818 protein-coding genes, 15 tRNA genes, 1 other RNA gene, 19 pseudogenes, 2 CRISPR repeat arrays and 2 riboswitches (2 of these 857 cut by a window edge) are annotated in these 903,619 nt (G+C 71.0%); of the genes and pseudogenes, 466 read left to right on the top strand and 387 right to left on the bottom strand.

Annotated features, from left to right (window positions below):
• From GQF42_RS18430 to GQF42_RS18385, 10 genes are all read left to right on the top strand, one after another.
• Window positions 1-529: the final stretch of a sensor histidine kinase gene (locus GQF42_RS18430; protein ID WP_158921317.1), read on the top strand. Its footprint begins 1,127 nt before the window's first position; the window shows 529 of its 1,656 coding nt (coding positions 1,128-1,656); its start codon lies off the left edge, out of view; the stop codon is at window positions 527-529.
• On the top strand, window positions 526-1,215 hold the full coding sequence (locus GQF42_RS18425; protein WP_158921315.1) for a response regulator: 690 nt from the start codon (window positions 526-528) through the stop codon (window positions 1,213-1,215). The genes GQF42_RS18430 and GQF42_RS18425 overlap by 4 nt, the downstream gene beginning before the upstream one ends.
• A 173-nt stretch (window positions 1,216-1,388) precedes the next feature.
• Window positions 1,389-2,759: a nitrate/nitrite transporter gene (locus GQF42_RS18420; RefSeq protein WP_158921314.1), complete on the top strand. Its 1,371-nt coding sequence runs from the start codon at window positions 1,389-1,391 to the stop codon at window positions 2,757-2,759.
• Between the two features lie 124 nt (window positions 2,760-2,883).
• A complete protein-coding gene (locus GQF42_RS18415; protein ID WP_158921313.1) occupies window positions 2,884-4,035 on the top strand; it encodes a uroporphyrinogen-III synthase in 1,152 nt (383 codons plus the stop codon).
• Window positions 4,036-4,268: 233 nt separating this feature from the next.
• A complete protein-coding gene (locus tag GQF42_RS18410; protein ID WP_158921312.1) occupies window positions 4,269-4,862 on the top strand; it encodes a CGNR zinc finger domain-containing protein in 594 nt (197 codons plus the stop codon).
• 258 nt (window positions 4,863-5,120) lie between these two features.
• On the top strand, window positions 5,121-5,705 hold the full coding sequence (locus tag GQF42_RS18405) for a sigma-70 family RNA polymerase sigma factor (protein WP_030167252.1): 585 nt from the start codon (window positions 5,121-5,123) through the stop codon (window positions 5,703-5,705).
• 50 nt (window positions 5,706-5,755) lie between these two features.
• Window positions 5,756-6,535, top strand: a complete 780-nt coding sequence (locus tag GQF42_RS18400) for an anti-sigma factor family protein (RefSeq protein ID WP_233273379.1) — start codon at window positions 5,756-5,758, stop codon at window positions 6,533-6,535.
• 218 nt (window positions 6,536-6,753) lie between these two features.
• Window positions 6,754-9,108 (top strand): HelD family protein, encoded by a 2,355-nt coding sequence (locus GQF42_RS18395; protein ID WP_158921310.1) that lies wholly within the window; start codon window positions 6,754-6,756, stop codon window positions 9,106-9,108.
• Between the two features lie 378 nt (window positions 9,109-9,486).
• The gene (locus GQF42_RS18390) at window positions 9,487-10,902 is read left to right on the top strand and encodes an NAD-dependent malic enzyme (RefSeq protein WP_158921308.1); all 1,416 of its coding nucleotides are present in this window, start codon (window positions 9,487-9,489) and stop codon (window positions 10,900-10,902) included.
• Window positions 10,903-11,249: 347 nt separating this feature from the next.
• Window positions 11,250-11,531 carry an HU family DNA-binding protein gene (locus GQF42_RS18385; protein ID WP_023550134.1) on the top strand — a complete coding sequence of 94 codons (282 nt, stop codon included), beginning with the start codon at window positions 11,250-11,252 and terminating at the stop codon, window positions 11,529-11,531.
• 206 nt (window positions 11,532-11,737) lie between these two features.
• On the opposite strand, the gene murA is transcribed toward GQF42_RS18385, so the two are convergent.
• Window positions 11,738-13,078, bottom strand: a complete 1,341-nt coding sequence (gene murA / locus GQF42_RS18380; RefSeq protein ID WP_158921306.1) for a UDP-N-acetylglucosamine 1-carboxyvinyltransferase — start codon at window positions 13,076-13,078, stop codon at window positions 11,738-11,740.
• Window positions 13,079-13,400: 322 nt separating this feature from the next.
• Here murA and GQF42_RS18375 point away from each other — a divergent pair, with 322 nt between their 5' ends.
• From GQF42_RS18375 to GQF42_RS18340, 8 genes are all read left to right on the top strand, one after another.
• Window positions 13,401-13,973, top strand: a complete 573-nt coding sequence (locus tag GQF42_RS18375) for a YqgE/AlgH family protein (RefSeq protein ID WP_158921304.1) — start codon at window positions 13,401-13,403, stop codon at window positions 13,971-13,973.
• Window positions 13,974-14,002: 29 nt separating this feature from the next.
• A complete protein-coding gene (locus tag GQF42_RS18370) occupies window positions 14,003-14,284 on the top strand; it encodes a DUF3039 domain-containing protein (protein ID WP_158921302.1) in 282 nt (93 codons plus the stop codon).
• A 248-nt stretch (window positions 14,285-14,532) separates the two neighbouring features.
• Window positions 14,533-15,294 (top strand): carbohydrate ABC transporter permease, encoded by a 762-nt coding sequence (locus GQF42_RS18365; protein ID WP_158921300.1) that lies wholly within the window; start codon window positions 14,533-14,535, stop codon window positions 15,292-15,294.
• 1 nt (window position 15,295) lies between these two features.
• On the top strand, window positions 15,296-16,930 hold the full coding sequence (locus GQF42_RS18360) for a beta-N-acetylhexosaminidase (protein ID WP_158921298.1): 1,635 nt from the start codon (window positions 15,296-15,298) through the stop codon (window positions 16,928-16,930).
• A gap of 250 nt (window positions 16,931-17,180) precedes the next feature.
• Window positions 17,181-18,074 carry an FAD binding domain-containing protein gene (locus GQF42_RS18355; RefSeq protein ID WP_158921296.1) on the top strand — a complete coding sequence of 298 codons (894 nt, stop codon included), beginning with the start codon at window positions 17,181-17,183 and terminating at the stop codon, window positions 18,072-18,074.
• A complete protein-coding gene (locus GQF42_RS18350) occupies window positions 18,071-20,095 on the top strand; it encodes a 2Fe-2S iron-sulfur cluster-binding protein (RefSeq protein ID WP_158921295.1) in 2,025 nt (674 codons plus the stop codon). Before GQF42_RS18355 ends, GQF42_RS18350 begins: the two co-directional genes overlap by 4 nt.
• Window positions 20,092-22,401, top strand: a complete 2,310-nt coding sequence (locus GQF42_RS18345) for a xanthine dehydrogenase family protein molybdopterin-binding subunit (protein ID WP_158921293.1) — start codon at window positions 20,092-20,094, stop codon at window positions 22,399-22,401. The genes GQF42_RS18350 and GQF42_RS18345 overlap by 4 nt, the downstream gene beginning before the upstream one ends.
• A 206-nt stretch (window positions 22,402-22,607) precedes the next feature.
• On the top strand, window positions 22,608-23,768 hold the full coding sequence (locus GQF42_RS18340) for an SUKH-4 family immunity protein (RefSeq protein ID WP_158921290.1): 1,161 nt from the start codon (window positions 22,608-22,610) through the stop codon (window positions 23,766-23,768).
• 78 nt (window positions 23,769-23,846) lie between these two features.
• Here the strand turns inward: GQF42_RS18340 and GQF42_RS18335 are convergent.
• Window positions 23,847-23,921, bottom strand: a tRNA-Cys gene (locus GQF42_RS18335).
• 173 nt (window positions 23,922-24,094) lie between these two features.
• Between GQF42_RS18335 and GQF42_RS18330 the strand changes: the two genes are divergently transcribed.
• The 4 genes from GQF42_RS18330 to GQF42_RS18315 all read left to right on the top strand — a co-directional run bounded on the left by GQF42_RS18330 (window position 24,095) and on the right by GQF42_RS18315 (window position 29,544).
• Window positions 24,095-25,543 (top strand): MFS transporter, encoded by a 1,449-nt coding sequence (locus GQF42_RS18330; protein ID WP_158921288.1) that lies wholly within the window; start codon window positions 24,095-24,097, stop codon window positions 25,541-25,543.
• 162 nt (window positions 25,544-25,705) lie between these two features.
• Window positions 25,706-27,508 carry a DEAD/DEAH box helicase gene (locus GQF42_RS18325; RefSeq protein ID WP_158921286.1) on the top strand — a complete coding sequence of 601 codons (1,803 nt, stop codon included), beginning with the start codon at window positions 25,706-25,708 and terminating at the stop codon, window positions 27,506-27,508.
• Between the two features lie 291 nt (window positions 27,509-27,799).
• Window positions 27,800-28,441: an IclR family transcriptional regulator gene (locus GQF42_RS18320; RefSeq protein WP_158921284.1), complete on the top strand. Its 642-nt coding sequence runs from the start codon at window positions 27,800-27,802 to the stop codon at window positions 28,439-28,441.
• Window positions 28,442-28,752: 311 nt separating this feature from the next.
• The gene (locus tag GQF42_RS18315) at window positions 28,753-29,544 is read left to right on the top strand and encodes a S16 family serine protease (protein WP_158921282.1); all 792 of its coding nucleotides are present in this window, start codon (window positions 28,753-28,755) and stop codon (window positions 29,542-29,544) included.
• A gap of 69 nt (window positions 29,545-29,613) precedes the next feature.
• Here GQF42_RS18315 and GQF42_RS18310 read toward each other — a convergent pair whose 3' ends face one another.
• From GQF42_RS18310 to GQF42_RS18290, 5 genes are read right to left on the bottom strand one after another with little or no spacing between them, the layout of a single operon-like run.
• Window positions 29,614-30,570 (bottom strand): glycine betaine ABC transporter substrate-binding protein, encoded by a 957-nt coding sequence (locus GQF42_RS18310; RefSeq protein ID WP_158921280.1) that lies wholly within the window; start codon window positions 30,568-30,570, stop codon window positions 29,614-29,616.
• Window positions 30,567-31,433, bottom strand: coding sequence for an ABC transporter permease (locus GQF42_RS18305; protein ID WP_158921278.1), 867 nt, complete (start codon window positions 31,431-31,433; stop codon window positions 30,567-30,569). The genes GQF42_RS18310 and GQF42_RS18305 overlap by 4 nt, the downstream gene beginning before the upstream one ends.
• Window positions 31,430-32,674 carry a betaine/proline/choline family ABC transporter ATP-binding protein gene (locus tag GQF42_RS18300; RefSeq protein WP_158921276.1) on the bottom strand — a complete coding sequence of 415 codons (1,245 nt, stop codon included), beginning with the start codon at window positions 32,672-32,674 and terminating at the stop codon, window positions 31,430-31,432. Before GQF42_RS18300 ends, GQF42_RS18305 begins: the two co-directional genes overlap by 4 nt.
• Window positions 32,667-33,314, bottom strand: a complete 648-nt coding sequence (locus GQF42_RS18295) for an ABC transporter permease (protein ID WP_158921274.1) — start codon at window positions 33,312-33,314, stop codon at window positions 32,667-32,669. The genes GQF42_RS18300 and GQF42_RS18295 overlap by 8 nt, the downstream gene beginning before the upstream one ends.
• A 20-nt stretch (window positions 33,315-33,334) precedes the next feature.
• Complete coding sequence (locus GQF42_RS18290) at window positions 33,335-33,814, bottom strand: Lrp/AsnC family transcriptional regulator (protein WP_158921272.1); 480 nt, start codon at window positions 33,812-33,814, stop codon at window positions 33,335-33,337.
• A 122-nt stretch (window positions 33,815-33,936) separates the two neighbouring features.
• On the opposite strand from GQF42_RS18290, the gene hppD reads away from it, so the two are divergent.
• Entirely contained in the window at window positions 33,937-35,082 is a 1,146-nt protein-coding gene (gene hppD / locus GQF42_RS18285; protein ID WP_158921270.1) for a 4-hydroxyphenylpyruvate dioxygenase, read from the top strand.
• A gap of 2 nt (window positions 35,083-35,084) precedes the next feature.
• Here hppD and GQF42_RS18280 read toward each other — a convergent pair whose 3' ends face one another.
• Complete coding sequence (locus GQF42_RS18280) at window positions 35,085-36,548, bottom strand: tetratricopeptide repeat protein (protein WP_158921269.1); 1,464 nt, start codon at window positions 36,546-36,548, stop codon at window positions 35,085-35,087.
• 92 nt (window positions 36,549-36,640) lie between these two features.
• Between GQF42_RS18280 and GQF42_RS18275 the strand changes: the two genes are divergently transcribed.
• A complete protein-coding gene (locus tag GQF42_RS18275) occupies window positions 36,641-38,056 on the top strand; it encodes an FAD-binding oxidoreductase (RefSeq protein ID WP_158921268.1) in 1,416 nt (471 codons plus the stop codon).
• 29 nt (window positions 38,057-38,085) lie between these two features.
• Here the strand turns inward: GQF42_RS18275 and GQF42_RS18270 are convergent, their stop codons facing one another.
• Window positions 38,086-38,499: an SsgA family sporulation/cell division regulator gene (locus tag GQF42_RS18270; protein WP_158921267.1), complete on the bottom strand. Its 414-nt coding sequence runs from the start codon at window positions 38,497-38,499 to the stop codon at window positions 38,086-38,088.
• Between the two features lie 229 nt (window positions 38,500-38,728).
• On the opposite strand from GQF42_RS18270, the gene GQF42_RS18265 reads away from it, so the two are divergent.
• Window positions 38,729-40,327 carry an RDD family protein gene (locus GQF42_RS18265; RefSeq protein WP_158921266.1) on the top strand — a complete coding sequence of 533 codons (1,599 nt, stop codon included), beginning with the start codon at window positions 38,729-38,731 and terminating at the stop codon, window positions 40,325-40,327.
• A gap of 87 nt (window positions 40,328-40,414) precedes the next feature.
• The gene (locus tag GQF42_RS18260) at window positions 40,415-41,197 is read left to right on the top strand and encodes an RDD family protein (RefSeq protein ID WP_158921265.1); all 783 of its coding nucleotides are present in this window, start codon (window positions 40,415-40,417) and stop codon (window positions 41,195-41,197) included.
• A 93-nt stretch (window positions 41,198-41,290) separates the two neighbouring features.
• On the opposite strand, the gene GQF42_RS18255 is transcribed toward GQF42_RS18260, so the two are convergent.
• On the bottom strand, window positions 41,291-41,530 hold the full coding sequence (locus GQF42_RS18255; RefSeq protein WP_158921264.1) for a hypothetical protein: 240 nt from the start codon (window positions 41,528-41,530) through the stop codon (window positions 41,291-41,293).
• Between the two features lie 269 nt (window positions 41,531-41,799).
• Between GQF42_RS18255 and GQF42_RS18250 the strand changes: the two genes are divergently transcribed.
• On the top strand, window positions 41,800-44,163 hold the full coding sequence (locus GQF42_RS18250; protein WP_158921263.1) for an immune inhibitor A domain-containing protein: 2,364 nt from the start codon (window positions 41,800-41,802) through the stop codon (window positions 44,161-44,163).
• A gap of 121 nt (window positions 44,164-44,284) precedes the next feature.
• A complete protein-coding gene (locus GQF42_RS18245; protein WP_158921262.1) occupies window positions 44,285-44,605 on the top strand; it encodes a hypothetical protein in 321 nt (106 codons plus the stop codon).
• Between the two features lie 3 nt (window positions 44,606-44,608).
• Here GQF42_RS18245 and GQF42_RS18240 read toward each other — a convergent pair whose 3' ends face one another.
• Together GQF42_RS18240 and GQF42_RS18235 are read right to left on the bottom strand one after the other, a co-directional pair.
• Window positions 44,609-45,202, bottom strand: coding sequence for a nicotinamidase (locus tag GQF42_RS18240; protein WP_158921261.1), 594 nt, complete (start codon window positions 45,200-45,202; stop codon window positions 44,609-44,611).
• Window positions 45,203-45,269: 67 nt separating this feature from the next.
• Window positions 45,270-46,676 carry a nicotinate phosphoribosyltransferase gene (locus GQF42_RS18235; RefSeq protein ID WP_233273378.1) on the bottom strand — a complete coding sequence of 469 codons (1,407 nt, stop codon included), beginning with the start codon at window positions 46,674-46,676 and terminating at the stop codon, window positions 45,270-45,272.
• A 57-nt stretch (window positions 46,677-46,733) separates the two neighbouring features.
• On the opposite strand from GQF42_RS18235, the gene clpS reads away from it, so the two are divergent.
• From clpS to GQF42_RS18195, 8 genes are all read left to right on the top strand, one after another.
• The gene (gene clpS, locus GQF42_RS18230; RefSeq protein WP_158921259.1) at window positions 46,734-47,051 is read left to right on the top strand and encodes an ATP-dependent Clp protease adapter ClpS; all 318 of its coding nucleotides are present in this window, start codon (window positions 46,734-46,736) and stop codon (window positions 47,049-47,051) included.
• Between the two features lie 13 nt (window positions 47,052-47,064).
• Window positions 47,065-47,670, top strand: a complete 606-nt coding sequence (locus GQF42_RS18225; protein ID WP_158921257.1) for a DUF2017 domain-containing protein — start codon at window positions 47,065-47,067, stop codon at window positions 47,668-47,670.
• Window positions 47,671-48,013: 343 nt separating this feature from the next.
• Window positions 48,014-49,444: an amino acid permease gene (locus GQF42_RS18220; RefSeq protein ID WP_158921255.1), complete on the top strand. Its 1,431-nt coding sequence runs from the start codon at window positions 48,014-48,016 to the stop codon at window positions 49,442-49,444.
• Between the two features lie 145 nt (window positions 49,445-49,589).
• A complete protein-coding gene (locus GQF42_RS18215) occupies window positions 49,590-50,012 on the top strand; it encodes a Mov34/MPN/PAD-1 family protein (protein WP_158921253.1) in 423 nt (140 codons plus the stop codon).
• A 162-nt stretch (window positions 50,013-50,174) separates the two neighbouring features.
• Window positions 50,175-50,453 (top strand): MoaD/ThiS family protein, encoded by a 279-nt coding sequence (locus GQF42_RS18210; protein ID WP_158921251.1) that lies wholly within the window; start codon window positions 50,175-50,177, stop codon window positions 50,451-50,453.
• Window positions 50,454-50,469: 16 nt separating this feature from the next.
• The gene (locus GQF42_RS18205; protein ID WP_158921249.1) at window positions 50,470-51,420 is read left to right on the top strand and encodes a PLP-dependent cysteine synthase family protein; all 951 of its coding nucleotides are present in this window, start codon (window positions 50,470-50,472) and stop codon (window positions 51,418-51,420) included.
• A gap of 307 nt (window positions 51,421-51,727) precedes the next feature.
• The gene (locus GQF42_RS18200) at window positions 51,728-53,803 is read left to right on the top strand and encodes a putative Ig domain-containing protein (RefSeq protein WP_158921247.1); all 2,076 of its coding nucleotides are present in this window, start codon (window positions 51,728-51,730) and stop codon (window positions 53,801-53,803) included.
• Window positions 53,804-53,930: 127 nt separating this feature from the next.
• Window positions 53,931-54,395, top strand: a complete 465-nt coding sequence (locus tag GQF42_RS18195) for a hypothetical protein (protein WP_158921245.1) — start codon at window positions 53,931-53,933, stop codon at window positions 54,393-54,395.
• Here GQF42_RS18195 and GQF42_RS18190 read toward each other — a convergent pair whose 3' ends face one another.
• The gene (locus GQF42_RS18190; protein ID WP_158921243.1) at window positions 54,396-54,905 is read right to left on the bottom strand and encodes a type II toxin-antitoxin system PemK/MazF family toxin; all 510 of its coding nucleotides are present in this window, start codon (window positions 54,903-54,905) and stop codon (window positions 54,396-54,398) included. It lies immediately after the preceding gene.
• A 216-nt stretch (window positions 54,906-55,121) separates the two neighbouring features.
• On the opposite strand from GQF42_RS18190, the gene GQF42_RS18185 reads away from it, so the two are divergent.
• Window positions 55,122-55,874: an MBL fold metallo-hydrolase gene (locus GQF42_RS18185; protein ID WP_158921241.1), complete on the top strand. Its 753-nt coding sequence runs from the start codon at window positions 55,122-55,124 to the stop codon at window positions 55,872-55,874.
• Between the two features lie 70 nt (window positions 55,875-55,944).
• Here the strand turns inward: GQF42_RS18185 and GQF42_RS18180 are convergent, their stop codons facing one another.
• Window positions 55,945-57,192 carry a PTS transporter subunit EIIC gene (locus tag GQF42_RS18180; protein WP_158921239.1) on the bottom strand — a complete coding sequence of 416 codons (1,248 nt, stop codon included), beginning with the start codon at window positions 57,190-57,192 and terminating at the stop codon, window positions 55,945-55,947.
• A 172-nt stretch (window positions 57,193-57,364) separates the two neighbouring features.
• On the bottom strand, window positions 57,365-58,684 hold the full coding sequence (locus GQF42_RS18175; protein WP_158921237.1) for a PTS transporter subunit EIIC: 1,320 nt from the start codon (window positions 58,682-58,684) through the stop codon (window positions 57,365-57,367).
• Window positions 58,685-58,891: 207 nt separating this feature from the next.
• On the opposite strand from GQF42_RS18175, the gene GQF42_RS18170 reads away from it, so the two are divergent.
• From GQF42_RS18170 to GQF42_RS18160, 3 genes are all read left to right on the top strand, one after another.
• Window positions 58,892-59,125, top strand: a complete 234-nt coding sequence (locus tag GQF42_RS18170) for a glucose PTS transporter subunit EIIB (protein ID WP_158921235.1) — start codon at window positions 58,892-58,894, stop codon at window positions 59,123-59,125.
• Between the two features lie 78 nt (window positions 59,126-59,203).
• Entirely contained in the window at window positions 59,204-59,941 is a 738-nt protein-coding gene (gene rph, locus GQF42_RS18165; RefSeq protein ID WP_158921233.1) for a ribonuclease PH, read from the top strand.
• A gap of 152 nt (window positions 59,942-60,093) precedes the next feature.
• On the top strand, window positions 60,094-60,489 hold the full coding sequence (locus GQF42_RS18160) for a hypothetical protein (RefSeq protein ID WP_158921231.1): 396 nt from the start codon (window positions 60,094-60,096) through the stop codon (window positions 60,487-60,489).
• A gap of 21 nt (window positions 60,490-60,510) precedes the next feature.
• Here GQF42_RS18160 and GQF42_RS18155 read toward each other — a convergent pair whose 3' ends face one another.
• From GQF42_RS18155 to GQF42_RS18140, 4 genes are read right to left on the bottom strand one after another with little or no spacing between them, the layout of a single operon-like run.
• Window positions 60,511-61,290, bottom strand: coding sequence for a DUF1707 SHOCT-like domain-containing protein (locus GQF42_RS18155; RefSeq protein WP_158921229.1), 780 nt, complete (start codon window positions 61,288-61,290; stop codon window positions 60,511-60,513).
• Between the two features lie 9 nt (window positions 61,291-61,299).
• On the bottom strand, window positions 61,300-62,262 hold the full coding sequence (locus tag GQF42_RS18150; RefSeq protein ID WP_158921226.1) for an ABC transporter ATP-binding protein: 963 nt from the start codon (window positions 62,260-62,262) through the stop codon (window positions 61,300-61,302).
• Window position 62,263: 1 nt separating this feature from the next.
• Window positions 62,264-63,040: an ABC transporter permease gene (locus GQF42_RS18145; protein WP_158930278.1), complete on the bottom strand. Its 777-nt coding sequence runs from the start codon at window positions 63,038-63,040 to the stop codon at window positions 62,264-62,266.
• Between the two features lie 37 nt (window positions 63,041-63,077).
• Complete coding sequence (locus tag GQF42_RS18140) at window positions 63,078-63,878, bottom strand: ABC transporter permease (protein WP_158921224.1); 801 nt, start codon at window positions 63,876-63,878, stop codon at window positions 63,078-63,080.
• An 825-nt stretch (window positions 63,879-64,703) separates the two neighbouring features.
• Here GQF42_RS18140 and GQF42_RS18135 point away from each other — a divergent pair.
• The gene (locus GQF42_RS18135; protein WP_158930276.1) at window positions 64,704-67,607 is read left to right on the top strand and encodes a transglycosylase domain-containing protein; all 2,904 of its coding nucleotides are present in this window, start codon (window positions 64,704-64,706) and stop codon (window positions 67,605-67,607) included.
• A gap of 27 nt (window positions 67,608-67,634) precedes the next feature.
• Here GQF42_RS18135 and GQF42_RS18130 read toward each other — a convergent pair whose 3' ends face one another.
• The 3 genes from GQF42_RS18130 to GQF42_RS18120 all read right to left on the bottom strand — a co-directional run bounded on the left by GQF42_RS18130 (window position 67,635) and on the right by GQF42_RS18120 (window position 68,876).
• On the bottom strand, window positions 67,635-67,955 hold the full coding sequence (locus GQF42_RS18130) for a DMT family transporter (RefSeq protein WP_158921222.1): 321 nt from the start codon (window positions 67,953-67,955) through the stop codon (window positions 67,635-67,637).
• Window positions 67,956-67,998: 43 nt separating this feature from the next.
• Window positions 67,999-68,076, bottom strand: a riboswitch (guanidine-III (ykkC-III) riboswitch).
• A gap of 67 nt (window positions 68,077-68,143) precedes the next feature.
• Window positions 68,144-68,503, bottom strand: coding sequence for a GroES family chaperonin (locus GQF42_RS18125; protein ID WP_158921220.1), 360 nt, complete (start codon window positions 68,501-68,503; stop codon window positions 68,144-68,146).
• Window positions 68,504-68,546: 43 nt separating this feature from the next.
• A complete protein-coding gene (locus GQF42_RS18120) occupies window positions 68,547-68,876 on the bottom strand; it encodes a DUF3618 domain-containing protein (protein WP_158921218.1) in 330 nt (109 codons plus the stop codon).
• Window positions 68,877-68,969: 93 nt separating this feature from the next.
• Here GQF42_RS18120 and bcp point away from each other — a divergent pair, with 93 nt between their 5' ends.
• The 3 genes and pseudogenes from bcp to GQF42_RS18105 all read left to right on the top strand — a co-directional run bounded on the left by bcp (window position 68,970) and on the right by GQF42_RS18105 (window position 69,874).
• Window positions 68,970-69,437, top strand: a complete 468-nt coding sequence (bcp, locus tag GQF42_RS18115; protein ID WP_158921216.1) for a thioredoxin-dependent thiol peroxidase — start codon at window positions 68,970-68,972, stop codon at window positions 69,435-69,437.
• Window positions 69,438-69,598: 161 nt separating this feature from the next.
• A pseudogene (locus tag GQF42_RS18110) lies at window positions 69,599-69,706 on the top strand (HNH endonuclease); the annotation flags it as partial.
• Window positions 69,707-69,789: 83 nt separating this feature from the next.
• Window positions 69,790-69,874, top strand: a tRNA-Leu gene (locus GQF42_RS18105).
• A gap of 38 nt (window positions 69,875-69,912) precedes the next feature.
• Here GQF42_RS18105 and rdgB read toward each other — a convergent pair.
• Window positions 69,913-70,515 carry an RdgB/HAM1 family non-canonical purine NTP pyrophosphatase gene (rdgB, locus tag GQF42_RS18100; RefSeq protein ID WP_158921214.1) on the bottom strand — a complete coding sequence of 201 codons (603 nt, stop codon included), beginning with the start codon at window positions 70,513-70,515 and terminating at the stop codon, window positions 69,913-69,915.
• A gap of 20 nt (window positions 70,516-70,535) precedes the next feature.
• Window positions 70,536-71,870 carry an SGNH/GDSL hydrolase family protein gene (locus GQF42_RS18095; RefSeq protein WP_158921212.1) on the bottom strand — a complete coding sequence of 445 codons (1,335 nt, stop codon included), beginning with the start codon at window positions 71,868-71,870 and terminating at the stop codon, window positions 70,536-70,538.
• Window positions 71,871-72,079: 209 nt separating this feature from the next.
• On the opposite strand from GQF42_RS18095, the gene GQF42_RS18090 reads away from it, so the two are divergent.
• On the top strand, window positions 72,080-73,402 hold the full coding sequence (locus GQF42_RS18090) for a DUF445 domain-containing protein (protein WP_199273067.1): 1,323 nt from the start codon (window positions 72,080-72,082) through the stop codon (window positions 73,400-73,402).
• A 76-nt stretch (window positions 73,403-73,478) separates the two neighbouring features.
• Window positions 73,479-75,005, top strand: coding sequence for an MFS transporter (locus GQF42_RS18085; protein ID WP_158921210.1), 1,527 nt, complete (start codon window positions 73,479-73,481; stop codon window positions 75,003-75,005).
• 55 nt (window positions 75,006-75,060) lie between these two features.
• On the opposite strand, the gene GQF42_RS18080 is transcribed toward GQF42_RS18085, so the two are convergent.
• A complete protein-coding gene (locus GQF42_RS18080) occupies window positions 75,061-75,504 on the bottom strand; it encodes a hypothetical protein (protein WP_158921208.1) in 444 nt (147 codons plus the stop codon).
• A 166-nt stretch (window positions 75,505-75,670) separates the two neighbouring features.
• Here GQF42_RS18080 and GQF42_RS18075 point away from each other — a divergent pair, with 166 nt between their 5' ends.
• A complete protein-coding gene (locus tag GQF42_RS18075; RefSeq protein ID WP_158921206.1) occupies window positions 75,671-76,621 on the top strand; it encodes a GlxA family transcriptional regulator in 951 nt (316 codons plus the stop codon).
• A 24-nt stretch (window positions 76,622-76,645) separates the two neighbouring features.
• Here GQF42_RS18075 and GQF42_RS18070 read toward each other — a convergent pair whose 3' ends face one another.
• Window positions 76,646-76,924, bottom strand: a complete 279-nt coding sequence (locus GQF42_RS18070) for a ribosomal protein L7/L12 (RefSeq protein WP_158921204.1) — start codon at window positions 76,922-76,924, stop codon at window positions 76,646-76,648.
• A gap of 309 nt (window positions 76,925-77,233) precedes the next feature.
• Window positions 77,234-77,536, bottom strand: a complete 303-nt coding sequence (locus tag GQF42_RS18065) for a hypothetical protein (protein WP_158921202.1) — start codon at window positions 77,534-77,536, stop codon at window positions 77,234-77,236.
• Between the two features lie 164 nt (window positions 77,537-77,700).
• On the opposite strand from GQF42_RS18065, the gene GQF42_RS18060 reads away from it, so the two are divergent.
• Window positions 77,701-78,513, top strand: coding sequence for an inositol monophosphatase family protein (locus tag GQF42_RS18060; RefSeq protein WP_158921200.1), 813 nt, complete (start codon window positions 77,701-77,703; stop codon window positions 78,511-78,513).
• A gap of 10 nt (window positions 78,514-78,523) precedes the next feature.
• Here GQF42_RS18060 and GQF42_RS18055 read toward each other — a convergent pair whose 3' ends face one another.
• Entirely contained in the window at window positions 78,524-79,006 is a 483-nt protein-coding gene (locus GQF42_RS18055; protein WP_158921198.1) for a hypothetical protein, read from the bottom strand.
• Between the two features lie 95 nt (window positions 79,007-79,101).
• Window positions 79,102-79,359, bottom strand: coding sequence for a hypothetical protein (locus GQF42_RS45935; protein WP_233273377.1), 258 nt, complete (start codon window positions 79,357-79,359; stop codon window positions 79,102-79,104).
• A gap of 443 nt (window positions 79,360-79,802) precedes the next feature.
• Between GQF42_RS45935 and GQF42_RS18045 the strand changes: the two genes are divergently transcribed.
• The gene (locus GQF42_RS18045) at window positions 79,803-81,080 is read left to right on the top strand and encodes a transcriptional regulator (protein WP_158921194.1); all 1,278 of its coding nucleotides are present in this window, start codon (window positions 79,803-79,805) and stop codon (window positions 81,078-81,080) included.
• Here GQF42_RS18045 and GQF42_RS18040 read toward each other — a convergent pair.
• From GQF42_RS18040 to GQF42_RS18020, 5 genes are all read right to left on the bottom strand, one after another.
• The gene (locus GQF42_RS18040; protein WP_233273376.1) at window positions 81,061-81,723 is read right to left on the bottom strand and encodes an HAD family hydrolase; all 663 of its coding nucleotides are present in this window, start codon (window positions 81,721-81,723) and stop codon (window positions 81,061-81,063) included. The two genes, GQF42_RS18045 and GQF42_RS18040, sit on opposite strands and share 20 nt — an antisense overlap.
• A 129-nt stretch (window positions 81,724-81,852) precedes the next feature.
• Window positions 81,853-82,827, bottom strand: a complete 975-nt coding sequence (locus GQF42_RS18035) for a hypothetical protein (RefSeq protein WP_158921192.1) — start codon at window positions 82,825-82,827, stop codon at window positions 81,853-81,855.
• A 30-nt stretch (window positions 82,828-82,857) separates the two neighbouring features.
• The gene (locus GQF42_RS18030) at window positions 82,858-83,856 is read right to left on the bottom strand and encodes a hypothetical protein (RefSeq protein WP_158921190.1); all 999 of its coding nucleotides are present in this window, start codon (window positions 83,854-83,856) and stop codon (window positions 82,858-82,860) included.
• Window positions 83,857-83,898: 42 nt separating this feature from the next.
• Complete coding sequence (locus tag GQF42_RS18025) at window positions 83,899-87,036, bottom strand: DUF3427 domain-containing protein (RefSeq protein WP_199273066.1); 3,138 nt, start codon at window positions 87,034-87,036, stop codon at window positions 83,899-83,901.
• Window positions 87,037-87,265: 229 nt separating this feature from the next.
• Window positions 87,266-88,276, bottom strand: coding sequence for a hypothetical protein (locus GQF42_RS18020; RefSeq protein WP_158921188.1), 1,011 nt, complete (start codon window positions 88,274-88,276; stop codon window positions 87,266-87,268).
• 144 nt (window positions 88,277-88,420) lie between these two features.
• Between GQF42_RS18020 and GQF42_RS18015 the strand changes: the two genes are divergently transcribed.
• Window positions 88,421-89,431, top strand: a complete 1,011-nt coding sequence (locus tag GQF42_RS18015) for a permease (RefSeq protein ID WP_407699532.1) — start codon at window positions 88,421-88,423, stop codon at window positions 89,429-89,431.
• 11 nt (window positions 89,432-89,442) lie between these two features.
• On the top strand, window positions 89,443-90,174 hold the full coding sequence (locus GQF42_RS18010; RefSeq protein ID WP_158921184.1) for a TIGR03943 family putative permease subunit: 732 nt from the start codon (window positions 89,443-89,445) through the stop codon (window positions 90,172-90,174).
• Here the strand turns inward: GQF42_RS18010 and GQF42_RS18005 are convergent.
• Window positions 90,164-91,639, bottom strand: coding sequence for a glycoside hydrolase (locus GQF42_RS18005; protein ID WP_158921182.1), 1,476 nt, complete (start codon window positions 91,637-91,639; stop codon window positions 90,164-90,166). The two genes, GQF42_RS18010 and GQF42_RS18005, sit on opposite strands and share 11 nt — an antisense overlap.
• A gap of 229 nt (window positions 91,640-91,868) precedes the next feature.
• On the opposite strand from GQF42_RS18005, the gene GQF42_RS18000 reads away from it, so the two are divergent.
• The gene (locus tag GQF42_RS18000) at window positions 91,869-92,666 is read left to right on the top strand and encodes a class E sortase (protein WP_158921180.1); all 798 of its coding nucleotides are present in this window, start codon (window positions 91,869-91,871) and stop codon (window positions 92,664-92,666) included.
• Window positions 92,667-92,679: 13 nt separating this feature from the next.
• On the opposite strand, the gene GQF42_RS17995 is transcribed toward GQF42_RS18000, so the two are convergent.
• Entirely contained in the window at window positions 92,680-94,086 is a 1,407-nt protein-coding gene (locus GQF42_RS17995) for an MFS transporter (protein WP_158921178.1), read from the bottom strand.
• 107 nt (window positions 94,087-94,193) lie between these two features.
• On the opposite strand from GQF42_RS17995, the gene GQF42_RS17990 reads away from it, so the two are divergent.
• Window positions 94,194-94,730, top strand: coding sequence for a winged helix-turn-helix transcriptional regulator (locus tag GQF42_RS17990; RefSeq protein ID WP_158921176.1), 537 nt, complete (start codon window positions 94,194-94,196; stop codon window positions 94,728-94,730).
• A gap of 8 nt (window positions 94,731-94,738) precedes the next feature.
• Here GQF42_RS17990 and GQF42_RS17985 read toward each other — a convergent pair whose 3' ends face one another.
• Window positions 94,739-95,572, bottom strand: coding sequence for a serine hydrolase domain-containing protein (locus GQF42_RS17985; protein WP_158921174.1), 834 nt, complete (start codon window positions 95,570-95,572; stop codon window positions 94,739-94,741).
• A 299-nt stretch (window positions 95,573-95,871) separates the two neighbouring features.
• Here GQF42_RS17985 and GQF42_RS17975 point away from each other — a divergent pair, with 299 nt between their 5' ends.
• Window positions 95,872-96,729, top strand: a complete 858-nt coding sequence (locus GQF42_RS17975; protein WP_158921170.1) for a fumarylacetoacetate hydrolase family protein — start codon at window positions 95,872-95,874, stop codon at window positions 96,727-96,729.
• Between the two features lie 91 nt (window positions 96,730-96,820).
• On the opposite strand, the gene GQF42_RS17970 is transcribed toward GQF42_RS17975, so the two are convergent.
• From GQF42_RS17970 to GQF42_RS17960, 3 genes are all read right to left on the bottom strand, one after another.
• Window positions 96,821-97,696, bottom strand: coding sequence for an LLM class F420-dependent oxidoreductase (locus GQF42_RS17970; protein WP_158921167.1), 876 nt, complete (start codon window positions 97,694-97,696; stop codon window positions 96,821-96,823).
• Between the two features lie 86 nt (window positions 97,697-97,782).
• Window positions 97,783-98,277 (bottom strand): heme-degrading domain-containing protein, encoded by a 495-nt coding sequence (locus tag GQF42_RS17965; RefSeq protein WP_158921165.1) that lies wholly within the window; start codon window positions 98,275-98,277, stop codon window positions 97,783-97,785.
• The gene (locus tag GQF42_RS17960) at window positions 98,277-99,344 is read right to left on the bottom strand and encodes a Gfo/Idh/MocA family protein (RefSeq protein ID WP_158921163.1); all 1,068 of its coding nucleotides are present in this window, start codon (window positions 99,342-99,344) and stop codon (window positions 98,277-98,279) included. The genes GQF42_RS17965 and GQF42_RS17960 overlap by 1 nt, the downstream gene beginning before the upstream one ends.
• Window positions 99,345-99,392: 48 nt before the next feature.
• Here GQF42_RS17960 and GQF42_RS17955 point away from each other — a divergent pair, with 48 nt between their 5' ends.
• From GQF42_RS17955 to GQF42_RS17895, 13 genes are all read left to right on the top strand, one after another.
• On the top strand, window positions 99,393-100,562 hold the full coding sequence (locus GQF42_RS17955; RefSeq protein WP_158921161.1) for an ROK family transcriptional regulator: 1,170 nt from the start codon (window positions 99,393-99,395) through the stop codon (window positions 100,560-100,562).
• A 353-nt stretch (window positions 100,563-100,915) separates the two neighbouring features.
• On the top strand, window positions 100,916-101,803 hold the full coding sequence (locus GQF42_RS17950) for a hypothetical protein (RefSeq protein ID WP_158921159.1): 888 nt from the start codon (window positions 100,916-100,918) through the stop codon (window positions 101,801-101,803).
• A gap of 49 nt (window positions 101,804-101,852) precedes the next feature.
• A complete protein-coding gene (locus GQF42_RS17945) occupies window positions 101,853-102,608 on the top strand; it encodes a GntR family transcriptional regulator (protein WP_158921157.1) in 756 nt (251 codons plus the stop codon).
• A gap of 150 nt (window positions 102,609-102,758) precedes the next feature.
• Window positions 102,759-103,883: a TIGR03364 family FAD-dependent oxidoreductase gene (locus tag GQF42_RS17940; RefSeq protein ID WP_158921155.1), complete on the top strand. Its 1,125-nt coding sequence runs from the start codon at window positions 102,759-102,761 to the stop codon at window positions 103,881-103,883.
• Window positions 103,880-104,599 (top strand): HAD family hydrolase, encoded by a 720-nt coding sequence (locus GQF42_RS17935; RefSeq protein WP_158921153.1) that lies wholly within the window; start codon window positions 103,880-103,882, stop codon window positions 104,597-104,599. The genes GQF42_RS17940 and GQF42_RS17935 overlap by 4 nt, the downstream gene beginning before the upstream one ends.
• A gap of 1 nt (window position 104,600) precedes the next feature.
• Window positions 104,601-105,659: an ABC transporter ATP-binding protein gene (locus tag GQF42_RS17930; RefSeq protein WP_158921151.1), complete on the top strand. Its 1,059-nt coding sequence runs from the start codon at window positions 104,601-104,603 to the stop codon at window positions 105,657-105,659.
• A complete protein-coding gene (locus tag GQF42_RS17925; protein ID WP_158921149.1) occupies window positions 105,652-106,560 on the top strand; it encodes a 2-aminoethylphosphonate ABC transporter permease subunit in 909 nt (302 codons plus the stop codon). Before GQF42_RS17930 ends, GQF42_RS17925 begins: the two co-directional genes overlap by 8 nt.
• Window positions 106,547-107,344, top strand: coding sequence for an ABC transporter permease (locus GQF42_RS17920; RefSeq protein WP_158921147.1), 798 nt, complete (start codon window positions 106,547-106,549; stop codon window positions 107,342-107,344). The genes GQF42_RS17925 and GQF42_RS17920 overlap by 14 nt, the downstream gene beginning before the upstream one ends.
• Before the next feature lie 72 nt (window positions 107,345-107,416).
• A complete protein-coding gene (locus tag GQF42_RS17915; protein ID WP_158921145.1) occupies window positions 107,417-108,472 on the top strand; it encodes a 2-aminoethylphosphonate ABC transporter substrate-binding protein in 1,056 nt (351 codons plus the stop codon).
• Window positions 108,473-108,630: 158 nt separating this feature from the next.
• Entirely contained in the window at window positions 108,631-109,410 is a 780-nt protein-coding gene (locus GQF42_RS17910) for an HAD-IIA family hydrolase (protein WP_158921143.1), read from the top strand.
• 106 nt (window positions 109,411-109,516) lie between these two features.
• On the top strand, window positions 109,517-110,125 hold the full coding sequence (locus GQF42_RS17905; protein ID WP_158921141.1) for a hypothetical protein: 609 nt from the start codon (window positions 109,517-109,519) through the stop codon (window positions 110,123-110,125).
• A gap of 9 nt (window positions 110,126-110,134) precedes the next feature.
• A complete protein-coding gene (locus GQF42_RS17900) occupies window positions 110,135-110,800 on the top strand; it encodes a class F sortase (RefSeq protein ID WP_158921139.1) in 666 nt (221 codons plus the stop codon).
• Between the two features lie 93 nt (window positions 110,801-110,893).
• Window positions 110,894-111,916 (top strand): glycoside hydrolase family 6 protein, encoded by a 1,023-nt coding sequence (locus tag GQF42_RS17895; protein ID WP_158921137.1) that lies wholly within the window; start codon window positions 110,894-110,896, stop codon window positions 111,914-111,916.
• A 1-nt stretch (window position 111,917) separates the two neighbouring features.
• Here GQF42_RS17895 and glxA read toward each other — a convergent pair whose 3' ends face one another.
• The 4 genes from glxA to GQF42_RS17875 form a co-directional block, all read right to left on the bottom strand.
• A complete protein-coding gene (gene glxA / locus GQF42_RS17890; RefSeq protein ID WP_158921135.1) occupies window positions 111,918-113,852 on the bottom strand; it encodes a radical copper oxidase GlxA in 1,935 nt (644 codons plus the stop codon).
• Window positions 113,849-115,822 carry a glycosyltransferase family 2 protein gene (locus GQF42_RS17885; RefSeq protein WP_158921133.1) on the bottom strand — a complete coding sequence of 658 codons (1,974 nt, stop codon included), beginning with the start codon at window positions 115,820-115,822 and terminating at the stop codon, window positions 113,849-113,851. The genes glxA and GQF42_RS17885 overlap by 4 nt, the downstream gene beginning before the upstream one ends.
• A gap of 313 nt (window positions 115,823-116,135) precedes the next feature.
• On the bottom strand, window positions 116,136-116,885 hold the full coding sequence (locus GQF42_RS17880; protein ID WP_233273375.1) for a FadR/GntR family transcriptional regulator: 750 nt from the start codon (window positions 116,883-116,885) through the stop codon (window positions 116,136-116,138).
• 178 nt (window positions 116,886-117,063) lie between these two features.
• A tRNA-Lys gene (locus tag GQF42_RS17875) sits at window positions 117,064-117,137 on the bottom strand.
• 186 nt (window positions 117,138-117,323) lie between these two features.
• Between GQF42_RS17875 and GQF42_RS17870 the strand changes: the two genes are divergently transcribed.
• From GQF42_RS17870 to GQF42_RS17855, 4 genes are all read left to right on the top strand, one after another.
• Window positions 117,324-118,655, top strand: a complete 1,332-nt coding sequence (locus GQF42_RS17870) for a peptidoglycan-binding protein (RefSeq protein WP_158921131.1) — start codon at window positions 117,324-117,326, stop codon at window positions 118,653-118,655.
• 108 nt (window positions 118,656-118,763) lie between these two features.
• On the top strand, window positions 118,764-119,897 hold the full coding sequence (locus tag GQF42_RS17865; RefSeq protein WP_158921129.1) for an SPFH domain-containing protein: 1,134 nt from the start codon (window positions 118,764-118,766) through the stop codon (window positions 119,895-119,897).
• A 130-nt stretch (window positions 119,898-120,027) separates the two neighbouring features.
• Entirely contained in the window at window positions 120,028-120,633 is a 606-nt protein-coding gene (locus GQF42_RS17860) for a lytic polysaccharide monooxygenase auxiliary activity family 9 protein (protein ID WP_158921127.1), read from the top strand.
• A 203-nt stretch (window positions 120,634-120,836) separates the two neighbouring features.
• On the top strand, window positions 120,837-122,450 hold the full coding sequence (locus GQF42_RS17855; protein WP_158921125.1) for an AMP-binding protein: 1,614 nt from the start codon (window positions 120,837-120,839) through the stop codon (window positions 122,448-122,450).
• Between the two features lie 56 nt (window positions 122,451-122,506).
• On the opposite strand, the gene GQF42_RS17850 is transcribed toward GQF42_RS17855, so the two are convergent.
• The 6 genes from GQF42_RS17850 to ehuB form a co-directional block, all read right to left on the bottom strand.
• A tRNA-Lys gene (locus GQF42_RS17850) sits at window positions 122,507-122,580 on the bottom strand.
• A gap of 86 nt (window positions 122,581-122,666) precedes the next feature.
• Window positions 122,667-123,425 (bottom strand): IclR family transcriptional regulator, encoded by a 759-nt coding sequence (locus GQF42_RS17845; RefSeq protein ID WP_158921123.1) that lies wholly within the window; start codon window positions 123,423-123,425, stop codon window positions 122,667-122,669.
• Window positions 123,426-123,663: 238 nt separating this feature from the next.
• Window positions 123,664-124,446 carry an ectoine/hydroxyectoine ABC transporter ATP-binding protein EhuA gene (gene ehuA / locus GQF42_RS17840; protein WP_158921121.1) on the bottom strand — a complete coding sequence of 261 codons (783 nt, stop codon included), beginning with the start codon at window positions 124,444-124,446 and terminating at the stop codon, window positions 123,664-123,666.
• Window positions 124,436-125,086 (bottom strand): ectoine/hydroxyectoine ABC transporter permease subunit EhuD, encoded by a 651-nt coding sequence (gene ehuD, locus GQF42_RS17835; protein WP_158921119.1) that lies wholly within the window; start codon window positions 125,084-125,086, stop codon window positions 124,436-124,438. The genes ehuA and ehuD overlap by 11 nt, the downstream gene beginning before the upstream one ends.
• Window positions 125,086-125,817: an ectoine/hydroxyectoine ABC transporter permease subunit EhuC gene (ehuC, locus tag GQF42_RS17830; RefSeq protein ID WP_158921117.1), complete on the bottom strand. Its 732-nt coding sequence runs from the start codon at window positions 125,815-125,817 to the stop codon at window positions 125,086-125,088. The genes ehuD and ehuC overlap by 1 nt, the downstream gene beginning before the upstream one ends.
• Window positions 125,814-126,740 (bottom strand): ectoine/hydroxyectoine ABC transporter substrate-binding protein EhuB, encoded by a 927-nt coding sequence (gene ehuB / locus GQF42_RS17825; RefSeq protein ID WP_158921115.1) that lies wholly within the window; start codon window positions 126,738-126,740, stop codon window positions 125,814-125,816. Before ehuB ends, ehuC begins: the two co-directional genes overlap by 4 nt.
• Before the next feature lie 47 nt (window positions 126,741-126,787).
• Between ehuB and GQF42_RS17820 the strand changes: the two genes are divergently transcribed.
• A complete protein-coding gene (locus tag GQF42_RS17820; protein ID WP_158921112.1) occupies window positions 126,788-127,282 on the top strand; it encodes a DUF3830 family protein in 495 nt (164 codons plus the stop codon).
• On the opposite strand, the gene GQF42_RS17815 is transcribed toward GQF42_RS17820, so the two are convergent.
• Together GQF42_RS17815 and GQF42_RS17810 are read right to left on the bottom strand one after the other, a co-directional pair.
• Window positions 127,263-128,669 (bottom strand): amidase, encoded by a 1,407-nt coding sequence (locus tag GQF42_RS17815; RefSeq protein WP_158921110.1) that lies wholly within the window; start codon window positions 128,667-128,669, stop codon window positions 127,263-127,265. The genes GQF42_RS17820 and GQF42_RS17815 overlap by 20 nt on opposite strands.
• A gap of 15 nt (window positions 128,670-128,684) precedes the next feature.
• The gene (locus GQF42_RS17810; RefSeq protein ID WP_158921108.1) at window positions 128,685-129,635 is read right to left on the bottom strand and encodes a D-2-hydroxyacid dehydrogenase; all 951 of its coding nucleotides are present in this window, start codon (window positions 129,633-129,635) and stop codon (window positions 128,685-128,687) included.
• Window positions 129,636-129,766: 131 nt separating this feature from the next.
• On the opposite strand from GQF42_RS17810, the gene GQF42_RS17805 reads away from it, so the two are divergent.
• From GQF42_RS17805 to GQF42_RS17795, 3 genes are all read left to right on the top strand, one after another.
• Window positions 129,767-130,564 carry a maleate cis-trans isomerase family protein gene (locus tag GQF42_RS17805; RefSeq protein ID WP_158921106.1) on the top strand — a complete coding sequence of 266 codons (798 nt, stop codon included), beginning with the start codon at window positions 129,767-129,769 and terminating at the stop codon, window positions 130,562-130,564.
• Window positions 130,561-131,292 carry a maleate cis-trans isomerase family protein gene (locus GQF42_RS17800; RefSeq protein ID WP_158921104.1) on the top strand — a complete coding sequence of 244 codons (732 nt, stop codon included), beginning with the start codon at window positions 130,561-130,563 and terminating at the stop codon, window positions 131,290-131,292. The genes GQF42_RS17805 and GQF42_RS17800 overlap by 4 nt, the downstream gene beginning before the upstream one ends.
• A gap of 71 nt (window positions 131,293-131,363) precedes the next feature.
• The gene (locus GQF42_RS17795) at window positions 131,364-132,461 is read left to right on the top strand and encodes an LLM class flavin-dependent oxidoreductase (RefSeq protein WP_158921102.1); all 1,098 of its coding nucleotides are present in this window, start codon (window positions 131,364-131,366) and stop codon (window positions 132,459-132,461) included.
• Window positions 132,462-132,819: 358 nt separating this feature from the next.
• On the opposite strand, the gene GQF42_RS17790 is transcribed toward GQF42_RS17795, so the two are convergent.
• Window positions 132,820-134,619, bottom strand: a complete 1,800-nt coding sequence (locus tag GQF42_RS17790; protein ID WP_158921100.1) for a putative bifunctional diguanylate cyclase/phosphodiesterase — start codon at window positions 134,617-134,619, stop codon at window positions 132,820-132,822.
• A gap of 327 nt (window positions 134,620-134,946) precedes the next feature.
• On the opposite strand from GQF42_RS17790, the gene GQF42_RS17785 reads away from it, so the two are divergent.
• On the top strand, window positions 134,947-136,200 hold the full coding sequence (locus tag GQF42_RS17785; protein WP_199272713.1) for a M6 family metalloprotease domain-containing protein: 1,254 nt from the start codon (window positions 134,947-134,949) through the stop codon (window positions 136,198-136,200).
• A 125-nt stretch (window positions 136,201-136,325) separates the two neighbouring features.
• On the opposite strand, the gene GQF42_RS17780 is transcribed toward GQF42_RS17785, so the two are convergent.
• From GQF42_RS17780 to GQF42_RS17750, 7 genes are all read right to left on the bottom strand, one after another.
• Window positions 136,326-136,399, bottom strand: a tRNA-Lys gene (locus GQF42_RS17780).
• Window positions 136,390-136,959: a hypothetical protein gene (locus GQF42_RS17775; RefSeq protein WP_158921098.1), complete on the bottom strand. Its 570-nt coding sequence runs from the start codon at window positions 136,957-136,959 to the stop codon at window positions 136,390-136,392. Before GQF42_RS17775 ends, GQF42_RS17780 begins: the two co-directional genes overlap by 10 nt.
• Before the next feature lie 169 nt (window positions 136,960-137,128).
• Window positions 137,129-137,497: a hypothetical protein gene (locus GQF42_RS17770; protein ID WP_158921096.1), complete on the bottom strand. Its 369-nt coding sequence runs from the start codon at window positions 137,495-137,497 to the stop codon at window positions 137,129-137,131.
• Between the two features lie 106 nt (window positions 137,498-137,603).
• On the bottom strand, window positions 137,604-138,941 hold the full coding sequence (locus GQF42_RS17765; protein WP_158921094.1) for an AAA domain-containing protein: 1,338 nt from the start codon (window positions 138,939-138,941) through the stop codon (window positions 137,604-137,606).
• Window positions 138,938-140,527, bottom strand: coding sequence for a hypothetical protein (locus GQF42_RS17760; protein ID WP_158921092.1), 1,590 nt, complete (start codon window positions 140,525-140,527; stop codon window positions 138,938-138,940). The genes GQF42_RS17765 and GQF42_RS17760 overlap by 4 nt, the downstream gene beginning before the upstream one ends.
• Entirely contained in the window at window positions 140,518-141,696 is a 1,179-nt protein-coding gene (locus GQF42_RS17755) for a hypothetical protein (RefSeq protein ID WP_407699497.1), read from the bottom strand. Before GQF42_RS17755 ends, GQF42_RS17760 begins: the two co-directional genes overlap by 10 nt.
• Window positions 141,593-142,537, bottom strand: coding sequence for a phosphatase PAP2 family protein (locus tag GQF42_RS17750; protein WP_158921090.1), 945 nt, complete (start codon window positions 142,535-142,537; stop codon window positions 141,593-141,595). The genes GQF42_RS17755 and GQF42_RS17750 overlap by 104 nt, the downstream gene beginning before the upstream one ends.
• Before the next feature lie 244 nt (window positions 142,538-142,781).
• Here GQF42_RS17750 and GQF42_RS17745 point away from each other — a divergent pair, with 244 nt between their 5' ends.
• On the top strand, window positions 142,782-143,378 hold the full coding sequence (locus GQF42_RS17745; protein ID WP_158921088.1) for a histidine phosphatase family protein: 597 nt from the start codon (window positions 142,782-142,784) through the stop codon (window positions 143,376-143,378).
• Between the two features lie 75 nt (window positions 143,379-143,453).
• Here the strand turns inward: GQF42_RS17745 and GQF42_RS17740 are convergent, their stop codons facing one another.
• The gene (locus GQF42_RS17740) at window positions 143,454-144,947 is read right to left on the bottom strand and encodes a hypothetical protein (protein ID WP_199272712.1); all 1,494 of its coding nucleotides are present in this window, start codon (window positions 144,945-144,947) and stop codon (window positions 143,454-143,456) included.
• 208 nt (window positions 144,948-145,155) lie between these two features.
• On the opposite strand from GQF42_RS17740, the gene GQF42_RS17735 reads away from it, so the two are divergent.
• Both GQF42_RS17735 and GQF42_RS17730 read left to right on the top strand, forming a co-directional pair.
• On the top strand, window positions 145,156-145,575 hold the full coding sequence (locus tag GQF42_RS17735; RefSeq protein ID WP_158921087.1) for a hypothetical protein: 420 nt from the start codon (window positions 145,156-145,158) through the stop codon (window positions 145,573-145,575).
• A 34-nt stretch (window positions 145,576-145,609) separates the two neighbouring features.
• The gene (locus GQF42_RS17730; RefSeq protein WP_158921085.1) at window positions 145,610-146,491 is read left to right on the top strand and encodes a spermidine synthase; all 882 of its coding nucleotides are present in this window, start codon (window positions 145,610-145,612) and stop codon (window positions 146,489-146,491) included.
• 26 nt (window positions 146,492-146,517) lie between these two features.
• On the opposite strand, the gene GQF42_RS17725 is transcribed toward GQF42_RS17730, so the two are convergent.
• The gene (locus GQF42_RS17725) at window positions 146,518-147,024 is read right to left on the bottom strand and encodes a hypothetical protein (protein WP_158921083.1); all 507 of its coding nucleotides are present in this window, start codon (window positions 147,022-147,024) and stop codon (window positions 146,518-146,520) included.
• A gap of 100 nt (window positions 147,025-147,124) precedes the next feature.
• Between GQF42_RS17725 and GQF42_RS17720 the strand changes: the two genes are divergently transcribed.
• From GQF42_RS17720 to GQF42_RS17710, 3 genes are all read left to right on the top strand, one after another.
• Window positions 147,125-147,850, top strand: coding sequence for a response regulator transcription factor (locus GQF42_RS17720; RefSeq protein ID WP_158921081.1), 726 nt, complete (start codon window positions 147,125-147,127; stop codon window positions 147,848-147,850).
• Window positions 147,847-149,238, top strand: a complete 1,392-nt coding sequence (locus GQF42_RS17715; protein WP_158921079.1) for a sensor histidine kinase — start codon at window positions 147,847-147,849, stop codon at window positions 149,236-149,238. The genes GQF42_RS17720 and GQF42_RS17715 overlap by 4 nt, the downstream gene beginning before the upstream one ends.
• Window positions 149,239-149,371: 133 nt before the next feature.
• Entirely contained in the window at window positions 149,372-150,838 is a 1,467-nt protein-coding gene (locus GQF42_RS17710; protein ID WP_158921077.1) for a glycoside hydrolase family 18 protein, read from the top strand.
• A 182-nt stretch (window positions 150,839-151,020) separates the two neighbouring features.
• Here the strand turns inward: GQF42_RS17710 and GQF42_RS17705 are convergent, their stop codons facing one another.
• The 4 genes from GQF42_RS17705 to GQF42_RS17690 form a co-directional block, all read right to left on the bottom strand.
• Entirely contained in the window at window positions 151,021-152,469 is a 1,449-nt protein-coding gene (locus GQF42_RS17705; RefSeq protein WP_158921075.1) for a GH1 family beta-glucosidase, read from the bottom strand.
• A gap of 100 nt (window positions 152,470-152,569) precedes the next feature.
• Window positions 152,570-153,466 carry a carbohydrate ABC transporter permease gene (locus tag GQF42_RS17700; protein WP_158921073.1) on the bottom strand — a complete coding sequence of 299 codons (897 nt, stop codon included), beginning with the start codon at window positions 153,464-153,466 and terminating at the stop codon, window positions 152,570-152,572.
• A gap of 10 nt (window positions 153,467-153,476) precedes the next feature.
• Window positions 153,477-154,484 (bottom strand): carbohydrate ABC transporter permease, encoded by a 1,008-nt coding sequence (locus tag GQF42_RS17695; RefSeq protein WP_158930262.1) that lies wholly within the window; start codon window positions 154,482-154,484, stop codon window positions 153,477-153,479.
• A gap of 5 nt (window positions 154,485-154,489) precedes the next feature.
• Window positions 154,490-155,812, bottom strand: a complete 1,323-nt coding sequence (locus tag GQF42_RS17690) for an ABC transporter substrate-binding protein (RefSeq protein WP_158921071.1) — start codon at window positions 155,810-155,812, stop codon at window positions 154,490-154,492.
• Window positions 155,813-156,137: 325 nt separating this feature from the next.
• Here GQF42_RS17690 and GQF42_RS17685 point away from each other — a divergent pair, with 325 nt between their 5' ends.
• Window positions 156,138-157,193, top strand: a complete 1,056-nt coding sequence (locus tag GQF42_RS17685; RefSeq protein WP_158921069.1) for a LacI family DNA-binding transcriptional regulator — start codon at window positions 156,138-156,140, stop codon at window positions 157,191-157,193.
• Between the two features lie 356 nt (window positions 157,194-157,549).
• On the opposite strand, the gene GQF42_RS17680 is transcribed toward GQF42_RS17685, so the two are convergent.
• Window positions 157,550-158,548 (bottom strand): SDR family NAD(P)-dependent oxidoreductase, encoded by a 999-nt coding sequence (locus GQF42_RS17680; RefSeq protein ID WP_158921067.1) that lies wholly within the window; start codon window positions 158,546-158,548, stop codon window positions 157,550-157,552.
• 50 nt (window positions 158,549-158,598) lie between these two features.
• Window positions 158,599-159,765, bottom strand: coding sequence for a UDP-N-acetylglucosamine--N-acetylmuramyl-(pentapeptide) pyrophosphoryl-undecaprenol N-acetylglucosamine transferase (locus tag GQF42_RS17675; RefSeq protein ID WP_158921065.1), 1,167 nt, complete (start codon window positions 159,763-159,765; stop codon window positions 158,599-158,601).
• 63 nt (window positions 159,766-159,828) lie between these two features.
• Here GQF42_RS17675 and GQF42_RS17670 point away from each other — a divergent pair, with 63 nt between their 5' ends.
• Together GQF42_RS17670 and GQF42_RS17665 are read left to right on the top strand one after the other, a co-directional pair.
• A complete protein-coding gene (locus tag GQF42_RS17670; RefSeq protein WP_158921063.1) occupies window positions 159,829-160,548 on the top strand; it encodes a response regulator transcription factor in 720 nt (239 codons plus the stop codon).
• Window positions 160,545-161,993 (top strand): sensor histidine kinase, encoded by a 1,449-nt coding sequence (locus GQF42_RS17665; RefSeq protein ID WP_158921061.1) that lies wholly within the window; start codon window positions 160,545-160,547, stop codon window positions 161,991-161,993. The genes GQF42_RS17670 and GQF42_RS17665 overlap by 4 nt, the downstream gene beginning before the upstream one ends.
• 35 nt (window positions 161,994-162,028) lie before the next feature.
• On the opposite strand, the gene GQF42_RS17660 is transcribed toward GQF42_RS17665, so the two are convergent.
• From GQF42_RS17660 to GQF42_RS17645, 4 genes are all read right to left on the bottom strand, one after another.
• A tRNA-His gene (locus tag GQF42_RS17660) sits at window positions 162,029-162,101 on the bottom strand.
• 105 nt (window positions 162,102-162,206) lie between these two features.
• Window positions 162,207-162,809 carry an oligoribonuclease gene (orn, locus tag GQF42_RS17655; protein WP_158921059.1) on the bottom strand — a complete coding sequence of 201 codons (603 nt, stop codon included), beginning with the start codon at window positions 162,807-162,809 and terminating at the stop codon, window positions 162,207-162,209.
• A 233-nt stretch (window positions 162,810-163,042) separates the two neighbouring features.
• Entirely contained in the window at window positions 163,043-164,263 is a 1,221-nt protein-coding gene (locus GQF42_RS17650; RefSeq protein WP_158921057.1) for a helix-turn-helix domain-containing protein, read from the bottom strand.
• Window positions 164,264-164,641: 378 nt separating this feature from the next.
• Window positions 164,642-164,923, bottom strand: a complete 282-nt coding sequence (locus tag GQF42_RS17645; RefSeq protein WP_199272711.1) for a hypothetical protein — start codon at window positions 164,921-164,923, stop codon at window positions 164,642-164,644.
• Between the two features lie 352 nt (window positions 164,924-165,275).
• Between GQF42_RS17645 and GQF42_RS17640 the strand changes: the two genes are divergently transcribed.
• On the top strand, window positions 165,276-165,803 hold the full coding sequence (locus tag GQF42_RS17640) for a universal stress protein (protein WP_158921054.1): 528 nt from the start codon (window positions 165,276-165,278) through the stop codon (window positions 165,801-165,803).
• Between the two features lie 115 nt (window positions 165,804-165,918).
• Window positions 165,919-166,479: a GPR1/FUN34/YaaH family transporter gene (locus tag GQF42_RS17635; protein ID WP_158921052.1), complete on the top strand. Its 561-nt coding sequence runs from the start codon at window positions 165,919-165,921 to the stop codon at window positions 166,477-166,479.
• An 84-nt stretch (window positions 166,480-166,563) separates the two neighbouring features.
• Here GQF42_RS17635 and glmS read toward each other — a convergent pair whose 3' ends face one another.
• Both glmS and GQF42_RS17625 read right to left on the bottom strand, forming a co-directional pair.
• Window positions 166,564-168,381, bottom strand: a complete 1,818-nt coding sequence (gene glmS / locus GQF42_RS17630) for a glutamine--fructose-6-phosphate transaminase (isomerizing) (RefSeq protein ID WP_158921050.1) — start codon at window positions 168,379-168,381, stop codon at window positions 166,564-166,566.
• 26 nt (window positions 168,382-168,407) lie between these two features.
• On the bottom strand, window positions 168,408-168,665 hold the full coding sequence (locus GQF42_RS17625) for a hypothetical protein (RefSeq protein ID WP_158921048.1): 258 nt from the start codon (window positions 168,663-168,665) through the stop codon (window positions 168,408-168,410).
• A 188-nt stretch (window positions 168,666-168,853) separates the two neighbouring features.
• Here GQF42_RS17625 and GQF42_RS17620 point away from each other — a divergent pair, with 188 nt between their 5' ends.
• Both GQF42_RS17620 and GQF42_RS17615 read left to right on the top strand, forming a co-directional pair.
• A complete protein-coding gene (locus GQF42_RS17620) occupies window positions 168,854-170,413 on the top strand; it encodes a purple acid phosphatase family protein (RefSeq protein ID WP_158921046.1) in 1,560 nt (519 codons plus the stop codon).
• Between the two features lie 223 nt (window positions 170,414-170,636).
• Window positions 170,637-172,247, top strand: a complete 1,611-nt coding sequence (locus tag GQF42_RS17615; protein ID WP_158921044.1) for a beta-N-acetylhexosaminidase — start codon at window positions 170,637-170,639, stop codon at window positions 172,245-172,247.
• Between the two features lie 56 nt (window positions 172,248-172,303).
• Here GQF42_RS17615 and GQF42_RS17610 read toward each other — a convergent pair whose 3' ends face one another.
• The 10 genes from GQF42_RS17610 to GQF42_RS17565 form a co-directional block, all read right to left on the bottom strand.
• Window positions 172,304-174,076 (bottom strand): IucA/IucC family protein, encoded by a 1,773-nt coding sequence (locus GQF42_RS17610; protein WP_158921042.1) that lies wholly within the window; start codon window positions 174,074-174,076, stop codon window positions 172,304-172,306.
• A complete protein-coding gene (locus tag GQF42_RS17605; protein WP_158921040.1) occupies window positions 174,073-174,603 on the bottom strand; it encodes a GNAT family N-acetyltransferase in 531 nt (176 codons plus the stop codon). The genes GQF42_RS17610 and GQF42_RS17605 overlap by 4 nt, the downstream gene beginning before the upstream one ends.
• Window positions 174,600-175,883, bottom strand: coding sequence for a lysine N(6)-hydroxylase/L-ornithine N(5)-oxygenase family protein (locus GQF42_RS17600; RefSeq protein WP_158921038.1), 1,284 nt, complete (start codon window positions 175,881-175,883; stop codon window positions 174,600-174,602). Before GQF42_RS17600 ends, GQF42_RS17605 begins: the two co-directional genes overlap by 4 nt.
• Complete coding sequence (gene desA, locus GQF42_RS17595) at window positions 175,867-177,309, bottom strand: lysine decarboxylase DesA (protein ID WP_158921036.1); 1,443 nt, start codon at window positions 177,307-177,309, stop codon at window positions 175,867-175,869. Before desA ends, GQF42_RS17600 begins: the two co-directional genes overlap by 17 nt.
• A 127-nt stretch (window positions 177,310-177,436) precedes the next feature.
• Window positions 177,437-178,291 carry a siderophore-interacting protein gene (locus tag GQF42_RS17590; RefSeq protein WP_158921034.1) on the bottom strand — a complete coding sequence of 285 codons (855 nt, stop codon included), beginning with the start codon at window positions 178,289-178,291 and terminating at the stop codon, window positions 177,437-177,439.
• A 52-nt stretch (window positions 178,292-178,343) separates the two neighbouring features.
• Window positions 178,344-179,390, bottom strand: a complete 1,047-nt coding sequence (locus GQF42_RS17585; RefSeq protein WP_158921032.1) for an ABC transporter substrate-binding protein — start codon at window positions 179,388-179,390, stop codon at window positions 178,344-178,346.
• A gap of 749 nt (window positions 179,391-180,139) precedes the next feature.
• Window positions 180,140-181,300 (bottom strand): acyl-CoA dehydrogenase family protein, encoded by a 1,161-nt coding sequence (locus tag GQF42_RS17580; RefSeq protein WP_158921030.1) that lies wholly within the window; start codon window positions 181,298-181,300, stop codon window positions 180,140-180,142.
• A 5-nt stretch (window positions 181,301-181,305) separates the two neighbouring features.
• A complete protein-coding gene (locus GQF42_RS17575; protein WP_158921028.1) occupies window positions 181,306-182,250 on the bottom strand; it encodes a hydroxymethylglutaryl-CoA lyase in 945 nt (314 codons plus the stop codon).
• A complete protein-coding gene (locus tag GQF42_RS17570; RefSeq protein ID WP_158921026.1) occupies window positions 182,247-184,259 on the bottom strand; it encodes an acetyl/propionyl/methylcrotonyl-CoA carboxylase subunit alpha in 2,013 nt (670 codons plus the stop codon). Before GQF42_RS17570 ends, GQF42_RS17575 begins: the two co-directional genes overlap by 4 nt.
• Before the next feature lie 11 nt (window positions 184,260-184,270).
• Window positions 184,271-185,887, bottom strand: a complete 1,617-nt coding sequence (locus GQF42_RS17565) for a carboxyl transferase domain-containing protein (protein ID WP_158921024.1) — start codon at window positions 185,885-185,887, stop codon at window positions 184,271-184,273.
• Between the two features lie 109 nt (window positions 185,888-185,996).
• On the opposite strand from GQF42_RS17565, the gene GQF42_RS17560 reads away from it, so the two are divergent.
• The 4 genes from GQF42_RS17560 to GQF42_RS44965 all read left to right on the top strand — a co-directional run bounded on the left by GQF42_RS17560 (window position 185,997) and on the right by GQF42_RS44965 (window position 189,441).
• On the top strand, window positions 185,997-186,596 hold the full coding sequence (locus GQF42_RS17560) for an SACE_7040 family transcriptional regulator (RefSeq protein WP_158921022.1): 600 nt from the start codon (window positions 185,997-185,999) through the stop codon (window positions 186,594-186,596).
• A 145-nt stretch (window positions 186,597-186,741) separates the two neighbouring features.
• Window positions 186,742-187,899 carry an acyl-CoA dehydrogenase family protein gene (locus tag GQF42_RS17555; RefSeq protein ID WP_158921020.1) on the top strand — a complete coding sequence of 386 codons (1,158 nt, stop codon included), beginning with the start codon at window positions 186,742-186,744 and terminating at the stop codon, window positions 187,897-187,899.
• 35 nt (window positions 187,900-187,934) lie between these two features.
• Window positions 187,935-188,813: an acyl-CoA thioesterase gene (locus tag GQF42_RS17550; RefSeq protein ID WP_158921018.1), complete on the top strand. Its 879-nt coding sequence runs from the start codon at window positions 187,935-187,937 to the stop codon at window positions 188,811-188,813.
• A 289-nt stretch (window positions 188,814-189,102) separates the two neighbouring features.
• Window positions 189,103-189,441 carry a hypothetical protein gene (locus GQF42_RS44965; RefSeq protein WP_199273175.1) on the top strand — a complete coding sequence of 113 codons (339 nt, stop codon included), beginning with the start codon at window positions 189,103-189,105 and terminating at the stop codon, window positions 189,439-189,441.
• 75 nt (window positions 189,442-189,516) lie between these two features.
• Here the strand turns inward: GQF42_RS44965 and GQF42_RS17540 are convergent, their stop codons facing one another.
• Window positions 189,517-190,305 (bottom strand): phosphatase, encoded by a 789-nt coding sequence (locus GQF42_RS17540; RefSeq protein WP_158921016.1) that lies wholly within the window; start codon window positions 190,303-190,305, stop codon window positions 189,517-189,519.
• Between the two features lie 62 nt (window positions 190,306-190,367).
• Window positions 190,368-192,260, bottom strand: a complete 1,893-nt coding sequence (locus GQF42_RS17535; protein WP_158921014.1) for a PucR family transcriptional regulator — start codon at window positions 192,258-192,260, stop codon at window positions 190,368-190,370.
• Between the two features lie 193 nt (window positions 192,261-192,453).
• Between GQF42_RS17535 and GQF42_RS17530 the strand changes: the two genes are divergently transcribed.
• Genes GQF42_RS17530 through GQF42_RS17520 form a run of 3 tightly spaced genes read left to right on the top strand, consistent with a single transcriptional unit; the run spans window position 192,454 to window position 196,636 of the window.
• Window positions 192,454-193,917: a sodium:solute symporter gene (locus tag GQF42_RS17530; protein ID WP_158921012.1), complete on the top strand. Its 1,464-nt coding sequence runs from the start codon at window positions 192,454-192,456 to the stop codon at window positions 193,915-193,917.
• Window positions 193,918-193,973: 56 nt separating this feature from the next.
• Window positions 193,974-194,945, top strand: a complete 972-nt coding sequence (gene speB, locus GQF42_RS17525; protein WP_094221415.1) for an agmatinase — start codon at window positions 193,974-193,976, stop codon at window positions 194,943-194,945.
• Window positions 194,946-194,950: 5 nt separating this feature from the next.
• Complete coding sequence (locus tag GQF42_RS17520; protein ID WP_158921010.1) at window positions 194,951-196,636, top strand: thiamine pyrophosphate-binding protein; 1,686 nt, start codon at window positions 194,951-194,953, stop codon at window positions 196,634-196,636.
• Window positions 196,637-196,717: 81 nt separating this feature from the next.
• Here GQF42_RS17520 and GQF42_RS17515 read toward each other — a convergent pair whose 3' ends face one another.
• The 4 genes from GQF42_RS17515 to GQF42_RS17500 form a co-directional block, all read right to left on the bottom strand.
• On the bottom strand, window positions 196,718-198,997 hold the full coding sequence (locus GQF42_RS17515) for a glycosyltransferase family 39 protein (protein ID WP_158921008.1): 2,280 nt from the start codon (window positions 198,995-198,997) through the stop codon (window positions 196,718-196,720).
• A 143-nt stretch (window positions 198,998-199,140) separates the two neighbouring features.
• Window positions 199,141-199,341, bottom strand: coding sequence for a DUF397 domain-containing protein (locus GQF42_RS17510; RefSeq protein ID WP_158921006.1), 201 nt, complete (start codon window positions 199,339-199,341; stop codon window positions 199,141-199,143).
• 22 nt (window positions 199,342-199,363) lie between these two features.
• Window positions 199,364-199,567, bottom strand: a complete 204-nt coding sequence (locus tag GQF42_RS17505; RefSeq protein WP_158921004.1) for a DUF397 domain-containing protein — start codon at window positions 199,565-199,567, stop codon at window positions 199,364-199,366.
• Window positions 199,564-200,394 (bottom strand): helix-turn-helix domain-containing protein, encoded by an 831-nt coding sequence (locus tag GQF42_RS17500; protein ID WP_158921002.1) that lies wholly within the window; start codon window positions 200,392-200,394, stop codon window positions 199,564-199,566. The genes GQF42_RS17505 and GQF42_RS17500 overlap by 4 nt, the downstream gene beginning before the upstream one ends.
• 587 nt (window positions 200,395-200,981) lie before the next feature.
• Here GQF42_RS17500 and GQF42_RS17495 point away from each other — a divergent pair.
• Window positions 200,982-201,269: a hypothetical protein gene (locus GQF42_RS17495; RefSeq protein ID WP_158921000.1), complete on the top strand. Its 288-nt coding sequence runs from the start codon at window positions 200,982-200,984 to the stop codon at window positions 201,267-201,269.
• Between the two features lie 12 nt (window positions 201,270-201,281).
• Here GQF42_RS17495 and GQF42_RS17490 read toward each other — a convergent pair whose 3' ends face one another.
• Window positions 201,282-201,653, bottom strand: coding sequence for a hypothetical protein (locus GQF42_RS17490; RefSeq protein WP_158920998.1), 372 nt, complete (start codon window positions 201,651-201,653; stop codon window positions 201,282-201,284).
• Between the two features lie 92 nt (window positions 201,654-201,745).
• Here GQF42_RS17490 and GQF42_RS17485 point away from each other — a divergent pair, with 92 nt between their 5' ends.
• The 3 genes from GQF42_RS17485 to GQF42_RS17475 all read left to right on the top strand — a co-directional run bounded on the left by GQF42_RS17485 (window position 201,746) and on the right by GQF42_RS17475 (window position 207,068).
• Window positions 201,746-202,675, top strand: a complete 930-nt coding sequence (locus GQF42_RS17485) for a serine hydrolase (protein ID WP_158920996.1) — start codon at window positions 201,746-201,748, stop codon at window positions 202,673-202,675.
• A gap of 121 nt (window positions 202,676-202,796) precedes the next feature.
• The gene (locus GQF42_RS17480; protein ID WP_158920994.1) at window positions 202,797-206,534 is read left to right on the top strand and encodes an ABC transporter ATP-binding protein; all 3,738 of its coding nucleotides are present in this window, start codon (window positions 202,797-202,799) and stop codon (window positions 206,532-206,534) included.
• A gap of 141 nt (window positions 206,535-206,675) precedes the next feature.
• Window positions 206,676-207,068 carry a hypothetical protein gene (locus GQF42_RS17475; protein ID WP_158920992.1) on the top strand — a complete coding sequence of 131 codons (393 nt, stop codon included), beginning with the start codon at window positions 206,676-206,678 and terminating at the stop codon, window positions 207,066-207,068.
• A gap of 20 nt (window positions 207,069-207,088) precedes the next feature.
• Here GQF42_RS17475 and GQF42_RS17470 read toward each other — a convergent pair whose 3' ends face one another.
• Together GQF42_RS17470 and GQF42_RS17465 are read right to left on the bottom strand one after the other, a co-directional pair.
• On the bottom strand, window positions 207,089-207,649 hold the full coding sequence (locus GQF42_RS17470) for a hypothetical protein (protein WP_158920990.1): 561 nt from the start codon (window positions 207,647-207,649) through the stop codon (window positions 207,089-207,091).
• 111 nt (window positions 207,650-207,760) lie between these two features.
• Window positions 207,761-209,611, bottom strand: a complete 1,851-nt coding sequence (locus GQF42_RS17465; RefSeq protein ID WP_158920988.1) for a glycoside hydrolase family 3 protein — start codon at window positions 209,609-209,611, stop codon at window positions 207,761-207,763.
• A gap of 159 nt (window positions 209,612-209,770) precedes the next feature.
• Between GQF42_RS17465 and aroA the strand changes: the two genes are divergently transcribed.
• Window positions 209,771-211,000, top strand: a complete 1,230-nt coding sequence (aroA, locus tag GQF42_RS17460; protein WP_158920986.1) for a 3-phosphoshikimate 1-carboxyvinyltransferase — start codon at window positions 209,771-209,773, stop codon at window positions 210,998-211,000.
• 23 nt (window positions 211,001-211,023) lie between these two features.
• Here the strand turns inward: aroA and GQF42_RS17455 are convergent, their stop codons facing one another.
• Both GQF42_RS17455 and GQF42_RS17450 read right to left on the bottom strand, forming a co-directional pair.
• Complete coding sequence (locus GQF42_RS17455) at window positions 211,024-211,824, bottom strand: sugar phosphate isomerase/epimerase family protein (protein WP_158930259.1); 801 nt, start codon at window positions 211,822-211,824, stop codon at window positions 211,024-211,026.
• A 47-nt stretch (window positions 211,825-211,871) separates the two neighbouring features.
• A complete protein-coding gene (locus tag GQF42_RS17450; RefSeq protein WP_158920984.1) occupies window positions 211,872-212,822 on the bottom strand; it encodes a GNAT family N-acetyltransferase in 951 nt (316 codons plus the stop codon).
• Between the two features lie 298 nt (window positions 212,823-213,120).
• Here GQF42_RS17450 and GQF42_RS17445 point away from each other — a divergent pair, with 298 nt between their 5' ends.
• Together GQF42_RS17445 and GQF42_RS17440 are read left to right on the top strand one after the other, a co-directional pair.
• A complete protein-coding gene (locus GQF42_RS17445) occupies window positions 213,121-213,417 on the top strand; it encodes a hypothetical protein (protein ID WP_158920982.1) in 297 nt (98 codons plus the stop codon).
• Window positions 213,418-213,553: 136 nt separating this feature from the next.
• Entirely contained in the window at window positions 213,554-214,798 is a 1,245-nt protein-coding gene (locus GQF42_RS17440; RefSeq protein ID WP_158920980.1) for an FAD-dependent monooxygenase, read from the top strand.
• Between the two features lie 89 nt (window positions 214,799-214,887).
• Here the strand turns inward: GQF42_RS17440 and GQF42_RS17435 are convergent, their stop codons facing one another.
• Entirely contained in the window at window positions 214,888-215,934 is a 1,047-nt protein-coding gene (locus tag GQF42_RS17435) for a LacI family DNA-binding transcriptional regulator (protein WP_158920978.1), read from the bottom strand.
• 229 nt (window positions 215,935-216,163) lie between these two features.
• Between GQF42_RS17435 and GQF42_RS17430 the strand changes: the two genes are divergently transcribed.
• From GQF42_RS17430 to GQF42_RS17420, 3 genes are read left to right on the top strand one after another with little or no spacing between them, the layout of a single operon-like run.
• A complete protein-coding gene (locus tag GQF42_RS17430) occupies window positions 216,164-217,315 on the top strand; it encodes a Gfo/Idh/MocA family protein (protein ID WP_158920976.1) in 1,152 nt (383 codons plus the stop codon).
• Window positions 217,312-218,463 carry a dihydrodipicolinate synthase family protein gene (locus GQF42_RS17425; RefSeq protein WP_158920974.1) on the top strand — a complete coding sequence of 384 codons (1,152 nt, stop codon included), beginning with the start codon at window positions 217,312-217,314 and terminating at the stop codon, window positions 218,461-218,463. The genes GQF42_RS17430 and GQF42_RS17425 overlap by 4 nt, the downstream gene beginning before the upstream one ends.
• A complete protein-coding gene (locus GQF42_RS17420; protein WP_158920972.1) occupies window positions 218,460-219,296 on the top strand; it encodes a sugar phosphate isomerase/epimerase family protein in 837 nt (278 codons plus the stop codon). Before GQF42_RS17425 ends, GQF42_RS17420 begins: the two co-directional genes overlap by 4 nt.
• Window positions 219,297-219,319: 23 nt before the next feature.
• On the opposite strand, the gene GQF42_RS17415 is transcribed toward GQF42_RS17420, so the two are convergent.
• Entirely contained in the window at window positions 219,320-219,523 is a 204-nt protein-coding gene (locus tag GQF42_RS17415; RefSeq protein WP_158920970.1) for a DUF397 domain-containing protein, read from the bottom strand.
• Entirely contained in the window at window positions 219,510-220,334 is an 825-nt protein-coding gene (locus GQF42_RS17410; protein ID WP_158920969.1) for a helix-turn-helix domain-containing protein, read from the bottom strand. The genes GQF42_RS17415 and GQF42_RS17410 overlap by 14 nt, the downstream gene beginning before the upstream one ends.
• A gap of 129 nt (window positions 220,335-220,463) precedes the next feature.
• Between GQF42_RS17410 and GQF42_RS17405 the strand changes: the two genes are divergently transcribed.
• Window positions 220,464-220,670 (top strand): hypothetical protein, encoded by a 207-nt coding sequence (locus tag GQF42_RS17405; protein ID WP_158920967.1) that lies wholly within the window; start codon window positions 220,464-220,466, stop codon window positions 220,668-220,670.
• Window positions 220,667-220,942 carry a hypothetical protein gene (locus tag GQF42_RS17400; protein WP_158920965.1) on the top strand — a complete coding sequence of 92 codons (276 nt, stop codon included), beginning with the start codon at window positions 220,667-220,669 and terminating at the stop codon, window positions 220,940-220,942. The genes GQF42_RS17405 and GQF42_RS17400 overlap by 4 nt, the downstream gene beginning before the upstream one ends.
• Window positions 220,943-220,978: 36 nt before the next feature.
• Here the strand turns inward: GQF42_RS17400 and rbsD are convergent, their stop codons facing one another.
• From rbsD to GQF42_RS17365, 7 genes are all read right to left on the bottom strand, one after another.
• Entirely contained in the window at window positions 220,979-221,359 is a 381-nt protein-coding gene (gene rbsD, locus GQF42_RS17395) for a D-ribose pyranase (RefSeq protein WP_158920963.1), read from the bottom strand.
• Window positions 221,356-222,345, bottom strand: coding sequence for a ribokinase (locus GQF42_RS17390; RefSeq protein WP_158930257.1), 990 nt, complete (start codon window positions 222,343-222,345; stop codon window positions 221,356-221,358). Before GQF42_RS17390 ends, rbsD begins: the two co-directional genes overlap by 4 nt.
• A 115-nt stretch (window positions 222,346-222,460) precedes the next feature.
• A complete protein-coding gene (locus GQF42_RS17385) occupies window positions 222,461-224,413 on the bottom strand; it encodes an ABC transporter permease/substrate-binding protein (protein ID WP_158920961.1) in 1,953 nt (650 codons plus the stop codon).
• Window positions 224,403-225,923 carry a sugar ABC transporter ATP-binding protein gene (locus tag GQF42_RS17380; protein WP_158920959.1) on the bottom strand — a complete coding sequence of 507 codons (1,521 nt, stop codon included), beginning with the start codon at window positions 225,921-225,923 and terminating at the stop codon, window positions 224,403-224,405. The genes GQF42_RS17385 and GQF42_RS17380 overlap by 11 nt, the downstream gene beginning before the upstream one ends.
• Window positions 225,920-226,963, bottom strand: a complete 1,044-nt coding sequence (locus GQF42_RS17375; protein WP_158920957.1) for a LacI family DNA-binding transcriptional regulator — start codon at window positions 226,961-226,963, stop codon at window positions 225,920-225,922. Before GQF42_RS17375 ends, GQF42_RS17380 begins: the two co-directional genes overlap by 4 nt.
• 234 nt (window positions 226,964-227,197) lie before the next feature.
• Complete coding sequence (locus tag GQF42_RS46965) at window positions 227,198-227,320, bottom strand: hypothetical protein (RefSeq protein WP_267906144.1); 123 nt, start codon at window positions 227,318-227,320, stop codon at window positions 227,198-227,200.
• Window positions 227,317-227,562: a hypothetical protein gene (locus GQF42_RS17365; protein ID WP_158920955.1), complete on the bottom strand. Its 246-nt coding sequence runs from the start codon at window positions 227,560-227,562 to the stop codon at window positions 227,317-227,319. Before GQF42_RS17365 ends, GQF42_RS46965 begins: the two co-directional genes overlap by 4 nt.
• Before the next feature lie 617 nt (window positions 227,563-228,179).
• Here GQF42_RS17365 and GQF42_RS17360 point away from each other — a divergent pair.
• From GQF42_RS17360 to GQF42_RS17335, 6 genes are all read left to right on the top strand, one after another.
• On the top strand, window positions 228,180-230,228 hold the full coding sequence (locus GQF42_RS17360) for a flavin monoamine oxidase family protein (RefSeq protein WP_158920953.1): 2,049 nt from the start codon (window positions 228,180-228,182) through the stop codon (window positions 230,226-230,228).
• Window positions 230,225-232,045 carry a thiamine pyrophosphate-binding protein gene (locus tag GQF42_RS17355; protein WP_158920951.1) on the top strand — a complete coding sequence of 607 codons (1,821 nt, stop codon included), beginning with the start codon at window positions 230,225-230,227 and terminating at the stop codon, window positions 232,043-232,045. Before GQF42_RS17360 ends, GQF42_RS17355 begins: the two co-directional genes overlap by 4 nt.
• A 31-nt stretch (window positions 232,046-232,076) precedes the next feature.
• Window positions 232,077-232,586 (top strand): inclusion body family protein, encoded by a 510-nt coding sequence (locus GQF42_RS17350; RefSeq protein ID WP_158920949.1) that lies wholly within the window; start codon window positions 232,077-232,079, stop codon window positions 232,584-232,586.
• Between the two features lie 134 nt (window positions 232,587-232,720).
• The gene (locus GQF42_RS17345; protein ID WP_158920948.1) at window positions 232,721-232,960 is read left to right on the top strand and encodes a hypothetical protein; all 240 of its coding nucleotides are present in this window, start codon (window positions 232,721-232,723) and stop codon (window positions 232,958-232,960) included.
• A 186-nt stretch (window positions 232,961-233,146) separates the two neighbouring features.
• Window positions 233,147-235,438 (top strand): SF1B family DNA helicase RecD2, encoded by a 2,292-nt coding sequence (gene recD2, locus GQF42_RS17340; RefSeq protein WP_158920946.1) that lies wholly within the window; start codon window positions 233,147-233,149, stop codon window positions 235,436-235,438.
• Between the two features lie 230 nt (window positions 235,439-235,668).
• Window positions 235,669-236,958, top strand: coding sequence for a citrate synthase (locus tag GQF42_RS17335; RefSeq protein WP_158920944.1), 1,290 nt, complete (start codon window positions 235,669-235,671; stop codon window positions 236,956-236,958).
• Between the two features lie 658 nt (window positions 236,959-237,616).
• Here the strand turns inward: GQF42_RS17335 and GQF42_RS17330 are convergent.
• From GQF42_RS17330 to GQF42_RS47705, 4 genes and pseudogenes are all read right to left on the bottom strand, one after another.
• Entirely contained in the window at window positions 237,617-239,869 is a 2,253-nt protein-coding gene (locus tag GQF42_RS17330) for a heavy metal translocating P-type ATPase (RefSeq protein WP_158920942.1), read from the bottom strand.
• 136 nt (window positions 239,870-240,005) lie between these two features.
• Window positions 240,006-240,245 carry a heavy-metal-associated domain-containing protein gene (locus GQF42_RS17325; protein ID WP_158920939.1) on the bottom strand — a complete coding sequence of 80 codons (240 nt, stop codon included), beginning with the start codon at window positions 240,243-240,245 and terminating at the stop codon, window positions 240,006-240,008.
• 92 nt (window positions 240,246-240,337) lie between these two features.
• A complete protein-coding gene (locus tag GQF42_RS17320) occupies window positions 240,338-241,288 on the bottom strand; it encodes a PrsW family intramembrane metalloprotease (RefSeq protein WP_158920937.1) in 951 nt (316 codons plus the stop codon).
• 86 nt (window positions 241,289-241,374) lie between these two features.
• Window positions 241,375-241,662, bottom strand: a pseudogene (locus GQF42_RS47705) (TetR/AcrR family transcriptional regulator); the annotation flags it as partial.
• 114 nt (window positions 241,663-241,776) lie between these two features.
• On the opposite strand from GQF42_RS47705, the gene GQF42_RS17310 reads away from it, so the two are divergent.
• Window positions 241,777-242,820, top strand: a complete 1,044-nt coding sequence (locus GQF42_RS17310) for a zinc-dependent alcohol dehydrogenase family protein (RefSeq protein ID WP_158920935.1) — start codon at window positions 241,777-241,779, stop codon at window positions 242,818-242,820.
• Here GQF42_RS17310 and GQF42_RS17305 read toward each other — a convergent pair.
• Complete coding sequence (locus GQF42_RS17305; protein ID WP_158920933.1) at window positions 242,801-243,373, bottom strand: GNAT family N-acetyltransferase; 573 nt, start codon at window positions 243,371-243,373, stop codon at window positions 242,801-242,803. The genes GQF42_RS17310 and GQF42_RS17305 overlap by 20 nt on opposite strands.
• Window positions 243,374-243,431: 58 nt before the next feature.
• Window positions 243,432-243,632, bottom strand: a complete 201-nt coding sequence (locus GQF42_RS17300; RefSeq protein WP_158920931.1) for a helix-turn-helix transcriptional regulator — start codon at window positions 243,630-243,632, stop codon at window positions 243,432-243,434.
• 390 nt (window positions 243,633-244,022) lie between these two features.
• Between GQF42_RS17300 and iolC the strand changes: the two genes are divergently transcribed.
• From iolC to GQF42_RS17255, 10 genes and pseudogenes are all read left to right on the top strand, one after another.
• Window positions 244,023-244,973 (top strand): 5-dehydro-2-deoxygluconokinase, encoded by a 951-nt coding sequence (gene iolC, locus GQF42_RS17295; RefSeq protein ID WP_158920929.1) that lies wholly within the window; start codon window positions 244,023-244,025, stop codon window positions 244,971-244,973.
• A 107-nt stretch (window positions 244,974-245,080) separates the two neighbouring features.
• A complete protein-coding gene (locus GQF42_RS17290; protein ID WP_158930255.1) occupies window positions 245,081-245,917 on the top strand; it encodes a Cgl0159 family (beta/alpha)8-fold protein in 837 nt (278 codons plus the stop codon).
• Between the two features lie 7 nt (window positions 245,918-245,924).
• Window positions 245,925-246,764: a 5-deoxy-glucuronate isomerase gene (gene iolB, locus GQF42_RS17285; RefSeq protein WP_158920927.1), complete on the top strand. Its 840-nt coding sequence runs from the start codon at window positions 245,925-245,927 to the stop codon at window positions 246,762-246,764.
• Window positions 246,761-248,641 carry a 3D-(3,5/4)-trihydroxycyclohexane-1,2-dione acylhydrolase (decyclizing) gene (iolD, locus tag GQF42_RS17280; RefSeq protein WP_158920925.1) on the top strand — a complete coding sequence of 627 codons (1,881 nt, stop codon included), beginning with the start codon at window positions 246,761-246,763 and terminating at the stop codon, window positions 248,639-248,641. The genes iolB and iolD overlap by 4 nt, the downstream gene beginning before the upstream one ends.
• A 17-nt stretch (window positions 248,642-248,658) precedes the next feature.
• The gene (mmsA, locus tag GQF42_RS17275) at window positions 248,659-250,161 is read left to right on the top strand and encodes a CoA-acylating methylmalonate-semialdehyde dehydrogenase (protein ID WP_158920923.1); all 1,503 of its coding nucleotides are present in this window, start codon (window positions 248,659-248,661) and stop codon (window positions 250,159-250,161) included.
• 456 nt (window positions 250,162-250,617) lie between these two features.
• Window positions 250,618-252,033 carry an APC family permease gene (locus tag GQF42_RS17270; RefSeq protein WP_158920921.1) on the top strand — a complete coding sequence of 472 codons (1,416 nt, stop codon included), beginning with the start codon at window positions 250,618-250,620 and terminating at the stop codon, window positions 252,031-252,033.
• A 286-nt stretch (window positions 252,034-252,319) separates the two neighbouring features.
• Window positions 252,320-254,968, top strand: a complete 2,649-nt coding sequence (locus tag GQF42_RS17265; RefSeq protein WP_199272708.1) for an alpha/beta fold hydrolase — start codon at window positions 252,320-252,322, stop codon at window positions 254,966-254,968.
• Window positions 254,965-255,816: an ABC transporter permease gene (locus GQF42_RS17260; protein WP_158920919.1), complete on the top strand. Its 852-nt coding sequence runs from the start codon at window positions 254,965-254,967 to the stop codon at window positions 255,814-255,816. The genes GQF42_RS17265 and GQF42_RS17260 overlap by 4 nt, the downstream gene beginning before the upstream one ends.
• A 19-nt stretch (window positions 255,817-255,835) precedes the next feature.
• The gene (locus GQF42_RS46960) at window positions 255,836-255,967 is read left to right on the top strand and encodes a hypothetical protein (RefSeq protein ID WP_267906143.1); all 132 of its coding nucleotides are present in this window, start codon (window positions 255,836-255,838) and stop codon (window positions 255,965-255,967) included.
• Window positions 255,968-255,996: 29 nt separating this feature from the next.
• Window positions 255,997-256,705: pseudogene (locus GQF42_RS17255) on the top strand (AMP-binding protein); the annotation flags it as partial.
• 59 nt (window positions 256,706-256,764) lie between these two features.
• On the opposite strand, the gene GQF42_RS17250 reads toward GQF42_RS17255, so the two are convergent.
• Window positions 256,765-257,172 carry a rodlin gene (locus tag GQF42_RS17250; protein WP_158920917.1) on the bottom strand — a complete coding sequence of 136 codons (408 nt, stop codon included), beginning with the start codon at window positions 257,170-257,172 and terminating at the stop codon, window positions 256,765-256,767.
• Window positions 257,173-257,398: 226 nt separating this feature from the next.
• A complete protein-coding gene (locus GQF42_RS17245) occupies window positions 257,399-257,812 on the bottom strand; it encodes a rodlin (protein WP_158920915.1) in 414 nt (137 codons plus the stop codon).
• Window positions 257,813-258,073: 261 nt separating this feature from the next.
• On the opposite strand from GQF42_RS17245, the gene GQF42_RS17240 reads away from it, so the two are divergent.
• The 3 genes from GQF42_RS17240 (at window position 258,074) to GQF42_RS47260 (ending at window position 259,993) form a co-directional block, all read left to right on the top strand.
• Window positions 258,074-258,490: a rodlin gene (locus tag GQF42_RS17240; protein WP_158920913.1), complete on the top strand. Its 417-nt coding sequence runs from the start codon at window positions 258,074-258,076 to the stop codon at window positions 258,488-258,490.
• Window positions 258,491-258,806: 316 nt separating this feature from the next.
• Window positions 258,807-259,034 carry a chaplin gene (locus GQF42_RS17235; protein ID WP_158930251.1) on the top strand — a complete coding sequence of 76 codons (228 nt, stop codon included), beginning with the start codon at window positions 258,807-258,809 and terminating at the stop codon, window positions 259,032-259,034.
• 116 nt (window positions 259,035-259,150) lie between these two features.
• On the top strand, window positions 259,151-259,993 hold the full coding sequence (locus GQF42_RS47260; protein ID WP_158920911.1) for a chaplin: 843 nt from the start codon (window positions 259,151-259,153) through the stop codon (window positions 259,991-259,993).
• A 76-nt stretch (window positions 259,994-260,069) separates the two neighbouring features.
• On the opposite strand, the gene GQF42_RS17225 is transcribed toward GQF42_RS47260, so the two are convergent.
• Together GQF42_RS17225 and GQF42_RS17220 are read right to left on the bottom strand one after the other, a co-directional pair.
• Window positions 260,070-261,326 carry an FAD-dependent oxidoreductase gene (locus tag GQF42_RS17225; protein WP_158920909.1) on the bottom strand — a complete coding sequence of 419 codons (1,257 nt, stop codon included), beginning with the start codon at window positions 261,324-261,326 and terminating at the stop codon, window positions 260,070-260,072.
• Entirely contained in the window at window positions 261,326-262,789 is a 1,464-nt protein-coding gene (locus tag GQF42_RS17220; RefSeq protein ID WP_233273374.1) for a carboxylate--amine ligase, read from the bottom strand. Before GQF42_RS17220 ends, GQF42_RS17225 begins: the two co-directional genes overlap by 1 nt.
• A gap of 165 nt (window positions 262,790-262,954) precedes the next feature.
• On the opposite strand from GQF42_RS17220, the gene GQF42_RS17215 reads away from it, so the two are divergent.
• Window positions 262,955-264,361, top strand: coding sequence for a glycoside hydrolase family 26 protein (locus tag GQF42_RS17215; protein WP_199272707.1), 1,407 nt, complete (start codon window positions 262,955-262,957; stop codon window positions 264,359-264,361).
• Here GQF42_RS17215 and GQF42_RS17210 read toward each other — a convergent pair.
• The 9 genes from GQF42_RS17210 to GQF42_RS17175 form a co-directional block, all read right to left on the bottom strand.
• On the bottom strand, window positions 264,358-265,470 hold the full coding sequence (locus tag GQF42_RS17210; RefSeq protein WP_233273373.1) for a GNAT family N-acetyltransferase: 1,113 nt from the start codon (window positions 265,468-265,470) through the stop codon (window positions 264,358-264,360). The two genes, GQF42_RS17215 and GQF42_RS17210, sit on opposite strands and share 4 nt — an antisense overlap.
• Entirely contained in the window at window positions 265,467-266,111 is a 645-nt protein-coding gene (locus tag GQF42_RS45930) for a YveK family protein (RefSeq protein ID WP_233273372.1), read from the bottom strand. Before GQF42_RS45930 ends, GQF42_RS17210 begins: the two co-directional genes overlap by 4 nt.
• The gene (locus GQF42_RS17205) at window positions 266,108-267,271 is read right to left on the bottom strand and encodes a glycosyltransferase (protein WP_158920905.1); all 1,164 of its coding nucleotides are present in this window, start codon (window positions 267,269-267,271) and stop codon (window positions 266,108-266,110) included. Before GQF42_RS17205 ends, GQF42_RS45930 begins: the two co-directional genes overlap by 4 nt.
• Window positions 267,268-267,960: a polysaccharide deacetylase family protein gene (locus tag GQF42_RS17200; protein ID WP_158930247.1), complete on the bottom strand. Its 693-nt coding sequence runs from the start codon at window positions 267,958-267,960 to the stop codon at window positions 267,268-267,270. Before GQF42_RS17200 ends, GQF42_RS17205 begins: the two co-directional genes overlap by 4 nt.
• A gap of 52 nt (window positions 267,961-268,012) precedes the next feature.
• On the bottom strand, window positions 268,013-270,019 hold the full coding sequence (gene murJ, locus GQF42_RS17195) for a murein biosynthesis integral membrane protein MurJ (protein ID WP_233273371.1): 2,007 nt from the start codon (window positions 270,017-270,019) through the stop codon (window positions 268,013-268,015).
• 767 nt (window positions 270,020-270,786) lie between these two features.
• The gene (locus GQF42_RS17190) at window positions 270,787-272,082 is read right to left on the bottom strand and encodes an O-antigen ligase family protein (protein WP_158920903.1); all 1,296 of its coding nucleotides are present in this window, start codon (window positions 272,080-272,082) and stop codon (window positions 270,787-270,789) included.
• Between the two features lie 3 nt (window positions 272,083-272,085).
• Window positions 272,086-273,525 (bottom strand): exopolysaccharide biosynthesis polyprenyl glycosylphosphotransferase, encoded by a 1,440-nt coding sequence (locus tag GQF42_RS17185; protein WP_158920901.1) that lies wholly within the window; start codon window positions 273,523-273,525, stop codon window positions 272,086-272,088.
• Complete coding sequence (locus tag GQF42_RS17180; RefSeq protein ID WP_158920899.1) at window positions 273,522-274,706, bottom strand: glycosyltransferase family 4 protein; 1,185 nt, start codon at window positions 274,704-274,706, stop codon at window positions 273,522-273,524. Before GQF42_RS17180 ends, GQF42_RS17185 begins: the two co-directional genes overlap by 4 nt.
• A gap of 56 nt (window positions 274,707-274,762) precedes the next feature.
• On the bottom strand, window positions 274,763-275,134 hold the full coding sequence (locus GQF42_RS17175) for a hypothetical protein (RefSeq protein WP_158920897.1): 372 nt from the start codon (window positions 275,132-275,134) through the stop codon (window positions 274,763-274,765).
• A gap of 217 nt (window positions 275,135-275,351) precedes the next feature.
• Between GQF42_RS17175 and GQF42_RS17170 the strand changes: the two genes are divergently transcribed.
• From GQF42_RS17170 to GQF42_RS17135, 8 genes are all read left to right on the top strand, one after another.
• Window positions 275,352-275,591, top strand: a complete 240-nt coding sequence (locus GQF42_RS17170; RefSeq protein WP_158920895.1) for a chaplin — start codon at window positions 275,352-275,354, stop codon at window positions 275,589-275,591.
• A gap of 171 nt (window positions 275,592-275,762) precedes the next feature.
• Window positions 275,763-276,413 (top strand): hypothetical protein, encoded by a 651-nt coding sequence (locus GQF42_RS17165; RefSeq protein WP_158920893.1) that lies wholly within the window; start codon window positions 275,763-275,765, stop codon window positions 276,411-276,413.
• Window positions 276,414-276,600: 187 nt separating this feature from the next.
• Window positions 276,601-276,891, top strand: a complete 291-nt coding sequence (locus tag GQF42_RS17160) for a hypothetical protein (RefSeq protein ID WP_158920891.1) — start codon at window positions 276,601-276,603, stop codon at window positions 276,889-276,891.
• A gap of 160 nt (window positions 276,892-277,051) precedes the next feature.
• Complete coding sequence (locus GQF42_RS17155; protein ID WP_158920889.1) at window positions 277,052-277,543, top strand: DUF5949 family protein; 492 nt, start codon at window positions 277,052-277,054, stop codon at window positions 277,541-277,543.
• Entirely contained in the window at window positions 277,543-278,127 is a 585-nt protein-coding gene (locus GQF42_RS17150; RefSeq protein ID WP_158920887.1) for a vitamin K epoxide reductase family protein, read from the top strand. Before GQF42_RS17155 ends, GQF42_RS17150 begins: the two co-directional genes overlap by 1 nt.
• Before the next feature lie 116 nt (window positions 278,128-278,243).
• A complete protein-coding gene (locus GQF42_RS17145; RefSeq protein WP_158920885.1) occupies window positions 278,244-278,765 on the top strand; it encodes a hypothetical protein in 522 nt (173 codons plus the stop codon).
• 351 nt (window positions 278,766-279,116) lie between these two features.
• Window positions 279,117-279,602 (top strand): tyrosinase family oxidase copper chaperone, encoded by a 486-nt coding sequence (locus GQF42_RS17140; RefSeq protein WP_158920883.1) that lies wholly within the window; start codon window positions 279,117-279,119, stop codon window positions 279,600-279,602.
• Window positions 279,586-280,452: a tyrosinase family protein gene (locus GQF42_RS17135; RefSeq protein WP_158920881.1), complete on the top strand. Its 867-nt coding sequence runs from the start codon at window positions 279,586-279,588 to the stop codon at window positions 280,450-280,452. The genes GQF42_RS17140 and GQF42_RS17135 overlap by 17 nt, the downstream gene beginning before the upstream one ends.
• A gap of 127 nt (window positions 280,453-280,579) precedes the next feature.
• On the opposite strand, the gene GQF42_RS17130 is transcribed toward GQF42_RS17135, so the two are convergent.
• The 3 genes from GQF42_RS17130 to GQF42_RS17120 form a co-directional block, all read right to left on the bottom strand.
• On the bottom strand, window positions 280,580-280,873 hold the full coding sequence (locus GQF42_RS17130; protein WP_158920879.1) for a chaplin: 294 nt from the start codon (window positions 280,871-280,873) through the stop codon (window positions 280,580-280,582).
• A 142-nt stretch (window positions 280,874-281,015) separates the two neighbouring features.
• The gene (locus GQF42_RS17125) at window positions 281,016-281,975 is read right to left on the bottom strand and encodes a D-2-hydroxyacid dehydrogenase family protein (RefSeq protein ID WP_158920877.1); all 960 of its coding nucleotides are present in this window, start codon (window positions 281,973-281,975) and stop codon (window positions 281,016-281,018) included.
• 307 nt (window positions 281,976-282,282) lie between these two features.
• A tRNA-Arg gene (locus GQF42_RS17120) sits at window positions 282,283-282,355 on the bottom strand.
• A 273-nt stretch (window positions 282,356-282,628) separates the two neighbouring features.
• On the opposite strand from GQF42_RS17120, the gene GQF42_RS17115 reads away from it, so the two are divergent.
• The 4 genes from GQF42_RS17115 (at window position 282,629) to GQF42_RS17100 (ending at window position 289,072) form a co-directional block, all read left to right on the top strand.
• On the top strand, window positions 282,629-284,239 hold the full coding sequence (locus GQF42_RS17115) for a dynamin family protein (RefSeq protein ID WP_158920875.1): 1,611 nt from the start codon (window positions 282,629-282,631) through the stop codon (window positions 284,237-284,239).
• Between the two features lie 3 nt (window positions 284,240-284,242).
• Window positions 284,243-286,510: a YfjP family GTPase gene (locus GQF42_RS17110; RefSeq protein WP_158920873.1), complete on the top strand. Its 2,268-nt coding sequence runs from the start codon at window positions 284,243-284,245 to the stop codon at window positions 286,508-286,510.
• Window positions 286,511-286,840: 330 nt separating this feature from the next.
• A complete protein-coding gene (locus tag GQF42_RS17105; protein WP_158920871.1) occupies window positions 286,841-287,332 on the top strand; it encodes a single-stranded DNA-binding protein in 492 nt (163 codons plus the stop codon).
• Between the two features lie 303 nt (window positions 287,333-287,635).
• A complete protein-coding gene (locus GQF42_RS17100) occupies window positions 287,636-289,072 on the top strand; it encodes a Cys-Gln thioester bond-forming surface protein (RefSeq protein ID WP_407699496.1) in 1,437 nt (478 codons plus the stop codon).
• A 602-nt stretch (window positions 289,073-289,674) separates the two neighbouring features.
• On the opposite strand, the pseudogene GQF42_RS17095 reads toward GQF42_RS17100, so the two are convergent.
• Window positions 289,675-290,114: pseudogene (locus GQF42_RS17095) on the bottom strand (large conductance mechanosensitive channel protein MscL).
• A 578-nt stretch (window positions 290,115-290,692) separates the two neighbouring features.
• Here GQF42_RS17095 and ettA point away from each other — a divergent pair.
• From ettA to GQF42_RS17080, 3 genes are read left to right on the top strand one after another with little or no spacing between them, the layout of a single operon-like run.
• Window positions 290,693-292,357, top strand: coding sequence for an energy-dependent translational throttle protein EttA (gene ettA, locus GQF42_RS17090; RefSeq protein ID WP_158920869.1), 1,665 nt, complete (start codon window positions 290,693-290,695; stop codon window positions 292,355-292,357).
• Between the two features lie 6 nt (window positions 292,358-292,363).
• Window positions 292,364-292,774 carry an acyl-CoA thioesterase gene (locus GQF42_RS17085; protein WP_158920867.1) on the top strand — a complete coding sequence of 137 codons (411 nt, stop codon included), beginning with the start codon at window positions 292,364-292,366 and terminating at the stop codon, window positions 292,772-292,774.
• Window positions 292,771-293,448: a hypothetical protein gene (locus GQF42_RS17080; protein WP_158920865.1), complete on the top strand. Its 678-nt coding sequence runs from the start codon at window positions 292,771-292,773 to the stop codon at window positions 293,446-293,448. The genes GQF42_RS17085 and GQF42_RS17080 overlap by 4 nt, the downstream gene beginning before the upstream one ends.
• A 55-nt stretch (window positions 293,449-293,503) precedes the next feature.
• Here GQF42_RS17080 and GQF42_RS17075 read toward each other — a convergent pair whose 3' ends face one another.
• Window positions 293,504-293,908, bottom strand: coding sequence for a globin (locus GQF42_RS17075; protein WP_158920863.1), 405 nt, complete (start codon window positions 293,906-293,908; stop codon window positions 293,504-293,506).
• Between the two features lie 79 nt (window positions 293,909-293,987).
• Here GQF42_RS17075 and GQF42_RS17070 point away from each other — a divergent pair, with 79 nt between their 5' ends.
• The gene (locus tag GQF42_RS17070; protein ID WP_158920861.1) at window positions 293,988-294,965 is read left to right on the top strand and encodes a methyltransferase domain-containing protein; all 978 of its coding nucleotides are present in this window, start codon (window positions 293,988-293,990) and stop codon (window positions 294,963-294,965) included.
• Window positions 294,966-294,967: 2 nt separating this feature from the next.
• On the opposite strand, the gene GQF42_RS17065 is transcribed toward GQF42_RS17070, so the two are convergent.
• From GQF42_RS17065 to GQF42_RS17000, 15 genes are all read right to left on the bottom strand, one after another.
• Entirely contained in the window at window positions 294,968-296,482 is a 1,515-nt protein-coding gene (locus GQF42_RS17065) for an FHA domain-containing protein (protein WP_158920859.1), read from the bottom strand.
• Window positions 296,483-296,561: 79 nt separating this feature from the next.
• Complete coding sequence (locus GQF42_RS17060) at window positions 296,562-297,902, bottom strand: vWA domain-containing protein (protein ID WP_158920856.1); 1,341 nt, start codon at window positions 297,900-297,902, stop codon at window positions 296,562-296,564.
• Window positions 297,903-297,981: 79 nt separating this feature from the next.
• Window positions 297,982-299,313 carry a PP2C family serine/threonine-protein phosphatase gene (locus GQF42_RS17055; RefSeq protein ID WP_158920853.1) on the bottom strand — a complete coding sequence of 444 codons (1,332 nt, stop codon included), beginning with the start codon at window positions 299,311-299,313 and terminating at the stop codon, window positions 297,982-297,984.
• A gap of 3 nt (window positions 299,314-299,316) precedes the next feature.
• Window positions 299,317-301,803, bottom strand: a complete 2,487-nt coding sequence (locus GQF42_RS17050) for a serine/threonine-protein kinase (protein ID WP_158920850.1) — start codon at window positions 301,801-301,803, stop codon at window positions 299,317-299,319.
• Window positions 301,800-303,074, bottom strand: a complete 1,275-nt coding sequence (locus GQF42_RS17045; protein ID WP_158920847.1) for a coiled-coil domain-containing protein — start codon at window positions 303,072-303,074, stop codon at window positions 301,800-301,802. The genes GQF42_RS17050 and GQF42_RS17045 overlap by 4 nt, the downstream gene beginning before the upstream one ends.
• A 45-nt stretch (window positions 303,075-303,119) precedes the next feature.
• Window positions 303,120-304,151: a glutamate ABC transporter substrate-binding protein gene (locus GQF42_RS17040; protein WP_158920844.1), complete on the bottom strand. Its 1,032-nt coding sequence runs from the start codon at window positions 304,149-304,151 to the stop codon at window positions 303,120-303,122.
• A 14-nt stretch (window positions 304,152-304,165) separates the two neighbouring features.
• Window positions 304,166-305,542 carry a hypothetical protein gene (locus GQF42_RS17035; protein WP_158920841.1) on the bottom strand — a complete coding sequence of 459 codons (1,377 nt, stop codon included), beginning with the start codon at window positions 305,540-305,542 and terminating at the stop codon, window positions 304,166-304,168.
• Between the two features lie 201 nt (window positions 305,543-305,743).
• Window positions 305,744-306,715, bottom strand: a complete 972-nt coding sequence (locus GQF42_RS17030) for an N-acetylglucosamine kinase (protein WP_158920839.1) — start codon at window positions 306,713-306,715, stop codon at window positions 305,744-305,746.
• The gene (locus GQF42_RS17025; RefSeq protein ID WP_158920836.1) at window positions 306,706-307,971 is read right to left on the bottom strand and encodes a 6-phospho-beta-glucosidase; all 1,266 of its coding nucleotides are present in this window, start codon (window positions 307,969-307,971) and stop codon (window positions 306,706-306,708) included. Before GQF42_RS17025 ends, GQF42_RS17030 begins: the two co-directional genes overlap by 10 nt.
• Window positions 307,972-307,978: 7 nt before the next feature.
• The gene (locus GQF42_RS17020; RefSeq protein WP_158920833.1) at window positions 307,979-308,872 is read right to left on the bottom strand and encodes a carbohydrate ABC transporter permease; all 894 of its coding nucleotides are present in this window, start codon (window positions 308,870-308,872) and stop codon (window positions 307,979-307,981) included.
• 2 nt (window positions 308,873-308,874) lie between these two features.
• A complete protein-coding gene (locus tag GQF42_RS17015; protein WP_158920830.1) occupies window positions 308,875-309,816 on the bottom strand; it encodes a carbohydrate ABC transporter permease in 942 nt (313 codons plus the stop codon).
• Window positions 309,817-309,819: 3 nt separating this feature from the next.
• Window positions 309,820-311,163 (bottom strand): ABC transporter substrate-binding protein, encoded by a 1,344-nt coding sequence (locus GQF42_RS17010; protein WP_158920827.1) that lies wholly within the window; start codon window positions 311,161-311,163, stop codon window positions 309,820-309,822.
• Window positions 311,164-311,209: 46 nt separating this feature from the next.
• The gene (locus tag GQF42_RS17005; protein WP_158920824.1) at window positions 311,210-312,421 is read right to left on the bottom strand and encodes an ROK family transcriptional regulator; all 1,212 of its coding nucleotides are present in this window, start codon (window positions 312,419-312,421) and stop codon (window positions 311,210-311,212) included.
• A gap of 219 nt (window positions 312,422-312,640) precedes the next feature.
• Complete coding sequence (locus GQF42_RS46950; protein ID WP_267906142.1) at window positions 312,641-312,769, bottom strand: hypothetical protein; 129 nt, start codon at window positions 312,767-312,769, stop codon at window positions 312,641-312,643.
• 176 nt (window positions 312,770-312,945) lie between these two features.
• Complete coding sequence (locus GQF42_RS17000) at window positions 312,946-314,052, bottom strand: mechanosensitive ion channel family protein (protein ID WP_158920821.1); 1,107 nt, start codon at window positions 314,050-314,052, stop codon at window positions 312,946-312,948.
• A 335-nt stretch (window positions 314,053-314,387) separates the two neighbouring features.
• Here GQF42_RS17000 and GQF42_RS16995 point away from each other — a divergent pair, with 335 nt between their 5' ends.
• From GQF42_RS16995 to GQF42_RS16980, 4 genes are all read left to right on the top strand, one after another.
• A complete protein-coding gene (locus GQF42_RS16995) occupies window positions 314,388-314,924 on the top strand; it encodes an HNH endonuclease (RefSeq protein WP_071377809.1) in 537 nt (178 codons plus the stop codon).
• Window positions 314,925-315,140: 216 nt separating this feature from the next.
• Window positions 315,141-315,386, top strand: a complete 246-nt coding sequence (locus tag GQF42_RS16990; protein WP_158920819.1) for a hypothetical protein — start codon at window positions 315,141-315,143, stop codon at window positions 315,384-315,386.
• Window positions 315,387-317,660: a 4-alpha-glucanotransferase gene (gene malQ, locus GQF42_RS16985; protein ID WP_158920816.1), complete on the top strand. Its 2,274-nt coding sequence runs from the start codon at window positions 315,387-315,389 to the stop codon at window positions 317,658-317,660.
• Between the two features lie 9 nt (window positions 317,661-317,669).
• Window positions 317,670-317,945, top strand: a complete 276-nt coding sequence (locus GQF42_RS16980) for a hypothetical protein (protein WP_158920813.1) — start codon at window positions 317,670-317,672, stop codon at window positions 317,943-317,945.
• Between the two features lie 135 nt (window positions 317,946-318,080).
• Here GQF42_RS16980 and GQF42_RS16975 read toward each other — a convergent pair whose 3' ends face one another.
• Window positions 318,081-318,410: a TetR/AcrR family transcriptional regulator gene (locus GQF42_RS16975; RefSeq protein WP_407699495.1), complete on the bottom strand. Its 330-nt coding sequence runs from the start codon at window positions 318,408-318,410 to the stop codon at window positions 318,081-318,083.
• A gap of 167 nt (window positions 318,411-318,577) precedes the next feature.
• Window positions 318,578-319,096 (bottom strand): MarR family winged helix-turn-helix transcriptional regulator, encoded by a 519-nt coding sequence (locus tag GQF42_RS16970; RefSeq protein WP_158920810.1) that lies wholly within the window; start codon window positions 319,094-319,096, stop codon window positions 318,578-318,580.
• A 138-nt stretch (window positions 319,097-319,234) separates the two neighbouring features.
• On the opposite strand from GQF42_RS16970, the gene GQF42_RS16965 reads away from it, so the two are divergent.
• The 4 genes from GQF42_RS16965 to GQF42_RS16950 are packed head-to-tail and all read left to right on the top strand — an operon-like array spanning window position 319,235 to window position 323,380.
• Window positions 319,235-320,572 (top strand): MFS transporter, encoded by a 1,338-nt coding sequence (locus GQF42_RS16965; RefSeq protein WP_158920807.1) that lies wholly within the window; start codon window positions 319,235-319,237, stop codon window positions 320,570-320,572.
• The gene (locus GQF42_RS16960; protein WP_158920806.1) at window positions 320,569-321,498 is read left to right on the top strand and encodes an EamA family transporter; all 930 of its coding nucleotides are present in this window, start codon (window positions 320,569-320,571) and stop codon (window positions 321,496-321,498) included. The genes GQF42_RS16965 and GQF42_RS16960 overlap by 4 nt, the downstream gene beginning before the upstream one ends.
• Before the next feature lie 41 nt (window positions 321,499-321,539).
• Complete coding sequence (locus GQF42_RS16955; protein WP_158920803.1) at window positions 321,540-322,439, top strand: DMT family transporter; 900 nt, start codon at window positions 321,540-321,542, stop codon at window positions 322,437-322,439.
• A 17-nt stretch (window positions 322,440-322,456) separates the two neighbouring features.
• Complete coding sequence (locus GQF42_RS16950; RefSeq protein WP_158920800.1) at window positions 322,457-323,380, top strand: LysR family transcriptional regulator; 924 nt, start codon at window positions 322,457-322,459, stop codon at window positions 323,378-323,380.
• A gap of 116 nt (window positions 323,381-323,496) precedes the next feature.
• Here GQF42_RS16950 and GQF42_RS16945 read toward each other — a convergent pair whose 3' ends face one another.
• Entirely contained in the window at window positions 323,497-323,979 is a 483-nt protein-coding gene (locus GQF42_RS16945; RefSeq protein ID WP_158920797.1) for a DUF1203 domain-containing protein, read from the bottom strand.
• Between the two features lie 112 nt (window positions 323,980-324,091).
• On the opposite strand from GQF42_RS16945, the gene pepN (GQF42_RS16940) reads away from it, so the two are divergent.
• Entirely contained in the window at window positions 324,092-326,701 is a 2,610-nt protein-coding gene (gene pepN, locus GQF42_RS16940; RefSeq protein WP_158920794.1) for an aminopeptidase N, read from the top strand.
• Between the two features lie 502 nt (window positions 326,702-327,203).
• Here the strand turns inward: pepN (GQF42_RS16940) and GQF42_RS16935 are convergent.
• A complete protein-coding gene (locus tag GQF42_RS16935) occupies window positions 327,204-328,223 on the bottom strand; it encodes an aspartate-semialdehyde dehydrogenase (protein ID WP_158920791.1) in 1,020 nt (339 codons plus the stop codon).
• 322 nt (window positions 328,224-328,545) lie between these two features.
• Between GQF42_RS16935 and GQF42_RS16930 the strand changes: the two genes are divergently transcribed.
• Both GQF42_RS16930 and GQF42_RS16925 read left to right on the top strand, forming a co-directional pair.
• Window positions 328,546-329,097: an RNA polymerase sigma factor gene (locus GQF42_RS16930; protein ID WP_158920788.1), complete on the top strand. Its 552-nt coding sequence runs from the start codon at window positions 328,546-328,548 to the stop codon at window positions 329,095-329,097.
• A gap of 1 nt (window position 329,098) precedes the next feature.
• Complete coding sequence (locus GQF42_RS16925; protein ID WP_158920785.1) at window positions 329,099-330,058, top strand: hypothetical protein; 960 nt, start codon at window positions 329,099-329,101, stop codon at window positions 330,056-330,058.
• 74 nt (window positions 330,059-330,132) lie between these two features.
• On the opposite strand, the pseudogene GQF42_RS47700 reads toward GQF42_RS16925, so the two are convergent.
• The 3 genes and pseudogenes from GQF42_RS47700 to GQF42_RS16915 all read right to left on the bottom strand — a co-directional run.
• A pseudogene (locus tag GQF42_RS47700) lies at window positions 330,133-331,314 on the bottom strand (PPC domain-containing protein); the annotation flags it as partial.
• Complete coding sequence (locus GQF42_RS47695) at window positions 331,233-332,132, bottom strand: S8 family peptidase (RefSeq protein WP_407699494.1); 900 nt, start codon at window positions 332,130-332,132, stop codon at window positions 331,233-331,235. The gene GQF42_RS47695 and the pseudogene GQF42_RS47700, both read right to left, overlap by 82 nt.
• Window positions 332,133-332,285: 153 nt before the next feature.
• Window positions 332,286-332,828 (bottom strand): CGNR zinc finger domain-containing protein, encoded by a 543-nt coding sequence (locus GQF42_RS16915; RefSeq protein ID WP_158920782.1) that lies wholly within the window; start codon window positions 332,826-332,828, stop codon window positions 332,286-332,288.
• Between the two features lie 107 nt (window positions 332,829-332,935).
• On the opposite strand from GQF42_RS16915, the gene GQF42_RS16910 reads away from it, so the two are divergent.
• The 6 genes from GQF42_RS16910 (at window position 332,936) to GQF42_RS16885 (ending at window position 339,411) form a co-directional block, all read left to right on the top strand.
• The gene (locus tag GQF42_RS16910; RefSeq protein WP_158920779.1) at window positions 332,936-333,382 is read left to right on the top strand and encodes a VOC family protein; all 447 of its coding nucleotides are present in this window, start codon (window positions 332,936-332,938) and stop codon (window positions 333,380-333,382) included.
• Window positions 333,383-333,384: 2 nt separating this feature from the next.
• Window positions 333,385-334,266 (top strand): pyridoxamine 5'-phosphate oxidase family protein, encoded by an 882-nt coding sequence (locus tag GQF42_RS16905; RefSeq protein ID WP_158920776.1) that lies wholly within the window; start codon window positions 333,385-333,387, stop codon window positions 334,264-334,266.
• 9 nt (window positions 334,267-334,275) lie between these two features.
• The gene (locus GQF42_RS16900) at window positions 334,276-334,728 is read left to right on the top strand and encodes an NUDIX hydrolase (RefSeq protein WP_158920773.1); all 453 of its coding nucleotides are present in this window, start codon (window positions 334,276-334,278) and stop codon (window positions 334,726-334,728) included.
• 225 nt (window positions 334,729-334,953) lie between these two features.
• Entirely contained in the window at window positions 334,954-336,705 is a 1,752-nt protein-coding gene (locus tag GQF42_RS16895; RefSeq protein ID WP_158920770.1) for a TIGR03767 family metallophosphoesterase, read from the top strand.
• A gap of 95 nt (window positions 336,706-336,800) precedes the next feature.
• Window positions 336,801-337,928 carry a serine hydrolase domain-containing protein gene (locus tag GQF42_RS16890; protein WP_199272705.1) on the top strand — a complete coding sequence of 376 codons (1,128 nt, stop codon included), beginning with the start codon at window positions 336,801-336,803 and terminating at the stop codon, window positions 337,926-337,928.
• 151 nt (window positions 337,929-338,079) lie between these two features.
• Window positions 338,080-339,411 carry a glycosyltransferase gene (locus tag GQF42_RS16885; protein ID WP_158930236.1) on the top strand — a complete coding sequence of 444 codons (1,332 nt, stop codon included), beginning with the start codon at window positions 338,080-338,082 and terminating at the stop codon, window positions 339,409-339,411.
• Window positions 339,412-339,424: 13 nt separating this feature from the next.
• Here the strand turns inward: GQF42_RS16885 and GQF42_RS16880 are convergent, their stop codons facing one another.
• From GQF42_RS16880 to pepN (GQF42_RS16870), 3 genes are all read right to left on the bottom strand, one after another.
• Window positions 339,425-340,240 carry an SGNH/GDSL hydrolase family protein gene (locus GQF42_RS16880; RefSeq protein WP_158920767.1) on the bottom strand — a complete coding sequence of 272 codons (816 nt, stop codon included), beginning with the start codon at window positions 340,238-340,240 and terminating at the stop codon, window positions 339,425-339,427.
• Between the two features lie 197 nt (window positions 340,241-340,437).
• Window positions 340,438-341,487: a hypothetical protein gene (locus GQF42_RS16875; protein WP_158920764.1), complete on the bottom strand. Its 1,050-nt coding sequence runs from the start codon at window positions 341,485-341,487 to the stop codon at window positions 340,438-340,440.
• Window positions 341,488-341,694: 207 nt separating this feature from the next.
• A complete protein-coding gene (gene pepN / locus GQF42_RS16870; protein ID WP_158920759.1) occupies window positions 341,695-344,295 on the bottom strand; it encodes an aminopeptidase N in 2,601 nt (866 codons plus the stop codon).
• 152 nt (window positions 344,296-344,447) lie between these two features.
• On the opposite strand from pepN (GQF42_RS16870), the gene GQF42_RS16865 reads away from it, so the two are divergent.
• Window positions 344,448-345,092 carry a DsbA family protein gene (locus GQF42_RS16865; RefSeq protein WP_158920756.1) on the top strand — a complete coding sequence of 215 codons (645 nt, stop codon included), beginning with the start codon at window positions 344,448-344,450 and terminating at the stop codon, window positions 345,090-345,092.
• A gap of 305 nt (window positions 345,093-345,397) precedes the next feature.
• Here GQF42_RS16865 and GQF42_RS16860 read toward each other — a convergent pair whose 3' ends face one another.
• The 11 genes from GQF42_RS16860 to GQF42_RS16810 form a co-directional block, all read right to left on the bottom strand.
• On the bottom strand, window positions 345,398-346,042 hold the full coding sequence (locus GQF42_RS16860) for a response regulator (protein WP_158920753.1): 645 nt from the start codon (window positions 346,040-346,042) through the stop codon (window positions 345,398-345,400).
• Complete coding sequence (locus tag GQF42_RS16855; RefSeq protein ID WP_158920751.1) at window positions 346,039-347,196, bottom strand: sensor histidine kinase; 1,158 nt, start codon at window positions 347,194-347,196, stop codon at window positions 346,039-346,041. The genes GQF42_RS16860 and GQF42_RS16855 overlap by 4 nt, the downstream gene beginning before the upstream one ends.
• 5 nt (window positions 347,197-347,201) lie before the next feature.
• Entirely contained in the window at window positions 347,202-349,388 is a 2,187-nt protein-coding gene (locus tag GQF42_RS16850) for an MMPL family transporter (RefSeq protein WP_158920749.1), read from the bottom strand.
• A 179-nt stretch (window positions 349,389-349,567) separates the two neighbouring features.
• On the bottom strand, window positions 349,568-350,215 hold the full coding sequence (locus GQF42_RS16845) for a superoxide dismutase (RefSeq protein ID WP_158920747.1): 648 nt from the start codon (window positions 350,213-350,215) through the stop codon (window positions 349,568-349,570).
• Between the two features lie 179 nt (window positions 350,216-350,394).
• Window positions 350,395-351,783, bottom strand: a complete 1,389-nt coding sequence (locus GQF42_RS16840; RefSeq protein ID WP_158920745.1) for an amino acid permease — start codon at window positions 351,781-351,783, stop codon at window positions 350,395-350,397.
• 119 nt (window positions 351,784-351,902) lie between these two features.
• Window positions 351,903-352,799, bottom strand: coding sequence for a TauD/TfdA dioxygenase family protein (locus GQF42_RS16835; RefSeq protein ID WP_158920743.1), 897 nt, complete (start codon window positions 352,797-352,799; stop codon window positions 351,903-351,905).
• A 12-nt stretch (window positions 352,800-352,811) separates the two neighbouring features.
• A complete protein-coding gene (locus GQF42_RS16830; protein WP_158920741.1) occupies window positions 352,812-354,155 on the bottom strand; it encodes an LLM class flavin-dependent oxidoreductase in 1,344 nt (447 codons plus the stop codon).
• A complete protein-coding gene (locus GQF42_RS16825; protein WP_158920739.1) occupies window positions 354,152-354,886 on the bottom strand; it encodes an ABC transporter ATP-binding protein in 735 nt (244 codons plus the stop codon). The genes GQF42_RS16830 and GQF42_RS16825 overlap by 4 nt, the downstream gene beginning before the upstream one ends.
• Window positions 354,862-355,707, bottom strand: coding sequence for an ABC transporter permease (locus GQF42_RS16820; RefSeq protein WP_158920736.1), 846 nt, complete (start codon window positions 355,705-355,707; stop codon window positions 354,862-354,864). Before GQF42_RS16820 ends, GQF42_RS16825 begins: the two co-directional genes overlap by 25 nt.
• Window positions 355,704-356,747: an ABC transporter substrate-binding protein gene (locus GQF42_RS16815; protein ID WP_158920733.1), complete on the bottom strand. Its 1,044-nt coding sequence runs from the start codon at window positions 356,745-356,747 to the stop codon at window positions 355,704-355,706. Before GQF42_RS16815 ends, GQF42_RS16820 begins: the two co-directional genes overlap by 4 nt.
• Window positions 356,748-356,952: 205 nt before the next feature.
• Window positions 356,953-358,152 carry an ROK family transcriptional regulator gene (locus tag GQF42_RS16810; RefSeq protein ID WP_158920732.1) on the bottom strand — a complete coding sequence of 400 codons (1,200 nt, stop codon included), beginning with the start codon at window positions 358,150-358,152 and terminating at the stop codon, window positions 356,953-356,955.
• 516 nt (window positions 358,153-358,668) lie between these two features.
• Here GQF42_RS16810 and GQF42_RS16805 point away from each other — a divergent pair.
• Window positions 358,669-359,250: a biotin transporter BioY gene (locus tag GQF42_RS16805; protein ID WP_158920730.1), complete on the top strand. Its 582-nt coding sequence runs from the start codon at window positions 358,669-358,671 to the stop codon at window positions 359,248-359,250.
• A 497-nt stretch (window positions 359,251-359,747) separates the two neighbouring features.
• Here the strand turns inward: GQF42_RS16805 and GQF42_RS16800 are convergent, their stop codons facing one another.
• Entirely contained in the window at window positions 359,748-361,175 is a 1,428-nt protein-coding gene (locus tag GQF42_RS16800) for an amino acid permease (protein WP_158920728.1), read from the bottom strand.
• A gap of 224 nt (window positions 361,176-361,399) precedes the next feature.
• Between GQF42_RS16800 and GQF42_RS16795 the strand changes: the two genes are divergently transcribed.
• From GQF42_RS16795 to GQF42_RS16780, 4 genes are all read left to right on the top strand, one after another.
• Complete coding sequence (locus tag GQF42_RS16795) at window positions 361,400-361,885, top strand: ribose-5-phosphate isomerase (RefSeq protein ID WP_158920726.1); 486 nt, start codon at window positions 361,400-361,402, stop codon at window positions 361,883-361,885.
• 94 nt (window positions 361,886-361,979) lie between these two features.
• Window positions 361,980-362,789 (top strand): Fpg/Nei family DNA glycosylase, encoded by an 810-nt coding sequence (locus GQF42_RS16790; RefSeq protein ID WP_158920724.1) that lies wholly within the window; start codon window positions 361,980-361,982, stop codon window positions 362,787-362,789.
• Between the two features lie 385 nt (window positions 362,790-363,174).
• Entirely contained in the window at window positions 363,175-364,347 is a 1,173-nt protein-coding gene (locus tag GQF42_RS16785) for a PP2C family protein-serine/threonine phosphatase (protein ID WP_158920722.1), read from the top strand.
• A gap of 93 nt (window positions 364,348-364,440) precedes the next feature.
• Window positions 364,441-364,941 carry an HD domain-containing protein gene (locus GQF42_RS16780; protein ID WP_199272704.1) on the top strand — a complete coding sequence of 167 codons (501 nt, stop codon included), beginning with the start codon at window positions 364,441-364,443 and terminating at the stop codon, window positions 364,939-364,941.
• Here the strand turns inward: GQF42_RS16780 and GQF42_RS16775 are convergent.
• Window positions 364,931-366,031: an acyltransferase family protein gene (locus GQF42_RS16775; RefSeq protein ID WP_233273370.1), complete on the bottom strand. Its 1,101-nt coding sequence runs from the start codon at window positions 366,029-366,031 to the stop codon at window positions 364,931-364,933. The two genes, GQF42_RS16780 and GQF42_RS16775, sit on opposite strands and share 11 nt — an antisense overlap.
• A gap of 530 nt (window positions 366,032-366,561) precedes the next feature.
• On the opposite strand from GQF42_RS16775, the gene GQF42_RS16770 reads away from it, so the two are divergent.
• Window positions 366,562-366,756 carry a hypothetical protein gene (locus tag GQF42_RS16770; RefSeq protein ID WP_067039514.1) on the top strand — a complete coding sequence of 65 codons (195 nt, stop codon included), beginning with the start codon at window positions 366,562-366,564 and terminating at the stop codon, window positions 366,754-366,756.
• Between the two features lie 617 nt (window positions 366,757-367,373).
• On the opposite strand, the gene GQF42_RS16765 is transcribed toward GQF42_RS16770, so the two are convergent.
• The gene (locus GQF42_RS16765) at window positions 367,374-367,631 is read right to left on the bottom strand and encodes a hypothetical protein (protein ID WP_158920720.1); all 258 of its coding nucleotides are present in this window, start codon (window positions 367,629-367,631) and stop codon (window positions 367,374-367,376) included.
• 882 nt (window positions 367,632-368,513) lie between these two features.
• Here GQF42_RS16765 and GQF42_RS16755 point away from each other — a divergent pair.
• Complete coding sequence (locus tag GQF42_RS16755) at window positions 368,514-369,182, top strand: nuclease-related domain-containing protein (protein ID WP_233273771.1); 669 nt, start codon at window positions 368,514-368,516, stop codon at window positions 369,180-369,182.
• Here the strand turns inward: GQF42_RS16755 and GQF42_RS16750 are convergent, their stop codons facing one another.
• Both GQF42_RS16750 and GQF42_RS16745 read right to left on the bottom strand, forming a co-directional pair.
• Window positions 369,183-369,881, bottom strand: a complete 699-nt coding sequence (locus GQF42_RS16750; protein ID WP_158920714.1) for an HAD family hydrolase — start codon at window positions 369,879-369,881, stop codon at window positions 369,183-369,185. It abuts the gene before it with no gap.
• Window positions 369,871-370,737: a GntR family transcriptional regulator gene (locus GQF42_RS16745; protein WP_158920711.1), complete on the bottom strand. Its 867-nt coding sequence runs from the start codon at window positions 370,735-370,737 to the stop codon at window positions 369,871-369,873. The genes GQF42_RS16750 and GQF42_RS16745 overlap by 11 nt, the downstream gene beginning before the upstream one ends.
• 132 nt (window positions 370,738-370,869) lie before the next feature.
• On the opposite strand from GQF42_RS16745, the gene GQF42_RS16740 reads away from it, so the two are divergent.
• The 13 genes from GQF42_RS16740 (at window position 370,870) to GQF42_RS16680 (ending at window position 377,805) form a co-directional block, all read left to right on the top strand.
• The gene (locus GQF42_RS16740; RefSeq protein WP_158920709.1) at window positions 370,870-371,202 is read left to right on the top strand and encodes an SCO3933 family regulatory protein; all 333 of its coding nucleotides are present in this window, start codon (window positions 370,870-370,872) and stop codon (window positions 371,200-371,202) included.
• Between the two features lie 2 nt (window positions 371,203-371,204).
• The gene (locus GQF42_RS16735; protein WP_158920706.1) at window positions 371,205-372,542 is read left to right on the top strand and encodes an FtsK/SpoIIIE domain-containing protein; all 1,338 of its coding nucleotides are present in this window, start codon (window positions 371,205-371,207) and stop codon (window positions 372,540-372,542) included.
• An 82-nt stretch (window positions 372,543-372,624) separates the two neighbouring features.
• Window positions 372,625-372,828, top strand: coding sequence for a hypothetical protein (locus GQF42_RS16730; protein ID WP_158920703.1), 204 nt, complete (start codon window positions 372,625-372,627; stop codon window positions 372,826-372,828).
• Between the two features lie 5 nt (window positions 372,829-372,833).
• Window positions 372,834-373,028, top strand: a complete 195-nt coding sequence (locus tag GQF42_RS16725; RefSeq protein WP_158920700.1) for a hypothetical protein — start codon at window positions 372,834-372,836, stop codon at window positions 373,026-373,028.
• Between the two features lie 72 nt (window positions 373,029-373,100).
• Window positions 373,101-373,739 carry a DUF2637 domain-containing protein gene (locus GQF42_RS16720; RefSeq protein WP_158920697.1) on the top strand — a complete coding sequence of 213 codons (639 nt, stop codon included), beginning with the start codon at window positions 373,101-373,103 and terminating at the stop codon, window positions 373,737-373,739.
• A gap of 19 nt (window positions 373,740-373,758) precedes the next feature.
• Window positions 373,759-373,941: a mobile element transfer protein gene (locus GQF42_RS16715; RefSeq protein WP_158920694.1), complete on the top strand. Its 183-nt coding sequence runs from the start codon at window positions 373,759-373,761 to the stop codon at window positions 373,939-373,941.
• A gap of 14 nt (window positions 373,942-373,955) precedes the next feature.
• On the top strand, window positions 373,956-374,264 hold the full coding sequence (locus GQF42_RS16710; protein ID WP_158920691.1) for a SpdD protein: 309 nt from the start codon (window positions 373,956-373,958) through the stop codon (window positions 374,262-374,264).
• Between the two features lies 1 nt (window position 374,265).
• Window positions 374,266-374,502, top strand: coding sequence for a hypothetical protein (locus GQF42_RS16705; RefSeq protein ID WP_158920688.1), 237 nt, complete (start codon window positions 374,266-374,268; stop codon window positions 374,500-374,502).
• 94 nt (window positions 374,503-374,596) lie between these two features.
• A complete protein-coding gene (locus GQF42_RS16700; protein ID WP_158920685.1) occupies window positions 374,597-374,779 on the top strand; it encodes a hypothetical protein in 183 nt (60 codons plus the stop codon).
• A 5-nt stretch (window positions 374,780-374,784) separates the two neighbouring features.
• On the top strand, window positions 374,785-375,027 hold the full coding sequence (locus tag GQF42_RS16695) for a hypothetical protein (protein ID WP_233273369.1): 243 nt from the start codon (window positions 374,785-374,787) through the stop codon (window positions 375,025-375,027).
• The gene (repSA, locus tag GQF42_RS16690; protein ID WP_158920679.1) at window positions 375,024-376,424 is read left to right on the top strand and encodes a replication initiator protein RepSA; all 1,401 of its coding nucleotides are present in this window, start codon (window positions 375,024-375,026) and stop codon (window positions 376,422-376,424) included. Before GQF42_RS16695 ends, repSA begins: the two co-directional genes overlap by 4 nt.
• Complete coding sequence (locus GQF42_RS16685; protein ID WP_158920676.1) at window positions 376,424-376,639, top strand: excisionase family DNA-binding protein; 216 nt, start codon at window positions 376,424-376,426, stop codon at window positions 376,637-376,639. Before repSA ends, GQF42_RS16685 begins: the two co-directional genes overlap by 1 nt.
• Entirely contained in the window at window positions 376,639-377,805 is a 1,167-nt protein-coding gene (locus GQF42_RS16680) for a tyrosine-type recombinase/integrase (RefSeq protein ID WP_158920673.1), read from the top strand. Before GQF42_RS16685 ends, GQF42_RS16680 begins: the two co-directional genes overlap by 1 nt.
• Before the next feature lie 67 nt (window positions 377,806-377,872).
• On the opposite strand, the gene GQF42_RS16675 is transcribed toward GQF42_RS16680, so the two are convergent.
• Window positions 377,873-377,946: transfer RNA gene (locus GQF42_RS16675), tRNA-Gly, on the bottom strand.
• A gap of 160 nt (window positions 377,947-378,106) precedes the next feature.
• Here GQF42_RS16675 and GQF42_RS16670 point away from each other — a divergent pair.
• The 5 genes from GQF42_RS16670 (at window position 378,107) to clpX (ending at window position 382,853) form a co-directional block, all read left to right on the top strand.
• Window positions 378,107-378,183 (top strand) — tRNA-Pro (locus GQF42_RS16670).
• Between the two features lie 178 nt (window positions 378,184-378,361).
• The gene (tig, locus tag GQF42_RS16665; RefSeq protein ID WP_158920670.1) at window positions 378,362-379,732 is read left to right on the top strand and encodes a trigger factor; all 1,371 of its coding nucleotides are present in this window, start codon (window positions 378,362-378,364) and stop codon (window positions 379,730-379,732) included.
• 325 nt (window positions 379,733-380,057) lie between these two features.
• Window positions 380,058-380,663, top strand: coding sequence for an ATP-dependent Clp protease proteolytic subunit (locus GQF42_RS16660; RefSeq protein ID WP_199273062.1), 606 nt, complete (start codon window positions 380,058-380,060; stop codon window positions 380,661-380,663).
• Window positions 380,664-380,729: 66 nt separating this feature from the next.
• Window positions 380,730-381,395, top strand: a complete 666-nt coding sequence (locus GQF42_RS16655; RefSeq protein WP_158920664.1) for an ATP-dependent Clp protease proteolytic subunit — start codon at window positions 380,730-380,732, stop codon at window positions 381,393-381,395.
• Between the two features lie 171 nt (window positions 381,396-381,566).
• On the top strand, window positions 381,567-382,853 hold the full coding sequence (gene clpX, locus GQF42_RS16650; RefSeq protein WP_069780904.1) for an ATP-dependent Clp protease ATP-binding subunit ClpX: 1,287 nt from the start codon (window positions 381,567-381,569) through the stop codon (window positions 382,851-382,853).
• A 77-nt stretch (window positions 382,854-382,930) separates the two neighbouring features.
• On the opposite strand, the gene GQF42_RS16645 is transcribed toward clpX, so the two are convergent.
• The gene (locus GQF42_RS16645; protein ID WP_158920661.1) at window positions 382,931-383,929 is read right to left on the bottom strand and encodes a hypothetical protein; all 999 of its coding nucleotides are present in this window, start codon (window positions 383,927-383,929) and stop codon (window positions 382,931-382,933) included.
• Window positions 383,930-384,065: 136 nt separating this feature from the next.
• On the opposite strand from GQF42_RS16645, the gene GQF42_RS16640 reads away from it, so the two are divergent.
• The 11 genes from GQF42_RS16640 to GQF42_RS16585 all read left to right on the top strand — a co-directional run bounded on the left by GQF42_RS16640 (window position 384,066) and on the right by GQF42_RS16585 (window position 399,554).
• Window positions 384,066-386,690, top strand: coding sequence for a valine--tRNA ligase (locus GQF42_RS16640; protein WP_158920658.1), 2,625 nt, complete (start codon window positions 384,066-384,068; stop codon window positions 386,688-386,690).
• A 116-nt stretch (window positions 386,691-386,806) separates the two neighbouring features.
• A complete protein-coding gene (folC, locus tag GQF42_RS16635; RefSeq protein ID WP_158920655.1) occupies window positions 386,807-388,321 on the top strand; it encodes a bifunctional tetrahydrofolate synthase/dihydrofolate synthase in 1,515 nt (504 codons plus the stop codon).
• An 11-nt stretch (window positions 388,322-388,332) separates the two neighbouring features.
• Complete coding sequence (locus GQF42_RS16630; RefSeq protein ID WP_158920652.1) at window positions 388,333-388,695, top strand: DUF4233 domain-containing protein; 363 nt, start codon at window positions 388,333-388,335, stop codon at window positions 388,693-388,695.
• Window positions 388,696-388,761: 66 nt separating this feature from the next.
• Window positions 388,762-389,175 carry a nucleoside-diphosphate kinase gene (gene ndk, locus GQF42_RS16625; protein ID WP_158920649.1) on the top strand — a complete coding sequence of 138 codons (414 nt, stop codon included), beginning with the start codon at window positions 388,762-388,764 and terminating at the stop codon, window positions 389,173-389,175.
• A 311-nt stretch (window positions 389,176-389,486) separates the two neighbouring features.
• Entirely contained in the window at window positions 389,487-390,506 is a 1,020-nt protein-coding gene (locus GQF42_RS16620) for a rod shape-determining protein (protein ID WP_067039545.1), read from the top strand.
• A gap of 164 nt (window positions 390,507-390,670) precedes the next feature.
• Window positions 390,671-391,612: a rod shape-determining protein MreC gene (mreC, locus tag GQF42_RS16615; RefSeq protein ID WP_158920646.1), complete on the top strand. Its 942-nt coding sequence runs from the start codon at window positions 390,671-390,673 to the stop codon at window positions 391,610-391,612.
• Between the two features lie 14 nt (window positions 391,613-391,626).
• Complete coding sequence (gene mreD, locus GQF42_RS16610; protein WP_158920643.1) at window positions 391,627-392,304, top strand: rod shape-determining protein MreD; 678 nt, start codon at window positions 391,627-391,629, stop codon at window positions 392,302-392,304.
• A gap of 146 nt (window positions 392,305-392,450) precedes the next feature.
• Window positions 392,451-394,700 carry a penicillin-binding protein 2 gene (gene mrdA, locus GQF42_RS16605; protein WP_158920640.1) on the top strand — a complete coding sequence of 750 codons (2,250 nt, stop codon included), beginning with the start codon at window positions 392,451-392,453 and terminating at the stop codon, window positions 394,698-394,700.
• A complete protein-coding gene (gene rodA / locus GQF42_RS16600; protein WP_158920637.1) occupies window positions 394,697-395,893 on the top strand; it encodes a rod shape-determining protein RodA in 1,197 nt (398 codons plus the stop codon). The genes mrdA and rodA overlap by 4 nt, the downstream gene beginning before the upstream one ends.
• A gap of 114 nt (window positions 395,894-396,007) precedes the next feature.
• Complete coding sequence (locus GQF42_RS16595; RefSeq protein WP_158920634.1) at window positions 396,008-397,522, top strand: CYTH and CHAD domain-containing protein; 1,515 nt, start codon at window positions 396,008-396,010, stop codon at window positions 397,520-397,522.
• A gap of 70 nt (window positions 397,523-397,592) precedes the next feature.
• Window positions 397,593-399,554, top strand: coding sequence for a TIGR03960 family B12-binding radical SAM protein (locus GQF42_RS16585; protein WP_158920630.1), 1,962 nt, complete (start codon window positions 397,593-397,595; stop codon window positions 399,552-399,554).
• Between the two features lie 309 nt (window positions 399,555-399,863).
• On the opposite strand, the gene GQF42_RS16580 is transcribed toward GQF42_RS16585, so the two are convergent.
• Window positions 399,864-400,553 (bottom strand): RNA polymerase sigma factor, encoded by a 690-nt coding sequence (locus GQF42_RS16580; protein ID WP_233273368.1) that lies wholly within the window; start codon window positions 400,551-400,553, stop codon window positions 399,864-399,866.
• A gap of 92 nt (window positions 400,554-400,645) precedes the next feature.
• Between GQF42_RS16580 and GQF42_RS16575 the strand changes: the two genes are divergently transcribed.
• From GQF42_RS16575 to GQF42_RS16555, 5 genes are all read left to right on the top strand, one after another.
• On the top strand, window positions 400,646-401,170 hold the full coding sequence (locus GQF42_RS16575) for a hypothetical protein (protein ID WP_158920628.1): 525 nt from the start codon (window positions 400,646-400,648) through the stop codon (window positions 401,168-401,170).
• 119 nt (window positions 401,171-401,289) lie between these two features.
• The gene (locus GQF42_RS16570) at window positions 401,290-402,447 is read left to right on the top strand and encodes a DUF4331 family protein (RefSeq protein ID WP_158920626.1); all 1,158 of its coding nucleotides are present in this window, start codon (window positions 401,290-401,292) and stop codon (window positions 402,445-402,447) included.
• A complete protein-coding gene (locus GQF42_RS16565; protein ID WP_158920624.1) occupies window positions 402,444-403,520 on the top strand; it encodes a tetratricopeptide repeat protein in 1,077 nt (358 codons plus the stop codon). Before GQF42_RS16570 ends, GQF42_RS16565 begins: the two co-directional genes overlap by 4 nt.
• A gap of 2 nt (window positions 403,521-403,522) precedes the next feature.
• Window positions 403,523-404,905, top strand: a complete 1,383-nt coding sequence (locus GQF42_RS16560) for a Dyp-type peroxidase (RefSeq protein ID WP_233273367.1) — start codon at window positions 403,523-403,525, stop codon at window positions 404,903-404,905.
• 162 nt (window positions 404,906-405,067) lie between these two features.
• Window positions 405,068-405,253 (top strand): hypothetical protein, encoded by a 186-nt coding sequence (locus tag GQF42_RS16555; protein ID WP_158920622.1) that lies wholly within the window; start codon window positions 405,068-405,070, stop codon window positions 405,251-405,253.
• A gap of 181 nt (window positions 405,254-405,434) precedes the next feature.
• Here GQF42_RS16555 and GQF42_RS46945 read toward each other — a convergent pair whose 3' ends face one another.
• Window positions 405,435-405,569 carry a hypothetical protein gene (locus tag GQF42_RS46945; RefSeq protein ID WP_267906141.1) on the bottom strand — a complete coding sequence of 45 codons (135 nt, stop codon included), beginning with the start codon at window positions 405,567-405,569 and terminating at the stop codon, window positions 405,435-405,437.
• 296 nt (window positions 405,570-405,865) lie between these two features.
• Here GQF42_RS46945 and GQF42_RS16545 point away from each other — a divergent pair, with 296 nt between their 5' ends.
• A complete protein-coding gene (locus tag GQF42_RS16545) occupies window positions 405,866-406,501 on the top strand; it encodes a DUF4360 domain-containing protein (RefSeq protein WP_158920613.1) in 636 nt (211 codons plus the stop codon).
• A 571-nt stretch (window positions 406,502-407,072) separates the two neighbouring features.
• On the opposite strand, the gene GQF42_RS16540 is transcribed toward GQF42_RS16545, so the two are convergent.
• Window positions 407,073-407,633 (bottom strand): hypothetical protein, encoded by a 561-nt coding sequence (locus GQF42_RS16540; protein ID WP_158920611.1) that lies wholly within the window; start codon window positions 407,631-407,633, stop codon window positions 407,073-407,075.
• A 646-nt stretch (window positions 407,634-408,279) separates the two neighbouring features.
• Here GQF42_RS16540 and GQF42_RS16535 point away from each other — a divergent pair.
• Window positions 408,280-409,299 (top strand): right-handed parallel beta-helix repeat-containing protein, encoded by a 1,020-nt coding sequence (locus tag GQF42_RS16535; protein ID WP_158920609.1) that lies wholly within the window; start codon window positions 408,280-408,282, stop codon window positions 409,297-409,299.
• 357 nt (window positions 409,300-409,656) lie between these two features.
• Here GQF42_RS16535 and GQF42_RS16530 read toward each other — a convergent pair whose 3' ends face one another.
• From GQF42_RS16530 to GQF42_RS16520, 3 genes are read right to left on the bottom strand one after another with little or no spacing between them, the layout of a single operon-like run.
• A complete protein-coding gene (locus GQF42_RS16530) occupies window positions 409,657-410,076 on the bottom strand; it encodes an arsenate reductase ArsC (RefSeq protein WP_158920607.1) in 420 nt (139 codons plus the stop codon).
• Window positions 410,077-410,103: 27 nt separating this feature from the next.
• Entirely contained in the window at window positions 410,104-410,847 is a 744-nt protein-coding gene (locus GQF42_RS16525) for an aquaporin (RefSeq protein WP_233273366.1), read from the bottom strand.
• Complete coding sequence (locus GQF42_RS16520; RefSeq protein WP_158920603.1) at window positions 410,844-411,224, bottom strand: ArsR/SmtB family transcription factor; 381 nt, start codon at window positions 411,222-411,224, stop codon at window positions 410,844-410,846. Before GQF42_RS16520 ends, GQF42_RS16525 begins: the two co-directional genes overlap by 4 nt.
• A gap of 78 nt (window positions 411,225-411,302) precedes the next feature.
• Between GQF42_RS16520 and GQF42_RS16515 the strand changes: the two genes are divergently transcribed.
• The 3 genes from GQF42_RS16515 to GQF42_RS16505 all read left to right on the top strand — a co-directional run bounded on the left by GQF42_RS16515 (window position 411,303) and on the right by GQF42_RS16505 (window position 413,212).
• On the top strand, window positions 411,303-411,782 hold the full coding sequence (locus tag GQF42_RS16515; protein ID WP_158920601.1) for an ArsI/CadI family heavy metal resistance metalloenzyme: 480 nt from the start codon (window positions 411,303-411,305) through the stop codon (window positions 411,780-411,782).
• Window positions 411,783-411,868: 86 nt separating this feature from the next.
• Complete coding sequence (locus GQF42_RS16510) at window positions 411,869-412,207, top strand: hypothetical protein (protein ID WP_158920599.1); 339 nt, start codon at window positions 411,869-411,871, stop codon at window positions 412,205-412,207.
• 177 nt (window positions 412,208-412,384) lie between these two features.
• Window positions 412,385-413,212, top strand: coding sequence for a ZIP family metal transporter (locus tag GQF42_RS16505; RefSeq protein ID WP_158920597.1), 828 nt, complete (start codon window positions 412,385-412,387; stop codon window positions 413,210-413,212).
• Between the two features lie 1,038 nt (window positions 413,213-414,250).
• Here GQF42_RS16505 and GQF42_RS16500 read toward each other — a convergent pair.
• Window positions 414,251-414,652 (bottom strand): ArsR/SmtB family transcription factor, encoded by a 402-nt coding sequence (locus GQF42_RS16500; protein ID WP_158920595.1) that lies wholly within the window; start codon window positions 414,650-414,652, stop codon window positions 414,251-414,253.
• A gap of 107 nt (window positions 414,653-414,759) precedes the next feature.
• On the opposite strand from GQF42_RS16500, the gene GQF42_RS16495 reads away from it, so the two are divergent.
• The 4 genes from GQF42_RS16495 to GQF42_RS16480 all read left to right on the top strand — a co-directional run bounded on the left by GQF42_RS16495 (window position 414,760) and on the right by GQF42_RS16480 (window position 420,906).
• Entirely contained in the window at window positions 414,760-416,733 is a 1,974-nt protein-coding gene (locus GQF42_RS16495) for a heavy metal translocating P-type ATPase (protein WP_158920593.1), read from the top strand.
• Between the two features lie 291 nt (window positions 416,734-417,024).
• Entirely contained in the window at window positions 417,025-419,496 is a 2,472-nt protein-coding gene (locus tag GQF42_RS16490; RefSeq protein WP_158920591.1) for a SpoIIE family protein phosphatase, read from the top strand.
• Between the two features lie 166 nt (window positions 419,497-419,662).
• Window positions 419,663-419,971, top strand: a complete 309-nt coding sequence (locus GQF42_RS16485; RefSeq protein ID WP_158920589.1) for a hypothetical protein — start codon at window positions 419,663-419,665, stop codon at window positions 419,969-419,971.
• Window positions 419,972-420,246: 275 nt separating this feature from the next.
• Complete coding sequence (locus GQF42_RS16480; protein WP_158920587.1) at window positions 420,247-420,906, top strand: cysteine hydrolase family protein; 660 nt, start codon at window positions 420,247-420,249, stop codon at window positions 420,904-420,906.
• A gap of 19 nt (window positions 420,907-420,925) precedes the next feature.
• Here GQF42_RS16480 and GQF42_RS16475 read toward each other — a convergent pair whose 3' ends face one another.
• Window positions 420,926-421,255, bottom strand: coding sequence for a hypothetical protein (locus tag GQF42_RS16475; RefSeq protein WP_158920585.1), 330 nt, complete (start codon window positions 421,253-421,255; stop codon window positions 420,926-420,928).
• 83 nt (window positions 421,256-421,338) lie between these two features.
• Between GQF42_RS16475 and GQF42_RS16470 the strand changes: the two genes are divergently transcribed.
• The 14 genes from GQF42_RS16470 (at window position 421,339) to GQF42_RS16405 (ending at window position 434,295) form a co-directional block, all read left to right on the top strand.
• Window positions 421,339-421,893: a hypothetical protein gene (locus GQF42_RS16470; protein ID WP_158920583.1), complete on the top strand. Its 555-nt coding sequence runs from the start codon at window positions 421,339-421,341 to the stop codon at window positions 421,891-421,893.
• Window positions 421,894-422,048: 155 nt separating this feature from the next.
• Window positions 422,049-422,276 (top strand): ferredoxin, encoded by a 228-nt coding sequence (locus GQF42_RS16465; RefSeq protein ID WP_158920580.1) that lies wholly within the window; start codon window positions 422,049-422,051, stop codon window positions 422,274-422,276.
• Entirely contained in the window at window positions 422,266-423,660 is a 1,395-nt protein-coding gene (locus GQF42_RS16460; protein WP_158920578.1) for an NAD(P)/FAD-dependent oxidoreductase, read from the top strand. Before GQF42_RS16465 ends, GQF42_RS16460 begins: the two co-directional genes overlap by 11 nt.
• A 40-nt stretch (window positions 423,661-423,700) precedes the next feature.
• A complete protein-coding gene (locus GQF42_RS16455; protein WP_158920576.1) occupies window positions 423,701-424,909 on the top strand; it encodes a cytochrome P450 in 1,209 nt (402 codons plus the stop codon).
• Window positions 424,910-425,009: 100 nt separating this feature from the next.
• A complete protein-coding gene (locus GQF42_RS16450) occupies window positions 425,010-425,165 on the top strand; it encodes a hypothetical protein (protein WP_158920575.1) in 156 nt (51 codons plus the stop codon).
• 70 nt (window positions 425,166-425,235) lie between these two features.
• Complete coding sequence (locus GQF42_RS16445) at window positions 425,236-426,378, top strand: NAD(P)/FAD-dependent oxidoreductase (RefSeq protein WP_158920572.1); 1,143 nt, start codon at window positions 425,236-425,238, stop codon at window positions 426,376-426,378.
• 48 nt (window positions 426,379-426,426) lie between these two features.
• On the top strand, window positions 426,427-426,810 hold the full coding sequence (locus tag GQF42_RS16440; RefSeq protein ID WP_158920570.1) for an SIMPL domain-containing protein: 384 nt from the start codon (window positions 426,427-426,429) through the stop codon (window positions 426,808-426,810).
• A 223-nt stretch (window positions 426,811-427,033) separates the two neighbouring features.
• On the top strand, window positions 427,034-429,670 hold the full coding sequence (locus GQF42_RS45925; protein ID WP_233273365.1) for an amino acid permease: 2,637 nt from the start codon (window positions 427,034-427,036) through the stop codon (window positions 429,668-429,670).
• A 117-nt stretch (window positions 429,671-429,787) separates the two neighbouring features.
• On the top strand, window positions 429,788-430,654 hold the full coding sequence (locus GQF42_RS16430; RefSeq protein WP_158920568.1) for a tyrosinase family protein: 867 nt from the start codon (window positions 429,788-429,790) through the stop codon (window positions 430,652-430,654).
• 163 nt (window positions 430,655-430,817) lie between these two features.
• Complete coding sequence (locus GQF42_RS16425; protein ID WP_158920566.1) at window positions 430,818-432,230, top strand: condensation domain-containing protein; 1,413 nt, start codon at window positions 430,818-430,820, stop codon at window positions 432,228-432,230.
• A 258-nt stretch (window positions 432,231-432,488) separates the two neighbouring features.
• Window positions 432,489-432,734 carry a hypothetical protein gene (locus tag GQF42_RS16420; protein WP_158920564.1) on the top strand — a complete coding sequence of 82 codons (246 nt, stop codon included), beginning with the start codon at window positions 432,489-432,491 and terminating at the stop codon, window positions 432,732-432,734.
• A gap of 141 nt (window positions 432,735-432,875) precedes the next feature.
• On the top strand, window positions 432,876-433,250 hold the full coding sequence (locus tag GQF42_RS16415; protein WP_158920562.1) for a hypothetical protein: 375 nt from the start codon (window positions 432,876-432,878) through the stop codon (window positions 433,248-433,250).
• Window positions 433,251-433,379: 129 nt separating this feature from the next.
• Window positions 433,380-433,625: a hypothetical protein gene (locus tag GQF42_RS16410; protein WP_158920560.1), complete on the top strand. Its 246-nt coding sequence runs from the start codon at window positions 433,380-433,382 to the stop codon at window positions 433,623-433,625.
• Window positions 433,626-433,950: 325 nt separating this feature from the next.
• Window positions 433,951-434,295 (top strand): hypothetical protein, encoded by a 345-nt coding sequence (locus GQF42_RS16405; RefSeq protein WP_233273364.1) that lies wholly within the window; start codon window positions 433,951-433,953, stop codon window positions 434,293-434,295.
• A 94-nt stretch (window positions 434,296-434,389) separates the two neighbouring features.
• Here GQF42_RS16405 and GQF42_RS16400 read toward each other — a convergent pair whose 3' ends face one another.
• The 3 genes from GQF42_RS16400 to GQF42_RS16390 all read right to left on the bottom strand — a co-directional run bounded on the left by GQF42_RS16400 (window position 434,390) and on the right by GQF42_RS16390 (window position 435,868).
• Window positions 434,390-434,677: a hypothetical protein gene (locus GQF42_RS16400; RefSeq protein ID WP_158920558.1), complete on the bottom strand. Its 288-nt coding sequence runs from the start codon at window positions 434,675-434,677 to the stop codon at window positions 434,390-434,392.
• A gap of 220 nt (window positions 434,678-434,897) precedes the next feature.
• Window positions 434,898-435,194 (bottom strand): hypothetical protein, encoded by a 297-nt coding sequence (locus GQF42_RS16395; protein WP_158920556.1) that lies wholly within the window; start codon window positions 435,192-435,194, stop codon window positions 434,898-434,900.
• Between the two features lie 206 nt (window positions 435,195-435,400).
• A complete protein-coding gene (locus tag GQF42_RS16390) occupies window positions 435,401-435,868 on the bottom strand; it encodes a hypothetical protein (protein WP_158920554.1) in 468 nt (155 codons plus the stop codon).
• A 469-nt stretch (window positions 435,869-436,337) separates the two neighbouring features.
• Here GQF42_RS16390 and GQF42_RS16385 point away from each other — a divergent pair, with 469 nt between their 5' ends.
• The 18 genes from GQF42_RS16385 to GQF42_RS16300 all read left to right on the top strand — a co-directional run bounded on the left by GQF42_RS16385 (window position 436,338) and on the right by GQF42_RS16300 (window position 458,015).
• Complete coding sequence (locus GQF42_RS16385) at window positions 436,338-437,081, top strand: hypothetical protein (protein WP_158920552.1); 744 nt, start codon at window positions 436,338-436,340, stop codon at window positions 437,079-437,081.
• Window positions 437,082-437,154: 73 nt separating this feature from the next.
• On the top strand, window positions 437,155-437,430 hold the full coding sequence (locus GQF42_RS16380) for a hypothetical protein (RefSeq protein WP_158920550.1): 276 nt from the start codon (window positions 437,155-437,157) through the stop codon (window positions 437,428-437,430).
• Window positions 437,431-437,570: 140 nt separating this feature from the next.
• Entirely contained in the window at window positions 437,571-437,981 is a 411-nt protein-coding gene (locus GQF42_RS16375; RefSeq protein ID WP_158920548.1) for a VOC family protein, read from the top strand.
• Window positions 437,982-438,134: 153 nt separating this feature from the next.
• Window positions 438,135-438,662, top strand: coding sequence for a peptidylprolyl isomerase (locus GQF42_RS16370; protein WP_158920546.1), 528 nt, complete (start codon window positions 438,135-438,137; stop codon window positions 438,660-438,662).
• A 73-nt stretch (window positions 438,663-438,735) separates the two neighbouring features.
• Window positions 438,736-439,650, top strand: coding sequence for a hypothetical protein (locus GQF42_RS16365; protein ID WP_158920544.1), 915 nt, complete (start codon window positions 438,736-438,738; stop codon window positions 439,648-439,650).
• Window positions 439,651-439,696: 46 nt separating this feature from the next.
• A complete protein-coding gene (locus GQF42_RS16360) occupies window positions 439,697-440,473 on the top strand; it encodes a TIGR03936 family radical SAM-associated protein (RefSeq protein WP_158920543.1) in 777 nt (258 codons plus the stop codon).
• A 262-nt stretch (window positions 440,474-440,735) separates the two neighbouring features.
• Window positions 440,736-444,947 carry an Rne/Rng family ribonuclease gene (locus GQF42_RS16355; RefSeq protein WP_199272703.1) on the top strand — a complete coding sequence of 1,404 codons (4,212 nt, stop codon included), beginning with the start codon at window positions 440,736-440,738 and terminating at the stop codon, window positions 444,945-444,947.
• Window positions 444,948-445,210: 263 nt separating this feature from the next.
• Window positions 445,211-445,531, top strand: a complete 321-nt coding sequence (rplU, locus tag GQF42_RS16350; protein ID WP_009188585.1) for a 50S ribosomal protein L21 — start codon at window positions 445,211-445,213, stop codon at window positions 445,529-445,531.
• Window positions 445,532-445,545: 14 nt separating this feature from the next.
• The gene (rpmA, locus tag GQF42_RS16345; RefSeq protein WP_023550764.1) at window positions 445,546-445,800 is read left to right on the top strand and encodes a 50S ribosomal protein L27; all 255 of its coding nucleotides are present in this window, start codon (window positions 445,546-445,548) and stop codon (window positions 445,798-445,800) included.
• 138 nt (window positions 445,801-445,938) lie between these two features.
• Complete coding sequence (gene obgE / locus GQF42_RS16340; RefSeq protein ID WP_158920541.1) at window positions 445,939-447,387, top strand: GTPase ObgE; 1,449 nt, start codon at window positions 445,939-445,941, stop codon at window positions 447,385-447,387.
• Between the two features lie 434 nt (window positions 447,388-447,821).
• Window positions 447,822-448,550, top strand: a complete 729-nt coding sequence (locus GQF42_RS16335) for a hypothetical protein (RefSeq protein WP_233273363.1) — start codon at window positions 447,822-447,824, stop codon at window positions 448,548-448,550.
• Window positions 448,551-448,755: 205 nt separating this feature from the next.
• Complete coding sequence (locus GQF42_RS16330) at window positions 448,756-450,252, top strand: bifunctional cytidylyltransferase/SDR family oxidoreductase (RefSeq protein ID WP_158920537.1); 1,497 nt, start codon at window positions 448,756-448,758, stop codon at window positions 450,250-450,252.
• A 157-nt stretch (window positions 450,253-450,409) separates the two neighbouring features.
• On the top strand, window positions 450,410-452,524 hold the full coding sequence (locus tag GQF42_RS16325; protein ID WP_233273362.1) for a CDP-glycerol glycerophosphotransferase family protein: 2,115 nt from the start codon (window positions 450,410-450,412) through the stop codon (window positions 452,522-452,524).
• A 571-nt stretch (window positions 452,525-453,095) separates the two neighbouring features.
• On the top strand, window positions 453,096-454,202 hold the full coding sequence (gene proB / locus GQF42_RS16320; RefSeq protein WP_158930216.1) for a glutamate 5-kinase: 1,107 nt from the start codon (window positions 453,096-453,098) through the stop codon (window positions 454,200-454,202).
• Window positions 454,203-454,367: 165 nt separating this feature from the next.
• Entirely contained in the window at window positions 454,368-454,793 is a 426-nt protein-coding gene (locus GQF42_RS16315) for a hypothetical protein (protein ID WP_158920535.1), read from the top strand.
• A gap of 81 nt (window positions 454,794-454,874) precedes the next feature.
• Window positions 454,875-456,161, top strand: coding sequence for a glutamate-5-semialdehyde dehydrogenase (locus tag GQF42_RS16310; protein ID WP_158920533.1), 1,287 nt, complete (start codon window positions 454,875-454,877; stop codon window positions 456,159-456,161).
• 129 nt (window positions 456,162-456,290) lie between these two features.
• Window positions 456,291-456,854 carry an SCO2584 family spore wall biosynthesis protein gene (locus tag GQF42_RS16305; protein WP_158920531.1) on the top strand — a complete coding sequence of 188 codons (564 nt, stop codon included), beginning with the start codon at window positions 456,291-456,293 and terminating at the stop codon, window positions 456,852-456,854.
• Window positions 456,855-456,944: 90 nt separating this feature from the next.
• On the top strand, window positions 456,945-458,015 hold the full coding sequence (locus GQF42_RS16300; RefSeq protein WP_158920529.1) for an SCO2583 family membrane protein: 1,071 nt from the start codon (window positions 456,945-456,947) through the stop codon (window positions 458,013-458,015).
• Window positions 458,016-458,416: 401 nt separating this feature from the next.
• Here GQF42_RS16300 and GQF42_RS16295 read toward each other — a convergent pair whose 3' ends face one another.
• Window positions 458,417-459,517: a M48 family metallopeptidase gene (locus GQF42_RS16295; protein WP_158920527.1), complete on the bottom strand. Its 1,101-nt coding sequence runs from the start codon at window positions 459,515-459,517 to the stop codon at window positions 458,417-458,419.
• A gap of 101 nt (window positions 459,518-459,618) precedes the next feature.
• Here GQF42_RS16295 and GQF42_RS44960 point away from each other — a divergent pair, with 101 nt between their 5' ends.
• The 9 genes from GQF42_RS44960 (at window position 459,619) to GQF42_RS16255 (ending at window position 466,156) form a co-directional block, all read left to right on the top strand.
• Window positions 459,619-459,783, top strand: a complete 165-nt coding sequence (locus GQF42_RS44960) for a hypothetical protein (protein WP_199272701.1) — start codon at window positions 459,619-459,621, stop codon at window positions 459,781-459,783.
• Between the two features lie 142 nt (window positions 459,784-459,925).
• Window positions 459,926-460,081 (top strand): hypothetical protein, encoded by a 156-nt coding sequence (locus GQF42_RS44955; protein ID WP_199272700.1) that lies wholly within the window; start codon window positions 459,926-459,928, stop codon window positions 460,079-460,081.
• Window positions 460,082-460,136: 55 nt separating this feature from the next.
• On the top strand, window positions 460,137-460,823 hold the full coding sequence (nadD, locus tag GQF42_RS16290; protein ID WP_375992466.1) for a nicotinate-nucleotide adenylyltransferase: 687 nt from the start codon (window positions 460,137-460,139) through the stop codon (window positions 460,821-460,823).
• 16 nt (window positions 460,824-460,839) lie between these two features.
• Entirely contained in the window at window positions 460,840-462,567 is a 1,728-nt protein-coding gene (locus GQF42_RS16285) for an LCP family protein (protein ID WP_158920525.1), read from the top strand.
• A 102-nt stretch (window positions 462,568-462,669) separates the two neighbouring features.
• The gene (rsfS, locus tag GQF42_RS16280) at window positions 462,670-463,113 is read left to right on the top strand and encodes a ribosome silencing factor (RefSeq protein ID WP_158920523.1); all 444 of its coding nucleotides are present in this window, start codon (window positions 462,670-462,672) and stop codon (window positions 463,111-463,113) included.
• On the top strand, window positions 463,113-463,781 hold the full coding sequence (locus GQF42_RS16275) for a histidine phosphatase family protein (protein ID WP_158920521.1): 669 nt from the start codon (window positions 463,113-463,115) through the stop codon (window positions 463,779-463,781). Before rsfS ends, GQF42_RS16275 begins: the two co-directional genes overlap by 1 nt.
• A 92-nt stretch (window positions 463,782-463,873) precedes the next feature.
• Window positions 463,874-463,946 (top strand) — tRNA-Ala (locus GQF42_RS16270).
• 1,332 nt (window positions 463,947-465,278) lie between these two features.
• On the top strand, window positions 465,279-465,512 hold the full coding sequence (locus GQF42_RS16260; protein ID WP_006136074.1) for a hypothetical protein: 234 nt from the start codon (window positions 465,279-465,281) through the stop codon (window positions 465,510-465,512).
• A gap of 571 nt (window positions 465,513-466,083) precedes the next feature.
• A tRNA-Ala gene (locus GQF42_RS16255) sits at window positions 466,084-466,156 on the top strand.
• 120 nt (window positions 466,157-466,276) lie between these two features.
• Here the strand turns inward: GQF42_RS16255 and GQF42_RS16250 are convergent.
• Window positions 466,277-467,887, bottom strand: a complete 1,611-nt coding sequence (locus GQF42_RS16250) for an NADH-quinone oxidoreductase subunit NuoF family protein (RefSeq protein WP_158920517.1) — start codon at window positions 467,885-467,887, stop codon at window positions 466,277-466,279.
• A complete protein-coding gene (locus tag GQF42_RS16245) occupies window positions 467,884-469,161 on the bottom strand; it encodes a cytochrome b/b6 domain-containing protein (protein WP_199272699.1) in 1,278 nt (425 codons plus the stop codon). Before GQF42_RS16245 ends, GQF42_RS16250 begins: the two co-directional genes overlap by 4 nt.
• Window positions 469,162-469,584: 423 nt before the next feature.
• Between GQF42_RS16245 and leuS the strand changes: the two genes are divergently transcribed.
• The 9 genes and pseudogenes from leuS to GQF42_RS16200 all read left to right on the top strand — a co-directional run bounded on the left by leuS (window position 469,585) and on the right by GQF42_RS16200 (window position 483,283).
• On the top strand, window positions 469,585-472,467 hold the full coding sequence (gene leuS, locus GQF42_RS16240) for a leucine--tRNA ligase (protein ID WP_158920514.1): 2,883 nt from the start codon (window positions 469,585-469,587) through the stop codon (window positions 472,465-472,467).
• A gap of 152 nt (window positions 472,468-472,619) precedes the next feature.
• Complete coding sequence (locus GQF42_RS16235) at window positions 472,620-473,351, top strand: hypothetical protein (RefSeq protein ID WP_158920512.1); 732 nt, start codon at window positions 472,620-472,622, stop codon at window positions 473,349-473,351.
• A gap of 72 nt (window positions 473,352-473,423) precedes the next feature.
• Window positions 473,424-474,269: a DegV family protein gene (locus tag GQF42_RS16230; RefSeq protein ID WP_158920510.1), complete on the top strand. Its 846-nt coding sequence runs from the start codon at window positions 473,424-473,426 to the stop codon at window positions 474,267-474,269.
• Window positions 474,270-474,634: 365 nt separating this feature from the next.
• Complete coding sequence (locus GQF42_RS16225) at window positions 474,635-475,525, top strand: helix-hairpin-helix domain-containing protein (protein ID WP_375992590.1); 891 nt, start codon at window positions 474,635-474,637, stop codon at window positions 475,523-475,525.
• Window positions 475,522-477,426, top strand: a pseudogene (locus tag GQF42_RS16220) (ComEC/Rec2 family competence protein); the annotation flags it as partial. The gene GQF42_RS16225 and the pseudogene GQF42_RS16220, both read left to right, overlap by 4 nt.
• Window positions 477,427-477,577: 151 nt before the next feature.
• On the top strand, window positions 477,578-479,011 hold the full coding sequence (locus tag GQF42_RS16215) for a tyrosine-type recombinase/integrase (RefSeq protein ID WP_233273361.1): 1,434 nt from the start codon (window positions 477,578-477,580) through the stop codon (window positions 479,009-479,011).
• 374 nt (window positions 479,012-479,385) lie between these two features.
• On the top strand, window positions 479,386-480,747 hold the full coding sequence (locus GQF42_RS16210; RefSeq protein ID WP_158920506.1) for a hypothetical protein: 1,362 nt from the start codon (window positions 479,386-479,388) through the stop codon (window positions 480,745-480,747).
• A complete protein-coding gene (locus GQF42_RS16205; RefSeq protein WP_158920504.1) occupies window positions 480,744-482,849 on the top strand; it encodes an integrase in 2,106 nt (701 codons plus the stop codon). Before GQF42_RS16210 ends, GQF42_RS16205 begins: the two co-directional genes overlap by 4 nt.
• A complete protein-coding gene (locus GQF42_RS16200; RefSeq protein ID WP_158920503.1) occupies window positions 482,846-483,283 on the top strand; it encodes a hypothetical protein in 438 nt (145 codons plus the stop codon). The genes GQF42_RS16205 and GQF42_RS16200 overlap by 4 nt, the downstream gene beginning before the upstream one ends.
• 287 nt (window positions 483,284-483,570) lie before the next feature.
• Here GQF42_RS16200 and GQF42_RS16195 read toward each other — a convergent pair whose 3' ends face one another.
• Window positions 483,571-483,795 carry a helix-turn-helix domain-containing protein gene (locus GQF42_RS16195; protein ID WP_158920502.1) on the bottom strand — a complete coding sequence of 75 codons (225 nt, stop codon included), beginning with the start codon at window positions 483,793-483,795 and terminating at the stop codon, window positions 483,571-483,573.
• A gap of 183 nt (window positions 483,796-483,978) precedes the next feature.
• Between GQF42_RS16195 and GQF42_RS47690 the strand changes: the two genes are divergently transcribed.
• The gene (locus tag GQF42_RS47690) at window positions 483,979-484,299 is read left to right on the top strand and encodes a transposase (RefSeq protein WP_158920500.1); all 321 of its coding nucleotides are present in this window, start codon (window positions 483,979-483,981) and stop codon (window positions 484,297-484,299) included.
• On the opposite strand, the pseudogene GQF42_RS16185 reads toward GQF42_RS47690, so the two are convergent.
• The 4 genes and pseudogenes from GQF42_RS16185 to GQF42_RS16170 form a co-directional block, all read right to left on the bottom strand.
• Window positions 484,285-484,407 (bottom strand): annotated as a pseudogene (locus tag GQF42_RS16185) (IS5/IS1182 family transposase); the annotation flags it as partial. The gene GQF42_RS47690 and the pseudogene GQF42_RS16185 sit on opposite strands and share 15 nt — an antisense overlap.
• Window positions 484,408-484,566: 159 nt before the next feature.
• Window positions 484,567-485,577, bottom strand: coding sequence for a PIN domain-containing protein (locus GQF42_RS16180; RefSeq protein ID WP_233273360.1), 1,011 nt, complete (start codon window positions 485,575-485,577; stop codon window positions 484,567-484,569).
• 60 nt (window positions 485,578-485,637) lie between these two features.
• Window positions 485,638-487,404, bottom strand: coding sequence for an ATP-dependent helicase (locus tag GQF42_RS16175; RefSeq protein WP_158920498.1), 1,767 nt, complete (start codon window positions 487,402-487,404; stop codon window positions 485,638-485,640).
• Complete coding sequence (locus GQF42_RS16170) at window positions 487,401-489,335, bottom strand: ATP-dependent nuclease (protein WP_158920496.1); 1,935 nt, start codon at window positions 489,333-489,335, stop codon at window positions 487,401-487,403. The genes GQF42_RS16175 and GQF42_RS16170 overlap by 4 nt, the downstream gene beginning before the upstream one ends.
• A gap of 237 nt (window positions 489,336-489,572) precedes the next feature.
• Between GQF42_RS16170 and GQF42_RS44950 the strand changes: the two genes are divergently transcribed.
• Entirely contained in the window at window positions 489,573-489,755 is a 183-nt protein-coding gene (locus GQF42_RS44950) for a hypothetical protein (RefSeq protein WP_199273174.1), read from the top strand.
• A 308-nt stretch (window positions 489,756-490,063) separates the two neighbouring features.
• Here the strand turns inward: GQF42_RS44950 and GQF42_RS16160 are convergent, their stop codons facing one another.
• Together GQF42_RS16160 and GQF42_RS16155 are read right to left on the bottom strand one after the other, a co-directional pair.
• The gene (locus GQF42_RS16160; RefSeq protein ID WP_158920492.1) at window positions 490,064-491,209 is read right to left on the bottom strand and encodes a hypothetical protein; all 1,146 of its coding nucleotides are present in this window, start codon (window positions 491,207-491,209) and stop codon (window positions 490,064-490,066) included.
• Entirely contained in the window at window positions 491,206-492,486 is a 1,281-nt protein-coding gene (locus tag GQF42_RS16155) for a hypothetical protein (protein ID WP_158920490.1), read from the bottom strand. The genes GQF42_RS16160 and GQF42_RS16155 overlap by 4 nt, the downstream gene beginning before the upstream one ends.
• 656 nt (window positions 492,487-493,142) lie before the next feature.
• On the opposite strand from GQF42_RS16155, the pseudogene GQF42_RS16150 reads away from it, so the two are divergent.
• Window positions 493,143-493,766, top strand: a pseudogene (locus tag GQF42_RS16150) (ComEC/Rec2 family competence protein); the annotation flags it as partial.
• A 61-nt stretch (window positions 493,767-493,827) separates the two neighbouring features.
• Complete coding sequence (locus GQF42_RS16145; RefSeq protein WP_158920488.1) at window positions 493,828-494,112, top strand: hypothetical protein; 285 nt, start codon at window positions 493,828-493,830, stop codon at window positions 494,110-494,112.
• A 72-nt stretch (window positions 494,113-494,184) separates the two neighbouring features.
• Here GQF42_RS16145 and GQF42_RS16140 read toward each other — a convergent pair whose 3' ends face one another.
• From GQF42_RS16140 to GQF42_RS16125, 4 genes are read right to left on the bottom strand one after another with little or no spacing between them, the layout of a single operon-like run.
• A complete protein-coding gene (locus tag GQF42_RS16140) occupies window positions 494,185-494,367 on the bottom strand; it encodes a hypothetical protein (protein WP_158920486.1) in 183 nt (60 codons plus the stop codon).
• 2 nt (window positions 494,368-494,369) lie between these two features.
• Window positions 494,370-494,558 carry a hypothetical protein gene (locus tag GQF42_RS16135; protein WP_158920484.1) on the bottom strand — a complete coding sequence of 63 codons (189 nt, stop codon included), beginning with the start codon at window positions 494,556-494,558 and terminating at the stop codon, window positions 494,370-494,372.
• Window positions 494,555-494,821 (bottom strand): DUF7848 domain-containing protein, encoded by a 267-nt coding sequence (locus tag GQF42_RS16130; RefSeq protein WP_158920482.1) that lies wholly within the window; start codon window positions 494,819-494,821, stop codon window positions 494,555-494,557. The genes GQF42_RS16135 and GQF42_RS16130 overlap by 4 nt, the downstream gene beginning before the upstream one ends.
• The gene (locus GQF42_RS16125) at window positions 494,818-495,162 is read right to left on the bottom strand and encodes a hypothetical protein (protein ID WP_158920480.1); all 345 of its coding nucleotides are present in this window, start codon (window positions 495,160-495,162) and stop codon (window positions 494,818-494,820) included. Before GQF42_RS16125 ends, GQF42_RS16130 begins: the two co-directional genes overlap by 4 nt.
• 145 nt (window positions 495,163-495,307) lie before the next feature.
• On the opposite strand from GQF42_RS16125, the gene GQF42_RS16120 reads away from it, so the two are divergent.
• Together GQF42_RS16120 and GQF42_RS16115 are read left to right on the top strand one after the other, a co-directional pair.
• Window positions 495,308-496,060 (top strand): GntR family transcriptional regulator, encoded by a 753-nt coding sequence (locus GQF42_RS16120; RefSeq protein ID WP_158920478.1) that lies wholly within the window; start codon window positions 495,308-495,310, stop codon window positions 496,058-496,060.
• Window positions 496,061-496,195: 135 nt separating this feature from the next.
• On the top strand, window positions 496,196-496,666 hold the full coding sequence (locus tag GQF42_RS16115; RefSeq protein ID WP_158920476.1) for a DUF4429 domain-containing protein: 471 nt from the start codon (window positions 496,196-496,198) through the stop codon (window positions 496,664-496,666).
• Between the two features lie 62 nt (window positions 496,667-496,728).
• Here GQF42_RS16115 and GQF42_RS16110 read toward each other — a convergent pair whose 3' ends face one another.
• The 6 genes from GQF42_RS16110 to casA form a co-directional block, all read right to left on the bottom strand.
• Window positions 496,729-496,980 (bottom strand): HNH endonuclease, encoded by a 252-nt coding sequence (locus GQF42_RS16110; RefSeq protein WP_158920474.1) that lies wholly within the window; start codon window positions 496,978-496,980, stop codon window positions 496,729-496,731.
• A 798-nt stretch (window positions 496,981-497,778) separates the two neighbouring features.
• A complete protein-coding gene (gene cas6e, locus GQF42_RS16105) occupies window positions 497,779-498,456 on the bottom strand; it encodes a type I-E CRISPR-associated protein Cas6/Cse3/CasE (RefSeq protein ID WP_158920472.1) in 678 nt (225 codons plus the stop codon).
• 56 nt (window positions 498,457-498,512) lie between these two features.
• Complete coding sequence (gene cas5e / locus GQF42_RS16100; RefSeq protein ID WP_158920470.1) at window positions 498,513-499,274, bottom strand: type I-E CRISPR-associated protein Cas5/CasD; 762 nt, start codon at window positions 499,272-499,274, stop codon at window positions 498,513-498,515.
• Window positions 499,271-500,422, bottom strand: a complete 1,152-nt coding sequence (gene cas7e, locus GQF42_RS16095) for a type I-E CRISPR-associated protein Cas7/Cse4/CasC (RefSeq protein WP_158920468.1) — start codon at window positions 500,420-500,422, stop codon at window positions 499,271-499,273. Before cas7e ends, cas5e begins: the two co-directional genes overlap by 4 nt.
• A gap of 4 nt (window positions 500,423-500,426) precedes the next feature.
• The gene (casB, locus tag GQF42_RS16090; RefSeq protein WP_158920466.1) at window positions 500,427-501,011 is read right to left on the bottom strand and encodes a type I-E CRISPR-associated protein Cse2/CasB; all 585 of its coding nucleotides are present in this window, start codon (window positions 501,009-501,011) and stop codon (window positions 500,427-500,429) included.
• 215 nt (window positions 501,012-501,226) lie between these two features.
• Window positions 501,227-501,621: a CRISPR direct-repeat array (repeat unit 29 nt; unit sequence CGGGCTACCCCCTCGCGTGAGGGGCGGAG).
• 20 nt (window positions 501,622-501,641) lie between these two features.
• Window positions 501,642-503,225 (bottom strand): type I-E CRISPR-associated protein Cse1/CasA, encoded by a 1,584-nt coding sequence (casA, locus tag GQF42_RS16085; RefSeq protein WP_158920464.1) that lies wholly within the window; start codon window positions 503,223-503,225, stop codon window positions 501,642-501,644.
• A 436-nt stretch (window positions 503,226-503,661) separates the two neighbouring features.
• Here casA and cas3 point away from each other — a divergent pair, with 436 nt between their 5' ends.
• The 4 genes from cas3 to istB all read left to right on the top strand — a co-directional run bounded on the left by cas3 (window position 503,662) and on the right by istB (window position 511,245).
• Entirely contained in the window at window positions 503,662-506,361 is a 2,700-nt protein-coding gene (gene cas3 / locus GQF42_RS16080) for a CRISPR-associated helicase Cas3' (protein ID WP_158920463.1), read from the top strand.
• Between the two features lie 920 nt (window positions 506,362-507,281).
• A CRISPR array of direct repeats spans window positions 507,282-507,609; the repeat unit is 24 nt; unit sequence CCCCTCACACGAGGGGGTAGCCCG.
• 361 nt (window positions 507,610-507,970) lie between these two features.
• A complete protein-coding gene (locus GQF42_RS44945; protein WP_199273059.1) occupies window positions 507,971-508,987 on the top strand; it encodes a tyrosine-type recombinase/integrase in 1,017 nt (338 codons plus the stop codon).
• 66 nt (window positions 508,988-509,053) lie between these two features.
• Window positions 509,054-510,475, top strand: a complete 1,422-nt coding sequence (istA, locus tag GQF42_RS16070) for an IS21 family transposase (RefSeq protein ID WP_158916751.1) — start codon at window positions 509,054-509,056, stop codon at window positions 510,473-510,475.
• Entirely contained in the window at window positions 510,472-511,245 is a 774-nt protein-coding gene (istB, locus tag GQF42_RS16065; protein WP_158916748.1) for an IS21-like element helper ATPase IstB, read from the top strand. Before istA ends, istB begins: the two co-directional genes overlap by 4 nt.
• A 68-nt stretch (window positions 511,246-511,313) precedes the next feature.
• On the opposite strand, the gene GQF42_RS16060 is transcribed toward istB, so the two are convergent.
• The 13 genes from GQF42_RS16060 to GQF42_RS16000 all read right to left on the bottom strand — a co-directional run bounded on the left by GQF42_RS16060 (window position 511,314) and on the right by GQF42_RS16000 (window position 519,880).
• Window positions 511,314-511,727 carry a hypothetical protein gene (locus tag GQF42_RS16060; RefSeq protein ID WP_158920462.1) on the bottom strand — a complete coding sequence of 138 codons (414 nt, stop codon included), beginning with the start codon at window positions 511,725-511,727 and terminating at the stop codon, window positions 511,314-511,316.
• Between the two features lie 209 nt (window positions 511,728-511,936).
• Window positions 511,937-512,425: an HIRAN domain-containing protein gene (locus GQF42_RS44940; RefSeq protein WP_199272698.1), complete on the bottom strand. Its 489-nt coding sequence runs from the start codon at window positions 512,423-512,425 to the stop codon at window positions 511,937-511,939.
• A 991-nt stretch (window positions 512,426-513,416) separates the two neighbouring features.
• Window positions 513,417-513,923 carry a hypothetical protein gene (locus tag GQF42_RS16050; protein WP_158920460.1) on the bottom strand — a complete coding sequence of 169 codons (507 nt, stop codon included), beginning with the start codon at window positions 513,921-513,923 and terminating at the stop codon, window positions 513,417-513,419.
• A gap of 45 nt (window positions 513,924-513,968) precedes the next feature.
• Window positions 513,969-514,493: a hypothetical protein gene (locus GQF42_RS16045; RefSeq protein WP_158920458.1), complete on the bottom strand. Its 525-nt coding sequence runs from the start codon at window positions 514,491-514,493 to the stop codon at window positions 513,969-513,971.
• Window positions 514,494-514,611: 118 nt separating this feature from the next.
• A complete protein-coding gene (locus GQF42_RS16040; RefSeq protein WP_158920456.1) occupies window positions 514,612-515,268 on the bottom strand; it encodes a hypothetical protein in 657 nt (218 codons plus the stop codon).
• Window positions 515,268-515,804, bottom strand: coding sequence for a hypothetical protein (locus tag GQF42_RS16035; protein WP_158920454.1), 537 nt, complete (start codon window positions 515,802-515,804; stop codon window positions 515,268-515,270). Before GQF42_RS16035 ends, GQF42_RS16040 begins: the two co-directional genes overlap by 1 nt.
• The gene (locus GQF42_RS16030) at window positions 515,801-516,190 is read right to left on the bottom strand and encodes a hypothetical protein (protein WP_158920452.1); all 390 of its coding nucleotides are present in this window, start codon (window positions 516,188-516,190) and stop codon (window positions 515,801-515,803) included. Before GQF42_RS16030 ends, GQF42_RS16035 begins: the two co-directional genes overlap by 4 nt.
• Before the next feature lie 71 nt (window positions 516,191-516,261).
• Window positions 516,262-517,101, bottom strand: a complete 840-nt coding sequence (locus GQF42_RS16025) for a DUF2637 domain-containing protein (protein ID WP_158920450.1) — start codon at window positions 517,099-517,101, stop codon at window positions 516,262-516,264.
• A gap of 121 nt (window positions 517,102-517,222) precedes the next feature.
• A complete protein-coding gene (locus GQF42_RS16020; RefSeq protein WP_158920449.1) occupies window positions 517,223-517,633 on the bottom strand; it encodes a hypothetical protein in 411 nt (136 codons plus the stop codon).
• Window positions 517,634-517,879: 246 nt separating this feature from the next.
• The gene (locus GQF42_RS16015; protein WP_158920447.1) at window positions 517,880-518,065 is read right to left on the bottom strand and encodes a hypothetical protein; all 186 of its coding nucleotides are present in this window, start codon (window positions 518,063-518,065) and stop codon (window positions 517,880-517,882) included.
• Between the two features lie 153 nt (window positions 518,066-518,218).
• Window positions 518,219-518,518, bottom strand: a complete 300-nt coding sequence (locus GQF42_RS16010; protein ID WP_158920445.1) for a helix-turn-helix domain-containing protein — start codon at window positions 518,516-518,518, stop codon at window positions 518,219-518,221.
• Window positions 518,519-518,627: 109 nt separating this feature from the next.
• Complete coding sequence (locus GQF42_RS16005; protein WP_158920443.1) at window positions 518,628-519,218, bottom strand: hypothetical protein; 591 nt, start codon at window positions 519,216-519,218, stop codon at window positions 518,628-518,630.
• Window positions 519,215-519,880, bottom strand: coding sequence for a hypothetical protein (locus tag GQF42_RS16000; protein WP_158920441.1), 666 nt, complete (start codon window positions 519,878-519,880; stop codon window positions 519,215-519,217). The genes GQF42_RS16005 and GQF42_RS16000 overlap by 4 nt, the downstream gene beginning before the upstream one ends.
• A 441-nt stretch (window positions 519,881-520,321) precedes the next feature.
• On the opposite strand from GQF42_RS16000, the gene GQF42_RS15995 reads away from it, so the two are divergent.
• The 8 genes from GQF42_RS15995 to GQF42_RS15960 all read left to right on the top strand — a co-directional run bounded on the left by GQF42_RS15995 (window position 520,322) and on the right by GQF42_RS15960 (window position 524,369).
• Window positions 520,322-521,542: a hypothetical protein gene (locus GQF42_RS15995; protein ID WP_158920439.1), complete on the top strand. Its 1,221-nt coding sequence runs from the start codon at window positions 520,322-520,324 to the stop codon at window positions 521,540-521,542.
• Window positions 521,543-521,987: 445 nt separating this feature from the next.
• Entirely contained in the window at window positions 521,988-522,203 is a 216-nt protein-coding gene (locus GQF42_RS15990; protein ID WP_158920437.1) for a type II toxin-antitoxin system Phd/YefM family antitoxin, read from the top strand.
• A gap of 2 nt (window positions 522,204-522,205) precedes the next feature.
• On the top strand, window positions 522,206-522,583 hold the full coding sequence (locus GQF42_RS15985; protein WP_158920435.1) for a hypothetical protein: 378 nt from the start codon (window positions 522,206-522,208) through the stop codon (window positions 522,581-522,583).
• Window positions 522,583-522,834, top strand: a complete 252-nt coding sequence (locus GQF42_RS15980) for a hypothetical protein (RefSeq protein WP_158920433.1) — start codon at window positions 522,583-522,585, stop codon at window positions 522,832-522,834. Before GQF42_RS15985 ends, GQF42_RS15980 begins: the two co-directional genes overlap by 1 nt.
• A complete protein-coding gene (locus GQF42_RS15975; RefSeq protein WP_158920431.1) occupies window positions 522,834-523,007 on the top strand; it encodes a hypothetical protein in 174 nt (57 codons plus the stop codon). Before GQF42_RS15980 ends, GQF42_RS15975 begins: the two co-directional genes overlap by 1 nt.
• On the top strand, window positions 523,004-523,174 hold the full coding sequence (locus GQF42_RS15970) for a hypothetical protein (RefSeq protein WP_158920430.1): 171 nt from the start codon (window positions 523,004-523,006) through the stop codon (window positions 523,172-523,174). The genes GQF42_RS15975 and GQF42_RS15970 overlap by 4 nt, the downstream gene beginning before the upstream one ends.
• Complete coding sequence (locus GQF42_RS15965; RefSeq protein WP_158920429.1) at window positions 523,171-523,446, top strand: hypothetical protein; 276 nt, start codon at window positions 523,171-523,173, stop codon at window positions 523,444-523,446. Before GQF42_RS15970 ends, GQF42_RS15965 begins: the two co-directional genes overlap by 4 nt.
• Before the next feature lie 56 nt (window positions 523,447-523,502).
• The gene (locus GQF42_RS15960) at window positions 523,503-524,369 is read left to right on the top strand and encodes an abortive infection family protein (protein ID WP_158920427.1); all 867 of its coding nucleotides are present in this window, start codon (window positions 523,503-523,505) and stop codon (window positions 524,367-524,369) included.
• 1 nt (window position 524,370) lies between these two features.
• On the opposite strand, the gene GQF42_RS15955 is transcribed toward GQF42_RS15960, so the two are convergent.
• On the bottom strand, window positions 524,371-525,867 hold the full coding sequence (locus GQF42_RS15955) for a recombinase family protein (protein ID WP_158920425.1): 1,497 nt from the start codon (window positions 525,865-525,867) through the stop codon (window positions 524,371-524,373).
• A 35-nt stretch (window positions 525,868-525,902) separates the two neighbouring features.
• On the opposite strand from GQF42_RS15955, the pseudogene GQF42_RS15950 reads away from it, so the two are divergent.
• The 5 genes and pseudogenes from GQF42_RS15950 to holA form a co-directional block, all read left to right on the top strand.
• Window positions 525,903-526,136, top strand: a pseudogene (locus tag GQF42_RS15950) (ComEC/Rec2 family competence protein); the annotation flags it as partial.
• A gap of 4 nt (window positions 526,137-526,140) precedes the next feature.
• Window positions 526,141-526,977 carry an arylamine N-acetyltransferase family protein gene (locus GQF42_RS15945; RefSeq protein WP_158920423.1) on the top strand — a complete coding sequence of 279 codons (837 nt, stop codon included), beginning with the start codon at window positions 526,141-526,143 and terminating at the stop codon, window positions 526,975-526,977.
• A gap of 126 nt (window positions 526,978-527,103) precedes the next feature.
• Window positions 527,104-527,985: a YceI family protein gene (locus tag GQF42_RS15940; protein ID WP_158930206.1), complete on the top strand. Its 882-nt coding sequence runs from the start codon at window positions 527,104-527,106 to the stop codon at window positions 527,983-527,985.
• A gap of 123 nt (window positions 527,986-528,108) precedes the next feature.
• Entirely contained in the window at window positions 528,109-528,354 is a 246-nt protein-coding gene (locus GQF42_RS15935; protein ID WP_158920421.1) for a hypothetical protein, read from the top strand.
• Window positions 528,355-528,441: 87 nt separating this feature from the next.
• Complete coding sequence (holA, locus tag GQF42_RS15930) at window positions 528,442-529,431, top strand: DNA polymerase III subunit delta (protein WP_158920419.1); 990 nt, start codon at window positions 528,442-528,444, stop codon at window positions 529,429-529,431.
• A gap of 241 nt (window positions 529,432-529,672) precedes the next feature.
• Here the strand turns inward: holA and rpsT are convergent, their stop codons facing one another.
• On the bottom strand, window positions 529,673-529,939 hold the full coding sequence (gene rpsT / locus GQF42_RS15925; protein WP_076091757.1) for a 30S ribosomal protein S20: 267 nt from the start codon (window positions 529,937-529,939) through the stop codon (window positions 529,673-529,675).
• Between the two features lie 226 nt (window positions 529,940-530,165).
• Between rpsT and lepA the strand changes: the two genes are divergently transcribed.
• From lepA to GQF42_RS15895, 5 genes and pseudogenes are all read left to right on the top strand, one after another.
• On the top strand, window positions 530,166-532,040 hold the full coding sequence (gene lepA / locus GQF42_RS15915; protein WP_158920415.1) for a translation elongation factor 4: 1,875 nt from the start codon (window positions 530,166-530,168) through the stop codon (window positions 532,038-532,040).
• 282 nt (window positions 532,041-532,322) lie between these two features.
• Window positions 532,323-534,197 (top strand): AMP-dependent synthetase/ligase, encoded by a 1,875-nt coding sequence (locus tag GQF42_RS15910; RefSeq protein ID WP_158920413.1) that lies wholly within the window; start codon window positions 532,323-532,325, stop codon window positions 534,195-534,197.
• Window positions 534,198-534,365: 168 nt separating this feature from the next.
• Entirely contained in the window at window positions 534,366-536,186 is a 1,821-nt protein-coding gene (locus GQF42_RS15905; RefSeq protein ID WP_199273058.1) for a SpoIIE family protein phosphatase, read from the top strand.
• Window positions 536,187-536,212: 26 nt separating this feature from the next.
• On the top strand, window positions 536,213-537,445 hold the full coding sequence (gene hemW, locus GQF42_RS15900; RefSeq protein WP_158920411.1) for a radical SAM family heme chaperone HemW: 1,233 nt from the start codon (window positions 536,213-536,215) through the stop codon (window positions 537,443-537,445).
• Window positions 537,446-537,527: 82 nt separating this feature from the next.
• A pseudogene (locus GQF42_RS15895) lies at window positions 537,528-538,003 on the top strand (Uma2 family endonuclease).
• Here the strand turns inward: GQF42_RS15895 and GQF42_RS15890 are convergent.
• Together GQF42_RS15890 and GQF42_RS15885 are read right to left on the bottom strand one after the other, a co-directional pair.
• The gene (locus GQF42_RS15890; protein WP_375997934.1) at window positions 537,981-538,853 is read right to left on the bottom strand and encodes a DUF3097 domain-containing protein; all 873 of its coding nucleotides are present in this window, start codon (window positions 538,851-538,853) and stop codon (window positions 537,981-537,983) included. The pseudogene GQF42_RS15895 and the gene GQF42_RS15890 sit on opposite strands and share 23 nt — an antisense overlap.
• A 34-nt stretch (window positions 538,854-538,887) precedes the next feature.
• Window positions 538,888-539,610 carry an MBL fold metallo-hydrolase gene (locus GQF42_RS15885; protein WP_158920409.1) on the bottom strand — a complete coding sequence of 241 codons (723 nt, stop codon included), beginning with the start codon at window positions 539,608-539,610 and terminating at the stop codon, window positions 538,888-538,890.
• Window positions 539,611-539,782: 172 nt separating this feature from the next.
• Here GQF42_RS15885 and hrcA point away from each other — a divergent pair, with 172 nt between their 5' ends.
• The 10 genes from hrcA to GQF42_RS15835 all read left to right on the top strand — a co-directional run bounded on the left by hrcA (window position 539,783) and on the right by GQF42_RS15835 (window position 550,742).
• Window positions 539,783-540,799, top strand: coding sequence for a heat-inducible transcriptional repressor HrcA (hrcA, locus tag GQF42_RS15880; RefSeq protein WP_158920407.1), 1,017 nt, complete (start codon window positions 539,783-539,785; stop codon window positions 540,797-540,799).
• The gene (dnaJ, locus tag GQF42_RS15875) at window positions 540,800-541,936 is read left to right on the top strand and encodes a molecular chaperone DnaJ (RefSeq protein WP_158920405.1); all 1,137 of its coding nucleotides are present in this window, start codon (window positions 540,800-540,802) and stop codon (window positions 541,934-541,936) included.
• 223 nt (window positions 541,937-542,159) lie between these two features.
• Window positions 542,160-543,236 (top strand): nitronate monooxygenase, encoded by a 1,077-nt coding sequence (locus GQF42_RS15870; RefSeq protein WP_158920403.1) that lies wholly within the window; start codon window positions 542,160-542,162, stop codon window positions 543,234-543,236.
• Entirely contained in the window at window positions 543,233-543,979 is a 747-nt protein-coding gene (locus GQF42_RS15865) for a 16S rRNA (uracil(1498)-N(3))-methyltransferase (protein WP_158920401.1), read from the top strand. Before GQF42_RS15870 ends, GQF42_RS15865 begins: the two co-directional genes overlap by 4 nt.
• A 19-nt stretch (window positions 543,980-543,998) precedes the next feature.
• Window positions 543,999-544,391 (top strand): VOC family protein, encoded by a 393-nt coding sequence (locus GQF42_RS15860; RefSeq protein WP_158920399.1) that lies wholly within the window; start codon window positions 543,999-544,001, stop codon window positions 544,389-544,391.
• A 143-nt stretch (window positions 544,392-544,534) separates the two neighbouring features.
• Entirely contained in the window at window positions 544,535-545,086 is a 552-nt protein-coding gene (locus GQF42_RS15855; RefSeq protein WP_158920397.1) for a hypothetical protein, read from the top strand.
• Between the two features lie 151 nt (window positions 545,087-545,237).
• Window positions 545,238-548,399 carry a S41 family peptidase gene (locus GQF42_RS15850; RefSeq protein WP_233273358.1) on the top strand — a complete coding sequence of 1,054 codons (3,162 nt, stop codon included), beginning with the start codon at window positions 545,238-545,240 and terminating at the stop codon, window positions 548,397-548,399.
• Window positions 548,400-548,448: 49 nt separating this feature from the next.
• On the top strand, window positions 548,449-548,802 hold the full coding sequence (locus GQF42_RS15845) for a histidine triad nucleotide-binding protein (RefSeq protein WP_158920393.1): 354 nt from the start codon (window positions 548,449-548,451) through the stop codon (window positions 548,800-548,802).
• 6 nt (window positions 548,803-548,808) lie between these two features.
• A complete protein-coding gene (locus tag GQF42_RS15840) occupies window positions 548,809-549,714 on the top strand; it encodes a ribonuclease Z (protein WP_158920391.1) in 906 nt (301 codons plus the stop codon).
• 20 nt (window positions 549,715-549,734) lie between these two features.
• The gene (locus GQF42_RS15835; protein ID WP_158920389.1) at window positions 549,735-550,742 is read left to right on the top strand and encodes an adenosine deaminase; all 1,008 of its coding nucleotides are present in this window, start codon (window positions 549,735-549,737) and stop codon (window positions 550,740-550,742) included.
• Here GQF42_RS15835 and GQF42_RS15830 read toward each other — a convergent pair.
• On the bottom strand, window positions 550,691-551,923 hold the full coding sequence (locus GQF42_RS15830; protein WP_158920387.1) for an MFS transporter: 1,233 nt from the start codon (window positions 551,921-551,923) through the stop codon (window positions 550,691-550,693). The two genes, GQF42_RS15835 and GQF42_RS15830, sit on opposite strands and share 52 nt — an antisense overlap.
• Window positions 551,924-552,152: 229 nt before the next feature.
• On the opposite strand from GQF42_RS15830, the gene GQF42_RS15825 reads away from it, so the two are divergent.
• From GQF42_RS15825 to GQF42_RS15790, 8 genes are all read left to right on the top strand, one after another.
• Complete coding sequence (locus GQF42_RS15825; protein ID WP_158920385.1) at window positions 552,153-553,112, top strand: 5-dehydro-4-deoxyglucarate dehydratase; 960 nt, start codon at window positions 552,153-552,155, stop codon at window positions 553,110-553,112.
• Complete coding sequence (locus GQF42_RS15820) at window positions 553,109-554,398, top strand: glucarate dehydratase family protein (protein ID WP_158920383.1); 1,290 nt, start codon at window positions 553,109-553,111, stop codon at window positions 554,396-554,398. Before GQF42_RS15825 ends, GQF42_RS15820 begins: the two co-directional genes overlap by 4 nt.
• Before the next feature lie 66 nt (window positions 554,399-554,464).
• A complete protein-coding gene (locus tag GQF42_RS15815; protein WP_158920381.1) occupies window positions 554,465-555,658 on the top strand; it encodes a carbohydrate kinase family protein in 1,194 nt (397 codons plus the stop codon).
• Between the two features lie 160 nt (window positions 555,659-555,818).
• Window positions 555,819-556,898: a PhoH family protein gene (locus GQF42_RS15810; protein ID WP_158920379.1), complete on the top strand. Its 1,080-nt coding sequence runs from the start codon at window positions 555,819-555,821 to the stop codon at window positions 556,896-556,898.
• 12 nt (window positions 556,899-556,910) lie between these two features.
• Window positions 556,911-557,408 (top strand): rRNA maturation RNase YbeY, encoded by a 498-nt coding sequence (ybeY, locus tag GQF42_RS15805; protein ID WP_158920377.1) that lies wholly within the window; start codon window positions 556,911-556,913, stop codon window positions 557,406-557,408.
• A gap of 16 nt (window positions 557,409-557,424) precedes the next feature.
• The gene (locus tag GQF42_RS15800) at window positions 557,425-558,711 is read left to right on the top strand and encodes a hemolysin family protein (RefSeq protein ID WP_158920375.1); all 1,287 of its coding nucleotides are present in this window, start codon (window positions 557,425-557,427) and stop codon (window positions 558,709-558,711) included.
• Complete coding sequence (locus GQF42_RS15795) at window positions 558,708-559,067, top strand: MmcQ/YjbR family DNA-binding protein (protein ID WP_158920373.1); 360 nt, start codon at window positions 558,708-558,710, stop codon at window positions 559,065-559,067. The genes GQF42_RS15800 and GQF42_RS15795 overlap by 4 nt, the downstream gene beginning before the upstream one ends.
• Window positions 559,068-559,128: 61 nt before the next feature.
• Window positions 559,129-560,148 carry a S66 family peptidase gene (locus tag GQF42_RS15790; protein ID WP_158920371.1) on the top strand — a complete coding sequence of 340 codons (1,020 nt, stop codon included), beginning with the start codon at window positions 559,129-559,131 and terminating at the stop codon, window positions 560,146-560,148.
• On the opposite strand, the gene GQF42_RS15785 is transcribed toward GQF42_RS15790, so the two are convergent.
• Window positions 560,133-561,563, bottom strand: coding sequence for an MFS transporter (locus GQF42_RS15785; protein WP_158920369.1), 1,431 nt, complete (start codon window positions 561,561-561,563; stop codon window positions 560,133-560,135). The two genes, GQF42_RS15790 and GQF42_RS15785, sit on opposite strands and share 16 nt — an antisense overlap.
• A gap of 184 nt (window positions 561,564-561,747) precedes the next feature.
• On the opposite strand from GQF42_RS15785, the gene GQF42_RS15780 reads away from it, so the two are divergent.
• The 5 genes from GQF42_RS15780 (at window position 561,748) to GQF42_RS15760 (ending at window position 566,264) form a co-directional block, all read left to right on the top strand.
• On the top strand, window positions 561,748-562,569 hold the full coding sequence (locus GQF42_RS15780; RefSeq protein WP_233273768.1) for a helix-turn-helix transcriptional regulator: 822 nt from the start codon (window positions 561,748-561,750) through the stop codon (window positions 562,567-562,569).
• Window positions 562,570-562,597: 28 nt separating this feature from the next.
• On the top strand, window positions 562,598-562,951 hold the full coding sequence (locus tag GQF42_RS15775; protein WP_158920365.1) for a cytidine deaminase: 354 nt from the start codon (window positions 562,598-562,600) through the stop codon (window positions 562,949-562,951).
• A 204-nt stretch (window positions 562,952-563,155) separates the two neighbouring features.
• A complete protein-coding gene (locus GQF42_RS15770; protein ID WP_158920363.1) occupies window positions 563,156-563,632 on the top strand; it encodes a hypothetical protein in 477 nt (158 codons plus the stop codon).
• Between the two features lie 187 nt (window positions 563,633-563,819).
• The gene (locus GQF42_RS15765) at window positions 563,820-565,157 is read left to right on the top strand and encodes a WxL domain-containing protein (RefSeq protein WP_199272697.1); all 1,338 of its coding nucleotides are present in this window, start codon (window positions 563,820-563,822) and stop codon (window positions 565,155-565,157) included.
• Between the two features lie 96 nt (window positions 565,158-565,253).
• Window positions 565,254-566,264 (top strand): WxL protein peptidoglycan domain-containing protein, encoded by a 1,011-nt coding sequence (locus tag GQF42_RS15760; RefSeq protein ID WP_158920361.1) that lies wholly within the window; start codon window positions 565,254-565,256, stop codon window positions 566,262-566,264.
• On the opposite strand, the gene GQF42_RS15755 is transcribed toward GQF42_RS15760, so the two are convergent.
• Together GQF42_RS15755 and GQF42_RS15750 are read right to left on the bottom strand one after the other, a co-directional pair.
• The gene (locus GQF42_RS15755) at window positions 566,158-566,496 is read right to left on the bottom strand and encodes a P-II family nitrogen regulator (protein WP_158920359.1); all 339 of its coding nucleotides are present in this window, start codon (window positions 566,494-566,496) and stop codon (window positions 566,158-566,160) included. The genes GQF42_RS15760 and GQF42_RS15755 overlap by 107 nt on opposite strands.
• A complete protein-coding gene (locus tag GQF42_RS15750) occupies window positions 566,493-567,806 on the bottom strand; it encodes an ammonium transporter (protein ID WP_158920358.1) in 1,314 nt (437 codons plus the stop codon). The genes GQF42_RS15755 and GQF42_RS15750 overlap by 4 nt, the downstream gene beginning before the upstream one ends.
• Window positions 567,807-568,013: 207 nt before the next feature.
• Between GQF42_RS15750 and era the strand changes: the two genes are divergently transcribed.
• Window positions 568,014-568,967 carry a GTPase Era gene (gene era, locus GQF42_RS15745; RefSeq protein WP_158920357.1) on the top strand — a complete coding sequence of 318 codons (954 nt, stop codon included), beginning with the start codon at window positions 568,014-568,016 and terminating at the stop codon, window positions 568,965-568,967.
• Window positions 568,968-569,098: 131 nt separating this feature from the next.
• Here the strand turns inward: era and GQF42_RS15740 are convergent, their stop codons facing one another.
• Window positions 569,099-569,971, bottom strand: a complete 873-nt coding sequence (locus tag GQF42_RS15740; RefSeq protein ID WP_158920355.1) for a helix-turn-helix transcriptional regulator — start codon at window positions 569,969-569,971, stop codon at window positions 569,099-569,101.
• 129 nt (window positions 569,972-570,100) lie between these two features.
• Here GQF42_RS15740 and GQF42_RS15735 point away from each other — a divergent pair, with 129 nt between their 5' ends.
• The gene (locus tag GQF42_RS15735; protein ID WP_158920354.1) at window positions 570,101-570,955 is read left to right on the top strand and encodes an NAD-dependent epimerase/dehydratase family protein; all 855 of its coding nucleotides are present in this window, start codon (window positions 570,101-570,103) and stop codon (window positions 570,953-570,955) included.
• A 12-nt stretch (window positions 570,956-570,967) separates the two neighbouring features.
• Here the strand turns inward: GQF42_RS15735 and GQF42_RS15730 are convergent, their stop codons facing one another.
• From GQF42_RS15730 to GQF42_RS15715, 4 genes are read right to left on the bottom strand one after another with little or no spacing between them, the layout of a single operon-like run.
• Window positions 570,968-572,257, bottom strand: a complete 1,290-nt coding sequence (locus GQF42_RS15730; RefSeq protein WP_158920352.1) for an MFS transporter — start codon at window positions 572,255-572,257, stop codon at window positions 570,968-570,970.
• Window positions 572,254-573,576 (bottom strand): GH1 family beta-glucosidase, encoded by a 1,323-nt coding sequence (locus GQF42_RS15725; protein ID WP_158920350.1) that lies wholly within the window; start codon window positions 573,574-573,576, stop codon window positions 572,254-572,256. The genes GQF42_RS15730 and GQF42_RS15725 overlap by 4 nt, the downstream gene beginning before the upstream one ends.
• 57 nt (window positions 573,577-573,633) lie before the next feature.
• Window positions 573,634-573,900 (bottom strand): protealysin inhibitor emfourin, encoded by a 267-nt coding sequence (locus GQF42_RS15720; protein WP_158920348.1) that lies wholly within the window; start codon window positions 573,898-573,900, stop codon window positions 573,634-573,636.
• Between the two features lie 20 nt (window positions 573,901-573,920).
• Entirely contained in the window at window positions 573,921-574,988 is a 1,068-nt protein-coding gene (locus GQF42_RS15715; RefSeq protein ID WP_158920346.1) for a M4 family metallopeptidase, read from the bottom strand.
• Between the two features lie 339 nt (window positions 574,989-575,327).
• On the opposite strand from GQF42_RS15715, the gene leuA reads away from it, so the two are divergent.
• Entirely contained in the window at window positions 575,328-577,049 is a 1,722-nt protein-coding gene (gene leuA, locus GQF42_RS15705; RefSeq protein WP_158920344.1) for a 2-isopropylmalate synthase, read from the top strand.
• A 184-nt stretch (window positions 577,050-577,233) separates the two neighbouring features.
• On the top strand, window positions 577,234-577,932 hold the full coding sequence (locus tag GQF42_RS15700) for a tellurite resistance TerB family protein (RefSeq protein ID WP_158920342.1): 699 nt from the start codon (window positions 577,234-577,236) through the stop codon (window positions 577,930-577,932).
• Between the two features lie 15 nt (window positions 577,933-577,947).
• Here the strand turns inward: GQF42_RS15700 and GQF42_RS15695 are convergent, their stop codons facing one another.
• A complete protein-coding gene (locus GQF42_RS15695) occupies window positions 577,948-578,583 on the bottom strand; it encodes a response regulator (protein WP_158920340.1) in 636 nt (211 codons plus the stop codon).
• Between the two features lie 310 nt (window positions 578,584-578,893).
• A pseudogene (locus GQF42_RS15690) lies at window positions 578,894-580,099 on the bottom strand (sensor histidine kinase); the annotation flags it as partial.
• A gap of 169 nt (window positions 580,100-580,268) precedes the next feature.
• On the opposite strand from GQF42_RS15690, the gene GQF42_RS15685 reads away from it, so the two are divergent.
• The 4 genes from GQF42_RS15685 (at window position 580,269) to GQF42_RS15670 (ending at window position 583,993) form a co-directional block, all read left to right on the top strand.
• On the top strand, window positions 580,269-581,363 hold the full coding sequence (locus tag GQF42_RS15685; protein ID WP_158920336.1) for an ABC transporter permease: 1,095 nt from the start codon (window positions 580,269-580,271) through the stop codon (window positions 581,361-581,363).
• The gene (locus GQF42_RS15680; protein WP_158920334.1) at window positions 581,360-582,043 is read left to right on the top strand and encodes an ABC transporter ATP-binding protein; all 684 of its coding nucleotides are present in this window, start codon (window positions 581,360-581,362) and stop codon (window positions 582,041-582,043) included. Before GQF42_RS15685 ends, GQF42_RS15680 begins: the two co-directional genes overlap by 4 nt.
• Before the next feature lie 99 nt (window positions 582,044-582,142).
• The gene (locus GQF42_RS15675; RefSeq protein ID WP_158920332.1) at window positions 582,143-583,321 is read left to right on the top strand and encodes a sialidase family protein; all 1,179 of its coding nucleotides are present in this window, start codon (window positions 582,143-582,145) and stop codon (window positions 583,319-583,321) included.
• A 93-nt stretch (window positions 583,322-583,414) separates the two neighbouring features.
• Window positions 583,415-583,993: a Type-2Aa cytolytic delta-endotoxin gene (locus tag GQF42_RS15670; RefSeq protein WP_158920330.1), complete on the top strand. Its 579-nt coding sequence runs from the start codon at window positions 583,415-583,417 to the stop codon at window positions 583,991-583,993.
• 118 nt (window positions 583,994-584,111) lie between these two features.
• Here the strand turns inward: GQF42_RS15670 and GQF42_RS15665 are convergent, their stop codons facing one another.
• Genes GQF42_RS15665 through GQF42_RS15645 form a run of 5 tightly spaced genes read right to left on the bottom strand, consistent with a single transcriptional unit; the run spans window position 584,112 to window position 590,620 of the window.
• The gene (locus tag GQF42_RS15665; protein WP_158920328.1) at window positions 584,112-585,038 is read right to left on the bottom strand and encodes a dihydrodipicolinate synthase family protein; all 927 of its coding nucleotides are present in this window, start codon (window positions 585,036-585,038) and stop codon (window positions 584,112-584,114) included.
• A complete protein-coding gene (locus tag GQF42_RS15660) occupies window positions 585,039-586,043 on the bottom strand; it encodes an oligopeptide/dipeptide ABC transporter ATP-binding protein (protein ID WP_158920326.1) in 1,005 nt (334 codons plus the stop codon). It lies immediately after the preceding gene.
• Between the two features lie 2 nt (window positions 586,044-586,045).
• Window positions 586,046-588,025, bottom strand: coding sequence for a dipeptide/oligopeptide/nickel ABC transporter permease/ATP-binding protein (locus GQF42_RS15655; protein ID WP_158920324.1), 1,980 nt, complete (start codon window positions 588,023-588,025; stop codon window positions 586,046-586,048).
• A complete protein-coding gene (locus tag GQF42_RS15650; RefSeq protein WP_158920322.1) occupies window positions 588,025-588,981 on the bottom strand; it encodes an ABC transporter permease in 957 nt (318 codons plus the stop codon). Before GQF42_RS15650 ends, GQF42_RS15655 begins: the two co-directional genes overlap by 1 nt.
• A gap of 4 nt (window positions 588,982-588,985) precedes the next feature.
• The gene (locus tag GQF42_RS15645) at window positions 588,986-590,620 is read right to left on the bottom strand and encodes an ABC transporter substrate-binding protein (RefSeq protein ID WP_233273357.1); all 1,635 of its coding nucleotides are present in this window, start codon (window positions 590,618-590,620) and stop codon (window positions 588,986-588,988) included.
• A gap of 318 nt (window positions 590,621-590,938) precedes the next feature.
• Between GQF42_RS15645 and recO the strand changes: the two genes are divergently transcribed.
• Genes recO through GQF42_RS15630 form a run of 3 tightly spaced genes read left to right on the top strand, consistent with a single transcriptional unit; the run spans window position 590,939 to window position 593,947 of the window.
• A complete protein-coding gene (gene recO / locus GQF42_RS15640) occupies window positions 590,939-591,688 on the top strand; it encodes a DNA repair protein RecO (RefSeq protein ID WP_158920318.1) in 750 nt (249 codons plus the stop codon).
• A 24-nt stretch (window positions 591,689-591,712) separates the two neighbouring features.
• Complete coding sequence (locus GQF42_RS15635; RefSeq protein ID WP_158920316.1) at window positions 591,713-592,564, top strand: isoprenyl transferase; 852 nt, start codon at window positions 591,713-591,715, stop codon at window positions 592,562-592,564.
• 39 nt (window positions 592,565-592,603) lie between these two features.
• Complete coding sequence (locus GQF42_RS15630; RefSeq protein ID WP_158920314.1) at window positions 592,604-593,947, top strand: histidine-type phosphatase; 1,344 nt, start codon at window positions 592,604-592,606, stop codon at window positions 593,945-593,947.
• 284 nt (window positions 593,948-594,231) lie between these two features.
• Here the strand turns inward: GQF42_RS15630 and GQF42_RS15625 are convergent, their stop codons facing one another.
• The 4 genes from GQF42_RS15625 to GQF42_RS15610 form a co-directional block, all read right to left on the bottom strand.
• Window positions 594,232-594,648 (bottom strand): Fur family transcriptional regulator, encoded by a 417-nt coding sequence (locus tag GQF42_RS15625; protein WP_158920312.1) that lies wholly within the window; start codon window positions 594,646-594,648, stop codon window positions 594,232-594,234.
• A gap of 63 nt (window positions 594,649-594,711) precedes the next feature.
• Entirely contained in the window at window positions 594,712-595,626 is a 915-nt protein-coding gene (locus GQF42_RS15620; RefSeq protein WP_158920310.1) for a metal ABC transporter permease, read from the bottom strand.
• On the bottom strand, window positions 595,626-596,429 hold the full coding sequence (locus GQF42_RS15615; protein ID WP_199272696.1) for a metal ABC transporter ATP-binding protein: 804 nt from the start codon (window positions 596,427-596,429) through the stop codon (window positions 595,626-595,628). The genes GQF42_RS15620 and GQF42_RS15615 overlap by 1 nt, the downstream gene beginning before the upstream one ends.
• A 20-nt stretch (window positions 596,430-596,449) precedes the next feature.
• On the bottom strand, window positions 596,450-597,409 hold the full coding sequence (locus GQF42_RS15610; RefSeq protein ID WP_158920308.1) for a metal ABC transporter substrate-binding protein: 960 nt from the start codon (window positions 597,407-597,409) through the stop codon (window positions 596,450-596,452).
• Between the two features lie 196 nt (window positions 597,410-597,605).
• On the opposite strand from GQF42_RS15610, the gene GQF42_RS15605 reads away from it, so the two are divergent.
• Window positions 597,606-598,988: a glycine--tRNA ligase gene (locus tag GQF42_RS15605; protein WP_158920306.1), complete on the top strand. Its 1,383-nt coding sequence runs from the start codon at window positions 597,606-597,608 to the stop codon at window positions 598,986-598,988.
• 56 nt (window positions 598,989-599,044) lie between these two features.
• Here the strand turns inward: GQF42_RS15605 and GQF42_RS15600 are convergent, their stop codons facing one another.
• On the bottom strand, window positions 599,045-600,088 hold the full coding sequence (locus GQF42_RS15600) for a chitinase (protein WP_158920304.1): 1,044 nt from the start codon (window positions 600,086-600,088) through the stop codon (window positions 599,045-599,047).
• 179 nt (window positions 600,089-600,267) lie between these two features.
• Here GQF42_RS15600 and GQF42_RS15595 point away from each other — a divergent pair, with 179 nt between their 5' ends.
• A complete protein-coding gene (locus tag GQF42_RS15595; protein ID WP_158920302.1) occupies window positions 600,268-601,278 on the top strand; it encodes an aldo/keto reductase in 1,011 nt (336 codons plus the stop codon).
• 26 nt (window positions 601,279-601,304) lie between these two features.
• The gene (locus GQF42_RS15590; protein WP_158920300.1) at window positions 601,305-601,901 is read left to right on the top strand and encodes a TetR family transcriptional regulator; all 597 of its coding nucleotides are present in this window, start codon (window positions 601,305-601,307) and stop codon (window positions 601,899-601,901) included.
• Here the strand turns inward: GQF42_RS15590 and GQF42_RS15585 are convergent.
• The 4 genes from GQF42_RS15585 to GQF42_RS15570 form a co-directional block, all read right to left on the bottom strand.
• Window positions 601,882-602,319, bottom strand: a complete 438-nt coding sequence (locus tag GQF42_RS15585; protein WP_158920298.1) for a hypothetical protein — start codon at window positions 602,317-602,319, stop codon at window positions 601,882-601,884. The genes GQF42_RS15590 and GQF42_RS15585 overlap by 20 nt on opposite strands.
• 198 nt (window positions 602,320-602,517) lie before the next feature.
• On the bottom strand, window positions 602,518-602,742 hold the full coding sequence (locus GQF42_RS15580; protein WP_158920296.1) for a hypothetical protein: 225 nt from the start codon (window positions 602,740-602,742) through the stop codon (window positions 602,518-602,520).
• A gap of 444 nt (window positions 602,743-603,186) precedes the next feature.
• Window positions 603,187-604,638, bottom strand: coding sequence for an MFS transporter (locus GQF42_RS15575; protein ID WP_158920294.1), 1,452 nt, complete (start codon window positions 604,636-604,638; stop codon window positions 603,187-603,189).
• Between the two features lie 118 nt (window positions 604,639-604,756).
• Entirely contained in the window at window positions 604,757-606,229 is a 1,473-nt protein-coding gene (locus GQF42_RS15570) for an MFS transporter (protein WP_158920292.1), read from the bottom strand.
• Between the two features lie 55 nt (window positions 606,230-606,284).
• Between GQF42_RS15570 and GQF42_RS15565 the strand changes: the two genes are divergently transcribed.
• Both GQF42_RS15565 and dusB read left to right on the top strand, forming a co-directional pair.
• A complete protein-coding gene (locus GQF42_RS15565; protein WP_158920290.1) occupies window positions 606,285-607,184 on the top strand; it encodes a helix-turn-helix transcriptional regulator in 900 nt (299 codons plus the stop codon).
• A gap of 68 nt (window positions 607,185-607,252) precedes the next feature.
• Complete coding sequence (gene dusB, locus GQF42_RS15560) at window positions 607,253-608,386, top strand: tRNA dihydrouridine synthase DusB (RefSeq protein WP_158930196.1); 1,134 nt, start codon at window positions 607,253-607,255, stop codon at window positions 608,384-608,386.
• Here dusB and GQF42_RS15555 read toward each other — a convergent pair whose 3' ends face one another.
• The 3 genes from GQF42_RS15555 to GQF42_RS15545 all read right to left on the bottom strand — a co-directional run bounded on the left by GQF42_RS15555 (window position 608,387) and on the right by GQF42_RS15545 (window position 613,884).
• Window positions 608,387-610,186 carry a sulfatase-like hydrolase/transferase gene (locus GQF42_RS15555; protein WP_233273356.1) on the bottom strand — a complete coding sequence of 600 codons (1,800 nt, stop codon included), beginning with the start codon at window positions 610,184-610,186 and terminating at the stop codon, window positions 608,387-608,389.
• A gap of 225 nt (window positions 610,187-610,411) precedes the next feature.
• The gene (locus GQF42_RS15550; RefSeq protein WP_158920288.1) at window positions 610,412-612,349 is read right to left on the bottom strand and encodes an amylo-alpha-1,6-glucosidase; all 1,938 of its coding nucleotides are present in this window, start codon (window positions 612,347-612,349) and stop codon (window positions 610,412-610,414) included.
• Window positions 612,346-613,884 (bottom strand): MGH1-like glycoside hydrolase domain-containing protein, encoded by a 1,539-nt coding sequence (locus GQF42_RS15545; protein WP_158920286.1) that lies wholly within the window; start codon window positions 613,882-613,884, stop codon window positions 612,346-612,348. The genes GQF42_RS15550 and GQF42_RS15545 overlap by 4 nt, the downstream gene beginning before the upstream one ends.
• Before the next feature lie 131 nt (window positions 613,885-614,015).
• Between GQF42_RS15545 and GQF42_RS15540 the strand changes: the two genes are divergently transcribed.
• From GQF42_RS15540 to GQF42_RS15515, 6 genes are all read left to right on the top strand, one after another.
• The gene (locus GQF42_RS15540) at window positions 614,016-615,233 is read left to right on the top strand and encodes an ROK family protein (protein ID WP_199272695.1); all 1,218 of its coding nucleotides are present in this window, start codon (window positions 614,016-614,018) and stop codon (window positions 615,231-615,233) included.
• Window positions 615,234-615,674: 441 nt separating this feature from the next.
• On the top strand, window positions 615,675-618,395 hold the full coding sequence (gene ppdK / locus GQF42_RS15535) for a pyruvate, phosphate dikinase (RefSeq protein ID WP_158920282.1): 2,721 nt from the start codon (window positions 615,675-615,677) through the stop codon (window positions 618,393-618,395).
• Between the two features lie 792 nt (window positions 618,396-619,187).
• On the top strand, window positions 619,188-619,592 hold the full coding sequence (locus GQF42_RS15530; protein ID WP_158920280.1) for a hypothetical protein: 405 nt from the start codon (window positions 619,188-619,190) through the stop codon (window positions 619,590-619,592).
• A 98-nt stretch (window positions 619,593-619,690) separates the two neighbouring features.
• A complete protein-coding gene (locus GQF42_RS15525) occupies window positions 619,691-622,114 on the top strand; it encodes a tetratricopeptide repeat protein (protein ID WP_158920278.1) in 2,424 nt (807 codons plus the stop codon).
• A gap of 668 nt (window positions 622,115-622,782) precedes the next feature.
• The gene (locus tag GQF42_RS44935) at window positions 622,783-623,985 is read left to right on the top strand and encodes a hypothetical protein (RefSeq protein ID WP_199272694.1); all 1,203 of its coding nucleotides are present in this window, start codon (window positions 622,783-622,785) and stop codon (window positions 623,983-623,985) included.
• A gap of 839 nt (window positions 623,986-624,824) precedes the next feature.
• The gene (locus tag GQF42_RS15515; protein ID WP_158920276.1) at window positions 624,825-626,495 is read left to right on the top strand and encodes an HNH endonuclease; all 1,671 of its coding nucleotides are present in this window, start codon (window positions 624,825-624,827) and stop codon (window positions 626,493-626,495) included.
• Window positions 626,496-626,620: 125 nt separating this feature from the next.
• Here the strand turns inward: GQF42_RS15515 and GQF42_RS15510 are convergent, their stop codons facing one another.
• On the bottom strand, window positions 626,621-628,225 hold the full coding sequence (locus GQF42_RS15510) for an ORC-CDC6 family AAA ATPase (protein WP_158920274.1): 1,605 nt from the start codon (window positions 628,223-628,225) through the stop codon (window positions 626,621-626,623).
• A complete protein-coding gene (locus GQF42_RS15505; RefSeq protein ID WP_158920272.1) occupies window positions 628,222-628,971 on the bottom strand; it encodes a hypothetical protein in 750 nt (249 codons plus the stop codon). Before GQF42_RS15505 ends, GQF42_RS15510 begins: the two co-directional genes overlap by 4 nt.
• A 189-nt stretch (window positions 628,972-629,160) precedes the next feature.
• On the opposite strand from GQF42_RS15505, the gene GQF42_RS15500 reads away from it, so the two are divergent.
• The gene (locus GQF42_RS15500; RefSeq protein ID WP_158920270.1) at window positions 629,161-629,607 is read left to right on the top strand and encodes a GntR family transcriptional regulator; all 447 of its coding nucleotides are present in this window, start codon (window positions 629,161-629,163) and stop codon (window positions 629,605-629,607) included.
• Window positions 629,608-629,618: 11 nt separating this feature from the next.
• Window positions 629,619-630,188 carry an HD domain-containing protein gene (locus GQF42_RS15495; protein ID WP_199272693.1) on the top strand — a complete coding sequence of 190 codons (570 nt, stop codon included), beginning with the start codon at window positions 629,619-629,621 and terminating at the stop codon, window positions 630,186-630,188.
• On the opposite strand, the gene GQF42_RS15490 is transcribed toward GQF42_RS15495, so the two are convergent.
• A complete protein-coding gene (locus tag GQF42_RS15490) occupies window positions 630,176-630,649 on the bottom strand; it encodes an NUDIX domain-containing protein (protein WP_158920266.1) in 474 nt (157 codons plus the stop codon). The two genes, GQF42_RS15495 and GQF42_RS15490, sit on opposite strands and share 13 nt — an antisense overlap.
• Window positions 630,649-631,416: a helix-turn-helix domain-containing protein gene (locus GQF42_RS15485; protein ID WP_158920264.1), complete on the bottom strand. Its 768-nt coding sequence runs from the start codon at window positions 631,414-631,416 to the stop codon at window positions 630,649-630,651. Before GQF42_RS15485 ends, GQF42_RS15490 begins: the two co-directional genes overlap by 1 nt.
• 595 nt (window positions 631,417-632,011) lie before the next feature.
• Here GQF42_RS15485 and GQF42_RS15480 point away from each other — a divergent pair.
• The 14 genes from GQF42_RS15480 (at window position 632,012) to GQF42_RS15420 (ending at window position 643,133) form a co-directional block, all read left to right on the top strand.
• Window positions 632,012-632,305, top strand: a complete 294-nt coding sequence (locus GQF42_RS15480) for a hypothetical protein (protein ID WP_158920262.1) — start codon at window positions 632,012-632,014, stop codon at window positions 632,303-632,305.
• On the top strand, window positions 632,302-632,631 hold the full coding sequence (locus GQF42_RS15475; RefSeq protein ID WP_158920260.1) for a hypothetical protein: 330 nt from the start codon (window positions 632,302-632,304) through the stop codon (window positions 632,629-632,631). The genes GQF42_RS15480 and GQF42_RS15475 overlap by 4 nt, the downstream gene beginning before the upstream one ends.
• A complete protein-coding gene (locus GQF42_RS15470) occupies window positions 632,631-633,014 on the top strand; it encodes an RRQRL motif-containing zinc-binding protein (protein WP_158920258.1) in 384 nt (127 codons plus the stop codon). Before GQF42_RS15475 ends, GQF42_RS15470 begins: the two co-directional genes overlap by 1 nt.
• 23 nt (window positions 633,015-633,037) lie before the next feature.
• Window positions 633,038-634,093: a hypothetical protein gene (locus tag GQF42_RS15465; protein WP_158920256.1), complete on the top strand. Its 1,056-nt coding sequence runs from the start codon at window positions 633,038-633,040 to the stop codon at window positions 634,091-634,093.
• Between the two features lie 231 nt (window positions 634,094-634,324).
• Window positions 634,325-634,825 carry a hypothetical protein gene (locus tag GQF42_RS15460; RefSeq protein ID WP_158920254.1) on the top strand — a complete coding sequence of 167 codons (501 nt, stop codon included), beginning with the start codon at window positions 634,325-634,327 and terminating at the stop codon, window positions 634,823-634,825.
• Between the two features lie 19 nt (window positions 634,826-634,844).
• Window positions 634,845-635,429 carry a plasmid transfer protein TraA gene (gene traA / locus GQF42_RS15455; protein WP_158920252.1) on the top strand — a complete coding sequence of 195 codons (585 nt, stop codon included), beginning with the start codon at window positions 634,845-634,847 and terminating at the stop codon, window positions 635,427-635,429.
• A 13-nt stretch (window positions 635,430-635,442) separates the two neighbouring features.
• Window positions 635,443-637,491: a plasmid transfer protein TraB gene (traB, locus tag GQF42_RS15450; RefSeq protein ID WP_199272692.1), complete on the top strand. Its 2,049-nt coding sequence runs from the start codon at window positions 635,443-635,445 to the stop codon at window positions 637,489-637,491.
• A gap of 171 nt (window positions 637,492-637,662) precedes the next feature.
• Window positions 637,663-638,115: a hypothetical protein gene (locus GQF42_RS15445; protein WP_158920250.1), complete on the top strand. Its 453-nt coding sequence runs from the start codon at window positions 637,663-637,665 to the stop codon at window positions 638,113-638,115.
• Between the two features lie 16 nt (window positions 638,116-638,131).
• The gene (locus GQF42_RS44930; protein ID WP_199272691.1) at window positions 638,132-638,302 is read left to right on the top strand and encodes a hypothetical protein; all 171 of its coding nucleotides are present in this window, start codon (window positions 638,132-638,134) and stop codon (window positions 638,300-638,302) included.
• Window positions 638,303-638,306: 4 nt separating this feature from the next.
• Entirely contained in the window at window positions 638,307-638,753 is a 447-nt protein-coding gene (ssb, locus tag GQF42_RS15440; protein WP_067039434.1) for a single-stranded DNA-binding protein, read from the top strand.
• An 88-nt stretch (window positions 638,754-638,841) separates the two neighbouring features.
• Window positions 638,842-639,765 (top strand): bifunctional DNA primase/polymerase, encoded by a 924-nt coding sequence (locus tag GQF42_RS15435; RefSeq protein ID WP_158920249.1) that lies wholly within the window; start codon window positions 638,842-638,844, stop codon window positions 639,763-639,765.
• A 367-nt stretch (window positions 639,766-640,132) separates the two neighbouring features.
• Window positions 640,133-641,302, top strand: a complete 1,170-nt coding sequence (locus tag GQF42_RS15430) for a DUF3631 domain-containing protein (RefSeq protein ID WP_158920248.1) — start codon at window positions 640,133-640,135, stop codon at window positions 641,300-641,302.
• A gap of 328 nt (window positions 641,303-641,630) precedes the next feature.
• Window positions 641,631-641,819 carry a helix-turn-helix domain-containing protein gene (locus GQF42_RS15425; RefSeq protein ID WP_158920246.1) on the top strand — a complete coding sequence of 63 codons (189 nt, stop codon included), beginning with the start codon at window positions 641,631-641,633 and terminating at the stop codon, window positions 641,817-641,819.
• Between the two features lie 207 nt (window positions 641,820-642,026).
• On the top strand, window positions 642,027-643,133 hold the full coding sequence (locus GQF42_RS15420; protein ID WP_233273355.1) for a tyrosine-type recombinase/integrase: 1,107 nt from the start codon (window positions 642,027-642,029) through the stop codon (window positions 643,131-643,133).
• Between the two features lie 141 nt (window positions 643,134-643,274).
• Here GQF42_RS15420 and GQF42_RS15415 read toward each other — a convergent pair whose 3' ends face one another.
• Window positions 643,275-643,826: a DUF4232 domain-containing protein gene (locus GQF42_RS15415; protein ID WP_158920242.1), complete on the bottom strand. Its 552-nt coding sequence runs from the start codon at window positions 643,824-643,826 to the stop codon at window positions 643,275-643,277.
• A 241-nt stretch (window positions 643,827-644,067) separates the two neighbouring features.
• Between GQF42_RS15415 and GQF42_RS15410 the strand changes: the two genes are divergently transcribed.
• From GQF42_RS15410 to GQF42_RS15400, 3 genes are read left to right on the top strand one after another with little or no spacing between them, the layout of a single operon-like run.
• On the top strand, window positions 644,068-645,321 hold the full coding sequence (locus GQF42_RS15410) for an ABC transporter substrate-binding protein (RefSeq protein ID WP_199272690.1): 1,254 nt from the start codon (window positions 644,068-644,070) through the stop codon (window positions 645,319-645,321).
• Window positions 645,318-646,220 carry a carbohydrate ABC transporter permease gene (locus tag GQF42_RS15405; RefSeq protein ID WP_158920240.1) on the top strand — a complete coding sequence of 301 codons (903 nt, stop codon included), beginning with the start codon at window positions 645,318-645,320 and terminating at the stop codon, window positions 646,218-646,220. The genes GQF42_RS15410 and GQF42_RS15405 overlap by 4 nt, the downstream gene beginning before the upstream one ends.
• Entirely contained in the window at window positions 646,213-647,046 is an 834-nt protein-coding gene (locus tag GQF42_RS15400; RefSeq protein WP_158920238.1) for a carbohydrate ABC transporter permease, read from the top strand. Before GQF42_RS15405 ends, GQF42_RS15400 begins: the two co-directional genes overlap by 8 nt.
• Before the next feature lie 12 nt (window positions 647,047-647,058).
• Here GQF42_RS15400 and GQF42_RS15395 read toward each other — a convergent pair whose 3' ends face one another.
• The 8 genes from GQF42_RS15395 to GQF42_RS15360 form a co-directional block, all read right to left on the bottom strand.
• The gene (locus GQF42_RS15395; RefSeq protein WP_158920236.1) at window positions 647,059-647,823 is read right to left on the bottom strand and encodes an SDR family NAD(P)-dependent oxidoreductase; all 765 of its coding nucleotides are present in this window, start codon (window positions 647,821-647,823) and stop codon (window positions 647,059-647,061) included.
• 82 nt (window positions 647,824-647,905) lie between these two features.
• The gene (locus tag GQF42_RS15390; protein ID WP_158920234.1) at window positions 647,906-648,490 is read right to left on the bottom strand and encodes a TetR/AcrR family transcriptional regulator; all 585 of its coding nucleotides are present in this window, start codon (window positions 648,488-648,490) and stop codon (window positions 647,906-647,908) included.
• Window positions 648,491-648,537: 47 nt separating this feature from the next.
• A complete protein-coding gene (gene nirD, locus GQF42_RS15385) occupies window positions 648,538-648,903 on the bottom strand; it encodes a nitrite reductase small subunit NirD (RefSeq protein WP_158920232.1) in 366 nt (121 codons plus the stop codon).
• Window positions 648,900-651,518, bottom strand: coding sequence for a nitrite reductase large subunit NirB (gene nirB, locus GQF42_RS15380; RefSeq protein ID WP_158920231.1), 2,619 nt, complete (start codon window positions 651,516-651,518; stop codon window positions 648,900-648,902). The genes nirD and nirB overlap by 4 nt, the downstream gene beginning before the upstream one ends.
• Window positions 651,518-651,985: a hypothetical protein gene (locus GQF42_RS47685; protein ID WP_158920229.1), complete on the bottom strand. Its 468-nt coding sequence runs from the start codon at window positions 651,983-651,985 to the stop codon at window positions 651,518-651,520. The genes nirB and GQF42_RS47685 overlap by 1 nt, the downstream gene beginning before the upstream one ends.
• 140 nt (window positions 651,986-652,125) lie before the next feature.
• On the bottom strand, window positions 652,126-653,832 hold the full coding sequence (locus tag GQF42_RS15370) for a hypothetical protein (protein WP_158920227.1): 1,707 nt from the start codon (window positions 653,830-653,832) through the stop codon (window positions 652,126-652,128).
• 246 nt (window positions 653,833-654,078) lie between these two features.
• Entirely contained in the window at window positions 654,079-654,738 is a 660-nt protein-coding gene (locus GQF42_RS15365; RefSeq protein WP_158920225.1) for a class F sortase, read from the bottom strand.
• A 125-nt stretch (window positions 654,739-654,863) separates the two neighbouring features.
• Window positions 654,864-655,364 (bottom strand): hypothetical protein, encoded by a 501-nt coding sequence (locus GQF42_RS15360; protein WP_158920223.1) that lies wholly within the window; start codon window positions 655,362-655,364, stop codon window positions 654,864-654,866.
• Window positions 655,365-655,895: 531 nt separating this feature from the next.
• On the opposite strand from GQF42_RS15360, the gene GQF42_RS15350 reads away from it, so the two are divergent.
• Window positions 655,896-656,327 carry a gamma-glutamylcyclotransferase family protein gene (locus tag GQF42_RS15350; protein ID WP_158920219.1) on the top strand — a complete coding sequence of 144 codons (432 nt, stop codon included), beginning with the start codon at window positions 655,896-655,898 and terminating at the stop codon, window positions 656,325-656,327.
• A 1-nt stretch (window position 656,328) separates the two neighbouring features.
• Here the strand turns inward: GQF42_RS15350 and GQF42_RS15345 are convergent, their stop codons facing one another.
• Both GQF42_RS15345 and GQF42_RS15340 read right to left on the bottom strand, forming a co-directional pair.
• Window positions 656,329-657,153 carry an arylamine N-acetyltransferase family protein gene (locus GQF42_RS15345; protein WP_158920217.1) on the bottom strand — a complete coding sequence of 275 codons (825 nt, stop codon included), beginning with the start codon at window positions 657,151-657,153 and terminating at the stop codon, window positions 656,329-656,331.
• 426 nt (window positions 657,154-657,579) lie between these two features.
• The gene (locus tag GQF42_RS15340) at window positions 657,580-658,257 is read right to left on the bottom strand and encodes a SanA/YdcF family protein (RefSeq protein WP_158920215.1); all 678 of its coding nucleotides are present in this window, start codon (window positions 658,255-658,257) and stop codon (window positions 657,580-657,582) included.
• A 157-nt stretch (window positions 658,258-658,414) separates the two neighbouring features.
• Here GQF42_RS15340 and GQF42_RS15335 point away from each other — a divergent pair, with 157 nt between their 5' ends.
• The 5 genes and pseudogenes from GQF42_RS15335 to GQF42_RS15315 all read left to right on the top strand — a co-directional run bounded on the left by GQF42_RS15335 (window position 658,415) and on the right by GQF42_RS15315 (window position 665,498).
• Window positions 658,415-659,266: a sirohydrochlorin chelatase gene (locus GQF42_RS15335; RefSeq protein WP_158920213.1), complete on the top strand. Its 852-nt coding sequence runs from the start codon at window positions 658,415-658,417 to the stop codon at window positions 659,264-659,266.
• A 115-nt stretch (window positions 659,267-659,381) separates the two neighbouring features.
• Window positions 659,382-660,653: a deoxyguanosinetriphosphate triphosphohydrolase gene (locus GQF42_RS15330; RefSeq protein ID WP_158920211.1), complete on the top strand. Its 1,272-nt coding sequence runs from the start codon at window positions 659,382-659,384 to the stop codon at window positions 660,651-660,653.
• A 104-nt stretch (window positions 660,654-660,757) separates the two neighbouring features.
• On the top strand, window positions 660,758-662,023 hold the full coding sequence (locus GQF42_RS15325; protein ID WP_158920209.1) for an NAD(P)/FAD-dependent oxidoreductase: 1,266 nt from the start codon (window positions 660,758-660,760) through the stop codon (window positions 662,021-662,023).
• 38 nt (window positions 662,024-662,061) lie between these two features.
• The gene (gene dnaG / locus GQF42_RS15320; RefSeq protein WP_158920207.1) at window positions 662,062-663,957 is read left to right on the top strand and encodes a DNA primase; all 1,896 of its coding nucleotides are present in this window, start codon (window positions 662,062-662,064) and stop codon (window positions 663,955-663,957) included.
• 346 nt (window positions 663,958-664,303) lie between these two features.
• Window positions 664,304-665,498: pseudogene (locus GQF42_RS15315) on the top strand (RNA polymerase sigma factor).
• 33 nt (window positions 665,499-665,531) lie between these two features.
• Here GQF42_RS15315 and GQF42_RS15310 read toward each other — a convergent pair.
• The 4 genes from GQF42_RS15310 to GQF42_RS15295 all read right to left on the bottom strand — a co-directional run bounded on the left by GQF42_RS15310 (window position 665,532) and on the right by GQF42_RS15295 (window position 671,169).
• Window positions 665,532-667,457, bottom strand: a complete 1,926-nt coding sequence (locus tag GQF42_RS15310; RefSeq protein ID WP_158920203.1) for an ABC transporter ATP-binding protein — start codon at window positions 667,455-667,457, stop codon at window positions 665,532-665,534.
• Entirely contained in the window at window positions 667,457-669,190 is a 1,734-nt protein-coding gene (locus tag GQF42_RS15305; RefSeq protein WP_158920201.1) for an ABC transporter ATP-binding protein, read from the bottom strand. The genes GQF42_RS15310 and GQF42_RS15305 overlap by 1 nt, the downstream gene beginning before the upstream one ends.
• Before the next feature lie 161 nt (window positions 669,191-669,351).
• Window positions 669,352-670,791, bottom strand: a complete 1,440-nt coding sequence (locus GQF42_RS15300) for an FGGY family carbohydrate kinase (protein WP_158920199.1) — start codon at window positions 670,789-670,791, stop codon at window positions 669,352-669,354.
• A gap of 72 nt (window positions 670,792-670,863) precedes the next feature.
• Entirely contained in the window at window positions 670,864-671,169 is a 306-nt protein-coding gene (locus GQF42_RS15295) for a YtxH domain-containing protein (RefSeq protein WP_158920197.1), read from the bottom strand.
• A 159-nt stretch (window positions 671,170-671,328) separates the two neighbouring features.
• Between GQF42_RS15295 and GQF42_RS15290 the strand changes: the two genes are divergently transcribed.
• From GQF42_RS15290 to GQF42_RS15280, 3 genes are all read left to right on the top strand, one after another.
• A tRNA-Asn gene (locus GQF42_RS15290) sits at window positions 671,329-671,401 on the top strand.
• 6 nt (window positions 671,402-671,407) lie between these two features.
• A tRNA-Asn gene (locus tag GQF42_RS15285) sits at window positions 671,408-671,480 on the top strand.
• A gap of 176 nt (window positions 671,481-671,656) precedes the next feature.
• Window positions 671,657-671,733 (top strand) — tRNA-Ile (locus tag GQF42_RS15280).
• A gap of 428 nt (window positions 671,734-672,161) precedes the next feature.
• On the opposite strand, the gene GQF42_RS15275 is transcribed toward GQF42_RS15280, so the two are convergent.
• The 7 genes from GQF42_RS15275 to GQF42_RS15245 all read right to left on the bottom strand — a co-directional run bounded on the left by GQF42_RS15275 (window position 672,162) and on the right by GQF42_RS15245 (window position 680,207).
• Window positions 672,162-672,857, bottom strand: coding sequence for an ATP-grasp domain-containing protein (locus GQF42_RS15275; protein WP_158920195.1), 696 nt, complete (start codon window positions 672,855-672,857; stop codon window positions 672,162-672,164).
• A 59-nt stretch (window positions 672,858-672,916) separates the two neighbouring features.
• Window positions 672,917-674,827 carry an iron-containing redox enzyme family protein gene (locus GQF42_RS15270; protein WP_233273354.1) on the bottom strand — a complete coding sequence of 637 codons (1,911 nt, stop codon included), beginning with the start codon at window positions 674,825-674,827 and terminating at the stop codon, window positions 672,917-672,919.
• Complete coding sequence (locus tag GQF42_RS15265) at window positions 674,736-675,329, bottom strand: hypothetical protein (RefSeq protein ID WP_158920193.1); 594 nt, start codon at window positions 675,327-675,329, stop codon at window positions 674,736-674,738. The genes GQF42_RS15270 and GQF42_RS15265 overlap by 92 nt, the downstream gene beginning before the upstream one ends.
• Before the next feature lie 134 nt (window positions 675,330-675,463).
• Entirely contained in the window at window positions 675,464-676,264 is an 801-nt protein-coding gene (locus GQF42_RS15260) for an SGNH/GDSL hydrolase family protein (protein ID WP_158920191.1), read from the bottom strand.
• A 239-nt stretch (window positions 676,265-676,503) separates the two neighbouring features.
• Entirely contained in the window at window positions 676,504-677,067 is a 564-nt protein-coding gene (locus tag GQF42_RS15255) for an MFS transporter (RefSeq protein ID WP_158920189.1), read from the bottom strand.
• A 330-nt stretch (window positions 677,068-677,397) separates the two neighbouring features.
• Window positions 677,398-678,669: an adenosylhomocysteinase gene (locus GQF42_RS15250; protein WP_158920187.1), complete on the bottom strand. Its 1,272-nt coding sequence runs from the start codon at window positions 678,667-678,669 to the stop codon at window positions 677,398-677,400.
• Between the two features lie 95 nt (window positions 678,670-678,764).
• Window positions 678,765-680,207, bottom strand: a complete 1,443-nt coding sequence (locus GQF42_RS15245; protein ID WP_158920185.1) for an MFS transporter — start codon at window positions 680,205-680,207, stop codon at window positions 678,765-678,767.
• Between the two features lie 498 nt (window positions 680,208-680,705).
• Between GQF42_RS15245 and GQF42_RS15240 the strand changes: the two genes are divergently transcribed.
• From GQF42_RS15240 to GQF42_RS15220, 5 genes are read left to right on the top strand one after another with little or no spacing between them, the layout of a single operon-like run.
• Window positions 680,706-681,473: a hypothetical protein gene (locus GQF42_RS15240; protein ID WP_158920183.1), complete on the top strand. Its 768-nt coding sequence runs from the start codon at window positions 680,706-680,708 to the stop codon at window positions 681,471-681,473.
• The gene (locus GQF42_RS15235) at window positions 681,470-682,720 is read left to right on the top strand and encodes an aminotransferase class V-fold PLP-dependent enzyme (protein WP_158920181.1); all 1,251 of its coding nucleotides are present in this window, start codon (window positions 681,470-681,472) and stop codon (window positions 682,718-682,720) included. Before GQF42_RS15240 ends, GQF42_RS15235 begins: the two co-directional genes overlap by 4 nt.
• 33 nt (window positions 682,721-682,753) lie before the next feature.
• Window positions 682,754-683,626: a class I SAM-dependent methyltransferase gene (locus GQF42_RS15230; RefSeq protein ID WP_158920179.1), complete on the top strand. Its 873-nt coding sequence runs from the start codon at window positions 682,754-682,756 to the stop codon at window positions 683,624-683,626.
• 31 nt (window positions 683,627-683,657) lie between these two features.
• A complete protein-coding gene (locus tag GQF42_RS15225; protein WP_158920177.1) occupies window positions 683,658-684,776 on the top strand; it encodes a trans-sulfuration enzyme family protein in 1,119 nt (372 codons plus the stop codon).
• 22 nt (window positions 684,777-684,798) lie between these two features.
• Window positions 684,799-685,719, top strand: coding sequence for a homocysteine S-methyltransferase family protein (locus GQF42_RS15220; RefSeq protein WP_199272689.1), 921 nt, complete (start codon window positions 684,799-684,801; stop codon window positions 685,717-685,719).
• A gap of 84 nt (window positions 685,720-685,803) precedes the next feature.
• On the opposite strand, the gene GQF42_RS15215 is transcribed toward GQF42_RS15220, so the two are convergent.
• From GQF42_RS15215 to GQF42_RS15200, 4 genes are read right to left on the bottom strand one after another with little or no spacing between them, the layout of a single operon-like run.
• Window positions 685,804-686,652, bottom strand: a complete 849-nt coding sequence (locus GQF42_RS15215; protein ID WP_158920175.1) for an HAD family hydrolase — start codon at window positions 686,650-686,652, stop codon at window positions 685,804-685,806.
• The gene (locus GQF42_RS15210; protein ID WP_158920173.1) at window positions 686,640-687,080 is read right to left on the bottom strand and encodes a hypothetical protein; all 441 of its coding nucleotides are present in this window, start codon (window positions 687,078-687,080) and stop codon (window positions 686,640-686,642) included. Before GQF42_RS15210 ends, GQF42_RS15215 begins: the two co-directional genes overlap by 13 nt.
• Window positions 687,081-687,097: 17 nt before the next feature.
• Complete coding sequence (locus GQF42_RS15205) at window positions 687,098-687,805, bottom strand: SDR family NAD(P)-dependent oxidoreductase (protein WP_158920171.1); 708 nt, start codon at window positions 687,803-687,805, stop codon at window positions 687,098-687,100.
• Window positions 687,802-688,500 (bottom strand): phosphoribosylaminoimidazolesuccinocarboxamide synthase, encoded by a 699-nt coding sequence (locus GQF42_RS15200; RefSeq protein ID WP_158920169.1) that lies wholly within the window; start codon window positions 688,498-688,500, stop codon window positions 687,802-687,804. Before GQF42_RS15200 ends, GQF42_RS15205 begins: the two co-directional genes overlap by 4 nt.
• 486 nt (window positions 688,501-688,986) lie before the next feature.
• Here GQF42_RS15200 and GQF42_RS15195 point away from each other — a divergent pair, with 486 nt between their 5' ends.
• Window positions 688,987-689,331, top strand: coding sequence for an amino acid permease (locus GQF42_RS15195; RefSeq protein ID WP_158920167.1), 345 nt, complete (start codon window positions 688,987-688,989; stop codon window positions 689,329-689,331).
• A gap of 20 nt (window positions 689,332-689,351) precedes the next feature.
• Here the strand turns inward: GQF42_RS15195 and GQF42_RS15190 are convergent, their stop codons facing one another.
• Window positions 689,352-690,671: an IS630 family transposase gene (locus tag GQF42_RS15190; protein ID WP_199273015.1), complete on the bottom strand. Its 1,320-nt coding sequence runs from the start codon at window positions 690,669-690,671 to the stop codon at window positions 689,352-689,354.
• Between the two features lie 15 nt (window positions 690,672-690,686).
• Between GQF42_RS15190 and GQF42_RS15185 the strand changes: the two genes are divergently transcribed.
• From GQF42_RS15185 to GQF42_RS46935, 4 genes and pseudogenes are all read left to right on the top strand, one after another.
• Window positions 690,687-691,733, top strand: a complete 1,047-nt coding sequence (locus GQF42_RS15185) for an APC family permease (protein WP_158920165.1) — start codon at window positions 690,687-690,689, stop codon at window positions 691,731-691,733.
• 38 nt (window positions 691,734-691,771) lie between these two features.
• Window positions 691,772-692,050: a 3-isopropylmalate dehydratase small subunit gene (locus GQF42_RS15180; RefSeq protein WP_158920163.1), complete on the top strand. Its 279-nt coding sequence runs from the start codon at window positions 691,772-691,774 to the stop codon at window positions 692,048-692,050.
• Window positions 692,051-692,209: 159 nt separating this feature from the next.
• A pseudogene (locus GQF42_RS47680) lies at window positions 692,210-692,647 on the top strand (aminotransferase class I/II-fold pyridoxal phosphate-dependent enzyme); the annotation flags it as partial.
• A 136-nt stretch (window positions 692,648-692,783) separates the two neighbouring features.
• The gene (locus GQF42_RS46935) at window positions 692,784-693,179 is read left to right on the top strand and encodes an aminotransferase class I/II-fold pyridoxal phosphate-dependent enzyme (protein ID WP_267906139.1); all 396 of its coding nucleotides are present in this window, start codon (window positions 692,784-692,786) and stop codon (window positions 693,177-693,179) included.
• A 19-nt stretch (window positions 693,180-693,198) separates the two neighbouring features.
• Here the strand turns inward: GQF42_RS46935 and GQF42_RS15165 are convergent, their stop codons facing one another.
• Window positions 693,199-693,723, bottom strand: a complete 525-nt coding sequence (locus GQF42_RS15165; protein WP_158920159.1) for an Lrp/AsnC family transcriptional regulator — start codon at window positions 693,721-693,723, stop codon at window positions 693,199-693,201.
• A 118-nt stretch (window positions 693,724-693,841) separates the two neighbouring features.
• On the opposite strand from GQF42_RS15165, the gene GQF42_RS15160 reads away from it, so the two are divergent.
• Window positions 693,842-694,246 carry a DUF2000 domain-containing protein gene (locus GQF42_RS15160; RefSeq protein ID WP_158920157.1) on the top strand — a complete coding sequence of 135 codons (405 nt, stop codon included), beginning with the start codon at window positions 693,842-693,844 and terminating at the stop codon, window positions 694,244-694,246.
• A gap of 275 nt (window positions 694,247-694,521) precedes the next feature.
• Here GQF42_RS15160 and GQF42_RS15155 read toward each other — a convergent pair whose 3' ends face one another.
• From GQF42_RS15155 to GQF42_RS15130, 6 genes are all read right to left on the bottom strand, one after another.
• Window positions 694,522-694,710 carry a hypothetical protein gene (locus GQF42_RS15155; RefSeq protein WP_158920155.1) on the bottom strand — a complete coding sequence of 63 codons (189 nt, stop codon included), beginning with the start codon at window positions 694,708-694,710 and terminating at the stop codon, window positions 694,522-694,524.
• A 26-nt stretch (window positions 694,711-694,736) separates the two neighbouring features.
• A complete protein-coding gene (gene mreB, locus GQF42_RS15150; protein WP_158920153.1) occupies window positions 694,737-695,774 on the bottom strand; it encodes a rod shape-determining protein in 1,038 nt (345 codons plus the stop codon).
• 156 nt (window positions 695,775-695,930) lie between these two features.
• Complete coding sequence (locus GQF42_RS15145; RefSeq protein WP_158920151.1) at window positions 695,931-700,643, bottom strand: SAV_2336 N-terminal domain-related protein; 4,713 nt, start codon at window positions 700,641-700,643, stop codon at window positions 695,931-695,933.
• Window positions 700,633-701,655 carry an AAA family ATPase gene (locus GQF42_RS15140; RefSeq protein WP_158920150.1) on the bottom strand — a complete coding sequence of 341 codons (1,023 nt, stop codon included), beginning with the start codon at window positions 701,653-701,655 and terminating at the stop codon, window positions 700,633-700,635. The genes GQF42_RS15145 and GQF42_RS15140 overlap by 11 nt, the downstream gene beginning before the upstream one ends.
• A gap of 62 nt (window positions 701,656-701,717) precedes the next feature.
• Window positions 701,718-703,427 (bottom strand): VMAP-C domain-containing protein, encoded by a 1,710-nt coding sequence (locus GQF42_RS15135; RefSeq protein WP_158920149.1) that lies wholly within the window; start codon window positions 703,425-703,427, stop codon window positions 701,718-701,720.
• The gene (locus GQF42_RS15130) at window positions 703,424-703,807 is read right to left on the bottom strand and encodes a CU044_2847 family protein (protein WP_158930184.1); all 384 of its coding nucleotides are present in this window, start codon (window positions 703,805-703,807) and stop codon (window positions 703,424-703,426) included. The genes GQF42_RS15135 and GQF42_RS15130 overlap by 4 nt, the downstream gene beginning before the upstream one ends.
• A 222-nt stretch (window positions 703,808-704,029) precedes the next feature.
• On the opposite strand from GQF42_RS15130, the gene GQF42_RS15125 reads away from it, so the two are divergent.
• Window positions 704,030-707,692 (top strand): S8 family serine peptidase, encoded by a 3,663-nt coding sequence (locus GQF42_RS15125; protein ID WP_158920148.1) that lies wholly within the window; start codon window positions 704,030-704,032, stop codon window positions 707,690-707,692.
• A gap of 5 nt (window positions 707,693-707,697) precedes the next feature.
• Here the strand turns inward: GQF42_RS15125 and GQF42_RS15120 are convergent, their stop codons facing one another.
• Both GQF42_RS15120 and GQF42_RS15115 read right to left on the bottom strand, forming a co-directional pair.
• A complete protein-coding gene (locus GQF42_RS15120; RefSeq protein WP_199272688.1) occupies window positions 707,698-709,041 on the bottom strand; it encodes a carboxyl transferase domain-containing protein in 1,344 nt (447 codons plus the stop codon).
• The gene (locus GQF42_RS15115; RefSeq protein ID WP_158920147.1) at window positions 709,034-710,521 is read right to left on the bottom strand and encodes an acyl-CoA synthetase; all 1,488 of its coding nucleotides are present in this window, start codon (window positions 710,519-710,521) and stop codon (window positions 709,034-709,036) included. Before GQF42_RS15115 ends, GQF42_RS15120 begins: the two co-directional genes overlap by 8 nt.
• 134 nt (window positions 710,522-710,655) lie before the next feature.
• Here GQF42_RS15115 and GQF42_RS15110 point away from each other — a divergent pair, with 134 nt between their 5' ends.
• Window positions 710,656-711,540: an ATP-grasp domain-containing protein gene (locus tag GQF42_RS15110; RefSeq protein ID WP_158920146.1), complete on the top strand. Its 885-nt coding sequence runs from the start codon at window positions 710,656-710,658 to the stop codon at window positions 711,538-711,540.
• Here the strand turns inward: GQF42_RS15110 and GQF42_RS15105 are convergent.
• Window positions 711,530-712,432: a LysR family transcriptional regulator gene (locus GQF42_RS15105; protein ID WP_158920145.1), complete on the bottom strand. Its 903-nt coding sequence runs from the start codon at window positions 712,430-712,432 to the stop codon at window positions 711,530-711,532. The two genes, GQF42_RS15110 and GQF42_RS15105, sit on opposite strands and share 11 nt — an antisense overlap.
• 94 nt (window positions 712,433-712,526) lie before the next feature.
• Here GQF42_RS15105 and GQF42_RS15100 point away from each other — a divergent pair, with 94 nt between their 5' ends.
• A complete protein-coding gene (locus GQF42_RS15100) occupies window positions 712,527-713,357 on the top strand; it encodes an oxidoreductase (protein ID WP_158920144.1) in 831 nt (276 codons plus the stop codon).
• Between the two features lies 1 nt (window position 713,358).
• Here the strand turns inward: GQF42_RS15100 and GQF42_RS15095 are convergent, their stop codons facing one another.
• Window positions 713,359-713,949, bottom strand: coding sequence for a hypothetical protein (locus GQF42_RS15095; protein WP_158920143.1), 591 nt, complete (start codon window positions 713,947-713,949; stop codon window positions 713,359-713,361).
• 98 nt (window positions 713,950-714,047) lie between these two features.
• On the opposite strand from GQF42_RS15095, the gene GQF42_RS15090 reads away from it, so the two are divergent.
• Both GQF42_RS15090 and GQF42_RS15085 read left to right on the top strand, forming a co-directional pair.
• Window positions 714,048-714,821 (top strand): IclR family transcriptional regulator, encoded by a 774-nt coding sequence (locus GQF42_RS15090; RefSeq protein WP_158920142.1) that lies wholly within the window; start codon window positions 714,048-714,050, stop codon window positions 714,819-714,821.
• Complete coding sequence (locus GQF42_RS15085) at window positions 714,818-715,666, top strand: SMP-30/gluconolactonase/LRE family protein (protein WP_158920141.1); 849 nt, start codon at window positions 714,818-714,820, stop codon at window positions 715,664-715,666. Before GQF42_RS15090 ends, GQF42_RS15085 begins: the two co-directional genes overlap by 4 nt.
• 45 nt (window positions 715,667-715,711) lie before the next feature.
• Here the strand turns inward: GQF42_RS15085 and GQF42_RS15080 are convergent, their stop codons facing one another.
• The 3 genes from GQF42_RS15080 to GQF42_RS15070 all read right to left on the bottom strand — a co-directional run bounded on the left by GQF42_RS15080 (window position 715,712) and on the right by GQF42_RS15070 (window position 720,669).
• Window positions 715,712-716,950 (bottom strand): MAB_1171c family putative transporter, encoded by a 1,239-nt coding sequence (locus GQF42_RS15080; RefSeq protein ID WP_158920140.1) that lies wholly within the window; start codon window positions 716,948-716,950, stop codon window positions 715,712-715,714.
• Window positions 716,947-717,573, bottom strand: coding sequence for a toxin-antitoxin system, toxin component family protein (locus GQF42_RS15075; protein WP_199272687.1), 627 nt, complete (start codon window positions 717,571-717,573; stop codon window positions 716,947-716,949). Before GQF42_RS15075 ends, GQF42_RS15080 begins: the two co-directional genes overlap by 4 nt.
• Window positions 717,574-717,708: 135 nt before the next feature.
• On the bottom strand, window positions 717,709-720,669 hold the full coding sequence (locus tag GQF42_RS15070) for a glycoside hydrolase family 35 protein (protein ID WP_158920139.1): 2,961 nt from the start codon (window positions 720,667-720,669) through the stop codon (window positions 717,709-717,711).
• A 75-nt stretch (window positions 720,670-720,744) separates the two neighbouring features.
• Between GQF42_RS15070 and GQF42_RS15065 the strand changes: the two genes are divergently transcribed.
• On the top strand, window positions 720,745-721,203 hold the full coding sequence (locus GQF42_RS15065; RefSeq protein WP_158920138.1) for an RrF2 family transcriptional regulator: 459 nt from the start codon (window positions 720,745-720,747) through the stop codon (window positions 721,201-721,203).
• Between the two features lie 159 nt (window positions 721,204-721,362).
• Complete coding sequence (locus GQF42_RS15060; RefSeq protein ID WP_158920137.1) at window positions 721,363-722,010, top strand: DUF4360 domain-containing protein; 648 nt, start codon at window positions 721,363-721,365, stop codon at window positions 722,008-722,010.
• Here the strand turns inward: GQF42_RS15060 and GQF42_RS15055 are convergent.
• The 11 genes and pseudogenes from GQF42_RS15055 to GQF42_RS15010 all read right to left on the bottom strand — a co-directional run bounded on the left by GQF42_RS15055 (window position 721,970) and on the right by GQF42_RS15010 (window position 733,425).
• Window positions 721,970-722,185, bottom strand: a complete 216-nt coding sequence (locus tag GQF42_RS15055; RefSeq protein ID WP_158920136.1) for a DUF397 domain-containing protein — start codon at window positions 722,183-722,185, stop codon at window positions 721,970-721,972. The two genes, GQF42_RS15060 and GQF42_RS15055, sit on opposite strands and share 41 nt — an antisense overlap.
• Window positions 722,182-722,391 (bottom strand): annotated as a pseudogene (locus GQF42_RS45900) (Scr1 family TA system antitoxin-like transcriptional regulator); the annotation flags it as partial. The pseudogene GQF42_RS45900 and the gene GQF42_RS15055, both read right to left, overlap by 4 nt.
• A gap of 300 nt (window positions 722,392-722,691) precedes the next feature.
• Complete coding sequence (locus GQF42_RS15050) at window positions 722,692-722,973, bottom strand: hypothetical protein (RefSeq protein ID WP_158920135.1); 282 nt, start codon at window positions 722,971-722,973, stop codon at window positions 722,692-722,694.
• 111 nt (window positions 722,974-723,084) lie between these two features.
• The gene (locus tag GQF42_RS15045) at window positions 723,085-724,818 is read right to left on the bottom strand and encodes a pyridoxal phosphate-dependent aminotransferase (protein WP_158920134.1); all 1,734 of its coding nucleotides are present in this window, start codon (window positions 724,816-724,818) and stop codon (window positions 723,085-723,087) included.
• A gap of 101 nt (window positions 724,819-724,919) precedes the next feature.
• The gene (locus tag GQF42_RS15040; RefSeq protein WP_158920133.1) at window positions 724,920-726,092 is read right to left on the bottom strand and encodes an aldose epimerase family protein; all 1,173 of its coding nucleotides are present in this window, start codon (window positions 726,090-726,092) and stop codon (window positions 724,920-724,922) included.
• 25 nt (window positions 726,093-726,117) lie between these two features.
• A complete protein-coding gene (gene mmsB / locus GQF42_RS15035; RefSeq protein ID WP_158920132.1) occupies window positions 726,118-727,362 on the bottom strand; it encodes a multiple monosaccharide ABC transporter permease in 1,245 nt (414 codons plus the stop codon).
• Window positions 727,359-728,945 (bottom strand): multiple monosaccharide ABC transporter ATP-binding protein, encoded by a 1,587-nt coding sequence (mmsA, locus tag GQF42_RS15030; protein WP_158920131.1) that lies wholly within the window; start codon window positions 728,943-728,945, stop codon window positions 727,359-727,361. The genes mmsB and mmsA (GQF42_RS15030) overlap by 4 nt, the downstream gene beginning before the upstream one ends.
• 44 nt (window positions 728,946-728,989) lie before the next feature.
• Window positions 728,990-730,099 carry a multiple monosaccharide ABC transporter substrate-binding protein gene (gene chvE, locus GQF42_RS15025; RefSeq protein ID WP_158920130.1) on the bottom strand — a complete coding sequence of 370 codons (1,110 nt, stop codon included), beginning with the start codon at window positions 730,097-730,099 and terminating at the stop codon, window positions 728,990-728,992.
• Between the two features lie 5 nt (window positions 730,100-730,104).
• A complete protein-coding gene (locus tag GQF42_RS15020) occupies window positions 730,105-731,106 on the bottom strand; it encodes a hypothetical protein (RefSeq protein ID WP_158920129.1) in 1,002 nt (333 codons plus the stop codon).
• Window positions 731,107-731,257: 151 nt separating this feature from the next.
• Entirely contained in the window at window positions 731,258-732,271 is a 1,014-nt protein-coding gene (locus GQF42_RS15015; protein ID WP_158920128.1) for a zinc-dependent alcohol dehydrogenase, read from the bottom strand.
• Window positions 732,268-733,425: a mandelate racemase/muconate lactonizing enzyme family protein gene (locus GQF42_RS15010; RefSeq protein ID WP_158920127.1), complete on the bottom strand. Its 1,158-nt coding sequence runs from the start codon at window positions 733,423-733,425 to the stop codon at window positions 732,268-732,270. Before GQF42_RS15010 ends, GQF42_RS15015 begins: the two co-directional genes overlap by 4 nt.
• A 201-nt stretch (window positions 733,426-733,626) precedes the next feature.
• Here GQF42_RS15010 and GQF42_RS15005 point away from each other — a divergent pair, with 201 nt between their 5' ends.
• Both GQF42_RS15005 and GQF42_RS15000 read left to right on the top strand, forming a co-directional pair.
• Window positions 733,627-734,526, top strand: coding sequence for an SCO2400 family protein (locus GQF42_RS15005; RefSeq protein WP_158920126.1), 900 nt, complete (start codon window positions 733,627-733,629; stop codon window positions 734,524-734,526).
• 187 nt (window positions 734,527-734,713) lie between these two features.
• Complete coding sequence (locus tag GQF42_RS15000) at window positions 734,714-735,865, top strand: serine hydrolase domain-containing protein (protein ID WP_158920125.1); 1,152 nt, start codon at window positions 734,714-734,716, stop codon at window positions 735,863-735,865.
• Between the two features lie 62 nt (window positions 735,866-735,927).
• Here the strand turns inward: GQF42_RS15000 and GQF42_RS14995 are convergent, their stop codons facing one another.
• Together GQF42_RS14995 and GQF42_RS14990 are read right to left on the bottom strand one after the other, a co-directional pair.
• Window positions 735,928-736,356 (bottom strand): organic hydroperoxide resistance protein, encoded by a 429-nt coding sequence (locus GQF42_RS14995; RefSeq protein WP_158920124.1) that lies wholly within the window; start codon window positions 736,354-736,356, stop codon window positions 735,928-735,930.
• Between the two features lie 107 nt (window positions 736,357-736,463).
• Window positions 736,464-737,492, bottom strand: coding sequence for an NADP-dependent oxidoreductase (locus GQF42_RS14990; protein ID WP_158920123.1), 1,029 nt, complete (start codon window positions 737,490-737,492; stop codon window positions 736,464-736,466).
• A 101-nt stretch (window positions 737,493-737,593) separates the two neighbouring features.
• On the opposite strand from GQF42_RS14990, the gene GQF42_RS14985 reads away from it, so the two are divergent.
• Both GQF42_RS14985 and GQF42_RS14980 read left to right on the top strand, forming a co-directional pair.
• Window positions 737,594-738,034, top strand: a complete 441-nt coding sequence (locus GQF42_RS14985) for a MarR family winged helix-turn-helix transcriptional regulator (RefSeq protein WP_158920122.1) — start codon at window positions 737,594-737,596, stop codon at window positions 738,032-738,034.
• A 22-nt stretch (window positions 738,035-738,056) separates the two neighbouring features.
• Window positions 738,057-738,863 carry an EI24 domain-containing protein gene (locus GQF42_RS14980; protein WP_158920121.1) on the top strand — a complete coding sequence of 269 codons (807 nt, stop codon included), beginning with the start codon at window positions 738,057-738,059 and terminating at the stop codon, window positions 738,861-738,863.
• 15 nt (window positions 738,864-738,878) lie between these two features.
• On the opposite strand, the gene GQF42_RS14975 is transcribed toward GQF42_RS14980, so the two are convergent.
• Window positions 738,879-739,454: a TetR/AcrR family transcriptional regulator gene (locus tag GQF42_RS14975; protein WP_158920120.1), complete on the bottom strand. Its 576-nt coding sequence runs from the start codon at window positions 739,452-739,454 to the stop codon at window positions 738,879-738,881.
• 57 nt (window positions 739,455-739,511) lie between these two features.
• On the opposite strand from GQF42_RS14975, the gene GQF42_RS14970 reads away from it, so the two are divergent.
• Together GQF42_RS14970 and GQF42_RS14965 are read left to right on the top strand one after the other, a co-directional pair.
• Window positions 739,512-742,016 carry a beta-glucosidase H gene (locus GQF42_RS14970; protein ID WP_158920119.1) on the top strand — a complete coding sequence of 835 codons (2,505 nt, stop codon included), beginning with the start codon at window positions 739,512-739,514 and terminating at the stop codon, window positions 742,014-742,016.
• A gap of 132 nt (window positions 742,017-742,148) precedes the next feature.
• Complete coding sequence (locus GQF42_RS14965; RefSeq protein WP_158920118.1) at window positions 742,149-743,099, top strand: hypothetical protein; 951 nt, start codon at window positions 742,149-742,151, stop codon at window positions 743,097-743,099.
• Here the strand turns inward: GQF42_RS14965 and GQF42_RS14960 are convergent.
• Together GQF42_RS14960 and GQF42_RS14955 are read right to left on the bottom strand one after the other, a co-directional pair.
• A complete protein-coding gene (locus tag GQF42_RS14960; RefSeq protein ID WP_158920117.1) occupies window positions 743,096-744,085 on the bottom strand; it encodes an aldose epimerase family protein in 990 nt (329 codons plus the stop codon). The genes GQF42_RS14965 and GQF42_RS14960 overlap by 4 nt on opposite strands.
• Window positions 744,086-744,138: 53 nt before the next feature.
• The gene (locus GQF42_RS14955) at window positions 744,139-745,029 is read right to left on the bottom strand and encodes an SGNH/GDSL hydrolase family protein (protein ID WP_158920116.1); all 891 of its coding nucleotides are present in this window, start codon (window positions 745,027-745,029) and stop codon (window positions 744,139-744,141) included.
• A gap of 293 nt (window positions 745,030-745,322) precedes the next feature.
• On the opposite strand from GQF42_RS14955, the gene GQF42_RS14950 reads away from it, so the two are divergent.
• Window positions 745,323-745,817: a DUF3145 domain-containing protein gene (locus GQF42_RS14950; protein WP_158920115.1), complete on the top strand. Its 495-nt coding sequence runs from the start codon at window positions 745,323-745,325 to the stop codon at window positions 745,815-745,817.
• Window positions 745,818-745,884: 67 nt separating this feature from the next.
• Here GQF42_RS14950 and fabF read toward each other — a convergent pair whose 3' ends face one another.
• The 5 genes from fabF to GQF42_RS14925 form a co-directional block, all read right to left on the bottom strand.
• Window positions 745,885-747,147 carry a beta-ketoacyl-ACP synthase II gene (gene fabF, locus GQF42_RS14945; RefSeq protein ID WP_158920114.1) on the bottom strand — a complete coding sequence of 421 codons (1,263 nt, stop codon included), beginning with the start codon at window positions 747,145-747,147 and terminating at the stop codon, window positions 745,885-745,887.
• An 85-nt stretch (window positions 747,148-747,232) separates the two neighbouring features.
• The gene (locus GQF42_RS14940; protein WP_158920113.1) at window positions 747,233-747,481 is read right to left on the bottom strand and encodes an acyl carrier protein; all 249 of its coding nucleotides are present in this window, start codon (window positions 747,479-747,481) and stop codon (window positions 747,233-747,235) included.
• A gap of 79 nt (window positions 747,482-747,560) precedes the next feature.
• A complete protein-coding gene (locus GQF42_RS14935; RefSeq protein ID WP_158920112.1) occupies window positions 747,561-748,592 on the bottom strand; it encodes a ketoacyl-ACP synthase III in 1,032 nt (343 codons plus the stop codon).
• Window positions 748,593-748,602: 10 nt separating this feature from the next.
• The gene (locus tag GQF42_RS14930) at window positions 748,603-749,535 is read right to left on the bottom strand and encodes an ACP S-malonyltransferase (protein WP_158920111.1); all 933 of its coding nucleotides are present in this window, start codon (window positions 749,533-749,535) and stop codon (window positions 748,603-748,605) included.
• A gap of 89 nt (window positions 749,536-749,624) precedes the next feature.
• Window positions 749,625-750,854 (bottom strand): PucR family transcriptional regulator, encoded by a 1,230-nt coding sequence (locus tag GQF42_RS14925; protein ID WP_158920110.1) that lies wholly within the window; start codon window positions 750,852-750,854, stop codon window positions 749,625-749,627.
• Between the two features lie 109 nt (window positions 750,855-750,963).
• On the opposite strand from GQF42_RS14925, the gene GQF42_RS14920 reads away from it, so the two are divergent.
• Window positions 750,964-751,617: a pirin family protein gene (locus GQF42_RS14920; RefSeq protein WP_158930177.1), complete on the top strand. Its 654-nt coding sequence runs from the start codon at window positions 750,964-750,966 to the stop codon at window positions 751,615-751,617.
• A 9-nt stretch (window positions 751,618-751,626) separates the two neighbouring features.
• Here GQF42_RS14920 and GQF42_RS14915 read toward each other — a convergent pair whose 3' ends face one another.
• Both GQF42_RS14915 and GQF42_RS14910 read right to left on the bottom strand, forming a co-directional pair.
• Window positions 751,627-752,448 (bottom strand): serine hydrolase domain-containing protein, encoded by an 822-nt coding sequence (locus tag GQF42_RS14915; RefSeq protein ID WP_158920109.1) that lies wholly within the window; start codon window positions 752,446-752,448, stop codon window positions 751,627-751,629.
• A gap of 19 nt (window positions 752,449-752,467) precedes the next feature.
• Window positions 752,468-752,944 (bottom strand): GNAT family N-acetyltransferase, encoded by a 477-nt coding sequence (locus tag GQF42_RS14910; protein ID WP_199272686.1) that lies wholly within the window; start codon window positions 752,942-752,944, stop codon window positions 752,468-752,470.
• Between the two features lie 97 nt (window positions 752,945-753,041).
• Here GQF42_RS14910 and GQF42_RS14905 point away from each other — a divergent pair, with 97 nt between their 5' ends.
• Entirely contained in the window at window positions 753,042-753,506 is a 465-nt protein-coding gene (locus GQF42_RS14905) for a MerR family transcriptional regulator (protein WP_158920108.1), read from the top strand.
• Here the strand turns inward: GQF42_RS14905 and GQF42_RS14900 are convergent, their stop codons facing one another.
• From GQF42_RS14900 to GQF42_RS14890, 3 genes are all read right to left on the bottom strand, one after another.
• Window positions 753,507-754,364, bottom strand: a complete 858-nt coding sequence (locus GQF42_RS14900) for a DUF4429 domain-containing protein (protein WP_158920107.1) — start codon at window positions 754,362-754,364, stop codon at window positions 753,507-753,509.
• A 66-nt stretch (window positions 754,365-754,430) separates the two neighbouring features.
• Window positions 754,431-755,648, bottom strand: a complete 1,218-nt coding sequence (locus GQF42_RS14895; protein WP_158920106.1) for an alpha/beta hydrolase — start codon at window positions 755,646-755,648, stop codon at window positions 754,431-754,433.
• A 92-nt stretch (window positions 755,649-755,740) separates the two neighbouring features.
• Window positions 755,741-756,367 (bottom strand): TetR/AcrR family transcriptional regulator, encoded by a 627-nt coding sequence (locus GQF42_RS14890; protein WP_158920105.1) that lies wholly within the window; start codon window positions 756,365-756,367, stop codon window positions 755,741-755,743.
• 66 nt (window positions 756,368-756,433) lie between these two features.
• Between GQF42_RS14890 and GQF42_RS14885 the strand changes: the two genes are divergently transcribed.
• The gene (locus tag GQF42_RS14885) at window positions 756,434-758,053 is read left to right on the top strand and encodes an MFS transporter (protein ID WP_158920104.1); all 1,620 of its coding nucleotides are present in this window, start codon (window positions 756,434-756,436) and stop codon (window positions 758,051-758,053) included.
• A gap of 397 nt (window positions 758,054-758,450) precedes the next feature.
• Here the strand turns inward: GQF42_RS14885 and aceE are convergent, their stop codons facing one another.
• Complete coding sequence (aceE, locus tag GQF42_RS14880) at window positions 758,451-761,198, bottom strand: pyruvate dehydrogenase (acetyl-transferring), homodimeric type (RefSeq protein ID WP_158920103.1); 2,748 nt, start codon at window positions 761,196-761,198, stop codon at window positions 758,451-758,453.
• A gap of 406 nt (window positions 761,199-761,604) precedes the next feature.
• On the opposite strand from aceE, the gene GQF42_RS14875 reads away from it, so the two are divergent.
• From GQF42_RS14875 to GQF42_RS14850, 6 genes are all read left to right on the top strand, one after another.
• Complete coding sequence (locus tag GQF42_RS14875) at window positions 761,605-762,027, top strand: DUF3052 domain-containing protein (protein WP_158920102.1); 423 nt, start codon at window positions 761,605-761,607, stop codon at window positions 762,025-762,027.
• A gap of 111 nt (window positions 762,028-762,138) precedes the next feature.
• Complete coding sequence (locus tag GQF42_RS14870; RefSeq protein WP_158920101.1) at window positions 762,139-762,597, top strand: peroxiredoxin; 459 nt, start codon at window positions 762,139-762,141, stop codon at window positions 762,595-762,597.
• A gap of 140 nt (window positions 762,598-762,737) precedes the next feature.
• The gene (locus GQF42_RS14865) at window positions 762,738-763,313 is read left to right on the top strand and encodes a TerD family protein (protein WP_158920100.1); all 576 of its coding nucleotides are present in this window, start codon (window positions 762,738-762,740) and stop codon (window positions 763,311-763,313) included.
• A gap of 127 nt (window positions 763,314-763,440) precedes the next feature.
• Window positions 763,441-764,019 (top strand): TerD family protein, encoded by a 579-nt coding sequence (locus GQF42_RS14860; RefSeq protein WP_158920099.1) that lies wholly within the window; start codon window positions 763,441-763,443, stop codon window positions 764,017-764,019.
• A 167-nt stretch (window positions 764,020-764,186) separates the two neighbouring features.
• Window positions 764,187-765,326: a DUF475 domain-containing protein gene (locus GQF42_RS14855; RefSeq protein ID WP_158920098.1), complete on the top strand. Its 1,140-nt coding sequence runs from the start codon at window positions 764,187-764,189 to the stop codon at window positions 765,324-765,326.
• A gap of 89 nt (window positions 765,327-765,415) precedes the next feature.
• Window positions 765,416-766,150 carry a TerD family protein gene (locus GQF42_RS14850; RefSeq protein ID WP_158930173.1) on the top strand — a complete coding sequence of 245 codons (735 nt, stop codon included), beginning with the start codon at window positions 765,416-765,418 and terminating at the stop codon, window positions 766,148-766,150.
• Window positions 766,151-766,162: 12 nt separating this feature from the next.
• Here the strand turns inward: GQF42_RS14850 and GQF42_RS14845 are convergent, their stop codons facing one another.
• The gene (locus tag GQF42_RS14845; protein ID WP_158920097.1) at window positions 766,163-766,930 is read right to left on the bottom strand and encodes a TerD family protein; all 768 of its coding nucleotides are present in this window, start codon (window positions 766,928-766,930) and stop codon (window positions 766,163-766,165) included.
• A 185-nt stretch (window positions 766,931-767,115) separates the two neighbouring features.
• Between GQF42_RS14845 and GQF42_RS14840 the strand changes: the two genes are divergently transcribed.
• Genes GQF42_RS14840 through GQF42_RS14830 form a run of 3 tightly spaced genes read left to right on the top strand, consistent with a single transcriptional unit; the run spans window position 767,116 to window position 771,602 of the window.
• Window positions 767,116-768,282 (top strand): HpcH/HpaI aldolase/citrate lyase family protein, encoded by a 1,167-nt coding sequence (locus GQF42_RS14840; RefSeq protein WP_158920096.1) that lies wholly within the window; start codon window positions 767,116-767,118, stop codon window positions 768,280-768,282.
• A 36-nt stretch (window positions 768,283-768,318) separates the two neighbouring features.
• Window positions 768,319-770,793: a phosphoribosyltransferase gene (locus tag GQF42_RS14835; protein WP_158920095.1), complete on the top strand. Its 2,475-nt coding sequence runs from the start codon at window positions 768,319-768,321 to the stop codon at window positions 770,791-770,793.
• Window positions 770,793-771,602, top strand: coding sequence for an HAD family hydrolase (locus GQF42_RS14830; protein ID WP_158920094.1), 810 nt, complete (start codon window positions 770,793-770,795; stop codon window positions 771,600-771,602). Before GQF42_RS14835 ends, GQF42_RS14830 begins: the two co-directional genes overlap by 1 nt.
• Here the strand turns inward: GQF42_RS14830 and GQF42_RS14825 are convergent.
• On the bottom strand, window positions 771,599-771,811 hold the full coding sequence (locus GQF42_RS14825; protein ID WP_158920093.1) for an FmdB family zinc ribbon protein: 213 nt from the start codon (window positions 771,809-771,811) through the stop codon (window positions 771,599-771,601). The two genes, GQF42_RS14830 and GQF42_RS14825, sit on opposite strands and share 4 nt — an antisense overlap.
• Window positions 771,812-772,103: 292 nt before the next feature.
• On the opposite strand from GQF42_RS14825, the gene GQF42_RS14820 reads away from it, so the two are divergent.
• From GQF42_RS14820 to GQF42_RS14810, 3 genes are all read left to right on the top strand, one after another.
• The gene (locus GQF42_RS14820) at window positions 772,104-774,248 is read left to right on the top strand and encodes a transglycosylase domain-containing protein (protein WP_158930171.1); all 2,145 of its coding nucleotides are present in this window, start codon (window positions 772,104-772,106) and stop codon (window positions 774,246-774,248) included.
• 47 nt (window positions 774,249-774,295) lie between these two features.
• Window positions 774,296-775,591, top strand: a complete 1,296-nt coding sequence (locus GQF42_RS14815) for a polysaccharide deacetylase family protein (protein WP_158920092.1) — start codon at window positions 774,296-774,298, stop codon at window positions 775,589-775,591.
• Window positions 775,592-775,784: 193 nt separating this feature from the next.
• Window positions 775,785-776,900 carry an amidase domain-containing protein gene (locus GQF42_RS14810; RefSeq protein ID WP_233273766.1) on the top strand — a complete coding sequence of 372 codons (1,116 nt, stop codon included), beginning with the start codon at window positions 775,785-775,787 and terminating at the stop codon, window positions 776,898-776,900.
• Here GQF42_RS14810 and GQF42_RS14805 read toward each other — a convergent pair.
• From GQF42_RS14805 to GQF42_RS14795, 3 genes are all read right to left on the bottom strand, one after another.
• A complete protein-coding gene (locus tag GQF42_RS14805) occupies window positions 776,888-777,427 on the bottom strand; it encodes a DUF4383 domain-containing protein (protein WP_158920091.1) in 540 nt (179 codons plus the stop codon). The genes GQF42_RS14810 and GQF42_RS14805 overlap by 13 nt on opposite strands.
• A 119-nt stretch (window positions 777,428-777,546) precedes the next feature.
• A complete protein-coding gene (locus tag GQF42_RS14800) occupies window positions 777,547-778,938 on the bottom strand; it encodes a coiled-coil domain-containing protein (protein WP_158920090.1) in 1,392 nt (463 codons plus the stop codon).
• Between the two features lie 74 nt (window positions 778,939-779,012).
• Window positions 779,013-779,792, bottom strand: coding sequence for a DUF4097 family beta strand repeat-containing protein (locus GQF42_RS14795; protein WP_158920089.1), 780 nt, complete (start codon window positions 779,790-779,792; stop codon window positions 779,013-779,015).
• Window positions 779,793-780,016: 224 nt separating this feature from the next.
• Here GQF42_RS14795 and GQF42_RS14790 point away from each other — a divergent pair.
• A tRNA-Val gene (locus GQF42_RS14790) sits at window positions 780,017-780,091 on the top strand.
• Window positions 780,092-780,131: 40 nt separating this feature from the next.
• On the opposite strand, the gene GQF42_RS14785 is transcribed toward GQF42_RS14790, so the two are convergent.
• The gene (locus GQF42_RS14785; RefSeq protein ID WP_158920088.1) at window positions 780,132-780,479 is read right to left on the bottom strand and encodes a hypothetical protein; all 348 of its coding nucleotides are present in this window, start codon (window positions 780,477-780,479) and stop codon (window positions 780,132-780,134) included.
• A 130-nt stretch (window positions 780,480-780,609) separates the two neighbouring features.
• Window positions 780,610-781,527, bottom strand: coding sequence for a ketopantoate reductase family protein (locus GQF42_RS14780; protein ID WP_158920087.1), 918 nt, complete (start codon window positions 781,525-781,527; stop codon window positions 780,610-780,612).
• A 93-nt stretch (window positions 781,528-781,620) separates the two neighbouring features.
• On the opposite strand from GQF42_RS14780, the gene GQF42_RS14775 reads away from it, so the two are divergent.
• Window positions 781,621-781,854 (top strand): DUF2277 domain-containing protein, encoded by a 234-nt coding sequence (locus GQF42_RS14775; RefSeq protein ID WP_158920086.1) that lies wholly within the window; start codon window positions 781,621-781,623, stop codon window positions 781,852-781,854.
• Window positions 781,855-782,001: 147 nt separating this feature from the next.
• Window positions 782,002-782,454: a DoxX family protein gene (locus GQF42_RS14770; RefSeq protein ID WP_158920085.1), complete on the top strand. Its 453-nt coding sequence runs from the start codon at window positions 782,002-782,004 to the stop codon at window positions 782,452-782,454.
• Between the two features lie 81 nt (window positions 782,455-782,535).
• On the opposite strand, the gene GQF42_RS14765 is transcribed toward GQF42_RS14770, so the two are convergent.
• On the bottom strand, window positions 782,536-783,066 hold the full coding sequence (locus tag GQF42_RS14765; RefSeq protein ID WP_158920084.1) for a superoxide dismutase family protein: 531 nt from the start codon (window positions 783,064-783,066) through the stop codon (window positions 782,536-782,538).
• Window positions 783,067-783,294: 228 nt separating this feature from the next.
• On the opposite strand from GQF42_RS14765, the gene GQF42_RS14760 reads away from it, so the two are divergent.
• Complete coding sequence (locus tag GQF42_RS14760) at window positions 783,295-783,909, top strand: DedA family protein (protein WP_158930167.1); 615 nt, start codon at window positions 783,295-783,297, stop codon at window positions 783,907-783,909.
• Between the two features lie 78 nt (window positions 783,910-783,987).
• On the opposite strand, the gene GQF42_RS14755 is transcribed toward GQF42_RS14760, so the two are convergent.
• Window positions 783,988-784,632, bottom strand: a complete 645-nt coding sequence (locus GQF42_RS14755) for an HNH endonuclease family protein (protein ID WP_158920083.1) — start codon at window positions 784,630-784,632, stop codon at window positions 783,988-783,990.
• A 384-nt stretch (window positions 784,633-785,016) separates the two neighbouring features.
• On the opposite strand from GQF42_RS14755, the gene GQF42_RS14750 reads away from it, so the two are divergent.
• On the top strand, window positions 785,017-785,598 hold the full coding sequence (locus GQF42_RS14750) for a TMEM165/GDT1 family protein (protein WP_158920082.1): 582 nt from the start codon (window positions 785,017-785,019) through the stop codon (window positions 785,596-785,598).
• Between the two features lie 211 nt (window positions 785,599-785,809).
• The gene (locus GQF42_RS14745) at window positions 785,810-786,478 is read left to right on the top strand and encodes an HAD family hydrolase (RefSeq protein ID WP_158930165.1); all 669 of its coding nucleotides are present in this window, start codon (window positions 785,810-785,812) and stop codon (window positions 786,476-786,478) included.
• 61 nt (window positions 786,479-786,539) lie between these two features.
• Here GQF42_RS14745 and GQF42_RS14740 read toward each other — a convergent pair whose 3' ends face one another.
• Window positions 786,540-787,508 (bottom strand): peptidoglycan-binding domain-containing protein, encoded by a 969-nt coding sequence (locus tag GQF42_RS14740; RefSeq protein ID WP_158920081.1) that lies wholly within the window; start codon window positions 787,506-787,508, stop codon window positions 786,540-786,542.
• A 144-nt stretch (window positions 787,509-787,652) separates the two neighbouring features.
• Here GQF42_RS14740 and GQF42_RS14735 point away from each other — a divergent pair, with 144 nt between their 5' ends.
• Window positions 787,653-789,692 carry an MDR family MFS transporter gene (locus GQF42_RS14735; protein ID WP_158930163.1) on the top strand — a complete coding sequence of 680 codons (2,040 nt, stop codon included), beginning with the start codon at window positions 787,653-787,655 and terminating at the stop codon, window positions 789,690-789,692.
• Here the strand turns inward: GQF42_RS14735 and GQF42_RS14730 are convergent.
• Window positions 789,685-790,194: a GNAT family N-acetyltransferase gene (locus GQF42_RS14730; RefSeq protein ID WP_158920080.1), complete on the bottom strand. Its 510-nt coding sequence runs from the start codon at window positions 790,192-790,194 to the stop codon at window positions 789,685-789,687. The two genes, GQF42_RS14735 and GQF42_RS14730, sit on opposite strands and share 8 nt — an antisense overlap.
• A gap of 479 nt (window positions 790,195-790,673) precedes the next feature.
• Between GQF42_RS14730 and GQF42_RS45890 the strand changes: the two genes are divergently transcribed.
• Complete coding sequence (locus GQF42_RS45890) at window positions 790,674-791,483, top strand: hypothetical protein (RefSeq protein ID WP_233273353.1); 810 nt, start codon at window positions 790,674-790,676, stop codon at window positions 791,481-791,483.
• On the opposite strand, the gene GQF42_RS14720 is transcribed toward GQF42_RS45890, so the two are convergent.
• A complete protein-coding gene (locus GQF42_RS14720) occupies window positions 791,440-791,889 on the bottom strand; it encodes a DnaJ family domain-containing protein (RefSeq protein ID WP_158920079.1) in 450 nt (149 codons plus the stop codon). The two genes, GQF42_RS45890 and GQF42_RS14720, sit on opposite strands and share 44 nt — an antisense overlap.
• Window positions 791,890-791,997: 108 nt before the next feature.
• Between GQF42_RS14720 and GQF42_RS14715 the strand changes: the two genes are divergently transcribed.
• Entirely contained in the window at window positions 791,998-792,390 is a 393-nt protein-coding gene (locus GQF42_RS14715) for an FHA domain-containing protein (protein ID WP_158920078.1), read from the top strand.
• 25 nt (window positions 792,391-792,415) lie between these two features.
• Here the strand turns inward: GQF42_RS14715 and GQF42_RS14710 are convergent, their stop codons facing one another.
• The 3 genes from GQF42_RS14710 to proP form a co-directional block, all read right to left on the bottom strand.
• A complete protein-coding gene (locus tag GQF42_RS14710) occupies window positions 792,416-793,087 on the bottom strand; it encodes an O-methyltransferase (protein WP_158920077.1) in 672 nt (223 codons plus the stop codon).
• A 45-nt stretch (window positions 793,088-793,132) separates the two neighbouring features.
• Window positions 793,133-794,251, bottom strand: a complete 1,119-nt coding sequence (locus GQF42_RS14705) for a DUF2330 domain-containing protein (RefSeq protein WP_233273352.1) — start codon at window positions 794,249-794,251, stop codon at window positions 793,133-793,135.
• A 141-nt stretch (window positions 794,252-794,392) separates the two neighbouring features.
• Window positions 794,393-795,784, bottom strand: a complete 1,392-nt coding sequence (gene proP / locus GQF42_RS14700; protein WP_158920075.1) for a glycine betaine/L-proline transporter ProP — start codon at window positions 795,782-795,784, stop codon at window positions 794,393-794,395.
• A 391-nt stretch (window positions 795,785-796,175) separates the two neighbouring features.
• On the opposite strand from proP, the gene GQF42_RS14695 reads away from it, so the two are divergent.
• On the top strand, window positions 796,176-798,233 hold the full coding sequence (locus tag GQF42_RS14695) for a bifunctional glycosyltransferase 87/phosphatase PAP2 family protein (protein WP_158920074.1): 2,058 nt from the start codon (window positions 796,176-796,178) through the stop codon (window positions 798,231-798,233).
• On the opposite strand, the gene GQF42_RS14690 is transcribed toward GQF42_RS14695, so the two are convergent.
• Window positions 798,217-799,386 carry a steroid 3-ketoacyl-CoA thiolase gene (locus GQF42_RS14690; RefSeq protein WP_158920073.1) on the bottom strand — a complete coding sequence of 390 codons (1,170 nt, stop codon included), beginning with the start codon at window positions 799,384-799,386 and terminating at the stop codon, window positions 798,217-798,219. The genes GQF42_RS14695 and GQF42_RS14690 overlap by 17 nt on opposite strands.
• A 238-nt stretch (window positions 799,387-799,624) precedes the next feature.
• On the opposite strand from GQF42_RS14690, the gene GQF42_RS14685 reads away from it, so the two are divergent.
• Complete coding sequence (locus GQF42_RS14685; RefSeq protein ID WP_158920072.1) at window positions 799,625-800,860, top strand: cytochrome P450; 1,236 nt, start codon at window positions 799,625-799,627, stop codon at window positions 800,858-800,860.
• Between the two features lie 9 nt (window positions 800,861-800,869).
• Here the strand turns inward: GQF42_RS14685 and GQF42_RS14680 are convergent, their stop codons facing one another.
• The 8 genes from GQF42_RS14680 to GQF42_RS14645 all read right to left on the bottom strand — a co-directional run bounded on the left by GQF42_RS14680 (window position 800,870) and on the right by GQF42_RS14645 (window position 809,341).
• The gene (locus GQF42_RS14680; protein WP_158920071.1) at window positions 800,870-801,565 is read right to left on the bottom strand and encodes a YoaK family protein; all 696 of its coding nucleotides are present in this window, start codon (window positions 801,563-801,565) and stop codon (window positions 800,870-800,872) included.
• 268 nt (window positions 801,566-801,833) lie between these two features.
• Window positions 801,834-802,250 carry an aggregation-promoting factor C-terminal-like domain-containing protein gene (locus GQF42_RS14675; protein WP_158920070.1) on the bottom strand — a complete coding sequence of 139 codons (417 nt, stop codon included), beginning with the start codon at window positions 802,248-802,250 and terminating at the stop codon, window positions 801,834-801,836.
• 296 nt (window positions 802,251-802,546) lie between these two features.
• Window positions 802,547-803,425, bottom strand: a complete 879-nt coding sequence (locus GQF42_RS14670; RefSeq protein ID WP_158920069.1) for an ECF transporter S component — start codon at window positions 803,423-803,425, stop codon at window positions 802,547-802,549.
• On the bottom strand, window positions 803,422-805,101 hold the full coding sequence (locus GQF42_RS14665) for an ABC transporter ATP-binding protein (protein ID WP_158920068.1): 1,680 nt from the start codon (window positions 805,099-805,101) through the stop codon (window positions 803,422-803,424). The genes GQF42_RS14670 and GQF42_RS14665 overlap by 4 nt, the downstream gene beginning before the upstream one ends.
• Window positions 805,098-806,225: an energy-coupling factor transporter transmembrane protein EcfT gene (locus tag GQF42_RS14660; protein WP_233273351.1), complete on the bottom strand. Its 1,128-nt coding sequence runs from the start codon at window positions 806,223-806,225 to the stop codon at window positions 805,098-805,100. Before GQF42_RS14660 ends, GQF42_RS14665 begins: the two co-directional genes overlap by 4 nt.
• Window positions 806,218-806,889, bottom strand: a complete 672-nt coding sequence (locus GQF42_RS14655; RefSeq protein WP_158920067.1) for an SCO2322 family protein — start codon at window positions 806,887-806,889, stop codon at window positions 806,218-806,220. Before GQF42_RS14655 ends, GQF42_RS14660 begins: the two co-directional genes overlap by 8 nt.
• A complete protein-coding gene (locus tag GQF42_RS14650; protein ID WP_158930159.1) occupies window positions 806,886-808,097 on the bottom strand; it encodes a prenyltransferase/squalene oxidase repeat-containing protein in 1,212 nt (403 codons plus the stop codon). Before GQF42_RS14650 ends, GQF42_RS14655 begins: the two co-directional genes overlap by 4 nt.
• A gap of 124 nt (window positions 808,098-808,221) precedes the next feature.
• Window positions 808,222-808,293, bottom strand: a riboswitch (adenosylcobalamin-variant (AdoCbl-variant) riboswitch).
• Between the two features lie 172 nt (window positions 808,294-808,465).
• Entirely contained in the window at window positions 808,466-809,341 is an 876-nt protein-coding gene (locus GQF42_RS14645) for a hypothetical protein (protein WP_158920066.1), read from the bottom strand.
• Window positions 809,342-809,592: 251 nt separating this feature from the next.
• On the opposite strand from GQF42_RS14645, the gene GQF42_RS14640 reads away from it, so the two are divergent.
• Genes GQF42_RS14640 through GQF42_RS14625 form a run of 4 tightly spaced genes read left to right on the top strand, consistent with a single transcriptional unit; the run spans window position 809,593 to window position 813,476 of the window.
• Window positions 809,593-810,183 carry an XRE family transcriptional regulator gene (locus tag GQF42_RS14640; RefSeq protein ID WP_158920065.1) on the top strand — a complete coding sequence of 197 codons (591 nt, stop codon included), beginning with the start codon at window positions 809,593-809,595 and terminating at the stop codon, window positions 810,181-810,183.
• Window positions 810,180-810,830: a hypothetical protein gene (locus GQF42_RS14635; protein ID WP_233273350.1), complete on the top strand. Its 651-nt coding sequence runs from the start codon at window positions 810,180-810,182 to the stop codon at window positions 810,828-810,830. Before GQF42_RS14640 ends, GQF42_RS14635 begins: the two co-directional genes overlap by 4 nt.
• Complete coding sequence (locus GQF42_RS14630; RefSeq protein WP_158930153.1) at window positions 810,830-812,059, top strand: MAB_1171c family putative transporter; 1,230 nt, start codon at window positions 810,830-810,832, stop codon at window positions 812,057-812,059. Before GQF42_RS14635 ends, GQF42_RS14630 begins: the two co-directional genes overlap by 1 nt.
• Window positions 812,052-813,476 (top strand): FAD-dependent oxidoreductase, encoded by a 1,425-nt coding sequence (locus GQF42_RS14625; RefSeq protein ID WP_158920064.1) that lies wholly within the window; start codon window positions 812,052-812,054, stop codon window positions 813,474-813,476. Before GQF42_RS14630 ends, GQF42_RS14625 begins: the two co-directional genes overlap by 8 nt.
• Here the strand turns inward: GQF42_RS14625 and GQF42_RS14620 are convergent.
• On the bottom strand, window positions 813,469-813,927 hold the full coding sequence (locus GQF42_RS14620; RefSeq protein ID WP_158920063.1) for a nuclear transport factor 2 family protein: 459 nt from the start codon (window positions 813,925-813,927) through the stop codon (window positions 813,469-813,471). The two genes, GQF42_RS14625 and GQF42_RS14620, sit on opposite strands and share 8 nt — an antisense overlap.
• A 48-nt stretch (window positions 813,928-813,975) precedes the next feature.
• A complete protein-coding gene (locus GQF42_RS14615; RefSeq protein WP_158920062.1) occupies window positions 813,976-814,995 on the bottom strand; it encodes an MBL fold metallo-hydrolase in 1,020 nt (339 codons plus the stop codon).
• 98 nt (window positions 814,996-815,093) lie between these two features.
• Here GQF42_RS14615 and GQF42_RS14610 point away from each other — a divergent pair, with 98 nt between their 5' ends.
• Window positions 815,094-816,545, top strand: coding sequence for an aldehyde dehydrogenase (locus GQF42_RS14610; RefSeq protein WP_158920061.1), 1,452 nt, complete (start codon window positions 815,094-815,096; stop codon window positions 816,543-816,545).
• A 3-nt stretch (window positions 816,546-816,548) separates the two neighbouring features.
• On the top strand, window positions 816,549-816,782 hold the full coding sequence (locus GQF42_RS14605; RefSeq protein ID WP_158920060.1) for a ferredoxin: 234 nt from the start codon (window positions 816,549-816,551) through the stop codon (window positions 816,780-816,782).
• A gap of 360 nt (window positions 816,783-817,142) precedes the next feature.
• Here GQF42_RS14605 and GQF42_RS14600 read toward each other — a convergent pair whose 3' ends face one another.
• Complete coding sequence (locus GQF42_RS14600; protein ID WP_158920059.1) at window positions 817,143-817,811, bottom strand: TetR family transcriptional regulator; 669 nt, start codon at window positions 817,809-817,811, stop codon at window positions 817,143-817,145.
• A gap of 220 nt (window positions 817,812-818,031) precedes the next feature.
• Here GQF42_RS14600 and GQF42_RS14595 point away from each other — a divergent pair, with 220 nt between their 5' ends.
• From GQF42_RS14595 to GQF42_RS14580, 4 genes are all read left to right on the top strand, one after another.
• Entirely contained in the window at window positions 818,032-819,423 is a 1,392-nt protein-coding gene (locus GQF42_RS14595; protein ID WP_158920058.1) for a glycosyltransferase family 4 protein, read from the top strand.
• Window positions 819,417-820,175, top strand: coding sequence for a class I SAM-dependent methyltransferase (locus GQF42_RS14590; RefSeq protein WP_158920057.1), 759 nt, complete (start codon window positions 819,417-819,419; stop codon window positions 820,173-820,175). The genes GQF42_RS14595 and GQF42_RS14590 overlap by 7 nt, the downstream gene beginning before the upstream one ends.
• Window positions 820,172-821,245 carry a glucosidase family protein gene (locus GQF42_RS14585; RefSeq protein WP_158920056.1) on the top strand — a complete coding sequence of 358 codons (1,074 nt, stop codon included), beginning with the start codon at window positions 820,172-820,174 and terminating at the stop codon, window positions 821,243-821,245. Before GQF42_RS14590 ends, GQF42_RS14585 begins: the two co-directional genes overlap by 4 nt.
• Window positions 821,246-821,333: 88 nt before the next feature.
• On the top strand, window positions 821,334-821,906 hold the full coding sequence (locus GQF42_RS14580) for a hypothetical protein (RefSeq protein ID WP_158920055.1): 573 nt from the start codon (window positions 821,334-821,336) through the stop codon (window positions 821,904-821,906).
• Between the two features lie 4 nt (window positions 821,907-821,910).
• Here the strand turns inward: GQF42_RS14580 and GQF42_RS14575 are convergent, their stop codons facing one another.
• The 5 genes from GQF42_RS14575 to GQF42_RS14555 form a co-directional block, all read right to left on the bottom strand.
• Entirely contained in the window at window positions 821,911-822,921 is a 1,011-nt protein-coding gene (locus GQF42_RS14575; protein WP_158920054.1) for an LLM class F420-dependent oxidoreductase, read from the bottom strand.
• 107 nt (window positions 822,922-823,028) lie between these two features.
• Window positions 823,029-823,865 (bottom strand): DUF5336 domain-containing protein, encoded by an 837-nt coding sequence (locus GQF42_RS14570; RefSeq protein WP_158920053.1) that lies wholly within the window; start codon window positions 823,863-823,865, stop codon window positions 823,029-823,031.
• An 85-nt stretch (window positions 823,866-823,950) separates the two neighbouring features.
• Window positions 823,951-824,892 carry an N-acetylmuramoyl-L-alanine amidase gene (locus GQF42_RS14565; RefSeq protein WP_199272684.1) on the bottom strand — a complete coding sequence of 314 codons (942 nt, stop codon included), beginning with the start codon at window positions 824,890-824,892 and terminating at the stop codon, window positions 823,951-823,953.
• 22 nt (window positions 824,893-824,914) lie between these two features.
• Window positions 824,915-825,568, bottom strand: coding sequence for a class I SAM-dependent methyltransferase (locus tag GQF42_RS14560; protein ID WP_199272683.1), 654 nt, complete (start codon window positions 825,566-825,568; stop codon window positions 824,915-824,917).
• Window positions 825,569-825,721: 153 nt separating this feature from the next.
• A complete protein-coding gene (locus GQF42_RS14555) occupies window positions 825,722-827,476 on the bottom strand; it encodes an MFS transporter (RefSeq protein WP_158920051.1) in 1,755 nt (584 codons plus the stop codon).
• 195 nt (window positions 827,477-827,671) lie between these two features.
• Here GQF42_RS14555 and GQF42_RS14550 point away from each other — a divergent pair, with 195 nt between their 5' ends.
• From GQF42_RS14550 to GQF42_RS14540, 3 genes are all read left to right on the top strand, one after another.
• Window positions 827,672-828,859 (top strand): lipid-transfer protein, encoded by a 1,188-nt coding sequence (locus GQF42_RS14550; RefSeq protein WP_158920050.1) that lies wholly within the window; start codon window positions 827,672-827,674, stop codon window positions 828,857-828,859.
• A gap of 87 nt (window positions 828,860-828,946) precedes the next feature.
• Window positions 828,947-829,486 (top strand): SigE family RNA polymerase sigma factor, encoded by a 540-nt coding sequence (locus GQF42_RS14545; RefSeq protein WP_158920049.1) that lies wholly within the window; start codon window positions 828,947-828,949, stop codon window positions 829,484-829,486.
• Between the two features lie 36 nt (window positions 829,487-829,522).
• Window positions 829,523-830,266 (top strand): hypothetical protein, encoded by a 744-nt coding sequence (locus tag GQF42_RS14540; protein WP_233273349.1) that lies wholly within the window; start codon window positions 829,523-829,525, stop codon window positions 830,264-830,266.
• 82 nt (window positions 830,267-830,348) lie between these two features.
• Here the strand turns inward: GQF42_RS14540 and GQF42_RS14535 are convergent, their stop codons facing one another.
• Window positions 830,349-830,990 (bottom strand): response regulator, encoded by a 642-nt coding sequence (locus tag GQF42_RS14535; protein ID WP_407699493.1) that lies wholly within the window; start codon window positions 830,988-830,990, stop codon window positions 830,349-830,351.
• Window positions 830,991-831,335: 345 nt separating this feature from the next.
• On the opposite strand from GQF42_RS14535, the gene GQF42_RS14530 reads away from it, so the two are divergent.
• The gene (locus GQF42_RS14530; protein ID WP_158920047.1) at window positions 831,336-832,904 is read left to right on the top strand and encodes an alpha-L-arabinofuranosidase B; all 1,569 of its coding nucleotides are present in this window, start codon (window positions 831,336-831,338) and stop codon (window positions 832,902-832,904) included.
• On the opposite strand, the gene GQF42_RS14525 is transcribed toward GQF42_RS14530, so the two are convergent.
• Entirely contained in the window at window positions 832,882-834,159 is a 1,278-nt protein-coding gene (locus tag GQF42_RS14525) for a sensor histidine kinase (RefSeq protein WP_158920046.1), read from the bottom strand. The two genes, GQF42_RS14530 and GQF42_RS14525, sit on opposite strands and share 23 nt — an antisense overlap.
• A gap of 413 nt (window positions 834,160-834,572) precedes the next feature.
• Between GQF42_RS14525 and GQF42_RS14520 the strand changes: the two genes are divergently transcribed.
• Genes GQF42_RS14520 through GQF42_RS14510 form a run of 3 tightly spaced genes read left to right on the top strand, consistent with a single transcriptional unit; the run spans window position 834,573 to window position 837,530 of the window.
• A complete protein-coding gene (locus GQF42_RS14520) occupies window positions 834,573-835,448 on the top strand; it encodes a MaoC/PaaZ C-terminal domain-containing protein (RefSeq protein WP_158920045.1) in 876 nt (291 codons plus the stop codon).
• A 52-nt stretch (window positions 835,449-835,500) separates the two neighbouring features.
• Window positions 835,501-836,577 carry a Zn-dependent alcohol dehydrogenase gene (locus GQF42_RS14515; protein WP_158920044.1) on the top strand — a complete coding sequence of 359 codons (1,077 nt, stop codon included), beginning with the start codon at window positions 835,501-835,503 and terminating at the stop codon, window positions 836,575-836,577.
• Window positions 836,578-836,588: 11 nt separating this feature from the next.
• Window positions 836,589-837,530, top strand: a complete 942-nt coding sequence (locus GQF42_RS14510) for a 3-oxoacyl-ACP reductase (protein ID WP_158920043.1) — start codon at window positions 836,589-836,591, stop codon at window positions 837,528-837,530.
• Between the two features lie 83 nt (window positions 837,531-837,613).
• Here the strand turns inward: GQF42_RS14510 and GQF42_RS44925 are convergent, their stop codons facing one another.
• Both GQF42_RS44925 and GQF42_RS14505 read right to left on the bottom strand, forming a co-directional pair.
• Window positions 837,614-837,772, bottom strand: coding sequence for a hypothetical protein (locus GQF42_RS44925; RefSeq protein WP_199272682.1), 159 nt, complete (start codon window positions 837,770-837,772; stop codon window positions 837,614-837,616).
• 96 nt (window positions 837,773-837,868) lie between these two features.
• Window positions 837,869-839,083 carry a hypothetical protein gene (locus tag GQF42_RS14505; RefSeq protein WP_158920042.1) on the bottom strand — a complete coding sequence of 405 codons (1,215 nt, stop codon included), beginning with the start codon at window positions 839,081-839,083 and terminating at the stop codon, window positions 837,869-837,871.
• Window positions 839,084-839,270: 187 nt separating this feature from the next.
• Here GQF42_RS14505 and GQF42_RS14500 point away from each other — a divergent pair, with 187 nt between their 5' ends.
• The 3 genes from GQF42_RS14500 (at window position 839,271) to GQF42_RS14490 (ending at window position 842,271) form a co-directional block, all read left to right on the top strand.
• Entirely contained in the window at window positions 839,271-840,110 is an 840-nt protein-coding gene (locus GQF42_RS14500) for a Nif3-like dinuclear metal center hexameric protein (protein WP_158920041.1), read from the top strand.
• A gap of 13 nt (window positions 840,111-840,123) precedes the next feature.
• Entirely contained in the window at window positions 840,124-840,867 is a 744-nt protein-coding gene (locus GQF42_RS14495; RefSeq protein ID WP_158930146.1) for a zinc ribbon domain-containing protein, read from the top strand.
• Window positions 840,868-840,933: 66 nt separating this feature from the next.
• Window positions 840,934-842,271, top strand: coding sequence for a bifunctional RNase H/acid phosphatase (locus GQF42_RS14490; RefSeq protein ID WP_158920040.1), 1,338 nt, complete (start codon window positions 840,934-840,936; stop codon window positions 842,269-842,271).
• Here the strand turns inward: GQF42_RS14490 and eda are convergent.
• Complete coding sequence (gene eda / locus GQF42_RS14485) at window positions 842,243-842,923, bottom strand: bifunctional 4-hydroxy-2-oxoglutarate aldolase/2-dehydro-3-deoxy-phosphogluconate aldolase (protein WP_158920039.1); 681 nt, start codon at window positions 842,921-842,923, stop codon at window positions 842,243-842,245. The two genes, GQF42_RS14490 and eda, sit on opposite strands and share 29 nt — an antisense overlap.
• Window positions 842,924-843,016: 93 nt before the next feature.
• Window positions 843,017-843,799, bottom strand: coding sequence for a peroxide stress protein YaaA (yaaA, locus tag GQF42_RS14480; RefSeq protein ID WP_158930144.1), 783 nt, complete (start codon window positions 843,797-843,799; stop codon window positions 843,017-843,019).
• 74 nt (window positions 843,800-843,873) lie between these two features.
• On the opposite strand from yaaA, the gene GQF42_RS14475 reads away from it, so the two are divergent.
• Window positions 843,874-845,307: an RNB domain-containing ribonuclease gene (locus GQF42_RS14475; protein WP_158920038.1), complete on the top strand. Its 1,434-nt coding sequence runs from the start codon at window positions 843,874-843,876 to the stop codon at window positions 845,305-845,307.
• Here the strand turns inward: GQF42_RS14475 and GQF42_RS14470 are convergent.
• The 3 genes from GQF42_RS14470 to GQF42_RS14460 are packed head-to-tail and all read right to left on the bottom strand — an operon-like array spanning window position 845,294 to window position 848,223.
• Entirely contained in the window at window positions 845,294-845,860 is a 567-nt protein-coding gene (locus GQF42_RS14470) for a hypothetical protein (protein ID WP_158930142.1), read from the bottom strand. The genes GQF42_RS14475 and GQF42_RS14470 overlap by 14 nt on opposite strands.
• A gap of 5 nt (window positions 845,861-845,865) precedes the next feature.
• A complete protein-coding gene (locus GQF42_RS14465) occupies window positions 845,866-846,621 on the bottom strand; it encodes a MerR family transcriptional regulator (RefSeq protein WP_158920037.1) in 756 nt (251 codons plus the stop codon).
• 33 nt (window positions 846,622-846,654) lie between these two features.
• Window positions 846,655-848,223: an FAD-dependent monooxygenase gene (locus GQF42_RS14460; RefSeq protein WP_158920036.1), complete on the bottom strand. Its 1,569-nt coding sequence runs from the start codon at window positions 848,221-848,223 to the stop codon at window positions 846,655-846,657.
• Window positions 848,224-848,270: 47 nt separating this feature from the next.
• On the opposite strand from GQF42_RS14460, the gene GQF42_RS14455 reads away from it, so the two are divergent.
• From GQF42_RS14455 to rnpB, 4 genes and pseudogenes are all read left to right on the top strand, one after another.
• Entirely contained in the window at window positions 848,271-848,921 is a 651-nt protein-coding gene (locus tag GQF42_RS14455) for a TetR/AcrR family transcriptional regulator (RefSeq protein ID WP_158920035.1), read from the top strand.
• Window positions 848,922-849,118: 197 nt separating this feature from the next.
• On the top strand, window positions 849,119-849,940 hold the full coding sequence (locus GQF42_RS14450; RefSeq protein WP_158930140.1) for an AraC family transcriptional regulator: 822 nt from the start codon (window positions 849,119-849,121) through the stop codon (window positions 849,938-849,940).
• A gap of 22 nt (window positions 849,941-849,962) precedes the next feature.
• A pseudogene (locus tag GQF42_RS47675) lies at window positions 849,963-850,742 on the top strand (DMT family transporter); the annotation flags it as partial.
• 118 nt (window positions 850,743-850,860) lie between these two features.
• Window positions 850,861-851,280: RNase P RNA component class A (gene rnpB / locus GQF42_RS14440), an RNA gene on the top strand.
• A 49-nt stretch (window positions 851,281-851,329) separates the two neighbouring features.
• Here rnpB and GQF42_RS14435 read toward each other — a convergent pair.
• From GQF42_RS14435 to GQF42_RS14420, 4 genes are all read right to left on the bottom strand, one after another.
• Complete coding sequence (locus tag GQF42_RS14435; protein WP_158920034.1) at window positions 851,330-851,575, bottom strand: hypothetical protein; 246 nt, start codon at window positions 851,573-851,575, stop codon at window positions 851,330-851,332.
• A 7-nt stretch (window positions 851,576-851,582) separates the two neighbouring features.
• Window positions 851,583-852,047, bottom strand: a complete 465-nt coding sequence (locus tag GQF42_RS14430; RefSeq protein ID WP_233273345.1) for a hypothetical protein — start codon at window positions 852,045-852,047, stop codon at window positions 851,583-851,585.
• A 263-nt stretch (window positions 852,048-852,310) separates the two neighbouring features.
• Entirely contained in the window at window positions 852,311-852,649 is a 339-nt protein-coding gene (locus GQF42_RS14425) for a MazG-like family protein (protein WP_158920033.1), read from the bottom strand.
• Between the two features lie 39 nt (window positions 852,650-852,688).
• Window positions 852,689-853,234 (bottom strand): DoxX family membrane protein, encoded by a 546-nt coding sequence (locus GQF42_RS14420; RefSeq protein ID WP_158920032.1) that lies wholly within the window; start codon window positions 853,232-853,234, stop codon window positions 852,689-852,691.
• A 172-nt stretch (window positions 853,235-853,406) separates the two neighbouring features.
• Here GQF42_RS14420 and GQF42_RS14415 point away from each other — a divergent pair, with 172 nt between their 5' ends.
• The 4 genes and pseudogenes from GQF42_RS14415 to GQF42_RS14400 all read left to right on the top strand — a co-directional run bounded on the left by GQF42_RS14415 (window position 853,407) and on the right by GQF42_RS14400 (window position 856,467).
• Window positions 853,407-853,733, top strand: a complete 327-nt coding sequence (locus GQF42_RS14415) for a nuclear transport factor 2 family protein (RefSeq protein WP_158920031.1) — start codon at window positions 853,407-853,409, stop codon at window positions 853,731-853,733.
• Window positions 853,734-853,790: 57 nt separating this feature from the next.
• A pseudogene (locus GQF42_RS14410) lies at window positions 853,791-854,802 on the top strand (aldo/keto reductase).
• Window positions 854,796-855,128 (top strand): hypothetical protein, encoded by a 333-nt coding sequence (locus tag GQF42_RS14405; RefSeq protein ID WP_158920030.1) that lies wholly within the window; start codon window positions 854,796-854,798, stop codon window positions 855,126-855,128. The pseudogene GQF42_RS14410 and the gene GQF42_RS14405 overlap by 7 nt, the downstream one beginning before the upstream one ends.
• Before the next feature lie 88 nt (window positions 855,129-855,216).
• Window positions 855,217-856,467, top strand: a complete 1,251-nt coding sequence (locus GQF42_RS14400) for a D-alanyl-D-alanine carboxypeptidase family protein (RefSeq protein WP_233273344.1) — start codon at window positions 855,217-855,219, stop codon at window positions 856,465-856,467.
• A 336-nt stretch (window positions 856,468-856,803) separates the two neighbouring features.
• On the opposite strand, the gene GQF42_RS14395 is transcribed toward GQF42_RS14400, so the two are convergent.
• On the bottom strand, window positions 856,804-857,562 hold the full coding sequence (locus GQF42_RS14395) for an SDR family oxidoreductase (protein ID WP_158920028.1): 759 nt from the start codon (window positions 857,560-857,562) through the stop codon (window positions 856,804-856,806).
• Window positions 857,563-857,598: 36 nt separating this feature from the next.
• On the opposite strand from GQF42_RS14395, the gene GQF42_RS14390 reads away from it, so the two are divergent.
• From GQF42_RS14390 to GQF42_RS14365, 6 genes are all read left to right on the top strand, one after another.
• A complete protein-coding gene (locus GQF42_RS14390) occupies window positions 857,599-858,087 on the top strand; it encodes a hypothetical protein (protein ID WP_158920027.1) in 489 nt (162 codons plus the stop codon).
• Window positions 858,088-858,184: 97 nt separating this feature from the next.
• On the top strand, window positions 858,185-859,483 hold the full coding sequence (locus GQF42_RS14385; protein WP_158920026.1) for a multidrug effflux MFS transporter: 1,299 nt from the start codon (window positions 858,185-858,187) through the stop codon (window positions 859,481-859,483).
• A complete protein-coding gene (locus GQF42_RS14380; RefSeq protein ID WP_199272681.1) occupies window positions 859,423-860,604 on the top strand; it encodes a serine hydrolase domain-containing protein in 1,182 nt (393 codons plus the stop codon). Before GQF42_RS14385 ends, GQF42_RS14380 begins: the two co-directional genes overlap by 61 nt.
• Before the next feature lie 21 nt (window positions 860,605-860,625).
• Window positions 860,626-861,612, top strand: coding sequence for a small ribosomal subunit Rsm22 family protein (locus GQF42_RS14375; RefSeq protein ID WP_158920025.1), 987 nt, complete (start codon window positions 860,626-860,628; stop codon window positions 861,610-861,612).
• Window positions 861,613-861,728: 116 nt separating this feature from the next.
• Window positions 861,729-862,358, top strand: coding sequence for a TetR/AcrR family transcriptional regulator (locus tag GQF42_RS14370; RefSeq protein WP_158920024.1), 630 nt, complete (start codon window positions 861,729-861,731; stop codon window positions 862,356-862,358).
• 63 nt (window positions 862,359-862,421) lie between these two features.
• Complete coding sequence (locus GQF42_RS14365) at window positions 862,422-863,153, top strand: bifunctional DNA primase/polymerase (protein ID WP_158920023.1); 732 nt, start codon at window positions 862,422-862,424, stop codon at window positions 863,151-863,153.
• 6 nt (window positions 863,154-863,159) lie between these two features.
• On the opposite strand, the gene GQF42_RS14360 is transcribed toward GQF42_RS14365, so the two are convergent.
• Together GQF42_RS14360 and GQF42_RS45875 are read right to left on the bottom strand one after the other, a co-directional pair.
• Entirely contained in the window at window positions 863,160-864,152 is a 993-nt protein-coding gene (locus GQF42_RS14360) for a hypothetical protein (protein ID WP_158920022.1), read from the bottom strand.
• Window positions 864,112-864,249, bottom strand: a pseudogene (locus GQF42_RS45875) (iron transporter); the annotation flags it as partial. The pseudogene GQF42_RS45875 and the gene GQF42_RS14360, both read right to left, overlap by 41 nt.
• 54 nt (window positions 864,250-864,303) lie before the next feature.
• On the opposite strand from GQF42_RS45875, the gene GQF42_RS14350 reads away from it, so the two are divergent.
• On the top strand, window positions 864,304-864,999 hold the full coding sequence (locus GQF42_RS14350) for a PhzF family phenazine biosynthesis protein (RefSeq protein ID WP_158920021.1): 696 nt from the start codon (window positions 864,304-864,306) through the stop codon (window positions 864,997-864,999).
• On the opposite strand, the pseudogene GQF42_RS14345 reads toward GQF42_RS14350, so the two are convergent.
• Both GQF42_RS14345 and map read right to left on the bottom strand, forming a co-directional pair.
• Window positions 864,965-865,609: pseudogene (locus GQF42_RS14345) on the bottom strand (biliverdin-producing heme oxygenase); the annotation flags it as partial. The gene GQF42_RS14350 and the pseudogene GQF42_RS14345 sit on opposite strands and share 35 nt — an antisense overlap.
• A 109-nt stretch (window positions 865,610-865,718) precedes the next feature.
• Window positions 865,719-866,576, bottom strand: coding sequence for a type I methionyl aminopeptidase (map, locus tag GQF42_RS14340; RefSeq protein WP_158920019.1), 858 nt, complete (start codon window positions 866,574-866,576; stop codon window positions 865,719-865,721).
• 58 nt (window positions 866,577-866,634) lie between these two features.
• On the opposite strand from map, the gene GQF42_RS14335 reads away from it, so the two are divergent.
• On the top strand, window positions 866,635-866,868 hold the full coding sequence (locus GQF42_RS14335; RefSeq protein WP_158920018.1) for a hypothetical protein: 234 nt from the start codon (window positions 866,635-866,637) through the stop codon (window positions 866,866-866,868).
• Here GQF42_RS14335 and GQF42_RS14330 read toward each other — a convergent pair whose 3' ends face one another.
• Window positions 866,869-868,161, bottom strand: a complete 1,293-nt coding sequence (locus tag GQF42_RS14330; RefSeq protein ID WP_158920017.1) for an MFS transporter — start codon at window positions 868,159-868,161, stop codon at window positions 866,869-866,871. It abuts the gene before it with no gap.
• A gap of 61 nt (window positions 868,162-868,222) precedes the next feature.
• The gene (locus tag GQF42_RS14325) at window positions 868,223-868,825 is read right to left on the bottom strand and encodes a hypothetical protein (RefSeq protein ID WP_158920016.1); all 603 of its coding nucleotides are present in this window, start codon (window positions 868,823-868,825) and stop codon (window positions 868,223-868,225) included.
• Between the two features lie 106 nt (window positions 868,826-868,931).
• Between GQF42_RS14325 and GQF42_RS14320 the strand changes: the two genes are divergently transcribed.
• The 3 genes from GQF42_RS14320 (at window position 868,932) to GQF42_RS14310 (ending at window position 871,058) form a co-directional block, all read left to right on the top strand.
• On the top strand, window positions 868,932-870,008 hold the full coding sequence (locus tag GQF42_RS14320) for a sialidase family protein (protein ID WP_158920015.1): 1,077 nt from the start codon (window positions 868,932-868,934) through the stop codon (window positions 870,006-870,008).
• A 38-nt stretch (window positions 870,009-870,046) separates the two neighbouring features.
• Window positions 870,047-870,760 carry an NADPH-dependent F420 reductase gene (gene npdG, locus GQF42_RS14315; RefSeq protein WP_158920014.1) on the top strand — a complete coding sequence of 238 codons (714 nt, stop codon included), beginning with the start codon at window positions 870,047-870,049 and terminating at the stop codon, window positions 870,758-870,760.
• 106 nt (window positions 870,761-870,866) lie between these two features.
• Window positions 870,867-871,058, top strand: a complete 192-nt coding sequence (locus GQF42_RS14310) for a hypothetical protein (RefSeq protein WP_158920013.1) — start codon at window positions 870,867-870,869, stop codon at window positions 871,056-871,058.
• Here the strand turns inward: GQF42_RS14310 and GQF42_RS14305 are convergent.
• Window positions 871,048-871,848, bottom strand: a complete 801-nt coding sequence (locus GQF42_RS14305) for a site-2 protease family protein (RefSeq protein ID WP_158920012.1) — start codon at window positions 871,846-871,848, stop codon at window positions 871,048-871,050. The genes GQF42_RS14310 and GQF42_RS14305 overlap by 11 nt on opposite strands.
• Before the next feature lie 125 nt (window positions 871,849-871,973).
• On the opposite strand from GQF42_RS14305, the gene GQF42_RS14300 reads away from it, so the two are divergent.
• A complete protein-coding gene (locus GQF42_RS14300; RefSeq protein WP_158920011.1) occupies window positions 871,974-872,153 on the top strand; it encodes a hypothetical protein in 180 nt (59 codons plus the stop codon).
• Window positions 872,154-872,188: 35 nt separating this feature from the next.
• Window positions 872,189-875,446 carry a BTAD domain-containing putative transcriptional regulator gene (locus GQF42_RS14295; RefSeq protein WP_158920010.1) on the top strand — a complete coding sequence of 1,086 codons (3,258 nt, stop codon included), beginning with the start codon at window positions 872,189-872,191 and terminating at the stop codon, window positions 875,444-875,446.
• Between the two features lie 22 nt (window positions 875,447-875,468).
• Here the strand turns inward: GQF42_RS14295 and GQF42_RS14290 are convergent, their stop codons facing one another.
• The 3 genes from GQF42_RS14290 to panB all read right to left on the bottom strand — a co-directional run bounded on the left by GQF42_RS14290 (window position 875,469) and on the right by panB (window position 878,312).
• On the bottom strand, window positions 875,469-876,278 hold the full coding sequence (locus GQF42_RS14290; RefSeq protein ID WP_158920009.1) for an ABC transporter permease: 810 nt from the start codon (window positions 876,276-876,278) through the stop codon (window positions 875,469-875,471).
• A complete protein-coding gene (locus GQF42_RS14285) occupies window positions 876,275-877,300 on the bottom strand; it encodes an ATP-binding cassette domain-containing protein (protein ID WP_158920008.1) in 1,026 nt (341 codons plus the stop codon). The genes GQF42_RS14290 and GQF42_RS14285 overlap by 4 nt, the downstream gene beginning before the upstream one ends.
• Window positions 877,301-877,445: 145 nt before the next feature.
• Window positions 877,446-878,312, bottom strand: a complete 867-nt coding sequence (gene panB / locus GQF42_RS14280) for a 3-methyl-2-oxobutanoate hydroxymethyltransferase (protein WP_158920007.1) — start codon at window positions 878,310-878,312, stop codon at window positions 877,446-877,448.
• Window positions 878,313-878,523: 211 nt separating this feature from the next.
• Here panB and GQF42_RS14275 point away from each other — a divergent pair, with 211 nt between their 5' ends.
• The 4 genes from GQF42_RS14275 (at window position 878,524) to GQF42_RS14260 (ending at window position 883,391) form a co-directional block, all read left to right on the top strand.
• Window positions 878,524-880,110, top strand: coding sequence for an MFS transporter (locus GQF42_RS14275; RefSeq protein WP_233273343.1), 1,587 nt, complete (start codon window positions 878,524-878,526; stop codon window positions 880,108-880,110).
• Between the two features lie 185 nt (window positions 880,111-880,295).
• Window positions 880,296-880,859, top strand: coding sequence for a TetR/AcrR family transcriptional regulator (locus tag GQF42_RS14270; RefSeq protein WP_158930132.1), 564 nt, complete (start codon window positions 880,296-880,298; stop codon window positions 880,857-880,859).
• A 265-nt stretch (window positions 880,860-881,124) separates the two neighbouring features.
• Complete coding sequence (locus tag GQF42_RS14265) at window positions 881,125-882,084, top strand: endonuclease/exonuclease/phosphatase family protein (RefSeq protein WP_407699492.1); 960 nt, start codon at window positions 881,125-881,127, stop codon at window positions 882,082-882,084.
• Between the two features lie 92 nt (window positions 882,085-882,176).
• The gene (locus GQF42_RS14260; protein ID WP_158920005.1) at window positions 882,177-883,391 is read left to right on the top strand and encodes an MFS transporter; all 1,215 of its coding nucleotides are present in this window, start codon (window positions 882,177-882,179) and stop codon (window positions 883,389-883,391) included.
• A gap of 46 nt (window positions 883,392-883,437) precedes the next feature.
• Here GQF42_RS14260 and GQF42_RS14255 read toward each other — a convergent pair whose 3' ends face one another.
• Window positions 883,438-883,917: a hypothetical protein gene (locus GQF42_RS14255; protein WP_158920004.1), complete on the bottom strand. Its 480-nt coding sequence runs from the start codon at window positions 883,915-883,917 to the stop codon at window positions 883,438-883,440.
• 384 nt (window positions 883,918-884,301) lie between these two features.
• Complete coding sequence (locus GQF42_RS14250; RefSeq protein ID WP_158920003.1) at window positions 884,302-884,841, bottom strand: hypothetical protein; 540 nt, start codon at window positions 884,839-884,841, stop codon at window positions 884,302-884,304.
• Between the two features lie 555 nt (window positions 884,842-885,396).
• Here GQF42_RS14250 and GQF42_RS14245 point away from each other — a divergent pair.
• On the top strand, window positions 885,397-885,771 hold the full coding sequence (locus tag GQF42_RS14245; protein WP_158920002.1) for a hypothetical protein: 375 nt from the start codon (window positions 885,397-885,399) through the stop codon (window positions 885,769-885,771).
• 84 nt (window positions 885,772-885,855) lie between these two features.
• Here the strand turns inward: GQF42_RS14245 and GQF42_RS14240 are convergent, their stop codons facing one another.
• From GQF42_RS14240 to GQF42_RS14220, 5 genes are all read right to left on the bottom strand, one after another.
• Entirely contained in the window at window positions 885,856-886,509 is a 654-nt protein-coding gene (locus GQF42_RS14240; protein ID WP_158920001.1) for a carbohydrate kinase family protein, read from the bottom strand.
• Window positions 886,510-886,511: 2 nt separating this feature from the next.
• Entirely contained in the window at window positions 886,512-887,558 is a 1,047-nt protein-coding gene (locus tag GQF42_RS14235) for a hypothetical protein (protein ID WP_158920000.1), read from the bottom strand.
• A 333-nt stretch (window positions 887,559-887,891) separates the two neighbouring features.
• A complete protein-coding gene (locus tag GQF42_RS14230) occupies window positions 887,892-889,829 on the bottom strand; it encodes a S53 family peptidase (RefSeq protein ID WP_158919999.1) in 1,938 nt (645 codons plus the stop codon).
• 235 nt (window positions 889,830-890,064) lie between these two features.
• Window positions 890,065-890,700 (bottom strand): DUF305 domain-containing protein, encoded by a 636-nt coding sequence (locus GQF42_RS14225; RefSeq protein WP_158919998.1) that lies wholly within the window; start codon window positions 890,698-890,700, stop codon window positions 890,065-890,067.
• On the bottom strand, window positions 890,700-891,368 hold the full coding sequence (locus tag GQF42_RS14220; RefSeq protein WP_158919997.1) for a DUF3105 domain-containing protein: 669 nt from the start codon (window positions 891,366-891,368) through the stop codon (window positions 890,700-890,702). Before GQF42_RS14220 ends, GQF42_RS14225 begins: the two co-directional genes overlap by 1 nt.
• A 150-nt stretch (window positions 891,369-891,518) precedes the next feature.
• On the opposite strand from GQF42_RS14220, the gene GQF42_RS14215 reads away from it, so the two are divergent.
• On the top strand, window positions 891,519-891,962 hold the full coding sequence (locus GQF42_RS14215; protein WP_158919996.1) for an RrF2 family transcriptional regulator: 444 nt from the start codon (window positions 891,519-891,521) through the stop codon (window positions 891,960-891,962).
• A 46-nt stretch (window positions 891,963-892,008) separates the two neighbouring features.
• Window positions 892,009-892,854, top strand: coding sequence for a hypothetical protein (locus GQF42_RS14210; RefSeq protein ID WP_158919995.1), 846 nt, complete (start codon window positions 892,009-892,011; stop codon window positions 892,852-892,854).
• Between the two features lie 5 nt (window positions 892,855-892,859).
• Here the strand turns inward: GQF42_RS14210 and GQF42_RS14205 are convergent.
• Window positions 892,860-894,062: pseudogene (locus tag GQF42_RS14205) on the bottom strand (globin domain-containing protein).
• A gap of 309 nt (window positions 894,063-894,371) precedes the next feature.
• Between GQF42_RS14205 and GQF42_RS14200 the strand changes: the two are divergent.
• A complete protein-coding gene (locus GQF42_RS14200; protein WP_158919994.1) occupies window positions 894,372-895,733 on the top strand; it encodes a glutamine synthetase family protein in 1,362 nt (453 codons plus the stop codon).
• 824 nt (window positions 895,734-896,557) lie between these two features.
• Here GQF42_RS14200 and GQF42_RS14195 read toward each other — a convergent pair.
• Genes GQF42_RS14195 through GQF42_RS14185 form a run of 3 tightly spaced genes read right to left on the bottom strand, consistent with a single transcriptional unit; the run spans window position 896,558 to window position 899,728 of the window.
• Window positions 896,558-897,577 (bottom strand): TolB family protein, encoded by a 1,020-nt coding sequence (locus GQF42_RS14195; RefSeq protein ID WP_158919993.1) that lies wholly within the window; start codon window positions 897,575-897,577, stop codon window positions 896,558-896,560.
• Entirely contained in the window at window positions 897,574-898,839 is a 1,266-nt protein-coding gene (locus GQF42_RS14190) for an MFS transporter (protein WP_158919992.1), read from the bottom strand. Before GQF42_RS14190 ends, GQF42_RS14195 begins: the two co-directional genes overlap by 4 nt.
• A 1-nt stretch (window position 898,840) precedes the next feature.
• On the bottom strand, window positions 898,841-899,728 hold the full coding sequence (locus tag GQF42_RS14185) for an alkaline phosphatase family protein (protein WP_158919991.1): 888 nt from the start codon (window positions 899,726-899,728) through the stop codon (window positions 898,841-898,843).
• 1,237 nt (window positions 899,729-900,965) lie between these two features.
• On the opposite strand from GQF42_RS14185, the gene GQF42_RS14180 reads away from it, so the two are divergent.
• On the top strand, window positions 900,966-903,619 hold the 5' portion of the coding sequence (locus GQF42_RS14180) for a bifunctional [glutamine synthetase] adenylyltransferase/[glutamine synthetase]-adenylyl-L-tyrosine phosphorylase (protein ID WP_158919990.1). 361 nt of this gene lie beyond the right edge of the window; only the first 2,654 of its 3,015 coding nucleotides appear in the window; it begins with the start codon at window positions 900,966-900,968; its stop codon lies beyond the right edge, outside the window.

Here is a 903,619-nt window from a genome sequence, read left to right as displayed (position 1 = left end):
CGAGTTCGTGCGGGGGCGGATCGGCAACCCACTGATGGTCGGCCTGGTCGTGGCCAAGACCACGGTGGCCGCCGAACGCGGTGTGTGGGTCGAGCTGGCCGACGACTCGGCGCTCGGCGCGGACCCGCCGCAGCTGCGCCTGCTGCTGACGATCGTCGGCAACCTGCTGGACAACGCGATCGACGCGGCGGGCGACGGACCGCCCCCGGCGGACGGGCGCACGGTCCGCCTCGCCCTCACCGAGGACGAGCGGGGCACGACGGTACGGGTGGCGGACACCGGCCCCGGCATCCCGCCCGGCGCCCGCGAGTCGATCTTCGAGGATGGCTGGTCGACCCGCCCCGACCGGGGCACCGCCCGCCGCGGCCTGGGCCTCGCCCTGGTCCACCGCCTGGTGTCGCGGCACGGCGGCACGATCACCGTCAGCGAGGGCCCGGGCGCGGTCTTCACCGTACGACTGCCGGCCCCCGCCGTGCGGCCGAAGAACAGATTCGCCGAGGCGCTGCCCGTGGGAGGTGACCGCCGATGATCCGCACGCTGGTCGTGGACGACGACTTCCGGGTCAGCCACATCCACTGCGACTACGTGTCCCGGGTGCGGGGCTACGAGGTGGTGGGCGAGGCGGCGACCGTGGCCGAGGCGCTGGAGGCGGCGCACGACCTGCGCCCCGACCTGCTCCTCCTCGACATCTTCCTGCCCGACGGCAGCGGACTGGACGTGCTGCGCCGCCTCACCGGGGACGCGGGGGGCGCCCGCCCCGACGCCTTCGTGATCACCGCGGACCGTGACATCGCCTCCGTCCGCACCGCCATGAAACTCGGCGCCGTGGGCTACCTGGTCAAGCCGTTCGGCGCCGCCGACCTGGCCGAGCGGCTCACCTCGTACCGCGAACTCCAGCACCGCGTCGACACCCTCGGGGAGACCACGGAGACCGAACAGGCCGATGTGGACGCCCTGTTCAGCGCGGTCCGGCCGCCCGCCGTGCCCCGGGTCCCGGCCAAGGGCCACTCGGCGCCGACGCTCGCCCTCGTCCAGCAGACGCTGCGCACCGCTCACCGCGACCTGTCGGCCGCCGAGGCCGCCGAGCTGACCGGCGTCTCCCGGGCCACGGCCCAGCGCTACCTCTCGTACCTCGTCAAGGAGGGAATGGTCCGCCTGATCCTGCGCTACGGGGCGACCGGCCGCCCCGAGCACCGCTACCGGATCGCGTCCTGAGACACCGGCTGCGCGCCCTCACGGACCGGTCACCGGCCGCGTGAGAGCAACGTTCCCTTCCGGTCACCCACGGCCACAGCGCGGAAACGCGTGCTCCCTACCTTCGGGTTCAGCCAGTCGTACAGCGGACCGCCGTATGACAGAACGAGCAGCCGGAGCACCGTGGAGGAGCGATGACAGCCCCAGCCCTACCCCGTCGCAGTGGCCGCTGGATCGAGCGGTGGGACCCGGAGGACGAGGGGTTCTGGCGAGCGAGCGGGGAGCGGATCGCCCGCCGGAACCTGTGGTTCTCGGTGCTCTCGGAACACGTCGGCTTCTCGGTCTGGACCCTCTGGTCCGTCCTCGTCCTGTTCATGGGTCCGCAGTACGGCCTCACGCCCGCGGACAAGTTCCTGCTGACCTCGATGGTCACGCTGGTCGGCGCGGTCGTCCGCGTCCCGTACACCTTCGCCGTGGCGGTCTTCGGCGGCCGCAACTGGACGATCATCTCGGCGAGCCTGCTGCTGGTGCCGACGGTGGCGGCGTTCGCGGTGATGCGGCCGGGCACGTCCTTCACCACGTTCCTGCTGGTCGGCCTGCTGGCCGGCATCGGCGGCGGCAACTTCGCCTCCTCCATGACCAACATCAACGCCTTCTTCCCGCTGAAGAGGAAGGGCTGGGCGCTGGGGCTGAACGCCGGCGGCGGGAACGTGGGCGTGCCGGTCATCCAGCTCGTCGCACTCGCGATCATCGGCGCGAACGGCGGCCCGCGCGTGCTGCTGGGCATCTACATCCCGCTGATCGTCGTGGCGGCCGTGGCGGCGGCGATCTTCATGGACAACCTGGCGACGGTGAAGAACGACACCGGCGCGGCGAAGGACGCGGCCAAGGACGCCCACACCTGGATCATGTCGTTCCTCTACGTCGGTACCTTCGGCTCCTTCATCGGCTACAGCTTCGCCTTCGGCCAGGTCCTGACGAACCAGTTCGGCCGCACCCCGCTCCAGGCGGCCTACCTCACCTTCATCGGCCCCCTGCTCGGCTCCCTGATCCGCCCGGTGGGCGGCCGGCTGGCGGACCGCTACGGGGGCGCCCGCATCACTCTGTGGAACTACGTGGGCATGGCGGCGGCCACGGCCGTGCTGGTGATCGCGAGCATGCAGAAGTCGCTGCCGCTGTTCGTGTCGGTCTTCGTGGTCCTGTTCGTCCTGAGCGGGCTCGGCAACGGCTCGACGTTCAAGATGATCCCGGGCATCTTCCAGGCGAAGGCGCTGGCCAAGGGCCTGACCGGGGAGCAGGCGGTGGCGTACGGCCGCCGGCTGTCCGGCGCTTCGATGGGCCTGATCGGCGCGGTGGGAGCGCTCGGCGGAGTCGGCATCAACATGGCCTTCCGCCAGTCGTTCCTCTCCTACGGCTCCGGGACGGGCGCCTTCGTCGCCTTCCTCGCTTTCTACGGCGTGTGCTTCGCGCTGACGTGGGCCGTATACCTTCGCCGCCCGGCGGGGCAGGCCGAAACGGAGGCCACGACCGGCGCGAAGTCGCAGCTCAGCTACGCCGAAGTGTGACGTGAGGCCGGTGTTGAGGTAGGACGTAACAGCGGTGACATCACCCCGAACCGAGCCTGTCACGCGCCGTTGACAGGCTCGAACGGCGTACCGGTCAGGGGCGTGCCGGTCAGCGAGGAGAGCCATGTACGACGAGGAACAGCACCCTGGGCACGGTCCGCTCGCGGGCTTCACCGTGGGCGTCACCGCCGCGCGCCGGGCCGAGGAGCTGGGCGCTCTGCTCCAGCGGCGCGGCGCCGCCGTCCAGCACGCGCCCGCGCTGCGGATCGTGCCGCTCGCCGACGACGGGGAACTCCTCGCCGCGACGAAGGAGATCATCGACCAGGTCCCGGACATCGTCGTGGCCACCACCGCCATCGGCTTCCGGGGCTGGGTGGAGGCGGCCGAGGGCTGGGGTTTGGGCGATCCACTGCTCGCCCGCCTCCGGGAGGCGGAGCTGCTCGCCCGCGGCCCCAAGGTCAAGGGATCGATCCGCGCGGCCGGCCTGACGGAGGAGTGGTCCCCTTCCTCGGAATCCATGGCGGAGGTCCTGGACCGGCTGCTGGAGGCGGGCGTGGAAGGCCGCCGTATCGCGGTGCAGCTCCACGGCGAACCGCTGCCCGGCTTCGTCGAATCGCTCCGGGCCGGGGGAGCGGAGGTGCTCCCGGTGCCGGTGTACCGCTGGATGCCCCCGCAGGACACGACCCCGCTGGACCGTCTGCTGGAGGCGACGGTGGCCCGCTCGGTGGACGCCCTGACCTTCACGAGCGCCCCCGCGGCAGCGTCCCTGCTCTCCCGGGCGGAGGCCAGGGGCCTGCTGCCGGAGCTGCTGTCGGCCCTCTCCCACGACGTCCTGCCGGCCTGTGTGGGCCCGGTGACGGCGCTCCCGCTGCAGGCGCAGGGGGTGGACACGGTCCAGCCGGAACGCTTCCGCCTCGGCCCGCTGGTGCAGCTGCTCTGCCAGGAACTCCCGGCCCGGGCCCGCGCACTGCCGATCGCCGGTCACCGGGTGGAGATCCGGGGCCATGCGGTCCTGGTGGACGGCGACCTCAAGCCGGTCCCCCCGGCCGGCATGTCCCTGCTCCGGGTCCTGTCCCGCCGCCCGGGCTGGGTGGTACCCCGAGCGGACCTGCTGCGCGCCCTGCCGGGCGCGGGCCGGGACGAACACGCGGTGGAGACGGCGATGGCGCGCCTGCGCACGGCCCTCGGCGCACCCAAGCTGATCCAGACGGTGGTGAAGCGGGGCTATCGGCTGGCGCTGGACCCGGCGGCGGACTCCAAGTACGCGGACGCGTGAGGCGGAGCCCGGTCCCTCACCGGGAGAAGCCGGCTGCGGCGCGGACCGACTCGTCGGCCTGCTTCCCTGCCTCGGTGACGAAAGCGGGCGAAGCCGCAGAAGAAGCCGACCGCCGAGGCCCAGCCGGTACGAGGGGTTCCGGCCGGGCCCTCGGGCGGGCACTGTGAAGAGGAGCCCCCACGAGAGCCCCAACGGAGAGCCACCACGGTTCCTGCCTAGGCGGTGACAGGCACATGGCACTGGGTACGGCCACGCCCCCGTACGAGCTGCGTTTCGACGCCGGACGGAGCTGTCTCGATCTTCTCGCCACCGCGCATCCGGCCGAACGGCTGGACGACGTCGGGGCGTTGTGCGCATGGATCCGCGGGGCCGGTCTGGTGCCGGACGGTACGGCGCTCGGACACGCCGACGCCTCCTGGCTCCTGGGGTTCCGTGAGCTGCGGGCGTACGTCGGGCTGTTGGTGCGCGTCGGCGGTGCGCCGGAGGCGGCCTGCCCCGAGCGTGCCCTGCTGCGGGTCAACGACGTCGCCCACGCCTCGCCCCCGGCCCCGCGCGCCGTATGCGGTGAAGACGGCCACCTCGTCAGGGAGTTGGCCGATCCGCCCTCCTGTGCCGCCCTGCTCGCCCTGGTCGCCCGGGACGCCGTGGAGCTGCTCACCGACCCCGTTGCGTGGGCGGCCGTCCGGGAGTGCGAAGGGGACAACTGCCCGCTCGTGTACCTGGACACGTCGCGGGGGCGGCGCCGGCGGTGGTGCTCCAGCGAGGTCTGCGGGAACCGGGAGCGGGTGGCCCGGCACCGGAGGCGGGCCGCCCTCGCGCGGGCCTGAGCGGCGCGGGACCCCTCGCGCGGCGAGTGATTTGTGTAACACCCGGTTTTCCGGCGGCTCTTGCCGGGCAGGTCTGCCGCTCCGCCCGTCCACCCGGCGATGTGTCGGAAATGCAAAGATCATGCGGTGGGAATGTGTGCGCATGTCCCGCTCGTCACGCCACCCCCGAGAAAACTGTCGCTTCCGTTTGAACACGTCGGCGCTGGTGTCCGTACGGGTGGGCGAGCGACCGACTGGGGGAACCCCCGGACACCGGAGGTGGGCGTGCGCAAGGATGCGGCCGTGGCCAATGAACGTGGATCGAGGGCCCGACATCGCATGTCCTCACAGCCCTCGGAACCCGATGAGGAGCTGATGCGTGCGCTGTATCGAGAGCACGCCGGACCTCTGCTCGCGTATGTCCTGCGGCTGGTCGCCGGTGATCGCCAGCGCGCCGAGGACGTCGTACAGGAAACGCTCATCCGTGCCTGGAAGAACGCCGGTCAGCTCAATCGGGCGACCGGATCGGTACGCCCCTGGCTGGTGACGGTCGCGCGCCGCATCGTCATCGACGGCCACCGCAGCCGGCAGGCCCGGCCGCAGGAGGTCGATCCGTCGCCGCTGGAGGTCATCCCCGCGGAGGACGAGATCGACAAGGCGCTATGGCTGATGACGCTGTCGGACGCGCTCGACGACCTGACCCCGGCCCACCGGGAGGTGCTCGTAGAGACGTACTTCAAGGGGCGTACGGTCAATGAGGCGGCCGAGACGCTGGGCATTCCCAGCGGCACGGTGCGGTCTCGGGTGTTCTATGCCCTGCGATCGATGAAGCTGGCACTGGAGGAGCGGGGGGTGACGGCGTGATGAGCAATGGTTACGGGGGAGTGCAGGGATTCGGCATGGGTGGTCCGGGTATGTCTGGGCCCATGCATCCCGGTTCAGGATCTTCGGTGCCCAGCGAGCACGAGACCGTCGGCGCCTATGCCCTCGGGATCCTCGACGACGCCGAGGCAACCGCTTTCGAGGCGCATCTCGCCGGCTGCGAGTGGTGCGCCCAGCAACTGGACGAGCTGGCCGGGATGGAGCCGATGCTCGCCGCGCTCGCGGATCTGCCGGGCTCCGGCAGCACGCCCGCGATCGGCGACTCGCTGTCCGCCAGGCCCAGCCCGCGGATCGTGGAGAAGCTGGTCGACGAGGTGGCGGAGAAGCGCGCCCAGAAGCGGCGACGCTCCTTCTACATGATCGCCGCGGCCGCCGCGCTGATCATCGCCGGGCCGCTGGCCGCCATCGCCGCGAACAGCGGCTCGTCGGGCGGCGGTGGTCAGGTCACCGCGTCCGCGCAGACCACGTTCTCCGCCATGGCCGAGAAGAAGTCGGCCACCGACCCGACGTCCCATGCCAGTGCGACCGTCGGCATGGAGCAGAAGGACTGGGGCACCCAGGCGGTCCTGGAGCTGAAGAACGTCAAGGGCCCGCTCAAGTGCTCCCTGGTGGCCGTCGCCAAGAACGGGCAACGCGTGACCATGTCGTCCTGGTCCGTGCCCGACTGGGGCTACGGCATTCCGGACGCGAAGACGGACGACGCCAAGAAACCGCTCTACATCGGCGGCGCCACGGCCTTCAAGCCGAACGAGATCGACCACTTCGAGATCGTGACCTTCGACGGCAAGAAGCTGGTGCAGGTGAACGCGTAGCGCCTGCGGTCGAACGCACGACGCCTGCGGCGCGGGCCCGGCCGGGTGTGTCCTGTCCGAGCCCGCCCGCCCGCCGGTCGCGTCGTGGCTGGTCGCGCCCGCGCGGCGGAGCCGCGTCCAGGCAGGGACCCGCGCCCCCGGCGAACTGCTGTCCCGTAGCTTTGACGGTCCCCTTCGCGTACGGTTGACGGCTGCCCAGCACGTCAGAAGGGGGCCCGGTGGCCGCTCAGGTTCAGCAGTCCGCGGTCGGCTCGGTACACGGCGCACACGATTCCGTCCGTGACCGGGAGATCAGCGTCGAACAGGAACACCTGGACCGGGTGTACCGGCGGCTCGAGGAGAAGATCCACGAGGCCGAGTTCCTGATGAGCGACGCGGCCAAGCGCGGCCAGGTCGGCACCCCGGGCGCGCTCGCCGAGCGCGACGCACAGGTCTTCCGCGCCGGCATCCACCTGAACCGGCTCAACAACGAGTTCGAGGACTTCCTCTTCGGGCGGATCGACCTGCTGCTGGGCAAGGACGGCAAGAAGGGGCCCGACGGGGCCTACACCGCCGTGGAGCCCGCCGAGGGCGCCGTGCGGGACGACAACACCGCCGACATCGCCGAGACCCTGCACATCGGCCGCATCGGCGTCCTCGACGAGGACTACGCGCCGCTGGTCATCGACTGGCGCGCACCCGCCGCCGCGCCGTTCTACCGGGCCACTCCGGTGGATCCGGGCCGGGTCGTCCGGCGCCGGGTCATCCGGTCCAAGGGACGCCGGGTACTCGGCGTCGAGGACGACCTCATGCGGCCCGAGCTGACCGCCCGCCTCGACGGGCACGAACTGCCCGTCATCGGCGACGGCGCCCTCATGGCCGCTCTCGGCCAGGCCCGCAGCCACACCATGCGGGACATCGTCTCCTCCATCCAGGCCGAGCAGGACCTGGTCATCCGGGCGCCCGCCGCCTCGATCACGTACGTGGAGGGCGGCCCGGGCACCGGCAAGACCGCCGTCGCGCTCCACCGTGCCGCCTATCTCCTGTACCAGGACCGGCGACGGTACTCCGGTGGCATCCTCATCGTCTCGCCGACCCCGCTGCTCGTCGCGTACACCGAGGGCGTGCTGCCCTCGCTCGGCGAGGAGGGCCAGGTCGCCATCCGTGCGATCGGCTCGCTGGTCGACGGCGCGGAGGCCACGCTGTACGACTCCCCGTCCGTGGCCCGCGCCAAGGGCTCGTACCGGATGCTGAAGGTGCTGCGGAAGGCGGCCAGGGGCGCTCTGGAGCTGGGGTCCGGGGAGGGGCCCGCGCACGACGGGGACGCCGGGCCGCAGGGCTTCGCCGGCCCGCCCGGGCGGCTGCGCGTCGTCGCCTTCGGGCGCCGTCTCGAGCTGGAGGCGGCCGAGCTGGAACGTATCCGCCGTACCGCGCTCGGCGGCACCGCGCCCGTCAACCTGCTGCGCCCGCGGGCCCGCAGGCTGCTGCTGGACGCACTGTGGGACCGCTCCGGCGCCACCACCCGGCACAGCGACCCGGAGCTGGCCGCCGAGCTGCGGTCCTCCTTCGACGAGGACGTCCTGTCCGAGGACTCGTTCATCGCGTTCCTCGACGCCTGGTGGCCCGAGCTGACCCCGAAGCAGGTCCTTTCGGCCATGTCCGACGAGCGCCGGCTGGGCCGCTGGGCGCGCCGGATCCTCAACCCCGGCGAGGTCCGCAAGGTCGCCCGCTCCCTCAAGCGGGACGGCCACTCCGTGCACGACATCGCCATGCTGGACGAGCTGCAGGCGATCCTCGGCGCCCCGGCCCGGCCGCGCAGGAAGCGCGAGCTGGACCCGCTGGACCAGCTCACCGGGCTGGAGGAGCTGATGCCGGTGCGCGAGGAGACGCAGCGCGAGCGGGCCGAGCGCCTCGCGCAGGAGCGCACCGAGTACGCGCACGTCATCGTGGACGAGGCGCAGGACCTCACGCCGATGCAGTGGAGGATGGTCGGCCGCCGCGGCCGGCACGCCACCTGGACGGTCGTGGGGGACGCGGCCCAGTCCTCCTGGTCCGACCCCGACGAGGCGGCCGAGGCCCGCGACGAGGCCCTCGGCACCCGGCCCCGGCGGCGCTTCCAGCTCACCGTGAACTACCGCAACCCGTCCGAGATCGCCCAGCTGGCCGCCAAGGTCCTCGCCCTCGCCATGCCCGGCGCCGAGGCGCCCAGTGCGGTGCGCTCCACCGGGGTCGAGCCGCGCTTCACCGTCGTAGGGGACTCGCTGGAGCGGTCCGTGCGCGCGGCGGCCGAGCAGCTCCTGGACCGGGTGGACGGCACGGTCGGCGTGGTCGTCGCGATGAACCGGCGCGAGGAGGCCCGGCGCTGGCTGGCCGGGCTCGGCGACCGGGTGGTGGCGCTCGGCAGCCTGGAGGCCAAGGGCCTGGAGTACGACGCGACGGTGGTCGTCTCCCCGGCGGAGATCGCCGACGAGTCCCCGGCCGGACTGCGGGTGCTGTACGTGGCGCTGACCCGGGCCACCCAGCAGCTGACGGTGGTGTCGGGGGAGCGCGACGAGCCGGACGCGTCCGGTGTGCCTGATCTGCTGCGGGACTGAGTTTCCTGTGAACTGCCCGTAAGAGGAATGGCCCTGGGCATCCGTTTGTTAGCCTGGGTACGGCACCGGCTCGATCCAAGCCCCCGGGCCCAACCTTTGTCCCTGCGAGGGACCACTTGCCGCGAGGCGAGCATGGCGGGTCGGTGTCATGAACGTGCGGGAGGCCCACGTCACGATGTGACGTGGGCCTCTTTCTTTGCCTGGACGACCCCTTTCCCCACCTGATCACTTCTCGTATGGTGGAAGTGGTTTTCCGAAACAGCGCACCACTCATGAACAAAACGTCCGCAATCCGAGGCGACTACCACGTACCCAGGGGTAGGTGCGACGATCGGACGGCACAACTTCGCGACACGGTGAAAGCAGAGGAAGTCGGCCATGGCAACGGCGCCCAGCGTCTCCTACTCGATGACCATCCGGTTGGAGGTGCCCGCGAGCGGAACCGCCGTCTCGCAGCTCACCACCGCCGTGGAGTCCTCCGGAGGCTCGGTGACCGGCCTCGACGTCACCGCGTCAGGCCACGAGAAGCTCCGCATCGACGTGACCATCGCGGCCACCTCCACGGCCCACGCCGAGGAGATCGTCGAAAAGCTGCGCGGCATCGAGGGCGTCATCCTCGGCAAGGTCTCCGACCGTACGTTCCTGATGCACCTCGGCGGCAAGATCGAGATGCAGTCCAAGCACCCCATCCGCAACCGTGACGACCTCTCCATGGTCTACACGCCGGGTGTGGCCCGCGTCTGCATGGCGATCGCCCAGAACCCCGAGGACGCCCGCCGCCTGACCATCAAGCGCAACTCCGTTGCGGTTGTGACGGACGGTTCCGCCGTGCTCGGCCTCGGCAACATCGGCCCCAAGGCCGCGCTGCCCGTCATGGAGGGCAAGGCGGCCCTGTTCAAGCGCTTCGCCGGTATCGACGCCTGGCCGATCTGCCTGGACACCCAGGACACCGACGCGATCGTGGAGATCGTCAAGGCGATCGCGCCCGGCTTCGCCGGCATCAACCTCGAGGACATCTCCGCGCCCCGCTGCTTCGAGATCGAGGCCCGGCTGCGCGAGGCCCTCGACATCCCCGTCTTCCACGACGACCAGCACGGCACCGCGATCGTCGTCCTCGCCGCCCTGACCAACGCCCTGCGGGTGGCGGGCAAGGCCATCGAGAACATCCGGGTCGTCATGTCCGGCGCCGGCGCGGCCGGTACGGCCATCCTCAAGCTGCTGCTCGCCGCGGGCGTGAAGAACGCCGTCGTCGCCGACATCCACGGTGTCGTGCACGCCGGCCGCGAGGACCTGGTGAACGCCCCGGCCGGTTCGGCGCTGCGCTGGATCGCCGACAACACCAACCCCGAGGGCCTGAGCGGCACCCTGAAGGAGGCCGTGCGCGGCGCCGACGTCTTCATCGGCGTCTCCGCCCCGAACGTCCTCGACGGCGACGACGTGGCCGCCATGGCCGACGGCGCCATCGTGTTCGCGCTCGCGAACCCCGACCCCGAGGTGGACCCGGCGATCGCCCGTCAGACGGCGGCCGTCGTGGCCACCGGCCGCTCCGACTTCCCGAACCAGATCAACAACGTGCTGGTCTTCCCGGGTGTCTTCCGCGGCCTGCTGGACGCCCAGTCCCGCACCGTCAACACCGAGATGATGCTCGCTGCCGCGCAGGCCCTCGCGGACGTGGTCAGCCAGGACGAGCTGAACCCGAACTACATCATCCCGAGCGTCTTCAACGACAAGGTGGCGGGCGCCGTCGCCGGTGCCGTCCGCGAGGCCGCGAAGGCCGCGGGCGCGACCGTCTAGGCACGCCGGGGGCCTGGCGCCGGGTGACGCGAGAGCGGCGCCCGGGCGACGTCCCGGTGACGCCGTGCCGTACTGTGCAGGGGCTGTGAGGATCAACACGGCGGCCCCTGCATCGGCGCGTCGTGGAACCAGCCGATGCCGGGCGCACTCTAGGGTGGCGCCGAGCGGGCGCTTTTCGTGTGACTCCCCAGGGTGTTCTCACGACTCCTACGGGTGCCGGATTGGCTTTACCGCCGCAGGTAGGGGCAGGATGCGTCCCTGGGCGCGAGCGCATCGGCATCGCAGTGCCTCGGGCGGATCCGCCCCGCGGCACACCCCAACGGCAAGAAAAACACGGGAGTAACAACATGAACCGCAGTGAGCTGGTGGCCGCGCTGGCCGACCGCGCCGAGGTGACCCGCAAGGACGCCGACGCCGTGCTGGCCGCGTTCGCCGAGACCGTCGGCGAGATCGTCGCCAAGGGCGACGAGAAGGTCACCATCCCCGGCTTCCTGACCTTCGAGCGCACCCACCGTGCCGCTCGCACCGCGCGCAACCCGCAGACCGGCGAGCCGATCAACATCCCCGCCGGCTACAGCGTGAAGGTCACCGCGGGCAGCAAGCTCAAGGAAGCGGCCAAGGGCAAGTAAGCGCTCTGCGTCGAGCGCCGGTCCACCGGAGCGCCGTTCGACGCAAGCGCCGTGGGCAGTGTCGTCTGCAGCCGGTCGCGCCCGCGCGGCGGAGCCGCAGGCCGACACGGCCCCGCGCCCTTTCGGGGCGCGTCCACAGCGGGCGTGGACAACGACAATGGGGCGGCCCCTTTCGCCAAGGGGCCGCCCCATTGTCGTAGCAACGCCTAGCCGAGCGCCTTGCCCGGCAGCTCGACCTTCGCGCCGAGTTCCACGAGCTTGTCCATGAAGTTCTCGTAGCCGCGGTTGATGAGTTCGATGCCGTGGACCCGGGAGGTGCCCTCGGCGGCCAGGGCCGCGATCAGGTACGAGAAGCCGCCGCGCAGGTCGGGGATGACGAGGTCGGCGCCCTGCAGCCTGGTCGGGCCGGAGACGACCGCCGAGTGCAGGAAGTTCCGCTGGCCGAAACGGCAGTCCGAGCCGCCCAGGCACTCGCGGTAGAGCTGGATGTGGGCACCCATCTGGTTCAGCGCGGAGGTGAAGCCCAGGCGGGACTCGTAGACCGTCTCGTGGATGATGGACAGGCCCGTGGCCTGCGTCAGGGCCACCACCAGCGGCTGCTGCCAGTCCGTCTGGAAGCCGGGGTGCACGTCCGTCTCGAGCGCGATGGACTTGAGCTGGCCGCCGGGGTGCCAGAAGCGGATGCCCTCGTCGTCGATCTCGAAGGCACCGCCCACCTTCCGGTAGGTGTTCAGGAACGTCATCATCGAACGCTGCTGGGCGCCGCGGACGTAGATGTTGCCGTTGGTCGCGAGCGCGGCCGACGCCCAGGACGCGGCCTCCAGGCGGTCCGGCAGGGCACGGTGGGTGTAGCCGCCGAGGCTCTCCACACCGGTGATGCGGATCGTGCGGTCGGTGTCCATCGCGATGATCGCGCCCATCTTCTGCAGCACGCAGATGAGGTCCTCGATCTCCGGCTCGACAGCCGCGTTGGACAACTCCGTGACGCCCTCGGCCATGACGGCCGTCAGCAGCACCTGCTCGGTCGTGCCGACGGACGGGTACGGCAGCCGGATCTTCGTGCCGCGCAGGCCCTTGGGGGCCTCCAGGTACTGCCCGTCGGCCCGCTTCTCGATCGTCGCGCCGAACTGCCGCAGCACGTCGAAGTGGAAGTCGATGGGCCGGCCGCCGATGTCACAGCCGCCGAGGCCCGGGATGAACGCGTGGCCGAGACGGTGCAGCAGGGGACCGCAGAAGAGGATCGGGATACGGCTGGAACCGGCGTGGGCATCGATGTCGGCCACGTTGGCGCTCTCGACGCGCGTCGGGTCCAGGATCAGCTCGCCGGGCTCCTCGCCCGGACGGACCGTCACCCCGTGCAGCTGGAGCAGGCCACGCACGACGCGCACGTCACGGATGTCCGGAACATTGCGCAGTCGGCTCGGCGCACTGCCCAGCAGGGCGGCGACCATGGCCTTCGGCACGAGGTTCTTCGCACCGCGGACACGGATCTCGCCCTCGAGCGGGGTTCCGCCGTGGACAAGCAGGACATCGTCGTTGACGGTCATGAATCTCGCGTTCCGATGAGTTGGGCAGGAGACGGCCGATCACTGTTGCGCGCGGGCCGGGAAGGACAGGGTAGTCGCCGATCACCCCCCTCTAGTAAGCCCAAGGACCGTCAAGCCGCGTCATAGCTGTGTCACAACACGAACCGTGCGCTATCGGGCACATGGGGTCACCGGGGCGGGCATGCGCCGGGCCCGCCTCCCTGCGCCCACCCGTCTCCCGTCACCGTCCTGAACGGGGCCTTTGCGGGGCACCTCGCTCGATGCGCGCTGCACGGCCCGCATTGGCTCCCCACACCGGGGAAGATGCGGGATCATGTCTGGCATGACCGAGGTGTCCTCGCTCACAGGGCGGCTGCTCGTGGCCACGCCCGCCCTGGCGGACCCGAACTTCGACCGTGCGGTGGTGCTCCTTCTCGACCACGACGAGGAGGGCTCCCTCGGCGTCGTCCTCAACCGTCCCACTCCGGTGGACGTGGGCGACATCCTGGAGGGCTGGGCCGACCTCGCCGGGGAGCCCGGGGTGGTCTTCCAGGGCGGCCCCGTCTCGCTGGACTCGGCGCTCGGCGTCGCGGTGATCCCGGGCGGCGGGGCCGCCGACGGCGCCCCGCTGGGCTGGCGCCGGGTGCACGGCGCGATCGGCCTGGTCGACCTCGAGACCCCGCCTGAGCTGCTCGCCTCGGCCCTCGGCTCCCTGAGAATCTTCGCCGGGTACGCCGGCTGGGGGCCCGGTCAGCTGGAGGACGAACTGGTCGAGGGCGCCTGGTACGTGGTCGAGTCCGAGCCCGGGGACGTCTCCTCACCGGCACCGGAGCGGCTGTGGCGCGAGGTGCTGCGCCGCCAGCGCAGCGAACTGGCGATGGTGGCCACGTATCCGGACGACCCTTCGCTCAACTGATGCCTGTGAGCTTCAGTACCCTGGGCGGTATGAGCACTCTTGAGCCCGAGCGCGGGACTGGTACGGGGACCCTCGTAGAGCCGGCGCCACAGGTGTCCCACGGCGACGGCGACCACGAGCGCTTCGCCCACTACGTCCAGAAGGACAAGATCATGGCGAGCGCCCTCGACGGTACCCCCGTCGTGGCGCTGTGCGGCAAGGTCTGGGTGCCGGGCCGCGACCCGAAGAAGTACCCCGTGTGTCCCATGTGCAAGGAGATCTACGAGTCCATGGGCAGCGGCGGCGACGACAAGAGCGGCGACAAGAAGTAGTCCCTTCCGTCCGGGACTTGCAGGCCCCCGGGGCGCGTTCAGGTGCGCCTCCGGGGGCTTTTGCATGTCACGAAGTGGTGGAGACCTCTTGTCGGCATGTTCATGTACTCCTTAGCCTCCAAGTCTGTTGTGCAGAGCGAAACAGTCATTGCATATGTTGCAACGAGGCTCGGAGGTTCACTCCATGAAGTTCGCTCCCCGGCCGGCCGTGCTCCTCACGGCCGTCGTCGCCGTCGTCGCCACCGCCTGTGCCCCGCAGACCTCCGCTGCGCGGAGGGCGCGGCGCGGCCGGGGAGATCCGCTCGGCCGAGCCGCGGCCGTGGACCCGGGCGCCGTCGTTGGACTCCTTCAGGCGGGTGTTCGGGCAGCATGAATTCGGCCGCTACTTCGTCAACAGTGCGGTGGTGGCGGGCAGTGTGGTGATCTCCTCGGCGCTGATCGCGTTTCTCGCCGCGACCGCCGTCACACGATTCCGGTTCCGCTTCCGGACCACCTTGCCGATCATGTTCCTGGTGGCCCAGATGGTGCCCGTGGAAGCCCTCACGATCCCGCTGTTGTTCCTCATGCGGGACTTCGGCCAGCTGAACACGCTCGGCTCGCTGATCCTGCCCCACATCGCCTTCTCGCTGCCCTTCGCGATCTGGATGCTGCGGGGGTTCGTGAAAGCCGTTCCCGAGGAGCTGGAGGAGGCCGCGTACCTCGACGGAGCGAGCCGTGCGCGATTCCTCTGGCAGATCCTTTTCCCGCTCGTCCTGCCCGGTCTGGTGGCCACGAGCGTGTTTTCCTTCATCTCGGCCTGGAACGACTTCCTGTTCGCCAAGTCCTTCATCATCAGCGACACCTCACAGTCGACCCTGCCGATGGCCCTGCTGGTGTTCTGCAAACCGGACGACCCGGACTGGGGCGGGGTCATGGCCGCGTCCACGGTGATGACGATTCCGGTGCTGGTCTTCTTCGTACTCGTACAGCGGCGTCTGGTCTCCGGACTGGGCGGAGCGGTAAAGGACTGACATGGTTGATGTGATTCCCGCGCCGGTGAGCGTCGTCGGCAACTCGTCCGGCCTCACGCGTCTCGACGGCAACACCGCGCTTCAGGCACTGCCGGGCACGGAGGGCACCGCGCGCTGGCTGCGGGCCACCGTGGGCGCGGCGACAGGCCTGCCGTTCCCGGACGGCCCCGACCGCCCGCACCGGATCGTGCTGGGCATCGATCCCGGCCTGCCGCCCGAGGGCTACCGGCTGGTCAGCGACGCGTGGCCGATCCGCATCGAGGGCGGCAGCCCGGCCGGCGTCTTCTGGGGCGCCCAGACCTTCCGTCAGCTGCTGGGCGCCGACGCCTTCCGCCGGGCGCCGCTGCGGCCGGAGCGGGCCTGGGAGGTGCCGGCCGTCGCCGTCGAGGACGGCCCGCGATTCCGCTGGCGCGGTCTTCTCCTCGATGTCGCCCGGCACTTCATGCCCAAGGAAGGCGTGCTGCGCTACCTCGACCTCATGGCCGCGCACAAACTCAACGTCTTCCACTTCCATCTGACCGACGACCAGGGCTGGCGCATCGAGATCAAGCGCTATCCGGAGCTGACCGGGACCGCCTCCTGGCGGGCGCGGTCGAAATTCGGTCACCGGGCCTCCCCGCTGTGGGAGGAGAAGCCGCACGGGGGCTACTACACCCAGGACGACATCCGGGAGATCGTCGCCTACGCCGCCGAGCGGCATATCGCCGTCGTCCCGGAAATCGACGTACCGGGCCACTCGCAGGCCGCCATCGCCGCGTACCCGGAACTCGGCAACACCGACGTCATCGACACCACCGCCCTGAGGGTCTGGGACAACTGGGGGATCTCCTCCAACGTACTCGCCCCCACCGACACCACCCTGCGCTTCTACGAGGGGGTGTTCGAGGAAGTCCTGGAGCTGTTCCCGGCGGACGCCGCGGAGTTCTCCACGTTCGTGCACGTCGGCGGCGACGAATGCCGCAAGGAACAGTGGACCGAGTCGGTCACCGCCAAGACCCGGATCGCGGATCTCGGGCTCACCGACGAGGACGCCCTGCAGTCGTGGTTCATCGGGCACTTCGACGCGTGGCTCGCCGCGCGCGGGCGGCGGCTGATCGGCTGGGACGAAATCCTGGAGGGCGGACTCGCCGAGGGCGCGGCGGTGTCCTCCTGGCGCGGCTACGGCGGCGGGATCGCGGCCGCGCGGGCCGGCCACGACGTCGTCATGTGCCCGGAGCAGTACGTGTACCTGGACCACCGTCAGGCCCCGGGCGAGGACGAACCGGTGCCCATCGGCTTCGTGCGCACCCTGGAGGACGTCTACCGGTTCGAACCCGTCCCGGACGGGCTCACCGAGGCCGAGGCCCGGCATGTGCTGGGCACCCAGGCCAACGTCTGGACCGAGGTGCTGGAGGACGCCGCGCGCGTGGACTACCAGACCTTCCCCCGGCTCGCCGCCTTCGCCGAGGTGGCCTGGAGCCGGCTGCCCGCCCCCGCGGAACGGGACTTCGCCGGTTTCGAGCGCCGTATGGCCGCCCATTACGCGCGACTTGACGCCCTGGGGGTCGCCTATCGGCCACCCGCCGGGCCCCGGCCGTGGCAGAAACGCCCCGGTGTCCCCGGCCGTCCGATCGAGGGGGCGCCGCCGAACAAGTGACCGTTCCGAACGCGCGGTGAAAATAGCGCCAAGAGTCACCGAAGAGTGTCAATCGGTATGCACCGGCGATGCTATGTCAAATCGGTCCATGTCCCTTGTGAGGTGGGCGAATGTCTCCTAGTGCCTGCTAGCGGACCCCCGCGTTCGGCCCTTGCGAAGATGTGCCAGAGTTGCCACGTCCGCCCTGTGAGCACGTACCGTACGGCCACACAGGTGGGACCAGGTGGGGCAGCGGGAAGGGGCAGCCGGTTTGACCACGCACGCACCGCAGGCGGCGCAGGCCGTCACGCTGCCCACGACGCTGGACGAGGCGGTGGCGGCCCTCGGGGCCATGCCCACCGCCGTGCCCGTCGCGGGCGGCACCGACCTGATGGCCGCCGTCAACTCCGGCCAGCTCAGGCCCGCCGCCCTGGTGGGCCTCGGGCGGATCAGCGAGATCCGCGGCTGGCAGTACCAGGACGGCCACGCGCTGCTCGGCGCGGGCCTCACGCACGCGCGGATGGGCCGCCCCGACTTCGCGGCCCTGATCCCGGCGCTCGCCGCCGCCGCGCGCGCCGCGGGCCCGCCGCACATCCGCAACGCCGGCACCCTGGGCGGCAACATCGCCTCGGCCGCCCCCACCGGGGACGCGCTGCCGGTGCTGGCCGCCCTGGAAGCCACGCTGATCATCGCGGGCCCGGGCGGAGCCCGCCGCGAGATGCCGGTGTCGCACCTGCTGGCCGGCATGGAAATGCTCCGCGGCGGCGAACTCATCGGCTACGTGCGCGTACCGCTGCTGCACGCCCCGCAGGTCTTCCTGAAGGCGACCGGACGCACCGGGCCGGGCCGCGCGCTGGCCTCCGTGGCCCTCGTCCTCGACCCCGCCCGGCGCGGAGTGCGGTGCGCCGTCGGTGCCATAGCGCCGATGCCGCTCAGGCCGCTGGAGGCCGAGGAGTGGGTCGCGCAGCTGATCGACTGGGACAACGACCGCGCGCTCGTGCCGGAGGCCCTGAACGCCTTCGGCGAGTACGTGGCCGCGGCCTGCATCCCGGACCAGGCACCGGAGTCCGACGGCTCGGTACCCGCACTTCCGCCCGCCGTACTGCACCTGCGGCGCACCGTCGCCGCGCTGGCCCGACGAGCACTGGGGAGGGCGCTGTCGTGACCGACGACCAGCACGGAGAGGGCACGCCCCAGGGCGGCGGCCGCTGGGACCCGCTGCCCCAGGGCGACTACGACGACGGCGCCACCGCCTTCGTCAAGCTCCCCGAGGGCGGCATCGACGCCCTGCTGTCCGGCGACAGCCCGCTGGCCGCGCCGGGTCACGGCTATGTGCCGCCGCGGATAACAGCCGCCCCCGGCACGGGAGATCCGGCCGCGCCCGGCACCTGGGCCGCGCCCGCGAGCGGCACCGAGTGGCCCGACCCGAACGCCGTGGCCCAGGCGCCGGGCGCGGACGACCGGTTCACCTACGAGCCCGCCGCCACCCAGCAGTGGACCTTCGAGGAGCCCGCGGCCCCGGCCGCCCCCGGGCACGACGTCACCGGGCAGTGGTCCATCCCCGTCGCCGGTGGTGACCTTCCGGACGAATCGGGCGAGTTCACCACGTCCTCCCTGGTCGAGCAGTGGGGCGGCACCCCGCCGCCCACCCTGCCCGGCGGCGCGCCCGCACCCTGGGCGGCACAGGACCCCGGCCGCCCCTGGGGCCATCCCGAGGACCGGCAGCCCCCTGCCCACCCGCTGCCCGACCACACCGGAGCGCACCCGGCGGGTGGCGCGGCGGCACAGGGGTACGTGCCGCAGGAGCCGTACGCGAGGGACGAGTCGTACGCGACGGACGAGCGGTACGCGACGGACGAGCGGTACGCGACGGACGAGCGGTACGCGCACGATGCGGCCGGTCACGATCCGGCCGGTCACGGCAGAGCCGAGCGCGGTCCGGCCGGTCACGGTCCGGTGGGGCACGCGGATGCCGGCCCTGCGCGGACCGGGCACGCGGAGGCCGTGCACGCGGACGCCGCCCCCGTTCGGGCCGGTCGCCCGGCGGAGTTCGCCGAGTTCACCGAGCCCGCGGCTCCTGCCGGAATCACGGCGCCCCCCGCCGAGCCGGAAGCGGCGCCGGACGCGAACGGTCACGGCCCCGCGCAAGCCCCTGAGCGCCTCGCTGACGGCCCCGCGGGCCACGAGGACCCGGCAACCCCGGCCGCGGGACCGCGGGCCGCCACAACGCCCGTCACGCCCGCCGCGGTCGACGCGGAGGCAACGGCCGCCCCGGCGACGCCGGAAGACCTGCCCGCGGTAGCCGGGGACGAGGACGCCGCGGCGCCGGAACACCCCGCCGACGCGCCCGGAGCCGCCGTACCGGCAGCCGACGACACGCCCGGGGGCGACACCGAGGCCGCCGGTGACGAGGCCGCGCGCGAGGCGGCCGTGGCCGAGAAGCACACCGCGCCGCTCCCGCCCGGCGACGACCACCCCCTCGCCTCCTACGTGTTGCGCGTCAACAGCACCGACCGCCCCGTCACCGACGCCTGGATCGGTGAGTCGCTGCTCTACGTCCTGCGTGAACGGCTCGGCCTCGCCGGTGCCAAGGACGGCTGCTCGCAGGGCGAGTGCGGGGCCTGCAACGTCCAGGTCGACGGCCGTCTGGTCGCCTCCTGCCTGGTCCCCGCGGTCACCGCGGCCGGCAGCGAGGTGCGCACCGTCGAGGGCCTCGCCGCCGACGGGCGGCCCTCCGACGTCCAGCGTGCGCTCGCCCGCTGCGGCGCCGTCCAGTGCGGCTTCTGCGTGCCGGGCATGGCGATGACCGTGCACGATCTGCTGGAGGGCAATCCGGCGCCGACCGAGCTGGAGGCCCGGCAGGCGCTGTGCGGCAATCTGTGCCGCTGCTCCGGCTACCGGGGCGTCCTGCAGGCCGTCCAGGAGGTCGTCGCCGAACGCGAGGCGTCGCACGCCGCCGAGGGGACGGACACGGAGGAAGCGCGCATCCCGCACCAGGCGGGCCCCGGCTCCGGCGGTGTCCACCCGTCGGCGTTCGAGGCGCCCGGCGCGTTCGACACGCCGCAGCCCGCTCCCGGTGGCTACGGCGGCACACCGGATCCCTACGGCTCGCCCGAGCCGTACGGCACCCCGGGACCGCACGACCCGCGCGACCAGCACTACGGCCAGGACGGAGGTCAGGTGTGAGCAACGAAGCCGCCGCGGCGCCCACCGCCGCGGAACCCGCCCCCGAGAGCGAGCCGTTGCCGCACGGCCTCGGCGTGTCCCTGACGCCCGCCGACGCCCGCGCCAAGACCGAGGGCACCTTCCCGTACGCCGCCGACCTGTGGGCCGAGGGCCTGCTGTGGGCGGCCGTGCTGCGCTCCCCGCACGCGCACGCGCGCATCGTGAACATCGACACCACGCACGCGCGCGAGATGCCCGGCGTACGGGCCGTCATCACACACGAGGACGTCCCCGGCACCCCGCGCCACGGCCGGGGCACCCCCGACCGGCCGGTGTTCGCCTCCGAGGTCGTACGGCACCACGGCGAGCCCATCGCCGCCGTCGCCGCCGACCACCCGGACACCGCGCGGATGGCCGCCGCCGCCGTCATCGTCGAGTACGAAGTACTCGACCCCGTCACCGACCCGGAGCAGGCCTTCGAGGCCGAACCCCTGCACCCCGACGGCAACCTGATCCGGCACATCCCGCTGCACCACGGCGATCCGGAGGCCGCCGGCGAGGTCGTCGTCGAGGGGCTGTACCGCATAGGGCGCCAGGATCCGGCCCCGATCGGGGCCGAGGCCGGTCTCGCCGTGCCCCGTCCCGACGGCGGCGTGGAGCTGTACATGGGCTCCACCGACCCGCACGCCGACCGCAACACCGCAGCCGCCTGCTACGGGCTGTCCCCGGATCGGGTGAAGATCGTCGTCACCGGGGTGCCGGGCGCCACCGCCGACCGCGAGGACCAGGGCTTCCAGATCCCGCTCGGCCTGCTCGCCCTCAAGACCGGCTGCCCGGTGAAACTCACCGCCACGCGCGAGGAGTCCTTCCTCGGCCACGCCCACCGCCACCCCACCCTGCTGCGCTACCGCCACCACGCGGACGCCGAGGGCACGTTGGTGAAGGTGGAGGCGCAGATCCTGCTGGACGCGGGCGCGTACGCCGACACCTCCGCCGACGCGCTCGCCGCCGCCGTGTCCTTCGCATGCGGCCCGTACGTCGTCCCGAACGCCTTCATCGAGGGCTGGGCCGTACGCACCAACAACCCGCCCTCCGGCCATGTGCGCGGCGAGGGCGCGATGCAGGTCTGCGCCGCCTACGAGGCGCAGATGGACAAACTGGCGAAGAAGCTGGGCCTGGACCCGGCCGAGGTGCGCCTGCGCAACGCGCTCGCGACGGGTGACGTGCTCCCCATCGGCCAGACGGTGACCTGCCCCGCTCCGGTGGCCGAACTACTGCAGGCGGTACGGGACTTCCCGCTGCCCGAGCTGCCGAAGGACACGCCCGAGGAGGACTGGCTGCTGCCGGGCGGCCCGGAGGGCGCGGGCGAACCGGGCGCGGTGCGCCGGGGCGTCGGCTACGGCCTGGGCATGGTGCACATGCTCGGCGCGGAGGGCGCCGACGAGGTGTCCACGGCGACCGTCAAGGTCCACGACGGCGTCGCGACCGTCCTGTGCGCGGCGGTGGAGAGCGGCCAGGGCTTCACCACGCTGGCCCGCCAGATCGTCCAGGAGACCCTCGGCATCGAGGAAGTCCACGTGGCCCCGGTCGACACCGACCAGCCGCCGGCCGGCGCGGGCTGCCGGGGCCGGCACACCTGGGTGTCGGGCGGCGCGGTGGAACGCGCGGCGAAGATGGTCCGCACCCAGCTCCTCCAGCCGCTGGCGCACAAGTTCGGCATGTCGACGGAACTGCTGCAGATCACCGACGGCAGGATCACGTCGTACGACGGCGTCCTGTCGACCACCGTCACGGAGGCGATGGAGGGCAAGGAGCTGTGGGCCACGGCGCAGTGCCGCCCGCACCCCACCGAGCCGCTCAACGCCTCCGGCCAGGGCGACGCCTTCGTGGGGCTCGCGTTCTGCGCGATCCGCGCGGTGGTGGACGTCGACATCGAGCTGGGCTCGGTGCGGGTGGTGGAGCTGGCGGTGGCGCAGGACGTCGGCAGGGTGCTGAACCCGGCCCAGCTGACGGCCCGGATCGAGGCGGGCGTCACCCAGGGCGTCGGCATCGCCCTGACGGAGAACCTCCGTACGCCCCGCGGCCTGGTCCGCCACCCGGACCTGACCGGATACACCCTGCCGACCGCCCTGGACGCGCCGGACATCCAGATCGTGAAGCTGGTGGAGGAACGCGACGTGGTGGCACCCTTCGGCGCCAAGTCCGTCAGCGCGGTGCCGGTGGTGACGTCCCCCGCGGCGATCGCCTCCGCCGTCCGCGCGGCCACCGGCCGCCCCGTCAACCGCCTCCCGATCCGCCCGCAGGCGGCGGTGGTGACCGCCCAGTGAGCTGCTGCCCCGTGTGAGCGACGGGGCGGCGTGCGCGGTGGCGGAACCGGACGAGGAGCTGCGCCGGCGCGCAACGCGCACGAGCCGCCCGGCGTCCTTTCCCCCGAGGGCCGTTGTCAGTGGGGCGGCGTAGTCTGCGAAGCAGTGGGGGCGGCTGCGCTCACGGACGTACGTGGGGCTTGGACGGGGAAGATCGCGGGGGATCGATGAGCACGACCGACACCGGGATTGCGGCGATCACGCTGACCGAGGCGGAGCTGGACCGCTACGTCACGCACGCGCCGACGCGCGGCCTGCTCAGCGGCGCCGGACTGCCCGCGCACACCGACCTGCTGACCTTCTCGCCGCTGCGTACGCACGGCCTGCGCACGCTCGCCGACGCCGCGGACGCCCCGTTCCGGCTGGCGGAGGAGCTGCGTGGCCGCCTGGTCATAGGCGAGCTGCTCAGCCCGGCCGGCATGGGGCGCGAGTCGATCCTGCTCGACGGCGCCACGGGCGAGATCACGACGGCCCATCTCTTCGACCCGTCGGACCTCCGTCCCTTCGCACCCTCCCTGACCACGTTGCTGCGCTTCGCCGCGGTCACCGAGGAACTGGCGGGCCTGCGCGGCCGTTTCGCGTCCCTGGCGGGCCAGTACGGCCCCCAGACGGCCGCGGAGGCAACCCGCCGCCTGCTCGCCCTGTTCGAGGAGGGCGCGGACGGCGCGGTCCCGCCGTACTGGAAGGTGGCGGCCCTGATCCGCCCGCTCGCCCTGGTCGCCGGCCCCGGCACGGCGTGCGGCCTCACCCTGGACGTCCCCGCGCGCGTCCTGGACCAGGAGTTCGGGCACGGCAGGGTGTCCCGCTTCGAGGAGGTCGACTTCCCGCCGACGCTCACGCACGAGTCGACCCGGCGTTTCCTGCGCGAGACGGGCCTGCCGGAACAGGCGGTGCTCTTCCACACCGACACGGACGAACCCCTCCCGACACTGCGCGAGTACTTCACACAGGAGCACCCGGGCGGATTCCCTCTGGACGAACTCCCGGCCCACGCCGACCACTTGGTCCGCCTCGGCTACCTGCTGGAGGACACCAGCCTGGTGGTCGACGGCAGAACGGGCGCCGTGCTGACCTTCAGCGAGCCGGACGCCACGCTCCACCCCCTCAACACGGACGTCTCCACCCTGGCCTTCACCCTCTGGCTCCTGCACCACGAGCGCACCATCCACCGCCACCTGCACCACGAACTGCCGACCCTGTCCTACGAGCAGCTGGCCGCAGCCATGATCCACACCCTGACGACCGTCGACCCCACGGGCACCTCTTCGGCCACCGACTGGCACTACTGGACAGAGGCCTTCCAGGACGAGGCCGGCGGAGTGCTCTGATGCGTCGCGGGCGCATCGAGGGTGCACAGAGGGCGCGGTGAGGCCGGACCGGCGGCAGATTGCCGCAAGGCGGAAAGGTGGAGGCCGTGGCGGGAATCGAACCCACGTAACTCGCTTTGCAGGCGAGCCCCTAAACCACTCGGGCACACGGCCGTGTTCGTGGGAATGAACCTACGGGCGGTCGGTGGCGGACTCAAGAGGGCCGGGTGCGCTGCAACGCGACTGCCACACCGCGTTCATGAAACGGGGGCCTACGACCAAGGTCGCAGGTCGGACCGGCCTCCCGACAGGGGTCAAACCCGGTTGCGGGCCTTACTCTGGCGAGCATGACCGCCCTGGAGCCCCGCGACGCCGATGTCGCGACCGAAGCCGCCGAGACGGACGCCGACGGACGAAGAGCAGCAGACGACGGTGTACTGAGCAGGTCGTACCGGGCGCTCAGTGTCGGGATCGTCTCCGTCGTGCTGCTCATCGCCTTCGAGGCGACCGCCGTAGGCACCGCCATGCCGGTCGCGGCGCGGGAACTGCACGGCGTGGGCCTGTACGCGTTCGCGTTCTCCGGCTACTTCACGACCAGCCTGTTCGGCATGGTGCTCTCCGGTCAGTGGTCCGACCGGCGCGGCCCCCTCGGCCCGCTCGGCGCCGGCATCGCGGGCTTCGCCGCAGGGCTTGTCATCGCCGGCACCGCCCAGGTCATGTGGGTGTTCATCCTGGGCCGGGCCGTGCAGGGCCTCGGCGGCGGGCTCGTCATCGTGGCGCTGTACGTCGTCGTCGGCCGCGCCTACCCCGAGCGGCTGCGCCCCGCGATCATGGCCGCCTTCGCGGCGGGCTGGGTGGTGCCGTCCATCGTCGGCCCGCTCGCCTCCGGCGCCATCACCGAGCACCTCGGCTGGCGCTGGGTCTTCCTCGGCATCCCGGTCCTCGTCGTCCTCCCGCTCGCCCTCGCCCTGCCCCAGATACGCCGCCGGGCGTCCGGCCCGGTCCAGGCGGACCGGGCCGCCGGGTCCCTCGACCGACGGCGCATCCGGCTCGCCCTCGGTATCTCCCTGGGCGCCGGACTCCTGCAGTACGCCGCCCAGGATCTGCGGCCGCTCGCCGTACTGCCCGCACTCGCCGGTGCCGCCCTGCTCGTGCCCGCCGCCCTCGGCCTGCTCCCGCGCGGCACCTACCGGGCGGCCCGCGGCCTGCCCTCCGTCGTACTGCTGCGCGGACTGTCCGCCGGGTCCTTCATCGCCGCCGAGTCCTTCGTGCCGCTGATGCTCGTCACCCAGCGCGGACTGTCGCCGATGCTCGCCGGGTTCTCGCTGGCGTCCGGCGGCCTGACCTGGGCGCTGGGTTCGTTCGTGCAGTCCCGGCCGCGCATGGCGCCGTACCGGGAGCGGCTGATGACCGCCGGGATGCTGCTCGTCGCCGCCGCCGTGGCCACCGCGCCCAGCGTGCTCGTGCACGCGGTGCCCGTCTGGGTCGTCGCCGTCGCCTGGGCCTTCGGCAGCCTCGGCATGGGCCTGGTGATGTCCTCCACCAGCGTGCTGCTGCTCCGGCTGTCCGCCCCCGAGGAGGCCGGCGCCAACTCCGCCGCGCTCCAGATCTCCGACGCCCTGTCCAACGTCGTCCTGCTCGCCGCCACCGGCGCCGCCTTCGCGGCCCTGGGAGGCGGGAGCGCCGCGGCCGCCGCCGGCGGCGGCCCCCGTCCCCTCGCCTTCGCGGCCGTCTTCCTGCCGATGGCGGGAGTGGCGCTGGTGGGGGCGTGGGTGACCCGGCGACTGCGGGCCTGACGGCGATCGCACCGGTGGTCACACCGATGATCACCGCCGCTGTGATGTGGGTCCCACCCACGGGCGACCCGGCCTCGTCCGGGCGTTGACGGTGGTGCGGCGCCGGTAGGGTGGCCCGGTTGTCATACGTAGCCGAGCGCCGAGCCCCACAAAACGGAGACCGTGACTACTACCGCCGCTTCCTCCGCGTCGTCGTCCCACCACCTCTCGCCCGCCTTCCCCGGCCGGGCCCCCTGGGGTACCGCCAGCAAGCTGCGTGCCTGGCAGCAGGGCGCGATGGACAAGTACGTCCAGGAGCAGCCCCGTGACTTCCTCGCCGTCGCCACGCCCGGCGCCGGCAAGACGACCTTCGCGCTGACGCTCGCCTCCTGGCTGCTGCACCACCACGTCGTGCAGCAGGTGACCGTGGTCGCGCCGACCGAGCACCTGAAGAAGCAGTGGGCCGAGGCCGCCGCGCGGATAGGTATCAAGCTCGACCCCGAGTACAGCGCCGGACCGCTCGGCCGGGACTACGACGGCGTCGCTGTCACCTACGCCGGTGTCGGCGTACGGCCCATGCTGCACCGCAACCGCGTCGAGCAGCGCAAGACCCTCGTCATCCTCGACGAGATCCACCACGCCGGTGACTCCAAGTCCTGGGGCGAGGCGTGCCTGGAGGCCTTCGAGCCCGCCACTCGCCGGCTCGCGCTGACCGGTACGCCGTTCCGGTCCGACACCAACCCGATCCCCTTCGTGACGTACGAGGAGGACAACGCCGGCATCCGGCGCTCCGCCGCCGACTACACCTACGGCTACGGCAACGCCCTCGCCGACCACGTCGTGCGGCCGGTCATCTTCCTCTCCTACAGCGGCAACATGCGCTGGCGTACGAAGGCGGGTGACGAGATCGCCGCCCGGCTCGGCGAGCCGATGACCAAGGACGCGGTCAGCCAGGCCTGGCGCACCGCGCTCGACCCGCGCGGCGAGTGGATGCCCAGCGTGCTGCGCGCCGCCGACCAGCGGCTGACCGAGGTCAGGAAGGCCATCCCGGACGCGGGCGCCCTCGTCATCGCCTCCGACCAGGACTCGGCCCGCGCCTACGCCAAGCTGATCCGTGAGATCACGGGGTCGAAGGCCACGCTCGTGCTGTCCGACGACGCGGGGGCCTCGAAGCGGATCGACGACTTCAGCGAGAGCGACGACCGGTGGATGGTCGCCGTCCGGATGGTGTCCGAGGGCGTGGACGTGCCCCGGCTCGCGGTGGGCGTGTATGCGACGACCATTTCGACACCCCTCTTCTTCGCGCAGGCCGTCGGGCGGTTCGTACGGTCCCGGCGCCGCGGCGAGACCGCCTCCGTGTTCCTGCCGACCGTGCCCGACCTGCTGACCTTCGCCAATGAGATGGAGAAGGAGCGGGACCACGCCCTCGACAAGCCGAAGAAGGAGGGCGAGGAGGACCCGTACGCCGAATCCGAGAAGGAGATGGAGGAGGCGAACAAGCAGCAGGACGAGGACACCGGCGAGCAGGAGCAGTTCTCCTTCGAGGCGCTGGAGTCCGAGGCCGTCTTCGACCGGGTCCTCTACGACGGCGCCGAGTTCGGCATGCAGGCCCACCCGGGGAGCGAGGAGGAGCAGGACTATCTCGGCATCCCCGGCCTGCTCGAACCCGACCAGGTGCAGTTGCTGCTGCAGAAGCGGCAGGCCCGGCAGATCGCGCACAGCAAGAAGAAGCCGGACGCCGACGCCGATCTGCTCGAACTGCCCGCCGAGCGGCGGCCGGTGGTCTCGCACAAGGAGATGATGGAGCTGCGCAAGCGGCTCAACACGATGGTGAGCGCCTACGTCCACCAGAGCGGCAAGCCGCACGGGGTGATCCACACCGAGCTGCGGCGGGTGTGCGGGGGGCCGCCCAGCGCGGAGGCCACGGCAGGGCAGCTGAGGCAGCGCATCGCCAAGGTGCAGGAGTGGGCGACGCGGATGAAGTGAACCGCGGGCACCCCGTGTGCGGCGCGTATCCGGACGAATGTCGGCAGGCCGGATCTGCCCTTGCCCGGATTCTGGACGAAGACTTCCGCTCAGCGAACCTGCTTCGCTACTGTCCCGCTACGCACACGCCCCGTGGCAGCGTCGCCGCGGAGCGCAGCCGTGAAGCGACCTGGCCCGGAGCCGCCGAGCCGTCCTGCCGATCGGCGGCCTCTGAACGCGTCGCCGACGGGACTCGGCCACGCATCTGCCGCTCAGGGGCCCGCCGGCCTCACCACCAAAGGAGTGGGCGTCGTGACCGCGGAGACCTCTCAGACGCTCGACCGGGGACTACGTGTCCTCAAGCTGCTGGCCGACACGGACCACGGGCTGACCGTCACGGAGTTGTCCACCAAACTGGGCGTGAACCGTACCGTCGTGTACCGGTTGCTCGCCACCCTGGAGCAGCATGCGCTCGTCCGGCGTGACCTGGGCGGGCGAGCCCGGGTCGGCCTCGGAGTGCTGCGGCTCGGCCGGCAGGTGCACCCGCTGGTGCGCGAGGCCGCGTTGCCCGCGCTGCGTTCGCTCGCCGAGGACATAGGGGCGACGGCGCATCTGACGCTGGTGGACGGGTCGGAGGCGCTGGCCGTCGCCGTGGTCGAGCCGACGTGGACCGACTACCACGTGGCCTACCGAGCCGGTTTCCGGCACCCGCTGGACCGGGGCGCCGCGGGCCGGGCGATCCTCGCCGCGCGTCAGTCGCCGACCGCGGATCCGGGCTACACGCTCACCCACGGCGAACTGGAGGCCGGTGCCAGCGGCGCCGCGGCACCGCTGGTCGGGGTCACGGGGGTCGAGGGCAGCGTGGGCGTGGTGATGCTGGCGGACTCCGTGCCCGAGCGGGTGGGGGCGAGGGTGGTGGAAGCGGCGCGGGAGGTTGCGGAGGCACTGCGCTGAGCGGCGCGCCGCCATGGCGCCCGCACCCTCGACTGCAGCCACGGCACAGCCGTTCGTCGGCAGCGTCCAGGTCGACTCGCCCCGGCCGCCCTGCCCGGCTTCACGCTCCCCGGGAACACCGCGGCCTGCGCCCGCTGCTTCGCCGAGGACCTCACCGAGCCGGTTGTCCTGCAGGACGGCCGTCTGCCCGTTCCGACCGGTCCCGGGACCGGCGTCGAGCCGCCGCCGGAGGCGCCTGGCCGCCTCACCCGGGAGCGCCGGGACCTGTACACGGCACAGGGCACAGGTGACGGTCGCGTTAGATTGATCCCGTGCTCTCACGTCTCACGCGTTCCCAGGCCGTCGCCGTCTGCGCAGTTCCCGTCGTGGCCCTGCTCGCCACGGCGGCGTTCGCGCCGCTGCCGTTCTCGGTGGCCCAGCCGGGGATGACGGCGAACGTGCTCGGCAGGAACAAGGGCGCCGAGGTGATCACCGTCTCCGGGGCGCCGGCCCGCAGGACCAGCGGGGAGCTGCGGATGGTCACCATCGAGGCGACCGGCCCGGACGCCCGGATCTCCCTCGGGGACGTGGTCGGCAACTGGTTCCGCAGCGACCGGGCCGTGATGCCGCGCGACGCCGTCTACCCCAGCGGTGACACCGTCCAGGAGATCCAGCAGCACAACCAGGCGCAGATGCAGCAGTCCCAGGACGCGGCGACGCAGGCGGCGCTCAAGTACCTCGGGCTGAGCGCCGACAAGGTCAAGGTCACGCTCAAGCTCGCCGACGTGGGCGGGCCGAGCGCCGGCCTGCTGTTCACCCTGGGGATCGTCGACAAGCTGCGCGGCGACGGCGGCGGCGGCGATCTCACGGGCGGGCGGAACATCGCCGGTACGGGCACGATCGACGCCGACGGCACGGTCGGCGCGGTCGGCGGGGTGGCCCTCAAGACCCAGGCCGCCCGGCGGGACGGGGCCACCGTCTTCCTGGTGCCGAAGGCGGAGTGCACCGATGCCGAGGCGCAGCTGCCCAAGGGCCTCAGGCTGGTCCCGGTCACCACGCTCAAGGGCGCGGTGACCGCGCTGACCGCGCTGGAGAAGGACAAGGGCGCGGTCCCGAGCTGTTAGGCCCTGTCGTCGGACCACCGCCTGCCCCGCGACGCCGTGCACGCCCTCGCGCCGCTGCGCACGAAGCCGCTACTTCACGAACCCCTGCTGCTTCATCCAGTCCAGCGCCACCTGGTGCGGGTCCTGGCCCTCCACGTCCACCTTGGCGTTCAGGGTCTGCGCCACCGAGTTGTCCAGCCTCTTCGTGACCGGCTCGATGACGCTCGCGATGGCGGGCCACTTCTCCAGGACCTTGGTGTTGATCACCGGTGAGGCGTTGTAGTTGGGGAAGAACTTCCGGTCGTCCGTCGTCACCGCCAGGTTCATCGACCTGATGCGTCCGTCGGTGGTGAACACCTCGCCGTAGGTGCACTTCCCCTTGGCCACCTGGGTGTAGATGATCCCGGTGTCCATCTGCGTGACGTTGCCCGCCGGGATCCTCATCCCGTACGCCTTCTCCAGGCCGGGCAGTCCGTCCGCGCGGTTGGCGAACTCGCTCTCCACGCACAGGGTGACCGCGCCGGGGTCCTTCGCGGCGAGCGCGGCCACCTGCGAGAGGGTCTTCGTGCCGTACTTCCTGAAGTTGGCCTGGTTCATGGCCAGGGCGTAGGTGTTGTTCAGCCGTGCGGGCGGCAGCCAGGTCAGTCCGTTCTTCAGGTCGGCACGGCGCACCGCCGCCCACTGCTTCTGCGGGTCGGGGATCGGCTCGCTGTTGCCGAGGTAGGTGATCCAGGCGGTGCCCGTGTACTCGTACTGCGCGTCCGCCGTCCCGTTCCTGACCGCCTCCCGTGAGCCGATCGACCCCTGGATGCCGGTGCGGTCCAGCACGTCCGCGCCGGCCGCCTGGAAGGCGATCCCCATGATCGCGCCGAGGATCAGCTGCTCGGTGAACTCCTTGGAGGTGACGGTGAGATGGGCCCCCCTGAGCGGTTCGCCCGCGCCGACCGAGCCGGGCCGCACGTCGTCGGCCATCGGGGAGCCGCTGGTCAGCCCGCAGCCGGCGGCCAGCACCAGCCCCGCCAGTGCCAGGCACGCACCGCGTCTCATGTGCCCACCTCCAGGCCGCGTGGCCGCAGCAGCACCTCGGCGAGCGAGGCCAGCCAGTCCACCAGCAGGGCGAGCGCCACGGTGAGGACCGAGCCCAGCACCAGCACCGGCATGCGCTGGGTGGTGATGCCGGTGGTGATCAGCACGCCCAGACCGCCGCCCCCGCCGAAGGTCGCCAGGGCGGCCGTACCGACGTTGAGGACCAGGGCGGTACGGACACCCGCGAGGATCAGCGGGACGGCGAGCGGGAGTTCGACCCGGGACAGCACGCCGAGCGGGGACATGCCGATGCCCCGGGCCGCCTCCAGCAGTGTCGGGTCGTTGGCCTTCAGGCCGGCGATGGTGTTGGACAGGACCGGCAGGATCGCGTAGATGATGATGCCGATCAGCGCGGCCTTCGTGCCGGTGCCGAGCCAGATCACCAGCAGGGCCAGCAGGCCGATCGCCGGGGTCGCCTGGCCCATGTTGGCGAAGGCCATGGCCACTGGAGTGGCCCTGCGAAAGGCGCGCCGGGTGAGCACGATGCCCAGCGGGATGGCGATGATCAGCACGAAGAAGGTGGAGATCACCGTCAGTTCCACGTGCTGCCACAGTGCCTTGGAGACCTGCCCGCCGGACAGCGCGTTCTTCGAGATCGTGTCCAGGTGCGCCTGCCGGAACCACAGCCAGGTCGCCAGCAGTACGGCGATGAGGAACACGGGCAGGAACGTCAGCCGCTGCCAGGTCACCCGGCGGCCCTGCGACGGCTGCCGCGGGGACGGGGCCGCCTGCTCGGCCTCGCCCTCGTCGCGGAAGGCGAGCCCCTTGACCTCGTGCTCGCCCTCGGGGCGCCCACCGGACGAAGCGCCGGACGGCGTACTCATGCTTTCGTCACCCCTCCAGGACCCTCCTGCTCCCGATGGGTCTGCTCGGCACGCGTCTCCTCCAGCTCGTGCTGGGCCTCCATGGCCTCCAGCCGGTCGGCCTCCAGCAGTTCGTGCACGGAGTTCATCAGGGTCTCCATGTCGACCACGCCGATGTACTCGCCGCGCCGCCCGGTCACCGCGACCCGGCCCGCGTTGTCCGTGAGCACGGCCTCCAGCGCGTCGCGCAGGGTGCCGTCCCGGGTCACCGTGTCGTGCACGAGCGTGCCGGCGCGGGCCAGCGAGCCCTTGGCCCGCATCAGGTCGCCGCGCCGCAGCCACTTGTAGGGCCGCCGGCGCCGGTCGAGCAGCAGGATCTCGTTGGTGCCGCTGGAGCGCAGATGCCCGAAGATCTGCTGGAGCGGGGTGTCCACGGTCACCGTCGGGTAGTCCCGCATCTCCACGTCCCGCACCCGGGTCAGGTTCAGCCGCTTGAGGGCCGCGCCCGCGCCGACGAAACCGGAGACGAAGTCGTCGGCCGGGTTGGTGAGGATCGCCTCCGGGGTGTCGAACTGGGCGATGTGCGAGCGTTCGCGCAGCACCGCGATCCGGTCGCCGAGCTTGATCGCCTCGTCGAAGTCGTGGGTGACGAACACGATCGTCTTGTGCAGTTCGTGCTGGAGCCTGATCAGCTCGTCCTGGAGATGGTCGCGGGTGATCGGGTCGACCGCGCCGAACGGCTCGTCCATGAGGAGGACCGGGGGGTCGGCCGCGAGCGCCCGTGCCACGCCCACGCGTTGCTGCTGACCGCCGGAGAGCTGGCGCGGATAGCGGCCGTGGAACTCGCCCGGGTCGAGCCCGACGAGGTCGAGCAGCTCCTCGACCCGGTCCTTGATCCGCTTCTTCGGCCAGCCGACCATCCTCGGCACGAGCGCGATGTTCTGGGCGACGGTCATGTGCGGGAAGAGACCGGCCGACTGGATGGCGTACCCGACCTTGCGGCGCAGCTTCACCGGGTCGATGTCGGTGACGTCCTCGCCGCCGATCCGGATGCGGCCACCGGTCGGCTCGATCAGCCGGTTGATCATCTTGAGCGTGGTGGACTTTCCGCAGCCGGACGGGCCCACGAAGACGACCGTCTCGCCCGCCTTGATCTCCATGCTCACGTCGTCCACGGCCGGCTGTGCACTGCCCGGATAGCGCTTGGTCAGGTTCTCCAGCTCGATGGACGCGCCGTGTGCGGTCGTCGTCGTCTCAGCCACGGATCCCCCTCGGAATGGTCAGCCGCCCGATCAGGACGTATGCGGCATCGAACAGGAGCGCGAGGATGATGATCCCGAGGGTGCCCGCGAGCACCTGGTTCAGCGCGTTCTTGCTGCCCAGGGAGGCGAGCCCGCGGAAGATCTCGTTGCCGAGCCCGGGGCCGGAGGCGTACGCGGCGATCGCGGCGATGCCCATCAGCATCTGCGTGGAGACCCGGATCCCGGTCAGGATCGGCGGCCAGGCCAGTGGCAGCTCCACCCGCACGAGCCGCATCGCCCGGGACATGCCGATGCCCCGGGCCGCGTCCACCAGCGTCGGGTCCACGCCGCGCAGGCCCACGATCGCGTTGCGCACGATCGGCAGCAGCCCGTACAGCGTCAGCGCGATCACCGTGGGCGGCACGCCCAGCCCCACGACCGGGATGAGCAGACCGATCAGGGCGAGCGAGGGGATCGTGAGGATGGTGGAGGTCGTGGTGGTGGCGAGGTTGCCCGCCCAGTCGGAACGGTAGGCGGCGACCGCGATCAGCACCCCGATGACGGTCGCCAGCACCATGCACTGGAAGACCGCGCTGGCATGCTGATAGGTGTCCGTGAGCAGCTGCTGGTGACGATTGCCCAGGTACTCCCAGAAGTTCACCGGCGCTCACCCCAGACAGGTCACGTCCCTTCGCTGTCCCGGGCGGCCTGTTCCACCAGCGGGATGATCCGCAGCGGAACGGGGTTCTCCATGACGATCGCCGTGGAGGCCCGGACGATGCCATCAAAGCCGACGACCCGGTCGATCACCCGTTGAAGATCCTCGTTCGAGCGGGCCACCAGCCGGCACAGCATGTCCCCGCTGCCGGTGGTGGTCAGCAGCTCCAACACCTCCGGCACGCCCGCCAAGTGGGCCCGGACGTCCGGCCCTTGGCCCTGCCGGATCTGCAGCGTGGCGAAGGCCGTCACCGGGTATCCGAGGGCCGCCGGATCCACCTGCGGGCCGAATCCGCGGATGACTCCATTCGACTGAAGCCGGTCGAGCCGCGCCTGCACCGTCCCGCGCGCCACACCGAGCCGCCGGGACATCTCCAGCACCCCGATGCGCGGCTCCTCGGCGAGCAGCACGATGATCCGCCCGTCCAGCCGGTCGAACGCCATTCGAGCCTCCCAAGTGGTCATCCTGTACAGAAAGTCCGCCGAGTCTGACGTACCACTGAGCAGATTGCCCTGCTAATACGCAAACTATTGCGCACCTTGCAGAGCGGGGTCACGCTTCCGCCATGACGCAGACCACAGACCACACTCCCGACACCGCCCGGCAGGCCGATCCCTTCCCGGTCAAGGGAATGGACGCGGTCGTCTTCGCCGTGGGCAACGCCAAGCAGGCGGCGCACTACTACTCCACCGCCTTCGGCATGCAGCTGGTCGCCTACTCCGGACCGGAGAACGGCAGCCGCGAGACCGCCAGTTACGTGCTCGAGAACGGCTCCGCCCGCTTCGTGTTCACCTCGGTGATCAAGCCCGGCACCGACTGGGGCCGCTTCCTCGAGCGGCACGTGTCCGAGCACGGCGACGGCGTCATCGACCTGGCCATCGAGGTCCCGGACGCCCGTGCCGCGCACGCCTACGCCGTCGAGCACGGTGCCCGCTCGATCACCGAGCCGTACGAGGTCAAGGACGAGCACGGCACCGTCGTCCTCGCCGCCATCGCCACCTACGGAGAGACCCGCCACACCCTGGTCGAGCGCTCCGGCTACGACGGCCCCTACCTGCCCGGCTACGTCGCCGCCCGGCCGATGGTCGAGCAGCCCGCCCGGCGCACCTTCCAGGCCATCGACCACTGCGTGGGCAACGTCGAACTCGGCAAGATGGACGAGTGGGTGGCCTTCTACAACAGGGTCATGGGCTTCACGAACATGAAGGAGTTCGTGGGCGACGACATCGCCACCGAGTACAGCGCGCTGATGTCGAAGGTCGTTGCGGACGGCACCCTGAAGGTCAAGTTCCCGCTCAACGAGCCCGCGATCGCCAAGAAGAAGTCCCAGATCGACGAGTACCTGGAGTTCTACGGCGGCCCCGGCGTCCAGCACATCGCGCTGAACACCAACGACATCGTGGAGACGGTGCGCACCATGCGCGCGGCCGGCGTCGAGTTCCTCAACACCCCCGACTCCTACTACGACACCCTCGGCGAGTGGGTCGGCGACACCCGCGTGCCCGTCGAGACCCTGCGCGAGCTGAAGATCCTCGCCGACCGCGACGAGGACGGCTACCTCCTGCAGATCTTCACCAAGCCGGTCCAGGACCGCCCGACCGTCTTCTTCGAGATCATCGAGCGGCACGGCTCCATGGGCTTCGGCAAGGGCAACTTCAAGGCCCTGTTCGAGGCCATCGAGCGCGAGCAGGAGAAGCGGGGCAACCTGTAGGCCTACGGGGTGTCGTCGGGCGGCGGCTCGTCGGGTACGCCGCCCAGTTCCCGCAACGCCGCGCGGGCCAGTGGCACGCGCAGCGGCGAGAAGTACGGGTTGATCCGCAGCGCCTCCTGGAGATGCCGGCGGGCCGGGGCGTCCAGCTCCAGCTCCTGCTCGATCAGCCCCCGGTGGAAGACGTACAGCGCGCTGAGCACCCCGCCGCCCTTCTGCCTGTCCGTCGCGGCCGAGGCGTACCCAAGCGCCTGCCTGTCGTCGCCGGCGCGGTGCAGCGCCCAGCCGAGGGCATCGGCCACCTCGGTCCCCGGCTGGCGCTGCCACTCCGCCCACAGCCGTGCCACGGCCTCGTCTGCGTCCGCGTGGTCCGTCTCGTACTGCCCGAGCAGCAGTTCCTCGTCGACCCCGGCCGCCATCTGCTTGTCCACCAGCGCCCGCAGCTGCCCGTACTGGGCCCGCGCCTCGCGGGGCATGCCCCGCGCCTCGTACAACTCGCCCAGCTCGTAGGCGATGCGGGGGCTCGGCTGCTGGGCGAGGGCGGCCCGGTACGCGGCGAACGCCTCGCGCGTACGGCCCAGCGCGGCCAGCGTCCGCCCCGTCCCGGCCAGTACCGCCCCCTGGCCGGGAACGAGCCGGGAGGACGCCTCGAAGTGCCGCAGCGCGTCCGGCAGGTCCCCGCGCTCGAAGGCGAGCTGCCCGAGCCCGGCCAGATACCCGGCCTGCGCGACCGGGGTGCCGGCGGCGGCCGCCGCGTCGGTCAGCTGGGCCACCGCGTCCTCGCGCCAGCCGCGGTCCCGGTACACCGCCGAGGCGTGCGCCATCACCGCAGGCCGCGCCGCGGCATCCAGGCGCAGCGCCAGCAGCTTGTCCAGCGAGGTCTGGACCGCCTTGTAGTCACCGAGTCCGGTGTAGGCGTCGATCAGCGGCGGGTACGCCGTCCACTGCTTCGGCGCCGCCCGCAGTACCTGCTCGCCGTACCGCTTGGCCGTGGGAAAGTCCCGGCGCGCGAGCGCGAGGGCGGTCAGCCCGGCGTACGCCTCGGTGTTCTTGGCATCTCCCGTCTTCAGGGACGTCCCCAGGGCCCGCTCGGCCCGCGGGAAGTCCGCCGGGTCGGCCGTCCGGCTGCCCCGTTGCGCATACGCCTCGCCCAGCACCGCCCACGCCCGCGCGTCCCGGGGCCGGGTGTGCACCCGCCGCTCCTGCTGTGCGATGAGTGCCGTCAGCTGGGACGGCGCGGCCGGCGTCCCCGAGGCCAGCGCCGCCAGTGCCTGGGCCTGCGGACCGGCGACGGGCGGCCGTACCACCGCGTGCTGCGGCTGTTCCGTCGGCAGCATCATCAGTACGGCGCCCGCGAGGACACCGCCCGCCAGCGCGGCCGGCAGCACCCGGCGCGACCGCCGTCGGCGGCGCGGCGCGCACGGCTCGGCCGGCCGGAACCCACCCGGCGCGGTCGTTCGGTTGTCCATGGCCCTCACTGTGCGTCAGGGCGCCGGACACGCCGGGGCGGCCCAGGCCGGGCAGGTGCGGGGTTCACACCGATGGCCGCGAGTGTCACGCTGTGATCATGAGCCGTATCGAAGCGCCCCGCTCCGACAACACCGCAGAGACGAGCAGTCTCACCGACCGGCTCCTGGCCGGCCTGCCCGCCGAGGCCGTCCTGACCGACCCCGACGTCACCGCGTCCTACGCCAACGACATGGCGAGCTTCTGCCCGGCCGGCGCCCCCGCCGTGGTCGTGCTGCCGCGCACCGTCGAACAGGTCCGGCACGTCATGCGCACGGCCACCGCACTACGCGTCCCCGTCGTCCCGCAGGGCGCCCGCAGCGGCCTGTCCGGCGGCGCCAACGCCGTCGACGGCTGCATCGTGCTGTCCCTGACCAGGATGGACCGCATCCTGGAGATCAGTACCGTCGACCGGATCGCCGTGGTCGAGCCGGGCGTGATCAACGCGACCCTGTCCCGCGCGGTCGAGGAACACGGCCTGTACTACCCGCCGGACCCCTCCAGCTGGGAGATGTGCACCATCGGCGGCAACATCGGCACGGCCTCCGGCGGCCTGTGCTGTGTGAAGTACGGCGTGACCGCCGAGTACGTCCTCGGCCTGGACGTCGTCCTCGCCGACGGCCGTGTGATGTCCACGGGCCGCCGCACGGCCAAGGGCGTGGCGGGCTACGACCTCACCCGGCTCTTCGTCGGTTCCGAGGGCTCTTTGGGCATCGTCGTCCGCGCGGTCCTCGCCCTCAGGCCCAAGCCGCCGCAGCAGCTGGTGCTGGCCGCCGAGTTCCCCTCCGCCGCGGCGGCCTGCGACGCCGTCTGCCGGATCATGGAGGGCGGACACGTCCCCTCCCTCCTCGAACTGATGGACCGTACGACCGTCAAGGCGGTCAACGACCTCGCCCACATGGGTCTGCCGGAGACCACCGAGGCGCTGCTGCTGGCCGCCTTCGACACCCCGGACCCGGCCGCCGACCTCGCCGCCGTCGGCGCCCTGTGCGCGGCCGCCGGTGCCACCGAGGTCGTCCCGGCGGAGGACGCGGCCGAGTCCGAGCTGCTGCTCAAGGCCCGGCGGCTCTCGCTGACCGCGCTGGAGGCGGTCAAGGGCACGACGATGATCGACGACGTGTGCGTACCCCGCTCCCGGCTGGGCGCGATGCTCGAGGGCGTCGAACGGATCGCCGCCGCGTACGACCTGACCATCGGGGTGTGCGCCCACGCCGGCGACGGCAACACCCACCCGACCGTCTGCTTCGACGCCCAGGACGAGGACGAGTCCCGGCGGGCCCGGGAGTCCTTCGACGAGATCATGGCCCTCGGCCTCGAGCTGGGCGGCACCATCACCGGCGAACACGGCGTCGGCGTACTGAAGAAGGAGTGGCTGGCCCGGGAGATCGGCCCGGTCGGGGTCGAGATGCAGCGGGCCGTGAAGCAGGCCTTCGACCCGCTGGGCATCCTCAACCCGGGCAAGGTGCTCTGAGCCCGTTGCACGGCGGCCGGTACGGCGGCTCACCGGGCGAGCAACTGGTCGAGGGCGTCGTCGATGCCCAGCTGCGCGCCCTCCGTGCCCGGCGGCACCGCCGTCAGCGTCCGTTCCAGCCAGGCCGACACCTGCGGGATCGGCGCCTCCAGCAGCGCGTCGCCGTCCGGCGAGCTGAGCGCGACCAGGACGACACTGCGCCCGTCGACCTTCGTCGGCCACACCCGCACGTCCCCGTGCCCGCACGGCCGGAACACCCCCTCCACCAGCAGGTCGCGGGCGAACGTCCAGTTGACGGGGGATTCTGAGTTGATGTGGAAGGCGATGTGGACGGCGTACGGGTCGTCGGAGCGGTAGCTGAGCCGGGCCGGGACCGGGATGCTGCGCTCCGGCGACAGGACGAGCCGCAGCTCCAGCTCCCGCTCCACCACGGTGTAATGCATGACGTCGCCTCTCTCTCGGGGGCCGCTCGCAGTGGGCCCGCACCGGGAGAGAGCGAGCGGGTGCGGGAGCATTACGCGGGTTCGGAGAATTTTTTCGCGCAGCTGTGGAAGCCCGGTACGGCGTCGCCCGGAAAGGGGTGGGTCCGGCAGGACTGGCGGTGCGGGACGTCCCGGTCTGATAGATGTGGAGGCCCCCATCCCACCCCCGAGCAGATACGGGACGACGGACATGAGCGCCCCAACCCCGGCCCCAGGTGACGACAGGCCCCGCGAGGGCTACTACCCGGACCCGTCCATCCCCGGCTACGTCCGGTACTGGAACGGCGCCTCCTGGGTGCCCGGCACCAGCCGCCCGGCGCCCAAGGACGGCGAACCGCTCATCCCGCCGCCCGGCGTCCGTCCGGCGACCCCCGCCGCTGCGGCGCCGTCGGCGGTGGAGGAGACGGGCCCCTACTTCTTCGACGAGGATCCGCAGCCCTCGCCCTCCGGGCCGGGCACGGCCGCACCGGGCGGCCCGTACACCGGGCAGGCGGGCACCGGCGGCGACGGGCGTACCGCCTGGGGCGTCGATCCGAGGGTGCCCGCGGCGCGGCCGGGCGGCCAGGGCGCACACACCGACGGCACGCCGACCGCGACGCCTCCGTCGGCCGAGGAGGCCGCCGCGGACCCGGGCGGCACGTTCATCTTCCGCCGCCCGGTCCCGGGTCCCGCGGCCGTCACCGACGAGGGCACGATGACGTTCCGCCCGGTACCGGGCCAGGGCCGGCCGGGTGGACCGCCGTCGGCCGCAGGACCGCAGGACGCCGGGGCACGCTCCGGTTTCGGGCCGCACGACCCGGCCCAGGGCCAGGGCTTCGGCGCGCACGCCTCCGGGTCGGGAGCGGGGACGGGCGGACCGGGCGCGGCCGGGCCGGGCGCCGGACCCGCCGGTGCCCCCGCGACGCCTGGCGGCTTCGGGCCGCAGGGCCCCGTGGGCGCCCCCAACCCGCACTCCGCCGCGGCTCCTTCGGCCCCGCAGGCGCCCTCCCCGGCCGCCGGGCCCGGTTTCGGCGCGGGCAAGGCCGCAGCCGCGCGTGCCGCAGCCGCGCAGACACCCCCGGCCGTCGCGCAGGCCCCCGCGCCCCACGCGGCTGCCCCCGCCCAGCCCGCGCCGGCTCCCGCCGCGCCCTCCGTACCTGCGCAGGGCGGTGCCCCCGGCACCCCGCTGACCAGCGGGCCCGGTGGCGGTCAGGCGTCCTGGGCGCAGCAGGTGCACCAGCTGGCCGGCGGCGGGGACGAGCAGCCCGTGGCGCCGTGGAAGCCGCCGGTGGAGGACGTCTTCCAGGCCGCCGCCCGGCGGCAGGCCGCCGCCCGGCCCGCCGGACTCGGCAAGCGGTTCGCCGCCCGGCTGATCGACACCCTGATCGTGGTCCTGGTGACGGCCGCCGTCGGGGTGCCCCTGGTGCTGCGGGCCGCCGACCACATCCAGCAGAAGATCGACGCGGCCAGGCTGTCCGGCCGTGAGGTCACCGTCTGGCTGCTCGACGGCACGACCGCCACCAGCCTCGGCATCGTGCTCGCCGTCCTGCTGCTGGTCGGCGTCGGCTACGAGGTGCTGCCGACCGCCAAGTGGGGCCGGACCCTGGGCAAGAGGCTGCTGGGTCTGGAGGTGCGGGACATCGAGGCGCACGAGCCGCCCACCTTCGGCCGCGCGCTGCGCCGCTGGCTGGTCTACAGCGTGCCCGGACTGCTCGGCATCGGGATCCTCGGTGTGCTGTGGTGCCTGTTCGACCGGCCCTGGCACCAGTGCTGGCACGACAAGGCGGCGCACACCTTCGTCGCGGGCTGACGCAACCGGCCTCGGATACGGCCGTGGGCTACTCCGTACGGCCGCCCGCCGGGTGCGGAGCCGGGGTGTTCGCGGTCCACTCGGGCCATGAGCAGCGAACCGCCCCCCGGCTCCGGAGAGCAGCCCCCCGAGGACGACCCGTTCAGGAAGCGGCCCCCGTCGGACCAGGGGGCGGGCTCGCCGTACGACACCCCGTCCGGCGGCGGCGAGCAGCAGCCTCCACCGCCGGGTGGCGGGCAGCAGCCGCCTGCGTGGGGAGGGCAGCAGCCACCTCCGCACGGGGGTGAGCAACCGCCCCCGCACGGCTGGGCGCAGCCGCCCCCCTACGGTGGTGCCCAGCCTCCTCCCTACGGTGGTGGTCCCTACGGTGGTGGTCCCTACGGTTCAGGTGCCGGCGGTTACCCCGCGGACCCGCTGGCCGGTATGCCCCCGCTGGCCGACAGCGGTCGGCGGACGCTCGCGCGGATCGTCGACATGATCCTCGTCGGCATCGTCGTGTGGCTGCTCACCTGGGCGTTCGGAGTGCGCGAGTACTCCGTCAACGGCGATCACGTGGAGGTCGGCAAGTCGGTGGGGCAGTCCTTCATCGCGGCCGTGCTGTACGTCGCCTACGACACCTTCCTGATCGCCAAGAACGGGCAGACCCTCGGCAAGCAGTGGCTCGGCATGCGGGTGGCGAACCTGGACGACGGTGCCACCCCCTCGGTGCAGACCACGCTGATCCGTTCGCTGGTGCTGTGGGTGCCGTTCGCCTTCTGCTGTGCCTGCGTCTGGACGGCGATCTGCGGCGGCTGGAGTTTCTTCGACCGGCCCTACAAGCAGGGCCTGCACGACAAGGCGGCCAAGACGGTGGTGGTCAGCACCCGTTGAGCACTCCTTCGAGTACCCGTCGAGCGAGGACGGTGCACACGAAGGCGGCGGGCCCGTGGGATGTCACGGGCCCGCCGCCTTCGTGTGCACCGCTCACAGCGACACCGGCTCCTCCTGGGGCGCGGGCTCGGTGGATTCGGCCGGTGCCAGGGCCGCGCGGGCCTTGGGCAGCGGCACCGTCATCGCCACGAGCAGCCCGAGGGCCAGCGCCGCGAGCGCGATGACGGTGATCCCGAGGCCCGAACTCGTCTGGGACAGCAGCAGCATGGCGAGTGTCGAGAAGATCACGGTGCACGAACCGTAGGCGAGCTGTGCGGCAGTCGGACGAGGCATGGCAATCGTGTCCTCGGAAGTCGTCGGGGGATCGGGGGTGCCTTCGACTCTCTTCGCGTGCATGCCCGAGCCCGGCACCTGGTAAGCGTGACCTAACCCACGTTGTCGGTGCACAGGGGGGCGCACGGGGGGCACGGCATCCGTAAAGCGCAGGTCGGCTCTGCCTAGTCCAATTGACCGGAGCAAGTCAAGATCTGTCTTTTCTTCTAAACCTCTAGTCAAATTACGTCACTTGACATGCGTCGAACAGGCGCAGGGGAGGAACTCAAGTGACCAGCAGATCCTGGACGTTCAGAGCGGCCGCGATCGGCGTGACGCTGGCGGCGGCCTCCGCCACGTTCGCCACCTTCGCCGTCGCACAGGCCGCCACCCGGCCGGCCGGCTCCGCCGTCGCCGACCGGCACGACCCGGCTCCGGTGCAGCAGAAGGCGCACGACCTAGACGGCCCGCTCAGCAAGACCCGGCGGGCCCAGCGCCAGGAGGCCCTGAACCAGCTCATCGCGGGCAAGGTCAAGGCCCAGGAGCGGGGCGGCTCGAAGGTCGTCCAGCTCAAGAGCCGCAAGGGCGACGGCAAGTACGTCGAGCTGAGCCGCGAGAAGACCGACAAGATCTTCACGATCCTGGTGGAGTTCGGGGACCGGACCGACCCCAAGTACGGCGGCACGGCGGGCCCGCTGCACAACACGATCGCCGCGCCGGACCGTACGAAGGACAACTCGACGGCCTGGCAGGCGGATTACAACCGGAAGCACTACCAGGACCTCTACTTCGGCACCGGCAAGAAGTCCGAGTCGCTGAAGAAGTACTACGAGAAGCAGTCCTCGGGCCGCTACTCGGTCGACGGCGAGGTCTCCGACTGGGTCAAGGTCCCCTACAACGAGGCCCGTTACGGCAACAACGCCTGTGGCTCCACCAACTGCCCGAGCGTGTGGAACGTGGTCAGCGACGGCCTGAACGCCTGGGTCGCGCGAGCGAAGGCGGCCGGCAAGTCGGACGCCGACATCAAGAAGGACCTCGCCCAGTACGACCAGTGGGACCGCTACGACTACGACGGCGACGGCAACTTCAACGAGCCCGACGGCTATGTCGACCACTTCCAGATCGTGCACGCCGGTGAGGACGAGTCCGCGGGCGGCGGCGCGCAGGGCAAGGACGCGATCTGGGCCCACCGCTGGTACGCCTTCGGCACCGACGCCGGCGCCACCGGCCCGGCGGGCAACAAGCTCGGCGGCGCCCAGGTCGGCGACACCGGCATCTGGGTCGGCGACTACACCATCCAGCCGGAGAACGGCGGCCTCGGCGTCTTCGCCCACGAGTACGGCCACGACCTCGGCCTGCCGGACGAGTACGACACCGCCGGCGGCGACAACTCCACCGGCTTCTGGACCCTGATGTCCTCCGGCTCCTGGCTCGGCACCGGCAAGGAGTCCATCGGTGACCTGCCCGGCGACCTGAACGCCTGGGACAAGCTCCAGCTGGGCTGGCTGAACTACGACACCGCCAAGGCGGGCGTCTCCTCCTGGCATAAGCTGGGGTACGCCGAGTACAACACCAAGTACCGCCAGGCGGTGGTCGTCTCGCTGCCGGACAAGGCGGTCAGGACCGAGATCGTCACCCCGGCGCAGGGCGCCTTCCACTGGTGGAGCGGCAGCGGCGACAACCTCAAGAACACGCTGACCCGTTCGGTCGACCTGACCGGCAGGTCCTCGGCCACGCTCGGCCTGGACGGCTGGTACGACATCGAGAACGGCTACGACTACCTCTACACCGAGGTGTCGACCGACGGCGGCGCCAACTGGACCGCCCTGGACGGCACGGTGGACGGCCAGGCCCTGCCGCGCGACGGCTCCGGCAAGCCGGCCCTGACCGGCACGGTCGACGGCTACAAGAAGCTGTCGTACTCGCTCGACGCCTACACGGGCAAGAAGATCGACCTCCGCTTCCGCTACCAGACCGACGGCGGGGTGGCGCAGAAGGGCTTCGCGGCCGACGAGATCACGCTGACGGCGGACGGTACGGCGCTGTTCTCCGACAACGCCGAGTCGGCGGACGCCGGTTGGACCGCCGCGGGCTTCTCGCGCATCGGCGCGTCCTTCACCAAGGACTACAAGCAGTACTACCTCGCCGAGAACCGCCAGTACGTGTCGTACGACAAGACCCTCAGGGTCGGCCCGTACAACTTCGGCTACCTGAACACGAGCCGGCCGGACTGGGTGGAGCACTACCCGTACCAGAACGGCCTGTTGATCTGGAAGTGGGACACCTCCCAGGCGGACAACAACACCAACGCGAACGCCCACCCGGGCACCGGTCTGATCCTCCCGGTCGACGCCCACCCGAAGGCGCTGCGCTGGTCCGACGGCACGCTGCTGCGCAACCGCATGCAGGCCTACGACTCCACCTTCACGCTGGAGCCGACGGACGCGATCACGCTGCACCAGGCAGGTGTCGCCACCAAGATCAAGTCGCAGAAGGGGGTGCCGGTCTTCAACGATCACACCAGCACCTACTACGACCCGGCGAACCCGACCGGCGGTGTCAAGGTCACTGACACCAACACCAGGATAAAGATCACCAAGCAGGCCGGGAACGGCTCGACGATCGAGCTGGAAGTGGGCCCTGCGGTGAAGTAGTCGGCATTTTCCCAGGTCAGAAGCGTATCGGCGGCAAACCCTTGGCGGGTTGCCGCCGATCGTGTTTAGGTGCGTCATGTGGACCGCTTATTGACACCGACCGAAACGGGGATGTGACGGCATGGCCGCTGGAGGCTTTAGCAAGCTGCCGAACGGCACGGTCGTGGTGGCGCTGAATCTGCCCTACGGCTCCGCCGCGGTGCGGGTACTGGTGCATGCCCAGAACCGCGCCCGAGCCCTGACCAGGCTGCGCAATCTGGGGTTGCGCGCGATCTACCTCCGGGGGAACGCCGCGCCTCCGACCCCGGACGAGATCACGGCGGTGCTGCACCATCCGGACGGTCTGATATGGCGCACGGCCCCGGCCGACAACGGTGTCATGGTGAACGAGCTGTGGCACCCGATCAGGGCACTTCTTCGCAGGTCGGCGGTGGTCCAGTAGGACTCAGCCGCTGACCACCGGCTTGCCCGTCAGCTCCACGCCCGCCTCCCGCATCTCCTCCAGCGCGCTCTCGGTCGTCTGCGAGGAGACGCCTGCCGTGAGGTCCAGCAGCACCTGGGTGCGAAAGCCCTCCCGCACGGCGTCCAGGGCGGTGGCCCGTACGCAGTGGTCGGTCGCTATGCCGACCACGTCGACCTCGTCGATCCGGCGGTCGCGGAGCCAGTCGGCCAGCGACACGCCGTTCTCGTCCGCGCCCTCGAAACCGCTGTAGGCCGCCGAGTACGCCCCCTTGTCGAAGACCGCGTCGACCGCGCCGGAGGCGACGGCCGGGGCGAAGTTCGGGTGGAAGCCGACACCCTCCGTACCCGCCACGCAGTGCGCGGGCCAGGAGCGGACGAAGTCGGGGTTGTCGGCGAAGTGGCCGCCGGGGGCGATGTGGTGGTCGCGGGTGGCGACCACGTGCCGGTACCCCGTCCCGGCGGCCTGGCCGATCAGCTCCGTGACGGCGGCGGCGACATCGGCGCCGCCGGACACCGCGAGGCTGCCCCCCTCGCAGAAGTCGTTCTGCACGTCTACGACGATCAAGGCGCGGCGCATGGCGGGTGTCCTTCGGTGGGGGTACCCCCGGGCCCGCAGAGCCCGGGGGAGGGCTAATCAACTGAGCCTAGAGACTTCCCGGCCCGGGCGGGAGGGGGCGCTCGAGGCTCTGGACGGCGGACCCGTTCTCGCCACCCGGGCGCTCGGTGACGTACTCCGTCGCGAGCACGGGTTCCCCCCGGGAGAGCTGGGTGGCGGAGAGGGGGAGATTCGCGCGGGCGGCGATGTGGCGGTCCCGGGGGACGTCCAGCGGCTCGCGGGTGAGCACGTCCCCGCCCTTGACCAGCTCGACCAGCAGTTGCCGGTCGGCCAGCGCGGGCGGCACCGGCCCGGTGCCGACGATCTCGGCCTCGGCGATTCCGTCCTCGTCCAGCCGGCGGGCCGCCCACTTGCGGCCCCCGAGGGAGGTCTTGCCGCCGCTGGACTTCTTCGCGACCGGCACCAGCGGCGCCCCGGGGTCGCCGGACTCGGCGCGGGCGACCAGCTTGTAGACCATGGAGCAGGTCGGGTGCCCGGAGCCGGTGACCAGCTGGGTGCCGACGCCGTACGCGTCCACGGGAGCCGCGGCGAGCGAGGCGATGGCGTACTCGTCCAGGTCGGACGTCACGACGATCTTCGTGTTCGTCGCGCCCAGCTCGTCCAGCTGCTGGCGCACCCGGTGCGCGACGAGCAGCAGGTCGCCGGAGTCGATGCGGACCGCGCCCAGCTCGGGGCCGGCCACCTCCACCGCCGTACGGACGGCCTCGGCGACGTCGTAGGTGTCCACGAGCAGGGTGGTGCCCCGGCCGAGGGTGTCGACCTGGGCCCGGAAGGCGTCCCGCTCGCGGTCGTGGAGCAGGGTGAAGGCGTGGGCCGAGGTGCCGACCGTGGGGATGCCGTAGCGGAAGCCCGCCGCCAGGTCGGACGTGGTCGCGAAACCGCCGACGTACGCCGCCCGGGCCGCGGCCACCGCCGCCAGCTCGTGGGTGCGGCGGGCGCCCATCTCGATCAGCGGACGGTCCCCGGCGGCGGAGGCCATCCGGGAGGCGGCCGCGGCGATCGCGGAGTCGTGGTTGAGGATGGAGAGGATCACCGTCTCCAGCAGTACGCACTCGGCGAAGGTGCCCTCGACGCGCATGATCGGCGAGCCGGGGAAGTACACCTCTCCCTCGGGGTAGCCCCAGATGTCACCACTGAAGCGGTAGTCGGCGAGCCACTCGAGGGTCTCCTCGTCGACGATCTTCCGCTCGCGCAGGAAGCCGAGGACGTCCGCGTCGAAGCGGAAGTTCTCCACCGCGTCCAGGACGCGCCCGGTGCCCGCCACCACGCCGTAGCGGCGCCCGTGCGGCAGCCGCCGGGTGAAGACCTCGAACACGCTCCGCCGTTCGGCCGTACCGGCCTTGAGCGCCGCCCGGAGCATCGTCAGCTCGTACTGGTCCGTGAAGAGCGCTGTCGAGGGAACATCCACCGGCAGCCCAAGGTCCGCTGTGTTCATGGCAACCGATGGTACCCCCATTTCGTCAGTGTGACGATTTTCGCTGAGCGTGGCAGCATGGGCACTGTGACGTCACCCGCGCCCGTAGAGATCGAACGCACCGAGTCGGCGGAGGAGGTCTTCGCCGTACCCGAGCCCGACGTCCCCTGGGTCACCATCGTGCACAACGACCCGGTCAACCTCATGAGCTATGTGACGTACGTCTTCCAGTCGTACTTCGGCTACTCCAAGGACAAGGCCACCAAGCTCATGCTCGACGTCCACCACAAGGGCCGGGCGGTCGTCTCCAGCGGGAGCCGCGAGGAGATGGAGCGCGACGTGCAGGCGATGCACGGCTACGGACTGTGGGCCACCCTGCAGCAGGACCGGAAGTAGCGAACCCATTTCGATGCCTGGACATTTCGAACCGCTTCCCGGCGGCGGCGCAGCCGTCGCACTCGACGACGTCGAGATCTCCATCATCCGGTCGCTGGCCGTCCAGCTCCTGGAACTGATCGGCCCGGGCCCGGGCGCGGAGGCCCCCGAGGACCCGCTCGCCGAGCTGTTCGCGGAAGGGCCCAGCGAGCCGCCCGCCGATCCGGTGCTCAGAAGGCTCTTCCCGGACGCCTACAGCGATCCGGAGCAGGCCCCCGCCTCGCCCGCCGAGGCCGATGAGCAGCGGGCCCACTCCGCCGAGTTCCGCCGCTACACCGAGAACGACCTGCGCGCCGGCAAGCGGGAGAACGCGCTCGCCGTGATCCGCACGCTCGACGCGCTCGCCCCGGTGGACGAGGGCGGCGCGGTGCTCAAGCTGGCGCCGGGGGAGTCGAAGCAGTGGCTCAGCGCCCTGAACGACCTGCGGCTCGCGATCGGTGCCCGGCTGGAGATCACCGACGAGGACGACACCGACCTGCTCTACCGGCTCCCGGACGAGGATCCGCGCAAGCCGATGGTGATGGCGTATCTGTGGCTGGGCGGGCTGCAGGAGACCCTGGTGACCACCCTGATGCCGTAGCTGCGGGCCTTGGCGCACCGGTTTTTTGCGGTGTACGAGTGTTCGCTCAGCGGACGCTCAAATCCGGATAACGATCCTGTCACCATTGCGGCCGGTTTTGCCGCATTTGGGCGTTCTTTGTCCTCTTTTCCCTGTGTGATGCGCCACAGCTCACCCCTGTGATCAGTATTGCGGCCGTGATAAATCTTCACGACCGCCCGGCGAACACCACCCATGTTCGGCCGGGTGCGCCACCGAGCCGACGACCGTCGGCCAGGCACAGCTCCATCAATCCGGGGGGATCGAAACCCGATCCGAGGCCGACGAAGGGTCGCGGTTCGGCATGGAGAAAGGCGCACCACACATGACCTCAGCGCAGGTCGATCAGCATCGCGACGGCAATGAGGCCGTGCGGGACGGCGAGGGCGGCGAGGGGTATCAGCGCGGGCTCGGGGCCCGGCAGATCCAGATGATCGCCATCGGCGGTGCCATCGGCACCGGCCTCTTCCTCGGCGCGGGCAAGGGCATCTCCAAGGCCGGCCCCAGCCTGATCCTGGCGTACGCGGTCGCGGGTCTGGTCATCTTCCTGATCATGCGGGCGCTCGGCGAACTGCTGATGTACCGCCCGGTGTCGGGTTCGTTCTCGGAGTACGCGCGCGAGTTCATCGGCCCCTTCGCGGGCTTCGTCACCGGCTGGACGTACTGGCTGTTCTGGGTGGTCACCGGCATCACCGAGGTCACGGCCGCGGCCGCCTACATGACGTACTGGTTCGACATCCCGCAGTGGGTCTCGGCCCTGATCTTCACGATCGTGCTGTACGCCGCCAACCTGATCTCCGTGAAGCTCTTCGGTGAGCTGGAGTTCTGGTTCTCCATGGTCAAGGTCACCGCCATCATCGGCATGATCCTCATCTGCGTCGGCATTCTGACCGTCGGCTTCTCCGACGCGGGCAAGACCGCCTCGGTCAGCCACCTGTGGAACGACGGCGGCTTCTTCCCGCACGGCGTCGGCAGCACCCTGATGACCCTGCAGATGGTCATGTTCGCCTTCCTCGCCGTCGAACTGGTCGGAGTGACCGCGGGCGAGTCCAAGGACCCCAAGAAGGTGCTGCCGAAGGCGATCAACACGGTGCCGTGGCGCATCGCCGTCTTCTACGTCGGCGCGCTGATCATGATCCTGTCGGTCGTGCCGTGGACCGAGTTCCACCCGGGCGTGAGCCCCTTCGTGGCCGCCTTCCAGAAGATGGGCCTGTCCGTCGGCGCCGGCATCGTGAACTTCGTCGTCCTGACGGCCGCGCTGTCCTCCTGCAACTCCGGCATGTACTCCACCGGCCGCATGCTGCGCGACCTGGCCCAGAACGGCCAGGGACCCAAGGTGTTCACCAAGCTGACACCCAGTGGTACCCCGCTCGTCGGCACCACGTTCTCCGCCGCGCTGATGCTCGTCGGCGTCTGGATCAACTACCAGTGGCCGGGCAAGGCGTTCGACTACGTGGTGTCCTTCGCGACCATCTCGGGCATGTGGGCCTGGATCGTCATCCTGGTCTGCCAGATCCGCTACCGGATGAAGGCCGACCGGGGCGAGCTGCCGCAGAGCGAGTTCCGTGCACCGGGCGCGCCGTACACGAGCGTCTTCGCGCTGCTGTTCATCCTCATGGTGATCGTGCTCATGGGCATCGACAAGGACGCCCGGGTCTCGCTGTACTGTGCCCCCCTGTGGGCCGTGATCCTCGGCGTCTCCTACTGGGGGCTCAAGCGCCGCAACCCGGAGGCCGCGGCCTTCGCCAAGCGCTGACACCCCCTGCGGACGCCCCGCAAGGACGTCCGCCGCCGGGAGCACTCGTGGCGCCCCCGGCGGCTGCCGCTCAGGACGTCCATCATGTGGGCCGCCCCGTACCACACCTCGGTACGGGGCGGCCCCACTGCTTATCCTTGCCGGCATGCTGACCATCACCCAGGCCCTGTACGACCAGATCGTCGCCCACGCGCGCGAGGACCACCCCGACGAGGCGTGCGGCGTGGTCGCCGGCCCGGTGGGCGCCGGCCGCCCCGAGCGGTTCATCCCGATGCTGAACGCGGCCCGCTCGCCCACCTTCTACGAGTTCGACTCGCAGGACCTGCTCAAGCTCTACCGCGAGCTGGACGACCGCGACGAGGAGCCGGTGATCATCTACCACTCCCACACCGCGACCGAGGCCCACCCCTCGCGCACCGACATCTCCTACGCCAACGAGCCCGGCGCGCACTACGTCCTCGTGTCCACCGCCGACACCGACGGCCTCGGTGACTTCCAGTTCCGTTCGTTCCGGATCGTGGACGGAGAGGTCACGGAAGAGGAGGTCAAAGTCGTGCAGGCCTACTGATCTCGGACTGTGGTCGAAATTGGTCCGGCATATGGGATCACACTCCGGGCCGGGGACCGGGAATCGATACGATGAGCCCATGGTTCTGACGGTGGTGCTCGCCCTCAGCTGACGCACCGAGCCCGCTGCCCCGACGACGCCTTACGACAGGAGCCCGCCACCATGGCCATCGAGGTCCGCATCCCGACCATCCTCCGCACGTACACCAACGGTGAGAAGGCGGTGGAGGGCAGCGGTGACACCCTCGCCAAGCTGTTCGCCGATCTCGAGACGCGGCACGCGGGCATCCAGGCCCGCATCGTGGAGGACGGCAAGCTGCGCCGGTTCGTCAACGTGTACCTGAACGACGAGGACGTCCGCTTCGTCGACGGCATCGACACCAAGCTGTCCGACGGCGACACCGTCACGATCCTGCCGGCGGTCGCCGGCGGCATGCGCTAAGGCTCGCTGACCACTGATGCGCTACGACTCGCCGCTGGCCGCGGTGGGCAACACCCCTCTGGTGCGCCTGCCGCGGCTATCGCCGTCTTCCGACGTCCGTATCTGGGCCAAGCTGGAGGACCGCAACCCCACCGGCTCGGTCAAGGACCGTCCGGCCCTGCACATGATCGAGCAGGCGGAGAAGGACGGCCGGCTCACCCCGGGCTGCACGATCCTGGAGCCGACCTCCGGCAACACCGGTATCTCGCTGGCCATGGCGGCCAAGCTCAAGGGCTACCGCATGGTGTGCGTGATGCCGGAGAACACCTCGCAGGAGCGCCGCGACCTGCTCGGCATGTGGGGTGCGCAGATCATCTCCTCGCCGGCCGCGGGCGGCTCCAACACCGCCGTGCGGGTGGCCAAGGAACTGGCCGCGGAGCACCCCGACTGGGTGATGCTGTACCAGTACGGCAACCCGGACAACGCCGGCGCCCACTATGCGACCACGGGCCCGGAGATCCTCGCCGACCTCCCCTCCGTCACCCACTTCGTGGCGGGCCTCGGCACCACCGGCACCCTGATGGGGGTCGGCCGCTACCTGCGCGAGCACCGGCCGGGCATCCAGATCGTCGCCGCCGAACCGCGCTACGACGACCTGGTGTACGGCCTCAGGAACCTCGACGAGGGCTTCGTCCCGGAGCTGTACGACGCCTCCGTGCTGACCACCCGCTTCTCGGTCGGCTCGGCCGACGCGGTCACCCGCACCCGTGAACTCCTCCAGCAGGAGGGCATCTTCGCGGGCGTCTCCACCGGCGCCGCCCTGCATGCGGCGATCGGCGTGGGCAACAAGGCGGTCAAGGCGGGGGAGTCCGCCGACATCGTCTTCGTCGTCGCCGACGGCGGCTGGAAGTACCTGTCCACCGGTGTCTACACGGCGGCCACCACCGAAGAGGCCATCGAGACGCTGCAGGGCCAGCTCTGGGCCTGAGCAGGCCGGTCCGCTTCTCGAGCGGGCCTGTGCCAGGGCCCGAATCGCCTCAAGCACGCCTTAGCCCCCTCCTATGAGGGGGCTAAGCCATTCCTACGGCAAGGCAAAGAAATGCGTCCGGCACTGCCCGTGACGCCCGGGCCGGAGCTACGTTCCTCCCCGCACCCTGTCATGCCACGCTCACTCGGTGTCATGCGGGGTGTCTGTGAGTGTCATGCTCATGACTGCGCGGTTCCACCGCCGCTACGCGCGTCACGGGCCTGCCAACCCAGTGCGAATCCCCACTTCTAACCGGAGGCAGCACCCCATGCGTGAGTCACGCCCGAGCAGCCGGAGACGGAGTCTTCGAAGACTCGTCGCCGTCGCCTTCCCCGCCCTTGCTCTCACCGTCGCCGGGCTCGTCGCGGCACCGACGGCAGGGGCGGCCCAGGCGGCCGCTCCCGCGCCCCACACCTCCAAGGTGACCCAGAACTCCAAGGCGCTGACCGACCCCGAGCGGCAGACGTTCCACACCACCGGCAAGGCCGGCCAGAAGGTGCCGACCCAGCACCTGTGCGCCACCGCCGAGCCGGGCCACGCGTCCTGCTTCGCCCAGCGCCGTACCGACATCAAGCAGCGTCTCGCCTCGGCGCTCGCCGCCGCGACGCCCTCGGGCCTGTCGCCGGCGAACCTGCACAGCGCCTACAACCTGCCCACGTCGGCCGGTTCCGGCATGACCGTCGGCATCGTGGACGCCTACAACGACCCCAACGCCGAGTCGGACCTGGCCACCTACCGCTCCACGTACGGCCTGTCCGCCTGCACCAAGGCCAACGGCTGCTTCAAGCAGGTCAGCCAGACCGGTTCCACCACCTCGCTGCCGACCAACGACAGCGGCTGGGCCGGCGAAGAGATGCTCGACATCGACATGGTCAGCGCGGTCTGCCCGAACTGCAACATCGTCCTGGTCGAGGCCAACTCCGCGAACGACACCGACCTCGGCATCGCCGAGAACGAGGCCGTCTCGCTCGGCGCCAAGTTCGTCTCCAACAGCTGGGGCGGCTCCGAGGCCTCCTCGCAGACCAGCGAGGACAGCCAGTACTTCCAGCACCCGGGTGTCGCGATCACCGTCTCCGCGGGTGACTCCGGCTACGGCGCCGAGTACCCGGCGACCTCCCAGTACGTGACCGCCGTCGGCGGCACCGCGCTCTCCACCGCCTCCAACTCCCGCGGCTGGAGCGAGTCCGTCTGGAACACCAGCTCCACCGAGGGCACCGGCTCGGGCTGCTCGGCCTACGACCCGAAGCCGAGCTGGCAGACCGACACCGGCTGCTCCAAGCGCATGGAGGCCGACGTCTCCGCGGTCGCCGACCCGGCCACGGGCGTGGCGGTCTACGACACCTACGGCGGCTCCGGCTGGGCGGTCTACGGCGGCACCAGCGCCTCCTCGCCGATCATCGCCTCGGTCTACGCCCTCGCGGGCACCCCGGGCTCCGGCGACTACCCGGCGAAGTACCCGTACCAGCACACCGGCAACCTGTACGACGTCACCAGCGGCAGCAACGGCAGCTGCTCCCCGTCGTACTTCTGCACCGCCGGCACCGGCTACGACGGCCCGACCGGCTGGGGCACCCCGAACGGCACCGCCGCCTTCACCTCCGGGGGCGGCACCGGCGGCAACACCGTGACGGTCACCAACCCCGGCAGCCAGTCCACCACCACGGGCAGCTCGGTCAGCCTCCAGATCAGCGCCTCGGACAGCGGCGGCGCCTCGCTCACCTACAGCGCCTCCGGCCTGCCGACCGGCCTGTCCATCAACAGCTCCACCGGCCTGATCTCCGGTACGGCGTCCACCGCCGGCACCTACCAGGTCACGGTCACCGCGAAGGACTCCACCGGCGCCACCGGCTCGACCTCCTTCACCTGGACCGTCGGCTCCGGCGGTGGCGGCTGCACCTCGTCCCAGCTGCTGGCCAACCCCGGTTTCGAGTCGGGCAGCACCGGCTGGACCGCGACCAGCGGTGTCATCACCAACGACTCCGGTGAGGCCGCGCACAGCGGCTCGTACAAGGCCTGGCTCGACGGCTACGGCTCCTCGCACACCGACACCCTGTCCCAGTCGGTGACGATCCCGGCCGGCTGCAAGGCCACGCTCACCTTCTACCTGCACATCGACACCGCCGAGACCACCACCAGCACCGCGTACGACAAGCTGACGGTCACCGCCGGTTCGCAGTCCCTGGCGACGTACTCGAACCTGAACGCCAACTCGGGTTACGCGCAGAAGACCTTCGACCTGTCCTCGCTGGCGGGCCAGACGGTCACCCTCAAGTTCAACGGCGTGGAGGACTCCTCGCTGCAGACCAGCTTCGTCGTGGACGACACCGCCCTGACGACCGGCTGACCCTGCGAACGCTCCAGTGATCCCGCACGCGGAGATTCTCCGCGTGCGGGATCCTTTCTGCCCGCCGCTACGTCTCATCTGCACCACAAGGCCGCTCCCCACGGCCACGGCAGAAAGGCGAACCCCCATGCGCCGTACGACGACGACGTCCCTCGCCCTCGCGGGCGCCGTGCTGCTCCTTGCCGGATGCGGCTCGAAGAGCGGCTCGGACACGGACACCAAAGGCGCCGGGAAGGTGTCACCGTCGGCGCCCTCCGCGCCCGCCTCGGGCGGCTGCGCCTCCACCGTCGAGCTGAAGGCCGCCGACACCGGCCGCACCGTGTGCGTGGCCAAGGGCGGCGAGGTCCGGCTGACCCTGGACGGCACCAAGTCCCGACCCTGGAAGCCGGTCATGACCAGCGGCACCGCCCTCAAGGGCATCAACGCGGGCCTCGCCCTGCAGTCCGGCGACGCCACGGCCGCGTTCCGCGCGGCGGCCGACGGCACCGCGAAGCTGACCTCCACCCGGCCCCTGTGCGCCGAGCCCACCGCACCGGGCGGGGTGTCCTGCAAGGGCATCCAGGAGTGGATGGTCACGGTGACCGTGAAGTAGCTAACCCGCCAGGTGCCGTACCTGGTCCCACAGCACCGGGTCGACCACGCCGACCCGGCGCCGGAAGTCGCCGACCGGCACTTCGCGCAGTTCGTCGGTCTCCAGGAAGCTGGGCCTGCCCCGGGCGTCGCCGACCGCGCCCGGGGGCAGCGGGATCACCCCGGACCGTTCGTCGTGGAACTTGCTGGTGATCTTCGCGACCGTGGCCCGGTTCCCGCGCACCGCCAGCACCAGACAAGGCCGGTCCTTCGACCGGCCGTCGGCCGCCACCGCCCGGTCCGACGCGCTCCGCGCGGCCCCGGACGATTCCGCGCGGTCCTCATAGGGGACGTCCGCCCACCAGATGTCGCCCGGAACCGGCCGGGCGGCACGCGTGCGCTTACCCGCGCGGCCCGGCGGCCGAAGGCGCCGCCCACCGGGCCGGCGACCGCGGCCCCAGCCGTCGATGAGCGTGGCGACCAGCGCGAGCAGGACCACCGCCGCGAGCGCCAGCCACCATGACGTGTCCATACGACGACGTTACCGGCGCGCGTCGGTAATCGCGCGCCCTTGGCGGATCCTTCTGCGCCCCCGGTCCAGCCGAACCGGTGACAGCGCAGGTGAGTTCGCCCACAACGGCCCTTTGCGGAGGAGCGACCCGCGCTTTCGCGCCTTACGCTCGACAAACCGCACGACCCCCGTTTTCCTGCCCATTTGATCTTTCCCGCCAACGGAGGTTTCTGCTTCATGAAGCTCACCGTCGTCGGCTGCTCGGGGTCGTTCCCGTCCGCGGAATCGGCCTGCTCGAGCTACCTCGTCGAGGCCGACGGCTTCCGGCTGCTCCTCGACATGGGCAATGGCGCCCTTGGCGAGCTGCAGCGCCACTGCGGTCTCTACGACCTCGACGCGATCTTCCTCAGCCATCTGCACGCCGATCACTGCATCGACATGCTCGCGTACTTCGTCGCGCGCTACTACCGCCACGACGGCGGCCGCTGCGACCCGATCCCGGTCTACGGCCCCGAGGGCACCGAACAGCGCCTGACCACGGCCTACGACGACGTCCCTTCCGCCTCTTCGATGAGCGAGGTCTTCGACTTCCACACGGTCAAGCCCTCCACGTTCGACATCGGCCCGTTCACGGTGCACACCGAGCGGGTCCGCCACCCCGTGGAGGCGTACGCCATCCGCGTCGAGCACGCGGGGCGGACCCTGACGTACTCCGGCGACACGGGCGTCACCGAGGCCCTGGACGAGCTGGCCCGGGACGCCGACCTGTTCCTGTGCGAGGCCGCGTTCACGCACGGCAAGGAGGAGATCCCCGACCTCCACCTCAACGGCCGTGAGGCGGGTGAGACGGCCGCGCGGGCCGGAGCCCGGCGCCTGGTCCTCACCCACGTTCCGCCGTGGACCGACCCCCAGGTCAACCTCCGCCACGCGCGTGAGGTGTTCTCCGGTCCGGTGGAACTGGCCACGCCGCGGGTCACGTACGAGATCTGACGCCCCCTGCACATGACGAAGGCCCCCGGAGCCGCAGCGCTCCGGGGGCCTTGCCGTCATACCGTGACCGTCACGCCTTCGTGAGGTCCTCGATCTCCTCCTCGGGCTCGCGGCCCGGGGTGGGGAGGTTGAACCTGGTGATCGCGAAGCGGAAGACCACGTAGTAGATCGCCGCGAACACCAGGCCGATCGGGATGATCAGCCATGGCTTGGTCGCGAGGTTCCAGTTGAGCGCGTAGTCGATGAAGCCCGCGGAGAAGGTGAAGCCCGCGTGCACGCCGAGCGCCCAGGTGACCGCCATGGACAGCGCCGTCAGCACCGCGTGGATCGCGTACAGCAGCGGGGCGATGAACATGAAGGTGAACTCGATGGGCTCGGTCACACCGGTGACGAACGAGGTCAGGGCGAGCGAGACCATCATGCCGAGGACGGCCTTGCGGCGCTCGGGACGGGCCGAGTGGGCGATGGCGATCGCCGCGGCCGGCAGACCGAACATCATGATCGGGAAGAAGCCCGACATGAACATACCGGCGTGCGGGTCACCGGCGAAGAAGCGGTTGAGGTCACCGTGGACGATCTGACCGGCGGAGTTCTTGTAGTCGCCGATCTGGAACCAGGAGACGGTGTTCACGAACTGGTGCATGCCGACCGGGATCAGCGCGCGGTTGACCAGACCGAACAGACCCGCGCCCAGCGCGCCGAGACCGGTGATCCACTCACCGGCGTGGGAGATGCCCTCACCGATGGGCTTCCAGATCAGCCCGAAGAAGACGCCCATCAGCGTGCCGACGAAGGCCATGATGATCGGCACCAGCCGGCGGCCGTTGAAGAAGCCGAGCCAGTCCACCAGCTTCTTGCGGTGGTAGCGCTGCCACAGCACGGCGGAGAACAGACCCATCAGGATGCCGCCGAGCACACCGGGGTTGTTGTAGGTGGCCTCGACTATCTTGCCGCTCTCGATGTGCTGCTGGGTCAGCGGGAACGCCTTCAGCACGTTGCTGTAGACCAGGAAGCCGACCAGGGCGGCGAGTGCCGTCGAGCCGTCGGACTTCTTGGCGAAGCCGATCGCGACGCCGATGCAGAACAGCATCGGGAGATTGTCGAAGATCGCACCACCGGCCGTGGCGAACACCGCCGTAACCTTGTCGGGCAGGTGCAGCTTGTCATGGACGTCCTGCTGTCCGAGACGGAGCAGGATGCCTGCCGCCGGCAGTACGGCGATCGGGAGCTGGAGGCTGCGGCCGACCTTCTGCAGGCCCTGGAACAGGCCGGATCCCCGCTTCTTTGCGGGGGCCGCCGTGGCGGTGGCGGTGCTCATGGATGGTTCCTCCATCGGTGGTGGTCTACACCACTCAGTGGTGTAGACCTGTTGTAGCACGATGAAGGTGGGATAAGGAACCGCGAAATCCGCTACCGGCACGCTACGCGGCGTGCTGATGTGCTAAAGGAACCTAAGGGCCTTTGTCCACGGTGACTTTCGGCCCCCGGGGTCAGGCCTTGGTGATGTCCTCGACCTCGTCCTCCGGCTCGCGGCCCGGTGTCCTCAGGTCGAACTTCGTGATGGCGAACCGGAAGACGGCGTAGTAGACGGCCGCGAAGCACAGGCCGATCGGGATGATCGCCCACGGTCTGGTCGCCAGGTTCCAGTTGATCACATAGTCGATCAGGCCGGCCGAGAAGCTGAAGCCGTCGTGCACGCCGAGCCCCCAGGTCACCGCCATCGAGGCGCCGGTGAGCACGGCGTGGACGGCGTACAGCACGGGCGCGATGAAGAGGAAGGAGTACTCGATCGGCTCGGTGATGCCCGTCACGAACGACGTCAGCGCCACCGAGAGCATCAGGCCGCCGACCTCCTTGCGCCGGTGCGGCCTGGCGCAGTGGGTGATCGCCAGTGCCGCCGCCGGCAGCGCGAACATCATGATCGGGAAGAAGCCCGAGGTGAACTGGCCCGCGTGCGGATCGCCCGCCAGGAACATGTTGATGTCGCCGTGCACCACCGTGCCGTCCGGCTTGGTGTAGCTGCCGAACTGGAACCAGATGGGCACGTTCAGGAACTGGTGCAGGCCGACCACCAGCAGCGCGCGGTTCGCCACCCCGAAGACGCCCGCGCCCCAGGCGCCCGCGTCCCGCAGCCAGTGGCTGAAGCTCTCCAGCCCGCTGCCGATCGGCGGCCAGATCCACAGGCACAGCGCCGCGAAGACGATCGCGACGAACGCCATGATGATCGGTACCAGCCGGCGGCCGTTGAAGAAGCCGAGCCAGTCCACCAGCCTGGTGCGGTGGAAGCGGGCCCAGAAGAAGGCGGCCAGCAGACCCATCACGATGCCGCCGAAGACGCCCGGGTTCTGGAAGGCGAAGGGCGTCACCGAGCCCGTCCCCGTGCCCACGGTCACCTGGCAGCCGACCTGCGGGATCACCTTCGCCCCGCCGGGGCACGACTCGGGGAACTGGTGCAGGACGCCGTAGTAGACGAGGAAGCCCGCCACCGCCGCGAGCGCCGTCGAGCCGTCCGCCTTCTTCGCCATGCCGATCGCGACGCCCACGCAGAACAGCAGCGGCAGGCCGAGGGAGCCGTCGAGCAGGGCACCGCCCGCCCCCACCATGACCTTGGAGACGTCCGTCCAGCCCAGCCCGTCCTTGCCGAACACGTCCGGCTGGCCCAGCCGGTTGAGGATGCCCGCCGCGGGCAGCACCGCGATCGGCAGCTGGAGGCTGCGGCCCATCTTCTGCAGGCCCTGGAAGGCGCGGTTCCAGCGCTCCCGTACCGGACTGACCGCAGGAGTGGCGCTGCCTGCGCTCTCGGCGCTCATGGGCGACCTCCGGCCACTCGACTCGCACGCGGTTCGTCGGACGCGGTTTGGCTACCGTCCCCGTGGTGGTGTAGACCAGTCGACGGACGGTTCCGCTGCCGTGATCGCCATCATTGGGCACGTACGGCACGACCGCTCGCGAAGATGGGCCAACTGTGGGTTACTGCGACCAAGCGGTTCGGATCAGGGAAGTCAGGGAGACAGGACATGGCCAGCAAGGCTGAGAAGATCGTCGCCGCACTCGGCGGACTCGACAACATCGAGGAGATCGAGGGCTGCATCACCCGGCTGCGCACTGAGGTCAACGACGCCTCGCTGGTGGACGATGCCGCCCTGAAGGCCGCCGGCGCCCACGGTGTCGTCAAGATGGGCACCGCGATCCAGGTCGTCATCGGCACCGACGCCGACCCGATCGCCGCGGAGATCGAAGACATGATGTGAACCGTGCCGGTTCACCTGTAAGGGGCTCTTCCCGACGCGGGAAGGGCCCCTTGCGCATGTACGACTAGGCTCCATGTCATGTCTCGCATCGACGGCCGTACCCCCGAACAGCTCCGCCCGGTCACCATCCAGCGCGGATGGAGCAAGCACGCCGAGGGCTCCGTCCTCGTCTCCTTCGGCGACACCAAGGTGTTCTGCACCGCCTCCGTGACCGAGGGCGTCCCGCGCTGGCGCAAGGGCAGCGGCGAGGGCTGGGTCACCGCGGAGTACGCCATGCTGCCCCGCGCCACCAACACCCGGGGCGACCGCGAGTCCGTCAAGGGCAAGATCGGCGGCCGTACCCACGAGATCTCCCGGCTCATCGGCCGCTCCCTGCGCGCCGTCATCGACTACAAGGCGCTCGGCGAGAACACCATCGTCCTCGACTGCGACGTCCTCCAGGCCGACGGCGGCACGCGGACGGCCGCCATCACCGGTGCCTACGTGGCGCTCGCCGACGCCGTCGCCTGGGCCCAGGGCAAGAAGCTGATCAAGGCCGGCCGGCAGCCGCTCACCGGCACCGTCTCCGCCGTATCGGTCGGCATCGTCGGCGGCGTCCCGCTCCTCGACCTGTGCTACGAGGAGGACGTGCGCGCCGAGACCGACATGAACGTCGTCTGCACCGGCGACGGCCGCTTCGTCGAGGTCCAGGGCACCGCCGAGGCCGAGCCCTTCGCCCGCGACGAACTGAACGCCCTGCTCGACCTCGCCGTCACCGGCTGCACCGAACTGGCCGCGATCCAGCGCGCCACGCTGGAAGCCGCCCTCGGAGAGTAAACGGCGGACCAACGCGGGGAAGGGCACGCGGGCAACCCGCGTGCCCTTCCCCGCGTCCTAGGGATACGGGCCCTCGACCGGGTCCGCACGTGTCTCAACGGGCCCTGCGGTCTACGGATCCACAGGCCCGACCAGAGGAGGGGATCACCACCATGGCCGTCAGCCGACGCCGTCTCACCACCGTCGCCGCCGTCGTGGCCACGGCCGCGTTCACCGCCGGCCTCACCACCGGATGCGACAGCGTCGACAAGGCCCTGGACTGCGTGCAGACCGCCGACTCCATCGCCGACAGCGTCACCGCCCTGCAGCAGGCGGTGGAGAACGCCACGAACGATCCGACCCGGGCCGACACCTCCCTCGACGCCATCGAGAAGAACCTCGACAAGATCGGCGACAAGACCGACCACGCCGACGTCAACAAGGCGGTCGACCACCTCAAGCAGGCCGTGGAGAACGTGCGTACGGCCGTCAGGAACGGGGACAGGACGCCGGACGTGAGCCCGGTGACGGCTGCGGCCGGTGAGCTGACCAAGGTGTGCACCAAGTAGGGCTGCTCCCGTACTCCTCGTTCACTCCCCGTGCCGACGGCGCTCGCGCTCTTCCTGCCGTTCCTCGCGCCGGGCCCGGTACAGCTCCTGCCGGGCCTCCCTGCGCTCCAGCCGCTCCTGCCGGCGCTGCTCCTTGAGCCGTTGCTGCTCGGCCCGGGTGACCTTGCGGGACACACCGACCCCGCCCCAGAAGGCGAATCCGCCGATGACGACCCGCGGAGCGCCCGGCTCGGGCGGGCCGTCGTCGCGCGGGTGCTCGAAGCCGCCCATGATGCCGACGCCGCGGACGACGACCTCCACACCCGGCGGCACGATCACCTGCACCCCGCCCATGACCGCCACGCAGTTGATCACGACCTCGTGGTCCGCGAAGTTCGCCTCGCGCAGGTCGATCTCGCCGCCGCCCATGAACGCGAAGCCGTTGAACCGCCTGGGCACCGTCCAGCGGCCCTTGCGCTCGAACCCCGACAGGATCGCGACCCCACCCGCCGATGACCCCTCGCCGCCGACGATCCGCGAGGCCCAACTCCCGCTCTGGGCAGGCGCCTTGGTGAAGGAGACCGGCGTGGGACCGGCCGGCGCGACGGCCGTCGGCAGATCGCGGGTGAGCGGGGCCAGTTCACCGTAGGTGCGCGCCTTGTAGGCCGCCTCCAGCCGCTCCTCGAACTCCACCATGTCGAGCCGGCCCTCGGCCAGCCCGTCCCGCAGGACCTCGGCGACCCGCTCACGGTCGGCGTCGGAGGCACGAAGGTCCGGGACAGGAGCAGAGGCCCGGTGGTCCGGGACCGCGTCGTCGGTCATGGCAGCAGCCTACGAGACGGCCTTCTCCGCGTACATCTTGGCGATGACGGCCTCGATGTCCGGTTCCCGCACCGACAGGTCCACCAGCGGATACCTCGCCGCGAGATCCGCCACGACCGGCGCCGCCGACTGCCCCGCGGGGAACGCCAGGTACTGACGCGGCCCCTCCACCCTCACCACCCGGGCCGAGGGCACCTCGACCGGCGGCAGCTCCCGCTCCAGGTCCACCACCAGCGTGCGCTCGCTCTCCCCGGCCTCGTGCAGCCCCGCGAGCGGGCCGTCGTACATCAGCCGGCCGTGGTCGATCACCATCACCCGCGAGCACAACTGCTCGATGTCCTGCAGGTCGTGGGTGGTCAGCAGCACGGTCGTACCGCGCTCGGCGTTCAACTCCTTCAGGAAACCGCGCACCTTGGCCTTCGAGACGACGTCCAGCCCGATCGTCGGCTCGTCCAGGTACAGCACCTCCGGATCGTGCAGCAGCGCCGCCGCGATGTCCCCGCGCATCCGCTGCCCCAGCGACAGCTGCCGCACCGGCACGTCCAACAGCTCGCCCAGCTCCAGGAGTTCGACACACCGCTCGAGGTTCTCCCGGTAACGGGCCTCGGGGATGCGGTACATGCGATGCGCCAGCCGGTACGAGTCGAGCAGCGGCAGGTCCCACCACAGCGTCGTACGCTGCCCGAACACCACCCCGATCCGGTGCGCGAGGCGCGTGCGCTCCCGCGACGGGTCGATGCCCGCCACCCGCAGCCGCCCCCCGCTCGGCGTCAGGATGCCGGTCAGCATCTTGATCGTGGTCGACTTCCCGGCGCCGTTCGGCCCGATGTAGCCGACCATCTCGCCGCGCGCCACGCTGAACGACAGCGAGTCCACCGCCCGCACCTCGCGCCGCTCCCGCTTCATGAACCCGGTCTTCCTGCGCACCTCGAAGACCTTCTCGACGTTCTCGAGCGTGATGAAATCGCCCACGCTAGCTCCCTGTGCTCCGATACGAACGAAGTCCCGCCCGCCACGCCAGCCCCGCCAGCGCACAGCAGCCCGCCGCCACCAGCGGAGGCGTGAACGCCACCCACCCGGGCAGGTCCAGCGGATAGGGCCGCCCGAGGACGTAGGCGGCGGGCAACCAGTTGACGAAGGCCAGCGGCAGCAGGAACGTCACCCCGCGCACCAGCTCCTTCGCGAACACCGTCGGCGGATACTGCAGCAGCGTCGTCCCGCCGTACGTGAAGGCGTTCTGCACCTCGGAGGCGTCCTGCGCCACGAACTGGAACGCCGCCCCCGCCACGAACACCGCGCAGAAGATCGCGCAGCCGCTCGCCACCGTCACCGGCATCAGCAGCAGCTTCAGCGGCGTCCAGTCGATCTCCACCCGGGTGAGCGCCCAGCCCAGCACCAGCGAGCCCTGCAGCACCCGGCCCAGCCGCCTGAGCGCGAACCGGTCGGCCGCCACCTGCGCCAGCACCGGCACCGGCCGCACCAGCAGCGTGTCCAGCGTGCCGTCCCGCACCCGGCGCCCCAGCCGGTCCATCGACCCGATCGCCAGGTCGGCCAGCCCGAAGGACGCCGCCGACAGCCCGTACAGGAACGCCACCTGCGGCAGCGAGTAGCCGCCGAGCGCGTGCACCCGCGTGAACATCAGCATGATCGCGACGAAGTCGAAGAAGGTCGCCGCGAAGTTCCCGAACGTGGTCATGACGAAGGACGCCCGGTAGGCCAACGTGGACCGCACCCACATCCCGGCGATCATCCAGTAGGCCCGCACGCCCGCGACGAGACGGCTGTCCTCACCCACCCTGGACCACCACCCGTCGGGTCGCCGCCGACTGCATCATCCGGCCGAGCCCCAGCAGCGCCACCGCCCACGCCCCCTGGAACAGATACGTCCGCCACGGATCCGCGTGCCCCAGCAGCACATCCGCCGGTGCCTGGAGCAGCGACGACCACGGCAGGGCCCGTACGACCTCGCCGAGCGCGCCCGGGAAGACGTTCAGCGGCAGCAGCATCCCGCTGCAGAAGTAACCGGCCAGCCACATCATCTGCCCCACGCCCGTGCCGTCCAGCAGCCAGAACGCGCACAGCGCCACCAGGTAGCGGAGGCCGAAGCTGACCACCATCGCCAGCAGCACGGTGACGAGGAAGGCCAGCCAGGTACCGGCGTCGGTGGGCAGATATGCCGGAAAACACAGTGCACCGAAGACGAAGGGGACCACCCCCCGCCCGAGCAGCTGGAAGAAGGCCCGGCCGAGATCGGCGGCGAGCCACCACAGCTGAAGATCGGCGGGCCGGTACAGGTCGATCGCCACGTCCCCCGTACGGATGCGATCCATCAGCTCCTCCTCGACGCCCCCGCCCCCGATCGCGAGCGTCGACAGGAACGCCTGCCCCAGCCACACATACGTCACGGCCTGGGCCTGGTCATAGCCTCCAAGGTGCGGCTTCGCATCCCACAGGGCGCGATACGTGTACACGAGAATGAGCCCGAAGACCGTGTTCGTGAACACCCCTGCCGCAGTGGCCGCCCGATACGTCGCGTACCGTCTGAATCCCCCCGTCGCGACGGCCACGTACAACCGTCCCGTGCCCATGCCAGTCAACCTCCCGGGACCGCTCGACACCGAAGCGCAGGAGCCTAGTCCGCAGCCCCGGTGACCGGCCACGCAATTTCCGTGACGGAAGCGTGCCGGGATCCGGGAACGGAACGCCGGGTGCGAGAGTCTTCAAACTGGGGGCGCAGAAGGCGTACGAGGCGTACGGGAACGTACGACGCGAAACAGGAGTCCGTGCACGACATGAGCGACGAGCCACAGCCGCAGCAGCCGAACGAAGGCGTGGCGCCGGGAAAACCGCTGCCGGCTGAAGGGCCCGGCACCCCGGGCGACGGGACGAAGGAGGCCGAGGGGGCGGAGCGAAGGGGCCGGGCGGGATCGGCAAAGCCGGCAAGGACCGAGGGGTCCGCGCAGGCGGGCGAGGCCGAGCAGGCCGCCCGGGCCGGGAGCGGCCGAACGGGTGAGCAGGCCGACCAGGCCGAGCAGGCCGGGGGCGGCCGAACGGGTGAGCCGACGGCGCCCCGCGACGGCTCCGCCCAGGACCGCACGGCCTCGATGGCCCGCGCCCGGCAGGCGGCCCGCGCAGGGACGACGTCCGGCCGGGCCGCAGAGTCCGGCACGGGCCCGGCATCGGGCGGGGCCCCCGCTTCCGAGGATGCCTCCGGCTCGGGGTCGGATTCTGGTTCGGGTTCCGGTACCGGCTCGGGCTCCGCTTCTGCTTCCGGCCGGGCTGCCTCGTCCCGCGGTGATTCCGCGGCCGATGCGCCCTCCTCCTCTGCCCCCTCCTCCTCTGCCTCTTCCGCCCCCTCCGCTCCCGCCCCCACCGCCGGAGCCGAGAAGCCCCGGTCGCCCGAGAGCACGCAGGTGCTGCGGCGGGTCAGTGCGCCCCGGGGACCTCAGGAGGAGCGGCCGGCCAAGCCGGCCGGGGCGGGTCAGGGCCCTGGTGAGACGCGGGCGCCCGAGACCACCCAGGTCCTGCGGCGGGTCAACGCTCCGCGCACGCCCGAGCCGGGCGAGAGCGCGGCCACGGAGCCGAACGCCACCGGCCGCACCCCTCGTCCGTCCGCCTCGGACACCGCATCCCGAGCCACCCGGCAGGGCGGCGCCGCCGGTGCCGCAGCCGCCGGTGCCGCAGCCGCCGGTGCGGCGAACGCCGCCGCGGGCCGGGCATCCCAGGCGGGCGCCGCAAAGGCCGCGGGCGTGGCAGCCACCGGCGCGGCGGGCGCAGGCACCCGGGGCCCCCGCCCCGCCCCCGGCACCGCCACCTCCCGGCAGATCCCCGGCCAGGCCTCCGCCCGCTCCGGCGGGTCCGCCGAGGAGGCCACCGCCCTGCTCGGCGCGACCGACGCCTCCGCCGGTGGCCCCGGCGTCCCGGGCGGGCCCGGCGACGGAGGCAACGGCAACGGCGGCGGCCCGGGCAAGGGGAAGAAGAAGCGGCCCAAGCGGACCGGGTGGCGGCGGATCATCCCCACCTGGCGCATGGTGCTCGGCACCTTCGTCATCGGCCTGCTCGCGCTCATCGCGCTGTTCTTCGTCGGCTACTCGATGGTCAACATCCCGCCGGCCAACGCCCTCGCGATCAAGCAGAGCAATGTCTACCTCTACGCCGACGGCTCCCAGCTGGCCCGCGACGGCGACATCAACCGCGAGAACGTGAGCCTCGCCCAGGTCTCCAAGGACGCCCAGCACGCGGTGCTGGCCGCCGAGGACCGCGACTTCTACAGCGAGTCCGCCGTCGACCCCAAGGCGATGCTGCGCGCCGCCTGGAACACCGCGACCGGCAAGGGCACGCAGTCCGGCTCGACGATCACCCAGCAGTACGTGAAGAACTACTACCTGGCCCAGGAGCAGACGCTCACCCGCAAGGCCAAGGAGTTCTTCATCGCGATCAAGCTGGACCGCACCAAGTCCAAGGACGAGATCCTCGAGGGCTACCTCAACACCAGCTACTTCGGCCGCAACGCCTACGGCATCCAGGCCGCCGCCCAGGCCTACTACGGCAAGGACGCCGCCGACCTCGACCCGGCCCGCGCCGCCTACCTCGCCGCGCTCGTCAACGCGCCGAGCGAGTACGACGTCGTGGCCCACCCGGAGAACAAGGCCGCCGCCGTCGCCCGCTGGAACTACGTCCTGGACGGCATGGTCAAGAAGGGCTGGCTCAGCCAGTCCCAGCGGGCCGGGATGAAGTTCCCCATGCCCAAGGAGCAGACGCTCTCCACCGGTCTGTCAGGCCAGCGCGGCTACCTGGTCCGGGCGGTCAACGACTACCTGACCAAGAACAACATCCTCGACTCCGACCAGCTCGCGGCCGGCGGCTACCGCATCACCACCACCATCCAGAAGAACAAGCAGGACGCCTTCGTCAAGGCCGTCAACGACCAGCTGACCTCCAAGCTGGACAAGAACAACAAGGTCGACAACTACGTCCGCGCGGGCGGTGCCTCCGTCGACCCCAAGACCGGCGAGGTCGTCGCGATGTACGGCGGCATCGACTACGTGAAGCAGTACACCAACGGCGCGACCCGCGGTGACTTCCAGGTCGGCTCGACGTTCAAGCCGTTCGTGTTCACGTCCGCCGTGCAGAACGGCTCGACCACCCAGGACGGCCGCCAGATCACGCCGAACACGATGTACGACGGCACCAACGAGCGTCCGGTGCAGGGCTGGAACGGCGGCTCCTACGCCCCGCAGAACGAGGACCAGAAGTCGTACGGCCAGATCACCGTCACCAAGGCGACGGACCTGTCCGTGAACGCCGTCTACGCACAGATGGCCGTCGACGTCGGCCCCTCCAAGGTCAAGCAGACCGCGATCGGCCTCGGCATCCCCTCCGACACCCCGGACCTCCAGCCGTACCCGTCCATCGCCCTCGGCACCGCCACCGCCAGCGTGCTGGACATGGCGCAGGCGTACGCGACGCTCGCCAACCACGGCCAGCACGGCCAGTACACGCTGGTCAAGAAGCTCACCAAGGACGGCACGGACACGATCAAGCTGCCCGGGCAGTCGGTCAAGCAGGCCGTCAGCAGGGAGGCCGCCGACACCACCACGGCCATGCTGCAGAGCGTGGTCGAGAACGGCACCGCCTCGGCCGCGCAGGCCGTGGGCCGCCCGGCGGCCGGCAAGACCGGTACCGCCGAGAGCGACACCGCCGCCTGGTTCGCGGGCTACACCCCCGACCTGGCCACCGTGGTCGCCGTCATGGGACAGGACCCGGTGACCGCGCAGCACAAGTCGCTGTACGGCGCCCTCGGCCAGCCGCGTATGAACGGTGGCGGTCCGCCGACCCAGATCTGGACGCAGTACACGCGCGACGCGCTCCAGGGCACCCCGGCCTCCGACTTCGACCTCCAGCTCGCGTCGGGCGCCGACCAGCCGCAGGCCCCCAGCGCCGGCTCCTCGGCCCAGCCGGGCACGACCGGTGACCAGAGCACCGGCGGGACCACCACCGGTACCCCGACCACCGGAGGCACGACCGCGAGCCCGACCGCCGGCGGGACCACCACCGGCACCCCGACCACCGGCGGCACGACGACGAACGGCGCCACCACGACCGGCGGCGGTACGACGACCGGCGGCGGCACGGGCACGACGGGCGCCACCACCGGCGGGGGCACGACGACCGGCGGGGGCACCACCGGCGGCGACACGACCGGCGGGGGTACGACCGGCACGAGCCCCAGCGGCGGCACCCTCGGAGGCGGTGACGCGACCGGCGGCGGTACGACGGGCACGGCGGCCGGCGCGGGCGGCGGCCCCGGCACCTGACGCATGTGACGCCTGCCGCCTGATGTCTCAGTGACCGCTGGTCGCCTTCAGCCCCACGACGGCGACCAGCAGCAGACAGACGAAGAAGATCCGGGCGGCGGTGACCGGCTCACCCAGCACCACCATGCCGAGCACCGCCGCACCGGCCGCGCCGATACCCACCCACACGCCGTAGGCGGTACCGATGGGCAGGGACTTCGCGGCGTACGACAGCAGCACCATGCTCGCGACGATGCCGGCGCCAGTGAGCACGCCCGGCACCAGCCGGGTGAAACCCTCGCTGTACTTCATCCCGATCGACCAGCCCACTTCCAGCAGACCGGCGACGACAAGCAGAACCCAGGCCATGACAGGCACCTCCGGATGGCATCGAGAGATATCTCGGAACGGGGGTGCGTCGTCTTTTCCTGGGGGGTCGGGGATCCCGGTACGGCGCGTCTCGTCGGGCTGACCTTCTTCGAATCTAGCAAAGAGACGACAAAGAGGAACGGCAAAGGGGCTGGTGACGATGGTCACCAGCCCCTTGGACCGCCGGATTACAGGTACAGGCCGGTGGAGTCCTCGGACTCCTCGAACCGGTCGGCGGCCACCGCGTGCAGATCACGCTCGCGCATGAGCACGTACGCCACGCCCCGTACCTCGACCTCGGCCCGGTCCTCCGGGTCGTACAGGACCCGGTCACCCGGCTCCACGGTCCGCACGTTCTGCCCGACCGCGACGACCTCGGCCCAGGCCAGTCGCCGACCCACCGCCGCGGTGGCCGGAATCAGAATGCCGCCTCCCGACCGCCGCTCACCCTCACCGGCGTCCTGCTTGACCAGGACCCGGTCGTGCAGCATGCGGATGGGCAGCTTGTCGTGGTGAGGGGTGCTCTGCTCGTTTCTGTTGGCGCTCACGCCTTGAACCTACCTGCCTTCGCCCCGTACGTCCGCGCCCGGGTCAGGCCCTGCGCCGCTTGCGGCCCACGGTCAGCAGTCCGACGACGCCGACGGCGAGCAGCGCGACGGGTACGACCCGCTCGAGCCGGGGCGCGCCCTCTTCGTCGACGAACTGCGCCCGAACCTGACTCACCACCCGGTTGACCTGGACGTATGCCCGCCCGACGGTGTGATCGAGATTGGCGACGACCTTCGCCTTCGCATCCCCGATGATCGTCTGCGGATGGACCCGCACCCCGATCTCGTCGAGCGTCTCGGCCAGCACTTCACGGCGGCGCTTGATGTCCGCCTCGATCTGCGCCGGGGTTCTGGTGTCCGACGTGTCCGCCACCGTACGGCCTCCGAAGTCTGCTGATGCTGTTCCGGACAGTTTGTCAGCTCCGCGCCGCGCCGCACCGCAAGGGCCCCCGGTTACCCTGGCCCGATGAGCGAGCGACTCCAGCCGGGGGACGTGGCCCCCGCCTTCACCCTCCCCGACGCCGACGGCAACGAGGTGTCCCTTTCCGCCCACAAGGGCCGCAAGGTCATCGTCTACTTCTACCCGGCCGCCCTGACCCCGGGCTGCACCAAGCAGGCCTGCGACTTCACGGACAACCTGGAGGTCCTGGCCGGCGCGGGCTACGACGTCCTCGGCATCAGCCCCGACAGCCCGGAGAAGCTCGCGAAGTTCCGCGAGAAGGAGTCGCTGAAGGTCACCCTCCTCGCCGACCCCGACAAGAAGGTCCTGGACGCCTACGGCGCCTTCGGCGAGAAGAAGAACTACGGCAAGACGTACATGGGCGTCATCCGCTCCACGATCGTCGTGGACGAGGACGGCAAGGTCGAGCGAGCCCTCTACAACGTCCGTGCCACCGGCCACGTGGCCAAGATCCTCAAGGATCTGGGGATCTGAAGGCCTGTACCTGCAGTTGGCGGCTCGCACCGGAGTGACCTGGTGCGGGCCGTCTGCTCTTTTCCGGGCGTGACTGTCCGACAAGCGGTTCGTTACTCCGTACGAGCTGCGAACGCACAGCCGGAACGGAGGGGGTTTGTATGGGGGTCGGCGCGTACACCGGGGAGCGGCTGCTGGAGGTCGATCACATCGACGGCGACTGGCGTGACAACCGGATCGAGAACCTTCGTCTTCTCTGCCCCAACTGCCACGCGGCCACGAGTACCTGATGCCGAGGAGGCGGACGGCGAAAGGCGCAGCCCCGTACACTGGGCGAGGCGAAACGGCGTGCAGGTGAATAGTCCGTTTTGGGGCGGCCGTGGCGAAATAGGCGATACGCGCGGGTTTTAGGTGCCCGTGGGAGAAATCCCGTGTGGGTTCGAGTCCCACCGGCCGCACAGGTGAGGGGCCGTCCGTCCGGGCGGCCCCTCTTCGCTCAGCCCAGCAACTCCCGTACCACCGGCACCAACGCCCGGAACGCCTTCCCCCGGTGGCTGATCGCGTTCTTCTCCGCGGCGCTCAGCTCGGCGCAGGTCCGCGTCTCGCCGTCCGGCTGGAGGATCGGGTCGTAGCCGAAGCCGTTCGTGCCGGCGGGGGCGTGGCGCAGGGCGCCCCGGAGCTGACCCTCGACCACCCTCTCCGTGCCGTCCGGCAGCGCCAGGGCGGCCGCGCAGGCGAAGTGCGCGCCCCGGTGTTCCTCGGCGATGTCGGAGAGCTGGGCCAGCAGCAGATCGAGGTTGGCCTTGTCGTCGCCGTGCCGGCCGGCCCAGCGGGCCGAGAAGATACCGGGGGCGCCGTTCAGGACGTCGACGCACAGGCCCGAGTCGTCGGCGACGGCCGGCAGCCCGGTGGCCCGGGCCAGGGCGTGGGCCTTGAGGAGGGCGTTCTCGGCGAAGGTGACGCCGGTCTCCTTGACGTCCGGGACCTCGGGGTAGGCGTCCGCGCCGACGAGTTCGTGGGGCAGTCCGGCGTCGGCGAGGATGGCCCTCAGTTCGGTGATCTTTCCGGTGTTTCGGGTGGCGAGGATCAGGCGGGTCATGCCCGCCAGTATTCCTCCTCTCACAGCTCCGTCTGTCCGCCGCCCTCCAGGCTGAGCAGGTCGAAGACCCCGGCCATCCTGGCGAAGCCGCGGTCGCTGGGGTGCAGGTGGTCGCCGGAGTCGTAGTCGGGGCGCAGGCGGCGTGGGTCGTAGGGGTCGCGCAGGGCCTTGTCGAAGTCGACGACCGCGTCGTACACCGTGCCGGAGCGGATCTCGGCGTTGACCTGCCGGCGGACCGCCTCCCGCGCCGACGTGTAGCCGCGGTGGCCCTGGAAGGGCATCAGGGTGGCGCCGACGACCTTCAGGCCGCGGGCGTGCGCCTGGGCGACCAGGGTGCGCAGGCCGGTGACGATGCGGGCCGGGTCGGCGAGCCGGGGGTTGCGCAGGATGTCGTTGACCCCGAGGTCGATGACGACGGCCTTGACGTCGGGGCGCGCGAGCGTGTCGCGGGCGAAGCGGCCGAGACCGCTCTCGTTCTCGGCGGGACGCCCGAGGCCGCCGGCGAGGACCTGGTTGCCGCTGATGCCCTCGTTCACGACGCTGTAGCGCGGCAGTCGGCTCCCGCTCTCGAGCGCGCCGCGCAGCCGGTCGGCGAGGAGGTCCGGCCAGCGGTGGTTGGCGCCGGTGGTGGAGGTGACGCCGTCGGTGATGGAGTCGCCGAAGACGACGACGGTGCCGTCGGCCTCGTTGCTGAGCACGTCCAGCGCCGTCAAGTACCGCCAGTACGGCGTCTGTTCGGTGTACGGCCTGCCGGTCGGGTCCTCGGTGACGTCACCGGCGGCGACGTACGAGATCTGCCGGGCGTGCGGGTGGTAGGTGACCGGGCCCGAGGGTGTGGGGGAGTAGGTGGTGACCAGGACGTCGCTGTCGTGCGGGACGACGAGGCGTACGGCGTCGCTGATGGTCTGTCCGCCGGCGGGTATGACCACGCCGGTGGAGCCGCTGAAGGTGAGCCGGCGCATCGAGTCCGGCGCGGCCGTCGCGGAGCCGTCCCCGGTGGACAGCGCGAGCGAGGCGTGCGTGATGGTCAGCGGCGACTGGCCGTAGAGGTTGGACAGCGTGATCCGGGCGCTCGTGCCACCGGTGTTCGCGTGCACGACGTTGCGCACCGAGTGGCCCGCGAGGCCGACGGTCCCGGTGCCGGGCTCGCCGCCGACCGGGGCGGTGGACCAGGAGCCCACCCAGGTGCCGGCGGAGGCGGGGGCGGCGGCGGAGTCGTGGCGGACGTGGGTTTGCGCGACGGCGCCGCGAGGGGTGCCCTCGTCGGCCGCCACGGTGAGGTAGATGACGGCGGAAATGGCTACGACCAGCGCGACGAGCGCGGTCATCACGGCATAACCACGACGCTTGGTCATGCTGGAGCCGTTCTCCTCGGGGGTTGGGGAGCCCGAGGCTCCGATCCTGGTCGGCCCATGATGCGTCATGAGCCCGGGAAAGCTGACAGGGCCCTGCCCAAAACTCCCCTTTGGACAGACGCCGGGAACTCTTGTGCCGTTCCGGGAGTCGGTCAGGAAGGGACAATTGTGTGCGGGATCTCCGAGCGATCATCGAACGGGTGGAGCTGATGGACACGACCGAGACGGAGACGGACGCGGCACCGGGGCGAGGCGTGTCGTACCGGACCATGACGGCCTTCACCCCGGCCGACGAGGAGCGCCGGCGCGGGGTGCGGCGGATGAAGCTCACGGCGAGCGGCCTGCTGCTGCTCGTGGCGCTCGTCTACGTCCTCGCCAAGCTCGGCACGCACGAGGGCGCCGGACCATGGGCCGGCTATGTCGCCGCCGCCGCGGAGGCGGGCATGGTGGGCGCGCTGGCGGACTGGTTCGCGGTCACCGCGCTCTTCCGGCACCCCCTCGGCCTCCCCATTCCGCACACCGCGATCATCCCCACCAAGAAGGACCAGCTGGGCGTCTCGCTCGGCGAGTTCGTCGGCGAGAACTTCCTCTCCCAGGACGTCGTACGGCAGCGGCTGCGCGCCGTCGGCATCGGCAGCAGACTCGGGGCGTGGCTGGCCGAGCCGGAGCACGCCGACCGGGTCACGGCGGAGCTGGCGACGGCGCTGCGCGGCGCGCTGACGGTGCTGCGGGACTCGGACGTGCAGGCGGTCGTCGGGGAGGCGATCACGCGGCGGGCGGGTGCCCAGGAGATCGCGCCCGGCCTCGGCAAGATGCTGGAGAAGGTCGTGGCCGACGGCGGGCACCGGCGGGTGGTGGACCTGGTGGTCGCCCGCGCGCACGACTGGCTGGTGCTGCACCGCGACGACGTGATGGTCGCCGTGGAGGGCGGCGCGCCCGGCTGGACCCCGCGCTTCGTGGACCGCAAGGTCGGCGAGCGGGTCTACAAGGAGTTGCTGCGCTTCGTCACCGAGATGCGGGACATGCCCGCCCACCCGGCGCGCGGCGCGCTGGACCGCTTCCTCGGCGACTTCGCCTCCGACCTGCAGTCCGACACGGAGACCCGGGCGCGCGTGGAGCGGCTCAAGGGCGAGGTGCTGGGCCGGGGCGAGGTGCAGGACCTGATCGCGTCCGCCTGGACGGCCGTACGCGCCATGATCGTCGCCGCGGCCGAGGACGAGCGCAGCGAGCTGCGGGTGCGGGTGCGGGCCGCGTTGCTGTCGCTGGGCGCGCGGATGGCGACCGAGCCGAAGGTGCAGGAGAAGGTCGACAGCTGGGTCCAGGGTGCGGCGGTGCACGTCGTGACGACGTACCGCAAGGAGATCACCTCGCTGATCACCGACACCGTGGCGAGCTGGGACGCCGAGCACACCACCCGCAAGATCGAGGCCCACATCGGCCGCGATCTGCAGTTCATCCGGATCAATGGCACGGTGGTGGGGTCACTGGCCGGACTGCTGATCTATACGGTGACGCGGACGCTGGGCGCCTGAAACCGTGGGACACGGGCACCCGTCCTGCCGTCCCCCTCCGGTCGGGGGACGTCCTTCGACGAGGAGGAGGGAGCCCATGACCGCAGCGCAGACGCCGTCACCGGAGGCCGGAAAGCCCGGCACCTCGGGTACGCCCCGCGAGTCCGGCCGGACGATCACCACCGGCATCCCGGCCCGGCTGGACCGTCTGCCCTGGTCCCGCTGGCACTGGACGATCGTGATCGGCCTGGGAACCGTATGGGTCCTCGACGGCCTGGAGGTCACGGTCGTCGGGAACATCGCCGGCCGGCTGGCCGAGCCCGGCAGCGGACTGTCGATCACCTCCGGCCAGATCACCGGCGTCGCCGCCGCGCTGTATGTGGCGGGAGCCTGTGCGGGCGCGCTGTTCTGGGGCCGCCTGACCGACCACTACGGCCGCAAGAAGCTCTTCATGATCACCCTTGCGGTGTATCTGGCGGCGACGGCCCTCACCGCCGTCTCCTGGGAGGCCTGGTGGTTCTTCCTCTTCCGCTTCCTGACCGGCTTCGGCATCGGCGGCGAGTACGCGGCGATCAACTCCGCGATCGACGAGCTGATCCCGGCCCACTACCGCGGCCGGGTCGACCTGATCATCAACGGCAGCTTCTGGCTGGGCGCGGTCGGCGGCTCCCTGCTCTCCATCGTCGCGCTCAACACGAACGTGCTGCCCAAGGACGTCGGCTGGCGCCTGACCTTCGCCCTGGGCGCCGTACTGGCCCTGGCCATCCTCCTCGTACGACGGCACGTCCCGGAGAGTCCCAGGTGGCTGCTGATCCACGGCAGGGACCGGGAGGCGGAGGAGATCGTCTGCGGCATCGAGCGCCGGATCGAGACGGAGACGGGCGTACGGCTGCCCGAGTCAAAGGGCGAGCTGGAGATCCACCAACGCAGGAGCGTGACCTTCATGGAGATCGCCCGCACGGTCTTCGGCCGGTACCGCAGGCGGGCGGTGCTCGGCTTCTCGCTCTTCATCGGCCAGGCGTTCCTGTACAACGCGATCACCTTCGGCTTCGGTGCGATCCTGACCAGGTTCTACGCCGTGCCCGCCGACCGCACCGGCTACTACTTCGCGGTGATCGCGGTGGGCAACTTCTGCGGCCCGCTGCTGCTGGGCAAACTCTTCGACACGTTGGGCAGGCGGATGATGATCTCGTCCACCTATCTCCTCTCGGGCCTGCTGCTGTTCGGCACGGCCTGGCTGTTCGGCCGCGGCTCGCTGAGCGCGGGCACGCTGACGGCGTGCTGGTGCGTGGTCCTGTTCTTCGCGTCGGCGGGCGCCTCCAGCGCGTATCTGACGGTGTCGGAGATCTTCCCGTTGGAGACGAGGGCGATGTCCATCGCCTTCTTCTACGCCCTCGGCACGGCGGCCGGCGGCATCAGCGGCCCCCTGCTCTTCGCCGACCTCACGGGTACCGGCAAGGTCGGCGACACGGTCCTCGCGTTCTCGATCGGGGCGACCCTGATGTGCCTGGCGGGCCTGGTCGCGGCGGCCCTCGCGGTACGGGCGGAACGCCGCTCCCTGGAGGACGTCGCCCGCCCGCTGGCGGCGGTGGCGGCGCCGTCGGCCGGCGCTACGGCTCCCTGAGCCTCACGAGCCTCACGAGCCGGTGATCAGGCACCGGTGCCGGACGGGGCGCGCATCAGGCACCGGTGGTGGATCCGGGCCGCACGATCATCAGGACGGTCACGGCGGCCCACAGCAGGTTGAAGACGCCGGTGAACATGGCGAGCCGTGCGGAGTTCGTGCCCTCGCCCGCCACGAACGCGCCCTGCGCGGGCAGGACCAGGGCACCGAGGACGACGGCGGCGAGGAGGGTCAGCACGATCGACGTGATGAGCCAGCCACTGCCGAGCACACCCATCCGGCTCGCGGTGGCGAACCCGAAGACCGGGACGACGACGCCGACGAGCGCGTAGACCCGGCAGATCCGGTGCAGGAGGCTCAGGGTCCCGGCGGTGCCGTCGTCCCCGGGCGCGGCGAGGGCCCGGCGCGCGAGGGGCGGGAACATGCTGGCGGCGACGGTCACGGGTCCGACGGCGACGATGGCGGCGAGGACGTGGACGGCGAGGAGGAACTTGGTCACGGCGGTGACGGTAGGCGGGGAGGGGATCTTGGGAGAAGGGGCGAGAGTGCCAGTATTCAACGGTTTCCCGCCAACGGCGAACAAGACGAAGTCGACGCACCGGTCCCAGCATGAGAGCGGTTGGCCGTAATCCGTCGTACCCCCGGATCCGGCCTAGGATGCTGCCATGCACACCGTGGCGGTACTGGCGCTGGACGGAGTCGTCCCGTTCGATCTCTCCGTCCCCATCGACACCTTCGGCCGGGCCCGGCTGCCCGACGGCCGGGAGCCGTACCGGGTGCGGGTGTGCTCGGCGCGCGAGGAGGTGAGCGCGGGCGCCTTCGCCGTACGGGCGCCGTACGGCCTCGACGCGCTGGCGGAGGCGGACACGATCGTCCTGCCGGGGGTGGCGGACCTGGCCCAGGAACTGCCGCCGGGGGTCGCCGAGGCACTGCGCGAGGCGGCGGCGAACGGCACCCGGATCGCCTCGATCTGCGTGGGCGCCTTCCTGTTCGCGGCGACGGGCCTGCTCGACGGTCTGCGTGCGACGACGCACTGGTACGCGGCCGCCCGGCTGGCGGAGCTGTACCCGAGGGTGACGGTCGACCCGAACGTTCTCTACGTCGACAACGGCCAGTTCCTGACGTCGGCGGGCGCGGCGGCGGCGCTGGACATGTGCCTGCACATGATCCGCAAGGACTTCGGCTCGGCCGTCGCCGCGCACACGGCCCGGATGTCCGTGATGCCGCTGGAACGGGAGGGCGGCCAGGCCCAGTTCATCGTCCACGACCTGCCCCCGGCCCCGTCGGGCGCGACCCTGGAGCCGTTGCTGTCCTGGCTGGAGGACCAGTGCGACCGTGACATGACGGTGGACGAGATCGCGGTGAAGGCGGGCATGAGCACCCGCACCCTCAACCGCCGCTTTCGCGAACAGACCGGCACGACGCCCCTGCAGTGGCTGCACCGGGCCCGGGTACGGCGGGCCCAGTACCTGCTGGAGACGACGTCGTACCCGGTCGAACGCATCGCCACGCAGAGCGGGTTCGGCTCCCCGACGGCCTTCCGCGAGCGCTTTCGCAGGGTGGTGGGGACGAGCCCGCTGGCGTACCGGAGGTCGTTCAGGGCGGGGACGCCGTAGCCGGCGGACGCCGTGCCGGCGGGGCTAACCGAGGCGGTCGACGGCCTCCTTGGCCTCCTTCAGGCCGGCGCCCGTGCTCTCCCGGTACACCTTGATCGCGTGGATCTTCTTGCCCTCGCGTACGAGCGCGAGCACCTCGTCCATCCGCGGGTTCTCCTCGCGCAGATCCAGATGCTCCATGATCAGGTCGAGCTTGCGCTCGACGCGCGCGAGACGCTGATCAGCCTGCGTGATCCGGCTCCCGATGCTGACGATGCCCCCGACCGCAGCCAGAGCCAGTGCGAGAAAACCCACTATGTCCATGACCATGATCCTAGAAGTGCCCGGGTGTTCACCTGACGTGGACACGCAGGCACTTTCGAGTGTGTGCCTGGCCACAACCGGCCTGGGGCCCTGATCCGCCGGACGGCCGGCCCTGTCCGGGCCTCGGCCGCCGGGTTGGCTCAGGCCTTGACGGCGACGGCCGCGGTCCTGCTTGGGCCTTGGGCCGGTCCTGCCCGGGCGTTGCGGCCGGTCCTGCCAGGGCGTTGTGGCCGGTCCTGCCCGGGAGTCGTGGCCGGTCCTGCTGGGGCCTTGCGGCCGGTCCTGCTGGGGCCTTGCGGCTGGTCCTGCCTAGGCCTTGCGGTCGGCGACGGCCCAGGAGGCGAGGGCGACGGCGCCCGCGACACCGAGGACGGACGGCCAGGCGCCGACCTTCTTGGCCAGCGGGTGGGACCCGGCGAACGCGGCGACGTACGCGGCGCCGAGCGCACCGGCGGCCTTCCCGCCGGCCTGCTTGCGCCACTGCTGCGCGGCAGTGACCCCGGCAACGGCCAGCACGGCCCCACCCAGCTGCCGCTTCTTGGTCCACCGGGCAACGCCATACCCACCGACGAGCCCACTCGCGGCAACGACCGCGCTGGGAACCTTGGCCATGACTGCCTCCTCATCCACCTCTTTGATCTTTGTCTGGTGCTGAGGCTAACGAGCGCCTCCGGGGCGTCGTACACCAGCCCCGCCGGGATCGTTCGCCGTTCGCCGGACCATGCCATCCTGCCTCGGAGCTGACCCTGACGCTGACCTGCCAGGTGGTGAACTCAGTGAACGACGAGCAGGACCCCATCCTCAACGAGGCGCTGACGGTCGCGACCGAGCTGGCCGCCTGGGCATCGGAGACGATCCGCCGCCCGCGCGAAGGCGAGGCACGGGAAGAGGTACGGGAGAAGGCGGGCCCTGCGGACATCGTGACGCCGACGGACGAGACGATCGAGGCACACATCCGCACGATCCTGCGGGCGGCGTTCCCGCAGCACGGCATCGAGGGCGAGGAATACGGCGTCCACGAACCCGAGACGCCGAACGCCCCGTACTGGGTCGTGGACCCGGTGGACGGAACGACCAACTACGCCCACGGCATCGGCTGGTGCTCCTTCTCCCTGGGCCTGGTGGCCGCCGACGGCACGCCGCTGCTCGGCCTGGTGGCCGACCCGTGGCGCGGAGAGGTGTTCACGGCAATCCGAGGCAGAGGCGCGACGCTGAACGGCACTCCGATCCACGCAGCCTCGCACACCACCCTCACCGGCCACCTCTTCCTGACGGAATGGGCAGCCCACCACCACTGGCCCGGCCTGGACCCCCTCCTGTCCGCCCTGTCCGACCGCCACTGCACGACCAGGGTGATGGGCTCCACGGCCCTCTCCCTGTCCCAGGTGGCCGCGGGCCGGGCCACGGCAGCGGCGATCGGCGAGTTCCACGCGGTGGACGGCCTGCCGGCGTACCTGATCGGGGTGGAGGCGGGGGCGGTTGCCCTCCCTTCGACCCCCGCATACGACGAGCCACTGCTGCTGGCGGCGCCGGGGGTGGCGGAGGAGCTGGGGGAGCTGTGGAGGACGAGCCGGAGGGGCGAGGCCTAGCTGCCGGGGCTCACGAGATGGCTCCTGGTCCGACGGGACAGGTCAGTTCGGGCTTCGAACGGTTCGGAGAACACGTCACCACTGCGAGAGACAGATACGAGGGGCGCTCGAGATAGAACCCGAGCGACACGTCACCACCTGAACCGAGCCTCTCGGTCGCGGAGTTGACCAACACGGCGAAATCGGTGAAGCCCCGCGCCCGTTCGGAGGCGAACCGGGGCGCGTACTCGGCCACACACGCCCCGACCCAGGCAGCCGCATCGTTCGGCTCGTCCCACGTGCCCCGAACCAACGAACGCGGCTTGAAGAGCCAGTAAGCCGTTTCCAACGGAGGAAGATCCACAGTCGGGAACTCCGCCGCGACCTCCCGGTAGCGCTGGATCAGCTCCGGCCTGCATCCGGCCGGGGGCGGCTCAGGATGTGGCGGCCGCCGGAGGGCTTCCTGATCGAAACGCTCTTTCGCCCCCACCCAGAGATAGCCGTGGTGATGCACTGGTCGTTCCCATCGGGCCACGAAGATCGAGAAGGTCGAGGGGAACCGGTCCCGGACTCCCCGCGGGGGCCGGTACCGGCCGGAGGAGAGCATCCTCAGCGATGGGATCCCTCACGCTCTGAGGCGGCCCGTTGTCGCGCCTGCCCCGCTTCGATCAAAGCGATGATCGACCGCGGTGCGCACAGGTCGCCCTCGTAGCGGGGCGGGATCACCCAGTACGTGCCCGGTGGCTGTTGCTGGTCGAGCCGTGGCACTCCGAGGTACACGCCCTGACCGAGGCAGGTGGCGACGTCGTCATACGCCCAGACCAGACCGGCATGGGCCTGAATCAGGGCGTAGTACGTCTCACCCATGGCACGACGGTCGTAGATGATCGACCCGCCTAGCGCCCTACCAAGCGCAGGCGCCACATCGTCCAGGTCACGCGAACCCACAGCGGCGTGCACTACGGCTGCAGGCATGCGTACAGCGGCGAAGCGAACTCCGAGAGGAAGTAACGCGACGCCCTGAGATGACCACTCCGCCCGTGCCCGCTCTGGTGCCGGATGGGCGCGGGCGAGCCATTCGCCAACAGCTCTGTCCAAGGCCTCTTGCGTATCCAACGAGCCACCCTCCACTTCCCGGGTCCCGGTCGATGTGTGTTCAAGCCTTCAGCAACTGAGCAGCACAATCGAGGACTTGGATAGGACACTTGGAGGCCGCAAACAGGACCTCTATGGCCTCTTGTGAGGGAATCCATACCCAACAGAGGACACAGTGTGGGAGTGTTACAGAAGCCGTAGCAGGAGGTGTCCCAGTGCCTAGGTCCACCGGCAATACCCGGCTCAAGGCAGCTCGTGTGGCCGCCGGATTCAACTCCCAGCAGGACTTGGCAGCAGCCCTCACCCAACACGCACAGGACATGGGGCTTCGTGGGCTCTCCATCGGAGTACGGCAGGTCCGCCGTTGGGAGTCGGACAGCCCGCCCTGGCCTCAGCCTGACTGCCAACGGGTGCTCGTCCACTTGCTGGGCCAGAACATGGAAGCGCTTGGATTCACGCCCCCGTGGGGCTCCGATGGCTTGCAGCGCACAGACTCCGCGCGGCGTACTTCGCTTGGAGGAGGCCCGGCTTCCTTGAGCGCGGCATCCCAGCCCCGCCGAGATGCCGCGGTGGCGCAGCCTTCAACGGTCGGCACGGACTTCCTGGCAGTCACTCGGTCCCACAGAAGGCTGTACTGGTCCGTCGCCCCAGCCCAACTACATCCTGCCGTTGTCGCTCACGCGAGATTGGGCTGCGCCCTGCTGCCGGAGACCACGGACTCCACACGTCAAACGGTAGCGGCCGCGCTGGCGGAGACCTATCTCCTGGCGGGGCGTATCGAGTTCTTCGACCTCCGCGAAGCGAGCGCTGCCAACGACACTCTCCTCTTGGCGCTGCAAGCTGCTGGCGAAGCAGATGATCCGCTACTAGGCTCGGCGATCCTCGCGCACATGGCGTTTATGCCCGGCTGGGTGGCGGACCGTGACGGCGCTCTGGAGCGGATGACAGCCGCTCGCACCTATGCCCGACGCGCCTCCGCGTCAGCCGAATTCCTCGCTTGGCTGGACGCGGTGGAGGCGGAGTGCGAAACCAGGTGCGGTAGCACACGCACCGCTCTGCACCTGATCGGGCACGCCGAGGACGTCTTGGCTGCCGGTAATGAACACCCGTCGCCGGAGTGGATGGACTGGTTCTCTCCGGCTCGTTTGGCTGCCTTCAAAGGAAACACGCAGATGATCGCGGGCCATCTCCCTCAGGCCCGTGAGAGTCTGCTCAGCGCTTTGACTTCGATGACTCCTGCCGAGGACAAGCAACGTTCGGTGATTTACGGCGACTTGGCGGCTGTGGAGGCAGCGTCGGGAGATTCCGAGAAGGCGTGTGACTACGCGGGTAAGGCATTGGACCAGATGGCGGTCACCTGGTACGCCACTGGCATGGATCGAGTACGCGAAGTCCGCCGCGCACTGGCGCCCTATCAACATGAGCGCTGCGTGCGCGACCTTGACGACCGCTTGTACGACTGGTCAACGACGATCAGCGCACTGAGCCGTTGAACTTACCAATGGCTTTGGGTAGTTCCATCAGACTCTCCACTCGAAAAGTAGGGAGCTCCCTGGCCTCAACGCTGTTCCACTGAACCGTCGCCCAGGGCCCACGATGCACCAGCGCGGTGTGCATGCCTACGTCGCGAGCTGGACGGATGTCGTTGTCGCAGCGATCTCCGACATAGAGAATCTCGGCGCCGTCGAACGGCACGGCGTCGGTAACCCGTTTGAAGAACTCCAGGTCAGGCTTGCTGGCTCCCCAGTCGTCCGAGGTACCGATCAGATCAACGTCATCCAGGAACAACTTGCGCAAGATACGTCCTGCGCGGACGGTTTGGTTCCCAGCAATGCCTAGCCATAGGCCGCTACCCCGGAGGTGCCTCAGGGTTGGGCGGACATCGGCGTACAGATCCTCTTCCCCGAACGACTCTGGCTGCCCGGCAGCGGCCCGCTTCTCCCGTTCTTCGTAGAGATCGAACCCGGGCTGAAACACCTGGAAGACCTCCCGGTAGTCCCGCCCCTGCGCGATGACGGCCCCGAACATTGCATGAAACGTGTGCCGCGGCACCCCCAACCAGTCAGCCCAGGCCCCGTACTCCCTGGTCTCGTCTACCAGGCACTCACCTACGTCGAAGACCACTGCGCGAATCACGAGGGACAGGCTATCGAAGACGCCCAGCTACGTCGGTTGGCTGCCCCTGGCCTGCGGCAGCCTGCAATCGTGAGCCCTCCTCCGGCGCCCCCTCCGCTACGGCGACGCGACACAACATCGCGTCTCGACTCAACTCGAGGTCGAAATAGCTGAAGTCGAAGGCAAATTGAAGTAGGGCGCAGGCCAATCGACGGAGCCGTCTGCATCGGCTTGTGCTACATGCTGGAGCAGAAGGGCTGTGGAGTCTTGAATGTCTACCTCAGCGCCCTTGCCGAGAAGGCGAGTCGCGACGGGGATCGAGGAGTAGGATATTCCCAGCAGGCTGCATATATGCTCGAAGCCTTCATTCCTGTTACCTGTGCCAAGACTTCCGTTCAGATAGTCGCGTAGGCGCGAACATATGTCGAGCATTGCATTACCACTCTCGGTGACCTGGTATTCTCCTCCCTGTAGACTTTCGCTTTCCATGAACCCGATAATGAAAAGTCGATCAGTCTCAGACTTGAGGGCCTCTAGGTTTACATTCAACGCCTTCGCTGTGTGCCTGTGGCTGCGATATCCGAACCTCTTGACGTGTGAAAGGATCGCAACGGGGAGGCCGGGTCGTCTTGATGAAGAGAAACGCTTTACATCTCGAGGTATGAGCCCTCCGAGCGTTATGTGCATAAGGAGATCTCTCGTGATCTCTTCCCTCAAGGAGTTGTAAATAGACTCTTCAATCCCCTCGTCCCCTGCCTTAAAGTCGGCCGGCACCCAGAAGACGCGCAGACGAGATAGGCGATCTCGCATCGGTGTTTCGAGATAGGACTGAGTCACTTCGGCAAATCGAGAACGGAGCCGACTTTCATGGCGCGCTATATATACGGCGGCAGCGATGTCTTTCTCGTTGAGGAGAGTCCTAAGATCTTTGTCGATGCCGTCCCCGCCGTGCTTCCATAGGGTTTGCCCTATAACTACCTTAGACCAGTCCCGTTTGAGATCACAGGAGAAGTCAAAGAGCTTGCGTTGCCCTTCCGTGTAGCCAAAAAGCCCAGAGTCTGAGGCGCTCTCCATAATGCGAAGTGCTGCTTTTGAGAGGAAGTCATGCTCACGTGATGTAGCCATGGTGACTCCAAGGGGGCGAGGGTTCGAAATCTAGCGTGACGGAATTCTTGTGTACTCGCCTTCATTTTGGTAGACGAGGTCAATTCCTTCTGTGTGGAGAAGGTTCAGCAAGTCATCTTGAGGCTTTTCGGGTAGGAGCGTGACTAGCTTAGGATTGGCTGGGTCTATGTGTCGCACATAGTCCTTGAGTTGGCCTATTGCGGTACGCACTTCCTCGCGACTGCTTTCACCGCGTACCGAGTACAGCTCATGCTCAGTGGCGTCGTATAGATCAGTCGTGAGGAGGGTCGTCGTGCCCGCGATCCTTATCTGATACGCCGCTACTTCGTGCCCCTCCTCAATGAGTCTCATTAGGTACCCCTCTCGGAGCTCCGACTGGCGAAGTTCCGCTGTGAGGCTGGGCTGAGCTGCACGCCTACTTTCTGAGGTTCGCTTTCTCTTGGGTGAGACAAGATTAGGCTCGGGTACTTTAGGCGTTGCGACGGCTGCCAAAACCTGTTGTGCGGCGGTTTTTTCTGCCCGTGTTATGGCGTCTTTAGAGAGAAGCTCGAATTCGCCTTTGGGGCGTAGGCGGAAGACGATGATGCGGCGTCGATTCCTGTTCTCGTCTTTTGCCTCGCGTACCGTGTACGGCTGCTTCGGGTCCAACGCGAACTCGCCGATGTACCGCTGCTGCTTGGCGCTGGATTTAGGGTTGGCTACTTTTCCCTCAGCCATAAAGACATGCAGTGACTTTTTAGTCACTGCATGATATAGAACAGCGGCATTGCGAGAACCTTTCCTGCCGAGAAATGTTTGGTCCCCGCTGGTGCCTTGCCCGGTGTATTCGAAGATGGGCCCGAGCTCATCTTCCTCTGCCAGCCACCCGTCTTCGTAACCGTACTGCTTGCCACTGTCGTGATCGACGTAAATGAGGATGTTTGGGGTGGTTGTGGAGGGGATGATCCCTGCCTGACTTCCCCCACCGAACAACCTGTCCATCTCTGCGCGCGTGGTCAGGAGTCCAGGGGTGATCGACGGTATGCCCATACCACGACGTTAGCTGATCACACTGACACTGAAGTTGCTCAACTAGCCTGCGCTGATGGCCGAGTACGTCCACACGTCGGCCGGCAGCTCGTGCGTCAGACGCCAGGTGATGGCCATCGGCTTGCTGCCGGTGTGGTCCTCGTACGTGGCCGGGCCGAGCAGCATCCACGGCTGGGACTTGCCGATATCGGTGTTCTTGTAGCGACGCATGAACAGCAGGACCTGGCTGCCGCGATCGTTGTGCTGCTGGTAGCGCAGCCCAGTGGGGGAGTCGACGGCTGTCGAGTTCTGGGACTCCCAGTGGAAGAGCGTCGGACTCAACGCGTAGTCCTTGTACCGGATGGTGGGCGAGAAGTCCTTCTCGTTCTTGTCCAGCGTGATGAGAAGGGCATCGGTTTTGAGCTCCTCAACCCATTGCACGCCCTGAGCGAAGGAGCGTGGCATTTGTCCACCGAAACGAGCCACGCCGAGCGCAGCGAGGATCTCGGAGCGGTTGTAGGCGCTGTGAACCTTCAGCGGGACATGACTGAGGCGGCCTGATAGTGGGATGGGGACATGGTCGGCCTGCTCGATGACGTGGGAGATCACCTGCCGCAGCTCATCTCGGAACACCCGCTGGTGACGCAGGGCTTCCAGGCCCTCCTGGAAGCTTGTGAAGCCGCCTGCATTGTCCCAGAGGTTGAAGAACAACATGCGAGCGTACGACTGGTCAATGGGGCTCAGTTCCGCGTACGACGGAGCGTCGTCTTGAAGGAGGCGGAGATACGCCTCTGCGCGCTCCGGGTCATCTATGTGGAGGAAGGCATGGACCCGCTTGAGTAGTGCAGCCTCTCCGGAGGGAACGGGTTCGTCGATCAGGCTGGCGCGACGCAGCACGGTTGTCCAGGAATTATCGCTCTTGTACAGCTCCTTGATCTCCCGACGGCTTTCCCGAAGGTAGTCGGAGAGGCGGGGAGCGTTGTAGGTCTTCACCTCCTTCACGAGCGTCTTCACCGTGGCACCCAACTGGATCCGGATGTTGTCGACGACGAGGTCCTTCGACTTCCCCTCCAGGATGATCTGGCAACCTGATGGCAACTGAGGGAAGTTGTGCTCGATGTGGTCGAGGAGTCGGTTTCGCGACAGGTTGGTCAGAGCCCGAAACTGGTCCTCGAAGCGGAACTCGGCCCGGTGCTGCCCGATGAAGTCGAGGACCGTGAGTACGGGTTTCGTTTCTGTGCGCCGTAGTCCCCTGCCCAGCTGCTGGAGGAAGACGGTGGCGCTGTTTGTGGGGCGGAGGAGGAGCAGAGTGTCGACGTCAGGGATGTCGAGCCCCTCGTTGAACAGGTCGACGGAAAAGATCACTTGGAGCTTTCCGTCGCGAAGGTCGGACAACGCCTTGGAGCGCACTTCGGCGGGCGAGTCACTGTCGAGCGCCACTGCCTCGAAGCCCGACCGCCGAAAGAAATCCGCCATGAAGCGGGCGTGTGCTTTAGACACACAGAAGCCCAGTGCACGCATGGCACCCGGGCTGGAGATCTTGTCCCTGATCTGCTTCACGATGATACGGGCGCGCGCGTGGTTGCCCGTGTAGAGATTGCTGAGCTCTTGATCGGTGTACGAACCTTTCTGCCAGCCAAGGTTCGTCAGATCCATGCCGTCAGGAATGCCGAAATAGTGGAAGGGACAGAGTAGGTCATTTTCAAGAGCTTCCCAGAGCCGCATCTCGGCAGCGATCCGGCCCTCGAAGAACTCGTCCTGGACGTTGAGCCCATCCATTCGCTCGGGTGTGGCCGTGAGACCTAGCAGCTCCTGGGGGCTGAAGTGGTCGATGACCCGGCGATAGGTGGCTGCGGTGGCGTGGTGGAACTCGTCAATGACGATGATGTCGAAGTGGTCCGGGGTCAGTTGCTCAAGACGTTGAACATTGAGTGATTGCACACTGGCGAAGACATGGTCCCAGTCGAGCGGATCCTGCCCAGCGTGTAGCAGCTCTCCGAATGAGGCATCGTCCAGTACCTCCCGATAGGTACGCAGAGACTGCCTCAGAATCTCTTTGCGGTGAGCCACAAACAGCAGCCTCGGCCGGCGGCCGTGCGACGTGCTGCACAGGCTGCGGTAGTCGAGCGCGGCCATGACCGTCTTGCCGGTCCCGGTCGCCGCGACCAGAAGGTTCCGATGCCGCCCGCGGAGTTCTCGCTCGACGGTCAGCCGTTCCAGCATGTCTCGCTGGTGAGGGAACGGGCGTACCTCGAGGCCAGAAAGGCTGATCTGTACGTCCGTCCTGGAGCTGGTGCCGCTCGCCTGGGCCAGTGCTCCATCGAGCCGTTCACCGTGGAGGTCGGGGTCGTACGTCTCGAAGGCGACGTCGTTCCAATACGCGTCGAAGGTTGCTTCGAACTTGTCCAGTACGGCAGGGGTCGCAACCGACGAGAGACGTACATTCCACTCCAGGCCGTCGAGCAGCGCTGCCTTTGACAGGTTGGAGCTGCCGACGTACGCCGTGTCGAAGCCTGTTTTGCGCCGGAACAGCCAGGCCTTGGCGTGCAGACGAGTGGAGCGGATCTCGTAGTTGACCTTGACGGTAGCGCCGAAGTCGCGGACGAGGCGGTCAAGTGCATGGCGGTCGGTGGCGCCGATGTACGTCGTCGTTATGACGCGAATTGGCACGCCTCTGTCCCGTGCGGCGCGCAGCGAGTCTTCAAGAACGCGGATGCCGTACCACTTGACGAACGCACAGAGGAGGTCGATTCGGTCTGCCGTCGCCAGCTCCGCTCTGAGTTCGGCACCTAGGCTGAGGTCCTCTGGGGAATTGGTGATGAGCGAGGTCTCGGACAGAGGCGTCATGGGGCGCAAGGCGTACACCCCTGGGGCCTCCTGCCGAGCGAGAGTCAGAAGCTGACGTGGGCCCTCGACGATGGAGCCGACGCCGTCGGTATCGCTCGATTCCGCACTGCCCGTTGTGGCCAGCGCCTCGAGGATGCGGTTCGCGACCTTGACGCGGTCCTCGGCGGGAACTTGCGCCAGCCTGCGACCGACGGCCTCACCGATGTAGCGAGCCAGGACATGAGGAGCGGATTCCGAGCTGACCTCGGCATCGACGGCCTTCCAACCAGTCGACTCGAATCGCACCAACTCATCGCGTACGTCATGCGTGATCAGCTTCTCGTAGACACCCGCAATCGGCTCCGACAGGCCCATCGGTTCTGCCACGGCTGCTCCCCCGATCCGTCGTGATGCTCGTGCACGACATTGCGTGCCGACAGGGATCAGTTCTAACAGCAGCCACTGACAGACGAAGGCCGTGTGCCCAAACATGATCGGTGTGCTGGGGCTCTGCAGTGGCCGTGAGGGCCGCCCGCGTCTCGGCATTGTCTCGGGGAGCGGGCGGCGCTCCGGCTTGCGGTTTGTGGCTCAGGTACCGGCGCTCTTACTGGCCGTGACAGCCCTCGTACCCCTCAGCTGCCCCACACCAACACCCCGCCCCCCTCTGAGGCGGCCAGGCAACCGCCCTCCCCCGAGCCGCCAGCGTCGTCGCGTACTGCGGCAGCAGCGTCATGTCCTCCGGGGAGGACTGTTCCGACGCCGCGAAGGCCTCGTACGACGGGACCGTGCCCGTGACGATGCCCAGGTTCCCCGTCCCGGACGACGACAGTTCGCGCAGCGAGGACTCTATGGTCGACAGGTGGGTCTCGTGGGAGGGGTATTCGGATGCCAGGGTCGGATACGCCGACAGCAGCTCCGTCAGTTCGGAGGCCGGCCAGTGGAGCACCGCCACCGGGAAGGGGCGGGACAGGGCCTCCCGGTAGGCGCCCAGTTCGGCCTGGAGGCGGGAGATCTCGGCGGCCAGTTCCACGGGGTTGTCCGAGCCCAGGGACCAGATCCGCTTGGGGTCGTGGAGTTCGTCCAGGGAGACCGGGGACGCGTGCAACGTGTCCGCCAGGGTGTCCCAGTCGTCGTGCGCCAGGCCCAGCATGCGGCGCACGCGGTGGCGGCCGTAGAGGAGGGGGTGGGTGGCGGCGGGGGGCTCCGCGTCGGTCGGCAGGAGCAGGCGGGCTCCCTCCGTGAAGGTCTCCTCCGCCGCCTCCAGCTCGTCGTGCCCCTCGAGGGCCTCGGCCACGATCACCCAGGGGGCCGGGTCGCGCGGGGCGGCCAGCCGGATGCCCTCGATGATCGCCCTCGCCTCCGCCTCGTGGCCGTACTCCCAGAGGTTCGAGGCCTTCAGGGCCCGGACCAGGGGAGGGTCGTCCAGGCCGTCCGGGGACGACAGCAGGCGGTCGTAGAGCGCTGTCGCGGCGGGGCGGTCGCCGGAGAGTTCCAGGTGTGCCGCCGCGCGGAGGAGCAGGGCCTCGGCGTCCTCGGGGTACAGCCCGGCGATCCGCTCCAGGCGTGCCGCTTCGGCGGTGTGGTCGACGTTCTCGGCAGGAGTGTCGGGGCGCATGGGGGACACCGTACTGCCGAGCGGTGACAAAAGTGAGGCGCGGAGGGGGCGTACAGGAAGGCCCCCTATCCTTCGTCTGTCTTCGTGCGAGCATCGCAGATACGGGCATTCAGTGGGGGTTCCGTGAAGAGCGCGGGTGGGGTGGTGGCGGCCGACCGTGATCGGCAGGTCGTCGGGGACGAGCCGGGCGCCCCGCTGCCCCGGTACTGGCCCCTGCTGCTCGTGGCCTCCGCCGTCGTGCCAGGGGTCCTTCTCTTCGCCGCCGGGCGGTGGGGGGACGCACCGGCCGTGCAGGCCTGGCGGACCGTCTGCCTGGCCGTGACCGTGCAGGCCACGCCCTTTCTGCTGCTCGGGACCGCGCTGTCCGGGGCGATCAACGCGTTCGTGCCCGAGCGGGTGTTCACGCGCTTCCTGCCCCGGCGGCCCGTGCTCGCCGTGCCCGTGGCCGGGGTCGCGGGGGTGGTGCTGCCGGGGTGCGAGTGCGCTTCCGTGCCCGTCGCGAACAGCCTCATCGGCCGCGGGGTCGCCCCGTCCGCCGCCTTCGCGTTTCTGCTCTCCGCGCCCGCCATCAATCCCGTCGTTCTCACCGCCACCGCGATCGCGTTTCCCGGGCAGCCCCTCATGGTGCTGGCCCGGCTGCTCGCCTCGCTCGTCACCGCCGTCGTCATGGGCTGGCTGTGGCTGCGGTTCGGGCGGGCCGAGTGGCTCCGGCCCGACCTGCGGCAACGGCACACCGGCCACCGGCACGGGCACAGCCGCTGGAACGAGTTCCGGCTCGGCTTCCAGCACGACTTCCTGCACGCCGGCGGGTTCCTCGTGCTCGGGGCCATGGCGGCGGCCACCTTCAACGTCACCGTTCCGCGCTCCGTGCTCGACACCTTCGCCGGGTCGCCCTGGCTGTCCGTGCTCTTCCTGGCCGGGCTCGCCGTCCTGCTCGCCGTCTGTTCCGAGGCCGACGCCTTTCTCGCCGCCTCGCTCACCGGGTTCCCGGCGGTGGCGCGGCTCGCGTTCATGGTCGTCGGACCCATGGTCGACCTCAAGCTCATCGCCCTGCAGGCGGGGACCTTCGGGCGGGCCTTCGCCGTACGGTTCTGCGCCGCCACCACCGTCGTCGCCGTCGCGTGCAGCGCGCTGATCGGGGGAGCCCTGTTGTGAAACGGCCTGCTGTGAAACGTCTCCTCCAGGCGGGGCTGCTCGTGCTGTGCGGGCTCGGGCTGCTGAACGTCTCCCTCTTCACCGACCTCTGCCTGCGGTACGTCAAGGAGAGCATGCGGCCCCTGCTCATCGCCTCCGGCGTCGTCCTGGTCCTGCTGGGCGTCGCCAGTGCCCTCCTCGACCGCCGGCAGCCGCACGAAGAAGGCCACCACGGCCATGACCACTCGCGGCTCCCCCGCGTCGCCTGGCTCCTGCTCCTGCCCGCGCTCAGCCTGCTCTGCTACGCCCCGCCCGCCCTCGGCGCCTACACCGCCTCCCGGCAGCCGGCCAAGCCCGTCGCCGAGCGGCAGACCTTCGATCCGCTGCCGCACACCTCGCCCCTGCCCATGACCCTCTCCGACTTCACCAGCCGGGTGCAGCAGGACCGCGGGCAGTCCCTCAGGGGGCGCACGATCCTGATGACCGGGATCGTCACGCCCCATGGGGACGGAGGCTGGGATCTGACGCGGATCATCATCAACTGCTGTGCGGCGGACGCCCAGTCCGTGAAGGTACGGATCTACGGCGGTGACGTGCCGCGCGCGAACGGCTGGGTGACGGTCACCGGGACCTGGCACCCCGGCGGGACGCTGGGGACCAGGTCCGCGCCGGTCGCGCTGGACGCCCTGACGGTCGAGCAGGTCGCCCGGCCGGTCAACGGCTACCAGGACGCCCTTCCGCTGCCGTCGGCCCTCACACGCTGACCCCGTCCACCTGCAGCGTCTGCACCGACTTCGCCGCGAAGGGGACGGCCACCGTCCTGCCGGACAGGTAGGTGTCCGAGTGGGCCGTGTAGAGGTCCGAGCCGCCCGTCGTGACCGTGTTCCAGCGGGGTACCAGGCCGCCCGGGCCGCCGGTCACCGAGGAGAAGGACGAGAGGTCGAAGGTCAGGGTCTGGGCGGACGACGACGTGTTCGCCGCGACGATCACCAGGCGCTGCGCCGCCCTGTCCAGTGCCGCCGCCGCGTAGCTCACGCCCGTGTCCAGGATCGTCATCCCGGGGCGGATGTGCCGGGTGAACTGGGCCAGCGTGTAGTACTTCGTCTGCACCGCTCCCGGCCAGCGGGCGGCGGCGTCGTACGTGATCGTCGCCCAGCCCGGGCTGGGGTCCATGACCTGCCAGTACACCCAGGCCGTGGGGTGCAGCCAGCGGAAGTCGTAGAGGAGGTTGCCCGCCAGGGTGAGGCCCGTCGCGTCGCCGTCGCCCGTCTCCGAGTTCCACAGGCCCTTGCCGGCCGTCGTCACCACGTCCGTGTAGAGCAGGTCGCGGCGCCCGCCGGAGCCCTGGTAGCCGTGGACGTTGACCCGGTCCACGTAGCCCCGCGTCGTCGCGGAGAAGGAGTTCCACGTCGTGCGGGCCAGGTCGTAGGTGTTCTCGTCGGATGCCGAGATCCTCGTCGCCGTCAGGCCGCGCCGGTCCAACTCGCTGCGCAGGTACGGGAGTACGGCCGCCTGGACGGTGGCGTCGATGTGGCAGCCCTCCTGGGTGCCGGTGGCGGTCCACCAGGACGACGAGGGTTCGTTGAAGGCCTCGACCGTCGTGAAGGCCACGCCCCAGTTCTGCTGCGCGTACAGCGCGACCGCGGCCAGGTGGGAGGCGTGCCGGCGGTAGTTCCAGGACTGGAGGTTGTTGCCGCCGCCGGCCGCGCCCGAGGGGTTGTGGTTCAGGCACATCCACCACATCGGCGAGTTGGCGAACAGCTCGGTGGTCGCGCCGCGTTCGGCCGCCTTCACCAGCATCGCGCGCTGTGTCGCGTCCGCCGTCCACCTGAACGACGAGGAGGCCGGGTCCTCGCTCGTCCAGTCCTGCCAGTAGCCCTCGATCTGCTTGAAGGAGGGGATGTTCGGGGAGGCGGCCATCGACTCGCCGTTCACGCTGTTCCAGCTGCACGCGCCCAGGTTGTAGCGGGCGATGTTCAGGCCCAGGCCGGGCAGGGCCGTGCCGTTGTACGTCGTGGTTCTCGTCGTGAAGAAGAGGTCCGCGAAGTCGTCCCGTGCGCCGAAGACGTTCGCCCACCAGGCCAGGGACGTGCCCCAGCCCTCCCAACTGCCGTAGGTGGACGACGGGTTGACGGAAACCGTGGCGTCCGCCCGTGCCGTTCCTGTCGCCAGGGCGCTGCCCAGGACGCCGCCGCCCGCTGCGGCCAGCAGTGTTCTGCGTCGGATCATGGCTTCTCCGCTCTCTGTCGCGGGTGCGCTCTTCGGTGCGGCTCCGGTTTCCGTTGCGGCTCCGGCAGCAGGAAGCATCGGGGGAGACGGGCGGGGTTGTCGAGGGTTCTGACACTGCTTTCTAAAACCCGTTGAGGAAGCGCGTCCGGCCTCCCGGACGCCGTGCGGCTATGGCCAGTTGTGCCCGCTGCGCCTATCGTGCGGGCGGCTCCCGTGGAGGTGGGTGCGGATGTTCGTGGCGTCGGGTGTGCGGGTCGTGGGGCACGGCGACCGGCGCAGGCGCGCCCGGCGCCGTCGTGCGCTGTGGGGCGGGGGCGAGGCGCTCGTCACCGTCGGGGTGCTGCTGATGCTGCTGGTCGTGCACCAGCTGTGGTGGACCAACCGGGAGGCGAAGCGCGGCGCCGAGCGGCAGGTGCAGACGCTGGAGCGGGAGTGGGGGAGCGGGGGACCGGACGCGGGCTCCGGTGGTACGCGGCCCGCCCCCTCCGCCTCGCCCACGGCCACTGAGGCGAGTGGGGGCGCGACCGCCTCCCGTGCGCCGCGGTCGTCGTCCGTTCCCGTCGCCCTGCCCCGCCGGTCCCAGGCGTACGCCGTGCTCGACATTCCCCGGCTGGGGCTGCGCGTCCCCGTCGCCGAGGGGGTGAGCAAGGCGGACGTGCTGAACAAGGGGTACGTCGGCCATTACCGCGGCACCCAACAGCCGGGCCAGGCAGGGAACTTCGCGCTCGCCGGGCACCGCAACACACACGGTGAGCCCTTCCGGTACCTGCCCCGGCTGCGGCGCGGGGACGACATCGAGGTGGAGACGGGCACGGCGACGTACACGTACGACGTCGACCAGATCCTGCCGCAGACGTCCGCCATGGACTCGGGGGTCGTCCGGCCCGTCCCGCGCTCCCTCGTCCACCCCCGCTACGGGTACGACCGGCCCGGCTTCTACATCACCCTGACCACCTGCACCCCCGAGTTCACCTCGCGCTACCGGATGGTGGTCTGGGGCAGACTCGTGTCCGTGCGGCCCAGGTGAGCGACCGGCACCGTCAGCCCTCCCGCAGACCCAGCATGCTCGCCACCCCCACCGCCGCCAGGCCCGCCGACACCAGCAGGGCGACGTCCGCGCCGTGGGCGAGGGTGCCGGAGGAGGTGGCGAGGGCGATGGTCAGGGCCACGCCCGCGCTGGAGCCGATGTAGCGGAAGGTCTGCTGGGCTCCGGAGCCCATCGCGGCCCGTTCGCGCGGAACCGAGTCCACGGCGAGCAGGGGCAGCGCCCCGTTGAGCAGGCCGCTGCCCACTCCGCCGACGATCAGGCCGGGCAGCAGCCGGGTCCAGGAGCCGGAGCCGACGGCGCCGAGCATGGTCAGGACGGCGACGGCGTGCAGGGTGAAGCCGGCGGCCAGCTGCAGGCGCGGGGCGATCCGGCCGGCCAGGTGCTTGACCTGGAGGGCGACCGCGAAGCTCAGCCCGGACCAGAGCAGGAGCAGCCAGGCCGTGTCCATCGGGGACAGCCGGAGCGTCTGCTGGATCAGGGCGGGCAGGAAGCTGAACGGGGCGATCACGGCGAGGCCGGTGAACAGGCCGCCGGCGGCCGAGGCCAGGAACGGCGGGTGGCGCAGCAGGCCGAGGTCGATCATCGGGGTCCCGACCCGGTGTTCCACGGCGACGAACAGCGCGATGAGGACCACGGCGGCCGCGAGGAGGAGGCCGACCGGTGCGCGCAGCCAGCCGTCGCGGCCCAGCGTCAGGGCCGCGACCAGGGACACCAGGGCCAGCCCGAAGGTGAGCGCGCCGAGCACGTCCGGCCGGCCGCCGCGCGGGGCGCGGGACTCGGTGAGCGTACGGGTGCCGAGTGCGGCCACGAGGAGGGCGGCGGCGCCCAGCACGCCGTAGGCCACCCGCCAGCTGGGCAGCGCGCCCGCGATCAGCGGGCCGGCCGCGATGCCGCCGCTGACGAAGGCGCCCCAGACGGCGGTCGCGTGCAGCCGGCCGCGCGGCGAGGGGAACGCCGTCACCAACAGGCCCAGGCTGCTGGCGAGGAGCGCCGCGCTCGCCGCCCCCTGAGCGATGCGGGCGAGCGTGAACTGCCAGGTCGAGGTCGCGAAGGCGCCGAGGACGGTGGTGAGGCCGAGGGCCAGGGTGCCGCTGAGGAAGAGCCGGCGGCGGCCGTAGTCGTCGGCGAGGCTGCCGGCCACCAGCAGGAGCGCGGCGAGGCCGAGCGGGGTGCCGTTCAGCAGCCAGGCCTGGGCGGACAGGGAGGTGTGCAGGGCGCTCGCCGTGTCCGGGAGCGTGACCATCGGGGCCGTGTACGTCATCAGGGCCACGGCGGTGGCCGCGCTGGTCAGGGCAAGGGTGGCCCGGGGGCGTGCGGGGGCGTCCCGGGCCGTCGCGTCGTGAGCGGCGGGAGTCGGGGTGGGGATGGGGGTGTTGGTCGGGGAGTCGAGCCCGGTCATGGCGTGATCCTTACGGTTCAGTCATTGAACTGACCTGACCGGGCCACCGTAGCATCATGGGTTCGGTCACCGAACCAAGGCGTCGGAAAGTGGCTACAGTGGACGGCATGGCACTGGGCAAGGACTACGTGACACAGGAGTGCTCGATCGCCCGCGCACTCGAGGTCGTCGGCGAGCGCTGGACGCTGCTCGTCGTCCGGGACGCGCTGTACGGCGTGCGCCGCTACAACGACTTCCTCGTCCACCTCGGCATCCCGCGCGCCGTCCTGGCCGCCCGGCTGCAGATGCTGACCGCCGAGGGCATCCTCGAAAAGCGCCGGTACCAGCAGTCGCCGCCCCGCGACGAGTACGTCCTGACCGAGCGCGGCATCGCCCTGTGGCCCACGCTGCGCTCGCTCGGCCTGTGGGGGCGCGAGCACTTCACCGACGGCCGGCTGCGTTACTTCCGGCACGCGTCGTGCGGCACCGAACTCGGGCCGTACGGCGAATGCCCCGCGTGCGGAGGTGTCGTACCGGTCGGGGACGTGGTCATGGAGCCAGGCCCGGGGCTCGACCCGGACCCGGCGGACCCCGTCAGCCGGGCGCTGCTCAGGCCCAGGCGGCTGCTGGAGCCCCTGGAGCCGCCGGAGGGCGCGTCCGCCTGAACGTCTGTTCAGGAACCGGCCGTGCCGCGCCCGGCGAGGAGGTCGATGCCGGTCCGGTCGGTCGCGTCCGAGTCGCCGCCCAGCCGGTGGACGACCACCCACCGGCCGTCCGCCGTCGCGCCGGTGAAGAGCGAGGCGTCCCGGGTCGCGCCGTTGTGCCAGAGCAGGGACCCGGCCGTCTGCCAGGAGGGGGCCGGATCGCCCAGCCGACGTTCGATCACCAGCCGGACCAGCAGATCGGCGACCGCACGCGGAGTGGCCCACAGTCCGCCCGCCGGAAGGATCGCCCCGGTCATGGTCCAGGGCCGCCGGTCCCGGCCGAACAGCCCCGGGGCGAGCAGCCGCCGGCCCGCGTCGGGCCGCACGCTCACCTCGTTCACCGCCAGCGGCCGCAGCACATGCTCGGCGAGCAGTTCCTCGTACGCCGTCCCGGCCGCCGCGACCAGGGCCGCGCCGAGGACGGCGTACCCGAGATTGGAGTACTCCTCCTGCCCCGGCGGCCGGACCACGACCTGGTCCAGCCGGCCGAGCAGCCGGTGCAGGGCGGCACGGTCGAACGCGGCGTACGGATCACGCAGGCCCGTCCCGGGAGGAAGGCGGGGCAGCCCCGAGGTGTGGTCGGCCAGGTTCCGCAGGGTGACCCCCGTGCCCGGAGCGGCGGGGAGCCAGCGCTCGACGGGGTCGTCCGGGTCGAGCAGGCCCGCCGCGGCCATGCGCATGAGTGCGGTGCCGGTGAGCACCTTGGTGAACGAGCCGATCTCGACGAACCGGTCCGCCGCATGGCCGTCGGTGACCTGCGCGACGGACGCGTCGGTCAGGATGCAACTCGGTGTGCGTGGCACGCGTGTACTCCCCCTACGGCTCCCCCTTGGCCGAGTCGATCATATGAACTCTCGCCGTTCATGTCGTTCCTCACGCTCGTCACGGTCGCCGTCGTGCCGCTGGCGGCCGCGCTGTACGTCGTGACCAGCACGGCCTGGACCGCCGTGGAGCGGGCCGCGCTGTACCGCTGACGAGGCGGGGTTACGGTCCAGTACCTGAACAGGGTCTTGCGGAGTGGACCGTGGGATTGGAGGATCGGCCAGTCCTCCGATGGCTGCACCCATCGGTCGGGCGCCCGCGATCGAGGGAGATGGTGACCATGAAGCTGCTGCGAGTGGGTACGGCAGGGGCCGAGCGGCCCGCGCTGCTCGATGCGGAGGGAACGCTCCGGGACCTGTCCGGCATCGTGGCCGACATCGACGGCGGGCTCCTCGCCGACCAGGCCGCGCTCGGCCGGGTACGGGCGGCGGCCCAGTCCGGCGAGCTGCCCGCGCTGGACGCGGCCGGGCTCCGGACCGGGCCGCCGCTCGCCCGGATCGGGAAGATCGTGTGCATCGGGCTCAACTACCACGACCACGCCCGCGAGACCGGCGCCCGGCCGCCCGCCGAGCCGGTCGTCTTCTTCAAGGCGCCGGACACGGTCGTCGGCCCGAACGACACCGTGCTCGTCCCGCGCGGCTCCGTGAAGACCGACTGGGAGGTGGAGCTGGCCGTCGTCATCGGACGTACGGCCCGCTACGTGGAGTCCGCCGAGGCGGCGCTCGCCCATGTCGCCGGGTACGCGGTGGCCCATGACGTCTCCGAGCGCGAGTTCCAGATCGAGCGGGGCGGGACCTGGGACAAGGGCAAGAACTGCGAGACGTTCAATCCGCTGGGGCCGTGGCTGGTGACGGCGGACGAGGTCGGCGACCCACAGGATCTGTCGCTGAAGCTGTGGGTCAACGGGGAGCTGAAGCAGGACGGCACGACGGCCGAGCAGATCTTCCCGGTGGGCGAAGTCGTGCGGTACGTCAGCCAGTTCATGACCCTTTACCCCGGGGACGTCATCAACACGGGAACGCCGGCGGGGGTGGCCATGGGGCACCCCGAGCCCAAGCCGTACCTGAGGGCCGGGGACGTCGTCGAGCTGGAGATCGCCGGGCTCGGCCGCCAGCGGCAGGAGCTGAAGGACGCGTAGACGCTCCGCCGGGAGTGCCGGGGACCGGCTTCGTGGTCGGCCGCGGCCGGTTCGTGTCCGGGCGCGCGGTTCCCCGCGCCCCTGGGGCGGCTCACTTCAGCAGACGGGCCAGCCTGCGCCACTCCTGCCTCGGGAGGGCGTCGCGCCCGGCGTCGGTGATCACCTGGAGGGCCACGTGGTCCGCGCCGGCCCGGTGGAAGGCCTCGATGCGGTTGCGGACGCCGGCCTCGTCGCCCCAGGCGAAGACCGCGTCGACCAGGCGGTCGCTGCCGCCACCCGTCACGTCGTCCTCGGTGAAGCCGAGGCGCAGGAAGTTGTTCGTGTAGTTCGGCAGGGCGAGATACATCGCGAGGGTCTTGCGCGCGATGGCGCGAGCCCGGGCGGGGTCGGCCTCCAGGACGACCTTCAGCTCGGGCGCGAGCAGCGGGGCGTCGCCGAGGATCTCGCGGGCCTGGGCGGTGTGTTCGGCGGTGACCAGGTACGGCACCGCGCCCGCCGCCCGGTCCCGGGACAGTTCCAGGGTCCTCGGGCCGAGGGCCGCGAGGACCCGGCGGTCGGCGGGGACGCCCGCGGCGTCCAGTGCGTCGAGGTAGGCGACCAGGGCCGAGTAGGGGCGGCGGTACTGGTCGGCGAGCTTGGCGTGACTCACGCCCAGGCCGAGCACGAAGCGGCCGGGGTGCGCGGCCTCCACCCCGGCGAAGGCCGCCGCGCTCTCCTCGGCGTCGTACTGCCAGATGCTCTGGATGCTGGTGCCGACGGTGAGCGTGCCGGTGGCCTCCAGCAGCGGGGCGGCATGCCGGGCGGCCGTGCTGCCGCCCAGCCATACGGCGCCGTAGCCCAGCTCCTCCAACTCGGCCGATGCCTCGGCCAGTTCGGCGAGCCGGGCCTGGTCGTCCGCGTGCGGGGCGAGACTCGTCCAGATGCCGTACCGGCCGATCGTGTCCTTCAGGCCGTTCAAGGTGCTCATGGGGCGATCCCTCCGGGCGGGTGCGTGGTCATCACGTCTGCAGCCCTTCCCAACCGGAGGCATCCCCCACGGATTCCCGCCGGGCGTCACACCTTCAGGAACTGTTCCAGGGCCGCCACGACGAACCGGTGGTCCTGGAGCTGGGGGAGGCCGGACACGGTCACCGCGCCGACGACGCCCACGTCCTCGACGCGGATCGGGAACGAGCCGCCGTGCGCCGCGTAGGTGTCGGGGTCCAGGCGGGAGGAGTCCTCGAACGTCGTGCCCTTGGCGCGAAAGCGGGTGCCGACCAGGTAGGAGGAGGCGCCGTAGCGCTCCACCACCCGGCGCTTGCGGGCGATCCAGGCGTCGTTGTCCGGGGTGGAGCCCGGCAGGGCCGCATGGAAGAGCTGCTGGCCGGCGCGGTGGATGTCGATCGCGACCGGGGCCTGGCGCGCACGGGCCAGGCCGACCAGGAGCGAGCCGAGGGCCCAGGCGTCGTCGTGGGTGAACCGCCGGAAGACCAGAGCGCGTTCCTGCGCCTCCAACTCCGCGACGGACGGGGCCGGTTCGGGGGCGGACCCGGGGGTGGTCCGCGGCATCAGAGCGTCACCGTCACCTTGTCGCGGGCCGACGTGCGGGCCGCTTCCAGTACGTCGAGGGCGTCGGCCGCCTCCAGCGCGGTCACCGGGTTGGGGCCGGTGCCGCGCAGGGCGTCGGCCACGGCCGCGTAGTAGGCGGGGTAGTCGCCCGGCACGGTCGGTACGGGGGTGCCGCCGCCGGTCAGCGGGGACTCCCCGGCGCCGATGCGGCCCCACAGGGACTCGGGCTCGGCGCCCCACCGGGGTCCGGGCCGCAGGCCTTCCCTGAGAGCCCCCTCCTGCGGGTCCAGGCCGTACTTCACATAGCCCGCCTGCGAGCCCAGCACCCTGAAGCGCGGGCCGAGCTGGGCGGTCGTCGCGGAGACGTACAGGTGGGAGCGGACGCCGTTCGTGTGCGTGAGGGCGATGAAGGTGTCGTCGTCGGTCTCGGCGCCGGGGCGGCGCACGACCGTCTCGGCGTACACCTCGGTGGCCGGACCGAACAGGACCAGGGCCTGGTCGACCACATGGCTGCCGAGGTCGTAGAGGAGACCTCCGATCTCTGCGGGGTCGCCGGACTCGCGCCAGCCGCCCTTGGGCTGCGGACGCCAGCGCTCGAAGCGGGACTCGAAGCGCCAGACGTCACCGAGCCGGCCGTCCGCCAGCAGTTGGCGCAGGGTCAGGAAGTCGTTGTCCCAGCGGCGGTTCTGGAAGACGGACAGGAGCAGACCACGTTCGTCGGCGAGGGCCGCGAGGCCGCGGGCCTCGGCGGCCGAGCCGGCGACCGGCTTGTCCACCACGACCGGCAGGCCCGCCTTGAGAGCGGTGGTGGCGAGCGGCACGTGCGTCTTGTTCGGGGACGCCATGACGATCAGGTCCAGCTCGTCGGCGCGGTCGAACAGCTCCTCGGGGCCGGCGGCCGTGCGGACGTCCGGGAACCGGGCGCGGGCCTGCTCCTGCCGCTCGGGGTTCGAGGTGACCACGGTGTCCAGGGCGAGGCCCTCGGTCGCGGCGATCAGCGGGGCGTGGAAGACGGAGCCGGCGAGGCCGTAGCCGATCAGGCCGACACGGAGGGGAGTAGCAGTCATGCCCCCTACTTTCGCAACGCTGTTGCCAAAGTGCAAGCGGCGAGGACAATGGGTGGCGTGAACAGGACGAGGACGGGGAGCGGTGTGCCGGCGAGCGGCGACGGGCCGACGGGAGCCAATCTCGGCGTGGTGCGCAGCCACAACACCGCGCTGGTGCTGGGGCTGCTGCGGGACGCCGGGGCGCAGGGCGTCAGCCGGCTCGAACTGGCCGAGCGCACCGGGCTGACCCCGCAGGCCGTCAGCAAGATCACCGCACGGCTGCGGGAGGAGGGGTACGCGGCCGAGGCGGGCCGGCGGGCGTCGACCGGGGGCAAGCCGCGGACCGTACTGCGGCTGGTGCCCGAGGCCGGGCACGCGGTGGGCGTGCACCTGGACCGGGACGAGCTGCGCGCGGTGCTCGTCGACCTGGACGGGGCCGTGGTCGGGCAACGGCGGGCGGAGCTGGATCTGGGGGCCGGCGCACAGGCGGTGCTCGGGGTGGTCGTACGGGCGGTGGAAGGGCTGGTCGCGGGCGGGCTGGGCCTCGAGGACGAGGGGCTCGCCGGGGTCGGGACACTGCTCGGGGTGGGGGTGGCGCTGCCCGGGCCGCTCGATCATGCGCGCGGGGTGCTGCACCGGGTGACCGGCTTTCCCGAGTGGGACGGCTTTCCGCTGCGGGACGCGCTCGGGGAGCGGCTGGGGGTGCCGGTAGTGGTGGACAAGGACACCAACGCCGCGGCGCTGGGGCTTTCGGCGGCGGGTGAGGGCGGATCCGGATCCTTCGCGTACCTGCATCTGGGCACGGGGCTCGGCGCGGGTCTGGTGATCGGCGGGAGTGTGCACCGGGGGGTGCGGACCGGGGCGGGAGAGTTCGGGCACCAGGTGATCCAGCTGGACGGGCCGCCCTGTGAGTGCGGGAACCGGGGGTGCGTGGAGGTGCTGTGCCTTGCCGCCGTGGGGCGTGGGGAGCCCGGGGAGGCGGCGCGGGTGCTGGGGGTGGCGGCGGCGAATCTGGTCGGGCTGCTGGACATCGATGCGGTGCTGCTGGGCGGACGCACGATCGCCGGGGCGCCGGAGGTGTTCGTGCGGGGAGTCGGCGAGGTACTGGCCGACCGGGCCCGCAGGGAGGGGACGCTGGGCGGCGAGGTACCGGTCCGCGTGGCCGGCGGCGGCGAGCGGGCCGTCGCCGAGGGGGCGGCGCAGTTGCTCCTGGGGCCGCTGTTCGGGCGCGGGGCGTAGGCGCCCCCAAGGGGTGCGAGGCCCTGTCGGCGTGGGGCGTCGCCGCGTGGGTGCGATCGGCCACGCCGGAGCCGCGGGCGAAAGACCCGGTACCGGCAGAACCGGCAGAACCGGCGGAGCCCTCGGCCGCCGTGCCGCCGTGGCCCCGCCCCCGCGGCCGCGATCCGGACGGCGTGGTCACCGCGGACGTGACCATGACCGGCCGGACGTCATCGGGACCGGCCGGACGTCACCATGACCGGCCGCGCACCACCATGACCGGCCGGACGTCGTCATGACCGGCTGTTCGAGCGGATTTCGCGGCCCGTACCGGAGTGGCGACCAGGGCGCTCGGGGCCGACCGGCATGGTCATGTGTTCATGCGACTGTGCACGTCCCTGTTCCTCTGCCTTTCCGCAGCCGCCGCCACCGTCCTCGCTCCCGCGCCGGTGCAGGCCGCCCGGGCCGCCGGCGCCGCCCGGGCCGTTCGCGCCGACGCGCCCCCCGCCTGCGTCGGCGCGGACGCCCGGGCCTTCCCGCTGGCCGCCCGGATCCGCGGTGGCCCGGACTCGTACGAGGCGGGCGGCGGATACGGCACCTGGTACATCGACCTCACCAACACCACGCGCCGGACCTGCACCGGTATCCACCCGGTCGTGGTCCTCGTCGACGACAAGCGCGCCCTGCGGCCGGACCAGCCCCAGCTGGACTTCTACGACGGCTCGCGGGCCCGGCCGGTGTCGTTCAGGACCACCGACGAGCAGGAACTGATCGGGGTGCTGGACGGCGCCGGGTTCGCGGGGTTCGCCGTACCGCCCGGCAGGACCGTCAGCGTCAAGGTCAGGCTCGCGCTCACCTCCGACACCGCGCCCGACCAGGTCACCGCCAACGCCGCCGTCGTCCAGCGCCGGGGCGACGACGGGGACTGGGTCGGGGAGTCCAACGCCTACCGGTTCGGGATCGGACCGTACGCGGACGGCACGGAGCCCCGGCCCGAAGGCTCCCGGCGGGACGGGGTCGTGGAGCCCCGTCCCGCCGGCAGCAGGCAGGGCGCGGTGAGCACCGGTACCCCCACGAGCGCCGCCTCCGCCTCCGTCCCCGACTCCTCCCTGCCCTTCGCCGAAGCGGCGGAGGAGGCCGGGGAGCGGGCCCGGGAGCTGGGGGGCACCGGGCTCGGGCTCGTCCACGGGCTGTTCGCGGCCACCGTCACCCTGCTCGGAGTCGGCCTGGGTGCCTTCCTGCTGGCCCGCAGACGCCGCTGAAGAGGGGTCCCGTACCGCCAACTGCTCCGCCGTCTGCGACGATCCCTGCGTGGACTACCCGAACGACCAGGCCCCCGGCGCCGCCGTCCGCTCCGGCATCCCCGAGCACGGCCGCATTCCCAAGTACTACGCGGTGAAGGCGCGGATCGCCGCGCTGCTCGAGGAACTGGGGCAGGGGAGCGTCATCCCGACCGAGCGGGATCTCGCCGAGCGCTACGACGTCGCCCGCGAGACCGTACGGCAGGCCGTGCGCGAGCTGGTGCTGGAGGGGCGGCTGCAGCGCCGGGGGCGCGGGACCGTCGTCGCCGGACCCAAGCTCGCCCAGCCGCTGTCCCTCGCCAGCTACACCGAGGGCGTACGCCGGCAGGGCCTCACCCCCGGCCGTACCCTCGTCACCCTCGACCGCTTCCCCTGCCCGGACGCCCTCGCCGCCGAGACCGGGCTGACCCGGGGCGAGCCGGTGTGGCACCTGGAGCGGCTGCTGCTGGCCGACGACGAGCGGGTCGGGCTGGAGAGCACGTACGTCGCCGTCGCCCGGCTGCCCCGGCTGGACACGGACTTCGAGCCCGACTCCTCCTTCTACGGCTACCTCAAGGCTCTCGGTCTCGTCTTCGGCGACGCCGACGAGCGCATCGAGACCGTGCTCGCCACCCCACGTGAGGCCCTGCTCATCGGCACCCCGCCGGCCCTGCCCATGCTGCTGATCCACCGCATCTCGCGGGACACGGACGGGCGGCCCCTGGAGCGCGTGCGCTCGCTCTACCGCGGTGACCGGTTCTCCTTCACCGCCCACCTGACGGGCTGAGAAACCCTCAGAAACAGTCAAAGGCGGAGATACCGACCCTCTGTAATGTCACGAGAAGATAACGGGTCTAGCCCAAACGTGATGGGTCGTTCACGCTCTCGTTGTCAGCCGGACCCTTCCGGTTCCCCGACCACGAGGAGTGTTGCCGCCGTGAGAGTGATAGTCGTCGGAGCGGGCGTCATGGGCACCATGCACGCCTGGCAAGCAGTACAGCGCGGCCACCAGGTCGTTCAGATCGAGCGTGAGGCGGAGGCGCGCGGCGCCTCACTGCGCAACTTCGGACAGATCTGGGTCAGCGGCCGCGCGGGTGGAGAAGAACTCGAGACCGCGCTGCGGGCCCGGGAGCTGTGGGAGGAGATCGGCCGGCGGGTGCCTGGGCTGGGCTTCCGGGCCAACGGCTCGCTGACCCCGGTCCGCGGTGACCTGGAGCTGGCCGTCGCCGAGGCCGCCGTGGCCCGGCCGGACGCCGCAGCCCGCGGCTACAAGCTGCTGACGCCGAGCGAGGCCCGGGCCGTCAACCCCGCCCTGCGCGGCGAGTTCGACGCCGCACTGCACTGCGAGCGCGACGCCGCCGTCGAGCCCCGCACCGCCCAGCTCGCCCTGCGCGAGGAGCTGCTGAAGTCCCCGAACTACACCTTCCTGCCGGGACGGGAGGTGCGTGACGTGGTCGGCGCCGCAGGCGTGCGCGACGACCACGGGGACGTGCACCAGGGCGACGTCGTCGTGCTGTGCACCGGCGCCTGGCTCGGCGGCCTGGTCCGCGAGCTGGCCGGTCCCGACCTGCCCGTGCGCCGCGTCCGCCTGCAGATGATGCAGACCGACCCGCTGGGCGAGCCGCTGACCACCTCGGTCGCGGACGCCGACAGCTTCCGCTACTACCCGGCCTACGCCTCCCCGGAGCTGGACGCGCTCAACGCCGGCCGGCCGCAGGCGCAGACCGCCTCCGAGAACAAGATGCAGCTGCTCATGGTGCAGCGCGCCGACGGCGGTCTGACCATCGGCGACACCCACGAGTACGAGCACCCCTTCGCCTTCGACACCGTCGAGGACCCCTACGACCACCTCGTCGGGGTCGTCGAGTCCTTCCTCGGCCGGCCGCTGCCCAAGATCCGCCGCCGCTGGGCGGGCGTGTACGCGCAGTGCACCGACACGAGCCGGGTCGTGCACCGCCAGCAGGTGAGCGACGGCGTGTGGCTGGTCACCGGGCCCGGCGGGCGCGGCATGACCTGCTCGCCGGCGATGGCCGAAACGACCGCGAACGAACTGGGCTGGTGAGCACCGTGACCGACAACCCCCTGACCGACATCCGTCTCGTCGTCCTCGACATGGCCGGCACCACCGTCGCCGACGGCGGCCTCGTCGAGCGCGCCTTCGCGTCCGCCGCCGCCGAACTCGGCGTCGAGCCCGGCTCGCCCCGGCACGCCGAGCACCTGGCCTACGTCCGCGCCACCATGGGCGAGTCCAAGATCTCCGTCTTCCGGCACCTGTTCGGCGACGAGGACAGCGCCCAGCGCGCCAACGGCGCCTTCGAGAAGGCGTACGGCGACCTGGTCGACAGCGGTCTGATCGCCCCCCTCCCCGGTGCCCGTGAGGCCATCGAGGAACTCGCCGCCGCCGGCCGCACCGTCGTGCTGACCACGGGCTTCGCCCGCGTCACCCAGGACGCCATCCTCGACGCCCTCGGCTGGCGGGACCCCTCGTTCCCCGTCGCGCTCACCCTGTGCCCGGCTGACGCCGGCGGGCGCGGACGGCCGTACCCGGACATGGTCCTCCAGGCCTTCCTGCACACCAAGGCCGCCGAGAGCACGACGCAGGTCGCCGTCGTCGGCGACACCTCGTACGACGTGCTCAGCGGTGTACGGGCCGGGGCCGGGCTGGTGGCCGGCGTGCGCACCGGCGCCCACGGCGACGACGCGTTCCGCGCGGCCGGTGCCACGCACGTCCTCGACTCCGTCGCCGACCTGCCCACCCTGCTGTCGGGAGCGCGCTGAGATGGGCATCCGCTTCGACTCCGTCACCGTCGCCTACGACGGCAAGACCGTCGACACCCTCGCTCTCGACTCGCTCGACCTGACCGTCGAGCCCGGCGAGGTCATGGCGCTGCTCGGGCCGTCCGGCTCCGGCAAGACCACCGCGCTGCGGGCGGTCGCCGGGTTCGTACGGCCCGTGTCCGGGCGGGTGCTCCTCGGCGGCCGGGACGTGACGGACCTGCCGCCGTACCGGCGCGGTATCGGCATGGTGGTGCAGCAGTACGCGCTCTTCCCGCACCTGCGGGTCGACGAGAACGTGGCCTTCGGACTCAAGGCACGCAGGACGCCCAGGAACGAGATACGGCAGCGGGTCGCCGAGGCACTCGAGATGACCGGGATGGCCTCCTACGCCCGCCGCCACCCGCGCGAGCTGTCCGGCGGACAGCAGCAGCGGGTCGCCATCGCCCGGGCGCTCGCCATCCGGCCGGACGTGCTGCTCCTGGACGAGCCGCTGTCCGCGCTGGACGCCCAGCTGCGCTCCGGAATGCTGGCCGAACTCGCCCGGCTGCACCGGGAGTTGCCCGAGGTCTCGATGCTGTACGTCACCCACGACCAGGTCGAGGCGCTGACCCTGGCCGACCGGATCGCGGTGATGGACAAGGCGCGGCTGCAGGCCTGCGGCACGCCCAAGGAGCTGTACCGCGCCCCGGCCAACGAGTTCACCGCCTCCTTCGTGGGCGGCGCGAACCTGGTGCCGGTGACCGTCGGGACCGGCGCGGTCTCCTTCGCGGGCACCGAGCTGACGGCCGACACGACGGGGGTGCTCGCCGGGGCGCGGGCCACGCTGTGCGTACGGCCCCACCTGGTCGGGCTCGGCGAAGGCCCCAACCGGCTCGTCGGCACCGTCACCGAGATCCAGTGGCGCGGCGCCACGCACCGGCTGTACGTCGAGGTCGACGGGCACCACGTGATGGCCGACCTGCGTGAGCTGAAGAACCCGCCCTCGCTCGGGGACGTGGTGGCGCTGCACTTCGCGCCGGAGGACGCGGTGCTGCTCCCTGCCGGGGTGAGCCATGGCTGACACCGTCCGCACCACGCGAGCCGTCCGTGGCCGGTCGCGCCCGGGTGGCGGCAGCCGCAGGCCGAGCACGGCCCCGCGGCGCCCCTTCGGGGCGTTCCTGTGGGCGCTGCCACCCGTCGCCGCCCTCGCCCTCTTCTTCCTCTACCCCCTCGCCCTCGTCGTCCAGCAGTCCTTCCAGCCCGACTCCGGCGGCACCTCCCTGCAGCCGTACGCCGACGTCTTCGCCTCCGAGGCGTTCCGCAACGCGCTGTGGACGACCGTCTGGCTGGCCGTGGCCGCCACCATCGGCTGCCTGGTGCTCGGCTTCCTGCTGGCGCTGGTCATCGCGTTCGTGCCGTTCCCCGGGGCGAAGGCGGTGGCGCGGTTCATCGATGTGTTCCTGTCCTTCCCGTCCTTCCTGATCACGCTGGCGCTGCTGTTCATCTACGGCAGCGTGGGCATGGCGAACGGGGCGTGGACGGATCTGACCGGCGCGGCGAGCGGGCCGTTCCAGTTCCTGACCACCCCCTGGGGCGTGCTGCTGGCCGAGGTCACCTACTTCACGCCGTTCGTGATGCGGCCGCTGCTCGCCGCCTTCTCGCAGCTGGACACATCGCAGCTGGAGGCGGCCAGTTCACTGGGCGCGCGGGCGCCGCGGATCGTGCGGCAGGTGATCCTGCCCGAGGCGCTGCCCGCGCTCGCGGCCGGCGGGAGCCTCGTCCTCGTGCTCTGTCTCAACGAGTTCGGCATCGTGCTGTTCACCGGTGCGAAGGGGGTCACCACCCTGCCGACGCTCGTCTACAGCAAGGCGATCCTGGAGTCCGACTATCCGGGCGCGTGTGTGGTCGCCGTCGTCAACGTCCTGATCTCCGTGGGGCTGTACGGCCTCTACCGGGTGGTGAGCCGTCGTGCTGGTGCATAGCCGTGGGGCCAAGTGGGCCGTCTGGGCGGTGTTCCTGCTGCTCTTCGTGCCGCTGTTCGCCCTGCCCCTCCTCGTCGTCCTCGGCGCCTCCTTCGCCACCCACTGGTCCAGCGTCCTGCCCTCGGGCCCGACCACGGCCAACTACCGTGCCGCCACCCGCGGCGAGGCCCTGCAGGCGCTCACCACCAGCCTGCTCACCGCCGTCGGGGCCAGCCTGCTCGCGCTGACCGTCGGCACCTGGGCCGCGCTGGCCGCGGCGGCCCTGAAGAAGCGCTACCGCAGGGTCATGGACGCCCTCTTCGTGCTGCCGGTCGCCGTACCGTCGGTCGTCGTCGGACTGTCGATCCTGGTGGCGTTCTCCAAGCCGCCGATGCTGCTCAACGGCACCCGGTGGATCGTGATCCTCGCGCACACCGTGCTGGTCACGGCCTTCGCCCACCAGTCCGTGTCGGCGGCGATCACCCGCCTCGACCCGGCCTACGAACAGGCCGCCGCCTCCCTCGGCGCCCGGCCCTCCTACGTGCTGTGGCGGGTACGGCTGCCCCTGCTGCTGCCGTCCCTGACCGCCGCCGCCGGCCTCTGCTTCGCCCTGTCCATGGGCGAGCTGAGCGCCACGATGATGCTCTATCCGCCCGACTGGACCCCGCTTCCCGTCCTGATCTACGGCGCCACCGACCGCGGCGCCCTGTTCACCGGTTCCGCCGTCGCCGTGGTGCTGATGGCCGCGACCCTGATCGTCCTGTTCGCCGTCTCCCGGGTCCGCACCCGGGCGTCGTACCGCTGACCCCCCGCATCCCCCCGCACCCCCCACGACCCCGTCGTCATCCCCGTGAAAATGCCAGGAGTTGGCCTCGCCATGCCCAGAACCCGTATCACGCTCGCCGTAGCCCTCGCTCTCCTCGCCACCCCCGCGCTGGCCGCCTGCGGCGGCTCCTCCTCCGCCTCGAACGCCAAGGAGGTCACCGTCTACAGCGCCGACGGCCTCAAGGGCGAGAACGGCGACGGCTGGTACGACAGGGTCTTCGCGGACTTCACCAAGCAGACCGGCATCAAGGTCAAGTACGTCGAGGGCGGCTCGGGCGAGATCGTGCAGCGCGCCGTCCGCGAGAAGAGCAACCCGCAGGCCGACGTGCTGGTCACCCTCCCGCCCTTCATCCAGGAGGCCGACACCAAGGGCCTGCTGGAGAAGTACGAGCCCAAGGACGCCGACCAGGTCAGCGGCGCCGACAAGTCCATCGACGGCACCTGGACCTCCGTCGTCGACAACTACTTCGGCTTCGTCTACAACAAGAAGGAGCTGAAGCAGGCTCCCAAGACGTGGAACGAACTGCTCGACCCCCAGTACAAGAACAAGCTGCAGTACTCCACCCCGGGTGTCGCCGGTGACGGCACCGCCGTGCTCATCAAGGCCGTGCACGACTTCGGCGACAAGGGCCAGGCCCTCGCCTTCCTGAAGAAGCTGCAGGCCAACAACGTCGGCCCGTCCGCCTCCACCGGCAAGCTCGCGCCCAAGGTCGACAAGGGCGAACTGCTCGTCGCCAACGGCGATGTGCAGATGAACTACGCCCAGGCCAAGACCATGCCGAACCTCGGCATCTGGTTCCCGGCCGGCAAGGACGGCAAGCCCACCACCTTCGCCCTGCCGTATGCGGCCGGCCTGGTCGGCAAGGCCCCGCACAGCGAGAACGGCAGGAAGCTGCTCGACTTCATGCTCGCGCAGAAGCAGCAGCAGGAGGTCAGCTCGATCGGCGGCGGCTTCGCGTCCCGCCAGGACGTCAAGGCCACCGACGCCGACGCCATCGACCTCACCAAGATCATGGACGGCGTGAACCTCTTCACGCCCGACTGGAACGACATCGACAAGAACCTCACGTCGTACGTCGAGGACTGGAAGGCGGCCACCGGCAGCTGACCCGTCCCGCACGAGCACCACACCGCAGGCAACAACGGGTACCGGGTGATCGACGGGGTACGGATCACGCAGGTCTGACTAGGCTGGGGGCGTCGGTACGCCGTGGTTCCGGCGCCCCCACGCTTTCTTGACCGTACGTATGCCAGGAGACGCACAACATGGCAGACCGCAAGCCGATCGAGTCATGGCTCACCGACATGGACGGTGTCCTGATCCACGAGGGCGTCCCGATCCCCGGCGCCGACGCCTTCCTGAAGAAGCTGCGCGAGTCCGGGCGGCCCTTCCTGGTGCTCACCAACAACTCCATCTACACCGCCCGTGATCTGCACGCCCGGCTGCGCCGGATGGGCCTGGACGTGCCGGAGGAGAACATCTGGACCTCCGCGCTCGCCACCGCCCAGTTCCTGGACGACCAGCGGCCCGGCGGCAGCGCCTATGTCATCGGCGAGGCGGGCCTGACCACCGCGCTGCACGACATCGGCTACATCCTCACCGACCACGACCCCGACTTCGTGATCCTGGGCGAGACCCGCACCTACTCCTTCGAGGCGCTGACCAAGGCCGTCCGGCTGATCAACGGCGGTGCCCGGTTCATCGCCACCAACCCGGACAACGTCGGCCCGTCCACCGAGGGCGACCTGCCCGCCACCGGCTCGGTCGCCGCCCTGATCACCGCCGCGACCCGCAAGAAGCCGTACTTCGTCGGCAAGCCCAACCCGCTGATGATGCGGGCCGGCCTGAACGCCATCGGTGCCCACTCCGAGACCTCCGCGATGATCGGCGACCGTATGGACACCGACGTCCTCGCGGGCCTGGAGGCCGGGATGCGGACGTTCCTGGTGCTCAGCGGGGTCACCCAGCCCGAGGACGTCGACCGGTACCCGTTCCGGCCCTCGCAGGTCGTCGACTCCATCGCGGACCTGGTCGACCTGGTCTGATCAGGGGCTTCCAAACCCCGACTCACCCGGTTGGAGCAATCGGGCGCCTCCCGAGGATGCGGGGGCGCCCGGGGCGGGGGAGCCTCCAGATAACTGGAGGTTCACGATGGGCTCACTACGCCTCACTGTCTGTACCGGAATCCTGGCCGTTGCCGCCTTCGTCCCGACGGCCCATGCGGCCGACAGCGGCTCGGTTTCCGTGACCCCCGACTCCCCGGCCCCCGGGACCGATGTGGCCCTGCGGGTCCACGGCTGCTCCGGTGCCGTGGGCACCGCCGTCTCGACCGCGTTCGTCTCCGACGCCCGGCTGACCGGCAGCCGGGGCACCCTGGCCGGCCAGATCCGTGTCCGCTCCTCGCTGTCGCCCGGCGCCTACGACGTGCGCATCAGCTGCGCCGACTACGTCATGACCGGGAGGATCACGGTGGCCGGCCGGGGAAGGGGAGCCGACCCGGGAAAAGGTGCCGATCCGGGAACGGCACCCGGCCGGGGGTCCGGCCAGGCCGATGAGCCCACGCAGCCGCCCGCCGCCTCCCCCGTCGCCCCCGTCCACGCGGGCGGCGGCGGCACCGCCACGCACTTCGCCACCGTGGCCACCAGTGAGTCGGGACCCGACACCGCCCAGGCGGTCACCGGGATCGGGCTCGCCGCGGTCGCCGCACTCGCCGTCGGGCTGCGTGCCCATCGGGGCCGTAACAGCCGTAACCCCCGCTGACAGGCCGGCATGACCGACGAGCACGGGCACCCCACCGGCGGAACCGGACGGCTGGTCACCGTGCTGGCCTGGGCGCTGCTGCTGCTCGGGCTGTGGCTGTGGGGACGGGCGACGACCGGCGTACCGCGGGGCACGGACGGCCCGGCCACCGGTGACCGGGTCCCCTCCGGCACCGCCCCGGCCTTCCTTCCGCGCCCGGCCGCCCCGCTCGGGGACGCGCTGCCCCGGCGCGTCGACATTCCGCGACTGAGCGTGCAGGCGCCGGTGGTGGCCCGCGGCCTGGACGCCGAGGGCGCCGTCGACCCGCCCCCCTTCGACCAGCCGGACGTGGTCGGCTGGTACGCCGCCGGCACCAGGCCGGGCGCCAGGGGCGCGGCCCTCCTCGTCGGGCACGTCGACACCACGACCCGGCCCGCCGTGTTCTACAAGCTCAGCACGCTGGCGCCGGGCGCGACGGTCCGGGTGGTCCGCTCGGACGGAAAGACCGCCGAGTTCACCGTCGACGACGTGCGCGTGCTGCCCCGCGACGACTTCGACGCCCGCCAGGCCTACGGCTCCCACCGGGCCGGCCGCGCCGAACTCCGCCTGATCACCTGCGGCGGCAGCTTCGACCGGGCCACCCGCAGCTACACCGCCAACGTGGTGGTCTCCGCCTATCTCACCGGCGCCCACTGACCCCGCACGCCCCGCCGTGCGACCTCGTGGCGAACCGTCCGGACATGCCAGCATGGACAGGGCACCCGACCAGTGCGCCCAGGGGGGAATCGCATGTACGACAACAGGGGGGCCCGGTCGTCCGCGCGGGCGTGTGCGGCGGCCGTGCTGGGGGCGGCGCTGCTGCTCGCCGGATGCTCCTCGGGAGGCGGGGACAGGAACGCCGGCCCGGACACCCGGATCACCCAACAGCCCAAAGCCACCGACCCGTTCTGGGTGAACCCGGACGGCACCGCGGCCCGCCGGCTCGCCGCCTACGCCAAGGCCGGAAAGACCTCGCAGGCCGAGCAGATCCGGAAGATCGCCGAGCAGCCGGTGGGGGAGTGGATCGGCCCGGAGAACCCGGAGCAGGAGGCCCGCGGCTTCACCGAGGCCGCCGAGACCTCCGACCGCACGGCCCTGCTCGTCCTCTACAACATCCCGCACCGCGACTGCGGCCAGTACTCACAGGGCGGTGCAGCCGACGGCAACGCCTACCGCGCCTGGATCGACGGCGTGGCCCGGGGCATCCAGGACCGGCCGGCCATCGTGATCCTCGAACCGGACGCCGTCCTGCACCTGGTGGACGGCTGCACGCCCGCGCAGTTCCACGAGGAGCGCTACGACCTCCTCAAGGGCGCGGTCACCAAGCTCAAGTCCCTGAAGAACACCAAGGTCTACCTGGACGCGGGCAACGCCGGCTGGGGCCACCCCGACCAGATCTTCCAGCCCCTGCGGCAGGCCGGCCTCGACCGGGCCGACGGCTTCTCGGTCAACGTCTCCAACTTCTACTCCACCCAGGACTCCCTCGCCTACGGAAAACAGCTCTCGGCGAAGGTGGGCGACAGGCACTTCGTCATCGACACCAGCAGGAACGGCAACGGCCCCGCCACCTCCGGCGACCCGTCCCAGCGCTGGTGCAACCCCCCGGGCCGCGCTCTCGGACAAGCCCCGACGACCCGGACGTCCGACCCCCTGGTGGACGCCTACCTGTGGGTCAAGCGCCCGGGGGAGTCGGACGGGACGTGCAAGGGCGGCCCGAAGGCCGGTCAGTGGTGGGCGAGTTACGCACTCGCCCTGGCCGAGAACAGCAAGTGACTCAGGGCACCTTGACCCACTGGGCGACGGACGGCGTTCCCTGGTCGTCGTCCACGAACAGCATGTACCACCCCGACTGCACCAGGTTCCGGTTCTCCGGCACCCGCACCGTGATCCGGTCCCCTGAGGTCCTGAAGTCCAGCGCGATCGACCGCTGATCCACATCCGTCACATGCGTCGAGGCACTCGGCCGGACCAGCCGCACCTTCCGGATGCCGGCCGCCTGCCTCGACGTGAAGGTCCCCGACGCTCCCCGGGCAATGGTCTGCGGGCCGCCGCCGAGCGAAGGCCGTGAGCCCCGGTAGAGATACGGCGGCGTGTAGATCTCGATCCGCTGCTCGAACTTCCCCGGCCTGGTGTTCGCCTTGTCCCCGTACAGCGAGTCGGAGCCGAAGAACATCACCCGCCCGTCCGGCAGCAGGATCGACCCGGAGTGGTAGTTGCGGCCCACCAGCGGATCGGCGACCCGCGTGAAGCTGTTGCTGTCCGGGTGGTACAGCCGCGCCTGCAGGATGTCGGAGTCACCGCGCCCCCGGTAGTCCTCGGAGCCGCCGCTCACCAGGACCGTGTCGTCCGGCAGGATCGAGGCCTGCGGATACCGGGTCCCCTTCGCCAGCTCGGGCCCGTCGGCGAACCGGGGACTGCGCGCCTGCAGATCGATCAGCCGCGTCTTCCTGCTCGACAGCTTCGACTCGCCGACACCGCCGCCCCCGATCACCATGAACTTCTCGTTCTGCGCCGGCGGCAGCAGCACGGTCCCGGAGGTCTCCATCATCGTCGGGTCACCGAGCCCGGGCAGCTTCGCGAAGGCGTTGGTGCCGACATCCCAGATGCCGGGCTCCCGGCCGACGTCGGCCGGACCGTACCCCGCGTTGGACCCCGAATAGAAGATCTTCCCGTTCTGCATCAGGAACAGCGCCGGATACGTCGGGAACTGCCGGGTCCTCGTGGTGTACGTCCATTTCCTGGTCGCCGGATCGAAGATCTCGTTCTTGCCCGGCACCAGCTGGCCGATGTCGTCGAGGCCGGAGACGCTGAGGATCCTGCCGTCCGACAGCGTGGTGAGCGTCGGGTACCAGCGGGCCTCGTTCATCGGGTCGACCTTGATGTACCGCTCGGCGACCGGGTCGAACTCGTAGGCGTCCCTGATGCCTTCGAAGTCCTTCTTGTCGAGGGCGAGCTTCTGCGCGATGCCGTAGGTGTTGCGCGCGTCGGCGCCGGTCAGGCCCCGGATCCGGTAGTTGTCCTGGGTGCCGGTCTCGAACTGGCTGCCCTCGAGCGGCGCCTCGACGTAGACACGGCCGTAACCGGGGTTGTTCCGCAGCCACTTGCCGCCTCTGTCGAAGACCTTCGTGGCGCGTGGGATCAGGACCGGATCCTGCGAGACGAACGTCCTGCCGTTCTGCCTGCCGGTGAATGCCGTGCCCGCGGGCAGCGTCATCGGCTTGTCCGGGTTCTCGTTGTAGAGAATCATGACGCCACCGGCCTTCTTGACGTCACCCTTGAGCTTCTCGTACCGCTTGGTGCCGCCCGCGATCAGCAGACTGCCGTCGGCGAGCTGCGTGTGGCCGGTGCAGAACAGGTCGTTGGGCGTGGGGACCTTCTTGATCGTGCCCTTGGCCGGGTCCCAGATCCGGGTGTCGAACCTCCTGGCGTCGAAGTTGTCCTGGTTGTTGCCCGAGCCCGCGACCAGCAGCACCTTTCCGGTGTGCAGGAGGGCCGCGTGGATGGTGTCCTGCCGGTACTCCTTGGGGAACTCGATGATGTCCCAGTGGCCGTTCGCGGCCTTGTACTTGGGCCTGTTGATCTTGTACTGGTGGTACTGCGCGGTGGCGAAGCGGTAGACCCACGGCCCGTTCGTCCCGGCCAGCGCAAGTACTACCGCCGTACCGATCGCGAGCCGACGGACGCGACGGCGGCCGGCCTGGTCCCTCATTCCTCACGTCCCCCCGGTCCGCCAAGCGTGATCTGCATGGTCTGCTCGGTGTCCCCGGCCCGCCGCGCCGCCTGCCCGGCGCCCGCCCAGGAGGGCCGCTGCCGCAGCAGCGGGGCCGGCCGCGGCGCGGGCACCGCGTCCTGCGGTTCGGCGGCTCCGGCCGCCCGCCCCGGCCCCCGCCTCTCCTGCCGCAGCGTGTACCGCCAGGCGAAGATCGGCGAGGCGGTGATCAGCAGGGCGAGGCCCGCCCAGGTGATCATCGCGGGGTGGGAGTTGCCGAGCGCGAAACCGGCGCCGAGCGAGCCGCCGAAGACCAGGATGAAGAACCAGTGGACCCGGAACGTCCCGAACAGCGTGTCGGGGCTGGCCGATGCGCCCTTGGGCGTCACCACGAACCTGCTCTTGCGGCGCAGGACCGCATCCATCAGCGAGCGGGCGTAGATCGGCGCGGACAGCGCGGACATCACCATGCCCGCCACACCGCCCGAGCCCTCCGGCTCGTGCGGGGAGACGTTGTGCCGCCGGTTCCAGATGTACAGCCCTATCTGCAGCGCGGAGGCGTTGCCGTACAGCATCAGCCACACGGCCGGGTCGATGTTCACACCCGAGGCGCCCAGACCCAGGAACAGGGCGCAGCTCAGCGCCGCGAGGATCCAGTTGAGGGCGGACATCGGGTAGAAGATGATCATCATCGTGTAGTTGAAGAACTTGCCCGGCCCGAGCGTGAACAGGCCCTTCCAGTACTGCTTGAGGATCGTCTCGTACGTTCCCCGGGACCAGCGCAGCTGCTGCGTGAAGAAGTCCGTCCAGGCGGCCGGGCCCTCACCGACGGCGAGCACGTCCGGCGTGTAGACCGACTTCCACCTGCGCCCCGTCGCCGGGTTCTTCGCCCGGTGCATCTCGAAGCCGGTCGCCATGTCCTCGGTGATCGAGTCGTACAGCCCGCCGATCTGCTGCAGCGCCCTGATCCGTACGGCGTTGGAGGTGCCGACGAACATGGGCGCGCCGTAGCGGTTGCCGGCGCGCTGGACCAGGGCGTGGAAGAGGAACTGCTGCGACTCGGCGGCCTTGGTGACGAACGTGTCGTAGTTGCCGTAGACCTGCGGGCCGATGACGAAGCCGACGTCCGGGTCGCGGAAGTAACCGAGCATCCGCTCCAGGTAGTTGGGCAGCGGGACGTGGTCGGTGTCGACGGAGGCGAAGAAGTCGTAGGCGTCGCCGTGCGCCTCCAGCCAGGCGTTGTAGTTGCCGTGCTTGGTCCTCGCGCGGTGCGGGCCCTTCGCCCGGTTCCACCGCTCGACGCCCTTGCGGGTGAAGTGGTGCACGCCGAGCCGGGCGCAGACCCCCTTGACGGCCGGGTCGTCGCCCTCGTCCAGCAGCCATACGTGCACAAGCCCCCGGTGCCGCAGCCGCACCGCCGCCTGAAGGGTCCTCGTCACCATCTCCAGCGGCTCCTTGCCGGGCACGAAGGTGGTGATGAAGGCGACGCGGGTGCCGGACTCGGGGACCACCGGGACCGGGTCGCGGGCGACGAGCGTGGCGTGTGCGTTGGACAGCACGTTCATGCAGCGGAAGAACTCGATCAGACCGATCGAGACGAGCATGACGGTGTCGAGGGCCGGCAGGAAGGCATGGGCGGGATAGTCCCGTTCGGTCCAGTGCTCGGGCCGGAGCAGCCAGAACAGCAGCACCAGCGAGAGGATCGGGGCCGCCCCCAGCATGAGCGCGGCGCGCAGGCGATGCGGTTCCTGCGAGAGCAGCGACCGGTACTGCACCGTGTACGGCCGGGTCGGGTCGGGCCGGGTGAGCGGGCCCGCGAGCCGGCTGTAGTGCTCGTAGTCGTATCTCGGCAGGCTCTTCCGTATCCGGTGGAACTGGCCCGTCCGGTGCGTGACCGCTCGCAGTCGTGTGGTCCGTGACGGGTCGTCGTGAGCGTGGCTCTGTCCGGCGCCCGTCGGCGTCGACGTCATGAGTCATTCCCCCCACACGCAGGTCACCGCGTGTTTCGTAGGTCCTTGCCGCCCGGCCGGCTCCCCTGGGCCCGCACGCGCGGAATCAGTGGCGGCGCGCAGTCACCACGTCTTCGCCGCCGCACAGACACAGGACTGCGACCTTCCGGTTGCATGGATGCCCCCCTCGGCACCGATTCATGAGCGGGCCCCCTCCCCGCTGCCGTGCCGCAACCGGTTTCCCCCCAACTGCCGCCAATCGGCGACAGCTTGGACATCCAGGGTTCTACGGTGATCCGCATGATCGCAAGATGCGAAACGCGGTGTTTACCGGTCAAACCCGTTCATTGTGGCGCGTGTGGGGCTCGGGCGCGCGCTGTGCGCCGGTGGTCCCGGAGGGCCGGGGCGAGCCGGTGGTGGAAAGGCGGACACGGATGTTGCCGAAGTGATCCCTTATGGCCCCCTCCGCCCGCAGTGAGTCCCCGGACCGGACCGCGTCCAGGATCTCCCGGTGCTGGCGGCAGGTGACCCGGGGGTCCTGCGGTACGTCCACCAGATCCCGCTGCACCCGGTGGAAGGCGTCCCAGAACGCCTCCAGCACCTCGCTCAGCAGGACGTTGTCCAGCCCCCGGTAGAGGGTGGCGTGGAAGGCGCGGTCGGTCTCGGCGAGGCCGGTCCCCTGCGCGGCCTCCCGTTCCATGCGGTCCACGAGCCCGGCCAGTTCCACGAGGTCCGCCTCCGGCAGCCGCCCGGCCAGCCGTGACACCAGCCCCGTCTCCACGGCCTCGCGCAGCTCCAGCAGCTGGAGCAGGGAGTCCTCGCCCCGGTAGTGCCCGGCGACGGTGCGGAAGGCCAGGCCCTCGATCATCGGGGCGAACGACATCGAGCCGACGTACGTCCCGAACCCGTGCCGGATCTCGACGATCCCCATCGCCTGGAGCGCCTTCAGGGCCTCGCGCACCGAGTTCCGGCTCGCTCCCAGATGCTCCATCAGCTCGGGCTCGGTCGGCAGTGGGGCACCCGAGGGCAGCCGCCGCTCGACGATCAGCTTCTTGATCCGCTCCTGGAGGTCCCGGGCTGCCATGGCGAGAGGGTATCCGGCCAATCGGGGCATGCGAAAAGCCCCCCGCATCAGCGAGGGGCTTTTCGGACGAGGGGGTGTGGGCCGCTAGGGCCCCCACTGCGCGCGGCGGAGCCGCGCGGGAACAGAGATGGCGACCCAGGTCCGCGCTTGCTGCGGACGTGGATCGCCATCGTCATCGTGCGCCGCCAGGGACTCGAACCCCGGACCCGCTGATTAAGAGTCAGCTGCTCTAACCAACTGAGCTAGCGGCGCCTGCTGACGGAGATAACTCTACCCGACCTCGAGGGGTGCCTCCGACCACCATCAAGTGGCCGACGGGGGTCGTGGAGGGCCGTGTACATCATTCGGACCGTCAAAGTGGCGGTCCGGTGGACAGTTGGGAAACTGACCAACGTGCACACTCGCGGACAAATCACCTCCGAATGTGAGGCAGATCTCATGACAGCTCCGGTGTTCGAGGAATTCGACCCTGCGAGCGGCTGCGACTGCCCCGGTTGCGCCCACGTGCGCCCAGTGAGCCGTACGGGCTTGCGTCCGCCGTTCGGCCCGCTCGGCGCCCCGGCGGCCTGCGGCCTCGTGGTCGTGGCCGCCACGTCGGCCGTCCTCGGCGCGGCCGCACCGGCCGCCGCCCTCGCGGCCGGCCGGCCCGTCGTCCACCGCCCCCATGTCCCCCGGGACGGCGGGCCCGACACCCCTCAAGGCGGCAGGTCTCCGCTGCACGGCCGGACGGGCAAGCCGGCCGACCCCACCGACATCCCCTCCGCCACCCGGACCAAGATCATCGCCCGGGCAAAGATCTGGGTGGCCGCCCAGGTGCCGTACAGCATGAGCACCTACTGGTCCGACGGTTACCGGCAGGACTGCTCGGGCTATGTCTCCATGGCCTGGGGTCTGCCCGGCAACGAGTGGACGGGCAGCCTCGGCGGGTACGGCGTGAAGATCACCAAGGAGGAGCTGGAGCCCGGCGACATCCTGCTGTACCACAACCCCGACAACCCCGAGAAGGGCTCCCATGTGGTGATCTTCGGCGGCTGGACCGACGGCGGGCACACCAATTACCTGGTCTACGAGCAGACACCCCCGCACACCCGCAGCCAGCCCACCCCGTATCCCTACTGGAGCAACACCGACAAGTACGTCCCCTACCGTTACAAAGGCTTGGTCGCGGAAACGGCGGGCACCCAGGCGGGCGCCGACAAGACGCAGACCGCCTTCCCCGGCATCGCCTCCTTCGGCCCGGGGGCGGACAACCCGTACGTCGCCCTGCTCGGGCGGATGCTGGTGGCCCGGGGCGGCCACACGTACTACCCCCAGGGTCCCGGCCGCACCTGGGGCGAGGCGGACCGGCGGGCCGTGGAGGCCTTCCAGCGGGCCCAGGGCTGGACCGGCGCCGAGGCCAACGGGCTGCCCGGCCCGCACACCTGGCGCCTGCTCGTCACCGGCAGGGGCAGGGACATCGCGTCGGCCGCGGCAGGCCCGGTCGGGCGCTCCTCGCGCGCAGCGCCCGTCTATCCCGGCCGGGCCGCCTTCCTGCCGAACGCGGAGAACGACTACGTCACGCTGCTGGGCCGCCGGCTGGTGGAGAAGGGGTTCGGCCGCTTCTACGCCGCGGGTCCCGGTCCGCGCTGGGGCGAGGCGGATCGGCGGGCCGTGGAGGCCTTCCAGCGGGCCCAGGGCTGGCGGGGCGGCGCGGCGGACGGCTATCCGGGGCCGGAGACCTGGCGCCGACTGTTCGCGGACGCGGGCCCCGACCACGCGACCGGCCTCTGACTCTCCCGGCCCGTCGTCCCCACTCATCCCCCGATCCCCTGCTCATCCCTGCTCATCCCTGCTCATCCCCTGTTCATGACGCATCTGGCGCGGAGGCTGGAGGCACGCATGAGTACGACCACGTCACACACACCGCCCGAATCCGACGGGCAGCCGGAGGCCGCCGTGGGCCCGGACACCCGGGCGGGCCGGCTGATCCACAACGAGGGGACCACCGAGATCCCCGTCCATCTGCTCTTCCGCGACGACCCCACCTCGGTGAAGGTGCCGCTCAAGCCCGCCGTGGTGGGCCGCCGGCAGGGCACCGGCGAACTGCCGCGGCTCAGACGCACCGCGCCGGTGCGCGCCCGGCCCCTGCCCGAGATCGACCCGGACCTGGCCGAGCGCCCGGCCCGGGTGCTGCCGGGACTGGCCGGGGTGCTGGCCGGGGTGTGCGGGCTCATCGGGTGGCTGGTGACCTCGTGGTGGGTGGGGCTGCTCCCGCCGCTCGCGACGCGGGCGCTGCGGCTGCCCGCCTGGGCCGGCGCGGGCCTCGGCCCGGCGCAGTGGGCGGCGTACGTCGGGGCCGCGGCGCTCGGGGTGGCCGGCTTCGGCGGCCTGGCCCGGGGACAGGCCGGGAGGGCCTGGATGCTCGGGCTGTTCGGCCGCTACCGGGGGACCGTCCGGCGCACCGGGCTGCTCTGGATGAACCCGTTGCTGCTGCGCCGTCCGGTGGACGTCCGGCTGCGGCACTGGCGCAGCGAGGCGATGCCGGCGGCGGATTCCGACGGGGTGGGGCTGCGGGTGGTCGTGCTGGTGGTGTGGCGGGTGCGGGACACCGCGCGGGCCGTGCTCGGCGTCGAGGACCACGAGACCTATCTGCGCGAGTGCGTCGAGGCGGCGCTGGCCCGGGTGCCGGTGGAGCACGCGGGCGGGACCCGGGGCGGGACGGCGGCGGCCGGGGACGCGCTGACCCGGCTGGTGGCGGCGGAGACCGCGCCGGTCGGCCTGGAGGTGTTCTCGGTGCAGCCGCTCCGGGTGGAGTACGCCCCCGAGGTCGCCGGCGCGATGCACCGGCGCCGGATCGCCCAGCTGGACGCCCGGCAGCGGGCCGGCATGCTCGGCTCGGTGGTGGACTCGGTGGAGGACACGGTGACCCGGCTGACCGTGCGCGGCCTGGTCGACCTCGACGACTACGAGCGCAAGGTGCTGGTGCGGGACCTGACGGTGGCGTTCTGCGCGGGGCGCGGTGCGCCGTCGTAGCGGGGGCACGCGCGGGGGATGGAGACGTCCCTTGTATGGACACAGTCAAGTAGTGGCAATAATCTGGGACTTGGTCTAGACCTACCTGCACAGCTCACCCGAACTCCCCACGTTCTCGAGGAGCGGCAGCATGCGCACCAGGACCAAGTTGTCCGCGGTCGTGCTCGGGGTGGTGACCGCCGGAGCGTTCGCGCTCTCCACCGGCGGCGCCAGCGGGCACGGCTACACCGATCTCCCCATCAGCAGGCAGAAGCTCTGCGCCAACGGCACGGTGACGAACTGCGGTGACATCCAGTACGAGCCGCAGAGCGTCGAGGGTCCCAAGGGCTTCCCGGCCGCGGGACCCGCCGACGGCCAGATCTGCAACGGCGGCCTGAGCCGGTTCGCCCAGCTCAGCTCGCCGGCCACGCCGTCCGGCGGGGCCTGGCCCACCACCCGGGTGACGGGCGGCCAGACGTACACCTTCCGCTGGCAGTTCACGGCCGAGCACGCCACGACGGACTTCGAGTACTACGTCACCAAGCAGGGCTGGAACCAGAACCACGCCCTGTCCCGCTCGGACCTCGACCTCACCCCGTTCCTGACGGTGCCGTACAACGGCCGGCGCCCGCCGGCCACACTCAGCCACACCGGCACCCTGCCGTCCGGGCTGAGCGGGCACCACGTCATCCTCGCGGTGTGGACGATCGCCGACACGGGCAACGCGTTCTACGCCTGCTCGGACGTCACGTTCTGAGCACCGCTCAGGAGCGGCGCCGAAGCTGAGGTCCCCTCGAGGCCGGGCGTCCGGGCGGCCGGGTGGGTTCGCGCCACGCCGATCACCGGGAGCGGCGGACCGGCCTCGGGGGAGCCTCGTGGAACTCCTCCTCTGTGCCGTGCCCGCGGGCATGATGCCGTGACCCTCCCTGTCTGACGCTACGTCAATTACCGTTCGCCCCCATGGAGTCCAAGACGCGCACCGTCGCCGAACTGGTCGCGGCCCGGTGGGGGGACCACCGGCCCGGGCTGTGGTGCGGGGAGCTGACGCTGACCCAGCACGAGAGCGCCGCGGGCGCCGCCGCCCGCGCCGCCCTGCTGGCCGACCTGCTGCCCCGGGACGCCGTACGGCACATCGGTGTCCTGCTCGACAACACCGAGGAGTTCCCGCTGTGGCTCGGCGCCGCCGCCCTCGCCGGCGCGGCCGTCGCCGGGATCAACCCCACCCGCCGGGGCGCCGAACTGGCCCGGGACATCCTGCACACCGAGTGCCCGGTCCTCGTCACCGAGCGGGCCCGGCTGCCGCTGCTGGCGGACCTGGACCTCCCCGGGATACGGCTCCTGGTCACGGACACCCCGGAGTACGCCGCCCTCCTCGCCCCCTACGCCGGCGCGGAACCCGACCCGTCCCGGGCCACGCCCGCCGACCGCCTTCTCCTGTACTTCACCTCCGGCTCGACCGGCGCTCCCAAGGCCGCGATCTGCTCCCAGGGCCGGCTGGCGGCGGCCGGGCAGGCGCTGGTGCGGCAGTTCGGGGTGCGGGCGCAGGACGTGCACTACGTCTGCATGCCGATGTTCCACGGCAACGCGGTGATCGCCGACTGGGCGCCCGCGCTGGCCGCCGGGGCCGGGGTGGCGCTGCGCCGGCGCTTCTCGGCGTCCGGCTTCCTCGCCGACGTGCGCCGCTACCGCGCGACCTACTTCACCTACGTCGGCCGGGCCGTGCAGTACATCCTCGCCACCGAGGAGCGGGCGGACGACCGCGACCATGTCCTGCGCCTCGGCTTCGGCACCGAGGCCGGCGCGGTGGACGCGGCGGCCTTCGAGCGGCGGTTCGGGGTGCGGCTGGTGGAGGGGTACGGCTCCTCCGAGGGCGGCGCTGCGATCCAGTGGGCGCCGGGCACGCCGCCGGGGGCGGTGGGACCGGCGGCGCCGGGACTCGTCGTACTGGATCCGGCCACCGGGCGCGAGTGTCCGCCGGCCGCGTTCGACGCCACAGGGCGGCTGCTCAACGGGGAGCAGGCGATAGGGGAGCTGGTCAACCGGGCGCCGAACCCCTTCGAGGGGTACTGGCGCAACCCGGCCGCCGAGGCCGAGCGGCGCCGGGCCGGTGCGTACTGGACCGGTGACCTGTTCTACCGGGACGCGGCCGGCTATCTGTACTTCGCGGGCCGCGGCGACGACCGCATCCGCGTCGACGGGGAGAACCTGGCCGCCGCGATGATCGAGAACATCGTGTCCCGCTACGAGGGCGCGGCAGCCGTCGCCGTGTACGGGGTGCCGGACCCGGTGACCGGGGACCAGGTGATGGCGACGATCGCCGGGTCCTTCGACCCGGCGGGGTTCGCGGACTTCCTGCTCGCCCAGCCCGACCTGGGCACGAAGATGGCGCCCCGGTTCGTCCGGGTGGTGGAGCGGATGCCGGTGACGGCGACGAACAAGATCCACCGGGCGCTGCTCAGGAAGGAGGGGCACGCGTGTGCCGACCCGGTGTGGTGGCGACCGCCGGGGGAGTCGTCGTACCGCCCGCTCACCCGTGAGGACGCCGAAGCCGCGCGACAACAGGGACGGGCATAGCAGAGATGGCGACCCAGGTCCGCGCTTGCTGCGGACGTGGATCGCCATCTTCACTGTGCGCCGCCAGGGACTCGAACCCCGGACCCGCTGATTAAGAGTCAGCTGCTCTAACCAACTGAGCTAGCGGCGCATGACTCCCGCCTTCCACTGGATCTTCGCTCCTGCGGTTGGCGACGAAGAAAATACTACCTGGTCCACGGGGGTGCTCGTGACCACCTAGAGGGTGAGCGAGAGGAGGACCGGTGCCGCGCTCCGGTTCAGCGCCTCCGCCGCCTGCTTCAGCCGGTGTGCGTGCTCCACCGGCAGCGACAGCGCGAGGCAGCCCACACTGGAGCCCGCCGTGATCGGGACGGCCGCGCAGACCGTGCCGATGGCGTACTCCTGGAGATCGAGCACCGGCACGGTCGGCGGCTGCGACTCCAGGCGGGAGAGCAGCAGCTTGTCGCTGGTGATGGTGCGCGAGGTGAGGCGGGCCATCTTGTGCCGGGAGAGATGGTCGCGGCGGGCGTTGTGGTCGAGCTGGGTCAGCAGGCTCTTGCCGACCGCGGTGGCGTGGGCGGAGTAGCGGAAGTCCACCCACTCGTTCACCGCCGGGGTGGCCGGTCCGGCCGCGTACTGGGTGACCTTGACCTCGCCGTCGACGTACCGGCTGATGTAGACCGCCGCGCCGACCGAGTCGCGCAGCCGGTCCAGGGTGTGCTGGAGCTTGTTGCGCAGGGCACGCTCGCGGTCGTGCGCCGAGGTCAGCCGGCGCAGGGTGTCCCCCGTGACGTAGGCGCCGTCGCCGATCTGCTCGACGTAGCCCTCGCGGCGCAGCATGCGCAGCAGGGCGGTGAGCCGCTCGGTGCCGAGGCCGGTGCGGCGGGCCAGCTCGGTGTCGGTGACGCCGGCGGAATGGCGTGCCACCGTCTCCAGCACGCGCAACGCGTCCTGGGCGGAGTGGTACGGGGCGGTCGGCTCGTGCTTCAGCGCCACGGTGGTTCCCCCCTGGCTGGCCTGTCAGTGCTCGCTTGTCAGTGCTCGCTTCTCGGGCCGCGACATCCGGTCGGCGGATCCGTACCACGATATCGGGCAAAGGGCCGTCAGGGAGAGGGGGTTGGCGAGATTGTGGCGCTCGCCGTCCACTCCCAGCTGCGGTGCAAACCCTCTGGCATATGCCAGGGACATCGCCCACCGCTCCGACCTCGACTCTTCACTTCTTCACACCATGCAGTTACAGCACTGCGCCGAGGAATTCCCGGGTGCGCTCCTGCTCCGGATCGCTGAAGATCTTCTCCGGCGTACCCGACTCGATGACCCGGCCGCCGTCGAACATCAGCACCTGGTCGGAGATGTCCCGGGCGAAACCCATCTCGTGGGTCACGCAGAGCATCGTGATGTCGGTGCTGCGGGCGATGTCCCTGAGCAGATCGAGCACGCCCGCGACCAGCTCCGGGTCGAGCGCGGAGGTCACCTCGTCCAGCAGCAGCACCTGCGGCCGCATCGCCAGCGCCCGGGCGATCGCCACGCGCTGCTGCTGCCCGCCGGACAGCTGCGTGGGCCGGGCGGTGCACTTGTCGGCCAGCCCCACCATCTCCAGCAGCTCCCGGGCCCGTGCCTCGGCCTCGTCCCGGGACAGGCCGAGGACCTGCACCGGCGCCTCGGTGATGTTGCGCAGCACGCTCATGTTCGGGAACAGGTTGAACTGCTGGAACACCATCCCGATCTTCTTGCGGACCTCGCGGACCTGCTTCTCCGGTGCAGGGAACAGCGGTTGTCCGTCGAGGGTGATCGTGCCCTCGTCCGGCTTGGTGAGGGTCATCAGGAGCCTGAGGATGGTGGTCTTGCCGGAGCCGGAGGGGCCGATCAGCGTCACGTGCTTGCCGGGCCGGACGGAGAAGTCCAGCTGGTCGAGCACGGTGTTGGCGCCGAAGCGCTTGCTGACCTTGTCCAGACGGATCAGCTCGGCCGGCGAGGCGTCGGTGGCGGACGGCTCGGGATGGGTTTCAACGGACAAGGCGACGCTCCAGGGCTCGCAGGAGAAGGGAGGCCAGATAGGAGATGACGATGAAGGCCACCCCGATCACGGTCAGGGGCTCGGTGAACTGGAAGTGCTGCTGGGAGAAGAGCCGGGCGCGGCCGAGCATGTCCAGCACGGTGATCACCATCAGCATCGGGGTGTCCTTGAGCATGGAGATCACGTAGTTGCCGAGCGCGGGGATCACCCGGCGGATCGCCTGCGGCAGGATCACCGCGATCCAGGTCCGGCGCCGGGGCAGGTTCAGCGCGGTCGCCGCCTCCCACTGGCCGACGGGCACCGCCTCGATGCCGGCCCGGTAGACCTGCATCGTGTACGTCGAGTAGTGCAGGCCGATCGCGAAGACGCCGGTCGACAGCGCCGAGAACGTCAGGCCCCACTCCGGCAGCACGTAGAACAGGAAGAACAGCTGGACCAGCAGGGGGGTGTTGCGCACGAACTCGGTGACCACCCCGACGGGCCAGCGCACCCACCGGCTCGGCGTGCGCATCAGCAGCGTCCACAGCAGGCCGAGGGTGAAGGAGAGCAGCGAGCCGAGGGCCACCGCCTCCAGGGTGACCAGCAACCCCTGCCAGAAGTCCGGCATGAAGTCGCTGACGGCGTTCCAGTCCCACTTCATCACAGACCCCCTCCGATGCCGGAGCCCGCGACACCGGTCGTCTGAGCCCGCTTGAGCTCACGCGCCGCCCGCTCGGTCCCCGCCTCCTTGCCGACGCCGGACTTCAGCCGCTTCTCCAGCATGCGCATCAGCCGTGTCAGCACGAACGCGATCGCGAAGTAGATCAGCAGCACATAGGTGTAGATCTCCGCGCTCTGCTGCAGCGCCAGGCGTACCAGGTTCGCGCTGAACGTCAGATCGCCCATGCCCATGACGGACACCAGCGCGGTGCCCTTGAGCAGCTCGATCAGCAGATTGCAGAAGGACGGGATCGTCTCCGGCACCGCCTGCGGCAGCACGATCAGCCTGAGGCGCTGCCAGGGCGTGAAGCTGAGCGCGATCCCGCCCTCCTTCTGCGCCGGGTCCACCGCGTTCAGTGCGCCGCGCACGATCTCCGAACCGTACGCGCCGTACGTCAGCCCGAGCGCGAGCGTGCCGGCCCACATGGGCACGAGCTGCCAGCCGAACGCGATCGGCAGCACGAAGAACACCCAGAAGATCATCACCAGCGCCGAGGTGCCACGGAACACCTCGGTGTAGAAGCCGGCCACGAAGCGCACGATCCACAGCCGGTGTGTGCGCGCGATACCGACGACGAAGGACACGGCACCGGCCAGCAAGGCGCTGAACACCAGCAACTGGACGGTGGTCCAGACACCCTTGAGTACGAGTTCCCACAGGCCCGAGGTCATCCGCCGCACAGCTCCTTCGCGGTGAGGCCGGTCATCTCGGCCCTGGTGAAGCCGAACGGCCTGAGGATCCGGAACAGTTCCCCGCTCTTCTTGAGCTTGCGCAGCTCCACGTTGAAGGCGTCCCGCAGATTCGTCTCGGCCGACCGGAACGCGAACGCCCCGCCGTCGACGTGCGGTTTGCCCTTGACCAGCGGCGCGAACGGGGCGGTGGCCTCCGCCTTGGAGGACTTCTTCACCACCTCGCGGGTGGTGAGCGCCGTACCGGCGAAGACGTCGACGCGTCCGGCCTCCACGGCGTTCAGCCCCGCCACCTGGTCAGGGACGATCAGGATGTCGCCCTCCTTGTACCCGGCCTCGACCGCGTACTGGATCTCGGCGTACCCGGTGCCGGTGGCGAACTTCGCCTTCTTCGCGACGACGTCCTTGTAGGAGTGCAGCCCCAGCGGGTTGCCCTTGCGGACGATGAACGAGTCCAGCATCTGGTAGTCCGGATCGGCGAAGATCACCTGCTGGCAGCGCTCGGGATTGACGTACATCCCGGCCGCCACGACATCGAACTGCTGCGAGTTCAGGCCGGGGATCAGCGAGCCGAACTCCGTCGGCACCGGCTGCACCCGGTCCACTCCGAGCCGTTTGAATATCACCTTGGCCAGCTCGGGCGCCTCACCGGTGAGATGGCCGTCCTTGTCGATGTAGCCGAAGGGGATCTCCCCGGCGATCCCGAGCCGTACGACTCCCTGCGCCCGCAGCCGTTCGAGCAGGTCACCGCCGTTCTTGCCGGACGCGGCGGCCACCCGCGTGCACCCGGTGGCCCCCAGCGCGCCGAGGGCCGCGAGAGCGCCGAGACCGCCGAGCACCGAGCGCCGGGCGGGTCTGTGTTCCGACCGGAATGTGTGTACGTCGTTCCCAAGTGGTGGAGCCATGGCGGCGCGGCTACCCAAGCGCATCCGGGGTATGCACCCTGGTTCTCATGGCCGATCGATTCGTCACTGTCTCCCTCGACAAGCGGGACGTGCGCTGCACGGCCCGCCTCCTGACCGACCGCGCGCCCCTGACCTGCGAGGCGGTGTGGGAGGCGCTGCCCCTGTCCGGCGACGTCTACCACGCCAAATACGCGCGCAACGAGATCTACGCCCTCTTCCCGCCGTTCACCTCCACGGAACCCCCACTGGAGAACCCGACGGTCACCCCGATTCCCGGCGATCTGTGTTACTTCTCCTTCGCCGGTGCCGAACTGGGTACGAAGGCCTACGGCTACGACCGCGAGGTCCGCCCCGGCAGCACGGTCGTCGACCTGGCCCTGTTCTACGAGCGCAACAATCTGCTCCTCAACGGGGACGTGGGCTGGGTGCCGGGCATCGTCTGGGGCCAGGTGACCGACGGCCTCGACCGGATGGCCGAGGCCTGCAACGACCTGTGGCGGACCGGAGCGGCGGGGGAGACGCTCAGTTTCCGGCGGGCGTGACGCTCGCGGGGGCGGCGGCTCCCGCCTCGTACAGCGCGTGCGCCGCCCGCAGCACCAGATCGTCCCGGTGCCGGGCGGCGACGAGCTGCAGTCCCACCGGCAGACCGTCCCCGTCGAGCCCCACCGGGACGGTCGCCGCCGGTTGCTGGGTCAGGTTGAACGGGTACGTGAAGGGCGTCCACCCCGTCCAGCGCCGGTGCGGCGAACCCGCCGGCACCTCGGCGCCCGCCTCGAACGCCGTGATCGGCAGCGTCGGCGTCACCAGCAGGTCGAACGTCTCGTGGAAGCGCCCCATGCGCCGCCCGAGGTCCATCCGGACGTCCACCGCGGCCAGGTACTCCAGCGCGCTGTACCGGGCCCCCTGGACGCAGATCTCCCGCAGGCCGGGGTCCATCAGCTGCCGCTTGCGGGGGGAGAACCGCTCGGTGAGCCGGGCCGCGCCGCTGAACCACAGGGTGTGGAACGCCTCCACCGGGTCGCTGAGGTCGGGATCGGTCTCCTCGACGTACGCGCCGAGGTCGGCGAGGCGCGCCACCGTCCGCCGTACCGCCGCCGCGACCGCCGGCCGGACCGCGACCTGCCCGCCCAGGCTGGGCGAGTACGCCACCCGCAGTCCGCGTACGCCGCCCTTGAGGGACTCGGTGAAGGAGCCCGGCGCGGCGGGCAGGGCCGACCAGTCGCGGGCGTCCGGCACCCCGACGACGTCGAGCAGCAGCGCCGCGTCGGCGGCGTCCCGGGTCATCGGGCCCGCGTGCGACAGCGTGCCGAACGCGCTCGCCGGGTACAGGGGCACCCTGCCGTACGTCGGCTTCAGGCCGAAGATGCCGCAGAACGCGGCCGGGATGCGGATGCTGCCGCCGCCGTCCGTGCCCAGGGACAGCGGGCCCGCGCCGAGCGCGACGGCTGCCGCGCTGCCCCCGCTGGAGCCGCCCGCGGTCCGGGACGGGTCGTGCGGGTTGCGGGTGATGCCGGACAGCGGGCAGTCCGTGACGCCCTTCCAGCCGAACTCGGGGGTCGTGGTCTTGCCGAGGAACACCGCGCCGTGCTCGCGCAGCCGGGCCACGGAGGGCGCGTCCTCGTCCCAGCTTCCCTGCTCGGCAATGGTCTTCGAGCCGCGCAGGGTCGGCCGGCCGCGCAGCAGGAGGATGTCCTTCACCGTGACCGGCACACCGTCGAGCAGCCCGGCCGGCTCACCGCGCCGCCATCGCTCGGTCGACTCCCGGGCCCGGGCGAGCGCGTCCTCCTCGGTGAGCCGGACGAAGGCGTTCACCTCCGGCTGGATCCGCCGGGCTCTGGCCAACGTCTGTTCGGTCGCCTCCACCGGGCTGAACTCGCCCTTGCGGTACCCGTCGAGGAGCTGGACGGCGGTCAGGTCGGTGAGCTGCATGCACCCTCCCAGAGGTCAGTGACCGGGCACGTAGCCACGTTTCTTGTCGACCACGTTCGCCAGTGATCTGCCCGCCGCCCACCGCTCGTACAACTCCACGAACTGGTTTGCCAGTTCGTCGCGCCAGCCGATCGTGTCGCCGCTCATGTGCGGGGAGACGATCAGCCCGGGCAGGCCCCACAGCGGGCTGTCCCCGGGGAGGGGCTCGGTCGTGAAGACGTCGAGGGCCGCGCCCGCGATCCAGCGCCGGGTCAGGGCCCGGGCCAGGGCGTCCTCGTCCACGAGCGGCCCGCGCCCGACGTTCACGAAGAACGCCGAGGGCTGCATCACGCCGAACCGGTGGCTGTCGAACAGGTGGAACGTCTGCTCGGTGAGCGGCGCGGCGGCGATCACCCAGTCCGCGCGGGAGATCAGCCGGTCCAGGTCGGCCGGGCCGTGGATACCGGTCCGCGGGACCCGCCCGACCAGCGCCGTCGTCACGCCGAGGGCCTTGAGCGTCCGTACGATCGCCCGGCCGATCGGGCCCGAGCCGACCACGCACGCGCGCGTGCCCGCCACCCGCCGGCTCTCCCGGTGCCGCCAGGCCCGCTCCCGCTGGTGCTCCAGCGTGAGTGGAAGATCCTTGGCGACCGCCAGCACCAGCGCCGCCACGTACTCGGCGATCGCCTGGTCGAAGATCCCGCGCGCGTTCGTCACCACCGTGTCCGACGCGGCCAGCTCCGGGCACATCAGATGGTCCACACCCGCGCTCGCCGTGTGCACCCAGCGCGGCCTCGGCCCGTCCCCCGGCCAGGCCTCGCGCACCGCGTGCGAGGTGAAGTCCCACACCAGCAGCACGTCCGCCCCCGGCAGCCGCTCGGCCAGACGGGCCGCGTCGGTGTGCACGATGCGGGCGCGTCCGGTGAGGCGGCCGAGCCGGGGCGGCGGGTCGGCGTCCAGGACGAGGAGCGTGGGAGGGGTCGTCATACAGGGCGGCTCCGGGCGTCTGACATGCACGGATTATGCGCGGATTGACCACGCTCGCACCCGAACCTACCTTCGTCAACACGGGCGCACTCGCGATCCGTTGCCCACTCGTCGTGAGGCCGGTGCCAGTCATGGACGTTTCCTTTCTGGGCGGACCCCGTCCGCAGCGCGGTGTGGGGGTCGTCGCCCCTTTTGACTTCGCCCTCGACCGCGAGCTGTGGCGCTGGGTGCCCGACGAGGTGTCGCTGCACCTCACGCGCACTCCCTATGTGCCGGTCGAGGTGAGTCTGGACCTGGCCAGGCTGGTCAGTGAGCACGAGACCCTCGGCGACGCGGTCCGCGCGCTGACCGCCGTCGCCCCCGAGGTCGTCGCCTACGCCTGCACCTCCGGCAGCTTCGTCGGAGGGATCGCCGGGGAGCGGGCGATGTGCGCGGCGATGAGCCTGGCCGGGGCGCCGCCCTCGGTGACGACCTCCGGGGCGCTGCTGGAGGCACTGGCCGAGCTGGCCGTACGCCGCATCGCACTGGTCACGCCGTACACGGTGTCCGTCACCCGGGTGCTGGAGGAGTTCGTCGCCGAGTCCGGCGTGCAGGTCACCGGGTGCGCCTTCATGGGGCTGACCAGCCACATCTGGAAGGTGCCGTACAAGGACGTCGTCGCCATGGCCCGGCGGGCGGTCCGCCCCGGCACCGCCGACGCGCTGTTCATCTCGTGCACCAATCTGCCGACGTACGACGTGATCCCCCAGCTGGAGGCCGAGCTGCGCATCCCGGTGCTCTCGGCCAACCAGGTCACGATGTGGGCGGCGCTGCGCAAGCTGGGTACCCGAGCCGTGGGGCCCTATCAGGCACTGCTGGACGAATCGGCGCGCGCCTGGCCCCCCGCACCCCCGGTACGGCCGGAAGAGACGCAGGAAGGCTGGACATGACCGCACTCGGATTCCTCTACCCGGGCCGCTCCGGCGAGGACGACTACCCGCGCATCGAGCAGCTCCTCGGCAGCAACATCAGGGTGGACCTGGTCCACACCGACATCGGCGAGGACGCGCACCGGGTGGATGCGCTGCGCGAGATGGGCTCCGCCGAGCGGCTTGCGGCGGGGGTGGAGGAGCTGCGGCGCACGGGCGCGGAGACGGTGGTGTGGGCGTGCACCAGCGGCAGCTTCGTGCACGGCTGGGAGGGCGCCCGGGACCAGGTGCGCTCCCTGGCCCAGGTGGCCGGGATGCCCGCCTCCTCGACGTCGTTCGCCTTCGTGCACGCGGCCCAGGAGATCGGGGTACGGCGGGTCGCGGTCGGGGCGACCTACCCGCAGGACGTGGCCGCACTGTTCGGGCGGTTCCTGCAGGCCGGCGGTCTGACGGTGACCGGGGTGCGACCGTCGGGGATCGTCACGGCCGCGGAGGTCGGCACGTGGGGCGAGGCGGAGGTGCTGGCGCTGGCGCGCGCAGCCGACGCGGCCGAGGCCGAGGCGGTCCTGCTGCCGGACACGGCCCTGCACACGGCCGCGTATCTGCCCCTGCTGGAGAAGGAGCTGGGCAAGCCGGTGCTCACGGCGAACCAGGTGACGGTGTGGGAGGGGCTGAGGCTGGCCGACCGGCGGGTGAACGCGCCCTCGCTCGGGGTCCTGTTCACCCGGGAGCCGATCGTCCAGGTCTGAGACCGGAATAAACGGAGACCGTCTCCTGTTGGACGGGGCGGACAGCCACGCCACGAACAGGAGGCCACACCGTGTCGGCAGACGAGGCAGACGAGATCCGGGGTACGACGCACGGCACCGCCCCCGTCCCCCTCTCCGTACTGGACCTGGTGACCGTCGGCGCGGGCAGTACCGCCGGTGACGCGCTGCGCACCAGCGTGGCGTTGTCCCGGTACGCGGAGGCCCGGGGTTTCCACCGGTACTGGGTCGCCGAGCACCACTCCATGCCCGGCGTCGCCTCCTCCTCGCCCGCCGTGATCCTCGCTCACCTCGCCGCCCACACCGACCGCATCCGGCTCGGCTCGGGCGGCGTGATGCTGCCCAACCACGCCCCGCTGGTGATCGCCGAGCAGTTCGGCACGCTGGAGGCGATGGCGCCGGGCCGCATCGACCTCGGCCTCGGCCGCGCCCCCGGCACGGACGGCGCCACGGCCGCGGCCCTGCGCCGCAGCGACACCCCGGGCGAGGGCGCCGACGACTTTCCGCAGCAGCTCGCCGAGCTGATCCGGTTCCTGGACGACGACTTCCCCGACGGGCATCCGTACGGCCGTATCCACGCGATCCCCGGGCCGGTGCAGGCCACCACCCCCGGCGGCGTCCAGTCCCCGCACCGGCCGCCGGTCTGGCTGCTCGGCTCCTCCGGCTTCAGTGCCCGGCTCGCCGGGATGCTGGGCCTGCCGTTCGCCTTCGCGCACCACTTCTCGGCGCAGAACACCATCCCGGCCCTCGACCTGTACCGGGAGACCTTCCGCCCCTCCGCGGTCCTCGACGAGCCGTACGCCCTCATCGGCGTCTCCGCCCTCGCCACCGACGACCCGCGCGAGGCCCGCCGCCAGACCCGGGCCATGGCCCTGAACATGCTCCGGCTTCGCACCGGCCGCCCCGGTCTCTTCCCCGACCCGGCCGAGGCCGAGAAGCACGAGTTCAGCCCCATGGAGGAGGAGTTCATCACCTCCTGGACGGCCAACATCGTGCACGGTGCCGCCGACGAGGTCCGCTCCGGCCTGGACGACCTCCACAAGCGCACCGGCGCCGACGAGCTGATGCTCGTCTCCCACGCCCACCGCGGCGAACTGCGGCTGCGCTCCTATGAGTTGATCGCGGACGCCTACGGCCTGCCGGGCGCCTGACGCCGCACCGCGAGCGGTGCCGGGGGCCGGCCCCGGCACCGCACCCGTCTGCGGTCACCGCCGCCGCGGGGACAGCACCGGCACCGCCGTCGTCAGCGGCCCGGTCCGTCGGCAGGACGTGGTGAAGTCCCACGAGCGCAGGGCCTTGCGTGGCGGCGATCGCCGTGGGCACGGCCCTGCCCACGGAGCCGACGCACAGGTGCATCCGCGTCGGCCCGCCGCCGAGCCCCGCTCCGTCCCGCCGCCGGTCGGCGCGCGGGGCGAGCCCGGGCGGGGCCGCCGTCGCCCGGCCCCCGGACGGTCATGTGACGGACGCCGTCCGGGGCTTCGTGCGGGCCTGTGCCGAGGTGCGGGACGGTCAGGGCTGGGGGCAGGCCGGGGTGCCGAGCAGCTCGGAGATACGATCCGGCGGCACCGGCCGGGAGTACAGCCAGCCCTGGCCGGTGTCGCAGCCGATCCGGCGCAGCCGGGTGGCCTGCGCGGAGGTCTCGACGCACTCGGCGGTGACGGTGATGCCGAGCCGGTGGGCGAGCTGGATCATCGCCTCGACGACGACCTCGTCGGCGGGGTTGGGGGCGATCGCCTTCTGGTCTCCCTCGTACTGGAAGCCGCGCACGAAGGAGCCGTCCAGCTTGAGTGTCGACACCGGCAGTCGGCTGAGGTAGGCGAGGTTGGAGTAGCCGGTGCCGAAGTCGTCGATGGCGATCCGCACGCCCATGTCGCTGAGGGCCTGCAGTGCCTGCAGCGGGCGGCCCGCCGAGCCCATCACCGCCGACTCGGTCAGCTCCAGCTGGAGCAGGTGCGGGGCGAGCCCGGTCTCGGCGAGGACCTCGGCCACGTCGGCCACCAGGTCGGAGTCCCACACCTGCCGTACGGCCACGTTGACGCTGACGAAGATGGGCGGCTCGCCGGGGCGGGCCAGCTGCCAGCGACGGGCCTGCCGGCAGGCGGTCCTCAGCGCCCAGCGGCCGAGCTGCACGATCGAGCCGTCCTCCTCGGCCAGTCCGATGAACCGATTCGGCGTCAGTGTGCCGAACTGAGGATGATTCCAGCGGATCAACGCCTCGACCCCGGCGAGCCGCCCGTCCTCCATGCCGACCAACGGCTGGTACTCGAGGGCGAATTCGCCGCGCTCGATGGCGGGGCGAAGGGTGGAGGACAGGGCCTGACGGGTCATCCGGTGGGCGTTGCGCTCAGGGTCGAACAGGGTCCAGCGGGCCTTGCCGTCGGCCTTCGCCCAGTACAGGGTCGTATCGGCGGCCTGCATCAGGCCGGTGGCCGTCGTACCGGCCGCGTGGCGTTCGACGACCCCGATGGACGCGGTCAGTGACAGGCGCTGGCCGGCCAGGTCGAAGGGGTCCTCGAGCGCCTTGAGCGCCGACTCGGCGAGGTCGGCGAGCTGTTCGGTGCCGGTGGAGTCCTCCACGAGCAGCGCGAACTCGTCGCCGCCCAGCCGGGCCACCAGGGGAGTGGCGGCGCGTGCGTAGCCCGCCTTGTCGGCGACCCGGGTCAGCCGCTCGGCGACCGCCGCGAGCAGCCGGTCGCCGACCCGGTGGCCGAGGGTGTCGTTGACCGCCTTGAACCCGTCGAGGTCCAGATAGCACAGGCCGACCCGGCCGGTGCCGCTCTGCTCGTACGACTCCGCCTCCAGCGCGGCCGTGAGCCGCTCGAAGAACAGGGTGCGGTTGGGCAGCCGGGTCACCGGGTCGTGCATCTGCAAATGCCGCAGCCGCGCCTGGAGTTCGCGGCGGGCGCTGATGTCGGCGACCGACAGCAGCACCCCGGGCTCCTCGCCGGCCAGCGGGGCGACGGTGACCTGCGCCCACACCGAGTGCCCCTCGGGGTGTTTCAGCCGGCGGGTGCAGCGCAGCCGGGCCTGCCGGCCGCGCAGGACCTCGCGGTAGGCGTGCCAGCTGCGGGCGTCCGAGGCCAGGTCCACCAGATCGGCGGCGACCCGGCCGGGCAGGGTGTCCGTCGCGGCACCGAGCAGCTCCCCGAAGGCCGCGTTGGCGCTGACGACAAGGCCCGCGCGGTTCACGACGGCCATGGCGACCGGGGCGGCCGCGAAGACACGATGGTAGGTGGTGTGGTCACTGTCTGTGACGGCTGACCGGTCGAGGTCTGCCGCGGGCGTCGGCCCTTCGGACGTTCCGCTCACCGCTCGCTCCCGCAGTGCACTCGATCTCTGTCCGTGCCGGAAAGTGTGCCGATCATAGAGGCTGGCCCCGGGCCCTTCCAGCCACTCTCCAGTGTCCCGGATGGGGCAAGGGTTCTGACAGATCGTTTCTGCCCGCACCTGGACAGGTTCTTGGGGCCCTCGACCAGTTGTGACGTTCCGTGAGTGTTACGGGGTGTCGAGCGCCGTCGCGCGCCGGTGCACGGAAGGGCGCACTCACCCTTCTGGTGCCGAAAAACAGGGCATAACTCAACATAGCCGCTCAATCTGGAATGCGGGTCCCGCGAACCGCGTCCGGAGGTCAAGTCCGTGCTCAAGCTGCGCAGTACCGCCGCCGTGTGCACCACGCTGTCGGCGCTCGCCGCCACCTCGATCTTCAGCGGCCCCGCGGTCGCCGAACCCTTCTCCACCGCCCCCTGCGCCCTGCACCGCACCGACGCCCACCACTCGGAAGGCGTCGACACCTGGAACCCGGACTACACCCGCCCGACCGGCACCCTCGACGCCGTCCTGGTCTTCCTCTCCTTCCCGGACGCCACCCCGCGCACCAGCCCCGCCCAGCTGACGGCCGATCACTTCCCCCTCACCAGCCGCTACTACGAGCAGGCCTCCTACGGCCGCTTCACCCTGCGCCCGCACCCGCTGAACCACTGGCTGCGCATGCCGAAGTCCTCCGCGGCGTACGCCATGAAGCGCGACTGGAGCGCCGAGGACCGCGGCACCTATCTTCGGGACGCGTTCGCGGTGGCCGACCCGGAGGTGGACTTCTCCCGTTACCAGGTCGTGTACTTCGTCGCCGACCCGGACGCGCCCGGCGTCGACTCGGACGCCACGAAGGTCGTCAACCTCGACACGCCGGTGCACGTCGACGGCACGGACGTCCAGCGCGTCGTCACGGTCTTCGAGAAGCACCCGCCGGACCGGCTGGTCCTCGCCCATGAGACCGGCCATGTCTTCGACCTGCCCGACCTCTACCACCGTCCGGTCGACGGCAAGGGCGACTGGGACACCTACGTCGGCGACTGGGATCTGATGGGCAGCCAGTTCGGCCTCGCGCCCGACATGTTCGCCTGGCACAAGTGGAAGCTGGGCTGGCTGGATCCGCGCCAGGTGGTGTGCGTGCGCGGCACGCGCGGGACCCGGCTGACCCTGGAACCACTGGAGGCCGGCCCGGGCGTACCGGTGCAGGGCACGGCCGGCGCCCCGGCCTTCGGCCTCGGCCACGGGGTGAAGCTGGCGATCGTGCGCACCGGCCCCGACAGTGCCCTGGCCTTCGAGCTGCGCGGTGCGGCCGGCAACGACGCGGCCGCCTGCCGTGGGGGCGTGCTGGTGTACCGGATCAAAGGCGCCGCGGAATCCGGCGGCGGCCCGGTGGAGGTCGTGGACGCCCACCCGAACACCGAGGCCTGCTGGGAGAACTCGGTCTACCCGCCCCTCGCCGACGCCCCGGTCGCCCTGGGCGAGAGCTTCACGGTGCCCGGGGAGGGCGTGAAGGTCGAGGTGGAGGGCCGGACGGCGTCGGGGGCATGGACGGTGAAGATCACACCGGGGGTGCAGGGCTGAGTGCTGTGCGTACGGCCGCCGTGTGTATGACCGCTGTGCCTACGACCGCTGTGCCTATGACCGCTGTGTGTATACGAAAACGGCGGGCCTGATTCTTTCGAATCGGACCCGCCGTTTCCTTCGCGTGCGCCGCCAGGGACTCGAACCCCGGACCCGCTGATTAAGAGTCAGCTGCTCTAACCAACTGAGCTAGCGGCGCCTGCTGACGTCGTAGACCTTAGCATCCTGATCCGCGGGAGGAAAAATCGATATCCGTACGGCAGCCCGGGCGGCTCGTACGGCTGCCCAGAGCACCACTTCCGGCCCCGGCAGCCACGGATGCCGCTGGTCCGGCGCCACCAGCCAGCGGGAGTCGCCCGTGGCGCCGCTGCCGGCCGGGGCGGGGACGGTCACCGCGTCGCCGGTGCCGTGGCACAGCAGTGGCGGCACCGCGGCCGTACGGTGCGTGCCCCACTCCTCCCACGCCAGCAGCGAGGGCAGCCGCTGGGCCGTGCCCGGAGCGGCGAACAGCAGCGTGCGGCCCCGGAACACCGCGACCGGACCCGAGCCCGGCCCCTCGTCCCATAACTGGTCCAGCATCCGGCGTCCGAAGATCGAGGGCGCGCTCACCACGTCGAAGGCCGTGCCGCAGGGCAGGGCGAGCGGAACGTCCGGCCGGTCCTCCCAGTGCGCCAGCGTGCTGCGCGGATACGTGGCGGCCGAGGCGAGCCAGGCGACGCCGTCGGAGGTGACTCGGGTGACGTTCGGAGCGCTGGTCATGACACCCAGATGTACCGGGGGTGAGCGGATCGTTCTTCTGAGTTGCCGAAACCCGGGACAACAGGGGTGGAGGAGGAGTATCTTGCCCGCCTGGCATATGCCAGAGGGGTTTACTTATGAGCCGGACTCATGGGTGCGGGCCCATGGGCGCCGCGGCATGGGCGCCGGGTCACACGGGGTCGGCGGTCGTCCGCCCCTCGCTGTCGCCCCGCATCAGGTCCCGGCCGAATTCGACCATCTTCTTCGCATAGTCCTCGGTCCACTCCGCGCGCTCGGCGATGTCGGCCGGGGTGAGCCGGTCGAAGCGGCGCGGGTCGGCGAGCTGGGCCGCCGCGATGGCCTGAAACTCCACTGCACGGTCGGCGGCCGCGCGGAACGCCTGGGTCAGCTCGGTCGCCCGGGCCAGCAGCGCCCGCGGATCCTCGATCGACTCCAGGTCGAAGAAGTGCTCGGGATCGGTGGCCGCCTCCACCGGCTCGAAGATCAGGGGCGCGGGGCGTAGCCGCGGTTCGTTGCGACGCGGCGTGGGCTCCGCCATGTCTTCTCTCCTCCTCGTACGGTTCGCTGGGCACCACCTGCAGGTGGGCCACCGTCCATTGTCCCGCGCCCTCGCAAGGGGCCCTCGGGAGTACCGCCCCAAGGCCTCACGGCCGCCAGAGCACCCGGTGTTCCGCCAGATGGGTGAGGACAGCGTGGTTCGCCTCCCAGCCGTCCGGGAACTTCACCAGCGTGCCCAGCTGGACCGGTTCCGTGGACGGGTAGTCGTCCAGGAGGTCGCCCACGCCGGCGCGGCAGACCACGATGCACGCGTGGCGGTGCCGGGACGCGAGGACGCACAGGCGGCCGGTCTCCAGGTGGAAGGCGGTGGCGTCGGGGCGGCCGGAGAGCGGGTGCAGGACGACCGTGACGTCGTACTCACGGCCCTGGAGACGGTTGGCCGTGTCGACCGTCACGTCCGCCACGCCCAGCTCGGCGAGGGCCGTGCGGACCGCCGCCGCCTGGTCGCGGTGGGCCGTGCCGACGGCGATGCGCTCGGCGGTCAGGGGGGAAGGGTCCGGCGCGCGTTCGGAGACCGCCGCTCCGCCGCGCTCGAGCAGGCGCCGTACGACCGTGGCCACCGCGCGGACCGCCTCCGGGTCGGTGCGCGGGGTGTGCCGGGCGGGCAGTTCCAGCAGACCCCAACCGGAGTCCGCCGCCTCGTCGATCACCCGGTCGGGGCCGGAGCCGTCCGAGGGGACGGCGAAGGCGAGGCGGCGGTCGCCGTGGTCGGTGCCGCTGCGGAACGGGGTGTAGGGGTAGAACGCGTCCGAAACCAGCGGCGCCGCCGAGGCGGGCAGCCGCCAGGAGACCGGCAGGCGGTGCTGGGGAAGGGCCGGGTTGTGCGCCAGGAGCGTGGTCACCGCCGAGGCCGACGGGTCGTACGACAGGCCCGCCCACTGCTCGCTGCCGACGATCGCGAACGGGTCCAGCTGCCCCGGGTCGCCCACGAACAGCGCCCGCTCGAACAGGCCGGCCACGGCCAGCAGGGAGTCCGAGCGCATCTGGTACGCCTCGTCCACGATCGCGTGCCGCCAGGGCTCGTCCACCGTCACATGGGCCCACTTCGCGGCCGTGGAGAGGACGACCGGAAGGCCCTTGAGGTCGGCCGCCTTCGCGGACGTGCGGACGTGGGGCAGGCCGTCCAGCGCCGGGTCGTAGGCGTCCGCGTCGCTGCTGTGCAGGCGGCCGACCGGCAGCTGCGGACTCTTCTCGGCGAGCCGCAGGACCAGGTCGTCCACCTGGGCGTTCGTCTGCGCCACCACCATCAACGGGCGCCCGGCACCGGCCAGTTCGAGGGCCGCGCGGACCACGAGCGTCGACTTGCCGGCGCCCGGTGGCGAGTCCACCACCACACCGCGCTCGCTGCCGTGCAGGGTGTCGTGCAGGATCGCGTCGGTGGCGCGGGCGGCGGCGGCCCCGGGGTCGAAGTCGACCGTCGTCACAGCACGTCCTCCTCGGTCACGGCGTCGGGCGCCTCCGGCGCGGCCTCGCCCGGCGGGCCGCCGTGCGTCCACGGGGTCTCCTCCGGATCGGGCAGCTTCGGGCCGCCGCGCTGCTCGTGCTCGAACAGGGTGAAGCAGAGCCGGTCGCCCTTCTGCGGCACCGAACCCGGCTCCGGCTCCCTGCCACGTCCCATCTTGTCCAGGACGCGCAGCACCAGCACCCCGTCGGCCTCCTGCCCGGCGACCTCCGCCGCCTGCGGCTTGCCGCCCAGCGAGCGGTACACCTTCGCCCGCTCGGCCGACTGCGGCCGGTCGTCCGTGCGCACCGTCACCAGCGGACGCGGGCTCGGCCGCTTGCCCTCGCTGTACGCCATGACGACATCGATCACCTCACCCGCGAACGCCTCCCCGGCCAGCCTGCGGCCCGCCATCACCAGCGGGTCGTCCAGCGCCTCCTGCGCCTCGAGCCGGGCCTGCTCACGCTCGCGCGTGGCCAGCTTGTTCGCCGCCGTCACCGCGTCGTCCCGGCGTGGCTGCGGGGGCTCGCCGGCCAGCACCCGGTCCCGGTGCCCGGTGAACGACCAGCGGTCCCGCGTCCAGCGTTCCTCGACATGCGCCCCCTGCGGCAGCGCCCGCAGCAGGTCCAGGCCCCGCCACACCGCGTCCCAGGTGGGGCGGGTGCGGCTTTCCACCAGGTCGCGGATCTCCCGCTCGGCCACGGTGAGCGCGGCCAGCCGGTCGTCGGCGGCCACGGCGTCCTCGGCGGCGGCGAGCGCGGCACGCGCGCGGTCGTAGCGCTCGATCGCGGGAGCCAGCAGCCTGTTGTCGAACGCCGGGTCGGTGGCCGGGCCGGCCGGCGGACACCGCAGCTGGCCGTCGGCGTCCCGGGCCAGCTCGGCAGCGCGCGCGGCCTCGGCACCGGACGTCCCCCCGGGAGGGTCGATCCAGGCGAGCAGCGCGCCCAGATGCTGGTCCTCCAGGCCGGACTGGCCGGTCGCCCAGTGTCGGGACAGCACATCCGTGAGGGCCAGCAGCAGCGAGGAGCCGGGGACCCGGGCCCGCTCGCCGTAGTGGGTCAGCCAGCGGCCCAGCAACGGGACGCGCGGCGGCGCCGGATGGGGAGTCTGCGGGTCCTGCTCGGCCGTACGGCGAAACCGCATGGAACGCCCGAGCAGCCGGACGAAGTCCAGGCCCGCGCGGCTCGGCACGATCAGCTGGGGCGCGTCCGCGCACAGCTCCACCTCGACCTTGACCCGCTTGCCGGTCTGCGGGTCGGTCTCGGTGCGCTCGGCCGCCTCCACGGACTGCGCGTGCGCGTCGACGTACGGCAGGACGACGTCCGCCAGCTCGGCTAGGAACCCGAACCGCAGGTCACGGTCGCGGGGCTGCGGTACGACCAGCAGGCGGGGCGCGTCGCGGTCGGTGCCGACCAGGGCGCCGAGCGGGGCGCCGGCCTCACCGGCGGTGGTGAGCGGCACGAACACCAGGGGGCGCTCGGACAGGTGCCGGTGCCGGACGGTCGCGACGGGCCGGGCCCGGCCGCTGCCGACGGCCTCGAGCCGGGCGAGGGTGGTGATCAACGACATGCGGCCACCCCCTCCAGCGCTTCGGCACGCAGCGCGGCGGCCCGGCGCAGGGCTGCCACCGCCGGGTCGTCCGGGTCGCCGCTCTCGCCCCGGGCCGCGGCGAGGACGTCCTCGACCGTGGCCAGGCCGCCCAGCTCGGCGCGCAGTGGCCGGCCGAGGCGGGTGACGGCCCCCGCCTCGTGCGCGCGGTCCCGGCAGTGGAAGGCCAGTTCGCACGCGGCCAGGCACTCCGGCGCGTACGCCGCCGGGACCGCGGCCACGGCCGCCGTCAGCTCCTCGGCACTGCGCTCGGGCGCGAAGCATGTGCCCTCGGGCAGGGCCTCGGCGATCTCCTCGATCCGGGTGAGCCGGGCCAGCTGGCGGGCGGTGACCGCCCGTTGCTTGCGCACGTCCACGGCGGATCCGGTCGCCAGGTTGGAGAAGTCCCTGGGGCACACCAACAGCACCCGGTGCCGCACGCGCGGGGGCGGATCGAGCCGGGCGGCGACCTCCTCCAGGGCCAGCACGTACACCGCCGCCTGGCGGGCCGCCGCGCCGACCTTCGACGGGTCCGCCGCACCGTCCAGCATCGGGAAGGACTTGATCTCCGCCACCGACCAGCTGCCGTCGGGGTGCACCACCACCGCGTCCGGCTCCAGGAAGGCGAGCGAGCCCGCCACGTCCAGCGCCAGCATCGGGTGGTCCAGCAGCGTCCAGCCGCCCGCGCGCGTGGCCTCCCGCAACGCCAGCGCCGTACGCGCCGTACGCCCCTGCGGGCCGTGCGCGCTCAGGTCGGGCACGGCGGCACCCTCCGGCGGCTCCGCGGCCGGGTCGAGCCGGGCGTGCGCCAGGCGCAGCAGCTCCGCGCCGCCGTCCGCCTTCACCCGCGCCTCGAACGCGTTGCCCCGGGTCAGCGCGAACTGCGACTGCCCGAAGCCGGACGGCGCGCCCAGCGCGCTCGCCAGCCGTGCCTTGTCCACCCCGGCGCCGTCCAGGATCGCCCGTCTGCGGCAGCCGGGGTTGGCGGCGAGCGCCGCGAGGGCACGCGCGTCCAGGGCCTTGGCCGGTACGTCGGGACCGCGCAGCTCAGCGAGCCGGTGCCGCAGCCCCTTCTCCCTCGTCGCTGGGGGAGGTGTCCGCTTCGGCCCCGGCGCCGGGCCGCGACTCGCGCTGCCGTGGAATTCGCTCACCCGCGGAAGTCTGGCATCCGCCACTGACAATCGGGGAGCCCGTGCCGTCCGTGGCCGGTGTGCGGCGCGGGAACAGGCGGGCCCGCAGCCAGTCCAGAACCCGCATCACGCGCGGCGCCAGCAGGTGGCCGACGCCCATGACGGCGACGCCCGCGACCGCGTCCAGGAAGTAGTGGTTGGCGGTGCCCATGACCACGAGCGCGGTGCCCAGCGGGTAGAGAACACCGAAGACCTTCGTCACGCGCGTGCCGCCGTGCCGCCACAGCATCACGCCGCACCACAGCGCCCAGCCGACGTGCAGGCTCGGCATCGCCGCGTACTGGTTGGTCATTCCGCCCAGCCCGCGCGGGGCGCTGGCCTCGCCGCCCCACCAGCCGTACGAGCTGTAGTGGGCCATGGTGTCCACGAAGCCCTGTCCGGCGGAGAGCAGTCGGGGCGGGCAGGTCGGCACCAGTGTGAAGCCGATCAGACCGATGAACGTGGACGTCATCAGCCAGGTGCGGGCCCGCCGGTAGTGCTCGGAGCGGGCTGTGAACAGCCAGACCAGGATGGCGGGCGTGATCAGGTAGTGCAGCGAGGCGTACCAGAAGTCGGCCGGCACACCGAGCCAGGGCTCGCGCGTGAACAGCCGGTTGAGCGGGTGCTCGGCGTTCAGGTGCAGGGCCTTCTCGAAGCGCAGGATCGCCAGGCCGTGGTCGACGGCCGAGGCGACGTCACCGCGCGCGAGCAGGCGGCCGGCCGAGTAGCAGCCGTAGACCAGCAGGATCAGCGGCAGCTCGGTCCACCAGCGCAGCCGGGCAGACGGGGCCCCCTCGGTGCCCGGTGTCTCGGTCTGCGGCATCCGGCTGTCCTCCCCCTCGTTTGCGGTGCGGCCCGCCCCGCAGGGCGACCGTGCCACTTTACGGCGTCCGTACATCGCCTCTGCGGGCACTCCCTCTTCGCTCGAGGGTTGCCCGAGCGTTCGCCCAGGCGATGCGGCCGCGCGGGCGCTCAGCCCTCGAAGACGCCGAGATCGCCCACGGGGTTGCCCCGGTACGGGGTGAGCGATGATGGAGGGGTTCCCTTCGCACCCGGAAAGGTCTCCCATGGCACCGCGCATCCTGCTGGCCCGGCACGGACAGACGCAATGGTCACTGTCCGGCAAGCACACCGGCAGGACCGACGTTCCGCTGCTGGAGGAGGGCCGGCGCGGAGCCAAGCTGCTCGGCGAGCGCCTTTACCGCACCCCGCTGGACGGGCTGCCCGACGTGGAGGTGCGCACCAGCCCGCTGCTGCGCGCGCGTGAGACCTGCGAACTGGCCGGCTTCGGCGAGCGTGCCACCCCCTGGGACACGCTCATGGAGTGGGACTACGGTGCCTACGAGGGCCTGAAGCCGGCCGAGATCCAGGCCCTGCGGCCGGGGTGGCTGATCTGGCGGGACGGGGTGCCCGAGGGCGAGACCGTCGCGGAGGTCACCGCGCGCGCGGACGCCGTCGTCGACTGGGCCCGCTCGGCCGACCGCGACGTCCTGGTCTTCGCCCACGGCCACATCCTGCGCTCCATAGGCGCCCGCTGGCTGGGTCTGCCCCTGGACTTCGCCGCCCGCATCCGCCTCAACCCGACCTCGTTGTCGGTCCTGGGCTGGGCCTACGGGGAGCCGGCGATCGAGAGCTGGAACGACACGGGGCACCTGGCGGTCTAGGAGGCGCACCCCAAGGGGCAGGAGCGCAGGGACTGCGCGAGCAACCACAACGCACCCGCACTCCGCCCCCTTTGGTCAGACCCTGCCCGCCCTCGGCACGGAGGCATACCGGTCCAGGAAGTCGGAGACCCCCGACGCCCGCCGGTGCGGCAGCAGAACCCGTGCCGTACCGGCCAGCATGCTCTGAATACGGGAGGACTGGACCTGGTCCAGCAAGGTGAGCACGCGCAGCCCCGCCTGCGCCGCCTCGTCGGGACGGCCCTCGCGGGCGAGGTCGTCGGCCAGTTCGGCGGTGTACAGCGCGATGTTCCGGGTGAAGTGAGGATCCTGCAGATGCGCCGCCCGGCGCGCGTGCCGCGACGCCCGCCGCCAGTCGCCCAGCGTCGACCAGCACTGCGCCTCCAGCCCCTCCAGCTCGGCCTCGCCGTAGAAGCTCATCCACTCGGGGTCGGCTGCGCAGTGCCCCCGCGCGAAGAGGGCATGGGCCCGGGCGAGAGCCTGCTCACAGCCGGTGCGGTCGGCGAGCCCCGCCCAGCCGCCCGCCTCGCGCAGCGCGAGCAGGGACAGCAGGCGGGGTGAGCCGAGGGGGCGGGCGGCGCGCTGGGCGGCCTGCGCCGCGCGGACCGCCTCCCGGGGGCGGCCGGCGTCCCGTGCCAGGAACGCGGTGTTGCAGAAGGCGTGCGCCTCCAGTCCCGCGTCCCCGGTCATACGGGCCGTGGCCAGCGCCTCCGCGTAGTGCGAGCGGGCGTCCTCGGAGCGGCCGGAGTCATGAGCCAACCAGCCCACGGAGATGGCCAGTTCGCCGGCGCCCGAGTGCAGCCGGTCGGCGGTCGTCTGCCGGGTGGCGCCGGCGTCCAGCAGCGCGAAGGCCGCGCGCAGCGGAGCCGCCGCGCGCCGGTAGAGGCCGTCCGCGCCGTGCCGGTCGTCGAGCAGCCGGATGCGGCGTACGGCCTCCTCGACCGCGGTCACCTCGGGGGTGCCGGGCCGCCCCGGGGGCCTGATCGCGGCCGCGGCGTCCGTGGTGAGCCCCCATGGGCCCAGCGTGACGGCGGCCACCGTGGCGCCTCCGCCGGTCATGAATGCGCGACGCAGCACGTCGCTCTCCTCGTGGTTCAGGTGGTCGTTCTCGTACGGCTCGTGCGGGTCATACGGCTCGTGCGGGTCGTACAGGCGGTGCGGGTCCTGCTGGTCGTACGTGTGCTCCAGGTGGTCCTGCGACTCATACGGATCGCAGGTCCCCGGTGACTCACCGGGGGCGTCCGCTGCCGGGCGTGCCGCCCGGCCGCGGACGGACGAGCGGGGCGCGAAGCCCAGGTCGGTGAGCGTGCGCCCGGGGAACATGTGCAGGAACACCCGCTCGTAGGCGTAGTTCGGGCAGCGGATCTCGCCTGCCTCGACCCTGCCGACGTAGCGCGCGTCACAGCTCACCCGCTCACCGATCTCGCGCGCGGCGCGCCGTACGAGCGCCGCGAACTCGGCCGGTGACCGCCTGCCGCGCAACTGCCGGAAGGCGAGGTTGGGCCGGGGTGGCCGTTCGGGCTGTGACGAGGTCACGGTTGACGACGCCATGGCCGGTCCTCTCGTGCGAACCGTCGAACCGGGCATGAACGTACCCGCTGTGACGGACCCGCCACGCGCTGTTTGGCTACAAACCGGATATCTCATCCACGATCTGCCATGAAGTGCCATCCTTTGCGGCGCACTTGTGCCGTAGCCGTTGACGGGCTCGCGCGTTGAATCGGTTGGACCGCAACAGTGCTGTGTGGTGGAGGCCGGCATGGAGACCAGCCAGAGCAACGAACCTTGTACGCCACCGTCGCCTTCGCCGGACGAGGGGGACGACGAAGACGCAGCGGGCTGCGACCTCGTGACGGTGCCCGCCCGGCAGGGGCTGGAGGCGGTCGACATCCTGCGGCGCGGCTCCGGTGAGTCGGTGGGGCCCGTCCTGCACGACGACGGCTGCGACACCCTCGGCTTCCTGGTCCCGGCCGGCACCGCGGCCTGCTGGGACGTACCGGGCAGCACGTGCACCGGGACCGACGGGCGCGGTATGCGGCTCAACCCCGAGCCGCCGGTCGAGGGCTCCGACTGGCTGCTGCCGCCCGGCGAGGCCGACCTCGCCACCGACCCGGTGGTGCTGCGCAAGGCGCTCGGGGAAGCGGCCCGGCTGATCGAGGCGGCCGACAGCCGCCGCTGAGGCACCCGGCCCCGGCACCTGCGACAATGGTCCGATGGTCAGGGCGTCCGCGAAAACACGGCACACACGGCGCAGGGCAGCGGCCGTCGAGGCCGTGGTGGAGGCGGTCGACGGCGGGCTCGCCGAGCTGGTCCCCGACCCGGACCGCGGCCGGGCCTGGACCCTGCTGGTCGACGGTGCGCCCCAGTCGCACGTCGACCTGGACGACCCCGCACATCTCTCCTTCGAGTACCAGCGCCGCCTCGGCCATGTCATCGACCTCGCCGCCCCGCCCGGCCGGCCCCTGCACGTCGTGCACCTCGGGGGCGGCGCCTTCACCCTCGCCCGCTATGTGGCCGCCACCCGGCCCCGCGCCACCCAGCAGGTCGTCGAGCAGGACGCGAGCCTGGTCCAACTGGTGCGCAGGGAGCTGCCGTTGGATCCGAACGCCCGGATCAGGGTGCGTTCGGCGGACGCGCGCGCGGGGCTCGGCAAAGTGCCGGACGGCTGGGCGGACCTGATCATCGCCGACGTCTTCAGCGGCACCCGCACCCCGGCGCATCTGACCTCCACCGAGTTCCTGGACGAGGTCCGCCGGGCGCTGAAGCCGTCCGGGGTCTACGCCGCGAACCTCGCCGACGGCCCGCCGCTCACACATCTGCGCGGCCAGATCGCCACCGCCGCCGCCCGGTTCGCCGGACTCGCGCTGATCGCCGACGCGGCCGTCCTGCGCGGCAAGCGCTTCGGCAACGCGATCCTCGTGGCCTCGGACGCCCCGCTGCCGCTCGCCGAACTCACCCGGCGCGCCGCCTCCGACCCGCACCCGGGCCGCGTCGAACACGGCAAGCCGCTCACCGACTTCACCGGCGGCGCGGCTCCCGTGACGGACGCGGCGGCCGTGGCCTCCCCGGCGCCGCCGCCTTCGGTGTTCCGCTGAGCCTCCCGCGCCGATCGGCGCCGCGGTCAGTAGTTCCCGACCTCCACATGCGGCGGCCCGTCGTGCCAGGTGCAGAACACCGACACCCGGTCCGTGCCCCGGCTGAACTCCACCCGGATCCAGGTCGCGGTCTTCCACACCTGCATCGACCAGCCGGTCCCCGGGGTCGCCGAGACGAGCGTGGCGTCGGCCGTGCCCAGCTCGAACACCGCCCGGCCGCCGGTGGTGTCGTACGCCTTGACCTGGCCGGATGCGGTGGCCGTGGCGGAGGCGGAGGGGCTCGGCGGACGCGTGGGCGTGGGGGACGGCGTCGCCGGGCCCGTCGAGGGCCGCTTCGACGGGGACGGCCGGGGCGTCGGCGGGGCCAGGGCCTTCGAGCCCTGCGTGGTGGCGTCGCCGTCCGTGATCGGCAGGGCCCGCGGCGGGTCGTACGCCGTGCCCGCCATGACCGTGTGCACACCCCACCACGACAGCGTCACCGCCGCTCCCGTCGCGAGCAGCCACGCCATCACCGGTACGAGTCCTCTGCGCATCGGGGGCCATACTGCCTCACGACCCACACGGGTTGTCCACAAGCCCGGAGTTGTCCACAGGCCCGGACCGGGTCGGTCCGCATGGCGTACGGTGCGGCGCATGGCAAGTGTGCTCGTGGTCGAGGACGACCAGTTCGTACGCTCGGCGCTCATCCGGCATCTGACCGACGCCGCACACACCGTGCGCAGTGTCGGTACGGCACTGGAGGCGCTGCGCGAGGTCGCCCATTTCCGTTTCGACGTGGTCATCCTGGACCTCGGACTGCCGGACCTGGACGGCTCCGAGGCGCTCAAGATGCTGCGCGGCATCACCGACGTGCCGGTCATCATCGCCACCGCCCGGGACGACGAGACGGAGATAGTCCGGCTGCTCAACGCCGGGGCGGACGACTATCTGACCAAGCCGTTCTCGGTCGAGCACCTCTCCGCCCGGATCGCTGCCGTGCTGCGCCGCTCCCGCGCCGCCGGCGCCGAGGCCCCGCCCTCCCCGGTGCTGCGGGTCGGCGGTCTGACCGTGGACCCGCTGCGCCGCCAGGCCGAGCTGGACGGCGCCCGCCTCGACCTCACCCGCCGCGAGTTCGACCTGCTCGCCTTCCTGGCCGGTCGGCCCGGGGTCGTCGTCCCGCGCAAGGAACTGCTCGCCGAGGTCTGGCAGCAGTCCTACGGTGACGACCAGACCATCGATGTCCATCTGTCCTGGCTGCGCCGGAAACTGGGGGAGACGGCCGCCCGGCCGCGCTATCTGCACACCCTGCGGGGCGTGGGCGTGAAGATCGAACCGCCTGTCGAGGACGGGGCCGACGGGGTCGGGGGGCCGGCGCGATGAGGTGGGCCCTGGTCAAGGTCTGCCTGGCGGTCACCACGATGGTCGTGGTCGCCTTCGCGGTCCCGCTCGGGCTGGTCGTCAAGGAGATGGCCCGGGACCGGGCGTTCTCCAATGCCGAGCGGGAGGCCGCCGCCGTCGCGCCCGCGCTGTCCATCACCACCGACCGGGACAAGCTGGAGCGGGTGGTGGCCTCCGCGGGCGCCGACTCAGGGATGGCCGTGCACCTGGCCGCCGCCGACGGCCGCCCCGCGCTCGACCTCGGCAGACAGCGCGCGGCCGACCGCGACATCCAGGCGGTACGAAGAATGGGCCGGGCCTCCACGTCCTCCGTGCCCGGCGGCTCCACGCTGCTCCAGCCGGTCGCGCTCAGCTCCGGCACCATCGCGGTCGTCGAGGTCTACGTCCCCGAGTCCGAGGTGAGCAACGGCGTCGGCACGGCCTGGGCTGTGCTCGCCGCCGTCGGCCTCGCGCTGATCGTCGGCTCGGTCGCGGTCGCCGACCGGCTCGGGGTGCGGATGGTGCGGCCCGCGCAGCGGCTGGTGCGCGGGGCGCACGAGCTGGGCGAGGGCAGGCTGGGCGCCCGGGTTCCGGAGGACGGGCCGACCGAACTCCGGCTCGCGGCCGTCGCGTTCAACTCCATGGCCGACCAGGTCGTCCAACTCCTGGCGAACGAGCGCGAGCTGGCGGCCGACCTCTCGCACCGGCTGCGCACCCCGCTGACCGTGCTCCGGCTCAACGCGGCCTCTCTCGGGGCCGGACCGGCGGCCGAGCAGACCCGGGCGGCCGTCGCCCAGCTGGAGCGCGAGGTCGACACCATCATCCGCACGGCCCGCGAGGCCAAGCCGCAGACGGCCGCGGCCCTGCCCGGCGCCGGGTGCGACGCGGCCGGGGTGGTGCGCGAGCGCATGGAGTTCTGGTCCGCGCTCGCCGAGGACGAGGGCCGCAAGTGGCGGGTGGCCGGCGTGGACGGACCGGTGCGCATACCCGTGGCCCGCGCCGATCTGGCCGCCGCTCTCGACGCCCTGCTCGGCAACGTCTTCCGGCACACCGCCGAGGGCACCGCCTTCGCGGTCGACGTGCACAACGGCGAGGACGCGGTGATCGTGCTGGTCTCCGACGCGGGCCCCGGCATACCCGACCCGGACGCCGCGATGGCCAGGGGCCGCGGCTCGGGCAGCGCCGGCTCGACCGGCCTGGGCCTCGACATCGTGCGCCGGCTCGCCGAGTCCACCGGCGGCGACGTCCGGATCGGCTCCTCGGTGCTGGGCGGCACCGAGGTGCGGATCTGGTTCCAGCTGGACGGACGGCGGCCGGTGGGGCGCGGGCACCGCGGGTCGGTGCGCAGGCGCCGATCGGGCAAACCGGTCCCGACCGGTCTCGACCATTAACCGTCCCCGATCCCTTCCTTAAAGGCACCCTAAGGTCTTCAACCGCCGCCCCGATCAGGCGGTTTGTCCGATTCCGAATCGCTAGCGTGCTGCCGCACCCCACCCCCCGTGAACAGCGAAGGCAGGCACGCGCATGAGCACGCACCGGCGCAGGATCAGTGGCAGGAACAAGGCGATCGGCGGCCTCGTGGCCGCAGCCGTCGTCGGCGGCGGCGCGGTCCTGCTCACCGGCACCGCGAACGCGGCCGGTGTGAACGCCGCGTACACCAGGACCAGCGACTGGTCGACCGGTTACACCGCCCAGTACGTCGTCACCAACAACAGCAGCGCGCAGGAGAAGTCCTGGACGCTGGAGTTCGACCTCCCGGCGGGTGCCAGGCTCAGCTCGCTGTGGAACGGCGAGTCGAGCGTGAGCGGCTCGCACGTCACCGTCAGGCCGGCGAAGTGGGACACCGAAGGCCTCGCCCCGGGCAAGTCGGTGACGGTGGGCTTCGTGGTCGACGGCAGCGGCGCCCCGACCGGCTGCCGTATCGACAACAGCCAGTGCTCCGCGGACGGCGGCGCCACTCCCGAGCCGAGCGGACGTCCGACCGGGACCCCGTCGCCGGCCCCCACCCCGACCGCCACCAGGACCTCCACCCCCACCCAGAGCGCGACCCCGACCCCGACCGCCTCGCAGACCACCGGCAGCGGCAGCGGCACCACCGCCTCCGCCGGCTTCGCCCCCTACGTCGACACCTCCCTCTACCCGGCCTTCGACCTGGTCGGCGCCGCGGACGCGACCGGGGTGAAGAACTACAACCTCGCCTTCATCACCGACGGCGGCGGCTGCACCCCCAAGTGGGGCGGCGTGACCGACGTGACCAGCGACGCCGTGGCGGCGCAGATCGGCTCGCTGCGCGCCAAGGGCGGTGACGTCCGGGTCTCCTTCGGCGGCGCCTCCGGCTCCGAGCTGGCCACCACCTGCTCCTCCGCCGACGCGCTGGCGGCGGCGTACGGCAAGGTGATCGACGCCTTCAAGCTCACCAAGGTCGACTTCGACGTCGAGGGCGGCGCGCTGCCGAACACGGCGGCGAACACCCTGCGGGCGCAGGCGATAGCGAAGCTCCAGGCGCAGCACCCGGGCCTGGACGTCTCCTTCACCCTCCCGGTGATGCCCGAGGGCCTCACCCAGGACGGCGTGAACCTGCTGTCGAACGCCAAGTCCAACGGCGCGAAGATCGGCACCGTCAACATCATGGCGATGGACTACGGCTCCTCGTACAGCGGCGACATGGGCGACTACGCCCAGCAGGCCGCCACCGCCACCCAGGCCCAGATCAAGGGCGTGCTCGGGCTGTCCGACTCGGCCGCCTGGAAGGCCGTCGCGGTCACCCCGATGATCGGTGTCAACGACGTCTCCTCCGAGATCTTCAAGGTCGACGACGCCACACAGCTGGTGGGCTTCGCCAAGTCCAAGGGCCTCGGCGGCCTGTCGATGTGGTCCGCCGCCCGCGACAAGCAGTGCGACGGCGGCGCGAAGAACTCCGCCGACCCGACCTGCAGCTCCATCGTCCAGGACAAGTTCGCCTTCTCGAAGGCGTTCGGCGCCTTCAACTGACCGCTCCTGCACTGTGGACCGAGCGCGGCATCCCTCCAGGGTGCCGTGCCCGGCCCGGTACGCACCCTGCCCCACGACGGCCGTGCCCGGCTCCGCGGCGGCTGCGCCCCGCTCCCCGACGGCCGCGCCCGGCCCTGCGACGGCCGTGTCCGGCTCCTCGGCGGGCCGCGCCCCCTCCCTCGTCAGGTGGCGGAGGCCACCGGTGGCAGCGTTCCCGTCCGTGCCACCTCCGCATACCACCGTGCGCTCGACTTCGGGGTGCGCTTGAGCGTCGTGTAGTCCACGTACACCGCGCCGAACCGCCTGCCGTAGCCGTACGCCCACTCGAAGTTGTCCATCAGTGACCACAGGTAGTAGCCGCGCACATCGGCGCCGTCGGTGAGCGCCCGGCGGAGCGCCGACAGGTGGCCGTGCAGATAGGCGATGCGCTCGGGGTCGTGGACGCGGCCGTCGGGGTCGGGCTTGTCGTCGTAGGCCGCGCCGTTCTCGGTGACGTACAGCGGGAGATTCGGCGCCTCGCGCGAGTAGCGCATGATCAGGTCGTACAGGCCCGTCGGGTCGATCGTCCAGCCCATCTGCGTGCGCTCGCCCGGTGTCTGGTGGAACAGCACGTCGTCGGCGCCCGGCCAGGGGGAGTGGTCGCCGGCGCCGTGGCCGTCCGCCCGCGGGCCGGTGACCTCGCCGGATCCGGCCGAGACCAGGGCCGGGGTGTAGTAGTTCAGGCCCAGCGCGTTCAGCTTGGCGCCCGCCGTGCGCAGATCTCCGTCCAGGACGTACGACCAGTCGGTGACCGACGCCGTCGCCGCGAACAGCGACTCGGGGTAGGCGCCGTGCAGCATCGGACCGTGGAAGATCCCGTTGGCCAGGTCGTCGATCCGGCGGGCCGCGGCCAGGTCGGCCGCCTCCTGCGACTTCGGCCGCACCACCGAGGAGTTGAGGCTGACCGCGATCCGGTTGCGGGCGGGCATCACCGAGCGCAACGCCGAAGCCGCCAGCCCGTGGGCGAGGTTGAGGTGATGGGCGGCCCGCAGCGAGGCCGCGGCATCGGTGCGGCCGGGTGCGTGCACCCCGGAGCCGTAGCCCAGGAAGGCGCTGCACCAGGGCTCGTTGAGGGTGGTCCACAGCTCCACCCGGTCGCCCAGCGCCTCGCCTACCAGGCGTGCGTACTCGGCGAACCGCAGCGCGGTGTCCCGCTCCGGCCAGCCCCCCGCGTCCTCCAGCTCCTGCGGCAGGTCCCAGTGGTAGAGGGTGAGCGTCGGCATGATGCCGTGCCGCAGCAACTCGTCCACCAGCCGGCGGTAGAAGTCCAGGCCGCGCTGGACCGCCGGGCCCCGGCCGGTGGGCTGCACCCGGGGCCAGGAGACCGAGAAGCGGTACGTGCCCAGGCCCAGCTCCGCCATCAGCGCCACGTCGTCGCGGTAGCGGTGGTAGTGGTCGACCGCGATGTCACCGGTCTCGCCGGCGGCCGTCCGGCCCGGCGTATGGCTGAAGGTGTCCCAGATCGAGGGGGTGCGGCCGTCCTCCCGCACCGCCCCCTCGATCTGGTACGCCGAGGTCGCCGCGCCCCACAGGAACGCGGGCGGGAACGTCACGGGGGGTACGGACGGCAGGGCGGAGGCGGATTCAGGCATGGAAGCGCTCCCATATGAAGTGGTCGAAGACCGGTGAGGTGAAGGAGGGTCAGGGAGCCGGGGCGGCGGTGGCCCGGCTCCCTCAGGTGGACGCGGGCGGTCAGCCCTTGACCGCGCCCTGCATGATCCCGCCCACGATCTGCTTGCCGAAGACCGCGAACACGAGGAGCAGCGGCAGCGTGCCGAGCAGCGCGCCCGCCATGATCAGGGACTGGTCGGGGGTGTAGCCGCGGCCCAGGGCGGACACCGCGACCTGTACGGTCGGACTGCCGTTCTGGGTGAGGACGAGGAACGGCCACAGGAAGTCGTTCCAGGTCTGTACGAACATCAGCATCCCGAGGACCGCCATCGCGGGCCGGGCCGCCGGGAACACGATGTGCCACACCACCCGCCAGCTGCCCGCGCCGTCCACCCGGGCCGCCTCGATCAGCTCGTCCGGCAGCGCCTGCATCAGGTACTGCCGCATGAAGAACACCCCGAACGCGCTGACCAGCGACGGCAGGATCACCGCCTGCAGCTGGTCGGTCCAGTCGAGCTTGGCGACCATCATGTACAGCGGGATGATGCTGAGCTGCGGCGGCACCATCATCGTGCCGATCACGATCAGCATCAGGGCGTTACGGCCCCGGAATCGCAGCTTGGCGAAGGCGAACCCGGCGATCGTCGACAGGAACACGATCGTCGCCGCCGAAACCCCGGCCACGAACGTGGTGTTGACGAGCGCCTTGCCCAGGTTGGCGTCGTTCCAGGCGACGTTCAGGTTGTGCATCAGGTTCGAGCCGAACCAGAACGGCGGAGGGGTCTCGGCCAGCCTGTTGTTGTCCCTGGACGCGGCGATCGCCGTCCACACCAGCGGGAACAGCGAGCCGACCGAGAAGAGGACCAGGACCGCGTACCCCAAGGGGCCCGCGTGCAAAGTCCCGCCGGCCCGCGCCGACTTGGGCCTCCGGGTCCGCCGAGGCTCTCTCACCTCGGTCGGGGTCAGGGTCGTCGTCACGGCCGTACTCCTAACCACTCTCGCGCAGACGGCGCGAGATGACGTAGTTGACGATCCCGATCACGATGAGGATCAGGAACATCGTCCAGGCGATCGCGGAGGCGCGCCCCAGGTGCTGGTTGACCCAGCCCTGCTCGTACAGATACAGGCCGAGCGTCTGGAACTGGTGCTCGGCACCGCCGGAGGCGCCCTTGTTGGCATCGAACATCAGCGGCTCGCCGAACAGCTGCGAGGCCCCGATCGTCGACACGACACAGGTGAACAGGATGGTCGGGCGCAGCTGCGGCAGCGTCACATGGAAGAACTGCTGCCAGCGGTTGGCCCCGTCCAGCGCGGCCGACTCGTACAGGTCCTGCGGGACGGCCTGCATCGCGGCCAGGTAGATCAGCGCGTTGTAGCCGGTCCAGCGCCAGACGACGATCGAGGAGACCGCGATCTGCGAGGGCCACTTGTCGTTCTGCCAGTCGATGTGGCCGATGCCGACGAAGTGCAGCGCCCAGTTGATCATGCCGTAGTCACGGCCGAAGAGCAGCACGAAGACCAGCGAGGCGGCGGCGATCGAGGTCGCGTACGGCGCCAGCATCACGACCCGGAAGAAGGTCGAGGCGCGCAGCTTGTAGTTGAGGATGTGGGCCAGGCCCATCGCCATCGCCAGCTGCGGGACGGTCGAGATGACCCCGATGGTCAGGGTGTTCCTCGCCGCGTTCCAGAAGAAGTCGTCGTCGAAGATCCGGGTGTAGTTGTGCAGCCCCGCCCACCGCATGTCGGTGGGCGCGGTCAGCTCCACCGTGTGCAGCGAGGCCCAGCCCGTGTAGAGCAGCGGGAACAGGCCGAACGCCACGAAGAGCAGGAAGAAGGGGGAGACGAAGGCGTAAGGGCTCCATCGCACGTCCCGCTGCCAGCGGCGGGACAGCCGGGCCCGTCGCCGCTCGCCGGCGTCCGATGCGGCGCGCGAGTGGGCCGGGGCCGCGCCCCCCTCCCCTACGGGGGGCGCGGCGGTGTGGTGCCGGGTGGCCATGCCGGTCACTGCTCCAGGTTGTTGTCGATGGTCTTGGTGGCCGTGTTCCAGGCGTCCGCGGCCGACTTGCCCTTCGTGACCAGGAAGACGCCGTTGTCCGTCAGACCCTGCTGGATGATCTGGTCCTTCGGGCCGATCGGCTGGAGCGGGATGGACTTGGCGGCCTGGGCGAAGATCGTGCCGATCGGGGCGTCACCGGTCATCTCGTTCTTGGCGCCGGTCACCTGGGACATCCCGTACGCCGACGGCGCGCTCGGGAAGCTGCCCTGGACGGCGAAGAGCCTGGCCTGCTGGGCGGGCGCGGTCAGCCAGGTCACGAACTTCTCGGCCTCGGTGACGTTCTTGCCGGACTTGGGCACGGTCAGGAAGGTGCCGCCCCAGTTGCCGGCCTGCGGGGCCTGGGCCACGTCCCACTGGCCGGCGGCGTCCGCCTTCGACTTGCCCTTGATGTAGCCGAGCATCCACGGCGGGCAGGCCACCGAGGCGAACTTGACGTTGGAGATCAGCTGGTCCCAGGCGGGCTGGAACTGGGTCTGCGCCTGGAGCAGTCCCTCCTGGGCGGCCTTGGCGGTCAGGTCGAAGGCCTGCTTCACGGCCGGGTTCGTCTTGTAGACGACCTTGCCGGAGGAGTCGTAGAACTTCTGGCTCTGGCTGCTGAGGATCGCGTTCAGCAGTCCGCCGGGCGTGTCCATGAAGGTGGTGCCCTTGGGGGCCTTCTTCTGATACTGCTCGCCGACCGAGACGAGCTTGCTCCAGTCGCCCGCCCACAGCTTGCCCACCTGGTCCCGGTCGGTCGGCAGCCCGGCCGCCTTGAACAGGTCCTTGCGGTAGCAGATCGCCATCGGGCCGATGTCGGTGCCGAGCCCGACCGTCTGGCCGCTCGCCGTGGTGGCCTGCTGCCACTTCCAGCCGAGCCAGCTGCCCTTGTCCACGCCCTGCACCTTGGACAGGTCCTCGAGCTTGCCCGCCTGGGTCTGCACGACCTCGGCGATGTTGCCGACTTCGACGGCCTGGACGTCCTGCAGACCGCTGTTGGTGGTGAGGTGGTTGACGAGGGCCGGGTAGTAGTTCTCGTTCTTCTCGATCACGTTTTCCTTGATCGTGATGTTCGGGTGCAGCTTCTCGTACTCGGTGTAGAGACCGGCCTCCTTGAAGCCCATGGTGCCGAACAGGCCCAGGGTGATCGTGGTGCTGCCCTTGCCGCCGCCGTCGGAGGTGTCGGACTTGCCGCCGCTGTCCTTGGCACAACCGGTCAGCAGCCCCGTGGTCAGCGCGGCCACGGCCGCGAGGGCCCCCAGCCTGCGGGACCGGTGGATGCTCGTGCGCATTGCGTCCTCCTGTTGCCTGACGTGCCGACCCCCCGGCCAACTGCACTGTTGGGCCCGTCTGTTGCTCGCTGCGGCTCGGGCGGGGAACGTGCGGGACATGTAGATGTCAGGTAGTGTGGGAGCGCTCCCACAAGTGATGTGTTGAAGAGTCGCCGCTCGGGGGCGGGGTGTCAAGGGAGCGGACGTGGAGGGGTGTGTTCAGTTGTCTGAGCGTCGGCGGGCCGTCCTGGGCTGTTCGGGCGGGGCCGCTCGGCCGGGGCGGCGCTCTGGCCAGGGCTGTTAGATTCCAGCCAGGGATGCGACACGGTCGAGAGAGGCGGAGCCCATGGCAAGCCAGGGAGCGCGGGGCCGGAGCGGCGGGCGGCCCACGCTCGAGGAGGTCGCCGCCCGGGCCGGGGTCGGCCGGGGCACGGTCTCACGGGTGATCAACGGCTCGCCCCGGGTCAGTGACGCCACCCGGGCCGCGGTCGAGGCGGCGGTCGCCGAACTCGGCTACGTCCCCAACACCGCGGCCCGCGCCCTCGCGGCCAACCGCACCGACGCCATCGCCCTGGTGGTCCCCGAGCCGGAGACCCGCTTCTTCGCGGAGCCGTACTTCTCGGACATGCTGCGCGGTGTCGGTGCCGAACTCGCCGACACCGAGATGCAGTTGCTGCTGACCTTTGCGGGCAACGACCGCAAGCGGCAGCGTCTGGCCCAGTATCTGGCGGCGCATCGCGTGGACGGCGTCCTGCTGGTCTCGGTGCACGCCGACGATCCGCTGCCCGACCTGCTGGGCCAGCTGGAGATCCCGGCCGTGATCAGCGGCCCGCGCTCGGCGGGCGAGGCGCTCACCTCGGTGGACTCGGACAACTACGGCGGTGCCCGCTCGGCGGTCGAGCACCTGCTGGCGCGGGGCCGCCGCCGGATCGCGCACATCACCGGCCGCCTCGACGTCTACGGCGCCCAGCGCCGCGTCGACGGCTACCGCGACGCCCTGCGCGACGCGGGTTGGGGGGTGGACGAACTCCTCGTCGAACCGGGTGACTTCACCGAGGAGGGTGGTCGCCGGGCCATGTCCGTGCTGCTGGAGCGGCATCCCGGCCTGGACGCGGTCTTCGCCGGCTCGGACGTGACGGCGGCCGGCGCCCGCCAGGCGTTGCGCGAGGCGGGCCGCCGCATCCCCGACGACGTGGCGCTGATCGGCTACGACGACTCCGCCATCGCCCGCCACATGGACCCCCCGCTCACCAGCGTCCGCCAGCCCATCGAGGAGATGGGCCGGGCGATGATCGACCTGCTGCTCGCCGAGATCGCCGACCGGCGTCCGGCGACCTCCCGCGAGCTGGAGCGGCGCCATGCGGTGCTGCCCACGGAACTGGTGGTGCGGGCGTCGTCGTAGTGGTGTGCGGTGGCGGCTGTGAGCGGACGCGGCTGTGGTGAGCGTCCACGTGAACGCGTCCGGACCCGCGGGCTGTCGGCCGTGTCACGGCTGTTTCGTGCTGCCGGTTCGGGGCGGCGGGAAGCCTGCCCCACCCCGCGACGGTCAGGGGGTGTCGTTCGGATCAGGCCGGCCGTGCGGAACGACGCCCCCTGGCCGCCCGAGCCGTACGACAGCCGTGCGAGGACGAGCGCGGTCAGGACCAGGGCGGCCCGGCGCAGGCGGCCGGGGCGGGCGCGCCGGCGCCTGTGCACGGACCGTTTCGTATGGCGGCTCATGCCGCTCCTTCCTCGACTTCTCGTATCCGCGGCAGGCGGTCAGACCGCGTAGCGGCCGGGCGCGAAGAGGTGCAGGTTGCCGCGGATCCAGTCGGAGGTGCGGCGCAGGCCCTCGTCGAGGGAGACCTCCGGCTTCCAGGACGCCCAGGTGCGGGCCCGGGAGTTGTCCGACAGCAGACGGTGGACCTCGCTGCCGGCCGGGCGCAGCCGCGCCTCGTCCACGACGATCTCCGCGTCCCGCCCGGAGACGGCGATCAGCTTGTGGGCCAGGTCGCCGATGGCGATCTCCTCGCCGGTGCCGAGGTTGACGACGTCACCGAGCGCCCGGTCGCACTGCGCGAGGGCGAGGAAGCCGCGCGCGGTGTCGGTGACATACGTGAAGTCACGGGTCGGGGTCAGCGAGCCGAGGCGTATCTCCCGGGCACCGGAGTGCAGTTGGGCGAGGATCGTGGGGATCACGGCACGGGCGGACTGGCGGGGACCGTAGGTGTTGAAGGGGCGGACGACCGTCACGGGCAGGTCGAAGGCGTGGTGGTGGGAGAGGACCATCATGTCGGCGCCGATCTTCGAGGCCGAGTACGGCGACTGGGGCTGGAGCGGGTGGTCCTCGGCGATCGGGACGGTCAGCGCGGTGCCGTAGACCTCGCTGGTGGAGGTGTGCACCAGGCGGCGCACCCGGTGGCGGCGGCAGGCCTCGGCGATGTTCTCGGTACCGGTGACGTTGACGGCGACATAGGCGCCCGGCGAGTCGTAGCTGTACGGGATGCCGATGAGGGCGGCGAGGTGGAAGACGGTGTCGCAGCCGGCCACGGCGTCCATCACCCGGCCCGGATCGCGTACGTCACCCGCGATCAGCTCGACCTGGGGGTGGTCCTGGAGCCGGGCGAGGTTGCCCTTCTCCGCGTACGGCTTGTAGTGGACGAGGGCGCGGACCGTGGCGCCCTGTCCGACGAGCAGGTCGACCAGGGTGGAGCCGATGAACCCTTCGGCTCCGGTGACGAGGACGGTACGGCCGTGGAAGAACTCGGTCGTGGACATGGTGGGGCCTTTCTCGTTCGTGGTGAGGAACTGCGGGACTGCGGGGTTTCTCAGAAGGCGACGGGGAGCGGGGCGGGCACCGGGTGCCCGGCGAGCCTCAGGACCCTGCGCGCCAGCCGGTCGGCCGCGTCCCGGTGCAGTGCGCCGACGCCGGCCGCCGCGGCGGCGTGGCCCATGGCGTGCAGCCGGCGCGGGTCGTCGAGCAGGGAGCCGGCGAGGGCGTCGAGGGACGCGGCCGTGGTCTCCTCGTCCGGCAGCAGCACACCCGCGCCGATCGCGGTGAGGGTGCGGGCGTTGTGGGTCTGGTGGTCGCCCGGGGCGTGCGGATACGGGACGAGTACGGCGGGCAGGCCGATGGTGGCCAGTTCCGCGACGGTCGCCGAGCCCGCGCGGCACACCAGGAGGTCGGCGGCGGCGTAGGTCCGGTCGATCCGGTCCAGGTAGGCCACCGCCTCGGCGACGCGGTCGGCTCCGGTGGCGCGCAGCCGGGCGCGGGCCGCGTCCAGGGCCGCCGGGCCGGTCTTGATCAGCAGCCGTACGTCGGTGCGCTCCCGCCAGCGCTCGGCGAGCCCGAGGGCCGCCTCGGTGAGCCGGGCCGCGCCCAGGCTGCCGCCGTTGACGAGCAGCAGCCGGGTCCGGGCGCAGATCCCCAGCTCCCGGCGGGCGTCCTCGCGCTCGGTCGCCCGGTCGAGGGCGGCCAGCGGGCCGGACAGCGGCATGCCGACCAGGTCGGGCCTGGTGGCCGCGGGCAGCTGTGCGCCACCCGCCTCGAAGGCGAGCGCGACGTGCGGGGTGAGCCGGGCGGCGAAGGCGTTGGCCCGGCCGGGCACCGCGTTGGACTCGTGGATGACGCTGGGCAGTCCGGCGAAACGGGCGCCCAGGATGACGGGGGCGCTCGGGTAGCCGCCCATGCCGACGGCGACCTGCGCGCGCTGCTCCCGCAGGACGGCCCGGCACTGCCCGGCCGACTTCAGCAGCGCCGCCGGCAAGGTGAAACGTTTCGCCCCAAGGGAGCGGTCGAAGGGGATCATGTCGACGGTGTGCAGCCGGTACCCGGCCTCGGGGATCAGCCGGGTCTCCAGGCCGCGCTCGGTGCCGACGAAGGAGATCACCGCGTCGGGCACCCGGCGGCGCAGCGCCTCGGCCAGCGCGAGCCCGGGATAGATGTGGCCGCCGGTACCCCCGGCACCGATCACGACGGAAAGCGGAGTGTCCATGCCCGGCACGCTCGCGCGATGTTCTAAGAGGCTTCTAAGAGAGCGGTTTGGCAGGCTGGGGCCATGAACGACGCAGCTTCGGACCAGTCCTGCGGCGCCTTCGGGCGGGTGCTGGTGGTGGACGACGACCCGGAGGTACGGGCCGCCCTGGAGGACGGGCTGACGCTGGAGGGCTTCACCGTCCGGGGCGCGGCGGACGGCCATCAGGCGCTCACGGCGGTCGCGGACTGGGAGCCGGACGCCCTGGTGCTCGACGTGATGATGCCGGTGGTGGACGGGCTGGCCGTGTGCCGGCAGCTCCGCGCGCTCGGCGACCGTACCCCGATCCTGGTCCTCACCGCGCTCGACGCGGTCAGTGACCGGGTGGACGGCCTGGACGCGGGTGCGGACGACTACCTGGTCAAACCGTTCGCGCTGGACGAGCTGGCGGCCCGGCTGCGCGCCCTGCTGCGCCGCGCCGGCCCCGGCGAGAACGCCCAGCCGGGCGGGCTGTGCTTCGCCGACCTGGTCACGGACCCCGAGAGCCGCTCGGCGGTGCGCGCGGGCCGGCGGCTGGAGTTCACCCGCACCGAGTGGGCCCTGCTGGACCTGCTGCTGTGCCACCCCGGACAGGTCCTGGAGCGGGAGACGATCATGCGCTGGGTATGGGGCCGCGACCTCGGCCCGGATTCCAACTCCCTTGCCGTGTACGTAGGTTACCTGCGTCGCAAGCTGGAGGCGGGCGGTGCCTCGCGGCTCGTCCACACCGTGCACGGCGTCGGCTACGTCCTGGACGAGCGATGACCCGCCCCCGCTCCCGCTCCCGTTCATGGGCCGGCCCCCGCCTCTGGTCCCGCCCCCGTCGGCACCGCCGCCCGCCGCTGCGCCGCCGGCTGGCGCTCACCGCCTCGGCGGCGGTGGCGGGTGTGGCGCTGACGGTGTGCGCGGGCGCGTATGCCGTGACCGTCTACACCCTGAACCGGCAGTTCGACCTCCAGCTCACCCAGGCGGCGACGCTGGCGATCCAGCAGCACCAGGGCAGCGGGCCCGGCGTACAGGCCGGCGAGTGCCGCTATCTGGCCGCGCCCGCGTGCGCCCAGCTCGTGCCCGCCTCGGCCGCGGACGACCCGAAGGAGAGCTATCTGCTGCCCGTCACCGACGCCGTGCGCCGGGTCGCGGGCGGCGAGCGCGCGCCGTACTACAGCACGGCCTCGGTGGCCGGCCATCCGGTGCGGGTGCTGACCACGCCCGCGGGCAAGGGCCTGGCGATGCAGGTGGCGCTGCGTTCGGACGGGGTACGGCGGGCCGAGCGGCAGGTCGCCGGGCTGCTGGCGGTGATCGGCGGGGCCGGGGTGCCGGTGGCCGCGCTGCTGGGCTACTGGGTGTCCCGCTCCGGGCTGGCTCCGGTGGCCCGGCTGACCTCGACGGCGGAGCGGATCACCGCCACGCGCGACGCCGGGCACCGTATCGAGCTGCCGCCCGGGCCGCGCGGCCGGGAGGACGAGATCACCCGGCTCGCGGTCAGCTTCAACACCATGCTCGACGCCCTGGAGGAGTCCCTGGCCGCCCAGCGGCGCCTGGTCGCCGACGCCTCGCACGAACTGCGCACCCCGCTGACCGCGCTGCGCGCCAACGCGGAGATCCTGCTCCGGGCGGAGCGGCTGACCCCGCGCCAGCGGGAGCGCGCCACCGGCGCCCTCACCCGCCAGCTGCGGGAGGTCACCAATCTCGTCAACGACCTCATCGACCTGGCCCGTGACGAGGAGCCGCGGCAGGCCCTGGAACTGGTGCGGCCCACGGATCTGCTGGAGCACGCCGTGGCCGCCGCCCGGGACCACTGGCCGCACATCGCGTTCGTCTCGCAGACCGACCCGTCGGCCACCGCCACCCTGACGGCCGCCGTGCCGAGCCGTCTGACCAGGCTGTTCTCCAATCTCCTGGACAACGCGGCGAAGTTCTCCCCGACCGGCGGCCGCGTCGAGGCGACCGCGCTGCGCTCACCGGAGGACGGCCGGCTGGAGATCACCGTCCGTGACCACGGCCCCGGTATCGACCCGGCCGACCTGCCTCATGTCTTCGACCGCTTCTACCGCTCGCGCACCGCCCGTGCCCTGCCCGGCTCCGGGCTGGGGCTGGCCATGGCCCGCCAGATCGCCCACACCCACGGCGCCGAACTGACGGCCCACCAGGCTCCGGGTGGCGGTGCCCTGTTCCGGCTGCGGCTGCCGGCGAACGAAAACAGCCGGTGACCCGTCTCGCGACGGGTCACCGGCTGATCAGTGAGGGTGAGTGACGGGACTCGAACCCGCGACATCCTGGACCACAACCAGGTGCTCTACCAGCTGAGCTACACCCACCACGACCGGTGGTGGAACTTGTCGTTTCCCCGACCGGCCGAGAAGAAGTCTACAGGGTCCCCAGGGGTGCTCGCGCACATGTTTTCGCGAGCACCGTTCCGGGCGCTACTGCGCGGGCAGGACGTGCTTGGCGGCGATCGCCTTCGCGGTGTCGGAGTCCGGGCCGGGCTGCGGGACGAAAACGGCCTCGCGGTAGTAGCGCAGCTCGGCGATCGACTCGCGGATGTCGGCGAGGGCCCGGTGGTTGCCGTTCTTCTCCGGGCTGTTGAAGTACGCCCGCGGATACCAGCGGCGGGCCAGCTCCTTGACGGAGGACACGTCGACGATCCGGTAGTGCAGGTAGTCCTCCAGGGTCGGCATGTCCCGCAGCAGGAAGCCGCGGTCGGTGCCGACGGAGTTGCCGCACAGGGGGGCCTTGCCGGGCTCCTTCACGTACTCCTTCACATACGCGAGGACCTGCTCCTCGGCGTCCTGCAGGGTCGTGCCGTTCGGCAGCTCCGCGAGCAGTCCGGACGCGGTGTGCATCTGACGCACCACCTCCGGCATCGTCTCCAGCGCCCGCTCCGGCGGGCGGATGACGATGTCCACCCCCTCGCCGAGTACGTTCAGCTCGGAGTCGGTGACGAGGGCGGCCACCTCGATGAGAGCGTCGTCGGACAGCGAGAGGCCGGTCATCTCGCAGTCGATCCACACCATGCGATCGTTCATGCGACCACCCTAGAGCGGGCGTCCGGTTTTGGGTGCCCCCGTGCTCCGCGGGAAGTGCCGAGAAGGGCCGCCGGCGCGTCCGCGGCGCCGTCGTGGCCTCTCGCGCCCGCGCGGCAAAGCCGCATGCCGATACGACCCCGCGTATGCCCCCGCGCCCCTTGGGGACGCCGAAGGAAGGAGGGGAGCGAGCACCCGCTCGCTCCCCTCCTTCCTTCAGCTACCTCTGCTTTCTTTCAGCCACCGCTGCGCGGTCCCGGCAGGAGACCCACCGCGCCCGCCGCCTGGCGGCGGCTCTGCATCGGCACCCCGCTGTCCCGGTCCGTGTGCAGCAGGGCCGGCGGATGGCCCATGGGGCCGGAGCCCGGCAGGCCGGTGGGCGGGAAGTGCTGGCCGGGCGCTGGCACGGACGGGTCGCCCTCGACCGGCTTGTCGCCCTGCGGCCGGCGAGCCCGGTAGGCGGCCCGGTAGGCGGCGGGGGAGGAGCCGAGCTGGCGGCGGAAGTGCCCGCGCAGTGCGACGGGGGAGCGGAAGCCGCAGCGGCCCGCCACCTCGTCCACGCTGTAGTCCGACGTCTCCAGCAGCCGCTGTGCCTGCAGCACCCGCTGGGTGATCAGCCACTGCAGCGGCGCGCTGCCGGTCAGCGAGCGGAACCGGCGGTCGAACGTACGGCGGCTCATATAGGCGCGTGCCGCCAGGGTCTCCACGTCGAACTGCTCGTGGAGGTGTTCCAGCGCCCAGGCGACGACCTCGGCGAGCGGGTCGGCGCCGATCTCCTCGGGTAAAGACCTGTCGAGGTAGCGCTCCTGGCCGCCGCTGCGGCGGGGCGGGACCACCAGGCGCCGGGCCAGCGCGCCGGCCGCCTCGTTGCCGTGGTCCGTCCGCACGATGTGGAGACAGAGATCGATCCCGGCCGCCGTACCGGCCGAGGTCAGTACGTCGCCGTCGTCCACGAAGAGTTCTCGTGGATCGACGTGCACCGACGGATAGCGCTTGGCCAGCGTCGGCGCGTACATCCAGTGCGTGGTCGCCGGGCGGCCGTCCAGCAGGCCCGCCGCCGCGAGGACGAAGGCGCCGGTGCACAGCCCTACGATGCGGGCGCCCTCCTCGTGCGCCCGGCGCAGTGCGTCGAGCGCCTCCTCCGGTGGCGGCGAAGTGATCGAACGCCAGGCCGGTACGACGACCGTCCCGGCGCGTGAGATCGCCTCCAGCCCATGCGGTGCGCTGAGTTCAAGGCCCCCTGTGGTCCGCAGCGGACCCTCTTCGCCGGCGCACACCAGCAGTCGATAGCGCGGCACCCCGGCGTCCTGGCGGTCGATACCGAACACCGACAGCGGGATGGAACTCTCGAAGATGGGGCCGCCGCTGAACAGCAGCACCGCGACGATCTCCTTGCGGCGGCGCCCGGAGAGTTTCCGGGCCGCGGCTTCCGGCGTGGCAGTGGAGTCGTGGCTCATACTGCTAAGCCCCCCTCGGTGGTCGCGGCTCCTCGGTTGTGTCGCTCCTGCACGTTTCCCCTCGGTCCTGCACGAGTCCCCCGCCGTAAGACAGTCAAGATCGAATTTACTGGCTACCGCGGTCTCACGGTGGCCGGTTCGACACGCCGGACATTGTCGACATGACAACTTGGCGTGAAGCATTCGATCACGAAGCGTTGCACTCGCGGGGGGTGTAGGGAAGTACGCCTTGTGGCGGTGGCCGAACCGCGTAGGGTGCACAACCGTCCGTAGACCCTTTCCGTGCAGGTCAAACGGGGGGTGGGGGGTGGTCTGGACCCCCCTGGGGTGACATTCGGAAGTTGGCTGAAAAGAAACGTTCGGGGGTACGGAAACAGGTCAGTCGACCGGTGTCCGTCGCCGGGTGTGGCGTCCGCCGCTTTGCTTGCCGGAACGGTGGGCGCACCGCGCGGCGCACCGCTCCGACTGCCGCAGCAGGACCCGGCAGGCGGCCGTGACGGCGACCAGTCCCAGGGCGGCTCCCGCGGCGCCGGCCAGCGAGGTGCCGTACCAGAGCAGGACCACGGGGACGAGGACGCAGCTGAAGGCGGCCCAGCGGATCACCTCGGTCGCGCTGTCCGGCACGGGGCGCGACTCGGCGGTGGGTCGCGGTCCGGGCATCTCGTACTCCCCTTCGTGCTCCCCGGGCGTACGCGCCTGCGCACACTCCGGGGTGGTGGCTCATCCGGTTCAACGTCCGTTCGACCGGTCGGTCACCGGCCGTACGGTTGTGAATCCTGTGCAAACCGCCTGTACGGGGCAGCAACCATTGCGTTACGGGCGCGGCTCGTGCATGCTCCGGTGAACCCCTAACGGACGTCGGGGGGCCGCTTACGGAGCGTGCGCGGTATCTGTGCTCAGGAGGCGTGCCGCCGTACCCTTGGGGGTATGGGGTTGGGAAGATGTTTCCCGGACACAGCTCCGCCGCACACTGTCGTCCCCACCCAAAAAGGATCAAAACGCCGAGACAGCCATGGCCGGTCACGAATTCTTCGAACCCGCGGACCGCAAGCGGCCGGTCGCCGATCCCACGGCGTCCGAGCCTCTGGCGGCGGAAGAGTCACGCCCCTCCTGCGACCCAGCCTTCCGGCACGGAGTCGTCGTCGGCTTCGACGGCTCCACCTCCAGTGAGCGTGCCCTCGCCTATGCGATCGGCATGGCCCACCGTTCGCACTCCGGCCTGATCATCGTCCATGTCGCCAACCGGTTGCCGTCCACCGTGTGGGCCGGCTGCGAGCCACCGGTCTTCGTCGACGTGCCGGACCACCGCACCGAGGTCCTCGGGCTCGAGCTGGCCTGCGCCGACTATCTGGCCGAGGTGCCGTGGATCCTGGTCGAGCGCGGCGGGGACATCTGCCACGAGCTGGAAGAGGTGGGGCGGGAGTACGAGGCGGACGCGATCGTCGTCGGCTCCACGCACGGTATCGTCGGCCGGATCTTCGGCTCCGTCGCCGGGCGGCTCGCCAAGCGGGCGCAGCGGCCCGTGATCGTCATCCCCTGAGGCTCCAACTCCCTTGGTGCAGCGCAAAACTACTCGCGCGTAGGGGTGGGTTGTGCCCTTGTGAAGGGCATATATCGGTCACCGCGCAACTGCACATGCACGAAGGGAGCCCGCCGTGGACAGCGAAGTCTCTGCGGGAATCGGAAGCACTACGGTGGTGGGCCGACTCGCCCTGGGGATCACCCTGTTGGCGTTCGGCCTCGGTACGACTGGCGTGATTCATGGCGTGGCTGCGTCCGACGCCGTGTCAGTGGCCCACTATGTGGGTGGAGTTGCCCTGTTCCTCGTCGGCCTGCTGGCCTTCCGGGACCGGGACAGCGCCTCCGGTACGGGTTTTGTGGCTCTCGGCGCCCTGTGGTTCACCTGGGCCGTCGCGGACCACTCGTCGGCCAATGCGGCCGGACTGTTCCTGCTTCTGTTCGCCCTCGTGGCGCTCACCCTGACCCTGGCCGGCGGGGACAGCCTCGGTCAGGTCATGCACGGTCTGCTGTTCCTGGCGATGCTGGTGCTGGCCGTCGCGGCCTTCGCCGGCAGTTCCTCGCTGACCAAGGTGGGCGGCTGGGTCGCCGCGGTGTGCGGTGCGGTGGCCTGGTACGCGGCGACCGCGGCGCTGGCCCACTGGCCGACGGCTCTTCCGGGGCGTGCTGCCGGCCGGGGGGTGACGGCCGCCGGCTGATTCGAGCAGCACCCGAGGGACCCCCACGTGTCTGGTGGCACACGTGGGGGTCCGTTCTGCCGTGGTGTCCGTGCGGGGCGCGTCCTACTCCACCGTCACCGACTTGGCGAGGTTCCTCGGCTTGTCGATGTCCCGGCCGAGGGCCTTGGCCGTGTGGTACGCGAGCAGCTGCAGCGGGATGCCCATCAGGATCGGGTCCAGCTCGTCCTCGTTCTTGGGGACGACGATCGTCTGGTCGGCCTTGTCCTGCTGCTGGTGGGCCACCGCGAGGATCTTGCCGCTGCGGGCCTTGATCTCCTCCAGGGCGGCGCGGTTCTTCTCCAGCAGATCGTCGTCGGGGACGATCGCGACCGTCGGCAGCGCCGGCTCGATCAGGGCCAGCGGGCCGTGCTTCAGCTCGGAGGCGGGGTAGGCCTCGGCGTGGATGTAGGAGACCTCCTTGAGCTTGAGGGAGGCCTCGCGGGCCACCGGGTAGCCCCGCACGCGGCCGATGAAGAGCATCGAGCGGGCGTCGGCGTACAGCTCGGCCAGCTCCTTGATCTGCTCCTCCTGCTTGAGGATCTCGGTGATCTGGTCCGGCAGCCTGCGCAGGCCCTCGATGATCCGCTTGCCGTCGCGGACCGAGAGGTCACGGGTGCGGCCGAGGTGCAGGGCGAGGAGGGCGAAGGCCACCGTCATGTTCGTGAAGCACTTCGTCGAGACCACGCAGACCTCGGGACCGGCGTGGACGTAGATCCCGGCGTCGGCCTCGCGCGCGATCGCCGAGCCGACGACGTTGACGACGCCGAAGACCTTGGCGCCCTTGCGCTTGAGCTCCTGGACGGCGGCGAGGACGTCGTAGGTCTCACCGGACTGGGAGACGGCGACGTACAGGGTGTCGGGGTCGACGACCGCGTTGCGGTAGCGGAACTCGGAGGCGGGCTCGGCGTCGGCGGGGATGCGGGCCAGCTCCTCGATCATCTGGGCGCCGATCATGCCCGCGTGGTACGAGGTGCCGCAGCCGAGGATCTTCACGCGGCGGATCTGCCGGGCCTCGCGGGCGTCGAGGTTGAGGCCGCCGAGGTGCACGGTGGAGAAGCGGTCGTCGATGCGGCCGCGCAGCACGCGGTCCACGGCGTCGGGCTGCTCGAAGATCTCCTTGTGCATGTAGGTGTCGTGGCCGCCCATGTCGTACGACTCGGCCTCCCACTCCACCGTCGTGGGCTCGGACGTCGTCCGCGTGCCCTCGGTGGTGTAGGTGCGGAAGTCGTCGGCCTTGAGCGTGGCCATCTCGCCGTCGTCGAGGGTCACTATCTGGCGGGTGTGCATGACCAGGGCGGCGATGTCGGACGCGACGAACATCTCCTTCTCGCCGATGCCGAGGACGACCGGGGAGCCGTTGCGGGCCACCACGATGCGGTCGGGGAAGTCGGCGTGCAGCACCGCGATGCCGTAGGTGCCCTCGATCACGCGGACCGCCTGGCGGACCTTGTCCTCGAGCTTCTCGGCGGTGGCGCGGGCGATGAGGTGGGTGAGGACCTCGGTGTCGGTCTCGGAGAGGAACTCGACGCCGTCCGCCTCCAGCTTGCGGCGCAGGTCGGCGGCGTTGTCGATGATGCCGTTGTGCACGACGGCGACCTTGTTGTCGGCCGACATGTGCGGGTGGGCGTTGACGTCGGAGGGGGCGCCGTGGGTGGCCCAGCGGGTGTGGGCGATGCCCGTGGTGCCCTTGAAGCGCGCCGGGACCTTGGCCTCCAGGTCGCGCACCCGGCCCTTGGCCTTGACCATCTTCAGGCCGGGCGCCTTGGGGGAGGAGACGACGATGCCCGCGGAGTCGTAGCCGCGGTATTCCAGCCGCTGCAGGCCCTCGAGGAGGAGGGGGGCCACGTCACGCTTCCCGATGTATCCGACAATTCCGCACATATACAGGTATCTCTCAGCCTGGCATCTCAGCCGTAGACCATGCGGCGCAGCTGCCTGAGCGTCAGCTCCGGCGGCGCCACCGCCCGGTATTTCAGGTCCGCCTCGATCCGTTCGAAGATCTCCGTGTTGACCAGGCCCTGGGCCTGGAGTTCACGGTGGCGGCGACGGACGAAGTCCTGGGTCGTCTCGTCGAAGAAGGCGAGCACGTCCTGGACCACCCGCAGCGCCTCGCCCCGGCTCAGGGGCGTGGACCGCGTCAGATGATCTACGAGTTCGTCGTGCACCCGGTAGATCCTGAGCCACCGGCGCCGGTTTCGCAAGAAACGTGCCCGATTTCGGGCAGAGGTCCTTTCTTGGTGCCGCCTTGGTCCGGACTTGGGGCTGTTGGATCTCTGTTCTCCGGATGGCCATGCTGTGTCTTGCATCTCGTTGGGGATGTGGACCATTTTCAGGCGCCATGGACATTCCTCGTATGGGAGTACCCGACCGGCTCGCCGAGCGCATGAGTATGGCCGAGCAGCACGAGTACCTGCGCGCGAGATTCTCGCGGCGCACGATGATCAGAGGCGGTGCAGTGACGCTCGGTGCCGTCTCGGGCGGCGCCTTCGTGACGGGCGCCACCGCCCAGGCGGCCGTGCCCACGCAGCGCACCGCCACCGAGACGGTCGACGGCGCCCTCGTGGCCCCCTTCGGCCGGCACCTGGCCTACGGCGCCGACGCGCGCACCGAGATGACCGTCTCCTGGCAGGTGCCGGTCGCGGTGAAGAAGCCGTTCATCCGCATCGGTGCCCGCCCCTGGGACCTCTCGCGCAAGATCGAGGCCGAGGTCCGCACCCTCTACACCCCGGCCGGTGTCGGCGCGAGCGGCGACCACACGCAGTACTACCTGCACGCCCGCCTCACCCACCTGCGCCCCGGGAAGACGTACTACTACGGCGTCGGCCACGAGGGCTTCGACCCGGCCGAGCCGCACCTGCTGGGCACCCTGGGCACCTTCACCACCGCCCCCGCCCACAAGGCGCCGTTCACCTTCACGGCCTTCGGCGACCAGGGCGTCAGCTACCACGCGCTGGCCAACGACAGCCTGATCCTCGGCCAGAACCCGGCCTTCCACCTGCATGCCGGCGACATCGCGTACGGCGACCCGGCCGGCCAGGGCAAGTCCACCGACACGGGCTTCGACTCGCGCACCTGGGACCAGTTCCTCGCCCAGACCGAGTCGGTCGCCAAGCAGATCCCGTGGATGGTCTCCTACGGCAACCACGACATGGAGGCCTGGTACTCGCCCAACGGCTACGGCGGCGAGCAGGCCCGCTGGACCCTCCCGGACAACGGTCCGGACGAGGAGAACCTGCCGGGCGTCTACTCCTTCGTCCACGGCAACACGGCGATCATCTCGCTGGACCCCAACGACGTCTCCTTCGAGATCCCGGTGAACCTGGGTATTTCCGGTGGAACCCAGACCAAGTGGTTCGAAGCCCAGCTGAAGAGGTTCCGGGCCCGTGACGACATCGACTTCGTCATCGTCTTCTTCCACCACTGCGCGTACTGCACGTCCACGGCGCACGCCTCGGAGGGGGGCGTGCGCCAGGAGTGGGTGCCGCTGTTCGAGAAGTACCAGGTGGACCTGGTCATCAACGACCACAACCACCAGTACGAGCGCACCGACGTCATCAAGGCCGGCGCCGTCACCAAGAAGCTCCCGATCGGCGGCACCGCCTACCCCGAGACCGAGGGCGTGGTCTACGTCACCGCCGGCGCGGCGGGCCGCAGCCTGTACGCGTTCAGCGCCCCGGACTCCTACGAGGGCCACGAGCACGAGGTCGACTCGGTCGCGTCCTTCATCAACACCAAGGACGGCAAGGTGAACGAGACGGTCACCTGGTCCCGGGTGCGCTACCTCAACTACTCCTTCCTGCGCGTGGACGTCGCCCCCGCCCCGCGCGGCCGGCAGACCACGCTGACGGTGTCGGGCATCGCCGAGACCGGCGACCGCATCGACCACTTCACGGTGTCCCGCCGGGCGAAGTAGGAAGAAGCAGGAACGCGGCGGACGGTCCTCACGCGCCCTCGGACGCGCTCGAGGACCGCCCGCCCGGCCGGGGAGCAACCCCCTCCGGCAGCCGGACGCACCGGTCGACGCTCCCCGGCGTTGAAGGTCCGGGTGCCGTCCTTCCGGATGATTTCCACCGTGGAGGGACTGTTCCGTCCGAACTGCGGGAGAGTGGTCTCGACCACATCTGAAGGGAGCGCATGTGAGACGCAACCACAGCACAACTCCCCGAACACCTCGCATCCTCGGGTCCCTGCTGCTCGTCGCGGCTGCCGGGGCCTTCACCCTCGGTGCCGCCCCCGCCGCAGCAGCCGCCGCCCCCACCCCCCTTGGCCGGGTGGTCCCGGCGCCCGCCTCGGTCGCACCGGGCGGCACCCCCTACCGCATCACCCGGGGCACCAGCGTCCGCGTCGACGCCACCCCCGAGGTCCGCAGCATCGGCGCGTACCTCGCCGCCATCCTCAGGCCCTCCACCGGCTACCCGCTGCCGCTCACCGAGCACGGCGCCGGCGGCATCCGACTCCACCTCGCCCAGGGCGACTTGGGCGCCGAGGGCTACCGGCTGCACAGTGGTGCCGACGGTGTCACCATCGTCGCGAGCGCCCCCGCGGGCCTCTTCCACGGTGTGCAGACGCTGCGTCAGCTCCTGCCGTCCGCCGTCGAGAAGAAGACCGTGCAGAGCGTGCGGTCCGGCGCCTGGCGGATCGCCGGCGGCACCATCGAGGACCGTCCCCGCTACGCCTACCGCGGCGCCATGCTGGACGTCTCCCGGCACTTCTTCACCGTCGCCCAGGTCAAGCGGTACATCGACGAACTGGCCCTCTACAAGATCAACGAGCTGCATCTGCACCTCAGCGACGACCAGGGCTGGCGCATCGCCATCGACTCCTGGCCGCGCCTTGCGACCTACGGCGGCTCCACCGAGGTCGGCGGCGGCAAGGGCGGCTTCTACACCAAGGCCCAGTACCGGGAGATCGTCTCCTACGCCGCCTCCCGCTATCTGGAGGTCGTCCCCGAGATCGACATGCCCGGCCACAGCAACGCGGCCCTCGCCTCCTACGCCCAGCTGAACTGCAACGACCAGGCACCCCCGCTCTACACCGGCACCAAGGTCGGCTTCAGCTCGCTGTGCGTGCCCAGGCAGGTGACCTACGACTTCGTGGACGACGTCGTACGCGAGCTGGCCGCGCTGACTCCCGGCCGCTACCTCCACATAGGCGGTGACGAGGCGCACTCCACCAGCCACGCCGACTACGTGACCTTCATGGACCGGGTGCAGCCCGTCGTCGCGAAGTACGGCAAGACGGTCATCGGCTGGCACCAGCTGACCGGCGCCCACCCGGTCAAGGGCGCGATCGCCCAGTACTGGGGCCTGGACAGCACCAGCGCAGCCGACAAGGAACAGGTCGTCACGGCCGCCCGGAACGGCACCGGGCTGGTCCTGTCCCCGGCCGACCGGGTGTACCTCGACATGAAGTACACCAAGGACACCAGGCTGGGGCTCACCTGGGCGGGCCTGGTGGAGGTGCAGCGGTCGTACGACTGGGATCCGGGGAGCTATCTGCCGGGTGCCCCGGCCTCGGCGATCCGGGGGGTGGAGGCGCCCCTGTGGTCCGAGACCCTGAAGACGTCCGCCGACATCGACTACATGGCGTTCCCGCGTCTTCCCGGCGCGGCCGAGCTGGGCTGGTCCCCGGCGGCCACGCACGACTGGAACACCTACAAGGTGCGCCTGGCCGCGCAGGCCCCGCGCTGGGACGCGCTCGGGATCGGCTACTACCGCTCGCCGCAGGTGCCGTGGCCGGCGGGATAGGTTGATCACGACGGGCACCCCGGTGGACCGTACACCGGGGTGCCCGCCCGTTCTGGTCAGAACCCGGCGATCGGGTTCTCCAGGGTGCCCACCAGCTGGAGCGCGCCGGACGGATCGGCGAGGTCCACCATCTGCTCGTTGTTGCGCAGCTGGAGCCGGTTGAGGCAGGACAGGGCGAACTCGGGGGCGAACATGTCGTACTGTCGGAACTTCTCGGCCAGTTGGGGGTTCGCGTCCTGATACTCGCGGGTGACCTCGGCGACCGTGCGCCAGAAGCCGTCCTCCGCCAGGATGCCCTCGCCGGCGAGGTTCGCGGCCAGGAAACGGAAGAAGCAGTCGAAGACGTCGGTGAAGATCGACAGGAGCTTCTTGTCCTCGGGCACCTCGACGCGGATCCGCCGCACCTCGGGCGGCAGCGCCGCGTCCGGGTCCATCACCGCGATCTCCTCGGCGATGTCCTTGTAGACGGCCCGCTGCACGGCCCCGTCCTTCAGCACCAGGATCACGTTCTCGCCGTGCGGCATGAACACCAGGTCGTAGGCGTAGAAGCTGTGCAGCAGCGGGGTGTAGTACGCCCGCAGGTACTGCCGCAGCCACTCGGTGGGCGTGAGCCCGGAGCGGTCGATCAGCGCGCCCGCGAAGGAGGCGCCGGCATGGTCCAGGTGCAGCAGGCAGGCCATGGTCGCGAGGGACTCACCGTCCTTCAGCGTGGGCACCGGGCTCTCCCGCCACAGCGCGGCCAGCATCTTGCGGTACGGCGAGCAGGGGTCGGTGGCCTTCTCGTACTCCAGGTGCCGGTAGCCCACGGCCGCCCGCTCCCGGATGATGCTCAGGCCGGTGGACCTGAGCACCGGGTCGTCCTCGATCAGCTGGGCCAGCCAGTCGTTGATCGCCGGGGTCGCCTCCATGTAGGCGGCGGACAGCCCGCGCATGAAGCCCATGTTGAGCACGGACAGGGCCGTCTTCACATAGTGCTTGTGCGGGTCGCTGCTGTTGAAGAAGGTCCGGATGGACTGCTGGGCCAGGTACTCGTCGTCGCCCTCGCCGAGGCAGACCAGGTGCCGCCGGGCCACCTCGGCGGCGAAGGTGACGGACAGCTTGTTCCACCACTGCCAGGGGTGGACGGGGATGAGTAGGTGGTCGGCGGGGTCGAGCCCCTGCGCGGTCAGCGTCGCGTGGAACCGTTCGAGGGTCTCCTCGCCCAGCTCCTGCCGGATGAAGTCCTCGTACGCGATCCCGACGCCCGCCGTGAAAGCGGCCCGCGAGCGGTGCGCGGCCAGCCACACCAGCCGCACCTGGCTCGCGGTCTCCGGGGCGTACGACAGGTACTCGTGGATGCCGAACCCGAGCCGCCCGTTGTTCGCGACGAAGCACGGGTGGCCCTCGGTCATCCCGGCCTCGATCGCCTGGAAGCCGCTGCCGGCCAGCTCCGCGGAGGTGACGCGGGGCTTGGTCAGCTTGTAGCAGGTGCCCGAGAGGGTGGAGGAGATCTCCTCCAGGTAGACCGGCAGGATCTCCTCGCTCAGCCCCAGGGTCTGCTGCAGCTCGATGAGGAAGTCCATTGCGGCGAGCGGGAGTTCGGCGCCGTCACGGTGCCGGGTGAGGGAGCCGGCGTCGACCTGCCAGTGGTCGAGGGCCCGCCGCACGGCGGTGAACCGGTACGCGGTGAGCCCGTCGTCACTGCGGACGACGTACCGTCCGTCGTCGAGGGCCTCGGGCGTGAGCAGGCGCTCGTGAGCGAACTCGGCGAGCGCCTTGCGTATGAGCTGCCGGTTGGCCTGCTCCCAGCGCTCGGGGGACAGATGGGCCACGGTGTCGGCGAGGGTCATACGGCCACCCCCGTCGCCGTCAGGAACTGCTCCCGTGTGCAGAAGCTCAGCAGAGCCTGCTTCTCCGGCTTTCGGATCTCGCGTTCGGGCACGAACCCGACGGCCTCGTTCAGGGCGTGGACGGCCCGGTTGGCCACGTCCGGTTCGACGACGACGCGCTCGGTCGCCGGGTCCTCGAAGAGGCGGGCCAGCACGGCGGTGATGACGGCCCTGGTGAACCCGTGCACCGGGGTGTCCGTCGCCGGAGTCAGGAAGTGCATGCCGACGTCGCCGGGCAACGGCTCGTACAGACCGACCAGTTCGCGGTGCGCCGGATCGTAGTACTCCATCAGGAAGGCCGGTTCACCGCCTTGGAGCCCGAGCAGCGCGTGGTGGTGCTCGTCGGCCGCGATCTCCATGTAGGCCCGCTCGACGTCCACCAGGGTGGCGTCCTGCATCATCCAGAAGGCCGCCTTGGGATGGGTGACCCAGCCGTGCAGCAGCTCGGCGTCCTTGAGGGGGTCGAGGGGGCGGAAGGCGAAGGTCATACTGCGAACTCCTGGAAGGCGATGGTCTTCTCGACCGGGTAGTACTCGGTGCCGAGCAGCTCACGGATGATGCAGCTGTTGCGGTACGCGCCCATGCCCAGGTCGGGGCTGGTGATGCTGTGGGTGTGCACGCCGGCGTTCTGCAGGAAGACGCCGCGGCCGGTGGTGTCGACGCTGTAGTTGCGGGCGACGTCGAAGCGGCCGTGGCCGTCGAAGCGGAGCCGGTCGCGGACCGGGGCGAGGAACGCGGGCGGCTCGTAGTGGTAGCCGGTGGCCAGCACCAGGCCCTCGCTGCTGATCTCGAAGTCCTTGTCCTGCTCGTCCTGGCGGAAGCCGAGGGTGTAGCTGCCGTCCTGGTAAGTCGCGGTGTTCAACGAGGAGTTGGTGAGCAGGCGGGTCGGGACCGGGCGGTCGCCGCTCTCCACGTTCTTCTGGTAGAGGAGGTCGAAGATCGAGTCGATCAGGTCCGAGTTGATGCCCTTGAACAGGCCCTTCTGCTGCTTCTCCAGGCGGTAGCGGGTCTCCTCGGGCAGGGCGCGGAAGTAGTCGATGTAGTCCGGAGAGGTCATCTCCAGGGTCAGCTTGGTGTATTCGAGCGGGAAGAAGCGCGGCGAGCGGGTGACCCAGTTCAGTTCGTAGCCGCGCGTGTCGATCTCGGCGAGCAGTTCGTAGTAGATCTCGGCCGCGCTCTGACCGCTGCCGACGATGGTGATGGACTTCTTCGTCTGCAGCTCCGTCTTGCGGTGCATGTACTGCGCGTTGTGCAGGAAGTCGCCGGACAGGCCCCGGCAGGCGGGCGGCACGTAGGGGACCGTGCCGGTGCCGAGGACCAGGTGCCGGGCGCGGTACGTCACTCCGGTGTCCGTGCGGAGGACGTACACCTCGTCCTCGTACGTCACCTCGGTGACCGTCGTGGAGAACCGCACGCGGCCGAGTTTGTTCGCCGCCCAGCGGCAGTAGTCGTCGTACTCGACCCGCAGCGGATAGAAGCTCTCGCGGATGTAGAACGAGTACAGCCGGCCCTTCTCCTTCAGGTAGTTGAGGAAGGAGTACGGCGAGGTCGGGTCCGCGAGGGTGACCAGGTCCGACATGAACGGGGTCTGGAGGTGGGCGCCGTCCAGGAACATCCCGGCGTGCCACTCGAAGTCCGCCTTGGACTCCAGGAAGACGCCGTCCAGTTCGGTGATCGGCTCGGTCAGGCAGGCGAGGCCGAGGTTGAAGGGGCCGAGCCCGATCCCCACGAAGTCATGGGTGCGGCTGGCTTCAGGAAGCGCGGTCAAGGGACTCTCCCAGGTACTGCTCGGCGTGGCCGGCGATCAGGTCGAGGACGGCGGCGATGTCGGCCGTGGTCGTCTCGGGGTTGAGCAGGGTGAACTTGAGGTAGTGGCGGCCGCCCACCTTGGTGCCCGCGACCACGGCGTCACCGGAGGCGAACAGGGCCTTGCGGGCGTAGAGGTTCGCGCGGTCGGTCTCGGCCGGGTCGGTGACCGCGGAGGGGATGTAGCGGAAGACGAGGGTCGAGAGCGAGGGCGCCACGACGACGTCGAAGCGGGGGTCGGCGGCGAGCAGCTGCCAGCCCTCGGCCGCCAGGTCGCAGACCTCGTCGAAGAGCTGCCCGATGCCGTCGGCGCCCATCACCCGCAGGGTCATCCACAGCTTGAGCGCGTCGAAGCGGCGAGTGGTCTGCAGGGACTTGTCCACCTGGTTGGGGATACGTTCCTGCGTCATGCGGCGCGGGTTGAGGTACTCCGCGTGGTAGGTGGCGTGGCGCAGCGTGGCCGCGTCCTTGACCAGGACGGCGGAGGAACTCACCGGCTGGAAGAAGGACTTGTGGTAGTCGACGGTGACGGAGTCGGCGTGCTCGATGCCGGCGATACGGTCCCGGTACTTGAGGGAGGCGAGCAGTCCGCAGCCGTAGGCCGCGTCGACATGCAGCCACACGCCGTACTGCGCGCACAGCCCGGCGATCTCCGGCAGCGGGTCGATGGAACCGAAGTCGGTGGTGCCGGCGGTGGCGACAACGGCCATGGGGACGAGGCCGTCCTGCACGCAGCGCTCCAGCTCACGGGCGAGGGCCACGGTCTGCAGGCGCTTGTCGTGGCCGACGGGGACGGGGACGACCGCGTCCTGGCCCAGGCCGAGCAGTTTCGCGGACTTCTGCACGCTGAAGTGGCTCACTTCGGAGGCGAAGATCCGCAGGTTCGCGACGGAGTCGGTCTTGGCCTCCTCCCTCGCCAGCAGCAGCGCCTGGAGGTTGGACTGGGTGCCGCCGGAGGTGAAGACACCGTCGGCGGCGGGCCCGAGGCCGATGCGCCGGGCCGTCCAGTCGATGAGCTTGCGCTCGATGAGGGTGGCGCCGGCCGACTGGTCCCAGGTGTCCAGGGAGGAGTTGACGGCGGAGAGCACCGCCTCACCGAGCACCGCCGGGATGACGACCGGGCAGTTGAGGTGGGCGAGGTAGCGCGGGTGGTGGAAGTAGACCGCGTCCTTGAGATAGACGTCCTCGAGTTCGTCCAGGACGGCGGTGGTGTCGCCGAGCGGTGCGTCCAGGTCGATGGCGTCGACGCGGGGGGTGAGGGCGTCCACGGCGACGCCGGTGAACGGACGGTCGGTGGTGGCGAGTTTGGCCGCCACCCGCTCGACTCCTTCGGTCACGGAGCTGCGGTAGTGCTCCGCGGTGAGGCCATTGAGCAGGTGCGAGCGCATGTGGGGGTCCTCCGGGGGACGGTCCGTGCGGGTGTGAACGGGAGCCGTTTAGACTTAGGTTAGCCTAACCTAAGTTTTTTGGATCAAGGCGTGCGTCACCCGTGACCGGTGTCACGCAGGGAGCGGTCTACTCGGCGGTCCGCAGCTGTTCCTCGGTCATCCCCTGACGCCAGTACCCGACGAAGGTCACCCGCCGCCGGTCGACCCCGCGTTCCCCGACGAAGTACCGGCGCAGCGCCTTGACCTGACCGGACTCGCCCGCGATCCACACGTACGGCCGTTCACCGGCCGGGAGCCGGGCGGCCCGTACGGCGTCGACGGCCGTGGGGGACCCGTCGTGCCGAACGAGCCAGGTGATCTCCGCGTCCGCCTCGGTGCGCACGTCCTGAATGTCGGCCGCGTGCGGCACCTCCAGCCAGGCCCGCGTGCGGGTGCCGGCCGGCAGGGATTCGAGGATCGCGGTCGCGGCGGGTACGGCGGTCTCGTCGCCCCACAGCACGACGAGGTCGGTGTCCTCGGGCGGACGGAATCGGATCGCCCGGTTGTCGGCGACGACGGGCCCGAGCACCAGGACCCGGTCGCCGGCGCCGGCCCGGGCGGCCCAGCGGGAGGCGGGTCCGGCGGGGGCCGAGGCGCCGGGCTCGAGGCCGTGCAGGGCGAAGTCGATGTCGATCCCGGTGACGTTGCCGCCGGCGTCCCGCCGCATCGCCCGCAAGGTGTACGAGCGCATCACCGCCCGTATGTCGTCCGGCAGTTCGCGCCAGGCCTGCCACCAGTCGTCGCCCAGATCCAGTGGGACGACGGGCTCGCTCTGGCCGGGATGCGGCAGGAAGAGGGAGAGGGACTGGTCGTTCCCCAGCGAGTCGAACGCGCACAGGTCGTCCCCGGTGAAGGTGACCCGGATCAGAGACGGCCCGAGCCGCCTCGTCCGTACGACCTGAAGGGAGAAGAAACGGTACGGGGCGGCTACGGCCGTCGTCATGTGGGCTCCTGATATGGATGACGTCAGGGCTGATGTGCGGTCGACTCGACGGTCAGCCGACCTTCTTGGCCTTCTCGAGCGCCTCGGCCAGGCTCGTCAGCAGCGGGACGCACTTGTCGTAGGACAGGATCGGCTCGGGCGAGCGCGCGATGACCTGGCCCGCCTTCACGGCGGGCAGCTTCTTCCAGGTCGGCTTGGTGATGTCGGCGGGCTGGATGGCCGAGGTGCGGTCGTCCATCATGATGACGTCGGCCGGGTACTTGTCGACGTTCTCCCAGCTCAGCGACTCGTACCAGCCGCCGCCCTGCTTCTTCGCTCTCTCCGGGGGCTCGACGAAGTTCACGCCGAGGCTCTTGAAGTACTCCAGGTCGACGGAGAGGTTGGTGCCGGAGACGTAGAACAGTGGGTCGCTCGCGCTGGCGGCCATCACTTTGATGCCGGGCTTGGCCTTGGCGGCGGCGCGCAGCCGGGCCGCGGCGGCCTCGAACCGCTTCTTGGCGTCGGTCGCCCGGGCGGCCTTCATGTCCGCGCCGAGCGAGGCGGCGAGGTCCCACATGCGCTGCAGAGGCTGGGTGAGCAGGCGGTCGTAGACGGAGATGCCGACGCTCGGGGCCAGTTGGGAGATCTTCTTCTTCGACTCCTCGGGGATGTACCAGAGCGTGCCCGAGGAGTCGAACATCGTCGAGATCAGCACGTCCGGAGCGAGGGAGGCGTACTTCTCGATGTTGAACTGGCCCCAGGTGTTGCCGAGGACCGTCACCTTGCTGACATCCATGTCACCGGCCTGGACGTCGGCCTTGCCGTCCTTGGTCGTCGTCGGACCGAAAACACCCTTGACCTGGACGCCGTAGTCGTAGAGCGCGGCGCCGACGCCGGTGAACGCGACGATGTTCGCGGGGACCTTGTCCAGCTTCACGGCCTGGCCGCGGTCGTCCCTGAAGGACCAGGGGCCGGACCTGGCAGCCGTCGTGCCCTTGTCGGAGCCGCCGTCCTTGCCCTTGCCGTCCCCGCAGGCCACGAGCGCGGCACCGAGACCGATGGCTCCGCCCACGGCGAGGATTCCGCGGCGAGTCGGATGAGTGGCACGGGCAAAGGGCATGGGTCTGACTGCTTTCGAACGGGGCGGAGCGCCCGCCGGACAGGAACGAAAGCAAGGTTAGCCTAACCTCATTTGATGTCCAGAGGTCCGCGCCTCGACGGTCTGCGCCTGCCCGCTTTCCAGCTCATTTACCGTTGCTTGACTGTCCCGGCAGTTAGGGAGATCACATGAGAATCCGGGGAGGGGGAGCTTGCGCACACGTGGGCACATTCGTGGAGGGGCGGGGCTTCGAAGACGCTGCCGAGGCGCGGCCGTCGGCCTGACGACGGGGACCGGTGCGCCTGCGCCGGCGACAGCCAGGTGACCAACTCCGACCCACGCGCCCCCACGGGCACCACCCCAACGCGCCCCCAGGATGGCTCATGCTTCGAAGAAGCTCGCCGGGACCGACTGCCCCGGTGGCGCATCGGGCGGCGGCTGGGGGTTCATGGTCGACAAGGGAAACGGCAGCTTCATGTCGAAGACGGCGAAGTCCGGCCCCCGGGATCGGCCTCGGCTTCACATGCGAGTTCTTCGGCTGCACGCCGAGTCTCGCCGTTGTGGACGGCGGGAGAACTCTCTGCGCCACCGACGACCCGGACGTCCCCTGTGGCCTCGAGGTTCGCTTCACCCGGCAGAAGTGACCGGGCGGGGACCGGGGGGAACGCCGGACGATCCGTGCGGCGTCGGTGTGAGGCTCACCCGCGCAAGGTGATGCCCGCGGTGCGCCGCCCCGGCAGGACAGCGCACCGGACCCGCCTCGGACGCGCCTAGCCCGCCAGTCCCAACTCCCGTGCGATCAGCATCCGCTGGACCTCGCTCGTGCCCTCGCCGATCTCCAGGATCTTGGAGTCGCGCCACATCCGGGCCACCGGGTACTCGTTCATGAAGCCGTAGCCGCCGTGGACCTGGGTGGCGTCGCGGGCGTTGTCCACCGCGATGGTGGAGGAGTACAGCTTGGCCAGGGCCGCCTCCTTCTTGAACGGCTCCCCGGCGACCAGGCGGCTCGCCGCGTCGCGCCAGGCCAGGCGGGACGTGTGGGCCTTCATCTCCATGTCCGCGATCTTGAACTGGATCGCCTGGTTGGCGCCGATCGGCCGGCCGAACGCCTCGCGCTGCCTGGCGTACTTGACCGACTCGTCGACGCAGCCCTGGGCCAGGCCCGTCGCGAGCGCCGCGATGGCGATCCGGCCCTCGTCGAGGATGCGCAGGAACTGGGCGTAGCCCCGGCCCTCTTCGCCGAGCAGGTTCGCGGCCGGCACCCGGACGTCCTGGAAGGACAGCTCGCGGGTGTCCGAGGCGTTCCAGCCGACCTTCGAGTACGGCGCCGCCACCGTGAAGCCCGGGGTGCCCGAAGGGACGATGATCGAGGAGATGCGCGGCCTGCCGTCCGGCTTGCGGCCGGTGACCGCCGTGACCGTCACCAGACCCGTGATGTCCGTGCCCGAGTTGGTGATGAAGCACTTCGTGCCGTTGATGACCCACTCGTTCGTGTCCGCGTCCAGGCGGGCCGTCGTCCGGGTCGCGCCCGCGTCGCTGCCACCGTCCGGCTCCGTCAGCCCGAACGCGCCCAGGATCTCGCCCGCGCACAGCCGGGGGAGCCACTCGCGCTTCTGCTCCTCGGTGCCGAACAGGTGCAGGGGCATGGCGCCCAGCGAGACCCCGGCCTCGAGGGTGATGGCCACGGAGGAGTCGACCCGGGCCAGTTCCTCCAAGGCGATGCCGAGGGCCAGATAGTCGCCGCCCATGCCGCCGTACTCCTCCGGGAACGGCAGCCCGAACAGGCCCATACGGCCCATCTCGCGGACGATCTCGTACGGGAACTCGTGCCGCTCGTAGAAGTCGCCGATCTTCGGCGCCACGACATCGTGCGCGAACTCCTCCACCGTACGGCGGAGTTCCTCCAGCTCGGGGCTGAGACGGTGGTCCATGCTGATCACTGGTCCTTGTGGGAGAGAGCGCGGACGGTACGGGACGGGCTCGGGCGGCCCAGCTGTTCGGCCATCCACACGCTCGTGGCGGTCAGACGGCCGAGGTCGACCCCGGTCTCGATACCGAGGCCGTGCAGCATCCAGACGAGGTCCTCGGTCGCGAGGTTGCCGGTGGCCGACTTGGCGTACGGGCAGCCGCCCAGCCCGCCGGCGGAGGCGTCGATCGTCGTCACCCCGTGCTCCAGGGCCGCGTAGGTGTTCGCGAGCGCCTGGCCGTAGGTGTCGTGGAAGTGCACGCCGATCTGATTGGTCGGCACGCCCTCCTCGTTGAGCAGGTTGAGCAGTTCCAGGACATGGCCCGGGGTGGCGACGCCGATCGTGTCGCCGAGGCTCAGCTCGTCGCAGCCCATGTCCTTGAGGGCTGCGCAGACGGCGGCCACCTGGTGGAGCGGCACCGCGCCCTCCCAGGGATCGCCGAAGCACATCGAGACATAGCCGCGCACCTGCAGCCCCGACTCCTTCGCGTGCCGCACCACCGGCTCGTACCCGCCGAGCGACTCCTCCAGCGAGCGGTTGAGGTTGGCCCGCGCGAAGGACTCGCTGGCGCTGGCGAAGACCGCGACCCGTTCGGCGCCGAGCGCGAGCGCCCGGTCCAGGCCGCGCCGGTTGGGCACCAGCACCGGCAGCGCAACCCCCGGAATGTCCTTGACCAGGGGGAACAGCTGCTCGGCGTCGGCCAGTTGGGGCACCCACTTGGGGTGCACGAAGCTCGTCGCTTCGATCGTCGTCAGCCCCGCGTCGGCCAGCCGGCGGATGAACTCCGCCTTCACCTCGGTGGGGACGGCCGTCTTCTCGTTCTGCAGTCCGTCGCGCGCGCCGACCTCGTGGATCCGCACCCGCGCGGGCAGGTCCTGGGCCGGAACGACCATCGGCAGCCCCTCGACGCTCATGGCGCCACCGGCCCTTCCTCCTCGTGCGGCGCGATCACGGCGAGGACCTGGTCCATGGCGACGGTCGCGCCCGGGACCACGTCCAGCTCGGCGACCGTGCCCGCGTGCGGGGCGGAGATGACGTGCTCCATCTTCATCGCCTCCACCACCAGCAGGCTCTGGCCCGCCGCGACCTCGTCGCCGACGGCGACCTTCACCACCGTCACCGTCCCCGGCATCGGCGCGGTCAGCGAGTCGGCGCCCGCGTGCGCGGCCCCGGTGAGGGACGCGGCGACCGGATCGTGATCGTGCACCTGCCAGGCGTCCCCGTCCCGGCCCAGCCAGGTGCCGTCCGGTGAGGCGGCGAAGGTGTGGCAGACGCCGTCGAGCAGGAAGGTGAACCCGTGCCCCGTGCCGGGCCGCGGGGCGACGGCCCCGGACCCGCGCACCGGCCGGTCCGTGCCGGGCAGCAGCAGTTCGCTCCCGCCGTCCGGCGTGCTGCGCACGCGGACGGTGACCGGCTCGTGGCCCGCCACCCGCAGGTGATGTGCCGTCCAGGCCCGCCGGCCGCCGAGGCGCCAGCCGTCCGCGGCGGCGAACGGGTTCGTCCAGCCGGAGCCGTCGGCAGGCGCGAGTGCGGCCTGACGCAGCAGCGCCGCCGCCGCGTAAACCTCCTGCGGCACCTCTTCCGGCACCAGCGTGTCCACTTCCCGCTCGACCAGTCCGGTGTCCAGGTCCCCCCGGACGACGGCCGGATGCGCGAGCAGCCGCCGCAGGAACCCCGCGTTGGTCGGCACGCCCAGTGTGACCGTCTGAGCGAGAGCCGCCCGGAGCCTGCGCAGCGCCGTCGCGCGGTCGGGGCCGTAGGCGATCACCTTGGACAGCATCGGGTCGTACAGGCTGCCCACCTCGGTGCCCTCGCTGAGCCCGGAGTCCGTGCGGACGCCGTCGCCCTGGGGCTCGTTCAGCAGCAGCACCGTGCCGCCGGAGGGGAGGAACCCGCGCGCGGGGTCTTCGGCACAGATGCGGGCCTCGACCGCGTGCCCGGTGAGCGTCACGTCCTCCTGCGTGAAGCCCAGCTTCTCCCCGGCCGCCACCCGCAGCTGCCACTCCACCAGGTCCAGCCCGGTGACGAGTTCGGTGACCGGGTGCTCCACCTGCAGGCGGGTGTTCATCTCCATGAAGTAGTACCGGGTGGGGTCGTTGCCCGGCACGATGAACTCCACCGTGCCCGCGCCCCGGTACCCGCAGGAGCGGGCCGCCTGCACGGCCGCCTCGCCCATCGACGCGCGCGTGGCTTCGTCCAGCAGGACCGAAGGCGCCTCCTCGATGATCTTCTGGTGGCGCCGCTGCAGCGAGCACTCGCGCTCGCCGAGGTGGACGACGCCGCCGTGCCCGTCGGCCAGCACCTGGATCTCGATGTGCCGGGGCCGGTCGATCCACCGCTCCACGAGCAGGGTGTCGTCGCCGAAGGAGGCCCGGGCCTCGCGGCGGGCGGCGGCGATCTCCTCCTCCAGCACGGTCAGGTCCCGCACCAGCCGCATGCCCTTGCCGCCACCGCCGGCCGACGGCTTCAGCAGCACCGGAGCGCCCAGCTCGCGTGCCGCGTCGGCCAGTTCGGGATCACGGCCGCCGGGCACGACCGGCACCCCGGCCGCCTTCACCGTCTCCTTGGCGCGGATCTTGTCGCCCATGAGCGCGATCGCGTCCGCCGACGGGCCGATGAAGACCAGCCCCGCCTCCTCGCATGCGCGCGCGAAGCCCGCGTTCTCGGCGAGGAAGCCGTACCCGGGGTGCACCGCCTGGGCGCCGGTGCGGGCGGCGGCCTCGAGCAGCCGCTCCACCGACAGATAGCTCTCGGCGGCCGGCGCCGGGCCGATCCGTACCGCCGTGTCGGCCTCCCGGACGTGCCGCGCGTCGGCGTCGGCGTCGGAGAAGACCGCCACCGAGCGCACGCCCAGCGAGCGGAGCGTACGGATGACGCGTACGGCGATCTCGCCCCGGTTGGCCACCAGCACTGTGTCGAACACGGTTCCCCTCCTCACATCCGGAAGACGCCGAACTGGGGGTCTCCCAGGGGCGCGTTGGCGCAGGCCGTCAGGGCGAGTCCCAGCACCTGACGGGTCTCCAGCGGGTCGATCACGCCGTCGTCCCAGAGGCGGGCCGTGGCGTAGTAGGCGTTGCCCTGGTGCTCGTACTGGGCGCGGATCGGCGCCTTGAAGGACTCCTCGTCCTCGGCGGGCCAGGACTCGCCGCGTGCCTCGAGCTGGTCCCGCTTGACGGTCGCGAGGACGGATGCCGCCTGCTCGCCGCCCATGACGGAGATCTTGGCGTTGGGCCACATCCACAGGAAGCGGGGGGAGTAGGCCCGGCCGCACATCGAGTAGTTGCCCGCGCCGTACGACCCGCCGACCACCACGGTCAGCTTGGGCACGCGCGTGCAGGCCACGGCCGTCACCATCTTGGCGCCGTGCTTGGCGATGCCGCCCGCCTCGTAGTCCTTGCCGACCATGAACCCGGAGATGTTCTGCAGGAACACCAGCGGGATGCCGCGCTGGTCGCACAGCTCGATGAAGTGGGCGCCCTTCTGGGCGGACTCGGAGAACAGGATGCCGTTGTTGGCGACGATCCCCACCGGGTGGCCGTGGATCCGGGCGAACCCGGTGACCAGCGTCTGCCCGAACTCGGTCTTGAACTCGGCGAACCGGGAGCCGTCCGTGATCCGCGCGATGATCTCGCGTACGTCGTAGGGGGTACGGGAGTCGACCGGGACCGCGCCGTACAGCCCGTAGGGGTCGGCCTTGGGCTCCACGCCCGGCTGCACGTCCCAGGGCGGGGACTGCCGGGCCGGGAGCGTGGCGACGATGTTCCGCACGATCCTGAGCGCGTGCGCGTCGTCCTCGGCAAGGTGGTCGGTGACGCCGGAGATCCGGGAGTGGACCTCGCCACCGCCCAGTTCCTCGGCCGTGACGACCTCGCCGGTGGCCGCCTTCACCAGCGGGGGCCCGCCGAGGAAGATCGTCCCCTGATTGCGGACGATCACCGCTTCGTCGCTCATCGCCGGGACGTACGCGCCACCGGCGGTGCAGGAACCGAGTACGGCGGCGATCTGCGCGATGCCCGCCCCGGACATCCGCGCCTGGTTGTAGAAGATCCGCCCGAAGTGCTCCCGGTCCGGGAACACCTCGTCCTGCATCGGCAGGAAGGCGCCGCCGGAGTCGACCAGGTAGACGCAGGGCAGGCGGTTGTCGAGGGCCACCTCCTGCGCGCGCAGGTGCTTCTTCACGGTCATCGGGTAGTACGTGCCGCCCTTGACCGTGGCGTCATTGGCGACGATCACGCACTCGCGCCCGCTGACCCGGCCGATCCCGGCGATCACACCGGCGGCCGGGGCCTGACCGTCGTACATCCCGTCGGCCGCGAGGGGGGCCAGCTCCAGGAAGGGCGAGCCCGCGTCGAGCAGCGTGTCCACCCGGTCCCTGGGCAGCAGCTTGCCGCGCGCGGTGTGCCGGGCGCGGGCCTTCTCGCCGCCGCCGAGCGCCGCCGCGGCCAGCTTGCCGCGCAGCTCCTCGACGAGTGCGAGGTGGGCTTGTTCATTGGCCCGCCAGGCCTCGGAGGCGGGGTCTGCCGCGCTCCTGAGCTCCGGTGCCTCGTGCATCCTGCGGTCCCCTCACCGGTGATCGAACCTGTTGCCCAGATCTGTTAATGAGCGTTAACCATTTCCTTCAGGTTAACGACCGCTAACCTCGCTGTCTAGAATTACTCGCATGGTCACCAGAACCGACGCCCCCACCCGGCGCGAGCAGATCCTCAAGGAGGCCGCCCGGCTCTTCGCCGAGCGCGGCTTCCACGGCGTCGGTGTGGACGAGATAGGTGCCGCGGTCGGCATCAGCGGCCCTGGCCTGTACCGCCACTTCCCGGGCAAGGACGCGATGCTCGCCGAGCTGCTGGTCGGGATCAGCGGCCAGCTGCTCACGGGGGCCAAGCGGCGCCTTGCCGAGGCCGACGGCGCCACCGGCGCCCGGGCCGTCCTCGACTCGCTGATCGAGGGGCACATCGACTTCGCCCTGGACGACCGGCCGCTGATCACCCTGCACGACCGCGAGCTGGACCGCCTGCGCGACAGCGACCGCAAGCTGGTGCGTCAGCTCCAGCGGCAGTACGTCGAGCTGTGGGTGGAGGTCGTGCGCGAGGTGTACCCGGGTCTCAGGGAGCCCGCGGCCCGCTCCGCCGTCCACTCGGTCTTCGGCCTGCTCAACTCCACCCCGCACCTGGGCCGCGCGGGCACGCTGCCCGGCCGGGGTGCCACGGCGGCCCTGTTGCACCGGATGGCGTGCGGCGCGTTCGAGGCGGCGGGGGAGGAGTGAGCCGCCGGGACGGGTGCGGCAGCTTGTTGCCGAGGGGCTTGCGCGTGGGCTAGCTCACCCTGGACGGCACACCGTACTGGCCGGTATCTTCGAGTCTGAGCAAGCGCTTAGACATGCCGTTGTGCCGAGTAGGTGGAGGTAAGCCGTGCGCCGTACGGTGTTCAACGAGGATCACGAGGCGTTCCGGGAGACCCTCCGCGCCTTCATCGAGGCCGAGGTCGTCCCGGTCTACGACGAGTGGTTCGCCGCCGGCCAGGCGCCGCGCGACTTCTACTACAAGCTCGGTGAGCTGGGCATCTTCGGGATCAACGTCCCCGAGGAGTTCGGCGGCGCGGGTCTGGACAGCCACAAGTTCGAGGCCGTCCTCTACGAGGAGACCGCGCGCGCGGGTGTCCAGTTCGGCGGCTCCGGTGTGCACGTGCTGCTCGCCCTGCCGTACATCAAGATGCTGGCCACGGACGAGCAGAAGAAGCGCTACCTGCCGAAGTTCGTCACCGGTGAGGAGATGTGGGCCATCGCGATGACGGAGCCGGGCACCGGTTCCGACCTCGCGGGCATGAAGTCCACCGCCAAGCTCTCCGAGGACGGCACGCACTACGTCCTCAACGGAGCTAAGACCTTCATCACCGGCGGTGTCCACGCCGACCGCGTGATCGTGTGCGCCCGCACCTCCGCGCCCACCGCAGAGGACCGCCGCCACGGCATCTCCCTGTTCGCCGTCGACACCAAGTCCGAGGGCTACTCCGTCGGCCGCAAGCTGGACAAGCTCGGCCTGAAGACCTCCGACACCGCCGAGCTGGCGTTCGTCGACGTCAAGGTCCCGGTCGAGGACCTGCTGGGCGAGGAGAACAAGGGCTTCTACTACCTCGGCCACAACCTGGCCTCCGAGCGCTGGGGCATCGCCTTCGGCGCCTACGCACAGGCCAAGGCCGCCGTCCGCTTCGCCAAGCAGTACGTGCAGGAGCGCACCGTCTTCGGCAAGCCGGTCGCCCACTTCCAGAACACCAAGTTCGAGCTGGCCGCCTGCCAGGCCGAGGTCGACGCCGCCGAGGCCGTCGCCGACCGTGCGACGGAGGCCCTGGACGCGGGCGAGCTGACCCCGGCCGAGGCCGCCTCCGCGAAGCTGTTCTGCACCGAGGTCGCCCACCGCGTGATCGACCGCTGCCTGCAGCTGCACGGCGGCTACGGCTACATGAACGAGTACCCGATCGCCCGCCTGTACGCGGACAACCGCGTCAACCGCATCTACGGCGGCACCAGCGAGATCATGAAGACGATCATCGCCAAGGACATGGGCCTGTAGGGCCCGCGCCCTCACTGGCCGGTACAACTGACGCCATGAGCAAGGCACTTCAGGACCTCCTCGATCTGCTCGACCTCGAGCAGATCGAGGAGGACATATTCCGCGGCCAGTCCCGCTCCGCCGTCGTCCCCCGCGTCTTCGGCGGGCAGGTCGCGGCGCAGGCGATGGTCGCCGCCGGGCGGACGGTCCCCGCCGAGCGCAGCGCCCACTCCCTGCACGCGTACTTCCTGCGCCCGGGCGACCCCGGCGCGCCGATCGTCTACACCGTGGACCGCATCCGCGACGGCCGCTCCTTCACCACCCGCCGCGTGGTCGCCGTCCAGCACGGCAAGCCGATCTTCCATCTCTCGGCGTCCTTCCAGACGTACGAGGAGGGACTCGAGCACCAGGCCCCGATGCCGTCCGCGCCGGACCCCGCCACGCTGCCCACCTCCCAGGAGCGGCTGCGCGGTTACGGCCATCTCGAGGCGGCCGTGGTCGAGAAGTTCATCGAGGCCCGCGAAGCGGTCGATCTGCGCTACGTCGAGGAGCCGCCCTACGGGCAGTTCGGCGCGCCGCGCGAGCCGCACAGCCAGGTGTGGTTCCGCACCAACGGCAAGCTGGGCGGTGCTGTCGACGAACCGTTGCTCCATGTCGTCCTCGCCACCTACGTCTCCGACATGACCCTCCTCGACTCCGTGCTGCTCGCGCACGGGCGTGGTGGCTGGGCGGTCGGCGATGTCGTGGGCGCCTCCCTGGACCACGCGATGTGGTTCCACCGTCCCTTCCGCGCCGACGAGTGGCTGCTGTACGACCAGGAGTCGCCGTCCGCGCACGGCGGCCGGGGCCTCGGCCAGGCCCGTATCTACACACAGGACGGGCAACTCGCCATCACTGTCATCCAGGAGGGTGTGGTCCGCGTTCCGCGCGGCTGACCCGCCGAGATGCCGAGTGACGAATCGGGCATTACGCTCATTCAGTGAAGCCGCAGTACAGGGTGTGACCATTTGGATGCGCTCCGGATGCACGGAGCGTGAAGTTCCGGTGGTGGCGACCCTGTAGCCAACCTCTGCGGCGACACCTGAAAAGCGCGCCGTGCCTTCCCCCTCTGCGAACACGGCGCCGGCCATCCATCCCGTGTCTTCCCTCGGGGAGCCGCGAGAGATGATGGAAACGAAAGGGTAAATTCCCATGCGAGCACAGCGCATTAGGCGTTATGTCGTGATGTCCGCGACCGGCCTGCTGCTGGCCGGCGGGACCGCGATCGGCGCGGCCGGCACCGCCTCGGCGGCCCCCGCGCACCACCGGTTCAACGAATGTGGCGGCCGGCACCACCACGGTGGCCGGCACCACGGCGGGGGCGACCGAGGCCGCGGTGGCCGCGGCGGCAACCGAGGCGGCCGCGGCGGCGGCAACTGGGGTGGCGGCAACTGGGGTGGTGGCGGCAACTGGGGCGGTGGCGGCAACTGGGGCGGCGGCGGCGGTCGCGGCGGCGGTGGCGGCAACTGGGGTGGCGGCGGGGGCAACTGGGGTGGTGGCGGCGGTGGCGGCGGCGGTCGCTGACACTGACCGCTGACGCAGATCGCGTCCAACTGTGCGGCTCCGCGCGCGAGGAGCCGCACAGTGCTGTCCGGGCCGTCAGGAAAGCCCTGACTCCGCCAGCAGATAGGCCGTCATCGGGTCGTAGTGACGCGGGCTGACCACATGGTCGTCCAGCGGTACGACGACCTGGACGGTGCCTTCGGACTCGGCCAGGAACAGCGCGGGGTCGTTGCAGTCGGCGTACCCGACGGAGTCGACGCCGTGCTGTCCGGCGTACCCGGCCCAGCCGTGGTCGGCCACGACGAGATCGGGCAGCGGGCGCCCCTCGCGCTCAAGTCCCGTCAGAATGGCCCGCATCGGCTCCCCGGAGTGGGTGTGCCACAGCGTCGCCCCGTGCTCCAGGACCGCCACGTCCGCGAACTGCATGACGTACCCCTCGTCCGTCTGCAGTCCGTCCGGAATGACGACGATCTCGCAGCCGGCGGCGCGCAGCGCGGCGGCCGTGGCCCGGTGCACGTCCAGCAGGCCGCCCGGATGCCCGGTGGCGAACAGCACCCGCTGTCTTCCCTCGGCCGCCTTGCGCAGCCGTGCCGCCATCCGCTCCAGTGCGTCCACGGTCAGCTCGGGGTCGATGGTGTCCTGCCCGTACCGGTACTCGGGGTCGTCGTTCACCCCCACCCGCTCGGCCATCACCGCGAGCACGTCCTGCTCGTCCGTCCAGCGGTCGGCCAGCTCCAGTCCGAGCCAGAAGCCCCGGACACCGTTGGCGAGCTGACGGTAGTGGGAGAGGTTGTTCTCACGGGGCGTGGCGACGTCCCCCGCGATACGGGTCCTCACCAGATGGTCGACGAGCTGGGCGCGGCTGGGTGTCCCGGATATCGGCATGCTTCCCATTGTGGGGCAGCGCGTCACCGCGGTCCTCGGCATATCGGGGGCTGGGACGGGGGTCACTCGCCTGCTCGGCCGTGCCGCAGCGCGAACCACAGCTCCATGCGGACGTCGGGGTCGTCCAGGTCGGCGTCCAGCAGGGCGGCGCAGCGGGCGATCCGTTGCCGCACGGTGTTGCGGTGCACGTCCAGAGCCACTGCTGTGCGGTCCCAACTGCCGTGCAGCGAGAGCCAGTTGCGCAGGGTTTCGGCTAGTGCGGGCTGACCGGCGAGCGGCGCCAGCAGGGTGCGGGCGTGCGCCTCGGCGTCCGCCCGCGGCACCAGGTCCGTGAGGCCCGGCCGGGCCCCGTGGCGGACCAGCGGGGTGCGGGTGGCCCGGGCGCGGGCCAGCGCGCGGGCCGCCTGGACGTCGGCGGCCGGCCACTCGCACGGCTCCACCGCGGCGCTCACGCCGAGTGTCCAGCCGGGCTGCGGCTCCGGCTCCCGCCCGCCCGGCAGCAGTACCCGTACGACGTCCCGGGCGAGATCGACCAGCGGCGAGCCGAGGGCGGCGCCGAGCGCGGAGGCGGCGACGGCGTCGGGAAGCTGCGCCTCGGGCCGTGCGTGCACGACCACCCAGCCGCCCTCTCCCAGCAGGGGCGCGACCTGCTCCGGCGGGGTGCCGAGCAGCAGCCGCACCAGCGCCGACGACCGTGCCGCCCCGGCACCGCTGTGGTGCTCCCCGGTCAGCAGCGACAGCAGCACCGCGGCGACGGAGGCGATGGTGTGGTCCCCGGGCTCGCGGCGCGTGGTGGCCACGCCGAGGACGAACCCCTCGCCGGAGCCGAGGGCGTAGACGGCGAGGTGGGTGGAGCCGACGGTGTCGGTGGCGGAGGTGGGCAGCGGCCGGGCGGGGGAGGAGACGGCGGCCGGGGTGGAGACCGGGCGTCCCGAGGCCGTGCCGGCGGCCGAGGGCGCGGGGGGCGGGGCGGGGGTCCGGTGCCCGGTGGCAGGGTTGGCGCCGGGGCGGCCGGTGGCCGTGCCGGCGGCCGGGGAAGCCGGGGCGGGGATCTGGCGCCCGGTCGCCGGCGCGGCGCTCGCGCCGTCGGCGAGGTCCTCGGCCGGGTGTGACCGGCCCGCGGTCGAGGGGGAGCCCTCGGCCGGGTCCGCGCCGGTCGTGCCCGCCGCGTGACCGCCCGCGGCGGTGGCTGCCGTGCGGTCGGCCGGGGCCCCGGGGGCGGGTGCGCCGGTGGGACGCACCACCACGGTGAGCCCGGCCAGGGCGGCGCGGATCTCGTCGGACGTCTCCCGGCCCGCCGCGGCGAGGACCGTGCGGTCGGGGCCGTAGAGCACGGCGTGGCCGGAGAGGTGCCGGGCCAGGCGGCGCAGCACCGACGGCACCGGGTCCGGCCGGCCCGCGGCGGAGGCGAGGCTCTGCTGGGCCTCGGTGACGCGGCGCAGCTCGGCGAGGCGGGCCTGTGCCATCAGCTGCCACACCGCGCGGGCCACACCGGAGAACGTGGTCTGCGGCGGGACCTCCAGCAGGGGCAGGCCGTAGTGCTCGCAGGCGGCGACCAGGGCGCGCGGAACCGTGTCGTGCACCGGGGCCACACCGAAGCCGAGGGCCGCGCCGCCTGCCGCGACGATGCGGGCGACGTAGTCGTCGAAGTAGGTACCCGAGCCCGCCGCCTCCGGAATGTGCACCCCGGCCGTGAGCAGCAGCTCGCCGCCCAGCAGATACGGGTAGGGGTCGGCCATCTCCGAGGTGTGCGCCCAGTGGATGACGACGGAGGGATCCGCCGGGCCCGCGATCTGCCGCAGGGCGAGGTCCTCACGGGCGAGCAGTGCCTGGAGCGGGACGGGTGGGGTCGGCGGGACGGCCGGCGCGGCTGCGGTCACCGGGGACGCCGGAGGCGCCGAGAACGCTGGGGGCTCTGAGGGCTCCGGGGGCTCTGGGGTGATCGATTCCGGCATGGTGTGCATTCCCTCTACTTCCACCCCGTTCATATGGATGAAACGTACACTTCGCAGTCGCTTTCCGGCCACCTAGTGTCAAGTCAGCACGGCAGCCGCGGGTACGGGCGGATGTCCCCGCGATCCGCTGCCGGCGCGCCACCCCCCATGTATCTGCACGACACGCCACCGACAGTGCGCGAAGGAGGGCCCCATGGCCGTCGACTACACAGTGATCGTCCTGTACCTGGCCGGGATGCTGGCCATGGGCTGGTGGGGCATGCGCCGCGCCAAGTCGAAGAGCGACTTCCTGGTGGCGGGCCGCCGCCTCGGGCCCGCCATGTACTCCGGCACCATGGCGGCGATCGTCCTCGGCGGCGCGTCCACCATCGGTGGCGTGGGTCTCGGTTACCGGTACGGCCTCTCCGGCGCCTGGATGGTCTTCACCATCGGCCTCGGCCTGCTGGCGCTCTCCGTCTTCTTCTCCGCCCGGATCGCCCGTCTGAAGGTCTACACCGTCTCCGAGATGCTCGACCTGCGCTACGGCGGCAGGGCGGGCGTCATCTCGGGCGTGGTCATGTGGGCGTACACCCTCATGCTGGCGGTCACCTCGACCATCGCCTACGCCACGATCTTCGACGTCCTCTTCGACATGAACCGGACGCTCGCGATCGTGATCGGCGGGTCCATCGTCGTCGCGTACTCCACCCTCGGTGGCATGTGGTCGATCACCCTGACGGACATGGTCCAGTTCGTGGTGAAGACGATCGGCGTCCTGCTCCTGCTCCTGCCCATCGCCGTGGTCAAGGCGGGCGGCTTCAGCGAGATGAAGGCCAAGCTGCCGACCTCGTACTTCGACCCGCTGGGCATCGGTGGCGAGACGATCTTCACCTACGTCCTGATCTACACGTTCGGCATGCTGATCGGTCAGGACATCTGGCAGCGCGTGTTCACCGCCCGCGGCGACAGGACCGCCAAGTGGGGCGGCACGGTGGCCGGAACCTACTGTCTGGCCTACGCCCTCGCCGGCGCGGTGATCGGCACGGCCGCCAAGGTGCTCTACCCGAACCTCGCCAACCCCGACGACGCCTTCGCCACCATCGTCAAGGCCGAACTCCCCGTCGGCGTACGCGGCCTGGTGCTGGCCGCCGCCCTGGCCGCGGTGATGTCGACGTCCTCCGGCGCGCTGATCGCCTGCGCCACGGTCGCCAACAACGACATCTGGTCGCGGCTGCGGGGCGCCGTACGACGGGACGGCGGCGGTGATCACGACGAGGTCGCGGGCAACCGGGCGTTCATCCTGGTCATGGGCGTGGCGGTGATCGGTACGGCGATCGCGCTGAACAACGTGGTCGAGGCGCTGACCGTGGCGTACAACCTGCTCGTCGGCGGTCTGCTCGTGCCCATCCTCGGCGGCCTGCTGTGGAAGCGCGGCACCGGCCAGGGCGCGCTGGCCTCGGTGATCGTCGGCGGCCTCGCCGTGATCGGCCTGATGGCCGGCTACGGCATCCTCGCCAACGAGCCCGTCTACTACGGTCTGCTCGCCTCCCTCGCCGTCTACGTGGCCGTCTCCCTGGCCACGAAGCCCACCGACGAGGCCGTCCTCGGCGCATGGCGCGAGCGCCTCGCCGGACGCTCTCCCGAACTTCCGTCCGAACCCGTCCCGGCTCACCAGTAGAGTCGTATGGAAAGCAGTGCATGCGCGACGAAGCGCAGGAAAGAAGGCATTTCACCATGAGCAGCAACGAGACGCCCCGCGGCCCCGTCGACTCCTCCCGCATCCCGCGGTACGCCGGCCCGGCGACCTTCGCCCGGCTGCCCCGCCTGGACGAGGTCGGCACCGCCGATGTCGCCGTCGTGGGCGTGCCGTTCGACTCCGGCGTCTCGTACCGGCCGGGCGCCCGCTTCGGCGGCAACGCCATCCGCGAGGCGTCCCGGCTGCTGCGCCCGTACAACCCGGCGCAGGACGCCTCCCCGTTCGCCCTCGCCCAGGTCGCGGACGGCGGCGACATCGCCGTGAACCCGTTCAACATCAACGAGGCGGTCGAGACCATCGAGGCCGCGGCCGACGACCTGCTCGGTACGGGCGCCCGCCTGATGACGCTGGGCGGCGACCACACGATCGCCCTGCCGCTGCTGCGTTCGGTGGCCAAGAAGCACGGCCCGGTGGCCCTGCTCCACTTCGACGCCCACCTGGACACCTGGGACACCTACTTCGGCGCCGAGTACACCCACGGCACCCCGTTCCGCCGCGCCGTGGAGGAGGGCATCCTCGACACCTCCGCCCTCTCCCACGTCGGCACCCGCGGCCCGCTGTACGGCAAGCAGGACCTCACCGACGACGAGAAGATGGGCTTCGGCATCGTCACGTCCGCCGACATCTACCGCCGCGGCGCCGACGAGGTGGCCGACCAGCTGCGCCAGCGCATCGGCGACCGCCCGCTGTACATCTCCATCGACATCGACTGCCTCGACCCCGCCCACGCGCCCGGCACGGGCACGCCTGAGGCGGGCGGCATGACCTCGCGGGAGCTGCTGGAGATCCTGCGCGGCCTGGCCTCCTGCAACCTGGTCTCGGCGGACGTGGTCGAGGTGGCCCCGGCGTACGACCACGCCGAGATCACCTCGGTCGCCGCCTCCCACACGGCCTACGAACTGACCACCATCATGAGCCGCCAGATCGCGGCGGCCCGGAAGGACGCGTAACCGACGTGACCCACGACCACGACCTGGTACTCCGCCCGACGCCGGCGCAGATCACCGCGGCCCTGAACCCTCCCCCGGGGCGCAACGGCGGAGACCTGGTCGTGGAGACCCTGGCCGGGCTGGGCGCGACCACGGTCTTCGGCCTGCCCGGCCAGCACGCGCTGGGCATGTTCGACGCCCTGCGCAGGTCGTCGCTGCGCTACGTGGGCCTGCGGGTGGAGAACAACGCGGGCTTCGCGGCGGACGCGTACGGCAGGATCACGGGCGAGGCCGCGCCTCTCCTGCTCTCCACGGGCCCCGGCGCGCTGACGTCCCTGGCGGCGCTCCAGGAGGCCGCCGCGGCCTCCGCCCCCGTCCTGGCGATCAGCAGCCAGATCCCGACGGCGGGCCTCGGCGGCGGCCGTCACGGCTACCTCCACGAACTTCCCGACCAGTCCGCCTCCTTCCGGGGCGTGGTCAAGTCCGTGCACACGGTCCGCACGCAGTCCCAGATCCCGTCCGCGATCGCGGAGGCGTGGAAGTCGGCGCTGACGGCCCCGCACGGCCCGGTGTGGGTGGAGATCCCGCAGGACGTCCTGCTGTCGCCGACCGCCCTTCCGGTGGTGACGGCGATGGACGCGACGCCGGACGGCCTGGTCCCGCGCCCCGAACTGACGGCGCTGGCAGCCGACTTGCTGACCCACGCGTCCCGCCCGGCGATCATCGCGGGCGGCGGCGTCGTACGGTCCGACGCCTCGGGCAAGCTGAAGGCGCTGGCCGAGACGCTGGACGCACCGGTCGTGACGACGTTCGGCGGCAAGGGCGCGTTCCCCTGGGAGCACCCCCTGTCTCTCCAGTCCTGGCTGGAGGACCGCCACACGACGGACTTCCTCGAGGAGGCCGACGTCCTGCTGGTGGTCGGTTCGGGCCTCGGTGAACTCTCCTCCAACTACCACACGTTCAAGCCCCGCGGCCGGGTGATCCAGATCGAGGCGGACCTCGGCAAGCTGGAGTCCAACCATCCCGCCCTCGGCATCCACGCGGACGCCCGCCTCGCCCTGCAGGCGCTGCTGGAGACGGTGCGGGAGCGGACGGACGACTCGGCGCCGGAGCGGGTGCGGGAGCTGCTGGAGAAGGTGGCCGCCCGTATCGCCGGGCAGGGACTGACGTTGGAGCAGGAGGTGTTGGGCGCTGTCCGCAGTGCGCTGCCCGCGACCTCACCCTCCTTCTGGGACATGACGATCCTGGCGTACTGGGCGTGGTCGGCCTTCGACCCCCGGGGCACGAACACCATGCACTCCGCGCAGGGGGCCGGCGGCCTCGGCTACGGCTTCCCGGCGGCGCTGGGCGCGGCGGCGGCGGACCCGACGCGTCCCGTGCTGGCGGTGTCGGGCGACGGCGGCGCCCTGTACTCGATCGCGGAACTGGCCACGGCACGCCAGTACGACCTCCCGGTCACCTGGCTGATCGTCGACGACGGCGGCTACGGCATCCTGCGCGAGTACATGACGGACGCGTTCGGACAGCCGACGGCGACGGAACTCACGCGACCGGACTATGTGGCGCTGGCGGAGTCCTTCGGGGTGCCGGGGGTCCGTACGACTCCGGAGACCCTGGAGGAGGACCTGGCGAAGGCGATGGCCTCGCCGGGACCCTCGGTGGTGGTCCTGCCGGCGGTACTGCGGATGTTCGCGCCGACGCATCTGGGTTAGCCGGAGTGCGAACGGCGCAGTGCGCCGAGGGCGATCGGGGTCCTCGGCGCACTGCGCGGTCAGTGGAACGGCGGTGTCGCCTCAGCTCACGTCCGACGGGTCCAGGCGGTAGACCGTCGAGGTGCTGCTCTGTGTGGTCATCCTCGAAGAGGACTTGGCGGACGACTTGGACGAGGACGTCGCGCTCTTGCTGTACGCGCTCTCCTTCACCAGCGTCCCGTGCTTCTTCACCCAGGCCGTGACCTCGGAGGACAGGCTGTTGTTGCCGCCGCCGGGGCCGCCGCCCGTCATGCCGCCGCCGAGCTGGATGTAGTGCAGCTCGCCCTTCTTGACCAGTTCCTCGAGCTTGGCGACGGTCATCGCCTTGTCGGTGCCGGTGAAGCCCCACATGGAGATGACGGGCACCTTGGCGCTCAGCTCGATCTGGGCCGCGCTCTGCGAGTTGGAGACCGCGAGGAGCCAGGTGGCGCCGTCCTGGTGCTTCTTCAGGTACGCGATCAGCTCGCTGTCCGCGCCGCCCATGCCGCCCGGGCCACCGCCCATACCGGCGCCCGTACGGCCGCCGACCATGCGTCCCGACTCGCCGTTCGCGGAGCCGGTGCCGGCGGTGTCACCGGCGCCACCCGGCGCCGTACCGCCCGACGCGCCCTGGCCGCCGGGGAGTTCGCCGTTCTGGCCGCCGCCCGGGAGGCCCCCGGGTGCACTGCCGCCGTCGGGGAAGCCGCCGCCGGCCTCCGCGTTCCGGCCGCCGCCCCGCTGGGTGCCGCCCGGCATCCCGCCGCCGCCCGGGAAGTCGCCCCGGCCCCCCTGGAAACCGCCCCGGCCGCCGCCGAAGCCGTTGCCCGTCGAGGGACCGGCCGTCGGGTTCACGCCGCTCATGCCGCCACCGCCCGAGCCGGACGGCACCGACCAGGCGTACGCCGCCGGGCCCGCGAGCGCCGCGACGACGGCGGCGGCGACGGAGGCCGCCAGCAGCCGGACGCGGCCCCCGGAGCGGAAGACGAACAGGCCGACGACCGCAGCCGCCATCACGACACCCACGACCGGCCACAGCCAGGTGTTCCAGCCCGAGGCCCGGCGCAGCAGGACCATCGCCCAGACCGCCGTGACCGCGAGAGCGGCCGGCAGGACCCACACCCAGCGCCTGTCGGCGCGGAACGCGCGCAGCAGCAGCACGCCACCGCCGCCGCACAGCGCCGCGATGCCGGGCGCGAGGGCGGTCGTGTAGTACGGGTGCATCGTGCCCTCGGCGGTCGCGAAGGTGACGTAGTGCAGCACCGTCCAGCCGCCCCAGAGGATGAGCGCGGCCCGGGTGAGGTCGGTGCGTGGGGCGCGGCCGCACAGGATCAGGCCCGAGACGAGGGCGATCAGCGCGAACGGGATCAGCCAGGAGATCTGGCCGCCGAGGATGTCGTTGAACATCCGGCCGAGGCCCGCGGAGCCGGAGAAGCCGCCACCGCCGCCCCCTGCGCCACCGCCGCCGTTGCCCTCGCCGCCGAAGATCCGGCCGAGGCCGTTGTATCCCATGATCAGGTTCCAGGCGGTGCCGTCCGTCGAACCGCCGATGTACGGCCGCTCGGAGGCGGGGACGAGGGATACCGCGATGGCCCACCAGAAGCTGGCGACGGCCAGCACCACGCCCGCGATCAGCAGGTTGACCACCCGCTTGAGGAGCTTCGGCCGCGCCGCGAGCAGATAGACCGCGAAGACGGCGGGCAGCGCGATGTACCCGGCCAGCATCTTCGTGTTGAAGGCGAGGCCGAAGCAGACCGCCGAGCCGAGCAGGGGCAGCAGCCTGCCGGTGCGGGTGGCGCGCAGGGCGAGCGCCGCGCCGCCGGCCATCAGCAGGACGAGGATGGTGTCGGGGTTGTTGTCCCGGTTGATGGCGACCGTGATCGGGGTCAGCGCGAGGACCAGCGCGGCCACTGCCGCTGCCGCGTGCCCGAAGGACCGCTTCACGGAGGAGTGCAGGATCCAGATCGCGCCGAGCCCGGCAGCGACCTCCGGCAGCATCATCTGCCAGGTGCCGAATCCGAAGACCCGGCACGACAGGCTCATGACCATGTCGGCGAACGGCGGCTTGTCGACGGTGAGGAAGTTGCCCGCGTCGAGCGAGCCGAAGAACCAGGCCTTCCAGTTCTGGGTGCCGCTGTAGATGGCCGCGCTGTAGAAGCTGTTGAGGCTGGAGCCCGACAGGTTCCAGGTGTACAGCACGGCCGCGAGCAGCATGATCGCGAGCAGCGCGGGCAGCGACCAGCGCGGCGCGCGCTCCGGACCGGTGTCCGGCGGGGTCGGCGTCGGCGACGGCGGACCCGGGGTCGCCGTCATGGCGTGGGGGAGGGGATCGGTGGCAGATGTCACCGGGGTAGCGTGCAAGGACGGTTTGGGCGCTCGCTGTGGCGTGCCTTGCGGTTGCCTGTGAATCGGCAAGGGCTGACGGAGGTCCTTGGTCCCTCCGGGACTCGGCGGCGCCCTTTCGGTGCCGCCGAGTCTGCACCTGGCGCTCAGACCTGAGCGTCCTTCGCCAGGGCTACGAAGTGGGACCACGCGTGGGCGGGGAGGCTCAGCACCGGGCCGTTCGGGTTCTTGGTGTCACGGACGGGGACCAGGCCGCGGGTGGCGGCGAGGTTGGTGGCGACCTCGATGCAGGCGCCGCCGTTGCTGCTGTACGAGGACGTGAACCACTGCGGGGTTTCGGTCGTCACTGGGAATCCTTCTTCCAGGCGCTCAGACCTGAGCGTTCTTCGCCAGGGTGACGAAGTCGGACCAGGCGTCGGCGGGGAGGTTCAGCACCGGGCCGTTCGGGTTCTTGGTGTCACGGACGGGGATCACACCGTGCGAGGCGGCAAGGTTGACGGCGACTTCCACGCAGTTGCCGCCGTTGTTGCTGTGGGAGGACGTGAACCAGCGGGGAGCGTCGTTCGTTGTCACGGGGTGCCCTTTCGAAGCTGATCAATCATGGCCACGGAAGCCGCCTGCGAGAGTGCTTCGGCCTGCAGCTGATGGTAGGCCGCCATCATGGGCCGGATGGAAGTGGTTTCACGGTCCATGTGACCCTGGGCTTGGGACTCGGCGTAGGCGACCATGGACTGATCAGGCAGCGTCAGCAAGTTGACGGGTAGGTCGTAAGGACGCTTCTCGCCTATGTCGAACGGGGCAACCTGTAGAACCGTGTTGGGGCGGGCGGCAAACTCGACTAAGGCCTGAAGCTGGGCGTCCATGACCATGGTGCCGCCGACCCACCGCCGAATGCAGCTCTCATCCACGACGACAAGCATCGAGAGGAGCTGGGGCCGTGATAGCGCCTTCTGTCGCTCCAGCAGGTACGCAACCCGCTCGTCAGCCTGCTCGGGTGTGATGGCCCCCCGCTTGACGGCGCTTTCCGCCAGTACGCGTGCGTACTCGGGCGTCTGAAGCAGGCCTGGGATGATCCCGATCTCGTAGAGCCGGATTTCAACTGCTCGGGCTTCGTAGTCGACATACTCGGCGAAGCCCTCCAGCAGGGAGCCAAGGGTGAGCTCGCGGAAGCGGCGCTCGAACATGTCGCCTGTGCCCAACGTTCGGTCAGCACTGCGCGAGAACCGCAAGGTTGGCATCTTGCGACCAGTTTCAACGGCCGAAATATGCGAACTGGAATATTCCATCCTGGACGCCAACTCCTCCTGCTTCCACCCCCTCTCCTCTCTCGACCTGCGCAGCTGAGCCCCATAGGCAGCCTGTGGACTGCGCTCGGGGTTCAGCACCTTCACGTTGACCAACCCGACCTCCAACTAATCTGCCAGCTCTGACACGTTGAATGGCTTCCCACTGTAGGCCACGCTGAACTCGCTTGGTAGTCACACCGCTACAGAGAGGAGTTCCCGTGTCCGAGATGGCCCGGAATCAGGTGGAGGCCTTCCCCAAGTGCTATGGGTCGCTCGAGGAGTTGCGTGAAGCCCTGGCCGGCGTCGGCGTCACTCTTCCCGGTCTTCACCTCGACCCGGCGTCCTTCGGTGACGGGGACGGGATCCCTCTCTTCGACCTCGGCCGCTGCAACATGACCAACGCGGTTCGGCTGGTCGAGGCGCTTCGGAGGGGAGTGTCGCCGCCCGGGACACCGGCGGCGTCCGCCGCGACCGCGCGACCGGTTCGGGGCCGTGGCCATCATTCAGCGCAAGGGAGTTGACGACGTGAGTCACCGTATCGCCCGCCTCCTCAAGCCGCTGCTGCTACGGCGGAACAGGCCGAACGGCCACGGCACCCGGTCCCCGTAGCCGCAGTCGCAGCCGCAGTCGCCGCCCCCGGCCCGCGTGCCCGGCATCGGCATCGGGTCGTGCGGTATGCCGCCCGCTGTCGAGGTGACCCGGTGAACGGCCGCACCACCGCTCGCCTGCTGCCCTGGGCCGGGTCGGAGGGCAAGCCCTGTTACCTCGTGACCGACGGCACCGGCCCTCTCTCCAGGGTGGCCGACGCCCTCGAGGCCGTGCAGCTCGGGATGGCGGCCGATCTGCTCGGGCACGCCGCCGACTTGATGGCCGACCACCGGGCGACACCCGCCCAGCTCCGGTTCCTGCTCGCTCGGATGCGCGAGGCGTTGGCCGACGTGCACCGGATCGCCGAGAGCCGGGGCGCCCGCCTCGCGGAGCGGAACTGAAGCTCCCCGCCATCAGCCCCGGAGAATGGGCAAGTCCTCCTTGAACCGCGCCAGCTGAGCCTCGTACCCCGCGACGAAATCCGGGCGGCGGTCCTGGCCCAGGGTGCCCGTGGGAGACAGCGACCCCTGTTCCAGGAGGCCGGGCAGCGCGCGGAACACCGCCGCTGCCGCCTCCCAGTGCGCGCCACCGCGCTTGCGGGCCCGCAGCAGGGCGTCGTACGGATTGGACTCCAGTCGGTCGATGCGCTGGGTCGGGGTGAACTTGTCCGTGAAGGTGGCCGCGTCGGGCAGGGGCTTGGCCGGATCCGCGAGAGAGCGCAGCACCGCCACCGCCGCGAACAACCGGCCCCACCGCCTGACTTGACTCTCGTTCTCCGTCGGCATGGGCGAATCATTGCCACCTTTCGAACTCTTCGAACTTCCTCGGTGGGACCAGGTGTGCAACCATCCGGCCGTCTCGATGAGTCAACTGGGGCATGGATTCCCGAATACCCAGACGCAGGCGTACCGGTGTGCTCGCCGCGGTCCTCGGTGCCGCCCTGGTCGCGCCCACCGCGGTCGCCGCCACGCCCGCCGCCGCGGCCACGCCCGCCGTCAGCTGCACGTCCGCCAAGGCGGGTCTCGCCGCCAAGCTCCAGAAGGACATCACCGCCGCCCTCGCGAACCGCAAGGGCACCGTCGCCCTCGGTGTGTACGACCGCAGCACCGCCACCACCTGCACCCTGCGCGCCACCAGCGCCTACGACTCGGCCAGTACCGTCAAGGTCACCGTGCTGGCGACGCTGCTGTGGGACGCCAAGAAGCACAACCGGTATCTGACGAGCACCGAGCAGTCGCTCGCCACGGCCATGATCACCCAGTCGGACAACGACGCGACCAGCACGCTGTGGAAGCAGCTGGGCATGACGAAGATCAAGGGCTTCCTGACCGCCGCCGGAATGACGAAGACCGTGCCGGGCACGGGCGGTTACTGGGGCCTGACCCAGGAGAACGTCACCGACGAGCAGAAGCTGCTGGGGCTCGTGACCGCGAAGAACAGCGTGCTGAGCGACAACTCCCGCGCCTACATCCTGAAGCTGATGGGCCAGGTCATCCCCTCGCAGCGCTGGGGCACCCCGGCCGGCGCGCCGTCCACCGTCTCCGTGCACGTCAAGAACGGCTGGCTGCAGCGCGCGACGCGCGGCTGGCGGGTGCACAGCCTCGGCACCTTCAACGGCGCGGGCCACGACTACATGATGTCGGTGCTGACCCAGGACAACAGCACCATGGACTACGGCGTGACCACCATCCAGAACGTCGCCAAGGTCATCCACAAGGACCTCGTGCCGACCACGACGACCACCAAGGTCTACGTCCCGACGAGCAGGCCGAGCGAGGCCTTCGTCGCCGTACCGCCGCAGGGCTGAGGCACGGCACACGGCATACGGCCGGACCCCGCGGAGCGTTTTGTTGCAGCGGGATGAAATCCGCCCCCGCCGGCGTTGGTGCCTTCCGGTAGAGCAGGTCGATCGAACGGAAGGCACCGGCGTGGCAGCGCAACGGGGATGGGCGAAGCGTCTGGCGGTCTATGCCTGGCGGTATCCCAAGGACGTCGTCCTCGCCCTCGGCTCGTCCCTCGCCGGCATGGCCGTGATGGCCGTCGCCCCGCTGATCACCAAGGTGATCATCGACGACGTGATCGGGAACCACACCCGCTCCATGGCCCCCTGGGCCGGCGCCCTGATCGGCGCGGCCCTGCTGGTCTACGCCTCCACCTACGTCCGCCGCTACTACGGCGGCCGGCTCGCCCTCGACGTCCAGCACGACCTGCGCACGGAGATGTACGAGACCATCACCCGGCTCGACGGGCGGCGCCAGGACGAGCTGTCCACCGGGCAGGTGGTCGGCCGGGCCACCAGCGACCTCCAGCTGATCCAGGGCCTGCTCTTCATGCTCCCGATGACCATCGGGAACGTCATGCTCTTCCTGATCTCCCTGGTGATCATGGCGTGGCTGTCGCTGCCGCTGACCCTGGTCGCGCTCGCCGTCGCGCCCGCGCTCGGCTGGATAGCCAAGCGCAGCCGCAGCAAGCTGCACCCCGCCACCTGGTACGCCCAGGCCCAGGCCGCCGCCGTCGCGGGCGTGGTCGACGGTGCCGTGAGCGGCGTACGCGTCGTGAAGGGCTTCGGGCAGGAGGAGCAGGAGACCGGGAAGCTGCGGGAGGTCGGCCGCCGGCTCTTCGCCGGGCGGCTGCGGACGATACGGCTGAACAGCAGGTACACCCCCGCCCTCCAGGCCGTCCCCGCCCTCGGCCAGGTCGCCATGCTGGCCCTCGGCGGCTGGCTGGCCGTGCGCGGGCACATCACGCTCGGCACGTTCGTCGCCTTCTCCAGCTATCTCGCCCAGCTGGTCGGCCCGGTCCGCATGCTCGCCATGGTCCTCACGGTCGGCCAGCAGGCCCGCGCCGGCACCGAGCGCGTGCTGGAGCTGATCGACACCGAGCCGACGATGCAGGACGGCACCAAGACCCTCCCGGCCGACGCGCCCGCGACCGTCGAGTTCGACGACGTGTCCTTCGGGTACGAGAGCGGTTCGCCGGTCCTCCGGGGGCTCAGCTTCGAGATACGCCCCGGCGAGACCCTCGCCGTCGTCGGCTCCTCCGGCTCCGGCAAGTCCACGCTCTCCCTGCTCCTGCCGCGCTTCTACGACGTCACCCACGGCGCCGTCCTGATCGGCGGGCACGACGTGCGCGAGCTGACCCTGGACAGCCTGCGGGCCGCGATCGGGCTCGTCCCCGAGGACTCCTTCCTCTTCTCCGACACCGTCCGCGCCAACATCGCCTACGGCCGCCCGGACGCCACCCAGGAGGAGATCGAGAGCGCCGCCCGCGCCGCCCAGGCGGACCGTTTCATCGCCGAACTCCCGGGTGGCTACGCCACCACGGTCGGCGAGCAGGGCCTGACCCTCTCCGGCGGCCAGCGCCAGCGCATCGCGCTCGCCCGCGCCCTGCTCACCGACCCGCGCCTGCTCGTCCTGGACGACGCCACCTCGGCCGTGGACGCCCGCGTCGAGCACGAGATCCACGAAGCGCTGCGGCACGTCATGGAGGGCCGGACGACCCTCCTCATCGCGCACCGCCGCTCCACCCTGGGCCTCGCCGACCGCATCGCCGTCCTCGACGGCGGCCGGCTCGCCGACCTCGGCACCCACGAGGAACTCCAGGAGAGGTCCGCGCTGTACCGCCGGCTGCTGACCGATCCGGACGAGCTGGGCGGAGTCTCGCCGGGCCACGCCGAGCCCGCCGTACCGGCGCAGGACACCTCGCTGCGCGAGGAGCTGGACGCCGAGTTCGACGCCGAGCGGGGCGTGACCCCGCGACTGTGGACCGGTGACCGCGAGTCCAAGAACGCCGAGGTCACCGCGCTGGGCGGCACCCCCGCCACGCCCGAACTGCTCGCCCAGGTCGAGGCGCTGCCCCCGGCCACCGACACCCCGGACGTCGACGAGGCCCGGGCGGTGCTCCGCGAGGACTCCTACGGTCTGCGCCGGCTGCTGCGCGGCTTCGGCGCGCCCCTGCTGATCAGTCTGGGGCTGGTCGCCGTGGACGCGGGCGCGGGCCTGCTGCTGCCGGTGCTGATCCGGCACGGCATCGACGCGGGCGTGACGAAGATGGCCCTCGGCGCGGTCTGGGCGGCGGCCCTGCTCGGCCTCGCGACCGTGCTGGTGCAGTGGGTCGCGCAGATCGGCGAGACCCGGATGACCGGCCGTACCGGCGAGCGGGTGCTGTACACGCTGCGGCTGAAGATCTTCGCCCAGCTCCAGCGGCTCGGCCTCGACTACTACGAGCGTGAGCTGACCGGCCGGATCATGACCCGGATGACGACCGACGTCGACGCCTTGTCGACGTTCCTGCAGACCGGCCTGGTCACGGCGTTCGTCTCGGCGGTCACCTTCTTCGGCATCATGGTCGTCCTGCTGGTGATCGACGTGCACCTCGCGCTCGTCGTCTTCGCGACCCTGCCCCCGCTGATCGTCGCGACCGTCTTCTTCCGCCGGGCGAGCGTGAAGGCGTACGAACTGGCCCGTGAGCGGGTGTCGGTGGTCAACGCCGACCTGCAGGAGTCGGTCGCCGGGCTGCGGATCGTGCAGGCCTTCCGGCGCGAGCGGGACGGCGGGGCGCGGTTCGCCGGGCGCAGCGACGACTACCGCCGCGCCCGCGTCCGCGGCCAGTGGCTGATATCCGTCTACTTCCCCTTCGTCCAGCTGCTGTCCTCGGTCGCCTCGGCGTCCGTGCTGATCGCGGGCGCGCACCGGGTGGAGGCGGCCACGCTGACGACGGGCGCGCTGGTCGCCTATCTCCTCTACATCGACCTGTTCTTCGCGCCGGTCCAGCAGCTGTCCCAGGTCTTCGACGGCTACCAGCAGGCCACCGTCTCGCTGGGCCGCATCCAGGAGCTGCTGCGCGAGCCGACGTCCACGGGGTCGGCCGAGGAGCCGCTGGAGGTGCTGTCCCTGCGCGGCGACATCGCCTTCGAGAACGTGCACTTCGCCTACGGCGCCGCCGACGGCCACGAGGAGGCGCTGACCGGCATCGACCTGAGGATCCCCGCCGGCCAGACGGTGGCCTTCGTCGGTGAGACGGGCGCGGGCAAGTCCACCCTGGTCAAGCTGGTCGCGCGCTTCTACGACACCACCAGCGGCCGGGTCACGGTCGACGGCACGGATCTGCGCGCCCTCGACCTGACGTCCTACCGGCACCGGCTCGGGCTGGTCCCGCAGGAGGCGTACCTCTTCGCGGGCACGATCCGTGACGCGATCGCCTACGGCCGTCCCGACGCCACCGACGCCGAGGTGGAGGCGGCGGCGCGGACGGTCGGCGCGCACGAGATGATCGCCCGGCTGGAGGGCGGCTATCTGCACGAGGTCGCCGAGCGCGGCCGTAATCTCTCGGCCGGCCAGCGCCAGCTGATCGCGCTCGCCCGCGCCGAGCTGGTCGACCCCGACGTCCTGCTCCTGGACGAGGCCACGGCCGCCCTGGACCTGGCCACCGAGGCCCAGGTCAACCAGGCCACCGACCGACTGGCGGGCCGTCGCACGACGCTGGTGGTGGCCCACCGCCTGACCACGGCTGCCCGGGCCGACCGGGTGGTGGTCATGGACCACGGCCGGGTCGCGGAGGACGGCACCCACGACGAACTCCTGGCCCTCGGTGGCCGGTACGCCGAGCTGTGGCGGACCTTCGTCGGCGGGGCCGAACCGGAGGAGCCGGTGGGCGTCTCCCGCTGAGGCCGGTCCACGGCCCGGGACGAAGCGTTCTGTTGACGGTCGTGCAACCTTCCGACACACCAGTGCGTCCGTACATCAGTACGGGGCCATCGGGGGGAAGGCTTCTGCGGCACGGGGAAACGGGGATCGGGGAGGACAACGGTGAACAGTGGTGGGACACGTCGACGGCTGGCGCTCGGCGCGGCCGTGCTGGCCGCGTCGGGGGCGCTGGCGTTCCTGGCGTCCGGCACCGCACAGGCGGACGCGGCGAACTCCTGCGCCGGGCGCGAGGTGCTGACCCTGCCGTTCAGCACCGGCGTCACGCACGTCTACAGGAACGACGGCTACGTCTGCGCGCTGACCATCGCCAGACAGCCGGGCTCCCGTCAGACGATGTCGGTCAGCGTCCAGGCCCGCGGCAACCGCCCGGTGGTCGACCGGGGCAGCTACCTCCGGCTCGCGGGCCCGGTCACCGTCCACGCCGGCCACCGCTGCCTGTGGATCAAGGGCTCGGTGGGCCGGGGCTCGGTGGACAGGGGCTGGGTGCTGTGCTGAGCGGGCGCTGAGCGAGGGGCTCACACCCGCCGGGCGCAGCCCACCGGCCTCGTCCCGCCCAGCTGGACGTAGAGCACCGTCGACGCGGGACACTGCGCGCGCGTCGCGACCGCCGTGGCGATCCGGTACTGCGGCCGGTGTGCGCCCGAGCCGTCGCAGGCCGTCTCGCGGACCTGGCCCGTGCCCGAGGTGTAGACGCAGTCGCCCGGGATCGTGCGCGGGCCGCCCCCGCCGCCGGGGTCGCCGGGGTGCGGGGGCTCCAGGTCGCGCATACAGGCGTAGCCCCGGGCGCCGATGTGCAGCACGAAGTCCGTGGTCGCCGGGCACAGCGGGCCGTCGCCCGGCGCGCCGTCGTAGCGGGTGACGACCCGGGCCGCCGCCCGCTCGCTCGCGCAGGGCACCTCGGTGATGTCGGCCGTGCCGAAGGAACTGCAGGTGCCGACGGCGAGGAACGCGGTGCCGTAGCCGCCAGTCGCGGTGGGGCGGGCGTCGCCCACGGGGGCGCCCGTCTGCCTCCCGCAGCCGGTCAGCAGGGCGGCCAGCAGCAGGCACGCCAGTCCTGCGACACCTTTCCCACGCATGGTCACCCCCCCGGCACCCCTGCCCAGCGTGGCCCGGGCGCCGGTGCCACGCCAGGCGTTCGGGAGGGTTTGCGACTTCCTGCGCCGGTACGCCCGGTGGGTTCCGTACGCCTAGTACGTCAGCCCGTGTCCGATCGGGTACAGCACCTGCGTCGGATCGTCCGCCCGCTGCACCGCCACCGGCAGCTTCCCGCGCGGCGACACCCGCCCGGCGATCACCCGCGCGGCGGCGCGCACCTCGACGTCGGTCCAGCCGTAGGACGCCAGGCAGCCCTTCACGGCGGGGAACCGGGCCACGTCGTACGGGTTGCGGACGGCCAGGGCCGCCAGTGGCCGGCCCGTGGCCAGCAGCTGTGCCACCAGGGTCCGCTGGGAGCTGTCGGCCGTGACGTCGTACGTCGCCACGACGATCGCGTCCGCGTCCTGCGCCGCCGCCACCGCCTGGGCGACGGCCGCGGCGGAGGGCGAGGTGCCGGTGGACAGGGCCGTGGCGGTGAAGCCGAGTTCGGTGAGCGCGGCGGCCAGGACGCGGGTGGGCGGACCGGTGGTGCCGGAAGGGGAGTCCGGGTCCGCGCCGACGACCAGGATCCGGCGCTCGGTGCGCACGGCGAAGGGGAGCGTGCGGTCCTCGTTGACGAGCAGGGTCGTGGTGCGCTCGGCGATCCGGTCGGCAGCGGCCAGGTGCGCCTTGCTGCCCACCGTGCGCTCCAGGCCGGCCCGGTCGGCGTACGGCTGGTCGAAGAGACCGAGCCGGGACTTCAGGCGCAGGATGCGCAGGATCGATTCGTCCAGCCGGGACTCGGTCAGCTCGCCGTCCTGCACGGCCTTGAGCACGGCGTGCCAGGCCACGTCGATCGAGGGCGGGTTGAGCAGCTGGTCCACCCCGGCCTTGAGGGCGAGCACCGGTACCCGGTCGTCGCCGTACTTGGTGCGTACGCCCTCCATGCCGAGGGAGTCGGTGATCACGACACCGTCGTAGCCGAGTTCGCCGCGCAGGATGCCGGAGAGGATCGGGGGCGAGAGGGTGGCCGGGTCGCCGGAGTCGTCCAGGCCAGGGAACTGGATGTGGGCGGTCATGACCGAGTCGATGCCGGCGGCGATCGCGGCCCGGAACGGTACGGCGTCCAGCTTCTCCCAGAGGTCCCGGCTGTGGGTGATGACCGGGAAGCCGGTGTGGCTGTCGACGGCGGTGTCGCCGTGGCCCGGGAAGTGCTTGGCGGTCGCCGCGACCCGGGACTCCTGGTAGCCCTTCACCTCGGCGGCCACCAGCGCCGCGACCGCGTCCGGATCGGCGCCGAAGGAGCGCACGCCGATGATCGGGTTGGCCGGGTTCACATTGACGTCGGCGTCGGGGGAGTAGTCCTGGTTGATGCCCATCGCGCGCAGTTCGGCACCGGAGAGCCGGCCGAGGGTCCGCGCGTCGGACCGGGATCCGCCCGCTCCGACCGCCATCGCGCCCGGGAACAGCGTCGCGGGCTTGCCGACCCGGCAGACCGCGCCGTGCTCCTGGTCGGTGGCGATGAGCACCGGCAGGCCGCGCGGCCGGTCCAGGGAGGCCTTCTGGATGCCGTTGGACAGGTCCCGGATCTGGTGCGGGTCACGGGTGTTGTGGGCCCAGGTGAAGTAGATGATGCCGCCGACCCGGTACGTCGCGACCAGCTCGGCGGCCGTGCGGACGCCCAGCTCCTTGAGGTTGGCGTCGATGTCGGCCTGGTCGGGGGCGGTGGCGGAGTGGCCGTAGACCCGCATCACGAAGAGCTGGCCGACCTTCTCCTCAAGCGTCATCCCGGAGATCAGGGCGCGCAGCCGGCGGTCGTCGGGGGACGGGCCCGCGGCATGGGCGGCTGCCGTCGGCACCGTCAGCGCGGCGGTGAGGCCGGCGGTGGCGGCGAGGACGGCGCGTCTGGACGGCCGTGCGGCGTTTCCCGTGTTTCCGGTGCTTCCCGTGCTGGTGTCGGGCACGTGCGCTCCTTCCGGAGGAGAACCGCTGAAGGAAACTTCCGAGGAGTCACCAATATCCGGGAAGTTTCTTTCCGTCAAGGACGTGCACGGTGCCCGCGGCCGGCGTCCAGCTCCTGGACATGCCCGACCGGATCGTGGACGAACGGTCATCATGCGGCCATGCCCGCAGTCGACATCCCCGGTTCCAAGTCCATCACCGCCCGTGCCCTCTTCCTCGCGGCCGCCGCCGACGGGGTGAGCACCCTGGTGCGTCCCCTGCGCTCCGACGACACCGAGGGCTTCGCCGAGGGCCTGGTGCGGCTCGGCTACCGGGTGGGCCGTACTCCCGGCAGCTGGCAGGTGGACGGCCGCCCGCAGGGCCCGGCGCACAGCGAGGCCGACGTCCACTGCCGCGACGGCGCCACCACCGCCCGCTTCCTGCCCGCCCTGGCCGCCGCCGGCCACGGCACCTACCGCTTCGACGCCTCCTCGCAGATGCGCCGCCGCCCGCTCGGCCCGCTCACCCGCGCCCTGCGTGACCTGGGCGTCGACCTGCGGCACGAGGAGGCCGAGGGCCACCATCCGCTCACCGTACGGGCGAGGGGCGTCGAGGGCGGCGAGGTCGTGCTGGACGCCGGGCAGTCCTCGCAGTACCTGACCGCGCTGCTCCTGCTGGGCCCGCTGACCCGCACCGGCCTGCGGATCAGGGTGACCGGGCTGGTCTCGGCGCCGTACGTGGAGATCACGCTCGCGATGATGCGGGCGTTCGGGGTGGAGGTCGTCCGCGACGGCGAGGTCTACGACGTCCCGGCCGGCGGCTACCGGGCCACCACCTACGCGATCGAGCCGGACGCCTCCACCGCGAGCTACTTCTTCGCCGCGGCGGCCCTCACCCCGGGCCGCGAGGTGACCGTGCCGGGCCTCGGCGCGGGCGCGCTCCAGGGCGACCTGCGCTTCGTCCAGGTGCTGCGCCGGATGGGCGCCGAGACGGAGATCACCGAGGACTGGACGACCGTACGCGGTACGGGAATTCTGCGCGGGCTGACGGTCAACATGCGGGACATCTCCGACACCATGCCGACCCTGGCCGCGATCGCACCGTTCGCCTCCGGACCGGTCCGCATCGAGGACGTGGCGAACACCCGGGTGAAGGAGTGCGACCGGCTGGAGGCCTGCGCGGACAACCTCCGGCGGCTCGGCGTGGCGGTGGTGACCGGCCCAGACTGGATCGAGATCCAGCCCGGTGCCCCGTGGCCCCACGGGGAGATCAGGACCTTCGGCGACCACCGCATCGTGATGTCCTTCGCCGTGACCGGCCTGCGCACCCTCGGCCTGACGTACGACGACCCCGGCTGCGTCCGCAAGACGTTCCCGGACTTCCACGAGGCGTTCGCCGCACTGGCCGGCTGAGACCGCCGCGCATCCGGTGAGCCCTACGCCGCCTCGGCCAGCAACCTCATCAGGTGCTCCCGCCCCCGGCCCAGCAGTTCCGGCAGCGGTGCGGCCGACTCGTACCACCGCTTCTCGTACTCCCAGCAGAGCCACCCGTCCCACCCGTGCCGGCAGAGCACGTCCACGCACTCGGTGAGCGGGAGCACCCCCGAGCCCAGCGGCAGCGGCGTGCTGTCGTCGACCGAGGCGATGTCCTTGACCTGCACATATCCCAGGTGCGGGGCGAGGGCCGCATAGGTCTGCGAGGGCTGCTCGCCGCCCAGCCAGGTGTGCATCACGTCCCACAGCGCACCGACGTGCGCATGCCCGACCGGCCCCAGCACCCGGATCGCGGCGGCGCCGGTGCGGTGCGAGTCATGGGTCTCCAGCAGGACGCGCACCCCGAGCGCGGCGGCGTCCTCGGCGGCGGTGCCGAGCCGCCGGGCGGCGATCGCGTCGGACTCGGCCGCGGGCAGAGCCGGGTCGCCGCCCGGGAAGACCCGGATGAAGGGCGCACCCAAGTCATGGGCCAGCTGCAGGAGCCGGCGCACCTCCTCGAGCACCGGGCCGTCCTCGCCGGGCGCCGCGACGCGCGCATAGCCGGCCACGCCCAGGACATCGACCCCGGCCGCCTTGAACCGGGCGGCCACGTCCGCCCGTTGGGCCGCCCCCAGCCCTGTGTGCACGGGCTCCTCCGGATGGGCGCGCAGCTCGACACCGTGGTAGCCGTGCGCCGTGGCGAGTGCCAGCACGTCCGGTACCGGCAGACCGGGAACCCCGAGAGTGGAGAAGGCAAGCTTCATGGTCACGGACCCTACTCGTCACTCGCCCGATGCGTGCAGCTCCATCGTCACTCGCCCGACCGGTGCAGATCCAGTCGCCAGTCCTGGCCGACCAGGTCCTTGCCGAAGGAGCGGTGCGGTTTCTCGGCGGTGAGCACGAACCCGTGCCGCCGGTAGATGCGGCGGGCGGCGCCGAGCACGTCGTTGGTCCACAGCACCAGGTCCCGGTAGCCGACCCCGCGTGCGAAGTCCACGACCTCCCCGACCAGCCGGTCCCCGATCCCGAGCCCGCGTGCCTCCGGCTCGACCAGCAGCAGGCGCAGCCGCGCGGTGCCCGGCGCCTCGTCCCGCACGCACATCACGCATCCCAGGGCCGTCCGTCCCCCACTCTCGGCCTCGCCCGGGCGGTGGGACGCCCAATCGGCGATCCACACCCGTTCCAGATGGGGATCGTGGTCCTCGGCGAAGTCGGCGACGATCCTGGCCACCAGCCCCTCGTAGGCGGCGTTCCAGCCGTACTCGGCGGCGTACAGCGCGGCGTTGCGCTGCACGATCCAGCCGAGGTCACCGGCCCGGGGCTCGCGCAGTACGACGTCGGCGGGCCGCCGCGGCTCGCTGTCGCCGAGGAGCGTACGGATGGTCCGCATGGCCTGAGCCAGGCGTGGCCGCTCACCGGGCGCGACCGCCCCGAGCAGCGCGCCGGCCGTCTCCCGCGCCCGCTCCTCGAGCAGCCCGGCGGTGTCCCGTCCGCGCGCGGTGAGCGCCACCCGGGCGCCGGACGGGCCCCGCTCGACCAGCCCGGCCGCCTCGAAGGCGCCGAGGATCCGGGCCAAGTGCCCGGTGCCCAGCCCGAGTCCGGTCCGCAGCCCGTCCTCGTCGGGGTCCGCCGTGTGCGCGAGTTCGTAGAGCACCCGGCACTCGGTGAGGGTGTACGGGGTGCCGAGGTGGCGGCCGTAGTCGAGGGCGCCGATGACGCGTGTGTAGAAGCGGTTGAAGGCGCGGATGTCCTGGACGGTCATGGCTGGACCCCGATGATCTCCGATGGTTTCCCGATGGTTGAAGCCTTCAAGTACGTTGACTTCTTTTACCAGTTCTCTACTGTGCCCCTTGGTCCTGCCTTTGACTTCCCCGCCGTCTCATCGTACGTTTATCACGAACGTCACTTATGTCCGGTTTGGCATCGGAGGTGACGGATCCGCCGTGAACCGCGATCGCGGACGGCGGACCCCGCTCGGAGCTGCGCGCAGGCTCCGGAGCACGAGAGCGGCCCCCAAGCGGTCGCCGATAAGCAATCACACCCTCGGAGAGGGGCTCATCATGCGCGCGCACACCACCCGTATCAAGAGAGTGGCCATCGCTGTCTGCTCGGCCCCCATCCTGGCCCTCGCGGCCGGAGCCGGAGTCGCCAGCGCTGCCACCACGGCAACTCCGGCCAACGTAGTCGTCCACGGCGGCGGCGGCGGTGGCGGCTGGGGCTGGGGTGACGGCGGCGGCTGGGGCTGGGGCTGGGGCTACAGCCACGGTGGCGGCGGCGGCTGGGGAGACGGCGGCGGCTGGGGCTGGGGCTGGGGCGACGGCGGCGGCTGGGGCGACGGCGGCGGCTGGGGCTGCTGACAGCCCGTCGTGACGCAACACTCCGGACAGTGAAGGGTGGATCCGGGTGCCCGACCCCATGGGCACCCGGATCCCATATGACCACCCGGCTCCACCCGGATCCACCGGAGCCGGCAGCGGCGAAGGCGGTGACCGGATGAGGATCGTCTGTGTGGGCGGAGGCCCGGCCGGGCTGTACTTCTCGATCTCGGCGAAACTGCGGGACGCCGGGCACGAGATCACGGTGATCGAGCGCGACCCGCCGGAGGCCACCTACGGCTGGGGCGTCGTGTACTGGAACGACCTGCTGGACATCCTGCACGCCAACGATCCCGAGAGCGCGGCGGCGGTGAGCGCCGGTTCCGTGCTCTGGCAGGGGCAGGAGATCCAGGTGCACGGTGCCCGGCACGACGGTACGGCGTACTTCGGGGGCTACGGCTACAGCATGGGCCGCGCGGCCCTGCTGGACGTGCTGACCCGCCGTGCGCGGCAACTCGGCGTGGACGTCCGGCACGGCGAGCGCCTGGCGGACCCCGCCGACCTGCCGGAGGCCGACCTGATCCTGGCCGCCGACGGGGCGAGCAGCCGGATCCGGCAGAGCCGCGCCGGGCACTTCGGTACGACGACGCAGACCGGCCGCAATCCCTACATCTGGCTCGGCACGGACCGGCAGTTCGACAGCTTCGTGTTCTGCTTCGAGGAGACCGAGGCGGGCTGGATCTGGTTCCACGCCTATCCCTCGATCCGGGGCATCAGCACCTGCATCGTGGAGTGCTCCCCGGCAACCTGGCAGGGCCTGGGCCTGGACGCGATGGAGGCCGAGGAGGCCGTACCGCTGCTGGAAAAGATCTTCCACCGCGCGCTCGACGGTCACTCGCTGATCAGCAGGTCCCGCGGGGCGCCGGCCCAGTGGCAGCGCTTCACGCACATCACCAACAGGACGTGGGTGGACGGCAACGTCGTCCTGGTCGGCGACGCCGCGCACACCACCCACTTCACGCTCGGCTCCGGCACCCGGCTGGCGATGATCGACGCGATCGTGCTGGCCCACAGCCTCACGCAGCACGCGGATCTGCGGGCGGCGCTGCGGGCGTACGACGAGCACCGCCGCGAGGAACTGCACCCCGTGCAGGCCGGAGCGCGCTCCAGCATGGCCTGGTTCGAGCAGCTCGACGACTACCTGGACCGCGACCCGGTCTCCTTCGCCTACGCCATGGCGGTCCGCACGGGCCGCCAGCCCCCCTGGCGCTACCAGGTCCACCTGGCCAACCAGGTCCCCGCCCTGCGCCAGGCCCGCCGGGCCTTCGACATGGGCCGCCGCTGGTACGAGGACCGCAAGCGGGGAGGGGCACCGCTGCCGCTCCTGGGCCGTTCGCTTCCCGGCCGGCGGCAATCGGGCTGAGCGGTCCGCTTCCCGGCCGACGCCGAACGAACGGGCGGCGGCCGGGCAAGAGGGGTCCGCGGGTCCGAGGGCGGGGCGGGGTGGGCTGCTCAGGCCCGGGGTACTGCGGAGGACCCCCGCACCATCAGCTCGCCCCGCACGGTCGCGATACCCCCGGGCGGCGGCTCCTCCCGGCCCATGGCGATCCGTCCCGCCCGGGCCCCGGCCTCCGCCAGCGGCAACCGTACGGTCGTCAGCGCGGGCACCGCGTCGATGCTGAACGGCAGGTCGTCGAACCCGGCCACCGAGACGTCCTCGGGAATCCGCAGCCCCGACTCGCGCAGCGCCGCACACGCCCCGAGCGCCACGGAGTCGTTCGCGGCGACGACCGCCGTCAGACCGGGGTCCCGGCGCAGCAGTTCCAGCGTGGCCTCGTACCCGGAGCGGCGGTCGTAGCGGCCGTACACGGTCCGGCGCGGGTCCTCCTCGACGCCCGCCGCGGCCAGCGCCGCCCGGTGACCCTCCAGCCGGTGCCGGGTCGTCGTCCGCTCCTCGGGGCCGGCGATGTAGCCGAGGCGGCGGTGGCCGAGGCCGATCAGGTGCTCGGTCAGCCGGTGCGCGCCCCCGCGGTTGTCGAAGGTGAGGGCGACGGCCTCGGTCTCGGGCGCCGGCGGGCGCCCGCACAGCACCACCCGGGTCCCGGCCTCGGCCAGCTTGCGCAGCTTCGCCGCGACCGCCGCCGCGTGCGGCGCGTTCTCCACGGCACCGCCGGTCAGCACCACGGCCGCCGCCCGCTGCCGCTGCAGCAGGGTCAGATAGGTCAGCTCGCGCTCGGGGGAGCCCCCGGTGTTGCAGACGACCGCCAGCCGCTCGCCGCCGGCCCGGCCGCCCGGGCCCCCGATCTCGGCCTGGATCGCGGACGCCATGATCCCGAAGAAGGGGTCCGCGATGTCGTTCACCAGAATCCCGACCAGGTCGGACGTCGCCGCGGCCAGCGCGCTCGCCGGTCCGTTGAGGACGTAGTCCAGCTCGTCCACCGCCCGGAGCACCCGCTCGCGGGTGGAGGCGGCCACCGGGTAGTTGCCGTTCAGCACGCGCGACACCGTCGCGGGGGAGACCTGGGCGCGGGCCGCCACGTCCGCCAGGGTCACCGTCATGTCGTCGTCCTCCGGTCGTGCTTCGTGTCGTACGCCCTCGTAGACAGCCAGGTCATGCTCCTGGTTCCGAGAAACCGTCGAGCAGACCTTAAAGGGATGGACCCCGGATGTTCGCCCCCTCGAACAACTCGAAGGGGCAACGGTCTTGTACAGACCAGTTTCGGAGACTAGCTTTCCAGGGGCGGAAAGCGCTTGCTGCACGTGCTGTACGTAATCAGAGGGGACTGACGTGACACGCAAGACGGTGCGTATCGCCATGAACGGCGTGACCGGGCGCATGGGCTACCGCCAGCACCTCGTCCGGTCGATCCTCGCCCTGCGCGAGCAGGGCGGCCTCGACCTCGGCGACGGCACCGTGCTGTGGCCGGAGCCGATCCTGCTCGGCCGCCGCGAGTACGCGCTCAGGGAGATCGCCGAACGGCACGGCCTGGAGCACGTCTCGACGGACGTCGACGCGGTCCTCGCGGACGACGGCGTGGACATCTACTTCGACTCCCAGATCACCTCCGCCCGCGAGGAGGCGATGGTGAAGGCGATCGCCGCCGGGAAGCACGTCTACACCGAGAAGCCGACGGCGACGGGCCTCTCGGGCGCCCTCGAGCTGGCCCGCCTCGCGCACGCGAAGGGCATCAGGCACGGCGTCGTCCAGGACAAGATCTTCCTGCCGGGCCTGCTGAAGCTCAAGCGGCTCATCGACGGCGGGTTCTTCGGGCGGATCCTGTCCGTCCGGGGCGAGTTCGGCTACTGGGTCTTCGAGGGCGGCTGGCAGTCGGCCCAGCGCCCCTCCTGGAACTACCGCGCCGAGGACGGCGGCGGCATCGTCGTCGACATGTTCCCGCACTGGGAGTACGTCCTGCACGAGCTGTTCGGCCGGGTGACCTCCGTACAGGCCCTGGCCGCCACCCACATCCCGCAGCGCTGGGACGAGAGCGGCAAGCCCTACGACGCCACCGCCGACGACGCGGCCTACGGCATCTTCGAACTCGAGGGCGGCGCCGTCGCCCAGATCAACTCCTCCTGGGCCGTGCGCGTCCACCGCGACGAACTCGTGGAGTTCCAGGTCGACGGCACCGAGGGCTCGGCCGTCGCCGGGCTGCGCAGGTGTCGTGCCCAGCACCGCTGCGCGACCCCCAAGCCGGTCTGGAACCCGGACCTCCCCGCGACCGAGGTCTTCCGCGACCAGTGGCAGGAGGTGCCGGACAACGGGGACTTCGACAACGGCTTCAAGGCCCAGTGGGAGCGGTTCCTCAGGCACGTCTACGCCGACGCGCCCTACCGCTGGGACCTGCTCGCCGGCGCCCGGGGCGTGCAACTCGCCGAGCTGGGCCTGAAGTCCTCCGCCGAGGGCCGCCGCATCGACGTACCGGAGATCTCCCTGTGACGATCCAACTCCCCTGTGCCGACGGCACGTTGCGGACGTACGAGCCACGCGCCGAGCCCCTGGCGGTGACGCCGGGCACCCGCTTCACCTCCCGTACGGTCTTCGCGGCGGCGCACGTCGTCGCCGATCCGTACGCCGACGTCTCGCCCGACTCGCCCGCCGCCGTCGACTGGGACGCCACCCTCGCCTTCCGCCGCCATCTGTGGTCCCACGGGCTCGGCGTCGCCGAGGCGATGGACACCGCCCAGCGCGGCATGGGCCTGGACTGGGCGGGCGCGGCCGAGCTGATCCGGCGCAGCGCCGCCGAGGCGCGGTCGGTCGGCGGCCGGATCGCCTGCGGGGTCGGCACCGACCAGATCACCGGCGGATCCCCGGCCCGGATCCGCGCGGCCTACGAGGAACAGCTGGCGGTCGTGGAGGAGTCGGGCGCGCGGGCGATCCTGATGGCGTCCAGGGCGCTGGCCGCCACCGCCTCCGGTCCCGAGGACTACCTGGAGGTCTACGGCCACCTGCTGCGCCAGTGCGCCGAGCCGGTGATCCTGCACTGGCTGGGCCCGATGTTCGACCCGGCCCTGGAGGGCTACTGGGGCGCGGCCGACCTGGACGCGGCGACGGAGGTTTTCCTGCAGGTCATCGCCGCGTACCCGGACAAGGTCGACGGCATCAAGGTGTCCCTGCTCGACGCGCGGCGCGAGATCGACCTGCGCCGCCGTCTGCCGCGCGCAGTCCGCTGCTACACCGGCGACGACTTCCACTACCCCGAGCTGATCGCGGGCGACGAGCGGGGCTTCAGCCACGCCCTGCTGGGCATCTTCGACCCGCTGGGTCCGCCGGCCGCGCAGGCGGTCCGGGTGCTGGACACGGGTGACGCGGCAGGCTTCCGGGGGTTGCTGGACCCGACGGTCGAGCTGTCCCGCCACCTCTTCCAGGCCCCGACCCGCTTCTACAAGACGGGCGTGGTCCTCCTCGCCTGGCTGGCGGGCCACCAGTCGCACTTCACGATGGTCGGCGGCCTCCAGTCGGCCCGCTCCCTGCCGCACCTGGCCCGCGCCTACGAACTGGCCGACACCCTCGGCCTGTTCCCGGACCCGAAGCTCGCCGAGGAGCGGATGAAGAACCTGCTGTCGCTGTACGGGGTGACCTCATGACGTCGATGGATCTCTCGCGTTTCAGCATCAACCAGATGACGGTGAAACAGCTGTCGCTCCCGGAACTAGCGGTGGCCTGCGGCGAGTTGAGCGTGCGCCAGGTGGGCCTGTGGCGGGAACCGGTCCAGGAGTACGGCCTGGCGGCGACGGCGAAACTGATCCGCGGGGCGGGTCTGACGGTGACGACCCTGTGCCGCGGCGGTTTCTTCACGGCGATCGACCCCGAGGCCCGGGCGGCGGCGCTGGCGGACAACCGGCGGGCGATCGAGGAGGCGGCGGCGCTCGGCACGAACACCCTCGTCCTGGTCTCCGGCGGCCTCCCGCCCGGCAGCAAGGACCTGCGGGCGGCGCGCGAGCGTATCGCCGACGCCCTGGCCGAACTCGCGCCGTACGCCGGGGAGAACGGCGTACGCCTCGCCATCGAGCCCCTGCACCCCGTGTACGCCTCCGACCGCTGCGTCGTCTCGACCCTGGCCCAGGCCCTGGACCTGGCCGAGCGCTTCCCCGCGCACCAGGTCGGGGTGGCCGTGGACACGTACCACATCTGGTGGGACGATCGGGCGCCCGCGCAGATCGCCCGGGCGGGCGCGGGCGGCCGTATCCACACCTTCCAGCTGGCCGACTGGACGACCCCGCTCCCTGAGGGCGTCCTCAACGGCCGGGGCCAGATCGGCGACGGCGCGATCGACATGCGCGAGTGGCGGGGCCACGTGGAGGCGGCCGGCTACACCGGCCCGATCGAGGTCGAACTCTTCAACGAGGAGCTGTGGGCCCGGGACGGGCGGGAGGTACTGGCGGAGACGGTGGAGCGTTTCCACAGCGCATTCCTGTGACCAACAGGCGCGCCGCTCGCTTTTCAGTGGTGGAGGCGGCCGTGCTTCACGGCGGCGACGAAGTTTGCCCAGCCGTTGGTGGAGAAGAGGAGGGCGGGTCCGGGTATGACTTTGCTGTCGCGGACGGGGACGCAGGCGTGGCCGCGGGCGACTTCGAGGCACTCGCCCTGATTGCCCCCGCTGTAGCTGGACTTGTACCACTCGGTGATGTGCTCACTGTTGGCCATGCGTGTGTTCCTCTGCTGCCGCCCTGACGAGGGCCAATGATTTCTGGTGCGACAACGCGTCGCTCAGAGCCAGAGAGTAAGCCGTCTGGCTTGCGCTCACCAGGGCCGGGTCATCGAGCAGTTGTCCGATCAGGAACGCTTCGATATACGCCACGGGAGCGGAGTCTTCGAAGCTCATGAGCGTGAGCAGGCTCTGTACCAGCGCGTGTGCCCCTACGTCGTACGGCACTACGTGCAGTCGTAGTCGACCCACCTCGGCCAGGTCCGCGATCCTGTGCAGCTGTTCTGCCATGACCTGTGGTCCGCCGATACTGCGCCGGAGTACCGCCTCGTCGAGCAGGGTCCAGACCTCCGGTTTCACGGGATCGGCCAGAATCCGGGCACGCTGTGTTCGAATGACAACGTCGTCGTCAAGTTCCTCGGCTGTGTGGTTGGGGCGATAGGCGGCGAACACGGCCCTTGCGTAGTCAGGGGTCTGCAGCATGCCGGGGACCAATGTGATCGCGAACTGCTGGATCAGACTTGCCTGTTGCTCCAGCTCGGCGGCCGCAGCGAAGTGGACGTCGTACTTGTTGTCCAGGTCCTTCAGCCATCGCTCGAAGAACCCGTCCGTTTTCAGCGCCAGGTCGATCTGTCGTGCGTCGTCCGGCTTCGGTAGCCGCCTTCCGGCCTCGAAGTGACTGATCAGAGTGGGCGAGCACACAACCTGATTGCCCAGTTCCCCCTGTGTGAGCCCGACCGCGATCCGCCGCAGCCTCAACTCCTCCCCGTACTTCTCGCGCGGCGTCCGAGGCTTGTGGCGCTCGCTCATGCGGCCAACTCCCGTTCCTGGCAGGGGCGATGTCAAGTCCCCACCCCTGGCAGCGTAGCCACCCCCGACGCCACTCCGTGAGCGATTCCCCACAGAACGCAGTCACCGCAGGTGAGAAAGCAGGTCGGCATGACGCATCTCCTCGCCCGGCTGGTCGAGCGGCTGCTCCGGCGGCGCCGTAGGCCGGTCGCGCCGCCCCCGTACGCGTACGTGCTCCCGTACTCGTGCCCGTACGTCGGCCGCCCGGCGGCGTACCGCGAGCACGAAGCGCCGCTGCGCGGCGAGGACAGCCGCCTCGTCCGCCCCTACGTCGACCGCGTGGAGACCTACGCATGAGCGGGCGCCTGCTTCCCTGGACCGGCGCGGACGGCAAGCCCTGCTACCTCGTGGGGGACGGCGCCGGTCACGTCTCCCGGCTCGCGGACCGGATCGAGAGCGTGCAGCTCGGCATGGCGGACGGCCTGCTCGGCCACGCGGCCGACCTCCTCGCCGAACAGCGTCTGACCAACGAGGAGTTGCGCTACCTCGCCCGCCGCCTCAGCGAATCCCTGACGGATGTCAGGCGCGTCGCGGAGAGCAGGGGAGCCAGGATCGTCCGGAACGAGTGAACGGGAGCGTGCGCTCGTCGCCCCGGACCCGGTTCGCTAGAAGAACACCCCGCACCGCAGCAGCACGTTCGCGTACGGCCGGGCCTCCCCGGTGCGGACCACCAGCCGGGCGCCCGCCGACAGTTCCTTGAGCCGCTCGTGCGGGACCAGCTCCAGGTCCCGGAAGTGGCCCTCCAGCAGCGCCCGGTTGGGGCCGCGCAGCTCCTGCGCCGCGGTCGCGCCCTCCACCACCAGCTCGGCCAGCAGACCGTCCAGCACCTCCGCGAACGACGGCACCCCGGCCCGGAACGCCAGGTCCACCACGCGCGGCCCGGCCGGGATCGGCATACCCGCGTCGCACACCAGCACCCCGTCCCCGTGCCCCAACTCGGCCAGCGCACCGGCCAGATGGCGGTTGAGGATCCCCGCCTTCTTCACAGGGAGTCACCTCGCCGCTGCTCGCCGGGTTCCTGGTCCAACCCCCGGCCGGGGGTCCGGGAGTTGTCCCCCGGGTCGGCACAGCACAGGGCGTCGACCTCCTCAGCCGTCGGATACGACTCCTGCGCGCCCCGCCTGGTCACGGCCGCCGCGCCGACCCGGGCCGCGTACCCCGCGGCCTCGGCCGGCGCGGACCCCGACCCAAGCTGCCAGGCCAACGCGGCGGTGAAGGCGTCGCCCGCCCCCGTGGTGTCCACCGCGTCCACCTTCACCGGCTCCACCCGCGTCACCCCCGCGGCGTCGCACACCAGCGCCCCCTGCGCGCCCAGCGTCACCACCACCGAGCGCGGCCCCTTGGCCAGCAGCAGCCTTGCCCAGTCCGCGGGCTCCTCGCTCACCCGCGCGTCGCCGAGGATCACCCGCGCCTCGTGCTCGTTGACGATCAGCGGATCGCAGGCCGCCAGCACCTCGGCCGGCAGCGGTCGCGGCGGCGACGGGTTGAGGACGAAGCGGCTGTCCGCGGGCAGCTGCCGTACGACCTCCACGACCGTCTCCAGCGGGATCTCCAGCTGTGCCGAGACCACCCGGGAGGCGTGGAAGAGGCTGCCCGCCGCGCGGACGTCCGCCGGGGTGAGCCGGGCGTTGGCGCCCGGGGACACCACGATGCTGTTGTCCCCGGAAGGGTCGACGGTGATCAGCGCCACCCCCGTCGGCGCCCCGCCCACCAGCACGCCGACCGTGTCGGCGCCCGCCGCACGCAGGGAGTCGAGGAGCAGCCGGCCGTGGGCGTCGTCACCGACCCGCGCCAGCAGGGCCGTGGCCGCCCCGAGCCGGGCGGCGGCGACCGCCTGGTTGGCGCCCTTGCCGCCCGGATGCACGGCCAGGTCGCCGCCGAGCACCGTCTCACCGGCGGCCGGCCGTCGCTCGACATCGATCACCAGGTCGGCATTGGCCGACCCCACGACCAACAGGTCGTAGTCGTACATCAGTTGACTCCCCATGCTCCCCGTGACTCCCCTGACACGACCCGGGGCGGACGGCCGTCACCCGGAACACCCGAGGTGCCCCTGGTGCACGGCCGCCCGCCCGAGCCGTCCGTCGTCAGCCGCTGAAACCGGCCACGTTCTCCTTCGTGACCACCTTCACCGGCACCTTCACCGTCGGATCCACCTTCTTGCCCTGCACGGCCTTCAGCGCGTTGTCCACCGCAATCCTTCCCAGCTGCGTCGGCTGCTGGGCGACCGACGCGTACAGCGTGCCGTTCTTCACCGCCGTCAGCCCGTCCGGAGTGCCGTCGAAGCCGACCACCTGCACCGACCTGCCGGCCTTGGAGCCGAGCGCCTTGACCGCGCCGAGCGCCATCTCGTCGTTGGCGGCGATGACGCCCTGCACGTCCGGGTGGGCCTGGAGCAGGTTCGACATCACGTCGAGGCCCTTGGTGCGGTCGAAGTCGGCCGGCTGCTGGGCGACCACCTGGATCCCCGGGTAGGCCTTCAGGCCGTTGGCGAAGCCCTGCGCCCGCTCCCGGGCCGCCGAGGTGCCCGCCTGGCCCTGCAGGATCACGATCCTGCCCCTGCCGCCGAGCTTCTCGGCGATCGTCTTCGCGGCCAGCTCACCGCCGGCCACGTTGTCGGACGCCACCAGGGCGTCCACGTCGGCCTTGTTGACGCCCCGGTCGACGGCGATCACCGGGATCTTCGCCTGGTCGGCGGCCTTGACCGAGTTGCTCGCCGCGTCCGAGTCCACCGGGTTGACGATGATCGCGCCGAGGCTCGAACTCGTGAAGTTCTGCAGCTGGTTGGCCTGCTGGGAGGCGTCGTTCTGGGCGTCGGTGACCGTCAGGTCCACACCCAGCTTCTTCGCCTCGGCCTGTGCACCGGCCCGGATCTGCACGAAGAAGGGGTTGTTGAGCGTGGACAGCGACAGGCCCATCCGCGGGTTCGCCGAGGACGACGAACCGCTGTGCAGGAAGGAGGTGGCGCCGACGACCGCCACGGTCACGACAGCCGCGAGGGCGTACGTCGCCGCCTGCCTGCCCCTGCCGCCCGGAGCGCCGCCCGTGGTCATCGCGGCGGTCCCGGCCTTGCGGCGCACGGTGTCCAGCAGCACCGCCAGCGCGATGACGACACCGATCACGACCTGCTGCCAGAACGCCGACACGGAAAGGAGGTTGAGGCCGTTCCTGAGCACCGCCAGGATCAGCGCGCCGATCAGCGTGCCGGACGCCTTGCCGGTACCGCCCGCGAGCGAGGCACCGCCGATGACGACCGCGGCGATCGCGTCCAGCTCATAGCCGTCGGCGGCCTGCGGCTGGGCCGAGGACAGCCGGGAGGCGAGCACGACACCGGCGACGGCCGCGAACACACCGGACAGCGCGTAGATCGCGAGCTTCTGCTTCGGCACCCGCAGACCCGACAGCCGCGCGGCCTCCTCGTTGCCGCCGATGGCGTACATGGAGCGCCCGATGTACGTCCGCCCCAGCACGAGGGCGGCGATCAGCCCCATCACCACCATGACCAGCACGGGCACCGGCAGCCAGCCACCGAGCGTGTCCCCCAGGTGCGAGACCGAGTCGGGGAAGGCGATGGGCGAGCCCTGTGAGATCACCAGCGCGAGACCACGGCCCACCGACAGCATCGCCAGCGTCGCGATGAACGGCGGCAGCTTGCCGTAGGCGATGAGGAAACCGTTCACCAGACCCGCCACGACACCCGTGGCGAGTCCGAGCAGCACCGCGAGTGCCACCGGCACCCCGTGCTGGGTGGCACTCCAGGCCAGCACGGTCGCCGACAGCGCGGCCACGGACCCGACCGACAGGTCGATGCCCGCCGAGACGATCACGAAGGTCACACCGAAGGCGAGGATCGCCGTCACGGCCGCCTGGACGCCGATGTTGAGCAGGTTGTCGGTGGTCAGGAAGTCTCCGGACAGCGCAGACAGGGCGATGACCAGGACGATCAGTGCGGTGAGCGCGCCGTTGTCGAGGAGCAGCCGGCGCATGGCCCCGGGGGCGCCACGCGCGCCCGCCCGGCTCTTGAGCGTGTCAGTGGCCACGGCTGGCCTCCTTCTCGGTGGTGGGGGTGGAGACGGCGAGGGACATCACCGCGTCCTGGGTGGCCTCGTCGGCGGCGAGTTCACCGGCGATCCGGCCCTGGGCCATGACCAGCACCCGGTCGCTCATGCCGAGCACCTCCGGCAGATCGCTGGAGATCATGAGTACGGCGGCCCCGGCGGCGGTCAGCTCGTTGATCAGCTGGTAGATCTCGACCTTGGCGCCGACGTCGATCCCGCGCGTCGGCTCGTCCAGGATCAGCACCTTGGTGTCGGCCAGCAGCCACTTGCCGATGACGACCTTCTGCTGGTTGCCGCCGGACAGCGTCCGTACGTGCTGCCCGAGCCCCGCCATCCGCACGCCCAGCTGCCCGGCCATCCGTTCGGCGGCCACGTGCTGGGCCCTGCGGTCGACGAGCCCGCCGCGGGTGGCGGCGCGCATGGTGACGAGTCCGAGGTTCTCCTCGACGGAGGCGTCCAGCACCAGCCCCTGCCCCTTGCGGTCCTCGGGCACCAGCCCGATCCCGGCGGCCATGGCGGCGCTCACGTCGTGCCGCCTCAGCGCGCTCCCGGAGACCTTCACGGCCCCGCCGTCGTAGGGATCGGCCCCGAACACGGCGCGTACGACCTCGGTCCGCCCGGCCCCGACGAGCCCGGCGATCCCGACGACCTCTCCGGCGTGCACCTCGAAGCTCACGTCGTGGAAGACCCCGTCCCGGGTGAGTTCCTCGACGGACAGCAACGCCGGCCCGCGGTCGGGCCGCTGCCGCGGATACTGCTGCTCGATGGAGCGCCCGACCATGAGCCGTACGAGTTCGTCCTCGGGCGTGGCGGCCGGGACCTGCCCCACGCTCCTGCCGTCCCGGATGACGGTGACCCGGTCACCGAGGGCGGCGATCTCCTCCAGGTGGTGGGTGATGAAGACGATCCCGACGCCGTCCGCGCGCAGCGAGCGCACGATGGCGAAGAGCTTGTCCACCTCCTCCGAGGTGAGCACGGCGGTCGGCTCGTCCATGATGAGCACGCGTGCGTCCAGGCTGAGCGCCTTGGCGATCTCGACCATCTGCAGCCGGGCGATGCCCAGTTCGCGCACCCGCGCACGCGGGGACACGCTCACCCCGACCCGCCGCAGCAGCGTCTCGGCGTCGGCCTCCATCTTCTTCCGGTCGATCAACCCGAAGCGCCGCGGCTGCCGTCCGAGGAAGATGTTCTCGGCGACGGTCAGGTCCGGGACGAGGTTGAACTCCTGGTAGATGGTGGCGATCCCGAGCCGTTCGGCGTCCTGCGCACCGTGGATGCGCACCTCGCGGCCGTCGGCCAGGATCCGTCCGGCGTCGGGCGTGTAGGCCCCGGAGAGCATCTTGATGAGCGTGCTCTTGCCGGCGCCGTTCTCACCGAGCAGCACATGGACCTCGCCCCGGCGCAGGTCGAAGTCGACGCCGTCGAGCGCGACCACGCCGGGGAAGGTCTTCCGTATGCCCTCGATGCGCAGCAACTCGTCCGGGTCGCTCACGACGTGCTCCTTTGCACTGGGGAGGGGGACTGCAGAGGGGACGGGGCGGGCGGCTCGCCGCACGAGCGGCGCACGACGAGCCGGGCGGGCAGCGTCACGGACTGCGGGGTCCGCCCCTCGATCCGGTCGACCAGGGCCCGTACGGCCGCCCGCCCCAGCTCACCGGTCGGCTGGGCGACCGCGGTGACGGGCGGATCGGTGTGCACGAACCACGGGATGTCGTCGAACGCGGCCAGCGCGATGTCGTCCGGCACGCGCAGCCCGCGCGCACGTACGGCGTCCAGGGCGCCGAGCGCCATCAGGTTGTCGGCGGCGAAGACGACCTCGGGCGGCTCCGACAGGTCCAGGAACCCCTCGGTGACCCGCCGCCCGCTCTCGGCCTGGAAGTCGCCCTGGCCTATGTAGGCGTCGGGGAGCGCAAGGCCGTACTCGGCCAGGGCGGCCCGGAAGGCCTCGACCCGCTCACTGCCGGTCGTGGTGGCGGCGGGCCCGGCGATGATGGCGAGCCGACGGTGCCCGAGCGCGCACAGATGCGCCACCAGGTCCCGTACGGCGGCCCGTCCGTCGGCCCGCACGACGGGTACGTCCACGCCGGGGATCCACCGGTCCACGAACACCATCGGGGTCCCGGCCCGGGCGGCGTCCAGCATCAGCGGAGACCCGCCGTCGGTGGGGGAGACGAGCAGCCCGTCGATCCGCCGGTCGAGCAGGTTGCGCACGTGGTGGTCCTGGAGGTCGGGCCGCTCGTCGGCGTTGCCGATGATCACGCTGTACCCGAGTGTCCGGGCCTCCTCCTCGACGGAACGGGCCAGCTCGGTGAAGTACGGGTTCAGCACATCGCTGATGACCAGCCCGAGGGTGTGGGTCTGATCGGTGCGCAGGGACCGTGCGACGGCGTTCGGCCGGTACTCCAGCTCCTCGACGGCGGCCAGCACGCGCGTACGTGCGTCGGCACTGACCGACGGGTGCTCGTTCAGGACACGCGACACCGTGGCCACGGACACCCCGGCCGCGGCGGCGACGTCCTTGATGCTCGCCATCGCCCGGCTCACCTCCTCGTGAGACTCCTTGGCGGCACGGCCGTGTAATCGATTCCACGCCATTGCCGTAGGAAGGATTGGAATCGATTACACGAGCTGAGGCAAGGGGGTGACGGGTGGCCGAAACCCAATCGTGACCGGGCGGGGGTGGGCTCGGCCCGGGGCGGCTGGGGTTGGCGGGATGAACGCCGGCCCCGCCCGTGCGCCACGGGGGGAGCGGACGAGCGGGGCCTGTCAGTCTTCGAGCATTCCGGCCATGAGACCGGGGAGCGTGCCGGGTGACGTGGGGATGCCGGTCCAGGTGTCCGGGGCGACCTGTTCGGCCGTGGCCGGGTCCAGAGCCGTCACGAGCGTCACGCCCCGGTAGACGTCCGCGACGCTGTCTTCGTGGCCGCGCCGCGCTGACGCCACACGGTGATGCCGCGATCGTTGGTTTCCTGCTCGAACCGGTGCGGCACGAATGCGTGGCGCGGGACGATGGCGAAGATATCGGCCCACTCCTGGGTGCGGATCTCCTGGGTGCGGATCGCGCCGGCTCTGCTGAGTTCCTCGGCGAGAGCGGCCATGTGCGGATGAGCCTTGTGCCGGGCGGCGCTCATGCGGTGACTCCTTGGAGTTCTTGGGCGATTGCCTCGGCGATGAGCAGGCCGGTGGCGTGCTCTCCCGCTGACCGATCCGGAGCGGCTGACCGGGTACCTGCTGCACAGCGGGTACAAGATGTCCGGCGAGCGGCGCCGAGCTTCGCGACATGGGCGTACTGGCCCTGTACGGCGAGGGCGGCTTCCACCCGAACCGGCCGGGCCGGGCCGGACCAGGCCAGGACAGGGCAGGGCGAAGGACTTTCCCGTGGCGGTTCTCTCCGCCCTCTCCCGTCCCTACGCGAAAGACCACCAGTCACGTCATAGCGGGGCACATTGGCGGGATGCATATGCCGACTCTCCTGCGGGGCGGACCAGTTGGCGGAGTCGGATGGCGGCTTTCCCGTCAGGGGGGTCGACGGACCCTGCACATCTGCCTCCCGGGAGTTCCACATTCCGCAAGCGAATTGTTTCTCCGGCTCCGCTCCCCTTTCCCTCCTGCCCCTCGGGAATCTTCTGCCTTTCCCAAGGAAATCCGGGCAAGCCTAAATCGCGTCACGCGATCCCCCCGGTATTTTTAGGACTTTGTCTTCGGGGTGAACCGCGAAACCGTTTCCGCATATCTACGATCGCAGGCTATGACCGACATTCCACGGGACAACTCCGCCACCCGTGCGCGCTGGCAGACATGTCTCAGGCTGGCCCGGGAACTCTTACTCGTCGGACCCGGCGGCGAGGACCTCAAACTCGAATATCTGCACACGCTGATAGACACGGGCAGCCTCGGCCCCACCCGGCACCCGCGCAAGAAGATCCTCGTCGTCGGCGCCGGCATCACCGGCCTCGTGGCCGCCGGGCTGCTCAAGGACGCCGGTCACGACGTCACCGTGCTGGAGGCGAACGCCAACCGCGTCGGCGGGCGGGTCAAGACCTTCCGGACGACCAAGCACCACCAGCCCTTCGCCGACCCGGCCCAGTACGCCGAGGCCGGGGCGATGCGGCTGCCCGACTTCCACCCGCTCGTCCTCGCCCTGGTCGACAAACTCGGTCTCGGCCGACGCCAGTTCTTCAACGTGGACGTCGATCCCCGCACCGGCAGCGGGCCCGACGTGTCCGTCCCGCCGGTGACGTACACCTCCTTCACCGGCCGGACCTGGAGCTACGGCGACGACAGCCCCGAGTTCCGCGAGCCCGACAAGCTCGGCAACTCCTGGATCCGCGCCAACCGCGTCCAGGTACGGCGTGCCGAGTACGCCACCGCTCCCGAGCGGATCAACGAGGGCTTCCACCTCACCGACGACGAGGTCCGCGCCCCCGTCGTACAGATGGTGGACGCCGCGCTGGAGAGCGTGCGCGACTACTACTCCGACGTCGTCGACGGCAAGCGGGTCAACAAGCCGTTCGTGGAGTGGGTCGAGGGCTGGGCCCGGGTGATCCGCGACTTCGACGGCTACTCGATGGGCGCCTTCCTGCGCGACCACGCCGGGCTCAGCGACGAGGCGGTCGAGGCCCTCGGCACGCTGGAGAACATGTCCTCGCGGCTGTACCTCTCCTTCTTCCACAGCTTCCTGAGCCGCAGCGACATCAACCCCGCCGTGCGCTACTGGGAGATCCCGGGCGGCAGTTGGCGCCTGCCGCACGCCCTCCACCAGGGCCTGCTCGACGAGGTGCGGCTCGGGCAGCGCATGATCCGGCTGGAGTACCACGACCCCAGCCGCGACACCGACCCCGAGGGCACCGGCGCCGTCGGCCCCGCCGGCTGGGGCGTGGCCGTCCAGACCGTCGCCGAGGACGACCCGCAGGCACCGCCCCGCCTGTGGACGGCGGACCTGGCGATCGTCACCATCCCGTTCTCCTCCCTGCGCTTCGTCGAGATCGTCCCCTCCATGTCGTACAAGAAGCGCCGCGCGATCATCGAGACCCACTACGACCAGGCCACCAAGGTGCTGCTCGAATTCAGCCACCGGTGGTGGGAGTTCACCGAGGACGACTGGCGGGACGAGCTGGAGAGCATCGCGCCGGGCCTGTACGAGTACTACCGCCGGGGCGAGGACGCCGACTCCGACCCCGTCCGCGTGCCCACGCTGCCCGAGCCGGAGGCGGGGCTGCTCGGCGCCGCCGTCAAGGACAGCGCGGTCACGGCCGAGATGCGGCAGCTCAACGGCGCCCTGCCGCTGCGCGGCCCTGCCGTCCGCCCCGCCACCCACTGCTTCGGCGGTGGCTCCGCCGCCGACAATCCCAACCGGTTCATGTACTACCCCTCGCACCCGGTCGAGGGCAGCACCGGCGGTGGCGTCGTCCTTGCCGCGTACTGCTGGTCCGACGACGCCGCGCGGTGGGACTCCATGCCCAAGTCGGAACGCTACGTCTACGCCCTGCGCAACCTCCAGGCCCTGCACGGCCGGCGCGTCGAGGTGTTCTTCACCGGCCGGGGCGCCACCCAGAGCTGGGCCCGCGACCCGTACGCCTTCGGGGAGGCCGCCATCTACACCGCGCACCAGATGACCAGCTTCCACCTGGACGTCTCCCGGCCCGAGGGCCCGGTGCACTTCGCCGGCGAGCACACCTCCCTCAAGCACGCCTGGATCGAGGGCGCGCTGGAGAGCGCCGTCCGCGCCGCCCTCGCCGTCCACCAGGCCCCGCCGGTCACCGACCCGGGCCCGGAGCGGGAGGGGGAGTCCTCGTGAGCGCGACCGCCTCTTCCTGCACGGTCGCCCGCTATCTCGCCCTGCGGCTGGCCGAGTTGGGGATCACGCATCTCTTCGGCGTGCCCGGCAACCACCTCGGCCCGTTCCTGGCCACCCTGCGGGCCGAGGGCGACGTCGAGTGGGTCGGCACGCCCACCGAGGGCGGGGCGGGCCAGGCCGCGGACGCCTACGCCCGCATCCACGGCGTGGGCGCGGCGGCGGTGACGTACAGCGTCGGCGCGTTCAACCTGCTGAACGCCTGCGGTGGCGCGTACGTCGAGCAGATCCCGCTCATCGCCGTCAACGCCTGCCCGCCGTACGAGCAGTGGCAGAACTACCGGGCCGTCGGGCTGCTCACCTCGCACATGAGCCCCCGCGCGGAGAGCAACCTGGACGTCTACCGCCAGGTCACGGTGGACGCGCAGGTCATCTCCCACCCCGGTCTCGCGCCCGGCCAGATCGACGCCGCGCTCACCGCGTGCGTCTCCGAGCGCCGGCCGGTCTACCTGGAGGTCATGGAGGACCTGTGGGACGAGCCGTGCCCCGAGCCGGCCGAGCCGATCGTCCGGCGCGAACGGCCGTTCAGCACGCGCAACCAGACCATGCTGGAGGACGCCGTGCAGGCGGTCCTCACCCTGGTCGAGGAGCACCCCGGCCCGGACGGCAGGCCCCGCCCGATCGTGTGGGCCGGCGAGGAGATCGACCGGTTCCGCCTCGGCGTGCAGCTCACCGACCTGGTGGAGGCCACCGGCGTACCGTTCTGCACGACGGTCGGCGCGAAGGCCGTCGTGGACGAGGACCTCCCGCAGTTCCACGGCGTGTACAACGGCAGGGCCAGCCACCCGGACGTGCACGCGGTCTTCAAGGACTGGGCCACCTGCCGGATCGGGCTCGGCGCCTGGTCCACGTCGAAGAACCTCGGCGGCGAGCAGAGCGTCGGCACGGACTGGGTGATGGCGGCGCACGGCGGCATCAGCGTCGGCACCTCGTACTTCCCCGACGTCCAGCTCGCCCACCTGCTGCCCGCCCTCCAGGACGCGCTGGTGAAGGAGTACGGCTCCGGGGGCCTCGCGGCCGACTACTACGCCGAGTCCTACAGCTACGGCGGAGCACGCGCCGGCCGCCCCGCCGGCCTGGCGCAGTACCGCGCCTCGCTGAGCGCCGACGGTGCCCGGTCCCACGGCGCCGAACACCTCACGTACGACGGCCTGTTCGACCGGATCAACCACTTCCTGGGCGAGGAGACCGGGGAGGACTGGACGGTCGTGTCGGACGCCGCCTTCTCGCTGATCGGCTCGATGAACCTGTCCCTGTCCGCGGGCGGGTTCCTGTCCCAGGTCAGCTGGCTGTCCATCGGCTGGTCGGTCGGCGCGGCCACCGGCGCCGCGCTCGCTCCCGAGCGGCAGAGCGCCCGCCCGATGGTCTTCGTCGGCGACGGCTCCTTCCAGGAGACCTGCCAGGAGATCTCCACCCACACCCGGCTGGGGCTGCGCTCGGTGGTGTTCGTCCTGGACAACGGACACTTCTACGGCATCGAGCAGATGCTGGTGCACCCGTCCTACTTCGCGGAGCAGAACCCCACCGAGCCGGACTTCTACAACGTCCTGCATCCCTGGCACTACGAGCGCCTCGCAGAGGTCTTCGCCGGCGAGGGCACCCCGGCGCACGGCGTCGGCATCGCCCGCCCCGCGGACCTGGACGCCCTGCTCTCCCGCCTCGCCGACCCGCACGACCCGTACAACGCCGGACCCCTCCTGGTCCGGGTCCGCCTGCGCCGGCACGACTACCCGAGGGCCATGGCCTACAAGGTCCCGTAACCGAGAAGTCCCGTAACCGAAGGGGAAAGAGATGGCCGACCTGAACGTACTGATCTCGTTCGACGCGGCGACGATCGTCGAGCAGAACCCGAACGCGTCGAGGAACCCGGACGCTCCGACCTACGTCGACCAGAGCCTCATCTACATGACGACGCGCCACGACCACATCGTCGGCACGTCGGGCGCGGAGCTGAACCTGCGGGCCGAACCCGGGGACACGATCCGCTGGCGGGAGACCACCCTCTCGCTCGGCAGCGACTACAAGGCGCTGCTGTACCGGTACGTGAGCAGCGACCGCGACCACACGCTCATCAGGACGCCGGAGATCGAGGTGGTCGACGGCGTCTACCCGCTGCCCAAGGAAGGGAGCGAGGGCAGTCCGGACTTCGTGACGCAGAAGTACCAGGACCACTACTGGCGTACGACCGTCAAGAGCGTCGGCAAGGTCGTGTACCACTTCTCCTTCCAGATCCTCGACCGCCACCGCCAGTTGAAGGGGTACTTCCAGTGGGACCCCTTCATCACCATCGAAGAATCCTGAGCCCCGGGTGACGGGCGGCGGCTTCCGGATGCCGGAACGCCGCCCCGACCGGCAGATCCTCGTCCGCCCCAGGGGCTCGCCCACTCGGATGCGCTCGGCGGGCAACTGGCCACGAGGGTGTGCATGGTGAGTTCATGGACACTACACCTCACCCCAAGAAGACCGTTTCCCGGACGCTGCGAACGTGCGCGGTGAGTGCCGCCGTGGGCATCGCCTGTGCGGTGGGAGTGGCGAGCGCCACATCCGCCGCGGCCGCGACGCCCGCCACGCACGTCGCCACGAAGGCCGCCTCGGCCCACGGTCACGGCGGCCACGGCGGCGACAACAACGCGTGCGGCGACGGCATCCTCGGCATCCTCAACTTCTGCAACTGACCGGCGACCGACGGCAGTTCCTCCACCTACCCACTCCCGGGGCGGTCAGGGTCAGGGACAGGGACAGGGTCCCTCTCCCCGACCGCCCTGCCGACCGCGGCCGAAGGCCTGCGAGAGGACGGCTCCTCGAAGCCCTGAAGAGGAACCGGCAACCCGCTGTCACACCCCACCGGTACCGTCGAGGGCGTGACTCAACAGGCGGGGAATCCCACGACCGAGCGTCGGCTCGCCGTGCTCGAGGGCGTGCTGGAGCGCATCACGTACGCCAACGAGGAGAACGGCTACACGGTCGCCCGGGTCGACACCGGACGAGGCGGCGGCGACCTCCTCACGGTCGTCGGCGCGCTGCTCGGCGCCCAGGTCGGGGAGTCGCTGCGCATGGAGGGGCGGTGGGGCTCCCACCCGCAGTACGGCAAGCAGTTCCACGTCGAGAACTACACGACCGTCCTCCCGGCCACCGTCCAGGGCATCCGGCGCTACCTGGGTTCCGGGCTGGTCAAGGGCATCGGCCCCGTCTTCGCCGACCGGATCACCCAGCACTTCGGACTCGACACACTCCAGATCATCGAGGAGGAGCCGAAACGGCTCATCGAGGTCCCGGGCCTCGGCCCCAAGCGGACCAAGAAGATCGCCGACGCCTGGGAGGAGCAGAAGGCGATCAAGGAGGTCATGCTCTTCCTCCAGACCGTGGAGGTGTCCACCTCCATCGCCGTGCGGATCTACAAGAAGTACGGCGACGCGTCGATCTCCGTCGTCAAGAACCACCCCTACCGGCTGGCCGCCGACGTCTGGGGCATCGGCTTCCTGACCGCCGACAAGATCGCCCAGTCCGTCGGCATCCCGCACGACAGCCCGGAGCGGGTGAAGGCCGGCCTGCAGTACGCGCTGTCCCAGTCCGCCGACCAGGGCCACTGCTTCCTGCCCGAGGAACGGCTGATCGCCGACGCGGTCAAACTGCTCCAGGTCGACACCGGGCTGGTCATCGAGTGCCTCGCGGAGCTGGCCGAGCCGGGGGAGGAGGGCGAGGACCCGGGCGTCGTACGGGAGAAGGTCCCGGGGCCGGACGGTGCCGCGTCGGATCCCGTCACGGCCGTCTACCTGGTCCCCTTCCACCGTGCCGAACTGTCCCTGTCCGCCCAGCTGCTGCGCCTGCTGCGGACCGGGCAGGACCGGATGCCCGCCTTCCAGGACGTCGACTGGGCGAAGGCTCTCGGCTGGCTGAAGACGTGCACCGGCGCCGACCTCGCCCCCGAGCAGGAGTCCGCCGTGCGCCTCGCGCTCAGCGAGAAGGTCGCCGTCCTCACCGGCGGGCCCGGCTGCGGCAAGTCCTTCACGGTCCGCTCGATCGTGGAGCTGGCCCGCGCCAAGCGTGCCAAGGTGCTGCTCGCCGCGCCGACGGGGCGTGCCGCCAAGCGGCTGGCCGAACTGACCGGCGCCGAGGCCTCCACGGTGCACCGGCTCCTGGAGCTGAAGCCCGGCGGGGACGCGGCGTACGACCGGGACCGGCCGCTCGACGCCGACCTGGTGGTCGTGGACGAGGCCTCCATGCTGGACCTCCTGCTCGCCAACAAGCTCGTGAAGGCCGTACCGCCGGGCGCCCACCTCCTCTTCGTCGGGGACGTCGACCAGTTGCCCAGCGTCGGCGCCGGCGAGGTGCTGCGCGACCTGCTCGCCGATGGCAGCCCCGTTCCCGCCGTCCGGCTCACCCGCGTCTTCCGGCAGGCCCAGCAGTCCGGTGTCGTCACCAACGCGCACCGCATCAACGCCGGGCAGCACCCGCTGACCGACGGGATGAAGGACTTCTTCCTCTTCGTCGAGGACGAGACCGAGGAGGCCGGCCGGCTCACCGTGGACGTGGCGGCGCGGCGGATTCCGTCCAGGTTCGGGCTGGATCCGCGCCGGGACGTGCAGGTGCTCGCGCCGATGCACCGGGGGCCGGCCGGGGCCGGGGTCCTCAACGGGCTGCTCCAGCAGGCCATCACGCCCGGCCGGCCCGATCTGCCCGAGAAGCGGTTCGGCGGCCGGGTCTTCCGCGTCGGCGACAAGGTCACCCAGATTCGCAACAATTACGAGAAGGGGAAGAACGGTGTCTTCAACGGAACCGTGGGCGTCGTCACCTCGCTCGATCCGGTCGACCAGCGGCTCACGGTGCTGACCGACGAGGACGAGGAGGTTCCGTACGAATTCGACGAACTGGACGAACTGGCCCATGCGTACGCGGTGACCATTCACCGCTCCCAGGGGAGTGAATATCCCGCCGTGGTGATTCCCGTCACGACCGGGGCATGGATGATGCTCCAGCGGAACCTCCTCTACACGGCGGTCACCCGGGCCAAACGGCTGGTCGTCCTGGTCGGTTCGCGCAAGGCGATCGGGCAGGCGGTGCGCACGGTGTCGGCGGGACGGCGGTGCACGGCCCTCGACTTCAGGCTGGCGTCACCCGCAGGGCGGGCGAGCGTCACCGGTTCGGACGGGTAGGGGACCAGTGCGGACGGGCATCACCAGAAATGATCGATCAAATGAGTCGTGAAGGTCACAGAGCACTTCCAGATGCCGTTCGGAGGGGGCAGGATGAGCAGGTTGGCGGCACTGAGTGCCGCCAATAGGCCCAATGGTCGACCCCGAGTGCACTCTCCTGAGCCAAATGGGGGATGGTAGAGACAGTCAGGGCACCTCGAAGATGAGGCACTACGTCGGTGAGGGAAGACGTGAGCGACAACTCTGTAGTACTGCGGTACGGCGACGGCGAGTACACCTACCCGGTGGTCGACAGCACCGTCGGCGACAAGGGCTTCGACATCGGGAAGCTCCGCGCCCAGACCGGTCTGGTGACTCTGGACAGCGGGTACGGCAACACGGCCGCCTATAAATCCGCTGTCACCTACCTCGACGGCGAGGCGGGCATCCTCCGCTACCGCGGCTACCCCATCGAGCAGCTGGCCGAGCGCTCCACCTTCCTCGAGGTGGCGTACCTGCTGATCAACGGTGAGCTGCCCACCGTCGACGAGCTGACGACGTTCCAGAACGACGTCACGCGGCACACGCTGCTGCACGAGGACGTCAAGAACTTCTACAAGGGCTTCCCGCGGGACGCCCACCCGATGGCCATGCTGTCGTCGGTCGTCTCGGCGCTGTCCACCTTCTACCAGGACAGCCACAACCCGTTCGACGAGAAGCAGCGCGACCTCTCCACCATCCGCCTGCTCGCGAAGCTTCCGACGATCGCGGCGTACGCGTACAAGAAGTCGATCGGTCACCCGTTCGTCTACCCGCGCAACGACCTCGGCTACGTCGAGAACTTCCTGCGCATGACCTTCTCGGTCCCGGCGCAGGAGTTCGACCTCGACCCGGTCGTCGTCGCCGCGCTGGACAAGCTGCTGATCCTGCACGCCGACCACGAGCAGAACTGCTCGACCTCCACGGTCCGCCTGGTCGGCTCCTCGCAGGCCAACATGTTCGCGTCGATCTCGGCCGGCATCAGCGCGCTGTGGGGCCCGCTGCACGGCGGCGCCAACCAGTCCGTGCTGGAGATGCTCGAGGGCATCCGCGACTCCGGCTCCGACGTCGACACCTTCATCCGCAAGGTGAAGAACAAGGAGGACGGCGTCCGTCTGATGGGCTTCGGCCACCGGGTCTACAAGAACTTCGACCCGCGCGCCAAGATCATCAAGGCCGCCGCGCACGACGTGCTCTCCGCGCTGGGCAAGGATGACGAGCTTCTCGACATCGCCCTCAAGCTGGAGGAGCACGCCCTTTCCGACGACTACTTCGTGGAGCGCAAGCTCTACCCGAACGTCGACTTCTACACCGGTCTGATCTACCGTGCCATGGGCTTCCCGACCGAGATGTTCACGGTCCTGTTCGCCCTCGGCCGGCTGCCGGGCTGGATCGCCCAGTGGACCGAAATGATCAAGGAGCCGGGCTCCCGCATCGGCCGCCCGCGCCAGATCTACACGGGTGTCGTCGAGCGCGACTTCGTGCCGGTCGAGGCGCGCTGACACCTGCCGGTGAGGGCGCCGTCCCGCGGCGCCCCGTCGGCAGCTGGAGAACGGGGCCTGCCCACTGCCGGGCGGGCCCTGGAACGGCGGTGAGCGGCGATCCGCAGCGCACCGCGGGCACAGAGCAGAAGGCGCCCTGTCGCCGGTCCCCCCACGGGCCGACGACCAGGGCGCCTTCCCGTGTCCCGGTGCGGATTCCCCCCACGGGATCCGGCCGGGCGCTCGGAGAGGACAGCGCCTGAATCGCTGTCTTCGAGCAGAACGAGCAAAACTCGTCCCACTCCAGTGACGCGGTGCGATCTGCCGGGACAACGCACGCTGGGAGGGCCGCTCAAAGCTCCCCGGTGTACGTGCCCCGGCAACGCATCTCTGAGGAAGTCCCCCAAGACATCCTCAGATGCCGGTTGGCGCCCCCCAAGACGCCGAACCGACATCGCCAACTTAGACCTTCGAACCCCTTCGATGGTTACGTTCGCATCACTGTGATCTGCGTCTCTTGCATATGTCCCTTAGGTGCGCAAGAGCCCCGATACGGCGATCGGGACCCAAGCGTAAGGATGATGCGCGAGCCTTGTGAAGAGCTTATGTGCTGCGCGCGTCCGACTCTAGGGGGTCTCTTACTCCGACCGCCCCGAACCGTCGGTAACCCCGCGGGACTTCAGCGGAAGCGGCGCAGCCGCAGGCTGTTGGTCACCACGAACACCGAGGAGAAGGCCATCGCGGCGCCCGCGATCATGGGATTGAGCAGCCCGGCGGCGGCCAGCGGCAGCGCGGCCACGTTGTAGCCGAAGGCCCACACCAGGTTGCCCTTGATGGTGGCCAGCGTCCGCCGGGACAGCCGGATCGCGTCCGCCGCCGCGCGCAGATCCCCGCGCACCAGCGTCAGGTCGCTCGCCTCGATCGCCGCGTCCGTGCCCGTGCCCATCGCCAGACCCAGATCGGCGGTGGCCAGCGCGGCCGCGTCGTTGACGCCGTCGCCGACCATCGCCACGGCGCGCCCCTCGTTGCGCAGCCGTCGTACGACGTCCACCTTGTCCTCGGGAAGCACCTCGGCGTACACGTGCGCCGGGTCGATGCCGACCGTCCGTGCGACCGCCTCGGCGACCGTCCGGTTGTCCCCGGTGAGCAGCACCGGTGTGAGTCCGAGCGCGCGCAGGTCCCGTACCGCCTCGGCGCTGGTCTCCTTGACCGCGTCGGCGACCGCGAGCACCCCGCGGGCCCGACCGTCCCAGCCGGCCACGACGGCCGTACGCCCCTGTTGCTCGGCCTCGCGGACCGCCCGGGTCAACTCCTCCGGGAGGGCGTCGTACAGGCGCCCCACGGCCACCTCGCGGCCCTCCACCCGCCCGCGCACACCCCGCCCGGGCACGTTCTCGAAGTGCTCGACCTGCGGAAGTGTCCCGGCGCGCTCCTCGGCGCCCACCGCGACGGCGCGGGCGACGGGGTGTTCGGAGGCGTGCTCCAGGGCGCCGGCGAGCCGCAGCAGCTCCTTCTCGTCCTCGCCCTCGGCGGTGTACACCGCCTGCAGCGTCATCCGGCCCGTGGTGACGGTGCCGGTCTTGTCGAGGACGACCGTGTCGACGCGGCGCGTGGACTCCAGAACCTCGGGACCCTTGATGAGGATGCCCAGCTGTGCGCCACGGCCGGTGCCGACCATCAGTGCGGTCGGTGTGGCGAGGCCCAGCGCGCAGGGGCAGGCGATGATCAGGACGGCGACGGCGGCCGTGAACGCGGCGGCCGCGTCCCCGCTCACGCCCAGCCAGACGCCGAACGTGACGAGCGCGATGCCGATGACGACGGGTACGAAGACGGCGGAGACCCGGTCGGCGAGCCGCTGCACCTCGGCCTTGCCGTTCTGCGCGTCCTCCACGAGCTTCGCCATCCGGGCGAGCTGGGTGTCGGCGCCGACCCGGGTGGCCGCGACGACCAGCCGGCCGCCCGCGTTGACCGTGGCTCCGGTGACCCGGTCGCCCGGTCCCACGTCCACCGGCACCGACTCGCCGGTCAGCATGGACGCGTCGACGGCGGAGACGCCCTCGACCACCGTGCCGTCGGTGGCGATCTTCTCTCCCGGCCGTACGACGAACCGGTCGCCGACGGCCAGGGAGGACACGGGGACACGTATCTCGCGCCCGTCGCGGAGCACCGCCACGTCCTTGGCGCCCAGCTCCATCAGAGCCCTCAGGGCCGCGCCGGCGCGGCGCTTGGAGCGGGCCTCCAGGTAGCGGCCGAGCAGGATCAGCGCGACGACTCCGGAGGCGACCTCCAGGTAGAGGGCGGAGGCGCCGTCGGCGCGGGAGATGGTGAGGCGGAACGCGTCGTGCATGCCGGGCCGGCCCGCGTCACCGAAGAACAGCGCCCACAGCGACCAGCCGAAAGCGGCCAGCGTGCCCACCGAGACCAGGGTGTCCATGGTGGCGGCGCCGTGCCTCAGGTTCGTCCATGCGGCGCGGTGGAAGGGCAGGCCGCCCCAGACGACGACGGGCGCGGCGAGGGCGAGCGAGAGCCACTGCCAGTTGTCGAACTGCAGGGCCGGGATCATCGCGAGCAGGACGACGGGCAGGGCGAGCAGCGCGGAGACCAGCAGCCGCTGCCGCAGGGTGCCGAGTTCGGCGTCGTGCTCGAAAGTGCCCTCGGCCGTGGCCTGCGGCTGCGTCGGTGCGGGTTCCTCGGCGGTGTAGCCGGTCTTCTCCACGGTGGCGATCAGGTCGGTGACCCGGACGCCCTCACCGAAGGAGACCTTCGCCTTCTCGGTGGCGAAGTTGACGGTGGCGCTGACGCCGTCCATCCGGTTGAGCTTCTTCTCCACCCGTGCGGCGCAGGAGGCGCAGGTCATCCCGCCGATGAGCAGTTCGACCTCGGAGGAGGGCCCGGCTGTCGCGGCCGTGTTCGCTGTGGTGGTGCTGGTCATGTCCGGACTCCAGACATCGGACCGGACCGAACGGATCCAGTATGAGCTGGTCGGTACGGCCCGGTCGGGGAAAGAAAGGTTTCGGCCCCGTGCGGGCCGCACCCGTTGCCGGTGAGGCGGGTTCGCGCCGGGAGGGTCAGGCCCGGCCGGCCAGCTCGAAGCCGGCCTCGTCCACGGCGGCGCGCACGGCCTCGTCGTCCAGCGGGGCCGCGGAGACGACGGTCACCTCGCCAGTCGACGCGACGGCCTTCACCGAGCTGACGCCGGAGATCTGGGAGACCTCGCCGGAGACGGCGCCCTCGCAGTGGCCGCAGCTCATGCCCGTCACCTTGTAGACGGTGGTGACGGAACCCGGTGTGTCGGTGTGGGCGGTCATGTCGTTACTCCTCGTCGAGGCGTATGGGGCTGGTGGGATCCGTGCGGGCCGATGGGGCCGCCGAGGATTCCCACGCTTCCCACACTATACCCCTAGGGGGTATTTCTCCAAGAGGGGTCCCGGCGTGCCAGCGACCGGATCCAGCCGATCCCGCCCAGGGCCACCAGGGCGAGTCCGCCGACCGAGAACAGTGTGAACAGGTGCTCCTGCACGGCGCTCGGCCGAGTCGGAAGTGCCTGCGTGAACAGTGGCCGGTCCAGGTCGGCGCCTGTCAGCCGGGCCGTCCCCCACAGCGCGAGGCCGTGCGTGGCGTCCCACAGCGCGTGCAGCAGGCAGACGCCCAGACAGGTGCCGGCGATCGGCGCCGTGATGCGGAAGTGCCCGGTCGGCCGGCGCCGGGACAGCAGGACGCCGCCGGCGATGGCGGTCCACAGGCCGTGCCCGAGGGGGGCGAGCACCCCGCGCAGGATCTCCGTCTCGAGCAGCGTGCGCAGACCGACGCCCGCGGTCGTGGCGGCCGTGGCGAAGGCGTACCCGGCGCTCTCCAGCGCCGCGAAGCCGAAGCCGACGGCCGCGCCGAGCACCAGCCCGGCGCGCGTGCCGCGGATGCCCGGCCGGCCGCGCAGCACGAACACGAGCGCGGCCAGCTTGGCCGCCTCCTCGATGGGTCCGGCGCCGGTGAAGACCTCGAGGGCGGGGCGCAGCGGATACGACGCCGTGAGTGAGGCACCGAGCACGCCGAGCGCGCCGCCGGTCAGGAAACAGCCGAGGACCGCGCTGACGCCCAGGTCACGGCCGTGCCGCTCGTACGCCCACAGCACGAAGACCACCGGCACCAGAAAGCTGCCGAGCAGGACCAACGTCGGCAGCAGCGCGCTGTTCTGCGTCTCGTACGTCACCCACGCCGTCAGCGCCCACAGGGCGAGCCCGCCGCCCAGGCAGTGCCGCCACAGTCCCGCACGGATGCGCGGGTACGGCGGCGGGGGCTGCTGCGGGCCGGGGATGCGGGCCTTGGGCGTGCCGGGCGGCGGGGAGTGGCTCACGGGGGACCCCTCGGGCGGCTGCTGGGCGATTCATCCGCACTCTAGGCAGATGTGCCGGGCGCCGCAGTGCGGGCGGCTCCCCGGGGTCACCCGTGGCCGAGGCGGTCTCCCACCAGTGGTTCCAGGTAGCGGACCAGGACGTCCTTGATCTCCTGGACATAGGCGGTGCGCTCGGCGCCCTCGTGGGTGAGGACCAGCTCCAGGCCGGCCTTGTAGATGCCGAGGCACACGTGCGCCGTGCGGGTGACGTCGGCCGGGGCGGCGTCGGGCGCGAGAGAGGCGAGCAGGACTTCGATGCGGCCGATCAGCGTGGTGTGCAGCTGGTCGTGCGCGTCGGTGATCCCGCCGGGCAGGTCGGGACCGTGCATCAGCGCGCGGTTCCGCCGCGGGGGGAGATCAGCCGCAGACGGCCGGCGGCCGACAACCGGCAACGTCCGTGGAACGCTAGCGTTCCGCAGGAACAGGTCGGCCGGGAAGTGGGGGCACGGATGCGCGCAGTGGTGTTCGAGCGGTACGGGGAGCTTGCCGAGGTGCGTGAGCTGCCCGACCCCCACCCGGCCCCCCACGGGGTGATCGTCCGGGTCGAGGCCACCGGCCTGTGCCGCAGCGACTGGCACGGCTGGATGGGCCACGACCCCGACATCGAGCTGCCGCACGTGCCCGGGCACGAACTGGCCGGTGTCGTCGAGGCGGTGGGCTCCCGGGTGCTGCACTGGCGGCCCGGCGACCGGGTCACCGTGCCGTTCGTCTGCGCCTGCGGCACCTGCCCGGCCTGCGCGGCGGGCGACCAGCAGGTGTGCGAGCGCCAGACCCAGCCGGGCTTCCACCACTGGGGCTCCTTCGCCGAGTACGTGTCGCTCGACCACGCCGACGTCAACCTGGTCGCGATCCCGGACGACATGGCCGGCACCGCCGCCGCAGGCCTCGGCTGCCGCTTCGCCACCGCCTTTCGCGCGGTGGTGCAGCAGGGCCGGATGGTGGCGGGGGAGTGGGTCGCGGTGCACGGCTGCGGCGGGGTGGGGCTGTCCGCCGTGATGATCGCGGCGGCCTCGGGCGCCCGGGTCGTGGCCGTGGACGTCTCGCCGGAGGCGCTGGAGCTGGCGCGCAGGTTCGGGGCGGCGCAGTGCGTGGACGCGTCCCGTACGCCGGACACGGCGGCGGCGGTCCGCGAGCTGACCGGTGGCGGCGCCCACCTCTCCCTCGACGCCCTGGGCTCCCCGGCCACCTGCGCGGCCTCGGTGAACGGCCTGCGCCGCCGGGGCCGGCACGTCCAGGTCGGCCTGCTGCCCTCGGCCGACGGCACGACCCCTGTCCCGCTGGCCCGCGCCACAGCCCTGGAGCTGGAGCTGCTGGGCAGCCATGGCATGGCCGCGCACGCCTATCCCCGCATGCTGGAGCTGGTCAGGGCCGGGACACTGCGCCCGGACCTGCTGGTGACGCGCACGATTGCGCTCGAGGCGGCCCCTCGGGCCCTGGCGGCGATGGGCTCGGCGCCGGGCGCGGGCGTGACGGTCATCGAGCCGTGGAGCTGAGCGCCGCCCACTCCCGGTCCAGGACCGCCATCACCACCTCGTCCACCCATACGCCGTCCCGCAGGGCGGCCTCGCGTCGTACGCCCTCCACCACGAACCCGACCTTCTCGTAGACCCGCCGGGCCCGGGCGTTGTGGCCGTAGACCTCCAACCGGACGCGGTGCAGACCCAGTTGCTCGAAGGCGTGGCCGACGATCAGCCGGGTCGCCTCGGTGCCGACGCCCCGGCCCCGGCCGCGTGGGCCGATCAGGGTGCGGAAGGTGCAGCTGCGGGCCTGCCGGTCGACGTCGTACAGGACGACCTCGCCGAGCAGTTCGCCGGTGGCGGGGTCGGTGACGGCGAGGTCCAGCCGGTCGGGCTCGGCGGTGCGCTCGCCGTAATGGGAGCGCAGCCGCTCCAGGGTGAGGTCGCCGCTCGGCTCGAAGGTGAAGCGGACGACCTCGGGGTCGCCGATGATCTCCCACATCGGCTCGGCGTCGTCGGCGGTGAAGGGGCGCAGCACGGTCCGTTCGCCGGTGAGGAGGGGTTTGACGGAGAAATCCATGGTCGGCATGGCCAGCACTGTGCCCCACCGCGGCGGTGGGGCACAGGAGATTTTTTCCGGCGCCGGGTCAGTCGAACCGGCGGCCGCGGTTGCCGGGCCGGGAGGCGACCCAGGCGCGGACGGTGTCGGCGTACCAGTAGGGCTTGCCGCCCTCCACGTGGTCGGGCTGGGGGAGCAGCCCGTGCTTGCGATAGGACCGTACGGTGTCCGGCTGCACTTTGATGTGCGCCGCGATCTCCTTGTATGACCAGAGCCTGCGGTCGGTCATGAGTTGCACCTCCCTGCGCACGCCGCGGCGGCGGCCTGGAAGGCCGTCGGGGGAGCCGGGCGCTGCGCTGGCGATCACCAGCCTGCGCACGGTGAACGACACAGGGTGACCAAGGGGCAGTGCCTGTAGACCGGGTGTGACGCACAGCCCGCGTACATGCGACACATGTGACACAGGGGGCGCGTTTGTGACAGAGCCACCACAAAGCTGTCGGGCGCCGATCGGATCCCGGTACGGGAGAGTGGGGAGTGTGACAACGATGTCCAGGGCGTCGGCGTGCGGGCGCCCGGGACGTACTGCCAAGAGTTGGTCCGTATGTCTGGACAAAACATTGACAGGCTCGGCTTGCGCGGCTAAAAAACCGGGAAGAGCCGTGACGAAGGGAAGCCGATGGCGTACGACCTGATCACCATGGGGCGGATCGGAGTGGACCTCTACCCGCTGCAGACCGGTGTGCCGCTCGCCCAGGTGTCGACCTTCGGCAAGTTCCTCGGCGGCTCGGCGACGAACGTCGCGGTCGCCGCGGCCCGGCTCGGGCGGCACACCGCCGTGATCACCCGCACCGGCGACGACCCGTTCGGCGCCTATCTGCACGAGGCGCTGCGCGGTTTCGGCGTCGACGACCGCTGGGTCACCCCGGTCCCGCACCTGCCGACCCCGGTCACCTTCTGCGAGGTCTTCCCGCCGGACGACTTCCCGCTCTACTTCTACCGCCGGCCCAAGGCGCCCGACCTGGAGATCGACGCCCACGACCTGGACCTCGACGCCATCCGCGACGCCCGTATCTTCTGGGTCACCGGCACCGGCCTGAGCGAGGAACCGAGCCGTACGGCGACCCTCGCCTCCCTCGCCCACCGGGCCAGGTCCGGCATCACGGTCTTCGACCTCGACTGGCGCCCGATGTTCTGGAGCCACCCCGACGAGGCCCGCCCCTTCTACGCAGAGGCCCTTGGGCACGCGACCGTCGCCGTCGGCAATCTGGACGAGGTGGAGATCGCGACGGGCGTGCGCGAGCCGCACGAGGCCGCCCGGGCGCTCCTTCGGGCGGGGGTCGAGATCGCCGTCGTCAAGCAGGGACCCAAGGGCGTCCTCGCGGTCGCCGCCTCGGGCGAGTCGGCCGAGGTCCCGCCCCTGCCCGTCAACGTCCTCAACGGACTGGGTGCCGGAGACGCCTTCGGCGGCTCCCTGTGCCACGGCCTCCTCGCCGGCTGGGACCTGGAGACGATCATGAAACATGCCAACGCGGCCGGCGCCATCGTCGCCTCCCGCCTGGAGTGTTCCTCCGCGATGCCCACCCCGGACGAGGTGGCCGCCGCGCTCGAGGCCGGAGCGGTGCTGTGAGGGCCGGCCGTGTCGCGGGCGCGCACACCGAGGGCGGGGACGGCGGCCGGCGCCCCCGGGTCGACGTCGCCGAACTCGTCCGCGTCCGTACCCACCACCCCGAGGCGATCGCCGAGGCCGCCGTCCGCCGGGCCCGCAGGCCGCTGCTGAACGAGGGCGGCCGGCTGATGATCGTCGCCGCCGACCACCCCGCCCGGGGCGCGCTCGGCGTCGGCGACCGCAAGCTCGCCATGGCCAACCGCGCCGATCTGCTCGAACGCCTCTGCCTGGCGCTGAGCCGCCCCGGTGTGGACGGTGTGCTCGCCACCGCCGACATCCTGGACGACCTGCTCCTGCTCGGCGCCCTCGACCACAAGGTGGTCATGGGCTCGATGAACAGGGGCGGCCTGCAGGGCGCCAGCTTCGAACTGGACGACCGCTTCACCGGCCACCGCCCCGAGGACATCCAGCGGCTCGGCTTCGACGCGGGCAAGCTGCTGCTGCGCATCGACTACGACGAGCCCGGTTCGCTGACCACCCTGGAGTCCGCCGCCCGGGCCATCGACGAGATGGCCGCGCGCCGGCTGCCCGTCTTCGTGGAGCCGTTCATCAGCGGCCGTACACCCGAGGGGAGGCTGAGGAACGACCTGTCCGCCGAGGCGGTCACCCGGTCCATCGCCATCGCCTCCGGCCTCGGCGGCTCCTCCGCCTACACCTGGCTGAAGGTGCCCGTCACCGAGAACCCCGACGACATGGCGAGGGTGATGGAGACCTCCACGCTGCCCGCCGTCCTGCTCGGCGGCGACATCGGCGACTCGCCCGAGGACCAGGTCGCCGCGTACGAGAAGTGGCACGGCGCGCTCCAACTGCCCACCGTGCGCGGCCTGGTGGTAGGCCGCTCGCTGCTGTACCCGGCGGACGGCGATGTGGCCGCCGCCGTGGACACCGCCGTAGGACTGCTGTGAGGGCCGCATGAACAGCACCGACCTGCATCTGCCCAGGGGCACCACCGCGAACGCCCGGTACGCCGTCGACGTCGACCCCAAGTTGGCCGGCTGGACGCACAGCAGTCTGCGTGTGGTCGAGTTGACGCCCGGTGGCACCCATACGTTCACCACCGGGGACAGCGAGTGGATCGTGCTTCCCCTGCGGGGCGGATGTACCGTACAAATCGAGACCGCGGCAGAGGAGAAGGGCGAGTTCCAACTCCTGGGCAGGGAAAGTGTGTTCGCGAAGGTCTCCGACTTCGCGTACGTTCCCCGGGACGCCCGGGTCCAGATCGCCTCCGGCGCGGGAGGCCGCTTCGCCCTGGCAGGAGCGAAGTGCGAGCGACGACTCCCCGCCCGCTACGGCCCCGCGCCGGAGGTCCCCGTCGAGCAGCGCGGCAGCGGCAACTGCGCCCGTCAGGTGCGGGGCTTCGCCGCAGCCGACTCCTTCGACTGCGACAGGCTGATCGCCGTCGAGGTGATCACGCCGGGCGGCAACTGGTCCTCGTACCCGCCGCACAAGCACGACGAGCACCGGCCGGGCGAGGAGTCCGCGCTGGAGGAGATCTACTACTTCGAGATCGACGGCCCGAACGGACTGGGATATCAGCGCGTGTTCCCCTCACGCGAGGGCGGCTGCGACGTCCTCGCCGAGGTCCGCTCCGGCGACACCGTCCTCGTCCCCGACGGCTGGCACGGCCCGTCCATCGCCCAGCCCGGGCATGACATGTACTACCTGAACGTCATGGCGGGCCCGGGCGAGACCCGGGAGTGGCGGATCTGCTTCCACCCGGATCACGTAGAGAGCACAGGGGGGTACCGATGACCACGACCCGGCTGACCGTCGCCCAGGCACTCGTCCGTTTCCTGGCCGCCCAGTACACCGAACGGGACGGCGAGCGGCGGCGGCTGATCGACGCCACCTGGGGCATCTTCGGGCACGGCAATGTCGCCGGGCTCGGCCAGGCGCTGGTCGAGTACGCCGAGGTGATGCCGTACCACCAGGGCCGCAACGAGCAGTCCATGGTGCACGCGGCGGTCGGCTACGCCCGCCAGTCCGGCCGCCTGTCCACGCACGCGGTGACGACGTCGATCGGCCCCGGTGCGACGAATCTCGTCACCGGCGCCGCCCTCGCGACCGTCAACCACCTCCCGGTGCTGCTCCTGCCCGGCGACGTCTTCGCCACCCGCCCCGCCGACCCGGTGCTGCAGCAGCTGGAGGTCCCGTACGCGGGTGACGTGTCCGTCAACGACAGCCTGCGCCCGGTGTCGAAGTACTTCGACCGCATCACCCGCCCGGAGGCCCTGATCCCCTCCGCGCTCCAGGCCATGCGGGTGCTCACCGACCCGGTGGACACCGGTGCGGTCACCCTCGCCCTGCCGCAGGACGTGCAGGCGGAGGCCTACGACTGGCCGGAGGAGTTCTTCGCCGAGCGGGTGTGGACCGTGCGCCGGCCGGGTGCGGACCCGGTCGAGCTGGCCGAGGCGGTCCGGGCGATCCGCGCCGCCGCGCGGCCCCTCGTGGTCGCGGGCGGCGGAGTCCACCACAGCCGCGCCGAGGAGGCCCTCGCGGAGTTCGCGTCGGCCACCGGGATCCCGGTCGCCTCCACCCAGGCCGGCAAGGGCTCCCTGCGCCACGACCATCCGCAGGACGTGGGCGGGATCGGCCACACCGGCACCGCGACCGCCGACGAACTGGCCCGCACCGCCGACCTGGTGATCGGCGTCGGCACCCGTTACACCGACTTCACCACCGCCTCCGGCACCCTCTTCGCGCACCCGGACGTCCGCTTCCTGAACCTCAACATCGCGCCCTTCGACGGCCACAAGCTGGCCGCGCTGCCGCTGATCGCCGACGCCCGCAGCGGCCTGGGCGAGCTGACCGAGGCGCTGGTGATGCACGGCCACAAGGTGCCGGAGCCGTACGTCACCGAGTACACCGAGGACAAGGAGCGCTGGGAGCAGCGCGTCGACGCCTGCTTCGAGGCCGACGAGATCGACGTACGGCCGACCCAGCCGCAGGTCGTCGGGGCCCTGGACGCCCTGGTGGACGAGTCCGACATCATCATCAACGCGGCCGGCTCGCTCCCCGGCGATCTGCACAAGCTGTGGCGGGCCAGGGCGCGCGACCAGTACCACCTCGAGTACGGCTACTCCTGCATGGGCTACGAGATCCCGGCCGCGATCGGCGTGAAGCTCGCCGCGCCGGAGCGCAACGTGTGGGCGCTGGTCGGTGACGGCACGTATCTGATGATGCCGACGGAGATCGTGACCGCCGTGCAGGAAGGCATCGCGATCAAGATCCTGCTGCTGCAGAACCACGGGTACGCCTCCATCGGCGGGCTGTCGGAGACCGTGGGCGGCGAGCGGTTCGGCACCGCGTACCGCTTCCCGACCGGTGAGGGCACCTACACGGGCGCCCCGCTGCCCGTCGACCTCGCCGCCAACGCGGCCAGCCTCGGAATGCGGGTGCTGCGCGCGAAGACCGTGGCGGACCTGCGTACGGCACTCGCCGAGGCGCGGGCCGCCGACACTCCCACATGTGTCTACGTGGAGACCGAAACGTCCGACACTGTGTCGGGCGCGCCTCCGGCGCAGGCCTGGTGGGATGTTCCTGTGGCCGAGACCGCGACCCGATCGTCCGCGGTCAAGGCACGTGAGCTGTACGAACGGCACGTCTCGACCCGACGCCGCCATCTGTGAGTAAGGAGTTCCCGGGCATGACGAAGATCGTCAACCACTGGATCGGCGGCAGGACCGCCGAAGGGGCGTCGGGTGCGTACGGGCCGGTCACGGACCCGGCGACCGGCGCGGTCACGACGAAGGTCGCGTTCGCGTCGGTCGAGGAGGTGGACGCCGCGGTCGCGGCGGCCAAGGAGGCGTACCTGACCTGGGGCCAGTCCTCGCTGGCCCAGCGCACCTCGATCCTCTTCAAGTTCCGCGCGCTGCTGGACGCCAACCGCGACGCCATCGCCGAGCTGATCACCGCCGAGCACGGCAAGGTGCACTCCGACGCGCTCGGCGAGGTCGCGCGCGGCCTGGAGATCGTCGACCTGGCCTGTGGCATCAACGTGCAGCTCAAGGGCGAGCTGTCCACGCAGGTCGCGAACCGGGTGGACGTCTCGTCGCTGCGCCAGCCGCTCGGCGTCGTCGCGGGCATCACGCCGTTCAACTTCCCGGCGATGGTCCCGATGTGGATGTTCCCGATCGCCATCGCGTGCGGCAACACCTTCGTGCTCAAGCCGAGCGAGAAGGACCCGTCGGCGTCGATCAAGATCGCCGAGCTGCTGTCCGAGGCCGGTCTGCCGGACGGCGTCTTCAACGTCGTGCACGGCGACAAGGTGGCCGTCGACCGCCTCCTGGAGCACCCGGACGTCAAGGCGGTGTCGTTCGTCGGCTCGACCCCGATCGCCCGCTACATCCACACCACCGCCTCCGCCAACCACAAGCGCGTGCAGGCCCTGGGCGGCGCCAAGAACCACATGCTGGTCCTGCCGGACGCCGACCTGGACGCCGCGGCGGACGCGGCCGTCTCCGCGGCCTACGGCTCCGCGGGCGAGCGCTGCATGGCCATCTCCGCGGTCGTCGCGGTCGGCTCGATCGGTGACGAGCTGGTCGACAAGATCCGCGAGCGCGCCGAGAAGATCAAGATCGGTCCGGGCAACGACCCGACGTCCGAGATGGGCCCGCTGATCACCGCCGCGCACCGCGACAAGGTGGCGTCGTACGTGACGGGCGCGGCCGCCGAGGGCGCCGAGGTGGTCCTGGACGGCACCGGCTACAGCGTCGACGGCTTCGAGGACGGCCACTGGATCGGCATCTCGCTGCTCGACCGGGTGCCGACCAGCGCCAAGGCCTACCAGGACGAGATCTTCGGCCCGGTGCTGTGCGTACTGCGCGCCGAGTCGTACGAGGAGGGCCTGGCCCTCATCAATGCCTCGCCGTTCGGCAACGGCACCGCGATCTTCACCCGGGACGGCGGCGCAGCCCGCCGCTTCCAGCTGGAGGTCGAGGCCGGCATGGTCGGCGTGAACGTGCCGATCCCGGTGCCGGTGGGCTACCACTCCTTCGGCGGCTGGAAGGACTCGCTCTTCGGCGACCACCACATCTACGGCAACGACGGCACGCACTTCTACACCCGCGGCAAGGTCGTCACCACGCGCTGGCCCGACCCGGCCGACGCCCCGGCGGGCGTGGACCTGGGCTTCCCGCGCAACCACTGACGTCGTACGGTGCCCCGCCCTCCCCGCGCCGGAGGGCGGGGCGCCGGTGTGTTCGGCACCCTTCCCCGCTATCGCAGTGTCATGAACGCGACCAGTTTGGACGTCCGGATACCGGACGCCCTGACATTTTTTTGACGCGTCGGCTGCGGTTCCCGTTTACGCCGGACGAAACGGGTGACGAAGGGGTTACGTGAGGATGACCTTTGAAAGCAAGGTCATAGTCGGCAAAGGCTTGATGGATGCGCCAATAGGGCTCCGTCACCTGTGAATGTGATGCGAAGCAAGGTTCTTCGCAGGTGCGGATTCCGAAGGTTAACGGCCATTGACGTGGTGGTTTTCGTCGGGGTTCTCTATGGCAGCGCCGGGAGCGGACAAGACGAACGCACCACGATCCGCCGGAGGCGATAGCGCTCCCGACCCCCACCCTCAGTCGAACGAGTCGATCGGAACCGCCGCATGACCGACACGCTCAGCCCCGCCGGGACCGCTGTCCTGGACGCTTCGGGCAGCCCCCAGAAGCTCAAGCGCTCCATCGGCGTGGTCGGCGGCACCCTGCTGACGCTGTCCTGCGTCACGCCCGCCTCGACGCTCTTCGTGATCGTGCCCGATCTGTTCTCCAGTCTCGGCACCGCGACGGCTCTGTGCCTCGCCATCGGCGCACTGCTCTGTATCCCCGTGGCCTTCTGCTACTCGGAGCTGGGCACCCTCATCCCCAGCGCCGGCGGCGAGTACGCCATCGTCTCCACGCTGGCCGGGCGGCTCGCCGGCTGGCTGGCCTTCGTGATGTCCCTGCTCGTCGTGATGATCGTCCCTCCGGTCATCGCGATGGGCACCGCCGACTACCTCGCCCCGGTCGTCCACCTCGACCCGTCCTTCACGGGCGCCGGCGTGATGCTCGCGGCCACCCTCGCCGGACTGCTGGACCTGCGCGCCAACGCCTGGATCACCGGCATCTTCCTGGTCCTGGAGGTCGTCGCCGCCGGCGTCGTCGCCCTGCTCGGCTTCACCCACTCCCACCGGGGCGTCGGCAGCCTCGGCTCGATGCAGCTGGCGGGCGCCCACGCCCACGTCGACCCCGTCACGGCCATGATGGTCCTCTCCGGGCTCGCCATCGCCCTCTTCGCCACCCAGGGCTTCTCCACCGCGGTCTACCTCTCCGAGGAGCTGGAGAACCCACGCCGCAACGTCGCCCGCACCGTCCTCGCCACGCTCGCCATCTCCAGCGTGGTCATCCTGGTCCCGGTCGTGGCGATCACCCTGGGCGCAGGTGACCTCAAGTCCCTCACCGGCGGCGACATCAGCAGCATGGTCATCGCCTGGAGCAACTCGGCCGTCGGCACCTTCGTCAGCCTCTGCGTCGCCCTCGCGATCATCAACGCGGGCATCGTCATGGTCATCCAGAACTCCCGTGTGCTCTTCGCCTCCGCCCGCGACAAGGCCTGGCCCTCCCCGGTCAACAACGCCCTGGCCAGGCTCGGCCGGTTCGGCTCCCCATGGGTCGCCACCCTCGTGGTCGGTGTGCCGGGCGCCTTCCTCTGCTTCGTGAACCTGGACACGCTGTACGGCGTCACCGGCGTCGCCGTCACCGGCCTGTACCTGCTGGTCGCGATCGCGGCGCTGCTCGCCCGGCGCGGAGCGCACGGCACCCGGACGGCCTGGCGGATGCCGCTGTGGCCCGCGATGCCGGTCCTGCTCATCGCGGTCCTCGTCTACATCCTCGTGGAGCAGGACCCGTCGTACCTGCTGTGGACGGGCGCCATCACCGCCGTCGCGACCCTCTACTGGGCCTTCTACCTGCGCCCGCGCCGCGAGACCCGGTGGCTGGTGTCCATCCCCGAGGACGCGGAGTCCCCGGAGGCCGCAGCGGCGTGACGCCGCCTCGGATCCCCCGCGCCGCCACCGCGACCCGTCCGCGCACACCGGCAGCGGACGGTGTCGCGCGGCGGTGAGGAAACGCACCGCCCACCCGGTGCGCACCGGGTTGTCGAACGGATGCTCGGCAACGGTGACTTCGGTGACGGCGGTGACCCCACGGATTCCACGGCTCCGCATACCGCGCCCGAAGTACGGGGGAGCAGCCCCGTACTTCCCAGGGAGGGGCCGGGGTTCACCCCGGGGGATCCGTCGGTTGTCAGTGCGGGCCCGTACCGTTGAGGGCATGGATCTTCGCCGGCTCTCGCTGCGAGGGCTGCTCACAGGGCCGCGGCGGCTGGTGGCCGCCGCGGCCGCCGTCGTGGTGCTCGCCGGGGCCGGCACCTGGACGGCCGCCGCCTCCGGCGGCCCGCCGCCGGTGCACCGCACCGACCAGGTCATGGCGGTCGACGGCGGCCGCCTGGACACCTCCTTCTTCACCCCGGCCGGCACCGGCCGCCACCCGGCCGTCCTACTGGCGCACGGCTTCGGCGGCAGCAAGGACGACATGCGCGGCCAGGCCGAGGACCTCGCCCGCGACGGGTACGCGGTCCTGACCTGGTCAGCGCGCGGCTTCGGCAGGTCCACCGGGAAGATCGGGCTCAACGACCCCAAGGGCGAGGTCGCCGACGTCTCCCGGCTCATCGACTGGCTGGCGAAGCGGCCCCAGGTCCAGCTCGACAAGCCCGGCGACCCGCGCGTGGGCGTGGCCGGCGGCTCCTACGGCGGCGCGATCTCCCTGCTCGCCGCCGGATACGACCACCGGGTGGACGCCATCGCCCCGGCGATCACCTACTGGAACCTCGCCGACGCCCTCTTCCCGAACGGCGTGTTCAAGAAGTTGTGGGCCGGCGTCTTCTTCAACACCGCCGGCGGCTGCGCCCGCTTCACCCCCGAGCTGTGCCGGATGTACGACAGGGTCGCCGAGTCCGGCACCCCGGACCAGGCCGCCCGCACCCTCCTGGAGGAACGCTCCCCGTCCGCCGTAGCCGCCCGCATCAAGGTGCCCACGCTGCTGGTGCAGGGCCAGACCGACTCGCTGTTCACCCTCGCCCAGGCCGACGCCGCCCAGAAGGCGATCCGCGCGAGCGGCGCCCCCGTGGACGTCGACTGGATCGCGGGCGGTCACGACGGCGGCGACATGGAGACCGCCCGGGTCCAGGCACGCGTACAGGCGTGGTTCGACCGCTATCTCAAGGGCGACAAGAACGCCGCCACCGGCCCGGCCTTCCGCATCACCCGCACCGGAGGCGTGAACTCCAACGACGGCACGGCCCAGCTGCGCGGCGCGAGCGCGGACTCCTACCCCGGGCTGCACGACCACCAGCGGGCCGTCGCCCTGACCGGTGGCCCCCAGAAGGTCGCCAACCCCGCCGGCGCCAGCCCGCCCGGTGTCTCCGCCCTGCCCGGCCTCGGCGGCTCCGGCGGTCTGTCGCAGCTGTCCGCGCTCGGCGTCGGTGTCTCCCTCGACTTCCCCGGCCAGTACGCCAGGTTCGACTCCGCGCGGCTCACCCGCGACCTGCAGATCACCGGCACGCCGACCGCCACCGTCCACATCACCTCGACCAGTGACGACGCCGTCCTGTTCGGCAAGGTCTACGACGTCGGCCCCGACGGCACCCAGCAGGTGCTGCCGTCCCAGCTGGTCGCGCCCTTCCGGGTGACCGGGGCCAAGGCCGGCAAGGACGTCACCCTCACCCTCCCCGCGATCGACCACCAGGTGCAAAAGGGCCACCGGCTGCGCCTGGTCCTCGCCTCCACCGACCTCGGCTACGCCTCCCCGGCCACCCCGGCCACCTACACCGTCTCCCTCAAGGGTGCCCTGAGCGTGCCGACGGCCCCCGCCGTCACCACAGCCGCGGCGCCCCTGCCCGCCTGGGTCTGGTGGCTGCCCGCGGCCGGCGCGGCGCTCGCGCTCGCCCTGGTACTCACCGGCCGCCGCCGCACCACCGCCCCCGCGCCCGACCCGGAGCTGTCCCAAGTCCCGCTCGTGATCAGGGACTTGAGCAAGAGGTACGCGAAGTCCACCGACCGGTACGCGGTGCGCGAGCTGTCCTTCCGGGTGGAGTGCGGCCAGGTGCTCGGCCTGCTCGGACCCAACGGCGCGGGCAAGACCACCACCCTGCGCATGCTGATGGGCCTGATCACCCCGGACGACGGCGAGATAAGGGTCTTCGGTCACGCCGTGCGGCCCGGCGCGCCCGTGCTGTCCCGGGTCGGCGCCTTCGTGGAGGGCGCGGGCTTCCTGCCGCACCTGTCCGGCCGGGAGAACCTCGAGCTGTACTGGCGGGCCACCGGCCGCCCGCCCGAGGACGCCCACCTGGACGAGGCCCTTGAGATCGCCGGGCTCGGCGACGCACTCGCCCGCGCGGTGCGTACGTACTCCCAGGGCATGCGCCAGCGCCTCGCCATCGCCCAGGCCATGCTCGGCCTGCCCGACCTGCTCATCCTGGACGAGCCCACCAACGGTCTCGACCCGCCCCAGATCCGCGAGATGCGCGAGGTGATGATCCGCTACGCGGCCGCCGGCCGTACCGTGATCGTCTCCAGCCATCTCCTCGCCGAGGTCGAGCAGTCCTGCACCCACCTGGTCGTGATGGACCGCGGCCGGCTCGTCCAGGCGGGCCCGGTCCGGGAGATCGTCGGCTCCGGTGACACCCTGCTGGTCGGCACCGCCACGCCCGTGCAGGACCCGGTCGTGGAGAAGGTGGACGCGCTGGCGGGCGTCGCCTCCGCCGTGCGCACCGACGACGGACTGCTGGTCCGGCTGGAGCCGGGCGGCACGGCCGAGCAGCTGGTCGTGGAGCTGGTGCGCCTCGATGTGCCCGTCGCCTCGGTCGGCCCGCACCGTCGCCTGGAAGACGCCTTCCTGACCCTGATAGGAGGTTCCGCATGAGCACGCTCACCGAGGTCGCCTCCGGCTATCAGACCCGGCACACCCTGCCCCTGCGGGTCGAGCTGGTCCGCCAGCTCAAGCGACGCCGCACCCTGGTCATGGGCGCGATCCTCACTCTGCTGCCGTTCGTGCTGCTGATCGCCTTCGCGATCGGCACCCCGCACGACCGGACGGGCCGGATCACCCTCATGGACCAGGCCACCGCGTCCGGCGCCAACTTCGCCGCGGTGAACCTGTTCGTGTCGGTGGGGTTCCTGCTGGTGATCCCGGTCGCCCTGTTCTGCGGGGACACGGTGGCCTCGGAGGCCAGCTGGTCCTCGCTGCGCTATCTGCTCGCCGCGCCCGTGCCCCGGGCCCGGCTGCTGTGGTCCAAGCTCGTCGTGGCGCTCGGGCTCAGTCTCGCCGCGATGGTGCTGCTCCCGGTCGTGGCGCTCGCCGTCGGCACCGCGGCCTACGGCTGGGGCCCGCTGCAGATCCCCACCGGCGGAGCGCTCGACACCGGCACGGCGGTGCAGCGGCTCGCCGTGACCGTGGCGTACGTCTTCGTGTCCCAACTGGTCACCGCCGGGCTGGCGTTCTGGCTGTCCACGAAGACGGACGCCCCGCTCGGCGCGGTCGGCGGCGCGGTCGGCCTGACCATCGTCGGCAACGTCCTCGACGCCGTCACCGCCCTCGGCCACTGGCGTGACTTCCTGCCCGCGCACTGGCAGTTCGCGTGGGCCGACGCGGTCCAGCCGCACGCCGAGTGGTCCGGCATGATCCAGGGCGGCGCGATCTCCGTCTCCTACGCCCTGGTGCTGTTCGCCCTGGCCTTCAGAGGTTTCGCCCGCAAGGACGTGGTCTCCTAGGGAATCCCCGCCATGACCCATGACCCATGACCGGGAAGAACGGGCCGACGGGGACCGCATGTTCGTCGTCACCGGCGGCCCGGAGCAGGCCGACTGCAGCGTGGGCGCCCAGGGCACGGACGCCGCCTTCCGTCTTGACTCCAGGGCGTGAAACGCACGGCGCAGCCGGGCCACGACTCCTTCACCACGGCCGGGATCATCGTCCACGAGGGCTACGGTCCGACCGAGACCAGCGCGGCCGCCACCATCGTGCCCCCGCTCGGCCCGCGCCCCGGCACGGTCGGCCTGCCGGTCCCCGGCGTCGCCGTGCGTCTCGCCGACGACGGCGAAGTACTGGTCAAGGGCGGGGTGGTCTTCGGGGCGTACTGGAACAACGCACCGGCCACGGACGCCGTGCTGGCGGACGGCTGGTTCGCCACCGGCGACCTCGGCGCGCTGGACGAGGACGGCTGTCTCACCATCACCGGCCGCAAGAAGGACATCCTCGTCACCTCCGGCGGCAAGAACGTCTCCCCGGCCGTCCTGGAGGGCCGGCTGCGCAGCCGGTCGCCGGTCGGCCAGTGCGTGGTCGTCGGTGACAACCGCCCCTTCGTCGCCGCGCTGGTCACCCTCGATACGGAGGCGGTCGCCCACTGGCTGGCGACGCGGACTGCCGCCGGACACCCCGCTGTCCCGGCTGGTCCACGACGAACGGCTGCGCGCGGAGGTGCAGAAGGCGGTCGACCACGCCAACCAGGCCGTCCCACGTGCCGAGTCCATCAGGGCCTTTGTGCTGGTCGAGGGGGAGTTCACCGAGGACAACGGGCTGCTGACCCCCTCGCTGAAGGTGAAGCGGCAGGCGGTGACGGCCGCCTACGCCGAGGAGATCGAGGCGCTCTACCGGAGGTAGGACACACGAACGGCGGGTCACCGGAACACCGGTGACCCGCCGTCGTGGAGCGGGATCGCTCAGCCCTTGTTGTCGCTCAGGGTGGACAGGGCGGAGACGTCGTCCAGGACGTGCGAGAGCGGCTCGTCGCCCTTGGCCTGGGTGGAGTTCTCGGTGCACTGCTGGTTCTGCGGCGAGGACAGGACCGGGATGTCCTGGACGCCGACGTTGACCGCGGCGAGGATCGACTGGGCGTTGAGCTTCGCCGGCAGGCCGACGCAGGGCTTGTTCAGCGAGCCCTGGATCAGCGAGAGCTGCGGGCTCATGTCACCGAAGGTGGCCGAGTTGCCGAACTCCTGCTTGGCGCCGTTGCCGCTGAACGACGTGGTGCCGTGGTCGTTACCGTTGGCGAGGGCCTGGGGGGCCGCCACACCGGCGAGACCGGCGACCGAGACGGCGGCAGCCGCGGTTACCCACAGCTTCTTCATGATCGTTCCCTTTCGAAAGGCGGACTCCGGGGAGGAGTTGCGTGATCGTCAACGCTGTTGCCCTGCCCCGGGTTGCTACCTTTGCCCCAAACGGACCAGTGCGGTGCGATGAGTGCACAAACGCTGCTTGCGGTCGGGGAAGGCGTGCGCTGCGGACAGGCCGAAGGGCCGCCGGGAGGCCGACGGCCCTTCGGGCGTGCCCATTCGGGCCCGAGGGGTCTCCGGGTCAGTGCTTCTCGTTGTCGCTCTGGGAAGCCAGGGCGGAGATGTCGTCCAGGACGTGCGAGAGCGACTCGTCGCCCTTGGCCTGGGTGGAGTTCTCGGTGCACTGCTGGTTCTGCGGCGAGGACAGGATCGGGATGTCCTGGACGCCGATGTTGAGCAGAGCGGCGATCGACTGGGCGTTGACCTTGGCCGGCAGGCCGATGCAGGGCTTGTTCAGCGAGCCCTGGATGAGCGCCATCTGCGGGCTCATTTTGCCGTAGGTCGCGGAGTTGCCGAACGCCTGCGAGGCGTCGTTGCCGCTGAACGACGTGGTGTTGCTGTCGTTGCCGATGGCCAGGGCCGGCGACGCGACGGCGGCCGAGGCGCCGACGACGGAGGCTGCGATCGCGGCGGAAGCCAGAACCTTCTTGATCACTTACGCATTCCCTTCTGGATAAACCCCGTCCATCGGAGCGCCCTGCATCAACTCCTCATCCCCTGAAGGGTTGCTGGTTTTCACTCCGATGGCCCATGTCAGGGGCGTGCGATGTGCCGCGTACGCCGGACGCAAAATTCCACCGAATCCGTCCGCTCGAACGATCCGATCGGGTGATGCTGCGCAACCAATCCGCCGGGATCCGGTTGATGCGGGGGCAGGAACGTGCGTCTTGGCGAGGAGCCAGGAAAGGAAAGCGAAATGTTGAAGAAGGCAATGGCCGCGGCGGCGGTCGCCGCGTCCTTCATCGGTGCGTCGGCGGCGGTGGCCCCCCAGGCGCTTGCCATCGGCAACGACACCGGCACCACGTCGTTCAGCGGCAACGATGCCAAGGAGACGTTCGGCGACTCCGTGACCAAGGGCAGCATGAGCCCGCAGGGCGCGCTGGTCCAGGGCTCGCTCAACAAGCTCTGCGTCGGCCTGCCGGCCAAGGCCGACGTCCAGTCGGTCGCCGCCTGGTTCGTGAACGTCGGCGTCCAGGACATCCCGATCCTGTCCTCGCCGCAGAACCAGCAGTGCACCGAGAACTCCACCCAGGCCAAGGGCGACGAGCCGCTCTCGCAGACCCTGGACGACGTTTCCCTCCTGGCTTCCCAGACCGACAACGAAAAGCACTGATACGGGCCGGTCATCGCACCGCCCGGGCGACAGGCCGGATCTTCGGTGCCGCTGCCCGGGCGGCCTTTTTCCGCCCTTTGGCCGCGCTTTTCGGAAAAGTGTTTCCCTTGCGCCGGAGCCGCATTTCGCCCCACGGTCGGCGATGTGTCAATTCCGTGAAGGCGTTCGAGTGAATTCCGGGACGGCGCGTGTTCCATAGTTTCTTCGCTTGTCTGTCCCTCGTTCTACAGCCTGCCGGTCATGGTGCGAGCCGTTGAAGCTGTGCTCGCTCGGTTTCGGCCGTCATAGGGGCATGACCGCAGAGAAGGGAAAACTCATGAAGAAGAGCGCTGCTGTCGTCGCCGGTGCCATCCTGGCCCTGGGCGGGGCGGCTCCCGCCTTCGCGGACGCCGGTGCCGAGGGCGCCGCGATCAACTCCCCGGGTGTCGTGTCCGGCGACACGGTCCAGATCCCGGCGCACGTGCCGGTCGCCCTCTGCGGCGACACCGTCGACGTCATCGCTCTGCTGAACCCGACGTTCGGCAACACCTGCGTGAACGGCTGACACTCCGCACCCCGACACCAGCCACCGGCTGCGTTCTGGCCGGCCTCGGACCGCTGATCCGTCGATCCGTGTCCGGGGCCGGCCTTCCCACATCTTCGAGCAGGAAGACAACGAGATTGCGACAGACCCTCAGCAAGGGCATCGTCGTGGCCGCCGCCGCGACCGGCATGTTGTCCTTGTACGGCGGCAGCGCCGCGTTCGCCGACACCCGCGCGCACGGCGCCGCCCAGGGCTCGCCCGGCCTGCTGTCGGGCAACGACGTCCAGGTGCCGGTGGACGTCCCGGTGAACGTCTGCGGCAACTCCGTGGACGCGGCTGCGGCTTTGAACCCGGTGTTCGGCAACTCCTGCGCGACCGGGCCGGGTTCCGAGCACCGTGCCCACGGCAGTCACAGGAGCCAGGGCGGTCACGGCGGCAGCCGCGGAAGCCACGGAAGCCCCCACCGCCACGCGCACGGCGGCTCCGACGCCCCATCCGGTGACGACCTCGCCGGATACGACTTCTCGGGGCACGGCTTCTCCGGATACGACTTCTCCGGTCATGGCGACTCGGGCAACGGCGACTCAGGTCGCCATTTTGGCCACGGGGACTTCGGCGGCTGCAGCGACCTACCGAGCCCCGGCCCCACCAGCGCACCCCCGTCGTACGGAGAGGGCGAGACCACACCTCCGCCCCACGGCGGGGGCGAGAAGACCCCGCCCGGCAGCCATCACAGCACACCTCCGCCCGGCGGTCGTACGACCTCGCCGCCCGTCGGCGGCCGGTCGGCGCCTCCCGCCGAGAGCCGGACCATCCCGCCGTACCACGGCGGTGGCGAGCACCGCCCCGGGCAGCCGCCCGCCCTCGCGCACACCGGCGGGGACGCCCGGACCATGTTCGCGACCTCGGCCGCGAGCGCCACGCTGATCGCGGCCGGAGCGATGCTGTACCGGCGCGGACGGGCCGCCGCACTCCGGTAGCACGCGGAGCCTCGCGTCCCACGGGGCGCGAGGCCGCATCGAGAAGATGCCGCCGCCGTGACGGGGGTGCGGACCGTCACGGCAACGGCACTTCCAGTGGAGCCTCCCGTCGGCCGGCCGGGATCCACCGGCCGGCCGGACCCGTGCGCAGCCGCCGTCGTACCCCGCGCACCAGCGTGCCCGCCGTGAAGGCCGCGCCGTGCACGAACCGCATGGCCGGGCCGAAGCCGGCCGCCGTGACGAGACCCGCCAGGAAAAGGCCGGGGTACGACGACTCGAACTCCGCCCCCACCTCCGGCGCCCCGTCGGCGCCCGTCGCCAGCACCTCGCGCAGCTCGGGCGAGACCAGCCGCAACCGGTCCAGGGTGGCCCGGAAACCGGTCGCCGCGATGACGTGTCCGGTGTGCAGCGACCCCATACCGCCGCTCGGACCCACCGTCTCCAGGCGCAGCCCGTCCGGTACTTCACGGGCCGCCACGATCTCCCGGCCGAGCAGCATCTCCACCCGGTGCTCCACCTGCTCGCGCACCCACCAGGCGCCCGCAGGGCCGAGCGCGCCGGCCGCGATCCGGGTCCGGGTGCGCTCCGGCAGCCGTCGGTACAGGCCGGGCCGCTCGGCGTAGAACCAGTTCCGCCAGCCGGGGCCGAGGCCGCTGTGCGGGGAGCGGACCGTACGCCACCAGGGGCGTTCCCACGGCGGGGGCACCTCGTTCCAGCACAGCCGGTCCGCCCGGGCCAGTACGCGTACCCGGGTGCCCTGTGCGGCGAGGAGCGTGGCCGTCTCCAGGGCCGCCTGGCCGCCGCCGACGACGGTGACGTCCCGGCCGCGGAAGCGGTCGAGGTCGGCGTGGTGGCTGCTGTGGGTCACCAGCGCCGGGGGCAGGTGGCGCAGGGGTGCGGGGATCTCGGTGAACGGCAGCACGCCCACGGCCAGCGCGACGGTCCGCGCGGTGAGCGTCTCGCCGTCCTCGGTGACCGCCGTGAAACCGCCGGGTCCGGGCGCCACCCGGGTCACCGTCCGCTCGTCGACCGGGGGTGCGGCGTTGCGCGCGAACCACAGGCCGTACTCGGCGAACACCTCCAGCGGGAGCGGCTCGGCGTGCCGGGCCGTGAGTCCGCGCGAGGCGCAGAAGACGTCGAGGCGCCAACGCCCTTGCGGATCGGAGAGGTTGGACGCCCACGGCTCCGACTTCAGGAACATGCCGCGGGGCATGTGGTCGCGCCAGGACGCCATGGGCCGGCCGAGGACCCGGACACTGAGCCCGGCCGCCGCGGCGTGCGACGCGATGGACAGCCCGTAGGGGCCGGCGCCGACCACCAGCAGGTCGTACATCAACAGCTGCTCGCCTTCTCGTCGTCGCGGGAGTCGGGGAAATCTGGGAGATCTGGGAGATCTGGGAGATCTGGGAGATCGGGGAGATCGGGGAAGTCGGTTACGCCGTCGCGGACGCCGACGGCCGGCCCGAGGGGGAGGTCCTGGGGGCCCGCCTGGTGCACCAGGTGCGGTGTGGCTGCCGCTGCCGGTGCGGGCACCGGCACGGGCGACGCGCGGCGGCGCAGCAGATCGTCGAAGTGATCGGCGAGGCGGTCGTGGACGAGGCCGTGAAGGAGACCGACGAGGCGGGACGCCAGGCGGGCGGTGACGCGGGCCGCGGCGTGCCGGCACCACAGAGCCCACATCGCCCGGCCCGGGCCCCGGTCGTCCGGGGCGTACCAGGCCAGCTCCCTACCCCGGGGCGCGGGGCGCAGCGCGGTCAGCGGAGCGTAGTTCTCCACGACGAACTCCCGCCCGGCAAGCGGCACTTGCTCCGGCAGCGGTCGGTGGGTCAGGTCCAGGTGCAGGGCCCGTACGACATCCAGTCCGGCGCCGTCGGTGAACAGCCGGAACTGGGCACCGGGGCGCGGGTTGAAGTCCAGCAGGTGGTAGCGGCCGGTGCTGCCGCAGCGGCGGAAGTCCAGGTCGAAGATGCCTCGGTAGCCCAGCTCGCCGGTGAGCTGCTCGGCCAGCGCCTGCACCTGCGGGTTGGGTGTCCACCGGCCGACCGCGGTCAGTCCCGCACCGCGCGGCCAGGCCAGCTGCTTGCGGCCGGGGCCGCCGGCCCGGACGGCGCCGGTGCGGTCGGCGTAGCCGTGGAAGAACCAGTCGCGGTCCGGGCCCGGCGGCAGGTACGCCTGCAGCAGCAGCGCGCTGCCCGCCTCCGCGCTGCGCAGGAACAGCTCCCGGGCCTCGCGTGCCGAGCGCACCAGCGCGGTGGAGCGCAGCCCGCTGCCCGCCGGCACCAGCCACGGCCGGCTCCACTTGGCCACCAGCGGCAGCCCCAGCCGCCAGGCGGCTGCCGCCGCGTCCTCGGCGCTGTCCGGGATCAGGGTCACCGGATGCGGGACGCCGGCGGCGGCGCACACCCCGGCCAGCTCCGCCTTGTCGGCCACGCGTTCGGGCAGCGCGGCGGGCTGCTGCGGCAGCAGATAAGCGGGCGCCAGCTCCTCGCGCAGCCGGCCGGCGGCGATGGCGCTCGCGTCGTCGAGGGGGATCAGTACCGCCCTGCGCGCCACGCGGACCGCCACCCGGTGCAGGGCGGCGGCGATGTCACCGGGGGACGCGCCGGGTGACGGCGGGGGATGCAGCTGGCGCACGAAACGCGAATTGCGTACGGGGCTTCCCGTGGAATCGGCGACGACATGTACGTCCACTCCGGCTCTGCCGAGCGAGCGCACGGCGCCGAGGGTGCCGTGATGAAAGGGATTCCGGTCGATCCGCAGCAGCACGGCGGGGACCCGGATGTCCAACAGCGACACGAATGTTGTTCCTGTCCTTCGTTCGCCCGTGCGGGGGCCTGGGCAACCTGAAAGCCGTAACCGCACTGGCGGAATTCGGATCGATATGACTGTGTGTCAATAACGGGAATTGCGCGAACAGGCAGTGCACAACGAGAGAACAGCCGAGTGGAGAGAGGAGCAGGCATGCTTCCACAGCAGCGACGGGACCGTTCCCGGCGGCTGACCGTGGTGGCCGCGGTGGTCGTCGCGTCGGTCACCCTGGCGGCCGGTTCCGGATTCGCGGTGGGGGTGGGCCCGGTCACGCCGACTCCGACCACCCCGGCCCCGGCAGCCCCGGTACCTGCGGCTCTGGCACCGCCGGTACCGGCAGCTCCGGCCCCGGCAGCCGTAGCCCCGACCCCGGACCCAGCCCCGGCACCGGCTGTCCCGGCACCGGCTGTCCCGGCCCCGGCAGCCGCAGCCCCGACCCCGGCCACATCGCCTCCCGGGCCGGCCAAGCCCGCCGTGCCCGCCAAGCCCGTCGCGCCCGTCAAGCCCGCCGTGCCGCCCTTCGGGGCGTTTCTCGACTCCGGGCCGCTCGGGGTCGCGCGGATGGCCCAGCTGAGCCACTGGCTGGGCGGGACCGAGCTGAAGGTCGCCCACACCTATCTGCCCGGCGACCGCTGGCGGGACATCGAGGGAGCGCCCGGATTCCTGGACGTATGGGCGCGGTGGCGGCGCGACAAGGCCGACCGGACGCTCGTCCTCAACGTGCCGATGCTGGAGCGCAACGAGGCGGGCATCCCCGACATCGGGGTGGGGTGGCTGCTGCGGGAGGGCGCGGCAGGCATGTACGACCAGCACTTCAAGGCACTGGCCGAGCGGCTGGTGGAGCTGAAGGTGCCGGACACGGTGATCGTGCTCGGCTGGGAGATGAACGGCAGCACCTACACCCATCGCTGCGGACCGGACCCGGAGAGCTGGAAGAAGTACTGGGACCGGATCGTCACCACCATGCGCAGCGTGCCGGGGCAGAAATTCCGGTTCGACTTCACCCCGAGCCGTGGCCGGGACTCCGTGCCCTGGACCGAGTGCTATCCGGGCGACCGCACGGTCGACATCATCGGTATGGACACCTACGACCAGCCGACGGGTGAGTCCTTCGAGGAACAGGTGAAGGAGCCCTACGGTCTCCAACAGCACGTGGATTTCGCGAAATCCCACGGCAAGCCCATTTCCTTCCCGGAATGGGGACTCTTCCGCAACGGTGACAACGCCGTATACATGCAGCACATGCTCGCCTGGATCGACGAGCACAAACCGTTGTACAACACGCTGACCGACTACTGCCCGCACGGCGTGTGGCAGTGCTCGGCCAACCCCCAGTCGGCGCAGATCTACCGCACCGCCCTGTACGGCCTCGGCCAGCCGGTCACCCCGGTGCTCACGTCGTCCGAGCCGACCCCCAAGCCGGCCACCGAACCGCTCCCGAAGCCGACGGCCCACAAGGCCCCGGCCACCTGCTCGCCGGTGGACCTCGGCGACTGGTTCGAGTACTGGCTCGGCGGAAAGCTCTGCGTCCGCTTCGACTGGTGGTCGCGCAGCCGTTAGCACCGCCGGCGTTCCTTCCACCCGCGCAGCGCCTCCCTGCCCCGCTGCCGGGCCGCCGCGTCGAACCGGGCTGCCGTCAACAGCGCGGCGGTGCGCCGCCGGGCCAGCAGGAGCCGGCGGTTGGGCACCGGTTCCGGCCGCCAGTGGTGCTTGTACGGCTCGTCGCCGCGCAGCAGGCTCAGCGTGCCGCGTCCGCTCGCGTGCTCGGTACAGGCGTCCAGCAGCATCACGGCCACGTCCGCCTTGCGTGCGCGCAGGCTCGGATGGGCGCCGTAGAGATAGCCGCCGGCGAGGCTGCGCGACAGCAGGGTCAGGTCGACGGCCACCACCTCGCCGTCGATCCGGAACTCGGTGACCGCCGCGTTGCCCGCGCGGACCATCGGGCCGACCGCGCGCACCAGATGGGCCCGGAACCGGGGCTGGAGGTGCTCGGTCGTCACCTTCCGGTCCTGCCACTGCAGCTGGTGCAGCTCCAGCAGCCGGCCGAGCGCCGCGTCCACCTCCTGCGGACCGACCGTGTGCCGCTCGACGCCCAGCGACTGCAGCTTGCGCAGCTTGGCCCGCACCCGTTGCTGGGCCTTGTTCGACGACAGCCGGGCCATCAGGCCGTCCATGGGGACGGCGGGCAGTTCCAGGCACAGGGAGCCGGCCACCGTGCGGCGCGGACCGGGCCAGCGGTCGTAGATCCGCTGTACCGCCGCGCCCGGTCGTACCTCACGGAAGTCGATCAGTGCCGTACGGGCCGCGTCCGCCAGGGCCGAGGTGAGCGCGAGTGCCGCGGGCCCGTCGTCGGCGTCGTCCAGCAGCACGTCCGCGTAGTCGGAGATCGCCCCGCCGAGCGGCACCAGCGCGGGCACGGGCCTGCGGACGAGCATCAGCGGCGCGGCGGCCACCAGCTCGCCGCCACGGCGCACCAGCAGCAGCCGGAGCCGGCCGGGGCGGCCGTACGACTGCCACCACGAGTGCAGCCAGGCGTGGCTCTGGAACGGGGTCGCGGCGGCGCACCGCCCGTACAGCCGCTCCCAGGCCGGAGCCAGGGCGGCGAAACCGGCCTCGTCGGTGACGACTTCGGCGGCGCGGGTGGGGTGCGCCGTCTCGGTGGCCGTCACCGCGAGCCGTGCGCGTCGGCGGCGACGGCCGGACCGGGCACCGAGGCCGGACGTGTGGTCTCCTCCTCCGGCCGGCGCCGGGGCCGCACCAGCAGCGCGAGCCCGCCGAGCAGACCGCCCGCGCTCGCCCCGACCAGCCCGGTCACCTTGGGGGAGGCCGAACTCGGCGCGGCCGGCTTGACCGCGCGGGAGAACAGCAGGAGTTCCACGTGCGTGTTGTCCTTGGTCTCGTCGGCGTGCCCGGTGAGCGCGCGGGCGACCGCGTTGGCCATGTCGGTGGCCTCGACCGGGTGGGCGGAGGTGGCGGAGACGGCGATCATCGGGGCGTCCGGCGAGGTCTCGGTGCGCACGCTGTTGCGCAGCGTGTTCACCGGCACCCCGGCCCACATCTGGGCGTCGTCGAGCACCGCGAGCTGGGGGGCGACCCGGCCGTAGGCCTGCGCGAAGCCGAGCGCGGAGGTGGTGTCGGACTTGTCGGTGGGGACGGCGATGACATAGCTGGTCGCCGTGTACGTCGGGGGCTTCAGCACGCCGTACGCGCCTCCGGCGAGCCCGCCCGCGAGAACCCCGGCCGCCACCAGCGACCAGGGCGGGAGCGCGCTGAGGCGGTAGGGGCGAGTGGTGCGCTGGTTGTCGGTCATGAGGGGCTTGCTCCCTGCTGGACGGGGACCTGGGCGGTGGGGTGAGGGGCCGCGAGCGCCGAGGCGTAGACGTCCATGAGCCGGGCGGCGCTGCGGGTGATGCAGTAGTGGCGGGCGGCCTCGGGGGCGGTGCGCGGGCCGGGGCCGGCGGCGCGGACGCCGGCGAGGGCCCGGGCGTAGGCGCCGGGGTCGCACGGGACGCGCGCCGCGTGCGGGGCGGCCCCGGGCGGCAGGTCGTCGAGGGCCGGGCAGGAGGTGTGGCGCACCGGCAGCCCGGCCGCGAGCGCCTCCACGACCGCGAGCCCGAACGACTCCTCGGGGCTCGGCGCGGCGAGCACGTCCATCGCCGAGGTCAGCGCGGGCAGGTCCGGGCCGGGCGAGTCGTCGCCGAGGTACGGCCGCTCGCCCGCGAACAGCACCCGGTCGGCGACCCCCGCCGCCCGCGCGGCCCGCCGCAGCGAGCCCTCCTCCGGGCCACCGCCGACCAGCAACAACCGGCAGTCGTGCGGAAGTTGGGCCAGCGCCTGGATCAGGACGCCGAAGCGCTTGCCGGGGGTCAGGCGGCCCACGGCGCCGATGACGAACGCGTCGGCGGGCAGCCCCAGTCGGTCACGGGTGCCCAGCCGGGCCGCCCGGTCGTAGGCGAAGCGCGCCAGGTCGATGCCGTTGGGCACGACGGCGACGCGCGGTGCGGGCACGCCCCAGCGGACGAGCCGCGCGGCGACCGTGGGGGAGACGGCGACCGTGGACCGGCCGAGTCGCTCGCCCAGCAGATACAGCCTCCGCACCCCGGCGGTGAGCGGCCTGCCCTCCATCTGTGAGTCGCCGAGGGAGTGCTCGGTGGCGACGACCGCGCGGACCCCGGCCAGCCGGGCGGCGATCCGGCCGTACAGACAGGCCCGGTAGAGATGGGTGTGCACGAGGTCGTAGCCGCCGCGCCGGATGATCCCGGCCAGCCGGGGCAGCGCGGCCAGGTCGCGGTTCCCGGCCATGCCGAGGTGCGTCACCCGCACCCCGTCGGCCGCCAGCCCCTCGGCCACCGCCCCGGGGTTGGTCAGCGTCACGACGTCGCAGGACACCGGCAGGTGCCGGATGAGCAACCGGAGCTGCTGCTCCGCCCCGCCGACCCCGAGCCCGGTGATGATGTGCAGCGCCTTCACCGCAGCCCCTCGACGGGGCGGCGGCGCAGCCGGTGCAGCCGGTACTTGAGGAACAGGCGTACGGCGTGGTCGTTCTGCCCGACGTGCACGCGCGGCAGGGTGTACGGGCCGCTCGGCGCGCCCGGGTCGATGGCACAGGCGTAGCCGTACCCGGCCGCCCGTACGGCGTCCACGGCGCGCCGGTCGACCGTGCCGTAGGGGTAACAGAAGCCGGTGACGGTACAGCCGGTCAACTCCTCGAGCAGAAGGCGGCTTTCTGCGGTCTCGGCCTGCAGCCTGGAATCGTCGGCCAGGGTGAGGTCCACATGGGTGAGGCCGTGCGAGCCGATCTCCACGCCGGCGTCGGCGGCCTGCCGGATGCCCTCGGCGCTCAGCAGGGGCTTGCGCGGGCCGAGCGGGTCCCAGGCGTTGTCGCCGCCGAGCCGGCCGGGCAGCACGAACAGGGTGGCCGTACAGTCCCGGCTTTCCAGTACGGGAAGCGCGTTGGTGACGAAGTCGGCGTACCCGTCGTCGAAGGTGAGACCCACCAGGTCCCGCCCCTCACCGCGCGCGCGGGCGGCGAGCAGCTCGGCGACGGACACGCCCCGCAGCCCCCTGCGGCGCAGCCAGCTCAGCTGCCGTTCCAGCCGGTCGGGGGTGACGGTGATGCGGTACGGGTCGTCGGAACTGTCGCCGACCGAGTGGTACATGGCGATCCAGGGGGCGGGGCCGGGTCTGGAGCGCTGGACGGGGGCGGCGGTCTCAACGTAGGAGGGCATGGGCGAGCCTTCGGGTCAGGGTGCCTACGGTGCGGAGGGCGGCGGTGCAGCCCTGGTCGCCCAGGGCTCCGCCGAGCAGGACGAAGACGACGGTGACGGTGGCGCCGCCGGCGACGAGTCCGGCGAGCGGCGACGCGGACAGCCGGGTGGCGAACTCGCCGGCCAGGGCGGCGATCGTCGCCGCCCGCAGCGGCCGGCTCAGCTCGCGCAGCAGGCGCGGGACACGGACCGGCACACTGCGACGGCCCATGCCGGCGAGCAGCAGGACGGCGGTGACGGTGATGCCGATGGCGTTGGCGGCGGCGATCCCGGTGACGCCCCACGAGCCGACCGACCAGGCGCCGATGCAGGATGTCGCGGCGATCCCGGCGGCCATCGCGGTGACCGGGTACCAGGTGGCGCGGCCCGCCGAGAAGTAGGAGCGGACCAGGACACCGGTGAGCGTCTGGCCGAGCAGGCCGAGGGCGTAGATCCGCATCACCACGGCGGTTGCGGCGGTGTCCTGGGCGGTGAACGCGCCGCGCTGGAACAGCAGGCCGATCAGCTGCGGGGCGCAGGCCACCACCGTGGCGGCGCCGAGCAGTACCAGTGCGGCGGCCACGGCCAGATCCCGCTCCACCTGGGCCCGGGCCCGCTCGGTGTGGCCCTCGGCGAGCGCCCGCGCGACCACCGGGAAGGTGACCGTGCACAGCATCATCGACAGCGTCATCGGGATCTGCGCGACCTTCTGGGCGTAGTTCAGGTGCGAGATCGCCCCGGCGGGCAGGCCGGAGGCGAGGAACCGCTCGATCAGCACCTGCGACTGCCGGCACAGCGCGAAGAGGAGCACGGTCGCCATCAGCGGTACGTCAAGGGCGCCGGCCCCGGCCCCGGCCCCGGCCCCGGCCCCGGCCCCGGCCCCGGCCCCGGCCTCTGCCCTCGTCTCCGAGCCCGCCGCACCCCGCTTACGCAGTTCGCGTACGAGGAAGGGCAGTTGTACGACCACCATGAGACATCCGCCCGCCGCCACCCCGACCGCGGCCGAGCGCACGCCCCAGTGGCCGCCGAGCGTGTGCATCGCGGTGATGATGCCGAGGTTGTAGGCGATGTAGATCGCGGCCGGGGCCGAAAAGCGGCGGTGGGCCCGCAGGGCCGCGCTGCAGTAACCGGCGAGCCCGAAGCTGAACACGCAGGTCGCGGTGAGCCGGGTGCAGTCCACGGCGAGCGCCTGGTCGGGCAGCCCCGGCGCAAGCGCCGCCACGAACTGCGGGGCGGCCAGCGCGAGCCCTCCGCCCACCGCCGCGAACGCCAGCGCCAGCCGCGGCAGCGTACCGGCCACCAGCGCCCGCACCGGATCCCCCGGGGCGCCCTGGGCCCGCCGGGCCAGCGCCCTGCTGAACGCCGGGACCAGCGCGAACGCCAGCCCGTCCTCGATGAGCAGCGTGGCCGCGAACTCCGGCACGGTCCAGGCGACCAGAAACGCATCGGTGTCCCGCCCGGCCCCGAACAACCGAGCCAACGACTGGTCCCGCAACAGCCCCAGCAACGCCGCCGCGACGGAGAGCGAGGCAGTGACAACCGCGGCACGAGCGAGAAAACGCCGGGTGGGCGGGGGGTGGTCGGGCGGTGTGCGAGGGGTGTGTTGGGGGGTGGGTGCGCTGGGTTGGGTGGTGGGTGCGAGGACGGGGCCGGAGGCGGTGGGCGCGTCCGGGAGGGGTTCGGCGGGGGTGACGGATCCTGTCTCGGCGGTGGTGACGGGCCCCGAGGTGATCGGTGCGGTGGAACGGGTGGGGGAGGGCGGGACGACGCCGGGAGCGGCGGGCGCGGCTGGGCCTGGCCGGGCGGGTTGGAGCGCCTTGGGGGCGGCGGGCCCCAGGGCGATGGGTGCGACGGGTTGCAGGGCCCTGGGGACAGCAGGTCCCAGGGAGACGGGCGCGGTGGAACGAGTGGTGGGCGCGCCGGTGGCCCCCGGAGCGGCAGCCGCGGCCGGACGCCACTCGGCCGACGCCATCGGACGCGTCTCGGTTGGTGCGACCGGCCCCGACTTGTCAGGCGAAACCGGGCCCGAGCCGGCCGGTGTGACCGGACTCGGCCTTGCGGGTGTGGCCGCACGCGTGTCGGCGGGCGCGGTGGGATCCGGCTCGGCCGACGGGGCCGGACGTGCTCCGGCGGATGCGACGGGACCCAGGTCCCCTGGTGTTGCCGGACTCGACGCGGACGGTGTGATCGGATGCGGCACTGCACGTGCGACGGGGTCCGGTTGTGTGGGCGCGGTCGGAACGGACTCGGTCGGCGGGGCTGGATGCGACCCGGCGGGCGCAGTCGGACTCAACGCGGAGGGCGCGACCGCCCCCGACGTACCCGCCGCGACCGCCCCCGACCCGTCCGGCACAACTCCACCCGGCCCGTCCGGCGTAACCGCCCCCGACGCGCCCGCCCCCGACCCGTCCGGCGCAACTCCACCCGGCCCGTCCGGCGCGACCGCCCCCGACGTACCCGCCCCCGACCCGTCCGGCGCAACTCCACCCGGCCCGTCCGGCGCGACCGCCCCCGACGTGCCTGCTGCAACCCCGCCCCACTCGCCCGCCGCAACCCCGCCCGATCCGTCCGGCGCAAGGCAACCCAACCCGGCACGTGTGGTGGCCCCAGGGGCGGTGTCGGGGGTGGGTGTGGTGTGGTCCGGGGCGGTCCGGGGTGCCGAGCGGGCCACCGGTACCGTCGTGTCGCCCGGGGTGGTGGCCGGTTCGTGGTCCGGCAGCCTGCCGGTCCTCGGGTCCGTCATCGGTCGGCCTGGGCGGTCAGGCCGCACCAGGCGGCCATGCCGAAGCACACCGCCGTCAGGACGGTCGAGGGGCCGCCGATGTCGGCGTACGCGAAGTCGACCAGCTGCCACAGGAGCAGGCCGCAGGCGATCAGGGCGCAGTCCAGGCCGTGCCCGCCCGACGTCCGGGAGCGGTGCAGGCCGTGCAGGGCGCGGATCAGCAGGGCCAGCCAGCCGCCCGCGAGGCAGAGCAGGCCGATCAGGCCCTGTTCGCCGAGCACCAGCAGGTACATGTTGTGCGGGGAGAGGAGGGGCTGTCGGCGGAACGCGGCACCGGCGCCCTCCGTGTCGCTGCCGGACGACAGGGCCAGGGAGGCGTGTCCGTCCCGGTACTCGGGGAAGCCCTTGAGACCGACGCCGATCAGCGGGTGTTCGCGCCACATGCCGAGCGCGGCCGCCCACATCGTGTACCGGTCGGTGACCGACTGGTCGGGCGCGTCGGTGACCTGGGTGATGCTGTCGATCCGCTCCTGGAGCATCGCCGTACCCGCCCCGAACCCGCCCACCAGCACCACGCACAGCGCCACCCCGGCCGCGCCCGTCCGCAGCGCCCGGCGCAGCCCCGCCAGCACCAGCTGCGCGGTGAGGGTGACGGCGGTGGCGATCCAGGCGCCCCGGCTGAAGGAGACCGTGAGGGGGAGCAGCAGCGCCAGGGCGCAGGCCGTGGCCGTCAGGCGGACGCGGACCGGGCCCCGGCCCAGCGCCAGGCCCGTTGCGCAGACCAGCCCGAAGGACACCACCGTCGCCATGCCCATCACGTCCGACGGGCCGAAGGTGCCGACCGCGCGGATGTCCTCGCCCTGGTAGGAGGCACCGGTTTCGGTGAGGTACTGGTGCACGCCGACCGCGCCCTGGAACATCGCCAGCGCGACGAACGACCACGCCAGCAGCCGAAAGTCGCGACGGTCGCGGACCAGGAGCAGGACGGCGGCGGGGACCAGCACGAAGATCTGCAGGTAGCGGCCGAGGCCGGCGATCCCGGCGCCCGGCGAGACCGCGTGCAGCGCGGCCAGCGACACGCCGAACACCGGCAGGCCGAGGAACACGGCCGCCGTCCGGGTCAGCGGGCGGCTTCGCGCGCGCAGCAGTCGTACGGCGCAGTAGGCGACCACCAGCGCGGACAGTGCGTCGGCGGGGCCCGCGCCGCCGTCGTCGCCGGGGGCGGTCGGCAGCGCGACCAGCGCGACCACGGCCATGACGGGCAGCACCGGGGAGAGGCGCGGGACGCGGTGCAGGGGCAGGGCGAGGGCCATCGGTCAGCTCCCCGTCGAGCGCACGAGCGCGGCCGCGGTGCGCAGCAGGACGCAGACGTCCTGCCACAGCGACCAGTTGTCGATGTAGGCGTTGTCGAAGCGGGCCCGGTCCTCGATGGAGGTGTCGCCGCGCAGCCCGTGGATCTGGGCGAGCCCGGTGATCCCGGTGCGCATCCGGTGGCGGGCCGCGTAGCCCGGGTGGGCCTGGCTGAACTGTGTGACGAAGTAGGGCCGTTCCGGGCGTGGGCCGACCAGGCTCATGTCACCTCTGAGGACGTTCCACAGCTGGAGCAGCTCGTCCAGCGAGGTCTGCCGCAGGAACCGGCAGAACGGGCTCATCCGCTGCTCGCCGGCCACGCTCCACCGGGTGGCGGCCTCGTGCTCGTCGGCCGGGCGGTGGGTGCGGAACTTCAGCAGGGTGAAGGGGCGGCCGTCCTTGCCGATGCGTTCCTGCCGGAAGACGACGCCGGGACCGTCGGTGCGCCGCAGCACCACCGCGCACCCCAGCAGCACCGGGCTGACCAGCACCAGCAGCGTCCCGGAGACGAGCACGTCCAGCAGTCGTTTGCCGATGCTGCCGCGCCGCCGTGAGCCGAGGTCGAGCTGCCGTACGGCGAACCCGGCGAGCTGGTCGCGCATCTGGTACGACGGCGAGTCCGCGTCCAGCTCCCACACCGTGCAGCCCGACTCGGCGAGCGCCCGCAGCAGCGGTGCCTTCCCGGTGCGTACGGCGGGGTCGACGGTGAGCACGGCCCGCACCCCGTTCTGCACCAGCGCCCGCTCCACCTCCTCGCCGCTGGTGAGCACGGGCAGGCCGCCGTGGCCGTCGGGCCGCTCGGCGACGACGCCCACGGGCCGTACCCCGCAGCGCGGATGGCGCAGCAGCGCGGCGGCCACGCGTTGCGCGGTCGCGGCGGGCCCGATCACCAGGGCGGTGTGCGGGCGGTTCCTCAGCGCCACCCGGCGCCGCCAGTGCACCGCGCCCCGGCCCGTGCAGGCCGCCGTCGCGTGCAGCGCCACCCCGAGCAGCAGGGTGCGGGCGTCGAGGGCGCGCTCGGGGGCGTAGGCGGCGAGCAGCGCGGCGAGGGCCAGCCAGGCCACCGCGATCCGCCCGCACACCGCGGGCAGTTCGTCGAGCACGGCGGGCACGAGCCGGGTCGTGTGCGGGCGCAGCAGCAGTGCGCCGCAGACCAGCGCGGCCACCAGCACCGGCCGGTGCGCGGTCTCGTCCAGCGCGACCGTGCCGACCAGCGCCGCGAACAGATCCGCGGCGATGAGGGGCAGTGGGGAGACGGGCCGGGCGGGCGGGCGCCGCAGCGGGAACCGGAAGCCGCCGGCCGTGCCGGCCGTGCCGGCCGCGCGGGCCGGAAGGACCGAGACGGCCGGGAATCCGGGGTCCCAGGGCTGTGCGCCGGGGGAGGGGACGGTACGTTCCGCGGTCACGAGGGGGTGGACTCCCTGCACTCGGAGGGCACGTGCGGGTGTGTTTGTCTGTCTGCCTCCGGGCGGCACGGACGCGCCCCTTCGGCGGCGTCGAGCAACTCGCGGTACAGGGCCGCGATCCGCTCGGCGGTGTGCCGTACGTCGTGCGTGGACAGGACGTGCCGGCGCCCCTGGTCGCCGAGCGCGGCGCGCAGCGGCGGGTCGGACAGCAGCCCGGCGACCGCCCCGGCCAGAGCCGTGGGGTCCTCCGGGGGGACCAGACAGCGGGCGGCGAGGGCGGGCGGCAGGCTCTCGCGGGCGCCGTCGACGTCGGTGAGCACGACCGGCCGGCCGCAGCCCAGTGCCTCCAGCGGGGCGAGCGCCATGCCCTCCCAGCGGGAGGGCAGCACCACCAGGTCGGCGGCCCGGTACCAGGGCACGACATCGGTGACCGCGCCGGCGAACCGTACGGAGGGGTGGGCGCGTTGCTGCAGCGTCTCGCGGTCCGGACCGTCACCGACCAGGGCGAGCCTCGCCTGCGGCACCGCTGCGAGCACCTGTTCCCAGGCCTCCAGCAGCACGTCCTGGCCCTTCTGGCGGCAGAGGCGGCCGACGCAGACCACGAGAGGAGCGGATCCGAGGGGGGCGTGCGGGCCCGGTGAGAAGCGTGCGGTGTCGATGCCGTTCGGGACGACGGCGTACGCGGCCCGGACCCCGGCGCGCAGCCCGGTGGTGCGCTCTGCCTCGCTGACGCACACGACCCGGTCGGCCCAGCGCGCCCCCCACCGCTCCCAGCGCAGCGCGAGCGCCGCCGTGGCGCCGCCGACCGCCTCGAAGGACCAGGCGTGCGGCTGGAACACGGTGGGGATCCGGCCGCGGACGGCGAGCCGGCCGGCCAGGCCCGCCTTGGCACTGTGCGCGTGCACCAGTTCGGGCCGTACCTCGTCGAGCAGTCGTACGAGCCGCCGTACCTCGCCCGGCAGGCCCGGGCCCGGGGCGCGGCCGGCCCGCCAGTGGTGGACGTCGACGCCCAACTCCCGCAACTGTAAGGCGAGTTCACCGTCGGGACAGGCCGTCGTGACGTGCAGGCCCGCCGCGAGCTGGGCGCGCGCCAGATCCAGGACGACCCGGGCGACACCGCCGTCGACGGGTTGCGCGAGGTGCAGGACCCGTGGCCGGGGGGCGGGCGCTGGCTGGTGCATGGGCGGAATACCTCGTTCACAGGGGGGGCGCTCGGGACGGCGGTCGGGAACGCGCCTCACACCTGTGCGTCCACGGCGGCGAAGAGGACGTCGGCCCATGCCGTTTCCGGCAGGGGAACGAGCCGGAAGCCCGGCTGGTCACCGCCGCGCCGCCGATCCGGGCCGAGATCGGACAGGTCGGAGTCGTGGCCGAGCGTGTTGGCGTAGCCAGAGATCCGCCGGGCGGGTGTGGGCCCCGGTGCGCTGGTCGTGGGGGCGGGTACGTCGTCAGGTGGATTGACGGAGCCGCCGAATGCGACAGACGTACGCCGGATCGCTGTGACGGGCGTACGCCGGGGGCCGGAGGAGAGCGTGCGCCGGTCGCCCGCGCCGGTGAAGTCCTCGCTGACCGTGTGCCGCACCGTGTGCGGACCCAGGAGCTTGCGCATGACCGGCGGTGCCCTTTCGCATGTGCTGGAGAGGGCCGTAACTCTAGCCGCTATGCGTATTAATCCGTTGAAAGAGGACAAGTGTGTCGGAAGTGTGAAGGGTAACCCTTTGCGTGTATCACCCCGTTGGCGGCACAACTACCGGCGCCGGCCCGCGTTGACACAACGCCGGGCGTCCGCCCGCATGTTTGCCTCGATCCCCAAGGAGCACCTCTCCATGTCGCGTATCGCGAAGGGTCTGGTCCTGACCTCCGCCGCCGTCGTGGCCGTCGCCGGCGGTGCCGGTGTGGCCTGCGCCGACTCCGGTGCGGCCGGCGTCGCCAAGAACTCGCCGGGCGTTCTGTCGGGCAACACCGTCGAGATCCCGATCCACGTGCCGATCGCCCTCTGCGGCAACACCGTCGACGTCATCGGTCTGCTGAACCCGGGCTTCGGAAACACCTGCGTCAATCACTGACGCCGGGACACAACCCTTCGGCCGGCCGTCCGTCCCGCGTATCCGCCACGGGGCGGACGGCCGATTCCTCCGCTCCCCCGGATGGATCAGATCCATGATCCACCGGTTGCGAGGCGCTGTCGGTGAACGGACGGTGGGCACAGGTCCCGCTGTTCACCGAAAGGAACTCCCATGCGTGTTCTGTCCGCGCGGCGCCTTGCGTCCACCACCCTCTGCGCCGCCGTCCTGGCCGGTGTCACCTGCCCGGCAGCCGTTGCCGCCGACGCGGCCCGAGAACACGCGTCCAGCGCCTCCTCTCCCGCCACGCAGGCAGAGGAGCAACTGCTCGTCCAGGTCAGAGCCCTGGACGCGACCCGTGTCGTACTCCAGCCGGTCGTCGACCTGCTCAACGAGTCGCTGAAGAAGGGCAGACTGACCTCCGAGGAGGCCGACAGGCTCGGCGGGGCGGCCCGACGGGCCATCAACGAGGTGGCCAGGACTGCCCCGGTCCTGCCGGCACCGGCCGCGCCCAGGGCTCCCGTGACGCCCGGCCTCTCCTCGACCGCCAAGCTCCCGATGGTCCCGGACCGCCCGGCCGTCGTGAAGCACGCCGACGACGGCAAGGCCCCCGCGGCCCGCGACGCCGTCGGCGACCTGCTCGCCTCTCTCCAGACCGCGGTCAACAACCTGCTCAAGGCGGCCACCTCCGGCCTGTCCACGGTGGTCTCGGCGGCCGGCGGCGTGGTGTCCAACCTGGTCGGCCTGCTGACGTCCACGCTCGGCCTGGCCACCTCGAACGCGGCCTCCCCGGCCTCGGTACCGAACCTGCCCGCGACCGGCTGACCCTTCGGCGCGTGCACCACTCAGCCGCCGTACCGCCCGGTACGGCGGCTGAGTGCTGTTCCCGAGGAGCCGAACCTCGGGGATCTCATATGTCTTGTGCGTACGGGGTTTCCGCCCCGGCCGGATCTCGTTAGGCACGGCGTCAGAATTCACTGGGGTGACTTGAGTTGCCGAAGGAAGGAACACGATGAAGTCCCTGAAGGCTGCCGCTGTCGTTGCCGGTTCCGTGGCCCTCGCAGGCGTTGCCGCGCCCGCGTTCGCCTACAACGCCGCCGACGTGACGCCCACCAGCCTCAACGGCGCCGTCAACCAGCTCACCAAGGGCCCGCTCACCCTCAACGACGCGATGCCGATCCATCACCAGTCGGACGCGCTCAACACCGAGAACAAGAACTCCCTGCTCCACACGGTCAAGGGCGCAACCGGCGCGCTGAACCAGCACAACCCGCTGCTCGGCGGCCTGCCCCTGCAGAGCTGACACCCCGCCCGTACGCACGGAGGCCGGTACCGCACCCGCGGCACCGGCCCCCGGCTTTTGCGGCCCCGCTTCCCTCGTTCGTGTGGAGCGGGTCCGGGCGCTCGTCCGGAAGGGTGAGAAGCCGTCAGAGGGCCCGCGGAAGCGTCGATAGGGTCGCGCGGTGACCTCAACCCCAAGCGACATCCGCCCGGCCGGCCTCGGCACGCTCGTCCTGCTCGCATGGAGCGGCGAGGCCCCCGACGGCGCCGACATGCCCTATCTGCTGGCCTACTCCCTGGGTGACGCCGAGGGCGGCCCCGAGGCCACCGCGGCGGCGGTCGAGCACCTGCTGACCAGCAACGGGCTGCCGGTCGGCGGCGACCTGGTCGACGGCAACGCCCGGCCCAGCCTCCCCGTCAGCCTGCTGGTCGAGGCAGGCCAGGCCGTCGTACGGATGCCACAGCTGGTCGCGCAGGCCGGTGCGCCGCCGGAGTGGCTCGAGGCCGTCGCCGAGCGCGGCTACGCCTACCTCGTGTTCACGACCCGCGCCTGGCCCGAGGGCGAGCCCGGCAAGACGGTCGAGCCGGCCGACCTCGCCGCCTTCGCCGGTGCCGAGGAGACCCTGAACGCCGCCGCGCACATCGTCCTGCCGGCCGCCAGAGTGCGCCACTGATGCCCAAGCCCCTGGCCGGCGGCAGGGGATTCGGGCTGCTGCTGGTACTCACCGGGGCGGCCGGGCTGCTCGCCTCCTGGGCCATCACGCTCGACAAGTTCAAGCTGCTGCAGAACCCGAACTTCGTGCCCGGATGCAGCCTGAACCCTGTGGTGTCCTGCGGCAGTGTGATGAAGAGCGAGCAGGCCGCGGCCTTCGGGTTCCCCAACCCGATGCTGGGCCTGGTGGCCTACGGCATCGTCGTGTGCGTCGGTATGAGCCTGATCGCCGGGGCCCGCTTTCCCGGCTGGTACTGGCTGCTGTTCGAGGCCGGCTGCCTGTTCGGCGTCGGATTCGTCTCCTGGCTCCAGTACGAGTCCCTGTACCGGATCAACGCGCTGTGCCTGTGGTGCGCTCTGGCCTGGGTCGCCACGATCCTCATGTTCTGGTACGCCACCTCGCTGGTCGTCGCGCACGGCTTCCTGCCCGCGCCGACCTGGCTGAAGGGGTTCCTCGCCGAGTTCACCTGGGTGCTCCCGGTGCTGCACATCGGCGTGGTCGGCATGCTGATCCTGACCCGCTGGTGGGACTTCTGGACCAGCTGAAGAGTGACCAGCCGACAATTACGGCAGCCGGGCGAATTGTGAACAGAAGTGGTTTTCCGGCTCGTTACGCGGTACGGACGTCGAACTCCCGCATCCTGGAAGGGACCGTACCTGACATGAAGTCGACCACCCGAGGAACCCTTGCCGCCGTCGTCACGGGCGTCGCGGCCGCCGTGGGTGCCGCAGCCACCCCCGCCGCCGCGGTCGGCACGGTCCCCATTTCCGTGCCCCTGGAAGGCGCATCCGAGTCCCTCGGCATGGAGATGCCGAAGGCGGGCCTGGAGCTGCCGGCGCCGCTGATGATGCCGGGCGCACCCCAAGGCCCGCGCTACGTCACCGGCCACCTGCTGCCCGACCGCACCCTGCCCCCGGTGCCGATGTCCGGCGGCCTGCCCGGAGTCAACCTCGACGCACCGATCCCGCGGGTCCTCGGCGACCGCTTCGACCACGTGGCCGTCGACACCCCCGTCAACGACCTGCACACGCTGACCCCCGGCGTGGTCGCTGACGCCCCCCTGACCCGGCCCAACCCGGACAACTTCGGCCTCCCGGACCTCAAGGAGCCGCAGCTCGGCATCATCGCCCCGGCCCTGCAGACGATCGCCGACGCGGACGTGGCGGGCGGCGCGGGCCGGTAGGCCCTCAGGGGGCTGTGGGCCGTGGGCCCGTGGCCCGTGGCCCGTGAGCCGTGAGCCGTGCGGGGCGCGCGCTGGGGTACGAAGGGCTGCGCCCCTTGTCGGCCCGGCCGTCTCCGCCGCCCGGTCCTGTTGCCCGGTCCCGTTCTCCGGTCCCGTTCTCCGGTCCGTTGTACTCGACCGCCGAAGCCGCCGAAGCCGCCGCACCGCCTCCACCGCGCCCCCGTTCGAGCCGGGCGTCGTAGCCGCTCCTCCCCACCGGATGGCTCTGGTGCGGTGACCCTCCGTGCCCCGGGCCGGTTAGCCGGTACGGCGTCCGGTCGTGGGCGTCCGGTTCCAGGCGAGGAGCGCGTGATGGTCTTCGGTATCGACGGAGCGACGGTGGGCGCGGGGCGGCAGGGGAAAGAGGGGGCGGCGAGAGCGGCCCGGAGGGACGTGGCGCGGGGGCTGCTGGCCTCGGTCGCCGCGCTGGCACTGGCGCCGGTCGTCGGCGCGTCCCGGCCCGTGCCCCCGATGCGGTCCTCGGACGGCACCTCCTTCGACGAGGTCTACCGGGGCCGCCTCATCCAGGGCGTGCTGGTGCCGGTCGTCGAGGGCGGGACGACCGAGGAGGACTGGCGGATCACCGTCGACGGGCGCCCGCTGCACCTGATGCGGCGGGCCGACGGCACCTGGCTGAGCATGGTCGACCACTACACCTCGTACCGGACACCGCTGGAGGCGACCCGGGCGGCCGTGGACGAGATCGGCCCCGGCCAGCAGCTGCGCGACGACCTGGCCACGGACCCGATGGGCGGCGAACAGATGCACATGGGGGAAGACCGTGGCGTACGTGCGTAGGGACGTCGGCACGCTCACCGCGAGCGAGCGGCGCCGGTTCGTGAACGCCCTGCTGGAACTCAAGCGGCGCGGTGAGTACGACGAGTTCGTCCGCACGCACATCGCCCACTACACCCCCGACGGCGAGACCGGTCTGCGCACCGCGCACATGGCGCCGTCCTTCCTGCCCTGGCACCGCCGGTTCGTGCTGGAGCTGGAGCGGGCGCTGCGCCGCGTCGACTCCTCGGTGACGGTGCCGTACTGGGACTGGACCCGGGACCGTACGCCGGCCTCGGTGCCGTGGACGAAGGACCTGCTCGGCGGCAACGGACGGCGCTTTGACCAGCAGGTGACGACCGGGCCGTTCGCCTATGCGGCCGGTCACTGGACCATCAAGGAGGGCGTCACCGACGGCAGGTTCCTCACCCGGGACCTGGGCCGTGCCGCCGCCCCCTTGCAGCTGCCCACGAAGAGCGACCTGCGGTGGGCGCTCGACGACCCCGTCTACGACACTCCGCCGTGGGACTCGACCGTGACCAGCGGCTTCCGCAACAAGCTGGAGGGCTGGGGGCAGGGCAGCGGCAGCGCCTCCTGGCACAACCACAACCGGGTGCACCGCTGGGTCGGCGGGGTGATGCTCGGCGGTGCCTCGGTCAACGACCCGGTGTTCTGGCTGCACCACGCCTTCGTCGACCTGCAGTGGCAGCGCTGGCAGCGGGCGCACCGCGAGCACCGCTATCTGCCGGCCGACCCGCCCGGCCCCGCCGACGACCAGAACGGGCGGGTCGTCGCCCGCTACGGGAAACTGCCGCCGTGGGACGAGACACCGGACCAGCTGGAGGACCTGAGCCGGATCTACCGGTACGCCTGAGGCCGCGGGCTCCCGGGCACGAGACGGGCGCTGCCGGGCAGGGGCAGGGGAAGAGCCCCGGCGCTCGCAGTGCCGGGGCTCTTGGGGTCTGCCGCTGACGGCCGGATCGTCGCGTCGGCCGGTCCGGTCAGTGGCCGTAGCCGCCGTTGCCGTAGCCGCCGGGGTTGCCCGGCTTCAGGTCGCCCTTGTTGACGCAGGTGTTGCCGAAGGCGGGGTTCAGCAGGGCGATCGCATCGACGGTGTTCCCGCACACGTCGACCGGGACGTTGACCGGAACCTGGAGCAGGTTGCCGGACAGCACACCCGGCGAGTCGACGGCCGCGCCCTCGGCGCCCGCGTCGGCCAGGGCCAGCCCGGCCCCGCCGACCACCACGGCACCGGTGCCGAGGGCGACAACGGCTGCCTTCGCGATGCGAGACATCACGTTCTCCTTTTGTTGCTCGGAAAGCGCAGCGGCAGGCCAGCCGCCGCACTTTCCGTTCAACGGCGCCGCGCGAGGGTGGTCACGGTGATCGCAGGTGGATCACCCTTTCAACGGCAGCATGCCTTTTCGTCGACGGCACTCACGGCAGCCGTCGTATCGGGGAGCCCGCCAGATAGGCCTGGATGTTCTCCACCGCCTGGCCGTAGTACGTCGTGTAGTTGGCCCGTGAGACATAGCCGAGGTGGGGCGTGGCGAGCAGGCGCGGCGCGGTGCGCATCGGATGGTCGGCGGGCAGCGGCTCGATGTCGAAGACGTCGATGCCCGCTCCCGCGATCCGGCCCTCGTGCAGCGCGGCCAGCAGCGCGTCCTGGTCGACGACCGAGGCCCGGGAGGTGTTGACCAGGTAGGCGGTCGGCTTCATGAGAGCCAGTTCGGCGGCGCCGATGAGGCCGCGGGTGCCGTCACCGCCGGGCACCTGGACGGAGACGAAGTCACTGGCGGTGAGCAATTCCTCCTTGGACGCGGCCAGTTCGACACCGTGTTCCGCGGCGCGCTCCTCCGTCAGGCGCGGGCTCCAGGCGCTGACCCGCATGCCGAAGGCGAGCCCGACCCGGGCCACATGGCCGCCGATCCGGCCGAGACCGAGCACGCCGAGCCGGGCGCCGTGCAGGTCGGCGCCGACGGTGGACTGCCAGGGACCGCCGGTGCGCAGGGCGGTGTTCTCCTCGACGATCCCGCGGGCCAGCCCGAGCAGCAGCGCCCAGGTCAGCTCGGCGGGCGGGATGCCCGAACTCTGCGTGCCGCACACGGTGACGCCGTGCTTCTCGGCGGCCGCGTAGTCGATGACGGTGTTGCGCATCCCGGAGGCGACGATCAGCTTCAGCCGGGGCAGCCGGGCGATCAACGAGCCGGGGACCGGGACGCGTTCGCGCAGGGTGACGACGATGTCGAAGTCGGCGAGGGCCGCGGCGAGGTCGTCCTCGGTGTCCAGGTGCTCGCGCAGTGCGACGGCCTCGACCTCGTCCTCGATCACCGACCAGTCGGCCAGCGTGGTGGCCACGCCCTGGAAGTCGTCCAGTACCGCACAGCGAAGTCGCACGTCGACTCTCCTCTCCCCGAGGATGACTGTATCCGCGCCACGCCGACGGGCCGGGAGAGGGGAACGGCGCCCCGGACCACCCGCGCCCGACCCCCAGAGGCCCAGGTGCCGGGCGTTGGCTGATCTTCCTCTGGTCGAGAAGGTCGACATGATCTGCGGCAGGGCCACCCGCGACACCCCGGTCACAGCCGGACGGTCCCGAAGCGCACCCTTGGCCACCAAGGAGGCGTCCCGGGCTGACCCGCGCCCCGTGGTACCACCTCTGACCAGCAAAAAAAGCCCTCCCTGAGGGAGGGCTGTGCACGGGCGCCCCCGGCAGGACTCGAACCTGCGGCCAAGCGCTTAGAAGGCGCCTGCTCTATCCACTGAGCTACGGGGGCCTGGTGGCGGGACCAAGGATAAAGCTCCCTGTTCCTCGACCCTGTCGCTTCGCCTCCGTGGCTCGATGTGGAGGTTCGGTGAAGCGGTCCTGATAATCGCAGGCAGGTACGAATCGTGCATCGCTTTTGGCGTCCGACGCACCGGGTGTTGTGCACTCGTTATGCCTGGACTGCGCGCGCGTCCCAGTCATCCCTTCTGCCCTTTGTGCGCCGTCGGCGCGCAGACATGTCTATATGCTTCAGAATTCCCCTAAAATTGGGCATTCTTCGCATGTGGTGACCTTGGACGTACGGCCTCAGCTGCTCGACACACTCTCCGCGCTGCGCGACCGTGTCGCCGCCGCACGCTTTCCGCTGCCCCTGGCCGGAGCCCCACGCGCGCGTGCCAACCGCGACGAACTGCTCGCTCAGCTCGACGACTATCTGGTACCCCGTCTGCGGGACCCCGAGGCGCCCTTGCTGGCCGTCGTCGGCGGTTCCACCGGCGCCGGCAAGTCGACGCTCGTCAACTCGCTCGTCGGCCGACGGGTGAGCGAGGCGAGCGTGCTGCGGCCGACGACCCGGACGCCGGTGCTTGTCTGCCATCCGGAGGATCATCACTGGTTCAGCGACATGCGGGTCCTGCCCGACCTCACGCGCGTGTGGTCGCCCCAGCACGAGACCACCGACGACCTCCTGATGTCCGGCGCCGAGCACCCCGCGCGCGTGCTGCGCGTCGAGAGCGCCGAGACCCTTCCGCCCGGACTCGCCCTCCTCGACGCACCGGACGTCGACTCCCTGATCGCCGACAACCGCGCCCTGGCCGCCGAGTTGATCTGCGCCGCAGACATCTGGATCATGGTCACCACGGCCGCCCGCTACGCCGACGCCGTACCCTGGCACCTGCTGCGCACCGCCAAGGAGTACGACGCCACGCTCGTGACCGTCCTGGACCGGGTGCCCCACCAGGTGGTCTCCGAGGTCTCCCGGCAGTACGGTGCCCTGCTCACCAAGGCCGGGCTCGGCGACGTACCCCGCTTCACCGTGCCCGAGCTGCCCGAGTCCGCCTGGGGCGCCGGGCTGCTGCCCACGACCGCCGTCGCCCCGCTGAAGGACTGGCTCGCCCATCACGCCCAGGACCCTGCCGCGCGTCGGCACGTCATGCTCCGTACCGCCCACGGCCTGCTCGACTCGCTCAGGTCCCGGATGTCCGAGCTGGCCGGCGCGGCCGCCGCCCAGTACGCCGCCGCGCTCCGGCTCACCACCGCCGTGGAGGCCGCCTACGACGGCGAGCACGCGCGCGTGCGCGACCGGCTGCGGTCCGGCGCCGTACTCTCCGGGGACGCCCTCAAGCGCTGGCGGGCCTTCCCGCTGGACTGCACCGCCGGGGAACTCCTGGACGCGCTCGTGGAGAGCCTGGTCGCCCTGCTGCTGTGCGCCGTCACCGCCGCCGACGAGCGCGTCGACGAGGCCTGGCGGCTCGAGCCCGCCGGAGCCGACCCCGCCCTCGCCGCCGGCGAGTCCTCCGTGGAGAGCGCCGAGCACCGCATCGGCCTCGCCGTACGGCGCTGGCGGCGCGAACTGGAGGAGTACGCCGAGGAGGAATCGCGCGATCTGGAGCGCTCCGGCGCCCCCGATCCGGAGGCCGTCGCCGCCCTGGTCGCCACCGCGCTGCTCGGCGGACGCCGGGCGCGCACCGCGGGCGAGGGGCTCGCCGAGCGGCTCGGCGCCCATGGCGCGCTACGGCTGCGCGACCGGGCCGGACGCCTGCTGGGCGAGCGCGTGGACCGCGTCATGCTCCGCGAGCGCGAGCGGCGCCTCGCCCCGCTCGACGCCCTGGACGTCCATCCCGAGCCCCAGGCCGAACTCATCGCCGCACTGTCGCTGCTGCAGAAGGAGAGGTGACCGGTGACCGCTGTCACTGACCAGGAGCACACGGATCACATTGACCACTTGGGACGCGTGGGGCGCATGGAGCACGACAGCAACGACCGGGTGGAGCTGGGCGAGGGCGCGATGGACGGCCGTACCGGTACGTCCGGCACCGGCACCGGGATCCGGGCCGACGGCACGGACGGCGCGGCCGGGGCCGGCGACGACGGCGCGGTGAGCCAGCCGTACGCGCGCGTGCAGGACGAGGGCGGCGCCCGCCGGGGCGCTGCCGGGCACGGCGGCGTCGGCACGATGGGTGCGTACCGGCAAGACAGAGCCGGTGGAGTGGGTGGAGCAGGTGAAACAGGTCCAGGGGACGCAGGGGACGCAGGGGACGCGCGCCGGGTAGACGGCGACGGTGTCGACTTGTTCCCGCCTCAGCGCCCGGAGCCGAGGAAGGACCCGGACAGGACCGCCGCGCCGCCGCGGCGTGTTCCGCCCCCGCACCCCCGCATCCCGGCCGCCCTCAGCCTCCACGGGCCCGGCCCGGACGCCGACCCCGAGTCGGCGGAGTCGGACGAGGCCTGGGACGACGGGCTGATCGCCCGGCGGGTCACCGAGGCCACCGCCGCCGCCCTCGCGGCCGAACGGGCCACGGCCATGGAGACCTCGGGCCGCGGCCACGGCAGCCAGACCCCGGCCCCGCTGGCCTACGACGGCAAGCTGCGCTCCCGCCTGGACGCCCTGCGCGAGCTGGTCGGGCTCTCCCGCACCCGGCTGGACAGCGAGACCCTGGCCGAGGCGGGCCGGGTCCTGGACGAGGCGGCCGCCCGCCGCAAGCTGTCCGGTCGGCACACGGTCGTCGCCATCGCGGGCGCGACCGGCAGCGGCAAGTCGCAGCTGTTCAACGCCCTTGCCGGAGTGGCCATTTCGGAGACCGGGGTGCGGCGTCCGACCACGGCCGCGCCCATCGCGTGCAGCTGGAGCGACGGCGCCGCGAGCCTCATCGACCGGCTCGGTATCCCGGGCCGGCTGCGCCGCCGCCCGCTGCAGAGCGCGGATACCGAGGGGCAGCTGCGCGGTCTGGTCCTGGTCGACCTGCCCGACCACGACTCCGCCGCCGCGGAGCACCGCAAGCAGGTCGACCGCATCCTGAAACTGGTCGACGCGGTGATCTGGGTCGTCGACCCGGAGAAGTACGCCGACGCCGTGCTGCACGAGCGCTATCTGCGCCCCCTGGCCGGTCACGCGGAGGTCATGTTCGTCGTCCTCAACCAGGTCGACCGGCTGCCCGGGGACGCCGCCGACCAGGTCCTGGACGACCTGCGGCGGCTGTTGGACGAGGACGGCGTCGCCCTCGGCGAGCACGGCGAACCCGGCGCCACGGTGCTCGCGCTGTCCGCGCTCACTGGCCAGGGCGTCGCGGACCTGCGCGAGAGCCTCGGCGAGTTCGTGGCCGAGCGCGGTGCGGCGGCCCGCCGGGTCGCGGCCGACGTGGACGCCGCCGCGGCCGAGCTGCGGCCCGTCTACACCACGGTGCGCCGGTCCGGCCTCAGCGAGGAGGCGCGCGAGGAGTTCGCCGCGCGGCTCGCGGACGCGGTCGGCGCCACCGCGGCGGGCGAGGCCGCTGAGCGCGCCTGGCTGCGCAACGCGGGCCGCGCCTGCGGCACGCCCTGGCTCCGGCTGTGGCGCTGGTACCAGCATCGCGGCGAGTCTCCCACCGGCCGCCACCTCGTGCGGACCCAGCCCGACGAGGAGGCGACGGCCCGCCAGCGCGTGGAGCAGGCGGTCCGTACGGTCTCCGACCGGGCCTCGGCCGGGCTGCCCGCACCCTGGGCGCAGGCGGTGCGCGAGGCGGCCGCACGCGGGTCCCAGGGACTGTCCGAGGCGCTGGACGAGCTGGCGGAACGGGCCGGCCTGCCGCCGGGGCGCCCGCCGCGCCCGGGGTGGTGGCCGGCGGCGGTGCTGGTCCAGGCGGCGATGACGCTGCTGCAGGTCATCGGCGGCCTGTGGCTGGTCGGGCAGATCGCCGGTGTCATGGCACCCAACCTGGGGGTTCCGGTGCTGCTGATGGTGTGCGGGATCATCGGCGGGCCGATGGTCGAGTGGGGCTGCCGGATGGCGGCGAGAGGCCCGGCCCGGCGCTACGGCCAGGACGCGGAACGGCGCCTGCGCGAGGCGGCGGCGAGCTGCGGCCGGGCCCGGGTGCTCGATCCGGTGGCGGCGGAGCTGCTGCGCTACCGGGAGGTGCGGGAGCAGTACGGCAGGGTGGTGCGGGACGGGAGCGGGGCGCGGGTGCGGTGACGGGGGTGGGTCCGGTGACGGGGTTGGTGCCGGCGTCGGGGCGCGAGTGAGGTGACGGGGGTGGGGGTCGGGTGCGGTGACGCGGGCCGGGGTCGGGGTGGGGGTCGGGTGCGGTGACGCGGGCCGTGGGCCACTCGTGCGGGTGGCGGGGTTTTCCACAGGTGGGATGGTCGTCCACAGCGTCCGGCGGGCCCGGCCCGGCGGCGGCACTCTGGGGTCGCGGCGATCGCGGTAGGCGGTGCGGCCGCCGCGCCACAGCGGTACGGGACGGCCCCGTACGCGTGCCGCCCGCGGGCCGCAGGACGCCGGGCGGGGGAGGGGAGCGAGGACATGAACGAGACCATCGTCTGCGTGGTGGGCAACGTGGCGACCCAGCCGGTGTACCGGGAGCTGGCGGCGGGTCCGTCGGCCCGGTTCCGGCTGGCGGTGACCTCCCGCTACTGGGACCGCGAGAAGAGCGCCTGGACGGACGGGCACACCAACTTCTTCACGGTGTGGGCCAATCGCCAGCTCGCGGTCAACGTGATGGCGTCGGTGGAGGTGGGCCAGCCCGTCGTCGTCCAGGGTCGGCTCAAGGTGCGCACGGAGGTCCGCGACGGTCAGCAGCAGTGGGCCTCCGCCGACATCGACGCCGCGGCGATCGGCCATGACCTCGCCCGCGGTACGGCGGCCTTCCAGCGCGCGGCCAGGCCGGAGACACAGCCGTCGGCGACGAGGCCGGAGCCGAACTGGGAGACACCGCGCCCCGCGGACGACCGGACCGAGGCAGGAACCGGTCAAGAACGTCATCAACAGGCCGCAGTGCCCGTCATGGTGACGTGAGGTCAGCGACCACCGGCGGTGCGCACGGGTCGGCGCCACCGGGCGCCACCTGGCACCACCGGGGACCGCTCGGCCGTACCGGATCGCCCAACACCCTGTACGAACCGGTGGATTTGTCGATATGCCCAGCTCATGGACGGTCCCGGCGATAACGATTACGGATCGGATCCCCCATCGGATCATCCGACCGGCAGGGGAGGCTCCGGCTGATCCATAGGATGCCGGGCATGCCCCTAGGGGCTGCCGATTCTGCTGGTGGGACCGTCCCCCACGTCCAACGGGTCCTGCTCGAAGGGGAATTCTGTGCTTGGTGCGTTCTCTGGGTTTCACCGGTCCGCCCCCGCGGCCCGCCTGGCCGCCGTCGCGTCGGTGTCCGGCATCGTGGCGGCCGGTGTGCTGTCCGGCGCCGGTACGGCTGTGGCCGAGGGGACACCGCAGACCCAGGGCGGGGCGACGGCCACCATCAACGGCCTGAAGACCTACGGCGAGGCCGTGATCCACGAGGCCGGCGGCGACCAGCGGGTGGAGGCGGGCCTGTTCGAGATGTCCGTCGACGGCGGCGGCACCCTGCAGACGTACTGCGTCGACCTGTACAGCCCCACCCAGCGCGATGCGCCCTACCGGGAGACGTCCTGGAGCGGCACCTCGCTGGGCACCAACAAGAACGCCGGCAGGATCCGCTGGATCCTGCAGAACTCCTACCCCCAGGTCAACGACCTCGCCGCACTCGCCCGCAAGGCGGGCGCCGGCAGCCTCACCGAGCAGGACGCGGCAGCCGGCACCCAGGTGGCCATCTGGCGCTACTCCGACGGCGCGAAGGTCGACGCCGCCGACCCGCAGGCCGAGAAGCTCGCCGACTACCTGCAGAAGAGCGCCCGTGACCTCGCCGAACCGCAGGCCTCGCTCACCCTGGACCCGCCCGCGGTGTCCGGGCGGCCCGGCGCGCTGCTGGGACCGGTGACCGTGCACACCAACGCGACCGGTGTCGCGGTCAGCCCGCCGGCGGACGCAGCCACCACCGGGGTGCGGATCGTCGACAAGACCGGCAAGGCGGTCACCACCGCGAAGAACGGCAGCCGGCTGTACTTCGACGTCCCCAAGGACACGGAGGGGGATGCTTCGCACGCGTCCGGAAGTGGGGGAGGCACCGCCCAGCTGACCGTGCAGGCGTCGACCACCGTGCCAGTGGGCCGTGCGTTCTCCTCGGACAGCCGCAGCCAGACCCAGATACTGGCCGGGTCCAGCGAGTCAACGGTCTCCGCGACCGCCGGCGTCACCTGGGCGGCCGAGGGCGCCATACCGGCGGTCTCGGCTCGCAAGAACTGTGCGGACAGCGCCGTGGACATCATCGTGGTGAACTCCGGCGACAAGCCGTTCGGCTTCGCGCTGATGGGTGCCGAGCACACCATCCCCGCGGGCGCCACCCGCACGGTGACGGTCCCGCTCCAGGAGGACCAGGCCTACGACTTCACGATCACCGGTCCGAACGGCTTCAGCCAGCGTTTCACCGGCGTCCTCGACTGCAGGACCCAGGGCGTGATCACGACCCAGGGCGCCAAGGTCCACAACGAGCCCAGCCCCGCCTCGGTGGGCGGCGGCACCGCGGCTCCCGACACCGACCTCGCCGCGACGGGCGGCTCCGCGATCACCCCCCTGATCGCGGGCGCGGCCATCGGGCTGGTCGTCATCGGCGGTGCGGTCCTGGTGATCCTGCGCAAGCGGGAGCAGCCGGGCGACTGAGGCAGGTCGGCCGACGGCCCGGGGGCACGGGTTGCGGTGGCTGCCGGTATGCGGCGGCTCCCCGCGTTCGGGTACCCGGGGCAGCCCGCAAAATCGTCAGCCGCAAACACCCATCAGGTGCCGCCGGGCCTGTGCGACAAAACGCAACGCGCTGTCGAATACATCGACATGGAATGGAGATTCACTGAAAAGGCCCGCGCGGATCAGTCAGTGCTCTTCACCTGAAGCAGGTATCAGAAGGCAGGCCCATAATGCCGCCTCGATCCGGCTTTTCGTCCCGGGCGCTGTCCGCAGGGACGTGCAGCGGATCGGCGCCGTGCCACCCACCGAACTCCTCGGCCCGGTAGCCCAGTAGGCGTTGGGCCCCCGCACTCCAGCCCGTCAGTACATCTTGTCCGTCGACGGTCGCATGCGCCTCGTCCTTCGGGGCGAGGAGACACCACCGGCCATGCCGCACCTCAGAGAATAGAAAATTCGGCGATCGCTCGGACTGCACGGGGGAGACGCGAATTCCTCCGACCGGTCAACCGGAGACGACCGTGTTGCCGATTCGGGCACCTTGCCTGTCGGCAATGCGCGATGCACCGGCGGGCCCCGTCCGCTCAGGGCTGTGACGCCCCGGCCGACGGCGGCTGCTCGGAACCGCAGTGCCGGCACTTGGTGGCAGCGGCCGGCAGGTCCTCGCACAGGCAGGCCGGGCCTTGACGGGCCCCGGCGCTTCGAAGACCACCACACCGCGCCGCGCCGAAAAATGCTTGTACGGCACTACGATGAGGAAATAGACGACGGCCATGAAGATGATGAAGTAGATGACCGCCGAAATGAAGGATCCGATATCAAGGTACGTGGCCTTGTTGCCCGCCTGGCCGAGCTGCCATCCCAATCCGACTGAATGGCTGCCCTGGGCGCGGGCAATGATGGGGTTGATCACGAAATCGGTGAACGCCTTGATCAGGGTGCTGAATGCCAGTGCGACAATGAGACCCATGGCTACGACGATGACGTCGCCGCGCATCAGGAAGTTCTTGAAACCCTTGAGCATTCCCGGCTCCTCGCGACAGGGCCCCGATCGGGGCCGGGCAGCACGCTACATTCTTCGGCGCGCCTGGAGCGGGACGGCGCGGAGGCGGGAGGTGTTCTTCCCTCGCCCGCCGAAATCCATCGGCGGCCCGTACGCCGATCGGGCGAATGGTCGCACCTGAGCAACGAACAGTTCACGGAATTCACCCACCGGCGAGGTCAGCGGCCGCCGGCCCTTGGGCGACTTCACGCGTACGAATGGACGGTGTACCCGACGCGGCGGCGCCGGCCGAGATCACCCGCGCCCCCATGTACACGCCCACACCCGCCACGGGCAGGCCCACACCCCCATGTGAGGGTCCGGCTCGCCGAGTGGCCGGCGGGCCGACGGGTGAGCGCCCCAGAGCCGCCCCCGGGTCGCCCGAGGCTGCCCGACGACGACCGACAGCGACCGACGAGCCACTGCCGCGCGACCGCCGCGCCCCACGAAACCCCAGGTCACAGCCCCCCAACCAAACGGGTTAACACCCAAGGCTGGCCGTCGGGCAAGATGGGGTGTATCTGCCCACTGCCAGATTTCAAGCTGCCGGACGGTTTCTCTTGGCTGAGTTCATTTACACCATGCGCAAGGCGCGCAAAGCGCACGGCGACAAGGTGATCCTCGACGACGTCACCCTGAGCTTCCTGCCGGGAGCGAAGATCGGTGTCGTCGGCCCGAACGGTGCCGGTAAGTCGACCGTGCTGAAGATCATGGCTGGTCTTGAGCAGCCGTCGAACGGCGACGCGTTCCTGTCGCCGGGCTACAGCGTCGGCATCCTGCTGCAGGAGCCCCCGCTGAACGAGGAGAAGACCGTCCTGGAGAACGTCCAGGACGGTGTCGCCGAGGTCAAGGGCAAGCTGGACCGGTTCAACGAGATCGCCGAGCAGATGGCGACCGAGTACACCGACGCGCTCATGGACGAGATGGGCAAGCTCCAGGAGGAGCTGGACCACGCCAACGCCTGGGACCTCGACGCCCAGCTCGAGCAGGCCATGGACGCGCTGGGCTGCCCGCCCGGCGACTGGCCCGTCACCAACCTCTCCGGTGGCGAGAAGCGCCGCGTCGCGCTCTGCAAGCTCCTGCTGGAGCAGCCCGACCTGCTGCTCCTCGACGAGCCCACCAACCACCTCGACGCCGAGTCGGTGAACTGGCTGGAGCAGCACCTCGCCAAGTACCCGGGCACCGTCGTGGCCGTCACCCACGACCGGTACTTCCTCGACAACGTCGCCGGCTGGATCTGCGAGGTCGACCGCGGCCGTCTGCACGGCTACGAGGGCAACTACTCCAAGTACCTGGAGACCAAGGCGGCCCGTCTCAAGGTCGAAGGTCAGAAGGACGCCAAGCGGCAGAAGCGGCTCAAGGAAGAGCTGGAGTGGGTCCGCTCCAACGCCAAGGGACGCCAGGCCAAGTCCAAGGCCCGTCTCGCGCGGTACGAGGAGATGGCCGCCGAGGCCGACAAGATGCGGAAGCTGGACTTCGAGGAGATCCAGATCCCGCCGGGCCCGCGGCTCGGCAACGTCGTCGTCGAGGTCGACAAGCTGAACAAGGCCTTCGGCGAGAAGGTCCTCGTCGACGGGCTCTCCTTCACGCTGCCGCGCAACGGCATCGTCGGTGTCATCGGCCCGAACGGCGCCGGCAAGACCACGCTGTTCAAGATGATCCAGGGCCTGGAGACCCCGGACTCCGGCGACATCAAGGTCGGCGAGACCGTCAAGATCTCCTACGTCGACCAGAGCCGCGCGAACCTCGACCCCAAGAAGACGCTGTGGGAGGTCGTGTCCGACGGGCTCGACTACATCAACGTCGGCCAGGTCGAGATGCCGTCCCGCGCGTATGTCTCCGCCTTCGGTTTCAAGGGGCCGGACCAGCAGAAGCCGGCCGGTGTCCTGTCCGGTGGTGAGCGCAACCGCCTCAACCTGGCGCTGACCCTCAAGCAGGGCGGCAACCTGCTGCTCCTCGACGAGCCCACCAACGACCTGGACGTGGAGACCCTGTCCTCCCTCGAGAACGCCCTTCTCGAGTTCCCGGGCTGTGCCGTGGTCGTCTCCCACGACCGGTGGTTCCTCGACCGGGTCGCCACGCACATCCTCGCCTACGAGGGCGAGTCGAAGTGGTTCTGGTTCGAGGGCAACTTCGAGTCGTACGAGAAGAACAAGATCGAGCGGCTCGGTCCGGACGCCGCGCGTCCGCACCGCGCCACCTACAAGAAGCTGACCCGGGGCTGATCGGTCTTGCGGCACATCTACCGCTGCCCGCTGCGCTGGTCGGACATGGACGCCTACGGCCATGTCAACAACGCGGTCTTCCTGCGCTACCTGGAGGAAGCCCGTATCGACTTCATGTCCGGCCGGCCCGCGGAGTCCCGGCAGGGGTCCGTGGTGGCGCGCCATGAGATCGACTACCGGCGCCAGCTCGTCCACCGGCCCACGCCCGTGGACATCGAGCTGTGGGTCACCCAGATCAAGGCCGTGTCCTTCACCGTCTCCTACGAGGTGAAGGACGAGGAAGCGGTCTACGCACGGGCCTCGACCGTGGTCGTGCCGTTCGACTTCGAGGCCCAGCGCCCGCGGCGGATCACCGACGAGGAGCGCGCGTTCCTCGAGCAGTACACGGACGAGGCCGGGGAGGCCGTCGCCGCATGACGGTGCTGCACCTTGCCGACGAGACGGAGGCGGCGGACCTCGCCGCCTTCCTCTCCCGGCTGCTCCACTACGACCGTGGAGCCGCGGTGCGTCTGCAGGCGGCCGGCACCGCGCTAGCCGTCTTCGGCCGGCCCCCCTCCTTCGAGGTGCTGGCCGTGCGCGCGGTGCGGCTGGCGAAGCCGTACGAGGACGGGCTCGAGGTCACCCTCGATGTGACCGTCTCCGCCGGTGAGCTGCTGGAGTCGGTGGACGAGCGCGCGGCCACCGCCGCCGTCCCGGCCGCCGTCACCGGGCCGCCGTGGGCCGGGGTGCTGCCGCCGCGCGGTGGCTGGCGGCCCGAGCCGGGCCTGCCCGCTCCGGACGCGCTGCGGGCCACCGTCGCCGCCGCGGTCGCCGAATTCCGCTCGCGCACACAGGAGTTGGGGCCTCAGGCACGTACCCGCGCCGAACTCGACCGGATCGGGGGGGACATCTGGTCCCGGGAGATCGGCCGGACCGGGCTGCCGGTGCGGGCCGTGCACGCGGCGCAGTCCCTGGGCTTCCTGCGCCCGGGCACGCGGTCGGCGGACACCGGGCTGTTCTCCTCGGGGGCATGGCTGCGGCTGCGCACCCCGTACGGCTCCGTCGCCGTCCGGCGGGCCGGGCTCGGCCCGCTGGGCGTCAGCGTCCGCTGAGTCCGGCCCTTCCTCGGCGCCCGGCCCTTCCTCGGCGCCCGGTCCCCTCCCGGACTCACTCCGGGGTGTTCACCATCGACTGGGCCGCGTACGTCAGGTAGTTCCACAGCGTCCGCTCGTGCTCCTCGGAGAGCCCGAGTTCGTCCACGGCCGCCCGCATGTGCCTCAGCCACGCGTCGTGCGCCGCCCGGTCCACCGTGAACGGCGCGTGCCGCATGCGCAGCCGGGGGTGGCCGCGGTTGTCGCTGTAGGTGGTGGGGCCGCCCCAGTACTGCATCAGGAACAGGGCCAGCCGCTCCTCGGCGGGGCCCAGGTCCTCCTCCGGGTACATCGGCCGAAGGAGCGGGTCCTCGGCGACTCCCTGGTAGAAACGGTGGACGAGCCGACGGAAGGTCTCCTCCCCGCCGACCTGCTCGTAGAAGGTCTGCTCCTGAAGCGTGCCGCGCCGAATCTCTTTCACCTGTACATCGTCTCAGACCGGGTGACCCAGGACTCAAGGCTTAGGACCCGGTGACCGTCCCGGCCCCTACTGTGGATCCATGGGGCCGTACGACACCGAGACCGACTGCCTGGCCGCCGCCGCGCGGGCCGCACTGGTGCGGGAGATCGACGCCGACGGAGCCTGGGCCGGGCACCCGGTGTGGCGGGAGGCGTTCGCCGCCGTGCCCCGGCACCTCTTCGTGCCGTACTACTACGTCGCCGGGCGCGGCGGGTACCGGCGCCGTTGGGGCGAGAGCCCCGACCGGCTCGCTCGTGCGGACTGGGTGCGCGGCGCCTACACGGACGCCCCGCTGGCCACCCGGCTGCGCGACGGCGAGCTGGTCTCCTCCAGCAGCCAGCCCTCGCTGATGGCCCGGATGCTGGTCGCGCTGGGTGTCGAGGACGGCGACCGGGTCCTGGAGGTGGGCGCCGGAACGGGCTACAACGCGGCCCTGCTCGCCCACCGGCTCGGTGACGACGGCCTCGTCACCACGATCGACCTGGAACCGGAGATCGCCGAGACGGCCCGTCGGCACCTTCAGGCGGCCGGCCACCACCCGGCCGTCGTCACCGGCGACGGCGCCCGCGGAGTGCCCGAACGGGCCCCCTTCGACCGGATCATCGCCACCTGCGCGCTGTCCACGGTCCCGCGTGCCTGGCTCGCCCAGTGCCGCCCCGGCGCCGGGATCCTGACCCCGCTGGCCACCGGTCTGCTGGCGCTGACGGTCCGGGACCCGGAACACGCCGAGGGCCGTTTCCTGCCGACGGCCGCCCACTTCGTACCGCTGCGCGGCGAGGGCGGGACGGCATCGGCGGGGGTACCGCGGGCCGGGCTGCCGGACCGGGTCCGCGAGCAGGAGACGATCCGCTTCCTGCTCGCGCTGACCCGGCGTGCCCTCGATCCGCACGCGGCCTGCGCGCTGTGGGAGCGCGAGGGCATGCCGGAGCGCGAGCGGTACGGCGTCACGGTCGCCGGCGAGCACGCCTGGGTGTGGCTGGACGACCCGCAGGGGCCGTACGTCTGGCCCCTGCCCTGAACTCAGCCCCGGCGGACGGTGATCGTCGTCCAGGCGCCCACGTGTACCCGGTCGCCGTCCTGTAGCGGGACCGGTACGAACGGCTGGATCGGCTCCTCGGACATGTTGACCGTGGTGCCGTTCGTCGAGTTCTGGTCGACGACCGCCCAGCTGCCGTTGGGCTGCTGCACCAGCACCGCGTGCTGGTGCGAGACGCCCGGGTCCTCCGCCGGCACCGCGAGGTCGATGTCGGGGGTGTCTCCGGTGGAGTGCCGGCGGCGGCCGATGGTGATCTGGTTGCCGCTGAGCGTGCGCTGCTGCTCGGGCGAGTACGCGGGCAGGTTGAGCCCCGCGGCCTCGGGACCCGAGCGCTGCATCATCGCCATGAAGTACTCGCGGTCCGGGCCGATCGTCGCGGTCCAGGTGGTCGGCTCCGCGTAGGGGGCCTGCGGGTAGCCGTACCCGCCGCCCGGGCTGCCGGGCACCTGTCCCTGCGCCGGTCCGGCCGGGCCGGCGGACGACGGCGGGGAGATCACCCAGTCGTCGTCACCGCCGCCGAAGGAGGGACCGCCGCCGGCGGCCGGCCGGCCGCTCTCGCCCGGGAACGCGGGCGGCGCGGGCGGACCGGGCTGCTGGAACGCCTGCGGGGCACCGCCGGGGCCGGCGGGCGGGACCGGCCCGGGCGGCGGCGGAACCGGACGCGAGGGGTCGCCGCCGAAGCCCGTGGGGCCGGGCGCGCCGGGGCCGCCCTGGGGCGGGCCGGGGGGAGTGGGGGCGCCGGGAGCGGAGGGCTCACGGCCGAAGGGGTCGCCGGGACCGGACGCCGGCCCACGACCGAACGACGGCGGAGCGGCGGGAGCGGGAGCCCCGGGACCCGGGCCCTGGCCCTGGCCCGACGTCTGGCCCGGGATCTGTCCGCCGCCGAAGCCGGACGGGCCGCCGGGACCCTGCCCCGCGCTCTGCCCGCCGAAGCCGGAAGGAGCGCCGGAATTCGGGCCCTGGCCCGGACCCTGCACAGCGCCGAAGCCGGGCGGGCCCGACGGACCCGGGGAGGTCGGCGGGCCGGACCTGGCGCGCTCGCCGCCGAACGGCGTCGGACCCGACGGCTCACTGCCGAAGGACGGGATCGGTTCGGCGGGCCGGTTCACCTGCGAGGGCCGGGAGCCCTGGTACTCGTACCCCTCACCGCCGCCGTACGTCGCGCTCGGCGGCTGGAAACGGGGCTGGGGCGGGCGCGGGGCCGGCGGGGTGTACGACGTGGCCGTGTTGGTCAGGAAGTTCCACCGGCACTCCTCGCAGAAGGGCGCGCCGCCCTCGCGGGGCGTGCGGCACTGCGGGCACAGCTCAGGCTCCGGGGCCGCGGCGGCCGGCGGGCGGGCGCCGGGAGCGCCCGCGCCCGCCGGGGGCGGGAAACCGTGGCCGCCGGCGGCGGGAGGCGGCGGGGGAGGGGGCGGAGGTACGGCACCGGCCATGCGGTGACCGCAGACCTCGCACCAGTCGTCGGAACCCGACTGGTGTCCGTTCGGGCAGGTCGGCATGTCGGTGCTTCCCCTTCTCCTGAGGGTTCGGCCGGCTCGGCCGAGGGTCCGGCCGGCTGGGCGCTGCCGGGTGGCAGCGTCACTTCTTTACACGAACAGTCTTTGTGGACCGGGTCTCCAGAGTCATCTCGTCCGCCTCGGCGACCTTCGTCTTCAACCGCACAGTACCTGTCGCGGCGTCGACAACGTCCACCACCTTCGCAAGCAGTTTCGCAGTATCGGCGTTCCCGGAGGCGCCGGCGAGCTGAACAGCACGTCCCAGTTTGGCGGTTGCTCCATCGAAATCGCCCGCTTTGCGAAGATCGAGCCCCTGCTGAATGGCTTGTGCCAGTTCGGCCTGTCCGGTGTAGTGGGCGACTTGGGGGTTGATCGAGGTGGAGGCCGTCATGTCGTCGGTCCACACGGCTCGTACGAGTCCCTGGGCGCCGAGGTTCTGCGCGGAGTTGTCCGCCTGCGGCACGACCAGCGAGACCCGGGCCGCGAGCATCTCCTGGCCGATCCCGGCCGCCGGTACCTCCACGCACAGGTGGTAGTCGCGGGACTCGTCGCCCCAGGAACCGGTCGGGTAGTCCCCGGCGCGCGGCCCGGCCTCCGTACGGCGGGTGGTCAGGTCCTCGACGGTGGGCGCCACTTGCTTGACGAAGCGGATGGCCGTGCCGACCGGCGTCCACACCCTCAGGGAGACGTCGGCGACCTCCTTGCCCATGGCCGTCTCCATCATCCGTGTGAAGTCGGCGGCGAGACCGGCCGGGTCGGCCACGATGTCCGCGCTGCCGAGCAGCGCGGAGGCGATCCCTGTGACTTCTTTCACTTCCCAGTCGGTGCCCACGCCCCGCGCGTCACAGGTGAACCGCCCGGCGCACGCCTGGAGTGTCGCCCGCAGGTCCTCGGGCGACTCGTGCTCGTTGCGGCCGTCGGTGAGCAGGATGCCGTGCCGGATGGTGACGTCCGCCGAGTTCAGCAGCCGGTCGGCGAGCCGCAGCCAGGTGCCGATGGCCGTACCGCCGCCCGCGGCGAGCCCGCGCAGCGCCCGCTTGGCCTGCTCGCGGGTGGTGGCGTCGGCGATCGCGAGCCGCCCGCCGCCCGGATAGACCTCCGTGGCCACGTGCGTACCGCCGATCACCGCGAAGTGCGTTCCGTCGCGCAGGGCGTCGATCGCGGCGGCCGTGGCGTCCCGGGCGCCGCGCATCTTGGTCGGCGGGTAGTCCATGGAGCCGGAGCAGTCGACCATGACCGCCACGGCGGCGGACGGCCCGCCGCCCTGTGGGTACACCTGGGGCGAGGAGCTGCCGATCGTGCCCCCGCCGGTCGCGGTCACCGTGACGATCGCGTTGACCTCACGGCCGCCTTCCGGCAGGTACTCGTTCTGGTAGACGTCCATCGAGAACTGCGGCACGTTCGACTTCGAGAAATTGGCCATACGTACTCAAATCCCCCTTGACCACCCTGCTGAAGCAGGGAATGGCTGTGAACAGACCGGTCCCCTCCGGCCCGCGGCCTCAGGCCGATCCTGCCCCCCGCGGCGGCGCCGGGAACGGCACGACGGCCACTGTTACGTTGTCGTGGCCCCCGCCGTCCAGGGCGTGACCGACCAGGACCCGGGCGCTGTGCAGCGGGCGTTCGGCCGCGTCGGCGGGGACGGCCTCGGCCATCTCCTCGGCCGTCTCGGCGTAGTTCCACAGACCGTCGGTGCACACCACGACGACACCGGGCCGGTCGGGCTTGAACGATGCGGTGTGCGGCTCCAGTTCGTAGGCGTCCGCGCCGAGCCAGCCGGTGATCGCGTGGGCCCGCTCGTCGGCGTACGCCTCGGCCTCGCTCATCAGTCCGGCGGCGACCATCTGCGCGGCCCAGGAGTCGTCCTCGGTGAGCCGGGCGGGTGGGGCGGAGCGGTCGGTGGGCACCCAGTAGGCCCGGCTGTCGCCGACCCAGCCGACCACCAGCAGCCCGGGGGTGACCACCGCGCCGACGATCGTGCAGGCCGGCGCGTTCTGGTGCGGGGCGTGCTCACGGGCCGTGGCGGGCTCGTCGGCCAGCGCGTTGACGGCCTGGGCGGCGCCGACGATCGCCTCGTGCAGGGCCGCCTGCGGATGCGTGCCGCGCGGCAGGGCGGCCAGCAGCGTGTCCCCGGCCGTCCGGGCGGCGGCCAGGGAGGCGTCGTCCGGACGGGTGGCCGAGGAGACGCCGTCGCAGACGACCGCGAGGACGGCCGGGGTGCCATCGGGCAGTGCGGTGTGGCCGACGGAGAAGGCGTCCTCGTTGCGGTGGTGGCGCAGGCCGCGGTCGCTGACGGCGGCGACCGGGCCCGACTCCCGCTCCACGTGGTCGCGTTCGCGGGGCTGGGCGTGTCCGCAGTTCTCGCAGTAGCCGTCGCTGTCCACCCGGCCCGACCGGCAGGCCACGCACAGCTGCGCGGGCTCCTCCGCCGCGACGGCGGTCTCGGCCATCCGCGGGTCGGGCGCCTGCAGGGGGTACTCGTCGGGCTCCGCGGGCCGGTCGAAGCACACCCCCGAGCCGGCCCGCGCCTCCTGCACGCCGTGTCCGGGCAGCGGTGTGTCCCCGGAGTCGGTGCCGGGCAGGTCGGTCGGCAGATGCACCGCTGGCGCGGCGCCGGAGCCGTCCTGATCGGGGGCGGGCCAGGCCACGTCCTCGGCGCCCGGCCCGTCGCCGCCTCCGGCGCCGCCCATGGTCAGCGTCGGATGGTCCCGCGGCGGCGCCGGTACGACGGAGAGGTCGTATCCGCACGCTCCGCAGAAGTGGTCACCCGGCTCCACGGGCTCCGCGCAGCTCGGGCACTTCGACAGTGCGGCCTGCTGGGGCATCTGCGACATCAACTACACCCACGTCCGGGGGCGGTAACGGTTGGCCCGTTCCACCAGTTCGATCCTCTCCTCGCCGCCGGGCGCCAGCCGGGCCAGCGTGCGGTAGGCGCGCTCCAGGCCGAAGCGGAGGCCCCGCTCGTCCAGACCGCTGCCCAGCAGCACCCGTCCGCCGGCGCCGGGCTGGGAGCCCTGGCCCCCGGAGAGTATCCAGTCCAGCGCACCGCCGAGGACTTCCGCCGCCAACTGCTCACGGCGCGCCGGATCCAGGCCGTACGCGTCCAGCGCCTCGACCTGCCCGGCGGCGGCGCTCAGGTCGTCCAGGAACGGTACGTCGCCCGCGCCCGCCGTACGTTGTCTGAGCCGGGCCCGTACGGCGGCGACCCGGGCGGCCGTGAAGTGGATGGAGGACTCCGGGACCGACTCCAGGGTGCGCACGGCGCCGTGCCGGTCCCCGGCCGCGAGCTGCACCCGGGCCAGCCCGAAGGCGGCGCTGACGAAGCTCGGGTCGGTCGCCCACACCAGGTGGTAGTACTCGGCCGCGTTGTCCAGCTGGCCCAGCACCTCCGCGCACAGGCCGAGCGCCAGCTTGGGCGCGGCCTCGCCGGGGAAGGCGTCGTAGATCGCGTCGAAGGCGAGCGCGGCACCCTCGAAGTCACCGGTGACCAGCGCGGCCAGGCCCTGGTACCACACCACCCGCCAGTCGTCCGGCCGTTCCTCGTCCAGCGTGGCCAGGCTCATCAGCGCGCTCTGCCGCTCGCCGCTCTCCAGCCGGGCGCGGATCTGCCGCAGCCGGGACTCCACGGTCTGCGTGGGCGCCGCCTCCAGCACGGCGATCAGCTCCGCCGGGGCCGAGGCCATCAGGCCCGCCAGGAAACCGGCGTTGGGGTCGCTCGGGTCGACCAGCGGGACCGGCAGGGCGAGCGCGGCGGCGGGAGTCTCGACGGCCTGGACCAGGGCCGCGGGGGGCAGCGCCGGAGCAGGTGCCGTGCTCCTGCGCACCTCCCGCGCCCCCAGCCGCGAGACGTCCCCGTCCAGCCGTGGGAACAACTCCCGGTCCACCACCCGCACTTCGGGCCCGAACAGGGTCGACAGGGCCGGCCGCGCATGCCCGGTCTGCAGCGAGACGACCTCGCGCAGCACCCCGGTCAGCTGCTCGGCCATCTCCTGCGCGGAGCCGAAGCGGCGGGCCGGGTCGGGGTCGGTGGCCCGCACGAGCAGCCGGTAGAAGGACTCGTAGCGGCGGAAGACCTCGATCGTGTCCGGATCGGGCAGGGAGTCCGCGTAGAGGTTCGTGTAGCCCTGGAAGTCGAAGGTGAGCACCGCGAGCGTCCGGCCCACCGTGTACAGGTCGCTCGCCACCGACGGGCCGACCTCGGCGACCTCCGGCGCCTGGTAGCCGACCGTGCCGTAGATGGCCGACTCCTCGTCGTCCATGCGGCGCACCGCGCCCATGTCGATCAGCTTGAGCTGGTCCTCGGTCTGGATGGCGTTGTCGACCTTGAAGTCGCAGTACAGCAGGTTGCGGCTGTGCAGGTGGCCCAGGGCCTCGAGGGCCTCGATGCCGTACGCGCACGCCTGTTCCACCGGCAGCGGATCGCGGCGGCCGTCCGGCGCGCGCCGTGCGTTGGCGATCTCCTTGAGCGACTTGCCGCCGACGTACTCCATGACGATGTAGCCGTCGAGGGAGCCGGTGCGCTGGTCGAGATGCTCGACGAAGTTGTAGATCCGCACGATGTTGGCGTGCTCGATCTCGGCGAGGAAGCGCCGCTCCGAGATCGCCGCCGCCATCGCGTCCTGGTCGCCGGTGTCCAGCAGGCCCTTGAGCACCACCCAGCGGTCGGCGACGGCCCGGTCCACGGCGAGGTAGATCCAGCCCAGCCCGCCGTGCGCAAGGCAGCCCGCGACCTCGTACTGGCCGTGCACCACGTCCCCGGACTTCAGCTTGGGCACGAAGGAGTACGGGTGCCCGCACTTGGTGCAGAAACCCTCCGTGCGGCCCGGCTGCTCACCCCGGGCGCGCCCGACCGGCGCCCCGCAGTCCGAGCGCGAGCAGTACCGCTTGCGCTCCGGCACCTCCGGGTTCTCGAGCACCATCGCGCGCGGGTCGGGCCGCGGCACCTGAGGCACGCTCACCAGCCCGGCGCCCAGCCGCCCGCGCGCCGACGCCCCCGACCCCGAACCGGAGCTGCGCACCGACACCGACCGCCCGCTGGACCCGCCCGACGAGGACCGGGACAGCCGCCCCGACACCGAGCGGCGCGAGCGCGACGACTGCGACGACGTACGGGAACTGCGAGAGCTGCGCGAACTGCCGCTGTGCGGCGCCTCCTTGGTGATCCCGGTGGGCGGGGAGCCGACCATGCCTCCCCCGGAGGGGGGACCCCCGGCCGACACGACCGGCGCGAGACCGCAGGTGTCGCAGTACAGCTCGCCACCGCCGACGTCCTCGTACGACCCCGTGCAGCCCGGCCGCTGACAGGTCTGCCCCGGCTGACTCATGACTGGTCCCCCTCACGGTCCTCGGGTGCGCCCGGCCCGCCGATCAGATCGGCCGCCAGCCGCTGGTAGCGCAGTACGGCCTGTTCGGCCACCCGCAGATCACAGGGCGCGCTCCACAGCATCCGCCGCGCCGCGTCGTAGCGCTCGGTCAGGAACGGGTCCTCCGCGAGCCCGTGCCGGGCCACCTTCGCCTTGTAGGCGTCGAGCCGGCCGCGCAGCTCGGCGCGGACCGCGAGCGGCGCGGTGACCGCGGTCAACGAGTCGCGAGCGCGCAGCAGTTCGTCCTCGGCCTTCTCCTCCAGCGACTCCAGCAGCGGGGAGAGCCGGTGCCACTGCGCCTGCCTGCGGTACTCGGCCGCCGCCGCCAGCTGCTCCTGGAGCACGGTCGGCGGCCCGCTGACCACCGGGACCTCGGTCGCGGCGATCTTCGCCAGCACCTCGCCGCGCGCGGTACGGGCCTCGGCCAGGGTGCGGTCGGCACGCAGGAGTACGTCCCGCAACCGGATCAGCCGCGCCTCCGCGTCCTGCCGGACCGTCAGTACGGCGTCGATCTCCCGGCGCACGTCCTCCAGGGCGCGCGCCTCACGGTCGTACACCGTGGTGTCCGGACGGCCGCCGCCGGGCGCCGAACTGCCCTCGGCCCGTACCCAGAACGCGAGCGGGTCGCAGACGACGTCCTTGCGCAGCTTTGTCAGTGTGCGTGTGATCCGCTCCAGGTCGTCGCCCGCCGGGTGCTCGCCGGGGCGTACGCCGACGGAGTGCGCGAGCTTGCGGGTGCGCTGCAGCTCGGCGGCGAGTAAATCGATCCGGGCGGGCAGCGCCGACCAGACCGCGTCGGCGGCGACGACCAGGTCCAGGCTCGTCGCGTACAGCTCGTTCATCCGGTCCACGAGGGCGGCCAGCGAGAAGGTCTCGCTCAGCCTGCTCTCCCCGGCCACGGTCACGCCCTCGCCGCGCAGCAGCCCGGTCAGCTCCACCAGGTCCTCACGGCTGGACCAGCGGCGCCGGGAGCGGATCTCGCGGGCGGCGCGCAGCGCGGCCGTGTAGGCGTCGAAGTACGCCCACAGCCGGGTGATCCGGTCCTCGGTGGCCTGCCAGCGCTCTGCGGTGACACCGGTCAGCTCGGCACCCTCGAGGAGTCTGCGGCCCGCGTGGTCCTGCAGGGCCAGCAGCGAGGTCTCGATCGCCTCGTGCTCCTGGCCGAGCCGCGCCAGCGCACGGTCCACCTCGTCCCGGTCCATCACCGGCCCGGCGGGGTCCGTGACGCCCATCGATCACCTCTCGCTGCTGTGGGGTTCCAAGGTCGTGTAGGGGGGTCAACCGGTGCGCAGATACCGCGGTGCGGGCGGCTTCGAGGCCGCCGAGTCCTTTCCCAGTGTCGCCGACAGCCAGGTGTCGTACGACTGTTGCCAGCCGCTTGCGCGGTAGTCCACCAGGACGCGGTTGACCCGGCGTACCAGATCGTCGGCGTCCTTCTTCATCGCCACGCCGTAGTACTCGGTGGTGAACGGCGCGCCCTTGAGCTCGACCGTCGGGTCCTGCGCGGCCTGGCTGGCGGCCAGCGCGCCGTCGGTCACCACCGCGTCCACCTCGCCGAGTTGCAGCCTGACCAGGCAGTCCAACTGGTTCGGGACGGTCGTGGAGATGTCGGTCGAGGCGGGCAGGGTGCCGGCCTTCCTGTCGTCGGACAGCTTGGTGTACGCCGTCGAACCGGCCGCCGTGCACACCTTCTTGTGCGCCAGGGACGCGTTGTAGCCGGTGACCGAGGACGACTTGGGCGCCAGGACCTGCTGACCGGTCTTGAAGTAAGGGGCGGAGAAGGCGACCTGGGACAACCGGTCGCAGGTGATCGTCATGGTCCGTACGACCATGTCCACCCGCCCGTCCTGGATCGCCGAGATGCGCTGGTCGGTCGGGATCGCCTTGAACTGCACCGCGTCCGGGTCGCCGAGGACGTCCTGCGCGATCCGGTGCACCAGGTCGATGTCGAAGCCCTCCAGCTCCGCGCCCTCGGTGTTCGGATTGCGGTATCCCCAGCGGTAGCTGTTCTGGTCGACGCCCACGACCAGCTTGCGCCGCTCGCCCGTACGGGCCTTGATCGCGTCGACCGTCGGGCCGTCCGCGCCGGACGGTGACAGCGTCTGGTCCTGCGCCTCGGAGGGCTTGCAGGTGTCGGCGCGGGCCTGCACGCCGTGGGCGACGGCCTGCCCGGCGCGCCGCGCATGCTGTGCGACCTGCTGGGTGCACGGCAGCAGCAGGACGAAGGCCAGCGCCAGCGCGCACAGCACCGCCATCGCGCCGACCCCGCCCCAGCCTCGCAGGGAGGCCCGTACACGGCTCGCGTACATCGTCCTGCCCCCTGTCACCGGTACTCCGAGAGTCTGCGCCCGATGCCGGCCACCGCGCCGGCCGCGCCGAGCACCGCGAGCACGGCCGCGCCCGCCGGCAGCCCGGTCAGCGCGTCCCGGCCGTCCCGGGCGGACCGGCCGAACTCCGCCTGCTCGTGGTCGATGGCCCGGGCGAGCGAGCTGTCGACGCCGTCGAAGCACTGGCCGGTGGCGTCCTTGGGGCCGATGACCTTGTCGAGCGCCTGGTCGTAGTTGCCGTTCTCGTCCTCGGTGCGGGCCGCGGCGTGCCGCTGCTTCCACACCGCCATGTTGCTCTCGGCCGCCTGCACCGGGGCGCTGCCGCCCTGGTCGTCGGCGAGCTTCTCCGCCCGGCTCAGGCCCTTGCCGAGGGTGGCCATGTCCTTGTCGAAGTCGTAGGAGTAGGCGTCGTAGGTCTGTCCGTCCACGGTGACGGTCTCGGCGCCGCGCGCCACCAGGCTCAGGTTCTCGTTGCCGCGCGCCTTCAGGGAGGCGATCCGGGCGTCGTGCAGCACGGTCAGCGAGCGGATGCCGCTGTCGTAGGAGCCGGTCAGCTCCGTGCGGGCCACCGCGTGCCCGACGACCAGCCACAGCAGGGCGACCGTGGTGGCGGCGGAGGCGGCGACCAGGCCGTGGTTGAGGACGCGGTGGGTGCGCCGGTAGGTGCGGCGCTGGGCCCAGCCGAGCGCGCCGAGCGCGAGCACGCCGAGCCCGATGGCGATCCAGGGGTACGGCGTGGCGTCCGCGTAGTCGGCGTCCAGCCGCCCGTTCTCGGTGGTGTAGAGATCCTCGGCGGCCGGGAGCATCTCCTGCTGCATCTTCTCGTTGGCGTAGCGCAGGTACGCGCCGCCGACCGGATAGCCCTGCCGGTTGTAGGTGCGGGCCCGCTCGACGAGCCCCTTGTACTCGGGCAGCAGCCGGTTCAGCTTGGCGATCGTCGCCTCGGAGGCCGAGCCGGGCTCGGTGTTCGCGGCGGCTGTCACCAGCCCGGCGGCGGCCGTACTGATGTCGTTCTCGTACCGCGTCCGGGACTGCGGCGTCTCCTGACCGCCGGCCAGGAACCCGCTGGAGGCGGCGGTGTTGGCGTCCGCCAGCGAGCGGTAGATGTCGGCCGCGCCCGAACTGAGCGGCTGGCTGCGGTGCAGCACGTCGTCGGCGGCGGCCGAGCGGGTGTCGGCCTGCCAGGCGGCACTCGCCCCGAACGCCACCACCAGCAGCGCCAGGACGGCCCCGATGATCCGGAGCCGGCCCGGCTCGGTGGTGGCCGCGGCCCGCAGCCGGTCGACCCCCTCGGCGAACGCGGTCCGCCGGGCGGGCGGGGCGGGGGAGCCGGCGGGGGCAGGGCGGGCGGACCGGGCGGGGGTGCCGGGCATGCCGGGACCCGCCGGTGGTGGTGCCGTGCTGCTTCTCGGCAGGTGTGTCACTCGACCTCCCCCAGGGTCATCCGTCGCCGCCCAGTATCGCGGCACGCACCGGCATCCGCACCGGCCTTCACTGGATCTTGATCGGATCGCAGTGCGCGCCTCACATGAATACGCCCTGTGCAGTTGTTCGGTTCCGCCGGGGGCGGCCGGTCACCGCTCCCAGTGCTCCCGCGCCCGCTGCTGCGCCCGGGACCCCGCCTGCAGCCGGTCCAGCCCCAGCAGGGCCGCGCCCAGGACCGGGCTCGCGGTGACCACGCGGACCTCGGCCTTGGGGGCGCGGGCGGCCAGCAGGTCGCGTACGGCGTCGTCCAGCAGGGCGTGACCGGCCGTCAGGACGCCGCCGCCGAGCAGGACGGGTGTCTGTTCGCCGAGGAGGTCCAGGCGGGTCAGCGCCACCGTGGCCATCACCGTCACCTCCTCGGCGAGCCGGGTGACGATCGCGCGGGCCACCGCATCGCCCCCGTCGGCCGTCGCGAACAGCACCGGGGTCAGCTCGTGCCGGCGGTCGTGGTCGACGTGCTCCAGGTGCAGCGCCTCGATCAGCGCGTACATCGTCGGCAGCCCGAAGTGACCGGGCAGGGTGCGGGTCAGGGCCGTCGGCCCGCCCCGGCCGTCCTCCGCGCGGGCCGCGTGCCACAGGGCCTCCTCGGCCAGGGCCCAACCCCCGCCCCAGTCACCGGAGATCCGGCCGATCGCCGGGAAGCGGGCGGTACGGCCGTCTGGGCGCATACCGACGCAGTTGATGCCCGCGCCGCACACCACGGCCACGCCCCGGGGCTCGGCCACGCCCGCCCGCAGGATCGCGAACGTGTCGTTGCGCACCTCCACCGACGCGCCCCACGCGCGCGCGTGCAGCGCGGCCGCCAACTGCTCCTCCTCCACCGGCAGGTCGGCGTTGGCCAGGCAGGCCGAGACATGCGAGACCGAGGCCACACCCGCGTCCGCGAAGGCCCGCGCGACCGGCTCGGCCAGCGCGTCCAGCGCCGCCGGTACCCCCACCACGGGCGGCCGGAAGCCGCCGCCGCGGGCCGTGGCCAGGACCTCCCCGGCGGCGGTGACCACGGCCACGTCGGTCTTGCTGTTGCCCGCGTCGATGGCGAGCAGGGTCGAGGTCAGGCCCACGCGAGGTGCTCCCGGTTGTGTGCGATCAGCTGGTCGGTGAGGGTCTCGGCGTACGCGTACTGGCCGATCAGGGGGTGGGCCAGCAGGGCGCGGAAGACCCGGTCGCGACCGCCGCGCAGCGCCGCCTCCAGGGCCAGTTCCTCGTACGCGGTCACGTTCGCGACCAGACCGGCGAAGAGCGGGTCCAGCTCCGGCACCGGCAGCGGGGCCGGGCCGCTCGGTCCGACCGCGGCCTGGACCTCGATCACCGCGTCGTCGGGCAGGAAGGGCAGCGTGCCCCCGTTGAGCGCGTTCACCACCTGGTACGGGCTGCCCCCGCCGCCCAGCAGGGCCGCCGCCAGGTCCACGGCCGCCTCCGAGTAGAAGGCGCCGCCCCGCCTGGCGAGCAGCGCCGGCTTCCCGTGCAGCGCCGGGTCGCCGTACATCGTGAGCAACTCCCGTTCCATGGCGGCGACTTCGGACGCCCGGGAGGGCTTGGTGCGCAGCTCCGCGACGACCTCGTCGTGCGCGTAGTAGTAGCGCAGGTAGTAGGAGGGGACCACGCCCAGCCGGTCCAGCAGGGGGCGGGGCAGGCGGACGTCGTCGGCGATCGCGTCGCCGTGCTCGGCCAGCAGCTCGGGCAGCACGTTCTCGCCCTGCGGGCCGCCGAGCCGTACCCCGGTCTCCCAGGTGAGGTGGTTGAGGCCCACGTGGCCGAGGTGGACGTCGGCGGGGGCCACGCCGAGCAGGTTCGCGAACTTGCGCTGGAAGCCGATCGCCACGTTGCACAGCCCGGCCGCCCGGTGCCCGGCCTGCAGCAGGGCGCGGGTGACGATGCCGACCGGGTTGGTGAAGTCGATGATCCACGCGCGCGGGTTGGCGCGGCGCACCCGCTCGGCGATGTCCAGCACCACGGGAACCGTGCGCAGGGCCTTCGCCAGCCCGCCCGCGCCCGTCGTCTCCTGACCGACGCAGCCGCACTCCAGCGGCCAGGTCTCGTCCTGCTCGCGGGCCGCCTGGCCGCCGACGCGCAGCTGGAGCAGCACGGCGTCGGCGCCGTCGACGCCCGCGTCCAGGTCGTCGGTGGTGACGATCCGGCCGCCGTGGCCCTGTGCGGCGAAGATCCGGCGGGCGAGCCCGCCCACCAGCTCCAGGCGTTCGGCGGCCGGGTCCACGAGCACCAGCTCCTCGACGGGCAGGGTGTCCCTCAGGCGCGCGAAGCCGTCGATGAGTTCGGGGGTGTAGGTCGAGCCGCCGCCGACCACGGTGAGTTTCATATACGGATCAACCCTTCACTCCGGTGAGCGTGACGCCCTCGACGAACGCCTTCTGGGCGAAGAAGAACACGAGGATCACGGGGGCCATGACCAGTACGGTCGCGGCCATGGTGAGGTTCCAGTCGGTGTGGTGGGCGCCTTTGAAGGACTCCAGGCCGTAGGACAGGGTCCAGGCACCGGGGTTCTCGGACGCGTAGATCTGCGGGCCGAAGTAGTCGTTCCAGGCGTAGAAGAACTGGAACAGGGCGACGGCGGAGATGCCGGGCCTGGCCATCGGCAGCACGACCCTCAGCAGTGTCCTGAGGTCTCCGCAGCCGTCGACCCTCGCCGCGTCCAGGTACTCGTTCGGGATCGTCATCAGGAACTGGCGCAGCAGGAAGATGGAGAACGCGTCGCCGAACGCCATCGGGATGATCAGCGGCCACAGCGTGCCGGACAGGTCCAGCTGCTTCGCCCAGAACAGGTACATCGGGATGATGACCACCTGCGGAGGCAGCATCATCATCGAGATCACCAGCATGAGTGACAGGTTGCGCCCCCGGAAGCGGAACTTGGCGAGGGCGTAGGCCACCGGGATCGACGACACCACGGTCAGCACGGTGCCGAGGCCGGCGTAGATCAGCGTGTTCTTCCACCAGGTCAGGAAGCCGGGCGTGTCGAAGACCTTCCGGTAGTTGCCCCACTCCCAGGTGTGCGGGATCAGGTCCCGGCTCAGGGCCTGGCTGTCACTCATCAGCGAGGTCAGGAACACGAACACGAAGGGCAGCGTGAAGAACAGCGCGGCGGCGAGGCCGAGCGAGTGGACGGCGATCCACTCCAGCAGGGCCCGGCGCCGGGCGGTGCGCTCGGCGGCCGAGGCCGGAGCCGTCAACCCGGCCGCCTTGTCCAGTACTTGGGTCATGGTCAGTCACCTGCCTGGATGAGACCGCCCCGGCGCCGCATCAGGAAGGCGGTGAAGACCATCGACAGGGCGAAGAGGACGAGGGCGACGACACACGCGGAGCCGTAGTCGAAGCGCTGGAAGCCGAGGTTGTACACCAGCTGGGGGAGGGTGAGCGTGGACTTGTCGGGGTAGCCGGGCTCGAACTGGGTGCCCGCGCCCTGGATCACGCCCGAGGCGACCTTCCCGGCGATCAGGGGCTGTGTGTAGTACTGCATCGTCTGGATGACCCCCGTGACGACGGCGAACATCACGATCGGGGAGATGTTCGGCAGCGTGACGTACCGGAAGCGCTGCCACGCCGACGCGCCGTCCAGCTCGGCGGCCTCGTACTGCTCCGTCGGTACGTCGAGCAGCGCGGCCATGAAGATGACCATCAGGTCGCCGACGCCCCAGAGTGCGAGCAGGGTCAGCGCCGGCTTGGACCAGGTCGGGTCGTTGAACCAGCCCGGAGCCGGGATGCCGGCCTTCTCCAGGATCGAGTTCACCGGCCCGGTGCCGGGGTTGAGCAGGAACGCGAAGGCCATGGTGGCGGCGACCGGCGGGGCGAGATACGGCAGGTAGAAGAGGGTCCGGAAGACACCCGTAGCCGTCTTGATCTTGGTGATGAGCAGCCCGACGCCGAGCCCGAAGACCACCCGGAGGGTCACCATCACCACGACCAGCCACAGGGTGTTGCGCATCGCGGGCCAGAAGTACGGATAGTGCTCGAAGACGTACGTCCAGTTCTTCGCACCGCTCCACGTCGGCGGTTTGAAGCCGTCGTAGTGCATGAACGAGAAATAGACCGTCGAGATCAGCGGATACGCGAAGAACACCGCGAAGCCGATCAGCCAGGGCGACATGAAGGCGAGGGTCCGCAGTGCCGACCGGCGGCGCTTGGACGCCAGAGTGACCGTACTCATCGGCTACTTCGCCTGCGCGATGTCCGTGTCGATCTGCGCGGCCGTCTTCTTCAGGCCGGCCTTCAGATCGGTGACCTTGCCGCTCTCGTAGTCGTAACCGAGCTGCTGGATGGTGGCGAGGTACACACCGCCGTTGACCGAGGCGGGCGTGGTCGTGGAATTCGGGTCGGCCGCGATGTCCAGGAACGTCTTGAAGCGCGGGTCGTACTTCAGCTTCGGGGACTTGAGGGCGGCGAGCGTGGAGGGCACGTTGTGCAGGTCGTTGGAGAAGCCGACCACCGCGTCGGTGTCCGTGGTGATGTACTTGACGAATTCCCAGGCCGCGTTCTGCTTGTGGCTGGAGGCGGAGATGCCCGCGATGGTGCCGGTGATGTAGCCCTTGCCGTACTGCGCGGCCCGGTCGTCGGGGACGGGCAGCGGGGCGACCCCGATGTCGAAGTTGGGCTTGGCGGCCAGCGCCATCCCGAGCCGCCACTCGCCGTCGAGCTGCATGGCGACCTGCCCGGTGTGGAACGGATGCCTGGGTCCCCACTCGTCACCGAGCGTCGAGCGGAACTTCTCCAGCTTCTGGAATCCGCCGAGTTCGTCCACCAGGCGCTTCTGGAGGCTGAATCCCTGTTCGAAGGCCGGGTCCTTGGCCAGGTTCGACGTGCCGTCCTTGGCGAAGTACGTCGGTGAGAACTGCGCGAAGTAGTGCTCGGTGGTGGTCTCCCAGCCGTGGTAGTCCGGCATGAAACCGAGCTGCTTGTAGGAGTCGCCGCCGGGGATGGTGAGTTTCCGGGCGTCGGCCTCGAATTCGGACCAGGTTCTGGGCGGGCGGGAGATGCCCGCCTTCTTGAACTCCGTCTTGTTGTAGTAGAGCCCGTACGCGTCCCCGAGCAGCGGCACCGTACAGCGGTTGCCCTCGAACCGGGTGTACTCGTTCATCGTCCTCGGGAAGGTCGCGGTGGGATCGATGCCCGACTTCTTGAAGAAGGGGTTGAGGTCCACCAGCGCGCCCGAGGAGCAGAACTTGCCCACATTGTTGGTGGTGAAGGAGGAGATGACGTCGGGGGCCTTGTCGCCGCCCGACCGCAGCGCCTGGTTGATCTTGTCGTCGGTCATGTTGCCGACGACGTTCACATGGATGTTGGGGTGCGCCTTCTCGAAGCCGGAGACCAGCGTCTTGACGGCCTGCACCTCGTTCGGCGCGCTCCAGGCGTGCCAGAAGTTGATCGTCGTGTCCTTCGTGGGGTCGTCCGAGGCACCGGAGCCGGACTGCCCCGTACAGGCGGTGGTCAGCAGGGCGAGCGAGGCGGTCACGACAAAAGCCGTCTTCCGGACAGCCGAGGGTATGACTTCGGGCATGGCGAGGTCTCCCAGAGGGACGGGGTGGGTGAGAGGGGGGCGTGACTCAGCGCGAGGTGTCGAAGACCTCGTCGCGGGTGGCGGCGAGTGCGCTCTCCAACGCGCCGCGCAGGACGGGGTGTTCGCGGACGTCGCCGACGACCAGCCGGGGCCGGGCCGCCGCCAGCTCCTCCAGCTCGGCCTGGACGAGGGCGCGCAGGACCTCGCCGCCGGCCGTCAGGGCGGAGCCGCTGAGGACGACGAGTTCGGGGTCGAGGACGGAGACGAGCGAGGCGAGACCGGTGGCCAGCCGGGTCGCGTAGGTCTGCAGCAGCTCACGGTAGGGGCCGCGGGTGTGGTCGGCGGCGCGGGCGACCAGTGCGGCGGCGACCTCGGTGTACGGCCCCGACGGCACGTCCGTGATGCCGAGTTCGCGGGCCAGTCCGGGTACGGCCTGGGAGCCGGCCAGCTCCTGGTAGCCGCCGCTGTTGGCCTTGGTCACCTGGCGCACCAGGGGCGTGCCCGGCACCGGCAGGAAGCCGACCTCGCCGGCGCCGCCCGTCCAGCCCCGGTGCAGCCGGCCGCCGAGGATCAGGGCGGCGCCGAGCCCCTCCTGGTTCCACAGCAGGACGAAGTCCCCGTGGCCCCGGGCCGCGCCGAGCCGTTGTTCGGCGAGGGCGACGAGGTTGACGTCGTTCTCGTACTCCACCGGCATCGGCAGGGCCGCGGCGAGGTCGTCGAGCAGCGCGGGGGAGTGCCAGCCGGGCAGGTGGGAGGCGTAGCGCAGCCGGCCGGTGTTGGGGTCGAAGGCGCCCGGGGTGCCGATGACCAGCCGGTGCACGTCGCGGCGCGCGAGCCCGGCCGCCTTCACCGCGCCGTCGAGCGCGTCCGTCACCCGCTGGACGACGGGCTGCGCGGGACGGCGCCCAGGGGTGGGCAGTTCGTACTCGCCGACCGTGCGGCCGGTGATGTCGGCGACGGCGGCACGGATGCGTTCCGGGGTGACGTCGAGCCCGGCGGCGTGCGCGGCGCCGGGATGCACCGCGTACAGCTGGGCGTTGGGGCCCGGCCGGCCCTCGCTGGTGCCGGTGACCCGGACCAGTCCGGCCGCCTCGAGACGGGCCAGCAGCTGGGAGGCGGTGGGCTTGGACAGGCCGGTGAGCTTGCCGATCCGGGTGCGCGACAGCGGCCCGTGCTCCAGCAGCAGGTCCAGGGCGGCGCGGTCGTTCATGGCGCGCAGGACGCGAGGGGTGCCCGGCGTACCGGCGGTTCCTGCCATGGGGGTCGACACCTGCCTTTCCAGCCGCCCAGCTTCGCAGTGACCTGGCCGGACGTCCAGTCTTGATCATCGAGATGACCACCGGCCGCCGAGAAGATCATTGTTAGGAAAGTTTCCTATTCGGATGGGAGGAAAGTAAGCCCAGGACGAAGGGGGCGTCAATAGACAACGTCCCCGAGGAAACGGAGTCGTTACCTCGGGGGCGGGGTGCGTGGCCGGTCAGTCGGTGACGAACGGGGCCGTGTCGAGGGTGAGGTGAGGGGCGGGGAGGGGGAGGGGGTCGCCGAGGGTCGCCACCGACGCTTCTTCGATCGCGATCAACAGGTCGATGGGGTCCTGCTGCGTCATGACCGGCTCCGTGAGGGTTCGGCGCTCATCGCTCGTTGCTCGTTCTCCTTGTCCCGCTGGTGCCGGGCTGAGCCCGCGCCGGGTGCCCCGGCAGAACGATGGGGCACCTCGTGCGCACTGTGCGCCGGGACGCCCCGCCTCTTCACTCGAACGAGCGTGCTGAACCGTTCCGCTCGCTACTTGACCGGAGGATCCGGCTGCTGCAGAACTATCGGCGTCGCCGCCTTCGCCTGCGCGGAGTCCGCGTTGGAGAAGGCCGACGGGGCCGCGACCGACGCCGTCGGGTCGGGGGTGTCCTCTGCGTCCTCCACGGACGTGGCGCCGCCCACGATGCGGATGTGCGCCCCGTCGAAGGCCCGCTTGATCCGCCAGCGCAGCTCGCGCTCCACCGTCAGCGCCTTGCCCGGCATCGTCTTGGCCGAGACCCGGACCACCATGGAGTCGATCAGGACCGAGTCCAGGCCGAGCACCTCGATCGGGCCCCACAGCAGCTCGTTCCAGGGCTCTTCCTTGCTCATGTGCTCGGCGACCGTGTCCAGCGTCTCCTTGACCTTGTCCGGGTCCTCGCTCGAGCGCACCGTCACATCGACCCCGGCCGTCGCCCAGCCCTGCGAGAGGTTGCCGATCCGCTTGACCTCGCCGTTGCGGACGTACCAGATCTCGCCGTCCGCGCCGCGCAGCTTGGTCACCCGCAGCCCGACCTCGACCACCTCGCCGGTCGCCACGCCCGCATCGATCACGTCACCGACGCCGTACTGGTCCTCCAGGATCATGAACACGCCGGACAGGAAGTCCGTGACCAGGTTGCGCGCGCCGAAACCGATCGCCACGCCGGCCACCCCGGCCGACGCCAGCAGCGGCGCCAGGTTGATCTTGAAGGTGGACAGCACCATCAGCGCCGCCGTGCCCATGATCAGGAAGCTCGCCACCGACCGGAGCACCGAACCTATCGCCGCCGACCGCTGCCGCCGCCGCTCGGCGTTCACCAGCAGCCCGCCCAGCGCGGAGCCGTCCATGGCCTGCGCGGTCCGGCCCATGCGCTCTATCAGCTTGGTGATCGCCCGCCGCACCACCGCTCGGAGCGCGACCGCGGTCACCACGATCAGCAGGATCTGCAGACCCATCGCGAGCCACGTCGACCAGTTCTGCTCGACCCAGCTCGCCGCGTTCGTCGCGCTCTCCTGGGCGTCCTGGAGCGAGGGCACGGCCGGCTGCGTCGACCCGGAGGGCGAGGGAGACGGGGACGCACCGACGGCCGGCAGGACGACGGGCAAGGACGACACGGCAGGTACCTCCAGGTGTTGCGAGTTCCGTACCGGCGGGGCGGTCAAGGGTTCCAGGGACTTCCAAGGTCACGAAAAGGTCACCGGACGGACAGGACCACCACACTAACGGGGCATTGTGAGCGCCCCGCGCGAATACGCCAAGGAAGGGTGCAGGAGAGACGGGACTCACCCTGGCTTGAGCAGGGCATGATCCGGGGGATGTATCGGGTGTGGTCGAAAACACTCCCAGCCCGTTACCGGGACATGGTGGCGCGTTCACCAGGCATGAGGGGAGACTGACTGCAGATCGTCCCGGCGCGAGCCACGCGCCGCCGACGCCCAAGGAGGCCCCCGTGCCGCATGTCCTGGTCCTCAACGCGTCGTACGAGCCGCTCGGCGTCGTACCGCTCCGCCGCGCGCTCATCCTCGTCCTGGAGAACAAGGCTGTCTCCCTCGAGGAATCCGGCGCCTATATGCACAGCGCGACCGTCACAGTCCCCGCACCCAGCGTGGTCCGGCTCAAGCGATTCGTGCGGGTTCCCTACCGTGGCCCCGTTCCTCTCACCCGCCGTGCGCTCTTCGCGCGCGACGGCGGCCGGTGCATGTACTGCGGTGGCGTCGCAACCAGCGTCGACCACGTCATCCCGCGCAGCCGCGGGGGCAAGCACGTCTGGGACAACGTGGTGGCGTCCTGCCGCCGCTGCAACCACGTCAAGGCCGACCGCCATCTCGTCGAGCTGGGCTGGCGCCTGCGCCACAAACCCGCTCCGCCGACCGGCCTGGCCTGGCGCATCATCGGCACCGGCCACAGGGACCCGCGCTGGTTGCCCTACTTGCAGCCGTACGGCGCGGATGACGCCTTGGCCCGGATCGACGGCATCTCTGCCTAGATCCGGGCCAGTGTCGTCTGCGGGCGGTTGTCCGAGCCCGCCGGGGGCGTGGTGGGGTTCGCCGGCGACCGCGGGTCCGTCCGCACTCGCTCGCGCGGTTCCCCGCGCCCCCTTCAGGTGCTCCGGGAACGGGAGCGAGTGCGGACGCCGTCACGGGGTAGGCCTGTCGTACACAAACCGGCATGTATGGCCGGCCTCGACCGACAGGAGACCCCCGTGGCCGCACCGGCTCGACCGACGATCCCGGCCCAGTGGAAACCCGTGGCGGAGTCGTCCGCCGCGACCGACGAGGCGCTCACGTGCGTCTTCAGCGCGGAGAGCGCCTGCGCCCAGGCGCCCCTGACCAGCGAACCGCCGCTGCCCGACGCCGAGCCCCTGACCAGTGAGCCGCCGCTCGCCGAGACCGCCCCGCTGACCAGCGAGTCCGATCCCGTCCCGGACTTCTTCGGCCCGGGGCTGTAGATGACGGCGGCGAACGACGAGCCGCCGGCGCCGGCCCAGGAGCTGGCCCGGCTCGCCGAGCTGTACGGGGTCGCCACCTCCTACAGCCCCGCCCCGGACCGTACCGTCCCGGTTCCCGACTCCGCCGTGGTCGCCGCGCTGGCCGCCCTCGGCGTCGAGGCGGCCGGACCGGACGCCGTACGCGCCGCGCTCGCCGTCCGCGACCGGGAGCTGCGCGAGCGCCTGCTGCCGCCCACGGTGGTCCACTGGACCGGCGCCCCGCCTCCCGCCGCCCTCGCCGCACTGCCCGCCGGTACCCGGCTGACCGTCGAGACCGAGCGGGAGCAGGGCCACGGCCAGGACCCGGACCACGGCGGGCGGCGGGCCGGGGAGCGCAGGGAACGGGGAGAACGGGACGGGGGCGAGGTCCCGACCGGGGACGGGGATCCGGGTGAGGTCCCGACCGGGCGGTGGGCCAGGGAGTGGCACGGTGTCGCCGAACTCCCGCTCGGCGTCCACCGGTTGACCGCCGTCGCGCCCGACGGCCGCAGCACCCGCGCCCACCTCGTCGTCGCCCCCGACCGGCTGCCCACCCCCGCCGGCCGCTCCTACGGCCTCCTCGTCCAGCTGTACTCCCTGCTCTCGCGCCGCTCCTGGGGCATGGGCGACCTCGGTGACCTGGCCGAGCTGGCCGGCTGGGCCGGGCGTACCGTCGGGGCCGGATTCGTGCAGGTCAACCCCCTGCACGCGGCCGTACCCGGCGCCCCCACCGACCCCTCCCCGTACCGCCCGTCCTCTCGCCGGTTCCCCGACCCGGTGCATCTGCGGATCGAGGACGTCCCCGAGTACGCCCACACCGAGGACCGCGAGCGGCTCGGCGGGCTGCTGGAGCGGGCCGCGCGGCTGCGTACCGCCGTCCTCGACAAGGGCGCCCTCATCGACCGGGACGCCGTGTGGGAACTCAAGCGCGAGGCCCTGGAGGCGGTGGCGGCCGTCCCCCTCGGGCCCGGCCGGCAGGCCGCCTACGACGCCTTCCGCGCCGCGCACGGCCAGGCCCTCGAGGACCACGCCACCTGGTACGCCCTCGCCGAGGTCCACGGCCCCGACTGGCACGCCTGGCCCGACGGTCTGCGTGCCCCCCGCTCGGCCGCCACCGCCCGGGCCCGCACCGAACTCGCCGACCGCGTCGCGTTCCACACCCGCCTCGCCTGGCTCACCGACGGCCAGCTGCGCACCGCCCAGCGTGTCGCGTCGGAGGCCGGGATGCCCGTCGGGATCGTGCACGACCTGGCCGTCGGCGTGCATCCGCAGGGCGCCGACGCCTGGGCGCAGCAGGACGTGTTCGCCGCCGGTATGTCCGTCGGCGCCCCGCCCGACGCCTTCAACGCCCGCGGCCAGGACTGGGGCCTGCCGCCCTGGCGCCCCGACCGGCTCGCCGCCACCGGCCATGCCCCCTACCGCGACCTGCTGCGCGCCCTCTTCCGCTACGCCGGCGCGCTGCGCATCGACCACGTCATGGGCCTGTTCCGGCTGTGGTGGGTGCCCCGGGGCAGCGCCCCCACCGAGGGGACCTACGTCCGCTACGACGCCGACGCGATGCTCGCGATCCTCGCCCTGGAGGCCACTCGCGCCGGGGCGGTCGTCATCGGCGAGGACCTCGGCACCGTCGAGCCCGGCGTCCGCGAGAGCCTCCAGCGGCGCGGAGTGCTCGGCACCTCGGTGCTGTGGTTCGAACGGGACTGGGAGGGCGACGGCCGCCCGCTGCCGCCCGAGCGCTGGCGCGCCGACTGCCTGGCCACCGCCACCACCCACGATCTGCCGCCCACCGCCGCCCGGCTCACCGGCGACCACGTCGGCCTGCGCGACCGGCTGGGCCTGCTCACCCGTTCGGCGGCAGAGGAACGCACCGAGGCCGCCTCGGACACCGCCGAGTGGCTCGCACTGCTCGGCAGCCTGGGCCTGCTGGACCGTCCGGCGGCCGGACCACCCGGCTCCGACGAGGAGGAGGAGATCCGCGCCGTCCACCGCTTCCTGCTGCGCACCCCGGCCCGGCTGATCGGCGTCTGGCTCCCGGACGGCGTGGGCGACCGCCGCCCGCAGAACCTGCCCGGCACCTGGGACCAGTACCCGAACTGGCGGCTGCCGATCGCGGACGGCGCCGGTCGCGCGGTGCCGCTGGAGGAGCTGACGGCCGCGCCGCGGCTGCGCGCGCTGCTCGAGGTGTACGCACATATCGGAAGCGGGCCACCCCTGCTACGGGACCCCGGGCGCGCGACCGACCGGGTGATTCGCTAACTTGAGATCGTGGACAAGAAGAACGCCCTGCGCGCCGGCGCCCTGGCCGCCGGTACGACGCTGATGATGCTGCTCATGTCGTCCCCTGCGCTCGCGCTGACCCGCGACGACGGCGACGACCCCGGCAAGGGCCTGAGCGTCATCCAGACGCTGGGTCTCTACGTGCTGATCCCGCTGGCCCTGTTCGCCGTGATCGCCGGTCTGGTGATCATGCTGGACAAGTCCAAGATCAGGACCTTCAAGCCCTCGTCCAGCACCAAGGTCAAGTCGGGCGCCAAGGCCTGAGCCGACCGGACTCCGCTTTCTGTTCGCCGGGGGCGCCTGACCTCCCGTCGGTACGCGTGTTGCGTGTACCCGGGCGGGGTCGGCGCCCTCGGCGTGTTCCACACGGTTTTCCGTGTGTCCTTCGTGCCGCGCGGCTCAGGGGCCCGGTGCCGTCAGATGGCGCTGCACGGTCGGTCCGAGCCGGGCCGGCAGCTCTCCGTGGGTCAGCTCCCGGGCGGGCGGCAGGCGCAGTGCGTAGCGGGTGAGGGCCAGGCCGAGCAGCTGCGCGGCACACAGCGCGGCCCGTGCCGGGAACTGCTCGGGATCGGGGCACACCTGCCGGGCCGCCGGCAGCAGCTGGTCCCGGAAGACGAGCTGCATCCGCTGCGCGCCGGCCTGGTGGGTGACACCGACCCGGAGAACGGCCGTCAGCTCCTCGCTCCCCTCCCACAGGTCGAGGAAGTGTCCCACCAGCGCCCAACCCACCTCCTCCCGCGGTATCCGCGTCAGGTCGGGCAGCCGCAGATCCAGCTGGACGGCCGCCGCGCGGGCCGAGGCGGCGGTGCGCGCCCACGTCGGAGGCTGAACAGGCTCCCGCGCTGCGCTCCGTGTCGCCCGGCTCTCCAGCGCCCGGCTCTCCAGCGCCCGGCTCTCTAGCGCTCCGCTTCCTGTGTCCCGGCGAGCAACACCCGCAGCAGGTCGGCCAGTTGGCCGGCCTGCTCGTCGTTCAGGGACGACAGGGCCGCCGTCTGGACCGCGAGGCCCGCGCCGACCGCCCGGTCCACGGCGTCCAGCCCCTTGTCGGTGAGCGTCACCTGCAGGCCTCGGCGGTCGTGCGGGTCGGGGGAGCGGCGCAGCAGACCGGCCTTCTCCAGTTTGTCCAGGCGGCCGGTCATGCCGCCGGTGGTGAGCATCAGGGTGGCCGACAGCTGGCGCGGGGAGAGGGTGTGCGGCTCGCCGGAGCGGCGCAGGGTCGCCAGCACGTCGAACTCGCCGCGCGAGATGCCGTAGGCCTGGTACGCCTTCTCCATGCGGTCGCCCATGGCGCGCGAGAGTCGGTAGATCCGTCCGAAGACCTCCATCGCCCGGGACTCGAGGTCGGGCCGCACGGCCGCCCACTGGTCGATGATCGCGTCGACGGGATCCCTGCGCTGCTGCGGGCCTTCGGTCATGTGCCGAGTATCGCCCGCTCACCGATCGCTCGCAAGTAAGCAGCTTGCCAGGAAGTGACTTCCTGGAAAGTAGCTTGCCAAAAAGAAGCTTAGGGCTAAGCTACTTGTCGCCAAGCTACTTACGAGGGGATCCGCACGATGAAGCGGAAGAGCGGGGCGGACGAGCGCGTCCCGGGGGAGTGGACGCTGCCCGTCGCCGCCGCCGTCAACGGCATCGGCACCGGCATGTACGTCCCGTTCACACTGGTCTTCTTCCACGCCGTCACCGGGCTGTCCTTCCCGGTCGTCGGCGCCGTGCTCACCGCCACCGGTCTCGCGGGCATCGCGGTACTGCCGCTCGCGGGGACGGCGGTGGACCGGTACGGCGCACAGCGGGTGCTGTATGTGCTCTACGGCGTCCGGGTCGTCGGTTTCGCCCTCTACCCCTTCGCCCACTCCCTGGCCGCCTTCGCCGTCGTCGCCCTGGTCACGGCCGCCGCCGACCGGGCCTACCCCGCCGCGCAGCAGTCCCTGATCGGCGAGGTGGCGTCCGGCTCCGGGCGGGACCGGCTCCAGGCGTCGACGCGCGCACTGCAGAACGCCGGCAACGGCGCGGGCGCGCTGCTGGCAACGCTCGTCATCTCCCTTGCGGGCAGCGCCGGTTACGCCTGCACGGCCTGGGGCAACGCGCTCACCTTCGCGCTTGCGGCACTGCTGCTGCGCCCGCTGCGGCCGGCGGGCGCGGTGGGCGCGGCGAGCGGCACGGGCCGGGTGCCGGTCCCGGGGCGGGCCGGAGCCGGCTACCGGCTCGTCCTCGCCGACCGGCCCTTCCTGATCGTCACCGGCGCCAACTTCCTCAACGCACTGAGCTATTCGGCCCTCTCGGTGCTCTTCCCGCTGTACCTGGTGGAGTGGCTGCACGGGCCCGCGGTGCTCACGGGTGCCGCGTTCACCGTCAACACCGTGCTGTGCGCCGTGGGCGGGGTCGCCGTCGGCGCACGGGTCCGCAGGGCCGGTGCCCGGCGCACCCGGGCGGCGGCGCTGGGCGGGGCCCTGTTCGCCACCGCCTTCGCCGCGCTGATCGCACTGGGCACCCTGCGGCCGGGCTCCGGTGGGGTGCTGGGCGCTGCCCTGGTCGCCGTGGTCGTCGTCTACACCGTCGGCGAGCTGATCCACAGCCCGGCCGCCCAGGTGCTCGCGGTCGAGGCGGCGCCCGAGGAGGTGCGCGGCCGGTATCTGGCGGCGTATCAGATGTCCTGGTCGCTGGCGAAGGCGGTGGCGCCGTCCCTGTTCACCGCCCTGCTCGCGCTGGACGGCCGGGCGCCGTGGGCGGTCCTCGTCGTGACGTCGGCGCTCGCCGCCGCCCTGCTGATCCGCGTGGAGCGCCGCCTGCCGGCACAGGTGCTGCGGCCGCTGCCCCTCACCCGGCACCCCGTCTCCGCCCCGGCCGCCCCTCTCACTCCTGTCATCGCCCAACCCGAAGGGATCCGGTCGTGAAACGCTCCGCGACGATTGGGCTCACCGCCCTCGCCCCCGTCTCCTGGGGCACCACCTACGCGGTGACCACCGAGTTCCTGCCGCCGGACCGGCCGCTGTTCACGGCCCTGATGCGGGCCCTGCCCGCCGGGCTCGTGCTGCTGGCGCTGGCCCGGGTGCTGCCCAAGGGCGCCTGGTGGTGGAAGTCGCTGGTGCTCGGCGCGCTGAACATCGGCGCCTTCTTCCCGCTGCTGTTCGTGTCGGCGTACCGGCTGCCCGGCGGAATGGCGGCCGTCGTCGGCTCGGTCCAGCCGCTGTTCGTCGTCGGCCTCTCGGCACTGCTGCTGGGCCGGCGGCCGGCCGGGCGCACGCTCGCCACCGGCGCCGTGGCCGCGCTCGGCGTCAGTCTCGTCGTCCTGCAGGGCAGCGGTGCGCTCGACGTCACAGGGCTGCTCGCGGCCGTGGCGTCCACCGCGTCCATGGCCGCCGGGACGGTGCTGACCAAGCGGTGGGGCCGCCCGGACGGCGTCGGCCCGCTGGCTCTCACCGGCTGGCAGCTCACCGCGGGCGGCCTGCTCATCGCCCCCGTCGCCTTCCTGACCGAGGGCGCCCCGCCCGCCCTGGACGGCCCGGCCGTCGGCGGCTACCTCTATCTCGCCCTGGCCAACACGGCCGTCGCCTACTGGCTCTGGTTCCGCGGCATCGGCCGGCTCACCGCCACCCAGGTCGCCTTCCTCGGGCCGCTGTCCCCGCTGACCGCGGCCGTCGTCGGCTGGGTGGCGCTCGGGCAGGCGCTGACCGCGGTGCAGGTGGCGGGCATGGCGCTGGCGTTCGGGGCGACGCTGGCGGGGCAGCTCGGGGAACGCGCCCGGCCATCGTTCGGTTCTTCTGAAAAGAACGGTCGAAAAGTTTCGATGGACCTGACAGGTCACTCCTTGCGACGGTAGCAGCACGCCCAGCCGCTGCCGCTCCCGCCGAAAGGAACCCCGTGACAGCCGTCCTGCCCCGGACCGCCGCTCCCACAGCCACCTCCCCGTTGCTCGGCCTCGCCTGCGCCGCCCTCGCCACGGTCGTCTGGTCCGGCAGCTTCGTCACTTCCCGCGGCCTGCACGACAGCGTCCCGCCCGTGCAGCACGCCTTCTGGCGCTGGGTGATCGCACTGGTCGCCGTGGCCCCCTTCGGTGCCCGGCAGGCGTGGCGACAGCGGCGGCTGATCCGGCGGCACGCCCGCTATGTGCTCCTCGCGTCGTTCCTCGGCGTGGCCGTCTACAACACCCTCGTCAACCAGGCAGGACTGACCACCCCGGCCGCCACCATGGGCATGATCATGGCGGCCTCGCCGGTCCTCATGGCGCTGTTCGAACGGCTGGGCGGCGTACGGCTCGGCGCCCGGCGCACCACCGGCCTGCTCATCGCCTGCGCCGGTGTGGCGCTGCTCGTCGGGGGCGGCGCCCACTTCTCCGCCGGAGACCTGTGGATGATCGCCGCCGCGTGCAGCTTCGCCGGCTACAGTGCGCTGCTTCGCCGCAGGCCGGCCGAACTGGGCGGTCCGTCCTTCCTGTTCACCACGTTCCTGACCGGCACCGTTCTCCTGCTCCCCGTCCAGGCCGCGAGCGTCGCCGTCCAGGGCGGCTTCACCGCGACCCCCGCAACGGTGCTGCCCCTCCTCTACGTCGGCGTGGCTTCCTCCGCCGTCGCCTTCTTCGCATGGAACAAGGCCATCGCCCTGGTCGGCGCGACCCGCGCGGGCATCGTCTACTACCTCCAGCCGGTCTGCGTGGCCCTGCTGTCCTGGGCCGTGCTCGGCGAGACGACAGGGTGGCCGCAGCTGCTGTCGATGGCCCTGATCCTGGGCGGGGTGGTGCTCGGCGCCGGGGCACGCCGTTGACGTGTAGCTTTCTCGACATGGCCGACTGGGACATCAGGAAGCTGCAGATCCTGCGGACCCTGCGCGAGCGCGGGACGGTCACCGCGACGGCCGAGGCCCTGCACATGACCCCGTCCGCGGTCTCCCAGCAGCTCACCAACCTCTCCCGGCAGCTCGGCGTACCCCTGCTGGAGGCCCGGGGCCGCCGGGTGCGCCTCACCGACGCGGCCCGCCTGGTGCTGACCCACACCGAGCCGGTCTTCGAGCAACTGGAGCGCGCGCAGGCCGCGTTGGCGGCGTACACCGGGGGAGAGGCGGGAGAGGTCCGGGTGGGCGCCTTCCCGACCTCGGTCCCCACCCTGGTCGTACCGGCCGTACGGGCCCTGCGGGGCACCCACCCCGGGGTGCTGGTCCGCGTACGGGAGGCGGAGGCGGCCGAGGCCTACGATCTGCTGACCGCCGGCGAGGTCGACCTGGCCCTGTCCCTGGCGGCCGAGGCCCCGAGCGCGGCCGACCCCCGCCTGACCCAGGTCCCCCTCCTGGCCGACCCCTTGGACGTCGCCCTGCCCCCGGACCACCCGCTGGCGCCGGCCCCCGACCTGACGCTGACGGACCTGGCCGCCGAACCCTGGATCTTCGGCGGCAGCGGCCCCTGGTCGGACATCACCCGCCGCGCCTGCGAGGCGGCCGGCTTCAGCCCCCACCAGGGCCACTCGGCCTCCGGCTGGACCGCGATCCTCGCCATGGTGGAGGCGGGCATGGGCGTGGCCCTGGTCCCGAGAATGGCCGCGACCCGCCGCGACGGCGTCGTGATGCGCGACCTCGGCCCGGACGGCCCGGTCCGCCATGTGACGGCGGCGGTGCGCAGGGGCGGGGAGTCGGGGCGCGCGGTGACGCACGTACTGCAAGCCCTGCGGGGTGCCGCCGCGGCCGGCGCTCACCCGGGCGTGAACCCGTACTGAACTGCGCAGCAGCGGCCCGCCCCGGTCATGGCGGTGGCCTCGACCGGACGGCTGCCGCGGGTGTCCACCACGCGCAGCGTCCGCAGTGCCGCAAGGACGCTGGGGAGGCTCACCGCCTACCGGTCCCGCCGCACCTCGTACAGAAAGCACCCGTACTCCACCGCCCGGACGTGTACCAACGCCACCTCGGGGTCGGCGAAGGCCGCCGAGAAGGCCGATGCGAAGCCCTCCGAGGGGCTCACCAGGCGGCCGCCCAGGATGCGGCCGTCGGCGGAGTAGCGCCGCAGGACGCGCGGGGAGTCGGTGAAGGGCAGGTCGGTGCCGGACGGGCCGGGGCAGTCCTCGGCGTGGACGAAGACCGGGCCCTGCTCGTCGTACGCCCCGGGATCGGCGCCCGTCTCGGCCGCCCAGCGGCGCAGCGGCGCGTACGACACCAGGGCGATCGGCTCGCCCGGCGCAGCGCGCCGCAGACAGCAGCGCAGCGGGGCGCCGCCCTCCTCGTCGGTGAAGGGGGCCAGGGGGCGGCCGGCGTCGTCGGCGGTGCGCAGTTCCTCGAGCACCCGGGGCGGGACGGGCCGTGCGGTGTGTGCGGTCGTCATGGGTCCAGCCTCCTGCCCGGGCGCCCCGCCCACCGGCGGGAACCGGACATCGCGCTTCCTGTGGATCCCATGGAAGGATGGCGCAACCCACACATAACGAGGAGATGACCGCGTGCCTGGCACAAACCTGACTCGCGAAGAGGCGCAGCAGCGGGCCGAGCTGCTCACCGTTGACTCGTACGAGATCGATCTCGACCTCTCCGGAGCGCAGGATGGGGGTACCGCCCGCTCGAGCGAAGCCGGGAGCGGGGGAGGCACCTACCGGTCCGTGACCACGGTGCGCTTCGACGTCGCGCGCGGCGGTGAGTCCTTCATCGACCTGGTGGCGCCCACCGTGCACGAAGTGACTCTGAACGGCGACGCGCTCGACCCCGCCGAGGTGTTCGCGGACTCGCGGATCGCCCTGCCGGGGCTGCTGGAGGGCCGCAACGTCCTGCGGGTCGTCGCGGACTGCGCCTACACCAACACCGGCGAGGGGCTGCACCGCTTTGTCGACCCCGTCGACGAGCAGGCCTACCTCTACACCCAGTTCGAGGTCCCGGACGCCCGCCGGGTGTTCGCCTCCTTCGAGCAGCCGGACCTGAAGGCCACCTTCCGGTTCACCGTGAAGGCGCCCGAGGGCTGGACGGTGATCTCGAACTCACCGACCCCCGAGCCCAAGGACAACGTCTGGGCCTTCGAGCCGACCCCGCGCATCTCGACGTACATCACCGCGATCATCGCGGGCCCGTACCACTCCGTGCACAGCGTGTACGAGAAGGACGGGCAGAGCGTGCCGCTGGGCATCTACTGCCGTCCGTCGCTCGCCGAGTTCCTGGACTCGGACGCGATCTTCGAGGTGACCCGGCAGGGCTTCGACTGGTTCCAGGAGAAGTTCGACTACAAGTACCCCTTCGCGAAGTACGACCAGCTCTTCGTGCCGGAGTTCAACGCGGGCGCGATGGAGAACGCGGGCGCCGTCACCATCCGCGACCAGTACGTCTTCCGGTCCAAGGTGACCGACGCGGCGTACGAGATGCGGGCCGAGACCATCCTGCACGAGCTGGCCCACATGTGGTTCGGCGACCTCGTCACGATGGAGTGGTGGAACGACCTGTGGCTGAACGAGTCGTTCGCCACCTACACCTCCATCGCCTGCCAGGCCGCCGCCCCCGGCTCGCGCTGGCCGCACTCGTGGACCACGTTCGCCAACTCCATGAAGACCTGGGCGTACCGGCAGGACCAGCTGCCGTCCACGCACCCGATCATGGCGGACATCCGCGACCTGGACGACGTGCTCGTCAACTTCGACGGCATCACGTACGCCAAGGGCGCCTCGGTCCTCAAGCAGCTCGTCGCGTACGTCGGCGAGGACGAGTTCTTCCAGGGCGTGCAGGCCTACTTCAAGCGGCACGCGTTCGGCAACACCCGCCTGTCCGACCTGCTCGGCGCCCTGGAGGAGACCTCCGGCCGCGACCTGAAGACCTGGTCGAAGAAGTGGCTGGAGACGGCCGGCATCAACATCCTGCGGCCCGAGGTGGCCACGGACGCCGACGGGGTCCTCACCTCCTTCGCCGTCCGCCAGGAGGCCCCGGCGCTGCCCGCGGGCGCCCAGGGCGAGCCGGTGCTGCGCCCGCACCGCATCGCGATCGGCTGCTACGACCGCGACCCCGCGAGCGGCAAGCTGGTGCGCACCGAGCGCGTCGAGCTGGACGTCGACGGCGAGCTGACGGCCGTGCCGCAGCTGACCGGCAAGCGCCGTCCCGCGGTGATCCTGCTCAACGACGACGACCTGTCGTACGCGAAGGTCCGCCTGGACGAGCAGTCGCTGGCCTTCGTCACCGAGCACCTCGGCGACTTCACCGAGTCCCTGCCGCGCGCGCTGTGCTGGGCCTCGGCCTGGGACATGACGCGCGACGGCGAACTGGCCGCCCGCGACTACCTGTCCCTCGTCCTGTCGGGCATCGGCAAGGAGTCCGACATCGGCGTGGTGCAGTCGCTGCACCGCCAGGTCAAGCTCGCCGTCGACCTGTACGCCGACCCGACCGCCCGCGAGTCCCTGCTCACCCGCTGGACCGACGCGACGCTGGCCCACCTGCGGGCGGCCGAGGCGGCGAGCGACCACCAGCTGGCCTGGGCCCGTGCCTTCGCGGCGACCGCCCGCACCCCCGAGCAGCTGGACCTGCTGGAGGGCCTGCTGGAGGGCACCCACACCGTCGAGGGTCTGGCCGTGGACACCGAGCTGCGCTGGGCGTTCGTGGAGCGGCTGGCGGCGGTCGGCCGGTTCGACGAGGCGGAGATCGCGGCCGAGTACGAGCGGGACCGGACCGCGGCCGGTGAGCGGCACGCGGCCACCGCCCGCGCGGCCCGGCCGACGCCGGAGGCCAAGGCGGAGGCCTGGGCCTCGGTGGTCGACTCCGACAAGCTGCCCAACGCCGTGCAGGAGGCCGTCATCGGCGGCTTCGTCCAGACCGACCAGCGCGAGCTGCTGGCGCCCTTCACGGACACGTACTTCGAGATCCTCAAGGGCGTGTGGGACTCCCGCTCGCACGAGATCGCCCAGCAGATCGCGATCGGCCTGTACCCGACGGTCCAGGTCTCCGAGGAGACCCTGGCCAAGACCGACACCTGGCTGGCCGCGGCCGAGCCGAACGCGGCCCTGCGCCGCCTCGTCTCGGAGTCCCGTGCGGGTGTCGAGCGGGCCCTGAGGGCCCAGGCCGCAGACGCGGCGGCCGGCAAGTAGCACCACCGACGAGGGCGCCCGGACTCCGTGCCGGGCGCCCTTCGCGTCCCTCCGGCGGAGCCATGCGCCGCGCCCTCGGCCGCCCACCGCCGTCCTCCTGCTGTTCGGTCCCCGTCGGCGGTACGGCGGCCGGCGCGGCCGTGCTGCCGCTGGTGCGGGGACCGGCGTACGGCGGGGTGTCCGCCACGGCGTACGGCGGGTGTCCGCCACGGCGTACGGCGGGTGTCCGCCACGGCGTACGGCGGGTGCCCGTCCCGGCGTACGGCGGGTGCCCGTCCCGGCGCGGAACCGGCTGACCGCCGGTCGCGCCCGGGGGCCCGGAGGCGGCCTGCGCACTGTTCGCCGGGGTGTTCAACACGGCCGTCACGCCGGTCGCTCCCGCCGGCGGCCGTTGCGCGGACGGCGGGAGCGGCCGGGTGAGCAGATCCGCCCCGGCCGCGGACACGGCGCGGGCGGCCACGTGACCGTGACCGCCCGCGCCGTACGACTGCCGGTGAGTGCCCTACTTCGCGGACAGCTCCGCCGCCACCAGCTCCGCGATCTGGACCGCGTTCAGCGCGGCACCCTTGCGGAGGTTGTCGTTGGAGATGAACAGCGCGAGGCCGTTGTCCACCGTCTCGTCACCTCGGATGCGGCCGACGTACGAGGGGTCCTGACCGGCCGCCTGCAGCGGGGTCGGGATGTCCGAGAGGGCGACGCCCGGCGCCTTCGCCAGCAGCTCGGTCGCGCGCTGGGGGGAGAGCGGGCGGGCGAAGCGGGCGTTGACCTGGAGGGAGTGGCCGGAGAAGACCGGGACGCGCACACAGGTGCCGGACACCTTGAGGCCCGGGATCTCCAGGATCTTGCGGGACTCGTTGCGCAGCTTCTGCTCCTCGTCGGTCTCGTTCAGACCGTCGTCGACGATCGAGCCCGCCAGCGGGAGCACGTTGAAGGCGATCGGCCGCTTGTAGACCTGCGGCTCGGGGAAGTCGACCGCCGCGCCGTCGTGGGTCAGCCTGTCGGCCTCGGCGACGACCTTCTGCGCCTGGCCGTGCAGCTCGGCCACGCCCGCGAGACCCGAGCCGGACACCGCCTGGTAGGTGGCGACGACCAGCGCCTGGAGACCGGCCTCCTCGTGCAGCGGCTTCAGGACCGGCATCGCGGCCATCGTGGTGCAGTTCGGGTTGGCGATGATGCCCTTGGGCCGGTCCGCGATCGCGTGCGGGTTCACCTCGGAGACGACCAGCGGGACCTCGGGGTCCTTGCGCCAGGCCGAGGAGTTGTCGATCACGACGGCGCCCTGGGAGGCGACCTTCTCGGCCAGCGCCCTGGAGGTCGCACCGCCCGCGGAGAAGAGCACGATGTCGAGGCCGGTGTAGTCGGCGCTCGACGCGTCCTCCACCGTCACGCCGTCCAGCACTGTGCCCGCCGAGCGTGCCGAGGCGAACAGCCGCAGCTGTGTCACCGGGAAGTTCCGCTCCACGAGGATCCTGCGCATGACCGTGCCGACCTGACCGGTGGCTCCGACGATTCCGACCCTCACAGCGACTCCCTCTTTTGTGTCTCTTCCATGACCAGGCGCATGACCGGGGCTTTTCCATCATGCGGCCGACCCCGGTCCGCCTGTCCAATTCTTTGCCGTGCGTGCCCGAGGAATGGGACAGATTTCCCCCGGCCGCCGGTTCCACACCTCCGCCGATCACCCCGCTGAGCTGGAGGAATTCCCCCCACCGGGGCCCTGCGCCGCAAGCTGTGCCGTCCCGCCCCTGCCCGTGCGGCCCTCGGCCACACTGCGGTGTGACATACACCTCGAACGTTTTCGCCGGCTGCGGCGTCATAGGGAAAACGCGTGAGGGGGGTGGCTTGTGCTGCGCGGAGGGGCGCGCCGCGACCAGGTGTCGCATGCGGCCGGTACGGACGACCGTACCGGCGACGACCCGCTGGACGCGGACCAGGAACGCCGGGTACGGGCAGTGCTCGCGCTCGGTGGTGTGCCGCAGTCGGACCTGCCGGACGGGGTGCAGCAGGTCCGGCTGCGGCTGCTGGAGCGGACCGCGAGCGGGCAGGAGGCACCGCGGGACGTGTCGGCGTGGGTGGCGGTCGTCGCCTCCCACCTCGCCATGGACTGGCACCGGGCCGAACGGCGCCGGGAACGACTGGGGGAACGGCTGGCCGCGCTGCACGAGCCGGCCCACCCCTCCGGCGAGGAGACCAGCCTGCTCTCCCTCGCCGTGGCCCAGGGCCTGGACGAACTGCCCGCGGTCCAGCGGCAGGTGCTCGTGCTGCGCTTCTTCGCCGATCTGCCGGTACGGGGCATCGCCGAGGAACTGGGCATCCCCGAGGGCACGGTCAAGAGCAGGCTGCACACGGCGGTCCGCGCACTGCGCGACCGGCTGCACGAGAACGAGGTGGTGTGACGTGACCGCCGAGCACGGGGGCACGCGGGGGGCCGAGGAGTACGGCGGCATGGACGCGCTCATGGCCGCCATCACCGGGGAAGCGCTACCGGAGGAGGCCCGACGGGACCCCGCCTTCCTGGCCGAGCACCGGGCGGCCGAGGCCGACGTGGCGGTGCTGAGGGAGCAACTGGCCCGGCTGGCCGAGACGTTGACCGCGCAGACCGCGCAGACCGCGCAGACCGCGCAGACGGCCGCGGAGGAGGCCGGGGCATCCCCCCGGCCGGCCCAGCCTCCGCAGGGCGGACGGCTCACGCAGCCCGGTCGGCTCACGCAGCCCGGGCCGTCTCCGCAGCCCGCCCGGTCGGCGCGGTCCGAACCCGTCCCGCCACGCCTTCGTCGCCCCCGCACGACCACTCCCCGTGCCGCCCGTCCCGCCCGTCCCTTGCGTCCGCCGCGTCCCGGTCGTCCCTCCGGGCGGCGACGGGTGGTGCGGGGCGTGTTCGGGGTGCTTGCCGGTGGTGCGGCGCTCGGGCTGGTCGCCGGGTTCGGGTGGATGGTGGTGCACGCCGGTGGCGCGGACGACGACAGTGCCGGGGCGAACACCGCCGCCAAGAGCGTCAGGGCGCCCGTCGCGACGGACGGCGGGCCGCCGGCCGACCCCGCGCTCGGCCTCGCCTGCTCCCGGCTGGTCGTGGAGGGCACGGTGGCCGAGGTGAGGCCGGGCAAGCCGGCCCCGTGGCGCCGGGTCACGCTCACCGTCAGCCGCTCCTACAAGCCCGCGCACGGCCCGGCCGAGGTCGCCTTCCTGCTGGACGCCGGGGCGCGGCCGGCCCCGCGCAAGGGGCAGCACGTGCTCGTCACGGTCGGCGCGGGCGGGCAGAACGCGAGCCTGTGGGCCGTCGGGGACACCCGCGTCGCCGTCAACCGGGCATGGATCACCGCGGCGCTGCCCGCCTCCCGGCACACCACGTGCGGGTAACGCCGAGGGTGGGCGCCCCCCGGATGCCCGGGCGACGCCCACCCTCTCCTGTACTGCCGGCCGCTCGGCGCCCGTTACGGCGTGACCGTGCCGATCCTCACGCTGCCGGTGCCCGCGACCGTGCCGCGCGCGTTCACCAGCTGGACCCGGCCGAAGAACTCACGGCCCGCCGGTGCCTGGGCGGCGGCCGTGACCTGGCCGGTGACCGTGTCCGAGTCGCCGGTGCCGAGCGCGACCGGGGCCGAGCCGTCCACCGAGACCGTGCCGAGGGACGGGGAGAAGAACACGTCCCGGTAGTCGTAGGCGGTGGTGCCGGACGGCACCGAGTAGCCCACGACCTCGATGGTGTAGGTGCCGGCGGCCGGGGACGGGATGGAGACCGCCTCCTCCGAGTCGCCGTCCGCGGACTGGGCGACCTGCTTGCCGCTCGCGTCGTACACCGTCAGGTCGAGGTCGGCGGCCGTGTCCGAGACGCCCCCGATGGCGACGTCGAGCGAGGTGGCGCCGGCCGGGACCGTCACCGTGCTGGTCTGCCTCTCGCCCACCTTGACGGACGGGCGGGCCGTCCTGGCGGAGCCGAGCGGGCCGCCGGTCAGCCTGCCGTCCAGGGCCGCGTAGTTGTTGGTGACCTTCCAGGAGACGGGGGTCGCGGTGCCCGCCCTGGCCTCGGGCACGGTCACGGTCTGCGGGTCGAAGGCCACGCCGAGGACGGAGACGTCCAGGGTGTAGGGGTTGTCCAGCAGCGGGGACGTACGGCGGGACTCCACCTCCACCTCCCAGACGCCCGGCTGCGGGTCGGCGTACGCCCGCACGTCGGGCCTGCAGCCGTTGCCGTCCAGGTAGTTGGGGTAGCAGTACGGGGTACCGGTGTTGTCGACCGGGACGCCGTAGGGGTGGATGGCGATGAACCGGGTCTGGCTGTTGTCCTTCAGCCCGCCGATCGCGACCTGGAGCGACTTCGCGCCCTCGGGCACGGTCACGAAGTACGACTGCGTGCTGTTGCGCTGCACCTAACCCGTCACCGAGTAGGTGTGGCCGACGGGGGTCGAGACCACGACCGTCGTCAGGATCTGGCGGTCGATCCCCACCGTCCTCGGGTCGTCGACCTCGAGGATCGCGCTCTTGACGCCCGCCGACCTCGGGGCCGCCTGGACCTTTACCGTCACCGGCCGGTTCAGCGGGAGCCGCACGACGTCGTCGCCGAGGACGCGGAAGGTGCCGCCGGCGTTGTTCTCGAAGTGGTGCTGATCTCGTACGAGCCGGAAGGCGCCGTCCAGGTCGCGCCGCCGTAGGAGAAGCCCGGCCCGGAGACGGCGGTGACCATCGGACGCCAGGTCGCGTCGCCGTCCACGACGGGGTCGGTCGAGGTCACCCAGTCGACGATCTTCCGCTCGCCGGTGGTGGTCCTCTGCAGCGCCGGGTGGCCGAGGTCGACGCCGGAGTCGAGGATGCCGATGGTGATGCCGCGGTCGTCCGCCTTCGGGTGGTCCTTGACGAAGTCGACGGCACCCGTCTCGAAGGACGGGTTGTACGGGTTCTCGGCCGGGGTGTTCCTGCCCGGAGCGGGGTACGTCGCCTTGTCCGCAGGGGACTTGGCGGCGCCCGGCATCGGGTCGTCCAGCGGGATCTCCCGCCTGAGGTCGATGGCGTGCACCGAGGAGAGCCTGGCCGCGGCGGCGATGGCCGACTGCGCCCGCGCCGTCGGCACGGTGGTGCGAACGTAACCGAGCCTGTCGTAGGTGCGGCCCACCGAGCCGCCCTTGACCGCGTCCAGCTCCTCGGTGACCTGCTCGGTCTGTCCCGGAGCCGTCGCGATCATCATCGTGACGTTCTTGGCGCCGTCGGCCTCGGCCTCGGCGAGCAGGCGGGCGTCGTCCGAACCGAGCTCGTCCTGGGCGGACTTGACGGCGGGGTGGGTGGCCGGAGCGGGCGTGTTGTCCGCGGCGAGGGCCAGGGGTACCGGCCCGGCCACGCAGAGGGCGGCCACCACACCGGCGGCCACGGCCACACGGGCCGGACGTCTGGGACCGGGTCTGGGGTCGGGCAGAGAAGTGCGCTCGGATATATGGGTCATCGGCATCCCTCGGGTCAAGGAACGAGCGAATGAGAGCGCTCAGCTTTACCCAAGGGGTCGAATTTTGGGTACTGTTGACCGAATCGCAATGGAGGTATGGGGAAAATCCGCTATGGGCTTGACGGAGAACCGGCCCAGACGTGGGGAATTCGGTCAGCTCTTCTTCGAGCGTGCGTAATGCCGGGACGCCTTCGCCCGGTTGCCGCACGAGGCCATCGAGCACCAGCGGCGGGTGCCGTTGCGGGACGTGTCGAAGAAGTGCAGGATGCAGCCGCCGCCGGCGCAGCTGCGGATCCGCTCCGGCGCGCGCTCCAGCAGCTGAAGGTAGCTCCGGGCGGCGAGCCAGGCCGGACCCCGGTCCGGGTCGGCGAACTCGGGCTCCTCGGCGGGTCCGTCCGCGGTCAGCCGGGCCCGGATGCGGCCGTGGGCGAGCACGGCGTCCACGAGGGGCGCCGCCTGCCGCGGTGACCCGTGCACGGCGGCGGCGAGCGCCTCCCGGGCCTCGCGCAGATGGCGCAGTGCGGCCTCGTCGGCCCGGTGCCGTCCGGTGAGCCCGTTGCTCTCCAGCCACACCGCCAGCCCCTCGGTGTCGTCGAGCAGGTCCCGCGTCACGCCCTCCTGGTTCCAGCGGGTGTTCAGCAGGTCGAGGGCGAGGGGCTCGCCGGTGAGCGGGCGGGGATCGCGGGCGGCGGACATCCGGTTCTCCTTGTCGTCTAACCCCTCAAGGGTACGTGACCGGTTGACCTCGCGGAACTAACCGTCTACTTTGAAGACAACGGTTAAGCAGCTCGAAGGGAAGTGCCATGCCCCCACGTATCGCGCACACCGGCCTGAACGTCACCGACCTCGACCGCTCACTCGCCTTCTACCGGGACGTCCTCGGCTTCGCCGTGCTCGTCGAGGGCAAGGAGGGCGACCAGCGCTGGGCCATGCTGGGCGAGAGCGACGGCGCCCCGCTCGTCACCCTCTGGCAGCAGGCCGAGGGGGCGTACGACAGCGGCAGGCCCGGACTGCACCACCTCGCCTTCGCCGTGGACTCGGTCGAACGGGTCCGGGAGTACGAGGCCGTGCTGCGCGACCACGGCGCGCAGTTCGCCCACGAGGGCGTGGTGGCACACCGGGAGGGCGGCACCTCGGGCGGGATCTTCTTCCACGACCCGGACGGCATCCGCCTGGAGATCTCGGCCCCGCTCGGCCCCGACGGCGCCCCCGCCCCGCACGACTCCGCCCCGACCTGCGGCTTCTTCTAGCCATGGGTAGCTATCACGCGGGCTCGCTCGCCGTGCAGGAGCTGGTGGGCGTACGCGAGCGCGCCGAGCACGTGGGCCGCTCCCTGGGCCAGGACATCAAGCCGGTCGCGGCGGCCTTCCTCGAGCTGCAGCCCCTGCTGGTCGTGGGCGCGGCGGACCCGGGGACGAGGAGGGTGTGGGCTTCGGCCCTCACGGGCACGCCCGGCTTCGTCCGGGCCACGGGCCCCCGGCAGATGTCGGTCACCACGGACGCCGGGCCGGCCGATCCGCTCACCGCGGCCCTGAAAACCCCCGGCACCCACCTGGGCACCATCGCCCTGGACCCCCGCACCCGCCGTCGTATGCGCCTCAACGGCCGGCTGCGGCCCACGGCACGAGGCTTCGCCGTACAGGCGGACCAGGTGTTCTCCAACTGCCCCAGGTACATCCAGCGCAGGCAGTCGTACGCGACGTCCGCCGACCGGACGCCCGGCAGCCCCCGTCGGCTCACCGGACTCGGCCCGGTGGAACAGGAGTTCATCCGGTCCGCCGACACCTTCTTCCTCGCCACCGTGCACGGCGCGGGCGCCGACGCGAGCCACCGCGGCGGCAACCCCGGTTTTGTGAAGGTCACGTCACCGCGCGAGCTGACCTGGCCCGACTACCCCGGCAACGCCATGTTCCGCACGCTCGGCAACCTGCGCACCGACCCGCGCGCCGGGCTGCTCCTGCTCGACTGGGAGAGCGGCGACACCCTTCAGCTCACCGGCGAGGCGCACACCGAGTTCGCCGCCGACGGCGTCCGCAGCGTCCGCTTCACCCTCCTCGAGGCCCGCTCGACCCCGGCTGCAGTGCCCCTGCGCTGGTCCGCTCCGGAGTACTCACCGGCCAATCCCGGCAGCTAACTTCGGGGCATGCGAGAGCACTTGAGGGTAGCGGCCTACGCCGTCTGCGTCCGCGAGGAACAGATCCTGCTGGCCCGCTCCCCGGGCCCCGGCGGCGTTCCCGAGTGGGTGCTGCCGGGCGGCGGCATGGAGCACGGCGAGGATCCCTACGACACCGTCCGCCGCGAGGTCACCGAGGAGACCGGCTACCGGATCCGGGTGACCGGTCTCCTCGGCGTCGACTCCCTCCGGCTGGTCAACCACCCGCGCGTCGGCCGGCACACGGACCTGCAGGCGCTGCGGATCGTCTACGAGGGGGAGGTCGTCGACGGCGAACTGCGCTACGAGGTCGGCGGATCCACCGACTTCGCCGCCTGGCAGCCGCTGGACGTGGTGCCCGCCCTGGTCCGGGTGCCGCTCGTCGACACGGCGCTGCGGCTGTGGCGCGAGCGGCCCGTGGACGGCCGTCCGACACCCGCCTGATACCCCGGCAGATGAACGAGGAGTGACCGGGTCCCGTCCGCCCGCGATCCACTTCATGGCGGCGCTCCCGCCCCGTGATCCACGTACGGTGATCGGCGCTGCGCGTTGCTGCCGCGTTCACGCGCAGGTCATTCCCGGTGCCAAGCATCCAGAGCGAGCGGGCCGTTCGCCACGGCGACGACCCGCGACCACTGCCGACGCGTTCGCACCCGGGGAGATCGCGCCATGTCGCGCATACGCTCTGTCGCCACCTCCGCTCTGGGGGTCAACCGCCGTACCGTCCTCGCCGCCGCCGGAGCGGTCTCGCTCTCCGCGGGCATCGGCTACGCCCTGCGTCCCACCGACAGCGAGGCCGCCACCGACGCCCAGGCGCCCGTCGCCGATTCCGGGCAGGCCTCCGCTGCCGGCCCGCTCGCCCCGTACACCAAGGGCACCACCCTCGCCTCCGTCGCCGCCCCGCAGAACAGCTCCGGCTACTGCCGCCTCGGCGACGGCCCGGGCTGGAAGCGCGTGGTGCGCAGCGAGCTGGCCGCGCCCAAGTCCGGCCGCGCGAGCCGCCGTACGACACTCGCCGCGTTCGTGCAGTTCACCGACCTGCACCTGCAGGACGTCCAGCACCCGCTGCGGCTGGAGTACCTGCGCTCCAACGCCCCGCACGCCTGGCGTCCGCACGAGGCGCTCACCGTGCCCGGCGCCATCTCCCTCGTCGAGCGGGTCAACGCGCTCAAGGGCGCTCCCGTCACCGGCGCCCCGCTGCACTTCGTCATGACCACCGGCGACAACACCGACAACAACGCCCACTCCGAACTGGATTGGTTCATGAAGGTGATGAGCGGTGGCCGCATCACTCCCAACACCGGTGACCCCGGGCACTACGAGGGCGTGCAGAACAGCGGCCTGAAGCTGTACTGGCAGCCCGACTCCACCACCCGGGACAACGACAAGGCGCTCGGCTTCCCGCACCTCAAGGGCTTCCTGGCCGCCGCGATCCGCGAGGTGCGCAGCCCGGGCCTCAACGTGCCCTGGTACTCCACCGTCGGCAACCACGACGCCCTCCCGATGGGCTGCTTCGGCTCCCACGGCGACCCCTACCTCGCCGAGGCCGCCGTCAGCGGCAAGAAGCTGATCAGCGTCTCCGCCGCCGACGCCAGGAAGCTCCAGGAGGCCATCAGCTCGGCCAAGGACCCGAGGGGCGCCGGCTACCGGGACTTCCTCAAGGCCCACGCCCGTTCGATGCACTCGGTCACCCCGGACGAGAAGCGGGCCCCGTACACGCCCGCGGACTACCTCAAGGCCCACCTCGACCCCGCCCACCAGGGCCTCGGCCCGGTCGGGCACGGCTACTCCTCGGCGAACCTGGACGCGGGCACCCAGTACTACACCTTCCGCATCTCCGACGACGTCATCGGCATCAGCCTCGACACCACCGACCCCGGCGGCGACTCCGTGGGCTCCGTCGGCACCGCTCAGCTGAACTGGCTGGACAAGACACTCAAGGACAACAAGGGCTCCTACGCGGTCGTCTTCAGCCACCACACCAGCACCACGATGGGCAACACCCGCCCCGACCCGGCCCGCCCCGGCGAGAAGCGGCACAACGGCGCCGAGGTGCTCTCGGTCCTGTCCGCCCACGCCAACGTGCTGGCCTGGGTGAACGGCCACATCCACGAGAACGTCGTCACCCCGCACCAGGGCCCCGCCGGCCGCTCCTTCTGGGAGATCTCCACGGCCTCGCACATCGACTACCCCCACCTCGCCCGGATCATCGAGCTGGTCGACAACAAGGACGGCACGCTCTCCCTGTTCACCACGCTGATCGAGTCCGCCGCACCGCACCGCACCGACTTCGCCGACCTCTCCCAGACCGGCCTCGCCGCTCTGTACCGCGAGCTGGCCTACAACGCGCCCGGCGCCAGCAAGACCCTGCAGGGCGGCGCGGGGGACCGGAACACGGAGCTGGTACTGAAGAAGGGCTGAGAGTCACCCAACCGGCGTATCGATAGGCAACCTTCGCGTATCCGGCATCGGTTTCTTCCCCCGACCGCACCATTGACCACAGGTTGGGGGAAGACATGCGTGTACGTACGACTCTGGTGGGCGCCACCGCCCTGCTCGTCTCGGCGGCCCTCGCGGCACCGGCCGCATCGGCTGCGCAGGGTGGCGGGCACCTTGCGACCCGCAGGGCCGTCGAGGCGGCGGTCGCGGCCGGCGTGCCGGGCGTCACCGCCACCGCCGAGGACACCCACGGCGCCTGGTCCACCACGGCGGGCGTGGGCGACCTGCGCACGGGCAGGCCGCGTTCGACGGCCGACCGCTACCGCATCGCCAGCATCACCAAGACCTTCGTCGCCACCGTCCTGCTCCAGCTGGAGGCGGAGCACCGGATCTCCCTGGACGACACGGTGGAGCGGTGGCTGCCGGGCGTCGTCCACGGAAACGGCAACGACGGCCGGCGCATCACCGTCCGCCGGCTGCTGAACCACACCAGCGGCATCCACGACTACCTCGCCGACGCCGACTTCCAGCGCACGTACTTCACCGAGGCCGGATTCCTCGAGCACCGCTACGACACCGTCGGCGCGCGCGACCTGGTGGCGATCGCGATGCGGCACAAGCCCGACTTCGCGCCGGGCACCTCCTGGAACTACTCCAACACCAATTACGTACTCGCCGGAATGGTGATCGAGAAGGTGACCGGCCGGCCCTATGCCGCCGAGATCGAGCGCCGCATCATCGGACGGCTGCGTCTGACGGCGACCTCGGTGCCGGGCACGAAGGTCGCTCTCCCGTGGCCGAGCAGCCGGGCGTACTCGAAATTCACGGATCCGGACGGTCCCACGTACGACGTGACGACGCTCAACCCGTCCTTCGCCTCCTCGGCGGGCGAGATGATCTCGGACTCCGCCGACCTGGACCGTTTCTACAGCGCCCTGCTCGGCGGAAAGCTCCTTCCGCCGAGGCAGCTGAAGGAAATGAAGACCACGGTCGACACCCGGATCGCACCCAACGTCCGCTACGGCCTCGGCCTGATGGACACCAGGCTGACCTGCGGCGTTCACGTCTGGGGTCACACCGGTGGCATTCACGGCTCGGCGTCCGAGGCGGCGACGACGCAGGACGGCCGGCACTCCGTGGCCGTCAATTTCAACGGTGACTGGAGCGGGGAGACGGCGCCGGTCCTCGAAGGGGAATTCTGTTAGCCAACGTTTCATTCACGTCGTTCCGTGTTAACGCGGATGCAATGTTCGTACCGCCTCATATCGGCTAACCCGCTCTTCACGGGGATGGCTCGATCTTCTCGATCATTTATGCAAGGCGGGTGGTCGTGTGCGCGCTTCGCACGGACTGCGTGTGCTGTCGGTCTACGAGGGTTTCTTCTCCGGAGGGGCCCGGATCGTGCACAGCGACGTCGTACTGGGGCTGGCCGAGGGCGGCCAGTCCCACCAGGTGCTCAGCATCCATGGCGAGGTCCGGCGCGAGGCCACCCGGCAGCGCATGGAGGACGACGCCTGCTACCGGGCGCTGACGGCGTCCGGGGTCGGCGTCACCTCGCTCGGGCGCAGCGCCGGGCTGGTCGACGGCTCCCTGGCGGCGAACGTTTTCAGCGGGCCCGAGCTGGCCGAAACGGCGCGGGCCATGGCCGGGGCCGAGGTGATCCTCTCCCTGAAGGAGCAGCCGCTGGCCCTGCTCAACCAGGGCGGGCTGCCGCGCCGCCCGGTCGTGGTCTGCCTGCACCGCTCCGACCCGGAGAACCAGGGTCCCGCGCTGGAGGAGCTGAAGGCCGCCATCGCCGACGGCACGGTGGTGGCGTGCGTGTGCTGCGCCGAGTCCACCCGCGCCGCCTACGAGGCCGCCGGCATCCCGGCCCACCTGCTGCACGTCATTCCCAACGGCGTCGACCTGCTGCGCTTCTGCCCGGACCCGGCCGCGCGCCTGGCCTTCCGCGCCTCGCTCGGGATCCCGGCCGCCGCGCCGGTGGTCGTCTTCGCGGCCCGGTACGCCGCGATGAAGAACGTCTCCCTCCTCCTCGCCGCCGCCCGCGCCTGGCTGGCCCGCGAGGGCGGCGGGCACGTGGTGCTGTGCGGCGCCGGGATGACCCCGGGCAACTCCGAGCTGCGCGCGGACCTCGCCGACGCCTTCGCGGACGCGCCGTCCCTCACCGACCGGGTGCACCTGCTCGGCGTACGACAGGACATGCCGGCCGTGTACGCCGGTGCCGACGTCGTCGCCCTGACCTCCGTCTCGGGGGAGGCCGCGCCGCTGTGCCTGATCGAGGGCATGATGTGCGGCGCGGTCCCGGTGACGACCGACGTCGGCGACAGCGCGTCGATCGTCGAGGGCCTCGGCTTCGTCACCCCGCCGGACCCGGCCGCGATCGCCCTGGCCTGGACCGCCGCCCTCGCCTCCCGCACGGACCTCCAGCCCGCGCTGGAGCTGAGCCGCGAGCGCTTCAGCCGGACGAGGATGATCGCGGCGTACGCGACCCTGCTCGACGAGGTGTACGCCGCACACGTGGGCGGGCGGCGGATCGTGGCGCAGCACGCTGCGGGCGACGCCGTGGCGCCATCGGCCGTCCCGGAGGACGACGGCGCACGGTACGCACTCGCGGGCGAACCCGGCCTTCTCCAGAGCCCGCTGCTCGGCGACGTTCACGGCCTCGAAGAGGCGGCGGACGAGCTGTAGCCGCCTCTGGCGGTCAGGAGACCCGGTCGAGGGCCGGCAGGTAGCCGCGGGACTGTCCCGGTGCCGTGGGGTGGTACGACTCGGTGATCCTGAGCAGTTCGACGCTGTGCAGCCAGGGGCTCGGGGAGCAGATCTCGTGGCCGGTGAAGGCGGACCTGACGTCGGCGAAAGTGAACCCGTGGTCGGCCGAGCGCTTGGCGATCACGGTGTCGAGGTGGTCCACCGCGCTGTCGACGGCGGCGCGCGCGGTGTCCTCGAGGCCGGTCCGGCAGGTGCCCCTGAGGTGGTACAGGTGCGGATAGCCGAGCACCACGACGTGCGCGCCCGGAGCCCGGTCCCTGATGGCCGAGTACAGCCGGTCCAGGTCGCGCGGGAGGGAGTCGTCCATGATGGCGCGCGCCCGGTCGACGGCCGCGAGACAGCGGGAGGTGCCGCCCAGCGCGCAGATCGTCATGACGCTGCTGAAGCCCGCGTCGCTGCCGCCGACGGTCAGGCTGACCAGCCTGGTGGGCGGGCCGAGCGGGTCGAGCTGGCCGCTGAGGACATCCTTCGTCCGGGCGCCGTTGCACGCGGGGAAGGCGAAGGACTCCACGTGGTGGGCCGCCGCCCACAGCACGGGGTAGGCCCGGCTGCTGCGCTTGCACTCCGTGCGGCCGGGGAGGTAGTCGCCGGCGCCGACACCGGAGGAGTAGGAGTCGCCGAGGGCCACATAGCCCACGGTCGCCGTCCGGGGTGTCCCCTGTGCCGTCGCCGGCCCGGTGAGCCCGGTGAGAAGGGCTGTTGCGAGCACGAGGCAGGACGCACCCGCCGCTGTCCGGGACTGTCGCATACGTCTCGGTGTAGCGCGCCCCGACGGGCACCACCCGCTGGACTCGGCCGCTCGGGTGAGTACGCGGCGTCACGGCCGGGGGCGGGCCCCGGTCACGTACGAGGACACGAGGAGGGGCCACCGGAATCGGCCCGGTGGCCCCTCCTCTCCCCTCCTGAGGGCGCTCGGCCGCCCTCCTGATGCCTCCCGGTCCGTCACTACCGGGGAAGCACCACGACATACGCGGCCGGGTCGCGGTCGGCGGACGCCATCAGGGCCGTGCGGACCACCGTGGCCTGCTGCTCGAGCGACTCCCTGAGCTTCCTCGGCGTGATGTGGACGACGGTGATCCCGAGGCGTTCCAGGTGCTCGCGCTTGCGGGCGTACTCGGACCACAGGTCGTCGTCGTCCTGCCGGTGGTCCGGGCGGGGTGCCCGGGTGTCCAGCTCCAGCGCCACGGCCTGGTCGGGCCAGTACGCGTCCAGGCCGCCGAGGTGCGGGCCGCCGGGCAGCCGCAGGTCGACGTTCCAGACCGGGTCGGGCAGCCCGTACTCGCGGACCATGCGGTAGAGGCCGTCCTCGGCGCGCGAGCGGCCCTCCGCCAGCAGCGCGTCCACGGCGTCGACCACGTGCGGCTGGTGCAGCAGCTTGGCCCGGGTCAACTCCTTGACCACGGCGGCCGGTTCGCAGTGCCCGGCGCGTACGGCCTCGCTCAGCAGCCGGCGTACCGCCTCCGGGTCGGTCAGCTCCGTCACCGCGTCCGCCAGTGCCCGGGGCACGGGGGCCACGGGCAGTCCGGTCACCGTGCGGGGCGTGGGCAGCGCGGGGGTGCGCAGGACGCGGACGTAGCCGGCCGAACGCAGTCGGCGCGAGCGCGGGACCAGGACGTCGACGTGGTCCAGGGAGAGCAGCGGCGGAGTGGCCGAGAAGCCGTACAGGGTCAGCGCGGCCAGGCCGGTGATCACGGCCTCCGGGAAGTCGGGGCCGTGCGGTTCCCCGGCCGTCGGCTGGGTCGGGACGCCCGGCGCGTCGTCGCGGGCCGCGTACAGCAGGGCCCCGCGCAGACGCTCCTCGCTCGTCGGCGGCCCGGGGTGCAGCAGGACCACGTTCGGCAGCAGCGTCTGCCAGGGGCCGCCGGGGCGGCACTGCTCGGACACCTCGGCCGTCGTCACGCCGTGGGCGCGCAGCTGAGCCGTCGTCAGGACGCGGCGGTGCACCTCGGAGAGGTGGCGGAGGGGGCGGGGGGAGAGCGGGGTGTTGTGCGTCATGGCGTCGGGATTCCCCGGCCCCGCCCCGCCCCTAACCGCTGTTACACGGCCGTCGAGAAATGCGGACAAGGTGGTACTAAAGGTCAGGTGTTCGGGTGCCGAGGAGGGAGGGAAAACCCCTGGTCCGATCGGGTGCGGACCAGGGGTTACGGCTCCTCCTGCCCGAATCTCGTAACGGTCACCGGCCGGCCAGGCTCAGGCCAGGACTCAGCGGGTGCCGGCCGACGCGTCGCACGCCTGTGCGCGCAGCGCCCGCGCCAGGTCGTCCCGTGCCTCCAGCACCAGCCGGCGCAGCGCCGGCGCCGCGTCCTGGTGCGCCGCCAGCCACTCGTCCGTCGCCTCGACGGTCTCCGGCCGGTCCTGGTGAGCGGGGTACAGCCCCCGTACGACATCCATGCCGATCTGGATCGACCGCTCCCGCCACACCCGCTCGATCACCGCGAAGTACTTCTCGGCGTACGGCGCGGTCAGCTCGCGCTGCGAGGCCTGGTCGAAGCCCGCGATCGTCGCCTCCACGAGGGCGTTCGACAAGGCGTCGGACTCCACGACCTGCGCCCACGCCTGCGCCTTGACCGCCGCCGACGGCCGCGCGGCCAGGCACCGCACGTGGTGCCGCTTGCCGGACGCCGTGTCGTCGCGGGCCAGTTCGGCGGCCAGCACCGACTCGTCCGCCGCCCCGTGCGCGGTCAGCGGCTCCAGGAACGCCCAGCGCAGCTCCTGGTCGACCTCCAGCCCGTCGATGCCCGAGGTGCCGTCCAGCAGTCCCCGCAGCAGCGCGAGGCCGTCCGGGCCGTCCGCCACGCGCGCGTAGAAGCGGGCCCACGCCAGCTGGTGCTCGCTGCCCGGCTCGGCGTCGTACAGCTCGCGCTCCGCGCCCTGCGCGAGCAGCGCGCCGCCCCGCTCCCGCCACTCCGGCGCCGCGTAGTGCACCAGCGCCGACTCCGCCCACGCATGCAGCATCTGGAGCACACCGATGTCGGACTCGCGGCCCGCGAACCGCAGCACGAGAGCGATGAAGTCCCGCGTCGGCAGCAGCGCGTCGCGGGTCATGTTCCACAGCGCCGACCAGCACAGGGCACGCGCCAGCGGATCCGTCAGCGCGCCCAGGTGCTCCCGGAGCGTGGCCAGTGAGGTCTCGTCGAAGCGGATCTTGCAGTACGTCAGGTCGTCGTCGTTGACCAGCACCAGCTCCGGCGCCTCGGCGCCCGCCACCTCGGCCACGACCGTACGCGGACCCTCCACGTCCGTCTCCACGCGCGCGTACCGCTCGAGCAGGCCCTCGGGAGTACGGCGGTACAGGCCCACCGCGACCCGGTGCGGGCGCTCCTCGGGGTGCGACTCGGGGGCCTCCTGGACGACCGCCAGCTCGGTGATCCGGCCGCTCGCGGGATCCAGTAGCACCTGCGGGGTCAGCGAGTTCACCCCGGCCGTCTGCAGCCAGGCGCGCGTCCACGCGGACATGTCCCGGCCACTGGTCTCGCCCAGCACCGACAGCAGGTCACCGAGGCGCGTGTTGCCGTACGCGTGCCGCTTGAAGTAGCGACGGGCGCCCTCCAGGAACGCCTCCTGGCCGACGTACGCGCCCAGCTGCTTGAGCACCGAGGCGCCCTTGGCGTACGTGATGCCGTCGAAGTTCAGCTTCGCGTCCTCGAGGTCACGGATGTCCGCCGTGATCGGGTGCGTGGAGGGCAACTGGTCCGCGCGGTACGCCCAGGCCTTGCGGCGGTTGGCGAAGGTGATCCAGGCGTCGGTGAAGCGCGTCGCGCCCACACTCGCGAACGAGCCCATGAAGTCGGCGAAGGACTCCTTCAGCCACAGGTCGTCCCACCACTCCATGGTGACCAGGTCGCCGAACCACATGTGCGCCATCTCGTGCAGGATGACGTTGGCCCGCGCCTCGTACGACGCCTGCGTCACCTTCCCGCGGAAGATGTACTCCTCGCGGAAGGTCACCAGACCCGGGTTCTCCATCGCGCCCAGGTTGTACTCGGGCACGAACGCCTGGTCGTACTTCCCGAACGGGTACGGGTAGTCGAAGTGGTCGTGGAAGAAGTCCAGGCCCTGCCTGGTGATCAGGAAGACGTCGTCGGCGTCGAAGTGCGGGGCGAGCCCCTTGCGGCACATCGCGCCGAGCGGGATCTCCAGCTTGGAGCCGTCCTCGAACGTGCGCGTGTAGGAGTCGGTGACGTAGTGGTACGGCCCCGCCACCACACACGTGATGTACGTCGAGATCGGCTTCGTCTCGGCGAACCGCCAGACGCCGTCCACCCGTTCACCCGCGCCGTTGCTCCACACCGTCCAGCCCTCGGGGGCCTGGACCTCGAAGCGGTAGGGGGCCTTGAGGTCCGGCTGCTCGAAGTTCGCGAAGACGCGGCGGGCGTCGGCCGGCTCGTACTGCGTGTAGAGGTAGACCTCGCCGTCCTCGGGGTCCACGAAGCGGTGCATGCCCTCACCCGTGCGGGAATAGGCGCACTGGGCGTCGACCACCAGCTCGTTCTCCGCGGCCAGGTCCTCCAGCGCGATCCGCGCGCCGTCGAAGACCTCGCCCGGGTCCAGGTCCCGGCCGTTCAGCGACACCGAGGTCACGCTCGGGGCGATCAGATCGGCGAAGCTCGCCGCGCCCGGCTCGTTGCAGCGGAAGCGGATCGTGGTCACCGAGCGGAAGGTGCGCGGCGCCCCTGCCCGGCCCTGTGGTCCCTCGTCGCCGCCGACGGCGGACCTCAGGTCCAGGGACACGTCGTATCCGTCGACGGACAGCAGGGCGGCCCGCTCCCGGGCCTCGTCGCGGGACAGATTCTCACCGGGCACGTGCGGCACTCCCTCGTGATCGCATGGATGACGGCTTGCGGATGACGGCTGAACAGGACCGATCCTGCCATGTGCCCCTGACGGGTGACACCGGGGAATGGCCGGGCCGGCACGGGCGTTCTTGCGGGAAAGAGTTCCCCTTGAGGAGAGACATGTCGGAGAAGACCCCCGTCGACTTCTGGTTCGACCCCGTGTGCCCGTGGGCCTGGATGACCTCCCGGTGGGTACTGGAAGTGGAGAAGGTCCGCGACATCGAGGTCCGCTGGCACGTGATGAGCCTGTCGGTGCTCAACGAGAACAGGCTGGAGGAGCTGCCCGCGGACTACGCCGAGAACATGCGGCCCGGCGGCACGACCTGGTGGCCGGTCCGGGTGGTGATCGCGGCCCAGCAGCTGCACGGCGACGAGGTGGTCGGTCGGCTGTACACCGCGCTCGGCACCCGCTTCCACAACGAGGGCCTCGGGGTGAACCGCGACAGCATCGCCGCCGCCCTCGCCGACGCGGACCTGCCGGCCGAGCTGATCGAGTTCGCCGACAAGGACACCTACGACGCCCAGCTGCGCGCCTCCCACAAGGAGGGCATCGACAAGGTCGGCCAGGACGTCGGCACCCCGGTCATCGCGGTCCCGGGCTCCGACGGCGAGCAGATCGCCTTCTTCGGCCCGGTCGTCACCCCCGCGCCCAAGGGCGAGGAGGCGGCCCGCCTGTGGGACGGCGCGCTCGCCGTCGCGTCGGTGCCGGGCTTCTACGAGATCAAGCGGACCCGTACCAAGGGCCCTGACTTCAGCAACCTGTAGCCCCCGGCGAACGGGGCCCGGCGCCGCTCGGCACCGGGCCCCGTTCCCGCGCGGTGGTGCCGTGGCCGGCCGCGCCGGGCGCACGGAGGAGCAGCTCCCGTCGACAGCCCGGCCGGCCCGAGCAGTTCCACGACCCTGTTGCCGCCGCCGTCGCCGTCGAGCCCGCCTGCCGTGCCCCGCGGCCTGGTCCCGTACCGCGAAGCCCGCCTGTGCGCATGCGGCTTCGGGGTGGCGGACGGGCCGTACGCCCGCCGGGTTCGGGGACGGCCCCGAGGCTGTGGGGGCTGCTGCCCCCCCCGGGATCGTCACGGGCGGGGCAGCAGCCCCCGCTCCATCGCGACGACCACCGCCCGCGTCCGGTCGTTGACGTCCAGTTTGGCGAACAGGCGCAGCAGATGTGTCTTGACGGTGGCCTCGGAGATGACGAGACGGCGGCCGATCTCGGCGTTGGTGAGCCCGTCGGCCACCGCGCCCAGCACATCGGTCTCGCGGGCGGTGAGCGGATCGTGGACGGGGCGCCGCAGCCGGGCGACCAGCTTCTCCGCCACCCGGGGCGCGAGCACGGTCTCGCCGCGGGCGGCCGAGCGGATCGCGTCGAGCAGCTGCTCCCGGGTGGTGTCCTTGAGCAGGTAGCCGATGGCGCCGGCCTCGACCCCACGCTCGATGTCGGTGTCGGTGTCGTAGGTGGTGAGGATCAACACCCGGGTGCGCGGGTGCCGGGCGGCGATCTCGGTGGTCGTCGCGACCCCGTCCAGCACCGGCATACGCAGGTCGACCAGGGCCACGTCCGGATCGTGGCGGGCGATCAGGCCGAGGGCGGCGCGGCCGTCGCTCGCCTCGCCGACCACCTCGATGTCCGCCTCCCCGTCCAGCAGGGCGATCACCCCGGCCCGCATCACGGTGTGGTCGTCCACCACGACGACCCGCAGCACCTGCACCTGTGCGCTCATGCCGGGATCACCGCCAGGATCCTCGTCCCGTCCCCGACCGAACTGGTCACCGTGAGCCGCCCGCCCAGCTCGGCGAGCCGTTTGCGCATCCCGTCGAGGCCGAAGCCCGTGGAGGCCTCGACCACGAATCCGGTGCCGTCGTCCGTCACCTCCAGCTCCACGCCGTGGGGACGCCGGGCCAGCACCACCCCGACCGTCGAGGCACGGGCGTGCTTGCGCACGTTGGCCAGGGACTCCTGGGTGCAGCGCAGCAGCGCGATCCGGGTCTGCTGGTCGAAGTCCAGGTCGGCCAGCTCGACGGCCACGCTCAGCCCGGTGTCCTCGGCGAACCGCTCCACGATCCGCTGCAGGGTCTGCGCCACCGAGCCGGGGTGCGCCCCGCCCGCCCGGGCCGAGCCGACCAGCTCCCTGGCCTCCGCCAGGTTCTCCCGGGCGGTCGACTCGATCGACACCAGCTGCCGGGCGCTGCGACCGGGGTCGATGGCGAGCCCGGCCCGGGCCGCCTCCGCCAGGACGACGATCGAGGCGAAGCCCTGCGCGAGCGTGTCGTGGATCTCCCGGGCCATCCGCTCCCGCTCCTCTGCCGCGCCCTGTCGCAGATGCGCCTCGGTCAGCTCCGCCTGGGTGCGCTCCAACTCCTCGATCAGCCGGGCGCGTTCGCTGCTCTGCTCGACCACCGCACGGGCCCACAGTCCGATCAGGACGCCCACCGCGACCACGATCAGCGTGCCCACGACCGACTCGCCGAAGAACTCGCCGGACCAGCCCTGCCGCACCCAGCTCCCCAGCAGCGTGCCGACGGTGGCCAGCCCCAGGAACGCGAGGGAGATCCTCGGGGTGCGGCCGAACATCCAGTAGTGCGGCAGCGTGACCATGAACAGGGCCGCGTAACTGGTCCGCAGGTAGGCGAGACCGCACAGGGCGATCACCAGCACCACGAGGTACCCGTGCGGCCGTACGACGCGATGGGCGGGGCGGCGGTCCAGCACGGCGAAGCACAGGGCCACGCTGCCCAGCAGGGCGAGGGCCGCGTACCGGTCGACGCCGTGGCTCAGTGCGGTGATCCCGACCGCCATCGCGGCGAACAGGACCCAGCACACCGCGTTCCAGCGGCGCAGGGAGGTCGCCCACAGGGCGTCGGCGGTCGTGGTCATGCCTGTCAACCTACGTCCACCAGCGCGGGGTTGCGGCCGGGAGCGGCGTTCTTCGACGGCCGCACGGGCCACCAGGTGCGCTCGCCGAGCAGCAACAGGGCCGCGGGCAGGAGCAGAACGCGCACCACGAAGGCGTCCAGCAGGACGGCCGCGGCGAGCACGAATCCGATCTGCTTCATCTCGATGAGGTGCAGGAAGACAAAGCTCACGAAGACGGTCGTCATGATCACGGCCGCGCTGGTCACCACGCTCGCCGACCGGCGGATGCCCTCGACGACGGCCCGCCGGGTGGGTACGCCGGCGAGTACCGCCTCCCGGATCCGGCTGACCACGAACACCTGGTAGTCCATCGACAGGCCGAAGAGGATCACGAAGAGGAACAGCGGGACGCGCGAGCCGATCGACCCGGTGGAGCGGAAGTCCAGCAGCCCCTCGGCCCAGCCGTGCTGGAAGACCAGCACGAGCAGACCGAGCGCGGCCGCCGCCGACAGCAGGTTCAGTACGACACCGAGCACGCCGAGCACGACCGAGCGGAAGGCGTACAGCGTCATCAGGAACGTCACCAGCAGCAATGCGCCCAGAACCAGGGGCAGTTTGCCGTCCTGATGGGCCGGATAGTCGGCGTAGCGGGCCACGTCGCCGCTCACCGCGTACCGCGCGCCGCTGATCCTGCCGACCGTGCCGGGCAGGTAGTCGTGGCGCAGATGCTCGAGGGAGGCCCCGGCCTGCGGGGAGTTGCCCAGGTACGGCACCCGCAGTTCCAGGGTGCTGGTCCGGTGGTCGGCGGAGGTGCGGATGCGGGCGTAGCCGGTGAACAGCGGGTCGGCGGCGGCCCGGTGGGCCAGTTCGCGCAGTTCCCCGGTGACCTGGGCCGAGCGTGCGGCAGGGGCCTGTACGACGACCTGGTGGGCGACCCGCTGCCCGGGGAACTCCGCGTTGAGCCGGTCGTACACCCGCATCGCGGGGATCGCGCGGGAGTGGGTGTCCCGGCCCATCTCGGTGATCTTCAGGCCGGTCAGCGGGAGGGCGAGGGCGAGCAGGGCGAGCAGCGAGCAGCACAGGGTGGCGAGCGGGTGCCGGGCGGCGGGGCGCAGCAGCGCGGCCCAGAGCCGGCCGTCGTTCCCGCCGCGCGGGCGCCGGGAGGGCCTGCCGCGCTCCGCCTGCCGCCGCGCCCGGTGCTCGGCCCGCCTGCCGAGTACGGTCAGCAGCGCGGGCAGCGCGGTCAGGGAGCTGGCCACCGCCACCAGGACGACCACGACCGTGCCGGTGGCGAGCGAGGAGAAGATCACGTCCGAGGCCAGGTACAGCGTGGCGGTGGAGGCGACGACCGCGAGCCCGGAGACGACGACGGCCCGCCCGGACGTGGCCGCCGCCAGCTCCACCAGCGCCTCCGTGCCGAGCCGGCCACCGGAGCGGGCCCGCTCCTCCCGCTCCCGTTTGAGGTGGAAGAGCGTGTAGTCGACGCCGACGGCGAGGCCGATCATGAGGATGATGTTCGTGCCGACCCCGGCGTCGGGACTGAGGTGCGAGGCGACCATCGCCAGTCCCACGGCCGCCGCTATGGAGGACAGCGCGAGCAGCAGCGGCACGGCGGCCATGGTGAGCGAGCCGAACACGATCAGCAGGGTGACGAGGGTGACGGGCAGGCTGATCTTCTCGGACAGGGCGAGGTCGTCGTCGCGCTGCTGGTCGACTCCCTTGCTGACGGAGGGGGATCCGGTCTCCTGCACGAGCAGGTCGGGGTGCGCCCGCTGCACCGCCCGGGTCTGCGCGAGGAGCGCGCCGACGTGGTCCACGGCGTCCAGTTCCTCGCCCTTGAGGGAGACCTCGACCATGAGGACGCGTCCGTCGGAGGACCGTACCGGGTCGGCCACCTGCGCGACCTCGGGCAGGTGGCGCATGCGTGCGGTCAGCTCGTGCGCCGCCGAGGCGGCGAGCGCCTCGTCCAGGGCGCCGTTGGGGTGGGCGGAGATCAGGATCTGTTCGGTGGAGAGGCGTTCCAGGTGCCCTTCGGCGGCCATGGCCTCGGCCCGGCCCGCCTCGCCCACCCGGTAGTCGGCCGTCTTCGCGCTGTTGGTGCCGACGGCACTGCCGACGCCCAGGCACAGCGCCACGAAGAGCAGCCAGCCGGCGAGCGCCCGCCAGGGATGCCTGGCGCTCAGGCGTGCCATACGCACAGTCAGGGAGTTCATGCCCAAAAGCCTTGCTGGGCAGGGCGTCTGCCGGACACGGGTGCCCGGTGGAACTCGGGGTCGGCCGTTCGGTGGACCCCGGGGTGGGGAAGACCCCCGCAAGTCACGTCCTCGCGGGGGTCTTCTTTCATCCGCCTGCCAACGTGAAGGGTGAGAAGACGATCACGAGGCAGGACGATTCAGGGGGCGAGCAGCAGCGTGTTCGCCCGGGACCTGGCGGCCTCGTAACGGCGGGCGACGTCCTGCCAGTTGACGACCTGCCACATGGCCTCGACGAAGTCCACCTTCTGGTTGCGGTACTGCAGGTAGAAGGCGTGCTCCCAGGCGTCGAAGACCAGGACCGGGGTCGAGCCCTGGCCGACGTTGCCCTGGTGGTCGTAGACCTGCTCGACGATCAGGCGCCCGCTCAGCGGCTCGTACGCGAGCACGCCCCAGCCCGAACCCTGGGTGGTGGCCGCGGCCTTGGACAGCTGGGTCCTGAAGGCGGCGAAGGACCCGAAGGACTCCTTGATCGCCTCGGCCAGCTCGCCGACCCCGTCGGCGGCGAGCGGCTCTCCGCCGCCGTCCTTCGGGCCCGTCATGTTCTGCCAGTACACGCTGTGCAGGATGTGCCCGGACAGATGGAAGGCCAGGTTCTTCTCGAGCCCGTTGACGGTCCCCCAGGTCTCCTTGTCCCGCGCCTCGGCGAGCTGCTCCAGCGTGTCGTTGGCGCCCTTCACATAGGCCGCGTGGTGCTTGTCGTGGTGCAGCTCGATGATCTCCGGGCTGATCACGGGAGCGAGCGCGGAGTAGTCGTAGGGCAGGTCGGGCAGCGTGTAGACGGGCATGGGTGATCCCCTCCGGAACCTTATTGCAAGTATCTTGCAACTGCACGCTAGCAGCAAGAGGCGGACGCGGATGCCGGGGGCGCGCGAAACGGCGCGTGCGGGTGCTCGGTCCCGAGCACCCGCACGTCGTGGGGAAGGGTCGGTGGCGCACCGACCGGTGGGCCGAAGCCCGGCGCTGATCAGGCCTTCTTGGCTCGCGTCCGTTGGCGGGCGTAGCCCGTCGCCGCCAGTGCCAGCGTCATCGCGCCGGTCGAGTACAGCTGTACCCGGGTGTCCGCCTCGCGGGCCATCAGGACGAAGATCGTGACCATGCCCGCCAGGGCGACCCAGGTGAGGACCGGGAACGCCCACATGCGGACGACCAGCTTCTCGGGGGTCTCGCGTTCCACGCGGCGGCGCAGCAGGAGCTGCGAGACGGCGATGAAGATCCAGACGACCAGGATCACCGCGCCGATCATGTTCAGCAGCCACTTGAAGACGTCGTTCGGGCGCCAGTAGCTGAGCAGTACGCAGACGAAGCCCAGCACACAGGAGGTCAGGACCGCCACGCGCGGGACGCCGCCGGAGAGCCGGGCCAGGAACCCCGGCCCCTGCCCCCGCTCGACCAGCGAGAACGCGATGCGCGAGGAGCCGTAGATGTTGGCGTTCATCGCGGAGAGGAGGGCGACCAGGACGACCACGTTCATCAGCTGGCCCGCACCCGGGATGCCCAGGTGGTCGAGCGTGGCGACGTACGGGCCCTTGGAGACGACCTCCGCCGAGTTCCACGGGACCAGGGTGACCACGACCGCCATCGAGCCGATGTAGAACAGCGCGATGCGCCACATCGCCGTACGGACGGCGGACGCCACGCCCCGGACCGGGTCCTGCGACTCGGCCGCCGCGATGGTGACCGTCTCCAGGCCGCCGTAGGCGAAGACGGACGCGAGCAGGCCGATGATCAGGCCGTTGCCGCCGTGGGGGAGGAAGGGGGAGAGGTTCGAGGTGCCGGGGGCGTCCGTGCCGGGGAGCACGCCCGCGATGGCCAGCACGCCGAGGATCAGGAAGAGGGAGATCGCGCCGACCTTCAGTGCGGCGAACCAGAACTCGAACTCGCCGAAGTTCTTCACGGCGGCCAGGTTCGTCCCGCAGAAGACCAGCATGAACAGTGCCACCCAGGCCCACTCGGGCGTGCCGGGCACCCAGCCGGAGACGATGTGCGCGGCGCCGATGCCCTCCAGGCCGACGGCCGTGCACAGCAGGATCCAGAAGGACCAGCCGGCGGCGAAGCCCGCCCAGGGGCCGATCGCCCGCTCGGCGTGCGCGGAGAAGGAACCCGAGGAGGGGTGGGCGGCCGACATCTCGCCGAGCATCCGCATCACCAGCATCACCAGGAGGCCGGAGACCGTGTAGGCGATCACGATGGACGGGCCGGCGGCGGCGATGCCCGCACCCGAACCGACGAACAGCCCCGCGCCGATCACCCCGCCGAGCGCGATCATCGACAGATGGCGCTGTTTGAGGCCGTGCGAGAGAGAGGCGCCCCGTTGCTGCGGGGGCGTCTGCGTCGTGGTGCTGCTGTCGGGCATGGGTGCGGCTCCCCCGTGCAATGGGCGGGCAAAACTCCGCCAGTCTGGGCAGCCCGTCCGCTCAGGCCAACGGGCTGCCCAGTATCCGGACACCTGCCGTACGCAGGGTGAACCGGCGGTTACGCAGCCGTGAGCACCGGTGTGTAGTGGGAGGCGTCGCCCTTGATCGAGTAGCTCTCCTTGCCCTCGGTGTCGACCGGGACGTCACCGGCGACGGTCACCCGGTGCAGCCGGCGTGGCTGCCCGTCGTAGTTGTCGATGGCGTAGTGCTGCGTGATCCGGTTGTCGAAGAGGACCAGCTCGTTCTCCGCCCAGCGGTGGCGCAGGATGTTCTCCGGGCGGGTGACGTAGGCCTGGAGCAGGTCGAGGACCTTGCGGGACTCGCCCACGGACAGGCCGGCGATGCGCTGCGCGAACCCGCCGATGAACAGGCCGCGTTCGCCGGTCAGCGGGTGGACGCGGACCACGGGGTGGGCCGTGCGGTACGTGATGGACGTGAACCGGGCGCGCTGGGCGGCCTTCTCCTCGTCGATCTCCTCGTCCGGTACGGCGTAGTCGTAGTCGTTGGTGTGCTCGGCCCACAGCGTGTCGGCGAAGCGGCGCAGGGGCTCGGGCAGGTCGCGGTAGGCCGCCGCCGCGTTGGCGATCAGGGTCTCGCCGCCGTACGACGGGACCGTGATCGAGCGCAGGGTGCTGGCCTGCGGCGGGTTGAGGACGAAGGTGACGTCGGTGTGCCAGTGGTTGGCGCGGCCCCGCTCGCTGTCGACGGGCAGCACGTTCGGGGCGCCGTCGACCGCGCCGACCGTCGGGTGGGCGGTGGTCAGGTCACCGAAGTGCCGGGCGAAGGCCTGCTGGCCGGCGTCGTCCAGGCCGTCGGCGGCGAAGACCAGCGCCTTGTGGACGTTCAGTGCCTCGCGGATCGCGTCGGCCTGCTCCGGGGCGAGCGGCCGGGTGAGGTCGACGCCGAGGACGCGGGCGCCGATGCGGGCGGTGAGCTTGGTGATCTCCAGGGACATGTGCGGGTCCTTTCAGGCGAGGGCGGGAGCCGGGGTCAGGTACTGGTTGGCGGGGCGGGGCAGGCCGTAGCGCTCCCGCAGGGTCCGCCGCGGGCCGTACGCGTCACGGAACAGGCCACGGGCGCGCAGCAGCGGTACGACGTGCTCGACGAAGGCGTCCAGTCCGGAGGGCAGTACGGGGGGCATGATGTTGAAGCCGTCGGCGGCGCCCTGCGTGAACCAGGTCTCGATCTGGTCGGCGACCTGCTCGGGTGTCCCGGCGAAGGTGAGATGGCCGCGTCCGCCGCCCAGCCGGGTGATCAGCTGCCGCACGGTGAGCCGCTCGCGCCGGGCCAGCTCCACCACGAGCGTGTAGCGGCTCTTCGCACCCTCGACGGCGGACTCGGGCGGCAGGCCGTCGGGTAGCGGGGCATCCAACTCCAGTGTGTGGGACGGGAGTTGCAGCAGCCGCTCCAGGCGGAGCACACCGTGGTCGTACACGATGTGCTCCGCCAGCAGTTGCTCGGCGGCCCGTGCCTCCGCCTCGGTCGAGCCGAGTACGGGCACGATCCCGGGCAGCACCTTGAGGTGACCGGGATCCCGCCCGGCCCGCCGGGTGCGGGACTTGAGGTCGGCGTAGAAGGCCTGTGCGTCGGCGAGGGTCTGCTGTGCGGTGAAGACCGCCTCCGCGTACCGCGCGGCGAAGGCCTTGCCGTCCTCGCTCGACCCCGCCTGCACCAGCAGCGGGTAGCCCTGGGGCGTACGCGGGACGTTGAGGGCGCCCTCGACGCCGAAGTACCTGCCCCGGTGCCGGGGCGGGTGGATCTTGCTGTCGTCGCCCCAGACGCCGGCCGCCTTGTCGGCGACGATCGCGTCGTCCTCCCAGCTGTCCCAGAGCTTGCGGGCCACGTCGAGGAACTCGGCGGCGCGGGCGTACCGCTCGGCGTGCGCGGGCTCGGCGTCCAGCCCGAAGTTGCGGGCGGCCTCCGCGCCCGCCGTGGTGACGATGTTCCAGCCGGCCCGGCCGCCGCTGATGATGTCCAGCGAGGCGAACTTACGGGCCAGGTTGTAGGGGGAGTTGTAGGAGGTGGAGGCGGTGGCGATCAGGCCGATGTGCTCGGTGGCCGTCGCCAGCGCGGTCAGCAGGGTGAGCGGTTCCAGGGCGCCGGCCGGACGCTGGGCGAGGTTGCTCCACAGCTGGGGGCCGTCGGCGAGGAAGAGCGAGTCGAAGGTGCCGCGCTCGGCGATCCGGGCCAGGCGGACGTGGTGCTGCAGGTCGACATGCGCGTACGGGTCGCTCTCCGGCAGCCGCCACGACGCCTCGTGGTGGCCGGTGTTCATCAGGAACGCGTTCAGGTGGAGCTTTCTCTCTGTCACTGGTGGTCCTCCGTGACGCCCAGGGCGGTCAGCAGCCGTTCGCGGTATTCGCCCAGTACCGGCTCGCGGTAGGAGCGCGGGTGGGGATGGTCGATGGTCAGGTCGAGGGCGATGCGGCCCTGGTCGAGGACGAGGACGCGGTCGGCGAGCACGATCGCCTCGTCCACGTCGTGGGTGACCAGCAGCACGGACGGCCGGTGACGCGTCCACAGGGCGCGCAGCAGGTGGTGCATCCGGATCCGGGTGAGCGCGTCCAGCGCCCCGAACGGCTCGTCGGCCAGCAGGAGTTCGGGCTCGCTGACCAGGGCGCGGGCGAGGGCGGCCCGCTGCGCCTCGCCACCGGACAGCTCGCCCGGCCAGGCCCGCTCCCTGCCCCCCAGGCCGACCTCCGCGAGGGCGGCCCGGCCGCGTGCGACGGCGCCCTTGCCGTCCGCGCCCAGCAGCACGTTGTCCAGCACCCGGCGCCAGGGCAGCAGCCGGGAGTCCTGGAAGACCACCGAGACCCCCTCGGGCGCGGTGAGCCGCCCGTCGCCCGCCACCCCGTGGTCGATTCCGGCGATCGCCCGCAGCAGGGTGCTCTTGCCCGAGCCGCTGTGCCCGAGCAGGGCCGTGAACTGGCCGGCGGGCAGGTCGAGGTCGATGCCGTCGAGGACCGTACGGTCGCCGAAGGACCGGGTCAGTCCGCGGAGTTGGACGGCGGGGCGGGTCAGTTGCTCAGTGTGCGGCGCCATGACAGCACCCTCCGTTCGATCAGACGGACCGCACTGTCGGAGACCAGGCCGAAGACGCCGTAGATCAGCAGGCCGACCAGGATGACGTCGCTCTGGCCGTAGTTCTGCGCCTGGAACATCAGATAGCCGAGGCCGCTGGTGGCGTTGATCTGCTCCAGCACCACCAGGCCCAGCCAGGAGCCGGTCACGCCGAGCCGGAGCCCCACGAAGAATCCGGGCAGCGCGCCGGGGATCACGACCTGGCGGACGAAGGCGAGCCGGGTCAGGCCCTGCACCTCGGCGAGTTCGACGTACCGGCTGTCGATGCCGGACAGCGCGGCGTGCGTGTTCAGGTAGACGGGTATGTAGACGACGATCGCGATGATCGCGACCTTGAAGGTCTCCCCGATGCCCAGCCAGAGGATGAACAACGGGATCAGGCCGAGGGTCGGGATCGCCCGGTTGAGCTGTACGGTCCCGTCGATCAGCGCTTCCCCGGTCCGGCTGAGCCCGGAGGCGAGCGCGAGCAGCACGCCCGCGACGAGGCCGATGGCGAAGCCGTACCCGGCGCGCCGCAGCGAGGTCAGGACGTCGGTGGGCAGCGTGCCGTCGGTCCACAGGTGACCGGCCGTGCGCACCACCGTCCACGGCGCCGGGATCGCACCCGTGTCGAGGGTGCCGGCGGCCGAGGCGGCGGCCCACAGGGCGAGCACGAGCAGCGGACCGACCAGCCGGGCCGCGGGCAGCCGGCGGCCGGGGGACAGGCGGCGGCGCCGACGGACCTGGGGACGTTCCGCGGCGGTGGTGGCCGCGGCGGCGGCCGTCGTGGTCACGGCGGTCATTTCCGGTACTCCTCGGGTACGGCCTCGGCGGCGAGCGCCTCGAAGCGGTGGTCGAAGAGCGAGGAGACGTCGGACCTCTTCACGAAGCCGCCCGCGGCGAGCAGGTCGGCCGTCTCCTGCTCCCACTTGACCGCCTCGTCCCAACGGGGCGGGAACAGAGGCTTGTTGGCGTGCGCGGTGATGGACTTCGCCTGCTCCGGGGTCAGGTTCTGGGTCTTGACGTAGAACTCTTCGTTCCACACGTCCGGGTGCTCGTACTGCCAGACCTGGCCCCGGGCCCACTGTGGGATGTATGCGGCGATCGCGGCGGCCTTCGCGGGGTCGTTCAGCACCGACTGCGGGGCCCACAGCAGGTTGAGCAGGTCGACGACGTCCGTGTCGATGGTGCGGGCGCCCTTGGCTCCGTACTGCTTCAGATAGGCGGGTGCCTGGCTGATGGCGAGCGGAGCCACGTCGACCTGCCCGGACTGCAGGGCGGTGAGGAACTGGTTGCTGGTCAGCGGGACCAGCTTCACGTCGTCGTACCTCAGGCCCGCCCGCTTGAGCGCCCGCAGCAGGACGACACCCTGCGCCTGGCCCTGTGAGAAGGCGAGCCGCTTGCCTTTGAAGTCGTCGGCGGTGTGCACGTCACTGCCGGGCTTGGTCGCGAAGAGGTAGTTGGGCTTGCGGGTGATGTCGATCGCCACGATCTTCGCGGCGTAACCCTGGTAGTGCGCCTGGATGGGCGGGATGCCCGCGTTGTCGGCAAGGTCGAGGGACCCCGCGCGGAAGGCGTTGATGACATCCGGACCGGCGCCGATGTTCAGCCAGTTCGACACCGTGAAGGGCAGCCGGGGCAGCTTCGCCAGCCTGAACTGCAGCTGCTGCACGTTCTGGTACGAGGCGATCTTCAGGCTGGTTCCGGCGGGGACCTTGTCGGCGAGCGGCCTGGTGGCGGCGCCCCTGGTGTCGGCGGAGGCGTCGCCCTTGGCGCAGCCGCCAAGGCCTGCCACGGCTGCGGACGCACCCAGCAAGGAGGAGAGAAAGACGCGACGGTGCATGGGAGAACTCCCAGAGGGAAAGAGGGAAAACGCAGCAAGAATTCCGGGCAGGCAGGCCGGAAGGGGAAAGACTCACGCAGCGGGAAACACGCGCTTCATGCGCGGCAATGTGTCAGCAACAGAGGGTGCGACAGCTCCTGAGCGGGTCCATGACCAGCATGTTCCCGGCCACGATCGCCCCCTGTCAACATTCCGAGTTTCTGAATTAAATAGCCTCAGGTGGCGCGCCCAGCGGATCCCGGAACAGCACGTCCAAGGCCACCGAACCGCCCGCGACGGCCAGTACGGAATCGGGGAAACTCGTCGGCAGTACGGCTGCCGTACGACGTATTCCGGCCGTTTCCCGCAAAGCGGCGAGGCAGTCCTCGAAATGGATCACACCCAGCTCCGTCACCACGACGGTCTCCGGATTGAGCACGTCCAGCAGCAGCCCGGCCGCCCGCCCCGTCGCTCGGGCCCGCTCCACCAGCAGCCGCCGGGCGGTCGCGTCCCCGGCCGCCGCCGCGGCCACCACGTGCATCGGATTGCCGGAGCCGGTCACCCCGGCCGCGCGGGCGCGCCGGCACAACGTCCGCTCGCTCAGCTCCGCCTGCAGGCAGCCGGTACGGCCGCACGGGCAGGGCTCGGTGCCGCCCGGCACCGGCAGATGCGCGATCGCACCGGCCGCCGAACGCGGCCCGTGGTGCACCTCGTCGCGGGTGGCGAAGGCCGCGTCGACCACGTTGCCCACGAACAGATGCAGTACGCTCCCGCTGCCCCGGGCCCGCCCGAACAGCCGCTCCGCGTTCACCAACGCCCGCGCATGCCCGTCCACATGGACCGGCAGCCCGGTGCGGGCGGCGAGCAGCTCCCGCACCGGCACCTCGCGCCAGCCCAGCAGCTCGTGCTCGACCACGCTGCCCGTCTCCCGGTCCACCCAGCCACCGACCGCCACCCCGACGCCCAGCGCCCGGCGGCCCGGCGCCTCGGCGAGCAGCCCCGCGAGCCCCTCGGCGGCCCGCGCCAGCACCCGGCCGGGCTCGGTCCGCTCGTGCTTCAGCTCGCGCCGGGCCACCACCCGGGCCCGCAGATCCAGCAGCGCGACCGTCGTGTACGGCACGGCCACATGCACCCCGCCGACGACGAACCCCGCGTCGTCCAGGTCGACGGGGACATGCGGCCGGCCGACCCCGTTCGAGCGGCGCGGCGCGGCGGACTCCCGGATCAGGCCGAGACCGGTGAGCCGGGCGCAGTGCTCGGTCACCGACGCGGGCGACAGCCCGGTCAGCCGGGCGATGGTGCTGCGCGCCACCGGTCCGTGCTCCAGCACGGACCGCAGGACGACACTGGCGCTGGTGCGCCGCCGGTCGCTGTCGGCGGCACGCGGAACGGGCGAGGCAAGGGGGGACACCGCGGTACGGGGCATGGAGGACCGTCCTCGGGAACGGGGTCGACACGTCTCGGAGTTCGAGGGGTTCGAAGAGTTCGAGGGGTTCGAAGGGCTCGAAGGATTCGAAGGGTTCGAAAGAAGGGGCGTGCCGAGCGGTCCGCCCCTACCCCGGGTGGCGACAGGTGGCCGTGCCCTGGCGTCGCAGGTCGACATAGCGACGCGACGTGAAGTACCGGGCCTGGGCCGTCATGCGTTCGAAGCTAGCAAAGCGCCCCCGCGCTGCCCAGACGCCGACCGACGGGCGAGACGTTCCCGGGGCTCAGGGGCGGGGCCTTGGTGGAAAGTCACAGACGGGCCGGCGGGCGGCGCGGTACCGCGGGCCACCCCACCTCAGTGACCGGTATCACGTCGCACCCGGTGTAACCCGCACCCTTTGTGCGGAGCCCACCAAGGCCCGGCTCAACCCTTTGTCGACCGGTGACGGTGATCGACACGAGCGGCCCGGTATAGCGTCACGGTGTTCCCGCCTGCCCACTCACCCGCGGAGTCCCCATGAGCACCGCCACCGCCGCCGCTCGCCCCGGCGCAGTCCTCGCCGACCTGCTCCCTGCGTCCCGTGTCCGCGACGCGGCCCTCGTCCTCGGCGGCGCCGTGCTCACCGGCATCGCGGCCCAGCTGGCCGTCCCGGTGCCCGGCTCCCCGGTGCCGGTGACCGGACAGACCTTCGCCGCCCTGCTCGTCGGCACCGCGCTCGGTGCCCGTCGCGGCTTCCTCTCCCTCGCGCTGTACGCGCTCGCCGGTGTGGTAGGCGTGCCGTGGTTCGCGGGCGGCGCCTCCGGTGCCGGCATGGTCTCCTTCGGCTACGTGCTCGGCATGCTGCTCGCCTCGGCCGCCGTCGGCACCCTGGCCCGGCGTGGCGCCGACCGCTCCCCGCTGCGCATGGCGGGCACGATGATCCTCGGTGAGGCGATCATCTACGCCGTCGGCGTGCCCTACCTGGCCCTGGCCGCCCACATGTCCCTCTCCCAGGCGATCGCCGCCGGGCTCACCCCGTTCCTGATCGGCGACGCCCTCAAGGCCGCCCTGGCCATGGGCGCGCTGCCCACCGCCTGGAAGCTGGCCGGCAAGCGCTAGACGCCGCGGTTCCTGCGGAAGAGGTTCGCCGGGTCGTAGTCCTCCTTCACCCGGGCGGGCCTCTTTCGCGTACCGGCGTCGTACCGCCCCTCGCCCCGGTCACCCACCCGCTCCCCTTCCCCGACGGCCGGCAGCCGCACCGGGAACCGCCGCGCACTCCACGGCACCGCGTCCGGCGTCGCCCTGGGGCACGGCTCGGGGTCCCACGCCGGGGACGCCCCGGCGCAGCTCGCCGTCGGCGGTGACGACCTCGGGCCACCGCACATGGCCGGCCGCGTACCCGGACTCCCGTGCCAGGACGCCCGATCCACCCCCGGGTCTGCGGCACCACGACGGCGCCGCGCCCACGCCCGGCGCCGAGCCTCTCCCCCTGCCCCAAGCGTGGGAGACGTGTCCACCGGGCAGCCCGCGCGGGGGTCGTGGGACGCAGCATGGCCGCACGACCTGACAGGTGCCGTCAGGTCGTGCGGCCATGTACCGCGTTCTGTTTCGAGACGTCAGCCGGTGGTGACCTTCTCGGCCGCGTCCACGGCCGGCACGCTCTGCGCACGGTCCGGCCCGAACTTCTGCTTCACCAGGGACGCCACGACCACGACCGCCGCCACGCCCACCGACAGCAGCACGGTCGTACGGCCGCTGCTCGCGCCCTCGGTGTCGGTCAGCATGTAGCACAGGACACCGACGATGAAGAAGGCCGTGGCCCACGTCAGGTACGGGTACAGCCACATCTTCACGACGAGCTTCTCCGGTGCCTCGCGCTGGATGATCCTCCGCATGCGCAGCTGCGAGAGGCAGATGACCAGCCACACGAACAGGGCCACGGCGCCGGAGGAGTTGACCAGGAAGAGGAAGACGGTGTCCGGGTAGGCGTAGTTGAAGAAGACCGCCACGAATCCGAAGACGACCGACGCCAGGATCGCCGCCATCGGCACACCGCGCGCGGTGGTGCGGGCGAACGCCTTGGGGGCGTCACCGCGCTGGCCGAGCGAGAAGGCCATACGGGAGGCGGTGTACAGGCCGGAGTTCAGACAGGACAGCACCGACGTCAGCACGATCACGTTCATGATCTCTCCGGCGTGCGCGATGCCGAGGGAGTTCAGCGCGGCGACGTAGGAGCCCTGCGCCTTGATGGACGGGTCGTTCCACGGCAGCAGCGAGACGACGACCAGGATCGAACCCAGGTAGAAGACGCCGATCCGCCAGATGATGCTGTTGGTGGACTTGGTGACCGCGCGCTGCGGGTTCTCCGACTCGCCGGCCGCCAGGGTCGCGATCTCGCTGCCCATGAAGGAGAAGACGACGAGCAGGACACCGGTGAGGATCGAGCCGGGGCCGTGCGGCAGGAAGCCGCCGTGGTTCGTGAGGTTGCCGAAGCTCGCCTTGTCCGCGTGCACGCCCGGCAGGACGCCGAAGATGGCCAGCAGACCGACGACGATGAACGCGCCGATCGCCACGACCTTGATGCCGGCGAACCAGAACTCGAACTCGCCGTAGGAGCCGACGGAGACCAGGTTGGTCGCGGTCAGCACCGCCATCACGATGAGCGCCCAGCCCCACTGCGGCACGGCCGGGACCCAGCCCGCGAGGATCTTGGCGCCGGCGGTGGCCTCGACGGCCAGCACGACGACCCAGAAGAACCAGTAGAGCCAGCCGATGGAGAAACCGGCCCAGCGCCCGAGGGCACGGTCGGCGTGGGCGGAGAAGGAGCCGGACGCGGGGTTCGCGGCGGACATCTCGCCGAGCATGCGCATCACGAGTACGACTAGGGTGCCGACGAGTGCGTAGGAAAGGAGGATGCCGGGTCCCGCGGTGGCGATACCCGAGCTGGAACCGACGAAGAGGCCGGCTCCGATCACACCACCGATCGCGATCATCGTCAGGTGGCGGTTCTTGAGTCCTGCTTGGAGGCCCGAACCAGGGGTCATGGACGGTTTCCTTTACGCCAGGTGGAGCAGTTCGTACGAGCGGTGTACGAGTCGGTCCAGTGAAAGCGAGGCGAATGGATTGGGGAACCTCTGAATCCGAATTGTTACTTGAGGTTTTCTTGAGGTTCTATGGCCTTGCTCACATTTCCACCCCCTTTTCCGAGGCCGGGTGCGCGCCGACACCCGGGGCTGCTGCCCCGCAACGGCCGTGTCACACTCGTGGCATGCGCGTGTACCTCGGCTCCGACCATGCGGGCTACGAACTCAAGAACCACCTCGTCCAGTGGCTCGAGAAGGCGGGCCACCAGCCCGTCGACTGCGGGCCGCACATCTACGACGCCCAGGACGACTACCCGCCCTTCTGCCTCCGCGCGGCGGAGCGTACGGCCGCGGACCCCGAAGCCCTCGGCATCGTGATCGGCGGCTCCGGCAACGGGGAGCAGATCGCCGCGAACAAGGTCAAGGGCGTGCGGGCCGCGCTGGCCTGGAGCGAGGAGACCGCGTCGCTGGGCCGCCAGCACAACAACGCCAACGTCGTGGCGGTGGGTGCGCGCATGCACACGCAGGAGGAGGCGACGAGGTTCGTCGAGACCTTCCTGGGCACCCCGTTCTCGGGTGACGAGCGCCACATCCGCCGCATCGACATGCTGTCGGCCTACGAGACGACGGGCGACCTCCCCCCGATCCCGGCCCACCACCCCCAGCAGTAGGACCCCGGGGGCCCGCCCCCGCTCACCGCGTCCTGCCCGCCCGCCCACCGGACTCGGTGGGCGGGCGGGAACGTACTGAAAGGACAGCTCCGCCTTGCCGGAAGGGCACACCATTCACCGGCTGGCCCAGGACTACGCCGAGCGCTTCCGGGGCACCGCCCCGCGGGTGACGAGCCCCCAGGGCAAGTTCTCCGACGCCGCCGCCCTTCTGGACCGCGCCGAGCTGACGGCCACCGAAGCCCACGGCAAGCACCTCTTCCTCCGCTTCCGGGACGCCGACTGGGTCCACATCCACCTCGGCCTCTTCGGCAAGGTCGGCTTCGGCGACGCCCCCGCGCCCCCGCCGACGGACACGGTCCGGCTCCGGCTCGCGAACGACACCGCATACGTCGACCTGCGCGGCCCGACCACCTGCGCGCTGATCACCGAGGCCGAGAAGCAGGCCGTACACGGCCGCCTCGGCCCCGACCCGCTGCGCGAGGACGCCGAGCCGGGCGTGGCCCACCGGCGGATCTCCCGCAGCCGTACGACCATCGCCGCGCTGCTCATGGACCAGAAGATCGTCGCCGGCGTCGGCAACGTCTACCGCGCCGAGGTCCTCTTCCGGCACGGCATCGACCCGTACCGCTCGGGCAGGGACGTCACCCGGGCCGAGTGGGACACCATCTGGGCCGACCTCGTCGAGCTGATGCGCGAGGGCGTGCGGAACAACAGGATCGACACCGTCCGTGCCGAGCACACCCCCGAGGCCATGGGCCGGCCGCCGCGCGTGGACGACCACGGCGGAGAGGTGTACGTCTACCGCCGCGCCACCCTGCCCTGCCACATCTGCGGCGACGAGATCCGCACCGCCGGCCTCGCCGCCCGCAACCTCTTCTGGTGTCCCACCTGCCAGCAGCGGTGAAGCGGTCCTGAAGCCCTGCGGCACCCCCGGGGGCAGCGCTGAGCCGAACGCCGCCCACGCCCGCGCCGGCACGGCCGCCCGGAGGCCGAGCGCCCCGGCCGCCCGGGTGCTCCCAGTCGTTCCGGGCGGCCGTCGAGCGGCCGAACTCCGTTGCGGAACGGTCCGGTTCGCGCTCCTGGACCGAGGCCACCGGCCGAGGTCCCGGACCGGGCCGTCCCACCGGTCGGGACATTACGGACGAGTCGGTGAATGTGCCCGGGGCGGCGGCGCGCCCGGCCTCGGTGCCGTTCACTGTGAGGACGGGCCGTCGAGCGGAGCCCCGCACGGGGGACAAGTGGGACCTCCCGTGCCAAGCAGCCGGTCCGATGGATAGGGTCCCGAACTAATGGCAGCAGGACGAGAGCGGCGCGCGAAGGCCGAGACGTTCACGGCCCGGTGGAGGATGCAGTGGCACCGGGTCCGCACCGGCCTGCGCAGAAACGCCGTGGACTACTTCCGCGGCGACGGCTCCGACTGGATCGCCTTCGCCGGACTGCTGCTCACCGTTCCCCTCCTCGCGGGCATGACGCTCATCGACTCGGTGTGGTGCTCCCCGGCCACGCTGGTGCTGCCGATCGTCGCCGGCGGCCTGCTGCTGCGCCCGGCGAGCCTGCTCGGGCTGTACGCGGCGGCGGCCACCGCGCTGATCGTGGAGTCGGTGCGGCTCGGCCCGTACACGGAGGGGGCGAGCCGGGTCACTCCCGGCGTGGTCCTGGTCGTGGCCGCCTGTGGTTTCTTCGGGCTGCTCACGGCCCAGTTCCGCAGCCGGGTCGGGGTGCCCTGGCGGCGCGGCGGCACCATGCTGTTCGACCTGCGTGAGCGGATCCGGGTGCAGAGCAAGCTGCCGAAGCTGCCCCAGGGCTGGCACCAGGAAATGGCGCTGCGGCCGGCCGGCGGGCAGTCCTTCTCCGGTGACTTCGTCGTCGCGGCCCGTACGAACGGCGGTCGCACCCTGGAGGTCGTGCTCACGGACGTGTCCGGCAAGGGGATGGACGCCGGATCGCGCGCCCTGCTGCTGTCGGGGGCCTTCGGGGGCCTGCTGGGCTCCCTCGCCCCGCACGACTTCCTCCCGGCCGCGAACGGCTATCTGCTCCGCCAGGACTGGGACGAGGGCTTCGCCACCTCCATCCATCTCGTCCTGGACCTCGACTCCGGGGACTACGAGCTGTACACCGCAGGTCATCCGCCGGGGCTCCAGCTGAGCGCGGGCAGCGGCCGCTGGGAGGAGAAGGCCGCCGAGGGCCCGCTGCTCGGTGTGTACGACGGCGCGCAGTTCGACCCCGTGAAGGGCTCGCTGCGGCCGGGGGACGTGTTGATGCTGTTCACGGACGGCCTGGTCGAGACCTCCGACCGGGACATCGTCGAGGGCATGGACCGCCTCACCGGCGAGGCCGACCGCTATGTCGCCGGCGGCTTCCACGGCGCCGCGTGGCATCTCATCGAGGCGGTCGCGAAGGACGTCAACGACGACCGTGCCCTGCTCCTGATCTGCCGCCAGGCCACGGCCCCGGCCCACTGACCGATGACACAGCCCGAGCCCCTGCCCGAGTCCACGCCCGAGCCCTTGCCGATGCCCGAACCCGAGCCCATGCCTGAACCCGAGCCCATGTCGATGCCTGAACCCGAGCCTTTGCTCACGCTTCCGGAGGTCGAGGCCCTTGCCCGGGCCGCCCACGAGGGGCAGACCGACAAGGCGGGACGGCCGTACGCCGAACACCTCGCCGCCGTCGCCGGGGGCGTGCGCGCCCGCGGCGGGGACCCGGAGCAGATCGCGGCGGCCTGGCTGCACGACGCCGTCGAGGACGACGCGCTCACCCGGGAGTGGCTCGCGCGTGCGGCGCTGACCGCACGCACCAAGGCGATCGTGGACGCCCTCACCAAGCGGCCGGCCGAGGAACCGGCGGCGTACGCGCGGCGGATCCTCACCACCCCGGGCGCACGGCTGGTGAAGGAGGCCGACCTCGCGCACAACGCCGACCCGCGGCGGCTGGCGGTCCTGGACGGGCCGACCCGGAGACGACTGACCGAGAAGTACGCGGGGATGCGCGCACTTCTCGGCCTGGAACGGGAAGCCGGGGAAGCCGGGTGCGGCGGCGGGACGCCTAGGCGCTGACGGACGCGCGCTCGGGCCGCCGCTCCTTCTTCTCCCGCTCACGGGCGAGCGTGGCCGCGTCCTGCCGGAACGCCCACTCCATCTTCGGCTCCATCGCGAAGCGGAACACGTGCTGGACCGGCCTGGTGCACAGCAGCGTGACGGCGGCCGCCGCGAGGACGGTCACCAGGATCTCGCCGAGCGGGCGGTGCAGCGAGGCGTGGTCGAACCAGCCGCGGTAGTCGGCGAACTTCACCAGGAAGCCGTGCAGCAGGTAGCCGTACAAAGTGCCCGCGCCGAGCGTCGTGAACCACGTCCTGCGGCCCGGCACCCAGGCGAAGAAGCAGGCGGTCAGCACCAGCGAGCAGGCCATCAGCGCGAGGACCATCACCGGGCCGGACCACCAGGGTGCGGCAAGGTCCTGTGCGGCGTCGCGGTGGAAGAACCACGCGGTGTTCATCCGCGGCACCGCCCACCAGCCGACCAGCAGCGCGGCGGCGAACACCGGCACCGCGGCGATCCGCACCGCGCGGCGGCGCACCCGCTGGAAGTGCTCGGGCTCGAGGACCAGGCCGAGCACGAAGTACGGCAGGAACTGCAGGACACGCTGGAGGTCGAGATCGTCGCCGATGCTCGGCGCGACGCTGGCCAGCATGGCGATACCGATGGCCACCGGCAGCGGATGACGCACCAGCTTCCAGATCGGAGTCGTCAGCCGCCAGACGAACAGAGCACACAGGAACCAGGTCAGATACCAGGGATCGAGGAGGCTGATCCCCTCGTGCGAGCCCGTGACGAGGTTCTTGAACAGCGGATAGGCGGTCTCGAAGACGACGTACGGCACCAGGACGCCGGTGATCAGCCGCTTCAGCCGGTCCGGGCGCATGTCGAAACTACGGGAGAAGTAGCCGGAGATGATGATGAACGCCGGCATGTGGAAGCAGTACACGACCGTGTACAGGCCCTCCAGGATCCGGCTGTCGCCCTTGAGCGGCTCCCACGAGTGCCCCATCGCGACGAGCACGATCGCCAGGTACTTGGCGTTGTCGAAGAACGCGTCGCGCTGTTTGCCGGGTCTGTCCGCCTGCGCCGCACCCTTCTGCGCACTCATCGGAGTACGTGGACCGGGCACTCCGTTCGCCGGCGACTGTGCCGGGGGGAGCGGCCTGCGGTTCTGGCCGGGAGACGAGGCGGCGTCAAACATCTCAGGCACCCTAGCGTTGTCCTTGGATTTCGTAAAACTCTTCCAAGGCATTCCTGGTTAAGGGCCGGGAGGGTCGCCGATTTACTCAACATGCTCTCTTCGTAGGGGTGATGGAGCGCACACGAAGGCCGCCGGTTCACCCCTTGATGTCCCGATTCGTAACGACTGAACAGGGCATACGGCACCTCTGTGTCATCAATTCGAATTACCTGCGCACAGGATGTGTGGAGACGGAAACGAAGTCGCGTAATTCCGCCGGGAGTCGCGCGGGCGGTGCTGTTGAATTACAGTGCGGCGGGTCGCCCGCGCCGGTCCCTCACCCGACGATGTGTCACGGGCCGCATACGGCGGCCGGGTTGGTGGCACGATGGTTCTGGCGGGGGTGCGGGCCGTACCTCCGGGCCGGGAGAGCGGACCGACCGAGGGTGTGATCAGTTGTGGCCATTTCACTGTCTGTGGTGCTGCTGTTGGCGATCATCCTGGTGGTGTTGATCCGAGGAGGGAACATCAAGGCGGGCCCGGCCATCGTCGCCATACTCTTCGGCTTCTTCCTCGCCTCGACCGGCATGGCCCCCTCCATCACCCGCTTCCTGAACTCGATAGCGGACTCCATCAACTCGATCAAGTTCTGAGCCGCGGACACCCCTGCGCCGGCCACCCCTGTCCGTGGCTCCCGGCGTCCGTGGGGGCGTGGGGTGCGCGAGACGCGCGGGGGTGCGTGTCGAGGTGCGTCAGGGAGCGTCGGGGTCGCGCCGGGGCGCGCGCGGCCGGGCCGGCCGCCCCTGGGACGGCGGAAGGCCCGGCAAGGAGGACGACGTCCTCCTTGCCGGGCCTTCGGCGTGCAGAGCGGGCGACGGGAATCGAACCCGCGTAGCTAGTTTGGAAGATCGCGTATGCGGACGCGCGGTGACCTTGCGAGATGCTGACCTGCGCGGTTCTGGGCTGGTTGCCGTGACTCCCCGTTGTTCCCCGTGCGATACCCGCTCATCGGGCACGCAGGGGGCACGCGTGGCTCTCTGTCGTGTTCTCAGCCTTCCAGTGCCCCGCATGTGTCCCGGGCCCTGTTCGGCTCTCATGTAGTGCTCTGAGCCGTCCCGGCGCCCAGGCTTTGAGGACGAGCCTCATCCTTATCAGGTCGATCACAGGCCCCGCCGGAGCCCAGGAAACGCTAGCTTGAGGCTGATGCGATGACCGCTGGGGACCGCTCTCATCCGCCCTTGTTCGGTGCTGTTGGTGTCAGGAGGTGGTGTCAGATCCGGCAGGGAGGCTTGGCAGGCGCCCAGCGGAGGTGGCCCGCAACAACCTGAACGATGATGAGGACGGTGATCGAAACCACTAGCCACGTCGCCTGCTGCAAGACATTGGTCAGTGAGTCGCCGTTGATGACGCACGCCAGGACGATCAGCAAGACGATCTTGGTTTTGTTGCGGCTGTCAGACCCACATGCGAGAGTTTGAATCGGGTGGACGTCGAGTGCAGGCAGTCCACCACTACCCAGGATGGGCATAGTCCTCCTTGGTTACTTGGAGGGCGCGCCCGAGACCTCCGTCAAGAGCGGGCGCGCCCTTCGGTGTTGACACCGAAAAAGGTAAGGCACGGCCCTGACAGTGGGTGCCTGTCGAGGCAAGCGCGCAGTTCTTGACACGGTTGCCCACCGGGACCAACTCCGGCTAACTAGGGTCAACTTGGGCTACAACGCAGCGATAGCCTGACCTGCGCCTTTGCGCTCCTATATCACACAGCACTGACAAATGCTGGCGACCCCACCCTAATGCACCCTCAGATGCATAACCTTATGGTCTAGTTGTCCGCATTTTTCTAGTGATAGAGATCACTAAATTCTGCTGCTGATCGATCTCGGTGACGGTCAGTGGAAGCCAGGGTGACCGTGTCGCCCTCGATCTCGATGCGCACCCCCATCACCCACCACTCACCTCAGCTCCCATCCCGTACGCCGTCGACCCACACACCGTGGAGCGGGCGTGGTTCAGGGGCGTCAAGGTGGAGCGCGCCACTGTACGAACGACCTTGACGCCCCTGGGCCGCGTCTGCTCGGCTCTGCCTGGGTCGATGGTGTGCGGGATGGGAGCCCCCAGCATCCGCCACGACGGACCCGCAGTCGGCGACGGCGCCCCCTCCATCCCGGTGCCGGCCGATCCCCCGCCGGAGGCACTGTTCTGACCGTCGCGTACGCGGTGATCGGCTCATGACCACCGGCCCTATCCACATGTGGGCGCGCGTCGGCGCAGCGCGGGCGGAGCGGGCCGGAGGCAGGAGCGGCGCCCGCAGCGGAGCCGGGAAGCGCGCCCGGCGGAGCGGAGCGCAGCCGGGGCTTGATGAGGTAGAGAAATCTGTAACAGCTCATGGCCGATACGGGGCCTTGGCGCTGGTGCTGCTCCGTGGTGATCTGGAAGTGCAGGTCACATGCAAGGGGGGCAGGGTGCAGCCATTACCGGATGACTTGGCACGGAATCGGCCGGGCGACGCGGTGCGCCGCAAGATCCTGGAGCTGCAGCCGAATCCGGTGCTGAGACTGATCGACCGTTGGCGACCCGGGGCGGACATCCGCAGTTGGGTGGACGGACTTACAGGCGAACGGCTCACCGGCAGGACGCTGGACCGACTCCGGGGCCGTGGTTGGTTCACCCTCCGCGCCATCCAGTGGGCGAGCGGCGCCGACATTGATCACCTTGCCATTGGCCCCGCTGGCGTCTTCTCCATCAACTCCAAACGGCATCGGGGGAAAACCGTCTGGTACGGCGATGCCGCCATCACGGTGAACGGTTCCCCGACCCGTCACATCGCGGTCAGTCAGTCCGAGGCCCGGCGTATCGCACGGATCTTGTCGGCACGCTGCGGAGTCGACGTTCCTGTGCGTCCCGTGATCTCCGTGGTGCACGCGGCGAAGCTCACGGTCAAGGCTGCCAACCCTCCGGTGCTCGTCCTCGCGGTCGAACACCTCGGGCGGGTGCTGTCGGGGCTGTCCCCGATGCTCACCACTGATCAGGTTGCGCACATCTATGGGGTAGCGCGGGATGCTCGTACTTGGGGCAGTTGATCAGGCTTTGACGTCGTAACCCAGCGCATGTGCGATGGCACCCATGTCCTCGATGATGGCTTCGGCTCCCGCTTCGGCGAACGCCTCACGCTTACGGGGCTTGTTGGCGTAGCCGATGGCTGATCCTCCCGCCGTGTGCGCGGCCTGGATGTCAGTCAAGGAGTCGCCGATCAGTACGCAGGCGGCCGACGGGAGATCGAGCTGTTCGGCGGCGCGAAGTACCGCGTAAGGGTTCGGCTTCATCAGGTCGGGCCTATGGAAAACCCGTCCCACCACGTCATCCACGAGGTAGGACAGCCCGTGGAGATCGAAGAAGCTACGGACACAGTCCGGAGAGTTGTTCGTAACCACCGTGATGGGCCGGCCGGACCGCCTGACCGCGACCATGGCTTCCACTCCGCCCCCGGTCGGGCTGCCCGCTACCTGCACGGCCTCAATCTCCGCCGTGATCAAAGCTTCCTCGACTCTGCTGCTCAACGATCGATCCGAGTCGTACGTGAGGCGCAAGACTTCGAGCGGATCGGAGATTCCCTCGAGCTTGGCTCGAAGCTCGGGGTCGTGTTCCGCGGCGAGCCGGCATAGATCTCTGGCGACCCGTGGCGCAGGCAAGCCCGCGAATACGTCGCACAGCGGCCCATCAAAGTCGAACAACACGGCCTCGGCGGCAACGAGCGTCCTGGTCAGGCTGTCACTGGGCATCAAGGTCGAAGTCCCTCGCAATGCTGTCCCACACACTCTCGAACCACATCTGCGCTTGCTGAACCTGCTGGGCGCCACTCGATGACTCGCCCTCATTCACAGAGTGGTGGAACAGGACAGTGTCCTTGCCCAAGAGGTCGTAGATCTCGATCGCCTGTCCCTGGGCGACGACCTTGTTGGGCTTGACCGGGTAGTACCCGAAGAACACATCGGCGTCGTTGATCACGTATAGCTTGAAGAACGCTGTCCCGCTGTGGACGCGAACCTCGACCGTCGTTTCCGGAACCAGCTCAAGCTGTTGAAGCTCGTTGATTGAATCCCGGATGCTCCGCGCGTAGCCCAGCATGATGCCGTTCATGCGGGTACGGAGCCTTTCGTCGTCCGCGCCGTCCTCCCGGCGCACGGGCGCCGCGTGAGGCACCGACATGTCCGGGACGAGTATCCGAATGCGGATGCTCCCCGGAGTGAGCCGACCGACCCTGATCTTGTCCAGCGGTTCCTGCAGAGCGCCATGCAACGTCTCGCTTGAGAACCCGGCGAAGTCGATCGTCACGCGCTCAGCGGCGAACGCCTGCTCTACATATGGCCGCAGTCCCGCCGGCCGTTCCGTCCGGTTGCGGACGTAGACCCCGCTGCCCTTGCGGGAGACCACCAGACCCTCGTCCTCCAGCTCGCGCAAGGCGCGCTGGATCGTCGCTCGGGCGAAGCCGTACAGCTCAGTCAGCTTCTGGTGGGATGGAATCTTCTCGCCCGGTGCCAGCTTCTTCGTGCGAATCGCAGCTCCAAGACTGCTGGCGACCTGCTCATACGGCGGTCGCTCGTCGTCCGGGTCGAGTGGGTCCGGGTTGAAGGCCATGGCCCGATCCTACGCGGAAGCCACCCTGTCAGGACAGCCAGGACAGTCAGGTGTTGACATGGCTAGCCAGGATGCTTATGTTGGTCATGTAGCCAACTCGGCTAGCCAAGTCAGTCACGTACTGGAGAAGACATGCCGTCCTTCAAGATCGATCTTTCGACCGCTGTGGTGTTCGTGGCGACCGCGCCCGAGCCGAAGATGGTCAACAAGAAGACCGGTGAGCGGGCCGTGGACCGGGAGAGCAACGCGGACCTGTCGACCGTGGGTCTGCTGGTCTCGGACGAGGGAGAGGGAAACCTCTACCAGGTGACCGTGCCGGAGACTGGGGTCCCCGAGAAGCTTGCGCCGGGTACGCCGGTGGCCGTGACCGGGCTGAAGGCCCGTGACTGGGAGAACGAGTTCAACGGTCAGAAGCGGCACGGGATCTCGTTCCGCGCGGTCGCGATCACGCCGCTCGGGGCCTGATCATGACCGACGTAGCCGCCTGGTTCGAGCTGGGTGGTGCCGCGGCCGGTGTTGGTGGGCTCGGCTACGCCAAGGCCCGCGCCCCGCGCGTGTACTGGTCGCTGGTGGGTCTACCGGTCACCTGGGGCCGGTTCACCTGGAACTACAACTCCACGATGGAGGTGTGCGGGCTGACGGTGCAGCCGTCCCGTCTGCGGGCGTTCATGACACGGAACGTGGCGCGTCGGGAGGTGCGGCCGGTGCCGCCGAAGGTTCGCCGGGTTCGGCCGACGATGACCGGGTTGCGGGTCACGCTGCGGCTTCCGGCGGGTCTGGAACCGGCCGACCTGGCTGCGGCCTCTCAGCGGCTCCGGCACGCGTTCGGGGTGCAGTCGGTGACCGTGGTGGAGATCAAGCCGGGGTACGTCGAGCTGCGGATGACCGGGTACGACGTGCTTCGGCGGGTCCGGCTGCCGCGCTCGGCCCGGCCTCGTGACCTGGTCGTTCCTGTCGCGCTGCGGGAGGATGGCACGGTCTTCGAGCGGGACTACCGCAAGGTCCCGATGGCATTGACGCTGGGTGCCACGCTGTCCGGCAAGTCGGTGTATCAGCGCAATCTGGTCAAGGGGCTGGCGCAACTGCCGGTCGCTCTGGTCGGGATTGACTGCAAGCGCGGGGTGGAACACAGCGCCTACGCGCCCCGGCTGTCGGCTCTGGCCACCGATCCGCAGAGTGCCGGGCTGCTGATTGACGCGCTGGTGGGTGAGATGGAAGAGCGCTTCGACCTGCTCGCCCTGCACGGTGTCTCCGACCTGTGGGCGCTGCCGGACAAGGTCCGCCCGGTCCCGCTCGTTGTCCTGGTCGATGAGGTGGCTGAGCTGTTCTGGGTGACCTCGAGGAAGGATGAGGCGGCCCGGGATCGCACGGTCATGCAACTGGTCCGCCTGGGCCAGATGGCCCGCGCGATCGGGATCTACCTGGAGGTGTGCGGCCAGCGCTTCGGCTCCGACCTCGGCAAGGGCGCGACCGCTTTGCGGGCTCAGCTCACTGGGCGGGTCGTGCACCGGGTCAACGACAAGCAGACCGCCGAGATGGGCTTGGGCGACATCGCCCCGGACGCGGTTGCTGCCGTGACCGTGATCCAGCCGGACCGCCCGGGTATCGCGGTGGCCGGTGACACCTCCGGCGGCTGGTCCCGCATCCGCACCCCGGAGACCACCCCCGAACAAGCCGCGGCGGTCTGCCGCGAGTTCGCCCACCTGACGCCGGAGTTGCCGTTCCTGGCACCGTTCCGGCCCGTCCTCGGCATCCCGGCCCCGGCGGATGCCCCGGCTGTGGAGTCCATCCCGGCTGCTCCCTGATCACTGCCGTTCCACGGTCGGCGTGACCGCCTCGCGCCAGGTCCCTACCCGAGCCATGCCTCAAGCAAGGAGATCACCCGCCATGTGCCCTAACTGCGAGGACTTTGCCCGCACCGTGGTGATGCTCGGCCAACTCGCCCTCTACGCCGACACGGTCGGCGCGGACCTCGACTTCATCGACGCCATCGGCCCGTCTTTGGCTGTGTCGCTGCCGGAGCCTCCGCCCGGAGTCTTCCCGCCCGGCTACGACCCGACCGACGGGCCCGAGTACCCCGGCCAGGGGTGATGGCCATGGCCACCGCCAAGAGGCCCGCCACCCGCCGCAAGGCGGCTCCGCCAGAGCCTGAGCCCGCGAAGTGCCCGGTCTGCAAGGGCACCGGAGAGGTCTCCCGCACCGTCCGGGTCGGCCGCAAGCGTCGCGCGGTCGGGGAGCAGACGGGCCTGTGCCTGAACTGCCTTGGCTCCGGCGACGCCCCTGCCGACTAGCCCCCTTGCCGGGACCGGGCCGCCGACCACCGATCGCCCGCCCTGGCCCACTCCCTGAAGGAGGTGAAGACCATGGTCCGCTCGATCCGCCCGGATGCTGTCCTGGTGCAGGCCGTGATTGCCGGGGCTCTGTCCTTCGCCCACCTGCACGACCTTGCCGCCGCGGCCGGACAGTCCGGCTGGAAGGCCTGGGCCTACCCCGTCTCGGTCGACCTGCTGTTGGTCGCCGCCTGGCGTCGGCTTCGGGTACAGCGCACGCGGCTGGCCTGGTGCTGGTTCCTCGTCGCCCTGGTCGCCTCGCTCGGCGCCAACGTCGCCACCGCCGGATTCCTCGACCTGGCCAACCCGCCCGCACTGCTCCGCCTGGGCATCGCCGGATGGCCCGCACTCGCCTTCCTGGGCGGCACCCTGCTCGCCCACTCGCCCTCACCTGACCCGGCCGACAACCCGGCGCCGGTTCCGCCGGCACCCGCAGTCCCGGCCCCCGCACCCGACCCGGAACCGCAGCCGGAGCAGATCACGGCCCCGGAGCCCGCTCCGGCTCTGCCGGAAACGGTCCCGGTCGTGCCTCCCGCGCTGGTCGACCACGCCCGCAAGGTCGCAGCCGACCACCGCAGCCGCACCGGCACGGACATCGACACCGCCACCCTGCGCGCCCGGCTTGGCGTCCCTGACGACCTCGCCGGGGCCATCGCCGCTCAACTCGCCTGACACCCAAGGAGGTTCAACCGTGCGCCCGAACCGCTTCTACGACGTGATCCGCATCGGGCCCGTTCAGGTCGGCACCTACAACAACGGCCGCGGTCAGATCCGGCACGCCGCCGCCTGCACCGCCCCTAAGTGCGGCTTCTCCACCGACCACGCCGACCGCTCGGCCGCCGAACTCGCCGCCCGCACCCACCACTGCGCCTGAGAGGAGACCCACCCGTGTTCACCCCGAAGTACCCGACCCCGGACACCGCCCCGCCCCCGGCCCCTGCCCACACGCAGACCGCCCCGGCGCCCGTTCAGGCGGCCTCGACCCCGGTCGTCCCGGCGGCCCCGGCCCCGAACCGGCCCACCGTCCAGCTCACCCCCGGCACCATGTTCGCCCTCGTCGGCGGCGGCACTGCCGTGGTCCTTGTCGTCGGTGCGGTCCTGGTCTCGCTGCTGCTGGCGGTCGCCATCACCGGGATGTCCGTCGCTGTGGTCGCTGTCGTGCTCCGCTCGCTCGTCAACAACCAGAAGGGCCACTGACATGGGCATCTTCAGCCGCAAGAACAGCACCCCGGAACCCGCCCGCAACGAGGAAATGGTGGAACTCGGCCGCGAGTACGCCATCGCCCGACGGCACCGGGACACCAAGGCCATGAACCGGATCATGCGGCAGGTCGGCAACGACAAGGACGTGACCGACCTGAGCGACTTCCGCACCGGCCAGGAGTCCTACGACTCCATCCCGCCTATCCCGCGCGGTCGCAACCGCCGCCGCTGAACGGCCCCCGGGGCGGCTCACTCGCCAAAGATCCGCCGCCCCGGACGCCTGCAACCACTTCCAGATCCAACGGACCCGAAAGGGAAGCCACATCATGCCCCAGCGCGCCCTGAACACGCCCGTCTGCCGCGACTGCGACGGCTTCTCCGCCGCCGCGATCACCACCGGCACCCGTGACAGTGACGGCACCCGTAAGACGCTCACCGTCACCTGCCCGGCCTGCAAGGGCACCGGGCTCATTGCGCCCGCCCGGGCGCTCGTAAGGGCCGGGAGGTGACCGCTGTGGGACTCCTGAACTGGAACTCCAACCAGCACTACGACCCCAAGGCCAAGCCCTGCACCGAGTGCGGCACCACCACGCCCCTGCGCTCACACGCCGGTGAAGCGGTCCACAAGGTGTGCGCCGAGGACTGGAACGACCGCAACCCCAACGCCGCTCGCTACGAGCACGAGGGCCGCGACCTGGGAACGAAGCGCTTCCACTCCGACCCCCCGCGCAAGAACGGCAAAGAGGGGGCCCATTGAACACCGCCACCGCGGCGGGCCTGGACCCGGCCACCCTCAGTGATCTGCTGAGGCTGGCCGGGTCCACCGGCTTCGACCGCATCCAGGACCAGATCCGCCGTACCGGCGGCTGCTCCGACCCGATCCACCTGCAAGGCTCCACCGTCACCCGCGACGCAGTCACCGGCCAGGTCCTGCACCACTACTCGACCGACACCGAACCCGGCGGTCGGCTCCGCCTCGCCTGCGGCAACCGCCGCGCCTCGCGCTGCCCCTCCTGCGCCTGGACCTACGCCGGAGACACCTACCACCTCATCCGTGCCGGACTCGTCGGCGACCCCGCCAAAGGCACTCCCGAAACGATCCGGGATCACCCCCGCGTCTTCGCCACCCTCACCGCCCCCTCGTTCGGCCCGGTCCACAACCGGCACGACAACCGGCCCTGCCGCTGCGGCACCCGCCACAGCGAGGACGCGCCCGAACTCGGTACCCCGCTCAACCCCGAGACCTACGACTACGCGGGCGCCGTGCTGTGGAACAACCACGCCTCCGACCTGTGGCGCTACTTCACGATCTACCTGCGCCGTGAGATCGCCCGTCGCGCCGGTCTCACCCAGAAGGAAGCCCACGCACAGGCTCGCGTCTCCTTCGGCAAGGTCGCCGAATACCAGAAGCGCGGTGCTGTCCACTTCCATGCCGTGGTCCGGTTCGACGGTCCCGACGGACCCGACAGCCCACCCCCGGCCTGGGCCACCCTCGACCTGCTCACCAAGGCCATCCGCGCCGCCGCAGACCCAGAGCGCTTAACGGTCGACATCGACCCCGCCGGGGACCAGCCCGCCCGCAGCCTCACCTGGGGCAAACAGCTCGACGTGCGTCCGATCCGGGCCTTCGGCAAGGGCGAAGAGATCACCGAACAGGCCGTCGCCTCCTACCTCGCCAAGTACGCCACCAAAGCGGCCGAGACTACCGGCACTGTCGACCGCCGCATTGGCAACAAAGAGGCGCTGGCCCTGCTCGGCGTGCCCGACCATCCCGCCCGGCTCATCGCCGCGTGCCTCGATCTCCACGCCCTCTACCCGGACCGGAAGCTTCGGGACTGGGCTCACATGCTCGGCTTCCGCGGCCACTTCTCCACCAAGTCCCGCCGCTACTCCACCACCCTCGGCGCCCTCCGCCAGGTCCGCGCCGACTACCGCGCCGCCCAGCAACGCGCTGCCCTCGGCCTGCCCGACCCCGACGACAACCCGGAGGCAACCACGCTCACCCTCGCCCACTGGACCTACGCCGGACACGGCCACACCCCCGGCGAATCCTGGCTCGCGGCCAATGTCCGGCGCGATATCGAGCACAACCGCGAGATTGCCCGCGAAGTGCGGGCGGACCTGCACGAACACGAGACGGAGGGGGAGTGGTGATGGCTGATCAGCTCTTGGACGTCAAGCAGGTTGCCGTACGGCTCGGGACCTGGGAGGAGAGTGGAGAGCGCTTCCCGCGCCGCCTGATCGAAGAGCGTCGGATCGCCTACGTCAAGGTCGGCCGGTACGTCCGCATCCGGGAGAGCGTCGTAGAGGCGTTCATCGAGGCCAATACGGTGCGTCCTCGTCGGTCCGACCTGGGGAGGGCTGCCTGATGGCTGCGAAGCGTCGACAGTTCGGCCGTGTCCGCAAGCTCCCGTCCGGCCGCTATCAGGCTCGCTACGTCGGCCCCGACGGGCTTCTGCGGCCCGCCCCGGAGACCTTCCGCACGAAGAAGGACGCGGACGACTGGCTTGCCGACAAGCAGACCGAGATGCGGCGTGGTGACTGGCACGACCCGGATGCTGGGAAGGTGCTCTTCGGGTCCTATGCCACCGCGTGGATCAAGGAACGAGAGCTGACCACGACCACGCGTCAGCTCTACGGATCGCTCCTGCGACAGCACCTCGAACCCGACTTCGGGGCCGTCAACGTCGCGGAGATCTCGCCCCCGCTCGTGCGACGCTGGCGCGCTGACAAGCTCGCCGCCGGCACCGGTGCGACGACCGTTGCCAAGGCGTACGCCCTGCTGCGCGCGATCATGGGTACGGCCGTCGCCGACCAGATGATCCGGCGCAACCCGTGCACCATCAAGGGCGCCAGCGTCGTGCACACGCCTGAGCGGCCCACTGCGACCGTGCAGGAGGTCTACGACCTCGCCGACGCGATCCAGCCACGCTATCGGGCGCTTGTGCTCATGGCCGGGTTCCTGGGCCTGCGCTGGGGTGAGCTGATCGGCCTGCACCGCCGGGACATTGACCTTGACCAGGGCGCCGTGCGTGTCCGCCGAGCTGTCGCCGAGCTGTTCAACGGTCAGCGTGAGATCAAGGCGCCCAAGAGCGCTGCGGGCAAGCGCACAGTCTCCATCCCGGCCGCGATCGTCCCGGACATCCGCGATCATCTGAAGCGGTACGCCGAACCGGGCGCGGACGGTCTTGTTTTCGTCGGGGCCAAGGGGGCGACTCCCCGCCGGAATCACTTCAACGGGCTGTGGCGCAAGGCCTGCGAGGATGCCGGGATCAAGGGCCTGCACTTCCATGATCTTCGGCACACCGGCAACACCCTTGCCGCGTCGACCGGGGCCAGCACGCGGGAGCTGATGGCGCGCATGGGCCACAGCACGGCTCGAGCCGCGCTGATCTATCAGCACGCCAGTGCGGAGCGGGATCGGCTGATCGCTGAGGCTGTGAGTGGGCTCGTCGACAAGGGACTGAAGAAGAGCCGAGCGAAGAAGAAGCAAGACCGGAAGCCCAAGGGGCACGCGGGGGACACGCAGGGCTGAACGGCTCGCGGAACGATCGAAGGCCCAGGGGTAGTAAATTTGCTACCTGATCTGGGCCTTCGGCGTATGGAGCGGGCGACGGGAATCGAACCCGCGTAGCTAGTTTGGAAGACTAGGGCTCTACCATTGAGCTACGCCCGCAGCAGTGCGACACAGGTCGGTGACCTCGGCACTGCACGCATCGTAGCGGGTCGCCCGGCGCCGAGGCCAACGAGTTCGCGCCGCAGACCTTCCGCGCGCCGTCCCGGAGAATGCGGCCGACGGAATCGGCCGGGGCATGTACCCTACGTGTCGCACCAGACGGGGTGTGGCGCAGCTTGGTAGCGCGTCCGCTTTGGGAGCGGAAGGCCGTGGGTTCAAATCCCGCCACCCCGACCACCGGCTCGCGGCGTCGTGATGATCGCCTTTTGGGGCGCTGACCGGCTCCGGTTACTATGCAAGCTGCGCGCCCGTGTGTCCCGGCCCTCACGGCCTACGAACTCCTCCGGGCGGCGAAATCCGCCGGACCTGTCTGGCTCGGCAGAAACCAAGAAGTCAGCCACAAGGAGACCGAACCGTGAAGAGCGCCGTGGAGACCCTGAACCCGACTCGGGTTCGGCTCACTGTCGAGGTGCCCTTCGAGGAGCTCAAGGACAGCCTCGACGCGGCGTACAAGAAGATCAACCAGCAGGTCACGGTGAAGGGCTTCCGCAAGGGCAAGATCCCGGCCCGCGTCATCGACCAGCGGTTCGGCCGCGGTGCGGTCCTGGAGGAGGCGGTCAACGACGCGCTTCCCAAGTTCTACACCGAGGCGGTCAACGAGGCCGAGCTGAGCCCGCTGGGCCAGCCCGAGGTCGACATCACCGAGCTGAAGGACGGCGAGACGCTGAACTTCACCGCCGAGGTCGACGTCCGCCCGGCCCTGGAGATCCCGGACTACTCCGGTATCGAGGTCGAGGTCGACGCCGTCGAGGTCACCGACGAGGACGTCGAGAAGTCGGTCGAGCAGCTCCGCGAGCGCTTCGCCTCCACCTCCCCGGTGGAGCGCGCCGCCGAGGACGGCGACGTCGTCACCATCGACCTGGAGGCCAAGGTCGACGGCGAGGTGCTGGAGGACGGCGTCGCGAGCGGCGTCTCCTACACCATCGGCTCCGGTGAGCTGCTGGACGGCATCGACGACGCCGTGAAGGGCCTGGAGGCCGGTGGCGAGGCCACCTTCACCTCCGAGCTCAAGGGCGGCTCCGCCGCGGGCCGGGAGGCCGAGGTCACCGTCAAGGTCACCCAGGTCGCCGCCCGCGAACTGCCCGAGCTGGACGACGACTTCGCGCAGCTCGCGTCCGAGTTCGACACCCTGGACGAGCTGAAGGCCGACAGCCGCAAGCGCCTGGCCAACATGAAGCAGTTCGACCAGGCCACCCAGGCCCAGGAGCGCGTCCTGGAGAAGCTCCTCGAGCTGGTCGAGGTCCCGGTCCCCGAGAAGCTGCTCGAGGACGAGATCAACACCCGCAAGCACAACCTGGAGCACCACCAGCTCGGCCAGATGGGCCTCGACCTCGAGAAGTACCTCGAGATCCAGGGCAAGACCGCCGAGGAGTTCGAGACCGAGACCCGCGAGGCTGCGGTCAAGGGCATCAAGACCCAGTTCGTCCTCGACGAGCTGGTCAAGCAGGAGAAGCTCAACGTCAACCAGGAGGAGCTGACCGAGCACCTCATGCGGCGCGCGGCCTCCTCCGGCATGTCCCCCGACCAGTTCGCCCAGGCCGTCGTCGAGGGTGGCCAGGTGCCGCTCCTGGTCGGCGAGGTCGCCCGCGGCAAGGCCCTGGCCGTCGTGGTCGAGAAGGCCGCGGTCAAGGACACCAACGGCGAGATCGTCGACCTGTCGGACGAGGAGGAGGAGACCGAGGCCGCCGAGGCGTCGGAGACCTCCGAGGAGAACGCCGAGGGCTGAGCGGCCCCACGGCGCCGGTAAGGCACGTACAACGGGCCCTGGGGACTTTCCCCGGGGCCCGTTGTGGTACCGAGAGCGGCAGCCGACCCAAGGGGCGCGGGGAACCGCGCGACAGGCCCCCGCGCCCACCCGCGGCCCGCCGATCGCCGCACCACCCCCCTCCACGAGCCGCACCGGCCCCCGAGGCGGAGCGCTACGCCCCCGGCGAACACCCGCATCTGCGGGATTCCCCGAAGGGACCCTCGCGTTAGGGTCCATGAAAGGCAGAACAATGAGACGGCCCGGCGCCGTCGTAAGACGAGCAGGTGGATACGTGACGAATCTGATGCCCTCCGCCGCCGGCGAGCCTTCCATCGGTGGTGGCCTCGGCGACCAGGTCTACAACCGGCTGCTCAACGAGCGGATCATCTTCCTCGGCCAGCAGGTCGACGACGACATCGCCAACAAGATCACCGCGCAGCTGCTGCTCCTCGCCGCCGATCCGGACAAGGACATCTTCCTCTACATCAACAGCCCCGGCGGCTCGGTGACGGCCGGCATGGCGATCTACGACACCATGCAGTACATCCCGAACGACGTGGTCACGATCGGCATGGGCATGGCGGCCTCGATGGGCCAGTTCCTGCTCACCGGCGGCACGGCGGGCAAGCGCTTCGCGCTGCCCCACACCGACATCATGATGCACCAGGGCTCCGCGGGCCTGGGCGGTACGGTCTCGGACATCAAGATCCAGGCCCAGTACCTGCTGCGGACCAAGAAGACCATGTCCGAGCTGACCGCGCTGCACTCCGGTCAGACCGTCGAGACGATCGTCCGCGACGGCGACCGCGACCGCTGGTTCACCCCGGAAGAGGCCAAGGAGTACGGTCTCATTGACGAGATCATCACGCACGCCTCGGGTGTTCCGGGAGGCGGCGGCACCGGTGCCTGACCGGCCCGGCCACGCCACGCACCGAGACCTAAGCCCCCAGAACGCCACCAGGACGGTGAACACCCCATGACCAACTTCCCCGGCGCCGCCAGCGGCATGTACGAAGGGCCCCGCCCCGACAGCCGCTATGTCGTCCCGCGCTTCGTCGAGCGCACCTCCCAGGGCATCCGCGAGTACGACCCGTACGCGAAGCTCTTCGAGGAGCGCGTGATCTTCCTGGGCGTCCAGATCGACGACGCCTCCGCCAACGACGTCATGGCGCAGCTGCTGTGCCTGGAGTCGATGGACCCCGACCGGGACATCTCGATCTACATCAACAGCCCCGGCGGCGACATGACCGCCCTCACGGCGATCTACGACACGATGCAGTTCGTGAAGCCCGACATCCAGACGGTCTGCATGGGCCAGGCGGCCTCCGCCGCGGCCATCCTGCTCGCCGCCGGCACGCCCGGCAAGCGCATGGCGCTGCCGAACTCGCGCGTCCTGATCCACCAGCCGGCGGGCTCCACCGGCCGCGGTCAGCTCTCCGACCTGGAGATCATCGCCAACGAGTTCACCCGGATGCGCGAGCAGCTGGAGAACATGCTGGCCAAGCACTCGAACCAGCCGATCGAGAAGATCCGCGAGGACATCGAGCGCGACAAGATCCTCACGGCCGAGGAGGCGCTGGAATACGGCCTCGTCGACCAGATCATCTCCACCCGCAAGCTGAACAACTCCTCGGTCCGCTGACCCGGACAGGATTGTTCCCGGCCCCACTTGGCAGGCTGCACGTCAAAGTGAACCCTGCCAAGGGGGGCCCGTACACCGGGCCCGGCAAGGTACCGTCGGACATAAGGCAGCACCAGGAGCCGCTGGATTCGAAAGTGTCCAGGCGTCTCCCAGGCGAAGGGGAAGCACACCGTGGCACGCATCGGTGACGGCGGCGATCTGCTCAAGTGCTCGTTCTGTGGCAAGAGCCAGAAGCAGGTCAAGAAGCTCATCGCAGGGCCCGGTGTGTACATCTGCGACGAATGCATCGATCTCTGCAACGAGATCATCGAGGAAGAGCTCGCGGAGACCAGCGAGGTGCGCTGGGAGGAGCTGCCCAAGCCCCGCGAGATCTACGAGTTCCTCGAGGGCTACGTGGTCGGCCAGGAGGCCGCCAAGAAGGCCCTGTCGGTCGCGGTGTACAACCACTACAAGCGGGTCCAGGCAGGCGAGAACGGCGGCGCGAGCGGCCGTGACGACGCCATCGAGCTGGCGAAGTCCAACATCCTCCTGCTGGGCCCCACGGGCTCCGGCAAGACCCTCCTCGCGCAGACGCTGGCGCGCATGCTGAACGTCCCGTTCGCCATCGCCGACGCGACGGCGCTCACCGAGGCGGGCTACGTCGGCGAGGACGTCGAGAACATCCTCCTGAAGCTCATCCAGGCCGCGGACTACGACGTCAAGAAGGCCGAGACCGGGATCATCTACATCGACGAGATCGACAAGGTCGCGCGTAAGAGCGAGAACCCGTCGATCACTCGTGACGTGTCGGGCGAGGGGGTCCAGCAGGCCCTGCTCAAGATCCTCGAGGGCACCACGGCCTCGGTCCCGCCCCAGGGCGGCCGCAAGCACCCGCACCAGGAGTTCATCCAGATCGACACGACGAACGTCCTGTTCATCGTGGGCGGTGCCTTCGCCGGCCTGGAGAAGATCATCGAGGCCCGGGCGGGCGCCAAGGGCATCGGCTTCGGCGCCACGATCCTCTCCAAGCGCGAGCTGGAGGCCAAGGACGTCTTCGAGGACGTCATGCCGGAGGACCTGGTCAAGTTCGGCATGATCCCGGAGTTCATCGGCCGCCTCCCGGTGATCACCAGCGTCCACAACCTGGACCGCGAAGCCCTGCTCAAGATCCTGGTCGAGCCCCGCAACGCACTGGTCAAGCAGTACCAGCGCCTCTTCGAACTCGACGGCGTGGAGCTGGACTTCGAGCGCGAGGCCCTGGAGGCCATCGCCGACCAGGCCATCCTCCGCCAGACCGGCGCCCGCGGCCTGCGCGCCATCATGGAGGAGGTCCTCCAGGGCGTGATGTACGAGGTCCCGTCCCGCAAGGACGTCGCCCGCGTCGTCATCACCGCGGACGTGGTCCTCTCCAACGTCAACCCGACCCTCATTCCGCGGGACGCGCGGGGGCGGGGGTCCGGGGAGCAGAAGTCGGCGTAACGCACGCGGCGCACACGACGGCGAAGGGCCCCGGTCGACCGACCGGGGCCCTTCGTGCGGCGTAGCGGCCGACGGCGTCAGGCCTTGACGCGGACGTCGTTGCGCAGCTTGGCCGCGATCTCCGCGGCGTCGTCGATCGAGCCGCCGTCGCCCGACGCCATGGTCGCCACGCTGTACGACGTGACCAGGGCGATGGTGCTGTGGTCGCCCCAGATGCACACCGGCATCTTGATGGACTTGGGGACCCCCGTCTCCCCCGAGCCGGAGGTGTCGAGCTGGGCCACCTGGCACTTCATGATGCCGTTGGAGAAACCCGCCGGGTGGACGGTCTGCGGGCTGCCGATCAGCTTGCCCTTGAAGTCGGACCCGCTCTGGTCCTTCCCGGACCCCGCCTGGGCCTTGGCGAACATGGCGTCGACCACCACCTCGGGATGGTCGATGGTCCCGTACACGCCCTTGAAGTCGAGCCCCTTCTTGGTGAGCCCCGTGCCGCTCTCGTAGACGCCGGTCACCTGCTGGGGGTTGTCCACCCCCCACTTCTCGAAGTCCGAGCGGTCGGAGGCCGTCATGGTGTCCGAGGAGCCCGAGTCGGTGGACTTCGTGTAGGTGCCGTTGATCACCTGCTGCGGGGCGACCAGCTTGTGCGGCCCGTCGTCCGCCACACCGCTGCTGCTCCCGCCGAAGACGAAGTACGCGCCCACCGCCACAGCCGCCACCACGGCCACCGCGCCGATGATCAGGCCCGTCTTCTTCTTGCCGCCGGCCGGCTGCGGTGCCTGCGGCATGCCGTAGGGCTGCTGGCCGTAAGGAGGCTGCTGGCCGTACGGGTTCGGCTGCTGCGGCACGCCCGCCGGCTGCGGGTAGCCGTAACCCGGCTGCGGCGGTGCCGCCGGCGGTGCCTGCTGGGGGTAGCCGTAGCCGGGCTGCGGAGCCTGCGGCGGCTGGCCGTACGGGCCCGGCTGGCCCGGCTGGCCGTAGGGCCCCGGCTGGCCGTACGGACCCGGCTGCCCCGGCTGGCCGTACGGTCCCGGCTGCTGGGGTGGCTGGCCGTACGGGCCCGGCTGGTTGTTGCTCATTTCTGGGTTCCCCCTAAGACGCTTATGTGTTCCAGACATCCTGGACCAGCCACCGGAAACGCACGGCACCGGGGGCCGCACCGTTACAGAACAAACGCGTTTCGGGACCACCCCGTGACCCCTCTAAACTGACCCCGTGACCGACAACGCTCAGCAGCAGCCACCCGCGCCCGACTCCGAACTGCCGACCCAGTACGCGCCGGCCGATGTAGAGGGGCCGCTGTACGAGCGCTGGGTGGAGCGCGGTTACTTCGAGGCGGACGCCAAGAGCGACAAGCCGCCGTACACCGTCGTCATCCCGCCGCCGAACGTCACGGGCTCGCTCCACCTCGGGCACGCCTTCGAGCACACCCTCATCGACGCCCTGACGCGCCGTAAGCGCATGCAGGGGTACGAGACGCTGTGGCAGCCCGGCATGGACCACGCCGGTATCGCCACGCAGAACGTCGTCGAGCGCGAGCTGGGCAAGGAGGGCAAGTCCCGGCACGACCTGGGGCGTGAGGCGTTCGTCGAGCGCGTCTGGCAGTGGAAGGGCGAGTCCGGCGGGCAGATCAGCGGCCAGATGCGCCGCCTGGGAGACGGCGTCGCCTGGTCGCGTGAGCGGTTCACGATGGACGAGGGGCTCTCGCAGGCCGTCCAGACCATCTTCAAGCGCCTCTACGACGACGAGCTGATCTACCGCGCCGAGCGCATCATCAACTGGTGCCCGCGCTGTCTGACGGCCATCTCGGACATCGAGGTGGAGTACCAGGACGACGACGGCGAGCTGGTCTCGATGAAGTACGGCGAGGGGGACGACACCATCGTCGTCGCCACCACCCGTGCCGAGACGATGCTCGGTGACACGGCCGTCGCCGTCCACCCCGAGGACGAGCGGTACAAGCACCTCGTCGGCAAGCACATCAGGCTCCCGCTGACCGACCGTTCCATCCCGGTCGTCGCCGACGAGCACGTCGACCCCGAGTTCGGCACCGGCGCCGTCAAGGTCACCCCGGCCCACGACCCGAACGACTTCGAGATCGGCCAGCGCCACGACCTGCCGTCCATCACGGTCATGGACGAGCACGCCGTCATCACCGTCCACGGCCCCTTCCAGGGCATGGACCGCCTGGAGGCCCGCTCCGCCATCGTCGCCGCGCTGCGCGCCGAGGGGCGGATCGTCGCCGAGAAGCGTCCCTACGTCCACTCCGTCGGCCACTGCTCGCGCTGCAAGACCACCATCGAGCCGCGCCTGTCCATGCAGTGGTGGGTCAAGGTCGGCCCGCTGGCCAAGGCCGCCGGTGACGCGGTCCGCGAGGGCAAGGTCAAGATCCATCCGCAGGAGATGGAGAAGCGGTACTTCGACTGGGTCGACAACCTCCACGACTGGTGCATCTCGCGCCAGCTGTGGTGGGGTCACCGCATCCCGGTCTGGTACGGCCCGGAGGGCGAAGTCGTCTGCGTCGGTCCGAACGAGGAGCCGCCCACCGGCGAGGGCTGGCACCAGGACACCGACGTCCTCGACACCTGGTTCTCCTCCGGCCTGTGGCCGTTCTCCACGCTCGGCTGGCCCGAACAGACCGAGTCGCTCGCGAAGTTCTACCCGAACTCCGTCCTGGTCACCGGCTACGACATCCTCTTCTTCTGGGTCGCCCGGATGATGATGTTCGGTCTGTACGCGATGGACGGCACCCCGCCGTTCCACACCATCGCCCTGCACGGCATGGTCCGCGACCAGTTCGGCAAGAAGATGTCGAAGTCCTTCGGCAACGCGGTCAACCCGCTGGACTGGATGGACAAGTACGGCTCCGACGCCCTGCGCTTCACCCTCGCCCGCGGCGCCAACCCCGGCGTCGACGTCCCGATCGGCGAGGACTGGGTCCAGGGCTCCCGCAACTTCGCCAACAAGATCTGGAACGCCACCCGCTTCGCGCTGATGAACGGCGCCACGGTGGAGGGCGACCTGCCGGACGCGTCGCGGATGTCGGCGACCGACCGCTGGATCCTCTCCCGCCTGAACTCGGTCGTGGCCGAAGTCGACGCCTACTACGACGACTTCCAGTTCGCCAAGCTGTCGGACACCCTCTTCCACTTCGCGTGGGACGAGGTCTTCGACTGGTACGTCGAGCTGTCCAAGACCGTCTTCCAGGCGGGCGGCGCCCCGGCCGAGGTCAGCAAGCGGGTCCTCGGCGAGGTCCTGCACGTCACGCTGAAGCTGCTGCACCCGGTCGTCCCGTTCGTGACCGAGACCCTGTGGACGACCCTGACGGGCGGAGAGTCGCTCGTCGTCGCCGAGTGGCCGACGGACAGCGGCTTCCGTGACGCCGACGCCGAGCGGGAGATCGAGACCCTCCAGTCGGTCATCACCGAGGTCCGCCGCTTCCGCGCCGACCAGGGCCTGCAGCCCGGCCAGCGCGTCCCGGCCCGCCTGACCCTGGACGGTACGGCCCTGGCCCCGCACGAGGCCGCCATCCGCCAGCTGCTGCGCCTGCAGCCCGAGGGTGACTCCTTCACCGCGACGGCCACCCTGCCGGTCGCCGGCGCCGAGGTCGCGCTGGACCTCTCCGGCACGATCGACGTGGCGGCCGAGCGCAAGCGCCTCGCGAAGGACCTGGCGGCGGCCGAGAAGGAGAAGGCCCAGGCGAACGCCAAGCTCGGCAACGAGGCCTTCCTGGGCAAGGCCCCGGAGAACGTGGTGGAGAAGATCCGAGGCCGCCTGGCGAAGGCGGAGGAGGACATCACGCGGATCACGGCCCAGCTGGACAGGCTGCCGCAGGCGTAGGAACGCCAGGGGCGCGGGGCGGTGCGTGGCCGGCCACGCACCGCCCCGCGCCCGCCGGACGGCATGAGTGCCCACTGCGTGGGCACTGTGTCCGTCCCCCTCCGTAGACTGGCCCTGTGAGCGACCTCCCGGACGAGAACGACCAGCCCGACCCCCTCGGCAGCTTCGAGGAGATCATCGAAGCCGAGACCACCCGCGACCCCGACCTCGCGGTGATCGAGGCCGGCAGCCGCACCCTGCGCACGCAGGGCGGCGCGCCGCAGGCCGACGTACCCGGGCGGCCCGAGGACCCCGAGGTCGACAAGGCCCTGCGCGAGGTCGAGGCGGAGCTGGCCACCCGCTGGGGCGAGACCAAGCTGGAGCCGTCGGTCAGCCGTATCACCGCGCTGATGGACCTGCTGGGCGAGCCGCAGCGGTCGTACCCGTCGATCCACATCACCGGCACGAACGGCAAGACCTCCACCGCCCGCATGATCGAGGCCCTGCTCGGCGCCTTCGAGCTGCGCACCGGCCGCTACACCAGCCCCCATGTGCAGTCGATCACCGAGCGGATCAGCCTGGACGGCGCCCCGGTCTCCGCCGAGCGGTTCATCGAGACCTACCAGGACATCAAGCCGTACATCGAGATGGTGGACGCCGCTCAGGAGTACCGCCTGTCCTTCTTCGAGGTGCTCACCGGCATGGCGTACGCGGCCTTCGCGGACGCCCCCGTGGACGTCGCCGTCGTCGAGGTCGGCATGGGCGGCTCCTGGGACGCCACCAACGTCATCGACGGCGACGTCGCCGTGATCACCCCGATCGACCTGGACCACACCGACCGGCTCGGCGAGACGACCGCGGAGATCGCCGTCGAGAAGAGCGGGATCATCAAGCAGGGCGCGACGGTGATCCTGTCGCAGCAGCCGGTCGACGCGGCGCAGGTGCTGCTGAAGAAGGCCGTCGAGGTGGACGCGACCGTGGCCCGCGAGGGGCTGGAGTTCGGGGTCGTGGCGCGGGAGGTCGCCGTCGGCGGGCAGTTGCTCACCCTGCGCGGTCTCGGTGGCGAGTACCCCGAGGTGTATCTCCCGCTGCACGGCGCCCATCAGGCGCACAACGCGGCCGTCGCGCTCGCCGCCGTCGAGGCGTTCTTCGGCGTCGGCGCGCAGCGCGCGGAGTCGCTCGACATCGACACCGTCCGCAAGGCCTTCGCGGCCGTGTCCTCCCCGGGCCGGCTGGAGGTCGTACGGCGTTCCCCGACCGTCGTGCTGGACGCGGCGCACAACCCGGCGGGCGCCGCGGCCACCACGGAGGCGGTGCGGGAGGCGTTCGACTTCACCCGGCTGATCGGTGTGGTGGGTGCGAGCGGCGACAAGAACGTGCGGGGGCTGCTGGAGGCCTTCGAGCCGATCTTCGCCGAGGTCGTCGTCACGCAGAACTCCACCCCGCGGGCCATGGACGCGGACGAGCTGGCCGCGATCGCCGTCGAGGTGTTCGGCGAGGAGCGGGTGCAGGTCGAGCCGCGGCTGCCGGACGCCCTGGAGGCCGCGATCACGCTGGCCGAGGAGGAGGGCGAGTTCGCGGGCGGTGGCGTACTGGTCACCGGATCTGTCATTACAGTCGGCGAGGCCCGGCTGCTGCTGGGGAAGGGCTGAGGCTCCCAAAGATGCGTACGTTGTGCTCCTCGACCTTGATCGGTGAGTTCTTCATCATCGGCTTCGCCGGGCTCGTCGCCATGAAGGACCCTTCCCTGTCCGCCTCGACGGTTTGGCTGGTCAGCGGTATCGCGATGCTGCTGTGCGTGCTGATGTGCGCCGTGGTGACCCGCCCGGGCGGCGTGGTGCTCGGCTGGGTGCTGCAGATCGCGCTGATCGCCTCCGGCGTCTTCGTCCCGCTCATGTACTTCCTGGGCGTGGTCTTCGCGGCGCTGTGGTGGGCTTCGGTGCACTTCGGGCGAAAGGTGGACGAGGCGAAGGCGCGCTTCGCCGCGCAAGCGGAGTCCGCCTCCACTCCGGCTGACGCTGCGTAACGGGCGGCCCGACACGCCCTGTAACCTCGTCCCACCGCACACGTCCGTCGCGTAAGGAGTCCCCCCGTGAGCCAGCGCACCCTCGTCCTGCTCAAGCCCGACGCCGTCCGGCGTGGCCTGACCGGCGAGATCATCAGCCGTATCGAGCGCAAGGCCGGCTGGCAGATCACCGCGCTGGAGCTGCGCACCCTGGAGCGTGCCACGCTCGAGCAGCACTACGCCGAGCACCTGGGCAAGCCCTTCTACGAGCCGCTGGTCGAGTTCATGTCCTCCGGTCCCGTCGTGGCGCTGATCGTCGAGGGCGAGCGGGTCATCGAGGGCGTGCGCCAGCTCGCCGGTCCGACCGACCCGATCGCCGCCGCGCCCGGCTCCATCCGCGGTGACTACGGCGTGATCGTCCGGGAGAACCTGATCCACGCCTCCGACTCCGAGGAGTCCGCCGAGCGCGAGGTGAAGATCTTCTTCCCCGGCCGCGGCTGAACAGCGCGCGGAGTTTTCGCTAATTTTTCTGAGAGGGCGTCAGCTCCGGCCCCACGACTCCTGACCAGGGACGGCCGAACATTTCGGCCGTCCCTTGGCATATGCCTTGCCGATCGGGGGAACGCGTGCCTCCGATGGACCGTCTCCACAAGCGGGGCGGGCCGCCATCTGGTGACAATGGCGGAGACCCTCGCGCAGTGGCCGTGCAGGCGCGTTTACGATGGAAGCCTTCACGTCACAGCACCCGCCTCGCCTACCTGATATGCCCTCAAAAGCGCAGGAAGGCCAGATGAATCCGGATGGGGAACTCAATGTCGTTCATCGGCCGTGACATGGCTGTCGACCTCGGGACCGCCAACACGCTGGTGTACGTCAGGGGTCGCGGGATCGTACTGAACGAGCCGTCCGTCGTCGCGATCAACACCAACACGGGTGGGATCCTCGCGGTCGGTGCCGAAGCGAAGAAGATGATCGGCCGGACGCCGGGCAACATCGTGGCCGTCCGCCCGCTGAAGGACGGCGTGATCGCCGACTTCGAGATCACCGAACGGATGCTCCGCTACTTCATCCTGAAGATCCACAAGCGGCGGTATCTCGCCCGGCCGCGGGTCGTCGTCTGCGTGCCCTCGGGCATCACGGGTGTCGAGCGCCGCGCCGTGATCGAGGCGTCCACCCAGGCCGGCGCCCGCCAGGTGCACATCATCGAGGAGCCCATGGCCGCGGCCATCGGCTCCGGTCTGCCGGTCCACGAGGCCACGGGCAACATGGTGGTGGACATCGGCGGCGGCACCACGGAGGTCGCGGTCATCTCGCTCGGCGGCATCGTCACCGCCCAGTCCATCCGCGTCGCGGGCGACGAACTGGACAACGCGATCATCCAGTACATCAAGAAGGAGTACAGCCTCCTGCTGGGTGAGCGTACGGCCGAACAGATCAAGATCACGATCGGTTCGGCGTACGACCTCGACTCCGACGAGCACACCGAAGTACGCGGCCGGGACCTGGTGTCCGGGCTGCCCAAGACCGTCGTCATCTCGGCCGCCGAGGTCCGCAAGGCGATCGAGGAGCCGGTCAACGCGATCGTGGACGCGGTCAAGACGACCCTCGACAAGTGCCCGCCGGAGCTGTCCGGCGACATCATGGACCGAGGAATCGTTCTGACCGGCGGCGGAGCCCTGCTGCGCGGCCTCGACGAGCGGCTGCGCCGGGAGACCGGCATGCCGATCCACATCGCCGAGGACCCCCTCGACAGCGTCGCGCTCGGCTCCGGAAAGTGTGTCGAGGAGTTCGAGGCACTCCAGCAGGTCCTCGACGCCCAGCCGCGCAGATGACGTAACCCGTCGATTCCGCCGTACGAGACGTTCTCCTCTCGTGCGGCGGATCGTTGATATAGAGGCATAAGCTCCGCTGAATGGGCCCCTTAGGTCTGCGTTTCGCGTACCGCTCCGCAAAGGGGCTCCCGAATTCCTATCGAGGAAGGGCACGGCCGCCGCACGTGAGGGACACGAAAGAGAGCCGGCTGCTCCTGGTCCTACTGGTCGCCATCGCGTTCGCGCTGATCACGGTGGACATCCGAGGGGGCCGGAACTCGCCGGTCGACGGTGCCCGGCAGGCCGCGGCCGCGGCGTTCGGCCCCGTCGAGAACGGGCTGTCCTCGGCGGTGGATCCCGTCGGCAACGCCGTTTCCGCGATCCGTGACTCCGGCCACCGGCACGACCGGCTGGCCGCATTGGAGAAGGAGAACGCGGCTCTCAAGGCGAAGCTCGGCAGCGACGACCGGAACCGCAGCCGGCTGAACCAGCTCGACAAGATGCTGAAGATCGCCGGCGAGGGCCAGTACGGCATCAAGGGCGCCCAGGTCATCGCCATAGGGTCGGCGCAGGGCTTCTCCTGGACCGTCACCATCGACGCCGGCGCCAACGACGGCATCAAGCGGGACATGACGGTCCTCAACGGCGACGGGCTGGTCGGCCGTGTCACCACCGTCGGCCCGGACACCTCCACCGTGCTGCTCGCCAACGACCCCGACTTCACCGTCGGCACCCGCATGGAGGGCGGTGACGAACTCGGCTTCGCCTCCGGGCAGGGCGACCGCCCGCTGCGCGTGGAACTGCTCAACGGCCAGGCGGAGGTGCACAAGGGCGACCGGCTCGTCACCTTCGGCTCGCAGAACGACCGCCCGTTCGTGCCGGGCGTGCCGGTCGGCGTGGTCTCCCGGATCGACCCCTCCAACGGCGGCCTGACCCGCACGATCTACGTCACGCCCTACGTCGGCTTCACCAAGCTCGACATCGTCGGTGTGGTCGTCGAGGCCCCCAAGAAGGACCCGCGTGACGAGGTCCTGCCGGCCAAGCCCAAGCCGATCCCCACGCCGACGGTCACCGTCACCGTGACCCCGTCGGCCAACGCGTCCGCCTCGACCGGCCAGCAGCAGTAGGAGCTGACTTTTCCATGCGCTTCAACCGGATCCTGCTCTCCAGCGCGCTGGTCGTCGTGGCCCTGGTGATCCAGGTGAGCGTCCTCGCCCGCCTGCACCTGCCCGGTGCCGTCCCCGACCTGCTGCTGCTGACCGTCCTCGGCCTCGCCATGGTGTACGGCCATGTCGGCGGCTGCCTCGTCGGTTTCGGCGCGGGCCTGCTCGCCGATCTCGCCCCGCCCGCCGACCATGCGGCCGGCCGTTATGCCCTCGTCCTGTGCGTGACCGGCTACTTCGCCGGGCTCGCGCGGCCCGGCAACGGCCGGCTGAAGTCGGCGACCGGCCCGATGGCCGTCGTGGTGGCCGCCGCGATCGGCTCCACGCTGCTGTACGCGGGCGTGGGCGCCCTCGTCGGCGACACCGCCGCCCGTCACGTCGGCCTGCCCGGCCTGCTGATCTCGGCCGCCCTGTACGACCTGCTGCTCGCCCCGTTCGTGGTCCCGGCGATCATGTGGCTGGCCCGCCGTGCCGACAACGACCCGCTCGCCGAGGCAGGCCCCGCTCCCAAGGCCGGGGACGTCACCTCGGGCTGGCTCTCCTCGGGCACCGGCCTGCGCATCGGCGGCCAGCGCGGCGGCCTCGGCGTCCTCAAGGCCAGGGCCCGCACCCGCGCCGTCCGGGTCGGCCGGATCAAGGGGGTCAAGCGGCTGTGAGCGGCGCGGAGTTCACCCGAACGAGTCAGCCTTCGCGGAACGCGGGTTCACAGACTGGTCGTTCATCATTCGTACGCGCACAGGCGGATCGCACACATGTGCCGCACGCGCAGTCGTTCGTGTTCTGAGAGGGGGACGAAGCCGCAGTGACCAACATCCCCGAGACCGGTCGGACCCCACGGGTCCAGATCCGGCTCGTCGTGATCCAGATTCTCGTCCTCTCGCTCCTCGGCACCCTCGGCGGCCGCCTGTGGTACCTCCAGATCCGCGAGGGCGCCCAGTACCAGAAGGAGGCGTCCGGCAACCACGTCCAGCAGGTCGTCGACCCCGCCGTGCGCGGCGACATCCTGGACGCCCGGGGCGTACCCCTCGCCGACAACGAGACCCGCCTGGTCGTCTCCGCCTCCCGCACCGACCTGCTCAAGCAGAAGGACGACGGCAGGACCGTCCTCACCAAGCTGGCCGGCGTTCTCGGCATGAAGCCCGAGGAGGTCATGCAGAAGGTCCGGCTGTGCGACGCCAAGACCCCCCAGCCGTGCTGGAACGGCTCGCCGTACCAGCCGATCCCGATCACCGACAAGGCCACGCCCAAGCAGGCCCTGCAGATCCGCGAAGCCTCCGAGGACTTCCCGGGCATCAGCGCCGAGCCCGAGGCCGTGCGCCGCTATCCGGGCCCGGGCAACTCCAACACCGCGCAGGTGCTCGGCTATCTCTCGCCCGTCACCGACGACGAGATCCAGAAGGCCAAGAACAGCAACTCGCCCTACCTCCGCTCCGACATGGTCGGCCGCTCGGGCCTGGAGCGGGAGTACGACAAGGAACTGCGCGGCAAGGCCGGCGTCACCCGCTACGAGGTGGACAACCTCGGCCGGGTCATCGGCAAGGCCAAGTCGGACGCCGCCGAACCCGGTTCCAACCTGGTCACCAGCATCGACTCCCGGGTCCAGCGCGTCGCCGAGTACGAGCTGGACAACGCCATGAAGGCCGCCCGGCAGCAGTTCGACAAGAACACCGGCGAGAACTTCAAGGCCGACTCCGGCGCCGTCGTCGTGATGGAGGCCAAGACCGGCCGGATCGTCGCGATGGCCTCCGCACCGACCTACGACCCCAACGTCTGGGTGGGCGGCATCTCCGCCAAGGACTACAAGGACCTCACGGGCAAGGACTCCGACTACCCGCTGCTCAACCGGGCCATACAGGGTCAGGCGGCCCCCGGTTCGACGTTCAAGGTGGTCTCCACGGCCGCTGCGGTCCAGGCCGGCTACGCCTGGGACGGCGGCTACCCCTGCACCAGCTCCTACTCGGTCGGCGGCCAGGTCTTCAAGAACTTCGAGGGCGAGAACTTCGGCGACATCTCCCTGGGCCGCGCCCTGGAGGTCTCCTGCGACACCGTCTTCTACGGCCTCGGCGACAACGAGTGGAAGAAGGACGGCGGTATCAACCCCAAGAAGGGCCAGCCCAAGGACTGGTTCTTCAAGACGGCCCACCAGTTCGGCCTCGGCAAGGCGACCGGCATCGACCTGCCCAACGAGGTCACCGGCCGCGTCCCCGACCGCCAGTGGAAGCTCGACTACTGGAAGGCCAACAAGGACGCCTGGTGCAAGTACGGCAAGAAGGACGGCAGCTACGTCCAGAGGATCTATTACGAGGACTGCCTCGAGGGCAACAAGATGCGCGAGGGTGATGAGATCAACTACTCCATCGGCCAGGGCGACACGCTCGTCACGCCGATCCAGGAGGCGATGATCTACGGCGCCGTCGCCAACGGCGGCACCGAGTACGCCCCGACCATCGGCAAGGCGGTCATCAGCCCCGACGGCAAGAGCATCCAGGAGATCAAGCCCAGGCCGGTGCGCAAGCTGCCGGTCAGCCAGGCCACCCTCAAGGGCATGAACGACGCCTTCGCGGGCGTCATCACCCGCGGTACGGCGGCGTGGAAGTTCAACGGCTGGCCACAGGACAAGATCCAGCTGCACGGCAAGACCGGTACCGCCGAGGTGTACGGCAAGCAGACCACGGGCTGGCTGGCCACGTACTCCAAGGACTACTCGGTGATCATGACGATCTCCCAGGCCGGTACGGGTTCCGGTTCCGCCGGTGAGGCCGTGCGCAACATCTACAGCGCGCTCTACGGCGTCCAGGGCGACGGCTCCATCGACAAGAAGAAGGCGCTGCTGCCCGAGCCGCAGCAGGGTCTGCCGAAGGTCCGCACGGACGGCACCATCGACGCCCCGAAGATCACCGGCGACCCCGGCAAGGACGCCGAGGCCTCCCAGAAGGGCAACCCCAGCAACGGCTCCGACCAGCAGCCCGCCACCTCGCCCTCGCCCACCACGGGCAACCGCAACACCCGCAGGCGGCCGCGCAAGCGAGGAAGCCGGAGGATGCCCTCATGACCGGCGCGAACAGCTTCTCCGTCTCCGGGTACGGCCCCGCCAGGGCGGGCTGGACCAGGTTGCTCGCCCGCGACTCGCTGACCCGCCGGCTCGACTGGCCCATACTGCTCGCCGCCCTCGCGCTGTCCCTGCTGGGCTCGCTGCTGGTCTTCTCGGCGACGCGCAACCGCACCGAGATCAACCAGGGCGACCCGTACTACTTCCTGGAACGTCACCTGCTGAACCTCGGCATCGGGTTCGCCCTGATGATCGGCACGCTCTGGCTCGGCCACCGCGCCCTGCGCAACATCGTGCCGATCCTCTACGGCCTGTCGGTCCTGCTGGCCCTGGTGGTCCTCACCCCCCTCGGCGCGACGATCAACGGCCAGCGGAACTGGATCGTGATCGGCGGCTTCTCGATCCAGCCCGCCGAGTTCCTCAAGATCGCGATCATCCTCGGCATGGCGATGATGCTGTCGGCGCGGGTGGACGCGGGTGACAAGCCGCATCCGGATCACCGGACCGTGGCCCAGTCCCTCGGCCTCGCGGCGGTGCCGTGCCTGATCCTGCTGCTGATGCCCGACCTCGGCTCGGTGCTCGCCATGGTGGCCATCATCCTGGGCGTACTGCTGGCCTCCGGCGCCTCCAACCGCTGGGTCTTCGGCCTGCTCACCGTCGGCGTGATCGGCTGTATCGCCATCTGGCAGCTGCACATCCTGGACCAGTACCAGATCAACCGTTTCGCGGCCTTCGCCAACCCGAACCTGGACCCGGCGGGCGTGGGCTACAACACCAACCAGGCCCGTATCGCCATCGGCTCCGGCGGCCTGACCGGACAGGGCCTCTTCCACGGCTCGCAGACCACCGGCCAGTTCGTGCCCGAGCAGCAGACGGACTTCGTCTTCACCGTCGCGGGGGAGGAGCTGGGCTTCCTCGGCGCGGGCCTGATCATCGCCCTGGTCGGTGTCATCCTGTGGCGGGCCTGCCGTATCGCCCGCGACTCCACGGAGCTGTACGGCACGGTCGTGGCCGCCGGTATCGTCGCCTGGTTCGCGTTCCAGGCCTTCGAGAACATCGGGATGACCCTCGGCATCATGCCGGTCACCGGTCTGCCCCTGCCGTTCGTCTCGTACGGCGGCTCGTCGATGTTCGCCGTGTGGGTGGCCGTGGGACTGCTCCAGTCGATCAAGGTGCAAAGACCCATGTCGGCATAGCCGGGCGGTCAACCCGAGAGCGGCGCCGTTCACCGGGTGAATGGTGGCAGTTTTCCTACTATTCACCCGGAACGGCCCCTGCCGCATCGGCTCCAGCCGCACTAGATTCAGTCCATGGCGGATGAGAAACGCGAGATCGAGCGCAAGTACGAATCCGATGACAGTGGGTTGCCCGACCTGACCGGCGTCGGCGGGGTGGCGGCCGTGCTCGACAAGGGCCTGGTCGAACTCGACGCCATCTACTACGACACCGCCGACGAACGCCTGGCGGCCGACGCGCTCACCCTGCGCCGCCGCACCGGCGGCACGGACGCCGGCTGGCATCTGAAATTCCCGGTCGCCCCCGGGGTCCGTGACGAGATCCGCGCCCCGCTCTGCGACAGCATCCCCGAGGAGATCGCCGGCCTCGTGCGTTCCCGGGTCCGGGACGCCGAGCTGATCCCGCTGGTGCGGCTGCGCTCCGCCCGCGACGTCCGCCACCTGGTCGACGCCGACGGCGCACTGCTCGCCGAGGCGAGCGTCGACGCCGTGACCGCCGAACGGCTCACCGGCAAGGGCAGGGCCGCCCAGTGGACCGAGATCGAGGTGGAACTGGCCGACGGCGGTGACCCCGCCCTCCTGGACCTGGTGGAGAAACGGCTGCGCAAGGCAGGCGTACGCCCCTCGCGGTCGCCGTCGAAGCTCGCCCGGGCCCTGGACCAGACCGCCGGCCCCCGCACAGGCCGCACAAGCCGCAGGCAGAGCAGGCCCGAGCCCCCGGTAACCGCCGGCGATCACGTCCTCGCCTACCTCCGCGTCCAGCGGGACGCGCTGGTCGAGCTGGACCCCGCCGTCCGCCGCGACGTGCCCGACGCGGTGCACCGCATGCGGGTCGCCACCCGCCGCGCCCGCAGCACCCTGCGCAGCTTCCGCTCGGTCCTCGACCGGAGCGTCACCGACCCCATCGGTGTGGAGCTCAAGTGGCTCGCCGGTGAGCTGGGGGTCGGCCGTGACCAGGAGGTGCTGGCCGACCGCCTGACGACCGCCCTCGACGCGCTCCCCGCCGACCTGGTCACCGGCCCGGTCCACGCACGCCTCGCCGCCTGGGCCGAGGCCCGGCACGGCAGTGCGCAAGGCCATCTGACCGGCGTCCTGGACTCCCGCCGCCATCTGACCCTGCTGGACACGCTGGACACCCTCCTCGCCGACCCGCCGCTGCGCACCGCGGGCGGGAAGCGGCCGCAGAAGGTGCTCGACAAGGCCGTACGCAAGGACCTGGCGACCCTGTCCACCCTGGTCGAACAGGCACTCGACCTGCCCTCAGGCCGGGACCGTGACATCGCCGTGCACGAGGCCCGCAAGAAGGCCAAACGCACCCGGTACGCGGCCGAGGCGGCCACCGAGGCCCTGGGAGCACCGGCCCGCGCCCTCACCAAGAACATGAAGTCCCTCACCACGCTCCTCGGCGAACACCAGGACAGCGTCATGGCCCGCCGGACCCTGCGCGAGCTGTCCGCGGTGGCGCACGCGGCGGGCGAGAGCGCGTTCACCTACGGGCTGCTGTACGGGCGCGAGGAGGCACGGGCGGCACAGGCGGAAGAGGAGCTGCCCGGGCTGTGGCGGGAGATCGGATCCGGGCAAGCCGGCTGAGCGTACGGTTCAGGGCGCCGGGCGGGTTACGCTTGATGGTCACCCCTGTCAGCTCACGAAGGTTCCCCCGATGCCTGTCGAGTCGGTGTTCCCGCAGCTCGAAGCCCTGCTCCCGCATGTGCAGAAGCCGATCCAGTACGTGGGCGGCGAGCTGAACTCCACCGTCAAGGAGTGGGACAGCTGCGACGTCCGCTGGGCGCTCATGTACCCGGACGCGTACGAGGTCGGTCTGCCCAACCAGGGCGTCATGATCCTTTACGAGGTCCTCAACGAGCAGGACGGCGTCCTCGCCGAGCGCACCTACAGCGTGTGGCCGGACCTCGAGGCGCTGATGCGCGAGCACGGCGTCCCACAGTTCACGGTGGACAGCCACCGCCCGGTGAAGGCCTTCGACGTGTTCGGCCTGTCCTTCTCCACGGAGCTGGGCTACACGAACATGCTGACGGCGCTGGACCTGGCGGGGATCCCGCTGGAGTCCAAGGACCGCACGATCGACGACCCGATCGTCCTCGCCGGCGGCCACGCGGCCTTCAACCCCGAGCCGATCGCGGACTTCATCGACGCGGCGGTCATCGGCGACGGCGAGCAGGCCGTCCTCGACATGACGAAGATCATCCGTGAGTGGAAAGCGGAGGGTCGTCCGGGCGGCCGCGAGGAGGTCCTCTTCCGCCTCGCGAAGACCGGAGCGGTCTACATCCCGGCGTTCTACGACGTTGAGTACCTCCCGGACGGCCGCATCGCCCGCGTGGTCCCCAACAAGTCCGGCGTCCCGTGGCGCGTGTCGAAGCACACGGTCATGGACCTGGACGAGTGGCCGTACCCCAAGCAGCCCCTCGTCCCGCTGGCCGAGACGGTCCACGAGCGCATGTCGGTGGAGATCTTCCGAGGCTGCACCCGCGGCTGCCGCTTCTGCCAGGCGGGCATGATCACCCGCCCGGTGCGCGAGCGCTCGATCACGGGCATCGGCGAGATGGTCGACAAGGGCCTGAAGGCGACGGGCTTCGAGGAGGTGGGCCTCCTCTCCCTGTCCTCGGCGGACCACTCGGAGATCGGCGACATCGCCAAGGGCCTGGCGGACCGCTACGAGGACGACAAGATCGGCCTCTCCCTCCCCTCGACCCGGGTCGACGCCTTCAACGTGGACCTGGCCAACGAGCTGACCCGCAACGGCCGCCGCTCCGGCCTGACCTTCGCCCCCGAGGGCGGCTCCGAGCGCATGCGCAAGGTCATCAACAAGATGGTCTCGGAAGAGGACCTGATCCGAACCGTCGCGACGGCCTACGGCAACGGCTGGCGCCAGGTGAAGCTGTACTTCATGTGCGGCCTGCCGACGGAAACGGACGACGACGTCCTCCAGATCGCCGACATGGCGATGCACGTCATCCAGAAGGGCCGCGAGGTCTCGGGCTCGAACGACATCCGCTGCACGGTCTCGATCGGCGGCTTCGTCCCCAAGCCCCACACCCCCTTCCAGTGGGCGCCGCAGCTCTCGGCGGAGGAGACGGACGCCCGCCTGGCGAAGCTCCGCGACAAGATCCGGGGCGACAAGAAGTACGGTCGCTCGATCGGCTTCCGCTACCACGACGGCAAGCCGGGCATCGTCGAAGGCCTCCTGTCCCGCGGCGACCGCCGCACCGGCGCCGTGATCCGCGCGGTCTACGAGGACGGCGGCCGCTTCGACGGCTGGCGCGAGCACTTCTCCTACGACCGCTGGATGGCCTGCGCCGACAAGGCCCTCGCCCCCTTCGGTGTGGACGTCGACTGGTACACCACCCGCGAGCGCAGCTACGAGGAGGTCCTGCCCTGGGACCACCTCGACTCCGGCCTGGACAAGGACTGGCTCTGGGAGGACTGGCAGGACGCCCTCGACGAGACCGAGGTCGAGGACTGCCGCTGGACACCGTGCTTCGACTGTGGCGTCTGTCCGCAGATGGACACGCACATCCAAATCGGCCCGACCGGCAAGAAGTTGCTCCCGCTGACGGTCAAGAACGCAGGTCCGACGCCGGCTTCGAGCGGTCACGCGCACTGAGGTGGGCGAGGCGCTCGATCGGGTGGTTGAGGCGCTGGCGGGGGTGAGTGAGGAGGAGGTGGCTGCGGCGTTGGCTGCGGCCGGTGCTTCGAGTCCTCGCCCGCCGACTCCGCTGGCGTCGTCTCGGACGCCGCTGCCGGGCCCTGGAAGTACTCCGTACATCGTTTCCGAGGTGGAGTGGGTTTGAGAAGCCTGCCAGCGCGCGTGCCGGCTTGGCCCTCGAGCCCCCTTTCCTGATGGGAAGAGGGCGCCCCGGACCGATCTTGGTCCGGGGCTTTTGGCATTTGTTCCCGCTATCAACTGGGTCGGTCACAGACGACTCGACGCCTGATGGGGTCGGTGCGGGCGACGGTGTCGGCTCCTCAGTCTTTCGGGAAGATGGAGTCGCCGGTTACGGTCATGGAGCGCCAGTACTTCCTGGTCGGCGGCTGACAGGCGCCGCCAGGCGGCTACCAGGTCCATCCGTTCCTCGGCCTGGGTCACACCGTCGTAGCTTTCGTCGCCGCCGTTCTCCGGGACACGCACCGCGACAGCCGTCTGGCGGCGCTGCCCGCGGTGGGCGTTGAGCAACGCGTTGCGTGCGGTGCCGAAGAGCCACGGACGTGGGTCCTTTGGCAGCTCGCTGCGACGACACCACGCGGCGAGGAACGTCTCACCGACGATGTCGTCCACGTTCATGGGGTGAGCACGCCGGCGGACGAAACGCAGCACGTCCTCGTAATGAGCGCGGTGGACATCGGTGAACTCGTCCTCGCGTCGATGGCCATGGCTTCCTCTCGCTGCTTCCGCCCCTACGTGTCCACCACCCGTGAAGGTGCAACGTGAGAGTTCGAAGAATTTCGTGCCGGCCTTCGGTAGCTCGGGCAACGCCGCCGCGACTTCGAGCAGAGTCGAAGCTCCACACCCCGGCAAGGTCACGACCGCCTCTTCCGGCGGCGTGCGGCGGTGATCCACCTGGGCCCCGCAGGTCCTGATCGTCTTGCTGACGTCCTGGAGCACGACAAAGCTGGCTATGTGGGCGTTCCGGAACGCGCTCAGAAGAGAGGAGAGCCCGCAGACCAGCCGATGGACGATCAAAGGAAGAGGGAGTCATGACGACACAGAGATCCGCGCAGTCGGCGACTCCGGAGGACGCGACTCCGACCGTGGCCAGGCAGCCCGACGGTCTCGGCAAGAGGGTCGGGGAGGTTGCGGAAATCACCGTTCTCTTCGATGCCAAGCCAGGTGGGGCGGAGCGGTTCCACCAGAAGGCCGCCAAGATCCAGGACGACGCCTGGCACTACGAAAAGCTTGTCGGCACTGTCCACGACTTCCGCGTCGCGTTCATCAACAATGACACTCAGGTCATAGGCGCGGTCACCTATGACGGTGACTTCAAGCCGTACATGGCCGACATATTCGCCAACGCCGGACCCTGGTTCGATGAGATGTTCGAAGACATCGTTGAGGGCTGGCCCGGGGCGTCCGATCCGCACATGGTCGACTGGCTGGCGACGAAGATCGTGGAAGCCGACATGTGGTACGCCTCCAACCCGACCATGACGGTCGAGGACACCACCAAGGCGCAGAAGGTCACCCAGGCGTTCAACGCGTTGCTGGACACCGTGTCCGGCTAGCAGCGGTCTTGTGTCCCGGTTCCAGGCGCCGTAGCCGCGGACATGGCGCTTGGGCTCAGGTGGGCCGGCAGCGGCGTGCGGTCGTCGGCCCGGACCCCGTCAGCGGAGGTCGCAGCACCATGTCCGACCATCTTTCCGGCACCCGCGCCGTGGCCGATCCGGCCATCGACCTGACCGACCTTTACGCTTTTCCCAGCCCCTCGCGGCCCGGTCGGCTCGTTCTCGTCCTCGATGTCTTTCCCAGCGCCTGGCCCGGAGCCCTGTTCTCGGACGCTGCCAGTTATCGATTTCGCGTCCGTCCGGTGTCCGTGCCCATGGGACATTCCGGAGCTCTCTTCGATGTCGGCGCCGACGAATTCGCGCTCACGTGCACTTTCTCTGCTCCGGCCGGACCGGATGAGGACGGGCGGTCGGCGCAGCGGGGAACGTGCGTGCTGCCGAGCGGGGCATCGGTGTCGTTCCTGGTGAACGACGAGCGGGGCGGTGAGGGCGACGACGTGCGCTGCTACGCGGGACTGCGGCTGGATCCCTTCTTCATGGACGTGGCCAAGGAGGTGGAGACGCGGGCGAGCGGGCGGCTCGCCTTCGTCCCGCAGGGCACCAACCCGCTGGAGGGCAACGACGTCCTGACCTTCGTGGCGGAACTCGATGCCGCCAGGGTGTTCGGGCCGGCCGCGGGCAGCGTCTTCGCCGTCGCGGCGGAGACCGTCACCCTCGGGCCGTATCCCGTGCGACTGGAACGCCTGGGCCGTCCCGAGGTCAAGAACATTCTCATGTCGGAGAACGGGGTCGACACCGCCAACAAGATCGTGGACCTACGCGATCTCTACAACGAGGAAGACCCGTTCCGGCTGGGTCCGACCTACCTGGACGCCTATCGCTCACGACTTAACGCCAACCTGGGCTTCTTCGACGGTCTCGACGGCAAGCTGGACTGGACGGCACAGCCGGACGGGACGCATCCGCTGACGGAACTGCTGCTGGCGGACTTCCTGGTCGTGGACGCTGCCAAGCCGTACGCAGAGGACAGCTATTTCGAGATCGAGTGGGCTCTGCTGGAGGGCCGGGAGTACACGACCTGCGGTGGCCGGTCGCTCAACGACGACGTCATCGACACGCTCTACACACTGATCGTCAACGCGGGACACGGCCCGCGCGTGAGCGACGGCGTCGACGGGACCGTCCCGGCGCTGCGCGAGTTCCCGTACCTGGCACCGGCCAACCCGTACCCGCCCGAGCAGGCGGCCACCATTCCGAAGGCCCCGGCGAACAGATGAGCGGCGTCACCGCAGCTGATCGTGCCGGAGGCGACCTCGCGGGCGGGCCGCGCACGACGGCCGGTGTCATCGCCATGGGCAACCTGGACGCACGCATCGAAGGTCTGGCGGCGCAGGCGGTGCCGGGAAGGCTCACCGCCGCAGGCTGGGGCGAGCTGGTGGAGCTGACCGCCCTGCGTGGGCACGTGGGGGGCCGCATCGACGAGGTCGAGCGCGTGGCAGCGCTGGCCGACATGTTCGTGGACCGGGCGCCGGGCGATCCTCGTCCGCTCCTCGCGCGCGCCGGAGTGGCGGCCCACTTCCACCGGTTCGCGGCGGCGCTGGACGATCTGGAGGCGGCGGCCGTTCTGGGACTCGACCGGTGCACCGTCGACGTGGAGCGGGCAGCGGTCTGCCAGGCGGTCGGGCGGTACGACGAGGCGCACGCGCTGTGTCGGCGGGCGTTGTCGAGACGGCGGGACTTCGGGACCGTCGCTGCTATGGCCCGCTGCCACGCCGACAACGGCGGTGCAGCGCACGAGGCAGATGAGGCAGCCGAGGCCGAGACGTGGTTCCTGGCGGCGCGTCGCGCGTACCGCGGGGTCAGTCCCTTCCCGCTGGCGATCCTCGAATTCCAGTGCGGGCGGATGTGGCTGGTGCGGGGAGGTCCGGCGAGGGCGCGGACCTGGCTGGAGTCGGCGGTCGCCCGCCTGCCGTCCTATGTTCCGGCTCTGGGCCACCTCGCCGAGGCCGACGCCGCCGAGGGGAGGAGGGCCGCGGCGGTGGAGCGGCTGCGGCGGCTGGTCCTCGTCAGCGACGACCCCGAGTACGCGACCGGGCTCGCCCGCCTCCTCGGCGGATGCGGGGCGTCGGCGGAGGCCCGGTTCTGGCGAGCGCGCGCCGCCGCGCGCTACGAGGAGCTGATGGCGCGCCACCCCGAGGCGTACGTCGATCACGCGGCCGAGTTCTGGCTGACCGTGGGCGGCGATCCTCAGCGGGCGCTTCGGCTGTCGCTCCAGAACCTCGCGCATCGACCCACTCCACGTGCCCGGGCGCTCGTCGATCGCGCCAGATGCCGTGTCGGACAGCGCTAATAGTGCCTGTGATTGGTACAAATCGCCCGACGCCCGACCGAGGGGACGAGATGACGACGGTTGAAGGCCCACCACTGCAACTCGACGACATCCAAGGCATCGTGCTGCGTACCCGGCCGTCGCCGTACGTCGGCACCTACATCCTGCTGCGGGTGGACGACCGGCGCGCTGGACGTGACCTGATGGGACGCCTGGCCGGACTGGTCGACTCCGCCGCCAACTGGTGGCAGCCGCCCCTGCCGGCGCTTCTCAACGTCGCGGTGACGTACCGGGGGCTCGAAGCGCTCCAGGTGCCGCAGGCTTCTCTGAACAGCTTCCCGGAGGAGTTCCGGCAGGGTATGGCGGCACGGGCCGAGTTCCTGGGTGACACCGGCGAGAGCGCGCCCGCGCACTGGGAGCCGCCCTTCGGTACCGGCCGGGTGCACATCGTGTTGTCCCTCATCGCTGCCGACCAGGAGTCCCTGGCGGTCGTACTCGAACGGGCGCGGCAGGCGCGCATGCAGCTTCCCGGCGTTCAAGTGGTGTACCGGCAAGATCTCTATCAACTGGCCTCGGGGCGCACCAGCTTCGGCTACAAGGACGGCATCAGCAACCCCGCGGTGGAAGGAAGCGGCGCGGACAACCCACCCGGCGGCGGTCCCGTCCTCAAGGCGGGCGAGTTCGTGCTGGGCTATCCCGACCAGACCGGAAACCTGCCGCCGATACCGGAGCCGGAGGTGCTGGGCCGTAACGGCACGTTCGTGGTCTGGCGGAAGCTGCACACACGTGTCGCCGCCTTCCGGCGCTATCTACACGACAACGCCGGCAGCCCGGAAGAGGAGTCGCTGCTCGCCGCGAAGATCGTGGGCCGCTGGCCGAGCGGTGCCCCGTTGATCCTGGCGCCCGAGCACGACGACCCGGACCTGGGGGCGGACGAGCAGCGCAACAACGACTTCGTCTACGCGTCTGATCCGCGTGGGGTGGTCTGCCCGCACGGTGCCCACGCCAGGCGTGCCAATCCGCGTGACTCGGAGATCATCGGTGACGTCGACCTCCACCGGCTGATCCGGCGAAGCACCAGCTACGGGCCGCCGCTGCCCGCCGGCACCCTGGACGACGACGGCGCCGACCGCGGCATTGTGTTCATCGCCGTCAACGCGCACCTCGACCGTCAGTTCGAGTTCGTGAAGTCGCAATGGTTCAACGACGGCAACTTCACCGGCCTGGACGTGGAGAAGGATCTGCTGACGGGTGACAACGACGGCTCGGGCATCTTCACGATCCCGCAGCGGCCCGTTCGGCGTCGCCTGCACGGCGTCGAGCGCTTCGTCACCACGCGCGGCGGCGAATACCTCTTCCTGCCGAGCCTCAGCGCACTGCGCTGGATGGCCGACCTCGGCTCCTGAGCCGACGTGATGAACCCAGGGGATCTGGGGTCTGGTTGTGGATGCTGCCCTGCCCGCAGATGGACACGCACATCCAAATCGGCCCGACCGGCAAGAAGTTGCTCCCGCTGACGGTCAAGAACGCAGGTCCGGCGTCGGCTTCGAGCGGTCACGCGCACTGAGGTGAGCGAGGCACTCGATCGGGTGATGGAGGTGCTGGCGGGGGTGAGCGAGGAGGAAGTGACGGCTGCGTTGGCGGCGGTCGGTGCTTCGCGCCCCCGCTCGCTGGCGTTGTCGGATGCTTCCCGTACGCCGCTGCCGGTGCCTGAATCCACCTCGCAGATCGTCTGCGAGGTGGAGTGGGTCTGAGGTCCGTTCCAGGCTTGTGCGCGACCGTGTGGCTCCCTGCGCCCCCTTCCCTGGTTGGGAAGGGGGCTCGTTGGGTTTCGGCGGCGGGTGATTTCGTGGGCTGCGCTGTGGAGTGCCCGACGCATGTCGGATCCCAGCTGATGCCTGACGTTCTGGTCCCGGGTGATGCTTGACGTTGGGCCTAGACAACGTAGGGAGCCCCGTGGGGCTTGTTCGCTTTCACGTTGCGGACCGGGACGTCGGTCGTGCGCCGGATCACCCGGACCTGGCCGTCCAGCTCGACGGTGACCGCGGAGTCCGACACGTGCGCGGTCACGGTCTGGCCTGCGTAGGGGCGGCCAAACAGCCGATGCTCCGGCCGGTACCGGCTCCGGCTCCGCAGGAGATGTAGCGCCAGAGCGGATCGAGTCAGCCGCTGTATCCGAGCTCGCGCCGCTCTGTCCCCGCGCGTGGGTGAACGAGGCCTCCACCTCGAAGGCCGATTGAGTGACTGGGACGTCACGTTACATATGCGGGCACGCCACATGTGGTGCGATGCCCACGTCAAATCCGGTTGGCCGGGCTCGGACAGTGACGCCCGCCCTGGATCCGTGGACGATTGAAGGGAAGCCCATGGTGCTCCGCGTGCTGGCGGCGGCTGGTGTCGCCACATCATTGTTCGGCTCGTCGGCCTTCGGTGCCAGCGCGGCTCCGCCCCCGCCGCCGGACCGGATCGTCATCGACAGTGTGGCGGCCGACGGTACCGGCTGCCCGCCGGGGACGGCCTCCGTGGCCATCTCCCCTGACAACACCACCTTCAGCGTTACCTATAGTAACTACCTCGCCCAGGTGGGGCCCGGCTCGGCGCCGACCGACTCCCGCAAGAACTGTCAGCTCAACCTGCGCGTGCACGTCCCCGGTGGCCTCACTTACGCGATCGTGTCCGCCGACTACAGCGGCTTCGCGTCACTGGCGCCGGGTGCGTCCGGGACCCAGCGGGCCAGCTACCACTTCGAGGGCAACGCCACCACCACCAAGACTCATCACTTCAAGGGCGGGTTCACCAACAACTGGCGGACGACCGACACCGTGCCCGTCGCCGCCCTGGTCTTCGCCCCCTGCGGGCAGGAGCGCGACCTCGACATCAACACCGAACTACAGGTCGACCCCGGCACCTCAAGCCCGAGCGCCACCAGCTTCATGGAGATGGACTCGACGAACGGCACGATCAAAACCGTGTACCACGTAGCCTTGAAGCGGTGTCAGTGATCTCCTGGCGCCGCGATCGGCGGGTGCGTCCAGGGCCAACGGCTCTCGTAATCGGTGGTAGCACCATGTAGTGATCACTGGAGGTGGGATGCGCCTTCGGAGCAGGGGTAACTCGGCTCACCCGCGCATCTCCCTCTTGCGGCACGCGAGCCGCCCGGCCTCCCCACACGCGCCGCAACGACGCGCACAGAAAAGCCGATCACGGCCACTGTCAACCACCAGCTGGGACCGAACTGTCAAGCGTCACCCGGGATCGGACAGGAGTGCCCGACGCAGCTGAGCACTGGGTTGCAAGTTGCTCTACGTCGGCAAGTCGCCGCGCAAGCGCGGCGTGCGCGGCCGGGCCTGCGCTCCTGCCTCCGTCCCGTTCCAGCCCGGCCGATGCCCGGGCCGCGCGCACAGCTACGAGCCAAAGGCCACGATTCGGCTGCCGCACGGAGTGGCCACGGTCAGAATGATGCCTCCGACGAGGGATCGGTCGGCGCCGGGATGGCGGGAGCGCCGTTTCCGGCTGTGGGTCCGTAGTGGCGTACGGGATGGGGGCTGGGGTGAGTGGAGGGCTGAAGAGAGGTCAGTCTTCTGCTGCATCGCGGGAGGGCGGGAGCAAGAGGTCGCGCTGCGGGTGCTTCTCGCCCGTGACTTTCCCCTGGATGCCCAGGTCTTGCCGGGCCGCTTCATGGAAGGTGTTGATCGCTCGGAACGCGGCGCGATGCCGTTCCCGCCATTCGCTGAGAGTTCCGGTGATCTTCCCTGTGGCCTGCCAAGTGATCTCGGAGAGCAGCACGTTCAGTTCATGGCCGGCCTCGATCGCATCGTCACAGCCGAGGAGCATGACCCGTTCGAAGGCGGACCCCCATCGTCGGCTCGCTTGAAATAGGTCCGTGCGAAGCTCCCCCTCGGACCTGTGCTCTTCGGCCAACCCTTCTTTGGCCTCGTACACCCGAACGCACGCGGCGATGCGCCACTTCACTGCATCCATGTACGCCGCATATGCTTCGACCTTTTTGTCGTCCCACCGAGTCATGAGTTGGTAGCGATTCTTGCTCCGCTCCATCAGGTGGTTGGTGACATGAGTGGACAGCGCGCCAACCAGGACGGCTCCTATCGTCACAAACTGCTCGGTTGCCCCCATCTGATCCCCCAGCCTCGAACACCTCACGATGACCGGATGATCTTACGAGTGCTCGTCATCGGGTGTGATGGACTGGCCGAACAAGCTGCACGGATGCGATGGGCCGATGTGTCAAGAGGGGCCCTGGCGCCTGACATCTGCGGTTGACACCGACAGGCGCGGACAACGGCGGCAGGCCCGTGCCTCAGCGGACGTCCAACTGCGGCCAGAAGCGAGTTGCCCGATGCCGCCAGCTCCCCGTGATCAACCTGATAAAGATGAGCACAGTCCTCAAATCCTCGGTCTCGAACGGGCGCCGCACCTCGCTGCCGGTGGGCGCCCGTCGCCTTGACTCGGTAATTGAGTTACTCCGCTGACCTGATCGGGTAGGCCACGCCGGTCACCGGTCACGGCCATTGGAGGGATGTCGCGGCCCTGCCCCTGTCATCCAGCGTTCGGATGGCCACACCATCCTTCAGCGGGCTGCGCCTCGGACGTATTCCGTATGGAAGGGCGGCGCGGGCGTTGGATTCCATTCGAGCCCCGCATGGCACGGGAGAACGGGATGAATATGCGATTGGCCGAGGGAGTGCGTCCCCGGTGGGGGAAAGCCGCGGCGGCGGTGGCGGCAGCGGGCGTAATCTGTCTGGCCGAGGCAGGGCCGGCCATGGCCATCGACTCCGGCGGCGTGGTCGACTGCAGACACAACCCCAACGCCTTGCAGCCTGCTCTCGCCAATGCGCGGCCTGGGGCGACGCTGCGCATCAAAGGTGTCTGCTTCGGCAACTTCGTCATCAATACCGACCTGAAATTGATCGGCCTGGACGGTGCCGTCCTCGACGGCCACGACACGGGCACCACAGTGACGGTCAACAACGCCCGTGTAGAGCTGAAGAGCCTGACCATCATCCACGGCCAGGCCGACTCCGGTGGCGGGATCTCGAACAACAACGGCTCGGTGACGCTCGATGACTCGACCGTGCGTAACAACAACGTCAGCCAGGGCGGTGGCGGCATCGACAACACCAACGGCACCGTCACTCTGATCAAGTCGACGGTACGCAACAACACCGCCAATGGTGCTTTCGGCTTCGGAGGCGGCATCAACAGCTTCAACGGCACCGTGACGCTGGACCACTCAAAGGTGAGCAACAACTTCGCGAACGGATTGGGCGGAGGAATCGAGAACAGCCACACGACCCTGAAGCTGGACGGCTCCACGGTGAGCAACAACAGTTCCGGTGAGGTCGGCGGTATCGACACGTTCAACAAAAGCTCCGTGACGCTAACCGATTCCACGGTGCGGAAGAACTCATCGACGACCGACTCCGGGGGCATTCTCGTCGAACACACCAATGGTTCGGTGACACTGCACAATTCCCGCGTCGTCGACAACAGCGCGGGTACCGACGGCGGCGGAATCTACAACCAGAGCGCAACCACACTCAAAGGTTCCACGGTGAGTGGGAACATCGCCGGGCGTTTCGGCGGCGGAATCTACAACGGAATCCTCGGCGGTGTTCGCGGAAGCCTGACCGTGCGTGATTCCACTGTGGAGCGCAACACTGCCTTCCAGGACGGGGGAGGCATCTACAACCTGGGAACCGTAACGTTGCGCGACTCCAAGGTGCGGGACAACCACCCGAACAACTGCGCCCCCACGCCGATCCCTGGCTGCAAGCAGTAGCCGTCCGCCGTCCGGCAAGAGGCTGCTGCCGCTGAGGCCATGTGCTCGCCGCCACCGGCGCTCTGCGCTCTCGCGGGTCGCAGCCGTCGGCGTCCTCTCGGACGCCGCTGCCGGGCCCCGGGCGTTCCTCGAGCACCGTCTCCGAGGTGGAGCGGGCCTGAGGATCGGCTCCCGCCCGTGCGCGACCGCATGGCCCTCGCGAGCCCCCTTCCCCGGCGGAAGGGGGCTCGCGGGTCTTGGGAGGGACGTGAGTCCGTCGCTGCATGTAAGTGCCCGACGCGGCCGGGCACATGCCCGACGCGGCCGGGTACAAAGGCATGGGGGCCGCGGCCACGATGCGGCCTCCGGTCGCCGCACTCAGGCTTGGCCGGGCGTGATCTCGTCGAGCAGTCCGCGGATGTGCTTTTCGATCGCGTCGCGGATGGGGCGGATGGCGTCGACTCCCTGTCCGGCCGGGTCGGGGAGCTTCCAGTCGAGGTATCGCTTGCCGGGGAAGACCGGGCAGGTGTCGCCGCAGCCCATCGTGATGACGATGTCCGAGGCCTGGACGGCTTCGACCGTGAGCACCTTGGGCACCTCGGCGGAGATGTCGATGCCCGCCTCCGACATCGCTTCGACGACAGCCGGGTTGACCGTGTCGGCGGGTGCGGATCCGGCGGAGCGGACCTGTACCCGGTCGCCCGCGAGACGGGTGAGGAACGCGGCGGCCATTTGGGAGCGCCCGGCGTTGTGGACGCAGACGAACAGCACGGACGGACGCTCGGTGGGAGGGGGCATGGCGGATGTCTTTCCTGGGGCGGCAGTTCAGGGGTGCGTGGATGCGGCGAGTTCGGGTTCGTCCACGGCAGGGGTACGAGTGGTGCGCACCGGTTCCGTACGCCCGAACAGGGCGATCAGCAGGCCCAGGCCGAGCGCGGCACCGGCACTCTGTGCCGCAATGAACGGGCTGACCGAGGCGGGCGCGATGCCGGCGAACGTGTCGGTGAAGGCGCGGCCGATGGTGACGGCCGGGTTGGCGAACGACGTGGAGGACGTGAACCAGTACGCCGCCCCGATGTAGGACGCCACGGCCACGGGGGTGAAGTGGGCACGTCCGGTGCGGCCGAGGCCGAAGACCAGCAGGATGAGGCCGGTCGTTGCCACGAGTTCGCCCAGCCACAGGTGGCCGGCGGAGCGGTCGTGGGTGGACCAGTGCACGAGCGGTTTGGCGAACATGGCATCAGCGAGGATCGCGCCGCCGATGGCTCCGATGGTCTGGGCCGGCAGGTACGCCGCGATGTCTCGGCCGTTCGGTCCTTCGCCGGTGTGCCGGTCGGTGAACCAGGCCGCGAGCGTGACGACGGGGTTGAAGTGCGCACCGGAGACCGGCCCGAGGAGGGCGATCAGTACGCCGAGTCCCAGGACGGTGGCCAGCGAGTTGGCCAGCAGTTGCACGCCGGTGTCCTGGGTCAGCTCGGTGGCCTGGATCCCGGAGCCGACCACCACCGCGACCAGGGCCGCCGAACCGACAAGCTCAGCGAGGGCCCGCCGCCCCAGGGAGGCGCTCACGCGTGGCCCTCTGCCGTCTGCGTGGTCGTCAGGAACGCTGAAAGCCGGTCGAGCGTGGCAGGCAGCACCCAGTAGTAGACCCATGTGCCGCGACGCTCGCAGTCGATCAGGCCCGCCTGCCGAAGCAGCTTGAGGTGGTGGGAGATCGTCGGCTGGGACAGGTCGAAAGCCGGGGTCAGGTCGCACACGCAGACCTCACCGCCCGCCCGCGAGGCGATCATGGACAGCAGTCGCAGCCGAACCGGGTCGCCCAGGGCTTTGAACATCCTCGACAGCTCGGCCGCCTGGTTCTCGTCGACAGGCGCCGCCACCAGTCCAGGGCAGCAGGCGCCGGACTGATCGTCCTGCCCGAGCACCACCAGCTCTTGCTTTGACATGCTTCTATATTGACGTTTCTCGATCCAGTGCGCAAGGTTGCATAGACGGACATCAATGCAAGCAGATGGGAGTCGTTCATGTCCCGTGCTCAGCTCGCCCTGCGCGTCAGCGACCTTGAAGCGTCGATCGCCTTCTACTCAAAGCTCTTCGGCACCGAACCGGCCAAGCGGCGTGTGGGCTACGCCAACTTCGCCATCGCGGAGCCCCCGCTGAAGCTCGTGCTCATCGAAGGTGAGCCCGGACAGGAGACCCGCCTCGATCACCTCGGAGTGGAGGTGGAATCGACAGAGCAGGTGAACGCCGCCACCACCCGGCTCAAGGACGCCGGCCTGGCCACCTTCGAGGAGGGCGACACGTCCTGCTGCTACGCCCTCCAGGACAAGGTCTGGGTGCACGGACCCGGGCGGGAACCGTGGGAGGTCTATGTGGTGAAGGGCGACGCAGGCACCCTCGGCAAGAGCGCCGACCCCAACGCCACCGGTGACGTCTGCTGCAGCAGTCCGACCGGCGAAGCGGCCCCTGCCGCGACCGCTTGCGGCTGCGGCAGGCGGACATGAAGCGGTGGCTGCTTCGGTCGTACTGGAGTGGTCACCTTGACCGTGATCACCCGTGGGCGCATCATCCTCCTGATGAAGGAGTTGTGATGCTGCGGTTCATGGACTGGTCCGTGGTTGCCATGGGGTGCGTGCTGGTCCTCTTGAGCCTCGCCAGTCGGTGGTGGGAGCGGACCGAGGTCCGCAAAGGGAGGAGTCCCGACCAGGGCATGCGGTTCTTCGGGGCGTGGCTCCCCCTCCTCGTGGGCCTGGGCCTGGTCGGTGCCAGGATGCCGAGCCTGTTGGTCGCACCCCACCCCGTCATCATGATCGCGGACACTCTCGACGGCGCGCTCTGGGTCACGGTGCTGATCCTGGTCCTCCGGGCGGTGCGCCGCGGCACTCGGGCGCGCAGTCCTCGCAACGGTTGGGCGCCGCCACGGCCTTGAGTGGCCAATTCTCCGTCGCCTCATCGCAGTTGGCCCGATGCGGAAGTCCAGGCACTGCGCACCGTCACGTAACGGCTTGACCAAGGTTCCCTGAAGGCCCGCTTCTCCGGTTGTTAGGTAAGCCTTCCCTGCCTTAGCTTCTGGGTGCGTCCCCGCACGTCAGACCGGAGAATCCCCATGTCCAGCGCGAACATCGCCCTGCTCGGCGCCATCGCAGGTTTCACCATCTATCTCGGCCTCCCCATCGGCCGCCTGCGTTCGCCGACTCCTCGCCTCAAGGCGGGCCTGAACGCCGTTGCCATCGGCATCCTGGTCTTCCTCGTGTGGGACGTGCTGGCACACGCCTGGGAGCCGGTCGACGAGGCGCTCGGCAAGCACGAGTGGGGCTCGGTCGCCTCCAAGGGCGGCACCCTGGCCGTGGGGCTGACCATCGGGCTGGCCGGGCTCGTGCACTACGACACCTGGATGGCCCGCCGTCGGACCGCCGCCGCACGCCCCGCGGGACCCGGCGCCGCCACCACCACCGAGCCGGCCCTCAAGACCCGCAGCCAGGCGGGCTCGCTCGCGCTGATGATCGCCACCGGTATCGGCCTGCACAACTTCGCCGAGGGCCTGGCGATCGGCAACTCCGCCGCCAAGGGCGAACTCTCCCTCGCCGTCCTGTTGATCATCGGGTTCGGCCTGCACAACGCCACCGAGGGCTTCGGCATCGTCGCCCCGCTCGCCGCCGAGGGCGAACGCCCGTCCTGGCTCACGCTGCTGTGGCTCGGCCTGATAGGCGGCGGCCCCACCTTCCTCGGCACGCTCGTCGGCCAGCACCTGGTCGACGACACCCTCTCGATCGCCTTCCTCGGCCTCGCCGCCGGCTCGATCCTCTACGTGGTCATCGAGCTGCTGGCCGTCGCCCGCAAGGCCGGGCTGAAGACACTCACCACCTGGTGCATCCTGCTCGGCCTGCTGCTCGGCTTCGCCACGGACGCCATCGTCACGGCCGCCGGCGCCTGAGCCGACCCCGGGCCGCCGGGACCGCTTCGGCGTCAGCCGGTCGCAGTTGCGGCCGTCGTCATCTGCGCGCCGCACTGCTCTGAGCGGCGCAGGCGGTCGAGCCGGTCGTACTCGGGCGTGCGGGTAGGGGGTTCAGTAGGGGGTTCAGGGGCGTGCAGACGGGCGTGGCGAGCGTGGCGACACCGACGAGTTCGACCAGGCCGGCAGTTCGAGTTCGTCCAGTCGGAGTGGATGAACGACGGAGTCTTCTTCGGGGCCGGCAGCTCGAGGGACCCGGTCGTCGGAGCCGCCGACGGGGAGGCCGGCTACACCATTCCCCGACGGCCGGTGAGGCGCCGCCTCGCTACGCTGCCGCGCTTCGTCGTCACCCGAGGGGCGAGTACGGCTTCATGCCGAGCACGAGCGCCCTGCGCCGGCTCGGGGAGCTTCGCGACTGACCGGCGGGGAAGCGTGTGCAGCAGGGCGACGTCGTCGCGGGCGCGGCGATGCAGGTACTGCTCGCCTCCGTCGGCAGCCTCACCTTCGCCCCACCGTCAACGCCGTCCTCACCGCCGCCGACATCGGTACCAAGGCCTCCCTCGACGTGGGCGCACTGGTGCGGTGGGCTCCCGCAACTCGTCCCGTCCGCCGTCGGCCTGCTCCTGCGCCGCTACGCCGAACCCACCGCACAGGCGTGGCACACCACGACAGCAGCAGTCTCCGACGTCACCTTCCTGATCGTGCTGGTGGGCATGCTGCTGGGCGGCCGGCACGACGTCGTCGCCCTCTTCGGCTCACTCGCACTGCTCGCGGGTTTCCTGCTCGCGGCGTTCGCCTTCGCCGTCGGAACACTGCTGGCCACCGGACCGATGACACGCCGGACCACCATGGGAGGCGTGAGCGCGGCACGCAACGTCGGACCCGCCCTGGCCGCGATCGGCCTGCCTTCGCCGACCAACCCGCGATCCTCGGCGCGTTCGCCGCGATCCTGCTCAGCGGCCTGGTCGCGGCGCTTCCGATCGCCACGCGCCTCAGCAGGCGGCGCAGCGCTGATCGCGGCTAGGCGTTCGGAGCGGCCACCGGCTCCGGCTCCGCGTCTTCGGTGGCGGGGGCGTCGCTCAGGCCGAGGCGGAGGTGTTCGACGTGGTAGAGGGCCTGGTCGAGGAGTTCGGCCACGTGGTTGTCGTAGAGGGAGTACACCACCGATCGGCCTTTACGGGTGCCGACGACGAGGCCGAGGTTGCGCAGCAGGCGCAGTTGGTGGGAACAGGCGGACTGCTCCATCTCGACTTCCGCCGCCAGTTCGGTTGCCGGAAGAGGGCCCTCGCGCAGCCGCGCGAGGATCAGCAGCCGCGAGGGTGTCGCCAGCGCCTGGAGGGTGGTGGCGACCTTGGCGGCACTGGCGGCGTCCAGGTGTTTGCGCGGGACGCTTCCGGTCGGCGGTGCGGCTCCATGACCCATGCGCCCATGCTACGGCACCACGCATGAACACATGAATGACTCTTCATTTGTTCCTGTTACGGTGGTGGCGACCCGTCGCGCCCCGACCTGCGAAGGACCTTGCTCCCATGTCTTCCACCCTCACCCGCCCGCCCGGGACCGGCGCCGCCCACGAGACGGTGGCGCCCCGGCGGCGTACGCGGATCCTCGCGCTGTCCGAGGCCCGATGGGCGGCGGCCGCCCTGGTGCTGTTCCTGGTCGCGCTGCCGCTGTATCTGACCGGCGGGCCCGCGTGGTCGTGGGGGCCGCTGTTCGCGGGTGTCTACGTCACCGGCGGCTGGGAGCCCGGCTGGGCCGGTCTGCAGGCCCTGAAGGACAGGACCCTGGACGTGGACCTGCTCATGGTCGTCGCCGCGCTCGGGGCGGCGGCGATCGGGCAGGTCCTGGACGGCGCGCTGCTGATCGTCATCTTCGCCACCTCAGGTGCTCTGGAGGCGATCGCCACCGCCCGTACCGCGGACTCGGTACGCGGTCTGCTCGACCTCGCCCCCACCACGGCCACCCGCCTGCGGGACGACGGTGGCGAGGAGAGCGTGCCCACCGAGGAACTGCGCGCCGGAGACACGATCCTGGTGCGCCCCGGTGAACGGATCGGCGCCGATGGGCGGGTGCTGGACGGGGCCGGCGACGTGGATCAGGCGACCATCACGGGCGAGCCGCTGCCTGTGGCCAAGGAGGCCGGCGACGAGGTGTTCGCCGGCACCCTGAACGGCACCGGCGCCCTGCGTGTGAAGGTGGAGCGGGACCCGTCCGACTCGGTGATCGCCCGGATCGTGGCCATGGTCGAGGAGGCCTCCGAGACCAAGGCGCCCACCCAGCTGTTCATCGAGAAGGTCGAGCAGCGCTACTCCCTGGGCATGGTCGCGGCCACGGTCGCCCTGTTCGCGCTGCCGCTGCTGTTCGGCGCCGCACTGCAACCCACGCTGCTGCGCGCGATGACGTTCATGATCGTCGCTTCTCCGTGTGCCGTCGTGCTCGCCACCATGCCGCCGCTGCTGTCGGCGATCGCCAATGCCGGACGTCACGGCGTGCTGGTGAAGTCGGCCGTGGTCATGGAGCGGCTCGGCCAGGTGGACGCGGTGGCGCTGGACAAGACGGGCACCCTGACCGAGGGCACGCCGAGGGTGACGGACATCCGCCCGCTGGCAGGTTCCGGGCTGAGCGAGGATGAGCTTCTGCGGCTGGCGGCGGCGGTCGAGCACCCCAGCGAACATCCGCTGGCCCGCGCCGTCGTGGATGCCGCCCGCACCCGTGACCTGGACGTTCCCCTGGTGGAGGGTTTCACCTCCGCTCCCGGTACCGGCGTCAGCGCCCTCGTGGCCGGTCGTGCGGTCGCGGTCGGCAGCCCCACCCGTCTGCTGGGGGCCGGCACGCACCGGGCCCTCGCCGTCGCCACCGGCCTGGAGGAGGAGGGCCGCACCGCGGTCCTGGTCACGGCCGACGGCAGTCCGGTGGGGGTGCTGGGCATCGCCGACCGGCTGCGCGAGGAGGCCGCGGCCGCCACCTCGGCGCTGGGGCGTCTGACCGGCAGCGCGCCGGTGCTGGTCACGGGCGACAACCCGCGCGCCGCCACCCGGCTCGCCGACGAGGTCGGGATCACGGACGTGCGTGCCGGACTGCTTCCGCAGGACAAGGTCGCGGCGGTCAAGGCGCTGGCGCAGGCCGGCCGGAAGGTGCTGGTGGTCGGCGACGGCGTCAACGACGCTCCCGCACTGGCCGCCGCCCACACCGGCGTCGCCATGGGCCGCGCCGGATCGGACCTCGCTCTGGAGACGGCCGACGCCGTCGTCGTGCGCGATGAGCTGGCCACCGTCCCGACCGTCATCGCTCTCTCCCGTCAGGCCCGCCGCCTGGTCGTACAGAACCTGGTGATCGCCGCGGTGTTCATCACCGGCCTGGTCGTCTGGGACCTGACCGGTCACCTGCCCCTGCCGCTGGGTGTGGCCGGACACGAGGGCTCCACGGTCATCGTCGGCCTCAACGGCCTGCGGCTGCTCGCCGATGGAGCGTGGAGCCGCGCGCGGGCGCAGCTGCACCAGTGAGGCCGCCACCGTGCCTTCAAATCGAGCCGGATGGAAGGGAGTTGGGGCGGGGCACGCGAGAACCTGCCTTCTCGGGCCGGATCCGGTGGTCGTTCAGCGTGGTGTTCGGTACCGCGGTGGCGGCGTCGTACGTGCAGGAGGCAGGCGGGTGCTCCACCGTGGCGACGGGGGCGGGCGGCCCCGCCGGACGTGCGGCGACAGGGGGCGGCAAGCGGGGACGCGGTGCCTGACAGGGGCCCGGCGCGGGTCTGCGGGACTGCGGGCCCCATCGTGGCGTGCGAGCCTGGCAGCATGGATCGCGAGCCGGCGTTCTTCCCCGACCCGACGCTCGGCATGGTGGGGCTGGACAGCGGCGGGCGCATCACGGCATGGGGCGGCGCCGCTTCGGCCATTCTCGGATACGACGCGGAGGCGGTGCTCGGTCGGCCCGCGAGCGAGCTGCTGGCGAGCGACGCGGACCGCCCGGCGGTGGTCGCTGCGGCGCGACGCTGCCGGATGGGCGAGAGCGTGCGGGAGGCACTGGCCGTACGACATCACGACGGTGGCCCGGTGGAACTCTTGGTGCGGTCGTGGCCGGTCGCGACCGGCGCGAGGGACGTGCACTGGCACCTGTGCTTCGCCGAGATGGCGAAGGTACGCCGCTGGGACACCGATCGGGCGGTGATCGAGGGGCTTTTCGCCCAGGCACCGATCGGGCTTGCGGTCCTGGACACCAGGCTGTGCTTCGTACGCGTCAACGATGCGCTCGAACGCATCCACGGAATTCCCCGGAAGGAGTCTCTGGGGCGGCGCATCAGCGCCCTGTTCCCCGGTCCGGAGACGGACCTGATGGAGGCAAGGCAGCGCCGGGTACTGGAGACCGGGAAGCCACTGACCACGGAGCATCGGGCCTCGATGACGGCTGCCGGGGAGGGGCACCGGGGGTGGAGCATCACGTCGTTCCGGCTGGTCGACCCGCGCGGCACGATCCTCGGAGTGGCCTCGGCCGTTGTCGACGTCACCGAACGCAACCGGGCCCGGGACCGTCTGATGCTGCTCGACGAGGCGGCCCGGCGCATCGGCACCACGCTCGACGTCACCCGCACCGCCGCCGAACTCGCCGACGTGGCAGTCCCCCGACTGGCCGACTACATCGCCGTCGACCTGCTGCGGGGCATCGCCCTGGGCGAGGAGTCCGGGCCGGGCCCCGTCGGCGGCGGCGCGGTGCTGCGTCGGGCCGCCATCTGCTCGCTCCTGAAGGAGGCTCCGGAGGCCAGCTACCCGGTGGGCGAACTGATCACCTTCCACCAGGCCACGCCGCAGGCACGCGCGATGGCCGACGGCAGGTCCGTGCTCCTGCCCACCCTCGAGGACTCCGAGGAGTGGCTGGCCCAAGACCCCCACCGGGCCGGGAAGATGATCGCAGCGGGCATCCATTCGGTGATGGTCATCCCGCTACGCGCCCGGGACGTCACACTCGGCGTCGCCCACTTCTACCGGTGGCAGCGCCCCGAGCCCTTCGAGGACGACGACATCACCGTGGCCGAGGAACTCGTGGCCCGTGCCGCCGTGTGCGTGGACAACGCTCGCCGCTACACACGCGAACGCCATACGGCCATCACTCTCCAGCAGAGCCTGTTGAGGACCACAACGCCCGAGAACAGTGCGGCAACCACCGTCTGCCGCCACCTGCCCGCCATCGGCCCCACAGGGGTGGGCGGCGACTGGTTCGACGTCATCCCGCTCTCCGGGGCCCGCCTCGGCCTCATCGTCGGCGATGTCCCCGGCCGTGGCATCCACGCAGTCGCCAACGCGGCCCGTCTGGGCACGGCGGTCCGGGCCCTGGCCCAGCAGGACGCCTCCCCCGACGAACTCCTCACCCAACTCGACGACATCGTCACCCAGGCCGCCGAGGAGGCAGAGCATCACCCCGAGGCACCCACGGCAGGCATCGGCACCACCTGCCTGTACGCCATCTACGACCCCGTGTCCCGCCGCTGCGCGCTCGCCGGCGCGGCGCACCTCCCGCCGGTGCTCGTTAAGCCCTCCGGCGCCCCACACCTCCTCGACCTGCGGGCCGGCCCTCCACTCGGCCTCGGTGGAATGCCCTTCGAGACAACCGACGTCGACGTGCCGGAGGGCAGCACGCTGGCCCTGTACACCAACGGCCTGCTGCACGGTGAAGGCCGTCACCACGACATCGACGCGGCCTTGCGCACGCTGTGCCGGACCCTGACCCACTCGGGCAACAACCTGGAACAGGTCTGCGACACCGCTCTCGACGCCCTGCTGCCCTCCCGCGCCCCCCACGACGACGCCGTCCTGCTCCTCGCCCGCACACACGCTCTCGGCCCGGACCGCGTGGCCACCTGGGACCTGCCCCCCGACCCGGCCATCGTCGGCCAGGCCCGCTCGCTGACCAGCACCCAACTCGCCGCCTGGGATCTCGAAGAACTCGCCTTCACCACCGAACTCATCGTCAGCGAGCTGGTCACCAACGCCATCCGCTACGGCCGGGCCCCCATCCAGCTGCGCCTCATCCGAGCGACGACGCTCGTCTGCGAGGTGTCCGACGCCAGCAGCACCTCCCCGCACATGCGGCAGGCGGCCGACACCGACGAGAACGGGCGGGGCCTTTTCATGATCGCGCAGATGGCCGACCGCTGGGGAACCCGCCACTCCCTCACCGGCAAGACGATCTGGGCCGAGTGCGGCGCCCTGTCGTCGACTGCCGCGCGACGCCCGGGACGCCGAGATCTGCGGCCTTTCCGCCGGGCCCGGTGACGGGCCTCATGGCGAGGCCGGACACCGGCCACTCGGCGCAGGGGCCGATCCAGCCTCCGGCGCCGCCCGGCGCGCAGCAGATCTCGGGGCAGATTCGCCTACGTCAACCACCTGCGCGCGTCGGTGCTGGACGTGATCGGCACGCGCCCGGCGGGTCACCAGGCGCGTGCCGATCCCGGCGGATGCGGGCAGGTCCTCCGACGAGGCCGTCTCGCCCGACGGACGGGACATCCGGCTGGGGATGCCCACCAACGGGCGGACCACCGCCGTGGTCGACGCGGCCACCTACCGCGTGGAGGCGGTGCTGAAGACGGGGCCGCGCACCAACCACCCCAACTTCGTCACGGTCGGCGGCGTCGACCACGCCTACCAGACCGTGGGCGCACTGAACGAGACCCTGATGTACTGGCGGTCGAAGACCGGGGCGCCGCCCACACTGGTGAAGACCGTCCACAACCTCGCACCACGGCGCTGATGTCCATGACGAGCAACCAGTTCGGCAACATCGACGAGGCCCTGTCCTGTTCGTACTTCTTCGTCAACCACTACACCTCCGTCGTCCCAGGCCCGGAACTCCGTCCGGCGAGCAGGCGCCGGACGGGCCACCGGGTGATCCGGTCGTCGACGGCGGGTGGCAGGGCCCGGATGCAGGCCGGCCGGACGAGTGCCAGACTGAGAAACCAGAGTCGGTGGTGTACGGCGGAGCATTCGGGACTGCCTGCCGTCCATCCGCTCAGCGGGGAGGTGCCCATGACTTCCGACGCACGGTACCCCCCGGACGAAACCGCTCTTCTGATCGTCGACCCGTACAACGACTTCCTGTCCGAGGGGGGCAAGTTGTGGCCCAGGGCGAAGGAAGTGGCGGAAGGCATCGGTCTGCTCGACCACATGCGCACGATGCTCGCCACCGCCCGTGGGTGCGGCTTCCGCGTCCTCATCGTGCCCCACCACCGGACGAGGCCGAGCGACTACCGCACATGGGACCACCTGTCACCGACCCAGCGGCACGTGGTCAGCAGCCAGACCTTCGCCGAGGGCAGTTGGGGGGCCGAGTGGCACCCCGACTTCGAGCCCCGCGAGGACGAGCTGGTCGTCAGCCAGCACTGGGCCTCGAGCGGCTTCGCCAACACCGACCTCGACTTCATGCTCAAGCAGCACCACATCCGCAGGATCCTGCTCATCGGTATGCGGGCCAACACCTGTGTGGACACCACCGCCCGCTACGGCCAGGAGCTGGGCTACCACGTGACCCTTCTCCGCGATGCCATCGGCTCCTTCAGCTGGGCGGAGATGGAAGCGACGTTCGAGGTCAACGCGCCTATGTACGCCCACGCCATCCTCACGACCGAGGAGTTCGCCGACATGGTGAGCGACACGGTGAACGAAGAACCGGGCGGCGCTGACCGATGAGGACGCTGCCAAGGCCTGCTTACGGCTGCTTCGTCACCGGGGGGCCGTTGCGCACCCAGCGGTGCCGGGGCGGAAGGGCAGTGCCCGGAGGGACGAACCGGTACGGGCCGTCCGGGAGTCGGGCGATGACAGGGCGGCGCACGATCTCCTCGAACCAGGCAGCGGCGATCCGGCCGAGGTGTTCCGGAGGTCCGGCGGCCGACAGCGGCTCCAAGTGCCTCGTCGGTTCCGGGGACTGGTAGTTCTGGCTGTGCCGTTCGCTGCAGAAGAGCCGGTCGCCGATGACGGTCGCACCCAAGGCTCTCTGCCCGCCGTTCAGCTCCTCTTCCTCGAACCAGTCGTCGTACACACGGGCGAGGCTACGCGAGGGGCCGTGGCCGACGTGCCGGAGCGGTGGTTGCGCCCCTGCCGGGTGATGGCCACCGTGAACGGGTGATGCTGGTTCCGGGGTGGATGTGGCGGCTCGGGACGGCCGGCCGGCGTGTGGCCGCCGGGCTTGCGGCCGGCCTCTTCCTGGGGGCTTTCGTTCTCGTCGAGGCGGGGTCGTGGGCCGGTGCCGTGGTGGTCTTCGTGGTGCTGAGCCTGTTCCACGGGACCCGGGTGGCGCGCCGGATGGAGAACGTCTGGCCCGCCGCCGAGGGGATGAGCGGCGCCGACCGTACGGCCGTGGTACGAGCCACCCGGCGCGGCGAGGCCGTGGACGATCCCCGGCTGGCGTCCTCGGTCGTCGAGTACGCCCGCGCCCTGCGCCGGGGCGCCGAGGAGGACCGGCTGCGCCGTCGGGTCGTCCTGCTCGTCACCGCGCTCGCGGTCGCTCTCGCCGTGTACGACACCGTGCGGGGCTCCACCGGCCAGACCATCGCCTCCTGGCTGGTGGTCCTGCTCCTCCTGGCCGACCTGGTGTGGTGGCCCCGCAGCCGAGCCCGCCTGCTGGCCCGGGCCGACCGGGCCGAGGCGTCGGCCCGCCGGTCGACGGGCGGGCACTGAACCGGGCCCCGCGTCCTCGCGCGTCCCCTCGCGTTGCGAGGTTCCTGAGGAGGGGTTGACCCTGAAGGGAGAGGCATGCCTGCCAACCGGACGGAGCGAGCGCAGACGGCTGCGGAGCCCGCGGCTACGCGGCCCGTGCAGGGAGCGGGTTCCAGATGAGGCTTGTCGTCGATCTCAACCGGTGCCAGGGATTCGCACAGTGCGTCTTTCTGGCCCCGGACGTCTTCTCCCTGCACGGGGAAGAGGCGCTGCTGTTCTCCCCTCGCTTCGACGAGACACAGCGTGACCGGGTGGAGAAGGCCGCCGCCGCCTGCCCGGTGCAGGCCATCCTCGTCGACTACAGCGACGAACCGACGAAGGGGGCGGAGCCCCATGTCGGCTGACACGGACGTCGAGGTTCTGCGGCGCCAGGGCCGCATTGTCGTCGTCGGTGCCTCGCTGGCCGGTCTGCGCGCGGCGGAGACACTGCGCGAACAGGGCTTCACCGGATCGCTGACCGTGATCGGCGACGAGCCGTACGAGCCCTACGACCGGCCGCCGCTGTCCAAGCAGGCGCTGCTCGGGCGGGCGCGGCCCGAGGACACGGCGTTGCCGCGGCGGCGCGACATCGACGCCGTATGGCGCCTGGGCGTCGCCGCCGAGGGACTGGACCGGGACGCCAAGCAGGTACGTCTGGCGAACGGCGACACCGTTGCCTACGACCGCCTGCTGATCACCACCGGGACCAGGGCGCGGCCCTGGATCCACCCGGAAGAGGCCGGGCTTGACGGGGTGTTCGTGCTGCGGACCCGCGACGACTCCGCACGCCTGTGCCGCAAGCTGACCGGCGGCGTGTCCCGGGTCCTGGTGATCGGCGCCGGTTTCACGGGCTCCGAGGTCGCCTCCGCCTGCCGGGAGCTGGGCCTCGAGGTCACCGTCGCCGAACGCGGTCCGGCACCGCTGGTGGGCGCACTCGGCGGAGTGGTCGGCGCGGTCGCCGACCGGCTGCAGCGCAGGCACGGAGTCGACCTGCGCTGCGGCATCAGCGTCACCGCCCTGGAGGGCGACTACGTGGGGCGGCTCAGGCGCGCCCATCTGTCCGACGGCTCGGCGATCGACGTGGACGTGGCGGTCGTCTCGCTCGGCGCCGTCAGGAACACCGAGTGGCTCGCCGGCTCGGGTCTGGCCGCCGGTCCCCGCGGGATCGCCTGCGACGCCGGGTGCCGGGTGTTCGACGTCAACGGCATCGTCACCGACGACATCTACGCCGCCGGTGATGTCGCACGCAGTCCCCACCCGCTGTTCGACTACCAGTTCCTGTCGCTGGAGCACTGGGGCAACGCCGTCGAACAGGCCGAGATCGCCGCCCACAACATGATCTGCGCGGGTCCCGACCGCCGTCCCCACCTGTGGCTGCCGATGTTCTGGTCGTCCCAGTTCGGTGTCAACATCAAGTCGGTGGGTGTGCCCCCGCTGGGCGACCAACTGGTCGTCGCCCAGGGCACGCTGGGCGAGGAGCGGTTCGTCGCGGTGTACGGGTACCGCGGCCGCGTCATCGCCGCGGCGTCCTTCGACGGAGCCAAGTGGCTGGGGTTCTACCAGCAGCAGATCGAGTCCGGCGCGCCGTTCCCGCCGGAGTACCGCACCGTCGACCGCCGCACCGAGACGCTGGAGCCGGTCGACCCGGCCTTCCCCGACCCCCATCTGCCCACGCACGGGCCCACCGTCACGCTGACGGGTCACTCACCGAGCGAGCGGCGGATCAAGTTCGTTCCGTCGCATGCCTGATCACCGGCCCTGTGCCGCCCGGCGCCCCGCAGGAGACACCATGACGCCCGACACCATCTCCGCGCAGATCATCGACTACGCCAATCGGGCCGATCCGTACCCGCTCTACGCGGAGCTGCGCAAGACACCGGTCAGGCGGGAGGACGACGGCACCTACCTGGTCAGCACCTACTACGAGGTGCGGAGCCTGGCCAACGACCCGCGGCTGAGCAACGACACGCGCAACCGCCCGCCGGGCTACGCCCGCCCCGGGCAACCGGCGGAGGAGTCCGGCCTGCCGCCCGGCTTCATCTTCACCGACCCGCCTGTGCACGACCGGCTGCGCGACACCATCAACCGGCCGTTCGGTCCTCCGCACAGCCCCAGGTTCCTCGACGCGCTGCGCGGAGACCTGACCAAGGTGGTCACCGAGCTGCTCGACGCCTTCGAGGGCAAGGACCAGGTCGACATCGTCGAGGACTTCGCGTACCCCCTTCCCGTCACCGCCATCTGCAAGGTCCTCGGCGTGCCGCGCGAGGACGAACCGCGCTTCCACGGCTGGGCCGACGCCCTTGCGGCGGCACTCGATCCCCGTCCCGGCGGCGACGACGCCGAGCAGAAGGGACAGCAGGCGCGCCAGGAACTGGGCTCCTACCTGGCCGATCTGATCGAGACCAAACGGCGCCACCCCGGCCCCGGGATCCTCAGCGCGCTCGCCCCCGACATGACACCGGCGGACCTGGAGGCCACCGCGGTGCTGCTCCTGGTCGCCGGCCACGAGACGACGGTCAACGCGATCACCAACACCACCCTCACCCTGCTGCGCCACCCCGACATCCTGGAGCGGTTCCAGAAGGAGCCGGACCTGGCCGTCCCGCTCATCGAGGAAGTGCTGCGCTACGAGCCCCCGGTCCAGTTCGTCACCTGGACCACCGCCCTGGCCGACATCGACGTCGCCGGCACCACCATCCCCAAGGGCTCGCCGGTCTGGCTCATGCTGGCCGCGGCCAACCGTGACCCCAAACGCTTCAAGGACCCCGACCGGTTCGATCCCGACCGCAAGGACAACGAGCACCTGGGCTTCTACACCGGCATCCACTACTGCTTCGGCGCCCCTCTCGCCCGTATAGAACTGCACATGGCCGTGCCCGAACTGTTCCGCCGGGTCAAGTTCTCCGGGCCGCTCGAGGACCCGCCGCCGTACCGTACGAACGCGGTGCTGCGCGGCCCCCGCCACCTTCCCGTGGCGATCGAGGGCCTCACGTCCTGAGCCGAGGGAGGGCCGCGGGCGCAGGGACCCGGGGATTCCGGACGATGCGGCGGTCGTGTTGTTCCGGCTCCCGGGCGCGAGGCGATCGGATCATGGCGGCATGCACGTTGTCGCTGCCGTCGTCCTGGCAGCTTTCCCGGCCGTCACGGGGGTCATGTACATGGTGACCTCTGGCTGCCTCCGCACGCTGGTGCCCGTACGGCTCGGCACGGGGCGGCTCCTCGTGACCGTCGCGGTGGCAAGATCCGCCGCCTGACGCCGATGCGCGGCGACTGGTTGTCCGAGGTGGCGCCCAAGCCATCCGTAGTCACAGAGGAAGTCATTTCATGAGTCATCGCCTCGTTGTCGTGGGCGCCGGTTACGCCGGTCTGCTGGCGGCCAAGCGCCTCGCCCGCAGGCTGCACCGCAACGACGTCACCGTCACGCTGGTCAATGCCTCGGACCGGTTCGTGGAACGGGTCCGGCTCCACCAACTCGCCGCCGGACAGCGACTGACGGAAGTGCCGTTGCGGCAACAGCTCAGCGGCACACCGGTTCAGCTGGTCGTCGGGCACGTGACCGCGATCGACGCCACCGCCCGGACCGTGTGCCTCGGCGACGAGCCCCGAACGATCGACTACGACACCCTGGTGTACGCGGTGGGCAGCCAGGCGCGGCTCGACGACGTCCCGGGAGCAGCCGAGCACGCCTACGCCGTGGCCTGTCCCGAGCAGGCGACGCGGTTGCGGCACCGGGTCGCCGAGATCGCGTCCGGTGGCACGGTCGCGGTGGTCGGCGGCGGGCTGACCGGGCTGGAAACCGCCTCGGAACTGGCCGAGAGCCATCCCGGGCTGCGGGTCCGGCTGTTCACCAGTGCCGATGACGTCGGATCCGGGCTGGCCCCGCGCGGCCGGGCCCATCTGCTGCGCGCCCTCGACCGGCTGGGCGTCTCGATCCATCCGGAGACCGTCGTCACGGCGGTGCGGGAGGACGGCCTCGGTACCCGCGACGGCCGGTCGTTCACCGCGGACGCCGTGGTGTGGACCACCGGGTTCCGCGCCCCGGACCTGGCCCGCGCGGCAGGGTTCGCCACGGATGACAGTGGCCGGATGCTCATCGACGCCACCCTGCGCTCGGTTTCGCATCCCGAGGTGTACGCCGTCGGTGACGCGGCCGCCGGGGTGTCGGTGAGCGGGGCACCGAGCCGGATGTCCTGCCAGGCGGCGCTGCCCATGGGCCGGGGCGTGGCCGACGTCGTCGCGGCCCGGCTGTCGGGCCGGGAACCCGGGCCGGTCCGCATCGGCTACGTCTTCACCAACATCAGCCTCGGCCGGCGTGACGGTGTCGTGCAGTTCACCCACGCCGACGACCGCCCGCGCAGGTTCGTCCTGACGGGCCGTGTCGCGGCGGTGTTCAAGGAGGCTGTCGTGCGCAGCACGGTACGCGCCCGGCGGCGCGGCGAGCCGGGCAGTGACGCGTCGGACTCCTGAGCCGTCAACACCGAGGTGACGTCTGCCGTTCGTGATCGTTGCTCAGGCATGATGCGCTCACGTACGGCCACCGGTTCCGTTCTCCTGGCAACGCTCCTGCTCTGCGCCGCTCCGTCGGCCGGTGCGGCCCCTGCCGTGGCCGACTCGGCCCTTCGAGCCGCCCCCGTCTCCGGCGCGCCCGCGCTGGAGACGGTGAGGGCGACCGGTCGGGGCAGGGCGGAGGGGGCAGAGGCGGACCGGGAGACTCTTGTGCAACGAGCCCGTACGGCAGCGCTCGCCGACGCCCGGTCCAAGGCCGAGCAGTACGCCAGGTCGGAGGGCCGGCGACTGGGTCGTCTCGTGTCCGTGACCGAAGTTCCCAGCGGGCACGCACCGGCGTCCGGGCGCCTTGTGATGGAGGTCGATGTGGCAGCCTCCTATCTCCTGGACTGAGGAACCCGACGGTCTCCTGGACCGAGGAGTGCGAGGGTCTCCTCGAAGAGCCTGGCAGGGACGCAGTGCGACGCCCGGTCCGGCGCGGCCCGCCGTCGTGCCTGGTGGCAGCCGCAGCGGCCGGCCGGACCGGATCACCCGCACCACCCGGTGGTGTGACAGGCGGCGTCCCTGTTGCCCCTGCGCTGTTGCGGAGGGAAGCGGCCCGGCGGTGCAATCAAGTGTGAGGCACTTCGACGGCATCCTGTCCGTCGGCCGCCCCGCTCCCGGGACGGGGTCCGGCCGCAAAGGGCTCAAGAACAACGCCCTGGGCATGTTCTCCTCGGTGGCCATGGGCCTGGCCTCCACCGGCCCGGCGTACAGCCTGGCCGCCACGCTGGGCATCATCGTGGCCGGCGTCGGACTGCAGGCCCCGATCGTCACGATGCTCGCGTTCATCCCGATGCTGCTGGTCGCGTACGCCTTCCGGGAGCTCAACGCGAGCAACGCCGACTGCGGGACCACCTTCACCTGGGCCACCCGCGCCTTCGGACCGCGCACCGGCTGGATGGGCGGCTGGGGCATCATCGTCGCCAACATCATCGTCATGGCGAACCTCGCCGAGATCGCCGCCGCCTACGGTTTCCGCCTGGTGGGCCTGGACGAACTGGCGGACAACCGGCTGTGGACCACCGTGGCGGGCATCGTCTGGATCGCCGTACTGAGCGCGGTCTGCTACGTCGGCATCGAGTTCTCCGCGGCCGTCCAGCGCTGGCTGCTGTGCCTGGAAGTACTGATGCTGGTCCTCTTCGCCGTCGCCGCGCTGGTCAGGGTCTACCTCGACCCTCCCGCGACGGCGATCCACGTCTCGGCCTCCTGGTTCAACCCCTTCGAGGTGCCCTCGGTCAGGTCCCTGACCTCGGGCATCCTCGCGGGGGTCTTCATCTACTGGGGCTGGGACACCGCGTTCGCGGTCAACGAGGAAACCGTCGACAGCGCGCACATCCCCGGGCGCGGCGCGGTCGTGTCCACCCTGCTGCTCCTGGTCATGTACGGGCTGGTGTCCACCTCGGCGCAGGCGTTCGCGGGAGTCGGCGCCTCGGGCATCGGGCTCGGCAACACGCACAACTCGGACGACGTGCTGTCGGTGCTGGGCGAGGCCGTGTTCGGAAGTCACGACACGGGGCTGCTCCTGTCGAAACTGCTGGTCCTGATGGTGCTGACCTCCGCGCTGGCCTCCGCCGAGACCACCATCCTGCCCCTGGCCAGGACCGTCTTCTCCATGGCGGTCCACAAGGTGGTCCCCTCCGGGTTCGCCCGGGTCCACCGCAGGTTTCTCACCCCGACCTGGGGAACCCTCGGCATGGGAGCGGCCTCGATCGCCCTGCTCGTCCTGCTGACGTCGTTCAGCCGGAACATCCTGGCCGACTCGATCGACTCGGTCGGTCTCGCGATCGCGTTCCAGTACGGCCTGACGGGCTTCGCCTGCCTCTGGTACTACCGCAGGGTCCTGACCCGCAGCGCCAGGGATCTGGTCTTCAAGGGCGTACTGCCGGGGCTCGGCGGGCTGATGATGATCCTGCTGTTCTGCTACGCCGCGTTCGTCGTCTACGCCGACCCCGGGTACGGCGCGAGCGCCGTCGACCTGCCGCTGATCGGCAGGACCGGCGGGGTCACCGTGCTCGGCCTGGGCGCCCTGTCGATCGGTCTGCTGCTGATGCCGGTGGTCACCCGTGGCCACACCGTGGCCCTCAAACTCCAGCGGAGCCTGCTTCCGCGCCGCCTGCCGCGGCACGCCGCCGTCGACACGGCGAGCCGCTACGTGCCGGCCGACAGCGGGTCCGGGGTGGGCGGCGACTGGTACGACGTCATCCCCTTGTCGGGAACCCGGGTCGCCCTGGTCGTCGGGGACGTGGTCGGTCACGGCCTGCGTGCCGCGGCCACCATGGGACGGCTGCGTACGGGGGTGCGCGTACTGGCCCGGCTGGACCTGAGCCCGGACGAGCTGCTGTCCCGGCTGGCCGACCTGGTCGAACAGACCGCGCACGAGGGCGGGCCCGGCCGGGGCCCGGGCCACTGGACGTCGCACCACGACGCGGCCCTCGGCGTGAGCTGCCTGTACGCGGTGTACAACCCCGTCGCAGGGAAGTGCAGCATCGCACGGGCCGGGGATCCGGTGCTGGTGGTCGTCCCGCCGCGCACGGGCGTCGTCGACTGCCCGGAGCTGCCGCCCGGGCCGCCGCTGGGAATGGGCGGCCCGCCGTACCAGAGCACAGAGCTGGTCCTCACGCCGGGCAGTCTCCTCGTCCTCTTCACGGAGGGCCTCCTCCAGGCGGCCGACGACCACGACGCCGGGCTCGCGCAGCTGTCCCGTGCCCTGGCCGGCGGCCCGGCGCCGCTGGAGGCGCTCTGCGACAGAGTGGTGAGCGCCATGCTGCCCGGGCCGGTGGACGTGGACGCGACGCTCCTCATGGTCCGCACCCGCCTGCTCGACCGGAACCAGTACGCCGAGTGGGCGGTGCTCCCGGACCCGGCGGCGGTGGCCACCATCCGCACCGCCGTCAGCAAGCAGCTGCGCGACTGGGGGCTGGACGACCTGGCGTTCACCACGGAACTCATCGTCAGCGAACTGGTCACCAACGCCATCCGCTACGTCGGCGGTCCGATCCAGGTACGCCTGATCCGTGACCGGGCCCTGATCTGCGAGGTCTCGGACACCGGTCACACCTCGCCCAATCTGCGACACGCCGCGAGCGACGACGAGGGAGGCCGCGGCCTGTTCATCATCGCCCAGATGACCCACCACTGGGGCACGCGCTACACCCGCACCGGCAAGACGATCTGGACCGAGCAGGACCTGCCATCGGGCAGCGGCCCCTGAACCGGGACCTCCGGCTCCGCGCTCCGTCACCGGTCCGGCCGCACGGTGGTGACCCGAAGGCTCGTTCGGCAGTTACCGCTTCGGCCGGTCGAACCTGACGAGGAGTGGAGGGCGATCGTGGCGTACACCAGAAAGAACGTCAACAGGCTGACCCGCACCGAGAGGCGACGGTTCGTGGGTGCTCTGCTGGAGGTCAAACGCCGTGGTGAGTACGACGAGTTCGTGCACATCCACATCACCCACAACGGCCCCGACGGCGAACACCGTTTGCGCACCGCCCACATGGCGCCCTCCTTCCTGCCCTGGCACCGCAAGCTCGTGCTGGAGCTGGAGCGGGCCCTGCGCCGGGTGGACGCGTCGGTGACCGTGCCGTACTGGGACTGGACCCGTGACCGCAGCGCACACGCCCTGCCGTGGACCGACGACCTGCTCGGCGGCAACGGACGACGCTCGGACCGGCAGGTGATGAACGGGCCGTTCGCCTACCGGGCGGGCCACTGGAAGCTCACCGACAGGGTGACCGACGTGCGGTACCTCACCCGCGACCTCGGCCGCGCCCGCAACCCGATCCAGCTGCCGACCGGCCGCGAACTCGAGTCGGCGCTGGCCGATCCGGTCTACGACACGTGGCCCTGGAACTCGACGGTCACCCGTGGCTTCCGCAACAGGCTGGAGGGATGGGGGAGGGGCCACGGCAGCGTCTCCTGGCACAACCACAACCGGGTGCACCACTGGGTCGGCGGGGTGATGCTCAGCGCCGCCTCCGTCAACGACCCTGTTTTCTGGCTGCATCACTCCTTCATCGACCTGCAGTGGACGCGCTGGCAGCAACGGCACCCCGGCCACCGGTACCTCCCCGCCGAACCCCCGCGGGCGGGCGACGCCCAGCACGGCCGGATCGTGGCCCGGCACGAGAGGCTGTCACCGTGGGACGTCACGCCGGCCGAACTGGAGGACGTGAGCGGGATCTACAGGTACGAGTGAGGCCGGTCCGACAGCCGCTCAGCGGCAGGCGGTCACCACCGAGAGGTCGCTTCTCCGTTCGAGGTGTCACACGTCCCGCTGAAATGCTGACGACACAGCGACCACCGCTCGCGTACGGCCTCCCCTTGATCAAGCTGGTGTCTTCTGCGAAGGAGACGCCACCGTGCGAATTTCTGACATCCAGCGCTGCGAGGTCCGGCCCGGGCGGCTCGTCGAGTGGACGTTCAGCCCGGCGACCATCGCGGCCGCGGCAGTGCTGCCGCCGGATCCGCGGCCGCCGGCGTACATCCAGGAGTCGCACATCAGAACGTCCCGCTCGGTGCGGGAAGGCGGGCTGTTCGTACCGACCTGGCTCGGCACGGCCTTCGACCTGCCGGGCCGGGCCGATCTCGACGCGCTGGAAAGGGCGTTGCGCGGCTGGACGCTGCGTCACGAGACGCTGCGCAGCGGCTTCAGATGGGCCGGCGACGACATGCACCGGTTCACGCTCGGCGAGGACGACGTGTCGCTGCATCGCGAGGTGGTCGGCGACTTCGCCGACCCGGGGGCGCTGATCCGGTACCTGCAGGACCGGTTCGACACCGCGGCGGACGCGCTGGGCTGGCCGAACTTCATCTATGCGGCGGTCGTACGCGAGGACTCCACCAGCGTGTACATGGCCTTCGACCACACCAATGTCGACGCCTACTCCCTGCAGCGCATCCCGGACGAGATCCACGGCCTGTACACGGCAGACGTCACGGAACGGCCCGTCGTCGGCCGGGCGGTGGGAAGTTACGTCGACTTCTGCGAGCTGGAGCGGGCGAACGCGGACGGCATCGACGACACACACGCGATCGTCGCGCGCTGGCGGGAGTTCATCGGCCGGTGCGACGGGCGGCTTCCGGAGTTCCCCGTCGACCTCGGTCTGCAGCCCGGTGGCGCGTTGCCCGCGCAGAAGCTGCTGTGCGAGCCGCTCGTCGACGCGGACGCCGCCGCCGCCTTCGAGGCGCACTGCCGGCCCTACGGCGGCAGCCTGGTGGGGGTCCTGGCGGCAACCAGCCTGATCGTCCACGAACTTGGCGGGCAGCCGGTCTACCGCACGGTCGTGCCGTTCCACACCCGGCTGAAGTCCGCGTGGTCGGACTCCGTGGGCTGGTACGTCGGCGGCGCACCGATCGAGGTGCCCACCGTGCGGGACTGGACGGGCGCGCTCACCGCGGTCCGCGCGGAGTTGCGGGCCAACCGGTCGTTGGCGCGCATTCCGCTGGCACGGGTACTGCGTCTGCTCGGCGAGGACTTCCGGCCGACCTCGCCCGACATGTACTCGATCATCTCGTACGTCGACGCCCGGCTCACCCCCGGCTCCGCGGACTGGACGCAGAAGAAGGCGTACGGTCTGATCCGGGTGTCATACGGCGACCAGGTGTGCGCCTGGGTCAACCGGCTGCACGAAGGCCTGTGGTTCGCCTGCCGCTACCCGGACACCGACGTCGCGCGCAAGACGGTGCGGCAGTACGCCGAGGGGCTGCGGGACCTGATCGTCTCCGCGCCCGCCCGCGATCGGTCGCGGGTTGCGGAACCGGCGTTCTCCTGACGCAACTTTCGTCCGCGTCACCTGTGTTGGCGCCGGCGCCGTGCCGCGTCCGACACGAACGCACGTGCCGTGACGGCGCGACCCGCCGGGCAATCCGTGTCTGCGCACGGCCAGTTGGCATCCATCGGGTGATTCTGTGGGGCTATATCCCCCTCGGGGCGGATGTCCGATGTGGAATGGCTCGTCCAGCTACTGCTAGTGTTCGTTCAGTCACGCTAGGCAATCAGTTTCGCTGTTCAGCAAAGAACCGAGGGCTCCATGCGCAAGCTTCAGCAGATCGTGATCGCAGCAGTGGCGGCCGGTGGTCTGTCCGCCATCGGCGCCGGCACCGCCATGGCCGACACCTACGGCGGTGACCAGCCGCAGGCGACCGACAACTACCGCCCGTACCAGGAGTGCAGCCCGCAGACGGTGTCCGAGAACGACGTCCCGATCGGCGTGCTCGGCCTCGCCGACACCCTGGACACCACCTGCCAGCAGAACAACAACGCTTTCACCGGCTGAGTTCGGCGGCGGCATCGTGCGCGACGCCTGGTACGGGACTCTCCGGGGACGGCCTCGAAGAGTCCCGTCCTTCCGGCCGGTTGCCTGATTCTGGAAGACGGAGCCCGGCGCGGCGGGCCCCCTACAAAGAAAGCGCATCACATGTTCAGCAGGAGAAAGATCGCGGCTGTCTCGGGGCTCGTCGGCGGCATCGCAGTGGCCTGCGCCGGCATCACCCAGGCTCATGCCGCAGCAACTCCGGGAAACTGCACTCGCGATCTCCTGGGCACCATCACCTGTACCCAGCGGATCAAGGGCGAGGCGCCCGACGACGGTGCGATCGCGCACCAGGAGACCTGTCAGCCGGTGCAGCCCTTGAAGCTGCCCGCCTTCCTGGGGCAGGGGACGGAGCGGCTCGGACCCAATGTGACCTGTTCTCCAACGACCGTGGGAGTGCCGCCCGACAGTGAGCAGGAGGCGCCCGACGGTTCCGCGTTGGGCCCCATGGCCCGGATCCTTCCGGTCGAGGGTTCGTAGTACTGATACGGCAGACGGGGGCTGACGCAACATGTGGAGTGTAGATCCTCGGTAACTACGGAGTGTGTGTATATGCTCACATTAAGTAGTCAAGCCAGGCGCTTTGCCTGGATAGGAAAGGGTCATTCCATGCGTAAGTTTCAGCGCGTTGCAGTCGTAGCGGCGGCGGTTGCGGGGCTGTCCGCCTTCGGTGCCGGTGTCAGCTTCGCCGCCGGTGGCGAGGACGCGCCTCCGCAGATCACCGCCGTGGCCAACTCGACGGCCAACGCCGTGGCCGTTGGCGGCGGTTACTACGCCGCTCCGCCGCAGGGCGGGCCGGAGCAGGGGAACCCCGGGCCCGAGCAGGGTTACGGCCAGCACCAGGGCGACGAGTAAAGACGTACCGAGGGGCCATCCTCTCGGCGCCACCACGGGCGCATCGGGCTTCTTGGGAAGCCTGACGCGCATCGCACGACCTCGGCATCCCGGATCCGTACCGATCCGGTCTGTTCACCGGTGTGCCGAGTGACACCCGTGGCGAAGGCGGCCCGGACGCACGACACTCCTGTCGGAGTGCGCGTCCGGGCTGCGGCACTTCCGCCACTGGGCGCGCCGACAGCGCGCCCAGGCGTGGAATGCTCTGTTTCGACCTTCTCAGGCCCGGGCGCACGCCAGTCAATGGCGCAGGCGCCCGGGCCTTCGTCGTAAAGGAATACAGCACATGCTCACTCCACGGAAGATCGCCGCCGTCTCGGGGCTCGTCGGAAGTCTCGCCGCGTTCTGTGTCGGCGCCGGACACGCGTACGCGGACGGACCCAAGAGCAACTGCAAGAGCACCGCACAGGGCGGCACGGTCTGCGTGCACAAGAGCGAGACCCACACCGACAAGGACGGCTCACACGTCATCAGGCAGACGCAGGACTGCTCGACGGCAGACCGTCCGCGTGTGGTGTTTCCGCAGGGCCAGCTGTTGGACGGTGGATCCGCCCAGGTCGGGCCGGTGGTGGACTGCTCCAACTCGGCAAAGCTGCCCAAGGGCTTCAAGAAGCCGCACATCGAGTTCTGACGGTCTGTCGTTCCGGCAGGCGTGCCCGCCGGTGCACACGAAAATCCCCGGTGTCCCGACCGCTGGTCGGGACACCGGGGATTTTCGTTGTGCGTTACTTGCCGAACGAGTTGCTGCAGCCCATGGACGAGCCCAGGGACGACTGCTGCGCACCCGAGTTGCCCTCGCCGTTCAGCAGGTTGCCGGCCAGGCCGTTGATGAGGCCGACCTCGCCGAGGATGTCGAGGTTCAGGTCGTGCGACCGGCATTCGGTGCTCTGCGTGACATTGAATTCGTCACCGCCCTTGCCCGAGCCCTGGCCGGCGTGGGCGGTGCCGGCACCCAGGAGCCCGAGGCTCCCGAACGCGGTGACGAGAACGGCAGCGGTGCGGAGCTTGTGCATGTCATCTCCGGTGAAATGAGGTGGATGCGATTCGTGAGAATCGCCGTCTTTGCCATGGGAATGCTGATACAAAATGCTCGAAAGAATCGAGTGACGCGCCGAACTCGAGTGCTTTTCGTTCCCTCGGAGATCTGTCGGCGCACACGAATGGTCCCGGCGCCCGGCCTTGGCCCGGCGCCGGGACCATTTGCTGTCCGGCGCCTCGGCGTCGGACGAAAGCTCAGAATGCGCTGTTGTTGCAGCCCATGGTCGAGCCGAGGTTGGTGGCCTGGGCACCCGGGTTGCCCTCGCCGTTGAGGGCGCTGCCCAGCGCGCCGTTGAGAATGCCGACCTCGCCGAGGACGTCGAGGTTCAGGTCGTGCGACCGGCAGCGGGAGCTCTGCGTGATGTTGAACCTGTCGCCGTGGTCGCCGCCCTTGCCTTCGCCGCCGCCCTGGCCGGCGAAGGCCGTGCCGCTCGCGAGCCCGATGCTGCTGAGTGCGGCGACCAGGACGGCAACGTTGCGAAGCTTGCGCATGTCATCTCCGTGGAGTGAGTGGATGCGATCTGTGACAGATCGACTTTTTACAGTTACGGGAGATTAGTACGAAATACGCTAAAAGCGGTCACGACGCGCCGTTTTTGTGATCACTCGTCAGAAACACCCGAAAGCCGTATCGCATGCGAACGGGCCTCTCGGTCTCGATCCTCGAAAGGCCCGTGCTGGGTGTCGATGTCCGGCTGTCAGCCCTGGTGCGCGCTGGCGAGGGAGTTCGACTGGCTGTTGGCCTGGGTGCAGTCGACGCCGCGGGTCTCGGAGGCGGCGAGCAGGGCGACCGGGATGTTCGCGTCGAGCAGGTTCTGCGGGCTGCACTCCTGGTACGGACGGAACGTGTTGGTCTGGCCGACCGCGCCCCCCGGGCCCACCGGGGCCGACTGCGGGGCCTGGGGCGAAATCTGGGGGCTGATCTGCGGGTTCAGCTGGGGGTTGAGCTGCGGGGCAACATCGGTGCCCCGTTGCTGCTGGGCCGGTGAGCCATAACTCTGCGCGGTTGCCTGGGAGGAGGTGGCCGAGGCGGCCTGGGCGTCCGGCTGTGAAACGGGAGGCCCGCCGGTGTAGGCGGGGGTGACGGCGGAGCTTGGGCCGGCACCGACGGCGGTCAGGCCGCCGGCTGCTGCGACGACGAGCGCGACTTGGCGAAGCTTGCGCATGGAATCCTCGGCCCTTCATTGACCTGTACGCGGAACCTGATGAAATGCAGACGAGGCAGCGCAGTTGCCGCCGTTAATGCTGCCTTGAGCGGGTGCGACGGACCATCGCCACCTGCCCTGTGCGGAACGAGATGTGCGCGCGCTCGGATACGGGTGCCGATTCGTGGTCACCCATTTGACGCAAGGGTTTGAGGGTGCAGCGCCTGTCCCGGTGAATGGCAAATGGGTGACGGGCCTTTGGGCGCCGTGACCACGGTGAGGGGATTCTCGTTCCGACCGGGAGAGGGCAACGACCGTGTACTCGACGAGGCGGTGAGGTAATTCGCTGCCGACTCCGACGCGACGTCCGCGTGCCGCTCAGGAGTGCCGCTGCTGACGGTGCGGTGCGATTACCGCACCGGCCGTACGTGTAATCGCACTGAATGCAATGGATTTCCCCTTTTTCAGGTATCGAAGGGCCGAGGGTTTCATGCGCAAGCTTCACAAGGCCGCGCTCGTTCTAGCAGCGGCCAGTGGTCTGTCCGCCATCGGCGCCGGCGTCAGCCATGCCGACTCCCCCGTCGGGTATGGCGGTGGTGCTCCGGCGCCGGCGCCGGAGCAGCCGGTTCCCCAGGCCGCACCCCCGGCGCCGGCTCCGCAGTACGCCCCGCCACCCCAGCAAGCCGGTTACGCCTCCGGCACGTCACAGGGCACGGCGCAGGCCACCGCCACGCCGTACCAGCAGCCGCAGTACGCGCCGCAGCCGCAGTACGCCCCGCAGCCGGCCCCGCAGTACGCCCCGCCGCAGCAGCAGACGGGCTATGCCTCCGCCTCGGCCTCCTCGCAGGGCACGGCGCAGGCCTCCACCTCGCCGTACCAGCAGCCGCAGTACGCCCCGCAGTACGCGCCGCAGCCGCAGTACGCCCCGCAGTACGCGCCGCAGCCGCAGTACGCCCCGCAGTACGCCCCGCCGCAGCAGGCCCCGCAGGTCACGCCGCAGGTCGTGCCGCAGGTCATGCCGCAGGTCGCCCCGCAGTTGGCCGTACCCCAGGGCGTCGCCCCGGAGGGCCCGACGCGTGTCGCCCCGCAGGTGAATCCACAGGTCAACCCGCAGGTGAACCCGCTCATCAACCCGCTGGTCGGGGCGCCGAGCGTTCCGCAGCTGTCTCCGGTCGGCCTCGGACAGGTTGCGGCACCCCCCCTCGGCCAGCTGGGGCTTCCCCGACTCGGCTGAGCGCCTCCCCGCAGTCGCCCGCAATCCCCCCTGATCTGTGACAGATCTCATCCGCTCGACCAACGGAGAACCAATGCGCAAGTTCCACAAGGCAGTCCTCGTGGGCGCCGTCCTCGGCAGTGTCTGCTCCTTCGGCGGCACCACCGCCTTCGCCCATGGCGAGCCGGGCCACGACATCGACGTCTCGCAGGGCACCGAATGCCGCTCGCACGACATGAACATCGAGGTGCTCGGCAACATCGGCGCCATCGACGGCCTGGCGGGCAACCTGCTGAACGGCGAAGGGAATCCGGGCGCGCAGCAGAGCCACCTCGGTTCGGACATGGGCTGCAACAACCAGGCGTTCTGACCGGCCCCGGACGGACCCGCGGCGGCACTTCGTCCCGACCGGCGTGAAGTTGTCGCCGACGAAGGCTCGGTCGAGCCCCCTTCCCGGTTGGGCAGGGGGCTCGTTGCCGGACAGGTCCCGTCCTCGAAGGAGCAAGCGGTATGAAGATCGTGACGTCGCAGAAGATCACTGCGTTCTTGATGTTCGAGGGCCATGCCGAGGAGGCGATGCGCTTCTACGTCTCGCTCTTCGACGACGCCGAGGTTCTCGACATCACCCGCTACGGTGCGGACGGCCCCGGCAGGGAGGGGAGTGTGCAGCACGCGACGTTCTCGCTGGCCGGTGAGCACATCATGTGCATCGACAGCCCCGCGCAGCACGACTTCACCTTCACACCCGCGATCTCGTTCTTCGTGCAGTGCGAGAACGAGGCCGAGATCGACCGCCTCCACGCGGCCCTGGCCGAGGGCGGCACGGAGCTGATGCCGCTGGGCGACTACGGCTTCAGCCCCAAGTTCGGCTGGGTCAACGACCGTTTCGGTGTCTCCTGGCAACTCAACCTGTCCGCCTGAGGCCACGGCGAGCCGTGGCCCCCGGCAGCGCCTCGGGCCGATGTCTGCGGCCTTCACTCGTTCGGCGGTAATGCTGCCGCATGCGTCGCCAACTGGGCATACGCCACGAGGACACGTGTCACGATCAAGTGACGACCAGTCAGGAGGACGACGATGGCAGAGCAGCTGTACGCGACGCTGAAGACGAACAAGGGCGACATCGAGATCCGGCTCTTGCCGGATCACGCGCCGAACACGGTGAAGAACTTCGTCGAACTGGCCAAGGGCGAGCGGGAGTGGGTCAACCCTCAGACGGGTGTGAAGAGCGCGGACCGGCTGTACGACGGCACGGTCTTCCACCGGGTCATCGAAGGCTTCATGATCCAGGGCGGTGACCCGCTGGGCAACGGCACGGGCGGACCGGGGTACAAGTTCGGCGACGAGTTCCACCCGGATCTGGCCTTCACCAAGCCGTACCTGCTGGCCATGGCCAACGCCGGGCCGGGTACGAACGGATCCCAGTTCTTCATCACCGTCTCGCCCACCACGTGGCTCACCGGCAAGCACACCATCTTCGGGGAAGTGGCCGACCCGGCCAGTCAGAAGGTCGTCGACGCGATCGCGACGACGCAGACCAACCCCCGCAACGACCGGCCTGTACAGGACGTCGTCATCGAGTCGGTGGTCGTCGAGACCCGCTGAACGCCCGGCGGCCGTAACGCCATCGCAATCCGAGGGCCGAATCCGGACAGGGCGCCGGGGCGTCCTCCTGGGTATGGAACCGCAGAAGCCGTCGCCCCAGCCCCGGCAGCCCGAAGGGTGTCTCGTCGTCGCGATCCGCATCCCGGTACGCATCCTCGTCCTCGTGCTGGTCGTGCCGGTGCGGATCGCGTGGGACGCACTCGTCGTCGCCACACGGTTTCTGCGGGACACGGTGGGGCGGCCGCTCGGCCGGGCCCTGCTGTGGGTCGGAAAGGCCCTGTTCGCCTGGCCGTTCGTGGCGCTGTGGCGGTACGTCCTGGCCCCCCTCGGCACGGCGCTCGGCCGGCTTCTGCACGTGCTCGTCGTCGTGCCCGCCCGCTGGCTCCACCGGAACGTGCTCACGCCCGTGGGCCGCGCCCTCGCTCTGCTGGCGCGGTATCTGCTCGTCGTGCCCGCCCACTGGCTCCGCACCCGGATCCTCGCGCCCGTCGCAGGCAACATCGCTCTCGCCCTGTACCGGGTGCTGCGCGTACTGATCGTCCTGCCCGCCCTCGCGCTGCGGCGCCGGGTCCTCGTGCCGGTCGGCCGGATCCTCGCCGTCGTGGCGCGGGAGGTGGGGGAGGCGCTCGGGCACGCGTGGCGGATCGCCGGGCGGATCTCGCGGGCCGTCGGGCGGGTGCTCGGCACACTCCTGCGGTGGATCCTCGTGGAGCCGGTGCGCTGGGCGTACCGCAACGTCCTCACGCCCGTCGGGCACCTCGTCCGGGACACCGTCCTGCGACCGGCCGCCGCGGGCGCGCGCGTGGTGGGCCGGGCCGTAGGCGAGGCACTGACCGGCGCGCGCGACGCAGTACGGCAGGCCCGGGCCGACGTCCGGCGGATGCTGTTCGGCGAGCCCCGGCAGCCGGTCCCGGTGGACCGGCGGGAACCTCGGGGGCCCGCGGCACGTACTCTTGGTAGCAGTACGACCGCACTCACGAAGGACTAGGACACTGGGCAAGCGACAGCCCGAAGGCCCGCCGCCCGCACCCGCGGTGCAGCGCATCCGACTGCGCTACACCAAGCGCGGCCGCCTGAGGTTCACCAGCCACCGAGACTTCCAGCGCGCCTTCGAGCGTGCGCTGCGCCGCGCCGAGGTGCCCATGGCGTACTCGGCCGGGTTCACGCCGCACCCCAAGGTGTCGTACGCCAATGCCGCACCCACCGGCACGGGCAGTGAGGCGGAGTATCTGGAGATCGCGCTCACCGAGCCGCGTGACCCGCACAAGCTGCGCGTCCTCCTGGACGAGTCGCTGCCCGCCGGGCTCGACATCGTCGACGCGGTCGAGGCGCGGACCTCGGGCCTCGCCGACCGGCTGACGGCCTCCGTCTGGGAGCTGCGGCTGGACGGCGTGGCCCCTGCCGACGCCGAGCGCGCGGTCGAGGCCTTCGCCAAGGCCGACAGCGTCGAGGTGCAGCGGATGACCAAGAACGGCGTCCGCACCTTCGACGCCCGGCCGGCCGTGGCGAGTCTGGAAACGCATGGTTCACCGGCTGATAGGCCGACCGACCAGCCCTGTGCGATACTGCGGCTGGTTGTTCGGCACGTGACGCCTGCCGTACGACCCGACGACGTCCTGTCCGGTCTCCGCGCCGTGGCCGACCTGGCGCCGCCGGTCCCCGCAGCGGTGACCAGGCTGGCGCAGGGGCTGTTCGATGAAGAGACCGGCACGGTGACCGACCCGCTCGCGCCCGACCGCGAGGCAGCCGAGGCCCTGACGGCCACACCGGCTGCCGCCGCGACGGCGCCGACGCCGGAAGGTCCCGCGTAGGGACGGACGTCGTAGCGCAGCCCTCGTACTCGGGAGCCACCTGGGTCGGGCAGCGCACCGACCAGAAGACTTTCGCCAGGCCGTACCGACAAGGCGTACGGAACCGGCGAGACAGGACACAGAGTGCTCCCGTGTGGCGCCCGCGCCCCGGACGGCGGCCATCGCGCATCGCGCGGGCCGCGGACGTCAACGGCGGACGGTCTTTTCGGACCGACGCCGGACCAGGCGCGGCGCCCGGGAGCCTGACGGGAGAAACGCCCGCATGCTCGAGCCGACCGAACCCGCTGAGGGTTCCGAACTCAACACTCCGAGCGACACCCTGCCGCCGCGCAGGCGTCGCCGTGCCGCTTCTCGCCCGGCGGGCCCGCCGGGCAAGGCGGAGGCATCCACCGAGGTGACCTTGCCGGCCATACCGGCAGATGAGGCCGCCGAGGCCGAAGAGATCACCGAGACCGAAGAGACCACCGAGACCGCTGAGACGCCCGAGCCCGCTCCGGCGCCGGCCGCCGAGGAGGTGCCGGCCGCCGGTCGTCCACGCCGCCGGGCCACGCGTCGTGCGTCCGCGCCCGCCGGGGCGCCCGCGTCCGCCGAGGCCGTCGAGACCGTCGTACCGGTCACGCCCGCCGTCGCCGAGACCGAGCAGCCCGCTGCCGTTGCCGAGGGCGGCGAGGTCGTGGTCGGCGAGGGGGCCGCACCGCGCCGCACCCGTCGCCGGGCCACGCGTACCGTTTCCGCGCCGTCCGCCGCCGAGGCTGCTGCCTCTGCGGAGCCCGCCGCCGAGCCCGCTCCCGAGCCTGCTGCCGAGCCCGCGCCCGCCGGTCGTCCGCGCCGTCGTGTCGCACGTCGTGCGGCGGCGCCCGCGTCCGTCGAGACCACCGAGGCCGTCGTGGCCGCCGTCGAGGCCGAGCCGGCGCCGCAGGAGACCGCCGCCGAGGAGACCCCGGCCGCCGCGCGTCCGCGCCGCCGTGCGACCCGCCGTGCCTCCGCGCCCGCCAGTGCTCCCAGGACCGCCGAGACCGAGGCCGTCGAGGAGACCCCGGTCGCCTCGCACGCCGTCCAGGAGGCCGCTGCCGAGGCCGCCGCCCCCGCCGTCGAGGAGGCCGCTCCCGCCGAGGAGGCCGCCCCGCGCCGTACCCGGCGGCGTGCCACCCGCCGGGTGTCCGCACCCGGCGGTGCGCCCGCGCAGGAGGAGGCCGCCGCGGCAGAGACCGCTGCCGAGGCCCCTGCCACTCCCGCGGTGGCGGCTGCCGCTCAGGAGCCGCGGGCCGTCGAGGCCACCGCCGAGGTGCCGGCCGAGGAGGCCGCCCCGCGTCGTTCCCGGCGCCGGGTGGTGCGTGCCGCGGCCGGATTCTCCGAGCCCGCGCGGTCCGCCCGGGCCGCCGCCGAGCCGTCCGAGTCCGCCGAGCCCGAGCCCGGGGCCTCGCGCCGGCCCGCCCGGCCCGCCGTCGCCGTCTTCCAGGCGCCGGTGTTCACCGAGCCCAAGTTCCAGACTCTGCAGCGCGCAGCCGCCGAGGCCGCGGCCGAGGCCGCCGAGGCGCAGGAGCCCGAGGAGGCGGCGGAGGAGCCCGCCGACGCCGGTTCGCGCCGCCGTCGCCGCCGCCGGGGTGCCGTCGAGGAGCCGCAGGCCGTCGAGGCCGTCGAGGCCGAGGAGACGGAAGAGGCCGAGGAGTCCGTCGAGGATCTCGCGGAGGACGAGGAGGCCGAGGAGACGGAGGGCGTCGAGGGCTTCGAGGAGTCCGGCTCCCGCCGCCGTCGCCGTCGTGGTGGCCGTCGCCGCCGTCGCGGTGAGGCCGCCGAGGGCGAGGCCGACGAACTGGCCGCCGAGCAGGCGGCGCAGGACGCCGAGGACACCGCCGAGCAGGAGGAGGAGGACGCCGAGGAGGCCCTGGGCGACGAAGGCGCCGGGTCCAGCTCCAGCAGCCGTCGGCGCCGTCGCCGTCGCCGCCGCGCGGGGGACTCCGGCCCCGACACCGAGCCCGGCGAGGGCGACCCGGAGCGTACGGTCGTCAAGGTCCGCGAGCCGCGCAAGCCCAGCGAGCCGTCCGACGAGGTGCAGTCCATCAAGGGCTCGACGCGTCTGGAGGCCAAGAAGCAGCGCCGCCGTGAAGGCCGTGAGCAGGGCCGCCGCCGCGTTCCGATCATCACCGAGGCCGAGTTCCTGGCCCGCCGTGAGGCCGTCGAGCGCGTGATGGTCGTGCGCCAGCACGGCGAGCGCACGCAGATCGGTGTGCTCGAGGACGGCGTGCTCGTCGAGCACTACGTCAACAAGGAGCAGTCGACCTCGTACGTCGGCAACGTGTACCTGGGCAAGGTGCAGAACGTGCTGCCGTCGATGGAGGCCGCCTTCATCGACATCGGCAAGGGCCGCAACGCCGTTCTCTACGCCGGTGAGGTCAACTTCGAGGCGCTCGGGCTCTCCAACGGGCCGCGGCGCATCGAGAGCGCGCTCAAGTCCGGGCAGTCCGTCCTCGTCCAGGTCACCAAGGACCCGATCGGGCACAAGGGCGCGCGTCTGACCAGCCAGGTCTCCCTGCCGGGCCGCTACCTCGTGTACGTCCCCGAGGGCTCGATGACCGGCATCAGCCGCAAGCTGCCCGACACCGAGCGGGCCCGGCTCAAGACCATCCTCAAGAAGATCGTCCCCGAGGACGCGGGCGTCATCGTGCGCACCGCCGCCGAGGGCGCGAGCGAGGACGAGCTGCGCCGGGACGTCGAGCGGCTGCAGTCGCAGTGGGAGGACATCCAGAAGAAGGCCAAGAGCGGCAACGCGCCGACGCTGCTGTACGGCGAGCCGGACATGACCGTCCGGGTCGTGCGCGACATCTTCAACGAGGACTTCTCCAAGGTCATCGTCAGCGGTGACGACGCCTGGCAGACGATCCACGGGTACGTCTCGCACGTCGCGCCGGATCTGGCCGGACGCCTGTCGAAGTGGACCTCCGAGGTCGACGCCTTCGCCACCTACCGGATCGACGAGCAGCTCGCCAAGGCACTGGACCGCAAGGTCTGGCTGCCGAGCGGTGGTTCGCTGGTGATCGACAAGACCGAGGCCATGGTCGTGGTCGATGTCAACACCGGCAAGTTCACCGGCCAGGGCGGCAACCTCGAAGAGACCGTGACCAGGAACAACCTGGAGGCGGCCGAGGAGATCGTGCGCCAGCTGCGGCTGCGCGACCTGGGCGGCATCGTCGTCATCGACTTCATCGACATGGTGCTGGAGTCCAACCGGGACCTGGTGCTGCGCCGGCTGCTGGAGTGCCTGGGCCGGGACCGGACCAAGCACCAGGTCGCCGAGGTGACCTCGCTGGGCCTGGTCCAGATGACCCGCAAGCGCGTCGGCCAGGGCCTGCTGGAGTCCTTCTCGGAGACCTGCGTCCACTGCAACGGCCGCGGTGTCATCGTGCACATGGAGCAGCCGAGCGTGTCCGCCGGCGGTGGTGGCGGCAAGCGCAAGAAGCGGGGCCGTGGCGGTGACGTCCACGAGCACGTGCACGAGGCCGCGGCCGTGGCCGTGGAGACCGGCGAGGCCGTCGAGCCCGAGGCGGAGACCGTTGCCGAGGTGGCCGCGGAGGCCGCCGAGCCGGTCGCGCTGCCCGGGCCCGACTTCGCGCCGGACGAGGAGCTGTACAGCAGCGTCGCCGAGGCGGAGGCGGCGGCCACCCGTGGCCGTACGCGGCGCCGGGCGAGCCGCCGGGCCTCGGCTCCGGCGGGTGCGCCCAGGGCGGAGAAGTCCGAGAGGGCCGAGAGGGCTCGCAAGGAGGCCGCCCCCAAGGAGGCCAGGGCCGGGGCTCCCAAGGAGGAGGCCGCGGAGGTCCCCGCCGCCGAGCCTGCCGTCCAGGAGCCGCAGGTCGTCGAGGCTGCCGCCGAGGCCCTGGCCGAGCCGGTCGCCGTCGAGGACCAGGTGGTTGCGGCACCGCAGGCCGAGGCCGCCGAGGAGGCCGCGCCCAAGGGCCGTACGCGCCGTCGCGCGACCCGCAAGGTGTCGGCGCCGGCCGGTTCCCCGGTGGGGGCCGAGGAAGCCGTGGTGACGGTCGCCGAGCCGGTGGCCGAGCCCGCTGCCGAGGAGGCCCCGGCTGCGGCTCCGGCCGCCGTCGAGGAGCCGCCCGCGCCCGTCGAGAGCGCCGCCCCGGCCCGCCCGCGCCGCCGTGCCGTGCGCAAGGCCACCGCGCCGACCGCGTCCGAGGAGACGGCCGTCATGGTCGTGCCGTCGGCCCCGGCGGAGGAGGCTCCTGAGCAGGCCGCCCCGGCGGAGGAGGCCCCGGCGGTCGAGGAGACCGCTCCGGCCAAGAAGGCGGCCCGCAAGACCGCCAAGAAGGCGGCGGTGAAGAAGGCCGCCGTCAAGAAGACCGCGGCCAAGAAGACGGCCGCCAAGAAGACGACGGCCAAGAAGGCGGCCAAGACCACCAAGACGGCCGCCGCGAAGTCGACGGCGAAGAAGACCACCGCGGTCTCCTCCGCCACCGACGAGGGCTGACACCCGCGGCGCGCGGCCGGTCCATCGTGACCGGCCGCGCGCCTGTGGGGGCTGTCCCTGGTGACCGCTCCCACACCCCCAGGGCCCGGTTTGACCCCCTCGGCCCGGCCCCGTAACCTTGACCGTCGGCGTGTCACTGAGCGCGCCACATCCCCGTAAACCTTTTCCTCCCGGGCGCACTGCGGGCCGGGAGAGGTCGCCCGTGTGTTGTTGGCGGCTGGCCTGCGGGGGTGCCGGTTCTGAACGAGCGAAAGAGAGTCCGCGTGTACGCCATCGTGCGCAGCGGTGGTCGCCAGCACAAGGTTGCTGTCGGCGACATCGTTGAGGTTGACAAGATTTCCACCGCCAAGGTTGGCGACACGGTCGAGCTCTCGACCCTGCTCGTTGTCGATGGCGACGCTGTGACCAGCGACCCGTGGGTGCTGGCCGGCATCAAGGTCCAGGCCGAGGTCGTGGACCACCACAAGGGCCAGAAGATCGACATTCTGCGCTACAAGAACAAGACCGGCTACCGCCGTCGGCAGGGCCACCGCCAGCAGTACACGGCGATCAAGGTCACGTCGATCCCCACGGCTGCGAAGTAAGGGACTGAGGAGACATGGCACACAAGAAGGGCGCATCGTCCACCCGGAACGGTCGCGACTCCAATGCCCAGCGGCTCGGCGTGAAGCGCTTCGGCGGTCAGGTCGTGAACGCGGGTGAGATCCTGGTCCGCCAGCGCGGCACCCACTTCCACCCCGGCGCCGGTGTCGGCCGTGGCGGCGACGACACGCTGTTCGCCCTCCAGGCCGGTGCGGTGGAGTTCGGTACCCACCGTGGCCGCAAGGTCGTGAACATCGTTCCGGTCGCCTGAATCGTCTGATCGACAGCTGATTCAGCACTGAACGCTTTCGCGAGGCGGACCTCACTTCCCGATCGGGAAGGCGGGTCCGCCTTTCGCGTGTTATGCGTGTTGAAGAGAGAAAATCCGTACTTCTGGAGGCACTGAACCATGACCACCTTCGTGGACCGCGTCGAGCTGCATGTCGCCGCGGGTAACGGAGGTCACGGCTGTGCCTCCGTCCACCGTGAGAAGTTCAAGCCGCTCGGCGGCCCGGACGGCGGCAACGGCGGCCGGGGTGGCGACGTCATCCTCACCGTCGACCAGTCCGTGACGACACTGCTCGACTACCACCACTCGCCGCACCGCAAGGCCACCAACGGCAAGCCCGGCGAGGGCGGCAACCGGGCGGGGAAGGACGGGCAGGACCTGGTCCTCCCCGTGCCGGACGGAACCGTTGTCCTCGACAAGGCGGGCAACGTCCTCGCCGACCTGGTCGGGCACGGGACCTCGTACATCGCCGCGCAGGGCGGCCGGGGCGGGCTCGGCAACGCGGCGCTGGCCTCCGCCCGCCGCAAGGCGCCCGGCTTCGCGCTGCTCGGCGAGCCCGGTGACCTCCAGGACGTCGTGCTGGAGCTCAAGACCGTCGCCGACGTGGCTCTCGTCGGGTACCCCAGCGCCGGCAAGTCCTCGCTGATCTCCGTGCTCAGCGCGGCCAAGCCCAAGATCGCCGACTACCCCTTCACGACCCTCGTCCCGAACCTCGGTGTCGTGACGGCCGGTTCGACCGTCTACACCGTCGCCGACGTGCCCGGTCTGATCCCGGGCGCCAGCCAGGGCAGGGGACTGGGCCTGGAGTTCCTGCGCCACGTGGAGCGGTGCAGCGTGCTGGTGCACGTGCTGGACACCGCGACCCTGGAGTCCGAGCGTGACCCGCTCTCCGACCTCGATGTCATCGAGGCCGAGCTGCGGGAGTACGGCGGCCTCGACAACCGGCCCCGGATCGTCGTCCTGAACAAGGTCGACGTGCCGGACGGCAAGGACCTCGCCGAGATGGTCCGCCCCGACCTGGAGGCGCGCGGCTACCGCGTCTTCGAGGTGTCGGCCGTCGCCCACATCGGGCTGCGCGAGCTGTCGTTCGCGCTCGCCGAGCTGGTCGCCAGGGCACGGGCCGCGAAGCCCAAGGAGGAGGCGACCCGGATCGTCATCCGGCCCAAGGCCGTGGACGACGCCGGTTTCACGGTCACCTCCGAGGAGTTCGGCGGCGAGCCGCTGTTCCGGGTGCGCGGCGAGAAGCCCGAGCGCTGGGTCCGCCAGACCGACTTCAACAACGACGAGGCCGTGGGCTACCTCGCCGACCGTCTCAACCGCCTCGGCGTGGAAGAGGCGTTGATGAAGGCGGGCGCCCGCACCGGCGACGGCGTCGCCATCGGCCCCGAGGAGAACGCGGTCGTCTTCGACTGGGAGCCGTCGGTCATGGCGGGTGCGGAGATGCTCGGCCGCCGTGGCGAGGACCACCGCCTCGACACGGAGCGGCCCGCGGCGCAGCGCCGCAGGGACAAGCAGGCCGAGCGGGACGAGGCCCTGCGCGAGTACGACGAGTTCGATCCCTTCGAGTAGAGCTGCTGCGAGGCCGGTGAACGTGCCGCCTGGGGGCCGGCGCCCCCAGGCACCGGCTCGGGCCCGTCGTGTCCCGAACCCGGCCGCCGAGTCCGTGTGGGTGTCCGTGGACTGCGCCCGGACCGCACGTACCGGTACCGCTTCCGGGCCGTCCGGCGTATCTCGCCGTCGCCGGAGACGGACGTGCCGACAGTGGATTTGAGCCGTGGGACTCATCCGGGTCCCACGGCTCTCAGGTAAGTCCTAGGTGCACGCCTTACCGTCCCTTGACCATGGAGAGGGACCGTACGAGGTTTGCCCTGCCCGCGGGGACCCGGCTGCTGCACATCAAACCGCACAAGACCGGGACCATCGCCGCCAGGGCGCGCTGTTCGCCGCGAAGGACCGGCTGGGGGAGTACGACGTCGCGTTCCCCGGCGCACACCCGGCACCCCATGGAGGCCGCCCTCGCCGCCTGCGCCGCTCGTGACGAGGACTGGCTGGAGCACATGCTGCGCAAGCCTCCCTACGAGATGCCCACCCCCAGCTTCTGGCACCGGCACCGGCACGACCGGCTGGTTGAGCGGTGGGCTCGGGTCGTCGGGGCCGACCGGGTCACCGTGGTCGTGGTGGACGACCGCAACCGCGACGGTCTTATGCGCGCGTTCGAGACGCTGCTCGGTTTGCCGGAGAATCTGATCCAGCCCGTTCCCGACGCCTCAAATCGGTCTCTTACCCGGACAGAGTCCGAAATGCTGCGGAATCTCAATGTGGAATTCCGGCGCAATGGGCTGCCCGAAGAGTTGTATTCCTGGCTCGTTCGTAACGGTGCCGTGCCGCATATGAAGAAAGCGTGTGGAACCCTGTCCGCGGAGATGCGGATCGTCACTCCGTGCTGTGCTCTCGAGGCGGCGGGCGCGATCGGTGCCGAGGCGACGGAGCGGATCGCCGCACTGGGCGTACGGGTCCTCGCTGGCCCGGCCCTGCTGTCCGCCGTACCCCGGCAGCCGGACGGAAGCCCGGATGATCTGTGGATATCCCCGGAAACGGCGGCCCGCGCGCTGTGCGGAGCGTTCGCCGCCGTGGCTGGGCGGACCGGCGTGCGCAGTGTGCACCAGACGTCTCCGAAGGAACTGGTTCGGGTTCTCGGGCGCCGCTGTCTCAAGCCATTCGGGCAGCGCTGAACGAACCTTACGGAATTCTGTGAGAGGCCTGTGCACCTACTCACAGGAAATTCACGGGTGTTCGTCGGTCCGTACCCAGTCACCGCGCGTACAAGGTGAATGACAGGTTGCGCTCTCATATGCATGAAATGTCGCTCGTCTTGCATTCTCCTTACCAAGAGTGGGAGCCTTTCGCGGCCCCCATTCCCCCCAAGGTAGGTCACCTGTGTCCCAGCACATAGCCAAGCCCCGTACCACCGCAGTGATCCTGGCCGGTGGCACCGGTCAGCGGGTGGGGCTGTCGATCCCCAAGCAGCTGCTGAAGATCGCCGGCAAGGCAGTCATCGAGCACACCCTGGCCACCTTCGAGAAGGCCGAGTCGATCGACGACGTCATCGTGCTGATGGCACAGGGCTACGTCCCGGACGTCGAGAGGATCGTCGACAGGGCCGGCTTCACCAAGGTGAAGAAGATCGTCGAGGGCGGCAACACGCGGAACGAGACCACCGAGCGTGCCATCGAGGCGCTCGGCGAGGGCCTGGCCGACGGCGAGGACCGCAAGGTCCTCTTCCACGACGCCGTACGTCCGCTGCTCTCGCGGCGCGTCATCGACGACTGCGTGACCGCGCTGGAGCGTTACCAGGCCGTCGACGTCGCCATCCCGTCCGCGGACACCATCATCGTCACGCGCACCCACGGCGGGGACGGCGAGTTCATCACCGAGATCCCGGACCGCTCCCGGCTGCGCCGCGGCCAGACCCTGCAGGCCTTCAAGCTGTCCACGATCCGCCGTGCCTACGAGGTCGCCGCCGGTGACCCCAACTTCCAGGCCACGGACGACTGCTCCGTCGTGCTCAAGTACCTGCCGGACGTGCCGATCCACGTCGTCGCGGGTGACGAGTACAACATGAAGGTGACACAGCCGGTCGACGTCTTCATCACCGACAAGCTGTTCCAGCTCGCCTCCACCGCCGCGCCCGAGCAGAAGGGCGAGGACGCCTACCGTGAACTCCTCACCGGCAGGACGCTAGTCGTCTTCGGCGGTTCCTACGGCATCGGCCAGGACATCGCCGAACTGGCCCAGTCCTACGGTGCCGACGTCTACGCGCTCGGCCGCTCCACCACCGGCACCCACGTGGAGAACCCGGAGGAGGTCGACGACGCGCTGTCCAGGGCGTACGCGGAGACCGGCCGGATCGACTACGTCGTCAACACCGCGGGCGTACTGCGCATCGGCAGGCTCGCCGAGACCGACAACGCCACCATCGAGGAGGCGCTGAAGGTCAACTACGCGGCCCCGGTGCAGATCGCGCGCTCCTCCTACAAGTACCTGGCGGAGACCGGCGGCCAGCTGCTGCTCTACACCTCCAGCAGCTACACCCGCGGCCGCGCCGAGTACTCGCTGTACTCCTCCACCAAGGCCGCCATGGTGAATCTCACCCAGGCGCTGTCCGACGAGTGGGCCGGCGACGGTATCCGCGTCAACTGCGTCAACCCCGAGCGCACCGCCACCCCGATGCGCACCAAGGCCTTCGGTCAGGAGCTGACGGACTCGCTGCTCTCCTCCGAGGCCGTGGCCCGCACCTCGCTGGACGTGCTGCTGTCGGAGCTGACCGGCCATGTCGTCGACGTCCGCCGGCAGGACCCGACCGCCGGTGCCGCCGAGGCCTCCGGCTTCGCGCAGGCGCTGGCCTCGGTGCTGGACCGTCAGGACGGCGTTTGATCATCACAAGTAGACATTCTTGGTGAATTCAGGCCTTTGTCGCTGCTCATTCGCCGGGTGTTGACAGAGGCCTGACCCGTAAATTCCAGAATTAAATGCCACCCCACAGGCATTGTCGATAAAACCGGCATTCCCCCCTCCCTGAGCAGGTTTCTCCGTGATATCCACCGCTATTCGCGTCGCCCGGGTGGGCAGCGCGGCCGAGCTGACCGCGGCGGCCCTCATGGTCCTGGGCTTCCCGGGGCTCATGCTGACCGCGCTCGTCCCGAGCATTCCCGCCTTCGCCGCCCTGGCCGCCGTGACGTACCTGGCGGACCACTATCTGCATCGCAAGGGCAGCTACCTGATCAACCGCCTCAGCAAGATCCGGGCGGGTCTGTCGATCCGCTTCCTGATCCGGCAGCTGCTGCTGATCCTGCTGCTGGCCCGCCTGTCCGACGCGGACGACCTGATCTTCTACGGCGCGGTCGCCTGCTTCATAGCCCTGTACGGCCTGCAGGCCCCGCACGGCGCGCTGGTCACCCTCATCCGCAACCGCCGCAGGATGCCGGTCGCCACCCGCAACATCGACCTGACGTCGCGCATCCGCATCCCGGACGCCCCGCCGCGCCGTCTGCTGCGCCGCAGCGCGGAGAAGATGCTCCACCTCGACCTGTTCGCCGTGATCGGCATCCTGGTCTCGGCCGAGCTGGACTCCGCGACCGCCGTCGGCTTCACCGGCATCGGGCTGACCCTCGGCCTCGGTGTGCTGTACGTCCTCGTGGTCGTGCCGTACATCCGCGGCAACAGGATCCCGCCGAGGGCCGACGTCGTCCTTGCCGCCGTCGACGACTGGCTGGCCGGGTACAAGCCCGGGACGGTGCTGTACTTCTCCGGCTCCAAGGACTCCGCGTACCAGGTCGACATGTGGCTGGAGACGATGGAGCAGCTGCAGAGCCGGCCGCTGATCATCCTGCGCGAGCGCGCCATCCTGAACAGCCTCGCCCCGACCACGGTCCCCGTCATCTGCGTGCCCGGAGGGGTGCACCTGATGAACCTGGACCTGTCGACCGTGGGCGTGGCGCTGTACGCCGCCAACGTCGGCAAGAACATCCACCTCTTGCGCGTGCCCACCATGAAGCACGTCTTCATCGGCCACGGCGACAGCGACAAGCTCGCCAGCGTCAACCCGTACAGCAAGGTCTACGACGAGGTGTGGACCGCGGGCCGCGCGGGCCGTGACCGCTACGCCGTCGCCGACGTCGGTGTCCGCGACGACGACATCGTGGAGGTCGGCCGCCCGCAGCTGGCGCCGATCCAGACCTGGCGCGGCGTGCCCGAGGGGCGTGTCCCGACCGTGCTCTACGCGCCGACCTGGGAGGGCTGGGACGGCGACCCGGGCAACACCTCGATCGTCCTCGCCGGCGAGCACATCGTGAGCAGGCTGATCGCGGCGAACCCGCCGGTCCGCGTCCTGTACAAGCCGCACCCGTTCACCGGCACGGTCAGCAAGGAGGCCGGTGCCGCGCACAAGCGGATCACCGCGCTGGTCGAGAAGGCCGCCGCCGAGCGCGCCGCCGACCCGCGCTTCACCGCCGACAAGGCCACCGAGGACAGGGCGAAGTCGGACCTGGCCCGGATCGAGGCCCGGATCGCCGAGCTGGCCGGCAAGGGCGGGGACAAGGGCGACGAGGCCGAGGCCACCCGTGACGGCGTCGTCGACGTGGCGAAGCACGAGGAGATCGCCCAGCTGCGCGCCGAGTGGAACGCCGCCTACTGGCGCTCCTTCCCTGCGTACGAGCACCGCGTCATCGGGGGAGCCGAGCCGCGCCTGTACGACTGCTTCAACGTCTCCGACGCGATGGTCTCCGACATCTCCTCCGTCGTCTCCGACTTCATCGCGAGTGGCAAGCCGTACGCGGTCACCGACTCCGGCGAGCTGGGCCACGAGGAGTTCAGGCGGCAGAACACGGCCGTGCGCGCCGCGGTGGTCCTGTCCAACGACGCCGCCGAGCTGGGCGGCCTGCTGGATGCCGTACGCGATCCGTCCGCCGACCCGATGGCGCAGGACCGGGCCGAGCTGAAGCGCTATCTGCTGGGCCCCGACGAGCCGAAGTCGATCGACCGGTTCAACACCGCGGTGGCGAACCTCGCGCTCAGGGCCGAGGCCCGCAATGCCGGGCAGGAGTCCCGGCTGGCTGCCGGGGGCCTGGATCCCGCCGGGCTGAGCAACGCGGTGCCCGGGCAGCGGACCGTGTCGGCCGAGGACCCGGACGGGGTGAACGCGGGCTGACTGTGCCGGGCTGACTGTGCCGGGCCGGGGCCGGTCCCGGGAGCGACGGACGCTGCCGGGACCGGCTTCTTTCCGTTCACTTTCCCCCTGCCGGCCGTTCAGATTTCTTACCGGACGCTCATACTTCGCCCTCCGGGCAAAGGTGAGTAACTCTTACCGGCTCTTGCGTGCCGTGGGATGGCGTCCAGGGTGGCTCTCTCCCTTGCGCGCGGGCAGGCCACGGTAAGGCTGTCCAACAGATTGCGAATAAGGTAAATAGCGGAGAATCTCCTGCGTAAGTGGGAAGCGTGACCGCCGGGACGCGGCCTGAAGCAAGCGGCCGGGGCCGCGGCCCCGGGACGGTGACGGCCTGATCGCCCTCGGGCCCGTCTGCCCCGCCCGCCTCGCGGGGCCGGCGGGCGTAGGCCTGGCCCCCTCCTCGACGGTCAGGACCCTGTCCGGAGGCTGGACCGCGTGCGCGCGGGACGATCCACTTCGCGTAGATTGCCGACCGGGCAGCCGGATGCGCACGCGGGCACGAGGGCCCGGACACGAGGGGACACAGGGCAAGGTGGCAAGGGCAAGGCAGGCCGTGGGCGAAGCCCGCAGGATCGTCGTCAAGGTGGGCTCCTCGTCACTGACCACCGCCGCCGGCGGCCTGGACGCCGACCGTGTCGACGCTCTGGTCGACGTGCTGGCCAAGATCCGCAGCGGCGGGGAGCGGGAGATCGTCCTCGTCTCCTCCGGTGCCATCGCCGCCGGTCTCGCCCCACTGGGCCTGCGCCGCCGCCCCAAGGACCTCGCCCGCCAGCAGGCCGCCGCCAGCGTCGGCCAGGGCCTGCTCGTCGCCCGCTACACCGCATCCTTCGCCCGCTACGGCGTCCGTGTCGGACAGGTTCTGCTCACGTCCGACGACATGAGCCGCCGCGCCCACCACCGCAACGCCTCCCGCACCCTCGACAAGCTCCTCGCGATGGGTGCCTTCCCGATCGTCAACGAGAACGACACCGTCGCCACCGACGAGATCCGCTTCGGCGACAACGACCGCCTCGCCGCTCTCGTCGCCCACCTCGTCCACGCCGACCTGCTCGTCCTCCTCTCCGACATCGACGGCGTCTACGACGGCGACCCGAGCAGGCCCGGCACCTCGCGGGTGGCGCAGGTGAAGGGGCCCGAGGACCTCGCGGGCGTCGAGATCGGCAGCGCGGGCAAGGCCGGTGTCGGCACCGGTGGCATGGTCACCAAGGTCGAGGCCGCCCGGATCGCGGCCGCGGCCGGCATCCCCGTGGTCCTCACCAGTGCCGTGCACGCGGCGGAGGCCCTGAACGGCGGCGACACCGGCACCTACTTCCACCCCACCGGCAAGCGCTCCGCCGACCGGCTGCTGTGGCTCCAGCACGCCTCCACCCCACAGGGCGCGCTCATCCTCGACGACGGCGCCGTCGAGGCCGTCGTCAAGGGCCGCAAGTCGCTGCTGCCCGCTGGAATCGCCGCCGTGGAGGGCGAGTTCAGCGCCGGCGACCCCGTCGAACTGCGCGACACGGCGGGCCGCGCGGTGGCCCGGGGGCTCGTCAACTTCGACGCCAAGGAGATCCCCCGGCTGATCGGGCGTTCGACCCGCGAGCTGGCACGCGACCTGGGTCCGGCGTACGAACGCGAGGTCGTACACAGGGACGACCTGGTGCTCCTGCACGCCTGACACTCGCAAAACCGCTCGTAAAACGGGGCGTACGGAACGCCCCCGGTGGGGGACGTTCCGTAAAACCACCACGCGGAGCGCTGCGGCCTGCTCAACTTTGTCTCGGGGACAGGGTGAAAGGACCCTTCCCGTCAAGGGGCCATGCGAGCCATGAAGGAGGCCGTCGTGAGACGAGTGCGCCCTGGTGCGACGTCCCGTGGTGCTCTGACGAGCGTCGCGGCCGGGGACACCTTCGAGGAGCCCAGGGACCTGCCCCGGCTGTGGCACGTCACCCTCAGCGTCTCCGGGGAGCACGTCCCGCTGCCCGACCTGCGCCGGGCCCTGGAACAGCTGGCCCATGACCACCCCTTCCTCCTGACCAGCAGATACGCCACCGATCACGCCGAGATCCGGTACTGGGAAGAGGCCCGCGACCTGCACGACGCGGCCGCCGTCGCGCTGCGCCTGTGGGGCGAGCACCGGCAGAGCGCCGGACTGCCCGCATGGGAGATCGTGGGCCTGGAGGTCATCGACCGCGAGACCTATCACCACCGCATCGCCGAGGGCTACGGCCCGTCGCCCGCGACGCCGGTGGGCGTTCACCCCTTCTGACCTTGTGCAGTCACCTCCGGAGCGTGTCTCGGGGTATGGGATGAGCGGTGACCGGGCCGCCCTGCGCACTACCCTTCCTGCATGACCACGCTCTCGCCGTACGACTCGATGTCCCCGGTCACCCAGGCCGCCTACCGGGCCAAGGCCGCCGCCGCCGACCTCGCGCCGCTGCCGCGTGCCGTGAAGGACGACGCGCTGCTCGCCATCGCCGACGCCCTGGAGGTCCGGACCGTCGAGATCGTCGAGGCCAACGCCAAGGACGTGGCCAAGGCCCGGGAGAGCGGCACCAGCGAGGCCATCGTCGACCGGCTCACCCTCACCCCCGAGCGGGTCCGCGCCATCGCCGCCGACGTCCGTGACGTCGCGAAGCTGCCCGACCCGGTCGGTGAGATCGTCCGCGGCTCCACCCTCCCCAACGGAATCGACCTGCGCCAGGTCCGCGTCCCGCTCGGCGTCGTCGGCATCATCTACGAGGCCCGCCCGAACGTGACCGTCGATGCCGCCGCCCTCTGCCTGAAGTCCGGCAACGCCGTTCTGCTGCGTGGCTCCGCCTCCGCCTACGAGTCCAACGCCGCCCTCGTGCGTGTCATCCGCGACGCCGTCGGCGGCGCCGGGCTGCCCGCCGACGCCGTGCAGCTGGTCCCCGGCGAGAGCCGCGACTCGGTGCGCGAGCTGATGCGCGCCCGCGGCCTGGTCGACGTCCTCATCCCGCGCGGCGGCGCCTCCCTGATCCAGACGGTCGTGAACGAGTCGACCGTCCCGGTGATCGAGACCGGCACCGGCAACTGCCACGTCTACGTCGACGCGGCGGCCGACATCGACATGGCGATCGACATCCTGATCAACTCCAAGGCCCAGCGGGTCAGTGTCTGCAACGCCGCCGAGACCCTCCTGGTCCATCAGGACATCGCCCCCGAGTTCCTGCCGCGCGCCCTGGACGCACTCGCCGAGGCCGGCGTCACCGTGCACGCCGACGAGCGGGTGATGGCCTACGCCAAGGACTCCAAGGCGACCGTCGTGGAGGCCGTGGCCGAGGACTGGGAGACCGAGTACCTCTCCTACGACATCGCCGCCGCTGTCGTCGACTCCCTCGACAGGGCCGTCGAGCACATCCGGCTGTGGACCTCCGGCCACACCGAGGCGATCGTCACCGCCTCCCAGCAGGCTGCCCGCCGCTTCACCCAACTGGTCGACTCCACCACCGTCGCCGTGAACGCCTCCACCCGCTTCACCGACGGCGGCCAGTTCGGCTTCGGCGCCGAGATCGGCATCTCCACCCAGAAGCTCCACGCCCGCGGCCCGATGGGCCTGCCGGAGCTGACCAGCACGAAGTACATCGTCACCGGCGACGGCCACGTACGCCCCTGAATTCACCCGTTCGGGCGTACCCTCCCCGCCGCGACCGTGCGCCCGGGAGGCGTCCGGAAAGCGTCTCAACCGGCGGATGAATTTCCATACCGTCTGCCCAAATTGACCCCCCAGGTCTACTCTGGATGTGTGCCGGAGGACGTGGGGGGCACGCCGTTCCCTGACGGCTGGGAGCCCGACGACGACCACGACCACGGGGTGCCGGACGAAGAGTTCGCCTCCGTGGTCTTCGACGAGGCCTTCGTACAGGCGGCAACGGTCCATGAACCGAGTGCTGTCGAACGCCTCCTGGCTGCCGCACAGGCCAGAGCCGAGGCCTCCGAGGCGGAGGCCCGCCGCGCCCGCGCCCGCAGCGAGCGCTACGACGATCGGTACGACCCCGAGGGGACCGATCTCAGCCAAGATCAGGACGACGACGAACTCGACGACACCTACGTCCTCGACGACGGCCACGGCCCGTTCGCCAGAAAGGTCCGCTGGCACCGCCCCGTGGCCTGGGTGCTCGCCGTCGTGATGGGCATAGGCATGGTCGCGCTGGCCTTCGCCGCCGTCTACCGGGGCGGCTCCTCGGGCGCCCGCGACCGCGTGCCCGCCCCCGCCGCGACCGGCGTGGAACAGGGCAGCTCGACCGCTCCCTCGATCTCCGCCGAAACCTCCCAGCCGGCCGTCTCGGCCGTCCCGCGCACCCCCTGAGCGCCTGCGCCCGCTTCTTGGTGAGCACCTGTCAGAAGTTGTCGTGTACCAGCGCGTTTACCTGGCGCCCCTGAGACCTACTCTGAAGGTATGGGCGGGCCAGGAGACCCACCGGAGGGGACACCCGAGGGCGGCCCCGGAGGTGCGGAGGACGAGTACCGATCCGTCGTTTTCGACGAGTCGTTCGTCCGTGCTGCCCGCCTCCAGGAGTACTCCGCCGAGGAGCGGATGGCCGACCACGCCCCCGCCGTACGCCGCCGCCCGTCCCTGCACCGCAGACTGATCCGGCAACTGCTGGTCCTGATCGTGCTGATCGCCGTTGCCCTGAGCACCGCGGTCTATGTGAGCATCCGCCACCCCTACGACACCCCGCAGGACCGGCACCCCGCCGACCCCCTGCGGATGACGGTGATCCCGCTCGCCCCCACGGGCCAGGTGCCCGGCGCCACCGACGCCGAGAGCCTGTACGCGCACAGCCCCGCCGCCCAGTTCGAGGTCGGCGCCGAGGGGATACCGCTGCCCGCCGCGCGCGGCACCGCCCACTTCTCCGACAGCCAGGTCGTGACCGCGCTCACCGCCGCCAAGGACTACATCGTCCGTTCCTCGCTCTACCCCGAGGTGCTGACAGGCCGTCAGAGCAGCCCCGCCCGCGCCCTCGTCGACGGCGACCAACTCGAGCAGTTCGACCAGAGCTTCGACCACCCGGCGGCCGACGGCCGGCACGCCTCCACCGGCTGGGTGGTCCGCCTCGACCCCGCCCGCGCCCAGCTCGCCGACGACCGGATCCGCGTCCAGGGCGATCTGCAGGCTGTCGAGGCCGACACGGACGCGCTGGAGGTCACTGCAGACCACACCTTCGTCTACGCCCTGCGCCCCGCCGGCGCCCCGGCCGGCGCGCTCGTCTCCCTCTTCACCGTCCGCCGCGCGCTGACCTTCCGCTTCACCCGCGACGACCTGCGCACGCACCAGGTCCAGCTGGTCACGTCCTACGTCCAGGCGGGCCCGCTCGCCTGCGCCGAGGACTCCACGGCGTACCTACGGCCACTGCTCGCCGGGCAGACGGCGCGCAGTGGGGGCCCGGCGGGCACCGACCCGTTCGCCACCGAAAGCCCGGTGGCACTGTGCGGGACCCTGGCCGCCGGGGCCCAGCCGAAGGTGTGAGAGCGGGCCTCTCCTTCCCGGCCCGAGGAGCGACAGCCCTGGGCCGCTGTGGTCCCGGCACCACCGGATCCCATTCGCCGCCGCGGCGGAGCGCCCCTGTGGCGGAAGGAAACGGCCGGTCCCCGTCACGGCGGGATGGGGGCAGCCGAGGGCCGTCATGACGGAGAGGCAACGGCCGGGGTCCGTCGGCCGTCATGGAGGGGAGAGCGCGTCCGGGGTCTGTCGGCCGTCAGACGGGGAGAGCGTCCGAGGGCTGTTGCGGCGGAGAGAGACGCCGAGAGCCGTCGCGTGGCGAGCGCGCGCCGAGCGCCTCCGTCGCGGTGGCGGGAGAGCGCCCGCCGAGCATCTCCGTCGCGGTGGCGGGAGAGCAGCCGCGTGCCTCCGTTCGCGGGAACGGGACGTCAGTCGTCGTCCCGGGGCGGAACGTCCGTGTCCGTCGGGCCTTCCTTCGCCGGCGGCGGGGTCCGGAAGCCGTCGAAGCCGCGCCGCACCCTGCCGCCCAGGTCGCCCGCGCCGCCCGCGAGGTCCGAGACCAGCTTCATCAGCGGGTCCTTGGACGTCTTGACGTCGCTCGCGTAGGCGGCCGCCGACTCGCGGAAGGAGTCGCTGACCGAGGTGTCCTTGTCCCCGTCACGCCGCTCGTAGTGGCCGTCCATGATCCGCTGGAAGTCCCGGGACTCGGACCACTTCTTCAGCTCGGCCGCCCGCACGGTGGTGAACGGATGCGAGCGCGGCAGCACGTTCAGGATCTTCAGCACCGAGTCACGCAGATCGCCCCCCGAGTCGTACTCCTCGGCCTGCTCCAGAAAGGCGTCCACGTTCATCTCGTGCAGATGATTACCGCCCGCGATCTTCATCAGGCCGCGCATCGAGGCCTGCACGTCCTGGCCCACCAGCAGACCCGCGCGGTCCGCGGACAGCTCCGACTTGCGGAACCACTCCCGCAGGGCCGTGATGATCGCCATGACCGCGAAATTGCCCAGCGGGATCCAGGCGACCTTGAGCGCGAGATTGGTCAGGAACAGCAGGATCGTGCGGTACACCGAGTGGCCGGACAGCGCGTGGCCCACCTCATGGCCGACGACCGCGCGCATCTCCTCCTCGTCGAGAAGCTCCACGAGCCCCGTGGTGACCACGATGATCGGCTCGTCCAGGCCGATGCACATGGCGTTCGGCTGCGGGTCCTGGTTGACGTACATCGGCGGGACCTTCTCCAGGTCCAGGATGTAACAGGCGTCCAGGAGCATGTCGTGCAGATGCTGGAACTGCCGCTCGGAGACACGCACCGAGTCGGACAGGAACAGGAGCCTCAGGCTCCGCTCCGGCAGCAGCCCGCTGAGCGCCTTGAAGACGGTGTCGAAGCCGCTCAGCTTGCGCAGCGCGACCAGGGCCGAGCGGTCGGCGGGATGCTCATAGGCGCGTGAGGAGATACCGGGGAAGCGCCTGCGCTGCCTGCTCGGCACGCGCTCGTGCCCCGTGTGCTGCTGGCCGTCGTCGGACATGTCTTCCCCCATGTGCGTGTGAGTGTCCACTGTGCCCCCGAGGTAGGGCCCAGCCTAGGCGGAGATACCGTGGACGGGCAGTACAGCCGAAGGAGTCCACGATGGATCACCACCCCGCAGCCACCTGGCTGACCGAGGCCGCCGCGAGCGCCGTCCAGCAGCACGGGACGGGGAATCTGCTCCGCATCGTGCTGGTCGTGATGGTTCTGGGCTGTGTACTGACCGCCTGGTTCCTGTTGCGCGGCTACAAGCAGAAGGACGACTGACGGACGGTCGAAGTTCCCCGCCGGTCGCCGGCGGATCGCCCCTGCGGCCCCAATGGCGGAGTCGGCGTGATCGCCGCCGGGACTCCCGCATACGATGAGCCGACATCTTTATCCCGCCCACACGCGTTAGGTCCTGCCGAAGATGAGCCTTCACAGCGCCGCAGCCCAGATGGTCACCCTCGCCGAAGCCGAGGGCGGCCACCACAACAGCCTCAACCCGGCAATCACCGGCGGCGGTGCCTTCATCATCCTGCTGCTCCTGCTGTGGATCACCACCCGTTTCAACCGCGACCGCTGAGCCCGGACCCGTCCCCGGCGGGAGGCTTCAGGCCGGGCCGGTAGGGTCTGCACGCATGGGAGAGCAGGACATGCCTACCGGTCCGGTGTTCGAGACCGCCGACGCCATGGCGCAGTACCCGCCGTACCGGCCGGGCCGCGGCCCCGCGCACACGGGCAAGCGACGCCTGGGCGTCATGGGCGGAACGTTTGACCCGATCCACCACGGGCACCTCGTGGCGGCCAGCGAGGTCGCCGCGCAGTTCCAGCTGGACGAGGTGGTGTTCGTGCCCACCGGCGAGCCGTGGCAGAAGTCCCACCGCAAGGTTTCCCCGGCCGAGGACCGCTATTTGATGACGGTCATCGCGACCGCCGAGAACCCCCAGTTCTCCGTCAGTCGCATCGACATCGACCGCGGCGGCCCCACCTACACCGTGGACACCCTGCGCGACCTGCGCGCCCTCAACCCCGACACCGACCTGTTCTTCATCACCGGTGCCGACGCGCTCGCCCAGCTGCTCACCTGGCGCGACAGCGAGGAGCTGTTCTCCCTTGCGCACTTCATCGGCGTCACCCGTCCCGGTCACCATCTGACCGACCCGGGTCTGCCGGAGGGCGGCGTCTCGCTGGTCGAGGTTCCCGCGCTCGCCATCTCCTCCACAGACTGCCGTGCGAGAGTCGCCAAGGGAGACCCCATCTGGTACATGGTGCCGGACGGAGTCGTGCGCTACATCGACAAGCGCGAGCTGTACCGCGGCGAGTGAGCCGAGAGGGGCACCGGTGAACGACCGATACGACGCGGGTGACGCGGGCCATGGCGCCGGCCCGTACGAGATCGTCGGCTACGACGAGTACGGCCGGCCCGTGTACCAGCAGGTCCCGGCACAACAGGCGCAGCAGGCTCCGCAGACGGCCTACGATCCGTACGCCCAGCATCAGGGCTACGGCTACGACCCCTACGCCACCGGCCAGCAACCGCCGGTGCCCGCCCACGACTCCGGCCCGCACACCGCGCCGTACGACGCCTACGGCGCCCAGGCCCCGTACGACCCCTACGGCACCGGCACCCAGCAGGCCGTAGGGCACGATCCCTACGGGCAGGCCGCGAACACCGGGCAGCAGCCCCGGGTCGCCGGGCAGACCGCCCACATCCCGCAGCAGGCCGGGCCGGCCGAGGAGCAGCGGGGCCGGGGAGAGCGGCCTCAGCCACCCCTGGGCGACGGTGAAGGGGACTACCACACCGAGCAGTTCGCCTTCGTCGAGGAGCCGGACGGTGACTCCGAGGACGTCATCGACTGGCTGAAGTTCACCGAGAACCGAACCGAACGCCGTGAGGAGGCCCGCCGCCGCGCCCGCAGCCGGATCATCGCGCTCACCGTCGTACTCGCCCTCGTCGCCGTCGGCGGTGTCGGCTACCTCTGGTACGCCGGAAAGCTGCCCGGCCTGTCGTCCTCGGGCTCCAAGCCCGGCGCGGCCACGTCCGTGGGCGCCCAGAAGCGCGATGTGATCGTCGTCCATCTGCACAACACCGGCCAGGGCGGCACCTCCACGGCGCTGCTGGTCGACAACACCACCACCAAGCAGGGCAGCACCGTGCTGCTGCCCAACTCCCTCGCCCTGAGCGGCGACGACGGCTCCACCACGACCCTCGCCAAGTCGGTCGACGACGACGGTTCCTCCGGCACCCGCGACCAGCTCGACACCGTCCTCGGCACCAACATCCAGGGCACCTGGCGCCTCGACACCCCCTACCTGCAGAACCTGGTCGACCTGGTCGGCAACATCGACATCGACACCAACACCGACGTGCCCGACCCTGATGCCAAGAAGAAGGGCGCCGAGCCGCTCGTCCACAAGGGCAGCGCCCAGACCCTCAGCGGCAAGATGGCCGTCGCCTACGCCACCTACCGTGCCGCCGGTGAGTCCGAGGACGCCCAGCTGGAGCGGTTCGGGCAGGTCATGCAGGGCGTGTTGCGCAAACTGTCCTCCGACCCCTCGTCGGCCGTCACCACCGTGCAGACCCTCGCGCAGATCCTCGACCCGCCGCTCACCGACAAGGACCTCGGCACCTTCCTCGCCAAGCTCTCCGACCTCGCCAAGAGCGGCGACTACAAGACCGCCCTGCTGCCCGTGCAGCCCGACGGCACGCTGAGCGCCAAGACCAGCGACAGCGTGGTGAAGGACATCCTCGGCGGCACCGCCAAGAGCCCCGGGGCCGGCTCCGCGGTCCGGGTCTCCGTGCAGAACGCCACCGGTGTGAAGGACGACACCGGGAAGGCACGCGTGGTGCTCCTCAACGGAGGCTTCACTTTCCTGGAGGGCGGCACCACCTCCGGCACCCAGGCCGCCTCGAAGGTCGTCTACGCGGACGCCTCCGACAAGCAGAACGCCACCGAGGTCGCAAAGACCCTCGGACTGCCGACCGGCTCCGTGACCAAGGGCACGGTCTCCTCGGGCGCCGACGTCTCGGTCGTCCTGGGCCGGGACTACAAGCCGTCCGCCTCCTGACGAAAGGCCTGGGCACCCCTCGTGTCCCCGTAATCACGTGGGGTGCCCCGGGCGGTCCGTGAGACCCTTAGTGGCAAACGACCGCCGACGGAAAGCCAAGTAGTGACCGCCACCGACCGTTCCATTGAGCTCATCAACACCGCCGCCCAGGCGGCGGCCGACAAGCTGGCCCACGACGTCATCGCCTACGACGTCAGCGACGTGCTGTCGATCACGGACGCCTTCCTGCTGGCCTCCGCGCCGAACGACCGCCAGGTCAAGGCCATCGTCGACGAGATCGAGGAGCGCCTGCTGAAGGAGCTCGGCGTCAAGCCGGTGCGCCGCGAGGGCGACCGCGAGGCCCGCTGGGTGCTGCTCGACTACGTCGACATCGTCGTCCACGTCCAGCACAGCGAGGAGCGGGTCTTCTACGCCCTGGAGCGGCTGTGGAAGGACTGCCCCGAGCTGGAGCTGCCCGCCGACGCCAAGGCCACCCGGGGCAAGGCGGCGGAGCACGCCCGAGTGCAGGCCGAGGAGGCCTCCGCGGAGCCGGGCGGGGAGTGGTGATGGGCGCCACCGGTGAGGTGACCGACCGCAGGACCCGGGGCCGCCGCATCATCCTGTGGCGGCACGGCCAGACCGCCTGGAACGTCGAGCGCCGTTTCCAGGGCAGCACGGACGTCGAGCTGACCGACACCGGTATAGGCCAGGCCCGTCGTGCCGCCCGGCTGCTCGCCTCCCTGGGGCCGGACGTGATCATCTCCTCCGACCTCCAGCGCGCGGCGAACACGGCCGCCGAGCTGGCCTTGCTCACCGGCCTCGACATCACCCGCGAGGAGGGTCTGCGCGAGACCTACGCGGGCGTGTGGCAGGGGCTGACGCACGAGGAGATCATCGAGCGCTACGGCGAGGAATACGCCGCCTGGAAGCGCGGCGAGCCAGTCCGCCGCGGCGGCGGCGAACTGGAGACCGAGGTCGCCGACCGGGCCGCCCCCGTGGTCCTGCGCCATGCCGAGAAGCTGCCCGAGGACGGCACGCTCGTCGTCGTCAGCCACGGCGGCACCATCCGCACCACCATCGGCCGACTCCTCGGCCTGGAGGCCCGGGACTGGGAGAGCCTCGGCGGTCTGTCCAACTGCTGCTGGTCCGTGCTCGGCGAGGGCGCCCGTGGCTGGCGGCTGTTGGAGCACAACGCAGGCACCCTTCCGGAGCCCGTGCTCGGCGACGACACCTGAGCCGCCGCGACTCCCGGACCTCGGATTTCACTTTCTGGCAGGTCACAGGCTAAAGTTCTTCTTGTTCGCCCCGCCGAGCGGGAAGAACGCAAGGGGCTATAGCTCAGTTGGTAGAGCGCCTGCATGGCATGCAGGAGGTCAGGAGTTCAATTCTCCTTAGCTCCACTGGTCGACACTCTGTTGAGTTGTCAAAGATCGGTGATGAAGGTCCCGTCCCCGTCAGGGGGGCGGGATTTTCTGCATTTCACTGGCGCACCTCTCCTCTGCCTTCTCTGCCCCCTCCCTCGCGCGCTTCCTTACGCGCTCCCCCGGAAGCACCACCGCGCCGCCCGCCCGCAGCTCCATGGACCCGGGCTCGCCGCGGACGGCGCGCGTATGCAGTCCTCCCGGACCGGCTCGCCCACGTGTCTTCCGCAGCCCGACCGAAGGAAGGCGCCGACTCCGGTCTGCGGCGCTGTGCGCTCGCCGATCGCGTCGGCTTCGCCACCCGTGTCGTGATCTCCGTGTTCGCAGGTCCCGGTGTTCGTCGTCCCCATGTTCGCCGTCATCTTCCGGCCCCCGTCCACTCCGTTGTCCTCACTGCCCTCTTTGCCCCCGTCCCCGTCCCCGTCGCCGTCGCCGTCGCTGTCGCCGGGCCTCCGGCGCCCTACGATTAGTGAAGCATCTGCCACTGACAGTGACTGGCAGTCGGCGGCGGACCGCAATCACCCGTCACGGACAGTGAAGCACCCGGCACTGACAATCGGCCCCGGCCGCTGCTCGCGGCCCTGCTCGCCGGCCGGTTCATGGCGGCCCTCGACCTCTTCACCGTGAACGTGGTCGCGCCCACCGTCAGTTCCGAACCCCACGCCCGCGGCGCCGATCGGCAACTGGTCATCGTGGGCTGCGCCATCCGCAGCGCCATGGCCGGGGTGGAACGCGGGCCGTGCGCCGGTCGGTGCCGGTAGGTCGCCGGTCTGTTCGGTGTGGCTGACGGCCGTAGGCCTGGTCGACCAGCGGGTGGGCGCCCAGCGGCGGCGACGGGGGAGAAACCGTCGCACGGCGGGTGTCAGTGGCCTGTTGGTGATGGTCGCCCAGCTCGGTCGGCTGATCGGCGTGGCGTTGTTCGGCACACTGTTCCTGAACCGGATTGAGTCACTCGGGGTCTCGCACTCGTATACCCCTGCGGAGGCGTTCTCGGTGTGGGCTCGGACGCCGGCGGGAACGGCCCGGGCGGTAGCCGTGTCCGGACTGGTACTGAGGCGTCGCTGACCGTATTGCTCCGGCCGTGGCAGAATCAAACGGCCGGAAGGGGGCGTGGCCCGACGGGAGGGAGTAGCGATGCCTGCGAGCATCCTTGGGGAGGGCGGCCACCTCCTCGGTGCGGCGTTGATACGGGATACGACCACCCGGCTGAGCTGCCCTTCCTGCGGTTCCGCGCATGTCGCCCAAGTCCTTGGCGACAACGGCGGAATCTCCTACGTGTGCACGGCCTGCGGCCACAGCTGGAGCTGATCGATGGGTGCACACAGGCGAAAGTGTGACTGGTGTGGGAGCGGTACGCCGATCGTCCGCGACATGGAGCCGATCAATCCCGACTACCAGTACTGGTGCGAGGAATGTGCGCGGGCGCTGATCATAAAGGGCGACCCGATCGAGACGTACCGGGAATTGGAGGGTGAGCCGATCTACGGTCGCCTGCTCGAGGAGCACTGCACACTCAAGCGGTTCTACTCCTTCGTGACGGCTTGACGCCGGTCATGCCGCTGTCGCGGCACGGCAACGATGTCGGGCTCGGTGCGAGGAACAGTGCTTCGGCTCCTGTGGAAGGGGCGAAAGCGCCAATTCCTGCTCTCCCCGGTGCGGTTCGGGACGCCGGTCCGTGCGGCATCCGTCGAGGGGGCGCGCCAGGCCCGGCGGTGTTTCCAGGACGTGGGGCCGTGGCTGCGGCATGCGCGGAGAGTCGAGCCGGGTCCCACGGCACCAGGACGTCCGGCGCGAGGCCGACCTGACCCCGCGGCGGTCTCCACGTGCGCGTGGCCGACGGGATTGGGCGACCGGCCGTCCGGGACCGCCAGGGGCGCGAGGTTGCCTGTGGCGGCGCGCGCAGGGGCGTACGCGCCGTTCGCGACCCAGCTGTCCACCGTACCGATCCTGCCGGCGCCCCTGCGCCCTGCGGTGGGCTCTCGGGCGACGCGATCACGGTCACGCAAACCGACATTAGGGCTGTACCGGCGCGAACCCGAAACCGATTTGGTGCTGTGGCCCCGGGCCTGTAATGTTTACGACGTCGCCGGGGGAACCGGGCGAAACAACAAAACAAGGGGCTATAGCTCAGTTGGTAGAGCGCCTGCATGGCATGCAGGAGGTCAGGAGTTCAATTCTCCTTAGCTCCACAGAAGTTGAAGGCGGATCATCCTCGGGATGGTCCGCCTTCGGCGTGTTGCGCCCGGATGACGGGCGAACGGCAAGGGGTGCCCCACCCCGTCGCGGGTGGGGCACCCCTTGCCGTGTGCTCAGCGGCCCAGCGCCCGCCGGCCGCGGCCCTGGGAGAGGACCGGAAGGTTGCGCGACGGCGCCTGCCCGCGCGTGTCCTCCTCGAGGCGCAGGGCGAGCGCCGGACAGCGTCGCACCGCGCGAAGGGCCTTGGCCTCCGCGTAGCGCGGCACCTGCGCCTGGGCCACGGTCGGGAAACCGTCGGCGCCGAGTTCGAACACCTCGGGAAGGATGTCGGCGCACAGCCCGTGCCCTCGGCACAGCGTCCAGTCGACGTAGATCTTCTGGCGGCTGGAGCCGGTCTCCTCGGGCTCTGCGCCGCCCGGGATGCCCGTAGGCGCCCTGCCCCCCTCGAAGAGCGGCAGAACGCCCTCCACGGGCCGTCCGCAGCCATTTCCGAGCACATGGGCGGCCAGGTCGTCGGTGAACGCCTTGATGGTCGACTCCAGGAACATCGCCGAGCCGTCCGGGTGCGAACACGCGCCGCGGCGCTTGACGTTCTTCGCGACCTGCTTGAGCGCCTCCAGGGCCGCGGGTCCGCCGCCGTTGAGGATGTCCTCCATGCCGCGCGCGGCGGCGGGCAGTCCGAGGTAGCAGGGGCCGCACTGGCCCGCGCTCTCCTCGGCCAGCCACTGCGCCACCCGCAGCGACTCGCCCAGCGGACAGGTCTCCTGGCTGATCGGCAGGATCGCGCCCGCGCCCAGCGAACCGCCCACCGCGTCGAGCGAGTTGCGGGAGACGATCGCCTCGTTCACGGTCGCCGCGTCGATCCACTTGCCGTGGTAGCCGCCGGTCAGCACGCCCTGCGGCATCGGCGGGGCGCCCGCCAGCTGGAGTACGTAGCGCAACGGCACGCCCGTGGGGACCTCGAGCACCATCGGACGGGCGACCGCGCCGGACACGGTGAGCATGACCGTGCCCGGCTCGTCGTACAGGCCGGTGTTGCCGTAGCGCTCGGGGCCGATGCGGGCGGCGATGGCCAGCTGCGCGAAGGTCTCCGCGTTCGACAGCAGCGTGGGCGCTCCGCCGACGCCGCTCTGCGAGGCGCTGATCTTGCGGCCGGGCGGGATCGCCGGGCCGCCGTCGACCGAGCGGATCAGCGAGGCGGCTGCGCCGGTGACCATGCGCACCGGGTTTCGCTGCACCCACGCGCGCAGGGCCGATCTACGGCTGTTGCTCAGTCCGCGTTCGGCGAGTGCGGCCTCCATGGAACGCTGCGTGGACTCACGTGTGACACCGATCACGAGCGTCCGTGCGCCGAGCGCCTCCGCGCACAGCAGTGCGCCGTCCAGGATCAGGTGCGGGGCGCGGTTGATGAGCACCGTGTCCTTGCGACAGGCCGGTTCGTCCTCGCTGCCGTTGACCACGACGACCGGCCGCACCCCGCGCTTGATCGCCGACTCGGCGACCGAACGCAGCTTCTTGTGGAAGGGGAAGCCCGCGCCGCCACGGCCTTTGAGGTTGATGTTCTCGGAGAGCTGCGCGAGCTGTTCGCCGCCCAGGGGATCGAGCGGCCCGTGCACCTTCAGATGCATGGGCAGGTCGAGCCGCTCCACAAGGTCGAAGCCCGACGTGAGCTGGGGAAGGCCGACCACGCGGACTTCGGGGACGTCGGGCAGGGCCTCGTTCACTTAAAGCCTCCGGACGGCGTGTTCCAGGATTCGCCCGAACCCGGTGCGTCGAAGGACGCGCCGGGCAGCGTTTCGGTAGCGGGACCGTTGTTGTACGTGTCACTGGCGTTGTACGTGCCATAGCGGCCGTTTGTCTCACCGGTGTCGTACATCTCACTTCCGCCGTATCCGGATGTGCCTGTATTGCCATAGACCGGGATGGTGTATCCGGTGTCCTGGAGGGGGTCGTACACGGACGGCGGGGCCTCGCCGACCGGCGGCGGGGACGGGATCGGCCAGCTGCCCGAGGTGCTGGAAGGGCCGTCCGTGCGCGGGACGGCCTCCGTGGGCTGCAGGTCCAGCGGCAGATCCATCCGGGCCGTCTGGCCGGCCGTGTACGGCTGCTGGGTGCTCGCGTGCGGGGACACCGCGCGGTAGGCGGCCGCGAAGCCGGACGCGGGCTGCGCCGTGGGAGCCGCGGGCGACTGGTACAGCGGTTGGGCGGGGGCGGCCGCCGCCTCGGGCTCGCGCCGGCTCTCGAAGCCCGGCAGGGCCGACTCGGCGACCCGGGAGCGGCTCGCGTCCAGCTCGTCCAGTCCGGGCCGCTCCGAGCTGCCGAAGAGCGCCACCAGGCGGTCGGCGATCCTGCGCTTGACCGGGCGCGGGGCGGAGCGCAGGGCGAGGGCGGCCATCACGCCCAGCAGGGACAGGCCGTAGGAGATCACGAAGAACGGCTTGGCCGCGCGGCCCGCGTACAGGCCGTGGATCAGCGCCGCGCACCAGGCCGGGTAGGCCAGCATGTGCATCGCGCGCCAGCGGGCGGCGATCGGGGCAGGGGTGGCGAAGTTGCTGCGCAGGGCGCCGGTGATGCCCACGAAGATCATCAGCAGGCCCGCCACGGACCCCAGGCCGATCAGGCCACCGATTCCGGTGATGCCGAGCGAGAACGGGATGATCGCGGCGATCACGCGCGTGTGGCCGAGCGCGATCTTCGTGACGATGTGCAGCAGGAGGAAGGCGATCGAGGCGATCCCGAGCGTGCGGTGCACCGCCTGGCCGACGATCCGCTGCCGGATGTTGAGGAAGATCCGGTCCTGGGCGAACAGGCCCCAGATCACCGAGCAGCTGAGCGAGACCAGCGACAGCACGCCCGCGCCGAAGTTGAGGAAATCGCGGACCTGACTGCCTCCGACCAGCACGACCACGGGTATCAGCAACAGGGCGACGGCGGTCGCCACCCCAGAGGCCGAGCGGCCCGGTTTGGGGAGTGAGCTGGTACTACGACGAGGGTTCATGGGGGCAACTCCGAGCAGTTTCGGGAAAGCGGTCCCGCTGCCGAACTCTAAGTGGCGCCATACCGATCGGTACGGGGTTTGAGTTATTGCGTTGTTATCAACGGGCAATATGACTAGGGCGATGTCCCTTAGTGGACGATACGCGAAGTAATTTTTGACCTTGGTTCAGTTCTGGCGGGAGTTCCTGGCATGTCCACAAGGGATACGGACGCGCGTCGCGGCTTGCTCAAGGCCGTCGCGGCTCGCTCAGGGCCTGCGGTACCCTAACGCCATGCGTGCCGTACGCCTTCTGCTTAGCGGGCCGCGCTGATCAGTACCGACCCCGGTCGTACCCGTGAGGTCGGCATCGGCGCGGCGTCCCCTCCTGTGCGAGGGGCTTTTTCATTTCCGCAGGCAGAGACGATCGATGGAGCTTTGAGGATCATGAGCGAGACGAACCCCGCTGCTGCCGCCGCCGCGTCGGCGGAAGCAGCGCCGCACCGCTACACGGCTGCCATGGCGGCCGAGATCGAGGCACGCTGGCAGGACTTCTGGGACGCCGACGGCACCTACGCGGCGCCGAACCCCAAGGGTGACCTGGCGGGGGACCCCGAGCTGGTCGCCAGGCCCAAGAAGTTCATCATGGACATGTTCCCGTACCCCTCCGGAGCGGGCCTGCACGTCGGCCACCCGCTGGGTTACATCGCCACCGACGTCTACGCCCGGTTCCAGCGCATGACCGGCCACAACGTCCTGCACACCCTGGGCTTCGACGCCTTCGGCCTGCCCGCCGAGCAGTACGCCGTGCAGACCGGCACGCACCCGCGCGTCTCCACCGAAGCCAACATCGAGAACATGAAGTCCCAGCTGCGCCGGCTGGGTCTGGGCCACGACAAGCGCCGGTCGTTCGCCACGATCGAGCCGGACTACTACAAGTGGACCCAGTGGATCTTCCTGCAGATCTTCAACTCCTGGTACGACGAGGAGGCGCGCAGCGCCCGCCCGATCTCCGAGCTGATCGCCCAGTTCGAGTCCGGTGAGCGTGCGATTCCGGGCACCACGCGCGCGTGGAGCGAGCTGAACACCGCCGAGCGCGCCGACGTCCTGGGCGAGTACCGCCTGGCCTACGCCTCCGAAGCCCCCGTGAACTGGTGCCCGGGCCTGGGCACCGTGCTGGCCAACGAGGAGGTCACCGCCGAGGGCCGCTCCGAGCGCGGCAACTTCCCGGTCTTCAAGGCCAAGCTGCGCCAGTGGAACATGCGCATCACCGCCTACGCCGACCGGCTGCTGGAGGACCTGGAGGAGCTGGACTGGCCCGAGGCCATCAAGCTGCAGCAGCGCAACTGGATCGGCCGCAGCGAAGGCGCCCGCATCGACTTCCCGATCGACGGCGAGCACATCACGGTCTTCACCACCCGCCAGGACACCCTGTTCGGTGCCACCTACATGGTGCTGGCCCCCGAGCACCCTCTGGTCGAGAAGTTCACCCCCGAGGCCTGGCCCGAGGGCACGCACGAGGTGTGGACCGGCGGCCACGGCACGCCCGCCGAGGCCGTCGCCGCCTACCGCGCGCAGGCCGCCTCGAAGTCCGACGTCGAGCGTCAGGCCGAGGCCAAGGACAAGACCGGCGTCTTCATCGGCGCGTACGCCACCAACCCGGTCACCGGGGAGCAGATCCCGGTCTTCATCGCCGACTACGTCCTGATGGGCTACGGCACCGGCGCGATCATGGCCGTCCCGGCGCACGACACGCGTGACTTCGCCTTCGCGCGCGCCTTCGAGCTGCCGATCCGCTGCGTGGTCCAGCCGTCCGACGGCCGTGGCACCGACACCACGGCCTGGGACGACGCGTTCGTCTCGTACGACGCGAGGATCGTCGGCTCGACGACCGACGAGGTCTCCCTGGACGGGCTGGGCGTCGCCGAGGCCAAGGCCCGCGTCACCGAGTGGCTGCAGGGCAAGGGCATCGGCGAGGGCACCGTCAACTTCCGCCTGCGCGACTGGCTGTTCAGCCGTCAGCGCTACTGGGGCGAGCCCTTCCCGATCGTCTACGACGAGGACGGCGTCGCCCACCCGCTGCCCGAGTCGATGCTGCCGCTGGAGCTGCCCGAGGTCGAGGACTACAGCCCGCGCACCTTCGATCCGGACGACGCGGACACCCAGCCCGAGACGCCGCTGTCGCGCAACGAGGAATGGGTCAACGTCACCCTGGACCTGGGCGACGGGCCGAAGAAGTACCGCCGCGAGACCAACACCATGCCCAACTGGGCCGGTTCCTGCTGGTACGAGTTCCGCTACCTGGACCCGCACAACGACCAGAAGCTGGTCGACCCCGAGATCGAGCAGTACTGGATGGGCCCGCGCGAGGGTCAGCCGCACGGCGGTGTCGACCTGTACGTGGGCGGCGCCGAGCACGCCGTGCTGCACCTGCTGTACGCGCGCTTCTGGTCCAAGGTCCTGTACGACCTGGGGCACGTCTCCTCCGCGGAGCCGTTCCACAAGCTGTTCAACCAGGGCATGATCCAGGCCTACGTCTACCGCGACAGCCGCGGCATCGCGGTGCCGGCCGCCGAGGTGGAGGAGCGCGACGGCGCCTACTACTACCAGGGCGAGCAGGTCAGCCGTCTGCTGGGCAAGATGGGCAAGTCCCTGAAGAACGCGGTGACTCCGGACGAGATCTGCGCCGAGTACGGTGCCGACACCCTGCGCCTGTACGAGATGGCGATGGGCCCGCTGGACGTCTCCCGCCCGTGGGACACGCGCGCGGTGGTGGGCCAGTTCCGGCTGCTGCAGCGGCTGTGGCGCAACATCGTCGACGAGAACACCGGCGAGCTGACGGTGGTGGACGAGGCGCCCGACGAGGACACGCTGCGCGCCCTGCACAAGGCCGTCGACGGCGTCCGCCAGGACCTGGAGGGCCTGCGCTTCAACACGGCGATCGCCAAGGTCACCGAGCTGAACAACCACCTGACCAAGGCCGGTGCCGCGGTGCCGCGCTCGGTCGCCGAGCCGCTGGTGCTGATGGTCGCCCCGCTGGCCCCGCACATCGCCGAGGAGCTGTGGCGCAAGCTGGGCCGTACCGACTCCGTCGTGCACAGGGACTTCCCGGTTGCCGACCCCCAGTACGTGGTCGACGAGACCGTGACCTGCGTCGTGCAGATCAAGGGCAAGGTCAAGGCTCGCCTGGAGGTGCCGCCGGCCATCTCCGAGGAGGAGCTGGAGAAGGCAGCCCTGTCCGACGAGAAGGTCGTCGCGGCGCTGGGCGGCGCGGACATCCGCAAGGTGATCGTGCGCGCGCCGAAGCTGGTGAACATCGTTACGGCGTGACGAGCGGACACCGGCCGCGATGGGGATCGGGTTAGTCCCCTACGGGCAGATTCGGGGCAGGTTCGGGGTTCTTCCGGAACTCCGGGCCTGCCTGCTGCGTTTACTGTGGAAAGCGCAGCGGCGCAGGCCGCATCAGCCGGAGGAGGAGCGTCATGGAAGCAGTGATCGCCGTGTTCGCCCTGCTCTTCCTGCTGTTCATCGGCCTCGGCGCGTACGCCACGGTGAAGGCGGTCGGCGCCGCCAAGCGCGGAGTGGACCGGACGATCGAGCAGGCCCGCCGCACGGTCGAGGACCACACCCTGCGTGCGAAATCCATCGTCCAGATCGGCCCTTCCGCCGAGATCGCCGAGTTGCGGCTGGCACTGCGCACGTCGATGCGTGCCACCCAGGACGCGTTGCGCACAGGGATCGCCGAGGACGAGTCGCTGAAGGAGTCCCTCGGTCTCTTCGAGCGCCTCAACGTGCACGGACACCAGCTGGACGCAGACCTCAGGCGCCTGGAGACCGAGCCCGACCGGGCCGAGGTCGGGGCCCGACTGGCCGAGCTGCGCGGCCGCACCGAGCGCATCACCAAGTCCGCGAACTCCCTGCGTTGGGCCGTGCGCGACCGCGCGCGCCAGTTCACCGACGACGATCTCGGCGCCCTCAGCGATCAGATCGACATCGAGGCGGACGCCCTGCGCCACTGGACCCCGGCCGGGCCTGCCCAGGCACCGCAGTGGCCCGACGCCGGTGCGACCGAGGACCGGGCGGCGCAGCACACCCAGTCGTGGGCCCCCGGCCCCCGGCCTGCCGAGGAGCCTGCTCCCCAGGCGATCACCCCGCCGTCGCGCCGCCTCGCCTACCCGTGGCAGAAGAAGCCGCGCCCCGAGAGCACCGCCTGAGCGGACCGCTCCGTTCCCGTTACGCAGGGGCCGGGCTGCCGCGCGAGGGCTACGGCAGGTAACCTCCAGCTCATGTCCCGCCATGTCGCGATCGTCACCGATTCAACGGCCTACCTGCCGTCCAGGACGATGGAGCGCCACGGCATCACAGCGGTACCCCTGACCGTGGTCCTCGGCGACGAGGCGCTCGAAGAGGGCACCGAGATCTCGACCCGCTCGCTTGCCCAGGCACTGCAGAAGCGCCGGCCCGTGACGACGTCCCGCCCGAGTCCCGAGGTGTTCGCGGAGACCTACCGCAGGGTCGCCGAATCCGGCGCGAGCGGCATCGTCTCCCTGCATCTGTCCGCCGAGTTGTCCGGCACCTACGATGCGGCGGTCCTCGCGGCGCGTGAGGCAGCGGTGCCGGTGCGGGTGGTGGACACCGGGATGGTCGCGATGGCCCTCGGTTTCTGCGCGCTCGCCGCGGCCGTGACCGCGGAGGCCGGCGGCACGGTGGACGAGGCCGTCACAGCCGCCGAGAAGCGCGCTGCGGGCACGTCCGCCTACTTCTACGTCGACACCCTGGACTATCTGCGCCGTGGCGGTCGAATCGGAGCCGCCCAGGCACTCCTCGGTTCCGCGCTCGCCGTCAAACCCCTGCTCCAGCTGGACGGTGGCCGTATCGAGCTGCTCGAGAAGGTCCGTACGGCGTCCCGGGCCATCGCGCGCCTGGAGGAGATCGCCGCCGAGCGGGCGGGCAGTGCCGAGGTCGACATCGCCGTCCACCACCTCGCCGCCCCCGACCGTGCTGCCGCGCTCGCCGACCGGCTGCGGGCAAGGGTGCCGGGTCTGGCCGACCTGCATGTCAGCGAGGTCGGAGCGGTGATCGGGGCGCACACCGGTCCCGGGCTGCTGGGTGCGGTGGTCTCGCCCCGCTGATTTCCGCTCGTACGGGTGACGGGGTTTTCCACAACCGGGCGGTAATTCCCGGAAATTGAGCATGATCATCGCGAATCGGCAGGATGTCCCATCCTCGTCGCATGGCACTTCGATCACGTACACGCATCGCCTCTGCCGGCAGCGGTCCCGGACGTGGGCCCGCCTCGGACGGCCGGGTCCGATACCGCCGTCGCACCCGCCACCGCCGGCCTGCACCGGCGGACGAAGTGCGCCGCCGGGCGGAGCTGCTCTTCGGCGAACGTGGAGTGCGGTGCGGGGAGCTGGGAAACGCACCACCGATGGGGGAGGGGCCGTCGGCGCCTGCGACCGCGACGCCAACAGCAGCGGTTGCGAATACGGCGACGATGACGGGTCCGGCATCCGGGTTGATCCCGGCGAGGGCCGAGGGCGCCGCCGTCACCACGCCGCTCGTCCCCCAACCGGCCGATACGGCCCACTGGATGGCGCCGCCGGAGTCGCTGGAGCCGCCGGAGTCGTCGGGGCTGCTGGAGCCCGCGGAGCCGCGCCAGCCCCCGGGCCCCGGTGCCCTCGGCTGGCGGGATCGGGTGGCGCCCGCGCTGCGGGAGCGGATGCCGGTGTGGTTGCAGACGCGGTGCGGGGTGGAGCGACGGGGAGTCGTGGCGCTCGCCGTGGTGCTCGTGGTCGCCGCCGTGTTTGCCGTGCAGCACTTCTGGGCCGGGCGGACCGAGTCCGTGCGAGCCCCCCAAGTGGTGCGTGCCGAGGCGCCGTACGTCAAGAGGAGCGAAGACGCCAAGGCCGGTGCGGGCGGGCGTACCCCGGCGGCGCCGGGCGGGGAGATCGTCGTGGACGTCAGCGGCAAGGTCCGGAATCCGGGGCTCCGGCGGCTTCCGGCCGGCTCCCGGGTGGCCGACGCGCTGCGGGCGGCCGGCGGTGTCCGCCCGGGCGTCAGCACCGAAGGGCTCAACCAGGCCCGCTTCCTGGCCGATGGCGAACAGGTCCTCGTCGGCACACCCGTCGGCGCGGTGGCCCCACCCGGCCCGCCCGGCGAAGCGGCCGCTGGAGCTGCGGGCACGGCCCCCGCGGCTCCGGTCTCTCTCAACACGGCCACGGTGGACCAGCTCGACAGCCTGCCCGGAGTCGGCCCGGTGCTGGCCCGGCACATCATCGACTACCGCACCCAGCACGGTGGTTTCCGCTCGGTGGACGAGCTGCGTGAGGTCAACGGCATCGGCGACCGCCGTTTCACCGATCTGCGCGACCTGGTACGGCCATGAGCAGCGCTACCGGCGCCGGACCACCGGGTGCCGTCACGGCCCGTGGGCCCGAGGTCCAAGAGGTATTGCCCGAGGCACGAGAGGCTCCGCGAGGCGACCGGGCGGGGCCCCTGGACCTGCGCCTGGTGCCACCCGCGCTCGCGGCCTGGGCCACGGCGGCCCTGACGCTGGACGCACCGGCGGGCTGGACGGCCGCGCTCGCGGTCGTCTGCCTGGTGGGTGGGGCCGGGCTGCTGTCGGTGCGGCGTGGACGAGGCAGACGGGCCGGTGGCGCCGCAGGGGCAGAGGAGCCGGGGCATGGCGCGCGGGCGCTCGGGCGGTTCGCGTGGGTGCGGGCCTCGGTCGCCGCCGTGCTGCTCTGTGTCGCCGCGGCGGCCGTCTCCGCCGGGCTGCACGGGGCGGATGTGCGGCGCGGGCCCGTACCCGAGCTGGCCCGGCGGTACGCGAGCGTGACCGCCGAGGTCGAGGTGAGCGGTGATCCCTGGCGCAGCCGGCCACGGGTGCGTGGCGATCACGAGGCGCCCGTGACGGTGCTGGCGCGGGCGGAGGTGCGCAGTGTCGAGGGGCCGGACGGCAGGCGGGTGCGGACCCGGAGTCCCGTTCTGCTGGTCGTCGACGCGGACGTCCCGGCTCCGGAGGGGAGCGCCGGACGGAGGAGCGGCTCGGAAGAGGAGGGTGCGGCGGTCGCCCGGCGGGCGCGCGAGGCGCAGGCCGGCTGGCTCGGGTTGCTGCCGTCCACGCGGCTGATGGTGGGCGGGCGGCTGGCGCCCGCACTGACGGGAGGTGATCGGAGCGCGGCCGTGTTGCGGGTGCGGGGCCGGCCGGGGCCGCGGATCGTCGCGGGGCCGAGCGGGCCGCAACGGCTGGCGGGGCGGCTCAGGGCCGGGCTGCGGGAGGCGACGGACGGCCTGCCGGGGGACGCGCGGGCACTGCTGCCCGGGCTGGTCGTCGGGGACACCGCGCGCATCACACCCGAGCTGGACGAGGCGTTCAAGGAGACGGACCTGGCCCACACGCTCGCCGTGTCGGGCAGCAACCTCACCGTGCTGCTCGCGCTGCTCATCGGGCCGCCCGGGCTGGCCCAGCGGGCCGAGCGCCGCGGCCTGGCCCCGCTCCTGGGGCTCTCGCTGCGGGCGACCGCCGTGGCCGCCGCGGTGCTCACGGCGGGGTTCGTGGTCGTGTGCCGGCCCGACCCCAGCGTCCTGCGGGCCGCCGGCTGCGGCGCGGTCGCACTGCTCGCACTGGCCACCGGGCGCCGCAGATCCCTGGTCCCGGCCCTGGCCACGGCCGTCCTGCTGCTGGTGCTCTACGACCCGTGGCTGGCCCGCGGTTACGGCTTCCTCCTCTCCGTGCTGGCCACCGGCGCCCTGCTCGTCCTGGCGCCGGGCTGGAGCGAGGCGCTGCGACGGCGCGGGGTGCCGCCGAGGCTCGCGGAGGCGCTGGCGGCGGCGGGCGCGGCGCAGGCGGTGTGCGCGCCGGTCGTGGCGGTGTTGTCGGCCCGGGTGAGCCTGGTCGCGGTGCCGTGCAATCTGCTGGCCGAGGCGGCGGTGGCACCGGCGACGGTGCTGGGGTTCGCGGCGCTGACGGCGGCGCCCGTGGCGATGCCGATGGCCAAGGCGCTGGCCTGGTGCGCGAGTTGGCCGGCCCGCTGGATTGCCGGGGTGGCCCGGGCGGGGGCGGCGCTGCCCGGGTCGGGCGTGGACTGGCCGGGGAGCTGGCCGGGGGCGCTGCTGCTCGCGGCGGTCACCGTGGGTGTCGTCCTGGCCGGGCGCCGGTTGGCGCGGCATCCGTGGTGGTGCGGGCTGCTAGGGCTGGTGCTTCTTGTGGCGGTGGTGCGGCCGGCGCCGCTGACCCGGGTGATCACGGGCTGGCCGCCGCCGGGTTGGCGGTTCGCGATGTGCCTCATCTTCCCTGTTGGATCTACGTGTTGAAGCAGATCCAGCGAGGTGGTTCGTGGTGGGTTGGCGGGTGGTATGGGTACCCGAGGAGCGGGATGTCTGCACGGTTCGAGTGCCGGGTTTGGCTGGCTGGGACGACTTGGTAGCGCGTGAGGTGAAGACGGGCATCCATCCCGGTGACCCGATCTTGCTGTCTCCCGACTGCCAGGTTGACGAGCTTTTGAGTGTGTACTTGTGCCGCTCTTCGTTCGCGCGACTGGAGGCCGAGACTAAGCGCAACTACACCTCGGACTACTGCGTGTTCTTCGACTTCCTTTGGGGCCGGGGCAAGACATGGAACGAAGCCACGGCGGATGACCTTTGGGACTTCGAGGACTGGCGGACTCGCTCCCCGCGTAATCCGCGCAAGGTCGGACCCTCGCGTTGGAACCGAGGATTGGCTGCGGTGACCCGTCTCTACCGGTGGGCCGTTACGAACGGGCACATGACGGATAGCCCTGTTGAGACGCGGTCGGTGATGGGCCGTCGGGGAGAGGCTATGCAGGTCCCGACGGCAAGGGCAAAAGGGGCCAGGGCTAGCAACGTTCGTTGGTTGACGCCTCGGGCGTTTCGCTTATGGGTCGATGTCGGATTACGTGGACACACCTCCGCCGGGATCATCACCCCGGGCTGGAGGGGACGACTGGAGGAGCGCAACACTTCTTTCGTTGACCTGCTGTTCTCCTCCGGTATGCGGCTCGGCGAAGGAGCATCGTTACTGACGCTTGAGGTGCCTGGCGTGCGGCTGGGGGGTGGACGCTATTATCACGGCCGTCTGGCCAGGGCAGTGACGAAGTCCAAGAGGGCTCGCACCTTTTACGTGTCAGCGCCAGCCGTCGCAGCCGTTGAGGGGTACATGGAATCGACTCGGGCCTTAACCGTTCGCCGAGCCCAGGTCCAGGGTCGGTACGATCGCTTGCCAATGCGCCTTGTGGTGCGCCAGACCGGACATCATCGACGGCTACTGCACTGGATCGACCAAGACGGTTGTGAAGGGCAGACGCCGTTGGGCGAGGCGACGATCGCCGAGCGGATGACGTACTTCACTGAGGGGCCGCTTGGGCCCGAGCCGTTGTGGTTGTGGCTGAACGAGTCCGGCACGCCGTTCCGCCCAGCATCCTGGGAGAACGTCTTTCGCTCGGCGTCCCAACGCTGCCAAGACCAGCTCCGCAATGTGACGGAGGAGCCGCCGTGGTGTACGCCGCACATGTGCCGGCACTCCTTTGCGCTTTACATGTTGGTGGTGCTGCACCATGTCATGGACGTGAAGTTGGGGCTCAGCGCGGAGGAACGGCGGGATTTCCGGCTTCTCTACGGTGACCCCTGGCGGATGGTCCAGGACCTTTTGGGGCATGCCCAGTTGGAGACGACCCGAGAGATTTACCTGGCTCCGGTCGCTGATCTGCAACTTCGCTCCCTCCTGCTGGAACCGGCGCCACCGTTGGGGGAGGCTGCACGCTCGGATGCGTGGGTGACGTCTCTGCTGGCCCGCATTGCGCGGGAGAGCGACCACATTCAGGATCTGAACGAGCGCCTAGGGCCAGGATGAGCCCGCGCGGACGCAGGGCGGCACAGCCCGAAGAGATCCACCACCGGCCTGCCATCGTTGACGACTCCGGCCTGATCGTCCGGCACCGCGATCTACAGGGCCGGGTGAGGATCTACGACTTCGCAGCATTGTCCGTCGGATCCGCAATGCAGCGGGACCTAGCGGGACGGTTCGCGGCCAGATGCGCCCCCGGCGGGGGGTGGAACTCTGTCGCCACCAGCCGGGCCCTTTGGTACTTGGTGGAGGCATTTTCCCGTTTCCTTGGCCAGTTGGATGCGCCACCCGCAGATCTGGGAGAGATGACGGCAGGGCACTGGAATGCCTGGCGGCTCAGCCGCCCGGATTCGGTGCGAGGTGCTCAGGAAATCGGATCCGTGGCGTCCTTCCTGCGTGATGATCCGCGTCTGTCCCAGCCGCTGCGGGAGGCTATGGCCCGTAGGGTCCCACCAGTCCGTGTCGAGGAACGGGCCTACACTCCAGCGGAGTTTGACGCGATTCGGCTCGCGGCCCGCCGGACGTTCCGCGCGGCACTTCTTCGCGTAAGGGAGAATACCGCGACGCTTCAGGCATGGCGGGAAGGCCATCATGAGCCGGGCACCGACGGTTATTTGCTCGGTGAAGCGCTCGACTTGCTGGCACGCGAGGGCCACGTCCCTCGTCAGCTTCGAAAGTCGGGCACCAGCCACGGGCAGCGGCAAGTATGGCGGGTCCCGGTCCCGTATGAGCAAGCGCTGGGCGGCTCGCACCCTCGGCACACCTGGCAGCGGTTGTACCTGACCTGCGCTGAAGTCGCTGCTTTAGGCGTCTTGTTCGCCGCAGAGTACGGTCTGAACGCGACTCCGATCTCCGAACTGCCTGCCCCGCGCCCGACCCCGGATTCCGTCGGGGACGGCACGCTCGTCTATCGGATCGAACTCACCAAACGGCGTAGGCAGAGCCGCCACAGCGAGGTCCGCAATTTCACCGACTTCGGGGCGACGTCGCCGGGCCGGCTTATCACCGAGGCTCTTGAGGCCACCGCCCACGCCAGGGCCTACACCGCAGCAGCAGGGGGCCCGGATCGGCTGCTGGTCTGGCACCGCTCTCATGCCTCAGGGCCGGGCCTGGGGCAGTTCAACTTCGGGCTGACGAAGTACTCCATGCCCAGCTGGATCAGGGAGACGGGCCTTGTGAGCGTGTCGATGAGGCGGATCCGGAAGACGGTCAACGTGGTCCACCGCCGTGAACCGGGGCAGAACAGTCAGGATGTTCACGACCGCGTCTATGTCCTCCCTGAACCGCAGGCCCACGCGGTGGCTGTCCCGCTCATCGCCGACGGGGCACAGGAGGCCCTGGACGCGGCCCGCCGCACCGTGCTTCAGGCCCGCCTGATCGACGCACCGCAGAACGGTGATGCCGAGACAGTGACAAACGGCTGCTCTGACTACATGGCCAGCCCGTTCGGATCGGCAGGCATCGGCTGCACCGCCTCGTTCCTCCTCTGCACGGCGTGCCCCAACGCTCGCATTGCTCCTCACCACCATCCCCGTCTGGCCTACCTGCACCAGGTCTTGGAGGGCCTGCGTGGCGTCATTGAACCGGTCCTCTGGCAAGCGGACTGGAGCGAGGCTTACGCCCGCTTGTCGGATTTGAAGGACCGGATCGGCCCTGGCGTCTGGGCGGCCGCGCAGAGCGGGGTGACTCCACAGGACCGCAAGATCATCCATCAACTCGTGAACGGACATTACGACTCGTGACGGCCTTGCTCGACTTGCCTTCGCTCTCGCCAGACCCGGCCGTAGCGTTCATCACCTCCGACCGACTGCCTCCGGGCGCCGGCCCCGTCGCCCGTTACGGCGATCAGGTGTGGTGTCTGCACCCCTTGATCGAGAATCCCGGCGGCGTCCGCTGCCGCATCTACTGGGCGAACTTCCCCAGTGGACTCCGGGAGGAGTGCCGCTTCCTCGCCTACCGGCTGATCAACGAGCCCGTGCCGGCGCTCTACCTAGTCAGCCGGGCTGGGGCCTGGCGCGAGAGGCTCAGCCCGTACAGGATCCACAAGACTGTGTTGCACTGGGCCGAGCTGGCCAGGTGGTGCCACAAGCACGGCATCACCACCTTGCGTGACTTCAGCGAAGACGCCTGGCACGACTACCACCAGTTCGTTCGCGCCAAGGGCCTGTCCAGGTCCTCGGTATGTCATCGGCTCACCGCGATGCAACGGCTCTGGATCTTCGATCACACCAGCCCACACCCGCTCGGCATCGCCGAGCCCCCCTGGAGCCGTGAGGGCAGCGACGACTACCTTCCCGCCGCTACAGCGCTCGGGGAAAACGCCACCGAGCCGATCACCCCGGCGACGATGGGGCCGCTGCTGATCTGGGCCCTGCGGATGGTCGAGGACTTCGCAGACGATGTCTTGGCGGCCTGGGCGGAGTACTGTCGTATGACGGCCCGCCCACGCCACAACCCCGCGGCGAACGAGATGAGTAGGCCAACCCTGCTGGCCTACTTTCGCGAGCTAGAATCCAGCGGCAGGCCAGTCCCGACGATCCAGTGGCAGGGCAGGACGGCATTCGCCACTACTTACATTGCGGCCCTGACCGGAGCTTCCAACAGTCAGGTCCAGCACGCTCTCGAAAGCAACCTCCGCTGGCAGGAGCTGAAAAGGACCCGTCCCGGCGGCTGCCCCATGCCTTGCGCTGTCACCGGCATGATCGACGGTCGCCCATGGACCGACGCCGTCGACTTCGATGAGGTCGGCGGGCTGATGCGGCACCTGGGAACTGCGTGTTTCATCGTGATCGCCTACCTCACTGGTATGAGACCAGGCGAGGTCCTGGGCCTTCACGAGGGCTGCTGCCCCGAGCCGGAACCCGGGGGACGGCACCTGATTTATGGGCACGAGTTCAAGACCGCCCGAGACAAGGACGGCAACCATCTGTCCCGCGGGAGGACGCGGGATGTTCCCTGGGTCGCCATTGCACCCGTGGTCGCCGCGATCCGTGTCCTCGAACGCATCGTCCCGTCCGAAGCGTTGCTCTTCGACTCGTACTCGCACCAGTTCTTGATCCAGCGTAAGAACGCCAAGAGGGCGCTGACGTTGTATTCGTTCCGCGACCGCGTCGAGCATTTTGCTCACTGGGCATCTGATCTCGCCGTCAGCCTGGACCGCCCCCACGAAGTGATCCCCGCCGACCCGGAGGGCCTGATCGGCACCGCCCGGTTCCGCCGCACCCTGGCCTGGCACATTGCCCGTCGGCCCGGAGGCCTAGTCGCGCTCGCGATTCAGTACGGCCATATGCGCACGGCGGTAAGCGCCGCCTACGCCTCCCGCAGTCGTGACGGCATTCACGACCTACTCGACATCGAGATGGCAAGAGCGACCGCTGAAACTCTCGCCACCCTCCACGACGACCTTGCTGTTGGCACCGGTGTCTCAGGGCCCGCTGCTCGGCGACTCATCCACGCAGCGACGCAAGCACCAACTTTCGTGGGCGTGATCACCACGGCCCGGCAGGCCAGAGCTCTGCTGAGCAACCCGGCTTTGGCCGTCCACGACAACCCGCATGCCTTCGCGATGTGTGTGTATAACCGGGACAAAGCGCTCTGCCGCCGGATCAAGGATGACGACTCGCCCCGCCTCGACAGTTGTGTTCCGACCTGTGCGAACATCGGCCGCCTCGACCACCACGCTGTCCAGCTCGGCGACCAGGCCGAAGACTTGGAAAGGCAAGCCGATTCGGGAGGCCTCCCGTTTCCGCTGGCTGAGCGTCTACGCGGGCAGGCGATGCGACTGCGCGAGTACGCCGACCTGCACCACAGCAATCGGACCACCGCCCGGGGAGAACCCGCATGAGTCCCGCCAGTGACGAACGCCGCCGCATTCGTGAGGCCATGAGTCGGATCCTGAACGGCACCGCCGAGCAGTCAAATGGCGCCCTGACCATCGTCGCACTCGCTGCTGAAGCTGGAGTTCCGCGCAACGCGCTCACGCAGCGCCACCCCGACCTTAAAAATGAGTTCTACGCTCAGGTCAGTGCACGCGGAGAGATTACCGACGCGGAGAAGCGACTCCGGAAAAAAATCGTAAAACTCAAGGAACTACGGGCTGCGGACCAGAACGAACTGGCCCAGTTGAGAGATGACGTCGAAATCCTTGCACGGGTTGTGAATCAGCTGACATTGGAGAACCGGCAACTTCGCCTGCAAGTGGCCGCCCCGGAGTCGGCCCTTCGATCCCTGCCCTCCCAGCCTCGACCACCGGCCGGACGGTCGTGGCCGGTGGGGTGAGTGGTGGGTCAGGTCGCCCGGACAGCGACTCAGGGCGATCACGGTATTGGAGGGGCTGAGGACGTAGCGCACGAGTGTGGTCGCGGAAACCAGGACCGTACCGGCGCGCAGGTACTGAACCAGCTCGCCGGCATGCTCCAGCACCTTGTCCCGGACAGCGCACCACAGCCCGTCCGGCCAGCCCCGCCCAAACTCTCTGAAGTTCCCGACCGCGGGAAATCTCTCGTCCACCTACAGAAGGTAGGGCGCCTGCTCGCGCACGCTCGACAGAGATCTCAAACGCGGTCTCACGAATCTTCCGCACGCTCTCCTTGCAGGCTCGGCGTATCGAAGACACGCAATAGCAAAGATGGGGCGATCGTCAACCCCCTTGCCAAGGCCAGAATCGTAGTCAAGCTTGGATTTCGACGTCCGTGCTCGATGTAGACGATGCCTCGGAAGCTCATCCCGCTCACCTCGGCTAGCTCCTCCAGTGTGAGCCCTTGCGCTTCGCGCAACTGTCGCAGGTGCATGCCAAAGGCATGAAGAGTGGGGTCTGGGTGGTCGGATGCTGGCACAGCTCCGACTCGAACAGTGGCGCCCGTTTGACCACCATGAACAGCTGTGCATAATCGTCTTCGTTGTATCGCTAGACAGCCACCCCCCAAGGGGTGTGCCGGGCATGACTAAATGATTAGCCTTGGAGACGATGAATCGTGCCCGCCCATCGCAGATATTCGCGAGAGGTTATTGAACGCGGCGTGCAATTGGTGCTTGAGATGAGAGAGGAATCACCTAAGCGTTCAGGTGTCATGCGGGAGGTGGGTGAACTCCTCGGAGTTCACCCGGAAGCTCTGCGGCATTGGGTGAGGAAGGCTGAAACGGGAGGATTGCATGGTGCTGGAGTTGCCAGTGCTGATGCAGAGTTGATTCGGAAACTAGAGAAAGAGAACGCGGAGCTGCGGCGCGCAAATAGCGTACTAAAGGCGGCAGCTGCGATGTTTGCCTCAGAGCTGAATCCCCGAAGTCACTTCTGAAGTGCGGCCCGGCAGGGCGGGCGAGAGCCACAGCAGCCGGCTGCCGGGGTCGGTGACGACCTGCACGTTCTCGCCCTGCTCGTAGCCGACCCGGTCGTACTCGGCGAGCTCCACGAGCGTATGTGGTAGATAGAGTCCGGCAGGATGGATGACCAACGAGGCTCCGAGCAATGTGGTTGAGACGTCAGACACCTCGATCAACAGCCCGGGGCCTCGCTCGTTGCGCTTCACTGGCCATCACCTGTTCGATGGCCAACTCGAAAGAGCTCACTGCGTCCGCGGTGTGACCTCGCGTCCGAGCTGCCATCGGTAACGCTGCGCCCGAACGAACTCCGAACCTTCTTCGAGCACTGCCCGCACCTGTTGAATGCTCGCGGCCGGCTTGTCCGGGAAACGGTCGTGGACCAGCTCTTGTACCTCGGCGGCCAGGATCGGTTGGGTTTGCCGAGCCAACGCGATGGCGACCTGCTGTCGGAGGGTTGGCCGTGAAGGCGCCGGAAGGATGACGTCACGCAGACCCTCGATGCCACGCTGTTCTTGTGCCATGCCGACTGCGAATTGAGTGGCAATCGCCTCGACGACCTTGCCAACAACCTGAGCCGTTGCCTTTCGCCGGTCAGGCTTCTGGAGGAGAAGAACACCTGTACCCAGGACAATGCCACCGAGTAGCCATGGTGAGACGCCGACCTTGCGCCCGGAGAACGTGAGCAACCCAACCGCACCCCGGAACGGCAGGGCGGCGACATTCATGGTGACGATCTGATCCTGGAATCCCTCGACGAGGTCCACGGCCGAAGCAGCGGCCTCGCGCCACTCCTTGGGAGCCAGACCCGGCTTCTTGAGGTGCCTGTCGTCTGAGAACACGACGCAGGGGGCAACGAGTTTGGCGAGCAGGCCAGTTGGGACGTCGTCCGGGTCGGTGATGGCGAGGACTTGTTGGTCGGGGGCATCCAGGCCTGACACGGTGACGAACCGAAGGGCAGGGAGGTAGGCCTCCTCGAAGCACTCGACCAGCGGTGCCATGGGCACCTTGCAACGCTTCGCGAAGCGTGGAAGGCGCTCGTACATCTCGTCGAAGACGTGGTCGGCGGCGAAGAGAACGGCAGACCCGTTGTCGCTCATCCTCAACAGCCGTGACCGACGTCCGTGGCGGCAGTCGTTCTCGATGCTGCTCATCAGGGCGTTGGTGTCCACGATGCCGACCAGGCGGGTCGCGCTTGAACTGTAGAGGTCAAGCGGCGCGGGCTTCGAACGTGGTTCACGCTGACGTTCCGTCATGCGCAGATGCTAGATGATCGCTACCCGAAATGCGTCCTGCTTTTTCTCGCAGCAAGCAACCTATGCTCGCTCGTAAGGGATGTCCCTGGTATCGAGTAGAGCAGCAACCCTGTCTATGTGACTAGTGTGCACTGCAAGCATCAAGAGCTCCTCAGCACGTGAGCCAGCGACATATAGAACTCGTCGGGCCTCGGTGTCGAGGTCACGTTCCCAAGCATCCAACACCTCTTCCGTGGCCTTACTCTTTGGTGCCTCGGGAATAATTAGCACTACGCCGCGAAACTCCATACCCTTAACGCCATGGACGGTGGAGTAGGGAACCAATGGGCTCACGGTTAGATGGGTGATGCTGCCCCATGACTTCTCCGAAGGAGCTTTGTACATAGACCCAATGGATCGCGCCGTGGGTGTGCCGAGATGACCCCATTCGACGTTCTTTAGAAAGGTGCGCACTTCTTCGGCAAAGGTGTCCCGAGGTTTTTCCGTAGCGTCCAAAGAGATAGATATACGTACCGCGAATTCGCGGAGCCATCGTGCCTCAACACCAAGCTCCTCGCGGATAAGATCGAAGCTCTTATGCTCGGTCTTTATGTCGGCGGTAAGTAGCTTCAAGATAGACCGCTCAACTTTTTCAAGAGCCTTGAGGCGAGTGCGGGCGTCAAAATCCGTTGACTTGAGCTTGAACCCGGCGTCAGCGATTTCGAGTACCTTGCTGGTGCCGCTCTCAACGTCAACGACTCCTACGGCTTTCATACTGTGGGCCTCGGCATGCGAAAGGACCATCAGATCAGTAGCGCCAAGCTTGTGCTTCTCTGCGATGCGTAGCACAGCAGGTGCTATCTCGTCGAGCTTGGAGAAGTCCAGGAGATACACGGGAGTTGAGAGTGTGGCGTGCTTGCCGCTTGATGACTCAACGAGAGAGCCCGAGCGTAGTCCGTTATTGAAAGCGGAGATGGCCGGGGTGCTCCGGAAGTTGTCTCGCAACTCTAGCTGAATGGGTAGGGCTTGGGCGAAATCACTCACTGCCTGAGGCGTCGCACTGCGAAATTCGTAGATGGATTGGTCAATATCGCCTACCATAACGACGCGAACCCCGCATGCTTGCAGGAACCCCAACACGAGTAGCTCTTCTGCACCACAGTCCTGGGCTTCATCTACGATAACTTCGGCGAAGCGAGCTGTTAGAAGCGGAGCAATAACCTGTCGCGCTCTGGGGTCCCTAACCCATACACCCGCGAGAATCCTTCCTGCCTCGCAAGTAACAGTTCCCGCTCTAATGAGGTGCCCGAAACGGTCGGAAGCTTCATCCTCTGCTTTCACCTTCAAGGACATCAGCGTTTCAGTCTGATTCTTCCCGAAGCGCTGAGGAACACTTACAAGAGTTGCGCGCCCATTAAGGTCAAAATCAAACCAACCCATTTGGATGGGTTCAGATCCGGGGATGAGATCACGCTGATTTTGGTCAAGCAGGCGAAAATTGCCGGTTGGCGCATCTTTCCAAGACTGGACGTATCGCGGTGACTTTTTGTAGTGTTTGGAGAAGAGGGGTGTGACTATGAAGCGATGGAGGAATGAGTCGAAGGTGCCGACAAAGTTCGGTGCCTTCAAGGACTCATTGTCGCTTCCACACCGGCGACGGACTTCATCGACTGCCGCGTTGGTGAAGGAGATTAGCCCAATTCCCTTGCGCGGCTCTTCGGCGGTGCGCTTCAGGAATCGAGTCACCATTGCTCGTGTCTTTCCCGCACCGGGGCAAGCAACAGCAAAGAGACTGTCTGTGGCATTTACGAGCGCCTTCTGGCCCTCGGACAGGTCGATCGTAGTCAAGCCTTGGTCCCATCCGTTCCGCTCTCTAGCGCGCCACGGATGGCTTTGGCTAGGTACTCGGGAGCTTCGAAAGGTTTTCCATCTTCGATAGCCAAGGCGACGTCATGCGCAAATTCGCCCTTGCTGATGAACTTGTCGTATTTGCACAGTTTCTGATAGAAGCCGAAAGATCTACCCTTGCTGTGCTGCAAAATGTCTTGCCAGTGGTGCTCAGACTGACGGTGCTGCTCAAGGTATGCATCCTTCAGGACCGGCTCGTTAATTTCCGGGCCCAGCAGGTCCGCTTCCAGGGTGTAAGGCGCCTCTGTGACGAGCAAGTGCCGAGCTGCGCCGATGGACTCGGCGTGCTTGAGGAGCTGTTCCTTCCGATTGCTTACTCTGGTCCGATTCTGGGAGCGGTCGTCGCTCTCAGTTTCATCTTCTCCAACAGGCTGCTCGTCTTCACTCTCGGGTTGTTCTCCTGCCCCCTCTTCCTTCTTCTTTTTCTTAGGGAGCTCCGGATCTGGGTCGCGGTCAGTTACGACCGTAAGCCTGTCGAGAAGACGGCAGCCATTGATTGACGACAGAAGTAGTGTGATGTAAGGCGCGAAATCGACACTGCCCACGTTAACTATGGTGACGCCGTGAAAAGCCCGGCGATGTCCGACATGGTCAGGGTCTTGGTCGTCGCCAAACACGCAGTAGCGTGCAATCACAGGAAGGAGGACAGCTTCGGCAATGCCCTCAACCAAGATGACACGGCGAGCAAAAAGTAGGCCGGCCCGCGTTGCATCTAGGTATTGATTGATCTTGCGCCGCTCGTTAGAAGACAAAGTTAGTTGTGCAAGGGGCAGCGCTTGAGTCTTCCGCCGGTCAACGTTCTGTTCCTTTCCCTCTTCGTCTTCCTCCTGCTCGGTCTCAACCTTAGTCCGAAGAGCTACGACATTTTCAATCCCGACACTGCTCGCCAAGTTGGGTGAGTGTGTGGTAGCGATTACCTGGATTCTTCCAGCAGGTCCCTGCAAGTCGTCTTTGGTCGACGCCTTGGACTGCTCGCGCAGGTATTCGAGCAGGACGGCCTGCAACTGTGGGTGCAGATGCGCCTCAGGCTCTTCGACAAGAAACAGAGTTAGCTCGAATTCCCGAGCTTTGCGTAGTTCCAGAATGACCGTCGCGATAAACAGCAGGTTCGCGTACCCAAGGCCAGATTCAATGAGATCGGCAGGTTCGATGCCTTTTTCTGCCATCTTTACCCGCAAACTGCGGGTTAGGCGCCCCAACTCGTAGTCAGCGAAGGTTACCTCTACAGTCTGACTGCGTACGGAGTCGGTGAGCTTTCCCAGGTGATCCTGGATCTCATCCTTGGCGGTAGTGAGAACGCCATGGTCCTTGAGATCCTTAAATGACTTGTTGGCGCTCTTAACGAAGTCATCCTGTTGTTCACCGGTGGTGAGGTGCTGAATGATCCGAAGGAGACGCTGACTGTCAGAGGAGTCCAGCTCTCTCTGTGCATCTCGCAGTGGAGCGAGATAAACGTGTGCAATCTGATCACGCTTGTTTGATTCAGCCTCAGGGCCGCCGACGGGACCAGCTGTCACGCTCGGACGCATTTGATTGCGAGCGGGATCTTCCTTGTACGTCGTGGTGTAAATTGCCTGATTTGAGTCAATGTTTAGGGCTGTGATGTAGTGCGCCCGCTGTGACTCTGTCAGCCCATCGTAGATAGCTTGGAACTCTGCTTCCTTGTCTTTCCTGCCGTGTGACAGGTCGGACTTTTCAAACCATCTGGTAGCTCGACGATTCAAGGGCGCTGTTGCAAGCCTCAAAGCTTCGATCACGTTCGACTTACCGGAATTGTTCTCTCCGACTAGGAGCGTGATGTCGGGCTGGAAGTCAATCCCGATGTCGTAGCAAGATCGAAAGTTCTTGACCTGTAGACGCTTGAGGTACATCCCTGCATTAGAGGCTTGAGCAGTCACAAATATTTCCCCGTTTACCTATGCCGTCCATTTTAAGTGAGAGTTGACCTTCGTACCATGTGTCACACAAAGAATCCCCGTGTACCCTGCCACACAGCTCCCTTGCTGCGCAGGTGAACTGACGGGTAATGCGACAGCACTCCCGCTCTGTCGAACGGGAGTGCGATTTGCTGTTCTGGCTTCTATTGGGCTTCTTGGGAGGATGAGTTCGTGAGCTCGTACGTCTGCCCCGGCTGTGACGTCGACTTTGGCTACCCGCAGGGGCTGGCTGTCCATCAGGAACTCGGCTGTGAGTGGGGCGACGATGGGACCGACGGCGACGCAAAGTACTGCTGCGGCGTGATCTATGAGGATGGCGAATCCGCCTGTCGCAGCTGCGGTGAGCCGCTGTAGCTCTGCCCCACTCCGGCGGCGGCTGGGCGGAGGCCGCGGGAGGGCTCCAGATGTCTATCCGGGGCTACGGCCGGCACTGCTGGCGCTGGTCGAATCGGACGAGCGGGGCGATCCGATATTGCCGCCTGCAGACTGAAGCCTTCCTCACGCAGCAGGTCTGCGACGGTGTCCCCACTAACTTTGCCCGGCCCAGGCCAGCTTCCGCGTCAGTCCTAGGGCCGGACAGGCAGCGGGGCTCACGCATCTGAGGGCGGGGCCCGGCCCGGTGGAGAGCGTTGCGGACGCTTGGACCGGGCACGCCGGAGCTGTTAGGTCATAGGCTCGCCGAGCAGGAGCGAGCGAGCCCGGGCACGGAACCCGTTGTCCAGGCCCGCGGTGCCGACCAGGAAGCCGACAACATCAGCGGCTCGCTTGGCCGCGACGTCGTCGTACAGCCCTCCCATGTCTTCCGGCTTCTCAATCCGCTGCCCCAGTGCGGTTACCGACGTGGCGAACTCCAGCAGGCGCAGCGCTGGCAGCACGCTGTCGGCGCGCGTAAGGATCCTGATCGCGAGCTCTCGAAGTCGGGGGAAGTAGGAGGGAAGCAAATCTACGTGTACCCCGTCGGGGAGTGCGCCACTTTGCTTGATGCCTTCCAGTAGCCGTGACAGCCCTTGCTTCTCGCTTAGGCCAGCGGGGCCTCCGAACAAATACTCCTGTAGCCCACGGTCGGGGTCTGCCACATGGGCAGCACGGAGGCTCTCAACTGCGTGGCTGAGGGTGAGCAGGTATAGCCAGGCGCAGTCGAGAACGAGCGCGAGATGGTGGGGGTTGCGTGGATCAAGGTATCGGGCAACGGCGGTCAGTTCGTCAACCAACTGCATTGGATTCCGATGTTCCTCGGCGAGCCAGTACGTGAACTCCCGGTATTCCAGGAGGGGTTTGAGGCGCTTGTCGAGCCCGTTGAAGGTACCAAGCACGGTAGCTGCCTTGTCTCGCTGGAACAGCCACGCCAATGGTTCTGCGTCCAAGGCCAGATGAGAGGGGTGCAGCTCCTCCAGGCGCGTGACCTCAGCACTCGTCAGCGCCGCGATCCCCAAGCGAGAGGTCAACTGCCGGGCCGCATTGCTCAGGTCTTTCTCCCGCACCATGTACGCAGCATCGGCGGCAAAAAAGTCTGCGACGCCACGGACCCAGAACATCCGACTCGTCGAGCCCTTGACCGTCGTCTTGCAGTCGACGATGGCACTCTGCAGCCGGAAGCCCCCTGTCACGGTGATTCCCAGAACGTCGAGGTCGGTGAAAGCCTCCGGCACGCTGGATCGCCGACTACGTCCTGCCGCTCCTGCCGCTCCTGCCGTCGGACGTTCGGCTGCTCCAACGCTGCGGAGCTGCACGTCCAGCCGAGTCGTGTATCCCATCCTCCACAGCAGTCTTCGGGAGGCGACCTTCAGGCCCAAGTCGAGCTCGCTCACCTGACACGTCCCCTTCCCAGTGCGGAGTCGATCACGCTCTGCCATTGCTTGACACTCACCGGTGCTTTGGCTCGGGTTCGGTTCATGGTCTGCATGGGGGCGGTGAACGGTTGTCCCAAGGCCAACGCCTTGCGTGCGTCCTCGTCGCCCACTCGTCCAGACAACTGCTCCCCGTGAGTAATCAGGTCACGCGCGATCTTCAGAGCCTCGCGGTTGTCCTCCGTGTCGATGAAGCGGGGAGTCACCCAGTTCCCCCCTGGCAGCAGGTCCGCATCGAACGCGAGGAGGCCCGCAGAGTGCATCAGTCGATATTGGCGTGCGTGGGACCCGTGAGGCCGCAAGAACCCTCGATTGGGGTCCAGCAGCTTGTCGATGACGTCGACTAGCGCAGCAGCCGGCAGGCTCGTAGCTCCGCCAAAGTGCTGTCCGCAGCGTAGACATGCCAGTACTGCCAGAGCTTTTTCCAATACTGGCTTCCGTCCGCGTAGCAGCTCGCGATCAAGTGTGTATGGCAAGGACGCAAACGGCTGGAGCGTCCCGTCCGGACGCTCCACAGCAGGAGCAAGCAACAGTCCGCGCCCGATCGCATCCTGTAGTAGCGGCTGGGCGTCACCAATGGGCAGCCCCTGCTCTCCGCGAACTGCCGCGAACGCCTCCGCCAGCTGATCTGGTCCGTGATCGCGAACAAGCTCGGCGATGACCTCGGGATTCTCGAACCCGAAGAACGGTGAGTACAGAACATCGCCGTCCGGCAGTTGGATCCGCTTGACCAGCTCGGCACTCTCTCCCACGGCGAGCAGGTCAGGCAGCGCCGCTGTGTCCAGGCCCGCCTCGCTGGCAAGCTCATCCGCCGGAGTGGGGGCATCCGAAAGATGGTCGACGAGTAGCACCATCTGTTCCTCAAGCTCCGAAGGGCGACGATCACGCCACGCCGCTCCGAGCCGGGCGTATAGGTCGTCGTAGTACGGCACGTTCTCCGTGAACCGGGTGGTCTTTCCGCTTGAGCGCTGTAGCCCTTCGACGAAGCCGATCTCCGCGAGCGCATCGAGTACCTGGTCAAACGCGTACTGGTTCACGTCCAGCTGCTCAGCTGCCACCGCCCGAAGCGCCTGTGCATCGTCGATGACCTCTTGGCCGCGAATCAGGGCAGCAAGGCTCCCCGCCATTCCAATGAGCTGGGTGTCAGCCAGCTTGGTTAGACCCCCAGAGTTCGGGTCCACGTTCCGCAGCCCGGCGTGCACGTCCTGGCAGCGCAACCCCTCGTCGAATCGCTCCATAGATCCCCCTCGATCTCCGTTGATCGTCCGGCCCAATTCTTGCAGCTCCGGGGTAGCTACGGGTTGGGATCTGGTTCGTCTGTCCTGGCGCTACGGTAGGCGTCTGATATCCAGAAGCGCTCTTTGGGGCCGCGAGGACAGGAAGCGGTCGCGGGCCCCACGTCGGACCTGGGCGGGAACCACGGGGAGCCGGTAAGAACCGGGTCGTAAGCCGTAGATGGCGTCCCGCATGCCCCTCTGGTCCCGCCGGGCCGGGCCAGTTGGGACACGGCCACTGCCTGAGCGAGTACAAGTAGGCCGCTCCTCCGTGCGTCATCTCGTGCAGCGTGGCCTTGCCGCCGGACACCGCCGGGAGGACGGTGAGACTGAGGTGCCGAGCGGGCAGACACATGTGGCGGGTGCGGGCCGGTGACTTGTCAGCCGGCCGGAGCAGTAGCTCCCGGGCCTTCAGGGGTCGGAGCGCCCCCGGACGGAGAGCGGTATCTGTGCCTGAGATCCGCCTGTCGGTGGAAGCCCGATGGGTGTGCCCCTATTGGGACGCTTTGAGACATCGCACCTCAATCAGAGGTGCGATTGCGCCGAGCCACGGTGTGGGAGGTGGGCGGCGTCATCGAGAAGCCGGACTCGAACTTCAACATGCTGAACTTGACAGGGAAGATGTCGGACAGGGCGACGCGACCGTGCTGGCGGCGGGCGACGGCGCCGGCGTGGTCGTGGACGCCGGGCCCGATCCGGCGGCGGTCGACCGCTGTCTGCGACAGCTCGGGATCACCCGTGTCCCGCTCCTCGTCCTGACCCATTTTCATGCCGACCATGTCGCGGGGCTGCTGGGTGTGCTGCGGGGCCGCTCGGTGGCGGAGATCGAGACCACCGGCTTCCAGGAACCCGCCGAGCAGGCCGAGTTCATCGGAAAGGAGGCGGCACGGCGGCACATCCCGCTCACGCGGGCCGTGGCCGGGGAGGAGCGGCGCACCGGTCCGCTCGCCTGGCAGGTCCTGTGGCCGCCGCCGGACATCGGGGCGCCGCTGGACCCGAGGTTCCCGGTATGGGCGGGCCCGGTGCCTGAGCCGGACGGCCCGAACGACGCCAGTGTCGCGATGCTGGTCCGCGCGGGCGGACTGCGGCTGCTGCTGCTCGGCGACCTCGAACCCCCGGACCAGCAGGCGTTGCTACGCTCCCCGGCCGCGACCCAACTGGCACATGTGGACGTACTGAAGGTGGCCCACCGCAATTTCCTTGGAGGACGGCTACTTGAGGGTTTTCGGCTCCAACTCAGTTGATCCCCAGCGCCCTACCGGTCCTGCGGATCAGACTGGTCGTCCAACGACGAGGGAGGGGCCAGTGGGCGTCAGGAAGATTCTCACGATCAAGCTAGAGATCGAGGTCAACGAGAAGGTGACCCGGTCCAGCCGTCTGGAGAACACGTACGGCGAGGTGGTGATCGCTGCCATGAAGGCGGCTCGTGCCGAGATGCCAGCGGACAGCATCGAGCAGATCACCACTCACGCTCGCTGGGAGTACCGGCACTGGGATCCGGAGCCGATCACCTACGCCAATGGGGAGGACCCGGAGATCGAGGACTTCGATGACGAAGAGTTCGTCTTCGAGTTGGAGGACGAGGATTGAACACACCGGAGAGCCCCGATCGTCCAGGACGACCGGGGCTCCTCGCGACCTCACAGGGCCACAGGGGATGCCTCAAGGGCTGACTCCGTGAGGGAGTGCGGGAGATGGGGCGTGCTGGGCCACGAGCTGGTCGACCCGGCCAAGGAACGCGGTGTGGGTCCCGGCGTCCTGGGCGGCCCGGATCACCTCGTCCAGGAACTCGTAGGTATCCTCGTCCGCGAGGGCGTGCAGCCAGGGAAAGGCGTTGCTCTCCACGGTCAGACTCGTCGCGAGCGCGGCACGGTGACGCGCAGGCGCTTGGGGGTTGTGCTCGCCCACTCGCCGCCTCCACCAGCAAGGGGGCGCAGGATGTACGTGCCACCCTGCACATCGGTGACGACCCCCTCGCGCCCGGCGTCCTCGTCGTGGACCTGGTCACCCACCCAGGGGGACTTCTCAATGGTCACTTCGCCTCCAGCTCGGAGTACGGGTTGCCCTCGGTCGGGGAGACCCGCCAGAAGCTGGTGATGATCGCCCTGTAGGTCCTGTGGGTCGGGTTGAGGCCGGTGTGCTTCAGGGCCCAGACCTCGGCGGGGAGAAGGTCCCCGTCGGTGGCTCCGGACTGCTCCTCGCACGTGAGGCACTCGGCCTCGTACATGGGCTCCTTGGGGGCGCCCTCGGCCGTCTCCGGCCCGAGTGTCCACTCCGCTGCCTTGATGATCGCTCTCATGTCTCGTCCTTCGTGGTGAGCTCGGCCCACAGCCCCTGTCCGTCGGAGTTCACGCCGGACGTGACCGAGAGGCCGCTGACGATGCTGAAGCCGGGACCGTGGCTGTGAAGGAGGCTGAGCCCCACCGAGCCGGCTGCCGTCACCCGGATCCGAGGGCCCGCCGTGGAGAGGGTCATCTCGACCGTTTCCGTCCCGGTCGCCATCACGGAGGCGAAGAGCTCGTTGGCGACCTGCGGGGCGTCCGGGTGGTCTAAGCGGATGCCGACCCACTCGCGGACAGGGTGAGCTTCAGCCGGATGCGCCTTAAATTCTCGGCCCCACGTTTGTCCCGATTCGGACATACCTGTCCCCCGGTTTCGTGGCTTTCTGTGTATCAGATAGCCCGTATCTGTTGCACAGATTGGCGGGCGGGGTTGGCGCAGGTCAAGCTCAGGCGGGCAATATGTGTGCGCAGATTGCGGCGATCACTCGAAACGGTGGTGGGGCATGGAACGGCCGGGGTACCTACGCATCGCTGCCGACCTGCGGAACCGCATCACCTCCGGCGAGTACCGGATCGGTGATCAGATCCCGACGCTCCCGGCACTTGCCGAGACGTACGAGGTTTCGGAGACGACGATCCGCAACGCCCTCGCGCTCCTGCGCAACGAGGGGTTGATCGAGACAAGGGCCCGTGCCGGTACCCGGGTTCGGGAGAGGCCCCCGATCCACCGGCTGACCTCCGACCGGTACCGCAACAAGTTGGGCGTGCCCTCGACGCCGTTCACCCGGGACCAGCAGATCGGCTGGAGCGAGTACCGCCTGGACAAGAAGTTCGAGCGGGTGGGGGCCACGCCGGAGCTCGCGTCCCTCTTCGAATGCGAGGTGGGGGAGCCGCTGTTGGCCCGCCACTTCGTCTTCTTCGACAACGACCAGCCCCACCAGATGAGCACCTCGTACGTGCGCTGGAGCGACGTAGAGGGGACCCCGGTGGCGGACCCGATCCACGAGCCCTGGCCGGGCGGCACCGTGGCCCAGCTGGCCACCCTGAGGATTCGGGTCACCCTGATCAAGGAGTCCTTCACCTGCGGCATGCCGACAGAGCGCGAGGCCAAGACCTTGAAGATCGGCTCAGGTGTGCCCGTGCTCAGGTACGTGAGGCGTCACATCGCCCACGACGGCAGGGTCGTGGAGGTCGCCTCACCGATCGTCAGGCGCGGGGACACCACCGTGGTGGAGTTCGACATCCCGCTGACCTGACCTCGAACGCCGAAGATCATCGATGCATGTACTGGACACATTTTTGCTACATGTTGGCCTCAAGCTCTCCACATCAAGGGTTTGAGCTGCCACGATGGCGCCTCCAACAGCAGCATCGTGAGAAGAGAACGCCACGTGATCGAGGTCCAGGGCAAGGGCGGACAGATTCAGTTCGACGGCCAGTACGTGACTATCACCCGCAAGGGTTTCCTGGCCCGCTCCATCGTCGGTAAGGGCGAGAAGCGCCTTCACATCAGCCAGATCGCCAGCATCCAGTGGAAGCCGGCCGGAGCCATTGTCGAGGGCTTCATCCAGTTCGGGGTCAATGGTGGCGTCGAGAGGCGGTCCCAGTTCGGCAGCCAGACGCAAAGCGCCAGGGGCGACGAGAACTCGGTGCTGTTCACGAAGAAGCAGATGCCTGCGTTCGAGGAACTCCGTAAGGCCCTCGACGCCGCCATCGCCCAGCAGCACGCACCGCAGCAGCCCACCGCGGCAGCCCCGTCCGTCGCCGACGAGCTGACCAAACTCGGGCAGTTGCTACAGCAGGGCATCCTCACTCAGGCCGAGTTCGAGCAGCAGAAGGCGCGTCTCCTCGGCGGCCGGTAGGGCCCAGAACGCAGAAGAGCGCCCCCGGCCTCCACGAGGGAGACCGGGGGCGCAGCGCGGAGTCATGACTCGATCAGGAAGCGGTCACCCTTGTGGAGGTTGCAGAGCCAGTGACTCAACTGAACGTTCTCTCTCGTGTGCTCACCGCCTGCGGTGAGCGGGATCTTGTGATCCAGTGTGGGTGACCACATGTCGGGCCATACCCGGCGGCGGTCCACAGGCGACCGGCAGATCTGGCACACCCATGCGTCGCGCTCGTAGATCTCCTGCGGGTCCAGCCGCTCGATTTCTCCCTCAAGGCCGAGCTTGCGCATGCGAGCTGCGTAGCTGCCTGCGGAGCTGGATTCACGCTTCAAGCGTTCCGACCGGGCGACGTAGGCCGGTGTCCACAGCCGAGGTACGGACTTCTTGCCGCACACGTACGCGCTCCAGGATCCCCGGGCTGCCCTCTCGTGTGAGGGGCGGACTTGCGCTCGGCGGCCATGTCGGGCCTGAGCCGCGGGCTACCCCCTCGCGTGAGGGGCGGACAGGATCAGCGGACCGCCCCGCTTCAGCCGGAGCGCGCTACCCCCTCGTGTGAGGGGCGGACGCCTTGGAGACGGCGTCGGTGATGGACACCTTCGGGCTACCTCCTCGCGTGAGGGGCGGACCGCCGTGTCGCCCTCGGCCACCGCATCGCCGACGGGCTACCCCCTCGCGTGAGGGGCGGACGAGCGGCGTGCCAGACGCGCCAGCGGGTGCTTCGGGTTACCCCCTCATGTGAGGGGCGGACATGATCGAAAGATGCCGCAAATCTGCTGCTGACGGGCCACCCCCTCGCGTGAGGGGCTGACTACCCGGTTGATGTCGTGTTCGCGGACAACGACGGGCTACCCCCTCGCCTGAGGGGCGGATCTGGTCGGCCTGCTCGCCGTCAACGTCCCCGGCGGGCTACCCCCTCGCGTGAGGGGCGGACTCCAGCCAATGCAGGACGTAGACCCCGTCCGGCGGGCTACCCCCTCGCCCGAGGGGCGGACGTCCTCCCCATGGAAGCCAAGACCGGCCATTTCGGGCTACCCCCTCGCCTGAGGGGCGGCCCTGAGCTGCATCGGTGTCGGGGCTTTGTTCTTTCTTTACCCCGTAATGGGGGCGAGGGAGAGGAGACCTGCACCATACGCACGGCCGCGCCCGATTCCGGTGGTCAGGGCGGCGCGGAGGGCGGTGGTGTCGGTAATGGTCGCGATGCCCTCGAATCGGGTGAGGCTGTGGCGGACGCGGTGGCCATCGCGGTTGCCGGTAGCCGGGGTCTGGGGGGTGTCGAGGATGAGTTGTGGGTCGAGTCCGGCGGTGTGCGCCTGCCGGTCCCACCAGGCGACAGCGTCGGCTCCGAAGAGCGGCGTCCTTTTGCCGGGCTTGCGCTTGCCGTCGGGGCGGCGGTCCTGGGTGGCGATGGCACGGGTGGGTGTGGCGTCGATGCGGTAGCGGACGGTGGCGCCGTCGGTGAGCCAGTCCAGAAGGGGACCGAGGGTGCGGCTCTGCGGGGGAGTGGCGAGGTAGTCGGCAGGGAGGGCGGCGGTGTCGGGGGCGAGGGGGGATTGAATGAGGACGGTGGTGGCGTGGCGGTCCCGCTCGATCCGGTACAGCACCCCCAGTTCGGCGCGGGCGCGGGTGCCGTCGCTCATCTGGTCCGGGTACAGGGACATAATCCGGCGGTGCATGAGGTGGGCGTCGCGGAGGTCGCGGTGGGCGGTGCGGGAGCGGGGGCCGAGATGTAGGCGGGTGAGGTGAAGGGTGCGGGTCTCGGTGGCCATGCTGGTCTCCGTCGTGGGAAGGGCGGCCCCCCGGTGTGTGGGGCGGTGGTGGTGTGTCAGGCGGCCGTGACGGGGCCGGTGAGAGTGTCGCGCCAGGCGGTGAGGCGTGCGAGCCAGGCCGTGCCGTATCCGGCACAGAGATCGGCCGGCATCGGCCGGGTGGTCTGCCACTGGGGTCGGGTCGCGAATGCCCTGCTGCCGCCGGGGTTGGGGTTGTCGCGGAGCTCCGCGGTGGGTGGCAGCCCGGACTCGGGGGCGTGGTCGTGGAGGAACGTCACGTTGACGGTGGCGCGGCCGTGGTCGGGTCCGCGGTGCAAGGGCATCAGGTCCAGTGCGGCCACGGGGTCGTTCACGGCGGCGATGAGCAGGGGACTGTCTGGGGGGCAGGAGCGCCGGCCGAGGTAGGGCTGCCAGACCGGGTGGCGCAGGGCGTGTGCGACGGTTTCGATGGTGTCGGCGGGGCCGGTGACGGCCGCGGTGAACGCCGCGTCGGCGATGTACCAGCGGTGGCTGACGAGGGTGCTGGTGGCGTCGTTCCTGCGCTTACCGTCGGCGGTGATCACTGTGCGTTCCCGGGGATAGCCGCCGCCTACGGTGTGGTAGTCCCGCAGCCGCTGGCCGGGCCGGTCCACGCGGATGGTGTAGGAGAGCGCGGCGAGGTCGTGAAGGGGTTCTCCTCGTGTGCGCCCGAGGGTGCAGGCGAGGAGGCCGGTGAGGCCGGAGCGGGTGGGATGGGGGTGGGTGAGACGCGTGCCGAACTGGGAGTCGGCACCCCAGGCCTGCATCGGGGCGGACAGGTGGAGTAGGAGCCCGTTCACGCGGTGCTCGCCTTGGTGACAGCGTCCTCGATGGTGGTCAGGAGCGCGGCGAGGCCCTCGACCGGCTCGCCGAGGTGCTGGGGTTTGGTGCCGGTCAGATCGACGTGTGCGGACATCAACTCCCCATCGGTGCCGTAGAACCGTCGGACGGCGCCGGTGTGCTCGTCCAGGCGGGTGATGGACGGGACGACGTACCCGGAGCCGCGCTCGGCGCGGACGGGCGCCTCAAACGCGGACCCGAGGTTGACGGGCTGGTCGGTGCGCAGGACCGCGCATACCAGGGACGGCGGTGTGAACGGCGCCGTGCTGTTCTTCTTGGCCGAGGGGATGGTGACGGCGAACGCCTGGGTGAACTCGACCGCGACCCTGCGGGCACTCTCCTCGTCGTTACCGAGGTTCGCAGCCAGCTCGGGGAGGTTGACGGACGCGTACCGGTAGTAGGTGCCAGAGGTGAGCAGGGCGGTGCCCATGTGGGCGCTGCCGGATTCGTCCTGCTGGCCGTGGGTAATGTCGTCCACCGCCGTGAAGAAGTCGGCCTGGACGGCGGTGGCGTGGGTGGTGATTTGGTGGGCGACCTGGATCGCGCCGTCCACGGTGGAGCCGGGCTCGTTGGCGAGCATCCGGCCGAACGCGGCGATGGACGCGGTCCGGCCCCGCAGGACCGCCAGGACGCTCTTGGAAGCGGCCTTGGTCAGCTTCTCCTGCTCGGTCTTCTCCTTCTTGGCGTCGGTGGCGGCCTCGATCAGGGCGCGGTGCTCGACCGCGAGAGCAGCCAACTCGGAGATCCCAGCGCGGGGGAGCAAGAACATGGAGTTGGTGTCGTTCGTCTCGCTCTCGACCTTGACGCCGTCGACTCCGGCGGCCAGGGCCAGCATCCGGCCGGCACGCGCGGCGGCCTCCGCGTCCCAGCCATTCGCGGTGAGCTCGGCGGCGATGGTCTCCGGCAGACGCCGAGTCCGGATCGCGTACTCGCCCAGCCGCTGCTCGACGGCGGCGCGGACGTGCCTCTTGCCGGACTGGGACGAAACTCGGCCGCGCTGCTCGCCCCCGTAGATCGCCGTCTTCGGGCTGTTGAGATCGTCGCGGTTCAGGTTCGACAGCGGGTAGGAATGCAGGACGTGCAAGTCCAAGTACAGGCGGTTGCCCATTAGTTTAGTTCCCCTCGGTGGTGTCGTCAGTGTGTTGGTAGTAGGCGCGCATCCAGGAACGGGCGGTGTCGGTGGGCCAGCGGTCCCAGCGCGTCAGGTCCCGCAGCAGCACCGGCCAGGTGATCGGCACATTCGCACTGCGCAGGTGGGCGATCAGGGCCGGCAGGTCGCGGACCAGGCCGTCGAAGTCCTGGCGGGCCAGTAGCGCGAGACGGTCCTGCGCGGTCTCCTTCCGCAGCACCTGGGCGCTGACCGCCCGCGCGAGTGACCATCCGAGGTTGCGCCAGCGGTCGTCTGGATCCGTCTGGGGCTCGGCAGGAGTAGCCGCAGCGCCGAGGCGCGGGTTCGGGGCCTGCTGCGCGTACATCGCGGCGGTCAGGATGTACGCTCTCTCGCTCTCCCGGGACGCCGTCACGGGGATTCGGGACAGCAAGTGCTCGTAGGCCCGGTATGGCCGGTCGAGATCCACCAGCGCGGATCGAATCGCCGCGCGGCCCTGCGGCGAACCGCACCGCTCAGCCACGTGGGACATGTAGGAACGGAACGGCTCCAGACCATCAACCTGGGCAGGCGGGGACTCACTGGGCATCGATTCTCCATAGTTAGGCAGGGGACAGGGCTCCCACGTTGGTGAGCGGACGGGGCTACGTTGCGCAGCGCCTGCCACGAACGGCGGGCTGCCTCGGGTAACCCCTCGTGTGAGGGGCGGAGCCGCCCACCCGCGGCGGGGTGAACTTGTACTGCGGGCTACCCCCCTCGCGTGAGGGGCGGAATGCCCGAAGTCGTCCTCCAGACGGCGGACGGCGGGCTACCCCCTCGCGTGAGGGGCGGAGGCGTTATGCACAACCAGGCCCTGAAGTTTCGTCGGGCTACCCCCTCGCGTGAGGGGCAGAGATTCCCTGCTTGACGGGGCACTCGCCCAGGTTCGGGCTACCCCCTCGTGCGAGGGGCGGAGGCCCAGTCGGAGAAAACAACGACGTTGTCCACCGGGCTACCCCCTCGCGTGAGGGGCGGAGTTGACCGCGAGTTCGGCCTGCTGAACGTTCAGCGGGCTACCCCCTCGCGTGAGGGGCGGAGATGCGTCCCTGGGCCGATTTCTCGTCGGGCTGCGGGCTACCCCCTCGTGTGAGGGGCGGAGCCGATGATCGCAGCGTTGCGCGGGCCGCCGACCGGGCTACCCCCTCGTGTGAGGGGCGGAGGCTTCGTGACCTGGGCGTTTTCAGGGGGCTTTCGTTTTCTTTGCAGTTTTTCTGGGTGGGCGGAGCATGGTGGCGCGGGCAGTTTCGATGGCGCTCATGCCGCGGGCGGTGTGACTAGCCTCGGCGGTGGTGCGGTCGTAGATGGTGGTGGCGATGGCCTGGAATCGGGGTCGGGGGCGGTCGGCGCCTGCGGCGGTGACGACGGCCCAGAACTCGGCCTCGGATTCGGTCCAGTACTCGGTTGTGGCGGTCTCGGTCCAGGGGCAGGTGCTGCTGCCGGAGGCGTAGGAGGCCCATGCTTGGCGGAGGGCGCGTCCCAGTCCGGAGGCGACTGCTTCGGCTTGGGCGCGGGCTGCGCTGATGGCGGCGGCGCCGTCGGGGTCACGTTCTTCCAGGTGGCCGAGGACCGGCGGGGTGACCGATTGGGTCCAGGCTGTGTTGGTGTCCTGCTTGTCCTGGTGGATGCCGTAGGAGCGAAGGCGCAGCCGGTCGGCGACGTCCATGGGGAGGTCGTTGATGGCGTTGAGGACCGGCGGTCTGCTGGCGGTGGATGTGACGCCGGGGCGGGTTTTGAGGAGGAGGGCGTCAAGGTCGCGCCATGCTGCGCGGCTGCTGTTGGCGCGCACGGGGCCGCCTTGGTCGCGGTGGATGAGGTAGGGGTCTAGAGCGTTGGGGATGTCGCCTTGCCAGGCCCAGGTGACCCACGAGTCGGTGGCGTGGGTGTCGTCGGTGTCGGGTTGCAGGAGCACGGCGTGGGCGTGTCGGGCGGTGAGGAGGGAAACGGGTCCGGTGGGTGCTTTGGGCAGGAGGGGGTTGGGGAGTTCTGGGGTTTCCCAGGGGGCGAGGTCAGGGCCGGGGGTGGTGGGCCAGGTGTCGGGGGCGGGGATGGAGATGGTCAGGGATTCAAAGAGGGACTGCCCGGCGGGGAACCAGGAGATGGTGCAGCGCATGGGCCCGGCGACTGTGGTCTTGGTCGCTTTGGGCATGGTGCCGTGTTGGCGGTTGGCGGCCATGCCCGAGGGTCCGTAGTACCGCCACACGAGGAGGTCGAGGGCGGCGTCTTCGGCCGGCAGTGGGCTCCCGGAGCCGTCCTTGGGGAGGGGCCACCAGAGGTGGTTGTTGCCGGACGGGAGGGTCATGGATAGTCGGCCGATTCCGCTGCTGCCGGTGCACTCGGCGCGCAGGCGTGGGTCCTGCATCCAGGGCGTGTCGGGGTGGTACAGGTACAGCCGGTCGTGGTGCGTATCCAGGTAGGTGGTGATCGCGGCGGGGGTGAACCGGCCGGTCTCCAGGATGCTCCAGCGGTGCTCGGCCCATGGCGTGCCATCGTCGGAGATTTCACGGTCGAGGCCGGTGACGCGGGCGGCGAGGGCTATCAGGACGCGGGTGAGCGCGGACTCGGCGGCGGGGTTGGGGCACTCCAGGGATTCGATGAGGTGAGCTGCTGTCAGGACTGTCCGTAGGCCGTGCCGGGCGGCCTGGCCGGGGGTGGTTCCGGGTGCGAGTGCGGCGAGTTCGGCGGTCTCGTCAGGGGTGAGGCTGGCGCGGAAGCGGACGGGCACCCACGGGCGCTCGGCGAGGTCGTACCAGCGGTCGTCGGGCATGGCTGTCGCTCCTCTCGTACGGGGGTGCCCGGTAGGTACGCGGGCAATTGGCATGTGTAGATGCGCCGTTTAGTGCTGCTTCTGGCGCTATGTCAGCGACGTGGCGTGGGCATATCTAAGTGGCTAATCGGATGATGCACAAGTCCCCAGTTCAGCTGGAGTGTTAGCGTTCGTCCGCTGTCCCAGGCAGGGCTTCGGCCGCAGCCCCGAGCTATGGTTGGGACTGCCCCGCACCGCGGGGGTCGCCCGTGGCTCATCGGTCATATCACCGGGCACTGACACTCAGCCCCACACACGTGGGGGTCTCGCCCGAGGGCAGCGTGGCGGTGGGTGCGCCGTCCCAACGCCCGCCTTTCACATGGGATTAGCCCTCCCCCGCGTAACGATTCCCGCGCACGCGGGGGCTTCTCCCTTCGCCACCGATGGAGGTCATGCCGTGTCGGACCGTGTCGATCCCCGCGTGTGGGGTAAGCGCCGGGGTCTGACGGGCCCGTATCCGCTGGCGTGTCACCTGGTGGATACGGCGGTGATTGCTGGTGAGCTGTGGGACCGGTATCTGGTCGGCAGGCAGCGGACGTTGATCGCCGCCGGGTGGGGCGTGCAGCGGGACCAGGCTCGGCAGCTGGTGATGCTGTGGGCGGGTCTGCACGACATGGGAAAGTGCTGCCCGGGTTTCCAAGGGCAGGTTGCGGATGCGAGCGGGGGCTTGCTGAATGAATCTGGGTTCGAGCGCCCGGCAGGCTGGATGCACGAGGACGCGATCCTCCACGACCGGGCCTCGCATCTGCTGCTGCCTCAACTGCTGGCCGAGCTCGGATACTCCACGAGTGGACGGCCGCAGGCCACGGCAGCGCAGCAAATCGCGCAAATCGTGGGCGGGCACCATGGTCTGTATGGCCGGGCGCTGTCTCAGCGCGAGATGCTCGACCCACTGCGGGGGGCGGCTGTGCTCGGTGCCGGCTGCGGGTGGATGGCGCAGCGCAGCGCGCACGTCCTGGCTGTGTGGGATGCCGTCGGGCGTCCGGCCGCGCCAAAGAGCCCGGCCCCTGCGGGTGCCGCCGTGGTGGTCACCGGCCTGGTGATCCTCGCGGACTGGCTCGCGTCCAACACACCGGACGTGCAACGCCGCCTGGACGGATGGGGTGGGGATCTGGGTGCCCACACCGCCCGGGTCCGCGCTGAGGCCCAGGCCGTGGTCACGCGGGCGCAACTGGCCGCCCCGCGCTGGCGTCCCGCGTCGAGCTTCCGCGACATGTTCCCCCACATCAAGGAGCCCTATCCGCTCCAGCGGGATGTCGCCGACCGGCTTCCGTGGCTGGTGGACGGTCCCGGGCTGGTGCTGGTGACCGCGCCGACCGGTGATGGCAAGACCGAGACCGCGCTCTACGCCGCGAGGGTCCTTGGGGATGCGGCCGGCACACCTGGGCTCGCCGTGCTGCTTCCCACGATGGCGACCACCGAGGCGATGTGGTGCCGCGTGGACGACTTCACAGCCCGGCAAGCGTCAGACGACATAGCCGTGACGCTGCTGCACTCCATGGCCTGGTTGAACGCCGAGTACGACTCGGACCGCGACAGGGTCATCGCGGACGAGCGCGTATCCACCACGGCGCAGGAATGGCTGCGCGGTCGCCACAAGGGCCTGCTCGCGGGCAGTGCGGTCGGCACCTGGGACCAGGGCGTCATGGCAGCCCTGCCGGTGCGCTGGAACCAGATGCGGTGGCTGGGCCTTTCCGGGAAGACCGTCATCATCGACGAAGCCCACGCCTACGACGCGCACGGCCACCACCTGACGCAGCGTCTCCTGGAATGGCTCGGCCATATCGGCGCACCGGTGGTGCTGCTGTCTGCGACCCTTACCGGCCGTGTCGCTACCGAACTCCTCACCGCCTACCGCAGGGGCGCCGGCCACACGGATCAGGTCGCCGTCGCCCCGCAATACCCGGGATGGCTCCACCTCAGCGCAACCAGCGGCAAGACCACCGCGTTCGGCCCCGTGCCGTCGACACGGGAGCGGGACCTGACGGTCGACCACCGCATCGTTACCCCCACCCACGACCCTGCCGTCCAAGGCGGCTGGGCGGCGGCAATCCTCGACGCCCTCGCCCCCCTGGCAGCCTCCGGGACCGGCTGTGCGCTGGTGGTGTGTACCACCGTCGCCGAGGCTCAGAAAACGCGCCGCATGCTCGCCCGGCAGTGGACAACCCCCGCCGACCCCATGGTGCACATCCTCCACGCCCGCACCACCCATCGGCGCCGCACCACCATGACCCGCCGCGTCGAGCAATGGACCGGCCCCAAGGGTCGCCGCCCCAGCCGACCGCTGGTCCTGGTCGCCACCCAGGTCGTCGAGCAGTCCCTCGACCTCGACTTCGACCTCGTCATCACCGACCTCGCCCCCATGTCCCTCCTCCTCCAGCGCGCCGGCCGATGCCAACGCCACCCGCGCACCGACCGGCCCACCTGGACCCCCACCCCCCGCGTGGTCGTCCTCACCCCTCAAGGACAACTCCCGCCTCGCACCTGGGGCGAGGTCTACGACGTATCCCTCCTGCGCCGCACCGCCGACGCCCTCGCCACGCTCACCGCACCGATCAACATCCCCCGAGACGTCCAGAGCTTGATCGAAACCGTGTATGAGGCCGCATGGCAGCCCGGACAGATGCAGACAGACGACGCCCGCCGCATCGCCATTGACGCAGCAGCAGCCGCCATCGCCGACACCGCAGCCATCCCCCCGCCCCACCGCACCAACGACCTCCACCCCCTCACCTCCACCCTCGACCCCGACCTCGTCTCCACCCGCCTCGGCGCCGACACCGCCACCGTCCTGCCCGTCTACCAGCACGCCGACGGCACCATCCACCTCCACCCCACCCGCCGGACGCCGCTCCCCGCCCACCCCACCCGCGCCCAGACCCGCACACTCATGCGCAACGTCGTCAACCTCCAGGCCCACTGGATGAACGGACGCGGGCCCGACACCAACATCCCCACCACCTGGGCCGATCTGCCCGGCCTGCGCGACCTCGTACTGCTCCCCCACAGCCACGACCCCACCGGCCCGATACCCTGGACCGCCACCGACGGCCGCACCATCCACCTCCACCCAATCGACGGCATCGTCAGAGACTGACCATCCGAACCCCCTGCTCTTTGATAAAAGAATCGCAAAGGCGGCCAAACACAGCAGGTTCAGAAAGTGTCCGCCCGTCACACGAGGGGGTAGCCCGTTGATCACCGCCGTCGCGCACGGCAAAGTCAAGTCCGCCCCTCACACGAGGGGGTAGCCCGGCCCAGGCCCGCAAGCGGCACCGCACCCTCATGTCCGCCCCTCACACGAGGGGGTAGCCCGGCTGACGCGCCATTCAACTGCGTGTCCCTTGTGGTCCGCCTCTCACACGAGGGGGTAGCCCGTCCGGGATCGCGTGCTCATGGGGCACGTCCTCGTCCGCCCTCACACGAGGGGGTAGCCCGTTCGGCAAGGCCGCGCGCATCGCGGAGGAGGAGTCCGCCCCTCACGCGAGGGGGTAGCCCGATGATCTGCTGGGCCCGGGTCCGGGTGAACCCGTCCGCCCCTCACACGAGGGGGTAGCCCGTTGACCCAGGCTCCGACACTCGGGTATTCGCTGTCCGCCCCTCACGCGAGGGGGTAGCCCGACTTCTGGCTGGATAGCATCGACTTGTAGACGGTCCGCCCCTCACACGAGGGGGTAGCCCACTCAGCCACCTTCTGCTCGTGGCGCACGCGCTGTCCGCCCCTCACACGGGGGGGTAGCCGCAGCGGCGGTGTCGCCCTGCCATTCGCAATCTCTGCCACACGAGGGGGTAGCCCGGCGTATGCCGCCCAGCGGTTCGAGTCCGACGAGTCCGCCCCTCACACGAGGGGGTAGCCCGGACGCTTTCGGCAACCCTCTGATCGTTGGCCCGTCCGCCCCTCACACGAGGGGGTAGCCCGTGCTCGCGGGCCGCGGCGCTCTTCCCGCTGCCGTCCGCCCCTCACACGAGGGGGGTAGCCCGTCCATCCAGGACGCGATCGTGGCGCAGTACGGGTCCGCTCCTCACACGAGGGGGTAGCCCGCCGCAGGCGACGTTCACCGACGCGATCAAGTCGTCCGCCCCTCACGCGAGGGGGTAGCCCTCCGCACTGGTACGCGGCCGGCGCCTGAGAGATGTCCGCCCCTCACACGAGGGGGTAGCCCGATGGTCGGGCAGCCCACGTCACTGCTGCCGGTGTCCGTCCCTCACACGAGGGGATAGCCCGCAGACCGCGCTGTAGTTGTCGGAGTCGTAGGCGTCCGCCCCTCACACGAGGGGGTAGCCCGTGCTCGCGCGCGGCGGCCGACTTGCCGGACCCGTCCCCCTCACACGAGGGGGTAGCCCGGACGCCTTCGGCAATCTTCTGATCGTAGGCCCGCTACGCGGCCGACTGGAAGCAGTTCACTGAGTGGTGCGCGCGCCGCGGCTTCTCTCCACTGCCTGCAACCCCCGAGACACTGGTCGAGTACTGCACTGCCCTGACGCTCATCCCCAGACCCCGCACTGGCCGGCCGTCCTCCCCCTCCTCGATCGAGCGGGCCCTCGTGGCCATCCAGACCGCTCACCGCGCCGCGGATGTGCCCCCGCCGGAGACCAAGGGGGCAAGGAAGGTGCTCAGCGGCTACCGGGAGCGGCTCGCCCTGGCCAAGGACCCGGCCGCGCTGCCCAAGAAGGCCAGCCCTGCCATCCCGTCGGCCCTGCGCGGAATGCTCGATACCCTGGACCGCTCCACGCTCATCGGGAAGCGGGACGCCGCCCTCCTCGTGCTCGGATACGCGGCTGCCGCCCGCGTCTCGGAGCTGGTGACGCTGGACCTGGAGGATCTGGTGGAGACCGAGGAGGGCATCGAGGCCAGGATCTACCGGCGGAAGTTGCAGTTCACCGAGACCGCCCTCCCCTACGGCAGCAGCTCGGTTACGTGCCCGGTGCGGACCTTCAGGGCCGTCCGGGAGGCCATGGCAACCGTGGGGCCCACTCAGGGCCCGCTGTTCGTCCGGATCGACCGGCACGGCCGTATCGCTCCGCCGCTGGTTCGCGAGGGCAAGCCGATCGGGGACCCGTCGGGCCGGGTGACGGCCGAGGCCGCTGCCGACGTCGTGGAGAGGGCGGCAGCCGCTGCCGGGCTCACCGGACGGTGGAGGGGCCACAGCCTCCGGCGGGGGTTTGCCACGGCTGCCCGGAGGGCCGGACACGATCTGGTGAGGCTCGGCCGACATTGGCGGTTGGGCCGACGGCTCCAACGCCCTGCTGGGCTACTTGGAGGCCGCCGACCGGTGGACCGAGAACCCCGTGTCCGGTCTGTGAGCCCATGGGACCATGCCGGGTATGACCGAGACCGCCCAGGCCCCCACGCAAGACTGCGAGTTCTGCGGAGAGCCCGCGACCGAGTCCCTTCAGCTCCCCCGGGAGACCACACAGGACCCGGCCCCTCCCCGGCTGCCGGTCTGCGTGAAGTGCCGAGCCCTCTACGTGACCGGGCAACTGCCCCTCCCGAGGCGTTGGCGCAGCCGCTGAGCAGCTCCGATGCTCCAATCGGTAGCAGGGCGGCCCTGTCACCTGGGTTGGCCAACTGGGCCGGCTCTGGAATCCACGGCTCGCCGGGGCTGATCGGTGAACGCCTTCAGCGCTGCCTGTCCGCGTACATGTTGATGTGCAGAGGTAGGTACGAGCTCACGTACACACTCGATCGGGTTGATCTTGGGCGTGTCGTACGCGTGTCGTGAGTAGGGCCTTCGGGTGCGGGACAGCCATCGCGCGAGGTGAGAGGAGGCGAAGGGTGTCCCGTCTCGATGATCCTGCACTCGGAGCGTTGGATGGATCTGCGCCGGTTTCGCGCCCTGCATGAAGCAGGGATGAGCATCTCCGCCATCGCCCGGGAGACCGGGCTGAACTGGCGGACTGTCAAGAAGTATGTCGAGGCGCCACCGCCGGTGGTGCCGCCGAAAGGGCCGCCCCGCAAGGGCTGCAATCCGCAGGTGATCGAGCCGTTCAAACCGGTCATCGACGCCTGGCTGCGGGCCGACATCACGCTGAAGGGCACGGTGATCCACGAACGGCTCGTCGCCCAGTATGGGTTCACCGGCAACTACCAGCGAGTGAAGATCTATCTGCAGCAGGCTCGGCCGCAGGTGATGGCCGAGCTGGGCATCGGCCCGGACGAACTCGATGGCCTGCACCGCCGGTTCGAGGTGATCCCCGGCGCCCAGGCCCAGGTCGACTGGGGCGACGAGGGCGGCGTCCTCACGCACGTCGGGATCAAGAAGGTGTACTCCTTCCACATGGTCCTGTCCTACTCACGGGACCCGTTTTGCTGCTTCACCACGTCGATGGACCTGGCGACGTTCTGGGACTGCCACCGTCGGGCATTTGCCCACTTCGGAGGGGTCCCCAAGGTGATCGTCTACGACCGGACCAAGACCGTCGTGCGCCGACACGTCGCCCCAGGCGAAGCGGTCCCGCTGCATCCGGAAGCCGTCGCGTTCGCCGGGCACTACAACTTCGACATCGATGTGCTGGCCGCCTATCGGCCCACCGGAAAGGGCCGGGTCGAGCGGCAGGTGACCATCGTCCGTGATCACGTGCTGGCGGGCCGGTCGTTCGACTCGGTGGTGCAGATGGATGCCGCCTTCGTCGACTGGGTGCCGCTGCGGCGGGCCCGAACCCATCGCACGCACCATGAAGTGATCGGTCTGCGGGCCGAACGCGACCATGCCGCCCTGCGACCGCTTCCGTCCCGGCCTTACCTGGTCACCGACCGACACCTGCGGCACGTCGGCAAGGACTGCCTGGTCGCGTTCGAGGCCAGCCTCTACTCGGTGCCCGCCCGTCGCGTCCGCCCCCGACAGCTGGTCGAGGTCCGTGCCGGCGGCGACAGCATCTCCCTGCACCTGCTGGCCCCGGACCTGACAGGGGCGACCCTGCTGGCCGTTCATCCCCGGTCGCACACCCGCGGCGCCTGGGTCGTCGACGACGCCCACTGGAACGGCCTGCCCGACGGATCCGGCCGCCGCACCACCACACACGTCACCGAACCGGCTCGCCGGTCCGGGACGGCGACCGCGTCGGACAGCCCACTCCAAGAACTGATCAAACAGTCACCAGCTGCCCAAGTTCCTGTCGGCAAACGTCCGTTGTCGTTCTACGACGACATCGCCGGCACCGGTCCCAAGCCCCGTCCCCGCATCGTTTCGGACTCGAAGGACACCGCGTGAGCGAACTGGTCACCGCCCGACTGCGATCCACCGCCGCCAAGCTCGGCCTGCCCCACACGGCGGCCAGTCTCGACCACCTGATCCAGCGCGCGGACGCCGGCAAGATGGGCTACCTCGACTTCCTCGACCTGGCCCTGTCCGAAGAACTGGCCGTCCGGGACGACCGCCGCTTCCACACCGGCCTGCGGCTGTCCCGGCTGCCGCACCACAAGACGCTTGAGGACTACGACTTCTCGTTCCAGCCGGAACTCGACCCCCGCAAGATCCGCGACCTGGCCACCTTGGCCTTCGTCGAAACCAGGACCAACGTCGCCCTGCTGGGACCGCCCGGGGTCGGAAAGACCCACATCGCGGTGGGGCTGGCCGTCGCGGCTTGCCGGGCCGGGTTCACCATCTACTTCACCAGCCTCGACGACATGGTCCGGCAGCTCAAAGAGGCCGACCGGATCGGCCGGCTGCCCGCCAGGATGCGGCAGTATCAGCGGCCCGACGTTCTCGTGGTCGACGAGGTGGGCTATCTCCCACTCGACCGGGACGAGGCCAACCTCGTCTTCCAGCTGATCTCGAAGCGATACGAGAAGGGCTCGATCATCCTCACCTCGAACAAGACCTTCGGAGAGTGGGGACAGGTGTTCGGAGACGAGGTCCTCGCCACCGCCATCCTCGACCGTCTCCTGCACCACTGCGAGGTCGTCTCCATCAACGGCAACAGCTACCGGCTGAAGAACAAGCTGTTCGCCATCGACGGCGGCGACGCAGCGACCGCCTGAACCTGCCGCTTCACCCCACACGGCCGGGGCGAGGGCTGACGCCCTCGCCCCGGCCACAACTTCGTACGTCACTCTGCACGTGAGGGTGTACTTCGCTCTGCACATGAGCTCGTACACCGACACTGCCTGTAGTCATGGGCCAGAAGCTTCATCTCCTCGCCCCAGATGGTTACGTTGTCGCCCTTGCGGCCGAACTCGTCCCGGGCCAGGCGATAGAACCCCGCGCCGGGCTCCTGCTTCTCCTTGAGCACCACCATGGCGGAGAGCATCGCCTTCGTGCCGTCCGGGCTCTCCTGGTGGGAGACGTCGGCCAAGAGATGATCCATCTCCACGCTGTGTGCCGGGACGTTGTGGCCCTGTTCCTCCAGGAGCTTGCTCAGCTTCCCGTACTGGATCGGCCAGTCCCCACTACGGGCCCGCTCCAGCAGGATCTCCGCCATGGCCTCCTGGGCCGCCTCGTACTCCGATGTCCCTCGCCTCACGGCCTCCCCTTCCACCTCGACAGGGGCGCCAGAGTAGCGAGACCGAGCCGGTGATGAGGATCTGCGAAATTCAACGATCCCTATCACCGGCAAGACGGTTCGCCTGCGGCGCTTGCGATTCGACCGTTACCGCACGGGTCCTGATCCGACCGCGTGCAGTGCCGACCAGCACCCTCGCGCGCGTGAGGTACCAGCTCGAGAGGCCGAGGTCAGCGGCTCCGCAGGAACACCGGGGTGGGGAGCCCGATGGGCCGTGGGGAAAGCAGGTGGTCGATGACCTTCGGATCAGCCGCGAGCACCGCGACTGCATCGCAAGGTCTCCCCGGACCGGTCCCTCGGAGAGTGATGGTTCGGAGCCGGACTCCCTCGGCCAGGACCTTCGACCACGAGCGGGCCTTCGCCTTGTTCACGTATCCGACCGGGCCAGGTCCCTGCTCGGGGTAGACCGCGAGGGCGTTGGGGTCGTGCGGGTTGTCGGGCTCGGGGACAAGACGCACCAGCCGACCGGGCCGGAGGTCGGCCTCCCGGGCCGCCTTCGCGTAGTACCGCTCACCACGGACGTTCGTGGCGTAAATGCCCGCCAGGTGGAGGCGTCGGTCCGTCGGTCCCACCAAGAGGCCCGTCACGTCCTCGCAGAGGCGGAGGTCCCCTTGGTACTCGATCAGGTGCAGCCGGGGCATCCTACCCGGAGGAGGCACGAACCGGTCCTTGGGCCCGTCGGACGGAACGTAGAAGCTCTCTGTGGCCCGCGCGTCCATGGAATCCCCTCTCCCCGATAGTCGGCCAACCTACTGCGGGCACACGGAGGCCGGGTCCTCCTCGGCGAGGAACGCGACATCTTGACCTGGCTCACCGCTCCCAGCGGGGGACGGCTCCACGGGGTTTGGAGGTGATGGGACGTCCGGGCAATCGGAGGAAGGCCGGACAGGTGTCCGCGCGGGGCATCAGGACGGGCATGGACCATGGACCCACCGAGGGGAACCCGCGACTCCTTCGGCTGGTGGGCGGGACGTCGGGGTTGCGTGGGCATTCGGGACCGTCCTCACTGGCCCAGCCCGACGGCGAGGACCCCTGTATCGGTCATGTGTTCGACGGTAACCGTGAAACCATAGAGCGTATCTCCCGGGTGCCGCTCCTCCCGGCGCCACTTCGATCGGGAGCTGAGCGCCGTCGCTCGGGGTCCACCCGGTACCGTCCGTCGCAGGCACCCCCCGGAGGGTGCCAGGGGCGACTGAACGCTTGGCGCCCAGCGCGGACGGGAGCCCTCAGGGCTCCCTGGCCGTGAAGGGCCCGCGCCCTGCCGAGCTTTCCCGACCCATACTCGGCTCTCGTGAGGAGCGGTCCTCCCTGCCTGCTAATCAAGTCAAACGTTGCCGATGTTTTTGTGACTTCTGGGGGACTTGGCTCCTGCTATTCCAGAGTCGAAAATAGGTTCGAACTAGTGCAAAGTGTGATGAATGGTCCTATCGACCGAGGGACTTTGCTCCACTCTTCGGTAAAATCTCAGCAGGTCCGCGACGCGCTCCCTGAAGCGCTGCCGGCCGCGAGGGCCTCGTCAAGGCCCGTGACCCGCTAGACTCCACCGGTCCAGCCAAATCCGCAGGTCAGACAGCGAATCCTGCTGGAGTATTAGTCGCAGAAAGCATGCGGTGAGCTTGATTCAGATTGCAAGCACTCGGCTGACGGATGTCATGGCGAAGGTGAGGCGTCCGGGTAGTTGGTCCACAGATCCAGGGGAAACGGTTGCCGCCGAAGCACGGTGCCCATGACGGTCCGAAGGTCCGCACACAAAAACTGGTACAGAGGGACGGGTATCCCCTCCTCGCCTTCGCGGAGCCTCACCGGATCATGGTCTATCTTGGTGTGAATCCGCTCCAGGAAGTGCCGGACCTCGGGGTCCGCGAACCTGAGGGCCTGCTGTTCTAGGAGGCGATTCAACTCGCCCAAGCGGCCGGTCCAGGTCCAGTACTCGCTGCTGAAGGGGTCCACCTCTACGTCCCCGGCGAAGTGGTCCTGGAGCTCGTAGCTCAGTCGGATGACCTCATTGGCCGCCGCCTCGGCAAGGCCCAGCAGGTGTGCTCGTTCGGCCTCGTGAGCCGTCTTCCGCTGCTGCCACACGACGGCCCCCGTGGAGACCGCTGCACCGACCAATGTTCCGCCGAGGCCGAACAGGCCCGCCAACAGCTCAGCCTGCACAAGGTCGTCCTCTCGGTGGCTCACAAGCTGCCGCACTGGCGGGCGTCATGACGGGTCGACTTGGGCCCTGCTGCGAGCCCTCATGAGCTCGTGTTGCTCCAGGAATCGCTGGGAGGGCTCTGGGAGCGGCTCCTCTCGCAGGAAAGCGGAGAGAACGCCGATGGCCTCCTTGCAACAGGTGTCGATCCAGCTCTTGTCCTCGCTGTTCGGGCGACGGGGCTCCATGTAGGCCGCAGCGAGGCCGATGGTGCCCAAGACTCGCCTACGCATTTCGTCGCCGCCGGGCACCACATAGAGGGCGGCATCAAAGGTCGTAACGAACTCGACAAGCGCCTCGCTGAACGCGAGGTCGCTGTCGGCATCCTCGGTCCGCTTCATGCTGGCGTGGCGGAAGCGTATGAGCATCTCAAGCGCTGTCTGGCCGGTCGCGTACCTGCGTTCGTCCCGACGAAGTTCTTTCGCGGCCTTGTCCTGATAGTGCTGCTGGAGCCACCCGCCCAGCAGTGCGCCCCCGGCACCCACCACAGCGCCACCGAAACCGATCAGCCCCACCAGCGTCTCCGTCTGCACGGCGCTCATCCTGCCCGGCAGCCGGGCGTTGATGGGACTGATTCTGCCAACTCCTCAGTGGCCGCAGCCGGGCTTGGTCCACCAGCCGCATTCGGCGCAGTACTCCATGGACACCTCCTCAGCTCTCGACGGGCTCGATGACCTTGACGTGGGTCCGGACCGGGTTCTGGGGGTCGGGAACCGAGATGATCTGGACCCCGCTCGGGAAGCGGGTGGCGGTCAGCTCGGTGTTGTTGTCGGGCTGACCAGGGCCAACAACAGATTCAGAGGCCCCGGGGGAGGGGCTGGGAGAGGGGACGTCGGACCCCTTCACGCCCGTGCTCACGCCCCGGCCCTTCATCCGCACATCGCTGATGGGCACCCCGGCCCGGGTGAGGACTTCCCGCACGTGGGCGGTGTCGGTGCCCAGCTTCTCGGCAACGACGGCGAGATGGACGTGGGGAGCGGCGGACTCCCGCAGGGTCGCGAGGACTTCCGGGGAGTCGTCCTGCTCGGCGGCCGGCTCCGAGGTCTTCTGGGGGAACACCTCCTCGGCCTCCTCGTGCTTGCCCTTCCGGAAGGCGGCGATGACCCACCAGACGGTGAGCGGGAACATCAGCACAGGGGCGGTCCGGATGAAACCCCAGACGATCGCCAGGCCGCCCAGGAGGAACACGAGGCGGATCAGGAAGTCGAAAGGTCCCTTGCCCTCCTTGAACCACGCCACGGTCCCCCGGGCCATCCCGAGGGCCACGAGGCCGTTTCCCCGGTACACGCGGTCCACGAAGGCCCGCATCACATGACCCCCGTGACCTTGTCGCCGACGGCGTTGAAGACGGTCACCACGGCCGTGGCGGCGATGCCCGAGCAGCCCGCCGAGAGCCCGAGCATGATGCCGCACGTGACGCCGCTCGTCACCTTGCCATGGAAGACCTTCCCGCTGGACTTCCAGATGGCCGCGAGGCCCACGATGTACATCACCAGGGCCGCACTGCCGCCCGGGGTCAGCGCGGTGTGGCCGCTCCTCGTGACGCCTGGCGTCGCGGTGCCCGTGACGGCCGTCAGGGACCAGTCGCCAAGGGTGTTGCCGAGGCCCAGGAGCATCGTCGCGGCCGTGCCCAGCAGACCTCCAGCGGCGACGATGCAGAGCATCCCCAGGGCCACACTGCTCAGGAACGGGATCAGAACCTTCGGGTCCCGTCCGCCTCCTCCGCCTCCGGACGGACCTGCCTTGGAGTCACCCTTCCACCAGCAGGTCATGTGCCAGGCCATGATGCTCAGCCCGATCGTGACGGCCCCCAGCGAGACCGTGGCGCTCGTGACGGTGTTCACCGGCCGCCTCCCGTCATGACGTCCACGACGGCCGTGAAGACGGGCAGGACGAGGACCATGCCCAGCACGGCAGCCCAGACGCAGAAGCGGTTGAAGAAGCCTCGGTACTGGACGAAGCGGATCACGGTGACGGTCAGGGCGAAGCCGCCCATCACCCAGGCGCCGGACGCTGCCTGCTCGCGGTGGACGTCGTTCAGGGTGGCGGCCCAGATGTTGGCCGGGACCCAGGCGCACGCGATGGCGCCGAGGGTCTTGGCGGGCTGGATCCAGGAGAAGTCCCAGCGGCTCTTCTGCGGCTGCTCGGGGGTGAAGTGGACATGGACGTGGGTCTCGGGATCGGCCCAGCCGTACGGCGGCTGATCCGGCGGAGGAGGAATGTCGGTCATGACGCTCTCCGGGCGGGTGGGCGCGCGTGCTCAAGCCGACGGCGAGCACAGCGTGCCGATGGGTGTGGTGCTCAGGCCGCGATGGCCTCGGGGAGGTCCTTCAGGTGGGGCTCGGCCAACTCGACGCGCTTCCGGGCTTCGCGGCAGGTGCCGTCAGAGTTCGGCAGACCCCTGTCAGCCAGCGCCTGACGGATGTGACGGGTCGCGGGGCGCCGGTTGCCGAGGACGTCGTACAGCCGCCGGACCACGAGGTCGACCTGCTCCCGCTGCGTCAGCGGCTCCTCGGACGTCTCGGGCTCGATGACGGGCTCCGTGACGGGCGTCATGACGGGCTCTTCCACAGGGGTGTGGACGGCCGACCCGGGCTCCGAGGACGCCTGTGCCGAGTCGGCCTTGACGGGTGCCGTCACGGGCAGGGCTGACGGCACTGGCGGAGCCGTCAGGACGCTCTGATGTGAGACGAGGAAGTCGTGGATCTGACGCATCAGGACGCCGAAGGCGAGCAGGGCGGCGACGGGCGGGACGGCGGCCACGATGTAGTCGAGCGGATTGTGGCTGACGCCCACACCGGCGACATTCAGGGCGATTGAGCCGAGCGAGCCGGCGGAGGTGAGGACGATGGCCCAGGGGTCCACACGGCCCATCAGCGAGGCCCGCAGGATGAGCAGTTCGCCGATCCCGATGAAGCTGTCCACCGTGGCGGGCCAGGCCCAGGCGCGCCCTCCCTGGAGGCGGTGGGCGGCGGCGAGGCCGTGAAGGCCCTCGTACGAGAGCCAGAAGGACACAGCGGTCAGGGCGGTGGTCAGCACGGCGGCGCCGATGGCCAGCCCGAGCTGGGCGTCCGTGCGAGGGCGTACAGGCGTCTGCCCTGCCGCCTCTTCAGACGGCACGGTAAGTTCTGCGTTGGGCATGGGGAGGTCAGCTCTCCTCATTGCTCGGGGCCCCCGGGGTTCTGATTGGCGTCGGAGACCGGGGGCCCGCAGCGGTTTTCGGTTATCTGTGCACAGGTTAGCCGCAACCACCGTCAGCGCGTCAGGTGTTGACGGCGTCATGCGCACGCTCCGCCTGAGTCTTGACCAGAGCTTCGTAATACCGGTCGTCGAGCTTCACGCTCGGGCAGTTCCGGCACTCGGCCGCCCAGTCCCCGGGGAAGTGCCGGACCAGAGCCGTCATCCCGCATGACGGGCACGTCACCCCCTTCAGCAGTTCCCGGCGCGGCTCCGTCATCGTGATCCTCGGGGTGGCCCTCACGAGGTCCCCGATCTCCTCGGCGAAATCCACGACCCAGTCCTGCTCGCAGATCCACGGCAGGTGGGCCGTCAGCCGGGCCGTCATGGTCGTCACGTGCTTCCTGACGGGCGTCAGGCCGCGCTCGTTGGTGATGGCCTGCGTCCAGCTCCAGAGGGTGTCCAGGAATGGCGTGGGGCCCACCTGGTCGAGCACGCCCGTGACGGCGTCAGGGCTTACCGGACCCAAGAAGGTTCAGGACGTCAGCACGGCCCGGCAGAGGGGCGTGGAGCTTCTTGGACGACCGTCCATCGCCGCCTCCTGCCTGGACCCGCTGACGGCTCATGGTCAAGTACACGTACTGCTCGGGGATCTGGGAGAGGGCGCCGCGCACCCTGCTGCGGCAGCGGTCGCACGTCTTGGACTCCTGCGGATCCCCGCAGACGAAGCACTCGTAGATATTCACGGATGGACCTCCAGCACGGTCAGGCGGAGCAGGGCGGCGTACTCACCGCGAGTCGCCCCCTCGGGAATCGCGGGGGCATGACGCAGGACGGCCGGCTCACCGGCGGTCAGGGCGAGGAGCACCCCGAGGGTCATCAACTCCTCGGGGTGCTCGCTCAGGGCGTCGGCCACGGCGGTCAGCACGGTTCCGGGGTCGGTCCGAGGTCCTCGCCGGTGCTGTCCTCCAGCGAGTGCTCCTGCTGGGTCACTTGAGTCTCCGCAGCTCTTGGTCGAGGAAGAGGATCAGGCCGATGACGATGACGGCGGCCACGGCGTGCAGGGCGAGGATGAAGGCGGTCACCAGGACCTCCGAGGGGTCGGGGGGATGAAGGGGGCGGCGGAGCCGGCCGGGAAGATCCAGCAGGTGCGCGGGATGTGGCGCTCGTCGAGCTGCCGGTCGCGTCGGGCGACGCCCGTCTTCTCCAGGCCCGTCAGGGCGGTGGCCACCGTGGTCCGGTGGATGCCGAGGTCCCGGGCGATCTGCGCGGCGACGAAGGGGCCCGTGTTGACCAGGCCCCAGACGGCGACGAGCTTCTCCGCTGCGGTCAACCTCTTGTCGGTCAACCGCCGTCTGATGGTGGTGACGGTGTCGTTCATCGCTGCTCTCGATCCAGGGCGCCCAGCGGGCCACTGAACGCCTGCCGTACGGCGTCGTCCTCGCTCGGCAGGTCTCGTTTCAGGGACTCGGTGAAGGTGGTGTCGGACTCTACGAGCACTGGTTGCCGTCGACGTCGATGCGCTTGTCGTAGGTCTGGGCGCCGTCGAGTTTCTGGGCCAGGCCGCTGTGCAGCAGCGCGTGACTCATGAAGTCGGCCGTGTTGGCGGCGAACTCCGCACCCCACGGGCTGTACGCCATGAACATGCGCATCGCGAAGATGATGCTGACGAGTGGCGCGGGCATCGTGTCGGCCGCGGCGTTCTCCGTCGGGATGAAGTACCCGGTTGCGCCGATACCGTCGGCGTCAAGTTCTTGCCGCCACAGCTCGTACAGCTGAGGGTTCCCGATGCCGGTCGGCTCCGCGAGCTCCCACAGGCGGATCCACGCCTCCCCGCGCTCGAACGAGTAGAAGATCGGGCGCACTGTGCCGAAGCCCCACAGGTTCACGGTCTGTTCCCGCGACAGGTTCGCGTAGCAGTTGTTCGTGCGGCAGAACTCGGCGCACGCCTCGGCTTGTCGCCAGTCCAGGTCCGAGAACGTTTCGCCGGTCTGACGCATCTCCTCGCGCAGAGCCGCCATGAAGGCGGTGGCCCACTCCTCGCCGTTGGTGAGTGGTAGCGGCTGCTCTGTGGTCGTCATGCCACCACCAGCTGCTTGCGGATGCCCACGAACTCCGGCGCGCGCTCCCCGGCCTTGCATGCTCGGCAGTAGCGCCGGGTCGTCCCCTGCGGATCCGTGTAGGAGTAGCCGCTGACGGCGTACGCGTGGTCGCTGGGGCAGTGCGTCTTGCGTCGGTGGTGCTCACCGCTGTGTCCGGCCCGGTCGTTGGCCGCGTGGGTCTGGAGGGCGAGGTGCTCGACCCGGACACACAGGCGGTGACGGCAACGGCCGCCGGGGCACGTGGGGTCGGCGTCGTGGCACTGGTGGCCGACGTGGACGCGCTGGCACCGGTCATCGACGTGGGCGAGGACGGGGACGAGGTCGAACGTCACCGTCCACAGGATGTGGTGGGCACGGACCTTGTGGCCATCCAGGTTGAAGATGCCGTAGCCATTGGACGTGGGCTGGCCCATCCAGGTCCAGCAGTTCTTGTCGATCGTGGACGAGTTCAGGCCCTGGTGGATCTTCGCGTTGAACCGGTCGAAGATCTTGCTGCCGCCGCCGAGTTCCGGGGCCATGGCGTCCACCAGCAGCTTGTCGTACCAGGGCTGCTCGGCGGGGATGAGGACCTGGCGCAGTGCCCCGTCAACGACGGCGCGAGAGGGGGTGAGACCGGAAATGTCGAGAGTCTGAGTCGCCATCGCGGACTCCTTCCGACATCAACGCAGGAGGCTTTCCCCTGCGCGGGGTGCCTCCTGGGAGTCGGGTGTCGCGTTCGGCGACGTGTCGAAATTACCACGCGTATGGCAGAAGGAGCAATGCCGATGTGCTCATGCGGGAACCGTCAGGATTTTTAAATCCTGCCCTCCGAGGACGGCTCCAGGATTTTTAAATCTTGCCCTCCGGAGGGGCCTGTAGGGCGTGCTCCTGGAATTGCAGGAGCACGCCAGGCAGGAGCTTCGGGAAGGTGTCGACGACGCTTATCCGGTGGGCCTATCCTGGCCCAGACATGCGAAAGGCCGGGAATGGCGTCCCGGCCTTTCAATCCCCTCGCCAACCTTCGACGGGCACGAGAGGTTCAAGTGCTCCCCCACTTTAGCAGGAATCCCCGGCCCTCCGAGGACCGAGCGGGCCGCGACTCCGTGCTCATCGGCATTCGGCAGGCCCTGCTCGACGGAGTGGTTTCCGTCCACGAGGCCAGGGTCGCCGTCGCCCTCACCCTGAACCCTGACGCCTGCACCACCGGTGCCCGCTCCATCGAGGTCGTCTCCGGGCTGAGCATGGAGGCGCTCTTCGGTCGTCCGTCTCGCGGGACCTCGGGCGTCATCCCCCTGGAAGGCCAGCGCTCGGTGCTGCTCTCCTGCACCACCCGGGGCGAGTACGGCATCGACGGAGACCACGCCAGACCCATGCATCTGGGGGTCATCCGATACCGGCGGTCTGCCGCACATAGTGCTTGTCCCCTTATTAGTTCTTCTACCACTCTGGGCCAGGAGGTGGGTGACCCCATCCTGGACGTGGTTGGGGGTAAGAAGGATCTTGAGACGCACAATGTGCGGCAAACCGCCGGTATTGCGAAGGAGCAGGTCGAGTCCCTGGACCCGGCCCTCGACGTCTGGAGCAACACCAAGGTCCACGGACTCCAGGGGCTGGGTGACGCGGGATGGGCGCTGGCCCTGGCCTTCGGCTTCGAGAGGACCGAGACCGACCTGGCCACCATCGAGCGCATCACCGGGCTGAGCACACGGCAGACCCGGGACCGGATCGCTTCCTGGGAGAAGAACGGCGAACGCTGGGTCACCCGGACCAAGCAGGGCCGCAGGACCGTGGCGGTCGTGGACTTCAGCGAGCTGATCGACCCCTACGTCCGCGAGGTGGGCGTGTACGCCCTGGCCCACCGCCGTGACGACAAGACCGAGGCCCACCGCAAGGAGCGGATCGTCGTGGCCCGCAGGAAGACCGCCCTGGGCTATCAGGCCTACCAGATGTGGAAGACCCGGGGATCGCGCCTACGGCTGGCCCGGCACATCGCGGAGACCAAGGGCGACACCACGCTCCTGGACCTGCTGACGTATCAGGGGTCGGCTCTGGAGGCCGAGGAGCGCATCCACACGTACCTCGTGGCCCAGACACAGGAGCAGGAGGCGCCCGAGGAGTCGTCGAGTGGCCCGCTGACGGCCGTTCAGGGCAACCTGATCGAGAAGGACCAGACGATCCCTCGGGCTGCCCCGCAGACGCCTGTGCAGCCCACGATGGCCGGGTCGCCCCTGGAGGTCACCAAGCCCTCCACGCCGGAGGAGGAGGCCGCGCTGAAGGAGCGCGTGACCGAGATGCGGCGGCGACTGATGGGCCTTCCGGCCTGAGCGCAGGCCCAGCCGACCTACGAGCCCTCCGCTAACACCGGCCCCTTTCCGCCCATTGCACTGGGGTTGGGAGGCAGGATGCCTCCCAACCCCTGACCTGCAGCGTTCCTCCGGGGCTGGCCCTGCCCTCACCATTACAGCTCAGGATGAGCTGCAATTCATCGCCGTACGCCTCGCCCCGGCCTGGGACTCGTCCCCATTGTGGTCCAGGATGGACCACAATCACGAGCTGCGGCCGGCCCGCTCCGGCAATTCCAGGAGTGCAGGGCAGGATTTATAAATCTCATTCCGACATGTGAGACGGCCGTCGACGAGTTTCGCTCGACGTATCCGCAGGTAGGACCGTTTCATTCGTTGTTTCCGCAGGTCCGCTATTACCAGGAATCCTTGTAGTAAGTCGTCGTGCAAATTGCACGGTCTGCATGTTCTGCCTACTGTCCTCGCCATGAACAGCACCGCCCGGTGGAAGTCCACCAAATCCGTCTCCGCTGCGGACTTCCGCGCGCAGATAGCGTCCGTGGTCAGCTTCGTCGAGATGGCCGAGAAGCCCGTCGTCATCGAGCGCCACGGAAAGCCGGTCGTCGTCCTGCTGCCGATTCCCGAGTGGCAGGAACTCCAGGGGATTCGAGAGGGCGCTATGCCCGAGAGCGAAGTGGGCTGAACATGGGACAGATCTACGGCGACCAGGGTCCGATGGACCACATCATGATGGACCTGAAGCTCAAGGCCGGAGACCAGGGCGTCTACTACATCGGCGAGTCCGACATCTATTACGAGTTCGGCACCGCTCTGGTGGCCCCGCGCTTCAAGTGCCATGACTGCCTGGACCGCCTGATGACCATGCAGGAGGTCGCCATCGTCCTGGGCGGTACCAACGACGATGTCTCGGCTACCAGTGACCTGGACGAGGTCACCATCCACTGGATCGGTGACCTGGGTATCGAGTGTCTCGACCTGTACCACGTCGAGGACGTCAAGCGGCTCTTCGAGGCCGGAGGGCTCAACCACGTGTGGCAGCCCGTCCCCAAGAAGGAGGGCTGATGGCGGAGCTGGAGTGGAATCAGCAGGCGTATTACGAGACGGCCGGAGGGGATCGTGTGGGCCTCCTGGCGATGAACGACGGGCACGCGGCCGTGTGCTGGGCCTACGCGTATCCGCACAGCGGAATGCAGCTCGTCTCGTACGACCCGGAGAGGGCCCAGGAGGTCTTCGAGGGCTCCCGAGCCCGATCGGAGCGTGAGGGCGGCCTGTCCTACGACAGCCGGACCGCGTGGACCCAGGGGAGCGTCTGATGGACGAGCAGCTCTTCACGGTGACCGCGTTCAGCAACGCGCCCGAGCACACGCCCACTCAGGGCGTCGTGTACATCGTCACCGACGCGACGCAGGAGCAGGTGGACGCCCTGAAGGCCCGGGAGGCCGAGCAGAACCCCACCTACTGGATCCGGGTGGAGGCCCAGGGATGACCGTGCGCTGCCCGGAGTGCGGCGAGCCCCTCCAGCGGGTGCAGCCGGACGACTGGATCGCGGCCTGGGGCCCCGTCCCCGAGTGGTCCCACTTCGACGGCTCGTCCCTGTGCCCCGTCATAGGGGACAACGGATACGAGCCCGCCCAGCCGGAGTTCCGCCCGTGAAGAACCTCGTCATCATCGACCCGGAGGCCCCGAGGGGCTTCCGGCGTCGCTCCTACGCCCTGCGGGTGGAGGGCAAGACCGTGCGGCCCCCTGCACTGCGGAAGTTCGTCCAGGTCGTCGTGAAGGCCCAGAGGGACTTCGCTGAGCGGGAGCGCCTGGAGGCCGCCTGGGTCCAGCGGCAGTTGGCCACCGCCCCACCGCTGACGATGGCCCAGACCCGGATGCTCCGCCGGGTGAAGAGTGACCTGATCAGGGCTGCTCAGAAGACCTGAGCACGTTTGTCGGAAAAGGCCATGACGGTGTCACCGCCTGCTCGTATCTTCAGACCATGACCGTCACTGCCCGTAGGGAGCTGGTGAGTCCAGCGACCCGCAACGCATTTCGCTCGCTCGCCACGGACCTGACCATCCGGATCGTGGAGGAGCTGTGGGAGGACCATGGGTTCGCACCTATACCTCCGGAGGATCTGAAGTACGACGATCCCGGGCAGCGGCGGACCACGTTCATGCTGTACGCGGAAGGCGTGAACTGGTCCGATCCCGAACACGTACGGCGAGCCCTCCTCGTCTTCGAGGACTTCATTCGCGCGTATCGGGACCCCAACCAGCAGGGCACCCCAAAGTGGCTGGAGGACATCGGCGTTCGGCTGGAGCGGGATGGCTTCTTGCTCGATGCGAGCGGCCGAATTTCCTGGAAGCATCCGCCCATCCCTCTTCTCGCCCGTGACCTGAGCGTCCTGAGTGACAGCTCGGGGATCGTGGTCGAGCTGGAGCGGATCAGGAGAGACTTGACCACCGACCCTCACGGGGCCATTGGGGCCGCCAAGCAGCTCATCGAGGCGACGGCGAAGACGGCTCTCCGGGAGCTGGGCATCGAGGTCGACAAGAACGCCGCGCTCCCCGTTCTGGTCAGCACGGTTCAGAAGGCACTGAAGCTCGACGCCGGTTCGGCTCCTGACGGCCCCGACGGTAGTAAGGCCGTGAAGAAGATCCTTTCCGGCTCGGTGAACATTGCCGTCGGTGTCGCCGAACTGCGTAACCAGGGCTTCGGGAGTGGCCATGGACAGGCGAGCGCACCGTCTGGGCTAGGGGTACGTCACGCCCGTCTCACCGTCAACGCGGCGGTGACCTGGTGTGAGCTGATCCTCGATACCCTGGCCGATCCCGCTGCACCGTGGCGCAAGGCCGCTCCCTGACCTACTTCCAGAACACCTCGATCCGGTCCGGATTCCAGACGTTGAAGGGCCGGGTCGCGGGGTGGATCAGGATCTCCCTGATCAGCCCCCGGTACACCGACTGCTTCCGGGGGACTGAGTAGTCCTTCCACGCCTTGCGCAGTTCGACCGCGCTCACCTCGGTGAGGTTGGCCTTGACGGAGTAATGGGCGATCTCCCGGCGGGCGTCGGCCATACGGACGTTGAGCTTGTCGATCGCATCCTGGATCTCCCGGGCTGGGCGGTCGCCATCCAGGAGTTCGTCCTCCAGCTCCCCCTTCCGCTTCTCCCAGCGGACGAGCTTGGCCTCCAGCTCCGGGCGCGGGTCGGCGGGGTCCTCCTCGGTGGCCACCTCGATCTCCTCCAGACGCGCGAAGAGGAGCTTCTCCACCAGCGGCTCCAGGTCAGGGATCTGGATCGTACGGCCGCCGCAGCCGCCCCCTTCTTTCTTGCACGTATAGATGGACATGTCCTTGTCCCCGCGTTGGCCCGTGCTCATCTTGTGGTGCTGCCGCCCTTCCTCCTTGCAGGCACAGGGCTCACCCACGACGTGCGGGACCTTGCAGGTGCAGCGGACCAGGCCGGACAGCGGGTACTTCAGGGCGGTGGCGTCGCGCTCCCCGAACTCCGCCTTGTGCTCCTCGGACCGGGCGGCGAGCAGGGCCCGGAGGGCGTCGCTCTTCTCCGGCGAGATGATCGCGGGCCAAACGGCCTTCCCCTTGATCTCACCCTTGTGCTCCTTGCGGCCGGAGATACGGGCGGACATGAGCAGGGCCCGCATGGCCTGGTACGTGAACTCTCCACCGGTGGTGGTCTTCACACCGTTCTCGTGGGCGTCCAGGACCAGGCTGTACAGCTTCTCGCCCTCCAGGGCTCGGTCCGCCCAGCGCTCCACGTACCGGGCCTCCTCCGCGTTGAGGATCTCGCCGAGGATCTTCCGGCGCGGGCCCTCGCCGTCGAAGAGGCGGGTGTAACCGAAGGGTCGGTGGCCGGAGTTGTGAATCTTTCCGGCCGCCACCAGCTCCTGAACCTTGCGGATGATGCGTTCCTGCTTGTGCTCGACCTCGTACTTCGCGATGGCGCCGAGCATCCGGGCCACGAGCCGGCCCGTGGGGGTGCTCAGATCGAGGTCGCCCGCCTTGACGGATGCGATCTCGGTCTTGTGCTCCTCCACGATGATGATCAGGTCCTCCAGCTCTGCGGGCTGGCGGTAAAGGCGGTCCGGGTGCCAGGAGATCACGGCGTCGATGTGGCCGGACTTCACGTCCTCCAGCATCCGGATGTAGTCCTTGCGCTTCTTCCGGCGGTCGGCGGCGGTCACGTCGTTGTCGACGTACACCTCCACGACCTTCCAGCCGAGCGCAGCGGCGAGGAGGCGGCAGTCGTCCTCCTGGCGCTTCACGCCAAGTCCGCCTCCCTCACGGTCATCTGAGATGCGGACGTAGATGCCGACGCGGCGGACCCTGGTGGTGGTCTTCATGTCGTCAAAGATAAAGGAGTAGATACGTCTCAAGGAAGTTATGGCACCACGGCTCGGCCTATCAGGATCCGGAGCTGATACGGCTCGCGGCTCCCCGGGTGGCCCTGATCTCCGTCGGCGCAGGCAACCCCTACGGCCACCCGGCGCCGTCGACGGTGGCCGCGCTGCGGGCGGGCGGCGCGCTGGTGCTGCGCACCGACCGGGACGGAGGGCTGGCGGTCACCGGGACGGGCGGGACGGGCGGTCGGCTGCGGGTGACGAGAGACTGAGCACATGAACTCGAGTCAGGTCGACGCCTACCTCCACCGGATCGGGGCCGCGCCCCCGCAGCGGCCCACCGGCCAGGCGCTGCGTCGGCTGCATCTGTGCCATCTGCGGGCCGTTCCCTTCGAGAATCTGTCCATCCATCTCGGCGAGGAGATCGTGCTGGAGGAGAAGCGGCTGCTGGACAAGGTGATCGGGGCGCGAAGGGGCGGATTCTGCTACGAACTGAACGGCGCGTTCGGCGCGTTGCTCGCCGCCCTCGGCTACGAGGTCGACCTGCTCGCGGCACGCGTGTACGGCGACGGGGGGCGGCTCGGCATCCCGTACGACCATCTCGCGCTGCGCGTGCGGACGGTGGAGGGGGACACCTGGCTCGCCGATGTCGGGTTCGGGGCGCACAGCCACTTTCCGCTGAGGTACACGGAGCGCGGGGAGCAGCCCGATCCGGGCGGGGAGTTCCGGATCGTGGCCGCCGGGCCGGACCCGGCAGGGGCGCGCGGCGGCGGCCCGGCGGAGGCCGGGGACCTTGATGTCGTACTGGGCGGCACACCCCAGTACCGGCTGGAGACGCGCCCGAGGGCGCTCGGGGACTTCAGAGCCGGTGCCTGGTGGCACAGCACCTCGCCGTTGTCGCACTTCACCGGATCGCTGGTCTGTTCACGGATCACCGAGGACGGGGGACGGATCACGCTCGGCGGGCGCACCCTGAAGACGACGGCCGCCGACGGCGGGCGCGGGACACGGGAGTTGGCGACGGACGAGGAGGTGCTGACGGCGTACCGGGAGCAGTTCGGGATCGAGCTGAGCCGTGTGCCGACTGTACGAAACCGGAGCCTGAACTCCTAATTCTGCTCAGTTCCGGCGCATGTGCTGGATTCCCGCGATGTGGGCCCGTGTTGCCTCGAAAGCCGCATCAGTGATCGAATGAACCTTCGGCAACAGGTGATGTCGAGGCGTACAGGGGTGTCGTACATGTTCGGCCGCTGGCTGGGTAACCGGACCGACCGGAAGCAACCGACGAGCCCTCTGGTGGGAGTCCGGACGCCGCCCGATGCGGGAGTGCTCAGCTGCCGGGTGGTCGATCCGGTCAACGAGCCGGTCATGGGTGCCGAGTTCGCGGTCACGGACACCATGGGCCGCAAGGTCATGAGCGGCGGGACGGACCCCTACGGTTCGTTCATGGCGATGGTGCCGGCGGGGGAGTACCGGCTCGCGGTGTCGGCCGAGGGCTACACGCCCTTCCGCGCGACCGCGCTGGTCGGCGAGAACTCCCTCGCCTCGCTGGGCGATGTGATCCTCCAGGTGTCCCAGCCGCCCGAGCCGCCGGCGCCGGGTGACTGGGAGATCGAGCCGACGCACTCCTCGATCTCCTTCACCGCGCGGCACATCGGGCTGGCCAAGATCCATGGGCGGTTCGCCTCCTTTGCCGGAGCGGTGCGGATCGGCGAGCGGGTGGAGCGGTCGGCGATGCACGTCGTGATCGACGCCGCGTCGATCGACACGGGGGTGCGGATGCGTGACGACCATCTGCGGTCGGCGGACTTCCTGGACGTGCGGCGGTTCCCGACGCTGGAGTTCTACAGCGACCGGTTCGTGCACAAGGGCGGCAGCCGGTGGGCGGTCACCGGCGCGCTGTCGCTGCACGGTGTGACGCGCACGGTCACGCTCGACACCGAGTACCTCGGGCTCGGCAACGGCATGGAGGGCGAGGTGCGGGCCGCCTGCCGGGCCACCACCGAGCTGCACCGTGACGACTTCACGGTCAGCTGGCAGTCCATGCTGGCGCGCGGCATCGCGGTCGTCGGACCGAGCATCCGGGTCGACCTGGACGTGCAACTCGTCGCCAAGCGCTGACCCGGTCGTGGCCAGGTGTCGTGGCCAGGTGTCGTGGCCAGGTGTCGTGGCCAGGTTCCGACCCGGTCCTCCAAGGACCGACCTGGCGGTTCGCTTCTCGCGCGGTACCGGAGAATGAAGCGCGTGAGCGATGTGAGACATGTGCTGGTGCTGCCCGACCGGGATGCCGCCGAGGAGGCGGCCGAGGCGCTCGGGGAGCGGTTCGGCCTGGCCGAGGAGCCGCAGCTGGTCCGGGACGCCCTGGCCGGCGAGGACGACGCCGAGGACGCGCAGTGGTTGGTGGTCGTGCACGACGAGGCCGAGCGGCTGGACCCGGCCGAACTGGACGCGTTCGCCGGTGAGTGGGACGGCTGGCGCGAGGAGCCCTGACCCCGAGACCGGCTCCGGGTCCGTTCGGGGACCGCTCAGGGTGCGCGGGCCGTCTCGTTGTCAGTGTCGCGTGGGATGCTTTGAGCGATGGCCAGAAAGACTGCGAATGACGACCCTCTCGCCCCGGTGACCCTTGCCGTGGGCCAGGAGGACCTCCTGCTCGACCGTGCCGTGCAGGAGGTGGTGGCCGCCGCCAGGGCCGCCGACGCCGACACGGACGTACGCGACCTCACCCCGGACCAGTTGCAGCCCGGCACCCTCGCTGAGCTGACCAGTCCATCGCTCTTCGCCGAGCGGAAAGTCGTGGTCGTACGCAACGCACAGGATCTTTCGGCCGACACGGTCAAGGACGTGAAGGCGTATCTCGGCTCGCCCGCCGAGGAGATCACGCTCGTGCTGCTGCACGCGGGCGGTGCCAAGGGCAAGGGGCTGCTGGACGCCGCGCGCAAGGTGGGGGCACGGGAGGTGGCCTGCCCGAAGATGACCAAGCCGGCCGACCGGCTGGCCTTCGTACGGCAGGAGTTCCGGGCGGTGGGACGGTCGGCGACGCCGGAGGCGTGCCAGACGCTGTGCGACGCCATCGGCAGCGATCTGCGGGAGCTGGCCTCGGCAGTCGCGCAGCTGGTGGCCGACGTGGAGGGCACGATCGACGAGGCGGTCGTCGGGCGGTACTACACCGGCCGGGCCGAGGCCTCCAGCTTCACGGTCGCCGACCGGGCCGTGGAGGGGCGTACGGCGGAGGCGCTGGAGGCATTGCGCTGGTCGCTGGCGACCGGGGTGGCGCCGGTGATGATCACCAGCGCGCTGGCTCAGGGAGTGCGGGCCATCGGGAAGTTGTCGTCCGCGCGTGGCGGCCGGCCGGCCGATCTCGCCCGCGAGCTGGGGATGCCGCCGTGGAAGATCGACCGGGTGCGGCAGCAGATGCGGGGGTGGACGCCGGACGGTGTCGCGACGGCGATGCGGGCCGTCGCCGAGGCCGACGCCGGAGTGAAGGGTGGAGGGGACGATCCGGAGTACGCGTTGGAGAAGGCCGTGGTGATCATCGCCCGGGCTGCTCGGTCCCGCGGACGCGGGTAGGCGAGCCGGGGTCCCGGTCGGCGGGGAAGTGGCCCACCGATCCCCGGCAGGAAAACCCCCGGTACGCCAAAACCCCGGCACCCGCCCTGGGGAAGGGAGAGGCACCGGGGTTTTCGGTTGAAACTGGTGAGCCCGTACCCGCGTGGCGAACGCAGGCCGCGTACAGGCTCGGGGTGCCGAAAGGGAGCGGATGAGAGAGGGCCCGCTCTTGGTCCTTCCGGCGGTCAGATCACAGGGAAGTTCAGCCCTTGAGGGACGCGACCTTGGAAGCAAGCGCCGACTTCTTGTTGGCGGCCTGGTTCTTGTGGATGACGCCCTTGGAGACGGCCTTGTCGAGCTGACGCGCAGCCTCACGGGACAGCGCGGTGGCCTTCTCGACGTCACCGGCGGCAACGGCCTCACGGGCCTTGCGGACCGCGGTCTTCAGGGAGGACTTGACGGCCTTGTTGCGCAGCCGAGCCTTCTCGTTGGTCTTGATCCGCTTGATCTGGGACTTGATGTTCGCCACGAAGGAGCCTTTTCAGGTTCTGGTACGGAGCCGCACGGGTCCCGCACCGGTGATCCAAAATTTCTCTGACGCGCCTCGCGCTGAGAGGGCATGAGGCACAGCCATCTACAGTACCAGCGGCCCTGGTGGCGGCCCAAAACGGTCTTCGGTCGCTCCCCGTGGGACCATGGAGACTACGTATCGATCCGACCCGAGGCATAAGGCGCCTCAAGAGACAGGACCCTGCGTGCCCGCGACCCCTAACCATGTGCCCGAGCCGAGCCGTACCGCCCCGGCGCTGATCCGCAATTTCTGCATCATCGCGCACATCGACCACGGCAAGTCCACGCTCGCCGACCGGATGCTCCAGCTGACCGGTGTGGTCGAGCAGCGGCAGATGCGTGCTCAGTACCTCGACCGGATGGACATCGAGCGCGAGCGCGGCATCACGATCAAGTCCCAGGCGGTGCGTCTGCCCTGGGCCCCGACCGAGGGCCCCGATCAGGGCACGACCCACATCCTCAACATGATCGACACCCCCGGGCACGTCGACTTCACCTATGAGGTCTCGCGGTCGCTGGCCGCCTGCGAGGGGACCATCCTCCTCGTCGACGCCGCCCAGGGCATCGAGGCGCAGACCCTCGCCAACCTCTACCTGGCGATGGAGAACGACCTCACGATCATCCCCGTGCTGAACAAGATCGACCTGCCGGCCGCACAGCCGGAGAAGTTCGCCGAGGAGCTGGCGAACCTGGTCGGCTGCGACCCGTCCGACGTGCTGAAGGTCTCCGCGAAGACCGGCCTCGGCGTCGACGCGCTGCTGAACAAGGTCGTCAAGGAGATTCCGGCTCCGGTCGGCGTCGCCGACGCGCCCGCCCGCGCGATGATCTTCGACTCGGTCTACGACTCCTACCGCGGTGTCGTGACGTACGTCCGTGTCATCGACGGCCAGCTCAACAGGCGCGAGCGCATCAAGATGATGTCGACCGGCGCCACGCACGAGCTGCTGGAGATCGGTGTCAGCTCGCCCGAGATGCTGCCGGCCGACGGCCTCGGCGTCGGCGAGGTGGGCTATCTGATCACCGGCGTGAAGGACGTGCGCCAGTCCAAGGTCGGTGACACCGTCACCAGCCAGAACAAGGGCGCGACCGAGGCCCTCGGTGGATACAAGGACCCGAAGCCGATGGTCTTCTCCGGTCTGTATCCGCTGGACGGCTCCGACTACCCCGAGCTGCGCGAGGCCCTGGACAAGCTGCAGCTCAACGATGCCGCGCTGGTCTACGAGCCGGAGACCTCCGCGGCCCTCGGCTTCGGCTTCCGCGTCGGTTTCCTCGGGCTGCTCCACCTGGACGTGATCCGCGAGCGCCTGGAGCGCGAGTTCGGGCTCGACCTCATCGCCACCGCTCCCAACGTGGTCTACCGCGTGGTCATGGAGGACGGCAGCGAGCACACCGTCACCAACCCGAGCGAGTTCCCCGAAGGCAAGATCAACGAGGTGTACGAGCCGGTCGTGCGCGCCACCATCCTGGCGCCCACCGAGTTCATCGGCTCGATCATGGAGCTGTGCCAGACCCGGCGCGGCACCCTGCTCGGCATGGACTACCTCTCCGAGGACCGGGTCGAGATCCGCTACACGCTGCCGCTCGCGGAGATCGTCTTCGACTTCTTCGACCAGCTCAAGTCCAAGACCCGCGGCTACGCCTCCCTCGACTACGAGCCCACGGGCGAGCAGACGTCCAGCCTGGTCAAGGTCGACATCCTGCTGCACGGCGACAAGGTGGACGCCTTCTCGGCGATCACCCACAAGGACGCGGCGTACGCGTACGGCGTGCGGCTCGTGGCCAAGCTGCGCGAGCTGATCCCCCGGCAGGCCTTCGAGGTGCCCATCCAGGCCGCCATCGGCTCCCGGGTCATCGCCCGCGAGACCATCCGCGCCATCCGCAAGGACGTCCTCGCCAAGTGCTACGGCGGTGACATCTCCCGTAAACGGAAGCTGCTGGAGAAGCAGAAGGAAGGCAAGAAGCGGATGAAGATGGTGGGTTCCGTGGAGGTTCCGCAGGAGGCCTTCATCGCGGTCCTGTCCAGCGATGACAGCGCGGGGTCGGCCAAGGGCAAGAAGTAACCACGGGTAACAACGGGTTACGTCCGCAAACCGGGCATGAAGGGGCTCGTCGTACGAAAGTGCGGCGGGCCCCTACGCGTGCGTAACGTCGCTCTGCGTGGAAAGCGCGGGGAAACAGACAGGCCGATGCCCCTTACGCAGCGGCCGGTCGCGGCTTACTCTGATCCCTGCTCGATAGTTACTCGCGAGTTAAACAACCGCGTGACCACAGCGCGTGACCCACCCGTGAGTGAACCCAGCCGCACTGAGCCAGCCGCACCGTCGCGGGCCCCGGAGGATGTCGTGAGCGACACACAGACCCTGATCGAGAACCGTCCGCCGTCCGTGGCGGCCCTCTTCCTGGAGCGCGTGGCGGCCACACCGGACGCCGAGGCCTACCGCTATCCGGTCCCGCCGGCCGCGGGCCAGGGCCCCGACGACTGGAAGTCGCTGAGCTGGGCACAGGCGGCCGAGCGGGTCTACGCGATCGCGGCCGGGCTCATCGAGCTGGGCCTCCAGCCCGAGCAGCGGGTGGCGCTCGCCTCCTCCACCCGCGTCGAATGGATCCTCGCCGACCTCGGCATCCTCTGCGCGGGCGGCGCCACGACGACCGTCTACCCGCAGACCAACGCCGACGAGTCGGCCTTCATCCTTGCCGACTCCGAGAGCCGGGTGCTCATCGCCGAGGACGCGGCCCAGGTCGCCAAGGCGGTCGAGAAGCGCGCCGAGCTGCCCGAACTGACCAAGGTCGTCGTCATCGACCCGGCCGGCGTCGAGACCGACGACTGGGTGACCACGCTCGCCGAGCTGGAGCAGCGCGGCGCCGCCTACCTCGAGCAGCACCCGCAGCTGATCAAGGAGCGGGTCGGCGGGATCACCCGGGAACAGCTCGCCACGCTCATCTACACCTCGGGCACCACCGGCCGCCCCAAGGGCGTGCGCCTGCCGCACGACAACTGGGCGTACATGGCGAAGGCCATCGCGGCGACCGGCCTGGTCACCATCGACGACGTGCAGTACCTGTGGCTGCCGCTCGCGCACGTCTTCGGCAAGGTGCTCACCTCCGGGCAGATCGAGGTCGGGCACGTCACCGCCGTGGACGGCCGCGTCGACAAGATCATCGAGAACCTTCCGGTGGTGCAGCCGACGTACATGGCGGCCGTGCCGCGCATCTTCGAGAAGGTCTACAACGGCGTCGCCGCCAAGGCCCGCGAGGGCGGCCCGGCCAAGTACAAGATCTTCCAGTGGGCCGCCGAGGTCTCCCGCGAGTACGCCAAGGTCACCCAGGACAACTTCCGCCGCACCGGCACCCACGCGGCGCCCTTCGGCCTCGCCGCCAAGCACAAGGTCGCCGACACCCTCGTCTACGCCAAGCTCCGCGAGGCCTTCGGCGGCCGGCTGCGCGCCTGTGTCTCCGGCGCCTCCGCGCTCGCGCCCGAGATCGGCTACTTCTTCGCCGGCGCCGGCATCCACATCCTGGAGGGCTACGGCCTCACCGAGTCCTCCGCGGCCTCCTTCGTCAACCCCGGCGAGGCCTACCGCACCGGCACGGTCGGCAAGCCGCTGCCCGGCACGGAGGTGCGCATCGCCGACGACGGCGAGATCCTGCTGCGCGGCCCCGGCATCATGGAGGGCTACCACGGGCTGCCCGAGAAGACCTCCGAGGTGCTGGAGTCCGACGGCTGGTTCCACACCGGAGACATCGGCGAGCTGTCGCCCGACGGCTACCTGCGCATCACCGACCGCAAGAAGGACCTCATCAAGACCTCCGGCGGCAAGTACGTCGCCCCGGCCGAGGTCGAGGGCCAGTTCAAGGGTGTGTGCCCGTACGTCTCCAACATCCTGGTGCACGGCGCCGACCGGAACTACTGCACCGCCCTCATCGCCCTCGACGAGATCGCGATCCTGGACTGGGCGAAGGAGAACGGGCTGGAGGGCCGGGCGTACGCGGAGATCGTCGCCGCGCCGCAGACCGTCGAGATGGTCGACGGATATGTGCAGCAGCTCAACGCCGGGCTCCAGAAGTGGCAGACGATCAAGAAGTTCCGGCTGCTGCCCCGGGATCTCGACGTGGAGCACGGCGAGATCACGCCGAGCCTCAAGCTCAAGCGGCCCGTGGTGGAGCGGGAGTACAAGGGCCTCATCGACGAGATGTACGCCGGGGCCAGGGAGAAGTAGGAGGTCGGTTCAGCGCGGGGAACTGCGGGCCGTTCTCGGTTGCACACGCAGTTCCCGCGCCCCGCGGGGAGTTGATGCTCACCGACGTTCAAAAGCTGCCGTCTTCTGGCCACTTCGATAACTCCCCGCTTTCGTCCGCCCTCTGTCTGTCACCCTGGCCGCATGGACATGGCGGCCATACCCACGCAACGGGAGGGCGAGTCCCGGGCCCGGGAGGCGCGCGGGCGGGCGACGCTGCCCGGAAGCGCTCTTGCGCCCGGGGCGGCCCGGGCGCTGGTGCAGGCCGCGCTGGCCGATGAGCCGGACGTGGCGGCCCGGCTCGTCGACGACGCCATGGCCGTCGTCAGCGAGCTGGTCACCAACGCCGTCGTACACGCCGGTACGGACGTCGAGGTCGACTGGTGGCTGGAGGAGACCGGCGCGTTCGTCGTGGAGGTGTGCGACCGGCATCCCTCGCGCCCTCCGCGCGACGCCTTCGGGGGTGACGGGTCGTACGACACCCCCGAGTACGGGCGTGGGCTGCGCCTGGTCGCCACGCTCGCCGAGGCCTGGGGCGTCACCTACCGCGCCGGTGCCAAGACCGTCTGGGCGCGACTTCCTCCGGGCGGCCTGGACGAGCCGGACGGGCCGGCCCCGGGCCCGGAACTGGAGGTCGCCGAGAACCTGGCCCCGCAGCCGCTGCGGGCCGACGGCGACGCGGACTGGCTCGGCCGGGGCGCGCTGTCCTTCCTTGCCGAGGCCTCCGACCTGCTCGCCGGACAACTGGACGAGGCCCTGGTCACCGCTCTCACCGGCCAGCTCATCGTGCCCCGGCTCGCCGACTGGTGCGCGGTGTGGCTGGAGGACGAGGCGAGCGTGCGCGGCGGCGACGGCGGCGGCCCCGACCGGGTCTGGCACACCTGCGAGGGCCGCGTCGAGGAACTGCACCGCGCCCTGGAGAAGGAGCCGCCCGCCCCGCGCGACGGGCTGCGCTCCGGCCCCGAGCCGTACCCGTGGCCCGGCGACGCGCTCGGCCCGGGCGGCGCCGAGGGCACGGCGCTGGCGTACCGGTTGATCGCGGGCGGCCGGCCGCTCGGCACGCTGGTCATCGGCCGCAGCAGGCCCGCCGGGTTCCCCGACGAGGTCACCGGGCTCGTGGAGGACCTGGGCCGCCGGGTGGCGCTCGCCATCGGCGCGGCCCGCCAGTACGCCCGCCAGGCCACCATCAGTGCCGTTCTGCAGCGCGGTCTGCTGCCCGGCGCGGTCGCCCAGATCCCCGGGATGAGCAGCGCGCTCGTCTACGAGCCGCGCGACAAGGGCGGCCCCAGCGGCGACTTCTACGACCTGTTCCCGGCGGGCGACGGCCGCTGGTGCTTCGCCGTCGGGGACGTCCAGGGCAAGGGCCCCGAGGCGGCGGTCGTGATCGGGCTGGCCCGGCCCTGGCTCCGGCTGCTCGCCCGCGAGGGCTACGGCGTCGCCGACGTCCTCGACCGCCTCAACCAGCTCCTCCTGGACGACGCCACCGAGGCCGCCGACGCCGCCGCCCGGGCCCTGGTCGCCGCCGGCGCCCGGCCCGTGGCCCCGGGGGAGGGCCCGCAGACCCGCTTCCTGTCCCTCCTCTACGGCGAGCTGACGCCGTACGAGGGCGGGGTCCGCTGCACCCTCGCCTCGGCCGGCCATCCGCTGCCGCTCGTGCTCGGCCCCGACGGCACGGTGCGTACGGCGGCCGGACCGCAGACCCTGCTCGGTGTCATCGAGGACGAGACCTATCGCAGCGAGACCCTCGACCTGAGGCCCGGTGACAGCCTGCTGTGCGTCACCGACGGGGTGACCGAGCGGCGCTCCGGCTCCCGCCAGTTCGACGACGGCGACGGGCTGGCCCGCGCCCTGTCCGGCTGCGCGGGCCTGAGCGCCGAGCTGATCGCGGAAAGGATCCGCCGCCTGGTGCACGACTTCGGTGGCGGCCCGCCCGAGGACGATCTGGCGCTGCTCGTCCTGCAGGCGGAGTAGCGCCCGGGGTGCTGGACAATGGGGACATGCCTTCCGCACTCCCCGACGGCGAGCCCGTCCCCGCCGACGGTGCGCTGCCCGCGTCTGCGCTCGCCGGGGCCGCAGACCGCCCGCTCGGCTTCTACCTGCACGTCCCGTACTGCGCGACCCGCTGCGGCTACTGCGACTTCAACACCTACACCGCGACCGAGCTGCGCGGCACGGGCGGGGTGCTGGCGTCCCGCGACAACTACGCACAGACGCTGGCGGACGAGATCCGCCTGGCCCGCAAGGTGCTCGGCGACGACCCGCGCGAGGTCCGCACGGTCTTCGTCGGGGGCGGTACGCCGACGCTGCTGGCCGCCGACGATCTCGTACGGATGCTGGGCGCGATCCGCGACGAGTTCGGCCTGGCGGCGGACGCGGAGGTGACGACGGAGGCGAACCCGGAGTCCGTGGACCCCGCGTACCTGGCGACCCTCCGCGAGGGCGGCTTCAACCGGATCTCCTTCGGCATGCAGAGCGCGCGGCAGCATGTGCTGCGCGTGCTCGACCGCACGCACACCCCGGGGCGCCCGGAAGCCTGCGTGGCGGAGGCGCGCGCGGCGGGCTTCGAGCACGTCAACCTCGACCTGATCTACGGCACACCGGGCGAGAGCGACGACGACTGGCGGGCTTCGCTCCGGGCGGCGCTGGGCGCGGGTCCCGACCACATCAGCGCGTACGCCCTGATCGTCGAGGAGGGCACCCAGCTCGCCCGCCGGATCCGCCGGGGAGAGGTGCCGATGACCGACGACGACGTCCACGCGGACCGCTACCTGATCGCCGAGGAGGCGCTCTCGGCGGCGGGCTTCGACTGGTACGAGGTCTCCAACTGGTCCACCTCCGAGGCGGGCCGTTGCCTGCACAACGAGCTGTACTGGCGGGGCGCGGACTGGTGGGGCGCGGGACCGGGGGCGCACTCGCACGTGGGCGGAGTGCGCTGGTGGAACGTCAAGCACCCCGGCGCGTACGCGGCGGCGCTGGCCTCGGGCCGTTCACCGGGTGCGGGCCGGGAACTGCTGTCGGACGAGGACCGGCGGGTGGAGCGGATCCTGCTGGAGCTGCGGCTGCGAGAGGGAGTGCCGCTGTCCCTGCTGAGGGAGGAGGGGCTCGCGGCGTCACGGCGGGCGCTGGCGGACGGGCTCCTGCAGGAGGGTCCGTACGAGGAGGGGCGGGCCGTGCTGACGCTGCGGGGGCGGTTGCTGGCGGACGGGGTGGTGAGGGATCTGGTGGACTGAGCACCCGGGCGAGTGAATGACCCCGGAACGCCGGTTCGGTCCCTAACCTGGTTCGTGGGCTGCCGCCAAAAGGACGCGGCGGATGCGGAGGGCCACGGAGATGACCGCTGTGGACGAGCGTGGAATGACCAAGGTCTTCGAGGAACTCGAGCCTCCGGAGGGCGTGAAGGTCGAGCTTCTCCGGGGGGTAATTGTGATGACGGCAAGCCCTGATCTGGTCCACAACATGATCGTGGAAGACGTGTTGGACCAGATCCCGCGCAAGCGGTGGGCGAGGCTTCAGACCCAGGACGTCGACATCCTTGACGAGGCCAGCGAGCCGGTTCCGGACTTGGCGGTAACGCGGCAGGAAAGATCCCTGCCTACCTCATCCTGGACCCGATCATGGCGCACTGCGTCTTGCTGACGAAGCCTGCGGGCCAGGGCGAGGACGCCGACTACCTGGGCCAGGAGATCATCAAATTCGGCGATCCAGTTCCGGTGGAGGTCTTGGGACTCGAACTGGACACCACCGAGTTCGGATCGTTCCCCAACGTCAGGCCCCACCGCTACCCGTGACGAAGTCGATCAGCTCCTCCACCCGCCCCAGCAGCTCCGGCTCCAGGTCCTTGTAAGAGGTCACCCGCTTCAGGATCGCCTGCCACACCGCGCCGGTGTTCTGCGACGGCCAGCCCAGCGCCCGGCACACGCCCGTCTTCCAGTCCTGGCCGTGCGGCACCCGGGGCCAGCCGGCGATTCCCAGGGACGACGGCTTCACCGCCTCCCAGATGTCGATGTACGGGTGGCCGACGACCAGCGCGTGTTCGCTCGTCACCGACTGGGCGATGCGCCACTCCTTCGTGCCCGGCACCAGGTGGTCCACGAGCACGCCCAGCCTCGCGTCCGGGCCCGGCGCGAAGGACGACACGATCGACGGCAGGTCGTCCACGCCCTCCAGGTACTCCACGACCACGCCCTCGACGCGCAGGTCGTCGCCCCACACCTTCTCGACCAGTTCGGCGTCGTGGCGGCCCTCGACGTAGATGCGGCCGGCGCGGGCCACGCGGGCGCGGGCGCCGGGGACGGCCACCGAGCCGGAGGCCGTGCGGGACGGCCGTACCGGACCACCCGACGCGGGCCGTACGAGCGTCACCACCCTGCCCTCCAGCAGGAAGCCGCGCGGCTCCAGCGGGAACACCCGGTGCTTGCCGAAGCGGTCCTCCAGGGTCACCGTGCCCGCCTCGCAGCGGATCACCGCCCCGCAGAAGCCGGTGCCGGGCTCCTCCACCACCAGACCCGGCTCCGCCGCCACCTCCGGCGCGGGCTGCTGCTTCTTCCACGGCGGGGTCAGGTCGGCGGAGTACACACGAGGGCGCGGGCCCGCAGGGCCCTCGTTGGAGGGGTGGTGGCGGGAGACGGGTGGGCGCATTCGGATGACCATAGGAGAAGTCCCCCGCCCGCGCTCACGACACGCCGAAACGGGCGGCCAGCGCGTCGCGTTGACGTCGTACGAACGCCGCGTTCACCACCGCTCCGTGACCGGGCACGTACAGTGCGTCCTCGCCGCCCAGGGACAGGAGCCGGTCCAGGGCGTCCGGCCAACGGGACGGAACCGCGTCCGGGCCTGCCTGCGGCTCGCCGGACTCCTCGACCAGGTCGCCGCAGAAGACCACCTCGCGCTCGCCCGGGATCAGGACCGCCAGGTCGTTCGCCGTGTGACCGGGGCCCACGTTGGCCAAAAGCGCCTGGCGGCCGTCGTCCAGGTCGAGCGTCCACTCGCCCGAGACCTGGTGGCCGGGCGGTACGAGGGCGTCCGCCGCCTCGTCGGCCTCGGCCGCCGGCAGGCCGTTCCTGATCGCGTCCAGGCGCAGCTCCTCGCGCTCGTGGGCGAACACCGCGTCGACACCGACCGCCGCGTACACCTGCACCCCGGCGAACGCCGGAGTCCCGAAGACGTGATCGAAATGGGGGTGCGTGAGCGCGAGATGGGTCACACGACCGCCGGCCAGTTCCTGCGCCTGCGCCCGCAGCCGCGCGCCTTCGGCCAGACTCGAGCCGGCGTCCACCATCAGCGCCGTATCCTCGCCGAGGACCAGTCCCACGGTGCAGTCCCAGCCAGGAAGCCGGCACCGCCCGATCCCGGCGGCCAGCCGCTCCCATCCCAGCTCTTCCCAAGTCAGCGTCATACCGCGACGCTAGCCCTACGGGCCGCAACGACGGCACCGACCTTGCCCCGGGTGTACCCGACAGCCGTACACTGGGCCCCGGGAAAGGCTGGCACTCGCATGGGAAGAGTGCCAGGCGGCCGAACAGACGGACGAGCGGTACGAGGGGACGAGGTGCTGGAGGTGCGCGCGAATGCTGAGTGAACGCAGGCTTCAGGTGCTGCGCGCCATCGTCCAGGACTACGTCGGCACCGAGGAGCCGGTCGGCTCCAAGGCGCTGACCGAGCGGCACAACCTCGGCGTCTCCCCGGCGACCGTGCGCAACGACATGGCGGCCCTGGAGGACGAGGGGTTCATCGCCCAGCCGCACACCAGTGCCGGGCGGATCCCCACGGACAAGGGCTACCGGCTCTTCGTCGACAAGCTCGCGGGCGTCAAGCCGATGACCGCGCCCGAGCGGCGGGCCATCCAGAACTTCCTCGAGGGCGCCGTCGATCTCGACGACGTCGTGGCCCGTACCGTACGGCTGCTCGCGCAGCTCACGCGGCAGGTCGCCGTCGTGCAGTACCCGTCCTTGACCCGGTCCACCGTGCGGCATGTGGAGCTGCTCGCGCTCGCCCCCGCGCGCGTGATGCTCGTGCTGATCACGGACACCGGCCGGGTCGAGCAGCGGATGGTCGACTGCCCGGCGCCGTTCGGCGAGGCCTCGCTGGCGGATCTGCGGGCCCGGCTCAACAGCCGCGTCGCGGGGCGCCGGTTCACGGACGTGCCGACGCTGGTCGAGGACCTCCCGGACGCCTTCGAGCCGGAGGACCGCGGTACGGTCTCCACGGTGCTCTCCACACTTCTGGAGACACTCGTGGAGGAGAACGAGGAGCGGCTGATGATCGGCGGCACCGCCAATCTCACTCGCTTCGGACATGACTTTCCCCTCACGATCCGGCCGGTGCTCGAGGCGCTGGAGGAGCAGGTCGTGCTCCTCAAGCTCCTCGGCGAGGCGAAGGATCCGGGCATGACCGTGCGCATCGGGCACGAGATCGCCCACGAGGGACTCAACTCCACGTCCGTCGTGTCGGTCGGCTACGGTTCGGGCGGCGAGGCGGTTGCCAAGCTCGGCGTGGTCGGACCGACCCGCATGGACTACCCGGGAACGATGGGAGCGGTACGCGCAGTGGCACGGTACGTCGGACAGATCCTGGCGGAGTCGTAAGTGGCCACGGACTACTACGCCGTTCTCGGCGTGCGCCGCGACGCGTCGCAGGATGAGATCAAGAAGGCGTTCCGTCGGCTCGCGCGCGAGCTGCACCCGGACGTCAACCCGGATCCCAAGACCCAGGAGCGGTTCAAGGAGATCAACGCCGCTTACGAGGTGTTGTCGGACCCGCAGAAGAAGCAGGTCTACGACCTGGGCGGCGACCCGCTCTCGCAGGCCGGCGGTGCGGGCGCGGGCGGTTTCGGGGCCGGTGGCTTCGGCAACTTCTCCGACATCATGGACGCGTTCTTCGGTACGGCGTCGCAGCGCGGTCCGCGCTCACGCACCCGGCGCGGCCAGGACGCGATGATCCGTATCGAGGTCGAGCTGGGCGAGGCGGCCTTCGGGACCACCAAGGACATCCAGGTCGACACCGCGGTCGTCTGCAACACCTGCAACGGTGAGGGCGCGGCGCCCGGTACGACCGCCCAGACGTGTGACATGTGCCGCGGTCGTGGTGAGGTGTCCCAGGTCACCCGGTCCTTCCTCGGCCAGGTCATGACCTCCCGCCCCTGCCCCCAGTGCCAGGGCTTCGGCACGGTCGTGCCCACGCCGTGCCCGGAGTGCGCCGGTGACGGGCGGGTGCGGTCGCGGCGGACGCTGACCGTGAAGATCCCGGCCGGTGTCGACAACGGCACCCGGATCCAGCTCGCCGGTGAGGGCGAGGTCGGCCCCGGCGGCGGTCCCGCCGGTGACCTGTACGTCGAGATCCACGAGCTGCCGCACCCGACCTTCCAGCGGCGCGGCGACGACCTGCACTGCACGGTCACCATCCCGATGACTGCGGCGGCGCTCGGCACGAAGGTGCCGCTGGAGACCCTGGACGGCATGGAGGAGGTCGACATCCGGCCCGGCACCCAGTCCGGCCAGTCGATCCCGCTGCACAACCGGGGCGTCACGCATCTGCGCGGCGGCGGCCGGGGCGACCTGATCGTCCACGTCGAGGTGCAGACCCCGACCAAGCTGGACCCCGAGCAGGAGCGGCTGCTGCGCGAGCTGTCCAAGCTGCGCGGCGAGGAGCGTCCGCAGGGCCAGTTCCAGCCGGGCCAGCAGGGGTTGTTCTCGCGGTTGAAGGACGCCTTCAACGGACGCTGACGTGCGCCGGGGCGTGGCCGGGGGTCCGGGGGCCGGCCCCCGGGCAGGCACAATCAGCCGGGCCGGCAGGGGTTGTTCTCGCGGTTGAAGGACGCCTTCAACGGACGCTGAGGCGTCGTCCGACAAGGGCCGTACGGGGTGCTCCGGCACCCCGTATGCCGTTGTCCTATGCCGACGCAAGCCCCGATTCGGACTTGTTCGAAGGACGTGACAACATGCGGTCATGTCCTCCGCGCTGACCGATCTCTTCCCCCACCCGATCGTGCAGGCCCCCATGGCGGGCGGTGTCTCCGTCCCGCAGCTCGCCGCCGCCGTCTCCGAGGCCGGCGGCCTCGGCTTCCTCGCCGCCGGTTACAAGACCGCCGACGGGATGTACCGGGAGATCAAGCAGCTGCGGGGGCTCACGAGCCGCCCCTTCGGCGTGAACGTGTTCATGCCGCAGCCCGAGTACGCCGAGTCCGGCGTGGTCGAGGTCTACACCCACCAGCTGGCCGGTGAGGCCGCCTGGTACGAGACCGAACTGGGCGACCCCGACAGCGGACGGGACGACGGCTACGAGGCCAAGCTCGCCGTACTTCTCGACAACCCGGTGCCGGTGGTCTCCTTCCACTTCGGTGTGCCGAGCCGGGAGGTGCTCGACCGGCTGCGCCGGGCCGGCACCGTCACCCTGGTCAGCGCCACCACCGCCGAGGAGGCCCGCGCGGTCGAGCAGGCCGGGGCGGACGCGGTGATCGCACAGGGCGTGGAGGCCGGCGGCCACCAGGGCACCCACCGGGACCTGCAGGAGAACGACGGCTCCGGTATCGGCCTGCTGTCACTGGTCGCACAGGTCCGCGAGGCCGTGAACATTCCGGTCGTCGCCGCCGGCGGCATCATGCGGGGCAGTCAGATCGCCGCCGTCCTCGCGGCGGGCGCGAGCGCGGCCCAGCTGGGCACGGCCTTCCTCGCGACCCCCGAGTCCGGCGCCCACGCCCTGCACAAGCAGGCGTTGGCCAACCCCCTGTTCGCCCGCACCGAGCTGACCCGCGCGTTCTCCGGCCGCCCGGCGCGCGTCCTGGTCAACCGCTTCGTCCGCGAGCACGGCCCGTACGCCCCCGCCGCCTACCCCGAGGTCAACCACCTGACCTCGCCGCTGCGCAAGGCCGCCGCCAAGGCCGGGGACGCGCAGGGCATGTCGCTGTTCGCGGGCCAGGGCCACCGGCTGGCCCGGGAGCTGCCGGCCGGGGAGCTGGTGGAGGTGCTGGCGGCCGAACTCGCCGCCGCCCGGACAGCGTTGTCGGCCGGGGGTGACGGGCGATGACGGCCCCCGTCTTCGTCGTCGAGCACTTCGACGCGGACAGCGGACGCTACGTCCTGGACGGTCCCGAGGGCCGCCATGCGGTCTCGGTCAAGCGGCTGCAGCCCGGTGAGGAGGTCGTCCTCACCGACGGCACCGGCCGCCACGCCGTGTGCGAGGTGATCGGCAGCGAGGGCAAGGACCGGCTGATCGTGCACATGAGCAGCATCTTCGAGGAACCGGCACCCAGCCCCCGCATCACCGTCGTCCAGGCCCTGCCCAAGGGCGACCGGGGCGAAGTCGCCGTCGAGACGATGACGGAGGTCGGTGTCGACGCCATCGTGCCGTGGCAGGCCGCCCGTTGCATCACCCAGTGGAGGGGCGAGCGGGGTCTGAAGGCCCTCGGCAAGTGGCGGGCCACCGCCCGGGAGGCCGGCAAGCAGTCCCGCCGGGTCCGCTTCCCCCGGGTCGCGGACGCGGCGACCACCAAACAGGTGGCCGCACTTCTCGCCGAGGCCGACTTCGCCGCCGTACTGCACTCCGACTTCGAGCACGAGAGCCGGCCGCTGGCCACCGCCGAACTGCCCGCCGAGGGCGAGATCGTGCTGGTCGTCGGCCCCGAGGGCGGCGTCGCACGGGACGAGTTGACGCTCTTCGAGGAGGCCGGGGCGAAGCCGTACGTCCTCGGTCCCACCGTCCTGCGCACCTCCACCGCCGGCACCGCCGCAGCGGCCCTGCTGCTGGGCCGCACCGGCCGCTGGTCCTGACCCACACTCGGGGGACACCGTGGAACTCGCCCAAGTCCGACTGCTGGTCACCGACTTCGCCGCCTGCTACCGCTTCTACGCCCACGTCCTCGGGCTGAAGCCGCAGTCCGGCGCGGCCGAGGGCCCGTACGAGAAGTTCAGCCCGCACGTCGGCTCCGCCGGCATCGCCCTGCAGGACCGGGCGATGATGGCCGAGATCCTGGACGAGCTGGGCGACACCGTCAACGGCCACCGCTCCCTGGTGGTGCTGCGCGTGGACGACCTCGACGCCTACTGCGCCGAGATCACCTCCCGCGGCGCCACCCTGATCCACGGCCCGTCCCACATGACCGACCGCATGCGGGTCGCCCACCTCAAGGACCCGGAGGGCAACCTGGTCGAGCTCCAGGAGTGGCTGCTGCTGCGCGGCTAGATGCTCCGCCGCTCGCGCCCGCGCGGCGGTAGCCGCATGTCCGGTACGGCCCCGCGTCCCTTGGGGGGACCCCGGCTCCCCGAACGGGTGAGTGGCCGTATGCGGCCTTCCCCGGCGGGCGCGCCGGTGGCACTCTGCCCTGCATGGGGGCTTTCAGGTGGGTTCGGTATGGGTCGCACGGGGCGCGGGTCGTGGGTGCGGCGGGGGCCGTCGTCGTGGCCGGTGGGGCCCTGGTGGCCTGCCAGCCGACCGGCCTCGATTCCATGACCGCCGCCTACACCACCGGCAGGACCGCCACGGCCGGGCTGAAGCAGCAGCATGTGGACGTCAGTTGGCTCAGTTGTACCGGTCATGACCGAAGCAACGGGACGGCGGGCACGCTCTCGCCGACCGGGACCGGCGCCGTCTTCGTCGACTGCAAGGGCGAGACCGGTCACCGGCAGAAGATCACCGTCACCGGGAGGGTCACCAAGGTCGTCGACGGGGCGTGCGTGCGCGGGGATCTGACGGCCTGGGTCGGCGGCCGGCAGGTCTTCCACGTGAGTGGCCTCGGTGACTGCAACGCCACACCCGGGCCCACGTACAAGCCGCCCACCTACCGTCCCGGGGGCGGCCGGCCCACCGTGACGGTCACCGTCACCCGGACCCTGTGGTGCAAGGGCGACCCCACCTGCTGGCCCGTCGAGGGCAAGTGAGCGCCGGGGGCGAGCGACCTTCGCGTCAAGAGATCGGAACGCCGGGCGTGGCACGCCGATCGCTGCGTACAGTGACGGGGTGACTCAGGGTGCTTCGACGGGAACCACGGCGTCTTCCGGATATCTCCGATTCCCCCATGTACACGGCGAGTTGGTGACGTTCGTCGCCGAGGACGACGTGTGGCTCGCGCCCCTCGACGGCGGCCGGGCCTGGCGGGTCAGCGCGGACAACCGGCCCGTGAACCGGCCCCGGATATCCCCGGACGGGCGCCGGATCGCCTGGACCTCCACCCGGGACGGCGCTCCCGAGGTGCATGTCGCCCCCGTCGACGGCGGCCCCGCCGAGCGGCTGACGTACTGGGGCAACGGCCGTACCGAGGTGCGCGGCTGGACCTCCGACGGGCGGGTGCTCGCGCTCGGCGCGCAGGGCCGTCCCAGCTTCCGCCACAGCTGGGCGCACGCCGTCCCGCTGGACGGCGGCCCCGCCCGGACCCTGCCGTACGGCCCGGTCGGCGATGTGGCGTTCGGACCGGCCACCGTGCTGCTGTCGGTGACGATGGGCCGCGAGGCGGCGTACTGGAAGCGCTACCGGGGCGGTACGGCGGGCCGGTTGTGGATCGACCGCGCCGCCGAAGGCGACGAGGGGGCAGGGGAGTTCGTACGGCTCCACGAGGAGATCGACGGCAACATCGAGTGCCCGGTCTGGGCCGGAGACCGCATCGCCTTCCTCTGCGACCACGAGGGCACCGGCGCCCTGTACTCCTCCCTCGCCGACGGTTCCGACCTGCGCCGCCACACGCCCCTCGGCCGCTTCTACGCCCGGCACGCCTCCGGCGACGGCACCCGGGTCGTCTACTGCTCGGCCGGAGAGCTGTGGGTGCTGGACGACCTGGAGGGCGCCGAGCCGCGCCGGCTGGACGTGCGCCTCGGCGGGCCCCGGATCGATCTGCGGCCCCGCCCGGTGGACGCCGGCCACTGGTACGGCGCGGCCTCACCCGACCACACCGCGCGCGGCAGCGCCGTGTGCGTACGCGGCGGGGTCCACTGGGTCACCCATCGCTCCGGACCCGCCCGGGCCCTCGCCGCCACCCCGGGCGTGCGCGCCCGGATGCCCCGCACCTTCCGCGCCGACGGCGAGGAGTGGGTGGTGTGGGTGACGGACGCCGAGGGCGACGACGCCCTGGAGTTCGCCCCCGCGACCGGGAACGTGCCCGGCGCCACCCCGCGCCGCCTCGCCGCCGGACAGCTCGGCCGGGTCCTGGAGCTGGCCATGGCCCCCGACGGCAGCCGGGCCGCCGTCGCCGCCCACGACGGCAGGCTGCTGCTCGTGGAGCGGGAGACCGGCGAGGTCCGCGAGGTCGACCGCAGCGAGGACGGCGAGGTCTGCGGCCTCGCCTTCTCGCCCGACTCCGCCTGGCTCGCCTGGGCCCACCCGGGCCCTCGCCCGCTCTCCCAGCTGCGGCTCGCCCACACCACCGACCTGTCGGTCACGGAGGCGACCCCGCTGCGCTTCCAGGACTACGCCCCCGCCTTCACCCTCGACGGCAAACACCTCGCGTTCCTGTCCAACCGCGCCTTCGACCCGGTCTACGACGAGCACGTCTTCGACCTCGCCTTCGTGGTCGGCGCACGCCCGCATCTGATCACCCTGGCCGCCACCACGCCCTCGCCCTTCGGCCCGCAGCGGCACGGCCGCCCCTTCGAGACCCCCGAGAAGGACGAGACCCCGGACAGCGAGGGCACCCCGGCCACCCGTATCGACCTCGAGGGCCTCGCCGACCGCATCGTCCCGTTCCCCGTGGAGGCCGGCCGCTACTCCACCCTGGGCGCCGCCAAGGACGGCGTGCTCTGGCTGCGCCACCCCGTGCACGGCGTCCTCGGCGCCGCCCGCGCCCACCCCGAGGACCCCGAACCGCACGCCGAGCTGGAGCGCTACGACCTCGTCCAGCGGCGCCTGGAGCACCTCGCCTCCGACGCCGACCACTTCGAGGTCAGCGGCGACGGCAAACGCGTCCTGCTGTGGAGCGACGGCCGGCTGCGGGTCGTCCCCAGCGACCGCCGTACCGGCACCGACGACGACGGCGACACCAGCGTCACCGTCGACCTCGCCCGGGTCCGCCAGACCCTCGACCCGGCCGCCGAATGGCGGCAGATGTACGACGAGACCGGCCGCCTCGTGCGCGACCACTTCTGGCGCCCCGACCTGGGCGGCACCGACTGGACGGCCGTACTCGACCGCTACCGCCCGCTGCTCGCCCGCCTGGCCACCCACAGCGACCTGATCGACCTCCTGTGGGAGGTGCAGGGCGAACTGGGCACCTCGCACGCCTATGTCAGCCCCCGCGGCGGCCGGGGCGGCGGTGCCCGGCACGGCCTGCTCGGCGCCGACATCTCCCGCCATCCGGACGGCAGTTGGCGCATCGACCGCATCCTGCCCGCGGAGACCTCCGACCCGGACGCCCGTTCCCCGCTCGCCGCTCCCGGCGTCGCGGTCCGCCCCGGTGACGCGATCATCGCGGTCGCCGGCCACCCGGTCGACCCGGTGACGGGCCCGGGTCCGTTGCTCGTCGGCACGGCGGGTCACCCGGTCGAACTGACCGTCCTCCCGGCGGGCGGCGGCGAACCGCGCCACACGGTCGTCGTCCCCGTCGCCGACGAGGAGCCCCTGCGCTACCACGCCTGGGTCGCAGACCGCCGCGCCCACGTCCACACGGCCTCGGCCGGCCGGCTCGGTTACCTCCACGTCCCCGACATGCAGGCGCCCGGCTGGGCCCAGATCCACCGTGACCTGCGCGTCGAGGTGGCCCGCGAGGGCCTGGTGGTCGACGTCCGCGAGAACCGCGGCGGCCACACCTCCCAGCTCGTGGTCGAGAAGCTGGCCCGTCGCATCGTCGGCTGGGACGTCCCGCGCGGCATGCGCCCCACCAGCTACCCCCTCGACGCCCCGCGCGGCCCGGTCGTCGCCGTCGCCGACGAGTTCTCCGGCTCCGACGGCGACATCGTCAACGCGGCGATCAAGGCCCTCGGCATCGGCCCGGTCGTCGGCACCCGCACCTGGGGCGGCGTCATCGGTATCGACAGCCGCTACCACCTGGTCGACGGCACCCTGGTCACCCAGCCCAAGTACGCGATGTGGCTGGAGGGGCAGGGCTGGGACGTGGAGAACCACGGCGTGGACCCGGACGTGGAGGTCGTACAGCGTCCGCAGGACTGGGCGGCGGGCACGGACGCCCAGCTGGACGCGGCGATCGGGCTCGCGCTGGAGGCACTGCGGGAGCGGCCCGCGAAAACCCCGCCGGGGCTGCCCACCTGAAACGACTACGATGCACCGGTATTGATCACCAGCGTGAGGAGGCACACGCATGGCCGGCGAACCGCAGGACGACTGCCTGTTCTGCAAGATCGTCGCAGGGCACATCCCGGCGACGATCGTCCGCGAGACAGAGACGACCGTCGCCTTCCGGGACATAAACCCCAAGGCGCCGACGCACATCCTGGTGATCCCCAAGGCCCACTACGAAAACGCCGCGGCCCTCGCCGCAGGCGCCCCGGAACTCGCCGCCGACGTCCTGCGCGAGACCCGGGCCGTTGCCGACGAGGACGAACTCGACAGCTACCGGATCGTCTTCAACACCGGCTCCGGCGCCGGCCAGACCGTCTGGCACGCCCACGCCCACGTCCTCGGCGGTCGTGGCCTGGAATGGCCCCCCGGGTAGAACGCCGTGTCCGTACGTGAATTGGTGGTCCTCGGTACCGCCAGCCAGGTGCCGACCCGGCACCGCAACCACAACGGCTATCTGCTGCGGTGGGACGGCGAGGGCATCCTGTTCGACCCCGGCGAGGGCACACAGCGCCAGATGGTGCGCGCCGGTGTCGCCGCCCACGACCTGAACCGGATCTGCGTCACGCACTTCCACGGCGACCACAGTCTCGGCCTCGCCGGCGTGATCCAGCGGATCAACCTCGACCAGGTGCCGCACGAGGTCACCGCACACTACCCGCGCTCCGGGCAGCGTTTCTTCGACCGCCTGCGGTACGCGACGGCCTACCGCGAGACCGTCGGCATCACCGAGGCGCCGGTCGCCGCCGCCGGCATCCTCGCGGTGACCCCGTCGTACACCCTCGAGGCCCGCAGGCTGTCCCACCCGGTGGAGTCCTACGGCTACCGGCTGATCGAGCCCGACGGGCGCCGGATGCTGCCCGACCGGCTCGCCGCGCACGGGATCAAGGGGCCGGACGTCGGCCTGCTCCAGCGCGAGGGGCGGCTCGGGGACGTGCGGCTGGAGGACGTCAGCGAGGTGCGGCGCGGGCAGCGGTTCGCGTTCGTCATGGACACCCGGCTCTGCGACGGCGTGCACGCGCTCGCGCAGGGCTGCGACCTGCTGGTGATCGAGTCCACCTTCCTGGACGAGGACATCGAACTGGCGGTGGAACACGGGCACTTGACCGCCGGACAGGCCGCCGCGGTCGCCCGCGACGCGGGCGTGCGGCACCTCGTGCTCACCCACTTCAGCCAGCGCTACGGCGAGCCGGAGGAGTTCGAGCGGCAGGCGCGGGCGGCCGGGTTCGAGGGCGAGCTGACCGTGGCGTACGACTTGCTGCGAGTGCCGGTTCCGAAACGGCGGTAGAGCGCCCGTACGATGCTTTGATGCCCCTCCCGAAAGCAGAACTGCACCTGCACATCGAAGGCACCCTGGAGCCGGAGCTGGCGTTCGAGCTGGCCGCCCGCAACGGTGTGACCCTGCCGTACGCGGACACGGACGCGCTGCGCGAGGCCTACGCGTTCAAGGATCTCCAGTCCTTCCTGAACCTGTACTACGAGCTGATGGCCGTCCTGCGCACCGAGCAGGACTTCACCGACCTGGCGAACGCCTACCTGGCCCGCGCCGCGGCGCAGGGCGTGCGGCACGCGGAGATCTTCTTCGACCCGCAGGCCCACATCTCCCGGGGGCTGAGCCTCGGCACGGTCGTCGAGGGGCTGTGGCGGGCGCTGGGCGACAGCGAGCGCAACCACGGTGTCTCCACCAAGCTGATCATGTGCTTCCTGCGCGACGAGTCCGCCGACTCGGCGCTGGAGACGCTGACGGCCGCGCAGCCGTATCTGGACCGGATCACCGGGGTCGGCCTGGACTCCGCCGAGGTCGGGCATCCGCCGGCGAAGTTCCGGGAGGTGTACGAGGTGGCGGCCCGGCTCGGGCTGCGCCGGGTCGCGCACGCCGGTGAGGAGGGACCGCCGCAGTACATCACCGAGGCCCTGGACGTGCTCGGCGTGGAGCGCGTGGACCACGGGCTGCGCTGCATGGAGGACCCGGCGCTGGTCGAGCGGCTGGTCCGGGAGCGGATCCCGCTCACCCTGTGCCCGCTGTCCAACGTCCGCCTGCGCGCCGTCGACACGCTCGCCGACCACCCGCTGCCGGCCATGCTCGACGCGGGCCTGATGTGCACGGTCAACTCCGACGACCCGGCCTACTTCGGCGGGTACGCGGGCGACAACTTCGCGGCCGTGCAGCAGACGCTGGGCCTGACCGAGGACCGGCTGCGCGAGCTGGCCCGCAACTCCTTCCGCGCCTCCTTCCTGGAGGACGACGAGGAGCGCCGGGCCCGCTACCTGGCCGAGGTCGACGCGTACGAGTTCGCCGGCGACGCGGTGTCGTAAGCCCGCTGTGCGGGTACGGCAGGCGCCTCCACCGGGAGTTCCACGACCGGCAGGGGGCGCTTTGCCGTGCGCAGCGCGACCGCCGTCATCGGTACGGCGACCAGCAGCAGCCCGGCAGCGAGCAGTTCGCCCATGACCGGGAAGCCCACCCCGGCCGCGAGCACGCTCCCGGCCAGCGGGCCCGCCGCCGTGCCCAGCGAGGACGCGGAGCCGACCAGGACCGCCCAGCGGCCGCGCGGGTCGAGGGAGGCGGCGAGACCGAGGACGTACGACAGCACGATCGGGTAGAGCAGGTTCCAGGAGATCTCGCCGGCCGCGAAGGAGGGCAGGTCCCGGGCCGACGCGCTGAGCGCGATGCAGCCCGCGATCAGTGCCGTACCGCCGCCGATGGGCAGCGCCCGGCCGAGCCGGGGACCGAGTGCGCCGGCGCCCAGCACCCCGAGCAGCCCGGCGCCGAGCGCGACCGCGAAGACCGCGCCGACGGTGACCTCGGTGAGGTGGGCGCGGGCGAGGCCGATCCGCCCGCTGACGCCCCAGAGCGCGTTCTGGGCCAGGGACCAGCAGGGCAGGGCGGCGGCCAGCAGCAGCCCGGCGCGCAGGTGGGGCAGGCGGCCGTGTCCGGTGGCAGGCCTGCGGGCGGGTGCCGTGGGACCGGGCAGCCGGCCGGTGAGCGGCCAGACGGCGAGCGCGGTGAGCGCGAGGGCGGCCGGCGGCAGTCCGTGGCCGGAGCCGAGGTGGGGGATCGTCAGGTACAGGGCGCCGGCGAGGGCCGAGACGCCCAGCAGGCCGAGCGTGGTGACCCGGTGCGGGTCGCGGTGGGCGGCGATACCGCTCGCGGCGACCGCCGTGATCGTGCCCGAGCCGAAGCCGCCGACGACCGTGCCCGCGACGACGGCCGGTACGACCCCGGTGAGGGCGGCACCGCCGTAGCCGAGGAAGGCGAGCGCGAGGCCCGTGCGGGCGAGGGTGCGGGCGCCGAACCGCTCGACCCGGGAGGCCAGCAGGAAGCCCGCCGTCGCCGAACTCAGCAGCAGGGCGCTGCCGATGGCCCCGGCCTGGGTGGCGGTGAGCGGCAGTGCGGAGTCGAGGCGGCCGACGGTGGTCGGCAGCAGATAGGGCGCGAGATACCCGGCCGTGAACAGGGCGACGAGGGGCCAGGGCAGGGGGCGGGGGGCGGACACGGGCGTTCCCGGGGCAGGCGTCGGAGGCGGCTCGGAAGAGCCGCGGAAGAGGGGGGGAGCGACGACCGTCGACGGACAGGAACGCGCGAGCAAGTTGTATCAAGCGGCTGGTGCCGGAAAAAGGCGGGGCCTGGTGATCCGGATCACTCTTTGGTTTACCTGGTGCGGGTTCGGGTAACGGAAATTTCTGATAGGTGTTCTCATATATAGACGTGATTCACAAGAGGAGATGATCGACGTGGGTGGCGACCCTGGTCCGCAGGACGTGGCACGGCGGCTGCGGGAGGGTATGGCGCGGGGCGTGCTGTCCTTCCCGCTCACCGCGTTCCGCGACGACGGCTCCCTCGACCCCGACGGCTTCCGCGCCCACGTCGCCGGCCGGCTCGCCACCGCCCCCGGCGCCGTCTTCCCGGCCTGTGGCACCGGGGAGTTCTTCTCGCTGGACGAGGACGAGTACCGGACGGTGGTCTCCGTCACCGTCGAGGAGGCCGCCATGGGGAGCGTGCCCGTCGTGGCCGGGACCGGGTACGGCTGGGCGCAGGCCGCCCGGTTCGCGCGGATCGCCGAGGAGGCCGGCGCGGACGCCCTGCTCGTGCTGCCCCACTACCTGGTCGAGGCCCCGCAGGACGGCCTCGCCGCCCAGCTGGAGCAGCTCGCCGCCCGCACCCGGCTGCCGATCGTGGCCTACCAGCGCGGCCAAGTCGCCTACGACATCGGCACCTTGCGGCGCATCGCCCGCATCCCGAACGTCATCGGCGTCAAGGACGGACACAGCGACCTCGACCGGCTCCAGCGCCTCACCCTCGCCGCCCCCGACGGCTTCCTCTTCTTCAACGGCGCCGCCACCGCCGAGATCCAGGCCCGCGCGTACGCCACCGTCGGCGTCCCCGCCTACTCCTCCGCCGTGCATGCCTTCGCCCCCGAGATCGCCGACGCCTTCTTCACCGCGCTCCGGGACGGGGACCAGGGGACGCTCGACAAGCTGCTGCGCGAGTTCTACGTTCCCTTCGTCGAACTGCGCGACCGTGTGCCGGGGTACGCCGTGTCCCTGGTGAAGGCGGCCGCCCGGCTCCGGGGAGAGCGCGTCGGGCCCGTGCGCGCCCCGCTCACCGACCCCGCGCCCGCCGACCTCGCCGACCTCAAGGCCCTCCTCACCAGCGGACTCGACCTCGTAGGAGCCTCCCTGTGACCCGTGATCTGACCATCGCCGAGATACGGCTGACCCCGGTCCTGGTCGCCGACGCGCCGCTGCTCAACGTCCAGGGCGTGCACCAGCCGTACACCCCGAGGCTGATCGTCGAGATCGTCACGGCCGACGGGATCACCGGACTCGGCGAGACGTACGGCGACACCCAGTACCTGGAGCCGGCCCGCCGGCTGGCCGAGCAGCTCACCGGGCGGTCGGTCATGGACGTGAACGGAATGTTCGCGCTCGACCTCGGCGTGGACGCCGCGCGGCTCGAGGCAGGGGTCGACGCCGGCGGGCTGCGCGGGCGGCAGAGCGCGGACAAGGTCCGGCTCTCGGTGCTCTCCGCCTTCGAGGTCGCCTGCCTCGACGCCCAGGGCAAGGCGCTCGGACTGCCCGTGCACGCGCTGCTCGGCGGCAAGGTGCGCGACGCGGTCGAGTACAGCGCCTACCTGTTCTACAAGTGGGCCGCGCACCCGGCGGGCGTCGCGGCCGAGCCCGACGACTGGGGCGCCGCCCTCGACCCGGCCGGCGTGGTCGCCCAGGCACGGCAGCTCAAGGAGCGCTACGGCTTCACTTCCTTCAAGCTCAAGGGCGGCGTCTTCCCGCCCGACGAGGAGATCGCGGCCGTACGCGCCCTCGCCGAGGCCTTCCCCGGGCATCCGCTGCGCCTCGATCCCAACGGCGCCTGGTCGGTGGCGACCTCGCTGAAGGTGGCGGAGGAACTCGCGGACGTCCTGGAGTACCTGGAGGACCCGACGCTGGGCACGCCCGCCATGGCCGAGGTGTCCGCCGGCACCCGGGTGCCCCTCGCCACCAACATGTGCGTGACCACCTTCGGTGAGATCCAGGAGGCGTTCACCAGGGACGCCGTCCAGGTGGTGCTCTCCGACCACCACTACTGGGGCGGACTGCGCAACACCCAGCATCTCGCCGCGATCTGCGCGGCCTTCGGGGTCGGGGTGTCCATGCACTCCAACACCCACCTCGGCATCAGCCTCGCCGCGATGACCCAGGTCGCGGCGACGGTCCCGAACCTCCACCACGCGTGCGACTCCCACTACCCCTGGCAGTCCGAGGACGTCCTGAGCGAACGGCCGGTCTTCACCGGCGGCCGGGTCGCGGTGTCCGACGCCCCCGGACTCGGCGTCGCGCTCGACCGGGATGCGCTGGCCCGGCTGCACCGCAGGTGGGCCGAGGACGACGGCGCGCTGCGCGAGCGGGACGACGCCGCGGCGATGCGGGCGGGCGAGCCGGGATGGCGGACGCCGGTGCTGCCTCGCTGGTAAGACCCCTTGTACGGGGCGCTGCCTGGTGCACACTGGCCAGACCCGCACCACGTCAGGGAGCGCACCGTGACCGCCTCGCACGCCCTCACCGGAGAGGAACCGGAACACCTCACCCAGGCAGCGCGCTGCCAGGCCCAGGTCGATCCGCTCGCCGCGCTGCGCGAACCCGGCGATCCGCCGTGGGACGTCTACCTGACGGGCACGGTCTTCCTCGACATCATCTTCACCGGCCTGGACTCGGCGCCCGTGCGCGGCACCGAGTCCTGGGCCCGGGGCATGGGCTCCAGCCCCGGCGGGGTCGCCAACATGGCCACCGCGCTGGCCCGGCTCGGCCTGCGGACCTCCCTCGCGGCGGCCTTCGGCGACGACCACTACGGCGAGTACTGCTGGGACACGCTGGCCCAGGGCGAGGGCATCGACCTGACGCCCTCGCGGACCGTGCCCGGCTGGCACTCACCGGTGACGGTGTCGATGGCGTACGAGGGCGAGCGGACGATGGTCTCGCACGGGCACGAGCCGCCCGCGGAGGAGCCGTCCCGCCCGTCGCCCGCCACCACCCTCAAACGGCGTCCCTCGGGCGTGGAACCCCTTCCGCGCCCGCCCCGCGCGCGTGCCGCCGTCGCCTCCCTCACGCCCGGCACCTGCGCGCCCTGGATCGCGCAGGCCGCCCGCGCGGGCACCCGGATCTTCGCCGACGTCGGCTGGGACGACACCGGGGCGTGGGACATCGCAGGGCTCGCCGACCTGGAGCACTGCGAGGCGTTCCTGCCGAACGCGGAGGAGGCGAAGCGGTACACGGGCGCCGCGTGCCCGCGTGTGGCCGCGCACGCCCTGACCCAGTACGTGCCGGTGGCCGTCGTGACGCTGGGGTCGGAAGGGGCGTACGCGGTGGACCGGCGCACGGGGGAGGCCGCCGAGGTGCCCGCGATCGCGGTGGAGGCGCTGGATCCGACGGGCGCCGGGGACGTGTTCGTCGCGGGGTTCGTGGCCGGCTCCCTGGCCGGGTGGCCGCTGGCGGACCGGCTGGCGTTCGCCGGGCTCACGGCCGCCCTGTCGGTGCAGGAGTTCGGGGGGTCGCTGTCGGCGCCGGGGTGGTCGGAGATCGGGGCGTGGTGGCGGCGCGTGCAGTCCCTGCCGGGTCAGGAGCCGGCGGCGCTCGAGCGGTACGCGTTCCTCGAGGGGCTGGTGCCGCAGGAGCTGGACCGGCCGTGGCCGTTGCGGCGGGCGGTCCCGACCATCGGCTTCCGGCGCTCGGGGTGACGGGGACGGGCAGGTCTGCCGCATGCCGGGCAGGCATGCTGTGCAGGCCTGTGAAAAGCCCTACGGGCTTGTCATCCCACCGTCGTACCCTGGAACCGCGAGGCCGCCCTCAGCCAGGCGGCCGTGACGAGGAGGAAGCGCAGGCCTTCAGCGCCGGCCCATGACACAGACATCCACAGCTCACACCCCCGCGCAGGAGCAGGCGAGAGCGCAGTTCACCGTCCCCGCCCAGCACCCCATGGTGACCGTGCTGGGTTCTGGCGACTCCCTCCTGCGCGTGATCGAGAGGGCCTTCCCGGCGGCCGACATCCACGTCCGGGGCAATGAGATCAGCGCGGTCGGCGACCCCAGCGACGTCGCCCTCATTTCGCGCGTGTTCGACGAGATGATGCTGGTGCTCCGCACCGGGCAGCCGATGACGGAGGACGCAGTGGAACGCTCGATCGCCATGCTCAAGGCGAGCGAGAACGGGACGAGCGACGGCCCGGAGACCCCGGCCCAGGTGCTGACGCAGAACATCCTGTCCTCGCGCGGACGCACGATCCGCCCCAAGACCCTCAACCAGAAGCGGTACGTCGACGCGATCGACAAGCACACGATCGTCTTCGGCATCGGCCCCGCCGGTACCGGCAAGACCTACCTGGCCATGGCCAAGGCCGTGCAGGCCCTGCAGTCCAAGCAGGTCAACCGCATCATCCTCACCCGTCCCGCGGTCGAGGCCGGCGAGCGCCTGGGCTTCCTGCCCGGCACGCTCTACGAGAAGATCGACCCCTACCTGCGCCCGCTCTACGACGCGCTGCACGACATGCTCGACCCGGACTCCATCCCCAGGCTGATGGCCGCCGGGACCATCGAGGTCGCGCCGCTCGCCTACATGCGCGGACGCACGCTCAACGACGCCTTCATCATTCTGGACGAGGCCCAGAACACGAGCCCCGAGCAGATGAAGATGTTCCTCACCCGCCTCGGTTTCGACTCGAAGATCGTCATCACCGGTGACGTGACCCAGGTCGACCTGCCGAACGGCACCAAGTCCGGTCTGCGGCAGGTGCAGGAGATCCTGGAGGGCGTCGAGGACGTCCACTTCTCCCGGCTGTCGTCCCACGATGTCGTCCGGCACAAGCTGGTGGGCCGTATCGTCGACGCGTACGAGATGTACGACAGCAAGCACGGCACCGAGAACGGCACCCACAAGGGCGGCCACGGCAAGCCCGGTGCCAAGGGCTCCAAGGGGAAGTAGACCAGCACGACCATGTCGATCGACGTCAACAACGAATCCGGAACCGAGGTCGACGAGCAGGCGATCCTCGACATCGCCCGCTACGCGCTCGCGCGGATGCGCATCCACCCGCTCTCCGAACTCTCGGTGATCGTCGTGGACGCCGACGCCATGGAGCAGCTGCACATCCAGTGGATGGACCTGCCCGGGCCGACCGATGTCATGTCGTTCCCGATGGACGAGCTGCGCCCGCCGTCCAAGGACGACGACGAGCCGCCGCAGGGGCTGCTCGGCGACATCGTGCTGTGCCCGGAGGTCGCCGCCAAGCAGGGGACGGAAGCCCCGACGCAGCACTCCATGGACGAGGAGCTTCAGCTGCTCACCGTCCACGGGGTGCTGCACCTGCTCGGCTACGACCACGAGGAGCCCGACGAGAAGGCCGAGATGTTCGGGCTCCAGGCCGCCATCGTGGACGGCTGGCGGGCCGAGCAGGGGCTGACCGGCCCCTCGCCGGCACCGACCGTCTCGTAGGCGGGCCGGTCCTGCCATGTCTCCGCAGATCGTGATCGGCGCGATCGCGCTGGTCGTCGTCGCCTGGCTCGCCGCCTGCGCGGAGGCGGGCCTTGCGCGGGTCTCCAGCTTCCGTGCCGAGGAGGCCGTCAAGTCCGGCCGGCGCGGCAGCGCCAGGCTCGCGCAGATCGCCGCCGACCCGACCCGCTATCTGAATGTGGCCCTGCTGGTCCGCGTCGCCTGCGAGATGGCGGCCGCGGCCCTGGTGACCTACGCCTGCCTCGAGGAGTTCACCGCCACCTGGCAGGCGCTGCTGGTCGCCATCGGGGTCATGGTGCTGGTGTCGTACGTCGCCGTCGGCGTCTCCCCGCGCACCATCGGCCGCCAGCATCCCCTCAACACCGCGACCGTGGCGGCGTATGTCCTGCTGCCGCTCGCCCGGATCATGGGCCCGATCCCCTCGCTGCTCATCCTCATCGGTAACGCGCTCACGCCCGGCAAGGGCTTCAGGCGCGGCCCGTTCGCCTCCGAGGCGGAGCTGCGCGCGCTGGTCGACCTCGCCGAGAAGGAGTCGCTGATCGAGGACGAGGAGCGCCGGATGGTGCACTCGGTCTTCGAACTCGGCGACACGCTCGTGCGTGAGGTGATGGTGCCGAGGACCGACCTGGTCACCATCGAGCGCTTCAAGACCATCCGGCAGGCCCTCACCCTCGCCCTGCGCTCCGGGTTCTCCCGGATACCGGTCACCGGCGAGGGCGAGGACGACATCGTCGGGATCGTGTATCTCAAGGACCTGGTCCGCAAGACGCACATCAACCGCGACGCCGAGAGCGACCTGGTGTCGACCGCCATGCGGCCCGCCGTCTTCGTGCCCGACACCAAGAACGCCGGCGACCTGCTGCGCGAGATGCAGAAGGACCGCAACCACGTCGCCGTCGTCATCGACGAGTACGGCGGCACCGCCGGCATCGTCACCATCGAGGACATCCTCGAGGAGATCGTCGGCGAGATCACCGACGAGTACGACCGCGAACTGCCGCCCGTGGAGGACCTGGGCGACGACCGCTACCGGGTCACCGCCCGCCTCGACATCACCGACCTCGGCGAGCTGTACGGCCTGGAGGAGTACGACGACGAGGACGTGGAGACCGTCGGCGGCCTGCTCGCCAAGGCCCTCGGCCGGGTGCCCATCGCGGGTGCGTCCGCCGAGGTCGAACTGCCCGACGAACGCCGCCTGAAGCTGACCGCGGAGGCCGCGGCCGGCCGCCGGAACAAGATCGTCACCGTCCTGGTGGAACCCGCCGAGAAGGAGCGAGCCGAGTGACCCCCAAGGAGCTGCGCGCCTTCTGCCTGTCCTTCAACGCGTCGGTGGAGGACTTCCCGTTCAGCCCGGAGACCTCGGTCTTCCGGGTGCTGGGCAAGATGTTCGCCCTGACGCACCTGGGCGCGCAGCCCCTGACGGTCAACCTCAAGTGCGACCCGGAGGACGCCGTCCGGCTGCGCGGCGAGTACGAGGGCCTGATCGTCCCCGGCTGGCACATGAACAAGCGGCACTGGAACACCGTCACGGTGGACGGCGGTCTGCCGGCGCGGCTGGTCCGGGAGCTGATCGAGGACTCGTACGACCTCGTCGTCGCGGGTCTGCCGAGGGCGGAGCGGCTGCGGCTGGACCGGCCCTGAGGCCGTGGGACCGGCCGTAATTCCCTTGTCGGGGGCGGCCGGTGCGGGGTCGGATGTTCCTATGACCCTCAGATATCCGCGCCCCCTGCGCCCCGGTGACCGTGTCGGTGTGACCTCCCCGTCGAGCGGGGTGGCCGAGGATCTGCGCGGCCGGCTCGACCTGGCGGTGCGCGACCTCGAGGCACGGGGCTACGAGGTGGTCGTCGGCCGGTGCATGGACGGCTCGGGGCACCTGAGCGCCCCGGCCGCCGAACGCGCCGCCGAACTCACCGGCATGCTCACCGATCCCACGATCCGGGCCGTGGTGCCGCCGTGGGGCGGGGAGATGTCCATCGACCTGCTGCCGCTGCTCGACTTCGAGGCGATCGGGCAGGCCGAGCCGACCTGGGTGGTCGGCTACTCGGACATGTCGACCCTGTTGACTCCGCTGACCCTGCTCACCGGTGTCGCGACCGTGCACGGCAACAACCTCATGGAGACCCCGTACCGGACTCCCGAGGGCCTGACGTCCTGGCTGGACATCGTGGCCGCGCCGCAGAAGGAGCCGTTCACCCAGACCCCGCCCGGGCGGTACCGCGCCGCCCGCTGGGACGACTGGGTCCGCAACCCTCGGATCCGTGACCTCACCCTGGACGCCGAGGGCGGCTGGACCCGGCTCGACGGGGACGGGGACGTGGACGTCGAGGGGCGGCTCATCGGCGGGTGCATCGAGACCATCGGCCCGCTCACCGGCAGCCCGTACCTCGACACCTCGCGCTTCGCCGGGGACGAGCCGCTGCTCGTCTACGTCGAGGCGTGCGAGGACAACGCGTTCATCATCGGCCGGCACCTGCACGGCCTGCGCCTCGCCGGGTTCTTCGACCGCGCGGCGGCCGTCCTCGTGGGCCGCACCCACGCCCCCGACAGCAGCACCCTCACCCAGCACGAGGCCGTGCTCGACGCGCTCGGCCCGCTCGGCGTGCCGATCGTCGCCGACGTCGAGTGCGGGCATGTCCCGCCCTACCTTCCGCTGGTCAACGGCGCGCGCGGCCGTGTGGTGCACACGGCCGCGCGCAGCGAGATCGTTCAGACCCTGGACTGACCCCGGCGCAGACCCAGCCCGACGAGGACGGCGGCGACGAGGACGATCGCCGCGTCCAGGGCGAGGACCGTGTGGACGCCGGCCAGCAGGTCGTGGGAGGTGGTGGCCAGCACGCCCAGCAGCGGGATGCCGACCGTGAGGCCGACCTGCTGGGTGGAGGTCACCAGACCGGTGGCCAGGCCCTGCTCCTCGTCCGGGACACCGGAGGTGACGGTCAGGCCGTACGAGACGATCGCGCCCAGGTGGCACATGCTGGCCAGGGACACGGCCGCGGTGGCGAGCCACACCGACCAGACGTGGGAGTTCAGCAGGAGCAGGGTCGCGATCAGCGCGCCCTGGCCGGTCAGCGAGGCGACCAGGGTGCGGCGGGCGCCGAAGCGCCCGATCACCTTCGCCGCGAGCGACCCGGCGACGGCCGACAGCACGCCCTGGACGCCGAAGACCAGGCCCGTCTCGAACGCCGACAGGTGCAGGACGTCCTGGAAGTACAGGGTCAGGACGAAGACCACCGTCGACATCATCGAGAAGGTGACCAGGCCGCCGATGTTGCCCCATGCCACGGTGCGGCGGCGCAGCATCGGCAGCGAGACGAGCGGGGCGGCCGTACGGGACTCGACGACCGTGAACGCGGCCAGCAGGAGCAGCCCGGCGACCAGTGCCGTGATGACGTCGGGGCGGCCGAAGCCGTGGTCGGCGGCCGTGGACAGGGCGTAGATCAGGGAGAGCAGACCGGTGGTGACGGTAACCGCGCCGGGCACGTCCAGGCGCGGGCGCTCAGGGGTGCGCGACTCCGGCAGCAGGCCCGGGGCCGGCGGCAGCACGATCAGCACGAACACCGACAGCAGGGCCATCGTGGAGCGCCAGCCGAACGCGTCCGTCAGCACACCGCCCGCGACCATGCCCACGGTGAAGCCCAGCGACAGCAGCGTGCCGGAGATGCCGAGGGCGCGGTCGCGGGCCGGGCCCTCCGGGAAGGTGGTGGTCAGCAGGGACATGCCGGTCGGTACGATCGCCGCCGCGCCGAGCCCCTGAAGCGCCCGCCCGGCGAGGAAGGACGCCGGGTCCCAGGCCAGGGTCGCCAGCAGCGAGGCCGCGCCGAACAGGGCCAGGCCGGCCAGGAACAGCTTCCGGCGGCCGAACAGGTCGCCGATCCGCCCGAAGAGGAGCAGGAAGCCGCCGGAGGGCAGCGCGAACGCGGTGACCGCCCACTGCAGGGCCGAGCGGCTCATACCGAGGTCGGTGCCGAGTGCGGGCAGGGCCACGTTCAGGACGGAGAAGTCCAGCGCGACCACGAACTGGGCCGCGCACAGCACGAACAGGACGAGCTTGTCACGCGTCGACAACCGGGGCGGCCGGGGACTGTCGAACGGTGTGCCCGTGGAGGTGGTCGGTGGGGTGGTGGTGTCGATCGCCATGTCCCGAGCTTCGGGCAGCCGGAATACCGGTGGGGAGTCGGAACTTATGGTGGTGGTGGCACCACCAGACACGGCGGGGACGTCGGACACGGCGGGGCCGTCGGACACGACGGGGGAGGAGCGGTACGTGCCTGCTGCGGGGGCGACGAAGAGTGAACGGCGCAACGAACTGCGCGAGTTCCTGATGAGCCGGCGGGCCCGGGTCAGCCCCGAGGAGGCCGGACTGCCGGCCGGTGGCGGCCGGCGCCGTACGCCGGGGCTGCGCCGGGAGGAGGTCGCCGTGCTGGCCGGGGTGGGCGCCTCCTGGTACCAGTGGCTGGAGCAGGGGCGGGAGATCTCCGTCTCGCCGTCGGTGCTCGACGCCGTGGCCCGGGTGCTGCGGCTGAGCGACGCCGAGCGCCGGCACCTGTATCTGCTGGCCGAGATGAACCCGCCGACGCCCGAAGTGGTGCCGCAGAAACGGGACATGTGCGACGGACTGCGACGGCTGATCGACACCTGGATGCCGTACCCGGCGCACATCATGGACCTGTACTACAACTGCGTGATGTACAACGACGCGGCCGCGATCGTGCTCGGCATGCGGTCGGACGTCACACAGAACTGCCTCATCGACTTCTTCGTCGACCCGCTGTACCGGTCGCGCAGCCACAGCTGGGAGCGGAACGCGCGCACGGTCGTGGCGCAGTTCCGGGCCGCGTGTGCGGCGCGGCCGGACGACGAGGGGTTCCAGGAGGTGCTCGCCGAGGCGTCGGCGCGCAGCCCCGAGTTCGTCCGGCTGTGGGCCGAGCGGGACATCGAGGACCAGGGGCAGATCCGCAAGGAGCTGGAGCATCCGCTGGCCGGGCTGCTGGTGGTGGAGTCGACGGCGATGAAGGTGCCGGCCCGGCCCGATCTGATGATCGTGCTGCACACTCCGCTGGACGAGGCGAACACCGCCGAGAAGCTGGAGTGGCTGGCCTCTCCGGAGGGACGGCGGGGCGCGATGTACCCCGTGGCGGGGTGACGTGGCCCGGTCTTCGTATGCTCGGGGCATGACCGAGACCAACGCGCTTGACCCCGAGGACCGCAAGATCGTCACCCTGGCCCGTTCCGCGCGGGCCCGCAACGGTGTGCCCGAGGGTGCGGCCGTACGGGACGAGACGGGGCGTACGTATGTCGCCGGGACGGTGGAGCTGGCCTCGCTCAGGCTGAGCGCGCTGCGGACGGCTGTCGCGATGGCCGTGGCGTCCGGTGCCACGTCGCTGGAGGCGGCGGCCGTCGTGAGCGAGGCGGAGTCCGTGTCGGCGCAGGACCTCGACGCCGTGTCCGACCTCGGCGGACCCCGAACGCCGGTCCTGCTCGCCGGGCTGGACGGCGAGGTCCGGCGCACCGTCTCCGCGGGCTGAACTCCCGTTGTCCAGCCGACCGGAAGGTCGGCTGGAATTCAACCTTGTTCGGTTCCTGCCCTTGCGCATCAATGGAGCCGTACCTTCCCGACGGACCGTCAGATCCGCACCGCCGTGCAGTGTGCCCGCACCCGCCTGCTCGGGCCTCTTCGTCCGTCGGCCCCCCACATGGCACTCCCCACCAGGGAAGGGAAGCGGATCCCCATGAGAGGCAAGCGCACGGCAATGGGTGCGGCACTGGCCGCCGGGGCCCTCGCGGTCACCGGTCTCGCCTTCGCACCCTCCGCGGCCGCCGTCACCCCACAGTCGGCGACCATCACCGCGAGCTGCGGCATCTTCGGCGGCGGTTCGGCCACGCTCACCGCCACCCAGAGCGGCACCTCGGCCACCATCACCCTCACCTCCTCCGCCATCACCGCGCCGGTCGCGGTGGCGCAGGACTCCATCAGCTCCACCCTCACCATGGCCAAGGCCGGCGGCGGTTCGGTCGTCTTCAGCGGCACCAAGAACCCCGCCATGAACGCCGGCGACTCGGTCAGCGTCGGCCCGCTCCCCGGTACCGTCGCCTCCGGTGACAGCCTGGACGCCAATGGCGGCTCGCTCAAGATGGTGATCTTCGGGGTCACCGTGACCTGTACGGCGACCGGCCCGCAGTCGCCCGGCCCCTTCGTCTTCGACTGAGCCCGCCGGCGCCCGTGAACTGAGCGATCTGTTCCGGTTCGGTCCGGTAGAACCATGGATGCCGCAGAAACTGATGATCCGTCAGATTTCTGCGGCATCTCCATTGACTTCTCACCTCCGCTCCACATCAATGCCCCCTGTCGGCGCAGTCGAGCCGCTGCGCCCGCAACCCTCAGGAGGGGGCCCCATGGGTGCCACACCCCCAAGATCACGAAGATCCCCACGGTGGCGCTGGATCTCACTGTTCGGGGCGACCGCGCTCGCGGTCACCGCAGGCGGTGCGCTGGCCTGTCCGGCCGGTGCCGCCGGCACGAACGTGGACTTCGCCACGCACTGCATCCCGCCCGCCGTCGCGGGCCTGCCGCCGATCGACGGCAACACCACCGCCAGTGTCTCGGTGGACAACACCAGTCCCAAGGTCGGCGACACCGTCACCGTCACGTACACCGTGGTGACGGCCGCCGCCGCCAACCCCACCGATCTCGCGCTGCCGGCCGACATCATGACCCCGACCGGCAAGGTGACCCTCGGCGGCGCACAGACCGGTGACGTCACCGTCGCGGGCCCCAAGAAGAACCCGCCGGTGCCGGGCAAGGCGGCCTTCCCGTCCTTCTCCATGACCGGCACGTTCACCGTCACCAAGCCCGGGCGGATCACCCTCTCGCCCGGCGACTACAACATCCACACCAGCTACATCCTCGAGCTGGACACCCCCTGCACGGTCACCAACCCGCCCGCCCCGGTCTCCGAGACCGTCACGGCGAGCGACGGCACCCCGGCCAACACCCGGTCGATCTCGCTGGGTTCGGCCTCCGGCGACCCGGGCGCCAGTGTCACCGTCAGCGGCAGCAACTTCACGCCGGGCGCGACCGTCACGCTGGCCGGACGGGCCGGGGACACCCAGACCGGGGACACGGCGACCGTGACGGCGGGCGCCCAGGGCTCCTTCAGCGGCTCCCTCGTCGTCAACGACAGGACGACCACCGGGATCGTGGCCTACGAGGGCGGCGGCTGGAGCGCGGACAAGGGCGCGGGCCCGGCGGCCTACGTCGTCAACGACACCACACCCGTCCCGCCCGGCAGCCAGAAGCTGACGACCACGGTCAAGGCGGGCACGCTGTCCATGTCCCAGGCCGGGGACTCCGTCGTGCTGTCGTCGGTCGACTTCGGCCAGGGCGGCGCCTCGACCGGCAAGCTCCAGACGGTGACCGTCAAGGACTTCCGCGGCGGGCCCGCCGGCTGGTCCCTGACCGGCAAGGTCACCGACCTCACCGGTCCCGGCGCCAAGATCGACGCAGGCAGGCTCGACTGGACACCTGCCTGTGCGACCAAGGCGGGCAGCCCCAGCACCTGCAAGGCCGGTTCGGCGGGCCCGGTGGGCGGCTCGGGAGCGACCCTCGCGTCGACACCCGACGGCACGTTCACCGGCGGCGAGTTCACGGTCGACGCCGGGCTCTCCCTGGACGTACCGGCGTTCACGCCTCCGGGCTCGTACTCCGGTGTGCTCACGCTGACGCTCACCTGAGCAAGCGGGCGTCCGCACCCGCCCGTCCGCACCCGCCCGTCCGCACCCGCCCGTCCCCTGTCCCTCGTCCGTGCCCGTCCGTGGGGGTCCGCACCCATGCGCAAGCTGTACGTCCTCCTCCTGGGCCTGCTGCTGACCGGGCAGGCCGCACCCGCGCGCGCCGCCGACAACGGCAGCTGGTCCGTCTATCCGGTCGCCTCGAAGGTCGCCGCGCGCCCGTACTTCTACCTCTCGGCCGACCCCGGCCAGACCCTCACCGACAAGGTCGCCGTCGCCAACAAGACCGGCAGCCCGCTCACCTTCCGCCTCTACGCGGCCGACGCCTACAACACCGCCCGCGACGGTGGGTTCGCCGTACGCGGCCCGACGGAACGGATGCGTGGGGTGGGCGCCTGGGCGAGGCCCGCGCAGTCCCGGATCACCGTGCCCGCGCACCGGACCGTCACCGTGCCGTTCACCCTGCATGTGCCGGACGGCGCCGGACCGGGCGACCACCCGGGTGCCCTCGTCGCCCTGGACGAGCGGGTGGACCCGGGCAGCGGAGCACTCGCCCTCGGAGTGCAGCGGGCCGTCGGCGCCCGCGTCTACCTCCGGGTCAGCGGCCCCACGCTCCCGGCCGTGTCCGTCGAGCACGTGCGGATCGACCACCACCAGCCGCTGATCCCCGGCCTCGGCGCCGGCACGGCCACCATCTCCTACACCCTGCGCAACACCGGCAACGTCACCGTCGACCCTAAGGTGCAACTGCGGGCGCGCGGGCTGTTCGGCCGCACCCTGCTCGACCGCATCCTGACCCGGGTCCCCTCCGAGCTGCTGCCGGGGCAGGCGGTACGGCTCACCGAACCCTGGTCCGGGGCACCCCAGCTCGACTGGGGCGACGTGACGTTGACCGTGAGCGCACCGGGCACCCGGCAGTCGGCGAGCGCCGCCTTCCTGGCGCTGCCGTGGCTCCTCGCCGCGATCGTGTTCGCGGCCGGCGCGGGATGCGGGGCGCTGCTGGTCAGAGCGCGTCGGGGCCGCGCTCGCCGGTCCGTACCCGTACGACCGTCTCCACGGGCACGGACCACACCTTCCCGTCCCCGATCTTCCCCGTCCGCGCGGCCCTGACCACCGCGTCGATCACCGCGTCGGCGTCCGCGTCCTCGACGACGACCTCGATACGCACCTTCGGCGCCAGGTCGACCCGGTACTCGGCCCCCCGGTACACCTCGGTGTGACCACGCTGGCGGCCGTAGCCGCTGGCCTCCGTCACGGTCAGACCGTGCACGCCCAGCTCCTGCAGTGCGGTCTTGACCTCGTCGAGGCGGTACGGCTTGACGACGGCGGTGATGAGCTTCATGCCTGGTGCTCGGCCTTCTGCACGGAGTGGACGACGGACGCGCTGACCGGGGCGCCGTGGCCCAGGACGCCGTGATCGTATGCCGTCTCGGCATGCACCGTAAGGTCCAGGCCGGTGTGCTCCTGCTCCTCGCTCGCCCTGAGGCCCATCGCCGTGTCGAGCAGCTTGCCGAGGCCGTACGTCACCGCGAAGGTGTACGACGCGACGACCACCACGGCGAGGAGCTGCTTGGCCGGCGGGGCGAGCCCGCCGCCGTAGAACAGGCCCTCGGTGCCGCCGGTCATCGCCTTCTCGGCGAACAGGCCGATCAGCAGGGTGCCGATGATGCCGCCGACCAGGTGGACGCCGACGACGTCGAGGGAGTCGTCGTAGTTCAGCTTGAACTTCCAGCTCACCGCGTACGAGCAGACGACACCGGCGGCGAGGCCGACGACAAGGGCGCCGAGCAGGGAGACCGTGCCGCAGGACGGCGTGATCGCGACGAGACCGGCCACCGCGCCGGAGGCGGCGCCGAGGGTGGTGGCGTGCCCGTCCCTCTTCTGTTCGACGAAGAGCCAGCCGAGCAGACCCGTGCAGCCGGCCGCCAGGGTGTTGAGGAAGGCCGCTGCCGCAAGGCCGTTCGCGCCGAGCGCGCTGCCCGCGTTGAAGCCGAACCAGCCGAACCAGAGCAGGCCGGCGCCGAGGATCACCATGGGGAGGTTGTGCGGCCGCATGGCGTCCTTCTTGAACCCGAGCCGGGGCCCGAGGACCAGGCACAGGGCGAGTCCGGAGGCACCGGAGGTGATCTCCACGGGCAGACCGCCCGCGAAGTCGAGCGCGCCGAGTTCGGTCGCGATCCAGCCACCGGGGCCCCAGACCCAGTGGGCGACGGGGACGTATACGACGAGGGTCCAGAGGGGGACGAACACCAGCCACGCCGAGAACTTCGTGCGGTCGGCCACCGCGCCGCTGACCAGGGCGGCCGTGATGATCGCGAAGGTCAGCTGGAAGGTGGCGAACAGCAGGGTCGGGACCGTGCCGTGGACGCTCGCCGGGCCGAGGCCGCGCATACCGGCGTGGTCGAGCCCGCCGATGAGCCCGCCGCCGATGTCGTCCCCGAAGGCCAGGGAGTAGCCGGCGGCCAGCCAGACCACGGTGACCAGGGCGATCGACACGAAGCTCATCATCAGCATGTTGAGGACGCTCTTGGTGCGGACCATGCCGCCGTAGAACAGGGCCAGACCCGGTGTCATCAGCAGGACGAGGGCGGTCGCGGCGAGCAGCCAGGCGGTGTCGCCGGTGTTCACGTGGGGCGCGGCGGCGAGGGTCACGGGCGTCTCCAACGGATGGGGGCTGCGTCAGAGAGTCACCGGTGTGCGTTTCCGGTCGCGTACGGCTGTGTTTCCGTCACGTTTCGTTACGTGCGGGTTTCCGCAGGCTCACGAGGAGGGGGCGTGGTGACCCGGGGGCGGGGCGGTGTGCACCGGTGGGGCCTCACTGGTGCAGCGCGGGCCTGTGGATCAGGGAGAATGGGCGGCATGAGCGTGCGTACCCAGTCATCCGAGCAGCCGGCCGAGGCCGTCCACCGCGCCGGTTTCGCCTGCTTCGTGGGCCGCCCCAACGCGGGCAAGTCCACCCTTACGAACGCTCTGGTCGGGCAGAAGGTGGCGATCACGGCGAATCAGCCGCAGACGACGCGGCACACCGTGCGGGGCATTGTGCACCGGGAGGACGCCCAGCTCATCCTGGTCGACACCCCTGGACTGCACAAGCCGCGCACACTGCTGGGCGAGCGGCTGAACGACGTCGTGCGGACCACCTGGGCCGAGGTGGACGTGATCGGCTTCTGCCTCCCGGCGAACGAGAAGATCGGTCCGGGTGACCGCTTCATCGCGAAGGAACTGGCGGGGATCCGCAAGACCCCCAAGGTCGCGATCGTCACCAAGACGGACCTGGTGGACTCGAAGACCCTCGCCGAGCAGCTGATCGCGATCGACCAGCTGGGCAAGGAGCTGGGCATCGCGTGGGCGGAGATCGTCCCGGTGTCGGCGGTGGGGGACAAGCAGGTGGAACTGTTGGCCGACCTGCTGGTGCCGCTCCTTCCGGAGGGACCGGCGCTCTACCCCGAGGGCGACCTCACCGACGAGCCCGAGCAGGTCATGATCGCCGAGCTGATCCGCGAGGCGGCGCTGGAAGGCGTCCGCGACGAGCTGCCGCACTCCATCGCGGTCGTGGTCGAGGAGATGCTCCCGCGCGAGGACCGTCCGGCCGACCGGCCGCTGCTGGACATCCATGCCAACGTCTACATCGAGCGGCCCAGCCAGAAGGGCATCATCATCGGCCCCAAGGGCAAGCGCCTGAAGGAGGTCGGCATCAAGTCCCGCAAGCACATCGAGGCGCTGCTGGGGACGCCGGTCTTCCTGGACCTGCACGTGAAGGTGGCCAAGGACTGGCAACGCGACCCGAAGCAACTGCGCAAGCTGGGCTTCTGACTCCCTTTCCTTACCGCCCACCCAGCCGTTCCACGGATCCGCACCTCGGCCGACGACCGCGAAGCTCGGCCGTGGGGCTGTGTTCCGGTCCCCGGGTGGGGCTTTCGCGTCGCGGGTGGGCGCAGGCTCGCTCACCTGTCCCGTGTCCTTGTCCCGCCGTCGTCCGTCGTCGTCATGTCCTGTACCCCCACCACCCGCAGCAGCTGAAGCCGTTCGTGCGAGTCCGTGCCGGGGCGGGCCGTGTGGAGGACGAGGTGGTGGCGATGGTCGTCGGTCAGGAGGACCTCGCAGTCCAGCTCCAGCAGGCCCACCACCGGGTGCCGGAAGCGTTTGGCCGAGGCGCGGCGGACCGCGACCTCGTGGGTGTCCCAGAGGCGGGCGAACTCCTCGCTCGCGGCGCGGAGTTCGGCCACCAGGGCGGCCGGCTCGGGGTCGTCCGGGCGGGCCGCCGCCACCGCGCGCAGGTTCGCCACGTGCACGCGCGCGTGTTCCGGCAGGTCCTCGGGCAGGAACAGTTCGCGTCCCGCCGGGTCCAGGAAGAAGCGGCGGACGAAGTTGCGTTCGCGCGGCGGCAGGGCCAGCACGTCCCCCGACAGCGCCCGCGACAACGCGTTCTGCGCCAGCACCTCACCGCAGTCCGTCACCACCAGCGCCGGCGCGTCGTGCAACCGGTCCAGGATCAGCAGCAGTCCGGGGCGCACATGCGGCGAGGCCGTGTCCCGGCGCGGCGGCTCCTCGCCCGCCAGATGGAAGAGGTGGTCGCGCTCGTCGTCGGTCAGCCGCAGCGCGCGGGCCAGCGCCGTCAGCATCTGCCGGGACGGGCGCGGGCCACGGGCCTGTTCCAGCCGGGTGTAGTAGTCCACCGACATGCCCGCGAGCGACGCCACCTCCTCCCGGCGCAGGCCCGGGGTGCGGCGCCGGGCGCCGGGCGCGAGGCCCACGTCGGAGGGGTCCAGGCGGGTACGGCCACGGCGCAGGAAGTCGGCCAGTTCGAGTCGGTTCACCACTCCTCCAGCCTGCCCCGGACCGCCCGTCCCAGCCAGGGACTGCCGGTCCCCCGATCGGCAGGTCTCTCCCGTCCGCCCCGGCGCCGCCCGACAGTGGTGGCAACACGGAGCAGCGAGGAGAAGATCATGCTGACGCTGGTGACGGGTACGACAGGACAGGTCGGGCGGCGTTTTGTGCCCCGGCTGCTGGCGCAGGCCGGGCCGGGTGAGCGGGTGCGGGTCCTGGTCAGGGACGCCTCCCGTGCGGACCACCTCTGCGACCTCGGCGCCGAGGTGGTCCTCGGGGACCTGCGCGACGAGGAGGCCCTCGGCAAGGCCGTGGCCGGCGCGGACGCCGTCGTGAACATCGCCGCCTCCTTCCGCGGCGTACCCGACGAGGAGGCCCGGGCCGTCAACCGGGACGCGGCCGTGGCCCTGGGCCGCGCCGCGCTGGCCTCCGGCGTGCGGCGGTTCGTACAGGTCAGCACCGGTCTCGTCTACGGCACCGGGCGTGGCCGCCCGCTGGTCGAGGAGGACGAGATCCGGCCCGGCGGCGCGATGTGGGGCGCCTACCCCGAGGCCAAGGCCGCGGCCGAGCGGGAACTGACCGCGATGGAGGGCATGGACGTGCGGGTCGGCCGTCTTCCCTTCGTCTACGGCGAGGGCGACCCGCACCTCGCCGCCTCCCTGCGCTGGGCCGCGCACTGGGCACCGACCCAGCGGCTGCAGATGGGCCACCACGCCGACGTCGCCCAGGGACTGCTGCGCCTGCTGTACGCACCGGCGGTGAACGGCCCCGTGCACAACATCGCCGACGACACCCCGGTCACGGCCGTCGACCTGCACCGGCTCAACGGCGTCGAGCTGCCCGCCGACATGGACACCCGGACCGACCCCGACCCGTGGCACGGGATCATGTCCACCCGGAAGATCCGCCGGGACCTCGGCTTCCGCCCGATCCACCCGAGCGTCTGGAGCGCCCTCGACGCCGGCGCCCTGTGAGGACCCGGGTGCCTACTCCACTCCTCTGATCCGGCCCACCAGCACCGCCCCGCCCAGTCCGATCACCGCCGCGACCAGGTACAGCACCCGGTAGCCGCCCAGGTAGGTCACGATCGGCGCGGCCAGCGCCGGCGCGGCCACCTGCGGCAGGGCGTTCGCCACGTTGATCACGCCCAGGTCCTTGCCCCGGTCCAGCGCCGTCGGCAGGACGTCCGTCATCAGTGCGAAGTCGACCGAGGTGAACACGCCGAAGCCGACCCCGAGAACCGCCGAGGCGACGACCGCGCCCGGCCAGGTCTGCCAGCCGGCCAGTGCCGCCGTCGCCACCGCCATCAGCATCCCCGACCAGACGACGAACGGCTTGCGCCGGCCGACCCGGTCGGACCACACCCCGCCCGCCACGACCGTCGCCAGCAGCGTCAGGCTGTTGACGGCCGTCAGGATCAGCACCCCCTGGTCGGGGTCGGCGTAGTGCAGGCGGTCCCGCAGGTAGTAGAGGAGGTACAGCAGGACCAGAGAGTTGCTGAGGTTGATCAGGAACCGGGTCAGCCAGGCCCAGCCGAGGTCGGGATACCGGCGCGGACTCAGCCAGAACCCCGCCAGGAAGCCGCGCCAGGACCACTGCGCCCGGTCTTCGCGCGCCAGCCGCAGATCCCTGTGGCGGAGCACGTACGGCACCACGCCCGCCGCCGTGCACACCGCGCACGCCACATACCCGGCGCCGATCCCGCCCGCCGCCGTCGCCAGGCCCGTGCCGCCGACCACGCCGAGGATCTGCGCGGCCCCCAACCAGCCGCCCACCGCCCCGCGTTGACGCCTCGGCACCCGGTCCGGGACGGCCGCCGTGACCGCCGCGAACGCCGCGTTCAGCGTGAGCTGCACCAGGCACCAGCCCGCCGCCATGGTCCACACCCCGCCCGCCCGTGCGAGCAGCAGCAGGGAGAGCGCACCGCCCGCCGCCCCGGCCACGATCCACGGCGTACGGCGGCCCCGGCGGGACGTCGTACGGTCCGACAGGGCCCCGAAGAAGGGGTTCGCGAGCAGGGAGACCACCGCGCCGGCGCCCGTCACCCAGGCCAGCACGGTCTCCTTCGACATCCCCGAGCCGGGCGCGAAGTCCCTGGCCTGGGAGGCGAGCAGGATCTGCAGCGGGCCGAACCAGCCCACCCAGATCGCCCCGTTGGCCAGCGACAGGGCCGCCGTCCAGCCCCGGCCGACCGGCTCGACCGGCTCGGCCAGCGCGCCCGGGACACGGGCCGTGGTCGCCCCGGGCCCGCCGTCCCCGGGGCTCGGCCGCGTCATCTCTGGGCCCGGAGCAGGTCCCGGAACCAGTGGTAGGAGGCCTTGGGAGTGCGCTCCAGGGTGGCAGGGTCGTCGAAGTCCACGTGCACCAGGCCGAAGCGGCGGGCGTAGCCCTCCGCCCACTCGAAGTTGTCCATCAGGGACCACACGAAGTAGCCGCGCACGTCCACCCCGGCCGACAGCGCGGTGTGCAGGGCGCGGATGTGGGCGTCCAGGTAGGCGATGCGGTCCTGGTCGTCGAGGCCCTCGTACGAGCAGCCGTTCTCGGTGATGACGATCGGCGGGAGCCGGTCGCCGTAGCGGTCGCGGAAGCCGGTCAGCAGCTCGGTCAGCCCCTCCGGGACGACCGGCCAGCCGAAGTCCGTCACCGGCCGGCCCTCGATCTCCCGCACCGAGAAGGGGAGTTCGGCCGGCAGGGCCAGCCCGCCGTACTCGCTGTCCGTCCCGCCGGGTGCGCCCACCCGTGTCGGCGCGTAGTAGTTGATCCCGTACCAGTCGACCGGTTCGGCGACGACCTTGAGGTCGGCCGCCACGTCTCCCGGCATCAACTCGCCCATTCCCTCGGGGTATTCACCGAGGATGACCGGCTCGGCGAACAGGCGGTTGAGGAGGACGTCGTAGAAGCCCGCCGCCTGCGCATCGGCAGGGTCGTCGGACGCGGGCCAGGTGGGGCCGTGGGAGTTGGCGATGCCTATGTCGCCCGCCCCGGCGGCGCGCAGGGCCCGTACCGCGAGACCGTGGGCGAGCAGCTGGTGGTGGGCGACCGGGAGCGCGTCGAAGAGGAGCCGCCTGCCGGGGGCGTGGGCGCCGAGGGCGTGGCCCAGCAGGGTGTGCTCGGCGGGCTCGTTGAGGGTGATCCAGGTGCGGACCCGGTCGCCGAGGCGTTCGGCCACCGTGCTCACGTGGTCGGCGAACCGGGCCGCCGTGTCCCGCTGGAGCCAGTCCAGCGAGGCGGGCAGGTCCCAGTGGAAGAGGGTGGGCACGGGCCGTACCCCCGCCGCGCACAGCTCGTCCACCAGGCGGTCGTAGAAGTCCAGGCCGCCGGGGGAGTTCACCCGGGGCCAGGAGACCGAGAAGCGGTACGCGTCCACGCCGAGGCCGGCGAGCAGGGCCACGTCCTCCCGGTAGCGGTGGTAGTGGTCGCAGGCCACCTCCGCCGTCGAGCCGTCCTTCACGCGCCCCGGTTCGGCGGTGAACACGTCCCACACGGACGGTTCGCGCTCCTTTGCCGCTCCCTCGATCTGGTGGGCGGAGGTCGACACGCCCCACAGGAAGTCCGGGGGGAACCGGGGTATCGGATTGCCGTCGTCAGTCGCCATGGCCGGATCATCCTTACCCCCGGTAACAGAAGTCAACGCCCCGGCGGCAACTGGCGCTCAGGCTCCCTCCTTCAGGACTCGGGAGATCAACTCCCTTTGGTCGTCGGTGAGTCGGGGATCCGCCGCGTACACCGTGCGGCCGTCCACGGTGATCTCGTACCGGAAGCCGTCCGGGACGCCGGCGGGCATGGTGCCCGGAGCGGACGCGAGGACGCGCTCGGCCAGGGCCTGCCACTCGGGAGCGTCGGGCCGGGCCGAGGTGTCCACCTCGGCCCGGCGCTCGATCCCCGCGAAACCGCCCGTGCGTCGTACTTGGATACGCATGGGTCTTGTCTAGTACGGAACTACGACGTGCGCACCCCGACCTGCTCCCACGCCTTCTGCGCGGCCTCCAGCTCGTCCCCGGCGCCGTACCGCGCGCGGGCCGCCTTCACCGTCAGCCTGGCGAAGTCCGCGAACTGGGCGCTCGATTGCAGCTCGCCCCCGGTGAGCACGTCGTACCAGATCTGCCCGGCCTTCTCCCAGGCGTGCCCGGCGAGGGCCGTGGCGAGCAGGTAGAAGGCGTGGTTCGGGATGCCGGAGTTGATGTGCACGCCGCCGTTGTCGCTGCTGGTGTGCACGTAGCCGGCCATGGTCGCGGGCTGTGGGTCCTTGCCGAGCCTGGGGTCGTCGTACGCGGTGCCCGGGGCCTTCATCGAGCGCAGCGCGGTGCCGTGCACGCCCGGGGCGAGCAGGCCCTCGCCGATCAGCCAGTCCGCCTGGTCGGCGCTCTGGCCGAGCGAGTACTGCTTGATGAGGGAGCCGAAGACGTCGGAGACCGACTCGTTGAGGGCGCCGGACTGGCCCTCGTACTCCAGGTTCGCGGTGTACTGGGTGACGCCGTGCGTCAGTTCGTGCCCGATGACGTCGAGGCAGCTGGTGAAGTCGACGAAGATCTGGCCGTCACCGTCCCCGAAGACCATCTGCTCGCCGTTCCAGAAGGCGTTGTCGTAGTCGGTCCCGTAGTGCACGGACGCGTCGAGTGCCAGGCCCCGGCCGTCGATGGAGTCGCGCTCGTACGCCTTCAGGTACAGCTCGAAGGTGGCGCCGAGGCCGGCGTACGCGCGGTTGGCACTGGCGTCCTGGACCGGGTCCTGACCCTCCGCGCGGACCTCGGTGCCGGGCAGGTCGGTGCCGTGCCCGGCGTCGTAGACCGTGCGCTTGGGCTTGCTGGCGGCGGGTGCCGCGGCGGCGACGGCGGTCTCGGTGCGTACCGCGGTGTCGCGGCGCAGGGTGCGCAGCGCGGAGTCGTGCTGGAGGGTGCGCTGCGCGGAGTCGGAGAGCGCCTGGTCCTCGTGCTGGGCGAGCCGGTCGAGGATGTGCGGCGGCACGATCGGGCAGAAGACGGGCCTGAAGCCCCCGTTGGTCGTCATGACTCAGCACCATCGCACTGAGTGATGGCACTGTCACTACTCGCAACCATGATTGGTGAAGTATCGCCACATGTGACCACCCTCCGTGACGGAGAGTGGTATGGCGCACTTTTTATACCTTTTATCCCCCGCGGTCCCGCATACTGATACGGGCCTCACACACCCGGCACGACTCGGCTACGCTGCGGAGCATCATGCGTTTCGGGCTGCTTCTTCTTAGCTGCCGCGGCGAGGGCCTGTAGTCAGAGGCCGACCCCCTCCCCGCGGAGCTTTGGCGTTGCGTGTCGGCCGTCCACCCGGACATCGGGACAACCGGACCTCCTGAGGAGCCCACGCATCATGGCCAACCGCCAGCAGCCCAGTTCCATGCCGATCCACAAGTACGGCCGCTACGAGCAGGTCGACATCCCGGACCGCACCTGGCCCCAGCAGCGGATCACCACCGCCCCCCGCTGGCTCTCCACCGACCTGCGCGACGGCAACCAGGCCCTGATCGACCCGATGTCCCCCGAGCGCAAGCGCCGGATGTTCGACCAGCTGGTCAAGATGGGCTACAAGGAGATCGAGGTCGGCTTCCCCGCCTCCGGCCAGACCGACTTCGACTTCGTGCGCTCGATCATCGAGGAGGAGGGCGCGATCCCCGAGGACGTGACCATCTCCGTCCTGACCCAGGCCCGCGAGGACCTGATCGAGCGGACCGTGGAGTCCCTCAAGGGCGCCCGCCGGGCCACCGTCCACCTGTACAACGCCACCGCCCCGGTCTTCCGCCGGGTCGTCTTCCGCGGTTCCAAGGACGACATCAAGCAGATCGCCGTCGACGGCACCCGCCTGGTGATGGAGTACGCCGAGAAGCTGCTGGGACCCGAGACCGAGTTCGGCTACCAGTACAGCCCCGAGATCTTCACCGACACCGAGCTGGACTTCGCGCTGGAGGTCTGCGAGGCGGTCATGGACGTCTACCAGCCCGGTCCGGGCCGCGAGATCATCCTCAACCTGCCCGCCACGGTGGAGCGTTCGACCCCCTCCACGCACGCGGACCGCTTCGAGTGGATGCACCGCAACCTCTCCCGCCGCGAGTACGTCTGCATCTCCGTCCACCCGCACAACGACCGCGGTACGGCCGTGGCGGCGGCCGAGCTGGCGCTGATGGCCGGTGCCGACCGCGTCGAGGGCTGCCTGTTCGGGCAGGGCGAGCGCACCGGCAACGTCGACCTGGTCACCCTGGGCATGAACCTGTTCTCGCAGGGCGTCGACCCGCAGATCGACTTCTCCGACATCGACGAGATCCGTCGTACGTGGGAGTACTGCAACCAGATGGAGGTCCACCCGCGCCACCCGTACGTGGGCGACCTGGTCTACACGTCCTTCTCCGGCTCCCACCAGGACGCCATCAAGAAGGGCTTCGACGCCATGGAGGCCGACGCGAAGGCCAGGGGCGTCACCGTCGACGACATCGAGTGGGCGGTGCCGTACCTGCCGATCGACCCCAAGGACGTCGGCCGCTCCTACGAGGCCGTCATCCGGGTCAACTCGCAGTCCGGCAAGGGCGGTATCTCCTACGTCCTGAAGAACGACCACAAGCTGGACCTGCCCCGCCGGATGCAGATCGAGTTCTCCCGGATCATCCAGGCGAAGACGGACGCCGAGGGCGGGGAGATCACCCCGAAGGAGATCTGGGCGGTCTTCCAGGACGAGTACCTGCCCAACCCGGACAACCCCTGGGGCCGCATCCAGGTCAGGACCGGCCAGTCGACCACGGACACCGACGGGGTCGACAGCCTGACCGTCGAGGCCGTCGTCGACGGCGAGGACACCGTCCTGTCCGGCTCCGGCAACGGTCCGATCTCGGCCTTCTTCGACGCCCTGCAGTCCATCGGCATCGACGTACGACTGCTGGACTACCAGGAGCACACGATGAGCGAGGGCGCCTCCGCGCAGGCCGCCTCCTACATCGAATGCGCGATCGACGGCAAGGTCCTGTGGGGGATCGGCATCGATGCGAACACGACGCGTGCGTCGCTGAAGGCGGTCGTCTCGGCCGTCAACCGCGCGGCCCGCTGACCGCTCTGACCGGTGGTTTCGGGGCTCCGGCCGCTGTATACGGCGGCCGGAGCCCCGCCTGTTATCGGCCACCGGGCCGGGCAGGTCACAGAAAGGTCTCTTCCGGGGTACTGACTCAGCCTCCGTGATGTGGCTAACATCACGCCAGCACGGCGATGTTGCCGCGCGGTTACGGAGGTGCGACGTGCTGCCAGTACGGGGACGAAACGGCCGTGCCACCAGGGCTGTGCACATCCTGGGCACCCGCACCGCATGGACGCCCGTCGGGGACGGCGCGTTCTACTGTCCCGGCTGCGGAGGAGACCGCAACTACCAGCGGCTCACCGGCCGCCGCCGCCTCACCCTGCTCGGGGTGCCCCTGATGTCCCGCGGGACGGCCGGACCGGTCGTCGAGTGCGCCGCCTGCCGGCAGCACTACGGCACCGACGTCCTCGACCACCCCACCACCCGCCGCTTCTCCGCGATGCTCCGCGACGCCGTGCACACCGTCGCCCTCGCCGTGCTCGCCGCCGGCGGCACCTGCTCCCGCACGGCCCTGGAGACGGCCGTCGGCGCGGTCCGCGCCGCCGGTTTCGACGACTGCTCCGAGGAACAGCTGGCCGCCCTGGTCGAGGCCCTCGCCGCCGACACCGGCCGGGTCTTCGAGCAGCCGTGCGGCGCGAGCCTGACGATAGAGCTGCACGAGGCCCTGGACCCGCTCGCCCCGCACCTGGCTCCGGCCGGCCGCGAGTCCCTCCTCCTCCAGGCCGCCCGTATCGCTCTCGCCGACGGCCCCTACACCCCCGCCGAACGCGAGGCCCTCACCACGGTCGGCGCCGCCCTGACGATCTGTGCCGCCGACGTCACCCGGCTGCTGGCGGCGGCGCGGACGACTCCGTCCTGACCCGGGGCCCCGGCCTCAACGGCGGATGAGGCCGAGGGCGGTGGCGGCGGCGACGGCGGCGGTGCGTGAGTCGACGCCGAGCTTGGCGTAGGCCCGGGCCAGGTGGGACTTGACGGTGCCCTCGGTGAGGTGGAGCCGCCGGCCGACGGCCTGGTTGGACAGCCCCTCGGCGACCAGGGCGAGGACCTCGGTCTCGCGCCGGGTCAGCGAAGTGCCGGGCGTGCGCAGCCGGTTCATGAGCCGGTCCGCGACCGCGGGCGCCAGGGTGGTGCGTCCGGTGGCTGCCGAGCGCACGGCCGCGGCCAGCTCCTCCGGAGGCGCGTCCTTGAGCAGGTAACCGGTGGCGCCGGCCTCGATGGCAGGAAGGGTGTCCGCGTCGGAGTCGTAGGTGGTGACGATCACGACCCGGGGGGCGCCCGGCCGTGCGGTGATCCGGGCGGTGGCCTCGGCACCGCCCATTCCTCCGCCGAACTGCAGGTCCATCAGCACGACGTCGATGTCGCCCGCGGCGGCACGGGCGACGGCATCCTCGGCGGTGGCGGCCTCGGCCACCACGACGAGACCCGGCTCGGTCTCCAGAACGGCCCGCAACCCGGCGCGCACCACGGGGTGGTCGTCGGCGAGGAGGAGACGGACGGGGTGGTCGGTCACGGTCGGCCTTCGTCTTGGCGGTCAGGGGAGCGGTCGGTCACGGGTGGGCTTTCGTCCCGGCGGGCGGCGGTGGCGCGGGCTCGCTGCCGGCGGGGGCGGTCCCGGACCCGGCACGTGCGGTGCGCGGCCTCTTGGGCGCGGGTTCTGCCCCGTCGGCCGGCGGTTCGGTTCCGCAGGGCCGGGTCCCGGGGCCGGTCGGCGGGGTTGCGGTGCCGGGCAAGGGCTCCGTTGCGGCCGCGGCGGAGGCGGTCCCGGTGCCCGCGGTCGGGGATTCCCCGTCGTGCCGCGGCGTCCGGGTGTCGACGCCGGGGGCCTGTGCCGCGCCCGGCCGGGTGAGGGGGAGCCGGGCCGTCAGGGTGGTGCCGTGGCCGGGGGTGGAGTCGATGGACACGGTACCGCCGAGGGCCCCGATGCGGGCCTGCATGGCGGCCAGGCCGAAGCCGCCCGTCTCGGGGTCGGGTGCGGGCAGCCCGCCGGGATCGAAGCCCACGCCGTCGTCGGCCACGGTGAGAGCGACCCCGTCGTCGAGGTGGCCGAGGGTGACCTCCACGGCACCGGCCCGCGCGTGCCGGACGGTGTTGGCCAGCGCGGACTGGGCAATGCGCAGCAGGGCGACCTCGTACGCGGTCGGCAGGGCGCACGCCGCACCGCCGAGGCGGAAGCGGACGGTGAGCCGGTGCCGGGTGCCGGTGGTGGCGCACAGGCGCTCCAGCGCGTCCGCCAGGGTGCTGCCCTCCAGGGCGGGCGGGGCGAGGGCGGCGACGAAGCGGCGCGCCTCCGCGAGATTGTCGACCGCGGTCCGGCGGGCCTGGCGGACATGACGTACGGCGTTCTCCGGGGCGCCGGGCAGCGTCCGTTCGGCGGCGTGCAGCAGCAGCTGGATGCTGGACAGACCCTGCGCGAGCGTGTCGTGGATCTCGCGGGCCAGCCGCTCGCGTTCGGCCAGTACACCCGCGGTGTGCTGGGCCTCGGCCAGGTCGGCGCGGGTGGCGGTGAGTTCCTCGATCAGTTGTCTGCGCCGTTCGCTCTCCCGGTACAGCGCCTGGTATCCCCACACCACCGCGACCGCCACGGCGGCTCCGAGCGCCGGGCCGATCGCCATGGCCGCGCTGAAGGAGCCCTGATGGGCGGCGAACGCGGCCACCGCCGCGAGCGTCGTTGCGGTCACGGCGGCCAGTGCGGCCCGGCGCGGCAGCAGATGCAGCTGGAGGAAGTACAGCGGAAAGGCCGCCCACACCCCGTCGGCGGACAGCGCCAGCAGCACCAGCCACACCGCGCCTACGGCGGCCAGCCACCAGGCGGCGGCCCGCCGGTCGCCGCGGATCCGGGGCACCAGCGGCCCCGCCGCGTACACCAGCGCGCACCCGGCCGCCACGGCGACGGTCGGCGCGGCATGCGGCAGGGGCCCGGTCACGGCCCGGACGGCGGCCAGTGCGAGGAGGCCGACGACCAGCAGGTGCAGGCACCAGGACAGGGCCCGGGTGGTCGGGGTCGGGGCGGGAGCGGCGGTGTTCACAGTGCCTCCAGCGTAAGGAACCGATCCGCGCCCGGCCTCTGCCGAAAGATGCAATCCATGCGCCGCCCTTCGATCCGCGAAGTGCCCTCCGCCGCCAGATGTCCGAGCGGGGGCGGGCGGCGAGGGTGGAGGCACACCATCCTCACCACCCCGGAGAGCAGCCGAAGCCGTGTTCGTCGCCTGGAGAGACCTGAGGTTCGCCAAGGGCCGGTTCGCCCTGATGGGAACCGTCATCACACTGATCACCCTGCTGGTCGGGCTGCTGTCCGGTCTGACCGCCGGCCTGGGCCGGCAGAACATCTCCGCGATCACCGGCCTGCCCGCCGACCGGATCGCCTTCGCCGCCCCCGGCCCCGGGCAGAAGCTGTCGTACGCCGACTCCACCGTCACCGCCCGGCAGTGGGAACAGTGGGCCAAAATGCCCGGCGTCACCCGCGCCGAACCTCTCGGGATCACCACCACCCGGGCCGCCGCGGGCGACCGGAGCGCCGCGGTCTGCGCCTTCGGCGTCCGGCCCGGCTCGCACCTGGCGCCGGACGGCGGCACGATCCGCGGGCTCACGGCGGTGCTGTCCATCACGGCCGCCGCCGACCTCGGCGTCAAGCCGGGCGACCCCTTCACCCTGGCCGGCCGGAAGCTGACGGTGGCAGCCGTCCGGGGAGACGCCTCCTTCAGCCATACGCCCGTGATCTGGACCGGTCTCACCGTCTGGCGGCAGACGGCGGCTTCCGGAGGCGCCGGCGACGGTGCCGGCCCGACGGCGACGGTGATCGCCCTGAACACCACCCCCGGCACCGATGTGCCGGCCGCCGACCGGGCCGTCGGCACCCGTACCGTCAGCAAGGCCGGCTCGCTGTCCGCGATCGGCTCCTACACCTCCGAGAACGGCTCCCTCCAGCTGATGCGCGGCTTCCTGTTCGCCATCTCCGCCCTCGTCGTCGGCGCCTTCTTCACCGTCTGGACCATCCAGCGCAGCGGTGACATCGCGGTCCTGAAGGCGCTCGGCGCCTCCACCGCGCACCTGCTCAAGGACGCCCTCGGCCAGGCCGCGGTCCTGCTCGCCGCGGGCACCCTCCTCGGCACCGGCGCCGCCGCCGCCCTCGGCGCCCTCGTCGTGAAGCACGCGGTGCCGTTCGTCCTCACCCCCGCCACCGTCCTCGTCCCCGCCGCCGTGATGATCCTGCTCGGCACGCTCGGGGCCGCCCTGTCCGTCCGCCGCATCACCTCCGTGGACCCGCTGACCGCCCTCGGGAGCGCCCGATGAGCCTGTACCTGTCCGACGTCACCCTCACCTACCCCGACGGCGAGGACCGCCTGACCGCCCTCGACCGGGTCGGCCTCGAGGTGCCCCGGGGCACGCTGACCGCCGTGGTCGGCCCCTCCGGTTCCGGCAAGTCCAGCCTTCTCGCCGTGGCCGCCACGCTCGTCACCCCCGACACCGGCACGGTCACCGTCGACGGCGTCACCACGACGGGCATGAGCCGCGCGGAACTCACCGAGCTGCGCCGCCGCGCGATCGGCATCGTCTTCCAGCAGCCGCACCTGCTGCCCTCCCTCACCGCCGCCGAGCAGCTGCAGCTCATGGCCTCGATCGACGGGCGTTCGCCGGCCAGGGCCCGTGGCCGGGCCCTGGAACTGCTCGACGCCGTGGGCCTGGCCGCCCAGGCCGGCCGCCGTCCTCACCAGCTCTCCGGCGGCCAGCGCCAGCGGGTCGGTATCGCCCGCGCCCTGATGAACGACCCCACGCTCCTCCTGGTCGACGAACCCACCAGCGCCCTGGACCACGAGCGCGGCGCCGCCGTCGTCGACCTGCTCGCCCGGCTGACCCATGAGCGAAGCACCGCCACCGTCCTGGTCACGCACGACCGCACCCACCTGACCGCGGCCGACCGGATCGCCGAAGTCCGCGACGGACGCCTGCGCGCCCCCGCGACGGCCACCTGACGGGACCTCGGGACACGGCCGCCCGGATCACCGCGCACCCCGCCCTGTTTACTCCGGACGGAGTAAGGACGCCCCGGTGAATGCGGGCAGCATCACGGCGTGACCCCGCTCAGCCGCCGCTCCCTCCTCACCAGCCTCGTGCTCCTCACCTCGCTCGCCGCCCGGGTGCCCGCCCACGCCGCGCCCGGCTGTGTGTCGTCCGAGCCGTACGTGTCGGGGCAGGGCGGCTATCACACCTACCGGATCCCGGCGGTGGTCATCACCCGGCACGGGACGGTGCTGGCCTTCGCCGAGGGGCGGCGGGCCGGTCCGGGCGACAGCGGTGACATCGACGTCGTGCTGCGGCGCTCCACCGACGGCGGCTGCACCTGGGGCCCGCTGGCGGTGGTGGCCGCCGGGCACGGGGACACCCGGGGCAACCCGGCACCGGTCGTGGACCCGCGCACCGGTGCCGTCGTCCTGGTGACCTGCGGCAACAGCGGAGCCGTGACGGAGGCGCAGATCATGCGCGGACAGGTCGCGCCCGGGCAGGGCCGACGGGTGTTCGTGCAGCGCAGCTGGGACGACGGCCGCCGTTTCAGCCCTCCGGCGGAGATCACGGCCGAGGTGAAGCGGCCCGGCTGGCGCTGGTACGCCACCGGACCCGGCCATGCGGTCGCCCTCACCCGCGGCCCGCACGCCGGCCGGATCCTCGTCCCGGCCGACCACTCCACCGCCCCGCCCGCCCACTCCTCGGACACCGGCGAGGAGCCCGGGTACTACGCCGGCCACGTGCTCTACAGCGACGACTTCGGCGACACCTGGCATCTCGGCCTCGTGGCGGCGGCCCCCGGCGGTACGACCGACGTCAACGAGACGACCGCGGCCCAACTCCCCGACGGACGGATCTACTTCAACGCCCGCACCCAGTACAGTGCCACCAGCGGCCACCGCCTGGACACCTACTCCTCCGACGGCGGCATCACCCTCGACCGCCCCTACGCCCCCCAGCGGAGCCTGGACGACGTCCCCGTGGTCCAGGGCAGCGTCGTCCAACTCCGCGGACCAAACGCCCCGTTGCTCTTCTCGGCGCCCTCCGTGCCGACCGCCCGCCGCGCCCTGGCGATCTGGGCCAGCAGGGACTTCGGCCGCACCTTCACCAGGCTGCTCACCCTCTCCGAGGGCCCGGCCGCCTACTCCGACCTCGTCCGGCTGGGCCCCACCACGGTCGGCGTCCTGTACGAGACGGGCACCGGGAGCAGCTCCGACATGCTGGTGTTCCGCAGGCTCGGCCGGTAGAGGACGCGCCCCGGGGAGGGCCCGCCCGCGGGGGCCCGCCGCTACGGCATACTGACGCCCCACCAGTGCAACAAAATGTTTAAGGAGGAGGAGTTGGCAGCCCGTTTCAAGACGGTCACCGAGGTGGGAGAGGCCCATCTCGCCCAGGCGGAAGCCCTGGGCCGCGCCTTCCAGGAGGCGATCGCACCCGCCACCGTCAACTACGACTTCGGTCACATCCGCGATGCCGCCGCCATGCTTCCCGACAGCGACATCGTCAAGATGGTCCGTGGCTGGGGGCTCCAGGAGGAGGCGCCGATCCTGGTGATGGCACTCTCCCTCAAGGAGGCGGTCCGCCAGGCGCTCCCGCCCGAGGCGGCTCAGGCGTCGTTCTGGGACACCATCGAGCGCGGCCTCGTGGACGCCTTCACCGGTCTCGCGGCACAGGAGGACGAACCGGGACTGGCCTACTACGAGGAGGGCCCGGACCACACGAGCTACTACCGCGACCTGTTCTTCGCCCTCCAGGACGAGGAAGCCGGCGCGTACCTGTACGCCGTCGCCTTCTGCACCGACGTCACCGTCGGCTTCGGCAGGACCCGTGTGGGCACGCTGGGCCTCACCGACACCGCACCGTTCGCGGTCCGGCTCAACGCGATCGTCGTGCGCCAGAAGCTCGCGAACGCGGCCTGATCCTCCGGGCGTTGCCCGCCGCTCCGACGCGGGCCCGTCCCCCGTGTGTCCTGCGGCCGTCCCCGCAGGTTCCGCACGGCCAGGCGGCGCAGGGCAGACGGGATTGTGACGACAGGGCCTAGAGCAACCCCGCCGCCGCCAGGAACTTGCCGGCCCGCCGGGTCTCCTCGCCGGACAGCGGTACCTGTGGCTCGGCCGTCACCGGGCAGTCGATGATGCCGCGCAGATGCAGTGCCGCCTTGAACGCGCCCAGCGCCGAGGAACTCCCGCCCATCCGCGCCGGGTCACCGACCCCGACCATCCCGAACAGCGCGCACAGCCGCTCCTGTTCGCCCCGCGCGCCCTCCCAGTCGCCCGCCCGGCACAGCCGGTACAGCCGGACGTACCCGTGCGGGTCGACGTTGGCCAGTCCCGGCACCGCCCCGTCCGCGCCCAGCGCCAGTGCGGCGTCCACGAACACCTCGGAGCCGGTCAGCACGCTGAACCCCGGATGCGGACGCGCTCCGGTGACCACCTCCCGGAAGGCGCCCAGGTCCCCGCTGGAGTCCTTGAGTCCCGCCAGCACCCCGTCGGCCGCCAGCTCCAGCACCAGGTCGGCCGGGAGCTTGGTGTGCACGGCCGCCGGGATGTCGTAGGCGATGACCGGCACCGGGCTCGCGGCCGCGGTCAGGCGGTAGTGGCGGACGATCTCGGCACGGTGGATGCGGGCATAGAAGGGGGCGGTGACGACCACGGCCTGTGCGCCGGCCGCCGTGACGGCCGCGACGTGGTCCAGGACGCGGGGCGTCGTCATGTCGATGGCACCGGCGATGACGGGCAGCCGGCCGCCCACATGAGCGACGACCGCCGCCACGACCTGCCGACGCTGCCGGTCCGTGAGGAAGGCCGCCTCCGAGGTGGACCCGAGCAGGAACAGCCCGTGCACTCCCGCCTCCACCAGATGGTCGACCAGCCGGAGCAACGAGGGGACGTCCACCTCGCGCTCCGGTGTCAAAGGGGTGCAGACGGGCGGGACGACACCGGTGAGCGGGGCGGGGAACGTCATTCAGGGCTCCTGTAACAGGCTCTGTCGGGCCAGGTCGCGGGTCGGCCGGTCCTCCTCCACAGGATGGTGGCAGCGGTAGCGGTGCCCGGGCCGTGACGCGGCCGAGAAGCCCGGCATCGACTCGGCGCACACCGGGTCCGCCTTCCAGCAGCGGGTGCGGAACGGACAGCCGCTCGGCGGCCGGGTCGCGGACGGCACCGGTCCGGTCAGCGGGATCGGGTCGAGGGGGTCCAGCAGCCCGGGCGTGGCCGAGAACAGGGCGCGGGTGTACGGGTGCCGGGCGGCGTCGGTGACCCGGTCGGCCGGGGTCTCCTCCACGATCCGGCCCAGGTACATGGTGATCACCCGGTCGCTCATCCGCCGTACCGTCTGGATGTCGTGCGAGACGAACACCAGGGCGAGGCCCAGCCGTTCCCTGAGGTCCAGCAGGAGGTTGAGGATCTGCGCGCGGACCGAGACGTCCAGGGCGCTGGTCGGCTCGTCGGCGACGACCAGGGCCGGGTCCAGGGCGAGCGCGCGGGCGATGGCGACCCGCTGCCGCTGCCCGCCGGAGAGCTGCCCGGGAAGAGCGTCGGCGAGGGCCCGTGGAAGCCCGACCAGGCTCATCAACTCCCTGACGCGGTCCTCCCGTTCGCCCCTGCCGCCGCGTTCGTGGACGTCCAGCGGGTCGCGCAGGATCCGGCGTACGGGCAGGCGGCGGTTGAGCGCGGTCGACGGGTCCTGGAAGACCATCCCGATGCCCGCGCCGACCGCGGCCCGCCGCTCCCCGGCCGGCATCGCCCACAGCTCCCGGCCCCGGAACGACACCGTCCCCGAGGTCGGCCGCTGGATGCCCACCAGCACCTTCGCCAGCGTCGACTTCCCGCACCCCGACTCGCCGACCACACCGACCGTCTCGCCGGCCGCCACGGTGAGATCGGCGCCGGTCAGGGCGTAGACCCGGTCGCGGGTGAACAGTCCGCCGCTGCGTGCCCTGTGGACGACATGCGCGTTGCGCACCTCCATGATCACGGGAGTGCCTCGCTTTCCACGGGGTCCACGGGTTCCACGGGTACGGCGGGGTGGTGGCAGGCCGCCGCATGGGTGGCCGTACCGGTGAGGGCGGGTGTGCGCTCGTGGCACACCCCGGTCGCCAGCGGGCAGCGGTCGGCGAAGCGGCAGCCCGCCGGGAAGTCGGCGGGGGCGGGGACGACCCCGCTGATCTGGGTCATCCGCGCGTCGGCCGACTCCAGCGACAGCACGCTGCCGAGCAGCCCACGCGTGTAGTGGTGGGCCGGCGCCGCCACCAGGTCGGCGGTCACCCCGCTCTCCACGATCTGCCCGCCGTACATCACCACCACCCGGTCGGTGACGTCGGCGACGAGCGCCAGGTCGTGCGAGACCAGGATCAGCGCGAAGCCCAGCTCCTCGCGCAGCCGCAGCAGCAGCTCCATCACCTGGGCCTGCACGGTGACGTCCAGGGCGGTCGTCGGCTCGTCGGCGACGATCAGCTCAGGGTCGCGGGAGAGAGCCATGGCGATCAGCACGCGCTGGCGCTGCCCGCCGGACAGCTCGTGCGGATAGCTGCGCAGGGTGCGCTGCGGATCCAGGCCGACCAGCTCCAGCAGCTGGGCCGGGGTGCGCCGCCCGCCCCGCCGTACCAGCTGCCCCAGCTGCGCCCGGATGGTCATGGCGGGGTTCAGCGAGGACAGGGCGTCCTGGTAGACCATCGCCATCTCGTGCCCGAGCAGCCGCCGCCGTACCCGCATCGGCTCGATGAGCAGGTTGCGCTGCCGGAAGCGGACCTGGCCGCGCACCCGGGCCTCCCCGGGCTGGAGCCCCATGATCGTGAGCGCGGTCAGCGACTTGCCGCAGCCCGACTCGCCCACCAGGCCCAGCACCTCACCGGGATGCACCTCGAAGCCGACTCCGGCGACGATGTCCACACCCCCGTGCCGGTCCGGGAACCCGATGGCGAGGTTCTCCACGGCGAGCACCGGCTGCCCGCCGCGGTCCGGGCGGGGCCGGGCCCGCGAGCGCAGCCGCCGGGCGGCCTGCGGCAGCCCGGGCAGCGGGAGCACGGCGCCGGGTTCCGCCTGCTGCGACCGCTTCTCGGGCACCGCCACCTCGCGCGCCGCCGGGGCGGCCCATGCGTCGGACACGCCCTCGGAGAGGATGTTCAGCGACAGCACGGTGAGCAGGATCAGCAGCCCGGGGAAGACGGTCGCCCACCAGCCACCGGTCAGCACCATGTTCTTGCCGTCGGCGATGACACTGCCCCACGACGGGTCCGGAGGGCGCACCCCCGCCCCGATGAAGGACAGCGACGCCTCGAACACGATCGCCTCGGCGACCTGGACCGTGCAGAACACGAGGACCGGAGCGGCACAGTTGACGGCCACATGCCGCAGCACGATGTGCGGTGTACGGGCCCCGATCACCCGCTCCGCGGTGACGTAGTCCTCGCCGTACTGATCGAGCACGTTGGCCCGTACGACCCGCGCCACCGGCGGCGTGAAGAGAAAGGCGATGGCACAGATCAGCACGCCGATCCCGCCGCCGAAGACCGCGACGAGGACGGCCGCGAGCGCGATGCCGGGAAACGCCATCACCACGTCGAGGCAGCGCATCAGCGTCTCGTCCACGGCCTTGCGGGAGGTGGCAGCGACCGCCCCGACGACGGCACCCACGACCAGTGCCAGCCCGGTCGCCCCGAGCCCGATCGCCAGCGACCAGCGGGCGCCGTACATCAGCCGGCTCAGGATGTCCCGGCCGAGGCTGTCCTGTCCGAGCCAGTGCGCGGTCGACGGGTGCCCGCTGCCGCCGACCGGGGCCTGCTGGTCGAGCGGGTCGTCCGGGGCGACGAGGGGAGCGAGGACGGCGACGAGGAGGACGACCGCCAGAAAGCAGACGGCGGCCCTGGACAGCAACGGCAGCCGGCGCCAGCCGCGCAGCCGGACACCGCCGGGCCGGGAGAACCGCTCGGCAAGACGCGCGCGCGTGATCATCAGGCCGCCCTCAGACGTGGGTTGACCAGCAGATACAGAATGTCGATGACGAGGTTGACGACGACGAACCCGGTGGCGGTGGTGAGCACGACCCCCTGGACGACGGCCGGATCGCCGTTCTGCACGGCGTCGATCATCAGCTTGCCCATGCCGGGCAGCGAGAAGATCGTCTCGATGACGACGGCACCGCCGAGCAGATAGCCGACCCGCAGGCCCAGCACGGTGAGCGGATTGACGAGCGCATTGCGCAGGACGTTGCGCCCGACGACGACCAGGGGCGGCAGCCCGCTCCCGATCGCCGTCCGTACGTAGTCCTTGTCCAGCTCCTCCACGACGGACGTCCTGACGATCCGGGTGAGCTGGGCGGCCACCGGCAGGGACAGCGCGAAGGCGGGCAGCGCCATGGTCCTGAGCCAGCCGGTGACGGAGTCGGCGGGGTTGATGTAGCCGCCGGTCGGGAACCAGCCCCGGTCCACCGCCAGGTACTGGATCATCAGCAGCGCCAGCCAGAACCCGGGCGCGGCGACCCCTACGAGCGAGACGACCCGGATGACCTGGTCCGGCAGCCGGTCCCGGTGGACGGCAGCCGTGACCCCGCCCGCCAGCGCCAGCACGACCGCGATGCCAAGACCCAGGAAGGTCAGCTGGAGGGTGAGCGGCAGCGCGGTGGTGACCTGGTCGGCGACGGGGGCCCGGGTCAGGGCGCTGGTGCCGAGGTTCCCGTGCAGCACGTCGCCGACGAAGTGCACGTACCGCACGGGCAGCGGATCCAGCAGTCCGCCTCGCTCCCGGAAGTCGTGCAGTTGCTGCGGGGTCGGATTGGCCCCCTGGAAGAACGCGGACGCCGGATCGACATCGGAGAACCGCATCACCAGGAAGACGAACAGCACGACCCCGAGCATCAGCGGCACCAGCAGGGCGATCCGGCGCAGCAGGATCCGTACGACGGCCGTCATGCCGTCAGGCCCACTTGGCCTGGAGCACGTTGATCCCCGGGTACGGCTGGGCCCTTATGCCCGAGAGCCTGCGCGGATCCCACGCCGTCATCAGCTCGTTGTGGACGACCGGGTAGAGGACGGCCTGTTCGGCGACGACGTCGATGTAGTCCTGGACGAGTGTCTTCTTCTTCGCCGGGTCCGGCTCGCGCGTGGCCCGGTCCATCGCGGCGAAGAGCTGCTGGGCGACGGGGTTGCCGGCCCACCGCGTGTACCCCATCCAGAGGTTCTGGGGGCCGTAGTTGTAATGCATGATCAGGTCGGCGTCGAGCCCGAACTGGTTGGGATTGGAGGCCGCGGCGACGACCTGGTAGTCCTGCTTCTGGTCCATCTTCGTGAACACGGCGGTGGTCTCCTGCGGTGCCAGGGTGGTCTCGACACCGATGGCGTCCCAGGAGGCCTTGATGGTCGGCAGACAGTCCACGATCCAACTGACGTTCACGGCGAGGAGGTTGACCTTCAGCCCGCTGACCCCGGCGGCCTTCAGCAGCGCCTTCGCCCTGCCGGGGTCGTGGTCGTAGACGGTCCTGGCCCGCCGATAGGAGGGGTTTGCCTCGTTGAGGAAGGAGGAGGCGGGCGTGCCGTGCCCCTTGAGGGCGACCTGCACCATCTTCTGCCGGTCGATGGCGTAGTGGAGCGCCTGTCGCACCCGCACGTCGTCGAACGGTCTGCGCGCGGTGTTGAACATCAGGAACAGGTTGTTCATCCCCGCACCGCCGGCGACCTCGAGCCCGCCCTGCTCCAGCCGCGGGATGTTGGCGTACGGGATGTTGTCGGCGATCTGCGCACCGGCGTCGGACCCGGAGATCTTGGCGACGCGCGGCGCCGCGTCGACGATCGTCAGCCAGTTCATCCGCTTGAAGGCGGGCGGACGCGGCCCGTTGTAGGCGGTGAACGCCTCGAACGTCGTGTTCGACTTGGGGTGATGCGCGCTTTGCCGGTACGGCCCCGAGCCCACGGCCAGCCCCGTGATCGCCCTGTCCCAGGCGCCCGGCTCGGAGAACACGTGCCTGGGCATGATCTTGGCGAGGGTGAGCCGCGAAAGCCCGTCGGGAAAGGGGAACTTGAGGACGAGTTCGACGGTGTTGGCGTCGACCTTGCGGGCCCCCTTCAGCCAGCTCTCGAAGAACCCCTTGGCGAGGGTCGGCGTCCTGGGGTCCAGTATCCGGTCGAAGACGAAGACCACGTCGTCGGCGGTGACGGGCCTGCCGTCGTGGAAGGTGGCCCCTTCCCGCAGGCTGAACCGCCAGGTGGTGGCACGGGGGTCGGCCGGTACCCGGGTGCCGAGCGCCGGATACGGCACCCGGGTGATCGGATCGGTGTCCAGCAGCCCTTCGTAGATGTGGTTGTTGGCGGCCATCGCGAACGCCGACGCCGTCTGCGCCGGATCCCAGCTGCCGTCGTTGCCGTACCCGATCACGGCCGTCAGCGTGGCGTCCTTGCCGCTGCCGCCGCTCCCGGTGTCATTGGTGGACTGGGGGCCGCCGGAGCAGGCGGCCAGCACGGGAGGCAGTACAGCGGCTGCGCCCAGCGCGCCGCTGTACTTGAGGAACGACCGCCGGGCCGGTGCCGGCACTTCGCGGGTCACGTCGTCGCGCACGGGTCCTCCAGCGAGGTCGGGGAGGTGAGGGGGGAGGTACGACGTCCTACGTCCGGTCGGTAGCGCGACCATAAGAGCGGCCCCGGGGCCGGTCAAGGCAGCGCGCGCGAATGGGGTAGCCGCCACTGGTCGGGCCAATGGCGGACGGGAGGCGCGAGCGGACGGGCTGACGGATGTCGGGACAGGGCCCGGATCCTGGCCCTGTCCGCCGATCGGGCTCCTGTGGTTCAAGAGGTCCGGATGCCGTCGAGACCGGGCATACCGGCCGTTTTCATCCGGGTGAGCGGTCACGTCTTTCTCGTACGCGAGAATGGGGGCATGAGCCTGTTCCGCGACGACGGCATCGTGCTGCGCACCCAGAAGCTGGGTGAGGCGGACCGGATCATCACGCTGCTCACGCGCGGTCACGGCCGGGTACGCGCCGTGGCGCGCGGGGTGCGGCGGACGAAGTCCAAGTTCGGGGCCCGGCTGGAGCCGTTCTCCCATGTCGACGTGCAGTTCTTCGCGCGGGGGAGCGAACTGGTCGGGCGCGGGCTGCCGCTGTGCACACAGAGTGAGACGATCGCGCCGTACGGTGGCGGCATCGTGACCGACTACGCCCGGTACACCGCCGGGACGGCCATGCTGGAGACCGCCGAACGGTTCACCGATCACGAGGGCGAGCCCGCCGTGCAGCAGTATCTGCTGCTCGTCGGCGCGCTGCGGACGCTCGCGCGCGGGGAGCACGCGCCGCACCTCGTCCTCGACGCCTTTCTGCTGCGCTCGCTCGCCGTCAACGGATACGCGCCCAGTTTCGACGCCTGCGCGAAGTGCGGAATGCCCGGTCCGAACCGGTTCTTCTCCGTGGCCTCGGGCGGGTCCGTGTGCGTGGACTGCCGGGTGCCCGGCAGTGTCGTGCCCTCGCCGCAGACCCTGGTCTTGCTCGGTGCTCTGCTTACGGGAGACTGGGGGACGGCGGACGCGTGCGAGGCGCGGTACGTCCGGGAGGGCAGCGGGCTGGTGTCCGCCTACCTGCACTGGCATCTGGAGCGCGGGCTGCGCTCGCTGCGGTACGTGGAAAAGACCTAGCGGTAGTAGGGAGACGAGAGGCACATGGTGGTACGCGGGATCCTGGGGCGCCAGCGGCGCGAGTACAAGGCGCCGGCGCCGCACCCGTCGGGTGCCCGCGCGCCCAAGCTCCCCGGCGAGCTGGTCCCGAACCACGTGGCCATCGTCATGGACGGCAACGGACGCTGGGCTAAGGAGCGGGGGCTGCCCCGCACGGAGGGCCACAAGGTCGGTGCCGAGCGGGTGCTCGACGTGCTGCAGGGCTCCATCGAGGTCGGCGTCCGCAACATCTCCCTGTACGCCTTCTCGACCGAGAACTGGAAGCGCTCGCCCGACGAGGTCCGCTTCCTGATGAACTTCAACCGCGACTTCATCCGGAAGACGAGGGACACGCTCGACGAACTCGGTATCCGGGTGCGCTGGGTGGGGCGGATGCCCAGGCTGTGGAAGTCGGTCGCCAAGGAGCTGCAGGTCGCGCAGGAGCAGACCAAGGACAATGACCTGCTCACCCTGTACTTCTGCATGAACTACGGCGGCCGTGCCGAACTCGCCGACGCGGCCAAGGCGATGGCCGAGGACGTGGCGGCGGGCCGGCTCGACCCGGGCAAGGTCACCGAGAAGACCATCCAGAAGTACCTGTACTACCCCGACATGCCGGACGTGGACCTGTTCCTGCGCCCCAGCGGCGAGCAGCGCACCTCCAACTACCTGCTCTGGCAGAGCGCTTACGCGGAGATGGTCTTCCAGCACGTGCTGTGGCCGGACTTCGACCGGCGTGACCTGTGGCGGGCCTGCATCGAGTTCGCCTCCCGCGACCGGCGCTTCGGCGGGGCCGTCCCGAACGAGGAACTGCTCGCCATGGAAGCCGCGATGAAGGGCAACCCGGCCACTTCGTAGCCACCGGAGGTTCATCCGGTCTGCCGAGGATGTGGATTCATGAGACGTCCCACTCCTGTCCTCTCCGTCCTCACCCTCGGCGCGCTGATGCTCGGCGCGCTGCCGGCGCACGCCTCGGCCGGCGGCCCCGCGCACCGGGAGGGCTACGGCACGAAGGCCCCGTACGCGCCGGAGCAGAACCCGCGCACCTACCAGCGGCCCCCGGCCGGCTTCGAGCCCGTCTTCACCGAGAACGTCTCCCGGCACGGCTCCCGCTCGGCCACGGACAGCTCGGACGGCGATCTGGTCCTCGCACTGTGGGACAAGGCCCGGGGTGAGGGCCAACTCACGGCCATGGGCGAGGAGTTCGGGCCGACCGTGCGCGCGCTGACCGTGGCCATGGCGAAGGTCGGGTACGGCAACCTCAGCGCGCGCGGCCGGCAGGAGATGCGGGACACGGCCACGCGCATGGAGCAGCGGCTGCCGTCGCTCTTCGCGCAGATCGCCGACCGGGGCGAGAAGATCGACGTCGTCAGCTCGGGGCAGGGGCGGGCCGTCGACAGCGCGGGGGAGTACACGGGGGCGCTCGCCGCGGCCGACCCGGAGCTGGGGCCCCTCATCGGGCCGACCCGCACGGACAAGGACCTGCTGTACTTCCACAAGGCGGCGGGCGGCGCGGCCTACCGTGACTACATCGCGAACGACCAGCGCCTCAAGGACACGCTGGCGTCGATCACCGACCAGCCGAGGACGCACGAGGCCGCCCGCAGCGTGCTGCGCCGACTCTTCACGCAGCCGTTCGTCGACACGATCACCGACCGGGTCGGCGCCGCGCAGGCCGTCTACAACCTGTACGCCATCGCCCCCGCGATGAGCGAGGAGAGCCCGGACCCGGACGGCAGGGGCTGGGACATGGGCCGCTTCATCTCCCGCAGCGACGCGGCCTGGTTCGGCTACCTCGGCGACGTCGAGGACTTCTACGAGAAGGGCCCCGGCTTCGCCGACAGCGACATCACGTACAAGATGGCGGACGTCCTGCTGGACGACTTCTTCCGGCAGGCCGAGGCCAAGCGCGCGGGTACCGGCGACCTCGGCGCCGAGCTGCGCTTCACCCACGCCGAGGAGATCATCCCGCTGGCCGCGCTGATGCGCCTGCCGGGCAGCACGAAACCGGCGACGCCGGGGGAGCCGTACACCCATGCCGACAACCCCTGGCGGGGCGCGGACGTCGCTCCTCTCGGCGCGAACATCCAGTGGGACGTGTACGCGAAGGACGGCCGCCACCTCGTCCGCATGCTCTACAACGAGAAGGAGACGGCCTTCAGGCCGGGCTGCCACCCGATCGCGAAGGGCAGCATGTTCTACGACCTCGACGAGCTGGAGCGCTGCTTCGGGCGTGGCTGAAAGCGGCCCGTACGATCCCGCCTCATGGTCATGGGCGTGGGGCGGGACGCCGGACAGGGCGTGGTCGAGCCGGCGTACGAGCCGGTCGCGGGGGACATCGCAGGGGCGCTGCGGGAGCGCAGGCGGTTCAACCGGGCGGGGCGGATCCACAAGGTGGCCCACCTTCAGCGAGGACAAGAACGCGATCTGCTTCTCCGTGCTGCCCAAGCGTGGTCTGCGCAATCCCGCCGACGAGGACAGGCTGCGGGAGATCCTCGACCGCAACCTGACCCGGGCCTGAGGGTTCAGTCCCCGCCGCAGGCGCAGTCCGCGCAGGTGCCGAAGATCTCCACCGTGTGGGCCACGTTGACGTAGCCGTGCTCGGCGGCGATGGCCTCCGCCCACTTCTCCACGGCCGGTCCCTCCACCTCGACCGCCTTGCCACAGGTGCGGCAGACCAGATGGTGGTGGTGCTCGCCGGTGCTGCAGCGGCGGTAGACGGACTCGCCGTCGGAGGTGCGCAGGACGTCGACCTCGCCGGCGTCGGCGAGGGACTGCAGGGTGCGGTACACCGTGGTGAGCCCGACCGAGTCGCCCTTGTGCTTGAGCATGTCGTGCAGTTCCTGCGCGCTGCGGAACTCGTCGACCTCGTTCAGGGCCGCCGCCACGGCTGCACGCTGTCGGGTCGCGCGGCCCTTCACGGGCGGTCCAGCGGTCGTCACCGTTGTCTCCTCACGTCTTGCTTCTGCCCGGGCGGCCATTGTGCCAGCCCGGACCGGCAGCGGTCAGACGCCGACCTCGTCCCCGGCTGCTCTCGCGGCCGGAACCGTGGCCGGAATCGAGTACTCCGCCGGGTCTCCGGCGGGCCCGGCCTGGGCTGCCGCGCGGGCGCGTCGCCGGGCCAGCGGGGCGGCCAGCACGGTCAGCGCGACGAACGCGGCGATGGCCAGCAGAACGATCGTCGCACCGGGCGGAACGTCCTGGTAGTACGACGTGATCGTGCCGCTGACGGTCACGGCCACACCGATGGCCACGGCGATCACGAACGTGGCGGTGAAGCTGCGGGTGAGCTGCTGGGCCGCCGCGACCGGCACGACCATCAGTGCGGACACCAGCAGCAGGCCGACCACGCGCATCGCGACCGTGACCGTCACCGCCGCGGTCACGGCGGTCAGCAGGTTCAGCGCACGTACGGGCAGGCCCGTGACCCGCGCGAACTCCTCGTCCTGACCGACCGCGAACAGCTGGCGGCGCAGGCCGAGCGTGACCAGCACCACGAACGCGGCCAGCAGGCAGATCGACACCACGTCCGACTGCGACACCGTCGACAACGAGCCGAACAGGTACGTCGTCAGGTTCGCGTTGGAGCCGGTGGGCGCGAGGTTGATGAACATCACGCCACCGGCCATGCCGCCGTAGAAGAGCATGGCGAGGGCGATGTCGCCGCGCGTCCTGCCGTACCAGCGGATCAGTTCCATCAGGACCGCGCCGAGCACGGAGACGGCGGTCGCCATCCAGACGGGAGAGGTCGACAGCAGGAAGCCAAGGCCGACGCCGGTCATGGCCACGTGTCCGATGCCGTCGCCCATCAGGGCCTGGCGGCGCTGGACCAGGTAGATGCCGACGGCGGGGGCGGTGATGCCGACCAGGACGGCGGCGAGCAGCGCCCGCTGCATGAAGGCGTAGTCGAGGAAGTCCATCAGCTCAGCAGTCCCGTGCGGATCGGTTCGGTGCCCGCGGGTGCGTGCGGGTGTACGTGGTCGTGGCCGGGGTGGGGGTCCCCCCGCTCGAGCGAAGCCGAGAATGGGGGAGAGTGCCGGCCCACGGCCCGCGGCGGCGGGCCGTCGTGGAGCACGCAGCCGTCGCGCAGGACGACCGCCCGGTCGATCAGGGGCTCCAGGGGGCCCAGTTCGTGCAGCACGAGCAGCACCGTCGTACCAGCCTCGACCTGCTGCTTCAGGGTGCGCGCGAGGATCTCCTGGCTGGCCAGGTCGACGCCCGCCATCGGCTCGTCCATGATCAGCAGTTCGGGCTCGGCGACGAGGGCGCGCGCGATCAGGACGCGCTGGTGCTGACCGCCGGACAGGGCGTTGACCGAGTCCCTGGCGCGGTCCGCCATGCCGACCAGCTCCAGGGCCCGGTGCACGGCCTCCCGGTCGGCCCTGCGGAAGACGCCGAAGCGGGTGCGCGACAGCCGGCCCGAGGAGACGATCTCGGTGACCGTCGCCGGGACCCCGCCGGCGGCCGTCGTGCGCTGCGGTACGTAGCCCACCCGAGCCCACGCGCGAAAGGCGCGGCGCGGGGTGCCGAACAGCTCGATCGTGCCGCCGCTCGCCGGCACCTGGCCGATGAGCGTGCGGATCGCGGTGGACTTGCCCGAGCCGTTCGCGCCGAGCAGCGCGACGACCTCGCCGCGGCCGACGGTGAGATCGATGCCGCGCAGCACGGGACGCGCGCCGAGTTCGGCGCTCACCCCGCGCAGGGCTATGACGGGCTCTTCCATGATCCTGCCCTCCCTGCCGGTCACTTGGCGCCCAGCGCCTGCTGGAGGGCCTTGAGGTTGGCCTCCTGGACGGAGAAGTAGTCCTTGCCCCGGGACTTGGCGGTGATGCCCTCGATCGGGTCGAGGACGTCGGTCTTCATGCCCGCGTCACCCGCGATGGTCTTGGCGGTCTTGTCGCTGACGAGCGTCTCGTAGAAGACGGTGGAGACGCCGTCGGCCCTGGCCATCGTCTCGAGGTCCTTCACGCGCGCGGCGCTGGGCTCCGACTCCGGGTCGAGGCCGTTGATGGCCTCCTCGGTCAGGCCGTAGCGCTCGGCGAGGTAGCCGAAGGCGGCGTGGGTGGTGATGAAGACCTTGGTCCTCGTGTGCGCCAGACCGTTCTTGAACCGCTGGTCCAGGTCGTTCAGGCGCTGGACCAGGTTCGCGGTGTTCTTCCTGTAGTCGGCGGCGTTCTTGGGGTCGGCCTTCTCGAAGGCCTTGCCGACGCCCTGGGCGACCTGGGCGTAGCGCACCGGGTCGAGCCAGATGTGCGGGTCGAGGCCCGCCGACTCCTCGTTCTTGGAGGCGTCGTGGGCGGCCGCGTGCCCGCCGACCTCGTTTCCGTGCTTCTCCAGCGTGGTCAGGGAGGCCGCGTCGACCTTCGTCCGCACCGGGGACTGGGCCACCGCGTCGTCGACGGAGGGCTGGAGGTTCTTCAGGTACAGCACGGCGTCGGAGTCCTGGAGCAGCGCGATCTGCTTGGGGCTGATCTCCAGGTCGTGGGGTTCCTGGCCGGGGGAGGTGAGACTGGTGACGTGGACGTGCCCGCCCCCGATCTGCTCGGCCAGGAAGGCCATGGGGTAGAAGGACGTGACGACGTCGAACCTGCCGGTGTTCGCCGCCTTCGCCGTGTCGCTGGAGCAGGCGGACAGCGTGCCGATACCGAGAGCGGCGACCGCGGCGACCGCGGCGGCGGGTATGAGGCGTCGTCGTACGTTCATGACAGTCATTTTCAACAAACATGGAAACCGTTGTCAACAAGCCAGGGTGAGGGCCAGGTGAGAAGCCCCGGGAGGGGTCCGGGGAGGGGGCCGGGGAGGGGGCCGATTTGGCCGAGGGGGATCCTGCGCCGGTAACCTGAATCATTCGCTGGAAGCATCTCGCTTCAACGCCCGTCGTCGTAATGAAGAGAGCACCGTGGCCGCCGACAAGATCGACACCATCGTCAGCCTGAGCAAGCGCCGTGGCTTCGTTTTCCCGTGCAGTGAGATCTACGGCGGACAGCGTGCCGCCTGGGACTACGGACCGCTGGGTGTCGAGCTCAAGGAGAACATCAAGCGTCAGTGGTGGCGCTACATGGTGACGTCGCGCGAGGACGTGGTCGGTATCGACTCGTCCGTCATCCTGGCCTCCGAGGTCTGGGTCGCGTCCGGCCACGTCGCCACCTTCACGGACCCGCTGACCGAGTGCACCGCGTGTCACAAGCGGTTCCGCGCCGACCACCTGGAAGAGGCGTACGAGGAGAAGAAGGGCAGGGCCCCGGAGAACGGCCTGGCCGACATCAACTGCCCGAACTGCGGCAACAAGGGCCAGTTCACCGAGCCCAAGCAGTTCTCGGGTCTGCTCTCCACCCACCTCGGCCCGACCCAGGACTCCGGCTCGGTCGCGTACCTGCGCCCCGAGACCGCCCAGGGCATCTTCACCAACTTCGCCCAGGTGCAGACCACCTCGCGCCGCAAGCCGCCCTTCGGCATCGCGCAGATGGGCAAGTCCTTCCGCAACGAGATCACGCCCGGCAACTTCATCTTCCGCACCCGCGAGTTCGAGCAGATGGAGATGGAGTTCTTCGTCAAGCCGGGCGAGGACGAGAAGTGGCAGGAGTACTGGATGGAGCAGCGCTGGAACTGGTACACGGGCCTCGGCCTGCGTACCGAGAACATGCGCTGGTACGAGCACCCGAAGGAGAAGCTCTCCCACTACTCCAAGCGCACCGCCGACATCGAGTACCGCTTCCAGTTCGGCGGCAGCGAGTGGGGCGAGCTGGAGGGTGTCGCCAACCGTACCGACTACGACCTCGGCGCCCACGCCAAGGCCTCCGGCCAGGACCTCTCCTACTTCGACCAGGAGGCCGGCGAGCGCTGGACCCCGTACGTCATCGAGCCCGCGGCCGGTGTCGGCCGCACCATGCTGGCCTTCCTCCTCGACGCCTACGTCGAGGACGAGGCGCCGAACGCCAAGGGCAAGATGGAGAAGCGCACGGTGCTGCGCCTGGACCACCGCCTCGCCCCGGTGAAGGTGGCCGTCCTCCCGCTGTCCCGCAACCCCGAGCTGTCCCCGAAGGCCAAGGGCCTCGCCCAGGCGCTGCGGCAGAACTGGAACATCGAGTTCGACGACGCCGGCGCCATCGGCCGCCGCTACCGCCGCCAGGACGAGATCGGTACGCCGTACTGCGTGACCGTCGACTTCGACACGCTCGAGGACAACGCCGTGACCGTGCGTGAGCGTGACTCGATGAAGCAGGAGCGCGTGTCTCTCGACCAGATCGAGGGGTACCTGGCGCAGCGCCTCATCGGCGCCTAGTCACACCGTCGTGAAGCCGGGCGGGCCGAGTGATCGGCCTGCCCGGCTTTCGCATGTCAACGGCCCTGCAGCGCCTTCACGTTGTCGCCGAAGGTCCAGTTCTTCGAGCCGTCCCAGTTGACCGACCAGGTCATCAGGCCCTTGAGCGAGCTGCCGTAGTGCTGCCAGGCCTGGGAGACGAGGGACGGTGACATATGGCCGCCGCCCGCGCCGGGCTGGGCGGGCAGGCCCGGGACCTGCTTGTCGTACGGCACCTTGATCGTCGTGCCCTGGACCACCAGGCCCTTGTTCAGGCAGTCGGTCTGGGCGGTGAAGCCGGCGACCGTGCCCGCCTCGTAGGAGTCGCCGGAGCAGCCGTACATGCTGCCGTTGTAGTACTGCATGTTCAGCCACCACAGGCGGCCGTTGTCCGCGTACTTCTTGATGACCGGCAGGTACGCGCCCCAGATCGAGCCGTAGGTGATGCTGCCGCCGGTGACGTACGCCGTCTCCGGGGCCATCGTCAGGCCGAAGCCCGACGGCATCTGCGCGAGGATGCCGTCGATGATGCGGATCAGGTTGGCCTGGGACGTGGACAGTTGGTTGATGTTGCCGCTGTTCGTCAGGCCGGTCTCGATGTCGATGTCGATGCCGTCGAAGTTGTACTGCTTGAGGATCGGCACGATCGTCGAGACGAACTTGTCCGCCACGGTGGTCGAGTTGAGGTCGATGCCGGCCGTCGCGCCGCCGATGGAGAGCAGGATCGTCTGGCCCGAGGCCTTCGCCGCGCACATCTGCGCGGGTGTCGCCACCTTCACGCCCGTGTCCATGCCGTCCTGCCACAGGGCGGTGCCGTCGGACCGGATCACCGGGAAGGCCGCGTTGATCACGTTGTAACCGTGCGCGGGGATCCGGGAGTCGGTGATCGGGGTCCAGCCGAAGGGCGGATGGACGCCGTTGGCGGAGCCGTCCCAGTTCTCCCAGTAGCCCTGGAGCACCTTTCCGGCCGGCCGGGACTTCACGGCGCAGGTGTCGGCGGCGGAGGCGGTGGGGGCGGTGGCGATCCCGAGCGGGACGAGGACGGCCGCCGTGAGCGCGGTGGCGAGCAGACGTCTGAGCATGCGAGGCCTCCCGGTGGGGGTGGGATGCGGCGAGGTGTCGTAGCCATGACATTTCGTCCCTCGACCTTGGACGTGGTCCAGACCTCTCGTCAATAGGTCTGGACCATTCAATGCCGCGAGTGACAGAGTTGGACTGACAGATATTGAAATCTGTCAGTCGTCATGACACAGTGAACGGCATGACGATGCACACCCGAAACCTCGGAACCACCGGTCCTGCTGTCTCCGCCGTCGGCCTCGGCTGCATGGGCATGTCCGCGCTCTACGGCGACGCCGACCGCGCGGAGTCCGTCGCGACCATCCACGCCGCCCTCGAGGCGGGCGTCACGCTCCTGGACACCGGCGACTTCTACGCCATGGGGCACAACGAGATGCTGATCGGCGAGGCCCTGCGCAAGGCCCCGTCCGCCCTGCGTGAGCAGGCCCTGACCAGCGTGAAGTTCGGCGCCCTGCGCGACCCGGAGGGCAACTGGGCCGGCTACGACGGCCGCCCGGCCGCCGTGAAGAACTTCGCTTCCTACTCCCTGCAGCGCCTCGGCGTCGACCACATCGACGTCTACCGGATCGCCCGCCTCGACCCGGACGTGCCGATCGAGGAGACCGTCGGCGCGATCTCCGAACTGATCGAGAAGGGGTACGTGCGGCACGTCGGCCTCAGCGAGGTCGGCGCCGACACGATCCGGCGGGCCGCCGCCATCGCCCCGATCTCCGACCTCCAGATCGAGTACTCGCTGATCAGCCGGGGCATCGAGCAGGAGATCCTGCCGACCACCCGCGAGCTGGGCATCGCGGTCACCGCGTACGGCGTGCTCTCCCGCGGCCTGATCTCCGGTCACTTCACCCGGGACCGGCAGCTGGCCGCGAGCGACTTCCGTGCCCACTCGCCCAGGTTCCAGGGCGAGAACCTCCAGCACAACCTGAACCTGGTCGAGGCGCTGCGCAAGATCGCCGAGCAGAAGGGCGCGACGGTCGCCCAGGCCGCCATCGCCTGGGTGCTCTCCCGTGGCGAGGACATCGTGCCGCTGATCGGCGCCCGCACCCGCGAGCGGCTGGGCGAGTCGCTCGGCGCGCTCGACGTCACCCTGGACGCGGCCGACCTGGCGGCGATCGAGGAGGCCGTGCCGGCCGACGCGGCGGCCGGTGACCGCTACCCGTCGGCGCAGATGGCGCACCTCGACAGCGAGCGCTGAACCGGGCGCCGGGTACGGTCTACGACATGGCACCGACCAGTGAGATCCTGACCGCCGAGCGCATCCTCGAAGCCACCGAGGAGGTGCTGCGCCGGCACGGCCCGGCCAAGGCCACCGTGGTCGACGTGGCCCGTGCGCTCGGCGTCAGCCACGGCAGTGTCTACCGGCATTTCCGCACCAAGGCGGCGCTGCGCGAGGCGGTCACCAAGCGCTGGCTGGACCGGACCTCGCAGCGGCTCGCCGGGATCGTGGACTCCCCCGGAAGTCCCGAGGAGCGACTGCGGGCGTGGCTCGCGGCGCTGTTCGACGCCAAGAGACACAAGGCGGGCGACGATCCCGAGCTGTTCGCGACGTACACGGTGCTGGTCGACGAGAGCGTCGCGGTGGTCGACGAGCACATCGCCGACCTGACCGGGCAGCTGACCCGGATCATCACGGCAGGGGCCGGGTCGGGTACCTTCCCGGTACCCGACCCGGCCGCCGCGGCGCGTGCCGTCTTCCAGGCCACCGGCCGTTTCCACGACCCCTGTTACGCCCGGGACTGGATCCGACCCGGTGTCGACGAGGAGTTCACGGCTGTGGTGGACCTGCTGGTGAGGGGACTCAGGTCACCGTCACCGTGACGGTGGGCGAGTACACCTTGCCGGACTTGGTTGCGCTCGCGACCCGCAGCTTCTCCGTGCCCTTGGTGCTGGGCTTGGTGGAGATCGCGTACGAGCTGCCCGTCTTCACCTTGCCGGTGGCGCTGAGGGGAACCCACTTGCCGTTCTTCTCGCGCTGGAGCACCAGTGGGGAGCCAACCTTGAGGCCCTTGGTGCGTCCGGTGACGAGTACGGTCTTTCCGGCCTTGACCGACGTCGGCTTCGCCGTGGCGGTGATCGAGGCCACCGTGTCCATGGGGGACTTGGTTGTGGGGGAGGACTTGGGGGAGGGGGTGCTACTGGCGGCGAAGGCTCCGGCCGTCCCGCCGGACAGCAGCGCCACAGTCAGTACGCCGGTACCCAGTGCACGGCCGTAGCGATGGCGGAATACCGAGGTCATGTTCGTCTCCTGTCGCTCGATTGGACCTATCCCAGGCTGAACCCACTGCTGGGAGGCGGCCACTCGAGACAGGGCCGAGCAACCCGGCGAAGGTGCAAGGCCGCAGGTCAACCGGGTGCGGACCGCGGGCTTCTCACCCGGATGGCCGATAGTGGGACAGGCGGGACCCAGGACGTCGCTCCCGTCCCCGGCCCCGCTTCAGACGGACGGCTGTCCGCTCCCCGCCGGGTCGACCGTCGCCTGGTGGGCCTCGGCCAGATGCTCCTCCGCCTTCAGCCACGGCAGGAACTGGGCGCTCCTGCGCCAGCCGCAGGTGTCGCATCTGATCACGCGCTGCACCCCGGTGCGCTCCACCCGGACGATGTGCTCCCGGCCGTGCCGGTCCCAGCGGCTGACCTTGCTCGTACTGCTGCCCTGCACCATCACGCCTCCCGCGCGCCGACACACCTCGACCGGAGGGAGTGTGCAGCAAGACCAACATCAACAGGGAGGGGTTCACGGGCAGTTGGCCAAGCCGTGGCCGGGCTCAGCCGATCTCGCGCGGCAGCCGCAGACTGGGCAGGCCCCTCACGACGACCCCGGCCGACCGCACCGGCAGCGCGACGACCAGTGCTTCCCGCATGCCCGCGCGCGGGACGAGGCGAGGAACAGGGTGCCCGGCGTGGCCACACCCGGCGCCCTTGCGGACTGCCGGGTGGTGACCATCACACCGCAGCCGGCCCCGGCCCGGTCCGGCGGCACCCCACAGAGCACGCTCCGCATCACATCGGGCAGTTGGAGCGCCCGCGTGCCGCCCTCGCCGGGCACCTGAACGGCTGGACGGGCCGCACGAGATGGTGAGCGGGACCGGTACGGGCCGACACGTGCTCAGGAACCTGCCGGAACCCCCACGACGTTCTTGATCTCGGCCGACTCCAGCTGGTCGGCAGTGCGCTCGGCCGTCCTGCGCGCCCACCGCCCGCTGGTGACCAGCCCGAGGACGAGCACGGCCAGTCCGCACACCGTGAGGATCCACCAGCCGGGGCGGGCCGCCGAGACGAAGGCCCGGTGGTACGAGGACGCGCCGATGCCGGAGGCCAGGACGGCGCCGATCACCGCGACGCCGAGCGTCTGGCCCAGCTGCCGGCTCGTGGAGGCGACCGCGGCGGCCACTCCGGCCTGGGCGCGGGGCATGCCCGACACCGCCGTGTTGGTGATCGGCGCGTTGACGAAGCCGAAGCCGATGCCGAACAGGACGTAGCCGAGCAGCAGGGTGTCGTTCGAGGTCTCCGCCTCGAAGGCGGCGAAGAGGATGCCGCTCGCCGTCATCGCCGTACCGGCGATCAGGAGCGGCAGACGAGGACCGCGGGTGCCGACCAGGCGGCCGGAGACGGGCGCGCACAGGAACGTCGGCAGGGCCATCGGGAGCATCCACAGGCCGGCGTGCAGGGCGTCCAGGCCGCGTACGTTCTGCAGGTACAGCGTCGACAGGAACAGGAAGCCGCCCAGCGCCGCGAACGCGCTGATGGCGATCACCGTGGCCCCGCTGAACGGCGCCGAGCGGAAGAAGCGCAGGTCGATCAGGGGTTCGGCGCGCCGCGGCTCGTACCACAGCAGGGCCGGCAGGGCCGTCAGGGCGATCGCCACGAAGGGGGCCACCACGGCCGCGCTCGAGTCCGGTGCCTCGATGATCGCGTACGTCAGCGAGCCGAACAGGGCGATGACCAGGAGCTGGCCGATCGGGTCGGGCCTGCGGGCCTTGGGCGCCCGGGACTCCGGGACGAAGCGCAGGGTGAGCAGGAGGGCCGCGAGGCCGACCGGGAGGTTGATCCAGAAGATCGCGCGCCAGCTCACCGACTGCACCAGCAGACCGCCGACCAGCGGGCCCGCCGCCATGGATATGCCGACCACCGCGCCCCACGCCCCGATCGCCCGGGCACGCTCACGGGCGTCGGTGAAGGTGTTGGTGATGATGGACATGGCGACCGGGTTGAGCATCGAGCCGCCGACCGCCTGCATCATCCGGAACACGATCAGCAGGGACAGGTTCGGCGCCACCGAGCAGAGCACGGAGCCGATGGTGAACACCGTCAGGCCCGCCATGAACACCCGCTTGCGGCCGATCCGGTCGGCCGTCGAGCCCGCGAGCATCAGCAGCGAGGCCAGCACCAGCGTGTAGGCGTCGATCGTCCACTGCAGACCGGAGGTACTGGCGTGCAGATCGCGCTGCATGGAGGGCAGCGCCACGTTCAGGACGGTGTTGTCGAGGCTCACGATCAGCAGGCTCATGCAGCAGATCGCGAGCACGAGCAGACGGCGGCGGTGGCTCAACTCGGGCATGGCCCCATCGTACGCGCATATCAATAGTGCGTCTAACTAATGACTGTTACACGATCTCTGTCCGTGCGGCGGTGGTGCGCCCCCGTACCTCGGTAGCCGCCGCACTCCGGTACCCGCCTCATCCCAGCACTCGCGGCAGCCTGAGGCCGAGCCACCCCAGCCCCAGCAGCCCCGCCGCCTGCACCGCCAGCACGACCGCCAGCGCCTGCCGCATCCCGAGCGCGGCGGTGAGTGACAGGAACAGCGAGCCGAGCGTCGCCACCCCCACGGCCAGGCACGACTGCTGGAGCGTGGCCGCCAGCCCGCTGCCCGCGCCCGCCAGCCGCGCCGGGATCGCGGCCAGCAGGATCCGGTAATAGAGGGGAAGCTGAAGGCCCTGGCCGATTCCGCACAGGACCAGGCCGGGGGAGAGCAGGAGCGGGCTCAGGTGCGGCCAGGGGCCCAGCAGCACCGTCGTCACCACCGTCGCCAGGCCCGCGAGGTGCACCGCCGCCGCAAGCGCCACCGCCCGTCCGCCCGTCCGCCGTACGGCACGCGGGGCCAGCATCGACGCGGCGAACTGTGCCACCCCCATCGGCACGAGTGTCAGCCCCGCCCGCAACGGCCCGTATCCCAGGCCCTGTTGCAGCGCCACCGCGCTCACGAACATCCAGCCCGCGAAGCCGACGAACACCGGCAGCCCCAGCAGCAGACCCCGGCGCACCTCGGGCGAGACAAGGAGGGACGGCGGCAGCAGCGGGCTCGTGCCGTCCCGCTCGGCGCGGCGCTCCACACCGTGGAACGCGAGCGCGGACAGCGGCGCCGCGCACAGCAGCAGCACCGACCACAGCGGCCAGCCCGCCGCCCGGCCCTCGGTCAGCGGCAGCAGCAGCGCGGTCAGCGTCGCCGCCAGCAGCACCGTGCCGGCGAGGTCCGTGTGCGCCGGGCGCTCCGCCCGGCTGTCCGGCACCGCCCGCAGCGCACAGACCAGCGCGGCGACGGCCACCGGTACGTTCACGAGGAACACCGCACGCCAGCCGGTGCCCGCCGGATCGGCCGCCACCAGCACCCCGCCCAGCACCTGCCCGAGGACGACGGACACCCCGCCGACCGAGCCGTACAGGGCGACCGCGCGCGCCCGCCGTTCGCCCGACGTCGTCGCGTGCAGCGTGGCCAGTACCTGCGGCAGCAGGGCCGCCGACGCGGCGCCCTGCGCCACCCGCGCCGCCACCAGCCACCACGCCGTCGGCGCGAGACCGCAGGCCAGCGAGGTCAGCCCGAAGCCGGCCACCCCCCACAGGAACAGCCGCCGCCGGCCGAAGCCGTCCCCGAGCCGGCCGCCGAGGACCAGCAGTACCGCGTACGCCACCGCGTACCCGGCCACCACCATCTCCAGTGTGGCCGCGGAAGCGTGCAGATCGTGCTCGATCGTCGGCAGGGCGACGTTGACGATGAAGAAGTCGATCATCGGCAGCGCGCAGCCGAGCAGCAGGGTGAACAGGCCGAGGGGCGTGAGGGTGCGGGGCGGGGCCGTGGTCCGGGCGCGAGAGGTCGTCGTGGTCACGACCACGACTGTGCGCCCGCGCCCAGCGGGGTACCAGGCGGTGCTCATCCAGGTACCGGCACCACCTGGAACCGGGGTACGCGGACACGGCACCCTGGGTTCCATGACCATCGCAGCGCCGGAGCATCTCGGGGAGCGGGGCCGGGGGCGGCCGGCGGAGCAGCACGTACGGCGCCGGGAACTGGCCGCCTTCCTGCGCAGCCGGCGCGAGCGCGTCACCCCGGAACAGGTCGGCCTGCCGCGCGGCCCGCGCCGGCGCACCCCCGGCCTGCGCCGGGAGGAGGTCGCCCAGCTCTCCGCGGTCGGGGTGACCTGGTACACCTGGATCGAGCAGGCCCGCGCCACCCATGTCTCCGCCCAGGTGCTGGACGCGGTCGCCCGCGCGCTGCTGATGGACCCCGCCGAGCGCGCCCACCTCTTCGCCCTCGCCGGCACCACCGACCCGCGCACCGAGGCCGAGTGCACGCTCGCCCCCAAGTCGGCGATCAAGGTCGTCGAGCGACTCGCGCCCTACCCCGCCACGCTCCAGAACGCCCGCTACGACATCCTCGCCGCCAACCGCCCCTTCGCCCAGGTCTTCGGCGACCCCGCCGAGCTGGCTGCGGCCGACCGGAACTGTCTGTGGCTGCTGACCACCAGCGAGCGCTGGAAGCGGGACTTCCTCGACCGCGACGAGATGCTGCGCGACCTGATCGCGAAATACCGGGCGGGCATGGCCGAGCATGTGGCCGAGCCGGTGTGGAAGCAGCAGCTGGACCGGCTGCTGCGGGCTTCCGGGGAGTTCCGCGCGCTGTGGGAGCGGCACGAGGTCGCGCCGATGTCCCCGCACGTCAAGCGCTACCGGCACCCGGTGGTCGGGCTGATCCGGCTCGAGCACCGCACCATGTGGCTGGCCCCGCAGACACCGGCCTACCGCGTGGTCGTGTACGTCCCCGCGGACGAGGACAGCGAGGAGCGGCTGGAGCGGCTGGCACAGGCGACGGACGGGCGAGCCGCGGAGTGAGGGACAATGGTTCCTTGTCCGTCGCCGCAACCGCCGTGTCCGCCGTACGTCCGCCCCGGAGCCGTCTGATGTCCCACCCGCTCTCCATCGGCCCGCACCTCGTGGCCCCGCCCGTCGTGCTCGCACCCATGGCGGGGATCACCAACGCGCCCTTCCGCACCCTGTGCCGGGAGTTCAGCGGGGGCAAGGGGCTGTTCGTCAGCGAGATGATCACGACCCGGGCTCTGGTCGAGCGCAACGAGAAGACCATGCAGCTGATCAGGTTCGACGCGAGTGAGCAGCCGCGTTCGATCCAGCTGTACGGCGTCGACCCGGCGACCGTCGGCAAGGCCGTCCGCATGATCGCGGAGGAGGGCCTGGCCGACCACATCGACCTGAACTTCGGCTGCCCGGTCCCCAAGGTCACCAGGAAGGGCGGCGGCTCGGCCCTGCCCTACAAGCGGAACCTGCTGCGCGCGATCCTGCGCGAGGCGGTCAGCGGCGCCGGTGACCTGCCGGTGACGATGAAGATGCGCAAGGGCATCGACGACGATCACATCACCTTCCTCGACGCCGGACGCATCGCCGTCGAGGAGGGTGTGACGGCGATCGCCCTGCACGGCCGTACGGCCGCCCAGCACTACGGCGGCACCGCCGACTGGGAGGCCATCGCCCGCCTCAAGGAGCACGTGCCGGAGATCCCCGTGCTCGGCAACGGCGACATCTGGTCGGCCGAGGACGCGCTGCGGATGGTCCGGGAGACCGGCTGCGACGGAGTCGTGGTCGGACGCGGCTGCCTGGGGCGGCCGTGGCTGTTCGCGGACCTGGTCGCGGCCTTCGAAGGGCGTACGCAGGACATCGCCCGTCCCTCGCTCCGCGAGGTGGCCGACGTCATGGTCCGGCACGCCGGGCTCCTCGGCGAGTGGCTCGGCGACGAGTCCAAGGGCGTGGTCGACTTCCGCAAGCACGTCGCCTGGTACCTCAAGGGCTTCGCGGTCGGCTCCGAACTGCGCAGGCGCCTCGCGATCACCTCCTCGCTGGCCGAACTCCGCGCCGGACTGGACGAGCTGGACCTCGACCAGCCCTGGCCGGCCGGCGCGGACGGCCCCCGCGGCCGTACGTCCGGCAACAACCGTGTGGTGCTGCCGGACGGCTGGCTGAAGGACCCCTACGACTGCGCGGGGATCAGCGAGGACGCGGAGCTGGACACCTCCGGCGGCTGATCAGTTCTTCTTGGGGTGCGGCGTCGAGCCGAACGCCGCCAGGAAGCGGTCCCGGAAGGCGCTCATCTGCCACACGGGTGCGTTGTGGGCGGGGCGCAGGCCCTCGGTCCAGTTCCAGTTCGCGATCCTGTCCAGGACCTTGGGGTCCTTGGCGACGACCGAGATCGGCACGTCACGGCTGGCGTGGTTGCCGCTGACGTGGGCGTTCGGCTGGTGGTCGCCGAGGAAGACCAGCACCGTGTTGTCGTTGCCGTAGCGCTCCAGCCACTCGGTCAGCGCCGTCACCGTGTACTGGACGGACTTGCCGTACTCCGCCCTGGAGTGGGTGTCGTCGGTGAGGGTGTACGACGACGGGTGGCCCGCCTTCTCGATGCCGTTGAAGACCGAGCCGTCGCCCAGCTGGTTCCAGGGGACCATCTTGGGGATCGGTGCCCAGGGCGTGTGGCTGGAGGTGAGGATGAGGAACGACATCCGTGACTTGCCGTCCGTCGGCTTCTTGCTGTGCACCCGGTCCTGGAACTGCTGGAGGGTGTACTGGTCCGGCATGGTCGACCAGCTGAACTTGGGCCCCTGGTAGCCGAGTTGGAAGGCGTTGTAGACCTTGTCCAGGCCGTACCACTTCTGCTCCGGCCACGCCTTCTGCACACCCGGCATCACGCCGACCGTGTCGAAGGCACCGGTCTTCTTGAACGCGTCGGTCAGGCTGAGGTGGTCGCTCGCCATGACCGTGCGGTAGCGCTGCTGGTTGCTGATCCACAGGCCCGACATGGTGGTGGAGTGGCCGAGCCAGCTGCTGCCGCCGTAGGTCGCCGAGGTCAGCCAGCCGCTCTTGGCGTGGAAGCCAGCCTTGGCCAGCGCCTTGGTGCGGGCGTCGAGGGTCGCGTCGACGCCGGGGGCCATGATCGGGTCCTCGACGGCACTGCGGCCGTAGCTCTCGATGAACGTGAAGACCACGTCCTTGCCCCGCAGATCCGGGACCAGCTGGCTGCCCGGTGTGTTCCCGAAGGCGTCGACCCTGGCCACCTTCTGGAACTCGGCCTCGTCCTTGAGCGTGTTCGAGATCCGGTGGGCCTGGTCCTTGAGCGCGGCGGCGGTGGTGTCGGCGGCCAGCGGCACACCGGACAGCTGCAGTCCGAGCGAGGAGCAGGTGATCCACACGACCCCGGCGACCAGTGTGCCCCGGGTCGCGAGGGCGGTGTGCCGGGCGAGCAGATTGCTCAGCCGGACCATGGACAGCGCCAGCAGCACGAACAGCAGCAGCACGACCGTGATCACACCGGCCACGAGGGCCAGGGTCTGCGTACGGCCGACGGAGTCCTCCAGATACGACTCCGCGTCGGCGAACAGGCTCCAGTCGAGCACGACGTTGAAGCCGCGGCCGAGATACTGGTTGAACCCCATGTCCAGCAGGTTCAGCACGGTCATCGCCGCCAGCGCGACACCGCACAGGGCGGCCAGCACGATCCGCGGCCGGCGCGGCAGCGCGATCATCACCGCCGCCCCGATCACCGCCTCCGCCGGGATCCGCAGGAACGTCGAAGGACCCAGCCGGACCATGGAGTTGGGCATCACGAGCGCGACGACGACCAGGGCCGCGGCCAGCACGGTGAGCGTGCCGGACAGCACCTGGACGGCAGTCGGATGCGCGGCGCGCCATCGCCGTGTCCACGTGGCCGCCACCGCCCAGGGACGGGGGAAGGACCTGGGCCGGAACCGGGGAGCGGGTGCGGGAGTTTCATCGGGGATGTTCTCCGGCGCCTCGGTCTCCCCGGCCGTACCCGGTTCCTGGCGCGTACTCATGTCCTGGGACAACCCGAAGGTCCTTCCGTGCGAGACCCGTATCGCCGTCTCGTACGGCTGCCCGTCGCCCCCTGTTCAGGACGCCGAGCAAACACCGGGCAAATACCGGAGCCCTTGGCCCTTTCGCCGCATCCCGCCTGCCCCGCGACGCCCGGCACGCCGGGAGCACGCACCGGACGCCGCGCGGCCGCCCCCCGGGCGACGACGGGAATGTGACGACAGGACCTAGGCCCCGCCCACGGCCGTGAGCAGAGCCAGCGGTGCCGCGGCCGACCGGGCCTCCCGCGCGCAGGCATGCGGATACGGCACGGGCTCCGGATGTGTGTCCCTCCCGTACCCCGCGAGGACCTCCGGCAGCCGGTACCCCGCCACCGCCGCCGCGTCCACCAGCGCATGCGCGACGGTCCGGGCCTCGTCGTGCAGCCCGTAGCGCGCCAGCCCCAGCGTGATCAGCGCGTTGTCGTGGGGCCAGACGGAGCCCCGGTGATACGACAGCGGGTGATACGCGGCCTGCCCGGCGGCCACCGTGCGCACACCCCAGCCGGAGAAGAAGTCCGGCGCGAGCAGCCGTCGGCCCACCTCCTCGCCGTACTCCTTGTCCAGCAGCCCCGACCACAGCAGATGTCCGGCGTCGGAGGCGAGGGCGTCGACCTGCCGGCCCTCCCCGTCCAGGGCGAGGGCGGGGAAGGAGTGCTCCGGCATCCAGAAGTCCCGCTGGAAACGGTCCCTGAGGTCGGCCGCCGCCTGCTCGAGCAGCGCCGCGTACGTCTCGTCGGCCCACACCGTGCGCGCCACCCACGCCGTGCGGCGCAGCGCGTCGTACGCGTACCCCTGCGCGCCCGCCGCCATCACCGCGCCGCTGGGCCGGGTGCCGTCGGCACAGCAGATCGCGCCGGGCGAGTCCTTCCAGTTCTGGTTGGCGAGACCGCCCTCGTCGGCGCGGTAGACGAGATAGCCGCGCGAGGTCAGCCCGCCGTGGTCCAGCATCCAGCCGACGGCGGCCCGGGCGTGCGGCTCCAGCCGGCGGGCCAGGTCCGCGTCCTCGGTCCGCTCGACGTACGCGCCGAGCAGGATCAGGAACAGCGGGGTCGCGTCGACCGAGCCGTAGTACCGCCCGAACGGCACCTGCCCGAAGTGGGCCAGCTCGCCGTGCCGGACCTCGTGCACGATCTTGCCGGGCTGGGCGACCGGGGACGGGCCCGAGCCGGTCGCCTGGGCCGCGGCCAGGGCGAGGAGTGTGGCCGCGGCGGGCCGCGGGCGGTACGGCAGCGCGAACAGGGAGGTGAGCAGGGCGTCCCGGCCGAGCAGGGTGAGATACCAGGGGGCGCCGGCGGCCGGGACGCGCAGCTCCTCGCCGTCCGGTCCGGTGGCCGGCACCTGGAGCAGGGCCAGGTCGGCGAGGCCGCGCGCGCAGGCCTCCGCCAGCTCGGGCCAGCCGGTCGGGAAGGCCACGCCTTCCATGAACTGCCCTTCCTCGGCGAGCTGTTGCTCCTGCACGGCGGCGGGGTCGCGCGGCACCCGCACGGCCCGCTTCTCGCCGTGCGGGCGGGCGATCACGCGCAGCACCAGCTCGGTCGTGCCGTGCGCCGGGAGGTCGAGGGTCCACACCAGGCGGCGGGCGCCGGTGCCGGTCTCCTCCACGGCGTCGGGCGCCGGGTCGGCCGTGATCGCTGTACAGGACCGCCATTCGGCGCGCCGGTAGGTGAACTCGATGCCGTCGCCCGTGACTTCGCGCGAGCGCAGGGCGCCCGGCTTGACGTAGGTGCGGTGGTCGGAGCGGAGTTCGAACTGGTCGGTGAAGTCGGCGTCGGCGGTGACGGCGAGCCGGACCGTGGTCGGCACCGGACGGTTGCTGGTCACCCGCAGCGACTCCACGAACGAGCTGTCGCCGACGGCCTGGTGACGGAAGACGGTGTGGGCCGGGGGTTCCTGCCGGCCGCCGCGCGGGACGAGTACGCAGCGGGCCGCGTCACCGTCGGCGACCGGGCTGAGCACCTCGGGCATGGCGCCGTCGAGGGTGAGCTGCCAGCGGCTGAGGTGCCGGGCGTCCCGGACGAACAGCCCGTCCGGGGGGCCGCTGCCCCGCACTCCGCTGATGTCGCCCCGATCGCCCACGGCGGCGAACGTCGCCCCGTGCACGAGCAGATGATGCCGGTCCGTCATCGCCGGTCTCCTCCTTTGTCACTCGTGTCGAACGTGTCGGTGGCCGCACTGGACACGCCCTCGCGGGCGCCCTTGACAAGCTCTTGGTACGGACTTTGGTGGGGGTCTCGGTGCAGGTCCTGATGCAGGTCCCGGCGCAGGTCGTGCGGGAGGTCGTCACGGAGGTCGTGGTACAGGTCGAGGGCGAGCGCGGCGGTCCAGCCGAAGCCGGTCGCGCCGCAGGCCTCGCCGGTGTACGGGTCGACGTACTCCGCGAAGCCGGTCGCGTCGGCGAGCCGCAGTACGGCCGTGCGCAGGGCGTCGGCCAGGGGCAGCTCCCCGTGCGCGCGCAGCCCCCGCTCCAGCAGCCAGCCCGTGTTGAACCAGGCGGGCCCGCGCCAGTACCGGTGCGGGTCGAAGGCCTCGCCCAGGAGGTCGTAGCTGGGCACCAGCCGGGTGCGGTCGCCGAACCCGAAGTGCGGCCCGCACAGGGTGCGGACGAGGGCTGCGGTGATGTCCCGGGGCAGTCCGGGAAGCAGGAGCGGGATCAGCCCGCAGACGCCCCGCTCGCGGACGAGCCCCGGTTCACCCCGTAGGTCCCGGCACAGGAACAGGCCGGCCGCCGGGTCCCACAGTCGCTCGACCAGCGCCGCCGTCAGCCGCTGCGCGCGCGCGTGGCGGGCGGTGCCGGTCGCGCCCAGCTCCGTGGCGATCCGGGCGAGCGCATGCTCGGAGGCGATGAGCAGGGCGTTGAAGGCGGGGTCCTCGACGGCGAACTCACTGCGGCCGTCGGCGTAGGCATGGTCCCGGTAGTCGGTGGCCAGCCGCACGTAGCGCCCGTAGTCCAGATCCGTCGGCCGGTCCTCGGGCGCTCCGTGGTCGAGGTCGGCGCGGCGGAAGGAGCGGGCCGGGGCCGGGACGATCCGGGCCAGCGGGGCGTCCCAGCAGGGGCTGTTGTCCATGCCCTGCTCCCAGGGGTGGACCACCGACACCAGACCCGCGCCGCCCAGGTCCCGGCGGTGCAGCAGATAGCGGTGCCAGGCGGCCAGGCGCGGGTAGACCCGGGCCAGGAAGCCGCGGGAGCGCGAGAGCACCGGGTCGGCCAGGTGTACCAGCCAGGCCGCGAGCGCGTGCACCGGTGGCTGCACGATCCCCGACGTCTGTACGGTGCGCGGGGCGCCCGCGGCGCGACCGGCGGTCACGGAGCGCCAGAAGTCGGGGCTCGGGAAGTAGGCGTCGAGTGGTACGGAGGGGTTGAAGACGATGTGCGGCACACGCCCGTCGGCCCACTGCGCGGCCAGCAGGGTCTCCAGCTCGGTCTGCGCCCGCAGCGGCGAGACATGCCTCAGGCCGATGGCGATGAACGCCGAGTCCCAGGACCACTGGTGCGGATACAGGTTTAGGGAGGGGACCGTCGAGCTGCCCGTCCAGTTCGCCTCGAGCACCCGGGCCGCTCTGACGTGCAGCGACCCCTCGGAGGCCGACTCGGCACCGGGGAGATCGTATGCGATCGCGTCCTGGGTGGCACGGGAGGTGAGCTGGGCGGTGCGGTCCACTCGGGGCTCCCCGAAGAAAAGACGACCCGGCCGGGCCGGTCGGATGTGGTGGTGGCTACCGTAGAGTTACGTCTATTTAACACGCAAAACCCACTATGTAATGCAGGGTTGAGGAACACAAGGGGGTGCGCATGACCGGACGTCCGGGAAGAGCTGTCAGGAGCGGCGGCCAGGCCGGCGCCGGAGACCTGCTCGAACTGGTGCGCAGCGGCCGGGCGGTGACGCGCGGTGCGCTGCAGCAGGTCACCGGGCTGTCCCGGGCCACCGTCGGCCAGCGCCTGGACCGGCTGTTCAGGGCCGGCTGGCTGCGTGAGGGCGCCGGCGGCCCGGTCGGCTCACCGCTGGGCGGCCGGCCCTCCATCACCTTGGAGTTCGACGGCTCCCACGCGGTCGTCCTCGCCGCCGACCTGGACACCCGGCACGCCCGCGCGGCGGTCCTCTCCCTGACCGGCGAGATTCTCGCCGAGCACTCGGGCACGCTGGTGGTCGAGGACGGACCGGAAGCCGTCCTCGGTGAACTCGGCCGCTGGTTCGCCGAGTTGCTGGAGAAGGCCGGGCGTCCGGCGGAGGTGTGCGGCATCGGGCTCGCGGTGCCCGGGCCGGTGGACAGCGAGACCGGCCGGGTGGTGCAGCCGCCGATCATGCCGGGCTGGGACGGCTACGACATAACAGGCCGCCTCTCCCGGGCCTGTACCGAGCACACCGGCGCCCCTCCCGTCCCGGTCCTGGTCGACAACGACGCGAACCTCATGGCGTACGGCGAACAGCGCGCCGGACACCCCGACTGCGGGGCGTTCGTACTGGTCAAGGTCTCCACGGGCATCGGCGCCGGGGTCGTGGTGGACGGCTCGATCTACCGGGGCATCGACGGAGGTGCGGGGGACATCGGGCACATCAGGGTCGGCGCGGACGCGCTGTGCCGATGCGGCTCGTACGGCTGTCTCGCCGCCGTCGCGAGCGGGGGTGCCGTGGCCCGGCGCCTCGCGGAGTCCGGGGTGCCCGCCGCCTCCGGCTCCGACGTACGGGACCTGCTGGCGGCCGGGCATCCGCAGGCGGCGGCGCTGGCCCGGGAGGCCGGGCGCCTGGTCGGGGACGTGCTGGCGACCGTGGTGACCCTGCTGAACCCCGGAGTGCTGATGATCGCGGGCGATCTGGCCGGAACACCCTTCCTCACCGGTGTGCGCGAACTGCTCTACCAGCGGGCGCTGCCCCGCTCCACGGCCCACCTGGACGTCGTCACCTCCCGGCTCGGTGAGCGGGCCGCGCTCATCGGAGCGGGTGCGCTGGTCGTGGAACACCTCTACGCGCCGGAGCGGGCCGAGGAGCGGCTGCTCGCGCTGGGGGTGTGATCTGCTTGCCGGCGGGCGTGTGACGAGGAGTTTCCCTGCGTGTTTCGAGTCCGGGAAGCGGTCCGCATGGTGAAATCCGGCGCGCTGTGGCAGCGTGATTCTCGCCACCCTTGATAAGGGTTGCGCTCAGATGAGCGGATCATGAGCGGCTGCACTTCTCCAAGGGGTGGCACTGGGTGCCACCCCTTGATCGTTCATCGATCGAAATCAGACGTGCGGGATGCCTGCTCATCTGAGCGGAAAACCCCGCGTTTGGCGGTGACTGCGTTCAAGAAGTGAAGACATGTGGCCGCGTCGGCTTGCCAAGCCTTGACTTTCAATCCGGTGGCGGACGGGTGGTTACAGGCGCATGACGCCCGAGTGGACATACCCATGAACCTTCGATCTGGGTATGTTCCTCGCCGTCAGGGCAGCCACCGCGGCCTCAAGGAGTCGAGACCCGTGTCGGAAAACAAAGAACCCCACGTAGCGAAGTTCGTTTACGACTTCACCGAGGGCAACAAGGACCTCAAGGACCTCCTCGGCGGCAAGGGTGCCAACCTCGCCGAGATGACCAACCTCGGTCTGCCGGTTCCTCCCGGCTTCACCATCACCACGGAGGCCTGCAAGGTCTACCTGGAGAGCGGTGAGGAGCCCGCGGCACTGCGTGACGAGGTGAGTGCGCACCTCGACGCCCTCGAGACCCGCATGGGCAAGAAGCTCGGCCAGGCCGACAACCCCCTCCTCGTGTCGGTCCGCTCGGGCGCCAAGTTCTCCATGCCCGGCATGATGGACACCGTCCTGAACATCGGCCTGTCCGACAAGTCGGTGCAGGGCCTGGCCAAGCAGGCCGGCGACGACCGGTTCGCCTGGGACTCCTACCGCCGTCTCATCCAGATGTTCGGCAAGACGGTCCTCGGTGTCGACGGCGAGCTGTTCGAGGAGGCCCTCGACGCGGCCAAGGACGCCAAGAAGGTCACCGTCGACACGGACCTCGAGGCGGCCGACCTGAAGAAGCTGGTCACCAAGTTCAAGAAGATCGTCAAGGCCGAGGCCGGCCGGGACTTCCCGCAGGACCCGCGCGAGCAGATGGACCTCGCCATCAAGGCGGTCTTCGACTCGTGGAACGGCGACCGCGCGAAGCTGTACCGCCGCCAGGAGCGCATCCCCGGCGACCTCGGTACGGCCGTGAACATCTGCTCCATGGTCTTCGGCAACCTGGGCCCGGACTCCGGCACGGGCGTGGCGTTCACCCGCGACCCCGCCTCGGGCCACCAGGGCGTGTACGGCGACTACCTGCAGAACGCCCAGGGCGAGGACGTGGTCGCGGGCATCCGCAACACGGTCCCGCTCGCCGAGCTGGAGTCGATCGACAAGAAGTCGTACGACCAGCTCATGCAGATCATGGAGACCCTGGAGAACCACTACAAGGACCTGTGCGACATCGAGTTCACGATCGAGCGCGGTCAGCTGTGGATGCTCCAGACCCGGGTCGGCAAGCGCACGGCGGGCGCGGCCTTCCGGATCGCGACCCAGCTGGTCGACCAGGGCCTGATCGATGAGACCGAAGCCCTCCAGCGCGTCACCGGCGCCCAGCTGGCGCAGCTGATGTTCCCGCGCTTCGACGAGCACGCGAAGGTCGACCAGGTCGCCCGGGGCATCGCGGCCTCGCCGGGTGCTGCGGTCGGCAAGGCGGTCTTCGACTCGTACACCGCGGTGAAGTGGTCGCGCTCCGGCGAGAAGGTCATCCTGGTCCGCCGTGAGACGAACCCCGACGACCTCGACGGCATGATCGCGGCCGAGGGCATCCTCACCTCGCGCGGCGGCAAGACCTCCCACGCGGCCGTGGTCGCCCGGGGCATGGGCAAGACCTGTGTCTGCGGCGCGGAGGAGCTGGAGGTCGACACCAAGCGCCGCCGCATGACGGTCCCCGGTGGCCACGTGGTGGAGGAGGGCGACCTGATCTCCATCGACGGCTCCTCCGGCAAGGTGTACCTGGGCGAGGTCCCGGTGGTCCCGTCCCCGGTCGTGGAGTACTTCGAGGGCCGGATGCACGCGGGTGCCCACGACGCCGACGAACTGGTCGAGGCCGTGCACCGCATCATGGCCTTCGCCGACCGCAAGCGCCGGCTGCGGGTGCGCGCCAACGCGGACAACGCCGAGGACGCCCTGCGGGCCCGCCGCTTCGGCGCCCAGGGCATCGGCCTGTGCCGCACGGAGCACATGTTCCTCGGCGACCGCCGTGAGCTGGTCGAGCGCCTGATCCTGGCGGACACGCAGGACGAGCGCGAGGAGAGTCTGAAGGCGCTGCTTCCCCTGCAGAAGCAGGACTTCGTGGAGCTGTTCTCGGCGATGGACGGCCTGCCGGTGACGGTCCGCCTCCTCGACCCCCCGCTGCACGAGTTCCTCCCGGACATCACCGAGCTGTCGGTCCGGGTGGCCCTGGCCGAGTCCCGCCAGGAGCCCCACGAGAACGAGCTGCGCCTGCTCCAGGCGGTCCACCGCCTGCACGAGCAGAACCCGATGCTCGGCCTGCGCGGCGTACGCCTCGGCCTGGTCATCCCCGGCCTCTTCACCATGCAGGTCCGCGCGATCGCGGAAGCGGCGGCCGAGCGCAAGAACGCCAAGGGCGACCCGCGCGCCGAGATCATGATCCCGCTGGTGGGCACGGTCCAGGAGCTGGAGATCGTCCGCGAGGAGGCGGACCGGGTCATCGCGGAGGTGCAAGCGGCGACGGGCACCGAGCTGAAGCTGGCGATCGGCACGATGATCGAGCTGCCGCGCGCCGCGCTGACCGCCGGCCAGATCGCGGAGGCGGCGGAGTTCTTCTCCTTCGGCACCAACGACCTGACGCAGACGGTGTGGGGCTTCAGCCGGGACGACGTGGAGGCCTCGTTCTTCACGGCGTACCTGGAGAAGGGCATCTTCGGCGTCTCCCCCTTCGAGACGATCGACAAGGACGGCGTCGGCTCCCTGGTGAAGGCGGCGGCCGAGGCCGGCCGTCGCACCCGCCCCGACCTCAAGCTCGGCGTCTGCGGCGAGCACGGCGGTGACCCGGAGTCGGTCCACTTCTTCCACGAGGCCGGCCTGGACTACGTCTCCTGCTCCCCGTTCCGCATCCCCGTCGCCCGGCTCGAGGCGGGCCGCGCGGCGACGCAGTCGGCGGGCAGCGACCACCGCTGAGCCGGGCCTCCCGACCCCGGAGCCGCCGTTGGTCCCCGACCCTCACCGATCGGCGGCGGCTCCGGCGCACGAAGAGGAGAGGCGGCACCCTGTGCGGGGGTGCCGCCTCTCCGTGCATCATCTGTGGCGACTGTCAAGCTAGGACGCTGACCAGGCAAATTAGCGTTTGTTGGCGTTGGCTGCCGTTGAACCCGCGCGAAGCCGTTGTGCCCTCGTTGTGCCCTCCAGGTGCGGCAGGGCCCCGTCATGCGTCGTCACCACAGAGGCCCCCGCCCTGATTCGGCGCATTCCAGGGCGGGCTCCCTCGTCTTGTTTGGGCAGATAGCGGCCGTCGAGGGCGCGTACGAGGCGCGACCCCGGCGGAAACGAGCTCACGTAACTCGCTTTGCAGGTTTGTCTGAGGTGGCCAGAGTATGAGCCGTACGTTCGCCAGCGTTCATTCCTGTGCAAGCGGTGTGCGAGGCGGTGGCAGCTGAGCGGCCCCGGACGGCCTCGTACCTCGATGAACGAGACGGACACCGCCGGCTCCGGCAAGGCCAGAGTGCCGTCCAGTCGAGTCTCAGGTCATCGAGTGCCTTCTCCCTCAACGGCATGCAAGCCCTGTCCGTTGTAGAAGGATGCCTTGTCACTCGATCAGTGACCACGCTGAAAGAGCCCACTCGCCCAATGCAACGAAAACAAGCCACCGGGCCTCAAACGGCCAGATCGTGCGACATGCCTGCAGTCGGGCCTGAAGGCTAGGTACAGTCACGGCAAGATGTCCACGCGTCTAGAGACGGGGCAAGGGAGAGCATGGACGCCGCCGAAATATCCGCCGCTGTCGTCCCATACATAACGGCAGCCACAGTCGCCTACGGACACGCTGTCCTGACACGGGTAGAGGATGCCGCAGCGGTTAGTACCGTAGGGGTGGGGCAGAGAATTATCCAACGCATCATGCGACGCGAGCGTAATCAAGCGGACGTTGCAACTGCCGTCTCTGATCTTGCAGAGGATCCCGACGATCCCGACCTTCAGGCGACCCTGCGAGTTCAAATAAAGAAGGCTCTAAAGGATGACCCCGACCTGAAGAGGGAACTGCAGGAACTTGTTTCCGGGGCGGGCGATTCAATTCAATCAATCGGCGAGCGATCTATCGCGGCCAAATCCATCGACGGTATAGCCAACACCGGCAACGACGTAACGATAAATCGCTGATGGGACGCAAGAAGAATAGTGGGCGTCGTACTCGCCACTCTCGGAGAGAGATAATCGCGTCAGGGACTTCTTCGCTTTCAATCGCCAATAACTCCGGAGTGGCAAACACTGGAGATGGTGCAACATTCGACCTTCGGAGGACCGAAGTCTCTTTGGGGTCAATCAAGGATCCCGGCGACGCTAATAGCAGAAAAGGTCTAAATAATCTGCCGGCACCCGACAATGAACATTTCATTGGTAGGGAAAACGTACTCGTTAGGCTCGGGGAGATTCTCAATAATGGCGCCGGAGTAATCACTCAGACTATTCACGGTCTTGGAGGAGTTGGGAAGAGTCGGGTCGCACTTGAATATGCCAGGAAAGGCGTTGCCGACCGATCACTCACATGGTGGATCACTGCTGATAGCGAAGGATCACTCAATCACGGACTCGCCACATCCGCACTGGCCGTAGAGCCGACACTTTCTGCCGCTCTCGATACAGAGCAGCTTTCCGCCTGGGCTATGAAGTGGCTCCAGACACACGATGACTGGCTCCTAATTCTCGATAATGTTGAAGATCACACGCTGGCCCGCAGTTTTACAGGTAGATTCACGCGAGGCAAGGTTGTTCTAACCTCCAGGAGGAGGCACGGCTGGGCTGGCATCGGCCAAGAACTAGAAATAGACACACTCAGCCGCGACGCCTCGGTTGAACTCCTTGCTCGCGTCGCGTCGATAGCACGGGTAGAGACGCAAGGGGATCTGAATGATATTGCCAGTGAAGTCGGCGATCTCCCGCTCGCTCTTCTCCAGGCGGGGGCGTACATAGCCCAAACAAAAATCAGCCCATCGCAATATCTAAAGCGCCTGCGAAGCCATCCATATAGAATGTTTTCTACCGGTGGAGACGAACAGGACCCGGCGAGAACCATCGCACGCATATGGAATATCACACTCGACGCCGTCAGGGAACGAGATCCAGGTTCGGTACCACTATTGGAGCTTCTCTCGTTCTATGGGCCACAGTCCCTCCCGCGATATGTTCTTCGGGACGCACTCGATGACGAAATAGCCGTCGATGAAGCACTGAGGGCACTTTCTGCTTACAGCATGATTAGCTTGAGTGGAGAGGAGGTGAGTACACACCGTCTCGTGCAAGCCGTGGTCCGGTCCAGAACAAATAACTTCGACCCGCACAACGATCGAATTACCCGGCTTTCAGGTACCCCAGCAAAAGCTCTGGAGCTTCTCTCTGCAGCTCTACCCAAGCCGGATGTGCCATTGAAGTATAGACGCGAATGGAGCAAACTAATTCCTCATGTTGAGGCATTCTGTTCATATGGGCCCCGCACGTCCAGTGGTACAGAATTTGGAGAGCTCCTACACGCCGCTGGTACTTTCTACAGGAATCAGCACCAGGGCGAACGTGCAATTGAGCTACATAAACGCGCCCTAGAGTTGGTTAATGGTCATGATGATCTTAAATTGAAGGCGAAGCGTCTTACCTACTTGGCAGACGCTCACAGGGTGAACGGAGACTTCACGACAGCGTTGGAGATAGCTAACCAAGCTGTCCAGCTCAGTCAGGAAACCCACGGTGAACTCTCTTTCGAAAATATAGACCCCTTACTCATACGCGCCCTGATCAGCCATACGACTGGAGACTCTGACGGTGCCGTTGCAGATATGCAATTGATGCACGAGATACTCCGAAACAATCCAGTCGACACAGTGCGAGATGACACGTTCCTTCACGCCATGACCCTGTCTGCAGCTATCGCTGAGACAGCAGGCCTGTATGAGCAAGGGCTAGAGGTCCTAAAGGGCGCTCTCCAGATAGTAGAGCGGTATGGCGACAAGGCAAGGGAGGCAAAAGTCTCTTGCCTCTCTGCTCTTGCTGTTCTCTACAGGCATCTAGATCGTCCTCAAAAGGCACTGACTGCAGCCAAAAACGCGTATCAGATCAGCCAAGAAATTTACGATGAGGGCAATTTATCTCACATATCCATCATCATTAATCTGGCGGGCGTCTACAAGTCATTGAATCGCTATAGCGAGGCCATAGCGCTGGCCGAGAAGGCATTGCGACTTGCTGTAGAAAACTTGGGCGAAAATAACTCTTTCACTGCCGTTTGCATGAACAATCTGGCCTCCTACTATATTGATACCGGGCAGTGCAATATTGCACTGCCGCTGACGCGGAAAGCGCTGCAAATAACAGAGGAGACGTTGGGGGCTGGCCATCCTACGGTTGCGAACAGGCTTTCGCAGATAGCTACCTTGTTCTTTAGGTTGGGTCGCTACACAGATGCGCTCCCCTACGCTGAGCGGGCCGTGCGCATACTTTCTCGCACGGTCCCCTATGGGCATCCGCGAGCTATAGCTTCACTGGAGAATTTGGCGGTGAACTACTTGCACTGTGGAGAAGTCTCAAAGGGTATTTCTACGGCCCGAGAGGGGTATAGGCAGTCATTGGCGAAGTATGGGTCAACTCACCCGACTACTCAGCTACTAAAGAGACTGGCCGCTGATTTCCCCTAGCTATTCGTTGGTTCGTTGTCGCTGTGGATCTTCAACCAACGTTGGGGTGCCTTCTGGTGTCACTACTCACAGGGGCAATACGTCGGTTTTCAGGACCGTGCCGGCGCCGATCCACGGCGGGCGTGTGACCTGCGCAGAAAGATCATCTACTTCTGGTCCCTCTGCACGGGCACGGCCATCCCGATTGACTCGTGGCGGTCGCGGATGTGGCTGGACACCTGGGTCTAGCTGGGCGGACACACTACGAGGGGACGGCCAACGGCCGTGCCTCGTAGTCGTTGTCGGTCGCCAGTGGCCACCTTCGGACGGCCCGGAGACGGCCCCGCGCTGGCCCACGGCAGTTTCACAGCGGGCTCTCCTCGTACGCCGCGACCCGCGGCTTTCCACTGACAGTCCGCTGCTGGGGGTAGGCGTCTGGGGGAACAGGCCCGAGCATGCTGAGGGGCGGCCGCCACGTGCGATTCCCCGTCGCAGCGCAGCCGAGAAGAAGTGCCGCGCTTCGGGAAAATCCCCGCGCCCGCGTCTGCGAGTCCCTCATGCTGACAGGCATGCACCCTCGTGACCAAGAGACATGGCTGGCGATCGACCAGGGCCTCCGGGCGATCGACTGGGAGGCGTGGTTCGGTTGCCCGGAGGGCGCCGACTATCTTTCCCCCGCAGGTCACGAGGTGACCGCACGCGCGGTGGCCGGCCTCACTACGTTCTTCGACAGCCGCTGGCTGCCCAAGGCCGTGACCCCCTCCCCCGCGTCGGGCAGAGCCAGCGACACCTTCGTCGGTCTGGGCCGGGCCGCCCCCGTACTCCAGATCATGAACGGAGCCGAGCCGGGAGCATGGGTGGAGGCGGTCCGGTGGTGGGCTGCGTACGCCTATCTGGAGGAAGCCGGGGTGCCCGGCCTTACCTCAGTCAGGCGGGATGCCCGCTGCGACGTCACCCTGTCCCGGTTCCTACACACCCAGACGCAGTCCCGGCTCGCGCTCATGGGGGCGGCCCGGGGACTCCCGGTCGAGCTGGAGCCGGCGAAAGCCAGCGGCGGCCCCGGCGACGTCCGCATCGGTCCGGTCTTCATCGAGGTCGTCACGTTCGCCGAGGACCAGAAGCTCCAGGACTACGAGAGGTTCCGCCAGAACTGCGGGATTCACCTCCGCGCTCTGGACAGGAACCGTGACATCTACTGGGAAGGCGACTTCCCCGAACTCCTCAATGGCGACGACTTCGAGACGTGGAAGAAGCGGACTGAGGAGGCCGCCCAACGGTGCGCGGCCGCCGAGGTCGCGGTCGACGTCGTCAGCAGCGCTGGGAGGAGGCTGACCGTCCACCCCGGAACTGCTCCTCAGGGCACCACCCTGACCGGGGAGACCGTAGAGAGCGACCAGGGCAAGCGGCTCCTGGCCAAGGTGCGGGGCAAATGCGCCAGGACGGAGGGAGCGGGTACCGCGTGGATCTGGGTGGAAGATCACAGCGGGCTCTTCCACTTCCCGATGCCCTTCGCTGAGATGTCGCTCGCTGCCAAGACCGACGCGCTCGCAGACCTATTCGGGCCACTCCTGGGGGAGTACGTCCACGTCGCCGGGATCGTCGTCTCGAACGCGGCCCGCCGACGCCTGCCGCTCCCGCCGGACGAGGACGCGCTCCGCCCCGCCGCGCAGGGGTTCCGACGGGGACTGCCCCTGGACCGGGTCCGCGAGACGATCGTGATCCCGCGAAAGATCATCCTGCCTGAACAGACGAGCCTGATTGCCAGAATGTGCGATGCCGAAGCCGCTTCGCTCGACTGGGCTTTGAGGAAGCTCGGTGTTCCCGGGGGGTTGACGTCGCTGCTGGCCGACTCGTCGACACCGCGCCGGGTCTCCCCGCTGTGGACGCCGTGAGCCGGCCTCGGCGGTAAAAGAGCGTTGAGCTCCGCCTGGCTGGCGATGCTCCGTCGGAGCGGGATGCACCTATGGATCAAGGGTTATTCGCTGTGCTCGGTGCCGCGGTCGGGGTGATGGACACGGCTATATCAGGTGCCCTCGGCTACGTAGCTGCCAGACGGCAGGCGCCAGATCAGGGCCGTATGGAGCACGCTCGAACCCTTCGGTTGGAGCGCCGTGAGAGCTACTTGGAGTTCATGAGGTGGATGCAACCAGCCCACGATTTCGGGAACGCAGAGTCGTCCGATGAGACTCGTGAGTGGCTAGAGACCATGCATCGCTCGCTTGCGGAGGCGCAACAACGTTTTCATGCCTTACAACCTCGCATGGATCTAGCTGGCCCGCGTGAGGTCTCTCGGTGCGCTGGGCAGGTCTGGATGGAAGCGTATGAGCTTGCAATCGCTGTGGAGCGAGAATTGCAAGGGGTGGCAGGACCAGGGGAATTGTCGGCGAGGTGGCGGGAGTTCGTTGCTGCGAGAGACAGGTTTGTCCAAGCCGTGAACGTGGTCTTGGGGGAGCCACCGAAGTAGGACCTCTTAGTGATCGTTGAGCTTCACCGGACGGTTCTGGCGACCGCCCCGTACACGGGCACGGCGATCCCGATCGACTCGTGGCGGTCGCGGATGTGGCTCGACACCTGGGTCTAGCTGGTCGGACACACCACGAGGGCGCGGCCGACGGCCGCGCCCTCGTGGTGGTTGTTGGTCGTTGGCGGTTGCTGCTGGCCGCCCGTGGACGGCCCGGAGACGGCCCGAACTAGGCGAGGTCTGTCAGTGCCCTGATCTACGGTGTCGGCCATGGCACCTGCTGAGATCACGCGCGCGGGGATTCTCCAAGCGATTGCAGAGCACGATCGGGTCGGACGGGAGACGTTCCTCGACACTTACGGCTTCCGTGCGGCTGCTTCTTACCTGCTCGTTCATGAAGGGCGGGAGTACGACTCCAAGGCCATAGCCGGCGTTGCTCATCTGTACGACTTCGGAGAGGTCCTCAAGCCCTCCCAGTTCAGTGGGGGGCTCAAGCACGCAGTGGCCTGGTTGAGGCGGGAGGGGTTCACTGTCGTGGAGCCGCCGAAGACGTTTCTCAGGCGGGCAGGGGACGTGCGGCCGGCCCGTCGAGCAGGTAGCGCAGCAGTGCACCGTCCTGCCCTGCTCCTGTGGGCGATCGGTCAGGCCGTCGCTGGCGCACCCCGCACGCAGCCGTGGTCGGCCACGCGCGATGCACTGGCACCTCTACTCGAAAAATACGCGCAGGCCAAGGACGGCAAGGACGGTGCTCTCTACCCGTTTTGGGCGCTCGCGAACGATGACCTGTGGACCGTGGCTTCCATCGAAAACCTCACCCTGACCAGCCGGGGCCGCCGCCCAACGCTCGAGTCCCTCAATCGCATCGACCCGTCAGGCGGGCTACGCGAGGACGACTACGAGCTGCTGCGTTCACAGCCCCAAGTTGCCGCCGAAGCTGCCGCAGGACTCCTCTTGCGCTACTTCTACCCCCTGCCGGCAGGCCTGCTGGAGGACTTTGGTCTTCACGACTTGCTCGCTGGCAGGTGGGCCGATGCCCTGCGTCCACAGCTCGGGGAGAGCTTCAAGGACCGGGATGCCATCTGGCGCGTCTACGGTGGACAGAAGATGGCAGGTATCGGTTGCCTTGCTGACGGCATTCTGAGCGTCTTCTCGGACGACAAGGGCCCCTATGCCGACGGCCGTCTGCCCGACACAGGCTGGATCGCCTACGTCGGCGACGGTCTCTCCGGAGATCAGCGGATCGCGGATGGCAACGAACTCATGGCCGAGTACCAAGCCGCTGGCCGGCCCTTGCGCTACTGGCACAAGCCATTCCAGAAGCAGTTCACTTTCGAAACCTGGGCCGTCATCGTTCAACGCCGGTTGCGCTGGGGCCGAGGAGCTGACGGCCAATGGCGCCGCGAGTTCCTCTGGGTTCTGGCCCCTGTCCCCTCCCCAGAGCGCGAGGTCTGGGCTCCGGACGTGCTCGAGGCACTCGAAGCCGACACCGGCGCGCTTCACGACGACACAGACAGGTACCGCCCCGGCGATCTGGATGCCGAGGCACGCGATACGACGGAGACCGACGAGGACGCCTACAAGCGCTTGGCAAAAGCCGCGGAGGCCAACGCCAAGCGGCGGGAACAAACCAAGAAGCCGTCGCTTGTTGATCGCTTCATCCGTGACCCAAGCGCCAGGGCAGCAGTCATTCGACGTAGCGGAGGCAACTGCGAGAGTCCCCAATGCGCGGGTCACCCGAAGGAACGCACCACGGCGGGAGAGCCGATTTTGCAGGTCGACCATGTACAGGACCTAGCCAAGGGCGGTGCTGACCTCCCCTCGAACATGATCGCCCTGTGCCCGAACTGCCATGCGCTAAAGACCTACGGCGCCAACAAGGGCAAGCTTCGACGTCTACTCGCAGCTACTGTCCGCCGCCTGCATGCGGAGGCCGTTGCGTAGTGGGAAGGACAGACGTTTGGCTCCGCACTTTGAACTATGGACCTACGGGCCAATGAAGCTAAGCCACGGCCTCCTCTCGCCTGAGAGGAGGCCGTGGCTTAACCATTTGTAGCCGGCAACATCCGTCAACCAGAGAGGTGCTCCATTACCGCTGCGGTTGCGGTGTTCATCACTCGACGCGACCTCACGGGACCGACCTGTTTGGCTTTTTGAAGGTCAGTCTCCGACGCCGCCAAAATCTTCCTCACAGTGTCGTACCCAAGTTCTTTGCATTTCTTGCGAGCGAAAGCAGTCAGGTCCAAAAGGTCGACACTTCGATCGAGCTGTGACCTGATGTACTCTTGCTGTACCTCATCCATCTTTTCGACGTCGAGTCTTGCAATGCTCTCATAGGCTTCATGGTTGGCCCCAAATTCAATAAAGCGCTTAATTGAAATGGAACCCCTCAGTTGGTTCGTGGCGGAGACGGGGTCAGCTTCGGGAGCGGTCCTCGTCCCGATATTCAGCATGTATCGAGTTCCGGTTAGGCCACGCGTTGCGACTACCCAAGTCCCGGCTTCGTGCAGAATTCCGCTGTAACAGAGTAGGCGCAGAGCCTCCTTCACAGCGGCGGGGGCGTCACGATGGATCCACAAGAATACGCGCTTGTCGTGATCTCCTGCCTGCCGTGACCCTCTGCGTAGGGTTGAAATGACTTCGTGTTTAATGAAATCGATTCCCCAATGAATCACCGAGTTGTGACCAACATAGCGGTCGGCCAGAGCTGAGTGCTCAGACCAAATAGTATCTCGGTAGTACTCCTTCATGACACGCTGAGCATTAGTCGTGTTCAGGGGTGAAGCGGCAGATATGGTCTTCAGTAGAGTCCGCGGGTTTCCGCTAGAGGCAAACGCCAGTGCGTCGAAAACTGCCCCATTTCGATTGATCACCTTCTCTAGAGTCGAGTCCTGGCGAATTACAATCTGACGCATGGAGGCGAGGTAGTCGGGTTCAAGGATATTGCGATTCACGTTGATCAATTCGGCGTCGTGACTCATTTGGAATGAGTCGCCGAAGTATGTGACGCCGGGGTAAACCGCGGCTTTCACTGAAAGGTATGGACTGCGCAGGTCGCGCATCACCGTGAAGAACTGCCGCTGCTGCTCGGGGATGAACACGTGTGCCGCTTCATCGATGAGTAGAGCGATCCTTCTCACGCCGGATTGATCGCACAGATCCTCGACCGCATCCTTGATCATCTCTGGGTCAATACCGGAATCTGTTTCAAGTGGCGCTGAGTCGTTCTTCCAGGCGTCCTCCAGGCTGGTCCATAGCGTCTCAAGCCTTGAAGCGATAGCTTCGTCGTCTGCCCCACTGGACAGCGTTGCGAATACACTGCTTTTGTTCTGCAAAACCCCCTTCTTGCGAGCCTCGCGAATGATCCTATTGCAGATCTTGGCAAGCATCCAATGCTTGAACCGTTCCGGGTCTGACGTTTGAAGGAGTCCGGCCTTATTGAATGTAACGTAAACGGCGAGCGTCTTGGAGTTGGGGAATTCTTCATCCATCTCCTTCTGGGCTACTTTCAGCAAGAAAGACTTGCCGACCCCACGTGCACCTTGTAGTACGACGGTCTTCTTGCTTTTCAATACGTCGATGGTCTGGCGGTCAAACTCGGTTTCGACAAAGAACTTACCGACGTCCTCCAGTGTAAGGTCTTCCGTTCGAAACTGTAGTTCGTTCTTACTCAAGAGCGCGTCTCCTCGAGTGGTAGACCCAGCAGTTTCCTGACGGATACAAGGTGAGAGAAGTGATCCTCGAGGGAACCTTCAACGATTCCCTTAGAAGACCGAGAGAGGTCCTTGTAGTACCTGACTATGAAGCAATGCATCGTCGCATTGAGGGCGGAATCGGCAACTGACAGCCATTCTTTCGTGATGTCTTCCCGGTAAGAAATCTCGGTCGGGAGCATCTGGGAAGTTGAGACGTTACCGTGGATGTACTCTGAGCATCGCCGGTATGTCCGCTTGAGCTTTTCAAGCATCTCTTCTTGCTCGTCTACCGCCTCGGGGCAAAATTCCTCGAGGAACGGGGTGGAGTAGAGGCCACTCTCGGTTGAGGTGATTGCCTTCCAGCTTATATCGTGCTTACCGCTCACCCACTGGCGGCGTTTGAATTCATGGGAACTCAAGTATGTGGCGCCCACTGTCACTTCAAGGAATGACCTGAGAGTGGAGAAAGCCTGGCGATAGAGGCCGGTCATTGCGGCATAGAAGGCAAGTCCGAAGTCGCGATGCGCCGATTGAAATTGTTGAGCCTCTGGTTTTGAGTCCAAGGCTTCGAGCCAGGCAGCTAGATCGGCCTCAAGGTGCAAGACCTGATTTACTTCGAGTTCGTTGGATCCCGTTGCTTGCTCGATATGGTCCAGGCAGGACTTGTGTAGCTTGAGCATTATTTTTTCAACGCTCGAAGCATTCTCTGCGCTTCGCTGCGACATGGGCCTTAATGTAGCACTGTGGTCACTGACTGTCGTCGGCTTCTTGGAGGAGCAGATCAAGCTTCGTACGAAGTGACAGGGGGATCGTCCTTGCCGGAGATAGGCCGGTCGTCACAGAGGCGCCCCTCGACGTTCCGCGACCGTGGGATCCTTGGCATCGAGTCATAGAGCGACGCGAGAGGAGCGGAAGTGCCCGAGGCTAGTCCGCGTGGAACCTACCTGGTCATCGCAGAGGCACTGCGGACCGCCATCGAAGAAGGGAAGGGGGTCGACACCCTGCCGTCGGAAGCCGACATGATGCGCTCGCACGGTGTTGGCCGCAACACGATCCGTCGTGCCCTCAAGGTTCTCGAAGCCGACGGCCTCGTTGAATCCGCCCCCGGGATCGGGTGGCGCGTCGTTCGGGGTGAGGACCGTCGGTCTCTTGCCGAGCGCATGGCCGATGTGATCACGGAGGACTCGCTTTCGGTGGGCGATCCGTACCCGTCTGAAGCGAAGTTGTGTGAACGGTTCAGCGCTTCACGTACAGCGGTGCGTCGCGTCCTTGCTCAGATGGAGGGGAACGGCCTGCTTGCGACGATCCATGGCAAGGGGAGAACGGTGCGTGCTCTCCCAACGCCCACCGTCCAGCCGTAGTCTTGGCCGCCATGGGACTGACTGAGTGGGCCTACAGCCTCTCCGAAGCGATGCTGTCCGAACCGTTGCCGCGCCGCTGGGCCCACTCCCTCGGGGTGGCCAAGCACGCTCGCTCCCTGAGCCCCATCCTGGGCGACGACGCGGAACTGTTGGAAGCTGCGGCCGTGCTGCATGACGTCGGGTACACGCCGACCATCGCCGCTACTGGTTTCCACCCGTTGGACGGAGCTCGGTTCCTCAGAGACCAGGAAGGTGCGGACGAACGGGTTGTGCGTCTCGTCGCGCACCACTCCTGCGCTCTCCTGGAAGCCGAGGAGCGCGGACTGAGGCAGGAGCTAGAGTGCGAGTTCGAGCTAGAGCGTCCTGACCTGGTGGACGCGCTCCTCTACTGCGACATGACGACGACGCCGGACGGAACGCGAACGACGCCGACCGAGCGGCTGGACGAGATCGTGCAGCGGTACGGCCCGGACACGATTGTGGGGCGGTTCATCCAACGCGCCGCCCCGGAGATCCACGCGGCGGCCGGCCGGGTTGAGAAGCGGTTGGCGGAAGCCTCTGCCGGTGGTCAGCCGATGTAGGGCTCTTGCCGCGTCGAGTCCAAGCCGTGCCGGATGCGAAGCATCATCGACGGATGGATATCCAATCCGTCTAGGTCCGCTGGGTCAACCCAGCGGACCTCTTTCGATTCGCTGCTCGTGCGCAGGGAGCCGCCCACGGGGTGGGCTCGGAAGCAGATCGAAAACTGTTGCCGGACCTCGCCGTCGTCGTACGCCAGCACGTGTTCGGGGTCGGTGTACAACCCGCTGATGTTGTCGATCTCGACCTGAATGCCGGTCTCTTCGAGGACCTCTCGGACGACAGTGGCACCGATGCGTTCGCCGATGTCGTGTCCGCCGCCGGGCAGTGCCCACAGATCGTTGTCGGTCTTGTGGATGAGCAGAAGTCGTCCCGAGTCGTCCCGGACCACCGCCGTGACCGAGGGGACAACGGAGTTGGCCTTGGGGGCGGTGGGGTCGCGGAAGTAGTCGATGCGGCTCATCAGCTCGTGCCTTCCCAATCGGCGGGGGAGGAGATCGGCCGTGCCGACGCCCACACCCTCTCAACGCTCTCAGCGTAGGCGTCGAAGAGTTCGCCGCCGGGCACCCGTCGGAGGTGCAGTACGGGAGCCATGTAGGCGCCGACGCCGTAGAGGTGACCATTCGCGAGCATCTCGTCGTCGGCTCGATAGATCGAGTTGTAGAGGGTCGTGCTGTGGAGGCGGAACTCCACTCCGGGGAGGCCGAAGAGTGGGCCATAGTTGACCAGGGCATTTCGGATCTTGGCCGCCATCGCCGCACCGATCCCCTCGTCTTCCCCGCGTACGGCTACGGCGGGCGACGTCGGTTCTCCCAGCATGAAGCGGATGGCCACCCCCTCGGCCGACTTCTCCTTGACGATGCGGTGAAACGTCGCGTCTTCCGTGAGCCAGAACCCGGAGTAGACGAGTACGTCGAACTGGCGTCGTGCCTTCGAGTACAGGTCGGTCCACAGGGTTTGCATCACGACGGATCGATGCGGATAGAGCCGTACCAACTCGGCGTTGCCGGCTGCGGCGACCTCAGCTGACGTGCGCTCGTCCGGCCACAGGTACGACACCTCGCACTTCAACAGTGAGGCTGTTGCGAACTGAAAGCGGCGATACGGCTTGCGTTCAGGTTCGTTGATCCATCGTTCGACCGTCTTGGCCGCGACCCCGAGCCGTTCGGCGACCTCGTCGAGCGTCAGCCCCAAGTCCACTATCGCGCCGCGCAGTCGCTCGTTCGCCATGCCAACCACCGACTTTCTGGGACGACTTGGTTCGACTTCACGGTAGCCAAGAACGACCCGAGCCGTACATCTGCGAAGTCGATCGTCGTCGGCCCTGACGCCAGTGTGTAGGTACATCGAGCGCGAGGGTCTCGCCGAACTCCACAAAGCCGAAGGGCTTGACGAGGCGAACCTTCCTCTGCAAGATGAGGAACACGTATTACATGTTCCTCATGCAGGGTCCGGAGAGCAAGGCCTGGATTCCGCCCTGCGAAGAACTCAACAGAGTGCCGACCCAGCCGCCCGAACACGGGCGGTCGATGGGTGCGGGTCACCACCCCGACCGCCCATGTCGGGCCGGGTGACCTGCCCGGATCCGCCCTCCGGGGCGGTGACGGCATTGCGTGATCTGACATCGCGGAACCTTTCGCGGGCCGTACCGGCCCGCGCTGAGCACCAGTGCTCACGGTCCCCGACACCGGCGCCGTACTCGGCGGTGGGTGCCGGGTGGCCGTGAGCGCTCGTCCTGCACGAGACGCCGACGCACACGGCTCGCACCTTCCCGGGGAGCTCCGGGAGCCGCTGTTCGGGCCGTTCCACTGTGAGGAGAGACGCCATGAAGTACATCGTTGCTGGTCATGAGGCCGTCACCGACGCGGAGTTCGCGGAACTGGCCCTCGGTACTCCGGTTGAGCTGTGGCTGGGTGTCGAGGGCGAGACGGCCGAGGAACGCGCGGCCCGCCTGGACGCGGCGCGCGACATCCTCACCGACCCCCAGTTCCGCGACCTGCCCGACGACCTGATCTGCCTGGCCGCGCGGGTCGTCGACGAGAACCCGGACCTGTTCAACGTGGTCCCGCTCGTCCGCCCCGCCCGCCGCCGCGTGCTGCGCAAGGGGGTTGCGGCATGAACGAGGGTCTGACGCTGGACGACCTGGCCGCGCCGCTGCGAGCGCTGCGCCTGCTGGCCGCAGACTTCGGGCACCTGTCGGCACCGGCCGTGCGGGTGACCCCGATCTACCCGGAGCGGCTGGAGCTGGCCTTCCATGACGACCTGGCCGGGTTTGAGGGCTGGCGGGACGCGCTGGGCATCGCGCCGGACGCGGTGACCCACGGCACGCAGAGCGGCGGCCGTACGCGCGTGCTGCGGTCGTCCGTCGAATACGCGGGCGCTGAGCTGGAGCTGGTGGCCTACGCCCGGATCCCGGCTGAGGCGCTGGTGGGAGCGGCGGCCTGATGTCGGGGGCGTTCGGCAAGTGCTTCGACCCGACCGGCGACCGCTACGGCATCCCCACCTACCCGTGGCGCCTGGCCCCGGACGGCCTGGCCACCCGCCGTCAGCTCCGCGAGCGGGGCTTACGGCCGGGCGGTCAGCCGATCGCGGCGCAGGTCATGCGGGTCAACCGGCGGGCCGGAGGCGTGCGGGTCGGCTACCTCTACCGCGTCGACCGTGCCAAGCCGGTGCGGCCGATGACGTCCCGCAAGTGGGGCGCACTGGCGCTGGCGATGCTCGCGCGGCGCACCTGCCCCCGCTGCCGGCTCGATGTCGGCTACTGCATCCCGCGCTCCTACGGCATCTGCGGGATGTGCATCGTCACCGAGGAACAGCGCACCACCTGACCTGATCGAGACAGGAAGGTCCGATGAACGACACCCGAGAACGGTCCCTGAGCTGGGGCCAGGCACTCGTGCTGAGTGCCGCCGCGGTGCCCATGGTCGCGTTCGGCGGTCTGGGTGCGTGGGGCACCTACAGCAACATCACCTCCGTGTTCCATCGGTCGGCTACCGCGCTGGGGGTGGTCGCCGCGGGTGAGGGCGCGACGCTGGTTCTGGCGCTGACCCTGGTGGGACTTACCATGCTGGGCCAGTCCTCCCCGGTCGCTGTGCGGGTCGGTCTGTGGACGCTGCCGGCGGTGGCCTCCCTGACCGGCGCCGCAGTCGCGCCGACGGGGACGGAGTCGGTGGTGTTCGCCTTCACCCCGATGGCCATGTGCGTGGCCGCGGAGGGCATGGGCCTGCTGGCCCGCCGGATCGTGGTCTACCGCACCGGCGTGGACGCCGAAGCGCAGCGCCGCAACGCGGCCGTCATGCAGCGGCTCGCCTACCACCGGGCCCGCGCCGCGAACCACCCCGAAGAGGGCGCGCGCAAGGACTCGGAGCTGAAGTCGTGGAAGCTCGCGAAGAAGGTCGGCACCGGTGACGCCCTGCTCGGGGCGCACCTGGTCGGCGTCCAGCGTGAGCGGATGACGGCCGGCGCCGATGCCGCACTGGCGGGCATGTTCGCCCTGCCCGTCACGGCCCCCGCCCCCGGCGTGACGCCCGCCCCCGAGCCACCCGTCGTCGAGGGCGCGAACGAGGAGAGCGTCACGCCCCCCGTGACGGAGGAAGACACGCAGGTCGCGGCCGAAGTCGAGACCGTACCGCCGGAGCCCGTCACGCCCGTGACGGCCCCCGTCACACCCCCCGTGACGCTGGGGGAGATCGCGGCCGTGGCCGGGGTGCCCACCCCGCAGGCCGGCGAGCCGCTCACCGATGCACAGCTCGTCGTCGTCCTGCGGCACCTGCGCTACTCCGACGACCCGCCGCTGTCCTACCGCCAGGCCGTCACCGCGTTCCGCGAGGGCGGGTTCGTCGGCGGGGAACAGCGCGTGCGCAAGGCGTGGGGCTCGCTGATGTCCCATGAGGAATCGGAAGCCTGACCGTCGTCCGGCACCACCAATGAGGACCAGCCCAGTGGAAGTGGGCTGGCCCTCGTTGCGACTGCCGGAAGCAGTTGACCGCACCAGTGAAGCAGACCCGGTGAGCCCCGGCGAGCGGCACCCTCGCAGACCCGGCGAGCAGACCCGGTGAGCCCGCCCCCGGCACCTGCACAGACGGGGGTTGGGGCATCGCGTACCGCCCAACCGCCCCTCCAACCAAGGAGTTTCGCTGTGTCCAGCCGTACCCGCACCCGCAGCGTGAAGACGGCCGCGGGTGTCCACACCATCCACATCCCACGCCAGCGCGGGCGTCGGCGCGCTCAGCCGTTCGTGGTCGTCGTCCCGGAGCACCCCTCCCTGATCCGCGAAGCCGTCGGGTTCCTGGGACGGATGCTGTGGCGCTTCCGTGGCGCGCTCGCCCCCACTTTCCTGGCCGTGTCGGCATGGCCGCTGACCGCGATCCTGCACGCGCTCGCCTGGTGGTCCGGTCTGCTGATCGCGCCCCTGGCCGTCGCTCCCGTGCTGTGGCTCGGCTTCGTCCAGATCCGGCGACCGGCACGCACGGCCGCGGTCGTCTGGCGGGCCGGTCTGTCCCTGCTCGCCACGGCCGGGTTCGCCTGGCTGGCGCTGGCGGCCGGGTTCGGGCCGCTCGCGGGCCCGCTGCCCCTGATCTGGCTCCTGGCCTGGCTGGTCGCTCAGACCGCATGGCTCATCGTCCGCCGCTCCCACTGACCCGAAGGAAACCCGACTCATGGCAGACAACGGATCCGCCAACCGGGCCGCGAACCGGCGCTACCGGGAGGCTCAGCACGCAGGCCGGCCGCTCATCGACGGAGCCAACGGCTCCTACGCCAAGGGCGCGGTGAACAGCAAGAACTTCGGCGCATCGTTCGCGCCCGGGTTCACCCTCAACATCAACGCAGGCAACAAGACCACCAACGGCACAGGCGGCACCGGCGCTCGCAGCGGTGGCTCACGCGCTGAATCCCTGCTCCCGGCCCCGGAGTTCGGATCCCCGGCGCAGGTGCGGCAGTACTGCAACACCCTGCGCGCGGCGGCCGTGACGCTGTCCATCGAGGTGGCCATGGGTGCCGAGATCATGAAGGGCGTGCTGGCCGCGGTCCCGGACCCGGAGGGGCGCCCGTTCGGCTCCCGGGCCCGCGCCGCGAAGGTGGCCCGCAAATTGCAGAAGTCCGCCGACGCCCTGCGGGACGCCGCCAAGAACGCCGCGGCCTGCTACTCGACCTTCCAGCAGCAGTACGAGGAAGAGATCAACCGCGTCCGTCACCGTGCCCGCAGGCCGCAGCAGCCGGTCATGAACTGGGCTCAGCAGTAAGGAGGTTCGTTCCATGGCTGAGCGCGACGCACAGCATCAGCTTGCGGAGCTGCTGGAACTTCAGCTCCGGGGCGGCTCGGACGCTGGCGGGGTGGGCAAGTACCTGCTGCACCGGGCCAAGCCGCACATCCCGCCGTGGCTCGGGTGGGCCGGTACCGGCCTGGCCGGGGTGCTCGGTCACCTGCGGTGGGCCGACAGCGCACCGGCGGCCGTGGGCCTCACCCTGGGCTCGGTGGTGCTGACCGGCGCCACCTGGCTGATCGGCAAGAACACCAGTCAGCAGCGGCGCCTGCACTCAGCCATCACCGTGGCCGCGGGCTCCGCCTGGCTGACCGCGGCCTGCCTCGCGGGCCCGACCGCGAGCCCGGTCGGGGACCTGTACCTGATGGGCGGGCCAGCCCTGGCCCTGTCCTGGAACGTGCGCTTGATCCTGCGGCACAACCCAGACGCGTCCGGCGAAGGCTCGGACAAGGGCCTGTTGGAGAAGGTGGGTCTGGCCAGGGCGCAGATCGGCAACGCGAAGGTGGAGCCGAACCGCGTCACGGCGCCGGTCGCGCTGGAGGCGGGGACGCAGACCAACGACGACATGACCAAGGCACTGGGAAACATCGCCTCTGCCCTGGACCTGCCGACGGCGGCTGTCCGCTACACCCCGGATCCGGGCTCTGCCCGGCGCGGGGAACTGGTCATCGTGCCGGAAGACATGCTGGCCGAAGTCGTCGAGTGGGAAGGGCCGTCGAACCTGGGTGGTTCGATCGCTGAGCCGCTGATCATCGGCCGGTACGACGACGGCGCCCCGCTGGTGATCTGGCTTCCGGGCGACCCGGAGGCGGGCCGCAACTCCACCCACGTCCTGGTGGCAGGCGGTACCGGGTCCGGCAAGGGCGACACTGCCCTGAACCTGCTGACCGAGATCCTGTCCCGCCGGGACGTGATCGTGTGGTTCTCCGACCCGAAGGCGTTCCAGGACTTCGCCGCCCTGCGCCCTGGGCTGGACTGGGGCGTCGAGGGTGGCACCCCGACCGAAGTCATGGTGGCGTCCGTCGAGGCCGCGATCCCGGCGCGTACGCGCTGGCTAGGTGCCCACGGCTACCGGCAGTGGGTACCGGAGGCGGCGCAGGCACAGAACAGCCCGGAGCACACCTGTCGCCCGGACGGCCGGCCGTGCGGCTGTGACGGGATGCCGTTCCTGGTGGCCTGGTTCGAGGAGGCTGCCAACACCCTGCGCGCGCTGGGGGACGACGCGTTCACCGGCATCGCGCAGGAAGCACGTTCCGCCGGTATCTCGCTGATCGTGTCGCTTCAGCGGCCGTCGTACGACCAGATGTCCACTAGCACCCGCGCCTCTCTGCCGTCGGTGATCGCGCTGGGCTGCGACGCGCGCGACGAGGGGTTCTCGCTGTCGGACGAGGTCTTGGCCGCGGGCGCCCACCCCGGGGCGTGGGGCAACCGGCGTCCGGGCTACTGCTACGTCGTCTCGCCCGGCATCCCGGAGGACCGCTACCCCTCCCCGGGCCGCACCCGACGCTTCACGCACCGGGCCGTGCCGGTCATGGAACTGCTCGCTACCTGGGCACAGCGCAACGGCGCACACGCCGACCCCGTCACCGCCGGCGCCGCCTCCAGCGTCGCCGGACGCGCCTACACCGGCCGGGCCGCGTCCGGCACCGAGCAGCCGACGGCGCTTCGGGCCGTCGAGCAGGAGGAGGACGACATGGAGCAGGGCGGCTTGCTGGTGGATCCGGAGGACCGGGACATCGACCCGGAGGCCGACCTCCCCGCGTCGGAGGAGGGCGACGAGGCCCCGATCTTCGGGCAGGAGACGGGCCGCAAGCCGTCGCCGGAGGAGGCCCGGCGCCTGTTCGCGGACGCGCTGGCGGAGTTCGCGAGCGAGGGCCGAATGATCGTGGGCCCGAAGGACTTCACCGACTGGTGCGACCGGCACAACCTGTCCCGCTCCTGGGTGTCCCTGCGGCTCAAGGAAGCGGCGCAGGAGGGCCGGTTGGAGGCGACCAACACCACCGGCCGGTGGCGCATCGTCCCCGCCCTCACGGCCGCCTGACACCCGTAACGCGTTACGCCTGCCTAACACCCAAACCCCTAGGCAGGCACGCGTGTTACCCGCCCTGACAGCGGTCGATCACGCCGCCTAACACCTGCTCGTAACACCCTCCCGCGGGCCCGCGCTCACCCCTGGTGGCGCGGGCCCGCGGCCGTCCCGAAAGGAGTCCCCGTGAGCCACCCCGAGCGGCCCGCGGCCGTCGAAGTCCACCACCCCCAACCGATCACCGTGCACCCGCCCACCGCGCCCCTCGTACCGGTGCAGCCGGGCCCGCCGCCGGCCGTGCAGAGCATCGTCCTGCCCGACGGCCGCGTTGTCACCGGCTACACCCTCACCCCCGCGCCTGCCCCGGCACCGGTCGAGGCGCGGCCGGCCGTCTCGCGGACGGCGGTCAACATCGCCCTCGGAGGCATCGGGTTCGGCGCGGTGTGCGGCGGCCTGTTCCTGTTCACCTCGTTCATCGCCGCCCTGACCGCGTTCATCGCCCAGCTCATCATCCTGGCCGCCGTCATCTTCGGCGGATGGATCGCCGTGCAGGTTTTCGGCGCCACCGGCCATCACGAGGGCGGGACCACGGTCAACATCCGCAAGGCCGTCATCAAGCGCAACTACTTCCACGGCTGACCCCGACAGGAGACCCGTGTTCGAGATCCGCGTCATCTGCGACCGGGCCGACGCCGACCGTGTCAGCCGGGCCCTGGCCGCCGCGTTCGACACCGGCCCGGCACGCCAGTACCCCACCCGCGACGGCAAGCGCACCCGCCTGTACATCACCGCCGACCACCGCCCCGACACACCCGAAAGCGAGTGATCCCATGTCGTTCGGAGAGACCCCGATCACCATCATCGGCAACCTGACCGCCGACCCGGAACTGAAGTTCACCGCCTCCGGCCAGGCACTGGCTCGCTTCACGGTCGCTTCGACCCCGCGCACCTTCGACCGCGAGTCGAACCAGTGGAAGGACGGCACGTCCACATTCTTCCGCTGCGCCGCCTGGCGCACACTCGCCGAACACGTCGCCGAATCGCTGGGCAAGGGCTCGCGGGTCGTGCTTTCCGGCCGGATCCGTCAGCACGACTGGCAGACACCGGAGGGCGAGAACCGCTCGATGCTCGCCGTCGAGGTCGACGAGATCGGCGCGTCCCTGCGCTTCACCACCGTCCAGATCAACGGCAAGCGCACCAGCGGCGCCGCTCCGTCCGGCGACCCGTGGAACACCGGGGACAACCGTCCCGAGCCGGGCAACGAGCCGCCGTTCTAACCATGCCCGGGGCGACCGCCTCTCTCGCCAAAGACACGCGGTCGCCCCGGCCAACCAGTCCACAACAGACCTGTTGGAGGCATCCAGCATGACCCATCGCACCACCACACGGCGAGCGCACATGCTCTCCGCCGCTCTGGCCGCCGCCGCGCGCGGCTGGCACGTCCACCCGCTCCGCCCCGGCAGCAAGGCATCCGCCCTGCACGGCGAACATGCCTGCCCCCACACGGGCGAGTGCGCCGGCGGACACGTGAAGTGGGAGCAGCGCGCCACCACCGACCCCGACCGCATCCGCGCCGCGTGGACCGCGGGGGCGTTCAACGTCGGCATCGCCACCGGGCCCTCCGGCCTGGTCGTCGTCGACCTGGACGTACCCAAGGAGAAAAGCGGGAAGGGCAGTTCGGACGCGCCTTGCGGCGCGGCGACCTTTTCGGCGCTCTGCGAGCGCGCCGGACAGTCCTGGCCGACTACCTACACGGTGCGGACGCCCTCCGGCGGCATGCACCTGTACTTCACGGCCCCGCCAGGCGTGCGTCTGCCCTGCACGGCCAAGACCGTAGCGCCGAACGTCGACACCCGCGCGTGGGGCGGCAACATCGTCGCCGCAGGCAGCGTCACCACGGCCGGAGCGTACGAGGTGACCGATAACGCCCCCGTGGCGGTGCTGCCCGCGTGGCTGCTGCACCGCCTGCGGCCCGCGCCCGCACTGGCCCCGGCGCCCGCTCCGCTGCTGGTCCCGGGCGGGGCGACCCGTCGGGCCACGGTGGCGCTGGAGCGGGAGGCCGCGCGGGTCAGCAAGGCGCCGGAGGGGCAGCGGCATGACCTCCTGCTCAAGCGCACGATCGCCATCGGACGCTTCGTCGTCTGGGGAGAGATCGCCCGAGACATGGTCGCGGAGGCATTTGGGTTGGCCGGTGAGGCGGCCGGACTGCCGGCGGCCGAGTGCCACGCGACGATCCGGGACGCGCTGGCCTACTCCGCCCGTACCTGCCGCGCCCGGGGGACGGCATGAGCCACAACCCGCCCCGCCCGAAGCCCAAATGCACACCGGACACGGCCGGTCGCCCCGGCTCCGCCACCAGCGCGGTACGCCCGGCTGAGGGGTGCGGCCAAGGAAAGGCCGCCCGTCAGGGCGTCCTTTCATCCCTTCCCCGCGACCAGCACTCCAGCGGCCCGACCGGCGGTGACGGCCGCTTCCCCGTGGCCTGGCTCCACATCCGCGCACCGCGCGGCGCCACCCCTACAGCTACCTCGATGTGCCTGTGCGGCTGGGATCACAGCGCTAGCGGGCAGCGCAAGGTGCTCGCCCTGATCGCCGACCACGAAGCCCACCGAGACCTCTGCCCGCTCCGCACCACTCAGGAAGGGAGGAACGCCGCGTGACCAGCACCGAGACGCCCGCACCGCCCACCGACGGCGCCGTACTGCTCGATGAGGTCGAAGCGTTCCATCGGCGCTTCAACATCTTCCCCCTCGATGCCGCGTACGTCGCCGTCACTCTGTGGGACGCGCACGCCCACTTGCTGGACTGCTTCGACTCCACCCCGCGGATCGCGTTCCTCTCGCCGGAGCCGGGATCCGGCAAGTCTCGGGCGCTGGAGATCGTGGAAACCCTCGTGCCGTACCCGATGGTCGCGGTCAACGCGTCCGCGTCCGCGCTCTTCCGGGCGGTCTCTGGGATGGAGGGACGGCCCACGATCCTGTTCGACGAGATCGATACCATCTTCGGGCCCAAGGCCGGGGAGAACGAACAGCTCCGGGGGTTCCTGAACGCGGGACACCGCCGCTCCGGCGTCATGTGGCGGTGCGTGGGCGACGGCGCAAACCAGCAGGTACAGGAGTTCCCGTCGTTCTGCGCGGTCGCGGTCGCCGGACTCGGCTCGCTGCCGGACACGATCCTGACCCGCTCCGTCATCGTCCGCATGCGGCGCCGCGCGCCGAACGAGAAGGTGGAGCCGTTCCGTCAGCGCATCCACGAGAAGGAGGGTCACGCGCTGCGCGACCGGCTCGCCAACTGGGCACAGTCTGTGCGCCATCTGGTTGACGGGGTGTTTCCGGAGCTCCCGGAGGGCATCAGCGACCGGCCCGCGGACGTGTGGGAACCCCTGCTGGCAGTCGCGGAGGCGGCCGGCGGTGCGTGGCCGGAGCGGGCCCGCGCCGCGTGCGTCGAGCTGGTGAACGCGGCCAAGACCAGCGACAAGGGCAGCATCGGCATCCGCCTGTTGACCGACCTGCGTGACTACGTGTTCAACGGCATCGATCGCCTGCCCACCGTCGCCATCCTGGACCGGCTCCACAGCCTCGAAGAGGCGCCGTGGGCGGACATGAGCGGCAAGCCCCTGGACGCACGTGGCCTCTCGCGGATGCTGCGCGAGTACGTCACCGCGGACAACACCCCGATCGCGGCCCGCAACATCAAGACTGGCGGAAGCGTCATGAAGGGCTACTACGCGAGCGACCTTCACGACGCATGGCAGCGCTACTGTCCACCCCCCGCTCAAAGTGCGCTACTTCCGCTACCTCCGCTACCGGGCAGGTCAGAGCTCTGAAAACGGTAGCGGATGCGTGCCCCGCATCCGCTACCGCCGCGCCTCATCCGCTACCCGCTCCGTAGCCACCATCCCGGGGCCGGTAGCGGATCCATCCGCTACCGCTACCCCTATCCGCTACCTCGATCACGCCCCTGACCAGGGCGGTAGCGGAGGTAGCGGAAGTAGCGGACCTACAGGAGGGGGCCCGACGGGCTCCCTCCCTTCGTATGCCCCTTCCTCTGCCCTGAGGGGAGGCGGGCATGACCACTCCTTCCCGCCGACGCCACACGTCGAAGGACGAACTGATGCCCCTGAGCGAAGAGTCCCTCGCCACAGGAAGGACGTCATGAAGAAGTACCTGACGACCGCGGAAGTCGCCGACCGCTACCGCACGTCGCCCGCAACTGTCCGCTACTGGCGGTACGCCGGAACCGGCCCGCAGTGCTTCATCAGGCGCGGCCGACATGTTCTGTACGACGCCGAAGCGCTCGACAAGTTCGACGCTGAAGAGATCGGAGGCCGATGCGCAGCATGACCCGCAACGGCAACGAACCCCATCAGAGAGAACGCCACTTCATGGCTGACTCAGCTTGCTCTGGGGGGAGGGGAAGCGATGGCTGACGTGTATGACCGCTGGCACCTGTCCCGACCGCCGGCCGACGCCGAGCCGTGCGAAGCGCACAGCACCAAGACGGCGACCGTGTACCCGAGCGCAGAGCACGGAGTCGGGAAGCGCTGGCAGGTGCGCTACCGGGATCTGTCCGGCAAGCAGTGCAAGGAGAACTTCGAGAAGAGGACGGCCGCAGACTCCCGGGCCGCCAAGGTGAAGGCTGAACTCGACGGCGGCACGTTCGTGAACCGGGAGCTCGGCAAGCAGAAGTTCAAGGCTGTGGCTGAGCGCTGGCAGGAGACGGCCGTACACCGCGAGCGGACCGAGACGAACGTCGAGCGGGCCCTACGGCTGCACATCTACCCGACGTTCGGCAACCGGCAGATCGGCAGCATCCAGCGAGCAGACGGCCAGAAGTGGATCAAAGATCGGTCCGCGGTCATCGCCCCGTCGACGTTCGCGACGCCCTGGAACGTCTGCACCAGCATCCTGAAGATGGCCCACCAAGAGGGCATCATCCCGAAGTACCCGTGGGAGGGCCTCAAGCCTCCCGAGGTGTTCTATCCGGAGATTCACCCGCTCGACCCGGAGGCGGTGAAGGCGTTGATCGCCACCGCGTCCCCGCGATATCGCGCGCTGGTGCGGCAGGCGGCTTCCACTGGACTCCGCCAGGGCGAGCTGTTCGGTTTGGAAGACGACGAGCCGACCGGGACCGTCGCGGTCAAGCAGCAGCTAATCGGCCCCGACAAGGGCGTGCCGTACCTGGGAGAGCCGAAGACCAAGCAGAGCTATAGGGCAGTGCCTCAGGGGCAGTCTGTCGTCGACGAGGTCGAGCGGCATCGCAAGGAGTTCCCGCCCAAGGTCGTGTACATCGAGGACCGGACGAACCCGCGTAAGCCCGTGTGGCGCCATGCTCGGCTGCTGTACACCAGCGAGACGGGCGGGGCGATCCGGCGCGGCAGCTGGGCGAAAGTGTGGGCCCGCAACATCAAGCGGGCGAACGCCTACCTGGCGAAGTCCGGCAGCAAGGTACGCGTCCCCGAGGGCACTACGCTTCACGACCTGCGCCACTTCTACGCCTCCGTGCTGATCAAGAACGGGGCGACACCGAAGCAGGTTCAGATGCGCCTCGGTCACGCTAAGCCATCGATCACGCTGAACGTCTACACGCATCTGTGGGAGGCGGAGGCGGATCGGACGGCCGACATGATGGAAGCCGTCCTGAGCGATGTGCCCTGAGAGTGCCCCGAGGGCATGGAAAACGGCTGACTTCCCAGGTAGGGAAGTCAGCCGTACACCCTGTGCGGGGGTGCCGCCTCTCCGGCGTGCCGCCTCCCTCCTCGGGTCACGCCCTCCCCGTTCGGATCACGCCATCCGCGTTCAGATCACGCCCTCCGTGTTCACCGGACCCACCTGGAAGATCCCGGAGCAGGTCGTCCAGGGGGCCGGTATCAGGGCTGCGGTGCGGGAGGCCGGCGGGTAGACCCGCAGGTAGGTGCCGGTGCGCAGGCAAGGGCCGCCCACCGGGCCGTTGGCGGTGCGGATGACCGACGCGGCCGAGTGCCCCGGAGCGAGCGTGACCGTGCCGTAGGAGCTGCCGCTGCGGGTGGCCGCCGGGCCGAGCTGGTGGTGGGCGGCGTCCAGGACGCTGACGCCCGGGTAGCCGCGCAGGGCGCAGCTGGTGGTGCTGGTGTCGGTGAACCGGACCGGCCAGTACACCGAGCCGGCCGCACCCTCCTTGCGGCCCATGGAGAGATACAGGTCGCTCACCGTGCAGGTACGGACAGCGGCCGAGGTCCGGGCCGCCGTCGGCGTCGCGCTCCATGCCGCTCCCGCCGCCGTCAGCCCCAGGAGCGCCGCGGTCAGTACGGTGGCCGCGCCGCGCCCGGGCAGTGGCCGGAACAGTCTCGGAAGAGTTGAGTGACGAAGCATGCGATATTCGCCTCCATCGGGCGAATCGGTGGATGAAGGTCACTGTGTTGGATGCGCCCCGGGCCGGAAAAGTTGTGCGATGTCCGCAGGATCTGGAGAGATTCGGCCAAGGGCCCGCTGAACCGTCGCCGCGGCCCGTCCTCCGGCGGGTGACACATCGCCGAAACGCGCCTTTCGTAATCATCGCGCAAGGTTGATCGTTGGGCCGTGCATCGATGACCGACGTCAGGGGGCACAGACGATGACCATGAGCCGCAGGGCACTGCTGGTCGCGGGAGCCGGGGCCGGAGCGGGCCTGCTCGCCGCGTGCGGGTCCAACAACGGCCGCGGCGGCGGGAGTTCGGGTACCCAACTGTCGCAGTGGTACCACCAGTACGGCGAGCCCGGGACCCAGCAGGCCGTCCAGCGGTACGCCGCCGCCTATCACCGGGCCCGCGTCAAGGTGCAGTGGCGGCCGGGGAACTACGACCAGCAGACCGCCGCCGCCCTCCTCACCGACTCCGGACCCGATGTGTTCGAGGTCAACGGGCCCACCCTCGACCAGATCCAGGGCGGTCAGGTCGTCGATCTCAGCGATCTGCCGGCCGGCGTCAAGGACGACTTCAATCCGGCCGTCCTCACGCCCAAGACCCACGACGGCCGGATCTGGGGCATCCCGCAGGTCATCGACATGCAGATGCTCTACTACCGCAAGAGCCTGCTGAAGGACGCCGGGGTCGCGCCGCCCACCAGCCTGGACGCCCTCGTGGACGCGGCCCGCAGGCTCACCGGAAGCAAGGTCAAGGGGCTGTTCCTGGGCAATGACGGGGGAGCCGGGGTGCTCGGCGGAACTCCCCTGTACGCCGCGGGACTTCAGCTCGTCACCGAGGACGGAGCCGTCGGATTCGACGATCCCGCCGCCGCCCGCACCCTCGGCAAGCTGCACCGGCTCTACGCCGACAAGTCCCTCCTGCTCGGCGCGCCCGCCGACTGGTCCGACCCGTCCGCCTTCCTCCAGGGGCTGACCGCGATGCAGTGGACCGGGCTGTGGGCGCTGCCGCAGATCGAGAAGGAACTCGGCGACGACTTCGGGGTGTTGCCGTTCCCCCCGGACGGCAGCCAGGGCAGGCCCGGCGTGCCCGTGGGCGCGTACGGGGCCGCCGTCAGCGCGCGCAGCAGGCACAAGGACGCCGCCAAGGACTTCGTGAAGTGGCTGTGGGTCGAACGGACCGACTACCAGCAGGACTTCGCGCTGTCGTACGGCTTCCACATCCCGGCCCGGATCTCCCTGGCCAGGAAGGCCGCCCGGCTCAGGTCCGGCCCCGCCGCCGAGGCCGTGCGCCTCACCACCGACCACGGATACGCCCAGCCTCTGCTGTGGACGCCGGCCGCGCAGGTCGCCTACCAGGACGCGCTCAGCCGGATCATCACCGGCGGGGCGAGTCCGGAGCGTGAACTGCGGGCTGTCGTACGGAAGGTGGCCGGTGAACTCGAGCGCGTGAAGAAGAAGCCGTGAGGCGCCGCAGAGCGCTGTGGTTCTGGGTGTTCGTCGGGCCGTTCGCCGCCGGGCTGGCGCTCTTCACCTACGTTCCGCTGCTGTGGAGCGTGGGCCTGAGCTTCTTCGACGCGCAGAACACCGTCACGCCCACGCACTTCGTCGGGCTGGACAACTACACGGCGATGCTCGAGGACGACGCGTTCGTCGACAGCCTGAGGACCTTCCTGGTCTTCACCGCCTTCATCGTCCCTGTCACCTACCTCGTCTCCCTCGCGCTCGCTCTCATGGTCAACCGGGTGCGGCGGGCGCGCGCCTTCTTCCGGTCCGTCTTCTTCCTGCCGGCCGCGTGCAGCTATGTCGTCGCCGCCCTGGTCTGGAAGATGTCGATCTTCAACGGGGTGCGGTTCGGGCTGGCGAACACCGTGCTGGGATGGTCCGGGGGTGATCCCGTGGCCTGGCTGGCCGGCACCCGTCCGCCCTGGTACTGGCTGGTCATCGTCACCGTACGGCTGTGGCTGCAAGCCGGCTTCTACATGATTCTCTTCCTCGCCGGCCTCCAGCGGATCGATCCGGTGCTGTACGAGGCCGCCGCCGTGGACGGGGCCCGGCCCGGCTGGACGGTGCTGCGGCACATCACCCTGCCCCAGCTGCGGGCCACCTCGGTCGCGGTGCTGCTGCTGCTCGTGATCAACGCCTTCCAGGCCTTCGACGAGTTCTACAACCTGCTGTCCGACGCCCGGGGCTATCCGCCCTACGCCCGCCCGCCGCTGGTCTACCTCTACTACACCGCCCTCGGACAGGGGCAGAACCTCGGGCTCGGCAGCGCGGGCGCGGTGATCCTCGCGCTGATCATCGCGGTCGTCACGCTGGGGCAGGCACGGTGGCTGCGGCTGGGAAGGACGGACGCCGATGGATGACGCCCTGGTACGGGCCGGGCGGGCGCTGCGGCTGGCGCTGCTGATCGTGCTCGCCGTGGTCTTCCTCATCCCCTTCTATCTTCTGGTGCGCAACGGGCTGTCCAGCGAACAGGACATCACCTCGCCCCAATGGACCTTCTTCCCGAAGGAGTTGGAATGGGGCAACGTCCGGGAGCTGTTCGACGACCCGTCCGTCCCCTTCGCCCGCTCCCTGCTCAACTCCGCGCTGATCGCCGTCGCCACCACCCTCGGCACGCTCGTCCTGGCCTCCCTCGCCGGCTACGGCCTCGCCCGCATCCCGTACCGGCACGCGAACAAGGTCTTCTACGGCATCCTCGGCACCCTGCTGGTCCCGGCCGCCGTCACCTTCGTACCGAGCTTTGTGCTGGTGTCCTCGCTGGGCTGGATCTCGACCCTGCGCGGGCTGATCGTCCCGACGCTGTTCTCGGCGTTCGCGTGCTTCGTCTTCCGGCAGTACTTCCTCGGATTCCCGCGGGAACTGGAGGACGCGGCGCAGGTCGACGGGCTCGGGTACTGGCGTACGTACTGGCTGGTGGTCGTGCCGGGCGCCCGGCCGGTGTTCGCCGCCGTCGGGACGATCGTGTTCCTCGGCGCGTGGAACTCCTTCCTGTGGCCCCTGGTGATCGGGCAGGACCAGAGCGCCTGGACTGTGCAGGTCGCGCTGTCGTCCTTCACCACGTCCCAGGTCGTCCGGCTGCACGAGCTGTTCGTCGCCGCTGTCGTGTCCGTCCTGCCGCTGCTGCTGGTGTTCCTGCTCTTCCAGCGGTGGATCGTGGCGGGGGTGGAGCGTTCGGGGATCGACTGATCCCCGAACGGTTCACAGCGTGGCGCCGCTGTCCACCACCAGGTCCGTGCCGACCACCGACGCCGCGTCGTCCGAGGCCAGGTAGAGGACGGCGGCGGCGATCTCCCGGGTGGCGGCGATGCGGCCGAGCGGGAGAGTGGCGCGGGCGCGCTCGGCCCGGTCCGGCTCCGTCTCGCCCGGGCGCAGGGACATCGAGGTCTCGGTCGCACCCGGGCTGACGACGTTGATCCGCACGCCGTCACGGATGTGGTCCAGGGCGGCGCCCCGGCTGAGCGCGGTCACGGCGGCCTTGCTCGCGGCGTAGGCGGCGGCTTCGGGGGAGGCGGTGTGCAGGCCGAAGGTGGAGGAGATGTTCACGATCGCGCCGCCCGCCGGCTGGGTGCGCATCCGGCGGACCTGGGACTGCAGGGCCAGGAAGACGCCGGTGACGTTGGTGGCCAGCTGGGCGTGCCAGTCCTCCTCGGGCAGGTCCGCGAGGGGCTGCCCGCCGCGGAAGACGCCCGCGTTGTTGACCGCCACGTCGAGCGAGCCGAATCGGTCGACGGCGGCCCGCACCAGCGCCTGCGCGTCGGCGGCCCGGCTCACGTCGGCGCTCACCGCGAGAGCCTTGCCGCCCTGCCCCTCGATGAGACGGACGGTTTCGTCCAGCGGCTCCTGCCGCCGTCCGGCCGCGACGACCTGGGCGCCCTCGGCCGCAAGGGCGAGGGCGACGGCGCGTCCGATGCCGGAGCCCGCGCCGGTGACCAGGGCCGTCCTGCCGGAGAAGCGGTGCGTCATGGGAGTCCCCTTATCTAGAACGTTCGGTTCAGTATGAGAGGAAAGACAACGCCCTCCGTGGAGGGCGTGATTCTTCCTGTGGTCAGGCGAGCAGCATCAATGCCTGCTCCGCCGCGTCCCGCACGCGTGCCGGGTCCGCCGACGCCTTGCCGACGACCCGCAGGCCCTGCATCAGCACCACCAGCATGCGGGCCAGGGCGAGCGGGTCGCGGTCGGCCGGCAGCTCGTCCTGGCTCTGGGCGCGGACCAGCGCGGCGTGCAGCAGTGTCTCCAGGTGGTCCCAGCTGCGCTCGACGCGCCGGGCGGCGGCCGGGTCGTGCGGGGCCAGTTCGGCGGCCGTGTTGGTGATCAGGCAGCCGTCCAGCCGCCCCGGCTCCTCGGCCGCCTCCGCCGCGAAGCGCCGTACGACCGCCCGTACGGCCGGCAGGGCGGGGCCCGGCCGGGACAGCTCCCGCACGGTCCGGGTGTGCCCCGCCTGCGCGTAGCGCTCCAGCGCCTTCAGGTACAGCTCGTGCTTGCTGCCGAACGTCGCGTACAGGCTCGCCCGGCCGATGCCCAGGCGGTCGACCAGGTCGGCCATCGACGTCGCCTCGTAGCCGCGCCGCCAGAACAGCTCCAGGGCTGCCTGCAGCGCGGCGTCCGGATCGAACTCCTTGGTTCTGGCCACATGCCGCAGCCTAGATCATTCTTGAACGACCGATCAAGCTCGACGGGTCAGGCCGGCTCGGGCCGGGCCAGGCGCACCGCGTACGCGGCCACCCGTACCGACGCGTCGTCCAGGCACTCCCCGCCGACCAGGTCGAAGCGCTGCTTGAGCAGGGGAGAGGCCACGAACGGGCGGCCCTCGTGGGTGCCGGTCAGACCGCGGGACAGGACGGCAGCGCCGGTGAACGGGTCGCGGTTGTCGATGGCGTAGAGCCGGTCGGAGCGGTCGCGGAACAGGGCCGCCTGGCGGCCGTCCGGCAGCAGGACGGCCGCCCCGCGCCCGGGCAGCAGCGCGTCCAGGTCACAGGCGGTGAACCAGCCCTCGGCCAGCTCGAGTTGGACCTTCAGGGCGGTGGTCTCGGCGGTCAGGGTCATCGCTGGGTGCTTCCTTCCAGGACGTCGTCGGCGGGCCGCATGCCGATGGCCAGCAGCGGCAGGTCGGGCTTGATCTGGTCGCGCTCGGGCACGAAGGAGACGACCGGGTCGGGGGTGTCCGGGGCGTTGACGAAGGACACGAACCGGGCGAGCTTCTCGGGGTCGCCCACGGTCTCGGCCCACTCGTCCCGGTAGTGGGCGACATGCGCCCGCATCAGCGCCTCCAGCTCGTCGCAGATGCCGAGACTGTCGTGCACCACCACGTCGCGTACGTGGTCCAGGCCGCCCGGGATCCGCTCCAGCCAGACGCTGGTGCGCTCCAGGCGGTCGGCCGTGCGGATGTAGAACATCAGGAACCGGTCGATCAGGCGGACCAGTTCGGCGTCGGACAGGTCCTGCGCCAGCAGGTCCGCGTGGCGCGGGGTGGCGCCGCCGTTGCCGCCGACGTACAGGTTCCAGCCGCCCGCGGTGGCGATCACGCCGAAGTCCTTCGACCGGGCCTCGGCGCACTCGCGGGCGCAGCCCGAGACCGCCGACTTCAGCTTGTGCGGCGAGCGCAGGCCCCGGTACCGCAGCTCCAGGTCGATCGCCATGCGCACCGAGTCCTGGACGCCGTAGCGGCACCAGGTGGAGCCCACGCAGGACTTCACCGTGCGCAGCGCCTTGCCGTAGGCGTGCCCGGACTCGAAACCGGCGTCCACCAACCGTGCCCAGATCAGCGGGAGCTGTTCGGCCCGGGCGCCGAACATGTCGATCCGCTGGCCGCCGGTGATCTTCGTGTAGAGGCCGAAGTCCCGGGCGATCTCACCGATCACGATCAGCTTCTCTGGCGCGATCTCACCGCCGGGGATGCGCGGCACGACCGAGTACGAACCGTTCTTCTGCAGGTTGGCGAGGTGGTGGTCGTTGGTGTCCTGCAAGGTCGCCTGCTCGCCGTCGAGGACGTAGCCGCTCGCGCCGATCGCCGGGGCGAGGGAGGCGATGATCGAGCCGACGGCCGGCTTGCAGGTCTCGCAGCCGTCGCCGCCCCGGGCGCCCGCACGGCCGTGCCGGTCGAGCAGCTCCCGGTACGACGTGAGCCGCAGGGTGCGGACGATCTCGTACAGCTCCTCGCGGGTCTGTGCGAAGCAGCCGCACAGGCCCTTGTCGACCTCGACGCCGGACGCCTCCAGCTCGGCGTCGACCAGCTGCCCGAGGACCTTGACACAACTGCCGCAGCCCGTACCGGCCCTGGTGCACGTCTTCACCTCGGGCAGGCCGGTGCACCCGTGCTCCGTCACCGCCCCGCGGACGGTGCCCTTGCTGACGTTGTGGCAGGAGCAGATGACCGCCTCGTCCGGCAGCGCGGACGGGCCGAGCCGGGCCCCCGCATCCGCGTCGGCGGGCAGGACGAGGGACTCGGGGGAGACCGGCGGCACCGAGCCGGTCAGCGCGCGCAGGGTGCCGTACGCCTCCGCGTCGCCGATCAGGATGCCGCCGAGCAGCGTGCCGTCCCGGCCGATGACCAGCTTCTTGTACAGGCCCGCGCGGGAGTCGGAGTAGACGACGTCCAGGCAGTCCTCGGCGGTGCCGTGCGCGTCGCCGAAGGACGCCACGTCCACGCCGAGCAGCTTGAGCTTGGTGGACAGGTCGGCGCCGGTGAACGTCACCTGCTCGGTCTCGTCGGCGGCGATGGTGGCGGCCGCGGTCTGCGCCTGCTCGTAGCCCGGCGCGACCAGGCCGTACACCCGGCCGTCCGCCGCCAGCGCGCACTCGCCGATCGCGAAGACGTGCGGATCGGTGACCGTACGGCACCGCTCGTCCACGCTGATGCCGCCGCGCGCGCCGACCGCGAGGCCGCAGTCCCGGGCCAGCTGGTCGCGCGGGCGGACACCGGCGCTGAACACCACCATGTCGACGGGGAGTTCGCGGTCGTCGGACAGCTTCATGCCGGTGACCGAGCCGTCCGCGCCGGTGACGATCTCCTGGGTGCCCACGCCCGTGTGCACGCTCAGGCCCATGCCCTCGATGGTCCGCAGCAGCGCCGCGCCGCCGCCCTCGTCCACCTGCACCGGCATCAGGCGCGGCGCGAACTCCACGATGTGCGTGTCCAGGCCGAGGCCCTTGAGCGCGCCGGCCGCCTCCAGGCCCAGCAGCCCGCCGCCGACCACGGCACCCACCTGTGCTGTCGACCGCGCGTACGCCTCGATCGCGAGCAGGTCCTCGATCGTGCGGTAGACGAAGCAGCCGGCCGCGTCCCTGCCCGGGACCGGGGGGACGAAGGGGTAGGAGCCGGTGGCCAGGACGAGGGTGTCGTACGCGAGGACCCGGCCGGAGCGGGCCGTGACCCTTTTCGCCTCGCGGTCGATCGTCTCGGCCGGGTCACCGACCCACAGCTCGATGCCGTGGGCCTCGATGAACCCCATGTCGGTCAGCGAGAGGTCCTCGGCGGTCCTGCCCGAGAAGTACGAGGTGAGGGCGACGCGGTCGTATGCCGGGCGCGGCTCCTCGCAGAGCACGACCACGCGGTGCGTGGCGGTCAGGCCGCGCTGCGCGAGTGCTTCGAGGAAACGCTGGCCGACCATGCCGTGGCCGACGAGCACGATCGTGGGGGTGGCCCCCGGGGCGCTGGTCATCAGGAGCCTCCGTCGTGGGTGAGCAGGGGGAAGGGGCCCGTCGCCGGGTCGGCCGGGGCGGCGCACGGGTTGCGGTGCAGCGGGCGGTGCCCGCTCCGGCAGGCAACCCGGCGCCCGCGCCGGCTCCTCGCGGGGCGTGGCCGTACCCCGACCGCGACGACCGCGAGCCCCGTCTTCGGGGTGTGGCCGGCCGGCGGCCCGTCGCCCCGGCCGACGGTCCCGGCGGCCCGGTCGCGGCCGGTGCCCCGGGTGCGCATCGGGTGGCCGGGTGCCGGGAGGGCGGTCGCCTCCGGTGCGTACCGGCCGGCCGGCACCTCGGCGGGCCGGACCGGTTGGTACGTCGGGTGGTCCTCCGCGCCGATGAGCGGCGCGGGGGTGCCCGAGCGCCCCGGCCGGGCGGGGCGGCGGGCGAGCCGTACGCCCGCCGGGCCGACGCCGATCACCACCACACGCCTGTCCGAGGTCATGTCCCTGAGCGTGCGATGGCGACGTTACCCGGCCGCATCACCTCTGTTTCCCGCGCGGAACGCTGCCCTCAGCGGGCCCCGGCCGGGGGTGTGAGGGCCTTGCCCGGCGCGCCGCGCCGGGCGGTGGGCCGGGGCCGCGATCAGGCCGGGAAGCGGACGGGCGTGGTGGCCTGGCCGAGTTCGGCGACGGTGAGGGTGTCCAGCAGCCCGGTGGCGCGGCCGGCCGCCTCGGCCGGGGTCGTCCCGGTGGTGGCGATCATGGCCCAGCGGTCCGGCACGCAGGCCACCGCCCGCGCCAGGCTCCCCGCGGCGCACCGGGCGGCGGCGACGGCCTCGAGCCGGCGCAGGGTGGCCCAGGGCGCGGGCCGGAACACGCGGGTGGCGGCGTACTCGTCGGCGACGCCCAGGCGCCGGGCCTCCTCCAGGAAGGCCCGCAGGCACTCCGCACCGTTCGAGGAGAGGTTGAAGTCGAGGGCACCGACGACCAGCCGCTCGCCGAACCGGCCGCCGAGCCGGCCGAGCGCGAAGTCGACCCCGCCCGTGACCAGCGTCAGCCGGCTGCCGTCCGCGCGGCCGGGCGCGCCGATGAAGGCCGTGCGGATGGACTCCAGTGACGTGCGGATCGTCCGGTAGACGGTGTCCGGCAGGCCGAGTCCGGTCCAGCCCGCCTCGTCGACGTAGGTGTTTCCCGCCCACACGAAGCCGTCGAGCGCCTGCAGCGTGATGCCCTCGGCGACCTGCCCGTGGCGGAAGTGGCCGGAGGGCGCCACCGGAACCCGGCTGCCGCCCAGCTCCACCGGCAGGAACTCGACCCAGGCCTCCAGCAGATAGTCGTCGCCCACCACGTGGGCCTCCCGGGCCACCGCGGCCAGCCGGCCGCTGTCGGTGAGGTCGAGGTTGCCGGTGATCCGGGCTCCGCCACCCGCCTCACTCGGTTTCAGGGCCGCGGTGGTCGTTCCGTAGCGGCTGCGCAGCAGCTCCGCGGCCCGCAGGACCCCGGCGGTGAAGGTGCGCAGGTCGGCACGTTCGCGTGGCACCAGGTACCCGGGCAGTACCGGGACGCTCAGGCCGAGGTGTTCGTACACCTCGCTGAGTCGCTGCTCGGCGGCGAGCAGTTCCTCGGCGGACCGCCCCTGCGGGTCCAGCCGCGCGGCGGCGTCGACGCTGGGGTGAAGGTGCCGCTTGCAGTTCCACCGGGTGGCTATGTCGGGGCCGTTCGCGTCCGTGACCAGCGCGGGCAGGCCGGCCGCACGGCGCAGCCACAGCAGGAAGATCTGCATTTCCAGGTCGAGGGCGTAGAGCCGGATCACGGCGTCGGAGCGAGAGCGCAGCCAGTCGATGATCCGGCGCAGCGGGGTGACCGCGCCCCGGTCGTGCTCGGCGGCCATGACCAGGAGTGCGTGGCTGAGGTAGTAGTGCTCCCGGTCGCCGAGGTCGACGGCGGGAACGCCGCTGATCCCGACGGCTTCGGCCCAGGGAGCGGTGCGGCCCACGCTGAGGTCGTCCGCGGTGGCGAGGAGGACCGAGCGGGCCTCGGTGTAGGTGGTCACGTCGTGGGGGCTGCGTCCCGCCGCCAGATCGTCCACCTCGGCCTCGAAGGCGCGCAGGGTCCCGGTGGTCGAGTGCAGCAGCAGCGCGGGCGGCCGGTGACCGGTCCGCTGGCGGTACGGGAGCAGCTCCTGTGCGGCCGCCACCGGCACGGACGCACAGTCCATCCCGATCAGCCGGTCCGCGAAGGCGGCCACCTCCCGGTCATCGAGCACCCGGGGCCCGGTGTAGAGGCCCTTCCAGGGGACCACCCGGCCGTCCGGCATCCGGTGGTCGGAGGTGGGGAAAGGGGACAGCATGGTACGGCTCGTCACCCGGCTCGGACGGCCCGGAGCACCGCGGTGACGTAGGAAGGTCCGGCGTCCCGCCCGCACGGCATTTTGCGCTTTCGCCAGGTCTGCGTCTGTGTCATGGGCAACAACCTCGACCTTCGGGCGAGACTTCCGTGTCCCGGCGCACCCGGATCCATGTTCGAAGAGGCCACGGGCAACCGCAACTCGGCGAGCGGCCCGCGGGCCGCTCGCCCACCGTTCGCCCGGAAGCGCTCAGGCGCTCCCCGTCAGATGGGCGAACACCACCACGTTGCCCTGATAGCCGGTCGCCCTGGAGTAACCGCCGCCGCAGGTGATGACGCGGAGTTCGGGGCGGGAGGCCGCGCCGTAGACCTTCTCGTCGGGGAAGTCGCGGGCCGCGTACACCTCCACCGCGTCCACCGTGAAGACGGCGACCGTGCCGTCGCGGCGGTCCACCTCGATGCGGGCGCCGCGCTCGAGCGCGCCGAGGTCGTAGAAGACGGCGGGGCCCTCGGCGTTGTCGACGTGGCCGGCGACGATCGCGGTGCCCGTCTCGCCGGGCATGGTGCCGGCCTCGTACCAGCCCGCCAGGTTCTTGTTCTGCGCGGGCGGTACGTCCAGGCTGCCGGAGCGGGTGAGGGCCAGGCCCATCAGCGGGGCGTTCACGCGGATCGAGGGGATGCGGATCCGGGTCGGCGGGGAGGGGGCCAGGGCGGGGACGGCGGGGCCCCCGCCGCCCGGATCCAGGCGGCCCTCTGCGCCCGCGGGCTGCGGCGGCGCGTGCGTCCCGGTGCCGAGCAGCCACACCCCGGAACCGAGGGCGGCGACCGTGACCGCGGCTATCGCGGTGTCGCCGAGCCTGGCGCCCCGGCCGCGCCCGGCGTTCCTGCCGCGCCTGGCGTTCCTGCGCATAGCGATCAACCCTTCTCCCGGAGGCGGACCCCCGAAGACCCCCTCCCCCTCCGGGCCGCGAGGGGCGTCGGACCCGGAGGGGGCGGGATGTGCGGTACCGGCGGACGGACAGCGGAGGGTGTCCGTCAGATCCCGTCGCCTCTCGCCCGGCGATGCAGGAGCCAGGTACCACCCGCGGCGGCGACGGCCAGCGCCGCCACACCCGCCGCGGTCTGCACGGGGTCGCGGCCGAGTGCGCCGCCGACCCCCGTCTTCAGACTTCCGCGCGGCTGCTGCGCCGCGCTCAGGGCCACCACCAGGTCGCCCCGCACCTGCCGGTTGCCCTCGGCGCACTTCGCGACGATCTCGTACGTCCCCGGCTGTGCGCTCTCCGGCACCTGGAACTGGCCGATCGCCTGGCCCTCGTGCGTGCTGGGCGCCAGGGCGAAGACGCCGGCGCCGACCGCGCCCGCGTCCCCGGTCGCCGCGCCCGAGTTCCCGCACGCGCCGGTGTTCACGGTGACCTGGCCGCCGGGCACCACGGTGGAGGGGAACACCTCCAGGCTGCTGGCGCTGCCGGCCCAGGCGGGGGCCGCGGCCGCGCCGACGAGCGCGATACCGGTCAGCAGTCGGGCGGTGCGGCGCATGGTGCTCCCCAGAGCTTCGCGTTTCGGTTCCCAGGGGATCGCCCCTGCCCTACCGAGGTAAGTCGCAGTCCGGCACTTCCGCCTCCTGACGCCTCGTCAGAAATGAGGCGAACGGGTGTCGTCCCCGCCCTCCGTACGGCCTATCCCGCATGAGGTTTCGGCAGGTCACGGGCGCAGGGGAGGTCGCGCGAGGATCCAGTGCGAAAAGCACACGAATGGAGCGGCGGTGCCGTTGAACGGGTGAGGGTGCGTCAGCGCACCGCCGGACACGGTCCGGCAACCGGCGCCGGCAGCACCACCTCCGCCAGAGGGCCGTGGTCAGCAGGGTCGCGGTGGTGACGGCGACGCCGGCGGTGGTGGTGAGGCGACGGGGTCCTCGGACATGCTGCCGTATCCGGCTCATCCGTCTCCTGGGGATGGCGCCAGGTCAAGGCGTGGGGATGGCGCTGCTGCCGACAGAGATGACATTTCATGTCCACAGCGTCTTGATGGAGATGTGTGAGGGGCGCGAGGGGGTGAAGAATCGTTTCCGTGATCACGTCGGACCCCGGGACCCCGCTGCCCTTCTTCGTCTACGGCACCCTGCGCCCGGGCGCGGCCAACCACGACCTGTTCCTGCGGGGCCGCACCGCCCGCGAGGAACCGGCCCGCCTCCCGGACGCGATGCTCTACGACGGCCCCGGTTACCCCTACGCCGTCGAGCGTCAGGGCGCGGACGTGCGCGGCGAGTTGGTCACCGCCCGCCCGGAGTCGTACGGCGAGCTGCTCGCCGCCCTGGACCGGCTGGAGGAGTACGCCCCGGGCGACCCCCGCAACCTTTACGAACGCGTCACCCGGCTCGTCGTGCGCGCCGACGGCAGCTCCGCCCCGGCGTGGGTCTATCTCGCCGCCCCGCGCGTCGCCGCCCGGCTGCGTGCCACCGGTACTCCCATCGAGGACGGCGACTGGCTGTCCGGCCGCTGAGTCAGCCCAGCAGGGTCTGCCCCTCGGGTACGGCGATCCCGAACTCCTGCGCCACCACGCGCCGCGCCTGCGCCTCGTCCGCGAGCTTGCGCTCGGTGACCGTGCCGTCGGGCCGGGTCTCGGTCAACCGGGCGCCGTCCAGGCAGAGATGGTGCTCGGCGGTGGCCCGCTGCAGATACGGCCGGCGGGTGAAGGGGGAGCGGGGATTGGTGCCGACGTGCCAGTTGAACACCTCGTAGTCCGCGGCGGCGAACGGCTCCAGCGTGAACGCGTACTGGCCGACCCAGTCCCGGCCGTCGAACGCCTGCAACTCCAGCAGTTCCAGCGGTCCTTCGTGCGACAGCGGCACGAGCCGGTGCCTGCGGCCGCCGCCCTCGAACTCGGCGCCGGTGACCAGCGGGACGGGCGCCAGCAGCGAGCCGACGGCGCCGAAGCCCACGTCCGCGAGGTACGGCTCGGGCTCGCCCGGCACCGGGACGCGCAGCATCATGTGCGTGCGCGGCCGGCTCCAGGGCGTCGGGGCACCCAGCACCACCCGCGCGGCCAGGCCGCCGACCCGGAAGCCGAGCGCCTGAAGGGCGAGCCGCATGAGGGTGTTGTGCTCGTAGCAGTACCCGCCTCGACGACCGCGGACCATCTTGGCCATGAGATCGCCGGCCGCCAGCGAGGGCGCCCGGCCGCTCAGCGGCTCCAGGTTCTCGAAGGGCAGGGACAGCGCGTGGGCCAGATGGACGCCCCGCAGCGTCGCCACATCGGCCTGCCGGCCGCCCTGCCACCCGATCCGTTCCAGGTAGGCGTCGAGGTCGAACTGCTCGGTGTCGGACATGGCTCGAACCTACGTGAGCCCGCCCCGTGCCGCCGCACCCAAGGGACCGAACCGCACTACTGCGGTCGTCCTGGGACCACCGCCCCGCAACCCCGCAACCCCGCAGGCCGGCAGGTCCGGACGAGGGCCGCGCCGTCCGCTCCGGTCCGATGCGAGGCTCCGGCCGCCGCCGTGCTCGAGCCTGACCGCGGCAGTTGTGGAGCCGCCACGCTCGGCTCCTCGGACGAGGCGCCCACCCAACCGAGTTGACGGCCGCGAGCCGGCCGGCGATCCGTCCGGCGCCCGCGGCCGGCTCGCCGTCCTCGCGGATCGGCGGCGGGGTCGGCCGTGCCTCCGGTACCGGCAGGCCCGGCGGCCGTACGGCCCTTGCCGCGCAGCGCGCCCCGGGCCGACGGCGAGCACCTGCAGGGGACCGGCGTGCCGAGGTCACCGGCCCGTGGCCAGTGCCCGGGCCACCCCCGGCTCCCTGGGCCCGAGGAAGTGCGGATTGGGACGCAGGGCCATGTCCAGCACGGCCTTGCCGGCGGCGAAGACCTCCCGCGTCCCGCCGTAGTACCAGGTCACGTCGTGCGTCTCGTCGACCCCGATCCCGTACGAGTCCACCCCCGCCGCCTCGCACAGCGCCACCGCGCGCCGGATGTGGAAACCCTGGCTGATCAGCACGGCCCGGTCCACCCCGAAGATCTTCCTGGCCCGCACACAGGAGTCCCAGGTGTCGAAACCGGCGTAGTCGCTGACGATCCGCCGGCCCGGCACGCCGTGTTGCGTCAGGTAGGCGCGCATGGTGTCGGGCTCGTCGTAGGTCGTGCGGCTGTTGTCCCCGGTGACGAGGACGGCCTTGATCCGCCCCTGCCGGTACAGCGTCGCCGCCGCGTTCAGCCGGTGCGCGAGGTACGGCGACGGCCTCCCGTTCGTGAGCCCGGCTCCGAACACCACGGCGACCTGCGCCTGCGGCACGTCCGCCACCGTCCGCAGCCGGTCCGCCGTGGACACGTACAGCCAGGTCACCGGGGACAGCGCCAGCACACACACGGCCATCGCGGCCTGCACCAGCCGCCGCTGCCCGGTACGGGTGCGCGGCAGGCGCGGTCGACGGATCCTCATCGTCACGTCCCCCCAGTGATCGGTTCCGACCTTGGAGGACGCCACCGGCGCCGATACGGTTCGCCTCACATCGTGCAGGTGTACGAGGTGAACCAGCGGAAAACGCTCGTGACGGCCAGGCAACGACAACGCAACGTGGCCCCGTCAGGATCCTTCCATGACGGCGTCGACCCCTCCCCGCTCCGAGCCCCGCATCCACCTCGACAGCACGGCGCACCTCATGAGCAGCATCGGCAGCCGACTGGCCGACCGGCTCCGGCTCGTCCCGCCGCCCGTCCGCCGCCCGGCCCCGCCCGCGCTGGTGCTGGTCGCCCACGGCAGCCGGGACCCGCACGCGCTGACCACCGTGACGACGCTCATGGAACGCGTACGCGAGCTACGTCCCGGCCTGCCCGTCAGCCTCGGCCACATCGAGCTGAACGAGCCCCTCCTCCCGGACACCCTCGCGGCCCTCGGCGACACCCCCGCCGTCCTCGTCCCGCTCCTGCTCGGCCGGGGTCACCACGTCAAGCACGACATCCCCGGCGTGGCCGCCGGGGCACCGGTGCGCGCACGCGTGGCACCTCCGCTGGGCCCGCATCCCCTCCTGGCGGAGGCCCTGTACGACCGCCTGCTGGAGGCCGGCTGGCCGACGTCCCCGGACGACTCCGTACGACGGGGGAGCGCGGTGGTCCTGGCCGCTGCGGGCTCCCGCGACCCCGACTCGGCCGCGGACACCCGCCGCACCGCCGGCCTCCTCGCCACCCGCCTGGGTGTCCCCGTCCTGCCCGCCTACGCCGCGGCGGCCACCCCGACGATCCCGACGGCCCTGCGCACCCTGGCGGCGAAGGGCCGCCACCGGGTGGCGATCGCGTCGTACTTCACCGCCCCGGGCCGCTTCGCGACCCAGTGCGCGCAGGCGGCACCGTGGATCGCCTCGGCTCCGCTGGGAGACCATCCGGCGATGGCCCGCCTGGTCGTGAACCGTTACGAGCAGGGCCTGGCGGCACGCGGAGCGAAGGCCGCCTGAGGGGGCGCGGGGCCGTATCGGCACGGGGCGGCGCCGCACGGGCGCGGTCGGCCACACACCACCCGCAGCCGCACGAAAACAGAACCGGGCGCTGCAGTGGCCTTACTGTCGAGGAATGGAAGGCACCGCACCCAGCTACGACCCGGCTGCCGTCGAGCGCTACGCCCCCGAACCCGACAAACGCCCGGGCCGCACCGCCTTCCAGCGCGACCGTGCCCGCATCCTCCACTCGGCCGCCCTCAGACGCCTCGCCGGCAAGACCCAGGTCGTCACGCCGGGCCAGCGCAGCGCCCACGCCTGGGACGCCAGTCCCCGAACCCGTCTCACCCACTCCCTGGAATGCGCCCAGGTGGGCCGGGAGCTGGGCGCCGCCCTCGGCTGCGATCCCGACCTCGTCGAGGCCGCCTGCCTGGCCCACGACCTCGGCCACCCGCCCTTCGGTCACAACGGCGAACAGGCGCTGAACGCCTTCGCGGACGACTGCGGCGGCTTCGAGGGCAACGCCCAGTCCCTCAGGCTCCTCACCCGCATCGAGCCCAAACGGTTCACCGAGGAGGGTTCGGTCGGCCTCAACCTCACCCGCGCCACCCTCGACGCCGCCACCAAGTACCCCTGGCCGCGCGGCGCCCACCCCACCGAACCGGCGTCACGGAAGTTCGGCGTCTACGAGGACGACCGCCCGGTGTTCGACTGGGTCAGAGCGCCCGCCCCCGGCACCCGCACCTGCTTCGAGGCCCAGGTCATGGACTGGTCGGACGACGTGGCGTACTCGGTGCACGACGTCGAGGACGGCCTGCACGCCGGTCATGTCGACCCCAACTGCCTGCACGCCGAGCCCGAGCGGCAGGAGGTGTTCCGGGTCGCCGTCGGCCGCTACGTCCCCGCGGACACCGACCCCGCCGAGCTGTCCGCCGCCCTCGACCGGCTCCAGGACGAGGAGTGGTGGCCGCACGGCTACGACGGCACGGCGGTCGCCCAGGCCCGCCTGAAGGACGCCACCAGCCAGCTCATCGGCCGGTTCTGCCTGGCCGCCGAGGGCGCCACACGCGCCGCGTACGGCACCGGCCGGCCCACCCGCTACGGCGCCGAACTCGTCGTACCCCGCGAGGCCCGGATGGAGTGCGCGGTGCTCAAGGCGGTCGCGGACCGGTATGTGATGCAGCGGGCCGAGCAGGAGCGGCTGCGCGCGGACCAGCGGGTGATCGTCGCCGAGCTGGCCGAGGCGCTCACCGCCCGCGCGCCGGACGGGCTCGATCCGCAGTTTCGGGCGCTCTTCGGCGGGGCAGGCGACGACCACGCGCGCAAGCGGGTGATCGTCGACCAGATCGCCTCCCTCACCGACGCCTCCGCACTGTCTCTGCACGCGAGACTGACGGGGCATATGTGAGCGGAACGTGACCTGCGGTGGCCTGATCGGGTCACTCCCTCTTCCCGCAGCCCGCCGTGTGCGGGAGGCTCGCACATGGCGGCACCCTTACGAGGAGGCATCAAGTGGTCGACGCGGATCAGACATTCGTCATCGTCGGGGGCGGTCTCGCCGGCGCGAAGGCGGCCGAGACGCTCCGGGCGGAGGGCTTCACCGGCCGGGTGATACTGATCAGCGACGAGCGCGACCACCCCTATGAGCGGCCGCCGCTGTCCAAGGGCTATCTGCTGGGCAAGGAGGAGCGCGACAGCGTCTTCGTGCACGAGCCCGCCTGGTACGCGCAGAACGACATCGAGCTGCACCTCGGCCAGTTCGTCGACCGCATCGACCGTGCGGCGAAGACGGTCCGCTACGGCGACGACGGCACCCTCGTGCGCTACGACAAGCTGCTCCTGGTCACCGGTGCCGAACCGCGCCGCCTCGACATCCCGGGCACCGGCCTGGCGGGCGTGCACCACCTGCGCCGGCTCGCGCACGCCGAGCGCCTCAAGGGTGTCCTCACCGCCCTCGGCCGGGACAACGGGCACCTGGTGATCGCGGGTGCCGGCTGGATCGGCCTGGAGGTCGCGGCGGCGGCCCGCGAGTACGGCGCGGAGGTCACGGTCATCGACCCGGAGCCGACCCCGCTGCACCATGTGCTCGGCCCCGAGCTGGGCGGTGTCTTCGCCGAGCTGCATCGCGAGCACGGCGTCCGTTTCCGGTTCGGGCGACGGCTCACCGAGATCGTCGGCCAGGACGGCATGGTCCTCGCCGTCCGCACCGACGACGGCGAGGAGCACCCGGCGCACGACGTCCTCGCGGCGATCGGCGCGGCGCCCCGCACCGGCCTCGCCGAGGCGGCGGGCCTGGAGATCGCCGACCGGGCGCACGGCGGTGGCATCGTCGTGGACGAGCGGCTGCGCACCTGCGACCCCGACATCTACGCGGCCGGCGACGTGGCGAACTTCCCGCTCGCGCTCTTCGGCACCGAGCTGCGGGTGGAGCACTGGGCCAACGCGCTGAACGGCGGCCCGGCGGCGGCGCGCTCGATGCTCGGCCAGGACGTCACGTACGACCGGATCCCGTACTTCTTCACCGACCAGTACGACCTGGGGATGGAGTACAGCGGCTGGGCGCCGCCGGGGTCGTACGACCAGGTGGTGATCAGGGGCGACGCCGGCAAGCGGGAGTTCATCGCGTTCTGGCTGTCGCAGGGACGCGTGCTGGCCGGGATGAACGTAAATGTGTGGGACGTCACAGAGGGGATCCAGAAGCTGATCCGCACCCGGACGCAGGTGGACCCCGAGGCCCTCGCCAACCCGCACGTGCCGCTGGACACCCTCACCTCCTGATCATCAGGGCTGTCGGCGGGTCCCCGTAGAATTCACCCGTGGCAGGACGGATCAACGACGAGGACGTGAAGGCGGTACGGGACGCGGTCCCGATCGACGCCGTGGTCTCCGAGTACCTCCAGCTGCGCAACGCCGGTGGCGGCAACCTCAAGGGGCTGTGCCCCTTCCACGACGAGAAGTCGCCGTCCTTCCAGGTCAGCCCGGGCAAGGGACTCTTCCACTGCTTCGGCTGCCAGGAGGGCGGCGACACCATCACCTTCGTGATGAAGGTGGACCACCTCTCCTTCTCGGAGGCGGTGGAGCGCCTGGCCGCCCAGGCGGGCATCACGCTGCGCTACGAGGAGGGCGGGTACAACCCGGCCCACCAGCGCGGCGAGCGGATCCGCCTGGTCGAGGCGCACAAGATCGCCGCGCAGTGGTACGCCGAGCAGCTCGCCACCAGCCCCGAGGCCGAGACCGGCCGCCTCTTCCTCGCCGAGCGCGGCTTCGACCAGGGCGCCGCCGTCCACTTCGGCGTCGGCTACAGCCCCCAGGGCTGGGACCACCTCACCCGCTATCTGCGCGGCAAGGGCTTCACCGACAAGGAACTGATCCTCTCCGGCCTCTCCCAGGAGGGCCGCCGCGGCCCCATCGACCGCTTCCGGGGCCGCCTGATGTGGCCGATCCGGGACATCGGCGGCGAGGTCGTCGGCTTCGGCGCCCGCAAGCTGTACGAGGCGGACAACGGCCCCAAGTACCTGAACACCCCCGAGACGGCGATCTACAAGAAGAGCCAGGTGCTGTACGGCATCGACCTGGCGAAGAAGGAGATCGCGAAGTCCAGCCGCGCGGTCGTGGTCGAGGGCTACACGGACGTCATGGCCTGCCACCTGGCCGGGGTGACGACCGCCATCGCGACCTGCGGTACGGCGTTCGGCGGCGAGCACATCAAGATCCTGCGCCGCCTGCTGATGGACAACGGATCGGCCCGGGTGATCTTCACCTTCGACGGTGACGCGGCCGGCCAGAAGGCCGCCCTGCGCGCCTTCGAGGACGACCAGAAGTTCGCCGCCGAGACGTACATCGCGATCGCGCCGGACGGCATGGACCCCTGTGAGCTGCGCCTCGCGAAGGGCGACGAGGCGGTGGCGGACCTGACCGAACCGCGCACGCCCCTCTTCGAGTTCGCACTGCGCCAGATCGTGAACCGCTACGACCTGGACACCCCGGCCGGCCGCGCCGCCGCCCTGGACGAGGCGGCGCCCATCGTCGCCCGGATCAAGAACAGCGGCGCCCAGCACGAGGTCGCCGTCGAGCTGGCCGGCATGCTCGGCATCCTCGACACCCAGTTCGTGGTCAAGCGGGTCGCCCAGCTGGCCCGCTGGGCGCGCGAGCGCGGCGGCAAGGCCCCGGCCGCGGCGGGTCCGCAGCCCTACGAGTCCGCCGCCCGTCCCGCCACCGCCGGTCCCGCGCTCCAGCTGCGCAACCCCATCTACGCCACCGAGCGCGAACTGCTCAAGCTCGCCCTGCAGCGCCCGGAGCTGGTCTCCCCGGCCTTCGACGCCTACGGCGTGGACGAGTTCACCGCCGCCCCCTACGCCGCCGTACGCCAGGCCATCCTGGACGCGGGCGGCGCCGAGTACGGCATGCAGGACAGCCAGGAGTACCTGGTCCGGGTCCGCGAGGCCGCGCCCGACGACTCGGTCCGCGCCATGGTCACGGAGCTGGCCGTGGAGGCGATCATGCGCCGCGCGGTCGACGAGGCCTACGCGGGCGAGCAGCTCGTGACCGTCCGCCGCCGCGCCGTGGAGCGCCGCGTCCAGGAGATCCAGATCACCGCCCGCCGCCTGGAAGCCGGCGGCGACCCGGCCCAACTGGCCGCCGTTCACAACGAGTTGTGGGTCCTGCAGCAGTACGACCAGTCCCTCAAGACCCGGGGCGCGCAGGCGCTGTAGGGGAAGCTGGTCCTCTTCTCGGAGCCGTTCGGGTGGTGCGATGCCGAGGTGGTCGGTGATCGCTCTCAAGCTGCGTCTGCCGCAGAGCCTGCATCAACTGCTCGTCCGCCCTGCGCTGCTCCTCGATCTCGCTCATGCCTTCCGTCCTGCCTCACGTCGGTGCGGCCCAGTCATGGCCGCATATGTCAGCCGGATGGTCCGACGAGCTGAGTAACCGTCCGGTCACGAAGCGAACGCAAAAAGTCACCGCACGCCCCTCGTGGCGGGGTTGTGTCGTACCCCACACTGGGGGCGGTGCCCGAGTCCTCGGAGCGCAGGCCGTCGACTCTCCGCCCCCGAAGTACCGCTGCCGCACACGCCCGGCAGCGATCATCCTGGAGGTCGCCCCCGTGCAGACCCAGACCCTCACTCAGACCGACAGCGCCACCCGTACCACCAGCGCCACCGGCACGACCGCGGACGAGCCGGACGCGGATCCGGACGTGCTCGTGGCCGTGCCTCCGCAGAGCCGCGGCGCCCTGCCCCCGGAGACGGCGTCCGCCGAACCGCCGGCGGAGGCGCTCGCCGACGAGCCCGAGGAACCCGACGAACCCGCCGAGACCCCCGCCGCGGCCCGGGCCGACACCGGCGGCCCCTCCGCCGATCTGTTCCGCCAGTACCTGCGCGAGATCGGCCGCATCCCGCTGCTCACCGCGGCCGAGGAGGTCGAACTCGCCCGTCGTGTCGAGGCCGGCCTGTTCGCCGAGGAAAAGCTCTCCAGCACACCGGATCTGGACAGCCAGTTGGCGCTCGACCTGGACCGGCTCGTCGTCATGGGGCGGATGGCCAAGCGGCGGCTCATCGAGGCCAACCTGCGGCTCGTCGTCTCGGTCGCCAAACGGTACGTCGGGCGCGGGCTGACCATGCTCGACCTCGTCCAGGAGGGCAACCTCGGGCTGATCCGGGCGGTGGAGAAGTTCGACTACGCCCGCGGCTACAAGTTCTCCACGTACGCCACCTGGTGGATACGCCAGGCGATGTCCCGGGCCCTGGCCGACCAGGCCCGCACCATCCGCGTCCCGGTGCATGTGGTCGAGCTGATCAACCGGGTCGTGCGCGTGCAGCGCCGGATGCTCCAGGAGCGGGGCTACGAGCCCACGCCCGACGAGGTCGCCGACCATCTCGACCTGGCACCCGAGCGGGTCAGCGAGGTGCTGCGGCTCGCCCAGGAACCGGTCTCCCTGCATGCCCCGGTCGGCGAGGAGGAGGACGTCGCCCTCGGCGACCTCATCGAGGACGGCGACGCCGCGAGCCCGGTGGAGTCGGCCGCCTTCCTCCTGCTGCGGCAGCACCTGGAGGCCGTTCTGTCCACCCTGGGGGAGCGGGAGCGCAAGGTCGTCCAGCTCCGCTACGGCCTCGCCGACGGCCGCCCCCGCACGCTGGAGGAGATAGGGCGCATCTTCGGCGTGACAAGGGAACGGATACGGCAGATCGAGTCCAAGACCCTCAACAAGCTCCGGGACCACGCCTTTGCGGACCAGCTGCGGGGCTACCTGGACTGAACGGGGGCCGCCCGGCGGCGGCCCCCTGCGCCGTCAGTCGACCTCGGCCACCGCCTGCGCGAACTGCGCCTTGTACAGCCGGGCGTACGCCCCGTCGGCCGCCAACAGCTCGCTGTGCGCGCCCTGTTCCACGATCGAGCCGTTCTCCATCACCAGGATCGTGTCGGCGTCCCGGATCGTGGAGAGCCGGTGCGCGATGACGAACGACGTACGGCCGTGGGCCAGCTTGGCCATGGCCTTCTGGATCAGCACCTCCGTACGGGTGTCCACGGAACTCGTCGCCTCGTCCAGCACCAGGATCACCGGGTTGGACAGGAACGCCCGCGCGATGGTGATGAGCTGCTTCTCACCCGCGCTGACCCCCGTGCCCTCGTCGTCGATCACGGTGTCGTAGCCGTCCGGGAGGGTACGGACGAACCGGTCCGCATGGGCCGCCCGGGCCGCCTCCTCGATCTCGCCGCGCGTGACCTCACGCGCGGCGCCGTACGCGATGTTCTCCGCGATCGTGCCGCCGAACAGCCAGGTGTCCTGCAGCACCATGCCGATCCCGGAGCGCAGTTCGTCGCGGGTCATCCTGCGGACGTCGACCCCGTCCAGGGTGATCCGGCCGCCCGAGACGTCGTAGAACCGCATCAGGAGGTTGACCAGCGTGGTCTTGCCCGCGCCGGTCGGGCCGACGATCGCCACCGTGTGACCGGGCTCCACCGTGAGCGAGAGGTCCTCGATCAGCGGCCTGTCCGGGTCGTACCGGAAGGACACGTGCTCCAGGCGCACCCGCCCGCGCAGCTCGGCCGGACGCTCGCCCGGCACCGGGTCGGCCTCCTGCTCCTCGGCGTCGAGGAGTTCGAAGACCCGCTCGGCCGAGGCGATGCCGGACTGCACCAGGTTCGCCATCGACGCGACCTGCGTCAGCGGCATCGAGAACTGCCGCGAGTACTGGATGAAGGCCTGGACGTCACCGATGGAGAGCGAGCCGGAGGCGACGCGCAGGCCGCCGACCACCGCCACCAGGACGTAGTTCAGGTTGGACACGAACATCATCAGCGGCTGCATCACACCGCTGTTGAACTGCGCCTTGAACCCGGCCTCGTACAACGCCTCGTTCTGCTCGGCGAACTGCTGCGCCGACTGCTCCTGCCGGCCGAACACCTTCACCAGGGTGTGCCCGGTGTACATCTCCTCGATGTGGGCGTTCAGCTTGCCCGTCGTGCGCCACTGCTGCACGAAGTGCGGCTGGGAGCGCTTGCCGACCCGGGTGGCCACCAGTGCCGACAGCGGCACGGTGACGAGCGCGACCAGCGCCAGGATCCAGGAGACCCAGAACATCATCACCAGCACACCGACGATGGTGAGCAGCGAGTTGATCAGCTGGCCCATCGACTGCTGGAGCGTCTGGCCGATGTTGTCGATGTCGTTGGTCGCGCGCGAGAGCACCTCGCCGCGCTGGCGCTTGTCGAAGTACGACAGCGGCAGCCGGGACAGCTTGCCCTGCACCTGCTCGCGCAGCCGGAACATCGTGCGGTTCACGGCCCGGTTGACCAGGCGGGTCGCCACCGCACTCAGCAGACCGGCGACCATGAACGTGGCGAGCGCGAGCAGCAGGACGCTGCCGACCGCGCCGAAGTCGATGCCCTTGCCGGGCGTGAAGTCGGTGCTCTTGAGCATGTCCGCGACGGCGCCCTGGCCGTGGGCCCGCATCTGGTCGAGGACCTGCTGCTTGGTGGCGCCGGCCGGCATCCGACGGCCGATGATGCCGGAGAAGACCAGGTCGGTGGCCTTGCCGAGGATCTTCGGGCCGACCACGTTCAGGCCCACGCTGACGATCACGCACAGCAGCAGGCCGTAGATCGTGAGCCGTTCGGGCCTGAACTGGGCGAGGAGCCGTTTGCTCGACCCCTTGAAGTCCATCGAGCGCTGGTCGGGTCCGCGCCCGGCCATCATGCGCATGGGCCCGGCCATCAGGCAGCCTCCGCTTCCGTCAGCTGGGAGAGCACGATCTCCCGGTAGGTCTCGTTGGTCGCCATCAGCTCCTGGTGCCGGCCGGTGCCGACGACCCGGCCCTCGTCCAGCACGATGATCCGGTCCGCGTCGCGGATGGTGGCCACGCGCTGGGCGACGATGACGACGGTCGCCTCGGCGGTCTCCCGGCCGAGGGCCGCGCGCAGTGCCGCGTCGGTGGCGTAGTCGAGCGCGGAGAAGGAGTCGTCGAAGAGGTAGATCTCCGGACGCTGCACCAGGGTGCGGGCGATGGCCAGGCGCTGGCGCTGACCGCCGGAGACGTTGGTGCCGCCCTGCGAGATGGGCGCGTCCAGGCCGCCCTCCAGCTTGCTCACGAAGCCCTTGGCCTGCGCCACCTCCAGCGCGTGCCACAGCTCCTCGTCGGTGGCGTCCGGATTGCCGTAGCGCAGGTTGGTCGCGACCGTCCCCGCGAACAGGTACGGCTTCTGCGGCACCATCCCGACCGTTCTCGCCAGCAGCTGCGGGTCGACCTGCTGGACGTCCACGCCGTCGACGAGGACCGCGCCCTCGGTGGCGTCGAACAGCCGCGGGACCAGCCCGAGCAGGGTCGACTTGCCGCTGCCGGTGGAGCCGATCACGGCGGTCGTCTCGCCGGGCCGGGCCACCAGGTCGACGCCCTTGAGCACCGGCTCCTCGGCACCCGGATAGTGGAAGCCGGCGGCCCGGATCTCCAGGTGGCCGTGGGCGCGCAGCTCGGTGACGGGCGCCACCGGCGGGACCACGCTCGAGTCGGTCCCGAGGACCTCCTCGATGCGCTCGGCGCACACCTCCGCGCGCGGCACCATCATGAACATGAAGGTGGCCATCATCACGGACATGACGATCTGCATGAGATAGGCGAGGAACGCGGTCAGATCGCCGATCCGCATACCGCCGCTGTCGATGCGGTGTGCGCCGAACCACACGACCGCGATCGACGACAGGTTCACCACGGTCATGACGATCGGGAACATCAGCGCGAGCATCCGGCCGGTGGCCAGCTGCATCTCGGTGAGGTCGGTGTTCGCCTTCCCGAACCGGCGCTGCTCGTACTCGTCGCGGACGAAGGCGCGGATCACGCGGTTGCCGGTGATCTGCTCGCGCAGCACCCGGTTCACCGTGTCCAGGCGGACCTGCATCGACCGGAACAGCGGACGCAGTCGGCGCACGATGAACGTGACACAGATCGCGAGCACCGGGACCACGGCCACCAGCACGCCGGACAGGGGTACGTCCAGCCCGAGGGCCATCACGATGCCGCCGACACACATGATGGGCGCCGACACCATCAGCGTGAACGTCATCAGGGCCAGCATCTGGACCTGCTGTACGTCGTTCGTCGTACGGGTGATGAGAGAGGGGGCGCCGAAGTGGCCCACCTCACGTGCCGAGAAGGACTGCACCCGGCCGAAGACGGCGCCGCGCACGTCCCGGCCGAGCGCGGAGGCGGTGCGTGCACCGTAGTATACGGCGCCTATGTTGCACACGACCTGCGCCAGCGAGATGCCGATCATCAGGGCGCCGAAGGACAGGATGTAACCCGTGTCACCCTTCACGACACCGTTGTCGATGATGTGCGCGTTGAGAGTGGGCAGGTAGAGGGTGGCGCAGGTCTGCAGGAACTGCAGCAGCACCAGCAGGGCGATGGATTTCTTGTAGGGCCTGAGATAGGCCCGTAGAAGTCGTATGAGCACGCTGTGTCTCTCGGAGTCGGCGACAGGGGCTGGTTCGGTTGCCCTTGGCCCCTATCGTCCGACACTCCACCCGTGTTACCTCAAGCGATTAACCCGGCGGGCAAGCGCGTACGGCCACGCGTACGGAAGCTCGTACGACCACCTCAGTGGCGTTATGTCATTTATGAGTGGAATGCCCCTGGATGGGTTTGTTCCCGTACGGCCGTGAACTGCTGTCGCACCGCCTGACCCACCGCCAGCTCGTCGCCCGGCTCCAGCACCTGCGCCGCCGCGCCCTGCCAGGCCGGCGGGGTACGCGGGTCGAGTGTGCCCTGCGACACGCCGAGCGCCCAGGCGGCCTGCCGGGCCGCGCCGATCGCCGCGTAGTCCGCCGGCTGCGGTACGACGACCTGTGCCCCGAACAGCGCGGGCGCCGAGGCCTGTACGGCGGGCAGCTCCGCGGCCGGGCCCAGCAGGAAGATCCGCCGCACGTCAACGCCCCGGCCGCGCAGCACGTCGAGCGCGTCGCCGAGTCCGCACAGCATGCCCTCGAACGCGGCCCGCGCCAGATGCTCGGGCTTCATCGACTCCCGCCGCAGCCCGGCGAGCGTGCCCGCGGTGTGCGGCAGGCTCGGCGTCCGCTCACCCTCCAGATAGGGCAGCAGCACCAGGCCGTGAGCCCCCGGCGTCGACTTCATCGCCAGCTCGGACAGGCCCTCCAGGTCCGGCAGCCCGAGCAGCTCGGCGGTACCGCGCAGGGTCCGAACGGCGTTCAGGGTGGTGACGACCGGCAGGTGCATACCGGTGGCGTCGGCCAGGGAGGTGATCATCCCGGACTGGTCGGCCAGCGCCTCCGGGTGCACGGCCATCACGGACCCGGAGGCCCCGAGCGACACGACCGCGTCCCCGAGCCCGATCCCGAGTCCGAACGCGGCGGCCATGGTCTCGCCCGTCCCGGCCGAGATCAGCAGCCCCTCCGGGGTCGTACCGGCCGCGTCCGACGGGCCGATCACCTCCGGCAGCATCGCCTGGTGCCCGAGGGCCAGCTCGACCAGGTCGGGCCGGTACCCGCCCGTCGCGGCCGACCAGTACCCGGTCGAGGAGGCCCCGCCGCGATCGGTCGTCCTGCGCACGGGCCGCCCGAGCAACTGCCACACCAGCCAGTCGTGCGCCTGGAGCAGGACGGCGGTGCGCCGGGCGTTCTCCGGTTCGTTCTTCGCGAGCCAGCGCAGCTTGGTGACGGGCTGGGCGGCCTGCGGCACGCACCCCACGGCCTGCGCCCAGGCCTCGCGCCCGCCGAGCGCGTCGACGAGATCGGCCGCCGCGACCTGCGCCCGCTTGTCGCCGCCGACCAGCGCCGGGCGGACCGTGTTGCCCTGGGCGTCCAGCGGGACGAGGGCGTTCTGCTGCGCGGAGACACCGATGGCCTGCACGCCCTCCAGCAGACCGCCCCCCGCGGCCTCGCCGAGAGAGAGCAGCCAGGCCTGCGGATCTATGTCGCTGGGGCGACCCTCCGCCGGATGCGGGGCGTACCCCTGCCTGAGCACGGCTCCGGTGTCCGTGTCGCAGACCACGATGCGTGTGAAGTCCGGTGAGCTGTCCAGCCCGGCGACTATCCCCATACGGAGAATTTTGCAGCATTCCTGCGGATGGTTCGGCCGAGGACGTCCAACGGGGTGGGTGCCCGTGTTCCGCTAGGTGTTGCTGGTGCCCCAGTCGTCCTCGGGCGTGCCGTTGAGGTTGCGCTCCCGCAGGGAGCGGACCCGCCGGCTCACCGTCTGCGGGACATGGTCGCCGACCTTGCCGCTGACCGTGTGAAACGCCCTGCCCGCGTACTGGCGGCCCTGCTGGGCGGCCGTCTCGGCGGTGTTGCGGACGGCCGGGTTCTGCGCGATCCGCCGGGCGGACTTCTTCAGCTGCTCGTACCGCTCGCGTCCGGCCCTGGTGCCGAGTACGTAACCGAGGGCCAGTCCCGCGACGAACGTGAGCCGGTAGCGCATGGCTGCCACCCTTCCCTTGCCTGGGTCTGCTGGCGCGACGTGGGCGCCGAGGGTACCGATTGGCGGAGCACCCCCCTGCTTGCGCTAATGTATGTGTCGCAGCGAGCGCCCGCCCCCTGGCGAATACCCAGGTAGGTACGTTCGATGCAATCGAGGCGATCCTCCGTAGCTCAATTGGCAGAGCAGCCGGCTGTTAACCGGCAGGTTACTGGTTCGAGTCCAGTCGGGGGAGCTTCGGTCCTCCGTAGCTCAATTGGCAGAGCAGCCGGCTGTTAACCGGCAGGTTACTGGTTCGAGTCCAGTCGGGGGAGCGCAGTGAACGAGGACCCCTTGGGGGTCCTTTTTCATGCCCGCGGGAACCGCCGCTTCCGCGTCGATGTCCTCGAGGTCATGAGCAGCACAGATGCCGACCATCCGAAGCAGGAGATCGTATGAGCGGCTATGCTGCGGCAGACGGCGCGCACACTTGTACGCGACACGCCGCTATGGGGCGGTAGCTCAGCCGGTTAGAGCAGCGGACTCATAATCCGTCGGCCGTGGGTTCGAGTCCCACCCGCCCCACCAGCGCAGGCCTCCGGCCTGCAGAAACGTATCTGCAGATGGCCCCGCGGTGCCGTGCGGCAAGATCGAGAGGGCCCGCGGCAACCGGGTGACCCTCCCGGCCGACACGCCGGCGCGGCGCACGGCCGCCGTCCGATCACCGCACGGCCCCCGCCCTGCCCCCTTAGGACGGTTCGGTTCGGAGGGTTCGGCCCGGACGGCCCCGGGATTCGGACCACGGCGACGAAGGGCTCGTGGAATCCAGGCGGTCCGGTCCCTCCACGCCGCTCGGGCGTCCGGTCGAGGGCAGGCGCAGGCGCATGATGCGCAGTCGTTCCTGCCTGCCTGGTGCGGGACCGGCGCGGACGGCGCGCCGTGCCGTCCCCGCCGGGTGAGGGCAGGCACCGGTGGGGAACTGATCGACCGCCACCCTCAGTTCGAGTTCCGGGGCGTCACTCCTCGTAGACCGGCGCGAGGTGGGCCAGTGCCGCATCCGCCTGCACCGCGGCCCGGGCCGGGCTCGCCGCGCGGGTCATCACATGGCCCAGCCGCTCGTGGCTGTGGGACGGCCAGACGGTCCGCCGGCCGGCCTCGGCCTTCGTCCGGAAGGCGACGACCGAGGGGAAGTTGGCCAGGACGCCCGGGTCGGGTACGCCGGTCACCGTCCCCGACCGCCCGGCGATGAACCGGATCGCGGCGCCCTCGGCCCGGGTCGGCGTCAGATCGGGGCGTCCGCCGCTGTGCGCGACGACCGACTGGCGCAGCAGTTCCACCCCCGTGGCGTGATGGACCAGATCAGGGATGAAGTCCCCGCCCGTGTGCGCGTTGACCTCGATCAGCACCGGGCCGCGCGGGGTCAGCTTGGCCTCCACGTGCGCCGGGCCGAAGTCGAAGCCGGGGGCGTCCAGTGCCGCCACGGCAAGCTCCGCGGCCGCCGTGGCCTCGTCGGCCAGCGCCGACGGGAAGGTGTGGCCCAGCTCGACGAAGTGCGGTGTCGGGCCCAGCAGTTTGTCGGTGACGCCGAGCACGCTCGTACGGCCCTCGAAAGTGAACGTCTCCTGTGCTGCGGCCACCGGCACGCCGTCGGCGACGAGGGCCGCCGCGCTGTCGTGGTAGTACGCCGAGATGCCCAGAACCAGATCGGCCATGTCCTCTTCCCCTCTTTCTTCGCTTCTCCGCCTCTTCGCTTTTCCGCTTTTCCGTGCGCTCAGCGTTTCCTGTGACGACGCCTGGCCCGCCGGTCGGCCAGCCAGGCGTGTGCGCCGGTGGGCGGATCGAGCGAGCGGTAGCCCTCGCGCACCCGGCGCCAGGCGGCCTCACGGGTCTCGGTGCCACTGCCCGCCGCGAGAGCGGACATGAAGGCGTCGATGGCGTCCGCCGCCCATGCGGAGTGCCCCGTGGCCACGTTGTCGATGGTGTTGTGGAGGTCGACGAACCGTGTGCTGAAGCCGTGCTCGCGCAGTGCCAGCCGGGCCCGCCGGTAACTGCCGCCCACCCCCGACAGCTCCATGGCGAGGTTCAGCCCCAGCACCTCCGGCTGGAAGGTCTGCGGGAAGCGGCCGATGGCGAGCCAGAACACGGGCAGCTCGAAGGAACGGTCCTTGAACCCCGGCCAGCGGGCGAACTCGGCCGAGCCGGTCGGTGGCAGGTCCACCCCCATCTCCGTGACCAAGTGGCGGTAGATCAAGGGGTGGTTGAGGTCCGGCCGTCCGTTGCCCAGCTCGTCCCAGTACGTCTCGAACAGGGAGTGACCGATGTCCGAGGAGGCCAGCTGGTAGTCCGTGAACCCCTGCAGCCAGGCACCGTCGATCATCGTCAACGGGGCGAGCTGCAGAGTGGACTCGACCAGCTGCTCCCGGGACGGCAGCCCCGTGTCGGAGCCGCGCTCGAACTCGGCCGCAGGCCGGTCGTGCTGCTCGGACAGCCAGGGCCGCAGTCCGTCGGCAGGCCAGCTGTCGGGCAGGGGCATACCGGGCCCGGACATCCGCACCCGCGCCCGGCCCAGCCGCCCGTGGACGTACTCCAGGGCCCAGCGGCGCACCGCCGGGGGCTGGCCGCGGCGCTGGAGCAGCACGTAGGCCTCACGCAGGTCCGCGGGAGCCCGGTCGTCGGACGCTGCGCAGACCGGCGGCCGGGAAGCCGACTGCCCGGAGGCGGGCTGTCCTGAAGCCGGGTGTCCTGATGCCGGATGCCCTGACAGCGACGGCTCGGCCGTTTCCGGCACCCTCCGCCGCCGTATTGCCGCGTCGGCGGCGTCCCGGTCCTGTGCGGCGTCCCGGTCCTGTGCGGCGTGCCGGTCCTGTGCGGCGTGCCGGTCCTGTGCGGCGTGCCGGTCCTGTGCGGCGTCCCGGTCCTGTACGTCGTCCCCGTCCTGCCGGTGCCCGTCCCGCCCCTTGCGCCCGTCGGCGTCGGCCTGCCGCTCCCCGCGCTCCGGGTCGTCGAGCGAGGCGATCCAGCGGCGCAGGACGTCCAGGTCCTCCTCGGAGAAGACACGGAACATCGCGCCCCGTTCGCCGACCAGCCCGTTCACGAGCGGACTGCGCTCCGGGCGGCCGGGGCGCACCAGCGAGCTGGTGGCGAGGGCCGTGAGCAAGCGGTACGGGTCCTCGCGGGCCTCGGCCAGCCAGTCGGCGAGCGGCCGGCCCGCGAGCTGGTACCCGTGGTGGTAGACCGCTCCCTCGCGGGCGCGCAGCCGGAGCAGGTCGGCGGCCTCCTGGCGGGGGTCGAGGACCCCGGCCAGGTCCGTGCGCAGGGCCGTGTGCCACTCCCGCAGTGCCGTCAGGGCCCAGCCGAATCCGCTCAGCACCCCGTCCCGCACCTCGGACGGCGCCTCCTCGGTCAGTGTCTCCACCGCCGTCGGGGCTGCCTCGAGTCCGCCCGCGGGTCCCCGCGGCCGGGTGGCGCCCGGGTCCAGCGCCTCCCAGTCGACGCCCTCGCCCACCAGCGTCCGCAGCGGGGTGAGCGCGGGCAGCAGACCGACCTGGCACAGACAGAGGTCGGAACCGAGGATCTCGGCCCGGAAGTCCTCAGGCCGCCTGCTCATGACGAGCAGCAGCGCGGGCAGGACGAAGGACTCCTGCCCGATTCTCGGATCCAGGACGGTCCGGGCGGCCGGCACCGCGTGCTCCGCCGCGCGCAGGCTCTGGAGCAGGGGCCAGACAGGCGTGCCCGCGTGAGCTGCGCGGATGGCCGACACCGACGTCCGAGGCGTACAGGGACAGGACGGCGAGGGCGCCGGGATCGTCCGACTCGGCCATGCTGCTCAGCCACTGCAGCCATGCTCCGGACAGCAGGGCGAGCGGTGCACAGCCGAGCGCCAGGCGCTGGGCCGCCCGGGCCCGGACGGTGTCCTGCCGGGCCCCGGCGGCCAACTGCCGGAAGACCGCGGCCTCTTCGGTGGACCACTGCGCGGCCTGCCGGAGCAGCGCCGGCAGGTCCGGGGAGTCCTGTCCGGACGGAGCGGGCCCGGCGATCAGCTCCCGGACCCGGGCCACCGGCAGCCGGTCGGCCCGTGGACTTTCCGGGTCGCAGAACGCGGCGTACCACGCCCTGGCCCAGGAGACGTTCGGCGCGTCGTCGCGGATGTCCTCCGCCGGCGCCCGCAGAACTGTCGAAGACATCGCTGTTGCCTCCTTCTCCCGGTCTAGAACATCGGATAGATCGAGGCGTCCTCGTTCCGCTTTCCGCGGCGGCGCCGGAACAGGGTGTCGATGATTTTGCGCAGGAAACTCATGGAATTCCTCCTGACGTGTGGTCACCGCAGGGAAAGCCGGTCGGCAAGCAGCCCGGCGACGATGTCGTGTCCGTGGTCGGTGAAGTGAATTCGGTCGACGAATATCCAGTCATCGGCGTCGATCGCCCCGCCGAGCACCGGATTCATGTCGAGGAAGGGCACGCCCAGCTTGTCGCAGCCTCCGCGCAGCTGGTCGACGTAGCGGCGTCCGGCCTCGATCGTGCAGATATCGCCGTACGCCCGACCGAAATTGGCGATGGCGTCCAGCTCGTCGAAAAGGAGCTGTTCCTCGGTGGCCGGGCGTTCGCGCACCCATGGTGCGAGCGGCTGCAGGACGAAGGTGAGCCGGGCGCCGAGCCCTTCGGCGAGCAGCCGCCAGGTGTCGAGATGGCGCAGGGTCAGTTCGACCGCAGCCGTGAGCTGTCCGTCGAGGTCGGGCACGGCCTGGTCCGCGCTCGGCCGCTGCGGTTCCCGCCGGGCGGCCCGGCGTGACTGCCCGGCCGCCCGGCGCTGCCGGATGCGCAGCTCCCGTACCTGCTCAAGGTACTCGTGGCCGTTGAAGAAGGCACCGCTGTCCCCCTGCATCCAGCGGGGCAGCCGGGCGAGCCCGAGGTTGTTGAACCCGGTGAACAGCACGATCTCCTCGACGCGCGGCACCAGGTGGCGGTACAGCGTGAAAAGGAGCAGCTCCTGGGCGGAGTTGAAGCTGCGTCCGCCGAAGTTGAGCCAGGGCCGGCCGCGAGGGCGAGCAGGGCCACCGCGGCCCACGGTGGGGAGCCAGCCGCCCAGGCGATACCGGCGCAGGCCACGCAGAACGCCCACCCCGAGCGGCGCAGCGCCACGGCCGCGCGCCGGGGAGTGTCGATTCTGCGGCTGACCGCGACCTGGAGGAGGACGATGATCGCGGTGTTCGCCACGACCGCTGCCGAGACCGTCCAGCGGGGTGCGGAGGTCGCGCTCACCACCCACAGCGGAAGCGCCACGGTGAGGACGCGGTACTGGATCGACAGCACTCCGTCCAGCAGCGACAGGGCGAGATGCGGCCGGTCGCGCAGCGCCGTTCAGCGGCCGGCCGTGGCCGGCGGACGCACGGCCGTGGTGCGGGGCAGCCGGCAGGCGAGCAGCAGCGCCACGACGAAACAGGCGCTGTCCAGCAGCACCAGGCGGTGGTAACCGCGCACGGTGTCCGTCTGGGCGGCCCACCCGGCGATCACGGCGCCGACCGCGATGCCGACGTTGGTGACGGACCTGATGTAGGCGCGCAGTTCCTGCGGCCGTCCGTCCGCGATGTCGTTGATGATCGGGCCGCGGGCCACCAGGAGCGTGGCCTGTGCCGTCGTCGCGAGGACCACGACGAGCAGGACCGACCAGGAGACCCGGGCCAGCAGGAACGCCGCCGTGGCGGCCGCGCTCAGCGCCAGGCTGGCCAGCAGCACGACCCGCGGGCCGTGACGGTCGGCGAGGTGGCCGGCCGGGACCCCGAGGACCAGGGACACGAAGCCGGCGATGCTGAAGGCGATGCCGATCTGAAGGGCCGGCAGCCCGACCGCCCGGGTGAAATAGAGAACACCTGCGGTGAGGAATATCCCCTTCCCCGTCGAGCTGGCCAGTGTTACCCAGGCCAATGAGCGCTGCGCCTTTGAGTCCGGCAGTACCGCAGGACGAATGCGCACCCGAAAAACTCCCGTAAGTTCCGGGGCGGCAAGCGTGACAACGCCGTCTGCGAGCACCCCGTGAAGAAACAACGCCGGTATTACCCGCCCCGGCCCGGCCGAACAGTCGCCGAGGTTGGTGATTCCCTCCTCGGCTCCGCAACAGGGGTCTCGCAACTGAGACGCGGGGTGCGGCGAAAGGCCCGGACAACGAAGCGGCCGGCAGGCGGTGTTCGCCTGCCGGCCGGTGGCCGGTCCGGAATTCCCCGGCTCAGCGGCCGTTGTTCCGGTAATCCGTCCGGTTCAGGAGCCGTACTCCCAAGAATTCATGTAGGTGTTCTGGTCCTCGGTGATCGAGTCGATCGACACGCCCATGCTGTCCAGCTTCAGGCGGGCGACGTTCTTGTCGATCTCGGTCGGCACCTCGTAGACCCGGGGCTCCAGCGAGGCGTGGTTCGCCGTCAGCCACTCCGCGGTCAGCGCCTGGTCCGCGAAGGACATGTCCATCACGGAGGCCGGGTGGCCCTCGGCGGCACCGAGGTTGACCAGGCGGCCCTCGGCGACCAGCAGCAGCCTGCGGCCGTCGGCCATCACGTACTCGTCCGTCTGGTGGCGGATGCGCGAGCGCTTCTCCACCGACATGGCCTCCAGCCCGGCGACGTCCACCTCGACGTCGAAGTGACCGGCGTTGGAGAGGATGGCGCCGTCCTTCATCACCTCGAAGTGCTCCTTGCGCAGCACGCCGCGGTTGCTGGTGACGGTGACGAACACGTCGCCGATGCGGGCCGCCTCCGCCATCGGCAGCACCCGGTAACCCTGCATCAGCGCGTCCAGCGCCTTGGTGGGGTCGACCTCGGTCACGACGACCGAGGCACCGAGGCCCGCCGCCCGCTGCGCGACACCCTGGCCGCAGTAACCGAAACCGGCCACGACGACGGTCTGCCCGGCGAAGAGCAGGTTGGTGGCCCGCATGATGGCGTCGAGCGAGGACTGACCGGTGCCGTACCGGTTGTCGAACATGTGCTTGGTGTCGGTGTCGTTGACCGCGACCATCGGGAACTTGAGGGCGGCGCCGTCGGCCATCTGCCGCAGCCGCACGACACCGGTCGTGGTCTCCTCGCAGCCGCCCTTGATCGACTCCAGCAGCTCGGTGCGCGCGGTGTGCACCGTGTTGACCAGGTCGCACCCGTCGTCGAAGACGAAGTCGGGGTTGATGTCCAGCGCGGAGTTGATGTGCCGGTAGTACCCGTCGCGGTCGATGCCGTTGACGGCGAAGACGGAGATCCCGTACTCGGCCACGAGCGCCGCGACCGTGTCGTCCTGCGTGGAGAGCGGGTTGCTGGCGCAGGCGGCGAGTTCGGCGCCACCGGCCTTCAGCGTGCGCAGCAGTACGGCCGTCTCCGTGGTCATGTGCATACACGCCGCGAACCGGATGCCTTCGAAGGGCCTTTCCTTCGCGAAACGCTCCCTCACCTGGCGCAGCACCGGCATGTTGCGCTCGGCCCACTCGATCCTGCGCACGCCCTGCGCGCTCAGAGCCTTGTCCTTGACGTCGTGCTTCGGGAGTTCAGACATGGCTGAAGACTAGCCTCGCTCTCGTGTTGGCATGGTGGGTAATCGGCCACGGCCCCGCACGGCATCGCGGGCGGCCGGGGAACGTTGACACAGCGTCAGTTAGCTGACTGCGCCTGGGACTTCTGCCCGGGCAGGGCGATGGCGATCAGCACGGTGGTGACCAGGGCGACGAGGGTACCGGCGGTGAACGCGGTCTGGAATCCCGCGGCTTGGTGTTCCGCGGTGGGCGCGCCGAGTGACCGGGTGTGCTGGGTCGCGAGGCTCACCAGGATCGCGACGAAGGCCGCCGTGCCCACCTGCTGGAAGGTGTTGAGCAGGCCACCCGCCATGCCCTGGAGTTGCTCGGGAACGCCGGTGGTCGCCGCCATCATGGCGGTGGCGAAGAAGGCGGCGAATCCCAGGCCCATCAGGATCGTGCCCGGCAGCACGCCGGAGGCGTAGTCGCTGTCCGCGGAGATCCGCGACAGCAGGAACACACCCACGGTCACCAGCGCGCCGCCGGTGATGCAGACGATCTTTGGCCGGAACTTCCCGGCGGCGATGGCGGACACCGGCCCCGCCACGGCGACGGACACGCCGAGCGGCAGGAACGAGAGTCCGGTGTTCAGGGCCGAACGGCCCTGGACCTGCTGGAGGAAGAGCGAGAGCTGCAGCGCGGTGGTGCCCATGACGCCCGGGATCAGGAAGCTGGCGACGTTGGCGACGCTCAGGGCGCGGCTGCGGAAGACGCCGAGCGGCACGAGCGGGGCGGCCGCCCGGGACTCCACCACCACGAAGACCACGAGCAGCAGGACGCCCGCGACGATGCCCACCGCCGCGCGCGTGCCGTTGTCCGGAACCTGGCTCAGCCCGTAGATCAGGGCCACGAACCCGGCCGCGGACAGCACCACACCGGGCAGGTCGTACGTGCGCGGGCCCGCCGCGCCGCGGGCCGCGGGCAGCACCCGGAAGGCCGCGGGGACGGCGAGGGCCGTCAGGGGCACGTTGACGAAGAACACGGCGCGCCAGCCCCAGAGTTGGACCAGGATGCCGCCGAGCAGCACACCGATGGCGAAGCCGCTGGCGGTGGCGGCGCTGAACCAGCCGAGGGCCTTGTTGCGCTGGGCCTCGTCGGGAAACCCGGTGGTGATCAGGGAGAGCGCGGCCGGTGCGATCAGCGCGGCGCCGACGCCCTGTACGGCGCGCATGCCGATGAGCAGGGCGGGGACCGTGGCCAGGCCCGCGATCAGGGAGGCCGCGCCGAACGCCGTCACGCCCACGACGAGCATCAGGCGCCGGCCGATCAGGTCCGACAGCCGCCCGCCGAGCAGCAGCAGGCTGCCGAAGCCGAGCGCGTAGGCGCTGACCACCCACTGTGTGCCGTGTTCGCCGAGTCCGACGGAGGACTCCATGCTGGGCAGTGCGACGTTAACGATCGAGAAGTCCAGGAGCAGCATGAGCTGCACCCCGCACAGAAGAACAAGGGCACCGGGCCGGTTCTGGTTCGCCGCGCTCTGGCTTCCCGTGCTCTCCCGGTCGAGCGCTCCGGCTTCTGACATAAGCGGGACACAGCCTTTCGCTTGAGGAGTGAACAGGGGCTGAGCTCGGTGAGCCTAGCCGAATGCGACGCTCCGGAAACCGGACGGCGAAGCAGGAGGCATGTGCTTTCGGTCAGTCTGTGTCAGGTGTCGGGCTTGGAGGGCTGGTTGAGGGCCCCATGGGACCCATCGCATTTCAGCCACCGTGGCTGTCGTATCTCATATCGCGGACGAAGAGATGCCTTGCTTACACGTTGCTTCGAGCGATACGTTCAGGGCACTGAAAGGAGGATCCACTGTGTCGCCGACAGAATTGACTCGATGTCGCAGGAGCTCCTGCGCGATACGCGTCGGTGTGATATCGACGCCCCCCTCCCAGGCTCGCCGGCCATACTCGGCCACCTCCGCCTTCCTCCCGTGCCATCCCCGTCACCTCAAGACCACCCGACCGTCAACTCCAGCTGATGGGCTGGATCCACGGTCAGGCAGGCGAGGGCGGGAATGCGCGGGAGGCTTCGCGTGAAGCTCGCACTGCGCCAACTTTCCCACGACTACGTCGTTTCCCGGTCGCTCGACAAGAACCCGAACTGGAATGCCAGCCTCCACCTGGACAAGGTGGTCTGCCGGTCGATCAGCAACTGGTACGACCAGGCGCCGCTCAGCACGGGGACCGAGCAGGAAGCCCTTCAGTACCGAATACTGAAGGAAGACACCCTCGAGCAGTTCGAGCTGTTACGTAAAAACGGCGTCAGCATTGAACCGTGGCTGACCGACGGACAGCCGTACACTTCCTCTGCCGCACTGTCTGATCAATTACATGCCGAGAAGAAACTTTATGTGTTTCTAACGGCCAACGGGCACGGAGAGGGCAACGGGATCGAGAGCGCCGAGCGGCCCCCCGATCACCCCATGCTGGAACCCTCGCCCGTCACTTCCAAAGGCGTGCGTTTCCTTTTCAATGATCTTTTCCGCGCCGTGCATGACGCGTTCGGTCACGCGGCACGGGGGAATCGTTTCACCGCACGTGGCGAGTTCATGGCGGCCTGGGACCACATGAAGATGTACCCCCCGGCCTGCCATCCCGTGCTGCTGTCGGAGACCGTCGGCCAGATCTGCTGGTTCTACTTCGGGCCCCACGTGCGCCGCCCCGACGGCTCCGTGCCCGGCCCCCCCGATCCCGACTACGTGCCGCCGGCGCGGCGGCCGTACTCCCCGCAGAAGACCGTCCCGATGCCGGACGAGCTGCTGTCAGCCTTCCGTTCTCTCTTCAAGCAGGTGAGCAGATGATGTCCGACGCCCGGGAGCACTTCCCGATCCTGACCCAGCAGGTGGACGGCCACCCCCTGGCCTACCTCGACAACGCGGCCACCACGCAGAAGCCGCGCCAGGTGCTCGACGCGGTCGTCCGCTACTACTCGGAGTCGAACGCCAACGTCGGGCGCAGTGTGCACGCGATGAGCATGCGGGCCACGGACGCCTACGAGGCCGCACGGGAGACCGTCCGCGGTTTCGTGAACGCCGCCGACGCCTCGGAGATCGTGTTCACCAAGGGCACCACCGAATCGGTGAACCTGGTCGCCGAGGGCTTTGTCACCGAACTGGTCTCGGCCGGCGACGAGATCGTCGTCAGCGGCATGGAGCACCACTCCAACCTGCTTCCCTGGCACCGGGTGTGCCGGCGCACGGGCGCGGTGCTGCGGGTCGTTCCGACCGACGCCGACGGCGAGATCACGGCAGCCGCGTTCGCCGAACAGCTGGGCCCGCGCACCCGGTTCGCCGCGGTGGCGCACGTGTCCAATGTGCAGGGGACGGTCAACCCGGTCGCCGAGATCTCCGCGCTGACCCGCGAACGCGGCATTCCGCTGCTGGTCGACGGCGCCCAGGCGGTCGCGCACCGCCCGGTCGACGTACAGGCGCTCGGCGCCGACTTCTACTGCTTCTCCGGGCACAAGATGTACGCGCCCATGGGCACCGGCGTGCTCTACGGGCGGGCGGAGCTGCTGGAACGCACCGACCCGCTGCTGGTCGGCGGCGGCATGGTCCGGCACGTCAACGCCGAGGGGCCGCAGAAGGTCTTCCCGGCACCGGCCCTGTTCGAGGGCGGGACGCCGAACATCGCCGGGGCGGTCGGGCTCGCGGCCGCGGTCGAGTACCTGACCGGCATCGGCATGGACCAGGTCGCCGCGCACGACGCGGAGCTGACGGCGCGCGCCGCCGCCGGGCTGCGCGGGCTCGACGGCGTAAGGGTGTTCGGCGCCCAGCAGCCGTCCGGCGGGCTGGTCTCCTTCGGCGTCGACGGCCTGCACCCCTACGACGTGGGCAACCACCTCAGCGCCAACGGGATCATGGTCCGCACCGGTGTGCACTGCGCCATGCCGTTCGTCGACTCCCTCGGCGTGGTCGGCACGGTGCGCGCCTCCTTCGCGGTCTACAACACGCCCGAGGAGGTGGACCGGCTCGTCGAGACCGTGGCCACCGCCGAGAAGGGCTTCTGGACGAACGAGCACCCCAACGAGCGCTTCCTCAGCGACTGATCCGCCCCGCTCCGTGAAAGGACGGTCCGACCCTTGCCGGACAACGAAAGCAACCCAGCAGCGGCGTTCAAGGCGCAGCAGGAGCGCAACTGGCACGAGCTGAGCGCGGGCTGGGACAAGTGGTACGAGCTGTTCGAACGGGGCGCCGAGCCGGTCACCCGGTCCCTTCTCGAAGGGGCCGGGCTGACCGCGGGCAGCTCCGTGCTGGACATCGGCAGCGGCACCGGTCAGCCGGCCCTCGCCATCGCCGCCCAGGTGCCCGAGGGCCGGGTGGTCGGCGTGGACCAGGCCGAGGGCATGCTGGCCGTGGCCCGGCGTCGTGCCGCCGAACTCAGGCTGGACAACGTCGAGTTCCTCCGGCAGGACGCCGAGGAGCTGGACGTCGAGGCAGGCGCCTACGACGCGGTGGTCAGCCGCTGGGGCCTGATGTTCCTGCCGGACGCCGACCGGGTGCTGCACACCGCCCTGCGGGCACTGAAGCCGGGCGGCAGCTGCACCGTCTCCGTATGGGGCACCGCGCCCCAAGTTCCCATGCTCAGCCTGGCGTTCGGTGTCGCGGCGGCGCGCCTCGGCCTGCCCGCCCCGCCGCCCGGCCTGCCCGGGCCGTTCAGCATGGCCGACTCCGAGGCGCTGTGCGCACGGTTCACCAAGGCCGGCTTCACGGACGTCACCGCCGAGGAGCACCGGATCGTCTTCAGGCCGCAGACCGTCGAGGAGTTCGTGGAGTTCTCCTGGGACCTGCTGCCCGGCTGGCTGCGAGCCAAGCTGGCGGAGACGTTCGGTGACGAGCGTGACGAACGCACCGTACAGGCCGTCGCCACGGCGGCCAGGGAATTCGAGTCGGACGGCGGCGGTCTCGCGGTGCCCTGCGTGGCGCACTGCGTACGGGCCGTCAAGCCCAGCTGAGCCCGACCGTCCGAGCCGAAAGAGAGACCCGATGCAATTCGACACCAAGCTCGTCCAGATCGGCCAGGAGGCACACCCCGGCACCGGCGACATCGTGCCGCCCATCCACCTGGCCTCCACCTACGAGCAGCGGGCGCAGACGGACCTGCGCTACTTCTACGGCCGGGGCGAGAACCCGACCCGGGAGGGCCTGGAGCGATGTCTGGCCTCGCTGGAGGACGCCGCGTACGCGCTGGCGTTCTCCTCGGGCCAGGCCGCCGGCACGACCGCGCTCAGCCTGCTGTCACCGGGCCAGAAGCTGATCTCCTCCGACGACGTGTACGGCGGCACGTTCTCGCTGTTCGACCTGCTGCCCCGGTACGGCATCACGGTGGAGTACGTCGACCTCACCGATCTCGACGCCCTCGACGCGGCCCTGACCGACGACACCGGGCTGATCTGGATCGAGACCCCGACCAACCCGCTTCTCAAGGTCGCCGACGTGCGCGCCATCAGCGAACGGGCCCACGCCCGCGGCGTGCCGGTACTGGTGGACAACACCTTCGCCAGCCCCGTCGTCCAGCGTCCGCTGGCCCTCGGCGCCGACATCTCGCTCTACAGCACCACCAAGTTCATCTCCGGTCACTCGGACGTCATCGGCGGCGCCCTCGTCTACAACAGCGAGGAGTTCCAGTCGAGTTTCTTCCGGTACCGGACCTCGGCCGGGAACGTACCGGGCGCGCTCGACTGCTACCTGCTGCACCGTGGCGTGAAGACCATGTCGCTGAGGGTCCGCAGGCAGAACGAATCGGCCGAGCAACTCGTGCAGCTGCTGCGGCAGTCGCCCAAGGTCGGAGCCCTGCACTACCCCGGGCTCGCCGACCACCCGCAGCACGAGACCGCGGCCCGGCAGATGGACGGCTTCGGCTCGATCATCACCTTCGACTACCTGGGCGACGCCCAGAAGCTGCTGGAGAAGGTCGAGCGGTTCGCCGTGGCGGTCAGCCTCGGCGGCGTCCGCTCGCTGATCGAGTGCCCGGCGCTGATGACCCACCGCCCCATACCCGCCGAGACCCGGAGGCGACTGGGCATCGGTGACAATCTGATCCGGCTGGCCGTCGGCATCGAGGACGTACGCGACCTCGCCGCGGACCTGGAACGGGCGCTGTGAGCCGGCGAGCGCGGGAGGCACGGTGAACCCGGCGCCGGGGCTGCCGTCGGCAGCCCCCGGCGCACCCGTGATCATCGACGGCGCCAAGGGGACCGAACTGCAGCGCCTCGGCGTCAGCGTCACCGAACCGTGGTGGACGACCGCCGCCCTGCTGGAGATGCAGGGACAGCGGCAACTGGCCGCGATCCACGGGGAGTACACCGCCGCCGGTGCCGACCTGGTGACCGCGATCACCTTCCGGACCAACCGGCGCACCCTGCTGCGCGCCGGGGCCGACGAGCGCGCGGCCGAGGTCCTGGTCCGCCGGGCCCTGGCTCTGGCCCGCGGCTCTGCCGGGCCGGACGCAGACGGCCGGCGGCCGGTGCTCGCCGCCTCGGTGATCCCGGTGGAGGACTGCTACCAGCCCTCCCTGGTTCCCCCGGAGGACGAGCTGCGCCGGGAGCACGCCTGGATCACTCGTCAACTGGCCACTGAGGGCGTGCAGTTGGTCGTGGCCGAGACCATGAACAGCGTGCGCGAGGCGGCGGCCGTCGTCGAGTGCTGCGTGGCTGACGGACTGGCGGTGTGGGTGAGCTTCGTCTGCGGTCCGGACGGCACCCTGCTGTCCGGCGAGTCCGTGACGGAGGCGGCCCGCGCGGTCGCGGCTCGCGGGGCGTCCCTGGTCAGCGTCAACTGCACCACCGTCGAGGGCACCGACGAGGTGCTGCGCAGATGGTCGTACGACAGTCCGCTGCCCTTCGGGGCCTACCCGAACCTGGAGGACCGCTCGGGCATCGCGGACTGGACGCCGGTGGACCGCTATGTGCCGGTCCGGTTCGGCCCCGTGGAGTTCGCCGACCTCATGGCCGAGCGGGCCGAGCGGTACGGGCTGTCCCTGGTGGGCGGCTGCTGCGGCAGCACCCCCGCGCACATCGCGGCGCTGCGCAAGCGGATACCCGGCTGAGCCGGTCCCGCCCGGTCCTACGACGAGGCCGGCGCGCCCCGGAGCCGTCCGGGGCGCGCCGGCCTCGTGCGTGCCCGGACCGGTTCAGGGGGCCGGCCGGGCGGCCGGTGCGGGCAGGGCCGCGCAGATCCCGGAGATGAGCCGCGCCACCCCTTCCCGCTCGTTGTCCGGCAGGACGAGGCCGGCGACCGCCAGCACCTCGGGGTGGGCGTTCGCCACGGCCGCGGCCAGCCCCGCGACCCGCAGCATCGGCAGGTCGTTGGGCATGTCGCCCACGGCGGCGGTGGCCGCGAGCGGCACCCCGTAGTGGCCGGCCAGGCGGCGCAGCGAGGTCCCCTTGTCCACGCCCCGCGGTGAGATCTCCAGGAAGTACGGCGTCGACCGGGTGGCCTCCACGCCGTCGCCGGGGCGTACGAGCGCCTCGTCCAGGCGTGCGGCCGGCAGTGTGGCGTGCACGGCCAGCACCTTGACCGGCGGGTCGTCCGAGGACACCGGCAGCACGGCGTCCGGCACCGCCTCATGGGGCCAGCAGTCGGGAACCAGCTCGGCGAAACCCGGCTCCAGATACAGCCCCCGTACGCAGTCCACACCGAGCACCACGCCGGGCACCCGCTCCCGCATGCGCCGCAGCAACGCCGCGACCTCGCCGGCGTCGAAGCCGCGCCGGTCCAGCACCTGCCCGGTGGCCGCCTCGACGGTCACCGCGCCGTTGCTGCACACGACCAGGCCGCGAAAGCCGTGGTCACGGGCGGCCCCGAGGGCGTCGCGCAGCGGCCTGCCCGTGACGTACGCCACGGGCAGGCCCTTGAGTTCGGCTTCCGTCAGGGCGGCGCGGGTGGCCGGACCGACGGTCCCCGCCCGGTTCAGCAGGGTGCCGTCGAGGTCGGTGCAGACCATCCGCACCGCGCCGAGCGCAGCGCTCACCGTGTCCATGCGCCGTCCCGGTCCGTGGCGCCGCTCACCGGGACCCACACGCGCACCCGCAGCGGCTGGTCGCCGGCGAGCAGCACCTCCACCCGGCCCTCGCGGACCAGCCGGGTGCGGTCCGGGCCGGCGCCCAGGGGGATCCACACCCAGTCGCTGTCCGGGTCGAGCAGCCACTCGATGCCGCCCCGCTTGACCGGTTCGTCGTCGTGGCCGCGCCGGGCCCGCGGCACCGCCCGGGCCACGACGTCGGGGACGTCCAGCAGGTCGACCGTGATCGGACGCGCGTGGTCGTCGAGGGAGATCCAGACCCGGGAGTGGAAGGTGACCGTGGCGCGCTGCGCGTGCGCGCCTGCGGCGTCGGCCCGCAGGGTCAGGATGCCGATGCCGGCGTCCCAGTCGACCGACGGACAGGGCTCGTTGCCGGACTCGCTCATGGGCTCCTCCTCCGCCGTCATACGGCCTGCAACCGGTCCAGGCCGGTCACCGGGACCTGGTCGGGCAGCCGGGCCGGACGCAGTTCCACCTCGCCGACCACGGTGTCGGCGGGGGCCTGCAGCACCCACAGCACCGCCTTGGCCACCGAGGAGGTGGTCATCTTCAGCGGTGAGGTGTCATCGGGCAGGTTCGCGATGGCGCCCGGGCTGATGAGCGTGGTGCACACGCCGCTCGGCCGCTCCTCCAGCAGCAGCACCTCGGCGATCGCCTTGAGCGCGGCCTTGGTCGCGCAGTAGGCGGCCCCGCCCTCGAAGAACCGCGTCCCGGCGTGACTGCCCATCAGCACGATCCGGCCGCCGCGGGCGCGCAGCGCGGGCAGGGCGGCCTGGACCAGCGCGATCACCGAGGTGAGGTTGACGTCCACGGCCTCCCGCCAGCTCTGAAGCGGCAGTGTGGCCAGTTCGCCCAGGGCACGTTCCACGCCGTTGGCCACCACGGCGTCCAGGCCGCCGGCCAGCTCGGTCACCCGCTGCACGGCCGGCCCCACGTCCGCGGGGTGGCGCAGATCGCAGTGGACGTTCTCGATCCAGGGCAGCTCGGCCGGGGTCCGGCCGAGGTTCCACACCCGCCAGCCGGCCGCGTGCAGTTCCTCGGCGACCGCGCGCCCGGTGCCCCGGTTCGCGCCCGTGACCAGTACGGTGCGCCCGTCGCCGGTCACCGTCATGCCTTGATCCGCTCGACGAGGCCGGTCCAGACCGAGATGATCGTCGCCGGGTCGGCTCCCTGCCGGAACAGGTCCTTGTCCAGCGGGTTGCCGGAGTCGTCCCGCAGCCGCATACAGTCCGGCGAGATCTCGGAGTTGATGACCGGACGGCCCGCGTCGTCGGTCCCGATCACCAGACAGAAGTCCCACAGGTCGAGCGGGCTCAGCCAGGAGCGCAGCGAGGCGTTGCATTCCAGGGCCGTCTCGCGAAACGCCTCGACGTCGACCCCCATCTGCCGCAGATAGTCCTCGCCGATCGGCTGGTCCTCGGGGTCGGTCCGGTAGTCGAACTTCACCACGGGCGGGTCGAATCGGTGCCCTTCCTCGAAGAGGCCCGGATATTTCCGGGTCGTGGAGCCGGTGGCTATGTTCTTCACGATCACTTCGAAGGGCGGGGCGGGTATGTAGGAGGCCCGGTACGATATGGCGCCGAGCCGTTCCAGGAAGACCGTCCGTACGCCCTTGTCGGCCAGTCGGGCGGCGGCCCGTTCGTAGAAGTCGAGCCGGAGCCGTGCGGTTTCCGGAATCATCTCGTCGCGGTCGTAGGTGTAACTGCGCAGACTCGGAATGAGTTCCACGTCGCAGGTGCCGTCGCCGTTGATCCACAGTCGCTTGCTGCGACCCTCGATGTCGGGACGCCGGTTGTTTTCGGCCATGACAATGTCCTTCCGCGCGGGGCGATGCGATGAGAGAGGCGCCCGGGCACGCGGGCGCGCTGAAAACGCCGTGGTCGACGGGAGGTACGGCGTACACGGTCGTACCCCGACTCGGTCGGCAGGCGTAAGGAATGGCTCTGGCGCATGAGAAATCGAGTCGTGCCCCCCGTACGACGTTCTCGATTGCGGCTTCACTGCATATGCGGTCCGCAGGATCCTTTCCTCGCCCACATCAGGGAAAACATCCATTCCAGCCTTCCCGCTGCGGCGGAAGGTGCCGTTTGCCGCGAGTTCGCCCCTTTCGGGAAGGCGGGGTGGGCAGGGAAGCGGACGGTCACATGACCGGCCAAAGAGCCGGAGCGCCGAATTCCGTGCGCACGGAGCCGCCCAGTCCGGGAACGTGCCGAACGTTCGTACGCCGACCGCCGTTCATATCGGCGGTGCTGCCTGGACTCCGAACGAGCGAAGCGCGGAAGGGGAACGTTCATGCACGGGGGCCGCTTGGGACTGGGGCAGGGGACTGCCCTTTACATAGGTGCCGTCCTGGGGCCCGGTGTGCTCGCGTTGCCCGCGCTGGCGGCCGCCACGGCGGGTCCCGCCTCACTGGTCTCGTGGGCCGCCCTGCTGGTGCTCAGCATCCCGGTGGCGATCACCTTCGCCGCGCTGGGCGCGCGGCACCCCGACGGCGGCGGCGTGGCGAGCTTCGTCGCCCGGGCGTTCGGCCCGCGGCCGGCGGCCTGCGTCGGCTGGCTGTTCTACGCGGCGGTACCGGCCGGCGTCCTGGCCGGTGCCATGGCCGGCGGAAACTATGTGGCCGAGGTCCTAGTGTGATGCGCCAGAAATCCTGAGGGTTAGTTCTGCTCTGTTTTCTGGCCGGTGGTTCCGACCTTGGCGAGGTAGTCGGCGAGGGATTTGAGGATCTCGTCGGCGGTCTTGGTCCAGGTGAAGGGTCGCGGGTTCTCGTTCCAGGTGTTGATCCATGCGGTGATGTCGTCCTCCAGTGCCTTCACGGAGGTGTGGACGCCGCGGCGGATGAGTTTGTCGGTGAGCAGGCCGAACCACCGTTCCACCTGGTTCATCCAGGAGGATCCGGTGGGGGTGAAGTGGACGTGGAAGCGGGGGTGTTTGCCGAGCCACGTCCTGATCTCGGCGGTGTTGTGGGTGGCGTAGTTGTCACAGACGAGGTGCACGTCGAGCCCGGCGGGCACCGCCTTGTCGATCCGGGTCAGGAACTTCTTGAACTCGATCGCCCGGTGGCGGCGGTGCAGTGCCGATATGACGGTGCCGTCGGCGATGTTGAAGGCGGCGAACAGGCTGGTGATGCCGTGCCGCAGATAGTCGTGGGTACGCCGTTCGGGCATGCCCGGCATCATCGGCAGCACCGGCTGGGACCGGTCCAGCGCCTGGATCTGGGACTTCTCGTCCACGCAGAGCACGACCGCCTTCTCTGGCGGGTGGTGGTACAGGCCGACAACGTCGACGACCTTGGCGACGAACTGCGGATCGGTGGACAGCTTGAAGGAGTCCTGCAGGTGGGGCTTGAGATCGAACCGCTTCCAGATTCGCCCGATCGTCGACTTCGACAGGCCGGTGCGCTGGGCCATCGAGGCCCGTGACCAGTGCGTGTCCTGGCCCGGGAGCGACTCCAGGGTGGCCACGACGACCTCCTCGACCTGGTCGAGGAGGATCGAAGGCGGCCGGCCCGAGCGCGGCTCGTCATGCAGACCATCGAGGCGTTTTGCGATGAACCGGGCCCGCCAGCGGTCCACGGTCGACCTGTCGATACCGAGGTCGGCCGCGGCCTGCTGGTTCGTCCCGCCCTCCGCGCAGCGCAGCACGATCTTGGCCCGTAACGCGAGGAACTGGGCGGTCTTGGCCTGCCGCGCCCACTGCTGCAGCTGTCTGCGCTCAGCATCGTCGAGGATGAGGTCGGCCTTCGGCCGGCCGATCCAGCCGGCGTCCTCAAGCCCGGCCATCCGCTCTGCGGCGAATGCCCGACGCCACTTGCCGACCGTCTTGGCCTGGACACCGACGAGCCGTGCGACACGCGCGTTTGACATGCCGTCAGCACACGCCAGGATGATGCGGGCCTTCTCAGCCGAGCGCCGGTGCGGCATGTTCGTCCGGCGCACCAACTCGGCACGCTCGGCTTCGGACAAGGTGATCGCCACAGCAGAAGGCCCCGAATGCGACATGCCAACAGGGTAGTAACTAACCCTCAGGATTTCTGGCGCATCACACTAGGACTGTCGCACGGCGCGGGGTACGCGGCGGCCGCGGCCATCCTGGCGGCGGCGGTCCTCGCCAACTACGCCGGGCTCCAGGTGTCCGGGCGGATGCAACTGCTGCTCGTCGGCCTGCTGGTGCTGCTGCTCGCCTGTGCGACCGTCTTCGCCGCGCCCCATGTGACGGCCGGTCACTTCACGCCCTTCATGCCCGGCGGATGGCTCTCCGTCGGCTCGGCCGCCCTGGTGCTGTTCTACGCCTTCAGCGGCTGGGAGGCGGCCAGCCATCTGTCCGCCGAGTTCGCGAGCCCCCGGCGGCATCTGCCCCGGGCCACCGTGATCACCCTGGCCATCGTCGGCGTGCTCTACCTGGGCCTGTCCACCGTCACCATCGGTGTCCTCGGGGCGCGGGCGGGCCGCTCCGACGTCCCGCTGATGCTGCTGCTGGAGCAGGGTGTCGGGCCGGGCGCGCGCTGGCTGACCGCGGCGGCGGCCATCTGCCTGAGCCTCGGGGCGGTCAACACCTTCATCGCGGGTGCCGCCCGGCTGGGCGCGGCGCTGGGACGGGACGGCGCGCTGCCCGGCTGGCTGGCCAAGGGCGGGGGAGCGGGGCAGGTGCCGCGTCGCAGTCTCACCGTGCAGGCGGTGCTCACCGGTGCCCTGACGCTGGTCGCGGCCCTGCTGAGCGTGCCGCTCGATCCGCTGATGCGCGTCACCTCGGCGTTCCTGGCGGCGGTCACCGTGGCCGGTATGGGCGCCTCGCTACGGCTGCTGCCGCGTCGCACGCCGCTGTGGTACGCCGCGTGGGTCGCCGTCGTCTTCACGCTGGTGGTGCTGGCGTTCAGCGGATGGCTGCTCGTGCTGCCCCTCGCGGTCGGGGGATGCGCGGCGGCGTACTGGCGGCGCCGGCACGGGCCCGTGACCCGTGCCGGTCGTCCGCCGGCTCAGGCGGGGGAGCCGGCCGCGGCCGACGTGGCCTCCGCGACATCTTCCGGCGCAACGCCCTGAAGAACCGCCTGCTGGCCGTCGCCCTGCCCGAGTCCGCGATGGACACGCTCATGGTGGCCGCGGAGCGCGATCCGTCCTTCGAGGTCACCGTCGACGTCGCCGTCGGCACGGTCGGTGCGGGCGGCGCCGTCTGGGAGTTCGACCTGGACGAGCGCACCCTCTGGCTGCTGCTCAACGGCTATGACGACATCGCCGTGACCCTGCGCGAGGCCGAGTCCATCGCGGCCTACGAGACGTCACGGCCGTACTGGCTGCCCTCGCTCCGCAAGGGCCACGCCGCCGTCCCGCGCGCCCACACCGCTCAGGAGACGACATGACCACCGTGACCGCGGCCCGGCGCACCCTGCCGCACGGCGCCGCACGCGTCGGCGCCCTGCCGGCCGGCGCCCTCGCGCAACTCCTCCACCTGGGCGCGGAACTGGGCGCCCTGGACCTCGCCGGGGGGCCCGGCACCCCCCCGGCCGCCGCACGCCGCCCTGACCGCCGCCGCCGGACAACTCCTCGACGGCGACAACCAGTACGAGGACACCAGCGGCAACCTCGCACTGCGCGAGCAGATCGCCGCCTCTCTGCCGGGCCGCCCCGATCCACTGACCGAACCGACCATCACCACCGGAGCCTCCGAGGCACTGAGCATCGCCATGCTGGCCACCGTCGACCCCGGCGACGAGGTGGTGCTCCTGGAGCCGTTCTACGAGAACTTCCTCGCCGCACTCGCACTGGCCGGCGGCGTCCCGCGCTTCGTGGGCCTCGGCGCCCCCGACTGGCGCTGGGACCCCGAGGAACTGGCGGCCGCGTTCGGCCCCCGTACCAGGGCCGTGGTCGTCAACTCCCCGGCCAACCCCACCGGACGCACCCTGACCCGGTCCGAGCTGGCGGAACTGGCCGCCCTCTGCGAGAAGTGGAACGTCACCCTCATCTCCGACGAGGTGTACGCGCCCTTCGTCTACGACGGCCGGCGTCATGTGTCGGCGGCCGAGATCCCTGCCCTGCGCGAGCGCAGCATGGAAGATCGGCTGGGCCTGCGGCCCCGCGCACCTGGTGGCGGCCGTGGCCACGGCCAAGCAGTACCTGACGTACGCCACCGGTACGCCGTTCCAGGCGGCCGTGGCCGCGATGCTCGCCTCGAAGACGGCGTGGGTGGCGGGGCTGCGCGACGATCTGCAGACCAACCGGGACCTCTTGCGCGAGGGCCTGTGCCGGGCGGGGCTCACCGCCTTCCCCGGCGAGGGCGGCTACTTCGTCCAGGCCGACGTACGTGCCTGGGGCCATCCGGACGGCGAGCGCTTCTGCCGGGAACTGCCGTTGCGGGCCGGGGTGGTGGCCGTGCCGACCAGCGCCTTCTACCAGGGCGACGAGGTTCCGGGCAGGCTCGTCCGGTTCAGCTTCTGCAAGGACCGGCAGGTGGTGAAGGAGGCGGTGCGGCGGCTGGTGGCCGCCCGCTGAGGCCCGGCTCCGCCTGGGCTCACCAGGCGCCGCGGGCCCGCTTGGGTCCGCGCCGGGGCGAGGCATTCGCGGGGTGCGGGGCGTGCGCCTGCGGCAGCGGGGACAGCAAGGGCGTGGGCGCGTGCTGGAAGATCACGATGGTGCGGAATCCGACGACCTCGCGGCGCTGGCTGAGCCGGTCCATCAGGAACGCGTGCAGGGCCTCGTTGTTCTGCACGGCCACATGGATGAGGAAGTCGTCGCCCCCGGCGACCACGAAGACGCCGACGACCTCCGGGAGCTGGGAGACCGCCTCCTGGAAGGACGTGATCACCGTCCGGCTCAGCGGCCTGACCTGAGCGGCGACGAACGCCTGGTAGTTCCGGTTCAGGGCGGCGAGGCTCAGCTCCGCTTGGTAGCCGGTGATCACTCCGCGTTCCTCGAGGGACCGCACTCGTTCCAGCGATGTGGAGGGAGCCACCCCGATCTGACGGGCGAGTTCCCGGTTGGACTGCCGTGCGTTCAGCTGGAGATGACGGATGATCGCCGAATCAAGTTCGTCCATGCCGTTCATTGTGGCATGAAGGTTTTTCAAGTGTTCGGCCAATAAGCCCTGTTGCCGTTGATACGGCTACTCTCCGTGCGAAGTGACGGACATGCGATCGGTGCTGAGGTGAGATGCCATGCAAACGAAGGTTGCGCTGGTTCTGCGGGAGGATCTGCCGATGGCGCACGCGGCGAACACCTCCGCCGTGCTCGCGCTCTCGCTCGGCGGCAGGATCGGCGAAGCGATCGGCCGCGACGGCGAGGACGCCTCCGGCGGCGTCCACCCGGGCCTGAACACCCACCCGATCCCCGTGCTGACCGCCTCCGCCGAGGAACTGAACCTGCTGCTGGAGCGGGCCCGCACGACCGACGGCGTTCAGCTGGTGTCCCTCACCGAGACGGCCCGCAGGGCACGCGACTACGAGGACTACCTCACCGATCTGAAGGCCGCACCGGCCGGGGACCTGGAGTACCTCGGCGTGATCGTGCACGGCCCGAGAACCGATGTCTCACGGCTGACCCGGCGGCTGTCTCTGCTCTGAACCCTCCGACGAGTTGGCCGGATCATGCTTGAAGCACGCGTGTCATGGGCACGCACCCCCTACCGGCAGGCTTGCCGGGTCGTACGGACACCGTCGTACGGACCAGAGGAGGGCGTCATGGACCGTCGGATCCGAGTACGTGTCAGCCGGCGTCCCGCCGCCCCGCGCCGCGAGCAGGAGATCGACCGCAGGACCCCGTCGGGGCGGATCCTGCCGTACTGACCACCAGGGCCCGGCGCGCGGCAGCAGGGTGACGCCGTGCCCCTGGCCGAGCCTCACAACGGTGCCTGCCACGTCACCGTCGTGCCCTCCCCGTCCGCCCCGGCCGCGCCGTCGTCGTGCGCCGTCTGCCGTACCGCCGCCCGTCCGTCCCCCAGGGTTGCCGTCGCGTTCTCCGGCGCGGAGCCCACCCCGAGGACCGCTTCGAGCAGGGGCGGCAGGTGCGGTACGGGATCGCCGGCCACAGGGGCCCCACGGGGTGCCGTGCCGCTCAGGCGGCCAGCGGGTTCAGCACCAGCGGCTCGATCCGGCCCTCCAGCATCTCGCCGAGGCCCTGGGCCGCGCAGATGTCGGGCCGCTCGGCGATGTGCACCGGCATCCCGGTGGCCTCCCGCAGCATCTCGTCGAAGCCGGGCAGCAGCGCCGAACCGCCGACCATCACGATCCCGCGGTCGGCGAGGTCGGCCACCAGGTCGGGCGGGCAGCCGCGCAGCACCTTGCCGATGCCGTCCAGGACGGCGGTCAGCGGGGTGTGGATCGCGTCCCGTACGGCGGCGGTGTCGACCCGCACGCTGCGCGGGAGACCGGTGGCCACGTCCCGCCCGTGGATCTCGGTCTGTGCCGGGCCTTGCGAGGTCAAACCGTTCTCGGACAGGGCCAGTTGCAGTGGCCGTACCGACTGGCTGGGCAGCATCAGCTCGTGCTCGTGCCGCAGATGCTGCACGATCGCGTGGTCCACGGCCTCGCCGCCCACCGGGATCCGGTCGGCGGTGACGATGGAGCCGAGGGAGAGGACGGCCACCTGGGTGGCGGCGGCCCCGCACACCATGATCATGGTGGCCTCGGGACGCTCGACCGGCAGCCCGCAGCCGATGGCGGCGGCGATCAGCGTGTCCACCAGCTCGACCTTGCGCGCCCCCAGCCCCACCAGCGTCTCGATGGTCGCCCGCTGGGCCAGCGGATCGGCGTCGTGCGGGGTGCAGGCCGCCGCACGCAGCCGCAGGTTACGGCGCAGGGCGCGGCGCATCTTGTCACCGAGCAGCTGACGCAGCATGCGCTGGGCCATCTCGATGTCGACCACCGTGCCGCCGGAGATGGGCCGCACGACCCGGATGTAGTCCGGCGTGCGCCCCGTCATCTTCTCCGCGAACTCGCCCACGGCGATCAGCGCACCGCTACGGCTGTTCACGGCGGCGACCGAGGGCTGGTCCACGACGAGACCGGCACCCTTCACATAGACCCGGGTCCGGGCCGCGCCCAGGTCGACGGCGAAGTGGCAGCGTCTCAACTGCTCCAGACTGACGGTCACGGCGGATCCTCCCGAGTGCTCGGGCCATGGGGCGCCCGCCCGGTCGGCGGGTGTCTTCGTCTCACTGCATCCTGTGCGGGGCGGGAGGACCGACGCCTTCTGGAGGGGGCCGGGCGGGGTGCCGCCGAACGGGGGTTCTTCGCGGACTTGGGCGCGTCACAGACTCTGAACAGCACGAAGAAGAGGTAAAAGGCCGAAGCTGGTCAGCAGGTCGGTCACCCGGGGGCCCGAGCCGTCCACGTAGACGAACGGCACCCCGGCGGCCTGGGCGGCTGCACACTCGGAGTCGCTGCTCCCGATCATCAGGCACCGGGCCGGACGGACGCCGAGCCGGTCGGCGGCCTGGAGCACGAGCTGCGGATCGGGCATCGGCGCAGTGACGAGGACGTCCTGCCCGTGCACCCCGCCGTCGAGGCACTCCAGCAGCCGCCGCCGAGCCAGGTACGCCGTGGCCGGTGCCGTCGAGCGGTTGGTCACCAGGGCCAGCGGCTTGCCCTTGTACGCCAGGGTGCGCAGCAGCAGGTCGGCGTTGGCCACGGGTTCCGGCTCCGCGGCGGCATCCTCGGCGCCGGCCCCTGCGAAGTCCCCGTGGCCGTGCGGGCGCACGCGGGCCAGTACGCCGTCGAAGCCCATCAGTACGGCATCGGCGGCGCGCAGGGCGTCGGCGAGTTCCCCGGGGACGTCCTGCGGGGACGGGGCTGCCAGGGCCGCCCGGGTCGGGGTCAGGACGCCCTCCCAGCGGACCGCGAAGCCGGACGGCAGGTCCCCGGCCACCTCGGCGACGAGCGCCGCGCGCGCCTCGGCCGCGTTGCCCGGCGGGTACAGGGCCGAGACGGTGCCCAGGCAGTCCACCACGTGCTCCCTGACGAGGGCGGACGGATCACGGCGCGCCGCGGCCCGGACGGCACGCACCGGGTCGGCGATCCGCCAGCTCGCCTCACCGGCCAGCTGGAACACGGGAACGCCGTTGACCAGCGGGCTCAGCTCGGTCGTCTGCATGCTGTGCCCGGTGAGGTCCACCTCGTAGTAGAAGCCGTCCACGTCGGGCCGCTCGAGGGTGAATCCGGTGCCGTACACCGTGTGGACGACGCATCTCGTGATGTTCGCGGGGCGGGGCAGCGGCGCCCGGGCGGGCAGCCGGAAGGGGCCCTGGATCGGCTCGGCGGCGGAGGCCGGCCGGTGCGCGACCAGGTACCAGCCGTGGTCCCCCGGGCCGCCCTGGCTCACGAGCGCCGGGACGCCGTCCAGGAGATCGTTCTCGGCCAGCCCGATCCGCAGTGCGTCGGGGAAGGCGACGACCCCCAGGGCACCGCTCATGTCCAGCACCTGATCGAGGAACCCCTCCGGCGGCTGCCAGGGCGCTGTGCCGTCACCCGGCGCGTCCGCGAACGTCACCCGCCACCGCCTGCCGCCCGTCTCGGCCACCCGGTCCTGGAACTCCCGCAGGGTGACACTGAGCAGCCCGAGGAGCGGTACGCCGGCGCGCAGCAGGACCAGGTAGCCGTCCGGCTCGGTCCGCAGCCCGTAGTCGTCCCGGTCCAGCCCGGCGGCCACCAGCAGTCGTACCACCGCCCGGCCCAGCGCCGGCCGGTCGTCCGCGTCCCGGGGCTCGTCCGCCAGCTCGAAGAGGGCCACCCTGCGCAGGGCCGCGGCGGACGAGACGTCCTCCGCGGCGAACAGGCTCTCCGGTACGTCGTCCTGCGGCAGCGGCGCCTCCTCGGCCGCGTCCTCGGGTTCGTAGAGCAGCGACGGCGGCGCGTCCTCGGTGGGAAAGGGGCCCTCCGGCAGCTCGTCGGGGGCCGCCAGAGCACCGAAGGCGCTGCCCGGGTCGTAGGCGGGGGGCTGCTCGGTGTCGGTGGCCGCCACGTACTCGTCGTACTCGGCGCGCAGTTCGTGCCCGAGGGCCAGCAGGGTGGGGTCGTCGCCGCCGGACCACTGGTACTCCTCGAAGACCTCCAGCGCCTCGTCGAACCGGTTCAGCCCGCGCAGCGCGAGCAGCAGCAGCCGGCGGCCGTCCTCGTCGGAGGGGTGCTGTTCCACGAGTCCGGTGAGGTCGGCGACGGCCCGCTCGTAGTCCTCCGTCTCCAGGTCGAGTTCGGCACGCTGGCGGAACAGGGCGAGTTCGAGCCGTCGCAGCCGGGCGCGGGCGGTGCGCGCGGCGGGGCCGGGCACGTTGGTGAGGGGGGCCGGGCCCTGCCACAGGGCGAGCGCCCGCTCCAGCCGCTCCCGCGCCTCTCGCAGCTCTCCCCGCCCGGCCAGTTCGGCGGCCTCCTGTTCCAGGCGCTCGCAGCGGACCAGGTCCACGTAGTCGGCGCTGGTGTGCAGGCAGAAGCCGTCGGACAGGGCCGCCAGCGCGCCGGGGCCCAGGGCCTGCCGCACCCGGGAGGCGATCCTGCCGAGGACGGCCGCGGCCTCCTCCGGCTCCTCGTCGCGGCTCCACAGCCCGGCCCGCAGCTCGTCCAGGGACACCGGGCGGCCGTCGCGGAGCAGCAGCATGGCGAGGAACGCCTGCTCGAGCAGCGCGAACTCCCCTTCCGTTCCCAGGACTTCGGCGTACACCGGGCCCAGGACGTGATAGCGGCGCTGCCAGTAGGCCTCCCGCGCGTGGTGCAGCGGGGCGCTGCTCCGCAGCAGGTCCGCCCCCTCCCGCTGGGCGGCGGGCGACGACGACATCAGCTTGTTCAGCGCCCGCGCGTAGGCCCCCTGCGCGGCCCGCGGCAGCCGGCCGAGCCGTTCGGGCGCGATCGGCAGCTCGAGCCGGGACGTGCCCGCGGCCAGCAGCAGCATCGACTCGCACAGTGCGCGCAGGTCCTCCGCCGGACCGTCCGGCCCGGTGACGCGCAACGGCTCGACGAGGCCGAGTTTCAGCGTGCCGTCGGGGAGCAGCAGCATCCGCGACAGGGTGAGCCCGCCGTGCCGCAAGCCGCCGTCGTGCAGGGCGGTGACGGCGTCGGCGAGCTGGATGCCGATGGCGGCCACCAGCGGCGGCGGCAGCAGGTGGCCGTCGGTTCCCGCCAGCGCCTTCACGGCGACACCGTCCAGATGCTCCATGGCGAGGTACGGGACGTCCCCGGTGAACCCGAAGTCGACGACCTTCGCCAGGTGAGGATGTGTCAGCGCCCGCAGCCGTTCGGCGTCGCGCAGGAAGGCCGCCCGGCGCGCGGGATCGGTGACCGGTTCCAGCAGCCGCAACGCCACGGTCGTACGGGCCTGCGCGCTCCGGGCCAGCCAGAGCGATCCGGCCGGCGAGAGCCGCCGCAGCAGCCGGTAGCCGCCGTAGGTGCCCGCGGGTGGCTCGCCCTGCCCGGACAGCAGCCGCACGCTCTCCTGCCGGACGGTCGCGAACGGCTCCCCGTCGGCGGCGGCCGACCCGGATCCGCCGGCCGCCGGGGTCACCGCCCGGAACTCCCCGGGCGCCGATCCCGCGCGCTCGTCGATCAACCCGCCCACCCGGGCGAGCAGTTCGGTGGTACTGCGCCGGGACGAGCGGGGCAGGCCGCGCAGCAGCAGCTCGCGGACCCCGGGCCGGAAGGCGTACGCGCCGGGCGCCCCGTCGGCCGTGGTCAGCAGGCCGCTGAGGACGACCTCCGCCAGGTGCTGCGGGCGCGGATCGGGTTCGACCGCCCGCTGGACCAGGCGCATCACCGGCAGGTCGGGCCGGCCGACGGCGACATGCCCGGCCAGCCGGAAGGCCTCCGGCGAGGCGGTCGCCCGGAAGCGCAGCACCAGCTCCTGCGGGGACAGCCCCGCGAGGTCCGTGCGGGCCGTGGTGTCCAGCGCACGCCCGAACGGCGCCGCCGAACCGGGCAGGGCCGTCCCGCCCGCCGACGCGAGCAGCGCGGCCCAGTTGGCCAGCCAGCGCGGCCCCGGCTCCAGCACGGGCAGGGTCAGGACGCCCGCCTCCCGGTACCGCGCGGGGTCGCCGTCGTACGGCGTGAACGTCAGCGTCGCCGTCGGCGCCGCCGGGAACGGCATGCGCAGCAGGCCCGGTTCGGCAGGCAGCGCGGTGTCCCGCCACAGGTGTTCCGGCAGGGGCTGTACGACGGCCACCGGCTGCCGGCGGGCCCAGCGGCGCAGGGTCGCGTGCCACCGGCTGCCCGCCGGGCCCGGGCGCCACTGGGGTCCCATGCAGTCGCTGACGATCAGGGTGACGGTGCGGCCGTCGGCCGGGTCGAGCGCGCCGTGGCCGCCGACCCGGCCGTCCGGCGTGGCGGGGATCGCGGCGACCGTGCGGAAGACGCCCGACTGGGCCAGGGCCGTGTGCAGTTCGCGGACCAGCGGGCGCCAGATGGGCATCGTGGGGCCGGTGTCGTGGACCAGGTTCAGCCGCAGCCAGCGTTCCCGCGCGGGCCGCAGCACCGGCAGCCAGTGCTCGGGGTCGGCACCGAGGCGGGCGATACGGTCCACCGTCGCGTGTTCGTCCAGGCGGTGCCCCAAGGGGGCGTCCGCACGGCGTTTGACCGGGCGCAGTGCCCGCTGCACCGCCAGCGGGTGGCGCAGCATCGGGGGTGCGGGCGCCAGGAGCGAGGAGTACCGGCCGCTCCGCGAGTCCGCTGCCGGCAGGTGGAGCGGTACGCGGGGGGACTCCCGGGGCGCGGCGGGCTCCGGATCCGGCACGGGCGGGGCGGCGGGCGCGTCCCGCAAGGGCCGCTCGGGGGCGGCCCGGGGCGGTGGGTCCTGCGCACGTGGTGACTCGGGCGGCGCTGCCGGCCGATTCGGGTGCTCCTCGGCCGCCGGATCCATCTGCCGTGCCAGCCAGAGCAGTTCGGCCAGCTCCAGCGGGGTGGGCCGGACACCGCCCGTCACTTCGGCCAGGGCGTCGGCCAGGCGGGCGAGCGGGTCCGGGCAGCCGCGGCGGTCAGAGGGCATCGGTCGCCTGGGACTCGCCGAGGTAGGGCATGAGCTGCTCCGCCAGCTCGTCCAGGGAGTCGGCGGACACATCGGCGGAGCGGGCCAGGTAGATGGCGTTGAGCAGCTGGTCGGTGGCCAGGTCGCCGCTGCTCACGCGGTCCACGAAGTGTTTGATCAGGGTGTGGGCAAAGGCGCCGGGCGCACCGTCGAAGTGGGCGTCGACGATGGCGGCCAGCTGGGTGTCGTCGGGCTGCCGCAGCCCCAGCCGGACACAGCGGCGCAGGAAGGCGGGTGGGAACTCGCGCTCGCCGTTGCTGGTCAGGACGACGAACGGGAACGCACGGCAGCGCACGCGGCCGCCCTCCACGGCGATCCGGTCGGGGGTGCCGTCGACCATCACCTCGGCGTTCGGTGTGTGCCGGGCGGCCCGGACCAGCTCGGGGATCTCGTACTGGCCCTCCTCCAGCACGTTGAGCAGGTCGTTGGGCAGGTCCAGATCGCTCTTGTCGATCTCGTCGATCAGCAGCGCGCGGGGACGGGCGTAGGGCAGCAGCGCGGTGCCGAGGGGGCCGAGGCGCAGATGGTCCTCGACGGCCGAGTCGGGGCCCGGGGTGCCCGGTTCGCTCGCCGCCTGCCGGGCCGCGTACAGGCGGGAGAGCGGGTCGTACTGGTAGAGGCCGTCGTGCAGCGTGCTCCGGCTGGTGATGTTCCAGCGCAGCACCGGCCCCAGCTTCAGCTCGCGGGCCACCGCGTATGCCAGTGAGGACTTGCCCGTGCCGGGCGGGCCGGTGACCAGCAGCGGACGGCGCAGGTAGAGCGCCGCGTTGACCAGCTGCACGGTCTGCGCGGTGGCCTGGTAGGTGGCGGCGCGGTGGGTGCGGTCGGGGGAGGTGGCGGTCACGTCGGCGGTGACGGCGGGCGTCGGGAGGACCGGCTCGCCGTCGAAGGCCCGCCAGGGCGGGGGCGGGGGCAGCTCGGCGATGCCGTCGTGCGGCTCCGCGGTGCCGGTGTACACGGGCCTCAGGGGCATGGGGGCGGTCCTTCTTCCTGCGGTCGTACGGCGTTCGAGGGGCGGGCGGTCGCCACGGCGGTTCAGGCGACGGGCGAGTGCAGGCTGGCGGCGGTCTCCGGGAAGCAGCGTGGATCGTCCCAGAGCAGCTGGACGTCCCGCGCCCAGTGCTGTTCCGGGTCCGTCGCGGCCTCGGCCTCCTCGCGCAACGAGGTGATGATCCGCGGGAGTTCGGCCGCCGAGACGCTCTCGACGGCGGGGGCGAGCGAGTCCAGGAACGCGGAGCCGGTGCACGGGGCGGTGTGCGGCCCGGCCGTGTCGGGACAGCCCGAGCGCGGCCACAGCAGCACGGGCACGGGCATGTTCAGACCCACCTCGAAGTGCCCGGGCAGCGCGGTGGGCGGGGCGGCGAACCCGGCCAGGCCCGCGCCGTTCTCGCTCAGGCGCCTGCGCAGGCCGGGCGGCTGCTCCTGGGTGCCGCAGTCGACGCGATGCAGTGGCGCGGCCGAACCGCCGTCCATCTGCTGCCACTTCTTGCCGAGCTTGTGCCGCAGCCGGCCGCTGTGGTGCCGGTAGCGGTCGTTGACGACCACGGGGTGGGCGCAGCCCAGCGGCGTGGCGTCCTCGGCGCTGCACGCCCACTGCGCCACCGGCAGGTTCAGCAGGTCCCGGGGCAGGACGAAGGTGAGCAGTTCCTCGGCGTCCGGGGCGAGCCGGGTGAAGGCCCGGTCGATGCCCTGCTGGACGTACTCCCGCACCTCGGAACGGGCCAGCCGGGCCGTGCCCACCGGCCGGCGCCGGCCCTCGCGGTAGGCCGACACCGACACCGTGACCTGATCGGTGCCCGCGCCGCTGCGGTCGATCTCGACGAGGATCGGGGTCCACTCCGCGGCGGGCGCGGCAGGTGCGGGCCGGGCTGCGGGCTCGTCCAGCAGCCCCGCCAGCCGGTGGGCGAACCGGGACAGTGCCTGCGCGGACGGCACGACCTCCCACTGCACGTACGCGACCGCCTCGCGCAGGGAGCGCAGTCCGCCGGGCGGCGGCTCCGGACCGAAGGCACCGACGGCATCCACGAACAGCTGGTCCGGTGAGCACTCCAGCCCGACGGCCTCGGCCCGCCGGACCAGTTCGTAGAGCCGCCGGGTCGGATCCTCGCCGCCGTCCACGCCGCCGTCGCCGTCCCCGTCGCAGGCCGGGACGAGTTCGCCGAGGCCGGGCCAGTGCCGGGCCAGGGTCTCGGTGGGCAGCATCCGGGCGACCAGGACGCCGGGCTCGCCCGCCCGCTGGGCGACCATGCCGACCACCCGGCCGTCCGGGAGCGCCGCGGCGGCCCCGCTGAAGCCTTCCACCAGCGGCTGCCCGTGCGCGGTGACGGCCTCCAGCTGCAGCCACTGGTCGGCGATCCGCGTGGTGGACACGGCCCGGTACCACGCCAGTTGACCCTCGTCGTAGCCGTGCGGGAAGCCGTACGCCTCCAGTACCCGCTCGGTCAGGTCCCGTTCGGTGTCCGGCGGAGCGAACCGGGCCGGACTCAACGGCACTTTGCGGTCCAGCTCGAGAACGGCGAGGTCGCCGGGGTCGGTGGCGCCACCCGCCCAGCCACCGTGCACGGCAACGGTCGCGGGCAGCCCGGAGAAGTCCGGCCGGTTGGGGAACGACACGGTCAGCGCGCCCGGCTCGCCGTACTGCACGACGTGCGCGCAGGTCAGCACGGTACTGGGGGCCACCAGGAAGCCCGCCCCGGCCACGACGCCCCCGCACTCGATCCGGGCATGCCAGGCAGCGTCTCTCATGAGCGGGGCGCCGGCTCCGGGGTGTTCACCGCCGCTGCGGACGCCGTCGGCTCGTCGGCCGGGCGCTGCGAGGACCACGACAGGCGCACCACCAGTTGCCCCTCGGCCGCTCCCTTGGCGATGACCGCGCCGGCCTGCGCGGTCAGTTTCACGCCGAACTCCAGCTCCACGGAGTCCGGCCGCAGGCTGCCGTCGCGGAACACCCGCAGCGCGGACTGGGCCGCCGTGCGGACGCCGTCCAGGGCGGCCTCGAAGGTGCGGGACGCCGCCGTCACCGTCCCGTCGTCGCGGGCGACGGGACGGGTTCCCGTCCCGCCCTCGGCGCTCTCCACGACGACGACGGCGCCGTCCTGCGTGGTGAACTCCAGCAGTTGGGCCATGGTGTTCATACCCCCGTGTGTTCGATCTGCGGCCAAGTCCATTGTGGACGACGGTGACTGACGGTGTCTCGGGGGCGCAGCGGTGCAGTTCTCCGGCCCTGGCGGGAATCCGCCAGGGCACGTTTCCGCCGTCGATGGTCAACGTCCGTACAACCGGCGGCACATGACACTCGTCCCAGCACGCGAGCCACTCGGACGGACACCCCGACGAAAGAGGCGTGGATGACCAGAGGACCAGTCAGACGCGGAGCGGCACTGCTGGCGGCGGGCCTGGTGAGTGCCCTGATCCCGGCCGGCCCCGCCGCCGCGGCGGCGCACACCGCCCCACCGGCGTCCCCGCACATCGTCCCGCACGCCCCGGACGGTCCCACCACGGCCACCACCGGGCCCGCCACCACCGTCACCCTCGTCACCGGCGACAAGGTGACCGTCACCGACCTCGGGCACGGGAAGAAGACCGTCACCGTGCGGCGGCCCGAGGGGGCCGTCGGGGCCGTGCGGACGCAGGAGAGCGACGGCGGGATCAGCGTCGTACCGGACGAGGCGCTGCCGTATCTGCGGGCCGGGACGCTGGACCGGCGGCTGTTCGACGTGAGCGGGCTGATCCGGCAGGGGCTGACCGACGCCAGGGCCGCCGCGACGCCGCTGATCGTGGCCTACGGCAAGGGCGCGCGGGCCGCGGCCCCGGCCGGGACCGAGCGGACCCGCAGCCTGCCGAGCCTCGGCGGGGCCGCGGTCGAGGCGGCCAGGGGGCGGACCTTCTGGCGGTCGTTCACCCACCACGACGGTGTCGCCAAGGTGTGGCTGGACGGCCGGGTGCAGGCCGACATGGCCGAGAGCAACGCCCAGATCGGCACGCGGACGGCCTGGGACGCCGGGCTCACCGGCAAGGGCGTCACGGTCGCCGTCCTCGACACCGGGGTCGACCCGGACCACCCCGACCTCAAGGACCGGGTGAGCACCACCAAGAGCTTCATCGACGGGCAGGAGGTCGCCGACCGCAACGGGCACGGCACGCATGTGACCTCCACCGTGGGCGGCAGCGGCGCCGCGTCCGACGGCAAGGAGAAGGGGGTCGCGCCCGACGCCACCCTCGCCGTCGGCAAGGTGCTCAGCGACCAGGGCTCGGGCAGCGAGTCCCAGATCATCGCCGGCATGGAGTGGGCCGCGCGGGACGTGCACGCCCGGATCGTCTCCATGAGCCTCGGCTCGACCGAACCGAGCGACGGCACCGACCCGATGGCCGAGGCCGTGAACACCCTCTCCAGGGAGACCGGCGCGCTCTTCGTCGTCGCCGCGGGCAACACCGGCGCCCCGTCCTCCATCGGCTCGCCCGGCGCCGCCGACGCGGCCCTCACCGTCGGCGCGGTCGACTCCGCCGACCAGGCGGCCTACTTCACCAGCGCCGGCCCCCGCTACGGCGACAACGCCCTCAAGCCCGACATCTCGGCTCCCGGCGTCGACATCCTCGCCGCCCGCTCCCAGCTCGTCGACGGCAGCGGCTACTACACCTCCATGAGCGGTACGTCGATGGCGACCCCGCACGTCGCCGGGGTCGCCGCCCTGCTCGCCCAGCAGCACCCCGACTGGACCGGCGCCCAGCTCAAGGACGCGCTGATGTCCAGCTCGAAGCAGCTCGACACGTCCGCCTACCTGCTGGGCGCCGGGCGGGTGAGCGTGCCGGACGCGGTCAAGGCCCGGGTCACCGCCACCGGCAGCGCCGACCTCGGCTTCTACAGCTGGCCGTACGACCAGGACGGGCCCGTCACCCGGTCCGTCACCTACACCAACTCCGCCGACACCGCGGTCCGGTTGAAGCTGTCCGTGCAGGGTGCGCCGGACGGCGTCGCCACCCTCGCCGACTCCGTGCTCACCGTCCCCGCGCACGGCACCGCCGCCACCACGGTCACCGGTGACGGAGCCAAGGCGCCCGTCGGTGAGACCAGCGGGCAGATCGTCGCCACGGACACGGCCGGGAACACCGTTGCGCACACCGCGTTCGGGCTGGTCAAGGAGGAGGAGCGGTACACGCTCACCGTCCACGTCAAGGACCGTGCAGGCGCGCCCGCCGCCGCCGACCTCACCGTGCAGCGGCTCGCCGCCGCCGAGGACGCCCAGTCCGCCCGGGTCGGCGACTCCGGCACCCTGCGGCTGCGCCTGAAGCCCGGCACCTACGCCCTGTCGACGTTCCTCGACGTGCACGGCAGCCACGGCGCCGACTCCCTCGGCCTCGGCTTCCTCTCCGCGCCCCAGATCACCCTCGACCACGACCAGGAAGTGACGCTGGACGGACGGGAGTTGAGGGAGGTGAAGGCCGACGTCGGACGGCGCACCGAGACCCACCAGCTGATCATGGAGTACGACCGCAGGGCGAACGGCGCCGACCTCTTCGGCGCGGTCCAGGTGCCCCTGACGTACGACAGCGTCTTCGCCGCACCCACCCGCCCGGTCACCCAGGGCTCCTTCGAGTACCGCACGGTGTGGCGGCTGGCCAAGCCCCAGCTCGAGGTCAAGGGCGTCGGCGAGGCGACCGTCCAGCCCGGCGGCACGCTGACCGCGGGCCGCAGCCGGCTGCCGCTCGTGGACGTCGGCGACGGGCCCGTCTCCGCGGCGTCCGTGTCCGGCAAGGCGGTGCTCGCGCACCTCGCCGACGGCGCCGACCCGGCCGCGCTCGCCCAGGCCGCACAGGACGCGGGTGCCAAGGCGCTGTTCGTCACGGACGACGCGCCCGGCCGGCTGATGGCCTGGTGGGGGACCGCCGACAACGCCGAGCGGCCCCTGCAGATCGCCACGGTCGACGCCGCGGACGCGGCCCGGTTGCGCGCCGACCGGACGGTCGAGATGACCGGCACGCCCAACTCTCCCTATGTGTACGACCTTTCGGACGGACACCCGGGAGCCGTCCCGGACCGTGACCTCACCTACGCGCCCACCACGCGTCAACTGGCCGCCGTACACGTGAAGTTCCACGCGCCCCGGCCGACCTCCGGCGGGGAGTTCCGCTACTCGATCACCGACACCTTCCCGATCGGCCTCGGCTTCCAGGAGCGCCTCGCCCTGCCCGGCGAACGCACCGACTACGTCTCCACCGGCCCCGGCCGGCTGTGGCACGAGTCCGTCACGATCGGTGACGGCACGCTGGAGGAGCGCAGCGGACTGGTGCGGTACGCGGGCGGCGCGCACCCGGTGCTGGACTGGTTCCGGCCGGTGTGGCACCCGTGGCTCGGCACCGGGCTCGGCTGGGGGCAGCAACGGGCCGGGAACCAGATCCAGTTGAACACCCCCGGCTGGGGCGACTCCGGACCCGACCACACCGGCTTCGGTGACGTGTGGAGCACGGACAGCGGCATGAGCCAGACCACCGCCGTCTACCTCGACGGCACCCAGGTCGACAGGCGCACCGGCTCCGCGGGGTACGTCTGGGACGCGCCGGCCGACGAGCACACCTACAAGGCCGTCACCGACACCGCGCTCGACCCCGGCCACTTCCCGCTCGCCACCCGGGGCCACACCGAGTGGACCTTCCGCTCGGCGGCGACGCCGGACGACCACTGGACCTACCTGCCGCTGATCAACCTCGCCTACGACCTCGACACCGACCTCGCGGGCACGGTGCGCGGCGCCTCGCGGATCCCGGTGGGGCTCGGCGCGTCGTACGTGGCGGGGGCCGCGGGCGCGGGCACGCTGGGCGGGGGCCGGCTGGAGGTGTCGTACGACGACGGCGCGACGTGGCACACCGTGCCGCTGACCGGCAAGGGCGCCTCCTGGCACGGGACACTGACCGTGCCGCGCACCGCGACCAGCGTGTCCCTGCGGGCCTCGGCCCACGACGACAAGGGCGGCTCGGTGACGCAGGAGATCCTTCGGGCGGTGGCCGTGCGCTGACCCGGCTAGGGCCGGGGGTGGTCCACGATTCCCCGGATCACCCCCAGCTCCACCAGGTCCTGCGGCCGGATCCGCAGTTGCTCGGCGGTCCTCTCCACCTCGTGCGGCGGGCGTTTGAGGATGGCCGCGGCAAGCTCCGGGGCGATCACCGAGAAGTAGCTGTCCGGGGTGGCCCAGGTGCGGCCGGGCGCGGCCAGGGCGAGGGCGCCGCCGGAGCCGCCCTCGCCGATGACCAGCGTGGTGACGGGGACGCGGGCCGCGGCCACCGCCCCGAAGACCTCCGCGATCGCCGGGCCGGCCCCCTGCCGCTCGGCCTCGGCGTCGTTCGCGGCGCCCGGGGTGTCCACCAGCGTCAGTACGGGGATCCCCAGCCGGTCCGCGAGCCGGATCAGCCGGGCGGCGGTGCGGTACCCGGCGGGTCGCGTCGCCGTCCCGGTCTGCGCAGCGTAGGCCACGCTGCGGCCGTCCCGCTCGCCGAACCCGCAGAGCATGCCCTCGGGGTCCGCGCCGCCGCACCGGTCACCGCTGATACCGAGGCGGTACGTGAAGCAGGCGTCCAAGTAGGCCTCGGACCGCGGGCGTTCGGGCGAGCGGGCGCGCCGGACGGCGTCCCAGCCGGTGCGCGGGAGGTCCGCCCGGCCCAGTGCCGGGGGCAGCGGCGCTCTTGCCGCCGGGCCGGTGAGCAGGCGCAGCCACCGGCCCAGCGTCCGCTTGAGCTGCTGCGGTGGCACGACCGCGTCCGCCGACCCGGCCGCCACCTGGGCCTGCGCCGTGTACGCGGCCGGGTCGGCGTCCGGCGGGCGGACCCGGGAGCCGGCGAAGCCCACCTGGGCGCCGGGCAGGGCCAGGACCACGTCCGCGCCCGCGCCGAGGGTGGCCCAGCCGCCGCCGGTCGTCGGGTCCCGCAGGACCGCGACCTGTGGCAGCCCCGCCTCCCGGGTGAGCGCCGACTGCCGGGCCACACGCTGCAGTTGGGTGAGGGCGAGCATGCCCTCCTGCATCCGGCTGCCCCCGGTCGCGACCAACGGCACGACCGGCAGCCGGTGGGCGCGGGCGTACTCGTACGCGGCCTGCAGCCGGTCCCCGGTGCGCTCGCCCAGCGAGCCGCCGAGGAAGCCGAACTCGAAGGCGAGCAGCACGGCCGGGGTGCCCTCGACGCGCGCGGCGGCGCAGACGACCGACTCCTCCTCGCCGGTGCGCGCGGCGGCGCGGGCGCGCGAGGCGTCGTAGCCCTGCCAGGCGAGAGGGCCGTCGGACGGTGACTCCCGTGCCGGAGAAGGCAGTTCGCGCAGGCTCCCGTCGTCCGCCACCAGGGACAGGATCTGCCGCGCCGAGCGCCGCTCAGGCATCGGCCACCAGGGCCCGCTTCAGGATCTTGCCCATGTCGTTGCGGGGGAGTGCCTGCAGGTGGTGGACGACGCGCGGGCGCTTGTGCGGGGCGAGGCGCCGGGCCACATGGTCCGCCAGCTCCTCGGCCGCGGGCGGCGCCTCGGGGTCTGCCGGGACGATCCAGGCGACGATCCGCTCGCCCAGGTCCGCGTCCGGCTCCCCGGTGACCGCCGCCTCCCGCACCCCCGGATGCTCCAGCAGGGCGTTCTCGATCTCGCCCGCGCCGATCTTGTAACCGCCGCTCTTGATCAGATCGGTGGCCTTGCGTCCGACGATCCGTACGTACCCGTCCGGCTCGCGCACGGCCATGTCCCCGGTGCGGAACCAGCCGTCGGCGGCGAACGCGGCGGCCGTGGCGTCCGGCCTGTTCAGGTACTCGGTGAACAGGTTCGGCCCGCGCACCTGGATCTCGCCGACGCTCTCCCCGTCGTACGCGGCGATCGGCGTGCCGTCCTCCTCCACCAGCCGCAGTTCCACGCCCGGCAGCGGCACCCCGACGGTCCCGGCCCGGGCCTCGCCGTCCGCCCGCACACTGGTGTTCATCAGGGTCTCGGTCATGCCGTACCGTTCGACGACCCGCCGCCCGGTGGCCGCGGCGATCCGCTCGTGGTCGTGCAGGGGCAGCGCGGCCGAGCCCGACACGAGCAGCCGGGCCCGCCCGAGCGCCTTGGCCAGCTCCGGGTCGTCCGGCAGGGCCTCGGCGATGCGGTGGTACATCGTCGGCACCCCGAACAGCATGCTCGCGCCCTCGTTCAGCTCCCGGGCCACGCCCTCGGTGCTGAACCGGCCCAGGTGCCGCACGCTGCCCCCGCGCCGCAGCGGGCCCAGAATGCCCAGCACGAGGCCGTGCACATGGAACAGCGGCAGCCCGTGGACCAGGACGTCCGCCTGCGTCCACTGCCAGGCGTCGGCGAGCGCGTCCAGGGTGGTGGCGAGGGCCCGGCGGGACAGGACGGCACCCTTGGGCGGGCCGGTGGTGCCGGAGGTGTAGACGACCAGGGCGGGGTCCCCGTCGGCGACCTGTGTCCCGGGGGCGGGCGCCGCGGCGGACACATCGACGTCCAGCCGCGTCAAGTGGCCGAGACCTGCGGGGAGTTCGGTGCCGGGTGCGGCCAGGACGAGGGTGGGGGCGCTGTCCGAGACGATGTGCGCGAGTTCCTTCTCGCCCGACTTGGGGTTCAGCGGTACGGCGGCGGCCCCGGCGAGCAGGACGCCGGTCACGGCGACGGCGGTCTCCAGCTCCGGGGTCGCCCACACGGCGACCCGGCCGGCCCCGCGCAGCTGCCCGGCGACCGCCCCGGCGGCCCCCGCCAGCTCGCCGTAGGTCAGGGACCGCTCGCCGAACCGCAGGGCGACCTTCCCCCGGACTTCGTCCGGGGGGACCCCCTTCTCGCTGCGCTCGGCCGGGCCGTCCGTCAGGGCGGGGAAGAGGGAGGTCACGCGACGCACTCCTAACGGTCGGCACAATCGACAGCACCCTTCCTACACCAGGTCTCTCGTCCCGACGACCGTGCCGTTCACCGGTGGTTGTTAGCCTCGCGGTGATCGAACCGCCGTACGACAGGGAGTCCGCCGTGCCCCGCATCGCACTCGTGACCTACGACCCCGGTGCCGAGCCGCACCGGGACGCGGACCTGCCGGTGCTGGTGCGGGCGCTCGTGGCCGCCGGGGCCGAGGCCGAGGCGCGGTACTGGGACGACCCGGAGGCGCACTGGGCCGGGTACGACCTGGTCGTCATTCGTTCCACCTGGGACTACAGCGGGCGCTCCGCACAGTTCGGGGCCTGGGTGGAGCGGGTCGCCGCCCTGACCCGGCTGGCCAATCCGGCGCCCGTGGTGCGCTGGAACACCGACAAGCGCTACCTCGGCGAGCTGGCGGCGGCCCAGGTGCCCACCGTCCCCACGCGCTACGTGGGCCCGGGCGAGCCGGTCGTGCTGCCCGCGGACCACGAGTACGTGATCAAGCCGACCTCGGGCGCGGGTGCCCGGTTCGCCGCCCGCTACACGCCCGCCGAGCGCGACACGGCCGAACGGCACCTGGCCCGGATGCACGCCGAGGGCTTCACGGCGATGGTGCAGCCCTATGTGCGGGGCGTCGACGTCAGCGGGGAGCGGGCGCTGCAGTTCTTCGGCGGCCGGCTGCTGCACGCCAGCCGCAAGGGCGCCGTCCTCGCACCGGGCACGCCGTACGACGCCGAGAAGGTGGCCCATCCCGACCTGGAGCGCTGGCAGCCGACCGGGGCCGAACTCGCCGTGGCCGAGAAGGCGTTGGCCGCCGTACCCGGCGGCGCGGCGGGGCTGCTGTACGCGCGCGTGGACCTCGTCGACGCGCAGGACGGACAGCCGCGCGTGATGGAGCTGGAACTGGTGGAGCCGAACCTGTTCCTGTTCCTGCATCCGGACTCGCTGCCCCGCGTCACGCAGGAGATCCTGACGGCGGCCGAGTACGTCACCGGGTGACCGCCGCCCGGCACGCCTGCGCGTACGCCCGTACCAGCGGCCGGTGCCCGTCCTCGCGGCGCCAGGCCAGCGCATAGCGGCTCGGTCCGATGCCCCGGACCGGGCGGACGACGACACCGCCCAGGGTGATCAGCGGGGCGTTGCCCTCGGCCACCAGACACAGGCCGAGGCCCGCGACCAGTGCCTCGTATGTCTCCTCCGCCCCGGAGACCTCCGCGCCGATCCGGGGCGGCCGGCCGCCCCGGGCGTCCAGGGCGAGCCAGTGGTCGCGCAGCCGGCCCGCGCTCATGGGCAGGGCCAGGAACGGCTCGTCCAGCAGGTCCGCGAAGTCCAGCTCGGCCCGGGCGGCCAGCGGGTGGCCCTCGGGCAGGGCGAGCAGCCGGGGCTCCTCGGCGACCACCGTCCAGTCGTAGCGCTCCTCGTCGGGCAGCGGCAGCCAGACGAAGGCGACGTCGCTCTCCCCGGTCGCGAGGCCCGCCGTCGGATCGTCCCAGCTCAGCTGGCGCAGCCGGACGGTGACCTCGGGGTGGGCGGCGGTGAACCGGGAACGGATGGCCGGCAGCAGCCCGCCCCGGCCGGGGCTGGTGCTCATGCCCACCGCGAGCGTGCTGCGCTGGGCCGCCTTGGCCGCCTCCACCGCGGCAGCGCCCGCCTCCCACGCGGCCAGCACGGCGCGCGCGTGCGGCAGCAGCGCCTCGCCCGCCGCCGTCGGCGCCACCCCGTGCCGGTCGCGCCGCAGCAGTTCCGCCCCCAACTGCCGCTCCAGCGCCCGGATCTGCTTGCTCAGCGCGGGCTGCGAGACGTACAGCCGCTCTGCGGCGCGGGTGAAGTGCAGTTCCTCGGCGACCGCGACGAAGTAGCGCAGTTCGCGGGCGTGGACGTCGATGGTCATAGCCGTTGGTTATCACCATGGGTCTTGGACGGGCAACGGCATCGGGCTGCAGTGTGGTGCGTGTCGAACACGGCGAGAGTGACCGGGAGTTGTGATGAACAAGGTGTGGCTGGTGACCGGGGCGAGCAGCGGGTTCGGGCGGGCGGTCACGCAGGCGGCCGTCGCCGCCGGTGATGTGGTGGTCGGTGCGGCCCGGCGTCCCGAGGCCCTGGACGACCTGGTGGCCGCCCATCCCGACCAGGTGGAGGCGCTCCGGCTGGACGTGACCGACACCGTCGCGATCGAGGCGGCGGTCCGTGATGTCGTGGCCCGGCACGGACGGATCGACGTGCTGGTCAACAACGCGGGCCGCACCCATGTCGGTGCCGTCGAGGAGACGACGGACGCGGAGCTGCGGGACCTGTTCGACCTGCACTTCTTCGGTCCGGCGGCCCTCGTCCGGGCGGTGCTGCCGTATCTGCGGGAGCGGCGCTCGGGCGCGATCGTGCAGATGAGCAGCATGGGCGGGCAGATGTCCTTCGCGGGCTTCGGGGCGTACAGCGCGACGAAGTTCGCCCTGGAGGGCCTGTCCGAGGCGCTCGCGGACGAGGTACGGGAGTACGGCATCAAGGTGCTGATCGTCGAGCCGGGCGCGTTCCGGACCTCGCTGTTCGAGGCCGACCGGGCCGGGGTCAGCTCCGACACGGGGGTGTACGCCAGGGTCGGTGAGACCCGCGGCTCTGTCGCAGGCGGCCAGGGCAGCCAGCCCGGCGACCCGGCCAAGGCGGCGGCGATGATCCTGGCCGCCCTGGAGGCGGCGGACACCCCGCTCAGGCTGCCGCTCGGCGACGACGGGGTGAGCGCGGTCCTGGCCCATCTCGACCAGGTCCGTGACGACGTCATGGCCTGGGAGAAGCAGACCCGGGCGACGGGTCACGACGCCTGACTCACGGGCGTACGGCCGTGCGCTGCAGCAGCCCCCACGTGAACTCGGCGACCACCTCGTGCCGTACGCCGTCCCGGTCCGGCGCGGTGAACGCCAGACCCCAGCGGGTGGGGGCCGTGCCCTCCAGCGGGCGGGCCGGGGCGAAGGCGCGGGCGGCCTCGTCCACCGTGCAGGACCAGGGGGCGAGGTCGTCCAGGGTCTCCAACTTGGGCGCCGGGGCGCCCGGTGCGCGTACCAGCCACTCGTTCCACACCGCACCCTCAGGCCCGACCAGCACCTCGAAGCGCAGGTCGGGCCAGAGCGGCAGGGCCCAGCGCCGGGCCTCGCAGACGGCGTCGCCGAGGCGGCGCGGGACGACCGACTCCGGCTCGCCCAGGACCGAGCGGTAGCGGGAGGCGGCGGAGCGGGAGCGGGGTGAGCGGACCATGGCCTGCCAGCGCTTGTTGGCCTCCCGCAGGTCCGCGATCGACGCACCCAGCGAGCGGCGGGCGTCCTCGACCAGGTCCGGGTTGTGGTCGGCCATGCGGCGCAGCAGCACCAACTGGAAGTCGACGTACATGCCCTTCATGGTGCCCGGCGTGCTCCGGACCATTGCCCGTGCTCCTCCCCGTGATTAGCCTATGTTCGTCATGCCGATCGCCTGTTGAAATCTCGAACACTGGCGCCTACACCCAAGGGAGGGGGCCGGACGTGGGACGCCTCGTGCCTGCCGTGACCCGGGCTCTCGACATTCTTGAGCTGTTCCTCGACGGGGACGGGACGCTCTCCGCCCCCGACATCGTGCGCAGGCTGCAGCTGCCGCGCACCACCGTGCACGAGCTGGTCACCACGCTCGCCGCACGGTCGTACATCGTGCCCGTGCCGGGCCAGCCCGGACGCTACCGGCTCGGGGTACGCCCGTACCAGCTCGGCAGCCGCTACGCCGAGCAGCTCGACCTCGCCGCCGAGGGCCAGCAGGTGGCCCGCGCGGTCGCCGAGACCTGCGACGAGACCGTCCACGTGGCGATCCTCGAGGGCACCGACGTCATCTACATCGCCAAGGTCGACTCCACGCACGCGGTGCGCATGGTCTCGGCCGCGGGCCGCCGCCTGCCCGCGCACTGCACCTCCGTCGGCAAGATGCTGCTGGCCGCGCTGGAGGAGCGGGAGCTGGCGGCGCGGATCCCGGACGGCGCCGAGCTGGCCGCGATGACGCCCAACAGCATCACCGACCCGGCCGCGCTGCGCGAGGCGCTGGGCCGGATCCGGCAGCGGGGCGTCGCGGTGGAGAGCCGTGAGTCCAACCCGGACGTCAGCTGTGTGGCGGCCCCCGTGCGCGACCGTACGGGTCAGGTGGTCGCGGCCCTGTCGATCTCGGTGCCCATGATCCGCTGGAGCGAGGAGCGCCGGGCGGAGCTGGAGCAGCTGGCGGTGAAGGGGGCGGCGGACCTGTCCGAGCGGCTGGGCCACCGGGGCGCGCCATGAGCGCCGGGTACGAGGTCGCGGTCCGTGCGGAGGCGACGCTCGGCGAGGGCCCGACCTGGGACGCGGCGACGGGGCGCCTGATCTGGCTGGACATCCTGGGCATGCGCCTGCACACGTACGACCCGGCGACGGGCCGGCGCACGGTGCGTACGACGGAGCAGCACGTGGGCGCGGCCAAGCCGAGGGTCGGCGGCGGTCTGGTGCTCAACCTGCGTGACGGCGTGGGCCTGTTGGGCCCCGACGGCGGCTTTGGCTGGCTGCACCACGAGCCGGTCCCGGGCCGCCGCGCGAACGACGCCGCGGTGGCGCCCGACGGGTCGCTGTGGGCGGGCACGATGCGCTACGACGAGGCGGCGGGCGGCGGCACCCTGGCGCGCCTGACGGGGGCGGGGACGGTCGAGACGGTCCTGCCCGGCGTCACGGTCAGCAACGGCACGGGCTGGAGTCCGGACGGCCGCCTGATGTACTACGTGGACACCCCGACCCGCCGCGTGGACGTCTTCGACCACGACGCCGGGCGGGTGGCCAACCGCCGCCCGCTGGTGGAGATCGAGGAGGGCGCGGGCCACCCGGACGGCCTGACCGTCGACGCCGACGGCTGTGTGTGGGTGGCTCTGTGGGACGGCGCGGCGGTACGCCGCTACACGCCGGCCGGCACGCTGGACCGGGTGATCGAGCTGCCCACCCCGCGCACCACGGCGTGCGCGTTCGGCGGCACCGGGCTGAGCGACCTGTACATCACCACGGCCAGGGTCGGCCTGTCCTCGCCGCACCCGCTGTCGGGCTCGGTGCTGGTGGTTCCGGGAGCCGGGAAGGGCCTGCCGCAACCGGCCTTCGCGGGCTGACCCGGGGGGAGCCGCCACGCCCATCGCCGGCACAACGACACCCGCTCACTCCGGCACCGGCAGTGGGAGCGGGATCGTCGTCGGTGCCGTCACCCGTGCCCGTACCGTCTCGATCTCCTCCGGCCTGCGCAGGGCGCGGGAGAGCGGGCCGATGTCGCGGAGCAGGTCCGTGGGGTCGGGGCCCGTGGCCGGCTCGGCCGGTTCCGGGGAGCGGCGCTTGTGCTCGATCGCGTCCAGGACGGCGATCGCCGCCGCCAGCGCGCGGGCCGCCTGCGCGGGATGTCCCACGGTGAGCGCGGCGTCGTACGAGCGGCTCGCCAGGTCGGTGTCGATGTACCGGGTCAGGGGGAGCAGGACGTCGCGGATGAAGGTCTCGCGGCGGGTCAGGCGCAGTTCCGGGGTGGCGTGGAGCACGAACGGCACCGTGTCGCCGCTCGCGCTCCGCATCAGCCGGTACAGCGGGCGCAGTTCGCGGTGGGCGCGCCGGACCTGCCAGCGGTCGTGCAGGTACTGCCCGGCGTGCGGGAGGATGAAGCCGGCCGCGACCAGGATCGCGGAGAGCGCGGCGACCGGCGGGGCCAGGTTCGTGCTCAACCAGTCCAGATCGTGTCCGGACCACCGCGCGACGACGGCGGTCACCTTGGCCGCGTCGAAGACCAGGTTGAGCGCGTATCCGGTGCCCAGCAGCTTCAGCCCCCAGCGCAGCCAGGCGTCCAGACCCTCGGTGTGCGCCCAGTTCCAGATGAGCCGGGAGGCGATCGTGCAGGCCACGGTGTGCGCGGTGAGATAGAGCAGGATCTCCTCGCGCATGAACGGCGTACCGGCGTAGTACGTGTCCAGATCCCGCACCCGCTCCACCGGCGCGTCCGCGAGCAGGAACAGCACCCACAGCGCGACGATCACTCCCAAGTACCCGAGGACCACCCGGCGCACCGTGCGCCGGGTCACGGCCGAGCGGTCGGACAGGCCGTTGCGCCAGGTCACGATGAGCAGCAGCCCGGACCCCGACATCGCGGTGATGAGCGAATAGCACCAGGGCGCCGACATGTTGGGCACCCCGGTCAGCTGGTTGACCCGGTGGATCGTGGACGGTGTGCAGAAGACGAACACCGCGCACGCGAGCAGCAGCAGTCCGCCGACCGCGCGCAGCAGGGGATCCCGCCACAGCCGGATGATCGTGGGCAGTTTGATCACCAGCGCGGCGGTGAGCACGGTGGTCGGGATCCAGAAGGAGATGTAGAACTCGCCGAGAAACTGCGAGGGATCAAGGGCCAGCTGTCTCACCGGGCGGCTCCTCCACGTCCGCGATAGCCGAGGACCCGCTGGACGGGGTCCGGCGGGATGGTGCGGGCCCCGGAGAGGTGGCCGCGGAACAGCGTGGCCAGCCGGTGCCCGAAGTCGTCGGCCTCGGCCTCGTCGGTCTCCCGGGAGCCGTTGCGGGCGGCCACCGTGAGCGCCGCCTCCCGCCAGCCGGGCGCGTCGGCCAGCGCGCGGGCCGCCGCGTCGCCCGCCAGGTGGTGATGCCGGTGCCCGGCGTGCAGATGCCACAACTCATGGCCCAGGATGACCAGTTGCTGCACGGACTCGGCCCGCTCCTCCACGATCACCAGGTCGAAGTCGGCGAACTCCACCCACAGCCCGGTGACGTCCAGTTCGTCGGGGAAGCGCTCGAAGCGCAGCTCGAGCGGCCGTCCGCCGCGCCGCGCGCTCATCTCCTCGCACAGCGCCCGGCACAACTCCCGTACGCCCTGCGGTGTGCCGGGCCGGGCGCGGACGGCGGCGGCCAGGTCGGCGGCCAGCAGGCGCATCGCCGAGCCGGACCGGGAAGACCGCCGGGAGAGCCGCCGGGGGAGCCGCAGCCACGTGGTCAGGGGTGCCGGCCGCCCGCTCGCGCCCGCGATGCCCATCGCCTCCCCCTTCTCGCTGTGCGGCCGGTCACGAGCGTACGCGCTGGATGTGTCCGCGTCATGCGATCCGGCGACCGTGGTCCGGGATCGGACCGGTGTGATCGGACGGGTGTGATCGGAATCGGACGGGTGTGATCAGACGGGTGTGACCGGCAGTCCGCCGGTCGCCGTGCCGAGCAGCGTCAGGCGTACCGCCCCGGGACCCGAGAGCGTGGTGAACTCCGAGAGGGCCGCCAGCGCGAGGGTGTTGGTGCCCCGGGTGCGCAGGATGCCGTTCGGCAGGACGAAGGTGTGCTGGGGGCCGACGTTGTTGATGTACTGCCCCAGGTTCCAGCCGTTGAGGAAGATCTGGGTCCGGTAGGCCCGGTACGGGTCGTCCTCCAGCGTCAGGCCGATCGAGGCGTCGAGGTCGGCCGGGACCGACAGCCGGAAGGCGGTCCGGTACCAGGTCACCCCCTGGTAGCGGGCGGCCCGCGGGAAGGCCACCGGCTCCCAGTCGTGGTCCCGGAATTCCGGCAGATGCCATCCTTCCCGCTCGCCGTACAGGCCGCCGTTGTTCATCGGCCCGCGCACGGGGTCCGGGGCCGCCTCGCCCTGGATGCGCCACTTCACCTTCGGGGCGGCCCCCGTGAAGGAGGCCGCCGTCAGGCCGCGTGCCGCCTTGTGCGTGTCGAGGCCCTTGCCGTCCTGGTCGTGCTGCATGCGCCGGACGAGGACCGACAGCACATGCGGGCCGGGCGAGCGCAGCGCCTCGCGTACCGGGAAGGTGGCCGTCGCCGTCCAACTCCCCTGCCGGGCGGTCGAGTTCCTGTCCGGGACGGGCATCCGGTGGGTGCCCAGCGGGTCACCGTCCAGCCAGGCCATCAGCAGGCCCTGGGTGCCCGTGCTGTAGGCGAGGGAGATCTCCTCGAGGCCGTCGGCGCCGGTGAAGGCGCCGCGATACCAGACGTCGCCGTAGTGGAAGCCGTAGTCGTCGGCGAACAGCACCGGCCGGCCCCTGGGGACCGGCGTGCTGGAGAAGGACGTCGTACGGTCGGCGACCTTCCAGCGCGAGTCGTCGAAGCCCGGTCCGGCCTCCGGGTTCTCCCGCCGCATCCGCCAGCCGTCCAGCGTGGGCAGCCGCACCTCGGGCACGGCGGGCAGCAGGCCGGTGGTCATCAGGCTGCCGGACAGGGTCACCCGGGTGGGCAGGGTCCGCCCGTTCCACACCAGGGTGTCGATCCCGCGCGGCCCCCAGACCTCGATGGTCGTCGTCCCGGTGACGTCACCGGTCAGGTGGACGGCCGAGCCGCGCAGCTCGGCGTGGCGCAGCAGAGCCGGGCCGTAGACCACCAGGGTCCCGGTCGGGGTGTCGTACGGGAAGAGGCGCACGGAGGTGGCGTCGTCTCCGAAGAGGAGTACCAGCGGGGTCTCGCTGCCGCCCTTCTGCACCAGGACCCGGGTCAGCCCGCCCTCGCCGAGGGGGCTGGTCACCCGCAGCTCGTCGTCGTCGTTGTAGACCCAGGCGGCCTCCGGGTCCAGCCGCATGACCGACGGCTCTTCCGGGGTCATCAGCACCAGGTCGGCCATGTCGGCGCTGCGCCCCGTGAACAGGGCGACGTCCTGCTGCCCGGCCGTCAGGCAGAAGACGGGCTGGGCGGTGGAGTACTTGAGCGTCCGCTCGCCGAGCTTGAGCCCGGTCGTCAGCAGCCGGGCGTCCTTGCCGGGCACCGTGATCCGCAGCCGGCCGGCGTCGGTGGGCAGGTCGCTGGTGACCGGGGCCGCGGTGTCGTTGCGGGCGACGTAGACATGGGCGCCGGTGTCCGGGTTGACCAGGTGGTAGACCTTCAGGCCCCTGGCCGCCACCTCGGCGGCCCGGTCGAGTTTGGCGAAGTCGGGCAGGCTCTGGAAGAGGTGGCCGAGCTGGTGCATCGGCGCGATCTTCGCGGTGACGTTGCGGGCTTCGTCGATGGCGGCCCCGTAGTCGTACGACGTGTAGACGACGGGTGCGGGCAGCCAGCCCCAGGAGGTACCGCCGAAGGTCATGTACACGTTGTGCAGGGTGAGCCCGTTGGCGAAGTTCGTCAGACAGAACCGGCGCTCGTAGGCCGCGTCCCGGGTGCGCCGCGACTCGGCGTACCCCTTGCCGTCGAACCAGGCCCCGCCCCACGGATCGAACCAGCCACCGCCGAACTCGGGCACGAACCCGGGCGTCGACGGCGACGCGCTGGCCCCGCCCTTCGCGCCGCCGGGCCCGAAGCTCCCCCAGTCCGGCGGGGTGCTCGAGGGGGACGGATACCCGTCGAAGCCGTACAGCCAGCCGCCCGTCTCGCCTCCGGTGTCGAACGAGCCGGGCGCCCAGTACCCGTTGCGCCCCTTGTCGTTGTGGAAGAGCGGTACGTCGATGCCGTCGGCCCGCACCTTCTTGTACAGGTGGGACATGTACCGTCGGCCGGTGACGTCCCCGGCGTGCGCGTCGTACTCGTTCTCGATCTGGTAGAGCAGGATCGTGCCGGTGCCCTGGGTGAACAGGTGCTTGCGGGCGATCCGGTTGACCTGGGTCAGCCACTGGTCGGCGTAGGACAGATAGGTCGGGTCGTCGGTCCGTGCGGTGCCCCTGGTCACGGTCAGCCACCCGGGGAACCCGCCCCCGTCGACCTCGGCGTTGATGTACGGCCCGGGCCGCAGGATGACGTACAGGCCGGTTTCGGCCGCCGTCCGCAGGAAGAGGTCGAGATCGCGGACGCCGGAGAAGTCGTACGTGCCCGGCGCGGGGGAGTGGTAGTTCCAAGCGACGTAGACACTGACGGCGTTGAACCCGTGCGCCCGCATCTTCTGCAGCACGTCCCGCCACAGCGCGGGGCTGGGCAGCCGGAAGGGGTGCATCTCCCCGGACCACACGACCAGGCGTCTGCCGTCCACGATCAGCGAGTACCGGTCGTAGCCGATGGTGTGCTGCTCACCGTCGACCCGGGGCGGCACGGGCGCGGGCCCGGTCGGCACACTGGCGCGCGCAGCGAACGCCGAGGGCGCGCCGGAGCCGCCGCTGCCGCCCAGGCCGAGCCCGAGCGCGGCAGAGCCGGCCAGGGCACTGAAAGTACGTCTGCTGAGCGCCAAGGTGGATCCTCCCGGGCGATCTTACGGGGCGCGGGTCCGGCCATTGTCCACGGACCGACGCCCCACAATGGATCCATGAGGATCTCGGCGCGGGCGGATTACGCGGTACGGGCCGTACTGGAACTGGCCGTACGGCAGGCTAACGGACCGGTGAAGGCAGAGGAAATCGCCGCCGTCCAGGACATCCCGCACAAGTTCCTCGAAGGCATCCTGGGCGCTCTGCGCCGGGCCGGGATCGTGGAGAGCAGGCGCGGCGGGGGCGGCGGCTACCGCCTGGCGAAGGACGCGGCCACGATCACCGTGGCGGACGTCATCCGGGGCGTGGACGGCCCGATCGTGTCCGTACGCGGTGAACGCCCGACGGACCTGTCCTGCACGGGCACGGCCCGGCCGCTCCTGCCGCTGTGGATCGCCCTGCGCGCCAACGTCCGCCGCATCCTGGAGGGTGTCACGGTGGCCGACCTCGCGGCGGACGCCCTGCCGGAGACCGTCCGGGCGCTGGCGGCGGAACCGTCCGCCTGGGAGAACCCGTGAAAAGCCGGATGTGAATGGCCGGAGTTCACTCTCCCGGGCCGGAGCGTGGCTTCCTTACGATGCTCACGCCTCCCGCCCTTCACAGGTTCCGCACAGTTTCTTCAAGGGTGAACGGGTGGCCCGGAGGCGCACCCCCCACTCCACAACACGGGAGAAACCATGGCTGGTGGACTGCTCCTGAGCGGCGCCGTAGCCGCTCTGCTCACCACCGCGCTACCCGCCCGGACGCCTGCCTCGGGCGTCTTCGACAACCCGCCCCCGGACAAGATCGTCATCGACGTGGCGACCGTCAACGGCTCCGGCTGTCCGGAAGGTACGGCCGCCGTCGCCGTGTCCCCGGACAACACCGCCTTCACGGTGACCTACAGCTCCTACCTGGCCCAGGCCGGCGGCAACTCCGACCCCACGGCCTTCCGCAAGAACTGCCAGCTCAACCTGGTCGTCCACGTCCCGCAGGGCTTCACCTACGCCATCGCCAGCGCGGACTACCGGGGCTTCCTCTCGCTCCAGCCCGGTGCCACGGCCACCCAGAAGGCCTCGTACTACTTCCAGGGCTCTTCGAACACCGTCCCCAAGACCCACCCGTTCAACGGTGCCTTCAACGACAACTGGGAGGCGACCGACAGCACCGACGTGGCCCAACTGGTCTGGGCGCCCTGCGGGGTGCTGCGCAACTTCAACATCAACACCGAGCTGAGAGTGAACGCCGGTACTCAGTCGCCGGACAAGGTCAGCTTCATGACCATGGACTCGACCGACGGCGACATCAGCACGGTGTACCACATGGCGTGGAAGCAGTGCCCGTAGCGGCACAGCCGACGAAGTCGCTCCAAGCGGCGGGGGAGAGGCCCGGCGTCGGGCCCTCCTTCGCCTTGGAGTCGCGGACGCGGATGGTGGCGGGGCGGATGGCGACCTCCACGCAGTTGTCGCCGGAGCCGCTGCTGCAGCTGCTCTTGAACCACGTCAGCTCGGAGGTGCTCATGGGTCTCCTCGAATCCGTTGCAGCAGGCTCACGGAGTCCCGGATGGTGAGAGCCTGTGAACGCAGAGTGGCATACCGGTTCCGGAGAACGCTGATCACCTTCAAGTCGGAGATGAACTGGCCGCTTTCCTGTCCCTCGCTGTACGCGAACCACTTGTTCTTCGGGGTCTCGAGCAGAGCGATGGGCCCGTGCAGTCCGGCGTGTGCCTGCTCGAGGTGCGGCTCGCCCTGGTGACCGGGAGTGTGCGGGTCGAGGGGACGGACACCCGGGCCGAGCGCCCCCCGGACCGTGCGAGGTGACCGGGCCCGCGCCGCTCGCCGCGGCCGGGCGAGGGCTTGTGCTGGTCGGGGCACTGGCCGACCGGTGGGAGGTGGTGGACCGCGACCCGCCCGGCAAGACCGTGCGGGCCGAGGTCGACGTACCCGGGTGGTCGGCCCTCTGCGCCGTTCGAAGGCCGCTGACGGCGAGGGCGCAGAAGATGAACAGCGGGGGCAGCCGGCGGTCGATCAGCAGAGCAGGTTGATCAGGCCGACGCAGTCCGGCCCGTCCCAGTCCCGGCCCTCGTCGTGGTCGCCGCGGCCGTGCTCGTGCTCGTGCTCGCGGCCGTGCTCGTGGTCGCGGCCGTGCTCGTGGTCGTGGTCGACGGGACTGGACTTGACTGTGGTGGCCCTCGCGGCCACTGCGGACGAGGGCGTGGCCGCGGTGGCCGCGAGCGCGACGCCCAGGGCGCCGGCCGCGAGTACTCGGGCGATGGTCCTGTGTCGGCGAGACGCCGGTATACCGTTCATGTGACTCACCCTGGCTGCCTTTGAAGGAAGTTTCACCTCGAGTGGGCCAACCGTGTGAGCCGCCCGGGATCCCGCGTTTCCAACCGCCTTGTGACGCAGTGGACTTCGCGCTCAGCCTGCCTGGCCCATGCCCGCCGCGTTCGGCCAGCTCTGGGCGTTCGGCCAGCCCGTGGCCGGGGCCGGGGTCAGCCCGTTCGGGGTGGCCGGCGCCGGGGCGGCGGGCGCCGTCACGCCGCGCACCTGCGCCGCCGTCAGCCCGCCGCGCGCCGGAACGCCGGGCGGGGTGGGGGCGAAGGCGGCGGCGGGGGCCGGGGCGGGCACGGGGGCCGGCATGGGCGGAGGGGGCGGGGCCGGGAAGGGCGCGGGGACCGGCACCGGGGCCACCGGCTGCTGCATCGGCATCATCGGCGGCTGAGCCGGGACCAGGGGCTGTTGCGCAGGGGCGGGCTGCACCACCGCCGGTACCGGAGCCGGCAGAGCCGCGGCAAGCGGCGCGGGTACCTGCTGGGGCGCCGCCGGCATCGGCATCCCGGCGCCGGGTGGGGGCACGGCGGCGGGGAGCGGCATGCCGGTGCCGGCGGCCGGAGCGGGAGCGGCGGTCATGGCCTGGGCCTGTGCGGCCAGGCCCGGTACGCCGCCTCCGTTGGTCTCGCTGACCAGCCGGTCGACGGCCGCCGTACCCGAGCTGTAGCTGGTCCCGGTGCCCAGCTCGGGTACGGCGGCTCCCCTCCTGGTCCCGTAGAGCACCTGTTCCAGGCCGGACACCAGGCGACGCACGTCGACCTGGGGGCGCACCACGAGTCTCAGGAAGCGGCTGGAGGAACCGATCTTGTTGCCGCACTCACGGACCAGGATCCGGTGCTCGGTGAGCATCCGGTCCCGGACCACCGTGCCCTCGGCTCCTACGGGCAGTCGTACGAAGAGGAAGTTGCCCTGCGAGGGGAACACCGTCAGGCCGGGGAGCGCGGAGAGGTGGCTGGCCATCTCCAGGCGGTCACGGCGGACCTGCAAGAGGCTCTGCGCGTACTCGACACCGTGCTCCTTCAGCATGAACACCACATGTTCGGCAAAGGAGTTGAGGTTCCACTTGGGCAGCATCGAGCGGACCCTGCCCGCGAGCGCCGGGTTCGCCACCAGGTAGCCGAAGCGGATGCCGTGCAGGCCGAAGTTCTTGCCGAGGCTGCGCAGGACGATGACGTTCGGGCGGAGCATGGCCTCGCGCACGACGCTCGGCTCGGCCTCGGCGTCCGCGAACTCCAGGAAGGACTCGTCCACGACGATCAGGTCCAGGTCCGTCATCGCGTCCATGAACTGGACCACCTGCTGCTTGCGGAGATAGCCGCCGTCGGGGTTGTTCGGGTTGCAGATCACGGCGACCCGCGTGCCCCGGGCGCGGATGAAGTCCGCGTACTGGGCGAGGTCCAGCGCGAAACCGGCCGCCTCCTGGAGCGGGAACATGTCGACCCGCTTGCCGGTCTCCATCGGCTGGTCGGTCCAGCGGCCGAAGGTGGGGACCGGTACCGCCAGGGACTCACGGACCAGGAGATGGTCGATCCAGGTGATCAGTTCCGTCGAGCCGTTGCCCATCGCCACGCACTGCGGCGGCAGTTGGAGCAGCGCGCACAGCTCGCCCGTGATGGTGTCGGCGCCGCTCGGGTAGTACGTGGCGATCTCACGCAGCCGGGCCGACAGCTCGTCGAACATGGCCGGGGTGGGGAAGTACGGGTTGCACGGGACGCAGAAGTCCACCGGCCCGGTCCCGTCGCCGCCCTCCCGTGCCAGCGCCGCCATCGACGGGCTGTGCGCGGCGGTGCCGCGGAACAGCGAGGTGACGTTGCCGGCCAAAGGAACCTCCGTTCAAGGTGGCCCGTGCGGGGGAGCACGGGCCACCCATGGATACGGAAGGGACGGCAGTGGTGTTCAACTCACGTCGGGTGTGAGCCAGTTCATGCGGAGAACCGGTGAACGGTTGTCGTCCGGTAGGTGCGGCCGGGGCGCAGCACGGTGGACGGGAACGTCGGCTCGTTCGGCGAGTCCGGGAAGTGCTGGGTCTCCAGGGCCAGTCCGTCGCCCTGCCGGTAGGTGCGGCCGGACGGGCCGACCAGGGTGCCGTCGAGGAAGTTGCCCGAGTAGAACTGCACACCGGGCTGGTCGGTGAAGATCCTCAGAGTGCGCCCGGAGCCGGGGTCGCGCAGCGTGGCCACGTGTTCGGGCCGCGCGGTCACGCCCTTGTCGAGCACGAAGTTGTGGTCGTAGCCCTTGGCGGTGACCAGCTGCGGGTGACCGGTGCGGATGTCCCGGCCGATCGGCTTGGGGCGGGTGAAGTCGAACGGGGTGCCCGTGACCTTCGCCAGTTCGCCGGTGGGTATCAGGCCCGCGTCGGTCGGCGTGAACCGTCCTGCGGCGAGCTGGAGTTCGTGGTCGTAGATGCTGCCGCTGCCCTCGCCCGCGAGGTTGTAGTACGTGTGGTTGGTGAGGTTGACGACCGTCGGCCTGTCGGTGGTGGCCTCGTAGTCGATCCGCCAGTCGCCGAGCGGGGTGAGGGTGAAGGTGACCTTCGTCCGCAGCGTGCCGGGGTAGCCCATCTCGCCGTCGACGCTGGTGTAGTACAGGTGCAGGCCGACGTGTGCGCCGTCGGTGAACGGCTCGACGTCCCACACCTTGGTGTTGAAGCCCTTGGCGCCGCCGTGCAGGCTGTTCACACCGTCGTTGACGGACAGCTGGTACTGCTTGCCGTCGAGGGTGAACCGGCCCTTCGCGATGCGGTTGCCGTAGCGGCCGATGGTGGCGCCGAAGTAGGTGGTCCCGGCCACGTACGCGGCGAGGTTGTCGTAGCCGAGCGAGACGTTCGCGTACCGGCCGTGCCTGTCCGGGATCTCCAGGGACTGGATGATGCCGCCGTAGGAGAGGACCTTGAGCCGCGTGCCGCCGTTCTCCAGCGACCAGCGGTGGACCTTGGTGCCGTCGGCGAGCGTGCCGAAGTACTCCTGCACGGGCCTGGCCGCGGATGCGGCCCGCGCGCCCGTCGCGGCGGCGGCTGATGTCGCCCTGCCGAGCGTGGTGGCGGCGACACCCGCCGCGGCGGCGCCGGCGAGGACGGTGCGTCTGTTCAGTTCCATGGGTACGGCTCCCTTTTCTGGACCCTCACGAACCGGACTTGCGCTTGTTCCACACGTCGAACCCGACCGCTGCCAACAGGGCCAGGCCCTTGATGACCTGCTGCCAGTCGGTGCCGACGCTGAGGAGGTTCATGCCGTTGTTCAGCACACCGAGGACGAGACCGCCGATGATGGCGCCGAGCACGGTGCCGACACCGCCGCTCATCGAGGCGCCGCCGATGAACGAGGAGGCGATGGCCTCCAGTTCGAAGCCGTCGCCCGCCTTCGGCGAGGCCGCGTTCAGGCGGGCGGCGACCACCAGACCCGCCAGGGCCGCGAGCACGCCCATGTTCAGGAACACCTGGAAGGTGATGCGCCTGTCCTTCACACCGGACAGCTTGGCCGCGGGCAGGTTACCGCCGATGGCGTAGATGTGGCGGCCGAAGACCGAGTTGCGCATGACGTAGCCGTAGCCGCCCACCAGGACACCGAGGATGATCAGGATGATCGGTGCGCCGTCGTAGCTGGCGAGCAGCATCGTCAGGGCGACGATCGCGGCGACCAGGGCGACGAGCTTGAGCAGGAAGAGGTTCTTCGGCACCACGTCGAGGGAGAACTCCCGCTGGCGGCGCCGGTCGCGCACCTCCTGCCACACCACCGCGGCGACCAGGACGATGCCGAGGAGCAGGGTGAGGTTGTGGTAGTTGGTGTTCGGACCGACCTCGGGCAGGAAGCCGTTGCCGATCTTCTGCAGGCCGTTCGGGAACGGGCCCAGGGTCTGGCCCTTGAGCAGGATCTCGGTGAGGCCGCGGAAGAGGAGCATCCCGGCGAGGGTGACGATGAACGACGGTATGCCGAAATAGGCGATCAGGAAGCCCTGTACGGCGCCCGCCGCCGCGCCCACCAGCAGACACAGCACCAGCGCGACGGGCCAGGCCACGCCGTGCTGCACCGTCAGCACGGCCGCGAAGGCGCCCACGAACGCCGTGATCGAGCCGACCGACAGGTCGATGTGCCCGGCGATGATCACCAGCATCATGCCGATCGCGAGGATCAGGATGTAGCTGTTCTGCAGCACCAGGTTGGAGACGTTGCGCGGCAGCAGCAGGTCGCCGCCGGTCCAGATCTGGAAGAGGACGACGATCAGACCGAGCGCGATCAGCATGCCGTACTGGCGCATGTTGCGGCGCAGGCCGCCGAGCACCAGCCGCAACAGGCCCTCGCCGGTGGCCGAGCCGTCCTTGCCCGGCGGCGCGGCGGCCGGGGTCTTGTCGGTGACGTCCGTGCTCATCGCGTTACCTCTTCGTCCTTTGCGTGGTCCGTCGCGTCCGTCGGGGCCTGGTCCTTCGTCATGTGGCGCATCAGCACCTCCTGCGTGGCCTCGGCCCGTGGCACCTCACCGGTCAGCCGTCCCGCGGCCATCGTGTAGATGCGGTCGCACATGCCGAGCAGCTCCGGCAGCTCGGAGGAGATGAAGACGACCGCCTTGCCCTGGGCGGCCAGCCGGTCGATGACCGTGTAGATCTCGTACTTGGCGCCCACGTCGATGCCGCGCGTGGGCTCGTCCAGGATCAGCACGTCCGGACCCGCGAAGATCCACTTGCTGAGCACGACCTTCTGCTGGTTGCCGCCGGACAACTTGCCGACCGGCTCGAACACCGTCGGCGCCTTGATGTTCATGGACGTCCGGAAGCCCTCGGAGACCTGCCGCTCCGCCTGCTCGTCCACCACGCCCCGCCGCGCGACCTTCTTCAGCGCGGTCAGCGAGATGTTCCGGTTGATGGTGTCGATGAGGTTCAGGCCGTAGTGCTTGCGGTCCTCGGTGACGTACGCGATGCCGTGCTCCACCGCCTGGGCGACGGACTTCGTACGGATCTCGGTGCCGTCCTTGAGGACCGTGCCGCCCGCGTAGCGGCCGTAGGTACGGCCGAAGACGCTCATCGCCAGTTCGGTGCGGCCGGCGCCCATCAGCCCCGCGATGCCGACGATCTCGCCCCGGCGGACGTTGATCGACACGTCGTCCACGACCTTGCGCTGCTGGTCGATGGGGTGGTGGACGGTCCAGTTGCGGATCTCCAGCGCGGGCGCCGCGCCCTCCTCGGCCTCGTGCGGGGTGCGCTCGGGGAAGCGGTGGTCGAGGTCGCGGCCGACCATGCCGCTGATGATCCGGTCCTCGGTCGTCGCCGGGGCCTTGACGTCCAGGGTCTCGATCGACCGGCCGTCCCGGATGATCGTCACCGAGTCGGCGACCCGGCGGATCTCGCCCAGCTTGTGCGAGATGATGATCGAGGTGATGCCCTGGTTCTTCAACTCGAGTATCAGATCGAGGAGTTGGCCGCTGTCCTCGTCGTTCAGCGCCGCCGTGGGCTCGTCGAGGATGAGCAGCTTCACCTCCTTCGACAGCGCCTTGGCGATCTCCACGAGCTGCTGTTTGCCCACGCCGATGTCGGCGACGCGGGTCTCGGGATGCTCGTCGAGGCCGACCCGGCGCAGCAGTTCGGTGCCGTGCCTGAGGGTCTCGTTCCAGTTGATGAACCCGCGCGTGGCGTGTTCGTTGCCGAGGAAGATGTTCTCCGCGATGGAGAGGTACGGCACCAGCGCCAGCTCCTGGTGGATGATGACGATGCCGCGCTGCTCGCTCGCCCGGATGTCCCGGAACCGGCACACCTCCCCCTCGAAGAGGATCTCGCCCTCGTAGGTGCCGTGCGGATGCACGCCGGAGAGCACCTTCATCAGGGTGGACTTGCCGGCGCCGTTCTCCCCGCAGATGGCGTGGACCTCGCCCCGGCGGACGGTCAGAGTGACGTCCGAGAGCGCTGTGACACCGGGAAAGGTCTTGACGATCGAGCGCATTTCCAGGACGGGTCCCGCCATGGTCGTGCCTTCCAATCAGTGTGGGGTCGCAGGGACGGTCGGGATCACTTGAGCTGGGACTCGGTGTAGTAGCCGCCCTTGACCAGCACGTCCTCGTAGTTGGTCTTGTCCACGCTCACCGGCTGGAGCAGGTACGAGGGGACGACCTTGGCGCCGTTGGTGTAGGTCGTGGTGTCGTTGACCTGCGGCTTCTTGCCGTGCAGGACGTCGTCGACCATGGTCACGGCGACCGCGGTCTCCTTGCGGCTGTCCTTGAAGACGGTCTGGGTCTGCTGACCGGCGATGATCGACTTCACCGAGGCCAGCTCGGCGTCCTGGCCGGTGATGACGGGCAGCGGGTTGCTGCCCGAGCCGTAACCGTCGGACTTGAGCGCGGAGATGATGCCGATGGAGATGCCGTCGTACGGCGAGAGCACCGCGTCGACCCGGCCGCTCTTGTAGGAGGCGGTGAGGATGTCCTCCATGCGCTTCTGCGCCGTGGTGCCGTCCCAGCGCAGGGTGGTGACCTGGTTCAGCTTGGTCTGGCCGGACTTGACGACCAGCTCCTTCTTGTCGATGTAGGGCTGGAGCACCTTCATCGCGCCGTCGAAGAAGTACTGGGTGTTGTTGTCGTCGTTGGAGCCGGCGAACAGCTCGATGTTGAACGGACCCTTCTTGCCGGCGTCCAGACCGAGCCTGTGGACGATGTAGGTGCCCTGGAGGGTCCCGACCTTCTCGTTGTCGAACGAGGCGTAGTAGTCGACGTTCTTGGTGCCGAGGATGAGCCGGTCGTAGGCGATGACCGGGATGTTGGCCTGGGCGGCCTCCTGGAGCACGTTGTTCAGGGACTTGTTGTCGATGGCCGCGATGATCAGGCCCTTGACGCCCTGCGTGATCATGTTCTCGATCTGCGAGACCTGGGTGCTCGGGTCGTCCTCGCCGTAGACCAGCTTGGTCTTGTAGCCCTTGGCCTTGAGGTTCTTGACCATGTCGGTGCCGTCGTTGATCCACCGCTCGGAGGACTTCGTCGGCATCGCGATGCCGATCGTGGCGCCCTTGACGTCGCCCGTCTTCTCCTTGCTGCCGCCCGAGCCGCTCTGCCCGCAGGCGGTGAGTATCAGGGCGAGCGAGGCGGCTCCGGCTGTTGCGGCGAGTGCGGCTCTGCGGTTGCGCATGGGGATCAGTCCTTGTCGTTCTCGTCGTTGGGAGGAGCGGACGCTTCGACGGGGAAGCGGTTCAGCGGGCCGGGCAGCCGGGAGCCGAGCGGCGCCATGTCGCCGTCTGCGCCGTGCCGGGCGAGCAGGTCCAGGGCGAGCCGGCCGCGCCGCACCCGCTCCCGGGCGGTGTCCAGGGTCACGTCCCGCAGATGGGTGCCCCACGGGTAGATGCCGGGAGCCTTGGACAGACCGAACTTGAGATAGAGCGGTGCGCCACGCCGGATCAGCTCGGCGACCTCGTACATCCGCACATAGCCGCCGAGGTCGTCGGGGGCCTCGATGTACATGTCCATGGGAGCGGCGGAGACCCGGCGGATCTCGGTGAGGTGGGCCGGGGTCAGATCGCTGGGCACGTTGACGGAGTCGGCGCCGAGGCGCTCGAAGACGGCGTACGACGCCGGGTTCACCGGGCCGACGAGCGCCGAGACCTTCAGGGTGGTGTCGGCCGGGATGATGCCGCCCTCGCGGGCCCGATGCAGGGTCCACAACACCCCCTCGTCGGCGACCAGCAGGCACCTGACGCCCAACTCGGTCGCCCGGACGGCGTCTTCGACACAGCCGGCCACGGCGTCGTGGCCCCGGGCGCGCAGTCCGGCCCCCCGCGAGTCGGAGCGCACCGAGCCGCCGATGTCCCAGGTGCCGCGCGGGCCGGTGAACAGGCAGAGTTCGATGTCGCGTGCGGAGGTCGCCTCGACCATCTCGGTGATCTCGGCGTCGGTGAGCATCCACACACCGCTGCCCTGGCTGATCCGGTGGATCGGCACGTCGAGGCGGGAGGACTCCTTCAGGACGACCGCCAGCGCCTCGGGCCCCTCGCACGAGGGGATCTCGGTGCGCCAGCGGCCACCGCCCGGGAAGCTGTGGGCGGAGGCGTCGGCGGGGTCGGGCGCGGGCGCGCCGAGGCCGAGAGCGGTAAGCACCGGCTCTCCGGGCCTGCGGACTCCCGGGGCGGAAGCGTCGGTCACAAGCTGTTCCTTCGCACTCAAGGCGTTCGATATCTCGGACATGGTTCGCGGCTCTGGGTGTGCCAAGGCCGTGGCTCCAAGGCCATGGCCTCGGGCCTTGGGGTACGCCGGTCAGGGCGCCGTCAGGTCACGCCCTGACCGGCGTACGTCTCTAGGGGCGGAGCAGCACCTTGCCCACCTTGGGATCGCCGGCCCCGACCAGCTCGATGGCCTGCGGGAACTCGGTCAGCGGCAGTTCGTGCGTGACCAGCGGCACCGGGTCCAGCAATCCGGCGCCGAACACCCGCACGGCGTGCGCCCAGGCATCGGGCGGTGCCCCGAAGACGGTGAACACCGCCAGCTGCCGTACGACGAGATCCGTCGGGTCGAGCCCGTCCGCGCCCGGCGCCGGGATCCCGGTCAGGACCAGTCGTCCGCCGCGCCGCAGCAGGGAGGCGGCGGTGCGTGCGGCGGACGCGGATCCGGCGGTCTCGATGACCACGTCGAAGTCGTCGGGCAGTGCCTGGTCCCTGGTGCGGAAGTCGGTGGCGCCGAACCGCCGGGCGAGGGCCTCGCGGCCGTTGCCGGTCCCGACCGCCAGCAGCTCGCCCGGCGAGATTGCCCTCAGGAACTGCACGGCGAACATCCCGAGCGTCCCGGTGCCGACCACCGCGACCCGTTCACCCGGCCGGGCGCCGCTCTTCAGGGCCGCCGCCGCGACACAGGCGGCGGGCTCCAGCAGCGCGGCGGCCGTGAGGTCGGCGTCGTCCGGCAGCGCGTGCAGCAGCCGGGCCGGCAGGGTGAGCGTGGCGGCCATGGCGCCCGGCAGGGTGAAGCCGGTCTCCTCGTAGCCGTCGGTGCACAGCGTGGTCTCGCCCGCGTGGCAGCGGTCGCACACCTGGCAGTTGCGAAAGCCCTCGCCGACGACCTTGCGCCCGACGAGCGTCCCGGGAACCCCGGCGCCCACGGCCCGCACCGTTCCCGACCACTCGTGACCCGGTGTCAGCGGGTAACGGACGTACCCCTCGGGCCGGTTGCCCTGGTACACCTCGCGGTCGCTGCCGCAGATGCCGACCGCGTGCACGGCGACCAGCGCCTCGCCCGGGCCGGGCGTGCGGGGCGTGTGCTCCTCGACCCGGTGGCTGCCCGGCGCCTCGACGACGACCTGGGAACCCCGGGAACTCACTTCGTCCCCTTGGGCTTGCGCTGCTCCCAGCCCTCGGCCCACAGGTCGAACCGGGCCTGCTGCTGCGGGAACTCGGCGGCGGCGTCGACATCCAGCTCGACCCCGAGGCCGGGCGCGTCGGAGAGGTGGAAGTAGCCGTCCACGACCTGCGGTGCGCCCTTGACCACCTTCTTGATCTCCGCGTCCGCGAAGTCGTTGAAGTGCTCGAGGATCTTGAAGTTCGGCGAGGTGAAGCCGACCTGGAGGGAGGCGGCGGTGAGCACCGGCCCGCCGACGTTGTGCGGCGCGAGCAGCATGTAGTGCGTCTCGGCCGTCGCGGCGAGCTTGCGGGTCTCCCAGATGCCGCCGATGTGGCCGACGTCCGGCTGGATGATGTCCACGGCCTGGCTGTCGAACAGTTCGCGGAACTCGATGCGGTCGTGGATCCGCTCACCGGTGGCGAGGGGGGTGTCCACCTTGGCGGCCACCTTCTCCAGCGCCTTGAGGTTCTCCGGCGGCACCGGCTCCTCCAGCCAGGCCGGCTGGAAGGGGGCCAGCTCCTTCGCCAGCCGGACGGCGGTGGCGGGGGAGAAGCGGCCGTGCATCTCCAGCATCAGCTCGGCGTCCGGGCCGATCGCGTCCCGCACGGCCTCGATGAGCGAGACGGCGTACAGGGTCTGTTCGTGGTCCAGCTCGAAGTGCCCGGTGCCGAACGGGTCGATCTTCAGCGCCCGGTATCCGCGCTCCATCACCCCTTGGGCGGCCTTGTGATACGCCTCGGGCGTTCGCTCGGTCGTGTACCACCCGTTGGCGTACGCCTTGACTTTGTCGGTCACCCTGCCCCCGAGCAACTGCCACACCGGCACGCCGAGCGCCTTGCCCTTGATGTCCCAGCACGCCATCTCCACGACCGCGATGCCGGACATGACGATCTCACCGGCGCGGCCGTAGTCGCCGTACTTCATCCGGCGTACGAGATCCTCGACGGCGAACGGGTCCGATCCGAGCACGTGATTGGCCTCGGCCTCCCGTAGATAGCCGATCAGCGCGTCGGTGTGACCGAGCATCCGGGTCTCGCCCACTCCCGTGATGCCCTCGTCGGTGTGCACCTGGACGTAGGTCAGGTTGCGCCACGGCGTGCCGACCACGTGTGTGCTGATTCCGGTGATGCGCACGGCAGTTGCCCCTCAACTGTTCGAAATTTCGTCACACGTTCGAAATGTTGGCGTGACAGTAAGGACGGGGTGGCGGGGGTGTCAATGGGGCGAACGGATAACGGTTTCGGCAAGTCTTTCGAGAATTCTTTCGCTGATCCACGAAACCTTCACAGGTGCCCCTAGGAACGTTACCGGCGGGGAATCTAGTCTTCCGGCGTCATGGACTACTGCCACCCGTGCCAACGGCACCTCAACGGCGCCCTGGCCTGCCCCGGGTGCGGAACACCGGCGCGCGCCGCGGCCGCGGAGACGACGGTCGCGTACGCCTACGCGGGCGCCGCCGAGACGGGCCGGACGCCGGGGTACGGCGGTGACGCCGCGGCGGAGAGCGGTTACCCGCCGCCCGCGGGCGGCCCTGCCCCGGCCGAGGACCACGGCGCCCGGGTGCCGGCCCAAGGGCGCGGCGCCGCGCAGGAGTACGGGCCCGCCGGAACGGGTGAGGCCCAGGAACCGGAGCCGGAACCGGAGCCGGAGCGTGAGCCGGGTGGCCGGGCCGCCCGGCGCAAGGGACGCGGCGCCGCGACCGCGAGCCCGGCCGGGTCGGACACCAGCCGCCGCGACCGCAAGGCCGCGGCCCACCGGCGCCGGCGTCGCCGTACCGTGCTGATCGCGGCGGGTCTCGCGCTGGCCGCGGGCGGGCTGAGCATCGCCGAACTGGGCACGGACGCCCCCTTCTCGCCCTTCTCGGGCGGCGGTCCGGCCACGTCCGCGGACACCGCGGCGGGCGGCGCCGCGGCCTCCGCGACACCGGGCGGCACGGCCCGGCCGGTGAGCGACACCTCCGGCGCCGCCGCGGGCGCCTCCGCCTCCACGGGCGCGTCGGCCTCCGCGTCCGCCAAGTCCGGCAGGGGCAGGGCCTCCAAGCCGCCCAGGGCCTCGGGGGCCGGCCGGACCGGCAGCTCGGCCCCGTCGGGCTCCGGCGCGACCCCGACGGCCCCGGCCGCCACGGCCACCACCCGTCCCTCGGCCCCTGCGACCGGCGCCCCGACGACGTCCGGCCCGACTCCGGCACCGTCCCCGAGCAGCACCTGCAAGCGCTTCCTGTGGTGGTGCACCTGAGCCCTGCCCCGCTTCCGCGTACCACCCCGCGCCCTCCGCCATCCGGGGCATCGATGACACCCACCGGCCCCCGGGGCGGTTGAGTCGAACAGGTACATCTCGCCGTACCGGTCTGGGGAACGTCCGGAGCGGGAACGGGCGTTGTGCAAGGAGGAGCAGCGAGAGCGGCTCAGGTTGAGGAGAGCGGATGAGTCAGGAGATCACCGTCCACGGCACGGTCGCCGGGGGCTTCGAGGCGGTGCGCGAGGAGTTCGCCGCGTTCGTCGCCGGGGAACGGGACGACTACGAGGGTCAGTTGTGCGCGTATGTGCACGGGCGGCGGGTCGTCGACCTGTGGGCGGGCGCCGAGGCGGACTCCCTGTACGGCGTGTTCTCGTCCACCAAGGGCGCGGCCCACCTCGTGGTCGCGCTCCTCGTGCAGGACGGCACGCTGGAGCTGGACCGCAAAGTGACCTACTACTGGCCCGAGTTCGGCGCCGAGGGCAAGGGCTCGGTGACCCTGAGGGAACTGCTGGCGCACCGGGCGGGCCTGGTCGGGATCGATGCCGGGTTCTCGCCCGAGGAGATGGCCGACGACCGGGCGATCGCCGAACGGCTCGCGGACCAGAAGCCGTTCTGGCGGCCGGGCACGGCCTTCGGCTACCACGCGCTGGTGATCGGCGCGCTCACCGGCGAGGTGGTCCGCAGGGCCACGGGACACACCCTGCAGGAGGTGTACGAGGAGCGGGTGCGAGCCCCGTACGGCACGGACTTCTACCTGGGACTGCCCGAGGCCGAGGAGCCCCGCTTCCGCACGGTGCAGCCGTACTGCCCGACCCCGCAGCAGCAGGCACTGATCGCGGCGGAGCCGACCGGCCCGCACACCCTGACCGCGATCGCCTTCAACCAGCACGTGGCGCGGCCGGCGACGCTGGACGGCTACGTCAACTCCCGCCGGGTGCGCGCCCTGGGACCGGCGTCCGCGGGCGGGGTCGCCTCCGCGCGCGGGCTGGCGACGATGTACGCGGCGGCGATCAGCGAGCTGGACGACCGCCCGCCGCTGCTGAAGCCCGACACGGTCGCGGAGGTGGGCCAGATCCACTCCGTGGGCTACGACCTGGTGGCCCGCGCGCACAAGTCGTACGGCCTCGGCTTCCAGGCGACGGCCGACATGTGGCACCCGGTCCTGGGCGCGGGCACCTTCGGGCACAGCGGCGCGGGTGGCACCCAGGCCTTCGCCGACCCCCGCAGCGGCCTGGCGTACGGCTACGCCCGTCGGCGGATGGTGTTCCCGGCCGGGGCCGCGCCGGAGAACGGGGGCTTCGTGAGAGCCGTGCACCGGGCGGCGCAGGCCGCCTGAGACAGGACGGCAGCCGCACCCCACGTCCAAGGATGCGGCTGCCGCAGTGGAAACGACGGTGGTCAGACCAGCGTCACGGTGATGTTGCCGCGGGTCGCCTTCGAGTAGGGGCACACCTGGTGCGCCTTCTCGACCAGATCGCGGGCCACCTCGGCGGACACGTTCGGGATGTCCGCGGAGATCTCCACGATGATCCCGAACCCGTCGTCGTTCTTGCCGATGCCGACCTTCGCGGTGACGGTCGAGCCGGAGACGTCGGCGCCTTCCTGGCGGGCGACGACACCGAGCGCCCCCTGGAAGCAGGCGCTGTAGCCCGCGGCGAACAGCTGCTCGGGGTTGGTGCCGGCGCCGTTGCCGCCCATCTCCTTGGGCGGGTTCACGACCACGTCGAGCTTGCCGTCGTCGGTGGCGACGCGGCCGTCACGGCCGTTCTCGGCGGTGGCGACGGCGGTGTACAGGACGTCGGAACGACCAATAGGGGTGCTGGGCATGCGGTTGTCTTCCTCCTCGGTCCGCCGCGACTCGCGCCCACGATCGACGACGGATTTCGGAATGAAGTTACCGCATGCCGGAAACAACGGGGAAGGCCCGTCGGGGCTCAGAGCTTGACGATCATCTTGCCGATGTTGTCGCCGCGCAGGACTCCGAGGAACGCCTCCAGGGTGTTCTCGATGCCGTCCACCACGGTCTCGCGGTACTGCAGCTCGCCCGAGGCGACCCACGGACCGACCTTCTGGACGAACTCGGGCTGCAGGTCGTAGTGGTCGCCGACCAGGAAGCCCTCGATGCGGCCCCGGGTCTGGATCAGTCGGGCGAGGTTCCTCGGGCCGGGGGCGGGCTCGGTGTTGTTGTAGACCGAGATCATGCCGCAGACGGCGATGCGGCCGCCCTGGTTGAGCGAGCCGATGGCCGCCTCCAGGTGGTCTCCGCCCACGTTGTCGAAGTAGACGTCGATGCCGTCCGGCGCGGCCTCGCGCAGCTGCTCGCTCACGGGGCCGTTCTTGTAGTTGAAGGCCGCGTCGAAGCCGTACTCCTCGACCAGCAGCTTGACCTTCTCGTCGGAGCCGGCCGAGCCGATCACCCGCGAGGCGCCGAGCAGCTTGGCGAGCTGGCCGACCTCGCTGCCCACGGCACCCGCGGCGCCGGAGACGAACACGATGTCGCCCTCCTTGAAGGAGGCGGTGCGCAGCAGACCCGCGTAGGCGGTCAGGCCGGTCATGCCGAGGACGCCGAGGAATGCCGAGAGCGGCACGTCCTGCGCCTCCACCTTCACGGCCGGTACGGCCGTCGGGCCCACCTTGACGGCGTGCTTCGCGTCCAGGGCCGCGTACTCGCGCCAGCCGAAGAAGTGCAGGACGTGGTCGCCGACCGCGATGCCCTCGGCGTTGGACTCGATGACCTCGCCGACTGCGCCGCCCTGCATGACCTTGCCCAGCTCGAAGGGGGCGGCGTACGACTTCGCGGCACTCATCCGGCCCCGCATGTAGGGGTCGACGGAGAGGTACTTGTTCCTCACCAGGACCTGGCCCTCCCCGGGGGTCGGGACCTCGGTCTCCACCAGGGCGAAGTCCTCGGGCTTCGGCCAGCCGACGGGACGGCTGAGCAGGTGCCACTCGCGGTTGATCATGACGGGCCTTCCTTGAGGGTTTCGTGCAAATACTTCAGTACCTGAAACAACAATGCGACTAAATATTTCATGATGTCAAGTAACCGGGTATCCTGGAGTCCATGTCGTCCACGCCATCGAAGACCCGCCGACCCGACGCCCTCACCCTGGAGGTCGTCGAGCTGATCGGCGACGTCGTGGCCCGCTTCTACGCGGACTACGAGAAGGCGGCGGGAGAGCACACCCTGACCGGCCCGCAGGCCAGGCTGCTCAGCCTGCTCTCGCTGGAGCCGCTGCCCATGCGCAAGCTCGCGCAGAAGCTCAAGTGTGAGCCGTCCAACGTGACCGGGATCGTGGACCGCCTGGAGGCCCGGGGGCTGGTCGAGCGCCGCCCCGACCCCGCCGACCGCCGGGTGAAGCTGGCCGCCGCCACGGACGAGGGCCTGCGCATGGCCAGGGACCTGCGCGAGGGCCTGCGCTTCGCCCGTGAACCCCTCGCCGGCCTCTCCGAGGACGAGCGCCGCTCGCTGCGCGACCTGCTGCGGCGGATGCTGGGCGACTGAGTCCACCGGTAAAGTTTTCGCCATGCGCGATCTCGGGGTGGGGTTCGGCCATCTGCTCAAGGGCCAGCACTGGGTGAGGCGGCACGGCAGGCAGTACGGCTTCGCACTGCTGCCCGGCCTGATCACCCTGGTCCTGTACGTGGCGGCACTGGTCGCGCTCGCCGTGTGGGGCGAGGACGCGGTCACCTGGACGACCCCGTTCGCGGACCACTGGTCCAGCCCCTGGCAGGGCCTGTTCCGCGGCTTCCTCACCGCCGTCCTGTTCGCCCTGGGCCTCCTGCTGGCCGTGCTCACCTTCACGGCCGTGACCCTGCTGGTCGGCCAGCCCTTCTACGAGAGCCTGTCGGAGAAGGTCGACGCCGACGTCTCGCCCGACGGCACCGCCCCGCACTCGCAGCTGCCGCTCTGGCGCGAGCTGTGGATCTCGGCCCGCGACAGCCTGCGCGTCCTGGTGCGGGCCGGCCTGTGGGGCGTCCTGCTCTTCGCCCTGGGCTTCCTGCCCTTCGTCGGCCAGACCGTGGTCCCCGTGCTCGGCTGCTTCGTCACCGGCTTCTTCCTCACCGAGGAGCTGACCGCCGTCGCCCTCCAGCGCAGGGGTGTCGGACTGCACGCCCGGCTCGCCCTGCTCCGCTCGCGAAAGACCCTGGTCTGGGGCTTCGGCACCCCGCTCGGCCTGGCCTTCCTGGTGCCGTTCGTCGCGGTGTTCCTGATGCCGGGGGCGGTGGCCGGGGCGACGCTGCTGGCCCGGGAGCTGCTGGGGGAGGAGAGCGGCGACGACTCCGCCGCGGACACCTCCGCCGCCGACGTCCCCCACGCCGCGCCGCGGTAGGCCCACCCGGGGCGGCTACTCCTCGCCCAGCAGCCGGAGAAAGTCCCGGAACGCGCCGGGCATGTCCACCGACTCCGGGTCCAGCAGCCACTGGTACTGCAGCCCGTCCATCACGGCGACCAGCAGCGGAGCGGTGCGTTCGGGGGTGAGGCCGTTGGGCAGACGGTCGCCGTACTCGGCGCGCAGCACCGCCGCCATGGACTCCCGGACCCGTGCGTAGCGCCGGGTGAAGTAACCCCGTGCCGGATGATCCTCCGTCACGCTCTCGCCGAGCAGCGCCGAGAAGGTCTGGATGATCGCCGGACGCATCGCGTTGTACTCGACCAGCGAGGCCAGCAGATCCACCCTCCACTGCGAGTCCGGCACCGCGTCCCACCGGTCCCGCTCCTGGAGCACGGCCACCAGCAGGGCGTCCTTGGTGGGGAAGTGGTGCAGCAGGCCCTGCTGGGTCAGCCCCACCCGCTCGGCCACCGCGGCCAGGCTCGCCCCCCGGTAACCACGCTCGGCGATCACCTCCAGCGCCGCCCCGACGATCTCCGCGCGCCGCTCCTCGCTCCTGACCCTCGCGTTCATGACGTCACCGTACGGCATGCGGAGGAGCGAAATGTAACGTCAAGATAACGAAACCTACCGATCTACAGGTGGCGGATGCAGGATGAGGAGGACACCAACGGGCTTGAGCGAGGAGGTACCGCCGTGGCGGAGACAGGCACGGACCGGGCGGACGCGGCACGAGAGGCGGTCGTGGAGGAGGCGCTGGCGCGACTCGGCCTCGACGCCAAGACCCGGCTGCTGGCCGGTCAGGACATGTGGACCCTGCCCGCCCTGCCCGAGATCGGCCTGCAGTCGCTCGTCATGTCCGACGGGCCGGTCGGCGTCCGGGGAGTGCGCTGGAGCGCCGACGACCCCTCCGTCGCCCTGCCCTCGCCGACCGCGCTCGCCGCCTCCTGGGACCCCGAACTCGCCCGCCGCGCAGGCGTGCTGCTCGCCCAGGAGGCCCGCCGCAAGGGCGTCCACGTGCTGCTCGCCCCCACCGTCAACCTCCACCGCTCCCCGCTCGGCGGCCGTCACTTCGAGGCCTACAGCGAGGACCCGTACCTGACCGGCGCGATCGGGACCGGATACGTCACCGGCGTCCAGTCCGGCGGAGTCGGCACCACCGTCAAGCACTTCGTCGCCAACGACGCCGAGACCGACCGCTTCACCGTGAACAACCGGGTCGGCGAACGCGCCCTGCGCGAGCTGTACCTGGCCCCCTTCGAGGCGATCGTCGAAAACGCCCGCCCCTGGGGCATCATGACCGCCTACAACCAGGTCAACGGCACGACCATGACCGAGCACCACCACCTGGTCAACGAAGTCCTGCGCGGCGAATGGGGCTTCGACGGCTTCAACGTCTCCGACTGGATGGCCGCCCGGGACACGGTCGGTGACATCAACGGCGGTCTCGACGTCGCCATGCCGGGCCCCCGGACCGTCTACGGCGCCGCCCTCGCCCGGGCCGTCCGCAACGGCAGGGTCGCTGAGGCCACCGTCGACGCCGCCGTACGGCGCGTGCTGCGGCTCGCCGCCCGCGTCGGGATCCTCGAGGGCGCCGCACCCGTCGTACCCGAACCGCCCGCGCCCGTCGACGGCGAGGCCCTGGCCCGCGAGATCGCCCGCCGCTCCTTCGTCCTCGTCCGCAACGAGCGCGCGGCCCTGCCGCTGCGGCCGAACGGCACCGTGGCCCTCATCGGCGCCGCCGCCCGCGACGCCCGCGTCCTCGGCGGCGGCTCCGCCACCGTCTTCCCGGCCCGGATCGTCTCCCCGCTGGACGGCCTGACCGCCGCACTTCCCGAAGGCACGCTCAGCTACGCGGTCGGCGCCGACCCGGCCACCGAACTCGCCGTCGCCGGCCAGGGGTTCACGCTCGAGGCGGTCTGCCGGGACACCGACGGCACCGTCATCGGCACCCGCTCCGCCCCCGGCGGGCTGATCCAGTGGATGGGCGCGGACCTCCCCGACGGCGTCACGTACGACACCCTGCACACCGTCGAGCTGACCGGTACCTTCACCCCGCGCGAGTCCGGCCCGCACACCTTCGGCATCAAGGGCACGGGCGCCTTCACGCTCACCGTCGACGGCACGACGTACTACGACGACGTCCAGCGCCCCGACAAGGACGGCCCCTTCGAGGCCCTCTTCGCCGCCCCCGTACCCCGCGCCCAGGCCGAACTCACCGCCGGCCGGCCGGTCGACGTCTCCCTCACCCACGTCGTCCGGCTCCCCGACGACATCCCCATGAAGGTCATCACCTTCGCGCTCGCCCACTGCGCGCCCCGGCGCGACCCCGACGAGCTGATCGCCGAGGCCGCCCGGGCGGCTCGGGGCGCCGACACGGCCGTCGTCATGGTCGCCACCACCGACCGCGTCGAGTCCGAGGGTTTCGACCGCACGGACCTGCGCCTGCCCGGCCGCCAGGACGACCTGGTCCGCGCGGTGGCCGCCGCCAACCCGAACACGGTCGTGGTCGTCAACTCCGGCTCCCCGGTGGAACTACCCTGGCGCGAGGACGTGGCCGCCGTCCTGCTGACCTGGTTCCCCGGCCAGGAAGGCGGCGCCGCCCTCGCCGATGTCCTCACCGGCGCCCACGAGCCCGGCGGCCGGCTCCCCACCACCTGGGGCTCCCTCGCCGACGCCCCGGTCACCCAGGTCGTCCCGAGCGACGGTCAACTCACCTATGACGAGGGCGTGTTCATCGGCTACCGTGCCTGGGAGAGGGCCGGTCGCACCCCGGCGTACGTCTTCGGGCACGGCCTCGGCTACACCGACTGGAGCTACGAGTCCCTCGAGGCCCGCCCGGAGGGCGACGGCACCGTCACGGCCCGCGTCCGGCTGCGCAACACCGGCGGACGGCCCGGCCGTGAGGTCGTCCAGGTCTACCTCTCCCCGGCCGAGCCCGACCCCGGGCGCCCGGCCCGCAGGCTCGCCGGCTTCGCCTCCGTCGAGTGCGGCCCCGGGGCGAGCGCCGAGGTGACGGTCGTCCTTCCGCGCCGCGCCTTCGAGATCTGGGACGAGGAGGCGAAGGCGTGGGTGTTTGTGAAGGGTTCGTACGAGATCGCCGCCGGACGCTCGATCGCGGACCACGGGCTCACCGCGCCGATTAACGTCTGATCCGGGACAAGTCCCCCCTCAGCAGCCCCGGTCCGGGACCTGACCCCTGGACCGGGGCTCGTCGTCCGTGGGTACGTATAGACTCCCGGCCCGCGAGCACAGCGGACACACCGGGTACGGGGGAGAGACATCGTGTATCCAGGCCAGCAGCAACCGCCGGGACCGTACGGGCAGCAGCCGCCGCCGGGACCCTACGGGCAACCGTCGCAGTACCAACAGCCTTACCCGCAGCCGTATCAGCAACCCCGGTATCGGCACCCCCAGTATCAACAGCCGCAGTACCAGCAGCCGTACGTCCCTCAGCAGCCGTACCCGCCGCACCAGCCGTACCCGCAGCCGGGGCACCCGCCCCAGCAGTACGCCCCCTCGCACGACCAGGAGGCCGGCGAGGGCCGCATGCGGCTGGATCCCAACCTCACGCCCCAACAGCGTGAGCTGGCCCTGAAGATCCAGGCGACGTCCAAGCCCATGGCCTACGGCATGGTGCTCGGCCTCCCGCTCACCTTCGGCGGCCTCCACTACGGCATCACGCGCCAGCCCCTCGGTTTCGTCGCCGCGCTCGTCGGAGTGGGGCTGCTGGCCTTCGGCGTCTACTCGCTGCTGCAGATGCAGGCACTCAAGCGGCAGCTGCGGCTCATCACGGCCGACGCCTGGCGCTCCCCGGCCGCGCACCTGCCCGGCGCCCGCAAGGCCGCCACCCAGGCCGCCTACCTCAACGGCGTGCTGGTCCTGCTGTCCCTCGCCGCGACCGGCTACCTGCTCTACAAGGGCGCCGGCTGGGGCGCGTACGGCAACTCCTTCGGCTTCGGTGCGCTGATGACCGCCGCCGCGCTGCCCTTCGGGATGGCGCTGGCCGCCGCGAGCACCATCCCGCAGTTGCTCCAGGTGATCCCGGCCGGCGCGAAGGTCGGACGGAGCCTGTACTCGATCATCTTCGTGCTGGCGACGACCGTGACCGGCGAGGGCATCAAGGGCCACGCCGTCGGCCCGGTCGTGGGCGGCGGCGCGACCCTGCTGATCTGCTGGGGCGCGATGTCCCAGCTGGGCAGGGCGGCGCAGCGGATGCGGGGCGAGAGGACCTAGCGAACCGAGAAGGCGTACACCGTCTCCGAGCGGAACACCTCACCCGGCCTCAGTACCGTGCTCGGAAAGCCCGGCTGGTTCGGGGAGTCGGGGAAGTGCTGGGTCTCCAGGGCGATGCCGTCGGCAGGGGCGAAGGGGGCCGGGAGGTGGTCGGCGGTGTAGAGCTGGAGGCCCGGTTCGGTCGTCGAGATCGTCAGGGTGCGGCCGGAGGCCGGGTCGTGGAGTTCGGCGGCCTCCTGCGCAGCCGCGCTCACACCCTTGTCGAGGACGAAGTTGTGGTCGTAGCCCGAGCCGGTCCTGCGGGTCTCGCGGAAGTCGAAACGGGTGCCGGTCACGTCCTGCAGGACGCCCGTGGGGATCAGGTCCGCGTCGACCGGGGTGAAGCGGGAGGCGGCGATCCGCAGTGCGTGGCCGCCCGCGTGGCCCGCGTCGTGGCCGGCCAGGTTGAAGTAGCCGTGGTGGGTGAGGTTGAGGACCGTGGGTGCGTCCGTCGTCGCCTCGTACCCGATGCGCAGCGCACCGGCCGCGTCCAGCGTGTACGTGGCCGACACCGACAGGCGGCCCGGGAAGCCCTCCTCGCCGTGCGGACTGACCCGGCTCAGCCGCAGGCCGTGATCGACCGGCCCGGCGTCCCACACCCGCTTGTCGAAGCCGCGGGCGCCGCCGTGCAGGGAGTTGGGGCCGTTGTTCGGCTCCAGGGCGTACACGACGCCGTCCAGCGGGAAGCGGGCGCCCGCGATGCGGTTGGCGTAGCGGCCGACGAGGGCGCCCAGGTACGGGTCCGGGTGCGCGAGATAGCCGTCCAGGGAAGGGAAACCCAGCACCACGTTCGCCGTGCGGCCCTCCCGGTCCGGGACCTGCAGGGAGCGCACGATCCCGCCGTACGTCAGGATCTCCGCGCGCGTCCCGGCGCGCTCCAGCGTCCAGCGGTGGACCTCGGTGCCGTCGGGAAGTGTGCCAAAAAGTTCAGGAGCGTGTTCAGTCATGTCGGAAATCATGGGGGAACCCTAGGTGACCGGTGTCCTGGACGCCCGGTCTCCTAGGCGGCCGGGTCCGGCGCCGTGATCGTCTTGTAGGCGATCGCCGCGAGCCGCGCCTGGCCGTCCTTGCTGGGGTGGAACCAGTCCCAGCGGCTGAGCTGGTCGGTGCCGAACTCGTAGTCGTATACCGCGCCTCCGTCGAAACGGCAGAGACGGTCCTGGGCGCAGACCTCCTTCAGCACCTTGTTGTACGCCACCACCCGCTCCTGCACCTGGTCCCGGCGCCGGGTGGCCACGTTCGTCAGGTCGTCCGCACCGGACAGCATCGACGGGCAGATGCCGAGCTTCCACACCTCCTTGCCCAGCGGATTGGTCCGGCCCTCGGACCACAGCCGCTTGAGGTTCGGCACACTCGCCACGTACACCTGCGTCTTCGGTGACGTCCTGTGCAGGGTGCGCAGCGCCTCCTCGAAGTCCGTGCGGAAGTCGGCCACCGGGGTCATCTCCGACGCCGACGTGCGGCAGGCGTCGTTCGCGCCCGCCATCACCGTCACCAACTGCGGGCCGCGTGCCGCCGCCTGGGCCATCTGGCCCGGCAGGTCCGCCATCCGGGCCCCGGTCACCGCGTAGTTCCAGCTGCGCCGTGCCGCGTCCGCCGCGCCCAGCAGCCGTACCGCGAGGCTGTCCACGTCGGCGTCGCTGCCGGTCGCCCACGACACCTCGGGGCAGTCGGACAGCACCATGCACGCGTCGAAGCCGCGGGTGATGGAGTCGCCGACCGCGGCGATCGAGTCCGGGCTGCGGTTCCACACCGGGACGGGCCTGGCGCCGCGCGCCTTGGTGCCCTCCGGCGTACCCGCGCCGCCCCCGGCGTCGCACCCGGCGACCCCCAGCACGCCGACCGCCACGACGGCGAGGGCGGCTCGCGTACGGCTGCCTGGCTTGCGCATCCTGTGCTGGTCCCCTCGTCGTCCCGAACCCGTACGTCCCGGTGGCTGTCGAACCGGGTCTTCCCGGTGCTCCCTCCCATAACAACGTGCGAGGGTTCCCGGCCGGGCCCCCGGGAACGGAGCACCCCCGTACAAGCGTCCCCCTGGGTGAATGGCAGAGGTTTCCTGGCGCCTGGACCGACGGTACGTCACACTCCTTGCGCCGCCTCAGGGTAGCCTCGCCATCAACGCGGCCGTCGCACCCACTGCCGCCAGCCAGACCGCAAGATGTCCCGCTCTGTCCGGAGGTTCCGGTGACGACACGTGGAGTTCTGTACGTGCACTCCGCGCCGCGCGCGCTGTGCCCGCATGTCGAGTGGGCCGTCGCCGGGGTACTCGGCACGCGCGTCAACCTCGACTGGATCCGGCAGCCCGCGGCCCCCGGCACCTGGCGCTCGGAGTTCTCCTGGCAGGGTCAGGCCGGCACCGCCTCCAAGCTCGCCTCCGCGCTGCGCGGCTGGCACCTGCTCCGCTTCGAGGTCACCGCCGAGCCCTGCCCGACCGCCGAGGGCGAGCGCTACAGCTGCACCCCCGACCTCGGCATCTTCCACGCCGTCACCGGCATCCACGGCGACATCCTCATCCCCGAGGACCGGCTGCGCGCGGCCCTGCAGCGCAGCCAGCGGGGCGAGAGCGACCTGGAGGCCGAACTGTCCAAGCTGCTCGGCAAGCCGTGGGACGACGAACTGGAGCCGTTCCGCTATGCGGGAGAGGGCGCACCGGTGCGCTGGCTGCACCAGGTGGTGTGAACACCGGGACATGAGGAAGGGCCCCCACCGGTGGGGGCCCTTCCTCATGCTCGGACGGTCACGCGTCTCACACGGTCCGGAACGCCAGCACCACGTTGTGGCCGCCGAAGCCGAACGAGTCGTTCAGCACCGCGATGCGGCCCTCGGGCAGCGGGCGGGCCTCGCCGCGCACGATGTCCGCGTTGACCTCGGGGTCGAGGTTCTCGAGGTTGATCGTCGGCGGAGCCGTACGGTTCACGAGCGCCAGGATCGACGCGACGGTCTCGATACCGCCGGCGCCACCGAGCAGGTGACCGGTCATCGACTTCGTCGCGGAGATCGCCATGTGGTCGACGTCGTCGCCGAACACCTTGCGCAGCGCCTTGATCTCGGCCACGTCGCCCTGGGGCGTCGAGGTGGCGTGCGCGTTCACGTGCGCGATCTCGGCCGACTTCAGGTCGGTGTTGTCCATCAGGTTCTGCAGCGCGTGCGCGATGCCGTCGCCGGACGGCTCGGGCTGCGTGATGTGGTGGGCGTCGGCGGAGATGCCCTGGCCGACCGCCTCGACGTAGACCCGCGCGCCGCGGGCCTTCGCGTGCTCCTCGGACTCCAGCACGATCACACCGGCGCCCTCGCCGAGCACGAAGCCGTTGCGGTCGGCGTCGTAGGGGCGCGAGGCGCCCTGCGGGTCGTCGTTGTTCTTGCTCATCGCCATCATGTTGCCGAACGCGGCGATGGGCAGCGGGTGGATGGCGGCCTCGGTACCACCGGCCACGACCACGTCCGCACGCCCGGTGCGGATCATCTCGATCGCGTACCCGATGGCCTCCGCGCCCGAGGCGCAGGCCGAGACCGGGGTGTGCACACCGGCGCGGGCACCCAGCTCGATACCGACGTTGGCCGCCGGGGAGTTGGGCATCAGCATCGGCACGGTGTGCGGGGAGACGCGGCGTACGCCCTTCTCCTTGAGGATGTCGTACTGGTCCAGGAGCGTGGTCACACCGCCGATGCCGGAGGCGATCACCGCACCCAGACGGTCGGGGTTCACGGACGCGTCCTCACCGGCCCTGGCGGTGAAACCGGCGTCCTTCCAGGCCTCCTGCGCGGCGATCAGCGCGAACTGTGCGGAGCGGTCCAGCTTGCGTGCCTGCGGCCGGGGGATGATCTCGGTCGGCTCGACCTTGATCTGTGCGGCGATGCGGACCGGCAGGTCCGCCGCCCACTCGTGCTCCAGAAGGCTGACGCCGGACGTGCCGGCGACAAGGGCGTCCCAGAACGACGCTGCGTCGCCACCCAGCGGTGTGGTTGCGCCGATACCGGTGACGACCACGGTGCGATTGGTCGGGCTCACGGGAATTCTTTCTCCAAGCGGATGCGGGATTCTACGGCGAAACACCGCCGGGTGGCGGGGCCTAGCAGTGGGACTGAGGGGTGGCTCAGGCCTGGTGCTTGAGGATGTAGTCGGTCGCGTCGCCGACGGTCTTGAGGTTCTTGACGTCCTCGTCCGGGATCTTCACGTCGAAGCGCTCCTCGGCGGCGACGACGACCTCGACCATGGACAGCGAGTCGACGTCCAGGTCGTCGGTGAAGGACTTGTCCAGCTGGACGTCCTCGACGGGGATCCCGGCGATCTCGTTCACGATCTCAGCGAGACCTTCGACGATCTGCTCCTGAGTGGCGGCCATGTTGGCGCTCCTTCTTGATGTTCCAGACGGTTTGTGGCAGTTGTCCCCCTACCGGATCGCATGATCCGGCACGGAGTGCCTAGGGGAGGGTAACGACCGTGGCGGCGTAGACGAGACCCGCCCCGAATCCGATGACGAGCGCGGTGTCGCCGCTCTTCGCCTCCCCGGTCGCCAGGAGCCGCTCCATCGCGAGCGGGATCGAGGCGGCCGAGGTGTTGCCGGTGGTGCGGATGTCACGGGCGACCGTGACGTGCTCCGGCAGTTTGAGAGTCTTCACCATCGAGTCGATGATCCGCACGTTGGCCTGGTGCGGGATGAAGACGTCCAGGTCGTCCGGGCTGATCCCGGCCGCGTCCAGCGCCTGCTGGGCGACCTTCGCCATCTCGAACACGGCCCAGCGGAACACCGCCTGGCCTTCCTGCGTGATCGCGGGGAACTTGACGTTGCCCTCGCTGTCCAGCGGGAGCTGCGACACGTCACCGAGCCGGAACCGGTCCCACGGGACGGTCTGCTTGATCGTCTCGGACTTGTCGCCCTCGGAGCCCCACACGGTCGGGCCGATGGCCGGCTCCTGCGAGGGACCGACGACGACCGCGCCGGCGCCGTCGCCGAACAGGAAGGCCGTGGCCCGGTCCTCCAGGTCGGTCAGGTCGCTGAGCCGCTCCACGCCGATGACGAGCACGTACTCGGCGGAACCTTCCACCACCATGCCCTTGGCGAGCGTCAGGCCGTAGCCGAAGCCCGCGCAGCCGGCCGAGATGTCGAAGGCGGCGGCCTTGTCGGTGCCCAGCTTGTCGGCGATCTCGGTGGCGACGGCCGGGGTCTGGCTGAAGTGCGAGACGGTCGAGACGACCACGGCACCGATCTGCTCGGCGTCGATGCCGGCGTCCGCGATCGCCTTGCCGGCGGCCTCGACGGACATCGCGGCCACGGTCTCCTCGGGGCCGGCCCAGTGCCGGGTCTCGATGCCGGAGCGCGAGCGGATCCACTCGTCGGACGAGTCGATCTTCTCGAGGATCACCTCGTTGGGCACCACCCGGGTCGGCCGGTAGCCGCCGACCCCGAGGATGCGCGCATACGGGGCGCCCTTGCTGGGCTTGATCTTCGCCATCTACGGCTCCTTAGGCGCCGGCGCCGGCGTGCTCAGCGATGAGCGTGCGGGCCGCGTCGAGATCGTCGGGGGTCTTGAGGGCCAGCGTCTTGACGCCGGGCAGGGCGCGCTTGGCCAGGCCGGTCAGCGTGCCGCCCGGGCACACCTCGACGAGCGCGGTCACGCCCAGCTCCTTGAACGTCTCCATGCACAGGTCCCAGCGCACGGGGTTGGCGACCTGGCCGACCAGCCGCTGCAGCACCTCGGCGCCGGTCGCGACGGCCTGGCCGTCCTTGTTGGAGACGTAGCGGACCGTCGGGTCGGCGGGGGTCAGCTCCGCGGCGGCGGCTTCCAGTGCCGTGACGGCAGGAGCCATGTGGTGCGTGTGGAAGGCGCCGGCGACCTTGAGCGGGACGACCTTGCGGACGCCCTCGGGCGCGTCCTCGGCCAGCGCGGCCAGCTGCTCCAGGGTGCCCGCGGCGACGATCTGGCCCGCGCCGTTGATGTTCGCCGGGGTCAGGCCCAGCTTCTCCAGGTGCGCGATCGACGTCTCCGGGTCGCCGCCGAGCAGCGCCGACATGCCGGTCTCGGTGATCGCGGCGGCCTCGGCCATGGCCAGACCCCGCCGGCGGACCAGGCGCAGCGCGGCGGTGTCGTCCAGAACTCCGGCGAAGGTGGCGGCGGTGATCTCGCCGACGCTGTGACCGGCGACCGCGCCCGGGGCGATCTCGGAGATGTCACCGAGTGCCATGGCGGACACGAGTCCGGCGGCGACCAGCAGCGGCTGGGCCACCGCGGTGTCACGGATGTCGTCGGCGTCGGCCACGGTGCCGTAGTGGGCCAGGTCCAGTCCGATGGCGTCCGACCATGCGGAGACGCGGTCCTTGGCACCGGGGAGTTCGAGCCAGGGAGTCAGGAAGCCGGGCGTCTGGGCGCCCTGGCCGGGAGCGACGAGTACGAGCACTCTCACACTCTCTCTTGGGGACGGCCGGGGCCGCCCGTGGGGACAGGGACGAAGAACAGGAAGGGCTTTTGTGGGGCCCCGACAAAACCCTATGTCTGGGGTTCGGCATCGGCCAGACGCCCCAGGATGAGCGCGATCCGCAGTGTGAACGCGGATCGTACATCCGAAGGTGACCAGCCGGTGACGTCAGTCACACGTCGGAGCCGGTAGCGCACGGTGTTCGGGTGAACGAAGAGCATCCGGGCAGCGCCCTCCAGGCTGCTCGCCTGCTCCAGGTAGACACTCAGGGTCTCCAGGAGAGCCGAGCCCGCCTCCTCCAGCGGTCTGTAGATCTCCTCCACCAGCTGTTCACGGGCGCTCGGATCGCCCGCGATGGCGCGTTCCGGCAGGAGATCGTCCGCCAGTACCGGCCGCGGTGCGTCCTGCCAGGCGGAACACGCCTTCAGCCCGGCCGCGGCGGCCTGCGCGGACCGGGTGGCGGCCAGCAGATCCGGTACGACCGGTCCCGCGACGACCGGCCCGGCGGCGAAGGGCCCGATCAGCGACTTGGCGACGGCGAGCGGATGGGGGCTGCCACCGGCGATGACGACGAGCCGGTCGCCGAGCACCCCGGTGAGCACCTGGAGCTTGGCGTGCCGCGCGGCCCGCCGGATCGCCTCGACCGTCAGCTCGCTGTCGCCGTCCGGCGCGGTGCCGAGCACGACGCAGACGTACTCGGGCGAGTTCCAGCCGAGGGCGGCGGCCCGGCTGAGGGCCCCCTCGTCGGCCTCCCCGCTGAGCACCGCGTTGACGACCAGCGACTCCAGCCGCGCGTCCCAGGCACCGCGTGCCTCGGCGGCCTGGGCGTACACCTGGGCGGTGGCGAAGGCGATCTCCCGGGCGTACACGAGCAGCGCCTCGCGCAGCACGCTCTCGTCCCCCGGAGCCGCCACCTCGTCGATGGCCGACTCCATGACCTCGATGGTGGTCCGCACCATCTCCACGGTCTGCCGCAGTGTGATGGCCCGCGTCAGCTCGCGCGGCGCGGTGCCGAAGACGTCGGTCGAGATCGCCTGGGGGGCGTCCGGGCGCCGGAACCACTCGGTGAAGGCGGCGATGCCCGCCTGGGCCACGAGCCCGATCCAGGAACGGTTCTCCGGGGGCATGGCCCGGTACCACGGCAGGGTCTCGTCCATCCGCGCGATGGCCTGCGCGGCGAGGGACCCGGAGGACTTCTCCAGCCGCTTGAGGGTCGCGGCGTGCGGGTGAACGTCGTGTGCGTGGTGAGTGGCGCGGGACTCTGCGTGGGGATCGCTGCTGCGGGATTCGGGTTCGGGCACGGGGACAAGACTGCCTTATCGGGACGTGCCCGTGCGCCGCCGGGTCGGAGGTCGGGACGGGGGTGCGGGGGGCACAGCGGTGCGCGGCGGCACTACGGTGGAGCCCGTGATGGAGGTACGGCGCGCCGCTGAGCGCTATCGCGGAGGGGATCCGGAGGCCGGGATCGACTCCTGGCACGCCTTCTCCTTCGGCCCGCACTACGACCCCGGCAACCTGCGCTTCGGCGCGGTGATCGCCTGCAACGAGGAGCGGCTCGCCCCCGGCGCCGGCTTCGACGAACACCCGCACAGTCACACCGAGATCGTCACATGGGTGGTCGAGGGCGAGCTGACCCACCGCGACTCCACCGGTCACGAGACCCGGGTGCGGCCGGGGGACGTCCAGCGCCTGAGCGCGGCCGCGGGCGTGCGCCACGTGGAACGCAACGACGGCCCCGTCCCACTGACCTTCATCCAGATGTGGCTGGCCCCGCGGGAGCCGGGCGGCGCACCGTCGTACGACATCGTCCCGGGCATCGCGGACTCCACCCCGTACGCCCTCCCGGCCGCCGGGGCCATGCTCCACGTCCGCCGCCTGACCCCGGGGGAGCGGACCGCGGTACCGGACGAGGCGTATGTCTACGTCCACGTGGTGCTCGGGAAGGTCCGGCTGGCGGGGCAGGAGCTGGGAGCGGGGGACTCGGCCCGGATCGCTGCCGCGCAGGGCCTGGAGGCGGTGGGGGTGACGTCGGCGGAGTTGCTGATATGGGAGATGGGGGCGTAGGGGCGAGGCTCAGCCGCGCAGCTCCGCCAGCACCGCGTCCGTGAACACCGGCCACGCCTCGATCGCCCAGGGCCCGAACGCCCGGTCCGTCAGGGCAACCCCGGCCACCCGGGCATCCGGGTCGATCCACAGGAACGTACCGGACTGCCCGAAGTGCCCGAAGGTGCGGGCAGAGGACGAACTCCCCGTCCAGTGCGGCGACTTGGAGTCGCGGATCTCGAAGCCCAGACCCCAGTCGTTCGGGTTCTGGTGCCCGTACCCGGGCAGGACGCCCTTCGTCCCGGGGTACTGCACGGTCATCGCCGCCGCCACCGTGCGCGGGTCCAGCAGCCGGGGCGCCTGCACCTCCGCCGCGAACCGCAGCAGGTCCGCGACCGTCGACACCCCGTCCTTCGCGGGCGAGCCCGCCAGCGACGTCGAGGTCATCCCCAGCGGCTCGAGCACCGCCTGGCGCAGGTACTCGGCGAACGGGATGTCCGTCGCCCTGGCGATGTGCTCCCCCAGCTGTTCGAACCCGGCGTTGGAGTACAGCCGCCGCTCCCCGGCCGGAGCCGTCACCCGGTGCTCGTCGAAGGCCAGCCCGGAGGTGTGGGCGAGCAGGTGGCGGACGGTCGCCCCGGGCGGCCCGGCGGGCTCGTCCAGCTCGATCGCGCCCTCCTCGTACGCGACGAGCGCCGCGTACGCCGCCAGCGGCTTGGTGACCGAGGCGAGCGCAAAGCGGTGGGCGACGGGGCCGTGCGTGCCGAGAACGGTCCCGTCGGCTCGTACAACACCTGCGGCGGCGGTGGGGACGGGCCAGTTCTCGATCGACGCCAAGCTGTTCAACGACATGGTGCCGAGCCTATGCGGCTCACAGTCGCAGCCGCATCGACGGGTCGGGATCCCGGGTGAAGCCGAGGGAGGCGTACAGCGGCTCGGCCGCCGGGGAGGCGTTGAGCAGGACGTGACCGGCGCCGCGCGCGCGGAACCAGTCCAGCAGTTCCTCCATGCACGCGCGCGCGTACCCGCGCCGCCGGGCGTCCGGGTCGGTCGCGACGCTGAAGACGTACCCGACCCGCCCCTGTGGGTTCCCGGCCTTCCCGATGCGGTACTCCAGCGTCCCGACGACCAGCGCGGCCAGCGTTCCGGGCCGCTCCGGACGCTCGACGACGAAGGCCGCGAAGTCCCCCTCGGCCTCCGCGAGCCGCTTGCGCAGCGTCGGCAGGGACTCGTCGTGCCAGTCGGTCGAGGCGTTGCCGCCCGCGATCGGCAGCGCGTCGAGCATGACCTGGCGCAGCCGCAGCACCTCCACGGCGTCTTCGGGCAGGGCCCGGCGTGCAAGACTCATGCGCCATACGCTAACCATCCGTCCCGGTGTGCGTCCCGCGTATTTCTTACCGGGTTCCGCTTGCTTGGAGTGCACTCGAAGGCCATAGCGTGGGGCCATGACGGTGATGCAGACCAAGCCGGCGGACACCGCACGCACGGCCCCCGCAGACATCTGCTCCGCCCCACCCAGACGCCATCCGCGCCCCGAGGGCCAGGACCGCTACACGATCAGCGAGGTCGTCGCGTTCACCGGCCTGACCGCGCACACGCTGCGCTGGTACGAGCGCATCGGCCTGATGCCGCACGTCGACCGCTCCCACACCGGCCAGCGCCGCTACAGCAACCGCGACCTGGACTGGCTGGACTTCGTGACCAAGCTGCGGCTGACGGGCATGCCGGTGGCGGACATGGTCCGGTACGCGGAGCTGGTGCGCGAGGGCGAGAACACCTACCTGGAGCGCCAGGCCCTGCTGGAGTCGACCCGCCGGGACGTCCTGAACCGCATCGCCGAACTCCAGGACACGCTCTCCGTACTGGATCTCAAGATCAGCTTCTATGCGAGGGAGCAGGCGGCGCGCTGACTACAGCTCCGCCAGCAACTCGGCCTTCTTGGAGGAGAATTCCTCGTCGGTGACCAGGCCGGCCTGGTGCAGCTCCCCGAGATGCCGGATCCGCTCGGCGATGTCCGCGGGATCCCGCCGGGCCGGGGCCGCGGGCACCGCGGGCACCGGCCCCCTGGTGCGTACGGCGGCCAGGACCGCGGCGGCGAACGGCAGCGACTCGTGCACCGGCCCGTACCCCAGCCCGAAGACGACGGCCGCCGGATCCTGATCGGCCGGCGCGGCCTGCCCCGCGCCGGCCGCGCGCCGGATCAGCCGCAGATGTCCCTCGAACACCTCCGGCGAGCGCCACTCCACCCCGGTGAGATCGGCGACCGGAAAGCTCTGGTCGCCCGCCTTCCACTTCGCCGAGGACGCGCCCGTCCACGACCAGCGGAACTGCACGGCCGCCCCGTCGAAGGACACCTTCGCGTCGTAGGCCTTGAAGTGCAGCGGGGCCTTGGGTGCCGGCACCAGATAGTGCTCGGCCGGTCCGGAGCCGGACTCGGTGAGCAGGCCCTTGAGTTCGTCCGCGTAGTACTCGGCGAGCGTCTCCCGCTCGGCCGGCAGCACCAGCCGGTAGGGATCGGAGCCCTCCTTGAGCTGCCCGTCGGCCGCCTCCATCAGCGGATCGGCGCCGACGCGCGGCAGCAGGCGCAGGACGACGGTGCCGCGCCTGCCCGGTGCGAGGCGTACGTCCTCGACCGCGGACAGCGGGACCCGCCGTTCCCCGAGCGCCTGGAACAGCTTCGGTGTTCGAATCCCCCGTTCGTAACGGATGAGCACGGAGTCGGACTCGAACTCCCAGACGGCATGAAAACCCGCCAGTACGTCACCCATGCGGCTCATCGTATGCGGCACGTGCTCCTCCGTCGCCACCCGCGCAGACCGCACTTCCTGCTGTTTCTACGCGCGTCCGGCCGTCGTCGTGCCGGGCACACCGGCCTGGCACAGGTCGTTCTCACGTGCGCACGTCACCGCGTCGTACGCGCCGACGCCGACATCGGCGAGGTTGCGCAGGCTGTCCGTGCCCGGCTGGAAGTAGCCGGCGTGACCGTGCGCGCCCCGCGCGGACAGCACACGCGCACCGAACGGCGAGGACACCGGGTCCGCGCCGTGCCCGAGGCCGCCCAGCTCCAGATACGGCACGTCCTGGATCCAGTCGGTGGCGTCCCGCATCGCCCACACCCGGGCACCGGTCCGCAGGTGGGAGGCCTGGGAGACCCGCATGCCGGGGCTCGCGGCCACCGCTATGTCGGACACCCGCCGGGGCATGTCGTGCGCGGCGACACCGCAGACCACCGAGCCGTAGCTGTGGCAGATCGCCGCCACCGGGGCCTTGCCGGGCAGGGCGTCCAGCAGTGCGTTCAGCCGCAGGGCCCCCTCCGCGGCGCGCAGTCCCGTCGCCGCGTCCACGCCGAGCCCGTCGGGCGCGGTGTAGTCGGCCCAGGCGATCACGGCCGTACGGGTGCCGGGGCTCGCCGTGCGCTCCGCCGCGTACAGCGCCGTGGCCATGCCGACCGGGGCGGTGTACGGGCGGCCGGTCTTCTGGAAGGTGAGCACGTCGGTGTCGACGCCGGGGACGACGACGGAGATCCGCTGTGCCCTGTCCAGGTTCCCGAACACCTCGGCGATCCGGCCCGAGCCCTCCGGGTCGAAGGCCAGGATCTGCCGGCCCGGGGTCAGCAGGGACTCGTAGCGGTGCATACGACGGCCCGCGTCCTGGTGCCCGGCCGCGCTGAGCCGGCTGTCGTGCATGCGCTTCTTCTCGACCTTGCGGGCCTGGTCCAACGCGATGTGGTTCGCGTGGTAGCGCAGGGTGACCGGGGCGCCGTTCATGTTGCCGACCGCCAGCGGATAGCGGCGGGCGAGCAGGTCGCGGTCCTCGGGGGTGAGCGACGCGAAGAAGCGCGTGAGCCGCGCCGGGCCGGCCTCGGGGTCCGGCAGGCGCAGGCCGTGGAGTCGGCCGTGCTCCCACTTGGTGAGCGAGGCCTGCAGCGCCGTCGATTCCCGGTTGGTGTGCAGGGCGGTCCAGCCGGTGGTCGCGAGCATCACGAACACCACGGCCAGCGCCAGCAGTGCGCGCCAGACGTTCAGTTGCGGGGAGGTGTCGAAGGAAGTCACTGGGAGGACACACTAGGAGAACGGGACGGTCTCGCGGTAACCGAGTGACAGGTATCACGTTTCGTCGAAGATCGAACGCCCCGTCAACGATCTCATTTCACACGCCAGTTCCCGGTCAGTGCCGGACCCACCTGATCGAGGTAGGACGCGGTGAGTTGACGGATCGACTCCAGGCTGAAGTCCTCGCCCGTGCACCACTGCCGCTCGGTGACCCTTATCACCCCGCCGAACACGGCCACCGCCAGCCGCGGTCGAGGGTCGGTGTCCACGTCGACGCCCTCGCGCTCGGCGAGCACGCGCGCGATCGTCTCCTCCACGGCGACCGACCGGCGCAGGTGGGCGGCGAGCAGCGCGGGCGTCGACTCGATGGTGCGGTACATCCGCAGGTACAGCTCGACCGGGACCGCAGACTCCACGGTCTGGCGGATCGCGTCCCAGCCCTCCAGCACCGCCTGGCGCAGCGCCTCCATCGGCGCCTCGTGCGCCGGCCGTGCCCGTACGGCCGCCAGGAAGTGCCGTTCGGTCATGTCCTGCACCGCGAAGGCCGCGTCCTCCTTGCCGGCGAAGTGACGGAAGAACGTGCGCTGTGAGACATCCACGGCCGCGGCGATCTCGTCGACGGTCGTGTGCTCGTACCCGTGGGTCGTGAACAGCTCGAGAGCGGCTCGAAGCAGGGACTCCCGGGTGCGCTGTTTCTTGCGTTCGCGCAGCGTTTCCATAGGTGTCAGTTACTGACTTGTGAAATTGTTTGTCAATTGTCAGCGGCTGTCACTAGCCTCGAACGCATGACTAGTCAGACCACCGTCAGCGCCTCGGGGCCGGGGGACAGGGCACCGGCAGCCCCGTTGGAGGCGCCCCCGGCCGCGGGGTTGCGCGGCCATCCGTGGCTCACCCTCATCACCGTCGCCGTGGGCGTCATGATGGTGGCCCTCGACGGCACCATCGTGGCCATCGCCAACCCGGCCATCCAGAAGGACCTCGACGCGAGCTTCGCCGACGTCCAGTGGATCACCAACGGGTACTTCCTGGCCCTCGCGGTCTCCCTGATCACCGCGGGCAAGCTCGGTGACCGCTTCGGCCACCGCCAGACCTTCCTGATAGGCGTGAGCGGTTTCGCCGCCGCCTCGGGCGCCATCGGCCTGTCGAACAGCATCGCCGCGGTCGTCACCTTCCGTGTCCTGCAGGGTGTCTTCGGCGCACTGCTGATGCCGGCCGCGCTCGGTCTGCTGCGGGCCACCTTCCCGGCCGAGAAGCTCAACATGGCGATCGGCATCTGGGGCATGGTGATCGGCGCGTCCACCGCGGGCGGCCCGATCCTCGGCGGTGTCCTGGTCGAGCGCGTCAGCTGGCAGTCGGTGTTCTTCATCAACGTGCCGGTGGGCGCGCTCGCCCTGGTCCTCGGCCTGCTGATCCTGCTCGACCACCGAGCCGAGAACGCCCCGCGCTCCTTCGACGTCCTTGGTATCGCGCTGCTCTCCGGCGCCATGTTCTGCCTCGTCTGGGCGCTCATCAAGGCCCCGACGTGGGGCTGGGGCGACGGACTGACCTGGTCGTTCATCGCCGCGTCGGTGCTGCTCTTCGCGTTCTTCTCGCTCTGGGAGACCCGGGTCGCCGAGCCGCTGATCCCGCTGAGCCTGTTCCGCTCGGTGCCGCTGTCGGCCGGCGTGGTCCTGATGGTCCTGATGGCCATCGCCTTCATGGGCGGCCTGTTCTTCGTGACCTTCTACCTGCAGAACGTGCACGGTCAGAGCCCGATCAAGGCCGGCCTGCACCTGCTGCCGCTCACCGGCATGATGATCGTCGGCTCGCCGCTGGCCGGCGCCGCCATCACCAAGCTCGGCCCGCGCATTCCGCTGGCCGGCGGCATGGCCGCGACCGCCGTCGCCATGTACGGCATGTCCACGCTCAAGGCCGACACCGGCAGCGGTGTGATGTCGGTCTGGTTCGCACTGCTCGGCCTCGGTCTCGCGCCGGTCATGGTCGGTGCCACCGAGGTCATCGTCGGCAACGCGCCCATGGAGCTGTCCGGTGTCGCGGGCGGCCTGCAGCAGGCGGCCATGCAGATCGGCGGCAGCCTCGGTACGGCCGTACTGGGCGCCGTGATGGCCTCCAAGGTCGACAGCGACCTGGCGGGCAACTGGGCGGGGGCCGGGCTGCCGAAGCTGAGCCCCGCCCAGCTGGAGCAGGCCTCGCAGGCGGTCCAGGTCGGTGTGGCGCCGGTGGCCAAGGGCACGTCGGAGCCGGTCGCCGCGAAGATCACCGAGGTCGCGCACCACACGTTCATCTCCGGCATGAGCCTCGCCTCCCTGGTCGCGGCGGGCGTGGCGGCGGTCGCCGTCCTGGTGGCGCTGCTCACCAAGCGGGGCGCGAACACGGAGGCGGGTGCGGGCGTGGGCCACATCTGAGTGCCCCGCCGCGGTGGATTTCGCCTATCAGGGTGACACCGCTAAAGATCCCTCGCCTCCGGCGCGCGCCGCGGCTCACAGTGGGTCAAGTCCTCCGCAGCACATGGGAGGACGGCCGGGCCACGGCGCGCGTCGCGGAGGGGGCGGTGCGCGCCGGCCTGCGGTGCCCTGGCCTGCGGCCCCTTGGCGGTGCCGGAGACCGGGGTGGGCCGCGTGTGTGCGTTGCCGGGGCGGGTGAGCGGTCGGCTGGTCGCGCGGTTCCCCGCGTCCCTTGGGGAGTTGCGGCACAACCCCCTGAAGGGCGCGGGGAACTGGGCGAGCAACCACGACCGGACCCGCACCCGGCAAGGGACACACAGCCCCGGCCCGGCTGCCGCCCGGCCGGGGCCGCGCGGCGCTACGCGTCTCCTCCCGCGGCGCCCGGGTGCGCCGCCGACACGTCCAGCAACTGGTACCGGTCGATGGCCTGCTTGAGCACGGAGCGATCGACCTTGCCCTCCCGCGCCAGCTCGGTCAGCACCGCGACGACGATCGACTGCGCGTCGATGTGGAAGAAGCGCCGCGCCGCACCCCGCGTGTCGGCGAAGCCGAACCCGTCCGCGCCCAGGGACTGGTACGTGCCCGGCACCCACCGCGCGATCTGGTCCGGAACCGAGCGCATCCAGTCGGACACGGCCACGAACGGCCCCTCGGCGCCGCCGAGTTTGCGCGTCACGTACGGCACCCGCTGCTCCTCCTCCGGATGCAGCAGGTTGTGCTCCTCGCACGCCACCGCTTCGCGGCGCAGCTCGTTCCAGGAGGTGGCCGACCAGACGTCGGCGCGTACGTTCCAGTCCTCGGCGAGGATCCGCTGCGCCTCGAGCGCCCACGGGACCGCCACGCCCGACGCCATGATCTGCGCCGGGAGCGAGCCCGCCGTGCCCGGCCGGAGCTTGTGGATGCCCTTGAGGATGCCCTCGACGTCCACGTCCGCCGGCTCGGCCGGGTGCTGGATGGGCTCGTTGTAGACGGTCAGGTAGTAGAAGACGTCCTCGCCGTGCGGGTGTTCGGCGTCGCCGCCGTACATGCGGCGCAGGCCGTCCTGCACGATGTGCGCGATCTCGTACGCGTACGCCGGGTCGTAGGCCACGCACGCCGGGTTGGTCGAGGCGAGCAACTGCGAGTGGCCGTCGGCGTGTTGAAGACCCTCGCCGGTCAGGGTCGTACGGCCCGCGGTCGCACCCAGGACGAATCCGCGCGCCAACTGGTCGGCCATCTGCCAGAACTGGTCGCCGGTGCGCTGGAATCCGAACATCGAGTAGAAGACGTAGACCGGGATCAGCGGCTCGCCGTGCGTGGCGTAGGCCGAGCCCGCAGCGATCAGGGACGCCGTGCAGCCCGCCTCGGAGATGCCGTCGTGCAGCATCTGGCCGGTCGGCGACTCCTTGTAGGCGAGCAGCAGTTCACGGTCCACCGACTCGTACTGCTGGCCGAGCGGGTTGTAGATCTTCGCGCTCGGGAAGAAGGAGTCCATGCCGAAGGTGCGGTACTCGTCCGGCGCGATCAGTACGAACCGCCGACCGATCTCCTTGTCCCGCATGAGGTCCTTCAGCAGCCGGACGAACGCCATGGTCGTGGCGATGGACTGCTGGCCCGAGCCCTTCTTCACGCTCGCGTAGGTCTTGTCGTCCGGCAGCGCGAGCGGCTGGGAGCGCACGACGCGCGTCGGGACGTACCCGCCGCACTGCTTGCGCATGTCGTGCATGTACTGGATCTCGTCCGTGTCCCGGCCCGGGTGGTAGTACGGCGGCGGGCCGGACTCCAGCTGCTGGTCCGTGATCGGCAGGTGCAGGCGGTCCCGGAAGCGCTTGAGGTCGTCGACCGTCAGCTTCTTCATCTGGTGCGTGGCGTTGCGGCCCTCGAAGTTCGGGCCCAGCGTCCAGCCCTTGACCGTCTTGGCGAGGATGACCGTCGGCTGGCCCTTGTGCTCCGTGGCCGCCTTGAACGCCGCGTAGATCTTGCGGTGGTCGTGACCGCCGCGGCCCAGGTGCAGGATCTGGTCGTCGGTCATGTTCTCGACCATCGCGCGCAGCCGGTGGTCGTCGCCGAAGAAGTGCTCGCGGATGTACGCGCCGGACTCCGTGGCGTACGTCTGGAACTGCCCGTCCGGGGTCCGGTTCATCTTGTTGACGAGGATGCCGTCCCGGTCCTGCGCGAGCAGCGGGTCCCAGGTGCGGTCCCAGATCAGCTTGATCACGTTCCAGCCGGCGCCCCGGAAGATCGACTCCAGCTCCTGGATGATCTTGCCGTTGCCGCGCACCGGGCCGTCCAGGCGCTGCAGGTTGCAGTTGACCACGAAGGTCAGGTTGTCCAGGCCCTCGCGGGCGGCGATGGAGAGCTGGCCGAGCGACTCCGGCTCGTCCATCTCGCCGTCGCCGAGGAACGCCCATACGTGCGACTTGGAGGTGTCCGCGATGCCGCGCGCCTCCATGTAGCGGTTCATCCGTGCCTGGAAGACGGCGCCCAGCGGGCCGAGGCCCATGGAGACCGTCGGGAACTCCCAGAAGTCCGGCATGGAGCGCGGGTGGGGGTAGCTGGACAGGCCGTTCGGGTACTTCGACTTCTCCTGGCGGAAGCCGTCGAGCTGGTCCTCGGTGAGCCGGTCGAGCAGGTACGCGCGCGCATAGATGCCGGGGGAGGCGTGGCCCTGGAAGAAGACCTGGTCGCCGCCGTCGCCCCGGTCCTTGCCGCGGAAGAAGTGGTTGAAGCCGACGTCGTACAGCGAGGCGGAGGAGGCGAAGGTGGCGATGTGGCCGCCGACGCCGATGCCGGGGCGCTGGGCGCGGGAGACCATCACGGCCGCGTTCCAGCGGGTGGCGTTGAGGATCCTGCGCTCGATCTCCTCGTTGCCCGGGAAGAACGGCTCGCTCTTGGTCGGGATCGTGTTGACGTAGTCCGTGCTGCGCATCTCGGGCACGGCCACGCGCTTCTCGCGGGCCCGCTCGATCAGGCGGAGCATGAGATAGCGGGCCCGTTCCCGGCCGCGCTCGTCCACGGCGGCGTCGAGGGAGTCGAGCCACTCCTGGGTCTCTTCGGGATCGAAGTCAGGAACCTGACTCGGAAGGCCGCCAATGATGATCGGGTTGCGATCGGATCCGGAAGCCACGCTGTTCCTTACCTGTCGGAGGGCCAGTGTTCTACCTGCCTGCGCCGTTCCCCATCGTGTACCTCGGGGCGGCGTACGTCATCTCCATCGGTAGCTCCATCGGTCGAAACGCAACGATACGCCCGGGGTGTGACGCGTTTGGCAAAGGTGTTCGAGTGGCCTGTTCGCCGGATGCTCATGAGATGATTCCAGTCATCGCAAACCGGGCAAACTGGTGTGATGTGGGTCACGCTGGATCGCGAGGCGGTGCCGGGAGTTGCGGTGACAAGGCCGGGATCGTCACCGTTTCGGCGGTCCGAACGGCCGGGTACTTGCGCGATCCGCCCCGCACGTGTGGACTACGGCCAAGCGCCACGCGCACGCGCGTGGCCGAGTTATTCCCAAAAACATGATCAGGAGGCAGACCGTGAGCGCGACCGCGGACCACGCGGAGACGAGCCTGGCCGTCAGGCTGGGGTTCCAGCCCGGACAGGTGGTCCAGGAGCTCGGCTACGACGAAGACGTCGACCAGGATCTCCGCGAGTCCATCGAGGAAGCCATCGGCAGCGAGCTGGTGGACGAGGACTACGACGACGTCGCCGACGTCGTGTTGCTGTGGTTCCGTGACGAGGACGGCGATCTGACAGACTCGCTGGTCGACGCCATCGGTTTCCTCGAAGAGGGCGGCCTGATCCACCTCCTCACACCGAAGACCGGACGGGACGGCTACATCGAGCCGAGCGAGATCAACGACGCCGCCCAGACGGCCGGCCTGTCGCAGGCCAAGAGCGTCAGTGTGGGCAAGGACTGGATCGACACCAAGCTCCAGACGCCGAAGGCGAAGCGGTGACTGGCTCCCCCGGGTGAGCGAGGCGGGGGCGGTGATCCCTTCGGGTGATCGCCGCCCCCGTCGCCGTAGGCTGTTCTCCTCCGAACAGCCCACCGAAAGGGAAACATCCCGATGGCGATCCAGGTCGGCGACAAGGCCCCCGACTTCGAACTCAAGGACAACCACGGCGCCACCGTGAAGCTCTCGGACTTCCGCGGCGAGAAGAACGTGGTCCTGCTCTTCTACCCGTTCGCCTTCACCGGTGTGTGCACCGGCGAGCTGTGCGAGCTGCGCGACAACCTCCCCAAGTTCTCCGACCGCGGCACCCAGGTGCTCGCCGTCTCCAACGACTCCATCCACACCCTGCGCGTCTTCGCCGAGCAGGAGGGCCTGGAGTACCCGCTGCTGAGCGACTTCTGGCCGCACGGCGACGTGTCGCGCGCGTACGGCGTCTTCGACCAGGACAAGGGATGCGCCGTCCGGGGCACCTTCATCATCGACAAGGAGGGCGTCGTGCGCTGGACCGTGGTCAACGGTCTGCCGGACGCCCGTGATCTGAACGAGTACGTGAAGGCGCTCGACACCCTGTAGGCCCAGTGCGGGCCGACACCTGTGAGTCTTGGGGTCCAGGGTCTGCGGGGGGCGGGAACCCGTCACTAGGATCGGCACGTTGATCCCGTATCCGAAGCACGACGGGGGCACCCCGCCCCTGGACACCACATGGAGGACCCGTGGGAGTCAGCCTCAGCAAGGGCGGCAACGTATCGCTGACGAAGGAGGCCCCTGGCCTGACCGCCGTCATCGTCGGTCTGGGCTGGGACGTGCGCACCACGACCGGCACCGACTTCGACCTCGACGCCAGCGCACTGCTGTTGAACAACTCCGGCAAGGTCGCGAGCGACCAGCACTTCGTCTTCTTCAACAACCTCAAGAGCCCCGACGGCTCCGTCGAGCACACCGGCGACAACATCACCGGTGAGGGCGAGGGTGACGACGAGCAGATCAAGGTCAACCTGGCCGGGGTCCCGGCCGACATCGACAAGATCGTCTTCCCGGTGTCGATCTACGACGCCGAGAACCGCCAGCAGTCCTTCGGCCAGGTCCGCAACGCCTTCATCCGTGTCGTGAACCAGGCCAACGAGCAGGAGATCGCCCGCTACGACCTGAGCGAGGACGCCTCCACCGAGACCGCCATGGTCTTCGGCGAGCTGTACCGCAACGGCCCGGAGTGGAAGTTCCGCGCCATCGGCCAGGGCTACGCCTCCGGGCTGCGCGGCATCGCGCAGGACTTCGGCGTCAACGTCTGACGTACGACGGTCGCCGTACGACGACCCCGTTCGGCAGTCCCCGCATCCGTCCGGCGCCGCACCGTTTACGTGCGGCGCCGGACGTGCAGGACAAACAGATCAGCACCACTAGGGGAGGACCACCATCATGGGCGTCACGCTCGCCAAGGGAGGCAACGTCTCCCTCTCCAAGGCCGCACCGAACCTCACCAACGTCATGATCGGGCTCGGCTGGGACGCGCGGTCCACCACCGGCGCCCCCTTCGACCTCGACGCCAGCGCCCTGCTGTGCGGCGCCGGCAACCGGGTGCTGGGCGACGAGTGGTTCGTCTTCTACAACCAGCTCAAGAGCCCCGACGGCTCCGTCGAGCACACCGGCGACAACCTCACCGGTGAGGGCGAGGGCGACGACGAATCGATTCTGGTCGACCTCGGCAAGGTCCCGGCCCACTGCGAGAAGATCGTCTTCCCGGTCTCGATCCACCTGGCCGACGAGCGCGGCCAGACCTTCGGCCAGGTGTCCAACGCCTTCATCCGCGTCGTCAACCAGGCCGACGGCCAGGAGCTGGCGCGCTACGACCTCAGCGAGGACGCCTCCACCGAGACCGCCATGATCTTCGGCGAGCTGTACCGTTACCAGGGCGAGTGGAAATTCCGCGCCGTGGGCCAGGGCTACGCCTCGGGGCTGCGCGGCATCGCCCTCGACTTCGGCGTGAACGTCTCGTAGCCGGACGACTCTCCATGGGCCCGCGCTGTGGCTTTGGCATGAGGGTTGCCCCGAGCGGTACCGCGGGTAGGGTGCCCCTCTAGACTCGGGTCAACATTTAGCAAAGCCGAGTACGGCGCGGGGGAGCCCCTCCTCTGGGAGGCCCCCAGAACACGATTGGGTAGCCAGTGCTTCTGAAAACCTTCGGCTGGTCGTTCGCGGTCACCGCGCTCGGCCTTGTCGCCGCCGTCTTCTACGGAGGATGGGAGGGCTTCGGGGTCGTGGCGATCCTTGCCGTCCTCGAGATCTCGCTGTCGTTCGACAACGCCGTGGTCAACGCCGGAATCCTGAAGAAGATGAACGCCTTCTGGCAGAAGATCTTCCTCACGGTCGGCGTCCTCATCGCCGTCTTCGGTATGCGACTGGTCTTCCCCGTCGTCATCGTGGCCATCACCGCCAAGCTCAACCCCATCGACGCGGTCCACCTGGCCTTCAGCGACAAGGACCGCTACCAGCAGCTGGTCACCGACGCCCACCCGGCGATCGCCGCCTTCGGTGGCATGTTCCTGCTGATGATCTTCCTCGACTTCATCTTCGAGGAGCGGGACATCCAGTGGCTGCGCTGGATCGAGCGGCCCCTCGCCAAGCTGGGCAAGGTCGACATGCTGTCGGTCTGCATCTCCCTGATCGTCCTGCTGATCACCTCCTTCACCTTCGCCACCCACGCCCACCAGCACGGTGGTGCCCACGCCGACAAGGCGCAGACGGTCCTGATCTCCGGCATCGCCGGCCTGATCACCTACCTGGTCGTCGGCGGTCTGTCCGGCTTCTTCGAGGACCGGTTGGAGGAAGAGGAGGAGCGTGAGCACGAAGAGGAGGAAGAGGCCGTCCGCACCGGCAAGCAGAAGTCGGCGGTGCTGCTGGCCGGCCAGGCCGCGTTCTTCATGTTCCTCTACCTCGAGGTCCTGGACGCGTCCTTCTCCTTCGACGGTGTGATCGGCGCCTTCGCCATCACCAACGACATCGTGATGATGGCCCTCGGCCTCGGCATCGGCGCGATGTACGTCCGCTCGCTCACCGTCTACCTGGTCCGCCAGGGCACCCTCGACGACTACGTCTACCTGGAGCACGGTGCCCACTACGCCATCGGCGCCCTGGCCGTGATCCTCATGGTCACCATCCAGCACGAGATCAACGAGGTCATCACCGGCCTGATCGGCGTCGTCCTGATCGGCCTGTCCTTCTGGTCCTCCGTCCGCCGCAACCGCGCGCTCGCGGCCGAGGGCGAGGGCACCGACGAGAAGGCACAGGTGTCCTCCGGGGTGTGACGCCCCGGCCGGTGAGGAACGCTTTCGTCGGGGCGGCCGACAGGCTCGGCCGCCCCGACGGCGTGCACGACAGCTACCAGGGGGCGGGAATGGGTTTCTTCGACGGGCTGCTCGGCGCGCGGCTCACCGAATTCGACTCGGGCGAGGCCGCGACCGGCTCCATCCAGCTCACCGGGCGGCACCACACGGTGTCGCTCACCAAGCAGGGCGCGGCCACGGGCAATCTGCGGGTCAACCTGACCTGGCGGATGCGCACATCCGACTTCGACACGGGCCAGCGCACCAGTCTCTTCCGGCACCCCTTCAGGGCCCTCAAGCCGGCGGAGGTGCTCGGGCACGGCCAGAGCATGGTCAACGTCGACCTCGACCTCGGCTGCCTGTACGAGCTGACCGACGGCACGAAGGGGGTCGTCCAGCCGCTGGGGAACCTGCTCGGAGACGTCAACGCCCCGCCGTACATCAAGCTCAGCGGCGACGACCGCTTCGGCTCGGCGTCCGGCGAGACGATGTACGTCAACCTCGACCACCGCGACGCCATCAAACGCCTGCTGGTCTTCGTCTACATCTACGACCAGACCCCGGCCTTCGACCGTACCCACGCCATCGTCACGCTGTACCCCAGCAACGGCCCCCGTATCGAGATAGGCCTCGACGAACGTCACCCACAGGCCCGCTCCTGCGCGGTCGTCATGATCGAGAACGTGAAGGGCGAGCTGATCGTCCGCCGCGAGGTGAAGTTCGTGTACGGCTTCCAGGGGGAGCTGGACCGGTTGTACGGGTGGGGGCTGCAGTGGGGGCGGGGCTACAAGACCGTCGACCGCTGAGACCCAAGAGGCTCAGCGCCCGATGAACTGCGGCCCCTGCGGCGGCAGCCGGAAGTTCGGGTCCATCGGGCCCGCCGGCACCGGCTGCGGCTGGGTCTGGGGGTAGCCGTACGCGGGCGCAGCGGACGCCGGCTGCGGATAGCCGTACGCGGGCGGCTGCTGCGCCACGGCGGCCGTCGGCTGTTCAGGAGGCAACGGCCGGGACACCGTGGGCTCCGCCTCCGGCTCCGCCCCCTGCGCCGACTCGTCCACCGAGATGCCGAAGTCCGTCGCGAGGCCCTTGAGCCCGTCCTGGTACCCCTCGCCCAGCGCGCGGAACTTCCAGCCCTCCCCGCGCCGGTACAGCTCACCGCAGATCAGCGCCGTCTCCGCGCCGGTCTCCGGCTTGATGTCGAAGCGGGCCAGCGGTTCTCCGTCGGCGAGCGCGTCGTGCAGCAGGATGCACAGCGTCGGCACCTGATCGAAGGTGACGCCGTCGGCGGAGGCGACCAGCAGGATCCGCCCGACGTCCGGCTCGACGCCCGGAAGGTCTGTCTGGATCGTGTCGGTCAGTCCCTCGGCGACCCGCTTCTTGCCCAGCCGCCACACCTTTCCCGACGGATGCCGGGGCTGGTTGTAGAAGACGAAGTCCTCGTCGGAGCGCACACGGCCGTCGGGACCCAGCAGCAGCGCCGAGACGTCCACGTCCGGAGCCCCCTGCCCGGGAGTCCAGCGCAGCACGGCCCGGACCGTGGTGGCTTCCAGCGGGATGTTCGACCCCTTCAGCATGGCGTGCGTCATGCGGTCATCCTGCCTTCTCGGTCCTGGTCACGACAATGCGGGGTGCTGCCGCCGGGAGCCGCCGACACAAGCGAGTTACCGGAAATTCATGCCCACCGGGAACCCCGGACATGGATCCCTACGTACTATTACCGGCCACCCTTTACTGAACACAGAGATTCGGGCAAGCGCCCTGGGGGAGTCCCATGCGTCATTTCGGGCACATCGCCCCCGAGGTGCGGCAGCGCCTCTTCCACCGGGAGCCGAGCGCGTTCACCGCCGACGCCCCGGCCCGGCTGCTCGCCGCCGCCCTCGGCGCCACCCTGTACAGCCCCGCCACCCGGCCGCGGCTCGCCGACGACATCGTCAAACAGGCCGGGAACGGCGTGATCTCGATGGTGCTGTGCCTGGAGGACTCGATCGACGACGCGGACGTCGCGGACGGCGAGGAGAACCTCGTCCGGCAGTTCGCCGACCTCGCCGCCCGGCCCGGCCTCGAGCCGCCGCTGCTGTTCATCCGGGTCCGCGCCCCCGAGCAGATCCCCGACCTCGTACGCCGGCTCGGCCCGGCCACGCGGCTGCTGTCGGGATTCGTGCTGCCGAAGTTCGCCGAGGAGCGCGGCATCCCGTTCCTGGAGGCGCTGAGCGCGGCAGAGGCCGAGAGCGGGCGCCGGCTGTTCGCGATGCCCGTCCTGGAGTCCCCCGAACTGCTCTACCGCGAGTCCCGCGTGGAGACCCTCGAGGGCATCTTCCGCGCGGTCGACAAATACCGCGACCGGGTGCTGGCCCTGCGCCTCGGCGTCACCGACTTCTGCTCCTCCTACGGCCTGCGCCGCGCTCCCGACATGACCGCCTACGACGTCCAGGTCGTCGCCTCCGTGATCGCCGACGTCGTGAACATGCTGGGCCGGGCCGACGGCACCGGATTCACCGTGACGGGGCCCGTGTGGGAGTACTTCCGGGTCTCCGAGCGCATGTTCAAGCCGCAGCTGCGGCAGAGCCCCTTCCTGGAGGTGCAGGCCGTCGGGCTGCGCGAGCGGCTGATCGAGCACGCCATGGACGGGCTGCTGCGCGAGATCTCCCTCGACCAGGCCAACGGCCTGCTCGGCAAGACCTGTATCCACCCCTCCCACGTGCTGCCCGTCCACGCGCTGTCCGTGGTCAGCCACGAGGAGTACAGCGACGCCCAGGACATCCTGCGGCCGGACCGGGACGGCGGGGGTGTACTCAGGTCGGCCTACACGAACAAGATGAACGAGGTGAAGCCGCATCGCGCCTGGGCCGAGCGGACCCTGCTGCGCGCCGAGGCGTTCGGCGTGGCCCACGAGGACGTCGGCTTCGTGGAACTCCTCGCCGCCGGGATACCCGGCTGAACCCGGTTGATCCTTTCCATACCGCCCAAGGAACGCATGAACAACGCAGTGAACGACGGGGTCTGGTCCGGCGCCTGGGTCGCTGAGCGACTCGGGGTCGAACTCGTGGGGGACGACGGTCTGCAGGACCTGCTCGGGCTCGCCCTGCGGCGCAACCCCAAGCGGGCCCATCTGCTGGTCTCCAACGTGCTCGGCAAGCATGTCCCGCAGTCGCCGTCCGTGGTCCACTCGCACGGGTTCCGGCTGGGCCGCAGGGTCGCCGGACTGCTCGGCGAGGCGGAGGCGGCCCGGGCCGTCGTCCTCGGCTATGCCGAGACCGCGACGGGGCTGGGGCACGCCGTGGCCGACGGGCTCGCTACCGCGCCGTATCTGCACTCCACGCGCCGGCCGGTGGCCGGTCTCGCCCGGGCCGGCGGCTTCGAGGAGTCGCACTCCCACGCCACGTCGCACCTGCTGCTGCCGCAGGACCCTGCGCTGCTGGCCGGGGGCGGGCCGCTGGTGCTCGTCGACGACGAGTTCTCCACCGGGAACACCGTGCTGAACACCATTCGTGACCTGCACGTGCGCTATCCGCGCGGGCGGTACGTGGTGGTCGCGCTGGTCGATATGCGTTCCGCCGAGGATGCCGAGCGGATGAAACGGTTCGCCGGTGAGATCGGCGCACGGGTGGATCTCGTGGCTGCCGCCTCCGGGGTCGTCAGGCTGCCCAAGGGAGTGCTGGAGGCGGGGCAGCGGCTGGTGGCTCACCACGAGCCCGCCGGTCGCGCGGCCGACGCGGTCGCCCGCGTGGTCCCCCGCGCCCCTCGCCGACTCGACCTGCGCTGGCCGGCGGGCCTCCCCGACGGCGGGCGACACGGGTTCACGCCTGCTCACCGGGACCGGCTGGAGGCCGCGCTCCCCGAGATGGCCGCACGCATACGTGAGGCCCTGCCCGCCGATGCCCACCGTGTCCTCGTCCTCGGCTTCGAAGAGCTGATGTACGCCCCCCTCCGCCTCGCCGGTGAGCTGGAGCGGGCCGTCGCCGCCGAGGTGCGGTTCTCCACCACCACCCGCTCGCCCGTCCTCGCGCTGGACGACCCCGGCTATGCCATCCGCACCCGGCTGGTCTTCCCCGCCCACGACGACCCGGCGGACGGCCCCGGCGAGCGGTACGCCTACAACGTGGCGGGCGCGGACTTCGACGCCGTCGTCGCCGTGGTCGACTCCGTCGCCGACACCCCGGCCCTGCACGCGCCCGACGGCCTGCTGGCCCGGCTCGCGGCGCACGTCCCGCACGTCCTGCTCGCGGTCGTCCCCTCCTACGTCCCCAAGACCGGCGTCCCCGCTACCCCGCACGCTCCCGAAAGGCCGGCCATGCTGCCCGAGCCCCTCCGCGGCCCCGCATTCTCCTCGTACGCGCCCGAGGAGGTCGGCTGGCTGCTCCAGGACCTCTCCGACGTCACCCTGGAGGCGCCGACCGAGGAGCGGGAGGAGGCCATCCAGAGCGGCGGGGCGCACTACGCCGAGTCGCTGCCGGTGGAGTACCAGCCCAGCGAGCAGTACCAGGAGCTGTTCCACGCGGCCCTCGACACCTCCGCCGTCCGGATCGCGCAGGCCGTCGGAGTGGTGACGGAGACGGTCCTCGCCGAGCGGTCGCCGCGTCCGGTGCTCGTGTCGCTGGCCCGGGCAGGAACCCCGGTCGGTGTCCTGATGCGCCGCTGGGCGCAGTTCCGGCACGGCCTCGACCTCCCGCACTACGCCGTGTCGATCGTGCGCGGCCGGGGGATCGACGCCAACGCGCTGCGCTGGCTCGCCGCGCACCACGACCCCCGGGACGTCGTGTTCGTGGACGGCTGGACCGGCAAGGGCGCGATCACCCGGGAACTCGCCCAGGCCGTCGAGGAGTTCGAGAAGACGGAGGGCACCGGCGGCTTCGACCCGGAGATCGCCGTCCTTGCCGATCCGGGCTCCTGCGTGCGCACCTACGGCACCCGCGAGGACTTCCTCATCCCCTCGGCCTGCCTGAACTCGACGGTGTCCGGCCTGATATCACGTACGGTCCTGCGCGCCGACCTGGTCGGTCCGGACGACTTCCACGGCGCCAAGTTCTACCGCGAACTGGCCGGTTCCGACGTCTCCGTGGCCTTCCTCGACGCCGTGTCCGCCCGCTTCCCGGAGGTCGCCGACCGCGTCGGCACCGCCGTCAAGGAGCTGATGGCCGAGGACCGCGCTCCGACCTGGGCCGGCTGGCGGGCCGTGGAGCGGATCAGCGAGGAGTACGGCATCCACGACGTGAACCTCGTCAAGCCCGGCGTCGGCGAGACCACCCGGGTGCTGCTGCGGCGCGTGCCGTGGAAGATCCTCGCGCGGGCGGGGGCCGGCGCCGACCTCGACCATGTGCGCCTGCTCGCCGAGCAGCGCGGGGTGCCGGTCGAGGAGGTCGGTGAACTGCCGTACACCTGCGTCGGGTTGATCCACCCCCAGTACACGCGCGGTGCCACGGGCGCCGACGGCAGGGCGGTGAACGTCTGATGGCGGTGCTGGTGGCGAGCGACCTCGACCGTACGCTCATCTACTCCTCGGCGGCCCTGGCGCTGACCATGCCGGACGCCCGGGCACCCCGGCTGCTGTGCGTGGAGGTGCACGAGGCCAGGCCGCTCTCCTACCTGACCGAGACGGCGGCCCGGCTGCTGACCGACCTCGGGGACACGTCCGTCTTCGTGCCGACCACGACCAGGACACGCAAGCAGTACCAGCGGATCAACCTGCCCGGGCCGCCCCCCACGTACGCGATCTGTGCCAACGGCGGCCATCTGCTGGTCGACGGGGTCACCGACGCCGAGTGGCACGCGGGCGTGCAGGCCCGGCTGGCCGACGAGTGCGCGTCGCTGGCGGAGGTGCGCGAACATCTGCTGCGGACCGCCGACCCGGCGTGGGTGCGCAAGCACCGGGTCGCCGAGGACCTGTTCGTCTACCTCGTCGTCGAGCGCGCCCTGCTGCCCGACGGCTGGGTGAAGGAGCTGGCGGAGTGGGCGGAGCCCCGGGGCTGGACCGTCTCGCTCCAGGGCCGCAAGATCTACGCCGTCCCCAAGCCGCTCACCAAGAGCGCGGCCGTCCGCGAGGTCGCCCGCCGCACCGGCGCGCAGCTGACGCTGGCGGCGGGGGACTCGCTGCTCGACGCCGACCTGCTGCTGGCCGCCGACCGCGGCTGGCGCCCGGGACACGGCGAACTGGCCGACACGGGCTGGACGGCCCCGGCGGTCTGCGCCCTGCCGGAGCGGGGCGTCCTGGCGGGGGAGCGAATTCTCAGGGAATTCTTGGACGCGGCCCGGTCCGCCTAGCCGCAGCACCCTCCACCACAACACCCGCCCCCGCCGCCCGCGGGGGCGGGCGCAGGGCCTGCCGTACCCCCCACAGCCACGGTGGACAGCAGTTTCACCGTGTCGTCATGCCCCGTGGGGCAGGTCGCGGGGGCGGCGGATTCCGCCATCGGACGGCTGAGTTCGAAGGTGTCGCCGCAGGTCCGGCAGCGGTACTCATAGCGAGGCATGGGCCCAGATTAGCCGTCGGGCCCGGGGTTTCGACCCCTTGATCCGGGTCGAACGGCCATCTTCACAGACACATGTGTGAGGGTTTGGAAAATACGCTGATAGCTTGTTTCCGCCGTTGCGAGAACGCTTAGTTCACCGCGCGAGCAAGAGCGAGTGCGGAGGGGAGACGCCGTCGTGACTGACGCGTCGGGGGGACAGAAACAACCCCGAGGGGGAGAGCAGGGCAAGGAGTCGCCCGACGTCGAGGAGACCCTGCATCTGCGCGTCGGTGCCGCCAGGCCCGACGAGACCATGCAGCTGCGCGTGCCTGCCCCGCCGGAACCGCCTGTGCACGGCAGCCGGTCCGGGCGCCGGCGCAGTACCCGTACCTCCGCACGGCAACGCGCCGTGGCCACGGCCGCGACGACGGCCCGCCGGCTGCTCGCGTGGCTTGCGCCTCTGGCGCCGTACGCGCGCAGACTCGCGCCCTACGCGCGCCGCCTCAAGCCCGTCTATCCCCGTCCCGGCCGCACCGGCTGGCGCCGCTGGATACCCTCCTGGCGCCAGTGGATCGGCGGCTTCTTCGCCTCGCTCGGGCTGCTCGGCGCCTTCCTCGTCACGGCGTACGCGATGACCGACATACCGAGCAACCTCAACACGTACGCCACCCAGCAGGACAATGTGTACTTCTGGTCCGACGGGACCCCGATGGCCCGTACGGGCTGGGTGCAGCGGCAGGCGATGCCCCTGAAGGACATCCCCCAGGACGTCCGCTGGGCGGTGCTGGCGGCGGAGAACGAGACCTTCTACTCCGACCCCGGCATATCCGTGCGGGGCATCACCCGCGGCCTGTGGCAGACGGTGGGCGAGGGGGACACCGCGGGCGGGTCCACCATCACCCAGCAGTACGTCAAAAACGTCTATCTCAACCAGAACCGGACGATCAGTCGCAAGTTCACCGAGGCGATGATCGCCCTCAAGCTCGACAACAAGATGAGCAAGGACCAGATCCTGGAGGGCTACCTCAACACCAGCTGGTTCGGCCGCGGCAGCTACGGCATCCAGCGCGCCGCGCAGGCGTACTACGGCAAGGACGTCAGCAAGCTCAACGTCTCCGAGGCGGCCATGCTCGCCGGACTGCTCAAGGGCGCCGGTCTGTACGACCCGACGCTCGGCGCGGCCAACCACCAGCGGGCCGTGGAGCGCTGGAAGTGGATCCTGGACCGCATGGTCAAGATCCACAAGCTGACCCCGCAGCAGCGCACCACGTACAAGACGTTTCCCGAGCCGCTGAAGACCAACCCGCTCTACAACACCGGTGCGCAGAGCGACTACCTGGTCGAACTGGCCTCGCAGTACGTCAAGAAGGCCGCCCATCTGACCGACCAGCAGTTCGACCTGGGCGGCTACCAGATCTACACGACCTTCGACCGCAAACGGGAGCAGGCGCTCACCGACGCCGTCACCAAGGCCCGCAAGGAGGCCAAGCAGAAGGATCCGGGACCGGCGAAGGACGCCCACTACGGCGCCGCCTCCGTCGCCACCGACGGCCGGATCCTCGCGGTCTACGGCGGCCCCGACCACCGTACGCAGGGCTACAACGAGTCCAACGCGGCCACGGTCCCGGCCGGCACCGCCTTCCTGCCGTTCGTCTACGCCGCAGGGCTGGAACAGGGCGTCCACAAGACGCGCAGCGGCCCCGCCACCCCCGTCACTCCGCAGACCGTCTACGACGGCAACGACAACATTCCCGTCATGACCCCGGAGGGGCCGTACTGGGACCGCAGCGGCAAGAAGGTCGCCGCGCGCAACGACGGCGGCAAGTCGTACGGGAAGGTCACCCTGCGCCAGGCGCTCGCCCAGTCGGTGAACACCCCGTTCATGCAGCTGGGCATGGACACCGGCCTGGACCAGGTGCGCAGGACCGCCGAGGCCTCCGGGCTGCTGTCCGACAGCTTCGGCCCCCAGGTGCCCGCCCTGTCGCTGGGCAACTCGACGCCGAGCGCGATCCGGATGGCGAGCGGGTACGCCACGTTCGCGGCCGACGGCACCCACACGGAGCCGTACTCGGTGCGCCGGATCACCCGCAACGGCACCCCGCTCGACCTCAACACCCCGCACGCCACGCGTGCGATCGGCGTCCAGGTGGCCGAGGACGTCACCGACGCCCTCACCGACTCCTTCCGGCTCGCCCACCCCGGCACCGCCGCCGCCCGGCCGGGGGTGGCCGGAAAGGCCGGCACCGCGACCGCCGGCACCACCGCCGACAAGGACACCGTCGGCAAGGACATCGCCGCCTGGTACGCCGGCAGTGCCGACTCCGTCTCCACGGCCGTCGTCGTCTACCGGATGGACCTGGCGAAATCCCTCGAGCCCCTGCCTCTCCAGGGACTGGCGGGAACATCCGCCGACAACGTGCCGTACAACCTCTGGGCGGCCGCGCTGGGTCTTGGCTGACGACCGGACCCGCACCACCCTCACCCCCCTCGGAGAATGAGCCGCGCATGTCCCGCAAGAAGCCACCGACGGGCCGCCGCCGAGCCACCACCGGCCGCCGCGTCCCCGCCGCCACCCGCCCGCAGGTCCTGACGCTGGCCGCCTTTCTCGTCGTGGCCTCGCTGGTGGCCGGTTACCTGGCCCTGAACCGCCAGGACGACACCGCGCCGACCGCCGCCTCCGGCAAGAACACCCAGGCAGCCGCCCCCAAGCCAAGCCCCACCCCCAAGTGGGACGGCAAGACCCACATCCTCGGTGACGGCTCCACCTCCTACACCGGCCCGCAGCAGGGCACGCTCAAGCCGGTGCCGCTCAAGCCCGGTGAGAAGCCACCGCAGTTCGTGGTCTTCTCCTGGGACGGCGCGCTCGAGGGCGACGACCGTCTCTTCTCGCACTACCGGGAGATGGCCAAGGAGTACAACGCCCACATGACCTTCTTCCTCACCGGCATCTACCTGCTGCCCAAGAGCAAGAAGGACCTGTACCACGGCCCGATGCACAACCCCGGTGACGCCGCCATCGACTACCCCACCGACGACCACATCCGCACCACCCTGGAACAGCTCCGCCTCGCCTACGAGCAGGGCAACGACATCGGCACCCACTTCAACGGCCACTTCTGCGGCGCCAAGGGCGGCGGCGACTGGAGCGTCGCGCAGTGGAAGAGCGAGATCGACCAGTTCTACTCCTTCGTGGAGAACTGGAGGACCAACACCGGGTACAAGGACATCCCCGCCCTGCCCTTCGACTTCAAGCAGGAGGTCACCGGCGGCCGGGCGCCCTGCCTGGAGGGCCAGCCCAACCTGCTCAAGGCCATCAAGAGCTACGGCTGGCGCTACGACGCCAGCTCCCCGGGCGACTTCCAGATATGGCCCACCAAGAAGAACGGCGTCTGGGACTTCCCGCTCGAGATGCTGCCCTACGCGGGCAAGGACTTCCAGGGCCTGTCGATGGACTTCAACTTCCTCTACAACCAGTCGGGCGGCAAGACCGACGGCGACCCGGCCAAGTACGACCAGTGGGAACAGCAGACCGTCCAGTCCTACATGGACGGCTTCAACCGGGTCTACTACGGCAGCCGTGCACCGCTGTTCATCGGCAACCACTTCGAGCACTGGAACGGCAGCATCTACATGAAGGCCATCGACAAGGTCATCCCGCAGATATGCACCAAAAAGGGTGTCAGGTGCGTGTCCTTCAAGGAGCTGGCCGACTGGCTCGACGTCCAGAAGCCCTCGACTGTCGCCGCGCTGCGCAGTCTCGACCCGGCTCAGTCCCCGGACTGGTCGACGGTCGTCAAGTGACATGAATAAAGGCCTGGTTCCACTTGTGCAACCCCCTTCACATCTGCCACACGAGGCATGCAAGGATGCCCCATCCCGGTAGGTGTACCGGAGTCCGGTAGGTGTACCGGCGTAGAGGGGAACATCATTGAAATCAAGAAGACTGAGCCGTAAGCGGAGCCGTACGGCCATAATCGGGGCCTCGGCGGCCGCGGTGGTCGCCGGGGTGGCCCTGGTGCCCAACTGGAGCGCGGGCGCCGCCGTCACCAACGACCCGACGGTGGACGCGGCCACCAAGGCGACCTTCCAGAAGCTGGCCGACGCGGTCTTCACCGACCGCACCCAGGCCCTCGTGGACGGCGTCGGCAGCGCGGGCACGCGGCACACGTCCGGCTTTCGGGGGTCCGTGCGGATGTCCGGCGGGCAGAACAGCGAACAGACCACCGCCCTGAGCCAGTTGCGCACCCGCAAGAGCCTGCTCGCCAAGCTCGGCGAGAAGTACAGCGCGGGCAGCACGCAGGTCACGCTCGACGCGACCGAGGTGCACGGCCGAAGCGCCAAGGTCGCCGTCACCGAGACCACGACACTGACCTACAAGAAGCCGGCGGCCAAGGGACCCAGGACCACCGGCTTCCAGGCGCACCACGAGCTGACCTTCAAGGCCGACCGCGGCGGCGACTGGCAGCTGACCGGCATCAAGGACACCGACGACGGCTATCTCGCCGTTAACCAGGTCGCCAAGCCGTCGGTCGCCAAGGCGAAGACCACCGCCGCCGACGACGGCCCGCCGGACGCGCCCCGCGCGTCCACCAGCTGGCCCGCAGCGGCCAACCCCAAGAACCTCACCGGTGGCGCCTACGACTACAAGGCCATGGTGGCGTACGCGCAGAAGTACTGGAGCCACTACAACCCGGACTACCCGGACTACAACGGCGAGGCCGACGGCGGTGACTGCACCAACTTCGTCAGCCAGTCCCTGAAGGCGGGCGGCTGGAAGCACGTCCCGGGCTACACGAACGACTTCCACAAGTGGTTCGGCACCGCCGACATCCAGTCCGACTCGTTCGTCGGCGTCAACGAGTTCTCCTGGTTCGCCCTGTCCTCCAAGCGCGTCACGCCGCTCGCCGACGTCTACCAGGCGGACCTCGGCGACGTGATCCAGATGGACTTCAACCGGGACGGGTCCAAGGACCACTCGATGCTCGTCACCTACCGCGACCGCTACGGCGTGCCGTACGTGACGTACCACTCCACCAACACCTACAACCGGTCCGTGGCGAGCCTCGTCGCGTCGTACCCGAACGCGTACTTCTACGCCTACCGCACCTGATCGGGTGCACGGCCCTCGGGCTCGTCCCCCGCGGGATGGCGGGCCCGCCAGTAGGGGTTGTCGTGCGGCAGGGTCGAGCCGACCCTGCCGTACATGCCGAAGGTCATCAGCAGCAGGCCCACGATGAAGCTGAAGAACACGTTCTGGATCTTGAACGCCAGGAAGTTGGACGTCGTGTCCAGCAGCCCCAGGAACAGGAAGCCGGCCAGCAGGAACAGCACTCCGAACACCATGTTCAGCGTGGAGGCGACGTTCCCGCCCACCGCCATGCCGGCGAGCAGGATCGCCCCGACGACGATCGACAGCACGCTCAGCGTGCCGTTGGTGTTCAGTCCGGCGACCGTCGCACCGCCGGTGTTGAAGAAGCCGATGTGGTCGATCAGGCCCAGGATGCCGAAGGCGACGAGGAACGCGCCGATCAGGCCCGCGCCGACCCGGTAGACCGTGTTCAGCCGGTGGTCGACGGGCAGATGCTGATCGAACTGGATCCGCCGCCGCGGTTTCGTGTGCACTGCGTGTGTGGCCATGTCCGCCTCCCTCGGGCGCTAGCGGAGGCCATGCATCCACATCACTATCCGCCCGTGGTACGGGACCATGCAACCGACGGCACCGCGACGCTCCGCCGGGGGCGCCGGCGGATTCCCGCTCAGCGCCCGCCCCCGCGCTCCTCGCGAATCCGCGCAACCACCCCCGCCGCAGCCCGGCGCACGGCATCCGTCTCCGTCAGGAAATGCCAGTAGTCGGGGTGCCGCCCCTGCAGCGTGGCGACAGCCCGCTCCAGCCGTCCCACCGCCTCGTCCAGCGGAGCGGCATGCCGGGGGTCGGGGGCCGTACGTCCGCTCATGGCCAGCCGCTGGGCGTCCCGGATCGCGAACCGGGTCCGCTCGATCTCCGCCTGCGGATCCTTCTGCACGGCGTTCAGCCTGGTCAGCCGCTCTCCGGCGGCCGACACGGCCTCGTCCGTGGTGTTCAGCAGCGCCCGTACGGTGGACAGCAGCGACGTGGCGTCCGGCCAGCGCTGGGCCTCCCGCGCGGACTGCGCCTCGCGGAGCTTCAGCTCGGCCTGCCGAACGTTCTGCGCCGCCTGCTCGGGCACCTGCTGGAGGTCCTGCCAGCAGGCCGCCGCGAACCGCCGCCGCAGCTCGCTCAGCACCGGGTCCACCTGCCCGGCCCGTGTGGTCAGCGCCTGCGCCCTGGTCCGCAGCGAGACCAGCCGGTGGTCGGTCTCGGCCGCCAGCGCCGGCAGCCGCTCGGCCTCGGCCCGGATCGCCCCGGCCTCCCGCTGCACCCGCTCGGCCCGCTCCAGCGTCTGCTGCACACCGTGCTGCCCGGCGCCCTGGTTCAGCTTCGTCAGCTCGGGCGAGAGGGCGGCGAGCCGGCCCGCGAGGTCGTCGGCCCGCAGGCCCTTCTCGCGCGCGGCGTCCAGGGCGTTGCTCGCGGCCAGCAGGGCCTGCCGGGCCCGCTCCACGGCGGGCGCCACCCGGGCCAGCTGGGTCTCCGCCTTGCCCAGCAGCGGTGCGAGCGAGCTGCCGAACCGGTCCAGCTCCTGCCTGGTGCGCAGCAGTTCGTCCTTGGCGGCGGTCAGCTCCGAGCGGGCACGGGACGCGGCCGAGGCCTCCAGGTCGTCCCGGTCGAGATCATGGGCGTCGACGGCCTGGATGTAGCGCTGGCTGACCTCGTCGATCCGCAGGCCGAGCGCGGCGAAGTCGCTCGCGACGCGTCGGGCTGCGGGGGAGTCGTCCACGGCCGTGATGGTCTCGACGGAGATGCTCAACTCCCGCTGGGCGGTGTCGAGTTCGTAGAAAGCGGTGGCCGCGGCGTCCTTCGCGGCCTGCGCCTCGGCGCGCTGGCTCTCCGCCCGCCCGCCGAACCAGCGCCGGGTGCCGCCGCCGGCGAACGCGGCGGGCAGGGCGAGCGCGGCCAGCAGCGGCAGGCTCATCAGGGTGAGGGTGTCGCGCAGAGCCGAGGACCCGCCCCGGACCCGTGCGGTCGACGGCGGGTACGTCCGCGTCGCTGGCGTGCCCGGTGTCGCCGTCACATCCCTCTCCCGTGCTGTGGTCCGCCCTGGGTGGAGTCATTCTCCCACCCGTAGGAGACGAACACACGGGCCGGTCAGTTCGCCGTACGGACCGTTACCTTGCCGTTCGAGGAGTCCGCGGACACGGTGTGCGGGCTCTTGTCGTCCCGGGGCACGGACACCGACACCCCTCCGTTGTCCGACTGCGCCGTCACGTGGTAGGTGGCGCGGGGCAGTGCGACCGTCACCGCGCCGTTGTCGGACCTGGCGTCCACGCGGTCCGGCACCCGGCCGAGAGTGAGATCGACCGAGCCGTTGCTGGTCTCGGCCCGCACCCGGGGCGCGGAGACCTCCGCGCGCACCGAGCCGTTGTCCGAGTGCAGGTCCAGCGGGCCGGTGGAGTCGGTGACGTGCACGGAGCCGTTGCTGGTGCGGATGCCGAGCGTGTCGGCGAATCCGTGCGCCTGCACGCTGCCGCTCCCCTCGTCGACGCTGACCCCGACTCCCTGCGGCACCTCGATCCGGTACTTGGCCGAGCAGTCGGCGATGAACCCGGAGCAGTGCATGCGCAGCTTCAGCCGGTCGTCCTGGAAGGACCAGCTGACCCGGGGCGTGCCGCCGACGACGACCTTCCCCTTGAACCACCGGGTCACCTGGACCGTCCCCGCCCGGGTCCCCTTCGCGGCGACGATCTCCAGCCCCGCGTCGTCGGAGTCGACGGTGAGCGTGCGGCCGTGCAGCGCGAAGGACCGGTGGTCGGGGTGCTTGTCGTCGTCGGCGGAGGCGCCGCAGGCGCTGACCCCCGCGACGAGCACTCCGGTGACGGCAGCCACGAGGGCGGCGCGGGCGGGAACGGAACGGGTCGTACGGGCCATGCGTAATCTCCCCCTGAACCGGCCCGCCGGGTGCGGCGGGCCGGAGTGTCTCGGTCTGTGACGACGGTAAATGATCAAGACCTGGCCGGGAATCGGGGAGACTCCCGGAATCGGGGTGGGGATAACCCCCCGACACCCCTGACCGCCGCCGGAACGGGTTTGCGGTGCACCGGTCCCGGCAAGGTAGGCTGTCAACTCGTCCTGGGCGCTGGTCCGGGTGTTCGGGGTGCGTAGCTCAGGGGTAGAGCGCCTGCCTTACAAGCAGGATGTCGGCGGTTCGAAACCGTCCGCGCCCACCAGTGGAAAGCCTCCGGCCGCAGGGTCGGGGGCTTTCCCCTTTTACTCCTCCGCTTCTTCCTCCGCCCGCTCGTGCGCGTGCTTCAGGCGGCTGCGCATCTCCATCCGGTCCGCCGCCGCGACCTCGGCCCAGAAGCGGTGCGTGCTGACGAACACCGCCAGCTCGTGCTCGCGCCGGCGCAGCTTCTCCACCTCGGCCTGCTCGTCCGTCGTCCAGCCCGGAGAGGCGGGCCGCTCCGCCTTGCGCCAGCCGTTGTCGTCGCTGAACCCGGCCATCGGCTCGACCGACCACGGCAGCCGCTTGAGCAGGGCCGACAGCTCGGCCCTGACCTGATGCAGCTCCTCCTGACCGGCGAGGAGGTCACTGGGGAATTCGGGGGTCGTCACCACGCGGCAATGCTACGCCTGTTCGATTTTGAGAGGCGAGCGCGATCGTGGGATGCGGGGGAGGTTCAGCCGAACGGGTGGCGAGGGGGCGGCGGGGCGACGAGCCGCCGCCCGCCCGCCGCCCCCTCGTGTGTCAGTGGCCGGCGGCCCGGATCTCCCGCACCAGGCGGGCCGTCACCGGCGCCGGTACGCCGTGCCGGCCGGCCGCGCGCAGCAGCGCCCCGCCGATGGCGTCCAGTTCCAGCGGCCGGCCGGCCTCCGCGTCGCGCTGCATGGACGACTTGGCGGCGGGCGGGAAGGCGTCGTACCGGGTCAGGGCCGCATCCGGGTCGGCGGGGGCGCCGCAGGCGCGGCTGACCGCGGCGGTCTCGGCGACGAGGGCCGCAAGCTCCTCGCGGTGTCGGGTGCGAGCCTCGCCGAGCGGGAGGCCGTACCGGGTGGTGAGCAGCGCGAACGGGGCCAGGAACGCCATCTTGGCCCACAGTGCCGCCGTCTCGTCCCCGACCGCGTGGGCGGTCGTACCGGCGGCCGTGAGGGTGGCGGCCAGGGCCTCCAGGCGGGCGCGCGGCACGCCGTCCCCGGCGAGGTCGATCTCGGTGAACGGGCTGCCGTGCTCGATCACGCCGGGGGCCACGCGGGTGGACTCCACGCGGATCACCGCCGGGGCGACCCGGTCGGGACGGTAGCGGGTGCGCAGCGCGGCCGGGTGTTCGACGCCGTTGAGCAGCGGTACGACGAGGGCGTCGCCGAGTGCGGCCGGCGGGATGCGGGTGAGGGCGGCCTCGAGCGCGGTGTGCTTGACGGTGACCAGGCAGGCGGTCACCGGTTCGCGCAGTTCGGTGTCCGCCTCGACGGAAGCGGTGAACTCGCCGAACTGCGGGCTGCGGACGGTGATTCCGTCGCGGCGCAAGGCGTCGGCCGTGCGGTCCTGGGCCAGGCAGACGACGCGGTGGCCGGCGCGGGCGAGCAGGGCGGCGAGCAGGCCGCCCGTGCCGCCGGGCCCGAGGACCGCCACGGTGTTCTCGGTGCTCCTGCTGTTCTCGGTAGCCATGAGGCTGTTCCTTTCGACGGTCGGCCCCGCAGTTCGGTGGCCGCCTTCGCCGTGATCATCGCAGGGGTGTGCGGCGAGCGGGAGACTGAGGGCATGTGCCGGAGTATCAAAACGCTGCGCCCGCCCGTCCTGTCCGACGAGGCCACGGACGAGGACATCCACGCCGCCGCGCTGCAGTACGTACGGAAGGTCTCGGGCTTCCGCGCCCCCGCCGCCCACAACCGCGAGGTCTTCGACCGGGCGGTGGCGGCCGTGGCCGAGGCGACGGCCGAACTGCTCGCGGGGCTGGAGGTGAGGGGGCAGTCGGTGCGCGGCGGCACCCCGTAGGGGGGTGCGAAAGCGCAGGCTGAAGCGGAACTACGGATGAATGTTGAAGTTGCAAGTACAGATTAGGTTCGCCTAACCTGGGTTCCTCGATCGGTCCGTCCCCCACGACCGGCCCGTCCCCGGCCGGCGCCGAAGAGGAGAACCCCCATGTCCGCTCGCCTCGATTCCGCTCAGCCGTACGTGATCGCGCTGTTCCGCGCCGTCGTCGGCCTGCTGTTCGCCGTGCACGGCGCCGCCTCCCTCTTCGGTGTCCTCGGTGGTGCCGCGGGCGGCGGTGCCGCGATCCCGGCCGGCACCTGGCCGGGCTGGTACGCGGCCGTGATCCAGCTGGTCGCGGGCGCCCTGGTGCTCCTCGGCCTCGGCACTCGCGGGGCCGCGCTGGTCGCCTCGGGCTCGATGGCGTACGCCTACTTCGACGTCCACCAGCAGGCCGCGCTGTGGCCCATCCAGAACGGCGGCGAGCTGTCGGTGCTGTTCTGCTGGGCGTTCTTCCTGCTGGTCTTCACCGGCTCGGGCGCCTTCGGGCTCGACCGGCTCCTCGGCGGGCGTACGGCCGAGCGCGCCGAACCGGTCGCCGAGCAGAGGCCGATGGCGGCCTGAGCCCGACGGCTCCGACGCGCGGCGGCGCCCTTCCCTGCCGCGAGGGGAAGGGCGCCGCCTTGTTCCGCGGCCGTCGCGGGCTTACGACGCGCCGCCGAACGGCACGCTGAAGCAGGCCGCCCGGCTGCCCTTGGTGCCCGGCTGGCTGTGGATCACCAGCGAGCCGGCCTGGCCCTTGCGGAAGGCCCAGCCGTGCTGCGTGGTCGCCTGGCCGATGCCGTGCGCGTCGGTCTTGAAGTCGAGCCAGACCTCGTTCTTGTTGTTGACGTGGGCGGCGTCCGTGCCGGCCTTGTCCTGGTAGTGCTTGCCGGCGTCGTCGGGCTTGACGCCGCAGGCCTTCTGGTGGATGTGGGCGCCGTACTGATGGCCGGGCACGAGGCCCGCCACCCGCAGCTCGATCTTCGTGGTGCCGTTCGGCAGGCTCTGCTGTCGGACGTTGATCATTGCGCCTGTCGGGACGAGCTTCTGGTCGTACGTCAGGGCCTTGGATGCCGCGCTCTTGGCCGACGGTGTGAACACGCCGCTGGTGTCCAGCGAGAAGCTGGGGGTACTTGCGCTTCCGGTCGCGAACAGGGCTGCGGCGAGGGCGCCCGCGTATACGGTTGCCACCATGATGTGCACCTTTTCCTGCGCTTGCGCGCCGTTTTGTTCGGATACGTGCCTTCTGTCCGAAGACTGGCCTCTCTACGTTGCTAAGGGGCGCGGGACGGTACCGCCGCACGGGGGGCGCCATCAGAGTGAATAGACGTCCGGAATCGCCCCATCGGCCCCCCTGGAACCTTCTGTCACACCCCCGGCGTACGCTGTTGGGCTGTCAACGGGGGAGCAACGGGAGTCGTGGTGTTCGAGAGTGTGGGGTCGCTGACCGGCGGACCTTGGATCTATGCCGTGGTGGCCCTGTCCGTGCTGCTCGACGTGTTCGTGCCGGTCCTGCCGAGCGGTGTGCTCGTCATCGCGGCGGGTACGGCCGCGGCGGCGGGCTCGGGTGCGGCGGCTGGCCGGGTCCCGCACGGTGTGCCGGACACCCTGGCCCTGATCCTGTGCGCGGCCACCGCCTCGGTCCTCGGCGATCTGGTGGCCTATCGCCTGGCCTGGCGGGGCGGAGAGCGGCTGGACCGGGCGATAGCCCGGTCCCGGCGGCTGACCGGTGCGCAGGAACGTCTCGGCGATGCCCTGTCCCGGGGCGGCGGCGCGCTCGTCGTGCTCGCCCGCTTCGCCCCCGCCGGCCGCTCGATCGTCTCCTTCTGCGCGGGCGCCGCCCATCGCCGCGCCCGTGACTTCGTTCCGTGGTCCGCGCTGGCCGGCCTGTCCTGGGCCGCCTACAGCGTCGCCCTCGGCTACTACGGCGCCCAGTGGCTCGGTACGACCTGGCTCGCCACGGGTGTCTCCCTTGTCGCCCTGTTCGGCGCGGGCGCGGCGGCGGGCTATCTGATGCGCCGCCGCCCGGCCTCCTGACGCCGGGGGCCGCAGGCGAGGCGGGGCCGCGGCCCTGCCCGGCCGGCCCCGCCCCCCGGCTGCTCACCGCCGCGAACCTCAGCAGCCGGCGAGGTGGTTCCTCAGGGCGTTCTTCTCGGCGGTGTCGACCGAGAGGTCGTAGTAGTACTTCACCTGCACCCAGGCGCGGACGTAGGTGCACAGGTACGCGGAGCGGGACGGCACCCAGGTGGCCGGATCCTGGTCGCCCTTGGCCTGGTTGACGTTGTCGGTGACGGCCAGGAGCTGGGGACGGGTGACGTCGTTGGCGAAGGCCTGCCGCTGGGCGGTCGTCCACGTGCTCGCACCGGAGTCCCAGGCCTCGGCGAGCGGCACGAGGTGGTCGATGTCGACGTCGGACGGGGAGATCCAGGTCGCGCCGTCGTACGGGGAGTACCAGCTGCCGCTGGTGGCGGTGCAGGCCGAGTTGGTGACGACGCTCTCGCCGTCCCGCTCGAGGATCCACTCGCGGGTGTTGCAGGCGCCGGAGATGGTGATCCAGGTCGGGAACTTGTCGCGGCTGTAGCCGGTGCGGTCCTCGGTGGCGACCGGGAGCCGGGAGAGGTAGCTGCGGGCGGTGGCGGCGCCGACCGGGGTGGGGAGGGCGGCGGAGGCGGCGGGGGAGTTGAACAGTGCTGCGGAAGCCATGAAACCGGTAAGGGCCGCGAGTATGCTCAGCCGTCGACGCGCGTAGACCTTCTGCATGCGAACTCCCGTGTGGTGTGGGGACGTTGGGTGCGGGTCAGGGAATGCCCGCGAGGGCGCGTTGCCGGAAGGTGAGCGCCCGGTAAGAAGCTAATGACGCGTCCATGTCATGCCAAGGCGTACCGCGGCACTTTCGCGTCCCGTACCATGGGCGGTGCAGAAGGGGAGTAGCTCTTCGCCGGACCGTCGACATACTGCTCAGCGAGCCTGAGCCGGCGCCCGGAGGCGGACCGTCGAGTCGCATCGAGGTCCGCCAGCGAGACCTTCGGCAAGCAGTGCGCGTCCGTGCCCCCTCGGCACGGGCGCCGAACGCGCTGCCGTGCCGAGGTGTCATCGTGTGACGTACCGCACTCTCGGCCGGGCGGCCCGACCGATTGAGGAATCTTGATCAGCATTACCGTGACGGCGCTCGTCTTCGGCGTCATCTTCCTTGCCGAACTGCCGGACAAGACCGCGCTCGCGGGTCTCGTCCTCGGCACCCGTTACCGGGCGAGCTACGTCTTCGCGGGCGTCGCCGCCGCCTTCCTGCTGCACGTCGTGCTGGCCGTCGCGGCCGGCAGCGTGCTGACCCTGCTGCCGCAGCAGATCGTGCACGCCATCACCGGTGTCCTCTTCCTGGGCGGCGCGGCCATGCTGCTGCTGCAGAAGGCCGAGGACGAGGAGGAGATCAAGAGGCCCGCCGACCAGTCCTTCTGGAAGGTCGCCGGCACGGGCTTCATGCTCATCCTCGTCGCCGAGTTCGGCGACCTGACCCAGATCATGACCGCCAACCTCGCCGCCCGCTACAACGACCCGATCTCCGTCGGCCTCGGTGCGACGCTCGGCCTGTGGGCCGTCGCCGGGCTCGGCATCGTCGGCGGAAAGGCCCTGATGAAGAAGGTGCCGCTGCGGCTGATCACGCAGATCGCGGCACTGCTGATGCTGGGTCTCGGTGTGTGGAGTCTGTACGAAGCGGTGGCGGGCTGAGCTGAACGGTGGGTGAACCCTCGCCGGATGCGGTGGCGGGACCCGCCCCTTGTTTTGTACCGTGGAGGAACAAAGTGGCCTCCGCCCGTTTTCCCTGACCGGCGGGCGGGGCTCCTTTGTCCCCTGCCCCTCGGGGCCTGTCCCTGCCGACGTGGGGCCCTCCCCGTTCGTCCTCTCGTATCTGCCGTACCTGTCGTACCTGGAGCTGCCGATGACGGCCACCGCCACGCCCACCGTCCTGACCGCCCGCGCCCTCCTGCTCGACATGGACGGCACCCTCGTCAACTCGGACGCCGTGGTCGAGCGCATCTGGCGGCGCTGGGCCGAGCGGCACGGACTGGACGGGGGCGAGGTGATGAAGGTCGTCCACGGCCGTGAGGGGCACGCCTCCATGGCCGTCCTGCTGCCCGACCGGCCCGTCGAGCAGAACCTCGCGGACAACGCCCGCATGCTTGCCGAGGAGACCGCCGACACCGACGGAGTGGTGGAGATCCCCGGCGCGAGCGCCTTCCTGGCTTCCCTGCGCGGCCTCCCGCACGCCCTGGTGACCTCCGCCGACGTCGCGCTGTCCACCGCCCGTATGTGCGCCGCCGGGTTGCCGCTGCCGGAGGTCCGGATCACCGCCGAGTCGGTGGGCGCGAGCAAGCCCGACCCCGAGGGCTTCCTCAAGGGCGCCGCCGAGCTGGGCGTGGACCCGGCCGACTGCGTGGTCTTCGAGGACTCCGGGGCCGGTATCGCCGCCGGGCGCAGCGCGGGCATGACCGTGGTGGGCGTCGGCCCCCGCGCCGGGCTGCACGCTCCCGACGTGGTGGTGCCCGACCTGACGCGGGTACGGATCGAGGCCGCCGCCGACGGGACGATCCGGCTGCACATCGACTGAGGCGACGCCGTACCGGGGCCTCTTGGGCCCCGCCGACGGACTGTGCTCGCCCGGCCCGGCCCTACGGCTGGGACGTCTCCGCCTCCAGGCTTGCGCGGGTCGCCGGCCCGTACTCCCCGTACGTGTCGCCGATGATCCCCCGGGCGAGCTGGTACGTGCGTACCGCGTCCTGCACGGGGCGGGTGAAGACACCGTTGATCTCGTCGTCGTAGAGGTTCAACTGCCTCAGTCGCTGCTGGAGTTCGGTGACCTCGGGGCCCGTGTCGCCGCGCCGCAGGACCGGTTCGGCGGTGGCGGGCGTCTTCTGCGGGGCGGCGGAGGAGACCGTCGCGGAGGGCGTGGCCGAGCCCGGGCCGGACGTGCTGGGGGACGGTGCCGTGCGGGTCGGCGACGCGGACGGCGTGGTCGAGGGGCTCGGGCTCGCCGCGGCCGTGGGCGGGCGCACCAGGGAACGGGACACCGCGCCGGAGGAGTTCGGCGCCGTCGGGGACGCCGGGGCCGACGTGGTCACGTCCGGGACGCTCTGCCTGACCTCCTGGGCGGCACCGTCACGGGACGGCACGTCGTACGAGAATAACCCGCTCACGAACCCGGCCGCCGCCGCGACCACGGCGCCCGCGCCCACGACGGACAGCACCACCCTGCGACCGGACCGCCGACGGCGCGGCCCGGCACCGTCCGCCCAGCCGGTCTCACCTGCCGCGTCCGTCTCCCCGTCCTCGAACAGCCCCAGGTCCGCCGTGTCCGGCCCCGGTACCGCGCGCAGCGGCAGCGTGGCCTCGACGGGCCGCACCACCCCGGTCTCCCGAACCCCGTCGGCCTCGCTGACGTCGCTGACGTCGCTGACCTCGACGTAAGGCCGTATCCGCAGCGGATCGAAGTCCCCCGCCGCTGCCGCCTCCGCCGTACGCGTCTCGCGCAGGGCCTCGGCCGCCCGCGCGGTGCAGTCGCAGGACGGGCTACGGTCCGGTCCTCTCGGCGCCCCGCACTCGGGGCAGGTATGGCCCTCGGGGCCCTCGGATTCACTCACGCGTTCGTCCTCCCCTCACGAACTTCAGAGACTATGCGCAACTTCTCCGCATCCGAAGCCGGAAACGCGGGACTCGACGGGCCACAACCGGTCACACCGGCGACGATGGAGAAGGTGCACTCCGAGCCCTCCCGGGAGGTCTTCATGGCCCTGGACACACACGGCGCGGCGAAGGACGTGAACACCGGCGAGCACGTCGCCGGCAGCGTGTTCGTCTCGATCGGCGCCCTGCTCCTCGGACTGCTGCTCGCCGCGCTCGACCAGACCATCGTGTCGACCGCGCTGCCCACGATCGTCAGTGACCTCGGCGGGCTCGAGCATCTGTCGTGGGTGGTCACCGCCTATCTGCTGGCCTCGACCGCGGCGACCCCGCTGTGGGGCAAGCTCGGCGACCAGTACGGCCGGAAACGGCTGTTCCAGACGGCCATCGTGATCTTCCTCATCGGCTCGGCGCTGTGCGGCATGGCACAGAACATGCCGGAGCTGATCGGGTTCCGCGCACTGCAGGGCCTGGGCGGCGGCGGGCTGATGGTGCTGTCGATGGCGATCGTCGGCGACCTCGTGCCGCCACGTGAACGCGGCCGCTACCAGGGGCTGTTCGGGGCCGTGTTCGGGGCGACGAGCGTGCTCGGGCCGCTGCTCGGCGGGCTGTTCACCGAGCAGCTCAGCTGGCGCTGGGTGTTCTACATCAACCTCCCCGTCGGCATCGTCGCGCTCGCCGTGATCGCCACCGCCCTGCGCATCCCGCGCCGCAGCGCCCGCCATGTCATCGACTACCTCGGCACCTTCCTGATCGCCGCCGTCGCCACCTGCCTGGTCCTCGTCGCCTCCCTCGGCGGTACGACCTGGGCCTGGGGCTCGGCGCAGATCATCGGGCTCGCGGTGCTGGGCGTGCTGCTCGCCGTCGCGTTCGTGGCCGCCGAGCGGCGGGCCGCCGAACCCGTCCTGCCGCTGAAGCTGTTCGGCATCCGCACCTTCACGCTCGCCGCCGTGATCAGCTTCATCGTCGGCTTCGCCATGTTCGGTGCGATGACCTATCTGCCGACCTTCCTCCAGGTCGTGCACGGCGTCTCGCCGACCATGTCCGGGGTGCACATGCTGCCGATGGTGTTCGGCCTGCTGCTGTCGTCCACGGCCTCCGGCCAGATCGTCAGCCGCACCGGCCGCTGGAAGGTGTTCCCGGTCACCGGAACCGCCGTCACCGGCATCGGCCTGCTCCTGCTGCACCGGCTCACCGAGCACAGTTCGACCGCCGTGATGAGCGTCTACTTCTTCGTCTTCGGCCTCGGTCTCGGCCTGGTCATGCAGGTGCTGATCCTCATCGTGCAGAACGCCGTGTCGTACGAGGACCTGGGCGTGGCCACCTCCGGCGCGACCTTCTTCCGCTCCATCGGCGCCTCCTTCGGCGTGGCCATCTTCGGCACGGTCTTCGCCGGCCGCCTCGGCGACAAGCTCACCGCCGCCTTCCGGGGCGTGAGCCTGCCGCCAGGGGCCAGCGCCGACGCCCTCAAGTCCGACCCGCGCGGCATCGCCGCCCTGCCGCCCGTGCTGCGTCCCGCGGCCCTGCACGCGTACGCCTCCGCCATCACCGACGTCTTCCTCTACGCCGCCCCGGTCGCGCTCCTCGGCTTCCTGCTGGCCTGGTTCCTCAAGGAGGACCGGCTGCGCGGCTCGGTCACCGCGCCGGACGCCTCCGAGACCATCCCGCCGAACCCGGTCGAGCGTTCCTCCTACGACGAGTGCTGCCGCGCCCTGTCGGCGCTCGGCACCCGCGAGGGCCGCCGGGAGATCTACCGGAAGATCACCGAACGGGCCGGCTACGACCTGCTGCCCGCCGCCGGTTGGCTGCTGCTGCGCATCCGCAGGTACGGCTCGGTCGAGCCGGGCGTGCTCGCCGAGCGCGGCCAGGTCCCGCTGGAGGTCGTCCTCGCCGCCGAGCGCCAGATCGAGGAACGGCGCCTCGCCCGACGCGAGGGACTGGACCTGTACCTGACCGACTCCGGCCGCGAGGCCGCCGAACGGCTCGCGGCGGCCCGCGAGGAGTCCCTGGTCGAACTCCTCGGCGACTGGTGGCAGCCGGGCCGCTCGACCGACCTGACGCAACTGGTGAAGGAACTCACCGGGCAGATGTGCGGCTCCGAGCGCGAGCAGCCGCGCGACGGGGCGGCCGCCGGTGTCAGGTGACCGCCCGCCGCGGCATCAGCTCCTTGCGGAACCAGTGCTCGGCGTAGCGGGCGTCGTTGTGCGGCCCGGTCTCGGTGTAGCCGAGGCGGGCGTACAGGGCGCGGGCCTCGACCAGGTCGCCGCGGGTGTCCAGGACGATCCGCCGGGCACCCAGGGTGCGGGCGGCCTCCTCGGCGGCGGCCACGAGCAGCGGGGCACCGCCCCTGCCGCGCAGGTGCTCGTACACGAACACCCGGGTCAGCTCGGCGGTCTGCGGGTCGAGGAGCCGTACACCCGCCGAACCGCCCGGCTTGTCGCCGTACCGCCCGATCAGCAACCGACCGGTCGGCGGGGCGAGTTCGGACCCGGTGCCGGCCGCGATCGCCCGCTCCAGCTCGTCGGGATCCGTGCGACGGCCCTCGTGCAGCAGGTACCAGCGGTCACTGACCTCGGTGTAGTACGCCCGCCACAGTGTCGCGGCGGCCGGGCAGTCGTACGGTTCCGGGGCGATGGTCCACGTCATGGGGGCATTGTGAGCGGTCGCGGGCGCGCCCGCCGCTCGGTTTCTCCGCCGCGCCGGTTCGCGTACCGGCCGCCGTTTGCGGCTCCCCTTCCTGGTCACCCGGAGGGGGAGCCGGCCGGTGCGGCCGGTCCGATCGGAGGGTGCCCTGTCCATCAGCATGATCGTGATGGCCGTGGCCGTGGCCGTGGTCGGGATCGTGGCCGCGGCCCCTCTCCGGTCCTCCGCGTCGAACGCCACGGGGAGCTGAGCGAGAGGCCGCTCGACCCGGCCGGGCAGGAACAGTACGAGGCCCGCCGGACGGCCGTACCGGCGCACTGCGCCGACTCGCCGCGACAGGCGGTGACCGAGGCCGACCACGTCGATGGCTGCCGTCAGGTGCACCGGGTCGCCCACGCCCGGGCGAGCGACCCGGTGACCAGGGCCGGTTCCCATGCCCCGCGGGTCTTCAACAGGTGCCATCCGGAAGGGAGTTGAGCATCATGTCGGACAGGACGAGCGGCTCCGGCGACGAGCGCCGGGCCGGCCGGTTCGCCCCGCGACCGGACGAGGAGCGGACTCCTGAGGACGCCCCTGCGGGCTACCGCGCACCGAGGGTTGCCCGGCCGGAGGACCGGCTTCCCGGCGGACCCCCGCCCCCACCGTCACCCCCGCCCTCCCCGGCGAGGGCCGCATCCCGCCTCCCCGGTTCGACCGGCCCGGGCCGTGAGGGTCTGACGGCGGACGACCGCACCCCGCGCGACGCACCCCTGCACCCTCCGGGACCGGCGGGCACCGGGAAGCGGGGCGAGGGCCGGATGTCCGGCGGGCGCGGGATGCCGGCCGAGCGCGTGACCCCGTACCGGGCCCGGACGCCGGACGAGAGCCCGATGCCGGAGGACGGGCTGGGGGTCCCCTCCTCCGGTGAGGCGAGCACACGCGAGGCACACGGCAGCGAGTCCCCGGACCCGGACGCCTGGCCGACAGCGCCGGGCGGCCCGGCGGCCGGCGCCGCCCCCGCCGCCGGCGCGCCTCTCCTGTCCCACGACGAGACCGACCGCTGGGAGCGGCGGATGCAGGAGCTGGCCGCCGGGTTCGCGGCGGAGCCCCGCCGGGCCGTCGAGGCGGCCGACCGCGCGCTGGAGGAGATCGTGGGGCGGTGCGACGAGGCCGTGGCGGGGCGGCGGCGTACGCTGCGCCGCTCCTGGGAGGCCTGCGGGGACCGCGGGCCGGGCACGCAGACCGGCACCGAGCAGCTCAGACTGGCCCTCAGGGACTACCAGGAGCTGGCCGACCGTCTTCTGCATCTCTGAGGGGCTGGGCCCTGCGCCGCCGCCACTCCTGTACGACCTCCTCGACGTCGTAGGGCTTCCTGCCCAGCGGGGGACCGGGCGGGGGCTTGAACATCATGTCCTTGATCTTGACGTTGACGTCCTCGACGATCCTGCGGGCGATGCGCTCGGAGGGGGCCGCGTAGGCCGCCTCGAGCGCGTCCTCGGCCTCCCTGCGCAGCGCGAGCGCGGGCGGCAGGACGGACAGGCCCTCGCGCGCCATCTTCCGCTTGATCCACCACAGTTCGTCGTACGTGGAGTCGACCTCGGTGGGCAGCGGCTCGCCCGCCCCCGGCAGTCGCTCGAACTCACCGCGCCCCTGCGCGTCACGGATCTGCTTGTCCACCCACGAGTCGAACGGCACACCCGGTGGCTTTCGCTCGGTCATGACTCCATTGTGCCGGACGGCACCCGGGCGGGCGTTTTATCATGCGGCGCGGCAGGCCGATCCGGCCGCCGTGCAAGGACGTACAAGGACGTCACAGGGGGAACGCGCGTGCTCGAACTCACCATGGCCACCGTCTCCGGGGCCGACTCGGGTGTCACGGCCGGTATGACGATGGCCGATGCGCCCAGCGAGCCGGGCGCCGTGCTCCGGGTCGGCCGGGACGCATCCGTGTGCCGGCTGGTCACCCCGGAGGACTGGCTGTTCGTCTCCCGGGTCCACCTGGAGCTGAAGTGCGGACCGGACGGCGTCTGGCAGTTGACCTGGTTGCGCGGCTCCCAGGTCGAGCCGTCCTCCGAAGTGCGCCTGACGTCGGGGGAGTTCAGCGGTCCCCTCGGCTACGGCGCGACGATGCGGCTGCCACGCGGCGGGTCCGGCGAGATCATCGTCCAGGACCGCACCGCGCCGCGCAGCGTCAACATCGGCTTCTACCACGAGGTATGAGCCGCACAGCGGTGCCGGATCCGGCTCAGGCCAGCACCCGGGCCAGGGCGAACCCGTCGTAGCCCTTGCTGCCGACCGTCTGCAGCGCCGTGCCGTCGAGCCTCGGGTGGGTGGCGATCAGCTCGATCGCGGCGCGGGTGCCCACGATGTCCGGCTCGGTGCTGTCGGCGTCCACGACCCGGCCGCCGCGCACCACGTTGTCCAGGACGATCACGCTGCCCGCGCGGGTGAGCCTCAGCGCCCACTCCACGTAGTGCGGGTTGTTGGCCTTGTCGGCGTCGATGAAGACCAGGTCGAAGGGGGCCGGGTTCTCGTCGGCGAGCTTGGGCAGCGACTCCAGGGCCGGACCGACCCGCACCTCCGCGATCCGGTCCAGGCCCGCCCGGGCGATGTTCCGTACGGCCACCTCGGCGTGCCTGGCGCTGTACTCCAGCGAGATCAGCCGGCCGTCCTCGGGCAGCGCCCGGGCCAGCCAGATCGTGCTGTATCCGCCGAGCGTGCCGATCTCGAGGACGTTGCGCGCACCCTGCACCTGTGCGAGCAGCTGAAGGAACTTGCCCTGTGCGGCCGTTACGGCGATGTTCGGCAGCCCGGCGGCCTCGTTCTCCCGCTGGGCCGCCTGGAGCGCCTCGTCGTCGGGCGCGAGATGGTGGATGAAGTAGTCGTCGACGTCGTCCCAGACCTGCGAGCCGGTCATGCCCGTACTGCCTTTCCCGAGTGCCTGCGCTACTTCAGCATGATCTCAGCCGACGGGCGCCGAGGGGGAGAGCGGCGGCGGGGGCTCCACGGGTGGCGGGGGGAGCACGGGCCGCCGCGAGCGCCGTACGACGATCACCGCGACCACCGCGACGATGACCAGCAGCCCGCCGCCGACCGTCAGGCCCCATGCCGGGATCCCGGCGATCCGGCGCAGCTCGTCGTCGTAGACCACCTGCTGGACCGGGGTGTCGGCGGGGGCCTGGAGCAGTTCGTGGTCGCCGGAGATCCGGGCGGGGTCGGGGAACTGCTGGGTCAGCGCGGTCAGATACGGCGTCCGGGCGGTCAGCGGGCCCAGGGCGCCGTCCTGCGGGCCGAGGCGGCCGGCGAAGACCGTGCTGGGCGCCGGCCCCCCGATCGTCGTGCGCGTCCGCATGCGGTGCGTGGCGAGCACGTACAGACCGAGCGACTGCGGGGTGGTGGCCAGGCGGGACAAGCGCATCGGGTACACCGGGGCGTCGGCCGCGAAGGTCAGCCGGATCGGGTCGAGCGCGCCGTGCAGAGAGCTGCCGGCGGCGCTCGGGGCGAGGCGGACGGCGACGTACTCCCAGTGCCGGTCGACGTACGGCTGCAGGGCGGTGCGCAGCCGGGCGGGCAGGGGGAAGCCGTGGGCGCGCAGCCAGCCGCCGAGCGCGCCGGGGTCGGTGGCGGTCAGCCGCGCCACGTCGAACGGGCCGAGCTGCTGCCGGTCCACCACACCGACACCGGCCGGGTCCGGGGGCGCGGCGGCACCGACGGTGTCGTGGCTGTCGAAGGGCCAGTCGCCGTCGTCCGGCCAGAAGTGGTACCGGGTGCGGTGCACGGGCTGGATCGCCCTGGCCAGCTGGTCGAAGAGGGCGGGGTCGTCGAGGCGGACGGTGGCCCGGTGCGGGACGGGCATGATCCACGCGGCGTGCCGGGCGTCCCCGGCGACCGTCAGACGCATCACGATCTGCTCCTGCCGCCCGTCCCATCGCAGCACGGACTGCTCGTTCGCGACGGAGATCCGCGACGCCGGGTCCGGGATCATCGCCCCGCACCCACAGGCGTAGGCGGGGGCGATGAGCCAGGTCAGCTGGATGCCGAGGAACGAGAGAACCAGGGCGAGTATCCGGGCGCGTTTCACAGGCCTACAGACGGCGCCGACCTGTGATCGGTTCCGGCCCACGGCAGCCCCCGAAGACGCACGGGAACATATGCGTCCGGCCACGGCCGCCCCGCGCTGCGACGGCATCCGGCGGACTTCTGTCGAGGGTGCCGGTGGCGCCTAGCGGGCCTCCACCGCCGGTGCCGATCCCGGTAGCGGCAGTCCGGCCGACTCCGACATCCGCCACACGGCGAATCCGCCCACGACAGCCGCGCCCATCATGTAGTACGCGGGCATCATCATGTTCCCCGTGGCCCCGATCAGCGCGGTCACGACCAGCGGGGTCGTGCCGCCGAACAGGGACACCGACACGTTGAAGCCGATGGACAGCGAGCCGTAGCGGACCCGGGTCGGGAAGAGAGCGGGCAGCGCGGCCGGCATGGCCGCCGTGAAGCAGACCAGGAGCAGGCCCAGCGCACCCATGCCCAGCGCGACGGCCAGCAGGCTCCCCTGGCGGATCAGCAGCAGGGCGGGGACGGACAGGAGCAGGAAGCCCGTGCAGCCCGCCGCGATCACCGGACGCCGGCCGACCCGGTCGCTCAGCGCGCCCGCGAACGGCTGCACGATCATCATCAGCGCCATCACGCCCAGCACGACCAGCAGCCCGTGCGTCTCGTCGTACTTCAGCTCACTGGTCAGATAGCTCGGCATGTACGACAGCAGCATGTAGTCGGTGACGTTGAAGACCAGTACCAGGCCCATGCAGAGCAGCAGTGCCTTCCACTGGCCCGCCACCATCTCGCGCAGCGGCACCTTCGGGCGTTCCGCCTCGGCCTTCTCGACCTCGGCCGCGAACGCCGGCGTCTCCTCCAGGCGCATCCGCAGGTACAGGCCGATGATGCCCATCGGACCCGCGATCAGGAACGGGATGCGCCAGCCCCAGGTCAGCAGGTCGTGCGACGACAGCAGGGCCGTCATCAGCGTCACCAGGCCCGCACCGCCGATGTAGCCCGCCAGCGTGCCGAACTCCAGCCAGCTGCCGAAGAAGCCGCGCCTCTTGTCGGGGGCGTACTCGGCGATGAACGTCGACGCGCCCGCGTACTCACCGCCGGTCGAGAAGCCCTGCACGAGTCGGGCGGCCAGGAGGAGGAGCGGGGCGCCCACGCCGATCGACGCGTACGACGGGATCAGGCCGATGGCGAACGTGCCCGCCGCCATCATGATCATCGTCAGGGCGAGCACCTTCTGCCGCCCCACGCGGTCGCCCAGCGGACCGAAGACCATGCCGCCCAGCGGACGGACCAGGAAGGCCGCCGCGAACGCTCCGAACGTCGACAGCAGCTGCGCGGTCGGGTTGCCGGACGGGAAGAAGACCTTGCCCAGGGTGACCGCGATGTAGCTGTAGACGCCGAAGTCGAACCACTCCATCGCGTTGCCGAGCGCCGCCGCCTTGACGGCGCGCTTGACGAGCGCGGGATCGGTGACGGTGACCGCGGGGGCCTGGGGGGCCTGCGCGGCCCCGGCGGCTTTCGGGCTCTTCTGGTACGGGGTGACGGCTGTGGCGGCTGCCAAAACGGGGCTCGCCTACCTTTCGACGGGGACGGGGACGCGGTCCGCGGGGCGACGCTGCCGGGTAACGGGCCGAAAAACGACCATAGGGTGGTTTCGGCCCCTTACGTCACGTGAGCAACTGGCTGCATAGTGCACCTAAATCGCGCGTATGCAGGTACGTCTGCCCCCTTCGCGCGGGCCATGCCACCTCCGCGCTGTGATCCTTCTCGCGCCCCGCCCCTGCAACCGCACAGGCCCCTGACTATCGTCATCCGGACAAAAGGAGGGCGGACGTCAGGTGAATCGGGGGTTGCCTGCGTCTTGGTCCGGGGGGTCTGCGAGCCTCATAGGGTTCTCAGAAGAACGTGGCGTATACGGCGCCGGAACGAACGGGGCGGGAGGCCGACGAGGCGTGGCGAACGTAGAGCACAGCGGGCGACCTGCAGATGCCTTCGGGCAGGCCACCATCGGAGCACGGCTGCGCGCGGCCCGGCTGGCACTGTGGGCGGTGGCGGCGGTCCTCGCCGTACGGCAGGTGGCCGTCGTCCTCAGCACTCCACGGGGCGAGCGGCTGACCGACCTGGAGACCTGGGTCGGCCCGCACGGCGTCCTGCATGTGAACGGCTCGATCTACGACTCGACCCGATTCACCGGCACCCCCTTCGGGGGCCTGGTCCTCAAGCCGCTGACCCGCTCCGCCGAGGCCGCCCTCGGCTGGGGCTGGACCTTCGGCACCCTGCTGCTGGTCGTCGCGCTCGGCCTCGTCGCCGCCCGCGCGCTGCCCCAGCCCATCGGCCGCCGCACCTCGCTGCTGGCCGCGCCGGTCGCGATCAGCCTGCTGATGCTGTCGCTGCCGGTCCGCAACGCCCTGTGGCTCGGCCAGACCAGCATCATCCCGGTGCTGCTCGTCCTGCTCGGCTGCTTCGCCGTGCGCGGGCAGCGGGCGAGCGGGCTGTGCATAGGCCTGGCCGCCGCGCTGCAGCCGACCATGCTGCTGTTCGCCCCGCTGCTGTGGTTCACCGGCCGCCGCCGGGCCGCGCTCACCACGGCCGGCGCCTTCGCCGGCTGGACCGCGCTCGCCTGGGCCGCACTGCCGCACGACTCCTATGAGTACTGGGTGCACCACATGGCCGGGGTCGGCCTCGGCGGCAAGGCGGACGCCCTCGGCAACCAGTCGCTGCACGGCGCCCTGCTCCGGCTCGGCCTGACCGGCCCGCTGGAGATCGCCGCCTTCCTGGTGCTCGGCGCCGCCGTCGCGGCCCTCGCCATGCGCCGCGCGGTGCACTACGCGGCCGACGGGCAACTGCTGCTCGCCGTCGCCATCACCGGCTGCGCCGTCGTCGCCGTCTCACCCACCGCCTGGCAGTACCAGCTGCTGTGGGTGCTGCTCGCGGTGGTCGGCCGGGTCGGCAGACGGGCCTCCGACCGCTATGTCTGGCCGGTGGCCGTGGTCCTCGTCACCACGCTCCCGGCGAAGATGATGCTGCCGAACACGCCGGCGCTGTACCCGCTGCGCGACAACCTCGTCCTGCTCGCGGCCCTCGCCGCCGCCACGGCCGTGCCGTTCCTGTCCCGCACCTCTCCCTATTACCAGACCCCGGTCCCCACGGAGTACGCCCCGCAGGTCCCGGCCCGCTTTCGACGCGTCCCTCTCGTCCCGTTCCTGCGCCGGGTCCTGACCCGCCCGAACCTCCTGCTGGAACTACTGCTCATCCGGGTCGTCTACGCCGCCTACTCACAGGTCCGCCTCGCCGCGACCGGCGGCACCATCTCCGGCGGCCGGGCGCGCGCCGAGCACCACGGGCACATCGTGCTCGACGTCGAGCGCTTCCTGCACATCGACATGGAGCACTGGGCCAACCACGCCGTCGTGAAGATCGGCTGGCTGCGGGAGTTCTTCAACTTCTACTACGAGTCCTTCCACTTCGTGGCCCCGCTGGCGGTCCTCGGCGTCCTGTACTGGCGCCGCCCCGTCGACTACCGCTGGGCCCGCGCCTCCCTCGGCTTCGCCACCTTCCTCGCCCTGATCGGCTTCTGGCTCTTCCCGCTGGCCCCGCCGCGCCTGATGCCGGGGCTCGGCATGATCGACACCGTCCACGGCGTCCAGGACTTCTCCAAGCCGAACTACGGCACGCTGACGGCGCTGACCAACCAGTACGCGGCGATGCCGTCCCTGCACTTCGGCTGGGCCCTGTGGTGCGGGGTCGTCATCGCGGTCATCGCACCGAAGTGGTGGATGAAGGCCCTCGGTCTGCTGCACCCCTTCTTCACCGTCTCGGCCATCGTCGCCACCGGCAACCACTGGGTGCTCGACGCGGTCGGCGGCGCGGTCGTGGTCGGCGCCGGCTTCGCGCTGTCGTACCTGCTGCAGGGGCCGCGGGCGCGGGTGGTGCGGATGGTGGCCCAGCGCCGCGCGGAGCCCGTCCCCGTGGCGGCCCCGGCCCGCGACGCGGCTACAACCGCTGAATGATCGTCCCGGTCGCCAGCCCGCCGCCCGCGCACATCGTGATGAGGGCGAACTCCTTGTCCGCGCGCTCCAGTTCGTGCAGGGCGGTGGTGATCAGGCGGGCGCCCGTCGCGCCCACCGGATGACCGAGGGCGATCGCGCCGCCGTTGACATTGACCTTGTCCAGGTTCTGTTCGAAGACCTGGGCCCAGCTCAGCACCACGGAGGCGAAGGCCTCGTTGATCTCGACCAGGTCGATGTCCTTCAGGGACATGCCCGCCTTGCCCAGCACCGCACGCGTCGCGTCGATCGGGCCGTCGAGGTGGAAGTGGGGATCGGCGCCGACCAGTGCCTGGGCGACGATCCGCGCCCTCGGCTTCAGTTTGAGGGCGCGGGCCATCCGCTTCGAGGTCCACATGACGGCCGCCGCGCCGTCGGAGATCTGCGACGAGTTGCCCGCCGTGTGGACGGCCGTCGGCATCACCGGCTTCAGGCCGGCCAGCGCCTCCATCGAGGTGTCGCGCAGCCCCTCGTCCTTGTCGACCAGTCGCCACATGCCCTGCCCGGCGTACTGCTCCTCCTCGGTGGTCGGCACCTGCACGGCGAACGTCTCGCGCTTGAAGCGTTCCTCGGCCCAGGCGAGGGCCGCCCTCTCCTGGGAGCGCAGACCGAGGGCGTCGACGTTCTCGCGCGTCAATCCCCGGTGGCGGGCGATGCGTTCGGCCGCCTCGAACTGGTTCGGCAGGTCGACGTTCCACTCGTCGGGGAAGGGCTTGCCGGGTCCGTGCTTGGAGCCGGAGCCGAGCGGTACACGTGACATGGCCTCCACGCCACAGCTGATCCCCACGTCGATCACGCCGCCCGCGACCATGTTGGCCACCATGTGCGAGGCCTGCTGCGAGGAGCCGCACTGGCAGTCGACGGTCGTCGCGGCCGTCTCGTAGGGCAGGCCCATCGCCAGCCAGGCGGTGCGCGCGGGGTTCATGGACTGTTCGCCGGCGTGGGTCACCGTGCCGCCGACGATCTGCTCCACGGCGTCGGCGGGGATCCCGGTCCGGCCGAGGAGTTCACGGTAGGTCTCGCCCAGGAGATAGGCGGGGTGCAGGTTGGCGAGCGCGCCGCCGCGCTTGCCGATCGGGGTGCGGACGGCTTCGACGATCACGGGTTCGGCGGCCATGGGTGCGGGTCCTCTCCGAGGGCTCTCCTCCAGAACGTGCCAGAACTAGTACGCGTTCTAGTTCTGACCAGCAGTCTGCTGACGTGATGTCCATCACCGCAAGGGTCTTGCAGGTGCCGGAGTTGCGATCTGCACGAATTCCGCACGGATTGGGGGTGCTCTACCTCTTGCGGGTTGTAGAACCGGTTACTACGTTCACGGCACTCGCTGATGGTCCGTCAGATGGCTGGAGTGACCGATGCCCTGTCCAGCGCTGCCCGACGGGTTCGACCTCACCGACCCCGACCTGCTCCACCACCGTGTGCCCCTCCCGGAGTTCGCCGAGCTGCGCCGCGCCGAGCCGGTCCGCTGGATGCCCCAGCCGCACGGCATCGCGGGCTTTGCCGACGACGGCTACTGGGCCGTGACCCGGCACGCGGACGTCAAGTACGTCTCCACGCACCCGGAACTCTTCTCCTCCACCCTCAACACCGCGATCATCCGCTTCAACGAGCACATCCAGCGCGACGCGATCGAGGCACAGCGCCTCATCCTGCTCAACATGGATCCCCCGGAACATACGCGCGTGCGGCAGATCGTGCAGCGAGGCTTCACGCCACGTTCCATCCGTGCCCTCGAGGACCGGCTCCGGGCCCGCGCCGAGGCCATCGTCACGGCCGCCCGCGCCCGCTCCGGCCCCTTCGACTTCGTCGCCGAGGTCGCCTGCGAACTGCCCCTGCAGGCCATCGCCGAACTGATCGGCGTGCCCCAGGAGGACCGCTCCAAGATCTTCGACTGGTCCAACAAGATGATCGCCTACGACGATCCCGAGTACGCCATCACGGAGGAGGTCGGCGCCGAGTCGGCCGCCGAGATCATCGCCTACGCCATGAACATGGCCGCCGAGCGCAAGCAGTGCCCGGCCCGCGACATCGTGACGACCCTGGTGGCGGCGGAGGACGAAGGCAACCTGAACTCCGACGAGTTCGGCTTCTTCGTGCTGATGCTCGCGGTGGCCGGCAACGAGACGACCCGGAACGCCATCACCCACGGGATGCACGCCTTCCTCACCCATCCCGGGCAGTGGGACCTCTTCAGGCGGGAGCGGCCGGCCACGACGGCCGAGGAGATCGTCCGCTGGGCGACCCCGGTCAACGCCTTCCAGCGCACGGCCACCCAGGACACGGAGCTGGGCGGGGTGCGGATCAGGAAGGGCGACAGGGTCGGGCTGTTCTACGCCTCCGCCAACCACGACCCCGAGGTCTTCGCCGACCCCGACGCCTTCGACATCACCCGCGATCCCAATCCCCACCTGGGCTTCGGCGGCGGTGGTCCGCACTACTGCCTGGGCAAGTCCCTCGCGGTGCTGGAGATCGAGCTGATCTTCAACGCGATCGCCGACGCCATGCCCGGGCTGCGGCTGTCCGACGAACCCCGGCGGCTGCGCTCGGCCTGGATCAACGGGGTCAAGGAGCTGCGGGTCACGACCTCCTGAGCGGGTCGCTCACTCCCGGCTCGACGCCACCACCGCCAGCACGGCCGAGGCGACCGCCGCGATCAGCAGCGGGACGCCGAGGCCGTGGTGCAGGACCAGCCACGCGCCCAGACAGGCGCCGGCGAACATGGCGACGGCCGAGGCCGTGCGGCGCGGCGAGCGGTGGCCGGTGCCGTCGCCGAAGCGGGACTCGGAGGCCAGCCCGGTCAGGGTCATCGTCAGCACGGTGGTCGTCAGATCGGCGATGCCCAGCTTGCGGACCGTGGCGTTGCGCAGGCCCATCGCGTATCCGGTGAGGGCGATCAGGGCGTAGACCGTGCCGGTGGCGTGCGGCCAGGCGAAGGCGACCGCCGCCGAGACGGCCACCAGCAGCGCCTCGCCGATCAGGGTCAGCCGGGTCCAGCGACGGCGCGAGCCCTTGCCGACGCGGGCCGCCAGCCGGCCGCCGGTCGCCGCGCCCAGCAGGAAGCAGCCCAGCGAGGTGGCCGTGTGCGGGACCGAGAAGCCGGGCGCGCCGGCCGCCGCGAAGCCCAGGACGACGACGTTGCCGGTCATGTTGGCGGTGAAGACCCGGCCGAGGCCCAGATAGCTGACGGCGTCGATCAGCCCGCTGACCACCGTCAGGATCAGCAGCACGATCACCAGCGGCACCCCGCGCGTCTCGGGGTCGGGCGCGGGTGGCTGTGCGGTCGGAGCCGTCGTCATGGTTCCTCCGGTGGGCCGGACGGACGGGGTGGGGACCCACTCCACCACGGCCGCGGGGGATTCCTGGACGTCCGGGCCGAGCGTGTCCTCGCGGCGGTCGGCACAGGGCGGCGACCCTGCGCAAGTCCGAGGAGAACCAGGGAGGTTGGGGTGCGCGGACGTGGCCGGCAACGCCCGGACATACGAACGCACCCCCGCCGCGGGGGCGAGGGTGCGGTTGCTCGACGGGCGCGCTGGTTCAGCGGCGGAGCATCGAGGGCGGGCCGGCTCAGTACCAGCCGTTCGCCTGCCAGAAGCTCCAGGCCTTGACCGGGCTGCCGTAGCGGGAGTTCATGTAGTCCAGGCCCCACTTGATCTGGGTGGCCGGGTTGGTCTTCCAGTCGGCACCGGCGGAGGCCATCTTCGAGCCCGGCAGGGCCTGGACCAGGCCGTAGGCGCCGGAGGAGGAGTTGGTGGCGGACGGGTTCCAGCCACTCTCGTGCGAGACGATCTTGCTGAACGCGTTGAACTGCGCGGCGTCCGGGATCATCTTGTGCGCGATCGCCTGAGCGGAGGAGGCCGAGGCGGGCGTGGCGGCCTGGGCGGGCGCCGCGGTCAGAGCCAGACCGGCGCCGGCGGTGGCCACGGCGGCGGAGATGAGGGCCTTCTTCGGGGAAGCGATGCGGCGGATGAAGGAGACGGACACGGAGAACCTCTTGCGTCGGGGACAGGGGGTCGCCCGTATGCCGTGGCCCGCGTTCGCGCGATGGCCGGCCGTATACGTGGGCGCCGCGGGCCCGGGTGGGCTCGTGGCGCCTTGCGACGTCCTCCAGAGAAGCAGGCACGCAGGAAGCCCGCAATCACCCCTTTTACTAGTTGTGGCCGAAACGACGGGAAACGACGGTTCTGTGGCGCGGGTCTCCCTGTGCAGGTCAGAGCGAGTGCCCGAGGTGACATATCGGGACATTTTGCGCTACTGCCCCGGATCGTAGGTGATCCGGGTCATGTGGGGTGCTTCACCGTCGTGCTGTCGCTGAGTGAGGTGCCGCGTCCGCCCGGTGACGGTTCCCGGGCCTCGAATGTGACCGCGGTCTCGAAGGCGGCCCGCCGTGTGGCCCTGCGCAGCGCGCGCAGCACCGCCGGGCCGAGGAACAGGGTCAGCACCACCGTGCACAGGGCCCGGCCCAGGTCCCAACCGAGCGAGGTGGCCAGGCAGTAGGCCGCGAAACGGGCCAGGTTGGCGGGGATGGCGGCGTGGGCGTCGAAGGAGATGTTCGAGGCGGCGGCGCCCAGGAAGGGCCAGCCCGCCAGATTCATGACCGTGCCGTAGGCGAGGGAGGCCAGGGAGCCGTACGCGGCGAGGAGCAGCAGCTCCGCCCGGCCGCGCAGGCGCACCGCCCCCGGCAGCAGCCCGGCCCCCATCGTGAACCAGCCCATCGACAGCATCTGGAACGGCAGCCAGGGCCCGACCCCGCCGGTGAGCAGGGCGGAGGCGAACATCGTCACCGAGCCCAGGGTGAAGCCGAAGCCGGGACCGAGGACCCGCCCGCTGAGCACCATCAGGAAGAACATCGGCTCGATCCCGGCCGTCCCCGCGCCGATCGGCCGCAGCGCCGCCCCCGTCGCCGCCAGCACGCCCAGCATCGCCACGGCCTTCGGCCCGAGGTCCGACTCCGAGATCGTGGCCGCCACGACCGCGACCAGCAGCACCAGCAGGCCCGCGAAGAGCCAGGGCGCGTCCTGGGCGTGCGCGTTGAGCTGTGAGGCGGGCGGAGCGAGGAAGGGCCAGCCGAAGGCGACCACGCCGACCGCGCTGACCAGGGCGAGCGCGGCGAGCGAACGGGGGCCCAGGCGGACGGCGTGCAGCCGGGCGGCCCTCATGACAGGGCCTCGCGCACCTCGGCCACGGTGAGCCACTGCTGCGGGGCGAGGATCTTCGTCACCTGCGGGGCGAAGGACGGCGAGGAGACCACGATGGAGGCGGTCGGTCCGTCGGCTATGACCTCCCCGTCGGCGAGCAGCACCACGCGGTGCGCGATCTCGGCCGCCAGCTCCACGTCATGCGTGGCCAGCACGATGGCGTGCCCCTCGGCGGCGAGGCCGCGCAGCACGCCCACCAGGCGGGCCTTGGCCGCGTAGTCCAGGCCGCGCGTCGGCTCGTCGAGCAGCAGCAGGGGCGGCCGGGCGGTCAGTACGACGGCCAGGGCGAGCGCCAGGCACTGGCCCTCGGACAGGTCCCGCGGGTGCGTGTCGTCCGTGATCCCCGGCAGCAGCTGCGACACCAGCGCCCGGCAGGTGCCGGGCTCGGCCCCGGCGTCCCGGTCGGCCGCCGCGCACTCCTCGGCGACCGTGTCGGCATACAGCAGGTCGCGCGGTTCCTGGGGGACGAGGCCGACGTGGCGGACGAGTTCGGGGGGCGCGGTGCGGTGGGGGGTGACTCCGCCGACGTGCACGCTGCCCGCGGTGGGTGCGAGCAGGCCCACCAGCGAGCCCAGCAGGGTGGACTTTCCGGCGCCGTTGCGGCCCATGAGGGCGATGGTCTCGCCGGGGGTGACGGTGAGGTCCACCTGGCGCAGGGCCGTGATGCGGTCTCGGCGGACGGACAGGGACTGGATCTCGGCGACCGTCGCGGACAGGGGGGCCGGGGCGGCGCGCCGGAAGAGGCGTCGGCGCGCAGGGTGTGTGGGGCGCCCGGCGCCGGGGCCGGACGGAGGCGGGGCCGCTTGCCTGCGCGCGCCGGGTCCCGACAGCTGTTCGCGCAGGTCGGCGGCGCGGCGGCGGGCGTCCCTGACGGTCAGCGGGAGGGGGGACCAGCCGGCCAGGCGGCCCAGGCCGACCACCGGGGGATACACCGGGGAGACGGCCATCACCTCGGCCGGGGTGCCGACGACCGGCGCCTGTGCGGGGGACGGGAGCAGGATGGCGCGATCGGCGTAGTGGATCACCCGTTCCAGGCGGTGTTCGGCCATCAGGATCGTGGTGCCGAGGTCGTGCACCAGGCGCTGGAGGACCGCGAGCACCTCCTCCGCCGCGGCCGGGTCCAGGGCCGAGGTCGGTTCGTCCAGGACCAGGACCCGGGGGTGCGGGGTGAGGACCGAGCCGATCGCGACCCGCTGGCGCTGGCCCCCGGAGAGGGTGGCGATCGGGCGGTCGCGCAGGGCCGCGAGGCCGAGCAGGTCGAGGGTCTCCTCGACCCGGCGCCGCATCACCTCCGGGGCCAGTCCCAACGATTCCATTCCGTAGGCGAGTTCGTCCTCCACCGTGTCGGTGACGAAATGGGCGAGCGGGTCCTGGCCCACCGTGCCCACCACGTCCGCCAGTTCGCGCGGCTTGTGGGTCCGGGTGTCCCGGCCGGCCACCGTGACACGGCCGCTCAGCGTGCCGCCGGTGAAGTGCGGCACCAGTCCGCTGACCGCGCCGAGCACGGTCGACTTGCCGACCCCCGACGGGCCGACGAGCAGCACCAGTTCGCCCTCCGGCACCACGAAGTCGACGCCGCGGACGCAGGGTTCGGCCGCGCCCTCGTACGTCACGCTGACGTCCTCGAAACGGATCACGAGGGCTCCTTGGGGACGGCGAAGGCGGGCAGCAGGCCGAGGAGGACCGCCGCCGCGGGCCAGAGCGGGAGCGTGGGCGCGACCAGGGGGACGACGCCGGGGTGCAGGGCCTGCGGATCGCGGGTGGAGGCGAGCGTGAGCAGCGCGGCGACGGCGGCGCCGGAACCGGCCACCAGCCAGGCCCGCGCGTCCCACGGGTCCGGGCGGTACCGGGTGCGCAGCGAGCGCCGGCCGCCCAGCTTCAGGCCGGCGAGGGCGGCGGCCACACCGGCGAGCAGGACCGGCAGCCCGTAGCTGCCGCCCTCCGCGGTGAGCAGCCCGTACGTCCCCGCGCACACCCCCAGCAGGCCGCCGAGGGTGAGCGCGGCCGTCGTACGGCGGACCCGGGCGGGGACCTCGGCGCTGCGGCCGTAGCCGCGGGCCTCCATCGAGGCGGCGAGCGCGACCGAGCGCTCCAACGCGCCCTCCAGGACCGGCAGTCCGACCTGGAGCAGCCCGCGCAGGCCCCGGTCCGGGCGGCCGCGCAGCCGGCGGGCGGCGCGCAGCCGCTGGACGTCGGCGACGAGATGGGGCGCGAAGGTGAGGGCGACGACCACGGCGACGCCGGTCTCGTACAGAGCGCCCGGGAGGGACTTGAGCAGGCGGCCCGGGCTCGCGAGGGCGTTCGCCGCGCCGACGCAGATCAGGAGGGTGGCCAGCTTCAGGCCGTCGTAGGCCGCGAAGACCAGGGCCTCGGCCGTGACCCTGCCGCCCAGGCGGATGCCCTGCGCCCAGTGGGGGAGCGGGACCTCGGGGAGGGTGAGGAGGGTGTGGGTGCCGGGGATGGGGGAGCCGAGTGCCACCGCGAAGAAGAGGCGGATGAGGAGGACGGCGAGAGCGAGCTTGGCGAAGGCGGTGTAGGAGCGGGCGGCGGGGGTGGCAGTGCGGTGCGTCGCGACGACGTAGGCGGACGCGGAGACGAGGAGGGCGAGCAGGAGCGGGTTGGCGGTGCGGGTGGCGGCGCTGCCGAGGCCCAGTGCCCAGAGCCACCAGGCGCCGGGGTGCACGGCGGCCCGGTGCCCGGTGCGGCTGCCGGGCCCTGTCGTCGAACTCCCGCCTGCCCCGCGACGACCGGACCTAGGCATTGCGTCGCCGCCGTGCCTGCCACACCGCCGCGCCCGCCAGCAGGGCCACCACCCCCGCACCGATCGGCAACCCCAGCGAGGGCCCGCCGTCGGAGCCGCTGCTCCTCTGCGTGGACTGCCTGGACTGCGTGGACTGCGCGGGCGTCGCGGTCTTCCTGCCGTCCGTCGACACCTGCTCCCCGCACCCGCTGCGCGGATAGCCCGCGATGGCGCACAGCAGGGCGTTGGTGTCGTAGCGCAGGGGCCTCGCGACGGCGGCCAGAGCCTCGGCCGTCGTCGCGTCGTCGGACACGCGCGCGCAGGCCGTACGGCCCGCCGGCGGCGTCTCGCCGGACGGCGCGTCCGCCGGGATGCCGAAGTCGAGGACCAGCGCCACCCGCTTCATCCCCGACCTGGCCGGTGTGGTCGAGCAGATGGCCCCGAAGTCCGCCGTGCCGCGCGGCCGGCTCGCGTCGGCCGAGTCCGCGCTGACCGCGAAGCGGAAGCCCTCCACCGCGCCGTCGTCGGGACGGGCGGTCGAGGGCCCCTGCGTCGCGTACGTCCAACGGCCGTCCGTCCGCTCCCAGAAGGACCAGTAGCGGTAGCCGGTGGCGTGCGCCTGGGTCGCGGCGGCCGTCAGCAGGACGAGCGCGGCCAGCGCCAGGCTCGCCGCACGACGGATCACGGCTGCTGCTTCTTCCGGCCGCTCAGCAGGAAGCCGATGCCGATGCCCGCGACTAGGCAGACGCCGACGAACCACCAGAGGCCGAACGACGAGTTGCCGTCCGACTTCTTCTTCGTCTCGTGCCCGGTGGAGGGCATGCTCGGGGCCGGGCCCTGCGCGTTGAGGGACCGGACGAGGCTGGTGCCGCCGAAGTCACCGGGCTGCGCGCCCACCGCGTGCGCGGCGAGGATCAGCTGGGCGTAGGCCGCCGGGCCGCTCTGCTCGGCCCACTTGAGGGCGTTGTTCTCCAGCCAGGTGTACGACTGCAGCGCCTGCGTGACGCGTCCGTCGGCGGCGAGCGCGACGACCGTGTCCGCCGTGTTGCCGTAGTCCGGCTGGTCCATGGCGCCGGGCAGAGTCGACGTCAGGTGGCCGGTCTTCGCGACGACCGAGGCCAGGTTCGCGCCCGCGTTGTCCGCGATCTGCGCCGGGGTGAGGTGCTTGCCCAAGACGCACGTGGTGCTGCCGGGTGCCTTGCCGGCCGTTGTGACGAACCCCTTGCCGAGCGCGCCGAGCACGCCCGCCGCCGACGCGTCGGCGTTGGCCAGCAGTTCGCCCTTCTTGTCCGGCTGGAAGGCGAGGGCGCCACCGCCGGTCCTGTCGCAGGGGACGGCCATGGCGGCAAGCAGGTCGTAGGGGGACTTGCCCGCCTTGGCGACCTTCGCCGGGTCCGTGCCGGTCGCGGTCAGCGCGCCGATGACGACGGAGGTGGAGTTGGTGTCGCTGGCTCCGCCCGGGGCGTAGCCCCAGCCGCCGTCCTTGTTCTGCACGGACTTCAGCCAGGTCATGGCCTTGCCGACGGCGTCGTCGTGCCCGCCGGCGGCCTTCAGGGCCTGGACGGCGGCGGCCGTGCTGTTGGTGTCCACCATGACCTTGCTGTCGCAGGCCTTGGCCGGGTCGGCGCGGAACGCGGCGAAGGAGCCGTTCGCGCACTGCTGGCCGGCGAGCCAGTCCACGGCCTTCGCGGCCGGTTCGTAGCCGAGCGTGCGCTGGGCGATCAGCGTCAGCGACTGGCGCCACACACCGTCGTACGTCGGATCGGAGGTGCCGTACAGCCCGGACGGGATCGCGCCCTTCGGGGACGGGGACGGCCCGGCGGCCGTGGCGGGCGCGGCGGCGGCCAGCACGCCTACGACGGCGAGAGCCGCTGCGCTGCGGCGGACGTTCATGGTCGGCGACTGCCTCTCCTGCGGGGAGCCGGGCAGCGCACGGGACACCCCGGGCGGCTCGGCTCCGTAGACCTCGACGGTGCCGTGCGCGGCGGGCCGCCGACGCACGTGAGCCGGTCAACGTCCCGTCCGGGGCAGTCCGGCTCTTACGGTTGCGGGTCAGCGCCGGAATTGCACCGGCTTTCCCCTGTACGGGTGTGATGACGACCCCGCCACCTTACCGGCAGCCCCGCGCGGCCCGAGGAGTGGCTGTGCGCACAGGACGGTCGTGACCGGGGTCACGCGGTGGACGGCCGCCGTGACCGCCCCGCACGCCCCCGAACGCACCCCCCACCGTGCGCCGGACGGCCCCCCCCGCGGCGAGAGCGTCATGCGGCGTCCAGCGCCCGATCGCACTCCGCCACGTCCTCCCCCTCCACCACCCAGTACATCCGCCGCCGGCGCTGCCGGGAATCCGTCGACTCCGCGAAGCGGACCGCCGCGGCCCGCTGCCGGCTGGGCGAGAGGTCCACGCCCGTCCCGCACGCCAGTGCCACCGCCACCTCCGCCAGATCGACCCCGGTCGCCCGCTCCACCAGCGAAGGGATCAGATCGCCCGGCAGGTACGGCGCGACCCCGGTCACCCGGGGCCCGCGTCCGGTCACCCGGAGCCCCACATGGGCGACGGTGTGGTTGAGCCCCAGGGCCCGTACCGCCCGCTCGACGGTCTGCCGCAGGAAGCGGTTGTGCAGCAGTCCGTCGTGTGCGTGGACGCAGTGCCGCAGCGGCAGGCGCCCCGGCGGACCCGGCGTCGTACGGGTGAGCGCGGCGATGCGGACCTCGTCGTCCAGGACGACGGTCTCGGCGGACACCAGCGGACCGTCGGCGTCCCCGGGCTCGTCGGGCAGCACCTGGTGCAGGGCGAGCCGGGCCCGTACCGCCGCCGGGTCGGCGCAGGCCGCCGCCGCCTCGTACGACGGTCCGGGCAGGCCCAGTTGTCCGGTGACCCGTGCGGTGGTGACCAGGTGCCCCCTGGTCCAGGTGAGCACGCCGGCGATCCGTTGTCCGTCCGCGTACCGCGCGATCGTCCCGGCCGTCTCCGCCTCCCGCTCGGGGTCGGTGGCGAGATGGCCGGACAGGAAGGGCTGCGCCCAGCCGGGCACGGTGGTGTCGACCAGGATCACCGGGTGGATCCCGGCGATCCGCGCCAGCGGGAACCCGTACGCGGCCGGGCCGGCCCCGAGCAGAAGGACGGGCTGCGGCATCGGCGCATCACCTTCGCGGGGGGCGGGGCAGAGAAACACCCCGGATGCCGCTCCCCCATAGGCGGCACCCGGGGCGGGTCGAAAGCTTGCTCTCTGTGCCGTGATCCTCACCCGCCGCGCCCTCAACTGTCAACTATTACTGCCGCATTGGGCAGGGAGCGTTGTCACGTCTGGTCGGCGACCGGGCGACCGGGTAGCCTCGCGTTCCGTCCGGTCATCACACGGACGACACACACTCAGGGGGGACCTCGGTGAGTGATGCCTACATCTCGCTGGCCGAAGTCCTGGCCAGACTGGGGGAGTTGACCGGTCGGCCCGGTCGGCTGCCGGAGACCCTCGACGTGACCGGCCTGTCCCATCGCACCGGCATTCCCGTGCCGGTCGTCGTCGACCTGCTGGGCGGCGGGCGGGCGCCCGAGAGCGGTCTGGCCCAACGGGTGCGCCAGCGACTGGACTTCATAAGGGAGACCCGGCGCCGGCCCGACGGCAAGCGGTACTCGCTGGACGAGCTGGCCAGGATCGCCGGAACCAGCCGGCAGTGGCTGAGCGAGTGGCGCAAGTGCGGGATGCCGAGCCTGGAGCACACCGACCGGCTGCGCCGCTTCTTCGGTCTGCCGGCCGGCTTCTTCACCGCCGACGAGCCGGAGGCGCTGCACGAGGCCCTGCAGCCGGTGCTCCAGGGGCTGGAGGCCGAGGCGGATCCGCTGCTCAGGCTGCGCGAGAGCGGCCTGGTCCGGCTCGCCGCACGGGCCCCGCAGATGAACGCCCGCCAGCTCGCCACGCTCGCCGACCTGGCCGAGATGATCATCTCCTCGGAGCGGGCGGAGGACACCCGCCGGTGAAGCCCCCCAAGCCCCCCAACTCCGGCAGGTCCGCCAGGTCGCCCAAGCGCTTCCTCGACCGGCTGGTGCGCGACACGGCCCGCACCCTCACCCCGCCGACCGACGCCGAGGCCTTCCTGCACGCCCTGTGCGCCACGCTCAGCCCGCAGCTCGACCGCCCGATCCGGCTGAAGTTCGTCACCTTCCCGCCCGGACTGGACGTCTCCGGGGTCACGCTCGCGCTGGACGAGCAGTACATCGTCGTGGTCGAGGACCGCGCCCCCGACCCGCACAAGTTCGTCATCGCCGGGCACGAGATCGGCCACATCCACTACGGCACCCTCGACGTGCACCATCCGTCCGGGCCGCCCGCCGCCGCGCGCCGCCTGCTGTCCCGGTACTCCGTGGGCCACGGGGACTCCGGGGAAGCCGGGGACTTGCGCGACGACGAGGACATCCCCTGGGACCAGGTCGTCGCCATGGCCACCCGGTCGCCGGCCGCCGCCGCTGCCGCCGCCGCGGCCGAGTGGGAGGCCGAGGAGTGCGGGCTGCGCCTCGCCGCGAAGTTCTCCAAGGTCGTCGGGCCCGGCGCGGCCACCGGCCGGACCACCCAGGACACCCTCACCGGCCGGCTGTCGTCCTCCCTGGGCAACATCGGCGGACCGTGATGCGCTGGGACATCTCCGGCACCTTCGCCGCCTACGCCGTGCCGGCCGTGCTGTTCGTCGTGGCCTTCGTGATCAAACTGCCGCTGCTGCGCCGCGCCTGGCAGGACCCCATCCTGCGGGCCACCGCGCTGCTGCTCGGCATCGGCGCGATCGTCTTCGCCTCGCTGCCGCCCGCCAACCTGCACCGCATCAACCGGATCACCGGCGTCCCCAACTTCGCGGGCGTGTGGGTCTATTCGCTGCTCACCGCCTACTGCGGCGCCTGCCTGTGGCTCATCATCACCTGGCGCGAACCCCCGTCCGCCGTCCGCCGCCGGCGCACCCGCCTGGTGTGGATGGCGTACTCGGCCATCATCGCGGGCCTGTGGACGACGTTCTCGCTCGGCGACCACCACGTGGAGCGGCTGCGCGACCTCGACACCTACTACGCCGACACACCCTGGATGCGCGAGTTCGGGATGCTGTACCTGGTCGCGCACCTGGTGTCGGCGCTGGTCGCGGCCGGCATGCTGTGGGCCTGGTACAAGGAGGTCGAGGACACCTGGCTGCGCCGGGCGGTGATATTCCTCCAGGTCGCCTACGCCCTCGGGCTCGTCTTCGACGTCGCCAAACTCGCCGCGATCGGCGCCCGCTGGAGCGGCCGGGACTGGGACTGGCTGTCGACGTACGTCGCCCCGCCGTTCGCCATCGCCGAGGCACTGCTGGTCGCCATCGGGTTCATCGCCGGGCAGGCCGGCCCGGTGGTCGACGAGCGCCGACGGCTGGTGCGCACCCACCGGCGGCTGCGACCGTTGTGGCAGACCATGGTGACGGTCACCGCCCCGGCAGCACCCGCGACCGGCCGGGTCAGCGGTGCCGCCCTGCGCCTCGAACTGCGCCGGGCCGCCATCAACGACGGTCTGCTCAGACTGGCCCCGCACCTCAAGCGGGCCCGGCGCGAGCGGGTCCGTACGGCCGCCGTGGCCGCGGGCCACCCGGACGCCGAAGCACTGGGCATCGCCGGGGCGGTGGACATCCTGATCGCGGCCGACGTGCTGCACGGCCCGGCCGGCGGGGACGAACCGCCCGCCGCGGGCCGGGCGGACGAGGCGGGACGGCCCCTCGCCGCGGCCGCCCTCTCCGACAGCGAGCTGGACTCCATCGCGCAGGCGTTGCGGTTCCACATGCCGGTCATCGACAGGTTCCGCCGGGAGGCGGCCGCCACGGAAGGTCTCACCGCACATGCCTGACACAGGCGCTGACATACGCACCGCCCGCCGCAGAGCGGTCGTCATCGGCGGCAGTACGGCCGGCATGCTCGCCGCGTCCGTGCTCGCCACCCGCTTCCACGAGGTGACCGTCGTGGAGGCCGACCGGCTGCCGGCGGGCCCCGAGCCCCGCAAGGGGCTGCCCCAGGCCCGCCACGCCCATCTGCTGTGGTCCGGCGGGGTGAGCGCCCTGGAGGACCTGCTGCCGGGCATCACCGGCGAGCTGACCGGGCAGGGCGCCGGACTCGTCGGTGTGATGGCCGACCTGGTCAGCAAGGCGCCCTCGGGACAGTGGTTCCGGCGCTTCACCGACTCCCGGCACCACCTGATCGTGTGCAGCCGGGACCTGCTGGACGCGGTGATCCGCGGACACGTCCTCGCCCGGCCCCGGATCACCCTGCTCGACGGCACCCGGGCGGCCGGCCTGACGGGCGGGCACGACCGGGTGACCGGCCTGCGGCTACTGCGGGGCTCGGACGGCCGGGAGACCACACTGGACGCCGACCTGGTGATCGACGCGGGCGGGCGCGGCTCGCAGGCGGCCACCTGGCTGCGCGCGCTGGGCCACGCCCCGGTCGCGGAGCGCGTGGTGGACGCGGGCGTCGTCTACGCCAGCCGTCTCTACGCGGCCCCCGACGGCACCCTCGGCCGCCGCTACCCGGTGGTCAACGTCCAGGCCGACCCGCGCGAGGCACCCGGCCGCGGCGGGGTCGTCGTACCGATCGAGGACGACCGCTGGCTGGTCACGCTCTCCGGCACCCGGGGCGGGCAGCCCACCGCCGACCCCGACGCCTTCGAGCACTTCGCGCGCACCGGTCTGACGGACCCGATCATCGGCCGCCTGCTGGCCCGGGCGAAGCCACTGACCGACCCGGTGACCACCCGCAGCACCGCCAACCGCCGCCGCTACTACGAGAAGTCCGAGACCTGGCCCGAGGGCTTCGCCGTCCTCGGGGACGCCGTCGCCGGCTACAACCCGGTCTACGGCCACGGCCTGACCGTCGCCGCGCAGAGCGCCCTCGCCCTCGGCCGGGTCCTCGACCGGTACGGTCCCACCGCCCCCGGCGCCGCCCGCCGCGTCCAGCGCGCGGTCGCCCGCCCGGTCGGCAACGCCTGGAACCTCGCGGTGGGCCAGGACGCCTACTACCCCGGTGCCACGTCCGAACCGCCCACCCTCGTGGAGCGGATGCTCAGTGCCTACGTCGACAAGGCCGTGGCCGCGGGCTCCGGCAACCCGCGCGCCCTGCAGGGCCTGCTGGACGTGATGAGCCTGAAGGCCCCGGCATCCCGGCTGTTTGCCCCCGACATGCTCTGGAACATCGCCACGGGCCCCCGCAGGGCCCCGCTGTCCGGCCCGCCCCTGAGCGAGACGGAACGCAGGGCGGCGGGCCTCAACTAGCCCGGCCGGCACGAGGGGTCGGCCCGCCCAGGGGCAGCCGCAGCACCCGGTGGGCCAGTAGCCAGCGCCCGTCCGCCCGGCGGAAGGAGTCCTCGTACTGGCCGACCTGGACGGGCGGCCCGGCGGGCACCATGCCGCCCTCGTACCCGTCGACCCGGTAGGTCGCGAAGTACGAGACGGCGGTGGCGGTGTCCGGCCCGGTCACGGTGACGAGGACGTTGGACAGGAACCGGCGCGAGAGCCGGTCGGCGGGCCGCGAGCCGAAGTACGCGGCCAGCGCCTCGCGCCCCGTCACCCGCCGCCCGTCCCCCGGCGGCGGCCACTGCCAGCTGCCGTCCTCGGTGAACAGCCCGGCCACCGAGGCCGGTTCACCGAGGTCGAGGCGGTGGACGAAGTCGGTGATCACACGCTCGCAGGCGCGCTCGGCAAGCAGGCGCTCCAAGGGGTCCATGAGGCTTTCCAACCGCACACAGGCGGGGGCCGCAAGCGAACTACCGGCTCACACCGCCACGTACGCCACCGGGTCGCTGCCCGCCACCGCCTCCGCCCGCCCCTGCTTGACCAGCCGCCGCAGATGGGCCTCGGCCTCCGAGACGGCGATGTTCCGTGACCCCAGCGGGATGTGGTCCCACGGACGGTTCCACTCCATGCGCTCGGCGACCTGCCAGGCGGTGAGCGGCTCGGCGAGGAGGGCCAGCAGGCCGCGGAGCCGGTCCTCGTGGTGGTCGAGCAACTGGCGTACCCGGCCGGACGCGTCGGTGAAGGCGTGCTGATGGGCGGGGAGGACCTCGGCCGGGGCGAGCCGGCCGATCCGCTCCAGGGAGTCGAGGTAGTCGCCGAGGGGGTCGGTGACGGTGGCGTCGTCGGGATCCTCGTAGAGGCCGATGTGCGGGGTGATCCGGGGCAGCAGATGATCCCCGCTGAACAGACGCCCGTTTCCCGGCAGTTGGGCCGGATGCCGCTCCTCCAGGTGCAGGCAGACGTGGCCCGGCGTGTGGCCCGGGGTCCAGATCGCGCGCAGCCTGCGGCCGGGCAGGTCGATGAGTTCACCGGGGACGATCTCCCGGTCCGGGAGGGCGGGGGCGAGACCGGGCAGGGTGCGGGGGGTGCGCAGCGGCGCCAGATGTTCCTCCGGGGCGCCGGCCGCCGCGAGCTTGGCGCTCATATAGGTGAACCAGTGCTCCGGCCGGGCCTCCCGGGTGCGCCTGACGACCGCGGTGTCGGCCGCGTGCATCGCCACCCAGGCCCCCGAGGCCTCGCGCACCCGCGCCGACAGGCCGTGGTGGTCGGGGTGGTGGTGCGTGACGACGACGCCGTACACCTCCGTCACCGCCGTACCGCACGCGGCCAGTCCCGCCGTGAGCGTGTCCCAGGACGCGGGATCGTCCCAGCCGGTGTCGACCAGCACCGGGCCGCGATCGGTCCCGACCACGTACACCAGCGTGTGGCCGAGGGGGTTGTCCGGGATGGGGACCGCCACGGACCGTACGTCCCCGCCGTGATCGAACGTCGTCGTCATCAGACCCTCCGCCCCGTCGGCCGCGCTGCCGCACGGCCATTGCCCACTATAACTAGAACTGATATCAGTTCTGAAACAGCGTCAGAAAGGTGGCGGGCATGACGGAGCTCGTGGAACACGGACAGCTGTTCATCGGCGGGGAGTTGACCGATCCCTTCGGCAAGGACGTCATCGAGGTGATCTCGCCGCACACCGAGGAGGTCATCGGCCGGGTGCCGCACGCCTCCCGGGAGGACGTCGACCGGGCCGTGGCCGTCGCACGCCGCGCCTTCGACGAGGGGCCGTGGCCGCGGGCGACGCTCGAGGAGCGGGTCGGGGTCGTCACCCGGATCAAGGACGGTATCGCCGCCCGGCACGAGGAGATCGCCCGGGTGATCTCCGCCGAGAACGGCTCCCCGTACTCCTGGAGCGTCCTCGCCCAGGCGCTCGGCGCGATGATGGTGTGGGACGCGGCGATCAAGGTTGCGAAGGACTTCACCCACGAGGAGCGCCGCGCCGGGGTGCTCGGTCCGATCCTCGTCCGGCGCGAGCCGGTCGGTGTCGTCGCGGCCGTGGTCCCGTGGAACGTGCCGCAGTTCGTGGCCGCCGCCAAGCTCGCGCCCGCGCTGCTGGCCGGCTGCACGGTCGTACTGAAGCCGTCCCCGGAGTCCCCGCTGGACGCGTACGTGCTGGCGGAGATCGCGCGCGACGCGGGGCTGCCCGAGGGCGTCCTGTCCGTCCTGCCCGCCGACCGGGAGGTCAGCGAGTACCTGGTCGCGCACCCCGGCATCGACAAGATCTCCTTCACCGGGTCGGTCGCGGCCGGCAAGCGGGTGATGGAGGTGGCGGCCCGCCATCTCACGCGTGTGACCCTGGAGTTGGGCGGCAAGTCGGCGGCGGTCGTCCTGCCGGACGCGGAGGTGCAGACGGCGGTGTCCGGGATCGTCCCGGCCGCCTGGATGAACAACGGGCAGGCGTGCGTGGCCCAGACACGCATCCTCGTCCCGCGCGCCCGTTACGACGAGTACGCCGACGCCTTTGCGGCAGCGGCGAGCGCGCTGAAGGTCGGCGATCCGCTGGACCCGGCGACCCAGGTCGGCCCGCTGGTCGCCCGCCGCCAGCAGCAGCGCAGCCTCGACTACATCCGGATCGGCCAGGAGGAGGGCGCCAAGATCCTCACCGGCGGCGGCCGGCCGGCAGGTCTGGAGCGCGGTTGGTACGTCGAGCCGACCCTCTTCGGCGACGTCCACAACTCCATGCGGATCGCCCGCGAGGAGATCTTCGGCCCGGTGATCTGCCTGCTCCCGTACGGCGACGAGGCCGAGGCCGTGAAGATGGCCAACGACTCCGACTACGGACTGTCCGGCAGCGTGTGGACCGCCGACGTGGATCACGGCATCGAGATCGCCCGCCAGGTCCGCACCGGCACCTACTCGGTCAACACCTTCAGCCTGGACATGCTCGGCCCGTTCGGCGGTTACAAGAACTCGGGCCTCGGCCGGGAGTTCGGCCCCGAGGGTTATGGCGCATACCTCGAGCACAAGATGATCCACCTGCCGGCGGGGGCGTGAGGCATGGGCGACCGCTGGCACATCGAGGTCGACCGGTCGGTGTGCATCGGCTCGGCCCAGTGCCTCCACCACGCCCCCGACGCCTTCCGCCTCGACTCCGCCCGCCAGTCCCACCCGCTGTCCCCGGACACGGACGCGACCGAACCGGTCCTGCAGGCGGCCGAGAGCTGCCCGGTGGAGGCGATCCTGATCACGTTGGCGGGGAGCGGGGAGGCGGTGTTTCCGCCGGAGGAGTAACGGGCGGGCCCGGCGGCAGCGTCACATCGACCTCGATGTCCCGGGCGTGGCCGCCGGGCCGGGCGCCCTGCCCGGCGAGGGCCACGCAGCGACCGCGGCGGTCGGCCGCTCCGCTCATGACGAGGCCGGGCACGGCACCGGTGCCGCGGCGCGCACCGTCCCCTCCGGTCCCCGCCGGACCTTCGTGAAGCCCGGCCGGCTCGGCGGCGAACTGCGCCGAGGTGCGGGACCGTTCGGCTCGGCCAGGGGGTGTCGTTCGGATCAGGCCGGCCGTGAGGAACAGCGCCTGCCGGCCGACCCGGGCGGGGTCAGGTGCGCGTGCCAGGGCCCGCGACGCCGGGATGGTCCGAACGACGTCCCCTAGGCCCGCGGCGCACCGCGGCGGGGCCGCTCGCCCTCCCCGGGCTCCGTCAGGTCGATCAGCCGGCACACCGTCTCGATGTCGATCTTCACCTGGGCGATGGAGGCGCGGCCCGAGAGCCAGGTGATGAGGGCCGAGTGCCAGGTGTGCTCGATGACGCGGACCGCCGAGAGCTGCTCGGGAGTGGGATGCTCCAGACCCATCGCGTCCAGGATGATCACGGTGGTCTGACGGGAGACCTGGTCCACTTCGGGGGAGACGCTGCGGTCGGCGAAGGTCAGCGCGCGGACCATCGCGTCGGCCAGGTGCGGCTCGCGCTGCAGGGCGCGGAAGGCACGCATCAGGGTCTCCGCCACCCGCTCGGCCGCCGTGTCGCCCGCCGGGGGCTTCTTGCGCAGGGTGCCGTGCATGTGCTCCAGCTGGTCCTGCATGGTGGCGACCAGCAGGTGGACCTTGGAGGGGAAGTAGCGGTAGAGGGTGCCGAGGGCCACCTGGGAGGACTCGGCCACCTCGCGCATCTGTACCGCGTCGAAGCCGCCCCGGCTGGCCAGCTGGGCGCTCGCGTGCAGGATCCTGCGGCGGCGGGCCTCCTGCCGCTCGGTGAGCGGAGACGAGGGAGGCGACGACGGCCGGACCGTGCTGACTTCCACCTTGGATTCCGCAGGCATGGGTCCCGTTCCGTGACAGTCGGTGAGGGCGTCTGTAGGGCACGTGATCAGACAGCATGGCAGGGTCGTCCGCCGTGGCGTGAATCACCTGATCCACTGCTCACAGTGCTCCTACCTGCCGGTAGATTCAGAGCCTCTTGAACGATCAAGTCTGAAACTTGTTCTAGATTAGCGTCCCGTCGTAGTCTCGCGGGACAGCGCAGGCAGAAGGGGGCACAGAGTGACCGCTGAGGCCCGGGAAGCGGGCGTCCGGACGGACTCCGCTGCCGACGGCGGGCGACCGCTCGACATCGCGCTCCTCACCTATAAAGGGAACCCGTTCTGCGGCGGCCAGGGCGTCTACGTACGCCACCTCTCGCGCGAGCTGGCCCGGCTCGGGCACCGCGTCGAGGTCATCGGCTCCCAGCCCTACCCCGTGCTCGACGAGGGCTACCCCCAGCTCACCCTCACCGAGCTGCCCAGCCTCGACCTGTACCGCCAGCCCGACCCCTTCCGCACCCCCGGGCGCGACGAGTACCGGGACTGGATCGACGGCCTGGAAGTCGCGACCATGTGGACCGGGGGGTTTCCCGAGCCGCTGACCTTCTCCCTGCGCGCCCGCCGCCATCTGCTCGGCCGACGCGGTCAGTTCGACGTCGTCCACGACAACCAGACGCTCGGGTACGGGCTGTTGGGCGACGTCGGTGCGCCCCTGGTGACCACCATCCACCATCCCATCACCGTCGACCGGCAGTTGGAGCTGGACGCGGCCGAGGGCTGGCGGCGGCGGTACTCGGTCCGGCGCTGGTACGCCTTCACCCGGATGCAGAAGCGCGTCGCCCGCCGGCTGCCCTCGGTCCTCACCGTCTCCGGCACCTCCCGGCAGGAGATCGTGGACCACCTCGGCGTCCGCGACGACCGTGTGCACGTGGTCCACATCGGCGCCGACACCGACCTCTTCTCGCCGAATCCGGCGATCCCCGAGGTGCCGGGCCGGATCGTCACCACCTCCAGCGCCGACGTTCCGCTCAAGGGCCTGGTGTTCCTGGTGGAGGCGCTGGCCAAGGTGCGCACCGAGCACCCGGCCGCGCACCTCGTCGTCGTCGGCAAGCGCCCCGAGGAGGGCCCGGTCGCGGCGGCGATCGAGCGCTACGGCCTCTCCGGTGCAGTCGAGTTCGTCAAGGGCATCTCCGACGCCGAACTCGTCGACCTGATCCGCTCCGCCGAGGTCGCCTGTGTGCCCTCGCTGTACGAGGGCTTCTCGCTGCCGGCCGCCGAGGCCATGGCCACCGGCACCCCGCTTCTCGCCACGACCGGCGGCGCCATCCCCGAGGTCGCCGGCCGCGACGGGCAGACCTGTCTGGCCGTTGCCCCGGGGGACGCGGGCGCGCTGGCCGCCGGGCTGGTACGGCTGCTCGGCGACCCGGACCTGCGCGCCCGGCTCGGCCGGGCCGGCCGGGAGCGGGTGCTCGCGCGCTTCACCTGGGCCCGGGCCGCCGAAGGCACGGTCGCCCACTACCGCGAGGCCATCGCCCGCAGGGGCGGCCCACGCTCCGAGCCGCACACCGAGCAGACCGAGGGCCGCGTCCCGGCCGCAACAGGCGTCTACACCGAAAGCAGGGCCACGTGCTGACCGTCGACTTCTCCCGGTTCCCGCTCGCCCCCGGCGACCGTGTCCTGGACCTCGGCTGCGGGGCCGGCCGGCACGCCTTCGAGTGCTACCGGCGCGGCGCCCAGGTCGTGGCCCTGGACCAGAACGGCGAGGAGATCCGCGAGGTCGCCAAGTGGTTCGCGGCGATGAAGGAGGCCGGGGAGGCACCGGCCGGTGCCACCGCCACCGCCATGGAGGGCGACGCGCTGGCCCTGCCCTTCCCTGACGAGTCCTTCGACGTCGTCATCATCTCCGAGGTGATGGAGCACATCCCCGACGACAAGGGGGTGCTGGCGGAGATGGTGCGGGTGCTCAGGCCGGGCGGCCGGATCGCCGTCACCGTGCCCCGCTACGGCCCCGAGAAGGTCTGCTGGGCACTGTCCGACGCCTACCACGAGGTCGAGGGCGGCCACATCCGCATCTACAAGGCCGACGAACTGACGGCGAAGGTCCGCGAGGCCGGCCTCAAGCCGTACGGCAGCCATCACGCGCACGGCCTGCACGCGCCGTACTGGTGGCTCAAGTGCGCGTTCGGCGTCGACAACGACAAGGCGCTGCCGGTGCGTGCGTACCACAAGCTGCTGGTCTGGGACATCATGAAGAAGCCGTTCGCCACCCGGATCGCCGAGCAGGCGCTGAACCCGGTCATCGGCAAGAGCTTCGTCCTCTACGCGACCAAGCCGCACCTGCCCCGGACCGAGGCCGGGGCGAACGCCGAGGTGGCCGCCAAGTGACCACTCCCCGGACAGAACACCTCGTCCTGCCCGGGGTCCTCACCGCCGAGCAGGCCGCCGCGACCGTCCGCGGCATCCTCGACGTGCAGCGGGAGGACGGCGCCATCCCGTGGTTCCGCGGGCACCACCTGGACCCCTGGGACCACACCGAGGCCGCGATGGCCCTGGACGCGGCGGGCGAGCACACGGCCGCCGAGCAGGCCTACACCTGGCTGGCCCGGCACCAGAACGAGGACGGCTCCTGGTACGCCGCCTACGCCGACGGCGCGTACGACGACGTCACCGACCGCGGTCGCGAGTCCAATTTCGTCGCCTACATAGCCGTAGGCGTCTGGCACCACTACCTGTCCACCGGCGACGACACGTTCCTGGACCGTATGTGGCCGACCGTCTACGCGGCCGTGGAGTGGGTGCTCGCCCTGCAGCGGCCCGGCGGCCAGATCGGCTGGCGGCGCGACGACGACGGTACGCCCGTCGTGGACGCCCTGCTGACCGGCAGCTCCTCCGTCCACCATGCGCTGCGCTGTGCCCTCGCCATCGCCGAACAGCGTGAAGAGGCCCAGCCGGACTGGGAGTTGGCGGCCGGTGCGCTGCGCCACGCGATCCGCCGTCACCCGGAACGCTTCCTCGACAAGGACCGTTACTCGATGGACTGGTACTACCCCGTCCTCGGCGGTGCCCTGACCGGCGAGGAGGCCAGGTCCCGCATCGACGGGTCCTGGGACCGGTTCGTCGTGCCGGGAGTCGGCGTGCGCTGTGTGGACCCCAACCCCTGGGTGACCGGCGGTGAGTCCAGTGAACTCGCCCTCGCCCTGTGGGCGGTGGGCGAGTCGGACCGCGCGCTGGAGGTGCTCCAGTCCATCCAGCACCTGCGCGATCCGGACAGCGGCCTGTACTGGACCGGCTACGTCTTCGAGGACGACGCGATCTGGCCGCGCGAGCTGACCACGTGGACGGCGGGCTCCCTGCTGCTCGCGGTGGCGGCCCTGGGGGGCCACGAGGCGACGTGCGCGGTGTTCGGGGGCGAGTACCTGCCGACGGGCCTGGATCCGGACTGCTGCGGCCCCTGACGGAGTACCCCGAGTGGCGCACCGGAGCCAACCGGGTGACCCTGCCAGGGGAAGCCAGACAACTCGGGGAGAACGTCCGGAGGACCCCGTGCCCGTACCGATACGCCGCCTCTTCGTGGCACTCACGCTCAGTACCGCCCTGCTGGCCGGGACCACGGCCTGCGGCACCGGCGAGAAGACCAGTACGAAGGACACCGCAGCGGTGCAGGCTGTCCCCGCCGCCGCCAAGCCCAGCCCGACCACGTCCGCGGAACGCCAGAAGTTCGCCAAGACCCGGTTCGTGGCCAACGCCGGTCTCGCGGCCGGCGCGACCTACCAGTGGATCGTCAAGCCCTGGAAGGCCGGCAAGTTCAAGAAGGGCGCCCACGGCCGTAAGTCGGCCCTGGCCAAGGCCGCGCTGGCCGGTGCCTTCACCTACAACCGCCTCAAGGCCGCCGAGCGCAACGCCCAGGGCGACCCGGCGCTGGCCAAGGCGCTCGCACCGCTCAGCTCGGGCATCGACGCGCTGAAGAACCTGCCGGCCAAGCTCAAGAAGGGCGACGACAGCGCCGCCGGTTCCTTCAACGACACCATCAACAAGGTCAAGGGCGCGGGCGCCGGTGCCGGTGCCCCGGTCCAGAACCAGGTTCCCTCCGCCGCCCAGCTCGCCAAGGGCAGCTGAACGGCTAGGAGTTCAGCTCCGCCAGCACTCTGAGGGTGTGCGGGTCCGGTGACACGGCCAGCAGGTCCGTCACCGGGCCCGTGCGCCACGCCTGGAGCCGCTCGGCGATACGCTCACGCGGTCCGACCAGGGAGATCTCGTCGGCGAAGGCGTCCGGCACCGCCAGCACGGCCTCTTCGCGCCGCCCCGCGAGGAACAGCTCCTGGATGCGCCGGGCCTGCTCCGCGTAGCCCATGCGGGCCATCAGGTCGGCGTGGAAGTTGCGGGCCGCGTGCCCCATCCCGCCGATGTAGAAGCCGAGCATGGCCTTGACCGGCAGCAGCCCCTCGGCCACGTCGTCGCACACCCGCACCTGGGCCAGCGGAGCGACCATGAACCCCTCGGGCAGCGCCCGCACCGCCTCCCCGTACACCTCGGGCCGGCTCGGCGCCCAGTACAGCGGGAGCCAGCCGTCGGCGATCCGGATCGTCTGCGCCACGTTGCGCGGACCCTCGGCGCCGAGCAGCACGGGCAGATCGGGCCGCAGCGGATGCGTGACGGACTTGAGCGGCCGGCCGAGCCCGGTGCCGTCCGGCCCCCGGTAGGGCAGCGGATGGAAGCGCCCGTCCACCTCGACGGGCCCCTGCCTGCGCAGCACCTGCCGTACGACGTCCACGTACTCGCGGGTCGCGGTCAGCGGTGAGTCGGGGAACGGGCGGCCGTACCAGCCCTCCACCACCTGCGGTCCGGACAGGCCCAGCCCGAGCAGCATCCGGCCGCCGGAGAGATGGTCCAGGGTGAGCGCGTGCATCGCGGTGGCGGCCGGTGTGCGGGCGGCCATCTGGGCAACGCCCGTACCCAGCCGGATCGTCGACGTGCGCGCCGCGATCCAGGTGAGCGGGGTGAAGGCGTCCGAGCCCCAGGACTCCGCCGTCCACACCGAGTCGTAGCCGAGCCGCTCCGCCGCGACGGCCAGCGGCACATGACCGGCGTCCGGACCGCGTCCCCAGTACCCGAGTGCGAGCCCGAGTCGCATACCCCACCTGCTTTCTGACGATACGTCAGATCACTGTCGGGAGGCGAGGGTACGGCAACGGCCCCCCGCCCGGAAGGGCAAGGGGGCCGTTGCCGTGGTGTGCGGGCTCAGCCGCGCTGGATGCCGGAGGTGTCCTGCAGGACACCGCGGCGGCCGTCCTGGGTCTGGGCGACCAGCGCGGCGCCGCGCTGCTCGACGGCCAGGTACCAGGTGCCCGGCGCCAGTTCGGCGATCGGGGCCGACGAGCCGTCCTCGCCGAACAGCGGACGGGTCACCGGCACGGCGAACCAGAACGGGGAGAAGTCCGCGGCGGTCGGCTGCGGTGCCGCCGGAGCGGCACCCTGCGCGGCCGGCGGCTGCTGCTGCCCGAACGGCTGCCCCGGCTGCGGCTGGGCGCCGTACGGCTGCTGCGGGGCCGGGGCGCCCGGGTAGCCGTAACCGCTGGGCGGCTGCGCGCCGTAGGGCTGCGGGGCGGCCGGCTTGGGCGCCGGGAGCAGCGCGGCCTGCAGGGCCGGGACCAGCGGGGTCGCGATGGCCGCGGCGGCCATGACCAGCGTGGCGATCAGGGCGAGGATCAGACCGGTGCCGGCGCTGAAGCCGTCGCTCGAGCTGTGGCCGATGTTGTCGACGCCGCCCGCCGGGTCGAAGATGTTCCCGAGCGCGCTCCATGCGGCGAAGACGGTGAACGCCACACCGAACTGACCGAGGTCGAGACCGACGACCTTGGGCGCCTGCGGCAGCCCGCGAGCGACGACGATCAGCGCGGCCCCGATGATGCCCGCCAGGATGACACCCAGCAACACCGGGCCGCTGCTCCAGGCGTTGGGGATCTCCGAGCTGTCGACCTGGTCGATCGAGTAGAGGCCGAGGAACGACGCGATGAACAGCACCACCGCTGCTCCGATCACCACGCCGTCGCCTCTAGTGAGGGAGCGGATATTCACTTCAGGTCCTTCGTAGGTCGTCTCTCGTCGTCGGTAGACACTACCGTCCACAAGATCCGGCCGTCCGGCCGTATCCGCCCGCCGGTCACGACTCGCGCAGGAAACTCACGATTCCGTCAGACATCCCTTGCGCGGCCTTCTGCCGCCAGGCTCCGCTGGTCAGCAGTGCCGCGTCCTTGCTATCGCGCATGTTGCCGCACTCGATGAACACCTTGGGAACTGTTGACAGATTGAGACCACCCAGGTCCGTGCGTGTGACGAGGCCGGTGCCTTTGCCGACGTAGTTGGACGGCGGCTCACCGGTGTCGCGCTGGAACTTGTCCGCGATACGGGTGCCCAGGTCGGTGGAGGGTTTGATGATCTTCCGGGTGTCGGCGGCACCGGCGTGCACGGACCCCGGCAGGATCACATGGAATCCGCGGTCGCCCTCCGCGGAGCCGTCGGCGTGGATGGAGATCGCCGCGTCGGCACGGGCGTTGTTCCCGAACCGGGCCCGCTCGTCCACGCACGGTCCCCAGGCCGGGCTGTTCCCGTCGCGCGTCATCTTCACGGTGGCGCCCTGCTTCTCCAGGAGGGTGCGCAGCCGGTGGGCGACGTCGAGGGTGAACCGGGCCTCGGTGTAACCGTCGTTGGTGGACGTACCGGTGGTGTCGCACTCCTTCTTGTTCGTCCCGATGTCGACCTGGCGGTTGATCTCGGTCGTGTGCCGGAAGTTGCCCGGGTTGTGGCCCGGGTCGATGACCACGACCTTGCCCGCGAGCGGTCCGGCGGCGCTCTGCCCCTTGGCGTCGGCGGCGGCGGAGCCGGTGGGCGAGGCGGAGTTGCCCGAGGCGCCGGAGGACGCGGCGGACGTGCGGGAGGCCGGTGCGGCGGCCGGGTGCTCCGCGCCGCCTCCACCGCCCACCGCCTCGTACACCACCCAGCCGAGCAGCGCGCCGGGCACCAGCGCGGCGATCGCCATGGTCAGGGGGCCGCGCCGGGGCCGACGCGGCTGCGGAGGCTGGAGTTCCGGTCCTGTGTACGACACGTCTGCGACTCTAACCGGGGTCTCAGATCCCCGCGCGCGTTCGCCGCAGGACACGGAGCGAACCGGTGACGGAGACCTCCTCGAACGCCCCGGACGCAAGGGCGCGCAGGTACACACGGTACGGCGCCTGCCCGGTGAACTCGTCCTCCGGATGGGGGAAGACGTCGTGGATCACCAGCAGACCGCCCTCGGCCACCTGCGGTGCCCAGCCCTCGTAGTCGGCGCCGGCGTGCTCGTCGGTGTGACCGCCGTCGACGAAGACGAGGCCGAGCGGGGAGTTCCAGAGCGCGGCGATCTGCGGGGAGCGCCCGACGAGCGCGATCACGTGCTCCTCGAGTCCCGCCCCGAACAGCGTGCGGCGGAACGTCGGCAGCGTGTCCATCAGCCCGGTTACGGGGTCCACGGTCTCGGGGTCGTGGTACTCCCAGCCGGGCTGCTGCTCCTCGCTGCCGCGGTGGTGGTCGACGGTCACCGCGCTGACCCCGGCGGCACGGGCCGCGTCGGCGAGCAGCACGGTGGACCGCCCGCAGTACGTCCCGACCTCCAGCAACGGCAGTCCCAGCCGCCCGGCCTCCACCGCGGCCGCGTACAACGCCAGCCCCTCGTCCACGGGCATGAACCCCTTGGCAGCCTCGAACGCGGCCAGGATCTCGGGCTTGGGGGTGGTGGCGGACATGGGGGCCTTCCGGTTCGTACGACGCTTCCGGCCGCCCATGCTGCCGCACCCCCGGCCACCGATGTGACAGGGGGTGCGTGAAGAAGAGGCGCGGGGAACCGCGCGGGAAACCACGACGACGGGAGGCCGCAAACCCAACGGCCCCCCGAGGCCTCAGGCGCTCACGACCTCTCCGGGCAACGAGAGATCCAGATCGACAGCCCGCTCCTCACCGGAATGCGTGGCGGAAGAGGCGAGCGGCCCATGGCCGGAGGCCATCGCGGCCAGCACATAGGCCCCCTCGGCCGGCACGGCCAGCGCGTACGCGCCGTCCTCGCCGGAGACGGTCGCGCCCGCCTGCCGCCCCCGCCGGTCGATCAGCGTGACCTTGGCCCGGGCGACCGGAACGCCGGTGGCGTCCAGGACCCGGCCGCGGAAGCCGCGCAGCACCTCCTCGGCCTGCTCCAGGACGGCGTCCTCCTCGCTGCTGGCCCGCAACTGCGTGTGCTGCGGCTGCTGCTGAGCCGGGCGTGCGGCCTTGGGCAGGAACAGCGCGAGCAGCAGACCCACCGCGACGGCCGCCGTGGCGATCAGGAACGAGACCCGGAAGCCGTGCATGGTCGGGATGGCGACACCGCCCGCCTTGTTCGCGGTGTTGGCCAGCACCATGCCGATGACGGCGCTCGACACCGACGTGCCGATGGAACGCATCAGCGTGTTCAGACCGTTGGCCGCGCCGGTCTCCGAGGCGGGGACCGCGCCGACGATCAGCGCGGGCAGCGAGGAGTAGGCGAGGCCGATGCCGGCGCCGAGGATCACGGACGTGACGATGGTCTGCCACGCCGCGTGCATCAGGCCGAGGCCGCCGCCGTAGCCGATCGCGATGATCAGCAGGCCGGTGATCAGGGTGACCTTGGGGCCGAAGCGGGCGGACAGGCGGGCGTAGACCGGGGCGGTGAACATCATCGTCAGGCCCAGCGGAGCCACGCACAGACCCGCGACGACCATGGACTGGCCGAGGCCGTAGCCGGTGGCCTTCGGCAGCTGGAGCAGCTGGGGCAGGACCAGCGAGACGACGTAGAACGCGACGCCGACCATGATCGACGCGAGGTTGGTGAAGAGCACGGCGGGGCGTGCGGTGGTGCGCAGGTCGACCAGGGGTGCCTGGATCCGCAGCTCGAACAGGCCCCACAGGAGGAGGACGACGACGGACGCGGCGAACAGGCCGAGCGTGGTGCCGGAGGACCAGCCCCAGTCGCTGCCCTTGGTGATCGGCAGCAGGAGCAGCACCAGGCCGGCGGACAGGCCGATCGCGCCCAGGACGTCGAAGGAGCCCGCGGCGCGCATCGGGGACTCGGGCACGGCGAGCAGGGTGAGGACGATGGCGAGCGCGCCGAGACCGGCGGCGCCGTAGAACAGGGCGTGCCAGTTGGTGTGCTGCGCGACCAGGGCGGCGGCGGGCAGGGCGAGGCCGCCGCCCACGCCTATGGAGGAACTCATCAGGGCCATGGCCGAGCCGAGCTTCTCGCGGGGGAGCATGTCGCGCATGAGGCCGATGCCCAGCGGGATCGCGCCCATGGCGAAGCCCTGCAGGGTACGGCCGACGATCATGGTGAGCAGCTGGCTGGTGAGTGCGCTGACCAGGGCGCCCACCACCATGACGGCGAGGCTGAGGATCAGCATCCGCCGCTTGCCGTACAGGTCACCGAGGCGGCCCATGATCGGGGTGGCGACGGCGCCTGACAGCAGGGTCGAGGTCAGTACCCAGGTGGCGTTGCTGGGGGCGGTGCTCAGCAGCTGCGGCAGGTCCTTGATGACCGGCACGAGCAGGGTCTGCATCACCGCGACCACGATGCCCGCGAAGGCGAGCACCGGGACCACGGCCCCGCCTGCCTGCCGCGCCGGCTGGTCGGTCGTCGTGTGGGTCATTGAGTGAGGCCTCCCGTGGACATAAGTGCTCGGTAAACCTCGTATGCACAGGCAACTATTCCGTTGCTTCGGGCTTCTAATCAAACCTGGTGAATCCTTGACCGGTTCATGGGTTTCTGGCTCGGCGTCAGGAAATCGGCATACGCGCCGCCGGGGGCTGGTGTGTTGATGGAACACGTTCTAATCTGACGCGCCATGAAGGCCTTTGTCGCCGGGGTCGGGATGACCAGGTTCGAGAAGCCCGAGACCCGTTCATGGCAGTACTGGGACATGGTGCGGGAAGCGGGCGAGGCGGCCCTCGTGGACGCCGGGATCGCCTACACCGATGTGGAACAGGTTCCCATCGGCTACTGCTTCCAGCCCTCCACCGCCGGCCAGCGGGCCGTGTACGAGCTGGGGCTCACCGGCATCCCCGTCTACAACGTCAACAACAACTGCGCGACCGGCTCGACCGCCCTGATGCTGGCCCGGCAGCTCGTCGAGGGCGGTGCGGCCGACTGTGTCCTGGCGCTGGGCTTCGAGAGGATGAAGAAGGGCGCGCTGGGCGGGGGAGCCGACGGGGGTGACTTCTCGACGTCCCCGGTGGCCCGGCACTACGGCATCATGGCCGCTCGCCACGGCTTCGAGCAGGCCCCGCCGACCGCTCAGATCTTCGGCGCCGCGGCCCGCGAGCACATGGAGCGCCACGGCACCACCGAGGCCCAGCTCGCCGCCGTCGCCGCCAAGAACCACCGGCACTCCGCGCACAATCCCTACGCCCAGTTCCGGGACGTGTACGAGGTGTCCGACATCCTGTCCGCCCGGATGGTGCACCGGCCGCTGACCAAGCTCCAGTGCTCGCCCACCTCGGACGGCGCGGCGGCGGCCGTGGTGGTCTCCGAGCGGTTCGCCGGGGAGCGCGGGCTCACCGGGCTCGTCGAGATCGCCGGGCAGGCCATGGCCACGGACACGGAGGAGTCCTTCGCCTCCGGCTCCTGCATCGACGTCGTCGGGCAGCCCATGTCCCGCGCGGCGGCCCGGCAGGCGTACGAGCGCTCCGGGCTCGGCATCGAGGACGTCGACGTGGTCGAGCTGCACGACTGCTTCTCGGTCAACGAGCTGCTGACGTACGAGGCGCTCGGCATGTGCACACCGGGGGAGTCCGGGAAGCTGGTCGAGTCCGGCGCGACGACCTACGGCGGCCGGTGGGTGGTGAACCCGTCCGGCGGGCTGATCTCCAAGGGGCATCCGCTCGGCGCGACCGGCCTCGCGCAGGCCGCCGAACTGGTCTGGCAGCTGCGTGGCGAGGCGGGGGAGCGGCAGGTGCCCGGGGCGCGGGTGGGGCTCGCGCACAACATCGGGCTGGGCGGTGCGGCCGTGGTGACGCTGCTGCGCGGGGCGTAGCGGCCGGGGCGCGGAAAGAATCTCTTCCCGGGGACGGGCAACGGTCCGGGCGGCTCGTGGACTCTTTTTGATGTCTAGGAGGTGCCCATGGGGGACGGGAAGAAGGTTCGGAACGAGGAGTTCCAGAGCTTCATGGTCGGCCGCTGGCCGCGGCTGATGCGTACGGCATTTCTCCTTACGGGGGAGCAGCATGCCGCCGAGGACCTGGTCCAGTCGACGCTCGAGCAGGTCTATGTGTCCTGGCGCCGGGTCGGTGCGGCGGACGATCCGGAGGCCTATGTGCGGCGGGTGATGATCAACGCGCATGCCCGCAAACACCGAAGAAGGCTCAAGGAGTTCCTGGCTCCCAAGGACGACTCCGGACTGGTGCACGAGGTGCCCGACACGGGGGACCGGATCGCGCAGGCCGACGACCGCAGCGCCCTGCTCAAGGCACTCGCCCAACTGCCCGTGCGGCAGCGGGAGGCGGTGGTCCTGCGCTACTGGGAGGACCTGACGGAGACCCAGGCGGCGGAGGCGATGGGCTGCTCGGTCGGCACGGTGAAGAGCAACGCGGCCAAGGGGATCGCGAAACTGCGGGCCATACCGGGACTGGCGGAGACGGTGATGTACGGGGGGCGGAAATAGATGAGTGCGGATCGGGACAACCACGGAACGGCCGAGATGACACAGACGGACATCGCCCTCCTTCTCGCGGATGCCGCGGACGAGGTGGAGATCGGCATAGCCCCGGTCCAGGCGGTCATCCGCGGCGGCCGGCGCCGCAGAGCCCGCCGCTGGGCGGTGGCCGCGGCCACCGCCCTGGTACTGGCGGGGTCGACGGGGGCGACGCTCGCGGTCACCGGGCTGCCGGGCGGCCAGGACGGGGACAGGGCCTCGGTGGTGGCCACCCGTCCCCGGCATGTGTACGACCCGCAGACCACGGAGCTGGCCCACGGCACGGACCACCACGGCAGGAGCTGGCGCGTCGTCGTCTCGGTCTGGGACGCGCCGCGCGACGACACGGAGGCGGCCGGACAGCTGGCCGCGATGAGGAGGTACGGCATCGACTCCCGCGCGCTGCCCGACCGCGGGGACGTGGTCGGCAAGTCCTCGCACTACGCAAGCCTGTACTCCGGCGACGACAACCCCAGAGCGGTCATGTTCAACACGGCCGCCGAGTGGGATCCCCTGTCCGGCACGGATCTGCTGTCGGCGGCGTTCTCCGTGGACCCGGCGCGGTCCGACGGTCCCGCGAGCCTGGTGGTGGGCACGGTCGCCAGGTCCGTCCGGCAGGTCAAGTGCGGCTGGCAGGACGGCACCATGAGCCTGGTCCGGCCGAGACCGGCGGCCGGTTCCCCGGTCGACTGGTTCGTGTGCGAGGCCCCCAAGGGGACGGCCTATGCGACGGCGGAGGTGGTCCAGTAGCCCACGGAGATCACGGAAGCCATGGAAGCCATTGACGTCAGGGAAGCCATGGACGTCATCGAGGTCACCTGATCCACATGGCTCACAGCCACCCCTGCTGCCGGGCCTCCCGTACCGCCTCCGCCCGGTTCCGGGTGCCCGTCTTGCCGATCGCCGAGGACAGATAGTTACGGACGGTGGACTCGGACAGGTGCAGCCGGCCGGCGACGTCGGCGACCGTCGCCCCGTCCGCCGACGCCGTCAGTACCTCGCACTCGCGGGCCGTCAGCGGATTCGGCCCGGCGCCGAGCGCGGCGGCGGCCAGCGCCGGATCGACCACGGTCTCACCGGTGAGCACACGCCGGATCGCCGAGGCCAGTTCCTCCACGGGCCCGTCCTTGACAAGGAACCCGGCCGCTCCGGCCTCCATGGCCCGGCGCAGATAGCCGGGCCGGCCGAAGGTGGTCAGGATGAGCACCCGGCAGTCGGGCGCCTGCTCGCGCAGCTCGGCCGCCGCGTCCAGCCCGCTGGCGCCCGGCAGTTCGATGTCCAGCAGGGCCACGTCGGGCCGGTGCAGCAGTGCCGCCTCGACGATCGTGTCACCCCGGGAGACCTGGGCGACGACCTCGATGTCGTCCTCCATGCCGAGCAGCAGCGCGAGGGCCCCGCGCATCATCCCCTGGTCCTCGGCGAGCAGAACCCGAATGCACTTGGCAGGCCTGCTGCCCCGGGGCATCTCGTTCATGGGCTCAGCCTACGGCCGCCGAGCGGAGCGCCACCGGACCGAGCAACCGCCGGTTGGCCCGGGGGATTTACGGACATGGTCCGGCTGATGCCTGAAGAGACGGGTTTCTTCCGGTCGTCGGGCACGGCGCTGACGGTCGGCACCTAAAGAAATCACATTTTCCGGTGCGGCGGGGGTTGACGGTCTCGGGTGCCGCCCAAAACAATCGCCCCTGCATTTCAAGGAATCCCCGGTAATTCAGCAGTCGAATGGGTTCGGTATTTCGATCGAACGACGTTCGGGATATCGGACACTGCTGGACGCCACACGAACCCGCACTGCCCTACGACGAACCCGAGGTGCATCGTGCTCCTGAGTTCCCCCCACGTCCGTCCCCGGCGCTCGAGAAGCGCCGTCCTGTCCGTGCTCGCCGTCTGTGCCACCCTCGCCGCGCTGCTGCTCGGCACCGGTGCGCCCCAGGCGGCCGCGGCGAGTTCGCTGCCCTGTGACGTCTACGCCGCCGCGGGCACCCCCTGCGTCGCCGCGCACAGCCTGGTCCGGGCGCTGTACTCCTCGTACAACGGCTCGCTGTACCAGGTGCGGCGGGCCTCGGACGGTGCCACGAAGGACATCGGGCTGCTCGCGGCCGGCGGATACGCCGACGCGGCTGCCCAGGACTCCTTCTGCTCCGGCACGACCTGCGTCATCACCAGGATCTACGACCAGTCCTCCCGTCACAACGACCTGACGATCGAGGGCGCGGGCGGGGCCGGCGCCGCCGATGTGGGGGCGCCCGCGGACGCGCTGCCGGTGACCGCCGGCGGCCACCGGGTCTACGGCCTGGAGATCTCCGCCGGCATGGGCTACCGGAACGACTCCACCTCGGGCGTCGCCACCAACGGCGCCGCCGAGGGGATGTACATGGTGACCTCCGGCACCCACGTCAACGGCTCCTGCTGCTTCGACTACGGCAACGCCGAGACCAACAACAAGGACACCGGCAACGGGCACATGGACGCCATCAACTTCGGCACCGAGTGCTGGTTCTCGCCCTGCTACGGCTCCGGCCCCTGGGTGCAGGCCGACCTGGAGAACGGGCTGTTCCAGTCCGACTCCGGATACAGCAAGAACTCCTCCAACACCGGTACGGGCGCGCTGCCGTTCGTGACCGCGCTGCTCAAGAACAACGGGCAGGACCATTTCGCGCTGAAACACGGGAATGCCCAATCCGGCGGACTGACGACCACCTATTCCGGTGGTGAGCCGACCGCCGGGGGCTACTCGCCGATGCACCAGGAGGGCGCCATCGTCCTCGGCACCGGTGGGGACAACAGCAACGGCTCCATCGGCTCCTTCTTCGAGGGCGTGATGACCTCCGGCATCCCGACCGACGCCGCCGACAACGCCGTCCAGGCCGACATCGTCTCCGTCGGCTACGGCGGCTCGACCGGCAGCACCGGCACGCTGAGCGCGGGCTCGGAGATCTCGCTGCGCGCGACCACCTCCTGCTGCACCGGCGACTACGTGCGCCACCAGAACAACGCGGGCGTCCTGTCCGCCATCACCTCGAGCAGCTCGTCCCTCGACAAGAACGACGCCACCTGGATCGTCCGCCAGGGCCTTGCCGACAGCTCCTGCGTCTCCTTCGAGTCGCGCAACTACCCCGGCGACTACCTGCGCCACTTCGACTACAAGCTCTACCGGCAGCCGATGGACGGCACCGCCCTGTTCCGGGCCGACGCCACCTTCTGCCCGCAGACCGGCAAGAGCGGCACCGGTACCTCGTTCGCGTCGTACAACTACCCGACGAGATACCTGCGCCACTACGACTACAACCTCTACATAGCGAGCGACGGCGGGTCCGCCGACTTCGACAGCAGTACGTCGTGGACCGACGACGTCAGCTGGGTGGTCAGCTCGCCCTGGGCGCCGTAGTCACCGGGTCCTTCGCGAACTGCGCCGACTCCACCGGGAGTTCGGCGGTGACCGTGAAGCCGCCGCGCGGCGACGGGCCGGCCGTGAGCGAGCCGCCCGCCGCCGCGAGGCGCTCGGTCAGCCCCTTCAGCCCCGTACCGCCGATGCCCTGCTGGGGCCGGCCGGCCGGCTTGCCGGTTCCGTTGTCGGTGACGGTGAGCCGGGCCTGCTCGGCGCCGCTCTCGACCGTGATCTCGCAGCGGCTCGCGTCACTGTGCCGGACCACGTTGGTGACCGCCTCGCGCACCACCCAGCCGAGCAGCGCCTCGGTCTGCGGGGTGAGCGGGCGGCCGGACTGCCGTACCACCGGCTCCAGGCTCGCCGCGGACAGTGCCGAGCGGGCCCGGGTCAGTTCGGTGGCGAGGCTGCCCTCCCGGTAACCGGTCACCGCCTCGCGGATCTCGGTGAGCGCCTGCCGCCCCACCGACTCGATGTCCGCGATCTGGCCCAGCGCCGCGTCCATGTTCCGCGGGGCCAGCCGCCGGGCCGCCTCCGACTTCACCACGATCACGGACAGCGTGTGCCCGAGCAGGTCGTGCAGATCCCGCGAGAACCGCAGCCGTTCCTTCTCCACCGCGCGCCGGGCCAGCTCCTCGCGCGCGGCCCGCAGCTCCCGTACCGCCTCGGACAGGCCGAGGATGGCGGCGGTCACCATGCTGGACAGGAACGTGGCATAGCCGATGTTCGTCGCATCGCCCCAGCCGCCGCGGACGGCGGAGACGGCTGCCGCGTACACGGTCAGCAGCAGACCTGTCCGGCCCAGCCACGGCCCGCGCAGCGAGGCGCCCACGGCGAGGCCCAGCAGCGGGAAGAACATCAGCCAGTTGCCGCCGTAGCCGAGGGCCAGGCCCGTGGTCAGCAGGCCCATGAGCAGCAGCGCCACCCGGGTGGAGACAGCCTCGCGCTTCTCCCGCTCGAAGGCCCGGAACGTGACGTAGATGTACAGGGAGTTGAAGGCGAGCAGGCCCAGGCCGCCGATCCAGGGGTTCGGGGTCCGGCCCTGCAGCAGGTTGGAGAAGGCCCCCATCCCCATCAGCAGCCAGGGCAGCAGCGCGAAGCCGGTCGGCGGCGGGCCCGGATGGTCGACGTCCGGGTGCTCGCCCCGGTCACGGGCGGCCCGCTGCGCGGCCTTGAAACGCTCGTGCTCCGCCTTCCACTCCGTCCGCGCCGCCTGCCAGGCCCGCGCCTGGCACCGGACTTTCCGTATCCACGCCATATCCGTGTTCCCCCGATCACATGGTCTTCGCCCCACGGCGGTGCGACAGCGCAGCGTGCGAGCCGAACAGTCTCGGCCACACCGTCAGCACGATGATCGCACCCGCACCGAGGGCGCGCCCGTCCATCACGGCCGCGACCGGCCGGGGCGACCCGGTGCGCGAGTGTCATGCCTGCAACGCTACGGATCCGGCGTCGCCCCGGACAGATGCGTATGTACGGACTCGGGCAGTACAAATGTCACCGACCGCGGCTCCTGACACCTCGTCAGGAGCCTTCACAACTGCGGAGCGCTCGGCTATACAGAGGGCGCCGGATTGGAACGCGTTCTAGATCCGCCCGTGGACGACCTCGGTGCGGCCGACGGTGCGGACGACCGCGCCGGGGTCTTGAACCGCCAGTGTCAGGAGCCGTATGCCCATCGACGCAGCAAAGGCCCTCGCGGCCGAACCCCGTACCGGTGAGATCTCCTGGACCACCAAGGACGTCCAGCTCTATCACCTCGGCATCGGGGCGGGTGCCAACCCCGACAGGCACAGCCCCGCCACCGACCCCGACGAACTGCGCTACACCCTGGAGTCACGGCTGCACGTCCTGCCGAGCTTCGCCACCGTCGCGGGCTCCGGCGCACCCGGAGTGATCAGCGGGCTGTCCATGCCCGGTGTGGAGGTCGAACTCGCCAAGGTCCTGCACGGCGGGCAGACGCTGGACATCCACCGCCCGCTCCCGGTCGAGGGCACTGCGACCGCGACCAACCGGCTCGCCGCCGTCTACGACAAGGGCAAGGCCGCCATCCTGGTCCTGCGCACCGAGGTCACCGACGCCGACGGCCCGCTGTGGACCAACGACGCCCGGATCTTCGTACGCGGGGAAGGCGGCTGGGGCGGCGACCGCGGCCCCTCCGACCGCCTCGCCGCGCCCGTCGGCGAACCCGACAGGACGGTCGAGCGCCCGGTCCGCGAGGACCAGGCCCTCCTCTACCGCCTGTCCGGTGACTGGAACCCGCTGCACGCCGACCCCGACTTCGCCCAGCGCGCCGGCTTCGACGGGCCGATCCTGCACGGGCTGTGCACCTACGGCATCACGCTCAAGGCGGTCGTGGACACGCTGCTCGGCGGGGACGTGAGCCGGGTGCGGTCCTACGCCACCCGGTTCGCCGGGGTCGTGTTCCCCGGGGAGACCCTGCGCATCCGTATGTGGCAGGGGGAGGGGAGCGTCCGGGTGGGTGTGAGCGCCGTCGAGCGGGAGGACGCGCCGGTCCTCGCCGACACCGTCGTCCGTCACTCCTGAGACGCACGTCCGACCAGCACCTCCGAGAGGCCTGTGAGGGGAGAGCCGCACCATGCGCGCAGCCGTACTGCACGAGATCGGCCAGGAAAAGCTCGAGGTCCACGACGACATGGAGGCCGTGGGCTTGGGTCCCGGCAAGGTCAGGGTCCGGGTGCGTGCCACCGGGCTGTGCCACTCCGACCTGTCCGCGATGAGCGGGGTGCTGCCGCAGCCCGCGCCGTTCGTGCCGGGACACGAGGGCGCCGGAGAGATCCTCGAAGTCGGTGAGAACGTCGGGCACGTGAAGCCGGGCGACCGGGTCGTGATCTGCTGGCTGCCCGCCTGTGGTGCCTGTCCGGCCTGCAAGCGCGGCCAGACCCAGCTGTGCCTGGCCGGTTTCATGAACGCCGGCACCCCGAACTTCAAGCGCTCGAACGGTGACGTCTTCGGCTTCGCGGGCACCGGCACCTTCGCCGAGGAGGTCGTGGTCGACGCGGGCTGTGCCGTGCCCATTCCCGAGGACGTGCCCTTCGACGTGGCCGCCCTGATCGGCTGCGGGGTGACCACCGGACTGGGCGCCGCCCTCAACACCGCCGATGTGGCGGCCGGTTCGTCCGTCGCCGTCATCGGCTGCGGAGGCGTCGGCATCTCGGCGGTCCAGGGCGCACGCCTGAAGGGCGCCGCGGAGATCGTCGCCGTCGACCCGGTCGCCTCCCGCCGAGAGTCCGCGCTGAGGTTCGGCGCCACGAGGGCTGTCGCGCCCGACGAACTGGCCGACGCCAAGCAGCAGGTCACCGGCGGCGAGGGCTTCGACTACGTCTTCGAGGTCGTCGGCAGGTCCGCCACCGCCCGCACCGCCTACGAGAACACCCGGCGCGGCGGCACCCTCGTCGTGGTCGGCGCGGGTGCCATGGACGACTTCCTCCAGCTGAACATGTTCGAGCTGTTCTTCGACGAGAAGCGCATCCTGCCGTCCATGTACGGCGGCGGGGACGTGCTGCGTTCCTACGAGCGCGCGATCGCCCTGTGGCGGGCCGGCCGCATCGACCTGGCGGGCCTGATCACCCACCGGGTGCCGCTGGCGGAGATCAACGAGGCACTGGACCAGATGCGTACCGGGACCGCCCTGCGTACGTGCATCGAGATCTGAGGACGCGGCGTATGTCACTGCCACTGGAGGGGATGGCGGCGATCGTCACCGGCGCCGGACGCGGGCTGGGCCGGGCCGAGGCACTCGAACTCGCCCGGCTCGGCTCGGCCGTCGTCGTCAACGACTACGGCCGAGCCGGACGCGACGGCTCCGGCGAGGCCTCGGCGGGCCCCGCACAGGACGTCGCCGCCGAGATCCGCGCACAGGGCGGCCGGGCGGTCGCCCACACCGGGGACGTCGCCGACTTCGCACAGGCCCGCGAGCTGGTCGAGCTGGCGGTCGCCGAGTACGGCAAGCTCGACATCCTCGTCAACAACGCGGGCATCCTGCGCGACCGCATGGTCTTCTCGATGACCGAGGACGAGTGGGACTCGGTGATCCGGGTCCACCTCAAGGGCCACTTCAACACCACTCACTTCGCCGCCGCGCACTGGCGGGAGCGGTCCAAGGCGGCCGGGGGAGAGAAGGTCTACGGGCGGATCGTGAACACCTCCTCGGAGGCGTTCCTCGCCGGTTCCGCGGGCCAGCCCAACTACGCCGCAGCGAAAGGCGGAATCGTCGGCCTGACCACCTCCAGCGCCCTCGCCCTCGCCCGGTACGGCGTCACGGCCAACGCGATCTGCCCGCGCGCCCGAACCCGGATGACCGAGGACGTCTTCGCGGGCTTCGCCGCTCCGGACGAGGGCCTGGACCCACTGGCGCCCGAGCATGTCGCCCCGCTCGTCGGCTACTTGGCCGCACCGGCCGCCGCCCGGATCACCGGCCAGCTCCTCGTCGTCCACGGCGGCATGGTCGCCGTCGTCGAACGGCCGCGGGTGCAGGCGAAGTTCGACAGCAAGCAGGAGACGTTCAGCTACGACGAACTCGACGCGCTGCTCACCCCGCACTACGCGGACCGGCCGCCGGGGGAGACCTTCGCGGCGGCGGAGGTGCTGGGTCTCAAGCGGGGCTGAGGCGGCGAAGAAGGCGGAAAGAGCAGGAAGAAGGCGAAAAAAGAGGGGGTGCCCGGTCGGGCACCCCCTCTTCGCTACGACCGTCAGGCAGCTGCCTCGGTGGTCTCCGTGGCCGGCTTGCGGTGCCGCCCGTGGGCAGCCGACTCACTGTCCTGGGCCGCGACCGGGCCCCGGTGCCGGCCGTGACCGGCCGCCTCCTGAGAGCCGGCAGACAGCTGCTCGGTGGTGCTGGTGTCGCTCATCGGAAGAATTCACCCCGTCAACATGATCTTTCGTACAGCCCGGCGAGTGTAACCGGCACACCACAGGCCGAATCCAGGCGCACACGCCAACCGGCACTAGTTCGTTACAAGACGACCCAGCGGTGCTTGCTGCAACGGCACAGGACGTGCCACCACAGGTTCCGGAGGATCCGGTTCCGTCGGCTGCCGTGACGCCTCGGGCGCCCCGGCGGCCGTGCCGTCCCGGACCGGATCCCCCGGACCCGCGTCCCCCCGCGCTGCGGCGATGCCGCTTGCCGCAGCCGTCTCCCCCCTGGGTGCCGTCAGCTCCGCCACGCCGCACGGAGTCTCCTGCGTGGCGTAGGGCAGCCGCAGCACCCCGTCCCGCGTCCACCGCCCGGCGCCGGCCAGCCACCCCCCGGGCGCCGGAAGGTGGCTCACCCGCCGCCCGTCCGGCCGCCAGATGCCCACCCAGCTGCCGAACGGCCCGTCGACGCGCAGCGCCACCGCGCAGCTCTCCGGCATCAGCATCTGCCCCGGCTGGATCGCGAACGGAGTCACCGGGCAGTCGGGCACCCGCAGGCTCTCCGGGAAGCGCACCGGCAGGGTGCTGCCGAGCACCCCCCAGCCCAATCGTTCCTGCCCGGGAGAGGGCGCGTCGGAGGAGATGAGCAGCAGCCCGCTGTCGGGGTCCGCGAGCAGCAGCCGGTCGTCGCTCTCGGCCGTGATCTGGAGCAGGGGCGAGACCTCGGCGCGCGCCAGGTCCACCACGACCGTCTTGACCGGCCCGCCCTGCTCCCGGTCCAGCGCCAGCATCCGCCCGGCGCGGTCCAGCCACACCCCGCCCGCGCACTGCCCCGGCACCTCGGCGAGCCGCTCCGGGCCGAAGGCGCCCCCCGCCACCAGCCAGACGGTGCTGGAGCGCGGGCCGACGGCGAGGGCGTACGCCTGCGTACCTCCCGGCGCGGGCGGCAGCAGGGTGAGCCGGCTGCCGGGCTCGGGGCACTCCACCGCTCCCAGCGGCAGCTCACCGGTGCCGGGCCCGGTCGGATACAGCAGCGAAAAGGCGTGCCGACGCTCGATCAGCCGGTGGATCAGTACCCGGCCGTCGGCCAGGGGCTGCACCTCGGTACCGGGCTCCTCCGGCTGGTTGCCGGGCAGCGGCACCGCGTACGGCTCCGGACCGTCGAGGGTCCAGCGCTCCGGGAACCAGCAGTCGCCGTCCAGCGCGAGCCGGGCGGCGTACGCCCCGTCCGCCGTGAGGGCGCAGACCGTCCCCGCCTTCCCGTCCGCACCGTTCGTGGACGGGGGCTCGATCGCACAGGCCGTCATCGTTCGGTCACCTCCGGCGACGAAATTAGTTTTCGCACGCACAGACGTGGGACCGACCGATGTCCACTTCACACATACGGGTGGCGCAGAAGCGATTCACCTGAGGAAACCGGGACGTTTGTGCTGAGCGGGACAAGACCATGCGGATGCGGTACGGCCCCGCCGAACAGCCAGGTAGCCTTTTCCCGTGCCCCGTCTGTCTGAAGTCATCGCCGCGCTGGAGAGCCTGTGGCCCGCCGAGCGGGCCGAGTCCTGGGACGCGGTCGGCACGGTGGCGGGCGACCCCGACCAGGAGGTCACCCGCGTCCTGTTCGCCGTCGATCCCGTGCGGGAGATCGTCGAGGAGGCGGTGAAGCTCGGCGCCGACCTGCTGGTCACCCACCACCCGCTCTACCTGCGCGGGACGACGACAGTGGCGGCGACCCACTTCAAGGGCCGCGTCGTGCACACGCTGATCAAGAACGACATCGCCCTGCACGTCGCCCACACCAACGCCGACACGGCGGACCCGGGCGTCTCGGACGCGCTGGCGGGCGCGCTCGACCTGAGGGTCGTCCGCCCCCTGGTCCCGGACCCCACCGACCCGACGGGCCGCCGGGGTCTCGGCCGGATCTGCGAGCTGGACCACCCGCTGACCGTGCGCGAGCTGGCCGCCCGGGCCGCCGAGCGGCTGCCCGCCACCGCGCAGGGCATCCGCGTCGCCGGCGACCTCGAGGCCGTCGTCCGTACGGTCGCCGTCAGCGGCGGTTCCGGCGACAGCCTCTTCGACCAGGTCCGCGCCGCGGGCGTCGACGCCTTCCTCACCGCCGACCTGCGCCACCACCCGGCCAGCGAGGCCGTCGCGCACAGCCCTCTCGCGCTGCTCGACGCGGCGCACTGGGCCACCGAGTGGCCCTGGTGCGAGCTGGCCGCGAGCCAGCTCGACGAGATCTCCGACCGCCACGGCTGGGACCTGCGCGTCCACGTCTCCAAGACGGTCACCGACCCCTGGACCGCCCACGCGGCGTCCACCCCTTCCAGTAGCTAACAGGAGCCCCCAACTGAACGCCGCGCCCGCCGACCAGATCCGACTCCTCGACGTCCAGGCCCTCGACGTCCGCCTCCAGCAGCTCGCGCACAGGCGGAAGTCGCTGCCCGAGCACGCCGAGATCGACACGCTGAACAAGGACCTCACGCAGCTGCGCGACCTGCTGGTGGCCGCGCAGACCGAGGAGAGCGACACCGCCCGCGAGCAGACCAAGGCCGAGCAGGACGTGGACCAGGTGCGCCAGCGCGCCGCCCGCGACCAGCAGCGCCTGGACTCCGGCGCGGTCACCTCGCCGAAGGACCTGGAGAACCTGCAGAAGGAGATCGTCTCCCTCGCCAAGCGCCAGGGCGACCTGGAGGACGTGGTCCTCGAGGTGATGGAGCGCCGCGAGGCCACGCAGGAGCGGGTGGGCGAGCTGACCGAGCGGGTCGCGTCCGTGCAGTCGAAGATCGACGACGCGACCGGGCGCCGGGACACGGCCTTCGAGGAGATCGACGGCGAGGCCGCGACGGTGACGAAGGAGCGCGAGGTCGTGGCCGCGTCCGTCCCGGCGGACCTGCTGGCGCTCTACGAGAAGCTGCGCGAGCAGCAGGGCGGCATCGGCGCGGCCAAGCTGTACGCCCGCACCTGCCAGGGCTGCCGCCAGGAGCTGGCGATCACCGAGCTGAACGAGATCCGTACGGCGGCCCCGGACACCGTCGTGCGGTGCGAGAACTGCCGTCGCATCCTGGTGCGTACGGCCGAGTCGGGTCTGTAGTCCTCTTCAGACCTCTGTAGACCTCTGTAGACCTCTGTAGACCTCTGTGGACAAGGGGCTTGTCGGGTGCGGGAGTTCATCGTCGAGGCCGACGGCGGGTCACGGGGCAACCCCGGGCCGGCCGGTTACGGCGCCGTGGTCAGCGACGCGGCGACGGGCGAGATCCTGGCGGAGGAGGCCGAGTTCCTCGGTGTCGTCACCAACAACGTGGCCGAGTACCGGGGGCTGTTGGCGGGGCTGCGCGCCGCCCACGCCCTCGACCCGGGCGCCGCGGTGCACGTCCGCATGGACTCCAAGCTGGTCGTCGAGCAGATGTCGGGCCGCTGGAAGATCAAGCACCCGGACATGAAGCCCCTGGCCACCCAGGCCCGTGCGGTCTTCCCGCCGGACCAGGTCACGTACGAGTGGATTCCGCGGGAGCAGAACAAGCACGCTGACCGGCTGGCGAACGAGGCGATGGACGCGGGTACCGGCGCAGCCGCGGGCAGCCGTGCCGCCGGGGCGGCACCGGCGGACGACGGCGGCGTGCCCGCGCGAGCGGAGCCGAGCGTGGCGGAGGCACCTCTGAGCGAGCAGCGCCTCACCACCCCGGACGAACAGGCTGCTGCCGGTTCCGGTGGGGCGGGCACCCCCGGCGGTTCCGGTGAGGCGGGCACCCCCGGCGGTTCCGGTGGGGCGGGCACCCCCGGCGAGCTGCGTGCCGCCGGCTCCGGCGGGGTGAGCACCCCGGACGAGCAGCGCGCCTCGGCCCCCGGCTGGAGCAGTGCCCCCGACCTCGGCGCCCCCGCCACGTTCGTGCTGCTGCGTCACGGCGAAACCGCCCTGACTCCCCAGAAGCGTTTCTCCGGCAGCGGCGGCACCGACCCCGCCCTTTCCGAGGCCGGCCGTGAACAGGCCCGCCGGGTCGCCGAGGCCCTGGCGCGACGCGGCACCGTCCAGGCCGTCGTCGCGTCCCCGCTCGCCCGCACCCGCGAGACCGCCGGCATCGTCGCCGCCCGCCTCGGGCTGGACGTGACGATCGAGGACGGCCTGCGCGAGACGGACTTCGGCGCCTGGGAGGGCCTCACCTTCTCAGAGGTCCGCGAGCGCTATCCGGACGACCTCAACGCCTGGCTCGCCGACCCGCAGGCCTGTCCCACCGGCGGCGGCGAGAGCTTCGCCGAGACGGCCGCGCGTATCGGCCCCACCCGGGACAAGCTGGTCGCGGCCTACGCGGGCCGCACGGTTCTGCTGGTCAGCCATGTGACCCCGATCAAGACGCTCATCCGTCTCGCGCTCGGCGCCCCGCCCGAGTCCCTGTTCCGCATGGAACTCTCGGCGGCCTCCCTGTCGGCGGTGGCGTACTACGCCGACGGCAACGCCAGCGTCCGGCTCTTCAACGACACGTCCCACCTGCGTCCCTGAGCCCGTCGCGGCGGGCGAGCCGCACCGCGTCCCGCGCCAGCTCCTCGATGCGCGCCCAGTCCCCGGCGGTCACCGCGTCCGCCGGGACCATCCAACTCCCGCCCACGCAGCTGACGTTGGGCAGGGCGAGATAGTCGGGCGCGGTCGCCGGGCCGATCCCGCCGGTCGGGCAGAACCGGGCCTGCGGCAACGGCCCGGCCAGCGACTTCAGGTACGCCGTACCGCCCGCCGCCTGGGCCGGGAAGAACTTCATCTCCCGCACCCCGCGCTCCAGCAGCGCGACGACCTCCGAGGTGGTCGACACTCCGGGCAGGAACGGTACCCCCGACCCGCGCATCGCCACCAGCAGCGCGTCCGTCCACCCGGGGCTGACCAGGAATCGCGCCCCCGCCGCCACGCACGTGCCGACCTGCTCCGGCGTGATCACCGTGCCCGCGCCGACCACCGCCGACGGCACCTCGGCGGCGATCGCGCGGATCGCGTCCAGTGCCGCAGGCGTCCGCAGTGTCACCTCGATCGCGGGCAGCCCGCCCGCCACCAGCGCCCGCGCCAGCGGTACGGCGTCGGTGGCGTCGGAGACGACCACCACGGGGACCACAGGGGCGAGATCCAGTACGGAGGCAGCCGAGGACGAGGGCAGCGGTGAGGTCATGTCCTCATCGTGCCCAGGGAATGCACTACACGCAATGAGCGTTGCGCATGTTGCAATGCATGCCGTCGTGTGGGCGATCCGGTGTCCCGGCCGTCAGTGGATCTCCTCCACCAGCACGTCCAGCGACCACGCCCTGCCCGCCTTCTCCGGCGCCTGCGCCTCCACGACGTACCCCAGCTCCCGCAGCACCGCCACCAGCTCGGCGGGGTGCTCGGGGGTCGCGTCGGCCGTCAGCAGGCCGCGTACCATCCGGCCCTTGGTCGCCTTGTTGAAGTGGCTGACCACCTTGCGGGTCGGCGCGTGCAGCACCCGTACGGTCGCCGTCCGCCCGGCGACCTCGCCCTTGGGCTTCCAGGCCGCCGCGTACGCCGAGGAGCGCAGGTCCAGGACCAGGCCGTCCCCGGCCGCCGCGGGCAGCACCTCGGCCATCGGTGCCCGCCAGTGCGCGCCCAGCGCGCCGAGCCCCGGCAGCTTCACGCCCATCGAGCAGCGGTAGGAGGGGATGCGGTCGGTGACCCGGACCGCGCCCCACAGCCCCGAGAAGACCAGCAGCGAGCCCGCTGCCCGCCGCTTCGCCGCCGCGTCCAGGGTGGCCAGGCCGAGGGCGTCGTAGAGGACGCCGGTGTAGATCTCCCCGGCAGGGCGGGCGGCGGCCGTGTCGAGCCCGGCGTTCTTCGTGACCTCGCCGCGCAGTCCCTCGCTCAGTCCGAGCACCTCGCGGGCCTTCTCCTCGTCACCGGCGCACAGCTCGACCAACTCGGCGAGCACGGCCCGGCGGGCGTCGGTCAGCCCCGGCAGGGACAGCGACTCGAGCTGCAGCGGGGCACCCTCACCCGGGCTCGCCTTGCCTTCGGAGGGCGGCAGCAGGACCAGCAACACGAACTCCTTACGTAGACCTCCGCGCCAGAGTACGGCGTGCCACCCACCCGGCCTCGACCTACGCTCGCTGTATGCCCCGCCGCAAGATCCGCGTGACCGGTGCCCCCGAGGCTCCCCTCCGGGCCGCCCTCGCCGCGCTGCGCAGCGAACTCGGCATCCCGGAGGAGTTCCCGCCCGAGGTCCGCGAGGAGGCCGAGCGCGCGGCGCGGGCGCCCACCGCGCCGTCGTACGACGCCACGGACATCCCCTTCTTCACCCTCGACCCGCCCGGCTCCCTGGACCTCGACCAGGCAGCCCATCTGTCCCGGCGGTCCTCCGGCCACCGGGTGCGGTACGCCATCGCCGACGTCCCCGCCTTCGTCGCCCCGGGCGGCGCGCTGGACGCCGAGGCGCACCGGCGGGTCAACACGCTGTACTTCCCGGACGGCCGGGTCCCGCTGCACCCGGCCGTGCTCAGCGAGGGCGCCGCCAGCCTGCTGCCGGACCGGATCCGCCCGGCCGTGCTGTGGACGTTCGACCTGGACGCGGACGGCCGCTGCACGGCCGTCGACGTGCGCCGCGCCCTGGTCCGCAGCCGCGCCCGGCTCGACTACGCGGGCGTACAGCGGCAGATCGACACCGGGACGGCCGAGGAGCCCGTGGCCCTGCTCAAGGAGATCGGCGAGGCCCGCGAGCGGCTGGAGGTGGAGCGCGGCGGCATCTCCCTGAACGTGCCCGAGCAGGAGATCACCGCACAGGACCACACCTACGTCCTCGGCTACCGCGCCCCGCTGCCCGCCGACGGCTGGAACGCCCAGCTCTCCCTGCTCACCGGCATGGCCGCCGCCGAGCTGATGATCGCCCACGGCACCGGGATCCTGCGGACCCTCCCGGCCGCCCCCGACGGCGCCGTGGCCCGGCTGCGCCGTACCGCGACCGCGCTGCACATCGACTGGCCGCACCATGTGTCGTACGCCACCCTGATCCGCTCCCTGGACCCGACCGACCCGCGCCACGCGGCCTTCCTGCAGGAGTGCACCACCTTGCTGCGCGGCGCCGGCTACACCGTCTTCCGGGACGGTGTCCTGCCCGCGATCACCACGCACGCCGCCGTCGCCGCCCCCTACACCCACTGCACCGCTCCGCTGCGCCGCCTCGCCGACCGCTACGCCGCCGAGATCTGCCTCGCGGCCGTCGCCGGCCAGGCCCCGCCCGACTGGGTGCTCGGCGCGCTCGCCGCGCTGCCCCGGCAGATGGCCGACGGCGCCCGCATCGCCGGGACGGTGGAGCGGGAGTGCATCGACCTCGTGGAGGCGGCACTGCTCAAGGACCGGATCGGGGACGTCTTCGAGGCCTGTGTGGTGGACGTCGAGGAGCGCCAACCGACGGTAGGTACCGTGCAGTTGATCGCCCCGGCGGTGATCGGCCGTATCGAGGGCGACGACCTCCCGCTCGGCGAACGGCTGCGGGTACGGCTCGTCCGGGCCGAACCGGGAGCGTCGAAGATCCTGTTCACCGCCGCATGAGCGCCCGGACGAGGCCGCCGGGGTCGTCGGCGTGCAGCCGTACGACGGTGACGTCCCTGCGACGGCCGAGCGGCGTCACATGGGTGACGGGCTCGGTGAGTTCGAGGGTGAGGGAGGTCTGGGAGCCGACGGCGAGATCGAGGGCGTCCTCGGCCGGCGGATGCGTCATCCGCGTCTCCCGGCGTACGGCGCCGATCGCGGACAGCGGGATGCGCAGGTCCACGTGGGCCCCGTACCGCACCCGCACCGCGTCCGGCGTCAGCACGTGCGGGCGGACCACGCAGGCCGCGTACAGGCCGACGACGAACAGCACGGTGTAGACGTCCAGCACCAGCAGCACGTCGTGCGCGATGGGCATGTCGCGCAGCAGCACCGAGACGCCGACCGTCTCGACCACGCACACGAACGCCAGCCCCAGCAGTGTCGCGCCCAGTCCGCGCGCATAGCCGAACGCCCGCCCGCCGGCGGTCCCTTGAGTACGCCGGGTCAGCCACAGCCCGAGACTGACGTAGAGCCGCGCCTCGTGCCGCGCCAGCCGCCCCACCGCCCGCATGGTGCTCAACTCCCCTCCTCGGTAAGGATCTTCAGCGTACGGCGGATCGCCTCGGCCTGGGCGGGAGCGAAGTCGGCGTACAGGGCGCGCAGCACCGCATGGTCGGTGTCGGGCGGTTCGGCGGGCAGCAGACCGCGCGGCACGCACGCGGCCAGGGCCCGCGCGGCCTCGGCCACGCGCGGGTCGTCCGGCTCGGCGTCGGCGAGCGCGTCGAGCAGGGCGTACACCTCATGGGTGCGGGCCATGGCGTCCGGATCGTCCAGGAAGCCGCGCAGCGCGGACGTCATCCGCTCCCGCTCCTCGGGCGGCGCACCGGTGTCGATCAGCGCGAGGACCTCGCGGTCCTTGGCGGCCATGGGGGAATCGCCGCCGGGCAGCGCGCCGAGCAGGTCCGCCAGCCAGGGTGAGACCGGGCTCTCGGCGGGCAGCCCTCCGGTGGCCCCGGCCGCCAGCAGCTCCCGCAGCCGCTGCCGCCGCTCCCGGATCCCGGCCTCCTGCCGGGCCAGGTCCTCGTCGAGTTCGGTGAGCACCTCGACGAGGTCCTTCCCGGCATCGTCTGCGAGCACGTCCCGCACCTCGGCGAGCCCCAGCCCCAGCTCGGTCAGCCGCCGGATCCGGGCGAGGACGACGGCGTGCCGGAGGGTGTAGTGCCGGTAGCCGTTCGACAGCCGCTCCGGCTCTGGCAGCAGGCCCAGGTGGTGGTAGTGCCGCACGGTGCGCGTCGTGACGCCGACGGCGGCGGCGAGTTCTCCGATCCGCATGGGACCAGTACAGACGTTGACGCTACGGCGGGGTCAAGCGCGGGCCGCCGGGGTGCCGAGCCAGCGTTCCAGGGCCTCGGGCAGTCCCTCGGCGACCGTGTCCCGGGTGTTCGCCGTGTCGGCGGCCCAGGCCACGAAGCCGTCCGGGCGCACGAACAGCGCCCGCAGGCCGGGCCGGTCCGGACAGGCGAGGGTGCGGACCTCCAGGCGGTCGCCGTACCCGGCGGCGTGCGCGCGCAGCGCGGGATCGTCGGCGAGGTCGAGCAGCAGGGCGCGGCCGGCGTGCAGACGGTCGCCGAGCCGGGTGCCGTCCGACAGCTCCAGGTCGGGCGCGCTCGCACCGGTCAGCGGGTGCTCGCCGGGCAGGTCGTAGCGCTGCCAGACGCCGGAGATCCTGGTGACGAGGTACGTCGTCCCGGTGGTGGTCAGTGCCAGGTCGGTGACCACCCGGCGCAGGGCGCGGGCATGCCGGTCCGGGCGCATCACCGCGATCTGGGCCCGGGTCCAGTCGAGCACCCAGGCGCCGAGCGGGTGCCGTTCGGCGGTGTAGCTGTCGAGCAGGGACACGGGCGCCGTGCCGCGTACGACGGCGGCCAGCTTCCAGCCCAGGTTCATCGCGTCCCCGAGGCCGAGGTTCAGCCCCTGCCCGCCGAACGGCGAGTGCACATGCGCCGCGTCGCCCGCGAGCAGCACCCGGCCCCTGCGGTACTCGGCGGCCTGGCGGGCGTTGTCCGTGAACCGGGTGGCACTGAGCACGTTGGTGATGGTGACCTCGGGCACCTGCGTCACCCGGCGCACGCCGGCCTGCAGCTCCTCGGCGGTGACGGGGGCCGTGCGGTCGGCCGGGGGACCGTCGAACTCCACGGTGAGGATCCGCCCGGGAAACGGCCCGTAGGCGTACGTCCCGGTGTCCGTCGTGTTCCAGCCCTCGCGCAGCCGCTCGCCGCCGGTCAGCTCGACGATCGCCTGGTAGCCGGTGATCTCCGGGTCCGTGCCCGGGAAGGCGAACCCGGCGGCCTTGCGGACCGTGCTGCGCCCGCCGTCGCAGCCCACCAGCCAGCCGGCGCGGATGCTCGGCGCGCCGTCCACGTGTACGGCGACGCCGTCGGCGCCTGCGTCGAAGCCGGTCAGCTCCACACCCCGCCGTACCTCCACCCCGAGCCGCTCGGCCCACCGGGCCAGGATCCGCTCCAGCTCGGCCTGTGGCACGCCGAGCCCGGTGTCGCCGGCGGGGCCGACCTCGGCCCAGGCCGGGTCGGAGCCGTCGAACAGGTCCTTGGTCATCGAGATCCCGGCGAAGTGCCCCGCGAACTTGGGCGGGAGCCTGGACTCGCCGTCCTCGCCCCGGAAGGCGCGGATCCGCTCCCGTGCCGCCTCCCACACCGCCGCCAGCTCGGGCAGCAGCCCGCGCCGGTACAGGGCGACCGCGCTCGGGATGTTGATCGCGCCCGCCTTGATCGTCTCGTCCACCTCGGCCAGCCGCTCCAGGACCAGCACCCGTGCCCCGCCGAGCCGCAGCTCACAGGCGAGGAACAGGCCCACGGGCCCGGCGCCCGCCACCACCACGTCGTAGTCCGTCGCATCGCTCCTGGGCGTCGTCATGACTCCGACTATAGTCAGTAAAAGTTTTGAGCGGCTATAGTTTTATTATGAACGACGAACGTGTGCGCGACGAACTGCCGCTGCGGGAGCGCAAGAAGCGCGAGACGCGACAGCGGATCTCGGACATCGCGACGGGCCTGTTCGCCGAGCGCGGCTTCGATGCGGTGACGGTCGCCGAGGTCGCGCGGGCGGCGGGCGTCTCCGCGATGACGGTCTTCAACTACTTCCCGCGCAAGGAGGACCTGTTCCTCGACCGCATCCCGCAGGCCGCCGAACTCTTCGCCGGGGCGGTGCACGACCGCACCCCCGGCGAGTCACCGCTCGCCGCCCTGCGCAGCCTCGCGCTCCGCCTCCTCGACGAACGACACCCGCTGAGCGGCGTGGGGGAGCGTTACCCGCGCTTCTACCGGATCGTCATGGCCTCCCCGGCCCTGCGCTCGCGCGCCCGCGAGGGCGTGGAGGAGGTCGAGCGGACGCTCGCCGCCGCCCTCGCCGAGGCGGGCACGGCCGACCCGCAGCTCCTCGCGGCCCTGACCGTGGCCGCCTACCGCACGGTCTACTTCACCTCCGCCCGCCGCCTGCTGGCCGGCGACCCGGTGGCCGAGGTGGCCAGGGACCACCGGGCACGGCTGGAGGCCGCGTTCGCGTCCCTGGAACGGGCGAGCCTCGACGACCGGGACGGTCCGGGCGACGGCTGAGATCGTCCGGGATCACCGGCCCGGTGCGGATCCCTGCACGGTCCGTACGGACCCGTACCCGTACGGACCCGTACGGATGCGGCCGGGTTCCGGCATGAAGTGCGCCCCGCGGGCGTTGCACCCGTGGGCGTCGCACTCATGGGCGCCGGCCGACGAGGAGGGGGAGGAGACGTCGGATGGCGGAACAGGCGCCCGGGATGGCGGAACAGGCGCTGTGGACCAGGGCGCGGCTGGGCCGGCGCGGGCCTTCGCTCGACCTCCTGACCGCGAACTTCCGGCAGCACGTCTACGCCCCGCACGCCCACGAGGAGTACACCGTCGGCGTCTGCGTCGGCGGCTGCGAGGTGATCGATTACCGGGGCGGTCGCATCCGCACCGGACCGGGCACCATCGTCGTCCTCGACCCCGGCGAGATGCACACCGGCGGCCCGGGCAACGCCACTGACGGCTACGCCTACCGCGCCCTGTATGCCGAGCCGGCACTGCTGAGCGACGGCATCCTCGGCGGCCTGCCGCACTTCCGTGAACCGGTCCTGCAGGACCCCGAACTCGCCGCCGCGCTCCGCCTCACCCACACCGACCTCAGTCGTTGCCCGGACCCGCTGGAGGCGGAGTCCCGCGTGCCCTGGCTGCTGACGGCCCTGGCCCGCCGCCACTCCACGGCCAGGCCCGCGCCGGACCTGGTCCCGGGTGCGGCCACGATCGCCGTGACGGTGCGCGACCGCCTCGCCGACGAGCTGACGGCCCCGCCGACCCTCGCCTGCCTCGCCGCCGACCTGGGCCTGTCCCGCTACCAGCTCCTGCGGGCCTTCCGTACGAGCATGGGCATACCCCCGTACGCCTGGCTGGCCCAGCACCGGGTGACCCGGGCCCGCGCCCTGCTCGCCGCCGGACTGCGCCCGGCGGAGGTGGCGGGGCTGGTGGGCTTTGCGGACCAGGCGCATCTGACCCGGTGGTTCCGGCGGGTGCTCGGGGTGACCCCGGCGGCCTACCGCAACAGCGTTCAAGACGCGCCCTGAGAGCGTGGCCGAAACTCATCGCATGACTGCACGCGGCTGGTTCCTGTTCTCCCTGATGGGAGTGATCTGGGGCGTCCCCTATCTGATGATCAAGGTGGCGGTGGACGAGGTGTCCCCGCCGGTGGTGGTGTTCACGCGCTGCGCGCTGGGCGCGATCCTGCTCCTGCCGTTCGCCCTGCGCCAGGGCGGGCTGCCCGCAACCATACGGGCCCACTGGCGCCCCATACTGGCCTTCGCGTTCCTCGAGATCATCGTCCCCTGGTTCACGCTCACCGACGCCGAACGGCACCTGTCCAGCTCGACGGCCGGTCTGCTGATCGCGGGCGTGCCGATCGTGGGCGTCGTCGTGGCGCGCCTGCTGGGCAGCACCGAACACCTGGGAGCCCGGCGGCTCACCGGACTCGCCCTGGGCCTGGCGGGCGTGACGGTCCTGACCCTTCCCCACCTGACCGGCGGCGACGGACGCTCCCTGGCCGAGGTGCTGGTGACGGTCGTCGGCTACGCGACCGCCCCGGTGATAGCGGCACGCCGCCTGAAGGACGTCCCCTCCCTGCATCTGACGGCGGTCTGCCTGTCACTGGCGGCCGTGGTCTACGCCCCGGTGGCGGCCGCGACCCGCCCGTCCTCCGTCCCCTCCGCCGCCGTCCTGGCCGCGCTGGCAGGCCTGGGCGTGATCTGCACGGCCGTGGCCTTCGTGGCGTTCCTGGAGCTGATCAAGGAGGCGGGCCCGACCCGGGCGACGGTGATCACGTACGTCAACCCGGCGGTCGCGGTGGCGGCGGGCGCCCTCTTCCTCGGCGAGCGGCTGACCGCGACGATCGGGGTGGCCTTCGCCCTGATCCTGACGGGCTCGGTCCTGGCGACGGCGACCGCCGGTCCTCGCCGCTCCCGGCTCCCGGTACCATGGTCGACACGGCAGACGAGCCGGGCGGACGGCCGCGTGGAGTCCCCTTGAGGGGCTTCCCGAGGAACGTCCGGGCTCCACAGGGCAGGGTGGTGGCTAACGGCCACCCGGGGTGACCCGCGGGACAGTGCCACAGAAAACAGACCGCCGGGGGCTGCGCTCTTTTGAAGAGGGCGGTCCTCGGTAAGGGTGAAACGGTGGTGTAAGAGACCACCAGTGCCCAGGGTGACCTGGGCAGCTAGGTAAACCCCACCCGGAGCAAGGTCAAAAGGAAACACCCCGGTGTTTCTGCGCGGACGATCGAGGGCTGCCCGCCCGAGTCCGCGGGTAGACCGCACGAGGCCGGCGGCAACGCCGGCCCTAGATGGATGGCCGTCGCCCCGGCGCCCGCGAGGGCACCGGGGAACAGAACCCGGCGTACAGCCCGACTCGTCTGCCGCCTAGGTGCTTTGGCCTGTTCAAGAGGCCGGGCCCCATCAAGGTGATCACAGACGGCCGGCCTTCCTGCCCGCCGTCCTCGTCATCCAGGACTGGCAAGACCATCGGGCAAGACCGCCCACGGCAATGGCGGCGAGCACAGCTCCTCCGTCGATGACGTGCGGTAGTCCGGGGCCGAAGGCGAAGAAGGCCAGCGTGGCGACGAACCCCACGAAGAACGCGACGATACCGGCCCGGCGCCGTCGCGCTTCCCAGGCCTCGTCCACGTCGTTCCGCTGTTGCTGCTCGACCATGAAGGACTCACTTCGTGACGTGGTGGCACTGGCTCACGCGGCGCACTCCGTTGACGTAGAGGTGGGCACACGCCTTTCCATAACGAGGCAGCGTCTGGGGAGAGTTGTTCCGCATCGGGTCGATCTTGCACTCGGTGTGCGTCCTCCCGCGGGATGTGCGGTATGTCCGGTTGTCTGTGTCGGCGTAGGCGAAGTCGATGCGCCAGTTGCAGAATCCGCTGCTGAGGGCCGCGACGAAGGCACAGTCGACGCCTGCGTTCTGGTAGGTGATCCTCCTGCCGTCGCCGCGGACGATGTGCGTGAACATGCATCCGGTCGGGATCTTCATGGTCACGCCGCCGACGCTGTACTCGAAGGTGCGCACCGGAGTTGTCCCGATCGCGGTGGCATGCGCGCCCGTGGGTGCGGCGAGGACAAGGGCTCCGGTGGCGGCCAGAGTCGTGGTGAGGCGCGTGAAGTACTGCAGGCGCAAGGCGGTCCCTCCCGGTGATCTCCTGATGAGCACCTGGGACAACCGGATCTTGTGACCGGTGGTTGCAGGGTTCTGCTTGGTTCACCGCGATTGAGTGATCAAGAAACAAGCAGATTGACATGCAGAAACGTTCGTAGGTTGTGCGCGGGGCGGGTAGGGGCCAAGGTGTGCCGCTAGAACGCCTCCCGCGCGGCCGGGCCGGGGACTGCCCGGAGTTTCGGCAGGTACGTACGGCTGGTTCCCGCTCGCGTGATCGGTGCCGGTCACGCCGACGGTGCGAGTGGGCGCTCTTGCACCCTCTTCAGGTGTCGCTCGAACACCTCGCGCGCGTCCGGGGTCAGTGACCGCAGGGCCACCAGGGCCGAGATGGTCACGTCGCACAGCTCCCGCTGCACGTCCTCCCAGGTGTGGGAGAAACCCTTGCGGGGGTTGTCGCCGGTCGCGCCGATGGCCGCCTCGGCCACCTCGCCGACCTCCTCCGACAGCTTGAGGACGCGGAGCAGCACGCCCTCCATGCCGGTGCGGTCGCGGCCCTCCTCCAGCCGGGCGAACAGTTCGTCGATGGTCGGCCAGAGCGCGGGGGTGGTGTTCTGATCGGTCATGCCCCGCAGCCTGCCACGCCGGGGAAGAGAAACCCTCGGCTACTCCTCGAACAACGCCTCCTGCTCGCCCTCCCGCTTCGCCCGGACCCGGCAGTTGCGTGCTCCCACCACCAGTGCCGTGGCCGCCGCCGTGACGCCGAGGGCCGCCGGAACCATCCAGCCGCGGTCGAGGACATGGCCGAGGGCATGGTCGAAGGACAGGCGCCCGGGGCCCGTGATGGCGAGTCCGGCCGCCGCCAGGCCCAGGGTCACCGCGTACTCGTAGCCTCCGGACTGGGCGAAGAAGCCGTTGGGCACATGGACGGCCGCTGCCCCTGCCATCGCGCCGGCCGCCGCCGCGCCCGCCGCCGGGGTCGCGAGGCCCAGGGCGAGAAGGGCGCCGCCGCCCGCTTCCGCGACGCCCGCCGCCGTCGCGCTCGCCCTGCCCGGCGTGTAGCCGACGGACTCCATGAACTGGCCGGTGCCCTCCAGGCCGTGTCCGCCGAACCAGCCGAACAGCTTCTGCGTGCCGTGCGCGGCGAGCACCCCGCCGGTCCCCAACCGGAGCAGCAGCAGGCCCAGATCACGTCGGTCGAAACAGCTCACGGTGACTCCCCTGAAGACATGGTGACTCCCCTGAAGACATGCGGACACGGCAGACATGTGGACACGCGGACGGGTCCTCCCGTGCTCCCACCGTCGCAGGTCTCACCCTCACGGGCGAGCCGAGCGGGGCGTTCGGGTGGCGGGTCCGGGGAAGCGGTGTGAGCCTGGCGCCATGGCGATCAAACCAGACAAACTCAGCGATCCGGTCGTCCGGGCCTTCGTCAACGCCGTCAACTCCCATGACCGCGAGGGCTTCATGAGCCTTCTCTCGCTCGGCGCGACCATGGCCGACGACGGCCGTGACCGCAACCTCGCCGACTGGATCGAGCGGGAGATCTTCGCCTCCAACGGCCACATGGAGGTCGACAGCGAGTCCGACGGCGGCCGGACCCTGCACGCCCGCTACCGCAACGACACCTATGGCGAGATGAAGACCCAGTGGCACTTCACCGTCGACGACGGCGGACAGATCTCCCGTTTCGAGACCGGACAGGCGTGATCCGGGCCGCCCGGGCCCTTGCCTTCGTGCATGCTTCAACTCCTGGTGCCCTGAGGCATGGAGACCATGACCAGGACACCGGGACGCAGCGGAATCGACGTGAGCGCGCTCGGCTTCGGGTGCTGGGCCATCGGCGGATGGGGCCCCCGCGCGAGCAAAGCCGAGCGTGGGGGAGGCAGGCCGCCGACGGGCAGCCGCTCGGCTGGGGGAAGGTCGACGACGAGGAGTCCGTACGCGCGATCCGCCGCGCCCCTCGACCTCGGCGTCACGTTCTTCGACTCCGCCGACCGCTACGGCGCCGGGCACAGCCAGGAGGTCCTCGGCCGGGCCCTGGGCGGGCGCCGTGACGAGGGCGTGCGCGCCACCAAGTGGGGCAACGTCGTCGAGCCGGACACCCGCACCCTCACCGGCGGCGACGACACCCCCGAGTACGCCCGTCGCGTCGCGCCCTCACCGCCTCGCTGCGCCGGCTCGGCACGGATCACATCGACCTGTACCAGTTCCACCCCTCCGACGCCGGCCCCGGACGGGTCGCCGAACTGCCCGACGCCTGCGAGGAGTTCGTGGCGCAGACCTCGTCCGGGCCTACGGCCGGAGCACCGGCGGCCCCGGACGGGCCGCCGTCTTCGCGCAGGGCACGCACTGCACGGCCGTGCAGCACGCGTTGAACGTCCTCGGCGACGCGCCTCGGCTCGTCGCACTGTGCGAGCAGTCGGAGCCGGCCGGCGTCGACCGCAGCCCGCCGGCCATAGGGCTGCCGGCCGGGCGGCGCAGGCAGACGCTGGAGGCCGGGGACATCCGCAGCCGGCCACCGGCCTGGCTGCAGGGCGACGACGCCGACGGGTTCGGCGCCGACACGCATGGCTGGACCGGATCGACGCGCCGCGCTCCGTCCTCACCGGCGACGGCCGTACCCCTCGGCCAGGGCGCCCTGGCCCGGCTGTGGGCGCGCGGCCCGTGCACCGTGCCGATCCCCGGCTTCCGGACGGTCGCCCAGGCCGAGGAGAACGCCGGCGCCATGGCGAAAGGGAGCCGGAGACGGAGGAGGCGAGGTCGGCGGAGGTGGTGACCGTCGTACCGGAGATGTTGGCCCGGACGTTGAAGTTCGCGCCGCCGCCCTGCACCTGCGGCTCCTTGTCCTGCGCCTGCGTCATACCGGCCGACACCGAGTTCACGGTGATGACCAGCGCGATACCGAGCGCCAGACCCATCGCGATCACCGGAGCGGCCTTCTTGCGGCGGCTCGGCTCGCGCTTGAGACAGGTGCCGAACATCCCGTTCCTCGAACGGTTCTCGGCGCCCGCTGTGGGCGCGGCCACAAGCTGGGGAGGAACCTTTGAGCAGCCCTGGGTGAAGGATGTGCAGGGCCCGGGAATCGCCAGGAAACGCAGTTAACTCATCGGATTTTCATAACGCGGCAAATTCCGGGCCGTCCGCGCCCGGGTCCGGGAATCCGCTGCTGGGCGCGGTGTACGGTCCCGGAGTGCGTGAATGTTCCCGGATCAGCCGGCGTGCCGCCCTCGGTCTGACGGCCGCCGCCCTTCCCCTGTCCATGGCCACCGAGGCCGCCGCAGCCGAGCCCGCCGTCATCGGGGGCGAGCAACTGAACCGCGCCGGCGTCCAGGTGCGCGGTGCCTCCGGACTGCCCGCGAGGCTCACCGCCCGCTCCTGGCTGATCGCCGACTACGACAGCGGGGAGGTGCTCGCCTCCTTTGACGCGCACCGACGGCTCGCGCCCGCGTCGACGCTCAAGATGCTTTTCGCGGACACCGTGTTGAAGAAGTTCGACCGCACCGAGCGGTACACGGTCAAGGACACCGACATCTCCGACGTGCCGGCCGGCTCCAGCCTGGTCGGCATCAAGGCCGGCATCACCTACACCGTCGAGCAGCTCTGGCAGGGCGTGTTCCTGCGCTCCGGCAACGACGCGGTGCACGTGCTGGCCCACATGAACGGCGGGATCGCCAAGACGGTCGCCGAGATGCAGGCCAAGGCCGAGGACCTGCAGGCGCTGGACACGCATGTGGTCAGCCCCGACGGCTTCGACCACCCGGGCCAGATCTCCTCGGCGTACGACCTGACGCTCTTCGCCCGCCACGGTCTCAAGAACGCCGACTTCCGCGGCTACTGCGGCACGCGCACCGCCGACTTCCCCGCGGGCGGCAAGAAGACATTCCAGATCCAGAACACCGACCGCCTGTTGACCGGGGCATGGGGCCTGAGGACATACGACGGCCTGATCGGTGTCAAGAACGGCTACACCAGCAATGCCGGCAACACCTTCACCGGCGCCGCCACCCGGGGCGGGCGCACCCTGCTGGTGACGGTGATGCATCCGGCCGAGGGGAGCAACGCCGTCTACGAGCAGACGGCCGCGCTGCTCGACTGGGGCTTCGGTCGCGGGCGTGCGGCACAGGCCGTGGGCACGCTGGTCGAGCCGCTCAGCGAGGGCGGCGCGAAGGCGGGTCCGGCTCCGGGGAGCAAGGCCCAGGCGGCGGCCGGCAGCTCTGACGCGTCGTCCGGCGGGCTGTCCACCGGCCGGCTGGTCGAGGGCGCCGGGGGCACGGTGCTGCTGCTGGCGGCGGCGGGGGCCTGGATGGTCAAGCGGCGGCGCAGGGCGAGCGCCGTGACGGCGACGAAAGCGACGACGGTGACGACGGCGACAACAGAGACGACGGCCGTGAGCGAGACGAGCGGCGGCCCGACGGAGCCCGGCGGGCGCCACCGGCGCTGAAAGCGCCGCGGCGGTGAGCGGTTCGGCGGCCGGCCGTGCGGCGGCGAACCGCTCACCGCCGCACGGCGAACGACGTGCCCCGGTGAGATCGCCGGCGGCTTCGCGAACAGCGCGGCGGCCGTTCCAGCGACCGGTGCGTACCCCGCGTCCCGCGCGAGGTCCACCCCCAACTCCGGTCCGGTGGAACGGCCGCCGCCTCCCCCCTCGGTATGGCTTGCGGAATCCACGAGCTTGAAGTGTGAAGCTCTCGTGGAGGGAAGTTGAGCATATGTGCTCGACCGGCCGCAATACCGCGGATGTTCGAACTCCGTTTGTGGAACCGGTCCGGGAGCCGGTTCAGCCCCGCCCGATGTACGGCATCGCCGTCGCCAGCACCGTCGCGAACTGCACGTTCGCCTCCAGCGGCAGCTCGGCCATGTGCCGCACGGTGCGCGCCACGTCGGCCACGTCCATCACCGGCTCCGGCACCACCTCGCCGTTCGCCTGGAGCGCACCGGTCTGCATCCGTTCCGTCATGTCGGTCGCCGCGTTGCCGATGTCGATCTGCCCGACCGCGATGCGGTACGGCCGCCCGTCCAGCGACAGGGACTTGGTCAGGCCGGTGAGCGCGTGCTTGGTCGCGGTGTAGGCGACCGAGTGCGGACGGGGCGTATGGGCCGAGATCGAGCCGTTGTTGATGATCCGGCCGCCCTGCGGATCCTGCTCCTTCATCCGCCGGTACGCCGCCTGCGCGCACAGGAACGCCCCGTTGAGGTTGGTGTCCACCACGTGCCGCCAGGCGTCGTAGGGGAGTTCCTCGACCGGGACGCCGCCGGGCCCGAAGGTCCCCGCGTTGTTGAACAGCAGATCCACCCGCCCGAACCGCTCCACGGTGGCCGTGAACAGTGCGTCCACGTCCTCGGGCCGGGCCACGTCGGTACGCACGGCGAGCGCGGAGCCCCCGGGCGCGAGCGCCGCCGTCGCCTCCAGCGTCTCGGTGTGCCGGCCGGCCAGCGCGACCGACCAGCCGGCCTGCAGCAGTTCCACGGCGACGGCCCGTCCGATGCCGGAGCCGGCGCCGGTCACCACCGCGCTCTTCGTATGCCTGTCAGTCATGCCTCCGCAGCGTAGGCGGGGAGTCCGGCATGCGGAATGCCGTGTCCGTCATGCGGCTGGTCGGGTACTCGGCTCCCCATCACCGCGAGCGAGCCCTCCGACCCGTCCGTCGGCCGGATCGGCGGTGAACTCCTCGGGGCCAGGGCCGTCGCGGTGCAGCACGAGCCGGTCCGGATGGAAGAGGCCCGGCGGTTCGTCGATCCGGCCGTGCGGGGCGGCCACCGACGCCGTGGCGCCCGCGGCGCCGACGACCGGGCGGCGCACCGTGGCCGGCGCCCGCCCGCCCGCGACGGCACCGCGCCCGACCGGAGGCCGACGCCCTGCGCCGAGAGCGTCGCGCTCGCCGGGACGGGGTCGGGCTCGCCGGGCAGCGGCTGCGCGCACGACACCGGGGTACGCGCCCAGGTCCGGCGGCGCCCCGCCGCCGGCAAGAGGTGGCCCGCGAGCCCCGGCTCCCGGCGCACCCTCTGGTTCACCCTCGTCCCGCCCTCGCTCATGTGTGCCCCGGCAGTCTGTGCGAGCTGAGAGCATGGGTGCCGGTCATGTCCGAGGGACGGGCCTGGAAGCGGGCCGCAGGGGGCTCGGTGAGCCCGGACAGGGAACGGAACAGGGGAGGAAGCGCATGCCCGAACACGCGGCGCCGGCCACACCGCAACCGCAGACCGGGCACGCCCCGCCGCCGGCCGCCGCCCGCCGCACCGGATGGCTCGTCACCCTCGTCCTCGGCGGCCTCACCGCGACACCCCCGCTCGCGATGGACATGTACCTGCCGTCGCTGCCCGAAGTCACCCGGACCCTGCACGCCCCCGCCGCCACGGTCCAGCTCACCCTCACCGCCTGCCTGGCCGGCATGGCGCTCGGGCAACTGGCCGTCGGCCCGATGAGCGACCGCTGGGGACGGCGTCGGCCGCTGCTCGCCGGTCTCGCCGTCTACGTCCTCGCGACCGCCCTGTGCGCGTTCGCGCCGAACGTCGGGACACTGGTGGTCTTCCGGCTGGCCCAGGGCCTCGCGGGCGCGGCCGGCATCGTCATCGCCCGGGCCGTCGTACGCGATCTGTACGACGGCGTCGCCATGGCCCGCTTCTTCTCCACCCTGATGCTGATCTCCGGGGTCGCCCCCATCGTCGCCCCGCTGATCGGCGGGCAGATCCTCCGGGTGACCGACTGGCGCGGTGTGTTCGTCGTCCTCACGGTGGTCGGCGCACTGCTGGCCGTGCTCGTCTGGCTGCGCCTGCCGGAGACACTGCCGCCCGCCCAGCGGCACCGCGGGGGAGCGGCACACGCTCTGCGCACCATGCGCACCCTGCTGGCCGACCTGCCCTTCACCGGCTACACCCTGGCCGGCGGCTTCGCCTTCGCCGCGCTGTTCGCCTACATCTCCGCGTCCCCCTTCGTCATCCAGGAGATCTACGGCGCCTCCCCGCAGACCTTCAGCCTGCTGTTCGGCCTCAACTCGGTCGGCCTGGTGATCGCCGGGCAGGTCAACGGCAAGGCGCTGGTCGGCCGGGTGAGCCTGGAGAAGGTGCTGGCCTGCGGCCTCGCGGTGATCGTGCTCGCGTCGACGGCGCTGCTGCTGATGTCCGCCGGCGCCCTCGGCAAGGTGGGCCTGACCCCCGTCGCGGCCGCGCTCTTCGTGCTGATGTCGGCGATGGGCATCACGCTCCCCAACGCCCAGTCCCTCGCCCTGCTGCGCACCCGGCACGCCGCGGGCTCCGCCTCCGCGCTGCTCGGCACCACCTCCTTCCTCGTCGGCGCGGTCGCCTCGCCGCTCGTCGGCATCGCGGGCGAGCACACCGCCGTACCCATGGCGCTCGTCCAACTGGCGGGGGCACTGGCCGCGGCGGCCTGCTTCGTGGGAATGTGCCGTCCCTGGAACACACGGGGGAACGCCCGTGCGGTCTCGGAGGGAGACGAGAACTGAGCGCACCGAGACTGCGCGCCGACACGCCGGAACGGGCCGGGCTCGACCCGGCCGCCATCGAGCACCTGGTCGGCGACGTGCACGCCCTCACCTCCGCGGACCACCCCTGGGCGGCCGGTGCCGTCGTCCTGGCCGGCCGCGGACCCGTGGTCGCCGTGGCCGAGGCCGCGGGCTGGGCGGTGCGTTACGCCGCCCACGACCCGGAGACCGGCAACGGTGTCGAACTGCCGCCCGAGGCCCGGGTCCCGGCCACCGTCGACACACCCTTCGACCTGGCCTCGCTCACCAAGCTGTTCACGTCCGTCGCCGCCGTGCAGCAGATCGAGCGCGGCACGCTCGGCATGGACGCCCGGGTCGGCGACTACCTGCCCGACTTCCACGCGGCAGCCGCCCACGGCATCACCGTCCGCCAACTGCTCACCCACACCTCGGGACTGCGCCCCGAACTCCCGCTGTACGACTGCCCGGACGACGCGAGCCGTCTGTCCCTGCTGCGCGCCGAGGCCCCGGCGACCGCCCCGGGCACATACGGCTACTCCGACCTGAACATGCTCCTGCTCCAGTTCGTGCTGGAACGCGTCACCGGCCGTGCCCTGGACGTCCTGATCGCGGACGGCATCACCCGCCCGCTCGGGATGACGGCGACCCGCTTCGGCCCCTGCCCCGGCGCGGCGGCCACCGAGGACCAGCGGCGGCCGTGGGCCAAGGCGGACCGCGGAATGCTGCGGGGCGTGGTCCACGACGAGAACGCCTGGGCGCTCGGCGGGGTGGCCGGACACGCGGGCCTCTTCTCGACCGCCCCCGATCTGGCGGTCTTCTGCCGCACCCTGCTCGCGGGCGGCTCCTACGGCCCTGCCCGCATCCTCGGCCCCGACTTCGTCGAACTCCTCCTGACCCCACCGGGCCTGGGCTTCACCGTCGACCAGCCCTGGTTCATGGGCGCCCTGGCGGGCAACGGAGCGGCGGGCCACACCGGCTTCACCGGCACCTCACTCGTCCTCGACCCGAGAACGGACACCTTCCTGATCCTGCTGGCGAACACGGTCCACCCGCGAAGACGCCTGCCGGACAGCGGGCCACGGGCGGCGCTGGCCACCCGGCTGGCCGGGGCGGTGATCTGAGCGCCACCGTAGAATCACCGGGTGAACGACCCCGTGACCCCGGCCCGGACCCTGCGCGCCGCTCTGGACGACCTCCTCGACGGACTTCCGCCCAGGCAAGCAGCCTCAGCCGTGGAACGGCTGATCGCCGCCTACCGGGGGCAGACCCCGACCCACGCGCCGATCCTCCGCGACCGCGCGGACGTCGCCGCCTACGCCGCCTACCGCATGCCCGCCACCTTCGAGGCCGTCCGCTCGGCGCTGGAGGCGTTCGCGGCGGCCGTGCCCGGCTGGACGCCCGGCAGCCACGTCGACGTCGGCGGCGGTACCGGCGCCGCGACCTGGGCCGTCACGGCGGCCTGGCCCGGCGAGCGCAGCGTCACCGTGCTGGACTGGGCCGAACCCGCCCTCGCCCTCGGCCGGGAGATCGCCGCCGCCAACCCGGCCCTCGCCGGTGCCCGTTGGCAGCGGGCCCGGATCGGCGCCGACCTCACCCTGGACGACACCGACCTCGTCACGGTGTCGTACGTCCTCAACGAACTCGCCGAGCCCGACCGCGCCGCCCTCGTCGACGCCGCGGCCGGTGCCGCCCGGGCCGTGGTGATCGTGGAGGCCGGCACCCCGGCCGGCTACGCCCGGGTCATCGAGGCCCGCGACCGCCTGATCCGCGCCGGACTGCACGTCGTCGCCCCCTGCCCGCACAGCGCCGCCTGCCCCATCGAGCCCGGCACGGACTGGTGCCACTTCTCCGCCCGGGTGAGCCGCTCCTCGCTGCACCGCCAGGTCAAGGGCGGCACCCTGCCCTACGAGGACGAGAAGTTCTCGTACGTCGCCGCCACCCGCCTGCCCGCCGAGCCGCCCCCCGCCCGCGTGGTCCGGCGCCCGCAGATCCGCAAGGGCCAGGTGCTCCTCGACCTGTGCGAGGCGGACGAGCGAATCCGCCGCACGACGATCAGCAAGCGCCACGGCGATCTGTACAAGGCGGCCAGGGACGCCGAGTGGGGGGACTCCTGGCCACCGGCGCCCTGAAAGGGACGCGGGCCGCGTCGATGTGCGGCTGCGCGGCGGGCGCCGCGGCCGTGCGGCGGCACAACGCGGCACTTCCCGGCGCACCGCTGCACCGGCGCAGCTTGTAGCGTCGTCCCATGGTCAAGAAGCCCGCCCCCGACGCCGCCCGGCGCAGCGAGAAGTCACGCCGAGCGATCTACGCCGCCGCCCTCGCCCTGGTCGGTGAGGTCGGGTACCCGAAGACCACCGTCGAGGGGATCGCCGCCCGGGCCGGTGTCGGCAAGCAGACGATCTACCGCTGGTGGCCCTCCAAGGCGGAGGTCCTGCTGGAGGCGTTCTTCGACCTCTCGACGCAGGCCGCGCAGGAGGCGGGGCAGGCGCCGTACGTCATCCCGGACACCGGCGACCTGGCCGCCGATCTCAAGGCCGTGCTGCGGATCACCGTGCACCAGCTCGTCGACCCGCGTTTCGAGGCGCCCTCCCGGGCGCTGGCCGCCGAGGGCGTGGTCAACGAGCCGCTCGGCCGCGAGTTCGTCACCAAGCTCCTCGAACCCCAGCTCCAGCTCTACGTCGACCGGCTGCACGCCGCCCAGGACGCCGGGGCGGTACGCGCCGACGTCGATCCCCGGATCGCCCTGGAACTGTTCGTCTCGCCGCTCGCGCAACGCTGGCTGCAACGGACCGGACCGATCACGTACGACTACACAGACACCCTGGTCGACTACGCCCTGCACGGAATCGGACCCCAGACACCCCCAAGCGCGTGAAGATGGGACGATAAGGCATGCTGTCCGCACACCAGCGAGGCGACCTGCGAGGCGAGGGGACAGATGAGCGCGACGTTCGGCGGCCGGCCCGGTCGGCAGGGCAAACTCTCCCAGTGGCTGCTCGGACGCCGCCCGAAGGAGGCCACCGCCGACACCGGCGGCCGTGAGGCGCTGCTGCTGGCTGCCGCCGCGGCGGGCCTGCCGCTCGCCCCCGCCGCGCACCCCGCCCCGGGCTACCGCTGTTCCTGCGACCGCGTCGGCTGTCCCACCCCGGCCCGGCACCCGGTGTCGTTCGCCTGGCAGACGCAGTCCACCACCGACCGCGCCCAGATCGAGCGCTGGGCCCGGCACCAGCAGCAGGCCAACTTCATCACCGCCACCGGCATGGTGCACGACGTGCTCGACGTGCCCCTGGAGGCCGGGCGGGAGGCCCTGGACCGACTGCTCGGCGAGGGCGTCGAGGTCGGCCCGGTCGCCGAGAGCGACGACGGCCGCATGCTGTTCTTCACCCTCACCCGCGGCACCCCCGAGGACGAGGACGAATGGTGGCCCTGTGAGCTGGACTGCCACCCCGAGACCATGGACGAGCACCCGGGCCTGCGCTGGCACTGCCGGGGCTCCTACGTCCTCGTACCGCCCGCCCGGCTCCCGGGCGACGACCAGCAGGTGCGCTGGGTCCGCGGTCCGGAGCACGCCCTGCCGGACCCGCTCACCCTGCTGGAGTCCCTCACCGACGCCTGCGCCCGCCACGTCGGCGCCGATCACCAGGGTGCAGCCTGGCCCCCGCGGCACTGATAACGGCTACTGGCCCTGAGCCGACGTCAGCCCCGGCACCCGGCCCAGCATGGACACCGCGCCGCTGCCCGCCGGGTCCAGGACGACCTCGTTGGACATCAGCTCCAGCGTCAGGGACTGCTTCACCTCGCCCTTCGTCAGGGCCTGCACGTCCCTGTTCTGAGCCGGCATCGTGGCGCCCGCGGCGACGGTCCGCTTCTCGTAGTGGTGCGTGGTGAAGAACACCAGCGCCCCGCCGTCCGCGGTGCGCAGCGCCAGCGGCTGGTAGTCCCCGCCCGTCAGCGGCTTGTCGATGAACTGGGTCACCAGGCCCGGCTTGTTGGCCCGCTCGGCGCGGTCCGCGCGCTCGGCGCTGGTGTACGTGCCGTCGGCGAAGGTGCTGCCGCCCTTTTGCAGGTACGTCGCATAGTCCTGGCTCAACTTGCCGGGGGCGACGGCGAGTTGGGCCGAGGTGGTCGGCACGGCCTCGGCCCAGCCGTCCCCGTCGGTCCTGAACTGCGGTACGGCGCCCGGCGCCACGAGCGTCAGATACGCCACCTGCCACCGCTCGCCGAGGCCGTTGCGTGTGAACACCAGCAGCCAGCGTGCGTTGCCCGCCTTGTTGCCCCGGGCGTCGGCGACGAACCAGCGCGGCCAGCCGGCCTTCTTGGGGATCGTGATCTTCACGTCCGTGAGCTTGAGCGGCACGTGGTTCGCGTTGCCCGACGGGCTGTTGGTGTGCCCGGCCTTGAGCCGCGCTGCGTCGATGTCACCGAACGGGCCCGTGACGTAGGGCGCGTCAAGGGAGCTGTCGAAGGCCTTGTCGGCCTTGTTGTACGCGGCCGTGAACGCGGTGAGCGCCTTGGTGGCCTCGGCGCGCGTGGCCGCGGGGAGCACCTCCCGCTCCCCGTGCACCACCACGCACCCGCTCGCCGAAAGCGACAAAACGGCCAGAGAGGCCGCTATGAGTGCGTTACGGTCACGCCTGCGGAGCCTGCGCGGGCTGCGATCCCTGCTCATCGGGTCCCTTCACCTTCGCCTTCCCGGAGGCGAACCCTACCGGGGCGAAGAACGCCGCGAGTGCCGGGACCGGGTACAGCAGCCACACCGTGACCTGGGCGCCCGCTGCCCGGCGGCGCCCCCGTCGTCGTCGTGATGCTTCAATTCACCGGTGACTGACTACGACATACTCCGCGTCTTCTGCGGACCGACCGGCGGCCACGGCAACGCACTCGGTGTCGTGCGCGACGGCTCGGTCCTGCCCGAGCGGAGCGACCGGCAGACGCTGGCGGCCGAACTCGGCTTCAGCGAGACCGTGTTCGTGGACGACCCCGAGCGCGGTGTGATCGACATCTACACCCCCACCCTGCGGCTGCCCTTCGCCGGTCACCCCTGCGTCGGCACCGCCTGGCTGCTCGACGTGCCCGAACTCGTCACTCCCGCCGGAGTCGTCGGAGCCCGGCTGGACGGCGAGTTCAGCTGGATCGAGGCCCGCGCCGAGTGGGCCCCTGCGCGCACCCTGCGCCAGTACGCCGGCCCCACCGAGGTCGACGCCCTCGACGTGCCCCCGCCGGGGGAGTGGATCTACGCCTGGGCCTGGGAGGACGAGGCGGCCGGCCGGATCCGCGCCCGCGCCTTCCCCGGCCGCGACGACGGCATCGACGAGGACGAGGCCACCGGCGCGGCGGCGATTCTCCTCACGGACCGGCTCGGCCGTGCCCTCAACATCACCCAGGGCAGGGGCTCCCAGATCCTCACGGCCCCACAGCCGCACGGGTGGGTGGAGGTCGGCGGGCGCGTGTTCCTCGAGCGTGAGTGTTCCCCGAGCGCTGGGCGCTCGGCGGGAACTCCTCGCCCAGCGCGCTGAACACGGCCGAGTTCAGTGCGTACGCCCGCTTGCACTCGGACACGATCCGCTGCTTCTCGAGGTCGTCCACGGCGATCGCGTCCAGCAGCTCCCGGTAGCTCCGCTTGAAAGCGGCCGGGTTGGTGACGCCCTCGAAGACGTAGAAGCGGACCCCGTCACCCTTCCGCGCGAAGCCCCAGGTCTTCTCCGCCCGGTCGCGGATGACCTGGCCGCCGGAGAGATCGCCCAGATAGCGGGTGTAGTGGTGGGCGACATAGCCGCCGGGCCAGCGCTCGGCGCAGTCGCGGACCCGGTTCGTGTACGCCCGGGTCGCGGGCAGCGCCGACAGCGTCGCCCGCCATCCCGCGCCCCGCAGATGGGCCAGGTCCCGCTCCAGCGCGGCCAGCCGCTTGAGCTGCGGCCGGACGAACGGTCCCGCCACCGCGTCCGAGGCCAGCAGCCCGGCGCCGCTCTCCAGTGCCTCGTACACGAACCACAGCTGCTCGGTGTAACGCGCGTAAGCGGCCACGCCCAGCCTGCCGCCGAGCAGGTCGGTCATGAACGTCGAGGTGTTCGCCGCCACGTGCTGCTCGTGGGACGCGGTGCGGATGAGGGTCGAGAAGGAGTCCATGTGGCCGTCCCCTGCGCATGTTGCCGACACCATGTCGGTAAAAGTCTACAAGAGAAAGCCCGCCCTGGCAGAGGGCGGGCAGGGGGGAGCTGTCCGGGCGAGCGCAGCGCTACGGCAGGGTCAGGATCTCCGCACCCGTCTCCGTCACCACCAGCGTGTGCTCGAACTGCGCCGTGCGCCTGCGGTCCTTCGTCACGACCGTCCAGCCGTCGTCCCACATGTCGTACTCGTGGGTGCCCAGCGTCAGCATCGGCTCGATCGTGAACGTCATGCCCGGCTGCATCAGCGTCGTCGCGTGCGGGCTGTCGTAGTGCGGGATGATCAGGCCGGAGTGGAACGACGAGTTGATCCCGTGACCGGTGAAGTCACGGACGACGCCGTAGCCGAAACGCTTGGCGTACGACTCGATGACCCGGCCGATGACATTGATCTGCCGGCCCGGCTTGACCGCCTTGATCGCGCGGTTCAGCGACTCCCGGGTCCGCTCCACCAGCAGCCGCGACTCCTCGTCCACGTCCCCGACCAGGTAGGTGGCGTTGTTGTCGCCGTGCACCCCGCCGATGTACGCCGTCACGTCGAGGTTGACGATGTCGCCGTCGTTCAGGACCGTCGAGTCCGGGATGCCGTGGCAGATGACCTCGTTGACCGATGTGCACAGGGACTTGGGGAAGCCGCGGTAGCCCAGCGTGGAGGGGTAGGCGCCGTGGTCGCACATGTACGTGTGCGCGACCTTGTCCAACTGGTCCGTGGTGACCCCGGGCGCGATGATCTTCGCGGCCTCCGCCATCGCCTGCGCGGCGATGCGGCCGGCGATCCGCATCGCCTCGATGGTCTCCGGGGTCTGCACCTCGGGCCCGGTGTACGGCGCCGGCGCGGGCTTGCCGACGTACTCGGGACGGCGGATGTTTCCGGGGACCGAACGGATGGGGGACAGCTCCCCTGGTACGAGCAGCGACTGGCCAGACATGCCAGCGAGTCTATCCAGCCGGGATGGGGGAACATGTCCGTGGCGAGAGGAGCTGTTCATGGCCCTGTTCAAGAAGCGCACCGTCGGCAAGCCGGGCGAGTGGTACTACTGCCTGGAGCACAAGAAGGTCGAGGAGGGCCCGGAGTGCCCGGCCAAGGACCGCTTCGGGCCGTACACCTCACCCGAGGAGGCCCAGCGGGCGATGGAGACCGCCAGGGAACGCAACCTCGAGTGGGAGACCGACCCGCGCTGGCACGACGCGTCCGCGCCCCGGGACACCGGCGAGGAGTGATCAGTCCACGGCCGACCGGCTCACGGCCGGTTCGGTGGCGGCGCGCCGCTCGCGCATCCGTACCGCATGCGCGTTGGTCCGGGCGTCGTACGTCATGAGCCCCGGCAGGCACAGCGCGAGCAGGCCCATCGCGCCCGCGCACGCCAGCCCGCCCAGGGCGACGGAGGTCCGTACGCCCGCCCAGGCGGCCAGGCCACCCGCCCGGACCTGGCCGAGCTGCGGGCCGACCGAGTAGGACAGCAGCTCGATCCCGGCGAGCCGGCCGCGCAGCTCGTCCGGGATCGTCTGGTTCCACATGGCGGCCCGGAAGACCCCGGAGACCATGTCGAAGCCGCCGCCGACGGTCAGGAAGACGAGGACCAGCCACACGTTCCCGCATACCCCGGCCGCCGCCACCGCCAGGCCCCAGCCCATGGCCGACACCACCACCATCAGCCCGTGCCGGTGCACCCGGGAGGCCCAGCCGCTGGTCAGGCTCACCAGCAGGGAGCCGGCCGGAAGGGCGGCGTACATCAGCCCGAGCGCCCAGTCGGCGTGCAGCTCGTCGGCGAGGAACGGCAGCACCGCGAGCGGCATGGCCAGGAACATCGCCGCGAGGTCGACGACGTAGGTGCCGAGGAGTTCCTTACGGCTCCACGCGTACCGGGCGCCTTCCAGGATGGCGTTCAGCGAGGGCTTCGACGCCTCGGCGACGGTGGGGGAGGGGGCGATCCGCACGATGTACGCCACCGACACGACGAAGGTCAGCAGGTCGGCGGCGTAGGCCCAGCCGAGGCCCGCGTAGGCGACGACCACGCCCGCGACCGCCGGGCCCGCGACTCCGCCGACGGTCCAGCGCAGCGAGTTCAGCGAGGCCGCGGCGGGCATGTCGGCGTGGGCGACGATCCTGGGCCACAGCGAGTCCAGTGCCGGGCGCTGGACGGAACCCAGGGCGCAGGAGAGCGCGGCGATGGCGTACAGCGGCCAGACCGCGGGGTGCGGGAGCAGGGCGTTGACCAGCAGGACCGCGCTGAGCAGACCCTGTCCGGCCTCCGTGCGCACGATGAGCTTCCGTTTGTCGAGGGCGTCGGCGAGGGCGCCGCCGTACAGGCCGCAGACGATGAGCGGTAAAAGCTCCACGGCACCGATCGCGCCGACCGCCGCCGCGGAACCGGTGAGGTCCTTGAGCTGGACGGGAAGCGCGACCAGCGTCAGGAAGCTGCCGAAGTTGCTGATCAGCCCTGACGTCCAGAGCCGACGGAAGTCCTTGGAGGCCTTCCAGGGGGAGAGGTCGGGAAGGAGGGCACGGGCCACCGATGCATGCTCGGCCCATGCCGGGGACGGGGCAACTGCTTTTCCCCGCCCACCGGGAAGGTCACCAAGGGGAGGGGGGCGGCGCCGTCAGGACCTCCGCGAGCCGCGACAGGCGGTCCCGCAGACTCCGCCGCCCGCGCGCGGAGACCCCGCCCGCGTTCTCCCCCGCCGCCGCGCTGACCAGGTGCTGCACGCTGTCCAGGTCCAGTTCCGCGCCTTCGGGTACGGCCAGCGTGTCGTGTGCCATCGCGGCCAGCTCGCCCCCGGCCGCCCCCAGCGCGAGCACCGTCACCCCGGCCCGGCGGGCATCGTGCACCCGGTCAAGCAGCGCGGCCGGCTCCTCGGGCGCGACGACCAGCAGGGTCTCGCCCCGGCGCGCCGCCTCGATCCGGCCCGGTCCGACGGCCAGATGGGGCGGGTCGCAAGGGCGCGCCCGGTGCCGTACGAGCGTCGGCGCCAGCTCCGGCGTACCCGACCACGCGGCTTCGTCCACCAGATGCGCCGCCAGATGCCACGGCTCGTACTCCGGCGTGCCGACGAGCAGCAGTCCGCCCCCGTGCGCCACCACCGACCCGCGCAGTACCCCCGCGAACCTCCGGGTGGCCCCCAGCCACTCCGTCCCGGTGAGCACTTCCCGCAGCAACGCGACCCGTACGGCGTCCATGCGACCGCATCCTGCCGCAACCGGCCACTCGTGACGCGGAGTTCACCTGGAATTCGCCCGTCCCGGGGACATGCATCCGTCCCCGCCCGAACCGAGGAGCCGCCCCATGACCGAGGCCACCGTTCCCTTCCGCGCCGGACACGAGGGCTACGCCGGCTTCCGGATCCCGGCGATCGTGGTCACCGGCGCCGGCACGCTGCTCGCCTTCTGCGAGGGCCGCCACGACTCCGCCGCCGACCACGGCCACATCGACATCGTGCTCAGGCGGTCCACCGACGGCGGGCGCACCTGGGGCCCGCTCACGGTCGCCGCGGACAACGGCACCGGCCTCGCCGGCAACCCCGCCCCCGTCGTCCTCGACACCGGCCGCGTCCTGCTCGTGCACGTCCGGGCCGCGGCCTGTGCCACCGAGGACGCCATCCTGCGCGGGCAGGTCAAGGACGCCGACGGGCGCCGGGTGTGGGTGCAGCACAGCGACGACGACGGCCTGACCTGGTCCGCGCCGAGGGAGATCACCGCGCAGGTGAAGCGGCCCGGCTGGCGCTGGTACGCCACCACCCCCGGGCACGCCCTGCAGCTCGCCTCGGGGCGCGTGCTCGTCCCGGCCAACCACACCCTGCCGCCCACCGGCACCGACACCGGCGCCGAGGCGAAGTACCACAGCGGCCACTGCCTGCTCAGCGACGACCGCGGCGAGAGCTGGTACCTCGGGTACGTCGACGAGAACACCGACGGCCACCTCAATGTGAACGAGACCACCGCGGCCGAACTCCCCGACGGGCGCGTCTACTTCAACACCCGCAACGAATCGGGCAGTTCCCCCGGCAGCCGCGCCGACGCCCACTCCGCCGACGGCGGCCGCACCCTCGTCAAGCCCTTCCGCCCGCAGGCCGGGCTCGTCGCCCCCGTCTGCGAGGCCTGCGTCCTCCAGCTCCGCGACCCCGACCTGCTCCTGTACTCGGGCCCGGCCGACCCCGAGCACCGTGCCCTGATGACCATCCGCGCCTCCACCGACGCCGGCACCACCTGGCGCCCGGCGTTCACCGCCGACGGACTGCCCGCCGCCTACTCCGACCTGGTCCGCGTCGACCGGCGCACCGTCGGACTCCTCTACGAGACGGGGGACTTCGGCGCCTACGAGACGATCACCTTCCGCCGGGTGCCCGTGACGCGGCTCACCTGAGGCCGGTGCCGTCCGTGCCACGGACGTAGAGTCGGCGCATGACCTCTACCGACAGCGCACAGACCCCCGCGAAGGCCCCCGCCAAGGACCCCTGGGACCTGCCCGACGTCTCCGGGCTGGTCGTCGGCGTGCTCGGCGGCACCGGCCCGCAGGGCAAGGGCCTCGCCTACCGGCTCGCCCGGGCCGGCCAGAAGGTGATCATCGGCTCGCGGGCCACCGAGCGGGCCCGGACCGCGGCCGAGGAGCTGGGGTACGGCATCGAGGGCGCCGCCAACGCCGAGGCCGCGCGCCGCAGTGACATCGTGATCGTCGCCGTCCCGTGGGAGGGGCACGGCACGCTCCTCGAGTCCCTGCGCGCGGAGCTGGCCGGCAAGCTCGTCGTGGACTGTGTCAACCCGCTCGGCTTCGACAAGCAGGGCGCCTACGCGCTGAAGCCGCAGGAGGGCAGCGCCGCCCAGCAGGCCGCCGCCCTGCTGCCCGACTCCCGGGTCACCGCAGCCTTCCACCACCTGTCGGCCGTACTGCTGGAGGACCCGGAGATCGAGCAGATCGACACCGATGTGATGGTGCTCGGCGAGGCGCGCGCCGACGTGGAGATCGTGCAGGCCCTCGCCGGGCGCATCCCCGGCATGCGCGGCGTCTTCGCCGGGCGGCTGCGCAACGCCCACCAGGTCGAGTCGCTCGTCGCGAACCTGATCTCCGTCAACCGCCGCTACAAGGCACACGCCGGGCTCCGCGTCACCGACGTGTGAGCGGGCCGGGGCCATGGGGGACACTGGTCGGCGAAGGAACGCGTGAAGCAGTTCGTGCAGTTCCGAGCAGTGTCCCCCGACAGGATCCGACAGGAGCCCACTCCCCATGCCCCGCATCGCCCTCTACCCCCTCGTCGTCTGCGTCCTCGCCGTGGCCGCCGCCGTCGTCTCCTTCGCCCAGGGCAGCTGGGTGGGGATCGTCTGGGTGCTGCTGGCGGGCCTGGCGTCCAACATGACCTGGTACTACGTCAAGCGCGGCCGGCAGGCGTCGCAGCGGGGCAAGTCCGTCACGGGCTGACCGCGCACACCTCCGGCGTGCCGCGCCAGAAGCGGTACAGCTCCTGGCCGCAGTAGCGCGAGTAGTCGTCGACGCCGAGGCCGCGCAGGATCGCGTCGATCGTGTCGAAGAACGCGGTGTTGATCGACGGCACCCACAGCAGCGCGAACACGAACAGCAGCCCGAACGGCGCGTACGGCGCCAGCTGGCGCTTGACCTGGTACGACAGCCAGGGCTCGAGGACGCCGTAGCCGTCCAGGCCGGGCACCGGCAGGAAGTTCAGGATCGCGGCCGTCACCTGGAGCAGGGCCAGGAAGCCCAGTGCGAAGCGGAAGTCGGCGGGCACGCCGTCCAGCGCGTGCAGCCAGAAGGGCGCGGTGCACACGGCCGCGAACAGCACGTTGGTCAGCGGGCCCGCCGCCGAGACCAGGCTGTGCTTCCAGCGGCCCCGGATCCGGCTCCGCTCGATGAACACCGCGCCGCCGGGCAGCCCGATCCCGCCCATGACCAGGAAGACCACCGGCAGCACGATGCTCAGCAGCGCGTGCGTGTACTTGAGCGGATTCAGCGTGAGGTAGCCCTTGGCGCCCACCGTGATGTCCCCGCTGTGCAGGGCGGTGCGGGCGTGCGCGTACTCGTGCAGGCACAGGGAGACGATCCAGGCCGCCGTCACGAACAGGAACACCGCGACGCCCCGCTGCGTCGCGTACCCCGTCCAGGTGGCCCAGCCCGTCACCGCCGTCACGGCCAGGATCCCGAGGAACACGGGACTGACCCGGTGGTCGCCGCGGCGCGTGGTGGCGGTGGTCATGGGGAGGACTCCTGCTGGTGTCTCGGGTGGGCCGGGGTCGACCGTACCGGTGATGTGGGGGGAACGTCCTGCGGATCGGCTGGGGTTCCTGCCGGGACTACAGCGCGAAGCCCGGTCATTACGCGTTGCGTGGCATTCCGGCCTACCTGATCGTTGACGTGCTCACCGCCCGGTGGACGCTCCTGACCCGGCTCACCGACGGCGAGTACCAGCACCGTGGGTCCGGGGTATTCGGCGACCAGATCGAGGTTCCCGTCGCCGACCAGACCCTCACCCTCGACTCCTCCCGGTTCATGCGCATCTGAAATCCACAAGCCGCGCCCGGTCGTCCCCAGGGACAATGGACCCCGTGCGTTATCGGCTTCTCGGCACCACCCAGGTACTTCGCCCCGACGGCACGGCCGTCCCGGTCGGCGGGGCGCGGCTTCGTACCCTGCTGAGTGTGCTCGCGCTCAGGGCCGGGCGGACCGTGCCCGTGGGCGTGCTCGTGGAGGAGGTGTGGGGCGCCGACCCGCCCGCCGACGCGGCCGGTGCGCTGCAGGCGCTCGTGGGCCGGCTGCGCCGGGCTCTTGGCGCGGACGCCGTCGCCTCCGCCGACGGCGGCTACCGGATCGCCGCCGCCGGTGACGACATCGACCTCGTCCGCTTCGATCGGCTGACCGGCGACGGCCTCGCCGCGCTCGCCGACGCGGACCCGGCCAAGGCCGCCGCCGTCCTCGACGACGCGCTCGCCCTGTGGCGCGGCCCCGCCCTCGCCGACCTGCCGGACCACACCGCCGAGGCGGCCCGCTGGGAGACCCGCCGCCTGGATGCGCTGCGCGCCCGGCACACCGCCGCCCTCGCCCTCGGCCACGCCGAACAGGCGCTGCCCGAACTGACCGCGCTGTGCGACGAGAACCCGCTGGACGAGCCGCTCCAGGCGCTGCGGCTGCGCGCCCTGCGCGCCACCGGCCGCCCCGCCCGGGCACTCGCCGCCTACGAGGACGTACGACGCCTGCTCGCGGACCGGCTCGGCGCCGACCCCGGGCCCGAACTGCGCGCCCTGCACACCGAGTTGCTGACGGACGAGACTCCACGGAAACCGGAGAGTCCCGCGCTCGGCAACCTGCCGGCCCGGCTCACCTCCTTCGTGGGCCGGGAAACCGACATCGAGGCCATCGGTGCCGATCTCGGCCGGGCCAGACTGGTCACCCTGCTCGGACCAGGCGGCGCCGGGAAGACCCGGCTGTCCCAGGAGGCCGCCGAGGCGGTACGGCACACCGTCCGGGACGGGGTGTGGCTGGCCGAGCTGGCTCCCGTGGACGACCCCGAGGCCGTACCGCAGGCCGTGCTCACCGCGATCGGTGCCCGCGAGACCGTGCTGCACGGTGCCGGTGTCGAGAACATGCGCGCGGTCACCGACCGGCACGACGACCCCCTCGAACGGCTCCTGGAGCACTGCGCCCGGCGCCGGATGCTGATCGTCCTCGACAACTGCGAGCATGTCGTGGAGGCCGCGGCCGCCCTGGTCGACCGGCTGCTGGCCCGCTGCCCTGGACTGGTCGTGCTCGCCACCAGCCGCGAACCGCTCGGGGTGCCGGGGGAGCTGGTGCGGCCGGTGGAGCCGCTGCCGGAGCCGGTCGCGCTCAGGCTGCTCGCCGAGCGGGGCGCGGCGGCCCGGCCCGGGTTCCGTACCGCGGACGATCCGCAGGCCTGCGCCGAGATCTGCCGGCGGCTCGACGGGCTGCCCCTCGCGATCGAGCTGGCCGCGGCCCGGCTGCGGATGCTCACCCCCCGGCAGATAGCCGGCCGGCTGGACGACCGCTTCCGGCTGCTCACCTCCGGCAGCCGCACCGTCCTGCCCCGCCAGCAGACCCTGCGGGCCGTCGTGGACTGGTCCTGGGAGCTGCTCGACGCGGACGAACGCGACGTCCTCGCCCGGCTGTCGGTCTTCGCGGGCGGCTGCGACCTGGCCGCCGCCGAGTCCGTGTGCGGCCCCTTCGCCCTCGACGCGCTCGGCTCCCTGGTGGACAAGTCCCTGGTGGTGGCGGCCCCGTCGAGCGACGGCGGGATGCGCTACCGGCTGCTGGAGACCGTCGCCGAGTACGCCGCCGAACGGCTCACCGAGACCGGGCGGCGCCCGGACGCCGAGCGCGCGCACCTGACGTACTTCCGTGAACTCGCCCGTACCACCGACCCGTTGCTGCGCGGCCACGAGCAGCGCACCGCCATCGAGCGGTTCCAGCTGGAGTACGAGAACCTGCGCACCGCCCTGCGGCACGCCGTCGCCCTCGGCGACGAACAGGAGGCGCTGTGCCTGGTGCTGTCCCTGGGGTGGTTCTGGCAGATGCGCGACCAGCGCATCGAGATCCGCACCTGGTGCCGGGAGGCCATGGCGCTCGGCCCCGACCCGTTCGCGGCCCCCCTGCGCCCGGCCCGCCCGGTCCGGCAGCGCTGCACCGACACCCCGCCCCCCTACACCGGCGAGGTCCTCGTCGAAGCCCGGCGCGGCGTCCATCTGGGTCATCTCGCCTGCATGGAGACCGAGCTGGAGGCCTGGCAGACCCCCGAGGCCCGGGCCAAGCTGAAGGCCATCTCCGAGGCGTACGAGCCCGGACAGCCGCAGACCTGCCGGGCCCCGGGCGCGCTGTGGTTCTACGCCGTCATGATGACCGAGGGCATGCAGCGGCTGCGCACGATCATCGACGCCACCGTGCAGACCTGCCGGGACACCCCCGGCTTCGAGTGGGAGCTGGCCGGCGCCCTGCAGATGCGGGCCAACGTGCTCGCCAACCGCACCGTCTGGGCCGGCGACGCCGCCCGCGACGCCGACGAGTCCCTGGAGATCTACCGCCGCCTCGGCGACGCCTGGGGCACCGCCGAGGCGCTGTCCGCGCGCGGCGAGGCCCATGAACGCAAGGGCGCCTATCCGGCTGCGGTCGCCGACTACCAGGCCGCCATCGAGTACGCCGAACGCCTCGGCGCCCGCGCCCAGATGGCCATCCTGCGCGCCCGGCTCGGCAACGTGCTCATGGAGGAGGGCGAACTGGAGCGCGGCGAGCGGCTGCTGCGCGGAGTCGTCGCCGACGGGGACGGCGCCCTCAGCGAGGCGATGCCGGCCGCCCGGCTCTTCCTCGCCTGCTGGCTCGCCCTGACCGACCGCATCGGCGAGGCGCGCGAGCAACTCAGGCTGCTGCGCGAGGAGTTCAAGATCGCGCACTTCGTCGTCTTCGACGCGATGATCCTCACCCAGGAGGCCTGGCTGGACGCCCTCGAACGGCGGCCGGAGGAGTCCCTGGCCCGCATCCGCAGGGCTCTCAGGCTCGCCGAGGACCCGCTGTGCGAGGCCGTCACCCCGCAGCTTCCCTCGATCTGCCTCGGTGTCGCCGCAATGGCCCTGGCCGGCTGCGACGGCGGTGGCCGTGCCGCGGACGGCGCCCGCTGCCAGGGGGCCTCCGACGCCCTGCTGCCTGCCGGGCACCTCCAGTCCGGCGTGGAGCGCCGGGTCCACGATCTCACCGAGGCCCGTATCCGGGAGACGCTCGACGCGGCCGGGTACGCGGCCGCGTACGCCGAGGGCGGTGGCCTCTCCCTCGCGGAGGCCACCGCCCTGGTGTGACGTTCGAGCCGGGGCGTGAACGTCAGGTCTTGGTACGGAACTTGTGGATCGCGATCGGCGCCATGACCGCCGTGATCCCCACCGACCAGATCACCGTCACCCACAGATCGTGCGCGACCGGGCCGCCCACCATGAGCCCCCGGGCCGCGTCCGCGAGCGTGGACAGCGGGTTGTAGTCGGTGAAGTGCTGCAGCCAGCCGGGCATCGACCTGGTCGGCGCGAAGATCGAGGAGCCGAACTGCAGCGGGAACAGCACCAGGAAGCCGACTCCCTGCACCGACTGCGCGTTCTTCAGCATCACGCCGAGGGTGAGGAACACCCACATGATCGAGGAGGCGAACAGCGCGGACAGCCCCACGGTCGCGAACAGTCCGGCCCAGTGGTGGATGTGGAACCCGACCAGCACGGCGACGACCATCAGGATGGCCGTGGCGAACAGCATCCGCGCCAGCTCGACGGCGATCTTCGCGAACAGGACGGATCCGCGCCCGATCGGCAGCGAGCGGAACCGGTCCATGACCCCGCTGTTGAAGTCCTGGCTGAACCCGGTGCCGACGCCCTGCGAGAGGGTCATGCTCATCATCGCCAGCATGCCCGGGATGACGTACTGGACGTATCTGTCCTGGCCGCCGCCGAGCGCCTGGCCGATCGAGCCGCCGAAGACGTACACGAACAGCAGGGTGAAGACGATCGGCATGAACAGGGCGTCGAACATCGACTCCGGGTCCTGCCGGATCCAGAGCAGGTTGCGCCGGACGAGCGCGCCGGTGTGCCGCAGATGCCCGCGCAGCGGGATGCGGACGTCGCCATCGGTCAGGGTGGTGGCGCTCATGCGGCGACCTCCTCGCGGGTCTCGGCGGGCGTGGCGTCCTGCGCGGCACTGGCGCGGTGGCCGGTGAGGGACAGGAACACCTCGTCCAGGCTGGGCAGTTCGGTGGTGATGGAGGAGATGGTGATGCCGCGCGCGGTGACCGCGCCGACCACCGCGGTCAGCTGCACGTCGCTGAGGATCGGCACCAGCAGCGTCCCGGACTCGGTGTCCACGGTGGTGTTGGCCAGTCCGGTGATGCCCAGCTCGTCCAGCATGCCGGCGAGCGGGCGCAGCTGCAGCGGGTCGACGGGCCGTACGCGCAGGGTACGACCGCCGACCTTGGCCTTCAGCTCCTCGATCCCGCCGTTCGCGATGACCTTGCCCCGGTCCACGACGGTCAGCTCGGAGGCGAGCTGCTCGGCCTCCTCCATGTACTGGGTGGTGAGCAGCACGGTGACGCCGTCCCCGACCATGGCCTTCACCTCGGCCCACACCTCGTTGCGGGTGCGGGGGTCGAGGCCGGTGGTCGGCTCGTCCAGGTAGAGCACCTGGGGCCGCCCGATCATGGAGGCGGCGAGGTCCAGCCGCCGTCGCATACCGCCGGAGTACGTGCTCGCGGGCCGCTTGGCCGCGTCCGTCAGGGAGAACCGCTCCAGCAGCTCGTCGGCGCGGGCGCGGGCGTCCCTGCGGGACAGGTCCAGCAGCCGGCCGATCATGTACAGGTTCTCCCAGCCGGGCAGCTTCTCGTCGACGGAGGCGTACTGCCCGGTGAGGCCTATGACCCGGCGCAGCTGCCGGGGCTGGCGCACCACGTCGTAGCCGGCCACCGTGGCCCGGCCGGCGTCGGGGGTGATCAGGGTGGACAGGATCCGTACGAGGGTGGTCTTGCCGGCGCCGTTCGGCCCGAGCACGCCCATCACGGTGCCCTCGCGCACGTCCAGGTCGACGCCGTCCAGCGCCTTGGTCTCGCCGTAGTGCTTGACCAGACCCCGCACCGTCACTGCACGGCTCGCGCCGACGGGGTTGTCATCGATTCGTGTCATGGGGACGACTCTGCCGGCGCCCACCGACAAACCACCGACAGGCCGCCGACAGCGACCGACAACCCGCCGACAGGGGGCAGCCCCGCTGACGGGGGAAGATCAGCGGGGCTGCCGGGGTGTTGCCGCAATGGCTCGGTGGCACCCTCTAGTGGACGGAGTGCTCCTCCAGCGGGAACGTCCCGCCGACGACGTCCTCGGCGAACTCCTTCACCGCGTCGCCCATGACCTCACGCAGGTTCGCGTACTTCTTGACGAACTTGGGGACCCGGCCGGAGGTCAGCCCGAGCATGTCCGTCCAGACCAGGACCTGCGCGTCGCACTCCGGGCCCGCGCCGATGCCGACCGTCGGGATGTGCAGCACCCGGGTGACCTCGGCCGCCAGCTCCGCCGGGACCAGCTCGAGCACGACCCCGAAGGCGCCCGCGTCCTGGACGGCCTTGGCGTCGCGCAGCAGCTGCTGCGCCGCCTCCTCGCCGCGCCCCTGCACGCGGTAGCCCATCGCGTTCACGGACTGCGGGGTCAGCCCGATGTGGGCCATCACCGGGATGCCGGACTCCACCAGCAGCCGGATCTGCTCGTGCGAGCGCTCGCCGCCCTCCAGCTTGACCGCGCCGACCCCGGCCTCCTTCACCAGCCGGGTCGCCGAGCGCAGCGCCTGCACCGGGCCCTCCTGGTACGAACCGAAGGGGAGGTCGCCCACGATCAGGGCGCGCTGCGTGCCGCGGACCACGGCGGCCGACAGCATGGTCATCTCGTCCAGCGTGACGGGCACGGTCGTCTCGTACCCGAGGTGGCAGTTGCCCGCCGAGTCGCCGACCAGGATCACCGGGATCCCGGCCTCGTCGAAGACGGAGGCGGTCATCGCGTCGTAGGCGGTGAGCATGGGCCACTTCTCGCCGCGTTCCTTGGCGAGGGCGATGTCGCGAACAGTGATACGGCGTGTGCCCTTGCCCCCGTACAGCGCCTTGCTGCCGTCGGTGGGCTTCGTCTGGGCAGCCGAAAGCTGCGTCATTGCAACGGCTCCTTCAGTCATCTCGAGGCGCCCTCACGGCGTCCCCGGATCGTCTCCATGGTGGCACCTCGTGCCAGTCAGGACCAGGGGGGGACCTCAGTGATCCCGTCGAGTCCGCCTGCAGGCGCGGTCCATGCCCGCTGTGCAAGGTCTGAGTAAAGGCCTTAAATACGAGACCGTTCCGTATCGAAAAGGTCGTAGTCTCGAACACATGACAAGTTCCGTCCCTGCCTCCCGAATACCGGAAGCGGTGCACCGGCGCCGATGGGCCATCCTCGGTGTGCTGATGCTGAGCCTGCTCATCGTGGTGCTCGACAACTCGATCCTGAACGTCGCCATCAAGACCATCTCCACCCCGGCGCCCACCGGCCTCGGTGCCAGCCAGGGGCAGATCGAGTGGGCGATCAACGCCTACACCCTCGTCTTCGCCGGCCTGCTGTTCACCGCGGGCCTCGTCGGTGACCGCCTCGGCCGCAAGAAGGTGCTGATCGGCGGTATCGCCGTCTTCGGCATCGGCTCCGCCCTGGCCGCGGAGTCCGGCTCGCCGGGCCAGCTGATCGCCTACCGCGCCCTGATGGCCCTCGGCGCCGCCTTCGTCATGCCCGCCACCCTGGCCGTGCTGATGAACGTCTTCGAGCGCGAGGAGCAGCCCAAGGCCATCGGCATCTGGGCCGGCGGCGTCGGCCTCGCCATCGCCATCGGCCCGATCACCGGCGGCGCCCTCCTCGACCACTTCTGGTGGGGCTCGGTCTTCTTCGTCAACGTGCCGATCGTGATCGTCGCGCTGATCCTGATGACCTGGCTGGTACCCGACTCCCGCGACCCGAGGCCGGGGCGCCTCGACCCGATCGGCGTCGTCCTGTCCGTCGTCGGCCTGGTCCTGCTGGTCTACGGCATCATCAAGGGTGGCGAACTGGCCGACTTCGCCGACCCGAAGGTGCTGGCCACCAGCATCGGCGGTCTCGTCGTGCTCGCCGCCTTCGTCGTCTTCGAGAAGCGCAGCGACCACCCCTCCCTCGACGTCACCTACTTCAAGAGCAAGGTGTTCTCGGCCGCCATGAGCGCCATCGCGCTCGTGTTCTTCGCCCTGATGGGCGTCACGTTCTTCGGCGTCTTCTACACCCAGAGCGTGCGCGGCTACTCGCCGCTGGAGTCCGGCGCGCTGATGCTGCCGCTCGCCGCCGCGCAGATGATCTTCGCGCCGCGCGCGCGGCTGCTCGTCGACCGGTTCGGCAACAGGGCCACCACCACCGCGGGCCTGGTGCTGATCGCCGCGACGCTGGCCGCCTTCGCCACCTTCGAGGCGGACACCCCGATCTGGCTCCTCGAGGTCGTGTTCTTCCTCATGGGCACCGGCATGGCGCACATCATGACGCCGACCTCGGTCGTCATCATGCAGGCCCTGCCGCGCGAGAAGGCCGGCTCCGCCTCCGCGCTCAGCAACACCTTCCGCCAGGTCGGCGGCGCCCTCGGCATCGCCGTGCTCGGCTCGGTGCTCGCCACCTCCTACCGCAACGGCATCGAGGGCAAGCTCGGCCTGCTGCCGCCCGCCCTGCGCGACAAGGCGGGCGAGTCCATCGAGGCCACCCTCGGCATCGTCGGCAAGCTCGGCCCGCAGGGCAAGGCCCTCATCACCCCCGCCGACGACGCGTTCCTGCACGCCATGCACGTCACCGCCCTGTGCGGTACGGGCGTCGCGCTGCTCGGCGCCGTGGTGACCGCCCTGTTCCTGCCGGGCCGGCCGACGGCCGGTCAGAAGGGCGAGAAAGAGACGGAGTTGGTCGCGGCCGCGGACTGAGGCAGCTCGCCGGGCAACGGTGTTCCGACGGGGGAAGGAGGCTGCTGCGGGACAATTCCCGCAGCACACAGTGAGAGGACGGAAGCGACGTGAGCGTTGCCGACACCGACTCCGGCGCCGACTCAGGCACCGACAGCCGGACGCGCCCCTGCGGTCCCGTGCGGGGCAGGCCCCGCAGCGAGGCCGTGGAACGCGCCATTCTCGAGGGCGTCATGAAGCTCCTGGAGGACGGCGTACCCCTCGCCGAACTCTCCATCGAGCGTGTCGCCCGCACGGCCGGGGTCGGCAAGGCCACCATCTACCGCCGCTGGAGCGGCAAGGACGAGCTGTTCATCGACGTCGTCCGGGCCGCCGAACCCCCCGATCCCGAACTGCCCGGCACCAGCCTGCGCGACGACCTCGTCGCCCTGCTGGAATCCCTGCGCCTGCGCGGCCTGGCCACCCGCTCCTCGGCGATCCTGCACAACGTCTACGCCCAGATGAAGTCCAGTCCCAAGGTCTGGTCGGCGTACCACGCCGGCGTCATCGTCCCCCGCCGCCACCTCGTCATGCAGGTGCTGCGCCGGGGGCAGGACAACGGCGAACTCCGCCGGGACATCGACCTGGAACTGGCCAACGACCTGTTCGTCGGACCCATGCTCGTGCGCAGCACCCTGCGTCCCGACGGCGACCTGCCCGAAGGCCTCGCGGAGGAGATCGTCGACACGGTCCTCGAAGGCCTACGGCCCGTCAGCTCGACAGCCTCGTAGCATCCATGTGCGCGTTTCGTCACAGACCCGGGTGTCCGGGGGGTGAACGGAACTCGCAGCCCCGCCCCGTTCGTCCTCGACTTCCGTACGGCCGTCATCGGACGGCGGGAACGGAACCGATCATCCCCTAGGGTCGGAACGGCACGGGGGGACGACGGTGTGCACGGCAGGCAGTGAGGCAGACGGTATGGCGCAGCAGGCATACATTTCGCAGACGGCGAGCGGTGGCTCGGGGCCGAAGCGACCTGGATCCCGGCTCCGCCGCATGTTCACCGGCTGGCGCGGCGACCCGGGCATCTGGCGCCGCGGCATCGTCCTCGCGCTCCTCGCCCTCCTCCTGGCCCTGGTGATGCTGCTGCACTCGCACATCCCGAACCAGGTGGGCAACCTCGGCAGCCTCACGGAGACCTTCCTGCCCTGGCTGGGCCTGGCCGTCCCGCTGCTCCTGCTCTGCGCCCTGCTCCGCAAGTCGGCCACGGCCCTGCTCGCGATCCTGCTCCCGGTGATCGTGTGGCTGAACCTCTTCGGCGGGCTGCTCGTCGACCGCACGGGAACGGGCGGCGACCTGATGGTGGCCACCCACAACGTCAACGCCGACAACCCCCACCCCGTCACGACCGCCCGTGCCGTCGCCTCCTCCGGCGCCGACGTGCTCGCCCTGGAGGAGGTCCCGAGCACCGCCGTGCCCGTCTACGAGAAGGCGCTCGCGCCGACGTACAGGTACCACGCGGTCGTCGGCACGGTCGGGCTGTGGAGCAAGTACCCGATGAGCGACGTGCGGGACGTCGACATCAAGCTCGGCTGGAAGCGGGCGATGCGCGCCACCGTCACGACCCCCAAGGGCCCGATCGCGGTGTACGTCGCGCACATGCCCTCGGTGCGGGTGAAGGTGGAGGCCGGGTTCACCGCCCGGCAGCGCGACACGAGCGCCGACGCGCTCGGCGAGGCCATCGCCGCCGAGCCGCTCAAGCGGGTCATCCTGCTCGGCGACCTGAACGGTACGATGAACGACCGCTCGCTCAACGCCGTGACCTCCCAGATGCGCTCCACGCAGGGCGCGGCGGGCAGCGGCTTCGGGTTCAGCTGGCCGGCGTCGTTCCCGATGGCCCGGATCGACCAGATCATGGTCAAGGGCGTCGAGCCCGAGAGTTCCTGGACGCTGCCGCGCACCAGCAGTGATCACCTTCCGGTGGCTGCTCGTGTGAAGCTGGACACGCCGTCGTAACCCGTTGGAATACTGGGCCTGAGAGGCTTTGTTCCGTAGCTGAACTTAGACTGGACGGAACCCTCCTCTCCCCTGAAAGGCAAAGGCCCTTCATGCCCCTGGCCCTGCTCGCTCTGGCCGTCGGCGCTTTCGGTATCGGTACGACCGAGTTCGTGATGATGGGCCTGCTGCCCGAGGTCGCGGACGATCTGCACATCTCCATCCCCAGCGCCGGACACCTGGTCTCGGCGTACGCGCTCGGCGTCGTCATCGGCGCCCCGCTGCTGGCCGCCGTGACGGCGCGCATGTCCCGCCGCACGGTCCTGATCGCCCTCATGGGGCTGTTCGTCGTCGGCAACGCGCTGTCCGCGTTCGCCCCCGGCAACGACTCCCTGCTGGCCGCCCGCTTCCTCAGCGGCCTGCCGCACGGCGCCTTCTTCGGCGTGGGCGCGGTCGTCGCGACGTCGATGGTCGCTCCGGAGCGCAAGGCCCGCTCGGTGTCGCTGATGTTCCTCGGCCTGACCGTCGCCAACATCGCGGGCGTCCCCGTGGCCACGCTCATGGGCCAGCACCTCGGCTGGCGCGCGACCTTCCTCGGCGTGAGCGTGATCGGCCTCGCGGCGATCGCCTCGCTGGCACTGCTGATCCCGCACGACCACACCCGCGCGCCCTCGACGGGCCTGCGCGGCGAACTGGCCGCGCTCAGGTCGCTGCCGGTCTGGCTGGCACTCGGTACGACGGTGGCGGGCTTCGGCGCGCTCTTCGCGGCCTACAGCTACGTCACCCCGATGCTGACCGCGTCGGCCGGCTTCGCCGAGGGCAGCGTGACCCTGCTCCTGGCTCTCTTCGGCGTCGGCGCGACCGCGGGCAACCTGCTCGGCGGCCGGCTCGCGGACCACTCCCTGCGCGGCACGCTCTTCGGCGGTCTGGCCTCCCTCGGTGTCGTGCTGCTGCTGTTCCCCGCCCTGATGCGGGCCGAGTGGAGTGCGGCGGTGGCCGTCACCCTGCTGGGCATGGCCGCGTTCATCACCGGCTCCCCGCTCCAGCTCATGGTCATGGAGAAGGCGTCGGCGGCCCCCTCCCTGGCCTCCTCGGCCAACCAGGCGGCCTTCAACCTGGCCAACGCAGGCGGCGCCTGGATCGGCGGGCTGGCACTCGCGGCGGGCTTCGGGGCCACCTCCCCGGCGCTGGCCGGCGCCGCCCTGGCGGTCCTCGGCCTGGGCGTGGCGAGCGTGGCGTACGCGGTGGACCGGCGCAGGGTGACCCCGTCGGCCGGGCGGGTCGTCACGTCCCACCTCCCGGAGGGGTCGGGGGCACTGCACCACTGACCCCCGGCCGGCAGGCCCCCGTGGGACGGCCCGGCCGTGCGTCCGCTCAGAGCCAGCTGTAGCGCGTGCTGTGCAGGACGCGTGGGCCTCTGCCGTCGCCCGTCGCGGCCGGACGGAATCTGTGGCTGAAGTCCAGCGGGATGTCCAGGGCGAAGAAGTTCTTCCCGCTCTCCGTCCGTGCCCGCAGGCGGATCCGGTGCCGGGCCACCGGCACCGACTCGGGCAGCTGAAGGTTCCACGCCTGCCGCCAGGGTCCGGCGGGCGGCCTGGGATCCCCCGACAGCCTCGCGCCCATGCGCGCCAGCAGGTCGGGCAGCCGGTAGCTGTTGTCCAGTATTTTCACCGGACCGAACTTCATGATCACACTGCAGGTGACCCGGGTCAGATCGACGGACTCCTTGAGGTAGCCGTCCATCTCCCAGCGGACCTTGCGCCCCAGCAACGGCTGTGCGGGGGTCAAGGTGATGTCGAGGAGGTCCAGGACGTAGGTGTCGTCGCTGGTGTCCTCCACCAGGCGCATACTCATCTGGTTCACCCCGTAGTGTCGCGGATACGGGACATTGCTGCCGTGGCGCGTGCCCGACCGGTCGGCTGCTGCGTCGAGCACGTCGCCGGTGCGGTGCTTGCGCCCTTCCTCACCGTTCGGGGGTGGGGAAACGCACGGAAGGAAAGGGAAGCCGACGGCCCTGGCGCGACGACACGGACCGACGCGAGGCGTACCGGGGGACGGCACCAGGTGGGTCGGCCGGTGAAGGAGGGGACGACCGCCCCGACGCCGGAAGGGTGGCGCCTGATGGCCGGCCCGGCCGGTGTGTGTACGGCGTGCGGGTGGTCGGACAACGGGTCGTGATCAGGGTCCCCGGCCCGATTCCGGCGGGCCGGGGCTCCCTGTCGTGCTGTCGGTATCGGATCAGTCGTCCTCGTGGTGCCGGATTACACGGAAGCTGGCCAGCACGCCGTCCTTGACGTGGACGCCCTTGGGAGGGCAAGCGTGGACGCCGAAGCTGGCGCTGTGAGGGCCGACGGTGGCGATGGGGGCGCCGTTGTCGCAGACCGCTCCACGGAAGACCTCGACGGTCTTGTGGCTCTCGTTGCGGATGTTCAGGGTCTTGGCGCCGAGGCCGCTGATGACGGTGATGCAGTCGCCGGGGCGGGAGGAGTAAGACCGCTCGTTGATGAGGATCCGGCCCTCCCGGTGGTGGCGCTCACCGCCCCAGCCCCCGTTGCCTCCGCCCTCATTGCCCTTGCCCTCGTTACCCTTGCCTGCATTGTTGTTGCTGTTGTTGTTGTTTTGTCCTGAATCGCCGCCGAGCGGCACCACGGCAGCAGCGGCCGGGGCCGCCTGGGGCGGCGGAACGGAGGCGGCCGAGGCATAGGTGATGCCGGTCGCGGCAAGCGCCGCGGCGGCCCCGATGGCGGCGGTCACCATGTTGGAACGGGCGAGCTTCATGTTGCTTCTCCTGTCAGGTGTCTCGGAGATGCCGGCCCGTCAGCCGGCTTGGGATCAAAAGTATCGAGAGCTGACAAGTCGGCAATTCCGGAAGATTGCACTATGGGGCCAAACGGGGCATTCGCGGCCTGGAACTCCGCCTCTCCAGGCAGCTGACTACCCGTCAAGAAATACAGAAAAAGGTAGTATTGACGTACTATTACGCCTTTGGGGTGATTCTCTGACGCCTTCTCACCCCCGGCCGACACGTGTCGCTGCGGACATGGCGAGGAGAGTCGTGTTAAACGGCACCCGCACCGGCGCGGCGGGCGGCGGGGCGGGCGGCGTGAGCGGGTCGGGACCGGTCGCGGACGCAGGGCGGTGGTCCGGGCGGTTCGCCGCCCGTCGTCGGCCGAACGGCCCGAGTCCGTCGCGGAGTTGGCCGGGGGCCCCACGGCGGCGGCACCAGCGATGACATCGCTCTCGTGTGCGAGTGGCGCAGGTCGTACGATCGGCTCAGGGCCTGGACCTCTTTCATCGCCTCACTCGAGAGGCACCCCTGACCAGGGAGGCACTGTGCGCCGCAGTTCGCAGTGGGGTTGGTTTCTGGCGTGGCTCGCTGTCGGAGGGTGCCTCGCGCTCGGCCTGGTCGCGCTGTTGACGGTCGGCGTGGTGCTGCTCGTCGTGGGCGGGGCGGCCGCCGTGCTGCTGCTGCGCAAGGGCCACCGGGACGCCGCCGTCGGGGGGCTCGCGGGGCTGGGGCTGCCGCTCTTCTATCTCGCCTATCTCAACCGGGGTGGCCCCGGGAACGTGTGCCAGGTGTCGGCGAGCGGGAGCACCTGCACCGATGAGTGCGCGCCGGTGCCGTTCCTGGTCGCCGGTGCGGTGCTGGTCGCCGCCGGGTTCGTCGTCTTCCTCCTGCGCGAGCACCGGCATCGCGGGACCGGCTGACCCAAAGGGCCGCCTTTCCGGTTTTCCGTCCGCTATACCGTCCAGGGCGGGACGGAAAACCGGAATGGGGCGGAACTAAATCTCTCACTTCTTGGCGCTCGGCGACACCGAAGCAGAAGCCGCGGAATCCTCAGATCCCTGCGAGCCATCGGAGCCCTGAGAACCCGCAGAGCCCTGCGAACCCTGGGAACCGTTCTGCATCGCCTCCTCGAACTTCGGGAAGCATACATACCATTTCCCGGAATTCTTGCAGACCGCCACCTTGAAGGCAGGATCAGAGGAATCGCGCTGGTGGTTCTCGATGCATTTCTCGTGCTTGCGCGGATCCACGGTGGCTCCCTTGGGGACCACGGGAGCGCTGCACATCCTGCCGGTCATGACCACGGTCGCGGAGTCGGCCTTCGTGGCGACGGAGCCGACGCCCAGGTTCTCGGCCCGGACCGAGGAACTGGTCATGCCGGTGAACAGCACCTTCAGGACGCCGCGCTCCCGGGGCAGGACATAGGCGGAGGCGCGCTCGAACTGTGCGGAGAACAGGGCCGTCGAGTACTGCACGGCCACCGTGCCCGGATCGGTCAGTTTCACGTCGGCCGCCGCGGCGGGCGTACCGGGGGTGGCGGTGGTGCCGGACGAGCAGCCGGTGGCCGTCAGCGCCAGGGCCGCAAGGAGCAGGGCGGCGCCCCACGCGCCCGTCCGTCGAGGACGAGGCGCGTGGGACGGCCCGTCGAGCGGGCTCATCGTCAGGAGGTCCATCCCCAGCCGTTCGAGGTCCGGTGGTGCACCAGGTTCGAGCAGCCCCCCGCCTTGCTGTCGCTCCAGGTGTGGGACCGGGAGCCGTCGCGGTGGCCGTAGACGTGCACGTTGTGCTTGAAGACGGCCGTGGCCGTGCTGAAGCCGCAGGCGGCCCAGCCGGACGTGCCGAGCAGCGCGAGGACGATGTCCTCGAAGTCGTTGTTCTTGAAGGTCTCGGCGCCGCCGGTGCCCCACCCGTCGCTGATGGTGCTGAACGACGGCTTCGGCGTGCCGGAGGTCGACCAGCCGTCGTACTTGAACTTGTAGGCGTTGTTGCGGGCGCTCAGCGTGCCCCCGGCGCCGTACAGCGGCCAGCGCAGGTTGGTGGTCAGCGACGTGATGGTGATGTTCACCGGGTCGATCCACGCCGTCTTCGTGTGCGCGTTGCTGTACGAGGTGGTGGCGGCCGTCTCGGCCGCACCCGTCTCGTCATAGGGGTTGTCGGCGGCGTTGACGGTGGCCCCGGTGTCGCCGGCGCTGCTGGCGGCCTGCGGCGTCTCGGGGACGTCGTTGGTGTCCGCCGGCGAGGCCAGGGAGGCCTCCTGGGCGGTCGTGATGCTCCCGGTCAGGACCCGCTCCTGGCAGGTGGTCGGGTTGTAGCCGACCTCCTGCTCGTAGGTTGTGGCCGACGACGAGTCGCTGCTGGAGTCGTCGAACTGGCAGGTGCCGTCGCTCTGGACCGTGCCGTCGATGGTCTTGACGGTGCCCGTGACGCCGAACTGGGTGGTGGCGTCGTCGGAGTAGGTGATCCAGCCGTCGGTGCCGATGGCCACACCGGGGATGCCGGTGGAGGAGGGGCTCGGCGAGCCGGTCGCGGTCGGCGTGGGCGTCGGCGAGGAGCCGCAGCCGGGGCTCACCGTCTCCGCGGAGAAGGTGCCGACCGCGTCCGTGCAGGCGTCGGGCGCCGCCTGTGCGATACCCGCGGGAAGCCCGACGGAAAACAGGGCGGCGGACAGGACGAGCGTGACCACGGGGCGTGGTCTGAATCGGGACATGAGGTTCCTTTGGTTGTGATGGAAAAAAACAATCCGGAACCGTGCGAATGATTCAGAGCGGAAATCAGCGCCCCGCTGTGCGGCGAAGACCCCCCTGAGTCGGATTAACCGTAGGGCTCGATAAATATGAAGATCAAGTGCGGATTCCTTCATTCCTGCAAAGGAAACTTTTACATTCAACGAGAGAGTCTTTTGCTTTCTTGGGTTGCTGTTGACGTGATGTGCGGCATTGCTTTGCGTCGCGATGGGGGCCGCAATAGGTGCCGTAAACGGAAAAAGGGGGTGCGGGGTCCTGGGACCCCGCACCCCCTGTCCGCCGAGCGGACCGGTGCGTCAGTGCTTGCGGTACGACTGCACGTAGCCGTTCGCGGGAGAGCCCACGCCCGTCACGTCGTCGTAGCCCTTCACCGCGGACAGCGAGCTGTCCTTGCCGAGGCTGCGGACCGAGTACAGCAGGCCCTTGGCCTTGTCGAAGCCGTTGGCGTAGTCCACGCGAGCGACCGCCAGGTCGGTGCCGGTCGGGTGGTCCGTGACGTCGTGGAAGACGTCCTTCTTGCCGTAGTCGGCGTAGATCAGCGGGTTGGCGAAGCCGATCGCCTTGCCGCGGGCCTCCTCGGCCAGCGCCTGGATGGCGGCGATGGTCGGCGCGGCAAGCGAGGTGCCGCCGATGCGGTACTCGCTGTACTGCTCGGTGCCGTCCGGGAAGGTCTGCGTCTGGCCGACCAGGAAGCCGGTGTTCGGGTCGGCGATCGCCGCGATGTCCGGGACGACGCGGTTGCCGGCGGCGTTGTTGGCCGTGGCCAGCGCCTTGGGCACGATGCCCTTCTGGTAGTACGGCTGCGGCACGGTCTTGCTGGTGCCGCCGCCCGCGCCGCCGGTGTAGGCGCCGGGGAAGGCGGTCCAGCTCTTGCCGTCGGCCGCCAGGGTCGCCTTCTCGGTGCCCCAGCCGGTCTCCCACAGGTACTTGTCGCCCTTGCCGACGGCCAGCGAGGTGCCGCCGACCGCGGTCACCCAGGCCGAGTTGGCCGGCGAGTCGACCTGCTTCGTACCGGTGTTGGCGACCTCGTCGCCGTTGTCACCGGAGGAGAAGTAGAAGCCGATGCCCTGGACCGCGCCCAGCTGGAAGACCTGGTCGTAGGCGGCCGCCAGGTCCGGCGTCTGCGCGGCCTCGGTGTCGCCCCAGGAGTTGGAGACGATGTCGGCCAGGTGGTTGTCGACGACCTTGGCGAGCGAGTCGAGCAGGTCGTCGTCGTAGCAGGAGGCCGAAGCGACGTAGGTGACATCGGCGTTGGGCGCCACCGCGTGCACGGCCTCGACGTCGAGGCTCTCCTCGCCGTACCAGCCGGCCGCCTTGCACTCGTCGGTCTTGGTGTACTTGCCCGGCAGCACCTGGTGCAGCTGGCTGGTCGTCCAGGCCTGGTCGCCGTTCCTGACCGCGTACTTGCCCGCGTCGTAGGCGATGGTCGGCGAGGCGTAGGCGTCCGTGATGGCGACGCGGACACCCTTGCCGGTGTAGCTGCCGGCGCCGTAGGCGGCGCGCAGCTGCTTGCCGGTGTAGCCCTTGATCGCGTACGGGATCTTCTGGCCGTACGCGTCCGGCAGCGTGCTCGCGGTCTTCGAGCCGAAGTACGAGGAGAACGGCCCGGCGTTCCTGAACACGGCGTCCGGCGGCGGCAACTGGTCGTCGTGGTTCGCCTTGTGCGGCGCGTTGTCCAGGCCGGTGACGGTCAGGACGGCGCCCTGCAGGCCGGCCGGCACGGACGCGGTCTGCTCCGGGGCGCGGTACGTCGCCGAGCCCTTGGCGTAGTTGTGCAGCCGGGTGCCGAACGCCTTCTCGGCGGCGGCCACGTCACCGGAGACGGCGACGTAGTGCTGGGTGACCGCGGTGACCTTCAGGCCGGCCGACGTCAGCCAGGACTTGACCGCGGCCACCTGGGCCTTGGTGGCCCCGAAGCGGTTCTGCGCCTGCTTGGTGCTCAGGTACTTGCCGTACAGCGGCGAGCTGGGGTCGGACACCGCCTTGGCGTAGGCGGCGAGTCCGGCGGCGTCCCGGCCGGCCAGGTACACCCTGGCGTTCACCTGGGCGCCGTTCGCGGTCGAGCCCTTGTCCGCCTTGGCCGTGGCCCATGCGGGCTTGGTGCCCTTCAGTGCTTGACGAGCGGGGCTGTCCGCGGCATGTGCCGCGGGTATGCCCAGCGCCAGCGCGCCGGCGACCATCGGCAGTGTCGCTGCCATGCTCACGGCGCGCAGCTTGGCGCGGTTGGATCTCATAGAACCCCCTGCGATGCGGTTCGCATGCATGTAGTGGTTGGCACGTCATGCGTCCGCGCGCCGGCCTGCGGCGGTGTCGGCCGGCGGCGCTGGATCACACGATGGTCGCCACTCTGTCGATGAACCGTTCATGCCAGGGGCACGCAAAGGTCAAGAGAGGACCAAGTAGTCGTTAAGTAAGGCGATTTGCGTCATTCGTCCTTACGGCGGTGTTACGAAACCGCTTGCCCGTTGTTCACGAACGCGGCTTCGCGCCCCGTTCCTTGAGCATCCCCGCCATCACCTGAAGCTCCGACTGCTGGGCGTCGACCATGCCCTGCGCGAGCCGCTTCTCCACGCCGACGGTGCACTTGGCCACACACCCCTCGGCCATGTGGATACCGCCCTTGTGATGGTCCGTCATCAGCTGGAGATAGAGGATCTCGGCCTGCTTGCCGTTCAGCGCCTGGAGCTTCCTCAGCTCCGTGTTCGTCGCCATCCCCGGCATCAGCGAGCCGTCCCCGCGCTCGGGCATGTCGCCCATGCCCATCCAGGTCATCGGCGGGTTCGCCGACACCTTCGGCAGCTGCCACAGATCGAGCCAGCCGAGCAGCATGCCGCGCTGGTTGGCCTGCGTCTGCGCGATGTCGTAGGCGAGCCGGCGCACCTCTGCGTTGCCGGTCCGGTCGCGCACGATGTACGACATCTCCACGGCCTGCTGGTGGTGCACGGCCATGTCCCGCGCGAACCCGGCGTCGGCCGACTCCGCGCCCGGCACCGTCAACTGCGTGGAGCCGCCGGAGTCCTCCGCGACCGCGTACGTGATCGCGCCGGCCGCGACGAGCACCGCCGCCGCGGCTCCGGCGATCAGGCCGATGCGCTGCCGGGTCACTACATCGCCCCGTTGGTGCAGGCGGCGCCCGGCTCCGGTGTCTGCGGACCCTGGACGTAGGCGGCGAAGAACTTGTTCACCTCGGGGTCGCTCGCGCTCTTCACGGTCACCTGGTGACCCCAGGCCGACAGGATCAGCGGGGCCGCCTGGTTCTCGTACGGACTCATCAGCGAGTACGGCGTCTTCTTGACCTTGGCCGCGAGCGCGTCGACGTCCGCCTTGCCCGCCTTGCTCGTGTACGTCACCCAGACGGCGCCGTGCTCGAGCGAGTGCACGGCGTTCTCGTCCTGCAGCGGCTTGGTGTAGACGGTGCCGTCACAGGTCGCCCAGACCGGGTTGTGGTTGCCGCCGACCGGCGGGTGCATCGGGTACGACACCCTGGTCGTCACGTGCGTGCGCGCCAGCTTGCCGGTCCAGGTCATCACCCCGTCCTTGCCCGCGGCGAAGTGCCCGGAGTCGCCCGAGTTCTTCCCGTCGTCGGCGCTGTTCGACTTCTTGCCCGACTGGGAGTTCACGAGGACCACGCCACCGGCCACGAGCCCGGCGACGACCACCACGCTGGCGGCGATGGTGAGCGCGCGGTTGCGGCGCTCGCGTGCGCGCTCGGCGCGTCGCATCTCCTCTATGCGCGCCTTGCGTGCCGCGGTGTTGTTCTTGGCGGAACCCATGAGGTGTCCTTCTGGGGAAAGGGACGGCTACGGGAAGGGTGGGGCCCGCTGATCGTAATGGGGGAGGGGGTGTCTTCCGTAGACAGGGCGCGGCAATGGAGTGGCAACAGATAATTTGAATCGTGGATGCGTATTACCTACGCTCGCGGTATGCGGCTCCTGCGCTCCACCGACCTGGCCCTGCGGGTCCTGATGCGACTCGCCGTGTCCGCCGGCGCCACGCCCACCACGCGGCAGGTCGCGGCGGACATGGAGGTGCCCTACACGCACGCCGCCAAGGTGGTCGCCGAGTTGCAGCACCTGGGCCTGGTGGACGCCCGGCGCGGCCGGGGCGGGGGGCTGGCCCTGACCGGGCGGGGCCGTACGGCGTCGGTCGGCGCGGTGGTGCGGGTTTTCGAGGGCGACGGGGACGTGGTCGAGTGCGAGGGGGCGACCCCCTGTCCGCTGAACTCCGGCTGCCGGTTGCGCGGTGCGCTGCGCCGGGCCCAGGAGGCGTTCTTCGCCGCCCTGGACCCGGTCACGGTCGCCGACGTCGTCGCCGACCCGACGGGGCCGCTGCTGCTGGGTATCTCCCGGGGGCCGCAGGGCGGTTGACGTCTCCTGGCGCACCGCATTCATCGAGCGGCGTTAAGGTACGCGCGTGTTGGAGGGGAACCAGGGGACGGACGACGAACGGTGGAACGAGTTCGTCAGAGAATTCGAGCGGGGCAGGGGGGCCCACGAGCCGGGCGCGGCTGAGCGCGAGACCGGCTCGGAGCGCAAGGCGGGCCCCGCGCGCAGGCCAGGCCCCGAGCGCCCGCGACGCCGCGGACGCATGACGGTGATCGCCGGTGCCGGTGCCGTGGCCGTGCTGGCCGGGGCAGCGGTCTGGCTGAGCGCGGGGCACGGGACGCGCCACCAGGCGGCGCCCGAGGCGGCAGGGCGTGCGCCGACCACCCCTTCGGCGCGGCCGGCGGCGTCCGGGCAGGCGCAGGGCTCGGCGGAGCCGTCCACGGCGCCGATGGTGATGCTCACCGCGGACCAGGCGTTCCCGGCACACGTGGCCGGCTACACCAGGGTCGGGCAGTCGGGCGGCCCGAACTGTACGAGCGGGATCGGTCCGAACCTGGCCTCGCTCATCGGCAGGAGCAAGGGCTGCCGGGGCGTGATCGGGGCCCTGTACAAGGACGCGTCGAACAACCAGTTCACGATCGTCGCCTTCGGTATGAAGGACCAGGTCGACGTGGTCCACCTGATCACCGACCTGGCCTCGGCTCCCACGGACTACGAAGTGCCGGTGCTGACGCCGCCCGCCGGATCCGGGCTCAGGACGCTGCCGCCGGACAGCGCGATCGTGCAGTCCTTCGCCGGGCACGCCGAGTTGATGGTGATCGGCCTCGGCCAGTGGTCGGACGGCCGCGGCGCCGACCTCCAGGCCCTGTCCCACAAGCTCCAGCCGCTCATGGACAAGGTGACTCGGGTGGCCGGGGGACGCGACCGGGGCTGATCCGGTCAACTGCCCTGCTGTGCACACCACAGGTCCGGGCCGAACACCTCGTAGTGGATGTCGGCCGCGGCCACGCCCCTGTCGATCAGCTGGGTGCGGACCGTGCGCATGAAGGGGAGCGGTCCGCACAGGTACGCGCGCGTGCCGGGCGCCACCGCGATGCCGGTGAGGTCGACCAGGCCGGTGCGGGTACCCGGCCCCGCGCCCCGCTCGTAGAAGAAGTGCACCGCGGCGGTCCGGGAGCTTCGCCGCGTAGGCCTCGTGGTCGGTGCGCAGGGCGTGGTCGGCGGGGGAGCGGTCGCCGTGCACGACCGCGACCGGGGCGCGGTGACCGTCGGCGGCGAGCGCGGCGAGCATCGGGGTCACACCGATGCCCGCGGAGGCGAGCAGCAGGGGCCGCTCGCCGGTGCCGCCGAGGGCCAGGTCGCCGTACGGCTCGGACAGGTGCAGGACGTCACCGGCCCGCACGCGCGCGTGGAGGTGGTTCGAGACCTCGCCGTCGGGCGCCGCGACCGCGCCCCGCACGCGCTTGACACTGATGATCTGCCGCACGGTCCCGCACGGGGCGCCGGACAGGCTGTACTGGCGTATCTGCCGGGCCCCGTCGGGCGGCGCGACCTGGACGCAGGCGTACTGTCCGGCACGGAACCCGGCCACCGGGCCGCCGTCGGCCGGCCGCAGCCGGAAGCTGACGACGTCCGCGGTCTCCCCGATCCGCTCGAGGACCTCCCACTCCCGCAGGCCACGACCGCCGCTCTCCTCGTACAGCCGCTTCTCGGCGGCGATCGGGGCGTGGGCCATCAGCCGGTAGACCTCGTCCAGCCGGTAGACCTCGTCCCAGGCGGCGACCTCGGGCGTGACGGCCTCGCCGAGGACCTCGGCGAGGGCTGCGAAGAGGTGCGTGCGGACGATGTCGTACTGCTCGGGCCTCACCCCAGGGAGGCGTGCTTGTGGGCGATACGGCCCGGCATCGCGTCGGGCCGCTGCTCCGGGTGCTGGACGAGGTGCGCGGCGAAGGCGGCGATGGAGCCGGCGAGGGCCTGCTTCTGGGCGCCGGAGGCCTGGTTGCCGCGGTGGAACAGGTCCCGCAGCAGTTCGGGGTGGACGGCGAAGAGCCGGGCGAAGAAGCGCTCGGTGATCTCGCCGATGGCCGCGCCGACGGCGGGAAGGGTGGCGCGGACGGTGGCTGCGGCCTGCTCGGACAGCATCGGATCTCCTCGGAAGTCGACTGACCGACGGCACGCTGCGAAAGTATGAATCTAAGATGCAAATTAACTGGAGTGGCGTCGGTCGCTCCGGGATCCGAATCGGCCATTACGGATGTCGGTGCGAGCAGGCAAGATGGGCGGCAGAGCGGTACACCTGCCGTACGAGAGCCGTTCAGACCGAGGACGCTTCGGCGATCGAGGTCCGCAACGCGCTCGAAATGCTGTTGTGGTGTGATGCTCAGGTGCCCGACCGTCTCCCGTGCGCGTGTGGGAATGGCGGCCTGACCAGCAAGGATGGGGAAGCGGAAGATGGACAAGCAGCAGGAGTTCGTGCTCCGGACCTTGGAGGAGCGTGACATCCGGTTCGTACGCCTGTGGTTCACGGACGTGCTGGGCTTCCTCAAGTCCGTCGCCGTGGCCCCCGCCGAGCTGGAACAGGCCTTCGACGAGGGCATCGGTTTCGACGGCTCCGCCATCGAGGGTTTCGCCCGGGTCTACGAGTCCGACATGATCGCCAAGCCGGACCCCTCCACCTTCCAGGTCCTGCCGTGGCGCGCGGAGACCCCCGGCACCGCCCGCATGTTCTGCGACATCCTCATGCCGGACGGCTCCCCCTCCTTCGCCGACCCGCGCTACGTCCTCAAGCGCGCCCTGGCCCGCACCTCCGACCTGGGCTTCACCTTCTACACCCACCCCGAGATCGAGTTCTTCCTGCTCAAGGACCGCCCGCTCGACGGCACCCGCCCCACCCCGGCGGACAACTCGGGCTACTTCGACCACACCCCGACCAACGTCGGCATGGACTTCCGCCGCCAGGCGATCACCATGCTGGAGTCGATGGGCATCTCGGTGGAGTTCTCCCACCACGAGGGCGCGCCGGGCCAGCAGGAGATCGACCTGCGCTACGCCGACGCGCTCTCCACGGCCGACAACATCATGACGTTCCGCCTGGTCATGAAGCAGGTCGCGCTGGAACAGGGCGTCCAGGCGACCTTCATGCCCAAGCCCTTCTCGGAGCACCCGGGCAGCGGCATGCACACCCACCTCTCCCTCTTCGAGGGCGACCGCAACGCCTTCTACGAGTCGGGCGCGGAGTACCAGCTCTCCAAGGTCGGCCGCTCCTTCATCGCGGGCCTGCTCAAGCACGCGGCGGAGATCTCCGCGGTCACGAACCAGTGGGTGAACTCCTACAAGCGCATCTGGGGAGGCTCGGAGCGCACGGCGGGCGCCGGCGGCGAGGCCCCGTCGTACATCTGCTGGGGCCACAACAACCGCAGCGCCCTGGTTCGCGTCCCCATGTACAAGCCCGGCAAGACCGGCTCCGCGCGCGTGGAGGTCCGCTCCCTGGACTCCGGCGCCAACCCGTACCTGGCCTACGCCCTCCTGCTGGCCGCCGGCCTGAAGGGCATCGAGGAGGGCTACGAGCTTCCCCCCGGCGCCGAGGACGACGTCTGGGCCCTCTCCGACGCCGAACGCCGCGCGATGGGCATCGAGCCCCTGCCCCAGAACCTGGGCGAGGCCCTGACCCTGATGGAACGCAGCGACCTGGTCGCCGAGACCCTCGGCGAGCACGTATTCGACTTCTTCCTGCGCAACAAGCGCGCCGAATGGCACGAGTACCGCAGCGAGGTCACGGCGTTCGAGCTGCGCAAGAACCTGCCGGTGCTGTAGGGGCAGGTGAGGGCGGACGCCTGCCGAAACCATCCCGTGGGGCCGACGGTCGCGGAACCGTGGGCCCCACGGCGTTTCGCGGCGGCCGGGCCGTCCCCGGGTCGCGCTCCTGCTCCGGGAACCGTCGGCCCCGGCGCCGGGCGTGACGTGGGCGGTGAGCGCCGCCGGACCCCGTCCGCACCGGCGCGGGCTGCGATTGCGGAGGTCCTGCGGGCGGGGCACGATGGCCTTGTCCGCCGTCCACTCGATGAGCACCGCGACCGATCCGGTCGGCCCGGCATCGCTTCCGCAGTCCCCGGATCCCCGGCCAGGACGCGGAATTCCCCTCGTCGTCCGGCGGCCCTCACCGGCCACGACGTCAGGCGTGTGCACGCATGCCCCAGGATTCCGAGGAGGGTTCATGAGCGAGGACGATCTCGACGGTGGTCTGCCGCCGGGCGGAGCGCCGGCCCAGGTTCCCTGCGACTGCGGACCGTGTCCCGTCTGCAGCGATGAGCGGCAACAGTCAAGTCCCTGCATCTTCTTGCTGGGGCACGACGGTGACCACCAATGCTCCTTCCAGGACGCGTGGTCGCAGGCCGGCCCCTCCGACGTCCCCATACCCAAACCGCCACCGGTGCCCAAGTGCCGAAGGGTGTGCCCGGTCGACGGCACGGAATGCCTGCTGGTGCTGGGGCACGAGGGAAGCCACCAGTGCGGGCACAGTTTCTGACCGACGTCGAAGGTCTCCGGGCCGGCGAGACGGCCGGCCCGACTCGCCCCCGGGCCGGGGCCGCGCCGCCTCCCCAACTCTCCTGTCCCGAATCGGAGTTCCCGAGCGGCCCTCATCCCACGTAGGCGGGCGACACCGCGGCCGTGCTGATCCGCCGGGCCGTCCCCGACCCGTCGGCCGGAACCTGGTACAGATCGGCGCCGTAGTCGCCGGGCAGCGCGTACACGATCGTACGGGCGTCACGCCACACCACCTGGTCGTCCACGCTCCGCCGCTCGGCCAGCGGGGTCTCCTTCATCGTCCGCAGGTCGAGGACGTAAAGATGCCAAGGGGCGTCCTTGGGCAGCCCCTCGACCCGCTTCTTGTAGGCGATGCGGGTGCCGTCGGGCGACAGCGACGGGCACTCGACATCGGCGTGCAGGGTCGTGACCGTACGACTGCGCAGGTCGCCCCGGACCAGATACGTACTGCCGCCCGTCGCGAGCGTCGCGTAGAAGGTGCGGTCGTCCGCCGCGAACGTGACTCCCCAGAAGTTGGCGTCCGGTACCCGGTACGGATGCCCGTCCTTGACGATCCGGAAGGACTCCAGCGACGGGATCAGCTCACCGGTCCGCGTGTCCACGATCGCGGCGCGCGTGGAGAAGTGGGTACCGGCATAGGAATCACCCCCCACGAACGCGGTCCAGGCCGCGTAGTGCCCGGTGGGAGAGACCCGGGCCCGGGACGGGATGCCCGGGACGTCGTAGCGGTGCAGGGTCCGCAGCCGGGCGTCCAGGACGAGCGCGCGGTAGGTGTCCGAAACCGGCCCGTGAACGGCCTGAAGGCACACCCCCACCCCCGAAGCGGCATAGAAACGCAGGCACTTGACGCCGGAGGCGACACGGGCCCCGCCCGGATCGTCCGCCGGTACGGACGTCAGCTCGTCCCGGTGCGGTCCCCACGCCATGTTCCGGAAGATCATGCGCCCCTGCCCGGTCAGGGTCACCGTCCCCGGTGCGACGCTCGGCCCGCCCGCCTGCACATGATTGCGGCGGTCGGCCCGGGCCGAGGCGTGCAGGACGGAGGCCAGCCCGATCGCGGCCAGCACGGCGACGGCCGAGACCAGGATCAGAACGCGATTACGGGTGGTCATACGGCGACGGGACCTTTCACGCGCTGGGGACGGACGACGAGCGAGAAGACCGCACAGGCGACCAGCGCCACCGCCGCCCCGGCCAGTGCCGCCCGGTCGCCCCACACGGTCCAGGCCGCGCCGAACAGCAGCGAGCAGACGAACCGGGCCAGCGCCTGCCCGGTCTGCACGAGGGCCAGCCCGGAGGAGCGCAGCGCCTCCGGCACCCCGTCCGAGGCCGCGGCCATCAGCACCCCGTCCGTGGCCGCGTAGAAGGCGCCGTGCAGGATGAGGACGACGTACGGCAGACCGCCCCCGTGCCACGACGTCAGCAGCAGCCCGTACGCGCCGAGCAGCGCCCCGTGACCGGTCAGGAAGACGGTCCACCGGCCCACCCGGTCCGCGAGCCGGCCGAGCGGGACCGCCAGCAGCAGGAACGCGGCGGCCGTGCCGAGCGGCAGCAGCGCGAACCAGCGGTCCGGGACCCCCAGGCGCCGCTGAAGCAGCAGATACACGAACGAGTCACTGACCGTGGCGAGACCGAGCAGCAGCGCGCACACGGTGATGCGGCGCAGATCGCGGCGCCCCAGCAGCCGTACGGCGGCCGACAGGGTGGGCCGTTCGACCGGAACCGTCCTGCTCCGCCCGCCGGGGACGAACAGGACCAGCACCAGCACGCCCAGCACGGCCACGCAGAAGCTGACGGTGAACACGGCGTCGTACCCGTCGACCGTCGCCCGCAGGATCAGGAACGCCACCAGCGGCCCGAACAGGGCACCCGCCGTGTCCATGGCCCGATGCACCCCGAAGGCCCGCCCGCGTGCCTCCGGCGTACTGGACAGCGAAATGAGGGCGTCGCGCGGCGCCGTCCGCAGCCCCTTGCCCGTCCGGTCGGCGGCGAGCACAAGCCCGATGGGCGTCAGCGAGTGCGCCACCAGCAACAGCGGCTTGCACACGGCCGACACCGCGTACCCGAACCCGGCGACCCACTTGTGCCGTCCGCCGCCCCGGTCCGCCAGATGCCCGCCCACGAGCCGCACGAGCGCCGAGAACCCGTTGTAGATGCCGTCGAGCAGCCCGAACCCCAGCGGGGACAGGCCGAGCCCCGTCACGAGATACAACGGCAGTACGGCCGTGACCATCTCGGAGGACACGTCCGTCACCAGACTGACCGTCCCGAGGGCGAGGACGGCGGGCGCGACCGCGGCACGGCGCCGCCCGGCCACAGGCCGGACGGCACCGTCAGCGGACGACTGCGTCGCGCGGCTGTCCGCTACGTACACGTCAGGACGCCCAGACGCCGCTGATGTCCTCGGCGGAGGAGGCGTTGCCGGCGTGCGTGCTCAGCCCCTCCAGGTCCTCCAAGGTGCGCAGCAGGTCGTAGTGGTCGTACGTCGTGGAGCTGGACGAACCGGCCGTGACCGGCTGGCCGTACAGGACGGTCGGGATGCGGTTGCCGCTGAGCGAGTTGTCCTCGTCGAAGGTGACGACGAGCAGGCTGTTGTGGGTCTTGGCCCACGTCGCGTAGGCGCTCAGGTTGTTCTTCAGCCAGGTGTCACCGGTGGACACCGAGCAGTCGTGCATGTCGCTGCACAGGTTCGGGGTGACGAACGACAGCTGCGGCAGCGTCGAGTAGTCGGTCGGGAACTGCGCGAACGTCTTCGCACTCGACGTCGGCACATTGCTGAAGCCGAACCACGGGTTGTGCTTGCGCGCGTACTTGCCGCTGCTGCACGTGGTCGACCCCTGGCTGGGCAGGCTCTCGTTGTAGCTGGTCCAGCTGCGTCCGGCGGCGATCAGTTCGGACGCCAGGTTCGGGGCGGACGAGAACCCCGGGGTGTAGCAGCTGTCGTCCGTGATCCCCTGTGTAGAACCGGAGAACAGGGCGAAGTAGTTCGGCTGGCTCGGGTGGGTCTCGGCGTACGCCTGGGTCAGGTTGCCGCCGCCCGACACCAGCGAGTTGATGTACGGGGCGCTGGAGGAGCCGATGACCTGGCTGTACGCATGGTTCTCGAAGACCACGACGACCACGTGGTCCGGGCTCGGCACGGCGCTCGCGGCGTGCGCGGACTCGCCGCCGAGTCCGGTCCACAGCCCGACTGCGGCCGCGGCGAGGGCGGTTGCCGACGCCACGACGGTGCGGGCGCGGCGGTACACGGAACTGCCGGACACATCAACCTCCGGGTGGGGGGGAGTACGGGGTTGGCGGTGCGGACAGAGCATGCACACGCCAATATTCCCGTGTCCCACGGATGTGAACCTCGCGGATGAAGACCCGATGAACGGCGGGTACCCGTGCGGGCCGCAGTCGCGTACGGCGGCAAGGGGACGTGCCGGGTGGTGTCCGCCCGCAGCGGCCGGCGCAGACTCGTCGAAGCCCCGCAGGAAACAGCCCGCCGGACCGAGGACGGACACCACCCGGCGCGGCCCCGACGCACCACCGGGCGGAGCCGACAGCCGGGCCCACCACGACCCGCGGGGGCTGCCGCAGGCGTCACGACACAGGGGTTGCCGGCGGGCAGGCCACCACGATCCGCGGGGATCGCCGAAGGCACCACGCACGGGCCGGCGCGGGCACGCCCGCCACGATCCGCGGGGGCTGCCGAAGGCAAGTCCTCAACGCACCCGCGGGGGCTGCCGTCGGGATGTCGCCACGCGCTGGTTGGGCGGGCAGGCCACCACGATCCGCGGGGATCGCCGAAGGCACCACGCACGGGCCGGCGCGGGCACGCCCGCCACGATCCGTGGGGGCTGCCGAAGGCGAGTCCTCAACGCACCCGCGGGGCTGCCGTCGGGATGTCGCCACGCGTTGGTTGGGGGGAGGCAGGTTCACCACGATCCGCGGGGATCGCCGAAGGCACCACGCACGGGCCGGCGCGGGCACGCCCGCCACGATCCGTGGGGGCTGCCGAAGGCGAGTCCTCAACGCACCCGCGGGGGCTGCCGTCGGGATGTCGCCACGCGTTGGTTGGGGGTGCGGCGGGCAGGCCACCACGATCCGCGGGGATCGCCGCAGGCAAGTCCTCCGCACCCGCGGGGGCTGCCGCCGGCATGTCACCACGTACTCGACGGACCGCCGCAGGCAAGCCCGCTGCAACCGGCAGGGACCGCCGCTGACAAGCCCGCCACGACTCGCACGAATCTCCGCAGGCATCCACGGCCTACCCGTACAGGACGCCAGGCATCTCACTACGCACCTGCAGGCCGCCGCAGGAACGACGCACCCGCACGGCCCCGCCCCAGCCATCCCCACCCCTGCAGGCCGCCGTGGGTATCCGTATCCGCGCAGGCCCGCCGCAGGCACCCGCACGAGACCGCCGCAGCCGCATGCAGGCAGCCCAAGCCACAAACGCCCGTGGGCGGCTACGCTCGGGCCAGGACGACCTTGATCCGAGGGGAGGCCACGGAGATGACGCCGGGGCGCAGAAGCAGCACCTTCACCCGCCTGCTCCGACACGGCTTCACCGACCCCTCCGCGGCCGAGCGCCTTCTCGACGGCCCCGAGCTGACCCCCGTCCGCAACGACCCCGTCCTCCTGGAGGCTCTGGGCGCCACGGCCGACCCCGACCTGGCCCTGCACGGTCTGGTCCGTCTCCTGGAGGCCCAGCCCACCCCCACCGACCACCGCGAACTGCTGGACACCCTGATCGCGGCCAAACCCCTGCGTGACCGGCTCCTGGGCGTCCTGGGCGCCTCCGCCGCCCTCGCCGACCACCTGGCCCGCCACCCGGCCGACTGGCAGGCCCTCGTCACCTACGAGCCCCAGGACCTGCACCCCGGCCTCGCGGAGTTCGAGCGCGGCCTGGCCGAGGCCGCCGACCCCGTCTCCCTCCGCGTGGCCTACCGCCGCTGTCTGCTCTCCATCGCCGCCCGCGACGTCTGCGGCACCACGGACCTGGCCGAGACCGCCGCGGAACTGGCGGACCTGGCCACCGCCACCCTGCGCACGGCGCTGGCCATGGCGCAGGCGCACGCCCCCGAGGACACCGCGGCCTGCCGCCTGGCGGTGATCGCGATGGGAAAGTGCGGCGGCCACGAACTGAACTACGTCTCCGACGTGGACGTCATCTTCGTGGCGGAAGCCACCGAGGGCACCACGGAGGCCAAAGCCCTCACCGCAGCCACCCGCCTCGCCTCGCACCTCATGCGGATCTGCTCGGAGACCACCGTGGAGGGCTCCATCTGGCCGGTGGACGCCAACCTCCGCCCCGAGGGCCGCAACGGCCCCCTGGTGCGCACCCTCTCCTCCCACCTCGTCTACTACCAACGCTGGGCGAAGACCTGGGAGTTCCAGGCCCTGCTCAAGGCCCGGCCGGTGGCGGGCGACGCGGATCTGGGCCAGGCGTACGTCGACGCACTGCAACCCCTGGTCTGGCAGGCGGCCGACCGCGAGAACTTCGTGGCGGACGTGCAGAAGATGCGCCGCCGCGTCGTGGAGAACATCCCGGCCTCCGAGGTCGAAAGAGAACTCAAGCTGGGCCCGGGCGGTCTGCGGGACGTCGAATTCGCGGTCCAGCTCCTGCAGTTGGTGCACGGCCGCACCGACCAGACCCTGCGCAGCGGCACCACCCTGGACGCCCTGCAGGCCCTGGCCGCAGGAGGCTACGTCGGCCGCGAGGACGCCGCCCGCCTGGACGAGGCGTACCGCTTCCTGCGCACGATGGAGCACCGCATCCAGCTCTACCGCCTGCGCCGCACCCACCTCGTCCCCGCGGCCGAGGAGGACCAGCGACGCCTCGGCCGCTCGCTCGGCCTGCGCACGGACCCGGTGGCCGAGCTGAACCGGGAGTGGAAACGGCACACAGGCGTCGTCCGCAGGCTTCACGAGAAACTCTTCTACCGCCCGCTGCTCGACGCGGTGGCCCAACTGGCCCCGGGCGAGGCCAGACTGAGTCCCGAGGCGGCCCGCGAACGCCTGGTCGCCCTCGGCTACGCCGACCCCGCGGCGGCCCTGCGCCACCTCGAGGCCCTGGCCTCCGGCGTCACCCGCAAGGCAGCCATCCAGCGCACCCTCCTGCCCGTCCTCCTCGGCTGGTTCGCCGACTCGGCGGACCCGGACGCGGGCCTGCTGAACTTCCGCAAGGTCTCCGACGCGCTCGGCAAAACCCCCTGGTACCTGCGCCTGCTGCGCGACGAGGGCGCGGCGGCCGAAAACCTCGCACGAGTCCTCTCGGCGGGCCGCCTCGCCCCCGACCTCCTCATGCGCGCCCCCGAGGCGGTGGCCCTGCTGGGCGACGGCGACGGCACCGGCACGCGCGGCGGCGGCCTCGAGCCCCGCGAGCGCACCCCGCTGGAGCAGGAGATCCTGGCTGCCGTGGGCCGCGCGGAGAACGCCGGGCAGGGCGTCACGGCGGCCCGTGGCGTGCGCCGCCGCGAGCTGTTCCGCACGGCCGCCGCCGACATCGTCGGCTCGTACGGCACCGAGACCAACCCGGCCGAGGCCGACCAGGGCGCCCTGGTGGACCGGGTCGGCGCGGCCGTCTCCGACCTCACCGCCGCCACCCTCGCCGGCACCCTGCGCGCGGTCGTCCGCGACGGCTGGGGCGACACGCTCTCCACCCGGTTCGCGATCATAGGGATGGGCCGTTTCGGCGGGCACGAGCTGGGCTACGGCTCCGACGCGGACGTCCTGTTCGTACACGAACCGCAGGACGGCGTGGACGAGCACGAGGCGGCCGCGGCGGCGAACAAGGTGGTCGCCGAGATGCGCCGCCTGCTCCAGCTGCCCAGCTCCGACCCGCCGCTGCTCATCGACGCCGACCTGCGCCCGGAGGGCAAGTCGGGCCCGCTGGTGCGCACCCTGAAGGCGTACGAGGCCTACTACCGCCGCTGGTCCCTGGTCTGGGAGTCACAGGCGCTGCTGCGCGCGGAGCAGGTGGCGGGCGACGAGGACCTGGGCCGCCGTTTCACGGACCTGATCGACCCGCTGCGGTACCCGGCCCACGGCCTGGGGGAGGACGCGGTGCGCGAGATCCGCCGTCTCAAGGCCCGCATGGAGTCCGAACGCCTTCCGCGCGGCGCGGACCCCAAGCTGCACACGAAACTCGGCCCGGGCGGCCTGTC

Source organism: Streptomyces broussonetiae (assembly GCF_009796285.1).
Classification (GTDB): Bacteria; Actinomycetota; Actinomycetes; order Streptomycetales; family Streptomycetaceae; genus Streptomyces; species Streptomyces broussonetiae.
The sequence above is the reverse complement of the archived record's forward strand: the minus strand, read 5'-3'. Positions and strand labels throughout refer to the sequence as shown.

What these genes read in the sequence shown, in the direction of transcription:
- GQF42_RS16230 (WP_158920510.1), top strand. Translation starts at nt 473,424, where the DNA reads ATGTCCCGCCATGTCGCGATCGTCACCGATTCAACGGCCTACCTGCCG.
- GQF42_RS44945 (WP_199273059.1), top strand. Translation starts at nt 507,971, where the DNA reads ATGCTCGATACCCTGGACCGCTCCACGCTCATCGGGAAGCGGGACGCC.
- GQF42_RS15000 (WP_158920125.1), top strand. Translation starts at nt 734,714, where the DNA reads ATGAGTCAGGAGATCACCGTCCACGGCACGGTCGCCGGGGGCTTCGAG.
- GQF42_RS17760 (WP_158921092.1), bottom strand. Translation starts at nt 140,527, where the DNA reads ATGTCGTTGATCACCACCCTCGCCCGGCTCGAGGCCGTCGGCAGCGGC.
- GQF42_RS14325 (WP_158920016.1), bottom strand. Translation starts at nt 868,825, where the DNA reads ATGGACGCCGTACGGGTCGCGTTGCTGCGGGAAGTGCTCACCGGGACG.
- GQF42_RS17145 (WP_158920885.1), top strand. Translation starts at nt 278,244, where the DNA reads ATGAAGTCGACCACCCGAGGAACCCTTGCCGCCGTCGTCACGGGCGTC.
- GQF42_RS16390 (WP_158920554.1), bottom strand. Translation starts at nt 435,868, where the DNA reads ATGCGCAAGCTTCGCCAAGTCGCGCTCGTCGTCGCAGCAGCCGGCGGC.
- GQF42_RS17865 (WP_158921129.1), top strand. Translation starts at nt 118,764, where the DNA reads ATGAGTACGACCACGTCACACACACCGCCCGAATCCGACGGGCAGCCG.
- GQF42_RS15185 (WP_158920165.1), top strand. Translation starts at nt 690,687, where the DNA reads ATGCGACATGCCAACAGGGTAGTAACTAACCCTCAGGATTTCTGGCGC.
- speB (WP_094221415.1), top strand. Translation starts at nt 193,974, where the DNA reads ATGAGCAGCAACGAGACGCCCCGCGGCCCCGTCGACTCCTCCCGCATC.
- GQF42_RS14290 (WP_158920009.1), bottom strand. Translation starts at nt 876,278, where the DNA reads ATGAGCGCCACCACCCTGACCGATGGCGACGTCCGCATCCCGCTGCGC.
- GQF42_RS16180 (WP_233273360.1), bottom strand. Translation starts at nt 485,577, where the DNA reads ATGACGGAACGTCAGCGTGAACCACGTTCGAAGCCCGCGCCGCTTGAC.
- GQF42_RS17855 (WP_158921125.1), top strand. Translation starts at nt 120,837, where the DNA reads ATGGAGTCCAAGACGCGCACCGTCGCCGAACTGGTCGCGGCCCGGTGG.
- nadD (WP_375992466.1), top strand. Translation starts at nt 460,137, where the DNA reads ATGGGAGAGCAGGACATGCCTACCGGTCCGGTGTTCGAGACCGCCGAC.
- GQF42_RS14390 (WP_158920027.1), top strand. Translation starts at nt 857,599, where the DNA reads ATGCCGTGTCCGTCATGCGGCTGGTCGGGTACTCGGCTCCCCATCACC.
- GQF42_RS17310 (WP_158920935.1), top strand. Translation starts at nt 241,777, where the DNA reads ATGCGCGCAGTGGTGTTCGAGCGGTACGGGGAGCTTGCCGAGGTGCGT.
- hppD (WP_158921270.1), top strand. Translation starts at nt 33,937, where the DNA reads ATGACGCAGACCACAGACCACACTCCCGACACCGCCCGGCAGGCCGAT.
- GQF42_RS16725 (WP_158920700.1), top strand. Translation starts at nt 372,834, where the DNA reads ATGGCCACCGCCAAGAGGCCCGCCACCCGCCGCAAGGCGGCTCCGCCA.
- GQF42_RS16110 (WP_158920474.1), bottom strand. Translation starts at nt 496,980, where the DNA reads ATGCGCAAGCTCGGCCTTGAGGGAGAAATCGAGCGGCTGGACCCGCAG.
- GQF42_RS17400 (WP_158920965.1), top strand. Translation starts at nt 220,667, where the DNA reads ATGAGCGGGCGCCTGCTTCCCTGGACCGGCGCGGACGGCAAGCCCTGC.
- casB (WP_158920466.1), bottom strand. Translation starts at nt 501,011, where the DNA reads ATGCCCAGTGAGTCCCCGCCTGCCCAGGTTGATGGTCTGGAGCCGTTC.
- GQF42_RS14335 (WP_158920018.1), top strand. Translation starts at nt 866,635, where the DNA reads ATGGCCCTGTTCAAGAAGCGCACCGTCGGCAAGCCGGGCGAGTGGTAC.
- GQF42_RS14605 (WP_158920060.1), top strand. Translation starts at nt 816,549, where the DNA reads ATGGGCGACCGCTGGCACATCGAGGTCGACCGGTCGGTGTGCATCGGC.
- GQF42_RS17455 (WP_158930259.1), bottom strand. Translation starts at nt 211,824, where the DNA reads ATGAAGCTTGCCTTCTCCACTCTCGGGGTTCCCGGTCTGCCGGTACCG.
- GQF42_RS17565 (WP_158921024.1), bottom strand. Translation starts at nt 185,887, where the DNA reads ATGCACGAGGCACCGGAGCTCAGGAGCGCGGCAGACCCCGCCTCCGAG.
- GQF42_RS16380 (WP_158920550.1), top strand. Translation starts at nt 437,155, where the DNA reads ATGCGCAAGTTCCACAAGGCAGTCCTCGTGGGCGCCGTCCTCGGCAGT.
- GQF42_RS15120 (WP_199272688.1), bottom strand. Translation starts at nt 709,041, where the DNA reads ATGCCTGAGCGGCGCTCGGCGCGGCAGATCCTGTCCCTGGTGGCGGAC.
- GQF42_RS17065 (WP_158920859.1), bottom strand. Translation starts at nt 296,482, where the DNA reads ATGCCGACCTGCCCGAACGGACACCAGTCGGGTTCCGACGACTGGTGC.
- GQF42_RS17775 (WP_158921098.1), bottom strand. Translation starts at nt 136,959, where the DNA reads ATGACCAGCGCTCCGAACGTCACCCGAGTCACCTCCGACGGCGTCGCC.
- ehuB (WP_158921115.1), bottom strand. Translation starts at nt 126,740, where the DNA reads ATGGCTCCACCACTTGGGAACGACGTACACACATTCCGGTCGGAACAC.
- GQF42_RS18200 (WP_158921247.1), top strand. Translation starts at nt 51,728, where the DNA reads ATGCGTGAGTCACGCCCGAGCAGCCGGAGACGGAGTCTTCGAAGACTC.
- GQF42_RS17965 (WP_158921165.1), bottom strand. Translation starts at nt 98,277, where the DNA reads ATGCCGCGGACCACCCCCGGGTCCGCCCCCGAACCGGCCCCGTCCGTC.
- GQF42_RS18340 (WP_158921290.1), top strand. Translation starts at nt 22,608, where the DNA reads ATGAGCACGACCGACACCGGGATTGCGGCGATCACGCTGACCGAGGCG.
- GQF42_RS16775 (WP_233273370.1), bottom strand. Translation starts at nt 366,031, where the DNA reads ATGAGTGCGCAGAAGGGTGCGGCGCAGGCGGACAGACCCGGCAAACAG.
- GQF42_RS17420 (WP_158920972.1), top strand. Translation starts at nt 218,460, where the DNA reads ATGACGTCGATGGATCTCTCGCGTTTCAGCATCAACCAGATGACGGTG.
- GQF42_RS16530 (WP_158920607.1), bottom strand. Translation starts at nt 410,076, where the DNA reads ATGCCCCCTCCCACCGAGCGTCCGTCCGTGCTGTTCGTCTGCGTCCAC.
- GQF42_RS14975 (WP_158920120.1), bottom strand. Translation starts at nt 739,454, where the DNA reads ATGCCGTACGGTGACGTCATGAACGCGAGGGTCAGGAGCGAGGAGCGG.
- GQF42_RS17605 (WP_158921040.1), bottom strand. Translation starts at nt 174,603, where the DNA reads ATGACCTTCGCCTTCCGCCCCCTCGACCCCCTCAAGGACGCCGAGCTG.
- GQF42_RS16595 (WP_158920634.1), top strand. Translation starts at nt 396,008, where the DNA reads ATGGCGGATGAGAAACGCGAGATCGAGCGCAAGTACGAATCCGATGAC.
- GQF42_RS14830 (WP_158920094.1), top strand. Translation starts at nt 770,793, where the DNA reads ATGGCGGTGCTGGTGGCGAGCGACCTCGACCGTACGCTCATCTACTCC.
- GQF42_RS14745 (WP_158930165.1), top strand. Translation starts at nt 785,810, where the DNA reads ATGACGGCCACCGCCACGCCCACCGTCCTGACCGCCCGCGCCCTCCTG.
- GQF42_RS14970 (WP_158920119.1), top strand. Translation starts at nt 739,512, where the DNA reads ATGCAGGATGAGGAGGACACCAACGGGCTTGAGCGAGGAGGTACCGCC.
- GQF42_RS17235 (WP_158930251.1), top strand. Translation starts at nt 258,807, where the DNA reads ATGAAGAAGAGCGCTGCTGTCGTCGCCGGTGCCATCCTGGCCCTGGGC.
- GQF42_RS14465 (WP_158920037.1), bottom strand. Translation starts at nt 846,621, where the DNA reads ATGCGGATCGGAGAACTCGCCGCCGCCGTCGGCGTCACGACGCGCACC.
- GQF42_RS17770 (WP_158921096.1), bottom strand. Translation starts at nt 137,497, where the DNA reads ATGGCGGAGCCCACGCCGCGTCGCAACGAACCGCGGCTACGCCCCGCG.
- GQF42_RS16795 (WP_158920726.1), top strand. Translation starts at nt 361,400, where the DNA reads ATGCGCGTGTACCTCGGCTCCGACCATGCGGGCTACGAACTCAAGAAC.
- GQF42_RS15725 (WP_158920350.1), bottom strand. Translation starts at nt 573,576, where the DNA reads ATGGCGACTGACGACGGCAATCCGATACCCCGGTTCCCCCCGGACTTC.
- GQF42_RS15200 (WP_158920169.1), bottom strand. Translation starts at nt 688,500, where the DNA reads ATGGCCGAAAACAACCGGCGTCCCGACATCGAGGGTCGCAGCAAGCGA.
- GQF42_RS14885 (WP_158920104.1), top strand. Translation starts at nt 756,434, where the DNA reads ATGACTAGTCAGACCACCGTCAGCGCCTCGGGGCCGGGGGACAGGGCA.
- GQF42_RS16130 (WP_158920482.1), bottom strand. Translation starts at nt 494,821, where the DNA reads ATGAGAGCGATCATCAAGGCAGCGGAGTGGACACTCGGGCCGGAGACG.
- GQF42_RS14275 (WP_233273343.1), top strand. Translation starts at nt 878,524, where the DNA reads ATGACAAGTTCCGTCCCTGCCTCCCGAATACCGGAAGCGGTGCACCGG.
- GQF42_RS17050 (WP_158920850.1), bottom strand. Translation starts at nt 301,803, where the DNA reads ATGAGTCAGCCGGGGCAGACCTGTCAGCGGCCGGGCTGCACGGGGTCG.
- GQF42_RS15765 (WP_199272697.1), top strand. Translation starts at nt 563,820, where the DNA reads ATGGGTGCCACACCCCCAAGATCACGAAGATCCCCACGGTGGCGCTGG.
- desA (WP_158921036.1), bottom strand. Translation starts at nt 177,309, where the DNA reads ATGCGCTCGCACCTGCTCAATGGCCTCACCGCGGAGCACTACCGCAGC.
- GQF42_RS18270 (WP_158921267.1), bottom strand. Translation starts at nt 38,499, where the DNA reads ATGCATTACACCGTGGTGGAGCGGGAGCTGGAGCTGCGGCTCGTCCTG.
- GQF42_RS17530 (WP_158921012.1), top strand. Translation starts at nt 192,454, where the DNA reads ATGGCCGTCGACTACACAGTGATCGTCCTGTACCTGGCCGGGATGCTG.
- GQF42_RS15990 (WP_158920437.1), top strand. Translation starts at nt 521,988, where the DNA reads ATGAACAGCACCGCCCGGTGGAAGTCCACCAAATCCGTCTCCGCTGCG.
- GQF42_RS17165 (WP_158920893.1), top strand. Translation starts at nt 275,763, where the DNA reads ATGCGTGTTCTGTCCGCGCGGCGCCTTGCGTCCACCACCCTCTGCGCC.
- GQF42_RS15085 (WP_158920141.1), top strand. Translation starts at nt 714,818, where the DNA reads ATGAGCGCCGGGTACGAGGTCGCGGTCCGTGCGGAGGCGACGCTCGGC.
- GQF42_RS16370 (WP_158920546.1), top strand. Translation starts at nt 438,135, where the DNA reads ATGGCAGAGCAGCTGTACGCGACGCTGAAGACGAACAAGGGCGACATC.
- GQF42_RS17365 (WP_158920955.1), bottom strand. Translation starts at nt 227,562, where the DNA reads ATGAGCGCCGCCCGGCACAAGGCTCATCCGCACATGGCCGCTCTCGCC.
- GQF42_RS17800 (WP_158921104.1), top strand. Translation starts at nt 130,561, where the DNA reads ATGACCGCACTCGGATTCCTCTACCCGGGCCGCTCCGGCGAGGACGAC.
- GQF42_RS15505 (WP_158920272.1), bottom strand. Translation starts at nt 628,971, where the DNA reads ATGTCGCAGCGAAGCGCAGAGAATGCTTCGAGCGTTGAAAAAATAATG.
- GQF42_RS15595 (WP_158920302.1), top strand. Translation starts at nt 600,268, where the DNA reads ATGACGATGCACACCCGAAACCTCGGAACCACCGGTCCTGCTGTCTCC.
- GQF42_RS16300 (WP_158920529.1), top strand. Translation starts at nt 456,945, where the DNA reads ATGGGCGGGCCAGGAGACCCACCGGAGGGGACACCCGAGGGCGGCCCC.
- GQF42_RS18175 (WP_158921237.1), bottom strand. Translation starts at nt 58,684, where the DNA reads ATGAGCGCCGAGAGCGCAGGCAGCGCCACTCCTGCGGTCAGTCCGGTA.
- GQF42_RS17645 (WP_199272711.1), bottom strand. Translation starts at nt 164,923, where the DNA reads ATGCCCGGACCGCGACCCACCGCCGAGTCGCGCCCCGTGCCGGACAGC.
- GQF42_RS18400 (WP_233273379.1), top strand. Translation starts at nt 5,756, where the DNA reads ATGTCTGGGCCCATGCATCCCGGTTCAGGATCTTCGGTGCCCAGCGAG.
- GQF42_RS14685 (WP_158920072.1), top strand. Translation starts at nt 799,625, where the DNA reads ATGCCCTGTCCAGCGCTGCCCGACGGGTTCGACCTCACCGACCCCGAC.
- GQF42_RS16505 (WP_158920597.1), top strand. Translation starts at nt 412,385, where the DNA reads ATGTCCAGCGCGAACATCGCCCTGCTCGGCGCCATCGCAGGTTTCACC.
- GQF42_RS16585 (WP_158920630.1), top strand. Translation starts at nt 397,593, where the DNA reads ATGCCTGTCGAGTCGGTGTTCCCGCAGCTCGAAGCCCTGCTCCCGCAT.
- GQF42_RS17055 (WP_158920853.1), bottom strand. Translation starts at nt 299,313, where the DNA reads ATGTCGCAGATGCCCCAGCAGGCCGCACTGTCGAAGTGCCCGAGCTGC.
- GQF42_RS17080 (WP_158920865.1), top strand. Translation starts at nt 292,771, where the DNA reads ATGACGGTGCTGCACCTTGCCGACGAGACGGAGGCGGCGGACCTCGCC.
- GQF42_RS17885 (WP_158921133.1), bottom strand. Translation starts at nt 115,822, where the DNA reads ATGACGTCGACGCCGACGGGCGCCGGACAGAGCCACGCTCACGACGAC.
- GQF42_RS14265 (WP_407699492.1), top strand. Translation starts at nt 881,125, where the DNA reads ATGTTCACCGGCTGGCGCGGCGACCCGGGCATCTGGCGCCGCGGCATC.
- GQF42_RS17740 (WP_199272712.1), bottom strand. Translation starts at nt 144,947, where the DNA reads ATGGCGTCGTCAACCGTGACCTCGTCACAGCCCGAACGGCCACCCCGG.
- GQF42_RS16835 (WP_158920743.1), bottom strand. Translation starts at nt 352,799, where the DNA reads ATGTCCCTGGAGATCACCAAGCTCACCGCCCGCATCGGCGCCCGCGTC.
- GQF42_RS17200 (WP_158930247.1), bottom strand. Translation starts at nt 267,960, where the DNA reads ATGTACCACTCGGTCGGCGACAGTTCCGACGACCCGTACCGCATCACC.
- GQF42_RS17820 (WP_158921112.1), top strand. Translation starts at nt 126,788, where the DNA reads ATGGCCGATCGATTCGTCACTGTCTCCCTCGACAAGCGGGACGTGCGC.
- rodA (WP_158920637.1), top strand. Translation starts at nt 394,697, where the DNA reads ATGACCGGCGCGAACAGCTTCTCCGTCTCCGGGTACGGCCCCGCCAGG.
- GQF42_RS15250 (WP_158920187.1), bottom strand. Translation starts at nt 678,669, where the DNA reads ATGTCTGAACTCCCGAAGCACGACGTCAAGGACAAGGCTCTGAGCGCG.
- GQF42_RS18420 (WP_158921314.1), top strand. Translation starts at nt 1,389, where the DNA reads ATGACAGCCCCAGCCCTACCCCGTCGCAGTGGCCGCTGGATCGAGCGG.
- GQF42_RS15465 (WP_158920256.1), top strand. Translation starts at nt 633,038, where the DNA reads ATGAACGACACCCGAGAACGGTCCCTGAGCTGGGGCCAGGCACTCGTG.
- GQF42_RS16395 (WP_158920556.1), bottom strand. Translation starts at nt 435,194, where the DNA reads ATGCGCAAGCTTCGCAACGTTGCCGTCCTGGTCGCCGCACTCAGCAGC.
- GQF42_RS14365 (WP_158920023.1), top strand. Translation starts at nt 862,422, where the DNA reads ATGAGCGCGACGTTCGGCGGCCGGCCCGGTCGGCAGGGCAAACTCTCC.
- GQF42_RS14805 (WP_158920091.1), bottom strand. Translation starts at nt 777,427, where the DNA reads ATGGCCACACACGCAGTGCACACGAAACCGCGGCGGCGGATCCAGTTC.
- GQF42_RS17040 (WP_158920844.1), bottom strand. Translation starts at nt 304,151, where the DNA reads ATGTACGCGAGCCGTGTACGGGCCTCCCTGCGAGGCTGGGGCGGGGTC.
- GQF42_RS15345 (WP_158920217.1), bottom strand. Translation starts at nt 657,153, where the DNA reads ATGTCCGACACCGAGCAGTTCGACCTCGACGCCTACCTGGAACGGATC.
- GQF42_RS14475 (WP_158920038.1), top strand. Translation starts at nt 843,874, where the DNA reads ATGCCCCGCCGCAAGATCCGCGTGACCGGTGCCCCCGAGGCTCCCCTC.
- GQF42_RS16510 (WP_158920599.1), top strand. Translation starts at nt 411,869, where the DNA reads ATGCTGCGGTTCATGGACTGGTCCGTGGTTGCCATGGGGTGCGTGCTG.
- GQF42_RS17450 (WP_158920984.1), bottom strand. Translation starts at nt 212,822, where the DNA reads ATGACCGTCCAGGACATCCGCGCCTTCAACCGCTTCTACACACGCGTC.
- GQF42_RS17745 (WP_158921088.1), top strand. Translation starts at nt 142,782, where the DNA reads ATGGCACCGCGCATCCTGCTGGCCCGGCACGGACAGACGCAATGGTCA.
- GQF42_RS16520 (WP_158920603.1), bottom strand. Translation starts at nt 411,224, where the DNA reads ATGTCAAAGCAAGAGCTGGTGGTGCTCGGGCAGGACGATCAGTCCGGC.
- GQF42_RS17750 (WP_158921090.1), bottom strand. Translation starts at nt 142,537, where the DNA reads ATGCCGCAGACCGAGACACCGGGCACCGAGGGGGCCCCGTCTGCCCGG.
- GQF42_RS17225 (WP_158920909.1), bottom strand. Translation starts at nt 261,326, where the DNA reads ATGTACGACCTGCTGGTGGTCGGCGCCGGCCCCTACGGGCTGTCCATC.
- GQF42_RS17710 (WP_158921077.1), top strand. Translation starts at nt 149,372, where the DNA reads ATGAGCACGCACCGGCGCAGGATCAGTGGCAGGAACAAGGCGATCGGC.
- GQF42_RS16535 (WP_158920609.1), top strand. Translation starts at nt 408,280, where the DNA reads ATGGCCATCGACTCCGGCGGCGTGGTCGACTGCAGACACAACCCCAAC.
- GQF42_RS16965 (WP_158920807.1), top strand. Translation starts at nt 319,235, where the DNA reads ATGAAGCGGAAGAGCGGGGCGGACGAGCGCGTCCCGGGGGAGTGGACG.
- GQF42_RS16880 (WP_158920767.1), bottom strand. Translation starts at nt 340,240, where the DNA reads ATGCGACAGTCCCGGACAGCGGCGGGTGCGTCCTGCCTCGTGCTCGCA.
- GQF42_RS15720 (WP_158920348.1), bottom strand. Translation starts at nt 573,900, where the DNA reads ATGCGTATCCAAGTACGACGCACGGGCGGTTTCGCGGGGATCGAGCGC.
- GQF42_RS18415 (WP_158921313.1), top strand. Translation starts at nt 2,884, where the DNA reads ATGTACGACGAGGAACAGCACCCTGGGCACGGTCCGCTCGCGGGCTTC.
- GQF42_RS17345 (WP_158920948.1), top strand. Translation starts at nt 232,721, where the DNA reads ATGGACACTACACCTCACCCCAAGAAGACCGTTTCCCGGACGCTGCGA.
- GQF42_RS14370 (WP_158920024.1), top strand. Translation starts at nt 861,729, where the DNA reads ATGGTCAAGAAGCCCGCCCCCGACGCCGCCCGGCGCAGCGAGAAGTCA.
- GQF42_RS14660 (WP_233273351.1), bottom strand. Translation starts at nt 806,225, where the DNA reads ATGCCTAGGTCCGGTCGTCGCGGGGCAGGCGGGAGTTCGACGACAGGG.
- GQF42_RS15655 (WP_158920324.1), bottom strand. Translation starts at nt 588,025, where the DNA reads ATGATCACGCGCGCGCGTCTTGCCGAGCGGTTCTCCCGGCCCGGCGGT.
- recO (WP_158920318.1), top strand. Translation starts at nt 590,939, where the DNA reads ATGAGCCTGTTCCGCGACGACGGCATCGTGCTGCGCACCCAGAAGCTG.
- GQF42_RS14520 (WP_158920045.1), top strand. Translation starts at nt 834,573, where the DNA reads ATGCCCATCGACGCAGCAAAGGCCCTCGCGGCCGAACCCCGTACCGGT.
- GQF42_RS16820 (WP_158920736.1), bottom strand. Translation starts at nt 355,707, where the DNA reads ATGACCGCCGTGACCACGACGGCCGCCGCCGCGGCCACCACCGCCGCG.
- chvE (WP_158920130.1), bottom strand. Translation starts at nt 730,099, where the DNA reads ATGCGCAACCGCAGAGCCGCACTCGCCGCAACAGCCGGAGCCGCCTCG.
- GQF42_RS16010 (WP_158920445.1), bottom strand. Translation starts at nt 518,518, where the DNA reads ATGAACGACACCGTCACCACCATCAGACGGCGGTTGACCGACAAGAGG.
- GQF42_RS17045 (WP_158920847.1), bottom strand. Translation starts at nt 303,074, where the DNA reads ATGGGCGTCACGGACCCCGCCGGGCCGGTGATGGACCGGGACGAGGTG.
- GQF42_RS16025 (WP_158920450.1), bottom strand. Translation starts at nt 517,101, where the DNA reads ATGCCCAACGCAGAACTTACCGTGCCGTCTGAAGAGGCGGCAGGGCAG.
- GQF42_RS17705 (WP_158921075.1), bottom strand. Translation starts at nt 152,469, where the DNA reads ATGCCTGAATCCGCCTCCGCCCTGCCGTCCGTACCCCCCGTGACGTTC.
- GQF42_RS17960 (WP_158921163.1), bottom strand. Translation starts at nt 99,344, where the DNA reads ATGACTGCTACTCCCCTCCGTGTCGGCCTGATCGGCTACGGCCTCGCC.
- GQF42_RS14860 (WP_158920099.1), top strand. Translation starts at nt 763,441, where the DNA reads ATGGGCGTCACGCTCGCCAAGGGAGGCAACGTCTCCCTCTCCAAGGCC.
- GQF42_RS16040 (WP_158920456.1), bottom strand. Translation starts at nt 515,268, where the DNA reads ATGCGGGCCTTCGTGGACCGCGTGTACCGGGGAAACGGCCTCGTGGCC.
- GQF42_RS14730 (WP_158920080.1), bottom strand. Translation starts at nt 790,194, where the DNA reads ATGACGTGGACCATCGCCCCGGAACCGTACGACTGCCCGGCCGCCGCG.
- GQF42_RS14220 (WP_158919997.1), bottom strand. Translation starts at nt 891,368, where the DNA reads ATGGGTTCCGCCAAGAACAACACCGCGGCACGCAAGGCGCGCATAGAG.
- GQF42_RS15075 (WP_199272687.1), bottom strand. Translation starts at nt 717,573, where the DNA reads ATGGGCATCGCGGGCGCGAGCGGGCGGCCGGCACCCCTGACCACGTGG.
- GQF42_RS17990 (WP_158921176.1), top strand. Translation starts at nt 94,194, where the DNA reads ATGGCACTGGGCAAGGACTACGTGACACAGGAGTGCTCGATCGCCCGC.
- iolC (WP_158920929.1), top strand. Translation starts at nt 244,023, where the DNA reads ATGGCGTACGACCTGATCACCATGGGGCGGATCGGAGTGGACCTCTAC.
- GQF42_RS16805 (WP_158920730.1), top strand. Translation starts at nt 358,669, where the DNA reads ATGAGCACCGCCACCGCCGCCGCTCGCCCCGGCGCAGTCCTCGCCGAC.
- GQF42_RS45935 (WP_233273377.1), bottom strand. Translation starts at nt 79,359, where the DNA reads ATGGGTGAGACGTACTACGCCCTGATTCAGGCCCATGCCGGTCTGGTC.
- GQF42_RS17390 (WP_158930257.1), bottom strand. Translation starts at nt 222,345, where the DNA reads ATGTACGACTACGACCTGTTGGTCGTGGGGTCGGCCAATGCCGACCTG.
- GQF42_RS14620 (WP_158920063.1), bottom strand. Translation starts at nt 813,927, where the DNA reads ATGGACCCCTTGGAGCGCCTGCTTGCCGAGCGCGCCTGCGAGCGTGTG.
- GQF42_RS14510 (WP_158920043.1), top strand. Translation starts at nt 836,589, where the DNA reads ATGTCACTGCCACTGGAGGGGATGGCGGCGATCGTCACCGGCGCCGGA.
- GQF42_RS14680 (WP_158920071.1), bottom strand. Translation starts at nt 801,565, where the DNA reads ATGACGACGGCTCCGACCGCACAGCCACCCGCGCCCGACCCCGAGACG.
- GQF42_RS15415 (WP_158920242.1), bottom strand. Translation starts at nt 643,826, where the DNA reads ATGCTTCGTCACTCAACTCTTCCGAGACTGTTCCGGCCACTGCCCGGG.
- GQF42_RS14850 (WP_158930173.1), top strand. Translation starts at nt 765,416, where the DNA reads ATGGGTTTCTTCGACGGGCTGCTCGGCGCGCGGCTCACCGAATTCGAC.
- GQF42_RS18360 (WP_158921298.1), top strand. Translation starts at nt 15,296, where the DNA reads ATGGTTGATGTGATTCCCGCGCCGGTGAGCGTCGTCGGCAACTCGTCC.
- GQF42_RS15005 (WP_158920126.1), top strand. Translation starts at nt 733,627, where the DNA reads ATGGACTACTGCCACCCGTGCCAACGGCACCTCAACGGCGCCCTGGCC.
- GQF42_RS18385 (WP_023550134.1), top strand. Translation starts at nt 11,250, where the DNA reads ATGAACCGCAGTGAGCTGGTGGCCGCGCTGGCCGACCGCGCCGAGGTG.
- GQF42_RS18245 (WP_158921262.1), top strand. Translation starts at nt 44,285, where the DNA reads ATGGCCGCTGGAGGCTTTAGCAAGCTGCCGAACGGCACGGTCGTGGTG.
- GQF42_RS15530 (WP_158920280.1), top strand. Translation starts at nt 619,188, where the DNA reads ATGGACGCCGCCGAAATATCCGCCGCTGTCGTCCCATACATAACGGCA.
- GQF42_RS14615 (WP_158920062.1), bottom strand. Translation starts at nt 814,995, where the DNA reads ATGACGACGACGTTCGATCACGGCGGGGACGTACGGTCCGTGGCGGTC.
- GQF42_RS18375 (WP_158921304.1), top strand. Translation starts at nt 13,401, where the DNA reads ATGACCGAGGTGTCCTCGCTCACAGGGCGGCTGCTCGTGGCCACGCCC.
- GQF42_RS17150 (WP_158920887.1), top strand. Translation starts at nt 277,543, where the DNA reads ATGCCCAAGCCCCTGGCCGGCGGCAGGGGATTCGGGCTGCTGCTGGTA.
- GQF42_RS17720 (WP_158921081.1), top strand. Translation starts at nt 147,125, where the DNA reads ATGGCAAGTGTGCTCGTGGTCGAGGACGACCAGTTCGTACGCTCGGCG.
- GQF42_RS16245 (WP_199272699.1), bottom strand. Translation starts at nt 469,161, where the DNA reads ATGAACCCTCGTCGTAGTACCAGCTCACTCCCCAAACCGGGCCGCTCG.
- GQF42_RS17715 (WP_158921079.1), top strand. Translation starts at nt 147,847, where the DNA reads ATGAGGTGGGCCCTGGTCAAGGTCTGCCTGGCGGTCACCACGATGGTC.
- GQF42_RS17410 (WP_158920969.1), bottom strand. Translation starts at nt 220,334, where the DNA reads ATGAGCGAGCGCCACAAGCCTCGGACGCCGCGCGAGAAGTACGGGGAG.
- GQF42_RS16570 (WP_158920626.1), top strand. Translation starts at nt 401,290, where the DNA reads ATGTCCGACCATCTTTCCGGCACCCGCGCCGTGGCCGATCCGGCCATC.
- GQF42_RS17560 (WP_158921022.1), top strand. Translation starts at nt 185,997, where the DNA reads ATGGTCACCAGAACCGACGCCCCCACCCGGCGCGAGCAGATCCTCAAG.
- GQF42_RS17725 (WP_158921083.1), bottom strand. Translation starts at nt 147,024, where the DNA reads ATGCGCAGAGGACTCGTACCGGTGATGGCGTGGCTGCTCGCGACGGGA.
- GQF42_RS14905 (WP_158920108.1), top strand. Translation starts at nt 753,042, where the DNA reads ATGACGGTGATGCAGACCAAGCCGGCGGACACCGCACGCACGGCCCCC.
- GQF42_RS17580 (WP_158921030.1), bottom strand. Translation starts at nt 181,300, where the DNA reads ATGGACCACCGTCTCAGCCCCGAGCTGGAGGAACTCCGCCGTACGGTG.
- GQF42_RS14720 (WP_158920079.1), bottom strand. Translation starts at nt 791,889, where the DNA reads ATGACCGAGCGAAAGCCACCGGGTGTGCCGTTCGACTCGTGGGTGGAC.
- GQF42_RS17900 (WP_158921139.1), top strand. Translation starts at nt 110,135, where the DNA reads ATGACCGACGAGCACGGGCACCCCACCGGCGGAACCGGACGGCTGGTC.
- GQF42_RS16800 (WP_158920728.1), bottom strand. Translation starts at nt 361,175, where the DNA reads ATGACCCCTGGTTCGGGCCTCCAAGCAGGACTCAAGAACCGCCACCTG.
- GQF42_RS16495 (WP_158920593.1), top strand. Translation starts at nt 414,760, where the DNA reads ATGTCTTCCACCCTCACCCGCCCGCCCGGGACCGGCGCCGCCCACGAG.
- GQF42_RS15650 (WP_158920322.1), bottom strand. Translation starts at nt 588,981, where the DNA reads ATGACGGCCGTCGTACGGATCCTGCTGCGCCGGATCGCCCTGCTGGTG.
- GQF42_RS16005 (WP_158920443.1), bottom strand. Translation starts at nt 519,218, where the DNA reads ATGACGACCACAGAGCAGCCGCTACCACTCACCAACGGCGAGGAGTGG.
- GQF42_RS17445 (WP_158920982.1), top strand. Translation starts at nt 213,121, where the DNA reads ATGCGCGCGCACACCACCCGTATCAAGAGAGTGGCCATCGCTGTCTGC.
- GQF42_RS17010 (WP_158920827.1), bottom strand. Translation starts at nt 311,163, where the DNA reads ATGCCCGAAGTCATACCCTCGGCTGTCCGGAAGACGGCTTTTGTCGTG.
- GQF42_RS16685 (WP_158920676.1), top strand. Translation starts at nt 376,424, where the DNA reads ATGGCTGATCAGCTCTTGGACGTCAAGCAGGTTGCCGTACGGCTCGGG.
- GQF42_RS14555 (WP_158920051.1), bottom strand. Translation starts at nt 827,476, where the DNA reads ATGACCCACACGACGACCGACCAGCCGGCGCGGCAGGCAGGCGGGGCC.
- GQF42_RS18070 (WP_158921204.1), bottom strand. Translation starts at nt 76,924, where the DNA reads ATGGACATAGTGGGTTTTCTCGCACTGGCTCTGGCTGCGGTCGGGGGC.
- GQF42_RS14505 (WP_158920042.1), bottom strand. Translation starts at nt 839,083, where the DNA reads ATGACGGCCTGTGCGATCGAGCCCCCGTCCACGAACGGTGCGGACGGG.
- GQF42_RS15855 (WP_158920397.1), top strand. Translation starts at nt 544,535, where the DNA reads ATGGGGGCTTTCAGGTGGGTTCGGTATGGGTCGCACGGGGCGCGGGTC.
- GQF42_RS17435 (WP_158920978.1), bottom strand. Translation starts at nt 215,934, where the DNA reads ATGACGGTGACCCTGGCGGACGTGGCGGCCCGCGCCCAGGTCTCCCCC.
- GQF42_RS14295 (WP_158920010.1), top strand. Translation starts at nt 872,189, where the DNA reads ATGGACCCCGTGCGTTATCGGCTTCTCGGCACCACCCAGGTACTTCGC.
- GQF42_RS16120 (WP_158920478.1), top strand. Translation starts at nt 495,308, where the DNA reads ATGGAACGGCCGGGGTACCTACGCATCGCTGCCGACCTGCGGAACCGC.
- GQF42_RS16355 (WP_199272703.1), top strand. Translation starts at nt 440,736, where the DNA reads ATGCTCGAGCCGACCGAACCCGCTGAGGGTTCCGAACTCAACACTCCG.
- murJ (WP_233273371.1), bottom strand. Translation starts at nt 270,019, where the DNA reads ATGGCGTCGGCCGAGTGGCGTCCGGCCGCGGCTGCCGCTCCGGGGGCC.
- GQF42_RS14870 (WP_158920101.1), top strand. Translation starts at nt 762,139, where the DNA reads ATGGCGATCCAGGTCGGCGACAAGGCCCCCGACTTCGAACTCAAGGAC.
- GQF42_RS15135 (WP_158920149.1), bottom strand. Translation starts at nt 703,427, where the DNA reads ATGAGAGACGCTGCCTGGCATGCCCGGATCGAGTGCGGGGGCGTCGTG.
- GQF42_RS16295 (WP_158920527.1), bottom strand. Translation starts at nt 459,517, where the DNA reads ATGTCCGACGACGGCCAGCAGCACACGGGGCACGAGCGCGTGCCGAGC.
- GQF42_RS18265 (WP_158921266.1), top strand. Translation starts at nt 38,729, where the DNA reads ATGAGCGCCCCAACCCCGGCCCCAGGTGACGACAGGCCCCGCGAGGGC.
- GQF42_RS15610 (WP_158920308.1), bottom strand. Translation starts at nt 597,409, where the DNA reads ATGAACGTACGACGACGCCTCATACCCGCCGCCGCGGTCGCCGCGGTC.
- GQF42_RS15985 (WP_158920435.1), top strand. Translation starts at nt 522,206, where the DNA reads ATGGGACAGATCTACGGCGACCAGGGTCCGATGGACCACATCATGATG.
- GQF42_RS16235 (WP_158920512.1), top strand. Translation starts at nt 472,620, where the DNA reads ATGGAAGCAGTGATCGCCGTGTTCGCCCTGCTCTTCCTGCTGTTCATC.
- GQF42_RS15565 (WP_158920290.1), top strand. Translation starts at nt 606,285, where the DNA reads ATGACCATCGCAGCGCCGGAGCATCTCGGGGAGCGGGGCCGGGGGCGG.
- aroA (WP_158920986.1), top strand. Translation starts at nt 209,771, where the DNA reads ATGCCCGCAGTCGACATCCCCGGTTCCAAGTCCATCACCGCCCGTGCC.
- GQF42_RS16815 (WP_158920733.1), bottom strand. Translation starts at nt 356,747, where the DNA reads ATGCACCGTCGCGTCTTTCTCTCCTCCTTGCTGGGTGCGTCCGCAGCC.
- GQF42_RS16490 (WP_158920591.1), top strand. Translation starts at nt 417,025, where the DNA reads ATGGATCGCGAGCCGGCGTTCTTCCCCGACCCGACGCTCGGCATGGTG.
- GQF42_RS14985 (WP_158920122.1), top strand. Translation starts at nt 737,594, where the DNA reads ATGTCGTCCACGCCATCGAAGACCCGCCGACCCGACGCCCTCACCCTG.
- GQF42_RS18030 (WP_158921190.1), bottom strand. Translation starts at nt 83,856, where the DNA reads ATGGGCATACCGTCGATCACCCCTGGACTCCTGACCACGCGCGCAGAG.
- GQF42_RS14550 (WP_158920050.1), top strand. Translation starts at nt 827,672, where the DNA reads ATGAAGGCCTTTGTCGCCGGGGTCGGGATGACCAGGTTCGAGAAGCCC.
- GQF42_RS18075 (WP_158921206.1), top strand. Translation starts at nt 75,671, where the DNA reads ATGCACACCGTGGCGGTACTGGCGCTGGACGGAGTCGTCCCGTTCGAT.
- GQF42_RS14610 (WP_158920061.1), top strand. Translation starts at nt 815,094, where the DNA reads ATGACGGAGCTCGTGGAACACGGACAGCTGTTCATCGGCGGGGAGTTG.
- mmsA (WP_158920131.1), bottom strand. Translation starts at nt 728,945, where the DNA reads ATGGCGGGACCCGTCCTGGAAATGCGCTCGATCGTCAAGACCTTTCCC.
- GQF42_RS14625 (WP_158920064.1), top strand. Translation starts at nt 812,052, where the DNA reads ATGCCTGACACAGGCGCTGACATACGCACCGCCCGCCGCAGAGCGGTC.
- GQF42_RS14735 (WP_158930163.1), top strand. Translation starts at nt 787,653, where the DNA reads ATGGCCCTGGACACACACGGCGCGGCGAAGGACGTGAACACCGGCGAG.
- GQF42_RS17180 (WP_158920899.1), bottom strand. Translation starts at nt 274,706, where the DNA reads ATGCACCAGCCAGCGCCCGCCCCCCGGCCACGGGTCCTGCACCTCGCG.
- GQF42_RS16415 (WP_158920562.1), top strand. Translation starts at nt 432,876, where the DNA reads ATGTTCAGCAGGAGAAAGATCGCGGCTGTCTCGGGGCTCGTCGGCGGC.
- GQF42_RS15665 (WP_158920328.1), bottom strand. Translation starts at nt 585,038, where the DNA reads ATGACGTTCCCCGCCCCGCTCACCGGTGTCGTCCCGCCCGTCTGCACC.
- GQF42_RS46950 (WP_267906142.1), bottom strand. Translation starts at nt 312,769, where the DNA reads ATGACGCAGCAGGACCCCATCGACCTGTTGATCGCGATCGAAGAAGCG.
- GQF42_RS14385 (WP_158920026.1), top strand. Translation starts at nt 858,185, where the DNA reads ATGCCCGAACACGCGGCGCCGGCCACACCGCAACCGCAGACCGGGCAC.
- ehuC (WP_158921117.1), bottom strand. Translation starts at nt 125,817, where the DNA reads ATGACCTCGGGCCTGTGGGAACTCGTACTCAAGGGTGTCTGGACCACC.
- GQF42_RS14770 (WP_158920085.1), top strand. Translation starts at nt 782,002, where the DNA reads ATGTCCGCTCGCCTCGATTCCGCTCAGCCGTACGTGATCGCGCTGTTC.
- GQF42_RS15140 (WP_158920150.1), bottom strand. Translation starts at nt 701,655, where the DNA reads ATGCCCCTGAGGCCCGTGTACACCGGCACCGCGGAGCCGCACGACGGC.
- bcp (WP_158921216.1), top strand. Translation starts at nt 68,970, where the DNA reads ATGAGCGAGCGACTCCAGCCGGGGGACGTGGCCCCCGCCTTCACCCTC.
- GQF42_RS17970 (WP_158921167.1), bottom strand. Translation starts at nt 97,696, where the DNA reads ATGAGCACCTTGAACGGCCTGAAGGACACGATCGGCCGGTACGGCATC.
- GQF42_RS15105 (WP_158920145.1), bottom strand. Translation starts at nt 712,432, where the DNA reads ATGACCATCGACGTCCACGCCCGCGAACTGCGCTACTTCGTCGCGGTC.
- GQF42_RS15425 (WP_158920246.1), top strand. Translation starts at nt 641,631, where the DNA reads ATGAAGAAGTACCTGACGACCGCGGAAGTCGCCGACCGCTACCGCACG.
- rdgB (WP_158921214.1), bottom strand. Translation starts at nt 70,515, where the DNA reads ATGACCCGCCTGATCCTCGCCACCCGAAACACCGGAAAGATCACCGAA.
- GQF42_RS15480 (WP_158920262.1), top strand. Translation starts at nt 632,012, where the DNA reads ATGAAGTACATCGTTGCTGGTCATGAGGCCGTCACCGACGCGGAGTTC.
- mmsA (WP_158920923.1), top strand. Translation starts at nt 248,659, where the DNA reads ATGACGAAGATCGTCAACCACTGGATCGGCGGCAGGACCGCCGAAGGG.
- GQF42_RS15825 (WP_158920385.1), top strand. Translation starts at nt 552,153, where the DNA reads ATGATCGACGTGGGTGGCGACCCTGGTCCGCAGGACGTGGCACGGCGG.
- holA (WP_158920419.1), top strand. Translation starts at nt 528,442, where the DNA reads ATGGCCAGAAAGACTGCGAATGACGACCCTCTCGCCCCGGTGACCCTT.
- GQF42_RS16455 (WP_158920576.1), top strand. Translation starts at nt 423,701, where the DNA reads ATGACGCCCGACACCATCTCCGCGCAGATCATCGACTACGCCAATCGG.
- GQF42_RS14450 (WP_158930140.1), top strand. Translation starts at nt 849,119, where the DNA reads ATGGCGGAACAGGCGCTGTGGACCAGGGCGCGGCTGGGCCGGCGCGGG.
- GQF42_RS15810 (WP_158920379.1), top strand. Translation starts at nt 555,819, where the DNA reads ATGACACAGACATCCACAGCTCACACCCCCGCGCAGGAGCAGGCGAGA.
- GQF42_RS18170 (WP_158921235.1), top strand. Translation starts at nt 58,892, where the DNA reads ATGGCCAGCAAGGCTGAGAAGATCGTCGCCGCACTCGGCGGACTCGAC.
- GQF42_RS17015 (WP_158920830.1), bottom strand. Translation starts at nt 309,816, where the DNA reads ATGAGTACGGTCACTCTGGCGTCCAAGCGCCGCCGGTCGGCACTGCGG.
- GQF42_RS14990 (WP_158920123.1), bottom strand. Translation starts at nt 737,492, where the DNA reads ATGATCAACCGCGAGTGGCACCTGCTCAGCCGTCCCGTCGGCTGGCCG.
- GQF42_RS16225 (WP_375992590.1), top strand. Translation starts at nt 474,635, where the DNA reads ATGACGGGTCCGGCATCCGGGTTGATCCCGGCGAGGGCCGAGGGCGCC.
- GQF42_RS15885 (WP_158920409.1), bottom strand. Translation starts at nt 539,610, where the DNA reads ATGACGCTGACTTGGGAAGAGCTGGGATGGGAGCGGCTGGCCGCCGGG.
- GQF42_RS16310 (WP_158920533.1), top strand. Translation starts at nt 454,875, where the DNA reads ATGACCACGCTCTCGCCGTACGACTCGATGTCCCCGGTCACCCAGGCC.
- GQF42_RS16765 (WP_158920720.1), bottom strand. Translation starts at nt 367,631, where the DNA reads ATGCCCATCCTGGGTAGTGGTGGACTGCCTGCACTCGACGTCCACCCG.
- GQF42_RS15060 (WP_158920137.1), top strand. Translation starts at nt 721,363, where the DNA reads ATGGCTGGTGGACTGCTCCTGAGCGGCGCCGTAGCCGCTCTGCTCACC.
- GQF42_RS16850 (WP_158920749.1), bottom strand. Translation starts at nt 349,388, where the DNA reads ATGAACTCCCTGACTGTGCGTATGGCACGCCTGAGCGCCAGGCATCCC.
- GQF42_RS14995 (WP_158920124.1), bottom strand. Translation starts at nt 736,356, where the DNA reads ATGCCCAGCACCCCTATTGGTCGTTCCGACGTCCTGTACACCGCCGTC.
- GQF42_RS15300 (WP_158920199.1), bottom strand. Translation starts at nt 670,791, where the DNA reads ATGGGGATAGTCGCCGGGCTGGACAGCTCACCGGACTTCACACGCATC.
- GQF42_RS16740 (WP_158920709.1), top strand. Translation starts at nt 370,870, where the DNA reads ATGCCGTCCTTCAAGATCGATCTTTCGACCGCTGTGGTGTTCGTGGCG.
- GQF42_RS16445 (WP_158920572.1), top strand. Translation starts at nt 425,236, where the DNA reads ATGAGTCATCGCCTCGTTGTCGTGGGCGCCGGTTACGCCGGTCTGCTG.
- casA (WP_158920464.1), bottom strand. Translation starts at nt 503,225, where the DNA reads ATGCCCGACGACCGCTGGTACGACCTCGCCGAGCGCCCGTGGGTGCCC.
- GQF42_RS17685 (WP_158921069.1), top strand. Translation starts at nt 156,138, where the DNA reads ATGGCAAGCCAGGGAGCGCGGGGCCGGAGCGGCGGGCGGCCCACGCTC.
- GQF42_RS16655 (WP_158920664.1), top strand. Translation starts at nt 380,730, where the DNA reads ATGACCAACTTCCCCGGCGCCGCCAGCGGCATGTACGAAGGGCCCCGC.
- GQF42_RS18260 (WP_158921265.1), top strand. Translation starts at nt 40,415, where the DNA reads ATGAGCAGCGAACCGCCCCCCGGCTCCGGAGAGCAGCCCCCCGAGGAC.
- GQF42_RS14230 (WP_158919999.1), bottom strand. Translation starts at nt 889,829, where the DNA reads ATGAGATCCAACCGCGCCAAGCTGCGCGCCGTGAGCATGGCAGCGACA.
- GQF42_RS16720 (WP_158920697.1), top strand. Translation starts at nt 373,101, where the DNA reads ATGGTCCGCTCGATCCGCCCGGATGCTGTCCTGGTGCAGGCCGTGATT.
- GQF42_RS16630 (WP_158920652.1), top strand. Translation starts at nt 388,333, where the DNA reads ATGCGTACGTTGTGCTCCTCGACCTTGATCGGTGAGTTCTTCATCATC.
- GQF42_RS15835 (WP_158920389.1), top strand. Translation starts at nt 549,735, where the DNA reads ATGCCCCTCCCGAAAGCAGAACTGCACCTGCACATCGAAGGCACCCTG.
- GQF42_RS14845 (WP_158920097.1), bottom strand. Translation starts at nt 766,930, where the DNA reads ATGACGCACGCCATGCTGAAGGGGTCGAACATCCCGCTGGAAGCCACC.
- GQF42_RS17910 (WP_158921143.1), top strand. Translation starts at nt 108,631, where the DNA reads ATGGCAGACCGCAAGCCGATCGAGTCATGGCTCACCGACATGGACGGT.
- GQF42_RS16950 (WP_158920800.1), top strand. Translation starts at nt 322,457, where the DNA reads ATGGCCGACTGGGACATCAGGAAGCTGCAGATCCTGCGGACCCTGCGC.
- GQF42_RS17680 (WP_158921067.1), bottom strand. Translation starts at nt 158,548, where the DNA reads ATGTCCACGACCGAGTTCTTCCACGGCCGTACCGTCCTCGTCACCGGA.
- GQF42_RS14460 (WP_158920036.1), bottom strand. Translation starts at nt 848,223, where the DNA reads ATGACGACGCCCAGGAGCGATGCGACGGACTACGACGTGGTGGTGGCG.
- GQF42_RS17490 (WP_158920998.1), bottom strand. Translation starts at nt 201,653, where the DNA reads ATGCCGACGGAGAACGAGAGTCAAGTCAGGCGGTGGGGCCGGTTGTTC.
- GQF42_RS17930 (WP_158921151.1), top strand. Translation starts at nt 104,601, where the DNA reads ATGGGCATCCGCTTCGACTCCGTCACCGTCGCCTACGACGGCAAGACC.
- GQF42_RS16620 (WP_067039545.1), top strand. Translation starts at nt 389,487, where the DNA reads ATGTCGTTCATCGGCCGTGACATGGCTGTCGACCTCGGGACCGCCAAC.
- traA (WP_158920252.1), top strand. Translation starts at nt 634,845, where the DNA reads ATGGCAGACAACGGATCCGCCAACCGGGCCGCGAACCGGCGCTACCGG.
- GQF42_RS14630 (WP_158930153.1), top strand. Translation starts at nt 810,830, where the DNA reads ATGCGCTGGGACATCTCCGGCACCTTCGCCGCCTACGCCGTGCCGGCC.
- GQF42_RS18160 (WP_158921231.1), top strand. Translation starts at nt 60,094, where the DNA reads ATGGCCGTCAGCCGACGCCGTCTCACCACCGTCGCCGCCGTCGTGGCC.
- GQF42_RS16440 (WP_158920570.1), top strand. Translation starts at nt 426,427, where the DNA reads ATGATGCGCTCACGTACGGCCACCGGTTCCGTTCTCCTGGCAACGCTC.
- GQF42_RS18280 (WP_158921269.1), bottom strand. Translation starts at nt 36,548, where the DNA reads ATGGACAACCGAACGACCGCGCCGGGTGGGTTCCGGCCGGCCGAGCCG.
- GQF42_RS14285 (WP_158920008.1), bottom strand. Translation starts at nt 877,300, where the DNA reads ATGACACGAATCGATGACAACCCCGTCGGCGCGAGCCGTGCAGTGACG.
- GQF42_RS18035 (WP_158921192.1), bottom strand. Translation starts at nt 82,827, where the DNA reads ATGGCTACATCACGTGAGCATGACTTCCTCTCAAAAGCAGCACTTCGC.
- GQF42_RS15495 (WP_199272693.1), top strand. Translation starts at nt 629,619, where the DNA reads ATGGGACTGACTGAGTGGGCCTACAGCCTCTCCGAAGCGATGCTGTCC.
- GQF42_RS15165 (WP_158920159.1), bottom strand. Translation starts at nt 693,723, where the DNA reads ATGGACGAACTTGATTCGGCGATCATCCGTCATCTCCAGCTGAACGCA.
- GQF42_RS16260 (WP_006136074.1), top strand. Translation starts at nt 465,279, where the DNA reads ATGGGTGCACACAGGCGAAAGTGTGACTGGTGTGGGAGCGGTACGCCG.
- GQF42_RS16275 (WP_158920521.1), top strand. Translation starts at nt 463,113, where the DNA reads ATGGGCGCCACCGGTGAGGTGACCGACCGCAGGACCCGGGGCCGCCGC.
- GQF42_RS15245 (WP_158920185.1), bottom strand. Translation starts at nt 680,207, where the DNA reads ATGTCAGAAGCCGGAGCGCTCGACCGGGAGAGCACGGGAAGCCAGAGC.
- ehuD (WP_158921119.1), bottom strand. Translation starts at nt 125,086, where the DNA reads ATGAAGTGGGACTGGAACGCCGTCAGCGACTTCATGCCGGACTTCTGG.
- GQF42_RS15575 (WP_158920294.1), bottom strand. Translation starts at nt 604,638, where the DNA reads ATGCCCGAGTTGAGCCACCGCCGCCGTCTGCTCGTGCTCGCGATCTGC.
- GQF42_RS14540 (WP_233273349.1), top strand. Translation starts at nt 829,523, where the DNA reads ATGACACAGACGGACATCGCCCTCCTTCTCGCGGATGCCGCGGACGAG.
- GQF42_RS18155 (WP_158921229.1), bottom strand. Translation starts at nt 61,290, where the DNA reads ATGACCGACGACGCGGTCCCGGACCACCGGGCCTCTGCTCCTGTCCCG.
- GQF42_RS14820 (WP_158930171.1), top strand. Translation starts at nt 772,104, where the DNA reads ATGCAGCTGCGCGTGCCTGCCCCGCCGGAACCGCCTGTGCACGGCAGC.
- GQF42_RS14415 (WP_158920031.1), top strand. Translation starts at nt 853,407, where the DNA reads ATGGCGATCAAACCAGACAAACTCAGCGATCCGGTCGTCCGGGCCTTC.
- GQF42_RS17610 (WP_158921042.1), bottom strand. Translation starts at nt 174,076, where the DNA reads ATGACCCTCGCCGACACCGTGGCCCATCTGTCCCCCGAGCGCTGGGAG.
- GQF42_RS16825 (WP_158920739.1), bottom strand. Translation starts at nt 354,886, where the DNA reads ATGGCGCCGCACACTGAGCAACTGACCCGCCCCGCCGTCCAACTCCGC.
- GQF42_RS16730 (WP_158920703.1), top strand. Translation starts at nt 372,625, where the DNA reads ATGTGCCCTAACTGCGAGGACTTTGCCCGCACCGTGGTGATGCTCGGC.
- GQF42_RS17550 (WP_158921018.1), top strand. Translation starts at nt 187,935, where the DNA reads ATGAGCAAGGCACTTCAGGACCTCCTCGATCTGCTCGACCTCGAGCAG.
- GQF42_RS16910 (WP_158920779.1), top strand. Translation starts at nt 332,936, where the DNA reads ATGCCCCCACGTATCGCGCACACCGGCCTGAACGTCACCGACCTCGAC.
- GQF42_RS14690 (WP_158920073.1), bottom strand. Translation starts at nt 799,386, where the DNA reads ATGGCCGCCGAACCCGTGATCGTCGAAGCCGTCCGCACCCCGATCGGC.
- GQF42_RS14910 (WP_199272686.1), bottom strand. Translation starts at nt 752,944, where the DNA reads ATGAGTCTTGCACGCCGGGCCCTGCCCGAAGACGCCGTGGAGGTGCTG.
- GQF42_RS14980 (WP_158920121.1), top strand. Translation starts at nt 738,057, where the DNA reads ATGCGCGATCTCGGGGTGGGGTTCGGCCATCTGCTCAAGGGCCAGCAC.
- leuS (WP_158920514.1), top strand. Translation starts at nt 469,585, where the DNA reads ATGAGCGAGACGAACCCCGCTGCTGCCGCCGCCGCGTCGGCGGAAGCA.
- GQF42_RS18195 (WP_158921245.1), top strand. Translation starts at nt 53,931, where the DNA reads ATGCGCCGTACGACGACGACGTCCCTCGCCCTCGCGGGCGCCGTGCTG.
- GQF42_RS17005 (WP_158920824.1), bottom strand. Translation starts at nt 312,421, where the DNA reads ATGGCAGGAACCGCCGGTACGCCGGGCACCCCTCGCGTCCTGCGCGCC.
- GQF42_RS18220 (WP_158921255.1), top strand. Translation starts at nt 48,014, where the DNA reads ATGACCTCAGCGCAGGTCGATCAGCATCGCGACGGCAATGAGGCCGTG.
- GQF42_RS18425 (WP_158921315.1), top strand. Translation starts at nt 526, where the DNA reads ATGATCCGCACGCTGGTCGTGGACGACGACTTCCGGGTCAGCCACATC.
- GQF42_RS17665 (WP_158921061.1), top strand. Translation starts at nt 160,545, where the DNA reads ATGACCCGCCCCCGCTCCCGCTCCCGTTCATGGGCCGGCCCCCGCCTC.
- GQF42_RS14470 (WP_158930142.1), bottom strand. Translation starts at nt 845,860, where the DNA reads ATGCGGGCGGTGGGGCGGCTGGCGCGGCACGAGGCGCGGCTCTACGTC.
- GQF42_RS18390 (WP_158921308.1), top strand. Translation starts at nt 9,487, where the DNA reads ATGGCAACGGCGCCCAGCGTCTCCTACTCGATGACCATCCGGTTGGAG.
- GQF42_RS15760 (WP_158920361.1), top strand. Translation starts at nt 565,254, where the DNA reads ATGCGCAAGCTGTACGTCCTCCTCCTGGGCCTGCTGCTGACCGGGCAG.
- GQF42_RS17815 (WP_158921110.1), bottom strand. Translation starts at nt 128,669, where the DNA reads ATGCAGCTCACCGACCTGACCGCCGTCCAGCTCCTCGACGGGTACCGC.
- GQF42_RS14250 (WP_158920003.1), bottom strand. Translation starts at nt 884,841, where the DNA reads ATGAAGCTCGCCCGTTCCAACATGGTGACCGCCGCCATCGGGGCCGCC.
- GQF42_RS17025 (WP_158920836.1), bottom strand. Translation starts at nt 307,971, where the DNA reads ATGAAACTCACCGTGGTCGGCGGCGGCTCGACCTACACCCCCGAACTC.
- GQF42_RS17270 (WP_158920921.1), top strand. Translation starts at nt 250,618, where the DNA reads ATGACCGACACGCTCAGCCCCGCCGGGACCGCTGTCCTGGACGCTTCG.
- GQF42_RS15475 (WP_158920260.1), top strand. Translation starts at nt 632,302, where the DNA reads ATGAACGAGGGTCTGACGCTGGACGACCTGGCCGCGCCGCTGCGAGCG.
- GQF42_RS17975 (WP_158921170.1), top strand. Translation starts at nt 95,872, where the DNA reads ATGAAGCTGCTGCGAGTGGGTACGGCAGGGGCCGAGCGGCCCGCGCTG.
- GQF42_RS16900 (WP_158920773.1), top strand. Translation starts at nt 334,276, where the DNA reads ATGCGAGAGCACTTGAGGGTAGCGGCCTACGCCGTCTGCGTCCGCGAG.
- GQF42_RS16405 (WP_233273364.1), top strand. Translation starts at nt 433,951, where the DNA reads ATGCTCACTCCACGGAAGATCGCCGCCGTCTCGGGGCTCGTCGGAAGT.
- GQF42_RS15600 (WP_158920304.1), bottom strand. Translation starts at nt 600,088, where the DNA reads ATGCTCAGACGTCTGCTCGCCACCGCGCTCACGGCGGCCGTCCTCGTC.
- istA (WP_158916751.1), top strand. Translation starts at nt 509,054, where the DNA reads ATGATCCTGCACTCGGAGCGTTGGATGGATCTGCGCCGGTTTCGCGCC.
- GQF42_RS18095 (WP_158921212.1), bottom strand. Translation starts at nt 71,870, where the DNA reads ATGACCAAGCGTCGTGGTTATGCCGTGATGACCGCGCTCGTCGCGCTG.
- GQF42_RS16785 (WP_158920722.1), top strand. Translation starts at nt 363,175, where the DNA reads ATGGCAGCAGGACGAGAGCGGCGCGCGAAGGCCGAGACGTTCACGGCC.
- GQF42_RS17695 (WP_158930262.1), bottom strand. Translation starts at nt 154,484, where the DNA reads ATGGCCACCCGGCACCACACCGCCGCGCCCCCCGTAGGGGAGGGGGGC.
- GQF42_RS16700 (WP_158920685.1), top strand. Translation starts at nt 374,597, where the DNA reads ATGCCCCAGCGCGCCCTGAACACGCCCGTCTGCCGCGACTGCGACGGC.
- GQF42_RS14935 (WP_158920112.1), bottom strand. Translation starts at nt 748,592, where the DNA reads ATGGCGAAGATCAAGCCCAGCAAGGGCGCCCCGTATGCGCGCATCCTC.
- GQF42_RS17650 (WP_158921057.1), bottom strand. Translation starts at nt 164,263, where the DNA reads ATGAGCCACGACTCCACTGCCACGCCGGAAGCCGCGGCCCGGAAACTC.
- GQF42_RS44960 (WP_199272701.1), top strand. Translation starts at nt 459,619, where the DNA reads ATGGATCACCACCCCGCAGCCACCTGGCTGACCGAGGCCGCCGCGAGC.
- GQF42_RS18410 (WP_158921312.1), top strand. Translation starts at nt 4,269, where the DNA reads ATGGCACTGGGTACGGCCACGCCCCCGTACGAGCTGCGTTTCGACGCC.
- GQF42_RS17675 (WP_158921065.1), bottom strand. Translation starts at nt 159,765, where the DNA reads ATGGACACTCCGCTTTCCGTCGTGATCGGTGCCGGGGGTACCGGCGGC.
- GQF42_RS45890 (WP_233273353.1), top strand. Translation starts at nt 790,674, where the DNA reads ATGTCGGACAGGACGAGCGGCTCCGGCGACGAGCGCCGGGCCGGCCGG.
- GQF42_RS16660 (WP_199273062.1), top strand. Translation starts at nt 380,058, where the DNA reads ATGCCCTCCGCCGCCGGCGAGCCTTCCATCGGTGGTGGCCTCGGCGAC.
- GQF42_RS17860 (WP_158921127.1), top strand. Translation starts at nt 120,028, where the DNA reads ATGCGCACCAGGACCAAGTTGTCCGCGGTCGTGCTCGGGGTGGTGACC.
- GQF42_RS15410 (WP_199272690.1), top strand. Translation starts at nt 644,068, where the DNA reads ATGACCATGAGCCGCAGGGCACTGCTGGTCGCGGGAGCCGGGGCCGGA.
- GQF42_RS46960 (WP_267906143.1), top strand. Translation starts at nt 255,836, where the DNA reads ATGACCCATGACCGGGAAGAACGGGCCGACGGGGACCGCATGTTCGTC.
- GQF42_RS17575 (WP_158921028.1), bottom strand. Translation starts at nt 182,250, where the DNA reads ATGAGCGTCGAGGGGCTGCCGATGGTCGTTCCGGCCCAGGACCTGCCC.
- GQF42_RS15125 (WP_158920148.1), top strand. Translation starts at nt 704,030, where the DNA reads ATGACCAGAGGACCAGTCAGACGCGGAGCGGCACTGCTGGCGGCGGGC.
- GQF42_RS15800 (WP_158920375.1), top strand. Translation starts at nt 557,425, where the DNA reads ATGTCTCCGCAGATCGTGATCGGCGCGATCGCGCTGGTCGTCGTCGCC.
- GQF42_RS15975 (WP_158920431.1), top strand. Translation starts at nt 522,834, where the DNA reads ATGGACGAGCAGCTCTTCACGGTGACCGCGTTCAGCAACGCGCCCGAG.
- GQF42_RS17805 (WP_158921106.1), top strand. Translation starts at nt 129,767, where the DNA reads ATGGACGTTTCCTTTCTGGGCGGACCCCGTCCGCAGCGCGGTGTGGGG.
- GQF42_RS16745 (WP_158920711.1), bottom strand. Translation starts at nt 370,737, where the DNA reads ATGGCCTTCAACCCGGACCCACTCGACCCGGACGACGAGCGACCGCCG.
- GQF42_RS14645 (WP_158920066.1), bottom strand. Translation starts at nt 809,341, where the DNA reads ATGCCGCAGCCCGTCCTTCTGCTCGGGGCCGGCCCGGCCGCGTACGGG.
- iolD (WP_158920925.1), top strand. Translation starts at nt 246,761, where the DNA reads ATGACCACGACCCGGCTGACCGTCGCCCAGGCACTCGTCCGTTTCCTG.
- GQF42_RS17915 (WP_158921145.1), top strand. Translation starts at nt 107,417, where the DNA reads ATGCCCAGAACCCGTATCACGCTCGCCGTAGCCCTCGCTCTCCTCGCC.
- GQF42_RS15780 (WP_233273768.1), top strand. Translation starts at nt 561,748, where the DNA reads ATGAGCCGGCGGGCCCGGGTCAGCCCCGAGGAGGCCGGACTGCCGGCC.
- clpS (WP_158921259.1), top strand. Translation starts at nt 46,734, where the DNA reads ATGGGCACTGTGACGTCACCCGCGCCCGTAGAGATCGAACGCACCGAG.
- orn (WP_158921059.1), bottom strand. Translation starts at nt 162,809, where the DNA reads ATGAACGATCGCATGGTGTGGATCGACTGCGAGATGACCGGCCTCTCG.
- GQF42_RS17730 (WP_158921085.1), top strand. Translation starts at nt 145,610, where the DNA reads ATGGTCAGGGCGTCCGCGAAAACACGGCACACACGGCGCAGGGCAGCG.
- ybeY (WP_158920377.1), top strand. Translation starts at nt 556,911, where the DNA reads ATGTCGATCGACGTCAACAACGAATCCGGAACCGAGGTCGACGAGCAG.
- GQF42_RS17955 (WP_158921161.1), top strand. Translation starts at nt 99,393, where the DNA reads ATGGGTGGCGTGAACAGGACGAGGACGGGGAGCGGTGTGCCGGCGAGC.
- mmsB (WP_158920132.1), bottom strand. Translation starts at nt 727,362, where the DNA reads ATGAGCACGGACGTCACCGACAAGACCCCGGCCGCCGCGCCGCCGGGC.
- GQF42_RS17905 (WP_158921141.1), top strand. Translation starts at nt 109,517, where the DNA reads ATGGGCTCACTACGCCTCACTGTCTGTACCGGAATCCTGGCCGTTGCC.
- GQF42_RS15585 (WP_158920298.1), bottom strand. Translation starts at nt 602,319, where the DNA reads ATGACCTCGGTATTCCGCCATCGCTACGGCCGTGCACTGGGTACCGGC.
- GQF42_RS15225 (WP_158920177.1), top strand. Translation starts at nt 683,658, where the DNA reads ATGCAATTCGACACCAAGCTCGTCCAGATCGGCCAGGAGGCACACCCC.
- GQF42_RS16545 (WP_158920613.1), top strand. Translation starts at nt 405,866, where the DNA reads ATGGTGCTCCGCGTGCTGGCGGCGGCTGGTGTCGCCACATCATTGTTC.
- GQF42_RS18240 (WP_158921261.1), bottom strand. Translation starts at nt 45,202, where the DNA reads ATGCGCCGCGCCTTGATCGTCGTAGACGTGCAGAACGACTTCTGCGAG.
- GQF42_RS18310 (WP_158921280.1), bottom strand. Translation starts at nt 30,570, where the DNA reads ATGAGACGCGGTGCGTGCCTGGCACTGGCGGGGCTGGTGCTGGCCGCC.
- GQF42_RS14215 (WP_158919996.1), top strand. Translation starts at nt 891,519, where the DNA reads ATGCGGCTCCTGCGCTCCACCGACCTGGCCCTGCGGGTCCTGATGCGA.
- GQF42_RS14815 (WP_158920092.1), top strand. Translation starts at nt 774,296, where the DNA reads ATGTCCCGCAAGAAGCCACCGACGGGCCGCCGCCGAGCCACCACCGGC.
- GQF42_RS16945 (WP_158920797.1), bottom strand. Translation starts at nt 323,979, where the DNA reads ATGACGACCGCACACACCGCACGGCCCGTCCCGCCCCGGGTGCTCGAG.
- GQF42_RS15905 (WP_199273058.1), top strand. Translation starts at nt 534,366, where the DNA reads ATGGCGGCCATACCCACGCAACGGGAGGGCGAGTCCCGGGCCCGGGAG.
- GQF42_RS17190 (WP_158920903.1), bottom strand. Translation starts at nt 272,082, where the DNA reads ATGGCCCTCGCCCTGCCCCTGCACCGCGTCCCGCGCCTCTCCCCGGTG.
- rph (WP_158921233.1), top strand. Translation starts at nt 59,204, where the DNA reads ATGTCTCGCATCGACGGCCGTACCCCCGAACAGCTCCGCCCGGTCACC.
- GQF42_RS16905 (WP_158920776.1), top strand. Translation starts at nt 333,385, where the DNA reads ATGGGTAGCTATCACGCGGGCTCGCTCGCCGTGCAGGAGCTGGTGGGC.
- GQF42_RS16575 (WP_158920628.1), top strand. Translation starts at nt 400,646, where the DNA reads ATGACGACACAGAGATCCGCGCAGTCGGCGACTCCGGAGGACGCGACT.
- GQF42_RS17640 (WP_158921054.1), top strand. Translation starts at nt 165,276, where the DNA reads ATGGCCGGTCACGAATTCTTCGAACCCGCGGACCGCAAGCGGCCGGTC.
- traB (WP_199272692.1), top strand. Translation starts at nt 635,443, where the DNA reads ATGGCTGAGCGCGACGCACAGCATCAGCTTGCGGAGCTGCTGGAACTT.
- iolB (WP_158920927.1), top strand. Translation starts at nt 245,925, where the DNA reads ATGAACAGCACCGACCTGCATCTGCCCAGGGGCACCACCGCGAACGCC.
- GQF42_RS16335 (WP_233273363.1), top strand. Translation starts at nt 447,822, where the DNA reads ATGGAGGCCGCCCTCGCCGCCTGCGCCGCTCGTGACGAGGACTGGCTG.
- GQF42_RS15100 (WP_158920144.1), top strand. Translation starts at nt 712,527, where the DNA reads ATGAACAAGGTGTGGCTGGTGACCGGGGCGAGCAGCGGGTTCGGGCGG.
- GQF42_RS14535 (WP_407699493.1), bottom strand. Translation starts at nt 830,990, where the DNA reads ATGAACGAGATGCCCCGGGGCAGCAGGCCTGCCAAGTGCATTCGGGTT.
- GQF42_RS15330 (WP_158920211.1), top strand. Translation starts at nt 659,382, where the DNA reads ATGGAAGGCACCGCACCCAGCTACGACCCGGCTGCCGTCGAGCGCTAC.
- GQF42_RS17325 (WP_158920939.1), bottom strand. Translation starts at nt 240,245, where the DNA reads ATGACCGCCCACACCGACACACCGGGTTCCGTCACCACCGTCTACAAG.
- GQF42_RS45930 (WP_233273372.1), bottom strand. Translation starts at nt 266,111, where the DNA reads ATGACCGACAACCAGCGCACCACTCGCCCCTACCGCCTCAGCGCGCTC.
- GQF42_RS17350 (WP_158920949.1), top strand. Translation starts at nt 232,077, where the DNA reads ATGGCCGACCTGAACGTACTGATCTCGTTCGACGCGGCGACGATCGTC.
- GQF42_RS18130 (WP_158921222.1), bottom strand. Translation starts at nt 67,955, where the DNA reads ATGGCCTGGGTTCTGCTTGTCGTCGCCGGTCTGCTGGAAGTGGGCTGG.
- GQF42_RS14835 (WP_158920095.1), top strand. Translation starts at nt 768,319, where the DNA reads ATGAACAACGCAGTGAACGACGGGGTCTGGTCCGGCGCCTGGGTCGCT.
- GQF42_RS16500 (WP_158920595.1), bottom strand. Translation starts at nt 414,652, where the DNA reads ATGGGTCATGGAGCCGCACCGCCGACCGGAAGCGTCCCGCGCAAACAC.
- GQF42_RS15890 (WP_375997934.1), bottom strand. Translation starts at nt 538,853, where the DNA reads ATGCGCCCACCCGTCTCCCGCCACCACCCCTCCAACGAGGGCCCTGCG.
- GQF42_RS14435 (WP_158920034.1), bottom strand. Translation starts at nt 851,575, where the DNA reads ATGGTCGAGCAGCAACAGCGGAACGACGTGGACGAGGCCTGGGAAGCG.
- GQF42_RS18020 (WP_158921188.1), bottom strand. Translation starts at nt 88,276, where the DNA reads ATGCGCCCCGACACTCCTGCCGAGAACGTCGACCACACCGCCGAAGCG.
- GQF42_RS14600 (WP_158920059.1), bottom strand. Translation starts at nt 817,811, where the DNA reads ATGCCTGCGGAATCCAAGGTGGAAGTCAGCACGGTCCGGCCGTCGTCG.
- GQF42_RS17535 (WP_158921014.1), bottom strand. Translation starts at nt 192,260, where the DNA reads ATGCCGGAATCGATCACCCCAGAGCCCCCGGAGCCCTCAGAGCCCCCA.
- GQF42_RS18140 (WP_158921224.1), bottom strand. Translation starts at nt 63,878, where the DNA reads ATGGGCACGGGACGGTTGTACGTGGCCGTCGCGACGGGGGGATTCAGA.
- GQF42_RS17405 (WP_158920967.1), top strand. Translation starts at nt 220,464, where the DNA reads ATGACGCATCTCCTCGCCCGGCTGGTCGAGCGGCTGCTCCGGCGGCGC.
- glxA (WP_158921135.1), bottom strand. Translation starts at nt 113,852, where the DNA reads ATGAGGGACCAGGCCGGCCGCCGTCGCGTCCGTCGGCTCGCGATCGGT.
- GQF42_RS17175 (WP_158920897.1), bottom strand. Translation starts at nt 275,134, where the DNA reads ATGCGCAAGCTCCTGGGTCCGCACACGGTGCGGCACACGGTCAGCGAG.
- GQF42_RS15235 (WP_158920181.1), top strand. Translation starts at nt 681,470, where the DNA reads ATGATGTCCGACGCCCGGGAGCACTTCCCGATCCTGACCCAGCAGGTG.
- GQF42_RS18370 (WP_158921302.1), top strand. Translation starts at nt 14,003, where the DNA reads ATGAGCACTCTTGAGCCCGAGCGCGGGACTGGTACGGGGACCCTCGTA.
- GQF42_RS14940 (WP_158920113.1), bottom strand. Translation starts at nt 747,481, where the DNA reads ATGGCCGCCACTCAGGAGCAGATCGTCGAAGGTCTCGCTGAGATCGTG.
- GQF42_RS16810 (WP_158920732.1), bottom strand. Translation starts at nt 358,152, where the DNA reads ATGCCCCGTACCGCGGTGTCCCCCCTTGCCTCGCCCGTTCCGCGTGCC.
- GQF42_RS15160 (WP_158920157.1), top strand. Translation starts at nt 693,842, where the DNA reads ATGCAAACGAAGGTTGCGCTGGTTCTGCGGGAGGATCTGCCGATGGCG.
- GQF42_RS15630 (WP_158920314.1), top strand. Translation starts at nt 592,604, where the DNA reads ATGAGACGTCCCACTCCTGTCCTCTCCGTCCTCACCCTCGGCGCGCTG.
- GQF42_RS15145 (WP_158920151.1), bottom strand. Translation starts at nt 700,643, where the DNA reads ATGCCCTCTGACCGCCGCGGCTGCCCGGACCCGCTCGCCCGCCTGGCC.
- GQF42_RS16735 (WP_158920706.1), top strand. Translation starts at nt 371,205, where the DNA reads ATGACCGACGTAGCCGCCTGGTTCGAGCTGGGTGGTGCCGCGGCCGGT.
- GQF42_RS16515 (WP_158920601.1), top strand. Translation starts at nt 411,303, where the DNA reads ATGTCCCGTGCTCAGCTCGCCCTGCGCGTCAGCGACCTTGAAGCGTCG.
- GQF42_RS15195 (WP_158920167.1), top strand. Translation starts at nt 688,987, where the DNA reads ATGCACGGGGGCCGCTTGGGACTGGGGCAGGGGACTGCCCTTTACATA.
- GQF42_RS15945 (WP_158920423.1), top strand. Translation starts at nt 526,141, where the DNA reads ATGAACTCGAGTCAGGTCGACGCCTACCTCCACCGGATCGGGGCCGCG.
- cas6e (WP_158920472.1), bottom strand. Translation starts at nt 498,456, where the DNA reads ATGGCCACCGAGACCCGCACCCTTCACCTCACCCGCCTACATCTCGGC.
- GQF42_RS15180 (WP_158920163.1), top strand. Translation starts at nt 691,772, where the DNA reads ATGGACACGCTCATGGTGGCCGCGGAGCGCGATCCGTCCTTCGAGGTC.
- GQF42_RS16840 (WP_158920745.1), bottom strand. Translation starts at nt 351,783, where the DNA reads ATGCCCGACAGCAGCACCACGACGCAGACGCCCCCGCAGCAACGGGGC.
- GQF42_RS44925 (WP_199272682.1), bottom strand. Translation starts at nt 837,772, where the DNA reads ATGAGCGACACCAGCACCACCGAGCAGCTGTCTGCCGGCTCTCAGGAG.
- GQF42_RS16400 (WP_158920558.1), bottom strand. Translation starts at nt 434,677, where the DNA reads ATGCACAAGCTCCGCACCGCTGCCGTTCTCGTCACCGCGTTCGGGAGC.
- GQF42_RS15335 (WP_158920213.1), top strand. Translation starts at nt 658,415, where the DNA reads ATGACGGCGTCGACCCCTCCCCGCTCCGAGCCCCGCATCCACCTCGAC.
- GQF42_RS14670 (WP_158920069.1), bottom strand. Translation starts at nt 803,425, where the DNA reads ATGAGGGCCGCCCGGCTGCACGCCGTCCGCCTGGGCCCCCGTTCGCTC.
- GQF42_RS18180 (WP_158921239.1), bottom strand. Translation starts at nt 57,192, where the DNA reads ATGAGCACCGCCACCGCCACGGCGGCCCCCGCAAAGAAGCGGGGATCC.
- GQF42_RS14825 (WP_158920093.1), bottom strand. Translation starts at nt 771,811, where the DNA reads ATGCCTCGCTATGAGTACCGCTGCCGGACCTGCGGCGACACCTTCGAA.
- GQF42_RS15680 (WP_158920334.1), top strand. Translation starts at nt 581,360, where the DNA reads ATGAGCCTGTACCTGTCCGACGTCACCCTCACCTACCCCGACGGCGAG.
- GQF42_RS17735 (WP_158921087.1), top strand. Translation starts at nt 145,156, where the DNA reads ATGGAGACCAGCCAGAGCAACGAACCTTGTACGCCACCGTCGCCTTCG.
- murA (WP_158921306.1), bottom strand. Translation starts at nt 13,078, where the DNA reads ATGACCGTCAACGACGATGTCCTGCTTGTCCACGGCGGAACCCCGCTC.
- ssb (WP_067039434.1), top strand. Translation starts at nt 638,307, where the DNA reads ATGTCGTTCGGAGAGACCCCGATCACCATCATCGGCAACCTGACCGCC.
- GQF42_RS15735 (WP_158920354.1), top strand. Translation starts at nt 570,101, where the DNA reads ATGCTGACGCTGGTGACGGGTACGACAGGACAGGTCGGGCGGCGTTTT.
- GQF42_RS14260 (WP_158920005.1), top strand. Translation starts at nt 882,177, where the DNA reads ATGCCCCTGGCCCTGCTCGCTCTGGCCGTCGGCGCTTTCGGTATCGGT.
- GQF42_RS16845 (WP_158920747.1), bottom strand. Translation starts at nt 350,215, where the DNA reads ATGCCCGTCTACACGCTGCCCGACCTGCCCTACGACTACTCCGCGCTC.
- GQF42_RS14255 (WP_158920004.1), bottom strand. Translation starts at nt 883,917, where the DNA reads ATGAGTATGCGCCTGGTGGAGGACACCAGCGACGACACCTACGTCCTG.
- GQF42_RS15130 (WP_158930184.1), bottom strand. Translation starts at nt 703,807, where the DNA reads ATGGCCCAACTGCTGGAGTTCACCACGCAGGACGGCGCCGTCGTCGTC.
- GQF42_RS15785 (WP_158920369.1), bottom strand. Translation starts at nt 561,563, where the DNA reads ATGGCGATCGACACCACCACCCCACCGACCACCTCCACGGGCACACCG.
- GQF42_RS16565 (WP_158920624.1), top strand. Translation starts at nt 402,444, where the DNA reads ATGAGCGGCGTCACCGCAGCTGATCGTGCCGGAGGCGACCTCGCGGGC.
- GQF42_RS17140 (WP_158920883.1), top strand. Translation starts at nt 279,117, where the DNA reads ATGGTCTTCGGTATCGACGGAGCGACGGTGGGCGCGGGGCGGCAGGGG.
- hemW (WP_158920411.1), top strand. Translation starts at nt 536,213, where the DNA reads ATGCCTTCCGCACTCCCCGACGGCGAGCCCGTCCCCGCCGACGGTGCG.
- GQF42_RS16680 (WP_158920673.1), top strand. Translation starts at nt 376,639, where the DNA reads ATGGCTGCGAAGCGTCGACAGTTCGGCCGTGTCCGCAAGCTCCCGTCC.
- GQF42_RS15295 (WP_158920197.1), bottom strand. Translation starts at nt 671,169, where the DNA reads ATGCGCTACCGGCTCACGTTCGTCGCGGGACTGGCCCTCGGTTACGTA.
- GQF42_RS47695 (WP_407699494.1), bottom strand. Translation starts at nt 332,132, where the DNA reads ATGACCCATATATCCGAGCGCACTTCTCTGCCCGACCCCAGACCCGGT.
- cas7e (WP_158920468.1), bottom strand. Translation starts at nt 500,422, where the DNA reads ATGGGCAACCGCCTGTACTTGGACTTGCACGTCCTGCATTCCTACCCG.
- GQF42_RS17470 (WP_158920990.1), bottom strand. Translation starts at nt 207,649, where the DNA reads ATGCGTGGGAAAGGTGTCGCAGGACTGGCGTGCCTGCTGCTGGCCGCC.
- GQF42_RS17810 (WP_158921108.1), bottom strand. Translation starts at nt 129,635, where the DNA reads ATGACGACCCCTCCCACGCTCCTCGTCCTGGACGCCGACCCGCCGCCC.
- GQF42_RS15515 (WP_158920276.1), top strand. Translation starts at nt 624,825, where the DNA reads ATGGCACCTGCTGAGATCACGCGCGCGGGGATTCTCCAAGCGATTGCA.
- GQF42_RS17260 (WP_158920919.1), top strand. Translation starts at nt 254,965, where the DNA reads ATGAGCACGCTCACCGAGGTCGCCTCCGGCTATCAGACCCGGCACACC.
- GQF42_RS15050 (WP_158920135.1), bottom strand. Translation starts at nt 722,973, where the DNA reads ATGAACGGTATACCGGCGTCTCGCCGACACAGGACCATCGCCCGAGTA.
- GQF42_RS14515 (WP_158920044.1), top strand. Translation starts at nt 835,501, where the DNA reads ATGCGCGCAGCCGTACTGCACGAGATCGGCCAGGAAAAGCTCGAGGTC.
- GQF42_RS17375 (WP_158920957.1), bottom strand. Translation starts at nt 226,963, where the DNA reads ATGGCGAGCATCAAGGACGTCGCCGCCGCGGCCGGGGTGTCCGTGGCC.
- GQF42_RS17620 (WP_158921046.1), top strand. Translation starts at nt 168,854, where the DNA reads ATGGGAGTACCCGACCGGCTCGCCGAGCGCATGAGTATGGCCGAGCAG.
- GQF42_RS18225 (WP_158921257.1), top strand. Translation starts at nt 47,065, where the DNA reads ATGCCTGGACATTTCGAACCGCTTCCCGGCGGCGGCGCAGCCGTCGCA.
- GQF42_RS16480 (WP_158920587.1), top strand. Translation starts at nt 420,247, where the DNA reads ATGACTTCCGACGCACGGTACCCCCCGGACGAAACCGCTCTTCTGATC.
- GQF42_RS15400 (WP_158920238.1), top strand. Translation starts at nt 646,213, where the DNA reads ATGGATGACGCCCTGGTACGGGCCGGGCGGGCGCTGCGGCTGGCGCTG.
- GQF42_RS17105 (WP_158920871.1), top strand. Translation starts at nt 286,841, where the DNA reads ATGAACGAGACCATCGTCTGCGTGGTGGGCAACGTGGCGACCCAGCCG.
- mreD (WP_158920643.1), top strand. Translation starts at nt 391,627, where the DNA reads ATGCGCTTCAACCGGATCCTGCTCTCCAGCGCGCTGGTCGTCGTGGCC.
- GQF42_RS15215 (WP_158920175.1), bottom strand. Translation starts at nt 686,652, where the DNA reads ATGGACACGGTGAGCGCTGCGCTCGGCGCGGTGCGGATGGTCTGCACC.
- GQF42_RS14920 (WP_158930177.1), top strand. Translation starts at nt 750,964, where the DNA reads ATGGAGGTACGGCGCGCCGCTGAGCGCTATCGCGGAGGGGATCCGGAG.
- GQF42_RS16875 (WP_158920764.1), bottom strand. Translation starts at nt 341,487, where the DNA reads ATGACGCACAACACCCCGCTCTCCCCCCGCCCCCTCCGCCACCTCTCC.
- GQF42_RS17130 (WP_158920879.1), bottom strand. Translation starts at nt 280,873, where the DNA reads ATGTCTCGCATCGCGAAGGCAGCCGTTGTCGCCCTCGGCACCGGTGCC.
- GQF42_RS14955 (WP_158920116.1), bottom strand. Translation starts at nt 745,029, where the DNA reads ATGCGCAAGCCAGGCAGCCGTACGCGAGCCGCCCTCGCCGTCGTGGCG.
- GQF42_RS18255 (WP_158921264.1), bottom strand. Translation starts at nt 41,530, where the DNA reads ATGCCTCGTCCGACTGCCGCACAGCTCGCCTACGGTTCGTGCACCGTG.
- GQF42_RS17330 (WP_158920942.1), bottom strand. Translation starts at nt 239,869, where the DNA reads ATGACCAGCACCACCACAGCGAACACGGCCGCGACAGCCGGGCCCTCC.
- GQF42_RS17895 (WP_158921137.1), top strand. Translation starts at nt 110,894, where the DNA reads ATGTACGACAACAGGGGGGCCCGGTCGTCCGCGCGGGCGTGTGCGGCG.
- GQF42_RS17250 (WP_158920917.1), bottom strand. Translation starts at nt 257,172, where the DNA reads ATGAAGAAGCTGTGGGTAACCGCGGCTGCCGCCGTCTCGGTCGCCGGT.
- GQF42_RS14765 (WP_158920084.1), bottom strand. Translation starts at nt 783,066, where the DNA reads ATGGTGGCAACCGTATACGCGGGCGCCCTCGCCGCAGCCCTGTTCGCG.
- GQF42_RS18290 (WP_158921272.1), bottom strand. Translation starts at nt 33,814, where the DNA reads ATGGCGTTCGACCGGCTGGACGGGCGGATCATCGTGCTGCTCGCCGAG.
- GQF42_RS14320 (WP_158920015.1), top strand. Translation starts at nt 868,932, where the DNA reads ATGACCGAGGCCACCGTTCCCTTCCGCGCCGGACACGAGGGCTACGCC.
- GQF42_RS15210 (WP_158920173.1), bottom strand. Translation starts at nt 687,080, where the DNA reads ATGAGCGAGTCCGGCAACGAGCCCTGTCCGTCGGTCGACTGGGACGCC.
- GQF42_RS14650 (WP_158930159.1), bottom strand. Translation starts at nt 808,097, where the DNA reads ATGAACGTCCGCCGCAGCGCAGCGGCTCTCGCCGTCGTAGGCGTGCTG.
- GQF42_RS14195 (WP_158919993.1), bottom strand. Translation starts at nt 897,577, where the DNA reads ATGACCACCCGTAATCGCGTTCTGATCCTGGTCTCGGCCGTCGCCGTG.
- GQF42_RS15540 (WP_199272695.1), top strand. Translation starts at nt 614,016, where the DNA reads ATGACCGGACGTCCGGGAAGAGCTGTCAGGAGCGGCGGCCAGGCCGGC.
- GQF42_RS15955 (WP_158920425.1), bottom strand. Translation starts at nt 525,867, where the DNA reads ATGAAGACCACCACCAGGGTCCGCCGCGTCGGCATCTACGTCCGCATC.
- GQF42_RS16195 (WP_158920502.1), bottom strand. Translation starts at nt 483,795, where the DNA reads ATGCACCTGCGACAGTTGCGCGAAGCGCAAGGGCTCACACTGGAGGAG.
- GQF42_RS17360 (WP_158920953.1), top strand. Translation starts at nt 228,180, where the DNA reads ATGACCGACATTCCACGGGACAACTCCGCCACCCGTGCGCGCTGGCAG.
- nirB (WP_158920231.1), bottom strand. Translation starts at nt 651,518, where the DNA reads ATGACCAGCGCCCCGGGGGCCACCCCCACGATCGTGCTCGTCGGCCAC.
- GQF42_RS18090 (WP_199273067.1), top strand. Translation starts at nt 72,080, where the DNA reads ATGGACACGACCGAGACGGAGACGGACGCGGCACCGGGGCGAGGCGTG.
- GQF42_RS16645 (WP_158920661.1), bottom strand. Translation starts at nt 383,929, where the DNA reads ATGAGCAACAACCAGCCGGGCCCGTACGGCCAGCCACCCCAGCAGCCG.
- GQF42_RS14560 (WP_199272683.1), bottom strand. Translation starts at nt 825,568, where the DNA reads ATGTCCGCCACCACCCCCAAGCCCGAGATCCTGGCCGCGTTCGAGGCT.
- nirD (WP_158920232.1), bottom strand. Translation starts at nt 648,903, where the DNA reads ATGACCCTGACCGCCGAGACCACCGCCCTGAAGGTCCAACTCGAGCTG.
- GQF42_RS15095 (WP_158920143.1), bottom strand. Translation starts at nt 713,949, where the DNA reads ATGGTCCGGAGCACGCCGGGCACCATGAAGGGCATGTACGTCGACTTC.
- malQ (WP_158920816.1), top strand. Translation starts at nt 315,387, where the DNA reads ATGACGGCGGCGAACGACGAGCCGCCGGCGCCGGCCCAGGAGCTGGCC.
- GQF42_RS15580 (WP_158920296.1), bottom strand. Translation starts at nt 602,742, where the DNA reads ATGGTGCAGGGCAGCAGTACGAGCAAGGTCAGCCGCTGGGACCGGCAC.
- GQF42_RS16895 (WP_158920770.1), top strand. Translation starts at nt 334,954, where the DNA reads ATGTCGCGCATACGCTCTGTCGCCACCTCCGCTCTGGGGGTCAACCGC.
- dusB (WP_158930196.1), top strand. Translation starts at nt 607,253, where the DNA reads ATGTCCCACCCGCTCTCCATCGGCCCGCACCTCGTGGCCCCGCCCGTC.
- GQF42_RS15570 (WP_158920292.1), bottom strand. Translation starts at nt 606,229, where the DNA reads ATGAGCACCGCCTGGTACCCCGCTGGGCGCGGGCGCACAGTCGTGGTC.
- GQF42_RS16855 (WP_158920751.1), bottom strand. Translation starts at nt 347,196, where the DNA reads ATGACCACGACCGCCGACGCCCTGTGGGCGACCTCCCTGCGCCGCTGG.
- GQF42_RS17925 (WP_158921149.1), top strand. Translation starts at nt 105,652, where the DNA reads ATGGCTGACACCGTCCGCACCACGCGAGCCGTCCGTGGCCGGTCGCGC.
- GQF42_RS17305 (WP_158920933.1), bottom strand. Translation starts at nt 243,373, where the DNA reads ATGCCGACCATGGATTTCTCCGTCAAACCCCTCCTCACCGGCGAACGG.
- rpmA (WP_023550764.1), top strand. Translation starts at nt 445,546, where the DNA reads ATGGCACACAAGAAGGGCGCATCGTCCACCCGGAACGGTCGCGACTCC.
- GQF42_RS16465 (WP_158920580.1), top strand. Translation starts at nt 422,049, where the DNA reads ATGAGGCTTGTCGTCGATCTCAACCGGTGCCAGGGATTCGCACAGTGC.
- GQF42_RS17060 (WP_158920856.1), bottom strand. Translation starts at nt 297,902, where the DNA reads ATGGCCAATTTCTCGAAGTCGAACGTGCCGCAGTTCTCGATGGACGTC.
- GQF42_RS16890 (WP_199272705.1), top strand. Translation starts at nt 336,801, where the DNA reads ATGCGTGTACGTACGACTCTGGTGGGCGCCACCGCCCTGCTCGTCTCG.
- GQF42_RS15275 (WP_158920195.1), bottom strand. Translation starts at nt 672,857, where the DNA reads ATGGCCGATCTGGTTCTGGGCATCTCGGCGTACTACCACGACAGCGCG.
- GQF42_RS15590 (WP_158920300.1), top strand. Translation starts at nt 601,305, where the DNA reads ATGGCACCGACCAGTGAGATCCTGACCGCCGAGCGCATCCTCGAAGCC.
- GQF42_RS17585 (WP_158921032.1), bottom strand. Translation starts at nt 179,390, where the DNA reads ATGCCCTTTGCCCGTGCCACTCATCCGACTCGCCGCGGAATCCTCGCC.
- GQF42_RS14310 (WP_158920013.1), top strand. Translation starts at nt 870,867, where the DNA reads ATGCCCCGCATCGCCCTCTACCCCCTCGTCGTCTGCGTCCTCGCCGTG.
- eda (WP_158920039.1), bottom strand. Translation starts at nt 842,923, where the DNA reads ATGACCTCACCGCTGCCCTCGTCCTCGGCTGCCTCCGTACTGGATCTC.
- GQF42_RS18190 (WP_158921243.1), bottom strand. Translation starts at nt 54,905, where the DNA reads ATGGACACGTCATGGTGGCTGGCGCTCGCGGCGGTGGTCCTGCTCGCG.
- GQF42_RS16030 (WP_158920452.1), bottom strand. Translation starts at nt 516,190, where the DNA reads ATGACCGACATTCCTCCTCCGCCGGATCAGCCGCCGTACGGCTGGGCC.
- GQF42_RS16970 (WP_158920810.1), bottom strand. Translation starts at nt 319,096, where the DNA reads ATGACCGAAGGCCCGCAGCAGCGCAGGGATCCCGTCGACGCGATCATC.
- GQF42_RS17540 (WP_158921016.1), bottom strand. Translation starts at nt 190,305, where the DNA reads ATGCCGATATCCGGGACACCCAGCCGCGCCCAGCTCGTCGACCATCTG.
- GQF42_RS17670 (WP_158921063.1), top strand. Translation starts at nt 159,829, where the DNA reads ATGAACGACGCAGCTTCGGACCAGTCCTGCGGCGCCTTCGGGCGGGTG.
- hrcA (WP_158920407.1), top strand. Translation starts at nt 539,783, where the DNA reads ATGCTGAGTGAACGCAGGCTTCAGGTGCTGCGCGCCATCGTCCAGGAC.
- GQF42_RS16000 (WP_158920441.1), bottom strand. Translation starts at nt 519,880, where the DNA reads ATGGCGACTCAGACTCTCGACATTTCCGGTCTCACCCCCTCTCGCGCC.
- GQF42_RS17880 (WP_233273375.1), bottom strand. Translation starts at nt 116,885, where the DNA reads ATGGCAGCCCGGGACCTCCAGGAGCGGATCAAGAAGCTGATCGTCGAG.
- GQF42_RS18005 (WP_158921182.1), bottom strand. Translation starts at nt 91,639, where the DNA reads ATGATCCGACGCAGAACACTGCTGGCCGCAGCGGGCGGCGGCGTCCTG.
- GQF42_RS15205 (WP_158920171.1), bottom strand. Translation starts at nt 687,805, where the DNA reads ATGACGGTGACCGGCGACGGGCGCACCGTACTGGTCACGGGCGCGAAC.
- GQF42_RS18185 (WP_158921241.1), top strand. Translation starts at nt 55,122, where the DNA reads ATGAAGCTCACCGTCGTCGGCTGCTCGGGGTCGTTCCCGTCCGCGGAA.
- era (WP_158920357.1), top strand. Translation starts at nt 568,014, where the DNA reads ATGAGCGTGCGTACCCAGTCATCCGAGCAGCCGGCCGAGGCCGTCCAC.
- GQF42_RS15775 (WP_158920365.1), top strand. Translation starts at nt 562,598, where the DNA reads ATGACCGAGACCAACGCGCTTGACCCCGAGGACCGCAAGATCGTCACC.
- GQF42_RS16420 (WP_158920564.1), top strand. Translation starts at nt 432,489, where the DNA reads ATGCGCAAGCTTCAGCAGATCGTGATCGCAGCAGTGGCGGCCGGTGGT.
- GQF42_RS14960 (WP_158920117.1), bottom strand. Translation starts at nt 744,085, where the DNA reads ATGACTGAACACGCTCCTGAACTTTTTGGCACACTTCCCGACGGCACC.
- GQF42_RS14305 (WP_158920012.1), bottom strand. Translation starts at nt 871,848, where the DNA reads ATGACCACCGCCACCACGCGCCGCGGCGACCACCGGGTCAGTCCCGTG.
- GQF42_RS14890 (WP_158920105.1), bottom strand. Translation starts at nt 756,367, where the DNA reads ATGGAAACGCTGCGCGAACGCAAGAAACAGCGCACCCGGGAGTCCCTG.
- GQF42_RS44965 (WP_199273175.1), top strand. Translation starts at nt 189,103, where the DNA reads ATGTCCGCGACCGGCCTGCTGCTGGCCGGCGGGACCGCGATCGGCGCG.
- npdG (WP_158920014.1), top strand. Translation starts at nt 870,047, where the DNA reads ATGACCTCTACCGACAGCGCACAGACCCCCGCGAAGGCCCCCGCCAAG.
- GQF42_RS17485 (WP_158920996.1), top strand. Translation starts at nt 201,746, where the DNA reads ATGGATTCCCGAATACCCAGACGCAGGCGTACCGGTGTGCTCGCCGCG.
- GQF42_RS14235 (WP_158920000.1), bottom strand. Translation starts at nt 887,558, where the DNA reads ATGTCCCGATTCAGACCACGCCCCGTGGTCACGCTCGTCCTGTCCGCC.
- GQF42_RS18205 (WP_158921249.1), top strand. Translation starts at nt 50,470, where the DNA reads ATGCGCTACGACTCGCCGCTGGCCGCGGTGGGCAACACCCCTCTGGTG.
- GQF42_RS14840 (WP_158920096.1), top strand. Translation starts at nt 767,116, where the DNA reads ATGCGTCATTTCGGGCACATCGCCCCCGAGGTGCGGCAGCGCCTCTTC.
- GQF42_RS15040 (WP_158920133.1), bottom strand. Translation starts at nt 726,092, where the DNA reads ATGGAACTGAACAGACGCACCGTCCTCGCCGGCGCCGCCGCGGCGGGT.
- GQF42_RS15940 (WP_158930206.1), top strand. Translation starts at nt 527,104, where the DNA reads ATGTTCGGCCGCTGGCTGGGTAACCGGACCGACCGGAAGCAACCGACG.
- GQF42_RS17020 (WP_158920833.1), bottom strand. Translation starts at nt 308,872, where the DNA reads ATGACCCAAGTACTGGACAAGGCGGCCGGGTTGACGGCTCCGGCCTCG.
- GQF42_RS15960 (WP_158920427.1), top strand. Translation starts at nt 523,503, where the DNA reads ATGACCGTCACTGCCCGTAGGGAGCTGGTGAGTCCAGCGACCCGCAAC.
- GQF42_RS16375 (WP_158920548.1), top strand. Translation starts at nt 437,571, where the DNA reads ATGAAGATCGTGACGTCGCAGAAGATCACTGCGTTCTTGATGTTCGAG.
- GQF42_RS15340 (WP_158920215.1), bottom strand. Translation starts at nt 658,257, where the DNA reads ATGAGGATCCGTCGACCGCGCCTGCCGCGCACCCGTACCGGGCAGCGG.
- GQF42_RS18215 (WP_158921253.1), top strand. Translation starts at nt 49,590, where the DNA reads ATGCTGACCATCACCCAGGCCCTGTACGACCAGATCGTCGCCCACGCG.
- GQF42_RS15615 (WP_199272696.1), bottom strand. Translation starts at nt 596,429, where the DNA reads ATGGAAGAGCCCGTCATAGCCCTGCGCGGGGTGAGCGCCGAACTCGGC.
- GQF42_RS16705 (WP_158920688.1), top strand. Translation starts at nt 374,266, where the DNA reads ATGGGCATCTTCAGCCGCAAGAACAGCACCCCGGAACCCGCCCGCAAC.
- GQF42_RS15870 (WP_158920403.1), top strand. Translation starts at nt 542,160, where the DNA reads ATGTCCTCCGCGCTGACCGATCTCTTCCCCCACCCGATCGTGCAGGCC.
- GQF42_RS17160 (WP_158920891.1), top strand. Translation starts at nt 276,601, where the DNA reads ATGAAGTCCCTGAAGGCTGCCGCTGTCGTTGCCGGTTCCGTGGCCCTC.
- GQF42_RS15715 (WP_158920346.1), bottom strand. Translation starts at nt 574,988, where the DNA reads ATGACGACCAACGGGGGCTTCAGGCCCGTCTTCTGCCCGATCGTGCCG.
- GQF42_RS17035 (WP_158920841.1), bottom strand. Translation starts at nt 305,542, where the DNA reads ATGCCCGGCACCCCCGCCCGGTCCGCCCGCCCTGCCCCCGCCGGCTCC.
- GQF42_RS17440 (WP_158920980.1), top strand. Translation starts at nt 213,554, where the DNA reads ATGAGGATCGTCTGTGTGGGCGGAGGCCCGGCCGGGCTGTACTTCTCG.
- GQF42_RS17690 (WP_158921071.1), bottom strand. Translation starts at nt 155,812, where the DNA reads ATGCGCACGAGCATCCACCGGTCCCGCAGGCTGGGGGCCCTCGCGGCC.
- GQF42_RS18065 (WP_158921202.1), bottom strand. Translation starts at nt 77,536, where the DNA reads ATGGCCAAGGTTCCCAGCGCGGTCGTTGCCGCGAGTGGGCTCGTCGGT.
- GQF42_RS17265 (WP_199272708.1), top strand. Translation starts at nt 252,320, where the DNA reads ATGGATCTTCGCCGGCTCTCGCTGCGAGGGCTGCTCACAGGGCCGCGG.
- GQF42_RS15395 (WP_158920236.1), bottom strand. Translation starts at nt 647,823, where the DNA reads ATGACGCACCGCTTCTCCGGCAGGACGGCCCTGGTCACCGGCGCGGGC.
- GQF42_RS18000 (WP_158921180.1), top strand. Translation starts at nt 91,869, where the DNA reads ATGTTCGTGGCGTCGGGTGTGCGGGTCGTGGGGCACGGCGACCGGCGC.
- GQF42_RS18330 (WP_158921288.1), top strand. Translation starts at nt 24,095, where the DNA reads ATGACCGCCCTGGAGCCCCGCGACGCCGATGTCGCGACCGAAGCCGCC.
- GQF42_RS16540 (WP_158920611.1), bottom strand. Translation starts at nt 407,633, where the DNA reads ATGGGGGCAACCGAGCAGTTTGTGACGATAGGAGCCGTCCTGGTTGGC.
- GQF42_RS15790 (WP_158920371.1), top strand. Translation starts at nt 559,129, where the DNA reads ATGACCCTCAGATATCCGCGCCCCCTGCGCCCCGGTGACCGTGTCGGT.
- GQF42_RS16385 (WP_158920552.1), top strand. Translation starts at nt 436,338, where the DNA reads ATGCGCAAGCTTCACAAGGCCGCGCTCGTTCTAGCAGCGGCCAGTGGT.
- GQF42_RS17415 (WP_158920970.1), bottom strand. Translation starts at nt 219,523, where the DNA reads ATGGCCAACAGTGAGCACATCACCGAGTGGTACAAGTCCAGCTACAGC.
- GQF42_RS14575 (WP_158920054.1), bottom strand. Translation starts at nt 822,921, where the DNA reads ATGCGACTCGGGCTCGCACTCGGGTACTGGGGACGCGGTCCGGACGCC.
- glmS (WP_158921050.1), bottom strand. Translation starts at nt 168,381, where the DNA reads ATGTGCGGAATTGTCGGATACATCGGGAAGCGTGACGTGGCCCCCCTC.
- GQF42_RS14915 (WP_158920109.1), bottom strand. Translation starts at nt 752,448, where the DNA reads ATGTCGTTGAACAGCTTGGCGTCGATCGAGAACTGGCCCGTCCCCACC.
- GQF42_RS15470 (WP_158920258.1), top strand. Translation starts at nt 632,631, where the DNA reads ATGTCGGGGGCGTTCGGCAAGTGCTTCGACCCGACCGGCGACCGCTAC.
- GQF42_RS15490 (WP_158920266.1), bottom strand. Translation starts at nt 630,649, where the DNA reads ATGAGCCGCATCGACTACTTCCGCGACCCCACCGCCCCCAAGGCCAAC.
- GQF42_RS17590 (WP_158921034.1), bottom strand. Translation starts at nt 178,291, where the DNA reads ATGACGACGGCCGTAGCCGCCCCGTACCGTTTCTTCTCCCTTCAGGTC.
- GQF42_RS16170 (WP_158920496.1), bottom strand. Translation starts at nt 489,335, where the DNA reads ATGTACCTCAAGCGTCTACAGGTCAAGAACTTTCGATCTTGCTACGAC.
- GQF42_RS15065 (WP_158920138.1), top strand. Translation starts at nt 720,745, where the DNA reads ATGAGGATCTCGGCGCGGGCGGATTACGCGGTACGGGCCGTACTGGAA.
- GQF42_RS17300 (WP_158920931.1), bottom strand. Translation starts at nt 243,632, where the DNA reads ATGACCGACCGCAGGCTCTGGTCATACAAGGAGATCGCGGCGCACATC.
- GQF42_RS17870 (WP_158921131.1), top strand. Translation starts at nt 117,324, where the DNA reads ATGACAGCTCCGGTGTTCGAGGAATTCGACCCTGCGAGCGGCTGCGAC.
- GQF42_RS16780 (WP_199272704.1), top strand. Translation starts at nt 364,441, where the DNA reads ATGCCTGAACCCGAGCCTTTGCTCACGCTTCCGGAGGTCGAGGCCCTT.
- GQF42_RS15770 (WP_158920363.1), top strand. Translation starts at nt 563,156, where the DNA reads ATGAGAGGCAAGCGCACGGCAATGGGTGCGGCACTGGCCGCCGGGGCC.
- obgE (WP_158920541.1), top strand. Translation starts at nt 445,939, where the DNA reads ATGACCACCTTCGTGGACCGCGTCGAGCTGCATGTCGCCGCGGGTAAC.
- GQF42_RS15660 (WP_158920326.1), bottom strand. Translation starts at nt 586,043, where the DNA reads ATGGAGGTGCGCAACGCGCATGTCGTCCACAGGGCACGCAGCGGCGGA.
- GQF42_RS15485 (WP_158920264.1), bottom strand. Translation starts at nt 631,416, where the DNA reads ATGGCGAACGAGCGACTGCGCGGCGCGATAGTGGACTTGGGGCTGACG.
- GQF42_RS15310 (WP_158920203.1), bottom strand. Translation starts at nt 667,457, where the DNA reads ATGGCCGGGCCCATGCGCATGATGGCCGGGCGCGGACCCGACCAGCGC.
- GQF42_RS14525 (WP_158920046.1), bottom strand. Translation starts at nt 834,159, where the DNA reads ATGGCGTGGATACGGAAAGTCCGGTGCCAGGCGCGGGCCTGGCAGGCG.
- GQF42_RS15980 (WP_158920433.1), top strand. Translation starts at nt 522,583, where the DNA reads ATGGCGGAGCTGGAGTGGAATCAGCAGGCGTATTACGAGACGGCCGGA.
- GQF42_RS14425 (WP_158920033.1), bottom strand. Translation starts at nt 852,649, where the DNA reads ATGACCGATCAGAACACCACCCCCGCGCTCTGGCCGACCATCGACGAA.
- GQF42_RS18210 (WP_158921251.1), top strand. Translation starts at nt 50,175, where the DNA reads ATGGCCATCGAGGTCCGCATCCCGACCATCCTCCGCACGTACACCAAC.
- GQF42_RS18085 (WP_158921210.1), top strand. Translation starts at nt 73,479, where the DNA reads ATGACCGCAGCGCAGACGCCGTCACCGGAGGCCGGAAAGCCCGGCACC.
- GQF42_RS15370 (WP_158920227.1), bottom strand. Translation starts at nt 653,832, where the DNA reads ATGCTGTCCCCTTTCCCCACCTCCGACCACCGGATGCCGGACGGCCGG.
- leuA (WP_158920344.1), top strand. Translation starts at nt 575,328, where the DNA reads ATGGCCAACCGCCAGCAGCCCAGTTCCATGCCGATCCACAAGTACGGC.
- GQF42_RS16450 (WP_158920575.1), top strand. Translation starts at nt 425,010, where the DNA reads ATGCACGTTGTCGCTGCCGTCGTCCTGGCAGCTTTCCCGGCCGTCACG.
- GQF42_RS14755 (WP_158920083.1), bottom strand. Translation starts at nt 784,632, where the DNA reads ATGCAGAAGGTCTACGCGCGTCGACGGCTGAGCATACTCGCGGCCCTT.
- GQF42_RS14360 (WP_158920022.1), bottom strand. Translation starts at nt 864,152, where the DNA reads ATGAGCAGGGATCGCAGCCCGCGCAGGCTCCGCAGGCGTGACCGTAAC.
- GQF42_RS15620 (WP_158920310.1), bottom strand. Translation starts at nt 595,626, where the DNA reads ATGGACTTCCTCGACTACGCCTTCATGCAGCGGGCGCTGCTCGCCGCC.
- GQF42_RS18025 (WP_199273066.1), bottom strand. Translation starts at nt 87,036, where the DNA reads ATGGGCCTGTCGGAGCCGATTGCGGGTGTCTACGAGAAGCTGATCACG.
- GQF42_RS15555 (WP_233273356.1), bottom strand. Translation starts at nt 610,186, where the DNA reads ATGAGTACGCGCCAGGAACCGGGTACGGCCGGGGAGACCGAGGCGCCG.
- GQF42_RS16410 (WP_158920560.1), top strand. Translation starts at nt 433,380, where the DNA reads ATGCGTAAGTTTCAGCGCGTTGCAGTCGTAGCGGCGGCGGTTGCGGGG.
- GQF42_RS17995 (WP_158921178.1), bottom strand. Translation starts at nt 94,086, where the DNA reads ATGACCGGGCTCGACTCCCCGACCAACACCCCCATCCCCACCCCGACT.
- GQF42_RS14200 (WP_158919994.1), top strand. Translation starts at nt 894,372, where the DNA reads ATGGACAAGCAGCAGGAGTTCGTGCTCCGGACCTTGGAGGAGCGTGAC.
- map (WP_158920019.1), bottom strand. Translation starts at nt 866,576, where the DNA reads ATGTCTGGCCAGTCGCTGCTCGTACCAGGGGAGCTGTCCCCCATCCGT.
- GQF42_RS16125 (WP_158920480.1), bottom strand. Translation starts at nt 495,162, where the DNA reads ATGTCCGAATCGGGACAAACGTGGGGCCGAGAATTTAAGGCGCATCCG.
- GQF42_RS15055 (WP_158920136.1), bottom strand. Translation starts at nt 722,185, where the DNA reads ATGAGCACCTCCGAGCTGACGTGGTTCAAGAGCAGCTGCAGCAGCGGC.
- GQF42_RS16865 (WP_158920756.1), top strand. Translation starts at nt 344,448, where the DNA reads ATGTCGGAGAAGACCCCCGTCGACTTCTGGTTCGACCCCGTGTGCCCG.
- GQF42_RS14240 (WP_158920001.1), bottom strand. Translation starts at nt 886,509, where the DNA reads ATGAGCCCGCTCGACGGGCCGTCCCACGCGCCTCGTCCTCGACGGACG.
- GQF42_RS16365 (WP_158920544.1), top strand. Translation starts at nt 438,736, where the DNA reads ATGGAACCGCAGAAGCCGTCGCCCCAGCCCCGGCAGCCCGAAGGGTGT.
- GQF42_RS14545 (WP_158920049.1), top strand. Translation starts at nt 828,947, where the DNA reads ATGGGGGACGGGAAGAAGGTTCGGAACGAGGAGTTCCAGAGCTTCATG.
- GQF42_RS44955 (WP_199272700.1), top strand. Translation starts at nt 459,926, where the DNA reads ATGAGCCTTCACAGCGCCGCAGCCCAGATGGTCACCCTCGCCGAAGCC.
- GQF42_RS17070 (WP_158920861.1), top strand. Translation starts at nt 293,988, where the DNA reads ATGGGGCCGTACGACACCGAGACCGACTGCCTGGCCGCCGCCGCGCGG.
- GQF42_RS15435 (WP_158920249.1), top strand. Translation starts at nt 638,842, where the DNA reads ATGACCCATCGCACCACCACACGGCGAGCGCACATGCTCTCCGCCGCT.
- GQF42_RS15365 (WP_158920225.1), bottom strand. Translation starts at nt 654,738, where the DNA reads ATGCGCAGGAACGCCAGGCGCGGCAGGAACGCCGGGCGCGGCCGGGGC.
- GQF42_RS16915 (WP_158920782.1), bottom strand. Translation starts at nt 332,828, where the DNA reads ATGTCCGCCGCCCGCGATCCCCGCCCGCTCACCGGCGAGCCCCTCGCC.
- GQF42_RS15970 (WP_158920430.1), top strand. Translation starts at nt 523,004, where the DNA reads ATGACCGTGCGCTGCCCGGAGTGCGGCGAGCCCCTCCAGCGGGTGCAG.
- GQF42_RS14775 (WP_158920086.1), top strand. Translation starts at nt 781,621, where the DNA reads ATGTGCCGGAGTATCAAAACGCTGCGCCCGCCCGTCCTGTCCGACGAG.
- GQF42_RS15865 (WP_158920401.1), top strand. Translation starts at nt 543,233, where the DNA reads ATGACGGCCCCCGTCTTCGTCGTCGAGCACTTCGACGCGGACAGCGGA.
- GQF42_RS18305 (WP_158921278.1), bottom strand. Translation starts at nt 31,433, where the DNA reads ATGAGTACGCCGTCCGGCGCTTCGTCCGGTGGGCGCCCCGAGGGCGAG.
- GQF42_RS17240 (WP_158920913.1), top strand. Translation starts at nt 258,074, where the DNA reads ATGTTGAAGAAGGCAATGGCCGCGGCGGCGGTCGCCGCGTCCTTCATC.
- GQF42_RS15635 (WP_158920316.1), top strand. Translation starts at nt 591,713, where the DNA reads ATGGTGGTACGCGGGATCCTGGGGCGCCAGCGGCGCGAGTACAAGGCG.
- GQF42_RS15550 (WP_158920288.1), bottom strand. Translation starts at nt 612,349, where the DNA reads ATGACGGACCGGCATCATCTGCTCGTGCACGGGGCGACGTTCGCCGCC.
- GQF42_RS14795 (WP_158920089.1), bottom strand. Translation starts at nt 779,792, where the DNA reads ATGGCCCGTACGACCCGTTCCGTTCCCGCCCGCGCCGCCCTCGTGGCT.
- GQF42_RS15755 (WP_158920359.1), bottom strand. Translation starts at nt 566,496, where the DNA reads ATGAAGCTCATCACCGCCGTCGTCAAGCCGTACCGCCTCGACGAGGTC.
- GQF42_RS17170 (WP_158920895.1), top strand. Translation starts at nt 275,352, where the DNA reads ATGTCGCGTATCGCGAAGGGTCTGGTCCTGACCTCCGCCGCCGTCGTG.
- GQF42_RS16750 (WP_158920714.1), bottom strand. Translation starts at nt 369,881, where the DNA reads ATGCCCAGTGACAGCCTGACCAGGACGCTCGTTGCCGCCGAGGCCGTG.
- GQF42_RS16155 (WP_158920490.1), bottom strand. Translation starts at nt 492,486, where the DNA reads ATGGAGCGATTCGACGAGGGGTTGCGCTGCCAGGACGTGCACGCCGGG.
- GQF42_RS16200 (WP_158920503.1), top strand. Translation starts at nt 482,846, where the DNA reads ATGAGTCCCGCCAGTGACGAACGCCGCCGCATTCGTGAGGCCATGAGT.
- GQF42_RS15360 (WP_158920223.1), bottom strand. Translation starts at nt 655,364, where the DNA reads ATGCGCCGCACCGCCCGACTGCTGACCGGTATCGCGCTCGTCGGCGCG.
- GQF42_RS18235 (WP_233273378.1), bottom strand. Translation starts at nt 46,676, where the DNA reads ATGAACACAGCGGACCTTGGGCTGCCGGTGGATGTTCCCTCGACAGCG.
- GQF42_RS15265 (WP_158920193.1), bottom strand. Translation starts at nt 675,329, where the DNA reads ATGTCTTCGACAGTTCTGCGGGCGCCGGCGGAGGACATCCGCGACGAC.
- GQF42_RS16860 (WP_158920753.1), bottom strand. Translation starts at nt 346,042, where the DNA reads ATGAGCGCACAGGTGCAGGTGCTGCGGGTCGTCGTGGTGGACGACCAC.
- GQF42_RS14395 (WP_158920028.1), bottom strand. Translation starts at nt 857,562, where the DNA reads ATGACTGACAGGCATACGAAGAGCGCGGTGGTGACCGGCGCCGGCTCC.
- GQF42_RS15730 (WP_158920352.1), bottom strand. Translation starts at nt 572,257, where the DNA reads ATGACGCGGCCGAGCCCCGGGGACGGCGGGCCCGGGGCGACCACGGCC.
- GQF42_RS14710 (WP_158920077.1), bottom strand. Translation starts at nt 793,087, where the DNA reads ATGACCGGCTCGCAGGTCTGGGACGACGTCGACGACTACTTCATCCAC.
- panB (WP_158920007.1), bottom strand. Translation starts at nt 878,312, where the DNA reads ATGACGCAGCTTTCGGCTGCCCAGACGAAGCCCACCGACGGCAGCAAG.
- GQF42_RS15845 (WP_158920393.1), top strand. Translation starts at nt 548,449, where the DNA reads ATGGCCGGCGAACCGCAGGACGACTGCCTGTTCTGCAAGATCGTCGCA.
- GQF42_RS14900 (WP_158920107.1), bottom strand. Translation starts at nt 754,364, where the DNA reads ATGGGTGACGTACTGGCGGGTTTTCATGCCGTCTGGGAGTTCGAGTCC.
- GQF42_RS14780 (WP_158920087.1), bottom strand. Translation starts at nt 781,527, where the DNA reads ATGGCTACCGAGAACAGCAGGAGCACCGAGAACACCGTGGCGGTCCTC.
- GQF42_RS18145 (WP_158930278.1), bottom strand. Translation starts at nt 63,040, where the DNA reads ATGATCGCCGGGATGTGGGTGCGGTCCACGTTGGCCTACCGGGCGTCC.
- GQF42_RS16460 (WP_158920578.1), top strand. Translation starts at nt 422,266, where the DNA reads ATGTCGGCTGACACGGACGTCGAGGTTCTGCGGCGCCAGGGCCGCATT.
- GQF42_RS14455 (WP_158920035.1), top strand. Translation starts at nt 848,271, where the DNA reads ATGAACGACGAACGTGTGCGCGACGAACTGCCGCTGCGGGAGCGCAAG.
- GQF42_RS17215 (WP_199272707.1), top strand. Translation starts at nt 262,955, where the DNA reads ATGCTTCCACAGCAGCGACGGGACCGTTCCCGGCGGCTGACCGTGGTG.
- GQF42_RS47685 (WP_158920229.1), bottom strand. Translation starts at nt 651,985, where the DNA reads ATGACCTCGGACAGGCGTGTGGTGGTGATCGGCGTCGGCCCGGCGGGC.